Annotated in this window: 718 protein-coding genes, 7 tRNA genes, 3 rRNA genes, 19 pseudogenes and 3 riboswitches (1 of these 750 only partly in view); of the genes and pseudogenes, 325 read left to right on the forward strand and 422 right to left on the reverse strand. The window is 71.4% G+C overall.

Features of this window, described 5'->3' with window-relative positions:
• Nucleotides 1-1,023: 1,023 nt before the first annotated feature.
• From HUT18_RS33395 to HUT18_RS00015, 3 genes and pseudogenes are all read left to right on the forward strand, one after another.
• A pseudogene (locus HUT18_RS33395) lies at nt 1,024-1,440 on the forward strand (Hint domain-containing protein); the annotation flags it as partial.
• A gap of 447 nt (nt 1,441-1,887) precedes the next feature.
• Complete coding sequence (locus HUT18_RS00010) at nt 1,888-2,202, forward strand: hypothetical protein (protein WP_176096609.1); 315 nt, start codon at nt 1,888-1,890, stop codon at nt 2,200-2,202.
• A 159-nt stretch (nt 2,203-2,361) separates the two neighbouring features.
• Nucleotides 2,362-2,661 (forward strand): hypothetical protein, encoded by a 300-nt coding sequence (locus HUT18_RS00015; RefSeq protein WP_176096611.1) that lies wholly within the window; start codon nt 2,362-2,364, stop codon nt 2,659-2,661.
• 96 nt (nt 2,662-2,757) lie between these two features.
• On the opposite strand, the gene HUT18_RS00020 is transcribed toward HUT18_RS00015, so the two are convergent.
• The 3 genes from HUT18_RS00020 to HUT18_RS00030 form a co-directional block, all read right to left on the reverse strand.
• Nucleotides 2,758-3,084: a hypothetical protein gene (locus HUT18_RS00020; RefSeq protein WP_176096613.1), complete on the reverse strand. Its 327-nt coding sequence runs from the start codon at nt 3,082-3,084 to the stop codon at nt 2,758-2,760.
• A 78-nt stretch (nt 3,085-3,162) separates the two neighbouring features.
• Nucleotides 3,163-3,507 carry a hypothetical protein gene (locus tag HUT18_RS00025; RefSeq protein WP_176096615.1) on the reverse strand — a complete coding sequence of 115 codons (345 nt, stop codon included), beginning with the start codon at nt 3,505-3,507 and terminating at the stop codon, nt 3,163-3,165.
• A gap of 974 nt (nt 3,508-4,481) precedes the next feature.
• Complete coding sequence (locus tag HUT18_RS00030) at nt 4,482-4,865, reverse strand: metalloregulator ArsR/SmtB family transcription factor (protein WP_176096616.1); 384 nt, start codon at nt 4,863-4,865, stop codon at nt 4,482-4,484.
• Between the two features lie 95 nt (nt 4,866-4,960).
• On the opposite strand from HUT18_RS00030, the gene HUT18_RS00035 reads away from it, so the two are divergent.
• Together HUT18_RS00035 and HUT18_RS00040 are read left to right on the forward strand one after the other, a co-directional pair.
• On the forward strand, nt 4,961-6,958 hold the full coding sequence (locus tag HUT18_RS00035; RefSeq protein ID WP_176096618.1) for a heavy metal translocating P-type ATPase: 1,998 nt from the start codon (nt 4,961-4,963) through the stop codon (nt 6,956-6,958).
• Nucleotides 6,955-7,368 carry a (2Fe-2S) ferredoxin domain-containing protein gene (locus HUT18_RS00040; protein ID WP_176096620.1) on the forward strand — a complete coding sequence of 138 codons (414 nt, stop codon included), beginning with the start codon at nt 6,955-6,957 and terminating at the stop codon, nt 7,366-7,368. Before HUT18_RS00035 ends, HUT18_RS00040 begins: the two co-directional genes overlap by 4 nt.
• Nucleotides 7,369-7,512: 144 nt before the next feature.
• Here the strand turns inward: HUT18_RS00040 and HUT18_RS00045 are convergent.
• Nucleotides 7,513-7,765, reverse strand: a pseudogene (locus tag HUT18_RS00045) (DNA cytosine methyltransferase); the annotation flags it as partial.
• A gap of 153 nt (nt 7,766-7,918) precedes the next feature.
• Here HUT18_RS00045 and HUT18_RS00050 point away from each other — a divergent pair.
• Together HUT18_RS00050 and HUT18_RS00055 are read left to right on the forward strand one after the other, a co-directional pair.
• Nucleotides 7,919-8,293 carry a hypothetical protein gene (locus HUT18_RS00050; RefSeq protein ID WP_176096622.1) on the forward strand — a complete coding sequence of 125 codons (375 nt, stop codon included), beginning with the start codon at nt 7,919-7,921 and terminating at the stop codon, nt 8,291-8,293.
• Nucleotides 8,294-8,369: 76 nt separating this feature from the next.
• Complete coding sequence (locus HUT18_RS00055; RefSeq protein WP_176096624.1) at nt 8,370-8,996, forward strand: XRE family transcriptional regulator; 627 nt, start codon at nt 8,370-8,372, stop codon at nt 8,994-8,996.
• 208 nt (nt 8,997-9,204) lie between these two features.
• On the opposite strand, the gene HUT18_RS00060 is transcribed toward HUT18_RS00055, so the two are convergent.
• Entirely contained in the window at nt 9,205-10,023 is an 819-nt protein-coding gene (locus HUT18_RS00060) for a helix-turn-helix domain-containing protein (protein WP_176096625.1), read from the reverse strand.
• Nucleotides 10,024-10,210: 187 nt separating this feature from the next.
• On the opposite strand from HUT18_RS00060, the gene HUT18_RS00065 reads away from it, so the two are divergent.
• The 5 genes and pseudogenes from HUT18_RS00065 to HUT18_RS00080 all read left to right on the forward strand — a co-directional run.
• The gene (locus tag HUT18_RS00065; RefSeq protein ID WP_176096627.1) at nt 10,211-10,573 is read left to right on the forward strand and encodes a VOC family protein; all 363 of its coding nucleotides are present in this window, start codon (nt 10,211-10,213) and stop codon (nt 10,571-10,573) included.
• A gap of 27 nt (nt 10,574-10,600) precedes the next feature.
• Complete coding sequence (locus HUT18_RS00070) at nt 10,601-11,017, forward strand: SRPBCC family protein (protein WP_176096629.1); 417 nt, start codon at nt 10,601-10,603, stop codon at nt 11,015-11,017.
• Between the two features lie 233 nt (nt 11,018-11,250).
• Nucleotides 11,251-11,460 (forward strand): hypothetical protein, encoded by a 210-nt coding sequence (locus HUT18_RS33400; protein ID WP_254878350.1) that lies wholly within the window; start codon nt 11,251-11,253, stop codon nt 11,458-11,460.
• Nucleotides 11,457-11,780: a transposase gene (locus tag HUT18_RS33405; protein WP_254878351.1), complete on the forward strand. Its 324-nt coding sequence runs from the start codon at nt 11,457-11,459 to the stop codon at nt 11,778-11,780. Before HUT18_RS33400 ends, HUT18_RS33405 begins: the two co-directional genes overlap by 4 nt.
• A gap of 113 nt (nt 11,781-11,893) precedes the next feature.
• Nucleotides 11,894-12,082: pseudogene (locus tag HUT18_RS00080) on the forward strand (Tn3 family transposase); the annotation flags it as partial.
• A 119-nt stretch (nt 12,083-12,201) separates the two neighbouring features.
• On the opposite strand, the gene HUT18_RS34110 reads toward HUT18_RS00080, so the two are convergent.
• A complete protein-coding gene (locus HUT18_RS34110; protein ID WP_176096631.1) occupies nt 12,202-13,890 on the reverse strand; it encodes a lamin tail domain-containing protein in 1,689 nt (562 codons plus the stop codon).
• A gap of 328 nt (nt 13,891-14,218) precedes the next feature.
• A pseudogene (locus HUT18_RS34250) lies at nt 14,219-14,305 on the reverse strand (site-specific integrase); the annotation flags it as partial.
• Between the two features lie 19 nt (nt 14,306-14,324).
• On the opposite strand from HUT18_RS34250, the pseudogene HUT18_RS00090 reads away from it, so the two are divergent.
• Together HUT18_RS00090 and HUT18_RS00095 are read left to right on the forward strand one after the other, a co-directional pair.
• Nucleotides 14,325-14,480: pseudogene (locus HUT18_RS00090) on the forward strand (IS701 family transposase); the annotation flags it as partial.
• A 114-nt stretch (nt 14,481-14,594) separates the two neighbouring features.
• Nucleotides 14,595-15,221, forward strand: a complete 627-nt coding sequence (locus tag HUT18_RS00095; protein ID WP_368661564.1) for a hypothetical protein — start codon at nt 14,595-14,597, stop codon at nt 15,219-15,221.
• A 399-nt stretch (nt 15,222-15,620) separates the two neighbouring features.
• Here the strand turns inward: HUT18_RS00095 and HUT18_RS33425 are convergent.
• Nucleotides 15,621-15,907: pseudogene (locus tag HUT18_RS33425) on the reverse strand (fumarylacetoacetate hydrolase family protein); the annotation flags it as partial.
• Between the two features lie 390 nt (nt 15,908-16,297).
• Here HUT18_RS33425 and HUT18_RS00105 point away from each other — a divergent pair.
• Nucleotides 16,298-17,812 carry a phosphatase PAP2 family protein gene (locus tag HUT18_RS00105; RefSeq protein WP_254878353.1) on the forward strand — a complete coding sequence of 505 codons (1,515 nt, stop codon included), beginning with the start codon at nt 16,298-16,300 and terminating at the stop codon, nt 17,810-17,812.
• 227 nt (nt 17,813-18,039) lie between these two features.
• Complete coding sequence (locus HUT18_RS34255; RefSeq protein WP_368661495.1) at nt 18,040-18,180, forward strand: hypothetical protein; 141 nt, start codon at nt 18,040-18,042, stop codon at nt 18,178-18,180.
• Nucleotides 18,181-18,438: 258 nt separating this feature from the next.
• Here HUT18_RS34255 and HUT18_RS00115 read toward each other — a convergent pair whose 3' ends face one another.
• The 3 genes and pseudogenes from HUT18_RS00115 to HUT18_RS00125 form a co-directional block, all read right to left on the reverse strand.
• Nucleotides 18,439-18,822, reverse strand: coding sequence for a sensor histidine kinase KdpD (locus tag HUT18_RS00115; RefSeq protein ID WP_176096635.1), 384 nt, complete (start codon nt 18,820-18,822; stop codon nt 18,439-18,441).
• 256 nt (nt 18,823-19,078) lie between these two features.
• A pseudogene (locus HUT18_RS34260) lies at nt 19,079-19,678 on the reverse strand (HAMP domain-containing protein); the annotation flags it as partial.
• Nucleotides 19,675-20,331, reverse strand: coding sequence for a response regulator transcription factor (locus tag HUT18_RS00125; protein WP_176096636.1), 657 nt, complete (start codon nt 20,329-20,331; stop codon nt 19,675-19,677). The pseudogene HUT18_RS34260 and the gene HUT18_RS00125, both read right to left, overlap by 4 nt.
• A gap of 167 nt (nt 20,332-20,498) precedes the next feature.
• On the opposite strand from HUT18_RS00125, the gene HUT18_RS00130 reads away from it, so the two are divergent.
• From HUT18_RS00130 to HUT18_RS00155, 6 genes are all read left to right on the forward strand, one after another.
• Nucleotides 20,499-21,026, forward strand: a complete 528-nt coding sequence (locus HUT18_RS00130; RefSeq protein ID WP_176096638.1) for a hypothetical protein — start codon at nt 20,499-20,501, stop codon at nt 21,024-21,026.
• A gap of 2 nt (nt 21,027-21,028) precedes the next feature.
• Nucleotides 21,029-22,171, forward strand: a complete 1,143-nt coding sequence (locus HUT18_RS00135; RefSeq protein ID WP_254878914.1) for a peptidoglycan-binding protein — start codon at nt 21,029-21,031, stop codon at nt 22,169-22,171.
• A gap of 29 nt (nt 22,172-22,200) precedes the next feature.
• The gene (locus HUT18_RS00140) at nt 22,201-22,896 is read left to right on the forward strand and encodes an ABC transporter ATP-binding protein (RefSeq protein ID WP_176096649.1); all 696 of its coding nucleotides are present in this window, start codon (nt 22,201-22,203) and stop codon (nt 22,894-22,896) included.
• Nucleotides 22,893-24,086: an ABC transporter permease gene (locus HUT18_RS00145; protein ID WP_176096650.1), complete on the forward strand. Its 1,194-nt coding sequence runs from the start codon at nt 22,893-22,895 to the stop codon at nt 24,084-24,086. The genes HUT18_RS00140 and HUT18_RS00145 overlap by 4 nt, the downstream gene beginning before the upstream one ends.
• Nucleotides 24,087-24,112: 26 nt before the next feature.
• Nucleotides 24,113-25,156: an LLM class flavin-dependent oxidoreductase gene (locus HUT18_RS00150; protein WP_176096652.1), complete on the forward strand. Its 1,044-nt coding sequence runs from the start codon at nt 24,113-24,115 to the stop codon at nt 25,154-25,156.
• 200 nt (nt 25,157-25,356) lie between these two features.
• A complete protein-coding gene (locus tag HUT18_RS00155; RefSeq protein ID WP_176096654.1) occupies nt 25,357-25,593 on the forward strand; it encodes a hypothetical protein in 237 nt (78 codons plus the stop codon).
• A 27-nt stretch (nt 25,594-25,620) separates the two neighbouring features.
• Here the strand turns inward: HUT18_RS00155 and HUT18_RS34265 are convergent, their stop codons facing one another.
• Nucleotides 25,621-26,490, reverse strand: a complete 870-nt coding sequence (locus HUT18_RS34265; RefSeq protein WP_368661496.1) for a phage minor capsid protein — start codon at nt 26,488-26,490, stop codon at nt 25,621-25,623.
• 38 nt (nt 26,491-26,528) lie between these two features.
• Between HUT18_RS34265 and HUT18_RS00160 the strand changes: the two genes are divergently transcribed.
• The gene (locus tag HUT18_RS00160) at nt 26,529-27,314 is read left to right on the forward strand and encodes a hypothetical protein (protein ID WP_176096656.1); all 786 of its coding nucleotides are present in this window, start codon (nt 26,529-26,531) and stop codon (nt 27,312-27,314) included.
• A 35-nt stretch (nt 27,315-27,349) separates the two neighbouring features.
• Here HUT18_RS00160 and rph read toward each other — a convergent pair whose 3' ends face one another.
• The gene (gene rph, locus HUT18_RS00165) at nt 27,350-29,971 is read right to left on the reverse strand and encodes a rifamycin-inactivating phosphotransferase (RefSeq protein WP_176096658.1); all 2,622 of its coding nucleotides are present in this window, start codon (nt 29,969-29,971) and stop codon (nt 27,350-27,352) included.
• Nucleotides 29,972-30,403: 432 nt separating this feature from the next.
• Here rph and HUT18_RS33435 point away from each other — a divergent pair.
• Nucleotides 30,404-30,816, forward strand: a pseudogene (locus HUT18_RS33435) (VOC family protein).
• A 305-nt stretch (nt 30,817-31,121) separates the two neighbouring features.
• On the forward strand, nt 31,122-31,316 hold the full coding sequence (locus HUT18_RS34270; protein ID WP_254878915.1) for a DUF6059 family protein: 195 nt from the start codon (nt 31,122-31,124) through the stop codon (nt 31,314-31,316).
• 824 nt (nt 31,317-32,140) lie between these two features.
• Here HUT18_RS34270 and HUT18_RS00170 read toward each other — a convergent pair.
• Complete coding sequence (locus tag HUT18_RS00170; protein ID WP_176096660.1) at nt 32,141-32,962, reverse strand: AfsR/SARP family transcriptional regulator; 822 nt, start codon at nt 32,960-32,962, stop codon at nt 32,141-32,143.
• Nucleotides 32,963-34,784: 1,822 nt separating this feature from the next.
• Nucleotides 34,785-36,272 (reverse strand): FAD-dependent monooxygenase, encoded by a 1,488-nt coding sequence (locus HUT18_RS00175; protein ID WP_176096662.1) that lies wholly within the window; start codon nt 36,270-36,272, stop codon nt 34,785-34,787.
• Between the two features lie 1,149 nt (nt 36,273-37,421).
• Here HUT18_RS00175 and HUT18_RS00180 point away from each other — a divergent pair.
• The 3 genes and pseudogenes from HUT18_RS00180 to HUT18_RS00190 all read left to right on the forward strand — a co-directional run.
• A pseudogene (locus HUT18_RS00180) lies at nt 37,422-38,258 on the forward strand (IS30 family transposase); the annotation flags it as partial.
• A gap of 933 nt (nt 38,259-39,191) precedes the next feature.
• Nucleotides 39,192-40,394 carry a S1 family peptidase gene (locus tag HUT18_RS00185; RefSeq protein WP_176096664.1) on the forward strand — a complete coding sequence of 401 codons (1,203 nt, stop codon included), beginning with the start codon at nt 39,192-39,194 and terminating at the stop codon, nt 40,392-40,394.
• Nucleotides 40,395-40,507: 113 nt separating this feature from the next.
• Nucleotides 40,508-41,566, forward strand: a complete 1,059-nt coding sequence (locus HUT18_RS00190; RefSeq protein WP_254878355.1) for a helix-turn-helix transcriptional regulator — start codon at nt 40,508-40,510, stop codon at nt 41,564-41,566.
• A 66-nt stretch (nt 41,567-41,632) separates the two neighbouring features.
• Here the strand turns inward: HUT18_RS00190 and HUT18_RS00195 are convergent, their stop codons facing one another.
• Entirely contained in the window at nt 41,633-42,682 is a 1,050-nt protein-coding gene (locus tag HUT18_RS00195; protein WP_176096665.1) for a PHB depolymerase family esterase, read from the reverse strand.
• 333 nt (nt 42,683-43,015) lie between these two features.
• Nucleotides 43,016-44,275, reverse strand: a complete 1,260-nt coding sequence (locus HUT18_RS00200) for an MFS transporter (RefSeq protein ID WP_176104201.1) — start codon at nt 44,273-44,275, stop codon at nt 43,016-43,018.
• Between the two features lie 88 nt (nt 44,276-44,363).
• Here HUT18_RS00200 and HUT18_RS00205 point away from each other — a divergent pair, with 88 nt between their 5' ends.
• Nucleotides 44,364-44,822: a helix-turn-helix domain-containing protein gene (locus tag HUT18_RS00205; protein ID WP_176096667.1), complete on the forward strand. Its 459-nt coding sequence runs from the start codon at nt 44,364-44,366 to the stop codon at nt 44,820-44,822.
• Between the two features lie 354 nt (nt 44,823-45,176).
• Here the strand turns inward: HUT18_RS00205 and HUT18_RS00210 are convergent, their stop codons facing one another.
• Nucleotides 45,177-45,584 carry a hypothetical protein gene (locus HUT18_RS00210; protein ID WP_254878356.1) on the reverse strand — a complete coding sequence of 136 codons (408 nt, stop codon included), beginning with the start codon at nt 45,582-45,584 and terminating at the stop codon, nt 45,177-45,179.
• Between the two features lie 345 nt (nt 45,585-45,929).
• Here HUT18_RS00210 and HUT18_RS00215 point away from each other — a divergent pair, with 345 nt between their 5' ends.
• Nucleotides 45,930-46,583, forward strand: a complete 654-nt coding sequence (locus HUT18_RS00215; RefSeq protein WP_254878357.1) for a uridine kinase — start codon at nt 45,930-45,932, stop codon at nt 46,581-46,583.
• Nucleotides 46,584-46,792: 209 nt separating this feature from the next.
• Here the strand turns inward: HUT18_RS00215 and HUT18_RS00220 are convergent, their stop codons facing one another.
• From HUT18_RS00220 to HUT18_RS00230, 3 genes are all read right to left on the reverse strand, one after another.
• Entirely contained in the window at nt 46,793-47,614 is an 822-nt protein-coding gene (locus HUT18_RS00220; protein ID WP_176096673.1) for an SDR family NAD(P)-dependent oxidoreductase, read from the reverse strand.
• Nucleotides 47,615-47,802: 188 nt separating this feature from the next.
• Nucleotides 47,803-48,387, reverse strand: a complete 585-nt coding sequence (locus HUT18_RS00225) for a GNAT family N-acetyltransferase (protein ID WP_176096675.1) — start codon at nt 48,385-48,387, stop codon at nt 47,803-47,805.
• 103 nt (nt 48,388-48,490) lie between these two features.
• Complete coding sequence (locus HUT18_RS00230) at nt 48,491-49,498, reverse strand: sigma-70 family RNA polymerase sigma factor (RefSeq protein ID WP_368661497.1); 1,008 nt, start codon at nt 49,496-49,498, stop codon at nt 48,491-48,493.
• 588 nt (nt 49,499-50,086) lie between these two features.
• Here HUT18_RS00230 and HUT18_RS00235 point away from each other — a divergent pair.
• From HUT18_RS00235 to HUT18_RS00255, 6 genes are all read left to right on the forward strand, one after another.
• Nucleotides 50,087-50,887 carry an SDR family NAD(P)-dependent oxidoreductase gene (locus HUT18_RS00235; RefSeq protein WP_217710452.1) on the forward strand — a complete coding sequence of 267 codons (801 nt, stop codon included), beginning with the start codon at nt 50,087-50,089 and terminating at the stop codon, nt 50,885-50,887.
• Between the two features lie 483 nt (nt 50,888-51,370).
• Nucleotides 51,371-52,489: an ABC transporter ATP-binding protein gene (locus HUT18_RS00240; protein ID WP_176096678.1), complete on the forward strand. Its 1,119-nt coding sequence runs from the start codon at nt 51,371-51,373 to the stop codon at nt 52,487-52,489.
• A 107-nt stretch (nt 52,490-52,596) separates the two neighbouring features.
• A complete protein-coding gene (locus tag HUT18_RS00245) occupies nt 52,597-53,982 on the forward strand; it encodes an ABC transporter substrate-binding protein (RefSeq protein WP_176096680.1) in 1,386 nt (461 codons plus the stop codon).
• Complete coding sequence (locus HUT18_RS33210) at nt 53,979-54,839, forward strand: metallophosphoesterase (RefSeq protein WP_217710453.1); 861 nt, start codon at nt 53,979-53,981, stop codon at nt 54,837-54,839. The genes HUT18_RS00245 and HUT18_RS33210 overlap by 4 nt, the downstream gene beginning before the upstream one ends.
• Nucleotides 54,840-54,862: 23 nt before the next feature.
• Nucleotides 54,863-55,789, forward strand: coding sequence for a carbohydrate ABC transporter permease (locus HUT18_RS00250; protein ID WP_254878358.1), 927 nt, complete (start codon nt 54,863-54,865; stop codon nt 55,787-55,789).
• A gap of 50 nt (nt 55,790-55,839) precedes the next feature.
• A complete protein-coding gene (locus tag HUT18_RS00255) occupies nt 55,840-56,685 on the forward strand; it encodes a carbohydrate ABC transporter permease (RefSeq protein ID WP_176096684.1) in 846 nt (281 codons plus the stop codon).
• Here the strand turns inward: HUT18_RS00255 and HUT18_RS00260 are convergent, their stop codons facing one another.
• The gene (locus HUT18_RS00260; RefSeq protein WP_176096686.1) at nt 56,686-57,594 is read right to left on the reverse strand and encodes a LysR family transcriptional regulator; all 909 of its coding nucleotides are present in this window, start codon (nt 57,592-57,594) and stop codon (nt 56,686-56,688) included.
• Between the two features lie 250 nt (nt 57,595-57,844).
• Here HUT18_RS00260 and HUT18_RS00265 point away from each other — a divergent pair, with 250 nt between their 5' ends.
• From HUT18_RS00265 to HUT18_RS00290, 6 genes are all read left to right on the forward strand, one after another.
• Entirely contained in the window at nt 57,845-58,657 is an 813-nt protein-coding gene (locus HUT18_RS00265; RefSeq protein ID WP_176096688.1) for a phytanoyl-CoA dioxygenase family protein, read from the forward strand.
• A gap of 64 nt (nt 58,658-58,721) precedes the next feature.
• Nucleotides 58,722-59,588: an AraC family transcriptional regulator gene (locus HUT18_RS00270; RefSeq protein ID WP_176096690.1), complete on the forward strand. Its 867-nt coding sequence runs from the start codon at nt 58,722-58,724 to the stop codon at nt 59,586-59,588.
• A 189-nt stretch (nt 59,589-59,777) separates the two neighbouring features.
• Nucleotides 59,778-60,230 carry a flavodoxin family protein gene (locus tag HUT18_RS00275; protein ID WP_176096692.1) on the forward strand — a complete coding sequence of 151 codons (453 nt, stop codon included), beginning with the start codon at nt 59,778-59,780 and terminating at the stop codon, nt 60,228-60,230.
• A gap of 233 nt (nt 60,231-60,463) precedes the next feature.
• Nucleotides 60,464-60,997, forward strand: coding sequence for a kinase (locus HUT18_RS00280; protein WP_176104203.1), 534 nt, complete (start codon nt 60,464-60,466; stop codon nt 60,995-60,997).
• A gap of 321 nt (nt 60,998-61,318) precedes the next feature.
• Nucleotides 61,319-61,900 (forward strand): snapalysin family zinc-dependent metalloprotease, encoded by a 582-nt coding sequence (locus tag HUT18_RS00285; RefSeq protein ID WP_176096694.1) that lies wholly within the window; start codon nt 61,319-61,321, stop codon nt 61,898-61,900.
• Nucleotides 61,901-62,343: 443 nt separating this feature from the next.
• Nucleotides 62,344-63,012: an HAD-IA family hydrolase gene (locus HUT18_RS00290; protein WP_176096696.1), complete on the forward strand. Its 669-nt coding sequence runs from the start codon at nt 62,344-62,346 to the stop codon at nt 63,010-63,012.
• Nucleotides 63,013-63,081: 69 nt separating this feature from the next.
• Here the strand turns inward: HUT18_RS00290 and HUT18_RS00295 are convergent, their stop codons facing one another.
• Nucleotides 63,082-63,408, reverse strand: coding sequence for a hypothetical protein (locus tag HUT18_RS00295; protein WP_176096697.1), 327 nt, complete (start codon nt 63,406-63,408; stop codon nt 63,082-63,084).
• A gap of 173 nt (nt 63,409-63,581) precedes the next feature.
• Between HUT18_RS00295 and HUT18_RS00300 the strand changes: the two genes are divergently transcribed.
• Together HUT18_RS00300 and HUT18_RS00305 are read left to right on the forward strand one after the other, a co-directional pair.
• Nucleotides 63,582-64,598 (forward strand): Ppx/GppA family phosphatase, encoded by a 1,017-nt coding sequence (locus HUT18_RS00300; RefSeq protein WP_176096699.1) that lies wholly within the window; start codon nt 63,582-63,584, stop codon nt 64,596-64,598.
• 119 nt (nt 64,599-64,717) lie between these two features.
• Nucleotides 64,718-65,374, forward strand: coding sequence for a hypothetical protein (locus tag HUT18_RS00305; RefSeq protein ID WP_176096701.1), 657 nt, complete (start codon nt 64,718-64,720; stop codon nt 65,372-65,374).
• 172 nt (nt 65,375-65,546) lie between these two features.
• Here the strand turns inward: HUT18_RS00305 and HUT18_RS00310 are convergent, their stop codons facing one another.
• Both HUT18_RS00310 and HUT18_RS33450 read right to left on the reverse strand, forming a co-directional pair.
• Entirely contained in the window at nt 65,547-66,308 is a 762-nt protein-coding gene (locus HUT18_RS00310; protein ID WP_254878359.1) for an SDR family NAD(P)-dependent oxidoreductase, read from the reverse strand.
• Entirely contained in the window at nt 66,301-66,834 is a 534-nt protein-coding gene (locus HUT18_RS33450; protein WP_254878360.1) for a cupin domain-containing protein, read from the reverse strand. Before HUT18_RS33450 ends, HUT18_RS00310 begins: the two co-directional genes overlap by 8 nt.
• A 332-nt stretch (nt 66,835-67,166) precedes the next feature.
• Here HUT18_RS33450 and HUT18_RS00315 point away from each other — a divergent pair, with 332 nt between their 5' ends.
• Complete coding sequence (locus HUT18_RS00315; protein WP_176096704.1) at nt 67,167-67,520, forward strand: hypothetical protein; 354 nt, start codon at nt 67,167-67,169, stop codon at nt 67,518-67,520.
• Here the strand turns inward: HUT18_RS00315 and HUT18_RS00320 are convergent.
• The 4 genes and pseudogenes from HUT18_RS00320 to HUT18_RS00335 form a co-directional block, all read right to left on the reverse strand.
• Nucleotides 67,507-67,713, reverse strand: a pseudogene (locus HUT18_RS00320) (GNAT family N-acetyltransferase); the annotation flags it as partial. The gene HUT18_RS00315 and the pseudogene HUT18_RS00320 overlap by 14 nt on opposite strands.
• 94 nt (nt 67,714-67,807) lie before the next feature.
• Nucleotides 67,808-69,697 carry an Imm49 family immunity protein gene (locus HUT18_RS00325; RefSeq protein ID WP_368661498.1) on the reverse strand — a complete coding sequence of 630 codons (1,890 nt, stop codon included), beginning with the start codon at nt 69,695-69,697 and terminating at the stop codon, nt 67,808-67,810.
• 65 nt (nt 69,698-69,762) lie between these two features.
• Nucleotides 69,763-69,996 (reverse strand): DUF6126 family protein, encoded by a 234-nt coding sequence (locus HUT18_RS34275; RefSeq protein WP_368661499.1) that lies wholly within the window; start codon nt 69,994-69,996, stop codon nt 69,763-69,765.
• A 190-nt stretch (nt 69,997-70,186) separates the two neighbouring features.
• The gene (locus HUT18_RS00335) at nt 70,187-70,798 is read right to left on the reverse strand and encodes a helix-turn-helix domain-containing protein (protein ID WP_176096706.1); all 612 of its coding nucleotides are present in this window, start codon (nt 70,796-70,798) and stop codon (nt 70,187-70,189) included.
• 710 nt (nt 70,799-71,508) lie between these two features.
• Here HUT18_RS00335 and HUT18_RS00340 point away from each other — a divergent pair.
• The gene (locus tag HUT18_RS00340) at nt 71,509-72,516 is read left to right on the forward strand and encodes an alpha/beta fold hydrolase (RefSeq protein WP_176096707.1); all 1,008 of its coding nucleotides are present in this window, start codon (nt 71,509-71,511) and stop codon (nt 72,514-72,516) included.
• 102 nt (nt 72,517-72,618) lie between these two features.
• Here HUT18_RS00340 and HUT18_RS00345 read toward each other — a convergent pair whose 3' ends face one another.
• Complete coding sequence (locus HUT18_RS00345) at nt 72,619-73,056, reverse strand: Lrp/AsnC family transcriptional regulator (RefSeq protein ID WP_176096709.1); 438 nt, start codon at nt 73,054-73,056, stop codon at nt 72,619-72,621.
• Nucleotides 73,057-73,274: 218 nt separating this feature from the next.
• Here HUT18_RS00345 and HUT18_RS00350 point away from each other — a divergent pair, with 218 nt between their 5' ends.
• The 5 genes from HUT18_RS00350 (at nt 73,275) to HUT18_RS00370 (ending at nt 78,504) form a co-directional block, all read left to right on the forward strand.
• Nucleotides 73,275-74,411 carry a branched-chain amino acid aminotransferase gene (locus HUT18_RS00350; RefSeq protein WP_176096711.1) on the forward strand — a complete coding sequence of 379 codons (1,137 nt, stop codon included), beginning with the start codon at nt 73,275-73,277 and terminating at the stop codon, nt 74,409-74,411.
• 241 nt (nt 74,412-74,652) lie between these two features.
• The gene (locus tag HUT18_RS00355) at nt 74,653-74,988 is read left to right on the forward strand and encodes a hypothetical protein (protein WP_176096713.1); all 336 of its coding nucleotides are present in this window, start codon (nt 74,653-74,655) and stop codon (nt 74,986-74,988) included.
• An 8-nt stretch (nt 74,989-74,996) separates the two neighbouring features.
• On the forward strand, nt 74,997-76,220 hold the full coding sequence (locus HUT18_RS00360; RefSeq protein WP_176096714.1) for a lycopene cyclase family protein: 1,224 nt from the start codon (nt 74,997-74,999) through the stop codon (nt 76,218-76,220).
• Entirely contained in the window at nt 76,217-76,948 is a 732-nt protein-coding gene (locus tag HUT18_RS00365) for a class I SAM-dependent methyltransferase (RefSeq protein WP_176096716.1), read from the forward strand. The genes HUT18_RS00360 and HUT18_RS00365 overlap by 4 nt, the downstream gene beginning before the upstream one ends.
• The gene (locus HUT18_RS00370) at nt 76,945-78,504 is read left to right on the forward strand and encodes an FAD-dependent oxidoreductase (RefSeq protein ID WP_176096718.1); all 1,560 of its coding nucleotides are present in this window, start codon (nt 76,945-76,947) and stop codon (nt 78,502-78,504) included. The genes HUT18_RS00365 and HUT18_RS00370 overlap by 4 nt, the downstream gene beginning before the upstream one ends.
• Before the next feature lies 1 nt (nt 78,505).
• Here HUT18_RS00370 and HUT18_RS00375 read toward each other — a convergent pair whose 3' ends face one another.
• The 5 genes from HUT18_RS00375 to HUT18_RS00390 all read right to left on the reverse strand — a co-directional run bounded on the left by HUT18_RS00375 (nt 78,506) and on the right by HUT18_RS00390 (nt 83,321).
• Nucleotides 78,506-79,534 (reverse strand): DUF5914 domain-containing protein, encoded by a 1,029-nt coding sequence (locus tag HUT18_RS00375; protein WP_176096720.1) that lies wholly within the window; start codon nt 79,532-79,534, stop codon nt 78,506-78,508.
• On the reverse strand, nt 79,531-80,526 hold the full coding sequence (locus HUT18_RS00380) for a phytoene/squalene synthase family protein (RefSeq protein WP_176096722.1): 996 nt from the start codon (nt 80,524-80,526) through the stop codon (nt 79,531-79,533). Before HUT18_RS00380 ends, HUT18_RS00375 begins: the two co-directional genes overlap by 4 nt.
• On the reverse strand, nt 80,513-82,078 hold the full coding sequence (crtI, locus tag HUT18_RS00385) for a phytoene desaturase family protein (RefSeq protein ID WP_176096724.1): 1,566 nt from the start codon (nt 82,076-82,078) through the stop codon (nt 80,513-80,515). The genes HUT18_RS00380 and crtI overlap by 14 nt, the downstream gene beginning before the upstream one ends.
• Nucleotides 82,075-82,197 (reverse strand): hypothetical protein, encoded by a 123-nt coding sequence (locus tag HUT18_RS34120; protein ID WP_303246526.1) that lies wholly within the window; start codon nt 82,195-82,197, stop codon nt 82,075-82,077. Before HUT18_RS34120 ends, crtI begins: the two co-directional genes overlap by 4 nt.
• A 233-nt stretch (nt 82,198-82,430) precedes the next feature.
• Entirely contained in the window at nt 82,431-83,321 is an 891-nt protein-coding gene (locus HUT18_RS00390; RefSeq protein ID WP_176096726.1) for an SDR family oxidoreductase, read from the reverse strand.
• A 610-nt stretch (nt 83,322-83,931) separates the two neighbouring features.
• On the opposite strand from HUT18_RS00390, the gene gntA reads away from it, so the two are divergent.
• Nucleotides 83,932-84,621 carry a guanitoxin biosynthesis heme-dependent pre-guanitoxin N-hydroxylase GntA gene (gene gntA / locus HUT18_RS00395; protein WP_176096727.1) on the forward strand — a complete coding sequence of 230 codons (690 nt, stop codon included), beginning with the start codon at nt 83,932-83,934 and terminating at the stop codon, nt 84,619-84,621.
• On the opposite strand, the gene HUT18_RS00400 is transcribed toward gntA, so the two are convergent.
• The 5 genes from HUT18_RS00400 to zwf are packed head-to-tail and all read right to left on the reverse strand — an operon-like array spanning nt 84,564 to nt 90,861.
• On the reverse strand, nt 84,564-85,895 hold the full coding sequence (locus HUT18_RS00400) for an MFS transporter (protein ID WP_176096729.1): 1,332 nt from the start codon (nt 85,893-85,895) through the stop codon (nt 84,564-84,566). The genes gntA and HUT18_RS00400 overlap by 58 nt on opposite strands.
• A gap of 31 nt (nt 85,896-85,926) precedes the next feature.
• Nucleotides 85,927-86,562 (reverse strand): bifunctional 4-hydroxy-2-oxoglutarate aldolase/2-dehydro-3-deoxy-phosphogluconate aldolase, encoded by a 636-nt coding sequence (locus HUT18_RS00405; protein ID WP_176096731.1) that lies wholly within the window; start codon nt 86,560-86,562, stop codon nt 85,927-85,929.
• Nucleotides 86,559-87,563, reverse strand: a complete 1,005-nt coding sequence (gene glk, locus HUT18_RS00410) for a glucokinase (RefSeq protein ID WP_176096733.1) — start codon at nt 87,561-87,563, stop codon at nt 86,559-86,561. The genes HUT18_RS00405 and glk overlap by 4 nt, the downstream gene beginning before the upstream one ends.
• Entirely contained in the window at nt 87,560-89,389 is a 1,830-nt protein-coding gene (gene edd, locus HUT18_RS00415) for a phosphogluconate dehydratase (RefSeq protein ID WP_176096735.1), read from the reverse strand. The genes glk and edd overlap by 4 nt, the downstream gene beginning before the upstream one ends.
• The gene (gene zwf / locus HUT18_RS00420) at nt 89,386-90,861 is read right to left on the reverse strand and encodes a glucose-6-phosphate dehydrogenase (protein ID WP_176096737.1); all 1,476 of its coding nucleotides are present in this window, start codon (nt 90,859-90,861) and stop codon (nt 89,386-89,388) included. Before zwf ends, edd begins: the two co-directional genes overlap by 4 nt.
• 152 nt (nt 90,862-91,013) lie before the next feature.
• Between zwf and HUT18_RS00425 the strand changes: the two genes are divergently transcribed.
• Nucleotides 91,014-92,210, forward strand: a complete 1,197-nt coding sequence (locus HUT18_RS00425) for an ROK family transcriptional regulator (protein WP_176096739.1) — start codon at nt 91,014-91,016, stop codon at nt 92,208-92,210.
• 46 nt (nt 92,211-92,256) lie between these two features.
• On the opposite strand, the gene HUT18_RS00430 is transcribed toward HUT18_RS00425, so the two are convergent.
• Together HUT18_RS00430 and HUT18_RS00435 are read right to left on the reverse strand one after the other, a co-directional pair.
• Nucleotides 92,257-92,646, reverse strand: coding sequence for a ketosteroid isomerase family protein (locus HUT18_RS00430; RefSeq protein ID WP_176096741.1), 390 nt, complete (start codon nt 92,644-92,646; stop codon nt 92,257-92,259).
• Nucleotides 92,647-92,727: 81 nt separating this feature from the next.
• Nucleotides 92,728-94,416 carry an FAD-dependent monooxygenase gene (locus HUT18_RS00435; RefSeq protein WP_176096742.1) on the reverse strand — a complete coding sequence of 563 codons (1,689 nt, stop codon included), beginning with the start codon at nt 94,414-94,416 and terminating at the stop codon, nt 92,728-92,730.
• 392 nt (nt 94,417-94,808) lie between these two features.
• Between HUT18_RS00435 and HUT18_RS00440 the strand changes: the two genes are divergently transcribed.
• The 11 genes from HUT18_RS00440 to HUT18_RS00490 all read left to right on the forward strand — a co-directional run bounded on the left by HUT18_RS00440 (nt 94,809) and on the right by HUT18_RS00490 (nt 105,779).
• Complete coding sequence (locus tag HUT18_RS00440) at nt 94,809-95,975, forward strand: SchA/CurD-like domain-containing protein (protein ID WP_254878362.1); 1,167 nt, start codon at nt 94,809-94,811, stop codon at nt 95,973-95,975.
• Between the two features lie 174 nt (nt 95,976-96,149).
• Complete coding sequence (locus tag HUT18_RS00445) at nt 96,150-96,608, forward strand: cupin domain-containing protein (protein ID WP_176096746.1); 459 nt, start codon at nt 96,150-96,152, stop codon at nt 96,606-96,608.
• On the forward strand, nt 96,605-97,852 hold the full coding sequence (locus HUT18_RS00450; RefSeq protein ID WP_176096748.1) for a beta-ketoacyl synthase: 1,248 nt from the start codon (nt 96,605-96,607) through the stop codon (nt 97,850-97,852). The genes HUT18_RS00445 and HUT18_RS00450 overlap by 4 nt, the downstream gene beginning before the upstream one ends.
• A 17-nt stretch (nt 97,853-97,869) precedes the next feature.
• Entirely contained in the window at nt 97,870-99,126 is a 1,257-nt protein-coding gene (locus tag HUT18_RS00455; RefSeq protein WP_176096750.1) for a beta-ketoacyl synthase N-terminal-like domain-containing protein, read from the forward strand.
• Between the two features lie 79 nt (nt 99,127-99,205).
• Nucleotides 99,206-99,469: an acyl carrier protein gene (locus tag HUT18_RS00460; protein ID WP_176096752.1), complete on the forward strand. Its 264-nt coding sequence runs from the start codon at nt 99,206-99,208 to the stop codon at nt 99,467-99,469.
• A complete protein-coding gene (locus tag HUT18_RS00465) occupies nt 99,466-99,945 on the forward strand; it encodes an SRPBCC family protein (RefSeq protein ID WP_176096753.1) in 480 nt (159 codons plus the stop codon). The genes HUT18_RS00460 and HUT18_RS00465 overlap by 4 nt, the downstream gene beginning before the upstream one ends.
• A gap of 80 nt (nt 99,946-100,025) precedes the next feature.
• Nucleotides 100,026-100,358, forward strand: a complete 333-nt coding sequence (locus HUT18_RS00470; RefSeq protein ID WP_176096755.1) for a TcmI family type II polyketide cyclase — start codon at nt 100,026-100,028, stop codon at nt 100,356-100,358.
• 44 nt (nt 100,359-100,402) lie between these two features.
• On the forward strand, nt 100,403-102,313 hold the full coding sequence (accD, locus tag HUT18_RS00475) for an acetyl-CoA carboxylase, carboxyltransferase subunit beta (RefSeq protein WP_176096757.1): 1,911 nt from the start codon (nt 100,403-100,405) through the stop codon (nt 102,311-102,313).
• Entirely contained in the window at nt 102,310-102,930 is a 621-nt protein-coding gene (locus tag HUT18_RS00480; protein ID WP_254878363.1) for an acetyl-CoA carboxylase biotin carboxyl carrier protein subunit, read from the forward strand. Before accD ends, HUT18_RS00480 begins: the two co-directional genes overlap by 4 nt.
• A gap of 13 nt (nt 102,931-102,943) precedes the next feature.
• Complete coding sequence (locus tag HUT18_RS00485) at nt 102,944-104,416, forward strand: acetyl/propionyl/methylcrotonyl-CoA carboxylase subunit alpha (protein ID WP_176096759.1); 1,473 nt, start codon at nt 102,944-102,946, stop codon at nt 104,414-104,416.
• A 328-nt stretch (nt 104,417-104,744) separates the two neighbouring features.
• Nucleotides 104,745-105,779, forward strand: a complete 1,035-nt coding sequence (locus HUT18_RS00490) for an N-acetylmuramoyl-L-alanine amidase (protein WP_176096761.1) — start codon at nt 104,745-104,747, stop codon at nt 105,777-105,779.
• Between the two features lie 229 nt (nt 105,780-106,008).
• Here HUT18_RS00490 and HUT18_RS00495 read toward each other — a convergent pair whose 3' ends face one another.
• Together HUT18_RS00495 and HUT18_RS00500 are read right to left on the reverse strand one after the other, a co-directional pair.
• Nucleotides 106,009-106,932: a carbohydrate kinase family protein gene (locus tag HUT18_RS00495; protein WP_176096763.1), complete on the reverse strand. Its 924-nt coding sequence runs from the start codon at nt 106,930-106,932 to the stop codon at nt 106,009-106,011.
• A gap of 37 nt (nt 106,933-106,969) precedes the next feature.
• Nucleotides 106,970-107,998, reverse strand: a complete 1,029-nt coding sequence (locus HUT18_RS00500) for a LacI family DNA-binding transcriptional regulator (RefSeq protein WP_176096765.1) — start codon at nt 107,996-107,998, stop codon at nt 106,970-106,972.
• Nucleotides 107,999-108,398: 400 nt separating this feature from the next.
• Between HUT18_RS00500 and HUT18_RS00505 the strand changes: the two genes are divergently transcribed.
• The 8 genes and pseudogenes from HUT18_RS00505 (at nt 108,399) to HUT18_RS00540 (ending at nt 120,704) form a co-directional block, all read left to right on the forward strand.
• The gene (locus HUT18_RS00505; protein WP_176096767.1) at nt 108,399-109,670 is read left to right on the forward strand and encodes an extracellular solute-binding protein; all 1,272 of its coding nucleotides are present in this window, start codon (nt 108,399-108,401) and stop codon (nt 109,668-109,670) included.
• A 96-nt stretch (nt 109,671-109,766) separates the two neighbouring features.
• Nucleotides 109,767-110,783 (forward strand): carbohydrate ABC transporter permease, encoded by a 1,017-nt coding sequence (locus HUT18_RS00510; protein WP_176096768.1) that lies wholly within the window; start codon nt 109,767-109,769, stop codon nt 110,781-110,783.
• Nucleotides 110,784-110,869: 86 nt separating this feature from the next.
• A complete protein-coding gene (locus tag HUT18_RS00515; RefSeq protein WP_176104207.1) occupies nt 110,870-111,703 on the forward strand; it encodes a sugar ABC transporter permease in 834 nt (277 codons plus the stop codon).
• 116 nt (nt 111,704-111,819) lie between these two features.
• Nucleotides 111,820-113,517, forward strand: a complete 1,698-nt coding sequence (locus HUT18_RS00520; RefSeq protein WP_176096770.1) for a glycoside hydrolase family 13 protein — start codon at nt 111,820-111,822, stop codon at nt 113,515-113,517.
• On the forward strand, nt 113,505-114,560 hold the full coding sequence (locus HUT18_RS00525; RefSeq protein WP_254878364.1) for a LacI family DNA-binding transcriptional regulator: 1,056 nt from the start codon (nt 113,505-113,507) through the stop codon (nt 114,558-114,560). Before HUT18_RS00520 ends, HUT18_RS00525 begins: the two co-directional genes overlap by 13 nt.
• Before the next feature lie 316 nt (nt 114,561-114,876).
• A pseudogene (locus tag HUT18_RS00530) lies at nt 114,877-116,274 on the forward strand (alpha-amylase family protein); the annotation flags it as partial.
• Nucleotides 116,275-116,377: 103 nt separating this feature from the next.
• On the forward strand, nt 116,378-119,086 hold the full coding sequence (gene pulA / locus HUT18_RS00535; protein WP_368661500.1) for a pullulanase-type alpha-1,6-glucosidase: 2,709 nt from the start codon (nt 116,378-116,380) through the stop codon (nt 119,084-119,086).
• 337 nt (nt 119,087-119,423) lie between these two features.
• Nucleotides 119,424-120,704: an aromatic acid exporter family protein gene (locus HUT18_RS00540; RefSeq protein ID WP_176096776.1), complete on the forward strand. Its 1,281-nt coding sequence runs from the start codon at nt 119,424-119,426 to the stop codon at nt 120,702-120,704.
• Between the two features lie 10 nt (nt 120,705-120,714).
• Here HUT18_RS00540 and lysA read toward each other — a convergent pair whose 3' ends face one another.
• Together lysA and HUT18_RS00550 are read right to left on the reverse strand one after the other, a co-directional pair.
• On the reverse strand, nt 120,715-122,052 hold the full coding sequence (gene lysA, locus HUT18_RS00545) for a diaminopimelate decarboxylase (RefSeq protein WP_176096778.1): 1,338 nt from the start codon (nt 122,050-122,052) through the stop codon (nt 120,715-120,717).
• Nucleotides 122,053-122,065: 13 nt separating this feature from the next.
• Nucleotides 122,066-122,413: an SAV_915 family protein gene (locus HUT18_RS00550; RefSeq protein ID WP_176096779.1), complete on the reverse strand. Its 348-nt coding sequence runs from the start codon at nt 122,411-122,413 to the stop codon at nt 122,066-122,068.
• A gap of 324 nt (nt 122,414-122,737) precedes the next feature.
• Here HUT18_RS00550 and HUT18_RS00555 point away from each other — a divergent pair, with 324 nt between their 5' ends.
• Nucleotides 122,738-123,304 carry a universal stress protein gene (locus HUT18_RS00555; protein WP_176096781.1) on the forward strand — a complete coding sequence of 189 codons (567 nt, stop codon included), beginning with the start codon at nt 122,738-122,740 and terminating at the stop codon, nt 123,302-123,304.
• Between the two features lie 4 nt (nt 123,305-123,308).
• On the opposite strand, the gene HUT18_RS00560 is transcribed toward HUT18_RS00555, so the two are convergent.
• The 8 genes from HUT18_RS00560 to HUT18_RS00595 form a co-directional block, all read right to left on the reverse strand.
• The gene (locus HUT18_RS00560; RefSeq protein WP_176096783.1) at nt 123,309-125,852 is read right to left on the reverse strand and encodes an ATP-binding protein; all 2,544 of its coding nucleotides are present in this window, start codon (nt 125,850-125,852) and stop codon (nt 123,309-123,311) included.
• Between the two features lie 12 nt (nt 125,853-125,864).
• Nucleotides 125,865-126,548 (reverse strand): response regulator, encoded by a 684-nt coding sequence (locus HUT18_RS00565; RefSeq protein ID WP_176096785.1) that lies wholly within the window; start codon nt 126,546-126,548, stop codon nt 125,865-125,867.
• A 133-nt stretch (nt 126,549-126,681) separates the two neighbouring features.
• Nucleotides 126,682-127,350 carry a potassium-transporting ATPase subunit C gene (locus HUT18_RS00570; protein ID WP_176096787.1) on the reverse strand — a complete coding sequence of 223 codons (669 nt, stop codon included), beginning with the start codon at nt 127,348-127,350 and terminating at the stop codon, nt 126,682-126,684.
• A gap of 5 nt (nt 127,351-127,355) precedes the next feature.
• Nucleotides 127,356-129,491 (reverse strand): potassium-transporting ATPase subunit KdpB, encoded by a 2,136-nt coding sequence (gene kdpB / locus HUT18_RS00575; protein WP_176096789.1) that lies wholly within the window; start codon nt 129,489-129,491, stop codon nt 127,356-127,358.
• The gene (kdpA, locus tag HUT18_RS00580) at nt 129,491-131,152 is read right to left on the reverse strand and encodes a potassium-transporting ATPase subunit KdpA (RefSeq protein ID WP_176096791.1); all 1,662 of its coding nucleotides are present in this window, start codon (nt 131,150-131,152) and stop codon (nt 129,491-129,493) included. Before kdpA ends, kdpB begins: the two co-directional genes overlap by 1 nt.
• Before the next feature lie 8 nt (nt 131,153-131,160).
• Nucleotides 131,161-131,250, reverse strand: coding sequence for a K(+)-transporting ATPase subunit F (gene kdpF, locus HUT18_RS00585; protein ID WP_018533641.1), 90 nt, complete (start codon nt 131,248-131,250; stop codon nt 131,161-131,163).
• A gap of 263 nt (nt 131,251-131,513) precedes the next feature.
• On the reverse strand, nt 131,514-133,355 hold the full coding sequence (locus HUT18_RS00590; RefSeq protein ID WP_176096792.1) for an APC family permease: 1,842 nt from the start codon (nt 133,353-133,355) through the stop codon (nt 131,514-131,516).
• Between the two features lie 244 nt (nt 133,356-133,599).
• A complete protein-coding gene (locus HUT18_RS00595; protein WP_176096794.1) occupies nt 133,600-136,095 on the reverse strand; it encodes an ATP-binding protein in 2,496 nt (831 codons plus the stop codon).
• A 1,165-nt stretch (nt 136,096-137,260) separates the two neighbouring features.
• On the opposite strand from HUT18_RS00595, the pseudogene HUT18_RS00600 reads away from it, so the two are divergent.
• From HUT18_RS00600 to HUT18_RS00610, 3 genes and pseudogenes are all read left to right on the forward strand, one after another.
• Nucleotides 137,261-137,706 (forward strand): annotated as a pseudogene (locus tag HUT18_RS00600) (SDR family NAD(P)-dependent oxidoreductase); the annotation flags it as partial.
• A gap of 261 nt (nt 137,707-137,967) precedes the next feature.
• Nucleotides 137,968-139,923 (forward strand): APC family permease, encoded by a 1,956-nt coding sequence (locus tag HUT18_RS00605; RefSeq protein WP_176096796.1) that lies wholly within the window; start codon nt 137,968-137,970, stop codon nt 139,921-139,923.
• Nucleotides 139,924-140,034: 111 nt separating this feature from the next.
• Nucleotides 140,035-140,553, forward strand: coding sequence for a hypothetical protein (locus tag HUT18_RS00610; protein WP_176096798.1), 519 nt, complete (start codon nt 140,035-140,037; stop codon nt 140,551-140,553).
• Between the two features lie 263 nt (nt 140,554-140,816).
• On the opposite strand, the gene HUT18_RS00615 is transcribed toward HUT18_RS00610, so the two are convergent.
• The 3 genes from HUT18_RS00615 to HUT18_RS00625 form a co-directional block, all read right to left on the reverse strand.
• On the reverse strand, nt 140,817-141,233 hold the full coding sequence (locus tag HUT18_RS00615) for a VOC family protein (RefSeq protein WP_176096800.1): 417 nt from the start codon (nt 141,231-141,233) through the stop codon (nt 140,817-140,819).
• 182 nt (nt 141,234-141,415) lie between these two features.
• Nucleotides 141,416-143,158: a helix-turn-helix domain-containing protein gene (locus tag HUT18_RS00620; RefSeq protein ID WP_176096802.1), complete on the reverse strand. Its 1,743-nt coding sequence runs from the start codon at nt 143,156-143,158 to the stop codon at nt 141,416-141,418.
• Entirely contained in the window at nt 143,155-143,727 is a 573-nt protein-coding gene (locus HUT18_RS00625; protein ID WP_176096803.1) for a transcriptional regulator, read from the reverse strand. The genes HUT18_RS00620 and HUT18_RS00625 overlap by 4 nt, the downstream gene beginning before the upstream one ends.
• A gap of 226 nt (nt 143,728-143,953) precedes the next feature.
• Between HUT18_RS00625 and HUT18_RS00630 the strand changes: the two genes are divergently transcribed.
• Nucleotides 143,954-144,505 (forward strand): GTP-binding protein, encoded by a 552-nt coding sequence (locus tag HUT18_RS00630; RefSeq protein ID WP_176096804.1) that lies wholly within the window; start codon nt 143,954-143,956, stop codon nt 144,503-144,505.
• Between the two features lie 86 nt (nt 144,506-144,591).
• Here HUT18_RS00630 and HUT18_RS00635 read toward each other — a convergent pair whose 3' ends face one another.
• Nucleotides 144,592-145,350, reverse strand: a complete 759-nt coding sequence (locus HUT18_RS00635) for a DeoR/GlpR family DNA-binding transcription regulator (RefSeq protein WP_176096805.1) — start codon at nt 145,348-145,350, stop codon at nt 144,592-144,594.
• A 72-nt stretch (nt 145,351-145,422) separates the two neighbouring features.
• Here HUT18_RS00635 and HUT18_RS00640 point away from each other — a divergent pair, with 72 nt between their 5' ends.
• From HUT18_RS00640 to HUT18_RS00650, 3 genes are all read left to right on the forward strand, one after another.
• On the forward strand, nt 145,423-146,634 hold the full coding sequence (locus tag HUT18_RS00640; RefSeq protein WP_176096806.1) for an MFS transporter: 1,212 nt from the start codon (nt 145,423-145,425) through the stop codon (nt 146,632-146,634).
• A gap of 66 nt (nt 146,635-146,700) precedes the next feature.
• Nucleotides 146,701-147,237, forward strand: a complete 537-nt coding sequence (locus HUT18_RS00645) for an SMI1/KNR4 family protein (RefSeq protein WP_176096807.1) — start codon at nt 146,701-146,703, stop codon at nt 147,235-147,237.
• 370 nt (nt 147,238-147,607) lie between these two features.
• Complete coding sequence (locus tag HUT18_RS00650) at nt 147,608-149,056, forward strand: hypothetical protein (RefSeq protein ID WP_176096808.1); 1,449 nt, start codon at nt 147,608-147,610, stop codon at nt 149,054-149,056.
• A gap of 242 nt (nt 149,057-149,298) precedes the next feature.
• Here HUT18_RS00650 and HUT18_RS00655 read toward each other — a convergent pair whose 3' ends face one another.
• The 6 genes from HUT18_RS00655 to HUT18_RS00680 all read right to left on the reverse strand — a co-directional run bounded on the left by HUT18_RS00655 (nt 149,299) and on the right by HUT18_RS00680 (nt 156,950).
• Nucleotides 149,299-149,826, reverse strand: coding sequence for a DinB family protein (locus tag HUT18_RS00655; protein ID WP_176096809.1), 528 nt, complete (start codon nt 149,824-149,826; stop codon nt 149,299-149,301).
• Nucleotides 149,827-149,940: 114 nt separating this feature from the next.
• Nucleotides 149,941-151,116 carry a hypothetical protein gene (locus HUT18_RS00660; RefSeq protein WP_176096810.1) on the reverse strand — a complete coding sequence of 392 codons (1,176 nt, stop codon included), beginning with the start codon at nt 151,114-151,116 and terminating at the stop codon, nt 149,941-149,943.
• Complete coding sequence (locus HUT18_RS00665) at nt 151,113-152,258, reverse strand: hypothetical protein (protein WP_254878365.1); 1,146 nt, start codon at nt 152,256-152,258, stop codon at nt 151,113-151,115. Before HUT18_RS00665 ends, HUT18_RS00660 begins: the two co-directional genes overlap by 4 nt.
• A 134-nt stretch (nt 152,259-152,392) precedes the next feature.
• Nucleotides 152,393-153,358: a 4'-phosphopantetheinyl transferase superfamily protein gene (locus HUT18_RS00670; RefSeq protein ID WP_176096812.1), complete on the reverse strand. Its 966-nt coding sequence runs from the start codon at nt 153,356-153,358 to the stop codon at nt 152,393-152,395.
• The gene (locus HUT18_RS00675) at nt 153,358-155,142 is read right to left on the reverse strand and encodes an acyl-CoA dehydrogenase (RefSeq protein WP_176096814.1); all 1,785 of its coding nucleotides are present in this window, start codon (nt 155,140-155,142) and stop codon (nt 153,358-153,360) included. Before HUT18_RS00675 ends, HUT18_RS00670 begins: the two co-directional genes overlap by 1 nt.
• Complete coding sequence (locus HUT18_RS00680; RefSeq protein WP_176096816.1) at nt 155,136-156,950, reverse strand: fatty acyl-AMP ligase; 1,815 nt, start codon at nt 156,948-156,950, stop codon at nt 155,136-155,138. Before HUT18_RS00680 ends, HUT18_RS00675 begins: the two co-directional genes overlap by 7 nt.
• Before the next feature lie 284 nt (nt 156,951-157,234).
• Between HUT18_RS00680 and HUT18_RS00685 the strand changes: the two genes are divergently transcribed.
• Entirely contained in the window at nt 157,235-159,979 is a 2,745-nt protein-coding gene (locus HUT18_RS00685) for an AfsR/SARP family transcriptional regulator (protein ID WP_176096818.1), read from the forward strand.
• A 433-nt stretch (nt 159,980-160,412) separates the two neighbouring features.
• A complete protein-coding gene (locus HUT18_RS00690; protein WP_176096819.1) occupies nt 160,413-160,640 on the forward strand; it encodes a DUF5988 family protein in 228 nt (75 codons plus the stop codon).
• 165 nt (nt 160,641-160,805) lie between these two features.
• On the opposite strand, the gene HUT18_RS00695 is transcribed toward HUT18_RS00690, so the two are convergent.
• Nucleotides 160,806-160,949 (reverse strand): hypothetical protein, encoded by a 144-nt coding sequence (locus HUT18_RS00695; protein WP_176096821.1) that lies wholly within the window; start codon nt 160,947-160,949, stop codon nt 160,806-160,808.
• Between the two features lie 404 nt (nt 160,950-161,353).
• Here HUT18_RS00695 and HUT18_RS00700 point away from each other — a divergent pair, with 404 nt between their 5' ends.
• From HUT18_RS00700 to HUT18_RS00710, 3 genes are read left to right on the forward strand one after another with little or no spacing between them, the layout of a single operon-like run.
• Nucleotides 161,354-162,796, forward strand: coding sequence for a family 2B encapsulin nanocompartment shell protein (locus HUT18_RS00700; RefSeq protein ID WP_176096822.1), 1,443 nt, complete (start codon nt 161,354-161,356; stop codon nt 162,794-162,796).
• A 19-nt stretch (nt 162,797-162,815) separates the two neighbouring features.
• Entirely contained in the window at nt 162,816-163,874 is a 1,059-nt protein-coding gene (locus HUT18_RS00705) for a family 2 encapsulin nanocompartment cargo protein terpene cyclase (protein WP_176096824.1), read from the forward strand.
• A 50-nt stretch (nt 163,875-163,924) separates the two neighbouring features.
• Nucleotides 163,925-164,800 carry a geranyl diphosphate 2-C-methyltransferase gene (locus HUT18_RS00710; protein ID WP_254878366.1) on the forward strand — a complete coding sequence of 292 codons (876 nt, stop codon included), beginning with the start codon at nt 163,925-163,927 and terminating at the stop codon, nt 164,798-164,800.
• A gap of 95 nt (nt 164,801-164,895) precedes the next feature.
• Here HUT18_RS00710 and HUT18_RS00715 read toward each other — a convergent pair whose 3' ends face one another.
• Together HUT18_RS00715 and HUT18_RS00720 are read right to left on the reverse strand one after the other, a co-directional pair.
• Nucleotides 164,896-166,641 (reverse strand): condensation domain-containing protein, encoded by a 1,746-nt coding sequence (locus HUT18_RS00715; protein ID WP_176096827.1) that lies wholly within the window; start codon nt 166,639-166,641, stop codon nt 164,896-164,898.
• Nucleotides 166,642-166,787: 146 nt separating this feature from the next.
• On the reverse strand, nt 166,788-167,549 hold the full coding sequence (locus tag HUT18_RS00720) for a thioesterase II family protein (RefSeq protein ID WP_176096829.1): 762 nt from the start codon (nt 167,547-167,549) through the stop codon (nt 166,788-166,790).
• A gap of 772 nt (nt 167,550-168,321) precedes the next feature.
• Between HUT18_RS00720 and HUT18_RS00725 the strand changes: the two genes are divergently transcribed.
• Entirely contained in the window at nt 168,322-169,323 is a 1,002-nt protein-coding gene (locus tag HUT18_RS00725; RefSeq protein ID WP_176096831.1) for a TIGR01777 family oxidoreductase, read from the forward strand.
• Nucleotides 169,324-169,729: 406 nt separating this feature from the next.
• On the opposite strand, the gene HUT18_RS00730 is transcribed toward HUT18_RS00725, so the two are convergent.
• From HUT18_RS00730 to HUT18_RS00740, 3 genes are all read right to left on the reverse strand, one after another.
• Nucleotides 169,730-170,317 (reverse strand): YdeI family protein, encoded by a 588-nt coding sequence (locus HUT18_RS00730; protein WP_176096833.1) that lies wholly within the window; start codon nt 170,315-170,317, stop codon nt 169,730-169,732.
• Nucleotides 170,318-170,914: 597 nt separating this feature from the next.
• The gene (locus HUT18_RS00735; protein ID WP_368661501.1) at nt 170,915-173,692 is read right to left on the reverse strand and encodes an AAA family ATPase; all 2,778 of its coding nucleotides are present in this window, start codon (nt 173,690-173,692) and stop codon (nt 170,915-170,917) included.
• Nucleotides 173,693-174,196: 504 nt separating this feature from the next.
• Complete coding sequence (locus HUT18_RS00740; protein WP_176096837.1) at nt 174,197-175,618, reverse strand: NAD(P)/FAD-dependent oxidoreductase; 1,422 nt, start codon at nt 175,616-175,618, stop codon at nt 174,197-174,199.
• Nucleotides 175,619-175,821: 203 nt separating this feature from the next.
• Here HUT18_RS00740 and HUT18_RS00745 point away from each other — a divergent pair, with 203 nt between their 5' ends.
• The gene (locus HUT18_RS00745) at nt 175,822-176,283 is read left to right on the forward strand and encodes a nuclear transport factor 2 family protein (protein WP_176096838.1); all 462 of its coding nucleotides are present in this window, start codon (nt 175,822-175,824) and stop codon (nt 176,281-176,283) included.
• Complete coding sequence (locus tag HUT18_RS00750) at nt 176,276-176,725, forward strand: nuclear transport factor 2 family protein (protein WP_176096840.1); 450 nt, start codon at nt 176,276-176,278, stop codon at nt 176,723-176,725. The genes HUT18_RS00745 and HUT18_RS00750 overlap by 8 nt, the downstream gene beginning before the upstream one ends.
• Nucleotides 176,726-176,857: 132 nt before the next feature.
• On the opposite strand, the gene HUT18_RS00755 is transcribed toward HUT18_RS00750, so the two are convergent.
• Nucleotides 176,858-178,489 (reverse strand): ABC transporter permease, encoded by a 1,632-nt coding sequence (locus tag HUT18_RS00755; protein ID WP_176096842.1) that lies wholly within the window; start codon nt 178,487-178,489, stop codon nt 176,858-176,860.
• Entirely contained in the window at nt 178,486-179,442 is a 957-nt protein-coding gene (locus tag HUT18_RS00760; protein ID WP_176096843.1) for an ABC transporter ATP-binding protein, read from the reverse strand. The genes HUT18_RS00755 and HUT18_RS00760 overlap by 4 nt, the downstream gene beginning before the upstream one ends.
• Nucleotides 179,443-179,619: 177 nt before the next feature.
• Here HUT18_RS00760 and HUT18_RS00765 point away from each other — a divergent pair, with 177 nt between their 5' ends.
• Nucleotides 179,620-180,843 carry a cytochrome P450 gene (locus HUT18_RS00765; RefSeq protein WP_176096845.1) on the forward strand — a complete coding sequence of 408 codons (1,224 nt, stop codon included), beginning with the start codon at nt 179,620-179,622 and terminating at the stop codon, nt 180,841-180,843.
• Nucleotides 180,840-181,091 (forward strand): ferredoxin, encoded by a 252-nt coding sequence (locus HUT18_RS00770; RefSeq protein ID WP_176096847.1) that lies wholly within the window; start codon nt 180,840-180,842, stop codon nt 181,089-181,091. Before HUT18_RS00765 ends, HUT18_RS00770 begins: the two co-directional genes overlap by 4 nt.
• Nucleotides 181,092-181,184: 93 nt before the next feature.
• Here HUT18_RS00770 and HUT18_RS00775 read toward each other — a convergent pair whose 3' ends face one another.
• The 12 genes from HUT18_RS00775 to HUT18_RS00845 form a co-directional block, all read right to left on the reverse strand.
• Nucleotides 181,185-182,000 (reverse strand): class I SAM-dependent methyltransferase, encoded by an 816-nt coding sequence (locus tag HUT18_RS00775; protein WP_176096849.1) that lies wholly within the window; start codon nt 181,998-182,000, stop codon nt 181,185-181,187.
• 43 nt (nt 182,001-182,043) lie between these two features.
• A complete protein-coding gene (locus HUT18_RS00780) occupies nt 182,044-182,835 on the reverse strand; it encodes a thioesterase II family protein (RefSeq protein ID WP_303246527.1) in 792 nt (263 codons plus the stop codon).
• A gap of 41 nt (nt 182,836-182,876) precedes the next feature.
• Complete coding sequence (locus HUT18_RS00785) at nt 182,877-183,263, reverse strand: nuclear transport factor 2 family protein (protein WP_176096851.1); 387 nt, start codon at nt 183,261-183,263, stop codon at nt 182,877-182,879.
• Between the two features lie 96 nt (nt 183,264-183,359).
• A complete protein-coding gene (locus HUT18_RS00790) occupies nt 183,360-190,322 on the reverse strand; it encodes a type I polyketide synthase (RefSeq protein WP_176096853.1) in 6,963 nt (2,320 codons plus the stop codon).
• Nucleotides 190,323-190,349: 27 nt separating this feature from the next.
• Nucleotides 190,350-201,596 carry a type I polyketide synthase gene (locus tag HUT18_RS00795; RefSeq protein ID WP_176096854.1) on the reverse strand — a complete coding sequence of 3,749 codons (11,247 nt, stop codon included), beginning with the start codon at nt 201,594-201,596 and terminating at the stop codon, nt 190,350-190,352.
• Nucleotides 201,597-201,663: 67 nt separating this feature from the next.
• On the reverse strand, nt 201,664-206,616 hold the full coding sequence (locus HUT18_RS00800; RefSeq protein ID WP_176096855.1) for a type I polyketide synthase: 4,953 nt from the start codon (nt 206,614-206,616) through the stop codon (nt 201,664-201,666).
• A 43-nt stretch (nt 206,617-206,659) separates the two neighbouring features.
• Nucleotides 206,660-210,955: a type I polyketide synthase gene (locus tag HUT18_RS00805; protein ID WP_176096857.1), complete on the reverse strand. Its 4,296-nt coding sequence runs from the start codon at nt 210,953-210,955 to the stop codon at nt 206,660-206,662.
• A 106-nt stretch (nt 210,956-211,061) separates the two neighbouring features.
• A complete protein-coding gene (locus HUT18_RS33460; protein WP_254878367.1) occupies nt 211,062-222,416 on the reverse strand; it encodes a type I polyketide synthase in 11,355 nt (3,784 codons plus the stop codon).
• Nucleotides 222,417-222,475: 59 nt separating this feature from the next.
• Complete coding sequence (locus HUT18_RS00830) at nt 222,476-227,422, reverse strand: type I polyketide synthase (protein WP_176096859.1); 4,947 nt, start codon at nt 227,420-227,422, stop codon at nt 222,476-222,478.
• Nucleotides 227,423-227,472: 50 nt separating this feature from the next.
• A complete protein-coding gene (locus HUT18_RS00835; RefSeq protein ID WP_176096861.1) occupies nt 227,473-235,680 on the reverse strand; it encodes a type I polyketide synthase in 8,208 nt (2,735 codons plus the stop codon).
• 22 nt (nt 235,681-235,702) lie between these two features.
• A complete protein-coding gene (locus HUT18_RS00840; protein WP_176096863.1) occupies nt 235,703-247,528 on the reverse strand; it encodes a type I polyketide synthase in 11,826 nt (3,941 codons plus the stop codon).
• Nucleotides 247,529-247,561: 33 nt separating this feature from the next.
• On the reverse strand, nt 247,562-262,462 hold the full coding sequence (locus HUT18_RS00845) for a type I polyketide synthase (RefSeq protein ID WP_254878368.1): 14,901 nt from the start codon (nt 262,460-262,462) through the stop codon (nt 247,562-247,564).
• 310 nt (nt 262,463-262,772) lie between these two features.
• Here HUT18_RS00845 and HUT18_RS00850 point away from each other — a divergent pair, with 310 nt between their 5' ends.
• The 3 genes from HUT18_RS00850 (at nt 262,773) to HUT18_RS00860 (ending at nt 266,523) form a co-directional block, all read left to right on the forward strand.
• Nucleotides 262,773-263,801 carry a 3-oxoacyl-ACP synthase III family protein gene (locus tag HUT18_RS00850; protein ID WP_176096865.1) on the forward strand — a complete coding sequence of 343 codons (1,029 nt, stop codon included), beginning with the start codon at nt 262,773-262,775 and terminating at the stop codon, nt 263,799-263,801.
• Entirely contained in the window at nt 263,798-265,516 is a 1,719-nt protein-coding gene (locus HUT18_RS00855; protein WP_176096867.1) for a 3-hydroxyacyl-CoA dehydrogenase family protein, read from the forward strand. The genes HUT18_RS00850 and HUT18_RS00855 overlap by 4 nt, the downstream gene beginning before the upstream one ends.
• A 197-nt stretch (nt 265,517-265,713) precedes the next feature.
• A complete protein-coding gene (locus HUT18_RS00860; RefSeq protein ID WP_176096869.1) occupies nt 265,714-266,523 on the forward strand; it encodes a DedA family protein in 810 nt (269 codons plus the stop codon).
• On the opposite strand, the gene HUT18_RS00865 is transcribed toward HUT18_RS00860, so the two are convergent.
• Complete coding sequence (locus tag HUT18_RS00865) at nt 266,427-266,909, reverse strand: GbsR/MarR family transcriptional regulator (RefSeq protein ID WP_176096871.1); 483 nt, start codon at nt 266,907-266,909, stop codon at nt 266,427-266,429. The genes HUT18_RS00860 and HUT18_RS00865 overlap by 97 nt on opposite strands.
• Nucleotides 266,910-267,335: 426 nt before the next feature.
• Here HUT18_RS00865 and HUT18_RS00870 point away from each other — a divergent pair, with 426 nt between their 5' ends.
• Nucleotides 267,336-268,319 (forward strand): helix-turn-helix transcriptional regulator, encoded by a 984-nt coding sequence (locus tag HUT18_RS00870; protein ID WP_176096872.1) that lies wholly within the window; start codon nt 267,336-267,338, stop codon nt 268,317-268,319.
• Nucleotides 268,320-268,861: 542 nt separating this feature from the next.
• Nucleotides 268,862-269,917, forward strand: a complete 1,056-nt coding sequence (locus HUT18_RS00875; protein ID WP_176096874.1) for a glucose 1-dehydrogenase — start codon at nt 268,862-268,864, stop codon at nt 269,915-269,917.
• A 124-nt stretch (nt 269,918-270,041) separates the two neighbouring features.
• Here the strand turns inward: HUT18_RS00875 and rocD are convergent, their stop codons facing one another.
• The 3 genes from rocD to HUT18_RS00890 form a co-directional block, all read right to left on the reverse strand.
• A complete protein-coding gene (rocD, locus tag HUT18_RS00880; protein WP_176096876.1) occupies nt 270,042-271,259 on the reverse strand; it encodes an ornithine--oxo-acid transaminase in 1,218 nt (405 codons plus the stop codon).
• Entirely contained in the window at nt 271,256-272,050 is a 795-nt protein-coding gene (gene ddaH, locus HUT18_RS00885; RefSeq protein WP_176104213.1) for a dimethylargininase, read from the reverse strand. Before ddaH ends, rocD begins: the two co-directional genes overlap by 4 nt.
• A gap of 185 nt (nt 272,051-272,235) precedes the next feature.
• The gene (locus HUT18_RS00890) at nt 272,236-272,766 is read right to left on the reverse strand and encodes an Lrp/AsnC family transcriptional regulator (RefSeq protein WP_176096878.1); all 531 of its coding nucleotides are present in this window, start codon (nt 272,764-272,766) and stop codon (nt 272,236-272,238) included.
• A 218-nt stretch (nt 272,767-272,984) separates the two neighbouring features.
• Between HUT18_RS00890 and HUT18_RS00895 the strand changes: the two genes are divergently transcribed.
• Together HUT18_RS00895 and HUT18_RS00900 are read left to right on the forward strand one after the other, a co-directional pair.
• Nucleotides 272,985-273,401 carry a hypothetical protein gene (locus HUT18_RS00895; protein ID WP_254878369.1) on the forward strand — a complete coding sequence of 139 codons (417 nt, stop codon included), beginning with the start codon at nt 272,985-272,987 and terminating at the stop codon, nt 273,399-273,401.
• A 65-nt stretch (nt 273,402-273,466) separates the two neighbouring features.
• Nucleotides 273,467-273,922, forward strand: coding sequence for a peroxiredoxin (locus HUT18_RS00900; RefSeq protein WP_176096880.1), 456 nt, complete (start codon nt 273,467-273,469; stop codon nt 273,920-273,922).
• A gap of 46 nt (nt 273,923-273,968) precedes the next feature.
• On the opposite strand, the gene HUT18_RS00905 is transcribed toward HUT18_RS00900, so the two are convergent.
• Both HUT18_RS00905 and HUT18_RS00910 read right to left on the reverse strand, forming a co-directional pair.
• Complete coding sequence (locus HUT18_RS00905) at nt 273,969-275,213, reverse strand: hypothetical protein (protein ID WP_176096881.1); 1,245 nt, start codon at nt 275,211-275,213, stop codon at nt 273,969-273,971.
• A 471-nt stretch (nt 275,214-275,684) separates the two neighbouring features.
• On the reverse strand, nt 275,685-276,158 hold the full coding sequence (locus HUT18_RS00910; RefSeq protein ID WP_176104215.1) for a DUF5709 domain-containing protein: 474 nt from the start codon (nt 276,156-276,158) through the stop codon (nt 275,685-275,687).
• 258 nt (nt 276,159-276,416) lie between these two features.
• Between HUT18_RS00910 and HUT18_RS00915 the strand changes: the two genes are divergently transcribed.
• The gene (locus tag HUT18_RS00915) at nt 276,417-277,490 is read left to right on the forward strand and encodes a slipin family protein (RefSeq protein ID WP_176096883.1); all 1,074 of its coding nucleotides are present in this window, start codon (nt 276,417-276,419) and stop codon (nt 277,488-277,490) included.
• A gap of 88 nt (nt 277,491-277,578) precedes the next feature.
• On the opposite strand, the gene HUT18_RS00920 is transcribed toward HUT18_RS00915, so the two are convergent.
• Nucleotides 277,579-278,295 carry an SDR family oxidoreductase gene (locus HUT18_RS00920; RefSeq protein ID WP_176096884.1) on the reverse strand — a complete coding sequence of 239 codons (717 nt, stop codon included), beginning with the start codon at nt 278,293-278,295 and terminating at the stop codon, nt 277,579-277,581.
• A gap of 172 nt (nt 278,296-278,467) precedes the next feature.
• On the opposite strand from HUT18_RS00920, the gene HUT18_RS00925 reads away from it, so the two are divergent.
• The gene (locus HUT18_RS00925) at nt 278,468-279,097 is read left to right on the forward strand and encodes a CGNR zinc finger domain-containing protein (RefSeq protein ID WP_176096886.1); all 630 of its coding nucleotides are present in this window, start codon (nt 278,468-278,470) and stop codon (nt 279,095-279,097) included.
• A gap of 264 nt (nt 279,098-279,361) precedes the next feature.
• Entirely contained in the window at nt 279,362-280,780 is a 1,419-nt protein-coding gene (locus HUT18_RS00930; RefSeq protein ID WP_176096888.1) for a PP2C family protein-serine/threonine phosphatase, read from the forward strand.
• 104 nt (nt 280,781-280,884) lie between these two features.
• On the opposite strand, the gene HUT18_RS00935 is transcribed toward HUT18_RS00930, so the two are convergent.
• Nucleotides 280,885-282,372 (reverse strand): hypothetical protein, encoded by a 1,488-nt coding sequence (locus HUT18_RS00935; protein ID WP_176096889.1) that lies wholly within the window; start codon nt 282,370-282,372, stop codon nt 280,885-280,887.
• A gap of 233 nt (nt 282,373-282,605) precedes the next feature.
• Between HUT18_RS00935 and HUT18_RS00940 the strand changes: the two genes are divergently transcribed.
• Nucleotides 282,606-283,718 (forward strand): aminoglycoside phosphotransferase family protein, encoded by a 1,113-nt coding sequence (locus tag HUT18_RS00940; protein WP_176096891.1) that lies wholly within the window; start codon nt 282,606-282,608, stop codon nt 283,716-283,718.
• Nucleotides 283,719-284,101: 383 nt separating this feature from the next.
• Nucleotides 284,102-286,081 (forward strand): N-acetylmuramoyl-L-alanine amidase, encoded by a 1,980-nt coding sequence (locus tag HUT18_RS00945; RefSeq protein ID WP_176096893.1) that lies wholly within the window; start codon nt 284,102-284,104, stop codon nt 286,079-286,081.
• 143 nt (nt 286,082-286,224) lie between these two features.
• Here HUT18_RS00945 and HUT18_RS00950 read toward each other — a convergent pair whose 3' ends face one another.
• On the reverse strand, nt 286,225-286,725 hold the full coding sequence (locus tag HUT18_RS00950) for a hypothetical protein (RefSeq protein WP_176096895.1): 501 nt from the start codon (nt 286,723-286,725) through the stop codon (nt 286,225-286,227).
• Between the two features lie 286 nt (nt 286,726-287,011).
• Here HUT18_RS00950 and HUT18_RS00955 point away from each other — a divergent pair, with 286 nt between their 5' ends.
• The gene (locus HUT18_RS00955) at nt 287,012-287,737 is read left to right on the forward strand and encodes a leucine-rich repeat domain-containing protein (protein WP_254878370.1); all 726 of its coding nucleotides are present in this window, start codon (nt 287,012-287,014) and stop codon (nt 287,735-287,737) included.
• 44 nt (nt 287,738-287,781) lie between these two features.
• Here HUT18_RS00955 and HUT18_RS00960 read toward each other — a convergent pair whose 3' ends face one another.
• Nucleotides 287,782-288,024 (reverse strand): DUF397 domain-containing protein, encoded by a 243-nt coding sequence (locus HUT18_RS00960; protein ID WP_176096898.1) that lies wholly within the window; start codon nt 288,022-288,024, stop codon nt 287,782-287,784.
• Between the two features lie 232 nt (nt 288,025-288,256).
• Here HUT18_RS00960 and paaK point away from each other — a divergent pair, with 232 nt between their 5' ends.
• Nucleotides 288,257-289,564 carry a phenylacetate--CoA ligase PaaK gene (gene paaK / locus HUT18_RS00965; protein ID WP_176096900.1) on the forward strand — a complete coding sequence of 436 codons (1,308 nt, stop codon included), beginning with the start codon at nt 288,257-288,259 and terminating at the stop codon, nt 289,562-289,564.
• Nucleotides 289,565-289,622: 58 nt separating this feature from the next.
• On the opposite strand, the gene HUT18_RS00970 is transcribed toward paaK, so the two are convergent.
• The 8 genes from HUT18_RS00970 to HUT18_RS01005 form a co-directional block, all read right to left on the reverse strand.
• A complete protein-coding gene (locus HUT18_RS00970; RefSeq protein ID WP_176096902.1) occupies nt 289,623-291,122 on the reverse strand; it encodes an acyl-CoA synthetase in 1,500 nt (499 codons plus the stop codon).
• A gap of 182 nt (nt 291,123-291,304) precedes the next feature.
• Nucleotides 291,305-292,867 carry an NAD(P)/FAD-dependent oxidoreductase gene (locus HUT18_RS00975; protein ID WP_176096904.1) on the reverse strand — a complete coding sequence of 521 codons (1,563 nt, stop codon included), beginning with the start codon at nt 292,865-292,867 and terminating at the stop codon, nt 291,305-291,307.
• A gap of 136 nt (nt 292,868-293,003) precedes the next feature.
• Nucleotides 293,004-295,196: a tetratricopeptide repeat protein gene (locus tag HUT18_RS00980; RefSeq protein ID WP_176096906.1), complete on the reverse strand. Its 2,193-nt coding sequence runs from the start codon at nt 295,194-295,196 to the stop codon at nt 293,004-293,006.
• Between the two features lie 181 nt (nt 295,197-295,377).
• The gene (locus HUT18_RS00985; RefSeq protein WP_176096908.1) at nt 295,378-296,313 is read right to left on the reverse strand and encodes an oxygenase MpaB family protein; all 936 of its coding nucleotides are present in this window, start codon (nt 296,311-296,313) and stop codon (nt 295,378-295,380) included.
• A 143-nt stretch (nt 296,314-296,456) separates the two neighbouring features.
• The gene (locus tag HUT18_RS00990) at nt 296,457-297,128 is read right to left on the reverse strand and encodes a pyridoxamine 5'-phosphate oxidase family protein (protein WP_176096910.1); all 672 of its coding nucleotides are present in this window, start codon (nt 297,126-297,128) and stop codon (nt 296,457-296,459) included.
• 168 nt (nt 297,129-297,296) lie between these two features.
• The gene (locus tag HUT18_RS00995) at nt 297,297-299,381 is read right to left on the reverse strand and encodes a PIG-L family deacetylase (protein WP_254878371.1); all 2,085 of its coding nucleotides are present in this window, start codon (nt 299,379-299,381) and stop codon (nt 297,297-297,299) included.
• Nucleotides 299,382-299,845: 464 nt separating this feature from the next.
• Complete coding sequence (locus HUT18_RS01000; protein ID WP_176096911.1) at nt 299,846-300,307, reverse strand: GNAT family N-acetyltransferase; 462 nt, start codon at nt 300,305-300,307, stop codon at nt 299,846-299,848.
• Between the two features lie 129 nt (nt 300,308-300,436).
• On the reverse strand, nt 300,437-302,080 hold the full coding sequence (locus HUT18_RS01005) for a phosphodiester glycosidase family protein (RefSeq protein ID WP_176096913.1): 1,644 nt from the start codon (nt 302,078-302,080) through the stop codon (nt 300,437-300,439).
• Nucleotides 302,081-302,267: 187 nt separating this feature from the next.
• Between HUT18_RS01005 and HUT18_RS01010 the strand changes: the two genes are divergently transcribed.
• The 3 genes from HUT18_RS01010 to HUT18_RS01020 all read left to right on the forward strand — a co-directional run bounded on the left by HUT18_RS01010 (nt 302,268) and on the right by HUT18_RS01020 (nt 306,419).
• The gene (locus HUT18_RS01010; RefSeq protein ID WP_176096915.1) at nt 302,268-303,089 is read left to right on the forward strand and encodes an HAD family phosphatase; all 822 of its coding nucleotides are present in this window, start codon (nt 302,268-302,270) and stop codon (nt 303,087-303,089) included.
• A gap of 2 nt (nt 303,090-303,091) precedes the next feature.
• Nucleotides 303,092-305,506 carry a glycoside hydrolase family 65 protein gene (locus HUT18_RS01015; protein WP_176096917.1) on the forward strand — a complete coding sequence of 805 codons (2,415 nt, stop codon included), beginning with the start codon at nt 303,092-303,094 and terminating at the stop codon, nt 305,504-305,506.
• Between the two features lie 145 nt (nt 305,507-305,651).
• Nucleotides 305,652-306,419, forward strand: a complete 768-nt coding sequence (locus tag HUT18_RS01020; RefSeq protein WP_176096919.1) for an SDR family oxidoreductase — start codon at nt 305,652-305,654, stop codon at nt 306,417-306,419.
• A gap of 20 nt (nt 306,420-306,439) precedes the next feature.
• Here HUT18_RS01020 and HUT18_RS01025 read toward each other — a convergent pair whose 3' ends face one another.
• Entirely contained in the window at nt 306,440-307,336 is an 897-nt protein-coding gene (locus tag HUT18_RS01025; RefSeq protein WP_176096921.1) for a phytanoyl-CoA dioxygenase family protein, read from the reverse strand.
• Between the two features lie 108 nt (nt 307,337-307,444).
• Between HUT18_RS01025 and HUT18_RS01030 the strand changes: the two genes are divergently transcribed.
• Complete coding sequence (locus tag HUT18_RS01030) at nt 307,445-308,332, forward strand: AraC family transcriptional regulator (protein ID WP_176096922.1); 888 nt, start codon at nt 307,445-307,447, stop codon at nt 308,330-308,332.
• Between the two features lie 93 nt (nt 308,333-308,425).
• On the opposite strand, the gene HUT18_RS01035 is transcribed toward HUT18_RS01030, so the two are convergent.
• Both HUT18_RS01035 and HUT18_RS01040 read right to left on the reverse strand, forming a co-directional pair.
• On the reverse strand, nt 308,426-309,133 hold the full coding sequence (locus HUT18_RS01035) for a two-component system response regulator (RefSeq protein ID WP_176096924.1): 708 nt from the start codon (nt 309,131-309,133) through the stop codon (nt 308,426-308,428).
• The gene (locus tag HUT18_RS01040) at nt 309,133-313,254 is read right to left on the reverse strand and encodes a HAMP domain-containing protein (RefSeq protein ID WP_254878917.1); all 4,122 of its coding nucleotides are present in this window, start codon (nt 313,252-313,254) and stop codon (nt 309,133-309,135) included. The genes HUT18_RS01035 and HUT18_RS01040 overlap by 1 nt, the downstream gene beginning before the upstream one ends.
• Before the next feature lie 273 nt (nt 313,255-313,527).
• Here HUT18_RS01040 and HUT18_RS01045 point away from each other — a divergent pair, with 273 nt between their 5' ends.
• From HUT18_RS01045 to icmF, 3 genes are all read left to right on the forward strand, one after another.
• Nucleotides 313,528-315,441 (forward strand): SpoIIE family protein phosphatase, encoded by a 1,914-nt coding sequence (locus tag HUT18_RS01045; RefSeq protein WP_254878372.1) that lies wholly within the window; start codon nt 313,528-313,530, stop codon nt 315,439-315,441.
• Nucleotides 315,442-315,554: 113 nt separating this feature from the next.
• Complete coding sequence (locus tag HUT18_RS01050) at nt 315,555-316,319, forward strand: helical backbone metal receptor (protein ID WP_176096927.1); 765 nt, start codon at nt 315,555-315,557, stop codon at nt 316,317-316,319.
• Between the two features lie 189 nt (nt 316,320-316,508).
• On the forward strand, nt 316,509-319,739 hold the full coding sequence (icmF, locus tag HUT18_RS01055) for a fused isobutyryl-CoA mutase/GTPase IcmF (protein WP_176096929.1): 3,231 nt from the start codon (nt 316,509-316,511) through the stop codon (nt 319,737-319,739).
• A 105-nt stretch (nt 319,740-319,844) separates the two neighbouring features.
• On the opposite strand, the gene HUT18_RS01060 is transcribed toward icmF, so the two are convergent.
• On the reverse strand, nt 319,845-320,735 hold the full coding sequence (locus HUT18_RS01060) for a LysR family transcriptional regulator (RefSeq protein ID WP_176096931.1): 891 nt from the start codon (nt 320,733-320,735) through the stop codon (nt 319,845-319,847).
• A 135-nt stretch (nt 320,736-320,870) separates the two neighbouring features.
• Between HUT18_RS01060 and HUT18_RS01065 the strand changes: the two genes are divergently transcribed.
• From HUT18_RS01065 to HUT18_RS01085, 5 genes are all read left to right on the forward strand, one after another.
• Nucleotides 320,871-321,788 (forward strand): DMT family transporter, encoded by a 918-nt coding sequence (locus tag HUT18_RS01065; protein WP_176096932.1) that lies wholly within the window; start codon nt 320,871-320,873, stop codon nt 321,786-321,788.
• A gap of 16 nt (nt 321,789-321,804) precedes the next feature.
• Complete coding sequence (locus HUT18_RS01070; RefSeq protein ID WP_176096934.1) at nt 321,805-323,292, forward strand: leucyl aminopeptidase; 1,488 nt, start codon at nt 321,805-321,807, stop codon at nt 323,290-323,292.
• Between the two features lie 94 nt (nt 323,293-323,386).
• Nucleotides 323,387-323,788, forward strand: a complete 402-nt coding sequence (locus HUT18_RS01075) for a RidA family protein (protein ID WP_176096935.1) — start codon at nt 323,387-323,389, stop codon at nt 323,786-323,788.
• Nucleotides 323,785-324,684, forward strand: a complete 900-nt coding sequence (locus HUT18_RS01080) for a PhzF family phenazine biosynthesis isomerase (RefSeq protein WP_176096937.1) — start codon at nt 323,785-323,787, stop codon at nt 324,682-324,684. Before HUT18_RS01075 ends, HUT18_RS01080 begins: the two co-directional genes overlap by 4 nt.
• 221 nt (nt 324,685-324,905) lie before the next feature.
• On the forward strand, nt 324,906-325,841 hold the full coding sequence (locus HUT18_RS01085) for an endo-beta-N-acetylglucosaminidase H (protein WP_176096939.1): 936 nt from the start codon (nt 324,906-324,908) through the stop codon (nt 325,839-325,841).
• 220 nt (nt 325,842-326,061) lie between these two features.
• On the opposite strand, the gene HUT18_RS01090 is transcribed toward HUT18_RS01085, so the two are convergent.
• Nucleotides 326,062-327,360 carry a PAS domain-containing protein gene (locus HUT18_RS01090; protein WP_176096941.1) on the reverse strand — a complete coding sequence of 433 codons (1,299 nt, stop codon included), beginning with the start codon at nt 327,358-327,360 and terminating at the stop codon, nt 326,062-326,064.
• Nucleotides 327,361-327,932: 572 nt separating this feature from the next.
• Here HUT18_RS01090 and HUT18_RS01095 point away from each other — a divergent pair.
• The 3 genes from HUT18_RS01095 (at nt 327,933) to HUT18_RS01105 (ending at nt 332,955) form a co-directional block, all read left to right on the forward strand.
• Nucleotides 327,933-329,405 carry an acetyl-CoA carboxylase biotin carboxylase subunit family protein gene (locus HUT18_RS01095; RefSeq protein WP_176096943.1) on the forward strand — a complete coding sequence of 491 codons (1,473 nt, stop codon included), beginning with the start codon at nt 327,933-327,935 and terminating at the stop codon, nt 329,403-329,405.
• Nucleotides 329,402-331,414, forward strand: a complete 2,013-nt coding sequence (locus tag HUT18_RS01100) for a PEP/pyruvate-binding domain-containing protein (protein ID WP_176096945.1) — start codon at nt 329,402-329,404, stop codon at nt 331,412-331,414. The genes HUT18_RS01095 and HUT18_RS01100 overlap by 4 nt, the downstream gene beginning before the upstream one ends.
• 92 nt (nt 331,415-331,506) lie before the next feature.
• On the forward strand, nt 331,507-332,955 hold the full coding sequence (locus HUT18_RS01105; protein WP_254878918.1) for an MFS transporter: 1,449 nt from the start codon (nt 331,507-331,509) through the stop codon (nt 332,953-332,955).
• Nucleotides 332,956-333,028: 73 nt separating this feature from the next.
• Here the strand turns inward: HUT18_RS01105 and HUT18_RS01110 are convergent, their stop codons facing one another.
• Nucleotides 333,029-333,664: a hypothetical protein gene (locus tag HUT18_RS01110; protein WP_176096947.1), complete on the reverse strand. Its 636-nt coding sequence runs from the start codon at nt 333,662-333,664 to the stop codon at nt 333,029-333,031.
• A 513-nt stretch (nt 333,665-334,177) separates the two neighbouring features.
• Here HUT18_RS01110 and dhaK point away from each other — a divergent pair.
• The 4 genes from dhaK to HUT18_RS01130 all read left to right on the forward strand — a co-directional run bounded on the left by dhaK (nt 334,178) and on the right by HUT18_RS01130 (nt 337,186).
• Complete coding sequence (dhaK, locus tag HUT18_RS01115; protein ID WP_176096949.1) at nt 334,178-335,170, forward strand: dihydroxyacetone kinase subunit DhaK; 993 nt, start codon at nt 334,178-334,180, stop codon at nt 335,168-335,170.
• Nucleotides 335,171-335,347: 177 nt separating this feature from the next.
• On the forward strand, nt 335,348-335,989 hold the full coding sequence (gene dhaL, locus HUT18_RS01120; RefSeq protein WP_176096951.1) for a dihydroxyacetone kinase subunit DhaL: 642 nt from the start codon (nt 335,348-335,350) through the stop codon (nt 335,987-335,989).
• Nucleotides 335,982-336,407, forward strand: coding sequence for a PTS-dependent dihydroxyacetone kinase phosphotransferase subunit DhaM (locus HUT18_RS01125; RefSeq protein WP_176096953.1), 426 nt, complete (start codon nt 335,982-335,984; stop codon nt 336,405-336,407). Before dhaL ends, HUT18_RS01125 begins: the two co-directional genes overlap by 8 nt.
• A gap of 167 nt (nt 336,408-336,574) precedes the next feature.
• Complete coding sequence (locus HUT18_RS01130; protein ID WP_254878374.1) at nt 336,575-337,186, forward strand: hypothetical protein; 612 nt, start codon at nt 336,575-336,577, stop codon at nt 337,184-337,186.
• Between the two features lie 34 nt (nt 337,187-337,220).
• Here HUT18_RS01130 and HUT18_RS01135 read toward each other — a convergent pair whose 3' ends face one another.
• The 3 genes from HUT18_RS01135 to HUT18_RS01145 all read right to left on the reverse strand — a co-directional run bounded on the left by HUT18_RS01135 (nt 337,221) and on the right by HUT18_RS01145 (nt 340,764).
• Entirely contained in the window at nt 337,221-337,829 is a 609-nt protein-coding gene (locus HUT18_RS01135; protein ID WP_176096955.1) for a PadR family transcriptional regulator, read from the reverse strand.
• 94 nt (nt 337,830-337,923) lie between these two features.
• The gene (locus HUT18_RS01140; RefSeq protein WP_176096956.1) at nt 337,924-339,945 is read right to left on the reverse strand and encodes an NADPH-dependent 2,4-dienoyl-CoA reductase; all 2,022 of its coding nucleotides are present in this window, start codon (nt 339,943-339,945) and stop codon (nt 337,924-337,926) included.
• A 123-nt stretch (nt 339,946-340,068) separates the two neighbouring features.
• Entirely contained in the window at nt 340,069-340,764 is a 696-nt protein-coding gene (locus HUT18_RS01145) for a GNAT family N-acetyltransferase (protein ID WP_254878919.1), read from the reverse strand.
• A 395-nt stretch (nt 340,765-341,159) separates the two neighbouring features.
• Here HUT18_RS01145 and HUT18_RS01150 point away from each other — a divergent pair, with 395 nt between their 5' ends.
• Nucleotides 341,160-342,695 carry an AMP-binding protein gene (locus HUT18_RS01150; RefSeq protein ID WP_176096958.1) on the forward strand — a complete coding sequence of 512 codons (1,536 nt, stop codon included), beginning with the start codon at nt 341,160-341,162 and terminating at the stop codon, nt 342,693-342,695.
• A gap of 79 nt (nt 342,696-342,774) precedes the next feature.
• Here HUT18_RS01150 and HUT18_RS01155 read toward each other — a convergent pair whose 3' ends face one another.
• The 5 genes from HUT18_RS01155 to HUT18_RS01175 form a co-directional block, all read right to left on the reverse strand.
• Nucleotides 342,775-343,803: a glutathione S-transferase family protein gene (locus tag HUT18_RS01155; RefSeq protein ID WP_176096960.1), complete on the reverse strand. Its 1,029-nt coding sequence runs from the start codon at nt 343,801-343,803 to the stop codon at nt 342,775-342,777.
• Nucleotides 343,804-343,921: 118 nt separating this feature from the next.
• Entirely contained in the window at nt 343,922-344,440 is a 519-nt protein-coding gene (locus HUT18_RS01160) for an NUDIX domain-containing protein (protein WP_176096962.1), read from the reverse strand.
• Between the two features lie 10 nt (nt 344,441-344,450).
• Nucleotides 344,451-346,085, reverse strand: a complete 1,635-nt coding sequence (gene lnt, locus HUT18_RS01165; protein WP_176096963.1) for an apolipoprotein N-acyltransferase — start codon at nt 346,083-346,085, stop codon at nt 344,451-344,453.
• A gap of 115 nt (nt 346,086-346,200) precedes the next feature.
• The gene (locus HUT18_RS01170; protein ID WP_176096965.1) at nt 346,201-346,755 is read right to left on the reverse strand and encodes a hypothetical protein; all 555 of its coding nucleotides are present in this window, start codon (nt 346,753-346,755) and stop codon (nt 346,201-346,203) included.
• 222 nt (nt 346,756-346,977) lie between these two features.
• A complete protein-coding gene (locus HUT18_RS01175) occupies nt 346,978-347,760 on the reverse strand; it encodes a glutamate racemase (protein ID WP_254878375.1) in 783 nt (260 codons plus the stop codon).
• 58 nt (nt 347,761-347,818) lie between these two features.
• On the opposite strand from HUT18_RS01175, the gene HUT18_RS01180 reads away from it, so the two are divergent.
• The 5 genes from HUT18_RS01180 (at nt 347,819) to HUT18_RS01200 (ending at nt 354,861) form a co-directional block, all read left to right on the forward strand.
• Complete coding sequence (locus HUT18_RS01180; RefSeq protein WP_176096967.1) at nt 347,819-349,000, forward strand: glycosyltransferase; 1,182 nt, start codon at nt 347,819-347,821, stop codon at nt 348,998-349,000.
• 406 nt (nt 349,001-349,406) lie between these two features.
• The gene (locus HUT18_RS01185) at nt 349,407-349,886 is read left to right on the forward strand and encodes a DUF6643 family protein (protein ID WP_176096969.1); all 480 of its coding nucleotides are present in this window, start codon (nt 349,407-349,409) and stop codon (nt 349,884-349,886) included.
• A 393-nt stretch (nt 349,887-350,279) separates the two neighbouring features.
• Nucleotides 350,280-350,882 carry a hypothetical protein gene (locus HUT18_RS01190; protein ID WP_176096971.1) on the forward strand — a complete coding sequence of 201 codons (603 nt, stop codon included), beginning with the start codon at nt 350,280-350,282 and terminating at the stop codon, nt 350,880-350,882.
• Between the two features lie 139 nt (nt 350,883-351,021).
• A complete protein-coding gene (locus HUT18_RS01195; protein WP_176096973.1) occupies nt 351,022-353,451 on the forward strand; it encodes a right-handed parallel beta-helix repeat-containing protein in 2,430 nt (809 codons plus the stop codon).
• A 171-nt stretch (nt 353,452-353,622) separates the two neighbouring features.
• Entirely contained in the window at nt 353,623-354,861 is a 1,239-nt protein-coding gene (locus HUT18_RS01200; RefSeq protein ID WP_176096975.1) for a monooxygenase, read from the forward strand.
• 108 nt (nt 354,862-354,969) lie between these two features.
• Here the strand turns inward: HUT18_RS01200 and HUT18_RS01205 are convergent, their stop codons facing one another.
• The 11 genes from HUT18_RS01205 to HUT18_RS01255 all read right to left on the reverse strand — a co-directional run bounded on the left by HUT18_RS01205 (nt 354,970) and on the right by HUT18_RS01255 (nt 368,839).
• Nucleotides 354,970-355,698 carry an ABC transporter ATP-binding protein gene (locus tag HUT18_RS01205; RefSeq protein ID WP_176096977.1) on the reverse strand — a complete coding sequence of 243 codons (729 nt, stop codon included), beginning with the start codon at nt 355,696-355,698 and terminating at the stop codon, nt 354,970-354,972.
• Entirely contained in the window at nt 355,677-356,489 is an 813-nt protein-coding gene (locus HUT18_RS01210; RefSeq protein WP_176096979.1) for an ABC transporter ATP-binding protein, read from the reverse strand. The genes HUT18_RS01205 and HUT18_RS01210 overlap by 22 nt, the downstream gene beginning before the upstream one ends.
• Entirely contained in the window at nt 356,486-358,417 is a 1,932-nt protein-coding gene (locus HUT18_RS01215) for an ABC transporter permease (RefSeq protein WP_176096981.1), read from the reverse strand. Before HUT18_RS01215 ends, HUT18_RS01210 begins: the two co-directional genes overlap by 4 nt.
• Nucleotides 358,417-359,637 (reverse strand): ABC transporter substrate-binding protein, encoded by a 1,221-nt coding sequence (locus tag HUT18_RS01220; protein ID WP_176096983.1) that lies wholly within the window; start codon nt 359,635-359,637, stop codon nt 358,417-358,419. The genes HUT18_RS01215 and HUT18_RS01220 overlap by 1 nt, the downstream gene beginning before the upstream one ends.
• 112 nt (nt 359,638-359,749) lie before the next feature.
• On the reverse strand, nt 359,750-360,166 hold the full coding sequence (locus tag HUT18_RS01225) for a roadblock/LC7 domain-containing protein (protein WP_176096985.1): 417 nt from the start codon (nt 360,164-360,166) through the stop codon (nt 359,750-359,752).
• A complete protein-coding gene (locus HUT18_RS01230; protein WP_254878376.1) occupies nt 360,163-362,826 on the reverse strand; it encodes a nitrate- and nitrite sensing domain-containing protein in 2,664 nt (887 codons plus the stop codon). Before HUT18_RS01230 ends, HUT18_RS01225 begins: the two co-directional genes overlap by 4 nt.
• Nucleotides 362,827-363,469: 643 nt before the next feature.
• Entirely contained in the window at nt 363,470-363,964 is a 495-nt protein-coding gene (locus HUT18_RS01235; RefSeq protein ID WP_176096986.1) for a hypothetical protein, read from the reverse strand.
• 510 nt (nt 363,965-364,474) lie between these two features.
• Nucleotides 364,475-365,311 (reverse strand): carbohydrate ABC transporter permease, encoded by an 837-nt coding sequence (locus tag HUT18_RS01240; protein WP_176096988.1) that lies wholly within the window; start codon nt 365,309-365,311, stop codon nt 364,475-364,477.
• Entirely contained in the window at nt 365,308-366,297 is a 990-nt protein-coding gene (locus tag HUT18_RS01245; RefSeq protein WP_176096990.1) for a carbohydrate ABC transporter permease, read from the reverse strand. Before HUT18_RS01245 ends, HUT18_RS01240 begins: the two co-directional genes overlap by 4 nt.
• 2 nt (nt 366,298-366,299) lie before the next feature.
• Complete coding sequence (locus HUT18_RS01250) at nt 366,300-367,604, reverse strand: sugar ABC transporter substrate-binding protein (RefSeq protein ID WP_176096992.1); 1,305 nt, start codon at nt 367,602-367,604, stop codon at nt 366,300-366,302.
• Nucleotides 367,601-368,839, reverse strand: coding sequence for an aminotransferase class V-fold PLP-dependent enzyme (locus tag HUT18_RS01255; RefSeq protein WP_176096994.1), 1,239 nt, complete (start codon nt 368,837-368,839; stop codon nt 367,601-367,603). Before HUT18_RS01255 ends, HUT18_RS01250 begins: the two co-directional genes overlap by 4 nt.
• 225 nt (nt 368,840-369,064) lie before the next feature.
• Here HUT18_RS01255 and HUT18_RS01260 point away from each other — a divergent pair, with 225 nt between their 5' ends.
• A complete protein-coding gene (locus tag HUT18_RS01260; RefSeq protein ID WP_176096995.1) occupies nt 369,065-369,787 on the forward strand; it encodes a FadR/GntR family transcriptional regulator in 723 nt (240 codons plus the stop codon).
• A 51-nt stretch (nt 369,788-369,838) separates the two neighbouring features.
• Here the strand turns inward: HUT18_RS01260 and HUT18_RS01265 are convergent, their stop codons facing one another.
• A complete protein-coding gene (locus HUT18_RS01265) occupies nt 369,839-372,148 on the reverse strand; it encodes a hypothetical protein (RefSeq protein ID WP_254878920.1) in 2,310 nt (769 codons plus the stop codon).
• A gap of 355 nt (nt 372,149-372,503) precedes the next feature.
• Between HUT18_RS01265 and HUT18_RS01270 the strand changes: the two genes are divergently transcribed.
• The gene (locus tag HUT18_RS01270) at nt 372,504-373,367 is read left to right on the forward strand and encodes a DeoR/GlpR family DNA-binding transcription regulator (protein ID WP_176096999.1); all 864 of its coding nucleotides are present in this window, start codon (nt 372,504-372,506) and stop codon (nt 373,365-373,367) included.
• Nucleotides 373,368-373,460: 93 nt separating this feature from the next.
• On the opposite strand, the gene HUT18_RS01275 is transcribed toward HUT18_RS01270, so the two are convergent.
• Entirely contained in the window at nt 373,461-374,612 is a 1,152-nt protein-coding gene (locus tag HUT18_RS01275) for a PLP-dependent cysteine synthase family protein (RefSeq protein ID WP_303246528.1), read from the reverse strand.
• Nucleotides 374,613-374,905: 293 nt separating this feature from the next.
• Here HUT18_RS01275 and HUT18_RS01280 point away from each other — a divergent pair, with 293 nt between their 5' ends.
• Together HUT18_RS01280 and HUT18_RS01285 are read left to right on the forward strand one after the other, a co-directional pair.
• Nucleotides 374,906-375,226, forward strand: a complete 321-nt coding sequence (locus HUT18_RS01280) for a hypothetical protein (protein WP_176097003.1) — start codon at nt 374,906-374,908, stop codon at nt 375,224-375,226.
• A gap of 195 nt (nt 375,227-375,421) precedes the next feature.
• Nucleotides 375,422-375,952 (forward strand): ATP-binding protein, encoded by a 531-nt coding sequence (locus HUT18_RS01285; protein ID WP_176097005.1) that lies wholly within the window; start codon nt 375,422-375,424, stop codon nt 375,950-375,952.
• A gap of 139 nt (nt 375,953-376,091) precedes the next feature.
• On the opposite strand, the gene HUT18_RS01290 is transcribed toward HUT18_RS01285, so the two are convergent.
• Genes HUT18_RS01290 through HUT18_RS01300 form a run of 3 tightly spaced genes read right to left on the reverse strand, consistent with a single transcriptional unit; the run spans nt 376,092 to nt 379,734 of the window.
• Nucleotides 376,092-378,677 carry an ABC transporter permease gene (locus tag HUT18_RS01290; protein WP_176097007.1) on the reverse strand — a complete coding sequence of 862 codons (2,586 nt, stop codon included), beginning with the start codon at nt 378,675-378,677 and terminating at the stop codon, nt 376,092-376,094.
• The gene (locus HUT18_RS01295; protein WP_176097009.1) at nt 378,674-379,450 is read right to left on the reverse strand and encodes an ABC transporter ATP-binding protein; all 777 of its coding nucleotides are present in this window, start codon (nt 379,448-379,450) and stop codon (nt 378,674-378,676) included. The genes HUT18_RS01290 and HUT18_RS01295 overlap by 4 nt, the downstream gene beginning before the upstream one ends.
• Nucleotides 379,447-379,734, reverse strand: coding sequence for an SHOCT domain-containing protein (locus tag HUT18_RS01300; RefSeq protein WP_176097011.1), 288 nt, complete (start codon nt 379,732-379,734; stop codon nt 379,447-379,449). The genes HUT18_RS01295 and HUT18_RS01300 overlap by 4 nt, the downstream gene beginning before the upstream one ends.
• Nucleotides 379,735-379,960: 226 nt before the next feature.
• Between HUT18_RS01300 and HUT18_RS01305 the strand changes: the two genes are divergently transcribed.
• The 3 genes from HUT18_RS01305 (at nt 379,961) to HUT18_RS01315 (ending at nt 382,406) form a co-directional block, all read left to right on the forward strand.
• A complete protein-coding gene (locus tag HUT18_RS01305; protein WP_176097013.1) occupies nt 379,961-380,527 on the forward strand; it encodes a TetR/AcrR family transcriptional regulator in 567 nt (188 codons plus the stop codon).
• A gap of 81 nt (nt 380,528-380,608) precedes the next feature.
• The gene (locus tag HUT18_RS01310; protein ID WP_176097014.1) at nt 380,609-381,193 is read left to right on the forward strand and encodes a DUF4865 family protein; all 585 of its coding nucleotides are present in this window, start codon (nt 380,609-380,611) and stop codon (nt 381,191-381,193) included.
• A gap of 130 nt (nt 381,194-381,323) precedes the next feature.
• Nucleotides 381,324-382,406 carry a zinc-binding dehydrogenase gene (locus HUT18_RS01315; RefSeq protein ID WP_254878377.1) on the forward strand — a complete coding sequence of 361 codons (1,083 nt, stop codon included), beginning with the start codon at nt 381,324-381,326 and terminating at the stop codon, nt 382,404-382,406.
• 122 nt (nt 382,407-382,528) lie between these two features.
• Here the strand turns inward: HUT18_RS01315 and HUT18_RS01320 are convergent, their stop codons facing one another.
• Nucleotides 382,529-383,257, reverse strand: a complete 729-nt coding sequence (locus HUT18_RS01320; protein ID WP_176097016.1) for a GntR family transcriptional regulator — start codon at nt 383,255-383,257, stop codon at nt 382,529-382,531.
• A 149-nt stretch (nt 383,258-383,406) separates the two neighbouring features.
• Here HUT18_RS01320 and HUT18_RS01325 point away from each other — a divergent pair, with 149 nt between their 5' ends.
• From HUT18_RS01325 to phnE, 4 genes are all read left to right on the forward strand, one after another.
• The gene (locus HUT18_RS01325) at nt 383,407-384,780 is read left to right on the forward strand and encodes an alkaline phosphatase (RefSeq protein ID WP_217710454.1); all 1,374 of its coding nucleotides are present in this window, start codon (nt 383,407-383,409) and stop codon (nt 384,778-384,780) included.
• A 194-nt stretch (nt 384,781-384,974) separates the two neighbouring features.
• Nucleotides 384,975-385,877, forward strand: a complete 903-nt coding sequence (locus HUT18_RS01330) for a phosphate/phosphite/phosphonate ABC transporter substrate-binding protein (RefSeq protein ID WP_176097020.1) — start codon at nt 384,975-384,977, stop codon at nt 385,875-385,877.
• Nucleotides 385,877-386,590 (forward strand): phosphonate ABC transporter ATP-binding protein, encoded by a 714-nt coding sequence (locus HUT18_RS01335; RefSeq protein ID WP_176097022.1) that lies wholly within the window; start codon nt 385,877-385,879, stop codon nt 386,588-386,590. Before HUT18_RS01330 ends, HUT18_RS01335 begins: the two co-directional genes overlap by 1 nt.
• Nucleotides 386,590-387,408, forward strand: coding sequence for a phosphonate ABC transporter, permease protein PhnE (phnE, locus tag HUT18_RS01340; protein WP_176097023.1), 819 nt, complete (start codon nt 386,590-386,592; stop codon nt 387,406-387,408). Before HUT18_RS01335 ends, phnE begins: the two co-directional genes overlap by 1 nt.
• A 385-nt stretch (nt 387,409-387,793) precedes the next feature.
• Here the strand turns inward: phnE and HUT18_RS01345 are convergent, their stop codons facing one another.
• The 5 genes from HUT18_RS01345 to HUT18_RS01365 all read right to left on the reverse strand — a co-directional run bounded on the left by HUT18_RS01345 (nt 387,794) and on the right by HUT18_RS01365 (nt 392,443).
• Nucleotides 387,794-388,228, reverse strand: a complete 435-nt coding sequence (locus HUT18_RS01345; RefSeq protein ID WP_176097025.1) for a subtilase-type protease inhibitor — start codon at nt 388,226-388,228, stop codon at nt 387,794-387,796.
• Nucleotides 388,229-388,516: 288 nt separating this feature from the next.
• A complete protein-coding gene (locus HUT18_RS01350) occupies nt 388,517-389,755 on the reverse strand; it encodes an ROK family protein (protein ID WP_176097027.1) in 1,239 nt (412 codons plus the stop codon).
• 62 nt (nt 389,756-389,817) lie between these two features.
• Nucleotides 389,818-390,480, reverse strand: coding sequence for an alpha-ketoglutarate-dependent dioxygenase AlkB (locus HUT18_RS01355; RefSeq protein ID WP_176097029.1), 663 nt, complete (start codon nt 390,478-390,480; stop codon nt 389,818-389,820).
• A 143-nt stretch (nt 390,481-390,623) separates the two neighbouring features.
• Entirely contained in the window at nt 390,624-391,481 is an 858-nt protein-coding gene (locus HUT18_RS01360) for a class II fructose-bisphosphate aldolase (RefSeq protein ID WP_176097030.1), read from the reverse strand.
• Nucleotides 391,482-391,558: 77 nt separating this feature from the next.
• On the reverse strand, nt 391,559-392,443 hold the full coding sequence (locus HUT18_RS01365) for an SIS domain-containing protein (RefSeq protein ID WP_176097032.1): 885 nt from the start codon (nt 392,441-392,443) through the stop codon (nt 391,559-391,561).
• Nucleotides 392,444-392,590: 147 nt separating this feature from the next.
• Between HUT18_RS01365 and HUT18_RS01370 the strand changes: the two genes are divergently transcribed.
• Nucleotides 392,591-393,370 carry a DeoR/GlpR family DNA-binding transcription regulator gene (locus HUT18_RS01370; RefSeq protein ID WP_176097033.1) on the forward strand — a complete coding sequence of 260 codons (780 nt, stop codon included), beginning with the start codon at nt 392,591-392,593 and terminating at the stop codon, nt 393,368-393,370.
• A gap of 94 nt (nt 393,371-393,464) precedes the next feature.
• Nucleotides 393,465-394,202, forward strand: a complete 738-nt coding sequence (locus HUT18_RS01375; protein WP_176097035.1) for a maleylpyruvate isomerase family mycothiol-dependent enzyme — start codon at nt 393,465-393,467, stop codon at nt 394,200-394,202.
• Between the two features lie 145 nt (nt 394,203-394,347).
• Here HUT18_RS01375 and HUT18_RS01380 read toward each other — a convergent pair whose 3' ends face one another.
• Both HUT18_RS01380 and HUT18_RS01385 read right to left on the reverse strand, forming a co-directional pair.
• On the reverse strand, nt 394,348-394,923 hold the full coding sequence (locus tag HUT18_RS01380) for a PadR family transcriptional regulator (RefSeq protein WP_254878378.1): 576 nt from the start codon (nt 394,921-394,923) through the stop codon (nt 394,348-394,350).
• 157 nt (nt 394,924-395,080) lie between these two features.
• Nucleotides 395,081-395,656, reverse strand: a complete 576-nt coding sequence (locus tag HUT18_RS01385; RefSeq protein ID WP_176097037.1) for an ABATE domain-containing protein — start codon at nt 395,654-395,656, stop codon at nt 395,081-395,083.
• A gap of 112 nt (nt 395,657-395,768) precedes the next feature.
• Here HUT18_RS01385 and HUT18_RS01390 point away from each other — a divergent pair, with 112 nt between their 5' ends.
• Complete coding sequence (locus tag HUT18_RS01390; RefSeq protein ID WP_176097039.1) at nt 395,769-396,932, forward strand: epoxide hydrolase family protein; 1,164 nt, start codon at nt 395,769-395,771, stop codon at nt 396,930-396,932.
• A gap of 90 nt (nt 396,933-397,022) precedes the next feature.
• Here the strand turns inward: HUT18_RS01390 and HUT18_RS01395 are convergent, their stop codons facing one another.
• A complete protein-coding gene (locus tag HUT18_RS01395) occupies nt 397,023-397,424 on the reverse strand; it encodes a MarR family winged helix-turn-helix transcriptional regulator (protein ID WP_176097041.1) in 402 nt (133 codons plus the stop codon).
• Nucleotides 397,425-397,511: 87 nt separating this feature from the next.
• Here HUT18_RS01395 and HUT18_RS01400 point away from each other — a divergent pair, with 87 nt between their 5' ends.
• On the forward strand, nt 397,512-398,996 hold the full coding sequence (locus HUT18_RS01400; RefSeq protein ID WP_176097042.1) for an MFS transporter: 1,485 nt from the start codon (nt 397,512-397,514) through the stop codon (nt 398,994-398,996).
• Between the two features lie 89 nt (nt 398,997-399,085).
• Nucleotides 399,086-399,358 (forward strand): DUF6332 family protein, encoded by a 273-nt coding sequence (locus HUT18_RS01405; protein ID WP_176097044.1) that lies wholly within the window; start codon nt 399,086-399,088, stop codon nt 399,356-399,358.
• Here the strand turns inward: HUT18_RS01405 and HUT18_RS01410 are convergent.
• The 3 genes from HUT18_RS01410 to HUT18_RS01420 form a co-directional block, all read right to left on the reverse strand.
• Nucleotides 399,319-399,984, reverse strand: a complete 666-nt coding sequence (locus HUT18_RS01410; protein ID WP_176097046.1) for a response regulator transcription factor — start codon at nt 399,982-399,984, stop codon at nt 399,319-399,321. The two genes, HUT18_RS01405 and HUT18_RS01410, sit on opposite strands and share 40 nt — an antisense overlap.
• Complete coding sequence (locus tag HUT18_RS01415) at nt 399,981-401,219, reverse strand: sensor histidine kinase (RefSeq protein ID WP_176097048.1); 1,239 nt, start codon at nt 401,217-401,219, stop codon at nt 399,981-399,983. The genes HUT18_RS01410 and HUT18_RS01415 overlap by 4 nt, the downstream gene beginning before the upstream one ends.
• Nucleotides 401,220-401,422: 203 nt before the next feature.
• On the reverse strand, nt 401,423-402,115 hold the full coding sequence (locus HUT18_RS01420; protein ID WP_176097049.1) for a TetR/AcrR family transcriptional regulator: 693 nt from the start codon (nt 402,113-402,115) through the stop codon (nt 401,423-401,425).
• A gap of 267 nt (nt 402,116-402,382) precedes the next feature.
• Between HUT18_RS01420 and HUT18_RS01425 the strand changes: the two genes are divergently transcribed.
• On the forward strand, nt 402,383-402,883 hold the full coding sequence (locus tag HUT18_RS01425; RefSeq protein WP_176097051.1) for a nitroreductase family deazaflavin-dependent oxidoreductase: 501 nt from the start codon (nt 402,383-402,385) through the stop codon (nt 402,881-402,883).
• Between the two features lie 15 nt (nt 402,884-402,898).
• On the opposite strand, the gene HUT18_RS01430 is transcribed toward HUT18_RS01425, so the two are convergent.
• Nucleotides 402,899-404,101, reverse strand: coding sequence for a geranylgeranyl reductase family protein (locus tag HUT18_RS01430; RefSeq protein ID WP_176104224.1), 1,203 nt, complete (start codon nt 404,099-404,101; stop codon nt 402,899-402,901).
• A gap of 256 nt (nt 404,102-404,357) precedes the next feature.
• Between HUT18_RS01430 and HUT18_RS01435 the strand changes: the two genes are divergently transcribed.
• Nucleotides 404,358-405,716 carry a dipeptidase gene (locus HUT18_RS01435; RefSeq protein ID WP_176097053.1) on the forward strand — a complete coding sequence of 453 codons (1,359 nt, stop codon included), beginning with the start codon at nt 404,358-404,360 and terminating at the stop codon, nt 405,714-405,716.
• An 86-nt stretch (nt 405,717-405,802) separates the two neighbouring features.
• Here HUT18_RS01435 and HUT18_RS01440 read toward each other — a convergent pair whose 3' ends face one another.
• A complete protein-coding gene (locus tag HUT18_RS01440) occupies nt 405,803-406,828 on the reverse strand; it encodes an NUDIX domain-containing protein (protein WP_176097055.1) in 1,026 nt (341 codons plus the stop codon).
• Nucleotides 406,829-407,123: 295 nt separating this feature from the next.
• Here HUT18_RS01440 and HUT18_RS01445 point away from each other — a divergent pair, with 295 nt between their 5' ends.
• Complete coding sequence (locus tag HUT18_RS01445) at nt 407,124-407,525, forward strand: STAS domain-containing protein (RefSeq protein WP_176097057.1); 402 nt, start codon at nt 407,124-407,126, stop codon at nt 407,523-407,525.
• 287 nt (nt 407,526-407,812) lie between these two features.
• On the opposite strand, the gene HUT18_RS01450 is transcribed toward HUT18_RS01445, so the two are convergent.
• A complete protein-coding gene (locus HUT18_RS01450; RefSeq protein WP_176097058.1) occupies nt 407,813-408,766 on the reverse strand; it encodes an ROK family protein in 954 nt (317 codons plus the stop codon).
• A 137-nt stretch (nt 408,767-408,903) separates the two neighbouring features.
• Here HUT18_RS01450 and HUT18_RS01455 point away from each other — a divergent pair, with 137 nt between their 5' ends.
• A complete protein-coding gene (locus HUT18_RS01455) occupies nt 408,904-409,941 on the forward strand; it encodes a LacI family DNA-binding transcriptional regulator (RefSeq protein WP_176097060.1) in 1,038 nt (345 codons plus the stop codon).
• 346 nt (nt 409,942-410,287) lie between these two features.
• Here HUT18_RS01455 and HUT18_RS01460 read toward each other — a convergent pair whose 3' ends face one another.
• The 6 genes from HUT18_RS01460 to HUT18_RS01485 form a co-directional block, all read right to left on the reverse strand.
• Nucleotides 410,288-412,192 carry a serine/threonine-protein kinase gene (locus HUT18_RS01460; protein WP_176097062.1) on the reverse strand — a complete coding sequence of 635 codons (1,905 nt, stop codon included), beginning with the start codon at nt 412,190-412,192 and terminating at the stop codon, nt 410,288-410,290.
• 43 nt (nt 412,193-412,235) lie between these two features.
• Nucleotides 412,236-413,570: an aldolase gene (locus tag HUT18_RS01465; RefSeq protein WP_176097064.1), complete on the reverse strand. Its 1,335-nt coding sequence runs from the start codon at nt 413,568-413,570 to the stop codon at nt 412,236-412,238.
• 136 nt (nt 413,571-413,706) lie between these two features.
• A complete protein-coding gene (locus HUT18_RS01470; RefSeq protein ID WP_176097066.1) occupies nt 413,707-414,669 on the reverse strand; it encodes an electron transfer flavoprotein subunit alpha/FixB family protein in 963 nt (320 codons plus the stop codon).
• 58 nt (nt 414,670-414,727) lie between these two features.
• Entirely contained in the window at nt 414,728-415,513 is a 786-nt protein-coding gene (locus tag HUT18_RS01475; RefSeq protein WP_176097068.1) for an electron transfer flavoprotein subunit beta/FixA family protein, read from the reverse strand.
• Nucleotides 415,514-415,771: 258 nt separating this feature from the next.
• Nucleotides 415,772-416,281 (reverse strand): flavin reductase family protein, encoded by a 510-nt coding sequence (locus HUT18_RS01480; RefSeq protein WP_176097070.1) that lies wholly within the window; start codon nt 416,279-416,281, stop codon nt 415,772-415,774.
• 197 nt (nt 416,282-416,478) lie between these two features.
• A complete protein-coding gene (locus tag HUT18_RS01485; RefSeq protein ID WP_176097072.1) occupies nt 416,479-416,805 on the reverse strand; it encodes a thioredoxin family protein in 327 nt (108 codons plus the stop codon).
• Between the two features lie 388 nt (nt 416,806-417,193).
• Between HUT18_RS01485 and HUT18_RS01490 the strand changes: the two genes are divergently transcribed.
• Nucleotides 417,194-417,913 (forward strand): 1-acyl-sn-glycerol-3-phosphate acyltransferase, encoded by a 720-nt coding sequence (locus HUT18_RS01490; protein ID WP_176097074.1) that lies wholly within the window; start codon nt 417,194-417,196, stop codon nt 417,911-417,913.
• 106 nt (nt 417,914-418,019) lie between these two features.
• Here HUT18_RS01490 and HUT18_RS01495 read toward each other — a convergent pair whose 3' ends face one another.
• The 5 genes from HUT18_RS01495 to HUT18_RS01515 all read right to left on the reverse strand — a co-directional run bounded on the left by HUT18_RS01495 (nt 418,020) and on the right by HUT18_RS01515 (nt 422,711).
• Complete coding sequence (locus tag HUT18_RS01495; protein ID WP_176097075.1) at nt 418,020-418,721, reverse strand: B3/4 domain-containing protein; 702 nt, start codon at nt 418,719-418,721, stop codon at nt 418,020-418,022.
• A gap of 13 nt (nt 418,722-418,734) precedes the next feature.
• Nucleotides 418,735-419,328, reverse strand: coding sequence for a transglutaminase family protein (locus HUT18_RS01500; protein WP_176097077.1), 594 nt, complete (start codon nt 419,326-419,328; stop codon nt 418,735-418,737).
• Nucleotides 419,329-419,425: 97 nt separating this feature from the next.
• On the reverse strand, nt 419,426-420,505 hold the full coding sequence (locus HUT18_RS01505) for a low specificity L-threonine aldolase (protein ID WP_176104225.1): 1,080 nt from the start codon (nt 420,503-420,505) through the stop codon (nt 419,426-419,428).
• Entirely contained in the window at nt 420,502-421,257 is a 756-nt protein-coding gene (locus HUT18_RS01510; RefSeq protein WP_176104226.1) for an SDR family NAD(P)-dependent oxidoreductase, read from the reverse strand. The genes HUT18_RS01505 and HUT18_RS01510 overlap by 4 nt, the downstream gene beginning before the upstream one ends.
• Nucleotides 421,258-421,283: 26 nt before the next feature.
• A complete protein-coding gene (locus tag HUT18_RS01515) occupies nt 421,284-422,711 on the reverse strand; it encodes a DUF6421 family protein (RefSeq protein ID WP_176097079.1) in 1,428 nt (475 codons plus the stop codon).
• Between the two features lie 278 nt (nt 422,712-422,989).
• Here HUT18_RS01515 and HUT18_RS01520 point away from each other — a divergent pair, with 278 nt between their 5' ends.
• Complete coding sequence (locus tag HUT18_RS01520) at nt 422,990-423,673, forward strand: glycerophosphodiester phosphodiesterase family protein (RefSeq protein ID WP_176097081.1); 684 nt, start codon at nt 422,990-422,992, stop codon at nt 423,671-423,673.
• 120 nt (nt 423,674-423,793) lie between these two features.
• On the opposite strand, the gene HUT18_RS01525 is transcribed toward HUT18_RS01520, so the two are convergent.
• The gene (locus HUT18_RS01525; protein WP_176097082.1) at nt 423,794-424,345 is read right to left on the reverse strand and encodes a GNAT family N-acetyltransferase; all 552 of its coding nucleotides are present in this window, start codon (nt 424,343-424,345) and stop codon (nt 423,794-423,796) included.
• Between the two features lie 70 nt (nt 424,346-424,415).
• Here HUT18_RS01525 and HUT18_RS01530 point away from each other — a divergent pair, with 70 nt between their 5' ends.
• From HUT18_RS01530 to HUT18_RS01550, 5 genes are all read left to right on the forward strand, one after another.
• Nucleotides 424,416-424,802, forward strand: coding sequence for a VOC family protein (locus HUT18_RS01530; protein WP_176097084.1), 387 nt, complete (start codon nt 424,416-424,418; stop codon nt 424,800-424,802).
• A gap of 190 nt (nt 424,803-424,992) precedes the next feature.
• Nucleotides 424,993-425,544, forward strand: coding sequence for a DUF5134 domain-containing protein (locus tag HUT18_RS01535; RefSeq protein WP_254878379.1), 552 nt, complete (start codon nt 424,993-424,995; stop codon nt 425,542-425,544).
• Between the two features lie 98 nt (nt 425,545-425,642).
• Entirely contained in the window at nt 425,643-426,578 is a 936-nt protein-coding gene (locus HUT18_RS01540) for a M56 family metallopeptidase (protein WP_176097087.1), read from the forward strand.
• Nucleotides 426,579-426,634: 56 nt separating this feature from the next.
• Entirely contained in the window at nt 426,635-427,324 is a 690-nt protein-coding gene (locus HUT18_RS01545; protein ID WP_176097089.1) for a phosphatase PAP2 family protein, read from the forward strand.
• A 32-nt stretch (nt 427,325-427,356) separates the two neighbouring features.
• Complete coding sequence (locus tag HUT18_RS01550; RefSeq protein ID WP_176097091.1) at nt 427,357-428,052, forward strand: HAD family hydrolase; 696 nt, start codon at nt 427,357-427,359, stop codon at nt 428,050-428,052.
• A gap of 169 nt (nt 428,053-428,221) precedes the next feature.
• On the opposite strand, the gene HUT18_RS01555 is transcribed toward HUT18_RS01550, so the two are convergent.
• Nucleotides 428,222-428,467 carry a DUF2630 family protein gene (locus HUT18_RS01555; protein WP_176097093.1) on the reverse strand — a complete coding sequence of 82 codons (246 nt, stop codon included), beginning with the start codon at nt 428,465-428,467 and terminating at the stop codon, nt 428,222-428,224.
• Nucleotides 428,468-428,952: 485 nt separating this feature from the next.
• On the opposite strand from HUT18_RS01555, the gene HUT18_RS01560 reads away from it, so the two are divergent.
• Complete coding sequence (locus tag HUT18_RS01560) at nt 428,953-429,702, forward strand: TetR/AcrR family transcriptional regulator (protein ID WP_176097095.1); 750 nt, start codon at nt 428,953-428,955, stop codon at nt 429,700-429,702.
• A gap of 96 nt (nt 429,703-429,798) precedes the next feature.
• Nucleotides 429,799-431,148 (forward strand): FAD-dependent oxidoreductase, encoded by a 1,350-nt coding sequence (locus tag HUT18_RS01565; protein ID WP_176097097.1) that lies wholly within the window; start codon nt 429,799-429,801, stop codon nt 431,146-431,148.
• Between the two features lie 369 nt (nt 431,149-431,517).
• On the opposite strand, the gene HUT18_RS01570 is transcribed toward HUT18_RS01565, so the two are convergent.
• The 5 genes from HUT18_RS01570 to HUT18_RS01590 all read right to left on the reverse strand — a co-directional run bounded on the left by HUT18_RS01570 (nt 431,518) and on the right by HUT18_RS01590 (nt 434,819).
• Nucleotides 431,518-431,928, reverse strand: a complete 411-nt coding sequence (locus HUT18_RS01570) for a multidrug efflux SMR transporter (RefSeq protein WP_176097098.1) — start codon at nt 431,926-431,928, stop codon at nt 431,518-431,520.
• 46 nt (nt 431,929-431,974) lie between these two features.
• On the reverse strand, nt 431,975-432,295 hold the full coding sequence (locus tag HUT18_RS01575) for a multidrug efflux SMR transporter (protein ID WP_176097100.1): 321 nt from the start codon (nt 432,293-432,295) through the stop codon (nt 431,975-431,977).
• A gap of 188 nt (nt 432,296-432,483) precedes the next feature.
• On the reverse strand, nt 432,484-433,605 hold the full coding sequence (locus tag HUT18_RS01580) for an NADH:flavin oxidoreductase (protein WP_254878380.1): 1,122 nt from the start codon (nt 433,603-433,605) through the stop codon (nt 432,484-432,486).
• A gap of 60 nt (nt 433,606-433,665) precedes the next feature.
• Nucleotides 433,666-434,334 (reverse strand): DsbA family protein, encoded by a 669-nt coding sequence (locus HUT18_RS01585; protein ID WP_176097101.1) that lies wholly within the window; start codon nt 434,332-434,334, stop codon nt 433,666-433,668.
• Nucleotides 434,331-434,819 carry a nucleoside deaminase gene (locus HUT18_RS01590; RefSeq protein WP_176097102.1) on the reverse strand — a complete coding sequence of 163 codons (489 nt, stop codon included), beginning with the start codon at nt 434,817-434,819 and terminating at the stop codon, nt 434,331-434,333. The genes HUT18_RS01585 and HUT18_RS01590 overlap by 4 nt, the downstream gene beginning before the upstream one ends.
• A gap of 179 nt (nt 434,820-434,998) precedes the next feature.
• On the opposite strand from HUT18_RS01590, the gene HUT18_RS01595 reads away from it, so the two are divergent.
• From HUT18_RS01595 to HUT18_RS01635, 9 genes are all read left to right on the forward strand, one after another.
• Nucleotides 434,999-435,445, forward strand: a complete 447-nt coding sequence (locus HUT18_RS01595; protein ID WP_176097103.1) for a MarR family winged helix-turn-helix transcriptional regulator — start codon at nt 434,999-435,001, stop codon at nt 435,443-435,445.
• A gap of 478 nt (nt 435,446-435,923) precedes the next feature.
• On the forward strand, nt 435,924-437,492 hold the full coding sequence (locus HUT18_RS01600; protein ID WP_217710456.1) for an AMP-binding protein: 1,569 nt from the start codon (nt 435,924-435,926) through the stop codon (nt 437,490-437,492).
• Nucleotides 437,489-437,749, forward strand: coding sequence for an acyl carrier protein (locus tag HUT18_RS01605; RefSeq protein ID WP_176097105.1), 261 nt, complete (start codon nt 437,489-437,491; stop codon nt 437,747-437,749). Before HUT18_RS01600 ends, HUT18_RS01605 begins: the two co-directional genes overlap by 4 nt.
• A gap of 122 nt (nt 437,750-437,871) precedes the next feature.
• Nucleotides 437,872-438,246, forward strand: a complete 375-nt coding sequence (locus HUT18_RS01610) for an ectoine synthase (protein WP_176097106.1) — start codon at nt 437,872-437,874, stop codon at nt 438,244-438,246.
• A gap of 84 nt (nt 438,247-438,330) precedes the next feature.
• On the forward strand, nt 438,331-439,485 hold the full coding sequence (locus HUT18_RS01615; protein ID WP_176097108.1) for an acyl-CoA dehydrogenase family protein: 1,155 nt from the start codon (nt 438,331-438,333) through the stop codon (nt 439,483-439,485).
• A 65-nt stretch (nt 439,486-439,550) separates the two neighbouring features.
• The gene (locus HUT18_RS01620) at nt 439,551-440,246 is read left to right on the forward strand and encodes a transglutaminase family protein (protein WP_176097110.1); all 696 of its coding nucleotides are present in this window, start codon (nt 439,551-439,553) and stop codon (nt 440,244-440,246) included.
• Between the two features lie 50 nt (nt 440,247-440,296).
• Nucleotides 440,297-441,100 (forward strand): maleate cis-trans isomerase, encoded by an 804-nt coding sequence (locus HUT18_RS01625; protein ID WP_176097111.1) that lies wholly within the window; start codon nt 440,297-440,299, stop codon nt 441,098-441,100.
• 141 nt (nt 441,101-441,241) lie between these two features.
• Complete coding sequence (gene mmuM / locus HUT18_RS01630) at nt 441,242-442,168, forward strand: homocysteine S-methyltransferase (RefSeq protein ID WP_176097113.1); 927 nt, start codon at nt 441,242-441,244, stop codon at nt 442,166-442,168.
• A gap of 103 nt (nt 442,169-442,271) precedes the next feature.
• The gene (locus tag HUT18_RS01635; protein ID WP_254878382.1) at nt 442,272-443,357 is read left to right on the forward strand and encodes an exo-alpha-sialidase; all 1,086 of its coding nucleotides are present in this window, start codon (nt 442,272-442,274) and stop codon (nt 443,355-443,357) included.
• Between the two features lie 54 nt (nt 443,358-443,411).
• Here HUT18_RS01635 and HUT18_RS01640 read toward each other — a convergent pair whose 3' ends face one another.
• The 3 genes from HUT18_RS01640 to HUT18_RS01650 all read right to left on the reverse strand — a co-directional run bounded on the left by HUT18_RS01640 (nt 443,412) and on the right by HUT18_RS01650 (nt 445,396).
• Entirely contained in the window at nt 443,412-443,915 is a 504-nt protein-coding gene (locus HUT18_RS01640) for a GNAT family N-acetyltransferase (RefSeq protein WP_176097117.1), read from the reverse strand.
• 80 nt (nt 443,916-443,995) lie between these two features.
• Nucleotides 443,996-445,240 (reverse strand): helix-turn-helix domain-containing protein, encoded by a 1,245-nt coding sequence (locus HUT18_RS01645; RefSeq protein ID WP_176104228.1) that lies wholly within the window; start codon nt 445,238-445,240, stop codon nt 443,996-443,998.
• 12 nt (nt 445,241-445,252) lie between these two features.
• Entirely contained in the window at nt 445,253-445,396 is a 144-nt protein-coding gene (locus HUT18_RS01650) for a hypothetical protein (protein WP_176097118.1), read from the reverse strand.
• A 221-nt stretch (nt 445,397-445,617) separates the two neighbouring features.
• Between HUT18_RS01650 and HUT18_RS01655 the strand changes: the two genes are divergently transcribed.
• The 9 genes from HUT18_RS01655 to HUT18_RS01695 all read left to right on the forward strand — a co-directional run bounded on the left by HUT18_RS01655 (nt 445,618) and on the right by HUT18_RS01695 (nt 457,232).
• On the forward strand, nt 445,618-446,565 hold the full coding sequence (locus tag HUT18_RS01655) for a DUF3068 domain-containing protein (protein ID WP_176097120.1): 948 nt from the start codon (nt 445,618-445,620) through the stop codon (nt 446,563-446,565).
• Nucleotides 446,566-446,780: 215 nt separating this feature from the next.
• Nucleotides 446,781-447,968 carry a glycosyltransferase family 4 protein gene (locus HUT18_RS01660; protein WP_176097121.1) on the forward strand — a complete coding sequence of 396 codons (1,188 nt, stop codon included), beginning with the start codon at nt 446,781-446,783 and terminating at the stop codon, nt 447,966-447,968.
• A gap of 184 nt (nt 447,969-448,152) precedes the next feature.
• The gene (locus HUT18_RS01665; protein WP_254878922.1) at nt 448,153-448,827 is read left to right on the forward strand and encodes a class I SAM-dependent methyltransferase; all 675 of its coding nucleotides are present in this window, start codon (nt 448,153-448,155) and stop codon (nt 448,825-448,827) included.
• Nucleotides 448,824-453,173, forward strand: coding sequence for an alpha-(1->3)-arabinofuranosyltransferase (locus tag HUT18_RS01670; RefSeq protein WP_176097125.1), 4,350 nt, complete (start codon nt 448,824-448,826; stop codon nt 453,171-453,173). The genes HUT18_RS01665 and HUT18_RS01670 overlap by 4 nt, the downstream gene beginning before the upstream one ends.
• The gene (locus HUT18_RS01675; protein ID WP_176097127.1) at nt 453,170-454,552 is read left to right on the forward strand and encodes a condensation protein; all 1,383 of its coding nucleotides are present in this window, start codon (nt 453,170-453,172) and stop codon (nt 454,550-454,552) included. Before HUT18_RS01670 ends, HUT18_RS01675 begins: the two co-directional genes overlap by 4 nt.
• Nucleotides 454,549-455,289 (forward strand): bifunctional 2-polyprenyl-6-hydroxyphenol methylase/3-demethylubiquinol 3-O-methyltransferase UbiG, encoded by a 741-nt coding sequence (locus HUT18_RS01680; protein ID WP_176097128.1) that lies wholly within the window; start codon nt 454,549-454,551, stop codon nt 455,287-455,289. The genes HUT18_RS01675 and HUT18_RS01680 overlap by 4 nt, the downstream gene beginning before the upstream one ends.
• 5 nt (nt 455,290-455,294) lie before the next feature.
• Nucleotides 455,295-456,227 (forward strand): hypothetical protein, encoded by a 933-nt coding sequence (locus HUT18_RS01685; protein WP_176097130.1) that lies wholly within the window; start codon nt 455,295-455,297, stop codon nt 456,225-456,227.
• Nucleotides 456,217-456,456 carry a Trm112 family protein gene (locus HUT18_RS01690; protein ID WP_176097132.1) on the forward strand — a complete coding sequence of 80 codons (240 nt, stop codon included), beginning with the start codon at nt 456,217-456,219 and terminating at the stop codon, nt 456,454-456,456. Before HUT18_RS01685 ends, HUT18_RS01690 begins: the two co-directional genes overlap by 11 nt.
• Complete coding sequence (locus HUT18_RS01695; RefSeq protein WP_176097134.1) at nt 456,453-457,232, forward strand: FkbM family methyltransferase; 780 nt, start codon at nt 456,453-456,455, stop codon at nt 457,230-457,232. The genes HUT18_RS01690 and HUT18_RS01695 overlap by 4 nt, the downstream gene beginning before the upstream one ends.
• A 94-nt stretch (nt 457,233-457,326) precedes the next feature.
• Here HUT18_RS01695 and HUT18_RS01700 read toward each other — a convergent pair whose 3' ends face one another.
• On the reverse strand, nt 457,327-457,734 hold the full coding sequence (locus HUT18_RS01700) for a MarR family winged helix-turn-helix transcriptional regulator (protein WP_176104229.1): 408 nt from the start codon (nt 457,732-457,734) through the stop codon (nt 457,327-457,329).
• Nucleotides 457,735-457,919: 185 nt separating this feature from the next.
• On the opposite strand from HUT18_RS01700, the gene HUT18_RS01705 reads away from it, so the two are divergent.
• A complete protein-coding gene (locus tag HUT18_RS01705; RefSeq protein ID WP_176097136.1) occupies nt 457,920-458,303 on the forward strand; it encodes a hypothetical protein in 384 nt (127 codons plus the stop codon).
• Between the two features lie 89 nt (nt 458,304-458,392).
• On the opposite strand, the gene HUT18_RS01710 is transcribed toward HUT18_RS01705, so the two are convergent.
• The gene (locus tag HUT18_RS01710) at nt 458,393-459,070 is read right to left on the reverse strand and encodes a uracil-DNA glycosylase (RefSeq protein WP_176097137.1); all 678 of its coding nucleotides are present in this window, start codon (nt 459,068-459,070) and stop codon (nt 458,393-458,395) included.
• Between the two features lie 311 nt (nt 459,071-459,381).
• Here HUT18_RS01710 and HUT18_RS01715 point away from each other — a divergent pair, with 311 nt between their 5' ends.
• Complete coding sequence (locus tag HUT18_RS01715) at nt 459,382-460,359, forward strand: N-acetylglucosamine kinase (protein ID WP_176097139.1); 978 nt, start codon at nt 459,382-459,384, stop codon at nt 460,357-460,359.
• A gap of 138 nt (nt 460,360-460,497) precedes the next feature.
• Nucleotides 460,498-461,421, forward strand: a complete 924-nt coding sequence (locus HUT18_RS01720; RefSeq protein ID WP_176097141.1) for a sirohydrochlorin chelatase — start codon at nt 460,498-460,500, stop codon at nt 461,419-461,421.
• A 50-nt stretch (nt 461,422-461,471) separates the two neighbouring features.
• Here the strand turns inward: HUT18_RS01720 and HUT18_RS01725 are convergent, their stop codons facing one another.
• Together HUT18_RS01725 and HUT18_RS01730 are read right to left on the reverse strand one after the other, a co-directional pair.
• On the reverse strand, nt 461,472-462,527 hold the full coding sequence (locus tag HUT18_RS01725) for a lactonase family protein (RefSeq protein ID WP_254878383.1): 1,056 nt from the start codon (nt 462,525-462,527) through the stop codon (nt 461,472-461,474).
• A 190-nt stretch (nt 462,528-462,717) separates the two neighbouring features.
• Complete coding sequence (locus HUT18_RS01730; RefSeq protein ID WP_176097144.1) at nt 462,718-464,238, reverse strand: FUSC family protein; 1,521 nt, start codon at nt 464,236-464,238, stop codon at nt 462,718-462,720.
• Between the two features lie 970 nt (nt 464,239-465,208).
• Here HUT18_RS01730 and HUT18_RS01735 point away from each other — a divergent pair.
• The 11 genes from HUT18_RS01735 to HUT18_RS01785 all read left to right on the forward strand — a co-directional run bounded on the left by HUT18_RS01735 (nt 465,209) and on the right by HUT18_RS01785 (nt 502,468).
• Complete coding sequence (locus HUT18_RS01735) at nt 465,209-465,739, forward strand: Lrp/AsnC family transcriptional regulator (protein ID WP_176097146.1); 531 nt, start codon at nt 465,209-465,211, stop codon at nt 465,737-465,739.
• Nucleotides 465,740-466,682: 943 nt separating this feature from the next.
• Nucleotides 466,683-475,451 (forward strand): type I polyketide synthase, encoded by an 8,769-nt coding sequence (locus HUT18_RS01740; protein ID WP_176097148.1) that lies wholly within the window; start codon nt 466,683-466,685, stop codon nt 475,449-475,451.
• A complete protein-coding gene (locus HUT18_RS01745) occupies nt 475,448-480,265 on the forward strand; it encodes a type I polyketide synthase (RefSeq protein WP_176097150.1) in 4,818 nt (1,605 codons plus the stop codon). The genes HUT18_RS01740 and HUT18_RS01745 overlap by 4 nt, the downstream gene beginning before the upstream one ends.
• Complete coding sequence (locus HUT18_RS01750; protein ID WP_176097152.1) at nt 480,258-483,581, forward strand: non-ribosomal peptide synthetase; 3,324 nt, start codon at nt 480,258-480,260, stop codon at nt 483,579-483,581. The genes HUT18_RS01745 and HUT18_RS01750 overlap by 8 nt, the downstream gene beginning before the upstream one ends.
• A gap of 5 nt (nt 483,582-483,586) precedes the next feature.
• Complete coding sequence (locus HUT18_RS01755; RefSeq protein WP_254878384.1) at nt 483,587-489,394, forward strand: type I polyketide synthase; 5,808 nt, start codon at nt 483,587-483,589, stop codon at nt 489,392-489,394.
• 70 nt (nt 489,395-489,464) lie between these two features.
• Complete coding sequence (locus tag HUT18_RS01760; protein WP_176097153.1) at nt 489,465-498,578, forward strand: non-ribosomal peptide synthetase; 9,114 nt, start codon at nt 489,465-489,467, stop codon at nt 498,576-498,578.
• On the forward strand, nt 498,575-499,378 hold the full coding sequence (locus tag HUT18_RS01765; protein ID WP_176097155.1) for a thioesterase II family protein: 804 nt from the start codon (nt 498,575-498,577) through the stop codon (nt 499,376-499,378). The genes HUT18_RS01760 and HUT18_RS01765 overlap by 4 nt, the downstream gene beginning before the upstream one ends.
• Nucleotides 499,379-499,383: 5 nt before the next feature.
• Nucleotides 499,384-499,836, forward strand: coding sequence for a methylmalonyl-CoA epimerase (mce, locus tag HUT18_RS01770; protein ID WP_217710457.1), 453 nt, complete (start codon nt 499,384-499,386; stop codon nt 499,834-499,836).
• A gap of 66 nt (nt 499,837-499,902) precedes the next feature.
• Nucleotides 499,903-500,904: a beta-ketoacyl-ACP synthase III gene (locus HUT18_RS01775; protein WP_176097158.1), complete on the forward strand. Its 1,002-nt coding sequence runs from the start codon at nt 499,903-499,905 to the stop codon at nt 500,902-500,904.
• Between the two features lie 83 nt (nt 500,905-500,987).
• A complete protein-coding gene (locus tag HUT18_RS01780; RefSeq protein WP_176097160.1) occupies nt 500,988-501,227 on the forward strand; it encodes an acyl carrier protein in 240 nt (79 codons plus the stop codon).
• The gene (locus HUT18_RS01785) at nt 501,227-502,468 is read left to right on the forward strand and encodes a beta-ketoacyl synthase (protein ID WP_176097162.1); all 1,242 of its coding nucleotides are present in this window, start codon (nt 501,227-501,229) and stop codon (nt 502,466-502,468) included. Before HUT18_RS01780 ends, HUT18_RS01785 begins: the two co-directional genes overlap by 1 nt.
• Before the next feature lie 120 nt (nt 502,469-502,588).
• Here HUT18_RS01785 and HUT18_RS01790 read toward each other — a convergent pair whose 3' ends face one another.
• A complete protein-coding gene (locus HUT18_RS01790) occupies nt 502,589-503,224 on the reverse strand; it encodes a DUF1345 domain-containing protein (RefSeq protein ID WP_176097164.1) in 636 nt (211 codons plus the stop codon).
• Nucleotides 503,225-503,488: 264 nt separating this feature from the next.
• Here HUT18_RS01790 and HUT18_RS01795 point away from each other — a divergent pair, with 264 nt between their 5' ends.
• A complete protein-coding gene (locus HUT18_RS01795; RefSeq protein ID WP_303246529.1) occupies nt 503,489-505,810 on the forward strand; it encodes an FdhF/YdeP family oxidoreductase in 2,322 nt (773 codons plus the stop codon).
• A 12-nt stretch (nt 505,811-505,822) separates the two neighbouring features.
• Here the strand turns inward: HUT18_RS01795 and HUT18_RS01800 are convergent, their stop codons facing one another.
• On the reverse strand, nt 505,823-506,245 hold the full coding sequence (locus HUT18_RS01800; protein ID WP_176097168.1) for a secondary thiamine-phosphate synthase enzyme YjbQ: 423 nt from the start codon (nt 506,243-506,245) through the stop codon (nt 505,823-505,825).
• Between the two features lie 302 nt (nt 506,246-506,547).
• Between HUT18_RS01800 and HUT18_RS01805 the strand changes: the two genes are divergently transcribed.
• Nucleotides 506,548-508,092, forward strand: a complete 1,545-nt coding sequence (locus HUT18_RS01805) for an ankyrin repeat domain-containing protein (RefSeq protein ID WP_254878385.1) — start codon at nt 506,548-506,550, stop codon at nt 508,090-508,092.
• Nucleotides 508,093-508,165: 73 nt separating this feature from the next.
• Nucleotides 508,166-509,299: an NAD(P)-binding domain-containing protein gene (locus HUT18_RS01810; protein WP_176097171.1), complete on the forward strand. Its 1,134-nt coding sequence runs from the start codon at nt 508,166-508,168 to the stop codon at nt 509,297-509,299.
• Nucleotides 509,300-509,349: 50 nt separating this feature from the next.
• Here HUT18_RS01810 and mltG (HUT18_RS01815) read toward each other — a convergent pair whose 3' ends face one another.
• Together mltG (HUT18_RS01815) and HUT18_RS01820 are read right to left on the reverse strand one after the other, a co-directional pair.
• Nucleotides 509,350-510,198: an endolytic transglycosylase MltG gene (mltG, locus tag HUT18_RS01815; RefSeq protein ID WP_176097173.1), complete on the reverse strand. Its 849-nt coding sequence runs from the start codon at nt 510,196-510,198 to the stop codon at nt 509,350-509,352.
• A gap of 43 nt (nt 510,199-510,241) precedes the next feature.
• Nucleotides 510,242-512,041: an ABC transporter ATP-binding protein gene (locus tag HUT18_RS01820; RefSeq protein WP_176097175.1), complete on the reverse strand. Its 1,800-nt coding sequence runs from the start codon at nt 512,039-512,041 to the stop codon at nt 510,242-510,244.
• Nucleotides 512,042-512,194: 153 nt separating this feature from the next.
• Between HUT18_RS01820 and HUT18_RS01825 the strand changes: the two genes are divergently transcribed.
• Nucleotides 512,195-512,671, forward strand: a complete 477-nt coding sequence (locus HUT18_RS01825; RefSeq protein WP_176097177.1) for a MarR family winged helix-turn-helix transcriptional regulator — start codon at nt 512,195-512,197, stop codon at nt 512,669-512,671.
• A 138-nt stretch (nt 512,672-512,809) separates the two neighbouring features.
• Here the strand turns inward: HUT18_RS01825 and HUT18_RS01830 are convergent, their stop codons facing one another.
• Together HUT18_RS01830 and HUT18_RS01835 are read right to left on the reverse strand one after the other, a co-directional pair.
• Nucleotides 512,810-514,489 carry a peptide-N4-asparagine amidase gene (locus HUT18_RS01830; RefSeq protein ID WP_176097179.1) on the reverse strand — a complete coding sequence of 560 codons (1,680 nt, stop codon included), beginning with the start codon at nt 514,487-514,489 and terminating at the stop codon, nt 512,810-512,812.
• A gap of 70 nt (nt 514,490-514,559) precedes the next feature.
• The gene (locus HUT18_RS01835) at nt 514,560-515,300 is read right to left on the reverse strand and encodes a L,D-transpeptidase family protein (RefSeq protein WP_176097181.1); all 741 of its coding nucleotides are present in this window, start codon (nt 515,298-515,300) and stop codon (nt 514,560-514,562) included.
• Between the two features lie 177 nt (nt 515,301-515,477).
• On the opposite strand from HUT18_RS01835, the gene HUT18_RS01840 reads away from it, so the two are divergent.
• Both HUT18_RS01840 and HUT18_RS01845 read left to right on the forward strand, forming a co-directional pair.
• The gene (locus HUT18_RS01840; RefSeq protein WP_176097183.1) at nt 515,478-517,382 is read left to right on the forward strand and encodes an ABC transporter ATP-binding protein; all 1,905 of its coding nucleotides are present in this window, start codon (nt 515,478-515,480) and stop codon (nt 517,380-517,382) included.
• Nucleotides 517,379-519,166: an ABC transporter ATP-binding protein gene (locus HUT18_RS01845; protein WP_176097185.1), complete on the forward strand. Its 1,788-nt coding sequence runs from the start codon at nt 517,379-517,381 to the stop codon at nt 519,164-519,166. Before HUT18_RS01840 ends, HUT18_RS01845 begins: the two co-directional genes overlap by 4 nt.
• An 83-nt stretch (nt 519,167-519,249) precedes the next feature.
• Here HUT18_RS01845 and HUT18_RS01850 read toward each other — a convergent pair whose 3' ends face one another.
• Complete coding sequence (locus tag HUT18_RS01850) at nt 519,250-520,047, reverse strand: metal-dependent hydrolase (RefSeq protein WP_176097186.1); 798 nt, start codon at nt 520,045-520,047, stop codon at nt 519,250-519,252.
• A gap of 145 nt (nt 520,048-520,192) precedes the next feature.
• Here HUT18_RS01850 and HUT18_RS01855 point away from each other — a divergent pair, with 145 nt between their 5' ends.
• On the forward strand, nt 520,193-522,706 hold the full coding sequence (locus tag HUT18_RS01855; RefSeq protein ID WP_176097188.1) for an RNA helicase: 2,514 nt from the start codon (nt 520,193-520,195) through the stop codon (nt 522,704-522,706).
• An 85-nt stretch (nt 522,707-522,791) separates the two neighbouring features.
• Nucleotides 522,792-523,376: pseudogene (locus HUT18_RS01860) on the forward strand (acyl-CoA thioesterase); the annotation flags it as partial.
• On the opposite strand, the gene HUT18_RS01865 reads toward HUT18_RS01860, so the two are convergent.
• From HUT18_RS01865 to HUT18_RS01880, 4 genes are all read right to left on the reverse strand, one after another.
• Nucleotides 523,310-524,464, reverse strand: coding sequence for a DUF6397 family protein (locus HUT18_RS01865; protein ID WP_254878386.1), 1,155 nt, complete (start codon nt 524,462-524,464; stop codon nt 523,310-523,312). The pseudogene HUT18_RS01860 and the gene HUT18_RS01865 overlap by 67 nt on opposite strands.
• A 122-nt stretch (nt 524,465-524,586) precedes the next feature.
• On the reverse strand, nt 524,587-525,000 hold the full coding sequence (locus HUT18_RS01870; protein ID WP_176097190.1) for a roadblock/LC7 domain-containing protein: 414 nt from the start codon (nt 524,998-525,000) through the stop codon (nt 524,587-524,589).
• A 310-nt stretch (nt 525,001-525,310) separates the two neighbouring features.
• Nucleotides 525,311-526,921, reverse strand: coding sequence for an alpha/beta hydrolase (locus HUT18_RS01875; RefSeq protein ID WP_176097192.1), 1,611 nt, complete (start codon nt 526,919-526,921; stop codon nt 525,311-525,313).
• A gap of 449 nt (nt 526,922-527,370) precedes the next feature.
• A complete protein-coding gene (locus HUT18_RS01880; RefSeq protein ID WP_176097194.1) occupies nt 527,371-527,652 on the reverse strand; it encodes a type II toxin-antitoxin system Phd/YefM family antitoxin in 282 nt (93 codons plus the stop codon).
• A gap of 199 nt (nt 527,653-527,851) precedes the next feature.
• On the opposite strand from HUT18_RS01880, the gene HUT18_RS01885 reads away from it, so the two are divergent.
• Complete coding sequence (locus HUT18_RS01885) at nt 527,852-528,157, forward strand: hypothetical protein (RefSeq protein WP_176104232.1); 306 nt, start codon at nt 527,852-527,854, stop codon at nt 528,155-528,157.
• A gap of 328 nt (nt 528,158-528,485) precedes the next feature.
• Nucleotides 528,486-528,684, forward strand: a riboswitch (cyclic di-AMP (ydaO/yuaA leader).
• A gap of 3 nt (nt 528,685-528,687) precedes the next feature.
• Nucleotides 528,688-529,155, forward strand: coding sequence for a C40 family peptidase (locus tag HUT18_RS01890; RefSeq protein ID WP_176097195.1), 468 nt, complete (start codon nt 528,688-528,690; stop codon nt 529,153-529,155).
• A gap of 151 nt (nt 529,156-529,306) precedes the next feature.
• Here the strand turns inward: HUT18_RS01890 and HUT18_RS01895 are convergent, their stop codons facing one another.
• A complete protein-coding gene (locus tag HUT18_RS01895) occupies nt 529,307-529,759 on the reverse strand; it encodes an ATP-binding protein (protein WP_176097197.1) in 453 nt (150 codons plus the stop codon).
• A gap of 227 nt (nt 529,760-529,986) precedes the next feature.
• A complete protein-coding gene (locus HUT18_RS01900) occupies nt 529,987-531,123 on the reverse strand; it encodes an 8-amino-7-oxononanoate synthase (RefSeq protein WP_176097199.1) in 1,137 nt (378 codons plus the stop codon).
• 160 nt (nt 531,124-531,283) lie between these two features.
• On the opposite strand from HUT18_RS01900, the gene bioB reads away from it, so the two are divergent.
• Genes bioB through bioD form a run of 3 tightly spaced genes read left to right on the forward strand, consistent with a single transcriptional unit; the run spans nt 531,284 to nt 534,510 of the window.
• Nucleotides 531,284-532,474, forward strand: a complete 1,191-nt coding sequence (gene bioB / locus HUT18_RS01905) for a biotin synthase BioB (protein WP_176097201.1) — start codon at nt 531,284-531,286, stop codon at nt 532,472-532,474.
• A complete protein-coding gene (locus HUT18_RS01910; RefSeq protein WP_176097203.1) occupies nt 532,467-533,732 on the forward strand; it encodes an adenosylmethionine--8-amino-7-oxononanoate transaminase in 1,266 nt (421 codons plus the stop codon). The genes bioB and HUT18_RS01910 overlap by 8 nt, the downstream gene beginning before the upstream one ends.
• Before the next feature lie 55 nt (nt 533,733-533,787).
• The gene (gene bioD, locus HUT18_RS01915; RefSeq protein WP_176097205.1) at nt 533,788-534,510 is read left to right on the forward strand and encodes a dethiobiotin synthase; all 723 of its coding nucleotides are present in this window, start codon (nt 533,788-533,790) and stop codon (nt 534,508-534,510) included.
• A gap of 27 nt (nt 534,511-534,537) precedes the next feature.
• Here bioD and HUT18_RS01920 read toward each other — a convergent pair whose 3' ends face one another.
• The 3 genes from HUT18_RS01920 to HUT18_RS33465 form a co-directional block, all read right to left on the reverse strand.
• Nucleotides 534,538-534,876, reverse strand: coding sequence for a fic family toxin-antitoxin system, toxin component (locus tag HUT18_RS01920; RefSeq protein ID WP_176104233.1), 339 nt, complete (start codon nt 534,874-534,876; stop codon nt 534,538-534,540).
• Nucleotides 534,877-534,905: 29 nt separating this feature from the next.
• Nucleotides 534,906-535,133 carry an antitoxin gene (locus tag HUT18_RS01925; protein ID WP_176097207.1) on the reverse strand — a complete coding sequence of 76 codons (228 nt, stop codon included), beginning with the start codon at nt 535,131-535,133 and terminating at the stop codon, nt 534,906-534,908.
• Between the two features lie 82 nt (nt 535,134-535,215).
• A complete protein-coding gene (locus HUT18_RS33465) occupies nt 535,216-535,845 on the reverse strand; it encodes a tryptophan 2,3-dioxygenase family protein (RefSeq protein ID WP_176097209.1) in 630 nt (209 codons plus the stop codon).
• Nucleotides 535,846-536,020: 175 nt separating this feature from the next.
• Between HUT18_RS33465 and HUT18_RS01935 the strand changes: the two genes are divergently transcribed.
• From HUT18_RS01935 to purB, 5 genes are all read left to right on the forward strand, one after another.
• A complete protein-coding gene (locus tag HUT18_RS01935; protein WP_176097211.1) occupies nt 536,021-536,440 on the forward strand; it encodes a GNAT family N-acetyltransferase in 420 nt (139 codons plus the stop codon).
• A gap of 250 nt (nt 536,441-536,690) precedes the next feature.
• On the forward strand, nt 536,691-538,025 hold the full coding sequence (locus tag HUT18_RS01940) for a hemolysin family protein (RefSeq protein ID WP_176097213.1): 1,335 nt from the start codon (nt 536,691-536,693) through the stop codon (nt 538,023-538,025).
• Nucleotides 538,022-539,035 (forward strand): hemolysin family protein, encoded by a 1,014-nt coding sequence (locus HUT18_RS01945; protein WP_176097215.1) that lies wholly within the window; start codon nt 538,022-538,024, stop codon nt 539,033-539,035. Before HUT18_RS01940 ends, HUT18_RS01945 begins: the two co-directional genes overlap by 4 nt.
• A 68-nt stretch (nt 539,036-539,103) precedes the next feature.
• Nucleotides 539,104-539,916 (forward strand): SGNH/GDSL hydrolase family protein, encoded by an 813-nt coding sequence (locus HUT18_RS01950; protein ID WP_176097217.1) that lies wholly within the window; start codon nt 539,104-539,106, stop codon nt 539,914-539,916.
• Between the two features lie 55 nt (nt 539,917-539,971).
• Nucleotides 539,972-541,453: an adenylosuccinate lyase gene (gene purB / locus HUT18_RS01955; RefSeq protein ID WP_176097218.1), complete on the forward strand. Its 1,482-nt coding sequence runs from the start codon at nt 539,972-539,974 to the stop codon at nt 541,451-541,453.
• 114 nt (nt 541,454-541,567) lie between these two features.
• Here purB and HUT18_RS01960 read toward each other — a convergent pair whose 3' ends face one another.
• From HUT18_RS01960 to HUT18_RS01970, 3 genes are all read right to left on the reverse strand, one after another.
• Nucleotides 541,568-542,023, reverse strand: coding sequence for a hypothetical protein (locus HUT18_RS01960; RefSeq protein ID WP_176097220.1), 456 nt, complete (start codon nt 542,021-542,023; stop codon nt 541,568-541,570).
• 82 nt (nt 542,024-542,105) lie between these two features.
• On the reverse strand, nt 542,106-542,843 hold the full coding sequence (locus tag HUT18_RS01965) for an ABC transporter permease (protein ID WP_176097222.1): 738 nt from the start codon (nt 542,841-542,843) through the stop codon (nt 542,106-542,108).
• 1 nt (nt 542,844) lies between these two features.
• Nucleotides 542,845-543,768, reverse strand: a complete 924-nt coding sequence (locus HUT18_RS01970) for an ABC transporter ATP-binding protein (RefSeq protein WP_176097224.1) — start codon at nt 543,766-543,768, stop codon at nt 542,845-542,847.
• Nucleotides 543,769-543,874: 106 nt separating this feature from the next.
• On the opposite strand from HUT18_RS01970, the gene HUT18_RS01975 reads away from it, so the two are divergent.
• Complete coding sequence (locus HUT18_RS01975) at nt 543,875-545,089, forward strand: sensor histidine kinase (protein WP_176097226.1); 1,215 nt, start codon at nt 543,875-543,877, stop codon at nt 545,087-545,089.
• A gap of 14 nt (nt 545,090-545,103) precedes the next feature.
• On the forward strand, nt 545,104-545,760 hold the full coding sequence (locus HUT18_RS01980; RefSeq protein ID WP_176097227.1) for a response regulator transcription factor: 657 nt from the start codon (nt 545,104-545,106) through the stop codon (nt 545,758-545,760).
• Between the two features lie 50 nt (nt 545,761-545,810).
• Here HUT18_RS01980 and HUT18_RS01985 read toward each other — a convergent pair whose 3' ends face one another.
• A complete protein-coding gene (locus tag HUT18_RS01985; RefSeq protein WP_176097229.1) occupies nt 545,811-546,695 on the reverse strand; it encodes a sigma-70 family RNA polymerase sigma factor in 885 nt (294 codons plus the stop codon).
• A 228-nt stretch (nt 546,696-546,923) separates the two neighbouring features.
• Between HUT18_RS01985 and HUT18_RS01990 the strand changes: the two genes are divergently transcribed.
• A complete protein-coding gene (locus HUT18_RS01990; protein ID WP_176097231.1) occupies nt 546,924-547,757 on the forward strand; it encodes an alpha/beta fold hydrolase in 834 nt (277 codons plus the stop codon).
• Nucleotides 547,758-547,922: 165 nt separating this feature from the next.
• Here HUT18_RS01990 and HUT18_RS01995 read toward each other — a convergent pair whose 3' ends face one another.
• Nucleotides 547,923-548,360 carry a cytidine deaminase gene (locus tag HUT18_RS01995; RefSeq protein WP_176097233.1) on the reverse strand — a complete coding sequence of 146 codons (438 nt, stop codon included), beginning with the start codon at nt 548,358-548,360 and terminating at the stop codon, nt 547,923-547,925.
• Nucleotides 548,361-548,635: 275 nt separating this feature from the next.
• Here HUT18_RS01995 and HUT18_RS02000 point away from each other — a divergent pair, with 275 nt between their 5' ends.
• Complete coding sequence (locus HUT18_RS02000) at nt 548,636-549,943, forward strand: MFS transporter (RefSeq protein WP_176097235.1); 1,308 nt, start codon at nt 548,636-548,638, stop codon at nt 549,941-549,943.
• Between the two features lie 83 nt (nt 549,944-550,026).
• Here HUT18_RS02000 and HUT18_RS02005 read toward each other — a convergent pair whose 3' ends face one another.
• Nucleotides 550,027-550,437, reverse strand: coding sequence for a VOC family protein (locus tag HUT18_RS02005; protein ID WP_176097237.1), 411 nt, complete (start codon nt 550,435-550,437; stop codon nt 550,027-550,029).
• A 349-nt stretch (nt 550,438-550,786) separates the two neighbouring features.
• Here HUT18_RS02005 and HUT18_RS02010 point away from each other — a divergent pair, with 349 nt between their 5' ends.
• Together HUT18_RS02010 and HUT18_RS02015 are read left to right on the forward strand one after the other, a co-directional pair.
• A complete protein-coding gene (locus HUT18_RS02010) occupies nt 550,787-552,364 on the forward strand; it encodes an alkaline phosphatase (protein WP_176097239.1) in 1,578 nt (525 codons plus the stop codon).
• Between the two features lie 269 nt (nt 552,365-552,633).
• The gene (locus HUT18_RS02015; protein ID WP_176097241.1) at nt 552,634-553,935 is read left to right on the forward strand and encodes a GNAT family N-acetyltransferase; all 1,302 of its coding nucleotides are present in this window, start codon (nt 552,634-552,636) and stop codon (nt 553,933-553,935) included.
• Here the strand turns inward: HUT18_RS02015 and HUT18_RS02020 are convergent.
• Complete coding sequence (locus HUT18_RS02020) at nt 553,926-555,146, reverse strand: PLP-dependent aspartate aminotransferase family protein (protein ID WP_176097243.1); 1,221 nt, start codon at nt 555,144-555,146, stop codon at nt 553,926-553,928. The genes HUT18_RS02015 and HUT18_RS02020 overlap by 10 nt on opposite strands.
• 59 nt (nt 555,147-555,205) lie before the next feature.
• Here HUT18_RS02020 and HUT18_RS02025 point away from each other — a divergent pair, with 59 nt between their 5' ends.
• Together HUT18_RS02025 and HUT18_RS02030 are read left to right on the forward strand one after the other, a co-directional pair.
• Entirely contained in the window at nt 555,206-555,682 is a 477-nt protein-coding gene (locus tag HUT18_RS02025) for an Lrp/AsnC family transcriptional regulator (protein WP_176097244.1), read from the forward strand.
• Nucleotides 555,683-555,755: 73 nt separating this feature from the next.
• Nucleotides 555,756-557,447, forward strand: coding sequence for a DUF885 domain-containing protein (locus tag HUT18_RS02030; RefSeq protein ID WP_176097246.1), 1,692 nt, complete (start codon nt 555,756-555,758; stop codon nt 557,445-557,447).
• Nucleotides 557,448-557,504: 57 nt separating this feature from the next.
• On the opposite strand, the gene HUT18_RS02035 is transcribed toward HUT18_RS02030, so the two are convergent.
• A complete protein-coding gene (locus HUT18_RS02035) occupies nt 557,505-558,011 on the reverse strand; it encodes a rhodanese-like domain-containing protein (protein WP_176097248.1) in 507 nt (168 codons plus the stop codon).
• 150 nt (nt 558,012-558,161) lie between these two features.
• On the opposite strand from HUT18_RS02035, the gene HUT18_RS02040 reads away from it, so the two are divergent.
• The gene (locus HUT18_RS02040; protein ID WP_176097249.1) at nt 558,162-558,626 is read left to right on the forward strand and encodes an Lrp/AsnC family transcriptional regulator; all 465 of its coding nucleotides are present in this window, start codon (nt 558,162-558,164) and stop codon (nt 558,624-558,626) included.
• Nucleotides 558,627-558,655: 29 nt separating this feature from the next.
• On the opposite strand, the gene HUT18_RS02045 is transcribed toward HUT18_RS02040, so the two are convergent.
• From HUT18_RS02045 to HUT18_RS02055, 3 genes are read right to left on the reverse strand one after another with little or no spacing between them, the layout of a single operon-like run.
• A complete protein-coding gene (locus tag HUT18_RS02045; protein ID WP_176097251.1) occupies nt 558,656-561,652 on the reverse strand; it encodes an AAA family ATPase in 2,997 nt (998 codons plus the stop codon).
• A complete protein-coding gene (locus tag HUT18_RS02050) occupies nt 561,649-562,812 on the reverse strand; it encodes an exonuclease SbcCD subunit D (RefSeq protein WP_176097253.1) in 1,164 nt (387 codons plus the stop codon). Before HUT18_RS02050 ends, HUT18_RS02045 begins: the two co-directional genes overlap by 4 nt.
• A gap of 56 nt (nt 562,813-562,868) precedes the next feature.
• A complete protein-coding gene (locus tag HUT18_RS02055) occupies nt 562,869-563,495 on the reverse strand; it encodes a YigZ family protein (RefSeq protein ID WP_176097254.1) in 627 nt (208 codons plus the stop codon).
• Between the two features lie 369 nt (nt 563,496-563,864).
• Here HUT18_RS02055 and HUT18_RS02060 point away from each other — a divergent pair, with 369 nt between their 5' ends.
• Nucleotides 563,865-565,151: an alpha-L-fucosidase gene (locus HUT18_RS02060; RefSeq protein WP_176097256.1), complete on the forward strand. Its 1,287-nt coding sequence runs from the start codon at nt 563,865-563,867 to the stop codon at nt 565,149-565,151.
• 79 nt (nt 565,152-565,230) lie between these two features.
• Here the strand turns inward: HUT18_RS02060 and HUT18_RS02065 are convergent, their stop codons facing one another.
• Complete coding sequence (locus tag HUT18_RS02065) at nt 565,231-565,842, reverse strand: DUF2867 domain-containing protein (protein ID WP_176097258.1); 612 nt, start codon at nt 565,840-565,842, stop codon at nt 565,231-565,233.
• A gap of 3 nt (nt 565,843-565,845) precedes the next feature.
• On the reverse strand, nt 565,846-566,733 hold the full coding sequence (locus tag HUT18_RS02070; protein ID WP_176097259.1) for a hypothetical protein: 888 nt from the start codon (nt 566,731-566,733) through the stop codon (nt 565,846-565,848).
• Between the two features lie 137 nt (nt 566,734-566,870).
• Here HUT18_RS02070 and HUT18_RS02075 point away from each other — a divergent pair, with 137 nt between their 5' ends.
• Both HUT18_RS02075 and HUT18_RS02080 read left to right on the forward strand, forming a co-directional pair.
• Nucleotides 566,871-567,467: a TetR/AcrR family transcriptional regulator gene (locus HUT18_RS02075; protein ID WP_176097267.1), complete on the forward strand. Its 597-nt coding sequence runs from the start codon at nt 566,871-566,873 to the stop codon at nt 567,465-567,467.
• A 96-nt stretch (nt 567,468-567,563) separates the two neighbouring features.
• The gene (locus tag HUT18_RS02080; protein WP_176097269.1) at nt 567,564-567,971 is read left to right on the forward strand and encodes a CoA-binding protein; all 408 of its coding nucleotides are present in this window, start codon (nt 567,564-567,566) and stop codon (nt 567,969-567,971) included.
• A 37-nt stretch (nt 567,972-568,008) separates the two neighbouring features.
• Here the strand turns inward: HUT18_RS02080 and HUT18_RS02085 are convergent, their stop codons facing one another.
• Complete coding sequence (locus HUT18_RS02085) at nt 568,009-568,581, reverse strand: helix-turn-helix domain-containing protein (protein WP_176097271.1); 573 nt, start codon at nt 568,579-568,581, stop codon at nt 568,009-568,011.
• 93 nt (nt 568,582-568,674) lie between these two features.
• On the opposite strand from HUT18_RS02085, the gene HUT18_RS02090 reads away from it, so the two are divergent.
• Nucleotides 568,675-569,541 carry a DMT family transporter gene (locus HUT18_RS02090; RefSeq protein WP_176097272.1) on the forward strand — a complete coding sequence of 289 codons (867 nt, stop codon included), beginning with the start codon at nt 568,675-568,677 and terminating at the stop codon, nt 569,539-569,541.
• Here HUT18_RS02090 and HUT18_RS02095 read toward each other — a convergent pair whose 3' ends face one another.
• Complete coding sequence (locus tag HUT18_RS02095; protein ID WP_176097274.1) at nt 569,542-570,309, reverse strand: acyltransferase; 768 nt, start codon at nt 570,307-570,309, stop codon at nt 569,542-569,544.
• Nucleotides 570,310-570,466: 157 nt separating this feature from the next.
• Between HUT18_RS02095 and HUT18_RS02100 the strand changes: the two genes are divergently transcribed.
• From HUT18_RS02100 to HUT18_RS02110, 3 genes are all read left to right on the forward strand, one after another.
• Nucleotides 570,467-570,970 carry a gamma carbonic anhydrase family protein gene (locus tag HUT18_RS02100; RefSeq protein ID WP_176104234.1) on the forward strand — a complete coding sequence of 168 codons (504 nt, stop codon included), beginning with the start codon at nt 570,467-570,469 and terminating at the stop codon, nt 570,968-570,970.
• A gap of 196 nt (nt 570,971-571,166) precedes the next feature.
• On the forward strand, nt 571,167-571,313 hold the full coding sequence (locus HUT18_RS02105; protein WP_176097276.1) for a hypothetical protein: 147 nt from the start codon (nt 571,167-571,169) through the stop codon (nt 571,311-571,313).
• 15 nt (nt 571,314-571,328) lie between these two features.
• Nucleotides 571,329-572,747 carry a DUF2252 domain-containing protein gene (locus HUT18_RS02110; RefSeq protein ID WP_176097278.1) on the forward strand — a complete coding sequence of 473 codons (1,419 nt, stop codon included), beginning with the start codon at nt 571,329-571,331 and terminating at the stop codon, nt 572,745-572,747.
• Nucleotides 572,748-572,765: 18 nt separating this feature from the next.
• Here HUT18_RS02110 and HUT18_RS02115 read toward each other — a convergent pair whose 3' ends face one another.
• A complete protein-coding gene (locus HUT18_RS02115) occupies nt 572,766-573,677 on the reverse strand; it encodes a 4-hydroxy-tetrahydrodipicolinate synthase (protein ID WP_254878387.1) in 912 nt (303 codons plus the stop codon).
• Nucleotides 573,678-573,748: 71 nt separating this feature from the next.
• Between HUT18_RS02115 and HUT18_RS02120 the strand changes: the two genes are divergently transcribed.
• On the forward strand, nt 573,749-574,663 hold the full coding sequence (locus HUT18_RS02120; RefSeq protein WP_176097281.1) for a LysR family transcriptional regulator: 915 nt from the start codon (nt 573,749-573,751) through the stop codon (nt 574,661-574,663).
• On the opposite strand, the gene HUT18_RS02125 is transcribed toward HUT18_RS02120, so the two are convergent.
• Nucleotides 574,660-575,406: a DedA family protein gene (locus HUT18_RS02125; protein WP_176104235.1), complete on the reverse strand. Its 747-nt coding sequence runs from the start codon at nt 575,404-575,406 to the stop codon at nt 574,660-574,662. The two genes, HUT18_RS02120 and HUT18_RS02125, sit on opposite strands and share 4 nt — an antisense overlap.
• A gap of 257 nt (nt 575,407-575,663) precedes the next feature.
• Here HUT18_RS02125 and HUT18_RS02130 point away from each other — a divergent pair, with 257 nt between their 5' ends.
• The gene (locus tag HUT18_RS02130) at nt 575,664-576,626 is read left to right on the forward strand and encodes a hypothetical protein (RefSeq protein WP_176097283.1); all 963 of its coding nucleotides are present in this window, start codon (nt 575,664-575,666) and stop codon (nt 576,624-576,626) included.
• A 132-nt stretch (nt 576,627-576,758) separates the two neighbouring features.
• On the forward strand, nt 576,759-577,799 hold the full coding sequence (locus HUT18_RS02135) for a hypothetical protein (RefSeq protein WP_176097285.1): 1,041 nt from the start codon (nt 576,759-576,761) through the stop codon (nt 577,797-577,799).
• Between the two features lie 435 nt (nt 577,800-578,234).
• Here the strand turns inward: HUT18_RS02135 and HUT18_RS02140 are convergent, their stop codons facing one another.
• From HUT18_RS02140 to HUT18_RS02155, 4 genes are all read right to left on the reverse strand, one after another.
• Entirely contained in the window at nt 578,235-579,110 is an 876-nt protein-coding gene (locus HUT18_RS02140; RefSeq protein WP_176097287.1) for a sigma-70 family RNA polymerase sigma factor, read from the reverse strand.
• Complete coding sequence (locus HUT18_RS02145) at nt 579,107-579,490, reverse strand: VOC family protein (RefSeq protein WP_176097288.1); 384 nt, start codon at nt 579,488-579,490, stop codon at nt 579,107-579,109. The genes HUT18_RS02140 and HUT18_RS02145 overlap by 4 nt, the downstream gene beginning before the upstream one ends.
• A gap of 256 nt (nt 579,491-579,746) precedes the next feature.
• Nucleotides 579,747-579,929 (reverse strand): hypothetical protein, encoded by a 183-nt coding sequence (locus HUT18_RS02150; protein WP_176097290.1) that lies wholly within the window; start codon nt 579,927-579,929, stop codon nt 579,747-579,749.
• A gap of 39 nt (nt 579,930-579,968) precedes the next feature.
• Nucleotides 579,969-580,397, reverse strand: a complete 429-nt coding sequence (locus HUT18_RS02155; protein WP_176097292.1) for a hypothetical protein — start codon at nt 580,395-580,397, stop codon at nt 579,969-579,971.
• 244 nt (nt 580,398-580,641) lie between these two features.
• Between HUT18_RS02155 and HUT18_RS02160 the strand changes: the two genes are divergently transcribed.
• A complete protein-coding gene (locus tag HUT18_RS02160) occupies nt 580,642-581,976 on the forward strand; it encodes an MFS transporter (RefSeq protein ID WP_254878388.1) in 1,335 nt (444 codons plus the stop codon).
• Between the two features lie 137 nt (nt 581,977-582,113).
• On the opposite strand, the gene HUT18_RS02165 is transcribed toward HUT18_RS02160, so the two are convergent.
• Nucleotides 582,114-582,962, reverse strand: coding sequence for a spermidine synthase (locus tag HUT18_RS02165; RefSeq protein ID WP_176097294.1), 849 nt, complete (start codon nt 582,960-582,962; stop codon nt 582,114-582,116).
• A gap of 67 nt (nt 582,963-583,029) precedes the next feature.
• A complete protein-coding gene (locus HUT18_RS02170; RefSeq protein WP_176097296.1) occupies nt 583,030-583,872 on the reverse strand; it encodes a patatin-like phospholipase family protein in 843 nt (280 codons plus the stop codon).
• 341 nt (nt 583,873-584,213) lie between these two features.
• On the opposite strand from HUT18_RS02170, the gene HUT18_RS02175 reads away from it, so the two are divergent.
• From HUT18_RS02175 to HUT18_RS02210, 8 genes are all read left to right on the forward strand, one after another.
• Nucleotides 584,214-584,951, forward strand: a complete 738-nt coding sequence (locus HUT18_RS02175) for a TVP38/TMEM64 family protein (RefSeq protein ID WP_176097297.1) — start codon at nt 584,214-584,216, stop codon at nt 584,949-584,951.
• 103 nt (nt 584,952-585,054) lie between these two features.
• Nucleotides 585,055-585,516 carry a helix-turn-helix domain-containing protein gene (locus HUT18_RS02180; RefSeq protein WP_176097299.1) on the forward strand — a complete coding sequence of 154 codons (462 nt, stop codon included), beginning with the start codon at nt 585,055-585,057 and terminating at the stop codon, nt 585,514-585,516.
• A gap of 304 nt (nt 585,517-585,820) precedes the next feature.
• Nucleotides 585,821-586,693, forward strand: coding sequence for an undecaprenyl-diphosphate phosphatase (locus HUT18_RS02185; RefSeq protein WP_176097301.1), 873 nt, complete (start codon nt 585,821-585,823; stop codon nt 586,691-586,693).
• A gap of 71 nt (nt 586,694-586,764) precedes the next feature.
• Entirely contained in the window at nt 586,765-587,064 is a 300-nt protein-coding gene (locus HUT18_RS02190; protein WP_176097302.1) for a hypothetical protein, read from the forward strand.
• A gap of 170 nt (nt 587,065-587,234) precedes the next feature.
• Nucleotides 587,235-587,414, forward strand: a complete 180-nt coding sequence (locus HUT18_RS02195) for a CsbD family protein (RefSeq protein WP_254878389.1) — start codon at nt 587,235-587,237, stop codon at nt 587,412-587,414.
• A gap of 340 nt (nt 587,415-587,754) precedes the next feature.
• Nucleotides 587,755-587,934: a hypothetical protein gene (locus tag HUT18_RS02200; RefSeq protein ID WP_176097304.1), complete on the forward strand. Its 180-nt coding sequence runs from the start codon at nt 587,755-587,757 to the stop codon at nt 587,932-587,934.
• 241 nt (nt 587,935-588,175) lie between these two features.
• The gene (lnt, locus tag HUT18_RS02205) at nt 588,176-589,837 is read left to right on the forward strand and encodes an apolipoprotein N-acyltransferase (protein ID WP_176097306.1); all 1,662 of its coding nucleotides are present in this window, start codon (nt 588,176-588,178) and stop codon (nt 589,835-589,837) included.
• Between the two features lie 105 nt (nt 589,838-589,942).
• The gene (locus tag HUT18_RS02210; protein WP_176097307.1) at nt 589,943-590,392 is read left to right on the forward strand and encodes a hypothetical protein; all 450 of its coding nucleotides are present in this window, start codon (nt 589,943-589,945) and stop codon (nt 590,390-590,392) included.
• A gap of 104 nt (nt 590,393-590,496) precedes the next feature.
• Here the strand turns inward: HUT18_RS02210 and HUT18_RS02215 are convergent, their stop codons facing one another.
• The 7 genes from HUT18_RS02215 to HUT18_RS02245 all read right to left on the reverse strand — a co-directional run bounded on the left by HUT18_RS02215 (nt 590,497) and on the right by HUT18_RS02245 (nt 596,668).
• The gene (locus HUT18_RS02215) at nt 590,497-590,982 is read right to left on the reverse strand and encodes a hypothetical protein (RefSeq protein ID WP_254878924.1); all 486 of its coding nucleotides are present in this window, start codon (nt 590,980-590,982) and stop codon (nt 590,497-590,499) included.
• 225 nt (nt 590,983-591,207) lie between these two features.
• A complete protein-coding gene (gene ung / locus HUT18_RS02220) occupies nt 591,208-591,891 on the reverse strand; it encodes a uracil-DNA glycosylase (protein WP_176097311.1) in 684 nt (227 codons plus the stop codon).
• A gap of 103 nt (nt 591,892-591,994) precedes the next feature.
• A complete protein-coding gene (locus HUT18_RS02225) occupies nt 591,995-593,617 on the reverse strand; it encodes an ABC transporter substrate-binding protein (RefSeq protein ID WP_176097313.1) in 1,623 nt (540 codons plus the stop codon).
• 97 nt (nt 593,618-593,714) lie between these two features.
• Nucleotides 593,715-594,470: an SDR family oxidoreductase gene (locus HUT18_RS02230; protein ID WP_176097314.1), complete on the reverse strand. Its 756-nt coding sequence runs from the start codon at nt 594,468-594,470 to the stop codon at nt 593,715-593,717.
• Between the two features lie 14 nt (nt 594,471-594,484).
• Complete coding sequence (fabG, locus tag HUT18_RS02235) at nt 594,485-595,246, reverse strand: 3-oxoacyl-ACP reductase FabG (protein ID WP_176097316.1); 762 nt, start codon at nt 595,244-595,246, stop codon at nt 594,485-594,487.
• 166 nt (nt 595,247-595,412) lie between these two features.
• On the reverse strand, nt 595,413-595,820 hold the full coding sequence (locus HUT18_RS02240; protein ID WP_176097318.1) for a DUF3037 domain-containing protein: 408 nt from the start codon (nt 595,818-595,820) through the stop codon (nt 595,413-595,415).
• Nucleotides 595,817-596,668 (reverse strand): HipA family kinase, encoded by an 852-nt coding sequence (locus HUT18_RS02245; RefSeq protein ID WP_254878390.1) that lies wholly within the window; start codon nt 596,666-596,668, stop codon nt 595,817-595,819. The genes HUT18_RS02240 and HUT18_RS02245 overlap by 4 nt, the downstream gene beginning before the upstream one ends.
• A 193-nt stretch (nt 596,669-596,861) precedes the next feature.
• On the opposite strand from HUT18_RS02245, the gene HUT18_RS02250 reads away from it, so the two are divergent.
• A complete protein-coding gene (locus tag HUT18_RS02250; protein WP_176097320.1) occupies nt 596,862-597,302 on the forward strand; it encodes a Rieske (2Fe-2S) protein in 441 nt (146 codons plus the stop codon).
• A gap of 16 nt (nt 597,303-597,318) precedes the next feature.
• On the opposite strand, the gene HUT18_RS02255 is transcribed toward HUT18_RS02250, so the two are convergent.
• Entirely contained in the window at nt 597,319-597,708 is a 390-nt protein-coding gene (locus tag HUT18_RS02255) for a VOC family protein (RefSeq protein ID WP_176104238.1), read from the reverse strand.
• Between the two features lie 170 nt (nt 597,709-597,878).
• Between HUT18_RS02255 and HUT18_RS02260 the strand changes: the two genes are divergently transcribed.
• The 3 genes from HUT18_RS02260 (at nt 597,879) to HUT18_RS02270 (ending at nt 600,362) form a co-directional block, all read left to right on the forward strand.
• Nucleotides 597,879-598,823 (forward strand): LysR family transcriptional regulator, encoded by a 945-nt coding sequence (locus HUT18_RS02260; protein WP_176097321.1) that lies wholly within the window; start codon nt 597,879-597,881, stop codon nt 598,821-598,823.
• 93 nt (nt 598,824-598,916) lie between these two features.
• Complete coding sequence (locus HUT18_RS02265; RefSeq protein WP_176097323.1) at nt 598,917-599,489, forward strand: dihydrofolate reductase family protein; 573 nt, start codon at nt 598,917-598,919, stop codon at nt 599,487-599,489.
• Nucleotides 599,490-599,774: 285 nt separating this feature from the next.
• Nucleotides 599,775-600,362 (forward strand): hypothetical protein, encoded by a 588-nt coding sequence (locus HUT18_RS02270; RefSeq protein ID WP_176097325.1) that lies wholly within the window; start codon nt 599,775-599,777, stop codon nt 600,360-600,362.
• Nucleotides 600,363-600,519: 157 nt separating this feature from the next.
• Here HUT18_RS02270 and HUT18_RS02275 read toward each other — a convergent pair whose 3' ends face one another.
• A complete protein-coding gene (locus HUT18_RS02275) occupies nt 600,520-601,425 on the reverse strand; it encodes a LysR substrate-binding domain-containing protein (RefSeq protein WP_176097327.1) in 906 nt (301 codons plus the stop codon).
• 75 nt (nt 601,426-601,500) lie between these two features.
• Here HUT18_RS02275 and HUT18_RS02280 point away from each other — a divergent pair, with 75 nt between their 5' ends.
• Complete coding sequence (locus HUT18_RS02280) at nt 601,501-602,598, forward strand: DMT family transporter (protein WP_176097328.1); 1,098 nt, start codon at nt 601,501-601,503, stop codon at nt 602,596-602,598.
• A 91-nt stretch (nt 602,599-602,689) separates the two neighbouring features.
• Here the strand turns inward: HUT18_RS02280 and HUT18_RS02285 are convergent, their stop codons facing one another.
• The 3 genes from HUT18_RS02285 to HUT18_RS02295 are packed head-to-tail and all read right to left on the reverse strand — an operon-like array spanning nt 602,690 to nt 606,242.
• A complete protein-coding gene (locus HUT18_RS02285) occupies nt 602,690-603,472 on the reverse strand; it encodes a 3-oxoacyl-ACP reductase (protein WP_176097330.1) in 783 nt (260 codons plus the stop codon).
• Nucleotides 603,473-603,477: 5 nt separating this feature from the next.
• Nucleotides 603,478-604,869: an aldehyde dehydrogenase gene (locus HUT18_RS02290; protein ID WP_254878391.1), complete on the reverse strand. Its 1,392-nt coding sequence runs from the start codon at nt 604,867-604,869 to the stop codon at nt 603,478-603,480.
• Nucleotides 604,870-604,877: 8 nt separating this feature from the next.
• Nucleotides 604,878-606,242: a glutamine synthetase family protein gene (locus HUT18_RS02295; RefSeq protein WP_176097332.1), complete on the reverse strand. Its 1,365-nt coding sequence runs from the start codon at nt 606,240-606,242 to the stop codon at nt 604,878-604,880.
• A gap of 74 nt (nt 606,243-606,316) precedes the next feature.
• Here HUT18_RS02295 and HUT18_RS02300 point away from each other — a divergent pair, with 74 nt between their 5' ends.
• The 3 genes from HUT18_RS02300 to HUT18_RS02310 all read left to right on the forward strand — a co-directional run bounded on the left by HUT18_RS02300 (nt 606,317) and on the right by HUT18_RS02310 (nt 609,443).
• The gene (locus HUT18_RS02300) at nt 606,317-607,066 is read left to right on the forward strand and encodes a FadR/GntR family transcriptional regulator (RefSeq protein WP_176097333.1); all 750 of its coding nucleotides are present in this window, start codon (nt 606,317-606,319) and stop codon (nt 607,064-607,066) included.
• A 147-nt stretch (nt 607,067-607,213) separates the two neighbouring features.
• Nucleotides 607,214-608,668 carry an ethanolamine permease gene (gene eat, locus HUT18_RS02305; protein ID WP_176097335.1) on the forward strand — a complete coding sequence of 485 codons (1,455 nt, stop codon included), beginning with the start codon at nt 607,214-607,216 and terminating at the stop codon, nt 608,666-608,668.
• 94 nt (nt 608,669-608,762) lie between these two features.
• Complete coding sequence (locus tag HUT18_RS02310) at nt 608,763-609,443, forward strand: gamma-glutamyl-gamma-aminobutyrate hydrolase family protein (protein WP_176097337.1); 681 nt, start codon at nt 608,763-608,765, stop codon at nt 609,441-609,443.
• Nucleotides 609,444-609,507: 64 nt separating this feature from the next.
• Here the strand turns inward: HUT18_RS02310 and HUT18_RS02315 are convergent, their stop codons facing one another.
• Nucleotides 609,508-610,839: an aminotransferase class I/II-fold pyridoxal phosphate-dependent enzyme gene (locus tag HUT18_RS02315; RefSeq protein ID WP_176097338.1), complete on the reverse strand. Its 1,332-nt coding sequence runs from the start codon at nt 610,837-610,839 to the stop codon at nt 609,508-609,510.
• A 119-nt stretch (nt 610,840-610,958) separates the two neighbouring features.
• On the opposite strand from HUT18_RS02315, the gene HUT18_RS02320 reads away from it, so the two are divergent.
• The gene (locus tag HUT18_RS02320; RefSeq protein WP_176097340.1) at nt 610,959-611,633 is read left to right on the forward strand and encodes a pyridoxamine 5'-phosphate oxidase family protein; all 675 of its coding nucleotides are present in this window, start codon (nt 610,959-610,961) and stop codon (nt 611,631-611,633) included.
• A gap of 49 nt (nt 611,634-611,682) precedes the next feature.
• Here HUT18_RS02320 and HUT18_RS02325 read toward each other — a convergent pair whose 3' ends face one another.
• The 6 genes from HUT18_RS02325 to HUT18_RS02350 form a co-directional block, all read right to left on the reverse strand.
• Entirely contained in the window at nt 611,683-612,726 is a 1,044-nt protein-coding gene (locus tag HUT18_RS02325) for a DMT family transporter (RefSeq protein ID WP_176104240.1), read from the reverse strand.
• An 89-nt stretch (nt 612,727-612,815) separates the two neighbouring features.
• On the reverse strand, nt 612,816-615,164 hold the full coding sequence (locus HUT18_RS02330) for a bifunctional serine/threonine-protein kinase/ABC transporter substrate-binding protein (RefSeq protein ID WP_176097342.1): 2,349 nt from the start codon (nt 615,162-615,164) through the stop codon (nt 612,816-612,818).
• Nucleotides 615,165-615,173: 9 nt separating this feature from the next.
• Nucleotides 615,174-617,309, reverse strand: coding sequence for a bifunctional serine/threonine-protein kinase/ABC transporter substrate-binding protein (locus HUT18_RS02335; protein WP_176097344.1), 2,136 nt, complete (start codon nt 617,307-617,309; stop codon nt 615,174-615,176).
• Nucleotides 617,309-618,232, reverse strand: coding sequence for a hypothetical protein (locus HUT18_RS02340; protein ID WP_176097345.1), 924 nt, complete (start codon nt 618,230-618,232; stop codon nt 617,309-617,311). Before HUT18_RS02340 ends, HUT18_RS02335 begins: the two co-directional genes overlap by 1 nt.
• A gap of 452 nt (nt 618,233-618,684) precedes the next feature.
• Entirely contained in the window at nt 618,685-619,173 is a 489-nt protein-coding gene (locus tag HUT18_RS02345; protein WP_176104241.1) for a Clp protease N-terminal domain-containing protein, read from the reverse strand.
• Between the two features lie 383 nt (nt 619,174-619,556).
• Entirely contained in the window at nt 619,557-620,156 is a 600-nt protein-coding gene (locus HUT18_RS02350; RefSeq protein WP_176097347.1) for a PadR family transcriptional regulator, read from the reverse strand.
• A gap of 207 nt (nt 620,157-620,363) precedes the next feature.
• On the opposite strand from HUT18_RS02350, the gene HUT18_RS02355 reads away from it, so the two are divergent.
• Nucleotides 620,364-621,173, forward strand: a complete 810-nt coding sequence (locus HUT18_RS02355; protein ID WP_176097349.1) for a PhzF family phenazine biosynthesis protein — start codon at nt 620,364-620,366, stop codon at nt 621,171-621,173.
• Nucleotides 621,174-621,229: 56 nt separating this feature from the next.
• On the opposite strand, the gene HUT18_RS02360 is transcribed toward HUT18_RS02355, so the two are convergent.
• Entirely contained in the window at nt 621,230-622,030 is an 801-nt protein-coding gene (locus HUT18_RS02360) for a CPBP family intramembrane glutamic endopeptidase (protein ID WP_176097350.1), read from the reverse strand.
• Between the two features lie 174 nt (nt 622,031-622,204).
• On the opposite strand from HUT18_RS02360, the gene HUT18_RS02365 reads away from it, so the two are divergent.
• Nucleotides 622,205-623,983, forward strand: coding sequence for a substrate-binding and VWA domain-containing protein (locus tag HUT18_RS02365; protein ID WP_176097352.1), 1,779 nt, complete (start codon nt 622,205-622,207; stop codon nt 623,981-623,983).
• 10 nt (nt 623,984-623,993) lie between these two features.
• Here the strand turns inward: HUT18_RS02365 and HUT18_RS02370 are convergent, their stop codons facing one another.
• Nucleotides 623,994-625,514 carry a glutamate-cysteine ligase family protein gene (locus tag HUT18_RS02370; RefSeq protein WP_176097354.1) on the reverse strand — a complete coding sequence of 507 codons (1,521 nt, stop codon included), beginning with the start codon at nt 625,512-625,514 and terminating at the stop codon, nt 623,994-623,996.
• A 490-nt stretch (nt 625,515-626,004) separates the two neighbouring features.
• Between HUT18_RS02370 and HUT18_RS02375 the strand changes: the two genes are divergently transcribed.
• Together HUT18_RS02375 and HUT18_RS02380 are read left to right on the forward strand one after the other, a co-directional pair.
• A complete protein-coding gene (locus tag HUT18_RS02375; protein WP_176097356.1) occupies nt 626,005-626,586 on the forward strand; it encodes a hypothetical protein in 582 nt (193 codons plus the stop codon).
• A gap of 273 nt (nt 626,587-626,859) precedes the next feature.
• On the forward strand, nt 626,860-627,066 hold the full coding sequence (locus HUT18_RS02380) for a DUF5999 family protein (protein ID WP_176104242.1): 207 nt from the start codon (nt 626,860-626,862) through the stop codon (nt 627,064-627,066).
• A gap of 108 nt (nt 627,067-627,174) precedes the next feature.
• Here HUT18_RS02380 and gcvP read toward each other — a convergent pair whose 3' ends face one another.
• Nucleotides 627,175-630,063 carry an aminomethyl-transferring glycine dehydrogenase gene (gene gcvP / locus HUT18_RS02385; RefSeq protein WP_176097357.1) on the reverse strand — a complete coding sequence of 963 codons (2,889 nt, stop codon included), beginning with the start codon at nt 630,061-630,063 and terminating at the stop codon, nt 627,175-627,177.
• Nucleotides 630,064-630,234: 171 nt separating this feature from the next.
• A riboswitch (glycine riboswitch) is annotated at nt 630,235-630,339 on the reverse strand.
• Nucleotides 630,340-630,468: 129 nt separating this feature from the next.
• Between gcvP and HUT18_RS02390 the strand changes: the two genes are divergently transcribed.
• Nucleotides 630,469-630,843, forward strand: coding sequence for a PRC-barrel domain-containing protein (locus HUT18_RS02390; protein WP_176104243.1), 375 nt, complete (start codon nt 630,469-630,471; stop codon nt 630,841-630,843).
• On the opposite strand, the gene HUT18_RS02395 is transcribed toward HUT18_RS02390, so the two are convergent.
• The 13 genes from HUT18_RS02395 to HUT18_RS02455 form a co-directional block, all read right to left on the reverse strand.
• Nucleotides 630,762-632,210, reverse strand: coding sequence for a DNA polymerase IV (locus HUT18_RS02395; RefSeq protein ID WP_176097359.1), 1,449 nt, complete (start codon nt 632,208-632,210; stop codon nt 630,762-630,764). The two genes, HUT18_RS02390 and HUT18_RS02395, sit on opposite strands and share 82 nt — an antisense overlap.
• Before the next feature lie 91 nt (nt 632,211-632,301).
• Entirely contained in the window at nt 632,302-632,943 is a 642-nt protein-coding gene (locus HUT18_RS02400) for a MerR family transcriptional regulator (protein ID WP_176097361.1), read from the reverse strand.
• A 219-nt stretch (nt 632,944-633,162) separates the two neighbouring features.
• Nucleotides 633,163-633,636 (reverse strand): bifunctional nuclease family protein, encoded by a 474-nt coding sequence (locus HUT18_RS02405; RefSeq protein WP_176097362.1) that lies wholly within the window; start codon nt 633,634-633,636, stop codon nt 633,163-633,165.
• Nucleotides 633,637-633,710: 74 nt separating this feature from the next.
• Entirely contained in the window at nt 633,711-634,424 is a 714-nt protein-coding gene (locus HUT18_RS02410; protein ID WP_176097364.1) for a MerR family transcriptional regulator, read from the reverse strand.
• A 43-nt stretch (nt 634,425-634,467) separates the two neighbouring features.
• On the reverse strand, nt 634,468-635,385 hold the full coding sequence (locus HUT18_RS02415) for an FHA domain-containing protein (RefSeq protein ID WP_176097366.1): 918 nt from the start codon (nt 635,383-635,385) through the stop codon (nt 634,468-634,470).
• Nucleotides 635,386-635,515: 130 nt separating this feature from the next.
• Complete coding sequence (locus tag HUT18_RS02420) at nt 635,516-636,394, reverse strand: DUF881 domain-containing protein (protein WP_176097368.1); 879 nt, start codon at nt 636,392-636,394, stop codon at nt 635,516-635,518.
• Nucleotides 636,395-636,399: 5 nt separating this feature from the next.
• The gene (locus HUT18_RS02425) at nt 636,400-636,732 is read right to left on the reverse strand and encodes a small basic family protein (RefSeq protein ID WP_176097370.1); all 333 of its coding nucleotides are present in this window, start codon (nt 636,730-636,732) and stop codon (nt 636,400-636,402) included.
• On the reverse strand, nt 636,729-637,646 hold the full coding sequence (locus HUT18_RS02430) for a DUF881 domain-containing protein (protein ID WP_176097372.1): 918 nt from the start codon (nt 637,644-637,646) through the stop codon (nt 636,729-636,731). Before HUT18_RS02430 ends, HUT18_RS02425 begins: the two co-directional genes overlap by 4 nt.
• A 90-nt stretch (nt 637,647-637,736) precedes the next feature.
• The gene (locus HUT18_RS02435) at nt 637,737-640,232 is read right to left on the reverse strand and encodes a mannose-1-phosphate guanyltransferase (protein WP_176097374.1); all 2,496 of its coding nucleotides are present in this window, start codon (nt 640,230-640,232) and stop codon (nt 637,737-637,739) included.
• An 85-nt stretch (nt 640,233-640,317) separates the two neighbouring features.
• Entirely contained in the window at nt 640,318-640,926 is a 609-nt protein-coding gene (locus HUT18_RS02440; protein ID WP_176097376.1) for a CDP-alcohol phosphatidyltransferase family protein, read from the reverse strand.
• Nucleotides 640,927-641,154: 228 nt separating this feature from the next.
• Nucleotides 641,155-641,271: ribosomal RNA gene (gene rrf / locus HUT18_RS02445) — 5S ribosomal RNA — on the reverse strand.
• A gap of 92 nt (nt 641,272-641,363) precedes the next feature.
• Nucleotides 641,364-644,480: ribosomal RNA gene (locus HUT18_RS02450) — 23S ribosomal RNA — on the reverse strand.
• 315 nt (nt 644,481-644,795) lie between these two features.
• Nucleotides 644,796-646,320: ribosomal RNA gene (locus HUT18_RS02455) — 16S ribosomal RNA — on the reverse strand.
• Together the 16S, 23S and 5S rRNA genes form the textbook arrangement of a ribosomal RNA operon.
• Nucleotides 646,321-646,823: 503 nt before the next feature.
• On the opposite strand from HUT18_RS02455, the gene HUT18_RS02460 reads away from it, so the two are divergent.
• The gene (locus tag HUT18_RS02460) at nt 646,824-647,273 is read left to right on the forward strand and encodes a PTS glucose transporter subunit IIA (protein WP_176097378.1); all 450 of its coding nucleotides are present in this window, start codon (nt 646,824-646,826) and stop codon (nt 647,271-647,273) included.
• A gap of 81 nt (nt 647,274-647,354) precedes the next feature.
• Nucleotides 647,355-649,025 (forward strand): phosphoenolpyruvate--protein phosphotransferase, encoded by a 1,671-nt coding sequence (ptsP, locus tag HUT18_RS02465; protein ID WP_176097380.1) that lies wholly within the window; start codon nt 647,355-647,357, stop codon nt 649,023-649,025.
• Nucleotides 649,026-649,147: 122 nt separating this feature from the next.
• Here the strand turns inward: ptsP and HUT18_RS02470 are convergent, their stop codons facing one another.
• The gene (locus HUT18_RS02470) at nt 649,148-650,041 is read right to left on the reverse strand and encodes a hypothetical protein (protein WP_176097382.1); all 894 of its coding nucleotides are present in this window, start codon (nt 650,039-650,041) and stop codon (nt 649,148-649,150) included.
• A gap of 111 nt (nt 650,042-650,152) precedes the next feature.
• On the reverse strand, nt 650,153-652,120 hold the full coding sequence (locus HUT18_RS02475) for an acetoacetate--CoA ligase (RefSeq protein WP_176097384.1): 1,968 nt from the start codon (nt 652,118-652,120) through the stop codon (nt 650,153-650,155).
• A gap of 219 nt (nt 652,121-652,339) precedes the next feature.
• Between HUT18_RS02475 and HUT18_RS02480 the strand changes: the two genes are divergently transcribed.
• On the forward strand, nt 652,340-654,688 hold the full coding sequence (locus tag HUT18_RS02480) for a glycoside hydrolase family 31 protein (protein ID WP_176097386.1): 2,349 nt from the start codon (nt 652,340-652,342) through the stop codon (nt 654,686-654,688).
• Nucleotides 654,689-654,791: 103 nt separating this feature from the next.
• Here the strand turns inward: HUT18_RS02480 and HUT18_RS02485 are convergent, their stop codons facing one another.
• The gene (locus HUT18_RS02485) at nt 654,792-655,328 is read right to left on the reverse strand and encodes an NUDIX domain-containing protein (RefSeq protein WP_254878393.1); all 537 of its coding nucleotides are present in this window, start codon (nt 655,326-655,328) and stop codon (nt 654,792-654,794) included.
• Nucleotides 655,329-655,398: 70 nt separating this feature from the next.
• Here HUT18_RS02485 and HUT18_RS02490 point away from each other — a divergent pair, with 70 nt between their 5' ends.
• The 4 genes from HUT18_RS02490 to glpK all read left to right on the forward strand — a co-directional run bounded on the left by HUT18_RS02490 (nt 655,399) and on the right by glpK (nt 660,896).
• Entirely contained in the window at nt 655,399-656,274 is an 876-nt protein-coding gene (locus HUT18_RS02490; RefSeq protein WP_176097390.1) for a M15 family metallopeptidase, read from the forward strand.
• A 213-nt stretch (nt 656,275-656,487) separates the two neighbouring features.
• Nucleotides 656,488-658,134 carry a GGDEF domain-containing protein gene (locus HUT18_RS02495; protein ID WP_176097392.1) on the forward strand — a complete coding sequence of 549 codons (1,647 nt, stop codon included), beginning with the start codon at nt 656,488-656,490 and terminating at the stop codon, nt 658,132-658,134.
• 359 nt (nt 658,135-658,493) lie between these two features.
• A complete protein-coding gene (locus tag HUT18_RS02500; RefSeq protein ID WP_176097394.1) occupies nt 658,494-659,297 on the forward strand; it encodes an MIP/aquaporin family protein in 804 nt (267 codons plus the stop codon).
• An 84-nt stretch (nt 659,298-659,381) separates the two neighbouring features.
• Complete coding sequence (glpK, locus tag HUT18_RS02505; RefSeq protein WP_176097396.1) at nt 659,382-660,896, forward strand: glycerol kinase GlpK; 1,515 nt, start codon at nt 659,382-659,384, stop codon at nt 660,894-660,896.
• A 110-nt stretch (nt 660,897-661,006) separates the two neighbouring features.
• On the opposite strand, the gene HUT18_RS02510 is transcribed toward glpK, so the two are convergent.
• The 8 genes from HUT18_RS02510 to HUT18_RS02545 all read right to left on the reverse strand — a co-directional run bounded on the left by HUT18_RS02510 (nt 661,007) and on the right by HUT18_RS02545 (nt 671,150).
• Entirely contained in the window at nt 661,007-661,600 is a 594-nt protein-coding gene (locus tag HUT18_RS02510; RefSeq protein WP_176097398.1) for a TetR/AcrR family transcriptional regulator, read from the reverse strand.
• Complete coding sequence (locus HUT18_RS02515) at nt 661,597-662,577, reverse strand: NADP-dependent oxidoreductase (protein WP_176097400.1); 981 nt, start codon at nt 662,575-662,577, stop codon at nt 661,597-661,599. Before HUT18_RS02515 ends, HUT18_RS02510 begins: the two co-directional genes overlap by 4 nt.
• Nucleotides 662,574-663,020, reverse strand: coding sequence for a nuclear transport factor 2 family protein (locus tag HUT18_RS02520; RefSeq protein WP_176097402.1), 447 nt, complete (start codon nt 663,018-663,020; stop codon nt 662,574-662,576). The genes HUT18_RS02515 and HUT18_RS02520 overlap by 4 nt, the downstream gene beginning before the upstream one ends.
• Nucleotides 663,021-663,350: 330 nt before the next feature.
• Entirely contained in the window at nt 663,351-663,956 is a 606-nt protein-coding gene (locus HUT18_RS02525; RefSeq protein ID WP_176097404.1) for an ATP/GTP-binding protein, read from the reverse strand.
• Nucleotides 663,937-667,593 (reverse strand): hydantoinase B/oxoprolinase family protein, encoded by a 3,657-nt coding sequence (locus HUT18_RS02530; protein WP_176097406.1) that lies wholly within the window; start codon nt 667,591-667,593, stop codon nt 663,937-663,939. The genes HUT18_RS02525 and HUT18_RS02530 overlap by 20 nt, the downstream gene beginning before the upstream one ends.
• Before the next feature lie 24 nt (nt 667,594-667,617).
• Complete coding sequence (locus HUT18_RS02535) at nt 667,618-668,013, reverse strand: DUF742 domain-containing protein (protein WP_176097408.1); 396 nt, start codon at nt 668,011-668,013, stop codon at nt 667,618-667,620.
• 9 nt (nt 668,014-668,022) lie between these two features.
• Entirely contained in the window at nt 668,023-668,451 is a 429-nt protein-coding gene (locus HUT18_RS02540) for a roadblock/LC7 domain-containing protein (protein WP_176097410.1), read from the reverse strand.
• Nucleotides 668,448-671,150: a nitrate- and nitrite sensing domain-containing protein gene (locus HUT18_RS02545; RefSeq protein WP_176097412.1), complete on the reverse strand. Its 2,703-nt coding sequence runs from the start codon at nt 671,148-671,150 to the stop codon at nt 668,448-668,450. Before HUT18_RS02545 ends, HUT18_RS02540 begins: the two co-directional genes overlap by 4 nt.
• 420 nt (nt 671,151-671,570) lie before the next feature.
• Between HUT18_RS02545 and HUT18_RS33470 the strand changes: the two genes are divergently transcribed.
• Nucleotides 671,571-672,041: a hypothetical protein gene (locus tag HUT18_RS33470; protein WP_303246530.1), complete on the forward strand. Its 471-nt coding sequence runs from the start codon at nt 671,571-671,573 to the stop codon at nt 672,039-672,041.
• Nucleotides 672,042-672,301: 260 nt separating this feature from the next.
• Here HUT18_RS33470 and HUT18_RS02555 read toward each other — a convergent pair whose 3' ends face one another.
• From HUT18_RS02555 to HUT18_RS02575, 5 genes are all read right to left on the reverse strand, one after another.
• On the reverse strand, nt 672,302-676,975 hold the full coding sequence (locus tag HUT18_RS02555) for a hypothetical protein (RefSeq protein ID WP_176097414.1): 4,674 nt from the start codon (nt 676,973-676,975) through the stop codon (nt 672,302-672,304).
• A 69-nt stretch (nt 676,976-677,044) separates the two neighbouring features.
• Nucleotides 677,045-677,932 (reverse strand): hypothetical protein, encoded by an 888-nt coding sequence (locus HUT18_RS02560; protein ID WP_176097416.1) that lies wholly within the window; start codon nt 677,930-677,932, stop codon nt 677,045-677,047.
• Complete coding sequence (locus tag HUT18_RS02565; RefSeq protein ID WP_176097418.1) at nt 677,929-678,126, reverse strand: hypothetical protein; 198 nt, start codon at nt 678,124-678,126, stop codon at nt 677,929-677,931. Before HUT18_RS02565 ends, HUT18_RS02560 begins: the two co-directional genes overlap by 4 nt.
• Nucleotides 678,123-679,631, reverse strand: a complete 1,509-nt coding sequence (locus HUT18_RS02570) for a hypothetical protein (RefSeq protein ID WP_254878395.1) — start codon at nt 679,629-679,631, stop codon at nt 678,123-678,125. Before HUT18_RS02570 ends, HUT18_RS02565 begins: the two co-directional genes overlap by 4 nt.
• A 261-nt stretch (nt 679,632-679,892) precedes the next feature.
• Complete coding sequence (locus HUT18_RS02575; protein ID WP_254878396.1) at nt 679,893-680,618, reverse strand: GntR family transcriptional regulator; 726 nt, start codon at nt 680,616-680,618, stop codon at nt 679,893-679,895.
• 226 nt (nt 680,619-680,844) lie between these two features.
• Here HUT18_RS02575 and HUT18_RS02580 point away from each other — a divergent pair, with 226 nt between their 5' ends.
• The 4 genes from HUT18_RS02580 to HUT18_RS02595 all read left to right on the forward strand — a co-directional run bounded on the left by HUT18_RS02580 (nt 680,845) and on the right by HUT18_RS02595 (nt 684,530).
• Nucleotides 680,845-682,167, forward strand: coding sequence for an MFS transporter (locus HUT18_RS02580; protein ID WP_176097420.1), 1,323 nt, complete (start codon nt 680,845-680,847; stop codon nt 682,165-682,167).
• A 70-nt stretch (nt 682,168-682,237) separates the two neighbouring features.
• A complete protein-coding gene (locus HUT18_RS02585) occupies nt 682,238-683,041 on the forward strand; it encodes a LamB/YcsF family protein (protein WP_176097421.1) in 804 nt (267 codons plus the stop codon).
• On the forward strand, nt 683,038-683,667 hold the full coding sequence (locus tag HUT18_RS02590) for an allophanate hydrolase subunit 1 (RefSeq protein WP_176097423.1): 630 nt from the start codon (nt 683,038-683,040) through the stop codon (nt 683,665-683,667). Before HUT18_RS02585 ends, HUT18_RS02590 begins: the two co-directional genes overlap by 4 nt.
• Nucleotides 683,664-684,530, forward strand: coding sequence for a biotin-dependent carboxyltransferase family protein (locus HUT18_RS02595; protein ID WP_176097425.1), 867 nt, complete (start codon nt 683,664-683,666; stop codon nt 684,528-684,530). The genes HUT18_RS02590 and HUT18_RS02595 overlap by 4 nt, the downstream gene beginning before the upstream one ends.
• A gap of 223 nt (nt 684,531-684,753) precedes the next feature.
• On the opposite strand, the gene HUT18_RS02600 is transcribed toward HUT18_RS02595, so the two are convergent.
• The 5 genes from HUT18_RS02600 to HUT18_RS02620 form a co-directional block, all read right to left on the reverse strand.
• Nucleotides 684,754-685,608, reverse strand: coding sequence for an SGNH/GDSL hydrolase family protein (locus tag HUT18_RS02600; protein WP_176097427.1), 855 nt, complete (start codon nt 685,606-685,608; stop codon nt 684,754-684,756).
• Entirely contained in the window at nt 685,605-686,786 is a 1,182-nt protein-coding gene (locus tag HUT18_RS02605) for a glycosyltransferase (protein WP_176097429.1), read from the reverse strand. Before HUT18_RS02605 ends, HUT18_RS02600 begins: the two co-directional genes overlap by 4 nt.
• Nucleotides 686,783-687,907, reverse strand: a complete 1,125-nt coding sequence (locus HUT18_RS02610) for a glycosyltransferase family 1 protein (protein ID WP_176097430.1) — start codon at nt 687,905-687,907, stop codon at nt 686,783-686,785. Before HUT18_RS02610 ends, HUT18_RS02605 begins: the two co-directional genes overlap by 4 nt.
• Before the next feature lie 113 nt (nt 687,908-688,020).
• Nucleotides 688,021-689,439, reverse strand: a complete 1,419-nt coding sequence (locus HUT18_RS02615; protein ID WP_176097432.1) for a HEAT repeat domain-containing protein — start codon at nt 689,437-689,439, stop codon at nt 688,021-688,023.
• Between the two features lie 301 nt (nt 689,440-689,740).
• Complete coding sequence (locus tag HUT18_RS02620) at nt 689,741-690,133, reverse strand: ankyrin repeat domain-containing protein (protein ID WP_176097434.1); 393 nt, start codon at nt 690,131-690,133, stop codon at nt 689,741-689,743.
• A gap of 288 nt (nt 690,134-690,421) precedes the next feature.
• Between HUT18_RS02620 and HUT18_RS02625 the strand changes: the two genes are divergently transcribed.
• Together HUT18_RS02625 and HUT18_RS02630 are read left to right on the forward strand one after the other, a co-directional pair.
• Complete coding sequence (locus tag HUT18_RS02625; protein ID WP_176097436.1) at nt 690,422-690,616, forward strand: hypothetical protein; 195 nt, start codon at nt 690,422-690,424, stop codon at nt 690,614-690,616.
• Between the two features lie 130 nt (nt 690,617-690,746).
• Entirely contained in the window at nt 690,747-692,567 is a 1,821-nt protein-coding gene (locus tag HUT18_RS02630) for a hypothetical protein (protein ID WP_254878397.1), read from the forward strand.
• Between the two features lie 6 nt (nt 692,568-692,573).
• On the opposite strand, the gene HUT18_RS02635 is transcribed toward HUT18_RS02630, so the two are convergent.
• Nucleotides 692,574-694,073 carry a PLP-dependent aminotransferase family protein gene (locus HUT18_RS02635; RefSeq protein WP_176097438.1) on the reverse strand — a complete coding sequence of 500 codons (1,500 nt, stop codon included), beginning with the start codon at nt 694,071-694,073 and terminating at the stop codon, nt 692,574-692,576.
• 183 nt (nt 694,074-694,256) lie between these two features.
• Here HUT18_RS02635 and HUT18_RS02640 point away from each other — a divergent pair, with 183 nt between their 5' ends.
• The 3 genes from HUT18_RS02640 to HUT18_RS02650 all read left to right on the forward strand — a co-directional run bounded on the left by HUT18_RS02640 (nt 694,257) and on the right by HUT18_RS02650 (nt 696,395).
• On the forward strand, nt 694,257-694,892 hold the full coding sequence (locus HUT18_RS02640; RefSeq protein WP_176104247.1) for a YitT family protein: 636 nt from the start codon (nt 694,257-694,259) through the stop codon (nt 694,890-694,892).
• Nucleotides 694,889-695,656, forward strand: coding sequence for a glycerophosphodiester phosphodiesterase (locus tag HUT18_RS02645; RefSeq protein ID WP_176097440.1), 768 nt, complete (start codon nt 694,889-694,891; stop codon nt 695,654-695,656). Before HUT18_RS02640 ends, HUT18_RS02645 begins: the two co-directional genes overlap by 4 nt.
• 364 nt (nt 695,657-696,020) lie before the next feature.
• Nucleotides 696,021-696,395: an RNA polymerase-binding protein RbpA gene (locus HUT18_RS02650; RefSeq protein WP_030677841.1), complete on the forward strand. Its 375-nt coding sequence runs from the start codon at nt 696,021-696,023 to the stop codon at nt 696,393-696,395.
• 171 nt (nt 696,396-696,566) lie between these two features.
• Here the strand turns inward: HUT18_RS02650 and fxsA are convergent, their stop codons facing one another.
• The 4 genes from fxsA to HUT18_RS02670 all read right to left on the reverse strand — a co-directional run bounded on the left by fxsA (nt 696,567) and on the right by HUT18_RS02670 (nt 700,680).
• Nucleotides 696,567-697,145 carry an FxsA family membrane protein gene (fxsA, locus tag HUT18_RS02655; protein WP_176097442.1) on the reverse strand — a complete coding sequence of 193 codons (579 nt, stop codon included), beginning with the start codon at nt 697,143-697,145 and terminating at the stop codon, nt 696,567-696,569.
• A 66-nt stretch (nt 697,146-697,211) separates the two neighbouring features.
• Nucleotides 697,212-697,997: a polyprenol monophosphomannose synthase gene (locus HUT18_RS02660; protein ID WP_176097443.1), complete on the reverse strand. Its 786-nt coding sequence runs from the start codon at nt 697,995-697,997 to the stop codon at nt 697,212-697,214.
• 549 nt (nt 697,998-698,546) lie between these two features.
• The gene (locus HUT18_RS02665; protein WP_176097445.1) at nt 698,547-700,184 is read right to left on the reverse strand and encodes an amidohydrolase; all 1,638 of its coding nucleotides are present in this window, start codon (nt 700,182-700,184) and stop codon (nt 698,547-698,549) included.
• Between the two features lie 55 nt (nt 700,185-700,239).
• Nucleotides 700,240-700,680: an Lrp/AsnC family transcriptional regulator gene (locus HUT18_RS02670; RefSeq protein ID WP_176097446.1), complete on the reverse strand. Its 441-nt coding sequence runs from the start codon at nt 700,678-700,680 to the stop codon at nt 700,240-700,242.
• A 343-nt stretch (nt 700,681-701,023) separates the two neighbouring features.
• On the opposite strand from HUT18_RS02670, the gene HUT18_RS02675 reads away from it, so the two are divergent.
• Together HUT18_RS02675 and HUT18_RS02680 are read left to right on the forward strand one after the other, a co-directional pair.
• Complete coding sequence (locus HUT18_RS02675; RefSeq protein ID WP_176097448.1) at nt 701,024-701,437, forward strand: hypothetical protein; 414 nt, start codon at nt 701,024-701,026, stop codon at nt 701,435-701,437.
• Between the two features lie 192 nt (nt 701,438-701,629).
• Entirely contained in the window at nt 701,630-701,881 is a 252-nt protein-coding gene (locus tag HUT18_RS02680; protein WP_176097450.1) for a hypothetical protein, read from the forward strand.
• A gap of 102 nt (nt 701,882-701,983) precedes the next feature.
• Here the strand turns inward: HUT18_RS02680 and HUT18_RS02685 are convergent, their stop codons facing one another.
• The 3 genes from HUT18_RS02685 to HUT18_RS02695 form a co-directional block, all read right to left on the reverse strand.
• Complete coding sequence (locus tag HUT18_RS02685; RefSeq protein ID WP_176097452.1) at nt 701,984-702,682, reverse strand: TetR/AcrR family transcriptional regulator; 699 nt, start codon at nt 702,680-702,682, stop codon at nt 701,984-701,986.
• Nucleotides 702,683-702,800: 118 nt separating this feature from the next.
• Nucleotides 702,801-702,947 (reverse strand): SCO1431 family membrane protein, encoded by a 147-nt coding sequence (locus HUT18_RS02690; protein WP_176097454.1) that lies wholly within the window; start codon nt 702,945-702,947, stop codon nt 702,801-702,803.
• A gap of 460 nt (nt 702,948-703,407) precedes the next feature.
• On the reverse strand, nt 703,408-704,757 hold the full coding sequence (locus HUT18_RS02695; protein WP_176097455.1) for a peptidase C39 family protein: 1,350 nt from the start codon (nt 704,755-704,757) through the stop codon (nt 703,408-703,410).
• A gap of 220 nt (nt 704,758-704,977) precedes the next feature.
• Here HUT18_RS02695 and HUT18_RS02700 point away from each other — a divergent pair, with 220 nt between their 5' ends.
• Nucleotides 704,978-705,592, forward strand: a complete 615-nt coding sequence (locus HUT18_RS02700; protein WP_176097457.1) for a uridine kinase — start codon at nt 704,978-704,980, stop codon at nt 705,590-705,592.
• A gap of 446 nt (nt 705,593-706,038) precedes the next feature.
• Complete coding sequence (locus HUT18_RS02705) at nt 706,039-707,916, forward strand: AAA family ATPase (protein ID WP_176097458.1); 1,878 nt, start codon at nt 706,039-706,041, stop codon at nt 707,914-707,916.
• Between the two features lie 96 nt (nt 707,917-708,012).
• Here the strand turns inward: HUT18_RS02705 and HUT18_RS02710 are convergent, their stop codons facing one another.
• The 10 genes from HUT18_RS02710 to ribD form a co-directional block, all read right to left on the reverse strand.
• Nucleotides 708,013-709,101, reverse strand: a complete 1,089-nt coding sequence (locus tag HUT18_RS02710; protein WP_176097460.1) for a hemolysin family protein — start codon at nt 709,099-709,101, stop codon at nt 708,013-708,015.
• Entirely contained in the window at nt 709,098-710,423 is a 1,326-nt protein-coding gene (locus tag HUT18_RS02715; protein ID WP_176097462.1) for a hemolysin family protein, read from the reverse strand. The genes HUT18_RS02710 and HUT18_RS02715 overlap by 4 nt, the downstream gene beginning before the upstream one ends.
• 238 nt (nt 710,424-710,661) lie before the next feature.
• Entirely contained in the window at nt 710,662-711,150 is a 489-nt protein-coding gene (locus HUT18_RS02720; RefSeq protein WP_254878398.1) for a PH domain-containing protein, read from the reverse strand.
• A 5-nt stretch (nt 711,151-711,155) separates the two neighbouring features.
• Nucleotides 711,156-712,004, reverse strand: coding sequence for an ATP phosphoribosyltransferase (gene hisG / locus HUT18_RS02725; protein WP_176097463.1), 849 nt, complete (start codon nt 712,002-712,004; stop codon nt 711,156-711,158).
• A 103-nt stretch (nt 712,005-712,107) separates the two neighbouring features.
• Nucleotides 712,108-712,380 carry a phosphoribosyl-ATP diphosphatase gene (locus HUT18_RS02730; RefSeq protein WP_176097465.1) on the reverse strand — a complete coding sequence of 91 codons (273 nt, stop codon included), beginning with the start codon at nt 712,378-712,380 and terminating at the stop codon, nt 712,108-712,110.
• A gap of 90 nt (nt 712,381-712,470) precedes the next feature.
• Complete coding sequence (gene ribH / locus HUT18_RS02735; RefSeq protein WP_176097467.1) at nt 712,471-712,956, reverse strand: 6,7-dimethyl-8-ribityllumazine synthase; 486 nt, start codon at nt 712,954-712,956, stop codon at nt 712,471-712,473.
• A gap of 64 nt (nt 712,957-713,020) precedes the next feature.
• On the reverse strand, nt 713,021-714,322 hold the full coding sequence (locus HUT18_RS02740; protein ID WP_176097469.1) for a bifunctional 3,4-dihydroxy-2-butanone-4-phosphate synthase/GTP cyclohydrolase II: 1,302 nt from the start codon (nt 714,320-714,322) through the stop codon (nt 713,021-713,023).
• Nucleotides 714,319-714,972, reverse strand: coding sequence for a nicotinamide mononucleotide transporter family protein (locus HUT18_RS02745; protein ID WP_176097471.1), 654 nt, complete (start codon nt 714,970-714,972; stop codon nt 714,319-714,321). The genes HUT18_RS02740 and HUT18_RS02745 overlap by 4 nt, the downstream gene beginning before the upstream one ends.
• The gene (locus tag HUT18_RS02750; protein WP_176097473.1) at nt 714,969-715,580 is read right to left on the reverse strand and encodes a riboflavin synthase; all 612 of its coding nucleotides are present in this window, start codon (nt 715,578-715,580) and stop codon (nt 714,969-714,971) included. The genes HUT18_RS02745 and HUT18_RS02750 overlap by 4 nt, the downstream gene beginning before the upstream one ends.
• Nucleotides 715,581-716,639, reverse strand: a complete 1,059-nt coding sequence (ribD, locus tag HUT18_RS02755; RefSeq protein WP_176104249.1) for a bifunctional diaminohydroxyphosphoribosylaminopyrimidine deaminase/5-amino-6-(5-phosphoribosylamino)uracil reductase RibD — start codon at nt 716,637-716,639, stop codon at nt 715,581-715,583.
• Between the two features lie 184 nt (nt 716,640-716,823).
• A riboswitch (FMN riboswitch) is annotated at nt 716,824-716,954 on the reverse strand.
• A 251-nt stretch (nt 716,955-717,205) separates the two neighbouring features.
• Between ribD and HUT18_RS02760 the strand changes: the two genes are divergently transcribed.
• The 3 genes from HUT18_RS02760 to HUT18_RS02770 all read left to right on the forward strand — a co-directional run bounded on the left by HUT18_RS02760 (nt 717,206) and on the right by HUT18_RS02770 (nt 720,163).
• On the forward strand, nt 717,206-717,946 hold the full coding sequence (locus HUT18_RS02760; RefSeq protein WP_176097474.1) for an SDR family oxidoreductase: 741 nt from the start codon (nt 717,206-717,208) through the stop codon (nt 717,944-717,946).
• A gap of 164 nt (nt 717,947-718,110) precedes the next feature.
• Nucleotides 718,111-719,334 (forward strand): MFS transporter, encoded by a 1,224-nt coding sequence (locus HUT18_RS02765; RefSeq protein ID WP_176097476.1) that lies wholly within the window; start codon nt 718,111-718,113, stop codon nt 719,332-719,334.
• A 133-nt stretch (nt 719,335-719,467) separates the two neighbouring features.
• Nucleotides 719,468-720,163: a DUF5995 family protein gene (locus tag HUT18_RS02770; RefSeq protein ID WP_176097477.1), complete on the forward strand. Its 696-nt coding sequence runs from the start codon at nt 719,468-719,470 to the stop codon at nt 720,161-720,163.
• Between the two features lie 46 nt (nt 720,164-720,209).
• Here the strand turns inward: HUT18_RS02770 and HUT18_RS02775 are convergent, their stop codons facing one another.
• The 8 genes from HUT18_RS02775 to rpe form a co-directional block, all read right to left on the reverse strand.
• Complete coding sequence (locus HUT18_RS02775; protein WP_176097479.1) at nt 720,210-721,919, reverse strand: NAD(P)/FAD-dependent oxidoreductase; 1,710 nt, start codon at nt 721,917-721,919, stop codon at nt 720,210-720,212.
• A gap of 55 nt (nt 721,920-721,974) precedes the next feature.
• On the reverse strand, nt 721,975-722,772 hold the full coding sequence (locus HUT18_RS02780; protein WP_176097481.1) for a carbon-nitrogen hydrolase family protein: 798 nt from the start codon (nt 722,770-722,772) through the stop codon (nt 721,975-721,977).
• A gap of 265 nt (nt 722,773-723,037) precedes the next feature.
• Complete coding sequence (locus HUT18_RS02785) at nt 723,038-723,493, reverse strand: Lrp/AsnC family transcriptional regulator (protein ID WP_176097483.1); 456 nt, start codon at nt 723,491-723,493, stop codon at nt 723,038-723,040.
• Nucleotides 723,494-723,661: 168 nt separating this feature from the next.
• Complete coding sequence (locus HUT18_RS02790; protein WP_176104250.1) at nt 723,662-725,104, reverse strand: GuaB1 family IMP dehydrogenase-related protein; 1,443 nt, start codon at nt 725,102-725,104, stop codon at nt 723,662-723,664.
• A 141-nt stretch (nt 725,105-725,245) separates the two neighbouring features.
• Nucleotides 725,246-725,581, reverse strand: coding sequence for a barstar family protein (locus tag HUT18_RS02795; RefSeq protein WP_176097485.1), 336 nt, complete (start codon nt 725,579-725,581; stop codon nt 725,246-725,248).
• Nucleotides 725,582-725,621: 40 nt separating this feature from the next.
• Nucleotides 725,622-726,029 (reverse strand): ribonuclease domain-containing protein, encoded by a 408-nt coding sequence (locus tag HUT18_RS02800; RefSeq protein ID WP_176097487.1) that lies wholly within the window; start codon nt 726,027-726,029, stop codon nt 725,622-725,624.
• A gap of 48 nt (nt 726,030-726,077) precedes the next feature.
• Nucleotides 726,078-727,121 carry a sugar-binding transcriptional regulator gene (locus HUT18_RS02805; RefSeq protein ID WP_176097489.1) on the reverse strand — a complete coding sequence of 348 codons (1,044 nt, stop codon included), beginning with the start codon at nt 727,119-727,121 and terminating at the stop codon, nt 726,078-726,080.
• Between the two features lie 90 nt (nt 727,122-727,211).
• Complete coding sequence (gene rpe / locus HUT18_RS02810; RefSeq protein ID WP_176097491.1) at nt 727,212-727,898, reverse strand: ribulose-phosphate 3-epimerase; 687 nt, start codon at nt 727,896-727,898, stop codon at nt 727,212-727,214.
• A 136-nt stretch (nt 727,899-728,034) separates the two neighbouring features.
• Between rpe and HUT18_RS02815 the strand changes: the two genes are divergently transcribed.
• On the forward strand, nt 728,035-730,188 hold the full coding sequence (locus HUT18_RS02815; RefSeq protein ID WP_176097493.1) for an MMPL family transporter: 2,154 nt from the start codon (nt 728,035-728,037) through the stop codon (nt 730,186-730,188).
• Between the two features lie 64 nt (nt 730,189-730,252).
• On the opposite strand, the gene HUT18_RS02820 is transcribed toward HUT18_RS02815, so the two are convergent.
• The gene (locus tag HUT18_RS02820; RefSeq protein ID WP_176097495.1) at nt 730,253-731,689 is read right to left on the reverse strand and encodes an RsmB/NOP family class I SAM-dependent RNA methyltransferase; all 1,437 of its coding nucleotides are present in this window, start codon (nt 731,687-731,689) and stop codon (nt 730,253-730,255) included.
• A gap of 157 nt (nt 731,690-731,846) precedes the next feature.
• Entirely contained in the window at nt 731,847-732,794 is a 948-nt protein-coding gene (gene fmt / locus HUT18_RS02825) for a methionyl-tRNA formyltransferase (RefSeq protein WP_176097497.1), read from the reverse strand.
• 353 nt (nt 732,795-733,147) lie between these two features.
• Here fmt and HUT18_RS02830 point away from each other — a divergent pair, with 353 nt between their 5' ends.
• Nucleotides 733,148-733,699, forward strand: a complete 552-nt coding sequence (locus HUT18_RS02830) for a hypothetical protein (RefSeq protein ID WP_176097499.1) — start codon at nt 733,148-733,150, stop codon at nt 733,697-733,699.
• Between the two features lie 280 nt (nt 733,700-733,979).
• On the opposite strand, the gene HUT18_RS02835 is transcribed toward HUT18_RS02830, so the two are convergent.
• Nucleotides 733,980-736,133, reverse strand: a complete 2,154-nt coding sequence (locus HUT18_RS02835; protein WP_176097501.1) for a primosomal protein N' — start codon at nt 736,131-736,133, stop codon at nt 733,980-733,982.
• Between the two features lie 301 nt (nt 736,134-736,434).
• Between HUT18_RS02835 and HUT18_RS02840 the strand changes: the two genes are divergently transcribed.
• From HUT18_RS02840 to HUT18_RS02855, 4 genes are all read left to right on the forward strand, one after another.
• Nucleotides 736,435-737,682, forward strand: a complete 1,248-nt coding sequence (locus HUT18_RS02840) for a helix-turn-helix transcriptional regulator (protein ID WP_254878399.1) — start codon at nt 736,435-736,437, stop codon at nt 737,680-737,682.
• A gap of 61 nt (nt 737,683-737,743) precedes the next feature.
• Nucleotides 737,744-738,505 (forward strand): toll/interleukin-1 receptor domain-containing protein, encoded by a 762-nt coding sequence (locus HUT18_RS02845; RefSeq protein WP_176097505.1) that lies wholly within the window; start codon nt 737,744-737,746, stop codon nt 738,503-738,505.
• A complete protein-coding gene (locus HUT18_RS02850) occupies nt 738,505-740,466 on the forward strand; it encodes a hypothetical protein (RefSeq protein ID WP_176097507.1) in 1,962 nt (653 codons plus the stop codon). The genes HUT18_RS02845 and HUT18_RS02850 overlap by 1 nt, the downstream gene beginning before the upstream one ends.
• A 23-nt stretch (nt 740,467-740,489) precedes the next feature.
• Nucleotides 740,490-741,695, forward strand: coding sequence for a hypothetical protein (locus HUT18_RS02855; RefSeq protein ID WP_176097509.1), 1,206 nt, complete (start codon nt 740,490-740,492; stop codon nt 741,693-741,695).
• Between the two features lie 117 nt (nt 741,696-741,812).
• Here HUT18_RS02855 and metK read toward each other — a convergent pair whose 3' ends face one another.
• The 13 genes from metK to pyrR form a co-directional block, all read right to left on the reverse strand.
• On the reverse strand, nt 741,813-743,021 hold the full coding sequence (gene metK, locus HUT18_RS02860) for a methionine adenosyltransferase (RefSeq protein ID WP_176097511.1): 1,209 nt from the start codon (nt 743,019-743,021) through the stop codon (nt 741,813-741,815).
• Between the two features lie 288 nt (nt 743,022-743,309).
• Nucleotides 743,310-744,515, reverse strand: coding sequence for a bifunctional phosphopantothenoylcysteine decarboxylase/phosphopantothenate--cysteine ligase CoaBC (gene coaBC / locus HUT18_RS02865; protein ID WP_176097513.1), 1,206 nt, complete (start codon nt 744,513-744,515; stop codon nt 743,310-743,312).
• 244 nt (nt 744,516-744,759) lie between these two features.
• Nucleotides 744,760-745,032, reverse strand: a complete 273-nt coding sequence (rpoZ, locus tag HUT18_RS02870; protein WP_005319902.1) for a DNA-directed RNA polymerase subunit omega — start codon at nt 745,030-745,032, stop codon at nt 744,760-744,762.
• Nucleotides 745,033-745,154: 122 nt separating this feature from the next.
• Nucleotides 745,155-745,748: a guanylate kinase gene (gmk, locus tag HUT18_RS33230; RefSeq protein WP_217710458.1), complete on the reverse strand. Its 594-nt coding sequence runs from the start codon at nt 745,746-745,748 to the stop codon at nt 745,155-745,157.
• Between the two features lie 38 nt (nt 745,749-745,786).
• Nucleotides 745,787-746,110, reverse strand: a complete 324-nt coding sequence (locus HUT18_RS33235) for an integration host factor (RefSeq protein ID WP_005319887.1) — start codon at nt 746,108-746,110, stop codon at nt 745,787-745,789.
• A 329-nt stretch (nt 746,111-746,439) separates the two neighbouring features.
• The gene (gene pyrF / locus HUT18_RS02880; protein ID WP_176097515.1) at nt 746,440-747,282 is read right to left on the reverse strand and encodes an orotidine-5'-phosphate decarboxylase; all 843 of its coding nucleotides are present in this window, start codon (nt 747,280-747,282) and stop codon (nt 746,440-746,442) included.
• Nucleotides 747,279-748,382, reverse strand: coding sequence for a quinone-dependent dihydroorotate dehydrogenase (locus HUT18_RS02885; protein ID WP_176097517.1), 1,104 nt, complete (start codon nt 748,380-748,382; stop codon nt 747,279-747,281). Before HUT18_RS02885 ends, pyrF begins: the two co-directional genes overlap by 4 nt.
• Before the next feature lie 53 nt (nt 748,383-748,435).
• Nucleotides 748,436-751,744: a carbamoyl-phosphate synthase large subunit gene (gene carB, locus HUT18_RS02890; protein ID WP_176097523.1), complete on the reverse strand. Its 3,309-nt coding sequence runs from the start codon at nt 751,742-751,744 to the stop codon at nt 748,436-748,438.
• On the reverse strand, nt 751,737-752,879 hold the full coding sequence (gene carA, locus HUT18_RS02895; RefSeq protein WP_176097531.1) for a glutamine-hydrolyzing carbamoyl-phosphate synthase small subunit: 1,143 nt from the start codon (nt 752,877-752,879) through the stop codon (nt 751,737-751,739). Before carA ends, carB begins: the two co-directional genes overlap by 8 nt.
• On the reverse strand, nt 752,876-753,460 hold the full coding sequence (locus HUT18_RS02900) for a hypothetical protein (RefSeq protein WP_176104251.1): 585 nt from the start codon (nt 753,458-753,460) through the stop codon (nt 752,876-752,878). The genes carA and HUT18_RS02900 overlap by 4 nt, the downstream gene beginning before the upstream one ends.
• A complete protein-coding gene (locus HUT18_RS02905) occupies nt 753,460-754,746 on the reverse strand; it encodes a dihydroorotase (protein WP_176097533.1) in 1,287 nt (428 codons plus the stop codon). The genes HUT18_RS02900 and HUT18_RS02905 overlap by 1 nt, the downstream gene beginning before the upstream one ends.
• Nucleotides 754,747-754,751: 5 nt before the next feature.
• A complete protein-coding gene (locus tag HUT18_RS02910) occupies nt 754,752-755,747 on the reverse strand; it encodes an aspartate carbamoyltransferase catalytic subunit (RefSeq protein WP_176097535.1) in 996 nt (331 codons plus the stop codon).
• 118 nt (nt 755,748-755,865) lie between these two features.
• Nucleotides 755,866-756,516, reverse strand: a complete 651-nt coding sequence (pyrR, locus tag HUT18_RS02915; protein WP_254878403.1) for a bifunctional pyr operon transcriptional regulator/uracil phosphoribosyltransferase PyrR — start codon at nt 756,514-756,516, stop codon at nt 755,866-755,868.
• A gap of 244 nt (nt 756,517-756,760) precedes the next feature.
• Here pyrR and bldD point away from each other — a divergent pair, with 244 nt between their 5' ends.
• Entirely contained in the window at nt 756,761-757,264 is a 504-nt protein-coding gene (gene bldD / locus HUT18_RS02920) for a transcriptional regulator BldD (RefSeq protein ID WP_040255100.1), read from the forward strand.
• Between the two features lie 149 nt (nt 757,265-757,413).
• Here the strand turns inward: bldD and HUT18_RS02925 are convergent, their stop codons facing one another.
• Nucleotides 757,414-758,253 carry an NAD(P)H-binding protein gene (locus tag HUT18_RS02925; protein ID WP_176097537.1) on the reverse strand — a complete coding sequence of 280 codons (840 nt, stop codon included), beginning with the start codon at nt 758,251-758,253 and terminating at the stop codon, nt 757,414-757,416.
• An 80-nt stretch (nt 758,254-758,333) separates the two neighbouring features.
• Here HUT18_RS02925 and HUT18_RS02930 point away from each other — a divergent pair, with 80 nt between their 5' ends.
• Nucleotides 758,334-759,263 (forward strand): AraC family transcriptional regulator, encoded by a 930-nt coding sequence (locus tag HUT18_RS02930; RefSeq protein WP_176097538.1) that lies wholly within the window; start codon nt 758,334-758,336, stop codon nt 759,261-759,263.
• Between the two features lie 217 nt (nt 759,264-759,480).
• Here the strand turns inward: HUT18_RS02930 and nusB are convergent, their stop codons facing one another.
• The 5 genes from nusB to HUT18_RS02955 all read right to left on the reverse strand — a co-directional run bounded on the left by nusB (nt 759,481) and on the right by HUT18_RS02955 (nt 764,289).
• A complete protein-coding gene (gene nusB / locus HUT18_RS02935) occupies nt 759,481-759,918 on the reverse strand; it encodes a transcription antitermination factor NusB (RefSeq protein ID WP_176097540.1) in 438 nt (145 codons plus the stop codon).
• Between the two features lie 2 nt (nt 759,919-759,920).
• The gene (gene efp, locus HUT18_RS02940) at nt 759,921-760,487 is read right to left on the reverse strand and encodes an elongation factor P (protein ID WP_176097542.1); all 567 of its coding nucleotides are present in this window, start codon (nt 760,485-760,487) and stop codon (nt 759,921-759,923) included.
• A 57-nt stretch (nt 760,488-760,544) separates the two neighbouring features.
• On the reverse strand, nt 760,545-761,660 hold the full coding sequence (locus HUT18_RS02945; RefSeq protein ID WP_176097543.1) for an aminopeptidase P family protein: 1,116 nt from the start codon (nt 761,658-761,660) through the stop codon (nt 760,545-760,547).
• 87 nt (nt 761,661-761,747) lie between these two features.
• Nucleotides 761,748-762,725, reverse strand: a complete 978-nt coding sequence (locus HUT18_RS02950; protein WP_176097545.1) for an AAA family ATPase — start codon at nt 762,723-762,725, stop codon at nt 761,748-761,750.
• Between the two features lie 286 nt (nt 762,726-763,011).
• On the reverse strand, nt 763,012-764,289 hold the full coding sequence (locus HUT18_RS02955; RefSeq protein ID WP_176097547.1) for an amidohydrolase: 1,278 nt from the start codon (nt 764,287-764,289) through the stop codon (nt 763,012-763,014).
• A gap of 169 nt (nt 764,290-764,458) precedes the next feature.
• Here HUT18_RS02955 and HUT18_RS02960 point away from each other — a divergent pair, with 169 nt between their 5' ends.
• Entirely contained in the window at nt 764,459-764,635 is a 177-nt protein-coding gene (locus HUT18_RS02960; protein ID WP_176104253.1) for a thiazolylpeptide-type bacteriocin, read from the forward strand.
• A 95-nt stretch (nt 764,636-764,730) separates the two neighbouring features.
• Here the strand turns inward: HUT18_RS02960 and HUT18_RS02965 are convergent, their stop codons facing one another.
• The 24 genes from HUT18_RS02965 to HUT18_RS03080 form a co-directional block, all read right to left on the reverse strand.
• Complete coding sequence (locus HUT18_RS02965) at nt 764,731-766,746, reverse strand: TOMM precursor leader peptide-binding protein (protein ID WP_254878404.1); 2,016 nt, start codon at nt 766,744-766,746, stop codon at nt 764,731-764,733.
• Nucleotides 766,743-767,498 carry an ABC transporter permease gene (locus tag HUT18_RS02970; RefSeq protein ID WP_176097549.1) on the reverse strand — a complete coding sequence of 252 codons (756 nt, stop codon included), beginning with the start codon at nt 767,496-767,498 and terminating at the stop codon, nt 766,743-766,745. The genes HUT18_RS02965 and HUT18_RS02970 overlap by 4 nt, the downstream gene beginning before the upstream one ends.
• Nucleotides 767,495-768,481 (reverse strand): ABC transporter ATP-binding protein, encoded by a 987-nt coding sequence (locus tag HUT18_RS02975; protein WP_176097551.1) that lies wholly within the window; start codon nt 768,479-768,481, stop codon nt 767,495-767,497. Before HUT18_RS02975 ends, HUT18_RS02970 begins: the two co-directional genes overlap by 4 nt.
• 59 nt (nt 768,482-768,540) lie before the next feature.
• Nucleotides 768,541-769,653, reverse strand: coding sequence for a metalloprotease (locus HUT18_RS02980; protein WP_176097552.1), 1,113 nt, complete (start codon nt 769,651-769,653; stop codon nt 768,541-768,543).
• Nucleotides 769,650-770,714: a lantibiotic dehydratase C-terminal domain-containing protein gene (locus tag HUT18_RS02985; protein ID WP_176097554.1), complete on the reverse strand. Its 1,065-nt coding sequence runs from the start codon at nt 770,712-770,714 to the stop codon at nt 769,650-769,652. Before HUT18_RS02985 ends, HUT18_RS02980 begins: the two co-directional genes overlap by 4 nt.
• A complete protein-coding gene (locus HUT18_RS02990) occupies nt 770,714-773,446 on the reverse strand; it encodes a lantibiotic dehydratase (RefSeq protein WP_254878925.1) in 2,733 nt (910 codons plus the stop codon). Before HUT18_RS02990 ends, HUT18_RS02985 begins: the two co-directional genes overlap by 1 nt.
• 115 nt (nt 773,447-773,561) lie before the next feature.
• Entirely contained in the window at nt 773,562-775,154 is a 1,593-nt protein-coding gene (locus HUT18_RS02995; RefSeq protein WP_176097558.1) for a SagB family peptide dehydrogenase, read from the reverse strand.
• 45 nt (nt 775,155-775,199) lie between these two features.
• The gene (locus HUT18_RS03000; RefSeq protein ID WP_254878405.1) at nt 775,200-777,209 is read right to left on the reverse strand and encodes a TOMM precursor leader peptide-binding protein; all 2,010 of its coding nucleotides are present in this window, start codon (nt 777,207-777,209) and stop codon (nt 775,200-775,202) included.
• Between the two features lie 43 nt (nt 777,210-777,252).
• The gene (locus HUT18_RS03005) at nt 777,253-779,463 is read right to left on the reverse strand and encodes a TOMM precursor leader peptide-binding protein (protein ID WP_176097559.1); all 2,211 of its coding nucleotides are present in this window, start codon (nt 779,461-779,463) and stop codon (nt 777,253-777,255) included.
• A gap of 105 nt (nt 779,464-779,568) precedes the next feature.
• On the reverse strand, nt 779,569-781,365 hold the full coding sequence (locus HUT18_RS03010) for an AfsR/SARP family transcriptional regulator (RefSeq protein WP_176097561.1): 1,797 nt from the start codon (nt 781,363-781,365) through the stop codon (nt 779,569-779,571).
• 909 nt (nt 781,366-782,274) lie between these two features.
• Nucleotides 782,275-783,372 (reverse strand): 3-dehydroquinate synthase, encoded by a 1,098-nt coding sequence (gene aroB / locus HUT18_RS03015; protein WP_176097563.1) that lies wholly within the window; start codon nt 783,370-783,372, stop codon nt 782,275-782,277.
• Complete coding sequence (locus HUT18_RS03020) at nt 783,369-783,902, reverse strand: shikimate kinase (RefSeq protein WP_176104256.1); 534 nt, start codon at nt 783,900-783,902, stop codon at nt 783,369-783,371. The genes aroB and HUT18_RS03020 overlap by 4 nt, the downstream gene beginning before the upstream one ends.
• A gap of 38 nt (nt 783,903-783,940) precedes the next feature.
• Nucleotides 783,941-785,125, reverse strand: a complete 1,185-nt coding sequence (gene aroC, locus HUT18_RS03025; RefSeq protein ID WP_176097565.1) for a chorismate synthase — start codon at nt 785,123-785,125, stop codon at nt 783,941-783,943.
• Nucleotides 785,126-785,375: 250 nt separating this feature from the next.
• Nucleotides 785,376-786,200, reverse strand: coding sequence for a shikimate dehydrogenase (locus HUT18_RS03030; RefSeq protein ID WP_176097567.1), 825 nt, complete (start codon nt 786,198-786,200; stop codon nt 785,376-785,378).
• Complete coding sequence (gene mltG / locus HUT18_RS03035) at nt 786,197-788,083, reverse strand: endolytic transglycosylase MltG (RefSeq protein ID WP_176097568.1); 1,887 nt, start codon at nt 788,081-788,083, stop codon at nt 786,197-786,199. Before mltG (HUT18_RS03035) ends, HUT18_RS03030 begins: the two co-directional genes overlap by 4 nt.
• Before the next feature lie 122 nt (nt 788,084-788,205).
• Entirely contained in the window at nt 788,206-788,670 is a 465-nt protein-coding gene (gene ruvX, locus HUT18_RS03040) for a Holliday junction resolvase RuvX (RefSeq protein WP_176104257.1), read from the reverse strand.
• Between the two features lie 8 nt (nt 788,671-788,678).
• Nucleotides 788,679-791,348 (reverse strand): alanine--tRNA ligase, encoded by a 2,670-nt coding sequence (gene alaS, locus HUT18_RS03045; RefSeq protein WP_176097570.1) that lies wholly within the window; start codon nt 791,346-791,348, stop codon nt 788,679-788,681.
• Entirely contained in the window at nt 791,348-791,692 is a 345-nt protein-coding gene (locus tag HUT18_RS03050) for a DUF6167 family protein (protein ID WP_176097572.1), read from the reverse strand. Before HUT18_RS03050 ends, alaS begins: the two co-directional genes overlap by 1 nt.
• A gap of 7 nt (nt 791,693-791,699) precedes the next feature.
• Entirely contained in the window at nt 791,700-792,161 is a 462-nt protein-coding gene (locus tag HUT18_RS03055; protein WP_176097574.1) for a DUF948 domain-containing protein, read from the reverse strand.
• Nucleotides 792,162-792,474: 313 nt separating this feature from the next.
• Entirely contained in the window at nt 792,475-793,089 is a 615-nt protein-coding gene (gene rpsD / locus HUT18_RS03060; RefSeq protein ID WP_176097582.1) for a 30S ribosomal protein S4, read from the reverse strand.
• A 424-nt stretch (nt 793,090-793,513) separates the two neighbouring features.
• A complete protein-coding gene (locus HUT18_RS03065) occupies nt 793,514-794,902 on the reverse strand; it encodes a replication-associated recombination protein A (RefSeq protein ID WP_176097584.1) in 1,389 nt (462 codons plus the stop codon).
• 107 nt (nt 794,903-795,009) lie between these two features.
• The gene (locus tag HUT18_RS03070) at nt 795,010-795,657 is read right to left on the reverse strand and encodes a vitamin K epoxide reductase family protein (protein WP_254878406.1); all 648 of its coding nucleotides are present in this window, start codon (nt 795,655-795,657) and stop codon (nt 795,010-795,012) included.
• Nucleotides 795,658-795,807: 150 nt separating this feature from the next.
• Nucleotides 795,808-797,073, reverse strand: a complete 1,266-nt coding sequence (hisS, locus tag HUT18_RS03075) for a histidine--tRNA ligase (RefSeq protein WP_176097587.1) — start codon at nt 797,071-797,073, stop codon at nt 795,808-795,810.
• Between the two features lie 10 nt (nt 797,074-797,083).
• On the reverse strand, nt 797,084-797,797 hold the full coding sequence (locus HUT18_RS03080; RefSeq protein WP_176097589.1) for an MBL fold metallo-hydrolase: 714 nt from the start codon (nt 797,795-797,797) through the stop codon (nt 797,084-797,086).
• Between the two features lie 192 nt (nt 797,798-797,989).
• On the opposite strand from HUT18_RS03080, the gene HUT18_RS03085 reads away from it, so the two are divergent.
• Nucleotides 797,990-798,784: a peptidylprolyl isomerase gene (locus tag HUT18_RS03085; protein ID WP_176097591.1), complete on the forward strand. Its 795-nt coding sequence runs from the start codon at nt 797,990-797,992 to the stop codon at nt 798,782-798,784.
• 230 nt (nt 798,785-799,014) lie between these two features.
• The gene (locus HUT18_RS03090) at nt 799,015-800,244 is read left to right on the forward strand and encodes a DUF349 domain-containing protein (RefSeq protein ID WP_176097593.1); all 1,230 of its coding nucleotides are present in this window, start codon (nt 799,015-799,017) and stop codon (nt 800,242-800,244) included.
• Nucleotides 800,245-800,373: 129 nt separating this feature from the next.
• On the opposite strand, the gene HUT18_RS03095 is transcribed toward HUT18_RS03090, so the two are convergent.
• From HUT18_RS03095 to pgsA, 15 genes and pseudogenes are all read right to left on the reverse strand, one after another.
• Complete coding sequence (locus HUT18_RS03095; protein ID WP_176097595.1) at nt 800,374-802,893, reverse strand: bifunctional (p)ppGpp synthetase/guanosine-3',5'-bis(diphosphate) 3'-pyrophosphohydrolase; 2,520 nt, start codon at nt 802,891-802,893, stop codon at nt 800,374-800,376.
• A gap of 234 nt (nt 802,894-803,127) precedes the next feature.
• Nucleotides 803,128-803,676, reverse strand: a complete 549-nt coding sequence (locus HUT18_RS03100) for an adenine phosphoribosyltransferase (RefSeq protein WP_176097596.1) — start codon at nt 803,674-803,676, stop codon at nt 803,128-803,130.
• Nucleotides 803,673-804,812 carry a protein translocase subunit SecF gene (secF, locus tag HUT18_RS03105; protein WP_176097598.1) on the reverse strand — a complete coding sequence of 380 codons (1,140 nt, stop codon included), beginning with the start codon at nt 804,810-804,812 and terminating at the stop codon, nt 803,673-803,675. The genes HUT18_RS03100 and secF overlap by 4 nt, the downstream gene beginning before the upstream one ends.
• A gap of 1 nt (nt 804,813) precedes the next feature.
• On the reverse strand, nt 804,814-806,631 hold the full coding sequence (gene secD, locus HUT18_RS03110; RefSeq protein WP_176097600.1) for a protein translocase subunit SecD: 1,818 nt from the start codon (nt 806,629-806,631) through the stop codon (nt 804,814-804,816).
• A gap of 128 nt (nt 806,632-806,759) precedes the next feature.
• Nucleotides 806,760-807,227 (reverse strand): preprotein translocase subunit YajC, encoded by a 468-nt coding sequence (gene yajC / locus HUT18_RS03115; RefSeq protein ID WP_176097602.1) that lies wholly within the window; start codon nt 807,225-807,227, stop codon nt 806,760-806,762.
• Between the two features lie 166 nt (nt 807,228-807,393).
• Nucleotides 807,394-808,473 (reverse strand): Holliday junction branch migration DNA helicase RuvB, encoded by a 1,080-nt coding sequence (ruvB, locus tag HUT18_RS03120; protein WP_176097603.1) that lies wholly within the window; start codon nt 808,471-808,473, stop codon nt 807,394-807,396.
• Between the two features lie 229 nt (nt 808,474-808,702).
• Complete coding sequence (gene ruvA, locus HUT18_RS03125) at nt 808,703-809,308, reverse strand: Holliday junction branch migration protein RuvA (RefSeq protein ID WP_176097605.1); 606 nt, start codon at nt 809,306-809,308, stop codon at nt 808,703-808,705.
• The gene (gene ruvC / locus HUT18_RS03130; protein WP_176097607.1) at nt 809,305-809,856 is read right to left on the reverse strand and encodes a crossover junction endodeoxyribonuclease RuvC; all 552 of its coding nucleotides are present in this window, start codon (nt 809,854-809,856) and stop codon (nt 809,305-809,307) included. The genes ruvA and ruvC overlap by 4 nt, the downstream gene beginning before the upstream one ends.
• Nucleotides 809,857-810,006: 150 nt before the next feature.
• Nucleotides 810,007-810,759, reverse strand: a complete 753-nt coding sequence (locus tag HUT18_RS03135; RefSeq protein WP_176097609.1) for a YebC/PmpR family DNA-binding transcriptional regulator — start codon at nt 810,757-810,759, stop codon at nt 810,007-810,009.
• Nucleotides 810,760-810,888: 129 nt separating this feature from the next.
• Complete coding sequence (pdxT, locus tag HUT18_RS03140) at nt 810,889-811,482, reverse strand: pyridoxal 5'-phosphate synthase glutaminase subunit PdxT (protein WP_176097610.1); 594 nt, start codon at nt 811,480-811,482, stop codon at nt 810,889-810,891.
• 49 nt (nt 811,483-811,531) lie between these two features.
• On the reverse strand, nt 811,532-812,380 hold the full coding sequence (gene pdxS, locus HUT18_RS03145; protein WP_254878926.1) for a pyridoxal 5'-phosphate synthase lyase subunit PdxS: 849 nt from the start codon (nt 812,378-812,380) through the stop codon (nt 811,532-811,534).
• Nucleotides 812,381-812,661: 281 nt separating this feature from the next.
• Nucleotides 812,662-813,207: a hypothetical protein gene (locus HUT18_RS03150; RefSeq protein ID WP_176097614.1), complete on the reverse strand. Its 546-nt coding sequence runs from the start codon at nt 813,205-813,207 to the stop codon at nt 812,662-812,664.
• Between the two features lie 86 nt (nt 813,208-813,293).
• A complete protein-coding gene (locus HUT18_RS03155) occupies nt 813,294-814,478 on the reverse strand; it encodes a glycosyltransferase family 4 protein (protein ID WP_176097615.1) in 1,185 nt (394 codons plus the stop codon).
• Nucleotides 814,475-815,419, reverse strand: a complete 945-nt coding sequence (locus HUT18_RS03160; protein WP_176097617.1) for a phosphatidylinositol mannoside acyltransferase — start codon at nt 815,417-815,419, stop codon at nt 814,475-814,477. The genes HUT18_RS03155 and HUT18_RS03160 overlap by 4 nt, the downstream gene beginning before the upstream one ends.
• Nucleotides 815,416-816,142, reverse strand: a pseudogene (gene pgsA / locus HUT18_RS03165) (phosphatidylinositol phosphate synthase). The gene HUT18_RS03160 and the pseudogene pgsA overlap by 4 nt, the downstream one beginning before the upstream one ends.
• Nucleotides 816,143-816,461: 319 nt before the next feature.
• Here pgsA and HUT18_RS03170 point away from each other — a divergent pair.
• A complete protein-coding gene (locus HUT18_RS03170; protein WP_176097619.1) occupies nt 816,462-818,672 on the forward strand; it encodes an elongation factor G-like protein EF-G2 in 2,211 nt (736 codons plus the stop codon).
• A 283-nt stretch (nt 818,673-818,955) separates the two neighbouring features.
• The gene (locus HUT18_RS03175; RefSeq protein ID WP_176097621.1) at nt 818,956-820,608 is read left to right on the forward strand and encodes a hypothetical protein; all 1,653 of its coding nucleotides are present in this window, start codon (nt 818,956-818,958) and stop codon (nt 820,606-820,608) included.
• A 38-nt stretch (nt 820,609-820,646) separates the two neighbouring features.
• Here HUT18_RS03175 and HUT18_RS03180 read toward each other — a convergent pair whose 3' ends face one another.
• The 4 genes from HUT18_RS03180 to HUT18_RS03195 form a co-directional block, all read right to left on the reverse strand.
• Nucleotides 820,647-821,207, reverse strand: coding sequence for an HIT domain-containing protein (locus HUT18_RS03180; protein ID WP_176097623.1), 561 nt, complete (start codon nt 821,205-821,207; stop codon nt 820,647-820,649).
• 82 nt (nt 821,208-821,289) lie between these two features.
• Complete coding sequence (gene thrS, locus HUT18_RS03185) at nt 821,290-823,266, reverse strand: threonine--tRNA ligase (protein WP_176097624.1); 1,977 nt, start codon at nt 823,264-823,266, stop codon at nt 821,290-821,292.
• Nucleotides 823,267-823,410: 144 nt separating this feature from the next.
• Complete coding sequence (locus tag HUT18_RS03190; protein WP_176097626.1) at nt 823,411-824,646, reverse strand: hypothetical protein; 1,236 nt, start codon at nt 824,644-824,646, stop codon at nt 823,411-823,413.
• Entirely contained in the window at nt 824,643-825,287 is a 645-nt protein-coding gene (locus tag HUT18_RS03195) for a DUF4365 domain-containing protein (RefSeq protein ID WP_176097628.1), read from the reverse strand. The genes HUT18_RS03190 and HUT18_RS03195 overlap by 4 nt, the downstream gene beginning before the upstream one ends.
• Before the next feature lie 169 nt (nt 825,288-825,456).
• On the opposite strand from HUT18_RS03195, the gene HUT18_RS03200 reads away from it, so the two are divergent.
• Nucleotides 825,457-826,182, forward strand: a complete 726-nt coding sequence (locus tag HUT18_RS03200; protein ID WP_176097629.1) for a 3'-5' exonuclease — start codon at nt 825,457-825,459, stop codon at nt 826,180-826,182.
• Nucleotides 826,183-826,252: 70 nt separating this feature from the next.
• Here the strand turns inward: HUT18_RS03200 and HUT18_RS03205 are convergent.
• A tRNA-Val gene (locus tag HUT18_RS03205) sits at nt 826,253-826,324 on the reverse strand.
• A 241-nt stretch (nt 826,325-826,565) separates the two neighbouring features.
• Nucleotides 826,566-827,039 (reverse strand): SRPBCC family protein, encoded by a 474-nt coding sequence (locus tag HUT18_RS03210; RefSeq protein WP_176097631.1) that lies wholly within the window; start codon nt 827,037-827,039, stop codon nt 826,566-826,568.
• 249 nt (nt 827,040-827,288) lie between these two features.
• Here HUT18_RS03210 and HUT18_RS03215 point away from each other — a divergent pair, with 249 nt between their 5' ends.
• Complete coding sequence (locus HUT18_RS03215; RefSeq protein ID WP_176097633.1) at nt 827,289-830,258, forward strand: SCO7613 C-terminal domain-containing membrane protein; 2,970 nt, start codon at nt 827,289-827,291, stop codon at nt 830,256-830,258.
• Nucleotides 830,259-830,593: 335 nt separating this feature from the next.
• Here HUT18_RS03215 and HUT18_RS03220 read toward each other — a convergent pair.
• Both HUT18_RS03220 and HUT18_RS03225 read right to left on the reverse strand, forming a co-directional pair.
• Nucleotides 830,594-830,665: transfer RNA gene (locus HUT18_RS03220), tRNA-Val, on the reverse strand.
• 87 nt (nt 830,666-830,752) lie between these two features.
• Nucleotides 830,753-831,187 (reverse strand): TIGR02611 family protein, encoded by a 435-nt coding sequence (locus tag HUT18_RS03225; RefSeq protein ID WP_176097634.1) that lies wholly within the window; start codon nt 831,185-831,187, stop codon nt 830,753-830,755.
• Between the two features lie 190 nt (nt 831,188-831,377).
• Between HUT18_RS03225 and HUT18_RS03230 the strand changes: the two genes are divergently transcribed.
• Nucleotides 831,378-831,791, forward strand: a complete 414-nt coding sequence (locus HUT18_RS03230; protein WP_003959770.1) for an SsgA family sporulation/cell division regulator — start codon at nt 831,378-831,380, stop codon at nt 831,789-831,791.
• A gap of 199 nt (nt 831,792-831,990) precedes the next feature.
• Entirely contained in the window at nt 831,991-832,548 is a 558-nt protein-coding gene (locus tag HUT18_RS03235) for a CGNR zinc finger domain-containing protein (RefSeq protein WP_176097636.1), read from the forward strand.
• Nucleotides 832,549-832,615: 67 nt separating this feature from the next.
• On the opposite strand, the gene HUT18_RS03240 is transcribed toward HUT18_RS03235, so the two are convergent.
• Together HUT18_RS03240 and HUT18_RS03245 are read right to left on the reverse strand one after the other, a co-directional pair.
• Entirely contained in the window at nt 832,616-833,014 is a 399-nt protein-coding gene (locus HUT18_RS03240) for a hypothetical protein (protein ID WP_176096565.1), read from the reverse strand.
• 318 nt (nt 833,015-833,332) lie between these two features.
• Entirely contained in the window at nt 833,333-833,761 is a 429-nt protein-coding gene (locus HUT18_RS03245) for a hypothetical protein (protein WP_176104259.1), read from the reverse strand.
• 170 nt (nt 833,762-833,931) lie between these two features.
• Between HUT18_RS03245 and HUT18_RS03250 the strand changes: the two genes are divergently transcribed.
• Complete coding sequence (locus HUT18_RS03250; RefSeq protein ID WP_176097638.1) at nt 833,932-834,456, forward strand: DsbA family protein; 525 nt, start codon at nt 833,932-833,934, stop codon at nt 834,454-834,456.
• A 134-nt stretch (nt 834,457-834,590) separates the two neighbouring features.
• On the opposite strand, the pseudogene HUT18_RS03255 reads toward HUT18_RS03250, so the two are convergent.
• The 3 genes and pseudogenes from HUT18_RS03255 to HUT18_RS03265 all read right to left on the reverse strand — a co-directional run.
• A pseudogene (locus HUT18_RS03255) lies at nt 834,591-834,902 on the reverse strand (GNAT family N-acetyltransferase); the annotation flags it as partial.
• 72 nt (nt 834,903-834,974) lie between these two features.
• Complete coding sequence (locus HUT18_RS03260) at nt 834,975-835,796, reverse strand: aminotransferase class IV (RefSeq protein WP_176097642.1); 822 nt, start codon at nt 835,794-835,796, stop codon at nt 834,975-834,977.
• On the reverse strand, nt 835,793-836,836 hold the full coding sequence (locus tag HUT18_RS03265; RefSeq protein WP_176097644.1) for a chorismate-binding protein: 1,044 nt from the start codon (nt 836,834-836,836) through the stop codon (nt 835,793-835,795). The genes HUT18_RS03260 and HUT18_RS03265 overlap by 4 nt, the downstream gene beginning before the upstream one ends.
• Before the next feature lie 144 nt (nt 836,837-836,980).
• Between HUT18_RS03265 and HUT18_RS03270 the strand changes: the two genes are divergently transcribed.
• The 5 genes from HUT18_RS03270 to HUT18_RS03290 all read left to right on the forward strand — a co-directional run bounded on the left by HUT18_RS03270 (nt 836,981) and on the right by HUT18_RS03290 (nt 837,441).
• Nucleotides 836,981-837,053, forward strand: a tRNA-Gly gene (locus HUT18_RS03270).
• Between the two features lie 37 nt (nt 837,054-837,090).
• Nucleotides 837,091-837,164 (forward strand) — tRNA-Cys (locus tag HUT18_RS03275).
• A 1-nt stretch (nt 837,165) separates the two neighbouring features.
• Nucleotides 837,166-837,237 (forward strand) — tRNA-Val (locus HUT18_RS03280).
• Between the two features lie 30 nt (nt 837,238-837,267).
• Nucleotides 837,268-837,339, forward strand: a tRNA-Val gene (locus HUT18_RS03285).
• A gap of 30 nt (nt 837,340-837,369) precedes the next feature.
• Nucleotides 837,370-837,441, forward strand: a tRNA-Val gene (locus HUT18_RS03290).
• Between the two features lie 192 nt (nt 837,442-837,633).
• On the opposite strand, the gene HUT18_RS03295 is transcribed toward HUT18_RS03290, so the two are convergent.
• From HUT18_RS03295 to HUT18_RS03305, 3 genes are all read right to left on the reverse strand, one after another.
• A complete protein-coding gene (locus HUT18_RS03295; protein WP_176097646.1) occupies nt 837,634-837,921 on the reverse strand; it encodes a zf-TFIIB domain-containing protein in 288 nt (95 codons plus the stop codon).
• Between the two features lie 68 nt (nt 837,922-837,989).
• Nucleotides 837,990-838,985, reverse strand: coding sequence for a phosphotransferase family protein (locus HUT18_RS03300; RefSeq protein WP_254878408.1), 996 nt, complete (start codon nt 838,983-838,985; stop codon nt 837,990-837,992).
• A 272-nt stretch (nt 838,986-839,257) separates the two neighbouring features.
• Complete coding sequence (locus tag HUT18_RS03305) at nt 839,258-839,446, reverse strand: hypothetical protein (RefSeq protein ID WP_176104261.1); 189 nt, start codon at nt 839,444-839,446, stop codon at nt 839,258-839,260.
• 694 nt (nt 839,447-840,140) lie between these two features.
• Here HUT18_RS03305 and HUT18_RS03310 point away from each other — a divergent pair.
• On the forward strand, nt 840,141-841,496 hold the full coding sequence (locus HUT18_RS03310) for a serine/threonine-protein kinase (RefSeq protein WP_176097648.1): 1,356 nt from the start codon (nt 840,141-840,143) through the stop codon (nt 841,494-841,496).
• On the opposite strand, the gene HUT18_RS03315 is transcribed toward HUT18_RS03310, so the two are convergent.
• The 8 genes from HUT18_RS03315 to HUT18_RS03350 all read right to left on the reverse strand — a co-directional run bounded on the left by HUT18_RS03315 (nt 841,487) and on the right by HUT18_RS03350 (nt 853,148).
• Complete coding sequence (locus HUT18_RS03315) at nt 841,487-842,305, reverse strand: RNA methyltransferase (RefSeq protein ID WP_176097650.1); 819 nt, start codon at nt 842,303-842,305, stop codon at nt 841,487-841,489. The two genes, HUT18_RS03310 and HUT18_RS03315, sit on opposite strands and share 10 nt — an antisense overlap.
• A 106-nt stretch (nt 842,306-842,411) precedes the next feature.
• Complete coding sequence (cobA, locus tag HUT18_RS03320; protein WP_176097651.1) at nt 842,412-843,686, reverse strand: uroporphyrinogen-III C-methyltransferase; 1,275 nt, start codon at nt 843,684-843,686, stop codon at nt 842,412-842,414.
• A 223-nt stretch (nt 843,687-843,909) separates the two neighbouring features.
• Nucleotides 843,910-847,872 carry a nicotinate-nucleotide--dimethylbenzimidazole phosphoribosyltransferase gene (gene cobT / locus HUT18_RS03325; RefSeq protein ID WP_176097653.1) on the reverse strand — a complete coding sequence of 1,321 codons (3,963 nt, stop codon included), beginning with the start codon at nt 847,870-847,872 and terminating at the stop codon, nt 843,910-843,912.
• A gap of 335 nt (nt 847,873-848,207) precedes the next feature.
• A complete protein-coding gene (gene cbiE / locus HUT18_RS03330; RefSeq protein WP_176097655.1) occupies nt 848,208-849,413 on the reverse strand; it encodes a precorrin-6y C5,15-methyltransferase (decarboxylating) subunit CbiE in 1,206 nt (401 codons plus the stop codon).
• A gap of 191 nt (nt 849,414-849,604) precedes the next feature.
• Nucleotides 849,605-850,243, reverse strand: coding sequence for a GNAT family N-acetyltransferase (locus HUT18_RS03335; protein WP_176097657.1), 639 nt, complete (start codon nt 850,241-850,243; stop codon nt 849,605-849,607).
• A gap of 150 nt (nt 850,244-850,393) precedes the next feature.
• Nucleotides 850,394-851,221 (reverse strand): MetQ/NlpA family ABC transporter substrate-binding protein, encoded by an 828-nt coding sequence (locus HUT18_RS03340; protein WP_176097659.1) that lies wholly within the window; start codon nt 851,219-851,221, stop codon nt 850,394-850,396.
• Nucleotides 851,222-851,295: 74 nt separating this feature from the next.
• The gene (locus tag HUT18_RS03345; RefSeq protein WP_176097661.1) at nt 851,296-852,075 is read right to left on the reverse strand and encodes a methionine ABC transporter permease; all 780 of its coding nucleotides are present in this window, start codon (nt 852,073-852,075) and stop codon (nt 851,296-851,298) included.
• Nucleotides 852,072-853,148: a methionine ABC transporter ATP-binding protein gene (locus HUT18_RS03350; protein ID WP_176097663.1), complete on the reverse strand. Its 1,077-nt coding sequence runs from the start codon at nt 853,146-853,148 to the stop codon at nt 852,072-852,074. Before HUT18_RS03350 ends, HUT18_RS03345 begins: the two co-directional genes overlap by 4 nt.
• Nucleotides 853,149-853,672: 524 nt before the next feature.
• Between HUT18_RS03350 and HUT18_RS03355 the strand changes: the two genes are divergently transcribed.
• Nucleotides 853,673-854,032, forward strand: a complete 360-nt coding sequence (locus HUT18_RS03355; RefSeq protein WP_176097665.1) for a hypothetical protein — start codon at nt 853,673-853,675, stop codon at nt 854,030-854,032.
• Between the two features lies 1 nt (nt 854,033).
• Nucleotides 854,034-854,468, forward strand: a complete 435-nt coding sequence (locus tag HUT18_RS03360) for a hypothetical protein (RefSeq protein WP_176097666.1) — start codon at nt 854,034-854,036, stop codon at nt 854,466-854,468.
• Nucleotides 854,469-854,525: 57 nt separating this feature from the next.
• Here the strand turns inward: HUT18_RS03360 and HUT18_RS03365 are convergent, their stop codons facing one another.
• The 3 genes and pseudogenes from HUT18_RS03365 to HUT18_RS03370 form a co-directional block, all read right to left on the reverse strand.
• A complete protein-coding gene (locus HUT18_RS03365; protein WP_176104262.1) occupies nt 854,526-855,038 on the reverse strand; it encodes a GNAT family N-acetyltransferase in 513 nt (170 codons plus the stop codon).
• Nucleotides 855,039-855,066: 28 nt separating this feature from the next.
• Nucleotides 855,067-855,237 (reverse strand): annotated as a pseudogene (locus HUT18_RS33475) (sigma-70 family RNA polymerase sigma factor); the annotation flags it as partial.
• Nucleotides 855,238-855,313: 76 nt separating this feature from the next.
• Nucleotides 855,314-856,492 carry a glycerophosphodiester phosphodiesterase gene (locus HUT18_RS03370; protein WP_176097668.1) on the reverse strand — a complete coding sequence of 393 codons (1,179 nt, stop codon included), beginning with the start codon at nt 856,490-856,492 and terminating at the stop codon, nt 855,314-855,316.
• A 385-nt stretch (nt 856,493-856,877) separates the two neighbouring features.
• On the opposite strand from HUT18_RS03370, the gene HUT18_RS03375 reads away from it, so the two are divergent.
• Complete coding sequence (locus tag HUT18_RS03375; RefSeq protein WP_254878927.1) at nt 856,878-857,507, forward strand: 1-acyl-sn-glycerol-3-phosphate acyltransferase; 630 nt, start codon at nt 856,878-856,880, stop codon at nt 857,505-857,507.
• Nucleotides 857,508-857,689: 182 nt separating this feature from the next.
• Nucleotides 857,690-859,435 (forward strand): SpoIIE family protein phosphatase, encoded by a 1,746-nt coding sequence (locus HUT18_RS03380; RefSeq protein WP_176097670.1) that lies wholly within the window; start codon nt 857,690-857,692, stop codon nt 859,433-859,435.
• Nucleotides 859,436-859,520: 85 nt separating this feature from the next.
• On the opposite strand, the gene argH is transcribed toward HUT18_RS03380, so the two are convergent.
• The 3 genes from argH to HUT18_RS03395 form a co-directional block, all read right to left on the reverse strand.
• Entirely contained in the window at nt 859,521-860,948 is a 1,428-nt protein-coding gene (gene argH / locus HUT18_RS03385; protein ID WP_176097672.1) for an argininosuccinate lyase, read from the reverse strand.
• Between the two features lie 323 nt (nt 860,949-861,271).
• Nucleotides 861,272-862,465, reverse strand: a complete 1,194-nt coding sequence (locus tag HUT18_RS03390) for an argininosuccinate synthase (RefSeq protein ID WP_176097673.1) — start codon at nt 862,463-862,465, stop codon at nt 861,272-861,274.
• 190 nt (nt 862,466-862,655) lie between these two features.
• Complete coding sequence (locus tag HUT18_RS03395; protein ID WP_176097675.1) at nt 862,656-863,033, reverse strand: DUF488 domain-containing protein; 378 nt, start codon at nt 863,031-863,033, stop codon at nt 862,656-862,658.
• A gap of 78 nt (nt 863,034-863,111) precedes the next feature.
• On the opposite strand from HUT18_RS03395, the gene HUT18_RS03400 reads away from it, so the two are divergent.
• Nucleotides 863,112-863,699: a pyridoxamine 5'-phosphate oxidase family protein gene (locus HUT18_RS03400; RefSeq protein ID WP_176097677.1), complete on the forward strand. Its 588-nt coding sequence runs from the start codon at nt 863,112-863,114 to the stop codon at nt 863,697-863,699.
• Between the two features lie 2 nt (nt 863,700-863,701).
• Nucleotides 863,702-864,436 carry a L,D-transpeptidase gene (locus HUT18_RS03405; protein WP_176097679.1) on the forward strand — a complete coding sequence of 245 codons (735 nt, stop codon included), beginning with the start codon at nt 863,702-863,704 and terminating at the stop codon, nt 864,434-864,436.
• Nucleotides 864,437-864,508: 72 nt separating this feature from the next.
• On the opposite strand, the gene HUT18_RS03410 is transcribed toward HUT18_RS03405, so the two are convergent.
• A complete protein-coding gene (locus HUT18_RS03410; protein ID WP_176097680.1) occupies nt 864,509-866,062 on the reverse strand; it encodes a glycerol-3-phosphate dehydrogenase/oxidase in 1,554 nt (517 codons plus the stop codon).
• Nucleotides 866,062-866,649, reverse strand: coding sequence for a TetR/AcrR family transcriptional regulator (locus tag HUT18_RS03415; protein ID WP_176097682.1), 588 nt, complete (start codon nt 866,647-866,649; stop codon nt 866,062-866,064). Before HUT18_RS03415 ends, HUT18_RS03410 begins: the two co-directional genes overlap by 1 nt.
• 17 nt (nt 866,650-866,666) lie before the next feature.
• Here HUT18_RS03415 and HUT18_RS03420 point away from each other — a divergent pair, with 17 nt between their 5' ends.
• The gene (locus tag HUT18_RS03420; protein ID WP_254878409.1) at nt 866,667-868,274 is read left to right on the forward strand and encodes an FAD-binding oxidoreductase; all 1,608 of its coding nucleotides are present in this window, start codon (nt 866,667-866,669) and stop codon (nt 868,272-868,274) included.
• Nucleotides 868,271-869,155 (forward strand): diacylglycerol kinase family protein, encoded by an 885-nt coding sequence (locus HUT18_RS03425; protein WP_176097684.1) that lies wholly within the window; start codon nt 868,271-868,273, stop codon nt 869,153-869,155. The genes HUT18_RS03420 and HUT18_RS03425 overlap by 4 nt, the downstream gene beginning before the upstream one ends.
• Before the next feature lie 198 nt (nt 869,156-869,353).
• Here HUT18_RS03425 and HUT18_RS03430 read toward each other — a convergent pair whose 3' ends face one another.
• The 5 genes from HUT18_RS03430 to argC all read right to left on the reverse strand — a co-directional run bounded on the left by HUT18_RS03430 (nt 869,354) and on the right by argC (nt 874,355).
• On the reverse strand, nt 869,354-869,893 hold the full coding sequence (locus HUT18_RS03430; RefSeq protein ID WP_176097686.1) for an arginine repressor: 540 nt from the start codon (nt 869,891-869,893) through the stop codon (nt 869,354-869,356).
• A gap of 7 nt (nt 869,894-869,900) precedes the next feature.
• Nucleotides 869,901-871,106 carry an acetylornithine transaminase gene (locus HUT18_RS03435; protein WP_303246531.1) on the reverse strand — a complete coding sequence of 402 codons (1,206 nt, stop codon included), beginning with the start codon at nt 871,104-871,106 and terminating at the stop codon, nt 869,901-869,903.
• Nucleotides 871,103-872,044: an acetylglutamate kinase gene (gene argB, locus HUT18_RS03440; protein ID WP_176097688.1), complete on the reverse strand. Its 942-nt coding sequence runs from the start codon at nt 872,042-872,044 to the stop codon at nt 871,103-871,105. Before argB ends, HUT18_RS03435 begins: the two co-directional genes overlap by 4 nt.
• The gene (gene argJ / locus HUT18_RS03445) at nt 872,041-873,192 is read right to left on the reverse strand and encodes a bifunctional glutamate N-acetyltransferase/amino-acid acetyltransferase ArgJ (RefSeq protein WP_176097689.1); all 1,152 of its coding nucleotides are present in this window, start codon (nt 873,190-873,192) and stop codon (nt 872,041-872,043) included. The genes argB and argJ overlap by 4 nt, the downstream gene beginning before the upstream one ends.
• Nucleotides 873,193-873,326: 134 nt before the next feature.
• Nucleotides 873,327-874,355, reverse strand: coding sequence for an N-acetyl-gamma-glutamyl-phosphate reductase (argC, locus tag HUT18_RS03450; protein WP_176097691.1), 1,029 nt, complete (start codon nt 874,353-874,355; stop codon nt 873,327-873,329).
• A gap of 290 nt (nt 874,356-874,645) precedes the next feature.
• Between argC and HUT18_RS03455 the strand changes: the two genes are divergently transcribed.
• Both HUT18_RS03455 and HUT18_RS03460 read left to right on the forward strand, forming a co-directional pair.
• Nucleotides 874,646-875,251, forward strand: coding sequence for a dihydrofolate reductase family protein (locus tag HUT18_RS03455; protein WP_176097692.1), 606 nt, complete (start codon nt 874,646-874,648; stop codon nt 875,249-875,251).
• Nucleotides 875,252-875,423: 172 nt separating this feature from the next.
• A pseudogene (locus HUT18_RS03460) lies at nt 875,424-875,762 on the forward strand (VOC family protein); the annotation flags it as partial.
• 144 nt (nt 875,763-875,906) lie between these two features.
• Here HUT18_RS03460 and HUT18_RS03465 read toward each other — a convergent pair.
• The gene (locus tag HUT18_RS03465; protein WP_176097694.1) at nt 875,907-876,137 is read right to left on the reverse strand and encodes a hypothetical protein; all 231 of its coding nucleotides are present in this window, start codon (nt 876,135-876,137) and stop codon (nt 875,907-875,909) included.
• A complete protein-coding gene (locus HUT18_RS03470) occupies nt 876,134-876,448 on the reverse strand; it encodes a hypothetical protein (protein WP_176097696.1) in 315 nt (104 codons plus the stop codon). The genes HUT18_RS03465 and HUT18_RS03470 overlap by 4 nt, the downstream gene beginning before the upstream one ends.
• Nucleotides 876,449-876,762: 314 nt before the next feature.
• On the opposite strand from HUT18_RS03470, the gene HUT18_RS03475 reads away from it, so the two are divergent.
• The 3 genes from HUT18_RS03475 (at nt 876,763) to HUT18_RS03485 (ending at nt 879,143) form a co-directional block, all read left to right on the forward strand.
• A complete protein-coding gene (locus HUT18_RS03475) occupies nt 876,763-877,503 on the forward strand; it encodes a helix-turn-helix transcriptional regulator (RefSeq protein ID WP_176097697.1) in 741 nt (246 codons plus the stop codon).
• A gap of 4 nt (nt 877,504-877,507) precedes the next feature.
• Nucleotides 877,508-877,978 (forward strand): NUDIX domain-containing protein, encoded by a 471-nt coding sequence (locus HUT18_RS03480; RefSeq protein ID WP_176097699.1) that lies wholly within the window; start codon nt 877,508-877,510, stop codon nt 877,976-877,978.
• A gap of 220 nt (nt 877,979-878,198) precedes the next feature.
• Nucleotides 878,199-879,143 carry a hypothetical protein gene (locus HUT18_RS03485; RefSeq protein WP_176097701.1) on the forward strand — a complete coding sequence of 315 codons (945 nt, stop codon included), beginning with the start codon at nt 878,199-878,201 and terminating at the stop codon, nt 879,141-879,143.
• 228 nt (nt 879,144-879,371) lie between these two features.
• Here the strand turns inward: HUT18_RS03485 and HUT18_RS03490 are convergent, their stop codons facing one another.
• The 6 genes from HUT18_RS03490 to HUT18_RS03515 form a co-directional block, all read right to left on the reverse strand.
• Nucleotides 879,372-880,205, reverse strand: a complete 834-nt coding sequence (locus tag HUT18_RS03490; RefSeq protein WP_176097703.1) for a phage major capsid protein — start codon at nt 880,203-880,205, stop codon at nt 879,372-879,374.
• Nucleotides 880,206-880,226: 21 nt separating this feature from the next.
• A complete protein-coding gene (locus HUT18_RS03495; RefSeq protein WP_176097705.1) occupies nt 880,227-880,724 on the reverse strand; it encodes a hypothetical protein in 498 nt (165 codons plus the stop codon).
• Nucleotides 880,708-880,968: a hypothetical protein gene (locus tag HUT18_RS03500; RefSeq protein ID WP_176097707.1), complete on the reverse strand. Its 261-nt coding sequence runs from the start codon at nt 880,966-880,968 to the stop codon at nt 880,708-880,710. Before HUT18_RS03500 ends, HUT18_RS03495 begins: the two co-directional genes overlap by 17 nt.
• Before the next feature lie 80 nt (nt 880,969-881,048).
• Nucleotides 881,049-881,696, reverse strand: coding sequence for a hypothetical protein (locus tag HUT18_RS03505; protein WP_176097708.1), 648 nt, complete (start codon nt 881,694-881,696; stop codon nt 881,049-881,051).
• Nucleotides 881,697-881,948: 252 nt separating this feature from the next.
• Nucleotides 881,949-882,395, reverse strand: coding sequence for a hypothetical protein (locus HUT18_RS33240; RefSeq protein ID WP_217710460.1), 447 nt, complete (start codon nt 882,393-882,395; stop codon nt 881,949-881,951).
• A 283-nt stretch (nt 882,396-882,678) separates the two neighbouring features.
• A complete protein-coding gene (locus tag HUT18_RS03515; protein ID WP_176104266.1) occupies nt 882,679-884,328 on the reverse strand; it encodes a recombinase family protein in 1,650 nt (549 codons plus the stop codon).
• Between the two features lie 62 nt (nt 884,329-884,390).
• Here HUT18_RS03515 and HUT18_RS03520 point away from each other — a divergent pair.
• From HUT18_RS03520 to HUT18_RS03535, 4 genes and pseudogenes are all read left to right on the forward strand, one after another.
• A pseudogene (locus tag HUT18_RS03520) lies at nt 884,391-884,798 on the forward strand (VOC family protein); the annotation flags it as partial.
• Between the two features lie 80 nt (nt 884,799-884,878).
• Nucleotides 884,879-885,619: a class I SAM-dependent methyltransferase gene (locus HUT18_RS03525; RefSeq protein WP_176097710.1), complete on the forward strand. Its 741-nt coding sequence runs from the start codon at nt 884,879-884,881 to the stop codon at nt 885,617-885,619.
• Between the two features lie 148 nt (nt 885,620-885,767).
• A complete protein-coding gene (locus tag HUT18_RS03530) occupies nt 885,768-886,817 on the forward strand; it encodes a DUF998 domain-containing protein (protein WP_176097712.1) in 1,050 nt (349 codons plus the stop codon).
• A gap of 228 nt (nt 886,818-887,045) precedes the next feature.
• Complete coding sequence (locus tag HUT18_RS03535) at nt 887,046-887,855, forward strand: family 16 glycosylhydrolase (RefSeq protein WP_176097714.1); 810 nt, start codon at nt 887,046-887,048, stop codon at nt 887,853-887,855.
• A 12-nt stretch (nt 887,856-887,867) separates the two neighbouring features.
• Here the strand turns inward: HUT18_RS03535 and HUT18_RS03540 are convergent, their stop codons facing one another.
• Nucleotides 887,868-889,154, reverse strand: coding sequence for an MFS transporter (locus tag HUT18_RS03540; protein WP_176097715.1), 1,287 nt, complete (start codon nt 889,152-889,154; stop codon nt 887,868-887,870).
• A gap of 56 nt (nt 889,155-889,210) precedes the next feature.
• On the opposite strand from HUT18_RS03540, the gene HUT18_RS03545 reads away from it, so the two are divergent.
• Complete coding sequence (locus tag HUT18_RS03545; protein WP_176097717.1) at nt 889,211-889,792, forward strand: CGNR zinc finger domain-containing protein; 582 nt, start codon at nt 889,211-889,213, stop codon at nt 889,790-889,792.
• 498 nt (nt 889,793-890,290) lie between these two features.
• Nucleotides 890,291-890,689: pseudogene (locus HUT18_RS33480) on the forward strand (VanZ family protein); the annotation flags it as partial.
• 690 nt (nt 890,690-891,379) lie between these two features.
• On the opposite strand, the gene HUT18_RS03555 reads toward HUT18_RS33480, so the two are convergent.
• The 4 genes from HUT18_RS03555 to HUT18_RS03570 all read right to left on the reverse strand — a co-directional run bounded on the left by HUT18_RS03555 (nt 891,380) and on the right by HUT18_RS03570 (nt 895,211).
• Nucleotides 891,380-891,778 (reverse strand): MerR family transcriptional regulator, encoded by a 399-nt coding sequence (locus HUT18_RS03555; protein WP_176097721.1) that lies wholly within the window; start codon nt 891,776-891,778, stop codon nt 891,380-891,382.
• A gap of 78 nt (nt 891,779-891,856) precedes the next feature.
• Entirely contained in the window at nt 891,857-892,918 is a 1,062-nt protein-coding gene (locus HUT18_RS03560; protein ID WP_176097723.1) for an NADP-dependent oxidoreductase, read from the reverse strand.
• A 178-nt stretch (nt 892,919-893,096) separates the two neighbouring features.
• The gene (locus HUT18_RS03565; protein ID WP_176097725.1) at nt 893,097-893,693 is read right to left on the reverse strand and encodes a histidine phosphatase family protein; all 597 of its coding nucleotides are present in this window, start codon (nt 893,691-893,693) and stop codon (nt 893,097-893,099) included.
• Between the two features lie 78 nt (nt 893,694-893,771).
• The gene (locus HUT18_RS03570; RefSeq protein WP_176097726.1) at nt 893,772-895,211 is read right to left on the reverse strand and encodes a PLP-dependent aminotransferase family protein; all 1,440 of its coding nucleotides are present in this window, start codon (nt 895,209-895,211) and stop codon (nt 893,772-893,774) included.
• Between HUT18_RS03570 and HUT18_RS03575 the strand changes: the two genes are divergently transcribed.
• Nucleotides 895,210-896,346, forward strand: coding sequence for an EamA family transporter (locus HUT18_RS03575; protein WP_254878410.1), 1,137 nt, complete (start codon nt 895,210-895,212; stop codon nt 896,344-896,346). The two genes, HUT18_RS03570 and HUT18_RS03575, sit on opposite strands and share 2 nt — an antisense overlap.
• 146 nt (nt 896,347-896,492) lie before the next feature.
• Complete coding sequence (locus HUT18_RS03580) at nt 896,493-896,699, forward strand: DUF1918 domain-containing protein (RefSeq protein WP_176097728.1); 207 nt, start codon at nt 896,493-896,495, stop codon at nt 896,697-896,699.
• A gap of 121 nt (nt 896,700-896,820) precedes the next feature.
• Here HUT18_RS03580 and HUT18_RS03585 read toward each other — a convergent pair whose 3' ends face one another.
• Nucleotides 896,821-898,050, reverse strand: a complete 1,230-nt coding sequence (locus HUT18_RS03585; RefSeq protein ID WP_176097730.1) for a glycoside hydrolase family 10 protein — start codon at nt 898,048-898,050, stop codon at nt 896,821-896,823.
• 162 nt (nt 898,051-898,212) lie between these two features.
• Between HUT18_RS03585 and HUT18_RS03590 the strand changes: the two genes are divergently transcribed.
• Together HUT18_RS03590 and HUT18_RS03595 are read left to right on the forward strand one after the other, a co-directional pair.
• Complete coding sequence (locus HUT18_RS03590) at nt 898,213-899,073, forward strand: 3-hydroxybutyryl-CoA dehydrogenase (RefSeq protein ID WP_176097732.1); 861 nt, start codon at nt 898,213-898,215, stop codon at nt 899,071-899,073.
• A gap of 200 nt (nt 899,074-899,273) precedes the next feature.
• The gene (locus HUT18_RS03595) at nt 899,274-899,531 is read left to right on the forward strand and encodes a hypothetical protein (RefSeq protein WP_176097734.1); all 258 of its coding nucleotides are present in this window, start codon (nt 899,274-899,276) and stop codon (nt 899,529-899,531) included.
• Nucleotides 899,532-899,574: 43 nt separating this feature from the next.
• On the opposite strand, the gene HUT18_RS03600 is transcribed toward HUT18_RS03595, so the two are convergent.
• From HUT18_RS03600 to infC, 9 genes are all read right to left on the reverse strand, one after another.
• Nucleotides 899,575-900,105 (reverse strand): NUDIX hydrolase, encoded by a 531-nt coding sequence (locus HUT18_RS03600; protein WP_176097736.1) that lies wholly within the window; start codon nt 900,103-900,105, stop codon nt 899,575-899,577.
• Nucleotides 900,106-900,154: 49 nt separating this feature from the next.
• Nucleotides 900,155-901,495 (reverse strand): transcriptional regulator, encoded by a 1,341-nt coding sequence (locus HUT18_RS03605; protein ID WP_176097738.1) that lies wholly within the window; start codon nt 901,493-901,495, stop codon nt 900,155-900,157.
• A 506-nt stretch (nt 901,496-902,001) separates the two neighbouring features.
• Nucleotides 902,002-904,530: a phenylalanine--tRNA ligase subunit beta gene (gene pheT, locus HUT18_RS03610; RefSeq protein WP_176097753.1), complete on the reverse strand. Its 2,529-nt coding sequence runs from the start codon at nt 904,528-904,530 to the stop codon at nt 902,002-902,004.
• Nucleotides 904,530-905,669 carry a phenylalanine--tRNA ligase subunit alpha gene (gene pheS, locus HUT18_RS03615; protein WP_176097755.1) on the reverse strand — a complete coding sequence of 380 codons (1,140 nt, stop codon included), beginning with the start codon at nt 905,667-905,669 and terminating at the stop codon, nt 904,530-904,532. The genes pheT and pheS overlap by 1 nt, the downstream gene beginning before the upstream one ends.
• A gap of 145 nt (nt 905,670-905,814) precedes the next feature.
• Entirely contained in the window at nt 905,815-907,032 is a 1,218-nt protein-coding gene (locus HUT18_RS03620) for an ATP-binding protein (protein WP_176097764.1), read from the reverse strand.
• 128 nt (nt 907,033-907,160) lie between these two features.
• Nucleotides 907,161-907,982, reverse strand: coding sequence for an RNA methyltransferase (locus HUT18_RS03625; RefSeq protein WP_176097766.1), 822 nt, complete (start codon nt 907,980-907,982; stop codon nt 907,161-907,163).
• Nucleotides 907,983-908,157: 175 nt separating this feature from the next.
• Nucleotides 908,158-908,541, reverse strand: coding sequence for a 50S ribosomal protein L20 (gene rplT, locus HUT18_RS03630; RefSeq protein WP_176097768.1), 384 nt, complete (start codon nt 908,539-908,541; stop codon nt 908,158-908,160).
• Between the two features lie 99 nt (nt 908,542-908,640).
• Nucleotides 908,641-908,835, reverse strand: coding sequence for a 50S ribosomal protein L35 (rpmI, locus tag HUT18_RS03635; protein WP_176097770.1), 195 nt, complete (start codon nt 908,833-908,835; stop codon nt 908,641-908,643).
• 115 nt (nt 908,836-908,950) lie between these two features.
• The gene (gene infC / locus HUT18_RS03640; protein ID WP_217710552.1) at nt 908,951-909,571 is read right to left on the reverse strand and encodes a translation initiation factor IF-3; all 621 of its coding nucleotides are present in this window, start codon (nt 909,569-909,571) and stop codon (nt 908,951-908,953) included.
• Nucleotides 909,572-909,945: 374 nt separating this feature from the next.
• On the opposite strand from infC, the gene HUT18_RS03645 reads away from it, so the two are divergent.
• Entirely contained in the window at nt 909,946-910,332 is a 387-nt protein-coding gene (locus HUT18_RS03645; RefSeq protein WP_176097772.1) for a DUF1844 domain-containing protein, read from the forward strand.
• A gap of 106 nt (nt 910,333-910,438) precedes the next feature.
• On the opposite strand, the gene HUT18_RS03650 is transcribed toward HUT18_RS03645, so the two are convergent.
• The 5 genes from HUT18_RS03650 to HUT18_RS03670 all read right to left on the reverse strand — a co-directional run bounded on the left by HUT18_RS03650 (nt 910,439) and on the right by HUT18_RS03670 (nt 916,550).
• Nucleotides 910,439-911,170: an SseB family protein gene (locus HUT18_RS03650; protein WP_176097773.1), complete on the reverse strand. Its 732-nt coding sequence runs from the start codon at nt 911,168-911,170 to the stop codon at nt 910,439-910,441.
• A 33-nt stretch (nt 911,171-911,203) separates the two neighbouring features.
• Nucleotides 911,204-912,385 (reverse strand): type VII secretion-associated serine protease mycosin, encoded by a 1,182-nt coding sequence (gene mycP / locus HUT18_RS03655; RefSeq protein ID WP_176097775.1) that lies wholly within the window; start codon nt 912,383-912,385, stop codon nt 911,204-911,206.
• Nucleotides 912,386-912,437: 52 nt separating this feature from the next.
• A complete protein-coding gene (locus tag HUT18_RS03660) occupies nt 912,438-913,373 on the reverse strand; it encodes a hypothetical protein (protein ID WP_176097777.1) in 936 nt (311 codons plus the stop codon).
• Nucleotides 913,374-914,714: 1,341 nt separating this feature from the next.
• Nucleotides 914,715-915,818, reverse strand: a complete 1,104-nt coding sequence (locus tag HUT18_RS03665; RefSeq protein WP_176097779.1) for a DUF2510 domain-containing protein — start codon at nt 915,816-915,818, stop codon at nt 914,715-914,717.
• Nucleotides 915,819-915,983: 165 nt separating this feature from the next.
• Nucleotides 915,984-916,550, reverse strand: a complete 567-nt coding sequence (locus HUT18_RS03670; RefSeq protein WP_176097781.1) for a helix-turn-helix domain-containing protein — start codon at nt 916,548-916,550, stop codon at nt 915,984-915,986.
• Nucleotides 916,551-916,917: 367 nt separating this feature from the next.
• Here HUT18_RS03670 and HUT18_RS03675 point away from each other — a divergent pair, with 367 nt between their 5' ends.
• Together HUT18_RS03675 and HUT18_RS03680 are read left to right on the forward strand one after the other, a co-directional pair.
• Nucleotides 916,918-917,838, forward strand: a complete 921-nt coding sequence (locus tag HUT18_RS03675; RefSeq protein ID WP_176104269.1) for a 5'-3' exonuclease — start codon at nt 916,918-916,920, stop codon at nt 917,836-917,838.
• A 139-nt stretch (nt 917,839-917,977) separates the two neighbouring features.
• Complete coding sequence (locus tag HUT18_RS03680; protein WP_176097783.1) at nt 917,978-918,892, forward strand: siderophore-interacting protein; 915 nt, start codon at nt 917,978-917,980, stop codon at nt 918,890-918,892.
• Between the two features lie 99 nt (nt 918,893-918,991).
• Here HUT18_RS03680 and HUT18_RS03685 read toward each other — a convergent pair whose 3' ends face one another.
• Entirely contained in the window at nt 918,992-919,573 is a 582-nt protein-coding gene (locus HUT18_RS03685; RefSeq protein WP_176097784.1) for a GNAT family N-acetyltransferase, read from the reverse strand.
• A 143-nt stretch (nt 919,574-919,716) separates the two neighbouring features.
• Between HUT18_RS03685 and HUT18_RS03690 the strand changes: the two genes are divergently transcribed.
• Nucleotides 919,717-920,676, forward strand: a complete 960-nt coding sequence (locus HUT18_RS03690; RefSeq protein WP_176097786.1) for an RluA family pseudouridine synthase — start codon at nt 919,717-919,719, stop codon at nt 920,674-920,676.
• Between the two features lie 50 nt (nt 920,677-920,726).
• Here the strand turns inward: HUT18_RS03690 and HUT18_RS03695 are convergent, their stop codons facing one another.
• Both HUT18_RS03695 and HUT18_RS03700 read right to left on the reverse strand, forming a co-directional pair.
• A complete protein-coding gene (locus HUT18_RS03695) occupies nt 920,727-922,208 on the reverse strand; it encodes a cytochrome P450 (protein WP_176097788.1) in 1,482 nt (493 codons plus the stop codon).
• A gap of 74 nt (nt 922,209-922,282) precedes the next feature.
• Nucleotides 922,283-922,746, reverse strand: the 3' portion of a protein-coding gene (locus HUT18_RS03700) for an ATP/GTP-binding protein (protein WP_176097790.1). Its footprint extends 151 nt past the window's final position; only the last 464 of its 615 coding nucleotides appear in the window; its start codon lies off the right edge, out of view; the stop codon is at nt 922,283-922,285.

A 922,746-nucleotide genomic window follows, 5' to 3' on the forward strand; every position in this document is an offset into this window, starting at 1 on the left:
TGAGCTGGAAGTATGCGGCCCGCTCAGCAGAGAGCTTCCTGCGGCCCTGAGGGCTCCGCACCTTCCGAATCTCGAAGTCCATCGCAACCCCTGAACTGGGGTGTTGCGACGACCACTAGAACGGAAGAGGTGGAGACGGTCTTCGGGCCCTCCGCCTGGGAAGAGGTGCAGGGAAAACCCAGCCAAACGCCGAGCTGACACGGCGCCTCAGAGGGACTCCGCAGGGACGGGCATTCGGTAGTCACGTCCGAATAACTTTCGCTCATGCGAGGGTTCTTGTGCGAAAAGGCCCGAGGGGAAGCAGCCCCTTGAGGAACTCAGCGGCTTGCCTCCTCACGGGTCGGCTGTCAGGACGTCGGTACCACGGACCGGCACGCGGCTACACCTACGACGACGCGGGCAACGTCCATTCGATCAAGGACACTTCGAGCACCGCGCAGCTCTCAGCCCACGCGGCCACCCATCAACTCACCGCCCGCCGCACGGTCCCGTTCGGTGGCGTCAGGGGAACGAAGCCGAACGCCTAGCCGGTCACCAAGGGCTTCGTGGGCGGGAGGGAAGACACCCCGAGCATCGGCCTGACCCACGTCGGGCTCGCGAATACGACCCGGGCCTCGGTCAATTCCTCAGCGTGGACCCATTTCTGGAAGTGGACAAGCCGCAGACACTGAACGGCTTCTCCTACGGAGCACAGAACCCGCTTTGGTGCAACAGGCCGGGTCCTCGGGCGGCGGGGGCGTGAATGGGCCTCAGTACGGTCCCACCGCGTTGAACAAGTGGGCTGAATCCAAGCTCAAGTGGCTGGCCTCGCCCCGCTCTGTGAAGGCTGCGTGGTACATCGTCGGACCTGACCTAGAAGCCCGGGATGAGTGCCATGAGAGGGAGGGCCGCAGTACGGCGTGTGTCAGCGCTCTCGGTGATCTCCCTACGTTCAAGCCGCTCAAGGCTCTGAGCTTCGTATCGAAGTGGTTCAAGGGGAAGAAGAAATCCGACCGTGCCAAAGACGCTAAGAAGGAGGTGAATTGCCCCCAGTGCTTCCTGGCAGGCACCGATGTCCTCATGGCAGACGGCTCGACGGCCGATATCGAAGACGTTGATATAGGCGACAAGGTCTTGGCGACCGATCCCAAGACGGGCAAGACAGAGCCGCACCGGGTGACCCACCTGATCCGCACCGAAGCGGACAAGAAGTTCAACAAGCTTTCCATAGCCACCGATCAGGCGATCGAATCCCTGACAGCGACACACGAGCACCCCTTCTGGTCCCCGTCCGAGAAGGACTGGATCCCGGCCCGCGGCCTGAAGCCTGGCATGACCCTCCGCACCGACAAGGGCGACTCGGTCATCGTCACCGCCAACAAGCCCTTCACCATGCATGCGAGGACGTACAACCTCACGGTGGAGGGATTGCACACGTACTATGTGCTGGCGGGCGAGACGTCGGCCCGGGAACTTGGCCTGTCGCCGATCGAAGCGATCTACGTAGCCTCTCGTGTGCTTGGCCTGTCTTTGCCTCAGGTGAAGACGGCGATCTATGCGAGCACTGCCTGGCACGATCAGCAGGAGGATTGGCAGCGGCTTCAGTCCGGCCTTGATGAGTGAAGATGCTCGCCATTCTTAGGTAGCTATAGCAAATCTGAAGCCCCGTCAGCTGTGTCCTGGCGGGGCTTCTGCACGGGGTGACGGCAGTAGTTGACGGCAACGTCAGCGGACGATGGCTCACCGAACATCCAGGAACACGCCGCACCATGACGCACGCCGAGCAGGGACCCGGCCTCAAGGTGACCCGCTGGTGCGACAGTTGGTGTGCGGAAGGGTGGTGCCGAACCTGCCTATCAGGGGGAGCAGGACGGTGCGGGAGCATGAGGTGTTCCTCAGCTCTCACGCGTGGTGCCTGCAGGAGTCGGACGAGTTTCAGGTGCCGGTGCCTTTCTCGACGACTGGGATCCAGGAGCCGTCCTCAACGCCTTCTCGGGGTGCATCGACTTGTGCAGCGGCGGCGGCCATACCCATACGGACCTGGTCCGTCTGCAGGTGTGGCACGGCCAGCCGGAGCCGGACAGGAGTGAGAAGTGGGACGAGCAGGCTGAGAGCGAGTTCGTCTCCAGTACGGGTGAGGTCGCGATCTGGACGATGGCGCTGGGCCGTGCGGACGAGAACATCACTCTGGCCGCGGGCGGGGGCCGGTGGGGTGCGCGTTGAGCGGCGAGGACTCCGTCGGCTGCCATCTCTCCGCTGGGTGGCACTCACAAGTGCCCACGAACCGTTGGCCGTTGGCGCCGTCCGGACAGGTAGCGAAAGAGTGGCTCTGGCCGGCGTAAATGCCTCGGCGGTACAACCGACGACAACTACCGTGCCCTCATGGGAATCAGCGTCGTCGTTCGAGTATTCAGTGGTGAGAGCGAAGCCCGGTTCTGGCACCCTGCAATTCCTGCCGTGTGCGAACGGGCGTCGAGTCAGAACCTGCCCCTGCTCGGATGCGTCGACCCCTACGACGACACTGTGTTCAACCGGGCGCAGCTCCGAATCCTCATTCCGGAACTCCAGGCCCTGGCGGAGGGGGCAGCCGCTGACGAAGCCGAAGCCGTGCGCCAGATCCTGGGCCTGACCGCCCAAGTCCAGCGCAAGCCCCACCGCTACCTCGTCTTCAACGGCGACTGACGACGCTCGCACCGCAGGCGTGACCCGGGACGGCGGTGTGCGCACCCGCTCGGTGTCGCGTTCTCGGGGCGCACACCCACCCGTGCTCGGCCGGGCTCAGCGCCCACGTGGGACGCGGGAGCTGATGGCGATGAAGGTGAAGGGCCGGTCGGATTTGTCGCCGTAGTAGTTGCCGGTGACGATGCGGACGTCGGAACGGTCGGCCTCTTCGACGATGGCGTTGTCGACCGTATTCCAGCTTGTGCCGCTGGTGGAAACCCCGTAGATGTTGGCGACGACGGTCGGTTCGACCGTGAACGGGTCGTCGAAGGAGACCTTGTAGGTGCCGGTGGCGGTCTTCTCGACGCTGAAGCCGTCCTGTTTGTCGTTCGCCTTGCTGCCGTCCGCTTTTACGCGACCCTCAACTACGCGGATTTCGGACATGTTTGTTTTCCTTTCCTGTGCGGAGAATTCAGCGGGGGCGATGGGTTCTTTCGTGGGTGGCGGGCAGGCCGGTGGTGATCAGACTGGCCCGTCCGGGCCGGGTGTCCTGCTGTACGTGCCGGAGATGGCGATGAAGCTGAAGGCGCGGTCCGCCTTGGCGCCGTAGTAGTCGCCGGTGATGATGCGGACGTCCGAGCGTCCGACGTCCTCGACCACCGCATTGTGGACGGTGTTCTGGCTGCTGCCGTCGGCATTGGTGCCGTACACCGTCGCAACCACGGAGGGCTCGATGGTGAAGGGGTCGTCGAAGGAGATCTTGTAGGTGCCGGTGGCGGTCTTCTCGACGCTGAAGCCGTGTTGCTTGTCGTTCGCCTTACTGCCGTCGGCCTTTACGCGGCCATGGACTGTCCTGATGTCGGCCATGATTGATTTCCTTTCTTGTTCGGGTGAGATTTGCAGTGCTCCGCTTTCCGTCGGCGACGGGTTCGCCGCAGCAAAGCCACTTGTGTTATCTCCGATGGCTGCTTTCGGAAACTGATGAGTGGTGAATGTGCGGGTGTGTGGCGGAGTGCAAGTTGATTGTTCTTTGGTGAGGCGTGCGCCCGTGTGCGCAGGCGTACGCGGTTTTTCGAACGTTGGCATTCGGTGCGGTCAAGTGGCCTGTCCAGCAGGCGGGTTGAGGGCGCAGGAGCGTTTTTCTCGGTAGCTGAAGCCGCTCGGAAGGAGAGAGAGCAGCTTCCCGGCCGGTGCATTCCTCGCGCGCCCCGTTCCGATGTGGCGGAGTTCCAAACTCGAAAGTGGGAGTGCCGGCCCGCGAATGTGGCGCGAGCGCCCGGGAAACAGCGCCGTCACCGCGATCGACCACGACGTCTGCTGCGGTGGAGGCCATGGCGTCGGCGTGCCGTGACGGATGGCGTTGGCAGGCGGTATGTCACGAGCAAGGGCCCGCCCGCCCGGCACTCCATGCCGGAAGGCCAGAGGCGCCCACTGTCCGGAGAGTCAATCGAGACGCCCGCTGCCCATAAGGCGTCCCCGTCGCGGGTGGCAGCGGCTCCAGCGTGTACGCGATTCCCGCCGGGCTGCCAGGTTACGGATGCCGCCAACTGTGGTGGCGCACGCCCCCGCGGGGTACCGGGCCGCCAATTCCGTGATGCGCTCCCGCCGGGCTCAGGCGGCGCGAGCATGGAATCCCTGCCCGAGCAGCCGAACCCCGCCGCCGCGCCGGGCCAGTACTACCTCCTGTCCACGGTCGAGCAGGGGCACAAGATGCCGAAGGCTCGGTCAGCCGACGAGGCCAGGTGAGCGCGCGCCGGGGCCACAGCAGGTGGGGCGATGTGGTGCGGACTGTGGCGGCGGAGGTGGAGGGTCGGCGTCGTCGGTGTCCAGGTTGGAGTCGATCAGGGCGTGGCTGCCATGTCGGCGTCGGCGGGGGTGTCGTGCAGGCCGAGTCGCAGGTGTTCCACGTGGTACAGAGCCTGCTCGAGGAGTTCGGCGACGTGGTTGTCGTACAGGCTGTAGATGATGGAGCGGCCCCGGCGTTCGCCGGTGACCAGGCCGAGGTTGCGCAGGAGTCGCAGCTGGTGGGAGCAGGCGGACTGCTCCATGCCGACCGCTTCAGCGAGTTCACCGGCCGCGCACGGGCCCTCCTGTAGGCGGGCGAGGATGTACAGCCTCGACGGTGTCGCCAGGGCCTGGAGCGTGGATGCGACATCGGTAGCCCCCGCGGCATCCAGGCGTTCGCGGGGGGTGGCAGTGGTCTTGTCGTCGACTCCATGGCCCATGCCGCCATCCTATCAATGACAAATGAAGAGCTATTCATTCATTCCTGTATGGTGCTGGTATCGCAGCCCCCATGCCCGTGAAGGGTCTCTTTGTCATGCCTTCCTCCCTCATCGAACGTCCGGCTCCGCCCGCTGCCGCTCCGGCGCGCGGTACTGCCCAGAAGCGGTGCACCCGTGTGTTCGCGCTGGCAGAGGCCCGCTGGGCCGCGGCCGCCCTGGTGCTGTTCCTGATCGCGCTGCCGCTCCAGCTGACCGGCGCGCCGACCTGGGCGTGGGGTCCGCTGTACGCCCTCACCTACATCACTGGCGGCTGGGAGCCGGGCTGGGAGGGGCTGAAGGCCCTCAAGGACAAGACGTTGGACGTGGACCTGCTGATGGTCGTCGCTGCCATCGGTGCGGCCTCGATCGGGCAGGTGATGGACGGCGCGCTGCTGATCGTCATCTTCGCCACCTCCGGCGCCCTGGAGGCGCTGGCCACCGCCCGCACGCAGGACGCGGTGCGTGGTCTCCTCGACCTCGCTCCAACCACCGCCACCCGCTTGGGCGACGACGGCAGCGAAGAGACGGTCGCCACCGCCGACCTCGCCGTGGGGGACACCATCCTGATCCGCCCCGGCGAGCGGGTCGGCGCCGACGGCCGCGTGCTGGACGGGGTGAGCGAGGTCGACCAGGCCACCATCACCGGCGAACCCCTGCCCGTGGCGAAGGAGGCCGGCGACGAGGTCTTCGCCGGCACCCTGAACGGCACCGGCGCGGTGCGGGTCAAGGTCGAGCGGGACGCCTCCGACTCGGTGATCGCCCGGATCGTGACCATGGTCGAGGAAGCCTCTGAGACCAAGGCCCCCACCCAGTTGTTCATCGAGAAGGTGGAACAGCGGTACAGCCTCGGCATGGTCGCCGCCACGCTCGCCGTCTTCGCGATCCCGCTGGGCTTCGGGGCCGACCTGACCAGCTCACTACTGCGCGCGATGACCTTCATGATCGTCGCCTCGCCGTGTGCGGTGGTGCTGGCCACCATGCCGCCGCTGCTGTCCGCGATCGCCAACGCCGGACGCCACGGCGTCCTCGTGAAGTCCGCCGTCGTCATGGAGCGGCTCGGCCAGGTCGACGCGGTCGCCCTGGACAAGACCGGTACCCTCACCGAGGGCACCCCGCGGGTGACCGACATCCGCCCACTGACCGGCTCCGGCCTCACCGAGGACGAGCTGCTGACGCTCGCCGCGGCCGCCGAGCACCCCAGTGAACACCCCCTCGCCCGCGCCATCGTGGACGCCGCCCGCACCCGTGGCCTCGGCATCCCCGCGACGCGGGACTTCAACTCTGCCCCCGGCATCGGCGTGACCGCCACGGTCAACGGCGCAGCAATCGCGGTCGGCGCCCCGGCCCGGCTCCTGGGCGGAGCCACCGACCCGCGCTCCGCCAAGACGGCGGTGCTCGCCGAGGAACTGGAGGACGGCGGCCGCACCGCCGTCCTCGTCGAGCGCGACGGCATCCCGGTTGGCATCCTCGGCATCGCCGACCGCCTGCGCCCGGACGCCGCCGCCACCGTCACCGCCCTCAAGGCCCTCACCGGCGCGACCCCGATGCTGGTGACCGGCGACAACCCGCGCGCCGCCGCCCGCCTCGCGACCGAGGTCGGCATGGTGGCCGACGACGTACATGCCGGACTCCTGCCCCAGGACAAGGTCGAGGCGGTACGTCGCCTGGAGGCCAGCGGCCGCAAGGTGCTGGTCATCGGCGACGGCGTCAACGACGCCCCTGCGCTGGCTGCCGCCCACACTGGCATTGCCATGGGCCGCGCCGGCTCCGACCTCGCCCTGGAGACCGCCGACGCGGTCATCGTCCGTGACGAACTCGCCACCGTTCCCAAGGTTGTTGCTCTGTCCCGTGCAGCCCGGCGTCTGGTGGTTCAGAACCTGGTCATCGCCGGGGTGTTCATCACCGGCCTGGTCGTCTGGGACCTGGTTGCCACCCTGCCGCTGCCGCTCGGTGTCCTGGGCCACGAGGGCTCCACCGTCATCGTTGGCCTCAACGGCCTGCGCCTGCTGCGCGATGCGGCCTGGCAGCGCGCTGGCACCGACGGTGTCCAGTGAGCAGGCGCACCCGGCGGTCTGCCTCCACAGGCCAGGCAGGGGCAGCCCGGCCCACGGTCACCGTGTGCCGGGGCTGCTGCTGCGGCACCTCGGCCAAAGTTCCGCGCCTGGACCATGAAGCTCAGCTCACGGACCTACGCACGTCTCTGGCTGGTGTCGCCATGGTCCGGCGCACCGACTGCCTCGACGCCTGCGAGCGCGCCAACGTCATCGTCATCCAGCCCTCCACCGAAGGGCGCCAAGCGGGCGGCCGGCCCGTCTGGCTCGGCCAGGTCAACGACCCCGACGCCGCCACCGACATCACCACCTGGGTCAAGAACGGCGGCCCCGGCCTCGCAGACCCGCCCGACATCCTCGACCTCTACACCTTCCAGCCCTCCCGCCGTGTCCGGCACGAACTAGACGACTGACTCCCCAGGTGATGAGGTCATCCGGCACGACAGATGTTCATGACCCGTGCCCGCGCTACCTCCGCTCCATCCGTCCGCATCTCAATAGGGACGGCGGACGTGGGGCGAGGGACCGGGGCGCAATCAGACCGGCGCGCCCTCTTCGTTGAGGGCGTGCAGGTAGCGCATGGGTTCAGCGGCGAGCAGGGAGCGTTCGTCGCGGCAGGTGGCCAGGAGTTCCGGTAACCCGGCCGAGGAACGGCCGCACGGGTAGGCCGCGACATCGGTACGGATCGTCAACTGCCCTGCCGCAGCTCGGGTTTTGCGCCCACGGGTCCCATTCGAGTCCCGCATCGCATGCGCCGAGGGCTGTCAGTGCCTGACCGCCGCCGGGACCCGCGAACAGGTCGAGTATCACGACGCTAGACGGAAGTCGCCCTGAACCGGATCGACTTCACCATGGCAGGCCCAAGGGGACAAGTTATTGAGAGTCGAGACAGGGTTGCGACCTTTCGTCTGTGGCGGGCGAAGCCGCGTGGAGTAGAGAGAACGGACGTGGTAGACACGCGACATGGCTGCGTTCATGGCGTTCTTCGATGGCTCGACCACCACTTGGAGGGTCAGCTCAGCCGTCGTGACTGCCACGATCACGGACCTTTGGCCGGAGGTCGAAGTCGACCCGACACGACGTAGTGAGGCATGTGCCTTCAGCTGGAGCTTCTGCACGGATGAAGGTCCGTGTGAGGTGTGTATGTCGGAAGAGGAAACAGGCCTCTACTTGGATGCGGCCTTGGCGGACTCTGCGCAGCTCGCGTGCTTGCTTCGCCAGTGGATGCCGGACTCTGTCGACTTGGTGTTCTGCGATCAGGGCTACAACTTCGATGTTCGAGTACGCCCGCGTGCCACCGTGGCGGGGCTCATCGAAGAGGTGGACGACCAGCCCTGATGAGACTCGTGCCGCGGTCGAGAACGTTCGCTTGGTCAGGGGAGATGGCTCTGCCGACTGGTGGGAGGGTGTGGCCATGGAGATTGCCAACCGCACGCTGACGGCGGACGTGATCGCGGCACTGAGGTACTGGCCTGGTGTCATCTGGGGAGGTCAGAAGAACCCTCCGGACCCGGTGGATCTCACGGTTCTGCCTCCCTTCTTCAACGAGGTGTTGCAGGAACTTCCCTGGTGGAACCGCGACTGGAAGGTCCGGGATGTCGAGCCGGGGCGTCCCTTGGAGATCGAGAGCGATCACCACGGTCACCCTTCAAGGTTCACGGAGGTGTCAGTGCCGGGCACGGTCGGTTCCAGCGGTGGTGAGAGCCTGCCTTTCGTCGCGAAGGTCGGGTTTGCGGGCGACCAACTGATCCGATTCCAAGCCAAGATCGACGACGTGGTCCTCGGTCCTGCCGTTGCCCCTGCTGGGCGGATGGAGCCACATCCGTTCGCAAGCGTGCTCACCGGGTTGATGGACCTGCGCGAGATTCCGGTCAAGGCGATGGCAAGGGAAACCGCACGATCGATGTCCACCATCCACATGCTCCGCAGCGGCACGCATAACCCGGAGCCGCTTCTCACCCAGGAGATTGCCAAGGTTCTGGGCATGTCCGAAGCGGACATCAGAGTCATCGCTGGACTCGACGACGGCAGTACGCGGTAACTGACAGTCGACGGTGTCCCGATGCGGTGTTGGTGCTGTGGCTTTATCGAGCAGTAGTAATGGGCTCTGCCACAGATCCTGGGGAGCGGTCGCGGAGCGCCACCCCCGATGTTCGATTGCGATGGGTCAGGTTGCCGACGGCCAAGTAGCTCTCCACGTTCGACGGCTTGTGCGTCACGTCATTCCCCTGGCGAGGCAACGGAGATCGTCAGGGTGTCCGAGGGGCGAGCAGGCGTCGCAGTGCCGTCGGTGTATGGCCCAGGTACTGGCGCATGGTCCTGGTCATGTGTGCCTGGTCGGCGAAGCCGAGGTCTGCGGCAAGGGCGCCGAGGCTGTTCTCGCCCTCCTCCAAGCGGTCGAGGGCGCGACCGATGCGGACGCGGTTGCGATAGCGGGTCACTGACACGCCCAGTTCGCGGCTGAAGGATCGGCTCAGGCGGTAGGGCGAGACGCCCAGCACTTCCGCGAGCGGGAGCAGTCCGCCCGAGGCCGGGTGGCCTTCGATGATCGCCTGGCGGGCCGCTGCGACGAGAGCCGCTTCGTTTCCAGGGGCTTGCGCGCTGAGCGGTGTGGACCCGGAAACGACTTGGCCTACAGCGGCGGCGAGCAGGCTGAGCAATTCTTCCGCCAGCGCGTAGTCGACGTCTCCGGTCCGGGCGGTCGCCAGGAGCCTGCGATGGGCGAGGTCGAGGCGGGCATGAACATGCACGCTCTGTGTGGCCAGGCGCGCGACGTCGCCGGCCATGACGTGCCAGAGCGTCGGCGTCAGGCTGATGGATGTGCAGTCATCGCCTCCGGCCGGATGGGCGAAGTGCTCTTCCTCGCCCGGCGCACCGACGTAGGCCATTGTCGAGTCGATGTCGGCGTCGGCTCCGGCCGCGCGCCTGCGGAACCGGCCACGGCGCACGAGCACCACCCGGTAGTCCTCACGTACTTCGGCCTCCGACCAGCGTGCATGGTCGTCCTGGCATGTCACAGCCGTGATGCTGAAGTCGGGTCGGGTAGCGAGAGTGGTGGCCGAGAGCACCCTTGAACGCTACGTCGAGGGTCTGACAATCACCCGCGCAAGGATGTTCAAGACGGGGACCTACTGCCGCGAGCAGGCTGGTCGACGTGCCCCGGCCCCGCAGGCCGGCCCAGTGCACCTGGCTGCGTCGTCGGCACCGGCGGGGCACGTCACACGTCACCAGCACCCATACGAAGGGGTCATTGGCATGCCCGCTCTCGCGGAGTTCACCGCGGTCGTGATCGACTGCGCCGATCCGGCGATACTCGCCGAGTTCTACAGGAAGGCCACCGGCTGGGAAATCACCTACAGCGACCAGGACTTCGCCTCCCTGGGCAATGGCGGTCCGATGCAGATCGCCTTCCAGCGCATTGAGGGCTACCGGGCGCCGGGCTGGCCCGACGCGCGCAAGCACGCGCACCTCGACCTCACCGTTACCGACCTGGAGAGCGCCGCCAAGGAGCTGCTCGCCCTCGGAGCGGCGAAGCCCGAGCTCCAGCCCGGCGAGGGCAAGTGGGTGGTGCTCACCGATCCCGAGGGGCACCCGTTCTGCCTCACCACGGGCGACTGACCACCCGGCAGACAGGAGGGACCCCACATGGCTTACATCCACAAGGAATTCCTGATCGAGAGCGCCCCCGACAACGTCTGGGCGGCAGTCCGCGACGTCAGCGAGATACACCGGCGCCTGGCACCCGGCTTCGTCACAGACACGCATCTCAAGGCGGATACCAGAGTCGTGACCTTCGCCAACGGCGTCGTGGTGCACGAGCTTCTCGTCGACATCGACGACGAAGCCCGCCGGGTCGCTTATGCGGTGGTCGGCGGGTCACTGGCCCCCAAGCGCCACCACGCGTCGATGCAGGTTCTCGCGGACGGCAAGGAACACAGTCGGTTCGTCTGGATCATTGATGTGACACCGGACGACCTCGCAGGCCCTATCGCCGAGATGGTCGACCAGGGAGCACGCGTGATCAAGCGGACGCTGGAGACCCAAGCCATGCCGGACAACTGACCGAGCGGCCTGGAAGTGCGGCGCGGCTCCGGCAGGGGCCCGGCCCCGATGGAGCCGCGTCCGCCTGTTCCCGTGGGGAAGCTCGTGAACTTCTCCCAGGGGAATACCGCGACCCTTCACACGGGTTCGTGTGAGACCGCGTACGCCTCGCCGTCAGAAGCGTGAGGGTGACACTCCGTCAGGACTCTGACACTCTCCGCCTTGGTCGGCTGTGGCCGGTGACAGTGATGGTCATGCAGGCCGATGCATCGTTCTGGGACTCTCTCGTGGTCGACGGGATCGACGACGTGGACGTCGAGGCGGTGACCTTTGCCTTCGGCACGGTCGATGCGCGCGCTTCACTACTCGGTTCAACCACATCCTGGAGCGCGTCGGGCTCGGGCTGGCTGGACGGGCTGGCGCCCGGCTGGCAGCCCAACTGGGCTTCGACGCAGGGCGGATGACCATGCTGCGCAGGGTTATGGCGCTGCCTGATTCGCAGTTCAGCACACCGCACGTGAAGGGCCTGGATGACTTCGCGATCCGTCGGGGCCAAACCTGTTCCACCGTCTTGACGTGCCGAGAAATCCACCATGTAGTCGATGTGCTCCCGACACGCGAAGCGGGGCCGCTGGCCACGTGGCTGACCACCCACCCAGGCGTGGAGATCATCTGCCGAGATCGGGCGGGCGCCTACGCCGAGGGGCCCGACTCGGCGCTCCGGACGCGTGCTGGTCATGCCGCGGATGTGGAAGCTCGAGCTGTACGCGGCGATCCGGCGTGACGATCGCGACGGCATGTCGATGCGGGAGCTTGAGCGCAGGCATGGCGTGACGTGGCGGACGGTGCGGAAGGCGTTGGACTCGTCCTGGCCGGAACCGCGCAAGAAGCTGCCGCCGTTACATGGACGCTGCCCTCACCCAGCTCCGCGCCGACGGCTGCGAGGTCCGCGACGAGGCCGTCGCCCGGCTTCTCCCGTTCGTCCGCCACCACATCGACATGCTGGGCCGGTACTCCTTCCAGCTCCCCGACCTTCCCGGCGGAATACGGCCGTTGCGCGACAAGCACGCCACCGACGACGAGTGACCGCGGCCGGCCGGGGGGCCCGTCGGCTTACGCTCAACGGCTACCGCACGCCCTCCACCAGCCGACCAGCCCGAACCCCGCTAAACGATCACTTCGAAGTCAAGGCGGTGGATCTGGGCTCAGAACACCGTTCCGTTGGCGCGCTGGCCGGGCGAGCGGGACAGCGAGCTGATGGTGTTGTGCTTGACCCAGCCGCCGGTCGCCGAGCCGTCAGGGCTTCGGTTGAGGGACACCCCGTCGGAGTTCGCCTGGCTTGAGGTGTAGCTCATCGACTGGACCGTCGCTCCGGCCGAATTCCGCAGGATCACCTGGTCACCGCTGTTGGACAGGTTGAGGTCGCCGCTGCTGGCCGCCACCGCCACGATGCCACCGGGGATCGAGGAGCCCGCGCCGAAGACGGTGATCGCCTTGCCGGGCTGCAGCGTCGTACCGGGCGCGAACGTGTGGCGCACTGCCGACCCGTCCGAGACGGTCCAGCCGGCGATGCTGGTTGCCGTGCCACCGGTGTTCACCATCTCGATGGCCTCGCCGGCGGTGCTGCTGCCCGGTTCGTTGGCCAGCACCTCGTTGATGATGACATTCGCGGGTCCGCCGCCGGTGGTGACGGTGACATTCCGGGTCGTGGTGTGGGTGGCCCCGCCGTTGTCCGTCACGGTCAGCGAGACCGGGTAGGTTCCGGCCGATGCGTAGGTCACGGTCGGGTTCGTCGCTGTCGAGGTCTGGCCGTTGCCGAAGTCCCAGCCGCGGCTCACGATGGTGCCGTCGGAGTCGGTGCTGCCATCGGTGAAGGTGCAGTTGAGAGCAGTGCAGGAGTACGTGTACGAGGCCGTGGGCTGCTGGTTCGCGCCGCCGCCACCGCCGATGGCGAAGTCGTAGCGAGCCAGCACCGGGTAGTGGTCGCTGGTCGTCGTCGCGTAGTTCGGGACATAAGCCTGGGGCTGGAAGGCGGTCGCCGAGCCGGCGACGTACTTCGCCTGCACCTCGTTGGTGGTGAGCTGGTGGTCGATGAAGTCCGGGTAGCCCGCCGTCGACGACACGCCCTCCAGCGACAGGGCCCGCGTCGGGAACGTGTAGCGCGCCGCGTCGTTCACGAAGTTGGCGTAGGGCGAAGGCTTCTCGGGTGTGATGGAGGTGTCGACATCGTCGTTCCAGTCACCGATGACGAAGACATCCTGGGTGGGGTAGGTCGTGTCGAGGTAGGACTTGAGGGCCTGCGACGCGGGGTTGCGCAGGTTCCACGCATCCTGGGTGGCCCCGGACTTCGCGTGCAGGACGATGAAGACGAGGTCACGGGTGACACCGTCGAACGTGCCGCGCAACGTGAACTCCACCGGCGGGCGGCCGGCGAAGTTGCTGTTCTGGCCGGTCAGGATGACCTTCGCGCTCACCAGGGTGGCCATGCTGGAGCGCCAGACGAGGGCGACCTTCTGCTCGGTGTTGCCGAAGTCCGAGTAGTATTGTGCACCGTTCGTCACGATCGGGTCGTTGGCCACGACCCCGGTGTACCCGGGCATGCCCGCAACGAGTGTGTCGAACTCCGAGGTGCCGACGACCTCGGAGAGGCCCCACACATCCATGTCGGCGCCCGCCATGACGTCGCGGACGTTCTGCTGCTGAAGCGTCTCGTTGGTCGGGCCGAAGTCCGGCGCACCGAACCACTCGACGTTCCAGTTGCCGACATCGAGCTGTGTCGGCGATCCCTGCGACGGAACCGAGGCGGCCGCATTCGCCGCGGGGGCGGTGGTGAGCATGGCCAGCGTCACGGCGGCGACCAGGACCCCTATGAGCGCGCGGAGTCTGAGTTTCATCGACAAGAGAACCCTTCCGAGTTGGCGTGCGGGGCTGGCCCGCAACCATGCTGTCGGCGGGCCGAGGGAAGTGTCCCGGCCCGGCCCTCGGGCGTACATCGCGCATGCTGCGAACGTGCAGCCACGCGTGGGTGAACATTCGACTGCCGGACCGATCGACCGGGTCGATCGACTGCCGGCCCCAGTGCGCGAGGACTTCCTCGACTGCGAAGTCGCAAGGCCCTGCCGCCGAGGACTGCGCCTGGCGGCTGCTACGCCCTCGCGGCCCGCAGCCCGTGCTCCGCGCCCAGCCACGGCTTGACCCACGTCCCGCCAGTGACAACAGGGCTCAGCAGCCCGCGTCGCCAGGCGCGAGCAGGCTCGTCAGCTCCGAGGTCGCTTCCGGGGACGGCTTGAAGTGGCGGCGGACGTTCTCCTGCTCTGTGCCGGGACTTCGCCACTGGGTCATCGCCCGCTGCAGTGTCAGCCGGCCCGAAGAGATCTCCTACTACACGGCCTACTGTCCCGCCCAGACCACCCTGGACCAGCTGATCTCCATTGCGGGCAGCCGGTGGTCTGTTGAGGAGTGTTTCCAGAGCGCGAAGCCGGAGTGAGGCCTGGCTGCGGGCACCAGGAGAGTGCCGAGCAAGCGGGCAGCACGTCGGACGCTGCCTGAGATAAAGCCCGTGGCGGTGTGGCAGTGGCTCCGGCATCATCCCCGTGTGATGGTCATGCAACCCGTTCTGGAGATCTGCGCTGTAGACGACTTCACGCTCTGGCCGGTTGGGGAGTACGAGTCGTACGGCTACCTCGTGCTGAACGGGGACCTGACTCCGGCGGAGGTCGGCACAGCGGTGATGCGGATCGCCAACTGCAACGACTTCGAGCCGGAGGAGGAGCACGGGCGGTGCCCGAGCGACCCGCTCGGCGCGTTCCTGCACGGGCTGCTCACCATGCCCGATCTGTTCGCCGCCGGTGGGTTCCGGGTGATCGACAGCGCCACCGGCACCGTCTACGTCGAGCCGGGCTGCTGCAACGGCCTGGAGACCTGGCGGGACTGGCTGGAGGTGCTCGACGGCACCGGCTGCTCCTACTTCGGCCACGACCCGTCCTCGGCGGCCGAACGTGTCGGCGACAGCGTCCGGCTGACTCTGGATGCCTACGCGAAAGACGGCAGTCCGGTGATCGAGCTGCCGGTGGACCAGGTACGCACTCTTGTCTCCGGTGCCCAGCAGGACTTGCGAAACTTCCTCGGCCTCGCCTCAACCTGGGCCGAGCAACACCTGCCGGCGCACGCCGCCGCCGTCACCGCCGCCTTGGCCCGGGCAATGGACCTGGGTCCCGCACAATGACCAGCTTCCTGACCAGCCGGGCGCGCGTGCACGACGCCCGGTTCCCCCTCCGCCGCCGGCACAGCGCGCTGCGGACCTGCATCACCCTGTGCTGTGGCTCGCGCGAGCGGAGGAGTACGTGACGCTGCGCCGGGCGGAGAAGCGGGCCGGGCGGCGGGCTGTCCCCAACCCGTGACCGTGGTGGCTGAGGAGCAGGTGGGAGGGCCCGGACCGCGCCTGGTACGAGGACCCGTTTCGCCACCCGTGGCTGCGGCTGTCCGAGTACGTACGGCGACAGAACGCGATTTTTGACGGCGCCGAACTCTCTGGATGCCCGGCCTGCGGGGACGAGGGGCCGCTGGAGCTGAACTCGACCGGGCGCGGCTGGGTCGAGTTGTGCCGTGGGTGTGCGTGGGCGCCGGGGGCGCCGGTGTTGAGTACGTCCCCGGGCTCCAGGACCGCGTACTGGCTGAGGTAGTGGACCAAGTGAGCGACGGCGAAGACCACGTTCTTTGTCGTGCCGTTGTGCCGGGGTGAGCCGTTCACGCTGAGCCGCAGGCCGAGCGGCTGCGGATCGGGCACCTCGTCGGCGGTTATGAGCCAGGGGCCGAGCGGGTTGAGGTCTCGCAGGACTTGCGCAGGTCCCACTGCGGTGACAGTTCGAGCTGGAAGGCACGCTCGGAGACGTCGTGGCTCACCGCGACCCCGCGATGACGGCGGTGGGAACCGATCACTTCACTCGGCGTCTTTCCAGCATGCCGACATTCCCGCTCAGCCTGCTCGTTCACGGCCTTGCGCACAGCTCCGGAGCCACTGGACGACCGGCGATGCCCTTGCTGTCTGCTGGTCGTCCAGAGTTTCATGGTCGCTCCCGAGGGGCGCTGACCCGTCGAGCCCGGGGTCGGTCGACCGTCGCGCCACCTGCGATCAGGGGGCTCGCATGCGTCGCTCCGCCCGTATGTTCCAATTTACGCTGGCCGCCGTCGGCGCCCGCCGTTCGCTGGTGAATGCCCTGCACAAGAGTGGCCCACCCACACAACACTGAAAAATCGGCCAGGTAATTGATATCGATAGCATCGCGGACAACCTCGCGAATAATGCGCACAGTCCGCGGAGTCGGATTCGCCGCACGGCGTGAACCGCGGGTGCTGCTGTGGGTCGCCGTGGGTGTGGTGGCGTTCGGGTCCCTCCTCGTGCTGGAGATGGCCGCGCGCCACTACGGCGTGCCAGGGCCGATCACCACCCAGGCGCGAGAGGTGATATTCCCTCCCAAACCGGGGCCGCTGTATGCCGGTCTGGCCTTGATGATGGTGACGCTCACCTGGCGGCAACGGCTGATCGCAGGCGGCGCCGCGGTCGGCATCGACATCGTCTTCGCGCTGGTGCGGTGGGCGGCCGACGCCGAAGTGCCCGACGGCCGATCCTTCGGCAACGGCGCATTGTGGGTGATTCTGGGGTGCGCGGTCCTTGCCGCCACTCGCCGTACCGGCCAGGAACGTGTCCTGCTGCTGAAGGGTGCCGGCCTCGGCCTGCTGCTGGTGGCCGGTCGCAAGACCGGCGACGTCTGGCTGCTCATCACCTCGAAGGCCCGCCCGTCCGTGCTCGACCCGTACGTGGCAACCGCCGATCATGCGCTGGGTGACCCGGCGTGGTTGGCGGGCCGGCTGCTCAGGGCCTCCGGCCCGATGGGCACCCATCTTCTCGACCTGGTCTACGCTCAGCTCGCGGTGGCCGCGGTCGTAGTCGCGCTCTACCAACTGCGCAACGTGGCGGCCGAGGGGCGATTCCCGCGCCACCATGTGGTCCGCACCTTCCTGGCCATCGGCCTCCTCGGGCCGGCTGTCTACATGATCTTCCCGGTGGTCGGACCGGTCTTCGCCTACGGTCCGGGGGCCTCCGGCACCGGTGGCGTGCACTGGGCGGTGGCCGACCTGTGGCCGAACACGCCGCCGCCGATCGGTACTCCGCACCCGGTGACGTACGACGCGATCACCCCTCGCAACTGCATGCCCAGCCTGCATACGGCGTGGGCCACCGCGATCTTCATCCACTCCCGCAAGGGGCCGCGGATACTGCGATACGCAGGGACGTTCTGGCTGATCGCCACGCTCGGCGCGACGCTGGGGTTCGGCTACCACTACGGTGTGGACCTCATTGCAGGCGTGGTGTTCGCGCTCACCATCGAGGCGGCTGTGCGCGCGCTCGCGTGCGGCTGGGACCGGTCAGCTACCCAACTGGTCGCTTACGGCGCGACGGTCTTCGCTGCGCTCCTCGTGTCGTATCGCTGGCTGCCGATGGAGATGGCCGAGTACCCGCTGGTATTCGGACCACTTCTCGTTCTGGCGATGGCCTCGGTGATCCACCGGTACGTACGGACCACCAGGCTGTGGGAATCCGAGGCCGCACCGACACGGCAACCGGAACGGCAACCGCAACCGCAACCCGAACCCAGGCTCTTCCCCCGCGATCGCCGGGTTTCAGGCCGTGCCAAGTGCACGGACTTGCTCGCCGAAGTCGGCGAGCAAGCGATGCCGACCGAACGGCTGCATGCGCCGCCGCAGGTCATGCACGGCTCCCCTGGCGCGGGCGGAGTTGACCTGGCGGACCAGTGAGAGGGTGCGCATTCCGGCACCGTGGGCGGCGTCGAGGTCCTGGTCCGCTGCGTCAAGCTCGGCCGCCCGGTACGCGTCCCCGAGTACATCGAGACGCGCACCGTCGAGCCTGTCCGCCGCGTCCGCGTCCGTGCCCGCTATGGGAGGGCTGCCTCAAGACGGGGCGTAGGTCGCAGCGGCGGCGTGAGTTCGGCACGGTCCGCAAGCTTCCTTTCGGGCGCTGGCAGGTGCGCCGCATCGGGCGGGGCGGCCTGCGGTACACCGCGCCGGAGGCCTTCGAGACCAAGTCCGACGCCCAGGCGTGGCTCAACCTCATCCGCGTCGACATCGAGCGCGACCAGTGGCACGACCCGGACACCGGGGGGTGAACTTCGAGGAGTACGCGCTCCGTTGGATGGAGGAGCGCGGCCTTGCCCCGACCACCGTCGATCGCTACCAAGGTCTGCTGCGCCTGCTTCCGCTTCTACGACCTCCGCCACACCGGCAACACGCTCGCCGCCGACACCCGCGTCACGATCAGCCCGAGGTAGCCATCCGACTTGCTCGGGGCTGAGGCCCGTGGACCTCGCATCGACGGACGAAACGCCTTCTCCACATCACTGCGGGCAAGGAGCGGTGCGTCCGCGTCAGCCGTGCAGGGCGGGTCCTCTGCAGGCCCGGAGGGGCAGGTCGACCCGAACCGTGAGTCCACCACCGGGGCGAGGAGTTGCGGTGACCCGGCCGTGGTGGGTGAGGGTGATCGCGCGAACGACGGCGAGTCCCAGCCCAAAGCCCTTGCTCCGGCGCTGTGGGCCGCGCTGGAACGGCTCGTAGAGGGTGGGGATCTCTTCGAGGGTCAGGACCGGGCCGGTGTTGACGACCTCGATGAAGGCGAGTTCCTCGAGGACACCGGTGGTGATCTTCACCGTGCCGCCCGGGTGGTTGTGGCGTACGGCGTTGGCCAGCAGGTTCAGTGCGATCTGCCGGAGGAGGGCGGGGTCGCCCGCGACCGGTGCGGGTGCGCTGTGCACGGTGACCCGCACCGCCGCTGTCCGGGCCTCTTCGGCCAGGTCCTCTTCGGCGTCCCTGGCACCGTCTGCCAGGTCGGCCGGGTGAGGGGTCAGGTTCTCGCTCTGGCCCCTGGCCAGGGTCAGCAGCGCGTCGATCAGACGCTCGGTGCGGGCGTTGGCTTCCAGCGCGCGTTGGAGAGCAGGTTGCAGGTCCCGCGGGAACGCGGCCCTGGGCGAGCGGGATCTCCAGCGCGGTGCGCTGCAGGGTGAGTGGGGTGCGTAGTTCGTGGGAGGCGTGGGCGGTGAACTGGCGTTGGGCGGTGAAGCTGCGGTGCAGGCGGTCGAGCATGGCGTCGAAGGTGTCGCCGAGTTCCCGGACTTCGTCGTGCGGTCCGGTCAGGTCGAGCCGTTCGTCCAGGGTGTTGTCGGCGTTGATCCGCTGGGCGGCGGCGGTGACTTGGGTGAGGCGGTGCAGCGAGCGACGGCCGGCCCACCAGGCGAGCAGTGCGGCGAGTGTGGTGAAGAGGGCCAGGAGGAGCAGGGACCGTACCAGTAGTTCGGACAGGACACTGCGCTGGAAGTCCTCGAAGGCTTCGGCAGGCGTGGTGGACTCGGCTCTGCCTGGCGGCACGGGGGTAGGGGCCGGTCCCGGAGCGCGGGGGCCGGTGAGCCGGGCGCCGGGCAGCGGACCGGCCACGGGGATGACGCGGTTGCGGTTGTCCTCGATGAGCTGCCGGGAGCTCAGCCAGTTGAGCACGAGCAGCGCGGTGCCGAGGATGGCGAAGACCGTGGTGGTGACCAGAGCCAGTCGGCCGCGCAGGGGCAGCCGGTACGGTGCGGGGCGGCGGCCGGCAGGGCCCCGGTGCCGGCGGTTCACAGCCGGTACCCGAAGCCGGAGTCATGGTGGATCAGCGGTGGTTCGCCCATCTTGCGGCGCAGGGAGTGCACGGTGACGCGGACAGCGGTGGTGGCCGGGTCCAGCGCCGCGTCCCACAGGTTGTCCCGTAGTTCCTCGGTGGTGACGGGGGCGCCGTCCGCTTCCAGCAGCAGTTCCAGGACGCCGAGTTCCCTGGGGGTGAGCTTCAGCGGTCGGCTGTCTCGTTCGGCGGCTCTGCGCACGGTGTCCAGGCTGATGCCGTGACGGCTGAGCACCGTGGCGGTGCTGCCGGTGGAGGCACGTCGGCCGAGTGCGCGCAGCCGGGCGATCAGTTCCAGGTAGGAGAAGGGTTTGGCCATGTAGTCGTCGGCGCCCTGGCCGAGGCCGTCGACCAGGTCGGACAGGGAGCCGGCGGCGGTGAGCATCAGAATCCTGGCCGGGTAGCCGGCCGTGTTCAGTGCCCGGCATACGGCATCTCCGCTCAGTTGCGGCAGATCCCGGTCCAGGACCAGGACGTCGTATTCGGTGGCGGCCGTCATTTCGAGCGCGCGCGCACCGTCGTGGGCGACGTCGCAGATCATGCCTTCCGCTCGCAGGCCGTCGGCGAGCAGGGCGGCCAGCTCCACCTCGTCCTCAACGATGAGCACTCGCATTCTTCGCTCCATGTGTCTGCGCCAGGCGCTGTCGTGCCTGCGAACCCACTGGTCAGCATGGGCTCGGGGGCGTTAGCCGGCGGTTAGGCGCACGCTCACCGGTGCCTAACCGGACGCTCCGTAGAACGGTCTGGACGTCATTGTCGAGATCCAGCAGGGAGCAGAACATGCGTAGCCGAACCGAACGGGCCCTCATGATGGCAGCCGCCGTGACCGCGGCGCTGGTGATGAGTGGTTGTTCCGCACAGGATTCCGCGCCCAAGGTCGCCGGGGACCACGGAGAGGGTTCAAGCAAGCCGCAGGACGACAACGCGGTCCGTCGGGCGTGGGTGACCTGCATGCACGAGCAGGGGCAGAACCAGGTCCAGCAGGACAAGGACGGCAACATCTTCACCCCCGCCGCCAAGACCGGGGCCGAGGCTTCCACTGCCGCGTACGAGGCGGCCGTCAAGGTCTGCGACGCGAAGAATCCCGGCATCCACCAGGCCAAGGCGAAGGGCTTTCAGAAGTTCGTCGACGAGGCGCGTGCCTGGGTCGCGTGCGCGCGCAAGAACGGCTACGCCGACCTCCCCGACCCCGACCCCAAGACCGCCGTCCTCCACATACCGAAGCAGTCGTTCGACCAGGCCAAGTGGGCCGCAGTGCAGCAGCCCTGCAGCAAGCTTCCCGGTCCCAGCTTCACGATCGGCCAGTGACCATGTCCCCAACTGTCGAGCCCGCCGACTCCGCTGAGATCGGGTCCCCCGCCGCACGCAGGAAGCGCCGCAGGATCGTCCTCCCGCTCCTGCTGACAGCCGCGGTCGGCGGGGCTGCCGCACTGGGCACGACGCGCCCGTGGGAGCGCCAGAGTTCCGTTGCCGAGCAGCCGTCCCTGAGCCACGGCACCGTGACGGTGGAGAAAGGGTCGCTGTCCAGCAGCATCCAGGTCGGCGGGGCGCTCAGCTACGACGCGCCCACGCCCGTCGTCGCCTCCGGCCACGGAACCTTCACCGCTCTGCCCGCAGTGGGCTCCGTCGTGAAGGCGGGCGGCAAGCTCTACGAGGTCGATGGGGCCCCTGTCGTCCTCATGAAAGGGAACAGGCCCCTGTGGCGTGACCTGGGCCCTGGCGTCGGCGATGGCGCCGATGTCAAGCAGCTCAAGGGCAACCTGGTCGCGCTCGGCTACGCCGACGGCCTCGGCCTGGCCGTCGACGAGAAGTTCACACCGGGCACCGCCACCGCCGTCAAGCGGTGGCAGAAGGCCCTGGGTGTCAAAGAGACCGGAACGGTCGTGCTCGGCAGCGTCGTCATGCTGCCGCAGACCCGCGTGCGGGTGCAAAAGGTCGGCGCGCAGCTCGGCTCGCCGCTTGGTTCGAGCCCGGTCCTGACCGTGAGCAGCACTGATCTCGTCGCGATCGTGCACCCTGCCGAGAATCAGCTGTCCCGGTTCGCACCCAACGGCAAGGCGGTGGTGAACCTCGCTGAGGGCGGCACCGTTCAGGGGCGTATCCGTTCCCTGATCCGCGGAGGTGACGGGGGTGACGGAGGCGACAGCGGACCGGATGGTTCCGGCGGCGATCAGCAGAAGACCGCGGTCACCGTCGTGCTGGACAGGCAGGACAAGGCCCGGCATGCCGGACCGTCGTCCGTGACGGTCAACGTCGTGGGCGACACCGCCGGTGATGCCCTCATCGTCCCCGTCACCGCGCTGCTCGCCCTGGACGGCGGCGGCTACGGCGTCAAGGTCGTCGACGGCACCACCGCCCGGCTGGTCAAGGTCCGGCTGGGACTGGTCGCCGACGCCAAGGCACAGATCAGCGGGGACGTGAAGAGCGGCGACCAGGTGGTGATCCCGAAGTGACGCTGCCACCGACACAGGGCAGAACACCCGTGCTGGAGCTCGCCGGCATCACCAAGGAGTACCCGGGGTCACCCCCGCTGCGCATTCTGCACGGCATCGACCTCACCGTCGAAGCCGGTGAACTCCTCGCCGTGGTCGGCCCCTCGGGCTCGGGTAAATCCACCCTCCTCGCCCTCCTCGGATCGCTGGACCGGCCCACCGCCGGGCAGTTGCGCTTCGAAGGACGCGAGCTGTCCGACCTCTCCGACGCAGAACTGGCCGCTCTGCGTGCGCACCGGATCGGCTTCGTCTTCCAGCAGTTCTTCCTCCTCTGCGGACTCACCACGGTCGAGAACGTCGCCACCGGCCTCCTCTACAGCGGCGCCTCCGCCGCACGGCGGCGCGACGCGGCCGTCGAAGCCCTGCACAAGGTGGGCCTCGGACACCGCCTCGGTCACCACCCCGACCAGCTCTCCGGCGGGGAGAAGCAGCGCGTCGCGATCGCCCGCGCCCTCGTCGGCCGCCCGGCGCTCCTGCTCGCCGACGAACCCACCGGGGCGCTCGACAGCGCCTCCGGCGCAGCCGTCGTCGACCTTCTGCGCGCCCTGAACGCGGGCGGCACCACCGTCGTTGTCATCACCCACGACCGCGACCTCGCCACGTCCCTCCCCAGGCGCATCGGCATCCACGACGGCCGGATCGACTTCGACGAACGCAGCCCGCGCCCCGCAGGAGCCGCCCCATGACATCCCCCCTGCGCCGCACCCGGCTGCGCCCGACCGACCTGCTGCGCCTCGGCATGATCGGCCCGCGCACGCGCAAGATGCGCTCCGCCCTGTCGGCCCTCGGTATCTGTCTGGGCATCGCCGCCGTCATCGCCGTGACCGGGATCTCCTCGTCCAACCAGGCGCACTTGCTGGCCCGCCTGGACCAGCTCGGCTCCAACCTGATCACCGTCGCGCCCGGAAAGGGTCCCGACCAGCAACCCGTACCGCTGCCGCGCACGGCTGAGAAGATGCTCGCCAACATCGCCCCCGTACAGCAGGTCACCGCGACCGGAGCCACCAAGGCCGAGGTCTACCGCAACGACCTGGTACCCAGGCAGCAGACCGGCAGCATCACCGTGCTCGCCGCCCGGCTGAACCTGCTCGACGTCCTGCACGCCACCCTGCTCAGCGGAAAGTGGCTGGACAAAGCCGGCGAGAACCTCCCCGTCACCGTGCTCGGCGACCAGGCCGCACAGCGCCTCGGTGTGACCGCGCCGGGCGAACGGGTCTGGCTGGGCGGACAGTCGTACATCGTCACGGGAATCCTGGCGCCGAACGAGCTGGCCCCCGAACTCGGCACCGCCGCCCTGGTCGGCTGGCCCCAGGCCACCGCCCATCTCGGCGCGGACGGCACCGCCGCCACCATCTACCTGCGGGCCTACCCTGAACGTGTTCCCAACGTTCAGACCGTGGCCGGAGCCACCGCGAACCCGGCCAGCCCGAGCATGGTCGCCGTCAGCCGACCCTCCGACCTGCTCACGGCACGGAGCGAGACAAAGGGCGCGCTCACCGGGCTTGTCCTCTCCCTCGCCGCAGTCGCCCTGCTCGTGGGCGGCGTCGGCATCGCCAACACCATGGTGGTAGGCGTGATGGAACGCCGCGGCGAGATTGGGCTGCGCCGCGCCCTGGGCGCCAGAGGGGGGCAGATCGCCGTTCAATTCCTGCTGGAAGCCGTGCTGATGGGGTTCATCGGCGGTATCGGCGGGCTGATCGCGGGCAGCCTCACCGTCTACGGCTACGCCCTCGCCCAGGGGTGGCCAGCCTCCATCCCCTTCTACACGATCGTCGCCGGCCCACTCGTCTCCGTCCTGGTGGCCGCGATCGCCGGGATCTACCCGGCCCTGCGCGCAGCCAGGGCATCCCCGACGGACGCTCTGCGCTCAGCCTGACGGAAACGCTGCCGTTCGACACGCCGATGGTCCATGCTGATCCGTTCGTCAGCCTGGCGCTCTGCGCCAAGTCCACCAGCCGGATCAAACTCGGTATCGCGGTCACCTCACCGGCGCTGCGCTCTGCCCCCGCTGCGGCGGCGGCGCTCAGCAGTCTCAACGCCCTCGCCCCCGGCCGCGTCATCTGCGGGGTCGGCACCGGCAACACCGCACGCCGCACGCTGGGCTTGCGGCCTACGAAAATGGTCGAGCTGGAGTCGTTCACGGCCGTCCTGCAGGATCTCACCGCCGGCTGTGAGACGGACTACCGCGAGGGAACCCGGACCAGCGGGGTGCGCTTCCTGCACGTCGGCGGCTGCGTCAACACCGAGGACCCGGTGGAGTTCGTCGTGGCTGCATTCGGGCCGAAAGGCGCCGCCGTCGCCGGCCGCCTGGGGACAGGAATTATCTCCTTCGCGCTGCACGCCCCCGCGGCCTGGTCCACGCTCGGCCAGGCCCGCCGGGCTGCGGCACAGGCCGCGGGCAACAGCGAGAAGACGCATTCGTACCTCGTCTCCTCCTTGTACCTCCTCGCCGACGGCGAGGACCGGTACGGCGATGCCGTCAAGGACGCGATGGGGCACATCGCGGTGAGCGCACTGATCCTCGCAGTGGAGGACTCGGCCTTCCGCGCGGCCCTGCCCCAGGAGGAGGCCGCGGCCGTCGACCGCCTGCTCCACCTACGTGGTACCGGAAATGGCCGAGTTCGCGCGGCTGTTGCCCTGATGCTGTGCAGCCACGGTCATGGCGGCCCCGCACCACCGTCCACCCTCCTCGATCGGCAGGGACGATGCTCAGCGGCCGACGCATTGGCGCGAGCGTCGGCGAAAGCAGCAGCGGGTTGCTGTGCACCTTTTGCTGTGCACCTTCATGTGTTCTCCCGTGCGGGACCATCCCGCGATCGCCGTGCGGCGGGTACCGGGGGCAAGAGGACGGCTTATCGAGGCAGGCATGGCCCGGCTGGCGCAGAAATAGTCGCTGCTGTCGGGGTCGTTTTGAGTTGCCCGTACGAGGCGCCCGTCTTAGCCTGAAAGGTGGGATTCACGAATCGCAGCAAGTCGGGTTGTGGGGAAATCTCGATGCGATAGGTCGATGAAGATTGGCCCCGTACTGCCACCTATGGCCGATTGCGCAAAACACAGTGGCTATGAGGTGATTAAGTAGTCAACAAAGTATGGGGCGGTCAACTACCCAACTGCGATCACGGGAGCACAGGAAGGACGGGTCAATCATGGCGAAGCCTCACGAGCAGAAAGCGCAAGCAGAAAGTCGCAGTGGAGCTCACGGAACCACCTGGGAAGTGCGTTGCCCGCAAGAAGGCGATGCCCCACTCGGCACCGTCTACGACAGGGCAGAGGATGCCGAACGGGCTGCGGAAGGGCACAATGCCCAGTTCACTCCGCCGCATTACGCCTCGGTGCAGGAGTATTTCCCTGATCCTTATGATCCCGAGAGGCCGGAGCATTGATGAGCTTGGTGAGGGATGGTGTCGAGTCTATTTCCAGCCCAAATAGGCGTTAATTCCTCGCTGTAAGGTCTTCTGGAGGAAGGTAAGGCACTCGAGCCTCTCACTGTAGGTCCGGTGCCTAAAGAGCAGCAGTAATCTGCTCCCGAGCAGATTTGCGGCGGAGGTCCGGGTGTGCGGCGAGGCCGAGCGCCTCGCCTTCCCAGTGTTCGCACAGTTCGCACGCCAGGGGCGCATTAGAGAGACGATGACCAGCCCTCCCCGGATCTTGGCGAGGGCATCGATGTGCCCTTCAATCGCTGCGCGCGCGGTCACCGAACGGACGGCCATCTCCGCATACGCAGCCATGTCCCAGTTCCGGCCTGCCTTGTCCACGAACCCGTTGATGCCTCGTATGCGAACTGGTCGAGTGCCCGTTGTGACGCCTGGTGGCCCGCGTGTCCGCCGAAGAGGACACCGTCGGACACGCGGGCCACGGTGGACCGGTAGGTGTCCACGACCACGTGTGTGATCCGCTGAGTCAGCGGCCGGGTGTCCTGCGCCATCGATGGATGCCACGAGCCGGTCCACGGCAGGCGAGTTGGGCAGGGTGCGGCGGACGACGACTTCACGGCCGATTTCCAGGGCGCCCATGTCGGCAACGGCGCTTGCCTGCCGCGGTTGTACGCCAACACGAGCGCGCGCCGCACCGTGTGGGTCGGTGACTCGCCTTCGCGGATGGGCCCATGCGCCGGTGAAGACGGCGACGCCTGCCGGAAGTCGACGGCGCGGACGGTCAACTCGTATCGATAATCTGAGTGTTGCGCGAGCAAGGGGTCTGCCGCGCGTAGGAAAACGGGGGCGGAATGGCGGAGTGGGGACGAATTCGGCAAGCGCGTGATGCGCTGGGTCAGGCGGCATCTGCCACTGGTCGCACACTCACCGCAGGACGTGCCGCGGTGGGGCGGGCCGGGGACGCGGGCCGGGCCCGGGCGGCCGAGGGCGGTGACTGGCTCCTGGAAGCACTGGATCGGGTACCGGCGCCGGAGGTGCCCGTGCGGGAGCCGTGGAAGATTTCGCTGGGGGTGCTGCTCAGCGCGCACCCGTTGGTGCCGGCGCTTGCTGCTCGCCCGCTGAAGTTGCTCGACGGGCTCGGTGCGATCCACCTTTCACCGCAGTCGGTCGGCTTCGACGGTACGGAGGTCGAGTGGGAGAAGGTCACCGAGATCAGGATGCGCGGTGGCGGCCGGTCCCTGGCCAAGGACGCCATCGACTCGTCCTTCGACGCGATCCGCGATGCTTTGCTGCTGGTGCCGGGCAAGAACTGGGCGTTGGGCAAGCTGGCCGAGGGGCTGACCACGCTGCTCTTTCGGATCATGGAGAACGCCGAGGGTTCGGAGCAGTACCTGGATGTCCTGGTCCCGGGCACGATTGTGTACAAGGGCAGGTTCGGCCGGTCCAAGGAATGCGCGGCGAGCGTGTATCCGGTGTTGCTTCAGCTTGTCCGGCCGGACATCGTCGCGGCTCTGATGGCCACGGCCGAGGCGCACGGGGTGCCGGTGGTGCGGCCCGAGGGGGACGATCCGGATGTGTGTGAACTCGCCGAGATCGAGGGGGCGTTGCGGGAGGCGGAGGCTCGGGCTCTGGCCGTGTCCCGCGATGAGGAGGCGGTCCCTCCGGCACAGCCCCTGCCGGAGGGTGCGAGTGGCGCGGGCGGCGGGGGCGGCGGGGGCGCTCAGGAGTAGGGGAGGGGTAGGGGGCGGAAGAGCGGCTTCCCTGGTCAGGGCAGGATTTCGACGTATCCGTCGGTTCCGTGTACGCGGATGCGTTGCCCGTCCTTGATCAGCCGGGTGGCCTGCTCCACGCCCACGACGGCGGGGAGTCCGTATTCCCGGGCGATCACTGCGCCGTGGGTCATGAGGCCGCCGACTTCCGTGACCAGGGCGGTGATTCCGACGAATAGGGGTGACCAGCTGGGGTCTGTGTGGGCGGTGACCAGGATGTCGCCGGGTTCGAGGTCGGCCTGGGTCATGTCGAGGATGACGCGGGCTCTTCCTTCGACGGTTCCGGTGGAGACGGGCAGGCCGGTCAGGGCGCCGGCCGGTACGTCGTCGCGGTGGTACTTCCCGGTCAGCGCCTCGCCGTCAGAGGTGAGTACGCGGGGCGGTGTGAGCGCCTGATAGGAGCGGAACGCGTCCTTGCGCTGCTGGATGAGCTGGTCGTCGACCGGATGGTGCGAGCGTGCGGCGTCGTGGAGTTCCTGGAAGGTGAGGTAGAAGATGTCTTCCTTCTCGGAGAGTACGTCTGCCTGGGTGAGGCGCTCGGCCTCCTGAAGGAGGGCCTGCTTGTAGAGGAAGTAGCGGCTGATGATGCCGTACTTCGGGTACTCCCGGTATCCGATGAAGGTGCGGACACGGTCGATCATCCGCTTGGTCTCGTCGGCCTTGCGGTCCCCGTCCGGCAGGGCCCGCAGGCGTGACAGGACGTCATGTTCCTTCTGCTGTGCTTTTTGCCGTCCTTGTTCGAAGCGCTGCTGGGCGGCGCCCGGCTCGAAGTTCCTTACGTTGTCGAGGATGACGGGGACGAGTGTGGTGGGGCGCTCGCGCCAGCGTGGCCTGGTGATGTCGATCTCTGCGACGCAGCGCATGCCGTACTTGTGGAGGTAAGCCTCGATGGCGTCGCGCGCCTTCGTCCCGCCTGCGCGCTTGGCCAGCTCGTCCAGGAAGGCGTCGTCGTCGGTGTGCTCGATGCCTTGCAGGAACGCGACCACCTCGGGCAGGGGGCGGATCACGTCTGCGACGTCGAGCAGCGCGAGTCCCATTTCGGAGGTGACGTTGTGGGGGGCGGACAGGGTGAGCGTGTCGGCCGCATTCTTCTCGCCCAGCCATGCGTGCAGCTTGTCGTTGAGCCACCAGGTGGCTTCCATCCCTGCCATGATCACTTGAATGCTGAGGGGATCACCGAGGACTCGTTTGTGCTCCTCGAAGGCCTCGAGAAGGAAGTCGAACAGCACCGGTCCGCTCTTTGTACGGATGTCGCGCTCCAGCGCGGTGAGGGACGCTTGGCTGCGGTCGATCAGTTCAGTGACGAGGGCCGGGTCGGTCTCGATCGGGGCGGGCGCGGCGGCGGTGGGTGCACCGCCGGGAGTGGCGTCGGGTAGTGAGGGGATGAAGTCGTCGCGGTCGAGGACGGTTTCCAGGGCGTCTCTGACCAGGGGGTCGCCTCGGCCCATGAGGTCCAGGAGGGCGGCGCGGCTCGCCGGGGAGGCCAGACGCCGGGTGACGTCGACGAACAGTCTCCCGCCGGCTTCGTGCATCGGTGCCATGGCCGTCAGCTGCCACATGGAGGAACCCAGGGGCTTCATGGGGTCGGTCATCATCTGCTGGTGACCTACGGAGACGTAGACGTGATTCTCGTGGTTGCCGGTCCCCGGGTTGGGAACGGGGATGGGGAACAGTGTCGTGATCGGGCGGCTCTGGACGATGTAAAAGTCGTCGTCGGTAAGGCACCATTCGATGTCCTGGGGGCGGCCGAAGTGTGTTTCGATCCGTCGCCCGAGTTGCACGAGCCGCACCGCCTGCGCGTCCGTCAGCGCTGGCTGCTCCTGCTGCTGTGCGTCGATGGCCACTTCTTGGGTACCGCCGGCGGGTGCGGCGTGCAGGGCCCGCTGTTTGGTGGCGATCGTCTTGGCGATGATCTTGCCGTCTCGTACCGTGAAGGCATCCGGGTTCACCAGGCCACTGACCAGGGCTTCGCCGAGACCGAAGCCGGCGTCCACGGTGGCGGTTTTCCGGTTGCCGGTGACGGGGTCGGCGGTGAACAGGATGCCGGACGCGTGAGGGAAGACCATCTGTTGCACGAAAACGGCCATGTGGACCGTACGGTGGTCGATGCTGTTTCGGTGGCGGTAGGTCACGGCCCGCTCGGTGAACAGTGAGGCCCAGCACCGGCTGACGTGCTGGAGGATCGCTGCGGTCCCCACGATGTTCAGGTAGGTGTCCTGCTGGCCGGCGAAGGAGGCCGTCGGCAGGTCCTCGGCCGTGGCGCTGGACCGGACGGCGTAGGCGGCTTGCTCGCCGCCCCGTGCGAGGGCGCGGGTGATCGCCGCCGCAAGATCGTCGGGGATGGGGGTTCCTTCGATGGCCGCGCGGATCTGCGCGCTCAGGGTGCGGATTGCCTCCCGGTCGTCCGGGCTGACGCGTGACAGCCGGTCGAGCAGTTCGTCGACCGACGGCGCTTTTGTGAAAATCTGCCGGAAGGCGTCCGTCGTCACGCAAAAGCCGTCCGGGACGCGGATGCCCTCGGTCCGTGAAAGACCGCCCAGGTGCGCGGCCTTGCCGCCGACGACCGCGCCCTGCGTCTCGTCAACCTCAAGAAGGTCCAACACGTACAGGTCGTTCATCGCGCTACCTGTCCCACCGCTCGCTCGACGTCACCGCGTCCCCCGAACATCGACAACAACACTCGCAAGGTCAGGCCTCGTTTCCGCAGGTTGTGGCATCGGCGGACGATTCTGCGCCGTACTGGGGGTCTTGTGGCAAGCCCCCCAGTGCGCTATACGTTGAGAATGGCAAGGAGAGTTCTCCTTGCCATTCGTCTTTTGCTGTCCAGGGAGCCGACCACCGACAGGCCTCTCGCTGAGTGGCCTGTCCGCGGCCCAGAAGCAGCCTGTCCGCGGCCCCATGAGGCGGCGATCCATGGCGTCGCGCTGCTGTTGAAGGTAGTTGTCCACGTTGTGCGGCTTGCGTGCGGTGTCTTGTCGGCCGTGGTGAGTTTCGCTCTTCGGATCTCTCCTTGACTTGCGTTACCAGATCCGTCGGTGCGGGGAGGGGGCGTGACGACGCTTTTCGTCGGCTACCGCGTCACTGATCTGGACCGTTCGCTCGTTTTCTATACCGCTTTGGGTTACAGCGGGTTGGGCAGGGTCGAGGGTGGCGAGGGGAGTTGTCTCGTGCTCCTCGAGTTCCCTGGTGAAACGGCGGCCTCGCTCGAGCTGGTTCACCGTTTCGTCGGCGGACGTGTGGAGGTGGGCAGTGGTTCGGCCATCTCGCGATCCAGGTGGACACACTGGCCGCCATCCTTCAGCGGCTGGCCGGCGCCGGCTTGGAGCCGGGGCCTGTTCAGTACCCGGGCGGCCCTTGTGGCCCGAGGACGTCGTGGCTCACCGACCCGGATGGCTACCGGATCGAGTTGGTTGAGTGGCCGCCCGGACACCCCGAGGGCATCGCCGCCGCCGACTTCTCCTGAACACTGCGCTTAGGAGAGCGGCGAAGCCTTTGCTTCGGTGGGTGTGGCCGCGGTGAGGGGCGGCGCCCTGGCCGCGGTGGAGGGTGGTATCCCCGCCTCTGCGGCGGGTTTTGGCGGTTGTGTGTTGTTGGGTGGTGTGGGGCTTGAGTGGTTGTGTGGTGGTTCTCTTCTGGTGGGGTTGAGGGTGGCGGGGTCGGTCGCTGCCGGGGTGGCCGGGAGAGGGGAGGGCCACGGTGTGGGGTGTGCGCGGGGTGTGGGGTGGGGTGTATCGGGCGTTGGCGGTGTACGGGTTGTTGCGGGTCGGGGTGGCCCCGGGGGCGGCGGATACGACCACGTCCGGAGTGGGACCTGGTGCCGATGCCGGAGTGGGATCTGGTGCTGGTCGCGGGGCTGGGGTGGGGGCTGAGCTTGGGGTTGGTGTGGGTCATCCGGAGCGGGTGTGTGCGGGGGAGGTGTTGTCGTCTGTGGAGCGTGCGTTGGCACGGGAGTTGAGGTGGTAGCAGAGCCCTTCCCAGTTCTCGGCCTCCTGGTTCTGGCTTCTCCAGTTCTGGCTTCCCGGCCCCGCCTCCCGGTCCTGGCTTCTCCAGTTCTGGCTCCCCGGCTCCGCCTCTCGGCCCCGCCTCTCGGCCCCGCCTCCCTGGTTCTGGCCTCCCGGTTCTGGCTCCGTTTCTGGCTCTCTGGTTGTGGTTCTCTGGTTGTGGCTTTCTGTGTTTGTTGTTGTGTTTGTGGTTGTTGTGTGGGGCGCGCGTGGGTGTGTGTGGGGGGGTGCTGAGTTGGTGTGGGGGAGGGGTGGTTGGGTTGTCGGCTGTTTGGCTGTGAGTGGCTGTGAGTGGCTGTGAGTGGCTGTGAGTGGCTGTGGTGGTTGGTTTGTGTTGCTGCGGGGTCAAGTCTGTGTACCGCGTGGGGCAGATGGGCCATGAACGGGGACTTGTCCTGCTCGGTGGGGGTTTCACCGGCGAGGGGCGCGGGCGGGGCGTGGGTGTCTTTTCCTGTTGTGGGGTGCCGGGGTGTTGCCTCGGTGCTGTTCCTGTGCGGCCTGTGCTGTCTGCCGTGCTTCTTTTCGTGTTCGTGCCGGGCCGGGTGTGTGACCCCGGTCCGGCACGAACATGAAGGAGACCGGTTGTCCTGGCGGCGTCCCGCGGTATCCGATGCGTCTGGCGGTGCCCCGGCGTGAGGTGGCGGTGTTCCCGCGTCCGGGGGTGTCTCCGCGTCCGGGGGTGTCTCCGTGTCGGTGGTGTGTTCCGTGCGGGGTTGGTGGTGTTCCCTGCCGGGGTGTGGGGGTGTGGGGGTGTGGGGGTGTCGGTGTGTTTCCGGTGTGGGGGGGTTAGGCGGCGTAGAGGTCGAAGGTGGAGGTGCGGTGGGGGTTGGCGGTGATGTCGAGGCGGGGGTCGACGTTGAGCATGGCTTGGTGCATGCGTTGGAGTTGGGGGGAGGGTTCGACGCCGAGTTCGTCGATGAGGCGTTGGCGTAGGCGGCGGTAGAGGCTGAGGGCGCTTGCTTGGCGGCCTGAGCGGTAGAGGGCGACCATGGCTTGGGAGTGGAGTCCTTCGTGTTGGGGGTGGCGGGCGATGAGGTCGCTGAGTTCGGCGATGAGTTCGACGTGGCGGCCCAGGCGGAGTTCGGCGTCGATGCGGCGTTCGCGGGCGATGAGGCGGCATTGTTCGAGGCGCATGACTTCGATCTGGAGGACGGGGCCGGTGCGGACGTCGACGAGTGCGGGGCCTTCCCAGAGGTCGAGTGCGTCGTGCAGGAGGGTGGCGGCGTGGGTGTCTTCGCCGTTTTCGAAGGCGCGTTGGCCTTGGCCGGCGAGGTGTTCGAAGCGGTAGACGTCGACGGTTTCGGCGGGTCGTTGCAGGAGGTAGCCGCCGTAGCGGGTGGCCAGGACGTCTTTGGCGGCGTTGGGTGTTTCGGGTCCCATGGCGGTGCGGAGCATGCGGCGCAGTTGGAGGATGTAGGTCTGCAGGGTGGTCAGTGAGCTGGGCGGCAGGTCGGTGCCCCAGATTTCTTCCATGAGGGTGGAGACGGGGACGATTTGGCCGCAGTGGAGGGCGAGCAGGGCCAGGACCTGGCGGGGTTTGCTGGCGGTCGGGACGATCGAGGTTCCGTTTACTTCGGCATTCAGTGCACCCAGTACCTTTATGTGCATGCTTCCCCCGTAGTTTTCGGTGCCCTCGGTTCAGGGAACTTTCGAGTATTAGATAGTGTCTGCCCAGCGATTCTTGTGTAGTTTTCGCTGATCGATTACGAGAGTCTCTGAAGTTTTTGTGGATGATGTTGCGAGGGGAATTCCAGTATTCCTCTAGCGGCCTGCCGGTGACGATCTTCCGCAAGGGCCCGCAACCACCCCGTGACAGCACCCGTGCACCGCTGGCGCCAGGCCCTGTGAACTGGCGCGGTACGCAGGGACGTTGCGCCCCTCAAACCCCCTCCCCAAGCCCACCCCGCCGAGCTCTCCCTCGCCGAGCCGCCCTGCATCGAGCCGCCCTGCGCCGAGCCGTTCTGCGCCGAGCCGTCCTGCGCGGAGCCGCCCCTGTGCCGAGCCGTTCTGTATCGAGCCGTTCTGCGCCGAGCCGTTCTGTATCGAGCCGTCCTGCGCGGAGCCGCCCCTGTGCCGAGCCGTTCTGCATCGAGCCGTCCTGCGCGGAGCCGCCCCTGCGCGGAGCCGCCCCTGCGTCGAGCCGCCCCTGCGTCGAGCCGCCCCTGCGTCGAGCCGTTCTGCGCGGAGCTGCTGTGGCCGTGCGCCGAGCTGCCGAGCTGTCGGGTTCCGGGGCCGGGTGCCGGGCGTCTGGGTGCCTGTGTGTTGTGCCTTGAGTCCCGTGTCTTGTGGAGGGGTTCGGTGTGCGGTGGTGCGTCGGTGTGTGGCGGCATCGGGTGTCCGGTGTGTTCTTTCGTTTTCGGCTCGTCACGGTTGCCTCCCGGTCCCTTGCCGTGGGTGCGCGTGGTGGTGGTGTTTTGCTGTCCGGTGTGTGGTCTTCGGTGGGCAGTCCTTGTGCCGTGGCTGCCGCGCCGTTTGGTGCCAACTCCTCACCGCGCACGGCCTGTTGGTGTGCGGTGGCTTGTCCCGTAGCCGCGTGGTGTTCCGGGCGTCGGGCTGAGGCAGGGGCCTCGCCGGTTGTGTGTGGGGGTGTACGGGTGGCGGGGGCGGCGGTGGCGCTTGCCTGGTGCGGCACCCCGCACCCCGCACCCCGCCCCGCACCCCGCCCCGCACCCGCAGCCCCCGCCCCAGCCCTCGCAGGTCTCGCACCGGCTGTTGTTGACCTCGTGCCAGTTCCTGTAGGCCTCGTACGAGTTCCCGTTGGCTTCGCGCTGGTTTTCCCGCAGGGCCGTTGGTTTCGCGGGCTGCTGCGGGTGGTGGGGGGAGTTCCTCTGCGAGGGGTCCTGTCCGGCAGGGGTTGTGTGTCCCGGCCGGTCCCGGTCCCGTAGCGCCGCTCCCGCTCCCGCTCCCGCCCCCGCCTCTGCTCCGGCTCCCGCTCTCGGCCCTGCTCCGGCTCCCGCTTCTGCCCGGACTCCTGCCCCCGTCTCTGCTCCGTGCTCTCGCTCTCGGCCCTGCTCCGGCTCCCGCTTCTGCCCCTGGACTCCTGCCCCCGTCTCTGCTCCGTGTTCTCGCTCTGGCCCCTGCTTGGGTGCTTGTCGGCTCCCGTGTGCTGGAGCGGGTGGAAGCCGGCGCCGGCGCGCCCGTCTTCGCCGCCTGCTGCTCGCCTCCTGTTCTGCCTCTGCCGTGTGGGCGACGGCGACCGCGAGGAGCCGTGCCTCTGCCTTCGCTCTCTGGCGGTGTGGGGGGCGGGTGCTGCTTGTGGCGGGCGGTGCGGGGCGTGGTGTCGCCTGCCGGGCTGCTCTTCTCCCGTTTGTTCGCGGGTGGTTGGGCGGGCAGTCGCAGTCGCAGTCGCAGTCGCAGTCGCAGTCGCAGGTGTGTGCGTGTGCGTGTGCGTGGGCGTGGGCGTGGGCGTGAGTGGGGGGTGTGGGTGGGTTTATGGGGTGGTGGGGTTGCCGAACCAGTGGTGGAGGGCGTGGGTGAGGGTGGTGGGGTTGTCGTCTGTTTCGGTTGCCCAGGCGATGTATCCGTCGGGGCGGATGAGGAGGGCGGTGAGGTTGTCGAGGGGGCCGGGGGTGGTGGGGGTGCCGGTGTGGGTGGTGATGCGGTCTTTCCAGCCGGTGAGGGTGGTGCGGAGTTCGTGGTTGTCGGTGAGGTCGAGGAAGAGGCCTTGGGCGTGGTGGAGGAGGTCGGGGGTGTGTTGGGGGCCGGTGAGGGTGGTCAGGGTGTGTGGGGGGAGGCGGTGTCCGGCCAGGGGGTGGGCGTTTTCGCCCATGTCGTAGTGGATGTCGAGGTGGCTGACGGCGCCGGCGAGGTGGCGTTTGACGTCGTCGAGGGCGATGAGTTCGGTGTAGAGGTCGCGGAGGGCTTGGGTTTCGTCGCCGCCGAAGAGGGCCATGCCCTGGGCGCGGGTGTTGGACAGCAGGCGGGCGCCGACGGGGTGGCGTTCGCTGTGGTAGGTGTCCAGGAGGTGGTGGGGGGCGCGGTGTTGGACGGTGGCGGCGAGTTTCCAGCCGAGGTTGACGGCGTCCTGGATGCCGGTGCTCATGCCCTGGCCGCCGGCGGGCAGGTGGATGTGTGCGGCGTCGCCGGCGAGCAGGACGCGGTGGTTGCGGTAGTGGGTGGCTTGGCGGGTGGCGTCGGTGAAGGAGCTGACCCACAGGGCGTTGCCGTGGGAGATGTCTTCGCCGGTGACCTGGTGCCAGGCGCGGGCGACGTCGGTGTAGTGGGGGGTGTCGCTGTCGGGGGTGGGGTGGGTGCCGTGGACGGACAGGATGATGCGGGCGATGCCTTCGGGCATGGGGAAGACCTGGACCAGGCCGCCGGGCAGGCGTTCGCCCAGCGGGCGCAGGCGTACGCCGCTGTCGGCGACGTCGGCCAGGTACATCAGCTGGGTTCCGCCGGTGCCGGGGAAGTCGATGCGGGCGGCTTTGCGGACGGGGCTGCGGGCGCCGTCGGCGCCGACGACGAAGCGTGCGCGTAAGTGTCGTGGGGTTCCGTCGGGGGTGGTGAGGGTGACGGTGACGTGGTCGTCCGCCTGGTCGAGTGCGGTGAAGGTGTGGCCGCGGCGGATGTCGGCGCCCAGTTCCAGGGCCCACTGTTCAAGGATGGCTTCGGTGGTGGACTGGGGGATGCCGCGGGCGCCGAAGTGGGCGCCTTCGAGGATGGTGTAGTCGAAGGGGACGCTGCCGAAGTGGCCCATGGCGCTGGTTTCCAGGCCGCCGAAGCGGGGGGTGAGGCCGCGCTGGTCGAAGGTTTCCAGGGTGCGGGCGGTGAAGCCCAGCGCGCGTGACTGGCCGGTGGGCTTTGTGAGTTGTTCGGCGACGATGACGCTCGCGCGGCCAAGGCGCAGTTCTCCGGCCAGCATCAGGCCGGTGGGCCCGGCTCCGATGACGATGACGTCCGCGTCCAGTGTGTGGTCCATCAGGGGGTCCTCTCCTCGTACGCGCCGGCATACCGGTCATCTCGCCTTGCGGGGCCGGGCGTTTGCGTTGTTGACGACTGGCTGGGCACCTTGGTGGAACTGCCCGTGGCGGGCCGGCCACGGCACGCGGGCTGGCCACGGCACGCGGCCCACACAGCCCCAGGCCGCAGCACCGCGCGGACGACGGCGGGGCGCCGCCTCGTCCCGTTCCGCCGGGAAGGGGGCTCGGTTGTGTGCCTGTTGGCGCACTCCCGGGGGGCCGGGGCCCGCACCGGACACGGCATACGGCCCCGCCCGCCTGCCCGTCCCGTCCGTCTCGTCCGTCTCGTCCGTCGGGACGGTCCGCGGCTCTTTCTCCATGCGTGGCCCGCGGGCCCGGGGTTCTCGTGCGTGGCCCGCGAGCCAGGGGTGCGCTGCCCCGATCCCTACGGCGCGACAGCCCCGGCACACCCTTTGATCGTGTCCGCCACCGCACGCTCACCCCACCGGTCTGCGGCCCCGACTTGCCCTTGCCCGTTGCTGCCGCCGCCTGCCTGTTGGCGCTTTTGTGGTGTGCTGGTTTGCTTTCGCGGGCCTGCGGCTCCACGGGTCTTACCCGGGGGTGTGGTGCGGGTGCGGGCGGGTGGGGTGTGTGGGGCAAGGCGGTGCCCGAGTGCGTGATGCGGCGTCATCAGGATGCATGTCACATGCTGTTCTTTCGGTTGAGGGGCGGTGGAGCAGTCCTTGCGGCGGGCTGTGCCGCCCGCCGTGGCCGGGCCGTCTGCCGCCTGCGGGCTGTGCGCCAACAGTGCTGTGGCACGGCGGTGGTTGCAGGCCCGCCGTCCGGTTGGCGCGGCCGGGCGCAACGGGGGTGCGAGCGTTCTTCCAGCAGGCCCACAGCCCCTCTTGAGCGCTATGCCCGACGGTCACGACGAGAGCGAGGCCCAGACCGTACGCGCACGGGCAAGGAGCGCGTACGGGGGACTCGGACGACTCCGAGATGCTGGGGGAGCCGGTGGCAGGTGTGTGCGGTGCGGCAGAACAACCGACCACCCCCTGCCGCCGCACACTGACTACGCAGCAGAGTGCCCAGCAGCCCGACTCAGCACATCAGGAACTGGCCGCGTTCATCCGTACGCGGGTGAGGACGTTCACGTGTACGCCGACAACTATCGGCCCTACGCCGCGCAGGCTCGCGCGGACAGCCGCCGCCCCCGCCCCAAGCCGCGGAAGATCCACCAGAGTCCTGAGCTGCGAGACTTCGTCCAGGCCGGCCTGGACCGCCGGTGGAGCCCGGAACAGATATGCCACGCTCTGAAGGCACAGTTTCCCGACCGGCCGGAGATGCATGTGGTCCACGAGACGGTCTACCAGGCTCTCTACGTCCAGGGCCGAGGGGAACTGCGCCGTGAGCTGGTCCGCGCACTGCGCTCGGGGCGCACCCGCCGCAAGCCCCAACGGCAGACCCGCAGCCGGCAGCCCCGCTTCCGGGACCCCATGGTCATGATCAGTGAACGTCCTGCCGAGGCCGAGGAGCGGGCAGTGCCCGGCCACTGGGAAGGCGACTTGATCATCGGCAAGGACGGTGCCTCGGCCATCGGCACCCTCGTCGAACGCGCCACCCGCTACGTGATGCTCCTGCACCTGCCAGGCGGCCGCAGCGCCGAACTCGTCCGGGACGCGCTGGTGGACACCGTCCGGACACTGCCCAGGCATCTGGTCCGCTCGCTCACCTGGGACCAAGGCGCCGAGATGGCCACCCATAAGAGCTTCAGCATCGCCACCGACGTCCCGGTCTACTTCTGCGACCCCGCCAGTCCCTGGCAGCGCGGCTCCAACGAGAACACCAACGGCCTGCTTCGCCAGTACTTCCCCAAAGGCACCGACCTCTCGGTCCACACCCACGAGCACCTGAACGCGGTCGCCGCCGAACTCAACGGCCGCCCACGCAAAACGCTCGGCTGGGAAACCCCAGCCGAGCGCCTGCATAAACTGCTCGCGGCCTGATCAACACGACCACGTGTTGCGACGACCCCTAGAAACCGCCCCTCGGGCAACGGTTCCCGATCGTCCTGACGCCAGATAATCAGGGCGCCGCTGGCGGAAAGAGAGTACTCAAAGCGCCGATCGGATCGGTCCGAGAAGCTCCGGACCCGATCCACGTCGTCCTGGTGGAACCGAGCCGGAACGGTCGCGGGAAGCAGCGTGACTTCAACACTCATGCGCAGACTCTACTTTGAGGATGCCGCACACGGCCCTGAGCACGCCTTCCGCGATTCCCTCCGATCGGCTTCGACTGTTGCGTCGGGATGCGCTGTTGTCGTTTCAGGCTGCACAGCGGCAAGAAGCCCTCTCGTGCCGGTAGTTGGGCGAGGGCCAAGTCAGGATCGGCGGCGTTCGACTGGGCGTCGGTGGATCGCGGGAGCCGACGGTGACTCACAGGGAGCAGCCCTGGCCGCGCCGTACTGTCATGCCCTGGTCGAGTGTGGCGTGCTCGGCAGGCTCCAGCTCGGCGGCGCGGAGGAAGTCGGCCACCTTGCCCGGCATACCGAGAACGACCGGCAGTCCGGAGCCGGGACGCCCCGGGGCAGCGGCGTGTACTCAGGCATAGGTCCGCGACGGCGGGACACGGGGCAACAGCCATGCCAGGCCCAGAGGCGAGCAATCCCGTTGCGGCCGCGAAAAAGATAATGGGACGACCCCACGACCCCTTTCGGCTTTTTACAGTCCTCCGGAATTCTGTAGAAAGTTGGGTCTCGTCCGAGTCTTGTCGGCAGTGGGGCGCACGGGACACAGTCCTGCTGCAGGCGCTCCCCACCTCGGCGCCGCCGGACCTCAGAGCTGGAAATCGGTCACGTCACACGCCGGTACCCGCCATCTCAGCATGCGCAGCTTTGTCATGCCTGGGTCAGGTCTGCCCTGCCTTCGAAAGGAAGCACGATGGCACTGTCGCGCAGACAGTTCTTCGCCACGGCGGTCGCTGCCGCGGCCCTGACAGCGACTGGAGTTACGGGAGCCCAGGCCGTCACCGCCGAGGCGCCGGCCGGGAGTTACCAGCCCCAGATGGTCGAGGCACTGGCCGACTCCCTCGGCGTCAGCGAGTCGGCCGCGGTCGCGCGGCTGGACCGACAGGCCGCTCTGCAGAAGACGCTCGGACTCATCCAGGACAAGGGTGTACGCACGGACGGTGCGTTCTTTGACCACAAGGGCCGCCTCGTCGTCAACGCCGCGAACGCACAGGCCGCCGAGGACGCCGAGGACGCGGGCCTGACTGCGCGCATACCCGCCCGCGGCGAGGCCCAGCTCAACCGGATCAAGGCCGCGCTCGACGCGCGGGCCGCCAAGCGTGTGCCTGCCGGCGTGACCTCCTGGGCGGTGGACGTCGAGAAGGACACGGTCACCGTGACGGTCGCCGACAGCAAGACCGCGAGCGCGCGTTCGTTCCTCGCGGCTGCCGCGAAGTACGGCAGCGCAGTGCGGGTGGTCAAGGACAAGACCGAGTACGAACCGCAGGCCACGGTCTACCCCGGCAGCCGCATGAACCTGAACAACGACTCCCGTAGCTGGTGCTCGGTCGGCTTCGGGGCCCGGGACTCGCAGGGGTACCAGCACCTCGTCTCGGCCGGCCACTGCGTGGAGAGCAAGCCGGGCCTTTACCTCGACGGCGACCGCTTCGCCGTGGGCGAGCGTTCGCGCTTCCGCGAGGGCTACAACAGCGTCGACATGGGCACCGCCAGGGTGGACTCCGGGGACGCGATCGCCACTTCGGTCGGCACGTGGGGCAACGGCAGCCCGGTGGCGGTCAAGGGCAGCCAGCGAGCCACGCGTGGCGCCACCGTCTGCAAGTCGGGCTCGACCACGGGCTGGACGTGCGGCTCGGTCGGTTCCTACAACGTCTCCGTCACCTACACCAACCCGAACACCGGCGCGCGCACCTACGTCACCGGCCTTGCCACCTCCTCGGTGTGCACCGAGGGCGGTGACAGCGGCGGCGCCTACATCTCCGGCAACCAGGGCCAGGGCATGACGTCCGGCGGCCCGACCGGTCAGCAGTGCAACGGCGTCTACGGCGAGGGTTCGTCCTACTTCCAGCCCCTCGACGACGCACTGAGATACTACGGGCTCACCCTGAACACCAACTGACCACGGCAGACGGCCTCCTAGCCTTGCTGCGCGCATGAGCGAGGGTGGTTCACCGGCAGCGGTTGGACCACCCTCGTACACTTGCCCCTCGATCAGCCCCACGGGGAGGTGCCATGCTGCGAGCCGCCGCCGACCCCGGTGTGCCACCCCCGCCGCACACGGCCACGACACCGTCCAGCCCACCGCCGGGCGTGGTCGGCGACCGCACCGGCACGCCCCCTTCTCCCCGGGACGAGCCGCCGGGCCCGGCCGTCGCCCCCTCGGCTCTGACACCGGCCCCCGCACTCACCTTTGCCAGCGCCCTGCGCGAGGCACTGCGCCGACGGGGGCTTCCGCTGCAACGGGTGTGCGACCGGCTGGCCGCCTGCGGCATCTCGGTCAGCCCGGCCACGCTCAGCCACTGGCAGCGCGGCCGCAGCTTCCCGGAACGGCCGCAGTCACTGCGTGCGGTACGGGAACTGGAGAACATCCTGGCCGTCGCGCCCGGCAGTCTCGTGAACCTCCTCCAGCCGCAGCGCCCACGAGGCAGGTCACGGACTGCCGTGCAGGACCTGTCGGTCTCCCGACGCGTCTTCCCACCCGGGTCGACGGTGGAGCGCGCCCTCGGCCCGGCCTTCGAGCACTTCAACCGGGACATCACTGCGCTGTCCATCCACGAGACCGTGTGGGTGGGCCCCGACCGAAGCGTGCGGCGGGTCTCCGTGACCCAGGTCCTGCGCGCGCTGCGCGACGGTCCGGACCGGCTCACCCTCGTGCACCAGGTGGACGAAGGCGTCCCGCCTGATGTGAGCATCACCGTGCAGTGCGGCGCGCTCGGTCCGGTCCGCAAGGACGAGGGGCTGCGCTGCGTGGTCGCCGACATCCTGCTCGGACGCCACCTGCTGCGCGGCGACACGGCGGTGATCCGTTACGACATGAGGGTCCCTTCGGGCCCGATACCCAGCGCCTCGTACGAACGCCGCATCCGTATGAGTCTGCGCGACTACCTGTTGCACGTGTGCTTCGATGCCGCAGCCCTGCCGGTGAGTTGCCTCAAGTTCTACCGTCGGCGCACCGACACCAAGCGGGAGCACACCGCCCGGGTGGCGATCGACCCCTCGCACACGGCCCATCTGCACCCGGCCAAGTGCACCCCCGGCGTGTACGGCATGGCCTGGGAGTGGCCGAAGTAGAAGTGGTGGGCGAAGCCGCGAACCGATTGAGACCGGTGTACGGCGACTCGCTCTCCTACGTAGCTATCAACGCGCCGTCACGCCGGACCCTCCCAGGCCGAAGAACTGCGTGATCCAGTGGCTGGAGCAGATCGAGTCCAGGAAGTAGGCGGCATTGGTGCTGCCGCACTGCTCGCCACCGCTTCCCCGATCGACCGGGGTGCCGTGCCCGATGCCCGGGACCCGGTTCACCTCGATCGCCGTCGAGCCGTCCGCTGCCAGGTACTCCTCGTGCTTGGTGGCGTTCGGGCCGATTGTCGAGGTGCGGCCCGGTGTCTGGGACAGACCGTGCAACGCGGTCCACTGGTCGCGCAGTTCGTCGGCGTTGCGCGGGGCGACGGTGGTGTCGTTGTCGCCGTGCCAGATGGCGACGCGTGGCCATGCACCGGTCCATGAGGGGTTGGCGGCACGGACCTGCTGCGCCCACTGTTCCGGAGTCTTGTCGGTTCCGGGGTTCATGCACATGTACGCACTGGCGACGTTCTTGGCGCAGCCGTAGGGCAGACCGGCGACGACCGCTCCGGCCTTGAAGACGTCGGGGTATGTGGCGAGCATGACCGAGGTCATGGCGCCGCCGGCGGACAGGCCGGTGACGTAGGTCCGCTGGGCGTCCGCACCGTAGGCGGAGACGGTGTGAGCGGCCATCTGCTGGACCGAGGCGGCCTCGCCCTGGCCCCTGCTGGTGTCACTGGGCTGGAACCAGTTGAAGCACTTGTTCAGGTTGTTCGTGGACGTGGTCTCCGCGAACACGAGCAAGAAGCCGTTGCGATCGGCGAGTTCGGGCAGACCCGAGTTGTCGGCGTAGGTCTGTGCGTCCTGCGTGCACCCGTGCAGCGCGAACACCACCGGCGGGTTCGCGGGCAGGGAGTCGGGCTGGTACACGTACATGTTCAACTGGCCCGGGTTGTCGCCGAAGTTGGTGACCTTCGTCAGGCCGACTGCAGCGTCCGTGGCCTGCGCCGGGCTGTGCGTGGCCCCTGCCAGGACAAGGGCCACGACGGCTGCGAAGCGGGACAGTTTCCCGCGCTGGGAGCGCCCCGCAAGACGCGACAGCGGGTGGACGGGGGGCGACTGCATAACGGCTCCTTCGGTGTCATGTGGAAGGGCATCGGGGCGCTCCCTGTGCGCGGATCAGCGGGAGTTCCCCGGTGCCAGGCACCGTAGGGGCGGCTCAGCGCGCGACGGTATGGCACGGAGCACCACACCCAGCAGGGTGCGATGTGCCTCCCGCGTAGGTTGCGATACCCGTCAACCTCCGGTAGCCAGTCGCCGGTTGGCCTCTCCAGATGCGCTGGAACGAGCAGCTCGGCAGCCGTGGCGGCGCGCACGTCGTCGACGCTCACTCCAGGGGCGAGTTCGGCCGGTCGAAGCCGTCGGAAGTGATGTCACCGCATCACTTGTCCGGCTTGGTCAGCACTCGTTCGGCTTGGTCAGCACTCTTTCGGTTTGGCCAGTGCCTTGCGTTTCCTCCTGCGCCGGGTACGCGCCCGTTGTTCCGGATCGAGGGTTCGCACTGTCCCGGGACTGTCGCCTGTCGGTCGCCCAGACGGCCAGCGCGCAGGCCGCGAATGCGGCCCCGAGGAGACTGGAGCCCGCCCAGCCGTGGGCGGTGAAAACAGCGGTGGTTGCGGCCGCGCCGAGGGCGGAGCCGAGCGAGTAGAAGACCATGTAGCCGCCGATGACGCTGCTGACGCGATCCGGGTGCGCGGCGGTGAGCAGGTGCTGGTTGTTCACGTGCACCGCCTGGACGGCGAAGTCGAGAACCACGATTCCGGCGAGGGGGAGCCACAGTGACCACGGCAGCTGCGCGATCGCTGCCCACGAGAGGAGGAGCAGGGTGAGCGCGAGACCGGTGACCGGTGCCGCCCGTCCCGCATCCGCCCACCGTCCCGCGCGTGCCGCGCCCAGTGCTCCGGCAAGACCGGCGATGCCGAACAGTCCGATCTCACTCTCGCCCAGCTGCCACGGCGGGTCCGCCAGCGGCAGGGACAGTCCGCTCCACAGGGTTCCGAACGATGCGAACAAGAAGAACGCGATGAGCCCGCGCGTCAGGAAGATGCGCTGCCCGAACAGTCCGCCGAGTGAGACGACGACCTGCCTGTATCCCGCAGGCGGGTTGGCGCGCTCCTCTGACGGCAGTACGGCGAGGACGAGGGCTGCGAGCGCGAGTGACAGCACGGCGAGCACCGCATAGACGCTTCGCCAGCCCCACACCTGGGCGAGTGCGCCGGTGACGGCCCGCGCGCCCAGGATGCCGACCACCACACCCGAGGTCACAACGCCGATGTTCCGTCCGCGTTCGGCGGGCGGCGAAACCGATGCGGCGTAGGCCACCGTGGTCTGCACCACGACCGCGAACACCCCGGCCGTCGCGAGCCCCGCGAACGCCACCCATGCGGCCGGCGCCGAGGCCGTCAGGATCATGCCCCCTGCGGTGACCACCAGGTGCACGGCGATGAGCCGGCGCCTGTCGACCACATCACCGAGCGGCACCAGCAGCACCAGCCCTGCCAGATAGCCGAACTGGCCGGTCGCGACGATCCACCCCGTGAGTTCCGCCGGCACACCGAGATCGCACCCCATCGGCCCCAGTACCGGCTGCGCGGCATAGATGCTCGCCACAGCGACACCGCACACCACCGCGAGCAACAACCGCCGCCATGCGTCCATCGCACCCCAACCCCAATCAGTAGCAATTTGCAACCGATTCGGACCGTACGGCATGATGGTTTCAATCCGCAACTCATTGGGAGGTGTCATGCCGCGCACCACCACGAGCGCCCCGGACCCCGACTGGACCGACCCCGACTGCCCCGTCGCCCGCACGCTCGACCTCGTCGGCGACCGGTGGAGCCTTCTCGTCATCCGCGACGCGATGGACGGGGCACGCTCGTTCACCGAGTTCCAGCGACGCACCGGCATCGCCCGCAACATCCTCACCGACCGCCTCCGCAAGCTCACCGCTCACGGACTCCTCGCCCAGCGCACCGCACCATCGGGCCGCCGCCAGGAGTACGCGCTCACCAACGCCGGCCGCGCCCTCTTCCCCGTCATCCTCACCCTGCGGCAGTGGGGAGAACGCCACGCCTTCGCCCCCGGCGAGACCCATTCCGTCCTCGTCGACCAGCACGGCACCCCTGTGCCGGAATTCGCGCCGGCCGGCGCCGACGGCACCCTCCTCGACACCGACACCACCCACGTGCAGAAGACCCGATAGAAAGCAGACCCCCGCCACCTTCAGACCTCGCAGACACCCCGCCGCCCACACGCCCGCCAAAGGAGGCGGCAGCACAGAAGCCGCAGCCGCAGCCAGCCACCGCGTGACAGCCGCTGCCTGCCCTCACGGATGCGCAATCGGAGGTGACTTCCGTGAGGCGGCCGAGACGTTCGTACTAGGCACGGACCGTGCGGGCGCTGCGCCCTGGGCGCAGCGGCAGTGCCTTCCAACCGGGCGGAAAGCTGCCGCTCGGCTTCCTCAAGAACCTCACCCGGCCGCTTGCGGGGGAAGGCCGCGGACAGACGCTTCCCGCCCACACCCCGGCGTGAGGGATGCCGTGTTACTGCGGCCGAGTCACTGGGTGGCCGACCCGGACTGAGCGTCTCCCCTGTGGATTGCCATGGCTGCTCTGCGACTGTCGAACAAGCTCCGGAGCGATTCCTGGACGGCTTCCCGATCCAGATACGTTTCCTGCGCCAGAAGCAGGCGGGATCCGGCTTCCACCTCACCCCATGCCCGTCGGCTTTCCCTGTTGGCTGCGCGCCTCACGTCACTGCGCAGAAAGTTGGCCCCTGCCGAGAACCCGGCGGAGACCAGGGCCAGCAACGCCGCGGGGACACGGGCATCCGCCGACGCCAGCCCAGCAGCTCCGGAGATGCCGGCGAGTACCGCCGCCGGGAAGCCGAGCGCGACGTCGACGGTCGACCAGAAGCGCACTCGTAGATGGGCGCCGCGCACTCGACGCTCCGCTTCCTCCAGCAACCGTTCGACCTCAACTCGCAGGCGCGTCCCTTGCGCTGACGAGTCGTCATGATGGTGCGTGCTCCCCCCGGCCACGACCTCAGGATCTCAGTCAAGGTGCCACAGCGATAGGTGACGGCTCGAACGATCACGTTCGCGTTCGGCGCCGGGTAGCTGGCTGGCGGAACGCCAGGGCGGCCAGGGCGGGGATGCCCTCGACCCACACGCTTCAGTGGAGTGGGTGCGTGATGGGTCATCTTCCTGGCCGTTTGACCAACCGATAGGTTCGCTTGCATGAGATCACCACAGGCGGACGTGCATCATTCGGCCTCGTCCTGGCGGCAGCCGTGTCCTCCAGCGGTCTCCGTGGAGCGCAGCCTGCTGATAGAGCAGCTGGCCAAGAGGGTCCTCGCTCTCGGTCAGAACCGCCTGCTCGTGAGGATCGACGGCTTCACCGCTGCCGGGAAGACGAGCTTCGGACATGAACTGGCCGAGCGCATCAGTGCTGCGGGGCGGCCGGTGCTCCGGGCGACTCTCGACGACTTCAAGAAGCCGTGGAGGGACAGGCATCTCTATGACCGAGAGACTGGTGAGGGGTACTACCGCAACGCGTACGACTACGAAGCGGTCAAGCGCCTGCTCCTGGATCCCTGCCGGTCATCTCACGCGACATCCTGCGCCCTGTGCAGCATCGACCCATTGACTCAGCGAGATCACTCGTCCGAAGTGACGTCACTCGATGCGGACGCGGTGCTGATCGTGGATGGTGTCTTCGCCTTCCGCCCCGAGATCAATGAGTTCTGGGACTTCCGCGTCTGGCTGCAGGTGGACGCGGAGCTGTCTGTCCAGCGAGGTGCCGAGCGTGACCAGGACTGGGCAGGATCCGAAGCGGAGTCGATCCACCGCAACAGATACTTGGTGGCTGAGCGCATCTACCTTCAGGAAGTCGACCCCTTGCCGATGATGGACGTTGTCATCGACAACTCGGTCTTTGAGCGTCCGCGGGTTGTGACACTGTGACGTGAGCGAGTGAGCCGCCTGCTCCCGGTGCCCTCGGCTCAGATCGTCGGAGCCCTTCGTCTTCGTCCACTGGGCTGGTCCACTGAGGCTGTTTGCGGGTGAGCCGCCAGGTCATCACGGTGATGAGTGACCAGGTCAGGAGTGCTTCTGCGCTGCGAAGAGGCCGTTCTCGCGTGCCTCGACGGCGAGTTGGTGCACCTGGACTGCTGTCACCGTTCTTCGTCGCCCCGGGGTTCGATGCGAAAGTCGAAGGCAAGGGTGCCGGGGTCGAGTGCCGTCGCCCCGCCGTCGACGGTCAGGACCGCGCCGTTGACATACGAGGCGGCGGGGGAAAGCAACCAGCTGATCGCCTCCGCCACCTCGCGCGGCTCACCCGGACGCCCCAGAGGCAAAGGCCGGGTCGCCTCCTCGTAGGCGGCCTCCGTGCCGCTGTCCCCCAGTCCAGCCTCTGCGGCGAAGCGCGTCATCCTCCGGTCGGCCATCTCGGTGCGCACCCAGCCCGGGCACACGATGTTGGCACGCAGCCCCTGCCGTCCGTAGTCGACGGCCAGGGAGCGGCACAGTTGCAACATGGCTGCCTTGGACGTCGCGTACGCGGCATTGCTCGCGCCATTGCGCAGGGCGGACACCGAAGCCACGGCGACAACCGTTCCACGCGTCTTGAGCAGGTGAGGGATCGCCGCACGGAGGAGCAGAAGAGGACCGGTGACGTTCGTTCGCATCACATCCTCCCAATCCTTGAGCGACAGATCCCCCACCGCACCACTACGGCCGATGCCCGCGTTGAGGACGAGCCCGTCGAGTCGACCGAACGACGTCAGAGCCGCGTCGACAAGGCCGACAGCGGCATCCGGGTCACCGACGTCGGACGGGTGGGCCAGCGCTCCGGTCTCCTCCGCCAGACGCCGCAACGGCTCGGGCCGCCGCCCGGAGACAACCACCTGGTGCCCGGCCTCCCTCAACAGCCGGACGCATGCGGCCCCGATGCCCGTACCCCCACCGGTCACGATGACAACTCGCTGCTCCGCCATGCCTGTTCAGCCTCCTGCCACTGCGACACCGCTCGGAGCCCTTGATCGTAGCCAACAGCACTTCCAACTTGGTGTCCGCCCCAACTCCCGACCCGCTGACAGCTTCGGGACGACGGCCGGGGAACGGACAACGGCCGAAGTCGCACTGGCAGGAACCGAACCCGGACCCGGTCTCTACCGGAAACGGACTAACGCCGCTCTTCGCGGGCTGGCGTCGGCACGGCCGACGGCTGCCACTCCCGCCTGAGCAATCCGAACACCCACGAGTCGGATACTTCGCCGTTCACGACGCAGTCTTCCCGCAGCGTCCCTTCACGTACGAAGCCGACCTTCTCCAGAACCCGGGCGGACGCCACGTTGCGCGTATCCGTCTCGGCCTGAACTCGATTCAGGTCCAGTGTGTCGAAGGCCCACTGCAGCACGGCGTGTGCCGCCTCCGTCGCGTAGCCGTGGCCCCACATCGCCTCGTCGAGGACGTAGCCCAATGACGCGCTGCGGTAGTCCGGGTTCCATCCGGTCAGACCGCACCAGCCGACGAAGGCCCCGTCAGAAGCGCGGTCGATGGCCACCCGCGCCCCGGTCCCTTCATCCTCCATCGTTCGGCACATCGCGATGAAGCGGTCGGCGCGGGCCCGTTCGGTCCATGGCGGGGAGTCCCAATAGCGCATCACGTAGGCGCTGCTGTGCAGCGCGAACAGGGGGTCCCCGTCGGCTTCGGTGAAGGGGCGCAGTCGCAGGCGAGCGGTGTGCAGCGTGGGGGTGGCCAAAGTCATGCGCACCATCTTGTGTCCTCATGGGGCGGGCGGGACACCGAATATCCGCTCGCCCTCTCCACCTCGACACCAGCGCCGGTGGCACCCGCAGCACAGCTGGTGGCTACGCCTCACCGCGCCCTGACAACACCGGCCCCAACCGCACCAACTCCATCCCCTCCACTCGCTCCTTATCCGTCACCACATCCAACTCACGCACCCAACCCCCCTCCACCACGAACACCATCACCCGCAAGCCGCCATCGCCCTGCTCCCCCACCACTCCCACGGCACCATCCACCAACGCCAACCAGGCCGACTTCAACAACGCGGCAAAACCAGCAGCGCCCTTCGCCACCGACACCCCGCCCCGCGCCACCACCACCCCATCCGCACGCGCCACCGCACCCGGGTCCAGCACCGCCAACAAACCCTCAAAATCCCCCTCCCGCGCCGCCAACAAGAACGCCTCCACCACCACCCGCTCCGACACACCACCCCCCACCGAAACCCCGCCACCCGACCTCACCCGACGACGTGCCCGCGAAGCCAACTGCCGCGCCGCAGCGGGACTCCGCTCCACCACCAAAGCCACCTCGTCAAACGGCACCCCAAAAACATCATGCAAAACAAAAGCCAACCGCTCAGCCGGATCCAACGCCTCCAACACCACCCACAACGCCTCACCCACTGAATCCGACAACAACACCCGCTCCTCCGGGCCCTCCCCACCCAAACCCCCGGCCCCCAAGGCAACTCCAACAACCCCCGGAGCGGCCCCCGCAACCCCCTCCAACGAATCCTCACGACGCGAACGACGCTGCCGCAGCATGTCCAAACACACCCGTCCCACCACCGTCGTCAACCACCCCCGTAAATTCGCAATTCCCCCCTCATACGACCCATACGAACGGGACAAACGCAACCAACACTCCTGCACCGCATCATCCGCCTCCGCTCCCGAACCCAACAACCGAAAGGCCACCCCCCACACATAACCCCGATGCTCCTCAAACCGACCCGCCAACCACTCGACACCAGTCACAACACACCCCCACCAAATCCAAGAAACCAAGAAACCAAGAAACAACAACAGACATAAGGCGCAACAAGCACCAAGCACTACAGGCACTACACATCAAAGCCCGAAGGCAAATCCTCACCCCCACAGCATGCACAAAACCAACCCACCCAAAAACCACCCGCACCCGGTCCGGCCAGCGAAACCGAGCCGGTCACGCCGCCCACAGCTCACGTAACCAGCAACCGACGACCGGCGAAGTGCGGATGCGAAGCTCCGGCGCGGGCAGAGGCGAAGTTCCGGGCACGGGGGCCACTCACCAAGCCACACCCGCAACATCACCCACCCCGCCAAGCCCAACCTCCCCACCCCGCCGCCTCAATACGCCCCCGCGCCAGGCCATCCAAGTCCCATGCCGTAGCAGGCGGAAGCGGTCGCACAGCTCGCGGTAGAGCAGCTCCTCATACGAACCCTGCCGCCGACATCGAGCAAGGAACCCCGACACCGGGACACCGGGACACCGGGACACCGGGACACCGGGACACCGGGACACCGGGAATGAGGAAGCACGGGGAACCCCCGGAAAAGCACTCAAGCAACCATCAAGAAAACCTCAGGCGACACCCACAACAATCACCCACAACAACAACCCCCACCACACCCCACATCCCCCACAAACCCACCAAGGAGCCCCACCTCATGATCACGCTCGACCTCACCGACCGCACCGCACTCGTCACCGGCTCCACCGCCGGCATCGGCAAAGCCACCGCGCACGAACTCGCCGCCGCCGGCGCCACCGTCTACGTCAACGGCCGCACCGAACAACGCGTCCACGACGCCATCAAAGACATCCACGAAACCCTCCCCCACGCCCAACTCCACCCCGCTCCCGGCGACATCACCACCGAAGAGGGCATCAGCGCCATCACCCAAGCCCTCCCTCAGACCGACATCCTCATCAACAATGCCGGGACCGCCGAACTCGGCAGCATCACCGAACTCGACGACGCCCAATGGCACCACCTCTGGAACCTCAACGTCATGAGCGGCGTCCGCCTCTCACGCCACTACCTCCCCCACATGAAAACCAAGAAGTGGGGCCGCGTCATCTTCGTCAACAGCGCCAGCGCCCAAGAAATACCACCCCACATGATCCACTACGGCACCACCAAAACCGCCCAACTCGCCCTCGCCCGCGGACTCGCCGAAACCTACCCAAACACCGGAATCACCATCAACAGCGTCCTCCCCGGACCCACCCACAGCGAACTCACCACCCGCTACTTCAGCTACCTCCAAGAACAACAGCCCGACACCCCCCTCCACCAAATCGAGCAAGAATTCCTCAACGCCCACCACCCCCACTCCCTCCTCGGCCGCTTCGCCGAAGCCGAAGAAGTAGCCCACCTCATCACCTACCTCGCCTCCCCCCTCTCCACAGCAACCAACGGTGCCGCACTCCGCGTCGACGGCGGCACCCTCCACAACCTCACCTGAACCACACCCCAAAACCGCAACAACAAAAACAGGAACCGCAAAGGAGCTCGCCCTCGGCTTCACCAACCCCGAGCGGCGGGCTCCCGCGAGTTGTCGGCAAGCGCGTGCCTCCATCCGCGCGCCAGGCACCCAACCCCGTGCCAGTTCCACCGCCACGCGCCCAACTCCCGCACTTCGGCCTCTCTGCGCCACGAATTCCCGTCAATCTTCCACTTCAAGTGGATGCCGGGATTCGGATTTACGGATGGCGGCTCAGCTGCTTCCTCCGCACTTCCCCTCTCACTCGATTGCGTTTCCTTATCGCCACGCCCCGCAACCCAGCCGACCCGACACCGTCTTCCCAGGTCAGACCCCCTGCTGCGGGCAATTCGGTCCTGGCCGCGCCCTTTTCGGTTAACCGGCCGTACACACACCCCTGTTGCGCTTCTGCTGTCCGGCGGCAATTCCGTTGCCGAATCAGGAGTGCGAGAGGGAGCGGGGCGCATGAGTCGTATTCAACTGGAGGGAGTTACCAGGCAGTTCGGCTCGGTGACCGCTGTCGACGACATCTGGCTCGATGCCGAGGACGGGGACTTCCTGGTACTGCTCGGGCCGAGTGGCTGTGGGAAGTCGACGTTGTTGCGGATGATCGCGGGGTTGCTGCCGCCGACCGGGGGCCGGGTGCTTCTGGACGGTCGCGACATCACCCACACTCCGCCGCGGGGCCGTGACCTCGCCATGGTGTTCCAGAGTTACGCGCTCTACCCGCACCTGTCCGTGGCGCGCAACATCGGCTTCCCGCTGCGCTCGCGCGGCTGGTCCAAGAGCCGGATCAAGGCGAAGGTGCAGGAGGTCGCGGGCGTTCTCGACCTCGACGGGCTGCTCGACCGCCGGCCGAAGGAGCTCTCCGGCGGGCAGCGTCAACGCGTGGCGCTGGGGCGTGCGTTGGTGCGCGACCCGGGGGCGTTCCTCATGGACGAGCCCCTGTCCAATCTGGACTCGAAGCTGCGGGCCACGACCCGCGCCGAGATCTCCGCGCTGCACCGGCGACTCGGCGCGACCTTCCTCTACGTCACGCACGACCAGGTCGAGGCCATGACCATGGCTACCAAGATCGTGCTCCTGAACAACGGCAAGGTGGAGCAGGTCGGCACCCCGGAGCAGGTCTACGACGAGCCCGCCTCAGTGTTCGTCGCCGGGTTCCTCGGTTCGCCCGCGATGAATCTTCTCGAGGCGAGCGTCCAGGCAACCGACGGTGTGCTCTCGGTACGCGGCAGGGGCTTCCACCTCCCACTCGGCATCGACGCCGACGTGCCTTCGCGCCCGGTGACCCTCGGCGTCCGGCCGGAACACCTCACCCTGACGGCGCCCCGCGACGCCACCATCCGCGGCCGCGTACACAGCGTGGAGAACCTCGGCAGCGAGGAAGTCGCCCATGTCCACGTGGGCGAGGCGCGCCTGTGTCTGCGCGGCCAGCGGCCCCTGGGCCTTCGCGCCGGCGATCCCGTTCCGCTCACCGCACAGCCCCAGCATCTGCACCTCTTCGACGCCACGAGCGGACGCCGCCTCGCCTGGGAAACCACGCACGCCACCGCGTCCGCGCCCGCCGCCACCTCCGCCTGACCCTCACCTCCCCACCCCCCTCAGTACCCGTCACCCCCCGCCCCGCCCTTCCCTTCCTCCCCTCACCTCCCCTCCCCTCCCCTCCCCGCAACAAGGAGCACCACCCCATGAGAACAACCAGAACAACCCTCCTGGCCAGCGCCGTCATGGCAGTCGTGGTCGGTCTCGCCTCGGGCTGCAGTCTCGGTAGCAGTGCGTCCGGCGACGACGCGCCGGTGAGTCGTGTGCCCGAGCTCAAGGACGGCCAGAAGGTCTCCCTCGTACTGGAGAGTTACAACTTCGGGCAGGCGGGCCCGTGGACGGACACGTTCAACGAGCTGCTCGACAAGTTCCACAAGGCTCATCCGGACATCAAGGTGACCGGGCAGAAGCCGCAGGGGAACAGTGCGAACCCGGCCGCGGACACGGTGTCGAGTCTGCAGAGTCAGCTCGCGACCGGGAACGCGCCGGATGTCGCCCAACTCGGCTTCAGCGACCTCGACTTCACGGTGAACCAGCTCAAGGCGGCGCCGTTGGACGACCTGGTCGGCAAGGACGAGGTGCAGAAGAACTTCGACGGGGCGAAGTACCCGTACGGGAAGACGGTGCGCACGCTGGGCGACTGGGACGGCAAGACCTACGGTGTGCCGTTCGTGCTGTCCACGCCGGTTCTGTACTACAACTCCGCGCTGTTCGAGAAAGCGGGCCTCGACCCGCAGAAGCCGCCGACGACATGGGCGGAGGTGGAGCGGGCCGGGAAGGCGATCAAGGCGAAGACCGGCAAGGACGGGGCCTATGTCGACTGTCTGACCAAGATCGCGAAGGACTGGTGCTTCCAGGCCCTGGTGCGCTCCAACGGCGGCGGTGTGCTTTCCCAGGACCGTAAGTCGCTGCGGTTCGCCGAGCCCGCCGTCGTCGAGACGGTACGGACGATGCAGGGCATGGTCCGCGGGGGCGCGATGCCGAACCGTACGCAGCAGCAGGCGGTCGAGGGATTCGCGCGCGGTGACCTCGGGATGATCCTCGAATCCAGTGCGATGCAGGGCAACTTCGGCAAGGGCGCCGAGGGCAAGTGGAAGCTGCGGGCCGCGCCGATGCCGACGTTCGAGGGCAAGCGGTCCGTGCCGACCAACTCCGGGGCCGCGCTGTTCGTCTTCGCCAAGGACCCCGCCAAGCAGCGGGCCGCGTGGGAACTCATCAAGTTCCTGACCAGCGAGGAGGCCTACACGACCATCGCGACCAAGATCGGGTACCTGCCGCTGCGTACCGAACTGGTCGACGACCCGGCCGCGTTGAAGCCGTGGGCGGACAAGAACCCGCTGATCAAGCCGAACCTGGAGCAGTTGGCGCGGATCGAGCCGTGGGTCTCGTTCCCCGGTGCGAGCTATCTGCAGGTACGCGACGGCATGATGGAGGCCGTCGAGAACGCGGTGTTCCAGGGCGCGGACCCGAAGGCCACGCTGCGGGCCCGCCAGGACGAGGTGGCGAAGCTGATCGCGGGTGGCGGCCGATGACCGGCGGCGACCGGCCGGACCTGACGCTGATCCAGCTGTCCGACACCCACATCGTGCCCGAGGGCCAGTTGATGCACCGCACCGTCGACACGATGGCGAATCTGGTCGCCGCGGTCGAGACGGTGGAGGCGTCGGGCATCCCGGTCGCGGCGTTCGTCCTCAGCGGTGATCTGACCGACAGCGGGCGGGCGGGCGCGTACCGGCGGCTGCGTTCGGTGGTGGAACCGGCGGCCGCGCGCATGGGCGCCGAGGTGGTGTACGCGACCGGCAATCACGACGACCGGGCGGCGTTCCGCACCGAACTCCTCGACGAGGCTCCTTCCGCGGCGGACTACGACGTGGTGCGGATGATCGGCGGACTGCGGGTCGTCGTACTCGACAGCACCGAACCCGGTCGGCACGAGGGGCATCTGTCGCAGTCCCAACTGGACTGGCTGGCCGAGGTGTTGGCCGAGCCCGCACCGCTCGGGACGCTGCTTGTGACCCACCATCCGCCGCTGCCGTCGCCGGTGCCGACCGTGCATCTGCTGCGGATGCGACGCGGCGGCGACGGGCTGGCCGCCGTCCTCGCCGGCAGCGATGTGCGCATGATCGTGACCGGTCACGCGCATCACACCGGATGTGGCGCGCTCGCCCGGATACCGGTGTGGGTGGGCCCCTCCACGGCGTACGGCGTGACCGTCGTGCCGCCCGAGGGCAGGCTGCGGGCCGACGCGGATGCCGCGTTCAGCCGTATCGACGTGTTCGGGGACCATCTGGTCGCGACCGCCGTACCGATGTCGCGCGCCGCCTCGGTGTACGACGTCGAGGAGGCCGAACGGCTGGGATACGTCCGCGAAGTGGTCGGTTCGTGGTGAGCGGATCCTTTGTGGAGGTGAGTGTGGCACGGCCGCGGACTGCCGCGGCCGTGCCCGCCGCCCGGCCCGCCCGGTGGCGCCGGGTGTGCCGGGCGGCGCCGCCGTACCTGTATCTGGCGCCCGCGCTGACGATGCTGGTGGTGTGGACGTACCAACCGCTGGCCCAGACCGTGGAGTTGTCGTTCCACTCGTGGAACCTGCTGCCGACCTCGCCGATGCGGGAGGTGGGCACGGCCAACTACGAGCGGCTGCTGACGACGCCGGACATGGGCGCCTCGGTGTGGCGCACGGTGCTGGTCATCCTCGGGCTGCTGCCGTTCACGGTGGTCGTTCCGGTGGTGGTCGCGCTGCTGTCGCGGCGGGTGAAGGGGCGGGCGGGCGCGGCGTACCGGGCGATGGTGTTCGCGCCGATGCTGGTGGCGCCGGTGGCGGGCGCGGCGGTATGGCAGTGGCTGCTCGATCCGGGCTCCGGCGCGGTCAACTCGGTACTCGGCACCCGGATCAACTGGCTGCACGAGTCGGGTCCCGCGCAGCTCGCGATCATCGTGATCACCGGCTGGCACATCGTCGGCTTCGCGGTGCTCGTGGTGTCGGCCGGGCTGACCGGCATCAATCCCGAGTACGCCGCGGCCGCGCAGGTGGACGGGGCCTCCCGGTGGCAGATCCTGCGGTGGATCACGCTGCCGATGCTGTCGCCGACGGTGATGTTCCTGGTCCTGATGACGGTGCTGCTCTCCGCGCAGTGGACGTTCCCGCTCATCGACACGCTCACCCAGGGCGGCCCGGCGGAATCGACGACGACCGTCTACTACCTGCTCTGGGACTACGGGTTCCACAGTTACGACGCGGGCCTCGGCGCCGCCGCGGGAGTGCTCTTCTTCCTCGGCTTCGTACTGGTCGCCGCCGTCCTGGTGTGGCTCTCGGACCGGCTCAGCCACTCCGACGACTGACCGCAGACGACTGACCGCATTCGACAACCGACCGAAAGGAGGGACAAACCATGCGTGTCCGCGCCGAGTCCGACGATCCCGTCGGCGACCGTGGCACCGGGCGCAGGATCGTCGGGCACCTGGTGCTCGCGTTGACGAGCCTGGCCTGTCTGTTCCCGATCTACTGGCTCTACGCGACGTCCCTGCGCGCTCCCGGTGACGTGTACTCGCTGTCGCCCGTGCCGTGGCCGTTGTCGCTGGAGCACTACCGCGAGGCGATCGCCAAGACCGACATGGTCAGGATGCTGGTCAACACCGCCGTCATCGCGGTGCTGACCGCGCTCGGCCAGTTGCTCACGGGCCTGCTCGCGGCCTACGCGTTCGCCGCCTGGCGGTTCAGGTTCGAGCGCCTGCTGCATCTGGCGTTCGTCGGCACCTGGCTGGTCCCCTTCCAGGTGACCATGCTGCCCAACTACGTACTGCTCTCCGAACTGGGTCTGCTCAACACCCTGGCCGGGGTGATCGTGCCGTCGCTGGTTTCGGCACTGGGCGTACTGATGCTGCGGCAGCACCTGATGAGTTTCCCCAAGGAACTCCTGGAGGCCGCCCGGATGGACGGGCGCGGTTCCTGGAACATCCTGTGGACCGTGGTCGTCCCGACGCTGCGGCCGGTGCTCGCGGCGCTGGGCATCCTGCTGGTCATCACCGCGTGGAACGAGTACTTCTGGCCCGCGATGGTGATGCAGCGCAGCAACGGCGTGGTGCAACTGGGGCTGCGCAGCTTCATGGGCACCGAGGGCAACGACTGGGGGCCGCTGATGGCCGCGTCCGGGATGACCTGCCTGCCGGTGTTCGCGCTGTACCTGTTCCTGCAACGGCACATCGTGAACGCCTTCGTCCGCTCGGGACTGAAGTAGTCAGCTCCCGTGCATGAGGTGGGCGGCTGGCAGGCAGTCGAGGAACGCGTCCACCAGGGGCGCGCGGTCGGAGTCGGCCCACACGGCGTACAGGTCCAGCGTGGGGACCGGGTCGTAGAGCCGCACCACGGCGGTCTGCGGACCGCCGTGTGCGGCCACGGCCAGTCGTCCGCGCGGCTCGGAGGCGAAGCCGACGACCGGCCGGACGGAGGCCAGGATCGCCGTAGCACCCGGGTCGTCGACCTCCTCGGCCACCGTGAGCTCGATGCCGCACCGCTCGGCCGCGGAGAAGATCGCGTCGTACATCGCCGTCGACTGGGCCCGGTCGAAGAGGATGCACGACTCCCCGGCCAGGGCACCGAACGGGACCCGGTCGTGGCCCGCCCATCGGTGCTTGGTGCCGACGACGGCGACGAGCGGGACCCGCAGCAGGTGCCGGTGACGCAGCTTGGTTCCGGCCGGTTTGCCGTACACCATGGCCACGTCGATGTGCCCCTGCGCGAGGGCGGCGAGCTGCGGTCCTGTGCGCATCTCGCGCATCTCGACGTCGATCGCGGGATGACGCGCGGCGAGGGTGGTGAGCGTGTCGGGCAGAACGCGCTGGAACGCGGGGAAGTTGTAGCCGACGCGGACGGTGCCCGCCCGGCCGGCGGCCGCCGCGCGTGCGGTACGGGCCGCGCGCTCGACCCGGGCGACGATGTCGCTGGCCTGTTCGCGGAAGACCACCCCGGCGGGCGTGAGCCGTACCTCGTGGGAGTTCCGGGCCACCAGCTCGACGCCGACCGAGCGCTCCAGGCGTTGCAGGTGCTGGCTCAGGGACGGCTGTGCCAGATGCAGCCGCGCCGCGGCACGGCCGAAGTGCAGTTCCTCCGCGATCGCGAGGAACGAGACCAAGTGACGCAGTTCCATTGTCCGTCCTCCCTCACCGCGGCCAGTTTCGCCACCTCGCCGAGCGCCCCGGTGAACGCCCGGCAACGCCCTCGGTCGCTCCCGCTGAACAGGATTGACGGACTCCGTGCCGATCGGCCGGGCCGCGCAACTGAGAACAATCATGGTCGGCCAGGCGATACGCCGCCTGACCGCGCTCCGGTGATCACCCGACAAAGGCGGTGCGGAGAATGTCGGGTGACCGGGGCCGGTGGCGCCGCACGATGAGGGCATGGATGACACGACCTTGGTATCTCGCTTCCTCCGCGACGGCTTCGTGAGATTGGAGGGCGCCGTCGCGCCGCGCGTGGCGGCGGACTGTGCGCGGCTGCTGTGGCGGGAGACGGGCTGCGACCCGGACGACCCGTCGACGTGGACGAAGCCTGTGCACTGGGTGGCCGGCATGGCGCAGGGACCGTTCGCCGCCGCACCCAACTCTCCTTCCCTGCAGCACGCGTACGACCTGCTCGTGGGCGCGGGACGCTGGGAACCGCGCTACTCGCTGGGTACGTTCCCGCTGCGCTTTCCGCACGAGGAAGAGCCGGACGACGCGGGCTGGCACATCGAGGGGAGCTATCTGCCGGAGGGCGAGAGCTGGTACTTCACGAATCTGCGCTCCCAGGGCCGGGCGCTGCTGATGCTGTTCCTGTTCAGCGAGGTTGGTGAGGAGGACGCCCCGACCCGGATCCGGGTCGGCTCACACCTCGACGTGCCGAAGGTGTTGGAGAAGTACGGGGAGGACGGGGCGAGCGGGCTGACCCTCGCACCCGATCTGGTGGCGGCGTCCGACCACCGGCCACTCGCCTTTGCGACCGGGTCCCCGGGCGACGTCTTCCTGTGCCATCCGTTCCTGGTGCACGCGGCGCAACCTCACCATGGGGTGCGGCCACGCTTTATGGCGCAGCCGCCGCTGATGCCGGCAGCGCCGTACCAACTGGAGCGCGACGACGGCGCGTACTCACCCGTGGAGATTGCGATCCGCCGCGGTCTGGGACAGGACACCCCCGGTCCGGACGGAGACTGCACCGACCGCAGCGCCGGATAGACGTGCTTCACTCGCCCTCGCTGGCAAGGTGGTCGTGAGGAGAGGAAGAGAAAGGAGGCCGGGCATGCTGGAGCGGCTGAACCAGGCCATGGAGCACATCGAGGGCCGTCTCGACCAGGACCTCGACGTGAAGGAACTGGCACGCGTCGCCGCCACCTCGGAGCACCACCTGCGCCGGATGTTCTCCGCGCTCGCGGGAATGCCCCTGCTGGAGTACGTCCGGCGCCGTCGGCTCACCGTCGCAGGCGCTGAAGTACTCGCGGGGCACGACACGCTGCTGGAGATCGCCGTGCGCTATGGCTACGGCTCCGGCGAGGCGTTCGCGCGGGCGTTCCGTGCCATGCACGGCATCGGACCGGGCGAGGCTCGGCGTACCGGCGCCGCGCTCAACTCCCAGTCCCGGATGGCCTTCCGCCTCACCATCGAAGGGAGGAGCACTATGCGATACCGCGTTGTGGACAAGGCGGACTTCACCGTCGTGGGGCTCAAGACCCGGGTACCGCTGGTGCATGCCGGGCCGAACCAGGCGATCATGGACTTTGTCCGTGGGATCGATGCGCGGACCCTGGAACGCCTGGAGAAGCTGTCGGACCAGGAGCCGCACGGCATCGTAGCGGTCTGCGACGGCATGGACCCCAGCCGCGCCGAGGGCACTGAACTCGACTACCACCACGGCGTGATCACCTCCGCGGCCGCTCTTGAGGGCACGACCACGTTGGCGGTCCCGGCCGGCACCTGGGCGGTCTTCACCACCTCCGGGCCGGCGCCGCAGGCCATCCAGGAGCTGTGGCGGGACGTGTTCACCGAGTGGTTCCCGTCGAATCCATATCGCACCCGCACCGGGCCGGAGATCCTGCGCACCCGCCTGTCGCCGGAGAAGACCGAGGCCGACGCCGAACTGTGGCTGGCCGTGGAGGCTGAGCGCTGCTGAACACAGCGGCAATCCCCCAGGCAGGCGCGTGCGAGCGATTCGGTTGGCCGCCAACTACCCGCCACCTGCACGCGCCACAGAGGTGGTCGCGGCCTGCGCCCCTGCTCACCCGCTGGCGGCATGCAGTCGCCGAGTGGGGTGTCGGCCGGGGTCTTCAGCCGGTGAGCGCGAGGCTTAGAGTCGGGAACCATGGCCCAACTCTTGATCGTGCATCACACGCCGTCCCCCAACCTCGACGAGTTGTTTCAGGCAGTGGTGAAGGGAGCCACCACCGACGAGATCGAAGGTGTCGAGGTCGTACGGCGTGCGGCGCTGAGCGCCACCGCTTCGGATGTCCTCCAGGCTGACGGCTACATTCTGGGCACCCCCGCGAACCTCGGTTACATGTCCGGTGCCCTCAAGCATTTCTTCGACCAGATCTACTACCCCTGCCTGGACGAGACCCAGGGACGGCCGTTCGGGTACTACGTCCACGGCGGTAACGACGTGACCGGCGCGGTCCGCGGCATCGAAGCCGTCACCACCGGCCTCGGCTGGCAGCAGACGGCGGCCGCCGTCAAGTCCACGGGGACCCCGGACAAGTCCACCCTTGAGGCGTGTTGGGAACTCGGGGCGACGGTTGCGGCGGGGTTGGTCGCGTAGCGCGGCACGGCTTGAGCCCGCCTTCCTCTGCCTGTGGCTGGCTGACTGGCCGTCGGCCACCCTCGAGGAGCGGCTGATGTGCGCAGACACGTTCCACAGCAAGTCGTCGCCGGACGCGCGCGTGTAATTCCCAAATGGGTGTGAATTGCTGGGAAGTTGATGCGCGAGAAGGTGGATACACAAAGAGGCTGTGTCTCCTGTTGTCGGTGGTCGTCGATAGCGTTACCCGTGTGATGGTGGGCACGGAGGAAACCCGGTTGGTCATCTTGCGCGGCAACAGCGCCTCGGGAAAGTCGTCCGTGGCCGCCCGCCTTCGCGAGAGGTTCGGTCGCGGTCTGGCCGTGGTCGCCCAGGACAACCTCCGCCGGATCGTGCTGCGCGAACGTGACAGGCCGGGCGCCGCGAGCATCGGCCTGATCGGGCTGACGGCCCGCTACGCGCTGGACGCCGGCTTTCATGTCGTCGTGGAGGGCATCCTCTACGCCGATCGCTACGGCGACATGCTCGCCCAGCTACGTGCCGATCACCGCGGGCCGACCCACGGCTACTACCTGGACGTGCCGTTCGGTGAGACCCTCGCCCGGCACGCCACCAAGCCGATCGCCGAAGAGGTCGGCGAGGGGCAACTGCGCGACTGGTTCCGGGCACGCGATCTGCTGCCCGGCGGCGTCGAGGCCGTCATCGGTGCCGACAGTGCCCTGCACGAGACCGTCGATCGCATCATGCTCGACACCGGCCTGGCCCACTTGCCGGCCCGGGACCGCTGACCCGGGCGCCCCACCGGCCCGAGGGCGGGACAGTGCGGCCCCAGCGGCGTCACCAGGCTCCGGGCGCGGGCGTGCCGCATCCATGGAAATGACGTACGCGGGTGAACTGAGCCTCAATCGCCTTGTTCGGATCTTCGGGTGGATCAAGGAGCTTGTGGGCGGCCGACATTGGCGGAACGAGGTGTAGCGCCCGCATACTCTCGGCCACGAGAATTTGACAGTACGCCGACAGGTCGGGTGCCCCGATCCGTACCGAGGCAGCCGCCCGTGTCACCCGCCCCTCCTCCGTCTCGCGGAGACCAGAGCAGCGAAAGGACAGCCATGCCCCACCGTAAGTGGTTTGCGGCAGCCGGTACCGCCGCGGCAATCACCATGATCATGGCGCCGACGACGAACGCCGCGTCCATATCCTCGAACACCGCACCAGCACGCGTTTCGGCGGTGACGACTCTCTACTACGACGACTCCCGCGCAGGTGGTTGGGAATCGGCCATCTCCTCCGGAGTCGCCACCTGGAACGCGAACGTCAGCAACGTGAAGCTGGTGAAGGCGCAGCCCGGCACCCGCGCCGAGATCCAGATCGTCGCCACCACCGGCTGGCCGCAGGCCACGCTCGGCCCGGTGCGACCGGGCGGCCAGGCCCGGGTGGAACTCGGCAGCCAGGCCGTCGACGACGGGTATGACAAGACCCGCATCGCCGCCCACGAGATCGGCCACAACCTGGGCCTGCCGGACACCAAGCCCGGCCCGTGCTCCGAGCTGATGTCGGGCTCCAGCGCCGGCACCAGTTGCACGAACGCCGTGCCCAACGCGGCCGAGCAGTCCCGCGTCGAGTCCGCGTACTCCGGCCGCGCCGCCACGCGCACCCCGGCCGACGGCCGCGTGCTGGTCGACGCGCACTGACCTGGCAAGTGCCGGACGTCCCGGGCGACTTGACCGCCAACGCAGCCCCGGTCATCCACCCCGGTCCTCCAGTGGACCTACGGCCACCAGCCAGTCGGCCCGACCAGCAGCGGGCCCTACTCAGTGCGTTCTGACCACTGCCGGCCCGGGGGCGAAAACCTTTCCGCCCCCGGGCCGGTGCGGACACACCGGCGCTCGTGCCCGGAACGGTCACCACCACGGTCGATCAGCCGGGCCAATCGACCGTTCGGACTTTGCTTCTTGCCGGTGGCTACCGGGCGGCAAGAGGATCTACGTACGTGGCGTATACGGGTATACGGGCATGGGTGGGTGGCGGCCGACCCGCTCGTACGCATGCGACGGAACGCGCCCCCCTGTCCGGGGAACACGAGGTGAGTCCTGGCTGAGAACGTACGGGCCCGGCGAGACGAAGCGAGGGCGAGATGACGGCGAGCGCAGGCGAACTCGCGGTGGTGTGGTGCGACTTCGGGGGTGTGCTGACTCCGCCGGTGGACGAGGCGTTCGCCCGGGTGGTGCGAGCCGCCGAGGTGCCGGCCGACGCCTTGAGTGCGGCTGTCGAAGCGGTCGCCGCGGAGATGGGGCTCGCCGGCATCGCGCCGCTGGAACTCGGACTGCTCGATCAAACCGAGTGGGGGCGACGTGTCACCGCCGCCCTGGCGCCCCGATGGCGGCCGCGGGTCGACCTCGGCCGGTTCGGGGACCACTTCTACTACGACGGCCGCGCGCTCGACGTGACCCTCTTCGACCACCTCGCGGTACTGCGCGCCCGGGGACTGCGGACGGGGCTGCTCACCAACAGTGTCCTGGAGTGGGAGCCGCACCGTGCGGCCATGTTCGCCGCCGCCGGACGCTCCGAGGCCCTGTTCGACGCGGTGCTGCGCTCGCACGAGGTCGGCCTCGCCAAGCCCGACGAAGCGCTCTTCGCCCTTGCCGAGACCACCTTCGCGGCGAGCCCCGAACAGTGCCTGCTGATCGACGACTTGGAGTCCAACTGCGCGGCAGCCCGCCGCCGCGGCTGGACGGCCGTGACCCATGTGGATGCCGCGCGGACCATCAAGGCTCTCGACCAGCTGGTGCCCGGCGGACACTGAGCGCGTCCCCAGTGCCGCCCGGTCGGGGGCCTGAACGCGTCCCGACCGGCGTTCGGTCGGGATCGCGGCTCACATCCGCGCATCCCGGCGGATCATCAGCGGCCGGTCCAGGATTTCGATGTACATGATGCGCTCGTGCACGACATCCAGGGCGAGCATGCCCTTCGCGGGCAGCAGCGGGACACAGCGGTGGCCCTGACCGAAGGGCTGCCCCGGCGGGTGATCCGCCGTACGGACGCTCTGGCAGAACTCGTCACCGCACTCGCACAGGCCGAACAGGCGGACATCGCGCACGGTGAGGGCCAACTCCCGTTCACCTTCCGCCTCCAGGAGGTCGGCAAGTTCGGCGACGAGCTCGGGGAACATCTCTCGGAGGAGGGGATGGTCCTGTTCCATACGGCGACAGTAAACGCCGAGGCCCGTCTCCCCGGAGCCGGGTCCACCGGATCGTGGCCTTCCCCGAGGCGTGGGTGACACCTGGTCAGACGGTAGGTATTCTCCAGATTTTCACAGCGATTCAATCGACGCCGACGGCTGAATCGTGTAGCGAGGCGCGGGAAGGGATCTGGATGAAGCTGGGTGTGCTGGATGTGGGGGCACACACGGTGCATCTGATGGTGGATGTCGGCGACGAGGTCATGACCGAAACGCGGTCGGTGAAGAAACCGGTCCGGCTGGCCGCACGCCTGGATGCACGGGGCCGACTGGACGCCGCAGGCGTCGAGTTGCTGTCCCGGGCGGTGAACGCCTGCTTGTGCGAGGCCCTGCGGCTCGGGGTGACGACACTTCTCGCCTACGCGACGGCGTTCATCAGGCATGTCGCCAACGGCGAGGACGTGGTGGAGGCCGTGCGTTCACGTACCGGAGTGCGTCTGATCGCTCTTCCTCGCGCGTCCAAGGTGGAGCTGGCCTTCCTGGCCGCACGCCGATGGCTCGGGCGGCAGGCCGGCCCGCTGGCGGTCGTGGATCTCGGTGCGCATGCTCTCGAAGTCGGCTTCGGCACAGGGGATTCGGCCACGATGGCAGAGGCCTTCCCGCTCGGCGCCGCCCGGCTGACCCGGGAGATCCTGGGCGAAGGTGCCGCCACACCCGAGCAGGTGCAAGCCGTGCGGGACCGGGCCCATGCCGTCTTCGGCGAGGCCGCCGCAGGCTTGAGAGCGGCGGAGCCGCAGACAATCGTCGGGTCCTCCCGCATGCTCGAACAGTTGACCCGGTTCTGCGGGGCCGACTCCGCACAAGGGCGCTCGGGTGCGGCGCCCGTACTCACCCGTGAGGACCTGTCGCAGAGGCTGCACGAGCTGCTCTCGGTCCCCGCGGGCAAACGCGCGCGGCTGCCGGGGATATCGACGGCGAGGAGCCACCAGGCCGCGGCCGGAGGAATCGTCGCGCACTGCATCATGGAGATGGCCGAGATCGGCCGGCTGACCACCTGCCCATGGGCGGTGCGCGAGGGCGTCGTGCTCCACCACCTGGAGCGCCCACCGCTCACCGCTGCGGGGCGGGTGCCGTACGGGGTGCTGGTGCGGGGCCGCAAGGGCCGATGGCTGGCCTCACCGCCCAGTGGCGGTGCGGACGCGGCCCACTGAACGGGCGGCCCGGGCCGGACCACGCCCGGGCACCGCACGGTCGGTGTTGGTAGAGGGCACCGACCAGTACGAACGAAACCTCGGTGGGAACGAAGCCTCGGTGGGAACGGAGCCTCGCTGTGAAACGGACGCGCGGAGCCGCAGCAGGCGACCGGCTGCGATTCGACGGATGGATCGCGGGCGTAGGTACTTCCTCCGGTGCCCGTATCGTGCTCGGGCATTGGACGAGTTCGCCCTTTGGGCCATTCAGCGATGTGATGATCGAGCGGGCCGACGGCCACCGCCGCCTGCTCGCGCCCACCCCCGAGACCGCCGAATTCATCCGCGGCACCTACACCTTCGACAGCGTGCGGACCGTCCCGGTCACCGTCGGCGTCGACGGCCGGACCTGGACCGTGGACGCAGAAGAACTGCACCTGCGGTTCGTCACCGCCCGGCGGGGCCCTCTGGGCTATCTGCTGCGAAGCGTGCCCGGACCGCTCAGCGGCAGCCCGGCCTGGACTGCCGTGACCGACCGGGCCGCCCGCCTCCTCCTGCACGGCGTGCGCACCCGCGGCAGCGCGGGCGGGGGACGGAAGGAATGGTACGGAGCACGCGACGTGCATCCGATCGGAGCGCTCTCGGGGGACTGCGAGGGCGTCGACCTGGGCACGCTGCGCCCTGTTGAGCCCCCGGTGCGCTTCGGATTCGGCTCGGTACCCCGGAGGCCCGCGCTCACACGGATCACGACGACGGTGGTCGGGGCCGGAGGCCTCAGCACGTCGCGAGAGTGGTGACCGGCACATCGCAGTGGGCGAGCCGGGCGGCGTCCAGCGGGCGGATGCGGCAGACGGCAGGCGAGGTCGCCCGGTCGTCGCCCAAGAGGAGGTTCCGGGCTCGCTGAGGGTGATGCCCCATCAGTTGGTGCCGACCTCGGGGGCGTAGCGACGAAGTCGCCGGTTGCCCCGCTCACCAGGTCGGATGTGCGCTGACACCGCCGTCGACGGTGAGGTCGTGGCCGGTGATCCAGGAGGCGGCCCGGGAGGCGAGGAAGACGCAGGCGTTGCCGACGTCCTCGGGTCGGCCGAGTCGTCCCAGGGGCGCCGCGGCGCCCCAGCGGCGCACACCCTCGGGCCAGTCGTCGGCGAGGCCGGGGCGGTCGATCAGGCCGGGAGAGACGGAGTTGACGCGGATGCCACGCGGTCCGTATTCGAGGGCGGCGGAACGCGCGAACATGACGAGCGCGGCCTTCGCGGCGTTGTAGTGCGCATGGCCGGGGGCGGGTTGGCTGGCTTCGATCGAGGCGATGTGCGTGATGCTGCCGCCGTCCGCCTGGCCGGCCATGATCCGGGCGGCGGCCTGGGTGCAGGCGAACGCACTGGTGACGTCGGCCGTCTGCAGCTGCTGCCAGTCGTCGGCGGTCATGTCCGGCAGTGGTTGCACCGGCTGGATCCCGGCGTTGTTGACCAGGGCGTCGAGGCGGCCGTGGCGGGCGGCTGCCTCCTCGACGAGACGCCGGCATTCCTCGGGGCGGAGCAGGTCCGCGCGCAGTACGGTGGCCCGGCCACCGGCCTCGGTGATCTCCTCCGCGAGCGTGCGGGCGGCGTTCTCGCCACAGTGGTGGTGGAGTACGACGGCGGCTCCGGCGCGGGCGAAGCAGCGGGCGATGCCGCCGCCGATCAGGCCGCTGGCGCCGGTGATGAGTGCGGTGGTGCCGGTGAGGTCAGGCACGGGTGCCCTCTCCGTCCGTGTCGGGCATGCTCCGGGGCGCTCCGGGGCGACACAGGGCGCGGATGCGGGCGGCGTGCCGGGGGTGGCGGGCGCACAGGTCGTCGGGATCGGCGCCCTCGTAGTCCGCGGGGAGGAACCCGGGCGCCATGGTGGTGCCGAACAGGGCCCAGCGGCCTCCGGCGGCCACCCGGGCGCCCATCCACGTACCGGCTTCGACGACGTACTGCGGATGCCCCAGGGGAGTTCCGAGGCGGAGCAGGCGGTCGCTGCCGTCGGGGTGGAGGAGGAGCAGTTCGAGCGGATCGCCCCTGTAGAAGTGCCAGACCTCGTCCACGGGAAGGCGGTGCAGGGCGGAGAAGTCCCCGTCGGCATCGGTGAGCAGGACCATGATGGCCGATCCGGCCGGGCGGCCGCCGGCATCGGGTGGTCCGGCCCAGGTGCGGCGGAACATTCCGCCTTCCACGGGCAGCGGCGCGAGTCCGTACTGTTCGGCCACTTCGGCCGCTGTCGTCGTCCTGCTGTCCATGCCCTCTCCTCGCTTCCACGGACCGGGAGCCGGTGATCGCGCGGCACGCTGCGGGCCGTGCGATGTGCGGAGTGCGCGACGCACCCGTCGGACGATCAATGCACCGGAGGAGGCGGCGGGAAACGGACGAATTCCTTCCCGGCAGCGGATTCCGGCCCGAGGACGGTCCTGGCCCGCCACCTCGTTCCACGGCGTCCTCGGTCACCGGCGGGCGGCGGGCGCCCGGCCAGCGCTCGATCGTGCCCAGCTCGTGACCGGTTGGACGGCTCCGGCAAGGTGCCCACCCGCTTCCAGGTCACGATCCCCCGTACCGGGCCAGTACAGTCACGCGCATGACAAAAGCAGTGTTCCGGGCCTTCGAAGCGGGCGGGCGATCCATCGACGAGCCGACCGAGGACGAACTCCACGATCTGCTCGCCGACATGAATCTGAGTCACCCGTACGTGATCTTCGAACGACGCGACCGGGAACCGGTGAACGAGCATTACATCCAGGTGTATCTCAACGACGACTTGAGCTACCAGGTGGAATATCGCGAGGGCGGCTCGGACAGGCATTTCGAGGCGCATGTCCCGAGGCAGCCTTCGATTGTCGGTCCCGGCCCGGTCGCGAAGGTGATGTACGACTGGGCACACGATCGCGACGGTTGGCGTGAAGCGCTGCCGTGGACACTCAAGTCCTTTTGAGGGGTGTACTCCCGAGCTCCCGGGTCATGAACGTGCTGTGCGGGTCCTCCCGGTAGTCCGCGAACGGCTCGCACTCGACGAAGCCGAACTTCTCGTACAACTTCCTTGCGGGCAGGAAGAATTCAGCAGAACCGGTCTCCAGGCTCAGACGGGAGAAGCCCTTCGCCCTGGCCTCGTCGATGAGGTGCCCGAGAGGTCGTCCACCACAATGGTCAGAGAGGTCACCGCTGTTGCCTTTCACCTGCTGTCGTTCGGATGCCCGTCGTTCGTCGGTGGCCCAGGCCGCCTCAGGTGTCGAGGAACGCGCCGCGCTCGGCTGCCGCGAGGAAACGGGGCGGCAGATAGGCGGAGTTGACCCGGATGTTCCAGCCTCGGCGGATCGCGTGACAGGTGAGGGCCAGGATGTCGAGGTTGACCGCGGCTTTGGTTTCGGAGGCCCGATCGGCCACTTGGTGGTGGTCACGGTGGGCTTCGAGGGCGTCCAGGAGCGCCAGGTTGAAGCTCTCTTCGTCACCGTCGACCAGTTGCGAGAACAGTACGGCGGGCGGCGGGAGGAAGCCCTGGGCGCCCGCCTTCTCGCAGTCGTTCAGTGCCCGGTCCGTGGCGGGCTCGGGGTCGGCGCCGCGCAGGTAGTCGTGGAGGGCCTGGCGGTACGAGGCGAACCCCGACTCGTCCCGGGCCAGCAGCTCGGGGTCGGTGAGGACCAGCGGGGCGAGGTGCTCGCGTACGCCGGTGATCAGCGCGAGGCTGGTCACCCGCTGCCAGTGGTCGGGGCCGGCCGCCGCGCCGTGGTTCGCCGGGTAGGTGCGGGTGGTGCCGTCGATCGTCAGTTCCACGTCGGTGCCCGGTTCCGCGAGACAGGTACGGAAGAGCGCCGAGCCCAACTCGGCGGCCAGGCGCACGTCTTCGCACTGCCGGTCCGTGGCGTCGCCGGTGACCGAGGCCCGCGCGCCGAACAGCATGCACAGATCCGCCATCGCCCTGAGCATCCGCCAGGCGGCCGGCGGTTCTCCGACCGTCTCGGGCGGAAACGCCTCCTGAATGTACTTCTCGAACAGGGCCTCGCTCTCGGGGTGCAGTGGTCGCGGATGCTCGGGCCGCTCCAACGTCACGGATCCGGCAGCGAGTTGGGCGACCGCGTCCGGGCGGCGTGCGCGTCCGTAACCGGCCACCCTGGGACCCGCGGACTCGAAGCCGGTGACCAGCGCACGCGGCAGGTACGCACTGTCCACCGGCGGCTGCCAGCCCTCGTGGCGGTAGGCGAGAGCGGTCAGAGCCAGCGGGATCAGGGGCAGCAGCTCGCGTGGGGCGTCCGATTGACGCGACGCCGCGCGGTGCGCTTCCAGGAGGCCGGTCAACTCCTCGCGGAATACGTCCGGTTCGCGGTGGGTGAGGGCGTGCAGTGCGCGCAGGGCGATGCTGTGCGGGTGCGGAGGGGAGGAGCTGCCCGCCTGCCCGGCCGCGTGCGTAGCGTCGTGATTCCCGCCCTGCAGCCCGCCGTCGTGGTTCTGCACTTCGTCGTGGTTCTGCTCTTCGTCGTGCTTCTCTTCGTGCGTGCGCAGTCGGGCCAGGGCGGCGTCGATCGCGGCGCGCTTCTCCTCGTCGGTGGGCGGGTAGTTCGCGTCGTCGTCTCCGGTGTCGCCGTAGACGTAGGCCATCAGCGCGTTGATGAGCTCCGCGCCGGGGCGTCCGCGTTGCCCCTCCTGAGGTGCGCGGCGCGCGAAGTGGAAGGCCTCGCCGTGCCGTTCGGCCTTTCCGGCCAGGACGGCGAGGCTCAGAGCGGCCAGCCACTCGTCCGTTGTGACGGTCTCCCTGCCGCCCTCGGTGCCCCGCTCGTAACTCATCCCGAAGTTCACGTAGTCGAGGAAGACCTGGAAGTCGTCGTACGGGAAGTACGCCGCGTACGAGATGCTGCCGACCGCGGCTTCGGCCGCGTCGGACAGGACCGCCCTGGCCTCGGGAGTGCCGAGGTCGGGAATCTCCACGGACAGCGCGCCGAGGTAGTCGAGGAACTCCTCCGACAGCAGCCACCAGTCGTAGACGCCCATCCGGCCCGCCTTCGACATGGTCCGAACCCGCGAACCGATCCGGTTGACGAAGTCCTCGCGGGCCGCGACCAGTGCGGCCTCACCGACCCGATGCCGTTCCCAACGCACGTCCGCCGCCCCCGCGTTCACGTCGCTTCACCGTACACATGTCCACGGCTCAGCCTACGGCCCGCGTTCGATGCCGCCGTGCCGGTTCAGCCGCTGCCTCCGAGTTCGAACAGCAGCCACAGGAACGCGCCCAACAGGTGGCCTCCGGCGAGGTAGACGAACAGGCGGACACCCAGCGCCTTCGGGAAGCCGTCCTCCTGGCTCGACTTCGCGGTGGGTCGCGCGGGCAGCGCGGTTGCGGTGGCTGGGTCCGCACCGGCTGTCGCGGGCAGAGACGCTGGCGAACCGGTGAGCGCTTCCCCCGGCGTCTCGCCCTTCACTTCTCGGTCCGTCCCGTCGTGCACGGCGGTTGTCACTTTCTCTCGCGAGCGCATGCGCGTTCAGCCCTCCATGTGCCTCTAGGTATGGGCCCGTTCGGCTCGCGGGCTTACCGGCCGTGCCGGTCGTTCCGGTTGCTCCGGTTGCTCCGGTTACACCGGTGGTTCCCGTCGTTCCGGTCGGACGCGTCACTCACAAACCTGGGGTCGGTCCGGCTCCGCCCAGGCACACGTTCGTCGCCGCGCTGCGCAGCAAGGTGTGGACGAAGAGCATCTCGGCGCTGTGGCCGCCGAGTGCGGCGATGCGGTGGGGCACGAGCGAGTCGAAGTGCGCCGAGTCTCCGGGGGCGAGCGTGTAGGAGCGTTCGCCCAGGGCGAGTGCCAGGGTGCCCGAGAGGACGTACAGCCATTCCTCGCCCGGGTGCACCCGCACCAGGTCGCCCTCCACGCGCGGCGGGACGGTCACCCGCAGGGCTTGAAGAGCCCGGGACGGATTGCCCGCGGCCCGGTAGACCCAGCCTCCGGCCGGGACGGCTTCGGCTTCGCCTCCGCGTACCACCGGTTCCGATTCCGCCCCCGTCTCGCCGAGCAGATCGGACACCGTCGTACCGTAGAGGCGGGCGAGGGCCAGTAGTACGGGCAGGGACGGCTGGCGCCGACCCGTCTCCAGGCGGGAGAGGTGGGCCGGAGAGAGACCGGCCCGGGCCGCGGCGGATTCCAGCGTGAGCCGTGCCACGCGGCGGTGCTCACGAAGCTGCGCGGCCACAGCGTTCAGGGCACCGGCCCCGTCGGATGCGTGGTCCATGCGTCCATGAAAGCCGCCGGTGACAGACAGGGCAAAAGTTTTGCCTCAGAGGCAAAATCCCGGGTGCTCGTCCGGTGCTCGTCCACGGATGGGCTGTGTTCGACCTGCCGGGTTTCCGGGCGCGGCACGATACGACTCCGCCATCCGGCGCCCGTCTGTGGGCCGGACGAGTGGCGGGCAGCGTGACGCGGACGGGATCGACTCGTTGGTCCGCCGATGAGGACAACGCACACCGACCCCCAACTCCCGTACGCGCGCGACCGTATTGAGCGGGGCAACGGCACCGGACCGAACCCGCCTCGTCGTGCGCCGTCCCGTCGTAGCTCGGCAGCGCGTCGACCCGGCGGATCCACCAGGCCCTGCCCGAGCAGGCCGCCCTTCGGCAGGCCTCCCGGTCCGGGCAGGCACCTTCCGCGCGGTCTTCCCGCCCACGGGGCGCCGACGCCATGTACCTCCGAAGGGCGCGCGCGGTGCACGGGCGCCGCCACGGCCTCCGGTCCGGCGAGCGTGCGGGGGGCCGAGCGATGACCGGGCGGGGACGGGGCGAGACGGAGCACGAGCGGGCGGTCCACGATGAGCCGCCGCGCTCCGGGAAAAGGCCCGGCGATCGGTTGGGCGGCGGAACGGGGCCGGACGAGCAGTCGGGCGGTGGAACGAGGCCGGACGAGCGGCCGCTCGCGGAGCGGCGCGGCGGCCGAACCGCGCGGCGGGTGCTGGAGCCGGGCGCGGTCCGGGAGGAGATCGACACCCTCAGTCACCGCGGGTACGCGTTCAGCCGACGGACGCTGACGTACACCCCGCCGCTGGTGCCGGGGCAGGCGCTGGATTCCCCGCGTCCCGTCGAGCCGCTGCTGGTGCTGGGCGGCGCGTTCCAGGACATGTACTCCTGGCGGCGGCACGAACCGGCGCTGCTCGCCGCGTGCGGCACCGTCGTCACGCTGGACCTGCCCGGCTGGGGGCGCGCCGACGCCCTGCCGCCCCATCACGGCGTCGACTTCCTCGCGCATGCGGTGCGCGAGGCCATGTGCCGGGCGGGGCACCGGCGTTACCACGTACTGGCCGCCTCGCACGGTGCTCTCATCGGTCACCGGCTCGCGCAGCTCTGTGACGAGGGGACGATCGCCTCGCTCGCGCTGACCGGTGCCCGCTCCCCGCGGCCCGCCGAGGACCACGAGATCAAGGAGCTCGGCGCGCTCATCGCGCTTCTCGAGGCGGGACGTATCCGCGAGTTCGCCGTGCGCACGGTCGACAGCCTCTCCGATCCCGCGCCCCCGCACCGCATCCACCGGCACGCCGCCGTGCGTTACCTGCTCACCGGCGAGCTCTCCCGGACACCGGCCGCCGAGCACGCCAAGATCGTCACCAATCTCCAACGTCTCACCGCCACCACACTGTTCTACGACGATCCCCTGCCACGTACGCCCACGCTCGTGTTCACCGGGGAGCACGACACCCTGACCCCGGTCGCGGACGCCCGTGCCCTCGCCTCGCACTACCCTCAGGGCCGCTGGACCACCATCCCCGGCACCGACCACATCGCCCACCTCCAGCGCGACGACGAGTACACGCGTCTGGTCGCCGAGCACCTCCGGCACGTGGCGCCCTCGAACGAGAACGAAGACGAAGGCGAGAGCGAGGGCGCGGGCAGCGGTGTCGGGCCGGTGCCCACGCTCCCGGCGAGCAGGGGCTCAGGCCCGGCGGCGACCGCCGTGCGCTGATCGTGGGCGGGGATGCGGGCGACTCCCCCGGGCTGTCGCCCGGCGTCGGCGCGCCCGCCGAGCAGCGGACGGGGCCGGGCGCGCGGGGGGCGCGGCGCCGGGTCACGACCGGGACCAGGAACCCATCACCATCAACGTCTTGGTACCGGTGACCTGCCCCGCGCTGCGGAGTCCGTCGATGACCTGCTGCAGATGGGCGATGTCGCGGACGCGGACCTGGACCAGAGCATCGGGGTCGCCCGCGATGGTGAACACGGCTTGGACTTCGGGGACTTTGTAGGCCGAGCGCACGATCTCGCCCACCCGGGTCGTGCCCGCGAAGCGGAGTTCGACGAAGGCCTCGATGCCCCAGCCGAGTTTGCCGTGGTCGACCTGGACCGTGAAGCCGGTGATCACGCCGGTCTCGCGCAGCCGGTCCACCCGGCGTTTGACGGCGGCCACCGAGAGCCCCACCACGGCGGACATTTCGGAGAAGGTGCGGCGTCCGTCCTCGCGCAGCAGGCGCAGCAGGTGGTGGTCTATGTCGTCGATCTCGGGCACGGCGGGACCCTTCGGAGTGCACTGGGGAGCACAAAGAATTGTAGGGACGAGATCTCTTTGGAGAAATTGCTTGCGTGTTTCCCCCTTTCGGGTTCCCGATACTTGTGTCTTGGCCGGTGGTGTTGCTGTGCTGGCGGTCTTCCCCGCCCCGTTGCCCGGCCGCTCGGCGCGAGCGGCGTGCTGCTCACCGTCGGCCCAGATCCGTGAGGACACCCGCGATGACCATCACCGACGCCGAACAGGCGACCCTCGCCATCGAGTTGAAGCCGTCCGCCGATCCGCTGCCCGCCGCCGCTCGCGAGGCGCGTCTCGCCGATCCGGGTTTCGGCCGGTACTTCACCGATCACATGGTGTCCGTCCGGTGGACCAAGGACCGGGGCTGGCACGACGCGGAACTCGTCCCGTACGGGCCGCTGGCGATCGACCCGGCGAACATGACCCTGCACTACGCGCAGTCGGTCTTCGAAGGGCTCAAGGCCTACCGCCGCGTGGACGGTTCCCTGGCGACCTTCCGCCCGTACGCCAACGCCGCTCGCCTGCGGTCCTCCGCGCGCCGTCTTGCCATGCCGGAGCTGCCGGAGGAGACGTTCGTCGCGAGTGTCGAAGCCTTGGTGCGCCAGGACAGTGCGTGGGTGCCCACGCGGGCCGAACAGAGCCTGTATCTGCGGCCGTTCATCTTCGCGACCGAGGTCGGCCTCGGTGTCCGGCCCGCCAACGAGTTCCGCTACCTGCTCATCGCCTCGCCCGCGGGCGGCTACTTCGCGGGCGGGGTCAAGCCGGTGTCGGTGTGGCTGTCCGAGGAGTACGTACGGGCCGCGCCCGGCGGCACCGGGGCCGCCAAGTGCGCCGGGAACTACGCCGCGTCCCTGGTCGCCCAGGCCCAGGCGATCGAGCAGGGCTGCGACCAGGTGGTCTGGCTCGATGCCCTGGAGCGCCGCTGGATCGAGGAGATGGGCGGCATGAACCTGTACTTCGTGTTCGGGTCGGGTGCGGACGCGAAGATCGTCACGCCCGAGCTGTCGGGTTCGCTGCTGCCCGGCATCACCCGTGCCTCGCTGCTCACCCTCGCCACGGAGCTGGGCTACGCCACCGAGGAACGGCGGATCTCGGTCGAGGAGTGGCAGCGCGCCAGTGCGGACGGTTCCCTCACCGAGGTGTTCGCCTGCGGGACCGCCGCGGTCGTCACCCCCGTCGGCTCGGTGCGCTCCACCCGCGCCGACTGGACCGTGGGCGACGGCGGGCCCGGCCCGGTCACCATGCGCCTGCGCAGCGCCCTGCTCGACCTCCAGACCGGAAAGGCCCCGGACCCGCACGGCTGGATGCACACGATCATGGACGCCGCTCCGGAGAGCTGACCACCGGCCGAGGTGAGGGCCCGCTCTCCGCCGGGATGGCGTGTCGGCTGGTGCCGACACGCTTGACGGCTAGGGTGGCCGTCGCGGGCCAGGGGCGGCCCACAGACGAGCGTTTCCGCCGAGGCGGAATCGCAGGAGTCCAAAGGTGGGATGCCCGGTCCCCCTCGCCTATCGGCATCCGTGCGGTCTGACTCTTCTCCTTTCAGACTGCCTACCCGAGGTCGCAGCCGACGGGAGCACCATGCCGCACACGGCCGACAAGCGGATCCTGAGCGAGATCAGGAGCCTGCTGTGGCTCTCCGACCTGGAACCGCTGAACTCCAAGTCCGTGCTCAGCGCCTGGCTTGAGGCCGTGCGCCGCGAAGCTCCCGCCTGCGTGCGGCTGCTCGAGATCCGCCTCGGACGCCTGGACACCGGGTTCGCCGACAGGGCCGTCGCCGGAACCCCGATCCCTTTGCTGCGCGGAGGTGATCCCGGCACCGCCGTCCGGGCCATGGCCGATGCCTTGGAGACGGACTGCCCGCGCGTGCGCACTGGCCCCGACAGCACGCCGTTCCACGACCGACAGGGCCGGTGAACGACCACGTGCCCAAGCACAGCGGACAAGCCGACGCGGTCGTCATCGGCGGCGGAGCAGCCGGACTCTCTCTGGCGCACTGGCTCACCAAGACCGGTACCACGGCCGTAACGGTCGTTGAGGCCCAAGACGGCCCGCTGCGGCCGGCGAAGCGCACCTGGTGCTACTGGAACGCCGGCCCCGACGACTACGAGGAGGCCGTCGTCGCTTCCTGGTCGAGGCTGCGGATCACGGGAGCAGACGGTGCGGTCGTCACCTGCGAACCAGCGCCGCTGCGCTACCACATGCTGCGGTCGGCTCCCTTCGAGGAATGGGTCCGCTCCCGGCTGACGCAGTACCCCGCCACACGCATCGTCCGCGCCACGGCGCACGCCGCGGACAACGTGCCGGGCGGGGCAGAGGTCCACTGCACGACCGCGGACGGGCGCGGGCTCACCCTGCGCGGACGGTATGTCTTCGACTCACGGCCCCTGCGCCGGATGCCGCCGGCCCGCACCTTGCTGCTGCAGCACTTCCGCGGCTGGTTCGTGCGCACGGCATCCCCGTGTTTCGACCCCGAGGTGGCGGACCTGATGGACTTCCGGGTGCCGCAGCCGCGCCAGGGGCTCGCCTTCGGCTACGTCCTCCCACTCGCGCCCGACCGGGCGCTGGTCGAGTACACCGAGTTCTCCCGGACTCCGCTGTCGACCGCCGCGTACGAGACAGCGCTGCGGCACTACACGACGGACGTACTGCGACTCGGCCCCCTCATCGTCGAATCCGCCGAGCAGGGCGTCATCCCCATGACCGACGCCCGCTTTGCGCGCCGGATCGGTCACTCGGTCTTCCGTATCGGGGCGGCCGGCGGCGCCACCCGTCCGGCCACCGGCTACACCTTCGCCGCCATCCAGCGCCAGAGCCGTGCGATCGCCGCCGCGCTAGGCACCGGCGGCGAGATCGTGCCCCGGCCTCACGGACGCCGGGCGCTGGCCATGGACGCGGTACTGCTGCGGGCGCTCGACACCGGACGGATCGACGGCCCGCGCTTCTTCACCGACCTCTTCGCCCGGACCCCGATGGAGCGGCTGCTGCGCTTTCTCGACGGCCGGACCACACCGTGGGAGGAGTTCGGCATCGGCCTGCGCACCCCCGTCGGCCCCATGCTCCGGACCGTTGCCGAACTGCCGTTCCTGCCCCGCCGCCCGGCACGGGCAGCGGACATCGCCATCCGACCCGAAGAGAGCCTGCGATGACGCTACTGCGGGACCATGACCTCGCGCGCGCCTTCGACCACGCGTCACAAACCTACGACCGCCTCACGGCCATGAATCCGGGCTACCGCGCCGACCTGCTGCGCTCGGCGCGCCGGCTCCGACTGCCGCGCGGCGGAGCCGGCCTGCGCCTGCTGGACCTCGGCTGCGGCACGGGAGCTTCCACCAGGGCCTTGTTGAAAGCCGCACCGTACGCACACATCACCGCCGTCGACGCCTCGTCGGGGATGCTGGAACGCGCACTCACCAAGCCGTGGCCCGCGCGGGTCCGGTTCCTGCATCTGACCGCGGAGGAACTTCACACGAGCGGCCAAGGGCCCTTCGACGCCGTCCTCGCCGCGTACCTCTTCCGCAACGTCACCGACCCGGACGCCGTCCTCGCCTCCGTGCGGGCGCTGCTGCTGCCCGGCGGGCGCCTGGCCGTCCACGAGTACAGCCTCAGCGGCTCCCGGGCCCACCGGACTCTGTGGAACGCCGTATGCCGTGGTGTGATCATCCCGGCGGGCACCCTGACCGGTGACCGCGACCTCTACCACCATCTGAGGCGCAGCGTGCTCGCGTTCGACACCGCCCCCGCTTTCGCGTCCCGGCTCACCCGGGCCGGTTTCGCCGACGTTCGCACGATCCCTGTCGCCGGATGGCAGACCGGCATCGTCCACACCTTCCTCGGCCACAGCGGCTCCCCGTCCGCTAAGGCGGCGGTCTCATGAACGCGTCCCCCCACGAGAACGTCGCACGCCGTGGCAGGGACCGGAAGGCGGAGAAGATCATGCCCGCGCGGGGCCGTGGCCGCTTCACCGGCGACGCGCCCAGTACGGCCGTGATCGGCGGCGGCATCGCCGGCCTCGCCGCGGCGACAGGACTGGCCGAACGCGGCGTACGCGTCACCCTCTACGAACGTGAGGCCTCGCTCGGAGGCCGCCTCGCCGGATGGCGCACCCGCCTCACGGACGGCTCCGAGGCCACCATGAGCCGAGGCTTCCACGCCTTCTTCCGCCAGTACTACAACCTGCGCGGCCTGCTGCGACGCACCGATCCGACGCTTTCGCGCCTCGTAGCTCTTCCCGACTACCCCCTGCGCCACAGCAACGGACTGACCGACAGCTTCGCCCGCGTACCTCGTACACCGCCCTGGAGCGCGCTCGGCTTCGTCTTCCTGAGCCCGACATTCGGATGGCGCGACCTGGCCTCCATGGACCCACGCGCCGCGCTGCCCCTGTTCGACGTACAGGTGCCCGAAGTCCACGAACGCTTCGACGCGCTCAGTGCGACGGACCTCCTCGCACGTATCCGGTTTCCCGAAGCCGCCCACCACCTCGCGTTCGAGGTCTTCTCCCGCAGCTTCTTCGCCGACCCGCGCGAACTGTCCGCCGCCGAACTGCTGCTGATGTTCCACATCTACTTCCTCGGCTCGTCCGAAGGGCTCCTCTTCGACGTCCCACGCGAACCCTTCCCGCAAGCCCTGTGGCAGCCGCTCGGCGACTACCTGGAACGGCTCGGTGTCGACATCCGCACCGGCACGCCCGTCCACGGCGTCCGGCCCATCGACGACGGCGATCTCGAGGTCGAGACCGACACGAGGGCCGAGCGCCACCAGGCGGCGGTCCTCGCCCTCGACGTACCCGGTCTTCGCCGGGTCGTGGCCGCCTCACCCGGTCTCGGCAACGCCGCTTGGCGCGGCGACATCGCCGGCCTGCGCACCGCACCGCCGTTCCTCGTCTCACGGCTCTGGCTCGACCGCGCCGTACGTGAGGATCGTGCCGGTTTCCTCGGCACCAGCGGTTTCGGAGACCTGGACAACGTCAGCGTCCTCGACCGCTGGGAGGGCGAAGCGGCCCGCTGGGCAGCGCGCACCGGCGGCTCGGTGGTGGAACTGCACGCCTACGCCGTCGAGGAGCGCGCGGAGCCGAAGAAGGTTCAGGAAAGGCTGATCGCCCAGCTGCACTCGGTGTACCCGGAGACACGGGACGCCCGGATCGTCGATGCCCGCCACGAATGGCGGGCCGACTGCCCGTTGTTCCCCGTCGGCGGCTACGACCGCCGTCCGTCCGTACGAACTCCTCACCCGCGCGTGATGGTCGCGGGCGATCTGGTCCGCACCGGTCTTCCCGTGGCTCTGATGGAACGTGCCGCGACCTCGGGCTTTGTGGCGGCCAACGCCCTGCTCGCCGCCTGGAGAGTGCGCGGACAGGTGCTGTGGACGGTTCCGCGTGCCGGCCGCTCGTGGGCCCTGCGCGCCCTCGCCAATCTGGCCGATCGCGGCTGAATCACCCCGTTCCAGGGGGCCTTCGGCCGGGGAAGCGGCCGGTGCCGCGCAGGGACCAGCGGCGTTCGGCGTAGGCCAGGTCGTCGCGCCACAGCCGGCCGGCCGCTTGGCGCATCAGCGGGCGCAGCAGCGGGGCGGCGGCACGCGCCAGAGCGAAGCCGCGTCGCTCCGAAGCCGCTACGACGGCCTCGACGACGGCGGTCCGGGGGCTTGCGTCGCCTCGCGGCGTCAGGGGGGTGGCGTGGGTCTCCACCACCGAGGTGGCTCCTTCACCCTCGGTGATGCGCATGACGACCGTTCGGGGCTCGGGGGCGGTGAACTCGGCCCGCACGGGCACCACCAGGCGGCCCGCGACCCGGAACGAGACGTCGACGGCGAAGGCGTCGTCGAGCTCGCCCCGCGGAGTCCGCACCACGCGCAGGTCGACGAACGAGTACGGGTGGAACCAGGAGCCGTGCCAGGGGTCGAGCCGGTTGGCGACCACGTCCCGCGGCTCGCACTGCCCGACCGCCGTGAAGACCGCGTCCACCCCACTGCCTGGGGGCGGCCGGGCGGGCACGACCGGGCGCTCCAGCGGCTCCTCGCCGCCGAACTCGTCGAGGCGAACCCACACCAGCACCCCGTCGTCCTGGACGGGATACGGATCCCATCCGGCGAACGCGCTGCCGTCCAGAGCCAGTCCGTGCCAGTGGCACACCAGGGCGCCGCACACCACCCTGCTGTCCCGCAGCGGAGCTCCCAGGTGCGGGCAGGCGCCCGGACCTGCCCGCAGCTCACCGCCTTCCGTGCGCCACCACACCACCTCCACTCCGCCTACCGTCCCCCCGCGGGGGCCTTTGCCGGCGACGACATCCCGGGAGGCGCCGACGACGAACCAGTTGCCCGAGGGCCGTGCCTCGGCGCGTTCGAGCGCTTCGTCGATCAGTGCCGGCTTCGCCTGCTGCCAGGTCGGTGTCTGGGCCGCCCAGCCCGGTCCCCGGCGCACCCTCAAGGGGGACGTCCAGCGCGCCTTGTCCGCTCCCCGCGTCATCGGTCCGATCCCTCCCTGCCGGCCACTGCCCCGCGCACCGTTGGCGGCGGGCAGGGCGGCCGGGGGCATACGCGGGCGGCCAGGACGCGTGCGACTCCGGCCGCGGCTGTGCGCGCCCGGCGCCGACGCGCCACCACCGAGCGGCGGTGCAGCACGGCGTAGTCGTCGGCCGCGATGGCGTCGAGAATGCCCTGGTAGAGGAGGTACGCGGTACGGATGCACGGCCTTGTCCGCGGATCGAGTATGGCGATTCCGGGCTCCGCTTCCCGGTACACGCCCCTGATCATGGCCTCCGCGGCGATGAAGGCCGCACGGATACGCGGGTCGCGGCGCCCGGTGCGGCGGCTCCACTCGAGCAGCGGCCGGTCAACGCCGTGCGCGGCGAGCAGGTCCGCGGCCAGGTAGACGCGACCACGGTCCAGGTCCTCGCCCACGTCGCGGAGAAAATTGGTGAGTTGGAACGCCTCGCCGAGAGCCGCCGCGTGCGGGGCCGCCTCCTCACGGGGGACGACCGTCCCGAGCACGGGAAGCATCTGCAGCCCGATCACCGCGGCCGAACCGTGCATGTAGGCGCGCAGGTGCGCGTGCGTCGGATAGTCCGTGACGCTCAGGTCACTGCGCATGGAGGCCATGAAGTCGGCGAAGAGCTGTGGGTCGATCGCGTAACGCTCTGCCGTGTCCGCCACAGCTTTGACCACCGGCTCGTTGCCGCGGCCCGTACGAAGACCCTGCGCGAGGTCGCTCTCCAGCAGCCGCAGCAGGCGGTCACGCTGCTCAGCCGGCTGCCGGCGGTCGAGGTCGTCGACGATGTCGTCGGCCCATCGGGCGAAGCCGTACAGCGCGTGCACGGCGCAGCGGCGCTCTACCGGCATCAGACGTGTGGCCAGGAAGTACGTCCTGCCGTGGCGGGCATTGAGCAGTCGGCACTGGGTGTAGGCCGCGCGCAGGTCAGGGTCGGTGACGCCGGCGGCGTCCAGCTCACGACGGGTCATCGCACGCTGCTTTCACGGACGGGACAGCGCTCGGCACGCGCTCCGGGCAACGCCTGGAATGCGTGTGAACGCGGGGGCCGGTAATGCGGGCGGCGGCCAGCTTGCCGCTGATGAGCACGGTCGGCACCCCCACTCCAGGCGCCGTGCCGCAGCCCGCGAGGACGACGTTGTCGTATCCCCGCACCAGGTTGCGGGGCCGGAACGGGCCGGTCTGCGCGAACGTGTGCGAGACGGAGAACGGCGTCCCCGCCGCATGACCTTGCGACGTCCAGTCCGCCGGCGTCATCAGCCTCTCTGCCTCGATGCTGTCCCCCAACCCGTGCAAGCCGCGCCGCTCCAGTTCGGAGACGAGACGGTCCCGGTAACGCGGTCCGAGTTCGTGCCAGGCTCCGGCCGTGGGACCTGCGGTGGTGTTCGGGCACGGCGCCAGGACGTAGTGCAGGTGCCTGCCCGGCGGCGCCAGTTGCGGGTCGTGCGAGGTGGGGCGGGTGATCAGCAGCGAGGGATCGCTCATCAACTCGCCCGTACGCGTCAGCTCATCGAAAGTCCGCTCCCATGCCGCGCCGAAGGAGAGCGTGTGATGCGCGAGCCCCGTCCAGGTGCGGTCCGTACCGGCGTGCAGGACCACGGCGGACGGGGAATGACGCAGCCTCACCGGCCGCCGGGGCTCGCGCCCCAGCAGACGGTGCACGACCGGCAGGTCGGGCGTCAGGACCACCGCGTCACAGGCGATGCGTTCACCCGACGCCGTCCGCACGGCCGTAACGCGTGCGGACGACTGCTCCAGTGCCGTCACTTCGGCCGACCAGTGGAAGCGGGCCCCGGCGTCTTCCGCCGCGTCAGCCATGGCCCGGGGCAGGGCATGCATGCCACCGCGGGGGAAGAAGACGCCGGCGACCGTGTCCATGTAGGCAATGACGGCGTAGGCGGCGAGCGCGCGGGCGGGGGCCACGCCCGCGTACAGCGACTGGAAGGAGAACACCCTCCGCAGCCGGGGGTCCGTGAGGAACCTGCCGATATGCCGATCCAGTCTCCCAAAGCCGCCGAGGGCGGCCAGCCGGGCGAGATCCGGATGCAGGAGCTGGAGGGGTGAGTCGAAGTTCGTGTCGATGAAGCGCCGCATCTGCGCCCGGTAGAGCCGCTCGAGCCAGGACCGCAGCCGACGGTATCCGGCGGCTTCGGCAGCTCCGGCGAAACGCCGCACCTCCGCCTCCATCGCCTCCGCGTCGGTGTGCACGTCGACATGGCTGCCGTCGGCGAACCGGGCCCGGTAGGCCGGGTGCAGCGCGATCAGTTCCACACGCCGGTACAGGCTGTCGCCGACGGCGGCGAAGGCCTCGTCCGCCAGGTGCGGCATGGTCAGGACGGTGGGCCCGGTGTCGAGCCGGTAGCCGCCCAGGTCGAGCCTGCCCGCACGGCCGCCGGGGCCGGCGTCCCGTTCGACGACAGTCACCCGGCGGCCCGCGCCGAGGAGATGCAGCGCGGCGGCGAGCCCCGAGAGGCCGGCACCGACGACCACGACGTGCTCGGTCGTCCCCGGGACGGTCTTCACGCGTCGTCCTCCTCTCTCCGGGCGGCGGCCCGCAGCGCATGGGTGGTGCGGGTGTCGGCCCCGCCCGGGCACACGCCCGGGACGAGTGGTCGTTCCACGGTGCAGAGCGCGCTCTTCATGGACACCCCTTCGGTCCCGTTTCCGTGCGTCTTGAGCCACTTCGGACTTCGGCCCGTGCACGGATGCGGTCATTCCTGCCCGGTGCGCTGTCTCCTTGCGGCGCGGCTCACCCCGACGGCTCACACGAGGCGTCCGGAGCGGTCGGTCGCCGCGTGCCCGCTCCTGGCGGCACAGGGGCAGGCGTACTCTCCGGCCCGGCCCTCGAATGCAGCGAGTCGGCACCCTCGCTCGGTCAGTTGTCGGCCGGGCCGGTGTGCCCGAGGTCCGCCCGGCCACCGGCTCCGAGAAGCCCAGTGGCTACGAAGGGCTCGCTCGAAGCGAGCCGCGGGAGTTCCCGCCGCGAGAGCATCGTGACCACAGGCGGCATCGCGGCACGCACGAACTGGGCGGCACGCAGCCAGGAGGGCACGTAGACGGTCGGTCGCCGCCGTTCGATCACCGAGACCAGCCGCCCGGCGACGTGCGCGGCCGGGTACACCTTGCGGGCGGGAGGCGGCATGTGACCGCGCAGTTCGCGCAGGACCGGATGCTCGTCGACGTCGCGAACCATGTCGGTGTCGGTCCAGTTGATGTAGGCGATGCCGACACCTACGTGCCGGTGGGCCAGTTCTGCGCGTAGCGAGTGGGCGAACGCCTCCACCCCGGATTTCGACGCGCAGTAGGCGCTCATCATGGGAGAGGCACCGATGGACGCCAAGGACGCGACCTGGAGAAAGTAGCCCTGGGTGTCGAGCAGTGCCGGGAGGAAGGACCGGGCGGTGACGGCGCTGCCGATCAGGTTCACCTCGATCACTCGCCGCCATGTCGCCGGGTCCGATTCCTCGAAGGGCCCGCCTTCCGCCACACCCGCATTGGCAACCACCACGGACGGGTGCCCGAGGCGTTCGCGGACCTCCGCGGCGGTTCGGGCCATCCCGGCGTCGTCGGTGACGTCGACCTCCCAGCACCACGACTCGCCCGGCAGGGAGTCGCGGACCTGGGCCAGTGTCTGTTCCTCCCGGCCCAGCAGCGCCACTTTCGCGCCCCGGTCGGACAGCTGTCTGGCCATGGCCTCACCCAGGCCACGGGCAGCTCCCGTCACAACAGCCGTCCTGCCGCGCAGCGGGCTCGTCCCACATGACATCGAACGCCTCCTTGGTCGGGCTCCGCCCTTGGCCACGGTAGGCCGGAGCGAAGGAACCGGCCCGGCACGCACCACATGTCGCTACACGTACACATCGCCGCGCTCTGCTGGATCGTTCGGCTCACGCCGGCGGGCCGGCCCCGTCGGAAGGCGACCTGACGGACTTCGTCGCCGTCTGGGGTCCGCGGGGCACCGGGGGGACCCGGGCGGAAGTAGCGTCCCAAGGGCCGGGAGTTCCGGAGGAGGAACCGTCAATGGCGCAGATCACACAAGAAAGGGGGGATCTGGGCGATTACGAGTGGCTTGCGCCCTATGAGGTTGGTTCGGGGAGGGCTTAGTGTGGACGAGCGTCGCACGCGTGTACCGGTACCCAGTCGCCTCGGCACTGTTGCCGGACCCGGACCGCCGAAGGCCGGAACAGCGCGGCCCGCGCACCCCGTTCGCCTCCCGGACGGAGCCGATGGCATCCTTTGACCGCTTGAACGTGGTGGCTTGGTGGTCCGGTGGACCGCCGACAGTGAGGGACAGAATCGACGAGCCGTACGCAGCCGTCCGTGACTTCCCAAACGGCTGCCCTCACGTGCTGTCCCCCTCACAGAAGGTCACGAACATGCTGGTTGACGCCGCCGCCGACATCATCACCGCCGACGCCGACGCCGCAGCCGCCGAAGTGGAACGCTTCCTCCTCGGCGACTCGTTTCCCTGCCTGGCCGGTCGCTCGGCCTGGCGGCGCGGCGGCATCAGCCATCATCACTACACCTGGCTCGGGGACGACGATGCCGCCCGCCGGATGACCGCGGATCTGCACACCTACGTCGAGACCACGGACTGGCAGGCGAAGCCCTTCACCAGCTTCATCGCCACGTTCTCCGGTCCCCTCGACATCCCGGACACCGAGTTCGAGGACCGGATGTGGGAGCACCTGCAAGCGATCCACGACCACGACCACCTCACGCACCGCTGGGCCGAGGGATACCGCTCCGACCCGAACGAGCGGGGCTTCGCGTTCAGCGTCGCCGGGCACCCGTTCTTCGTCATCGGTCTGCACGAGACCCACAGCCGGATCGGCCGCCGTCCTCCGTTCCCGATGCTCGCGTTCAACTCGCACGCGCAGTTCGACCGGATAAAGGAGGCCGGGCAGTGGGAGCGGCTCCAGGAGAAGATACGTAAGCAGGACATCGCGCTGTCGGGGGACATCAACCCCAACCTCGTCGAGTACGAGCAGCTTTCGGAGGCCCGCCGCTACTCGGGCCGCCGCAAGCCCGCCGACTGGGGCTGTCCGTTCTCCGCTCGCGTCTGAGTCGTCACCTTCGGTTCCCGAACCCGAGGTATGCGCAGGGCCTCCTCGTCCGGCTGATCGCCGGAGGTGGAGGCCCTTGCCGCACTCGGCGCGAGGCCGCCGCGCAGCCGCCTCGCGCCGAGCAGGGCGATCACCAGGGCGGTCGCGGCGAGGGCGGTCGGCAGGCGGTACGCGGTGTCGGGGCCGCAGTGTTCCACCGACCAGCCCGCTGCCGTGCCGCCCAGGGAGATGCCCGCGAGCAGACCGGTGACGGCGAGGGTCATGCCCTCGTTCAGCTGGGAGCGCGGGACCAGTTCCTGAACCAGCGACATGCCGGTGATCATGGTCGGTGAGGTGGCCATCCCGGCGAGGAACATCAGCGCGCACAGCGGGCCGATGTCCCCGGCGAGGTTCAGTGGCGACATCAGTACCGCCATGCCCGCGACCCCGGCCACGAAGCGGGCGGTGTGGCCGCCCCGTAGCGGCAGCATGCCGAACAGGACACCGGACAGGGCGGACCCTACGGCCTGGAGGGCGAGGACTACTCCGGCGCTCGCGCCGTGGCCGAGCGACTCGGTGTACGCGACGGTGGCCAGCTCCAGGGAGCCGAACACGGCACCGACGAAGACGAACACCAGCATCATGATCCGTACGCCGCCGCTGCGGAACGGGGAGCGTGCGCCGAACCCCTCGGCCGGGCGCACCGGCGGCTGCGTGCCGCGCTGCGCGGCGAACAGCACGGTGCCGACCAGGGTGAGGACCAACGCCGTGATCCGTCCCGCCTCCGGAGCCACCGCGGTGCACAGGGCGATCGCGAGAATCGGTCCGAGGATGAATCCCAGCTCGTCCAGGACCTGTTCGAAGGAGTTGGCGACGTGCATGGCGTCGGGGTCGCCGTCGAAGATCTCGCTCCAGCGGGCCCGGGCCATGCCGCCGATGTTGGGCGCGGTGGCGGACAGGACACCGGTGACGAACAGGGTCCAGGTCGGTGCACCGGCCGCCGCGCAGGCGACCAGCGCACCGGACAGTGCGAACGACCAGAGTGCGGCGGGGACGGCCACCTTCGCCTGGCCGTGGCGGTCCACGAGCCTGCCGAGCAGCGGCATGGTGACCAGCGTGGTGGCCAGTGAGGCCCCGGCCACCAGCCCGGCCAGCGCGTAGGAGTCACGGAGCGAGGCGATCATGACGACCGTGCTCACCCCGGTCATGGCCAGCGCGAGCCGGGCCAGGAATCCGGCGGCGGTGAAGGCGCCCGCGCCCTTTACGGAGAACAGCCTGCGGTACGAGAGGGGCAAGGATTCTCCGAAACGGTGGGTGCTGCCGGGGTCACCGGGATGGTGTCAGGGCCGCGGCCTCGGTCGCCAACTGTTTGATGCGGGCCCAGTCCCCGCTCTCCAGGGCGTCGGCGGGGGCGAGCCAGGACCCGCCGACGCAGCCGACGTTGGGCAGGGCGAGGTACTTCGGGGCGCCGGCGGGGGTGATCCCGCCCGTGGGGCAGAAGCGGACCTGCGGCAGCGGGCCCGCGATCGACTTGAGGTAGTCGGCGCCGCCCGCGGCCTCGGCGGGGAAGAACTTCATCTCGTGGATGCCGCGTTCGAGCAGTGTGAGGACCTCCGAGACGGTGGCGACGCCGGGCAGGAAGGGGATGCCGGAGTCGGTCATCGCGTACATCAGGCGCGGGGTGCAGCCGGGGCTGACCAGGAACCGGGCGCCGGCCGCGACCGCTTCGTTGACCTGGCGGGGCGTGGTCAGGGTGCCGACGCCGACGGCCATCTCGGGGACTTCCTCGGCGATGCGGCGTACGCCTTCGAGGGCGGCCTCGGACCGCAGGGTGATCTCGATGGTGCGGATGCCGCCCGCGGCCAGGGCCTGGGCGAGCGGGACGGCGTGCGCGGCGTCGCGCAGGACCACCACGGGGATGACGGGCGAGAGGTCGAGCGGGCTGGTGGTCGCAGGCGTCATGCGGGGGTCAGAGCTCCCTGGTGTCTGAGGTGGCGGGCGAGCCAGGCCGTGGCGCCGAGGAGTGCGGGCGCGGGCGCGGTGATCAGTTCGGTGGCGATGGCGGTCACGTACGGCGTCATGGGCGACTTGTTCTCGAAGCGGCGGCGGAAGTCGCTGCGCAGGAGGACGTCGGTCATGGCGGGGAGGATTCCGCCGCCGAGGAGGAGGCCGCCGCGGGCGCCGAGGGTGAGGGCCACGTTTCCGGCGAAGGCGCCGAGCAGGGCGCAGAACATGTCCAGTGCCTCGGCGCAGAGCGGGTCGGTGCCGTCCTGGCCGCGGCGGCAGATCTCCTCGGGGCGCAGGGCCTCGGCGCCGGTTCCCTCCAGCACGCTCAAGTAGCGGTACAGGCGGGCCAGTCCGGGTCCGGAGAGCAGGTACTCGGCGCCGACGCCGCCCAGTTCGGCCTTGAGCAGGGCCATGACGTCGGCCTCGCGTGGCGTCTCGGCGGGCAGGGTGACGTGCCCGCCTTCGCCGGTGGCCGGGATCCAGCCGTCGTCGGTGGGCAGGAGTCCGGCGACGCCGAGTCCGGTGCCGGGGCCGATGACGGCCATGGGTTTGCCGGGGACGCGCCGGGCCGGGCCGATGCGGCGTACCGCCGAGTCGTCCAGGTGGGGCAGTGCCATGGCCTGGGCGCCGAAGTCGTTGATGACCTCGAAGGTGTCCATGCCCAGGCGGCGCCCGGTGTCGGCGATGGAGAAGCTCCAGGCCGCGTTGGTCAGCCGGAAGCTGTCGCCCTCGACCGGTCCGGCGACGGCGACGCAGGCCGCCTCGGGGCGTGCCGCCTGCCCGGTCACGTGGTCCAGGTAGGTCTCGGCCGCGTCGGCCAGGTCCGGGTGGTCGCCGACCCGCAGGACCTTCACGCCGCGGGGGCGGCGGGAGGCGTCGGTGACGAGTCCGAAGCGGGCGTTGGTGCCGCCGATGTCGGCGACCAGCCAAGGGTGTTGGGGGCTGGGCTCGGTCACCGCGCCTCCCCGTGGGCGAACACGCTCGCACCGCGGTCGGCGGCGCCGACGGCGGAGCGGAAGGAGGCGAAGAGTTCCCGGCCGGTGCCGGTGACCGGGGGTGCCTGCTTGGTGTCGGCCTCGCGGTTCGCCAACTCGTGGGCGTCGAGGAGGACTTCGAGCGTGCCGGTGTCGGCGTTGACCTCGATGAGGTCGCCGTCGCGCAGCCGGGCTATGGGGCCGCCCGCCGCCGCCTCGGGGGTGAGGTGGATGGCGGCCGGGATCTTGCCCGAGGCGCCGGACATCCGGCCGTCGGTGACCAGGGCGACGGCGTGGCCGCGGTCCTGGAGTACGCCCAACGCGGGTGTCAGCTTGTGGAGTTCGGGCATGCCGTTGGCGCGGGGGCCCTGGTGGCGGACGACGGCCACCAGGTCGCGGTCCAGTTCTCCGGCGGCGAAGGCGTCCAGGAACTCGCTCTGGTCGTCGAAGACGCGGGCCGGGGCGCGTACCACCCGGTGCTGTGCCTGGACGGCGGAGACCTTGATGACGGCACGGCCGAGGTTGCCGTCCAGCATCCGCAGTCCGCCGTCGGGGGCGAAGGGTTCGCCCACCGGGCGCAGCACGTTCTCGTCGAGAGAGGCCGCAGGGCCCTTGCGCCACACCAACTGGCCGTTTTCCAGGGTGGGTTCGCTGCGGTAGGACTCGGCGAGGCTGCTGCCGGTGACGGTGCGCGCATCGGGGTGGAGCAGGCCCGCGTCGAGGAGTTCGCCGATCAGGAAGGCGGTGCCGCCCGCCGCGTGGAAGTGGTTCACGTCGGCGGTGCCGTTGGGGTAGATGCGGGTCAACGAGGGGACGGCCGCGGAGAGTTCGGCGAAGTCGTCCCAGCGCAGGTCGATGCCCGCGGCGGCGGCCATGGCGACCAGGTGCAGGGTGTGGTTGGTGGAGCCGCCGGTGGCGAGCAGGGCGACGACCGCGTTGACGATCGCGCGTTCGTCGACGACTTCGCCGATCGGGGTGTACTGCCCGGCGGGCGCGGTGAGTTCGAGGATCCCACGGCCCGCGGCGCGGGTGAGCTCCCTGCGCAGTGCGGTGTCCGGGTTGACGAAGCTGGCGCCCGGCAGATGCAGACCCATGACCTCCATGAGCATCTGGTTGGAGTTCGCGGTGCCGTAGAAAGTGCAGGTGCCGGGGCTGTGGTACGAGGCGGCCTCTGCGGTGAGGAGTTCCTCGCGGCCCGCCTTGCCCTCGGCGTGGAGCTGGCGGACGCGGCTCTTCTCCGCGTTGGGCAGGCCGGAGGTCATCGGGCCCGCGGGGACGAGGACGGTCGGCAGGTGCCCGAAGGACAGGGCGCCGATGACCAGACCGGGCACGATCTTGTCGCAGACGCCGAGCAGCAGGGCGCCGTCGAACATGTCGTGGGACAGGGCGACGGCGGTCGCCATCGCGATCACGTCCCGGCTGAACAGGGACAGTTCCATCCCGGCGCGGCCCTGGGTGATGCCGTCGCACATCGCGGGCACGCCGCCCGCGAACTGGGCCACTCCCCCGGCCTCGCGGACGGCCTCCTTGAGCAGCGCGGGGTAGGTCTCCAGCGGCTGGTGCGCGGAGAGCATGTCGTTGTAGGCGGAGACGATCGCGATATTGGGTTTGACGGTGCCGCGCAGGCCGAGTTTCTCGGCGGGGCCGCAGGCGGCGAAGCCGTGCGCCAGGTTGGTGCAGCCGAGCGCGCCGCGCGCGGGTCCCTGGGAGGCGGCGGCGCGGACGCCGTCCAGGTAGGCGGCCCTGCCTCGTGCGCTGCGGTCGGTGATCCGCTGGGTCACCGCGGCGATGGTGGGGTGGAGAGTCATATCGCTTCCTCGTCGTGCCAGGTGCGGCCGTCGCGTTCGATCAGGGTGGTGGCGGCGGTGGGGCCGCTGGTGCCGGCGCTGTAGCGGCGGGGCGGTGTGCCCGAGTCCTTCCACGCGGCGAGGATCGGCTCCGCCCACGCCCAGGCGGCCTCGACCTCGTCGCGGCGCATGAACAGGGTCGGGTCACCGCGTACGACGTCCATGAGCAGTCGCTCGTAGGCGTCCGGGGTACGGGACTTGAAGGTGTCGGCGAAGCTGAGGTTGAGCGGCACGCCGCGCAGCCGTACGCCGCCGGGCCCGGGTTCCTTGGTGACCAGGTGCAGATGCATGCCCTCATTGGGCTGCAGCCGCAGGACCAGGCGGTTGGGGGCCAGGGCCTCGTCGCCGACGCCGGGAAAGATGGAGTGCGGTACGGGCCGGAACTGTACGACGATCTCGGAGGCCCGCCGGTCGAGCCGCTTGCCGGTGCGCAGGTAGAAGGGGACGCCCGCCCAGCGCCAGTTCTGCACCTCGGCCCGCAGGGCGACGAAGGTCTCGGTACGGCTGGCCGCGCCGTCGAGCTCCTGCGCGTATCCGGGTACGGCCTTGCCGTCGACGAGCCCGGCCACGTACTGGCCGCGGACGGTGTCCCGGTGCACCTCGGCGCCGGCGAGGGGGCGCAGCGCCTGGAGCACCTTGAGTTTCTCGTCGCGTACGGCGTCGGCCTCGAACCGGCTCGGCGGTTCCATGGCGACCAGGCACAGGAGTTGGAGCAGGTGGTTCTGCACCATGTCGCGCAGGGCGCCGGAGGTGTCGTAGTAGCCGACCCGCCCGCCGACGCCGATGTCCTCGCTGACGGTGATCTGTACGTGGTCGATGGAGCCGGAGTTCCACAGTGGTTCGAGAAGGGCGTTGGCGAACCGCAGGACCACGAGGTTCTGGACGGTTTCCTTGCCGAGGTAGTGGTCGATGCGGAAGATCTGTTCCTCCGCGAAGACCGCGCCGACCTCGTCGTTGATCCGGCGGGCCGAGGCGAGGTCGCGTCCGATGGGCTTTTCCAGGACGACCCGGGAGCGCTCGCCGGTCAGGCCGTTGGCCTGGAGTCCTGCGCAGACGGGGCCGAAGAGGCTCGGTGCGCAGGCGAGGTAGAAGACACGGACGCCGTCGGCCGCGTCGAGCAGGGCGGTCAGCTCGTGCCAGCCGTCGTGCTCCAGGACATCGATGGTGACGTGGTGCAGCCGGGCCGTGAAGCGGTCCACGGCGGCGGTGTTCCACGCGTTCGCGGGGACGAAGGCGCGCATCTCGGCGGCCGCCTTGTCGCGGTATCCGGCCGTGTCGAGCCCTGCCCTGGAGACGGCGATGATCCGTGCGCCGTCGGCCAGTTGGCCGTCGTTGTCGCGCAGATAGAGCGCGGGCAGCAGCTTGCGCACGGCGAGGTCGCCAGTGCCGCCGAAAACGACGATGTCGCAGTCGGGGGCGACCTGTGTCGGCATGGGTGACTCCTCGGAGCGGTGGTCCGTAGCGAGCGACACACTAGAACCACTTACGTTTCTCATCAAGCAAACTTACGTACTGAATGTTCATTAGTAAGCTGGGGTTCGGCGAACGAGCCCCGGAATGTCACATGGCGGAAGGCAGGCGCGGCATGGCAGGGCGACCGATGTCCACGCCCGGATCCTCGGCCGGGGAGGTCTTCCGACTCATCCACCAGCAGCAGGCCGCGACACGTACCGATATCGGCCGGATCACCGGACTGTCCCGAACCGCCGTGACCCTGCGCGTGAACCAGCTCCTGGAGCAGGGCCTGGTCGCGGAACGGGCCGAGGGCGGCTCGACCGGTGGCCGGCCGCCGGTCCGCCTTGAGTTCCGCGTCGACGGCGGCATCGTGCTGGCGGCGGCCCTCGGCGCCAGCCGCGCGCAGCTCGCCGTGTGCGATCTCGCCGGCCGGGTACTGCGCGAGTCGGAGCTGCCGGTGGACAACAGCCGCGGCCCCGAGGCGCTGCTGACCTCGGCCGTCGACAGCCTTCAGGAACTCCTCGCGGCGACCGGACATACCGGGCACGAGATCCGCGGTGTCGGCGTGAGCGTGCCGGGCATGATCGACGCCACCACAGGCCGCAGCGTGAGCCCTTCACTCCAGCCGGGCTGGGGCGACATCCCGGTGGCGGAGTTCTTCACCCGGCGCTTCGCGGTGCCGGTCCGGGTCGACAACGACGTGAACGCCCTCGCCCTCGCCGAGCACCGGGTGCACCCGGAGGTCGACGACCTGCTGGTGATCAAGGCGTCCACCGGTATCGGCGCCGCCATCATCGCGGGCGGGCGGCTGCAGCGGGGCGCGCTGAGCGCCGCCGGGGAGCTCGGCCACATCAAGGTGTCCGACGCGGGCGGCGCGGCCTGCCGCTGCGGCAGCAGCGACTGCCTGGAGGCGGTGGCCGGGGGCTGGGCCCTGGTACGTGAACTGGCCGACGCGGGGCGGCCGGTGGCCGACGCGCTGGGCGTCGCCGAACTCGCCCGCGACGGCGACCCGGAGGCACTGAGGCTGATCCGGGAAGCCGGTCGCCGCATCGGCGAGGTCACGGCCGGGGCGGTCAACCTGCTCAACCCGGCGCTGATCGTGATCGGCGGCGACCTCGCACAGGCCTACGAGCCCCTGGTCGCCGGCATCCGGGAGCTGATCTACCAGCGCTCGACGACCGCGGTCACCCGCAGCCTGCGCTTCGAGTCCAGCTCCCAGCACGAGCACTCCGGAGTCGCGGCCTCGGCGGCGATGGTGCTCGAAGAGGTCCTGTCGGCCCGTGCCGTCGACGCGACGATCGGGGGCCGGGGGCGCGCCGCGCACTGACCCGGCACCCCCGACCGACGGGAGCCCAATTCCCGGGCGCCTGCGCTCAGTTCAGCGAGGGCTGGAAGTTCTGTACCGCGATGAGGAACGGCGGCGCCTCGTCCTCGGGTTCGGTCGGTGTGATGCGGAAGGTCTCGATGAACGGGATCGCCGCCCCGTCCGTGCCCGAAAAGGAGATGCCGGTCGCCGCGACGATCACGCTGCCCGCCTCGCTCCGGCCGCCCGCCTCGTGGGCCATGGCGGTCAGAATCTTGTGGGTGCCGCCAAGACGGTGGTCGATCAGGGACATGATCGCGGTACGGCCGGAGGCCTCGCGGCCGCCGGTCCGGTACCGGGACGTGTCGTCGTACAGCACGTCGAGACCGGCCGGAGGGCCGCCGAGCGCACCGTAGTAGAAGTCCAAGAACCGGTCCGCGATGGTTCTGTGATCGGGCATGCGCGGAGGGTAGCAAAGTCGCCGGGCCCAGTTCACTCCCGGTTCATTTTCCGCGGACCGTGCGGCCGAGCTCGCGCCGCGTCAGCGGCGGCCGAGCAGCGTGGTCAGTACGGAGTGCAACTCGCCCTCGGGATCGTCGGAGGCGCGCACCGACCGCCAGGCGACGAATCCGTCGGGCCGTACGAGGACCGCGCCGCCGGGTTCCACGCCGTGCAGCCGAGCCCAGTCGTCGTTGCCCTCGGGGACCAGTTCGCACTGCGGCCCGGGGCCCACCCGGAAGGCGTCCAGGGGGAGTTCGAGCCGGGCCGCGAGCCGTTCGGCCGCCGTGCGCCAGTGGTCGCCGTCCGGTCCGGTGAGCAGGACGAGGGAACGGTCGTACAGGTCCAGGGTGGACAGGCGTTGCCCTGCCCGGTCCACCCACAGGTGCGGGGCCCGGGTGCCGGGCTCGCCGTTCAGGCGCATGTCGTCGGGTACGACCGGCATCTCGGGGTCGGCTCCGATCACGGCGCCCGCGGGGTAGCGGTAGGCGAGCGCGACGGTCAGGATGCCGCCCGGCTTTCCGCCGCCGGGCTTTCCAGCGCCGGGTTTTCCGCCGCCCGGCTGGCCGCCTCCTCCCCCGGGGCCGGGAGTCGGTACGTAGCCGGGGTGCTTGTGCTCGGCGGAGCGGGCGGAGGCGCGCGCGGCCGTGGCCCCGGCGACCGGGCGCCGCTCGGTGTCGTAGCTGTCGAGGAGGGCGGGGCCCGCCCAGCCGTGGTGCACGGCGGCGAGTTTCCAGGCGAGGTTGTGGGCGTCCTGGATACCGGTGTTGGAGCCGAACGCCCCGGTCGGTGACATCTCGTGGGCACAGTCGCCGACCAGGAACACCCGCCCGTCGCGGAAGCGCTGGGCCACCCGCTCGGCCGCGTGCCAGGGGGCCTTGCCGGTGATCTCGACGTCGAGTCCAGGTTCTCCGACGGCGGTACGGATGTGCCGGGCGCAGCGCTCGTCGGTGAAGTCCTGGAGGGTTTCGCCCCGGTCGGGATGCCAGGGGGCGTGGAAGACCCACTGTTCCTCGTTGTCGACGGGGAGCAAAGCGCCGTCCGCCTCCGGGTTGGTGAGGTAGCAGGCGATGAAGCGGCGATCGCCGACGATCGGCGCGAGGTCCCGGGAGCGGAAGGTGACGCTCACGTTGTGGAAGAGGTCGCCCGGGCCGTCGTGGCCGATGCCCAGTGTTTCCCGTACCGGACTGCGCGGGCCGTCGGCGGCCACCAGGTAGTCGGCGCGCACCGTACAGTGCGTGCCGCTGTCGCGCTCCTTCACCAGTGCCGTGACGCCGTCCGCGTCCTGCTCGAAGGAGAGCAGTTCGCTGCCGAAGCGCAGGTCGCCGCCGAGGCGGCGGGCGTGCTCCAGGAGGACGGGTTCCAGGTCGTTCTGGCTGCACAGGCACCAGCCGCTGGGGCTGAAGCGGGCCAGGCCGCCGCCCGGATCCATCTGCTTGAACAGCCACTCCTGCTCGTCACCGGTCAGCGAGGGCGCCTGGAGGATGCCGTGGTTCCCGGCGAGTACGGACGCCGCCCTGCGGATGTCCTGCTCGATGCCCGCGACCCGGAACAGCTCCATGGTGCGGACGTTGTTGCCGCGGCCGCGCGGATGGTGGGACGTGCCGGAGTGCTTCTCGACGAGGAGATGGTCGACGCCGCGGCGGCTGAGGAACAGTGAGGTGGACAGGCCCGTCAGGGACCCGCCCACGACGAGGACCGGGACGCGGTGCTCGACGGTGGTTTCGGACATACCCGTCAACAGCTCCTTCTGTCATGGGGCGGTGGGGTTCCAGGGCGGGATCGCACGGGTATCCATGGGTCCCCGAAGTGCCGGGCCACCTCGCGGGGATTCACTCGATCAGCCCACTCAAGTCGCCTGAACGGACGCCTGCGGGCACGGTGGTCCGTGAGCAACGTTGTCACCCGCTTCGGCGGTCGTCGGGCGCCCCTGGTGCCTCGGCGGGCCCGGCCCGTGCGCGAGCGTCGCGCAGGCGGACTCGAGGTCCGTGCGCCGGGGGCCCGCTCCGGTGGTTCACCGGTGAGCGAGCGCCGGACAAGTCCAACTGTCCCTGTCCCCGATCCCCGCCAGGGCCGCCCGCGCACGGGCGCGGGCGTGCCCGGTTCCGGAAGGAGTTGGGAGCCGTGACGCTCGTGTCGCAGGACGTGTCTCGGGACGCATCGGCCCTCGTGACCCAGTCGGCCTTCGACGGGTCGCGAGTCCGGGTGGTCCTGCTGATCGAGGTCCACGAGGGAGCGCAGCAGCGCTTTCTGGAGGCCTACGAGCAGCTTCGCCACCGGGTGGCGTCCGTACCGGGCCATCTCAGTGACCAGTTGTGCCAGTCCATCGAGAACCCGTCGCAGTGGCTGCTGACCAGCGAGTGGGAGAGTGCGCCACCGTTCCTCGCCTGGGTGAACAGCGAGGCCCATCTGGATATGGTCCAGCCGCTCAACAGCTGTGTACGGGACACCAGGTCACTGCGTTTCAGCATCCTGCGGGAGACCTCGGGGACCGTGCCGTCGGGCACCCGCGACGCCGTCGCGGCGCCACGCTTCGGGGACGGTCTGGTCCGTCACGCGCTCACCTTCACCGTCGAGCCGGGCAGCGAGGGCGAGGTCGCGCGCATCCTCGCGGGGTACCGCTCCCCCGAGGCCCGCGCCGACGCACATACGCGTCTGGTGCGCACCACCCTGTTCATGCACGGCCATCGGGTCGTACGGGCGGTGGAGGTGCAGGGCGATCTGGTCACGGCGCTGCGGCACGTGGCGCGGCAGCCGGAGATCCGGGAGGTCGAACGGGCCGTCAATCCCTACCTGGAGCAGGACCGCGATCTCGACGACCCGACGTCCGCCCGCCGCTTCTTCACCCGCGCCGCGCTGCCCGCCGTGCACCGCATCGCGGACCCGGCGGCCGATCCCGGCGCGGCGCCGCGCCACGCGTTTCTCTACCCGGTGCGGTCCGGCTGCGGTACGGCCGTGGCACGGCTGCTGGCCCGTGAGGACGTACGGGCCGCGCGCGAGGGCCCGGACGCCGTCGCGGCGAGCACCGTGTTCCAGCAGGACGACGTGGTCGTACGGCTGGTGGAGACGGACGCGCCACCTGCGGAGCACTCCGCTCGGGTGCTCGGCGTGAGCGGACGGCGGGCCGGTGCGGTACTCGCGCGTCTCGTCGAAACCGACGGGGCACGGGAGCTCACCACCGCGGTCGGCCTGGAAAGCTTCCTCGCGCGCTGCCGGATGGACCTGGTCACCGACCGCAGAGCCGGACCGGCCGACCCGGCGGAGGTGACCGATACGGCCAACGCCGCTTGAGAAAGCGGGAGTTGGCACGAGCGACCGGGACCCGGAGCGCACCGGGCACGAACCCTTCGGTGCCGCCTTCCCCGCCGTGCGCCCGTTCCGCCGCCCACCGAGCGGCCGTCACCCGCCGGCCCGCGCCCCGTCCCTGCCCACAACCACGCACGCGCCCCTGGAGGTCGATCCCCCATGAACCAGCACCCCGCACGCATCGTCGCCCTGGACGACACCCCGCCCAACCGGCGCCGCGGCGGCGATCTGCGCGCCATGCTCACCCCGACCGCGGTCGGTGCCACCAGCGGATTCATGGGGATGGCGCTGATCCGGCCGGGCGAGCGGATCGGTGAGCACTACCACCCGTACTCGGAGGAGTTCGTGTACGTGGTGCAGGGCGAGATCGAGGTGGATCTGGACGGCGTGGCGCACCCGCTGCTGCCGGACCACGGACTGCTCATCCCGCCGTACACGCGGCACCGGTTCCGCAACGTCGGGGACGGCGAGGTCCGGATGGTCTTCCATCTCGGGCCGCTGGCACCGCGGCCCGAGCTCGGGCACGTGGACACCGAGGGCGCCGAGGATCCCGCGCCGGGAGCGGCCGCGCGCCCGGCCGCCGCGGATTCGCCGAAGGGCGCACGGAGTTCCTCATGAACAGGCCGGTGGCGGTGACCGGACTCGGCGTGGTGGCGCCGGGCGGAGGCGACGTGCCGCAGTTCTGGGACCTGCTGACGTCCGGGCGTACGGCGACCCGCGGCATCACCCTGTTCGACCCGGCGGGCTATCGCTCCCGGATCGCGGCGGAGTGCGATTTCGACCCGGCGCGGCACGGACTCGACGAGCAGGACGCCCAACGGGCCGACCGCTACGTGCAGTTCGCGAAGGTGGCCGCACGCGAGGCGCTGGACGACGCCGGGCTCGACCCGGCGGCGGAGGACCCGTGGCGGGTCGGGGTGTCGCTCGGCACCGCGGTCGGCGGGACCACCCGGCTGGAACACGACTACGTGGACGTGAGCGAGCACGGCGCCCGCTGGGACGTCGACCACACACGGGCGGGCGGGCAGTTGCACCGCGCCTTCCAGCCGAGCGCGCTGGCCGGGGAGGTGGCCGAGCAGGTCGGGGCGGGCGGCCCGGTGCAGACGGTGTCGACGGGGTGCACCTCGGGCCTGGACGCCGTCGGGTACGGCTTCCACTCGGTCGCCGAGGGCCGCCTGGACGTCTGCCTGGCCGGGGCCTCGGACTCGCCGATCTCCCCGATCACAGTGGCCTGTTTCGACGCGATCAAGGCGACCTCGGCCCGCAACGACGACCCGGAGCACGCCTCGCGGCCCTTCGACGCGGACCGGGACGGCTTCGTGATGGGCGAGGGCGGCGCCGTACTCGTCCTGGAGGACCTGGCGCACGCGCGGGCCCGCGGCGCACGCGTCTACTGCCGGATCGGCGGCTACGCGACGTACGGCAACGCGTACCACATGACCGGGCTGACCCGGGAGGGCCTGGAGATGGCCAAGTCCATCGAGGACGCCCTGGACCAGGCCCGGATCGACGGCTCGGACGTCGACTACGTCAACGCCCACGGCTCGGGCACCCAGCAGAACGACCGGCACGAGACCGCGGCCGTCAAACGCGCGCTCGGTCCGCACGCCTACGAGGTGCCGATGAGCTCCATCAAGTCCATGGTCGGACACTCGCTCGGCGCGATCGGTGCCATCGAACTGGTCGCCTGCGTACTGGCGTTGGCCCGCCAGGTGGTGCCGCCGACCGCCAACTACGAGAAGCCGGACCCGGTCTGCGACCTCGACTACGTGCCGAGGACCGCGCGCAGCATGCCCTTGCGCACCGTGCTGTCGGTCGGCAGTGGTTTCGGCGGCTTCCAGTCCGCGGTCGTACTGCGGTGAAACGGCAGGAGCAGACGATGAGTTCTCACGACTCACGGCACCCGGTGGTCACCGGGATCGGCGTGGTGGCGCCGGGCGGCGTCGGCGCCGAGGCCTTCTGGAAGGCGACCCGGGAGGGCATCCGGGTCCTGGACAGAGTCTCGCGCGAGGGCTGCGCGGAGCTTCCCCTCCAAGTGGCGGGCGAGGTACGGCAGTTCGATCCGGCGGATGTGATCGACGACCGGCTCCTCGTGCAGACGGACCGGTTCACGCACTTCGCGATGGCCGCGGCGGCCCTCGCCCTGGACGACGCCGATCTGCCGCCCGCCGGTGAGGCCCCGAGCGTTTCCCCGTACGAGATCGGTGTGGTGACCGCCGCCGGCTCGGGGGGCGGCGAGTTCGGGCAGCGCGAGCTTCAGAACCTGTGGGCGCAGGGCAGTCGGCACGTGGGCCCGTACCAGTCCATCGCCTGGTTCTACGCGGCCAGCACGGGCCAGATCTCCATCCGGCACGGCTTCAAGGGACCCTGCGGGGTGGTCGCGGCCGACGAGGCGGGCGGGCTGGACGCGCTGGCGCACGCCGCCCGGCAGATTCGCCGGGGGACCCGGGCCGTCGTGGTCGGCGCGGCGGAGGCACCGCTCGCGCCGTACTCGATGGTGTGCCAGCTCGGCTACCCGGAGCTGAGCACCGTCGCCGACCCGGCCCGCGCCTACCGGCCGTTCACCCGGGGCGCCTGCGGATTCGTGCCCGCCGAGGGCGGCGCGATGTTCGTCATGGAGACGGAGGACGGCGCGCGGGAGCGCGAACAGCGAGTGCGGGCACGGGTGTTGGGGCATGCCGCGACCTTCAGCGGCGCGCACGCCGGGGAGCGTACGCGAGCCGGGCTCGCGCACGCGATACGGGGCGCGCTCGCGGAGGCCGGACGTGCGCCCGAGGAGGTCGACTTCGTACTCGCCGACGCCCTCGGCACCCCCGACGCCGATCGCGCGGAGGCGGGCGCCCTCGCCGACGCGCTCGGCCCGCATGCCCGGCGGGTGCCGGTCACGGCGCCCAAGACCGGGTACGGGCGCGCCCATTGCGGAGCCGCCGTACTCGACGCGGCCACCGCGGTGCTCGCCATGGAGCAGTCCCTGGTGCCGCCGACGCCCGGCATCGTCGACACCTGCCACGACCTCGACCTGGTCACCGGCCGCGCACGCCGCGCCGAACTGCGCACCGCGCTGGTGCTCAGCCGCGGCCTGCTCGGCGCGAACGCCGCCCTGGTGCTGGGGCTCGGCGACCCGGCCGTCGCATGAAAGGAGGCGCACCCCCACCCACGGCCTCCCCCCAACTCGCCCTCAAGACCGAAGCGGACCACACAAGGAAGTGAGATCCATGACCGCTCAACTGACCTACGACGAACTGGCCTCGCTGATGAAGACCGGGGCAGGCGTCACCGCCGACCCACGGGCGATGGAGGGCGCACCGTCCTCGACCTTCGCCGACTACGGCCTGGACTCGCTCGGTCTGCTGGGCATCGTCACCGAACTCGAGAACAAGTACGGCACGTCGCTGCCGAACGAGGCGGAGACCTGCGCCACCCCCGACACGTTCATCAGGACCGTCAACACCGCACTCGCGGAAGGAGTCCGCTCGTGACCGGACACACCGAGAACGAGATCGCCATCGCGGCACCCGTCGACCTGGTCTGGGAGATGACCAACGACCTGGAGAACTGGCCGCAGTTGTTCAGCGAGTACTCGGCCGTGGACGTACTGGACCGGGACGGCGACACCACCAGGTTCCGGCTCACCATGCATCCCGACGACAAGGGCAAGGTGTGGAGCTGGGTGTCCGAACGGGTCACCGACCGCGACGGGCTCGTGGTCAACGCCCGCCGTGTCGAACCCGGACCGTTCCGGCACATGGACATCCGCTGGGAGTACGCGCCGACGCCCGAGGGCACCCGGATGCACTGGACGCAGGACTTCGCGATGCGGCCCGAAGCGCCGCTCGACGACGGTCAGATGACCGAGCTCATCAACCGCAACTCCCGCACCCAGATGGAACTGATCCGCGACAAGGTCGAGCACCGTGCACGCCAGCACCAGTCGGCCTCCGGACCCTCCCGCTGACCCCTGAGCCGCCCGCCGCCGGGGGCGCTCCGCCACGGCAGCGTCCCCAGCGAGCGGCGCCCGGCCGGAAGGGACACCTCATGCACCGTGCACTGATCGTCGCCCGGATGGCTCCGGAGTCGGCGCCCGAGATCGCGCGGGCCTTCGCCGAGTCCGACCGGGGTGAACTGCCCGATCTGGTCGGGATCACCGGCCGCAGCCTGTTCCAGTTCGGTGAGGTGTATCTGCATCTCATCGAGGCCGAGCAGCCGCCGGGACCCGCGGTGGCCAAGGTGGCCTCGCATCCTGAGTTCCGCAGCATCAGCGACCGGCTCTCCGCGTACGTCGAGGCGTACGACCCGGCGACCTGGCGCAGCCCGAAGGACGCGATGGCCCACGAGTTCTACCGCTGGGAGCGCGAGGCACCCGGCTGAGGGCGCCGACCCGGCAGAGCCCGACGAACAGGAACCGCAGCATCATGGCCCCGACAGACGACCTGACAGCAAACCCAGCAGACAACCCGGCAGACGTACGGGCCCGGGACGGGCGCGGGCAGAACCGGCCCGGGCAGGACGGGCCCGCACGCGACGGGTCCGGACCCGACCGGCGCGAGCAGGACCGGTCCGGGCAGGGTGCGCGCCCGCGCGGCACCCGGGCGCGCGACGGCTCGCGCGCCCGCGCGGAGGGGAGCGCCGACGCGGGTCCGCCCGCATGGCTGCGCTGCCCCGGCTGCGCCCAGTTGATCTACCACAAGCACTTCCGGCGCACCCTCGGTGTGTGCCCGGGCTGCGGGCGGCACACCAGACTGAGCGCGCCGGAGCGCCTGGACCAGCTTCTCGACGCGGGTTCGGCGACGCCCCTGGAGGCGCCGCCGCATGTGCACGACCCGCTCGGCTTCCAAGACCTGCGGCCCTACCCGGAGCGGCTGGCGGAGGCCAGGGCGGGGACCGGGCTGCACGAGGCGGTGCTCGGCGCACGGGGCACCGTGCTCGGACAGCCGCTGGTGACGGCCGTGATGGACTTCCGCTTCCTCGGCGGCAGTCTGGGCAGCGGCGCGGGCGCCCTGATCACCGCGGCGGCCCGCACCAGTCTGGCCGAACGCGTGCCGCTGCTGCTCGTCACGGCGTCCGGCGGGGCCCGTATGCAGGAGGGTGCGCTGTCGCTGATGCAGATGGCCAAGACCTCGCAGGCCCTCGGCGAACTCGACGAGGCGGGCGTACTCACCCTCTCGCTGGTCACCGACCCCACGTACGGCGGTGTCGCGGCCTCGTTCGCCTCGCTGCCCGATGTGATCCTCGCCGAGCCGGGGGCACGGCTCGGCTTCGCCGGTCCCCGGGTCATCGAACAGACCACCGGGCAGCAGCTGCCGGAGGGCTTCCAGACGGCCGAGTTCCTGCTCGACCACGGCATGGTCGACGACGTGGTGCCCCGCTCGGCACTGCGCCCGGCGCTCGCCCGTCTGCTCGCCGCGGGGCCCGGCGGCGGCCCGCGGGAGACGGCCCTCTCCCCCGCCCCGCCCTCGTCCTCCCCCGTTCTCCGGGACCCGGAGGAGGTGCCCGTGCGCGAGCCCGTGCGGGCGGTGCGGCTCGCACGGCATCCCGAACGTCCGACCGTCCTGGACTACGCCGACCGTCTGCTCGAAGACTTCCACGAACTGCACGGCGACCGGCTCGCGGAGGACTGCCCGGCCGTGACCGGCGGCCCGGGAAGCCTGGCGGGCAGACCGGTGATGCTGATCGGACACCACAAGGGCGGTCCCGCGCTGGCCCAGCGCAAGCGGCACCGGTTCGGCATGGCCACCCCCGCCGGGTACCGCAAGGCCGCGCGGCTGATGCGGATGGCGGCCAAACTCGGGCTGCCCGTCGTGACGTTGATCGACACCCCGGGTGCGAGTCCGGGCGCCGACTGCGAGAAGGGCGGCCAGGCCGTGGCCATCGCGGAGAATCTGCGGCTGATGTCGCGCCTGCCGGTCCCCGTGGTCGCCGTCGTCACCGGCGAGGGCGGCAGCGGCGGGGCGCTCGCGCTCGGTGTCGCCGACCGGGTCCTCGTCAGCGTCAACGGCATCTACTCCGTGATCAGTCCCGAGGGCTGCGCCGCCATCCTGTGGAAGGAACCGGAGGCCGCCCCTGCCGCGGCGGCCGCACTGCGCCTGGACGCACGGGAGTTGCTGCGGCTCGGCATCGTCGACGGAGTCGTCCCCGAGCCCGAGGGCGGGGCGCACCGCGACCACGGCGCGGCCGCCGCCCGGCTCGGCACCGCGCTCCACGAGGCACTCGCCGAACTGGCGGGTCTGCCCTCCGAACGTCTCCTGCGTGAACGCCGGGACCGCTTCCACCGTTTCGGTGCCGTGGCGGCCCCGCTCACCGAACCCGGAAGAGGCACACCGTGACCATCGACGCCGGCTCGAACGGACACAACGGCGGCCGCGACGGCGCCCAGCGGCTCACCCTCATCGGCGACCGGATCACCGGCACCGACCTCGCGCCGCTGGCCCAGGCCGATCTCGACTCCCTTGGCCGCACCCTGATGGAGCTCGCCCGCTCCGCGCCGACACCGCCGCTCCACATCAAGGTGCAGTACGGCCAGATGTCGGTGGAGGTCGACTGGCGTGCCCCCGGACCGGACGGCGCCGCGCCGGCCGCCCCGCCCGCTGCCGGAGGTACGTCAACTCCGGCCGCGCTGCCACCTGTTGCCGGCGCCGCGGCACCGACGTCACCGGCCGCCGAGGAGCACGGAGCCGACCGTGCCGCCCCCCTGTCGGTGGTCGCGCCGAGTGTGGGCACGTTCTACCACCGGCCCGAGCCGGGGGCGGAGCCGTTCGTCGCGGTCGGTGACCGCGTACAGCCCGGTCAGCAGGTCGGCATTCTCGAGGTAATGAAGATGATGAGCCCCGTGGCGGCCGAAGCGGCGGGCCGGGTCACCGAGTTCCTGGTGCCGGACGGCGGGTCCGTCGAGTTCCAGCAGCCGCTGATCGCGCTGGAACCTGTACCCGACGGGACGTCGTAGGGCGGGGGCGGCCATGTTCGAGACCGTACTCATCGCCAACCGGGGCGAGATCGCCCTCAGGATCGCGCGGACCTGCCGGGAGATGGGCATCCGTTCGGTCGCCGTGTACTCCACCGCCGACCGCGACTCGGCGGCGGTGCGGTTCGCCGACGCGTCCTGGCACATCGGCCCGGCGCCGTCCCCGTCCAGCTATCTGAGCATCCCGGCCGTGGTCGAGGCGGCACGCCTGTCCGGCGCGCAGGCCGTCCACCCCGGGTACGGCTTCCTGTCCGAGAACCCCGACTTCGCCGAGGTGTGCGAGAGCAACGGGATCACCTTCGTCGGCCCGCCCGCGCGGGTCATCGAGCAGCTCGGCGACAAGGCGGAGGCGCGCGCCGTGATGGGCGCGGCGGGCCTGCCCGTGCTGCCCGGTACGACCGAGGCGCTCACCACGCCCGCGGACGCCAAGGAGGCCGCACAGCAGACCGGTTACCCCGTCATCCTCAAGGCCGTCGCGGGCGGCGGGGGACGGGGCATGGCGGTGGTCCGCGATCCGGACGACCTGGTCCAGGCCTTCAAGACCACCCGCGCGCACGCGCGCAGCGTCTTCGGCGACGACCGGATGTACCTGGAGCGGTACGTGGACGACGCCCGCCACATCGAGGTGCAGATCCTGTGCGACCGGCACGGGCACGGGGTCCATCTCGGCGAGCGGGACTGCTCGGTGCAACGGCGGCACCAGAAGCTGATCGAGGAGTCGCCCGCGCCCCGGCTGTCCGATCCGGTGCGGCGGCGCATGTGTGAACTCGCGGTACGCGGCGCGCTGGCCGTCGGCTATGTCGGTGCGGGCACCGTGGAGTTCGTCTTCGCACCGGACGGCGAGTTCTTCATGATGGAGGTCAACTGCCGCCTCCAGGTGGAGCACGGCGTCACCGAACTGGTGACGGGCATCGACCTGGTACGCGAGCAGCTCCGGGTGGCGGCGGGCCTTCCGCTGGAGCTGCGGCAGGAGGACGTCGTCCCGCGCGGGGTGGCCATGGAGTGCCGTGTCAACGCGGAGGATCCGGCGCGCGGCTTCTGTCCGGCGCCCGGCCTGCTGACCGAATTCGGCCTGCCCGGCGGCCCGTTCGTCCGGGTGGACACCCATGCCTTCCCCGGCTGGCGGATCGGACCCGACTACGACTCGCTGCTCGCCAAGGCCCTCGTATGGGCGCCCGACCGGGAGACGGCACTGTCCCGGATGGACCGGGCCCTGTCCGAGTTCCGGATCGAGGGCCAGGGCGTGGCCAGCACCATCCCGTTCCTGCGGACCACGCTGGCCCACCCCGCCTTCCGGACGGCGCGTCACACCACGGGTCTGGTGGCGGAGATGAGCCGGGAAGGGTCCTCCGACTCCGAGTCCGGGTCCGAGTCCGGGTCCGAATCCGCGTCCGAATCCGCGTCCGGTACGAGCACCGAGACGCGTACGAAGACCGACGGCGACCGCGACGAGGCAGCAACTCCGTAGTCGTCGCGGCCCGTTCGGGGAGCGGGCCGCCCGCACCTCTCCATCAGGGCGGCAACCGGCGCGCACAGGCTGCCGGTTGCCGCCCGCGTGCGCCGCCGTACAGCTGAACCCTCCCGTACACCCGGGCCTCTCGCGTCACGGCAATGCCCCGGTCAGGGCCGGTCGGTGGGCGAACCGGCCACGGGCTTCTTGCCACGTGCCAGTGAACAAATCGTGAGCGGCCTCAACATCCGGCCGGAAGAAGGGGATGCTTCACATGCTGGCCGCGGCGGTTCTTTCGACGTCCGGGGCCAGGGATGACCTCTACCCGTGTACGAGAGGAGGCAATGTGGCAACTCCGCTCTCAGCGGACCGTATGCTTGCCGCGCTCCGCGCCGAGGGTGTGGACGTCGCCGAACACAAGGGCTGGCGTACCCACAACCGCAACGAGGCCGGACCCTGGGGCGGCGTGAACGGCGTCCTCATCCACCACACCGCGGGCAGCAACAGTCTCGGTCTGGTGTGGAACGGCCGCTCGGACCTCCCCGGTCCGCTCGCGCACACCCATCTGGCCAAGGACGGCACCGCGACCATGGTGGGCAACGGCCGCGCGAACCACGCGGGGAAGGTCGCCCGCAACGCCTACGACGCCGTGGTCAACGAGTCCGCCACCCACCCCAGGCCGTCGTCGGCGGGCGGCACCGTGGACGGCAACCGGCACTTCTACGGCATCGAGATCGAGAACCTCGGCAACGGCAGGGACCCGTACCCGGCCGTGCAGTACGACCAGGCGGTCCGCTGGGCCGCCGCGATCTGCCGCGCCCACGGCTGGTCCCAGCACTCGGTGGTCGGCCACAAGGAGACCAGCATCGAGGGCAAGATCGACCCCTCGTTCGGCATGACCGCTTTTCGCGCCGCCGTCGCCGAGCGGCTGGCGCACCCCGCTGACTGGAACCCGGAGGATGACATGCCCCAGTACGTGAACGTCGGAATCTCCTCGGAGTACACGCTGGCTCCGGGCGCGTGGGATTCGGTCGAGTTCACGGCCGAGTGGTCCGACGAGGCGGGCGACCACGCCAACGACGGCAGTGTGTGGGTGCGCGGCGCCTGCCGCTTCTCCGGTTCGCTGAGCCTGCGGGTGGAGGGCCTGACCTCCGGCGCGTCGGTGGCGGTGCGTATGTCGGAGTACGAGGGCGACACGCTGGTGGTGGACCACCCCGTGCACGGGATCAGCGGCAAGGGCACGGTGTCCGCCGTGGTGCCGCTGGTGAAGCGGATCGGGGCGGGCCGCAAGATGCGGATCCGGCTGTTCACCGGGCAGGACTCACCCCGGATCGTGGTCAGCAGCGCGGTCCTGAGCGCGCTGGTGTGGAAAGAGGGCTGAGAGCGGGAGCGAGGGCCGTTCGAGAGAGGAACGGCCCCTGGTCGGCATCAAGTGCACTGCGTGCAGGGGTAGTTGGCCGGGCTTCATGGCGTGGCTTCGTGGCGTGGCTTCGTGGCGTGGCTTCGTGGCGTCGCTTCATCGCGTCGCTTCACGGCGTCACTTCACGGCGTCACTTCAGCGCGTCCCCGGGTTGCGGCCCGGGGACGCGCCCCCGTTTTCGGGACCCCTCTTACCGAAGCGACCCGGCCGCGCGTGCGCAGGCCGCGCGCAGCCCGGACAGGTCGATGAACTCGGTGTGCGTGCCCGCGCTGCCGCAGGCGAAGGCGCCGGACACTGATCCGGCCAGTACGCACTCCTCGTAGGGCCGCCCCTCGAAGAGGGCGTACAGGAAGGCGGTCACGAAGGCGTCGCCCGCGCCGTTGCTGTCGACCACGGGCCGTTCGGGGCGCACCGCGGCGAAGTGCCGTACCTCCCGCTCGCCGCGGACCAGGAGATGGCAGCCCGCGGCGCCGTCCGTGGCGAGGGCGAGGCGGGCCCTGCCCCGGTCGACGATCGTGTGCAGTACCTCGTCGAGGCGGTGGTGGATCGCGGCAGCGCTCAGGAAGACGTAGTCCGAGGCGAGGGCGTAGGTGCGGTGGTGCGGGTTGCTGCCGTCCCAGTCGTGCAGGTCGGTGGAGCAGCTGAGGCCGAGCCGGTGGACGTCCTCGTACATGTCCCGGTTGGTGCCGGTGATCGAGAGGTGGACGTGCCGGGCGCGCCGGAGGTGGGGCAGGTAGAAGTCGCGGGGCAGGCGCAGGTCCGCCGGATGGCGGGCGTCGTAGAAGGAGAAGCGGCGGCCCTCGGCGTCGACCAGGTTCACACCGCGTGGGGTGCCGTGCTCGGACACCACATGGCTGAAGTCCAGACCGAGCCCGGCGTAGTGGGCCAGGACGGCGCGGCCCTGCGGGTCGTCGCCGAGGAAGTCGATGAACTTGGTGGCCAGGCCCAGGGCGTGCCAGCCGAGGGCGACACCGTTGCCGGTGTGGGCGACGTAGTCGTGGACCGGGGGTACGGACACCGAGTCGCCGGGCGGCAGGGCGAGCGCGTCGACGCGGACGACTGTGTCCACTCCGGCGCCGCCGACCACCAGGACGTCGTACTGCGGCTGCGTCATCGGGCTCTTTCGTGGGCTTGTCGGGCCGGAGGTCGGGTCAGGGCCGGGTGCGGTCCCGGCAGGCGGTGGTGGAGCCGCGTACCACCAGCTCGGGCAGGAAGAGGAACTCGCCGTACGGGGCGGGCGTGCCGTCGATCTCCTCCAGGAGGGCCCGAACCGCCGCCTGTCCGATGGCCTGGACGGGCTGGCGGATGGTGGTCAGCGGCGGATCGGTGAACGCGATGAGGGGCGAGTCGTCGAAGCCGACCACCGACACGTCGCGGGGTACGTCGAGGCCGAGCGCGCGGGCGGCGCGGACGGCGCCGAGCGCCATCATGTCGCTGGCGCACACCAGGGCGGTGCAGCCGCGATCGAGCAGCGCGGTCGCCGCGGCCTGGCCGCCTTCGAGGGTGTACAGGGAGGACTGCACGAGCTCGTCGGCCTGTGTGTCGGAGCGGCCGAGGTGCTCGCGCAGTCCGAGGCGGAAGCCTTCGATCTTGCGCAGGGCGGGCACGAAGCGCGGCGGTCCGACGACGAGGCCGATCCGGGTGTGCCCGAGCGAGGTGAGGTGGGCGAGGGCCAGTTGGACGGCGGCCCGGTCGTCCGTGGCGACGAAGGGCGCCTTGACCTGGGCGGAGAATCCGTTGACGAGGACGTGGGGGACGCCCCGGCCGCGCAGTGCTTCGTAGCGGCCCATGTCGGCGGTGGTGTCGGCGTGCAGTCCCGAGACGTAGATGATGCCGCTGACGCCGCGGTCCACCAGCATGTCGGTCAGTTCGTCCTCGGTGGAGCCGCCGGGAGTCTGGGTGGCGAGGACCGGGGTGTATCCCCGGCGCGTCAGGCCCTGGGCGATGACCTGGGCGAAGGCCGGGAAGATCGGGTTGTCCAGCTCGGGTGTGATGAGACCGACCAGGCCCTCGCTGCGTCGGCGCAGGCGCACGGGGCGTTCGTAGCCGAGCACGTCGAGCGCGGCGAGTACGGACTCGCGGGTGCCGACCGCCACTCCTGGCTTGCCGTTGAGTACCCGGCTCACGGTGGCTTCGCTGACACCGGCGTGCGTGGCGATGTCGGCAAGCCGTGCGGTCATGGGACGGGACTGTACCCGGCGAGCCCCTACTTTCCCACTCCTTGCGGCTTCTTACAGAAAGAGATGCGCACCCTCTCCCAGGCGACCGCCGGAGGCCGTACCGTCTCTCCGGATACCGCTCCCACGGCCCTGAAGTCGGCACTCTTCCTGCAAGAAGGCAACGATCGGGCAACGGGCGAGAGCGCTCGTGCACCTGGACCCGAGCGCCGGAGCGCCGGGCGGCACCAGCGATCATGAACCGCCACTCCACTCAGCTTTCTTGCAGAAATTTGCGGCAACATCTTTCGAGAGCTTTTCAACGCTGTTACGTTGCTGGCAACCCGGCGCCGCGTCAAGAGCGGCCAGCAGGGAGGCACCCTCTTTGCCTCCCCTCCCTTCCGGGACCAATGAAGGAGTTCACATGCGGCGTGGCATAGCGGCCACGGGGCTCGTTGCGGCCCTGGCGATGACGGCGGCAGCGTGCGGTGGCGGTGACGACGGCGCCGACCAGCAGAGTTCGGGCGAGATCGCGGGCACGGTCACCTTCTGGGACACCTCCAACGACGCGGAGAAGGGTGTCTACAAGAAGCTGGCCGAGGACTTCGAGACGCTGCACCCGAAGGTCGACGTCAAGTACGTCAACGTCCCGTTCGGTGAGGCCAACGCCAAGTTCAAGAACGCGGCGGGCGGCAACGCGGGCGCCCCTGACGTGATGCGCACCGAGGTCGCCTGGACCCAGGACTTCGCCTCGCTCGGCTACCTCGCCCCGCTCGACGGCACCCCCGCGCTGGCCGACAAGGACGACTACCTGCCGCAGGCCGCCGCGAGCACCGAGTACCAGGGCAAGGTGTACGCCGCCCCGCAGACCATCGACACGCTCGGGCTCTTCTACAACAAGAAGCTGCTCCAGAAGGCGGGCGTCGAGGTCCCCGGCTCGGTCGAGGACCTGAAGTCGGTCGCGCCGAAGATCAAGTCGAAGACCGGTGCCACCGGCCTCTACCTGCGCGGCGACGACCCGTACTACTACCTGCCCTACCTGTACGGCGAGGGCGGCGACCTGCTCGACACCGCGAAGAAGAAGGTCACCGTCGACGGGCCCGAGGGCGCCAAGGCCTTCGGTGTCATGAAGGACCTGGTCGACTCCAAGGCGGCGGTCACCGACTCCAGCGACGGCTACAACAACCAGCTCAACGCCTTCAAGGACGGCGATGTCGCGATGGCGCTCGACGGGCCCTGGTCCGTCGAAGGCGCCCTGCAGGGCAAGCAGTTCAAGGGCGACCGGGACAACCTCGGCATCGCCCCGGTCCCGGCCGGGTCCGCGGGCCAGGGTGCCCCGCAGGGCGGCTGGAACCTCGCGGCCTACGCGGGTTCCGAGAACCTCGCCGCCTCCTACGAGTTCATCAAGTACATGAGCTCCGCCAAGGTGCAGCAGAAGACCACCGAGAAGCTCAGCCTGCTGCCGACCCGCAACTCGGTCTACAAGGTCAAGTCCGTCCAGGACAACAAGATCGTGCAGTTCTTCAAGCCCGCCGTGGACAAGGCCGTCCAGCGGCCGTGGATCCCGCAGGGCAACTCGCTGTTCGAGCCGCTGCGGCTGCAGCTCGCGCAGGTGCTCAGCGGCAAGACCTCGCCCGAGGACGGCGCCGGGAACGTCGGTGACGCGTACCGCAAGCTGCTCGAGGACTACAAGTAGGCCGCCGGCCGGCCACCCACGGCGGACCACCACGGCTCACGACGTACCGGCACGGACCACGAACGCACGATGAGAAAGAGGAGGGCTGACCGCACCATGCCTGTCCCCACGGGCCCGGCGGCGGCACCGGCCGCGGAGGCGGAGGCGAAGAGCCCCCGCGGCCGCGGCCGCCCGTCCGGCAAGAACCCGGGCAAGCTGCGCAGGGCGCTGGCCACCCACTGGTACGCCTGGAGCATGGTCGCCCCGGTGGTGGTCGTGATCGGCGTGATCATCGGCTATCCGCTGGCGCGCGGCGTCTATCTGTCGACCACGGACGCCAACGAGGCGAACGTCGAACGGCACATCGGCGTCAACCACATCCCGGCCACGTACGAGTCCGTCGGTCTCGACAACTACCGCGAGATCCTCTCCGACGCCGTGTTCTGGGACCGGCTCGGCTGGACCGTGACCTGGACGGTCTCCTGTGTCGCGCTGTCCTTCGCCTTCGGCCTCGCCCTGGCCACCATGCTGAACCGCAAACTGGCGGGGCGTTCCGTCTACCGCATGGCGCTGATCCTGCCGTGGGCGGTCCCGGCCTTCGTCTCGGTGTTCACCTGGCGGCTGCTCTTCAACGAGAAGAAGGGCATCCTCAACGAGATCCTCGCGGGCGGCGGCATCGACGCGGTGCCGTGGCTCAACGACCCGACCTGGGCGAAGATCGCGGTGATCACGGTCAACGTCTGGCTCGGCATCCCGTTCATGCTGGTCGCCATGCTCGGCGGACTCCAGTCCATCCCGGCCGAGTTGTACGAGGCCGCGGAGATGGACGGCGCGAACGCCTGGCAGCGCTTTCGCCATGTGACCCTGCCGGGACTGCGCTCCGTCGCCAGCACGGTGATCCTGATCAGCAGCATCTGGACGTTCAACATGTTCCCGGTGATCTTCCTGCTGACCAGGGGCGGGCCGGGTGACTCCACCGAGATCCTGGTGACCTACGCCTACCGGCTCTCTTTCGTCGTCAGTCCGCGCGACTTCGCCGGTTCCGCGGCCTGGGGCGTACTGATCCTGCTCCTCCTTTCGTTCTTCGCGGTGATCTACCGCCGTGCGCTGCGCAAGCAGGGAGAGGTGTGGTGACCACCGTGACCACCGACGCACACACGCAGCAGCAGCCCGGGCGTACGCGGAAGGGCGAGGGCCGACCACCGGGCCCACGACGGAAGGTGCGGCCGCGCGGCGAGCGCGGGCCGCTGGCCTCGGTGGCACTGCATCTCGGCCTGCTCGTCGCCAGCGCGGTGGCCGTCCTGCCGCCGTTCTGGCTGCTTGTCACCTCGTTCAAGCCGCAGAGCGAGGCGTTCTCCACCTCGCTGGTGAAGGACTTCACCTTCGGCAACTACGACCACGTCCTGAACGACACGGAGTTCCTGAGCTGGCTCGGCAACTCCCTGCTGGTCGTGGGCCTGACCACGGTCATCGGCGTACTGATCTCGGCCACCACCGGCTACGCCGTGAGCCGTTTCCGGTTCCCCGGGATGCGGCCGCTGATGTGGCTGCTGCTGATCACCCAGATGTTCCCGGTCGCGGTGCTGATCGTGCCGCTGTACAACCTGCTCGCGAAGTTCAACCTGCTGAACCAGCCCCTCGGTCTGGTCCTGACCTATCTGACCATCGCGGTGCCGTTCTGCGCGTGGATGATGAAGGGCTACTTCGACACCATCCCGGTCGAGATCGACGAGGCGGGCCGGGTCGACGGGCTCAACCCCTTCGGCACCTTCTGGCGGCTCATCGTGCCGCTGGCCAAGCCCGGCCTGGCCGTCACCGGCTTCTACAGCTTCATCACGGGCTGGGCCGAAGTCGCCTACGCCTCCGCGTTCATGACCGGCGAGGAGAACCTGACGCTCGCCGGCGGCCTGCAGACCTTCGTCAGCCAGTACACCAGCGACTGGGGCTCGCTGACCGCGGCGGCCGTGATCGTCGCGGTGCCCGCCGCGGTGGTCTTCGGCTTCGCCCAGAAGCACCTGGTCTCCGGCCTCACCGCGGGCGCGACCAAGTCCTGACGCGTCACCCCTCTTTCCGCCCCCGGGTCGCGGGCCCACGCGCACCCCGCGCGTTCGCGACCCGGCGGGGCCGCCCCGCCGTGCCCCGCCCCACCCCACACGACACCAGGGAAGACATGACCCAGCATCTTGCTGCCGCTGCCAGCCCCGACGCCGCCGTACCGGACTCGCGATGGTGGCGCGACGCGGTGATCTACCAGGTCTATCCGCGCAGCTTCGCCGACGGCGACGGCGACGGCATGGGCGACCTGACGGGCATCCGCAGCCGGTTGCCCTACCTCAGGGACCTCGGCGTCGACGCCGTCTGGCTCAGCCCCTTCTACGCCTCCCCGCAGGCCGACGCCGGATACGACGTCGCCGACTACCGTGCCGTGGACCCCATGTTCGGCACCCTGCTCGACGCCGACGCTCTGATCCGCGAGGCCCACGCACTCGGTCTGCGGATCATCGTGGACCTCGTGCCCAACCACTCCTCCGACCGGCACGACTGGTTCCAGCGGGCCCTGGCCGAGGGCCCCGGCTCGCCGCTGCGCGAGCGCTACCACTTCCGCCCCGGCAAGGGCGCACACGGCGAACTGCCCCCGAACGACTGGGAGTCCATCTTCGGCGGGCCCGCCTGGACCAGGGTCGCCGACGGCGAGTGGTACCTGCATCTTTTCGCCCCGGAGCAGCCCGACTTCAACTGGGAACACCCGGCGGTACGCGACGAGTTCCGCTCGATCCTGCGGTTCTGGCTCGACATGGGCGTGGACGGCTTCCGGGTGGATGTGGCCCACGGCCTGGTCAAGGCGGCCGGGCTGCCGGACATCGGCGCCGAAAACCAGCTCAGTCTGCTGGGCAACGATGTCATGCCGTTCTTCGACCAGGACGGCGTGCACGAGATCTACCGGAGCTGGCGGAAGGTACTCGCCGAGTACTCCCCCTGGCCTTCGGCCGGGGGGACCCCCAGCGAGCGGATCATGGTAGCCGAGGCCTGGACCCCGACCGTCGAGCGCACCGCGAACTACGTACGCCCCGACGAGATGCACCAGGCGTTCAACTTCCAGTATCTGGGCACCTCTTGGGACGCCGCGGAGCTGCGCACCGTCATCGACGCCTCGCTCGCCGCGATGCGTCCGGTCGGCGCCCCGGCCACCTGGGTGCTGTCCAACCACGACGTGACCCGGCACGCCACACGTCTGGCCAACCCGCCGGGCCTCGGCACGCAGTTGCGCACCGCGGGCGACCGGGAACTGGGGCTTCGCCGGGCGCGCGCCGCGACACTGCTGATGCTGGCGCTGCCCGGTTCCGCGTATGTGTACCAGGGCGAGGAGCTCGGCCTGCCCGATGTCACCGATCTGCCCGACGAGGTACGGCAGGACCCCTCGTTCCTGCGTGCCGCGCAGGCGGACGGCGCGAGTGGCCAGGACGGCTTCCGCGACGGATGCCGGGTGCCCATACCGTGGACCGTCGAGGGTTCCTCGTACGGCTTCGGACAGGGCGGCAGTTGGCTGCCGCAACCGGCCGAGTGGGGCGGGCTGAGTGTGCAGGCGCAGTCCGGCGACCCGGCGTCCACGCTGGAGTTGTACCGCAGGGCGCTCGCCGTGCGGCGCGCGCAGCCGGGGCTCGGCGCGGGTGAGGACGTCGAGTGGCTCGACGCTCCCGAGGGCGTACTGGTCTTTCGCCGCGAGGGATTCGTGTGCACCGCCAATGTCACCGGCTCGCCGGTGACGCTCGCGACGCCGGGACGGCTGCTGCTGGCGAGCGCGGACCTGACGGAGGACGGCCCGCACACCGTGCTGCCCGCGGACACCACCGCCTGGTGGGCGGTGTGACCCAGCCCAAGCGGGACGCCGAGCGCGCCTCCCCGCGGCTCGCGGACATCGCCGCGCAGGCCGGGGTCAGCGAGGCGACCGCGAGCCGGGTGCTCAACGGCAAGGCGGGGGTCTCGGCGCCCACCCGGCACCGGGTCCTCGCCGCCCTCGACCTCCTTGGCTACGAGCGTCCGGTGCGGCTGCGGCGGCGCAGCGCGGGCCTGGTCGGCCTGGTGATCCCGGAACTGACCAACCCGATCTTCCCGGCGTTCGCGCAGGTCATCGAGCAGGTCCTGGCGGGGTACGGCTACACCCCGATGCTGTGTACGCAGATGCCGGGCGGGGCCACCGAGGACGAGTTGGTGGAGCAGCTGGAGGAGCGCGGGGTCAGCGGCATCGTCTTTCTGTCGGGCCTGCACGCCGACACCGCCGCCGATCCCTCGCGCTACCGCGAACTCGCCGCGCGCAAGGTGCCGTTCGTGTTGATCAACGGGTTCAACGAGCAGATCCCGGCGCCCTTCGTCTCGCCGGACGACCGCTCGGCGGTACGGATGGCGGTGCGGCATCTGGTCGACCTGGGGCACGAGCGGATCGGTCTGGCCGTCGGCCCGGCCCGGTACGTGCCCTCGCAGCGGAAGGCGGGCGGCTTCACCGCCGCACTGCACGCCATGCTCGACATCGCACCCGAGGAGGCCCAACTCCTCGTCCAGCACACGCTGTTCACGGTGGAGGGCGGGCAGGCGGCAGCCGATTCGCTGCTCGATCTGGGGTGCACGGCGGTGGTCTGCGGCAGTGACCTGATGGCGCTCGGCGCCGTACGGGCGGTGCGGCAGCGCGGGCTGCGCGTGCCACAGGACGTCTCGGTGGTCGGCTTCGACGACTCGCCACTCATCGCGTTCACCGATCCGCCGCTCACGACAGTGCGGCAGCCGGTGCAGGCGATGGCCGCCGCCGCGGTGGGCGCCCTGCTGGAGGAGATCAACGGAAATCCGGTGCACCGTACGGAGTTCGTCTTCCAGCCCGAGCTCGTGGTCCGGGGGTCCACCGCCCAGGCGCGGGGGTGACCGGTCCGACCGGCCGGGCGCGTGGGACCCACTCCCGTGGGACCTCCGGCCGGCCGGACCGGAGCACTGGGTGAACGTAACATCGCCGCAAGGTCTTGCGGAAGACTTTGCACACGGTCACACGCTCCGCATTCCCGCCGCAACACGGGTGTGCGCACAGGGGGTTGACCACCTCGCGCGAGGGCCGTACGGTCCGGAACCGCAAACAGATTCTGTCTGTTTGCAGAAAGATCCTTCATAGGTCTCATGGGCACGGCGCGTTGCCGAACGAGGCTGCCTCAGTCACGTGCATCCCGCCCTGCGCTCAGGAGGTCCCATGCCCGGCCCAACAGCCACCCGCCGTAAGTCCGTTGCCGCGGCCCTCGCCGTGCTCGCCGGTGTCGCCGGCACCCTCGTCCTCGGCCCACCGCAGGCCCAGGCCGATCCGCCCGGTAGCAAGGACGTCACCGCCGTCCTCTTCGAGTGGAAGTTCGCCTCGGTGGCCAAGGCCTGCACCGAACGGCTCGGCCCCGACGGCTACGGATACGTCCAGGTGTCCCCGCCCCAGGAGCGGTTGCAGGGCAACCAGTGGTGGACGGGATACCAGCCCGTGAGCTACCGCATCGGCTCCCGGCTCGGCGACCGCGCCGCGTTCGAGGCCATGGTGGACACCTGCCACGCCGCGGGCGTCAAGGTGGTCGCCGACGCCGTCATCAACCACATGACCGCCGGTTCCGGCACCGGTTCGGCGGGCTCGCCCTTCACCAAGTACGACTACCCGGGCATCTACTCGGGCGCCGACCTGGACGACTGCCGGAGCGAGATCACCAACTACACCGACAAGTGGCACGTCCAGCACTGCGAGTTGGTCGGCCTCGCGGACCTGGACACCGGCGAGGACCACGTCCGCGGCCGGATCGCCACGTACCTCAACGACCTTCTGTCGCTGGGCGTGGACGGCTTCCGCATCGACGCGGCCAAGCACATGCCCGCCGACGACCTGAAGAACATCAAGTCCCGGCTGAGCAACCCGGACGTCTACTGGAAGCAGGAGACGGTGTACGGCCAGGGAGAGGCGGTCTCCCCGGCCGAGTACACCGGCACCGGCGACGCACAGGAGTTCCGCTACGGCTGGGACCTCAAGCGCGTCTTCAAGGGCGAGAAGCTGGCGTACCTGAAGAACTTCGGCGAGGGCTGGGGCTATCTGCCCAGCGCCAAGGCCGGGGTGTTCGTCGCCAACCACGACACCGAACGGCACGGCCAGACCCTCACCTACAAGGATGGCGCCAGCAACACCCTCGCGCACGTCTTCATGCTGGCCTGGCCGTACGGGGCCCCGGACGTGCACTCCGGCTACGAGTTCAGCGACAGCGACGCGGGACCGCCCAACAGCGGTCAGGTCAACGCCTGTTACACCGACGGCTGGAAGTGCCAGCACGCCTGGCCGGAGATCCGGAGCATGGTCGCCTTCCGCAACACCACCAGCGGCAAGCCGGTGAGCGACTGGTGGGACAACGGCAACAACGCGATCGCCTTCGGCCGCGGCGACCAGGGCTATGTGGTGGTCAACCACGAGAGCTCCGCCCTGGAGCGCACCTTCCAGACCTCGCTGGCCGCGGGCACGTACTGCGATGTGCAGAGCGGCGGGAGCGTCACCGTCGACGGCTCGGGACGGTTCACCGCGAAGCTCGCGCCCGACACCGCGCTCGCCCTGCACACCGGTGCCAAGGACTGCTGAGCCGGCACCTCTCGCCCCTCCCTCATCAGCACCCTCCCGCCGCCCGGCCCGGCCCCTCCCGCCGCCGGGCGGCGGCGCATCCGTCGAGGAGACGACACCCGTGACCCCCTCAACCCGCCGCACCGGCCTGCTCGTCGCGCTCGCCCTGCTCGCGGCGGTCGCACCCGCCACCCAGGCGGCCACCGCCACTCCCCCGGCCGCCGTCCGGGTCGCCGCCGGGGAGATCGACCCGTCCAAGGCGAAGGCGCAGTGGATCGACGCCACCACACTCGCCTGGAACCCCGGCCCCGCCGAGGCCGGTTCGGTCCACCAGCTCCTGTACGCGCCGGACGGCGGACTCGCCGTGTCCGAGGGCGACATCGACGGCGAGGCCGAGACCCTCAGGCTCAACCCGGTTCCGGGCGGCCTCTCCGAGGCGCAGAAGGCCCGCTTCCCGCACCTCAAGGAGTACGCGGCCTTCGCCCTGGACCCGCGTGACGTCGACCGCGTCCGGCAGGCGCTGACCGGACAACTCCTCGCCGTCCGACGCGACGCCGACGGCACCTTGCGCGACGCGACCGGCGTGCAGACCCACGGCGTACTCGACGCCCTGTACAGCTCCGCGGCGACCAGGGCCCGGCTCGGTCCGGCCTTCGCCTCGGGCCGCCCCTCCCTCGCCGTCTGGGCACCGACCGCACAGCAGGTCGGTGTGGAGATCGAGGGCCGCACCGTCCCCATGCGACGCGACCCCGCCTCCGGCGCCTGGTCGGTGACCGGCCCCCGGAGCTGGTCCGGCAAGGCCTACCGGTACGTGGTGAAGGTGTGGGCGCCGAGCGTCGGCAAGCTGGTCACCAACCGGGTCACCGACCCGTACTCGATGGCCCTGACCGCCGACTCGCGGCGCAGCCTCCTGGTGGACCTGGCCGATCCCCGGCTCGCGCCCGAGGGCTGGTCCACGCTGAAGAAGCCGAAGGCACCGGCTGCCCGCGACGCGCAGATCCAGGAACTGCACATCCGGGACTTCTCGGTGGCGGACCGCACCTCGCGACACCCCGGCCGGTACCTCGCGTTCACCGACGAGGGCTCCGACGGTATGAAGCATCTGCGGCGCCTGGCCGGCTCCGGCACCTCGTACGTGCATCTGCTGCCCGCCTTCGACATCGGCACCATCCCCGAGCGCCGCGAGGACCAGGCCACCCCCGGCTGCGATCTGCCCGCCGCCGCGCCGGACTCCGAGGAACAGCAGGCCTGTATCGGTGCCACCGCTGCCGAGGACGCCTACAACTGGGGCTACGACCCTCTGCACTTCACGGTTCCCGAGGGCTCGTACGCGAGTGACCCGGACGGCACCCGGCGCACCGTCGAGTTCCGGCGCATGGTGCAGGGGCTCGGTTCGGCGGGCCTGCGTACGGTGATGGACGTCGTCTACAACCACACCGTCGCCCACGGTCAGGACCAGAAGTCGGTCCTCGACCGGATCGTGCCCGGCTACTACCAGCGGCTCCTCGCCGACGGCACCGTGGCCACGTCCACCTGTTGCTCCAACACGGCGCCCGAGAACGCGATGATGGGCAAGCTCGTCGTCGACTCGATCGTCACCTGGGCCAGGCAGTACAAGGTGGACGGCTTCCGCTTCGATCTGATGGGGCACCACCCGAAGGCGAACATCCTCGCGGTGCGCAAGGCCCTGGACGCGCTGACCCCGGAGCGGGACGGCGTGGACGGGAAGCGGATCATCCTCTACGGCGAGGGGTGGAACTTCGGCGAGGTCGCCGACGACGCCCGCTTCGTCCAGGCCACCCAGAAGAACATGGCGGGCACGGGCGTCGCCACGTTCTCCGACCGGTCCCGCGACGCGGTGCGCGGCGGCGGTCCCTTCGACGGCGACCCGCGGGTGCAGGGCTTCGCCTCCGGTCTGTACACCGACCCCAACTCCTCGGCGGCGAACGGCACTCCGGCCGAGCAGAAGGCACGCCTCCTGCACTACCAGGACCTGATCAAGGTCGGCCTCTCCGGCCATCTGGCCGGGTACACGTTCACCGACTCGGCGGGACGCCGGGTCACGGGCGCCGACGTCGACTACAACGGCGCCCCCGCGGGCTACGCCGCCGCCCCGGGCGAGGCCCTCTCCTACGCGGACGCCCACGACAACGAGTCCCTCTACGACGCGCTGGCCTACAAGCTCCCGCCCGGCACCCGGCCCGCCGACCGCGCCCGGATGCAGGTACTCGCCATGGGCGTCGCCGCGCTCTCGCAGGGCCCCTCGCTCTCCCAGGCGGGCTCCGACCTGCTGCGCTCGAAGTCGCTGGACCGCAACTCCTTCGACAGCGGCGACTGGTTCAACGCCCTGCACTGGGACTGCGCGGACGGCAACGGCTTCGGCCGCGGCCTGCCCCCGGCCGCCGACAACAAGGACAAGTGGCCTCACGCCAAGCCCCTGTTGACCACCGGCACGGCCCGCCCCGGCTGCGCGGACATCAACGGCACCTCGGCCGCGTACCGGGACCTTCTCCGGATACGCACCACCGAGCCCGCGTTCTCGCTGGCCACCGCGGACCGGGTCCAGGACGCGCTGTCCTTCCCGCTCTCGGGCACCCCGGCCGAGACACCCGGAGTGATCACGATGAGGCTCGGTGACCTCGTCGTCGTCTTCAACGCAACGCCACAGGAGCAGAGCCAGCGGGTGGAGGCGCTCTCCGGCGTCCCGTACGGCCTGCATCGGGTGCAGGCCTCCGGCGCCGACTCCGTCGTCAAGTCCTCGCGCTACCAACGCGGTTCGGGCACGTTCACGGTCCCGGCGCGCACCGTGGCGGTGTTCGCACGCGGCTGAGCGGCAGTCGCCCCACGCGGAGGGCCACGCGGTCGCGGGTCTGGGCGGTGGCCATCCGGGCGGGCACGGACAGGGAGACGGGTACGGGCGCGGGCGCGCGGCGGCGGTTTGCGCGCCCGGCCGTGCGTACCACCGTCGACGTGCGCGGGCTTCGGCGCGAGCGGGCGAGACTTCACTGCCCCTCAGAGCCATGCCCCGCGGTGCCCGTCCGTCTCCCGCACACGGGGCAAGTTCCGCGCGCGTCCGGGTCCACCTGCCCGGCACCCGGTTTGCCGGACCGCCGCCGCTGGAACATTCAGCAGGTTGCTGGGAAGGCCAGCCGCTCAGGAAAGTGACAATGGAGAGACTTCCTCCCCTGTGGGACCGGGTCGCAGGCCCAGTGCGGCGCTTCCTGAGCGAGACCCCGCTGGTGAACAAGCTCCGGCATCCCGTCGTCGCCCAGACGCTGCGCGCCACCACCGCCGCGACCATCGCGTACGTCATCGCGCTGCGTCTGAGCCGCGAGCCGGTGCCGCTGACCGCGCCGCTCACCGCGCTGCTCGTGGTCCAGGTGACGCTGTACGCGACGGTGAAGATGAGCATCCGCCGTATCAACGCGGTGGTGGCCGGGGTCCTGATCGCGATCGGCTTCAGCGCGTTGGTGGGACTGAGCTGGTGGAGCCTCGCGCTGATCATCCTGGCCTCACTCACCATCGGACCGTTCGTACGCGCCAACGAGTTCGTCCCCGAGGTCGCGATCAGCGCGATGCTCGTGCTCGGGGTCACCCGGGTCGCCTCCAGCGCCTGGGACCGGGTGGTGGAAACCCTGATCGGCGCGCTGACCGGGCTGGCGTTCAACCTGTTCTTCGCGCCGCCGCTGTGGGTGGAGACCGCGACCGACTCCATCCAGGACCTGGCCCGCCGGATGCGCAGCCTGCTGAGGGTCCTCGGCGAACAGCTCGACGAGACGACGTCGTGGCCCGAGGCCGCCGAACGCCTGCACGAAGCGCGCCGCCTGGACCACGACATCTCCGAGGTGGACGCCTCCCTGCGACAGGCCGAGGACAGCCTGCGCATGAATCCGCGGGTACGTGAGGGCAGACTGCACCGCGTCGTACTGCGGACCGGACTCGACACCCTGGAGATCTGCGTCGTCGTCCTGCGCGTGATCGCCCGTACCCTCACCGACCTCGCCAAGGAACGCGACGAGGAGCGTCTCCTCGCGCCGCGGGTCTCGCTGGCGATGCGGGAGCTGTTCGGTCACGTAGGAGACGCGGTGGTCAGCTTCTCCGTACTGGTGACCACCCAGACCAGCGAGGAGTCCCAGACCGCCGAGGACCGGCTGGTGTCCGAACTGGAAGCGGCCGCGACCAAGCGCGAGCAAGTGGCCGAACTCCTCCTGGAGATCGTCCGCGACGACCCGCGCCAGTGGCAGTTGCACGGCGCCCTGCTCACGGAGCTCGACCGCATCCTCGACGAACTCGACATGGAACACCGCTCCCGCCGCCTGATGGAGGAACTCGACCGCAGCGCCCAGCTCCTGCACGAACAACTCCCCCGCCTGGCGGCCTGCCAGCGCTGGCTGCGCAAACGCTGGCGCGGCCGGCCGAGGCTGCTGGGGGGCGCGCGGCGGAGCTAGGGCACCACGTCTACAGCCCCACGTCGCGGCTACGAATGTCCTCCATGGACTCACGGCGGATCAGGAGCCGGGCGTGCCCGTCGCGTACGGCGGCCACGGGTGGGCGGCCCACCAGGTTGTAGCCGGAGGCCATCGACACGTGGTACGCGCCGGCCACCGGAACGGCGAGCACGTCGCCGGGGCGTACGTCGGCGGGGAGTGCCACGTCGGTGGCCAGGACGTCGCCCGCCTCGCAGTGGCGACCGACCACGGTGACCCGGGCCGGGGCCGCGGTGCTCGCGCGGCCGATGAGCCGAGGGGCGTAGCGGACGCCGTACAGGGCCGGGCGCGGGTTGTCGCTCATGCCGCCGTCGACGGCCACGAAGGTGTGCTCGCCCGTGTGTTTCACGGACAGCACGTGGTACAGCGCGACACCCGCGGGTCCCACGATCGCCCGTCCCGGCTCAATGAGCAGGCGGGGTACGGGGATTGAGGCCGTGGCGCAGGCTTCGGCGAGTTCGGCTCGGACCTTGCGGGCCAGCGCCGTGAGGTCCAGGGCCTTCTCGCCGGGCCGGTAGGCGATGCCGTGGCCGCCGCCGAGGTCGAGTTCCGGCAGGATCAGACCGTGGTGTTCGTACAGCCGGGCCATCAGGCCGACCATGCGCCGGACGGCGACGAGGTAGGGCTTGACGCTGGTGATCTGGGAACCCAAGTGGCAGTGCAGGCCGGTGAGTTCGAGTTGCGGCTGGTCGAGTATGCGGGCGATGGCGTGCTGTGCGTAGCCGTCCGCGATGGACAGGCCGAACTTCTGGTCGTCCGTGCCCGTGCGGATCTTCTCGTGGCCACCGGCGCTGATGCCGGGGACGACCCGGACCATCACCTTCTGCCGCGCGTCCCGGCCGACGGCGGCGGCCAGCCGCGCGATCTCCGAGGGGCTGTCGACGACGATGCGTCCGACGCGCAGGCGCAGGGCGGTTTCCAGGTCGCGCGGGGACTTGGCGTTGCCGTGCAGCACGATGCGTTCCGGTGGGAAGCCGGTGGTGACGGCCAGTTCGAGTTCACCGGCGGAGCAGACGTCGAGGCCGAGGCCCTCCTCGGCCATCCAGTGGGCGACGGCCCGGCACAGGAACGCCTTGGCCGCGTACAGCACTTCGGCGTCGGGGAAGGCGTCCCGGTAGGTGCGGCAACGGTCGCGGACCTCGGCCTCGTCCAGGACGTACACCGGTGTGCCGAAGCGCTCGGCGACGCTCGCCAGCGATACGCCGGCCACCGAGAGGTCGCCGGGCAGGGTCTCGGTGGTCGAGGCGGGCCACACCGACAGCTCTGCGGACGTGACTGCCGCGGCAGCCGGTTCGTGAACGGTGGTCATGTGTCTGCCCTTCTCAAACGGTCCGCAGCGCGCGGGTGGGTGCCGAAGCGAGGATCGGGGACACGGTCCGCGCGGGAGCCGGGGCGCTGAGCAGTGGATCCACCGTGACGGCGGTGATGCCGAGCGGGCCGGTCAGCGCGCGCAGGGCGGGCTCGGCGAGACGAATCCACGGCTGGTCCGGGCCGAGCGTGGCGGTCAGCCTGTCCTCGGAGGTGAAGCCGACGGCCGTACGTTCACCGGGCGGTGTGCGGAAGATCCGGGCCGCACACCCGGAGGGACCCGGCCGGACGGGAACGTAGAGAGGTCCGGCCGGGGAGCGATCGGAAGGTTCGGGGTCGTCGCCGTACTGGAGTTCCGGCATGGAGTTCCTCCCAGAGGAAGATGCGGTGGGCAAGGGGCCTTGAACGCCCCGGACGCGGGGAGGCGGACCGGGGCTCACTCATGGACGCTATGCCCGCCGCCCCCGGCTTCCGGGAGTGTCCTGACGGGACGCTGACGGCGATCCGCCCGGCTTTGACGGGATGCTTGCGGCGGCTCGAGAAGGCTTCAAAAGGACCGTCAGAAGGGTGCCAAGAACTGGGTCACCGGCTTTCCGCAGGACTCGGGACGGCAGTGAGATGGATGCGGTTCCACGAAGGTTGACGACCGGCACTCTCCGGTCGACCTGGGCAGAACGGTGAAAGCGATGTCCGAGTCCCGCACGTCCTCGACCGCTCGCGTCGTGGTGGGGGTCAGTGGCTCCCCCGGCAGCCTCGCCGCTCTGGGTCGGGCAGCGGAAGAGGCCCGGTACCGGGGAACCGAGCTGTGGCCGGTGCTGGCCTGGGAGCCGCCCGGCGGGGACTTCGCCATCCGCGGTACCACGGAATCGGCCTTCGTCCCGGAGGAGTTGGAGCAACTCGCACGGGACAGGCTGCTGAAGGCCCTGGGTGACGTGTTCGCCGGTACGGGCCTGAGGCTGCCCGGTCGGGCGCTGGTGGCCCGGGGCGCGCCGGGGCGGGCGCTGGTACAGATCGCCGACCGGGAGAACGACCTCCTCGTCATCGGCGCCGGACAGCACAGCCGGCTGCACCGTGCGCTGTGGCCGTCGGTGAGCCGCTACTGCCTCGCCCACGCCGTCTGCCCCGTCCTCGCGGTACCGCCGCCCGCGCTCGAGTCCGCGCTCACGGCCCGGCACCGTCGCAACACCTGGCGGCTGCGACTGGACAGCGGCCATGTGGAGAGGGAGTTCTCGGCCGCGCCGCCCGATGCCTGAGCTCTCAGGACGTGACGGCCGCCGCCTGATCCGGCTGCTCGGGCCGCCGCTGCGGCGCGGTGCGCACGGCGAGCACCATCGTGAGACCACCGCCGGGTGTGTCCTCGGCGTGGAGCGTGCCGCCGAGGGCTTCGGCGAAGCCGCGTGCGACGGCGAGGCCGAGGCCCACGCCGACCCCGCGGGGAGAGTCGCCGTACCGCTGGAAGGGTTCGAAAATACGGTCCTTGGCCACGTCCGGCACACCGGGACCCCGGTCCACGACCCGGACCTCGACGCGGTCGGCGAGGACGCTCGCCGAGACGAGGACCTGCTCGCCGGGCGGGCTGTACTTGACGGCGTTCTCGACGACGTTGGCGACGGCCCTTTCCAGCAGCCCGCGGTCGACGTGCACCATGGGCAGGGTTTCGGGGATGTCCAGTTCGACGCTGCCCTCCGGCACCCCGCCCAGCGCCATGGGGACGACCTCGTCGAGGTCGGTCTCCCGGATGATGGGGGTGACGGTGCCGGTCTGCAGTCGGGACATGTCGAGGAGATTCCCGACCAGTTGGTCGAGCCGGTCGGCGCCGTCCTCGATGGCCTCCAGCAACTCCGCCCGGTCCTGTTCGGACCAGTCGATGTCGTCGGAGCGCAGCGAGGTGACGGAGGCCTTGATGCCGGCGAGCGGGGTGCGCAGATCGTGGCTGACGGCGGCGAGCAGGGCAGTCCGTATCCGATTGCCCTCTGCCAGTTCCCCGGCCCGGTCGGCCTCGCGCTGCAAGCGCTGGCGGTCGAGGACGACGGCGGCCTGCGCGCCGAACGCGGCGAGCACTCTGCGGTCGGCGGCCGGCAGGACCCGGCCGCGCAGGGACAGGGCCAGGTGGTCGCCGACCGGTACGTCGACGTCCGCGTCCTCCGGGACCCCGGCAGGCCCGTCTCCCACACTGCCGACGCAGGTCCACGGAGCCGTCTCGCCGGTCCGTTCGAGCAGAGCCACCGACTCCATGCCGAAGGTCTCGCGGACCCGTTCCAGGAGCGCGTCCAGTGTGGTCTCGCCGCGCAGGACGTTGCCCGCGAGGAAGGACAGGATCTCCGATTCGGCACGCAGCCGGGACGCCAGGTGGGTGCGGCGGGCGGCCAGGTCCACCACCGAGGCCACCGACACGGCGACCCCGATGAAGATCACGATGGCGACGATGTTCTCGGGGTCGGCCACCGTCAGGGTGTGAACGGGCGATGTGAAGTACCAGTTGAGCAGCAGGGAGCCCACCAGGGCGGAGGCCAGCGCCGGGAGGAGCCCGCCGAGCAGAGCCGCCGCCACTGTCAGGGCCAGGAACAGCAGCATGTCGTTGGCGAGGCCGACATCCGCGGTGACGCTGGTGAGGAGCCAGGTCAGCAGGACCGGTCCGAGCACCCCAACTGCCCAGCCGCAGGCGACCCTTGACCGTCCGAGCCGCGCTCCGCCCGCCAGCGGCAGGCCACGGCCCTTGCCCACCTCGTCGTGCGTGATCAGGTGGACGTCGAGATCGGGGCCCGATTCGCGGGCGACCGTGGCGCCGACTCCGGGGCCGAACACGTACTGCCAGCTCCGGCGCCGGGAGACACCCAGCACGATCTGGGTGGCGTTGACACCGCGGGCGAAGTCCAGCAGGGCGGCCGGGATGTCGTCGCCCAGCACCTGGTGGAAGGTGCCGCCCAGGTCCTCCACCAGGGTCCGCTGGAGGGCCAGTTCCTTCGGGGAGGCCGCTGTGAGGCCGTCGCTGCGGGAGATGAAGACGGCGAGCACCTCACCGCCCGCGCCCTTCTCCGCGAGGCGGGCTGCCCGGCGTATCAGGGTGCGCCCCTCGGGACCGCCGGTCAGACCGACGACGATGCGCTCGCGCGAGCCCCAGATGGCGGAGACGTGGTGCTCGCTGCGGTACTCGGTGAGATACGCGTCGACCCGGTCCGCCACCCACAGCAGCGCCAGTTCGCGCAAGGCCGTCAGGTTGCCCGGCCGGAAGTAGTTGGCGAGGGCAGCGTCCACCTTGTCCGGCTTGTAGACGTTGCCGTGGGCCATGCGACGGCGCAGCGCCTCGGGCGACATGTCGACCAACTCGATCTGGTCGGCACGGCGTACGACCTCGTCGGGTACGGTCTCGCGCTGCCGCACCCCGGTGATCGACTCGACCACGTCGCCCAGCGATTCCAGGTGCTGGATGTTGACGGTGGAGATGACGTTGATCCCGGCGGCGAGCAGTTCCTCGACGTCCTGCCAGCGCTTGGTGTTGCGGGAGCCGGGGACGTTGGTGTGCGCGAGTTCGTCGACCAGGGCGACGGCGGGGGCACGCCGCAGCACGGCGTCCACGTCCATCTCGGTGAAGACGCCGCCCCGGTACTCGATCTCCCTGCGCGGAATCTGTTCCAGGCCGTGCAGCATCACCTCGGTGCGGGGCCTGGAATGGTGCTCCCCCAGGGCGACCACGCAGTCGGTGCCCCGCTCGGTACGGCGGTGTGCCTCCGACAGCATGGCGTAGGTCTTGCCCACGCCGGGGGCCGCGCCGAGGTAGATCCGGAGCTTGCCGCGTGCCATGTCGTCCCTTGGTCAGGCTTCGAACCGGTAGCCCATGCCGGGCTCGGTGATCAGATAACGGGGGTGAGAGGGGTCCCTCTCCAGTTTGCGTCGCAACTGGGCCATGTAGACGCGCAGATAGTTGGTTTTGCTGCGCTGCGAGACGCCCCACACCTCTTGGAGCAGGTGCTGCTGGGTGATCAGGCGGCCCGCGTTGGTCACCAGGATCTCGAGCAGGTGCCACTCGGTGGGGGTCAGCCGCACGTCCCACCCGTCCTTGACAACCCGCCGGGCGACCAGGTCGATGAAGAAGTCGTCCGTCTCGACCAGCACGGTCCCCGTGACGTGCGGGGTGTCCCCGGTACGGCGCACGGCGGCCCGCAGGCGGGCGACGAGTTCGTTCATGCTGAACGGCTTGGTGATGTAGTCGTCGGCGCCGACGTCGAGCGCGGTCACCTTCTGGTCCGAACCCTGACGGGCGGAGAGCACCAGGACCGGCACCCGGGACCAGCCGCGCAGGGCCTTGATGACGTCGACACCGTCCATGTCGGGCAGGCCCAGGTCCAGGAGCACCACCTCCGGCTGCCCCTCGGCAGCGAGCCGCAGGGCCGTGGCCCCGTCGGTGGCGGCATCGACACCGTAGTGGCGTGCCTCCAAGTTGATGACAAGGGCCCGCACCAACTGCGGGTCGTCCTCCACCACGAGCACCCTGGTCATGGGGTGTGTCTCTCCTGTCGTACGTGGGACTGTGCATGCCCCGAGCCGGGGCAACCGGCTTCACGGCGGCGGGAGTCGGCGGATCCGGGATGCCTTCCGGATCCGCCGACTCCCGTACGGTTCGCGCGGCTCGTCAGTTCTTCGCGACGAGTTCCTTGAGCGCGATGTTGAGCTCCAGGACGTTCACCTGCGGTTCGCCGATGAAGCCGAGGGTGCGGCCGTCGGTGTGCTCGTCGACCAGCTTCTCCACCTTGTCCACCGGCAGCCCGTTCTTCTGGGCGACCCGGTGGACCTGGATGTCCGCGTACCGCGGGGAGATGTGCGGGTCGAGTCCGGAGCCGGAGGACGTCACCGCGTCCGCGGGAACGTCGGACGGCTCGACCGTGTGGCCGGGAACGGAGTTCACCTTGACGACGGCGGCCTTGGCGTCCTTCACCCATTGAATGAGCTCTTCGTTGTCGCCGGACCGGTTGGTCGCGCCGGACAGGATGAGCTCGTACTGGGTGTTGACGCTGTTGGTGCCGAGGCCGTTCTGCGGACGGCCCTGGAACCACTTGAGGTCCGGGTCCGCGGTCTCCTGCCCCTTCTTCAGCGGCAGGTTGTACGACTGCCCGATCAGGGAGGAGCCGACGACCTTGCCGTCCGACTTGATCTCGGAGCCGTTCGCCTTGTCGTGGAACAGCCCCTGTGCGATGCCTGTGACCGCCAGCGGATAGATGACGCCCGTCACCAGGGTCAGCACGAGCAGGGCCCGCAGGCCCGCCCCGAGCAACCGGGCGGTGTTCGTTACCGAGTTGCGCATGACGATCAACCGATTCCGGGGATGAGAGAGAGGATCATGTCGATGACCTTGATGCCGATGAACGGCGCGATCAGCCCGCCGATGCCGTAGATGGTGAGGTTGCGCCGCAGCATGCGGTCCGCGCTCACCGGCCGGTACTGCACGCCCTTCAGGGAGAGCGGCACCAGCGCGATGATGATCAGCGCGTTGAAGATGACCGCGGACAGGATCGCGGAGTCCGGCGAGGACAGCCCCATGACGTTGAGCTTGTCCAGGCCCGGGTACACGGCCGCGAACAACGCGGGGATGATCGCGAAGTACTTGGCCACGTCGTTGGCGATGGAGAACGTGGTCAGCGCACCGCGCGTGATCAGCAACTGCTTGCCGATCTCGACGATCTCGATCAGCTTCGTCGGGTTGGAGTCCAGATCCACCATGTTCCCGGCCTCCTTGGCGGCCGAGGTACCGGTGTTCATGGCCACGCCGACGTCGGCCTGGGCGAGCGCGGGGGCGTCGTTCGTGCCGTCACCGGTCATGGCGACCAGCTTTCCGCCCGCCTGCTCCCGCTTGATGAGCGCCATCTTGTCCTCGGGCGTGGCCTCCGCGAGGAAGTCGTCCACGCCCGCCTCTTCGGCTATCGCCTTGGCCGTCAGCGGGTTGTCACCCGTGATCATGACCGTCTTGATGCCCATACGGCGCAGTTCCTCGAACCGCTCCCGCATGCCCTCCTTGACGACGTCCTTCAGGTGGATGACGCCCAGGACGCGGGCGCCCCGCTCGTCCTCCACCGCGACGAGCAGTGGAGTGCCGCCCGCCTGGGAGATGCGGTTGGCGATGCCGTCCGCGTCCTCCGCGACGGTGCCACCGTGCTCCTGGACCCAGGCGATGACCGAACCGGCCGCGCCCTTGCGGACCCGGTGCCCGTCCACGTCGACTCCCGACATCCGGGTCTGGGCCGTGAACTCGATCCAGTCGGCGCCCGCCAACTCCCCCTGACGGCGCTCCCGCAGTCCGTACTTCTCCTTCGCCAGGACGACGATGGAGCGGCCCTCGGGAGTCTCGTCGGCCAGGGACGAGAGCTGTGCGGCGTTCGCGACCTCGGCCTCCGTCACCCCGCGCACCGGCACGAACTCGGCGGCCTGCCGGTTGCCGAGCGTGATGGTGCCGGTCTTGTCGAGCAGCAGGGTCGACACGTCGCCCGCGGCCTCCACGGCGCGGCCCGACATGGCGAGGACGTTGCGCTGCACGAGCCGGTCCATGCCCGCGATGCCGATCGCCGACAGCAGTGCGCCGATGGTCGTGGGAATCAGACACACCAGCAGGGCGACGAGCACCACCAGCGACAGGTCCGTACCCGCGTAGTTGGCGAACGGCGGCAGCGTGGCACAGGCGAGCAGGAAGACGATCGTCAGCGACGCGAGGAGGATGTTCAGCGCGATCTCGTTCGGCGTCTTCTGCCGGGCCGCGCCCTCGACCAGGTTGATCATCCGGTCGATGAAGGTCTCGCCCGGCTTCGTCGTCACCTTGACGACGATGCGGTCGGAGAGGACCTTCGTACCGCCGGTGACCGCCGAGCGGTCGCCGCCGGACTCACGGATGACCGGCGCCGACTCACCGGTGATCGCCGACTCGTCCACGGACGCGACACCCTCGACGACGTCACCGTCGCCGGGGATGGTGTCGCCGGCCTCGCAGACCACGAGGTCGCCGATCCGCAGCTCGGTGCCGGGGACCTGCTCTTCCGAGCCGTCGGCGCGCAGCCGGCGGGCGACGGTGTCCGTCTTGGCCTTGCGCAGGGTGTCGGCCTGCGCCTTGCCACGGCCCTCGGCCACCGCCTCCGCCAGGTTGGCGAAGATCACGGTCAGCCACAGCCAGGCGCTGATCACCCAGCCGAACCAGTCGCCCGGGTCCGTGAAGGAGAAGACCGTGGTCAGCACGGAGCCGATCCACACCACGAACATCACGGGCGACTTGACCATCACCCGCGGGTCGAGCTTGCGGAAGGCGTCCGGCAGCGACTTGATCAGCTGCTTGGGGTCGAAGAGGCCCGCACCCACACGGTCCTCGGTGGCTTTGTGCCCGGTGGGGACGTCGCTGTGCGGCGCCCGGGTGGGACTGACTGTGGACATGGAGTCCTCTGGCTTCTGGATACGTGTGGTCATCACGCCAGTCCTTCCGCGAGCGGGCCCAGGGCGAGGGCCGGGAAGTACGTGAGACCGGTGATGATCATGATCGCGCCCACCAACAGACCGGTGAACAGCGGCTTTTCGGTACGCAGGGTGCCCGCCGTCTGCGGCACGGGCCGCTGCTGGGCGAGCGAGCCCGCCAGCGCGAGGACGAACACCATCGGGACGAACCGGCCGAGCAGCATCGCGATGCCGAGCGTCGAGTTGAACCACTGGGTGTCCGCGTTCAGACCGGCGAATGCGGAGCCGTTGTTGTTGGCGGCGGAGGTGTAGGCGTAGAGGATCTCGGAGAATCCGTGCGCCCCGCTGTTGGTCATCGAGTTCGCCGGGGTGTCCAGGGCCATGGCGGCGGCGGTGAAGCCGAGCACGAGCGCCGGGGTGACCAGGATGTAGCAGGCGGCGAGCTTGATCTCGCGGGTGCCGATCTTCTTGCCGAGGTACTCGGGCGTACGGCCGACCATCAGGCCGGCGATGAACACCGCGATGATCGCCATGATCAGCATGCCGTAGAGGCCCGAGCCCACACCGCCGGGCGCGATCTCGCCCAGCATCATGCCGAGCATGGTGATGCCGCCGCCGAGACCGGTGTAGGAGGAGTGGAAGGAGTCCACCGCGCCGGTGGAGGTGAGCGTGGTGGCGACCGCGAAGATCGACGAGCCGCCGACACCGAAGCGGACCTCCTTGCCCTCCGTCGCGCCGCCCGCGGCCTCGAACGCCGGGCCGTGGTGCGCGAATTCGGTCCACATCATCAGCGCCGTGAAGCCGAGCCAGATCACGCCCATCGTGGCGAGGATCGCGTAGCCCTGCTTCACCGAGCCGACCATGACGCCGAAGCTGCGGGTCAGGGAGAACGGGACGACGAGGATCAGGAAGATCTCGAACAGGTTCGTGAACGGGGTGGGGTTCTCGAAGGGGTGGGCACTGTTGGCGTTGAAGTAACCGCCGCCGTTGGTGCCGATCTCCTTGATCGCCTCCTGCGAGGCGACCGCGCCGCCGTTCCACTCCTGCGTGCCGCCCAGGAACTGGCCGACCTCGTGGATGCCGGAGAAGTTCTGGATCACGCCGCAGGCGACCAGCACGATCGCGGCGACGAAGGCCAGCGGCAGCAGGATGCGGGTGACCCCGCGCACCAGGTCCGACCAGAAGTTGCCGAGCTCACCACCGCGCGAGCGCGCGAAGCCGCGCACCAGCGCCACCGCGACGGCCATGCCGACCGCCGCCGAGACGAAGTTCTGCACGGCAAGGCCGGCGGTCTGCACGACGTGGCCCATGGCCTGTTCGCCGTAGTACGACTGCCAGTTGGTGTTGGTGACGAACGAGGCCGCCGTGTTGAACGCCTGGTCCGAGTCGATCGCCTTGAAGCCCAGCGAACCGGGAAGGACGCCCTGCAGCCGCTGCAGCAGGTAGAGGAAGAGGACACCGACCGCCGAGAAGGCGAGGACGCCGCGCAGATACGCGGGCCAGGTCATCTCGGTGTCGGGGTTGGCACCAATGCCCTTGTAGATCCACTTCTCGACGCGAAGGTGCTTCTTCGAGGAGTAGACCCTGGCCATGTAGTTGCCGAGGGGGACGTGGACGAGCGCCAGCGCGCCTATCAGGGCGAGCAGCTGGAGCACGCCTGCCAGTACGGGACCCATATCTGCTCTCAGAACCTCTCCGGGTAGATCAGGGCGAGGACGAGATAGCCGAGCAGGGCGACGGCCACGACGAGGCCGACGATGTTTTCGGCGGTCACAGCTTCGTCACCCCCTTGGCGACGAGAGCCACCAGTGCGAATACCGCGAGCGTGGTGACGACGAAGGCCAGATCGGCCATCGCGAACTCCTGAGGTGAGGTTCGTTGGAACTCGATGGATAGGGACGACTAGAGGAAAACCCCTCTTGGCCGGATCGGATCGCTCGTTGACACCTCCCTTACGGAGGCCCCGACGGCTTTGACGGGGTTCTTACGAGTCCTGGCCGGCCGGTGCACAGGCCGACCCGCGGCCTGTGCCCTTGCTCACGGCAGCCGGAAGCGGAGGCGGCAGATCACCGCGTCCGTCTCGCGCCGTACGGCGTGGGCGACGACCGCGCCCCGCTGGTTCTGGAGCATCCGCTGCCACAGCCGCTCGGGCTCGGTCTCCGGGATCAGCACGGTGACCCGTGCGCCCGGCTCGGCGGCGGCCACGTCACGGACGTACTCGGCGATCGGGCGGCCCAGACTGCGCCGCTCGCAGGGCAGCCGGACCAGCGGCACCGACGGGTTCCAGGCCGCCCAGGAGCGCTCCAGGGCGCGGAGCTGGGCCCGGTCCTCGGGGTCCGGGTAGCACACGGTCACGGCGCGGACCTCGTCACCGAGGGAGGTGGCCGCCGTGAGGGCCTCGGACGTCAGCCTGGTCAGGGACGAGACGGGGACGATCACCAGCGAGCGCTCACGGTGCGGAGTCTCCGGTACACGGCCGAGCCCGAGCCGCTCGCCGATCCGGCCGTAGGCGCGGTGCACGGTCCGGAAGGCCATCACGAGCAGGGGCAGCGCGATCACGATCAGCCAGGCGCCCTCGCCGAACTTGCTCGCCGTGACGACGACCGTCGAGACACCCGTGAGCAGTGCGCCGAAACCGTTCAGGAGCGCCTTGCGGAGCCAGTGCGGCCCGCGCTCCAGACGCCAGTGCCGGACCATGCCGACCTGGGCGATGGTGAAGCCGACGAAGACACCGATGGCGAAGAGCGGGACCAGGGTGTTGGTGTCGCCGCCGGAGAAGACCAGCAGCGCGGCCGAGACGAGGGCGAGCGCGACGACGCCGTACCGGTGGACCTGGCGGTCGGCCTTCAGGGCGAAGACGTGCGGCAGGTAGTTGTCCCGGGCGAGCAGTTTCAGCAGGACCGGCAGTCCGCCGAAGGAGGTGTTCGCGGACAGGGCGAGCAGGACCATCGTCGCGAACTGGATGACGTAGAAGCCCCAGTTGTGGCCGAGTGAGGCGTCCGCGAGCTGGGCGAGGACCGTGACGCCCTCGACCGGCTGGAGGTGGAAGCGGGAGATGAGCACCGACAGGCCGATCAGCATCACGCCGAGGACGGCGCCGAGGGCGACCTCTGCGTGCTGGGCGCGCTTGGCACGCGGGACCCGGAAGGTGGGGACCGCGTTGGCGATGGCCTCGACACCGGTGAGCGCGGAGCACCCGGAGGCGAAGGCCTTCAGCAGGAGCAGGGCGCCGACCGTGGTGGCGTTGTCGGAGAGGACCGAGGCGTGGCCGGCGGCGGCTTCCGTGCTGGCCGGCTCGGACCGGAACAGCCCGACGGTGATCAGTACGAAGATCGACCCGACGAAGACGGCGGTCGGCAGGACGAACGCCTTCGCCGACTCCACGATGCCCCGCAGGTTCACGCCCGTGATCAGTACCAGGACGGCCAGGCACAGCCACAGGCGGTCGTCGTACAGGGACGGGAAGGCGGAGGTCAGGGCGGCGACACCGGCCGTGACGGCGACGGCGACGTTGAGGACGTAGTCCAGGACCAGCGAGGCCGCCGCCACCAGGCTGGTACGCGTGCCCAGGTGTGTCTTGGCGACGGCGTAGGAACCGCCACCGTCCGGGAAGGCCGCGATCACCTGCCGGTAGGAGGCGACCAGCACCGCGAGCAGGGCGGCGATCGCCAGCGTGACCGGCAGCGTGAAGCCGAGACCGTGCGCACCGGCGGCCGCAAGGACGAGCACGATGGCCTCGGGCCCGTAGGCCACCGACGCCATGGCGTCCAGGGACAGGGCGGCAAGGCCGGTGACCGCGGTCAGCCGGTGCCGTTCACCGGTATCGGGCGGCTCCTCGTCGGCGGGGACGGCATCCGGCTCGGTGGTCAGGACGGACATGGGCGCGTGCTCCTTCTGCGTTCGGCCGCACACGGGGACCGAAAATGTGCGCGGGTGCACGCAGGTTCTGTCCGATTCCCCTCGCATTCGACTGTTCCTGGCGGCTTCTTCGCGCTCAACCGGCCGTCTTTGACGGGCTCTTGACGGGCGTGTGACGCGCCCGACTCCCGTCGTGGCGACTTCTCGTACGGGGACGGCTTCCGGCCGCCGGTGGACAACTTCCGGCCGTCGGTGGCCTCGCGCCTCACGCGCCCCGTGCGTTGCGCCCGGCCGGTTCGGCCGCCGCGGTCCTCGCTGCGAACGGCAGTGACACGACCATCGTGAGGCCGCCGCCGGGAGTGTCCTCGGGGGTGAGGGTGCCGTCCATGGCCTCGGTCAGCCCTCGGGCGAGGGCCAGTCCGAGGCCGAGCCCGGTGGTGTTGTCGGTGTCGCCGAGCCGCTGGAAGGGCTCGAAGAGCCGTTCCCTGCCGTCCTCGGGGAGACCGGGCCCGCGGTCGACGATGCGCAGCTCCACCCGGCCCGCCAGTGTGCTGGCGGTGAGGAGCACCGGGGTTCCCGGCGGGGTATGGCGGGCGGCGTTGCCGACCAGATTGGCGATGACCCGTTCCAGGAGCGGCGGGTCGGCGAGCACCGCGGGGACGTTCTCCACGTCCGCCACGTCCACCCCACGGACGTCCGTCAGGGCCATGGGCAGCACCTCCTCCAGCGAAGTGGGCCGCAGGTTCAGGGTGAGGGCGCCCGCCTCCAGGCGGCTGAGGTCGAGCAGGTTCTCCACCAGGCGGTTGAGCTTGGCCATGGACTCGTCGGCCGTGGCGAGGAGTTCGTCGCGGTCCTCCGCGGAGAAGGCGACGTCGCGGCTGCGCAGGGAGGCGACGGCGGCCCACCCGGCGGCCAGCGGGGTACGCAGGTCGTGCCCCACCGACCGCAGCAGAGCCGTGCGCAGTCGGTCGGCCGCCTTCACCGGCTCCACCTCGGCCGCTGCCTCGGCGAGCCGGGCGCGCTCGACCGCGGAGCCGACATGGGCGGCGAAGGCGGCGAGCACCCGCCGCTCGGACGACGACAGAGTGCGGCCCCGGAGCGCCAGATACGCGCCGGGGCCCGCGGGCACAGCCGTCACGCCAGAGGCGTCGAAGGCTCGGTCCACCAGGTCCGCCGACTCCATGCCGAAGGTCTCGCGCGTCCGCTCCAGCAGGGCCGGAATGGTGGCTTCACCTCGCACGATGCTGCCGGCCAGGGACGACATGGTCTCCGCCTCGGCCGTCGCCCGGGCGGAACGTCTCGACAGCCGCAGGGAGCGGTCCACCACCGCGGCGACGGTGGCCGCCACGACCACGAACACCGTGAGCGCCAGCAGAGCGTTCGGGTCGTCCAGGGTGAACCGCCCGACGGGAGGGACGAACCAGTAGTTGAGCAGCAGGGACGCCGTCACCGAGGCGATCACCGCCGAGACGACCCCGCCTATGCAGGCCACACCCACCACCGTGAGCAGGAACAGCAGGGCCTCGCTGGTCAGGTTCAGCGTGCCCCGCAGTTGGGCGAGGACGAGTGTCAGCAGCGCCGGAAGCACGAGACCGGCCACCGGACCGGCGATCAGCCGGGCCGTCGACAGCGTGCGGCGCCGCGACGGCAGGAGCCTGCCTCGCCCGGCCCGCTCGTGGGTCACCCGGTGGACGTCGATGTCGCCGGACAACTCGGTGACCGTCTCCCCGGTCCCCGGCCCGGTCAGCAGCCGTGCGAGTCCGCCGCGGCGGCTCGTGCCGAGCACCAGCTGTGTGGCGTTCTCGGCGCGGGCGAACTCCACCAGCGCGGTGGCCACGTCGTCACCGACGACCGAGTGGTAGCTGCCGCCCAGGTCCTCCACGAGATGGCGCTGCCGGGCGAGTGAGGCGTGCGAGACACCGGCGGCGAGACCGTCGCTCCGGGCCACGTGCACGGCGAGCAGATCGCCGCCCGCGGACCTGTCGGCGATACGGGCGGCCCGCCGGATCAGTGTGCCGCCCTCCGGTCCGCCGGTCAGCGCGACGACCACCCGCTCCCTGGTTTCCCACACCCGGCCGATGCCGTGCTGCGTGCGGTACTCCTGAAGCGCCTCGTCGACCCGGTCGGCCAGCCACAGCAGTGCCAACTGGCGCAGCGCGGTGAGGTTGCCCGGCCGGAAGTAGTTCGCCAGTGCCGCGTCGACCTCCTCGGGGGCGTAGACGTGGCCGTGCGCCATTCGTCGGCGCAACCCCTCGGGCGGCATGTCGACGAGCTGGATCTGCCAGGCACGCCGTACGACCTCGTCGGGCACCGTCTCCCGCTCGGGTACCCCGGTGATCTTCTCGACCACGTCGTTGAGCGACTCCAGATGCTGGATGTTCAGCGTGGTGATCACGTCGACACCGGCGTCTAGGAGGGCCGCGATGTCCTGGCGGCGCTTGGGGTTGCGGCCGTCTCCGGGCACATTGCCGTGCGCGAACTCGTCGACGATCGCCAATTGCGGCCGACGGGCGAGCACCGCGGCCAGGTCCATCTCCTCGTACGTTTCGCCGCGACGGGTACCCGACGCGCGGGGGACGACCTCCAGACCGTCGAGCATCGCCTGGGTGTGCGGGCGTCCGTGGCAGTCGACGAACCCCACCACCACATCCGCCCCGCGCAGGGCACGCCGCCGCGCCTCGTCGAGCATGCGGTAGGTCTTGCCGACCCCCGGAGCGGCTCCGAGATAGATCTTCAGTCGTCCGGGCCGTACGTCACTCATCGCCGCCGACGTGCTCCGCTCACTGGCTCAACTCCTCCGCGCACTTGAGGGTTTCCTTCCAAGGAGGCCGTTTCGTGCGGCGGGCGGCACGGTCGTTGGCAGTTCCTTGACGTGCGCCCGGAGGACCTTGACGTGCTCTTGATGTGGCATCACCGGGTCGGCGCGTGGGACCGCGTGGCCGGGTGGGACCGCCTGGCCGCGTGGGTGTGCGGGAGTTGGGGCGTCGTCATCCGGTGGGAGTGCCGTGCTCGGCTCCGGCGGCCGCGGCAGGTGTGGTGGCCGTCTGCGTGACACGCGAGGGTCCGTGACGTCCTCGGTGTCGGCGCCCGGAGCGGCTCGCCCGGTTCTCCCGTCGCGAGGCGGGCCGACGGCAGGCAGGACCGTGGCCGCGCACAGCGGCGCGGCCGCGCGGGCGTGTTGCCCGCGGCAGCTGCGCTGAGCGGCCCGCGCGGCCACGGTCCTGCATCCCCCGTGTCCCCCGTATCCCCCGTCGCAGCCTCGGATTCGTCCGGCGTCCGTGAGCCGTCTCACCGCCGCGGTCCGGGGCTGCCCCCACAGGGCGCGACCACCCAACCTCGTGGCGGTGCGCCGTCCTCGGTCCCGAGGATCTGCGCCGACCCGGCCGTGCGAGCCACGGCCCCCTACTGGGTCACGCCACGGGTGGTCGCCCAACCCCCCGTCGGCGATCATTCTGTGACCGGATTCGGCCACCTGTGACCTCTGTTGACGCGCCTCTGATGAATCTTCAGGTCTACCTGACGACCCTTTGACGGCCGGGCACGGCTCCCCGGGGTCCGGCGGGCGGGACGAGCATCGTCGAGGGCGACGAGAGTGACGTGGCCGCACGCTAGAGCCTCGTCAGAGAAGGGTGTGCCGGCTTGTCCGGTACCGGCGGCACGGCTTCGATGAACGGCGTGAACAGCGCCTGGCTCCTCTTCGACCGACCGCCGAGTACCACCCGGCCGTCGCTTCGTACGCCGCGCTGACCGGAAGCACACGCGTCCCACGGACACCGCGTCCCACCGACGCCACGTCCGTACGACGCCGACTTCCGTGACCCGAGGGGCGCCCCGATCCGCTACGGCGCCCCGTCCTCGTTTCCCGGCACGCACCCCACCGCCCCTCACCGGGCCGTGTCCGCGTGCCCGCAACCCCGGATGGGAACATGTCCGACTCACCCCTTTCCTCCCGTACCGTTCTGGTCACAGGGGCCACCACCGGCATCGGCTACGAGACCGCCCGACAGCTCACCGAGCGCGGCGCGACCGTACTGCTGCACGGCCGCACCACCGAGGAGACCCGGGCCGCCGCCGATCGCCTCATCGCCACGGCCGGGGTCCCCGAAACCCAACTCGCGCTCTACGCGGCCGACTTCGCCAGGCTGGAGGAGGTCGAGGGGCTGGCCGCCTCAGTGCTCGCCGAACACCCCCACCTGGACGTCCTCGTCAACAACGCCGGGGCGTGTGCGAGACGCCCCTGCTCCCCCTGTACGCACACGAGGGCCTCACTCCGGCCGAGGGCGCGGCACACGTGGTCCGGCTGTGCGACCCGGCGGTCGAGATCGTCAACGGCGCCTACTACGACCGCGCCGAGCGGGTCGACCCCGCTCCGGCGACGCTCGCTCCGTAGTCCAGTTTCGGCCGCCGACCCGCCTCCTGGAACAAGCCCCTGAAACCCAGCGCCGAGTGACGTCGCAACGAAATCCATCCGCCTCCTGTGTATCCCTGACGTGCACCCGGCAAGCCTTAACGCTCCCTTGATGCGTTCGGAGCACTCTCGCGTGGGCCCGCGGCTGACTCCCTGCATACGCTTGTCCGGCCGTCCGCGTGATGGCCGGAACCCAACGCCCTTACGCGCACCAGGAGCACACCGATGGCCACCCCCACCCGACACCGAGCGCACCGTTTGCGCGCCTGGATGCTGGAGGGCCTGTCGGACATGGGCAAGACGGGTGGCCACACCGGTCCGCACGCCGAGCCGGAGCCCGCGCACAAGGGCCAGCCCTGGTACCGGGTCATGTGCCTGACGGGTGTGGACTACTTCTCCACCCTCGGCTACCAGCCGGGCATCGCCGCGCTCGCCGCCGGGCTGCTCTCGCCCGTCGCGACGGTCGTCCTGGTGGTGATCACCCTGGCCGGTGCGCTGCCGATCTACCGCCGGGTGGCCGAGGAGAGCCCGCACGGCGAAGGCTCCATCGCCATGCTGGAGCGGCTCCTCACGTTCTGGAAGGGCAAGCTGTTCGTCCTGACGCTGCTGGGCTTCGCCGCCACCGACTTCCTGATCACCATCACCCTGTCGGCCGCGGACGCCTCCACCCACCTCGTGGAGAACCCCCATGTGGCGGACCCGCTGCACGACAAGCAACTGCTGATCACCCTGATCCTGATCGCACTGCTCGGCGCGGTCTTCCTGAAGGGCTTCCTGGAAGCGATCGGGGTGGCCGTCGCCCTGGTGGCCGTGTACCTCGCGCTCAACGCGGTCGTGGTCGTCACCGGCCTGTGGCACGTGGCCACCGAGGGACATGTCGTCACGGACTGGTCGGATGCCCTGACCGCGGACCACGGCAATGTGTTCGTCATGATCGGGGTGGCCCTGATCGTCTTCCCCAAGCTTGCGCTCGGCCTGTCCGGCTTCGAGACCGGCGTGGCGGTGATGCCGCACGTCAAGGGCGACGACAGTGACACCGAGGAGAGCCCCAAGGGCCGTATCCGGGACACCAAGAAGCTGCTGACCACCGCGGCCGTCATCATGAGCGCCTTCCTGATCACCACGAGTTTCATCACCACCGTGCTGATCCCGGAGAAGGAGTTCGAGGAGGGCGGCCCGGCCAACGGACGTGCCCTCGCGTATCTCGCCCACGACCAGCTCGGCAACACCTTCGGCACCGTCTACGACATCGCGACGATCGCCATCCTGTGGTTCGCGGGCGCCTCGGCCATGGCCGGACTGCTCAATCTGATGCCGCGCTACCTGCCCCGCTACGGCATGGCCCCGCACTGGGCGCGCGCCGTGCGCCCGATGGTCATCGTCTTCACCCTGGTCGGCTTCCTGGTCACCTGGATCTTCGACGCGGACGTGGATGCCCAGGGCGGCGCGTACGCCACGGGTGTGCTGGTGCTGATCAGCTCGGCGGCGATCGCGGTGACCATCGCCGCGCGCAAGGCGGGACAGCGGAAGTGGACGATCGGCTTCGCCGTGATCTCCGTGGTGTTCCTCTACACGACCGTCGTGAACATCATCGAGCGCCCCGACGGTGTGAAGATCGGCGCCTGCTTCATCGCGGGCATCATCCTGATCTCGCTCCTGTCGCGACTGCTGCGCGCCTTCGAACTGCGTGTGACCAGCGTCCGGCTCGACGACATGGCGGAACGGTTCATCCGGGACATGGCCAGCCGCAAGATACGACTCATCGCCAACGAGCCCGACCGACGTGACCGCAGCGAGTACCGCGACAAGATCGAGCAGATCCGCAACGACAACGACCTCCCCGAGCAGGAGGACTTCGTCTTCGTCGAGGTGACGGTGACCGACCCGTCCGAGTTCGAGGCGAGCCTGAGCGTGCGCGGCGAGGTCATGCACAACCGCTACCGCGTCCTGACCATGGAGTCCTCCTCGATCCCCAACGCCCTGGCCGCCCTCCTCCTGCACGTCCGCGACACGAGCGGCCGCATCCCGCACATCTACTTCGAGTGGACCGAGGGCAGCCCGTTCGCCAACTTCCTGCGCTTCTTCCTCTTCGGACAGGGCGAAGTCGCCCCGGTCACCCGCGAAGTGCTCCGCGAAGCGGAACCCGACCGCGCCCAACGCCCCCGGGTGCACACCGGCTGAGGCCACTGAGGCCGACCACAGTGTCAGGCTCCCGTCAGGATCGGCCCGCCCCGTGTCAGAACCCCATCAGCGGAGGCCGCGCCCACCGCGAACCCGCCTAGTGTCGGCCACATGGGACGTAGCGGACAGGCGGATGCGACTGGGGACCGCCACTGGCGTGGCAGCGCCCGGTTCGCAGTGACCTGCGCCTCGACCTTCTTGGTCATGAGCCTTCTGGTCGACTGGTGTTCGGGGGGCCTGACGCCCCTCCATGCTCTGCTCTGGTTCGCCTCGTCGGCCGCGCTCTTCTCGATCCTGCTGCCGCCGCAGGTGAGCGCGGGCCCCGGCTGGCTTGCGGTACGCACCTCCTGGCGCCGTCGATTCGTCCGCACGGACGAGCTGAGCGCCGTGCGGCAGTACGAGGGCGTCTCCGGCCACCTGGTCCTCCAGGACGTCCAAGGACACCGCCTCGAACTCGATCCCCGGATCCTCGCGGCCAACCCGCTGCTCTGGCACGAACTGGACACGGGCGCCCTCCGTTCCCTGGAGCGGGGCACCTTGCGCAATGGCGCCGACGTACTGGACCGGCTGGGGCACCGTATCGACGACGAGACGGCACGCGCGGTGCTCCGGGCGTCGGGGATCGTCTGAGAGCCCCGCCGCGGGTCCGGCGGCCCGAGGCCGAGCCGTTCGTCGAGGCCCACGGATAGACGACGGCCCCGGCTGTGCGCTGATCGTCAACTCACTGTGCGCCGTGCGCCAACGACATCGTCCCCGCCGACCCGCAGTATGGAGTCAGAGGTTGGCGCAGGGAGCGGGCCCTCGACGGACACGATCCGTCACGGGGGAGTGGCTCGCTCCCTGTGCGGCCCACCGGATGCGGGACTTGGGCCCGGCAGGCCCGCCGGGGCCCTTTACGAGGACGGCGGGAACGGTCCCACCGTCACCAGCCACACATGGCCGTCGGGGTCGGCGAACGCACCCGAGTACCCCCACGGCTGCTTCCCGGGCGGCGCGACGACCTCGCCGCCGGACCGGCGCGCCCGCTCGACGAGTTCGTCGACCTCCGCCTCGGTGTCCGCGTTCAGGCTGAACGCACACTCGCTCTGACCGGGCGCTGCCACCTCGTGGTTGCCGATGACCCAGCCGAATCCGCCCGTGGGGATCAGCATCAGGTGCACACCGTCGTTGAGCACGAAGCGCAGCGGCTCGGGCACACCGTCGTCCGCCACCTCCCCGACGGCATCGAAGCCGAGCCCGTCACCGTAGAACGCGTAGGAGGTGGGGCGGTCGGCGGTGGGCAGGCTGATGACGATCGGGGACTGCGGCATGGGCAGGGCTCCTTGTGGCCGGTGGATGCGCATACGTCGACGTGTGCGTTGCTCCGCGCACGTGGGTTCGTATGCCGGGCTTCGGAGTCTCTGACCGGGCGGCGGCGTGAAAATCATCGGTCGCGCCGTTCTCGCCGCCCTGCCTGCCGTGGCACGAGCCTTCCGCCTCGTCCTCGGAAGCCTCAATCCCCCAACGCGTAGACGTCCTTGACCTTCACCTCGGCCACCCCACGGCCCTCCGCGAAGACCCGGCGCCAGTCCCCGGCCAGGTGGAGTTCGTCGGTACCCATGGCCCGTACCACCAACAGCCCCTCCTTGTGGGCCTTGTGGGCCTTCATCCAGAGATTGGCGAAGGCCTGGGAGCGGATCAGGTGCATCCAGTCCGGTCGGTACAGCTCGCGGTTGTAGTTCGACATCCCCATCGTGGAAACGAACTTGGCGTACATGGCCTTCACGTATTCGAGGGTCACCGTGTCGTCGTCGGCGATCGCGCGGTCCCGGGCGGTCTTCAGCGCGACACGGAACTTCTCCAGGAGTCCCTCGGTCGCTCCCGAGGTCCACGACTCCAGGATCCGCGGCTCCTCGCAGAGGCCGTACTTGGGCCCGGAGAGGCGAAGGAGCAGGCGCAGTGTGGGCTCGCCGACCCACAACGGTCCGGGTTCGTCCCTGCTGCCGAGCGGGTGGGGCAGTTCGTCGCCGTGTGCCCAGTCGGGCGGGTCGATCAGGTGGATTCCGGCGCGGCGACGGTCGTGGACGGGGCTGGTGGAGTGTTCCAACTGGCCCAGCGGCAGGTGGGTCTTGAGGGCGGACAGATAGGCGCCGTTGACGTCCAGTGCGGCCACCTCGTGCGCACCGGGCGGGAGTCCGGGCCGTGTCCACTTGGGGCGGGCCTCCCAGATCTGGTCCGCACCGCGCGCCGTCTGCTTGCGCAGCACCTCCGGGAGCCAGGGGTGCGCGACGATGTCGTAGCGGCCGCCGATCCGGCACTGGTCGAGCAGTGCCATCGCATCCGGGATCGCCCTCTTCACGAGTGCGGCGGTCGCGGCTTCCAGATCGCCCGCATGGGCTTCGAGCGCGGCGGCGACGGCCTCGCCGATCGGATCCGCTTCCTCGGCGGCGACCTGGACGCGGCGGCCGCTCGGCACCGTACGCACCTGTCGGTCGCCGCGTGGGCCGGGCGTGCCCGCCCGGGACCGCGGTGCGCGGGCTGGAGTGAACTCGCTTTCCGCTACGGGGAGTTCGGGCGCGGCAGCCGATGCCGTACGGTCCGTGTCCGCTGCCTGGGGGGCGGTCGCCGCCGCGCACTCCTGCGGGTCGAGGTGCTGCGGGAAACCGGCGATCTCCTGCCGTGCCGGGCCGCCACACAGCACACACGGCCGGGGCTCGGCGAGCGCGCTCTCGGAGCCGTGCTGCGGGCTGTCCGGGGACGGGGCGGAGGCGGAGGTCGTGACAGGGGTCGCATCCACGGCAGGTGGGGCGTCCCCGGCGGGCATGACGCTCGCAGCAGACATGACGTTCGCAGCAGGCACGTCGTGCCGTACCGGCTCCGCGGGCACGGCATCGGTCGCGGCTAGACGTTCCTGTGCGGCGTCGAGGAAGTACGCGTACTTCTCCCGGCTCTCCCCCGCCGGTTCGCGCCCCGCCTCCCAGGCCCGTACGGTGCCGGCGCTCACCCCGACCGCCCTAGCCACGTCGGTCTGCGACAGATGCAGCAACTCCCGTACCTCGCGCCGCCGTTCGGCGGACGGGAGGGGAGCGGGCGGGCCGGACCTCGCGAGCAGGGCGTCGATCTCCGTGAAGGCGTCATGGTCCGGCCTGCTGGGGTCGGACGTCCGCCGCTGGGATTCCGTCCGCTCGGATGCTTTCGGCTCGGAGGTCCGTCCGCCGCGAGCCGCCGCCTCGGAGGTCTGCCCGTCGGGGTTCATGCCGCGAATCCGATGTTGGTGACGTACTCGTACTGGCCCCACTGGGAGCCGAGGTCGACCAGATGGTCCGAGACCCAGTGCTGGTCCAGGGCCTCGTCGTCCCCGGCGGCCCAGGCGGTCACGAGACGGTCCCAGCGGCGGATGTTCATGGTGCGGTACTCGAGGACCCGCTGGTGCGGCCGGTCGACCTGGGACTGGTTCAGCGGGTGGATCTCCACCCGGGTGCCACCGCGCGAGTTGAGGCGGGCGAGCAGGGATCGCGCGACGTTGGCGCGCCGCACCCGGCGGTAGGCCTCCTCGATCCGCTCCAGGTTGCTCTTGGAGGGGCTGCGCTTTCCGGCGAGCCAGGCCTTGACCGTACGGTCCGTGGCCGTGAGCCCGGCCTCGCGGGCCGCCTGCCGCGCGCGGGGGGTCCGGGTGAGGTAGTTCAGGCGGGCCATCAGGCCACGGCGGGAGGTCACCGGGGAGACGATGCCCCCGGCGAGCGCGTCGAGCCGTCGGGCGATCGCTTCGCCCCCCTTGATTCCGCGGGCACCGAACTTGCCGAACTCGATGTTCCTCTCCGGCACTTCGGCCCTCCTTCGCCCCGCGTCCCGACACCGACCGCCGACGGCGCGCCCGCCTGTCCTCGTCGCCGCGCCCCGTCCGTACGGGTTCCTCCGCCTGAGCAGGGTACTTCGCCGCTCCGGCCTGCCCCGACCCTAGCCAATGAAGGCCGTGCGTTCCTTGCCACTACGCTCACTTTCACTCGCTCACCGTCCGTCCGCCGACGGCCCGACCTCCACCGGAGAAGCCATGTTCTCGCTGTTCCGCCGTGCCAAACCCCAGATACACCTGAGCACCCTGGGCGCCGACGGCCACGGCAGGACGACACTGCTCTCCGCCCTCACCCAGGTCCTGCACCGGGACCGCCCTGACGCCAACACCCATGTGCCGCTTGCCCAGTTGGGCAGTTCGGCGGGTCCCGCGGTCGTGCAGTACGAGACCGCCCGGGCCCGCTACACGCACCAGGACTCCCTGGCACCGGGGGCGGGCGGGGCCCTCCTCGCCGTCTGCGCCCTGGACGGGCCGATGCCCGGCACCGAGGAACAGCTCAGGGCGGCCAAGGAGGCCGGGGTCGACCGGATCGTCGTCGCGCTCACCCGGTGCGACCTGCAGTCCGACTTCGACGTTCTCGAAGTGATCGGGGTCGAGGTAAGCATGCTGCTCGACGAGCAGGGCTTCGACGGGGACTCCACTCCCGTGGTGCCCGTCGCCGCGCAGGCGGCGCTGCGCGGCAACGAGGCCGGAACCGACTCGATCCGGACGCTGCTCAGCTCCATGGACAAGGCCTTCGCCCGGCGCTGAGGGCGCACGCTCGCAGAGCCCGGCTGAAGTCGGTTCAGCCTGCGGTCGGTTCAGCCTGCAGTCGGCCCGTCGCGCGCTCCCGCCGCTCACACTGTGCGTACGGTCACGCCCGCGGCGGCCAGCGGTGCGATCTCCTCCGGCGGCGCGGACTCCTCGGTGACGACCGCGTGCAGAGCGGTGGCGGGGGCGACGAAGGCGAGGGCGGTACGGGAGAGTTTGGCGGCTTCGGCGACCGCGATGACACGTCGGGCGGAGGCGATCGCGGCGCGTTTGACGGCGGCGTCCTCCAGGTCGTACGCGGTCAGGCCGTTGGCGGCGTTGAGGCCGCAGCAGCCGATGACGGCGGTGTCGAAGCGCAGGGCGGCGAGGGAGGCCTCGGTGAGCGGGCCGGTGAGCGCCAGTTCCCCGGGCCGTGGGCGGCCGCCCGGCACCAGGAGGGTCAACTCGGGCCCTGCGGCAAGGGCGTTCACCGCGTGCAGGGAGAGCGGCATCACGGTCAGGCGGCGCCCCTCCAGAGCTCGGGCGACCTCCAGACAGGTGGTGCCGCTGTCCAGGACGACGGACTCCCCGTCCGCGACGAGCGCGGCGACCTCGGCGGCGATCCGTCGTTTGGCCTCGCCGCCTTCCTGCGCCCGCAGCGCGAACGGCGGTTCGTCGCCGCGCAGCAGCAGGCTCCGCGCTCCGCCGCGGTAGCGCTCGAGAACGCCCTGTCCCGCCAGAGTCTCCAGATCACGGCGGACGGTCATCTCGGAGGCACCGGTGAGAGCCGCGAGTTCGGTGACCCCCATCCGCCCCGCCGCGCGCACGGCCTCGGTGATCGCCTTCAGTCGGTCTGTGCCAGCCATGGCCACATCGAACAGGATCGGTGTTCACAACACAAGCTTTCGAAAGCTCAGGATGTTGGTTATGTTCGCGGAATGGAACGACGACTGCGGGCCGCACGCCTGGCCACCTTCGCCTACTTCGCCCTGAACGGCTTTCTGATGGGCATGTGGATCGTCCACGTCCCGGACGTCGAACAGCGCGCGGGGATCGGCCACGCGGTGCTCGGGTGGCTGCTGTTGCTGCTCGGCGCGGGGGCGTTCGCGGGCATGCAGCTCGTCGGGCCGCTCACCGATCGCCTGGGCGCACGCCGGGTGGTACCGGCGAGCGCGGCACTGTGCAGCGCCTCCGTCGTCCTGCCGGGCCTGGCCACCGATGTCTGGACTCTGGGAGCCGCGCTGCTGGTGTTCGGCGTCGGCAACGGCTGCCTCGACGTGGCCATGAACGCGCATGCCGTACAGGTCGAGCACGGCTACCGGCGCCCCGTCATGTCCGCCTTCCACGCGGTGTTCTCCCTCGGCGGCGTACTCGCCTCGCTCGCCGGGGCGCGCACTCTCAGCCTCGACTGGAGCCCTGCGGCGACTCTCGGCACGGTGGCCCTGGCCGGGGTCGCGGTCTCCGTTCTCGCCGCCTCGGCCCTGCTGCCGCGGGAGACGGACGAGGCGGCCGGGCGGGCCCAGCCCGGCGAGCGCACCGGCAGTCGCACCCGGCACCGGACGCCCGGGCGGATCTGGGTGCTGGCCGCCCTGGCCCTGATGGTCATGCTGAGCGAGGGCGTGGCCAACGACTGGAGCACCCTTCATCTGCGGCACTCGCTGGACGCCTCCGCCGCCGCCTCGGCCCTCGCCTTCGGGGCCTTCGCCACGGCGATGACCGCCGGCCGCCTGCTCGCGGACCGCGTTGCCGGACGCTTCGGCCCCGTGGCGGTGCTCCGCTATGGAGCGCTCGTCGCCGCACTGGGCCTGTCGGCCGCGGCCCTGTCCCCCTGGATCCCGTTGGCGGTGACCGGCTGGGCCGTGTTCGGGGCCGGTCTGTCCGGCTGCGTCCCCCAACTCTTCAGCGCGGCGGGGCACTTCGACCAGGGTGCGGCCGGAGCCAATGTCTCCCGCGTCGCCGGACTCGGCTATCTCGGCATGCTCGCCGGACCCGCCGTGATCGGCCCGCTGACCGGCATCATGCCGCTCCACCTGACCTTCTTCCTGCCGGTGGCGCTGTGCCTCGTCGCCGCCCTCGCCGCGGGCTCCCTCCGCAACGAGCGCGTGCCCGCCCCGGGCCCGGCGCCGACCTGTCACCCCGAGGCGGCATGATTCCCACCCGACGTCGGGTACGCAGAGTCGGGTGCACAGAAAGGTCGTTACATGTGGGTTCAGCGAGTGATCGAACTGACCGGGTGGGAGCCGCTCGGGCTCACCGTCGACTGGGCGGCGATCGAAGGCGAGCTGGGGGCCCCGCTACCGCCCGACTACAAGCAGCTCTACGAGGCGTTCGGCGGCGGCATCTTCAGTGACTCCGTCTCCTTTCTGGCGCGCGACAAGCCGTTCGGGGCGTTCGACTTTCTGACACAGTGGCAATCCTGGCTGTCGACCGACCGGGACGCCACGCTCGGAAGCGTCTCCGCCGTCGATCCCTACGCGATCTACGCGCCGGGCGGCAGAGGGCTCGTCCCCTGGGGCTCCACCGAATGGGCCGACGGATACTTCTGGCTGATCGACGCCGAGCGACCCGGCGACTACCCCGTCCTCGCAACGGCCGAAGACGGCGGGTCGTGGCACCGGTTCGACATGTCCACCTCCGAGTTTCTCTACCGCGTCCTCGCCGATGCGGATTTCCTGCCGTTCGGAGTGGCGCAATACGCACTCGACCCGACCTTCGTAGCGTCCGGCGACTCGGAAAGCGACCCGGCTTCGTAAAAGAGCGAGCGGGACCGTGGGACTGCGGAACACCGAAAGACGGGGTCACCGAACAGCGTGAACATCGAGATTCAAATCGAGATCAACACCACGCTCAACACCGCGACAAGTCGGCCGTGTTGAGCACGCACGGATAACCGGAAGACTCCCCTCCGACAAACGTTGCCGCACTCTTGTCGAGCAACTCCCGCCTCTTCACTACGGCGTACGCCCCCATGCCGGACCACTGCTTATTCGTACGCCGCGAGAGCCAAATAGAACGCCCCGTGTCAATCCGCCCACAGGTCATTGATCGAAGGCGGCAACTGATATGTGCTGCCGTAAAGTTGTCAGGCACCAAGGACGTTCGTACGGGGGAGACAGAACAGGTATGTCCGCAACCGATCCCAGGAACAGCGCACACGTTCCGACGTCACCGGATACGCAGGTCCCGGCCGCCGCTCACCCCACCGCGACCGGCGATGCGCAGGCCGACACTCTCGACCAGCTCCACCACACCCTGCACAACCCCACCATCGACCACCTCGACGACACCACCGCCGCCGCCTACCGCCACGCCGTCCTCAACGGCCGCTACCACCCCACCGACATCCAGCACACCCTCCACCTCACCCCCGAACACACCCACCGCATCACCCACACCCTCACTCAACTCCACCTCCTCAAACCCGTCCCCGGACAACCCGACACCCTCATCCCCCTCAGCCCCGACGCCGCCACCGCCGAACTCCTCGCCACCACCGAACACCACATCCAACAACTCCAAAACGCCGTCACCCACACCCGCAACCGCATGCAAACCCTCCAACCCCTCTACTACGAAAGCCGACAACACCGAAACCACACCGAAGCCTTCGACATCATCACCGACATCACCACCCTCCAAAAAACACTCAACGACCACGGACTCCACGCCCAAAAAGAAATACTCACCGCACAACCCGGCGGACCCCGACCACCCGACATCCTCGAAAACGCCCGCCCCCGCACCCTCAACAACCTCCAACGCGGACTCACCATCAAACACCTCTACCAACACACCGCCCGCACCGACCTCACCACCGTCAACTACATACGCACCATCACCCACCACGGCGCCCACGTCCGCACCACCGACCAACTCATCGACCGCATCATCATCTACGACCGCGAAACCGTATTCCTCCCCGAACAAAACATCACCCACCGCCAACCCGGAGCCGCCCTCATCCGCGAACCAACCCTCGTCCAATTCCTCTGCAAAACCTACGACCACCTCTGGAACAACGCCACCCCCTACACCCCCCACACCCCCACCACACCCCACATCACCCACGACCTCAAACACGCCATCATCAAACTCCTCGCCCAAGGACACAAAGACGAAAACGTCGCCCGCAAACTCGGCATGAGCGTCCGCACCTGCCGACGCCACATCGCCCAAATCATGGAACAAACCAACGCCACAAGCCGCTTCCAAACCGGCGCCAACCTCGCCCTCGCCGGATACATCACCAACCAACCACCCACCCCTCAAACAGATGTGGAAGCCACCGAGGGAAATTTGGGCAACGGGCACCTCGCGGCGGAGGCGGACCAAGGGAACGGTCGGGACGAGGAACAGGAAGAAGGCGACAGAACGCCTCGCGAACTCGCGTTCCCGGCAGGCAAGTTCCGTACGGGCGCATTCCGTGGAGGTGAATTCGGCGCGGGTGCGGCTGGCAGGAGTGAGGTCGGCGCGAGTGAAGCCAACCCTCGTGAGTTCAGGAAACACCGTGGCCGGGGATACGTATACGAGGTCGGCGAGTCCGGGGCTCGGCACTGGAATTTCGCTCCATGACGTGGCGAGGGGGCGGCGGGGCTTCGGCACGTCATCTCATCCACCGGCCCGCAGGAACGAGAAGCTCCCGAACTGAAAGGACCCACCAGCGGAGGAGGTGTGTGGCGCGGCCACCGTGCGCCCACGTGTTCTGACGCGGCTACCCGAAAGGCCTCCATCAGCGCGGACCCCGGATACGTCTCGAACCTTTTGCACTTCCAACGGTAGTAGCACGACCAGTAAGGGGCGAGCCCCTCGTCCTCTCAATCGCCCGTCATTCCATCCGTGCGCTCTCGCAGGAAGTCGGCGTGTCCATTGTGGCGGGCGTACTCCTGGATCAATTGCACGTAGAGCCAGCGCAGGCTGAGGGGCGTGCCGTGCGCGGGCGTGAACGTCTCGTCGAGGTCGTGTCCGGCCGCCACTGCCTCGCACGAGGCGACCTCGGCCCGGAACCGCTCGAAGTCCCGTTCCGCGTACGCCCCGTGGACTCCCTCGATGCCCTCATCGCCGTCTCCCGGGTCGGTGAAGACATTCCCGATGTCCTCACCCGCGAAGCGCCGCCGGAACCACGACCGCTCCACCTCCGCCATATGACGGACCAGGCCCAGCAATGTGAGGTTCGACGGTTCCACGGTGGTCCGGGCCAATTGGGCCGGCTCCAGGCCCGCACACTTGGCCAGCAGCGTCTCGCGGTGCCAATTCAGCCAGCCTTCCAGCATCTGGCGCTCAGGCACGGTGGCCAGATCACCGATCCGCGTCGTGCGCTCGATCTGCGGTGCTTTCCATGTCATCCGTCCACCCTGGCCGACCGACTCACGGGAACACCAGGGACGCTCCCGTCGACGGCGGCCGGATCGCCTCCGCATAAAGAACAACAAACGTTCGGCACGACGGCCGGGCGGTAGTCAGCCGCTCCCGCCCGGCCGTGGCAGTTTCAGCTTCAGCGGGCCGCAGCCGAGGCGGGCCGCCTCGGCCTCGACGTAGCGGGGGAAGAGGGTACGTACGTCCGCGCCGGTCCCGCGCTCGTTGCTCTGTACGAGGAATGCCGTCTCGCCCGCCTGGCAATGGGCCCGGAAGACTCCGAGGTTGGGGCCGAGGCTGCCGTAGCCGGAGTCGGAGCGCACCGGATCGCCCTCGTTCAGCGCCATGTCGGTGAAGATCCCGGCCAGCCGTGGGTCCTCGACGGTCATCAGGCGCTGCTTCGGCTGCGAGCCGAGTACTTCCCGGTCGCAGGTGCGCACCGGGCCGTGCCCGTCGGTGATCAGGGGGTAGTGGCGTGGCTTGCGCTTCTTGCCCAGGGTCAGCCCCTTGATGCCGCAGAGCGCGTCCGGCTTCTCCAGGCGGGTGTAGCGGGCGGCCTCTGGCAGGCGTTCGACCGGATCGGCGATCGTGCCGGTGCAGTCCAGGTCCGCGCTGACCTTGTTGACGAGCTTCACGACCATGCGGGCCATCGCGTCCCGCTCTTCGGTATCCGGCTCCATGTCGCTTATCAAGGCGCCCTGGGCGATGTCCACCACGGTGGGCGCGTCGAGTTCACTGGGGCGACCAAGGCAGCCGTCCGGGATGGCGAGCCAGGCGCGGCTGTCCGAGGCCATGCCCAGCAAGCCGCCGCCGAGCGGGGTGAGACGGGCGGAGAGGAACTCGTCGGCCCATTTGCGATCGTCGCCGGTCCGGTCGTCCGGCCGGTGTACCCGGACGGTGAGCTCCCACGCGTCGCCGTCGCTGTTCGTCAACTGGCAACTGCCCGTGGGGCCGTCCATGACGTGCCCACCATGCAGCACAGGCGCCTCGACCACCTTGACGTCCTCCGGCTCACGGAACATCGGGGCCAGGTCATCGCGGGACAGCGCGCCCCAGCACACCTCGTCCGGCGCGAACGGCCCGGCCTGCGTCTGCCAGGCTGTGCCGCCGACCCCGAGCAATACGCCGGCGAGACCTGCGGCCAGCAGCGGCCGGACCCGGCCGCGCAGCAGTCTGCGCCACTGCCACTGCCACGGGCGCTTGCGCCGCTCGCTGAGCAGCACCCGATCGGCGGGCAGCGGCTGGTCGTATCGGTTCGGCTCGTCCTCGCTGCTGCTCACCGGGCGGCTCCTTCGGGGGCGATGGGGGCGCAGCCCAGGCGGGCGGCGGCCGCGTTGGCGAAGGCGGCGAGGTGGCGGGGGTCGGTGGAGGCGCCCATCAGGAAGGCGGCGGACCGCCCGGCGCAGTCGGCTCGTACGAGCGCGTGCTTCTCGCCGATGATGCCCGTGCCGCGCCAGCCGCGGGCCGCGGGGCGTTCGCCCGAGATGCCGTCGAACACCGCGGCCAGCCGGGGCTGCGCGACCATCGCCAGCTCCAAGTACCGCATGCCGTCGCGATCGCCGCGGACGCTGCACGTCTGCAGGTCGCGGGTGACCGCGCCGATCTGTTCCTCGATGTTCTCCGTGTCGAGGCGCAGACCGCGGATGCCACAGACGTCGTCGGAGGCCCTGAAGACGAGGTCGGGATCGCCCGGCAGGTCGTAGACCGGCGAACTGACCCTCAGCGGCTCGTCCGGCGCGCAACCGGCCGCCTCCATCCCACGGTTGGCCACCGCGACGAGCAGTTTCGCCGCCTCCCGGACACCATCCAGGTCGGCCGGATCGTTCTTGGTGTACATGGGACCGCTGCTGTACGTGCCGGACGCCTCCATGGTGACGACGGTCGGGCGGCCGTCCCGCGCATCGCAGGACTTCGGGAGCACGAGCAGCCCACGGCTCCCGTTCACCGTGCCGGGCAGGCCGTCCGGGAGCGGGACCATGTCGCCCCCCAGGAAACCGTCGTGGACCTTTGCGAGCCGGGCCTCCGCGGCCTTGGGGACCGGGCCGTATTCGACGGACACCTGTTGGCGGGAGGAAACCTTGTCGCCGTCGTAACTGCTCTTGTAATCGCTGGCGATGACGACTTCGCAGCTGCCGATCGGGCGCTCGCGGGTGGGCGCCGTCTCCTTACCGGTACGTGACCCGTCCCGATCGTCGCCGAAGGCCTCGTCGCCGAGGAAGTCCGGTCCGCTGTCCTCTTCCCATGCGCCCCAGCAGTAGCGGTCCTTCGGCCACGGCCAGGTGTCCGCCGCCCACGTGCCGAGCCCGGTGCCCGCAAGTACGAGCACCAGCACGGATATCAGCCACGACCAACCGCGCCTGCTCCGCGGCAGCGCCCGACGCAGCCGACCGTGCGCCACGGGCGCCTCGTCCGCCTCACTCACCCCGTGATCCCCTCCGGCACGGGCAGACGTCGGACCGGTCCCCCACATGCGCCCCCGTAACCACATCTCACCCGCGTACTCACCGGCGCGGAGCCACCAGTCAACCACCCTGGCCACCAAGGGTAGTTACCGGGTTACCTACCGGGTTTGCGCGGCCGGGCACTCGCCTCCACGTCCGCGTACGCGTCTGCCTCCACCTCCACGTCGAGGGCGCGGAAGACCGCGTCCATCGCCTCGCCGTCGAGCATCGTGCTGATCCCGATGTCGGGGCCGGGGCCGAGCCCGGAGTCGTAAACGGCCGCGCTGACACGGTAGTTGGTGCCCTGGGCGGTCAGCCCCAAGGTGTCGAACCGCCATTCGTCGCCCGTTGCCGGAGTGCCGTCGGGGCGCAGCACCCGGGTCGGTCCCCTGTCCGTGCCGAAGCCGAACTCGGTGAAGCGGAACTGCATCCCTTGTCCGAGGGCCTTGCTGTACGCCTCCTTGAGTGTCCAGAGGCGTACCAGGACCGGGTTGCGTGACTCCTCGGGCAGCGCGGCGAGTTCCTTGAGTTCCTTCGGGGTGCAGAGGTGTTTGCCGAGCCCCTTGGCGTACATCGCGCGGTCGGTGCGTTCCGCGTCGACGCCGATCAGCCCGCGTGTGGTCAGGCCGACCAAGAGCAGGTCCTCGGTGTGGCTGAGGCTCAGGTCGAGCTGGTCGCAACCACGCAGGTACGGGCGGCCGGTGGGCCCGTAGGCGAGTTCCAGCTCTTCGGGGTGGGCGCCGAGCACCGCCCCGGCGGCGTACTTCAGGAGGCGGCGCGAGGCGGCGTATCCGGCGCGCGGGCCGGGGTCGGCGAGGTCGGTGTAACGGCCCCAGTCGCGGCCGAGGAGGGCACGCAGCCCCGGGCTGTCCTGTTCCTCGGGTCGCCACTCCCCCAGGGTGCCGTGGACGAGTGCCGAGCCGTGCCGAAGCAGCCGCTCGCGCACGGTGTCCCAGCAGGCGCCCTCGGCGGCGGCCCGTCCGCCGGTGACGGTTCCGGTGCCCGTGCCCGTGCCAGTGCCCGGGCGGGTGACCGGGGTCGACTCTGCCAGTCCTTCGGCTCCAGAGAACGCCTCGGACATCAGCCAGCCACCGGCGTGCGGTAGAGGTCATAGCTACGGCGGTCCCGGAATCGGGCGAGAACCTCCTTGTGGACGGGGGCAGTGCACTCAGCGGGCAGATCGGCGACGGAGATGCCGAGGCGCCGGGCAATGCGGTGCAGGGCGGCGGCGGCCCACGACGGGTCGGCGAGGAAGGGGTCCCGCGCGTCCCTGTTGTGCCGCCGGATGCCGAGCACGGCCGCCGCGGCGAGGACGAGCACGTAGCGGTCGGAGAGGGCGAACCAGGCCGGGCTCACCGGTGCGGCGCCGTCCGGCGGGGGCAGGGCGGACGCTCGCGTACGCAAGTCCTTGAATTCCGCGAGGAGTTGCCGAGCGAGGGTGGCGAGGGCCCGCTCGACGGGGCCGCCGCTGGGCAGTGCCTCGGCGGTCTCGACGAGGCAGGCGCTGAGGCTGTCGCGGCCGGAGGCCGGGGCGAGCGGTGCGTAGGAGAACGGTGGCAGCGGGTCGTGCGGCCGGAACATCGCCGCGGGTGCCTCGCTCTCGCGCAGCCACGAATGGCGTGCGAGCAGGGGCAGTTGGGGCAGCAGGGTGGCGTGGCAGGCGGCTGTGCCGGTGTGGCCGAGGCTCACCATCGGCAGATCCCTGAGGTGCTTCTGGAAGATGCCCACTGTGCCCTGGCGGGTGTAGACCTCGGAGCCGAGGACGGTGGACAGCTCGTACATCGTCTCGACGAGAACCTTCGGCAGCAGCGACTTCAGGGCCGCCGCGTACACGCTGGCCTCGGCGGGCCGCAGGTGCAAGGCTCTGGTCGCCACCACCGCCAGGCAGTCGTACAGGAGCAGGTCGACGAAGGCCGAAGTCAGCACCTTCGCGGTGTGCCGGGGGTCGACGGGTGCCGCATCGGCCCGCCGAACTGTCCCCGTGCGGCTGACCAGGACGGCGGTGCGCAGCCCGGTGTCCACCGCGGCGAGGGCGAGCGCCGCGGTCAGGGTCCGGTCCACCTGGGCGGAGCGCAGGGCGTTGGGTACGCCCGAGCCGAGGGGTCCGAGCAGGCTGCCCTCGGGTACGGGGCAGTCGTCGAAGTTCATGGCGCCGAACGGTGCGCCGCGCAGGCCGAGGGCGGGGGCGCGCCGCTCTATGCGGTACCTGTTGGGCGACAAGTCCTCTGGGGCGAGGAGTAGTTGGGAGTGGCCTCGGCTGTCGCGGCGCTCATCGGTGCGGCAGGACAGCACCAGCGCCTTCGCTCGCGGCAGGTTGAGCACCATGGGCTTGGTGCCGGTGAGACGCAGGCCGCCGGGACCGTGTGCGGCGTCAACCCCACCGCCTACCAGGCTGTTGGGATGTGCGGTTGCGCGCGGGGCGTGCGCGGCGCGCCCGCCGTCGAGCAACAGGGCTGCCAGGTGGCGGCGTTGGGCCTCGCTGCCTGCCAGCCATACGTCGGAGGCGGCGGCGAAGGAAGCCGTGCCGTAGCCGATGCCGAGCGCGATGTCGCGCCGCCACACCGTCCGCAGCAGCCGTAGCAGGCCCTCGACGGAGTCGAACCGGCCGCCGAGAGCGCGCGGGACGAACTCCTCGTGCAGGCCGAATTCGACGAGCAGGTCCTCGGCGTGCGGGGGCGGCGTCGCCTTGCGGTCGGCGGTGAGCAGGGCGCGGTATCCGGCGGGGTTGTGGGCGGCGGTCGGGTCGCCGAGCAGGGATTCGAGCCGGGCTGCGCGTTCGGCCGGGTCCGCCTCATGTACGGGGGCCGCCTCGTGTACCGGATCCGCCTCGCGTACGGGGAGCGTGGCGGGCGCGCCGTTCACCATGCCAGGTCCTGCTCGACGGGCACCGTGGACTGGAGCAAGTCGTGGCCTAGCAGGGTGTGTTCGGGGCGGACGAGGGCGCGTACGTCGGGGGTGAGGGTCTCGTGCACGCTCTCCATCTCGCCCGCCAGGAACAGTTCGCGTACGGCCTGCCGCCGCGCCTTGCCGCTCGTGGTGCGGCGCACCGACCCGGGGCGTACCAGGACGACATTGCCCGCGGGCACCTCGAAGTCCTGTCCGACCAGGGTCTGGATGCGCCGGGCGAGGGTGCGCAGCCGTTCGCCGTCGGTGGGGGCGGCGCGTACCTCGTGGACGACGACGAGGTGTTCGCGCTCGGCGTCGACGGTGAACACGGCGCCGCTGCCCGCGCCGAGGGCGGGGCCCGCCTCGCGGACCACCCCTTCGACGTCCTGGGGATGGATGGTGCGCCCGCCCAGGGTGAGGACGTCCTTGAGGCGGCCGGTCACGTAGAGCCGGTTGGCGTCGAGGACGCCGAGGTCGCCGGTGCGCAGGAAGCCGCCCTCGCCGCTGTCGAGTACGGCGTGGAAGGAGCGTGCGGTCTCCTCCGGGCGCTGCCAGTAGCCCTGGGCGACACTGTCGCCGCGCAGCCAGATCTCGCCGACGCGGCCGGGCGGGAGCTCGCTGCCGTCGACGGGGTCGACGATACGCAGATCGCAGCCGACCGGACGGCCCGCCGCCACGAGGGTGCGGGCCGGGCCACCGGGCGGGGCCTGGCGCAGCTCGCCCTGCGCCAGCCGGTCGGGGTCGAAGTCCCGTGCCAGGTACGGCAGTCCGGGCGTTCCCCCGGAGACGACCAGGGTCGACTCGGCGAGCCCGTAGCCGGGGTAGAGGGCCTCACGGCGGAATCCGGCGGGCGCGAACCGCTCGGCGAAGGCTTCCAGGGTGGCGGGCCGTACGGGTTCGGTGCCGCCCAGGGCGAGCCGCCAGCCGGACAGGTCGAGCTCGGCGAGCTGAGCGTCGGTGACGCGGCGCACGCACAGGTCGTACGCGAAGTCGGGGCCACCGCCGACGGTGACGCCGTAGTCCTGGAAGGACCGTAGCCAGCGTGCGGGGCCGGCCACGAAGGACGCCGACGACATCCGCACGCCGCAACCGCCGAGCCACAGCGGGTGCAGCAGTTGTGCCACCAGGCCCATGTCGTGGTGGTGCGGCAGCCAGCCGCCGAGGCGGTCGGCGGGAGTGGTGCGCAGCATCCGCTGGAGCACGATCTGGTTGGCGAGCAGGTTGCGGTGACTGATCATGACGCCGCGCGGTTCGCTGGTCGGGCCGGAGGTGTACTGGAGCACAGCGAGGTCGTCGGGGCCGAGGTGCGGCGGCCGCCAGGTGTCCTCGCCGTCGGCCTCGTCGACGTCGGTGGCCATACAGACGGCTTCGCCGAGTCCGGACATCGCCAGCCACAACGAGATGTCGGGGGCGTGCTCCTGGTCGGTGAGGACCAGGCGGGCGCCGCAGTCGCGGAGGATGCCGGAGACCCGGTGCAGGCGCTCGCCACGGTCGCCGGGCAGCGGTGCCGGGACGGCGACCGCACCGGCGTAGAGGCAGCCGATGAACGCCTTGAGGAACTCCGGGCCCTGAGGATGGAGGAGAAGTACGGGCTGCCCCTGGGCCCCGTGGTCGCGCAGGCGGACGGCGACGGATCGTGCGGCGGCGTCCAGTGCCCCGTACGTCAGGTGTTCCGGGCCTTTTGCGCTGTCGTCGTCGTGCAGGAAAATCAGCGCGTCGTGGTGCGGCTGCGTCCGCGCCCGCTCGCGCACCACTTCCGTGAACGTCGTGAACCCCGTCAACGTCATCCCCCTGTCCCGCGCCCGGGCGAATCGGTCCCCACACGCCTGGGCCCGGACCCTGGCATGCTGCGGCGCGGACCTAAAGCGCTGCTTGCACCCGGCGCGCGCGCCACGGCGCGAGCCGTCGGCCGAGTGCCACGGCGTGCCTCAATAGGGGTTGCCGAGACATGCTCCGGGGGTGGGCCCGGTGCTGATGGGGGTGTGAGAACTCCTACTGTGGAGTGCACGCCGCGCGACCGGTTCCGACCGGGCAGGCCGGTGGGCGTAGGACACGTGAGCGGGGGGCTTGCATGCGGTTTCGGGTTCTTGGTCCGCTCGAGGTGCAGGCCTCGGACACCGATCCGCGGGCAGTCACGCCGCGGGCCGCGAAGATCAGGGTGGTGCTCGCCACCCTCCTCGTACGCGCCAATGAGATCGTCTCGGCCGAGAGCCTGATCGACGAGCTCTGGGGCGAGCATCCACCGCGTACCGCGAAGACGACACTCCAGGTGTACATCTCCCAACTGCGCAAGTCCCTGTTCGGCCGGGACGGTTCGGCCGGGGCGCTGGAGACCCGAGTGCCGGGCTACGTGCTGCGGATGGACACGGGCGAGCTGGACATGGCCCGTTTCGAGGAGCTGCACGCGCGGGGGCGGGAGGCGATGGAGCGCCGGGACTGGGCGACCGCGGCCGAACGGCAGCGCGAGGCACTGGAGTTGTGGCGCGGCCCGCTACTCTCGGACACCCCGCACGGCGCCCTCCTGGACGCGGCGGCCACCCGGCTCGCCGAACTGCGCACCACCGCGCTGGAGCAGCGGGTGCGTGCCGAGCTGAACCAGGGCCGTCACCACGATCTGGTGAGTGAACTCCAGGGTCTGGCCGGGGAGTTCGCCCTGCGGGAGGAGTTCCACGCGCATCTGATGGTGGCGCTCTACCGCACGGGCAGGCAGGCGGAGGCGCTGCGGGCGTTCACGCGACTGCGCCGCACCCTCGTCGAGGAACTCGCCATCGAGCCCGGGCGGCCGCTCCAGGAACTGCACGCGCGCATCCTGTCCGGTGATGCCGGGCTGCTGGTTCCGGAACCGGCCGCGGTACCCGCGCAGAGAGTGCGCGAGGTACTGCGGGCCACGGCTCGGGCACAACCGGCGGAGCCGCCCGTCGACGATCTGCCGCCCGTGGACGCCCTGTTCACCGGCCGGTCCACCGAACTCGACCGGCTGTGCGCGCTGTTGGTCTCGGACCCGGTCGGCGGCTGTGTGACGGTGACCGGGACGGCGGGCTCCGGCAAGACAGCCCTCGCCGTGGCGGCGGCCCACCGCAGCGGCGGGGAGTTCCCGGGCGGACGCGTTTTCGTGGAACTCGACGGGGAGGACGGTGCGGTTGGTGCGGTGGGCGTGGTCGGTGCGGTGGGCGCGGGCCGCACGGTCGGCGAGGTCGGCATGCAGGGCCAGGCAGGTTCGACCAGCGCGGCCGGTTCGGACGGCGCGGCCGGTACGCACGTCCGTGCTTGTGGGGACGCGGGGGCTCCGGTCGGCGCCGCCCAGGTACTCGAGCGCGTATTGCGCCGCTGCGGGGCGACCGGCGAGCTGCCCGAGCGGATCGCGGACCGTCAGTCCCTGCTGCGCCGGCTGACCGCCGGGCGCCGGATGCTCTTCGTCGTGGACGGGGCCGCCTCCGCCGCGCAGGTGCTTCCGTTGCTCCAGGGCACCTCGGGAAGTGTGGTCCTGGTGACCTGCCGTCGGGTGCCGGTGGGCATCGAGGGTCCGCTGGTTCGGCTCGCCGCGCTGCACCCGTCCGAGGCGCGGGAGTTGTTCGTCGCGGCCGCGGGGGTGCGCGGAGCGCGGGAGACCACGGAGCCGGACCTGCCGCCCGCCGTGGAGACGGTCGAGGAGATCGTGCGGATGTGCGGCGCACTGCCGGGTGCGGTACGGTCCGCGGCCGGGCTCCTCGCCCTGCACCCGCACTGGACCGCGCGGCGCCTCGCGGAGCGGCTGCGGGACGAGAACGTACGGCTGGACCTGCTGCGGCGCGGCAGTTCGGGGCTGGCTTCGGCGCTGAGTTCCGGTTACGCGGAGACCGAGGACCGCGCGGGCTTCCGGCTGCTCGGCCTGCTCCCGCCGGGGCCGTTCGGAGTCCGGGCGGCGGCGTCGGTGTTCGGCCAGTCGCCCGAGGTCGCCGAGTACCGTCTCGAAGCCATGGTCGCGGCGGGCCTGCTGACCGCAGAGCCGGGCACGGGAGCCGACGGACTCACGTTCCAACTCCCGGAGCTGCTACGGCTGTTCGCGGCCGAGCGACTGCGCGTCGAGGAGGACCCGGCCGAGGTGCGGCGGGCGACCGCCCGGCTCGTCGCGGCACTGGTCGCGGAACTGCGGCAGGAGGACACGAGCCGTGCCCTCGGGGGCCGTTCGCGATTCCCCACCGGCGGGGCGGGACTCGTACGCATCCTGGAACAGGCGCACGCGGCAGGGCTGTGGCCGGACACCGTACGGCTCGCGGACGCGCTGACCCCGGCGTTCGAGGAGCGCGCGGACTGGGCGGCCTGGGAGCGCTGCCACCGTCTCGCCCTGGACGCGGCACGCCAGGCCGGTGACAGCCCGGCCGAGGCACGGCTGCTGCGGTCGCTGGGCGATCTGGCCTGGCAGCGCAGGCAGCAGGCGGTGGCCGCCGACCACTACGGGCGGGCACGGCAGGCCGCCCGCTCGGCCGGGGACGGCCAGGAGCACGCCCGCACCCTCGCCGGACTGGCCGAACTCCGCCTGGACGCGGGTGCTTTGGAGGAGGCGGCCCAGTTGCTCGGCCCCGCCCTCGACACCACCGGCCGCGAAGGTCGGGGCCGTTACGAGGCGCACCGCGTCATGGCCCTGCTCGCCCTGGAAGCGCAGGGACCGGCCGCCGCGGAACGGCACTTCTCTGTGTGCCTGCGCCTGGCCCGGGCGCTCGACGAGCCGCGCCTGGAGTCCTACGCGCGCCGCTGGCTGAACGCCGTCCGCGACGGAGGGCGGCTGCCGGGCATCGAACTGCGCCCGGGCGTATGGCGGTTGCACACCGCGGTCTGAAAATGACGGCCCTATACCGCGGTCTGAGCGGATCGTCGCGCGGTTGAGCAACAGTGTGACGCAGGCCGCACTTTAGCGGGGCCTGGTTTCCTCTCTTCACTGCCCGACGCGGGAAGGGCGCGGCCGAGTTGGCACGCCGGGTGGCGGCGGCTCGTGTGCACGTGCGCGAGTCCGCCCCGCAGTGAGCCGCCCGCCGATCCGGTACACGCGCACGGCCCAGGACAGGCCCCGCGGGTACCGGGACGCCGCACAGCAAGAGGACGCCGCCAGGGAAACGGTCACCGCAACAGATGCCCTGGCAGGGCGAGTTGCCGTGCCGGACCGTTCTCCGGATACGGCTGCCGGACGCACGAACCGAGCGTACGAACGGGCCCCGCCCCTCCCACGGGCAGCAGTCAGGTTCCGACCGATCCGCACGAAGGAGTGCCAGCCCATGACGACACGGACCGAGCAGAACAGCAATGTCCTCCTCCGCGGCGGCCCGGCCGAGAACTACGCCGCACACGAACGCGAACTCTACGTCGCCGACCCGGAGACCAAGCTGAAGGTCTTCCGGGGCAACCGCTACGACCACTTCGAGGCAACTCGCGAGACGGTGCACCGCGCGGACCGCGAACTGCGGGTACTGGAGTGGAGCGCGACCACGTATGTCGCGGAGTAGCGACGTAACGGAGTAGTGCAGTAGCGAGACCCGCCGAGCAACTCGCAGTGGGACGGCGGGACAGCGAAGGCGTTCTATGAGGTGGGGCGGGAGTCGGACCATCGTCCGGCCCTGCCCTGCCCTGCCCTGCCCTGCCCCCACGCTCACCTCGCCCGCCACCGATCCTCACCGAACCAGCGGCGCCGCCCGGGTCACGAAAGCTTCGACGGCCTGTCGCGCCGCTTCGTCCCGCGCGTCGTGGTCGGCCCCGGCCTCGGCCGTGGAGATCTCCCAGGTGCGCCGGTGGGCCAGGTCCGCCGCGGCGACCACCTCGCCGTCCTCGGACAGGAGCTTGACCCGGTACAGGGCCTGGCGGGCCGCTGTCCGCGGAATTCCTACGCGTCACCCCCAACCGTCAATGATCCGCCCCTTGTTCACCCACTGACGCCACCCGGACCACGGGACCCCGTTCCTCTCACAAACAGGTCGCGAAGAGCGCCCCCGGCACCACGTCGGCGCCCCTCGGCACGGCGTGCACCACCGCCGCCACGGCGTACGCCCAGGCGAGCCCGGGCCGCGTGCTTCACGCGCCGGGTTTGTGCATTGCGAAGGTGAAGCCGCCCCCTTCACGCCGTACCTGCCCCCGCCGAGGCCTGTTTCGCTGGATGGTGCGCACGGACTGCGGGTCACCGCAGGACGTCGCGCCCACTTCTGTGTGCCTTCTGGGAGGACATGTGTCAGCACCGGACAGCGACGCCGGGCCCACGATCGAAGACCCCATGACCGGACCATCCGCGGACAGCGCGCTCACCAGCCTCAGCACACAAGCCGCCCGCCAACTCACCACCACCCACAAATCCGAACCCCAGATGCAGGCCATCACCTCGCGATGGCTGCTCAAGATGCTGCCGTGGGTCGACGTCAGGGGCGGCACCTACCGCGTCAACCGGCGACTGCAACTGCGGATCGGCCGCGGGCGCGTCCAGTTCGAGCAGAACGGCGCGGACGACGTACGGGTGATCCCGCAGACCCTCACCGAGCTGCCGGTGCTGCGCGGATACGAGGACACCGAGGTGCTCAAGGAGCTCGCCGGTCGGTTCCGGGTGCGCGAAGTGCGCGCCGGACAGGTGCTCTACGAGGCCGGGCAGCCGGTGACCGAGACGTATCTCGTGGTCCACGGGCGGTTCACCCGGTTCGCCGTCGGCAAGTACGGCGAGGAAGAGGTGATCGGCGTCGTCACGGACGGCGACCAGACGGGGGACGAGGCGATCGGCCAGGCCGATCCGCTGTGGCTGAGCTCCATGCGGGCGGAGACGGCGGGCGTACTCCTGGTCCTGCCCTGGGACACGGTCCGCGAGTTCGTGGACCGGGTTCCGTCCCTGGCCGCGCATCTGACGGCGTACGGGCAGCGGCAGCAGCTCGCGATGAACCGCAAGGGCGAGGCGGATGTGCCCCTCCAGGCGGGCCATACCGGTGAGCCGACCCTGCCGGGCGGCTTCGTCGACTACGACCTCACCCCACGCGAGTACGAACTCTCCCTGACCCAGTCGGTGTTGCGGGTGCACACCCGGGTCGCCGACCTCTACAACGAGCCGATGGACCAGACCAGGCAGCAGTTGCGGCTCCTTGTCGAGGAGATCCGCGAGCGCCAGGAGTGGGAGCTGGTCAACAACCGCGAGTTCGGGCTGCTGCACAACGCGGACTACGGGCAGCGCATCAGCACCTTCACCGGCCCGCCCACCCCGGACGACATGGACGAGCTGCTTTCGATGCGGCGCAAGACCAAACTGTTCCTCGCGCACCCTAAGGCGATCGCCGCGTTCTTCCGGCAGTGCAACAAGCGGGGTCTGGTGCCGGGCACGGCGAGCGTCGACGGGCACGAGGTCCCCGCCTGGCGCGGTGTCCCGATCTTCCCGTGCGGAAAGATCCCCATCTCCAGTACGCACACCAGCAGCATCCTCGCACTGCGCACCGGGGAGGCCGACCAGGGCGTCGTCGGTCTCTACCAGACGGGTATCCCCGAGGAGTTCCAGCCCGGCCTGAACGTCAGGTTCATGGGCATCGACACGGCCGCCATCGTCAACTACCTGGTGACCGCCTACTACTCGCTGGCCGTCCTCGTACCCGACGCGGCCGGAGTCCTGGAGAACGTCCAGATCGGCCGGACCGCTGACTGACCAGGTGGAGTACACGAACATGAGCACCTCCCCGAAGGCCGCGACCGCCTTCTCGCTTCCCGGTCCGCCGAACCTGGCCCGATCGCTGCAAGGCCGCCGCAGCGGCGTCGTCCCGGGCCTGCACCACCGGCCCGCGGCCCCCGCCGACCCGGAGCGGGCCGCCGAGGTCGACCGCAGGCTGGAGGCGTGGGCCGGCGGGCTCGACCTGTTCCCGGCCGCCTGGTCCGGCGACTTCTCCGAGTTCCAGGTCGGCCGGGCCGTCGCCCTCCAACACCCCGGGGCGACCGACCTCGAACGCCTCACCGTCGCGGGCAAGTTGCTGCTGGCCGAGAACGTCGTCGACAGCTGCTACTGCGAGGAGGACGAGGGCAGGGGCGCCGCCCGCAGCGGCCTCGGCGGACGGCTGGTCCTCGCGCAGTCCGCGCTCGATCCCTTCCACGGCACAGCCGGTGCGGAGGAAGAGTGGCGCCACGGTATGCAGGCCGACGGTCCGCTGCGCTCGTACCACTGGGCCATGAAGGACTTCGCGGCCTTCGCCACGCCCAGCCAGACCGACCGGTTCGTGCACGACATGGCCCGGCTGCACCTGGGCTATCTCGCCGAGGCGTCCTGGGCCGAGGCCCGGCATCTGCCCAAGGTGTGGGAGTACCTGGTGATGCGGCAGTTCAACAACTTCCGTCCCTGCCTGTCCATCGTGGACGCGGTGGACGGCTACGAACTGCCCGAGGCCGTGTACGCCCGTCCCGAGGTGCAGCGGATCACCGCGCTGGCCTGCAACGCCACCACCCTCGTGAACGATCTGTACTCCTTCACCAAGGAGTTGCGGAGCGATCCCGACCATCTCAACCTGCCGCAGGTCATCGCCGCGAACGACAAGTGCGGGCTCAAGGCGGCCTATCTGCGGAGCGTCGAGATCCACAACGAGATCATGCACGCCTTCGAGAACGAGTCCGCCCTGTTCGCCACCACCTCCCCGCTGGCCGAGAGGTACGCGCGCTCGCTGGCCGACTGGGTGTCCGGCAACCACGAATGGCACGCCACCAACACGCACCGCTACGACCTGCCCGACTACTGGTGACCCGGCACCCCCTGACAGGCCATCTGACGCAGCAGAGCAAGGAGTCCTCGTTGACCACGTCACACACCGGCACCACGTCCGTGTCGATCCCGACCCAGACCACCTACCAGGCCCGCGTCGCGGACTACTGGAACGCCGAGGAAAACCCGGTCAATCTCGAACTCGGGCAGATCGACGACCTGTACCACCACCACTACGGCATCGGTGAGGCCGACCGTTCGGTGCTGGAGGAACAGGACCCGGACCTGCGCCGGGAACGCGTCACCGGCGAACTGCACCGCCTGGAGCACGCCCAGGCCGAGTACCTCGCCTCCCACCTGGGCGGCCTCACCCCCGACGACCGGGTCTTCGACGCCGGCTGCGGGCGGGGCGGCGGCAGCGTGGTCGCGCATCTGCGGTACGGCTGTCACAGCGACGGGGTCACCATCTCCGCCAAACAGGCCGGTTTCGCCAACGAGCAGGCCGTCAAGCGCGGTATCGACGCCAAGGTGCGCTACCACCACCGGAACATGCTCGACACCGGCCTGGCCTCGGGCGCGTACGCGGCGTCCTGGAACAACGAGTCCACCATGTACGTCGAGCTGGACCTGCTGTTCGCCGAGCACGCCCGGCTGCTGCGCCGCGGCGGCCGCTACGTCACCATCACCGGCTGCTACAACGACAGTTACGGGCAGGCCTCGCGCGAGGTCTCCCTGATCAACGCCCACTACATCTGCGACATCCATCCCCGCTCGGCGTACTTCCGCGCGATGGCCCGCAACCGTCTGGTCCCCGTACACGTGGAGGACCTGACCGCGGCGACGATCCCGTACTGGGAACTGCGCCGGGAGGCCGAGCATCTGGTCACCGGCATCGAGGACACCTTCCTCGACGCGTACCGCAACGGCAGCTTCCAGTACCTGCTGATCGCCGCGGACCGCGTCTGATCCCAGGTGACGCCGGGGCCTCCGCCTTCGCGGCGGGGGCCCTGCGCGTGCCGGGCCCGGCCCGCCCCGCCAGCGACCGGCGGTTTCGAGCCCCGTCACGCTCTCGGGAGGTCGTCCTCCGGTGTCTCGCTCTCCGACTCCGCGAGCGCGTCGGCCAGTTGTGCGGCGGTCGGTGCGTCGAAGACGGTGCAGACGCCGAGGTCCGCGCCGAGGGTGGCGCGGATCCGGCTGACCACGCGCACCGCGAGCGTGGAGTCGCCGCCGAGTTCGAAGAAGTCGTCCTCGGGGGCGACGTCGTTGCGTTCCAGGACGGACGCGAGGATCTGGCAGAGGCTGGCCTCCAGCGGCGTGGCGGCACTGCGCGGCACGGTCGCCCGGTAGGCGCCCGCCGCGTCCCGCAATGGGCACTCCCCCGCCGCCGTCTCCTCGCCTGAGCGGAGCCGCCCGGCGCGGCGCGAGCGCGAAGTGGCATGTCCGGTACGGGACTTGGGGAGCGCGCCCCGGCCGTGCCGGGGGCCGAGCAGTTCCAGGGTTCCGGGCACCGGGTCGGGCTCGGCGACCGCCTCGCGCAGCACGGCGAGCAGCCGCTCGATGAGCGACTCGGCGGTGGCGCGGTCGAAGAGTTCGGCGGCGTGCACGAGCGAGCCGCTGATCCCGCCGGGGTCGCCGTTCGCCAACCGGTGCTCGGTGAAGGCGAGTTCGAGGTCCACCAGCGCGGTCGGCGCCGCGATGCGCTCGTCGGTGACCGTCAGGCCCGGCAGCACGGGCCGCGGCGGCCCTGCGCAGTTCAGCGCGAGCATCACCTGCACCAGCGGTTCGCCCGCCGCGGCCGCGGCGGGCGCGATCTCCTCGGCGAGCAGGTCGAACGGCACCTCCTCGTGGCCGTAGGCGAACAGGACGCGTTCGCGTACGCGGGCGAGCAGTTCGCGGAAGGAGGGGTTGTCGGCGGTGTCGGTGCGCACGATCAGTACGTTGCCGAAGCAGCCGATGAGTCCTTCGAGCACTTCGTCGCTGCGGCCCGCGACCGGCGAGGCGACGGGGATGTCGTGGCCCGCGCCGAGCGAGCTGAGGGTCGCCGCGAGCGCCGCGTGCAGGGCCATGAAGAGGGTGGCCCGGCACTTGCGGGTGAGGGCGTGCAGCTCGCGGTGCAGGGCGGGGCCGATACGAAACGCGACGCTCTCGGCCGGGCCGCCCGGCCGGACCCGGCCAGGACTCTCGCCGGGGAGCCGCAGCCGCGGCGGCAGTCCGGCGAGGGCCATGCACCACCGGTCGAGCTGGCGGCTGAGCACACTGTCCGGGTCACGGACGTCACCCAGGACGTCGCGCTGCCACAGGGCGAAGTCCGCGTACTGCACGGACAGCGGCTTCCAGGCGGGCGGCATCCCGGCGCAGCGCGCCTCGTACGCCTCGCACAGACCGGTCACGAAGGGGCGCAGCGACTGCCGATCCGCGGCGATCCGGTGCAGGACCACGAGCAGGACATGGCGGTGCGGCCCGAGCCGGAACAGGCGGACCCGCAGCGGGATCGCGCGCTGGAGATCGAAGGGTTCGGCCACGGCGTCGGCGAGTTCGGCGGCGAGGCCCGCTTCGTCGACGTCGATGACCGGCAGCCGTACCATCGCGTCCCCGAGGATGAGCTGGTACGGGATACCGCCCTTGGCGGGGAAGACGGTGCGCAGCATCTCGTGCCGGGCCACCACGTCCGTGAGCGCCTGTCGCAGTGCCCGGGTGTCCAGTTCGCCCACCAGGCGGAGCGTGAGCGGCAGATGGTGCGACTGGTCACGCCCGCCCAGCCGGTCGGCCAGCCACAGCCGGTTCTGGGCATGGGACAGGGGAATCACGGTTCCTCCTCCGGGCCGGCGCACACTGCTCGGCCCGTCGACCGCCGCCACGGCGCGAGGGCGCGCGTCGTCGTCCGGTCCCGGCCGTCGCGGGCGTGCCGCCGTCGGCGCACGCGGTGCGGATCCCGGTGCGCGGTACGGGCGGGTCAGTGGGCGGGGTGGGCCATCGCGGTCTCGAGGGCGGCGGCGACGTAGGAGTGCACCCGGTCCAGATGCTCCTGGAAGGCGAAGTGCGCGCCGGACAGCACCATCAACTCGCAGTCCCCGGTGGTGATTTCGGCCCATTCGGAGAGCGCGTCGACGGGCACGTACGGGTCCGCGTCACCGCCGAGCGCGGTGACCGGACAGGAGACCTGCGGGCCGGGCCGTTCGCGGTAGACGTCGCACAGCTCGAAGTCGGCGCGCAGCAGCGGCGAGAGATGGTCGAGGATCTCCGGGTTGCGGAACACGGTCGCGGGGGTGCCACCGGTCTTGCGCAGCCACTCGCGGAACTCGTTCTCGGGCAGCTCGTGCAGCGGTCTGCCGCCCGTGCGGTGACTGCGCCCCGGTATCCCGCTGCCGGACTGGAACATGCGCACCGGCTCGGGATGGCCCTCGGCGACGAGCCTGCGGGTCAGCTCCAGGCTGAGCAGCGCCCCCATGCTGTGGCCGAAAAAGGCGTACGGCCGGTCGAGCAGCGGCACGATCCGGGCCATCAGGAAGTCGAGCAGCGGGTCGACCCGGCGGATGAGGGGTTCGGAGGTCTCGATGCCGCGGCCGGGCAGTTCGAGTGCGCGGACGTCCACCTCCGGGGCGAGCGCCCCGGGCCAGGTCCGCTGGTAGCCGGCCGCACTGCCACCGGCCCACGGCAGGCAGAACAGACGCACGGGCGCGTCCGGGGCCTGAACGTCCCAGGGGTGACGGACCATCGGCTCTCTCCCACGCTCACTCACGCTCGATGTTCGGGCGCTCACTGTTCGGGTTGTCACAGCCGACGCTACGGACGGGTAGCGGGACAACACACCCCTGAGCGAACCCCTTCGAGCCCCTGTCCGACACGCCGATGGCCCGATCGGCCGGATCGTGTTTCCGCCGCGGCGGCGGTGTCGCGCACGGCGGACAGGTGCGCAGGTCGGGTGGGGCCGGTCGGTTCCACGGGCACAGCCGGGCGGGCGGGCCGGGGTCCTCGCCTTCGGCGGCCGGGCCGCCGCGGTGGCGGGTGCGGACAGCTGCGACATTCGCGACGCTCACGGCCATGCTGCGGGTGCCGAGCATTTTGACATCGATGGACGACTTGCCGCCACCCGGATCAGAGGCAGTGACATACGTGCCGTCGACCTCGCGGCAGCGAGGTTCTGCGCCCACGATCACGACCAGGGGTCGGCCGCCGTAGGCCGCGCTGCCAGTGAGGCCCCGCACACCTGCTATCAGTGGCTGCAGGAGGGCAGTTACGCGGAACGGACCGGTAGGCGGCTGCGGTCGGCGACCGGCCACCTGTCCATTTGCGGCCGGGTGGCTCAACTCCACCTCCCACGGCTGGGGCCCCTGCCATCGGAGTTGGCAGGTTGTTCCGGCTTCGCCGGAGTAACGCCCTGCTCAGCAGCACTGCGAACCGGCGTGGTCCAAGGGCACACCCCCACCCATGTTGAACGCGTTCAAAAACAGGGTCTACGCTGACACCGAGCAAGCCGAGGAGGTTCGATGAAGGTAGTACTGCCCGGAGGAACCGGCCAGGTCGGCACGATTCTCGACCGGGTGCTGACGGCGGCCGGGCACGAGGTCACAGTGCTGACCCGGCACCCCGTGCGGGCGCACCACATCGCGTGGGACGGTTCCTCGCTCGGGCGCTGGGCCGAGGCCATCGACGGCTGCGATGCCGTGATCAACCTCGCCGGACGCAGCGTCTCCTGCCGTTACACCCCCGACAATCTGCGGGCCATGATGGACTCCCGGGTGGATTCGGCGCGTGTGATCGGTGAGGCGATCGCTGCCGCCGCGCAACCCCCGCGGGTCTGGCTGCAGATGAGTACGGCGACGATCTACGCCCACCGCTTCGACGCGGCACACGACGAGGCGACCGGGATCATCGGCGGCTCGGAGACCGGAGTGCCCGACTACTGGGCGTACAGCGTCGAGATCGCGAGGAACTGGGAGCGCGCCCAGGCCGAGGCACCAACTCCCGCGACCCGCAAGGTGGCCCTGCGCTCGGCGATGGTCATGAGCCCGGACCGGGGCGGCGTGTTCGACGTACTGTCGTGGCTGGCACGGCTCGGGCTGGGCGGTCCGGTGGCGGGCGGAGCACAGTACGTCTCATGGATCCACGACGAGGACTTCGTACGAGCCGTGGAGTTCCTGATCACCCGGGAGGACCTGGAAGGCCCGGTGAACCTCGCCGCCCCCGGCCCCGTCCCGCACCGCGACTTCATGCGGACGCTGCGCAGGGCGTGGGGCGTCCCGGTGGGGCTTCCGGCGACACGCTGGATGGCACAACTGGGGGCGTTCGCGCTGCGCTCGGACACCGAGCTGCTGTTCAAGAGCCGCCGGGTGGCGCCGGGCCGACTGAGCGAGGCCGGGTTCACCTTCGCGCATCCGGAGTGGGAGCGGGCTGCTGCCTCTCTCGTGGGACGGGTCAGGGGGGTCAGGGCCGCATCGGGTGGGGTGCGTGAATCGAGCGACCGCACCTCTCGGTGGCGGCCGGCATGACGTTGGCGGGCGCTTGACGTCACGGGGCACGACGTCCAGCGGTGTGTGCGGCCTGCAGCGCCTTCAGTAGCGTAATTGCCACGTCAGCGTCCTGCCGAGGGGCAGCGGGCCGCTGGCTGTGAGGCATTGTTCCAGTCGGCCGGGTGGTGGCGACGGCCATGGTGATCAATCACAGCACCATCCCGCTCGGGTCCCTGCTCGGCGACGTATTCGGCGGGCCAGCACGCGACCTGACGCGTCCGGCCGCGAACGACGTTGCGGCCGACGACAGTTGCCGGCCGACCTTCATTGTCCCGTCACCTCGACGACCACGTCAGTGACAACCGGGAACTGTCGCCCCGGGAAGCAGCCTCGCTCTCCCCCGGCGAACGGGGCTGACCGGGCCGCCCGGAACCAGCGACGTCCGTCAGGGGTGGATCTTCCCGCCCTCCGCGAGCATCGCCACGTACTTCTCGATCCGGGCCGCCCGGGTCTCCGCCTTCTTGGCGTCCTGGATCCGGTACAGCACCGCGTAGCGGTTGCGGCTGTCGAGGGTGCCGAAGAACTCGCGGGCGGCGGGGGCGGCGTCCAGCGCGGCCTGGAGGTCATCGGGGACAGTCGCCTTGCTCTGGCTGGCGTAGGCCGCCGCCCAGCGGCCGTCCGCCTTGGCCCCGTCGACCTCGGCCAGGCCCGGCGCCCGCATCCGGCCCTCCTCGATGAGACGGGTGGCCTTGTCCCGGTTCACCTTGGACCACTTGCTGCCGGACCTGCGCGGGGTGAAGCGCTGCAGCCAGTGCTGCTCGTCCAGCTTCTTCTTCTGCCCGTCGATCCAGCCGTAGCAGAGCGCCGACTCCAGTGCCGTGGCGTAGTCGACGCCCTCCAGCCCGGACTCCTTCTTGGGGATTCTCAGCCACACCCCTGGGACCCCGGTGTGGTTCTGCGCCAGCCACTCCTCCCAGTCCTGCTGCGCGGCGAAGCCGAGGACCGGGTCCTGTGCACTCGATGATCCAGCCATACGTCGTATACAAGGGCCACCCGGCGGACGCGGTCAACCGGGCGGCGGTGCACCGCCGGTGCCGGCGGTCCCGAACTGGCGGGGACTGCGCATTCTTGAGCAGATGACGCGGCAGGTCCGACCAAGCGTGTGTTACGCCCTGCCGTGGCCCGGCACTGCACAGAACACCCTGGCCATCACGGCGACCACTGGCACACCTACACCACATCCCGTTGGACGCAACGGAGTTCAGAGCCGAGCTTTTCCCCTCGCACACCGCGCCCTCGCCGCCGTCGGCCCCCCAGGGCCACCCACCACGTTCTCGCTCGACAGACGGCCCGCGAGGATCTCCAACGCCACGCCCCGATCGAGCACCGGACGCTGCACGGCGCCGAACGGGTTCATCAGCGGCTCGTCGCTGACCCGTGAATCCTCAGACATCAGACATCATCAGACATCAGACATCAGACGTCGGATGGCGATGCGCTAGCCCGGCCCGGTGGTCGGCACAACGGCGCAGCCCGCCCGTCCATGAGGACGAGCGGGCTGCGCCGGCGCTGATTTCCGCGGGTGCGGCTGGGCCGTGATACCGATTCCCGGTAGGCCCAACCGCCTTTGTCAGGCGCTGTGTTCGAGGGTTTCGAAGTGGAGGTCCATCGGCAGTTCCTGGCGCCGGGTGATGCCGAGCTTGCGGTAGACACGCGTCAGGTGCTGCTCGACGGTGCTCACAGTGATGTAGAGCTTGGCCGAGATCTCCCGGTTGGTGTAGCCGTAGGCGGCGAGGGAGACCACCCGCTTCTCGGACTCGCTGAGCTGGTCGGTGTCGGTGGCGACGGCGGTCTCGGTGCGCTCCTTGCTGGGGGTGTTGGTCTTGCGCTCGCCACCGCTCTGGCCGGGCAGGATCTGCTCGGCCAGCGGCACCGCGCCGCACTGCGCGGCCAGGTGCCAGGCCCGGCGGGTCACCATCTGGGCCCGGCTGCCCTCGCCCAGCATCTGCAGGGTGCGCCCCAAGTCGGCCAGCGCACGGGCGAGTTCGTAGCGGTCGCCGGAGCGGCGCAGCTCGTCCACGGCCCGGGTCAGCAGCTTCGGCCGCTGCCGCAGTGCGGTGGTGGCCGCCCTCAGCCGAAGCGACACCCCGCGCAGGCGCGGGCTGCGGGCGTCCGGCGAGGCGAGCTGTTCGAGGACGAAGCGTTCGGCCTGACGGTGCTCCCCGAGCGCGAGCAGCGCCTCGGCCGCGTCGGTACGCCACGGCAGTTGCTGGGGACGGTCGAGACCCCAGCGGCGGGCCAGCCGGCCGGCGTCCAGAAACTCGCCGAGCGCGGCCTTGTGGCGGTGGGTGGCCAGGTAGTAATGGCCGCGTGCGCGAAGGAAGTTGAGCGAGTAGACGTTGGTGAACAGCTCCTCGGGGACGGTCATCTGGAGCTGGCGCGCCACGGCGTCGTAGCGGCCCATGGCCGTCTGGGCGAGGACCCGGGTGGCGGCCGGTCCGAAGAGGAAGAGGCCGCCGCGGTCGGCCACGGCGTCCATCGCCGCCGTGGCCTGCTGCTCCGCACCGGCGAGGTCGCCGAGCCGCAGTTGCGCCTCGGCCTGGAGGTGTCCGAAGACGGCGTTCCAGCCGGGGGCCTGGCTCGCCTCGGGGCGCAGGGTCCGGCACCAGGTCACGGCGCGGTCGGGGTGGTCGGTGTGCACCAGGGTCCGTACCGCCTGCACCATCGGGTCGAAGGTGCTGTGCGCCAGCGGGGTGCCCTCCAGGAGCCGGACGATCGCCTCCTCGTCGGCCTCCGTGCCGGGGTGGGTCCACAGCGAGGCGGAGGACCGCAGTTCGGGCGAGACCGTACGGGCCGCCTCGGCGGGCTGCTCCCCGGCGGGCTCCTCCGCGCCGCCGGGCTGCGGGGCGGTCCGGTCCTCGGCGGGCGGCAGCGCGAACAGTTCCCGCAGCGGGTCCTCGCGGGTGCTGCGCACCGAGCCGACGGCGGCCGAGCCGGAGGCACGTGTCACGTACTCCAGGGCCTCGGCGGCCTCCTCGATACGGCCCTGGGTGACGAGCAGCCGGGCGAGCTGGCCCGCCGCCGCGGCGCCGAGCCTCTCGGCGCGCAGCGCGGCGAGCGGACCGGCGAGGTACTGCTCGGCGGCGGCCGGGTTCAGCCGCCAGGAGACGGCGGAGAGCCGCAGTCCGAGCTCCCAGTCGCTGCGCTCGTCCTCGCTTGCCCTGCGCGCCAGTTCGAGACAGGCCACGACATAGCGCGAGTCGTCGTCGGCGACCAGGGACTGGCGCGCGGCCTCGTGCAGCGCGCGCACGGCCCACTCCCCCTCGCCCTCACCGGCGGCGAGCAGATGCCCGGCGACCGCGGCAGCGCGGCTGCCGCACTCGTCGAGGATGCGGGCGGCCCTGCCGTGCAGTGCGCGGCATTCCGTGGCCGTCAGGTCGTCGAGTACGGCGGCCACGGCCGCGGGATGGCTGAAGCGTCCGTCGCGGGTGAGTCCGGCGCTCCGCAGTGCGGCGAGACCGTGCCGGGTGGCGCTGGAGGTGGTGCCCGCGAGCCGGGCCACCAGTTCCTCGGTGGCGTCCTCGCCGAGCACCGCGACGGCGGAGGCGAGGGTACGTGCGTCGGGGCCGCTGCGGTGCAGACAGGTGAGCAGCGCCTTGGTGAACGGGCCGCCGGGCTCCGGGGACGGCCAGTCGTCGTCCTCGTACGTCGGGAGCGGCTGTTCGGCGAGCAGTGCGCGCAGCAGCAGCGGGTTGCCGCCGCTGAGTGCGTGCAGGCGCTCGGCGGGACCGGCGGGCACCGGGTGTCCGGCGTGTTCCCGCAGCAGCGCGGCGGTGCCCTGCGCGCTGAGGTGTTCCACGCGGACCCGGACGAAGCCGGGGTGGCGCAGCAGTTCGGTGCCGAGCACCGGGTTCTCGGCGCGCTCGTGCAGCGAGTCGGTGAGGACGAGCATGATCCGGGCGCGCCGTACCGCACGGGTCAGGTGCAGAAGGTAGGCGAGCGAGGGTCCGTCGGCCTGCTGAAGGTCGTCGACGCACAGGACCAGCGGCGTGGTCCGTGCGCTCTCCTTGAGGAGTTCGGTGAACTCCTGGGCGGCCGGTACGTGCCGGTGGTCGGTGCCCGAGGCCGCGGGCAGTTGGGCGAGCAGGTGCCGTACGAGTCCGTGCGGCCTGGTGTCGTTCTCCGTTCCGGCGCCGCGCAGTACGCGCGCGCCTCGTTCCTGTGCCAACTCGGCGCCGTATTGCAGAAGTTCCGTCCTTCCGCAGCCGACAGCGCCTTCGAGCAGGACAATTGACGCCGTTCCGGAAAAGCACGAGTCAAGTGCTTTTTCCATCCGCGCGAATTCCACAGCACGGTCCAAAAGTGTCACGAGCCGCCTCCCCCGTAATACAAATGTGGTTTCGTCCACGTCAGCAGCGCTCTCATCCTACGAACCGGCGAAGCTGCAGGAAGTGGCCACTAGTTGCGGGTCATGTTCTGACGTCGGCTGCACAGATTTTGCACAATCCGTCCGGACGGCCGGTTCGTTCGGAATCCGATGGACTCGGCAGCCTGCCAATCCAGCCTTTGATGGCCGAAAGAGCCGGTAGCCCGCACCGACTTTCCAGGTCGGGGAGCCGCCCGCATATGACACCGGAAGCGGCCTGGCGTGAAAGTTCGCGTGAGCGAGCACTCACTCACGGGGCGCCGCCGCCCACCGCCCTCGGCATGGTCCCGGCAAGCGGCCGCTTACGCGTGACGCTTCCCACATGTCTTCCCTGACAGACTCCTGACATCCCTCTGACCTCGGGGCGGTTTCGCGGACGCCCGGCGGACGGCAGAAGCCGTCGGGCACGCCAACGGGGCCGCCCCGCCGGAGACTTGTGCTCCGGCGGGGCGGCCCCGTTGGCTGCCAGTGGCTGCGGCTGTCGGTTCAGGCCGTGGTCAGCGTGCCCGTCCCGGCGCCGTCGAGTGCGGCGCGCTCGGCGTCGGTGAACGGCGGCCCGGCGAGGTCCACGTGCTTCTTGCCCTTGCGCAGCGCCGCCACCAGGTGCGGCGACTCCAGGCTGCCGACCGGCGCGGCGAGCGCGGTGACCTGCATGGCCGCGGCGCTGACCACCGGGTCGTGCAGCGCGGCGGTGCCGAGCAGGTCGGCGAACTGCTGCTCCTGGTCGCCGCGCGGGGTGATCCGCGGGTCCTGCGCGGTGACCTTCGTACCGGGGTAGCAGATGTCCTGGGTGGTGGCGAGCAGCCACGGGTCGTCCACGACCTTGGCCACCTTCTGCAGCACGGTGCGCGCGGTGGCGGCGGTCAGCCCGTTGCGGCCGAGCTCGGCGTCGAGGGCCTTGGCGCTGAGCGCGGAGCAGCTCATGCCGTGTCCGTAGACCGGGTTGAAGGCCGCGAAGGCGTCCCCGAGGACCAGCAGGCCGGCGGGCCAGTCGGCGACCCGGTCGTAGTAGAGCCGCCGGTTGACGGTGGAACGCGAGCCCTTGACCGGGCCGAGCGGCTCGGCCCGCTCCAGGAGTTCGGCGAGCACGGGGTGGCGCAGGCCGCGGGCGAAGTCGAGGAAGGAGTCGTCGTCCGTCGGCGGCTCGCCGCCCCGGGTGCCCGCCAGGGTGACCAGCCAGCGGCCGTCCTCGATCGGCACCAGCGCGCCGTTCTGACCCGGCTTGCCGAGCCCGGGCGCGGCCGCGACGTTGACCATCGGGAACTTGTCGGCAACCCCGGCCGGGGCCTTGAACACCCTGGTGGCATAAGCGATTCCGGAGTCGACGAGGTCCTCCTCGACCTCGCCGAGGCCCAGTTCGGGCAGCCAGCGGCGCATCGCGGAGGCGCGCCCGCCCGCGTCGACGACCAGGTCGGCGGTCAACTCCGTGCTCTGCCCGTCCTTGTCGCGCAGCCGCACACCCCTCACGCGCTCCGCGCTGCCGGTGAGCCCCAGGACGTCGGTCTCCTGGAGCACGGTGATCCGCTCGTCGGCCAGGGCCTGGCGACGGACCACCCAGTCGAGCAGGGCACGGCTGCAGGTGACCATGAACTGGCTGCCCGAGAAGCGGTTCTGCCAGCCGTGCGGGGTCAGCCACACGATGTCCCGCGGCAGGTAGAGGCGGTGCGCGCCCTCGGCGATCAACTGCTTGACGGTGCCCGGGAGTACGGCGTCGATCGCACGGGCACCGCCCGACCACAGAAGGTGTGCGTGGCGGGCCTGCGGGACGCCCTTGCGCAGTTCGGGTCCCTCGGGCAGCACGTCGCGTTCGACGACGGTGACCCGGTCCAGGTGCCGTGCCAGGACGGCGGATGTCAGCATTCCGGTCAGGCCGCCGCCGAGAACGACGGCGTGCGTTTCTCCGGTCATGAGTGGGTCGACCCTTCCGTCAGTCGCTGTACACGGGGAATTTCTCCCGGACGTCACGTGCGGCAATTCCGATCCCGGCGACGCTAGCACCGGCTCCGAGTACCCCTGAACCCCTAACCACCCCTAAGAAATAGCAGGCCACTTGGCGCTCACAGGGCCCGTTGCCACGATGTCCGTACGCCTGCCGGAAGGGGAGAAAATTCATGCTGGAAGAGGCGGCACTCAAGGAGCTGATCCTCGAACACACCAGGCGCGTCAACGCCAAGGACGTCGAAGGACTCCTCGCGCTGTACTCGCCGAAGGTGCGCTTCGAGGACCCGGTGGGCGCCGGGGCGCAGCAGGGGCACGCGGCGCTGCGCGCCCATGCGACCGGCGCTGTGACCAGCAACGCCGTGGAGCTGGCGGGCACTCCGGTGGCCGCACAGGACGGGGCGCACGCCGCGGTTCCGGTCGTCGCGACCATGGACTACCTGCCGCTGGGGCCCGTACTGACCCGGCACGGGGTGCTGCCCGCACCGGCCGATCCGACGGGTCAGCGGATGCAGTTCAATTTCCTGATGGTGATCCGTGCGGGCGCGGACGGACTTATCGAGGAGATGCGGGCCTACTGGGGTGCCAGTGACGTCGCACTCGTCGACGCGGCACAAGGAGGAAAGAATGCTTGACGAGGCGAAGCGCAAAGAGCTTGCCCTCGAACACTGCAAGCGCATGACGAGCGGTAACGTCGACTGGATGCTCGGGCTCTACACAAAGGACGTCCGGTTCGAGGACCCAGTCGGTTCCGTACCGATGATCGGGCACGACCAATTGCGTCCGCATTTCCAGCGGGCCGCCGAGGCGAAGACCGTCGATGTGGCGGGAGTTCCGGTGGCGGCACAGGACGGACTGCATGTCGCGATTCCCGTGGCCGTCTACATGAATTACCTTCCGCTCGGTCCCACACTGACCAAGCACGGCTATCTAGACAAGCCCGCCAACCCGTTCCAGAAGCGCATCAAGTTCGACCTCACCAGCATTTTCCGTACCGGTTCGCACGGCCTGATCGAAGCCGTGTGGGTCTATTGGGGCAAGTCCGATCTGTCACTCCTGGACCCCGGCGAGGAATGAGTCGTTCAGGTTACGTCCACACCAACGGGCCGCCCGCTCCTGTGAATTCAGGTGCGGGCGGCCCGTTCGGTATGTGCGCCGTCCGGTCCGGATTATCGAAACGGCCGGTCCGGACAGTGCCTCAGCCGGACCTCACGGTGCCAGGTCGCGCTTGCCGAAGAGCGCCGTACCCGCCGCCGTGAAGAGGGCGGCCACCGCGACGAGCGCGAGGAACGGCAGCGGCTCGGCGTCCGCGGCGGGCAGGGCGGGAAGGTGGGTGAACGGCGAGATGTCCCGGATCGCCTGCGGCAGATCGAGGAGGCCGCCGAGCTGGCCGACCACCAGGCACAGCGCGAGCCCGCCCCAGGCGGCACCCGAGGTGAGGTTCGGCAGGGCGCCGAAGACCACGACCACGAATCCGGCGAGCACCATCGCCGCGGGGGCCTGGGCGAGCGCGGCGCCCGTCAGGTCACCGAGCCCCTGGGCCAGGTCGTCGGAGGCGAGACCGTAGGTGAGGCCGGCCGCCACTCCCGAGACCAGGAGCAGGGCGACAACACCGAGTACGGACACCACGACATGGCCCGCGACCCAGCGGGCGCGGCTGACCGAGGTCGCCAGTACGGCCTCCAGGCGTCCCGAGGTCTCCTCGGCGCGCAGCCTGAGCAGCGCCTGCACGGTGAATCCGGCGGCGACCGCGCCGACCATCACCATCATCGAGGCGAAGAACACGCCCGCGGTGTCGTCCGTTCCGCCACCGCCGATCTTGCCGAGGGTGTCGGTGAGGTCCGCGTTGTCCTCCAGGGCGTCCGCCGCGGACTTACCGATGGCGCCGATCGTCGCACCGAGGATGGCGATGCCGACCAACCAGCCCAGCAGCGCGCCGCGTTGCAGCCGCCAGGCCAGGCCGAGCGGGCTGAGCAGGGCCGCGGGTGCCTCGGCCGGGCCGGGGCGGTCGGCGAGGAGTCCGGCGCCGAGGTCGCGCTCGGCCGACAGCCGCAGCGCCACCGTCATGGTGAGGGCGGCGAAGGCGAGCGGCAGGGCCAGTACCCACCAGCGGTGGTCGCCGTAGGGGTGCACCAGGGTCGCCCAGCCGATCGGCGACAGCCACGAGGGCCAAGCGCTGGTGACGACGGTGCCGTTCGCGGAGACGTCGCCGAGGGCGTCACCGACGCCGCGGATCAGGAAGGCCGCGCCGATGGCCGCTCCGGCAAGGGAGTTGGCGCCGCGCGAGGTGCCCGCGAGCTGGGCGGTGACGGCCGCGACACCGGCGAAGGCGAGACCGACGGAGGCGACTCCGGCCGCCGCGGCGAGCGATCCGGCGAGCGGCAGTCCGGCCAGCGGCAGGACGATCGCGAGGAAGATAAACAGGCCGATGTTGGCCTGGATGGCGAGCAACAGGGCGGCCATCAGGCCCGCCTGGCGGCCCACCGGCGCGGCGCCGATGAGCTCGGCCCGGCCGGTCTCCTCGTTCTGACGGGTGTGCCGCACCACGGCCATCGTGCTCATCAGGGCGGCAAGCACACACAGGTACGAGAAGACCTGGGCCATCGAGACGGCGCCCTCGCTGGAGCCGACGGGAGCGCCGCGGGTAAGCAGCAACGCCGGGTTGTCCGAGAGGAGTTCGACGGCGTCGATGCGCGCCTTCTCGTCCTTGTACGTGCTCTTGACGCTGTTGGCCGCGCTGTAGGCAAGAGCCGCCGTGCCGTACAGCCACACCGAGAGCTGGATGCGGTCGCGGCGGGTGGCGAGCTTGAGCAGGTGCTTGGTTCCGGTGTACTCGCTCATCGGGTGGCCGCTCCCGCCTTCGCCTTGCCGCCCTCGGACTCGGCCCCGTCCGCCTGCGCGGGGACGTCGCCGTAGTGCCGCATGAACAGCTCTTCGAGGGTGGGCGGCGCGCTGTTCAGCGAGACCACGCCGAAGCCGAGCACCTTCGAAAGCACCGTCTCCAACTGCCCGTTCTCCACGTCGAGGCTCAGGTGGGTGCCCTCGGCCACGACGTTGTGGACGCCGGGGACCGACTCGATGCCGGTGGCGGGGCGCTCGGTCTCGACGGTGAGCGAGGTCCGGGTCAGGTGGCGCAGCTCCTGAAGGGTGCCGGACTCCACGGTGCGGCCGCGGCGCACGATGCTGACGCGGTCGCACAGCGCTTCGACCTCGGCGAGGATGTGGCTGGACAGGAGCACGGTGCGGCCCTGCTCCTTGACCTCCTTGACGCAGTCCTGGAACACGGCCTCCATCAGCGGGTCGAGGCCGGAGGTGGGCTCGTCCAGGATCAGCAGCTCGGTGTCGCTCGCGAACGCCGAAACCAGGGCGACCTTCTGCCGGTTGCCCTTGGAGTAGGCGCGGCACTTCTTGGTCGGGTCGAGCTGGAAGCGCTCGATCAGTTCCTGCTTGCGGGACTTGTCGATGCCGCCGCGCAGGGTGCCGAACAGGTCGATGGCCTCGCCGCCGCTGAGGTTGCGCCACAGGCTGACATCACCGGGAACGTAGGCGAGCCGCTGGTGGATCTCGACGGCGTCGGCCCAGGGGTCCTTGCCCAGCAGGGTGGCCTTGCCCGCGGTCGGCTTGAGGAGGCCGAGCAGGGCGCGGATGGTGGTGGACTTGCCCGCACCGTTGGGGCCGAGGAAGCCGTGGACTTCCCCCGTCCGCACAGTGAGGTCGAGGCCGTCCAGCGCGCGGAACTTGCCGAAGAGCTTGGTCAGGCCCTCGGCGGTGATTGCGTACTCGGTGGGCGCCACAGCGCACCCCTTTCACGGTCTGATGTCTCGAGGATCGGGGCCAGGGTGCCGCCTCGGCAATCGAGCGCCATGCGGAATGAGACAGTCAGGGGTACTTACGGGTAGGGGCTAGGGGTTGACCCGTACGGAGGCTCCTCGGGAACGTTGCATGCATCACGAATCATTTCGAGGAGTGTCATGCCTGCCTCAGAGTCACAGTGCCCCGTCGTGCACGGGGCCGTGCGTGATTTCCCGTTCACCCCGATCGACGGCCTGGTCATCGAACCGATCCTGGCCGAGCTCCGCCGCGAGGAGCCGCTCAGCCGCATCCGCCTGCCCTACGGCGGCGAGGCGTGGCTGGCCACGCGCTACCAGGACGTGCGCGACGCGCTGGCGGATCCGCGGCTGAGCCGGGCCGCGGTGGTCAACGCGGACGTACCGCGCCGCCAGGAGATGCGCGTCGGGCCCGAAGGAATCATGTATATGGACCCGCCGGACCATTCACGGCTGCGGCGCCTGCTGACCAAGGCGTTCACCCGGCGCCGGGTCGAGATGCTGCGCCCGCGCGTCGCGCAGATCGCGGCCGAACTGGCCGAGAATCTCGCCTCGCAGGGGCCGGGCGCCGATCTGGTGGCAACGTTTTCCTGGCCCCTGCCAACACGTGTCATCTGCGAACTGCTCGGGGTGCCCTACGAGGACCGGGAGATCTTCAGCCGGGGCGCCGACGCGCTGATGCAGGGTGACACCCTGCCGCACGCCGAATTCACCGCCCGTATCAACGAGTTGTGTGTCTACCTCGCCCGGCTGATCGCCCAGCGCAGGGCCCGGCCGACCGGGGACATGCTCACCGCGCTCATCCAGGCCAGGGACGAGGAGGACCGGCTCACCGAGCAGGAACTGGTCTCCGTCTCGGTGGTCCTGCTCGCCGGTGGCCACGAGACCACGGCGAACCAGATCACCAACTTCCTGTACACCCTGCTGCGGCACCCCGGGCAACTGGCGCTGTTGCGCGAGAAACCGGAGCTGATGCCCCAGGCCGTGGACGAACTGATGCGGTACATCCCCCTGGGCACCGGACACCACGCGGCGATGATCGCGACCGAGGAGCTGGAACTGGGCGGACACAAGATCGCCGAGGGTGAATCCGTCTACGTGCACATCCACTCGGCCAACCGCGACCACGAGGTCTTCGAGAACCCGGACGACCTCGACCTCACCCGCGCGGACAACCACCACATGGGCTTCGGGCACGGTGTGCACTTCTGTGTGGGCGCCCAACTGGCCAGGATGGAACTGGGAGTTGCGCTGGAGGCCGTACTGAACCGGTTCCCCATCCTGGAACTGGACATCGCGGACGAGGCGATCGGCTGGCGTTCCAGCCTGCTGGTCCGCGGGCCGCTCGTGCTGCCGGTGCGCTGGTGAGCGCGGAGGGAGCGGCGGCGACCACGGGCTGGGAGGTCACCGTCGACCGGCTGTCGTGCTCGGGGACGGGGATGTGCGTGCACTCCGCCTCGGGGCACTTCGCCCTGGTGAACGGGCGCTCCCAGCCGGTTGGTTCACCCGTACCGCCCGACGACGCGGTCCTCGACGCCGCGGAGAACTGCCCGCTGGAGGCGATCCGGGTCGTGGACGTCGCCACCGGCAGGGTCCTCGCGCCCGAGGAGGACTGAGCGCCCAAGGGCCGATACGCACACACACCTTCGCTCCCTTCGGATCCGGCCGAAGGGAGCGAAGGTGTGTGGTGACTGAGCAAGAGCGCGGGCTCAGAACGAGTAGCGCATCACCCGGTTGTAGTGCCGCAGCGCCGGGATCGCGTTCATGATCTTGCAGACCACCCGCGAGGTCCACGGCATGTGGGCGATGTAGGGCGACTTGAAGAACGTCCACGCGTCGTTGTGGGTGACGCCCGGGTGCCACTGCTCCAGGGAGGCGGGCTCCGCCAGGCCCCAGACGAACTTCTTGCCGGAGGCCTTCACCGTCCAGTGCTTGTTCATCGCCTTCACCGAGAAGGGGGTGTAGGCGTCGAAGACCAGCTGGCCGCTGGGGAAGGTGGCGAACAGCTTCTGTACGAGGTTCTTGACCTCGTCCTCGGTGAAGTACACCAGCAGGCCCTCGGCGACGATGATCGTCGGCCGGTCGGTGGGTACCTGCTCCAGCCACGCCAGGTCCATCACCGAGGAGCCGATGATGTGGTGGTGGTCCCGGGTGGGGAACAGGCCCCGGTACAGCTCGGCGATCTCCGGCAGGTCCAGGTCGTACCACTCGACGGTGGCGGGCGGCTCGATACGGTGCACACGGCCGTCCAGGCCGGTGCCCAGGTGCAGGACGACCGCGTCGGGGTGCTCGTCGAGGAAGGAGCGGATCCAGCCGTCGATCAGCTCACCGCGGATGGCGAGGCTGATGGCGTCGTCGTCGCGCATCTTCAGCTTGCTGTAGTCGTACTCGATCGACTCGCTGACCTTCACCGCCATCCGGTCGCCCAGGATCGGCTTGGCGGACTTGGCGTCGTGGGCCCGCGAGTAGAGCGCGATCAGAAGGTTCTCGGTCTCAGCCGTGAACTGGGCCGGCTTCGTGTCCATGGGGGAACCGTCTTCCGTTTCGTGAGTGCGTGAGAGGTGCGGGTCAGCTCGCCGGTACGACGTCCGCGAAGGCGGCGAGGTCCTCGACGACCGCACGGATCACCTCGGCCTGGCGCGGCGTCAGGTAGAAGTGCCCGCCGGGGAAGGTGCGGAAGGTGAAGGGGCCGGTGGTGAGTCCGGCCCACTCCCGGGCCTCGGCGATGCTCACACGCGGGTCGGACTCTCCGGTGAGCGCGCTGACGGGCGAGGTGAGTGGCGGGCTCGCGCCGTCCGGGCGGTACCGGTAGGTCTCGATCGCCTTGTAGTCGCTGCGGATCGAGGGCAGCACCATGCGCAGCAGTTCCTCGTCGGCGAGGATGCCGGAGTCGGTGCCGCTGAGCGCGCGGATCTCGGCGATCAGGGCGTCGTCGCCGCGCTGGTGCACGTTCTCCTCACGGTGCACGGTGGGCGCCCGCCGGCCGGAGACGATCAGGCCCCGCAGCGGGGTCCCGTCGCGCTCGAACCTGCGGGCCAGCTCGAAGGAGAGCACCGCGCCCATGCTGTGGCCGAAGAGCACCATCGGCCGGTCGTTCCAGGGGCGCAGTGCCTCGTAGATCTCTTCCACCAGCGCCGCCGTGGTGTCGAGCAGCGGCTCGCTGCGCCGGTCCTGGCGGCCCGGGTACTGGATCGCCAGGACGTCGGCGTGCTCGGCGAGCGTCTGGGAGAAGGGAAAGAAGAAGGACGCGGAACCGCCGGCGTGCGGCAGGCACACCAGACGTACCGGCTTGTCGGGTGCGGGATGGAAGCGCCGTACCCACAGCTCGTTGTCGGCGTCCGGGGTGCCTTGCGTGCTCATGTCCGTGCGTTCTCCTTCGTTCCTGGTGTGGCTCGGTGCGGTCAGAGGCCGATGTCGGTCATACCCCAGAAGACGCGCAGGCTGTCGATCTTGCCCTCGGGGGTGAGGGTCAGGACGTCGACGGCGTTGATCTTCACGCGGGTCTTGTTCGGGTCGAGGATGTTGGTCATCTCCGCGGCCAAGGCCACGGCGACGGACTTGCCGTCCTGTCCGGCCGAGAGGTGGCCGGGCTCGACCTTGACCTCGGCGGTGACGTTGCTGTTGAAGTACTCGCGCTGCGCGGCGCGGCCCTCACGCACGTCCTTGCCGACCGGGTCCTCGATGGTGGCGTCCTCGGTGAAGAGCTCGAGGATCGCGTCCACGTCGCCCTCGTTCACCTTGCGGAAGTACTCCGCCACGATCTCCTTGCGCTTCTGCTCGTCCAGCATCCAGTCCTCCTGATGGTGATGGTGTTGCGCGCGGCAGGTTAGCCACGCGTTTTAGAGCGGCGCTTGTGCCGGGTGACGGTCGTCGGGGGACGGCCGTCAGATCCGGTGCGGCTCCCGCTGGAACGGGTAGGTCGGCAGGTCCGCGCGGCGGGCCCCCGATCCGGTGAACACGGCCGCCCAGTCGATGCGGGCACCGGCCACGTACCGCTCGGCGAGCAGGGCGAGCACCTCGGGTACGCCCGCCCGCGCGGCCTCGAAGGCCTCGGGGGCTGTGGTCGCCGGATCCGGTGCCGCGAAGGCGGCCGTCCAGAACGCGGCGTCCGCCAGGCGTTCCTCGGTGACTTCCTGCCCGTCCGTGGTGGTGAAGTGCCGGGCGGGCTCGGCGAGTTCCCTCTCGCGCAGGGCACGTCGTACGGCCTGTTCGCCCTCGCCGCCGGTGAGTGCGGCTAGCAGAGCCACGGCGTGTTCCAGGCCGAGGATCCCGGCCACGTGCGCGGCGGCGAGGGTGCCCGCGCCGTGGGCGCGCGGTTCGGCGGGGGCGATGCCCCAGCTCTCGCACAGCCGGTACAGCGCGACCTCGTGGGCGAAGGCCTCGGCCGCGGCGGGCGGCGGAGCCGGGAGTCGTACGTCGAGGTGGGCGCGGACCTCGTCCCAGGCCTCGGCGAACGCCGGGAAGGCGGCGCGCAGTTCCTCCGTCTCACGGCCCGTTCCGACGGCGCCGCCGGTGAACAGGACGGCGGTACGCGGGACTTCGACGGGTGCCGTGGTGACCGCGGGCGAGGGGCGGCCCTCGGCGACGGCGGTGAGCGCCTCGATGAGTCCCGCGCGGTCGGTGGCGACCACGGCGGCCCGGCTCTCGAAGCGGGCCCGGCCGGTCGCCAGCGAGTGGGCGAGGTCCAGCGGCGAGAGGTCCGTACGGTCCTCCAACGCGGCCCGCAGCAGGGCGGCTTGGTCCTTGAGCGCCTGCTCGGTACGGGCGGACAGCGGTACGGGTACGGGGCCTCCGGCCGCCCCGGCAGCGGTGGGCGTCCGGTGACCCGGAGCCTCGGGTGCCTCCTCCAGGATGATGTGGGCCTCGGTGCCGCTGGCGCCGAGCGAGGTCACACCCGCCCGCCGCGGACCCTCGGCGCGCTGCCAGGCGGTGGCCTCGGTGACGAGTTCCACGGCACCCGCCGACCAGTCGACCCGGCTCGCGGGCTCCTTGATGTGCAGGGTCTGCGGCAAGAGGCCGTGGCGCATCGACAGGACGGTCTTGATCACGCCGGTGATGCCCGAAGCGGCCTGCGGGTGACCGATGTTGGACTTGACGGTGCCGAGCTTCAGCGGCCTACCCTCGGGCCGTTCCCTTCCGTACGTGGCGAGCAGTGCCTCGGCCTCGACGGCGTCGCCGAGCGGGGTGCCGGTGCCGTGTGCCTCGACCACGTCGATCTGGGCGGCGCCGAGCCCGGCGTCGGCGAGCGCGTCGCGGATGAGGCGCTGCTGCGAGGCCCCGTTGGGCGCGGTGAGACCGTTGCTGGCGCCGTGGTGACCGACCGCCGAGCCACGGACCACGGCGAGCACCTGGTGGCCCGACTCCCGTGCCCGAGACAGCCGTTCGACGAGGATCATCGCGGCTCCCTCGCCCCAGCCGGTGCCGTCCGCGTCCTCGGAGAAGGGCTTGCATCGGCCGTCGGCGGCGGCGCCGCCCATGTGGTGCCAGGCGACGGGGCTGGACAGGACGGTGACACCGCCGGCGAGGGCCATGGTGCTCTCGCCGTGCCGCACGGAGCGCACCGCGAGGTGCAGGGCGACGGCGGACGAGGAGCAGCCGGTGTCGACGGTCAGGGTGGGTCCGTTGAGGTTGAGCGCGTAGGCGAGGCGGCCGGAGGCGATGGCCGGGGCGATGCCGCTGCCGAGGTGCGGTTCGCTCTCGGTGGGGATGCGCTCGGAGGGCAGGAAGCCCTGGTAGCCGAGGCCCGCGAAGACGCCGACCTTCTCGTCGGTCAGGGCGCGCGGGTCGACTCCGGCCCGTTCGAAGGACTCCCAGGCCAGTTCGAGCAGGAGGCGCTGCTGCGGGTCCATGACCATGGCCTCGTGCGGCGAGATGCCGAAGAACTCGGCGTCGAAGTCGTGGATGCCGTGCAGCAGTCCGGCCTGGCTGAGCATCCGTACGGCCTGCGGGTCGCCCTGGCTGCCGTCGCCGAAGAGCGCCTCGGTGTTCCAGCCGCGGTCCCCCGGCAGGTCACCGACGAGGTCCTCCCCCGCGGCCACCGCCCGCCACAGTTCCTCCGGGCTGCTGATGCCTCCGGCCAGCCGGCAGCTCATGCCGACGATGACCACCGGGTCGTCGTCCACGGCGGCCGCGCCCGGCGTCGCCGCGACGGTCCGCGCCTCGTCCGCGGCGGTGCCGAGGAGTTCGCCGCCGAGGAAGCGGGCGAGCGCCGTCGGGTTCGGGTGGTCGAAGACCAAAGTGGTGGGCAGCTTGAGTCCGGTGGCGGCGGTGAGCCGGTTGCGCAGTTCGACGACGGTCAGCGAGTCGAAGCCGATCTCGCGGAAGGCGCGGCCGGGTTCGACGTCCTCGGCCCCGGCGTGGCCGAGCACCGAGGCGGCCTGGCCGCGCACCAGGTCGAGCAGCAACTGCTCCCGCTCGGCGGGTGCGGCGGCGCGCAGTTCGCGCACCAGGTCGGAGGCGGACTCCTCGGCCTCCTTGGGCGCGGTGCCCACGGCCGGGGCGAGCGTCCCGCGGACCTCCGGCAGATCGCCGATCAGGGCGCTGGGCCGCTCGGAGGTGAATCCGGGCGCGAACCTCTCCCAGTTCATGTCGGCCACGGCCACGAAGGTCTCGTCGTGCTCGACGGCCTGTCGCAGCGCCGCGAGCGCGCGCTCGGGCGGCATCTCGTTGACGCCGCGCCGACGCATGTACTCCCCCGCGCCCTCCAGCGCCATCATGCCGCCGCTCCAGCCGCCCCAGGCGATGGAGGTGGCACTCAGGCCGCGGGCACGGCGCTGTTCGGCGAGTGCGTCGAGGTAGGCGTTGGCGGCCCCGTACGCGGTGTGCCGCCCGGCGCCCCAGACGCCGGAGCTGGAGGAGAACAGCACGAAGGCGTCGAGTTCGCGCTCGCCGAGGAGGGCGTCCAGGTGTGCGGCACCGCGCACCTTGCCCGCGGTCAGCTGGGCGAAGTCCTCGGCGGTGGTGTCCGTGGCGAGAGTGGACTGCGGCAGCCCGGCGGCGTGTACGACGGCGCTGAGCGGCTGGTCCTCGGGCACGGCGGCCAGTACGGCGGCGAGCGCGTCCCGGTCGGCGGCGTCGCAGGCCGCCAGGGTGACCTCGGTGCCCGACTCCCTTATTTCCCGGGCGAGTTCGGCGGCTCCGGGCGCCTCGGGCCCGCGCCTGCTGGTGAGGACGAGGTGTGCGGCGCCGTTCTCGGCCAGCCAGCGGGCCACATGGGCGCCGACCCCGCCCGTACCGCCCGTGACGAGTACCGTCCCGCGCGGCTGCCAGACCCGCTCCGGGGCGGCGTCGTGCAGCGGCCGCCGCGTCAGGCGTCGGCCGAAGGTTCCGGTGGCGCGGACGGCGAGCTGGTCCTCGTCGCCGATACCCGCGAGCGCCTTCGCCACCCGGCCGAGCGCGCGCTCGTCGAGGGTGGCGGGCAGGTCGATCAACCCGCCCCAGACTGCGGGCAGTTCGAGCGCCACGGCCCGGCCGAGACCCCACAGCGCGGCCTGGTCCGGCAGCGCGGGCCGGTCGCCCTGGCCGACCGAGACGGCCCCGCTCGTGGCGCACCACAGGGGCGCGGTGACGGAGGCGTCGGCGAGCGCCTGGACGAGTACGAGGGTGGCGGCGGGGTCGGCTCCGGCCGGTGTGCCAAGGAGCGAGAGGATGCCGCGCAGCTCGGGCAACGTGCCGCTGGTGTCGGCCAGTTGAGCCGACAGCGCGGTACGTCCGAGGGCGAGTGGATCGGTTTCCAGGACGACACTCTCGGCGCCGTTCGCGGTCAGCCCGGCGGCGAGCGCGGCGGCCCTGCCGTCCGGGTCCCCGCCCTCCGGGGCGACGATCAGCCAGGTCCCGTCGAGCGTGGCCCCGGCGGCGGTGACCGGCTTCCACGCGATGCCGTAGCGCCAGGAGTCCAGGGCCGACCGCTCCCGCTGGGCGCGCCGCCAGGAGCCGAGCGCGGGCAGCAGCTCGCCGAGCGCGGCCCTCGCGGACTCACTGTCCAGGCTCGCGACCGTGCCGGTCAGCGCGGCGAGGTCCTCCCGCTCCACGGCGTCCCAGAAGGCCTCTTCCACCTCGTCCACGGCGTGCCGCTCCCCCACCCCTTCGGGCTGGGCGGCACCGGACGTCAGCCAGTAGCTCTGCCGCTGGAAGGCGTAGGTCGGCAGGTCGACACGGCGGGCGCCGCCTGCGGCGAAGACGGCGTTCCAGTCGACGGCCACGCCCCGGGTCCAGGCCTCGGCGAGGGACGTCAACACCCGTCGCAGACCGCCTTCTTGACGACGGAGCGTGCCCTGCGCGACGACCTCCGCACCCGCGTCGTCGGCCGTCTCCGATATGCCGTACGTCAGGACAGGGTGCGCACTCGACTCCACGAACACGTCGAAACCGTCGGCGAGCAGAGCCCGTACGACCGGCTCGAAGCTCACCGGGCGACGGCAGTTCTCGTACCAGTACGCGGCATCCAACTCGACGCCGGTCAACGCCTCACCCGTGACCGTCGAGTACAGCGGAACACTGCCCTCACGCGGCTCCACGAAGGACAACAGGTCAAGGATGCGGTCATGCAGCGGGTCGACCTGCGCACAGTGCGAAGCGACCGTCGAACCGATCACCTTCGCGCGGACTTCCTCCGCCTCCAGCTCCGCCACCAGCTCTTCCAGAGCCGGGACTTCACCAGCGACCGTCACCGAACGCGGACCATTGTTCCCCGCGATCGACAACGCGTCCCCGAACCGGGCGATACGCGTCTCGACTTCGGCAGCGGGCAACGACACCGAGGCAACCGCGCCCTTGCCCACAAGCTCGTCGGCGAAGAGCTGAGACCTCAACACCACGATCCGCGCGGCGTCCTCCAGCGACAACGCACCCGACACCGCAGCAGCCGCGATCTCACCCTGCGAATGCCCCACCACCGCATCCGGCTCGACACCCACCGACCGCCACACAGCAGCCAGCGACACCATCACCGTGAACAACACCGGCTGAAGCACCTCGATGCGCTCCAGCGACGGCGCACCTTCACCGCCCCGCACGACCGCCTCGACCGACCAGTCGACATACGCCTCCACCGCGCCCGCCACCTCGGCGAAGCGCTCCGCGAACACCGGGGAAGAGTCCAGGAGTTCGACCGCCATGCCCTCCCACTGCGAACCCTGCCCCGGGAACACGAACACCGTCTTCCCGGACACGTCGGCGACGCCCGAGACGGCCGGGGCCTCAAGTCCCGTCAGGAGCTGGTCGGTTGTGGTGCCGAGGGCGACGCTGCGGTGCTCGAAGACGGCGCGGGTGGCGGCCAGCGAGTGGCCGAGGTCGCGGGGGGCGAGGTCGGGGTGTGCGGCGACGTACCGGGCCAGGCGGGAGCGCTGGGCCTGAAGGGCGGCGGCGCTCTTGGCGGAGACGATCCAGGGCAGGAGGGCGCCTTCGCCTGCGAGGGCGGGGCCCTCGTCGGTGGCCGCGGGGGCCTCCTCCGGCGTCGGTTCGGGTGCCTCTTCGAGGATGGCGTGGGCGTTGGTGCCGCTGAGGCCGAAGGAGGAGACGGCGGCGCGCCGGGGGCGGCCGGTCTCGGGCCAGTCGCGCGGTTCGAGGAGGAGTTCCACGGCGCCCGCGGACCAGTCGATGTGCGAGGACGGTTCGTCCACGTGCAGGGTCTTGGGCAGCTTGGCGTGCCGTAGTGCCTGCACGGTCTTGATGACACCGCCGACGCCCGCCGCGGCCTGTGCGTGGCCGATGTTGGACTTGATCGAGCCGAGCAGCAGCGGGTGGTGCTCGCCGCGGTCCTTGCCGTAGGTGGCCATCAGGGCGTGCGCCTCGATGGGGTCGCCGAGCCGGGTACCGGTGCCGTGGGCCTCCACCGCGTCGACGTCCTGCGGCTGGAGGCGGGCGTTGGCCAGGGCCTGGCGGATGACGCGCTGCTGGGCGCGTCCGCTGGGGGCGGTGAGGCCGTTGCTGGCGCCGTCCTGGTTGACGGCGGTGCCGCGGATGACGGCGAGGACGGGGTGGTTCCTGCGGCGGGCCTCGGAGAGGCGTTCGAGCAGGAGCAGGCCGACGCCCTCGGACCAGCCGGTGCCGTCGGCGCCCGCGGCGAACGCCTTGCAGCGCCCGTTGAAGGCCATGACCTGCTGCTCGCTGAAGCCGACGAACAGTCCGGGGGTGGCCATCACGGTGACGCCGCCGGTGAGCGCCATCGAGCACTCGCCTTGCCGCAGGGCCTGTACGGCCTGGTGCAGGGCGACCAGGGAGGAGGAGCAGGCGGTGTCGAGGGTGACGGCCGGCCCCTCGAGGCCGAAGGTGTACGAGAGGCGTCCGGCGATGACGCTGGCGACGCCGCCGGTGACGAGGTGTCCGGCGACACCTTCGGGTACGTCGGTGAGGTTCTGCCCGTAGGCGGGCTGGGTGGCGCCGACGAAGACACCGGTCGGGCTGCCCTTGAGGGTGGCCGGATCGATGCCCGCGCGCTCGAAGGTCTCCCAGGCCGATTCGAGCAGCAGCCGCTGCTGCGGGTCCATGGCGAGCGCCTCGCGCGGGGAGATCCCGAAGAAGGCGGGGTCGAACTCGTCGGCGTTGTGCACGAAGCAGGCCTCGGTGGCCACGCTGCCGCCGTCCTCGGGGTCGTGCAGTTCGGCGAGGTCCCAGCCGCGGTTGACGGGGAACTCGGTGACGGCGTCGCCGCCGCCGAGGACGAACTCCCAGAGTTCTTCCGGGGATTCGACGCCGCCCGGGTAGCGGCAGCTCATCGCGACGACCGCGATGGGTTCGTGCGGCGCGTCGGTGAGTTTGCGGTTCTGCTCGCGCAGGTTCGCGGTCTCGGTCAGGGATGCCCGCAGCGCTTCGACGAGCTTGTCCGAAGAGGAACTTGGGGTACTCATGGCTGTGATCTCCGCTCCACGGGCGCGTCAGGAGTTGCTGTTGTCCAGGGCGAGCGAGACGAGAGCGTCGACATCCATGGCGGCGATGTCCTCGGCTTGCTGAGAGGGCTGCGGGGCGGACCGGCCCGCGTCGCTGTCACCGAGCGCGAGCAGGGCGTCGAGCAGCCCGGCCTCGCGCAGGCGCGTGAGCGGAAGGCTCGACAGGACCTGCCTGACGTGCTGCTCGTCCTGCTCGCTCGGGTACGAGTCGGCCGCACCGTCCAACTCCGCGGACCCGGGCGCGAGTTCGGCGCGCAGGTGGTCGACGAGTTCGCCGGGCGAGGGGAAGTCGAAGATGAGCGTCGCGGGCAGTCGCAGTCCGGTGCTCGTGTTGAGGCGGTTGCGCAGTTCGACGGCGGTGAGCGAGTCGAAGCCGATGTCCTTGAAGGCACGGTCGGCCTCGACGGTGCGCGGGTCGGTGATGCCGAGCACCGCGGACACATTCGCCCGGACCAGGTCGAGCAGGATCTCCCCGGCCTGTGCGGCGGTGCGTCCGGCGAGCCGCTCGACCAGTGCCTCGGCCTCGGACGCCGCGACAGCGGCCTGGGCCGTGCGGCGCACCGGGGTGCGCACCAACGCCCGGTACAGCGCGGGTACTTGGGCTCCGCTCTGTCCGCCGAGTCCGGCCGGGTCCAGGCGTACGGGCACGAGCAGCGCCTCGTCGAGCCGGGCCGCCGCGTCGAACAGGGCGAGTCCGATCTCGGGGGTGAGCGGGGTGACGCCGCCACGGGTCATCCGGGCCACGTCGGTCTCGGCGAGATCGGCGGTCATGCCGCCCGCCGGGTCCCACATGCCCCAGGCCAGCGAGCGGGCGGGCAGGCCCTGGGCCCTGCGGTGGTGGGCCAGGGCGTCCAGGAAGGCGTTCGCGGCGGCGTAGTTGGCCTGGCCGGAGTTGCCGGAGACACCGGCCGCGGACGAGTACAGGACGAACTGGGTCAGCTCCAGGTCCCGGGTGAGCTCGTGCAGGTTGAGCGCCGCGTCGGCCTTGGGCCGCAGTACGGCGGCCACTCGGTCGGCGTCCAGCGAGCCGAGGACGCCGTCGTCGACGACGCCCGCGGTGTGGACGACGCCCCGCAGCGGGTGTGCGTCCGGGATCGCGGCCAGTACGTCGGCGAGCCGGTCGCGGTCGGCCGCGTCGCAGGCGACGACCTCGGCGGTGGCGCCCAACTCGGCGATGTCGGACACGAGTTCGGCGGCGCCGGGGCTGTCGGGACCACGGCGCGAGGCGAGCAGCAGGTGCCGTACGCCGTGTGCGGTGACCAGGTGGCGGGCGACCAGGGCGCCGAGGGTTCCGGTGCCGCCGGTGACCAGGACGGTGCCTTCGGGGTCCCAGCCCTGCGGAACGGTCAGGACGATCTTGCCGATGTGCTGGGCACGGCTCATCAGGCGGAAGGCCTCGGGCGCCCGCCGGATGTCCCAACCGCGCACCGGCAGCGGCTCGATGGCGCCGGACTCGAAGAGCGCGGCCAGTTCGGCGAGCATCTCGCCGGTCCGCTCGGGTCCGGCCTCGGCGAGGTCGAAGGCCCGGTACGCGACGCCGTTGTGGGCGCGTGCGACTTCGGCGGTGTCCCGGATGTCGGTCTTGCCCATCTCGATGAAACGACCGCCGGAGTTGAGCAACCGCAGGGAGGCGTCGACGAGTTCACCGCTGAGCGAGTCCAGGACGACGTCCATGCCCTTGCCGTCCAAGGAGGCCCGGAAGTGCTCCTCGAAGTCGGTGTCGCGGGACGAGGCGATGTGCGCCTCGTCGAGTCCGGCCGCGCGCAGGGTGTCCCACTTGCCCTTGCTGGCCGTGGCGAAGACCTCGGCGCCGCGGTGCTTGGCGAGCTGCACGGCGGCCATGCCGACGCCGCCCGCGGCCGCGTGGATCAGGACCTTCTCGCCGCGCTCCAGGCCCGCGAGGTCTCCGAGGGCGTAGTGCGCGGTGAGGAAGGCGGCGGGTACGGAGGCCGCGCGGGCGAAGCTCCAGCCCGCCGGGACCCGGGCGACCATCCGGTGGTCGGCGACCGCCAGCGGCCCGAAGGCGTGCGGGATCATGCCCATCACACGGTCGCCGACGGCCAGTGTGGTGACGCCGGGGCCGACCTCGGTGACGACGCCCGCCGCCTCGCTGCCGAGGAAAGCGTCGCCGGGGTACATGCCGAGCGCGATCATCACGTCGCGGAAGTTGAGCCCCGCGGCGTGGACGGCGATCCGTACCGTGTTCTCGGCCAGGGGCTCGGCGGCCTCGGGGCGCGGGACGAGGGTCAGGTTCTCCAGGGTGCCGCGGGCCGTGGTGTCCAGGGTCCAGGCGGCGGAGCCCTCGGGCAGGGTGAGTGAGGCGGAACCGGCGGCGCGTACCAGGCGCGGTACGAGCACGGTGTCCTCGCGCAGTGCCAGCTGCGGTTCGTCGAGGGCGGCGGACGCGGCGAGGGCACAGGCGAGTGCCTCGCCGCCGGGCGCGGCGGCCGGGTCGAGGTCGACGAGGACGAGGCGCCCGGGGTTCTCGGTCTGTGCGGAGCGCACCAGGCCCCAGGCGGCGGCGTGCGCCAGGTCGGCCGGGTCCTCGCCGGTGCGGGTGGCGAGAGCGCCCCGGGTGACGACGGCGAGCCGTACGTCATCGAAGGCGCTGTCGGCCAACCAGCCCTGGAGCAGGGCCAGCACGCGGGCAGTGGCCTCGCGGACGGTGTGCGCGTCGGCGGCGGGCGGCGGGTCGAGCGGCAGCAGTACGGTGCCGGGCCGTTCGCCGCCCCGGTCGAGTGCCGCCTTCAGGACCGCGAGGTCGCGGTGCGCCTCGGCGGTGTGGCCCGCCCCGTGCAGGGCCGCCGTCACACCGAGGGTGTCGGCGCCGAGTACCGCGAAGGTGCCGGTGGTGTCGCTGTCCGCCGCTGCCGCGGGCGTCCAGTCGAGCCGGTACAGGCCTTCGTCCTCGCCCGTGGACCGGCTGAGCGCGTCCAGGGCGACGGGCCGCAGCACCAGCGAGTCGAGTGTGGCCACCGGCTTGTCGGAGGTGTCGGTGAGGGTGACGGCGATGGTGTCCGTGCCCGCGCTGGTGATACGTACGCGCAGTTCGGCGGCGCCGGCCGCGTGCAGGCCGACTCCGTTGAACAGGAAGGGAAGCCGGGCCTCGCCGGTCTGTTCGAGGAAGTCGCCCAGGCGCATGCCGTGCAGGGCGGCGTCCAGGAGCGCGGGGTGCAGGACGTACTGTCCGGCGCGCTCGTGCTGCGGCTCGGGCAGCACGACCTCGGCGTAGACGTCGCCGGTGTCCGGGTGCTTCCAGGCGGCGGTAAGGCCCTGGAAGGAGGGGCCGAAGCCGTAGCCGACGTCGGCGGCGCCGAAGTAGAAGCCGGTCAGGTCGACGGCCTCGGTGCCCGGCGGCGGCCAGGCGCCGAATCCGGCGGCGGGTTCCGGTGCGGCCGGGGCGAGTTCACCGCTCGCGTGCCGGGTCCAGGGCTGTCCGGCGGCGTTCTCGGGTCGCGAGTGGACGGCGACCGGGCGACGCCCCGCACTGTCCGCCTCGCCGACGAGTACCTGGATCTGCACCCCGCCGCGCTCGGGCAGGGCCAGCGGCGCCTGGAGGCTGAGTTCTTCCAGGCGGCCCGCCCCGGCCTCGTCGCCCGCCCGTACGGCGAGTTCGACGAAGGCGGTGCCCGGCAGGATCACGGTGCCGCCGACGGCGTGGTCGGCGAGCCAGGGCTGGGTCTCGGCGGAGAGCCGTCCGGTGAACAACAGGCCTGCGCCGTCGGCGAGTTCGGTGGCCGCGCCGAGCAGCGGGTGCCCGGTGTCGGCCAGTCCGAGGCCGCCCGCGTCGGCGGCGGTGGCGGTGCGCGGCACGGGCCAGAACCGCTCGTGCTGGAAGGCGTACGTGGGCAGGTCCACACGGCGCGGTGCGCGGCCCTGGTACAGCCGGGTCCAGTCGACGTCGACGCCGTGCGTCCACGCCTGGGCGAGCGCTGCGAGGAACGCCTCGGTCTCCGGGCGGTTCTTGCGCAGGGTGGCCACCAGCGCGGGGGCGGGGCCGCCCTCGGTCAGGCATTCCTGTGCCATGGCGGTCAGTACGCCGCCGGGGCCGAGCTCGACCAGGGTGTTCGCACCGAGGCCGAGCAGGGTGGCGATGCCGTCGGCGAAGCGGACGGCGCCGCGTACGTGGTCCACCCAGTAGGCGGCGGTGAACTCGGTGACGAGTTCGCCGGTGAGGTTGGAGACGATCGGGACGGTCGGCGGCGCGTACGTCAACTGCTCGGCCACGCGCCGGAACTCGCCGATCATGGGTTCCATCAGCGGCGAGTGGAAGGCGTGCGAGACGATCAGCTCACGGGTCTTGCGGCCGTCCTCGGCGAGCTGGGCGGCGAGCGCGCGTACCGCGTCGGCCTCGCCGGACAGGACCACGGACTGCGGCCCGTTGACCGCGGCGACCGAGACCCGGTCCGCCACCTCGGTGAGCAGCGGCAGTACCTCCTGCTCGGTGGCCCGTACCGAGACCATGACGCCGCCGGTGGGCAGTTCCTGCATCAGACGGCCGCGGGCGGCGACCAGGGTGCAGGCGTCGGACAGGCTCAGGACTCCGGCGACGTGCGCGGCGGCGAGTTCGCCGATCGAGTGGCCGACCAGGTGCGTGGGCCGTACGCCGAGGTCGGTGAGCAGCCGGAAAAGGGCCACTTCGACGGCGAACAGGGCGGGCTGGGTGTAGCGGGTCTCGTCGAGCAGCGCGGCCTGTTCGGTGCCCGGTTCGGCGAACAGCAAGGAACGCAGCGGGAGTTCGAGGTGCCGGTCGAACTCGGCGCACAGTTCGTCCAGGGCCTCGGCGAACACCGGGAAGGCGGCGTGCAGTTCGCGTCCGGCCCCGGCCTGCTGGCTGCCCTGGCCGGAGAAGAGGAACGCGGTCTTCGCGGGCTTGGCCGTGCCGGTGGCGACGCCGGGCGCGGGGGCGCCCTCGGCGAGCGCGGTCAGTGCGGCGAGCAGCTGCGCACGGTCCGCGGCGACCACGGCACCGCGGGATTCGAGCGCGGAGCGGGTGGTCACCAGGGACCAGGCCACATCGGTGGCCGCCAGGTCCTCGTGCGCGCTGACGTGGTCCCGCAGGCGGGCCGCCTGTGCGCGCAGGCCGGGGGTGCCTCGGCCGGAAAGCAGCCAGGGCAGCGGGAGTTCGGGCGCGGGGACGGCGGGCAGGGCGTCCTGCGGCGCCTGTTCCGCGGCCGGTGCCTGCTCCAGGATCAGGTGGGCGTTGGTGCCGCTGCCGCCGAAGGAGGACACGGCGGCGCGGCGCGGACGTCCGGTCTCGGGCCAGGGCCGGGACTCGGCGAGGAGTTCGACGGCGCCGGAGTCCCAGTCGACCTCGGTGGAGGGGTTGTCGACGTGCAGGGTGCGCGGCAGCACCCCGTGCCGCATGGCCATCACCATCTTGATGACGCCCGCGACACCGGAGGCGGCCTGGGCGTGGCCCATGTTGGACTTGACCGAGCCGAGCCACAGCGGGCTGTCCGCGTCGTGGTCCCTGCCATAGGTGGCGAGCAGGGCCTGCGCCTCGATGGGGTCGCCGAGCGTGGTGCCGGTGCCGTGTGCCTCGACCGCGTCGATCTGGTCGCCGCCGAGGCCCGCGTTGGCCAGGGCCTGCCGGATGACGCGCTGCTGGGCCGGGCCGTTGGGCGCGGTGAGGCCGTTGCTCGCGCCGTCCTGGTTGGTCGCCGAACCGCGGATGACGGCGAGCACCTGGTGCCCGGCCCGCTCGGCGTCCGACAGCCGCTCCAGGAGGAGTACGCCGACGCCCTCCGACCAGCCGGTGCCGTCCGCCTCCTCGGCGAAGGACTTGCAGCGGCCGTCGGTGGACAGGCCGCGCTGCTGGCTGAAGCCGATGAACACGCCGGGCGAGCACATCACCATGGCGCCGCCCGCGAGCGCCATGGAGCACTCGCCGCTGCGCAGCGCCTGAGCGGCCAGGTGCAGGGCCACCAGGGAGGACGAGCACATGGTGTCGACGGTGACGGCGGGGCCTTCGAGTCCGAAGGTGTAGGCGACGCGTCCGGAGACGACGGCGGCGGAGGCGCCGAAGAGCATGTGGCCCTCGGAACCCTCGGGCATCTCCATGCCCTCGCCGTAGCCCGGATAGCCCGCGCCGATGAAGACACCGGTGCTGCTGCCCTTGAGCGCCTGCGGGTCCAGGCCCGCGCGTTCGAAGGTCTCCCAGGAGGTTTCCAGGAGCAGCCGCTGCTGCGGGTCCATGGTGAGGGCCTCGCGCGGCGAGATGCCGAAGAATCCGGGGTCGAACCGGGTGGCGCTGTCGACGAATCCGCCCTCGCGCACATAGCTCGTACCGAGCCGGTCCGGGTCGGGGTCGTAGAGGGAGTCGAGGTCCCAGCCGCGGTCGGTGGGGAAGCCGGAGATGGCGTCGCGGCCGTCGGCGACCAGCTGCCAGAGGTCCTCGGGCGAGAGGACCCCGCCCGGGTAGCGGCAGCTCATCGCGACGATGGCGATGGGCTCGTCGCTCACGGCGACCGTGGCCCCGGCGGAGCCTTCGGTGCTCTCGTCCGGCGTACCGAGGATCTCCGCCCGGACGAACCGGGCGAGCGCGGTGGGCGTGGGGTGGTCGAAGACCAGGGTGGCCGGGAGCCGCAGGCCGGTGGCGGCGGTGAGCCGGTTGCGCAGGTCGACGGCGGTGAGCGAGTCGAAGCCGAAGTCCTTGAAGGCGCGGTCGGGTTCGAGGGCGTCGGGGTCGCTGTGCCCGAGGACGGCGGCGGCCTCGGTACGGACGAGGTCCAGTACCAGTTCCGCGCGCGCGGACTCGTCGGCCGCGGCGAGCCGGGCCGCGAACTCCGAGGCGGGCTCGCCCTGTTCGACGTCGCCGGCCGCGGCCTGGAGTGCGGCGCGGGCCTCGGGGACGCCGTCGAGCAGCGGGCTCGGGCGGCCGGAGGTGAAGCCGGGCGCGAAGCGCTCCCAGTCGACGTCGGCGACCGCGACGAAGGTCTCGTCGTGGTCGAGGGCGCGCAGCAGCGCGGTCAGCGCGGTGCCGGGCTCCATCTCCAGTACGCCGCGCCGGTTCATGTACTCGCGGGCGCCCTCGGAGTCCATCAGGCCGCCACCGCCCCAGGCACCCCAGGCGATGGAGGTGGCACTCACGCCACGGGCGCGGCGCTGTTCGGCGAGGGCGTCGAGGTGGGCGTTGGCGGCGGCGTAGGCGGTGTGCCCGGCGGCGCCCCAGACACCGGAGTTGGAGGAGAACAGGACGAAGGCGTCCAGCGGGGTGTCACCGAGGAGGGCGTCCAGGTTCTCGGCGCCGCGTACCTTGCCCGCCGTGATGTCGGCGAACTCCTCGGGGGTGAGCGCGTCGGCGTGGGTGGACTGCGGGAGGCCCGCCGCGTGCAGGACAGCGGTGAGCGGGGCGTCCTCGGGGACCTCGGCCAGTACGGCGGCAAGCGCGTCGCGGTCGGCGACGTCGCAGGCGGCGATGGTGACGCGGGCGCCCAACTCCTCCAGTTCGGCTACGAGTTCGGCGGCGCCGGGGGCGTCCGGGCCACGGCGGCTGGTGAGCAGCAGGTGCGGGGCGCCGAGGGTGGCGAGCCTGCGGGCGGCATGGGCGCCCACTCCCCCGGTGCCGCCGGTGATCAGGACGGTGCCGCGGGGCGCGAAGGGGTGTGCGCTCTCGCGCTCGGCGAGCTGGGCGCGTACCAGGCGGCGTCCGTACAGGCCCGTGTCGCGCACGGCGATCTGGTCCTCGTCACCGGCGGCGGCAAGGGCCTGTACGAAACGGGTCAGGGCGCGCCCGTCCGGTGCGGCGGGCAGATCGATCAACCCGCCCCAGGTACGCGGCTGTTCGAGCGCGACGACGCGGCCGAGTCCCCAGACGGCGGCCTGCTCCGGCAGGGCCGCGGCGTCGGAGCGGACCGCGGTGACGGCGCCCTGCGTGGCGCACCACAGCGGTGCGGTGACCCCGGTGTCGGCGAGCGCCTGGACCAGGGCGAGGGTGCCGAGGGCGGCCTGCTCCCCGGCCAGGGCGGTGAAGGAGAGCACTCCGGCGAGCGGGGTGCCGCCCAGGGCGCTCAACGTCTCTGCGAGGGCGGCGCGTTCGGTGCCCGGGGCGCGCAGGGTCAGGGTCTGGGCGCCGTGCTGTTCGAGGGCTTCGGTGCAGGCCTCGGCGAGCGCGTCGGCCGTGTCATCGGCGTCATCGGCGGAGTCGTCGGCGGGCAGGACGATCAGCCAGGTCCCGTCGATCCGTACGCCGCCGGGGTCGCCCAGCCGCTCGAACCGGACCTGGTAGCGCCAGCGGTCGATCTCGGCGCCCTCGCGGCGGCGGCGCCGCCAGGAGGCGAGGGTGGGCAGCAGACGGCCGAGGCTCTCGTCGTCGCTGTCGGGCACGTCGAGGTGGCCCGCCAGCTCCGCCAGGTCCTCGCGCTCGACGGCGTCCCAGAACCGGGCCTCGGCCTCGTCGACGGCCGGGGCGCCGTGCGGCTGGGCGGCGCCGGGCGCGGACTCCAGCCAGTAGCGCTGCTGCTGGAAGGTGTAGGTGGGCAGTTCGACGGTGCGGGCGCCGGGGGCGAGGAGGGTGGCCCAGTCGACCTGGGCGCCGCGGGTCCATGCCTCGGCGAGCGAGGTGAGGAAGCGCTGCGGGCCGCCTTCGTCGCGGCGCAGACTGCCCAGCGTGACGGCGGGACGGCCCGCGTCGTCGAGGGTCTCCTGGACGCCGACGGTGAGCACCGGGTGGGCGCTGGCCTCGACGAACAGTCCGTGGCCCTCGTCGAGCAGGGCGCGTACGGCCTCTTCGAAGCGGACGGTGCGGCGCAGGTTGGTGTACCAGTACTCGGCGTCCAGTTCGGTGCCGGTGACGAAGGCGCCGGTGACCGTGGAGAAGAAGGGGACGCCGGTGGTACGCGGTGCGATGCCGTCGAGTGCCGCGAGGACCTCGGCGCGGATCCGCTCCACCTGCGGGCCGTGGGAGGCGTAGTCGACGTTGATGCGGCGGGCGCGTACCCCATCGTTCTCGCAGGCGGCAAGGAGCGCGTCGAGAGCCTCGGGATCGCCCGAAACCACCGTGGACGAGGGGCCGTTGACGGAAGCGACGGCGAGGTTTTCGCCCCAGGGGGCGATCCGCTCGCGTACGGCCGCGGCGGTGTCGGCGACGGACATCATGCCGCCCTTGCCCGCGAGCGCGAGCAGCGCCTTGGCCCGCAGCGCCGACACCTTCGCCGCGTCGTCGAGCGACAGCGCGCCGGAGACGGCGGCCGCGGCTATCTCGCCCTGCGAGTGGCCGATCACGGCGGCGGGCTGGACCCCGCAGGCGCGCCAGAGTCCGGCGAGGGAGACCATCACGGCCCACAGCGCGGGCTGGACCACGTCCACCCGCTCGAAGCCGGGCGCGCCCTCGTTCTGCCGCAGTACCTCGGTCAGTGACCAGTCGACGTGGGGTGCGAGTGCCCGCTCGCACTCGGCGAGCCGCTCGGCGAACACCGGTGAGGAGTCCAGGAGTTCGACGGCCATGCCGGTCCACTGGGAGCCCTGGCCCGGGAACACGAAGACGACTCCGGCGCCGGGCAGGGTGGTGCCCTGGACGACGGCGGGGTGCGAGGTGCCGTCGGCGAGTGCGGCGAGTCCCGCGGTGAGGGCGGCGCGGTCCGGGGCGACCACGGCGCCGCGCTGTTCGAGGGCGGCACGGGTCGTGGCGAGCGACAGGGCGAGGTCCGCCGGGGTGGCATCGGCGGCCTCGGCGGCCTCGGCGGAGGTGAAGTGGTGCAGCCGCTCGGCCTGGGCGCGCAGGGCGCCGGTGCTCTTGCCCGAGACCAGCCACGGCAGTTGGGGGCTGTCGAAGACGCGGCGGGGTGCCTCGGCGGCCGCTGCCGCGGGCGGCTGCTCGGCGGAGTCTGGGCTGTCGGGGACGCCGGGGAGGTCCTGCTCCAGGATGACGTGGGCGTTGGTGCCGCCGACGCCGAAGGCGGAGACTCCGGCGCGGCGCGGTGCCCCGTCAACGGTGTCCCAGCCGGTCTCCTCCTGGAGGAGCCGTACGGTGCCCGCCGACCAGTCGATCTGGCTGCTGGGCACCTCGGCGTGCAGGGTCCTCGGCAGGACGCCGTGCCGCATCGCCATGACCGTCTTCATGACTCCGGCCATACCGGCGGCGGCCTGGGTGTGGCCGATGTTCGACTTCACCGAGCCGAGCCACAGCGGGCGTCCGGTGTCACGGCCCTTGCCGTACGTGGCGATGAGGGCCTGGGCCTCGATGGGGTCACCGAGGGTGGTGCCGGTGCCGTGCGCCTCTACGACGTCGATCTGCCCTGCTTCCAGGCGGGCGTTGGCGAGGGCCTGCTTGATGACGCGCCGCTGGGAGGGGCCGTTGGGCGCGGTGAGGCCGTTGCTCGCGCCGTCCTGGTTGACGGCGGAGCCGCGGATGACGGCGAGGACCTCACGGCCGTTGCGGCGGGCGTCGGACAGCCGCTCCAGGAGGAGCACGCCGACGCCCTCGGAGAAGCCGGTGCCGTCGGCGCCGTCGCCGAAGGCCTTGCAGCGGCCGTCCTCGGCGAGTCCCCGCTGACGGCTGAACTCGACGAACAGGCCGGGCGTCGACATCACGGTGACACCGGCGGCGAGCGCGAGCGCGCACTCGTTCTGCCGCAGTGCCTGGACGGCCAGGTGCAGCGCCACCAGGGAGGAGGAGCAGGCCGTGTCCACGGTGACGGCCGGGCCCTCCAGGCCGTAGGTGTAGGCGAGCCGTCCGGAGACGACGGCCGCCGCGTTGCCGGTGCCGAGATAGCCCTCGACCCCGTCCGGGACCTCTTCCAGGTCTCCGCCGTAACTGGAGGACGAGGCACCGACGAAGACGCCGGTACTGCTCCCCTTCAGCGAGGTCGGATCGATCCCGGCCCCTTCCAGGACCTCCCAGGAGGTCTCCAGGAGCAGCCGCTGCTGCGGGTCCATGGCGAGCGCCTCGCGCGGCGAGATCCCGAACAACTGGGCGTCGAACCGCGGGACTTCGCCCAGGAATCCGCCCTGCTGGGTGTACGAGGTACCGGCCCGGTCGGGGTCCGGGTCGTACAGGGCGTCGAGGTCCCAGCCGCGGTCGTCGGGGAACCCGGAGATTCCCTCCCGGCCGTCGGCGACGAGGTCCCACAGTTGCTCGGGACTCGACACCTCGCCGGGGAAGCGGCAGGCCATCCGTACGACGGCGACCGGCTCCGGCTCTTCCAGCTCCCGTACCCGCCTGCGGGCGTTGCGCAGGTCGGTGGTGGCCCGCTTCAGATATTCGCGGAGCTTGTCTTCATTGGTGTTGCTCAACTCAGTCACCTACCGGGAACAGGACCGGGCACGGGAAGCGGAAGGCCGAAGCGGCGCCGTTCATGCGTTATTTCGTTTCGAGTTCGTCGTCGAGCATTCCGAACAGCTCGTCGTCGGAGGCGGAGTCGACGTCGCTCTCGCCCCGGTCGTCCTGGCCGGCGCCGTCCGTGCCGTTCCAGGTGGCCAACAGGGCCTGGAGGCGGCCGCTGATACGGGAGCGGGCCTCGGCGTCGGCGGGCGCGCCGCCGAGCAGCGCTTCGAGCCGCCCGATCTCCTCCAGGACGGGTTCGACGCCGTCCGCGTCGCCGAGGAGTTCGGTGCGGATCTCGGCGGCGAGCTCGGCCGGGGTGGGGTGGTCGAAGACGAGCGTGGAGGGCAGGCTCAGGCCGGTGGCCGCGCCGAGCCGGTTGCGTAGTTCGACCGCGCTGAGCGAGTCGAAGCCGAGCTCGCGGAACGGGCGGTCGGGGCCGACGGCGGCCAGGGCGCCCTCGCCCGCGGTGCCGTGTCCGAGGACGGACGCGGCCTGTTTGCGGACCAGTTCGAGCAGGATGCGCTCCTGCTCGGCGGGCGGCTGACTGCGCAGCCGGGCGAGCAGTGCCTCGGGGGCACCGGCGTCCTCCTCGGCAGTGGCCTCGGCCTCGGCCTGCGCGGCGGCGACCTTGGCGGCGGCCTCGGGCACCATCTCGAACAGCGGGCTGTTGCGCTCGGTGTTGGTGCCGAGCGAGAAGCTGTCCCAGCGGATGTCGATGACGACCGGGTTGGTCTCCTCGTGGTCCAGGGACTGCTGCAGGGCCGCGGTCGCCTGCTCGGGTGTCAGCTCCCACACGCCCTGGAGGCGGGCGCGTTCGCCGACGCCGTTGTCCGCCATGCCGCTGCCCTGCCAGGTGCCCCAGACCACGGAGGTCGCGGGCAGCCCCTGGGCGCGCCGCTGTTCGGCGAGGGCGTCGAGGAAGGTGTTGCCGGGCGTGTAGTTGCCCAGGCCCGCGGAGCCGTAGGCGGCGCCGAAGGAGGAGAACAGGACGAAGGCGCTCAGTTCGGCGTCCGCGGTCAGCTCGGCCAGGTGCAGGGCGCCGTGCGCCTTGACCTTGAAGGTGTTCTCCAGGCGGTCCGGGGTCAGCGAGTCGACCATGCCGTCGTCGAGTACGGCGGCGGTGTGGAACACGGAGGTCAGCGGCTTCTCGGCGGGGATCGCGGCGATCACCCCGGCCAGTGCGTCGCGGTCGGAGACGTCGACCGCGGCGATGGTCACCTCGGCGCCCAACTCCTTGAGTTCGACGGCGAGTTCTGCGGCCCCGGGCGCGTCCTGGCCGCTGCGGCTGAGCAGCAGCAGGTGCTCGGCTCCGGCCCGGGCGAGCCAGCGGGCGGTGTTCGCGCCGAGGCCGCCGGTGCCGCCGGTGATCAGCGCGGTGCCCTCGGGCCGCCAGGTGCGGGCGGGGGTGGTGTCGCCGAGCGGTGCGCGGACGAGCCTGCGCACCAGGACGTTCCAGGAGCGGATGGCGAGCTGGTCCTCGTCGCCGGGCTCGGTGAGCACCCCGGCCAGCCGGGTCCAGGCCTCCTCGTCGGGCTCCTTGGGCAGGTCGACGATGCCGCCCCACAGGCGCGGGTGCTCCTGGACCAGGACCCGGGCCAGACCCCACACGGCGGCCTGCAACGGGCTGGTGACGGCGTCGGAGTCGCCGACCGACACGGCGCCCTGGGTCAGCGTCCACAACGGGGCGTCGAACTCGGCGAGTTCACGGACCTGGAGGATCGCCTGGACGAGGGTGACGGTCCCGGCGAGGCCGAGCGGCAGTGCCTCGTACTCGGGGTGCGGGCGCTCGTCGAGGGAGAGCAGCGACAGGACGCCGGTGATCTCGCCGTCGTCGGACAGCGTCTCGTGGATCTGCTGGGCCAGCGTGTAGCGGTCGGACGCGTCGATCTCGACGCCGATCCGCACGGTGTGCGCGCCGCGCTCCTTGAGCTGCCGCTCGGCGGCGTCGGCGAGTTCACCGGCGGCGCCCTCGGACTCGATGACGAGCCAGGTTCCGCTCAGGGCGGGTTCGGCGGTCTCGGCGACCGTCCAGACGTTGCGGTAGCGCCAGGAGTCCATGGCGGACTTTTCCCTTCGGGCCCGCCGCCAGCTGGTCAGGGCGGGCAGTACGGAGCTGATGGACTGGTCCTCGCCGAGTTCGAGCCCCTGGAGCGAGGCGAGGTCGCCGTTCTCGACGGCGGCCCAGAACGCGGCGTCGACCTCGTCGACGACGCCGCCGGGCGTGGCGACGGCGGCCTGTTCGGTCTCGGCGTCGAGCCAGTAACCGCGGTGCTGGAAGGCGTACGTGGGCAGCGGCACCTTGCGTGCGTCCCGGCCCTGGTGGACGGCCTCCCAGTCGACCTGGGCGCCATGTGCCCAGGCCTCGCCGAGGGAGGTGAGGAAGCGCAGTTCGCCGCCCTCGTCGCGGCGCAGGGTGCCGAGCGTGACGGCCTGCGTGCCCAGGACGTCGATGGTCTCCTGGACGCCGACGGTGAGCACCGGGTGGGCGCTGGCCTCGACGAACAGTCCGTGCCCGGCGCCGATCAGGTCCCGCACACCGTCCTCGAAGCGGACGGTGCCGCGCAGGTTGGTGTACCAGTACTCGGCGTCCAGCTCGGTGCCGGTGATGTGCTCGCCGGTGACCGTGGAGAAGAACGGCACCTCGGTGGCGCGCGGCGCGATGCCTTCGAGGGCGCCGAGCACGTCCGCGCGGATCGACTCGACCTGGGCGGAGTGCGAGGCGTAGTCGACGTTGATCCGGCGGGCGCGTACCCCGTCGTTCTCGCAGGCGGCGAGGAGTTCGTCCAGGGCGTCGGGGTCACCCGAAACCACCGTGGAGCGGGGGCCGTTGACGGACGCGAGCGAGAGCCGCTCGCCCCAGCCGTCGATCCGCGTACGCACGTTCTCGGCCGTGTCGGCAACGGACACCATGCCGCCCTTGCCCGCGAGCGCGAGCAGCGCCTTGGCCCGCAGCGCCGACACCTTCGCCGCGTCGTCCAGGGACAGCGCGCCGGAGACGGCGGCCGCGGCGATCTCGCCCTGCGAGTGGCCCAGTACGGCGGCGGGCCGCACACCGTTCGCACGCCACAGTTCGGCGAGGGAGACCATCACGGCCCACAGCGCGGGCTGGACCACGTCCACCCGCTCGAAGCCGGGCGCGCCCTCGTTCTGCCGCAGGACGTCGATGAGCGACCAGTCCACGTACGGCCGGAGCGCCTCGGCGCACTCGTTGAGGCGGGCCGCGAACACCGGTGAGGAGTCCAGGAGTTGGACCGCCATGCCCTCCCACTGGGAGCCCTGGCCGGGGAAGACGAAGACGGGCCGGTCGGCGCCGGGGGCGGCCTCGGTGCCCAGGTTGTCGCCGTCGGCGAGTGCCTGGAGCCCGGCCAGGAATCCGTCGTGGCCCGCGGCGGCCACGCCCGCGCGCACCGGGTGCGCGGCGCGGGTGGTGGCGAGCGAGTACGCGGTGGCGGCGTGGTCGGTGCCGTCGCCGTCGCGTACGTGGGCCAGCAGACGTGCGGCCTGGTCGCGCAGCGCGGCCGGGGTGCGTCCGGACACCACCCACAGGGCGGGGCGCGTGTCCGGTTCGGCGGACTCGCCATCTTCGGCGGGGTCGGCGGCCGGGGCCTCTTCGAGGACGACGTGCGCGTTGGTGCCGCTGACACCGAAGGAGGAGACACCGGCGCGGCGGGGCTGGTCGCCGGAGTCCCAGTCGCGTGCCTCGGTGAGCAGTTCGACGGTGCCCGCGGACCAGTCGATGTGCGGCGAGCGCTCCTCGGCGTGCAGCGTGCGCGGGAGGCGTCCGTGGCGCATGGCCTGCACCATCTTGATGACGCCTGCGATTCCGGCGACAGGTCCGCCGTGGCCGATGTTGGACTTCACCGAGCCCAGCCAGAGCGGCTGTTCGGGACTCTTGTCCTTGCCGTACGTGGCGATCAGCGCCTGCGCCTCGATGGGGTCACCGAGGGTGGTGCCGGTGCCGTGCGCCTCGACCGCGTCGACCTGACCGGGCGTGAGCCGGGCGTTGGCGAGCGCCCTGCGGATGACCTCCTGCTGGGCGGGCTCGCTCGGCGCGGTCAGTCCGTTGCTCGCGCCGTCCTGGTTCAGGGCCGAGCCCCGCACCACGGCGAGGATCTGGTGGCCCGCCTTCCGGGCGTCGGAGAGCCGCTCGACGAGGAGCACTCCGGCGCCCTCGGACCAGGTGGTGCCGTCGGCGGCGGCACCGAACGCCTTGCAGCGCCCGTCGGGTGCGAGGGCCCGCTGGCGGCTGAACTCGACGAAGGCGGCGGGGCTCGCCATGACGGCGACACCGGCGGCGAGGGCGAGGTCGCACTCGCGGCGCCGCAGCGCCTGTACGGCCAGGTGCAGGGCGACCAGACCGGAGGAGCAGGCGGTGTCGACGGTGACGGCGGGCCCGGCCAGGCCGAAGGTGTAGGCGATACGGCCGGACAGCACGCTCGACATGGTGCCGGTGCCGATGTAGCCCTCGCTGCCCTCGGGCAGCGTGCCGAGGCGGGAGGCGTAGTCGGAGGCGACGGCACCGACGAAGACGCCGGTCGAGGTCGCCTTCATCGACAGCGGGTCGAAGCCGCCGCGCTCCAGGGACTCCCAGGCGGTCTCCAGGAAGAGCCGCTGCTGCGGGTCCATGGCGGCGGCCTCGCGCGGCGAGATGCCGAACAGTTCCGGGTCGAACAGGGTGGCCCCGTCCAGGAAGCCGCCCTCGCGTACGTAGGTCTTGCCCGGCTTGTCGGGGTCCGGGTCGTAGAGCCCTTCCACGTCCCAGCCGCGGTCGGTGGGGAAGGTGCTGATCGCGTCGGTGCCCGAGGCGATCAGGTCCCAGAAGCCCTCCGGGTCGGTGACGCCGCCGGGGAAGCGGCAGGACATCGAGACGATCGCGATCGGCTCGTGGTCGGCGTCCTCGGCGTCGCGCAGCTGCTGCTTGGTGCGGCTGAGGTCGGCGGTGACGCGCTTGAGGTAATCGCGGAGCTTCTCTTCGTTGCTCGTCGACATGGTGTCGAGTACTCCTTGTGGATACGTGGCTGGAGGAGCAGGGTCAGGAAGCTCCCAATTCCTTGTCGATCAGGTCGAAGATCTCGTCGTCGGAGACCGAGTCCAGGGCGCCGGAGTCGAGGACGGAGCCCCGGCCGGTGCCGCCGGAGCCGTCGCGCCACTTCCACAGCAGCGCCTCCAGACGGCCGACGACCGCCTCGCGGTCCTCACCCTCGGGTTCGCTCGCGGCGAGCGCCGCCTCCAGTGCCTCGAACTCCCGGGCGCCGGGGCCGCTTTGGACGGTGACGGTGCCGAGCCGGTCGAGCAGGTGCTGCGCGAGCGCCAGCGGCGTGGGGTGGCTGAACACAAGAGTGGCGGGCAGGCTCAGACCGGTGGCGGCGGTGAGCCGGTTGCGCAGTTCGACGGCGGTCAGCGAGTCGAAACCGAGGTCGCGGAAGGCGCGTTCGGCCTCGACGGAGTCCGTCTCGCTGTGTCCGAGTACGGCGGCGACGCGACTGCGGACCAGGTCGGTCAGGGTGCGCTCCTGCTCCTCGGGTCCCATCGCGGCGAGCCGCGCCGTGAACGACTGCGCCTCGGCCGCGTCCTGGCCTGCCGCGGTGCGGCGCAGCGGCGTACGTACGGCTGTGTTCCCGGCGGAGCCGGTGCCCGCGGCCTCGGCGGCCGACGCCAGTTCCGCGGTCGGGACGAGCCGGGAGGCGAAGGAGCCGACCGTGGCCACCGGGGCGCCGGTCGCGTCCGCCACCACGAGGGCCACTTCCTCGGGGCCGACGGGCTTGAGGTGGACGCGGACCCGTCCGGCTCCGGCCGCGTGCAGCCGCAGACCGCTCCACGCGTGCGGCAGCCAGACCGTGCCGTCCTCCGCTTCCGGCCCGCTGACCGCGAGCGCGTGGAGCGCCGAGTCGAGCAGGGCCGGATGGAGGCCGTAGCGGCCTGCTTCGTCCTGCTGCTCCTCGGGCAGCACCACCTCGGCGAACACTCCGCCACCGTCGCCCGCGAGATAGACGTCGGCCAACCCCTGAAAGGCCGGCCCGTACCCGTACCCCTGCTGGTGAAGCCCCTCATAGAACCCGGCCAGGTCCACCCGCTCGGCGCCGGACGGCGGCCACGCGGTCAGCGCCTCACCCTCTGCGGGTGCCTCGGAACGCACGAGCCGCCCCTGTGCGTGCCGGGTCCAGGCGGCGGTGTCCCCGGCGTTCTCCGGCCGCCCGTGGACACTCACCGTCCGGCCGGACTCGCTCTCGGCACCCACCACGACCTGCACCTGTACGGCGCCGTCGTCGGGGATCAACAGGGGTGCGTCCAGGGCGAATTCGGCCAGCGTGTCGCATCCGGCCTCGTCGCCCGCGCGGACCGCGAGTTCGACGAAGGCACCGCCGGGCACCACCCGCGCGCCCGCGACGACATGGTCGGCGAGCCAGGGGTGGGTGCGCAGCGACAGCCGCCCGGTCAGCACCGTCAGGTCACCCTCGGCCAGCCGTACGGCCGCGCCCAGCATCGGGTGGTCCGTGACGCCGAGTCCGGCGGCACTGACGTCCGCCGCGGCGTTCGCACCCGTGTCCAGCCAGTAACGGGTGCGCTGGAAGGCGTACGTGGGCAGGTCGGCGCCGTTGGCCTCGTGACCGGCGTACACCCGGCCCCAGTCGACCGCGGCACCGTACGCCCACGCCTCGGCGAACGAGGCGAGCAACCGCCGCGAGCCGCCCTCGTCACGCCGCAACGTCCCGAGCGTCACCGCCGACGAGCCGACAGCGTCGACGCTCTCCTGGACTCCGACCGTCAGTACGGGGTGCGCGCTCGACTCCAGGAACACGGAGTGTCCGGATTCGAGCAACTGCCGTACGGCGCGCTCGAATTGGACCGTGTTGCGGAGGTTGGTGTACCAGTACTCGGCATCCAGCTCCGGGCCGGTTACGAACTCGCCCGTGACCGTGGACAGGAACGGAACCTCGGCCGCGCGCGGCTCAATACCCGCGAGGGCGTTGAGGACTTCGTCGCGGATCTGCTCCACCTGCGGGCCGTGCGAGGCGTAATCCACGTTGATACGGCGGGCACGGACCTCGTCCAGCTCGCAGGCCGACATGAGCTCGTCCAGGGCCTCGGGATCCCCCGAAACCACCGTGGACTGAGGGCCGTTGACCGAAGCGAGGGCCAGACGTTCACCCCAACCCGCAATACGCGTACGAACGTTCTCCGCAGAGTCAGCAACGGACACCATGCCGCCCTTACCCGCCAGCGCCAACAGCGCCTTCGCACGCAGAGCCGACACCTTCGCCGCGTCCTCCAACGACAACGCACCCGCCACCGCAGCCGCGGCGATCTCGCCCTGCGAGTGACCAATCACCACAGCAGGCACCACACCAGCCGCCCGCCACACCTCAGCAAGCGACACCATCACCGCCCACAACACCGGCTGAACAACATCCACCCGGTCAAAGCCCGGCGCACCCTCCACCTGCCGCAACACATCCGTCAGCGACCACTCCACAAACGGCTCAAGAGCCTTCGCGCACTCACCGAGCCGCGACGCGAACACCGGCGAGGAATCCAGGAGTTCGACCGCCATCCCCGCCCACTGCGACCCCTGCCCGGGGAAGACCAGTACCGCCTTGCCGCCGTTGTCGCGGCCCTGGAGGGCTCCGGCGGCGAGGTCGCCCTCGGCGAGGGACTTCAGGGCGTGGAGGGTGTCCTCGTGGCCGGGGGCGGTGACGGCGGCGCGGTGGTCGAAGGCGGAGCGGGTGGTGGCGAGGGCGACCGCGGTGGCGGACCGGTCGGGGTCGCCGGCGGTGGCGTAGGTCCGGAGGCGCTCGGCCTGGCCGCGCAGGGCTGCCGCCGACTTCGCGGAGAGCAGCCACGGCACGGCACCGTCGAGCCGGGCGAGGAGTGCCGGTTCGTCGGTGTCCTCGGGGGTGCGGGCGTCCGCCTCGGACGGGGTCGGGGCGGGAGCCGGGGCTTCTTCCAGGACGACGTGGGCGTTGGTGCCGCTGATGCCGAAGGCGGAGACTCCGGCGCGGCGCGGGTGGTCGGTGGTGGGCCAGTCGCGGGCCTCGGTGAGGAGTTCGACGTCTCCGGCGCTCCAGTCGATCTTCGGCGACGGTGCGTCGACGTGCAGGGTCTTGGGCAGCAGCCCGCCACGCATCGCCATGACCATCTTCATCACGCTGGCGACGCCCGAAGCGGCCGAGGTGTGGCCGATGTTGGACTTGAGCGAGCCGAGCCAGAGCGGCTGTCCGGCGGGACGGTTCTGCCCGTAGGTGGCGATGAGGGCCTGGGCCTCGATGGGGTCGCCGAGGGTGGTGCCGGTGCCGTGCGCCTCGACCGCGTCGATCTCGGCGGCGGGGACCCGGGCATTGGCGAGGGCCTGCCGGATGACGCGCATCTGGGAGGGGCCGTTCGGGGCGGTGAGTCCGTTGCTCGCGCCGTCCTGGTTGACGGCGCTGCCGCGCATCACGGCGAGGATGCGGCGTCCGGCGCGCTGGGCGTCGGAGAGGCGTTCGAGGACGACGATGCCCGCGCCCTCGGAGGGTCCGAAGCCGTCGGCCGCGGCGGCGAAGGCCTTGCAGCGGCCGTCGGGGGCGAGCGCGCGCTGGCGGCTGAACTCGATGAACCCGGCCTGGTTCGCCATGACGGTGACGCCGCCCGCGAGCGCGAGCGAGCATTCGCCGCTGCGCAGCGCCTGGGCGGCCAGGTGCATGGCGACCAGGGAGGACGAGCAGGCGGTGTCGATGGTGACGGCGGGGCCTTCGAGGCCCAGGGAGTAGGACAGGCGCCCGGACATGACACTGGCGAGGTTGCCGGTGCCGATGTAGCCCTCGACCTCTTCGGGCACCTCGGTCATGCCGCTCGTGTAGTCCATGGCGCTGAAGCCGACGAAGGTGCCGGTGGCGCTGCCGGCGAGGCTGTGCGGGTCGATGCCGGTGCGTTCGACGGCTTCCCAGCCGGTTTCGAGCAGCAGCCGCTGCTGCGGGTCCAGGGCCAGCGCCTCACGGGGCGAGATCCCGAAGAACTCGGCGTCGAACTCGTCGACGTCGTACAGGAAGGCGCCCTCGCGTACGTAGTTGCTGCCCGGGACGTCGGGGTCGGCGCTGTAGCGGGACTCGATGTCCCAGCCCCGGTTGGTGGGGAACTCGCCCACCGCGTCCCGGCCTTCGGCGAGGAGGTCCCACAGGGCTTCGGGGGTGTCGGCGTCGCCGGGGAAGCGGCAGGCCATGCCGACGATCGCGAGGGGCTCGTGCTCCGCCGCCTCGACGGCCTGCAAACGCTTGCGGGTCTGCTGCAGATCGGCCGTGGCCCGCTTCAGGTATTCGAGGAGCTTCTCTTCGTTGTTCGCGTGGTTCGCCATGGTCGAAATCTCCGTGGGGCCGCGTGCGGCGGAGGGCCGGTCCGGCCCGGCCGCCCTGCTGCGGGGCGGCCGGGCCGGTGCCGGCCGGTGGTCGGTTGTGGTCGGGTCAGGAGGTGCCGAGCTCTTTGTCGAGCAGGGCGAACATGTCGTCGGCCGAGGCCGCTTCCAGGTCGCCCTCCTCGGCGTCGGCCGCTGCCTCGGCGGGGTTCTGGCCCCAGGTCCACAGCAGCGCCTCCAGGCGCTTCTTGAGCTTGGTGCGGGTGTCGCTGTCCGGCTCGGCGGCGGCCAACGCCCCTTCCAGCCGGTCGAGTTCGTCGAGTACGGAGCCGACCGGCTGCGCGGAGTCCGGGAGCACGACGGTGCGCAGGTGCTGGGCGAGGGCGGTCGGGTTCGGGTAGTCGAAGACGAGCGTGGCGGGGAGCTTCAGACCGGTGGCGGCGCCGAGCCGGTCGCGCAGTTCGACGGCGGTCAGCGAGTCGAAGCCGAGGCCCTTGAAGGCCCGGGTCGGCTCGATGTCCCCGGCGGAGGCGTGACCGAGTACGGCGGCGACCTGGGTGCGTACCAGGTCGAGCAGGATCGACTCCCGCTCGGCCGCGGTGGCGGCGCCCAGTTGCTCCGCGAGCTTGGCCGCGGCACCGGAGGCGGGGCCGGACTCCTGCTCGGCGGCCCGGTCCGCGGCGAGCACCTTGCGCACCTCGGGCAGGCCGGTGATCAGGGGGCTGGGCCGACCGGAGGTGAAGCCGGGCACGAAGCGCTCCCAGTCCACGTCGGCGACGGCCCGGAACACCTCGTCGTGCTCGACGGCCTGCACCATGGCGGCGAGGGCGAGTTCGGGAGCCATCTCGATGACCCCGCGCTTGCGCATGTACTCCTCGACGCCCTCGCCCTCCATCATTCCGCCGCCGCCCCAGGCACCCCAGGCCAGCGAGGTGGCGGTACGGCCCCTGGCCCTGCGCCGAGCGGCGAAGGCGTCCAGGTAGGCGTTGCCGGGGGCGTAGCAGCTGTGCCTGCCGCTGCCCCAGACCCCGGAGTTGGAGGAGAACAGGACGAAGGCGTCGAGGTCGGTGTCGCCGAGCAGCTCGTCCAGGTGCTGAGCGCCGCGGATCTTGCCCTCGTTGACGCGGGCGTACTCCTCGGCCGAGGTCTCCCCGATCAGCGTGGTCTGGACAACGCCGACGGCGTGCACGACGGCCTTGAGCGGCTTGTCCGCCGGGATCGCCGCCAGGACCTCGGCGAGTTGCTCGCGCCGCGACACGTCGCAGGCGGCGACCGTGACCTCGGCACCCAACTCCCTAAGCTCCGCGGCGAGTTCGGCGGCACCGGGCGCCTCGGGGCCACGGCGGCTGGTGAGCACGAGGTGCTCGGCGCCGTGGGCGGCGAGCCAGCGTGCGACATGGGCGCCGACGCCACCGGTGCCGCCGGTCACCAGTGCGGTGCCCGAGGGCCGCCAGGTGCGGACGGGTTCGGTGTCCGCGAGGGTGGCGCGGGTGAGGCGGCGGCCGAGTGCTCCGGCGGTGCGCAGGGCGACCTGGTCCTCGTCGTCGAGTCCGGCCAGTACCCGTACGAGACGGTCGGCGGCGCGGGTGTCGAGTTCCTCGGGCAGGTCGATGAGGCCGCCCCAGTCGCGGGGCTGCTCCAGTGCGGCGACCCGGCCGAGGCCCCAGAGCTGGGCCTGTACCGGATCCGCGGGTCCGTCCGCGGCCGTCGACACCGCGCCACGGGTCAACGCCCAGAGCGGGGCGCCGAGTTCGGCGTCGGTGAGGGCCTGGAGAAGGACCAGGGTGCCGGTGACGGCGGGGCCCGCGTCAGGCGCTTCGGCGAAGAGCGTGACCACACCGGTCAGGTCCTCCCCCGCCGCTTCGGCGAGCGCCTCGGCCCAGGAGTCGCGGTCGGGCGCCGAGGGGTCGAGCCGGAGGGTGCGCAGTTCGGCGCCACGGTCGGTGAGCGCGTCGAGGACGGCCTGAATCCGGGCCGTCTCGGCGCTCTCGGCGGGCAGGACGGCCAGCCAGGTGCCGTCCAGCCCGGCCGGTCCGCTGTCCGGCAGCGGCGCCCATGTCACGTCGTAGCGCCAGGAGTCGACGGTGGTCCGCTCCTGCTGTCCGCGCCGCCAGGACGACAGTGCCGGAAGCAGTTCGCGCAGCGGCAGTCCGGCGTCCACGCCGACGGTTTCGGCGAGCGCGTCCAGGTCCTCGTTCTCGACGGCGGTCCAGAATCCGGCGGTCGGTTCCACGGCCGCCGGGGCGAGGGCGTCGGCGCCGCTCGACTCCAGCCAGTAGCGCTGCTGTTGGAAGGCGTAGGTCGGCAGGTCGACGCGCCGGGCGCCGCGTCCGGCGAGGACGGCGTTCCAGTCCACGGCCACGCCGCGCGTCCACAGGCCCGCGAGCGAGCTGTAGAAGCGGGCGAGCCCGCCTTCCTCGCGGCGCAGGGTGCCCTGCGCGACGATCTCCCGTCCGGCCCCTTCGGCGGTCTCGCCGATGCCGTACGTGAGTACCGGGTGGGCGCTCGACTCGACGAACACGTCGAACCCGTCCGCGAGCAGGGCCCGTACGACCGGTTCGAAGCTCACCGGGCGGCGGCAGTTCTCGTACCAGTACGCGGCGTCGAGTTCCTTGCCGGTGAGCACGTCGCCGGTCACCGTCGAGTACAACGGCACGCTGCCCTCACGCGGCTCCACGAACGCGAGCAGGTCGAGGATGCGGTCGTGCAGCGGGTCGACCTGGGCGCAGTGGGAGGCGACCGTGGAGCCGATCACCTTCGCCCGTACGCCCTCCGCCTCCAGTTCGGCGACCAGCTCTTCGAGGGCGGCGACCTCACCGGCGACCGTCACCGACCGCGGGCCGTTGTTGCCCGCGAGGGACAGGACCTCGCCGAACCGGGCGAGGCGCTCGGTCACTTCGGTCGCGGGCAGGGACACCGAGGCGACGGCGCCCTTGCCCACCAGTTCCTCGGCGAAGAGCTGCGAGCGCAGCACCACGATGCGGGTGGCGTCCTCGAGCGACAGCGCACCGGAGACGGCCGCGGCGGCGATCTCGCCCTGCGAGTGGCCGACCACCGCGTCCGGCACGACGCCGACCGCACGCCAGACGGCGGCCAGCGAGACCATCACGGTGAAGAGAACCGGCTGAAGCACCTCGATGCGCTCCAGCGACGGCGCGTCCTCGGCGCCGCGCAGGACGGCCTCCACCGACCAGTCGACATGCGCCTCGACGGCTGCGGCCACCTCGGCGAAGCGCTGCGCGAACACCGGGGAGGAGTCCAGGAGTTCGACCGCCATGCCCTCCCACTGCGAGCCCTGCCCCGGGAACACGAACACCGTCTTCCCGGACACGTCCACGGCGCCGGAGACGACGCTGCCCGACGGCATGCCCTCGGCCAGGTCGCCGAGTCCGCTCAGGGCGGTGTCGCGGCCGTCGAGGACGAGGACCGCGCGGTGGTCGAGCTGGGCGCGGGCGGTGGCCAGGGTGAAGCCGACGTCCGACAGGGACAGGTCCTTCTCGTCCGCGAGGTGCGCGGCGAGCCGTGCGGCCTGGGCCTGGAGGGCCGCGGGGTTCTTGCCGGACAGCGGCCAGGCGAGGGCCGGGGCGAGTACGTCGGCGACGGCGGGCTCGCGTCCCGGCTCCGGCTCACGGTCCTCGGCTACGGCGGTGTCGTCCGTGATCTGTTCCAGGATGACGTGGGCGTTGGTGCCGCTGATGCCGAACGAGGAGACGCCGATACGTCGGGCACGGCCCGTCTCGGGCCAGGCGATGTCCTCGGTGAGCAGTTCGACGGCGCCGGTGTCCCACTCGATGTGCCCGGAAGGCGCGTCGACGTGCAAGGTCCTCGGCAGCAGTCCGTGCCGTAGCGCCATGACGGACTTGATGACACCGGCGATGCCGGACACGGCCTGGGTGTGGCCGATGTTGGACTTCAGCGAGCCGAGCCACAGCGGCCGGTCCTCGCCCCGGCCCTGGCCGTAGGTGGCGAGCAGGGCGTGTGCCTCGATGGGGTCGCCGAGGCTGGTGCCGGTGCCGTGGGCTTCGACGGCGTCCACGTCCTGCGGCTGGAGGCGGGCATTGGCCAGCGCCTGCCGGATCACCCGCTGCTGCGAGGGACCGCTGGGCGCCGTAAGACCGTTGCTCGCGCCGTCCTGGTTGGTGGCCGAACCGCGGACGACGGCGAGCACCTGGTGCCCGTTGCGGCGCGCGTCGGAAAGCCGCTCCAGGAGCAGCACACCGAGACCCTCGGAGAAGCTGGTGCCGTCCGCGCCTTCGGCGAAGGCCTTGCAGCGGGCGTCGGGGGCGAGCGCGCGCTGCCGCCCGAACTCCATGAACTCCACCGGGGTCGACATCACGGCCACACCGCCCGCGACCGCCATCGAGCACTCGCCCTGCCGCAGCGCGTTGGTGGCCAGGTGCAGGGCGACCAGGCCGGACGAGCAGGCGGTGTCGACGGTGACCGCGGGGCCTTCCAGGCCGAAGGTGTACGCGACGCGGCCGGTGATCACGCTGTTGGACAGGCCGGTGCCGAAGTAGCCCTCGACACCGTCGGGGATCTCGGCCAGTTCGGTGGCGTAGCCGGAGGGCACCGCGCCGACGAAGACGCCGGTCCTGCTGCCGCGCAGTACGGCCGGGTCGATACCGGACCGTTCGAAGACCTGCCAGGTCCCTTCGAGGACGAGCCGCTGCTGCGGGTCCATGGCCAGCGCCTCGCGCGGCGAGATCCCGAAGAGTTCGGGGTCGAAGCGGCCCGCGTCGTGCAGGAATCCGCCCTCGCGCACATAGCTCTTGCCGGGGATGCCCGGCTCGGGGTCGTAGATGCCCTCCAGGTCCCAGCCGCGGTCGGTCGGGAAGGGGCCGATGGCGTCGCGGCCCTCGGTGACGAGCTGCCACAGGTTCTCCGGCGAGTCGGCCCCGTCGGGGAACCGGCAGGCCATGCCGACGATGACGACCGGGTCGTCCTCGGTGGCACCGGTCGGTGCCGACAGCGGCTCGGGCGCCGACTCCGGTGCGGCGCCCAGGAGTTCGGAGCCGATCTGCCGGGCGAGCGCGGCCGGTGTCGGGTGGTCGAAGACGACGGTCGCGGGCAGCCGCAGACCGGTGGCCGCGCCGAGCCGGTTGCGCAGTTCGACGGCGGTCAGCGAGTCGAAGCCGAGGTCCTTGAAGGCACGTTCGGCGCCGACCGCGCCCTGTCCGGAGTGGCCGAGGACTGCCGCGGCGTGGGTACGGACCAGGTCGAGCAGTGCCCGGTGGCGGTCGTCCGCGGTGAGTGAGGCCAGTCGGCGCGCGAAGGCGGAGCCGGAGCCCTCGCCGGCGGCCTGGGCGGTGCGGCGGCCGGGTGCCCGGACCAGCGAGCGGGCCAGGGCGGGCAGCGCGCCGGACGCGGCCATGGTGCGCAGGGCGGCGGGGTCCAGGTGGACCGGGGCGAGCAGGGGTTCGCCGGTGGCGTGGGCGGCGTCGAACAGGGCCATGCCCTCCTCGGCGCTGAAGGCGACCATGCCGGAGCGGGCCATCCGGGCCACGTCCTCTTCGCCGAGGTGCCCGGTCATGCCGCTGGCCTCGCCCCACAGGCCCCAGGCCAGGGAGGCCGCGGGCAGCCCGCGGGCGGCGCGGTGCTGGGCAAGGGCGTCCAGGAAGGCGTTGGCGGCCGCGTAGTTGCCCTGGGCCGGGCCGCCGATGACACCGGCCGCGGAGGAGAACAGCACGAAGGCGGTGAGGTCCAGGTCCGCGGTGAGCTCGTGCAGGTGCGCGGCGGCGTCCGACTTGGGCCGCATCACATGGGCGAGCCGTTCGGGGGTCAGTGAGGCGATCACGCCGTCGTCGAGCACACCGGCGGCGTGCACGACTGCCCGCAGCGGACGCTCGTCGGGTACGGCGGCCAGCAGGGCGGCGAGCTGCTCGCGGTCGGCCGCGTCGCAGGCGGCGACCTCTGCGGTGGCGCCCAACTCGGCCAGTTCCGCGGCGAGTTCGGATGCTCCCGGGGCGTCGGCGCCGCGACGGCTGGTCAGCAACAGGTGGCGTACGCCCCGTTCGCGGACCAGGTGCTTGGCGAGCAGGGCGCCGATGGTGCCGGTGCCACCGGTGATGAGCACCGTGCCCTCGGGGTCCCAGGCCTGCGGCATGGTGAGGACGAGCTTGCCGGTGTGCCGGGCCTGCGCCATGAACCGGAACGCCTCGCCCGCGCGGCGTACGTCCCAGCCGCGCACGGGCAGCGGTGCGAGCGCGCCGGACTCGAAAAGCGGCAGCAGCTCGGCGAGGATCGCGGCGATCCGGTCCGGCCCCGCCTCGAGGAGGTCGAAGGCCCGGTAGGTGACGCCCTCGTGGGCGGCGGCCACGGCCGCGGCCTCGCGGATGTCGGTCTTGCCCATGTCGATGAAGCGTCCGCCGCCGGGCAGCAACCGCAGGGAGGCATCGGTGAGTTCACCGCTCAGCGAGTTCAGTACGACATCGAGGCCGCCCGCCGGTGCGAAGTGCCCCTCGAAGGAGGCGTCGCGGGAGGAGCCGATGTGCGCGGCGTCGAGCCCGGCCGCGCGCAACGCCTGCCACTTGCCCTCGCTCGCCGTGCCGAAGACCTCGGCGCCGAGGTGCCGGGCGAGGCGGACCGCGGCGGTGCCGACACCACCGGCCGCCGCGTGGACGAGCACCTTCTCGCCGGAGGTGAGCCCCGCCAGGTCGACTAGGGCGTAGTACGCGGTGAGGTAGGCGGTGGTGGCCGAGGCGGCCTGTTCGAAGGTCCAGCCCTCGGGCACCTTGGCGACCAGGCGCCGGTCGACGGTGGTACGCGGGCCGAACGCACCCGGCACGGGGCCCATGACCCGGTCGCCGACGGCCAGGTCGGTGACCCCCGGCCCGGTCTCCACGACCACGCCCGCGCCCTCGTTGCCCATGGTGGCCTCGCCCGGGTACATGCCGAGCGCGATCATCACGTCACGGAAGTTCAGCCCGGCCGCGCGCACCGCGATCCTGATCTCGCCCTCGCCGAGCGGGAGTTCGGCGACAGGAGCCAGGGACAGGTCGTCGGGCGTGCCCGAACGGCCCGGCAGCAGACGCCAGTTGTCGCCGTCCGGCAGTGCCAGGGTCGCGCGCTCGCGGCTGAGCCGGGGCACCAGGACCCCGCCCTCGCGCAGCGCCGCCTGCGGCTCGCCCTGCTGCTCGGCAAGGGCGACGGCACGCGGCAGCAGAGCGGCGGCCTCGGCCCCATCGGGGCCGGACTCAAGGCCGGGGTCGAGGTCGACGAGCAGGATCCGGCCCGGGTTCTCGGCCTGCGCGGAGCGCACCAGACCCCACAGCGGGGCGTGCACCAGGTCGGTGACGTCGTCCCCGGTGCGTACGGAGACGGCGCCCCGCGTGACGACGACGAGCTTGCTGTGCTCCAGACGGCTGTCGCCGAGCCAGTCCCGCAGCACCACGAGGAAGTCGGCGGTGGCGCGCTGTACGTCCTCGGCGAAAGAGCCGCCGCGCACGGCCGGGCCGACGGGGGCGATGACGACCTCGGGTGCGGGCAGTCCCGCGTCGACGGTGTCGCCGAGCACGGCCACCTCATCGAATATCTGCGGGAAGTGCCCCAACTGCTCGAAGTCGGCGGCGACTTCGAGCCGGTCCTCGCCGAGCAGTACCCAGTTCGCCACGGACGGCGCCTCGGTCTCGCCGGTGGCCTCCTGCCAGACGAGCCGGAACAGCGAGTCGTCCTGCGGCCTCGCCGCCGCGCCGAGCCGCGCGGTCTCCACGGCACGGGAGACCAGCGAGGAGACGGAGGCGACGGGCTGCCCGGCGCTGTCGGCGATCTCAAGGGCGACTCCGGCCTCGGCACCGTCCCCGGCCGAGGTGATCCGCACCCGCAGGGTGGTGGCACCGACGGCGTGCAGCGTGACGCCGTTCCAGGCGAACGGCAGCCGCACTCCCCCGCCCTCGCCGTGTGCGGCGGAGACCAGGCCCGCGTGCAGGGCGGCGTCGAGCAGCGCCGGATGCAGCCCGAAGCGGGCCGCCTCGTCGTGGTGGTCGGGGTCGAGGGCGACCTCGGCGAAGACCTCCGCACCGGAGGCGTCGCGCCATACGGAGGTCAGTCCGCGGAAGGCGGCCCCGTACTCGTAACCGGCTCCGGCGAGCTTCTCGTAGAAACCGTCGAGCGAGACCGCCTCCACGCCGGGCGGCGGCCAGGCGCTCAGGTCGAAGGCGGCCTTGCTGCGGGCGGAGCCGAGCAGGCCGGTGGCGTGCCGGGTCCAGACCGTCCGCTCGTCGGCGTCCTCGGGCGCCGAGTACAGGGCCACCGGACGCCGCCCGTCGCCCTCGGCGGCGCCGACCACCAGTTGCAGCCGTACCGCCCCGTCCTCGGGCAGGATCAGCGGCGCTTCCAGGGTGAGCTCTTCGAGCGTGTCGCAACCGACCTCGTCCCCGGCGCGAACCGCCAGTTCCACAAAGGCCGTTCCGGGCAGCAGCACCGTTCCGCTCACCGCGTGGTCGGCGAGCCAGGGGTGGGTGCGCAGCGAGAGTCGTCCGGTCAGCACGGTCTGGTCGCCCTCGGCCAGCCGTACGGTCGCACCGAGCAGCGGGTGGTCCGCGGAGCCCAGCCCGGCCGCGGCGACGTCACCGGCGCCGGAAGCGGCGACCTCCAGCCAGTAGCGCTGGCGGTGGAAGGCGTACGTGGGCAGGCTGACGGTGCTCGCGTCGGCGGAGGCCGGGCGCACGGTGTCCCAGTTGACGGGTGCGCCGTGGGTCCATGCCTCGGCGAAGGAGGCGAGCAGACGCTGCGGACCGCCCTCGTCACGGCGCAGGGTGCCGAGCGTGACGGCGGGCGAGCCGACCGCGTCGATGGTTTCCTGCACGCCGACTGTCAGTACGGGGTGTGCGCTCGACTCGATGAACGCACCGTGGCCACGCTCAAGCAACTGCCTTACAGCGCCCTCGAACTGGACCGTGTTGCGGAGGTTGGTGTACCAGTACTCGGCGTCCAGCTCCGTACCGATTACGAACTCGCCGGTGACCGTGGACAGGAACGGAACCTCGACCCCGCGCGGCTCAATACCCTTGAGGGCGTTGAGGACTTCGTCGCGGATCTGCTCCACCTGCGGGCCGTGTGAGGCATAGTCCACGTTGATGCGGCGGGCACGGACCTCGTCCTTCTCGCACGCCGACATGAGCTCATCCAGCGCTTCCGGGGCACCCGAAACCACCGTGGACTGGGGGCCGTTGACCGACGCGAGTGCGAGCCGATCGCCCCAACTCGCAATACGCGTGCGAACGTTCTCCGCCGCGTCGGCAACGGACACCATGCCGCCCTTACCCGCGAGCGCCAGCAGCGCCTTCGCGCGAAGAGCCGACACCTTCGCCGCGTCCTCCAACGTCAACGCGCCCGCGACAGCAGCAGCGGCAATCTCCCCCTGCGAGTGACCGATCACCGCAGCAGGCACCACACCAGCCGCCCGCCACACCTCAGCAAGCGACACCATCACCGCCCACAACACCGGCTGGACGACGTCCACCCGGTCAAAGCCCGGCGCACCCTCCACCTGCCGCAGCACATCAACGAGCGACCACTCCACGAACGGCTCAAGCGCCTTCGCACACTCACCCAACCGAGAGGCGAACACCGGTGAAGAATCCAGCAGTTCGACCGCCATACCGGCCCACTGCGACCCCTGCCCCGGGAAGACGAACACCGCACGATCGGCACCCTTGACGACGGCGCCTTCGACGGCGCCCGCGGAAGGCGCGCCCTCGGCAAGGGAGTTGAGCTGGGCGACGTAGCCGTCGCGGTCCTCGGCGAGGACGACGCCCCGGCTCTCCAGGGCGGCGCGGGTGAGGGTAAGGGCGGCGGCGACATCGGCGGGGCGCAGGTCGTGCTCCGCCTCCGCGAACTCGCGCAACCGTGCGGCCTGTCCGCGCAGGGCGTCGGGAAGCTTGGCGGAGACCGTCCACGGGACGAGGGAACTGGTGACCGCGACCGGTACGGCCTCGGCGGTGACCACCTCGGCCTCCGTGCCCTGCCCGTCACCGGCGTCCTTGCCGCCCTTGTCCGCGGCGGCCCGGCCCTTGTCGCCGTCCTTGCCGCCGTCCTTCGCCCCGCCGTCCTTCACCCCGGCGTCCTCGGTGGCGGTCGGGACGTACTGCTCCAGGACGATGTGGGCGTTGGTGCCGCTGATGCCGAACGAGGAGACGGCGGCGCGGCGGGGCCGGTCGTCGGGGGTGGTCCAGTCGGTGGCCTCGGTGAGGAGTGCGACGTCGCCGGAGGTCCAGTCGATGTGCGGCGAGGGCTCCTGGGCGTGCAGCGACTTGGGCAGGACGCCGTGCCGCATCGCCATGACCATCTTGATGACACCGGCGAGGCCGGAAGCGGCCTGGGTGTGGCCGATGTTGGACTTCACCGAGCCGAGACGCAGCGGCTCGGCGCCGTTCCTGCCCTGGCCGTACGTGGCGAGCAGGGCGCCCGCCTCGATCGGGTCGCCGAGGGCGGTGCCGGTGCCGTGCGCCTCGACGACGTCCACGTCCTGCGTGGTCAGGCGGGCGTTGGCCAGCGCCTGCTTGATGACGCGCTGCTGGGCGGGGCCGTTCGGGGCGGTGAGCCCGTTGCTCGCGCCGTCCTGGTTGGTGGCCGAGCCACGGATGACGCCGAGGACGCGGTGGCCCTTGGCCTCGGCGTCGGAGAGCTTCATGACGAGGAGCATGGCCGCGCCCTCGGCGAGGGCCATGCCGTCCGCGTCGGCGGAGAACGCCTTGCAGCGCGCGTCGGCGGCCATGCCGCGCTGCTCGCTGTAGCCGATGAACTCCAGCGGCGTGGACATCACGGTCACACCGCCGACGAGCGCCATGGAGCACTCGTCCGTACGCAGTGCCTGGGCGGCCATGTGCAGGGCGACCAGGCCGGAGGAGCAGGCGGTGTCCACGGAGACCGCCGGACCTTCGAGGCCGAAGGTGTAGGCGATGCGGCCGGAGACGACGGCGGAGGCGCTGCCGGTGGTGAGGTGGCCCTCGTAGCCCTCGGGGATCTCGGGCAGCGACCAGCAGTAGTCGAGGTTGTAGCAGCCGACGAAGGTGCCGGTGCGGCTGCCGCGCGCCGACTGCGGGTTGATCCCGGCGCGCTCGAAGGCCTCCCAGGCGGTTTCCAGTACGAGCCGCTGCTGCGGGTCCATCGCCATGGCCTCGCGGGGCGAGATACCGAAGACGGACGGGTCGAACTCGCCCGCGTCGTAAAGGAATCCGCCCTCACGGACATAGGTGCGGCCGGAGCGCTCGGGGTCCGGGTCGTAGATCGCGTCGAGGTCCCAGCCGCGGTCGGCGGGGAACGGGCCGATGGCGTCGCCGCCCTCCGAGACGAGCTGCCACAGCTCCTCGGGCGAGCCGACGCCGCCGGGGAAGCGGCAGGCCATGCCGACGATCGCCAGCGGCTCGTGTCCGGCGTCCTCGACTTCCCTGAGGCGGCGGCGCGTGTCGTGCAGATCGGCCGTGACCCACTTCAGGTAATCGCGGAGCGTCTCTTCTTTCGCCATGGGGGACCTCTCGAAATTCTCAGTGGGAACTGCTGACCGATCCGGAACCGACGCCCTGCCTACTCGGGCCGTCCGAATTCCTCTCGGATGAAGGCGAAGATCTCTTCGTCGGAAGCCGAGTCGAGCTTTCCGCTCACCGACTCCTCGTCGGAGGCGGCCTGGGCCTCCTTGAGCCGGGACAGGAGGCCCTCCAGGCGCCGGGTCAGGCTCTTGCGCTCGTCCTTGTCCAGTGCGACGGACAGCAGGTCCGACTCAAGCCGGTCGAGCCCCGAGCGCACCGTTTCGGCGGTGGCCTCGTGCCGTTCGGTGACGAGGAGGTGATCGCGTACGTAGCCCGCCATCGCCACGGGCGTCGGGTAGTCGAAGACGAGGGTGGCGGGCAGGGTCAGACCGGTGGCCGCGCCCAGGCCGTTGCGCAGGCCGACCGCGGTCAGGGAGTCGAACCCGAGGTCCTTGAAGGCCCGTTCGGGGTCGACGGAGTCGGCAGAGGCGTGCCCGAGCACGGCCGCGGCGTGGGCGCACACCAGGTCGCTGAGCAGGCGGTCCTGCTCGGTGGCGGACAGGCCGGCGAGTTTGTCGCGCAGCGCGTCCGCGGCGGCCGAGGAGTCCGGGCCGGCAACTGTGTCGGTCTGCTCGCCGCCGAGGCCGCGCGCCTCGGGGAGGCCGGAGAGCAGGGCCGAGGGCCGGGCGGAGGTGAACAGGGGCAGGAAGCGCGGCCAGTCGACATCGGCGACGGCGATCGCGGTCTCGGACCGGCCGAGGGCAAGACGCAGGGCCTGCCAGGCGGTGTCCGGGTCGAGCAGCGGCAGCCCCCGGTCGGCGGAGCGGGTCTGGAGCTCCCGCGCCTCCTCGGGGTTGGTCTCGGCGTCGAACAGGTCCCACACGCCCCAGGCCACGGCGGTGGCAGCCAGGCCACGCGCGCGGCGGCGGGCCGCGAGCGCGTCCAGCTCGGCGTTGGCGGCGGCGAAGGCCGCATGCTCCCCGCCGCCCCAATAGGAGGTCACCGACGCGTACAGCACGAAGGCGTCCAGTTCCTCGCCGAAGGCCTCGTCCAGGGCATACGCGGAGGCCACCTTGGCTGTGTGAACGGCGGCAAGGTGCTCGGCGGTGGTGTCGCCGAGAGGCGCGAGGTCGACCCTGGTGGCCGCGTGGAAGACGGCGCGTACCGGTGCCCCGGCCTGTGCGGCGCGCTCGGCGGCGGCCCGCAGCACCGCGGCGTCGATGCCGTCCCAGACCAGCAGCTGCGCGTGTACGTCCGAGTCCGCCAACTCGGCGACCAGCGCGGCCGGTTCGGCCTCGCCCGGGGCCACCGTGAGCAGCAGACGCCGGGCGCCGGAGGCCGCGAGCAGCCGCGCGGTACGGGTGCCGACCGGCTCGGTGGCGCCGGTGACCAGTACGGTCCCGCTCGGCTCCCAGAGGGACACCTCGCCGCCGGGCAGCGGGGAACGGGCCAGCCTGCGTACGTACGAACCCTGGGCCCGTACGGCGAGCTGGTCCTCCTCGCCCGCGCCGAGCGCGGCGGCCAGCCGGGACGCCGTACGGTCGTCCGCCTCCACCGGCAGATCGATCAACCCGCCCCAGAGGCCCGGGTGTTCCAGCGCGGCCACCAGGCCGAGCCCCCACGTCTGCGCCTGTTCGGGGTTCACCGGAGCCTCGTCGGCAACCGCGACCGCACCCCGGGTGACGCTCCACAGCCGGGCCTCGAACTCCGCGTCGTGCAGGGCCTGGACCAGGACAAGGGTCGCGGCGGGCCCACCGTGCGCGTCGGTCGCGTCCGCACTCTCGGCGGTGGGCAGCAGCGACAGCACCCCGGCGAAGGGGCCGTCCTCCACCTCGATCCCGATCAACTGCCGTGCCAGTTCGGCCCGTTCGGCACCGACGGCCACGGTCAGCGCCTGTATCTGTGCGCCGTGCTCGGTCAGCGCCGTCTCGGCGGTCTCTCGTACGGAGTCGTCGACGCCCGGCGAGGTGACAAGGAGCCAGGTCCCGTCGAGCGCGGGCGGCGTGCTGTCGGCCAGGTGCTGCCAGTCGATCCGGTAGCGCCAGGTGTCGAGTTCACCGCGCTCCCGACGGCGCCGCCGCCAGGAGGAGAGCGCCGGAAGCAGTTCCGCCAGCGGCTGCGGGTCGTCGAGTTCCAGCGAACTGGACAGCGCCTCGACATCGGCGCTCTCCACCGACTCCCAGAACTCCGCCTCGACGGCATCGACCGTGCCGGACGCGCCCGTCGCAGTCGCGCCGTGCAACCAGTACGTGCGGCGCTGGAAGGCGTAGGTCGGCAGGTCCTTCGCCGGGGCGACCGAACTTCCGGCCGTCGCAGTCCAGTTGACGGGGGCGCCGTGGGTCCATGCCTCGGCGAAGGAGGCGAGGAGGCGTTGCGGGCCGCCCTCGTCGCGGCGCAGGGTGCCGAGCGTGACAGCGGGCGAGCCGACAGCGTCGATGGTCTCCTGAACTCCGACCGTCAGTACGGGGTGCGCGCTCGACTCCAGGAACACGGAGTGCCCGGATTCGAGCAACTGCCGTACGGTGCGCTCGAATTGGACCGTGTTGCGGAGGTTGGTGTACCAGTACTCAGCGTCCAACTCCGAGCCGGTTACGAACTCGCCGGTGACCGTGGACAGGAACGGAACCTCGGCCGCGCGCGGGTCAATACCCTTGAGGGCGTTGAGGACTTCGTCGCGGATCTGCTCGACCTGCGGGCCGTGCGAGGCGTAATCCACGTTGATACGGCGGGCACGGACCTCGTCCTGCTCGCAGGCCGACATGAGCTCGTCCAGGGCCTCGGGATCACCCGAAACCACCGTGGACTGAGGACCGTTGACCGAAGCGAGGGCCAGACGTTCACCCCACCCGGCGATGCGCGTACGAACGTTCTCCGCAGAGTCGGCAACGGACACCATGCCGCCCTTGCCCGCGAGCGCCAACAGCGCCTTCGCCCGAAGAGCCGACACCTTCGCCGCGTCGTCCAACGACAACGCACCCGCGACAGCAGCAGCGGCGATCTCGCCCTGCGAGTGACCAATCACCGCAGCAGGGACCACACCAGCCGCCCGCCATACCTCAGCCAGCGACACCATCACCGCCCACAACACCGGCTGGACGACGTCCACCCGGTCAAAGCCCGGCGCACCCTCCACCTGCCGCAACACATCCGTCAGCGACCACTCCACAAACGGCTCAAGAGCCTTCGCGCACTCACCGAGCCGCGACGCGAACACCGGCGAGGAATCCAGGAGTTCGACCGCCATCCCCGCCCACTGCGACCCCTGCCCAGGGAACACGAACACCGCACGATCGGCACCCGTGATCACCGAGGACTCGACCGTGTGCGCGGCCGGGAGGCCGTCGGCGAGGGCGGAGAGTCCGGTGAGCAGGCTGTCGCGGTCCTGGCCGAGGACGACGGCGCGACGTTCCAGGCCGGCGCGGGTGGTGGCGAGGGCGAGGGCCGCGTCCGCCGGAGCGGTGGCCGTGGTGGACGCGTAGTCGTGCAGGGAGCGGGCCTGGCCGCGCAGGCCCTCGGGGGTGCGGCCGGAGAGGACCCAGGGCAGGGCCGTGCCGGTCAGGGCGGTGGCGGCGGGCTCAGGGGTGGTTGCCCCGGCGGCGTCGGCGGACTCGTCGGCCTCGGGAGCGGCCTGCACCAGCACGTGCGCGTTGGTGCCGCTCGCGCCGAAGGAGGAGACCGCCGCCGTACGGGGCCGCTCGGCCTCGTCTGCCCAGGGGCGTTCCTCGGTGAGCAGTTCGACGGCGCGCGAGGACCAGTCGACCTCGTGCGTGGGCTCGTCGATGTGCAGCGACTTGGGCAGGACGCCCTCGCGTACGGCCATCACTGCCTTGATGACGCCCGCGACGCCCGCCGCGGCGGCGGAGTGTCCGATGTTCGACTTGATCGAGCCGAGCCACAGCGGGCGGCCCTCGGGCCGGGCGGCACCGTAGGTGGCGATGAGGGCCTGGGCCTCGATGGGGTCGCCGAGGGTGGTGCCGGTGCCGTGCGCCTCGACGAGGTCGACCTCATGGGAGGACAGGCGTGCGTTGGCCAGGGCCTGTTCGATGACCCGCTGTTGCGAGGGGCCGTTGGGTGCGGTGAGGCCGTTGCTCGCGCCGTCCTGGTTGATGGCGGAGCCCCGTACGACGGCGAGGACCTGGTGGCCGTTGCGGCGAGCGTCGGAGAGGCGCTCCAGGAGGAGTACGCCGACGCCCTCGGACCAGCCGGTGCCGTCGGCCGCGGCGGCGAAGGGCTTGCAGCGGCCGTCCGGGGAGAGCCCGCGCTGGCGGCTGAACTCGATGTACACGTCCGGGGTCGACATGATCTGCGAGCCGCCCGCGAGCGCGAGCGCGCACTCCTTCTGGCGCAGCGCCTGCACGGCCAGGTGCAGGGCGACCAGCGAGGAGGAGCACATGGTGTCCAGGGAGACCGCGGGGCCCTCGAGACCGTAGGTGTACGAGAGGCGGCCGGAGGCGACGGCGGTCGCGATGCCGGTCATCAGGTGGCCCTCGACGTTCTCGGCGGCGCCCTCGCGCTCGCTGCCGTAGCCCGTGTACGTGGTGCCGACGAACACTCCGGTGCGGCTGCCGGAGACGGCGGTCGGGTCGACGCCCGCGCGTTCGAAGGCCTCCCAGGAGGTCTCCAGGAGCAGCCGCTGCTGCGGGTCCATGGCCAGGGCCTCGCGCGGGGAGATGCCGAAGAATTCCGCGTCGAAGTCGCCCGCGTCGTGGACGAAGCCGCCCTCGCGCACATAGCTGGTGCCGAGCCGGTCGGGGTCGGCGTCGTAGAGGGAGGCCAGGTCCCAGCCGCGGTTGACGGGGAAGCCGCTGACCGCGTCCCGGCCCTCACGGACGAGCTGCCACAGGTCCTCGGGCGAGCGGACGCCGCCGGGGTAGCGGCAGGCCATGGAGACGACGGCGATCGGCTCGGGCTCCCCCGCCTCGGCCTCGCGCAGCTTCTGCCGGGCCTGGCGAAGCTCGGCCGTCACCCACTTGAGGTGATCGAGAAGCTTCTGTTCGTTGTCCATCTCGCGAGGGCTCCTTGGAAGGCGTACTGGGGCGTGGCGGGGGCCGACGGCTAGGACTTGCCGAGCTCGTCGTGGATGAGCGCGAAGATCTCCTCGGCCGACGCGGACGCCAAGTCGTCGTGGGCGTCGGTCGTTTCGCCGTGCTGCTCGGTGGCGCCCCACTTGGTCAGGAGCACCTGGAGCCGTCCGGCGATGCGGTGCCGGGCGGCCTCGTCGGGAGCGAGGCGGGTGAGCGTCGCGTCGATACGGTCGAGGTCGGCGAGCACCGTCGTGTCGCTGCCCGCCTCGTCGACGACGAGGTTCTGCCGCAGGTGCGCGGCCAGCGCCCCGGGGGTCGGGTGGTCGAAGAGGAGGGTGGCCGAGAGCCGCAGGCCGGTCTCGGTGGCGATCCGGTTGCGCAGTTCGACGGCGGTAAGGGAGTCGAAGCCCAGGTCCTTGAAGGGGCGAGCCTCCTGAACTGCCTCGGCCGTACGGTGCCCGAGCACCGCCGCGGCCTGGGCGCGTACCAGTTCCACCAGGAGGTGCTGCTGGTCGGCCTGCGAGGCGGCGCCCAGCTTCTCCAGGAGTGCTGCCGCGGTGGCGGTGTCGCCGCCCGCCGCTGCCTGCTCGTCCTCCTCCAACACGGCCTTGACCGCCGGGAGTTCGGCGATCAGCGGGCTGTGCCGCATGGCCGTGAAGGTCGGCGCGAACAGCGACCAGTCGACGTCGGCCACACCGACCGTGGTCTCGTCGAGGTCGAGTGCCTGCTGAAGCGCGGCGATGGCGGTACCCGGCGCGATTCCGATGACACCACGGCGCCGCAGGTGCTCGTCGATGTCCTCGGAGGCCGCCATGCCCGCCTCCGCCCAGGGGCCCCAGGCGACCGCGGTGGCGGCCAGGCCCTGGGCACGGCGCCGCTCGGCGAGGGCGTCGAGGTGGGCGTTGGCGGCCGCGTAGGCGGCCTGACCGCCACTGCCCCACATGCCCGCACTGGAGGCGAACAGCACGAAAGCGTCCAGGGTGATGCCGAGTTCGGCGGTCACCTCGTGCAGCAGATCGGCGGCGACGGCCTTGGGCCGCAGTACGTGGGCCAGGTGCTCGCCGGTCACCTCGTCCATGAAGCCGTTGTCGGAGACACCGGCCGCGTGGACCACGGCGGTCAGCGGCTGCTCGGCCGGGATGCTCCGCAGCAGCCCGGTGAGCTGTGCGCGGTCCGACACGTCGCAGGCGGCCAGCGTGACCTTGGTACCCAACTCCTCAAGGCCGGCGGCAAGTTCACGCGCGCCGGGCGCCTCGGCACCCCTGCGGCTGGTGAGCACCAGGTGCGGCGCCCCGCGCTCGGCGAGCCAGCCCGCGAGGCGGCTGCCGAGGGCGCCGGTGCCTCCGGTGACGAGCACGGTGCCCGTGGGACGCCAGGGTTCGGTCCTGCGGTCGGCCGGTACCGGTGCGGTGCGCAGGCGGCGGACCTGAACTCCCGAGGCACGTACGGCCACTTGGTCCTCGCCGTCACCCGCGGCGAGCACCGCTGCCAGGTGGTCGAGGGCACGCCGGTCGGGCGCGGCGGGCAGGTCGACGAGCCCGCCCCAGCGGTCCGGGTACTCCAGGGCGGCGACCCGCCCGAGCGCCCAGACCTGGGCCTGGCAGCCGGTGCCGTCGGCCACCGGGTCGGCGGGCGAGGTGGAGATGCCCGCGGTGGTGAGGTTCCACAGCGGCGCGGTCACGGCAGCGTCGCCGAGGGCCTGGGCCAGGGCTGCGGTTCCGGCGAGGGCTGCGCTCACGCCGGGGTGAGCGGAGTGCGGGCGTGCGTCGAGCGCCAGGAGCGAGAGCACTCCGGTCGGCGCCTCGTCGGCCCGGGCCGTGAACTCGGCTGCCCAGTCCCGGCGTTCAGCGGCGGTGGCGTCCAGCTCGACAATCCTGGCCTCGGCGCCGTACGCCCCGAGCACGGCCATGACTTCCTTGCCCAGCGCCTCGGCCCGGTCGACGCCCGTGGGCACGACGACCCACCAAGCCCCTTCCAGCCGGGGCGAGTTGGCGGCGGACCAGGGCTTCCAGGTGATCCGGTAGCGCCAGGAGTCGATGAGCGCCTGCTCCTGGTTGCCCTTGCGCCAGGTCGACAGCGCGGGCAGTACGGCACGCAGCGCACTGTCGTCCGGCAGCCGGAGCGTCCCGGCCAGCGACTCCAGATCCTCCCGCTCGACCGCGTCCCAGAACCGCCCGTCGGTCTCACTCACTTCACCGGCCGCCCTGTCCGGGGCCTCCAGCCAGTAGCGCTGCCGCTGGAAGGGGTAGGTGGGCAGGTCGACGGTGCGGTGGGGGCCGCCCGTGAACAGCGCGCTCCAGTCGACGTCGAGTCCACGGGTCCAGGCGTCGCCGAGAGCGGTCAGGAAGGCTTCCGGCTCGGGGCGGTCCTTGCGCAGGACCGGTACGAGGAGCCCGTCGAAATCCTCGGGCAGGCTTTCCTGGGCCATGGCGGTGAGTACACCGTCGGGGCCCAACTCGATGAAACGGGACACACCGTGTTCGGTCAGGAAAGCGATGCCGTCGGCGAAACGGACCGCACGGCGGACATGCTCGACCCAATAGTCGGCATCAAAGTCGCGGACCTGCTCCCCGGTCAGGTTGGACACCACCGGAATCACCGGTGCGCTGTACGTCAACTCCGCGGCTACCGACCGGAATTCGTCGAGCATGGGTTCCATCAGCGGCGAATGGAAAGCGTGCGAGACACGCAGACGCTTCGTCTTACGGCCGCTGGCCGAAAGCTTCTCCGCGACCTCCAGTACCGCGGCTTCCTCACCCGAAATCACCACCGACTCGGGACCGTTGACCGCAGCGACATCCACCCTGCCCTCGAACTCACCGAGCAACGCGCGCACTTCAGACTCCGAAGCACGCACGGAAACCATCGCACCGCCCTCCGGCAGCGCCTCCATCAGACGACCACGCGCAGCAACCAACCTGCACGCATCCGCCAGCGAAAGCACACCCGCCACATGCGCCGCAGCCAACTCACCAATCGAATGACCAGCCACGAAATCCGCACGCAGACCGAAAGACTCAACAAGCCGGAACAACGCAACCTCAACCGCGAACAAAGCAGGCTGAGTCGTACCCGTACGATCCAGCTCCCCGCCCTCAGCCCGGAAGATCCGCTCCTTCAGATCCCCCAAATCCCCCTGCTGAGCCGCGAACTGAGCGCACACCTCATCGAACGCCGCCGCAAACACCGGCTGCGCCTCGTACAACTCACGCCCCATACCCGCCCGCTGCGCCCCCTGCCCCGAGAACAGGAAGGCGAGGGAGCCGGACGCGGCGATGCCGTGCACGGTGCCGGGGGCGTTGGTTCCGTCCGCGAGGGCGTCCAGTCCGGCGAGGATGTCGGTCTGCCCGGCGGCGAGGACCGCGGCGCGGAAGTCGAGCCGGGCGCGGCCCGAGTGCAGGGCGGAGGCGATCTCGGCGGCGGGCAGTTCGGGCGTCGCGGTGACGAAGTCCCGTAGGCGGCGGGCCTGTTCGCGCAGGGCGTCCGGAGTGCGTGCGGACAGCAGCCAGGGCAGTACGCCGTGCTGCGGTGCCGTGCCCCCGGCCCCGTCCTCGGCCTGGGTCTCCGGCGCGGTCTCCGTGGCAGGGGCCTGCTCGACGATGACGTGGGCGTTGGTACCGCTGACGCCGAAGGAGGAGACGCCCGCGCGGCGCGGGCGGCCGGTCTCGGGCCAGTCGGTGGGCGAGGTCAGCAGGGACACCGCGCCGGCCGTCCAGTCGACGTGCGGGGTGGACTCATCGGCGTACAGGGTGCGCGGCAGCTTGCCGTGGTGCATCGCCATGACCATCTTCATGACACCGGCGACGCCCGCGGCGGCCGAGGTGTGGCCGATGTTCGACTTGATGGAGCCGAGCAGCAACGGCCGCTCCTCGGGCCGCTCTTGACCGTAGGTGGCGAGCAGGGCCTGGGCCTCGATCGGGTCGCCCAGGGCCGTGCCGGTGCCGTGTGCCTCGACGGCGTCCACGTCGGCCGGGGTCAGCCGGGCGTTGGCCAGGGCCTGCCGGATGACACGCTGCTGCGAGGGGCCGTTCGGGGCCATCAGGCCGTTGCTGGCGCCGTCCTGGTTGGTAGCCGAACCCCGGACGACGGCGAGCACCTTGTGCCCGTTGCGCTGGGCGTCGGAGAGGCGCTCCAGGAGGAGCACGCCCGCACCCTCCGACCAGGCCGTACCGTCGGCCTCGGCGGAGAAGGCCTTGCAGCGACCGTCCTTGGCGAGGCCCCGCTGACGGCTGAACTCGACGAACAGATCGGGCGTCGGCATCACGGTCACGCCCGCGGCGAGCGCGAGGCCGCACTCGCCCTGGCGCAGCGACTGCGCGGCCAGGTGCATGGCCACCAGCGAGGAGGAGCAGGCCGTGTCGACGGTGACGGCCGGACCCTCCAGGCCGAAGGTGTAGGCGATGCGGCCGGAGATGACGCTGGTGAGGTTGCCGGTGAGGGAGTAGCCCTCGGCGCCCTCGCCCATGGTCTGCAGACCGCCGAAGTAGCCGGGCTGGGTGGCACCGGCGAAGACACCGGTGGGGGTGCCCTTGACACTGGCGGGGTCGATGCCCGCGCGTTCGAAGACCTCCCAGGCGGTCTCCAGGACGAGCCGCTGCTGCGGGTCCATCGCCAGGGCCTCGCGCGGCGAGATACCGAAGAAGGCCGGGTCGAACTCGGCGGCGTCGTAAAGGAATCCGCCCTCACGGACGTATGTCGTGCCCGGGTGGTCGGGGTCCGGGTGGTACAGCGCGTCGAGGTCCCAGCCACGGTCCTCGGGGAAGCCGGAGATGACGTCCGCACCGGTGTCGACGAGGCGCCACAGGTCCTCGGGCGAGCGGACCCCGCCCGGGTAGCGGCAGGCCATCCCGACGATGGCGATCGGTTCGTCGTACGCGGCGGACGCGGTCTGGACGACGGTGGCCGCCGTGTTCTCGCCGAGCACCTCGGCCCGTACGAAGGCTGCGACGGCCGCCGGGGTCGGGTAGTCGAAGGCGAAGGCGGCGGGCAGGCGCAGACCGGTGGCGTTGTTGATGCGGTTGCGCAGGTTGACCGCGGCCAGCGAGTCGAACCCGAGCTCCCGGAAGGCCCGTTCGGCGTCGATGGCGTCCTTGCCGCCGTGTCCGAGGACGGCCGCGGCGTGCGAACGGACCAGTTCGAGGACGGTGCGCAGCTGCTCGGCCTCGGGCAGGTCGCGCAGTCGCTCGCGCAGAGCGGCGGCGGCCTCGGAGTCGGCGGGGCCGGGCCCGGCGCGCAGGGCTTCCAGGGCCTGGCGGGTCTCGGGCGCCCTGCGCCGCCGCAGCCAGGCGGCCATCTCCGGCAGGGCCTCGCGCAGCGGACGTTCGGCATCGATCTCCAGAGTGCCGACGAGGGAGTCGACGTCCTCCTCGTCGATGGCCCGCCAGAACTCCTCCTCCGCCTCGTCGCGACTGCCCAGCTCCGGGGTCAGCCAGAAGTGGCGGCGCTGGAAGGCGTAGGTGGGCAGGTCGACCGTTTCGGCGGACCGACCGGCGAACAGCGGGGACCAGTCGGGTTCCACGCCACGGGTCCACGCCTCGGCGAGCGCGGCGAGGAAGGCCTCCGGCTCGGGGCGGTCTTTGCGCAGGGCCGGAACCAGGAGCCCGTCGAAGTCCTCGGGCAGGCATTCCTGGGCCATGGCGGTGAGTACGCCGTCGGGGCCCAACTCAATGAAACGGGACACACCGTGTTCGGCGAGGAAAGCGATGCCGTCGGCGAAACGGACCGCACGGCGAACATGCTCGACCCAATAGTCGGCGTCAAAGTCGCGGACCTGCTCCCCGGTCAGGTTGGACACCACCGGAATCACCGGTGCGCTGTACGTCAACTCGGCGGCTACCGAACGGAATTCGTCCAGCATCGGCTCCATCAGCGGCGAATGGAAAGCGTGTGAGACACGCAGACGCTTCGCCTTACGGTCGCTCGCGGACAGCTTCTCCGCAATCGCCAATACGGCGGCTCCCTCACCCGAAACCACCACCGACTCGGGACCGTTGACCGCAGCGACATCCACCCGGCCCTCGAACTCCCCGAGCAGCTCCCGCACTTCAGACTCCGAAGCACGCACGGAAACCATCGCACCGCCCTCGGGCAATGCCTCCATCAGACGACCACGCGCCGCAACCAACCTGCACGCATCCGCCAGCGAAAGCACACCCGCCACATGCGCCGCAGCCAACTCACCAATCGAGTGACCAGCCACGAAATCCGCACGCAGACCGAAAGACTCAACAAGCCGGAACAACGCAACCTCAACCGCGAACAAAGCAGGCTGAGTCGTACCCGTACGATCCAGCTCCTCGCCCTCGGCGTGGAAGATCCGCTCTTTCAACCCGTCACCGAACGCGGCGCACACCTCGTCGAAGGCGGCGGCGAACACCGGTTCGGCGGCGTGCAGTTCGCGGCCCATGCCGATGCGCTGGGCGCCCTGCCCGGAGAAAAGGAAGGCGAGTTTGCCGAGGCGGGCGGCGCCTTCGGTGACGGCCGGATTCGGGGTGCCCTCGGCCAGGTCTCGGAGGGCCGCGGTGAAGTCCGCGGTGTCGTCGGCGAGGACCAGGGCGCGGTGTTCCAGGGCGGCGCGAGTGGTCAGGAGCGAGGTGGCGACGGCGGCCGGTTCGGCGGGCGACTCGGTCAGATGGGCCAGGAGCTTCGCGGCCTGGGCGCGGACCGCGGCGGCGCTGCGGCCGGAGAGTACCCAGGGCAGCGTCCCGCCGGACCGGTTCTGCTGAGCGGCCAAGTCACCAGTGTTGTGGGCCTTGTTGGCGTCGTTGGCGTTGTCGATGCCCTCGGCGTGCGCGGCGTCTTCCGTGTCACCCGCGCCTTCGGCACCTTCGGCGTTCTCGGCCGCCGGGGCCTGTTCCACGATGACGTGGGCGTTGGTGCCGCTGATGCCGAAGGAGGAGACACCCGCGCGGCGGGGGTGGTCGGTCTCGGGCCATGCGGTGGCGTCGTTGAGCAGACGGACCGTGCCCGGGGACCAGTCGACCTCGGGGGTGGGCGTCTCGGCGTGGAGGGTCTTGGGCAGGGTGCCGTGGCGCATCGCCATGACCATCTTGATGACGCCCGCGACACCGGCCGCGGCGGCGGTGTGGCCGATGTTCGACTTCACGGAGCCGAGCAGCAGCGGCCGTTCGGCCGGGCGGCCCTGGCCGTAGGTGGCGAGCAGGGCCTGGGCCTCGATCGGGTCGCCGAGGGCGGTGCCGGTGCCGTGTGCCTCGACGGCGTCCACGTCGGCCGGGGTCAGCCGGGCGCTGGCGAGTGCCGCCTCGATGACGCGTTGCTGGGACGGGCCGTTGGGGGCGGTCAGCCCGCTGCTGGCGCCGTCCTGGTTGATGGCGGAGCCGCTGACGACGCCGAGGACACGGTGGCCGTTGCGGCGGGCGTCGGACAGGCGCTCCAGGAGGAGCACGCCGACGCCCTCGCCCCAGACGGTGCCGTCGGCGTCGGCGGAGAAGGCCTTGCAGCGGCCGTCCCTGGCAAGCCCGCGCTGGCGGCTGAACTCCTGGAACAGCCAGGGGTTGGGCATCACGGTGACGCCGCCGGCGAGTGCCATGGTGCACTCCTCGGCGCGCAGTGCCTGGGTCGCCCAGTGGATCGCCACCAGCGAGGAGGAGCAGGCGGTGTCGACGGTGACGGCGGGGCCTTCGAGGCCGAAGGTGTAGGCGACCCGGCCGGAGATGACGCTGTTGACGTTGCCGGTGAGGGTGTAGCCCTCGACCTCCTGGTGCGGAGTGCCGGTGCCGCCGCCGAGGTAGCCGGGGTTGCCCGCGCCGACGAAGACGCCGGTGCGGCTGCCCTTGACGGTGGTCGGGTCGATCCCGGCGCGTTCGAAGACCTCCCAGGAGGACTCCAGGAACAGCCGCTGCTGCGGGTCCATGGCGAGCGCCTCGCGGGGCGGGATGCCGAAGAACTCCGCGTCGAAGGCGGCCGCGTCGTGGACGAAGCCGCCCTCGCGCACATAGCTGCGCCCGGGGGCGTCCGGGTCGGGGTCGTAGAGGCCGTCCAGGTCCCAGCCGCGGTCCTCCGGGAAGGCGACGATGCCGTCGCCGCCGGAGGCGACCAGTTTCCACAGCTGCTCGGGCGAGTCGACCCCGCCCGGGTAGCGGCAGGCCATGCCGACGATCGCCACCGGTTCCTGGGCCCTGGCCTCGACGGCCTGCAGCCTCCTGCGGGTCTGCTGCAGGTCGGCGGTGACGAGCTTCAGGTAGTCACGGAGCTTCTGTTCGTTGCTGGCGCTGGCCATCTGGGCGCTGCCTCCGGTGGGATCAGTTGAGGCCGAGTTCGTTCTCGATCAGGGCGAACATTTCGTCGTCGGTGGCCGCGTCGATCTCGGTGGCACCGTCGGAGGCCTTCGCCTCCGGGTCGGTCTCGGGCTCGGTCTTGTCGAACTTCCAGAGCAGGGAGCGCAGCCGCTTGACGGCCCGGTCCCGGCCTTCGCTGCCGGCCGGAAGCGCGGCGAGCGCCGCCTCCCACTCGGCCATCGCGCCGAGTACGGCGCCGTCCGCCGCGTCCGCCGCGTCCCCGCCCTCGGGCTTGAACTCGTGGAGCAGATGCGCCGCGAGCGCCGCCGGTGAGGGGTGGTCGAAGATCAGCGTGGTGGGCAGGCGCAGCCCGGTGGCGGCGCCGAGTCCGTTGCGCAGTTCGACCGCGGTGAGCGAGTCGAAGCCGAGGTCGAGGAAGCCGCGTCCGGTGTCGATGGCCGCCGGGTCCGGGTGGGCGATGACGGTGGCCACGTGGGTGCGCACCAGGTCGAGCAGTGCCTCGGCACGCTCCTCCTGGTCGAGCCCGGCGAGCCTGCGCCCGAGTTTCGCGGCCCCGTTCGCCGTCGCCGTCGTGGTGGCGGCCCGGCGCACGGAACCTCGTACGAGACCCTTGAGGAGGCCCGGCAGCCTGCCCGCCTCCGCCTGTGAGCGCAGTGCGGCGGCGTCCAGGTGGACGGCCGCGAGGAGCGGTTCCTCGCGCCTGCCCGCCTCGTCGAACAGGGCTAGGCCCCGCGCGGTCGGCAGCGGCAGGACACCGCCGCGGTTCATCCGCGCCAGGTCGGCCGCCGCGAGCTGTGCGGTCATGCCGCTGAACTCGGCCCACTGGCCCCAGGCGAGGGAGACTCCGGGCAGGCCCGTGGCCCTGCGGTGGGCGGCGAGTGCGTCCAGGAAGGTGTTGGCGGCGGCGTAGTTGGCCTGGCCGGGGCCGCCGATGACGCCCGCGACGGAGGAGTACAGGACGAAGGCGGTCAGGTCCTTGTCGCGGGTCAGCTCGTGCAGATTGAGCGCGGCGTCGACCTTCGGCCGCATGGCACGGTCGATCCGCTCGGGCGTCTGAGCGCCGATCACGCCGTCGTCGACGACACCGGCGGTGTGCACGACGGCACGCAGCGGGTACGCGGCCGGAATCGCCGCAAGCACGTCGGCGAGCCGGTCACGGTCGGCGGCGTCACAGGCCACGACCTCCGCCCGCGCACCCAACTCACCCAGTTCCGCGACGAGTTCGGCCGCACCCGGCGCCTCGGGACCACGACGGCCCGCGAGCAGCAGATGACGTACGCCGTGCTCGGTCACCAAGTGCCTGGCGACCAGGGCACCCAGCGTGCCCGTACCGCCCGTGACCAGGACCGTGCCGTCGGCGTCCCAGCCCTGCGGCACCGTCAGCACGATCTTGCCGACGTGCTTGGCCTGCGACATGAACCGGAAGGCCTCGCCGGCCCTGCGTACGTCCCAGGAGCGGACCGGCAGCGGGCTGAGCGCGCCGGACTCGAAGAGGCGGGCGAGTTCGGCGAGCATCTCGCCGATACGGTCGGGGCCCGCGCCCTCGACCATGTCGAAGGCCTGGTAGGTGACGCCCGGGTGGGCGGCGGCGACCTCCTGCGGGTCGCGCACGTCGGTCTTGCCCATCTCCAGGAACCGTCCGCCGCGCGGCAGCAACCGCAGGGAGGCGTCGACGAGTTCACCGGCCAGGCAGTCCAGGACCACATCCATGCCACGGCCTTCGGTCGCGGCCGCGAACTCCTCCTCGAAGGCGGCGCTGCGCGAGGAGGCGATGTGCCGCTCGTCCAGGCCGAGTTCGCGCAGGGTGTCCCACTTGCCCTCGCTCGCGGTGCCGTAGACCTCGGCGCCCAGATACCGTACGAGCTGGACGGCGGCCATGCCGACCCCACCCGCCGCCGCGTGCACCAGGACCTTCTCCCCCGCCTTGAGACCGGCGAGGTCGACAAGCCCGTAGTAGGCGGTGAGGAAGACGGTGGGGATGGCCGCGGCCTGTTCGAAGGTCCAGCCCTCGGGGATCTCGACCACCAGGCGGTGGTCGACCACGGCGACCGGTCCGAACGCGCCGCGGATCAGCCCGGTGACCCGGTCGCCCACGGCGAATCCGGTCACCCCGGGGCCGACCTCGGTCACGACGCCCGCGCCCTCGTTGCCCATCCGGGCCAGGCCCGGGTACATGCCGAGCGCGATCAGCACATCGCGGAAGTTGAGCCCGGCCGCGCGTACCGCGACCCTGATCTCCCCCTCCGCCAGCGGCATTTCGGCCGCCTGCGAGGGAACGAACGCGAGGTCCTCGAAGGTGCTGCCGCCGCTGTTGAGGATCCAGGACCCGTCGGCGGGCAGCGCGGACACGCCGCCCGGCGCACCGGCCCGCACCAGACGTGGCGCGAGCAGCGCGCCCTCGCGCACCGCGAGCTGCGACTCGTCCGCGGCGAACACCGCGTCGGGCAGCGGCTCGGTCCACTCGGCGTCGCTGTCGGCGAGGACGAAGCGTCCGGGATTCTCGGCCTGTGCGGCGCGGATCAGACCCCACACCGGCGCCTGCGCCAGCGCGCTCACGTCCGCGCCGTGCCGGACGGCGACCGCGTCACGGGTGCGTACGACGAGGCGTACGCCCGTCAGGCGCTCGTCGCCGAGCCACTCCTGTACGGCCGCGAGCACCTCGGCGGTGGTCTCGCGGGCGCGGGTGGCGAGAGCGCCGTCGCCGTCAGCGGGCTCGGAGACGCCGAACTCGGGAACATCAAGGACCACGGCGTCCGGGAGCCGTCCGCCCGCGTCGACGGCGGCGAGCAGCGCGGCAACGGTCTCGTGGCTCTCCTGGTACGGGGCCTGCGGGGTTCCGGCGGCGCCGACACGTACGCGGTACTGGTCCGCACCCGTGACCGTGGCACCGGCGGTGGTCGCCGGGGTCCAGTCGAGGCGGTAGAGGTGCTCGCTGCCGCCGCCCTGGGTACGGGCGGCAGCGGCGAGCTGTTCGACCGGTACCGGGCGGGTGGCGAGGTTGTCGACGGTGAGCACCGGGTTTCCGGCCGGATCGGCGATGTCCAGGGTGAGCGAGTCCGGGCCTGACGGTGCCACCCGGACCCTCAACCGGGCGGCACCGACGGCGTGCAGCCGCACGCCGTTCCAGGAGAAGGGCAGCCGTACCTGCCCCTCGGGCGTGTCCCGACCGGCGAGCGCGAGCCCGTGCAGCGCAGCGTCGAGCAGGGCCGGATGCAGAGCGAACCGACCCGCCTCGTCCTGCTGCGCATCGGGCAGCTCCACCTCGGCGAACACCTGGTCACCGTCGCTCCGACGCCATACCTTGGCCAACCCCTGAAAGGCCGGTCCGTACCCGTATCCGGATTCGGCGAGCCCCGCATAGAACCCGTCGAGGGACACCTCCTCGGCGCCCGCGGGGGGCCAGGCGGTGAGCGCGGCAGGGCTCTCGGAAACACCCGTGACAAGGCGTCCCTCGGCGTGCCGGACCCAGACGGCGTCCGTGTCCTCGGGCCTGGAGTGGACCGAGACCGGCCTGCCGCCGTCCTCCTCGACGGCGCCGACGAGCACCTGAAGCTGCACCCCACCCTGCGCGGGCAGGATCAGGGGTGCCTCAAGGGTCAGCTCCTCCACACCGCCGCGGCCGACCTCCTCGCCCGCCCGCAGGGCGAGTTCGACAAAGGCGGTACCGGGCAGCAGCACGCTCCCGCCCACCGCGTGGTCGGCCAGCCAGGGATGGCTCTGCAACGACAGTCGTCCCGTGAGCAGGACCTGCCCGCCGTCCGCGGGCACCACCGTGGCACCGAGCAGAGGGTGCCCGGCCGCGCCGAGCCCCGCCGCGACCACATCGGCGGCCGCCGCGCGCGCCCGCTTGGGCCAGTAGCGCTGCCTCTGGAACGGATACGTCGGCAGGTCCACGGGGACCTGCTCACGGCCCTCGAAGACGGGCGCCCAGTCGACGTCGAGTCCACGCGTCCAGGCGTCGCCGAGAGCGGTCAGGAAGGCTTCCAGTTCCGGGCGGTCCTTGCGCAGGACCGGTACGAGGAGCCCGTCGAAATCCTCGGGCAGGCTTTCCTGGGCCATGGCGGTGAGTACACCGTCGGGGCCCAGCTCGATGAAGCGGGACACACCGTGTTCGGTCAGGAAAGCGATGCCGTCAGCGAAACGCACCGCACGGCGGACATGCTCTACCCAATAGTCGGCATCGAAGTCACGGACATGTTCGCCGGTCAGGTTGGACACCACCGGAATCACCGGTGCGCTGTACGTCAACTCGGCGGCTACGGAACGGAACTCGTCGAGCATCGGCTCCATCAGCGGTGAATGGAAGGCGTGCGAGACACGCAAACGCTTCGTCTTACGACCGCTGGCCGAAAGCCTCTCCGCAACCTCCAGTACCGCGGCTTCCTCACCCGAAACCACCACCGACTCAGGGCCGTTGACCGCAGCGACATCCACCCGGCCCTCGAACTCACCCAGCAGCGCCCGCACTTCGGACTCCGAAGCACGCACGGAAACCATCGCACCGCCCTCCGGCAGCGCCTCCATCAGACGACCACGCGCGGCAACCAACCTGCACGCGTCAGCCAGCGAGAGCACTCCCGCCACATGCGCGGCAGCCAACTCACCAATCGAATGACCGGCAACGAAATCTGCACGCAGACCGAAAGACTCGGCAAGCCGGAACAACGCAACCTCAACCGCGAACAAGGCAGGCTGAGTCGTACCCGTACGGTCCAGCTCCTCGCCCTCAGCCCGGAAGATCCGCTCCTTCAGATCCCCCAAATCCCCCTGCTGAGCCGCGAACTGGGCGCACACCTCATCGAACGCCGCCGCGAACACCGGCTGCGCCTCGTACAACTCACGCCCCATACCCGCCCGCTGTGCCCCCTGCCCCGAGAACAGGAACGCGAGCTTTCCGGGCTTCGGGGCCGACTGGGAGAGACCGGGTGCGCGCTTGCCCTCCGCGAGGGCCGCGAGTGCGGTGAGGAGTTGGTCGCGGTCGGTGGCCGTGACGACGGCACGGTGTTCCAGGGCGGAACGGGTGCGGGTGAGTGCCAAGGCGACGTCGGCGAGGCCGAGTTCGGGCTCGGTGCTCAGGTGGGAGTGGAGCCTGCCGGCCTGGGCGCGCAGGGCGGGTTCGCCGCGGCCGGAGAGGATCCAGGGCAGCGGTCCGGTGGACTCGGCCTCGGTGGCGGCGGGGTCGACGGGCGGGGCGGGTACGGGCCGGGGCTGGGGTGCGGCCTCCAGGACGACGTGGGCGTTGGTGCCGCTGGCGCCGAAGGAGGAGACGCCCGCGCGGCGCGGACGGTCGCTGTCCGGCCATGCGACGGACTCGGTGAGGAGTTCGACGGCGCCCTCGGACCAGTCGATGTGCGGCGAGGGCTCGTCCACGTGCAGGGTCCTGGGCAGGACGCCGTGCCGCATGGCCTGCACCATCTTGATGACGCCCGCGACACCGGCCGCGGCCTGGGCGTGGCCCATGTTGGACTTGATGGAGCCCAGCCACAGGGGCCGGTCCTCGGCGCGGTCCTGGCCGTAGGTGGCGAGCAGGGCCTGGGCCTCGATCGGGTCGCCGAGGGTGGTGCCGGTGCCGTGCGCCTCCACCGCGTCCACGTCGCGGGGGCTCAACCCGGCGTTGGCCAGGGCCTGTTCGATCACGCGCTGCTGGGACGGGCCGTTGGGCGCGGTGAGTCCGTTGCTCGCGCCGTCCTGGTTGACCGCGGAGCCGCGCAGGACGGCGAGCACTTGGTGGCCGTTGCGTTCGGCGTCGGAGAGGCGCTCCAGGAGCAGGACGCCCGCGCCCTCGGACCAGCCGGTGCCGTCGGCCGCGGCGGAGAAGGACTTGCAGCGGCCGTCGGCGGACAGGCCGCGCTGACGGCTGAACTCGACGAAGACGCCCGGGGTCGCCATCACCGTGACACCGCCCGCGAGGGCGAGCCCGCACTCCCCCGCGCGCAGGGCCTGGGCGGCCAGATGCATGGCCACCAGCGAGGACGAGCAGGCCGTGTCGACACTGACGGCGGGGCCTTCGAGGCCGAAGGCGTAGGAGAGGCGGCCGGAGATGACGCTGCCGGAGGTGCCGGTCAGGACATAGCCCTCGGCGCTGTCGGCGGCCTGCTCCACGTGGCTGGCGTAGTCGTGGTACATGACGCCGGCGAAGACGCCGGTACGGCTGCCCTTGAGTCCGAGCGGGTCGAGGCCCGCGCGTTCGAACGCCTCCCAGGTGGTCTCCAGAAGCAGCCGCTGCTGCGGGTCCATGGTGACGGCTTCGCGCGGTGAGATCCCGAACAGTTCGGGGTCGAAGTCGGCGGCGTCGTAGAGGAATCCGCCGCTGCGGGTGTACGAGCTGCCGGGGCGCAGGCCCTGCGGGTCGTACAGGTTCTCCAGGTCCCAGCCGCGGTCCTCGGGGAACGCGGAGACCGCGTCACGGCCCTCGGCGACCAGGTTCCACAGGTCCTCGGGCGAGGTGACGCCGCCCGGGTAGCGGCAGGCCATCGCGACGATCGCGATCGGTTCGTCGGCGTACGCGGCGGTGGCGGCGGGACGCTCCGGTGCGGGTCGCCCGGTGGCGAGCAGCGTGGTGAGCACGTGCCGGGCCAGGGCGCCGGGGCTGGGGTGGTCGAAGACGAGGGTGGCGGGGAGCTTGAGTCCGGTGGCGGCGCCGAGCCGGTTGCGCAGTTCGACGGCGGTCAGCGAGTCGAAGCCGAGTTCCTTGAAGGCCCGGTCGGCTTCGATGGCCTCGGGGTCGTCGTGGCCGAGCACCGCCGCGACAAGTCCCCTGACCAGACTGAGGAGTTCACGTTCCTGCTCGGCGGGGGCCAGGGCCGCGATCCGCTCGCCGAGCGAGGAACCGCCCGTGGTGGTGTTGTCGACGGTGCGTCGGGCCGGGACCCGTACCAGGGAGCGGAACAGGTGGGGCAGCAGACCGGAGTCGGCACGCCTGCGCAGCGCGGCGGAATCCAGTGGTACGCAGACCAGGAGCGCTTCGCCGGTGTGCGAGGACGCCGAGTCCAGTGCGGCGAGGCCCTGTTCGGGCGCGAGCGGGAGGTATCCGGCGCGGGCCGCCCAGGCGATCGCCTCCCCATCCTGGGCCTGTTCGGCCAGTCCTGCGCCCTGCCACTGGCCGAAGGCGAGCGAGACGGCGGGGCGTCCCTCGGCGCGGCGGTGGGCGGCGAGGGCGTCCAGGAAGGCGTTCGCGGCGGCGTAGTTGGCCTGCCCGGGGTTGCCGAAGGCTCCGGCGGCGGAGGAGAACAGGACGAAGGCGTCCAGGTCCAGGTCGCGGGTGAGTTCGTGCAAGTGCCAGGCGGCGTCCGCCTTGGGCCGCAGTACGCGGTCCAGTTGCTCGGTGGTGAGGGTGCCGAGCAGGGCGTCGTCGAGTACGCCCGCCGCGTGCACGACGCCGCTGAGGGGACGCTCGGCGGGGACGGTCGCCAGGAGTGCGGCGAGCTGCTCGCGGTCGGCGACGTCGCACGAGGCCACCGCCGCCGAGGCGCCCAACTCGCCGAGTTCGGCGACGAGTTCGGTCACGCCCGGGGTGTCCTTGCCGCGCCGTCCGGTGAGCAGGACGTGGCGTACTCCGTGTTCGGTGACCAGGTGCCGGGCGACCAGGGCACCGAGGGTGCCGGTGCCGCCGGTGATCAGTACGGTGCCGTCCGGGTTCCAGCGGGTGCCGGGTTCGGTGGGGGCGTGGCGCTGGAGGCGGGGCGCGAGCATCGTGCCCTCGCGCAGGGCGAGTTCGCTCTCGCCGGTGGCCAGCGCTGCGGGCAGTGCCGCCGTGGAGGCCTCGGTGCTGTCGGTGTCGACGAGCAGGAGGCGGCCGGGGTGCTCGGTCTGCGCCGAGTGCAGCAGTCCGCGTACGGCGGCGAGCGCGAGAGAGGCGGGGGCCTCGGCGGTGCGGGTCTGCACGGCGCCGGTGGTGAGCAGGACGAGCCGGGAGTCGGCGAGCCGCTCCTCGGCGAGCCAGTCCCGCAGCAGGGCGAGGGCTTCGTGGGTGGCGGTGCGGGCGGCCTCGGCGGGCGTACCGGCTTCCGGGCCGAGCCCGAGTGTGGCCAGCACGTAGGACGGCGGGGCGGTGTCCGGGCCGAGTGCGGCGGCCAGTTGGGCGGGGCCGCCGGACGGCAGTTCGGTGAGCGCGGTGGGTTCGACCGGGTCGGTGCCCGGTGTGAGGGTGGTCCACTCGACCCGGTGGAGCACGTCACCGCGCCGGGCGCCGCGCAACTGCCCCTCGGTGACGGGCAGCAGGCTCAGGCCGTCGACGGCGGCGACCGGTGCACCGGAGGTGTCGTAGAGGCCGACCGACAGGTCACCGTCGGCGGTGGGCGTGAGGCGGACGCGCAGGGCCGCGGCGCCGACCGCGTGGAGGGTCGCGCCGCTCCAGGCGAAGGGCAGCCGTACGCCGTCCGTGGCGTCCGCCGTGCCGAGCAGGCTCGCGTGCAGGGCGGCGTCGAGCAGGGCCGGGTGCAGGCCGAACTCCTCGGCGTCGCCATGCTGTTCGGCATCGAGCGCGACCTCGGCGAAGAGTTCCTCGCCGTGCCGCCAGGCGGCCCGCAGGCCGCGGAAGACGGGCCCGTACTCGTAACCCGACTCGGCGGCGTGCGCGTAGAAGTCGGTCAGGTCGACCGGTTCGGCGCCGGTGGGCGGCCACTGGCCGAGGGGTGCGGCGGGAGTGGCGTCCTCGGAGGTGAGGTGGCCTACCGCGTGCCTGGTCCACGGGGCGTCGACGGCGTCTTCGTCGGCCGGGCGGGCGTAGATGCCGAGGCCCCGGCGGCCCTCGGGTCCGGGCTCGCCGACGACGATCTGGATCTGGACGGCGCCGTGTCCGGGCAGGGTCAGGGGCGCTTCGAGGGTGAGGTCGCCCAGGTGCGGGCAGCCCGCCTCCTCGCCCGCACGCAGGGCGAGTTCGACGAAGGCGGTGCCGGGCAGCAGGACGGTGCCGCGCACGGCGTGGTCGGCGAGCCAGGGGTGGCTGTGGGCCGACAGGCGCCCGGTGAGCAGGAACTCGTCGCCGTCGGCGACCCGTACGGTGGCGCCGAGCAGCGGGTGGTCGGCGGCGCCGAGTCCGGCCGCGGCGAGGTCGCCGGAGGCGGCGCCCGCCGGGTCGGCCCAGTAGCGCGACCGCTGGAAGGCGTATGTGGGCAGTTCGGCCGCCGTGACGGCGTGGCCGCCGAATACGGCCTGCCAGTCGGGGGCCAGACCGCGCACCCATGCCTCGGCGAGCGAGGTCACGAAGCGGCGCGGTCCGCCCTCGTCACGGCGCAGCGAGCCGAGGGCGACGGCGGGCAGCCCGCTCGCGTCGATGGTCTCCTGCACGCCGACGGTGAGTACGGGGTGCGCGCTGGCCTCCAGGAAGAAGCCGTGCCCGCGCTCCAGGAGGGCCTGGATGCCTTCCTGGAAGCGGACGGTGCCGCGCAGGTTCGTGTACCAGTACTCGGCGTCCAGTTCGGTGCCCACGGCCACCTTGCCGGTGACCGTCGACAGGAACGGCACGCTCGCCCTGCGCGGGGTGATCCCGGCGAGCGCGCTCAGCACGTCGGCGCGGATCGCCTCGACCTGGGGGCCGTGCGAGGCGTAGTCCACGTTGATGCGGCGGGCGCGTACACCGTCCGCCTCGCAGGCGGCGCCCAGCTCGTCGAGGGCATCGGGTTCGCCCGAAACCACCGTGGACGAGGGGCCGTTGACGGCGGCGACGGCGATACGGCCGGGCCAGGCGGTGACGCGTGCGCGCACCGACTCGGCGTTGTCGGCGACGGACATCATGCCGCCCTTGCCCGCGAGCGCGAGCAGGGCCTTGGCGCGCAGGGCGGAGACCTTCGCGCCGTCCTCCAGGGACAGGGCGCCCGCGACGACGGCGGCGGCGATCTCGCCCTGGGAGTGCCCGACGACGGCCGCCGGGCGCACCCCGCAGGACTGCCACAGTGCGGCCAGCGAGACCATCACGGCCCACAGCACGGGCTGGACGACGTCGACGCGGTCGTAACCCGGTGCGCCCTCGGCGCCGCGTACGACGTCGAGCAGCCGCCAGTCGGCGTACGGGGCGAGCGCACGGTCGCACTCGGCCATGCGGGCGGCGAACACCGGTGAGCTGTCGAGGAGTTCGACGGCCATGCCGGGCCACTGCGAGCCCTGCCCGGGGAAGACGAAGGCGGTCTTGCCCTCGATGTCGGCGAGGCCCTCGACGAGTCCGGCGGCGCTTTCGCCCTCGGCCAGGCGCTCCAGGGTGTCGAGGTGTTCGGCGGTGGTCGCGCCGAGGGAGACGGCACGGTGGGCGAGCGCGGAGCGGGTGGTGGCCAGGCCGAGGCCGGTCGCGGCGGCTTCGGGGGCGGCCGGTGCGGCGGCGAAGGTGCGCAGTTTGGCCGCCTGGCCGCGTACGGCGGCGGCGCTGTGGCCCGCGAGCGGCCAGGCGAGCGCGGTGCCCGCGGCGAAGGGCGCGGTCGCGGGGGCCTGCGGCTCGGGGGTCTTTTCGTCGTCGGCGGCGGCCTGTTCGAGGATGAGGTGCGCGTTGGTGCCGCTGATACCGAAGGCCGAGACGGCGGCGCGGCGCGGGTGGTCGGCGGTGGGCCAGTCGCGGGTGTCGGTGAGCAGTTCGACGGCGCCCGCCGACCAGTCGACGTGCGGGGTGGGCTCGTCGACGTGCAGGGTCTTGGGCAGTACGCCGTTGCGGATCGCCATGGTCATCTTGATGACGCCCGCGATACCCGCCGCCGCGGCGGTGTGCCCGATGTTCGTCTTCAGCGAGCCCAGCCACAGCGGCGCGCCCTCGGGGCGCTCCTTGCCGTACGTGGCGAGCACCGCTTGGGCCTCGATGGGGTCGCCGAGGGTGGTGCCGGTGCCGTGCGCCTCGACCACGTCGACGTCGCGCGGGCGCAGACGTGCGTTGGCGAGGGCTTGGCGTATGACACGTTGCTGGGATGGGCCGTTGGGGGCGGCGAGGCCGTTGCTCGCGCCGTCCTGGTTGGTGGCCGAACCGCGGACGACCGCGAGCACCTTGTGCCCGTTGCGGCGCGCGTCGGACAGCCGCTCCAGGACGAGTACGCCGACGCCCTCGCCCCAGCCCGTGCCGTCCGCGCCGCCCGCGAAGGCCTTGCAGCGGCCGTCCACGGACAGCCCGCGCTGACGGCTGAACTCGACGAACAGGCCGGGCACCGACATCACGGTGACGCCGCCCGCGAGCGCCATCGAGCACTCACCGGCGCGCAGCGCCTGACAGGCCCAGTGCAGGGCGACCAGCGAGGACGAGCAGGCGGTGTCGACGGTGACGGCCGGGCCCTCGAAACCGTAGTGGTAGGCGAGCCGCCCGGAGACGACGCTGCCGGAGGTGCCGGTGAGCGAGTAGCCCTCGGCGCCCTGCTGGCTGTGGCCGCCCACGATGTAGGCGGGGGTGGCCGCGCCGACGTAGACACCGGTCTGGCTGCCCTTGAGGGACAGCGGGTCCAGGCCCGCGCGCTCCAGGGCCTCCCAGGAGGTCTCCATCAGGACGCGCTGCTGCGGGTCCATGGCCAGCGCCTCGCGCGGCGAGATACCGAACAGGCCCGGGTCGAAGTCCGTGGCGTCGTACAGGAATCCGCCCTTGCGGGTGTACGAGGTGCCCGGGTTGTCGGGGTCCGGGTGGTAGAGGCGCTCCAGGTCCCAGCCGCGGTCGTCGGGGAAGGCGGAGATGGCGTCCCCGCCCTCGGACACGAGCTGCCAGAGGTCCTCGGGCGAGCGGACGCCGCCCGGGTAGCGGCAGGCCATGCCGACCAGGGCGATGGGTTCGCCGGTACGGTTCTCGGCCTCGGTGAGGCGTTGCCGGGTCTCGTGCAGTTCGGCGGCAACCCGCTTGAGGGACTCGACAAGCTTGTCCTCGTTCGCCATGCGGCGCGTCCTTCCGTTCTTCGGGTTGCCGGGTCAGGAGAGCCCGAGCTCGTTCTGGATGAAGTCGAGGACCTCGTCCGCCGAGGCGGATTCGAGGCGTTCGGCGGCCCCCTGCTCGGTGGCCGGAGCGCGCTCCTCGGCCGGGGCGGCCGCCTTCCAGCGCTCAAGCAGCTCCGCCAGGCGGGCGGTCACGCCCGCGTGGTCCGCCAGCGCGGGATCGGCGGCCAGTACGGCGGACTCGAACCGGTCGAGCGCGCCGAGCAGGTCGCCCGCGGGCGCCGCTTCCTCTCCCGGCACCAGCTCGCTCAGCAGATGACCGCCGAGGCTGAGGGTGGTCGGGTAGTCGAAGATCAGCGTCGGGGGCAGCCGCAGTCCGGTGGCGGCGCCGAGCCGGTTGCGGAACTCGACGGCGGTCAGCGAGTCGAAGCCGAGCTCCTTGAAGGTGCGGTCGGCGCCGATCGCGGTGGGCGCACCGTGGCCGAGGACGGTGGCGACGTTGGCGCGCACCAGCTCCATGAGCATGTGCTCGCGCTCGCTCTCCGGGAGCGCGGCGAGCTGCTGCGCGAGCGACGCCGCGCCCTCGGCGACGGCCGCCGCCGCCACGGTGCGCCGGACCGGAGTACGGACAAGTCCCCTGAAGACACTGGGCAGTTCACCCGCCCTGGCCTTGGTGCGCAGCCCGCCCAGGTCGAGCGGTACGGGTGCGATCAGCGCCTCGTCGTGGCGTACGGCGTCGTCGAAGAGCCGCAGGCCCTCCTCGTTGGACATGGGCAGGAAGCCGGAGCGGGCGAGGCGGGCCAGGTCCGCCGCGTCGAGCCCGGCGGTCATGGCGCTGGACTCGGCCCAGTGCCCCCAGGCGAGCGAGAGTCCGGGCAGGCCCGCGGCCCTGCGGTGGGCGGCCAGCGCGTCCAGGAAGGTGTTGCCCGCCGCGTAGTTGGCCTGCCCCGCGTTGCCGAGGACACCGGCCGCCGAGGAGTACAGGACGAAGGCGGTCAGGTCCTTGTCGCGGGTCAACTCGTGCAGGTTGAGCGCCGCGTCGACCTTCGGCCGCAGGACGGCGCTCAGACGCTCGGGGGTGAGTGCGCCGAGGACGCCGTCGTCCAGGACACCGGCGGTGTGCACGACGGCGCGCAGCGGGTGCGCGGCCGGGATCGCCGCAAGCACGTCGGCAAGCCGGTCACGGTCGGCGGCGTCACAGGCCACGACCTCGGCCCGCGCACCCAACTCACACAGTTCCGCGACGAGTTCGGCCGCGCCCGGAGCGTCGGGGCCACGACGGCCCGCGAGCAGCAGATGACGTACGCCGTGCTCGGTCACCAGGTGCCGGGCGACCAGGGCACCGAGCGCGCCCGTACCACCGGTGACCAGGACGGTGCCCTGTGCGTCCCAGCCCTGCGGCACCGTCAGCACGATCTTGCCGACGTGCTTGGCCTGCGACATGAACCGGAAGGCCTCACCGGCCCTGCGTACGTCCCAGGTGCGCACCGGGAGCGGGCTGAGCGCACCGGAACCGAAGAGACGGCCGAGTTCGGCGAGCATCTCGCCGATGCGGTCCGGACCGGCCTCCATCAGGTCGAAGGCGCGGTAGATGACGCCCGGGTGGGCGGTGGCGACCTGCTCGGGATCGCGGATGTCGGTCTTGCCCATCTCGACGAAGCGTCCGCCGCGCGGCAGCAACCGCAGGGAGGCATCGACGAGTTCACCGGCCAGGCAGTCCAGGACCACATCCATGCCATGGCCTTCGGTGGCGCCGAGGAAGCGCTCCTCGAAGGTGGACGACCGGGAGGAGCCGTAGTGCGCGCCCTCCAGGCCCATGCTCCGCAAGGTGTCCCACTTGCCCTCGCTGGCGGTGCCGAACACTTCGGCGCCCAGGTGGCGGGCGAGCTGGACGGCGGCCATGCCGACGCCTCCGGCCGCGGAGTGGACGAGCACCCGCTCGCCGGATCCGAGCCCGGCCAGGTCGACCAGGGCGTAGTAGGCGGTCAGGAACACCGCGGGTACCGAGGCGGCCTCTTCGAAGGACCACCCCTCGGGTATCCGGGTCACCATCCGGGCGTCCGCGACGGCGAGTTGGCCGAAGGAGTGCGGCACCATGCCCATCACACGGTCGCCGACGGCGAGTCCGGTGACGCCCTCACCGACCTCGGTGACCACGCCGGAGGCCTCGCTGCCGAGGACGATCTTGTCCGGGTACATGCCGAGGGCCATCAGCACATCGCGGAAGTTGAGGCCGGTGGCGCGTACGGAGATGCGTACCTCGCCCTCTGCCAGCGGTCGCGTGGCCTCCGGATGCGGTACAAGCGCCAGGCTCTCCAGCGTGCCGCCGCCCGTCGTGTCCAGGCGCCAGGTCTGACCGTCGGCGGGGACGGGCAGCAGTTCGGCGGCGCTGCTACGGGCGAGCCTCGGTGCGAGGAACCGGCCCTGCCGGACGGCGAGTTGGTCCTCGCCGGTGGCCACCGCGGTGATCACGGGCAGGAACCGGGTCCCGGCCTCGGCCCCGCCGTCGACGGTCGTACCGTCCTCGGCGGTGCCCGTGCCGGGCTCCGCGTCCACGAGCACGAACCGGCCCGGATTCTCGGTCTGCGCGCTGCGCACCAGGCCCCACAGACCCGCGTGCACCAGGTCGGTCACGTCCTCGCCGTGCTGGGCGGCGACGGCGCCGTGGGTGAGGACGACGAGCTTGGACTGCTCCAGGCGTTCGTCGGCCAGCCACTCCTGAAGCGTGGTGAGCAGGCGCGCGGTCTCGCCGCGCATCCTTTCGGCGGTCGGTTCGCCGGGCACGGCGGGCACGGGCAGCAGGACCGCCGCGGGTGCGGTCACGCCCTGGTCCAGCGCCGCCGAGAGTCCGGCGACGTCCGCGTGGACGGGCGAGTCCTCGCCGGTTCCGGGGTGCGCGTCCGGGCCCAACACCGCCCAGTCTCGGGCGGGTTCGTGGTCGGCGGACACCTGTGTCCAGTCCACGCGGAACAGCGCGTCGTTGCCGTCCGTACCGGCCGGACGCAGTTGGTCGGCGGGTACCGGCAGCAGGGTCAGCGAGTCGATCCGGGCCACCGGCAGTCCGGTGGTGTCGGCCAGGGTGACGGACACCGTGTCGCCGCCGACGCCGGTCATCCTGACCCGAAGGCCCGTCGCACCGTGCGCCTGCACGGTCAACCCGCCCCAGGCGAAGGGGAGTTTCACCTCGGCGCCCTCGCCCTGGCCAGGGACATCGAGCAGTACGGCGTGCAGGGCCGCGTCGAGCAGCGCCGGGTGCAGGCCGAACTCGCCCGCCTCCTCCTGCTGTTCGGGCGCGAGCGCCACCTCCGCGTACACCTGGTCGCCGTCGCGCCAGGCCGACTTGAGGCCCTGGAACGCCGGGCCGTAGCCGTATCCGGCCTCGGCAAGGTCCTCGTAGAAGCCGTCCAGGGCCACCGGTTCGGCTCCGGCGGGCGGCCACGCGGCAGTCAGAGGCTCGATCTCCGCCGCCAGCTCGGGGGTGAGGGTGCCGGTGGCGTGCCGGGTCCACTCCGCGTGGTCGTTCTCGGGCCGCGAATGGATGGTGACAGTACGGCTCTCGGAGTCGTCCGCCGCACCGCTCACGGTGACCTGCAGTCGCACCGCACCCTGCTCGGGCAGTACCAGCGGCGCCTGAAGGGTGAGTTCCTCCAGCCGTCCGAAGCCCGCCTCTTCGCCTGCCCGCAGGGCGAGTTCGACGAAGGCGGTGCCGGGCAGCAGGACGTTCCCGGCGACCGTGTGGTCGGCCGCCCAGGAGACGGTGCCCGCGGCGAGGCGGCCGGTGAAGACGAGTCCGTCGCCCTCGGCGAGGTGGACGGCCGCGCCCAGCATCGGGTGCCCGGCCGCGCTCAGGCCGAGCCCGGAGGCGTCGGAGGCACCGGCGACCGGGGTCAGCCAGTAGCGCTCGTGCTGGAAGGCGTACGTCGGAAGGTCCACGGCAGGTGATCCGTGGCCCGCGAACAGCGTGGACCAGTCGACGTCGACGCCATGGGTCCATGCCTCGCCGAGCGCGGTCAGGAACGCCTCCGGCTCCGGGCGGTCCTTGCGCAGGGCCGGGACGAGCAGCCCGTCGAACTCCTCCGGCAGGCACTCCCGTGCCATGGCCGACAGCACGCCGTCGGGGCCGAGCTCCACGAACCGGGTCACGCCCTGGGCGGCCAGGTACGCGATGCCGTCGCCGAAGCGCACCGCGCGGCGCACATGCTCCACCCAGTACGCGGCGTCGAACTCGCGCACCTGCTCACCGGTCAGGTTCGACACCACCGGGACGGACGGCGCCCGGTACGTCAACTCGGCTGCCACCGCCTCGAATTCGGCGAGCATCGGCTCCATCAGCGGGGAGTGGAAGGCGTGCGAGACCCGCAGCCGCCTGGTCTTGCGGCCCTGCGACTCCAGACGGTCCGCGATGTCCAGTACGGCGGCTTCCTCACCCGAGATCACCACGGACTCGGGCCCGTTGACTGCCGCGAGGTCCACGCGGTCCGCCAACTCGGTGAGCAGCTCGCGGACTTCGGCCTCGGTGGCGCGCACGGACACCATCGCCCCGCCCTCGGGCAGCGCCTGCATCAGCCGTCCGCGCGCCGTGACGAGGCGGCAGGCGTCCGGCAGCGACAGGACGCCCGCCACATGGGCGGCGGCCAGTTCACCGATCGAGTGACCGGCCACGAAGTCCGGGCGCGGCCCGAGCGACTCCACGAGCCGGAACAGGGCCACCTCGACGGCGAAGAGCGCGGGCTGGGTCACCTCGGTCCGGTCCAGTTCCCCGCCCTCGGCCGCGAAGATCCGCTCCCGCAGACCCGCGCCGGGCTCGCTGCCCGACGCGGCGTCGAAGCAGGCGCACACCTCGTCGAAGGCGGCCGCGAACTCCGGCCGTGCCGCGTACAGTTCGCGCCCCATGCCCGCGCGCTGTGCGCCCTGGCCGGAGAACAGGAAGGCGAGGCGGCCCTCGGTGCTGTCGGTGTGGCCGCGGCGGACCGCGGGACCGTCCTGCCCGGCAGCGAGCGTGCGCAGCGCCGCCAGTTGGCTCTCCCGGCTGTCGGCCGTGACGACGGCGCGGTGCTCCAGCGCCGAGCGGTCGTGGACGAGCGCCGCGCCGATGGCGGTGAGCGGGACCTCCGGCCGTTGCTCGGCATAGGCGGCCAGGCGCTCGGCCTGGCCGCGCAGGGCCCGCTCGTTGCGCGCGGAGATCAGCCACGGAACAGGGCCGTCGTACGCACTGTCGGTGTGCGCCTCGGGCTCGGCCGGGGCCTCCTCCAGGACGACGTGCGCGTTGGTGCCGCTGATTCCGAAGGACGAGACGCCCGCACGGCGCGGGCGGCCGGTGTCCGGCCAGTCCCTGCGGGTGCCCAGGAGCCGGACCGCGCCGGACTCCCAGTCGATCTCGGGCGAGGGGTTCTCGGCGTGCAGGGTGCTCGGCAGTACGCCGTGCCGCATGGCCTGCACCATCTTGATGACGCCCGCGACTCCGGCCGCCGCCTGGGCGTGGCCGATGTTCGACTTCAGCGAGCCGAGCCACAGCGGCTCGCCCTCGCCGCGCCCCTTGCCGTAGGTGGCGAGCAGGGCCTGGGCCTCGATCGGGTCGCCGAGGGTGGTGCCGGTGCCGTGTGCCTCCACCGCGTCCACCTCGCCCGTACCGAGCCCGGCGTTGGCCAGGGCCTGCCGGATGACACGCTGCTGGGCCGGGCCGTTGGGCGCCGTGAGCCCGTTGCTCGCCCCGTCCTGGTTGGTGGCCGAGCCGCGCAGCACCGCGAGGACACGGTGGCCCTTGCGGCGGGCCTCGGAGAGCCGTTCGAGCAGGACCAGGCCGACGCCCTCGGCCCAGCCGGTGCCGTCGGCGTCCGCGGCGAAGGACTTGCAGCGGCCGTCGGCGGCCATCCCGCGCTGGCGGCTGAACTCGACGAAGACGCCGGGCGTGGCCATGACGGCGACACCGCCCGCGAGCGCCATCGAGCACTCGCCCTGCCGCAGGGACTGCGCGGCCAGGTGCATGGCCACCAGCGAGGACGAGCAGGCCGTGTCGACGGTGACGGCCGGGCCCTCAAGGCCGAAGGCGTACGAGACCCGGCCCGAGACCACGCTGCCCTGGGTGCCGGTGAGCCCGTAGCCCTCGACGCGCTGGGCGTTCTCCTCGACGCGGAAGGCGTAGTCGTGGTGCATGGCGCCCGCGAAGACACCGGTGCGGCTGCCACGGACGGCGTCCAGGTCGAGTCCCGCGCGCTCGAAGAGCTCCCAGGCGGTCTCCAGGAGGAGCCGCTGCTGCGGGTCCATGGCGAGTGCCTCGCGCGGCGAGATGCCGAACAGCTCGGGGTCGAAGTCCCCGGCGCCGTAGAGGAATCCGCCCTCACTGGCGTAACTCGTGCCGAGCTTCGCGGGGTCCGGGTCGAAGAGGGTGTCCAGGTCCCAGCCGCGGTCCTCGGGGAACGCGGAGACCGCGTCACGGCCCTCGGCGACCAGGTCCCACAGGTCCTCGGGCGAGCCGACCCCGCCGGGGTAGCGGCAGGCCATGGCGACGATCGCGATCGGTTCGTCGGCCGCGCCGGCGACCGGGGCGGCCTCGGGCGCGGCGGTGTCGGTCCCGGTGCCGAGGACCTCGCCGAGCAGGAACCGGGCCGCGGCGGCGATCGTCGGGTGGTCGAAGATCAGGGTCGCCGGGAGCCGGATGCCGGTGGCGGCGCCGAGCTGGTCGCGCAGCTCGACTGCGGTCAGCGAGTCGAAGCCGAGCGCCTTGAACGCCTTGTCCGGTTTGATGGCGGAGGGGTCCGCGTGGCCGAGGACGGCGGCGACCGCGCCCCGTACGACGTCGACGAGTTCACGTTCCTGCTCGGCCGCGTCCAGGCTCCCGAGCCTGCGCACGAGGGCGGACACCTCCGCCTCGGCGGCGCCCGCCGCGACGGCACGCCGTGCGGGCAGCCGGACCAGGGAACGGAAGAGGCCGGGCAGAAGTCCCGAGGCGGCGCGGCCGCGCAGGGTGGCGGCGTCGAGCCGGACGGGTACCAACAGGGCCTGTTCCGTGGTGCGCAGCGAGGCGTCGAGCAGGGCCAGACCGTGCTCGTTGCTGAGCGGCAGGATGCCCGCCCTGCTCATCCAGCCGAGGTCGCCGTCCGCCAGGTGCGCGAGCAGTCCGCTGGCCTCCTGCCACAGGCCCCAGGCGAGCGCCGTGGCGGGCAGTCCCTGGGCGTGCCTGCGGTGGGCGAGACCGTCCATGAAGGCGTTGGCGGCCGCGTAGTTGGCCTGTCCCGGGTTGCCGAAGACACTCGCGATGGAGGAGAACATCACGAAGGCGGTCAGGTCCCGGTCCCGGGTCAGCTCGTGCAAGTGCCAGGCGGCATCGGTCTTCGGCCGCAGTACGGCGTCGAGACGTTCGGGGGTGAGCGCGCCCACGGTGCCGTCGTCCAGCACGCCCGCGGCGTGGAACACACCGGTCAGCGGGTGCCCCGGGTCGATGTCGGCCAGGAGCGCGGTGAGCTGGTCGCGGTCCGCGACGTCACAGGCGGCGACGTGTGCCCTGGCGCCCAACTCGGCCAGTTCGGCGACGAGTTCGGCGGCTCCGGGAGCGTCCGGGCCGCGCCGTCCGGTGAGCAGCAGGTGACGTACGCCGTGCTCGGTGACCAGGTGCCGGGCGACCAGGGCGCCGAGCGTGCCGGTGCCACCGGTGATCAGCACGGTTCCCTCGGGGTGCCACTGTGCACGCGACTCGCCCTGTCCGGCGCCCCGGGTGAGGCGCGGCACCAGCAACGAGCCGTCGCGTACGGCGAGTTGGGATTCGCCGGTGGTCATGGCGGAGACCAGGTCACCGCCGGTGGCGTCCCACGGGTCACGGTCCACGAGCACGAACCGGTCCCGGTTCTCGGACTGCGCCGAGCGCACGAGTCCCCACAGCGGAGCGTGCACCAGATCGGTGACGTCCTCGCCGGGGCGCACCGCCACGGCGCCCCGGGTGACCAGCATCAGCCGGGAACCGGCGAACCGGTCCTCGGCCAGCCAGTCCTGGACCAGTCGCAGGGCCCGCGCGGTCTCCGCCCTTGCGGCGACGGCCAGTTGACCCTCGTCGAGCGTGTCGTCGGGTTCGAAGGGGGCGACGACGACGGACGGAACGGGCATCCCCTCGTCGACCGCCTCGGTGAGCGCACCGAGGTCCGGGAAGGCGCTGCCGCCCAGCTCGGCCCAGTCGGCCACCGCGACCTCGCCGCCCGCGGGCACGGGCGTCCAGTCGACCCGGTAGAGACTGTCTGCGGCGGCCCCCGCCCGCAGTTGCTCGGAGGCGAGCGGGCGCAGGACCAGGGACTTGGCGGAGGCGACCGCCCCGCCCTCGGTGTCGGTGACCGTCAGGGCCACCGTGTCGGTGCCCAGCGCGCTCATGTGCAGCCGCAGCGCCGAGGCGCCCACGGCGTGCAGGGTCAGCCCGCTCCAGACGAAAGGCAGCCGGACTCCGGCGTCCTCGCCACGGCCCGCGCGGATGAGCTGTTCGGCGTGCAGGGCCGCGTCGAGCAGCGCCGGGTGCAGGCCGAACTCGCCCGCCTCCTCCTGCTGTTCGGGCGCGAGCGCCACCTCCGCGTACACCTCGTCGCCGTCACGCCAGGCCGACTTCAGGCCCTGGAACACGGGGCCGTAGCCGTAGCCCGCTGCGGCTGCGCGGTCGTAGAAGCCGGTCAGGTCGATACGCTCCGCGCCGGACGGCGGCCACGCGATCGGCTCCTGAGCGGCCGCGGCTCCGGCGGGCGCGAGGAAGCCCTGCGCGTGCCGGACCCAGACCTCCGTCTGCTCGTCCGTGTCGGGCCGCGAGTGCACGGTGACCTCACGGCGTCCCGAGGCGTCCGCGGGTCCCACGCCGACCTGGATCTGTACAGCGCCCTGTTCGGGCAGCACCAGCGGCGCCTGGAGCGTGAGTTCCTCCAGGTGCCGGCAGCCCGCCTCGTCACCGGCCCGAACGGCCAGCTCCACAAAGGCGGTTCCGGGCAGCAGCACGGAGCCGAGGGCGCCGTGGTCGGCGAGCCAGGGATGCGTACGCAGCGAAAGCCGTCCCGTCAGCAGGAACCGGTCCCCGTCCGCGGCCCGCACAGCGGCACCGAGCAGCGGGTGCCCCACCTCGGTGAGGCCCGCCGCGCCCACATCGCCCGCGGCGGCATCCGGCAGGTCCAGCCAGTAGCGCTCGCGCTGGAACGGGTACGTGGGCAGTTCGGTCCCCAGCTCGCGTACCGGACGCGGCAGCAGCACGGCCCAGTCGACGGCCACGCCCCGGCTCCAGGCCTCGGCGAGGGACGTCAACACCCGTCGCAGACCGCCTTCTTGGCGACGGAGCGTGCCCTGTGCGACGACCTCGGCACCGGCGTCGTCGGCCGTCTCCGATATGCCGTACGTCAGGACAGGGTGCGCACTCGACTCCACGAACACGTCGAAACCGTCGGCGAGCAGAGCCCGTACGACCGGCTCGAAGCTCACCGGGCGACGGCAGTTCTCGTACCAGTACGCGGCATCCAACTCGACGCCGGTCAACGCCTCACCCGTGACCGTCGAGTACAGCGGAACACTGCCCTCACGCGGCTCCACGAAGGACAACAGGTCAAGGATGCGGTCATGCAGCGGGTCGACCTGCGCGCAGTGCGAAGCGACCGTCGAGCCGATCACCTTCGCGCGGACTTCCTCCGCCTCCAGCTCCGCCACCAGCTCTTCCAGAGCCGGGACTTCACCGGCGACCGTCACCGAACGCGGACCGTTGTTCCCCGCGATCGACAACGCATCCCCGAACCGGGCGATACGCGCCTCAACTTCGGCCGCGGGCAACGACACCGAAGCCACGGCACCCTTGCCAACAAGCTCATCCGCGAAGAGCTGAGACCTCAGCACCACGATCCGCGCGGCGTCCTCCAGCGACAACGCACCCGACACCGCAGCAGCCGCGATCTCACCCTGCGAATGCCCCACCACCGCATCCGGCTCGACACCCACCGACTGCCACACGTGAGCCAGCGACACCATCACGGTGAAGAGAACCGGCTGAAGCACCTCGATGCGCTCCAGCGACGGCGCGTCCTCGGCGCCGCGCAGGACCGCCTCGACCGACCAGTCGACATACGCCTCCACGGCGTCGGCCACCTCGGCGAACCGCTCCGCGAACACCGGGGAAGAGTCCAGGAGTTCGACCGCCATGCCCTCCCACTGCGAACCCTGCCCCGGGAACACGAACACGGTCTTGTTCCGGGGGGCGGCGACGGCGCGTACGGCGGGGCGTTCGAGTCCGGCGAGGAGTTCGGTGTGCGAGTCGCCGATCACAACTGCCCGATGCTCGAAGGCGGTTCGGGAGGTGGCCAGGGCGGCGGCGAGTCCGGCGGAGTCCGGCTGGGCGGCGGCGAAGGCGGCCAGGCGGTCGGACTGGTCGCGCAGGGCACTCTCGTTGCGGGCGGACAGCAGCCAGGGCAGCGGTCCGCGCTGGGGCGACGGCTCGGTGCGGGCGGCGGACTCGTCGTCCGTCGGTGCCTCTTCCAGAATCAGGTGGGCGTTGGTGCCGCTGATGCCGAAGGAGGAGACACCGGCCCGGCGCGGCCGCTCGCCGCGCGGCCAGGGCACGGGCTCGCCCAGGAGTTCCACGGCACCGGCGGACCAGTCGATGTGCGGGGAGGGCTCGGCCGCGTGGAGGGTGCGGGGCAGGCTCTCGTTGCGCAGGGCGAGGACCATCTTGATGACGCCCGCGACTCCGGCAGCCTGCTGGGTGTGGCCGATGTTGGACTTCAGCGAGCCGAGGCGCAACGGGGCGCCCTCGCCGCGCTGTTGGCCGTAGGTGGCGAGCAGGGCGTGCGCCTCGATGGGGTCGCCGAGCCGGGTACCGGTGCCGTGCGCCTCCACCGCGTCGACGCTCTGCGCCGTGACTCCGGCGTTGGCCAGGGCCTGGCGGATGACGCGCTGCTGGGACGGGCCGTTGGGCGCGGTGAGGCCGTTGCTCGCCCCGTCCTGGTTGGTGGCCGAACCCCGGATGACGGCGAGCACTTGGTGGCCGTTGCGGCGTGCGTCGGACAGCTTCTCCAGGACGAGGACGCCCGCGCCCTCGGACCAGCCGGTGCCGTCGGCGTCTGCGGAGAAGGACTTGCAGCGGCCGTCGGCGGACAGGGCGCGCTGGCGGGTGAGCTCGACGAAGATGCCGGGGGTGGGCATGACCGTCACACCACCGGCCAGCGCGAGCGTGCACTCGCCCTGCCGCAGGGACTGCGCGGCCAGGTGCAGGGCGACCAGGGAGGCGGAGCAGGCGGTGTCCACGGTCAGCGCGGGCCCCACCAGACCGAGGGTGTAGGCGATCCGGCCGGAGGCGACGCTGGGCGTGCTGCCCGTCATCAGGTAGCCCTCGGTCGTCTCCGTGCCCTCGTGCAGACGCGGCCCGTAGTCCTGGAAGGTGGCGCCGACGAAGACACCGGTGCGGCTGCCCTTGAGTGCCACCGGGTCGATGCCCGCGCGCTCGACGGCCTCCCAGGAGGTCTCCAGGAGGAGCCGCTGCTGCGGGTCCATGGAGGTGGCCTCGCGCGGGGAGATCCCGAAGAAGGCCGGGTCGAAGCGGGTGGCATCGCTCAGGAAGCCGCCCTCGCGCACATAGTGCTTGCCGGGCTGCTTGCCCTCCGGGTCGTACAGCCCCGCCAGGTCCCAGCCGCGGTCCTCGGGGAAGGCACCGATGACGTCACGGCCCTCGGCGAGGACCTGCCACAGCGCCTCGGGGGTGTCGACGTTCCCGGGGAAGCGGCAGCTCATCGCGACGACGGCGATCGGTTCGTCCGCGGCGCCCGCTCGCTCGGCGACCGCGGTCGACTGGCCGCCGCCCAGGGCCAGTTCACGCAGGTAGGCGCCGAGTGCCAGCGGGGTCGGGTAGTCGAAGAGCAGGGTGCTCGGCAGGGCGAGGCCGGTGGCGAGGGTCAGGGCGTCGCGCAGTTCCACCGCGGTCCAGGAGTCGAAGGTCAGCTCCTGGAAGGTGCTGCGCGGATCGATCTCGTCGCTCGGGTCGAGCTGGAGCACGGCGGCGATGTGCTCGCGCAGCAGCCGCTGCACGGCACGTTCCTGCTCACTCGCGGACAGGCCGGTGAGGCGCTCGCGCAGGGCCGATTCCGCGAGCTCCTCGGGGGCGGCGTCGTAGGCGGTGTCTGTGCCTGCGTCTGCGTCGGTGTGAGGTTCGGTCGCCGTGGGCGTGAGGGTGCGCGGTCCGCCGGTGGTGTCGATCCAGTGGCTGCGGCGTTGGAAGGCGTACGTGGGCAGTTCGACATGGCCGGGCCGGGCGCCGAGCAGCGTGTCCCAGTCGAGGGCGATGCCGGTGGTGTGCATGCGGGCGAGGGCCGAGGTGAGCGCTTCGCTCTCGGGGAGGCGGGTGCCGCGCTGCACCGGTACAAAGACGGAGTGCGGGTCGGCGCAGTCGCGGCCCATGGACGACAGGGCGCCGTCCGGGCCGAGTTCGACGTAGCGGGTGACGCCCGCGGCTTCCAGGGCGGCGATGCCGTCGGCGAAACGTACGGCCTGACGGACGTGGCGTACCCAGTAGTCGGCGCTGCCGAGTTCCTCGTCGCCGACGGGGCGGCCGGTGAGGTTGGAGACGACCGGGATGCGCGCGGGGTGGTAGGTCAGCCGTTCGGCGACCGCGCGGAAGTCTTCGAGCATGCCGTCCATGTGCGCGGAGTGGAACGCATGGCTGACACGCAGACGCTTGGTCTTGCGGCCCAATTCGGCGAAGTGCACGGCGAGTTGGTCGACGTCGGCCTCGTCGCCGGAGACGACGACGGCCGCCGGGCCGTTGATCGCGGCGATGCCCGCGCGGTCCGCGAGCAGCGGCAGGACCTCGTCCTCCGCCGCCTGGAGCGCGGCCATGGCGCCGCCCTCGGGCAGCGCGTCCATCAACTTGCCGCGCGCGGCGACCAGTTCGGCGGCGTCGGCGAGCGAGAGCACACCCGCGACATGGGCGGCGGCCAGCTCGCCGATGGAGTGGCCGACGAGGAAGTCCGGCCGTACGCCGAGCTCTTCGAGCAGCCGGTGCAGGGCCACCTCGAAGGCGAACAAGGCGGGCTGGGTGTAGGCGGTGCGGTCCAGGAGGGCGGCTTCGGGGGTGCCCTCCTCGGCGAAGGCGATCTCGTGCAGCGGCCGTTCGAGGTACGGGTCAAGCGCGGCGCAGACCTCGTCGAAGGCGCGCGCGAACGCGGGCTGTGCGGCGTGGAGTTCACGGCCCATGCCCGGGCGCTGGCTGCCCTGTCCGGAGAACAGGAAGGCGGTGCTGCCGCGCACCGCGCTGCCCTGCACGAGCTGAGCGGCGCTGCCGCGTGCGGCCAGCGCGTCGAGGCCGGTGGTGAGGCCGTCCAGGTCGCGGGCGAGGACGACGGCACGGTCCTTGTGCGCGGTGCGGGTACGGGCCAGGGCGTGGGCGAGGGCGCGGAGGTCGACCTCGGCACCGGCACCCGCTTCAGCTCCGGCAGCAGCGGCTTCGGCTTCGGGAAGGTCCCGCAGGTGCGCCGCGAGTCGTTGGGCCTGGGCGCGCAGCGCCTTGTCACCGTGGCCGGAGACCGGGAAGAGCAGGGTGCCGTCGCCGGGGCGGGCCGCACTGCTCGTGGCCGCGTTCTCAGGGGCGGTATGCGCGGCCGTGTCCGCGTGTGCGTCCAGCGGGGCGGGCGGCTCGCCGAGGACGACGTGGGCGTTGGTGCCGCCGAGGCCGAAGGAGCTCACTCCGGCGATCAGCGGGCGCTCGGGGTGCGGCCAACTGCCGTGCTGTTCCTGGACCTTGAGTCCGAGCGCGGCCAGGTCGATGGAGGGGTTGGGGGTGCGGAAGTGGAGGCTCGGCGGGAGTTCCCGGTGGCGTATCGCGAGGGCGGCCTTGAGCAGGCCCGCGATGCCCGCGGCGGCCTCCAGGTGACCGATGTTGGTCTTGGCCGAGCCCACCGCGAGGGGGCCCGCGCCGCCGCGTTCGCCGAGCGCCGCCCCGAGTGCGGCGGCCTCGACGGGGTCGCCCACGGGCGTGCCGGTGCCGTGGAGTTCGACGTACTGCACCGCGGGTGCCTGCTGTCCGGCCGCTTCGAGGGCGCGGCGTACGACCTCGGCCTGCGCCGAGACGCTGGGCACGGTCAGGCCGTCGGTGGCGCCGTCGTGGTTGACGGAGCTGCCGAGGATCACGCAGTGCACGCGGTCGCCGTCGGCGAGGGCGGCGTCGAGGGGCTTGAGCAGCACCACACCGCCGCCCTCGCCGCGTACGAAGCCGTTGGCGCGCTCGTCGAAGGTGTGGCAGCGGCCGTCCGGGGACAGGCCGCCGAACTTGGCGGTGACCTCCGAACTCGCCGGATCGATAAGGAGGTTGACGCCGCCCGCGAGCGCGAGGTCGGCCTCGCCGGTGAGCAGGGCCTGGCAGGCGAGGTGGACGGCGACCAGGGAGGAGGACTGCGCGGTGTCGACGGTCAGGCTGGGGCCGTTAAGGCCGAGGGTGTAGGAGACCCGGTTGGCGATGACGCCGCGGTTCAGGCCGGTGAAGCTGTGCTGGGTGACGGCGGGGTCGCCGTGCCGCTGGACGAGTTTCGCGTAGTCGTCCCAGATCGCGCCGACGTAGACACCGGTGCCGGAGTCCTTGAGGGCGGCGGGAACGGTGCCCGCGTCCTCCAGGGCTTCCCAGACGAGCTCGAGTACGAGGCGCTGCTGGGGGTCCATGGCGGCCGCCTCGCGCGGCGAGATACCGAAGAAGGCCGCGTCGAACTCGTCGACCCGGTCCAGGAATCCGCCGCGCGCGAGCTCCGCGCCCGCACCCTCGGGCACCGCGGAGCGCCGGGCCTCGGGCACCTCGGTCACCGCGTCGGTGCCCGCACGCAGCAACTGCCAGTAGGCGCCGGGGTCTTCGGCACCGGGGAGACGGCAGGCCATGCCGATGACGGCGACCGGTCCGGTGCCCCGGTCAGGTGTCTGCGCAATCCCAGTCGCCTGCCGCGAATTCACCGGGTCAGCCACGATGTCCCCCTTCTCCGTAACGCACGCACCACTGATATACGTCCTCGGTAATCCGCCGGTGCGGCGGACCGAGAACCGGGGGAATTCACAGCGGACTATCACCGAGACGCTCGCCCCCAGCGCTAAAGACTGACTAGCGCGGAGCGAGGCGTCACCTGGGGAAGCGGCAGGCAGGGGTCGATAGGGGTCAGGGCAAGGGTTACCGGCGTGCGTGGATCTCAAGAACCATGACCGTATTGCCCATTAGAGCAGTGCCCGGTGAATTACTTTCCGGCTATTCACCGTCGGCCGCAACCGTCAGGAGCCCGACATGACAGGAATAGGATTACTGGGCACCGGGTCCTATCTGCCTGCCGACAGAGTGTCGAACGCCGTGGTGGCCGAGCGCGCCGGAGTCACCGAGGAGTGGATCGAGCGCAAGACGGGGATCGTCGAGCGTCGCTACGCCGCCGACTCGGAGGCCACCAGCGACCTGGCCGTCGAGGCGGCCCGGGCGGCGCTCGACGCGGCCGGGATCGAGGCGCGTCAGCTGTCCTGGATTCTGCTCGCGACCTCCACGCCGGACAGCCCCCAGCCCGCCACCGCCTGTCTGGTGCAGGACCGGATCGGCGCGGTCAACGCGGCCGCCTTTGACCTCAACTCGGTGTGCAGTGGCTTCGTGTTCGGCCTCGTGACGGCCGCGCGGCTGATTCCGGGCGGGGCGGGGGCGGGAGACGGTTACGCCCTCGTCATCGGCGCCGACACCTACTCGCGGATCATCGACCGCGCGGACCGCAGGACGGCCGTCCTGTTCGGGGACGGCGCGGGTGCGGTGGTCCTCGGACCGGTGCGGGACGGGCACGGACTGCTCGGCTGGCGGCTGACCAGCACCGGCGAGGAGCACGGGCTCATCCATGTCCCGGCGGGCGGCAGCCGTCTGCCCGCCTCGGAGAAGACGGTGGCCGAGGGCCTGCACCACTTCCATATGAACGGGCGTGGGGTCAGCGAATTCGTCGCCGCCCAACTGCCCGCCGCCGTACGGGAAGTCGTCGAGGCGAGCGGGCTCTCGCTGGACGACGTCGACCACTTCGTACCGCACCAGGCCAACGGCGTGATGCTGCGCAAGCTGCTGCCCGAGCTCGGTCTCGACAGCGCCCGCACCCATCTGACCGTCGACCGGCACGGCAACACCAGCGCCGCTTCCATCCCGGTCACGCTCGACGAGGCCTGCCGTACGGGGGCATTCGCGGACGGGGACGTACTGCTGCTCACCGGGTTCGGCGGCGGGATGTCGCTGGGGTCCGCGCTGCTGCGCTGGGACGGCGAGGCCGCCCCCATCCATCGAAAGGACCACGTATGACGTCCGCACCGCCCGCCTTCCGTACCGTCGCCGTCTTCGGCCTCGGCACGGTCGGCGCCGCCCTGGTGGCCTCCCTCGCCCGGGCCGGGATCCGGGTCACCGCCGTGGAGGCGGACGCGGCCCGGCTGGCCCGCGGACGCGAGGCGGTGGAGCGGGCCGCGGGAGAGGCCGCGGGCGCGGTCGACTACTCGCTCGACGCGGCCGCGGCGGCGGGCAGCGATCTGGTGATCGAGGCGGTCCCCGAGGACTTCGCGCTGAAGACCTCCCTGCTGCGCAGGGCCGCCGAACTGTGCGGTCCCGACACGGTACTCGCCACCACGACCTCGCTGTCCGTGACCCGGATCGCCGCCGAGACGGGCCGTCTGCCGAGGACCGTCGGACTGCACCCGGTGGGGCACGCCCCGGACGGTGGGGTGATCGAGGTGGTCGCCACTCCGGTCACCGACACGGCGGTGCGGGAGCGGGCCGCGGCCCTGGTCGCGCTGCTCGGGCGTACCCCGGTCGACGCCACCGATCTGCCCGGCTTCACGGGTGGCGGCCTGCTGATGGCCTATCTGGCGGGCGCGGTCTCGATGCTGGAGCGCCGCTACGCCTCGCGCGACGACATCGATGCCGCGATGACACTGGGCTGCGGTCTGCCGCTCGGCCCGCTCGCCCACCTCGACCTGATCGGCCTGGACACCGCACAGGACGCGCTGCGCGGGCTGTACGAGTCCACCGGCGAACGCCGGTTCCTGCCACCGCCGTTGCTCGGGCACATGGTCACGGCGGGGCTGCTCGGTGTGAAGTCCGGCCGGGGCTTCTACCGTTACCCGGACGACGCGCCTACGGCGGGCACGGCGCCCGTCTCCGTACCGGGCGAGCCGCGGCCCGTGCACCGGGTCGGCATCATCGGTTCGGGCACCATGGCCCGCGGGATCGCCGAGGTCTTCGCCCGCAGCGGATTCGAGACGGTGCTGACCGCGCGGACCGAGGTGAAGGCCAAGGACGCCGTCACGGCCGTCGGGCGTTCGCTCGACCGGGGCGTGAAGCGCGGGAAGATCGCACGGGAAGCCGCCGACGCCGCCCTGGCGGGGCTGGTGGGCGCCGACCGCGTCGGGGCCGTCGCCGACTGCGATCTGGTCATCGAGGCGGTCGCCGAGGAACTGCCCGTCAAACGCGAGATCTTCGGCCGGCTCGACGAGGTGTGCCGCCCCGGCGCGGTGCTGTCCACGACGACGTCGAGCCTGCCGGTCGTGGAGTGCGCCGCGGCCACCCGCCGCCCCGAGTCGGTGATCGGCATGCACTTCTTCAACCCGGCGCCGGTGATGAGACTGGTGGAGGTGGTCGGCACCGTACTGACCGACCACGACGCCCTCGCCACCGCCCATCAGGTCTGCGCCGCGCTTGGCAAGCGTCCCGTCGGCTGCTCGGACCGGGCCGGATTCATCGTCAACGCCCTGCTGTTCCCCTATCTCAACGACGCCGTACGGCTGTTGGAGGAACACCGCGCGCCCGCCGAGGACATCGACACGGTGATGGCGAAGGGCTGCGGCTATCCGCTCGGCCCGCTCGCCCTGCACGACGTGATCGGCCTCGATGTGTCCCTCCAGATCCAGCGCAGCCTGCACGCGGCCTTCCGGGAGGACTCCCTGGCCCCGGCCGCCCATCTGGAGCATCTGGTGGGTGCGGGCTATCTGGGCCGGAAGACCGGCCGGGGTTTCCGCAGCCACTGAGAACGCGCACCCGCGCGGTCCGCCGCACCCCCCGGCGCCGGACCGCGCGGGTGTGTCACCACGGCGTCCGGGCCCGGACCTCCCCCGGCCGCGCCCGGACGCCGCCTGTAAGTGCGGCTCGCATGCCGACGATGAGTTCAGGCCATCCACTCTTCCTTAGATTCACAATTTTCTGAATCTTCGGTAGTCTCATCGTTATGCAGCTGCCCGTGAGCGCCGAGATCCTGCTGGACGCACGCTGGATCACCTTGCTGGCCCTGGCCGCCGTCTTCCTCGACTCCCTCCTGCCGGTCATGCCGAGCGGCACGCTCGTCATCGCCGCCTCGCTCGCCCTCCCCCAGGCCACCTTGCCGTTGTCGCTGCTGCTGCTCGCCGTGGCGACCGCCTCGCTGCTCGGGGACCTGGTGGTGATGCTGCTCGCCCGGCACGGTTCGGAGTGGACCCACGCCCGCCTCGCCCGGCATCCGTCCTGGGTACGCGCCTCGGACACCCTTCAGTGCACCCTCACCACCCGCATGGGGCGCTCCGCCGTGGCCGCCCGCTTCGTCCCGGGCGGCCGCACCCTGCTCGACATCACCGTGGGCACCTCACCGGCGCCGATGGGACCGTTCGTGTCCTGGTCGGCGGCCTCGGGGCTGCTCTGGGCCGGGTATCTGATCACCATCGGCCAGCTGGGCAGCCACTGGTTCGCCACGGACTGGCTGAGCCTCGCGGTCTCGGTCGCCGCCACCGCGGTCATCGGCTCGTGCGTGGCCCGGGTCTTCCGGCGCCGCACCGGCCACCCGGGCACGACCACGACGGCGCCCGACCCTCGGGGCGCGACAGCGCACGGCGCCCCGGCCGCCCTCGAAGGCGACGCCCCTTCGGCCTCACTTCCCCGCCGCGCCGCCGTGCACGCCGGACGGCTCCGTTACGGCTCCGCGCGACGGGCCCGCCAGCGGTCCATCAGGGAGGCGAGCTCGAACTGCATGAACTCGAAGAAGTCGGCGGTCTCGGCGAGCCGCTGACCGGCGGGCGTCCGCTCACCGAGGACGTCCACTCCCGACTTGAGCGTCGACTCCCAGCGGGCCAGCTCCTTGTCCCGGCTGGTGAACGCCTCGTACCAGACGTCGGCGCGCACTCGGTAGCGCTCGCGCCGCGAACCGGGCTCGCGTTCCCGGCTGACCATGTGGATCTGGGAGAGGTAGCGCACCGCCCCGGATATCGCCGCCGGGCTGGCCCTCAGCCGCTCGGTCAGCTCGGCGGAGGTCAACTGGCCGGTGTCCTCGGCGAGCAGGCAGGCGAAGACCCGGGCGGCCATCCGCGGCATACCGGCCTCGGTGAGGTCGGCCGCGAAGCGCTCGACGAAGTCCGAGACGTCCCCGTCATAGGGCCTCAGTTCGGTGTCGTCCACGCCATCTCCCCCTAGCCGGTGCGGTAGTTCGACTGTGCAACGCACATCAGCCTTCACAAGTTTCTGAAAGGCGAGCACTCTCGGAAAAATATGGTGAAGGCGGTCCACGCCCCGATGCCGGGACGGACTGCACGACATGACATTCATCCGGCACCTGGCACGGTCCCGCTACGGGAGCGGCCGGCCCCACGGGACGCTACGGGCCGCCTGTGCCCGGCCGCTCCGCCCACCCCAACTCGCCGCCTCCTCCGGCCAATTCGGGCAGAAGTACCACTCGCACCCTCATACGCACCCCTAAAGCGCCGCTAGAGCGCTCGCCGCCGCAGCGGCCCCGGTCGCGGGGCCCTGGCCTCGGGTGACGGCCGCCGCGCCCGCGTCCCCGGCGTACCCTGGCCGACCAGGCGCACACAGGTACGGGAGCAGGGCATGCAGGGCTACACCGAACTCGGCCTCGGTCCGCTGGACCGCCTGCGCCTGTCGGTCGCCGCCCATCAAGGCGCCACCCTGCTCTCGATCGTCGCGGACGCGCTCGGCGGCCGCGCCCAGGGCCTGCCCGAACACTGGCGCCGCCTGGTCCGGCGTACCGCACCCCCGGGCGCCGACGCGGTCCTCGCCCCGCTCTTCGACCCCGCGTACTCGGTGATCCCGGACTGTCTGACGCCGACGGCGCTCATGCCGGACGGCGACGTACCGGGCCAGTGCGCGCACCTGGCCGAACTCGCCCCGGACATCCTGCTCGGCGAACTGGAGGCCGAGTTCCCCGACTTCGTCCCGCCGCAGTGGCAGCCGGTGGTGGACCGTCCAGGGCAGTGGCTGCGGTCGTACGCACAGGTCCTGGAGCGGGTGTGGGAGGAGTTCGCGCCGGTGTGGCGGCGGGCGGCGCCGCTGCTCGGGCGTGAGACGGAACGCGTCGGGGTGGCGGCGGTGACCGGCAACGTGGACGTACTGCTCGGCTCGGTCAGTCCGCGTTTCCGCTACGCACAGGAGCGGCTGCTGCTGCCGGACCAGCAGGCCGCCGGATTCGCCCTGGACGACCGGCGGCTGCTGCTCGTCCCGATCGTCTCCGGACCTGGTGCCTCGATGTTCGCCCTGGACCGGCCGGACCTGGTGTGGATCGGCTACCCGGTACCCGGGATCGGCCACCTCTGGGAGGACGGTGACCGGGTCCCGCCCGGCACCGACGCCCTGCAACTCCTCCTCGGGCCGCGGCGCGCCGAGGTCCTGCGCGGCTGCGGACAGCCGCTCGCCATGGGCGACTTGGCGACGCGCATCGGCTGCAGCCCCGGCACGCTCACCTACCACTGCGCCCAGCTTGAGCAGGCCGGCCTGCTCCGGCGCGAACGCCGCGGCCAGCAGGTGATGCTCTCGCGCACCGACCGCGGCGACGCACTCCTGGACCTGCTGATCTGATCGGTTGGGTACGGGGAGTCGCGTTGGGTACGCCAAGTCGCTTTTCCATGCCCGTCGAAAAGCTTGCGCCGAAGCGGATCTCTGACAAAGCTCATGCAGGTCGCAGCCGTTGTGACGGCCCCGGCGCCGTCCACCGTGCACCGCCCGGCCCACAGCGTGAGGGGACCGTTCTCCGCGGGGGAGAAGGCGGTCCCTTCCGCAGGCCATAGCGGGATCCCGCCCGGCGTGGCCGGTCCCGCTCGGCTGTTCGTCGGCACTCCGGGCCCTGTACGGCGGGCCTGGCGAACCGGGCGCGGCTCGGCGCATGCGTTCTCCTACCGGTCCGGGCCCCGAGCGGCCCGCAGACCCTATTCGCCCGGCCGGGCGCAGCGGTCCCGGCCCAGGGGGACAGGCCCCCGGCCGGTGCCTATCGTGGGCACGGAAGCGGACGAACACATTCCGTAACGATCCCCGGTGCCCCGCCGTGGGCGCGCCCGGCAGATCCGGGCGGCAGACCGGGCGGCGCGGCCCGCCGGTCCGGGATCCCCGATGGGAGAACGCACATGAAGGCGATCACCGTGGTGCCCGGCAACCCCGGCCTGGTGCAGGTCGAGACGCTCGACGAGCAGTTCTCCCGGCCCGGCCCGGGAGAACTGCTCGTCGAAGGGCGTCTGCTGGGGATCTGCGGCACCGACATCGACATCATGGAGGACGGGTACGGCGCCCTGCCGCCCGGCCGGCCGAGTCTCGTCCTCGGCCACGAGTCGCTCGGCACCGTGCTCGACGCACCGCCCGGCAGCGGCTTCGCCGCCGGTGACCTGGTCGCGGGAATCGTCCGCAGACCCGACCCGGTGCCCTGCGAGCCCTGTGCGCACGGCTCGTGGGACTTCTGCGCCAACGGGCGGTTCACCGAGCGCGGCATCAAGGAACTCGACGGCTACGGCTCGCAGTTGTGGCGCATCGAGCCCGAGTACACGATCCGGCTCGATCCCCGGCTCGGCGACTGCGGCGTACTCCTCGAACCGGCCTCGGTGCTCGCCAAGGCCTGGGAGCAGATCGACCGCTTCGTCACGCGCGCGCCGCTCAGGCCCCGGTCGGTGCTGGTGACGGGCGCGGGTCCGATCGGTCTGCTCGCCGCGCTGATGGGGGTGCAGCGGGAGCTGGACGTGCACGTGATGGACATCAAGGGCGGTGAGCCGAAGACCGGGCTCGTCGAGGGGCTCGGTGCCACCTTCCACGTCGGCGGCCTCGACAACGTCCCGACGACGCCGGACATCGTCGTCGACACCACCGGGCACGGGCCGCTGGTCTTCGACCTCACCCGCAAGGTGGCGCCCTCCGGCATCATCTGCCTGACCGGCATCGCCGCGAGCGGCCGCCGGACACCGGTACCGCTCGACGAGGGCAACAAGGACATGGTCCTGGAGAACACGGTGATGTTCGGCTCCGTCAACGCCAACCGCCGCAACTTCGAACAGGCCGCGGAGGCGCTCGCGGACGCCGATCCGCACTGGCTGAAGGGCCTGATCACCCGCCGGGTGCCGCTCAGCGGGCTCACCCCCGAGGCACTGCGCAAGGGCCCCGACGACGTGAAGGTGGTCGTGGACCTCACGGCCTGAGGTCCGGGTCCTCCCCCGCGCCCGCCACGTACGTGCGAGGGCGGTACCGGCACAACCGCCGGTACCGCCCCCGTGTGACTGGCCTCCGCTGGGCCTGCGCGCCCGGATGTCGGGCGCTCGGATGTCAGCGGCTCAGCACGCGCTCCAGTGAGTCGATCGCCGTGCGCAGGTCCTCCTCGCTGATGGACAGCGGAGGTGCGAGCCGGATCGTCGAGCCGTGGGTGTCCTTGACCAGGACGCCCTCGGCCATGAGCAGCTTGCTGACCTCGCGGCCGGTGCCGATCTCGGGGTCGATGTCGACGCCCGCCCACAGGCCGCGCGAGCGGTAGCCGAGGACGCCGCGGCCGACCAGCGCGCCGAGCCGCTCCGTGAGGACCGCTCCCAGGTCCTTCGCGCGCTGCTGGAACTCGCCCGTCTCGAGCAGTCCGACGACCGCCGAACCGACCGCGGCGGCCAGCGGGTTGCCGCCGAAGGTGGAGCCGTGCTGGCCCGGTCCGAGTACCCGGACGACCTCACGGCGGCCGACCACCGCGGACACCGGCACGATGCCGCCGCCGAGCGCCTTGCCGAGCAGCAGCAGGTCGGGCTGGACACCCTCGTGCTCGACGGCCAGCGTGGTGCCGGTGCGGCCGAGGCCGGACTGGATCTCGTCGGCGATGAACAGCACGTTGTGGCGGCGGGTGAGTTCGCGTACGCCCGCGAGATAGCCGTCGCTCGGGATGAGCACTCCGGCCTCGCCCTGGATGGGCTCGATGAGAACGGCCGCGGTGTTCTCGTCGATGGCCGCCTCCATGGCGGCCAGGTCGTCGTAGGGGACGCTGCGGAAGCCGGGGGTGAAGGGGCCGAAGTTGGTACGGGCCACCGGGTCGTCGGAGAAGCTGACGATGGTGGTGGTCCGGCCGTGGAAGTTCCCCTCGGCCACCACGATGTTCGCCTGGTCCTGGGCGACGCCCTTGACCTCGTACGCCCACTTGCGCGCCAGCTTGATGCCGCTCTCCACGGCCTCCGCACCGGTGTTCATCGGCAGCGTCATGTCCAGGCCGGTCAGGTCGGCCAGCTGCTCGGCGAATCCGGCGAGCCGGTCGTTGTGGAAGGCGCGCGAGGTGAGCGTGAGCCGGTCGAGCTGGCGGTGCGCGGCCTCGATGAGCACCGGGTTGCGGTGCCCGAAGTTCAGGGCCGAGTACCCGGCGAGCATGTCCAGGTAACGGCGCCCCTCCACGTCCCGTACCCAGGCGCCCTCCGCCTCGGCGACGACGACGGGCAGCGGATGGTAGTTGTGTGCGAGCTTCGCGTCCTCGACCTCGATCAGTTCGGCGGAGGAGCGCTCGGGGTGAGTGGTCATACGGTACGTACCTCCTGGGTGCAGCACTTGACGCTGCCGCCGGCCTTGTGGAATTCGGACACATCGACCGGGACGGGCTGGTAGCCGCGCTCGGTCAGGCGCGCGGTCAGGTCCGTGGCGCCGTGCGGCACGACGACGTTCTTGCCGTCCGAGACCGAGTTGAGGCCAAAGGCGAGGGCGTCCTCGCGGGTGGCGATCACGGCCTCCGGGTACAGCCGCTCCAGCGCCTCCCGGCTGCCCGGCGAGAATGCCTCGGGGTAGTAGGCGACGTTCGCCTCGTTCGTCTCCCGGCCGTCGTCGAGCACGAACAGCGCGGTGTCGAGGTGGTAGAAGTACGGGTCCGTCAGGTGCAGGCTCACCACGGGGATGCCGAGGTACTCCTGCGCCTCCTGGTGCGCGGCGGGCACGGTACGGAAACCGGTTCCCGCGAGGAGCACCCGGCCCGCCGGGACCAGGTCGCCCTCGCCCTCGCAGACGAACTCGGGCTCGCGCACGTCGAATCCGGCCGCCTTGAACCAGGCCTCGAACGCGGGTGTCTCCGGCCGTCGCTCCACCGCGTGGAAGCGCGAGCCGAGTACCCGGCCGTCGACGACCACGGCGCCGTTGGCCGCGAAGACCATGTCCGGGAGGCCGGGCAGGGGCTCGATGGTCTCGACGGTGTGCCCCAGGGAGCGGTAGGTCTCCACGAGGCCCTGCCACTGGGCGAGGGCGCGCGCGGGGTCCACCGGCACGTCCCCGGACATCCAGGGGTTGATGGTGTAGCGGACGTCGAAGTACCGCGGTTCGCACATCAGGTATCTGCGCGCTCGCGCAGCGGGCACGGACGGCACAGGGGGTGGTCCTTTCGCCGTAAGCACTGAGGGGATGCCTCAACCGTAGAAAGGCAGGTGATCTGCGACAACGGCTGTCGATTGCGTGTTGGCGCAGGAATTTTGCGTGTCGAGCCCGGCTCGCAGCCGATCTTTTCGTCCCGGGTTCAATCCTGCGGTGCCGCCGGAGGATTGGCCTCCTGAGCGGTCACCGCCGACCCGGCGGGGGCCGTGGCTCCGGCGTCCGGGGAGCCGGGCAGCAGATGGGTCAGGACGATGACACTGTTGGTCCGGCGGACGAAGTTCTCGGCCCGGATGCGTTCGAGGACTTCCTCGAAGTGTTCGATGTCGGCGGCCCTGATGTGCAGCAGGGCGTCCGCTCCCCCGGTGACGGTCATCGCGGCGACCACCTCCGGGTAGGTCCGCGCCACCTCGGCCAGCCTGCGGGGCGGCGCCGCGCCCTCGCAGAACACCTCGACATAGGCCTCGGTCCGCCAGCCGAGCGCGCTCGGCCGTACGACCGTGGTGAACCCGGTGATGATCTCGCTCTCGCGCATCCGGTCCACCCGGCGTTTGACCGCCGCCGGTGACAGTCCGATCTCCTGGCCGATCTCCACGAAACTGCGGCGGGCGTTGGCCATCAGGGCGGAGAGGATCTTGCGGTCGAGAGCGTCGAGGGTCACCGGCTGAGAGGCCATGGGTCGGGTGCCGCCTTCCTGCGTCGTACTGATGCCGCCCGGAGCGCGGCCGCGGTCGCGGCGCGCTCGACAGGGAGCTTGACCCATCGCCCCCGGCCTGCGCGAACCGGGCACCCGTCGGGCGGGCCGTCCGTGATCCTCGTCCCTCTTGTCCGACCACCGGAGTCAACATACTTACTGTTTAGTAAGCTCCGCCGAAAGTCATCCGGGGAGCTGTCATGCCGCAGAAGTCCAGCAAGCTCAGCACGATCGGGAAGATCAGGAACGTGGACTCGGCCACCGCGCTGGCCGGGTTCCTCGCCGGAGCCGGGGTGTCCCACTTCGTGGTGCCGAAGCTGTTCGACGCCATCGTGCCGCGGGTACTGCCCGGTTCGCCGCGCGCCTGGACACAGGCGGGCGGAGTCGCGGAGCTCGCGCTGGCGGCCGGGATCGCCTGTCCCCGTACGCGCCGGGTCGCCGCCCAGGCCACCGCGGCGTTCTTCGTCGGGGTGTTCCCGGCGAACATCCAGATGGCCGTGGACTGGCGGCACAAGCCCGCACCGCTGCGCAACCTCGCGCTCGCCCGGCTGCCGCTGCAGGCACCGTTGGTGCTGTGGGCCCGCAGCGTCGGCCGGAAGGCCACCCCCGTCCGATAACCTGCAGCGCTGCCGGGCTCCGGCGGCGGCAGCAACTCCCTTGCCCACCAGCCCAGGAGAGACCGATGAAGATCGGCGACGTCGTCCCCGATTTCGAACTGCCCGACGAGACCGGCACCTCCCGCACCCTGTCCGGCCTGCTCGCGGACGGACCGGTGGTGCTGTTCTTCTATCCGGCCGCCATGACGCCCGGCTGCACCGCCGAAGCCTGCCATTTCCGCGACCTGGCGGCCGAGTTCAGCGCGGCGGGCGGGCGTCCGGTGGGCATAAGCGCCGACGAGGTCGCCAAGCAGCAGGAGTTCGCGGACAAGCACTCGCTGGGCTACCCGCTGCTCTCCGATCCCGAGGGCAGCGTCCGGGAGCACTTCGAGGTCAAGCGCGGGTTCGCGATGATGCCGACCAAGCGGGCCACCTTCGTGATCGGCACGGACCGCAAGGTCGTCGAGATCGTCCGCAGTGAACTGCGTATGAGCGTGCACGCGGACCGCGCGCTGGAAGCCCTGCGCAAGATCGCGGCCTGAGGCGCCGGGGCGCCCGGCGCGGAGCCGGGCGCCCGGACCGCCCCGCTCAGGCGGCGGTGGCCAGGAAGTTCTTCCAGCCGCCGGTGGGCTGTTCACCGATCTCCAGGGTGCGCAGCTTCTGGAGCACCGCCGGGTCCTGGACGTCCAGCCAGTCCACCAACTGCCTGAAGGACACGAGGCGTACGTCCTCCTTGTCGGCGATCTGCTTCAGGGCCTCCTCGACGGCGTCCATGTAGATGCCGCCGTTCCACTCCTCGAAGTGGTTGCCGATGAACAGCGGCGCACGGTTGGTCTCGTACGCCCTGCTGAAACCGGAGAGGTAGGACTCGGTCGCCTGCCTGCGCCAGGCCGGGTAGTTGGAGGCAGGAGCCCGGGTGGAGTTGAGGGACTGGTTGGCCAGGATGTTGTAGTCCATCGACAGGACCTCGAAGCTGTGGCCCGGGAAGGGAATGCCCTGCAGGGGCAGGTCCCACAGGCCCATCTTCTTCTCGGGCCAGCGCTGGACGCCGCCGGGCGAGGACGAGTCGTAGCGCCAGCCGAGTTCGCGGGCCGTGGGCAGCAGGTTGTCCTGGCCGAGCAGGCAGGGCGTACGGCCGCCGACGAGTTCCTTGTCGTAGTCGAAGGGCAGCGGGTCGTCGTCGGCCCAGCCGGTGTTGGTACGCCAGGTCTTGATGAAACCGCGCGCCTGCTCGATCTCGGAGCGCCACTGGGCCGAGGTCCAGTTCGCCACCGATCCACTGCCGCCGCAGAAGTGCCCGTTGAAGTGGGTACCGATCTCGTGCCCGTTCAGCCAGGCCCGGCGTACGTAGCGCAGCGTGTCCCTGATGTGCTCGTCGGAGAGATAGCCGATGTCGGAGGCGCCGATGAGGTTGTTCGGCGGGTTGTACAGACGCCGCTTCGACTCCGGCAGCAGATACACGCCGGAGAGGAAGAAGGTCATGTGCGCGTCGTGGTCCTCGGCGAGCTTGAGGAAGCGGGGGAACAGACCGTTGCCGACCTCGCCCGCCCCGTCCCAGGAGAAGACGACGAACTGCGGTGGCGTTTCGCCCGGTTCGAGTCTGACCGGCTCCACGGGCTGGTTCGGCTGCCGACCCGTGAAGGCCGTCGAACCGTCACCGATGAGCCTCGGCGCGCTCCTGCGGGCGGCGTCCGCGCCCGGAGCGGCGCTCCGCCCGGAACCGCCGGGCCCGCTGCCCCCGCCCGAGAGCGTGCCGCACCCGGCCAGACCGACGGCCGCGGCACCCAGCCCCAAGCCCATTCCCACTGCGTCTCTACGGCTGATCTCGCTCACTGGCATCCCAACCCGTGCCGTCGGACGGCACGTTGTGCGTAGCCCACTGACAAGCCAGACCATAAATCACATAAATAGATAAATAGGACATTCAGCCCGGCGCGCCGTGCAATGGAGTGAGCAGGGGGGTGGGCGGCTGAGCGGCGGGCTCATGTGCCGATGGAGCGTGAGGTGCGGGTGGGTGCTGTGGGTGTGCACTGCAGGTGTGCACTGCGGGGCAGGGCAGGGCTCAGCAGGCCTCAGAGGCCGAGGGGCACGCGTGGCGCGGTGAACTCACCTGCCGATGTGGGAAGTTGGAAAGATCCAGGTTCAGGGGCCGAGGTCCGGGCCCGTCGTGTCGGCAAGGCAGACAGGCGGGGCCGCCTCAACCGAACGGGCACGGCATCGCGCCCTCAAAGCGCTGGCTGCCACGTGGCGCCCGGGAGGCGGGGCCCAGGGCCCCTCGTTTGGATCTTGCCGGGGGACGACCGGCTACTCGAAGGTCGCGTAGTCCTCGCTGTCGTCGACCACGTGCATCGCCGCCTCTTCGGCCGAGGCCGCGGCGCCGTCGATGCCCACGTCCGAGGCGAAGGTGTCGCCCTCGACGTTCTGGTGGGCACCCTCGTCGGGTGCGACCAGCCTGCCCGCGCGCACCATCCCGACCTGGCCGTCGCCCACGAAGTACTCGTCCGGGTCGTTGAAGGCCCTGCCGTCGGGCACGGGCACGTCCGGAATCTCCTCGGCGAGCCGCTCGTCCAGGGTCTCGCCGCGCATCTGCTCGGAGACGGTCACGCCGCTGCTCTCCACGCCGAGCGGACGCTCGGGCGGCGAGTAGCCCTCGTCGAGCGGGTCGTGGACCTCGTCGATGAGCAGGGTGTCGTCCGCCTCCAGCGGGCCCTCGTCGTCCTGGACCTCGGAGCCGTCCGGCTGATAGACGTCGTCCCCTCGGGCGTTGTCCCTGTCCACGCAGACCTCCTCGGGGCGGCTGGCGAAGCGGCGCCCGGCGTCGGACACCGTGGGGTTCCACGCTCGTCGTGGGCACCACCTGCGTGCCACTTCCATGGTCCCCCCGACCGGCCGATCCGCAACAGCCCATGGCGGCCGTACTTCACCCCGTTCCGCCCTTCCCACGCGTGCCCGGAACCGGGCGCGCGCACCCCCTTCTCAAGCGGAGGTACGGGCATACCATGGCAACACGGGCGTTTGCGGCGTCAGGGGGCTCTCATGCTCGAAGAACTGCTGGCAGCGGGTGCGGGCCTGGTGGCGGCCGCCGGGGTCTACACGGCCGCCGCGGCGCGGGTCGTGAAGCAGTACGAGCGCGGGGTGGTCTTCCGGCTCGGGCGGCTCAACGGCGCACCGCGGATGCCGGGCTTCACGATGGTGGTCCCCGGGATCGACCGGCTGCGCAAGGTGAACATGCAGATCGTGACGATGCCGGTGCCCGCGCAGGAGGGCATCACCCGGGACAACGTCACGGTCCGCGTGGACGCCGTCGTCTACTTCAAGGTGGTCGACGCCGCCAACGCCGTGGTGCAGGTCGAGGACTACCGCTTCGCCGTCTCCCAGATGGCACAGACCTCGCTGCGCTCCATCATCGGCAAGAGCGACCTGGACGACCTCCTCTCGGACCGCGAGAAGCTGAACCAGGGACTCGAGCTCATGATCGACAGCCCGGCAGTCGGCTGGGGTGTCCAGATCGACCGGGTCGAGATCAAGGACGTCTCGCTGCCGGACACCATGAAGCGCTCGATGGCCCGCCAGGCCGAGGCCGACCGGGAACGCCGGGCCCGGGTCATCAACGCGGACGCCGAGCTGCAGGCGTCCAAGAAGCTGGCCGACGCGGCCGGGGAGATGTCCCGCCAGCCCGCCGCACTCCAGCTGCGGCTGCTGCAGACCGTGGTCGCCGTCGCCGCGGAGAAGAACTCGACCCTGGTACTGCCGTTCCCCGTCGAACTGCTGCGCTTCCTCGAACGCGCCCAGCAGAACCCGGCCCCGGCCCCGGTCGATCGTCCCGCCGACCGCCCGGCGGGCGCGACCGCGGACGGCGCCGCCACGACGGTCGGCACTCCGGGAGCTGCCGAGGCCGCGGAAACCGGCGAGACCATGGAAACAGTCGGCGCCGTGGACGACGCCGTGGCGGAGAGCATCACGGCCGAGCCCCGGCCGTCCGCCTACGACGCCGGGATGGCCGCCGCCGCGGACGCCCTGGAATCCGCCGCGGGCCAATCCGCCGCGGGACGCGTCCCCTCGCGTACGCCGGAGGACCCACCGGCGGAGCCCCGGCCCGAAGAGAGCTGACCGTCGGGACCCGCCCCGCGAGGCCGTTGGACCCCGCCGCGCCAGACCGTCGGGACCCGAGCCGCCGGACCGGGTCCCGACGCGTCGCTCAGGCCTCCTTGGCCTTGGCGAGCTGCGGGTAGATGACGCTCGGGTCGGCCGAGAGACCGGCCTTGACCTGCTTGGTCAGGTCGTCGGCGAAGATCTCGAACTGTCCGGCCTCGATGCCGTCCAGGGCGAGCTTGGCGACCTCGGCCGGGTCCGACTTCGGGACCTCCATGCCCTTGGTCATGTCCGTGTCCATGTAGGCCACGTGCAGCGCCGTCACCAGCGTCTTCTGGTCGGCCAGGTGCAGACGCAGCGAGTTGGTCAGCGACCAGGCGGCAGCCTTGGCGGCGCAGTACCCGGCGAAGCCCGGGAACACGTACCAGGACAGGATCGACAGGACGTTGAGCATGGCGCCGCCGCCGTTGCGGGCGAGGACGGGCGCGAAGGTGCGGCTGACGTCCAGCGTGCCGAAGACGTGCGTGTCCATCGAGGTACGGAAGGCGGCGAGCTCACCCTCGGCGAGACCCGCCTTGTGTGTGTCACCCGCGTTGTTGATCAGCAGGTTCACATCGGGCGCCTGTTCAGCGGCCGACTGCACCGCAGCCGGGTCGGTAATGTCGAGCTGAATCGGCACCACGCCTTCGAGCCGGATGGTCCCGGGCTTGCGCGCCGCCGCATAGACCTTGCTCGCGCCCCGCTCGAGGAGTGCCTTGGCGACCTGCTCGCCGAACCCACGGTTGGCCCCCGTAACCAGGGCAACGGATCCTTCAATCTGCATGACTGACTCCTTGTCGACCTATCGGTACGCGATGGACCGCAGGACCGTGCCACGTGGGCCGCACCTCTGGCCGACGGCACCACACAGCCCCTCCCCACGGGACCCTCTTGCCTGGCGGCGACAGTAGCGTAAGACCTTTGCCGGTGTCATGCTGCGCAGGTATCGTACGCGTATGAGCTGGCCCGCGACGGATCGTTACCGACTGAGCCCCGCCCCGGGCGGCCTCGGCCTGGTGCAGGACCTGCTCAACACCGCCCCCGCGGGCATGCCGTCGAGCACGGATCTGCTCGGGGAACCGGAGTCCGCCCAACGCTGGGCGGACGGTGCCGTACTCGGCTGGACCGGGACCACCGGCCGCTCCCCCGTGCACGTCCGCCTGCGCGAGGCGGACCTGCCCGCCCTGCGCCGGGTGCGCGGCCAGATCCGCCGGGCGCTCACCGAGCGCGGACAGCGGGGCGAGGAGGAGGACGAGGCGAACGGACTGCCCGCCGTCGTGTTCACCTCCGTACCGCTGGCCGTGAGTCTGGACGGCGAGGCCGGGCTGCGGCTCGAACCCGAGGGCGAGGGCTGGCGCTGGATCGCCTCGGCGGTGCTCGGCGAGGCGCTGCTCGCGCAGACCGCGGGCACCTGGCCACGGCTCAAGATCTGCCGCAACGTCCCCTGCGCCACCGCCTTCTGGGACCAGTCGCGCAACAACAGCGCGGTCTGGCACTCGGCCAAGGGCTGTGGGAACGCGGCCCATCTGCGTGCCGCGCGGCGCCGCCGCAAGCAGCGCGAGCAGGAACCGGCGGACGGGGCCTGAGGTGCGGGTGTGGGAGCGGGGCCAAGAACGCCGTAAGCTCCGTGAACCCGCGCCCCCGGGCCGCGCGTTGAACCGGAGAACCGGCACGTCGCGCCGCTCTTCGGACCCGTCGCGGCCGGAACCAGTCATATGCCCTCAGCACCACCGATACGGGTGTTGCCAAATCCCTTACGCGCCGTCGCCGCCTGTGCGAGAGTCGTAACCGGCCCTTCCGCCGCGCCACCCCCGTCCCCCAGCCGAACCGTGCCCGCATCGGAGTTCACATTGCCCTCCCATGTCTCAGCGGATCCCCCGGGCGGCAAGCCGCCCGGCAGCGGCGTGGTCGACTCCCTGATCAGTCAGACCCGCAAGCTGCGCGGCGAGGTCGTCGCGGTGCGCCGACGGACGCCCAGGGACGGTGATCCGCGCGGACGGTGGCAGCGCGCCCTGTTCGACCTGGCCGTGCATCAGCTCAACGACCTCGACGAGCACCTGGGCCAGCTCCGGGACGGCCCGGCTCCCGCGCCCCGCTCCGAACAGGTGCCCCGGCAGCGCCGCGTGGTGAACTCCCCCGCGCCCGGCTCCACCTTCGGCAGGGTCGGCAGCGCCGAGTGGAACCTGCTGACCGGCGAGGTGAGTTGGTCCGGCGAGCTGTACGAGATCCTCGGACGGCCGCCCGGCGCCGCCCCGCTGACCCTCGACGAGCTACCCGAGCTGGTGCACGAGGACGACCGGCCCTTACTGACCTCGATGCTCACCGACTGCCTGGTCGACGCCAAGCCGATCGACGGCGAGTTCCGCGTCCTCGGCCCCGGTGACAGCCGCATCGTGCACATGATGGCCGAGCCCGTACTCGACCGGGACGGCGGAACGGTCTCCATGTGGGCCGTCCTACGCGATGTCAGTGAACTCCGGCGCTCGCAACGCGCGTTGAACGACAGCCGAGGCTTCCTCGAACGACGCCTGCACCTCGCACAGACCGAACACCGGCTCGCGGTGGAACTCCAGGAGTCCGTACTGCCGCCCTGGCGCGGCTCCCTGGGCTCCGCGCAGGGCCCCGGCTCCCTCGATCTCGCGGGCCGCTATCTGCCCTCCGCCACCACCTCGCTCATCGGCGGGGACTGGTACGACGCGATGCTCCTGCCCGACGGCCGCATCCTGCTGAGCGTCGGCGACCTCACCGGCCACGGCGTGACCGTGACCTCGGGCATGGCGATGCTGCTCGGCGCGCTGCGCGGCATGGCGGTGACGGGCACCGAGCCGGGTCAACTCCTCGGCTGGCTCAACCAGTTGATGGACGCCTCGGTGCAGCCCTCCCTGGGCAGCGCGGTGTGCTGCCGCTACGACGCCGCCACGGCGAGCGTCGACTGGGCACAAGCGGGACACCCCGCCCCGCTGCTGTTCCGCGACGGGACGGGGTGCGCGCTCGAGCCGCCCGAGGGCGTACTGCTCGGAGCCACCTCCGGCGCCGTGTACGAACAGCGCACGGAGCGGCTCAGGCCCGGCGACGTACTCCTGCTGCACACCGACGGCCTGGTCCCGCGACGTGCGGGAGCCGCCGCGCAGCAGCGACTGCTCGAACTCGCACCGCGCCTGGGCACGGCACGCTCCGCGCAGGACTGTGTGCGGACCATCGTCGAGGAGTTCGGCGAGGCCGACCGCGAGGACGACGCCTGCGTACTGGTGGCACGGCTGCCCCGCTGACCGGACAACCGCCGTCGCCACAAGGCGTCGCCGGACACACGTCACCACGAGCCGTCGCGGGACGGCGGTCGGTGACCGACGGGGTCAGACCTGCTCAGACCTGCTCAGACCTGCCGCGTCTTGCCCTTCCCGCTCGTCCTCGGCAGGGCCAGCTTGATCTCCGTACGCAGCTCTTCGATGCGCGGGGAGCCGGAGTACTGGGCGGTCAGGCGGTACATCTCGCGCAGCCGGTCCCAGGTGCGGTGCGAGGAGTTCGCACCCATGGACACCAGGGCCAGCCGTGCGTAGCGGTCCGCCTGTTCCGGGTCGTCGCCGATGAAGCAGGCGGAGGCCAGCGAGAGATAGTCGAAGATCTGCGAGCGCTGACGCCCCTGGACCCGCAGTTCGATCGCCCGCTTCGCGTGCTGCTGAGCGATGGCGGCCGCCGCCGGATCGTGCTCGGCGAGCGTGCGGTACGCCAGCGCCTGCATGCCGTGCATGTCGGCGTCGTCGAACATCTGCATCCAACTGGGCGGCGGCACATCGCCCTTGTCGGAGACGAAGAGGTCCTCCGCCTCGCCGAGCGTGCGCCGCATGGCCTGCCCGTGCCCCATCGAGGCCTGTGCCCACGCCTCGATGGTGTAGAGCATGGCCCTGGTGCGCGGCAGGGTCTGGTCGCCGGAGCCGGACTTGGCGAGCTTCATCAGGTCGAGCGCGTCGTCGGGCCGACCGAGATGAACCATCTGCCGGGCCGCCCGGGACAGCGCCTCCCCGGCCCGCGGCCGGTCGCCGCCCTCGCGGGCCGCGTGCGCCGCGATCACGAAGTACTTCTGCGCGGTGGGCTCCAGACCCACGTCGTGCGACATCCATCCGGCCAGTACGGCCAGATTGGCGGCGACGCCCCACAGGCGCCGTTGCAAATGGTCGGGGTGGCGGTAAGTGAGCATGCCGCCCACCTCGTTGAGCTGGCCGACCACCGCCTTGCGCTGGAGGCCGCCGCCGCGGGCGGCGTCCCAGGCCCGGAACACGTCGACGGAGCGCTCGAGTTCCTCGATCTCCTGGGAACCGATGGGGGCGGCGTCGTATCGGTCGAACCCGGCGGGCTCTGCGTGCAGGGGGTTGTTGGTTGTGGGGGTGGCCGTGAGGGCCGGATCGGCGCGCAGCCAGTCGTGCATGGCGCTGCTGAGTGCGGATCCCGCGGCGAGCGCGGCACCCGCGCCCACCAAGCCGCGTCGGTTGAGCATGAGGTCCATTCCCGTGAATTCGGTGAGGACCGCGGCGGTTCGCTCGGGCGCCCAAGGCACTCCGTCGGGGTGCGACCCACTCCCGTCTCCGGGCCGTTTCCCGACGCGCCCGTGGCGGACCAGTCCGAGATCCTCGATGGTCACGACACGGCCGAGCCGCTCGGTGAACAGCGCCGCCAGCACCCTCGGCACCGGATCGCGCGGGATCTCTCCCATGTCGATCCATCGCCTCACCCGCGAGGTGTCGGTCGCCAGTTGCGGATGGCCCATGGCCGCCGCCTGCCGGTTCACGAGTCTCGCAAGCTCTCCCTTCGACCAGCCGGCCAGGCCGAACAGGTCGAAAAGGCGGGTGTTGGGTGCACCGCTCACGTCAAGCCCCCAGGTTCTCGGCTGAGTTGACAGTAGCCCCGTGTCAGTTGCTCGGCGACTATTCGCCAGGGTTCGCCAGGGTCCGCCAGATGGTGTGCCAGTGGGCATGGGGTGTCAGGTAGGTATGCGCCACCCCGCCCCGGTGACCCGAGGGAGTACTCCCCAGGGTGCCCCGCGGACGTCGGGGCGGGCGGCGTCCCCCCTGCCGGCACACGAAGGGATCTGTCTCTCCCATGTACACAGCATCGTCCTCCGTGTCCGCCCCGCCCCGGCCCGCGCGTATCCGACCGCAGGCCGGTGTTCCTTACCAGGACCCGGTACGCCCGGCCGTCGCCCCTCTCGGCGGCGGACGGACCCGTTTAGGAGTTCGTGGTACGCAGCCCGCGGTCAGCGGGAGACTGGATCTCTCGGGTCCGCAGGGCGCGCAGGTACGCACCGCGCTCAGCGCCGTGCTGCGTGTCTGCCCCGAGTTCAACCCGGTCCAGGTGCTGCGGCGCAGCGGACGTTCGGTACTCCTCGTCGGCGCGACCGGCCGTGCCACCGCGGTCGCCAAGGTCCTTGTCGACCTCTCGCCGCGTTCCAAGGAGCGGATGCGGCACGAAATAACTGCCTACCGCTCTTTCGTCCGGCACCGGCCGCCCGTGCGGGTACCCCGGCTCATCGCCGCGGACCCGGACAGCGGCACGCTGGTGATCGAGCGGCTGCCGGGACGCATGGTGTCGGGCCAGCGCCACCCCGTGGAGGGTCCGCCGCGGGCGGACGTGCACACGGTGCTCGGCGCGCTGTGCCGCCTGAACCAGTGGACCCCGCCCGAGGAGTGCTTCGGCCGGCCGCTGGACTACGTGGAGCACATGTCCCGCGACCACGAGCTGGGCCTGCTGACCGACCGTGATCTGGACGATCTGCAGAAGCTGTTGCACGGCATCGCCCAGGCCTCCGGCCGCGGCGGCGGCTTCCAGTTCTGCCACGGCGACGCCCTGCTGCCGAACGTGCTGCTCTCCCCCGCGGGCCCGGTGTTCGTGGACTGGGAGCGTGCGGGCTGGTACCTGCCCGGCTACGACCTGGCCACCCTGTGGGCGGTCCTCGGCGACTCCCCGCTGGCCCGGCGCCGGATCAGTCAACAGGCGCAGTTGCAGGGCCCCGCGGCCAGGGACGCGTTCCTGGTGAACCTGATGCTGGTACTGACCCGGGAGATCCGGCTGTACGAGTCGGCCGCGCAGCGTGCGGTGGGCGCACCGGGAGCGGCCGGGGCCGCGGGCGAGGAGCACCGCCTGCTGCTGCGTCGCCTCCACGACGACGCGACCATGGCACGCAACGCGGTACGGGCCGCCGTCGGAACCCGCTGAGCCCGTCCCGACGACACCCCACGAAGGGCCTGCTGGGCGCCGGAACCCAGCAGGCCCTTCGTGTCGTCGTCGTACGGAACCCCGCGCGCGGGCAGCGGCCGGGCGGCGAACGTGTCGCCCCCGAACAGGTGGAACCCCGCTGCCCGGCCCCGTTTCGCGGGGCTTGTCGCACAAGTTCCAACTCTCCCGCGCAGCACGGCAATTGGTTCAGTCCACTGACGCGGCGCAGGCGGCGTCGGCTTCTGTGCGAAACCTCTACGCGACGGCTCTGACATGCGCAATTCCTCGTCCTGGGGATGATTGACGGATCGTCGGACAGCGGGTACCACTGACGCACGATCGGCCCCGCTCGCCCATGCGCCGTACCGTCCCAGGAGGCTGCCTTGCGAGGATCCGCCAGAGAACGCGTCACCGAGACCAGAGGCCGTACCCGTGCGGCGGCGGGCGCCGTCGCCGCGGCCGCTCTGCTGCTTCCGCTGATCTCCTCCGCCCCGTCCGGAGCCGAGGAGACGCCCGCCTCCGGACGCCTGCAGGAAGCCTTCGCCACGGCGGCCGCCGACTACGACGTACCCCGCAGCGTGCTGCTCGGGGTCTCCTATCTCCAGTCGCGCTGGGACAGCCACAACGGTGCCGCGAGCGTGACCGGCGGCTACGGGCCGATGCATCTGACCGACGCCAGGACCGCGCTGGAGCACGCGCCGCACCACAGCGAGGGCGACGAGGACCCGCGGGGCGACGCCTCACGGGGGCGTCTGAAGCCGACCGCCGAACCCGCCACCGCCCCCGGCAAGCTGCCGCCCCGGCTCACCACTTTGACCAGGGCGGCCGAACTGACCGGCCTGGCCCCCGAGAAGCTGCGCACCGACCCGGCCGCGAACATCCGGGGCGGCGCCGCGCTGCTCGCCGCCGAGCAGAAGCGGCTCGGCAAGACGCTCAGCGCCGATCCCGCCGACTGGTACGCGGCGATCGGCCGCTTCTCCGGCGCCGAGGACAGCGCGACCGCCGCCACCTACGCGGGCGACGTGTTCGCCGTGATCCGCGACGGCCGGCGCCGCACCAACGACACCGGCCAGCGGCTGCGCCTGAACCCGGTCCCCGGCCTGCGGGTCTCCGCCGAGGAGGCCGGGCGGATGGGGCTGCGGCGCGCGAAGGCCGCCGGCACGGAGTGCCCCGCCACCGTCTCCTGCGAGTGGATCCCGGCCCCCTACGAGGAGTTCGGCGAGGGCGACTACGGCAACCACGACCTCGCCGACCGCCCCAAGGACCAGAACATCGAGTACATCGTGGTGCACGACACCGAGGGCCCCTGGGACACGACGCTGAAGCTGGTGCAGGACCCGACGTACGTCTCCTGGCACTACACGCTGCGCTCCACCGACGGGCACATCGCCCAGCACGTGCGGACCAAGGACGTCGGCTGGCACGCGGGCAACTGGTTCGTCAACGCCAAGTCGGTGGGCCTGGAACACGAGGGCTTCCTGGCCTCGCCGGACGCCTGGTACACGGAGGCGATGTACCGCACCTCGGCACGTCTGGTCGGCTACCTCGCGCGCAAGTACGACATCCCGCTGAACCGTCAGCACATCCTCGGGCACGACACCGTGCCGGGCACGACCACCTCGTCGATCCCGGGCATGCACACCGACCCGGGCCCGTACTGGAACTGGCAGCACTACTTCGAACTCCTCGGCGCCCCGCTGCCCACCTCCGGCAGCAAGGCGGGCGGCGTGGTGACCATCGCCCCGGACTACGAGTCGCACCAGCCGGTGTTCACCGGCTGCACCAAGCCCTCGGAGACCTGCGACCCGCACGGCTCCAGCGCGGTGCGGCTGCACACCGAGCCCCGTGAGGACGCGCCGCTGATCAAGGACATCGGTCTGCGCCCGGGCGGCGGGGAGTCCACGACCGGGGTGCACGACCTGGGTTCGCGGGTCTCGGCCGGGCAGCGGTACGCGGTGGCCGAGCGGCGGGGCGACTGGACGGCGATCTGGTACCTCGGCCAGAAGGCCTGGTTCGAGAACCCGGCCGGACAGCCCACGGCACACGCCGCCGGGGGCACCGTGATCACACCCAAGGCGGGCCGGGCCGACATCCCGGTGTACGGGCGCGCCTACCCGGAGAAGGAGGCCTATCCGCAGGGCGTACCGGTACAGACGGTCTCACCGCTGCCGTACAAGCTGCTCGCGGGACAGCGCTACGCGGTCGGCGACAAGCTGCGCGGCGAGTACTTCTACGCGCCGACCTTCGACACCAAGCCGCACCGGGTGGTCCGCGGCGACGACGTCTACTACGAGATCCAGTTCGGGCACCGGATCGCCTTCGTCCGCGCGGCCGACGTGGACGTGAAGTCCTCGCGGAAGTAGCGCGCACCGTCCCGTCGGGTCCGGACCTGCGTGGGGGCAGGTCCGGGCCCGGCGTCTGTCCGGGCGTGGGAGTGTGCGGCGGGGGTCGAGTCCGCCGGAGGGAAACGCGGCGCCGTACGGAGATCCGCTGGAGCCCGAGGGTGTCAGCCCTGCTGGAAGAGCTCGGCGGGCAGCGGCTTGAGCAGGGCGTAGAGGTCGTCCGTGATCGGGCGGTCCCAAGCGGCGATGGTCACCAGGACGTCGTCGCTGCGGTCGAACTGCACACAGGAGACCCGGCTCTCGGAGAGCTTGAGGCGGCGCACGATGAGCAGGTTGTCGCCCTGCATCACCGGGACGTCCTCCTGTTCCACGACGGTGACGTCCTCGTCGTGCTCCAGGGCGAGCAGCAGCTGTGCCACCTCGAAGGGCACCTGCCCCTCGGCCACCTCGCGGGCGGGCGAACCGGACGGCAGATTGCCGATGATCATCGCCGGGCCGCGGCCGCCGAAGAGGTCGTAGCGCAGGAACACGCCCTGACAGCTGCCGTCGGGCGCGGGCAGCAGTCCCGCACCGAGGTTGCCGGGCCAGTCCCCGGGGTCCATGGCCAGCACGTCGAAGTCCGGCCCGGCGGGATTGGCGGCGCTGCGGCGGCGGAGGAAGGACATGCGGACATGGTACGTGTCCGCGCCGCGCCGACGGCGCCGGGTCGCGCACGCCCGGGCCCGGCCCGGACCCATGGCCAGGGGCGCTGCGACGCAACGGCACACCCGGGGTCCGCGCCCCGCCACCCTGCGCTCATCTGTACCCGTGGTCGCGGGCGCACGACGGGCGCACACCGCACCGACGCCTTGCCCCCGCGGCGCCGTCCCGCCCATGATCGCTACCACGTCCGCCGGAGGCTCCGTCTCCGTCCGACCATGTGAGGTCCCGACCCCGGCCGGAGAGGCAGCTGTGAGCTCCGAACTGTCCTTGTCCTACTGGCGCGCGGGGCTGACGTCCGTGCCGGAGGAGGTGTGGCGGCACCGGGATGTCGAGGTACTGCTCCTGCCGGACAACGCACTGACCGAGGTGCCGTCGCGGATCGGCTCGCTGCGCGGGCTGCGCACCCTCGACCTCGGTCACAACCGGCTCACCGCCGTACCGGACGCGCTCGGCGACCTTGTCTCGCTCGACCGGTTCCTCTATCTCCACGACAACCGGCTCACCCGGCTCCCGGCGTCGCTGACCCGGCTCGACCGCCTCGCCTATCTCAACGTGGGCGAGAATCCGCTCGCCGAGCTGCCGGAGACCCTGGGCCGTATGCGGGGCCTGGTCGAACTGCGGGCACAGCACAACCGCCTTGCCACGCTGCCGAGTTCGACCGGGGAGCTCACCGCCGTGCGCGAACTATGGCTGCGCGGCAATCAGTTGACGACACTGCCGCGCTCCATGGGCACACTGCTCGACCTGCGCGAACTTGAGTTGCGCGAGAACCGGTTCACCGAGGTGCCGGACGCCCTGCGCGCTCTGCCCGCTCTGCGGCGGCTCGACCTGCGCGGCAACGCGCTCACCGAACTGCCCGGCTGGCTGGCGGAGTTGCCCGCACTGGAGAAGCTGGACCTGCGCTGGAACCCGGTGACCGTTCCCGCCTCGCTGCGTACGGCGCTGACGGAACACGGCTGCGTCGTACTGGACTGAGCGGCCGGGCCCTGCGGACCCCTCGGGGGGGGGCGGCTGTTGGCTCAGGTGAGGTCGAAGTCGCCCTCGCGCGCGCCGAGTACGAAGGCGCCCCACTCGTCAGGAGTGAAGATCAGCGAAGGGCTCTCGGGCCGTCCGCTGTTGCGCATCGCCACGAAGCCCTCGACGAAGGCGATCTGGACGTCGCCGCGCCCTCTGCTGCTGGACTGCCACTCGGCGTGGGAGAGGTCAAGTTCCGGCTTGTTCCACGCGGTCAGCGGCGGCGGCTGGGTGGTGCTCTCGGACACGTTCTGCTCCTGACGCTCGTCGTCCGCGCGCCAGCCTAGTCACCGATGCCGGGCGCCGACAGGGAGTACGAAGCTCCCTTGCCGCCGTCCCGCTGCGGCAGGTCCACGGCCGACACGGCGGGCACTTCTCGTCGCATCTCTTGACGACCGGCGCACCCCCTGGATTACTGGCCCCCGAGGAGCGACCGAATGATCGGTCGCGGCTTCGGCGCAGGTGGCGAGGGGAACGGCGATGACCACGGACGCGACGACCGAACTGCTGGACGACGGCGAGCGGCTGGGCCCGCAGGCATTGCGGGCCGTGCAGATCGAGCGGCTGCGCACCACCCTGCGCCACGCGTACACCCATGTGCCGTTCTACCGGAAGGCGTTCGACGCGGCGGGGGTGCGGCCCGAGGACTGCCGTACGCTCGCCGACCTGGCGCGCTTCCCGTTCACCACCAAGGCCGATCTGCGCGACAACTACCCCTTCGGGATGTTCGCCGTGCCGCAGGACCAGGTCCGGCGGCTGCACGCCTCCAGCGGTACCACCGGCACGCCCACCGTCGTCGGCTACTCGGACCGCGACCTCTCGCTGTGGGCGGACCTGGTGGCCCGCTCGCTGCGGGCCGCGGGCGCCCGGCCGGGCCACAAGGTCCATGTCGCCTACGGCTACGGCCTGTTCACCGGTGGGCTCGGCGCACACTACGGCGCGGAGCGGCTCGGCTGCACGGTGATCCCGGCCTCCGGCGGCATGACCGCACGCCAGGTCAAGCTGATCACCGACTTCCGCCCCGAGATCATCATGGTCACGCCCTCGTACATGCTCACGCTGCTCGACGAGTTCGAGCGGCAGGGCGTGGATCCGCGCGGGACCTCGCTCAAGGTGGGCGTGTTCGGGGCGGAGCCCTGGACCGAGCAGATGCGGCGCGAGATCGAGGAGCGGTTCGCCCTCGACGCGGTGGACATATACGGGCTCTCCGAGGTCATGGGACCCGGTGTGGCCCAGGAGTGCGTGGAGACCAAGGACGGGCTGCACATCTGGGAGGACCATTTCCTGCCGGAGGTGATCGACCCGGTGACCGGTGAGGTGCTTCCCGACGGCGAGGAGGGCGAACTGGTCTTCACCACACTCACCAAGGAGGCCATGCCCGTTGTCCGTTACCGCACCCGCGACCTGACCCGGCTGCTGCCCGGCACCGCCCGGGTCTTCCGCCGGATGGAGAAGGTCACCGGCCGCAGCGACGACATGGTGATCCTGCGCGGCGTGAACCTCTTCCCCACCCAGATCGAGGAGATCGTGCTGCGGACGCCCGGTGTCGCGCCGCACTTCCAGCTGCGGCTGACCCGCGAGGGCCGGATGGACGCGCTCACGGTGCGGGCGGAGGCCCGCGCGGACGCGACCGGCGCCGAGCGCGAGGCCGCCGCCGAATCGGTCGCCCGTACGGTGAAGGAGGTCATCGGGGTCTCGGTGGCCGTAGAGATCGTGGACCCCGAGACGCTGGAGCGCTCGGTGGGCAAGATCCGGCGGATCGTCGATCTGCGGGAGGACCGGGGATAGCCGGACGGCCGCCCCAACGGGCCGTCACAGTACGCGAGTTCGCGGCGGCGGGCGAGGGTCAGCTTCCCGCGAGCCGGTCGCGGAGTTCTCGCTTGAGGATCTTTCCGCTGGCGTTGCGGGGCAGTTCGTCCACGAAGACGATGCGCTTGGGTGCCTTGAAGGCGGCCAGGTGACGGCGGGCGTGGCCGATGAGTTCGGCCTCGTCCACCTCGGTGCCACGGACCACGACGGCGGTGACCGCCTCGATCCACCGCTCGTCGGGGAGTCCGATCACCGCGGTCTCGGCCACCGCTGGGTGGGTGTACAGCGCGTCTTCCACCTGACGCGAAGCGACCAGCACACCACCGGAGTTGATGACGTCCTTCACCCGGTCGACCACCGTGAAGTAGCCCTCGGCGTCCCGTACCGCGAGGTCCCCGGAGCGGAACCAGCCATCGCGGAAGGCCTCTTGGGTCTCCTCGGGCTTGTCCCAGTAGCCCTCGCACAACTGCGGTGAGCGGTAGACGACTTCGCCCGCTGTGCCGTCGGGCACCTCCGCGCCGTCCTCGTCGACGACCCTGGCCTCGACGAACAGCACCGGGCGTCCGCAGGAGTCCATCCGGCCCTCGTGCTCCTCGGGTCCCAGGACCGTCGCGAGCGGGCCGATCTCGCTCTGCCCGAAGCAGTTGTAGAAGGCCAGCGAGGGCAGCCGGGCGCGCAGTTTCTCCAGGACCGGCACCGGCATGATCGACGCGCCGTAGTACGCCTTGCGCAGCCCGTCCAGGTTCCGCTCGGCGAAGCCGGGGTGCTGGGACAGGCCGATCCAGACCGTCGGAGGCGCGAACAGGCTGTCCGCGCGGCCCTGTTCGACCAGGTCGAGAATCCGCTCCGGATCCGGCGCGTCGAGCAGGGTGTTCTCCGCGCCGACTGCGAGGTAGGGCAGCAGGAACACGTGCATCTGTGCCGAGTGGTAGAGCGGCAGCGAGTGCACCGGCCTGTCGCTCTCGCGCAGGTCCAGGGCGTGCAGGGCGCTCATGTACTCGTGCACCAGAGCGCGGTGCGTCATCATCGCGCCCTTGGGCAGCGCCGTCGTACCGGAGGTGTAGAGGAGTTGGACCAGGTCTTCGTCGGCGGCGGGCGCCCCGTCCCAGGGCGCGGTGTGCTCGATGCGGGCGAGCAGCGAGTCCTCGGTGTCGCGCAGAGCGAGCGTACGGGTGCCCTCGGGCAGGCGGCCGAGCAGCGCGGGATCGCCGAGCACCAGTGAACTGCCGGACTGGCGAAGGAGATAGCCGAGGTCCTCGCCGGTCAGGTTCTGGTTGACGGGCACATGGACGAGCCCGGCGCGGGCGCAGGCGAGGAAGCCGATGAGGTAGGCGTCGGAGTTGTGTCCGTACGAGGCCACCCGGTCGCCGGGCACGAGCGCCTGCAGGCGCAGGACGCGCGCCGCCCGCGAGACCGCGTCGTCGAGCTCGACGTACGTCCACGCGCGGTCGTCGTAGCGCAGAGCCGTACGGCCTGGGCAACGGCGGGCGCTGCGGCGGAGAACCGAGTCGACCGTACTGTTGTGCACTCCCGTCATGGGCGCGATCCTGACCCCGGTCGGGGCCGGGGTCAAGACGGGCGGCGGATTGGCACCTGACCGAGTGTCGGGTCCGGGTATCGGGTCCGGGTATCGGGTCCGGGTATCGGGTCCGGGTATCGGGTGAGGAGGCGCACGGACCTCACCCGACCCCTACGTGGTGGCCCGTCCCCGCTGCCGCCTCACTCCGCGCCGGTCTCCTCCAGCACCGCCATGGCCGCGTTGTGCCCGGGGATACCGCTCACTCCACCGCCCCGGACCGCTCCCGCTCCGCACAGGTGCACATTGGCGTGCGCGGTCGCGGTGCCCCAGCGGCCCGCGCCCTCCTGCCGGTAGGGGAAGGCCAGTTCACGGTGGAAGATGTTGCCGCCGGGCAGGCGCAGGTCGCGTTCCAGGTCGAGCGGGGTCTTGGCCTCGATACAGGGTCTGCCGTCCGCGTCCTTTGCCAGGCAGTCGGCCAGCGGCTCGGCGAGATGGGTGTCGAGCTGGGCCAGGGTGGCGGCGAGCAGTTCCTCGCGTGCCGTGTCGTTGTCGGCGCGGAACAGGCGGGCCGGGGTGTGCAGTCCGAACAGGGTCAGGGTGTGGTGGCCGCTCGCCGCGAGGTCGGGGCCGAGGATGGAGGGGTCGGTCAGCGAGTGGCAGTAGATCTCCGAGGGCGGCGCGGAGGGCAGCCGCCCCGCGGCGGCCTCGGCGTAGGCGGTGGCCAACTGGCCGTAGCCCTCGGCGACATGGAAGGTCCCGGCGAAGGCCTCGCGCGGGTCCACGGCGCTGTCCCGCAGCCTCGGCAGCCGCCGCAGCAGCATGTTGACCTTGAGCTGGGCGCCCTCCGCACGCGGTGCGGATTCCTCGCCGAGGAGTGCGGCGAGTTCCTCCGGCGAGGCGTTCACCAGGACGTGCCGGGCGCCGACCGTGTGCTCGGCGGTGCCGTCGTGGAAGGTGACCTCGGCCGACGTGCCGTCGGTCTCGACGCGCAGAGCCTCGTGGCCGGTGCGGATCTCGGTGCCCGCCGCGCGGGCCGCCGCCGCGAGCGCGTCGGTGAACGCGCCCATGCCGCCGACCGGTACGTCCCAGTCCCCGGTGCCGCCTCCGATCACGTGGTAGAGGAAACACCTGTTCTGGCTCAGGCCCGGATCGTGGGCGTCGGCGAAGGTGCCGATCAGCGCGTCGGTGAGGACCACCCCGCGGACCAGGTCGTCCTCGAAGTACCGCTCGACGGCGGCCCCGAGCGGCTCCTCGAAGAGCATCCGCCAGGCCGCGTCGTCGTCCACCCGGGCACGCAGCTCGTCCTTGCCCGGCAGGGGTTCGGTCAGGGTCGGAAAGACCCGCTCGGCCACCCGCTGGGTCGTCGCGTAGAAGCGCAGCCACGCCTCGTGGGCGCGGTCGGAGCCGGTCAGCGCGGCGAAGGACGCGCGGGTGCGGGCCTCGGAGCCGCCGACGAGCAGCCCGGTGGGCCGTCCGGCGCGCTCCACGGGTGTGTACGAGGAGACGCCGCGCTTGCGTACGGCGAAGCGCAGGCCGAGGTCGGTGAGGATCTTCTGCGGCAGCAGGCTCACCAGGTACGAGTAGCGCGAGAGACGGGCGTCGACTCCGGCGAAGGGGCGGGTGGAGACGGCGGCCCCGCCGGTCGTGCCGAGGCGTTCCAGGAGGAGGACCGAGCGCCCGGCGCGGGCGAGATACGCCGCGGCAACCAGGCCGTTGTGTCCGCCGCCGACGATCACGGCGTCATAGGCATCGCGTGCAGGCATGGTTCTTCGTAACACGCGGAGATCGGCCGGGCCACAGGCACGACGGGTTCTGTCGGGGTGTTCGCGCCTGCCGGGGTGTTCGCGGTGGGGGTCGGGAGACCGGCGGGGGAATCCGCTGGAGCGCGCGGCGCGGGATTCAGCTCTGCACGGAGGCGGGGCGCGCCCGCAGTACGGCGATCTGCCGGTGCAGGGCCTCGGCTTCCTGGGGCCGGCCGAGCTGTTCCAGGCAGCGGGCCTCGTCCTCGCGGGCGGCGAGGGTGTCGGGGTGCGCGGGCCCGAGTATCCGGGCGCGCGAATCGGCGACGCCTCGGTAGGCGGTGAGCGCCTGCGGCCAGCGGCCGAGCCAGCCGAGGCAGACTGCCGCCTCGCGGCGGGCGACCAGGGTGTCCGGATGGTCGGGGCCGAGCGCGCGTTCCCTGCCCGCGAGGACGTGTTCGGCCTCGGCGAGGGCCTCGTCCCACCGACCGAGGCGGCCGAGGTTGACGCCGAGGCCGTGCCGGGCGCGCAGCGTTTCCAGGTCCTCGGGGCCACCGATCCGGGTACGGTCCGCGAGCAGTTCGCGGTACAGGTGCAGGGCCTCCTCGCTGCGGCCCAGGCGACCGAGGCCGATACCCACCTCGTAGCGCGCGGCGAGGGTCTCCGGATGGGTGGGGCCGAGCGCGCGGCCGCGGGCCTCGGCGACGAAACCGTAGACCTCCAGGGCCTCGGCCCAGCGGCCCAGGCGGCCGAGGGCGTAGCCGACCTCGTAGCGGGAGACCAGGGTGTCCTGGTGCAAGGGTCCAAGGACGCGGGCCCGCTGTTCGGCGACCTCGGCGGCCAGTCGGCAGGCCTCCTCCACCTGTCCCATCCGGCCCAGGTTGAAGGCGAAGTCGTGGCGACAGCGCAGGGTGTCCGGATGGTCGGGGCCAAGAGTCTGCTCCCGCCCGGCGAGGACGATCAGGTAGAGCCGGTGCGCCTCGGTGTGGCGGCCGAGTCTGCCGAGCACATAGGCCGTTTCCTGGCGGGCGCCCAGCGTCTCGGGGTGCAGGGCGCCGAGCACGCGTTCCCGGGCGGCGGCGACCTGCTCGTACTCCTGGAGTGCCTGGGTGTCGCGGCCGACCCGGGCCAGTGCGTAGCCCACCTCGTAGCGGCTGGTCAGGGTCTCGGGGTGGTCGGGGCCGAGGGCCCGGCCGCGCTCGGCCATCACCTTGCGGTGCAGTTCGCAGGCCTCGGTCCAGCGGCCCTCCTCCGCGGCGCGCAGGGCCTCGGTCCGCAGCGCCTCCGCTCCGGCCGGGGGCGCCTGCCGCGGTACGCGTTCGGATGGCTCGCGGCCTGCCGCGACCCAGTGCCGGGTGAGCGCGGGTGTCACGGCGCCCCGGTCCCCCGCGGTGCCCGCCTTGCGGCCCGCCGTCATGCTCTGCGCCCAGGCGGGCAACGGGAGTTCACCGGTCGTACTCGCCGGGGCGGTCCGGGCGGCGTGCCGGAGCGGCTGTCCTCCGGCGCGTCCCGCGGCGAGGCGACGGGCCAGTTCCCTGGCCGACTCGGGGCGGTGCTCGGGGTCCTTGGCGAGCAGGGCGAGGACGACTTCGTCGAGGTAGTCGGGCAGTTCGCCGCGCCGCTCGCGCGGGGGTTCGGGGGCGTTGTCGCGGTGCCCGACGAGGATCGACCAGGTGTCGCCGAGGTCGAAAGGCGGTGCCCCGGTGGCGATTTCGTACAGCACACAGCCGAGCGAGTACAGGTCGCTGCGCTCGTCGAGGTGGCCGCCGCCGATCTGCTCGGGCGACATGTAGTGCGGGGTGCCCATCGCGATGCCGGTGCCGGTGATCTTCGCCGTGAAGCCGATGTCGTGGCCGAGCCGGGCGATGCCGAAGTCGCAGATCTTCACGGTGCCGTCCTGGCAGCGCACGATGTTGGCGGGCTTCAAGTCCCGGTGTACGACACTCTGTTCGTGGGTGTACGCGAGGGCCGCCGCGAGTTGTACGGCGATCTCCTCGACGTCGGCGACGGGCAGCGGACTGCCCTGGTTGTCCTCCAGGAGCTGGCTGAGGTTGCGGCCTTCGAGCAGTTCCATGACCAGGAAGAGCACGCCGTCGGCCTCGCCGAAGTCGTGGACGACGGTGACGCCGTGGTGCTGGAGCGCGGCCGCCACCCGCGCTTCGCGCTTGAAGCGCTCCTGGAGCCCGCGCGCGAGCGTGCCCTTCTGCGCCTGCGGTCCCATCGGCTTGAGGCACTTGACGGCGACCTGTCGGCCGAGGGACTCGTCACGGGCCCGCCAGACTTCTCCCATGCCGCCGCGCCCGATGAGATCGAGCAGCCGGTACCGGCCCTGGAGCAGCCTGGTTTCCGCCATATTCCGGTGTCGCCCCCGTCGCCTCGTGAGTCGGCCCCCAACACAAGGGGCGTCCGTTCGAGCCGGACGCCCATGGTGTGAGCACCTCTGCCTCAGCAGTGCCTTCGTCCTGTCCGAGGACGGTGGGCTCCGCCTCGACACTGAGACCGGACACCCTCCTCGGTTCGTCCAGTATGACGACCTATCCCCCGAGTTTGAACGGGGCTGGCCGGGAAGACGGACCGAGTCGTTCCACCGCGGTCAGGATGTGCTTGGGCGGCAACTGCCAGCGCACGGTGGCCGGTACCCACCGTAGGACCCGGCCCAGCGCACGCAGTCGGCGGGTCACCGCCGCCTCGCTCGGCGCACAACGTCCGTACAGGTCATGGGCGTACGGAGGCAGCGCCGCGTAGGCGAGAGCGCCGACCGGACGCCACAGTGCGGCCCGTGCGGGCAGCAGCAGGGGCGGTACGGGCGGGCGGCGCAGGAAGTCGTCCACCTCGCGTGCTTCGGGTCCGGCGGCGAGCTGCGGCACCATCTGGTCGAAGTAGGCGGCGAGTTGCTTCCGATCGGCCGGGACCTCCGCGGGATCGAGGCCCACGAGCCGGGCCGCTGTCCGGTTCTCGTCGATGTAGCGGTCGGCGTCCAGGTCGCTCAGCGGGACACCGGAACGCCGCACCACCTCCAGGTAGGAGGCGATCTCGGCGCAGTGCACCCACAGCAGCAGTTCGGTCTCGTCGACGCCGTAACTCTCCCCGGTGCGCGGGTCGGTGGCGCTCAGCATCCGGTGGATCTTGCGCACCCGGGCGCCCGCGCGCTCGGCGCGTTCGGTGGTGCCGTAGGTGGTGGTGCCGACGAAGTTCGCGGTGCGCCGCAGGCGGCCCCAGGCGTCCTGGCGGAAGTCGGAGTTCTGGGTGACCCCGCGCACGGCCCTCGGCAGCAGCGCCTGGAGGTAGAGGGCGCGCACCCCGGCGACCCACATCATCGGATCGCTGTGCACCTGCCAGGTCACACTCCCGGGGCCGAACAGCCCCGGATCACCGCGCCCGTCCGCGGGTTCCGCGCGCCGGTCCGTGCCCGGGCCCGTGCCCACGAGCCCGTCCGTCCCGCCCTGCTCCACATCCGGCTCTTCTCGCATACGGGGGTTCTTCCCCGCGAGGCGCCGCCCGAGCCCTGCCAAGTGGGTTCCCCCGGTCACGACCAGAGCACGCTGTCACTCTTCGCGACCACCCGTAACTCCGCGCGACCGGCGGCCTGTTGACCTGCGCGGCGCGGCGCCGCTCAGCGCGCCGCCACCGTCTTGAACCCGGAGACACGGGTCGGGGCGAGGGCGATCCACAGGCCGCTGGCGGGGCCGGGTGCGGGCAGGTGCTCGGCGAGTTCCTCGAACCGCAGCACGGCCTCGAAGTTGACCACGGCCCTGGCGTGCCCGGCGACGAGCACGCTCCAGCCGCCGGGTGCGCTCAGATGGTCGGCCTCGAAGGCGATGTCGGCTCCGGCGGCGGCCACCGGTACGGCGCCCGCGGAGGTGCGGAAGACGAGCTCGCCGCCGGTGAGCAGATAGTGCACGGGCACCACGTCCGGCCCTTCGGCGCCGAAGACGGCCACCCTGCCCTCGCCGTGCGTGGACAGGCGCTCCCGGCACTCGGACTCGTCCATCTCGACCAGTTCCGGGAGCCCTTGCGCGTCGTGGCCGTATCCGGCGCCGAACTCGACCGGCTCGCCCGCGAGTTCGGCGGGATGGGTGCGCAGTCCGCGGGCGAGCCGGAGTACCAGGCCGGGCTCCGGCGTCACCTGCTCCTCCTCGACATGGGCGAGGTAGGCGGGTGCGCAGCCGCTGCGCTCGGCGACCTCCTCCAGACGCAGGTGCAGCTCGGCGCGCCGCCGGGCGACCCGGCGCCCGAAGGCGGCCCGCCGCGGTCCGCGGTCCCTGATGCTGCTCGACGTCGCCATCCGGTACGTCCCCTCGTGAGGGCGGCCCGCGATACGTGTATCGCTCGCCGGGGCCCCGTCGCCGCCGCGCGGCGGGCGGGGCTGCCCACTCCAGGGTCTCGCTGCCGCGCCGCGGCGCAAGCCCGTGCCGGTGGCCGTCGCGGTGCGCGAGTACGCGACCGCACCGGGTCAGACCGCGGCGCCCGCCTCTTCGGTGGTCCGGCCGGGTTTCCAGGAGCGTTCCGGGCGCCAGAGCCAGGGCCTGGCCAGCGGGCTCATTCCGGCCGCCGCCGCGCCCTGTTCGGTGGCGATCAGGGCGGGGCCGTCCAGGGCGGTCACCCCGGGTGTGCCCGGCACCGGACGGCCCTCGTGGAGCAGCCGGAACTCGCCGCGCAGATCCCGCCCGAGCAGGTACGGGCCCGCCGCGAGGACCGGCCCGTACCCGGGGAAGCGGATCTCCTCTCCGGTGCTGGCGAGCAGCCGGTCGGAGGCTTCCGGACGGCACAGCACCCGCTCCCGGGACACGGCGACCGGACCGGCGGGCGCGGGCAGTTCCGGTGCGGGCAGCACTCCGTGCGGCGACCACTGGCAGACACCGATCCGGCCGGCTCCGTACACCCGGACCTCGCCCTGCCGGGTGACCACAGCGGTGAGCCCGTCCTGCACGGGGCCCGGCCCAAGGTCCTGCCACGGGGACCAGCGCCCCGACCTGTCCCGTACCCGGGTGCTCACGCCCTTGCCGGCGTTGCGCACGAAGAGGTGGACGCGGCCGTCACCGGCGGTGACCGCGACCGGGACGCCGACCCGGCGGGACCGGTCGGCGTCGGTCTCGGGCGTGCCGAGACCCGTCCAGGCCGTGAACCGGCCGCCGGGGGCCTGCTGTTCGAGGACGACGATCTCCCGCAGATTGACGCCGCCGCCGTGTTCCAGACCGGCGAAGCGCAGCGCGAACAGCAGGTGACGCCCGTCGCGGAGCGAGGTGAGTCCGACCGTGGGAGCCAGCGGCCCGCCGCCGAGGTCCTGGGGTGCCCCGAACTCGCCGTCCCGGCCCTCCTCCCAGCGCACGGCCCGCATGCCGAGTACTCCGTACGCGACCAGGCGATCGCCGCCGACGTGCCGGGCGAGGGCGGTGCGCGGTCCCGGGTAGCGGTGGTGCGTGGAGCGCACCCAGCCCTTGCGGTTGCGCAGCGGCCGGTCGCCGCCGACGTTGTAGTCGCCGCAGCCGGAGGGGTTGCCGCAGTCCCAGTCGGGCCCGGCACCGTAGGGGACCAGGTGGGATGCCTTGGTGCCGAGCACCGGCTCGGGGAGGTTCTTGGGCCAGTGGTGGTTGTAGTAGCCGCGGAACGCGGTCGCGACGAAGGCCGGGGCCCCGCCGGGCGCGGTCCGTGCCCAGCGGGCGAGTGCCGCCCAGGTGAACAGGCCGACCGCGGTGTGATCGCCGTGGTCGGAAAAGCCGGGCTGCTCGCTGTCGCGGATCCGGGTGCGCTCGTCACTTTCCTGGATGTCCGGGTCCGGGTCGAGGGTGTGGACCACCGTGGGCCGGTACCGCGCGAAGAGGCTCACCAGGGCGTCGAGCAGCGCCTCGGCGTCGTACGTCTGTATCGAGGCCACCGGCGAACCGGCCGCGACCGCCGTACGCAGCACCGTGTCACGGTCCTGCCAGAGCGCGGGTATGCCCTGGCCGCCCGAGAGGGTGTGCATGGCGAGGTTCAGGAAGACGAGCGAGACCGAACGGCGGCCGTTGTCCAGTGTGGCCGTCTCCGCCCGCCGCCCGCCGGGCAGTTGGGCCACCCCGAGCTTCCAGGGGGTGAACACGGGCAGCCCGAGCAGTTCGGCGTAGGCCTGGCGCAGTCCCTGGTGCCGGGCGGCGGAGTAGGCAGCACGGTCGGATGCCGGGTGCGGCCGGCCGGGGATCTTGTTGACGCCGTCCGCCTCGCCCGCCGTGACGTACACACAGACGACCGGCACGTCCGCGGACAGGGCCCGGTCGGCGTCCGGGTTCATGAAGTACAGGTCGTCGTCGGGGTGGGCGAGCACCTGGAGCAGCAGCGGCCGGGCGCTCTGCGCCGCGGGCGCGCCGGAGGCGGGCGCGGGCAGCGTGCCGCGCGGCTCGGGGTCCCGGCTGGCCTGTGCGGGTACGCCCGCGGCCACAGCGGCCACCACACCGGCGCCGAGTACGGTTCTGCGCCGCGGCGCGAGGGCGAGCCCCCGGTGTTCCGACACGCTGTTGAGTTGTCCGGGCACACGGGTGTCCCGGGCAGATCCGAGGGGCACGCGCCACTTCTCCGTCACTGACCCGCAGCGGGCTCAGCGCGCTGCCATTCCTACTGGTGAGTGGACGACTCCTGTGCCACAGGTGACGTCCACCCGTAGAGAATGTGAACGGGCAGTAATGGTTGCCCGGTGTGAGGAACGCGACTCCGCGAGTGGGCGGCGATTGCGCGCGAAGTCGGGCAATACAGACGCCAGTTCAGGGAAGTGGAGGGTGAGGGACCGGAAAGCCGGGAGCGGGAGAACCGGCAGGCCGGAGGAACGCGAGCGGAATGCCCCGCGCGCGCCCGTGCCCCGGGCACAGCCGATCCCGCAAGCCCGGGCGCAGCGCCAGAGCACATCGGCACTCCCGGGCTCACGGCCTTACGGCCTTACGGGCTTACGGGCTTACGGGCTTACGGGCTTACGGGCTTACGGGCTTACGGGCTTACGGGCTGGGGAGCGATTCCCCGTGACCGGCTGATTGGTCAGGTGCCCGAGACGTCGAGCGGCAGATCGCGATGGAAGACGGCCATGGCCCGACCGGGGCCGTCGTAGTCGTCGACGATCTTCGTGTCGAAACCGAGGCTGCGATGGAAGGCGATCGAGCCGGTGTTCCCGACCGACGTGATCGCCTTCAGCCGCCGTGCGTCGTGACGTTCCGCCGCTTCGGCGAACGCCCCGTACAGACGACGCCCGAGACCGGTGCCACGGGCGTCGTCCCGCGTGGCGATCAGATGCACGTACCCGGTGCCGTCCGGGGTGACGAACCCGAAGACGTACCCACGGATCCCGTCCTCGGCTCGGGCGACCAAGCAGGTGGTGCCGAACTCCTGCACCAGTGCCAGAAGGTGCAGCGACCGAAGGTCGCGCTCGCCCCAGTAACGGGAGTGATCGGTCAGGACCTGGTGGAAGTCGGCCACCTCGGCCGGTGCGATGTGTATCCCCATGACGGTGATCTTGGCAGGCACCGTCGCCGTTACGGGCGACGGCCCGTCGCCCCTGTGGGACCGACAGGACCCGCAAGACCCACAGGACCGACGGACCGGCCCGACCCGCGCGCCTCGTACTACCGCGTACTACCGCGTCAGGACGAGTGCGTCGCCGTCCGGGCGTTCGCCCGTCGCGTCGCTCGGGGTGCCCTGGAGGGTGCCCTCCACGACCATCGCGGTGGAGCCGCCGCCGTCCAGGTTGAGGGCGTTGCGGGCGCCGAGGGCGCGCATCACGGCCGCGGTCTCCGGCAGGGACAGGCCCACGCTGTGGCCGGGCCTGCGGCCGTCGGCGGTGAGCAGGATCAGGCGCCCGTCGGCGGTGACGCCCGCCGCGGTGCGCGGATTGCGGCGCAGGTACCAGCCGTTGTAGAAGCCGGCGCGGTCGGTGTCGGCGATGTCCTCGGGGCTCCAGCCGTCGCGTACCGGGTCGAGTGCGGTGCGTCCGTCGCGCAGCAGCAGGGGGCCGCCGTTGGCCAGGGAGGTGTCGGGGCCGAGCCGGACGGGCTTGCCGGTGCCCGCGTCCAGGACGGAGCGCCGGAGCGTGAGCCGGGCGCCCGGCCGGGCGTGCTCCCGCAACCATTGGGCCTGGGTGCCCGTGCCCTGAAGGACCGTGCCGCGCGCCGGTACGGCGCCGCCGCGCTCCTCGCGTACGGAGACGACGCGGCCGGAGGCGTCCAGGGTCGCCTGGAAGCCGGGGCCGGTGGGCGCCTCGGGGCCGAACACCGGGGTGAGGGCGACGAGTTCGTTGGGGTTGCCGCAGGTGTAGTCGTGGGCGGGGTGGGCGAAGGGCACCGCGTCGCCGGTGCCGCCGCAGTTCAGGACGAGCCCCGACTGGCGGTTGAGACCGGTCACCGGGTGGCGGCTGCCGGACTCGGTGCGGACGGACAGCTCGGTACGCACCCGGCGCACCGCGGCGCCGTCACCCGAGGCCGAGGGCAGGACGAGTGCGGGCCGGTCGCCGACGCCCTCCGACACCAGGTCGCCGCGGACCACGGAGACGCCCGCGAGGTCGCCGTCGGTCCCGGCCGCCCAGGGGCCGGGGGTCTGGTGTGTGCCGCCGATGACGAAGTAGCCGCCGTTGACGGCGGCGAAGGCGTTGGTGCGCCGGGCGAGCGCGCTGACGGTCTCGCGGCCGGGCACGATCCCGGTGGCCAGCTCGGAGCCGATCCGGCCGCGGAAGGTCTTCGGGTCGATCACCAGGGCGTCCAGGGACCAGGGCCCGGTGGTCGGGTGGCCGTCCTCGCCGGTGGACTGGACGCTCGCGGGCAGGCCCTTCGCCGCCATCGCGTCCCGGGTGCGCTGTGCGGCGGCCTGGTCGGCGTACTCGCCCACCCGCACCAGCCGGCCCAGTGGGCCGTCGCCGGTCCGGCGCGGGTCGGGGCCCGCGGTGGCGTCGCGGCGCGGCTCGAACCCGGCCTCGCGGACCCGCTGTTCCAGGGCGGCGACCTCGGCCTCGGTGGTGCCGGTGCCGACGGTCACGGTCCAGAAGTCCCGCGCCGAGGTGCGCCCGCGCTCGATGGACACCTGGGTCACCCCGGGCGCGAGCTCGCGCACCGTGCGGCTCTCCGGGAGGTCCGCGGGGCCCAGCGGCAGCGGCGCGGCGGCGGTGGCGACGGGCCGGGAGCCCTGATCGCCGGGTTCGGCCGCGCCCGCTCCGGCCGCCGGAGGTACCAGGAGGCAGGCGGCCGTCACCGCGCCGACCAGCCCCCGGCGCACAGTCCTCGGCTTCACTCTCGGTACCTCCCGCTCGGACGTCTGTGGCGGGCACGGAGTCTCGCCGGTCTCCATGACTTCCCGGTGACCGCACGCCGTACACGGTGAGGGGCCGCGGCGACGGCACGGGGCACCGGTCCCGCCACGACATGCCGTACCCCGCCGATCCGTGCTGCCATGGGATGAGCCTGCGAAGGGAACGGGCATGGCGTCGTGGTCCCGCCTCCCTGCCGGTGTCGACGCGGTCGTCCTCGACACCGACGGGGTGCTCACGGACTCGGCCGGGCTGCATGCGGCGGCCTGGCGGACCGCCTTCGACGCGTGCCTGCGCGCGGCGGGCGACGAGCGGCCGTTCGACGCGGACGCCGAGTACCGGCGGTACGTGGACGGCAGGTCCCGCCGGGACGGTGCCCGGGCCTTTCTGCGCTCGCGCGGTCTGCGGCTGCCGGAGGGGAGCGCGGACGAGCCGCCGGGAACCGGCTCCGTGGCGGCGGTGTGCGCCCGCAAGGAGGAGGAGTTCCTGGCCCGGCTGCGGGTGCGGACGGTTCCCGAGGTGCCGGGCGCCGGGCGGCTGCTGCGCGCGCTCGCGGAGCGGGACGTCCCCTGTGCGGCCATCTCCGCGTCCCGGCACGCCACCGATCTGCTGCGGTCCGCCGGGCTGCTCGGACTGCTGCGCCTGGTCGTCGACGGCAACGAGGCCCGCCGCCTGGACCTGCCGGGCAAACCCGACCCCGCGCTCTTCCTGGAAGCGGCCCGGCGCCTTGGCGTACCGCCGGAGCGCGCGGCCGTCGTCGAGGACGCCCTGGCCGGGGTCGCCGCGGGCAGGCGGGGCGGCTTCGCCCTGGTGGTCGGCGTCGACCGCACCCCGGGCGGCACCGCAACCGAGGAGCTGCGCACGCACGGCGCCGATGTCGTGGTGCCCGGCCCGGCGGCGCTCCTCGGCATCCACGACGCCTGGCACACGTACGGCCATGAGCAGCGAGCCGCCGCCGGGGACACCCGGGGCGACCGAGGCGGGGAGGGCTGAGCATGCCGGGCTGGACATGGACCTACGAGGGCTACGACCCCGCGCAGGAGCGGCTGCGCGAGTCCATCTGCACCCTGGGGAACGGCCTGTTCGCCACCCGGGGCGCCGCCTCGGAGTACAGCGCCGGGCCCTCGCACTACCCGGGCACGTACGCGGCGGGCGTCTACGACCGGCTGGTCTCCGAGGTCTCCGGGCGGGACGTCGAGAACGAGGACATGGTCAACCTGCCCGACTGGCTGCCGCTGCGCTGCCGTATCCGCACACCGAACGGCGCGCACGGGGACTGGCTCGGCCCCGACGACCCGGGGTTGCGCGAGCACCGCCGCACCCTCGATCTGCGCGAGGGCACACTGACCGTCGAGTCGGCGTACGAGGACGCGGTGGGGCGTCGGCTGACCGTGCGCCAGCAGCGGCTCGTGCACATGGCCGACCCTCATCTCGCCGCGCTGCACTGCGAGTTCACCGCGGAGAACTGGGACGGCACCCTGGAGGTGGTCGCCGCGCTCGACGGGGACGTACGCAACGAGGGGGTGGAGCGCTACCGCGCTCTCGCGGGGCGTCATCTGCACGACTGGCAGACCGGGACGGTCACCGACGACACGGTGCGGCTCGACTGCCGTACGCGCACCTCGGACATCCGGATCGCCCTGGCCTGCCGCACCCGCGCGGGCTCGCGCGACGCGCCCCGGGACGAGTTCCGGGGGCCGGACCGGGTGCGCCTTGGCGACCGGCAGGTGGGCCAGCACTTCGCGCTGCCGGTGCGCGCGGGCGAGACGATCGTGGTCGACAAGACGGTCTCGCTGTATACCTGGCCGCGTCCCCCGACCGCCGCCGAGGACACCGAGGCCCGCCAAGCCGCCGCCATGGCACCGGAGTTCGCCGCGCTGCTCACCTCGCACCGGCGGGCGTGGGAGAAGCTGTGGCAGCGGACTCCGCTGGAGGTGAAGGGCCGCGCCGGGCTGATCCTGCGGCTGCACCGGTTCCACATCCTGCAGACGCTGTCCCCGCACACCGCCGCCCTCGACGTCGGCGTCCCGGCCCGCGGCCTGCACGGAGAGGCCTATCGCGGCCATGTCTTCTGGGACGAGTTGTTCGTCCTGCCGTATCTGAACCTGCACTTCCCGCAGGTCTCGCGGGCGCTGCTCGGCTACCGGCACCGCAGGCTCGGGGCCGCCTGCCGGGCCGCGACGGAGCACGGTCTGCGCGGCGCCATGTACCCGTGGCAGAGCGGGAGCGAGGGGCGCGAGGAGACGCAGCAGATGCACCTCAACCCGCGCTCGGGCCGGTGGCTGCCCGACCGCTCCCGGCTCCAGCACCATGTGGGTTCGGCCGTCGCGTACAACGTCTGGCGGTACTGGGAGGCCACCGGTGACCGGGAGTTCCTGTACGGGCAGGGTGCGCACATGCTCCTGGAGGTGGCCCGGTTCTGGTCGAGCCTGGCGCAGTGGGACGAGGGGCTCGGCCGCTACCGCATTCGCGGGGTGATGGGGCCCGACGAGTACCACGACGCCTACCCGGACGCGGCCGAACCGGGCCTGGACGACAACGCGTACACCAACGTCACGGCGGCCTGGGTGCTCGGCCGCGCCCTGGAGGTCTGCGAACTACTGCCCCCCGAGGCCCGCGAACTGCTGCGGCGCCTGGAGGTCGACGCCGCCGAGCGCGAACGCTGGCGGGAGCTGTCGCACCGGCTGTACGTGCCCCATCACGACGGGATCATCAGCCAGTTCGCCGGTTACGAGAACCTCGCCGAACTCGACTGGGAGCGCTACCGCGCGCAGTACGGCGACATCCGCCGTCTGGACCGGATCCTGGAGTCCGAGGACGACACGGTCAACCGCTACCGTGCCTCGAAGCAGGCCGACGTCCTGATGCTGGGCTACCTGTTCCCGCCCGCCGAACTGGGCGCTCTCCTCGGGCAGTTGGGGTATCGGCTCGACGACGCGGCCTGGCAGCGCACCGTCGACCACTACCTGGTGCGGACCAGTCACGGCTCCACCCTCAGCGCCGTGGTGCACGCCTGGGTGCTCGCCCGTGCCCGCCGCGCGGACGCCTGGCGGTTCTGCGAGGAGGCACTCATGGCGGACGTCGCCGATCTCCAGGGCGGCACCACCGCGGAGGGAATCCACCTGGGCGCCATGGGCGGCACCCTCGATCTGGTGCAGCGGGGACTGACCGGCCTCGACATCCAGGACGGCGTCCTGCGCCTCGCGCCCGCCCCGCTCCCGCAACTGTCCAAGTTCGGCGTGGGGTTCCGGCTGGCCCGGTACGGCGACATCAGACTGCGGCTGCGCCGGCAGCGGGTGCAGGTCGCGCTCTCCGAGCTCAGCGAGCGTCCGTTGTCCGTGGCGATCGGCAGCCGCTCCCTGACCGTCGCCCCCGGCACGGCCCCGTGGGTGGACATCAACGGCAGGTGACCCGCGCCCGGTCGCGCCCGCCGCGCCGTCCGCGGCGCCGGTGTCACATTCCCCGTACGCCGCCCGTCAGGGAAAACGAGGGCCCTTGAGAACGTACGGCCGCGGCCGGGACACGCTCCCGGCCGTCACGACCTTTGGAGAAACCATGACCTCACCCATCCTGGTCACCGGTGGCACGGGCAAGCTCGGACGCCATGTCGTCCCGCTGCTTCGGGAGGCGGGGCATGACGTCCGCGTACTCAGCCGCCGGAGCAAGGACCCGCTCGACGGCGTCGAGTACGTGAGTGTCGACCTGCTCGACGGCGACGGTCTCGCGGGGGCGCTCGACGGCGTCACGACCGTGCTGCACCTGGCCGGTGCGAACAAGGGGGACGACAAGGCCACCGCGAACCTCGTCGAGGCGGCGCGGCGGACCGGCGAGGTCGAGCACCTCGTCCATGTCTCGGTCATCGCCGCCGACAAGCTGCCCATCGGCTGGTTCCGGTCCAAGTACGCTGCCGAACAGGCCGTCATCGGATCCGGCATCCCGTGGACCGTGCTGCGGCCCGCGCAGTTCCACGACATCGTGTGGGACATGGTCACCGCGATGGCCAAGATGCCGGTGTTCCCCGCGCCGGGCGGGCTCAGGTTCCAGCCGGTGGACATCCGAGAGGTCGCCGAGCGCCTGGTCGGCCTCGCCCTCGACAAGCCCGCCGGACTCGTCCCGGACCTCGCGGGGCCCAAGGTCTACCACCTCTCCGAACTGGGCCGCGGTTACCTTCAGGCCCGCGGAAAGCGCCGCCTGATGCTGCCTGTTCGGATGCCCGGGAAGGTGGGGCGCGCCTACCGGGCAGGCGAAAACCTCAATCTCGATGCGGCCGTGGTCGGCGGGCGGACCTGGGAGGAGTTCCTGGCGGAGCGCGTCGAGCGGTGACCCGCAGCGGGGGCGGGCGGTCACAGTCCGTCCCGGTCGTGCCAGTGCCGCTGCCAGCGCGGGTCGACCGGTTCGGCGGCGGCCTGGTGGCGGATGTCGGTGGACAGACGGAAGCGCCCGGCGGGGTCCCGGTTGTCGAGGGAGGCGTGGACGATGTGGGCGTTGTGCACCATCAGGTCTCCGGCCGCGAAGTCGGCGACCAGCCAGCGGCTGTCGTACTCCTCCGCGAGCGCGGGCAGGTCCGCGGTGAGGGAGGCGGCCGGGCGTCGCAGCGTACCGGCGGCCTCCTCGGCGCGGACACGGTGGTGGCTGTGTTCCAGGTAGATCAGCGGACCCGCGCTCAACGGGCAGTCGCCGAGCGGGATCCACGAGGAGACGACGCGGTCGGTGCCCTCGCGGAGGTAGACCAGGTCGTAGTGGGCCTGGGTGGCGGTGCCGATGCCGGTCTCGCCGGGGCCGACGTGGCGGATGATCCGGCGGCGGTGCAGATGGAGTTCGGGGGTGCCGAGCAGTCGGCGGTGGAAGGCCAGCAGGTCCGGGTGGCGGCACAACTCCTCGTAGCGCGGGCCGGGAACGACCTCCCGGAAGAGGAGCGTGCGCAGCCTGGCCAGGTCCACCGCGCTCCGGTGCGCGGCGCGCCCCTCCTGCGGGTCGCTGCCGGGGACGGTCAGGCCGGACGGCGCGAGCGTCGCGAAGTAGTGGCGCCGGAAGTCGAGCACTGTCCGGCGTGCGAAGAAGCCGGGCAGATAGAGATAGCCGTCGCGGGCGAGGCGGGCGCGCAGAGCGCCGGGGTCGGCGCGCTCGGCGGGCGGCACCGGGCTGAGACGGCCGAGGCGGCGCGGGTCGTCCGACAGCCGGTGGCCGTTGGACGTCAGGACTCCTGCCGGAACGGCACCGAGTGGCTGCGGTGAACTCATGCCCCCATGCTGGCCACGATCGTGGCGAGGCAGAATGCAGGGATTCCGGAGATGCTTGGACGATTGTCGACCGTGGGACGGTGAGTGACGGTCGGGAAGGACGGCGCCGTGGAGTCCGTGGCCCACTACCGCACACCCCCGGACGGCGTGCGCGCCCTCGGCCTGGCGGTGACCGGCGCGGGGCGGGTGAGGGGCCAGGGCACGCACCGCGAACGGCGCACCCTGCACGAGTGGGCCGGTGTCCTGGTGACCGCGGGCACGGGCCGTCTGACCCTGCACGGGCGGCCGGGTACCCACTCCGTGACGGCGGGCACGTTCTTCTGGCTGCCGCCCGGCGTCCCGCACTCCTACGGGCCGGGTCCGGACGGCTGGGACGAGCACTGGGTCCTCTTCGACGGCCCGGCCGCCCCGCGCTACGCGGAACTCGGATATCTCGACGGTGGTCCCGCCGGTCCGGCCGTGCTCGCGCCCGCCGACCCGGCGGACGTACGGGAGCGGCTGGCCGAACTGCTCGGGCTGCTCGGCGGACCCGAGACGCTGGCGGGGCATGTGACCGCGGCGGGCGCCCTGCACTGCCTGATCGGCGCCGTGGGTACGGGAGTCGGGGCCCGGGCGGTGACACCCGGCGTCGAACTGGGCCTGCGCGCCTTGGAGTTGCTCGACCGGATGGAGGCGGGGCCGATCCGGGTCGGCCGGGTGGCCCGTGAACTCGCCGTGTCCCGCGACACCTTGGCCACCGCGGTGCGCCGCGTGACCGGCTCGACCCCGACCGAGTACGTCACCCGTCGCCGTCTCGACCGCGCCAAGGCCCTGCTCGCCGGAACCGGCCACCCCGTCTCCCGGATCGCCCGCGAGGCCGGTTATCCGGACCCCGCGTACTTCACCCGGGTCTTCACCCGCCATGTCGGCTCCTCCCCCACCGCCTTCCGTCGGCAGCAGCAAGTCCCGCTGACGGACACCGGATCCGCGTACGGGGAGGAGTCGGCCGGGAGCTGAGCAGTTCATGCGGACAGCCCACGAGCGCAGCCACGTTCACTGCTCCGAACGACCACCGCCACCAGCCACGACTTCCCCGGCCCGCGCGACTCCTCAGTCGCCGGGTCCGGTCTCGGTCCCGGCATCGGGATTGGGCTCGGACTCGGACTCGGGCTGCCACCGGGTGATCGAGGTCTCCAACTGCGCGATGCGGTCGGCGAGTTCGTCGGGGGCCGTGTCCTCCTTCGCGCGCAGGAGTTCCTCGACGCGGGCGAGGCGGTCGCGGACCTCGGTGAGGTTCTCCGGCTCGGGGGCGGCTTCGTCCGTGCCTTCCGGGGTGGTCCGCGCGGCCTCGGGGGCCGGGGCGGGCCCGCGCCCGTCGGCGATCAAGAGCTGGCGCAACTGCTCGGACTGCGCGGCGAGTTGGCGGTTCTTGCGGTGCAGCTCCAGGAAGACGCTGACCTTGGTGCGCAGCAGCCAGGGGTCGAACGGCTTGACGAGGAAGTCGGCGGCGCCGACCGTGTAGCCGCGGTAGGCGTAGTCGGGGTCGACCTCGGCGCCGGTCAGCAGGATCACCGGGACGTCCTTGGTCTGGTCCAGGCCCTTGATGTGGGCGACGGTCTCGAAGCCGTTCATGCCGGGCATCAGGACGTCGACGAGGACGACGGCGAAGTCCTCGCGCAGCATCGCCTTGAGCGCCTCCTCGCCGGAGCGGGCCCGCACCACGTCGGTGAGCGGTCCGAGAACCGCTTCGAGAGCGACGAGGTTCTCCTCCATGTCGTCGACGATGAGGATGCTCGCCCGGTCCCGTTCGGCGCTCATCACGTCGTCTCCTCGGAGTCGTCCTCGCCCTCGTGCTCGTCCTCGTCCTCGTGCTCCTGCGCCACGTCGGACAACAAGGAGTGGGCGGTCTCCGGGGCGGCGACGCCCGCCGGGTCGAGGGCGTGGTAGATCACCGCGATCAGCCGGTCCACGTCGACGGGCTTGGGCAGGTAGTCGTCGGCTCCGGTGTCGATCGCCTTCTCGCGGTCGCCCGGCATGGCCTTCGCGGTGATCGCGACGATCGGCAGGCCGGTGAAGCGGGGTGCCCGCCGGATCGCCCGGATCATCTCGTAGCCGTCCATCTCCGGCATCATGATGTCCATCAGCACCAGTGACACATCGGGGAACCGGTCCAGCATCTCCATGCCCTCGTGGCCGTTCTCCGCGTACTTCACATGGATACCCACCCGGCCGAGCACATGGGTCAGGGCGAACACATTGCGGATGTCGTCGTCGACGATGAGGATGCGCCGCCCGGCGAGCACCTCCCCCGGCCGCCCGTTCAGCCACTCCTTGAGCTGCCTGGTCTCCGGCCAGGTGACCTCGCCCTCGTCCACGGCCTGGGCCCGGGGGCGCGTCTCCTCTTCGCCGAAGACCCGCTCGGGCAGCGACTCGGGCAGGGCGGGCCGCAGGGTCGACGCGGACGTCTGAAGCCGCCGCGCCTCGTCAAGGGCGGGTTCGACGGTCGGCAGTCCCGTCCCGGTGTAGTGGGCGGGCACGTAGAGGGTGAAGGTGGAGCCGATGCCGGGTGCGCTCTCGGCGACGATACGGCCACCGAGCAGGTCGGCCATGTCCCGGCTGATGGACAGGCCGAGGCCGGTGCCGCCGTACTTGCGGTTGGTGGTGCCCGAGGACTGCTTGAACGCCTCGAAGATCTCGTCCAGCTTCTCCGGCGGGATGCCGATGCCGGTGTCCTTGACCGAGAAGGCGATCAGGTCGTCCGCGCCGCCGAGTTCCCTGCCCTCCACCTCGGCGGCCAACACCCTGCGTACGAGCAGCCGGACGCTGCCCGCCGAGGTGAACTTGACCGCGTTGGACAGCAGGTTGCGCAGGATCTGCTGGAGCCGCTGCTCGTCGGAGAACAGTTCCCTGGGCACGTCGTCGTCCACCGTCACCTCGAAGGTCAGGCCACGGTCGTGGGCCAGCGGCCCGAAGGTGACGCGTACGTAGTCGACCAGCTTGACCAGCGGCAGCGCCTTGGGCCGTACGTCCATCCGGCCCGCCTCGATCTTGGACAGGTCGAGGATGTCGTTGATCATCTGCAGCAGGTCGGAGCCCGAGCGGTGGATGGTGGCCGCGAACTCCACCTCCTGCGAGGAGAGTCGGTCCTCGGGGTTGTCGGCGAGCAGCCGGGCGAGCACGAGCAGCGAGTTGAGCGGGGTGCGCAGCTCGTGCGACATGTTCGCCAGGAACTCCGACTTGTACTGCGAGGAGGTTGCGAGCAGTGCGGCCTTCTCCTCCAGTTCGGCGTTGGAGCGCTGCAACTCCTCGGAGCGCTGGCGCAGTTCGGCGGTCAGCCGCTGGGACTCCGAAAGCAGCGACTCCGTACGGGAGTTGGCGATGATGGTGTTGATGGAGACGCCGATGGTGTGCACGAACTGGTCGATGAAGGCCAGGTGCACATCGCTGAACTTGCTGAACGAGGCCAGTTCGATGACGCCGAGCACCTGCTCGTCGAAGAGGATCGGCAGGATGACCACACTGGCCGGCGGAGCCGCGCCGAGCCCGGAGTCGATGCTGATGTAGCCCGGTGGCACGGCCTCGACGAGGATGCGCTTCTTCTCGGTCGCGGCCTGGGTGATCAGTCCGCGTCCCGGCGTGCGGAACGCCGCGGAGGGCTCCGCGTCCTCGCTCTCCCCGGTGCCGTATCCGGCGATGAACTCCAGGCCTTCGCCGGCCTCGGCACCCGCCTCGGCCAGGAAGAAGGCCCCGAACTGCGCGTTGACCAGCGGGGTCAGCTCGCGCAGGATCAGGTCGGCCACCTCGACCAGATCGCGGTGCCCCTGCATCAGACCGGCGATACGGGTCAGGTTGGACTCCAGCCAGTCCTTGGCACGGGTGGTCTCGCGGAGGTTGGCGACCATCAGGTTGATGTTGTTCTTCAGTTCGGCGACCTCGCCCTCGGCGGTGACCGAGACGGAGCCGGACATGTCGCCCTGGGTGACCGCGCTGGCCACCTCGCCGATCGCACGGACCTGGTTGGTCAGGTTCAGGGCCAGGTCGTTGACGCTGGTGGTGAGCTTCTTCCAGGTTCCGTAGACGCCCTCCACCCGTGCCTGGCCGCCGAGCCGTCCCTCGCTGCCCACCTCGCGGGCCACCCGGGTCACCTCGGAGGAGAACGAGGAGAGCGTGTCGACCATGGTGTTGATGGTGGTCTTGAGTTCGAGGATCTCGCCGCGCGCGTCCACGTCGATCTTCTTCGACAGATCACCCTTGGCCACCGCCGTGGCTACCTGGGCGATGTTGCGCACCTGCGAAGTCAGGTTGTCGGCCATGAAGTTGACGTTGTCCGTGAGGTCCTTCCAGACTCCGGACACCCCGTGGACCTGGGCCCGTCCGCCGAGCCGTCCCTCGGTGCCGACCTCGCGGGCCACCCGGGTCACCTCGTCGGCGAACGCCCGCAGTTGCTGGACCATCGTGTTGACAGTGTCCTTGAGTTCGAGGATCTCGCCGCGCGCGTCCACGTCGATCTTCTTCGACAGATCGCCCTTGGCCACGGCGGTGGTCACCTGGGCGATGTTGCGCACCTGCGAGGTCAGGTTGAGCGCCATCAGGTTGACGTTCTCGGTGAGGTCCTTCCAGACTCCCGACACGTCCCTGACCTGGGCCTGGCCGCCGAGGTTGCCCTCGGTGCCGACCTCGCGGGCCACCCGGGTCACCTCGTCGGCGAAGGCGGAGAGCTGGGCGACCATCGTGTTGATCGTCGACTTCAGCTCCAGGATCTCGCCCTTGGCCTCCACCGTGATCGTCTTGCCCAGGTCGCCCTGGGCGACGGCGGTGGCCACCAGGGCGATGTTGCGGACCTGAGAAGTCAGGTTGTCGGCCATGAAGTTGACGCTCTCGGTGAGGTCCTTCCACACCCCCGAGACGCCGCGCACCTGGGCCCGTCCGCCCAGTTGCCCCTCGGTGCCGACCTCACGGGCCACCCGGGTCACCTCACCGGCGAACGCGGAGAGCTGGTCCACCATCGTGTTGATCGTCGACTTCAGCTCCAGGATCTCGCCGCGCGCGTCCACGGTGATCTTCTGGCTGAGGTCGCCATTGGCCACCGCGGTGGTCACCTGGGCGATGTTGCGCACCTGCCAGGTCAGGTTGGACGCCATGAAGTTGACGCTTTCGGTCAGGTCCTGCCAGACCCCGGAGACGCCACGTACCTGGGCCCGTCCGCCCAGTTGCCCCTCGGTGCCGACCTCGCGGGCCACCCGGGTCACCTCGTCGGCGAACGCCCGGAGTTGGTCGACCATCGTGTTGACGGTCAGCTTGAGTTCGAGGAGCTCTCCGGTGGCCTCGACGGTCACCTGCTGGGTCAGGTCGCCGCGGGCCACCGCGGTCGTGACATCCGCGATGTCGCGCACCTGCGCGGTGAGCCGGGACGCCATGGTGTTCACGGCCTCGGTCACCCTGCGCCAGTCCCCGGCGAGCTCGTGCACCTGCGCACGACCGCCGAGGCGCCCCTCGGTGCCGACCTCGCGGGCCACCCGGGTCACCTCACCGGTGAACAGGGAGAGCTGGTCGACCATACGGTTGACGCCACTGGCCAGCCGCCGCAGATCGCCGCGCAGCCGGCGGTTGCCCTCGGTCAGCTCGACGTGCTGGGTCAGATCACCCTCGGCCACGGCGTCCAGTACGCGGGTCGCGTTGGCGACGGGCAGCGCGAGCGCGTCGAGCACGGTGTTGGTCGCGGCCACATTGGTGGCCCACGTCCCCTGGCCGGGACTCGCGCTGATCCGCTCGTCCAGCCGCCCCTCGCGCAGCACCTCGTGCCTCACGCGTTGCAGCTCACCGGCCAGATGGGCGTTACGGGCCACCACACGGTTGAAGACGGCGGCCAGTTCGGCCGGTACGCCGTCCCCTGCGGTGTCCATGCTGACCGTGAAGTCCCCGTCGCACAGCGCGTTCATCGCGGCCAGGAGCGGATACAGCTCGGACTGCCGCACGGCCGGCGGCGCGGCGGCCGACGGGGATCCGTTGTCGCTGTGCCCGGTGTCGCTGTGGCCGGGCAGCCCGGCGGACACATGGCCCGTCCCGGCGGGCCGGACGACCTCGGGACGGTCATGACGAGGTGCCATACGCTCCCCCCACTGATTCATATGGGGCAACATGTCATAGTATAAAGCGATTGCTGAGGGGTACCTCCTTGTCCGCGTGCGGTGGGGCTGAGTCAGGAGGGGCGAGTGGGATCAACGGTCGAAACCACCTCGGCCACGGCCCGGACGGTCGTGCCGGCCAATCAGCTTGCCGCCGCCGAGGCGCGTGCCTTCGTACGCGCCTCGCTGGCCGAGCAGACCGAGCGCCTCGCCCCGGACGGCGACCCGGCCGCGGGCCGGATGTACGACGACGCCGCCCTGCTGACCAGCGAACTCGTCACCAACGCGGTGATGCACGCGGGCACCGACATCGACGTGATCTGCCGCCTCGAGCGCACCCACTCCGCCGCGAACGGCGCCCCGGCCGATACGAAGGCACCCGCCGCGAAGGCACCCGCCGGGCGGGCCGCACGGGCGGCCGCACGGGAGCGCTCGTCCACCGGTGCCGGAGCCCACGCCCCGGAGCTGGCCGTCGTCGTGGAGGTGGCCGACCGCCACCCCTCGCGGCTGGTGCGCGCCGGCGGCGACAGCCACGGCCGGAGCGAACCGGGATACGGCCTGCGGCTGGTCAGCGCGCTGGCCGAGTCGTGGGGCGTGACCTACCGCCAGGACGAGAAGCGGGTCTGGTTCCGCCTTGAGGCCACCACGACGGAGACCACCCCGGAGCGCGGCCCGCGGACCGGATCGCGTCGCGCGATCGACCCCCTCGTACGGCAGCCTGGTCTTCCCACCCGCAAACCCGCCGCCGAGTGGGCCGACCGGGGCGGACCCTCGTTCCTCGCCGAGACCAGCGAACTGCTCGCCGGACAGCTCGACGAGGAAATGGTCACCGCGCTCGCCACACAGCTGCTGGTACCCCGGCTCGCGGACTGGTGCGCCATCTGGCTGGTCACCGAGGCCGGCGGCGGCATGCGGCTGGCCCGGGTCTGGCACGCGGACGAGCGACGCATGGGCCCGCTGCGCGAGACGCTGGGCCGCGAGCACCCGGCGGGCATCCACCGGTCGGCCGCGCCCTGGCCCTGGCCGGAGAGCGCGGGCGACCGCGGGGGCGGTTCGGCGGTCGCCTTCCCCCTGGTCGCCCACGGCAGCGAGCAGGGCGTACTGGTACTGGGCCGGGCCGGTCGGCTGCAGATGACCGACCCCGTGGCGCGGATGGTGGAGGACGTGGGCCGCCGGATGGCACAGGCCGTCCTCACCGCCCGCCGCTACACCCGGCAGACCACCATCAGCCGCGCCCTCCAGCGCCGCCAGCTGCCCACCTCGCTGGCGCACATCACCGGCGTGGACACCGCGCTCGTCTACGAACCGCACGGCGAGGGCCAGACCGTCGGCGGCGACTTCTACGACGTCTTCCCGCTGCTCAAGGACCGCTGGTGCTTCCTCCTTGGCGATGTGCAGGGCAAGGACCCGGAGGCGATGTCGGTGACCGGTCTGGCCCGGCACCTGGTACGGCTGCTCGCCCGCGAGGGCAAGGGCGTGGAGTCCGTCCTCGGCAGGCTGAACCTCGCCATGGCGGAGGAGAGCACCGAGGCCCTGGCCCTGGACGGCGAGCAGGTCCGGCAGCGGTTCCTCAGCATGCTCTACGGCGAGTTGGAGGTCGACCCGAGAGCGGGCGGCGCGCACTGCACGGTGGCCAGCGCCGGACACCCGCTACCGTTGCACCTGCACACGGACGGCTCGGTGGAGTCGGTGTCCGACCCGCAGATGCTGCTCGGCATCGACCAGGGCGCCGAGTTCCACGCCACTTCCTTCGACCTCGCGCCGGGCGAGACCCTGCTGTGCGTGACCGACGGAGTCACCGAACGCCGCCGCGGCAACTGGCAGTTGGACGACGACGAGGGCCTGACCGACGTACTCCGCGAGGGCCTTGGCCTCGGCGCGAAGGCGCTGGCCGAGCATGTGCGGCGGGCGGCCCACGAGTTCGGCACCGAACCCGTCCAGGACGACCTGTCGATCCTGGTCCTCCAGGCGGTGGGAGCCGTTCCGGCTCACCGCACCTGAACACCGCCCCCGAGTCCCCGGATCACCTCGGCGGTCGAGAACCCGGGACGCGTACGCCCTACCATCGCTGGACCGACCGCCACACCGACACCGTCACCACGGGGGAACCGCGAATGCCGCCGCTGTACGACGACATGGGCACCGCCCTCGACCTCGCCCGCCCTCCGCGACGGGTGGTGTCCCTGGTGCCGTCACTGACGGAATCGGTCGCCGCCGACCGTCCGGAGGTCCTGGTCGGGGCGACCCAGTGGTGCACCCACCCCGCCGACCTGGAGGTGACCCGGGTACGCGGCACCAAGAACCCGGACCGGGAGGCGATCCTGCGACTGCGGCCGGATCTGGTGATCGCCAACAAGGAGGAGAACCGCGAACTCGACGTCACCAGGCTGCGCGCCGCGGGAGTTCCGGTGTGGGTGACCGTCATCGAGACCGTCCCGCAGGCCCTGGACTCGCTGGAGCGGCTGTTCACCGAGGCGCTGCGGGGCACCGCCCCCGCATGGCTGGAAACGGCCCGCGCACTGTGGGCGGGCCCGCTGCCCGACGTCGCCGCGACCGTCGCGGTACCGATCTGGCGGGATCCGTGGATGGTGGTCGGACGGTCGACGTTCACCGGTGACCTGCTGCGCCGGGCCGGTCTCGCCAACGCCTTCGCCGAGCACCCGGACCGCTATCCGCACGTGACTCTCGAGGAGATCGACCGGCCCGGGACGGACGTCGTCCTGCTGCCCGACGAGCCGTACGTGTTCACCGAGAGCGACGGCCCCGAGGCCTTCCGGCAGGTGCCCGTCCGCCTGGTCAGCGGTCGGCTGCTCACCTGGTACGGCCCCTCGCTGCTGCCCGCCCACGACATGCTCCGACGGCTCGTGACCACGCTCTGAGACGAGCTGTCCACGTTCTCGACGGTCGGCGCGACGCCGGACCGGGGAGAGGCGGCACGGCTTCCGGCTGTGCTTCGGGTCACATCGCGACCCTCACCCCCCGTAATGTACTAGGGCGTCCTACTATTAATTACTAGGACGTCCTACTATCTAGAGTGAGCGTCCCACCGACCGTCCGGGAAGGCCCCCATGAGCGATCTGCAGCGTCCTGTGCACCCCGTCCGCCTGGTCACCGCCTCGGCCCTGTTCGACGGACACGACGCGTCGATCAACATCATGCGGCGGATCTTCCAGTCGCAGGGCGCCGAGGTGATCCACCTCGGCCACAACCGCTCCGTCCAGGAGGTCGTGGACGCGGCGCTGGAGGAGGACGTGCACGGCGTCGCCGTCTCGTCCTACCAGGGCGGCCACGTCGAGTACTTCGAGTACCTGGTCCAGTCGCTGCGCGAGCGCGGCGCGGACCACATCCGCGTGGTGGGCGGCGGGGGCGGCGTGATCGTGCCCGAGGAGATCACCCGGCTCCGCAACAGCGGGGTGACCATCTTCTCCCCCGAGGACGGCCAGCGGCTGGGCCTGGCCGGGATGATCAACTCGGTGGTGCGGGACTGCGACTTCGACCTCTGGGACGGCAAGCCCGCCGACGCCGAGGGCGTCCTCGCGGGCGACCGGTTCGCCATCGCCCGCGCCATCACCGGCGCCGAACTCGGCAAGCTGCCCCCGGCGTTCATGGAGCGGCTGCGTACGGCCGCGGCCTCGCGTGTCACGCCGGTGCTCGGCATCACCGGTACCGGCGGCTCCGGCAAGTCGTCGCTCACCGACGAACTCGTCCGCCGGATCCGCGTCGACCAGCAGGACAAGCTGCGTATCGCGGTGATCGCGGTCGACCCGACCCGCCGCCGCGGCGGCGGTGCGCTGCTCGGCGACCGGATCCGGATGAACTCCCTGGACGGCAACCGCATCTTCTTCCGCAGCCTGGCGACCCGTGGCAGCCACGAACTGCCCGAGCACCTCACCGAGGTGATCGACGTGGTCAAGGCCGCCGGGTTCGACCTGGTGATCGTGGAGACCCCGGGCATCGGCCAGGGCGACGCGGCGATCGTGCCGTTCGTCGACACCTCCCTGTACGTGATGACGCCGGAGTTCGGTGCGGCCTCGCAGCTCGAGAAGATCGACATGCTCGACTTCGCCGACGTCGTGACGATCAACAAGTTCGAGCGGCGCGGCGCCAAGGACGCGCAGCGCGACGTGAGCCGCCAGCTCGTCCGCAACCGCGAGGCCTTCGACAAGCGGCCCGAGGACATGCCGGTGTACGGCACCTCCGCGGCCACGTTCAACGACGACGGCGTCACCGCGCTCTACCAGCACCTGAAGACCTCCCTGGCCGACAAGGGGCTGGAGCTCACCGAGGGCACGCTGGCGCCGGTCGACGTGCGCCACTCCTCCGGAATCCGGCAGGTCGTGCCCACCGACCGGGTCCGCTACCTCGCCGAGATCAGCGAGACGGTGCGTACCTACCACTCCCGGACCGAGCAGCTCGCCGAGGCCGCCCGCCGGGTGCAGCGCCTGGACACGGTCAAGGGCGAACTGGTCGAGGCCGGTTCGGACGCCGCCAACGTGGAGTCGCTGCTCACCGACGCCCGCAGGAGCCTCCCGCACGAGGTCGCGGACCAGATCGAGAACTGGCCCGCCGTCGTCGCGTCCTACTCCGGCGACGAGCAGGTCGTGAAGATCCGGGACAAGGAGATCCGCACCAAGCTGACCCGCGAGTCCCTCTCCGGCAACAAGATCCCCCGTGTCTCGCTGCCGAGGTTCACCGACCACGGCGAGCTGGTGCGGTTCTGGCGCCGCGAGAACCTGCCCGGCCATTTCCCCTTCACCGCCGGGGTGTTCCCGTTCAAGCGGGACGGCGAGGACCCGGCGCGGATGTTCGCCGGTGAGGGCGACCCGTTCCGTACCAACCGGCGCTTCAAGCTGCTCTCCGAGGGCCAGCCCGCCACCCGGCTCTCCACCGCCTTCGACTCGGTCACCCTCTACGGCCGCGACCCGGGCGAGCGCCCCGACATCTACGGCAAGGTCGGCACCTCCGGTGTCTCGGTGGCGACGCTGGAGGACATGAAGGAGCTGTACGACGGCTTCGACCTGATCGCCCCGACCACCTCGGTGTCGATGACGATCAACGGCCCGGCCCCGACCGTGCTCGCGTTCTTCCTCAATACCGCCGTCGACCAGCAGCTCGAACGGTTCCGCGCCACCGAGGGCCGCGAGCCCACCGCCGAGGAGGCGGCCGGGCTGCGCGCGCACGCGCTCGCGACCGTACGCGGCACCGTGCAGGCCGACATCCTCAAGGAGGACCAGGGCCAGAACACCTGCCTGTTCTCCACCGAGTTCTCGCTGCGGATGATGGCCGACATCCAGGAATGGTTCATCGCCAACAAGGTCCGCAACTTCTACTCGGTCTCCATCTCCGGCTACCACATCGCCGAAGCCGGGGCGAACCCGATCAGTCAGCTCGCCTTCACGCTCGCCAACGGCTTCACCTACGTCGAGACCTACCTGGCGCGCGGCATGGACGTCGACGACTTCGCGCCGAACCTGTCGTTCTTCTTCTCCAACGGCATGGACCCCGAGTACTCGGTGCTCGGCCGCGTCGCCCGTCGCGTCTGGGCCGTCGCGATGAAGGAGAAGTACGGCGCCAACGAGCGCTCCCAGAAGCTGAAGTACCACGTCCAGACCTCGGGCCGCTCCCTGCACGCCCAGGAGATGGACTTCAACGACATCCGCACCACGCTGCAGGCGCTCATCGCCATCTACGACAACTGCAACAGCCTGCACACCAACGCCTACGACGAGGCCGTCACCACCCCCACCGAGGAGTCCGTACGCCGGGCCCTGGCCATCCAGCTCATCATCAACCGGGAGTGGGGCCTGGCGATGAACGAGAACCCCCTCCAGGGGTCGTTCATCATCGACGAGCTCACCGACCTGGTCGAAGAAGCGGTCCTCCAGGAGTTCGAGCGGATCAGCGAGCGCGGCGGCGTGCTCGGCGCCATGGAGACCGGCTACCAGCGCGGCCGTATCCAGGACGAGTCCATGCTCTACGAGCAGCGCAAGCACGAGGGTTCGCTGCCCATCATCGGCGTCAATACCTTCCGCAACCCGCACGCCGACACCGCCGAACCCGTCACCCTCGAACTGGCCCGTGCCACCGAGAACGAGAAGCAGTCCCAGCTCGGCCGGGTTCAGGACTTCCAGTCCCGGCACCAGGACGAGGCGCACGCCGCGCTCGCCGCGCTCAAGGAGGCGGCCGTCAGCGGCGAGAACGCCTTCGCCGTCCTGATGGACGCCGCCCGGGTCTGCTCACTGCAGCAGATCACCGAGGCGTTCTTCGAGGTCGGGGGTCAGTACCGGCGCAACGTCTGACGCGGCGACGGCAGTTGGTCGTACGGCCGTGGGGTGGCAGGTCGCCCCACGGCCGTACGGCGTCGTCGGGTGAGTTCGGGGCGACGCCCGCCGAGGGCCACCCTGTCACCGACGCGCCGCCTCCTTCAACGCCTCGATCAACGCGCGCAACGCGGGCTGCGGCAACCCGACTTGGCGTACCGCCGCGTGGATCGCCCTGACCGGCTCGGGGTGGCGGACCCTGCTGATCACGACATCCGGGTGCGGATTGGTCAGACCCAGGCGGGGAATCAGGCCCACTCCCAGCCCGGCCGCGACGAAGCCCTGCGTCGTCGCGTAGTCCTCGCTCGCGGCGACGAAGTGGGGAGTGAACCCCGCGGCGGCACAGGCGTCGACCACGGGCTGGAGGCAGGGGCCCGGCGCTTCGCTGCCGACCCAGGGTTCGTCGGCGAGTTCGGCGAGGTCGAGTTCACGCTGCGCGGCGAGCCGGTGGCCCGCGGGAAGCACGGCGTAGTACGGGTCGTCGAGCAGATGCAGCAGACGCACGCTCGGGGCGTGGGTGCCGTCCGCTCCGATGACCAGCGTCAGATCCGCCGTGTCCTGCTCGGCCCCGGCCTGTGGGCCCAAGGGGTCGTACAGCGCGAGATCGATGTGCACACCCTGGTGTTGTTCGCGGAAACGGGCGAGCGCCGGAGCGACCAGGGTGGGGCCCACGGAAGGGAAGTAGCGGACCGTCAGGCGACCCGCGTGTCCGTCCCGGAGGTCGGCCAACTCCGCCTCCGCCTCCGCCAGGTTCCGACCGATGACGGCCGCGTGCCTGGTGAGCAGGCGCCCTGCCTCCGTCGGCCGTACTCCCCGGCCGACCCGTTCGAGCAGGGCGATCCCGGCCTCCTTCTCCAGTGCCGCCACCTGCTGGCTGACAGCGGAGGGTGTGTAGCCGAGGTTCGATGCCGCCGCGGTCACCGACCCGCTGGTCACCACGGCCCGCAGGATCTGCATACGCCTCACGTCAAGCATGGAGAGGAGCTAAGCATGTAGCAGCACTTAACGGAAGTGTAGAACTCTTCGCTTGTCCTTCCTTGTCGCCAAGGGCATCATTCACGGCAACGGCTCGGCGAGGACCGAAGGAGAACAAGAGTGAACGGTGCCCTCGTGAGAACACCGGCGTGGGTACGGGTGGTCGTGCTCGCTCTGCTGTGGGGATCGACCTACCTCTGGATCGAACTGGCCCTTGACGCCCTCTCCCCCGTCCAAGTCACCTTGGTCCGCTGCGTGTTGGGGGCGGCCACGCTGACCGTGGTACTCCTCGCCACACGGCAGCGGCTGCCGCGCGGCAGGGCGACCTGGGGCCATGTGTTCGTCGCGGCGTTCTTCTGCAACACACTCCCGTTCTGCCTTTTCAGCATCGGGCAGCTCACGGTCGGCTCCGGGTTGGCGGGCGTGCTCAACGCGACGACCCCGTTGTGGTCCCTGCTGATCGGCATCGGCCTGGGATCCGAGCGCGGACTTCGCCCCGTCCGCCTGGTCGGACTCGGCCTCGGCTTCCTGGGAACGGTGCTGATCTTCGCCCCCTGGCAACAGTCCGGCTCCGTCGGCTGGGGTGCCCTGGCCATCGTCGCCGCGGCGGCCAGCTATGCCACCGGTTTCGCGTACATGGGACGCAAACTCGTCGGGAAGGGCATCCCCACGCTCTGCCTCTCCACGGCTCAGCTCATCGCCGCGACGGCACTGGCCGCGCTGGTGTTGCCGGCCGGGGGCCTCGAGCCCGTGGACGCCGACCCCACCGCTCTGATCGCCGTCGTCGTCCTGGGCGTCTTCGCCACCGGGGTCACCTTCCACCTCACGTACCGCATCATCGCGGACGAAGGCGCGACCAACGCGGCGACCGTCAGCTACCTGCTGCCGGTGGTCGCTGTCGCCCTCGGCGCTCTCGTACTCGACGAGGAGCTCAGTGTCCGGGTGTTCGCGGGGATGGTGGTCGTGCTCGTGGGCGTCGGTATGACACGGCGGCAGAAGCCGACGTCGGCGTCCTCGCCACACCAGGACCGCACCGCCCTCGCCAAACGCTAGAACAGGAACGTACGAAGTGACCGAAGTGACCGTAAGTACCTCCCCTGTGGCATCGCTGCCCGTGGACGTCCTCGTGTTCGGTGTCGCCCAGGGCTCCGGGGGTCCGACGCCTGCACTTGGTGCCGAGGCGGTGGCCGAGGCGTTCGACGGGGCTCTCGTCGGCATCCTCGGCGCCCTCGGTGTGACCGGCGCCGCGGGTGAGGCGGTCGGGCTCCCGGCGCCCGCGGGTCTCAAGGCCTCTGTGGTCCTCGCGGTCGGGCTCGGCCACGTCGCGGACGACGGCGCGTACGACACCGAGACACTGCGCTGCGCCGCCGGTGTCGCGGCCCGCGCGCTGGCCGGTACCAAGAGGGCCGCGCTGCTGCTGCCGGTGCCGACCGCCGAGGCAGTGGAGGCGGTGGCACTGGGCGGCCTGCTCGGTGCGTACGCCTTCACCGCCTACCGCACCTCCGGCCGGAACAAGCCGCCCGTCGGCGAGTTGGTGGTCCTCGCACGCCAGGCGGATGCCGAGGCGGCGATCCGTCGCGCGACCGTGATCGGCGCGGAGGTCAACCGCGCCCGCGACCTCGTCAACACGCCCGCGAACGACCTGGATCCGGAGAGCTTCGCCGCCGCCGTACGGGCAGCCTGCGACGTGCACGGGGTGACGTGCGAGGTACTCGACGAACAGGCACTCACCGAGCAGGGCTTCGGCGGCATCCTCGGCGTCGGCCAGGGGTCGGTCAAAGCGCCCCGGCTGGTGCGGATTTCCTCCACGCACCCCGGGGCGAGGACGAGTCTCGCCCTCGTCGGCAAGGGCATCACCTACGACTCGGGCGGCATCTCGCTGAAGCCGGTCGGATTCAACGAGATCATGAAGCGCGACATGTCCGGTGCGGCCGCCGTGTTCGCCGCTGTCCTCGCCGTCTCCCGGCTCGGCCTGCCGATCGAGGTGACCGGTTGGCTGGCGCTGGCCGAGAACATGCCCTCCGGCTCGGCCGTCCGCCCGGGCGATGTGCTGCGCATGTACGGCGGCAGGACTGTCGAGGTGGTCAACACGGACGCGGAGGGGCGCCTGGTGCTCGCCGATGCCCTCGTACGCGCCGCCGAGGACGGACCCGATGCCCTCGTGGACGTCGCCACGCTGACCGCCGCCATGAGAATGGGCCTGGGCAACCGCCTCTTCGGCGTGATGTCCACCGACGACGCCTTCCGCGACCGTGTCCTCGGCGCCGCGGCACGGGACGGCGAGCAGGCATGGCCGATGCCACTGCCCGACGAGCTGCGCAAAAGTCTGGACTCTCCCGTGGCCGATATCGCCAACACCGGCGAGCGGATGGGCGGCGGGCTCGTCGCGGGCCTGTTCCTGAAGGAGTTCGTGGCGGAGGGCACTCGCTGGGCCCACCTGGACATCGCCGGACCCGCCTTCCACGAGGGCGAGCCCTACGGCTACACGCCCCGGGGCGGCACCGGCTGCGCGGTCCGCACGCTGGTGCGGCTGGCCCAGGACCTCGCGAACGACTGACTCCCGCCAACCAACGGCCATCACTCCTCACCTCACCTCCGCCCCACGCCACCCGGTCAACTCGCCCGGCGCAGAATCGAGGTTCGAAGACCGTATGCCTCCTCTCGACTCCCTCACGACATCCGCGGCGCCGGCGCCCTTCGGGCACTACGCGCAGGCCACCGTCACACCGGACGGCACCGTCTGGGTGTCGGCGCAACTCCCCGTCGGAGACGGCGTGTCCGCCGATTCCCCGGTTCGGCGGCAGGCGCAGCAGGTGCTGGCCAACATCCTCGCCGTCGTCGAATCCGCGGGCGGAAGCCGGGACTCCGTCGCGAAGGTCACCGTGTACGTGACGGACATCGCCGCGTGGGACGCCGTGGACGCCGCCTTCGCCGAGGCCTTCGGGGGCCACCGCCCTGCCCGCGCCGTTCTCCAAGTGGCCGGACTGCACCACGGATTCCGGGTGGCCGCGGACGCGGTCGCCTGGTGCGGCACACCGGGACGACGACCATGAGGACGCTCTATCAGATCGACGCCTTCACGCGTGTCCCGTTCACCGGCAACCCGGCGGGGGTCGTACTGGACGCGGAGGGCATGACGGACGCCGACATGCTCGCGGTGGCACGTGAACTCAACAACTCCGAGACGGCGTTCGTACTTCCCGCCGACGCGGCCGACCACGACGTACGGGTGCGCTTCTTCACCCCGACGAAGGAGGTCCCGACCTGCGGACACGCCACCGTGGGCACGCATTTCGCGCGCGCCGTCGAGTACGGGCTGCCGTCGTGCTCGCTGACTCAGAAGACGGGCAGCGGGCTGCGTCAGCGAGTGGAGATCCACCGCGACGGGGACCGCGTCCGGATCGGCATGCACCAAGGTCCGGCCGCGTTCGGACCCGAGTGGAACGGGCCCCGGGTGGACCGGCTGCTACGGGCCCTGGGCGCGAGTCCCGACGACCTCGCCGACAACGGTCCGGTCCAGATCGTGTCCACCGGCCACTCCAAAGTGCTGGTCGAACTGCGCGGCCGTGACGCGGTGGACGCCCTGCGCCCGGATCCGGCCGAGCTGACAGCGCTCAGCCACGAGGTGGGCAGCAACGGTTTCTTCGTCTTCACCCGGGCCACCGCCGATACCGAAGTGCTCACCTGGGCCCGGATGTTCGCGCCTGCCATCGGCATCCTCGAAGACCCGGTGACCGGCAACGGGCACGGCCCGCTCGGCGCGTACCTGGTGCACCACGGCATCGTCCCGGCCCGGGACGGCGTACTCACCTTCCGCGGACGCCAGGGTGTGGTGCTGGGACGTCCGGGCGAGGTCGAGGTGCGTGTCGACGTCCGGGCCGAGGGCCCACCCCAGGTGTCCATCACCGGCGACGCGACAACGGCCTTCCGCGCGCGATTGCGGGTCTGAGCGGCGCGTGGGCCGGATCGCAGGCGGAACAACGCTCCGGCGCCGTGGGGACGGCATCTCGTACTGCCTCTGGACGGGATCGGTCCGGTGTGCTGGGATTCTGACGCTTCGCGGGATGCCGGTGGCCCACTGCGTGTACGGAGCGATCCGGCAGAGGGCGAAATCCCGGTGCCCCGCGGCGAGTTCACGACGTCACCCCCCGCTCGAACGATGGGAGAGTCATGAAATCCACTTCTGGCCGAGGCAGAGTCCGGACGGCCCTGTTCGCGACACTGGCCGCCGTGGCACTCGTGTGCGGTGCGACGGCCGCTGCCCCGGCGGCCGTCCCCACACCGGCCCCCGAGGCGGCGCACGCCAAGGCGGGACCGACCTCGGTGGCCTATGTCGAGGTGAACAACAACAGCATGCTCAACGTCGGCAAGTACACGCTGGCCGAAGGCGGTGACAACGTTTTCGACATCGCTGTCATCTTCGCCGCCAACATCAACTACGACACCACCACCAAGTCGGCGTACCTGTCCTTCAACGAGAACGTGCAGCGCGTCCTGGACAACGCGGAGACGGAGATCAAGCCCTTGCAGGACAAGGGCATCAAGGTCGTACTGTCCGTGCTGGGCAACCACCAGGGCGCCGGCTTCGCCAACTTCCCCTCCCAGACGGCCGCTTCGGCCTTCGCCAAGGAGTTGTCCGACGCCGTCGGCAAGTACGGGCTCGACGGTGTCGACTTCGACGACGAGTACGCCGAGTACGGGCAGAACGGCACGGGCCAGCCCAACGACAGCTCCTTCGTCCACCTGGTCACCGCCCTGCGCGACAACATGCCCGACAAGCTCATCACCCTGTACGAGATCGGCCCGTCCGCGGACCGGTTGTCCTACGACGGCGTGGACATCACCTCGAAGTTCGACTACGCCTGGAACCCGTACTACGGATCATGGAGGGTTCCGCAGATCGCGCTGCCCAAGTCGCGGCTGTCGCCCGCGGCGGTCTCGATCGGCACCACGCCCACGGGCACCGCGGTCGACCTCGCCCGGCGGACCGTGGCCGAGGAGTACGGCGTGTTCCTGACCTACAACCTGGACGGTTCGGACCGGGAGGACTACCTCTCCAGCTTCACCAGGGAGTTGTACGGCAGCGACGCCGTCTACACCCCGTAGTCACTCACCCCATCCCGTAGGCGGCCTCAACTCGGTTTGCTGGTAAGGCGATTGCGATGCTGGTGACGGGGTCACGGTGCTGGTGGGCCGTGACCTCGTCGCTTGTCGTGAGTGCCGCGGGCCGGCGAGGTCGGCGTCGGCGGCGCCGGGTCCTGCCACCGGATTCCCCTCGTCGTCGGCAGGGCGGACGGGTGTGTGACCACAGGCCCCGCGAAAGCCCTCAGGTGGGGCTGAGCGGATGGGTGGCCGTGGCGGAGCGCGGCGGCCAGGCGCGGGGCGCGAGGATGCCGAGCACATAGGCGCGGGCGACCAGGGCGGGCCGGGTGGCCGCGCCGAGGAGTTCGCGCAGCCGACTGAGGTGGTAGTCGACCGTCTGCCGGGACAGCTTCAGCGAGGTGGCGATCTCCCCGTTGCTGCTGCCCTGGGCGAGCAGCGACAGGATGCGGATCTGCGCGGCGGTGAGCGGCGGATGGGCCTCGTGGGCGAGGCTCTGGTGGGTGACGACGGCCCAGACGTGCCGGGCACGGGCGGCACTGCGGCCGACCGTCGTGAGGTGGAGCTGGGCGCGGCGGTGCCGTCCCTCGGCGTCCACGAGCACGGCGGAGGTCTCCACCCGTCTGGTGCGGCGGGCTATCAGACCGTTCCATCCGCGGTGCAGCCGGCCGAGGTCCGGGGCCGAGGCCGGGGCGAGCAGGGTGTGCGCGCGGACACCGAGCAGGTCGGACAGCGGCAGCCGGAACAGTTCGGCCGCGGCCGTACTCGCCTGCTCGATACGGCCGTTGGCCGAGAGCAGCGCGCAGGGCAGGCCGCTGTGGTCGCGCAGCGCGTGCAGGTTCTCCTCGGCCTCCCGGCGCTGGTTCATGGCCCGGATGTGCTCGGTGATGTCCACATAGATCCCGGCCACGCAGGTCTCGCCGTTCTCCTCGACCGGGAAGCGGTGGCCCGCCGCCTGCCCGGTGCCGCCGTCCGGGCGGTGGTAGCTCAGGGTGTGCCGCACCGGCTTGCCGCGGGTCAGGATCTCCTGGTCGAGCACCCGGAACCGCTGCGCGTCGGCGGGCGGGTCGAAGTCCTCGATGCGGGTGCCGACGACCTGTTCGGGGGTGGTGCCGTAGAGGTGCGCGTAGGCGTGATTGGCCCACAGATAGCGGCCGTTGCCGTCGCGGATGAAGGCGGCCGCGGGAGCGAAGTCGGCGAAGTCCGCGAAGGCGGCATAGCGTCGCGGGCCCGAGGCGCCGCCCGCGACCTCCACCGCGAGTCCGCGGGTGCGGCCCTTGGCGCGGCTCTCGTCGAGCGGGCAGCTCACGTCGAAGACCCGGCCGTCGAACCGGGCCTGCCAGCGGCCGTCGGCGGAGTGCCCCGGCGCCGAGAGCTCCTGGCGCATGCGGTCCAGGAAGCGCTGCGCCGTGCCCAGGTCGGCGAAGGCGCCGCCGCCCCGTTCCAGTACCCGCCACTCCTCGTCGACCTCCCACCAGGAGACGGGCACGCGCTCCAGGAGTGCTTTGAGGCTGGAATAGTCCACAGGCGGCCTTTCCGTCCGTATTCAACCGACTGACGCGGTGTGACATCGCGATGCGTATCCCGTCCGCATCCCACGCATGCCCGGTTCTCGGCCGATCTGGCACCTCCGCCTCCCCAGGAAGACGTCCGGCAGGGCGCACCCCTACGCACTCACAGAACTTTCACGATGGCTCGACGCGACCCTCAACTCTGGCATTTGCCTGAGCGGTAGGGGCCCTCGGTGGCGTTCGGAGACCCCCACCGCCTGGTTCCCTTGTGTGTACGGGCGAACACACCATGTCACGGGGCGAAGAGCCGCACTCCACCGCCTTCGGACACCAACTGCCGGGCCACGCCCCGCAGTCGGGCGCACCGTCCGGCGCCGCGCCGGGCACGTGAACCACGCGCACGACCCGTACGGCCCCCGTACCACCCGCAGGACCGCACCACCCGGACGAGCCGGAGGAACCGGCGGCCGGGACACCGCAATGCCCGGATTCCGTACGCAGGACCACCGCGCGGGCCAGGGACACCCCCGGGCGCGACGGCGATCACGGCCGTCGGGCCACGACAACCGAATGGAGACGAACTTCAGTGAGCAAGGTGCTGTTGGTGCACGCCAAGGGTGGACCGCCGCTCGGCCACGTCCTGTCCCGGACGGCCGCGAAGGCGGAGTTGCACCTCCTTGCGCTCAGCGCTCTGCCCCCGGCCGTCGCCACCGACGCCGGGAACCTGTGCGCCTCGGTGGTGACCCCGGCCGCGGCGCAGCGCTCCGACCTGGTCGCGTTGATCGTCACCCGGGCGCGGGAGGTGGGGGCGGACGCGGTGCTCACCTTCTCCGAGTACGCGGTGGTGGCCGTCGCGGAGGCCTGCGAGGCACTCGGGCTCCCTGGAGCGGGCAGCACCTGCGAACTCGCCCGCGACAAGCGGATGATGCGCCGCACCTGGCAGCAACACGGCCTGCCGCAGCCCGAGTTCCGTCCGGTAGCCACCGAGGCCGACCTGCACGACGCGGCCGCCGCGCTGCCCTTCCCGATGCTCCTCAAAGCGGCCTGGAGCGCGGGATCCACCGCCCACCAGATCATCCGCGCCCCGCACGAGGCGACCGAGGCCTGGCAGCACTCGCGCCAAGTAATGGCCGAATCGGCCCAGTTGGGCTACGCCGAGCTCCATGTGGCCGAGGCCGACGCGGACTTCGTCGTCGAGCAGATCGTGACCGGCACCGCGGGCGAGTGGTTCGACGAGCCCGGCTGGGGCGACTACGTCAGCGTCGAGGGCGTGGTGGCCGACGGCACCTTCCACCCGGTCTGCCTCAGCGGCCGGATGCCCACCGTCGAACCCTTCACCGAGCGCGCGGGCATCACCCCCGCCCTGCTCCCCGAGGACGCCCAGAACCGCATCGTGGACCTCGCGCGCCGGGCCGTGGACGCCCTCGGGCTCGGCACCTGCGGTACGCACACCGAGATCAAGCTCGGCGCCGACGGCCGCATGTGGCTGATCGAGACCGCGGCCCGGTTCGGCGGCGCGATGACCGTCCCGCAGATCGAGGAGGTCTTCGGTCTGGACCTGATCGGCATGCTCGTCGACCAGCTCCTCGGCCGCCCGGTCGCCTGGCCCGGGCAGGCTCTCACCTGCGAGCAGGCTCGCGGCGCCGCGGGTTCGCTGGTGGTCCTCGCGGTGGACGGCAACGGTGAGGCCTGGCCGGACCGCCGGGTCTGGGACTTCCCCACGGTGACCGGGGCGGTCCCGCTCAGCGAGGGCAGCACGCTGTCCGTGGTGCCGGAGAACTCGCTGCCCGACGGCAGCCCGGTACCGGTCTACGAGCCGGCCGGGGGCGCCAACACCATGGCCGCGCTCTGCCTGCTCTCGGCCAGGGACCCGCACACCGTACTGCGCGACTTCGAGACCCTTGTCGACGCCCTGCCGACCGCCCTGCCGCAGGCGCCCGCCGTCGCGAGGACAGCCCCCGCCACCGCCCCGCCGGCGGCGCCCACCGCTGCGCGGTCCGTATCCGCCGCCCGTACGCAGGTGCTGCCCACCGCGCTGCCCGAAGGGATCCCCGCATGAGCGCCGTTCTGCTCCCCGCCCCGGCCCCGGAGCCCGGCACGGACCGCACCGTGGTCGGCGGCAACCTCTCGCTGCCGCTGTTCCGCACCCTGTCCGGAGTCCTTGCCGGTCACCCGTACCTCAAGGTCGTCGTCGACCGCGCCGAGGACACCTGGCACCTGCTCGACACCGCCGCGCACCCCTTCCACGTCAACTACATCGCCACCCGGGTGCTCGGCATGGACCTCGACCAACTCGACGCCGGTCTCGACGAGTTCAACGCCTCCGTCTACATGGACCCCGAGCGCCGCTTCCTGCTCGGTGTGCTGTCCCTGCACACCGACGAGGACACCGAGGGCCGCGAGCGCACCTTCCTGGTCCTGGAGACCACCGAGGCCGACACGATGCACGGCGCCCTCCTGGAGGCCTTCTACGAGTTCGTCCGGGTGCGCGTCGACGGACGGCTGCCGCTGCTGCTCAAGCCCGCCAACCACGGCCAGGAGGAGGAGCTGGCGGCGATCAGCGAACTGCGGGTGCCGCGCATCCTGGGCCACGAACTCTTCGGCACCAGGACCCGGACCCCGCTCAACACGGGCGAGGCCGTCGGACGGCTGCGCCGCTTCGCGGACCTCGAGGAGTACGAGGCCGCCGCGGCCGGACTCGGCTGGGCCGACATCGTCGCCATGCCCTGCCTGCCCGACGACGTGCCGCGGGTGGCCGGATTCGTGAACACCGCTCCCATCACCCCGCTCTCGCACACCAATGTCCTCGCCTCCGGCTGGGGCATCCCCAACGCGATCGTCCGCGACCTGGACCAACTCGCCGAGCAACACCGCCTGGACGGCGCCTGGATCCGCTACCGGGTGCGGGAGGACGAGATCAGCCTGGAGCGGCTGGCCCAGGAGCCCGCCCTGCAGCCCCCGGCCTGGCACCAGCAGCGGATACGCCTCGAACCGCCGCTGCTCGCCGACGCTCCGGTGCTCGCCCTGCACCGGCTGCGCAGCGCCGACCGCGACCGGTACGGCACCAAGGCGGCCAACCTCGGCGAACTGCACCACGTCCTGGACAGCGGCACCGTCGACCTCACCGCCTTCCACGGGCGCCCCCGCCCGCCCCGCGAGAACCTCTACGGGCACCTGGCCGCACGGCTCGGCCTGCGCTCGCCCTCCGCCGCCGAACTCCGCTCCGCGGCGGCCGCCTTCGTCGCGGGCACCGTCGAGGCCCCCGACGGCGTCGCCCTTCCCTTCTCGCTCCAGCACCGCTTCCTCACCTCCTCGCCCGCGCTCCAACAGGGCATCGGAAAGCTGAAGATGGCGCTCGAACTCGACGCCTTCGAGGTACTGGACTCGCTCTGCCTGCAGCTCCAGCACCTGGTCCGGCACACTCCGATGCCCGGCTCGGTCATCCGCCTGATCGACCAGGCCCTGCCCGCCCCGCTCGCCGGGGGCAGCCGTCTCGTGGTGCGCTCCTCCTCCAACGCCGAGGACCTGCCGGGCTTCTCTGCCGCGGGCGTCTACGACTCGGTCACCACCGTCCGCGGCACCGGCGAACTCCTCGACGCGGTACGCCAGGTGTGGGCCTCGCTGCTCTCGCCACGCAGTGTGCGGCTGCGCCACCAGGTCGGCATCTCCCTGGACGACACCTACATGGGCGTGATCATCCAGGAGTACGTCCCCGCCGAACTCGGCGGCGTCCTGGTGACCTGCAACCCGACCCGCCGCGAGGACTTCCGCAACGTCTACCTCAACTGCTCCCCCGGATCGCCGGAACAGGTCGTCGACGGCACCGTCCTGCCGCAGCAGTACCTGTACAACACGGTCGAGGGCGGCGGCCGTACGGTGGCGCTCGGCTCCTGGGGCGAGGGCCTGTCCGCCGCCACCCGGTCCCGGCTCGCGGACCTGTCCCTGACCGGACGGCTGCTGCAGTCCCACTTCAGCGCGCCGGACGTGGACAAGCCGCTGGACATCGAGTGGCTGCTGACCGACCGGGACGAGTTCCGCCTGGTCCAGCTCCGCCCCTACGCACTGTGAGCCCCCGCCTCCCGCGGTACGGCCTTCGGTGGCAGCGCCCCGCGGGGCGCTGCCTCGCGGCGGGCACCGCGCCGACCGACACCGCCCGCCGGATCATCCGCCTCAACTACGGCTTCCAGCTGCTGTTCAACCTGCTGTGGTGGATGCCGGTGTTCTACGCCTACCAGAAGGCGGCCGGACTCTCCGACGGACAGATCTTCGGCATCCAGAGCATCTACTACGTGGCCTTCTGCCTGTTCGAGATCCCGACCGGCCTGATCGCCGACCGCATCGGCACTCGCAACTGCCTGCGGGCCGGTGCCGTCGTCATGACGGCGGCCAACCTGGCCCCGGTGCTCAGCCCCTCGTACACCGGCTTCCTGGTCCACTTCCTCGCCATCGCCGCGGGCCGCTCCCTCACCTCGGGCGCCGCGAGCGCCTATCTCTACGACGGGCTGCGGGCCGAGAAGTGCGACGAGCACTATCTGAAGGCCGAGGGCACGGCACGCGCCCTCGGGCTCGCGGCCAAGGTGCTGTGCTGGCCGCTGGTGGGACCCCTGATGGCCCTGGCCCACACGGCCCCCTACGTCCTCAGCGCCGTGAGCGCGGCCGGTTCGCTGGCCTGCGCCGTCGCCCTGCCCCGGCTCGCGGCCCCTGCGGCGGGCGCCGGGAAGCGGAAGCACGGCAAGGACGGTGCGCGGGCAACGGCCGCCAGGGACAGCGGAAGCGGCGGGGGCGGCGCCTCGGGGGCGGACGGCGGCCGCCGGGGCGGGGCCTTCCTGCGCGACGCGGGTATCGCGCTGCGCTGTGTGGTCTCCTCGCCCTGGCTCGCCCTGGTGATGGTGCAGGGCGTGGCAGTGTTCACGCTCTCCCGGATCTGCCAGGTCAACCTCTTCCAGCCCATCCTGCTCGACCACGGCATCGGCGATTCCTCGCACGGCGGGGTGCTGGCCGCCATGACGGTGGCCGAGGCCGTGGCCTCCGCCCGCCCGCAGTGGCTGAGCCGTCGCCTGACCCCGGTGGCCTGGGTCTCGGTGCTGAGCCTCGCGCTCGCCGGCACCCTGGCGGGCATCGCCCTCGGCGGCCCCTGGACGGTCGTCACCCTGCTCTGCCTGTTCGCCGCCGCCACCGGTTTCGCGTACCCGGTGCAGCGCAAGCTGGTCAACGACGCGATACCCGCCCACGCGCCCCGGGCCACCCTGCTCTCCGTCGAGTCCATCGTGGACCGCGCGGTCTGCGCCCTGGCCGCCGTCGCCGCCGGCGCCTACCTCTCCGCCGGACGCCTGGACGCCCTGCTCTGGCACAGCGCCCTGGCCACCGCCGTCCTTCTCGGAGCCTTCCAACTGGCCCTGTGCAGCAGGGCGGTGAGGCGGCGGCTCGGCAGCATTACGGGAACGGAGTCGGATGCCGCTGCGAGTGCGGGCGCGGGGGCCGGTTCGGTGGCCGTGGAGCAGGGCGCGGGCCCGGGCTCGGTGACTGTGGAGCCGGGCTCGGGCTCAGCGGTTGCGGAGCCTGGTTCGGGCTCCTTGGTTGTGGCCGGGCACCCGAAGGCGGGCGTGTAGCCGCGAGGGACCCGGCGCCTGCCCGCCCACGGCACGGGGGCGGGCAGGCGGCATGCGCTGCGGGCTCGTTGGATCAGCGCGGCAGGTGGGCGAGGAGTTCGATCAGCCGGGCCGGGAGGTAGTCGGGGCGGGAGGGCTGCCCGATCAGGTAGGCGACGTAGCCCAGCGAGGCGGCGACGTCCACCTCCTCGGCGGTCTCGGCCTGGTACACGAGGCGGCAGCCGCCCGCCCCGGCCTTGGCGCGCTCCCAGAGCACCGGCGCCGGCTTGCGCTCCTCCTCGGTGCGCGGGGTGAGGATCCGGTCCCCGAAGTCGCCCCAGGCGAAGGGCTCGGAGCCCGTCCAGGCGGAGTCGATCTCCTTCTTGAGCGCCGCCGCGCGCTCGGCGTCGGTCTCGCCCCAGGCGGACGGCACATTGGTGATCAGCCCCACCGGGATCCGGCGTTCGCGCAGTTCACGCAGGTAGGCGGCGGCGCCGGGGCGGTAGCCGATGCTCCCGTCCTCGGCCGAGTGCACCAGGGTCTCGCCGAGGTCGAAGTACACGACGGCGCAGCCCCGTTCGACGCCCTGCCGAGCGGCGGATGCCCGGCCCTGCCCGGCGTCGCCGCCCGGCACGGCCGCTGCTGCCGTCGTGGCCAGCGCGGTCGAGGCCAGCACGGCCCCGAGCGCGATACCGGCGCGGACGAAGCCACGGAAGTCAGATCTGTTCACGGCGCGGCGCCCTTCTCCTTGACGCACCCCAGGGGCGTGCATCTGTCCAGTCCATGACACATATCGCGGCAGGAATTCCCCCGCCACCGGCAGGTGCCCGGAAGATCTCTCTTCGGTCAGTACTCCCTCCCGCTCTACCCCGCGGCACCACGGACCAGTCCCGTACCACCGAACTCCCCCGCCACGAACGCCTCTTGAGGCCCGGGAAACCGTCGTCGCTCACCGACAGTGAGAGAGGTGGTGTGCTTCGGGACGGAGACGCGCCTGCCGTTCGCGCACGTGATATTCGCTGCCGCAAGTCCGATACTGCCAACAGCAACACCTCGGCCGAGGCAACCCAACCTGACGACCCGTCACCGAAGTCAGCACCCAGTCGGCATCAACACCGCCAGAACCTCCTTCGAGCCGCCACGGACCGCCGCGAACCGCCGAGATCACCAACCGCCCACACCCCCTCCGACCAGCAAAGACACAGATCTGCGACTGGCCTGCTACGCCCCCCAGGAGGTACCCATGAAGATGCTCATCAACGTCCCCGAGACCGTCGTCCCGGACGCCCTGCGCGGTCTGGCCGCGGCCCACCCCGAGCTGACCGTCGACGTCGAGAACCGCGTGGTCGTCAGGCGTGACGCCCCGGTGGAGGGCAAGGTGGCCCTGGTCTCCGGCGGCGGCTCGGGGCACGAGCCGCTGCACGGCGGGTTCGTCGGGCCCGGCATGCTCTCGGCGGCCTGTCCGGGTGAGGTGTTCACCTCGCCGGTGCCCGACCAGATGGTGCGTGCCGCGGCGGCCGTGGACAGTGGCGCGGGCGTCCTCTTCGTGGTGAAGAACTACACGGGCGACGTCCTGAACTTCGACATGGCCGCCGAACTCGCCGAGGACGAGGGCGTGCAGATCGCCAAGGTGCTCGTCAACGACGACGTGGCGGTGCAGGACAGTACGTACACGGCGGGGCGGCGCGGAACCGGGGCCACCCTGTTCGTGCACAAGATCGCGGGGGCGGCGGCGGACGAGGGCATGCCGCTCGACCAGGTCGCGGCGATCGGGCACCGGGTCAACGAACGTGCGCGGACCTTCGGTGTCGCGCTCAGCGCGTGCAGCACCCCGGCCAAGGGCAGCCCCACCTTCGACCTGCCCGCGGGCGAACTGGAACTCGGCATCGGCATCCACGGCGAGCCCGGCCGGGAGCGGCGCCCCATGATGACCTCCCGCGAGATCGCCGACTACGTACTGGACAGCGTCCTGACCGACCTTCAGCCCCGTAATCCGGTCTTGGTGCTCGTCAACGGCATGGGCGCCACCCCGCTGATCGAGTTGTACGGATTCCACGCCGAGGTCGCCCGGGTCCTCGGCGAGCGCAAGGTCACGGTGGCCCGGACCCTGGTCGGCAACTACGTGACCTCGCTCGACATGGCCGGGGTCTCGGTCACCCTGTGCGAGATCGACGAGGAGCTGCTGCGGCTGTGGGACGCGCCGGTGCGTACTCCGGCGCTGCGCTGGGGAGTCTGAGCCGGGGCCGGGCCCACCGCGGCCCTGTGGCCCGAGTGCCCGGCCGCCCGCCGCGTCTGGGGGGGACCCGCCCGGAACGGCCGAACCGCGGGACGTGCGCTGTCCCCGGCGACAGACTGGGAAACGCACCTCAGCCATCACCGGCCCCCGGGGGCCGCAGGACACTACGGAGAGCCCGTGCTCGATGCCGCATTCTTCCGGCGCTGGATGGCCGAAGCCGCCGCCGTGGTCACCCGCGAGGCGGACCGGCTGACCGAACTCGACTCGCCGATCGGCGACGCCGACCACGGCAACAATCTGCAACGCGGCTTCGCGGCCGTCGTCACGGCCCTCGACGCGCAGGACCCGAAGACCCCGGGCGCGGTGCTGGTCCTGTGCGGCGGCAAGCTCATCTCCACCGTCGGCGGGGCCTCGGGCCCGCTGTACGGGACCTTGCTGCGGCGTACGGGCAAGGCGCTCGGCGACGCCCCGGAGGTGTCGCGCGAGGACCTGGCCGGGGCGCTGGGCACGGGGGTTCAGGCCGTGAGCACCCTGGGCGGCGCGGCGGCCGGGGACAAGACCATGCTGGACGCCCTGCTCCCGGCCGTCGAGGCACTGGCCGTCTCCTTCGAGGCGGCGCGCGCGGCGGCCGAGCAGGGCTCCCGCGACACCATCCCGCTGCGGGCCCGCAAGGGCAGGGCGAGTTACCTCGGTGAGCGCAGCGTCGGTCACGAGGATCCGGGCGCCGCCTCCTCGGCGCTGCTGATCGCCGCTCTCGCGGACACGGCGGACACCGCGACGGACACGACCGCCCCGGCAAAGGACGGCAGCGATGTCTGAACCGACCGGGAAGCCCGCCGACGGACCGGTCGGCCTCGTTCTCGTCTCGCACAGTGCCGCTCTCGCCGAGGCGGTCGCCGAGCTGGCCCGGGGCCTCTCGCCGGGCTCCGAGGTCCCGCTCGCCGCGGCGGGTGGCGGACCGGACGGCTCCCTGGGTACGAGCGCGGAGCGCATCACGGCCGCGGCGGCCGCGGCGGACCGCGGCGCGGGCGTCGCGGTGCTGGCCGATCTCGGCAGCGCCGTCCTCACCGTGAAGGCCCTGCTCGCCGAGGGGGACGAACTCCCGGACGGGACACGACTGGTGGACGCCCCCTTCGTCGAGGGCGCGGTGGCGGCACTGGCGACCGCGGCCACCGGGGCGGGAATGGACGAGGTGCTCGCGGCCGCCGCCGACGCGTACGCCTACCGCAAGGTCTGACCGGGCGCGGGGCGGGGTGCGCCGTACGGAGGACTCGTCACCTGCCCGGCCCGCGCCCGCATGCGGAGTGGCCCGCGGGCGCCTTGGCTCGGAACGGACAGCACGGAAGCCCCCCATGTTCTGGCGGAACACCCGGCGTACCGCCGACCGTGCGGTCGGAGGACCCCATGCGCGCCACCCGCCTTCGCCTGCCCCTCGCCCTTGTACCGGCGACCGTGCTGCCCCTTGTCGCGGGGGCTCAAGTCGCCCACGCGGCACCGGAGTTCACGGTCACGGCGCACGGCGACACCGTCGAGGCCCGTACCACCGCCTGTGCGCGCGGCGGGATCGCGAAGCTCCTCGCCACCGGCCGTGCGAATCCGGTGCAGGGGCACACGCTGCCGCTGACCGGTCCCGCCCCGGCCCGGTCGGCCACCTGGTCCGGTCTGGAGCCGGGGGCGTACACGGTGAGTGTGCTGTGCCGGGACGGTTCCTCGCCGGGTGCGCGCTCGGTGAGGGTGGCGGGGTCGGCGCGTTCGATGTCGGCTCCCAACGCGCAGCCGAACGCCCAGCCGACCTCGCCGGCCACCATCTCGGCCACCTCGACGCCGCGGCGCAGCCCGAGCCCGAGCCCCACCCCGAGTTCCTCGGCCTCCCGGGGCGTACGGGGCGGGGTCGGCGGCTCCCGTACCGACATCGGCACCCTCACACTGGCGGGCGGCTCGGCCCTGGTCGCCCTCGCGGCGGGGGTCGGTGCCTGGCAGCTGCGGCGCCGTACGGGCGGGCGGCGGCCGCTCTGAGAGAGGTGATCCGGCGGCACGGTCGGCTCAGCCCTCAGGCGGTGTCGTCCTCGGACAGGCGCGGAGCGGTGTCCGAGGACTGCTCGGTCCCCGGCTCGGTCTCCGCTGCCTCGGTGCCGGGGAACTCGCGGAGCGCCTCGGCGAGCCACTCGACCCAGAAGGTCTCCATCATGATGCCGCCGCGCAGTACGAGACGTTGCATCCGGTCCCGTTCGGTGTCCTTGCTGCGGGCGACGTCGCGCTTCTCGATCTCCTCGTAGTCCGCCAACTGCCGCTGGTGCAGGGCGAGATGGCGGCGCAGTTCGTCCGCCACGCCCTCGGTGCCCAGGACGCCCGCGGCGCGCAGACGCAGCATCAGCGGGTCGCGGGGGCGCCTGGGTTCGTCCGACTCGGCGGTCCAGCGCCGCAGTTCCTCACGCCCGGCCGGGAGCACCTCGTACTCCTTGCGCTGGCCCTGCGCGGGCTGGGCGGGCTCAATGGCCCTGATGTGGCCCTGGCGTTCGAGTTTTCCCAGCTCGCGATAGATCTGCTGGTGCGTGGCCTGCCAGAAGTACCCGATCGACTTGTCGAACCGGCGGGTCAGTTCGAGTCCCGAGGAGGGCTTTTCGAGCAGGGCGATGAGGATCGCGTGCGGGAGGGACATGCGGGAATCCTAAGACGGGTGCGGACCGGGCGGCGGAGTCGTGCCGGGCGGCCGGACCGTGCCCCGGCGGCGCGCTGCCGCCGGGGCACGGTGCTCACAGGGTGGCGGCCACTTCGGTGCCCTGCTTGATGGCGCGCTTGGCGTCCAGTTCGGCGGCCACGTCGGCGCCGCCGATGAGGTGTGCCTCGACTCCGGCGGCGCGCAGCTCCTCGTAGAGGTCGCGGCGGGGTTCCTGGCCGGTGCACAGGACCACGGTGTCCACGGCGAGGACCTCGCTGCGCCCGTCGACCGAGATGTGCACGCCCTCGTCGTCGATGCGCTCGTAGGCGACACCGGCGACCATGTTCACACCGCGGTGGCGCAGTTCGAGGCGGTGGATCCAGCCGGTGGTCTTGCCGAGGCCCGCGCCCACCTTGGAGGTCTTGCGCTGGAGCAGGTGGACCGAGCGCGGCGGCTTGGGCCGCTCGGGCGCGCCGAGGCCGCCGCCCGCCCGGTACTCCATGTCCACGCCCCAGTGCCGGAAGAAGACCTCCGGGTCCTCGCTGGCCCCGTCCCCTTCGTCGGTGAGGAACTCGGCCACGTCGAAGCCGATACCGCCGGCGCCGAGGATCGCGACCCGCTCACCGACGTGCGCCCCGTCGCGCAGCACGTCGAGGTAGCCGACGACGCTCGGGTGGTCCACACCGGGGATCTCCGGCGTACGGGGGCTGACACCGGTGGCGACCACGACCTCGTCGTACGACTCGGTCAGCAGCTTCTCCGTGGTGACCGGGCTGCCCAGGCGGACGTCCACGCCGAACGTCTCCAGCTGGTGGCGGAAGTAGCGCAGGGTCTCGTCGAACTCCTGCTTGCCTGGCACCTTGCGGGCGATGTTGAGCTGGCCGCCGACCTCGGTGGCGGCGTCGTACAGGGTGACCTCGTGCCCGCGCTCGGCGGCGGAGACCGCGCAGGCCAGACCGGCCGGGCCCGCGCCGACGACGGCGACGCGCTTGCGCAGCCGGGTCGGGGAGAGGACCAGTTCGGTCTCGTGGCAGGCGCGCGGGTTCACCAGGCAGGAGGTGATCTGCAGGTTGAAGGTGTGGTCGAGGCAGGCCTGGTTGCATCCGATGCAGGTGTTGATGCTCTCCGGCTGCTGGGCCTCGGCCTTGGCGACGAAGTCCGGGTCGGCGAGCAGCGGACGGGCCAGCGAGACCATGTCGGAGGTGCCGTCGGCGAGCAACTGCTCGGCGATTTCCGGGGTGTTGATGCGGTTGACGGCGACGAGGGGCACGGAGACCTCGCCCATCAGCTTCTTGGTCACCCAGGCGTACGCGCCGCGCGGCACGGAGGTCGCGATGGTCGGGATACGGGCCTCGTGCCAGCCGATTCCGGTGTTGATGATGCTCGCCCCGGCGGCCTCCACGGCGCGGGCCAGGGTGCGGACCTCCTCGAAGGTCGAGCCGCCCGGGACCAGGTCCAGCATCGAGAGCCGGTAGATGATCACGAAGTCCGTACCGACGCGCTCGCGCACCCGCCGGACGATCTCCACCGGGAAGCGCATCCGGTTCTCGTACGAGCCGCCCCAGCGGTCCTCGCGGTGGTTGGTCGCGGCGGCGATGAACTCGTTGATGAGGTAGCCCTCGGAGCCCATGACCTCGACGCCGTCGTAGCCCGCCGCCTTGGCGAGCTCGGCCGCGCGCGCGAAGTCCTCGATGGTCTGCTCGACCTGTTCGTCGGTGAGGGCGTGCGGCGGGAAGGGGCTGATCGGAGCCTGGATCGCGCTCGGCGCGACGAGGTCCTCGTGGTAGGCGTACCGGCCGAAGTGCAGGATCTGCATGGCGATACGGCCGCCCTCGCGGTGCACGGCCTCGGTGATCAGGCGGTGCTGGGCGACTTCCTCGTCGTTGGTCAGCTTGGCGCCGCCCGCCCACGGGCGCCCCTCCTCGTTCGGGGCGATGCCGCCGGTGACGATGAGGCCCACGCCGCCGCGCGCGCGGGCCGCGTAGAACTCCGCCATCCGCTCGAAGCCTCGCTCGGCCTCCTCGAGACCGACGTGCATCGAGCCCATGATCACGCGGTTCGGCAGCGTGGTGAAGCCCAGGTCGAGCGGTTCGAGCAGGTGCGGGTATCGGTTCATGGGGCCCTCCGTCGGAGTTCTCGTCCTCTCTGTTGTAGGACAGCGAAACGGCCTTGTGCAACTAGTTGCACAAGACTGAGAGACGCGCCACTTCCACGCCGGGCTCATCCGGGCGAAGAGAAGCTACGCGCCGTGCTCCGGAACCCGTACGGCAAGGAAGTGGACGGGACGCCGCAGCCGGAAGCCGAGCGACTCGTACAGCCTGATCGCGGAGGTGTTGTCGGCGGCGGCGTGCAGGAAGGGCGCCTCACCGCGCTCGCGCATCCGGTGCGCCACCGCCCGCATGAGGCGGGCCGCGAGACCCTCGCCCCGGAAGTCCGGATCGGTACAGACCGCGCTGATCTCGCTCCAGCCGCCGGGCCGCAGCCGCTCCCCCGCCAGCGCGACGAGCCGCCCCTCGCGGCGGATGCCGAGATACGTGCCGAGTTCCACGGTCCGCTTCAGGAACGGGCCGGGCCGGGTCCGCTCGACGAGTTCGAGGATCTCCGGGACGTCCTCGGCGCCCATCTCCCGCGCCTCGGGATCGGCCTGCCCGGCCAGATCCTCGGCGGTCATCTGGACGCCGGGCGCGTCGAAGAGGATCTCCCAGCCCGCGGGCGGCCGGGTCAGGGTGAGCAACAGAGCGGTGTTCCCGCCCCCGGTCAGCCGGGCCAGGTCGGCCCAGTCCGCCGCCTCCGGCTCGCCCGGGACGGCCGACCAGGGCGACACCTCCAGCGGAAAGCGCCGTACGCGGCCCCGGGCCATGGCCAGGTGCGACTGCGGCCCGCTCAGCGCCCAGTGGGCGGGGTTGTCCAGGGGGTGCGGCCGCTCGGCGCCGATCGTCTCCGCGTCCACTCGTTCGTCCCGCTCCCGCGTCTCACTCACTGTCCGGTCCCGTCCTGTCCCATCGCCCCGCGTCCCCTCGCGTCCCGCCCCATCGCGTCCTGCACCCTCGCACCTCGGACCCGCTCGGAGCGCGGCCCTGGTTTCCGCTGCCCTGCCTCACGCCCGCCCCCCCCCTCAGCCAACCCGAACCCGCCCTCTTCTGCCAACAAACCGGGCCACCGTCTGTTCCCGCCCCGGCACCGCTCCACGCTGCGGCAACGCCCGCCGCCGCGTCGGCGCCGTCCGCGATACGGAACGGGCGGGCCGACCGGCGCCGAAGGGGCAGCGAAGAACGATCACTTACGGCAGACTCGGCCATCGAACCGGCCAGCCGAGATCCGGGAGCCCCGATGATCGTCCCCTTCGCCGTCAGTGACTTCCTCGCCCGCGCCACCACGGTCTACGGCGACCGGGTGGGCGCGGTGGACGAGCCCGTCCAACCTGCCACGCCCTGGGAAGGGCTGAGCTACCGCCGTATCGGCGAACTCGCCCGGGCCCAGGCCGCGGGCCTGGACGCCCTCGGCGTCCCGCACGGCGCCCGGGTGGCCGTGGTCTCCCCCAACAGCGCCCGCCTGCTCACCTCCTTCTTCGGGGTGAGCGGTCACGGCCGGGTCCTGGTACCGGTCAACTTCCGCCTCACCGAGGGCGAGGTGCGCTACATCGTCGAGCACTCCGGCGCCGAAGTCCTGCTCGTGGACCCGGAGATGGACGAGCGGCTGGCCAAGGTCGGCGCCCGGCACCGCTTCGTGATCGGCGAGGAGTCGGACGCGGAGCTGTACCGCTTCGACACCGAGCCCGAGCCGTGGACGCACGAGGAGAACGCCACGGCGACCATCAACTACACCAGCGGAACCACCGCCCGCCCCAAGGGCGTTCAGATCACCCACCGCAACATTTGGATCAACGCGCTCACCTTCGCCCTGCACGCGGGCGTCAGCGACCGCGACGTGTACCTGCACACGCTGCCGATGTTCCACGCCAACGGCTGGGGCATGCCCTTCGCCATGTCCGCCCTCGGCGTACCGCAGATCGTGCTGCGCAAGGTCGACGGCGCCGAGATCCTGCGCCGGGTCGCCGAGCACGGCGTGACCGTCATGTGCGCCGCCCCCGCCGTGGTCAACGCCGTCCTGTCGGCGGCCCAGTCCTGGGAGGGCGAGATCCCGGGCCGTGACCGCGTCCGGATCATCGTCGCCGGAGCGCCGCCGCCCACCCGCACGGTCGCACGCGTCGAGGCCGAACTGGGCTGGGAGTTCATCCAGATCTACGGTCTGACCGAGACCTCCCCGCTGCTCACCATCAACCGCACCCGCGCCGAATGGGACGACCTCGACCCGCAGGAGCGGGCGGGCAAGTTGGTCCGCGCGGGCACCCCGGCACTCGGCGTCAGCCTGGAGATCTCCCCGCAGGAGGAGATTCTCGCCCGCTCCAACGTCGTCCTGGAGGGCTACTGGGAGCAGCCGGAGGCCACCGCCGACGCGCTGGAGGACGGCTGGTTCCACACCGGCGACGGCGGCAGCATCGACGAGGAGGGCTACCTCTCGATCAGCGACCGGCAGAAGGACGTCATCATCACCGGCGGTGAGAACGTCTCCTCGATCGAGGTCGAGGACGTGCTGTTCAGCCACCCGGCGGTGGCCGAGGTGGCGGTGATCGGGGTACCCGACGAGAAGTGGGGCGAGACGATCAAGGCGCTCGTCGTACTCGCCGAGGGAGCCGAGGCCAGTGAGGCGGATCTGATCGCCCACTGCAAGACGAACCTCGCGGGCTACAAGTCCCCCACCACCGTGGAGTTCCGCACCGAACTCGCCCGCACCGCGACCGGCAAGCTGCAGAAGTTCAAACTGCGCGAGCCGTACTGGCAGGGCCGCGAGCGGCGCGTCAACTGAGCTGTGGGCGACGGCAGTTGGGTCGCAGGGCGGGCGCGTGGCGCGCCCGACTGCTGCCCCGCCCTGCGGCCGCCCGAGCCTACGGCCGTCCCTGTACGGGCACCCGCTCCGCCTCCGGCACGGGCGGCGGCGGTGTCCCGTCACCGAAGGGGCTCCCGCCCAACTGCTCGCGGTGGTGCGGGGTCAGCCAGCCACCGAGCTCGGGTCCGAGCGGCACGATGCCGGTCGGGTTGATGCCGGTGTGCACCTGGTAGTAGTGCCGCTTGATGTGGTCGAAGTCGACGGTGTCGCCGAAGCCCGGGGTCTGGTAGAGGTCGCGTACGTAGGCCCAGAGCACCGGGTCCTCGGCGAGCTTGCGCAGATTGCACTTGAAGTGTCCGTGGTAGACCGCGTCGAACCGCACCAGCGTGGTGAACAGCCGGATGTCCGCCTCGGTGACGGTGTCCCCCACCAGGTAGCGACGGTCCGCGAGCCGCCGCGAGAGCCAGTCCAGGCGGTCGAACAGCGTCCGGCAGGCCTGCTCGTAGGTCTCCTGGTCATGGGCGAAACCCGCGCGGTACACACCGTTGTTGACGTCCCGGTAGACGTACTCCGCGACCTCGTCGATCTCCTCGCGCAGCGCCTGCGGGTACAGATCGGGCGCGCCCTCGCGGTGCAGGGCACTCCACTCGGTGGCCAGGTCGAGGGTGATCCGCTGGAAGTCGTTGGTGACCAGCCTGCCGCTCGGCACGTCGACGATCGCGGGGACGCTCACGCCGCCGGGATAGTCCGATTCCCTGGCGTCGTACGCCTCGTGCAGGTACCGGATGCCGAGTACCGGATCACGGCCGCCGGGATCGAGGGTGAAGCGCCAGCTGCGGTCGTCCTGGATCGGGTCGGTGACCGCGAGGGACAGCACCCCTTCCAGGCCCAGCAGGCGCCGCGAGACCAGGGCCCGGCTCGCCCACGGGCAGGCGCGGCTCACGACGAGCCGGTAGCGCCCGGCCTCCACCGGCCAGCCGTCCCGCCCGTCGGCGGTGATGCGGTCGCCGAAGTGACTGCGCGACCGCTTGAAGGGCTTCCTGCCGTACGTCTCGTTGCCTCCGTCGATTCCGGCGGTGCCGCTCATCGCGGGTCCCTTCGTCGCCACTCAGGGCGGCCACGGCCGGGCCGCGTCGCCGCGTCGCCCGTGGCCGTCCGGGTCTCTCTGGGTCTGTGTGAGTCTGTGAGTCTGTCCGGTCCGGCCTTCAGCCAACACCGGGGACCGGTGCGGCGCATCCCGGCTCGTTCCCCGGAAGCACGGGCTCGAACCAGGCGGGCTCGTCGACCAGGGCCTGCTTGATCCGCTGCAGCCCGAACTCGTGCAGCTCCGGCAGCGCGTCCAGCGCGAACCAGGCCACCTCGAGCGACTCGTCGTCGTTGACCCTGGCCTCGCCGCCCACCGCACGGCAGCGGAAGGTGATGTCCATGAACTGACAGACGTCCGCGTTGTCGTACGTGACCGGCTCCAGCGCCTGGACCAGGACGATCCGCTCCGGCACACAGTGCACGGCCGTCTCCTCGTAGACCTCGCGCACCGCACAGGCGGCGGGCTGCTCTCCGGGGTCGGGGATGCCGCCGATGACCGACCACTTGCCGTTGTCGGCACGGCGCCCGAGCAGCACCCGGTCCTCGTCGTCGAAGACGATGGCGGTCACCCCGGGCAGCCACAGGAGCTGATGGCCCGCGCTGGCCCGGATCGTGCTGATGAACTCAGGGATAGCCATGCCGGAAACCCTAGCCAGCCGCCGTGTCCGTGTCGGTACGGCCCCGCGCCACCCTGCGCCGCACGGCAGGAGCCACCGCCCAGCCGAGCCCGCCGACACCGAGCAGGACCAGGAGCGCCTCGGGCAGCGTGCCGAGCCGGGTCGCCGGGGTCTTCGAGGAGCGCAGCGGCACCTCCTCGACCAGGGAGTCGGGCGTGAACATCTTGGTCCGCTCCACGATCCTGCCGTCCGGCATGATCACGGCGCTCACACCGCTGGTGACCGGAACGACCACGGAGCGGCTGTGCTCGACGGCGCGCACCCGTGACATCGCGAGCTGCTGGTAGGTCATCTCGCTGCGGCCGAAGGTCGCGTTGTTGCTGGGTACGGACAGGAGCTGGGCACCGCCCGTGACCGTGTCCCGCACGGCCCAGTCGAAGGCGGCCTCGTAGCAGGTGGCGATGCCGACCCGGGCGCCGTCCATGGTGAAGACACCGGGACGGGAGCCGCGGCTGAAGTCCTGCCGGACCATGTCGACGTCCGAGCTGAAGACGCTGATCAGCGGGCGCAGCGGGATGAACTCGCCGAAGGGCTGGATCTGCCGCTTGTTGTACGTGTCGACGGGGCCCTTGCGCGGGTCCCACAGGACCTGCTGGTTGTAGAGCCGGTCCCCGTCCTCGACGACCGCGCCGATGGAGACCGGGGCACCGATGGCCTTGACCGCGCGGGTGATCACCGTACGGGCGTCGCCGTTGAGGAAGGGGTCGATGTCGGAGGAGTTCTCGGGCCACAGGACGAGATCGGGGCGCGCCACCTCGCCGCGGCCGACCCTGGCGGCCAGTCGCTCGGTCTCGCGTGCGTGGTAGTCGAGTACGGCCCGTCGCTGGGCGTTGAAGTCGAGACCGGAGCGGGGCACGTTGCCCTGGATCAGGGCGACCGTGCGGGTGCCGTCCTCCGCCTCGTCGCTGACCAGTGAGCGGGAGCCGAACGCGGCGAGCAGCGGCAGCACGAGGGCGCCGATGCCTATCGCGGCGGCGCCTCGGCGCAGTCCTCCGGCACCGCGCAGGGCGGCGAGGGTGCGCGCGGTCTCGAACAGGCCGAAGCCGGTGAGCACGACCGCGAACCCGAGTACCGGGGTGCCGCCCAGCGCCGCCAGCGGCAGGAAGACACCGTCGGCCTGGCCGAAGGCGATCTTGCCCCAGGGGAAGCCGCCGAAGGGGACCCGGGCACGTACCGCCTCGGCGGTGATCCACAGGCCCGCCGACCAGAGGGGTGCGCCGGGCAGCCGTGAGACGACCGCGATGCCCGCGCTCGCGAAGCCGATGTACAGGGCCTCGATCGCGGCCAGCGCCAGCCACGGCACGGGGCCCACCTCGACGCCGGTCCACACCAGAAGCGGCAGCAGGAAGCCGAGCCCGAAGAGATAGCCGAGCCCGAGCCCGGCCTTCCAGTGGCGTCCGCGCAGACACCAGGCGAGTGCGGCGAAGGCGGGCACCGCCAGCCACCACAACCCGCGGGGCGGAAAGCTCACATAGAGCAGCACCCCGGCCAGCGCCGCGGTGAGCGGGCGGGCGAGGCGGCGAAGAAGACGGGAGGCGCGCGAGGCGGACTCCTGCGGCGTCCTGAGACGCTCCGACTCGTCTGCGGTGGTTGCGGTGGCGGTCACCTGGGGAGTCTACGGCCGATCGGGCGAGGCCCGGTCGGCCGCCCGAACTCCGCCAGGGGGCACCGAGCTTCGGACCGGCGTCCCGGCGACGGCCGGACCGGCGTCCCGAGGATCGTCAGACCGGCGTTCCGGTGGGCCGCGGCGGGCGCAGCCGGTCGCGGATGACGGCGACGGCGGTCTCGGCGTCGTCGACGGTCACCGTGAAGATGTGTCCGTCGCCGAGTACCAGCACCACGCCCTCGCCGCGCCGGACGATCACGGCGGTGCCCTTCTCCGGACGCCAGCGGTAGCCCCAGCCGCCCCAGTGCCGCGGTGTGAGCTGGGAGACGAAGTCGGCCCGTACGACCTCGTCCAGCGGGATGCGTCTGCGGGGCAGGCCGATGTGCCCGCAGCGGATCTCCAGATGGTCGCTGTCCACCTTCAGTGAGACGTGGACGAAGGCCAGCGTGCCGAAGAGGATGAGCAGCCCGGCGGCGATACAGCCGACGACCGACATGATCAGCGGGGCGTCGCCCGAGCTCGAACTCCAGGCCGAGTCGACGGCCAGCAGGATGCCGAGCGCGATACACCCGGCCCCGGCCAGCGCGAGCACCCACTGCACACGGTTGGTCGCCCTTCCGTGCCAGGTCTCGATCTCTCCGTGGCTCCCCTGGCGGTGGAGGTCGTTCATGTTCCCGAGCGTACGCATCCACGGCCCGCCAGGCACCAGCTTGCCCGGTGTCGGGTCGAAACCGGGCATAACCGGAGCACAAGGAGACGGGTGGGTGGGGCTTGCGCTGCGAAGTGGCACGTCGGCTGTGCGCGCCGTGCCCGTACGTACGCCCTGGGGCGCCACCTCGTCGCACCGGGGCCCGGCCACGCGCGGGCGTACGCCGCCGGAGCGCGCGGCGCCTCAGTACGCCGGGCTGGTAACGGCGAGCAGCCTGCCGTCGGCGTAGGCGCGCGCCGCCTCGGGCAGGACGCCCTCGCGGCCGTTGAGGAGCACCGTTACCGTGCCGGTCGCCGAGGCGTGCGGAGCGGGCTGTTCGTCCAGGCGGCGCAGGGCTTGGGCGGCGACGGCACCGGCCGAGCCGTGCAGGACGAGCTGTGCGTCCGGCTGCCGCAGGGCGGTGCGGATGCGTTCGGCGACGAGTTCGTAGTGCGTGCAGCCGAGTACGACGGTGGAGACCCGCTCCGGGGTGAGGCCTGCGGCCCGGGCCACGGCTTCGTCGATGGCGGCCTCGTCGGCCTGTTCCACGGCGTCCGCGAGGCCGGGGCACGGAACCTCGGTGACGTCCACACCGCTCGCGAACTCCGCGATCAGGCCGCGCTGGTAGGGGCTGCCGGTGGTGGCGGGCGTCGCCCAGACGGCCACCGGGCCGCCACCGGCGGCGGCCGGTTTGACGGCGGGGACGGTGCCGATGACCGGCAGACCGGGTTCGAAGCGGGCGCGCAGGGCGGGCAGCGCGTGCACGGTGGCGGTGTTGCAGGCGACGATCAGGGCGTGCGGCTCGTATCGCGCGGCAGCCTCGGCCACCGCGAGCGCGCGCTCGGCGATGCCCTGCGAGGTACGCGGACCCCAGGGCATTCCGGCGGGGTCGAAGGAGACGACGAGGTCGGCGTCCGGCCGCAGCCGGCGTACCGCGGCGGCCGCGGGGAGCAGCCCCATGCCGGAGTCCACGAGCGCGATCTTCACCCGGCCACCATAGTCGATCGCCCTTCGCGGCCCGACGGCGTCGGGCAGACTGCGGCGGGTGACCGTGCTCCTGTGGATCTGTGTCGCCTCGCTGCTCGCCTGGCTGTGGCTGCTGCTCTGCCAGGGCTTCTTCTGGCGTACCGACGTACGTCTGCCACCGGCGAAGGAACCCGCCCGCTGGCCCTCGGTCGCCGTGGTCGTACCGGCCCGGGACGAGGCGGAGATGCTGCCCGCCAGCCTGACCTCGCTGCTCGCCCAGGACTATCCGGGCCGGGCGGAGATCTTCCTGGTGGACGACAACAGCACCGACGGCACGGGCGAGCTGGCGCGCGAACTGCACCGCACGACGGGCGGGCTGCCGCTGACGGTCTCCACTCCCGGCGAACCGCCCGAGGGCTGGACCGGAAAGCTCTGGGCAGTGCAGCACGGCATGGCGCTGGCGCGGACCGGCGGACCCGGTTATCTGCTCCTCACGGACGCCGACATCGCCCATGAACCGGACAGCCTGCGGCGGTTGGTGGCCTCGGCCGAGGGCGGTGGATACGACCTGGTGTCCGTGATGGCGCGGCTGCGGGCGCGGAGCGCCTGGGAACGGCTGATCGTGCCCGCCTTCGTCTACTTCTTCGCCAAGCTCTACCCCTTCCGCCGGGTCGGCAGGAAGGGTTCGCGCACGGCCGCGGCGGCGGGCGGCTGTGTGCTGCTGCGGACCGAGGCGGCACGCAGGGCCGGGGTGCCCGAGGCGATCCGGCACGCGGTGATCGACGACGTGGCGCTGGCCGGGGCCGTCAAGCGCACCGGCGGGCACATCTGGCTGGGCCTGGCCGAGCGGGTGGAGAGCGTGCGGCCGTATCCGCGCCTGGGCGATCTGTGGCGGATGGTGGCGCGCAGCGCGTACGCGCAGTTGCGGCACAATCCGCTGCTCCTGGTGGGCACGGTGTTCGGGCTCGCGCTGGTCTATCTCGCGCCACCGGCGGGCCTGTTCGCGGGGTGGGCGGCGGGAGACGGCGCCACCGCGGCGGTCGCCGGCGCGGCCTGGCTGCTGATGACGCTGACGTACCTGCCGATGCTGCGCTACTACCGGCAGTCCCCGTGGTTCGCGCCGCTGCTGCCCGTGATCGCGCTGTTGTACCTGGCGATGACGGTGGACTCCGCGGTGCGGCACTACCGGGGCCGGGGCGCGGCCTGGAAGGGCCGGACCTATCCGAAGCCGGTGCCGGACGCCGCGCCGGAACACCGCTGAGCCGACGGACCGCTCCACGGGCACCTGCTGCGGCCGCCGCGAACAAGCCACGCCGAATACCGAACTTCAGGCCAATTCGATCTGTACGAGGGCTACGACCCGCAGAACTTCTGATCCTTTTCGACATTGTCATGTCCGTCTTCAGGGAAGCCCAAGATCCGTTTCCGAGGCGCCGGTTTCACCCCGCACCCGGAGGCCGAAAGCGCCCTGCACAGCCCCGTACACCGGGCCCTGACCTCAACTTCCGCAATACTGGCGGAACTTGATTTTTACGCGACCCCTACACGTCACAACGACCGATTTTGCCGCGTTCGCTCGCATTACGGATCCCCGGCCACTGCGAGCTCGGAAAACAACCCTCTTATCGGTCTCCCCAACCAGCACATCGTGGGCTTAACTTATTGCCATGACCTCCCCCCGCTCCACATATGGCGGCGGTTACTACTCCGCGCCGTCCTTCCCGGACACTCCGATCTACGACTCCCTGGTCGCAGAGCGGGGCACACCCCAGATCGCTCCGATCCGGGTCCCGGCCGCGTACGAGACCGGCAGTCACCTGCCGGCCCTCCCGGCAGCGCTTCCCGCACTGCCCGCGGCGCCCTCCGCCCCGCAGCCCCAGTACGGCTACCCGCCCGCGCAGCACTCCGGTCTGCAGCAGGCTCCGGCGCCGTACATCCCGCAGCAGGTGCCGGCCCGCGGCTACCAGGGGCAGCAGCACGCCCCGCAGCGGCCCGTGCAACAGGCGGCCCCGCAGCGCCCGATGGCGCCGGGCACCGGATACGAGGCGATGCGTCCCGCCGCCCCGCGGCCGGCCGCACCCCGCCCCGCTCCGGCTCCCGGGCACTACGAGGATCCGTACAACCGGCAGCAGTACCGGGGGTACTGACCTCGCGGCCGCCGGTTCGGCACGGCACGGCGGTACCCAGTACATCGATCGACGCACGGCGCCCCGCACGGGCGCGGCCGGATTTGCCGGGCAGTGGACACCGAGGTCCACTCCCGGACGGGAGGAACCGGCCGCTCCTGGCGCGGGGCACATGTGCACCCGGGCACGGATCCGCACCCTGCCGTGCCCGCCCGCGGCCTGCCCGCCCAGCGGCGCGCGCCCCGGCCGCGCCACCTCGCGCGGGCGGTCATTCGCCGATACCTGCCCGGGGAGCCCCGGCACAGGGCACACTCTTGGCACCGGCGTCCCGGACGGGTCCGGGCCGAGGGGGCCACGCGCCCTCTGCTGCCCGCGTACCCGCGCGGGCGCACCGGGGGGCGGGAGGGGCGGGCGATGCGTGCGATCTTGGGACTCTGGCGTTGGCGGCACAATCCGCTGTGCCGTGACACCGACCGCGTCGAGGGCTGGATCGCCCTGCTCGTCCTGGTGGTGATCACCGTCGCGGCGCCGCTGACCGGAGCGGTGGCCGGATCGCTGTGCCACCAGGCCCTGTTGGACGTCGTGGACCGGCAGCGCTCCGAGCGCGCCCTGGTGACCGCGGTCGTCCTGCGGATCGTGGAGCACAACACCGACGTCGACCTGGAGACCGGCCCCGCGGGCAGTCCGCGCTACCGCGTCGCCGCCAAGTGGCCGACTCCCGACGGGAGTTCGCGCACCGGGACCGTACCCTCGACACTGCGCTCGCCCGAACCCGGCGACCGCTTCCGGCTCTGGACCGACCGTCACGGCACCCCGGTGGAGCGCCCGATGAACCGGGCGAGCGCGGCCACCCATTCCGTACTCGCCGGATTCGGTGCCGCACTGGCCGCGGTGGGTGCGGCCGAGGGCGTGAGGCGTCTGGTCATGTGGCGTCTGATACGCCGCCGTTACGACCTGTGGGACCAGGCATGGGACAAAGCGGGGCCGGACTGGGGCAGGACGGGCACCGGGAGTTGAGCGGGCGCCGACCACGGTCGGCGACGCCCTTCTCACGCGCTACGGTTGACCGGGCTGAGTCGTCGTCGGCTTCGGTGGCCTCGACGGCATTCGGCGACAGCACAGTGGGGCGTACGACGAGGTGGGGACAGAACTACCCATGGCACAGGGCACGGTCCAGGTGACGCACACCGGCACTTCGCGGTGGCGGCGCCGCACGGGCGAGTACGCCTCGCTCTCCGCCGCCCTGGAGGCCGCCTCCGACGGCGACGTCCTCACCGTGGCGCCGGGTACCTACCGGGAGAACCTGGTCGTACGGCGCGCGGTGACCCTGCGCGGCAGCGAGGGCGGTGCGGGCTCGGTGCGCATCGCGCCGAGCGAGGGCGTCCCGCTGACGGTGTGTGCCCCGGCCACCGTCCTCGGTCTGCAGATCGAGGGCCAGGACGGCTCGGCGCCCGCCCTGTTGATCGAGGACAGCACCCCCGAACTGACCGGCATACGGGTCGTGACCCGCTCCGCCGCGGGCATCGAGGTGCGCGGCGGCGCGCGCCCCACGGTGCGCCAGTGCACCGTCGACAATCCGGCGGGCGTCGGTATCGCCGTGACCGACGGCGCGGCCGGTGTCTTCGAGGAGTGCGAGGTCGTCGCGGCGGGCCAGGCGGGCATCGCGGTACGCTCGGGCGCCCGGCCCCGGTTCGAACGCTGCCGGGTGCACCACACCGGCGGGGCGGGTCTCTCGGCGACCGGCGAGCAGTCCGTACTGGAGGCCGTGGGCTGCGAGATCTACGAGGTGCGCGGCTCGGGGGTGCATGTCACCGGGCGGGCCAGTGCCCAGCTCACCGACTGCGACGTGCACCGCACCACGGCCGACGGCATCACCCTGGACACCGACGCGGTGCTCACCCTCGCCGACTGCCGTATCCACGACATCCCCGAGAACGCGGTGGACCTGCGCTCGCGTTCGGTGCTCACGCTGACCCGCTCCACCGTGCAGCGCTTCGGACGCAACGGTCTGTCGGTGTGGGACCCGGGCACCCGGGTCGACGCCCACCAGTGCGAGATCCACGAGAGCACCGGCGACTATCCGGCGGTCTGGATCAGCGACGGTGCCGCCGCGGTGCTCGACTCCTGCCGGGTGCACGACGTCCCGGACGCGCTGTTCGTCCTGGACCGCGGCTCCCGTGCGGACGTGGTCGACAGCGACCTCTCCCAAGTACGCAACACCGCGGTCTCGGTGAGCGACGGCGCCACCGCGCAGCTCGACGACTGCCGTATCCGCGAGGCGGCGACCGGGGCCTGGTTCCGTGACCACGGCAGCGGCGGCACCCTCTCGGGCTGCACCATCGACGGCACCCAGACCGGGGTCATCGTCACCAAGGGCGCCGATCCCACCGTGGAGCGCTGTACGGTCACCGGCCCCGCCGAGGCGGGCTTCTACGTCTCCGCCGGGGGCCGCGGCAGCTTCCACGGCTGCCGGGTCTCCGACAGCGCGGGCTACGGCTTCCACGTCATCGACGGCTGTCGTACGCATCTCAAGCGCTGCCGCACCGAGCGCTGCGCCCGCGGCGGTTACGAGTTTGCGGAAGCCGTCGGCGGCGAGGCGGGCACCGGTTCGGGTCCCCAGGTCGAGGACTGCACCAGCGACGAGAGCAGCGAGGTACGGGCCCCCGCCGCGACGGGCGCACCGGTGCGTGCCGCGACGCAGACCGAGGGGCTGCTCGGCGCCGCCCCGGCCCCGCGCCGGCCCGCGCCAGCGGAGAACGAGCCCCAGCCCGCCTCGCGCGCCTCGGAGGTGGTCCTCGGTGAACTCGACACCCTGGTCGGCCTGGAGAGCGTCAAGCGGGAGGTGCGGGCGCTCACCGACATGATCGAGGTGGGCAGGCGTCGCAGGGAGGCGGGCCTCAAAGCCGCCTCGGCCCGCCGCCACCTCGTCTTCACCGGGTCCCCCGGCACCGGCAAGACCACCGTGGCCCGCCTGTACGGCGAGATCCTCGCCGCCCTCGGGGTCCTGGAGAAGGGGCACTTGGTCGAGGTCTCCCGGGTCGACCTGGTCGGCGAGCACATCGGCTCGACCGCGATCCGTACCCAGCAGGCCTTCGAACGCGCCCGCGGCGGCGTGCTGTTCATCGACGAGGCGTACGCCCTGTCCCCGGAGGACTCCGGGCGCGACTTCGGGCGCGAGGCCATCGACACCCTGGTGAAGCTGATGGAGGACGAGCGGGACGCGGTGGTGGTGATCGTCGCCGGCTACACCGCCGAGATGGAGCGCTTCCTTTCGGTCAACCCCGGTGTCGCCTCCCGGTTCTCACGGGTCATCACCTTCGGCGACTACGCGCCCGAGGAGCTGCTGAGCATCGTGGGCCAGCAGGCCGACGAGCACGAGTACCGGCTCACCGAGACCGCCTCCGAGGCGCTGCTCAAGTACTTCACCGCGATTCCCAAGGGTCCGGCCTTCGGCAACGGCCGTACCGCGCGCCAGACTTTCGAGGCGATGGTCGAGCGGCACGCGGGCCGGGTCGCCCAGCTCTCCGAGACCACCACGGACGATCTGACCCTGCTCCTCCCGGAGGACCTGCCCGCGCTCCCCTGAGGCGCGGCGCACGGCACTCCGGCACTCCGGCCTCCTCGGTGGCGGGCCCCTGCTCGGCAGGGGACCCAAGTCCGCTGTTCCCCTGCGCACTTGCGCGTGATGGGATGGGGATACACCGCAAGGGGCCCGCGTCGCCGGGCCCGCCGAAGAGGAATTCAGGGAGAGTCCGGAATGCTTGGTGGCAGTGTGGCCGTCGTGGGCGGCAGCATCGCGGGATGTGCGACGGCGCTGGCCGCGGTCCGCGGCGGTGCCGACAAGGTCACCATCATCGAGCGGGCGGCCGGTCAACTCGAGGAACGCGGCGTGGGCGTGAGCCTGCAGGGCCAGCGCTACGCCGAACTGGAGGCCGCCGGATACGTCGACGCCGACATCCCGTGGGGCGCGCTGAACCGCCGTGTGTGGACCGTACGGGACGGTGAGGCGCCGCTCGGCCGTGCCATCAGCGTGCAGGACTTCCCGTTCCGGGCGTACTCGTGGGGCTCGCTCTGGAGCGAACTGCGCAGCCGGGTGCCGGGGCAGGTCGAGTACCGCTCGGGCGTGAGCGTCACGTCCGTCGACGAACAACCGGACGGTGTGGACCTGGAGTTCGCGGACGGCGGCCGGGAGCGGTTCGATGTCGTGATCGGCGCGGACGGCTACCGTTCGGTGGTCCGGGACACCATGTTCCCCGGCCTGAAGCCCACTTACGCGGGGTACCTCGGCTGGCGCGGCGCCACCGTGGGCACCCCCGAGTGCCCTCCGGAGGTCGCCGCCGACCTGGAGTGGACGGACCTGCGTACCGTGGTCTTCCCCGGTGGCCACTGCGTGCTCTACCTGATCCCGGACGGCGCGGGCGGCGTCCGCGTGAACTGGGTGCTGTACACCACCCCGCCCGAGCACCTGGCGGTCCCTCTCGATCTGCGGACCCCGACCTCGCTGCCGCCGGGCCGTCTCACGACCGAACTCAGCGACTTCGCACGGGACTTGGTGAGCAAGCACTTCCCGCCGTTCTGGGCCGAGTGCGTGCTGCGCACCCCGCGCGAGGAGTCCTTCATCCAGCCCATCTACGACCTGGAAGTGCCGCATTACGCGACCGGGCGGCTGGCCCTGGCCGGCGACGCCGCCACCGTGGCGCGGCCGCACACCGGCGGCGGGGCGGTGAAGGCGCTGCAGGACGCGCTGGTCCTGGAGAACTCCTGGCGCGAGGGCGGGAGTTGGCAGGAGATCGCCGCGACCTACGACGAGGACCGGACCGCGCTGGGGGCCTCGATAGTCGACCTCGGCCGAAGGTTCGGGCAGGTCCAGGTGGTCGACACCCCCAACTGGGAGGCCATGCGCACCCCGGACTTCGACGCCTGGTGGACCCAGCAGAACGGTGGCTCCGACCGCAGCAGCGGGTACGGCGGCCACGCTCTGAAGCAGCGCGGCTGAACGCCCGCGGCGGGGGCCGCGGAGACGCCCACTCCCCCGCCGCCGAGCCGTCCCCTGGGCCCAACCGGCCCGGGACAACAGCCTGTTGGGCTCAGACGGCGGTGCGACTCAGGCGGCGGGAGTGAGTGCGAGCGCCGCGTGCAGCGGCTCCGGGTCGGTGCGCACCGCGTCGCCGTCCAGGCGTGCGGCGGCCCGCCCCGAGGTGAGTACGGTGACGTCGTCCGCGCACTCGACGGCCAGCGTCGCGCTCGGTGAGACCAGGAGCGAGGCGATGCCCTCCCCCGCCAGGGTCCGTATCAACTCGTGGATCTGCCGGACGAGTACGGGCGCCAGTCCCTCGGTCGGCTCGTCCAGGAGCAGCACCCGCGGGGTGCCGAGCAGCGCGCGGGCGAGGGCGAGCATCTGCTGTTCGCCGCCGGAGAGTTCGGAGCCCTTGTTGCCGAGCCGCTCGGCCAGCCGGGGCAGCAGTTCGAGCACCCGCTCCGGGGTCCAGGCCTCGCCCCGCCCCTTGCGGTCGCGGTCCTTGGGCGGCCGGTACGACAGGCGCAGATGCTCCGCGACGCTCAGCCCGGCGAAGACCCGGCGGCCCTGCGGTACGAGCCCGACTCCGGCGCGGGCCACCCGATGCGCCCTGCGCCCGGTCAGCGCCACGCCGTCCAGGACCACGGTGCCCGCGGAGGGGCGCAGAAGTCCCGCGACGGTGTGGACGAGGGTGGTCTTGCCCGCGCCGTTGTGCCCGACCACGGCGTGCACGGTGCCGGGCCGCACCGTCAGGTCGAGGCCGTGCAGCACGGTGCCGCCGTGGTACCCGGCCGTCAGTCCGCTGAGTTCGAGCATCGACTGGTCCCTGTTCCTAGATACGCCTCGCGGACGGCGGGGTGGCCGAGCGCCTCCCGGGTGGCGGCGGTCACCAGTGCCTCGCCGTCCTTCAACACGGTGACGGTGTCGGCGAGTTGGGCGACCACCTCGGTGTGGTGCTCCACCAGGAGCATCGCGACCTCGTCGGGCAGTCGGCCGAGGACGTCGAGCAGGCGGGCGATGTCCCGGTCGGTGAGCCCGGCCGCCGGTTCGTCGAGCAGCAGCAGGCGGGGGCGGCAGGACAGCGCGGCGGCCAGGTCGAGCAGCCTGCGCTGGCCGTGGGACAGCTCGGCGGCCCTTCGGTGCGCCATGTCCGCCAGACCCACTTCGGCCAGTTGCCGGGTGGCCGCCTCGACGCGCTCCCGCCCTCGCCGGTGCCGCCACCCGGCAAGGACCACATTGTCGAGCACCGTCAACTCACCTATGGCGGTGGGTTGTTGGAAGCTGCGGGCGATACCGAACCGGGCCCGGCGGGCGGGTGCGGTACGCGTGAGATCGCGGCCGTCCAGGACGACGGTGCCCTCGTCGGGGCGTTCCGTACCGGCGATGAGGTTGAGCAGGGTGGTCTTGCCCGCGCCGTTGGGCCCGATGACGGCGTGCCGTGCTCCGGCCCGAAGCCGCAGGCTGACACCGCCGAGCGCGGTGAGGCTGCCGAAGCGCCGGGTGAGCCCGTCCAGGACGAGCACCGGACGCGCCGTGCCGGGGACCGGCCCCGCCTCGATGCGGCGGTCGGTGGCCGCGGCGGGCTCCGGCCCGGCTCCGTGGCTCATGAGGAGGCCTCCCGGGACCGGGCCGTCCAGCGGCGGACCGTGGGCGGCCGGACTCCGGCGAGCCCGCGCGGCAGCAGATACACGGACACCACGAAGAGCCCGCCGAGCAGCAGCGGACCGTGCCCTGGCCAGGCGCTCGACAGCCAGTCACGGGTGCCCACGATCAACCCGACGCCGAGCAGGGTGCCGACGACGGAGGTGGTGCCCCCGATGACGGCGGCGAGCATGGCGAGGGCGGCGATCTCGAAGCCGACATCGGCGGGCGAGACGTACTGCTGCGCCGCCACGAGCAGCGAACCGCCGACGCCCGCGAGGGCACCGCCGCCGATGTAGGCGAGCAGCAGATAGCGGGAGACCGGGTGTCCGCTGGCCCGCATCCGTGCCTCGGCGCTGCGGGTGCCGGTGAGCAACTGGCCCGCGCGGGACCGGAGTACGAGCACGGTGACCACGAGGACGACGGCGACGGCGCTGAGGACGTACCCGTAGACGGCGACCTCGTCGGACAGTTCCTCGCCGCCCCACAGGGGCACCGTCGCGGGGAAGTCGAAGAAGCCGTCGGTGCCGCCGGTGACGGACTTCATCTGGGCGACGGCGGTACTGGTCAGCTCGCCGACGGCCAGCGTGATCATCAGGACCGTGGTGCCCCGGGCCCGGATCACCGCCGGTCCGGTCACCGCGGCGAACAGGGCCGCGGCGCCGCCCGCCAGGGCGAGTTGGACCGGCCCCACGTTCGTCCAGCCCTCGTCGGCGGCGATCGCGGTGATGTACGCGCCCACCGCGAAGGGTGCCGTCTGGCCGAGGACCGGGAGCCCCGCGTACCCCGTGAGGACGGTGGAGCTGACGGCGACCAGGCCGAGCGCCAGGGCGTAGCTGGACAGCGAGAGTGTGTACACGTCCACGACCCAGGGCGCTGTGGCAAGGAGCGCCAACAGCACGGCCAGCGGGGCGAGTTGACGCACCGGCCCGGGCGTGCGGGCGAGCAGCAGCGAGAGCCCGGAGGCGGGCCGGTCCTTGACGGAGGCCGAGGCGGACGGGCGGGCCGCGGCCGCCGCGGGGGGCGGCTCCTGCGCGAGTGTCACGCGCTGCGGGCGCAGGATCAGGGCCGCGGCCATCGCGGCGAAGAGCAGGTAGGGCGCCAGCTCCGGGGCCAGCGAGACACCCAGGGTCTGCACCTCGCCGACGGCGACAGCCGCGAGGAGGATGCCCCACAGCGAGCGCATCCCGCCGAGGACGACCACGACCAGCGAGAGCATCAGCACGCTCTCCGAAGTGCCGGGCCCCGGGCCGATGATGGGCGCGCCGAGCACCCCGGCCGCACCGGCCAGTGCCCCGGCCGCCGCGAGCACACCGGTGTGTACGGCCTTGGGGCTGATGCCGGTGACGGCCAGCATCTCCGGGTCGTCGGCCGCGGCGCGTACGGCGGCGCCCGCGCGGGTGCGGGTGAGCACCCAGGTACCGATCCCCGCGAGCAGCACCGCCATCACGATGAACACGAGCCGGTACGCGGGATAGCGGTGCCCGAGCAGGGTCACCGAGGCGTCCAGTGCCTGGGGTACCCGTACCGGCAGTTCGTCGGAGCCGAACCAGGCGATGAGCAGGTTGCCGCCCATCAGCGCCAGGCCGAAGGTCAGCAGGGCCTGGGCCAGATGGCCCCGCCGGGAGAGCGGTTCGGCGGCGACGGAGAGCAGCGCGCCCGCCACTCCCGCCGCCACGGTCCCGGCCAGCAGGCCGAGCAGCAGCCCGCCCCAGGTGCCGTCGCTCAGTTCGGCGCCGGTGTAGGCGCCGATGGCGTACAGCGTGCCGTGCGCCAGGTTGAGCACCCCGGCCGTGCCGAAGGCGAGGCTCAGCCCGGCGGCGACCACGAACAGGAGCAGCCCGTAGGCGACCCCGTCGACCGCCGGGACGAGCTGCGCGTCGAGGGCGCCCATCAGCTACCGAGCGTCGCCAGGTCCTGGACCATGACGTTCGCCAGCTTCTTGCCGTCCGGCCGCACCTGGCGCAGGTACCACTTCTGCACCGGCGAGTGCGTCTTCTTGCTGAACTCCCAGGTGCCGCGCGGGCTGTCGATCTGGCCGAGCCCGGCGATGGCCTCGTTGATGGTCTCGGAGGTGATCTCCTTGCCGTCCTTGTCCAGGTCGGCGACGGCCTTGTCGAGCACCGCGGCGGCGTCGTAGGCGGACATCGCGTAGGTGGTGGGCGGCGTCTCGTGCTTGGCGGTCCAGTCGGCGGCGAACTTGCGGTTGGTCTCGTTGTCGAGGTCGGCCGCGTAGTTGAGCACCGAGTAGATGTCCTTGGCCGCGTTGCCCTCCGCGGGCAGCGTGCCGCCCTCGGTGAGGAAGCCCGGCGAGTACAGCGGCAGGTCGGCGACGTCGGACTGCTTGTACTGCTTGACGAAGTCGATGGCCGCCTTGCCCGCGTAGAAGCAGTAGACCGCCTTGGCGTCGGTCTTGGCGATGTCGTTGAAGTACGGGGTGAAGTTGGTGGTCTTGGGGAACGGCGTCCACCTGGTCTTGCCGTCCTGGTTGGCGAGCTTGCCGCCGACCTTGTCGAAGGCGTCGGTGAAGCCGCGCATCTCGTCGTGGCCGCCCTGGTAGTCGGGGCCGATCGCGTAGACCGGTCCCTTCACCTTGTCCTTGATGTACTTGGCGATGGCGCCGCCCGGCTCCTCGGAGAGGAAGCTGGTGGTCCAGATCCAGCTCACGTCGGACTTGGTGGGGCGGCCCCCGGTGGCGAGCAGCGGGACCTTGTTCTTGGTGACCAGCGGCTGGACGGCGGCGAAGGAGCCACCGCCGACGATGCCGGTCATCACGTCGACCTTGTCCTTCTTGATGAGCTTGTTCGCCGCCGGGACCGCGGTGGGCGCCCCGTCGCCCTCGTCGCCGAGGGTCAGCTCGACCTTGCGCCCGCCCAGCTTGTCGTCGTGCGTGTCCAGGTAGAGCTGGAAGCCCTCGCGCATGTCCTTGCCGACCGACTCGTAGGTGCCCGACAGCGAGACCAGCATGCCCACCTTGAGCGTGTCGTCGTCGCCCGAGGAGGCGGCGCTGCCGCTGCACCCCGCGACGGCGGTGACCGACAGCGCGAGCAGCGCGGCCCCGGCCGTGCGAGCTCTCAGACGGCCGGAACGGCGGGCGGTGAGGGCGTTGATCATGACGGTTCTCCAAGAGGGGTGGTTCGAGCGTGGTACGTCGAGCGGGGAGAGGGTTCGCGTCGCCGGTCGGCTGCCCGGCGGGTCCCCGGCCCATGCGGCCGGGGCGGCGCTCTCAGGACGCGGGCTGCGGGCTGCCGGAGTCGCGCAGGTGCGGGGAGAGTGCCTCACCGACCTGGTCGATCAGTTCCGCCATCGAGTAGCTGACCTCGCCGATGTCGGCCTCCCGTGTGGTGATGACGACCAGGGAGGCGCCGCTGGAGACCGCCATCGCGAACAGATAGCCGCCGTCCATGGCGGTCAGGCTGTGCTCCACCGGGTCGGTGCGCAGCAGTTGCGCGGCGCCGGACATCAGGTTGACCAGACCGGAGGAGATGGCCGCGAGCCGGTCCGCGTCGTCCTGGTCGAGTCCGGTGAAGGCCAGCGCCAGACCGTCCACGGAGACCGCGAGCGCGTGGGTGACTTCCGGGACACGGCGGGCGAAGTCGGTCAGCAGCCAGCCGAGCGGGCTGGGCGGGGAGGAGTGGGTCATCTCGTGCTCCGTTGGGTGTTGTCGTCGGAGGAACCTGCGGACTCGGTGCCGGTGGCGCGCTCCTGTCCGGAATCTCGGCGTGAACTGCGGTTGATGCCCTGCGCGTAGGCCGCGAAGACGTCCGAGACCTGCCGGGAGTCCCGGCGGCGCGGGGCCTTCTTCGGCGGCTGGGTCCCGGGCTTGTCCGCGACGTCGGCCGCACCCGCCCGCGGCGGTACGGAGACGGGCTTCTTCGCCTCGGCGGGCGTGGACCGTCTGCGCATCGGCAGACCCGCGGCACTCACTCCGGCGATCCGGCTGCGCACCGGATCGGGCGAAGTGCCGGGCGTTTGCCGCGAGTTGGCTGACGTGGCCGTGTCCGGTGCGCTCGCCGCCGGTGCGGCCGTCGGCTCCTGCCGGTGCGGCGGGAGGACCGTGGCGCCCGCCCGTGGCGCGGGTACCTCCGCGCCGGTGCGCCGAGCCGCCGCACGCGAGTGGTCGCCCTCGCCGCCCTGCGGTTCGTCGTCGATGCGGAGCACGTCTCCGGCCGGGGACGGCGCGGACCTGCGGATAGCGGGCAGTACCACCGTGCTCTCGACGGGGCTCTCCTCGTCGTGGGAGCGCGGGCCGTCGGCCTCGGGACCGGTGGCGCCGTCCTCGGCCGCGGCGTGGTGCTGTTCCGCGGCGCGTTCCCTGCCTCCGGCCGGCGGAGGCGGCGGCACCTCGGTGCCGGTGCCGGGTTCGGCGAGCACCTCCTTCGGGAGGATCACCTCGACGATGGTGCCGGGCCCGGACGACTCGCGCAGTTCGACCAGGAGGCCGAGCCGCGCCGCGAGGCGCCCGACCACCTGGAGACCCATGGTGCGGACGGCGCCGATGTCGCTCTGCGGAGCGGCGAGTTCGGCGTTGAGCTCGGCGCGGCGGTCGGCGGACATCCCGACGCCCTCGTCGACGATCTGCAGTACGGCCCGGTCCCACAGGCTCCAGGCCGCCACACCCACCTCGGTCTCCGGCGGGGAGAACCGGGTGGCGTTGTCGAGGAGTTCGGCGAGCAGGTGCGCGATGTCGTCGACGACACGGGCGGCGATGGTGATCGACGGTTCGATGTGCCCGAGGCTCACCCGCCCGTAGTGCTCGATCTGCTGCGCGGCCGCGTAGATCACCGAGGTGCACGGGGCGTCGGCCGAGCGGACCTTGCCGCCGCCGTAACCACCCAGTACCAGCAGGTTCTTGGCGTTGCGCTCCATCCGGATGGCGAGGTGGTCGAGCGCGAACAGCGCCTCCATCCGCTTCGGGTCGAGCTCGTCGCGCTGCACCGTGCTCAGCTCGGCGGTCAGTACGGAGTTGAGCCGGGCACCGCGGCGGGCGACGGTCACCAGGGTTTCGGCGAACCGGTCGTGGGACCTGGCCTGCTGGGCGGCGAGCCGTACGGCCGCGTAGTGCACCGAGTTGAAGGCCTGGCCGACCTCGCCCATCTCGTCGTCCGCCAGGTCGGTCAGCGGGCGGCCGGCCCGCTCGGCGATCTGGTCGGGCGTCGCCCGCCCCGCGGCACCGGGTGCGGAGAGCTTGCGCACCTCCTCGGGGAGCCGCTTGTGGGCCACCTCGTGTGCGGCGTTGCGCAGGTCACGCAGTCGACGGATCAGGTCGCGGCCCAGACGGGTGGCGACGAGCACCACACCGACCAGCATCAGCAGGACCAGAACCAGCTCGGACACGGCCCACCAGATGAGCCGGGTGCGCTCGTCCGAGACCTCGTCCAGCACGTCGGAGTCGACCCGCTCCACCACCGAGCGCAGCAGTGCCTGCCGGTCGGCCATGGCCTTGGTCCAGTCCGCGCGGCTGACGTTGAGCCGCTGGCCGGAGGTGCTGCGGCCGACCTGGTCGGCGAGCTTCTCCGCTGCCATGGCCTTGGGGCCCGACAGGGTGCGCTCCATCCAGGTCCGCCAGTCCTCGGGACCCAGCGTCGCCACGTCGTGGTAAGCGTTCGCGACGCCGAGCCGGGTGGCCTCGAAGGTGCGCAGCGACGCGGGCGTGAACCCGCCGGCGGCCAGTGCCCGTACGACGGTCACCTCCTGCTGCGCGACGTGCTCGGTGCCCTCGGTCAGGGCGGCCGCCGCGCGGATGTGGTCGGCGACGTCAGCGTTGACTCCGTCGGCCTGCGCCAGGCTGTCGCGGAAGGAGATGAGGTCGGCGATGACGATGCGGTAGCCGAACACGGTGGAGGAGAACGCGCTGCTGCCGGACCGGACTTGGGCCCGCAGGGTGGCCAGTCCGCCGAGGGACTGGTCGATCCGGTCGAGCGCCGCGTTCGTTCCGGTGGGCATGGAGGAAAGCTCGGCACGCTTTTCGCGGTACCGGGCCACGCTCTCGTCGGTGGCTCTGGCGAGCTCCCCGAAACGCTCACCAAAATCGCCGCCCGAGGTGATCTGCGCCGCCCCTTCGGCGCGCTCACGCTGGAGGCGGTACGTCAGTTCACTGGCGGCTTCGGCGGCCTCGATCGCCGTCTTGAGCCGGACGGCCTGAACGGCCTGTCCTGTGGACGGGGTAAGAGCCCGCCCGGCAAAGGCAATTGCTATTACGAGCGGGACCGCGACAAGCAGGATCAGACGACGCGAGATCCTTACTGAGCGGACACCCTGCCTGGGCCCCTTGCTTGGTCGGAGCCGGGGTATTGGCGACACGGCGACACCTGGAATGCGGTTGGTCGGGATGGGACGGGTACGGACGTTCCTGGTCGGTGTGGACGGATGTGAGCGAAATCAACTTGCGGAACATCAACATGCCAGTGAGGCTGTTGTGTTCGCTGTTCCCCCCTGACAAGCGTGATGATGCTAGGCGCTAAGTCCGCGCCGTGCGAGCAATCGCCGTCGATCACTGTGATCCGTATGACATCGTGATCTTAGATCACAGCGATTCTTGTGGACATGTTGGTCCAGGGGTGCCAAATGGACCTTGTCACTGCGGAGTTCGGGGTACGTGAATGGCCGGGTAGCGGTTGGTGACACCGAGACGACCGGCCATCCGTCCGGTTTTCTGTTCGCCCGTACCGCGCCCCAACTGCGAAAACGCCCTCGCCGGGCCTGCGTTGAGGGCAGGAGGGCGAGGGCGGTGTCGTACACGACGACGCCCGCTGCCTCCGGCGAGGGCCGGGAAGCAGCGGGCGGCGGCGACCTCACATGCGGTCGCGATGTCGAACGGGTTGCGGGAATAAGGGAGTTGGGCCGCTCAAGGAACCTCGTGCGGCGACAGAGAGGTCAAACGGCAGATTCGGCACCGACCTGACGGAACATCAGCCCTGCTTGGCTGTCCGGCTCTTGCCGGTTTCTAGTCGGGCAGCCGTCGCAGCGTGAAACCGTCGACGGGATTGCCGGAGATGATTTCCGCGAGCCGACCGTCGAGTACGTACGTGCCGTACGGGGTGACCGCGGAGGTGCTGGGGCTGGAGTCGGGCCACGGCGCGTGGCACGCCACCGTACGGGCCGAGGCCCAGCCGTCGGTGGACCGCAGGACCGTCACCGCGGCGCTGCCCGAGGAGATGACGCCGTTGGAACCCACCACCAGCGTGCCGTCGGGGCGCAGTTCGACGCCGTCGGCGCCGGGGATCGGCTGCTCCAGGGCGACAGTTTCGGCGTGTTCCGGGGCATGGAGCGGGATACGGACGAGGGTGCCCCTGCCGTGCGTCGACACGAGCAGGAAGCCCGCCGGGTGCCAGACGATGCCGTTGGGGCCGAGGCCGTCGGTGCCGAACAGCTCCGGCGGCTCGCCGTCACTGCCCACGAGCTGGCCCGCGCCCTCGATCCGGGGCACGGCGGCGGCCACCGACGGGAGCCGTCCGTCCCCACCACCGACACGGTGCCGTGCCGCAGCGAACCCACCAGGAAGGTCCGCCGGACGCTGTCCCAGGCCACGCCCTCGGGGTGGAGGGTGGGCGCCTGGCTGGTGATCAACGCCGGTCCTGAGCACCGCCCGGAGGTGGCGGCGGCCCGGCCGGTGAGCGCACCCGCCACCGCCGTGGCGCCCAGCGCGGTCACCATGGCGCGGCGCGTGAGTGTGCGCCGACCTGTCTCTTCCTGAGCTGCGGTCATCGCTTCCCTCTCCAACCTCTCCGGCATCTCCAAGTCGGCCTGCTCCGGGGCCTGTTGCCGAATCCGGGCACCTGCGTGCGGGCCCGTGCCGGCCCCGTCGCGGCTGTCGCGATCCACGCTAGGCTCGGCCAACTCCCGTGACTGTCCAGGAAGTTGCACATCCGGCGCGGTGCCGCTGAGAGGACGAGGGCCAGGGCGTGCCCGGTCTCCTGCGAGGCCTGCCCGGCCCCGCTGGGACCCGGCCTCAGCCCTTCACCGCTCCGGCGGTCAGCCCTTGGACGATGTGGCGGCTGGCGAAGGCGAAGAGCACCATGGTGGGCGCGATGGTCAGGACGGCCGCGGCCGACATGGACCCCCAGTCGATGTTGAAGCTGGAGATGAAACCGTTCAGCGCCGTGGGGACGGTCTTGTTCGCGTCGCTGTTCATCAGCGTGACCGAGAGGAACAGTTCGTTCCAGCAGTTCACGAAGTTGAAGATGAACGCGGCGATGATGCCGGGCTTCATGACCGGGAGCAGCACCCGGAACAGTGCGCTGAGCCGGGAACAGCCGTCGATCATCGCCGCCTCCTCCAAGGTGTCCGGGATGTTCTCGAAGAAGCCGCGGAGCATCACCGTGCAGAAAGGGATACAGACGGCGACGTAGACGAGGATCAGGCCGAAGCGGTTGTCGACCAGGCGCAGGTCGGTCATCAGCAGGTACAGCGGACCGAGCGCGATGAAGGCGGGGATCATCTGCGTGACCAGTGCCGCCATGAGGACGGCGGACTTGCTGCGGAACTCGAAGCGTGCGAGCACGTACGCCGACAGCATCGCCACACAGGTCGCCACGGCTCCGGCGACGGTGGCGACGATCAGGCTGTTGGTGAGGTACACCCCGAAGTCGGCCTTGCCGAACAGCCTGCGGTAGTTCTCCAGCGAGACCGTGCTGGGCCAGTAGTCGAGCGGGAAGCTGAAGATCTCGCCCGGCGGCTTCAGCGAGGTGATCGTGATCCAGTAGAGCGGGAAGACGGTCAGGATCAGCCAGAAGCCGAGAAAACCGATCCGGATCACGCGTCCTGTCGCGGATTCACGGTTGATCATGACGTCGCCTCCTTCTTCTCGCGCGTGGCCATGAGGTAGAAGAGCGAGAACACGAACAGACCGGCCACGATGATCAGTCCCAGTGCGGAGGCCTTTCCGTAGTCGCCCTGCTGAGTGATGGTGATCATCCAGGTCGTGACGATGTGGGTCTCGTTGTTCGGGCCGCCGCCGGTCATGCCGAAGATCAGGTCGGGGAAGTTGAAGATCCAGATGACCCGCAGCAGCACGGTGAGCGCCAGCGTGGTCCGGATGTACGGGATGGTGATCTGGAACAGCGTGCGCACCTTGCCCGAACCGTCCAGGGCCGCCGCCTCGTAGACCTCGTCGGGGATCGACTGGAGGGCCGCGAGGAGCATGATCGCGAAGAAGGTGACGCCGTACCAGATGTTGGCGACGATGACGGCGGCCATCGCGGCCTTCGGTTCGGCGAGCCACGCGATGGGCTCGTCGATCAGTCCGGCCTTCTGCAGCAGGTCGTTGACGACCCCGAACTCACTGTTGAACATCCACCGGAACAGGATGCCGATCAGGAATCCCGAGATGGCCCACGGGAAGAAGATCAGCGCCTGGTAGAGCCCGCGGAAGCGGAAGTGCCGGCGCAGCCAGAGCGCCAGCGCGAAACCGATCAACAACTGCGGCACGATCGAAGCCACGACCCACACAAGGGTGTTGGTCAGTACCGTGCCCCATGCCGGATCGGTGAAGACGGCCCTGAAGTTGCCGAAGCCGACGAAGGACTTGTCGGTCAGGTCCGCGAGGTTCCAGTGGCGGAAGGCCATCTGGCTGCCGGCGACCATCGGGTAGTACGTGAAGACCGCCACGAAGATCACGGCAGGCGCCATGAAGGCGGCGATGACCAGACCGTTGCGGGTGGTGAACGGACGCTTGCGGCGACCGGGGCGGGCGGGGCCGCCGCTCCCCCTGCGAGGGGAGCGGCCGGTCCGCCCGTCGGCTTCCGTGGCCGGAAGCGAGACGTCTGATTTCATGATCAGCCCTTCTGCGACTTCCACTTGGCCGTCCAGTAGGCGTCCCAGTCCGCGAGCAGTGCCTTCGGCGTCACCTTGCCCAGCACCAGCTTCTGGACGTCGGCGTCCGCCTTCAGGGTCCACGCGGTGAACCACGGCGCGTCACGGGGCTGGGTGACGTCGATGTAGGTCTCGGGCTGCTTCGCCATGGACACGTATCCCGCCCAGGCGCCCTTCGTGTAGAACGGGTCCTCGGTGGCCTTGCCGAGGATCGGGACGAGGCTGTTCTTCTTGCTGAACACGGTCGACGGCTCGCCCTGCGACAGGAACTTGATCAGCTTCACGGCCTCGGCCTTGTGCTTGCTGCCCTTGGCGATGCCCCAGCCGGCGGTGCCGAAGGGCTGGACGCCCTTGCCGCCGGGGCCCTTGGGCAGCGGTGCCGTCGTCCACTGGTCCTTGCCGATCGTCTTGGACTCGGCGAGGGTCGCGATCACCTCGGGGTCCTGGAGCAGGAAGGCCGTCGAGCCGTTGGAGAAGCCCTCGACCATCTCCGGGTAACTCCAGGCGACGGAGGACGGCGGCGCTCCCTCCTTGAATATCCGCAGGTAGGTCCGCAGGGCATCGACGGCCTCGGGCGCCGAGAAGATGGTGCTTCCGTTCTTCAGCCGGTAGGCGTTCGCGGTGTCGATCCGGTCCGCGGTGTACGCGCCGATGAGGGAAGTGACGTTGTGGACGCCGCCCTGGCCGCCCCGGAAGGCGTACCCGTAGCGGCGCTTGCCCTTGTCCTGGATCGCGCTCGCCTGTTCGAGCAGTTCGTCCCAGGTCGCCGGAGGTGCGTCGAAACCGGCTTCGGCGATCAGGTCCTTGCGGTAGAACAGGCTGGTTCCGTAGAAGCCGTAGGGCATGAAGTACGTCCTGCCCTCGTTCTGCGTGGACGCCTTCCGCGCGTTCTCCGTGAGGTCCTTCCAGCCGGACCAGCCCTTGAGGTCCTTGCTCATGTCGTACAGCCAGCCGTTGTTCGACCAGGGTCCGACCGTCTGGTCCCGGACCTCCAGGACGTCGACGCCGCTGCCGGACGGAAGCATCTGCTGAAGCTTCTGGTCCGCCTGCGCGGTGGGCGGCGAGACCAGATTGACCTTGATCTTGGGGTTCTGCTCCTCAAAGTCGGCGATCAGGTCCTTCAGCAGCGCGCTGCGCGTGGGGTTGGTCAGGCTCTCGACCATCTGCAGGGTGACGGTCCCGTCGCTGCCGGAGCCCATGGCGCTGCAGCCCGACAAGGTGACCGCCGCGGCAAGGGCCAGGGCGACTGTGGTCTTCGTTCTGGTCATGACCGTCCTTCGGGGGATGTGGTGCGGGCCCATTCGCCGATCGCGGGGACGCAGTGCTCGGCGAAGAACTCGTAATCGGCGGGGGTGTTGTAGACGTGGGTGGACAGCCGGAGATATCCGGTGCCGCCGAAGCTGGTGAACGCCGCCGCGACGCCCAGTTCGCGCGAGGCGCGTTCGCGTAGCGCGTCGGCTTCCAGCCGGGTGCCGCCGAGGCCGTCGGGCAGCCGTACGAGTCGCAGCGCGTCGACGGGCATGCCGACGTCCACCGGAGGCGGGCAGCCGGTCAGTTCGGCGAAGGCCTCGCCGACGATCCGCTGGGCGTAGTCGGCAAGTTCGCGCATGTAGGTACGCGCTGTCGGCCACCCCCAGGTACGCTCGATGAAGCCGAGCGCGGCAGGTGTCGCGAGGTAGCCCGTGGCGTCCAGGGTTCCCTGGCTGTCGAAACGGCTGGGGAAAGGCTCCTCGGCCCCCCAGGAGTCGATCAGCGGATACAGCTGGTCACGCTGTTCGGAGCGGGCCACCAGGACCGATGAACCACGCGGGGCGCAGCCGAACTTGTGGATGTTGCCGATCCAGAAGTCGCACTCCAGGCCCCGCAGCGGGCCCTCGATCAGTCCCGGCACATGGGCTCCGTCGACGAGGAAGGGGATCTCACGGCGCCGGGCCTCCTCACCGATGCGCTCGACGGGCATCCGCCGGGCCGTGGGTGAGGTGATGTGGTCCACGACGACGAGGCCGGTGCGCTCACCCATCAGAGCCGTCACGGCCTCGTACGCCTCTTCGGCGTCGGCGTCCAGGGGCACATGGGCGGTGCGGACCGTGCCGCCCCAGCGGCGGGCCAGGCGCTCGGCGCCCCAGGTCACGGCACCGTAGCCGTGGTCCGTGACGACGATCTCCCCGCCGGGCCGGGCCGGAAGAGAGCCAAAAACGACGCTGGCGCCGCCGCTCGCGTTGGGCACGAACGCGAGGTCCTGCGGGGCCACCCGCAGGAACCCGGCGACGGCGCTCCGGGCCTCGGCCACCCGCTGGGGCAGGTGCGGGAACCACGCGACGGGATTGCTCTCCATCTCCCTGCGCAGTTCCTGCTGCACCCGCTGTGCCTCGAGGGGGACGGCACCGAACGAACCGTGGTTGAGATGTCGGACCGCGGGGTCCAGCGACCACGCGGCCGCCGCAGGGCGGCCGTCCGCAAGGAGCAGGGGGCGGGGCGCGGTGGTGAGGTCGGCTCTGATCACGTCACTCCAGGCGCTTGTCAGCATGGTTCATCAGACGCCCACCAGAAGTCATCTGATGAGTTGCGGCATGCTGACACGTCAACCGGGGGTGGAACAAGATGTTCCGCAGCGATTGTTTGATGACTCGAGAGTAGGTACCACGAGAGGTCTGATGAACCTGCCGAAGAGGCAGTACGCTGCACTGGAGGCCGGCAGCCCGCCGCCAAGCCCGAAGAGGAGAGTGGGATGTCCGCAGTCGAGAAGGCGGTTCACGGTCTACGGCGCATGATCTCCAGCGGACGGCTGACACAGGGCGACCGTCTGCCTCCGGAGGGCGATCTGTGCGAGGAGCTCGGTGTCTCCAGGGGTTCGCTGCGCGAGGCGGTCCGTATGCTCGCCGCGCTCGGCGTGGTCGAACCCCGGCACGGCTCGGGCACGTTCGTCTCCCCGCTACGGCCTGCCGACATGATCGGCAGCCTCTCGCTGACCATCGAACTGCTGCCGCTGGACGGCGTGTTGGAGTTGTTCGAGGCCCGGGGCGTACTGGAGGCGCATGTCGCGGCGCAGACGGCGGCGCGTATCACCGAGGAAGAGCTCAAGAACCTCCGCGCGGTCATCGAGACCCTGGAGGCCAGCGACGACCCGGACGAGGGCGCGGAACTCGACCGCCAATTCCATTCGGAGATCGCCCGTATCGCCGGCAATCCCGCCATCGCCTCACTGCTGGCGGTCTTCCGCGGCCGCTCCCGCGCGTATCAGGTGTTCATGATGCCCGAGGGCCCTGCCATGAAGAAGGAGAGTGACGCGGGGCACCGGCTGATCGTCGAAGCGCTGGAGGCCCGCGATCCGGTTGCCGCCGCGGCACAGGCGGCGGCCCATGTCACCTGCTCGGCCCGGTGGTTGGAGGCCTGTCGGCCACCGGTGACCGAAGCCGCGCACGCGTCGCTCCCCCAGTTCCCCGCAGAGTAGGGCCGGGCGCGGCGCACGCGACGCGCGGACGGTTCCGGGCCGGAGGCATCCCTACGACGGCACACCGGGCGCCGGCCCGCTCCCCGCACCGGCCCCGCCCTCCCGCTCCCCCTGATCCGCCCCTGGACGCGGCCCGGGCACAGCCGGCCGGAGCCGGGCCAGGAGCCGTCCGCGTTCCTCGGCGAAGGCGGGGTCGGCCTGGTACTCGGAGTGGCCGAGGATCGGTGCGGGCAGTGGGTGGAGTTCGGTGCGGCCGTAGCCGAGCGGGTCGCGCAGCGCGGGGCAGTCGACTTCGGGGCCGTCGCCCGCGTCGACCCGGACCGGGCCGCCGATGGGGTCGGTGTCGCGGTACAGGTTACGCCAGCAATCCACGTCACGGTGCAGGGACTTGAGGGCCTCGGGGCCGAAGTGGGCCGGGAACCAGCGGCCGTAGAGGCGTTCCAGCGGGGAACCGTAGGTGAGCAGGGCGACGCGGCCGCGGGCGCGCGGGGACAGTTGCCAGGCCGCGGCGGCGGCGAGCACGCTGCCCTGCGAGTGGCCGGAGATGACCAGGCGTCCGCCGGTGGCCTGCGTCCAGGTCGCCATCCGCCAGCTCAGATCGGGCACCGCGCGCTCGGCGTAGCAGGGCGGGGCGAAGGGATGCGCGGCGCGCGGCCAGAAGGTGCCGACGTCCCAGAGGATGCCGATGGTGCGCCGGGCGGCGGGGTCGCGGTAGGCCCGGCGGCCCCAGGTGACCAGGAGTATGAAGCCGAGTCCGATCAGCCAGGAACCGAGGGCCTGCGCCGCCTCCGCGGCACCGGCGAGGAACGGTGTCGTTCCGCTCGCGGCCTGCGCCGGCACCTCGCCGGTCCCCCAGGCTCCGGCCAGTGCTCCGCCGCCGAGCACCAGGGTGGCCACCGCGGTGACTCCGACGAGCAGCGGTGCCTCGTCGGTGAGTTGGGCACGGGTGCGCGTCGCGGCGATGCGGCGGGTACGGATGGGGTCCTGCTTCTCGTCCGGGTAGTCACGGTAGACGTGCACCAGGCCGCTTCTGATCCTGCGTGCGGTGCGCACCGTGAGAGCCGTGCACAGGGCGAGCAGCAGTACCAGGAAGACCGGGATGACCGAGGCCTGCCAGGTCAGCATCACCGGCGGCCCCGGGATGTCGGCACCCGAACCCGCGGTGCCCGCGCCGTCCAGCCAGTCGCCCACCCGCTGGGCCGTACCGCCGGACATCACACCGCCGAGCGCACAGGCCAGCATGACCACGGCGGGCCCGCCGAGTCCGCCGAGCGCGCTGCGCGCGGAGGGGCCGCGCCGCCGCAGTATGTAGGCGACGACAGCGGTGGCGATCACGAGCAGACCCTGCACCAGGGCCAGCGAACCGAAGGTGGGATCGCCGGGCAGGCGGCCCGAGGACTCCCAACCGGGCCTGGACCAGCCCGCGTAGAGGACGGACAGGCCGAGCACCGCCAGGGCGGCGGCGGGCAGCCGCCGCACCAGGTGCTCGTCGATCTCACGGTCGAGCCGGTGCTCGCTGCGGCCCCTGCGGCACACCACCCAGACCACAAGCAGCAGCCCGAGTACGAGAACCGCCTCCAGGGCGCGCCCCAGCACATCGAGCAGCGCGGGCCCGCCGTCCTCGCGGTCGAAGCGGGCCGCCGAGGTGCAGACCGCGGCCGAGACGGTGAGCAGTCCCGCCGCGGTGTGGGCGGCCCGCAGTCGGGCGACCAGCCTGCGGCCGAACCAGAAGCCCGGCTCGCTGAGCGCGGTGGCGCTGGTCTCCTCGGCGGTCTCCGGTTCGACGGGCAGCGGGTGCTGCGACTCGTACGCGCTCCAGGTGCGCCGCGACAGGTACCAGAGCAGTCCGACGAGGAGGGCGGGCAGCACCGCGGCCAGGGCGAGGCGGCGGCCTGGCTGCGACCACCAGCCGTCGTCGGAGAGCTGAGGGCTGGCGAAGCCGAGCCAGGAGTGGTCGGAGGCGCAGGCCCGGGTACCGGCGCACTGCCACGCCGTCAGGTCGAGTGCCACCTCGCAGCAGGCGGCGACCATCATCAAGGTCAGCGACAGCCCGGCGAGGCGGACCAGCATCCCGTAGCCGCGCACCGCCCTGCTGCGGTGGCGCGAGGTGGGGCGCATCCAGTGCGCGAGGTTGACCACCATGAACGGCAGAAGCAGCAGCCACAGGGCGCGTGAGCTGTTGCCCGAGGTGAGGTTGGACCAGACGTACGCCTCCGGGATCGGCTCACCGGGCCGCTCCCGTTCGCCTTCTCCGTCCGCTTCGCGTTGCTCGCGTTCCTCGGCGCCCACGTCCTCGGGGCGGCGGTAGACGGCCGCGCGCTCGTCGCCGGTGATCCGCACGGTGCGCGGGTCGTCGAGCATCTTCTCCGGAGTGGTCCCGCCGACTCCGTGGACGAGCAGTTCCAGCGCCGGTTCGAAGGACCCTTCCGGCGCCGCCCCGGGTGCTGCGGCTTGTGCGGCACGCTCCACTGTTTCCCCGTCCCCCGTCGCAGCGCGTCGTTCAGTTGTCGGTCACCAGGATCCCTTGTCGCCACGGCGGGTGCACCCCCCGTCACGGAATCTCCGCGATCCGTACGGACTGGGTTCCTTGTCCGGCTTCGGCGCCCGTGGGACGGCCGGTTCAACGCCGTGCGAGGATGTGTCCTTCCAGGTGGCCGGTACGGTACGGGCGGCGGCCACCGAGGCGTACCGAAGGATGCGAAGGGACGACGGCGTCGTGAGCGAGAACCAGAACCTCCTCGCCGAGCAGCGGCGTGCTCTCATCCTGGACGAGGTGCGCAGACGCGGCGGCGCGCGGGTCAACGAACTCACCCGGCGGCTCGGGGTCTCCGACATGACGGTGCGTCGGGACCTGGACGCGCTGGCGCGGCAGGGTGTCATCGAGAAGGTGCACGGCGGGGCGGTGCCGCTGTTCGAGGCGAGCAGCCACGAGCCCGGCTTCGAGGCCAAGTCGGGCCTGGAGCCCGGCGCGAAGGAGGAGATCGCGCGGACCGCGGCCTCCTTCGTGGCGCCCGGTACGGCGATCGCGCTCTCCGGTGGGACGACGACGTACGCCCTGGCCCAGCAGTTGCTCGACGTCCCGGATCTGACCGTGGTGACCAACTCGGTCCGGGTGGCCGATGTCTTCCACGCCGCTCAGCAGATGTCGGGGCTGCGTGCCGACTCGGCGACGGTGGTCCTGACCGGCGGGGTCCGCACCCCGTCCGACTCGCTGGTCGGTCCGGTGGCCGACCGCGCCATCGGCTCCCTCCACTTCGACCTGCTGTTCCTCGGTGTGCACGGCATATCGGCGAGCGCGGGCCTGTCCACCCCGAACCTCGCCGAGGCCGAGACCAACCGCAGGCTGGTGGGCTCGGCCCGCCGGGTCGTCGTGGTGGCCGACCACACCAAGTGGGGCACCGTGGGCCTGAGTTCCTTCGCCGCGCTGGACGAGGTGGACACGCTGGTCACCGACAAGGGGCTGCCGGAACAGGCGCGGACCGAGGTCGCCGAGCAGCTCCGGCTCGTGGTCGCGGGTGAGACCGAGCCGGAGTCGCAGTCGGCGTCAGAGTCACCGTCGGAGTCCGACGGTCGCGCCTGACGGGAGCGCTACACGGGCTGCGTGCTCCCAAGTAGCGCTCGTGGATGGCGAGTTGACAGCCGGTCGGCCGGTCCGGCTTCCGGCAGGCCGCCGTCAGTCGGCCGTGCGGTCGCAGGCCGGCCACTGCCCGGTACCGAGGAAGGTCTCCAGGGCCCGTGCGTACGGCGCGATGTCCAGGCCCTGCTCGCCGAGCCACTCGTCCGAGTAGTACTTGTCGAGGTAGCGGTCGCCGGGGTCGCAGAGCAGGGTCACCACGCTGCCGGTGCGGCCCTCGGCCAGCATCTCGGCGACGATCTTGAGGGCGCCCCACAGTCCGGTACCGGTCGAGCCGCCCGCCTTGCGGCCGATCACACCCTCCAGCGCACGGACGGCGGCCACGGCCGCGGCGTCGGGGACCTTCATCATGCGGTCGATCGCGCCGGGCACGAAGCTGGGCTCCATCCGGGGGCGGCCGATGCCCTCGATCCGTGAACCGCTGTCGCAGGTGGCGTCCTGACGGCCGGTGGTCCAGCCCTCGAAGAAACAGGAGTTCTCCGGGTCGGCCACACAGATACGGGTGTCGAACTGCATGTAGTGCACATAGCGCGCGAGGGTGGCCGAGGTGCCGCCGGTACCGGCGGTGGCGACGATCCACGCGGGCTCCGGGTACCGCTCCAACTCCAGCTGGCGGTAGATGGATTCGGCGATGTTGTTGTTGCCGCGCCAGTCGGTGGCACGTTCGGCGTAGGTGAACTGGTCCATGTAGTGGCCGCCGGTACGCACCGCCAGGTCGGCGGCCTCCTCGTACATTTTGCGCGAGTCGTCGACGAAGTGGCACTGCCCGCCCTGGAATTCGATGAGGCGGCACTTCTCGGCGCTGGTCGTGCGGGGCATCACCGCGATGAAGGGGACGCCGATCAGCTTGGCGAAGTAGGCCTCCGAGACGGCCGTTGAGCCACTGGACGCCTCGATGACCGGGCGGCCGGGGCGGATCCACCCGTTGCACAGGCCGTAGAGGAACAGCGAGCGGGCGAGGCGGTGCTTGAGACTGCCCGTGATGTGGGTCGACTCGTCCTTCAGATACAGGTCGATGCCCCAGTGCTCGGGCAGGGCGAAGCGCAACAGATGGGTGTCGGCGGACCGGTTCGCATCCGCCTGCACCTTGCGTACCGCCTCTTTCAGCCACTGGCGGTAGGCGTCGTCGGAGCGGTCGACGTCGCGGGTGGGCAACGGCTCACTGAGGGGTGAGTCGGCTGTGCTGTGCACCACTGTGGCTCCTTGTCTCCCACCCTGCCGCGGGCGGCTCGCTCGATCATAAGCAGCCGCAAACCCGTACCCCACCTGCATAAACATCCCTTTGGGAGAGTCAAAGGAAGGGCTGGGTCCCGGGTTGTCCGGCCTACGCGCGGGGTAGGGAGTCCGCACCTGCCAGGGAGGGGCTGGCGTTCGGGTCGGGCGAGGAGCACACTTCGGTCACGGGGTGCACTCCGGCCGATCCCCACAAGCGCCGGCGGTCAACGGAAGTTGGGCAGTTCGGCTGCGAAAGGGTGGGATCCACCATGAAGGACGAGGAGTTCACGGCCACAGGTGTGCGCATCGGCAAGGGCCTGCGTTCCCTCACCCGTGCCGGACAGGTCCGGATCGCCGACGGCAGGCTGGAGTTGCTCACCAGCGCGGGCCAGGAGATCGACAGCGCGCCGGTGCAGGCGGTACGGGCGGGCAGATCCTGGTTCGGCGCCGAGGACCGGGCCACCGCGGAGGTCAACGGCACCCGGTACTCGCTCACTCTGGGCGACCAGGAACGCTCGGACAGCGCGGCGAGCCGTACCGCGAAGCGCTTCGTGGAAGCCGTCCGCAAGGCGAGCGGCGGCCGGTCCTGACTGGTCGACGCCGTTCGCTCCCCCGCGCGAGTTGCGAGTTCGGTGCACCTGGGTGAGGCTTGTCTCACGTCACAGAGGGTTTATCGGCGACCACGCTGCGAACCAGCGCGCCGATCTCGCAGCAGACGGCCGTGAGCTCGCGGCCGTACCCGCTGAGCCCGTTCTCTTCCGGACTCAATTCGGGGAGTCGCAGCCGTGGTCAGCAAGCCAAGCAGGCACTGCACGGTGGAGCTCCAGGCCCTGCCGTCGCGAATCAGCCAGGTCCGCAGAATCGTCACAGCCCAGTTGCGCTACTGGCGCCTCGACGCACTCATCGACCGTGTGGCACTCGGTGTGACCGAGTTGCTCACGAACGTGCACCGGCACGCCGGTACCGACAAGACGTGCACCGTCCAGATCGAACTGGACCTCGATCGTCTGACCGTCTCGGTGCACGACCGCGATCCACGTCTTCCGTATGTGCACGAACCCGAACCGGGCGCCACCGGCGGCCGTGGGCTCGCGTTGATCGCGGCCCTCAGCGAGAGCTGGGGAGTACAGCCGCACGGCCGCAGCGGCAAGACGGTGTGGTTCGCCCTGCCGACACCGCCGCTGGTGCCCCTCTTCACGGCGGACGCCGTGTACGGCTCGGCGACCACCGGACCGCTGGCGGAGCCGGTCGTCCTGGAGTCCGTCGCCACGGGCGACTCGGCGCATACTCCCGCCCGGTCCGCCGTTCTCGGCTGACCGGGCGGTGAGAGCCGGGCCGCCGCGCGCACGGGCCGGTCACCTCACGGACGCGGGCGGGGCCCGGCGGATCCGCTCCGCCGGGCCCCGCCCTGTGCCGCGCGCCGTCCGGGCATCCGCACGGCGCCGCACGGCCGCGTCACTCCGTGGCGATCGCCCGCAGGACGCCGAGCCTGGCCGCCCGGCGGGCCGGGCGCAGTCCGGCGAGACCGCCCGCGGCAAGCCCGACCAGGGCCACCACCAGGAGTTGTACGGGCGGCAGCGCGAACGCGAAGTCGCTGGCGGTGGCCCCGTCGGAGGCCTTGACCAGCACCCAGCCGAGGAAGCCGCCGAGGACCAGCCCGCCCAGGGTGCCGAAGGCGGCGACCAGGACCGATTCCCAGCGGACCATGGCCCGCAGCTGCGCCCTGGTCTGCCCGACGGCCCGCAGCAGCCCGAGTTCCCGGGTCCGCTCGTGGAGGGCCAGGGTCAGGGTGTTGGCGATGCCGAGCAGAGCGATCAGGACGGCCAGCGCGAGCAGGGCGTAGACCAGCGTGAGCATCATGTCGATACCGCCCGCCGACGACTCGGCGTACTCCTCGCGCGTCTGCACATCCGGGTTGCCGTACCGCTCGGCCACCTTCTCCACCGCCGCCGTGCCCTCGGCCCGGCTCACCCCGTCCTCGAAGGTCACGGCGACCAGGGTGTCGGTGTCCTGTGCGCGGTGCGGGGCCCATGCCTCGCGGGTGATCACGTAGTCGCCGACGAGTTCGGACTTGTCGTAGACGGCCCGTACGGTGAAGGTCTTCCGCTCGCCGTCGGTGAAGGCGAGCCGGGCCTTCGACCCGGGTTGGAGTCCGGCCTTCTCGGCCTCCGGTTCGGCGAGGGCGATGCCGTCCTTGCCCAGGGCCTCGATGTCGCCGCGTACGGTGCCGAGGTCGAAGCCGCGTCGCAGTGCCGCGGGATCGGCGACCGTGAGCGCGCGGCCCCGGCCGTCGACCTCGGCGACGCCCCGGCCCAGGCCGACCGCGGTGGCCACCTCCGGCCGTTCGGCGACGGCGGGCGCGAGCCCGGGGCTCAGGCCGCTGCCGCCGCCTCCGAAGGCCGGGGTGCTGATGGCCACGTCACCCGCGAAGGAACGGTCCACGGTCTGGTTCATGGTCGCCTTGAGCGAGGCGCCGAAGACGGTGAACAGCGAGACCACGGCGACGCCGATCATCAGCGCGCCCGCGGTGGCCGCCGTCCGCCTGGGACTGCGCAGCGCGTTGCGCCGGGCCAGCGTGCCGGTGAGTCCGCGCAGCCTGCCGAGCGGCGCGCCGAGCACCCGGACCGCGCGGGTGGCCGCGACCGGGCCGAGCACCACGAAGGCGGCGAGCGCGAGCACCGCGCCCAGGCCCGCGAGCCACACCGAGGGCGTCGCGAACACGCCGGTCAGCGTGGCCAGTACGGCCCCGGTGCCGAGTACCGCCCCGGTCACCGCACGGCCGCGGGAGGCACCGGAGTCGTCCACCGCGCTCTCGCGCAGCGCGGCGAGCGGCGCGGTGCGCCCGGCCCGCAGGGCGGGCATGACGGCGGAGGCCAGACAGACCACGATGCCGACCAGGAGCGGCAGTGTCATGGACAGGCCGCTGATCACCAAGTCGCCCTCGGGGAAGGGGAATCCGATGGCCGGGAAGAGTGCCTGCAGCCCGGCCGCGATACCGATGCCGCCCGCGAGTCCGGCGAGCGAGGCGAGCACGGCGACGGCCGCGGCCTCGGTCAGCGTCGAGACGGTGACCTGTCGGCGCGAGGCGCCCAGCGCCCGCAGCAGGGCGTTCTCCCGGGTGCGCTGGGCGACCACGATCGCGAAGGTGTTGTGGATGGAGAAGGTGGCGACGAGCAGCGCGATGCCGGAGAAGACCAGCAGGAAGGTGGTGAAGAGGGTGAGGAACTGCCCGGAGATCATCTCCGTGTTCTCCTCGGCCGACTCCTGCCCGGTGATCGCCTCGATCCCCTTGGGCAGTACGGGGGCCAGGGCGTCGACGAGTTCCTCCTGGCCGATGCCGGGCCCCGCGCGCACCTGGATGCTCGCGGCCCGGCCGGGCTTCGCCGTGAGGTACCGCTCGGCGTCGGCCACCGTCATCCCGGTGTAGGTCACCTGGGCCATGCCGTCCTCGCCGCCGAAGCCGGCCAGGCCCACGACGCGCACCTCGACCGGGTCGGGGGTGCGCAGGGTGGTGGTGTCGCCGATCCGGAGTCCGCCCTGCTCGGCGGCGCCGCGGTTGACGACCACCTCGCCGTGCTTCAACGGGGCGCGCCCCTCGGCGAGTTGATACGGGTTGAGTTCCTTGTCGTCGATCCAGTTTCCGGCGAGGGTGGGCGGACCCTGGCCGCCGATCGGCTCGCCGTCACTGCCCACGAGCTGGCCCGCGCCCTCGATCCGGGGCACGGCGGCGGCCACCGACGGGATCCGCTCGATCCGCTCGGCCAGCGAGGTCGGCACCGTGTCGCGCACCCCCTGGCTCTCGCCGGGCGTGGTGATGGTGTCGGCGCTGCGTACGACGGCGTCCGTACCGCGGGTCGCGTCGCCGAACATGGTGTCGAAGCCGGCGCGCAGGGTGTCGCCCATGACGAGCGTGCCCGCCAGGAAGGACACCCCGAGCAGTACGGCGAGGAAGGTGCCCGCGAAGCGGCGCTTGTGCGCGCGCAGCGAGGCGAGGCTCAGCCGGATCGCGGTGGCGGTGCCGCCGGTGGCCTTGGCACTCATGACGGCACCTCCCGCGCGGCGCGGCCGTCGAACGCCTTCATCCGGTCCAGGACGCGCTCGGCGGTCGGTGCGGGCATCCGGTCCACCAGACGCCCGTCGGCGAGGAAGACGACCTCGTCGGCGTGGGCCGCCGCCACCGGGTCGTGGGTGACCATGACGACGGTGCGGTCCATCTCGCGGACCGCCCGGCCGAGCAGGCCGAGCACCTCCTCGCCTGAGCGCGAGTCCAGGTTGCCGGTGGGCTCGTCGGCGAAGACGACGTCCGGGCGGCCCGCGAACGCCCGTGCGACGGCGACGCGTTGCTGCTGTCCGCCGGAGAGTTCGGCGGGCCGGTGGTGCAGCCGGTCGCGCAGTCCGACCACGTCGATCAGCGTCTGGGTCCACTCCCGGTCCGCGGCCTCGGACCGCCTGCCCGCGAGGTCCATGGGCAGGGTGATGTTCTCCGCCACGGTCAGCGTCGGCACCAGGTTGAACGCCTGGAAGACGAAGCCGATGCGGTCGCGCCGCAGCAGGGTCAGCCGCCGGTCGTCCAGAGCGCTCAACTCGGTGCCGCCGATGAAGGCGGCACCGGAGCTGAGCGTGTCGAGTCCGGCCGCACAGTGCATGAGGGTGGACTTGCCGGAGCCCGAGGGCCCCATGATCGCCGTGAAGCGCCCGGCCGGGAAGCCGACGCTCACGCCGTCCAGTGCCCTCACCTCGGTGTCGCCGGCGCCGTAGACCTTCACGGCGTCGACGACCCGGGCCGCGGTGCGGGTCGCGGTCTCGCTGGTCATGCCGCGTCCCCCTTCTTGCCCGTGCCCGCACGCCCGAACCGCTCGTCCAGGACGGTCAGTCGGCGCCGGTACTCGTCCTCGTCGATCTCGCCGGTGGCGAACCTCCGGCCGAGGACGGCGATCGGCGCGTTGTCGCCGCCGGTCGGATGCCAGGGTGCGCGGCGGCCACGCCAGACGGTGCGGCGCAGCAGGGCCACGACTCCTACGATCACGGCCGCCCAGATCAGCGGGAAGAACAGGATCCACGGACCGGGACCCCCGTGGTGGGAAGCCAGGGTGAGCATGGTCGGTCATCTCCTAGGGTGCGGGCCGCCGGTTTCGCCCGGTGGGCCGGTGTGTTCCGTGCTGCATCGAGCCTGGCTCCGCGAGGTGGTCCGGGTCGTCGTACGGGCAGCGGCAGTGCGGGTACCCCGGCGGGAGTACGGGCGGCGGGCGCGGCTGCTTCCCGGGGACCGACGGCGCTCCGACACTCTGTACCTACTGGTATGTACAGTCCGCTACAGTGGCGTCATGAGCACCCAGGAACGACTGGTCGAGGCCACCCGGGAACTGTTGTGGGAGCGCGGCTACGTCGGTACCAGCCCGCGCGCCATTCAGGAGCGCGCGGGCGCCGGGCAGGGCAGCATGTACCACCACTTCTCCGGCAAGCCCGAGTTGGCCCGCGCGGCGATCACGCGGACCTGCGAGGAGATGCGGGAGACCGCGGAGCGCACGCTCGACGGCGAGGGCACCGCGTTCGAGCGGATCTCGGCCTATCTGCTGCGCGAGCGCGAGGTGTTGCGCGGCTGCCCGGTCGGGCGGCTCACCATGGACCCGGACGTACTCGCCGCCGACGCACTGCGCGAGCCGGTGGCCGCGACCCTGGCGAAGGTGCGGGCGCGGCTGGCCGAACTGGTCCAAGAGGGCGTACGGCGCGGTGAGTTGACGACCACGGCCGAGCCCGGCGAGGTCGCCGCGGCCGTTCTCGCCGTGGTCCAGGGCGGCTATGTCCTGGCCCGCGCCGAGGGCTCTGCCGAGGGATTCGACGCGGCGGTGGCGGGTCTGCGGGCCCTGCTCGCGCCGCGTACTTCCGCTTGAGTACACCGCTTCCGTACGCCCGCTCCAGTTCGCCCGCTCGAGCCCGTTCGCTTGAGTCCGTTCGCCGCCCGGGAGGCAGCAGTGCAGGCCATGCAGTACGAGATCACCTTGCCCGCCGACTACGACATGGGGATCATCCGGCACCGGGTCGCCACCCGCGGGCATCTGCTCGACGACTTCCCCGGGCTCGGCCTGAAGGCCTACCTGGTGCGGGAGAACGGGGTGGACGGTTCACCGGTGAACCAGTACGCGCCGTTCTATCTCTGGAACTCCGCCGAGGGCATGAACACCTTCCTGTGGGAGGGCGGCTTCGGGGGCATCGTGCGCGACTTCGGGCGGCCGGCGGTCCGGCAGTGGACGGGGCTGCACTTCGGTCACGGACCCGCCGCCGGGGCCGAGGCCGTGACCGCGGTGCGCCACCGGGTGCCGGTGCCGGCCGGCCCGCGACCGGACGCGCCGATCGCGCAGGCACTCACGAGTCAGGCCGAACTCGCCCGCGAGGAGGCCCTGTTGTGCACGGCGCTCGCGGTGGACACGAGCCGTTGGGAGCTCGTGCACTTCTCGGTGTGGACGAGCGAACGCCCGTCGACTCCGGGCGATCTATTCCGGGTGGCTCACCTCTCGACCCCGGAAAGCGCCTCGCTGTCGGTCGGCCGCCACTGGTGAAACTGCCGCCGGTGGGCCACTCCAGCTGGCCTGCCCCCGGTGTTCCCGTTCGGAGATTTCATCCATCGTTCCACCAGACTCAGCCAGCTTGTCTATACAGGTAGCCTGCTCGCATGCGAGGCTCGGACCTGTGACACAGCAACCCTCCACCCGGAGCACCATCGATGTCCGCTACGCCCGCTGGAGCGGACCCGGTCAGCCCTTCGCCCTCGTCCCGGCAACCACGCCGCGCATGCCTCACCCCGGCGAAGTGCTGGTCCGCGTCGACTTGGCGACCGTCTGCGGCAGCGACCTGCACACCGTCGCAGGGCATCGCCCCGCGCCCCGGCCCGGGGTGCTCGGGCACGAACAGGTCGGCACCGTGGTCGCGGTCGGCGAGGGGGCGCCCCCATGCCAGGACGGCACCGAGATCACCCCCGGCATGCGCGTGGTGTGGTCGGTGACCGCCTCCTGCGGGAAGTGCCACCGGTGTCGGCGCGGCCTCACCCAGAAGTGCGAACGCCTGCGCAAGTACGGGCACGAGCCCTTGGACGAACGCGCGCCGCTGACCGGCGGCTTCGCCACCCATTGCGTACTGCTGCCCGGCACCACCGTGGTCGCCGTCCCGCCCGCACTACCGGACGCGGTGGCCTGTCCCGCCTCGTGCGCCACGGCGACCGTGGCCGCGGTGATCGCGGCGGCGGGGCCGCTGGACGGGCGCCGGGTCCTGGTCACCGGGGCGGGAATGCTCGGCCTCACCGCGATCGCCATGGCCGCGACGGCCGGTGCGCGGGTGACCGCCGTCGACCCCGACCCGGGCCGCCGCGCGCAGGCCGCCCGGTTCGGCGCGCACGACGTCGCGGGAACCGGCGAAGTGCACGGCGAGGTGGACGCGGCGCTGGAGTTGTCAGGACACCCCGAGGCGGTACGGACCTGTCTGGGCTCCCTGGCCATCGGCGGCCGGGCGGTGCTCGCGGGCAGCGTCTCGCCGGGGGCGCCGGTGCCACTGGACCCGGAACGGCTCGTACGGGGACTGGGAAGCGTCGCGGGTGTGCACAACTACGCCCCGGCCGACCTCCAACGGGCGGTCGACTTCCTGACGGCACATCACCACAGCTATCCGTTCGCCGAACTCGTCGAGGGCGCCTACCCCTTGACCGAACTCGACGCGGCGGTGGCGGCGGCACGCTCGGCCGTCGCGCCCCGGCAGGCCGTCGTGCCGCACGCCTCCTGAGCCCTCGGGCGCTGGGCTCGGGCCCGGGAAACGGACACACGCGGCTGTCCGCCGGGCCCGGGGCCGGAGTTCCGCGCGAGTTCCGCCAGAGCACCGGCCGACAGCTTCGCCGCGGCCTCCGTCTACAGCTTCGCCGAGCGGCTGTTGCGGGAGTTGGTCACGGTCACGGTGGCGATGTCGGACCGGTACCGGTCGTCGGACCATTCGATCGGCACATTGTGCGAGTCCGTGGTGAGCCTGCGCTCGCGCAACAGCGGGAAACCCTCGGGCACTTGGAGCAGTTCCGCGTCCAGCGCGTCGGCGCCGACAGCGTCGAAGGTGTGCCGTGCCGAGTGCAGGTCCACGCCCCGTTCGGTGAGCAGGGCGTAGATGGAACCGGCGTTCAGGTCGGCGTCGATCAGCGGGCGGCCGATCTCCTCGACGTAGGTCATGCGTTCCAGCATCGCCGGGCGGCCGTCGAGCAGCCGCAGCCGGATGAGCTGTACGGCCAGGTCGTCCTCGCCGATCTCCAGAGCCGCGGCGGTCTCCTTGCCCGGCCTGCGCAGCGCGATCTCCTGGAGGCGCTGTCCCGGCTCGTACCCGGTGAGTTCGGCGCGTCGCGTGAAGGAGAGGAAGGACTCGAAGGGCTGGGCCGGCACCGCGTCGAGGACCGTGGCGCGCTTGCCCTGACCGCCGCCGATCAGGCCCTCCTCGCGCAGTGCGGCCAGGGCCTGGCGCACCGGGCCGCGGGAAGCGGTGAACTCCTCGCAGAGCTGGGCCTCGGAGGGCAGCAGTTCGCCGACTTTGACGGTTCCGCTGCGGATACGGCGGCGCAGTTCGGCTGCGATGGACCGGTGCAGTGGGGTGGCCATACAGGTGACCCTACACATGGAGTTACCTCCAGGTAGTTTCGGGTCCCGACTTGTGCAGTATCGGAAAACTTATAGATACAACTCCTTGCCCGGGAGTCCAGTGGACTGCCACCTTTCTCCTGCAACCCGCCCTGGAGAAAGGACGAGAAGTGACCGAAGAGGGCATCAACAGACGTACGTTGCTGGCCGGTGGGGTCGCCGCGGCGCTGACCGCGACGGCCCCCGCGACCGCCGCCGCGGCCGAGGGCAGCGCCGCACCTGCAGCCCCCGAGCCCGCGGCCGGACCGCTGGTGGGACATGTCGACACCGGCACCGCACGGATCTGGGCCCGCCCCGGGCTCGACCCCACCCGGTACACCCGCTGGCGGTGCACCTACCGAACCGGCCAGGACAGTCCGCGCCGCATCACCACGGAGCTGTCCGCCGCGAACGACCACACCCTCCTCGCCGATCTGGACGGCCTGCGGCCCGACACCACCTACGAGTTCCGGCTCGAACCGCTGTCCAGCGCCCCCGGGTTCACGCCGCTGACCGGGTCGTTCACCACCTCCCCCGCACCGGAGCAGCCCGCCGTGGTCACCATGGGCATGGGCTCCTGCGCCCCCTCGGTCCCGGACCGGATCTGGACGCGGGTGCTGGACGAGGGCTGCGACAGCTTCGTCATGCTCGGCGACACCCCGTACGTGGACACCGGGGACCTGGCGGTGGCCCGGCGCAAGCACCGTGAGTTCCTGGTGCAGCCGGAGATCGCGCGCATGATCCGGACCATGCCGGTCTGGGCGACCTGGGACGACCACGACTTCGGCGGGAACGACCAGCACGGCGACTTCGGCGGCAAGGTGGCCACCCGTACCGCGTTCGTCGACCACCGGGCCAACGCCACCTTCGGGCACGGGGCCGACGGCAGCCCGCTCACCACGCGCGGGGAGGGAAACGGTATCTACACCTCCTTCCGTCGCGGGCCGTTGGAGGTCTTCCTCCTCGACCCCCGCTGGTTCAGCCGTACCGAGGCCAGTTGGGCCGACCCGGCCAAGCCGACCTGCCTCGGCCGGGTGCAGTGGGACTGGCTGCGCGAGCGGCTGCTCGCGAGCACGGCCCCGTTCAAAGCCCTGGCCACCGGGATGATCTGGGACGACAAGCAGAGCAGCGAGTCGGACGACTGGGGCACCTACGCCCACGAGAAGGAGGCGATCCTGGACTTCATCGCGGGGGAACGCATTCCCGGCTGCTTCCTGATCGGCGGCGACATCCACGTCTCGCGCGCCCTCGACTACGGCCCGCGGGTGGGCTACGACCTCTGGCAGTTCATCGTCAGCCCGATGCACGGCAGCACCATCCCGAGCCTCAACGTGCCGAGCCCCTACCTCAAGCACAGCGCCGTCGAGCCCCATGTCTTCCTGAAACTGGTCGCCGACACCACCGTGCCCGACCCCACGCTCACCGCGACCTGGATCAACCGCGACGGCACCCGGTTCTTCGAAGTGCGCCGCACCGCGACGCAGATGGGCCACCCCGCGCCCTGAGGTACCACCGCACGACCGGCAGATGAACAACGGGCTACTTGTACATACAGGATCTTGACCGGGTCGACGGCGCCTGACAGCGTTCACGTCGTCGGCCCGGCGAGGTTCCCCGACTCGGCGGTGCCCCTCCCCCGCGCCCTTCCCTCGCTCTCCCCGGCGCCTTCCTCTGCTCACTTCATCCTCCGGAGACACCCGTGTCCGTCCGACGCCCCGCCCTTGTCGGCACCCTCGTTGCCGCCCTCTTCCTGACCGCCTGCGGCGGCGACTCCGACAAGCCCGAGTCCGCCACCTGCCCCGGCGGCACGATCCGCTTCGGCGTCGAGCCGTTCGAGGACCCGGCCAAGCTCACTCCCGCCGCCGAGGTCCTGGCCGACGCCCTGGAGGAGAAGCTGGACTGCCCGGTCGAACTGACCATCACCGAGGACTACTCCTCCGAGGTCCTGGCCATGCAGAACGGCAAGCTGGACATCGCCATGTTCGGCCCTCTCGGCTACGTGTTCGCCAGTGAGCGGGCCAAGGCCGAGGCACTCGCCTCGTTCGGTGACCCCAAGGGCGAACTGTCCACCTACACGGCCGGGATCTGGGTGCCCAAGTCCTCGAAGGCGACCACGGTCGAACAGCTCCGGGGGCGTTCCCTCGCCCTGGCCTCGGTGGGCTCGACCTCGGGCGACGCGCTGCCCCGCCAGGCGCTCGCCGACGCGGACCTGAAGAAGGACGACGTCGAGCTCAGCTACGCGGGCGGCCACCCCGAGGCCCTGCTCGCCCTGGTCAACGGCACGGTCGACGCCGCCGAGATCAACTCGCAGCAGCTCGCCAGTGCCACCGAGGCCGGCACCTTCAAGCCGTCGAAGTTCCGCAAGATCTGGACCTCGAAGCCGATACCGAACGACCCCATCACCGTACGCGGCGACCACGAGCCCGCGTTCAAGAAGGCGGTGCGCGAGGCACTGCTCGGACTCCCGGCCGACAAGGTGGGCGAGATCGGCGCCCTGCTCGACGCGGACCCGCCCGCCCCGCTGGTCGCCGTGGACAAGTCGACGTACCAGCCCCTGTTCGACCTCGCCCGCACGCTCGGCCTGTCCGAAGAGGACGTCTGATGCTCGCACTGTCCGGCATCACCGTGTCCTACGGCGACCGCCGTGTGCTGCACGGCGTGGACGTCACCGTCGCCCGGGGCGAACTGCTCGCCGTGCTCGGCGCCAACGGCTGCGGGAAGTCGACCCTGCTGCGCGCCGCCGCCGGTCTGGAACCGGCCGCGCGCGGCGGTGTGCGCGTCGACGGCGAGCCCGCGGGTCCGCTCGACATCGCCATGATCTTCCAGCACATCCATCTGGTGCGGCGCCGCAGCGTCCTGGACAACGTCTGCGCGGGCGCCCTGGGACGGCTCGGGCTCGGGCAGTCACTGGTCCCCGCGCTGTTCCCGAAGGCACTGCGCGAGGAGGCCATGGCCTGCCTGGACCGGGTCGGCCTGGCCGACCGGGCGCACGAGCGCGCGGGCAGGCTCTCCGGCGGGCAGCAGCAGCGGGTGGCCGTCGCCCGCGCGCTGTGCCAGCGCCCCCGCGTGCTCCTCGCCGACGAACCCGTCTCCGCACTGGACCCCGCCGCCTCCGAGCACGTACTCGCCCTGCTCGCCGAACTCGCACACGACGAGCGGCTGGCCGTACTGGCCGTACTGCACCAGCCGTCCCTGGCCGCGCGCCACGCCGACCGCGTCGTCGGTCTGCGCGAGGGCAGGGTGGTGCTCGACGGGCAGCCCCGGCAGAACGTCGACGTGCTCTACCAACCGACTGTCGTAAAGGCGGCCTCGTGATGACCACCCTCGAAGACATCCGCCGTCTTCCCGTACCGCCGAAGCCCAGGCGCCCGCGGGCTCTTGCCGCGGGAGCGGCCCTGGCAGCCGTACTGGTCACCGCGCATGTGATCGCCTGGGACGCCACGGACATGTCACTGGACGCGCTCGCCGAGGGCCGGCGGGGCATGGCCGACTTCCTCGGCGAGGCCTTCCCGCCCGACCTGAGCTGGGAGGTGCTCCGCCCGAGCCTGAACGCCGCGTTGCAGACCCTGTGGATCGGACTGCTCGGCACCACACTCTCGGTGCCGCTCTCCCTCCTGCTGGCTTTGCTCGCGGCCCGGGGCACAGCACCCACCGCCGCCGTCTACCACGCGGCGCGTTCGCTGCTCTCGTTCCTGCGGGCCGTTCCCGACGTGGTGTTCGCGCTGGTCTTCGTCACCGCCGTGGGCCTTGGCCCGTTCCCCGGCGTACTGGCCCTGCTCTGCCACAACGTCGGCGTCATGGGCAAGCTCTGGGCGGAGGCCCTGGAGGACGCGGACCCGGGGCCGACGCAGGCGCTGCGCTCGGCGGGCGCGGGCCGGATCCAGATCGCGGCGCACGCTCTACTGCCCACGGTGACACCGCAGTTGACCGGTCTGCTGATGTACCGGCTGGACGTCAATGTGCGGTCGTCGCTGGTCCTCGGTCTGGTCGGCGCCGGGGGCATCGGCTTCCTGATCAACCAGTCCATCAAGCTGTTCCGGTTCGACGAGATGCTCACGCACATCCTGGTGGTGCTGGTCCTCATCGTGGCGGTGGACCGGCTGTCCGCCGCCGTCCGGCGGGTGCTCTCCTGACCCGCCCGGCCCTTCCCCACGCCGGGGGCCACCGGTTCTGCCGCACCCTCTGCTCACGGCAAGACGCGAAATCCCGGGCCCCCGGCACCTCATGGATGCGGATCACCCACTGCACATATACGTGGCAGCCGACGGGCGGTCTCCCGCCCGTCGGCCCCCCACGGCCGTGCCCGTACGGCCCTGCGCTCTCTCCTCTTCGTCCGACGGCCACTTCGTCGCCTGGCCTACGGCCCCGCACATACCCGGCTCTTGCCGGAGCGTCCCCACGCCACACGGTCCGATGCCGCCACACTTCTCCGCACACGGCGGGGACCGGACCGGTCGAGCGGGTGCCGGGGCCCGGCGACGGTCGGCCTCAGCCGGACACCGTCACGGGCACGGTCCCTCAGAAGGCGAAGACGGATCGCCCCTGAGAGTTCATGGCGCACTGGTTGGCGAAAGTGCGCTCGTATCCGATCCGGCGGCCCTCCCAGACACCGGACGCGGTCACCACCACCGGGTTGTAGCGCTTGTCGCAGATGCCGACCCCGGCACCGGTGAGGAGAGCGAAGTCCCCTTGCGCTTCCCGGAGTTCGGCGCACGCCGCGACAGGGTCGGGGTGCGTGCCGCGGGCCGTGGGCGCGCAGCTCAGGCTGACCGCGCGCTCGACGGTGGCCTCGGCCGCGCTCGCACCGTGACCGAGGGTCAGTACGAGTTCCGAGGGAGCGTAGAGGCTTGTGGCCTCCGGGGTGGGCGCGGCGGTCGCCGAGTTGCCCAGGGGTAGTGCAAGGGCTGCTGCCGCCAGCGAGATCGTCGCGGCCAGGCGCGCGGTCCTGTGCATGGAATGTTTCCTTCCGCAGATGCGGTACCGGATGTGGCGGCCGTGAGTCTGCCGTGTCCGGGCCGTGAATACATCTCACCCCCACAGGATTCGGGTGACGTTCCGTATTGAATCAGTGGCGTGAAGTAAGGAAACTGAATCTCCGTCAGCCGCTGCGGGCCTGTTCACCCGGGTCACGTACAGACCACTTGGCCGGAAGCATATGGATCAGCAATCGGCCGAAACTCGCCGTCGTCTCAGGCGTGTTCGCCTTGCAATCCCTTGCCACAGCAATGCATTGCCTGCGCTTCACTCCCCAGCGAGCGCGCCGAGCGGGTCATCGAGAACAGGTTGCCAGGCAAGTTCGGCCGCTCCGACCAGGCTGTTGTGTGCCAGCGTGCAGGCTTCGAGGGGCACACTGCCGCTGACGCCCCAGAGGCTGTGCTCGGCCACGGCCGCCCGCAGTCCGGCACCGTTCACGGCCAGCAGGGTGCGATGCAGTCCGCCGAGGATGATGCGGTCCGGGTTGAGGATGTTCACCAGGGCGGCAAGTCCCTTGCCGAGCGCGGATGTCAGGGCTTCGACGGCGGCTCGTACGGCGGGGTCCTCCGGCTCCTGTTCGAGCAGCCGGGCCGCCTCCTCGATCGGTGAGACGCCGGGCCCTGCCTCGCGTCCGGCCCACTCCAGGAAGGCGGCGGGGTCGGTCTGCGCCTCCAGACAGCCCCGGCTCCCGCAGTGGCAGGGCCGCCCGCCGGGCGCGACGATGATGTGCCCGACCTCCAGGGCGAGGCCCGAACTGCCCAGGTGCAGCCGCCCGTCGACCACCAGGGCCCCGCCGACCCCGCGGTGTCCGGTGGCCACGCAGAGCAGGTTCCCGGCGCCGCGTCCGGCCCCGTGCCGGTGCTCGGCGAGAGCGGCCAGGTTGATGTCGTTGGCCGTGAACACGGGTATCTCCAGGCCGACTTGGCGCACCGCCCGAGTGAACTCGGCGCGGACCGGCGCTCCCGCGGGCCAGTCCAGGTGCAGCGGGTTGAGCGCCTCCCCGCCGGGCTCGGCGACCGCGGACGGCACGGCCAAGCCCGCGCCGACGCACCGCCGCCCGCTCTCCTTGAGCAGCCGGGCGCCCGCGGCGACCACCTCGCCCAGGACGTCCGCGGGGTCGGCGCCGACCGTTCCGCAGCCGGGCCGGGTCGCCACGATCCGGCCACCGAGGCCCACCAGGGCGGCGCGGTACCCGTCGGCGTGCACCTGTGCGGCGAGCACCACCGGGCCGTCGTCGGCGAGTTCGAGCCGGTGCGAGGGGCGCCCCTGGGCACCTGCGGCCACCGGCCGGGCGTCGACGCGGATGAGTCCGAGGGCCTCCAGTTCGGCGGCGACCGCTCCCGCGGTGGCCCGGGTGACACCGAGCCGGGAGGTGAGCACCGCCCGGGTGGGGGCGCGCCCGGTGTGCAGGAGTTCCAGTGCGGGCCCCAGTGCGCCGCGGCCGCGCTCCAGCCGGGTACGGCCGGGCTTCGTACCGCGTTCCCCGCCCGTCGCCTTGCCGTTCATGGGGCGAGTCTCGCACGGGCGTGAGGGCCGGGTGATCACTGCCCCGGGCCCGACGAGCGCGCTCAGTGGCCGGTGGGAGGCAGGCCGCTGACGCGCAGGGTGAGGTTGAGGCGGCCGGTGAGGCCGAGTCCCGGCGGACCACTGTGCGCCTTCACACGCGGGACGCCGTGATACGCGAGCCGGGCGGGCCCGCCGAAGACGAACAAGTCGCCGCTGCGCAGGTCGACGTCCCGGTAGGGCTGGCCGCGGTCGTCCGTGTTGCCGAACCGGAAGACACAGGTGTCCCCCAGGCTGAGCGAGACGACCGGGGCCGCGGACTCTTCCTCGGCGTCCCGGTGCATGCCCATCCGGGCGCCCTCTGCATAGAAGTTAATCAGTGCGACGTCGTACGGCTCGGGCGCGGTGCCGGGACCGAAGGCCTCCCGCAGGGCGTCGTTGGCGAGCTCCTTCAGCCAGCCGGGGAAGGGCTTCACCGGTGCCCCGTCACCGTCCACGGCGGTGTCCGTGTACCGGTACGGGAGCCAGTGGTGACCCAGGCACACCTGGCGGGCGCTCATCGTGCCGCCGCCGGGCACCTTGACGCTGCGCAGTCCGGCGGGCGGCCGTGACCAGGCCCGGCAGGATTCGAGGAGTTCCCGCTGTCGGTCGTACGGCAGCCAGTCGGGGACGTGCACCGCGCCGGGTGCGATCTCGGCACGGGCCCGGGCGAACAGTTCACCGTTCATCCCCTCAGGCCCCTCCGTCCCGCAGTCCTGCTGTCCGGCCGCCCCGGCGACCCTCGGTCCCTTCCATCCTGACACCGACACCGGGGCCGGGCACGATGGTGTGCCCGGCCCCGGTGCGGCCTTGGACCAGGTCCGGTGCGGTGTCAGGCGGCGGGCCGCAGCACCGCGATGATCTCGCCGACGGTGCGGGCCATGGCCTCGCGTCCGACGCTGAGGTACTTGCGGGAGTCGACCGCCTCGGGGTTGGCGGCCAGGTAGCTGCGGATCGCGTTGGTCATGGCGATGTTCAGCGCGGTGCCGACGTTGACCTTCGAGATGCCGCCCCGGACCGCTCTGGCCAGTTCCTCGTCCGGCACCCCGGAGGAGCCGTGCAGCACCAGCGGCAGCTCCAGGGAGGTGGCGAGCGCGCCGAGGAGCTGGTGGTCGAGTGCGGCGGTGCGGGTGGTCATCGCGTGCGAGCTGCCGATGGCGACGGCCAGCGCGTCGACGCCCGTCCCCGCGACATAGGCACCGGCCTCCTCGGGCTCGGTGCGCGCGCCGGGGGCGTGCGCGTCCAGCGGCGCGGCGCCGTCCTTCCCGCCGACCTCGCCGAGTTCCGCCTCCACCCACAGCCCGTTGGCGTGGCCCCAGTCGGCGGCGGCACGGGTCGCGGCGAGGTTCTCCTCGTACGAAAGCCGGGCGGCGTCGTACATGACCGAGCTGAAGCCCGCGTCGGCGGCCTGGCGCAGCAGGTCGTCGCTCTGGACGTGGTCCAGGTGCAGGGCGACCGGCACCGAGGAGCCCTCGGCGGCGGCCGCGGCGGCGCGGGCGAGCGGCAGCAGGCGGCCGTAGCGGTAGCGGACGGCGTTCTCGCTGATCTGCAGGATGACCGGGGCCTCGGCGCTCTCGGCGCCCGCGACGACGGCCTCGATGTGTTCCAGGGTGATGACGTTGAACGCCGCGACGGCGCCGTGGGCGGCGGCGGCCTCGGCGACCAGCGTGCCAGTGGCTGCGAGGGGCACGGCCCCTCCTTTCGGTTCCGGGTGGTGCGGTCTTCGGGTCGTGCGGTCTTCGGCGGTGCTTCGGGCGGGAGCCGGACTCAGGCGGAGGGGAGGATGACCGAGCGCGTCAGGTGGCGGGGGACGTCCGGGTCCAGGCCGCGGGCCTCGGCGACCGCCACGGCCAGCCGCTGGGCTCGGACGAGTTCGGCCAGCGGGTCGAGGGTGCCGTTCACCCAGCGGGCGCCGGTGCCGCGTACCTGCTCGGCGAGACCTTCGGGGGCCTCGCCGATCATCCAGGTGGCGGTGCCGCTGGTGGTGACGCTGATCGGGCCGTGGCGGTACTCCATGGCCGGGTAGGCCTCGGTCCACGACAGCGAGGCCTCGCGCATCTTCAGCGCGGCCTCGTTGGCCAGGCCCACCGTCCAGCCGCGGCCGAGGAAGGTGAACTGCCTGCTCTCCACGAGCCCTTCGGGCAGCGGCTCGGCGAGCGCGGTGCGCGCGTCGGCGACGGCCGCGTCGGTGTGCAGGCCGAGGTGGGCGCGGAGCAGGGTCAGCGCCGTGGTGGCGAACCGCGTCTGCACCACGGACTGCTCGTCGGCGAAGTCCAGGACGACCACGTCGTCGGCGGCGGTCATCACCGGGGTGGCCGGGTCGGCGGTGATCGCGACGGTACGGACCTTGCCGCTCAGCTCGCCGAGCAGGCCGAGCACCTCGGTGGTGGTGCCGGAGCGGGTCAGCGCGATCACCCGGTCGTAGGCCCGGCCCGAGGGGAACTCGGAGGCGGCGAAGGCGTCCGTCTCGCCCTCACCGGCCTGTTCCCGCAGGGCGGCGAAGGCCTGGCCCATGAACCACGAGGTGCCGCACCCGACGATCGCGACCCGCTCGCCCGGGGCGGGCAGTACGTCCCGGTGACCGGCGGCGAGCTCCGCCGCACGGGTCCAGTTCTCGGGCTGGCTGTTCAGCTCGTTCTGCACGTGGCTCATCTTTGGGTTCCCCACTCCTATCAATGCTTGTTTCTGCAAAATATAGCGCTGTTTCAAGCAAAAGGAAGCATCCAGCGTCAGACTGGATAGGCTCGGCTCCTCACTTCTCTCCTCACCCGGGAGAAGGACAACGGAAACGGAGACTCGATGTCGCGCGATGCCCGCTGGAAGGCCCTCCTCGAGCTCCTGGTCGAGCGCGGGCGCCTCGACGTGGAGGAGGCGGCAGGCGAGCTGGAGGTCTCGGCGGCCACCATCCGGCGCGACTTCGACCAGCTCGCCGAGCAGCAGATGCTGGTGCGCACACGCGGCGGCGCGGTCGTCCACGGCGTCTCGTACGAGCTGCCGCTGCGCTACAAGACCGCCCGCAACGCCTCCGAGAAGCAGCGCATCGCCAAGGCGGTGGCCGATCTCGTCGAACCCGGCGAGGCGGTGGGACTGACCGGCGGCACCACCAGCACCGAGGTCGCCCGCTGCCTTGCCGTACGGCCGGATCTCTCCTCCGGCACCCCCGCGCTCACCGTGGTGACCAACGCGCTCAACATCGCCAACGAACTCGCGGTACGCCCGCAGTTCAAAATCGTTGTCACCGGCGGCGTCGCCCGCGCGCAGTCGTACGAGCTGACGGGTCCGCTCGCCGACGGGGTGCTGAGCCAGATCACGATGGACATCGCGGTACTGGGCGTCGTCGGACTCGACCCCGAGCACGGCGCCACGGCGGACGACGAGGCGGAGGCCGCGATCAACCGGCTGCTGTGCGAGCGCGCCTCGCGCGTCGTGGTCGCCGCCGACTCCAGCAAGCTGGGCAAGCGCGCCTTCGCCCGGATCTGCGGCGCGGACCGGGTGGACACCCTGGTCACGGACACCGCCGCGGACCCCGCGACGACCGCCCGCTTCGAGGAGGCGGGCATCCGCGTCGTCACGGTCTGAGCCCGCATCAGGCCCCGGCACGGGCCACCGCGTGGACGCGGGAACCGCCGGAGCCGCCGGACACACGCGCACCGGCTCCGGCACAATCACGGGCATGGAGATCGCCGAGTACACCGCGGTTCTCGACCGCGAGGGACTGCTGCTCGCCCAGGCCGCCGAGGAGGCGGGTACCGACACCAAGGTGCCCACCTGCCCCGGCTGGCAGGTCCGTGATCTGCTGCGGCACACCGGAACCGTGCACCGCTGGGCGACCCGGTTCGTCGCCGAGGCGCTGCCGGACTTCCACCCGGGCCGCGACGAGCCCGCGCTCAACGGCCCCGAACTCCTGGACTGGTTCCGGGAAGGCCATCGCATCCTGGTCGACACCCTGTGGGCGGCGCCGCCGGACGTGGAGTGCTGGAGCTTTTTGCCCGCGCCCTCACCGCTCGCCTTCTGGGCCCGTCGCCAGGCACACGAGACGACGGTGCACCGCCTGGACGCACAGTCGGCGCTCGGCGGCACCCCGAGCCCGGTCGACGGCGGCTTCGCGGCGGACGGCATCGGCGAACTGCTCACCGGTTTCCACGCGCGCTCGCGCAGCAGCGTGCGCACCGACCGGCCGCGCACCTTGCGGGTCCGCGTCACCGATCAGCCGGTGTCCTGGACCCTGCGGCTGTCCGAGGGGCCCCCGGTCGCCGAACGGGACGCCGACGGCGAGGTGGACTGCGAACTCTCCGGCCCCGCTGCCCGGTTGTACCTGGCCCTGTGGAACCGCGTCCCCTTCCCGCAGATCACCGGGGACGCCTCGCTCGCGGCCCTGTGGCGCGAGACCTCCGCGATCACCTGGGGCTGAGGTCCCCGGTCCGCGGACTCGGCTGCGACGCCGTCGCCGGGCACGGGACCCTGCGGGCCGGGCACGGACCGGCGCCACGAACACGGGCCGGGCACGGACCCGGCGCCACGAGCACGGACCGGGCGCGGCAGCCACGGACCTGCGCTCAGGCCTCCCGGCCCGAGGCGGCTGCCCTGCTCTCCAGTCTGCGCAGCGCGCTCTCGCCCCAGCGAAGGTTCTCGCGCTCGAAGGACATGCCGCGCAGCAAGGTGAGGAACGGGCCGATCCGCTCGGCCCCGGCGAAGTACTCGTCCTCCGTGCGGCCCGCCAGCAGGCGCTCGCGCAGCCGCTCGTAGCGCGCGAGCTTCGCGGTGGACCATTCCATGCTCTCCGCGATGGCCCGGCGTACGGCCTCGATGTCACCCACGTCCGCGCACTGCACCTTGACCAGCAGTTCGTCCCGGATCGCCGTCGGTTTGCCGAGCGGCTGGGCCACGTAGGCGCGGACGGCCGCCAGCCCGGCCTCGGTGAGCGAGAACAGCCGCTTGTTGGGCCGGCGTTCCTGCTCCACGACCCGCGCGGCGATGAGACCCTCGCGCTCCATGCGCTCCAGCTCGCGGTAGAGCTGCTGCGGTGTGGCCATCCAGAAGTTGGCGACCGAGGCGTCGAAACCCTTCGCGAGGTCGTACCCGGACGCCTCGCCCTCAAGGAGTGCGGCCATCACCGCGTTACGCAATGCCACCGCGGCAAACTAGCACGCGCTTGATCAGTCAACGATGCGAGCAGGTACGGCGGAGGGCGGTGCCCGGACCGGACGCGACGCCCTGCTCACCCCTCACCTGAAACGACAGAGGTGTCGCGGATGTGGGGCCCACCCGGATGTGCACCGAGGGCGACAACTACTTCGCCGGTCCAGGATTCTTGCGCTGGTTGGCATGGAAGCGCGCCTTCTTCTCGCGATTCCCGCACGTGTTCATCTCGCACCATCTACGAGTGCGGCTTCGACTGGTGTCGAAGAAGGCGGCCTGGCAGGTCGGCGATGCGCACAGGGCCAGTCTTCCGTCTCGTTCGCCCGCGATGACGCTGATCGCGTCGGCGGCGATCACGCCCAGGGCATCTTCCACGCAGGAAGCCGAGCTGAGCTGCCATCGCCGATTGCCCTCGGGTGTCAGGACGGCCGCGGCCCGACCCTGAGCACTGAAGTCGTTGATGACGTGGACAGCGGAAACGGGGAGCGGGTCCCGGATCGCGGCCGCTGTCGCGGCGGCGTGAATCGATTCCCTCAGTTCCCGGGCGAGTTCGAGCTGGGCGGTAGTGCAGGACTCCACGGCGAGGTCGTACACCGCCAGCCAGTCGACGAGTCGCTGCGGCGTGGGGATGCGTTCCACAGCGTCGCCGCGACGCTCCGTCAGAGTCCCCGTGAAGCTGGTCGCCAGCACGCTACCGAGACGGAATTCGGGGAACCGAGCAGTCATGGAACCACCTTAGCCGGTTGCGCACCGGCATCGGGACGCGCTAGAACCGCCCTAGCCGGTTCGCGGCCGGATCGCCGCCGGACTGCCCGTTCCACGACGACCAGGAGGTCCCATGCCCAGCGACGTGCAAGCATTTGAGGTCCGCGCAACCGACGCCGAACTCGACGATCTGCGCGCGCGATTGGCCGCGGCGCGGCTACCGGAAGCCGAGACGGTTCATGGCGCGGCGCCCGGCCCCGGTCGATGGGAACAGGGCGTTCCTCTCGCCGACCTCGTCGATGTCGTGGACTACTGGCGCACCGGGTACGACTGGCGGTCGTTCGAAGCGCGCCTCAACCGGATCGGCCAGTTCCGTACGACCATCGACGATCTGGGAATCCACTTCCTGCACCGCCGATCCGCACGGGCGGATGCCACTCCTCTGATCCTGACGCACGGCTGGCCGGGCAGCATCGCCGAGTTCATCGACGTAGTGGACGAACTGGCGGATCCGAAGGACGCGGACGCACCGGCGTTCCACGTCGTGGTCCCGTCGTTGCCCGGCTTTGGCTACAGCGACAAACCGGCCACCACCGGGTGGGGCATCGAAAAGATCGCGGCCGCATGGGTGGAGCTGATGGGAAGGCTCGGCTACGGGAGGTTCGTAGCCCACGGCGGCGACTGGGGAGGGGTGATCACCACGGTCCTCGGCGGCAGGTTCCCGGCGCACGTCCTCGGCATCCACACCACGTTCGCGGAGGCACCGCCCGGGTTGCCCATGGACGGACTGACGGCGACCGAGCGCGAATGGGCCGAGGACACCCGCGATTTCTGGCGCCACCGCGCGGCGTACGCGAAGCAGCAGGCGACCCGGCCGCAGACCATCGGCTACTCGCTCGTCGACTCACCGGTCGGGCTTCTCGCCTGGATCCTCGACAAGTTCGCCGAGTGGACGGATACCGAGGACAGCCCGTTCGAGACGATCTCCAGGGACCGCATTCTCGACGACGTCACCCTGTACTGGCTGACGCGGACCGGAGCGTCGTCGGCCCGCATCTACTACGAGAGCCACAAGTCGCTCGATCCCGAACTCCGGGTCGATGTCCCGTCGGCGATCAGCATGTACCCGCGCGACATCGAGAAGTGCCCACGCGCCTGGGCGCAGGAGCGGTACCGACAGATCGTCCGGTGGAGGTCGCCCGAGTCCGGGGGCCATTTCCCGTCGCTGGAGGTTCCCGAGTACTTCGTCAAGGACCTTCGAGAAGGCCTCGCGGCAGTGCTGGCCGCCCATCGGTGAACACTGGCTGAGCCTGAGCCCGGATCCACCGGCTGTTGCTCCGGCACTTCGGGGCGGACTACGCGGACCCGTCAACCAGTGGATCCGGGCTCAGCTCTCGACCCCGTCCAACATCCTTGCCAGTACGGCGCGTTGGAGCGGCAGGACCTTCACGTACAGCGCGTGCCCCTTGCCCGTGAGCTGCACCCGGACGCCGCGCCGGTCCTCGGGACACATGGTGCGTTCGACGAGGCCGTCCTTCTCCAGACGGCCGACGAGACGCGAGAGCGCGCTCTGGCTCAGATGCACCCGCTCCGCGATCTCCTGCACCCTAAAGACACCGGTCCCGCCCTCGGAGGTCTCCCCGGCGAGTACGTCGAGGACCTCGAAGTCGCTTGCGCCGAGGCCGTGTTGGTGCAGCTCGCGGTCGAGATGGCACATCGTGCGGGCGTGCACCGCGAGGATGCCCCGCCACCGATCCACGAGCGTGCGCTCGGCATTCTTCGCCGCCATGGCTCGCACCGTAGCAGAAATCCGCTTTTCTTGCACTCGCATTAATTGCGCTTGCATTCGATGCACACGCATGTAACTGTTCTGCCCATGACCTCTCCGCTCAACTCCTCCCCGACCCAGGAGCGTTGGACGCCGCGTCTGTGGGGGACGCTCCTCGTCCTGTGCGCCGCGATGTTCCTGGATGCCCTCGACGTCTCGATGGTCGGTGTGGCACTGCCGTCCATCGGCTCCGAGCTCGACCTGTCCACCTCCACCCTCCAGTGGATCGTCAGCGGCTACATCCTCGGCTACGGCGGCCTGCTGCTGCTCGGTGGCCGCGCGGCCGACCTGCTCGGCCGGCGCCGGGTCTTCCTGATCGCGCTCGGCGTCTTCGCCGTGGCCTCGCTGCTCGGCGGGCTCGTGGACTCCGGCGCCCTGCTCATCGCGAGCCGGTTCATCAAGGGCCTCAGCGCCGCCTTCACCGCACCGGCGGGCCTGTCGATCATCACCACGACCTTCGCCGAGGGGCCGGTACGCAACCGCGCCCTGTCGATCTACACGACCTGCGCCGCCACCGGCTTCTCGATGGGCCTGGTCCTCTCCGGCCTGCTGACCGAGGCCAGTTGGCGCCTCACCATGCTGCTGCCCGCGCCGATCGCGGTGCTCGCCCTGGTCGCCGGCATCAAGCTCATCCCGCGCAGCCCCCGGGAAGAGACCCGCGGCGGATACGACGTCCCCGGCGCCGTCACCGGCACCGCGTCCATGCTGCTGCTCGTCTTCACCGTGGTGCAGGCGCCGGAGGTCGGCTGGACCTCGGCACGCACCCTGCTCTCCTTCCTCGCCGTCGTCGTCCTGCTGACCCTGTTCGTCGTCATCGAGCAGCGCAGCGCGAGCCCGCTGGTCCGCCTCGGTGTGCTGCGCTCGGGCAGCCAACTGCGGGCCCAGGTCGGCGCGATGACCTTCTTCGGCTCGTACGTCGGCTTCCAGTTCCTGGTCACCCAGTACATGCAGGACCTGCTCGGCTGGTCGGCCATGCAGACCGCGCTCGCCTTCCTGCCCGCCGGTGCGCTGGTCGCCCTCTCCGCCACCACCATGGGCTCGGTCATCGACCGCTTCGGCACCCCGCGCCTGATCGTCATCGGCTTCGCGGCGCTCGTCCTGTCCTACGCGCTGTTCCTGCGGGCCGACCTCAGCCCGACGTACGCCGTGGTGGTCCTGCCCTCGATGCTGCTGCTCGGCGCCGCCTGCGCGCTGGTCTTCCCCTCGCTCAACGTCCAGGCCACCAACGGCGTCGAGGACCACGAACAGGGCATGGTCTCGGGCCTGTTGAACACCTCGATCCAGGTGGGCGGCGCGATCTTCCTGGCCGTCGTGACCGCCGTGGTCACCGCCAACAGCAAGGAACACGCCACGCCCGAACAGGTTCTGGACAGCTTCCGTCCGGGCCTGCTCGTCGTCACCCTGGTCGCCGCCGCCGGACTCCTGCTCTCGCTGCCCGGACTGCGCACCCGCCGCGGCGGACCGTCCCTGGTCGTGGCCCGTTCCCAGGCCGAGGAGCCGGTCAAGGCCAAGGCCGGAGCCGTACGCGACTGAGCCCGGCCCACGCCCAACGGCGCCCCGTGGACCGTCACTTGAGAGGTGGCGACCTTGTCCACGGGGCGCCGTTCGGTGAGACTTGCCGTATGAGCGGACGGAGCCCGGCCGAACGGGAAACGATCAGGGTCGGGATCGGCTACGCGCTGTTCAGTGGGACGGTCGCCGCGGTGCTCGTCTACGCGGCGGTGGCCGGTGCGGTCCTCGTCTTCTCGATGCCCGCCATGGTCGAACGCCTGATGCTGCTCGGCGCCGCCGCGCTCGGCGCCGCGACCTTCGCACTGCGGGTCGCCTTCGTCCTGATGGGCCTGCGCAGCCGGGGTCAGCCCAGCCAGCCGGGCCGGACCAACCCCGACTCGTAGGCCAGCACCACGAGTTGGGCGCGATCGCGCGCCCCGAGCTTCACCATGGTCCGGCTGACATGCGTCTTGGCGGTCAGCGGGCTGACCACCAGACGGCGGGCGATCTCCTCGTTGGACAGGCCAATGCCCACCAGCGCCATCACCTCGCGCTCCCGCTCGGTGAGCGCCGCCAGCGACTCGGAGACCGCGGGCTCCTTGGAACGGGCCGCGAACTCCGCGATGAGGCGCCGGGTCACCCCGGGCGAGAGCAGCGCGTCGCCGTCCGTCACGGCCCGTACCGCGCGCAGCAGTTCCTCCGGTTCGGTGTCCTTGACCAGGAAGCCGGAGGCCCCGGCGCGGATCGCCTCGAAGACGTACTCGTCCAGCTCGAAGGTGGTCAGCATGACCACCCGCACCTCGGCGAGCGCCGGGTCCCGGGTGATCCGCCGGGTGGCGGCGAGCCCGTCGAGCAGCGGCATCCGGATGTCCATCAGGACCACGTCGGGCCGCAGTCGGGACACCAGGGTCACGGCCTCCTCGCCGTCGGCGGCCTCCCCCGCCACCTCGATGTCCGCCTGGGCGTCGAGCAGTGCCCGGAAGCCTGCCCTGACAAGCAGTTGGTCGTCGGCGAGCACGACGCGGATCAACGGTCCTCCCGGAAGGGCAGTACGGCACTCACACTGAATCCCCCGTCCTCGCGGGGGGCGGCCTCGATCGTGCCACCGAGCGCGGCGGCACGCTCCCGCATTCCGGCAAGGCCGTTGCCGCTGCCACCGGCCGGTGCGCCGGTGGCGGGCCCGTCGTCGTCGATCCGCAGCCGCAGCACCGCGGGCTCGTGACACAGATGCACCCGGGCCGTTCGCGAACCGGAGTGGCGCACCACGTTGGTGAGGGCCTCCTGGACGATGCGGAAGGCCGCGAGATCGGCGCCCGGCGGCAGCGCGACCGGGTCGCCCTCCGCGGTGACCTCCACGGTGAGTCCGACGCCCGCCGCCTGCTCGACCAGTTCGGGGAGCCGGGCCAGACCCGGCGCGGGGGCGCGCGGCACGTCCCCCGGCGTACGCAGGTTGTCGAGCACCTGGCGGACCTCGCCGAGCGCCTCCTTGCTGGCCGACTTGATGGCGGTGAGCGCCGACCTGGCCTGCTCGGGATCCGAGTCAAGCAGGGCGAGACCGACTCCGGCCTGCACATTGATCACGGAGATGCTGTGGGCGAGCACATCGTGCAACTCCCGTGCGATACGCAGCCGTTCCTCGTCCGCGCGGCGCCTGGCGGCCTGCTCGCGTTCCCGGCGTTCGCGGCGCCACTGCTCCCGTTTGACCCGTGCCAGTTCGGACAGTGCCACCACGGCGGCGGCCCAGGCGGCGACGCCGATCTCCTGACTCCAGGGCGCCGGGCCGTCGTCCGGCGGCAGCCAGCGGTACAGCCAGTGCGCCACCAGGAGATGTCCGGCCCACAGCATGCCGAGCGCCGACCAGGCCGCCTTGCGGTGCCCGGTGACGACCGCGCTGAAGCAGCCCAGCGCCACCGTGAGGAACACCGGCCCGTACGGGTAGCCCGCGCTCAGGTAGACCAGCGCGGTGCCCGCCGTCACGAAGGCCACCAAAACCGGATGCCGTCGCCGCCACAGCAACGAGACCGTGCCGCCCGCGAGCAGCAGCCGCGCGAAGACGTCCAGCGATTCACGGTCGGGCTGGCCCTTCGCCGCGAATCCGGAGCCGATCATGACGAACCCGGTGATCAGCAGGGTGGAGAGCCAGGGCAGCCGGGTTCCGTCCTCCTCGCCGAGACCGCCGGGCCCGGGCCACCGGTCGGGAAGGCGCCGCCAGGGCGGTGCCTGGCGGCGGAGGATGCCGCGGATGCCGGTGGGCTGCTGTTCCATGTCGGCCACGCTAAGCGCCGCGGCCCGTCCCCGGCGTCAGCCGGGCGTGGTGATCACGGCTACTCCTCACGGAGTAGGCCGCTCGGGCCGCGGTCTGCGGGGGGCGCCCGTCGTACGGGTCCGCTCGGGGCGGGTGCGGGCGTCGCGAAGGTCCGCGCGCAAAGGGCCCTTCGTACGACCCGGACGGTGGGACAGCCCCGGCGTCAGACCCCTGTCAGCCCGACGGACCCGGCGAGCGAGGCGGCGCACTGGGCGAAGAACCTCTCCCGGTCCTCGACGATGCGGTTGAACTGGCCGAACAGCTCGAAGCCGACCAGGCCGAACAGCTGCGCCCAGGCGGCGACGAGGGCGAGGCACACCTCGGGCGGCAGGCCGGGGGCCAGATCCGCCGCCAACCGTTCCGCCTCGGGACGCGCGTCGTCCGACAGTGCCGGGAGACGCAGCCGCTCCGCGTGCCAGGCGTCCCGGGTCACGTCGATCAACAGCCTGCCCACCCGGGCGGCCGCGGGGACGGTGGTCTGCGGGGCGGCGTAACCGGGCACGGGCGAGCCGTAGATCAGCGCGTACTCGTGCGGATGCGCGAGGGCCCAGGTCCGTACCGCCTCGCACACGGTGGTCCAGCGCACCACATACGCGTCGCCCGGCACCTGTGCGTGCGCCCCTTCGGCCGCCGCCCCGAGCGAGTCGTACGCGTCGATGATGAGCGCCGTCAGCAGCTCGTCCCGGCTGGGGAAGTAGCGGTAGAGCGCCGAGGAGACCATGCCGAGCTCCCGGGCCACCGAGCGCAGTGAGAGCCGCTGGGCTCCCTCGACGGCGAGCTGGCGCCGCGCCTCGTCCTTGATGGCCGCGGTGATCTCGGCCCGGGCCCGCGCCCGGACGCCCTGTGGGGTGCTCATGACCCGGCAGTCTCCCATACGTCCGGAAGCACTGCACACAGACGAGAGCAGGGGAACACGAAGAGAGCGCCAGACCGAAACAAGAGCGCTGGACCGAAAAGAGAGCACCGCTCTTGCATTCGCGCGCCACCTCCCCCATGCTGGAACCCAGAACGAGAGCACTGCTCTCGCCTCACGGTTCACATCCCGCCGTACACGCACACCGTTCACACCGCAGCGCTCTCACCTCAGCGCTCTCACCTCAGCAGCCGCACACGGAGGCCCGCCATGTCCGCCGAGTCCACCACTTCCCGTACCTCTCCCGGCTCCCCTTCTTCCACGTACTACAGAGCCCCCGGCCGTACGACAGCCGCGTTCAACCGGCTCGTCGGCTGGCTGGCCCGGCGCGGGCTGAGCCTTCAGGGGTCGGCCGAGCTCTCGGTCCGCGGGCGCAAGAGCGGGCAGCCGCAGCGGCTGCCGGTCAACCCGCTCCCGTTCCGGGGCGAGGAGTACCTGGTGTCGGCGCGCGGCACCTCGCAGTGGGTGCGCAACATGCGGGCGGCGGGCGGCGGCGAGCTCCGACTCGGCCGCCGGGTACGGGAGTTCACGGCGACGGAGGTGCCCGACGCCGAGAAGCCGGAGATCCTGCGCGTCTACCTGAAGCGGTGGGGCTGGGAGGTGGGCGAGTTCTTCCGCGGGGTGACCGCCGAGTCGTCCGATGCCACGCTGCTCGCCGCCGCACCGGACCACCCGGTCTTCAGGATCACCGTCAAGGACGCCCCGCGGTGAACGGGGCGCCCGGGCTCAGCCGTCCAGCCGCGAAAGGACCCGGTGCGCCACCGGATGCGTACGGACGATCTCGGCGAGGGTCGTCGAACCGCGGGTGATGCGGGCGAAGGCCTTCCAGGCGGGGCGGAAGCCGGTGATCGCCGCGTGCAGCATGCCGGGCCTGCGCTCGAAGGCCTTCAGGATGCGGCTGCCGACACCCATCTCCACGCCGAGTCCCGCCTTCACCGCGAAGGCGTAGTTCAGCGCCTGGCGGCGGGCGTCCACGGCGTCCTGCGCCTCTGCGATCCGCACCGCCCACTCCCCCGCGAGCCTCCCGGAGCGCAGTGCGAAGGAGATGCCCTCGCGGGTCCACGGCTCCAGCATGCCCGCGGCGTCGCCGCACACCAACACCCGGCCGCGGGACAGCGGGGAGTCGTCGCTGCGGCAGCGGGTCAGATGGCCGGAGGAGATCTCCGGTTCGAATCCGGCGAGCCCGAGGCGGGCGACGAAGTCCTCCAAGTACCGCTTGGTGGCCTCGCCTTCACCGCGTGCGGAGATCACGCCCACGGTCAGTGTGTCGCCCTTGGGGAAGACCCAGCCGTAACTGCCGGGCAGGGGGCCCCAGTCGATCTGCACCCGGCCCGCCCAGTCCTCCGCCACCGTCGGCGGCACCGGGATCTCGGCCTCCAGGCCGAGGTCCACCTGGCCGAGCTTCACGCCGACATGAGCACCTATCCGGCTGGCGCTGCCGTCGGCGCCGACCACCGAACGGGCCAGGAGGGTCTCGCCGCCCTGGAGGACGACGGCCACCGTGCGGCGGTCGGGGACCTCGGGGCCGTGCTGCTCGACCCGGGAGACGGTCACACCGGTGCGCAGTTCGGCACCGGCCTTCTGCGCGTGCTCCACCAGCGCGTGGTCGAACTCCCGCCGGTCCACGAGCCCGAACAGCATCTGCTTCGAGCGCCGGGTGCGCGCGAACTTGCCGTCCAGCGAGAAGGTCACCGCGTGCACCCGGTCGCGCAGCGGCAGTTCGAAGCCCGGCGGCAGTGCGTCGCGCGAGGGTCCGATGATGCCGCCGCCGCAGGTCTTGTAGCGCGGCAGCGAGGCCTTCTCAAGGAGCAGGACACTGCGGCCCGCGACCGCGGCGGCGTACGCCGCCGAGGCTCCCGCGGGACCGGCTCCGACCACGACCACGTCCCAGGTCTCACGCACGTCGTCGGCTGGGTTCTCGCTGCTCACGCTGGTCTCCGCTCCCCACTCACGTGTCTGGCGCATGTTTCACGGGCATCCTACGGCGGGCCCGTTCGAAACCACCGTGGGAGGATCGGCGAGGTCTTCGCCACGCACACAAGGCACCGACGAAGCCCGCACAAGCCGTCGCAGGACGTACACAGACGTCCCTCGCGATTGCCACGGCCGTGCTGCCGAGGCTCTCGGGCCCCGGCCGCGGCGGCCGTACACAGATGACAACGCCTCACCGATCAGGAGCGTGCCCATGCCGAGCCACCATCTCGCCGAGACCGTCGCCACACTGATGCCGCGGGCCAAAGCGGAACTGACACAACTGGTGGCCTTCAAGTCGGTGGCGGACTTCACGCAGTTCCCGCGCAGTGAGAGCGAACGCGCCGCCCGCTGGGTCGCCGACGCCCTGTACGCGGAGGGTTTCCAGGACGTCGCGATCCTCGACACCCCGGACGGCACCCAGTCCGTGTACGGCCTGCTGCCCGGCCCCGAGGGCGCGCCGACGGTACTGCTCTACGCGCACTACGACGTGCAGCCGCCGCTGGACGAGTCGGCGTGGACCACCCCGCCCTTCGAACTCACCGAGCGGGACGGCCGCTGGTACGGGCGCGGCTCGGCGGACTGCAAGGGCGGCCTCGTCATGCACCTCACCGCCCTGCGCGCGCTGAAGGCGCACGGCGGCGTGCCCGTCACGGTGAAGCTGATCGTCGAGGGCTCCGAGGAACAGGGCACCGGGGGCCTGCAGGCCTACGCCGAGCAGCACCCCGAACTCCTGGCCGCCGACACCGTTCTCATCGGCGACGCGGGCAACTTCCGCGTCGGCCTGCCCACCGTGACCGCCACGCTGCGCGGGATGACCCTGGTCCGCGTCGAGATCGAGACCCTGCGCGGCAATCTGCACTCCGGCCAGTTCGGCGGCGCGGCCCCGGACGCGCTCGCCGCCCTGATCCGCGTACTGGACTCGCTGCGCGCCGAGGACGGAACGACCACGGTCGACGGGCTGACCGCGGGTTCCGCGTGGGACGGACTCACCTACGAGGAGGGCGACTTCCGCGAGGACGCCCAAGTGCTCGACGGGGTCGGCCTCATCGGCTCGGGGCCGCTCGCCGAACGCCTCTGGTCCCGCCCCGCGGTGACCGTGCTCGGCATCGACTGCCCGCCGGTCCTCGGCGCCACCCCGTCCGTCCACGCACGGGCCGCCGCGCTGGTGAGCCTGCGGGTACCGCCCGGCACCGACGCCACCGAGGCGAACAAGCTGCTGCTCGCCCACCTGGAGGCGCACACCCCTTGGGGCGCCCGCGTCCGCACCGAACAGGTCGGCCAGGGCCAGGCGTTCGACGCCGACCTCTCGGGACCCGCGTACACCGCGATGGCGCGGGCGATGCGGGAGGCCTACGAGGGCCAGGAAATGCAGGTCGCCGGTCACGGCGGCTCGATCCCGCTGTGCAACACCCTCGCCGGGCTCTACCCGGAGGCGGAGATCCTGCTCATCGGCCTCAGCGAGCCCTCGGCGCGGATCCACGCCGTCGACGAGAGCGTCTCGCCCGAGGAGTTGGAGCGCCTGTCCGTGGCCGAGGCCCTCTTCCTGCGGGACTACGCGGGCCGGGACTGAACGGTCCGCGCCGGGCAGCCGCGCCGCTTCGTACGGCGCGGCTGCCCGGTGCGGCCCCGGCCGACCGGGACTGTCCCGATCGGGACTCAGCCGACCGGGACGCCGCCCTCCAGGTACATCGCACAGCCGCGCTCACGGGCCCGCAGCGCCCATCTGAGCCGGGTGAACCGCACCGGCGGCAGCAGCCGTTCCGCCTCGGCCTCCGTGACGAAGCGCCAGTCGCGCAACTCGCCGCCGGGCAGGGTCAGTTGCTGCCCCTCGTCCACCTTGCCGCCGTCGAACAGCAGGCGAAGACCGCCGTGCCCGGGCGGGGCGGGCCACTCCCAGTCGACGACGAGCAGCCGCGGCGGGGCACCGAGGACGAGCCCGGTTTCCTCGGTGACCTCGCGCATCCCGGCCCTGGCCGGGGGCTCCCCCTTCTCGACCACACCGCCGGGGAACTCCCAGCCCGCCTTGTAGGTCGGGTCGACGAGCAGCACCCGCTCGTGCGCGTCGAACAGCAGCACCCCGGAGGCCAGGGTCTGCCCGCGCGGTTCGGGGGTCTGCACGATGTCGCTCACCGGGGCCTCGTCCGCCGTCACCGCCTCGGCGATACGGACGGCGGTCTCGTACGGGGTGAGGGTGCCGTTGTCGATCACATACGCGTCCTCGGCGAGCCAGGTGGCCAGCGCGGAACGGAAGTGCCGCGGGTCCCGCTCGGCCGCACACGGGAGGCGGCTCTCGTCCGCACAGGTGGCGAGTGCGCGTTCGGCACGCGCACGCAGGATCGTTTCCGCCGGGGCCAGCACCAGGTGCCGCACCTCGATCCGACGGGCCGCGAGGGAGCCGAACAACTCGTCGCGGTGCTCTTGGCGCAGCACGCTCAGCGGGACGATGAGCACACCGCCGACCTCCGCGTGCAGGGCCGCGATCGCCTCCACGGTCAGCCGCCGCCAGAGGGAGAGGTCACCGATCCGGTCGGCCTCGGCCAGCCGCCGGGAAGGAGCCATCCTGACCAGGGCGGCGTGGATCGCGCCGGGGTCGAACAGCGTGCTCTCCGGGAGCAGTTCACTCAATTCACGCGCCGCGGACGTCTTCCCGGCGCCGTACGCGCCGTTGATCCAGACGATCACGGTTCCCCCTCTGCTGTTGACCCCCTGTGGCTTGCCCGCAACTCCGCTCCTCGAAAACCCGTACGGCACCTGGTGGGAACCCGAGTATGCCCCGTGAACGTCAACCAGTACGCCGGGGTTTCACACCATCGGGTGGCGCTCGGCACCGGGAAACGCGCACTGGCTCCACGGGGTGCGGCGCCTCCCCTAGCGTGACCGGCAAAACGGCACCACCCAGCGATCCGTCCCGACGACACCAGGCGCCGTTCGGTGCCGCCCACCACCGATCGGCGGGCGGCCGGCATGGGGGAGAGGCATGCAGCAGGGGGATCAACTCGTCCTCGTGGCCGAGGACTCGGGAGAAACACCGCGCGTCTACCGCCGGGGCGACTTCACCGTGGTCGAACTTCACGGCGAGGTCGACATCCTCGCCTGCCATCACGTGACACCGCTGCTCGACTCCCTGACCAGCGGGCCCGGTCCTGCCCTGGTCGTGGATCTGCGCGGTACCGAGTTCTGCGACTGCTCGGGCCTCGGGCTGCTCGCCCGCGCCCACCGCCGGGCCAGGGAACGCGGGGGCCGGGTCGGCCTTGTCTGCACCCGGCCCCTCCAGCTCCGGATAATCGCGCTGACGGGACTCGACCAGGCCCTGACGCCCGCCGCCACGGTCGAGGAGGCAATGGCCACGGCCAACGCCCCGTCGAAAGAGGGCAGTTGACCGGACGGCCTCGCCGACTCCCGTGCGGTGGGCTTGCCAACTCCCGTATGACAGGCCGTATGTCCCGGCATTGGAGCACCAACGCCCATATGGCAGGCCGTACTTCACGCAGGCCGGACGAGGACGCACCTCGCGCAGCGGCCACGTCTCTTACAGCCAGCCGTACTTCCTACCCTGCACGCCCAACTCCGGCCCCGGCTCCCGTAGTTCTCACACGGTCCGACGTACGCGCATCCTGAGTTCTCACACGGGTCCTACGTACGCGCATCCTGTGACCGGCCCGGGGCTCAGCCGATCACGCTGGGCTCGCGGGGTGCGCCGCCCAGTGCCGCCGCGGCCGCGCCGACCAGTCCGGCGTCGGTGCCCATCCGGGCCGGTACGACGGCCAGGCCGCTGACGAAGGAGAGCGTGGCGTAGTCCGCGAGGGCCGCCCGCAGCGGGGCGAACAGCACCTCGCCCGACTTGGCCACTCCCCCGCCGATCACCACGATGTCGATCTCCACGAGCGTCGCGGTGGCGGCGATGCCGGCGGCGAGCGCGCGTGCCGCGCGGACGAAGGAGGCCGTCGCGACCGGGTCACCGGTGCGCGCGGAGGCGGCCACCGCGGCCGCGGTGGTCTCGCCGTCCGGGCCGGGACGCCAGCCGTTCGCCAGGGCCCGGCGGGCGATGTTGGGACCGCTCGCGATGCGCTCCACACAGCCGCGGGCGCCGCAGGGGCACGGGTCGCCGTCCAGGTCGACGCTGATGTGCCCGATGTGACCGGCGTTTCCGGTGGGGCCGGGATGCAGCGCTCCGCCGAGGACCAGACCGCCACCGACACCGGTAGAGACCACCATGCACAAGGCGTTGTCGTGCCCCTGCGCGGCGCCCTGCCAGTGCTCCGCGGCCGCGATGGCCACCCCGTCGCCCACCAGCTCGACGGGCCGCGCGCCCGCGATCCGCCGTACGCCGCTCACCAGCGGAAACTCACGCCATCCCGGGATGTTGACGGGACTGACGGTCCCGGCCGAGGCGTCGACCGGGCCCGCGCTGCCGATGCCCACCGCGCGCACCGCGGACCAGTGCGCGGACGCCGCCAGCTCGCCGAGCACCGCGTCGACCGCCCCCATGACGGCCTCGCCGCTCTCCCGCGCCGGGGTCGGCCGCTGCGCGCGCAGCAGTATCCGGCCACTGCTGTCGACGAGCGCTCCGGCGATCTTGGTCCCGCCGATGTCCAGCGCGGCGACGAGGTCGGTGTGCATCAGTGTCGGTTCTCCCCGAGGAAAAAGAGCAGGCCCTGAGTCCGCAAAGACAGTCTCACCCACTCTTGACAACGTTGTCCAGGCTCTATGCTCAAGCCCACATCCTCACACCATCGCCGACGACGGGACAGTGCACAGTGGTGGAGACCAACCGAAGGGCCGAAACTCGCTACGGCAGCCGCCCGACGATGAAAGATGTGGCGGCCCGGGCGGGGGTCGGGCTGAAGACGGTTTCGCGCGTCGTGAACGGAGAGCCGGGTGTCACCGCGGACACGGAGCGGCGCGTTCAGGAGGCGATCGAGGCGCTCGGTTTCCGCCGCAACGACAGCGCCCGGGTGCTGCGCAAGGGCCGCACTTCCAGCATTGGTCTAGTCCTTGAGGACCTCGCCGACCCCTTCTACGGTCCGCTCAGCCGCGCCGTGGAGGAGGTCGCCCGGGCCCACGGCGCCCTGCTCATCAACGGTTCGAGCGCCGAAGACCCCGAGCGGGAACAGGAGTTGGCGCTCGCCCTGTGCGCCCGGCGGGTCGACGGCCTGGTGATCATTCCGGCCGGGACCGACCACCGCTACCTGGAACCCGAACTCCGGGCGGGCGTCGCCACCGTCTTCGTGGACCGGCCCGCGGGCGGCATCGAGGCCGACGTCGTGCTGTCCGACAACTACGGCGGCGCCTACACCGGCACCTCCCACCTCATCGCCCACGGCCACCGCCGGATCGGCTTCATCGGCGACCAGGTCGGTATCCACACCGCCGCCGAGCGGTTGCGCGGCTACCGGGCGGCCATGGAGGACGCCGGACTCCCCGTCGCCGACTCCTGGGTGTCCTGCGGGGACACCCGGCCCGAACGCGTCGCCAAGGCGGCGGAGGCCATGCTCGGCGCCGCGGAGCCGGTCACCGCGCTCTTCTCCGGCAACAACCGTGTGACGGTCACAGTGGTCCGCGTACTCGCCGGGCGGGAACGTCCGGTCGCCCTGGTCGGCTTCGACGACTTCGAACTCGCGGACCTGCTGCGCCCCGCCGTCACCGTGGTCGCCCAGGACTCGGCCCAACTCGGCCGCACCGCCGCCGAACTCCTCTTCCGCAGGCTCGGCGGCGCCCCCGTGGGCGCCGAACGCATCGAACTCCCGGTACGCCTCATCCCCCGCGGCTCCGGCGAACTCCCGCCCGCCGACTAGGCCGTGTCCGCAAAGTTCCGGCGTTCGCCCGGAGGGCAGGCCCTGCGGCGTCTGGTGCGTGCTCGCTGGGGGTCCCCCCCTGCTCGAAGAGCTTGGGGGAGTGCCGGCCGGAAGTCCTCGTACTGGACGTACTTGGGCTTTCGGCCGGTGCGGCGAGTGGGGGTCCCCCCTGCTCGAAGAGCTTGGGGGAGCGTGCCAGGCGTCGCGGGGCAGGCGGGACTTTGCGGACACGGCCTAGGACTTGGCCCCGGAGCCGCAGCCGACGCGGCGGCTCCGGGGCCACACGACACCCACGGTCGCCCCGTACGACCAGCCCACCCGGGCGCTCAGCCGTACGCCGGCGCCCTCAGCAGTACGGAAGCCCCGGCAGCGGGGCGTCGTTCGCGCCGCCCTTGATGTTGACGACGTTGACCCAGACACCGGCGTTGCCGCTGTCGTCGTCGGTCTTCGCCGACCAGACGTTGGTCCACTCCCCCGCGGTCTCCCGGCGGCCCAGATTCTGCTGGCAGTAGAAGTAGTTGGTGCCCGCTTTGAGCACGCCCACCTCGGCGCCCGCGCCGTTGTACGACTTCGCGGCCCGCCAGACCTCGCAGTTGAACTTTCCGCCGCCGATGTCCGCGCAGACCGGAGCGGGCGCGGAAGGCTCCCCGCCGGGATCGGTCGTGGGGCCGGTCGTCGGGTCGGGCTCGGCGTCGCTCGGCTTCGGCTTCGGGTCCGGCTTGTCGGAGGGGCTCGCCGAGTCGCCGGGCCCGGTCTCCGCGTCGGAGTCCGGTTCCTCGCTCGGCCTGCCTCCGCTGTCCGGGTCCTTGTCGCCGCCGATGGAGCCGCGACTGCCCTCCGCCGAAGGCTCGGAGGTGCTGCCCACCGGCGTGCCCCCGCCCGCCGGTCCCGCCTCGTCCTGTTCCCCGTCCGAGCCGCCCATCAGGGCCACGCCCACACCGGTGGCCGCGAGGACGACGGCCACCGCGACACCGGCCAGCAGGGCCGAGCCCCTCTTGCGGCGGCCGCGGGACTCCCGCGCCGTATCGCGCGTCGCCTGAGGCTGCGGTCCCGGACCGCCGAACTGCCCGGCGCCGTACACCTGCGCGCCTGCCGCCTGCCCGGGGGCTCCGACATGTCCCGGCGCCGGGGCGCCCGCGGCCGGTCCCCCGCCGTAACCGAACCCTGCGGCGGGTGCACCGTACGAAGGTCCCGGCGAGGGTGCGCCATGAGCCGAGGAGGCGGCCGGGTATCCGTAGCCACCAGCGGAGACGGGACCAGCCGGGGACAGGGGCGCGCCGGACTGGGGGGCCTGCCCCGGCACGGCGGCCGGATAGCCGTAACCGCCCGCAGGTCCAACTCCGGCCGGGGGCACTCCGGTTGAGGGTTGCGGAGCGGTGGCCGCCTCGGCGGTCCCGCCCGTGGCGACCTCGCGCAGCAGCGCGGCCGCCCGGGCGGCGTCGGGCCGCATCCCCGGTTCCTTGTGCATCAGTTCTTCGAGTACGGGCATCAGTACCCCGGCCCGCTGCGGTACCGGCAGCGGCTCGGCGACGATCGCGGAGAGCGTCGACCAGGTGGAGGTGCGGCGGAACGGCGAGGCGCCCTCGACGGCGGCGTACAGGGTGGCGCCCACCGCCCAGATGTCGGAGGCCGGACCGGGCTGCTGTCCCTGGGCGCGCTCGGGTGCCAGGTAGTCGAGCGAGCCCACGATCTCGCCGCTGCGGGTCAGGTGGGTGGCCGAACCGTCGCCCGGATCGTCCATGGTGGCGATACCGAAGTCGGTGAGCACCCGTCGGCCGGAGCGGTCGAGGAGGATGTTGCCGGGCTTCACGTCCCGGTGCAGCACGCCCACGGCGTGCGCCGCGGCGAGCGCGTCGAGCACATCGGCGCCGATGGCCGCGGCCTCGCGGGGGTCGAGGGTGCCGCGTTCCTGGAGGACGTCGTCGAGGGAGGGCCCGTCCACGAGTTCCATGACGATCAGCGGTCTGCCGTCGACCTGCGTCACATCGTGCACCGCGATGACCGAGGGGTGCCGTACCCGGGCCGCCGCACGCGCCTCGCGCTGCATCCTCAGCTGCATATCGGCGAGTTCGGGCCCGGCCGAGTCGGTGTAGGTGCGCAGTTCCTTGACCGCGACCTCGCGTCCGAGGACCTCGTCCGTCGCCTGCCAGACGACACCCATTCCACCGCGGCCGAGCCTGCGGACCGTACGGTAACGGCCCGCCAGCAATCTGCCGACGCCGGGCGCCTCTTCGTACTCCCCCGTGGTCACTTCGTCCCCGTCTCTGTCCTGTGCTTGTCCTGCACGCGACAGCCTACGGTGCGGAAAGCGGGCCCCCGGCTCCTCGGTCCCGGCCGGGACCGGCGGGCGTCGACTCGGCTCCGGTGTACGGCGGTGCCGCGAACGCCTCCAGGTCGGCCCTGGTCAGTCCGCTCAGCCGGGCCACCTCCCCGATCCCGAAGGCCCCGCAGTCGACCCCGCGCAGGAGCTGACCGCTCAGGGCCCGTGCCGTGGCGGGCTCGTCGAGTACGTCGCCGCCAGTGTGCCGGGCGTAGGCGGCGAGGCGGGCGGCGACGGTGGGCAGGGCCTCGCGGTGGAAGGCGAACACCGCGGCGTAGCGGGTGGGCAGTTGGGCGGGGTGCATGTCCCAGCCCTGGTAGTAGCCGCGGGCCAGGGCACGGCGGGTGAGCGCGTAGTGCAGGCGCCAGGCCTCATGGACCTTGCGGGTACTGCCGACGGGCAGCACGTTGGTGGAGCCGTCGCTCACCCGTACTCCGGTTCCGGCCGCCGCGACCTGCATCACGGCCTTGGCGTGGTCGGCCGCCGGGTGGTCGCTGCTCTGGTGCGCCGGGGCGATGCCGAGGGCGGCGCTGTAGTCGAAGGTGCCGTAGTGCAGTCCGGTGGCGCGGCCCTCGGCGGCATCGATCATGCGGGCCACGGTGGCCGTCCCGTCGGGCCCGAGGACGGCCTGTCCGGTCTCGACCTGGATCTCGAACCGAAGCCGCCCGTGCGGCAGTCCGTGCACCCGCTCGAACCTGTCGAGCAGCGTCGCCATCGCTCCGGTCTGCTCGGCGTACGTGACCTTCGGCAGGGTCAGTACGAGGCCGGGCGGCAGGGGGCCGTGTGCCAGCAGTGCGGTGAGGAAGACATCGAGGGTGCGGATGCCCCGGTCCCGTACGGCGGCCTCCAGGCACTTGGTGCGGATGCCCACGTACGCGGGTCCGTCGCCCTCGGCCAAAGCCTGTGCGACGAGCCGTGCGGCGCGCGCCGCGTCGGCGTCCTCCTCGTCCGCCGGGCAGGCCCCGTACCCGTCCTCGAAGTCGATCCGCAGGTCCTCCACGGGTTCGCTCTCCAGCTTGGCCCGCACCCGGGCGTAGACCGGCTCGGCCAACTCCTCGTCGAGACCGAGGACTTCGGCCAGTGCGGCGGGCTCGGGCGCGTGGTCGTCGAGGGCTTCGAGGGCGCGGCGGCCCCAGTCGCGGACGGTTTGTGCGGTGAACTCGTAGGCCGGTACGTAGACGGTGTGCACCGGCTGGCGGGTGCCCGGGTCGCCGGGGTAGCGCCGGGCCAACTCGGCGTCCACGGGGGCGAGCAGGGAGGCCACGGCCCGTAGGACCGGCTCGCCGAGACTCGTCGCCACCTGTTCCATGCCGACCTCCTGAGGGGACCCGGTCCGGGGCCGTGACGCTATCGGTGACGTTCTGCCAGGTCAACGATGCGCTGTGGAACGGCGCGGGCCCCCGCGACAGATGTCACGGGGGCCCGGGCGCGGTTCTGAGAGGTGCTCAGCCCTTGCGGGTCTTGACCTCGTCGGTGAGCTGCGGGACGACGTTGAACAGGTCGCCGACCACACCGAAGTCGACCAGCTCGAAGATCGGGGCCTCTTCGTCCTTGTTCACGGCCACGATCGTCTTCGAGGTCTGCATACCGGCACGGTGCTGGATCGCACCCGAGATGCCATTGGCGATGTACAGCTGCGGCGACACCGACTTACCGGTCTGACCGACCTGGTTGGTGTGCGGGTACCAGCCAGCATCGACGGCGGCACGCGAGGCGCCGACTGCAGCGCCGAGGGAGTCGGCCAGCGCCTCGATGATCGCGAAGTTCTCCGCACCGTTGACACCACGGCCACCGGAAACCACGATCGCGGCCTCGGTCAGCTCCGGACGGCCGGAGGACTGACGCGGCGTACGGGAGACGACCTTCGTGCCCTTGGCCTGGTCGGAGAAGGACACCGACAGCGCCTCGACCGCACCGGCGGCCTGCGCGGGCTCGACCGGCGCGCTGTTCGGCTTGACCGTGATGACCGGAGTGCCCTTGGACACACGGGACTTGGTCGTGAACGACGCCGCGAACACCGACTGCGTGGCGACCGGGCCCTCATCGCCGGCCTCCAGGTCGATCGCGTCGGTGATGATGCCCGAACCGATACGGATCGCGAGGCGGGCAGCGATCTCCTTGCCCTCGGCCGAGGACGGAACCAGCACGGCGGCCGGGGACACGGCCTCGACCGCGGCCTGGAGGGCGTCGACCTTCGGGACGACGAGGTAGTCTGCGAACTCGGGGGCGTCCGCGGCAAGGACGCGGGTGGCGCCGTGCTCGCCGAGGGTGGCGGCGGTGGACTCGGCACCGGCACCGAGCGCGACGGCGACGGGCTCACCGAGACGGCGGGCCAGCGTCAAAAGCTCCAGCGTGGGCTTGCGGACGGCACCGTCCACGTGGTCGACATAGACGAGAACTTCAGCCATGGGATTGCTCTCCTGCGAATGCGAAGTATCTGGGGGCGGTTGGGTGGGTGACCGAAGCTCAGATGAACTTCTGGCTCGCGAGGAACTCCGCGAGCTGCTTGCCGCCCTCGCCCTCGTCCGTGATGATCTTGCCTGCCGTACGCGCGGGACGCTCGTTCGCCGACTCGACCTTGGTCCAGGCACCCTCCAGACCGACTTCCTCGGCCTCCAGGTCCAGGTCCTCCAGGTCCAGGGACTGCACCGGCTTCTTCTTCGCCGCCATGATGCCCTTGAACGACGGGTAACGCGCCTCGCCCGACTGGTCCGTCACCGACACGACGGCCGGAAGCGACGCCTCCAGCTCCTCGCTGGCTGCGTCGCCGTCACGACGGCCCTTGACGGTGCCGCCCTCGACCGACACCTCGGACAGCAGCGTGACCTGCGGGACACCCAGACGCTCGGCGAGCAGGGCCGGGATGACACCCATGGTGCCGTCGGTGGAGGCCATACCGGAGATCACCAGGTCGTAGCCGACCTTCTCGATCGCCTTCGCCAGCACCAGCGAGGTGCCCACCGCGTCGGTGCCGTGCAGGTCGTCGTCCTCGACGTGAACGCCCTTGTCGGCGCCCATGGACAGGGCCTTGCGCAGCGCGTCCTTGGCGTCCTCGGGGCCGACGGTCAGCACCGTCACCTCGGCGTCGTCCGCCTCGTCCGCGATCTGCAGCGCCTGCTCGACCGCGTACTCGTCGAGCTCCGACAGCAGACCGTCGACATCCTCACGGTCCACAGTCAGGTCATCGGCGAAGTGCCGGTCGCCAGTGGCGTCGGGCACGTACTTCACAGTGACAACGATCCTCAAGCTCACGCCGGCTCTCCTACTGCATCGTCATTTCTTCTGCTGCCTGGTCGGGCTGCTGCCTGTTCGGGCAGCATAGGCGCCTCAAGCGGCGGTTTCCCGTTGGGGCGTTACCGCCACCAACAAATATTACTCGCCAGTACACCCAGCTCGTTACTTGAGAGCAAGCACCGTGAGCTGTGACCTTTACAACCCTGTGTAACTCGCGTGTTTTGGGCAAGCGCAACTGGCTGTGATCTACGCGACTCTGTGTAACCGGAACGTCTCTCAGCTCCTGAACTCGCCGAATCTGCCCTGGTGATAGAGGAGCGGCGCACCGGCCGCGACGGCCTCACCGGCCGCGGCCTCGGCGAGCACCAGACGGTGGTCACCGGCGGGAACTCTGGCCACCACCCGGCACACGAGGTAGGCCAGCACGTCCGCGAGCACGGGTACGCCCTCGGGGCCCCAGCTCCAGCGGGTCGGTGCGCCGAAGCGGTCGGCGCCGCTGCGCGCGAAGGTGGCGGCGAGTTCCCGTTGGTGCGCGCCGAGGACGTGCACGCCCACGTACGTGGCCCGGGAGACGGTGGGCCAACTGGAGGCGGAGGTGCCTATGCCGAAGGAGACCATCGGCGGGTCGGCGGAGACGGAGGTCAGCGAGGTGGCGGTGAAACCCACCGGGACCCCGTCGGCCGCTGCGGTGACGACGGCGACGCCCGCGGCGTGCTGACGGAAGACGGAGCGCAGGAGTTCGGGGGAGCCGGGCAGTGCCGTGCCGAGGTCGGACGAGACCGTCATGGAGTTGTCCTTCTGCTGGATGAACGACGCGGGAGCGGTGGGAGTCAGCGGGCGCGACAGCGTGCGCTGGCGTGCCGGGCGAGGTCCACGTGCACGCGCGTGTGCAGAAGGAGTGGTGGTGGCATGGTGTCAGGCTGACGATCAACCGACCGTGCCGTCAAGCGCCGTTGGCCGGTTGGGAGGCGCATCACTGCCGCTCAGACCGCCTTTCCGAGCGCCGCGACGACATCGGCCGTACGCGGCTGACCGGTCGCGCGCCGCACGATCCGCCCGGCGGCGTCGAGGACCAGAACGGTGGGCGTCCGTGCGATGCCGAGCTCCCGGACGAGGGCGAGCCGCGCCTCGGCGTCGATCTCCACATGCGCCACTCCCGGCACCATGGCCACCACCTCGGCGAGTACACGCCGGGTGGCCCGGCAGGGCTGGCAGAAGGCGGTGGAGAACTGGACCAGCGTGGCGCGTTCGCCCAGTGGTGCGCCCAGTTCGGGCTCGCCCAGGCGTGGCCCGTTCTCGTCCGTACGCACTCCCGTTCCTCTCTGTCAGCCGCCCGTGGCCGACCGGAGTGCGCACCAACGGCGGGCGCCCCCGGCGTACGCCATGCGCCGGTCGTCTCCGTACCCAGCGCTGCGCATGGCGCGGGAATTCCCGTGAGTGGGCCAGGGCGCCCGGCGGGGCGCCGGACCTTCCCTCTCCGCGCCTCTGTCACCCCGTCCGTCACGTGCGACCGCCCAGGACACGGACGGGAAGGGAATGTGTCCGGGACGTGACGAGGATCTCGCGAATCCAAGGCAGCAAGTCTGGTCACAGACTCGTTCTTGGGGCACGATCGGCGAAACGCCGAAAACTTACGGCTGCGTAACTTTCTCTCGGGAGCCCTCTCCCGAAGGAACACAGAAGGGTCCCCACTCCCCCATGGCAGAGCTCGTCTACCGTCCGGTCGTCGGCCTGGCGCTCACGATGTTCAAGGCGCTCGACCTGAAGATCGACTGCAAGGGTTCGGAGAACATTCCGCGCTCGGGCGGAGCCGTGCTCGTCAGCAATCACATCAGCTACCTGGACTTCATCTTCAACGGGCTCGCGGCCCTTCCGCAGAAGCGCCTGGTGCGCTTCATGGCGAAGGAGTCGGTGTTCCGCAACAAGATCTCCGGCCCGCTGATGCGCGGCATGAAGCACATTCCGGTGGACCGCAAGCAGGGCGAGGCCGCTTACAGCCACGCGCTCGACTCGCTCCGCTCCGGTGAGATCATCGGCGTCTTCCCCGAGGCCACCATCTCCCAGTCGTTCACCCTCAAGAGCTTCAAGTCCGGTGCCGCGCGGCTCGCCCAGGAGGCGGGAGTGCCGCTGGTCCCGATGGCCGTGTGGGGCACCCAGCGGATCTGGACCAAGGGGCAGCCGCGCAACTTCAAGCGCAATCACTTCCCGGTCACCATGCGGGTCGGCGAGCCCGTCGAGGCGCCCCGCGACCAGTACGCCGGTGCCATCACCCGGCGGCTTCGCGAAGGCGTCGACGAGCTGCTCGAACTCGCGCAGCGCGCCTACCCGGCCCGCCCCAAGGGCCCGGAGGACACCTGGTGGCTGCCCGCCCACCTGGGCGGCACCGCGCCGACGGCCGCCGAGCTGCGCACCGCCTGAGAGCCGGGAAACGAGAACCAAGAACCGACAGCTGAATGCCGATCGCCCGGTGCGCACACGCGCGCCGGGCGATGTCGTTTCGGTGGCGGCTCGGGGTCTCAGGACCTCAGGACACCGATACCGGATCGTGGACCGTCACCTGTGCACCGGGGCTGAACTCGGCGAGCAGTTCGGCCAGTTCCTTCCCCGCGGCACTCAGGTCGGCGTGGGACACCGGGCCGAGGGCCTCCAGCAGGAAGAGAGCGGACACCGAGTCCTCGGTCAGCCGGGTCCGTACGCCCTGCCGCCAGTTCCAGCGGCGGCAGGTCACCCCGGCCTCGTCCCGCCAGACGACCTCGCCCGGCTCGGGGTGCTCGACGACGGCTTCGCCTCCGGCGGCGGTGGCGAACTCCTCGTCCCCTCGCGCGCGCACCAGACGCATCCCGCCCCGGATGCGGTCGAGGTCCTCGCCCCCGACCGGCAACAGATGGGCGACGCTGATCGCGTTGTAGAGGTCCACGAGCAGGTTGACGCGGGGCAGGCCCGCGTCCGTGAGTGCGCGTCTGGCCAGCGCCTCGGCCGAGTTGCGGGTGCGCGAGGGCTTGGCGCCGAAGGCGGTGTAGGCCGCGCGCCAGGCCGCGAGATGCGGATCCTCGTGCGGCGGCCTGCCGTCGAGTCGTGCGGCGAGACGGGCGGCGGCCCGGTCCAGGAGCGCCGAACTCGCGTCCGTACCGGGCCCGTTGACGAGCCCGTGGGCCTCGACGGCCAGGTGGGTGAAGTCGGGTGCGAGGGTGCGCACCTCGTCGGACACGGTGAGTGTGAGGGTCATCGTCGAAGCGGCCTCAGAGTGCGGAGGGAAGGTTCTGCCACAGATACGGCCGGTCCGGTGCGGTCTTGAGCGCATGGAGTACGGCCGGATGTGGTGCAGCGTACAGCACTGGATAGTCCATCTCGCTGGACTGCGGATCGGGCTGCCAGGCCAGGCGTTCCCCGTCGAGCGAGAAGCGGGCGTCGACGCCGGGCTTGTTGCCCCGGCAGTCCTGCCGGTGCCAGGCCCCGTGAAAGCGCACGGCGACCAGCCCGTGCACGACATGGCCACCCTCGTCGTCGTGCGTCAGCCGCTGGTAGCACAGGGCGGCCGGGATGTCCTCGGCGCGCAGCAGCGCCACCAGGGCATGAGCCTTGGCGTGGCAGATCCCCGTACGCAGGGCGAGCACGTCGGAGGCGCGCCAGGTGACGCGCGGATCGCCGCTGTCGGCCGAGTGCGGAACGGTGTCACGGACGAACTCGAAGGCAGCGCGCGCATAGTCATACGAGTCAGTGGATTCCGCGGCGAGCCGTGCGGCGGTTTCGCGCACCACGGGATGATGGTGATCGATGACCTCGTCGGCGGCCAAGTATGCCGAAAGGTCCGGGGTTTGCTGGATCAGCTCCATGGCAGGCGAGCATAGAAATACGGCCGACCGGGAGTCAATCTTTTTCCAGTCGACCGTATATCTATTCAGTCGCGTTCATGCCTCGAAGGGCCGCGGCTCAGTGAGCCATCTCTTCCTTGACCGCGCTCACGAAGCCGTCCACGTCCTCCGCGGTGGTGTCGAAGGAGCACATCCAGCGCACGTCGCCCGCGGCCTCGTCCCAGAAGTAGAAGCGGTACTGCTTCTGCAGGCGCAGCGAGACCTCGTGCGGCAGCCGGGCGAAGACGGCGTTGGCCTGCACCGGGTAGAGGATCTCGACGCCGTCGATCCCCCGCACACCGTCGGCGAGACGGGCCGCCATCTCGTTGGAGTGCCGAGCGTTGCGCAGCCACAGGTCCCTGGAGAGCAGCGCCTCCAACTGGACCGAGACGAAGCGCATCTTGGAGGCGAGCTGCATGGACATCTTGCGTATGTGCTTCATCCGGCGCACCGCGTCCGGGTTGATCACCACGACCGCCTCACCGAACAGGGCACCGTTCTTGGTGCCGCCCAGGGAGAGGACGTCCACGCCCGCGGCGTTGGTGAAGGTGCGCATCGGCACGTCCAGAGAGGCGGCGGCGTTGGCTATGCGCGCACCGTCCAGGTGAACCTTCATACCGTGCTGGTGCGCGTGGTCGCAGATGGCACGGATCTCCTCGACCGTGTACACGGTGCCCAGTTCCGTGTTCTGCGTCAGCGAGACGACCTGCGGCGTCGCGCGGTGCTCGTCGTCCCAGCCCCAGGCCTGCCGGTCGATCAGCTCCGGGGTCAGCTTGCCGTCCGGCGTGGGCACCGTGAGCAGCTTGAGCCCGCCGACCCGCTCGGGGGCCCCGCACTCGTCGACGTTGATGTGCGCGCTCTCGGCGCAGATCACCGCGCCCCAGCGGTCGGTGAGCGCCTGGAGCGCGACGACGTTGGCGCCGGTCCCGTTGAAGACCGGGAAGGCCTCCGCAGCGGCACCGAAGTGTCCGCGGATCACCTGCTGGAGATGGTCCGTGTAGTCGTCCTCGCCGTAGGCGACCTGGTGCCCGCCGTTGGCGAGCGCGAGCGCGGCCAGGACCTCCGGGTGCGCGCCCGCGTAGTTGTCGCTGGCGAAGCCCCGTACCTCGGGGTCGTGGTGACGACGGGCGGCGGTGCGCGAGCTCGTCGCCGGGTTCACGGCTTCTCGGTCAGCCACAGACGGTTTCCGTTCACTTCCCGGGCGGGCTTGGCCCAGACCCCTGCGATGGCCTCGGCTAGATCCTTGACGTCGGTGAAGCCCGCGAACTTCGCGTTGGGGCGCTCCGCGCGCAGCGCGTCGTGCACCAACGCCTTCACCACCAGGATCGCAGCCGCCGAGCTGGGTCCCTCCTCGCCCCCGGCCTTGCGGAAGGCGTCGGCCAGCGCCAGCGTCCATGCCTCCGCCGCCGCCTTGGAGGCGGAGTACGCGGCGTTGCCCGCCGTGGGCTTGCTCGCCCCGGCGGCGCTGATCAGCAGGTACCGGCCGCGGTCGCTGCGCTGCAGCGGCTCCTGGAAGGCGAGCGAGGTGTGCTGCACCGTACGGATGAGCAGCTTCTCGAGCAGGTCCCAGTCCGCGAGGTCGGTTTCCGCGAAGGTCGCGGAGCCGCGCCAGCCGCCGACCAGGTGGACGAGACCGTCCACCCTGCCGAAGTCCTTCTCGATACGGGCGGCCCACTCACGGGCCGACTGCAGGTCGAGCAGGTCGACCGTGTCCCCGGTGACGGTGGCGCCGCCGTGTGCGTAGCGTGCCGCGTCCACCGCCTCGGCCAGGCGGGCCGCGTCGGCGTCCGCCGCGGCGACCACGGCGCCCTCCTCCGCGAGCCGCAGCAGTGTCGCCCGGCCCGCCGGTCCGGCGGCACCCGCCACCGCGATGACCGCGCCCTCGAGCGCGCCCTTGTTGTTGCCGTTCATCGTCTTCTCCTCCACCCCGTCGCTGCTCACGCCGCCCCCGCCGCCAGAACCGGCTGTCCGCCGTCGGCCTCGGCCGCTGTGATGCCCTTCGTAGAGGCGATCACACTCTTGAGCTTCTTGGCGAGGGCCTCATAGAACATGCTGAGCGGAAACTCGTCGGCGAGCACGTCGTCCACGAGTTTGCGCGGCGGCAGGGACAGGTCCAGGGCGTCGGGGCCCTTGGCCCAGCGCGATCCCGGGTGCGGGGCTAGGTAGCGCGAGACCAGTTCGTAGGCCGCGAACCAGTGGACGAGCTTGGGCCGGTCGATGCCGTTGCGGTACAGCTCCTCGATCTCGCCGCAGAGCTGGTTGGTGACCTGCGGGGCGCGCTCCCAGTCGATGTGCAGCGTGTTGTCCGTCCAGCGCACCACGTCGTGCTTGTGCAGGTAGGCGAAGAGCAGCTGGCCGCCGAGGCCGTCGTAGTTGCGGACCCGCTCGCCGGAGACCGGGAAGCGGAACATCCGGTCGAACAGGACCGCGTACTGGACGTCGCGGCCCTGCGCCACGCCCTCGGCCTCCAGCTTCACGGCCTCCTTGAAGGCGGTGAGGTCGCAGCGCAGCTCCTCCAGGCCGTACATCCAGAACGGCTGGCGCTGCTTGATCATGAAGGGGTCGAAGGGCAGGTCGCCGTGGCTGTGCGTGCGGTCGTGGACCATGTCCCAGAGCACGAAGGCCTGCTGGCAGCGGTCCTGGTCGTCGACCATCTCTCGGATGTCCGCGGGCAGTTCGACACCCAGGACGTCGACGGCGGCCTTGGTCACCCGGCGGAAGCGGGCGGCCTCGCGGTCGCAGAAGATGCCGCCCCAGCTGAAGCGCTCGGGCGCCTCGCGGACCGCGATGGTCTCGGGGAAGAGGACCGCCGAGTTGGTGTCGTAGCCCGCGGTGAAGTCCTCGAAGGTGATGCCGCAGAACAGCGGGTTGTCGTAGCGGGTGCGCTCGAGTTCGGCGAGCCACTCCGGCCAGACCATGCGCAGGACGACGGCCTCGAAGTTGCGGTCGGGGTTGCCGTTCTGCGTGTACATCGGGAAGACCACGAGGTGCTGCAGACCGTCCTCGCGGTGCGCGGCCGGCTGGAAGGCCAGCAGCGCGTCCAGGAAGTCGGGGACCTCGAAGCCGTTGTCGGCCCAGCGGCGCAGGTCGGCGACGACCGCGCTCAGGTAGGCCGCGTCGTGCGGGACCAGCGGCGCGAGTTCCTCGACCGAGGCGACCAGCTCGTCCACCGCCTTGCGCACGGTCTCTGGCGCGGGCGCGCCCTCGGCGTCGAAGTCGACCGAGCCGTCCGGCGACTGCCACGGGCGAATCGTTTCCACCGTGTTCTTGAGCCTGGACCAGGCCGGGTGCTCAACCACCCTGCCGCCCACGGAAACAGGAGGAACCTTCTCCGTCGCTTCCTTCTGCACAAAAATTTCCGTCATGACCCATCCTCCACGGGATAACCTCGCGTAAGGACACCGTATGCGGCCACCCTTGTCTCCACAAGTGGACCCTGGTGGAGATTTTCCGGCTACGCCTCTTCGTAACCGTCTTTTTTCCTGTGAGTTGCGCCGCGTGGGGTACCGACCCGACAGCTTGCACGGAGGGTGATTCCTGCCGTCGATGCCGTTACATCGCGGCGCCGTGCGGCTAAGCTGCGCAACTGCCGTACCGCGCGGGCAGGGAGAGTGCAGCCGCCTTCGACGAAAGCGAGCCGGTCTTGAACTTCGTCACTATCGGTCACCGCGGGATCATGGGCGTGGAGCCCGAGAACACCCTCCGCTCGTTCGTCGCCGCCGAGCGCGCCGGACTCGACGTCATCGAGCTCGACCTCCACCTCAGCAAGGACGGCGCGCTCGTGGTCATGCACGACGCCGAGGTGGACCGCACCACCGACGGCCGCGGCCCGATCGCCGAGCGGACGCTGGCCGAGCTCCGCCTGCTCGACGCGGGCAAGGGCGAGCGCGTCCCCGTGTTCGAGGAGGTCCTGGACGCGGTGTCGGCACCGCTTCAGGCGGAGATCAAGGATGTCGCGGCGGCACGTGCGCTCGCCGAGGTCATGCACCGGCAGAACCTCACTGACCGGGTGGAGGTGCTCTCCTTCCACGCCGAGGCGCTCACCGAGATCGCCCGGCTGGTCCCCGGCGTACGCACCGGCCTGGTCGCCAGCCGCTACGGAACCGAGGTGGTCGCCCGGGCCCAGCAGGCCGGGGCGCAATCGCTGGTCCTGAACATCCGGCGGCTGACCCTGGAGACGGTCGAACAGGCCAGGGCGGCGGACCTGAAGGTCATCGGCTGGGTGGTCAACACCCAGGACCACCTGCGCCTGGTACGCGCCCTGCAACTGGACGGCGCGACCACCGACCATCCCGACATCAAACGCACCGGGCGCTTCACGGCCTGATCGGGGCGCTTAGCGGGGCGTACGGGCAGGTCACCGCCGGGCGGCGCCCTGCGGGCGGGTCATGGCCCGGCCATACGCACCGACCGCTCGGCTGCATGCGCCCCGGCACACGGCCCGCTCTCAGCCGAGCGGCTTCACGAGGAGCTCGAACTGCAGGTCGGGGCGCTGCGGCAGCCCGAAGCGCTCGTCGCCGTACGGGAAGGGGGTCATCGAACCCGTCCTGCGGTAGCCGCGCCGCTCGTACCAGGCGATCAGGTCGTCGCGCACCGAGATCACCGTCATGTGCATCTCGCGGGCGCCCCAGTCGGCCCGTACGGCGCGCTCCGCCTCCGCGAGGACCGCCTTGCCCAGACCGCCGCCCTGCGCCTGCGGCCGCACCGCGAACATGCCGAAGTAGGCCGCCTCGCCGCGGTGTTCGAGCTGACAGCAGGCGACCGCCTCGCCGTCCCGCTCGACGACGAGCAGCCTGCTGCCCGGCGCGTCGATCACCTCGCGCACACCCTCAGGGTCGGTGCGCTGCCCGCCGAGGAGGTCCGCCTCGGTGGTCCAGCCGACCCGGCTCGCCTCGCCCCGGTAGGCGGACTCTATGAGCGCGACGAGCACGGGCACGTCACGCTCCGCGGCCTCGCGGAACACGAGTTCTCCGGTCACCGTCTGCGGACTGCTCTCCATGGCGCGAATCCCTCCCACCTCGGCCAGGCACGGACTCCAGACCCTAACGCGCCCGGTAGCGTCGCTCGGCATGGTGCATGTACTCAGCGGCCGTACCCTGCTGCGCCCCACCGACCCCGAGCGCTCGCGCGTCTTCTACGGGAGCACGCTGGGCCTCGACGTCTATCGCGAGTTCGGCACCGGGCCCGAACGCGGCACGGTCTACTTCCTCGGCGGGGGTTACCTGGAGGTGTCGGGCCGGGCCGAGCAACCACCCGCGCCCGGGCTGCGGTTGTGGCTCCAGGTGGCCGACGTCCGGGCGGCGCACGAGGAGCTCCTCGCACGGGGTGCGCGGATCCTGCGGGAGCCCAAGCAGGAGCCCTGGGGCCTGATCGAGATGTGGATCGCGGATCCGGACGGGGTGGAGATCGCCGTCGTGGAGGTCCCCGCCGATCATCCGCTGCGGTACCGGCCGTAGCCACGGACGCCGGGCTCCCCCGGCCGACCCCGCCAACTCCCCTTCCTTCCCTGTCTGTTGGGTCGCGGTACCGGCGTCCTCCCCGGCGCCATGCGATCCGCACGCTCCCCCGCGCACTCCCATGCGCTCGCGTGTGCCCCGGCCGGTGTGGGCATCCCCTCCGCGAGACCGCCACAGGGAGGGGTGCACGGTGCACGGACCGGTGTCCGCCGCCTGGCTGCTGGTCGCCGTGTCGGCGGTGAGCGCGGGGTACTGCCTGCTGCGGATGCGGGCCAGTGCCGGCGCACGGCGCCACGCCGCGGGCGCGGAGGCGGTGATGGGGCTCGGCACGGCCGCGATGGCGGTGCCCGCCTCCGTACTGCCGCTCGGCCGCCCCGCATGGCTCGCGTACACCGTCGTCTTCGGTGCCGCGGCCCTGCACGCGGCCTGGTCGGCGCACGGCGACCGGCAGCATCTGCACCATCTGGTCGGCGCCTCGGCGATGGTCTACATGGCGGCGGTGATGGCCGCGCGGCCCGGCGCGCACAGCGGCGGGCACGCCTCGGCGGGCGTGGCTCCGGTGACTGCCGTTCTCCTGGTGTACTTCGCCGTCTACGTGCTGTGGAGCGGTACCCGGTTGGTTCCGGCGGGATCCCCGGCGCCGCGCGCACCGGCCCCCGCGTTCGTCGAGCGTCCCGAACTCGCCCGGGTCTGCCGACTTTCGATGGCGCTCGGCATGTTCGCGATGCTGCTCACCCTGTGACGTAAGGGAATTGTGAGGTCGGACACCAAACCGTGGCGTCGGTCACTATGCGGGAGAGCCCATACCCACGGGTGGTTCGCCGCTCATAGGGTGAAGCCATGATGGTTCCCGTGGCGCTGCTGCTGCTCGGCCTGGTGATCGCCGTGGTCGGCCCGCGCCTGCTCGCCCGGACCCGATGGACGGAACGGGAACCCATCGTCGCCCTCTGGGTGTGGCAGTGCGTGGTCGCCGCCGTACTGCTGTGCTGCGCCCTGTCGATGACGCTCAGCGCCTCCGCCGCCTGGCAGGCCGTGCGGGGCAATGTCTTCGCGCCCGCCCCGGCCACCGTGGTGGAGGCCTACGCACTCGGCACCGCGGGCGGCTGGGCGGCGACCACCGCGGTCGTGCTCGCCCTGGGCGGTGTGTGGACCGCCGCGATGCTCAGCCGTGAGGTATTGCGGGCGCGGCTCGGCAGGCGCCGCCGCCGCACCGAACTCCTCGTACGCGCACCGCTGTTGCCCGGCGAGGAGCCCGGCACCGACCGGCTCGTCGTCCTGGAGGGCGAGCGTCCCGACGCCTGGTGGCTGCCGGGCACGGCGCCCCAACTCGTCATCACCACGGCCGCGCTGCGCCGCCTGACCAAGCGGCAGCTCGACTCCGTACTGGCGCACGAGCAGGGCCACGCGCAGGCGCGCCACGACTGGCTGCTGCACTGCTCGGGCGCACTGGCGAGCGGCTTTCCGCAGGTGCCGATGTTCGCGGCGTTCCGCGACGAGATGCACCGCCTGATCGAACTGGCCGCCGACGACGTCGCCTCCCGCCGCTTCGGACGACTGACCACGGCCCTGGCTCTGGTCGAACTCAACGAGGACCGCGGGGTGTTCGGCCCCTGCCCGGTACCGCACGCCCATGTTCCGCAGCGTGTGCACCGGCTTCTCGAACCCGAGTCGCGGCTCACCCCGGCGCGGCGCCTGGGGCTGACGGCCGCGGCGGCCCTGGTGCCCGTGGTGCCGCTCCTGGTGACCTTCGTGCCCGCGCTGCGCACCCTCGGCTGACGACGCACGGCCCGGCCACTGGTCAGCCCGGTGCCCGGTGAGCGACGATCTTCCGCATGCCTCCGTCCTCCGCCACCCCGACGCCCCGCCCCGCCCTCACGGCCGGGTTCCGTGTGACCAGGGCCGCCATGGCCGTGCTCGCGGCCGCGACCGCGGTGCTGATGATCCTGGTGGGAACCGACTGGCAGCCACTTCAGGAGGCGGACTCCTCGGTCGTGACCCGCCTCCACCGCTGGGCCCTGGAGCACCGGCAACTCACCGACGCCCAGCGCATTTTGACGGACTGGGTCTGGGATCCCTGGACGATGCGGGCGCTGACGGCCGTGGTCGCCGTGTACCTGCTGTGGCGCGGCGACCGGCGCCCGGCGCTCTGGCTGGTGCTGACCTGTCTGGGCGCCGCACTCGTCCAGCAGGGCCTGAAGGCCGCCTTCGACCGCCCGCGCCCCGACCTCCCGCAGCCCGTCGACCACGCCTCGTACTCGGCCTTCCCGTCCGGGCACGCGATGACGGCGACCGCGGTGCTCGGCGCCCTGCTGTGGCTGCTCCACCGGTACGGGGCGCCCGCCCCGCTGTTCCGCCTCGCGCTCGGCTTCACGGTCGTCTCGGTCCTCGGAGTGGGGGTGACCCGGGTCTGGCTGGGTGTGCACTGGCCCTCCGACGTGGTGGGCGGCTGGCTGCTCGGGATCCTCACCGTGGCGGCGGCGACCGCGGTGGGCGACGGGCTGAGCGCGCGGCGACGGTCTTGACCCGCGCCGGTCCCGGCGGAAAGGGTTCGGGCATGGCGATCAAGGGTGTTCTCTTCGACTTCTCCGGCACTCTCTTCCGCGTCGAATCCGTCGAATCCTGGCTGCGCGGCGGCCTCGAAAGGGCCGGGACCTCCCTCCCCGAGGAGGAGACCGCCGCACTGGCCCACCGCCTCGACGAGGCGGGCGCCCTGCCCGGCGGCTCCACACCCCGGCGGGTGCCCGACGACCTCCTCGGCCTGTGGCGGACCCGCGACGAGGACGCCGACCGGCACCGCGCCGCCTACCTCGCTCTGTCCCGCCAAGTGGCCCTGCCCGACCCGCAGTTGCACGAACTGCTCTACGAACGGCACAAGAGCCCGGAGGCCTGGCGCCCCTATCCCGACGCAGTCGAGGTGCTCACCGCCCTGCGGGCGCGCTCACTGGCGATCGGTGTGCTCAGCAACATCGGCTGGGACCTGCGGCCCGTCTTCCGCGCGCACGGGCTCGACAGCTACGTCGACACGTACACGCTGTCGTACGAGCACGGCGTGCAGAAGCCGGATCCCCGGCTGTTCACCGTCGCCTGTGCCGCGCTCGGATTCGATCCGCGGGAGGTCCTGATGGTGGGCGACGAGCGCGCCGCCGACGGCGGGGCCGCCCGGATCGGCTGTGCCGTCCACTTCGTGGAGCATCTGCCGGTGGCCGAGCGGCCCGACGGACTACGTGGGGTGCTCGGCCGCGTCGACTGAGTGCGGGCGGCGGCAGCGCACCGCCCCCGGCCGTTCGGGCAGGCGAAACCGGACGGGCGGCCAGGCAAGGGACCCGAGCCGACGGCCGTGCCGGACGGTCAGGCGCCGCAGGGCCCCGTCGGGTCCGCGGCGGCGTCCGGCCCCGGCTCCCCGGCGCCTTCAGGAGCGCTCACGAACGGTAGTCCTCGACCTGTGACGCGGGCCGGACCCGGGCGTCGTCGGGGTTCTCGCCGAACTCGGCCTTCGCGCGCCGCTGCCTCAACAGGTCCCAGCACTGGTCGAGTTCGCGCTCGACGCTGCGCAGTTGCTCACGTTCGCGTGTGCCGTCGGATGCGCCCTCGGCCAGGGACTCGCGCAGCTTGCGCTCGTCGTCGACCATGTCCGCGATACGGCCCAGGATCTGCTCTTGTTCCATCTCGGTGCCTTTCTCGGCCCCCGCGTCCCACTGTAGGAAGGCGGGCCCGGGGCGGCGACCAGAGAGCGGACGCGCGGCCGTCCCCGTGGGCACCGTGGCCGAGGTCGTGTCGGCCCGCTGCCGCGTGAGGCATCCCACAGCCGACAGAGCGACGTTCCGAGGTCGGACACGTACCTGCGGGCAGCGGGTATGCGGCGGCTCTGCGCCGGGAATCCTTCCTTCCGGAAGGGTTCTGGCGCGCCACGGCCCGAAAGGGCGAGGAGCGCGGCCGACGAGGCGCGGGCCGAGAACACACAAACGGCCCGTGACCAGGCAACACTCCCCCGTGGTGCTGCCTGTCACGAGCCGTTGTGCCGCCGCCGGCGCCCGGGCGATCCCCCGTGTCGCCCGAGGCAGGCGGCGTAGCACGAACCAGGGACCCCAAGGGTCCCCGTTCCGCGCCCTGAGTATATTGGCTGGGAGCCAGTCAACGCAGGAGTTACAGAATGTCCCCGCGCAGCGCATCGGTCAATGAAGAGTTGCGTCGGCGTTCCCGGGAGCGGCTCCTCCAGGCGACCGTCGAGCTGGTGGCCGAGCGCGGCTACGACGCGACCACCCTGGCGGACATCGCGGACCGGGCGGGCTCGGCCCGCGGACTGATCTCGTACTACTTCCCCGGCAAGCGTCAGCTCCTCCAGTCCGCCGTGCACCGGCTCATGCACCGCACTCTGGAGGAGGCCCTGGAGCGCGAGCCGCGGACCGACGACGGCCGCGAGCGCCTCGCCCGCGCCATCGACGCGATCCTCGGCCTCGCCCGGGACCATCCCCTGCTGATGCGCACCCACATGGCGGGGATCCTGCAGCCCGAGGGTTTCGTGCAGTGTGCCGAGCAGCAGCGGCTGGCGGAACTTCTGAGCGACACCATGTCCCGCTACGGCGTGCGCAACCCGGCCGTGGAGTACCCGCTGCTGCGCGCCCTGCTGATGGGCGCCGTCTTCGCGGTGCTGCTGCCCGGGGCCCCGATGCCGGTCGGCACCCTGCGGGCTGAGCTCTTCCAGCGCTACGGTCTGGACTGGCAGCTCGGCGACCCGCCCGTCCCGCAGTCGCCCAATCCGGCGGGGCCCGACCGCACACACGATTTCACGCGCATCTTCGACACCGGGTATCCGGGCGAGGACGACGCGGCTCGCGGCGCCGGACCGGGCGAGGCCGAGGCCCCCGGCGGCTCCGGCGAGGCCGAGCGGCCCGGCGGCTGACGCGGGCGGGCTCGCGTGCCACGTTCGGGGGCTCCCCTCGGGCGGCGGCCGGTGCCATGCTGAAGGTGCCCCGGCCCTTCGAGCAAGGAGCCCCGCGTGCCGCGAGTCGCTGTCGTCGGATCCGGGCCGAGCGGCGTGTACACCGCCGCCGGTCTGCTGGAACAGAGCGCGCTCGGACAGGTCCGGGTCGATGTGCTCGACCGGCTCCCCTGCCCGTACGGACTGGTCCGCTACGGCGTCGCACCGGATCACGAGAAGATCAAGTCGCTGCAGAACAACCTGCGCCGGGTCCTCGAGGACGAGCGGGTGCGCTTCCTCGGCGGCGTCGAGGTGGGCACGGGCCAACTGACGCCCGCCCGGCTGCGGGAGCTCTACCACGCGGTCGTCTACTGCATCGGTGCCGCCGCCGACCGCCGCCTCTCGGTGCCGGGCGAGGACCTCGCCGGAAGCTGGTCCGCCACCGAGTTCGTGTCCTGGTACAGCGCCCATCCCGACAGTCTGGCGGCGGACTTCGTACGGGACGTCGACACGGCCGTGGTGGTCGGCGTCGGCAATGTCGCCGTCGATGTGACCCGGATCCTGTCGCGCGGCGTACGGGAGTTGCGGGCCACCGACATGCCGGAGGCGGCGCTGAGCGCACTCGGCTCCGGGCATGTGCGCGAGGTCCAGATGGTCGGCCGCCGCGGCCCCTCGCAGGCCCGGTTCACCACCAAGGAACTGCGCGAACTCGGCACCCTGCCCGACACCGAGGTCCTGGTCGACCCGGCCGAACTCGCCCTCGACCCGGCCTTTCACGATCCTTCCGGCCTGCCCGCTCCGCAGCGCCGCAACATCGAGGTGCTGCGCGGCTGGTCCGAGCGGCGGCCGACGGGCCTGCCGCACGTGATCAGGCTGCGGTTCTTCCTGCGCCCGGCCGAGATCCTCGGGGCCCGCGGCCGAGTCGGCACCGTGCGCTTCGAGCGCACCGCGCCCACCGCCGACGGCCGGATCACCGGGACGGGGGTCCACGAGGAGATCCCGGCGCAACTCCTGCTGCGCTCGGTCGGCTACCGCGGACTCGCCCTCGAAGGGCTGCCGTTCGATCCCGCGAACGGCACGGTGCCGCACGTCGCGGGACGGGTGCTGCGCGACGGGGCGGCCTCTCCCGGCGAGTACGTGGCCGGGTGGATCAAGCGCGGCCCCACCGGCGTGATCGGCTCCAACCGGCCCTGCGCCAAGGAGACCGTGCACTCGCTCGCGGAGGACGCCGAAGATCTCCTGGCGAGGGGCGAACTCCCTGACCCACTGGAGGGTTTGCGTGCGAGCGGCCAGTCACCGGTGGGCTGGGCCGGGTGGCGGGCCATCGAGCGGGCCGAGGCCTCTCTCGGCACCTCGCTGGGCCGTGGCCCGGTGAAGATCGGCGACTGGCAGGCGCTCCGGGACGCCGCACGTTCGGCTCCGCTCTGACCGGCCGGGCCCGGTGCGGCCCCGCGATTCGCGCATCGGCTCCGGGGAGAACTGGCCGGCTCTCATCCAGCCGAGCGATGATCCCGAGGCAGGCCATGCCATCACACTGGCGGCGATCTCCCCCAGAGGATCTCTCCTGAGCGGAGAACAGTCCGGGAATCAAGTGGCGCACGCCCTCTGGCGTTCAGGACCGCACAACTGATGAGCCGCTCCCCAGGTAGGCGTCAACACAACGGCAGGACCTCTGCGGTACTCGGGGCCTCGCAGCCCTCAATTCCACAGAAGCCCTGCCGTGAACTGCGGTGACGTGGACGGTAGTTCAGCGGACTCAGGCGAGATCCCCTGGGTCAGCGCTCCACGCCGTGCGCTTCAGTTGGCCCGGACGGTGGCCTCTTGCGCGCTCTGCTGCGCGGCCACGGGCTCCTCGGCCGCGGGCCGGTCGGCGAGCTTCAGCCAGATCACCCCGATGATGATCACGGCGAGCCAGATGGCCTGGACGGCGTTGAGGGACTCGTCGAAGAAGACGGGACCCAGCAGTGCGGCGCCGACGGATCCGATTCCCGCCCAGACCGCGTAGCCGATGCTGACGTCGATGGTGCGGAGCGCGGCGCTCAACGCCCAGAGCGTCAGAAGGAAGAAGACGGCGGCGACCAGCGACCACGTCAGGCGGGTGAAGCCATGGCTTCCGCCTACGGAAAGCGCGTAGCCGATTTCGAAGCCACCGGCGAGCAGCAGCATGAGCCAGGAGGAGCTGACTGAGGGGCGGTCGGTGTTGGGCATGGGAGGCGAGTCCTTTCCTGGGAAATGTCGAGCGGGGGCGGGGTTTTCAGGCTGCGCCGCTGAGCTGGAGGCCGACGACTCCGGCGATGATGATCACGATGCCCAGTGCCTTCTGCCAGTTGAGGCGCTGACCGAAGAGCAGGACGCCGAGAACGGTGATGCCGATACCGGAGACGGACGTCCAAATGGCATAGCCGACACCGACGTTGAAGGTCAGCAGTGCCCGGCTGAGGAAGTAGGTGCCGATGGCACCGCTGACCAGAGTGGCGATGGTCCATCCGCGGTCTTTGAAGCCCTGGGCCTTGCCGGCCGCGATGGCGACGGCGATCTCGAAGATGACTGCGATGGCGAGGTAGAGCCACTGCATGGGTAGTCCCTTTCGTTCAGTCGGATCAGTCGGATCAGTCGGTTCGATCGGTTCGATCGGTGAGCCGAGGAGTGGTCCGCCCGGGAGTTCGCCGAGCGGCGCGCAGCGGAGCTGGGGCGGCGGGGGCGGTGAGCGGTTTCCGCGTCGGCGCCGTTGGAGACACCGGGGGATCGCCCCGGTGCGTGTTGTCAGCCGGCAAGGACCCGACGGGCGTTCTCCAGCGTTGCCCGCGGCTGAAGCAGGGCAGGATCGAACGGTGTGAGTGCCGTTCCCTCGGTCAATCTGCGGGGAAGATCGGGGTTGGCCAGTGCCGCTGTGCCGATGGCCAGCAGCTGTGCGTGCCGTTCGTCCAGGACGCGTCGGGCCGTATCGGCGTGGTGCAGGCCGCCGTTGGCGATGACCGGCAGGCCGGTGACGCCGTGGGCCAGTGAGGACAGGGTCGGCCCCTTGGCTCCCAGGGTGGCGTCCGTGAACCAGTCGCGGCCGTTGCCCGCGATGTGCAGGTAGTCGGCCCCGGCGTGGGCCGCCGCGGTGAAGACAACGGCCGCCTCGCGGGGATCGTCCGGCCACCGGTGTGTGTGGTCGTTGACCTTCGCCTGTGAGAAACGGACCCCGACGGTGAAGCCGGTGCCGGTCGCCTCGCGCACGGCCGCCACGACCTCGCCGGTGAGACGTACGCGCTGCTCGATTCCGCCGCCGTACCGGTCGGTGCGCGTATTGGTCCGCGGAGTGAGGAACTGGTCGAGGAGGTAGCCGTTGGCGGCGTGGATCTCCACTCCGTCGAAACCCGCCTCGCGGGCGCGTGCGGCGGAGGCCGCGAAGCCCTCGATGACGCCGGTGATGTCGGGCGGGCTCAGCTCGACGGGTACCGGCCAGGGGCCGCTCCCTCCGTAGTTGCTCAGTTGCTCCCCGAGGGGCTGGATCGCGGATGGACCCGCGGTGCGGTCACGGAACCGGTTGCCCTGGGTCAGTGCTCCGGCGTGCATCAGCTGCGACACGATCCGCGCTCCGGCCGCGTGCACCTGTGCGGTGACCGGCTGCCAGGCCGCGGCCTGTGCCGCGCTGACGATGCCCGGCTGGCCGAAGTACCCCTGGCTGAAAGCCGTGTCGGTGTAGGTGCCTTCGGTGACCACAAGCCCGAAACCGCCCAGCGCGAACGCCTGGTAGTAGGCGGCCATGTCGTCGGTGACCAGGCCGTCGGCGGTGGCCGACACCCGGGTCATCGGAGCCACCGCGAGCCGATTGCGCAGCCCGAGCCCCGCGAAGTCGACAGCGGCGAGGGCCGGATGCGCGGCCGTCACGGCGCTCACCTCTCCTCCCGTGAGCAGCGGAGGCGGCCGGGTACCCGGTGGTTTTGTGTACGGGTCATGTCAGCATCCGTCGATGGAGCAGGCCGCACCGTCGGTGGCGTTCTGTGTGGCCCCGGCGTCGAGCACGGCCCTGCGGAGCTGGGCCGCGTTCGGGACACCTTCGATCCGGTGGCGCCCGCCGACGAGGATGGTGGGGGCGACGGAGATCTGGTGCGCCTGGGCGGTCCGCAGTGCTTCCTGGTGGGCCTCGGCGTAGGTTCCGTCCCGAAGCGCCCGAGTGAACTCCTCGGCGTCCAGGCCCAGTTCGGAGGCGATGTCGGCGAGGACGTCCAACTCGCCGATGTCGCGGTTCTCCTGGAAGAAGGCCCGGAGCATGCGCGGGGTGTACTCGGCGGCCTTGCCGTGCTCGGCCGCGTACTGGTAGCCCTCGAACGCCAGCCCGGTGTAGGGCTGGGGCGAGATGGTGGGCAGGGTGATGTCCACTCCCATCCGGCGGGCCATCGGATAGACCGAGCGGGCCCAGACCGCCGGCAGGTACGCGTCCTCCGGACGAAGGGTCGGGGTCGGATGAGGCCGCAGTTCGAACGGCATCCACTCGATCTCGACGTCGAGGCCCGCGGTGGCTTCGTGCAGCGGGCCCTCGGCCAGCATGCAGTACGGACAGACGTAGTCCGACCAGACCTTGATGCCGACGGTGCCGGTGTCCGTGCTGGTGTCCGTCTCGGTCATTTCCGCCTCCGGTCCATGGCGAGGAATTCTTCGAACGGTTTGGTTGCTTCCGGAATCTGCAATGAGGTGACCTTGATGGGCCAGTCCGCCGGGTCCTTGGCGAAGATCGAGTACGAGCCCGCGTAGTCGAAGCCGTACTGGGCGGCCGTACTGCGGTCGACCGCGTGGACGATGTGGCTGACGCTGAAGTACAGCGAGGCCATGTAGCACAGCGCGCAGGGCTCGCCAGAAGCGATCAGCGTGGCCCCCGCGACGGCGTGCAGGCCGTACCGGGCGGCGGCTTCGCGCAGCGCGACCACCTCCGCGTGCGCGGTGGGGTCGTTGTCCTCGCGCACCCGGTTGAATCCGGTGCCCAGGACACGGCCGCCGTTGACCACCACGCCGGAGAACGGGATGCCGCCCTTGGCGACATGCTCACTGCTGATCCGTACCGCCTGACCGACATACCCGGCCAGTTCACTTTCAGAGATCTCGGAGTAGGACATCTTCACTCCCCGGGGAAGAAGGGCCGACCGCGCCGGGTGCCGAGTCGCATATATTTGCTTGTACGTGCAACTGTTTTCGCTCAGTGTCATCCGCTGATGACGTCCAGCGGCGGGGGAAAGCTTGCATGGACATGTATCTTGTTGTCAAACGCTCCTGCAGGAAGGGCTCCCGTCCGACCATGACCACGCCTCCCTCCGCACCGCCCGCCTCTTCGGACCAGGCCGTATGGGACCGAGTCCTGATCCTGCACGCCCAAGTGGAGCGCCACCTGGCGCAGGCCCTGCAGCGTCAGCACGGAATCGGGCTCTCCGAGTTCCGGGCCCTGGCGGACCTCGCGCGAGCCGAGGACGGCGAACTGCGCATGCAGGAGCTGGCCGACCGGATCGGCCTCGGCCAGAGTTCGGTCACACGCCTGGTCGGTCGGCTCGACGCGGCGGGCTTTGCCTACAAGGACCTCTGCCCGGCCGACAAACGAGGCGTCTACGCCGTCATCACCGACGAGGGCCGCCAGCGCTACAACGCCGCCCGCACCACCTACGCCGAAGTGCTCAGCTCCGCGCTGAACACCGCCGGCACGGACCCCGCGATCGCCGGCACGGTGCAGGCGCTGCGCAGTTCCCTCTGACGGCAGCTCCACGACAGCTCCCTTCCGCGAGCCGCACCCCGCCCCGGATCCGACCCACCGCGCCACTCACTCCCGCCGGATGCGCCCCTGTGCCCACCCGGGGGCACAACCTTGCCTGCGCGCGCTCAGAGAATGCAGCCCGGCTCGAGCCGCTCTCAAGTGAATACAAGGCGCCCCGGAGGGCACCACCCGGCAACCTGTGAATCACTTTTGTTCAGTCAGGTTATGGCTGGGTGATCATGCAAATATTCTCGGTTGTGACATGGGTCACCCGAGGAAATATTTGCTTGACTCAGCATGCACCGTCTGGGAGTTTTTCCGCGGCAATCACATCAGGAGCAAGCGCTCGCACATCCTGAGGGCTACGCGCATAGAGCACATCCCGGCATCGCCGGTAAAGCGCCATCACTGTTTCCTGGTCAATTCTGACCATCGCTCCTGAAGACCGGACGAAGAGAGTCCGCATTCGCACGGATCCATGTTCGCTTTCGCACCGACGGAAGAACGATTGGGGGAAACTGTGCCTTCTTCACGCCTCGTTGACGCCCTGGCCCGGCATGCACGGCACCGGCCGGAAAGCGTGGCGCTCTTCCTGGCCGAACGTCAGGTGACCTATCGTCAGCTCGCCGAGTCGGCCGAGCGCCTTTCGCGCACACTGAAATGCCTGCGATTACCCGTCGACCAACCACTTTGCGTTCCCGCCCACAAATCACCCGAGACCATCGCTCTCCTGATCGCGGCCTTCAGCGCCGGCCACAGCGTTCTGGTGCCCTCGCCGGAACTGGGTGCCGAGCCCCTGCGGACCCTTTGCGCGCAGGCACGCTGCTCGTACATCCTGACCGCCGACCAGGGCGGTCTGCATGCCACCGAGGCCGCACTCGACGCGCAGGCCGCCGAAGGATTCGCACGGGTCGATCCCGCCGGCGCCCAACTGCTGCTCACCACCTCCGGCTCCACCGGAACGCCGAAGATCGTGCCCATCCCCACGGCGGCCTTCGACCGCTTCGCCGACTGGGCCACCGACCGCTTCGGGCTGACGGACACGGACACGGCGCTCAGCTACGCGCCGCTCAACTTCGACCTCTCGCTGCTCGACGTGTGGACCTTTCTCCTTCTCGGGGCACGTGTCGTACTGGTCGAACAGGCCCGCAGCACCGACGCCCGCCACCTGCGAGAACTGCTCGGCACCCATGAGGTCACGTTCGTCCAGGGCGTCCCCATGCTCTACCGCCTGCTCACCGAGGACGCGCTGTCCCCGGCCGGGGACAGCGCGGCTCCGGGCTCCCTCACTCCGGACACCGCGGTGTACAAGCAGGCCACCACGGTGATCTTCACCGGGGATGTGATGCCGCAGGCGCTGCTGCGGACGACGGGCACGGCGTTTCCCGCCGCCCGCTTCCACAATGTCTTCGGCTGCACCGAGACCAACGACAGCTTCCTCCACGAAGTGGATCCCGCGACAGCCGGTCCCGCCCTGCCGATCGGGCGGCCGCTCGCCGGAGTGCGGGCCCTGCTCCTCGACGAGAACGGGCAGGTCCTCGTTGGTCCCGGCACCGGTGAACTGCTGGTGTCCACCCCGTTCCAGACCACGGGCTATCTCCAACTCGCCCGCAACGAAGGGGTGTTCGTCCCGGCCCCGGACGGCAGCGAGGCGGTGTTCTACCGCACCGGCGATGTCGTCACCCGCGACGCCGAGGGCCTGTACTTCCTTCAGGGCCGCGCCGACTTCCAGGTCAAGGTCCGGGGCGTACGCACCAACGTGCTCGAGGTCGAGAGCGTCCTGAGCGCCCACCCGGACGTCGCCGAGGCCGCCGTGGTGGCGCTGCCCGACCTGGAGGCGGGATACAAACTGCACGCTCAGGTCACGCGCCGCCCCGGCAGCACACTCTCCTCGCTGCGACTGCGCTCCTACAGCGCCAAGAATCTCCCGCGCCACGCCATCCCGTCCTCGGTGACGGTCAACGACACCCCGCTGCCGCGCATTTCCACCGGAAAACCCGACCGCACTCTCATCAAAAACAACCGATTGAAGGGCAAGGCGGAATGAAGACCCTCCCCCACGACATGCGGAACTACATCGTCCAGGAATTCCTCGACGGCGAGGACTCCGCCGACCTCACCCCCGAATTCGACCTGATCGACAACGGTGTTGTCGACAGCCTCGGCCTGGTCCGGGTCATTTCCCACATCTCCCGTACGTACGCCATCCCCGTCGACGACATCCCGATCGCCCCGGACAACTTCCGGACAATCACGGCCATCTGCGCCTTCATCGACAACGCCAGGTCCGAAACCACCGCCTGACCCACCCCGCCGATCCCTCACCCTCCGCCTCAATTGGCGTCTCCCATCCCTCGATATCTGCTCTCTGCACGTTTCCCCGCACATTCCCCGGCCTGCCTATGGCAACGCAAAGGAGCACTCCCGTGATCGTGCGTAGCACCGACGATGTCGTTCCCGTCGAATGGGGCAACGGCACCAGCCACCGGCTTCTCACCGAGACCGATGGCATGGGCTTCACCGTGTGCGTAACGCTGGTCCGCAAGGGCAGCACCAGCGCCCTGCAGTACGTACAACACCTCGAAGCCTGCTTCTGCATCGGCGGATCGGGCGAGGTCGTCGCCAAGGACGGCACCCGGTACAAGATCACCCCGGGCACCGTGTACGCCCTCGACAAGCACGACGCCCACTACCTCATCGCCTCCGACTACGAGGACTTCAGGCTGATCTCGGTGTTCAGCCCGGCCCTGCGCGGCGACGAGAAGCACACGCTGTCCCCGGACGGCTTCTCCCAGTACTGAGCCGCGCGCCCCGGGGCCGCCCCGACATGGGGCGGCCCCGTCACCGACCCGCACCAGCGACTCACCGGAAGGGCCGAGTTCCCCGTGACCCCTGCACACACCCCCCCGCCGGCTGCCGGCTCCCGCCCGGCTCCCTACGAGATCAGCGCGCCCTGGGCCGACGCACTCAACCGCGATGTCGCCGAGGCGGACGCACGCGGCGAGTTCCCCCGGGACAAGTGGAAGGCGATCCAGTCCTCCGGGATCCTCGCCGTCCCGTTCGAGGAGCAGTACGGCGGCCTGGGCCACACCCTGACCGAGACCATGCAGGCGCTGGAGGGCCTTGGCCACACCAGCCGTGACGCGGGCCTGAACTTCTCGACCTCGACCCAGATCGTCAGCGTCGGCATCCCGCTCCAGGCGTTCGCCTCCCCGGAGCTCAAGAGCATGTTCCTCCCGAAGATCATCTCCGGGGACCTGATCACCGCCCACGCCATCACCGAACCCGGCGGCGGCTCGGACGCCATGAACATCACCACCACCGCACGCCGCGACGGCGACGACTACGTCATCGACGGCGGCAAGATGTTCATCACCAACGCGCCGATCGCCGACCTGTTCCTGCTCTACGTACGTACCGGGGCACCGGGCCCGTTCGGCCTGAGCGTCTTCCTCGTGGAACGGGACACCCCCGGCCTCGGCGTCGGCGAACCGCTCGACAAGCTGGGCCTGCGGACCTCACCGCTGGGCGAAGTCACCCTGGACGGGCTGCGGGTACCGGCCACGCGCCGCATCGGCCAGGAAGGCGCCGGCTTCCTGATGCTCGACCATGTCATGAAGCGCGAGATCCTGTTCGCCTTCTCGATCACCCTGGGTGAGATGACCCACCGGCTGCGCCGGGTCGTCGAGTTCGCCAAGTCACGGCATCAGTTCGGTCGACCCATCGGCGCCTTCCAGGCGGTTTCCCACAAGATCGCCGACATGAAGATCGCCGTGGAAACCTCCCGCAAGTGGCTCGCCGACACCGGGGCCAAGGTCGAAGCCGGCCGGGACGCCGCCATCGACATCGCCGTCACCAAGACCGTCGTCAGCGAGGCCAACAAGCAGACCGCCCTCGACGCGGTGCAGATCTTCGGCGGCCAGGGCTACCTCACCCGCACCGGAATCGAGCAGGACGTACGCAACGCGCTCGGCGGCACCATCTACTCCGGCACCAGCGAGATCCAGCGCAACCGCATCGCCTCGCTGCTCGGCCTCTGAAGCACCCCCAGCTCCCCGGCTCCGGGTAGCCCGCGCCCACACCCACCACGAAGGCAGGGCCGACCATGACCGCCCTCACTCCGGACGAATACCGCGAACTCACCGCCCCCACCGCGTTCCTCGACTACGAGACCGACGCGGTCCAGGGCTTCATCGACGACGCCGTCAAGGACCGCTCCGCCGACCCCGGGCAGCTGGCCACCGAGCTGTACTACGCGGTCCGCGACGACATCTTCTACGAGGTGTACGGAGCCGACCTGTCCCGCGACGGCCTCAAGGCCAGCCACACCGTGACCGTCAAGCAGGGCTTCTGCCTGCACAAATCGGCGCTCTTTGCGGCAGCCTGCCGTGGCGTCGGCGTCCCCGCCCGGGTCGTCTACGGCGATGTGCGCAACCACCTCGCCTCCGACCGGCTGCGCGAGCACATCGGCGGGGACACGTTCTTCCATGGCCTGAACTCCGTTCATCTGAACGGCACGTGGATCAAGGCGACCCCGGTCTTCAACAAGATCCTGTGCCGGCTCTACGGAATGCAAGCCCTGGAATTCGACGGCACCTCCGACAGCCTCTACCACCCCTTCGACGACCAGGGCCACGCCAGCATGGAGTTCCTGGCCGACCACGGAAGCTTCGACGACGTCCCCTACGACTTCGTCATGTCCCACATGCGCAGCAAGCACCCGAACTTCCTCGACTCCAGCGGTACCGGCACCGTCCGTGGCGGCTCACTGGCCGACGAGTCCGACCGGTCCCACGACTGACCGTTGATCGACCTCACCGGCCTCCCCTTTCCTCTCCAAAGGAGCCAGCAATGAGCACCGCGCAGAGCATGCAGGACGGCTGGGCGGCCCGCGCCCGTATCGGCGTCGTCGTCCCGCACGCCGACGTCGGCCCGGAATCCGAGTTCCAGGCGATGGCACCTCACGATGTCTTCATCCACGGCTCCCGCGTCCACTTCGGCGCCATGCGAGCCGGCGGCGAGATGGACCCGAAGATCCCGCACGATCCCGTGCGGGCGTTTGTCGAACCCCCGCACATCGACCAGGCCGTGGAACTCCTCGCGGCCGCTCCCCTCGACGCCATCGCCCTCGGCTTCACCAGCTCCGCCTACATACTCGGTGCCGCCGGAGAGAAGGAACTCTTCGCGCGCCTGTCTCAGCACACCCGCGGCCTGCCCCTCACCGGCACCACCACGGCGGCGGTCGCCGCACTCACCGCCCTCGACGCCCAACGCCTCGCCCTGGTCAACCCTCCCTGGTTCGACGACGCCCTCTCCGGCCTGGGCGCCGACTACTTCACCCAGCAGGGCGTCACCGTCGCGCACCACGGACCGTGCGGACTGCCCAGCAACCAGAAACTCATCACGCCCGAGGCGCTCTCCGAGTGGATCCGCACCACCGTGGCCGGCCACAAGCCCGACGCGGTACTCGTCGCGGGCAACGGAATCCGCGCCGTCGGAACCATCAACGCCCTTGAGGAAGAACTCGGTTTCACGATCCTGACCGCCAACCAAGTCCTCCTCTGGCACGCCCTCCACCTGGCCGGCGCCGGCGAAATCGCCCGCCACATCACCGACTACGGCCGTGTCTTCACCCACAGCCCCGTGACCGCGTAGACCCATTGGGCACTGCACGCGGCGGCCGAGCTCGAAGCCGAGGTACGCGTCCCCGACCAGTACGGCTGGGCGATCCGACCGGTGCGGGGCGTGCGGTGCGGACGTGGCCCGCACCGCACGCCTTCGGCTAACTTCGAAGAAGTGGACAACGGATTCACCTTGCCGCAGGCGCTCGCACGCGGGCCGCTGGTGCTCGACGGCGGTCTGTCGAACCAGCTCGAAGCGGACGGCCACGACCTCGGCGACGCCCTCTGGTCGGCCCGCCTGCTCGCGGACTGTCCGCAGGCCCTGCTCCGGGCCCACCAGGCCTACTTCGCGGCCGGAGCGGACGTCGTGATCACGGCGAGCTACCAGGCGTCCTTCGAGGGATTCGCCCGCTGCGGCATCGACCGCGGGCGGGCCGCCGCGCTGATGGCGTCGAGCGTGACACTGGCCAGGACGGCCGCGCGCCGTGCCGCCGTGGAGCGTCCCTTGTGGGTGGCCGCCTCGGTCGGACCCTACGGCGCGGTGCTCGCCGACGGATCGGAGTACCGCGGCCGCTACGGACTGAGCGTCGGTGAACTGGCGGACTTCCACCGCCCGCGGATCGAGGCACTCCTCGCGGCGGCTCCCGACGCGCTCGCCCTGGAGACGGTGCCGGACACCGCGGAGGCCCTCGCCCTGCTGCGCGCGGTGCGCGGTCTCGGGGTACCCGTCTGGCTGTCGTACAGCATCCTCGGTGACCGCACCCGGGCAGGGCAGCCGCTGACGGAGGCCTTCGCGCTCGCCGCCGAGGCAGAGGAGGTCTTCGCCGTCGGTGTGAACTGCTGCTCGCCGCACGACGCCGAGGCGGCCGTGCCACTCGCCGCCCAGCTCACCGGCAAGCCGGTCGTCGTCTATCCCAACAGCGGGGAGGACTGGGACGACCGCGCCGGAGCCTGGCGCGGTCCCGTGCGCTTCGCGCCCGCGCGGGCGCGCGACTGGGTGCGCGAGGGCGCGCGGCTGGTCGGCGGTTGCTGCCGGGTCGGTCCTGCGGCTGTCTCCGAGGTGGCCGCCGGCTTGCGCGGGGAGCGCCCCGCAACGCCCTGACACTCTGCTCCGACCTGGGCCTTTCCTGCCGTCTGGGGTCGCTGTCAGTGGTGGGGTGCACACTGGCCGGGTCTGGGACAACGTGGTTTCGGAGGTGGTTGGCATGACCGAGGTACTGCTCACCGTGGGCACCCGCAAGGGCTTGTTCCTCGGCCGCAGACGCGGCGGCGTCTGGCGGTTCGACGACAGTCCGTACTTCACGGGTCAGGCCGTCTACTCCGTCGCCATCGACACCAGAGGGACGGTGCCGCGCCTGCTCGTGGGTGGCGACAGCGCGCACTGGGGTCCTTCGGTCTTCCACTCCGACGACCTCGGGGCCGAGTGGACCGAACCAGCCCGGCCGGCGGTCAAGTTCCCGGAGGACACCAAGGCCTCGCTGGAACGCGTATGGCAGTTGCACCCCTCGGCCGCCGAACCGGACGTGGTCTACGCGGGCACCGAACCCGCCGCGCTCTACCGCTCCGAGGACCGGGGCGAGAGCTTCGACATCGTCCGCCCGCTGTGGGAGCACCCCACGCGCGCGAAGTGGGAACCCGGCGGCGGTGGCGAGGGGCTGCACACCGTGCTCACCGATCCGCGCGACGCGGCCGCGGTCACGGTCGCCGTCTCGACGGCCGGTGTCTTCCGCACCAAGGACGGCGGCGCGAGCTGGGAGCCGTCCAACTCCGGTGTCTCCGCGGTGTTTCTGCCGGACCAGTTCCCGGAGTTCGGGCAGTGCGTCCACAAGGTGGCCCGGGACGCGGTCGACCTGGACAAGCTGTATTTGCAGAACCACTGGGGCGTCTACCGCAGCGACGACGCGGGCGCCCACTGGACCGACATCGGCGCCGGACTGCCGTCCACCTTCGGCTTCGCCGTGGCCGCCCACCCGCACCGCGCGGACACGGCCTACGTCTTCCCGATCACCGGCGACTTCGACCGGGTGCCCGCCGACCGCAGATGCCGCGTCTACCGCACCGCGGACGCCGGGGCGAGCTGGGAAGCCCTGACCACGGGCCTCCCCGGCGAGGACCACTACGGCACCGTGCTGCGCGACGCCCTGTGCACCGACGACCTGGATCCGGCCGGGGTCTACTTCGGCAACCGCAACGGCGAGGTGTACGCCTCCGCCGACGACGGGGAGAGCTGGAAGCTGTTGGCCTCGCATCTGCCGGACGTGCTGTGTGTGCGGGCGGCTGCTATCGACTGAACTCCGGAGCAGATGAGGTGTATCGGGCACGAGGCCCCGGGGCAGCGACCCGCGTCACGGCAACGAGCGCGTGAGCCACACGACTTCACCGCTGTCTTCCCGGGACACGTGATCCCGCTCGAACCCGAGCTTGTCGAGGACACGGAACGACGGTGCGTTCCCCGCGCCGACGGTCGCCCAGAGCCGCTTCCGCCCGGTCGCCACAGCGGCTTCGAGCACCGCACCGGCAGCCTCGGTCGCGTAACCACGCCCGTGCGCCCGCTGGAACAACTCGTACGCGATCTCGGGCTCCTCAACGGTGGAGCGGCCGACGACCAACCCGCAGTAGCCGATGAAATCGCCTTCCTCACGGCGCTGAACGGTCAGCAGGGCAATGCCCGTTGTCGCCGTGGTGGTGAGCAGCTTCGCGATGAGCGTGCGGATGTACTCGACCGTGGGCGTGCCGTTGCCGCGTTCGGAGTGCAGGGCGCGGAGAGCGTCGGCGTCCGACTGGGCCCACGGTCGCAGTATCAACCGCTCGGTCTCGAGGTGGAACGACATCGTCTCGTACGTGGACATGGCCCCACTCTGTCCCAAGCCACTCACCGAACGCGACTTCCCCCGCCCACCAGGATCCGACCCCCGCGACTCAGCACCGCTCAGCGGGACTTCGACACCGGGGCCTCCGTGCGTTCCCTCAACCGCTGGGCGCGCAGGACGAGTTCGATGGCGAACCGGCCGTCGGGGTCGTCGATCTCCTCGCCCCACAGATCCCGTATCTGGCGCAGGCGGTACCGCACGGTCTGCGGATGGACGCCGAGCCGGGTGGCGATCTCGGGGGCTCCGCCGCGGGTCTCCAGCCAGGCGAGCAGGGTCTCGGCGAGACGCTTGCCGTGCGTGGGTGCGCAGTGTTCGAGCGGGGCCAGGCAGCGCCGGGCGAGATCGTCGATCAGCTCTTCCGACTGGAGCAGGACGAGCGATTCGATGTGCTCGGAGCAGTGCAGCACCTGGTCCCTGGGCAGCAGGCCACGTTCCATCAGGCCGAGGGCGGCCTCGGCCCAGCGCAGCGATTTGGCGGCGGAGGCCAGCGGGACCGGCGGGCCGATCGCGCCCGCCCAGCCGACCAGGGTGCTGCGCAGTTGCTCGGTGCGGCCGCCGGTTTCCGGATCGGGTATGACGATGCGGGGGCGTTCGCTCTCCATGTCGAGCAGGATCTCCGTGCCGACGGCGGGCGCCACGGACTCGCGCGCGGGGCGCAGCAGCAGTCCGACCGACACCGTCTTCGGCAGTGTCCAGGCGACCTGGGAAGCACGCTCGGCGAGGTCCGTGGCGGGGGCGTCACGGTGGTCGCTGAGGACCAGGTCCATGAGCCGCTGCTGGAGTCGCAGTCGTTCACCGGCTCGCCGGGCCGCGGCTTCCGCGTAGCCGCGTACGGACTCCTCCACCAGACCGTCCAGATACTCGTAGCCCGCGTCGGCCAGTTCGTACATCGCGGGCGGTGGGATGCGCACGCGCTGGCCGATCTCCGCCAGTCGGCGCCAGGACAGCCGTACACCCAGCCGGTACACGGCCTGGAGCGAGTCGAGGCTGCGGCCGTCGCGTACCTCGGCGCGGCCGAATTTCTGGAAGACCTCGTGGTGTTCCCGCGCCGGGGATCCCTCCTCGGCCAGCAGGTGCCGGACGAAGCCCTCGAGAGCGTGCCGGATCCCCACCAGAGCCATCGGCTCGCCCGACTCGTCCAGGGAAAAGCGCAGGTGGGGGTACCCGTTCCGGATTTCGCGGAGGATCTCCTCGGCGAGATCGGGCACCTCGGCAAGGGCAGTGGCCGCGAAGTGCCGGACGAGCGCCGGCGGGACGGCGTGCCAGGCGGAGTGCGGTTCGAAGGGGCGCAGTGTGGTGGGCAGCACGATCGGGGCCTACTGAGCGGTTTCGTAGCTGATCAGCGGCGTGTTCGGCTGCTCGGGAGTGGCGTCGAGGAGCGCGACGATGCCGTAGGCCGTGCCGACGGCAAGGGCAACAGCGAACAAGATCGTCACGAGCGCGGCAACGGTTCTGGACATCGCAGGATTCAGCCTCTCGGTCGAGGTAGTTCCCACCCTGGATTTCCGCATTCGGACGCCCGCACAGCGGCCTGAAGCGCATTGGTCGCCGGGCCCAATCCGGTCGGCGCTCAGTATCAGCTGTCCATTGACATTGCGTCAAGAGTGACCTTACGTTCCGGCACTACCCGCGGGTACTTTCTGCCTGTGCGGGAGCCGCCCTCACCCTCTGGAGATTCCGGATGCGCCGGACTGCTTCGCCTTTTTCCTTGATTCTTCTGGGCCTGGGTGCTTTTCTGCTCGCCCTGGCCCCACTGCTCACCTGGTACGTCGGACCGGAGGCCAAGAAGACACCTCTGGACACCGACATCACCACGGTTTTCAACGGAACCGGAACCTACTTCGACGCCCAGGCGGTGAAGCCACGACACGATCAGCGCCTGACCATCACCCGACAGGTCAGGGGCGATGTGGCCGACGGCGACGCCAGCGGAAACGCGGTCTGGGACGTCTCCACCTCGGTCGACTCGGACTCCTCGCTGCCCGCCTCCGACCCGCGTGACGCCCTGCAGTGGACCACCGAGCGCTGGGTCACCAACCGCAAGACCAACATGCCGGTGCACTGCTGCCAGGAGAAGCCGCGCTTCGAGGGCGAGGCCTACCTGAAGTTCCCGTTCGACGTCGAGGAGCGCTCTTACCGCTGGTGGGACAGCACGCTCGGGGCGACGGTCGAGCTGGACTACAGCGGCCGCAAGAAGGTCCAGGGCTTCGAGGGCATGCGCTTCACCGGCAAGGTGAAGGCGGCCAAAACGGGCACCAGGCTGGTGCCGGGCAAGCTCGTCGGGGTCGACAAGAGCCAGGTTCTGGCCGAGGAGTGGTACGCCAACCACGGCATCGAGCTCATAGCCGATCCCGCCACGGGCCGGATCCTGTACGCGGCCGTCGGCCCCCGCAAGACACTGCGCGCCCCCGGCTCCGACAAGGACGCCATGGTCCTGCTGGACAGCAAGAAGATCGCGTTCACCGAGAAGACCCAGCGGGCCCAGGTCAAGTTGGCGGACAGGGACAGCGGAAAGCTGAAGACGCTCACCTCCACGGCGCCGATGGGCGCGGGGGCGGCGGGCGCGGTGCTGCTCCTCACCGGCGGGGTGTTTGTGGTTCGCGGACAACGCACGCGCGAGATTTCGTGATCCGCTACAGAACTTCGCGAGCGAGAGCAAATACCCGCCGCAAACTCCCCCGAATTTGTCACCAGGGTGAGTAGCCACGCCAAACCGAACCACTAAAACTGTCCGGACCGCCTCAAGCCCACCCCTTTGAGCGGCACCCCGCACCGAGCCCCTAGCCCAGGCTCACCCTGAAATCCCCTCTCCTCCCCACTTCTCCGAGACGAGTTGGAGCACCGATGCCCCAGCGCGCACCCGACTCCATACGTCCCTCCCCACGGGCCGAGGAGCTCGCGTCGGCGGTTCTTCCGCCGGCACCAGGACCGCACCCTCGACGGATCGTCTTTCTCGCTCACCGCGATCTCGACAACCCGGCGGCGGGCGGCTCCGAGCTACTGGTCGACCGCCTTGCCGCGGGCCTGACCCGGCTCGGCCACCAGGTGACCCTGCTGTGCGGCGGACCCGCCGCACAGCGGGACTACCGCGTGGTGTCGGCCGGTGGCGCCTTCAGCCACTTCCTCAAGGCACGCTCCGCCTTCGCCCGCCGGATCGGCGACTGCGACCTGCTCGTCGAGGTCTGCAACGGCATGCCCTACCTCACGCCGTTGTGGCACCGCGGGCCGACCCTGTGCCTGGTCAACCACGTCCACACCGACCTGTGGGACATGCGTTTCGGTGGCGTGCTCGCTCCGGCCGGACAGGTCGGCCGACGCCTGGAGCGCTGGGCGCTGTCGAGTGCCCAGCGCGACAACCTCCTCATGGCGGTCTCGCCCTCCACGGCGACCGCCCTGGAGGGTCTTGGCGTGGACCCGGGACGTATCCGCGTCGTCTACAACGGCGTGGAGGAGCCGGGCCCGCTGGCACCGAAGTCGCCGACCCCGCTGTTCGTCGCGGTCGGCCGCCTCGTCGAGTACAAGCGCATCGATCTGCTGCTGCGGCTGTGGAAGCGGGTGCGGCCGGTCACCGGCGGCCGTCTGGTGATCATCGGTGAGGGTCCCGAACGTGAGCGTCTCGAACAGCTCGCCGGTCAGGGCGTCGAGTTCGCCGGTCACGTCACGGAGGACGAGAAGCACCGTCTGCTGTCCTCGGCCTGGCTGCTGCTGCACCCCTCGGCCGTCGAGGGCTGGGGGCTCGTGGTGACCGAGGCCGCGGTGCGGGGCACCCCCGCGATCGGCTTCGACGTACCGGGCCTGCGTGACTCCATCACCGACGGGGTCACCGGCGTGCTCGCGCAGGGCGAGAGTTCCTTCGCCGCCGCCTGGTGCACCCTCGCGCTCAGCGCCGACCGTCTCACGGCGATGAGCAAGGCCGCCGAATCCCATGCGGCCCAGTTCCGCTGGCGGCACACGGTCGACAGATTCAGCGCCGTCGCCGCCGAGGCGGTCGGGCGCCCCGGTGGAGGAGAGCCCCATGTCCCTTCTCCGTGACGCGAACGACGACACCCCCCGCGCCGCGGGTGCGGGCGACGGAGGCGAGGTGCGGCGGGAGCCGCACCTCGCCTCGGCTCCCGCACCGGCTGCCGTGAACTCCCCGAGCCCCGGCCGGGTTCCGGCCGCTCCCCAGTACAAGGACCCGTCCCTGCGCCGTTCCGTCGCGCTGTTCCGTGCCTTCATGCGAGAGCCGTCGCACCCCGACGCGTGCTACTCGCTGCTCGCCCGTGACGCCGCCGACCAGGTCGAGTCCTACGGCGGGCCGGTCGCGGGCCGGGTCGTCGTCGACATCGGCGGTGGCGGCGGCTGGTTCACCGAGGAGTTCCGGCGCCGCGGCGCGCACGGCTACCTCTTCGAACCGGACGTGGCGGAACTCGGCGGCTGCGGCACCAGCGGCGCGGTGGTGGCGGACGGCTACCTGCTGCCGCTCGCGGACGGCGTCGCCGATGTGTCCTTCTCCTCCAACGTGCTGGAACATGTCGACGACCCGATGACCTTTCTCAGCGAGATGGTCCGTGTGACGCGTCCGGGCGGACTGGTCTACGTGTCGTTCACCAACTGGCTCTCGCCGTGGGGCGGTCACGAGTGGGCGCCCTGGCACTACTTCGGTGCCGACCGGGCGCGCCTTCGCTACGAGCGGCGCAGCGGCCGTCCGGCCAAGCACACCCTCGGCGAGAACCTCTTCCGGATCGATGTCGGCAAGACCCTGCGGCAGGTGCGCGAGCGCACCGACGTCGACATCGTCGCGGCCCGTTCGCGCTATCTCCCCTTCCTCGCAGGTGCGGTGACCCGTGTGCCGGGGCTGCGCGAGATCTGTACCTGGAACCTCCTTCTCATCCTCAGGCGGAGCACATGACGAGCACCATCCAGGCCCCTCCCCCCGCGGCCGCCGGTCCGGCGCCGTCGGCACCGGGCCCCTCCGGCGAACCGCGGTCCAGGAAGTGGCTGTTCGGGTTCTGGGCCGTGGTCTTCGTCCTGCTGCTCGCGGTGTCCCCGGGGCGGCAGACCTTCGACACCAAGCTCGGTGTGACCACCGACCCGGGGCGCTTCCTGGCCGACTTCGGTGACCTCTGGCACGACGAGGCCGGATTCGGCGGCATCCTCAACCAGTACGTGGGCTACGCCTTCCCGATGCTGCCGTTCCACGGCCTGGGCAGACTGCTCCACATACCGGTGTGGCTGACCGAACGGCTGTGGCTCTCGCTGATCGTGACGGCCGCCTTCTGGGGCGCGGTGCGGCTGGCGGAACGCCTCGGCTTCGGCACCTCGACGACCCGGCTGCTCGGCGGCGCCGTGTACGCGCTGTGGCCGACGTTCACCATCGTGGTCGGCTCCACCTCGGCCGCGGCGCTGCCCGGCGCGGTGCTGCCGTGGGTGCTGCTGCCGCTGACCAACGAGAACCGCAGCGCACGTGTCGCGGCGCTGCGTTCGGCTCTGATCATCCCCTTCATGGGGGGCGTGAACGCCGCCTCGACCCTGGCCTCGCTGCTTCCGGTCGGCCTCTACCTGCTGTCCCGGCCCGCCGGTCCCCGGCGCCGCAAGCTCCTCGCCTGGTGGATCCCCGGAGTGCTGCTCGCCACCACCTGGTGGATCGTGCCGCTGCTCATGCTGGGCATCTACGGCGAGAACTTCATGCCGTACGTGGAGACTTCGGCGACGACGACCGGCACCATGTCGGCCACCGAGACGCTCCGCGGAGCCGGCAACTGGGTCGCCTATCTGCACTTCGGCGAGGCCTGGCTGCCCGCCGGATGGACCGTGGTCTCCTCGGTCTTCGTGGTCGTGGGCACCGCCGTCGTCGCGGGCCTGGGTCTGGCCGGTCTGGCCCGCCGCGACCTGCCCGAGCGCCGCTGGCTGGTCCTTGTCGTGCTGAGCGTCGCGCTCGTCACCCTCGCGGGCTACGGCGGCGCGCTCGGCGCGCCCTTCCACAGCACCGTTCAGGACCTGCTCAACGGTGCGCTGGTGCCGTTCCGCAACATCTACAAGTTCCAGCCGGGGCTCGCCCTCGCGCTCGCGCTGGGCCTCACGCACCTGCTCGCCGTCGCCTTCGAAAGCAGGCAGGCGGCCCGGCTGCCCAACCGGCGCCTGGCTCCGCTTGCGGCGACCGTCCTGGTGCTGCCCGCGCTCGCGCTGCCGTACGTCAACGGCTCGATCCTGCAGCCCGGTTCCTTCAAGGAGCTGCCCGCGTACTGGAAGAGCACCGCGGACTATCTTCAGGCCCAGTCCCCCGACTCCCGTGCCCTGGTGGTGCCCGCGACCGCGCACGGCATCTACACCTGGGGCTCCCCCATCGACCAGCCGCTCGACGTGCTCGGCCGCTCCCCCTGGGCGCAGCGCGACTACGTGCCGTTCGGCAACCCGGGCAACCGCCGCGCGATGGACGCGGTGGAGCAGGCCCTGATGACCGGTGGTGAAGTACCGGGCCTGGCGGACTACTTGGGCCGGGCCGGACTGCACTACGTCGTGGTGCGCAACGACCTCGACCCGGACCAGCTCGGCCACGTACCGACGACCACCGTCAAGCGGACGCTGGCCCAGTCCGGCTTCCAGCGGGTCAAGGGCTTCGGCCCGATCACCACCGGTGGCCGTATCGCCGAGGACACCCCGCTCCAGGTGGAGGGGCTCTTCCCCCGCCAGCGCGCGGTGGAGATCTACGCCCCGGCCGACTCCGCCGTCGAGCAGCCAGGACGCGCGGAACTGCGCGCGGTCTCGGACACGGCGGTCGTCTCCGGCGGTCCCGAGTCGCTGCTCCAGCTCTCGGCGGACCCGGCCATGCGCGACCGTCCGGCCGTGCTGACCGGTGACGAGCACCCCGGGGTCGACAAGCCCGCCGTGCAGGTCAACGCGGACGGCCTGCGCCGCGCGGACACCCGCTTCGGTCTGGTCAACTCCAACACCTCGTACACCTACACGCCCACCGAGCGCAACGCCCCCGAGGCGTTGCAGGACCCGGGCGACAAGCCGAAGCAGATCCTCCCCAGGGAGGGCACCTCGCACCAGACGGTGGCGGAGATCGAGGGCGCGAAGGCGGTCACGGCCTCCTCCAGCGGCAACTGGCTCTTCCACCTGCCGCAGTACGACCCGGTCAACGCCTTCGACGGCAACCCGGACACGGCGTGGGCCGAGGGCTCGGCGGGCAGTCCCGAAGGGGAGTGGCTGAAGGCCGAGTTCGACGACAGTACGGACATTCCGTCCAGCTTCGCCGTCACGCCGCTGCCGCAGCAGGGCGTGCGGTCGGCGCCGACCCAGGTCCGCGTGGAGACCGAACAGGGCAGTGTCACCAGCTCCTTGCAGCCCGACGGCAGCAAGCAGAGCCTGGCGGCGGCCCCGGGCAAGAGCCGCTGGATCAAGCTCACGATCCTTGACGCGCAGGCCGCGCACAGCGGTCTGACCGGTGCCGGGTTCTCCGAGATCTCGATCCCGGACGTGAAGATGACCCGGCTGCTCAGGCTCCCCACCGACGGGAAGTCCGCCGGCGCCGACAGCGAGGTCGTCTCGCTGCACCGCACCGCCGACCCCGGTGGTCTCTCGCCCGCCGGAACCGAGCCGGGGCTGCACCGCACCTTCTCCACGTCCGAGTCGCGGCCGTACCGCGTCGACGCCCAGGCGGTGCCGGTTCCCGGTGACGCACTGGACAAGCTGCTGTACGAGGTGGCTCCGGAGCAGCGGCGACGAGTGGTGGCGAGCGCCGACTCGACCTCGCGCCTCAACCCGGACATCTCCGCGCGCAACCTGACCGACGGAGACCTGGCGACGGCCTGGATCGCCGGGGACCGCCCGGTGGTTCACCTGAAGTGGCCGGACAAGAAGAAGATCGACGCGATCGTGCTGCCCGCGGCGGGCGGTCTGTCGACGCGGCCCGAGGAAGTGCAGATCAACACTCCCACCGGAGCGCTGATCGCCAGTGTCGACGAGAACGGCTGGGTCCGCTTCCCGGCGGTCACCACCAACCAGCTCGACATCACCATCACCCGGACCGCGCCGCTGACGGTCCACAACCCGGTGGCCGACGAGGACCTCCAGCTTCCGGTCGGCCTCAGCGAGGTGTACGTACCGGCACTTGAGGACTACCGGACGCCGACGCCGAAGGCGTCCCGTACCTTCGCACTCCCCTGTGGCGAGGGTCCGCCGCTGGCCATCGACGACCAGTTGCACGCCACCAGTGCCCGGGGCGCCGTGCGCGATCTCGTGGAGCGGCGGCCCATCGAGGTGACGCTGTGCCAGGAGAACAAGGAGAACGCCGAACTGCCCATGGACGCGGGCAAGCACCGGGTGCAGACGGCGGGCACGGGTCCGCTCGCCGTGAGCGACCTGACGTTCACGCACGGCGGCGGCGAGGCGGCGGCTTCGGCGGCGCGTCCGCTGAAGGTCCTGGACGGCGGCGGCGACGACCGCACCATGCGGGTCGGCGCGGGCGAGGCCACGTACCTCACCACCTTCGAGAACCACAACAAGGGCTGGACCGCCACGCTCAACGGCAAGAAGCTCGAGTCGCTGCGTCTGGACGGCTGGCAGCAGGGCTTCCTGGTGCCGGCCGGTGCGGGCGGCACGGTAGAGCTGCACTACGAGCCGGCCGACACCTACCGGGCCGGGCTCATCGGCGGCGCGGCCGGAGTGGTCCTGCTCGCGGCGCTGGTGCTCTGGCGCCGCAAGGCCGAGAACCCCGACGAGCCGTCGGCGGCACCGGCCGGACCTGGCCTGATCCTCGGCACCGTGGCGCTCACTCTGGTGGGCGTGGTGATCGCGGGACCGCTGGCGCTGATCGTGCCGGTGCTCGCGGTACTCGCCCGGTGGCGGCACGAGCTGCTCGTGCCGCTGGCGCTCGGCTCCATGGTGATCGCCGGTGCGGTGGCCGCCACCGGAGCCGGTGAGTCCCCCGCCGCCGAGGAGGGCGCGTTCGGTCCCGTCGCCCAACTCTTCGCGCTGATCGCCCTGTTCGCCGCGCTGGTGAGCGTGCGCCGGGGCGACGAGAGCGGGCAGGCGCACGGTTCCCACGGCGGGGGCGGCAACGACACCCTCGAACTGCCTCAGCAGTCCGGTGGCGCGCACGCGGCTCCGCGCGGCCGTCGGCGGGAGGGTCCCGAGCAGGCGCCGGAACTGCCCCGCCGCAGCGGCTGGACGTCCGGACCCACCCTGTCCGCCCGCGAGCGGACGGCGGAGCGGGCACCTGAGGCCCCCCGGCAGGAAGGGGAACCGGGATGACCGCGGTGGAACCCGCCGTGTCACGCGAGGCGGGGCCGCCGCGCCGGGTGCCCTTCCCGGTCGTCGACGAGATCTCGCGGCACTGCCTGGACCCGGCGGAGCCGGAGACGGTGCACATCGAGGTGCACCTGCCCGGACGGCTCGATCCGGAGCGGTTCAGGGCGGCGTTCACCGAGGCACTGCTGCGCCACCCCGGGGTCCTCATGCGCGAGGCGCCCGGCGGCTGGTACCGACGGCGCTACGAATGGGAGTTGACGCGGCGGCCGGAGGTCGAGACGGTGACGTTCTCGGCCTCCGGGCCGGGGGCCCTGGAACGGGCCAGGACCCGGGCGCTGACCTCGGCGCCGTCGCTGGCGCAGTCGCCACCGGTGCGGGTGGAGGTCGTCCAGCCGCCCGAGGGCACCGAGGCGACGGACGCGCCCGGTGACGGGCCGGTCGCCGCCCTGATCGTCACCCTCAATCACACCGCGCTCGACGGCCCGGCCTGTATGCGCATCCTGGCCACCGCCGCCGCGTTGTACGGCGGAGTCGACAACGAACCCCCGGTGCTCGCGCCCGCGCGCCCCGGGGGTGCCCCGCCCGGTTCCGCGCCCGCCCCGACCGCGGCGTCCTCGGCGTTCACCCTGCCCGCCCGGGTGGCCCGGGGCAATCCTGGTTCCGGGGCGGGCAACGCGATGCTGGTCATGGAACTGCCGGTGCCGGGGCGGCCCAAGGGGGCCCCGTACACCGTCAACGATCAGCTGATGGTCGCCACCGCGCTGACCGTCGCGGAGTGGAACGAGCGGCGGGGCGCCCGGCCCCGGCCGCCGCGGATCACGATGCCGGTCGACGATCGCAGCCGGGGCGCCGACATGCCCATCGGCAATGGCACCCGCCTGGTCGAAGTGCCGTACGCCCCCAGGGAGTTGAGCGAGTTCGGCATGGCGGAGCTGCTGCGCAGGACCGCCGACCGCACCCGGCTGCTCAAGGCCAGGCCCGGTCCGCAGCTCGGTCGCGCGGCCACACTCCTCGCCGCGCCCGTGCTGCCGGTCGCCGCGCGCGCCCTGCTGGTCAGGTCGGTGCGCAGACTGTCCGCGCCGCTGGCGTCGACCACGCTGCTCAGCAACATCGGCCGTATCCCGTATCCGCTGGACTTCGGCGACGCGGGGCGCGCCCGTGCCGTGTGGTTCTCCGCCCCCGCCCGCCTGCCGCGTGGCCTGTCGGTGACCGCCGCGTCCACCGACGGGAAGCTGCATCTCGCCCTGCGCTGGTCGAGGTCCCTGCTCGGACCGGCGGACGGGGCGGCACTGCGCGACATCTTCGTCCGCCATCTCGCGTCCACAGCCGTGGACGCACGGCCTGCAACCGTCCCGCCGCAAGCCTCCGGGAAGGGCTCATGACCACCACCACCGAGTCCAAGCGCGACAGCCTGCGCGACTTCTACGAGAACCCCTCGGTTCCCGTCGCGTCCGGCGATGCCCGCAGCATCCGCCAGGCCCGGATGCTCGCCGAGGTGCTCGGCCCGGCCACCGACGGGGCGGCCACCGTCCTGGACGTGGGCTGCGGGGACGGCTCCGCCGCCTCGGTGGCCGCGCCCCTGCTCGCCGGTCACCGCCTGGTCGGGGTCGACTGGTCGCAGGACGCGCTGCGCCGCGCCAAGACCCATCTGCCGCACGCCGTACGGGGTGAACTGACCGACGGCGGGCTGCCGTTCCCCGACGGCTGCGCGGACGCGGTCCTGTTCAGCGAGGTCATCGAGCACCTCGTCGACCCGGACTCCGCCCTCGACGAGCTGCGCCGGGTGCTCCGGCCCGGCGGCCATCTGATGCTGTCCACCCCGAACCTGGCCGCCTGGTACAACCGCGGGCTGCTGCTCGCCGGAGTGCAGCCGGTGTTCTCCGAGGTCAGCCTGCGTGGCATCCACGGCAGGCCCGGCTCGGAGGTGGTGGGGCATCTGCGGCTGTACACGGCGCGCGCTTTGAAGGAGTTCGTGGCCGCCTCCGGGTTCGAGGTGGTCAAAGTGGCGGGCGCTCCGTTCCACGGTGTGCCGAAGCCGCTGCGCGCCCTCGACCGGCTCGCCTGTATGAGCCCCTCCCTCTCGTCCCTGCTCCTGCTGCACGCCAGGAAAAGGACCTGACGGGCATGTGGTGGGGTGTGGCGGCCGCACTCCTGGCGAACGTCCTCTTCAGTACGGGATTCGTGCTGGAGAAGCGGGCGCTCGGCGCGCTGCCCTCCGTCGACGTGCGCCGCCCGGCGCAGCTGATCCGGCTGGTGCTCGGCAGCCCCCTCTGGTTCGCGGGGGCGCTGGCCCTCGCGGCGGGCTTCGGTGCGCAACTCCTGGTGTACCGCACCCTGCCGGTCGCCGCCGCCCAGGGCATCTTCGTCTCCGGTCTCGTCCTCCTGTTGCTGCTCTCCTCGCGGCTGCTCGGCGAGGAGACCTCGGGGCGGGAGCGCGGGGCGATGGCCGTGATCCTGCTCGCGCTGCTGATGATCGTGCTCTCGCTCGGCGCGGGCACGGACACGATCGGCGACGAGGCCTCCGCGCCGGTGATCCTGGCGATCGGGGTGCCCTCCATCGCCCTGAGCCTGTCGCTGTACGCGGGCGCGGAACGCCGAGCCCGCCGCCGCCACCGGCTGCCGACCACCGGAGTCCCCTACGGCGTGGCCCTCGGCATCCTCTACGGCGTCAGTTCGCTCGCCATCAAGGGAGTGTCCGGTCATCTCACGGGGTTCACCGACGCCCCGGTGGCCGCGGCGGCGGACCTCTTCGGCTCCCCGTACCCCTATCTCCTGCTGTGCACCGGACCGTTCGGCCTCGTCCTGTCCCAGGCCGCGCTCCAGCGCTGCCGGGCCTCGCTGATCGTGCCCGTCTGCACCACGGTCACCTCGGTCTACACCGCGGTGACCGGCACCCTCGCCTTCGGCGAGTCCCTCCCCCACGAGCCGGTGAAGCTCGCCCTGCGGCTGGGCGGCACGGTCCTCGCCCTGTCCGTCCTGCTCGCCCTGCCCAAGCACGACGCCCCGCCGCAGCCGACGGGGCACGCACACAAGGAGCTCATCCCCCGTGAAACTTGACGACGCGTTGCTGAAGATCCTCGCCTGCCCGCTCGACAAGGGCCCGCTCCATCTGCTGCTGCCCGACGAGACGGGCACCGACACCCCGGCGCCGGGGACCGTCCTCTACAACCCACGCCTGCAACGCCGTTATCCGGTGCTCGACGGCATACCGCAACTGCTGCCCGCCTGTGGGGAGCAGGTCGACGCTCAGGAGCACGAGCGGCTCCTGAAACGGATCACCTCATGACCGTCGCCGCGCGGCTCGCTCCCTTCCTGCCGAGCCGTCTCGTCGCGGCCACGGCCCGGGTCCTGTACACCCGCTTCGAGCCCGAGCTCGCGCGCCTGGACGAACTCTGCCCGGCGGGCTGCGGCACCGCGCTCGACGTGGGCGGCTGGTACGGGCCCTGGTCGCGGCGGCTGGCACGCACGGCACGCCAGGTGGTGACCGTCGAACCCGTACCGCGTCTGGCCGGGCTGCTCAGGTCGAGCGCTCCGGCCAATATGCGGATCGTCGAGGCCGCCGCCTCGGACGTCGCGGGAACCGCGCGGTTATGGCTGCCCGCGGGCGACGGAGGCGAACGCGGTGTCTCCTCGCTCGTACAGCGCGACATCCACGGCCGCGGGATCGACGTACGCACCGTGACCCTCGACAGTCTCGGCCTGAGTGACGTCGGCTTCATCAAGATCGACGTGGACGGCAACGAGCAGGCCGTCCTGCGCGGCGCCCGGGAACTGCTCACCCGCGACCGCCCCGCGCTGTTCATCGAACTGGAAGCCCGTATCCAGCCGGTGGCGCCGGTGGTGGATCACCTCGCCGAACTCGGCTACCAGGGCTGGGTGTTGCCCGCCAAGAACTGGGTTCCCCTGAGGGACTTCGGTCTCGAAAGCCACCAGGCGGCCACCGCCCACGTCGTCCAACAGGGCCTGCTCAGACGCGTACTCCCGCTGTCGGGGCCCCGCTACGTGAACTCGGTCCTGTTCCTGCCCGACGGCCGCCGGCCTGCGGGAGCGGCGCAGGCATAGCCCTGCACGTGGCGGTGCCCCTACGGACGTGCGAGGTGGCGCCTGGTCACGCCCTCGTACGACACGGCCCGCGCCCGCATGTCGGGCCGCCCCCTCAGCCCGCCTCTTCGCCGCCGACCGCGGAGTCGTAAGCGCGCAGCGTGTCGACAAAGAGCTGTCGCTGATCCGGTGTCAGGGGAGCGAGGGCGGTGCGCCAGGCCGCCGCGCCCGGGGCGAGCCAGGCGCTGATCGCGGCCTGCTGGTCGGGTGCGATGCCGATGATCCGCCGACGCCGGTCCGCCTCGTCCTCGCGCCGCTCCAGGATGCCCTGCCTGCTCAGGTCGCCGACCAGCAGGCTCGCGGTCGTGGGGGCGATCCCGAGGCGGGCCGCCAGCTCGTTCACGGTCATCGGGCCGTCGAAGAGCAGATACGAGAGCAGCGAGAGGTGACGCGGGGCCAGCGAGAAGGACCGCAGCGCCTCGGGCACGGGGATCTTCTTGACCCGCCCCACCATCCTCGGCATGAGCAGCAGCAGATCCCGGACGGCCTCGTCGACTCCGTTCCCGGCGCGCTCAACGGCATGGTGCGCCTTGGACGTTGACACCACACACCCCTCCCCGTTTATCTTTGACCTCAAAGATGTTTTGCTTTGCTTACAAAGTGAAACGTCCCCCGCGGCACCCGCCGGTGACGAACGGAGACTCCACCATGCCTCACTACAGCGTGCACATCCGCGAGGAAGCCCTCGACGGAACGGTCGAACCGAAGCTGATCGGCGCCCTCGCCGACGCGGTCGGCACGGTCTTCGGCTCCGACTTCCGCCGCTTGGTCGGGGTGGACCTGATCGGCATACCGCAGCACCGCCGGGGCATCGGCGGGGTCCCCGCCGAGATCGACGCCCCGCTGGTCACCCTCAGCATGCGCGAGGCGGCCTACCACCTTCCCGAGGTGCCGGACGCCCCCGCCCGGCTGGTCGCCGCGACCACGGACGCGATGGCCGCTGTCCTCGGCGAGGACATCCGCAAGGAAGTGATCGTGACCATCGTGGGCGTTCCGGAAGGCCGTACCGGAATCGCGGGCGCGGTCGCCTGAGGTACGGGTGGGCCGGGACCCGCGGTTCCGGCCCACACCCGGGCGCGAGCCGCGCAGGTCGGCCGGCGAGCCGTCACCAGGGCGGCGCTCTAAGGGAGTTGCCACTCCACCGGCTTGGCGCCCTGCCGCAGCAGCAGATCGTTGGCCCGGCTGAAGGGCCGCGAGCCGAAGAAGCCGCGGTCCGCCGACATCGGCGAGGGATGCGCCGACTCGATGGACGGATAGTCGCCGAGCAGCGGCCGCAGATTGCGCGCGTCACGGCCCCACAGGATCGACACCAGCGGGCCCCCGCGCGCGACCAGCGCCCGGATCGCCTGCTCGGTGATCTCCTCCCAGCCCTTGCCCCGGTGCGCCCCGGGCTTGCGCGGAGCCGTCGTGAGCGCCCTGTTGAGCAGCAGCACCCCTTGCTCCGCCCACGGCGTGAGGTCCCCGTTCGACGGTCTGGCCGACCCCAGGTCCGCGTTCATCTCCCGGAAGATGTTCTCCAGACTGCCCGGCAGCGACCGCACCTCGGGCGCCACGGCGAAGCTCAGCCCGATGGCCATCCCGGGCGTGGGGTAGGGGTCCTGGCCCACGATCAGGACGCGTACGTCGTCGAACGGCTGCCGGAAGGCCCGCAGCACGTTCTCCCCGGCCGGAAGGTACGTCCGGCCCGCCCCGATCTCGGCGCGGAGGAAGTCGCCCATCGCCGCGACACGTTCGGCCACCGGCTCCAGAGCCTTCGCCCAGCCCGCTTCGACAAGTTCATGCAAGGGTCGTCGTGTCACGCCGCGTCACTCTACTGGCACACCCCCCACCCACGCACAACGCGGAACGCCCCCCGCACGCACGGCACTCGGCGCGTAGGCTTTCGTCCCCCGGGGATTCCCGACCGGTCGCTCCCACAGGTGAAGCGCCGGTCGCGGAGAAGCAGTCACACGGAAGCAGAAGGAAGCAGGGAGAGCCTGTTGCCGCCAGTGGTCACACCGCATCGCCGTGGTCGTCACGCCGGCCCGACTCCTCGCCGTGGAGTCCCGGAGCGCCGAACTCCCGTACCGCACAAGGCCCGTTCCCTGCCGCGCGCCGACCGGCGGCTGCCGTGAGCGGCCCGGCGGGGCAGTGGGTGCTCGGTGTGGACTCGGGCGGTTCGGGGCTGCGGGCGAGTCTGGCCGAGGGGACCGAACGCCGTCTGGGGCCGGTGCGTTCGACGGTTCCGGTACGGACCGGCGCGGACGGTATCGACGCGGGCCATCTGCTCGAACTCCTCGCGCCGCTGGCCTCGGACCTGATGGCGCGGGCGGGCACCGAGCGGCTCGCGGCGGTCGCGGTCGGCGCGGCGGGAATGGCCAGCCTCGGGGACCGGTTGCGCGCCGAACTGCCCGGCGCGCTGCGGGACACCTACGGCGCCGGCCGTCTGGCGCTGGCCGCCGACGCGGTGACCGCGTACGCCGGAGCGCTCGGGCCGCGACCCGGCGCGGTGGTCGCCGCCGGAACCGGCCTCATCGCGCTCGGCACCGACCTGCGCTCCTGGCGCCGGGCGGACGGCTGGGGTCATCTGCTCGGCGACTGCGGCAGCGGCGCCTGGATCGGGCGGGCGGGTCTCGAGGCCGCCCTGCGCGCGTACGACGGGCGCTCCGGCGGCTCCACGGCACTGCTGGAGCGGGCCGAACAGCGCTTCGGCCCCGCCGGGGCGCTGCCCGCACAGCTCTACCCACGCACCGACCGCCCCGCCGTTCTCGCCTCCTTCGCTCCGGAGGTGGCCGCCTGCGCGCCGTCCGACCCGGTCGCCGAGGCGATCCTGCGCGCGGCGGCCGAGCACATCGCGGACTGCGCGGCGGCCGTCACACCGACCACCGGGGAACCCGAACTCGCCCTCACGGGCGGCCTGTTGAACCTGGGCGAACCGCTGCTCGCGCCGCTGGGCGAGCAGCTCGCCCGGCGTGTTCCGCAGGCGCGTGCCGTTCCGGCGGGCGGCGATCCCCTGGACGGCGCGGTCCGGCTCGCTCTCGGTCTCGCCTCGGGCGACCCGGGGCTTCCGGCCGACGCGCGGATGCTCTGGCTCGCGGCGGACGACTGAGCCCGTACGCGCCCGCTCACACGCGATTCCCGCAGGTGACGCCACTGACCGGGCTCGGCGCGGACAAATCCGCACATACATCCCCCACCTGCCCCTCGCCCAACAAGAGTGGCCGGTCAGCCAGTAGCATGCGGCGCCATGAGCTCCCCCACTGGGCCCGCTGCCGGCCTGCCAGTACGAATGCCGCGACCCCGCCAGCCCGGTCGGCACCGCCGCCCGGAACCCGTGGTGGCTCCCGAGGGCGCCCCCGCGTTCGTCCTCGCCGTGCCCGGCACCCCCGGCCCGGCCATCAGGTCGCTCGCCGAGGAGGTCGTCAGCATCGCCCGCTCCGAGCTGCCCGGCCTCGACGGGCGGATCGGCTACCTGGACGGCGACGACGCCGAGTACCCCACGCTGCAGTCCGTCCTGGCGCATGCCGCCCAGGAGCGGACCGCGCGCTGGGAGCTGGCCCGCGCCGCGGGTTCGGAGGAGCCCGCGCCGGACGGACCGGTGGCCGTCGTGGTGCCGCTGCTCGCGGGTCCGGACAGCGCGCTGCTGCGCCGGATCCGGCTCGCGCTCAACGAGAGCCGGACGGCGGCGGAGCTCACCGACGTACTCGGTCCGCACCCGCTGCTCGCCGAGGCCCTGCACGTACGGCTCTCCGAGTCCGGTCTGGCCCGTGCCGACCGCGCCCGGCTGTTCACCGTCGCGACCGCCGCGGACGGGATCATCCTCGCCTCGGTCGGCGGCGAGGACGCGGCCCAGGCCGCGGGGATCACCGGGATGCTGCTCGCGGCGCGCCTCGCGGTGCCCGTGATGGCCGCGGCCCTGGACCAGGAGGGCGCGATCGCCGCCACCGCCGAACAGCTGCGGTCCTCCGGGTCCACGCAGCTGGCGCTCGCCCCGTACCTGATCGGTCCGGAGCTGGAGGAGGGGCTGCTCGCCTCGGCTGCCGCCGAAGCGGGCTGCGCCGCCGCGGAACCGCTCGGCGCCTACCCGGCGATCGGCAAGCTGGCCCTGCAGATGTACGCGAACGCCCTCGGCATCAGGACCCAGCAGCCCTCGGGCACGCCGAGCCGCTGACGGTGCTCCGCACGAGCCGTTCCCGGGGCAGGCAGGCCGCCGGGACCGGCTCAGCGGTCACCGAAGACCACACACGAGGGAGCCGGGGTCTCGACAGATCCGAGCTGCCTCGGCGTTCCGCTCTCCCGGTCCACGGCGAACCAGGTGATCTGACCGGAGCGCTCGTTGGCGGTGTACAGATGGCGCCCGGACGGTGACAGGGCCAGTTCGCGCGGCCAGTGGCCTCCGCAGGGGACGGTTCCCACGAGCGTGGGCCGTTCACCCCCGGCGTCGAGGGTGAACAGCGAGATCACGTCCTCGCCCCGGGTCGCCGTCCACAGGAACCTGCCGCGCGGGTCCACGACCACCTCGGAGCCCAGCGCGTCACCGGCCGGGGCCCTCGGCAGCAGATCGGCCTCGCTGAGCGGGTTCAGCCGCCCCTCCTCGGGGTTCCAGCGGCAGACGGTCAGGCTGGTCGTCAGCTCATTGATCACGTAGGCGATCCGGCCCTCGGGGTGAAAGGCCAGGTGGCGCGGGCCCGAGCCGGGCCGCAGCGCCGTCTCCCGGTGCAGCAGCGGGGCGCCGTCGGCGTCGAGCGCGCACACCCGCACGGAGTCGGTGCCCAGATCCACGCTCACCACCCACCGCCCGCTCGGGTCGGTCACCACCTGATGCGCGTGCGGCCCCTGCTGACGCCGGGGGTGCGGCCCCGAACCCTCGTGCTGGAGGATCCCGGACGGAACGGCGGCCAGTGTGCCGTCGGCCGTGAGCGGGACCGAAGTGATGCTGCCCGAGCCGTAGTTGGCGGTCAGGACGTGGTCCGCGTAACGGGTCAGGTGGGTCGGGCCCGCGGCGTGCACCGGGACAGGGGGCGCCGCGAGTTCCGGCTTCTCCCCGTCCGTCCGGAAGGCCGCGACCGCGCCCTGGTCGGCCTCGCTCACCGCGTAGAGCAGGGCGCCGTCCGCGGAGAGGGCCAGGTAGGAGGGGTCGGCCACCTCGTCGTTGCTGCCGAGGACGGTGAGGGCGCCGGTGCCGGGATCGACGGCCGCCTTGGTGACGCCGAGGCCGCCCGCCGTCGTGAACGATCCGATGTACGCGTAGCTGCCCGCCCCGTCACCCGTTGCCACCGCGACCCCTTCCAGGTCCGCCCAGTTTCGCCCGACGCTAACAGCGGGCACGGGTGCGCTCCGGCGCCCTGCCCCGGGATTCACCCTGCGCCCGGTGCGGCTGGTCCGCATGGGCGCAGGTGCGCGGGGCGCGGCGGGCAGGCCGGGCGGCGGTGCTCGCGGGCGGTGCGGGAGAGCGGTGGTACGAGAGTCAGGAGCCGACCTGGGGTGCGCGCGGGGACGTGTGCAGCGGTGCCGCCAGGTCGGTGAGCAGGCGTTCCAGTCCGCGCAGGTGGCGCAGGGCGGCCTCGGCTCCGGGGTGGTGGTGCGGGGACACTTCACGCTGCGCGGCCGCGGCGTCGGCCGCGGGCCGCGCGCCGGGCCGGACCAGGGCGTGCACGGCGGCCTCCACACGGTCGCAGGCGGCGGTCAGCCGTGCGTCGTGCGAGGCCTGCGGGTCCGCGGCGACGGCGGCGAGACCGCGCACTTCACGGGCGCAGTCGTCGAGCAGGGCGAGGATGTGCCGCGCCCTGGCCTTGCGGGCCCGCATCGGGTTCAGCGGGTGGAGCAGCGGGGCCAGGGAGAGGCGGGCGCGGCCCAGTACCGTCTCCAGTTCCGCGGCGAGCGGCGCCGGGTCGGCCGAGGCGTCACCGGCCAGTCTGCGGGCGGCCTCGGTGGTGCAGCGGTGCACGCTGTGCACGGCCCGCTCGATCCAGGCGTGCGTGGTCGCGTGGGTGGTGACCGGGAGGACGAAGACGACGGCGAGGACCGCGCCGGTCGCGCCGACTCCGGTCTCCGCGAACCGCAGCAGGAGCAGACTCGGCTCCAGCGTTCCGACCACGCCGTACAACAGCGAGACCATCAGGGTCACGGCGAGCATCATCCAGCTGTAGGAGACCGGCGCGGTGTAGAAGATGCCGAACACGCAGACCGCGACCAGGGCGGCCGTGGGGGCCAGGGCACCGTTCACCGGCAGCGCGACGACGAGGCCGACCAGTACGCCCACCACGGTGCCGAGCACCCGGCGGAAGCCGCGCAGCAGGGTCTCGCCGCGGGCGGAGGTGTTGACGAAGATCCACCATGCCGCGCCGACGGCCCAGTACCAGCGGTCCTGTGAGAGCAGTTGCCCCGCGCCGAGGGCGAAGGCCGCGGCGACGCCCACCTGTACCGCCTGCCGTGTGGTGGTCCGTGCCAGGCCGCTGCCCTGGGGCAGCGCCGGAGGCACGGCCGCCGGGAGGTTCCGCTCGAAGCACCAGAGTCCGAAGCGGACCGTCGAGGAGGCGAGGAGGGCGAGCAGGACCGCGGAGAAGAGTTCGGGGAGCTGGCCGGGCGTGGTGCGCAGGAACTGGGCCACAAAGAAGGTCATGAACGCGAAGACGCCCAGGGCGTGTCCGCGCGGGCCCCAGCGGCGCACATAGACGGTGGAGGCCGCGACGGCGAGGAAGACCAGGTCACGGGCGAGGGGGTGGTCGTGCAGGGGCGCTGCGAGGGCGAGTACGGGAAAGCCCGCCACCGGCAGCAGTGCCGTGGTGCGGAACTGCGCGCGCACCGTGGCGTCGGTGACCGTGAACAGGGCGAGAAGGGCGGCAAGACCGGCCACGATGACGGCCGCGAGCGAGAAACCGGTGAGTGCGCACACCGCCACCGCCAGGCCGACGCCGAGAACGGCACGGCTCGCGCTGCGAAGGCGCACCCGTCCCGGATCCGCGGCGATCAGCATCGTCTTCAGCACCCTTGTCCCCACTTGTTGTGTTCCCGGCACGAAAATGGCGCCACGGATCTCCGCAGCGCCATCGGTGCATCCATGACACCACCCGGAACCCTGTCGGCTCAACCGCAGGCCATTGCACCAAGCCATTGGCACAGCAGAGGGCAGGAAGGTCGGCCGCACAGGGAGCCAATGGACCAGGGTGTCGGCGGGAGGGCCGTGCGGAGGCGGGCAGGGTGGGCGCCGTGCGGCGCGGCCTGGGACGGCGGCCGCACCCCACGCCTCACGGGCAGCCTGCACGGACGGCTACCTCATGGACCGTCGGGCGGCATCTCATCCAGGCCGCCGCGCACACGTCACAGAGAGGGCACACCCTTCTCACTTCTACGCGCGTTCCGCACCCACTCCTCCGCGACCGAGGGAGGCAATTCCCCACACCGCCGGGACGACAATGCCCGCAGGAACTTCACTACCGCTTCACAGGCAGGGATTCCCAATAGGGCCAGTACCGGCCACGGGAATCGCGACAGCGGGCCGAAATCCGGATCGCCTGCCAATGGCCGGCAAGCCGAGCCATTGGCCACGCGACGCCGAAATACGGCAGGGGACCGCGCGAGGCGCGCCGGGGTCGCCTTCGCGAGAACCGCGCGGCGGCTCCAACACCGGTCGCACACACGGGAGTTCGGTCAGCGGACACGGACACACCGGGGTTTGGATGTAGACGCCAGCCACCGCCCGGTCGGTCGAATTCGATACGCGTGCGAGCGGAAATCGCCAAACGTCTGAAGACATCGACGATCGGCGCCAAGTGTGCGGTGTACATGGCAATGGCGCCGCGAGTCCGGCCCGGCGCCATTGACGGGCGGCGCTTCGCGGCGCCATCGATGTGCGCAAGCTAGGCCGACCGGAGCGGTGGCACAAGTGAGGGCCGAAGCGCTGAGCCATCGGTACAGTCATGAGCACCCGAACCCGACCACAGAGGAGCCGACGGCCCATGCCCGTGGACGCATTGGACACCCGGATCCTGCGCCTGCTGCTCGAACAGCCACGGACGTCGGTGCGCGAGTACGCGCGCATCCTCGGCATCGCACGGGGCACGCTGCAGGCCCGGCTCGACCGGCTGGAGCGCGACGGCGTGATCACCATGGCGGGTCCGGCGCTCTCCCCCGCCGCCCTGGGCCATCCCGTACTGGCCTTCGTGCACATCGAGGTGACCCAGGGACATCTCGACGACGTGGGTGAGGAGCTCGCCGCGATCCCGGAGATCGTCGAGGCGCACTCGATCACCGGCGGCGGCGATCTGCTCGCGCGGGTCGTGGCGCGCGACGCCGCACACCTGGAGGACGTGATCCAGCAGCTCATCCGGCTGCCGGAAGTGGTGCGCACGCGCACCGAGGTCGCACTGCGCCAGCGCGTTCCGCACCGCCTTCTGCCGCTGGTCGAATCGATCGGGCGGGCCGCACAGGAGCCGCCGACCACCGGTTCTCGTCCGACGCCGGCGCCCGGGACGCGTCCGCGGCACTGATTTCCGCGCCGCCCCGCGCTCCCCGATCCCCGGCGGTGCGCCTGACGACGGCGCCCCCGGCCGCGCGAACCGCCGCCCCCGCTACGCCTGGAAGCGGAGCGGCACGTTACATAAACAGCCTGTAAAGAGAATCGGCCAGCGAACAATCGGTAAAGGGCGAGCAGGAACGGACAAGACCGACCTTCCTTTCGCTGACGAACCGAACATTTCGCCCATCGGACTGGCATGATTCCGTCCCTCCCCGGCCATTGACGACCCGGGCAAGCAGGTGTGAAATTTCGGCAGCTCAATTCAGGGGGCAGCCTTCCCCCTGGCGCTCACCACCGCTTGTCGAGAGTTCTTCGAGATTTCGCCCAGCCGGGAGGTCGTGACGCATCCTTTTCAGCCAGGCAGGACCGGCAGGTCACAAGCAGAACATCTGTCAATTCTTGCCGACCAGGCAAGCAGGAACCGGACGCAAGCACCTCATTGCGGCGACGCTAAAAAGCGGAATCAAACATTCGGCTTCGGAGCGAGGTGAGGACTCTGCAACGCAGTGCACTGCGGCCGGGACAAGGATCGACGTGGCTCAGACCGACGAAAATCAGCCACGTCCCGTTATTCACCAAGGGTTAAGGCATCGGCGGTCCCGCACCCGCCCGCCTGCATGCACACTCGGGAACCGTGTCCGCTGCCAAGGCCGTCACCTGCGGCTTGTCGCGTGTCGACGCTGAGCGTCCGACCACGTTCGCTGTCCGTGCCACCCCCAGGGCCGACAGCCGGACCGACGCGGTGACCAGTAAGAACCGAGAAAGCTCGAATAGGTTGCGCCGGAAGTCGACAAGAAAGGGAAACGGCCTGAAATAGCGCTCACGGTCGGTCACGAGCCGAAAGGCACCGGCAGCGGAAACGGTACGCGACGTCGATTCGAAATCACCGGACTCACATGTTACGGCGGTCGAAAATGCCCCCTCGGAACCCTGAGACGCTCGTTCAGCATTATCGTTCCATATTTCTTGAAAGGCCTGAAGAGAGTCTCTATAGGTTTCTCGGCGACAAGGACGGAACTCAGCAGAGTCTGAGTAATGCGGAACTCGACCTACGGGCTCGGTCGATAGCCGTCCGGCTTCGCGAAAGGGTTTCCGAAGGCGATCGCGCACTCATTCTCTGCCCGCCCGGAATCGAATACCTCACGTCTTTCCTCGCCTGCCTCTACGCGGGCGTTGTCGCGGTTCCCGTTTATCCGCCGGATCCGCTGCTGATAAAGCGCACGCTCCCCCGCCTCGTCGGCGTCGTCCAGGACGCGGAACCGGCCGTCATCCTCGCCACCGGCGACATCGCCGCGGTCAGCGACCAGTTCGTGGAGCACTCCGCCGACTTCCGTGCGATCCCCTGGCTCACCGTGGACGCCTCGGAGGCGGTCGACCCCGAGGCCTGGCGGCACCCGGACGCGGACCGCGGAACCATCGCGTTCCTGCAGTACACCTCCGGCTCCACCGGGCGCCCCAAGGGCGTGATGGTCTCCCACGGCAATCTGCTGCACAACCTGCGCGCCATCAACGACCGTCTGTACGGCCACGAGCCGGACAACCACATGGTCACCTGGCTGCCGCCGTACCACGACATGGGTCTGATCGGCGGACTGCTCGCCCCGGCCTTCGGCGGCTTCCCGACCACCTTCATGGCGCCGGTCACCTTCCTGAAGCAGCCGGTGCGCTGGCTCCGCGCCATCAGCGAGCACGGCGGCACCATCACCGGCGCCCCCGACTTCGCCTACCGCCTGTGTGTGGAGCGGGTCTCCGAGGAGGAGCGCGCCACGCTCGACCTCAGCGCACTGCGGGTCGCCTTCAGCGGTGCCGAGCCCGTGCGCCCGACGACCCTCGACGCCTTCACCCGCATGTTCGCCCCGCAGGGCTTCGCCCGCTCCGCCTTCCTGCCCTGCTACGGCCTGGCGGAGGGGACGCTGTGCGTCTCGGGCGGCGACCGCGCCGCGGACCCGATCCTGCGGGAGGTGGACACGGCCGCGCTGGCCGCAGGTGAGGCGGCCGCGCCCGCGGCCGGGACGGACGCGCGTACCTACGTCGCCTGCGGCTGGACGGTCGAGGACCAGGACATCGCCATCGTCGACCCCGAGACACGGGCGCGGCTGCCCGAGGGCCGGGTCGGCGAGGTCTGGGTGTCGGGACCGAGCGTCGCCGAGGGCTACTGGCAGCGCCCCGAGGAGTCCGCGGAGATCTTCGCCGCGCGCACCACCGGCACCACTGGCACCACCGCCACCGGCGAAGGCCCCTTCCTGCGCACCGGTGACCTCGGCTTCCTCGACGAGAACGGCGAGCTGTACCTCACCGGGCGCCGCAAGGACGTCATCATCGTCGAGGGCCGCAACCACTACCCGCACGACATCGAGCTGACCGTCGAGTCCTGCGACCCGGTGCTGCGGCCCGGCCAGGGCGTGGCCTGCTCCGAGGAGTCCGCGAGCGTCGACGGCGCCGAGCGCGGCGAACGGCTCGTGGTCCTGTACGAGGTCACCGGCATCCCCTCCGAGGAAGTGGCCGCCCGCGTCTTCACCGAGGTACGGGCCAGGGTCTCCGTGGAGCACGGACTCGCCGTCCACGAGATCGCCCTGCTCCGGCGCGGCAGCATCCTGAAGACGTCGAGCGGCAAGCTGCAACGCGCCGGTTCGCTCGCGGCGTTCCGCGAGGGCCGCCTCAAGTGCCTTGCCCACTGGGAGGCTTCACAGGCCGCGACCGCCGCGAAGCCGCGGCCCGAAGACGCGCCGCAGGTCTCGGCCGAGCGGGCCGCGTCCGCGCCGGCCCCCGCCACGAGCGCCGACCCGGCGGAGCGCCGCCGCGTCGAAGAGTGCCTGGTGCGCGAGCTCGCCGAACGCCTCGGCGTCGACGGCGCCACCCTGGACACCCGTGTCCCGCTGGCCAGTTACGGCCTGCGCTCGGTCGACATGGTCGGCATCACCGGCTCCCTGGAACGGCTGCTCGGCCGTTCGCTGCCCTCGACCCTGGTCTGGGAACACCCGACCGTCGAGGCGCTCGCCGACCACCTGGCGGGCGGCACCGCACCGCCCCGGCCCGCCTCCGGTACGGACACGACGCACACGGCACGCACCGGCGCCGACGAGCCGATCGCCATCGTCGGCATCGGCTGCCGCTTCCCGGGCGGCGCCAACAGCCCCGAGGCGTACTGGCAGTTGCTGCGCGAGGGACGCGACGCGATCACCAAGGTGCCCGAGGACCGCTGGAAGTCCGAGGACTACTTCGACGAAGACCCCTCGGCGCCGGGCAGGACCAACACCCCCTGGGGCGGGTTCGTCGACGGCGTCGACACCTTCGACCCGGCCTTCTTCGGGATCTCGGGCCACGAGGCGGCCCGGATGGACCCGCAGCAGCGGCTGATGGCCGAGGTCGCCTGGGAGGCGCTGGAGGACGCGGGGATCCCCGCCGAGGAGCTCGCCGGATCGCCGACCGGTGTCTTCGTCGGCATCGCGACCACCGACTATCTGCGCACCCAGTTCGCCGACCTGGACCGCATCGACGCGTACACGGGCACCGGCAACGCCTTCAGCATCGCGGCGAACCGGCTCTCGTACCTGTTCGACCTGCGCGGTCCGAGCATGGCCGTGGACACGGCCTGCTCCTCGTCGCTGGTAGCGGTGCAGCAGGCCTGCCGGAGTCTGGCGAGCGGCGACTGCACGGTGGCCGTCGCGGGCGGGGTCAACGTGATCCTCTCCCCCGCCCTCGCGATCAACTTCAGCAAGGCGGGCGCGATGGCGCCCGACGGCCGCTGCAAGCCCTTCGACTCGCGCGCCGACGGCTATGTGCGCTCCGAGGGCGCGGGAGCGGTCGTACTCAAGCCGCTCAGCCGGGCCCTCGCCGACCAGGACACGATCTACGGCGTGATCCGCGGCGGCGCCGTCAACCAGGACGGCCGCAGCAACGGCATCATGGCGCCCAATCCGCAGGCCCAGGAGGAAGTGCTGCGCCTGGCCTGCGCGGACGCCGGACTGCGGCCCGCCGAGGTCCAGTACGTGGAGGCGCACGGCACCGGCACCCTGCTCGGCGACCCGATCGAGGCGAAGGCGCTCGCCACGGTGCTCGGCGAGGGCCGTGAGCCGGAGCGGCCGGTGCTGATCGGCTCGGTGAAGTCGAACCTGGGCCATCTGGAGGCCGCCGCCGGTATCGCCGGGCTCATCAAGACGGCGCTGATGCTGCGGCACCGCAGCGTGCCGGGGACCCTGCACTTCCTCCAGCCCAACCCGCGCATCCCCTTCGACGAGGTGGCGCTGCGGGTCGCCGACAAGTTCCAGCCCTGGCCGGTGGCCGAGGGCCCGGCGGTGGCGGGCGTCAGCTCGTTCGGCTTCGGCGGCACCAACGCCCATCTGATCCTGGAGGAGGCACCGGCCGCTCCGGCCGCCGCCTCCCCGGCTCCGGTCCGGCCCGAACTGCTCACCGTCTCGGCACGCGACGAGGCCGCCCTGCGTGAACTCGCCCTCGGCTACGCGGACTTGCTCGACGCGGCGGGCAGGGCCGAGGACGACGGCGCGCTCGCCGCGCTGTGCGCCGCCGCCGCGCTGCGCCGCAGTCACCACGAGTACCGGCTCGCGTGCGTCGCCTCTACGCGCGTCGAGATGAGCGAGGCCCTGCGCGCCTACGCGGCCGGGTCCGAACACCCGGCGCTGGCCTCGGGCAACGGCAGGCTCGACCGGTCCACGCGTACCGCCTTCGTCTTCTCCGGGCAGGGCCCGCGCTGGTGGCCGATCGCCGCCGAACTCCTGGACTCCGAGCCCGAGTTCCGGCGGGTGATCGAGGAGTGCGACGCGCTGCTCGCCCGCTGGACGGACTGGTCGCTGCTGACCCAGCTCACCGCCACCGGCGACGACTGCCTGCTCGCGGATACGGCGGTGGGCCAGCCCGCGCTGTGCGCCGTACAGATCGCGCTCGCCGCGGTGTGGCGCGCACGGGGTGTGGAGCCGTCGGCGGTGGTGGGCCACAGCGTCGGCGAGATCGCCGCGGCCCAGGTCGCGGGCGCCCTCGGCCTGGAAGACGCGCTGCGTATCGCCCTGCACCGGGGCCGGATCATCCGGCAGGCCGTCGGCAAGGGCCGGATGGCCGTGACCGGGCTGCCGCTCGCCGAGGCGGAGCGCGCGCTGAACGAGCTCGGCGGCAAGGACATCTGGGTGGCCGCCGCCAACAGCCCGACGACGACCGTGCTGTCCGGTGACCCGGCGGCGCTGAACGAACTCGCCGAGTCCTTCAGCGAGAAGGGCATCTTCTGCCGGCTCCTGGAGTCGGTCGACTTCGCCTCGCACTGCCCGTACATGGACCCCCTTGGCGCGCAGCTCACGGCGGCGCTCACCGACCTCACCGCGCGCGCGACGAGCATTCCGTTCCTGTCCACGGTCACCGGCGAGTTCGCCGAGGGAACCGTGCTGGACGCGGCGTACTGGGGCGAGAACCTGCGCCGCCCGGTGCTCTTCGACCGGGCGGTGGCCGCGCTCGCGGGCGACGGGCACCGGGTGTTCGTCGAGATCGCCCCGCAGGCGATGCTCGGCGACGCGGTCGCCGAACGCCTCGCGGCCGAGGACACCCCCGCGACCGTGGTGGCCTCGCTGCGCCGTGAGGAGTCCGGACGGGCGGTGCTGCTAGGCGAGTTGGGCAAGCTGCACTGCGCGGGCTTCCCGGTCGACTTCGGCCGTCTGTACGGGCCGCTGGTGCCGATGGTGCCGCTGCCCGGCTATGCCTGGCAGCGCGAGCGCCACTGGAACGTGGTCCCCGGCAAGCAGGTGTCCGGCACCCCGGGCGGCCACCCGGTGCTGCACAGCCATGTGCAGTCCGTGACGGCGCCCGGCACCCACCACTTCGCCGCCCGGCTCGACCTCACCGGCCTGCCCTACCTGGGCGACCACCGGGTGGGCGGCGCCGTGGTGCTGCCCGCGAGCCTCGTCCTGGACGCCGCCACGGCCGCCGCGCGCGAGGCGCTCGGCGGACGCCGGGCCGTCGCCCTGGACGACGTGCGCTTCACCGGTATGACGGTGGTGCACGACAGCGCCGAACGCCCCACCTTCCAGCTGGTGTTGAGCCTGGACGGCGACCGCGGCACCTTCCGTCTGTACAGCCGCGCCGGTGCGGGCACCGCCGACGACGACTGGACCGAGGCCGCGCAGGGCACGTTCACCGCCTCCGAGGACGGCGCGGCCCCCGCGGCCGCCGAGGCGGACGAACTCGCCGCCGTACGCGGACGCTGCGGCACGACCGCGTCCGCCGACGACCACTACGCCGGGCTCGACGCGGCGGGACTCCAGTACGGCCCGGCCTTCCAGGGCGTACGGGACCTGTGGACCGGCGAACGCGAGGCGATCGCCCGCCTGGCGGCGCCGCAGGACACCGATGCGTACGGCGTGCACCCGGCGCTGCTCGACAGCTGCCTCCAGGTGCTCGCGGCGGCGCTCGCCAGTACCGGCGAGGGCGCCGAGTCGATCCATCTCCCGGTCGGCGTCGGCAGGTTCGCGCTGCGCGCGGAGCGGGCCGTGCCCCGCTGGGCGCACGCCGATGTGCGGGCGGCCGAGCCGGACGAGGACGGGCTGCGCGGCGCGCGGGTGACCCTGTACGACGCGCAGGGCGAGGCCGTCGGCTTCGTGGACGGGATCGCGTTGCGGCGTCTGGAGGGCGGCGCGGAGCGCGATGCGGTGGCGGAGTCGCTACTGCACGTCCAATGGCAGGAGCTGGAGGCACCGGACCGCCCGCAGGCCGGGCAGGACAAGGGCTGGTGGCTGCTGCTCGCCGACCGCTCCGGGGTCGGCGAGGAGCTGGCCTCGGCGCTGCCCGGAGAGTGTGTGCTGGTCCACGCGGGCGACCGGGACAGGGACGGTCGTACGCTCGACCCGGCGCGGCCCGAGCAGTTCGGCGCCCTGCTGGCCCAACTGCGTGGCCAGTACGGGGACATGTGCGCGGGAGTCGTCCACGCCTGGAACCTCGACCTCGGCGAGGACGCACTGCCGGGCGACGGTGAGCAGGCCGCGGCCGGGCTCGACTCGGCTCAGGACCTGGGCACCGTCTCGGTGCTCCACCTCGTGCAGGCCTTGTCGGCCCAGGACTGGAAGGCCTCGCCCCGGCTCGTTCTGGTGACCCGGGGCGCCCAGCGGCTGGCCTCCGACAGCGGGACGCCCGCGTTCGCGCAGTCCGCCCTCTGGGGTCTGGCCCGGGTGGTCACCCTGGAGCACGAGGAGCTGGACCCGCTCGTCGTGGACCTCGACCCCGCCCGGCCCGAGGGCGAAACGGCGGCGCTGGCGGCCGAGTTGAGCACCCGCACCGGAGAGCACCAGCTCGCCCTGCGCGGCGCCGCGCGGTATGTGCCGCGGCTCGCCCCGTGGACCGCGCCCGAGCCCGAGGAGAACGACTGGGAGCGGCGCCCGTACGCCTCGGGCGAGTTCGAGAACCAGCGTCTGCTGGCCGAGCGGCCCGGCATCCTGGGCAGCCTCACCGCCACCCCGTGGCAGCGCACCGCGCCCGGGCCCGGTCAGGTGGAGATCGAGATCCGCGCCGCGGGCCTGAACTTCGCCGATGTCCTCAAGGCGATGGACATCTGCCCGGGTGTGCCGTCCGGCCGTACCCCGCTCGGCGCCGAGTGCGCGGGCCGGGTGGTGGCCGTCGGCGAGGACGTCGAGGACCTGCGCCCGGGCGACGAAGTGATCGCGGTGGGCGGGTCGAGCATGGCCGCGTACACCACCGTGGCACGCGAGTTGGTCGTCCCGAAGCCCGCGGGCCTCAGCGACGAGGAGGCGGCCGGTGTGCCGATCGCCTTCCTCACCGCGGTGTACGGCCTCGAATACCTCGCGCACCTCGGCGAGGGCGAGACCGTGCTGGTCCACTCGGCGACCGGCGGTGTCGGTCTGGCCGCGCTCCAGGTGGCCCGCCGCCGGGGCGCCACGGTACTGGCCACCGCCGGTACCGAGGAGAAGCGGGCACTGCTGCGCTCGCTGGGCGTGGAGCACGTCTTCGACTCGCGGTCGCTGGAGTTCGCCGAGCGGATCGTGGAGCTGACCGACGGGCGCGGCGTGGACGTGGTGCTCAACTCGCTGACCGGTGAGGCACTTCAGCGCAGTCTGGGACTGCTCGCCGTCGGCGGCCGGTTCGTCGAGATCGGCAAGCAGGACATCTACCGCAACAGCAACCTCGGTCTGCTGTCCCTGAAGCACAACAGGTCCTTCCACGCGGTGGACCTGGAGCGCTCGATCACCGAGCAGCACTCCCTGATGGAGCTGCTGTTCAGCCATGTCGCCGAGGGCTTCACCCGCGGGGACTTCGGCGCCCTGCCGGTACGGACCTTCCCGTACGCCCAGGCCACGGCCGCCTTCTCGTACATGGCGCAGGCCCGGCACACCGGCAAGGTGGTGCTGCGGCCCACCGGCGAGGAGCAGGTGGCTCTCCCGCCGCCGAGCGGGGCGGTACGGGGCGACGCGAGCTACCTGATCACCGGTGGTCTCGGCGCGCTCGGCCTGGACACCGCCCGCCACCTGGTCGACCAGGGCGCCCGCCATCTGGTGCTGCTCGGCCGCAGCGCCCCCTCCGCCGAGGCCGAGCGGGCCATCGGTGAACTGCGGGCCCGGCAGGCCGAGATCAGGGTGCTGAGCGCCGACGTCTCGCGCGCCGCGGACATCGCGTCCGTGCTCGGCGTCGTCGACGCGGAGCTGCCGCCGCTCGCCGGAGTCGTGCACGCGGCCGGTGTGCTGGACGACGGTGTGCTGCTCGGCCTGGACCGCGACCGCTTCCGGCGGGTGGCGGGGGCCAAGGTGCACGGCGCCTGGCACCTGCACCGGGCGACCGCGGACCGAGGGCTGGACTTCTTCGTCCTGTACTCCTCGGCCGCGGCCCAGCTCGGCTCCGCCGGTCAGGGCAACTACGCGGCGGCCAACGCCTTCCTGGACGGTCTGGCCCACTACCGCAGGTCTCTTGGGCTGTCGGCGCTCAGCGTCAACTGGGGCCCGTGGTCCGAGGCCGGTCTCGCCGCGCGGCCCGACCGGGCCGGTGGTCTGGAGGGCCTGGGCATCCTCGGCATCCGCTCGGCGGACGGCATCGCCGCCCTCGACCGGCTGCTGCCGACGGCCACCGCGCAGGCCACCGTCCTGCCGCTGGACCGCGCCCGGCTCGCCAGGGCCGCGGGCAGCGGCCTGGTCCCGGCAATGCTCACCCGGCTCGTGGACACGTCCACGGCGGGCGGGGCGCAGGGCGCGACGAGCAAGGTACGGCAGGAACTGCTCGCCGTGGAGCCCGGGAAGCGGCGCAAGGCCGTCCTGGTGCGGCACTGCACCGAGCAGGTCGCCTCGGTGCTCTCGCTGGACGTCTCCCGCATCGACACCGCCGTACCGCTGAACAGCCTCGGCTTCGATTCGCTGATGTCGCTGGAGCTGCGCAAGCGGCTGGAGGCGCTGTTGCAGATCGAGCTGCCCGCGACGGTGGTCTGGCGCTTCCCGACCATCGACGCGCTCGTGCCGTTCCTGGCCGAGTGCATGGAGATCCCCCTGGAGGCCGGTCCGCCGGAGAGCGGACCACTTGCCGAGGCCGTCGACGGCCCGGACGCGGACCCCACCCGGACCGGCGGGTCACTGCCCGCCACCGCGAGCGAAAGCGCAAGCGCATCAGAGCTCGACCAGTTGCCCGACGCCGAGATCGAGGCACTGCTGCTGGCCAAGTTGACCGAGATCGAAGAGGGGCATGACGCATGACTTCGCCGGACGAGTCGCAGACTTCTGGATCCACCCTGCGCCGCGCCTATCTGACGATGGAGCGGATGCAGCGCCGCATCGAGCAGCTGGAGAGCGCCGCATCCGAGCCCATCGCGATCGTCGGCATCGGCTGCCGCTTCCCCGGCGGGGTCGTGGACACCGAGTCGTTCTGGGACCTGCTCGCCGCGGGCACCGACGCGGTGTCGGAGATCCCCGCGGACCGCTGGGACGTGGGCACCTTCCACTCCGCCGAGCCGCGTACGCCGGGCCGGATGAGCACCCGCTGGGGCGGGTTCATGGACCAGGTCGACCGGTTCGACCACGAGTTCTTCGGCATCACCCGGCGTGAGGCGATGACCATGGACCCGCAGCAGCGGGTGGCCATGGAGGTCGTCTGGCAGGCACTGGAGAACGCCGGCCAGGACCCCTCCGCCCTGGCGGGGTCAAAGACCGGTGTGTTCATGGGCGTGTGCAGCAACGACTTCGCCAGCCGCACCCTGCGGGTCCCGCTCGACGCCTCCGCGCACGCCAGCACCGGCACCGCGCACAGCATCCTCACCGGGCGCATCTCCTACACCCTGGACCTGCGCGGCCCGAGCGTGGCCGTGGACACCGCCTGCTCGTCCTCGCTGGTCGCGGTGCACCAGGCCGTCCAGAGCCTGCGGTCGGGAGAGAGCGACCTGGCGCTCGGCGGCGGCGTCAACGTCATCCTCTCGCCCATCCCGAGCATCGCCTTCTCCCAGTTCCCGGGCATGGTCGCGCCGGACGGGCGCTGCAAGACCTTCGACGTCTCCGCCAACGGCTACGTACGGGCCGAGGGCTGCGGCGTCCTCGTACTCAAGCGGCTGTCGGACGCGGTGAAGCAGGGCGACGAGGTGCTCGCCGTGCTGCGCGGCGGCGCGGTCAACCAGGACGGGCGCAGCGCCGGGATCACCGCGCCGAGCGGTGCCGCGCAGCGCGAGGTGCTGCGCGGTGCGCTGGCCGCGACGGGCGTGGCCGCCGAGCAGGTCTCCTACGTCGAGGCGCACGGCACCGGCACCACGCTCGGCGACCCGATCGAGGTGGACGCGCTCGCCGAGGTGTACGGCCGCGCGGAGGGCCCCACGGTCTACCTCGGCTCGTCCAAGCCGAACATCGGGCACGCGGAGGCGGCCTCCGGCATCGCGGGCCTGATCAAGGCGGCGCTGTGCGTGCGCAAGGGCGCCATCCCGAAGAACGTGCACTTCACCGAGCTCAACCCGCATCTGTCCTTCGCGGGCACCACCTTCGCCGTGCCGACCGAGATGACGCCGTGGCCCGAGCGTGAGGGTCCGCGTACCGCCGGGGTCAGCAGCTTCGGCTTCAGCGGCACCAACGCGCATCTGCTGGTGGAGCAGCCGCCCGAGCGGGAGGCGCCCGCCGAGACCGACGAGCGCAGACCGCTCAACCTCCTGACGCTGTCCGCCAAGAGCGAGGGCGCCCTCGCCACGCTGGCCGAGAAGTACCGCGACCACCTCGCCACCGGCACCGGGGCCGCGGGCGCGGACCTCGCCTTCTCGGCGAACACCGGACGCGCGCACTTCCGCCACCGGCTGGCCGCGCTCGGCTCCACCCGCGAGGAACTCGCCGCGCGTCTGGAGGAGTTCACCGAGGGCATGCCCTCGCCGGGTGTCGTCACCGGCACCGGGGGCGCCGCCGACGTGGTGTTCCTCTTCCCCGGCCAGGGCCCGCAGCGGGTGCACATGGCCCGCGAACTGTACGAGACGCAGCCCGCGTTCCGCCGCACCATCGACCGCTGCGACGAGATCCTCCGGCCGATGCTCGAGGTCCCGCTGCTCACCGTCCTCTATCCCGAGGACGACTCCCAGCTCGTCTACGAGACGGCGTACTCCCAACCGGCCCTGTTCGCCGTCGAGTTCGCGCTCGCCGAGCTGTGGCGCTCATGGGGCGTGGAGCCCGCGGCGGTGCTCGGGCACAGCTTCGGCGAGTACGTCGCGGCCTGCTTCGCCGGTGCGATGAGCCTGGAGGACGGCCTGAAGCTGATGGTCGCCCGCGGCCGCCTGATGACCGAGTCGGGCATGCACGGCGCGATGGCCACCGTCTTCGCACCCGAGCGGGAGGTCGCCGAGGCGCTGGTGGGCCTGGAGGACAAGATCTCCATCGCCGCCGCCAACGGCCCCGGCAACACCTCGATCTCGGGTGACCGCGCGACCGTCGAGGCGATCTGCGAGCGGTTCACGGCGCGCGGGGTGAAGGCGAAGCTGCTGCGCATCACGACGGCCTCGCACTCGCCGCTGATCGAGCCGGTCGTAGAGGAGTTCCGCAAGGCGTGCGAGGAGATCGAGTTCTCCGCGCCGCGCATCCCGCTGGTCTCCAACCTGACCGGCGAACTGTGGGCCTGGGACAAGGCACCGGACGCCGACTACTGGTGCACGCACCTGCGCCGTACGGTCCGCTTCGGCGACGGCGTCGACACCCTGCTCGACATGGGCTACCAGACCTTCGTCGAACTGAGCCCGGCGCCCACCCTGCTCGGCCTGCTCAGTGACTCGCTGCCCACCGGGCACGACGCCCTGCTCGTGCCGAGCCTGCGCCCGAACTTCCCGGACTGGGAGATCCTGCTCGACTCGCTGGCGCGCCTGTACACGCGCGGCGCCGACATCGACTGGCATGCCTTTGACGCGGAGTACCGCCGCGACCGGGTGCCGGTCCCGACGTACGCGTTCACGCCCACCCGCTGCTGGCCCGACCAGGAGTCGCACGACGGCGCCGTGACGGCGGGGCCCGAACAGCCCGCCGCCGTGGCCACGGCCGGGGAGCCGGACGCCTACGAGGACGCCGACCTGCTGCACGACCTGGACTGGGAGGCGGCCCCCGCGCTGCCCGCGGAACCGGCCGCGACCGAGGAGCGGGCGACCTGGCTGGTCCTTTCCGACGGCGCGGGTGTCGGTACGGCACTCGCCGGGCGGCTGACCGCGCAGGGATCCCGCGCGGTGCGGGTCGTGCGCGGTGCCGCCTACCGGCACGACGGGGACCTGGCCGAGGTCCGGCCGGGCGCCGAGGACCTCCAACGGCTCATCGGCGAGCTGGACCTGTCCGAGGACGAGGCCTTGCACGTGGTCCATCTGTGGGCCGCCGACAGCGGCCTCGAGGTGGCCTCGGTGGCCGCGCTGCTCCAGGAGCAGCAGGACGGCTGCATGAGCGCGGTGCACGCGGTGCAGGCGCTGGCCGGCAATCGCAGCGCCAAGCGCAACCGGCTGTGGCTGGTGACCCGCGGCGCGGTCCGCCCGCTCGGCGCCGCGAGCGGCGCGCCCTCGGTAGCGCAGTCCACGCTGTGGGGTCTGGGCCGCTCGCTCCAGCAGGAGCACACGGGTCTGTGGGGCGGTCTCGTCGACCTCGACCCGGACCTGGACGCCGAGACGCTCGCCGAACTGCTGCTGCGTGAACTGGGCCAGAGCGAGGAGGACCAGAGCGCGCTGTACGGCGACAAGCGCTACGTGGCCCGGATGGTCCGCCGCGAGCTGCCCGCCGCGACCGGCGGCACGGTGTGGCGCACCGACGCCACCTACCTGGTCACCGGCGGTCTCGGCGGGCTCGGACTCGCCGTGGCCCGGTCCATGGTGCTCTCCGGTGCACGTCATCTCGTACTGGCCGGTCGTACGCCGCTGCCGCCGCGCGCGACCTGGTCCGCGCTCGACCCGGGCACGACCGCGGGCAAACGGGTCGCCGCCGTACGCGAGTTGGAGGCGCTCGGCGCGAGCGTGACCGCCGAGTCGATGGACGTGAGCGACGAGCAGGCGGTGCGCGACTTCCTCGACCGGTTCGAGAAGGAGGGCAGGCAGCCGGTCCGTGGCGTGGTGCACGCGGCGGGCGTCGGTGAGATCACCCCGCTGCTCGAACTCGGCGAGGCCGATCTGGAACGCCAGTTGCGGGCCAAGGCCGCCGGTGCCTGGGTACTCGACCGGGTGCTCGGCGAGCGGGAGCTGGACTTCTTCGTCCTGTTCTCCTCGGTCAGTTCGCTGCTCAGCTCGCCGTTCGTCGCGGGCTACGCCGCCTCCAACGCCTACCTCGACGCCCTGGCACGCAGCCGCCGCAGTGCGGGCAAGCCCGCGGTCAGCATCAACTGGGGTATCTGGGGCGGGCTCGGCATGGCCGCGAGCTCCGAGGCCACGCCCGGTCTGAGCGCGGGCATGGGCACCCTGAGCGAGACGCAGGCGCTGCGCATGTTCCACCGGCTGCTGCGCCACACGGACCCGCAGATCTCGGTGGTGCCGGTGGACTGGTCCGACTGGGGCCGCCGCTTCCAGGACGTCTCGGGCTCGGCTCTCCTCTCCCACCTCGTGGGGCGTTCCGGCTCCGCTCCCACCGCCGCCCGCGCGGGCGGTGAGGCACTGCCCAGCCGGGCCGAACTCCTCGCGCTCGGACAGGAGGAGCGGCTCGCGCTGCTCGCCGAGCGGCTGCGCTCCAGCATCGCGGTGACCATGCGGACCGGCGCCGAATCGGTGGGCCCGGACCAGCCGTTGCAGGAGCTGGGCCTGGACTCGCTGATGGCGGTGGAGGCCCGCAACGAGATCGAGGGCAGCATCGGGGTCTTCCTGCCGATCTCGGTGTTCCTCTCCGGCGCCTCGGTCAAGGACGTGGCCGCCGAGATCGTCAAGGAACTCGGGAACGCGACCGACGCCCCGGCGGGCGAGGACGGCATCCAGCGCGTGGAGCGCGCCGAGGACGCCCTGGCGCAGCAACTGCTCGCCGAACTGGCCGACTTGGATGAAGACGCCGACGACGCCGACGCCGACAGCGCCGCCGCTTCGCAGCGGGAGGGCCGTCATGGCTGACCTCGACGCCCAGTTGGCCGCGCTCTCCCCGAAGAAGCGCGCCCTGTTCGAGAAGATGATGCGCGAGCGGGCCGCCGCCGAGCCGACCGAGAACGTCTTCCCGCTCTCGGTGATGCAGCAGGGCATCTGGTTCCTGGAGCAGATCAGGCCGGACAACCCCGCGTACCTGATCCCCGCGGCGGCCCGTATCCGCGGACCGCTGAACATCGGCGCGCTGCAGGACGCGGTCAACGAGATCGTGCGGCGCCACGAGTCGCTGCGCACCCGCTTCGAGCTGCGCGACGGCGTACCGAAGCAGGTCGTGCGGCCCACGCTCGACCTCCACGTGCCGGAGGAGGACGTGCGGGGCCTCGGTCAGGACGAGCTGGACAAGCGCGTCGCCGCCGAACTCGCGGTGCCCTTCGATCTCGCGTCCGGACCGCTGCTGCGGCTGAAACTGCTGCGCACCGGCGCCGAGGAGTGGGTGCTGCTCGTCGCGATGCACCACCTGGTCTCGGACGGCTGGTCGGTGAAGGTGCTCTTCACCGAACTCTCCGCCCTCTACCAGGCGTTCGCGGCGGGCCGCACCTCCCCGCTGTCCGCACCGCGTATCCAGTACGGCGACTTCGCCGCCTGGCAGCAGGGCCTGGACGCCGAGAGCCTGCGCGAGGACCTGGCGTACTGGCGCGGGCACCTGGCGGGGGCGCCCTCGGTGCTCGCCCTGCGCTCCGACCGGCCGCGGCCCGCGGTGCAGGGCTTCAACGGCGGCTCGGTGCCCTTCGAGCTGCCCGCCTCGCTGCACGGCGAACTCACCGCGCTCGCCGCCTCGCACGGCGCCACCGCCTACATGGCGCTGCTCGCCGCGTTCAACGTGGTGCTGCACCGCTACAGCGGCCAGAGCGACGTGGTGGTCGGCGTGCCCACGGCGGGCCGGGGCCGCGCCGACGTTGAACCGCTGATCGGCTTCTTCGTCAACACCCTTCCGGTGCGCACCGATCTGTCCGGGGAACCCGACTTCCTCGGTGTCCTGGCCCGGGTCCGCGAGGGCTGCCTCGGCCTGTACGCGCACGAGAACGTCCCCTTCGAGAAGATCGTCGAGGACCTCGGCACCGAGCGCGACCTGAGTCGTCCGCCGGTCTTCCAGGTGGCCCTGTCCTACCAGAGCGACCCGCTGCCCACACTCGCCCTCGCCGGGGTGGAGTTCCAGCGTCTGGACCTGCGCGCGGACGGCGCCCGCTTCGATCTGGAGCTCCAGTTCTTCGAGCGGGACGGCGCGGTCACCGGCTGGTTCGAGTACGACCGCGACCTGTTCGACGAGTCCACCATGGCGCGGATGGCCCGCCATCTGCGGCGCGTGATCGAGCTGGCGGTGGCCGCGCCCGGCACCCCCGTCGGCGCCCTTGACCTGCTCGACGAGGCCGAGCGGCACGAGGTGCTCGCCGCGGGCACCGCCGAGGAGCGCGAGTGGCCCGGCGCGGGCCTGATCCACCAGTGCTTCGAGGCGCGGGCAGCAAGCGGCCCGGACGCCGAGGCGCTGCGGTTCGAGGGCGAGAGCCTGACGTACGGCGAACTCAACGCGCGGGCCAACCAGTTGGCGCACAAGCTGCGCGGCATGGGGGTGGGCCCCGACGTCCTGGTCGGTGTCTGCCTGGAGCGCTCGGTCGAGCTGGTGGTCGGTCTGCTCGCGGTGCTCAAGGCCGGTGGCGCGTACGTGCCGCTGGACCCGGGCTATCCGACGGCCCGGCTCACGTACATGCTCGACGACGCGAAGGTCCCGGTCCTGCTGACGCAGCGGCACGTACTTCAGGCGCTGCCGCCGGTCGGGGCAACGACGCTGTGCGTCGAGGAGCTGCGCGCGGAGCTGGCGGGCGAACCTGCGACGGACCCCGGGGTGGAACTCGACGGCGACAACCTCGCGTACGTCATCTACACCTCCGGCTCCACCGGAGCGCCGAAGGGCGTCATGAACGTCCACACGGCGATCCGCAACCGGCTGCTGTGGATGCAGGACGCCTACGGTCTCCAGCCGGGCGAGCGGGTGCTGCAGAAGACGCCGTTCTCCTTCGACGTGTCGGTGTGGGAGTTCTTCTGGCCGCTGATGTGCGGCGCCACTCTGGTGGTGGCGCGGCCGGAGGGCCACAAGGACGGCCGGTATCTGCTGGACGTGATCCGGCAGGAGGCCATCAGCACCCTGCACTTCGTGCCCTCGATGCTCCAGGTGTTCCTGGAGCAGGACGGCGTGGAGTCGTGCACCGGCCTGCGCCGGGTCATCTGCAGCGGCGAGGCCCTGCCGCGCGCGCTTCAGGAGCGCTTCTTCGAGCGCAGCACGGCCGAGCTGCACAACCTGTACGGGCCCACCGAGGCGGCCGTGGACGTGAGCTTCTGGGAGTGCCGCCGCGACGGCGACCCGCGTCCGGTGCCCATCGGCCGCCCGGTCACCGGCACCCGGCTGTACGTCCTGGACGCCTCGGGTCGGCCGACACCGGTGGGAGTGCCCGGTGAACTGCACATCGGCGGCTGCCAGTTGGCGCGCGGCTACCTGGGCCGCGAGGAACTGACCGCGGAGCGGTTCGTCGCCGACCCGTTCGCACCGGGGCCGAACGCCCGGATGTACCGCACGGGTGACCTGGCCTGCTTCCGCGAGGACGGCGCCATCGAGTACCTGGGCAGGCTCGACCACCAGGTCAAGCTGCGGGGCTTCCGTATCGAACTGGGCGAGATCGAGTCGGCGTTGCGGGACCGGGACGGCGTGCGCGAGGCGGTGGTGCTCGCCCGCGAGATCGGCGGCGACACGCGCCTGGTGGCGTACCTGACCGGGGACGCCGTCCCGTCCGCCGCCGAACTCGGCGCCAGGCTCAAGGAGCACCTGCCGGAGTTCATGGTGCCCTCGGCGTTCGTGACCCTGCCGAGCCTGCCGCTCACCCCGAACGGCAAGACCGACCGCGCGGCCCTGCCCGACCCCGAGCCGGTCGCCGCGGTGCGGGCCGTCTACGCGGCTCCCGAGGAGGGCCTCGAACACTCCCTCGCGGCCCTGTGGCGCGAGGTGCTCGGGGTGGAACGCGTGGGCAGGGACGACAACTTCTTCGAACTCGGCGGCAACTCGCTCCTGATGGCCCGGCTGCAGGCCCGGCTGACCGCCGCGCACCAGCTGGACGTCCCCATGGTGGAGCTCTTCCAGAACCCCACCGTCGGGTCTCTCGCCGCCCATCTGGGCCGCTCGGACGCGGCCCCCGACTCCTCCCCCGACGGGCGCGAGCGCGCCGCGACCCGTCGCTCAGCCCTGGAACAACGCCGGTCGGCAGCCGCCCGGCGGAACCGCTCACGGAACGGTAGGTGACCCTCGTGTCGGACGCAGCCCAGGACATGGGCCCCGAAGATCTGGGCCACGTGGCCATCACCGGCATGGCCGGCCGCTTTCCCGGAGCCGGGGACGTGGAGACCTTCTGGGGCAACCTCGCCGACGGCGTGGAGAGCATCTCGGCGCTGACCGAGCAGGAACTGCTCGACTCGGGCGTCGCCCCCGAACTGCTGCGGCAGGACAACTACGTCCGCGCCAAGGGCGTACTGGAGGGCGGCGACCTGTTCGACGCCTCCTTCTTCGGCTACAGCCCGCGCGAGGCCGAGGTGATGGACCCCCAGCACCGGGTGTTCCTGGAGTGTGCCTGGCAGGCCCTGGAGTCCGCCGGGTACGACCCGCGCACCTTCGAGGGCCGGATCGGTGTGTTCGCCGGTTCCAGCATGAACTCGTACCTGCTGTTCAACGTGATGGCCAACCGGAGCACCTACGAGGCGACCGGCGGCTACCAGACCCTGCTCGCCAGCGACAAGGACTTCCTGGCGACCCGGGCCTCGTACAAGTTCGGGCTCCGCGGCCCGAGCATGACGGTGCAGACGGCCTGCTCGACCTCGCTGACGGCGGTGCACCTGGCCTGCCAGAGCCTGCTCAACGGCGAGTGCGACATCGCGCTGGCCGGAGGCGTGTCCGTGAGCGTGCCGCTCAGCAGCGGCTACGTCCACGAGCAGGGCGGCATCCTCTCCGCCGACGGGCACTGCCGCGCCTTCGACGCCGAGGCGGGCGGCACGGTGGCCGGAAACGGCGTGGGCGTGGTGGTCCTGCGCAAGCTGGCCGAGGCGCAGTCCGCCGGCGACACCGTGGAGGCGGTGATCCGGGGCACCGCCGTCAACAACGACGGTTCCCTGAAGGCCGGTTACACCGCGCCGAGCGTCACCGGCCAGGCCGAGGTGATCTCCGAGGCGCTGGCGCTGGCCGAGGTCGACGCCTCGACCATCGGCTACGTGGAGGCGCACGGCACCGGAACGGCCCTCGGCGACCCGATCGAGATCGCGGCACTGACCCGTGCCTACCGCGAGTACACCGACGCCACCGGCTACTGCCGTATCGGCTCGGTGAAGAGCAACGTCGGGCACCTGGACGCCGCCGCCGGAGTGACGGCCCTCATCAAGGCCACCCTGGCGCTGAAGCACAAGGCCTTCCCCGCCACCCTGAACTTCCGCGCGCCCAACCCCGAACTCGCCCTGGACAGCAGCCCGTTCGTGGTCGGCACGGAGCTGACCGAGTGGCCCGAGGGCCCCACCCCGCGCCGCGCCGGTGTCAGCGCCTTCGGCATCGGCGGCACCAACGCCCATGTCGTCCTGGAGGAGGCACCGCCCGCCCGCCCGGCGGGTGCCCAGGGCCGCGCGGTCACCGTGCTGCCGCTTTCGGCACGCGGCCCCGCCGCGCTCGCCGCCCGCGCCGCGGAGCTGGCCGACCGGCTGGAGCAACGCCCCGAACTGGACCTGAACGACACCGCGTTCACCCTCGCCTGCCGCCGTACGGCCTTCGAGACCCGGACCGCGGTGGTGGCGCACGGCCGCGAGGCGAGTGTCGCCGCGCTGCGCGCGATCGGCGAGCGGGACGCGGTCTCCGCGGCCGATCAGGCCCCGGTCGCCTTCCTGTTCCCCGGCCAGGGCGCCCAGTACGTGGGCATGGCGCGTGATCTGTACGCGCATGAGCCGGTGTTCGCCCGCGCGCTCGACCGGTGCGCGGAGCTCTTCGCCGGACAGCTCGGCGAGGATCTGCGCACCCTGCTGTTCGCGGAGGACGGCAAGCAGGCGGACGCGAGCCGCAGACTCGGCGAGACCGCGATCACCCAACCCGCCCTGTTCACCGTCGAGTACGCGCTGGCCAAGCTCTGGGAGTCCTGGGGCGTTCGGCCGCGCGCCATGGCGGGGCACAGCGTCGGCGAGTACGTCGCGGCCCATCTGGCCGGGGTGTTCTCGCTGGAGGACGCGGTACGTCTGGTCGCCGCGCGCGGGCTGCTCGTGCAGGGCATGCCGCGCGGCGCGATGCTGTCGGTGTTCCTGCCGGAGGACGAGGCGAGCGCGCTGCTCGACGAGCGGCTGTGCCTGGCCGCCGTCAACTCGACGGGCCTGTGCGTGGTTTCGGGTCCCACCGAGGCGGTCGAGGAGCTGGAACAGCGGCTGAAGTCCGACGCGGTGGCCTGCCGCAGGCTGCACACCTCGCACGCCTTCCACTCCCCCAGCATGGAAGGCGCCGTCGAGCCCTTCGTGGAGCTGGTGCGCGAGGTCACGCTCAACGCCCCGCAGGTGCCGCTGTGTTCCAACGTCACCGGCACCTGGATGACCGCCGAGCAGGCCACCAGCCCCGAGTACTGGGGCGCGCATCTGCGCGGCACCGTCCGCTTCGGCGACATCCTGCGCGACCTGCTCTTGGACCCGGACCTGGTCCTGCTCGAAGTCGGCCCGGGCCGCACCCTCGGCGACTTCGCCCGCGCCCACGCCGACGCGCGCCCCGAGCGCACCGTCCTGGACTCGCTGCGCCACCCCAAGGAGGAGCGCGACGACCGCGCGTACCTGCTCCAGCGGCTCGGTGAGCTGTGGAGCGCGGGTGCCACCGTGGACTGGCCCGGCTTCCACGCGGCCGAGGACCGCCGCGTGGTCCGGCTGCCCGGCTACCCCTTCCAGCGGCAGCGCTTTTGGACCGAACCGGACGCCGTCCAGGGCGAGTCGGCCCTCCCGGCGGCGGTGGCGGGCCCGCTCGACGACTGGTTCTCGGCGCCGGGCTGGCGCCGCCTGGCCCCGCTGACCCGGCCTGTCACCGGCACCGCCCCGGACTCCGGCGACGTGTGGCTGATCCTGGGCGCCGAACTGGCCCTCGGCTCCGCCCTCGCGGACGCTCTCGCGGCGGACGGCGCCCGGGTGGTCCGGGTGAGCGCCGAGGACACCGGCACCGACGGCGTGCGGCACATCGACCTCACCGACCGGGCGCACTACGCCGACCTCCTCACCGGCCTGGACCTGGCACCCGGCACCACCCTGCGGATCGTCCATCTGTGGAGCCTGCTCGGCGAGCCGGTCGCCGCACTCGACGCCGACGCCCTCGCCGCGGCCGCGCGCCTCGGCTTCGACAGCCTGCTCGCCCTGGCCCAGGGCATCGGTGACGCCCGTACGGGCTGCCCGGCGCACCTCGACGTCCTGTGCCGCGGCATCCGCGCCGTCACCGGCGACGAGGAGCTCCAGCCGGAGAACGCGCCGCTCACCGGCGCGACCACGGTGATCCCGCAGGAGGTCACCGACGTCACCTGCCGGACCCTCGACCTGAGCGGCCTGAGCGGCACCGGCAACGGGCCCGTCCCGGCGGCCACCGTGCGCGCGGTGCGCACCCTGCTCGGCACCGACACCGAGGAGCGCGACCTCGCCCTGCGCGGACGCCACTGGTGGGTGCGCGACTTCGACGCCGTCAAGCTCGGCGCCGAGACGCAGGACGCTCCGACTCAACTGCGCGACGGCGGTGTGTACTTGGTGACCGGTGGTCTCGGCGGCGTGGGCCTCGCCCTCGCGGAGCGGATCGCCGCGGACGCCGAGGCGCCGGTGCTCGGTCTGCTCGGCCGCTCGGAGTTCCCGGCCGAGGACGCCTGGGCCGACTGGCTGGCCGCCCACGACGACCAGGACCCGACCAGCGCCCGTATCCGCAGGCTGAGCGCGCTGCGTGAGCGCGGCGCCCAAGTGGTGGTACTCCAGGCCGATGTGACGGATCGTCAGGAGATGGCCGAGGCCGTCGCGGCGCTCGGTGCGCACGGACCGCTGCGCGGTGTCGTGCATGCGGCGGGCCTGCCCTCCAACGGCATGATCAGCGGCAAGAGCCCGGCCGACGCGGCCCAGGTGATGGCCGCGAAGACCCTCGGCACCCTGGTACTCGAGCAGGTCTGCCCGCGCGAGGACCTCGACTTCGTGCTGCTGTGCTCCTCGCTCACCTCCGTACTCGGCGGCCCCGGCCAGAGCGACTACTGCGGCGCCAACGCCTTCCTGGAGGTGTACGCGCAGTCGCGGCGTACGACGCTGGACCTGCCGGTCACCGCCGTGTCCTGGGACACCTGGCAGGGCGTGGGCATGGCCGCGGGTCTGGTCGCGCGCTTCGGCGGCGAGGACGGCCGGGGCACCGAGACCGCGCACCCGCTGCTGCGTCTGCTGGAGTCGGGCGAGAACTCGCGTACCTATGTGACGACGTTCAGCACCGCCGAGAACTGGATCGTCGACGAGCACCGGATCATGGACCACGGTCTGGTCCCCGGTACGACGTATCTGGAGCTGGTCCGCGCCGCCGTGGCCGAACAGGCGAAGGGGCACGAGATCGAGCTGCGCGACGTGCTGTTCATGCTGCCGGTGGTGGTGCCCGACGGGCAGACCCGCCAGGTGTTCACCACGGTCGAACAGCACGACGGGCACTGGCGGTTCACGGTGCGCAGCCGTGCCGCGGCCGGCAGCGGCGCGGCCTGGCAGGACCATGCGACCGGTTCGGTGGTGCTGCACGACCCGGCGCCCGAGGTGCGCCACGACCTCGCCGAGGTGCTCGGCCGGATCGACGTCACCGAGGACCTGCTGAGCGAGGAGGAGATCCACCACCGCCTCAAGCTGGACAAGGCGGCCCAGGGCGGCCCGATGACCTTCTCGTTCGGCACCCGCTGGCGCTGCCTGCGGCGCATCCAGGCGGGCGGCGACCGTCTCCTGGTGACCCTGGAACTGCCCGAGGAGTGCCACGAGGACCTCGACGGCTACGTACTGCACCCCGCGCTCCTGGACGTCGCCGGTGCCTCGGCCCGTATCCACGCCCAGGACGTGTACTACCTGCCGTTCACCTACCGCAGCCTGCGGGTCGCGGCGTCGCTGACCGGCACGGTGCACTGCTTCGTGCAGCTCAAGGAGTCCGCCGACGCCTCCGGCGAGACGCTCACCTGCGATGTGGAACTCCTCGACCCCGAGGGCCGCTCGCTGGTGACCATCTCCGACTTCACCATCAAGCGCATCAACGACGTGGAGGGGCTGCTCGACCAGGTCGCCCAGGCCGCCGCGCCGCCGCCGGAGGAGACCGAACGCGAGGAAGGCGGCGTGCTGCGGGCCCTGGCCCAGGGCATCAGCGAGCAGGACGGCGCCACGGCGTTCGCCCGGCTGCTGTCCGCGGGCGACCTGCCCGAGCACGTGGTCGTCTCGGCGCGCGACCTCGGCGCGATGCGCCGCCTGGCCGCGCGGATCACCCCCGAACTGCTCGCCCGCGAGGCGGAGTCCCTGGCACCGGCGGGCGGCACCCACGCCCGGCCCGACCTCGCCACTGCCTACGAGGCGCCCGGGACACCGGAGGAGGTCGCGGTCGCCGAGGTCTGGCAGGAGGTGCTCGGCATCGACCGGGTCGGTGTCGACGACGACTTCTTCGCGCTCGGCGGGCACTCCCTGGCGGCCGTGCAGATCGGCGCCAAGATCCAGAGCCGTTTCGGCACCGAACTCGACCTGCGGGACTTCTTCGACTCCCCGACCGTGCGGGGCACCGTCGCCCTGCTCGCCGCGGGCGGGAAGCGGGCGGTCGACCCCGAGGACGCGATCACGGCCATCGACCGTGACGCACCGGGAGCGGCACTCGACGCCGAGTCCGAGGACATGGAGAACGCCGAGGACCTCGACGGGCTCAGCGAGGACGAACTCGACGCCCGCCTCCTGGAGTTGCTCGCCGAGTCCGAGTCCGAGTCGGAGGACGACGAAGACGAAGGCGAAGAAGAAGACGACACGGACGACACAGCGGGCGCCGACGACGCCGACGGCGCTGCGGACTTCCCGAACCCCGAAGGGAACCTCGCATGACCACCCCGGCGACCACCGGCCGGATCCGGGGCACCCGCCCCGCACCCGCCGACAAGAGGACGGTGCGTCCGTGAGCGAGATCGACCTGTCCCGCCTCTCGGCGGACGAGAAGCGGGCCCTGCTCGCGCAGCGCCTGCGCGAGAAGAAGCGCAAGAAGCAGCCGCCGAAGCGGCGGCGCTTCCCGGCGTCCTTCTCGCAGGCCACGATGTGGTTCCTGGACCAGCTCTCGCCGGGCAACGCCATGAACAACATCCCCGGCGCCCTGCGGATGCACGGCACCTTGGACCTGGACGCCTGGCAGCGCAGTTGCGCGCATCTGGTGCGGCGGCACGAGTCCCTGCGTACCACCTTCGAAGAGGTGGACGGCGAGCCGATGCAGGTGATCGCCGACAGCGGCGAGCCCGAGTACGGCGTCGTCGACTGCGCACACCTGCGCGGCCCCGAGGGCGAGCCGGGCCTGCGCGCCCTGGCGCAGGAGGAGTTCGCGCGCCCCTTCGACCTCGGCAAGGGCCCGCTGCTGCGCATCAAGGTGCTGCGTCTGAGCGAGGACGAGCACGTCCTGCTCCTGACGATCCACCACATCGTGGGCGACCTGTGGTCCACCTCGGTCGCCTTCACCGAGATCATCTCCTGCTACGCGGCGTACACCGCGGGCCGCGAGCCCGAACTGCCGGAGCTGTCCGTGCAGTACGCGGACTACTCGGCCTGGCACCGCGGCCGCATCGAGGGCGAGAGTGCCCAGGCGGACCTCGCGTACTGGAAGCAGGCCCTGGCGGGCGCGGCACCGCTCCTCGAACTGCCCACGGACCGGCCGCGTCCGCCGGTGCAGAACAACCGGGGCTCCTCGCTGCCGTTCACGCTGTCGAAGGCGGCGACCGAGGGGCTGCGCGAGCTGAGCCGCCGCGAGGGCACGACGCCGTTCATGACGGTGCTCGCCGCCTTCAAGGTGCTGATGTACCGCTACAGCCGGCAGGAGGACGTGGTCGTCGGCGTGCCGGTGGCCAACCGGACCCGCCGCGAGGTCGAGCCGCTGATCGGCCTGTTCACCAATGTGATCGCGCTGCGCACCGAGGTCGCCGGAACCGCCTCGTTCCGGGAACTCCTCGGCCGCGTACGGCAGGTGTGTCTGGACGGCTTCGCACACCAGGAGCTGCCCTTCGACCGGCTGGTGGCGGAGCTGCACCCGGAGCGGGACCTCTCGCGGACCCCGGTGTTCCAGGTGTCGTTCATGTTCCAGAACATCCCGCTGCCCGAGTTCGACGGCATCGGGCTGCGCCTGGAGCCGCTGACCGTGGAGAGCGGCACCGCCCGCTTCGACCTCGAACTCCAGGTCTTCGACCGGCCCGAGGGCCTGGACGGCTGGTTCGAGTACAACACCGACCTGTTCGACCGGGGGACCGTCGAGCGGATGGCCCGCCACCTGGGCCTCCTCGTCGAGGCGATCCTCGCCGACCCGGACCGTCCGCTGGCCGCCCTCGGGATGCTCGACGGCGACGAGGCGAAGCTGCTGAGCCAGTGGAACGACACCCGCCGCGAGTGGACCGGCCTCCTCCGGGCCCACCGCCGCTTCACCGAACAGGCTGCCCGCACACCGGACGCCGAGGCACTGGTCACCGCCGCGGGCTCCCTGTCGTACGCCGAACTGGACCGCCGTTCGGACCAGTTGGCGCACCGGCTGCGCCGTGCCGGTGCCGGGCGCGGGGTTCTGGTCGGGATCTGCATGGAGCGGACGGCCGAGATGGTCGTCTCGCTGCTCGCGGTGCTCAAGTCCGGTGCCGCGTACGTGCCGATGGACCCGGGCTTCCCGCCGGACCGGATCTCCTACACCCTCACCGACTCCGGTCTGAAGGTGCTGCTCACCCAGCGGTCCGTACTCGACGAGCTGGGCGAGGTCACCGCCGAGACCCTGTGCGTGGATGAACTCGCTGCCGAACTGGCGGCCGAACCGGTCGGGGAACTGCCCGACGAGGCCGGTCCCGACGACCTCGCCTATGTCATCTACACCTCGGGTTCCACCGGCCGTCCCAAGGGCGTGGAGATCGAGCACCGGGCGCTCGGCAACTTCCTGCACGCGATGAAGGAGCGCCCGGGCATCGAGCCGGGCGACACCCTGTTCGCGGTGACCACCCTGGCCTTCGACATCTCGGTGCTCGAACTGATGCTGCCGCTGGTCGAGGGCGCCCGGGTGGTGCTGTGCGACCGTGGGACGGCGGCCGACGGCGAACGGCTCGCCGCCGCACTCTCCGAGTCCGGCGCGAACCTGATGCAGGCCACGCCCGCCACCTGGCGGATGCTCCTGGACGCGGGCTGGCGCGGGGGCGAGGGCTTCACGGTGCTCGCCGGCGGCGAGGCCCTGCCCGCCGAACTGGCCGGGCGGCTGCTCGCCACCGGCGTACAGCTCTGGAACATGTACGGGCCGACCGAGACCACCATCTGGTCGTCGGTGGCGCGCGTCGGCCACGGCCCCGTCACCATCGGCGAGCCGATCGCCAACACCGAACTGCTGGTCCTGGACGACGCCGGAGCCCTCGCTCCGCTCGGCGTGCCCGGTGAGCTGTGCATCGGCGGCGACGGACTGGCCCGCGGCTATCTGGGCCGCCCCGAGCTGACCACCGAGCGGTTCGTGCCGCACCCGTTCCCCTCCCGTCCGGGCGAACGCCTGTACCGCACGGGCGACTTGGTACGGCGCCGGGGCGACGGCAGCATCGAGTTCCTGGGCCGCCTGGACCACCAGGTGAAGCTGCGCGGCTACCGGATCGAGCTCGGCGAGATCGAGTCGGTGCTCGCTCAGCAGGACAGTGTCGACAACGCCGTGGTCCTGGTCCGCGAGGACACTCCCGGCGATCAGCGCCTGGTGGCGTATGTGATCCCGGACGATTCGGCGCCGCCCGCGCCCACCCAGGACACCGCGCCCGAGGTCGTGGACGCCTGGAGCGGCATCTGGTCCCAGGCCTACGAGGCTCAGGAGGACGGCCGGGAGGTCGACCCCACCTTCGACATCCGGGGCTGGGGCAGCAGTTACACCGACGGGCGGATCCCGGCCGAGGAGATGCGCGAGTGGGTGGAGCACACCGCCTCCCTCGTCCTCGATCTGCGCCCGCGCTCGGTCCTGGACATCGGCTGCGGCACCGGTCTGCTCCTGTACCGCGCGGCACCGCACTGCGAGCGGTACTGGGGGCTGGACGTCAGCCCGACCGCCGTACAGCGGCTGCGTACCGGGACCCGCACGCCCGAACGAGGCCTGGACCAGGTCGAGTTGTTCGAGTGCCCGGCGCACGGCGTCGGTGAGCTGCCGGAGCAGAAGTTCGACGTGGTCGTGCTGAACTCGGTGGTGCAGTACTTCTCCGACGAGAACTATCTGCTCGGCGTGCTCGAAAGCGCCCTGGAGCGGGTGGCGCCGGGCGGCAGCCTGGTCGTCGGCGACGTACGCAGCCTGCCGTTGCTGGGCTCCTTCCATGCCTCGGTGCAGCTCTTCCGCGCCGAGGAGTCGCTGACCGCCGACCGGCTCGCCGAACGCGTCCGCGTCGGCGTCGAGGACGACGCGGAACTGGTCATCGACCCGGCGCTGTTCGGCACCCTGGCCGCCCGGCATCCCTCGGTCACCGGTGTCCGCATGGAGCCCAAGCGGGGCCGTTTCGACAACGAGATGAGCGGCTTCCGCTACGACGTGGTCCTCACCGTCGCGGGCGAAGCGGCGGCGGCCGAGCCGACCTGGCTCGACTGGTCCGAGGAGGACCTGGACCTCGGTTCCCTGCGCTCCCGGCTGACCGGCGCAGGCTCCGAGGTGCTCGCGGTGCGCGGCGTGCCCAACGCGCGACTGCGCCCGGTGCACCATCTGATACGCAGGCTGGACGAGGCCCCCGGGCACACCGTCGCCGAACTGCGCGCGGAACTCGCCGCGTTGCCCGAGGACGGCTCCGTCCACCCGGACGACCTGCGCGACCTCGCCGCCGAGGCGGGCTACGCGGTCGACCTCGACTGGTCGGCGCACACCGAACAGGGCCTGCTGAGCGCCGTGTTCCGGCGCCTGGGCGAGGACGGAACGCCGGTCGCCGCGCCCGCGACCACCGGCACCGGACGCTGGGCCGCGGACGGCCCGGTGCGCTGGGGCTCCTTCGTCAACGGGACCGACCGGCGTCTCGCCGCCGCGCTCACGCCCGAACTGCGCACCGCCCTGCGGGAGAAGCTGCCCGAGTACATGGTGCCCTCGGCGTATGTGTTCCTGGCGAGCCTGCCGCTGACCCCGAACGGCAAGATCGACCGCAAGGCGCTGCCCGCGCCCGACGGCGCCCGTGCCGATCTGCGCACGGCCTACGTGGCGCCGCGTAACTCCGCCGAGGAGAAGCTGTGCGAGTTGTTCGCGCAGGTTCTGGTGGTGCCCCGGGTGGGCATCAACGACGGCTTCTTCGAGCTCGGCGGTCACTCGCTGCTCGCCACCCGGCTGATCTCGCAGATCCGTTCGGCCTTCGGTGTGGAGCTCCAGGTCCGCGCGCTGTTCCAGGCACCGACCGTGGCCGGGCTCGCCCGGCGGCTCGACCAGGGCGCCGGCGCCCGGCCCGCGCTGAAGCCCGCGGCCAGGCCCGAGGCGCTTCCGCTGTCCTTCTCGCAGCGACGGCTGTGGTTCCTGCACCAGCTCGAAGGCCCCTCGGCCACCTACAACATCCCGGTCGCGCTGCGTCTTTCGGGCACGCTCGACACCGAGGCCCTGCGTGCGGCGCTGGCCGATGTGGTCGCCCGGCACGAGGCCCTGCGGACCGTCTTCCCCGACGAGGCGGGCGTGCCCCGCCAGGACGTCCTGCCGGCCGAGCGCGCGGCGGTGCCGTTCGCCGTCACCGACACGACGGCAGCCGACCTCGACGCGGCGGTGGCCCGCGAGGCCGCCCACACCATCGAGCTGACCACCGAAATCCCCTTGTACGCCCATCTGTTGAGGTTGTCGGACCAGGAGCACGTACTTGTGCTTGTGGTCCATCACATCGCCGCCGACGGCTGGTCGCTGGCCCCGCTCGCCCGGGACGTGGCCGAGGCGTACACCGCGCGGCACGCGGGCCGGGCGCCGCAGTGGCGGCAACTGCCCGTGCAGTACGCCGACTTCGCGCTGTGGCAGCGGGAGCTGCTCGGCGAGGCCGGGGACCCGGGCAGTGTCCTCACCGGCCAACTGGACTACTGGAAGAAGGCGTTGGCCGAGCTGCCGGAGCGGATCGCGCTTCCGGCCGACCGCCCGCACCCGGCGCGGGCGAGCCACCGCGGCCGTACGCTCCCCTTCACCTGGGGCACCGAACTGCACCGCGGCATCGCCGCCCTGGCGCGCGCCGCGGACGCCAGCCCGTTCATGGTCGTGCACGCGGCGCTCGCCGCGCTGTTGAGCAGGCTCGGTGGCGGTACGGACATCCCGCTGGGCGCCGCCGTCGCGGGCCGTACCGACGAGGCGACCGAGGAACTGGTCGGCTTCTTCGTCAACACACTGGTCCTGCGGGTGGACACCGCGGGCGACCCCCGGTTCACCGAGCTGGTGGCCCGGGTGCGCGAACGCTCTCTGGACGCCTACGAGCACCAGGACGTGCCCTTCGAGTATCTGGTGGACGCGCTCAACCCGAGCCGCTCACCCGCCCATCACCCGCTGTTCCAGGTACTGCTCGCCTGGCAGAACACCCCCGAGGCGGCCCCCGCGCTACCCGGACTGCAGGTCAGCCCGCTGCTCGCGGCGACCGGCACCACGCGGATGGACCTGTCGTTCGCCCTGGACGAGCGCACCGGTCCGCAGGGTGTCCCGGCCGGGGTGGAAGGCACCGTCGAGTTCAACACGGACGTCTTTGACGCCTCCACCGTCGAGGAACTGCTGCGGCGTCTGGAGCGGCTGCTTCGCGCGGTGGTCGCGGCGCCCGAGCAGCGGCTCGGCGAGATCGAGCTGCTCTCGGAGGCCGAACGGCAGCGCGTGCTGGGCGAGTTCAATGACACCGGCGCCGAGGAGCCCGCGGCGAGCACCCTGCCGAGGATGTTCGCGGAGCAGGCGGCCCGTACGCCCGGGGCGCCCGCGCTGATCACCGCGGAGGGCACGACCGCATTCGCCGAGCTGGACGCGGCGGCGAACCGGCTTGGCCGGCTGCTGCTCGCACGGGGCGCGGGCCCGGGCCGTATCGTCGCGGTCTCGCTGCCGCGCTCGGCACGGCTGGTCACCGCACTGCTCGCGGTGGCCAAGACGGGTGCGGCCTATCTGCCGGTGGACCCCGCCTATCCGGCCGAGCGCATCCGGTTCATGCTGGAGGACGCGGCTCCCGCGCTTCTGCTCACCTCGGGCCCCGGCCCGCAGGAGCCCGCCGCGCTCGCCCGGCTCGACCTCGACGACCCGGCGCACCGCACGGAGCTCGCCGCCTTCCCCGACACGGCCCTCGGCGACGACGAACGGGGCGGGGCGATCGTGCCCGAGGACCCGGCGTACGTCATCTACACCTCCGGTTCCACCGGCACCCCGAAGGGTGTGCTCGTTGCGCACACCGGCATCCCGAGCCTGGTGGCCGGGCAGTCCGAGCGTTTCGCGGTCGGCGCGGGCGACCGGATGCTGCACTTCGCCTCCCCCAGCTTCGACGCCTCGGTGGCCGAGATCTGCGTGGCGCTGCTCTCCGGGGCCGCGCTCGTCCTCGCCCCCAAGGACGAGTTGCTGCCGGGCGAGCCGCTGGCCCGGACCCTGGAGCGGTTCGGGGTGACCCATGTGACGCTGCCGCCCTCGGCGCTCGCCACGATGCAACCGGCCCAGCTGCCGCCCGCCATGACCCTGATCACCGCGGGCGAGGCCCTCCCGGCCGAGCTGGCCGCGGTCTTCGCACCGGGCCGTCGCATGATCAACGCCTACGGCCCGACCGAGACGACGGTCTGCGCCACCATGAGTGAGCCGCTGTCCGGCAGCGGTACGCCCTCGATCGGGCGGCCCATCACCGGCGCCCGGGTGCGGGTGCTCGACGAGTGGCTGCGGCCCGTACCGGTGGGCGTGCAGGGCGAGTTGTACGTCGCGGGCGCGGGTGTGGCACTCGGCTATCTGCACCGGCCCGAGCTGACCGCACAGCGTTTCGTGCCGGACCCGTTCGGGGCACCGGACGCGCGCATGTACCGCACCGGCGACCTGGTCCGCTGGCGCGCGGACGGACAGCTCGACTACCTCGGCCGGATCGACGACCAGGTCAAGATCCGCGGCTTCCGTATCGAGCCCGGCGAGATCGAGGCCGCGGTCCTCGCCCACCCGGGCGTCGCGCAGGCGGCGGTGACGGTCCGCGAGGACCGGCCCGGCGACAAGCGCCTGGTCGCGTACATGGTGCCCCGCGAGGGCACCACCACCGCCGACGTCCGCGCCGCCCTCACCGAGCGGCTGCCCGCCCATATGGTGCCCTCCGCCCTGGTCTCGCTCACCGCTCTGCCGCTCACCCCGAACGGCAAGATCGACCGCAAGGCGCTGCCCGCGCCGGAGGTGTCGCGCGGCGACCTGGACGAGCCGTACACCGCCCCCCGGGACGAGACGGAACGCTCCCTGGCCGAGATCTGGCAGCGCCTGCTCGGCGTCGCCCAGGTCGGCGTGCACGACAACTTCTTCCACCTGGGCGGCCATTCACTGCTTGCCACCCAGCTCACGGCGCAGATCGGGGCGGCGCACGGCATACGGGTCCCGGTACGGGAGCTGTTCGACCATCCGACCGTGGCGGCGCTCGCGGCGCGCGTCACGGCGCGGCTGGCCGAGGGCGGCGAGTCCCACGAGGTCATCCCGGCGGCGGACCGCTCCGCGGGCATCGCCCTGTCGTTCTCGCAGGACGATCTGCTGCTGCGGCTGCCGATGGACTCCGGCGACCCGTTCCACAACGTCCTGGTCGCCCTCGAACTCACCGGCGCACTGGACGAGTCGGCCCTGCACCGCGCCCTGGAACGGATCGCGGCGCGGCACGAGGCGCTGCGCACCCGGATCACCGAGCAGGACGGACGCCATCTCCAGCACGTCGTCGAGGAAGCCGCCTGGCCGCTGGAGACGGTGGACCTGAAGGACCTCGACGAGAAGGCCCGGACCGCCGAACTGGCCTCCCGGCTGGGCGCGTTGGAGAAGTACTCCTTCCGTATCGACGCGGAGCCGATGATGCGCGCCGCCCTGCTGCGGATGGCACCGAAGCGCACCGTCCTCGCCGTCCTCGTGCACCACCTGGTCACCGACAACTGGTCCTACGGCCTGCTCTTCGAGGAACTGCGGGAGCTGTACGCCGCGGAGGTCCAGGGCCGCCCGGCCGAACTGCCCGAACTACCCGTGCAGTACCCGGACTTCGCGGCCTGGCAGAAGCGGCAGCTCGCGGACGGCGCCCTGGACGGGCAGCTCGACCACTGGCGGGAGCGGCTGCGCGACCTGCCGCCGACGGTGGCCCTCAAGGCGCCCGAGGATCCGGCCGCGGCCCGGGCCGAAGGGTCCACCGCGGGCTTCCGGATCGACGCCACGACCGCCGCCGCGCTGTCCGCGCTCGCCCAACGCGAGGGCGCCACGCTGTACATGGTCCTGATGGCGGCGTTCGACGTCCTGCTCTCCGCCTCCTCGCAGCGGGTCGTCGACAGCACGACCGGGCAGCCCGCGTTCGCCGACGACATCGTGGTGTCGCTGCCCTCCGCGGGCCGCGAACACCCCGCGACGGAACACCTGATCGGCTTCTTCGTCGGACACCTGCTGGTCCGCACGGACCTCTCCGGCGACCCGTCGTTCACCGAACTGGTCGGCCGGGTACGGGCGGAGACACTCGGCGCCTACGCCCACCAGGGCGTGCCGCTGTGGGCGTACGACTGGGCACGGCGGGACGGGCACGACCCCTTCCGGGTCTCCTTCAACCTGCTCAACGCCACGGTTCCACAAGTGCGGTTGCACGGTCTGCGGGCGGCGCCTCTGGACCTGTCGCTCGGCGACGACTACGTCTTCTCCGAGGTGGTGGTCAACATGGACGCCTCCGCGGTCGACCTCGCCCTCATCATGCGTGAGGACGCCGACGGCGGGCTGCGCGGCATGTGGCTGTACTCCACCGAGCAGTTCGACCCGCGTGCGCTCGCGGCCCTGATGGACCGCTGGACCCCCCTGCTCGCCACGATCGCCGCCGATCCCGGGCGGGGCGTCGACGCCCTGCGCACGGAGTCGCTCGCGGCGCCGGACCCGACCGCCGGGGGTACGTCATGACCCGTGCGGTGGCGGCGATCCGGGCCGCCGAGGTGGGCACGGACGACACGTTCCGGCTCTTCTGCTTCCCGTACGCGGGTGGGAACGCCACGGCGTACCGCACGCTCAGGGAGGCGGCGGGGCCCGGCCTGACCGTGTGCCCGGTGGAACTGCCGGGCCGCGGCAGGCGCCGGGCCGAGGAGCCGCTGAACCTGATGCGGCCCCTGGTCCGCAGGCTCGCCGACGATCTGGCGGCGGACCTGGACCGGCCGTTCGCGTTCTTCGGGCACAGTCTGGGCGGGCTGATCGCCTTCGAACTCGCCCGCGAGCTGCGCGACCGTGGCGCCCCCGTGCCAGAGCAGCTGTTCCTGTCGGCGATCGCCCCGCCGCAGACCGACCGGGGCCCCGCGCACACGCACACCGCCGACGACGCGCAGATCAAGGAGCGGCTGCGGGCACTGGGCGGCACTCCGCCCGAACTCCTCGCGGACGCCCGGATGATGGCGCTCGTCCTGCCGGTCGTGCGGGCCGACCACTCGGTGCTCGAACGCTACGAGTACCGCGAACTCCCCCCGCTGGACATGCCGTTCACGCTGATCGCGGCCACCGACGACCCGGTGGCACCGCCCGCCGAACTCGGCGGCTGGCGACGGCACTCGGCGCGGGGAACCCGGCAACGCCTCTTCTCGGGCGGCCACTTCTTCCTCGACCGGTCGGCGGCCGAGGTGATGCGGACGGTCGAGCACAGTCTGGGGCTTCTGCGGCGGACACACGCCGCGGCGGGCCCGTCGTACACGACAAGCCGAATGAGTCAGGAGTGATGACCGTGCAAGCCACCGAAGACGTCACCAGCGGGATCGGGCTGCTGCGCATCGACCACGTCGGCATGGCGGTGCCCGACCTCGACGAGGCGATCGGCTTCTACGAGCGTGTGTTCGGCATGCGCTGCACGCACGTGGAGGAGAACGAGGAACAGGGCGTGCGCGAGGCCATGATGGCGGTCGGCCCCGACGACAACGGCAGCCGCATCCAGCTCCTCGCGCCGCTCGCGCCCGGTTCGATGATCGCCCGGTTCCTCGACAAGAGCGGTCCCGGTGTCCAGCAGGTCGCGTACACGGTCAAGGACATCGACGCCGCCTGTGCCGAACTGCGCGCCCGGGGCCTGCGCCTGCTCTACAACACCCCGAAGCGGGGCACGGCCGGTTCCCGGGTCAACTTCGTCTTCCCCACCGACGCGGGCGGCGTGCTCCTGGAACTCGTCGAACCCGCCGGGATCTGACCCGATGCGGAACCCGATCCCACCGGCCCCCACCGGGCACACCCCCCACCGTACGGAAGGACGTTTATGACCACGGCACCCGTGCTGTGCGGGCTGGGGACCTGGCTGCCCCCACGCGCCGTCAGCAACGAGGACCTCACCACGGAGCTCGACACCTCGGACGAGTGGATCCGCTCGCGCACCGGTATCGGTGTGCGGCACATCGCCGATCCCGGCACCGCCACCTCGGACCTCGCCGTCGAGGCCGGGCGGCGGGCGCTGAAGTCCGCCGGTGTCGAGAAAGTGGACGCCGTGGTCCTGGCGACCACCACCCCGGACCAGCCCTGCCCGGCGACCGCGCCCCTGGTGGCCGCGCAGCTCGGGCTTGGCCAGGTGCCCGCGTTCGACGTGGGCGCGGTGTGCACCGGTTTCCTGTACGCGACGACCGCGGCCAGCGGTCTGATCGCGCTCGGCTCGGCGCGCACCGTCCTGGTGATCGGCTCCGACGTGTACTCGCGCATCCTCGACCCCACGGACCGCTCGACCCGGGTGATCTTCGGGGACGGGGCCGGGGCCGTGGTGCTGCGGGCGGGCGAGCCGGACGAGCCCGGTGCGCTCGGCCGGGCCCAGCTCGGCAGCGACGGCACCGGAGCCGATCTGGTGTCCATCCGCTCCGGCGGCTCGCGCGAGCCGCTGCGCGCGGAGAACGCCGCCGAGGCGGACCCGTACTTCCGGATGAACGGCAAGTCGGTGTTCCGCAACGCCGTCGAGCGGATGGCCGACACCTCCCGTGCGGTCGCCCAGGAGGCGGGCTGGGCCGTCGACGACATCGATCACCTGGTGGCGCACCAGGCCAACCTGCGCATCCTGCGTGCGGTGGCCGACCGCTTGAAGCTGCCTCACGAACGCTGCCCCGTCCATCTGGACCGGGTCGGCAACACCGCCGCGGCCTCGCTCCCGCTGGCCCTCGCCGACGCCGTCGAGTCGGGGCGGCTGCGCCCCGGGGACCGCACCGTCCTGACGGCATTCGGCGGCGGGCTCACCTGGGGCGCCTGTGCGCTGCGGTGGCCCGAGATCCATCCCTACTAGAGCCAACCACCCACCGGACCACGCGTCCGCCGCACCACCGTCCCCAAGACCGCCACCCCCCTGTGATCCCTGAGGAGAACGACATGAGCAGCACGTACGACCGTCTGGTGACCCTGCTGGCCGAGGGTTTCGGAATCGAGCCCGAGGAGGTCCAGCCCGAGACCACCTTCGCCGATCTGGACCTCGACTCGCTGGCCCTGGTCGAGCTCACCCTGGCCGCACAGGAGGAGTTCGGCATCTCCCTCGGCGACGAGGACCTGCACGCCACCAACTCGATGGCACAGACCGTGGACGTACTGGAATCCAAGACGGTGGCCCTCTGATGCCGCCGGCGGACATCCCACCATTCGAGGCGGCCATCACCGGCATCGGCATGGTGACCTCGGCCGGTATCGGCACCGAGACCTCCTGGGAGAACATCCGCGCCGCGGAGGGCACCGCCGCCGCGCGGCTGCCCGCCCTGGAGGGCATCCCGGCCGATGTCGCGTGCGGCATACCGGACTTCGACGCCGCGAAGATCATCGGCCGCCGCAAGGCCTGGCGTCTGGACCGCAACGCCCAGCTCGCCCTGGCCTCGGCGGCCGAGGCGATCGCCGACTCGGGTCTGGACTGGCAGTCCTGGGACGGGGCGCGCGTCGGCGTCATCATGGGCACCGGCGTCGGCGGCACCGCGACCTGGGAGAAGCAGGTCCAGGTCCGTCTCGAGAAGGGCCCCGAGAAGGTCTCGGCGATGCTGGTCCCGTCGCTGATCGTCAACATGACGTCGGGCCACATCGCCATGGAGTACGGGGCCCGCGGCCCGAACTTCGTGACCGCCTCGGCCTGCGCCTCCGGCACCTCGGCCCTCGGCGCGGCCCGTGATCTGCTGCGCAACGGCACCTGCGACATCGTGATCGCCGGTGGCGCCGAGGCGGCCCTGTCACCGACGCTCATCGCCGGTTTCGACCAGATGGGCACACTGTCCCGCCGCCGCGACGAACCGACCGCCGCCTCCCGGCCGTTCGACGTGGACCGGGACGGCTTCGTACCCGCCGAGGGTGCGGCCGTGCTCATCCTCGAACACCCGGAGCACGCCCGGGCCCGAGGTGCCCGTATCCGCGCGAACATCCGCGGCTACGGCGCCTCGGCCGACGCCTACAACGCGACAGCGCCGGACCCCGAGGGCGCCGGTGCGGAACTGGCCCTGCGGGCGGCGCTGCGCGACGCGGGCGTCACCCCGCAGGAGGTCGGCCACGTCAACGCCCATGGCACGTCGACCAAGCTGAACGACCTGACGGAGAGCAAGATGATCCGCCGGGTCCTCGGCGACCACCCTGCCGTCACCTCGGTGAAGGGGGTGACGGGCCATGCCCTCGGCGCGGCGGGGGCGATCGAGGCCGCGGTCACCGCGCTGACCCTGGAGTCGGGGCAGATCCCGCCGACCGCCAATCTCGAGAGCCTGGATCCCGAGATCGAACTGGACGTCGTCGCCAAGGCCCCGCGCACCGCGGGCGTCGAGGTGGCCGTCAGCAACTCGTTCGGGTTCGGCGGACAGAACGCGATTCTGCTCATGACCCGGGCGTGACATCCCGGCGGAGTGCCTTATCCGCGTCGGCCGGAGGGATTTCCCTCCGGCCGACGCTGCGTTCGGGGCGGGGCGCTGCGGCGCGCGGGCCGGTACGGGTGCGGCGGCGTACCGGCCGCCTCAGCCCGTGACGATTCCCATCACGAGGTTGATGGTGGTGGCCAGGATCCCGGCACCGAACACATAGGACAGCAGGCAGTGCCGCAGGGCCACGGCCCGGATCGTGGGACTGGAGACGTCGGTGTCGGAGACCTGGTAGGTCATGCCGAGGTTGTAACTGAAGTAGAGGAAGTCGCTGTAGCGCGGCGGGACTTCGGTGTTGAAGTCGATCCCCCTGCCCGGCGGCAGGTAGTACAGATACGCGTACCGGGTGGCGTACATCAGGTGGAGCGCCGCCCAGGCCATGAAGACTCCGCACAGCGCGGTGGCCGCCGCCGCGTGACTCAGCTCCGTGTCACCGGCGAGCAGCATCACGACGATGCCGACCAGACCGCATACGGCGGCCGAGACGACCACGAGTTCCTCCAGTACCGGCCGGAACTCCTCGCGGCGGATGTTGCGGTGCGTGCTCTCGGCGTCCATGGGCCACAGCACGAGCCATCCCGCCACCACGAAGAGCGTCTCGGCCGCGGCGATCCCGGCGAGAGCCCCCAGCGGCGCGCTGGTGCACAGCCCCACGACCGCGCCGGCCACCGCCCCGAGGAGCGCCGCCCCGACGAGCCGGGGAACGGCGTTGAGCACCGACCAGTGGTTCATGGAGCGCCCTCGGGGGTGATGCCGCGATGGCGGACGGTGGGTGGCGGGTGGCGAAGCACCTGACAGGAGCGGCGTCAGCGTAAGCGCGCGGGCGTCCCGTCGCAGCGCGGAGCGAGGGGCATGGGCCCAGGGTTCGGGCTCCGGGATCGTGCGCCGCACGTCGGCCCCGCGGTGGACCGAATGGCAGGCCCGCACCGGCGGAAATACCCTGCCCGAAATGTCGTATCGCCGTCTCACGCCCGCACGGCGGAGGGGTTGAGAACCTTGAGCGCCACCACTGACGAGCAGGAACCCGCAGAGCCGCGAGAACCGCGCGAGGACCCGGCCGCGCAGAAGGGCCCGGAGTTCCGCCCGTATCACCACCCGGCCGCCGGTTGGGGCGCGGCCAACAGCGTGACCCGGTTCCTGGTGCGGGAGGGCGCGCTGGTCGACGGCCCCCGGGCGATCATGCGGATGAACCACGAGAACACCGGCTTCGACTGCCCGGGCTGCGCCTGGCCGGACGACACCAAGGGCCTGCACCTGGACATCTGCGAGAACGGCATCAAGCACGTCACCTGGGAGATGACGCGCAAGCGGGTCGGACGCGAGTTCTTCGCCGCCCATTCGGTGACGGAACTGTCCGGGTGGAGCGACCACGACCTGGAGAACCAAGGCCGCCTGACCGAGCCGATGGTCTACGACCCCGGCTCGGACCACTATGTGCCGATCAGCTGGAAGGAAGCCTTCGCGCTGGTCGGCAGCGCCCTGCGCGAACTCGACAGCCCCGACCGTGCCGCGTTCTACACCTCGGGCCGCCTCGGCAACGAGGCCACCTTCCTCTACCAGCTGATGGCCCGCGAACTGGGCACGAACAACCTCCCCGACTGCTCCAACATGTGCCACGAGGCCAGCGGCCGCGCCCTCGAGGCCGCCCTCGGCACCGGCAAGGGCACCGTCGACCTCGAGGACTGGGAAACCGCCGACGCGCTCTTCATCATCGGAGTCAACGCCGCCTCCAACGCGCCCCGGATGCTGACCGCCCTGACCGAGGCGTACCGGCGCGGCGCGCGGATCGTGCACATCAACCCGCTCGTCGAGGCCGCGGCCACCCGTGCCATCGTCCCGCACGACTTCCGGGACATGGCCTTCCTGCGGACGACCCCGACGAGCACCCTGAACCTCCAGGTGCGCATCGGCGGTGACATGGCCCTGCTACGCGGCATGGCCAAGGCGGTCATCGCACACTCGACGAGCGATCCCAAGGCCCTGGACCGGGAGTTCATCGATCGTCACACGGCCGGATTCGCGGAGTACCGCGCGCTGTGCGAGGCCACACCGTGGGAGGAGATCGAGCGCCAGTCGGGGCTCTCCCGCGCCGACATCCTGGACGCGGCACGCGTGTACGAGGAGGCCGACCGCAGCATCGTCAGCTGGTGCCTGGGCGTCACCCAGCACGAGCACGGCGTCGACACCGTACGGGAGATCGTCAACCTCCTGCTGCTCCGCGGCAATCTGGGCCGCGAGGGCGCGGGCCCCTCCCCGGTGCGCGGACACAGCAATGTGCAGGGCAACCGCACCTGCGGCATCGACCACCGTCCCGCCGCGGAGTTCCTGGACCGTCTCGCCGGGGTCTGCGGGATCGACCCGCCCCGTACGCACGGTCTGGACACGGTCGGCACCATCGAGGCGATGCACCGCGGCGAGGTGAAGGTCTTTGTCGGCATGGGCGGCAACTTCGCCCTCGCGGCGCCCGATACGCCCGCCACGTACGCGGCGCTGCGCTCGTGCGACCTGACGGTCCAGGTGAGCACCAAGCTGAACCGCAGCCATCTCGTCCACGGCCGCCGGGCCCTCATCCTGCCGTGCCTCGGCCGTACCGAGAAGGACCATCAGCGCAAGGGCGTCCAGAGCACCTCGGTCGAGGACTCGATGAGCATGGTCCACCTGTCGATCGGCATGAAGCGCCCCGCCTCGCCCCACCTGTTGTCGGAACCCGCGATCGTCGCGGGCATGGCACGCGCCGCCCTGCCCGACAGCACCACCCCCTGGCAGTGGTACATCGAGGACTACGACCGCATCCGCGACACCATGTCCCAAGTCCTGGACGGCTTCGAGGACTTCAACCGCCGCGTCCGTCTCCCTCTCGGCTTCCGCATCAAGCAACCGGCCCGCGAACTGGTCTTCCTCACCCCCACCGGCCGCGCCGAGTTCTCCACCGCCACCCTGCCCGACGTCATCCCCGCCCCCGGCACCCTGGCGCTGGGCACCATGCGCTCGCACGACCAGTGGAACACCACCATCTACTCCGACAACGACCGCTACCGCGGCATCAAGAACCTGCGCACCCTCGTCTTCATGAACCCCTCCGACATGCGCACCCACGGCATCGCCGACCTGGCCCCCGTCGACATCACCAGCACCGCGAAGGACGGCACCCAACGCACCCTCAACGGCTACCTCGCCGTCCCGTACGACATCCCGCGCGGGTGCGCGGCCGGGTACATGCCGGAGATGAACGTGCTGTGCGCGCTGAGCGACTACAGCACGCAGAGCGATCAGCCGATCATGAAGCATGTACGGGTGCGGATCAGGCCTGCTTCGTGAGATCTGTTTCGGTCACCCCAGGAAGCTCAGCCGCACCTGGCGCTCCCGATTGTCGACGTTCGTATCCACCAGGCACACCGACTGCCAAGTCCCCAACTGAAGCCGCCCGCCCAACACGGGCAGCGTGGCATGCGGCGGCACGATCGCCGGGAGTACGTGGTCCCGGCCGTGGCCCGCGCTGCCGTGGCGGTGCTGCCAGCGGTCGTCGGCGGGGAGCAGGGAGTGCAGGGCGGCGAGCAGGTCGTCGTCGCTGCCCGCGCCCGTTTCGATCAGGGCGATTCCGGCTGTGGCGTGCGGGACGAAGACGTTGAGCAGGCCGTCCCGGCCCTCGGCCGCGTCCGCGAGGAAGCGTTCGCACTCGGCCGTGATGTCCACGACGGACTCGCGGCCGCCCGTGGTGAGGTTCAGGACTTGGGAAGTGAAGGCATCGGACATGGGCCCATCCTCACGTACGGGGGTGGCGGCACGGCGGACCCGACGCGACGAGAGAGAAAGTCGGTGTCAGACCCCCCTGTCACGATCGGCGCATGGGATTTTTCGACGATTTGGTACTGCCCGAGGAACCACCCGCCGAGCGAGACGAGTTGGTGCGCCTGGGGCCGTTGCGGGAGGACCCGGACTGTCCTTCGCCTCCCCTCGACTGGTTCGTTCCGGCTCGGTTGCCGCAGGTCGAGTTACTCGGCGCGGGTCCGGAAACGAGGGTGCTGTTGACGGGGTGGTCCGTCTGGCCGCGGTCGGTGACCGTACATCTGGCGGTCTTTCGCAAGGTGCGCAGGCAGCGGATGGGGCGGAGGCAGTCCGGGCTCCGGGTGGGTCTGCGATTCTCCGACGGGCGGCGGGTGACCTCGCTGGATGCCACCGTGACCCGGAGGGTGGAGATCAGCGGGGTGCAAGGTCCGGCGGCCGCCTGGCCCCAGACAGAGCAGGCCACAGGTCTGATACCGCTCGATCCCGGGCTTCACCATTCCAGCCGATCGCTGTTCAAGACCGATGTCGACCTGTATCTGGCGGAGTTGCCTCCCGCCGGTCCCGCACAACTCGTTCTCGAATGGCCGGACGAGGGCATCGTCGAGACCCGAACCACGGTCGACATGAACGCACTTCACTCCGCTGCCACGCAGGTGCACGAGGTGTGGCCCGGAATCGAGCAGCCGGATCCCTCGCGCCAGCCCGAACGGTTCGGCTTCATCGAGACCGGAGGTCCGCCCGATCTCCTGGCACCGCCGTTGAGCAGGGATCAGCGTGAGGAACTGCGTCGTCAGGAGAAAGCGCGCGAACGCTATGTGCCTCGGGCCGACTGGGAGGGGATGGTCTACGGGGACTGGAACGACGACCGTCTCGTCCGGGCGAGGCTGGCGGGCGGCGCATCGCCCAACTCCCGTGCCGGGTGGCGGGCCGCGAACCCACTGCATGCGGCAGCCGAACAAGGCACGGCGCAAACCGTCCGTACTCTCCTGGCGCACCGCGCCGACGTGGACGCGCTCGACGACGAAGCGCACACTGCGTTGTGGTACGCCGCGTGCGGCAGTGACGAGGGCATCGTACGTGCGCTGATCGACGCCGGAGCGGATGTGTGGACGCCCCAGGCCGGGCCCTGGTCACCGGGGCGGCTGCTGCTCACCACACCGATGGCGCGGCTCCTCGCGGATGTGCCCGGGGCTGTCGAGCTGCCCGCCGAGGAGGCTCGGGCGTTCCGTGAGGCGGACCGGCTCATCGCGGCCTTCGGCGAGGAGGAGATATGGACCGAAGGGCTCGGCATCACGTTCGTGTCGAACCTGAGCGAGGACGAGGTGATCCGGCGACTCGGCGGTGACCCGGGGCAGTGCCCGAAGGTCGGTCCAGATCAGTCCCCGTTCGATCCCGAGGACTACGAGGCGTCCCTGGACTACGTCGGGGTGTCAGGCCTCGCCGGTGCCCCGGGCGGCTGCGTGATCGTTCAGGACGGGTACATGCCGAGCGACGAGGCCGTACTGAGAGCGATATCGCCGGGCAGCACCGCCTACGGGATCTACTTCAACCCCAAGGGCGGAACATTCGGCACCCTGGCCCGCGACGGTGAAATCGTCGAGCACGAGGAAATCGGCCTCTGGGCAGACGCGACGGGCCCTGCCGCCCCCTGGCATTTCCGGTTCTGGCAGCACGATCACCCGTTCCCCCACGGCGCCAACTGTCTGGCCTACGCCTGTGCCGCGGCCGGAATGCGGATCGACGACGGTCGTGCGGCGGTCGACCGGGAGGCTCCGCAGCGGTGGGTGCTGCTGCCTGCCGCACTCCGGGACTGACGCGTCGCGGTCGCTCGCATCGCGGTACGACCGCCCGGGAAGATCCGGACCTCGGACGCCGTTGTGGTGACGCGTGAGCACCAACACGAGCGGTACCGGTACGGACGGCGGCCCTGAGGCGCCGGGTGCGCCGCGGGAGACGGACGTGGTCGTGGTGGGCGCCGGGCAGGCAGGGCTGTCCGCCGCCCACCATCTGCACCGCAGCGGATTCGAGCCGGGAGCCGGATTCGTGGTGCTCGACCACGCACCGGCGCCGGGCGGTGCCTGGCAGTTCCGCTGGCCCTCGCTCACCTTCTCCAAGGTGCACGGCCTGCACGCACTGCCCGGTAGGGAACTGACCGGAGTCGACCCCGCACGGCCCGCGTCCGAGGTCGTCGGCGACTACTTCGCCGCTTACGAGCGCGCTTTCGCCCTGCGGGTGCAGCGCCCGGTCGAGGTGCGTGCGGTACGCGAGGGCGAGGCGGGGCGGCTCCTGGTGGAGTCCTCGGCGGGGCCCTGGTCGGCGCGTGCCCTGATCAACGCGACGGGCACCTGGGACAAGCCGTTCTGGCCCCGTTACCCGGGGCAGGACACCTTTCGCGGACGACAGCTCCACACGGCGCAGTACCGCGGGCCGGAGGAGTTCGCGGGGCTGCGGGTCGTGGTCGTGGGCGGGGGCGCCTCGGGCTCGCAGCACCTGATGGAGCTCGCCCCGTACGCGGCGGCCACGACCTGGGTGACGCGCAGGCCCCCGGTGTTCCGCGAGGCGCCTTTCGACCAGGAGAGCGGGCGGGCCGCCGTCGCGATGGTGGAGGAGCGGGTCCGCGCGGGGCTGCCGCCGCGCAGTGTGGTCTCGGTGACCGGCCTGCCGCTCACGGACGCCGTCCGCCGGGCTCGTGCGGACGGGATCCTGGTGGCACGGCCCATGTTCGAAAGGATCACCGCGGACGGGGTGCGGTGGCAGGACGGCAGCACCGTGCGCGCGGACGTCATTCTGTGGGCGACCGGTTTCCGGGCCGCCATCGACCACCTCGCGCCGCTGCGGCTGCGCGAACCGGGCGGCGGGATCCGGCTCGACGGCACCCGTTCCGTGGCCGATCCCCGTATCCATCTCGTCGGATACGGACCGTCCGCGAGCACCATCGGCGCCAACCGGGCCGGTCGCGCGGCCGTACGCGATATCCGACGGCTTCTGGGCCGACGCACTCCCGCGTTGGCCTCCGGCTGAGCCACGGGCTCGGAGGTCGTCGGGCCGGACAGCCCCGCCGGCTCCTCAGGTCACTCCGCCCGCTCCGCGGCCGCCGCCTCGCGGTTGCGGTTGAACTCCGCGACGTTGCGCCGCTGTTCGCGGTAGTCGGCGGTGAAGCGGGTGTCGCCCGGCTTGACGGTCACGAAGTACAGCCAGTCACCCGGGGTGGGGTTGAGCGCCGCCCGCATCGCCTCCTCACCGGGATTGGCGATGGGTGTGGGCGGCAGCCCCATCCGCGCGTAGGTGTTGTAGGGGCTCTTGGCCTTGGTGTCACGTGTGGTGGTGTCCAGGACGCTGCGTCCCAGTGCGTAGTTGAGCGTGGAGTCCATCTGCAGCGGCAAGCCGTGGTCGAGCCGGTTGTAGATGACGCGGGCGACCTTGCCCATGTCGGCGCGCTCGGCCGCCTCCGCCTGAACCATGCTGGCGATGGTGACGGTCTGGTAGAGATTGACCGCGTTGCGCTCCGCTCCCGCCGTCAATTCCTCGCCGTTGAAACGCTCGTTGGCGGTGTTGACCATGAACGAGAGCAGTTCAGCGGGGGTGGTCTCCTCGTCTAGGGGATACGTGGCGGGGAACAGGTAACCCTCGGGATTACCGCCCGCGTCACTCGGCAGCTTCAGCCGTGCCGAGCCCCTCGCCTTCCTCGTCGTCCCCGGTTCCACGCCCAGCGCCTCGTCCACCGCCGCGTACACCTGACCGGAACGCCATCCCTCGGGAATGGTGAGACTGTCCGAGCGTCCCGATCCGCCGGAGAGGAGAACTGGCAGGAGCACCGCGGCCGTTGTGGCGAGGAGCCCGAGTGTGAGGATCAGGAGACGGCCACGGCGCGTCAGCCGTACCGGTCTTCTGCGGGCCCGTCGCCGCGTCTGGGTCTGCATGCGGGAAAAATAGCGCGCCTATCGCCCCATTTTGGACATTTCCTTACGATACGGTCTCCAATTGCGCGTCCCGGCGCACGAGCGCGGCGTAACGCCCGTCCCTGGCGAGCAGTTCCTCGTGCGTGCCCCGCTCACAGATCCGCCCTTTGTCCATGACCAGGATCTGGTCGGCACCGCGAACCGTGGAGAGCCGATGGGCGATGGTGAGCGTGGTGCGGTGGGCGGACAACTCGTCGATGGCCTCCTGCACCGCGCGTTCGGTACGGGTGTCCAGCGCGCTGGTGGCTTCGTCCAGGATCAGGACCGGAGGGTCGCGCAGGATGGTGCGAGCCAGGGCGAGCCGCTGCTTCTCCCCACCGGAGAAGCGGTGCCCCCGCTCGCCGACCACGGTCTCGTACCCCTCGGGCAGGGCGGCGATGTGCTCGTGGATCTGCGCGGCGCGCGCGGCAGCCACCAACTCCTCCTCGGTGGCCCCGGGCTTGGCGAAGCGCAGATTGTCGGCCACCGACGCGTGGAACAGGTAGGTCTCCTGGGCCACCACGCCGACGGCCCGGGCGAGGGTGTCGAAGTCCAGGTCCCGTACGTCCACGCCGTCCAGGGTGACGCGACCGCCGGTGACGTCGTAGAGGCGGGGCACGAGTTGGCTCAGCGTGGACTTGCCCGAGCCGGTGGCGCCCACCACGGCGACACTGGACCCCGCGGGAACCTGGACGTCGATCCCGCGCAGGGTGGACTCGGGTGCTCCCTCATAGCCGAACTCGACGTTCTCGAAGGCGAGTTGCCCCTTCACGCGGTCGAGGTGGACGGGGTTCTCGCGCTCGGTGATGTCGATCGGCAGGTCGAGGTACTCGAAGATGCGCTGGAACAGGGCGAGCGAGGTCTGAATCTGCACCCCGGTCGAGAGCAGGCTCACCGCCGGGCGGAACATGCCCTGCTGGAGCGAGACGAAGGCGACGAGCGTGCCGAGCGAGACGGCGGGGCCACCGAACGCGGCGGCGACACCGGCGGTCCAGTAGATCACCGCGGGCATCGCGGCCATGACGATGGTGATGACGGCCATCCGCCAGCGCCCTGCCATGTTGGACTTCACTTCGAGCCCGACCAGCCGCTCGGACTCCTCGGCGAAGGACGCGGTCAGCGAGTCGGCTCGCCCCATGGTGCGTCCGAGCAGAATGCCGCTGACGGACAGCGACTCGGTGACGGTCGCGGCCATCGCCGCCATCTGCTTCTGCCGCTCCGTCGCGATCTTCTTGCGCTCCCGGCCCACGCGTCTGCTGATCGCGACGAACGCCGGCAGCAGGAGCAGCGAGACGACGGTGAGCCGCCAGTCCAGCGCGAGCATGGCGACCACGGTGGCCACGACGCTGGTGACATTCGAGACCAGCGAGGTGGCCGTGGAAGTGACGGTGGCCTGCATACCGCCGATGTCGTTCGCGATGCGCGACTGGACCTCGCCGGTGCGGGTGCGCGTGAAGAAGGCGAGCGACATGCGCTGCAGGCGCTCGTAGACCGCCGTGCGCAGATCGTGCATGACGCGCTGGCCGACCGTGGTGGAGATCAGCGTCTGCGCGACGCCGAAGACGCTGGTCATCACCGCACTGAGGATCATCCCGAGGGCCAGCAGGCTCAGCAGGCCGGTTCTGCCCTGCGGGATCGCGGTGTCGAGGATTTCCTTCAGCAGAAAGGGGGTGGCCACCGAGACCAGCGAGGACGCGCAGACCAGGAGACCGACGACCGCCAGGCGGCCACGGTAGGGCCTGAACAGCCGCAGGATCCGCCGGACCTGGCGTGGTTCCTGCTCCGCCTTCGCAGACGGCGACCAGGTGGATTCGTCGTGACGCATGGGCTCCTACGGATATGGGTCGGGTACGCCGGGACGGCGCCTGTCGATGCGCCCGCCGGTGAAGGCCCTTCGCACTCCACCGACGGCAGCACGAAGAGCCTAGCTCATTGTTACCTAAGCTCACAATGAACTGCGTCCTGATATCCTCCGGCCATGACCTCCGGCTCTTCTCCCACGGACGACGGACTGCTCGCCGAGCAGTTGCTCAGGCTCACCCGCCGCATGCAGCGCGTCCAGAAACGCCATCTCCAGGAGTCGGGCACAGGGATCACCCCGGCGCAGTCCCGCCTGCTCAGGACGCTCGCCCACTACGACGAGCCACCGCGCATGGCCGATCTCGCCGAACGGCTGGAGGTGGTTCCGCGGGCGATCACGACCCTGGTGGACGGCCTGGAGGAGCGCCACATGGTGCGCCGCGCGCCGGATCCGACCAACCGGCGCGTGGTACGTATCGAGCTCACCGACGAGGGCCGGGCCGCGCTGCGTGCCCTGCGCAAGGCACGGCGTGCGGCGGCCGCCGACATCCTCGCCCCGCTGGACACCCGGCAGCGCGAGACCCTCGGCGACCTGCTGACCGCCCTGTTCCACAGCGAGATTCCGCACCGGCACGACCACGAACGCCCCTGCTGACGGCGCGCCACCGCATCGGCCCGCCATCCCATCGGCCCGGCACACCACACCCCGCAGAGATCACCCGCCGTCCACCCCGACCCGACCTCGTCCCGCGCCGTCGTCCAACCGACCCGGGACGAGGCCGAGTTCAGCGGCTCAGCAGCGCTTGTCGTCCCGCGTCACCATGCCCTGCACCGTCACCAGATGCCGGTCGTCACACCCGTCCGAGCCCAGGAGCCTCAACCGCTCGCTCGTCGTTCCCACCGCATGGCGCTGGTCGCGCGGCACGTTCACCGTGTACGTGGCGTCGCCCTCGTACCCGTCGTCGAGTGCGGACCAGGAGACACGGCGCCCGCCCAGGGTTTCCTCCGCGCTGTGCCGGTCGCCCAGAGCGAGCACGGTGCGCAGGCGGTCGCCCTCGCCGAGGGTCGTCGTCCCGTCCATCGTGTACGTCCGCCGCAGATGCTTCTCCCGCTCGGCGCCACGTCCCGACGTGGTGACCGTCTCCTCGTCGTGCCACACCGCACGCAGCCCGTCGTAGGACTCCGACTCGGTCCACCGGTGTACGGAACTGTTGTCCACGGCACGGTCCACGGTGGTGCGCACCCGGCCGTGCGAGGTGTCCACATAGCCGGCGACCTCGAGGGCGTGCGCGCCTTCGGTGTCCAGTCGATGGGTCGAACCGGGTGTGTGCTCGGAGGAGTTGGTGGGGCTGCTCTCCCGGTGCGTGGTGAGTGCGCCGGTGACCTGCTCGCTCTTCTCGTCCTGCCACAGCAGCACGTTCGTGGGCAGGCTCCAGCCGGTCTGCCCCTCGGGCACCCCGACGACACGTACGTCCACGTCGTGCGGGCGGCCGTCGTTCAGGAGACCGGCGAACGGCGTGAGGTCGTAGACGATCGGCTGGATGTCGAAGGCGCGCGGGCCCGGGATCACGTACCAGAGGAAGGGGTTGGACCAGCCGCCGGTCCAGACGGTCGGGAAGGGTGACGCGATGCCCGCGAGCCGGCCGTCCACCGTGATCTGCACTTCCCGGTAGGGTCCGCCATCTGCCTTGCACGAGTACGGGGCGGCGTCGGGCACGGTCAGGTACCAGTACTCCTCGCAGCCGCCGCCCGAACCGGTCGCGTACACCTCGGCGAGAATCCGCTCGCTGTTGCGCGGGGTCGTCAATTTGCCGTCGCGCAGGGGCAGTACGCGGTCGGGCACCTCGCCGGACCCTCTGCCCGGGGACGTGGCGCCCGGAGACGTGGCGCCCTGAGACGTGGCGTCCCGACCGGTGGCGTAGAAGGTCAGCTTCGCGCGGACCTTGATCACACCGGTGTACGTCTCGTCCACGACGTTGCCGATCAGCATCTCGACGTCCTGGCCCCTGCGCAGTACGTCGCGGTAGCGGGTGACGTCCTTCTCCACGGACCAGGTGATGCCGTCCGGCGAGGGCTGGGGGGTGGACGTCCGCAGCACCTCCACACCGCCGATGTGCAGGTACCCGAGCCGGTCGAACTGTCGCCCCTTGACCGAGCCTTCGAGCCGCAGCACCACCTTGCCCCAGCGGTCGCCGCACCCCTCGGGCGGCGTGTACCGCCCACGGTAGGGAGTGAAGTCCCGGAACTCCGTCTCGGCGACGGTGACTTCGCACGCCTTGCCCTGCGGCTTCGTCACGGGCGGTGCCGCGGTGACCGGGTCGTGCCAGTCGGTGCCGAACTCGGGGGGAGGTTCGGCCGCCGGGGCGGGTGCGGTGGACCGCTCGGCTGCGGTGGCCGGTCCCGCGCCGGACGGCAGGAGACCCGCCGACAGCAGCACCGCCACGAGCATGGGCATGACGAATCGTCTTCTCATGCGGGATTTCTACGGGGCGTCATGATCCGTGCGCAATGGGCCCATCACCGATCGGGCCGGATCCACGCCCTCAGTGCGCCAGTGCCGCCCTGTCCCCCATCACCACGACGGGCCGCTGCGCCGGGTCGAGGGTCCGCAGCAGATGGCGCATAGCGGACTTGGACAGGCTGACGCAGGCGGAGGTGCCGCTGCCGTGGTCCATGTGCAGCCAGATGCTGCCGCCCTTCGACCGGCCCTCGGGCCGGACCGGGTCGTTGGGTGCGGTGCCCTTGACGCGGTTGTAGTCGATCGCGATGACGTAGTCGAAATCGTGCCAATGCGTCTTGGCCCAGTAGTGCGGCGCCTGGAACGAGGCGGACGAGGTGTACGGCAGCCTGGCACCGGGGTCGGGCAGCACACCGCCGGCGTCGGTGAGCGTGAAGACGCCCACCGGACTGCGCCGGTCACCCTCGCGATGGTGTTCCGTCCAGCCCTTCTTGCCGTTGTGCGCGGGCCAGCTCGCCGCGCGTCGCCAGCCCTCGCCCTGCTTGGTGAACAACACCACCGTCGCGTCAGGGGAGTTGTGGCCCTTGCCGTACACGGCGACCACCTGTCGGCTCCCCGCCGGAATACGGCTGCGCAGGCGCTCGCCCACACCCGGCAGGTCGCGGGAGACGGATCCCGGCCCGTCGGCCTTCCGGCTCGCGGTGGGCCTCGCCTCTCCGCCACCCGCCCCCTTGTCCTGGGATTTCCCGCAGCCACTGCCGGCCGCCGCGAGGAGCACGCAGGCACCCGCCAGCCCCAAGGTCCGTACCGCACTCGCCGTTCGCATGCGTTCCATCGTCGCACCCCGCGGTGGTCACCCGGACGGGCCGTTCGCGCGCACGGTGGCGGGCCGAATACCTGCCGCCGCGGGGAAAACCGTTTGCCCCTGATGACCACGCCCGGCGAACCTTTCACGGTTCCCGCCCGTTTCGCGGCGCCCGATTCCCGAGAGCCATGGGGCCTCATGAAGATCCAGGACCTTCCGTACGCCGACCCGGGTGTGCCCGACGCGCGCTCCGGTCCGCGACTCCTGTGGTGGCTCGGGCGGCAGCAGTCGGGCGGCCAGCTCCGCTCGCTCGGCTGGGGGCTGATGCACTTTCTGGCCGTCGCCGCCCTGCCGTACGGCGTGGGGTACGCGGTGCAGGCGGTCGTCGACCGCTCGGGCGGCCGACTGGCGCTCGCGGGCGGCCTGCTCGCGCTGTCCGCGGCGGCCATCGCCGTGGGCGACACCATGCTGCACCGCACCGCCGTCACCAACTGGATCACCGCCGCCGCCCGGGTACAGCAACTGCTCGCCCGGAAGACGGCGGTACTCGGCTCGGCGCTGACCCGGCGGGTCGCCGCGGGCGAAGTGGTCGCCGTCTCCACCGGCGACGTCGAGAAGATCGGCTGGTTCGTCGAGGCCCTGTCGCGGTTCACCGCCGCGGCGGTCACGGTCGTGGTGGCCTGCGCCGGACTGGTCCTGTACGCGCCCTCCCTCGGCTGGATGATTGCCCTCGGCATGCCATTGCTCGCCCTGGCCGCACTGCCGCTGCTGCCCAAGGCCACCGAACGCGCCGACGTCCAGCGCGAGAAGGCCGGGCACGCGACGGAGCTGGCCTCGGACACGGTCGCCGGGCTCCGGGTGCTGCGCGGCATCGGCGGCGAGGAGCTGTTCCTCGACCGATACCGCGAGGCATCGCAGGAGGTGCGCCACGCGGCCGTGCATAGTGCCCGGATGTGGGCGCTGATCTCCGGCGTCCAAGTCCTCCTTCCCGGGCTGCTGTTGATCGCGGTCGTCTGGCAGGGAGTGACCCTCACGCGGGAGGGCCGGATGTCGGTCGGCGAACTCGTCACCGTGTACAGCACCGTGACGATGCTCAACTTCCCGTTGCGCCACTTCGAGGAGATCGCCATGGCGTACTCCTTCTCGCGCCCCTCGGCCAAGCGCGCGGCCCGCGTCCTCTCGCTGGAACGGGACACCGAACCCGGCGGCCCGTGGCCGGAACAGCTGCCGAGCGGCGACCTGTACGACCCCCGCACCGGTCTGCTCGCGGCGGCCGGTCGGCTCACGGCCGTCGTCTGCGGCGACCCGGACACCGCGGGCCGTCTCGCGGACCGGCTGGGCGGCCACGCTCCGGACGAGGACACCGACGGCCCTGGTGTGCTGCTCGGATCCGTACCGCTGGACAACCTGCCGCTGGAAGCCGCGCGTACGGCCGTGCTCGTCCAGGACAAGGACCCGGTCCTGATGTCGGGCACCCTGCGCGCCCTGCTCGACGTACCGGCCTCGGGCAACGTGCCCGTCCGGGCGGCGCTCGACGCGGCGCACTGCGCGGACGTGCTGGACGCGCTGGCGCAGCAGTCGGCGGACGGCGGCGATCCGATGGAGGCGCACCTGACGGAGCGGGGCCGATCACTGTCCGGCGGACAGCGCCAGCGACTCGCGCTGGCGCGCTCGCTGCTCACCGACCCCGAGGTGCTGGTGCTCGACGAGCCGACCTCCGCCGTCGACTCCCACACCGAGGCGCGGATCGCGGCGGGCGTACGGGAGTTGCGGAAGGGGCGTACGACCGTGGTGTTCACCTCCTCACCGCTGTTGCTGGACCGTGCCGACCAGGTCGTCCTGGTCCACGAGGGGAAGGTGGCCGCGACCGGCACGCACCACGAACTGCTGCGCGGCGAGGCGCGGTACCGCGCCGTCGTCACCCGCGAGCAGGACGACACCGCACCCGCCGACGGCGCCCTGCCGACCCCCAGGCGCACCGGCGCCGCTTCCGGACACGAGGAAATCCGAGCACCGCAAGAACTCCGGGACCTCGGGGAACCCGGCGAACTCACAGGCCTCAAGGAACTGAAGGAACGCAAGGAACTGGAGGAACCCGCATGATCGGCGTGGCTCCGCCGACGCACGACCCGGACAGTCCGCTGACGGCGGACACCCTGCCGGTGGGCGGGCCGGCGACCGTGCGCGCCTATGTGCGGGATCTGCTGCGGCGGCACCGTCGCGCCTTCACGGCCCTGGTCGCCGCGAACGGCGCCGCCGTCCTCGCCTCGCTCGTCGGACCGTATCTGCTGGGCGAGTTGGTGCAGAAACTCACCGAGGAAGGCGCCTCGGCCGAGCTGCACCTCGGCCGCACCCTCGCGGTCTTCGCGCTGGCGCTGGCCGTACAGACCTGGTTCGTACGGGAGGTACGGCTGCGGGGTGCCGTGCTCGGCGAGCTGATGCTCGCGGACCTCCGGGAGGACTTCCTGGTCCGTTCGGTCGCCCTGCCTCCGGGCGTACTGGAACGAGCCGGGACCGGCGATCTGCTGTCGCGCATCACCACCGACATCGACCGGCTCGGCGAGGCCATGCGCGAGGCCGTGCCGCAGCTCACCATCGCCGTGGTCTGGGCGGGGCTGCTGGTCATCGGCCTCGGCATCACCGCTCCCCCACTGGCCCCCGTACTCCTCCTCGCCGTTCCGCTGCTCGTCGTCGGCTGCCGCTGGTACTTCCGCCGGTCGCCGTCCGCCTACCGTTCCGAGGCGGCCGGATACGCGGCCGTGGCCGCGGTACTCGCCGAGACCGTCCAGTCCGGCCGCACGGTCGAGGCCCACCGCCTCGGCAAGGAGCGGGTGGCGCTCTCGGACCGCCGGATCACCGAATGGTCCGCATGGGAGCGCTACACCCTCTGGCTGCGGAGCGTGCTCTTCCCCATCATCAACCTCACGCACGCGACGGTGCTGGCCTCGGTCCTCCTGATCGGCGGAGTCTTCGTCCTGGAGGGGTGGATCGGTGTCGGCCAGCTGACGACCGCGGCACTCATCGCGCAGATGCTCGTGGAGCCCTTGGGCCTCATTCTGCGCTGGTACGACGAACTCCAGGTCGCACAGGTGTCGTTGGCGCGGCTGGTGGGCGTGCGCGACATCGAACCGGCACGGGGGGACGCGACGCTGCGGCCCGAGGGCCGTGGCATGCACGCGGAGCGAGTCCACTTCGGCTACCGGCCCGGGGTCGATGTCCTGCGTGAGATCACCCTGCGCCTGGAGCCCGGGACACGGCTCGCGCTGGTCGGGCCCTCCGGCGCCGGGAAGTCCACCCTCGGCAGGCTGTTGGCGGGCATCTACGCGCCACGCGCGGGCAGTGTCGCCCTCGGCGGCGCGGAACTGTCGCGGATGCCCGCGGAAGAGGTGCGCTCCCATGTGGCCCTGGTCAACCAGGAGCACCATGTGTTCACGGGCACGCTCCGGGACAATCTGCGGCTGGCCCAGCCCGGCGCCGACGACGCGGACCTGTGGCGCGCCCTGGAGTCGGTGGACGCCGAGGACTGGGCACGGGCCGCCGAAGAGGGCCTGGACACACAGGTCGGCTCGGACGGGCTCGCCCTGACTCCGGCCCAGGCCCAGCAGGTGGCCCTCGCCCGTCTGGTACTCGCCGATCCGCACACCCTGGTGCTCGACGAGGCGACCTCGCTGCTCGATCCGCGGGCGGCCCGGCATCTGGAGCGTTCCCTGGCGCGTGTCCTCGAAGGACGCACCGTGGTGGCCATCGCGCACCGGTTGCACACGGCGCACGACGCGGACGTCATCGCGGTCGTCGAACAGGGCCGGATCACCGAGTACGGCAGCCATGACGAGCTCGTCGCGGCCGACGGCGCCTATGCCGCGCTGTGGCGCTCCTGGCACGGCTGATTCCCCGGCGCCCCGGGCCCGCCCGATACCGGATCCGGGCCCGGGCCGCCGAGAGCGCTCGGCGGCCCCGGCACCGGGCCAAGTCAGCCGGGCAGCCCCACGGCCCCCACCGCGCCGACCGCACCCACGACCATGAACGCGGGCATGAGGACCTTCAGTTCCACCCAACTGCCCGCCCGGAACCGCATCATCCGCGGCGGACCGACCGGGTACCAGCGCTTGCGGCCCACCGGGATCGGCCAGAGCACCGGGCAGCCCGAGACGGTCAGGGCGTCGCCCAGGTCGTGCACGAGCGCACCGAGCACGATCGGCAGGCCCAGCCACAGGTACTCCTGCCCGGGCGAGGTGAACAGCCAGTCCGCCCCGTTGCCCGGCCGGTCCAGGATGTCGGCGAGGATCCAGGACCCGGCCGCCGCGAGCAGCCAGACCAGGACGTCGCTGCTCGTACCGCGGGCCGCGCGCCACAGAAGGCCCTCGATGGCGAGCACCAGGTGGACGAAGAGGATGCCGAGCACCGCCCAGCGCCCGCCCGTGATGGCGAGCACCGAGAATCCCGCCCCCAGGAACACGGCCCACAGCCAGGTGTGGGTCAGGGTGCGGTGGCCTCCCGAGCGCCGCGGATCGCCCGGGCCCCGGGTCGCGCGGTAGACGGCGGCCGAGAGCGCGTCGACGATTCCGCACAGCGCTTTGGACAACGGGCCGAAGGCCGTGGAGATCGTCGCGGCCTTGTGGTCCAGGTCCGGAGCCAGCGCCGCACCGGCGCAGATCAGCGCTCCCACCAGGAGGACCGGCCAGGGCATCGTGTGCCCGGCGGCAGCGACGCCGGCACCGAGCCCCAGCCAGGCCGCCGCTCCCGAAAGCGAATGTGCCGGTCCCATCATGGTTGTTTCCCGCCCCAATCCTCGTACGCAGGGGTCCACTTGGGCCCGAGCGCTGACGCCGCGTCGGCGGCTCAGCGTAGCGTTCGGGATCTTCGTACGTCCGTCCGGTTCCGTGATCGTGGCGGAGTACAGGCAAGATGGTGGGGTGACCCTCATCGATCAGCTCCCCCAGACCGCCGATCCCGACGCCCTGTACGAAGCCTTCGAGTCGTGGGCGGGTGAGCGGGGTCTGACCCTCTATCCCCACCAGGAGGAGGCGCTGATCGAGGTCGTCTCGGGTGCGAATGTGATCGTGTCCACGCCGACCGGTTCGGGCAAGAGCATGATCGCCGCGGGGGCCCACTTCGCCGCTCTGGCGCGTGACGAGGTCACCTTCTACACCGCCCCCATCAAGGCGCTGGTCTCGGAGAAGTTCTTCGAGCTGTGCAAGATCTTCGGCACCGAGAACGTGGGCATGCTCACCGGCGACGCCTCGGTCAACGCCGACGCCCCGGTGATCTGCTGCACCGCCGAGGTGCTGGCGTCCATCGCGCTGCGCGACGGCGACCGGGCCGATGTCGGGCAGGTCGTGATGGACGAGTTCCACTTCTACGCGGAGGGCGACCGGGGCTGGGCCTGGCAGATCCCGATCCTGGAGCTGCCGCAGGCCCAGTTCGTGCTGATGTCCGCCACCCTCGGCGACGTCGCGATGTTCGAGCAGGACCTCACCCGGCGCACCGGCCGTCCCACGGCCGTCGTCCGCTCGGCCACGCGCCCGGTCCCGCTCTCGTACGAGTACCGCCTGACCCCGCTGACCGAGACGCTCACCGAACTGCTCGACACCAAGCAGGCGCCCGTCTACATCGTCCACTTCACCCAGGCCCAGGCCGTGGAGCGGGCACAGGCGCTGATGAGCATCAACATGTGTACGCGGGAGGAGAAGGACCGCATCGCCGAGCTGATCGGCAATTTCCGGTTCACCACCAAGTTCGGCCGCAATCTCTCCCGTTACGTGCGCCACGGGATCGGGGTGCACCACGCCGGAATGCTGCCCAAGTACCGCCGCCTGGTCGAGAAGCTGGCGCAGGCGGGGCTGCTGAAGGTCATCTGCGGTACCGACACGCTCGGTGTCGGCGTCAACGTCCCCATCCGTACCGTCCTGTTCACGGCCCTGACCAAGTACGACGGCAGCCGGGTGCGGGTGCTGCGGGCGCGGGAGTTCCACCAGATCGCCGGGCGGGCCGGGCGCGCGGGCTTCGACACGGCGGGCTTCGTGGTCGCGCAGGCTCCCGAGCACGTCATCGAGAACGAGAAGGCGCTCGCGAAGGCGGGCGAGGACGCCAAGAAGCGCCGCAAGGTCGTACGCAAGAAGGCGCCGGAGGGCTTCGTCGGCTGGACCGAGAACACCTTCGACAAGCTGATCACCTCCGATCCGGAGCCGCTCACCTCCCGCTTCCGGGTCACCCACACCATGCTGCTGTCCGTCATCGCCCGGCCGGGCAACGCCTTCGAGGCGATGCGGCACCTCCTGGAGGACAACCACGAGCCGCGCAAGCAGCAGCTGCGCCACATCCGCCGGGCGATCGCCATCTACCGCTCCCTCCTCGACGGCGGAATCGTGGAGAAGCTCGACGAGCCGGACGCGGAGGGGCGCATCGTGCGCCTGACGGTGGATCTGCAGCAGGACTTCGCGCTGAACCAGCCACTGTCCACGTTCGCGCTCGCCGCATTCGACCTGCTCGACCCCGAGTCGCCCTCGTACGCGCTGGACATGGTCTCGGTGGTCGAGTCCACGCTCGACGACCCCCGGCAGATCCTCGCGGCGCAGCAGAACAAGGCCCGTGGGGAAGCGGTGGCGGCGATGAAGGCGGACGGCGTCGAGTACGAGGAGCGAATGGAGCGGCTGCAGGACATCAGCTACCCGAAGCCGCTCGATGAGCTGCTCTTCCACGCCTACGACACCTACCGCAAGAGCCACCCCTGGGTCGGCGACCACCCGCTGTCCCCGAAGTCGGTCATCCGGGACATGTACGAACGGGCCCTGTCCTTCACCGAGTTCGTCTCCTTCTACGAGCTCGCCCGGACCGAGGGCATCGTGCTGCGCTACCTGGCCAGTGCGTACAAGACGCTCGAGCACACCGTTCCGGACGACCTCAAGTCGGAGGATCTGCAGGATCTGATCGCCTGGCTCGGCGAGATGGTCCGCCAGGTGGACTCCAGCCTGCTCGACGAGTGGGAGCAGCTGGCCAACCCGGAGGAGATGACCGCCGAGGAGGCCCAGGAGAAGGCCGACCAGGTCAAGCCCGTCACGGCCAATGCCCGTGCCTTCCGGGTCCTCGTCCGCAACGCGATGTTCCGGCGCGTCGAGCTGGCCGCCCTGGACAACGCGGAGGAACTGGGCGAGATGGACGCCGAGTCCGGCTGGGACGCGGACGCGTGGGGCGAGGCGCTGGACGCCTACTGGGACGAGTACGACGAGCTGGGCACCGGCCCCGACGCGCGCGGCCCTCGGCTGCTGCGGATCGAGGAGGTTCCGGCCGACGCGCTGTGGCGGGTGCGCCAGACCTTCGCCGACCCCAACGGCGACCACGACTGGGGCATCAGTGCGGAGGTCGACCTGACCGCCTCGGACGCCGAGGGCAGGGCCGTGGTCCGGGTCACCGACGTGGGCCAGTTGTGAGCGCCGCGGCGTGGGGCCGGACCTCGTCCCCGCGCCGCGACACCGGCCGGGCGGGGCGGACCGGCCGTTCGAGCCGGAACCGGACAAGCGGGGCCGCACGATCTTCAATCTCACCGCCTCCTTTCACAAGGCCGAACAGGGCGGCATCGAGCACCAGTTGCCGCCCGCACGGCAGGTGCCCGAGCCCGAGTCCCTGCCCTCTGTCGTCGACGAGATCAGGGCGCGCCTGGGCACGCTGCCCGAAGAATGGGAACGCCTCGCCCGTCGGCAGCCCTTCGACATCAGATATGTCGACCGACTGCGTTGGGATCGTGCGGAAGTCGAAGGTGCTCAGCCCCGAAGTGCCGTGTGGATGCGGGCCGTCGGCCCACTGGGCGAGGATCCGCTGGTGCACACCTGCGCGTTGACGTACGCCAGTGACATGACGCTGCTCGACGCGGTACGCATCCCCGTCGAACCGCTCTGGGGCACCCGAGGCTTCGACATGGCCTCCCTCGACCACGCGATGTGGTTCCACCGGCCCTTCCGCGCCGACGAGTGGTTCCTCTACGACCAGGAGTCCCCGATCGCCACGGGTGGCAGGGGTCTTGCCCGCGGCCGCATCTACGACCGGCAGGGACGCATGCTGGTGTCGGTGGTGCAGGAGGGGCTCTTCCGGCCGGTGTCCTGACTCCCTGCCGTTCCGCAGCCGCACTCGGCTCCGCGTGGGGCACCAGCCACCGTGGCCCGGTCCGGTCCCGGCTGCTTCCCTCGCGCGCCCTCACGTCGCCACGGCACGGCGATTCTGCGCAACAGGCCTGCGCGCAGAAGCCGTCGGGCCCGTGGCACCGAGGAGTCGGCGGCACCTCGCGGGCTCGCCCTGCCGGGCGCGGGCCGCGGTGCCGGGCGCAGTTGACGTGCTTCGGCGAGGCTCAGGCGGAGGCTGGTGCGCAGCCACTCCACCTCGTCTTCGTCGGCGGCCGTCATCAGGCCGGTGACGACCCCGGCGGCGGCCGAACCGGGTTCGTAGCGCCAGGGGTTGGGGGGCCGTAGGCGCAGCAGCAGGGCGCGCTCGTAGGGATCGCGGACCGCCTCGGACAGTGCGGCGGGCGGGAGCAGGGCGGCGCTCACCGCCGCGCGTTCCCAGGGGCCGTGAGCGTCACGGAGCAACATGCCCGCGTGGCGCCCGCGCCAGTTCCGGGCGCGCAGGTCCATACCGCTGCCGACGCGGGTGCGCATGGCCTCGGGGAACCTGCCCGCCAGCAAGGGCCGGTTGGCTCCCAGCGCCGCGAACTCCCGTAGTTCCTCGGCCAGATACAGCCAGACCACCGTGCGGTACCGGTTCAGCCGGAAGCGGACCGGGCTGAACAGACCCAGCCGGGCCAGTCGTGCGAAGCGCCCCGGGCTGACGTCGAGGAGAGCGGCCCCCTCGGCCGCTCCCACGAGGGCCACCCGTGCTCTGAGCCCCTCGGGGAAATCGGGGACCGCACGGAGTCTGGCGATCTCGGCCCGGCTGACCGCACGTCCGCGGCCGTCCGATGCTGTCTCGCTGCGGATGTGCCCAAGTCGCATCGCGGTCTCGAACTCCATGGGCGCGAGCCCCAGTTCACGCGCAGCCCGGGCAGCGGGAACCACTCCCGGGTCGCGGGCGCCGGAGCCTCGCCGCACACCGCGCACACCGGGCGGTGACTCACCGCGACTTTTCGTTGCCGGACGCGCGGTGTCCTCGGCAGCGGGTGCCGGGCGCCGGAGGGTCGCGGTGATGTTGTTGGACGTCATGCTGGTTCTCCCCCGTGGAGACGGATTCGTTCACTCGGGGAAGACCGTAGCTCCGGCGGACGATCACCGCTCGCGCCTGTGGATAACTTTCGGGAGCGAGGGAATCTCTGCTGGTGAGCGGGTCAAGGGTCGATTTTGGGAGTCCGTTCACGGTGGCGGGCGTCCACGCCGAGGTGTTCGCCGACGCGGTTGACGAGCAGGGTCATCTCGTAGGCGATCTGGCCCATGTCGGCTTCGGCGTCGCTCAGTACGCACAGGCAGCTGCCGTCGCCCGCCGAGGTGACGAAGAGTGCGGCCTCGTCGAATTCGATCACTGTCTGTCGCACCCCGCCGATGCCGAAGTGGCGGCCCGAGCCCTTGGCGAGACTGTGCAGGCCGGAGGCCACGGCGGCCAGATGCTCCGCGTCCTGGCGCTCCAGTCCCTCGCTGGCACCGGTCACCAGCCCGTCGTTGGAGAGTACGAGGGCGTGCCGTATGTACTGGATGCGCTCGGTCAAGTCGTCCAGCAGCCAACCGAGTCCGCTGCTCTGTGCCATGGTCGGTCTCCCCGCTCGCGGTCCCCCGGCGATCCGCCGGAGGTTGCCGGAGGATCTCTGCCGCAAGCCTTCCCCACCCGGGGCCCCTGGGCAACCAGGATGCGCGCATGGCACACAACATGACCGGTGACGCGCGGCGGGCGCCGCCCGCGCACGCGAACCGCCCGCCGCGCGCCGCCGGTTGGGCCACCACCGCGACGGCAGCGAAAAGGGGCGGCCGGTACTTCAGCCGCCCCTTCTCACTGCCCGAACCGCTCACGTATCGGAATCGGTCAGGCCTGCCAACCGTTCACGTACCCGAGCACAGGCCTCACTTGGCCGCCGACTCCGGCTTCGGGGTCGCGTGCGGGTCACAGGTGACGTCCTGCGCGTCGAGCTTGCCGGTGAGCAGGTAGTCGTCCACCCGGTTGTTGATGCACGGGTTGGTCTGACCGGTGACGCCGTGCGAGCCGGCGTCCTTCTCCGTCACCAGACGCGAGCCCTTGAACCGCTTGTGCAGTTCGACGGCGCCCTCGTAGGGAGTGGCGGCGTCCCGCTCGGCCTGGATGATCAGGACGGGCGGCAGGCCCTTGTGCGACTTCACGTCGACCGGCGTCTGCTGCTTGGTGGACCACGTGGCGCACGGCAGGTTCATCCACGCGTTGGCCCACGTCATGAACGGATGGTCCTTGTGCAGCCGGGTGTTGTCGCGGTCCCAGCGCTTCCAGCTGGTGGGCCACTTGGCGTCGGCGCACTCGACGGCCGTGTAGACCGCGTTGCCGTTCTCGGAAGCGGCGTTGCCCTTGGTGTCCGAGAGGTCGGGGCCCGCGGCCTCGACCAGCGCCTCGGTGTCACCGGCCACGTACTTGCTCCACACCTGGGCGGTGGAGGCCCAGGCCGAGTCGTAGTACGGAGCGCCCTGGAAGAAGGAGGTCAGCTCGGCCGGACCGACGACCCCGCCGATGGGCTCCTTCTTCGCGGCGGCGCGCAGCTTCTCCCACTGGGCCTGGACCTTCTCCTGGGTGTCGCCCAGGTGGTAGGCCGCGTCGTTCTGCGCGACCCACTTCGTCCAGTCCTCCCAGCGGCCCTGGAACGCGACGTCCTGGTCCAGGTTGGCCTGGTACCAGATCTTCTCGCGCGACGGGTTGACCACGCTGTCCACGACCATGCGACGGACGTGGTCCGGGAAGAGGGTGCCGTACACGGCGCCGAGGTAGGTGCCGTAGGAGACGCCCAGGAAGTTGAGCTTCTCCTCACCGAGCGCGGCGCGGATGACGTCCAGGTCGCGTGCGGTGTTCGGCGTGGTCATGTGCGGCAGCATCTCGCCGCTGCGCTCGGCGCAGCCGTCCGCGTACTCGCGGGCGAGCTTGCGCTGGGCGCGCTTGTCGGCCTCGTTGTCGGGCACCGGGTCGGCCTTCGGGGCCTTGACGAACTCCTGCGGGTCGACACAGGAGATCGGCGCCGAGTGGCCCACGCCGCGGGGGTCGAATCCGACGAAGTCGTAAGCCTTCGCGGTCTTCTCCCACAGCGGGTTCTTCTTGGTCACGCGGGTCGGGAAGCGCATGCCCGAACCGCCGGGACCGCCGGGGTTGTAGAGGAGGGCACCCTGGCGCTCCTCCTTCGAGCCGGTGTTCTTGACCCGGTCGACGGCGATCTTGATCTGCTTGCCGTTGGGCTTGGCGTAATCGAGCGGGACCGTGACCCAACCGCACTGGATCGGCGACGCCAGCTCCCAGTCGGCCGGGCAGTCCTTCCAGTCGATGCCCGCCTCGGCGGCGCGCTCGGCCGCGCGGGCCACGCCGCGTGCCTCACGATCGGCACCCTTGCCGCTGTCCGCGTTGGCCGTGGGGGCGGCGAACGCGCCGGCGGCAAGGGTGCCGGCGATCAGAGTCGTAGCGGAACCGACCAGCAGGGATCTGCGTGTGCCGATTATTCGTTTCAAGTGGATCCTCCCGTAAACGGAATCGATCGACAGTACGGGTGATCCTGTCGGTTGACGAACGATCGGCGACAGACGTCCGGACCCTTCTTTACCAATCCGATAACCGGTGACTTCGACACCGTTGAGCGGAGATGGGCACACGGAATCCCCGCCGAAACGGGAGAGTTCCAGCCATCTCGGGTCCTGCCCACTGGGTGAACTCCCGGTGGAGCGGCGCGGGCTGCACCTGGCGCAGGCTAAGAGGAGGTTTGAGCGGCAGGGGTTGCTCGCGAGGGCGACCCGGTTTTCGCTCCGCGCCCACACTTCAGCGATCGGCAGGCGCGAGGTCGCCGATTCGGCACGACCGCAACGGCGTTGCGCCGAGGAAGAAAAGGTCTACGCAGAAAAGGTCTACTCGGTGACGGGGACACCGGCGTCCCGGGGCGTCCGGGACGCGGATCCCTTGCTCGTCACGCCTTGGGGCCACGCCCGCGGTGTTCGGCGGTGATGGCGAAGCGCTGCTGTTCGCCCGGAGCGGACGCCACCGTATGAACCTGCGCCACGGAGCTGATCACCTGCTCCTCCGCGACCTCGGCCGGCTCCTCCAGACGCCGCAGGTCCTCCGCCGATACCAGGGCGACGAGCGGCTTGCCGTGCCGTGTGACGACAACGCGCTCGCCGCCGTACACCACGCGGTTGATGAGGTCGGCGAGCTCTGCGCGGGCTTGCGTCACCGGAATCTCGTAGGCCATGCTCCCCATCATAACGTCATGTACGTCCTGTACATTTTTTACGGAACGGCCAGACGTCGGACAGCCGCCGATCCAGAGGAGACGTGTGCCATGAGTGGGCCATCCCACCGTCATGTCCCGCCGCACTTCACCGGGCCCTGGGGCCCGCCCCGCACCCCGATCGACGACGGGACGTCGCGCCATGCGAGGTGAACGGCATGTGTTCCCGCCGGAGCAGCCCGCGCTGCCCGCTCTCACCCGCGCCGAGGGCGAGTTGATCGACCGCTATCTGGAGGCGGTCGACCAGCTGGGGCGGATCAACCCGGCGCGCGGCGACAACACGTACGCCGCCCTGCGCGCGGCACAAGCCCTCGCCTCCAAGGCGGCCGCGCTGCGGGACGCGCTGACCCTGATGCACCAGCGAGGGGAGCGCGAACTGCACAGCCGCACCCTCGCCCGCGCCCTGCGGATTCTCGACGGCGAACGGCGGGCGGCACGCGTGACCCTGCCGCCCGCCGACTGCTGACCGGCCTCCCAGACGACCGTGGGGAAGTCCCGTCCGCGAAATCCCCGTTCAAACGGGCCGGTGGGACTACCCCTGGTCGGGCGAATACGGCACCTGGGAAACGGCCGAACTGACATCCGCGGTTTGAGTCGGGAAACCGCCGTCCGGGCGGTTTATTCGCAGGTGCACCGGCCTGCGCCGCCAAGATCGGCCAATGCGGAAATCGTGGCGGCCACCCGGACGGCCCACCGGGCCTCGCGGACCCGCCCGCCGTTTCCGCCCGGAAACTCGTGCCCGGCTGCGTGACCATCGCTTGCGACGACAAGCCCCCGCCGTAGGGGCGGGGCGATCCGGGCGGACGCCGAGTCCTGCCGCCGTCCGGATGTCCGGTCGACAGGAGTGGATCGGCAGGAGTGGAGGACCCGAGCAGTACGGGCCCACCGGAGCTCGCTCCGGACGCCCTTGGGGTCAAGCCGCACCCGCGGCCGGGCATCTTCGCCTGCCCGAACCCGACAGGTCATCCTTCACAGGCGGCTGACGAAGGGTTGCGCATGTACGCGCTCAATCGTGTCCCTCTCGCTCTGTCCCGGGCCACCACCGCCTCGGCCCTCACCCTCGCCGCCGTAGGCGGCAGCCTGTCCCTGCCCGGAGCCGCCACCGAGGCCCGGGCCCTGACACCGGGCGTGAAGGCGCTCGAAATCGCGGCGTCCAAACAGGGCGCCCCCTACGGATACGGCGCCACGGGCCCGCACCGGTTCGACTGTTCGGGCCTGACCCAGTACGCCTTCAAGCAGGCGGGCAAGGAACTCCCGCGCACCGCACAGCAGCAGTACAACCGGAGCGAGCATGTGCCCGGCAGCGAGCGGCGCATCGGGGACCTGGTCTTCTTCGGGAGCAGCGTCTACCACGTGGGGATCTACGCCGGTCACGACCGGATCTGGCACTCACCCAAGACCGGGTCCGTGGTCCGGCTGGAGAAGATCTGGACCGACCTGGTCCGGTACGGGCGCGTCAACTGAGCTGTCGCGCCAACCGTCCGCCGGACGGGGGGTGGTGGGACCGGTCTGCGCCCCGGTCCCACCACCGTCCGGGTGCGCCGTGCCGAACTCGCCGCTTCGGCGGGACGATTGGCACGTACGTACCTCCAACCGTCGCCCGCGCAGGGCCACTTCAGGCGTCCGCGGCGGTCACCGGCAGCACCGTCCACACCGTCTTGCCGCCCTCGGGAGTCGGGGTGACGGAGAGTTCGCCACCGTGCAGGGCGGTGAGGCACCGGACGATGTCCATACCGCGACCGTTGTCCTGACACTCGCCGTCGGCCGTGAACTCTTCACCCAGGGCAGGTCGTCGGGGCAGTCCCGGATGGCTGTCGGTCACGCCGATCCGCAGGATCTCGTCGCGCTCGAGCCGCAGGCCGACGGTGAAGGTGGGTGATTGACCACGGGTGTGCAGTACGGCGTTGGTGACCAGCTCGGAGACGATGAGCCGGGCGTTCTCGGCGAGTTCGCCTCCGGCGGGCGGCAGTCCCCAGCCGTCGAGGACCTCGGTGACGAACCTCCGGGCCTCGGGTACCGAGAGAGTCCGGCTCGGGAGTGTGACGGATGCTTCCTGGTGATCTGCCATGGCGCGGCGTCCCTTCCCACCGTGCCGGGCGCGTGGTCCGCATGGCCCGTCTCCCGGGCGCCCGCACTGGTGCAGGCCGCAAGCCTGCCACCGGCCGACGGCCGCCCGAGGCCCGGCCACCCGGACGTGCGGGCAACTGTCCCCCGATGCGGTGAATCTGCCCCGCGACTCCCCCGCACCGCCACGACCTGCGGATACGGCCCGCATCACGGGCCGTACGGGACGACTCAGACGGGCGCCGTACGGGTGATCACACGGACCGCCTCGGCGATCTGCTCGCCGGTCAGATCGGCCCGCGCGGTGAGCCGCAGCCGGGAGACACCGTCGGGCACCGACGGCGGGCGGAAGCAGCCGACCGACAGGCCGTTCTCGCGGCAGTCCGCGGCCCAGCGGAAGGCCTTGTCGGGCGAGGGCGCGCGCACCGAGACCACCGCCGCGTCGGGGCGTACCGCTTGCAGGCCCGCCTCGGTCAGCCGGGTGTGCAGCTCGCGCGCCACCTCACCGGCGCGCGCCGCGCGCTGCGGTTCGCGGGCCAGGATCCGCAGGGCCTGGTGCGCGGCGGCCACCGCCGCGGGCGCGAGGCCGGTGTCGAATATCAGCGTCCGCGCCGTGTTCACGAGGTGGTCGATGACATGGGCCGGGCCGAGTACGGCACCGCCCTGGCTGCCGAGCGACTTGGACAGGGTGACCGTCGTGACCACATCGGGCGCGCCCGCGAGTCCGGCGGCGGCAGGTGCGCCGCGCCCGCCGGGCCCGAGCACGCCGAGGCCGTGCGCGTCGTCCACCAAGAGCCCGGCGCCGAACTCCCGGCAGGCCGCCGCGAGCTCGCCGAGCGGGGCCGCGTCGCCGTCGACCGAGAACACCGAGTCGGACACCACAACGGCCGTGCCCTGGTGGGTGTCCAGCGTCTTGCGTACGGCTTCCACGTCGCGGTGCCCGACCACCTGGGTGGTGCCCCGGGCCAGACGGCAGCCGTCGATCAGCGAAGCGTGGTTGGCGGCGTCCGAGACGATCAGGGAACCGTGCGGGGCGAGCGCGGTGACGGCGGCCAGATTGGCCGCGTAACCGGAGGACAGCACGAGGGCCGACTCGAATCCGCAGAACGCCGCGAGTTCCCGTTCCAGTTCCGCGTGCAGTGAGGTGGAACCGGTCACCAGCCGGGAGCCCGTGGAACCCCCGCCCCAGGCGAGCGCCGCCTCGGCCGCCGCGGCGGTGACCTCGGGGTGCCGGGTGAGCCCCAGGTAGTCGTTGCCCGCGAGGTCGACCAGCGGGGAGTCGGCGGGGCGCGGGCGCAGGCTGCGGACCAGACCGGCCCGGCGCCGCCCGAGCGCCTGCTCGTCGATCCAGTCGAAAGGTCCAGCCATGCGCTCCTCCGGCCTTGACACACAAAGGTTTTGTAGGCAACGCACAGACCCTAGCCCGAGGGCCAGGCTCCCCGCGTGTGGCAATGTCCACACGTCACAGAGCTGCTCTTGTGCATTTCCACCTTGGCCGAGGCGCCGGGTGTGAGCGAGGATCGGCCCCATGGACTTGCTCAACACGCTGGTGGACAAGGGGCTGCGGCGCGAGCTGCCGAGCCGTGAAGAGGCGCTGGCCGTATTGGCCACATCCGACGACGAGATCCTGGACGTAGTGGCCGCGGCCGGCAAGGTACGCCGCCAGTGGTTCGGGCGCCGGGTCAAACTCAACTATCTCGTCAACCTCAAGTCGGGCCTGTGCCCCGAGGACTGTTCCTACTGTTCGCAGCGGCTCAACTCCGAGGCGGGCATCCTCAAATACACCTGGCTGAAGCCGGAGGAGGCCTCCAAGGCCGCCGCCGCGGGTGTGGCCGGTGGCGCCAAGCGGGTCTGTCTGGTCGCCAGCGGCCGTGGTCCGACCGACCGTGACGTGGACCGGGTCTCCAAGACCATCGGGGCCATCAAGGAAGCGAACGAGGGCGTCGAGGTCTGCGCCTGCCTCGGTCTGCTGTCCGAGGGCCAGGCCGAGCGGCTGCGTACCGCGGGCGCCGACGCGTACAACCACAACCTGAACACGTCCGAGAACACGTACGGCAAGATCACCACCACGCACACCTACGAGGACCGCGTGGACACCGTGCAGCAGGCCCAGTCGGCGGGCCTTTCCGCCTGCTCCGGTCTGATCGCGGGCATGGGTGAGAGCAACGAGGACCTGGTCGACGTGGTGTTCTCGCTGCGTGAGCTCGACCCGGACTCGGTGCCGGTGAACTTCCTGATCCCGTTCGAGGGCACCCCGCTGGCCAAGGAGTGGCACCTCACCCCGCAGCACTGCCTGCGCATCCTGGCGATGGTCCGGTTCGTCTGCCCCGACGTCGAGGTCCGCATCGCGGGCGGGCGCGAGGTGCACCTGCGCTCGATGCAGCCGCTGGCGCTGCACCTGGCCAACTCGATCTTCCTCGGCGACTACCTCACCAGTGAGGGCCAGGCCGGCAAGGCCGACCTGGACATGATCGCCGACGCGGGCTTCGAGGTGGAGGGCGCGGACACCGTGACCCTGCCCGAGCACCGCGCCGACGCCGGGGACGCGTGCGGCAGCGGCCCGTGCGGCTCGGGCGGCGGTGGCGTCTGCGGCAGCGAGCCCGCCGCCGAGCAGCCTGCCGTCGAGCAGCCCGCCGCGGAGTCCGAGAACGGCGCGCGTACCGACCTGGTGGCCGTCCGCCGCCGCGGTGCGGGCACCGACCTGGCGCCCAATGCGTGACCTGCTCGACCTCGACCGTCGGCACGTCTGGCATCCGTACAGCCCCATGCCAGGGCGTCAGGACCCGCTCGTCGTGGAATCGGCGAGCGGTGTCCGGCTCCGGCTGGCCGGGGACGGCGGCGAGCTGGTGGACGGCATGTCCTCCTGGTGGGCCGCGATCCACGGCTACAACCACCCGGTGCTCAACGAGGCGGTGCGCACCCAGCTCGACCGGATGAGCCACGTCATGTTCGGCGGACTCACCCACGAGCCCGCCGTGCGGCTGGCCAAGACCCTCGTCGACATCACGCCGGAGGGCCTGGAACACGTCTTCCTCGCCGACTCCGGTTCGGTGTCGGTCGAGGTGGCCATCAAGATGACGCTCCAGTACTGGCGTTCGCTGGGCCGACCGGAGAAACGCCGCCTGCTGACCTGGCGCGGCGGCTACCACGGGGACACCTGGCAGCCGATGTCGGTCTGCGATCCGGTCGGTGGCATGCACGAGCTGTGGTCGGGCGCGCTGCCGCGCCAGATCTTCGCCGACGCGCCCCCGGCCGAGTACGAGGAGACGTACGCCGAGCACCTGCGCGAGGCCATCGCACGGCAGGCCGACGAGATCGCCGCGGTGATCGTCGAGCCCGTGGTGCAGGGCGCGGGCGGCATGCGCTTCCACTCCCCCGCGTATCTGCGGGTGCTGCGCGAGGCCTGCGACGCCAACGACGTGCTGCTCGTCTTCGACGAGATCGCGACCGGCTTCGGACGGACCGGCGCTCTCTTCGCCGCCGACCATGCCGGTGTGACCCCCGATGTCATGTGCGTCGGCAAGGCGCTGACCGGCGGCTATCTCACGCTCGGCGCGACCCTGTGCACCCCGCGTGTCGCCGACGGCATTTCGCAGGGCGAGGTGCCGGTGCTCGCGCACGGCCCCACGTTCATGGGCAATCCGCTGGCCACCGCCGTCGCCCAGGCCTCCGTCGACCTGCTGCTTTCGTACGACTGGCAGGCCGAGGTGCGTCGCATCGAGTCGGGTCTGCGCGACGGGCTCGCCGAGGCACGGGAGCTGCCGGGCGTACGCGAGGTGCGGGTCCTTGGCGCGATCGGGGTCGTACAGCTCGATCATCCGGTGGACGTCGAGGCGGCGACCCGGGCCGCGAGGGCCGAGGGTGTGTGGCTGCGCCCGTTCCGCGATCTGCTCTACACCATGCCGCCTTTTGTGTCGGGCGACGAGGACGTGGTACGGATCGCTCGCGCGGTGCGCAGCGCGGCAAGGGCCGGATAGTCCTTCCGGGACGGAGGACAGGGACCCGCGCCAAGTCAGGGAGAGGTGTGTTGAGTTGACCGTTGTGATGCTCTCGGGGACCGGAACGGAAATCGGCAAGACGGTGACGACCGCGGCGATGGCCGCGGCCGCGCTGGCGGCCGGGCGCTCGGTCGCGGTGCTCAAGCCCGCGCAGACCGGGATCGCCGTGGGCGAGGCAGGCGATGCGGCGGAGGTGGCCCGGCTCGGCGGCCCCGTGACGACGGCCGAACTGGTCCGCTATCCCGAACCCCTGGCTCCCGCGACGGCCGCGCGCCGGGCCGGTATGGCCACGGTGACGCCCCTGGAGATCGCCGAGGCCGCGCAGAAACTCGCCGCCGAGCACGATCTGGTCCTGGTCGAGGGCGCGGGCGGACTGCTCGTACGGTTCGACGAGGCGGGGAACACGCTCGCCGAGGCGGCGAGGCTGCTCGGCGCCCCCGTGGTGCTGGTGGCCAGTGCCGGACTCGGCACGCTGAACACGGCCGAGCTGAGCGCCGAGGCCCTGCGTGCCCGCGAGGTCGAACTGCGCGGGCTTGTGGTGGGGAGCTGGCCCCGGCAGCCGGGGCTCGCCGAGCGTTGCAATCTCGTGGACCTGCCCGAGGTGGCAGGGGCGCCGCTGCTCGGCGCCCTGCCGGAGGGCGCCGGGTCCCTGCGTCCTGTCGACTTCCGCGTAGCCGCGACGAGTTGGCTCGCGCCGGAACTGCACGGCACCTGGCAGGCCGACGCGTTCACCGCGCGCGAGGCACCCGCCGCCTGAGCCGCGAGCCGGGCGCACGGCTGTGCCTCACAGGCTCCAGGTGCGCAGCCGCGCGGCGATGTCGAGTACCCCGGCCTCGCCCGTCTTCACCAGGCGTGCGAGGTCGCGGACCTGCTCCGGCGAGGTGTGCACCTTCAGTCCGCTGGCCACCAGGTAGGCGTAGGCGACAGCCGTGGCGAACATGGCGTTGGAGCGTTCCAGCGCCGGGACGTGCAGCAGTTGCTGGAGCAGCGCCGCCGCCCGGGTGTGCGGGGTGTCGTACACGGCCACGCCGAATATCTCCGCCTCGTGCCTGCTGACGGCGGCGACGAGCGAGCCCCAGTCGGTGACCTGGGGATCACCGGGCGTGTTCTGTTCGGCGACCATGAGAAGCCAGGCGAGATCGATCCGCAGGTTCAACGGCGGCCTTCGCGCTCCGTGCCGAACTCCTCCGCGAAGACCGACTCGTACTGCTTCATGAAGTCGGACGCCGCCTGGACGAAGGCGTGCCCCGCCTCGCCCACGTCCTGCCGGACGAGCTCTTCGATGTACTTGTTGACACTCATGCCTCGGGCCCCCGCTCGCTCCCGCGCGGCACGGGCGGTCACCTCGTCCACGCGTACATTCAACTGCGTCTTGGCCATGCTTCGAAGCTAGCGCCATCTCGCTAGCATCCGCAAGGGGCGCGCGGGGGCGCCTGCGTCGCCGCGCGCAGCGGCGCGGCGATCAGCGCTCTGCGATCGGCGCATCAATAGGCGCACCATGCGGAGGGAGGGGGATCAAGGACCTGAGGTAGGCGAGGCCGTCCGTTCCATCCGTTCCCGGACTGTCGCCGATCAGCCGTTCGACAAGAAGCAGATGCCGAACACGCCATCTGGTCACCGCGGCGCGCAACGCAGCCAGCGCCTCGCCGAGTTCGCGGGACACGGCAGCAGCAGGTGGGCGTACCGCGCAGAACGGTGCCTCGATTCGTCTGAAAAGCGCGGCGAACTGATACGACTGTCCGCCGCTGGCATCCTCGAGCAGCGGACGGAAGCAGGCGAAGCTCGCCGTCTCCAGGTAGTTCAGAAGAGCAAGGTGCTCTTCCAGAATCGCGAGGACCGCACCGACCCGATGGACGATGCTCACAGCGATGCGGTCGTCAGCTCTACGGGCCGCTTGCCTCAGGTCCTCCAGGGCTTGGCTTGCCAGCACTTCGGCGCACTGGTGGACAGTGATGAAGAACCGTTCGTCAGCCCACTGGGCCGAGCCGGTGTCGGACGTGCGCGGGCGCTGGAGGCTCAGCAGGTCGGTCAGGTACAGATAGCGGGCGTAGGGGGTGTGCTGCGCATCGCGTGAGCTCACCTTCTCCATCATTGGTTCTGCGTCACGTCCGCACCACTCGACGCATGACCCCACCAGGCCTTACCCGATAGTGGTGTCCTGACCAGGGCAGCGGGACACACGTGAACCCGGGACCGGGCGCACCTCTCGATCCCTCGATACGGAAAGCCGTTCGCCACACCGGCCGGCGCTCTGCTTGGCTCGCCCCATGAGTGATCTCGACATTCGCCACGCCGCTCTCGCGGACATCGACACCGTGTTGCGGTTCTGGCGCGAGGCGGCCGAAGGAACGAGCATCAGCGACGACCGCGACGGAGTGGCCCGGCTCCTCACCACGGACCCCGAAGCCCTGCTCCTCGCAGAGCGTGGCGGTGTTCTCACGGGGACCGTCATAGCTGGTTTCGACGGTTGGCGATGCTCCGCCTACCGCCTGGCCGTACACCCGGACCACCGCCGCCAAGGCATCGCCACCGCCCTGCTCGAAGCGGCGGAACAGCGATTCACCAGCCTGGGCGGGCGGCGCGTCGACGCCATGGTCCTCGAAACCAACGAACAGGCGCACCACACCTGGGCCGCTGCCGGATTCCATCGCGAGGGCCACTGGCGGCGCTGGGTCAAGCCGCTGTAGCGCACGCGATACTCAGCGGAGGTGAAGCCGCTTCGCCACCGAAGCGGCGGACCGTACCCCGCAGCCGCGAGCGATCACTGCCGCGGCGAACCCCCTCCACGAGCGCTTTGCCGTCCCTTTACCATGAGGGTGCCATACCTCCACGACCAGGAAACGAAAGGTGTGAGAGTCCCGCCGTGGGCGAACCTCCCAGTACGCGACATCGCGCACAACCTCCTGCCCTGACCCACCATGGGACGGAGGTGAACCGATGACCGAACTGCTCCTTCTCGCGGTGGCGGTACTCCTGGCCCTGGCCTGCGGTGCCTTCGTCGCCGCGGAGTTCTCGCTCACCACCGTCGAGCGCAGCGAACTCGAACGCGCCGTCGAACGCGGAGAGCGCGGCGCCCGTAGCGCGCTGAAGGCCACCCGGCAGCTCACCTTCGAACTCTCCGGCGCCCAGCTCGGCATCACCGTGACCAATCTGGTGGTCGGCATGCTCTCCGAGCCGTCCATCTCCAAGCTGATCGCCGGGCCGCTCGAAGACCTGGGTCTTTCGCACGGCGCCTCCCGTTCGGTCTCCCTCATCCTGGGCACGGCCCTGTCGACGGTCTTTCTGATGATCGTCGGCGAGCTGGTGCCCAAGAACTGGGCGATCTCCACACCGCTGGCGGTGGCCAAGCGCGTGGCCACGCCCCAGCGCTGGTTCAGCACCACCTTCCGCCCCTTCATCAACCACCTCAACAACACCGCCAACAGGGCCGTACGGCGCTTCGGCATCGAACCCACCGAGGAACTCGCCTCCGCGCGCGGACCCCAGGAGCTGATGGCGCTCGCCCGGCACTCGGCCAAAGAGGGCGCCCTCGAACCCGACACCGCGGAGCGCTTCGTACGCACCCTGAGCCTCACGGGGCTCACCGCGGAGAACGTGATGACCCCACGGGTGCAGGTGATGGCCCTCGACGCCCAGGCCACCTGCGAGGACGTCGCCAACGCCACCCGGGCCACCGGTCTCTCCCGGTTCCCCGTGTACCGCGGCAACCTCGACTCGGTCGTCGGCATCGCCCACATCAAGGACGTCCTCGCGGTACCCGCCGAACACCGGCTCACCCGGCCCGTGGCCACCTTGATGCGCGAGCCCCTGCTCGTTCCCGAGACGCTGTCCGTGGACCGGCTCCTGGACCGGATCTCGGGCCGCCGCACCATGGCGGTGGTCATAGACGAGTACGGCGGCACAGCCGGGGTGGCCACCCTGGAGGACATCGTGGAGGAGGTCGTCGGCGAGGTGCGGGACGAGCACGACCCGCACGAGACGCCCGACCTCGCGCCCGCCGGTCTCGACGACGAGGGCCGGGCCCGCTGGTCCGCCGACGGTGCGGCCCGTATGGACCAGCTCGCCCGGGTCGGACTGCACGCGCCCGAGGGCCCGTACGAGACGCTCGCCGGGCTCGTGGCGACCAGGCTCGGCCGGATACCCGTCCGGGGCGACAGCCTGGACGTGGCCGGGTGGCGGCTGGAGGTCGCCGACGCCGCCGGGCATCGCGCGGCACGTGTGGTGCTGCACGCCCCGGCCACCGCCTCCACCCAGGACGAGGAGGAACGGTGACCGCGGTACAACTCCTGATCGCCCTCGCCACCCTCGTGGCCAACGCCTTCTTCGTCGGCGCCGAGTTCGCCCTGGTCTCGGTACGCCGCAGCCAGATCGAACCGCTGGCCGAACGCGGCGACCGGCGTGCGCGCAGCGTGCTGTGGGGCCTGCGCAATGTCTCGGACGTGCTCGCCGCGGCGCAGCTCGGCATCACGCTGTGCACCCTGGTGCTCGGTGTGGTGGCCGAACCCGCGCTCGCCCATCTCCTCGAACCGGCCTTCGACAGCCTCGGGGTACCGCACGGATTCGTGCACCCGGTCTCGTTCGCGCTCGCGCTCGCCGTGGCCACGTATCTGCACATGCTGCTCGGCGAGATGATCCCGAAGAACATCGCGCTGGCCGAACCGATCCGCAGCGCACTGCTGCTCGGGCCCGCCCTGGTGGCGATGGCGCGGACCCTGCACCCGGTGATCGTCACGATCAACGCCTTCGCCAACGCCCTGCTCAAGCTGCTGCGGGTGCAGGCCAAGGGCGAGGTCGCCGCGACCTTCTCGGACGACGAACTCGCCCGCTTGGTCAACGACTCCTCGGCGGCGGGCCTGATCGACAACCGTGCCGAGGCCAGGCTCCGCGAGGCGCTCGACCTGCGGCGCCGCCCGGTGCGCGATGTCGTGCTGCCGCTGGAGAGAGTCGTGTACGTGAGCCTCGGGGTGACCCCGGAACAGCTCGAGAGCCTCTCCGCCGAGACCGGCTTCTCGCGGTTCCCGGTGGTCGACGACGGGCGCCGGATCATCGGCTATCTCCACGTGAAGGACGCGCTCGACGCCATGCCCGCCGATGTGCCCTTCCAGATCCGGGACATGCGGTCCATCGCGCGGGTGCGTGAGGCGACCCCGCTCGACGAGGTGCTCGCCGCCATGCGCGGCAGCCGCACCCACCTCGCCGCCGTGCTCGGCGCGGACGGGCGGCTTGCCGGTCTGGTGACCATGGAGGACGTGCTGCGAGTGCTGTTCCGACAGCCCGCCTGACGGACTCGCAGGGGGTGCGGGCCTCGGCTCCGGCCGGGGCCCGCACCCACGCTACGATCGTGCGCGTCATGGAGATGGATGCGAAATACACCAGTCTCGTCGCCCTCGGCGACAGCTTCACCGAGGGAATGTCCGACCTCCTGCCGGACGGCTCGTACCGTGGCTGGGCCGATCTCCTCGCCGCCCGTTTCGCGGCCGCGGACCCGGAGTTCCGCTACGCCAATCTCGCCGTCCGCGGCAAGCTCATCGGGCAGATCGTCGAGGAGCAGGTCGACGCCGCCGTCGCCATGAACGCCGACGTGGTGACCCTGGTCGGCGGACTCAACGACGCACTGCGCCCGCGCTGCGACATGGGCCTGGTACGCGCCCATCTCGAAGAGGCGGTCGAACGGCTCGCGCCCAGCTGCAAGAAGCTGGTCCTGATGCGCAGCCCCGGACGCAACGGGCCCTTCCTGGAACGCCTTCGACCGCGCATGGAGGAGCTGTTCGCCGTCCTGGAAGCCCTGGCCGCGCGGCACGACACCGCGCTGGTCGACCTGTACGGCTGTGCCGCGCTCGCCGACCAGCGCATGTGGCACGTCGACCGGCTCCATCTCACCGGCGAAGGACACCGGCGGGTGGCGGAAGCGGTCTGGCAGTCGCTCGGCCTCGCTCCGCAGGAGGACTGGCAGGCCGCCCTGCCGCCCGCCGAGCGCCCGGGGTGGGCCGCCCGGCGCACCGCCGACGCGCGTTTCGTCCGGGTCCATCTGCTCCCGTGGATCGGACGCCGCCTCACCGGCCGTTCCTCCGGCGACGGCCGCGCCGCGAAGCACCCCGAACTGCTCCCGTATCAGGGACTCGGCGACGAGCCGGGCGAGAGGGCCGCGGCCCTGGGGCACTGACGCGGGCGACCCGGCCGACGTGACAGGGCTCTCGTAGCTTCCGACGACCGGACGCATGGCGCTGGCCTGCACAAATCGACGAGTAGAATTCCCTTTCGTGACTGCGTCTGCGAAGCCCCGTATCCCGAACGTCCTGGCCGGCCGCTATGCCTCGGCCGAGCTGGCCACCCTGTGGTCGCCCGAGCACAAGGTGCGCCTGGAACGGCAGCTCTGGCTGGCCGTGCTCCGTGCTCAGCGGGACCTCGGCATCGATGTGCCGGAAGCCGCGCTCGCCGACTACGAGCGAGTCCTGGACCAGGTCGACCTGGCCTCCATCGCCGAACGCGAGAAGGTCACCCGGCATGATGTGAAGGCCCGCATCGAGGAGTTCAACGCCCTCGCCGGTCACGAGCACGTGCACAAGGGCATGACCTCGCGCGACCTCACCGAGAACGTCGAGCAGCTCCAGGTCCGCCTCTCTCTCGAACTCGTACGGGACCGGGCGGTGGCGGTACTGGCCCGGCTCGGCAAGCTGTCCGCCGAGTACGGCGAACTGGTCATGGCGGGCCGCTCGCACAACGTCGCCGCCCAGGCGATCACCCTCGGCAAGCGGTTCGCGACCGGCGCCGACGAACTCCTCGTCGGCTACGCCCGGCTCGAGGAGCTCCTCGGCCGCTACCCGCTGCGCGGCATCAAGGGCCCGGTCGGCACCGCTCAGGACATGCTCGACCTGCTCGGCGGCGATCCGGCCAAGCTCGCCGGCCTCGAGCAGCGCATCGCCTCCCACCTCGGCTTCTCGCAGGCCTTCACCTCCGTCGGGCAGGTCTACCCGCGCTCCCTGGACTACGAGGTGGTCACCACTCTGGTCCAGCTCGCCGCCGCGCCCTCCTCGCTGGCGAAGACGATCCGGCTGATGGCCGGGCACGAGCTGGTCACCGAGGGCTTCAAGCCGGGCCAGGTCGGCTCCTCGGCCATGCCGCACAAGATGAACACCCGCTCCTGCGAGCGCGTCAACGGCCTGATGGTGATCCTGCGCGGCTACGCCTCGATGACCGGCGAGCTGGCGGGCGACCAGTGGAACGAGGGCGATGTCTCCTGCTCGGTGGTGCGCCGCGTCGCCCTGCCGGACGCCTTCTTCGCCCTGGACGGTCTGCTGGAGACCTTCCTGACGGTCCTCGACGAGTTCGGTGCCTTCCCCGCGGTAGTCGCCCGCGAACTCGACCGCTACCTGCCCTTCCTGGCCACCACCAAGGTGCTCATGGCCTCGGTACGCGCCGGTGTCGGCCGCGAGGTCGCGCACGAGGCGATCAAGGAGAACGCGGTCGCCTGCGCCCTGGCGATGCGCGAGCAGGGCGCCGAGCGCAACGAACTCCTCGACAAGCTGGCCGCCGACTCCCGTATCCCCCTGGACCGCGACCAGTTGGACGCGCTCATGGCCGACAAGCTCTCCTTCACCGGAGCCGCGAGCGACCAGGTGGACTCGGTGGTGAGCCGGGTGCAGGAGATCGTCAAGCAGCGACCGGAGGCAGCCGGTTACACCCCGGGCGCCATCCTCTGACTCCCACGGCCCGCGTCCGCAACGACGGGCCGATCGACGGGGCGTCCGCCTTCGGGTGTGGCGCCCCGTCCTGCTTTCCCTGACGCGATCCCCCGTTCCCGCCCGCCCCTGGCCTCAGGGCGGGTCGGTCTCCGTCACCACCGCGAGGAGTCGGGGCGGCAGTTCCTCCCCCATGCGTGAAGTGCCCAGCCCGAGCCATCTGTTGAGCGATTCCAGCCGCCAGAGGTACAGGTGCTCCACATGGCCGCTGAGCGAGGCCCAGGGTTCGTCCATCTCCTCGCCGTACTCCATGGTGCGCAACAGGACGCCCTGCAAGGGGAATTCACCCGCCGGGCCGTGGCGGTCGCCGAGCAGCTGGGCCAGTGCTTCGCGTTCGGCCTCGCACTGGTCGAGGAGGTCCTGGTACGGGGAGGTGTCCCAGTGCTCCTCGGTGCCCGTGAACTCGGCCAGTATCCGTATCAGGTAGCCGGGGCCTCCGTACTGCGCCGCCGTCGGTGAACCGTCGCGCTGCGCCGGGAAGGGGCGCGAACACAACGGATCGAGGACGGACAGGTGCTGTGCGCTGCTCATGGGATCAAGTAAACAGGCTGGGACCGACATTTGTCGGCACGTCAGATTTCCGCACCGCACCCTCCGGCCGGGTCCGGCACCCTCAGGCGTCTCTGCTGCGCAGCGCCCACCACCCGGCGAGCAGCGCCGCGGTCGACCAACAGGCACAGACCGCGAGCCCGGTCCAGGGCCCGAGTGAGCCCTCCGTCTGTCCGTACAGGATCTGCTGTCCTGCCCGGTCCGGCAGGAAGTCCGCGACGTTTCCCGACATGTCGCCGACCACCATCGAAACGATGAGGATGAACGGGATGAGCATGCTGAGTACGGCCACCGCGCTGCGCAGCAACACCGTGAGTCCGGCGGCCAAGAGCGCCATCAGGGACAGATATATGCCGCCGCCGAAGCATGCCCGCACGGCACCGTCCTCGCCGAGGTCCAGAGCGTACTCCCCGAGGAAGGCCTGTCCCGTAAGGAAGGAAGCGAAGCTGGTGAGCACGCCCGTGAGCAGTGCGGAGCCCCCGATCACGGTCATCTTCGAGAGGTAGAACAGGCTCCGGCGGGGCACCGCGCCCAGCGAGACCCGCAGGGCGCCGCTGAGGTACTCGGAGGACACCGCGGTGGCGCCGAAACTGATCGCGGCGATCTGCGCGAAGTTCATCGCGTAGAAGGCGTTGAAGAGGGCGTCGCCCGTCGCGTCCTCGGCCTCGGCGCGGCCGACGGTGGCGTACACGAGGAGGGTGACGGTCACCGTCGCCGCGAAGACGGCGATCAGTGAGCCGTAACTGGCGCGCACCGAACGGATCTTGATCCATTCCGCGTGCGCGACCGCGAGGAAGGACATCTCAGTTCTCCGTTCGGGTCGAGGAGGCGAATTCCGCTTCCTTCTCGGTGAGGGCGAAATAGGCGTCCTCCAAGGACGCTGTGTCGGTGGCGAGTTCGAGCAGGGGTGCTCCGGCCTCGGCGGCCAGTTGCCCTATCTCTCCCGCATCGGCGCCGGAGATGCGCAAGGTGCCGTCCTCGGTCTCCAGTGCGGTGTGTCCGGCACGGGCCAGGGCCGGGCGCAGCCGGTCCGGCCTGGAGGTGCGCAGGCGTACGGCGCTCTCGCCATGGGTGTGCAGGAATTCAGCCATGGGCGCGTCGGCGAGGAGTCTGCCGCGCCCGAGGACGACGAGATGGTCGGCGTACCCGGCCGTCTCGTTCATCAGATGACTCGAGACCAGTACCGTCCGGCCCTCGCGGGCCAGCCGTCTCAGCAACTCCCGGATCCAGACGATGCCTTCGGGGTCGAGGCCATTGGCGGGCTCGTCGAGTATCACGACCTCGGGGTCGCCGAGCAGCGCGGCCGCTACACCCAGGCGTTGGCGCATCCCCAAGGAGAAGGTCTTGATGCGGCGGTCGGCCGCGGAGGCTATCCCGGACTCTTCCAGGACCGCGTCGACTCTGGTCCGGGGCAGTCGGTTGCTGACGGCGAGGGCGCTGAGGTGCCGGTACGCGCTGCGCGAGCCGTGCGCGGCCTGGGCGTCCAGGAGTGCGCCGACGGTGCGGAGCGGTTCGTCGATGTCGGTGTAGGCGCGGCCGCCGACCGTGGCCGACCCCGAGGTGGGGCGGTCGAGGCCGAGGACGAGGCGCAAAGTGGTGGATTTTCCGGCGCCGTTGGGGCCGAGGAAGCCGGTGACCCGGCCGGGCCGCACCTGGAAGGTGAGGTCGTCCACCGCTCGCTTGTCACCGTAGCGCTTGCTGAGCCGGGAGACGTCGATAGCGGTCATGGCTCAAGCCTCGCGGGCTCTCGGCCTCGGCACCTCCCTCCACCGTGGGCTCTTTCTCCCTCGCTCGGGGGAAGTCGACGACCTGGGCATTTGCGAGGATGACGGCATGTCCGCACTCCTGCGACCGCTGTTCTCGGCGGTCACCTTCACCCGTTGGCTGCACATGCTGGTCGGCTCCTTCTTCGCCTTCCTCTGCGCGGCGGTCTACCCGGGGCTGGTCGGGCTGTCCGGTGCCCAGTGGGCGCTGATCCTCGTGGTGCCGATCCCGGCGCTGCTGCTCGCCGCCCTGGTGCCCGCCGTGCGTCTGGCCGAGGGGATCCAGGCGCGGGTGATGCTGTTCCCCGGCGCGCACGCCCCCGGCAAGGGCGCGGGGGTGGACCCGGACATCGCCGCGGCCCCGTCCGCCTCGCGAAGCGACCGGGCCCGTACGGCGCTCTGGCTGGTCCTGCGCCTGGAGGTGGGCTGCCTGGTCGCCCTGTGCACGGGCCAGGCGGGTGCCCTCACCCTCTCTTTCGTCGGCGCGGCCTCGGGTGCGCCGGGTGAGGCCGAATCCTGGATCAAACCAAGCGGTTCCCATTGGGCGTACGCCTTCCTGATACCGCTGCCTCCGCTCGTCCTGACCGTCGTGGTCGCCGTGTTGGGTGCCGGTATGGCGGCGGCTGCCCGCAGACTGCTCGGGCCCTCGCCTCGGGAGCGTCTTGCCGCACTGGAACAGCGCACCGAGCAACTTCTCGAACGGCACCGCATCGCAAGGGAGTTGCACGACTCGCTGGGCCACGCGCTGAATGTGGCGGTGGTGCAGGCCGGTGCGGCACGCGCGATCGACGACCCGGAGTTCACCGACCGGGCGCTTGCCGCCATCGAGGAGACCGGCCGCACGGCACTCGACGACCTGGACCGCGTACTGCGGACCCTGCGGGCGCACGACAGGGCGCCGGTCCCGCATCCGGCCCTGCACGAGGCGGAGTCACTGCTCGACTCCGCCCGTGCGGCGGGCGCGGAGGTGCGCGCCGAGTTCACCGGGGCCCTCGACACCCTCCCCGGCCCGCTGTCCCGCGAGGCGTACCGCATGCTCCAGGAATCCCTCACCAATGTGCTGCGTCACGCCGGACCGGTGCCGGTGCGCGTCCGGGTCAGTGCGGGGAGCAGACGCCTGGAGCTCGATGTCGACAACCCGCTCGGAGTGGCCGAGGACAGCGGTGGCCGTAGCGGCTCGGGGCTGCGGGGCATCCGCGAGCGGGCAGAACTCCTGGGCGGGCGGGCCGAGTTCGGGCCGAGGGACGGACGCTGGCAGGTCAGCGTCCGGCTTCCGCTCTCGTGACCTACGCTGATCCGATGCCGCACACCGTCCTGTTGGTAGACGACGAACCGCTGGTCCGCGCCGGTCTGCGGGCCGTCCTCCAGGCGGCGGACGGCATCGAGGTGGTCGGTGAGGCGCAGGACGGCGCTTCGGTGGTCCCGCTGGTGCGCCAACTGCGCCCCGATGTGGTCGCCATGGACGTACGGATGCCGCTGATGGACGGCATCGAGGCGACGCGTGCTGTACTGAAGACGGTGCCGGAGCCGCCGAAGGTCCTGGTGATCACGACGTTCGAGGAGGACGAGCTCGTCTACGAGGCCCTGCGCGCGGGCGCCGCGGGCTTCCTCCTCAAGCGGGCGCGGCCCGCCGAGATCGTGCACGCGGTGCGCCTGGTGGCCGAGGGCGACTCGCTGCTGTTCCCCGCCGCGGTGCGTTCGCTGGCGGCCCGCTACGCGGCACGGTCCGAGGCCACACCCGCCGTCCTGCCGGGTTCACAGCTCACCGAACGCGAGGCGGAGGTCCTGCGGTTGATGGCGCGCGGGCTGTCCAACGCGGAGATCGCCGCCCAACTCGTCCTGGGCACCGAGACGGTGAAGTCCCATGTGAGCGGCGTACTCGCCAAGCTCGGCGCCCGCGATCGCACACAGGCGGTCATCGCCGCCTATGAGTCCGGCTTCGTCACCCCGGCCTGACCATGTCAACAGACGGCGCGCAGCACTGTCGGCCCGCACGGGGCTCGGCGTCACACGCCCGCGAGCGACAGCAGCTTGTCCGGGTCGCGCATGAGGTACACGCACTCCACCCGCCGGTCGACGACGTCGAGTTGCAGCGCCGCGTCCATTACGCCGCCCTGTTCGACGACCATCCCTGGGCCCCCGTTGAGTTCGACCAGACGGGCGCGGGGCGGCGAGTTCGGCCGGGTGCGGCCTCCCAGGAGGAAATAGGCGATCCGGTCGGCGGTGCGGACGAGTCGCCGGGGTGCACCGCCCCTGGCGCCGCTGTCCTCGATGAGCCGCGCGCCCGGAGCGAGGAGCGCGAGCAGGCCCTCCCGGTCGCCGTCGGTCGCGGCGGCGAGGAAACGCTGGGTCATCACACGCCGTTGGAGGGGATCGGCATCGCGCGAGGGACGCCGTTCCTCCACGTGTCGACGGGCTCCCCTCGCCATCTGCCGTACCGCGGACTCGGTGCGGTCGAGGGTGGCCGCGATGTCCGCGAACGCAAACCCGAAGGCCTCCCTGAGCACGAACACCGCACGCTCCGGAGGCGACAGCGATTCGAGGGCCACGAGCACCGCCAGCGAGACCGAGTCGGCGAGCAGCGCACGCTCGTCGGTGTCGGGGGTGGCGGCACCGTAATCGGTCACCAGCGGCTCGGGCAGCCAGGGCCCTTCGTACGCCTCCGTGCGGGACTGCAGCTGCCGCAGCCGGTCGAGGGCGCGCCGGACGGTGATGCGCACCAGGTAGGCGCGAGGTTCGCGTGCCTCGCAGCGGTCGCTGCCGGACCAGCGGAGCCAGGCGTCCTGGACCACATCCTCCGCGTCGGCCACCCGGCCGAGCATCCGATAGGCGACCCCCATGAGAACGGGGCGGTACTCCTCGAAGACGTCGGTAGCAGTCTCGATGGCCACGGACTCCATCCCAGCCCACGACCGTCACCGTTGTCCAGGCACGCTACCCGGCGAATATCCGGGAACTACCCCCGGCGGAGTGCCCCCTGCCACACTATGGACCCACCCCGGGCACTACCCACCAGTAGACGGTACTGACAAACTGTCTACCCCCTGTCCGCGCCGCAGTCCGTACCGATGCCGAAGTCCGTACCGACGGCGCCACCGATCCCAGCGCCGAGGAGTCGCATGCCCGCCACAGCCTCGTTCACCGTTGAATCTCCGCGCGGTCCGCAGACCGCCAGCATCACGTACGACCGCTTCGGCAGCGGCGAGCCGCTTCTGCTCCTGCACGGCATCGGGCATCACTGGCAGGCCTGGGAGCCGGTGATTCCGGCGCTCAGCGCGCAGTACGACGTGATCGCCGCGGATCTGCCCGGGTTCGGAACGTCGCCCGGTCTCCCGGACGGACTCGACTACGACCTGCCGACCATCACGCGGGTCCTCGCCGCCTTCAACCGGTCCCTCGGCATCGAGCGCCCGCACGTGGCGGGCAACTCCCTGGGCGGGCTGATCTCCCTGGAGCTCGGCCGCCAGAAGGAGGTGCGCTCGGTGACCGCACTCGCGCCCGCCGGTTTCTACTCCGCGGGCGAGCTGATCTACGCCTCGCGCACCCTGCGGGCCATGCGCTTCGGCGCCCGTAACCTGCCGCTGTCCATGATCGAGCGCCTGTCCCGCTCGGCGGCGGGCCGCTCGGCTCTGGCGAGCACCATCTACGCCCGCCCCGGCCGCCGCGCGCCGGAGGCCGTCGTCGCGGAGACGCTCGCGCTGCGCAACTGCATCGGCTTCATGCCGACCCTGGCGGCGGGCCACGACCTGCGCTTCACGGACGCACTCGCGGGCCTGCCGGTGACGATCGCCTGGGGCAACAAGGACCGCATCCTCCTCCCCCGCCAGGGCATCCGCGCCAAGCGCCTCATCCCCGACGCCCGCCTGATCCGCCTCCCCGGCTGCGGTCACGTCCCGATGAACGACGACCCGGCCCTGGTGGCCCGCGTCATTCTGGACACCGTCGCCCGATAGCGCCCGGCAGGACCCCACGCGCGGTCGCCCGGCCCTGGAGGCAATCGCCCGGGCCGGGCGGGGAGCGGGAGCTGCTGCGGCGGCGGATCGGGCGTCGATCGCTCCGTTGCGAACTGGGCGGTGTTGTCTGCCTGTTGCTTCGTTGGCCCGTTGCCCTTTGGCCGGTCAGTCCGTGTCGTGCGGCGGAGTCTCCTCGTCCGTCGGCTGATGGTCGGCCCAGACGTAACTCTCGGGCAGCAAGTCGGTGATGGTGACGGTTCGCAGGCGCTCACCCTGGCCGACGACGACCTTGAGGGCCGGGAAGTAGTCGAGCAGGACCTGACGGCACCGGCCGCAGGGCGGTACGACCCCTCGGCCGCGGTCGCCCACGGCGACGATCGTCTCCAGCTCGTAGGCACCCTGCGCGGCTGCCGCACCGAGGACGACCAGCTCGGCGCAGGGGCCGCCCGTGAAGTGGTACGCGTTCACGGCGGTGACGATCCGGCCGTCCACTGCTCGGGCCGCGGCTGCCATGGTGTGGTTGTCGCCGCGGCAACGCGTACGGGCGACGTGCGCCGCTGCCTGGACGAGTTCGTGATCGACAGGGTGGGTCTGTGTGGTCATCTGCTCCGCCTTCGTGGGGTGTCAGGCGACGTTGGCGCGTGGGCCGAGGGGGTGCAAGTGAATATCGACGGTGTGCTTCCCGCCAGTTCTCGGATGGGCTGACCGACGAGGGCGGGCCGCCGTCGAGCGAGTTGGCCGTCCTGCACGACCGGACGGCCGATCTCCCCCAGCGTCCCGCTGCGCTCCCGGCACGTGTGTGGACAGTGTCCGGATCGCAGCCCCTCCCTCCACGGCGCCACGCACCGGGCGACCAACGTCCCCTACCGTGACCCGCCATGACCGCCCCCGCCACTCCCCCACTCCTGCGTCAACCCGCCTTCCTCGCACTCCTCTTGGCCCGGGTGGTCTCGGTGCTCGGCAACGGGTTCGCTCGGGTGGCGCTCGCATTCGCCGTGCTGGGGTTGCCCGGCACCGGGCCCGGGACGCTGTCCCTGGTGCTGGCCTGTCAGGCGCTGCCCCAGCTCGCGTTCGTGCTCTTCGGCGGAGTGCTCGCCGACCGGATGGCCCGCGCGCGGGTGATGATGTCGGCCGACGTGGTGGGGGCCGGGGCGTACGCGGCGCTTGCGGCGCTCGTGCTCGCCGACCGGGCGCCGGTGCCCGCGCTGTGTGCGCTCGCGGTGGTCGCCGGTTCCGCCACGGCCCTGTTCGCCCCGGCCATGGAGGGCATCGTCCCGCTCCTGGTCGAACGCGACCGACTGCAACGGGCCAACGGGCTCCTGCGGATGGCGACCAACACCTCGCTGGTACTCGGTCTGGCCCTGTCCGGAGTGACGGTGGCGCTGGTCGGAGCGGGCTGGGCGCTCGCCCTCAACGCCGCGTCCTTCGTGGTCAGTGCCGCTCTCACCGCCCTCCTGCCCACCAACAGTCGTACGGCGAAACGACGTTCGGGCTGGGCCGAACTGCGGGAGGGCTGGCGGGAGTTCGCCGGGCGGCAGTGGCTGTGGGCGGTGGTCTGCCAGTTCACGGTGGTCGTGGCCGCGCTCAACGCGTTTCTGGGGGTGCTCGGACCGCTCGTGGCCGAGGAGCGGCACGGCGGGGCGCGGGCGTGGTCACTACTCGTCGCCGCGCAGGCACTCGGCACCGTCGCAGGCGCCGGTCTCGCCGCCCGGTTGCGGGTGCGCCGTCCGGTGCTCGTCGCGGTCCTGGCGACGTTTCCGTACGCACTGCCGCTGCTGCTGCTCGGGACCGCGACTCCGCTGTGGGTCACGGCCTGCGCCATGTTCGTCTCCGGCGTCACCGGCGACGTCTTCGCGGTGCTGTGGTCCACCACCATCCAGCAGCGGGTGCCGGAAGCGGCACTGTCCCGGGTCGCCTCCTACGACCTCTTCGGCTCCCTCGCCTTCGCCCCGCTCGGACTCCTGTGTGCCGGTCCGCTCGCGCAGCTCACCGGCACGTCCGGCGCGCTCGTCGGCTGCGGCGCGGCCATCGTCCTGGCCACCTCCGCCGCGCTCCTCGCACCACAGGTACGCGCACTCACCACGCTCCCGACCGCCCCCGGTCCCGGCCCGGCGACCGGCGTCCCGCTACGCCCCTCCGCCCCGGCCACCGAAGCTTCTCCCCCACCGACTGAGACAGCCACGTGAAGGGACTGGACGCGGCGGGCGAGCCCCACGCATCGCGAGCCGCGCCAAGGCCGTTCGGGAGCCGGTCGTGCGCCCGCCCCGCCTCACTCGTTGTGCCACCCCCGCCGGCACAACACCAGCCGATAGCCATCAGGGTCCTCGACCGTCACACCCCACTCGTTCCAGTACGGGTTCGGGGACAGCACCCGCCGACCGCCGTGGGCCTCCAGCCGGGCCACCGCCTCCTGGGGCACCTCTTCGTCGACGTAGAGCACGAGCAGGTCCTCCTCGGTGGGCTGCGGCGTGACCGGGTGGTCCGGCTCGTGGACGAGTTCCAGGTGCCAGGCTGCGCCGGGCCAGCCGAGCATCAGCAGGTCGTGCTCACCCGGTTCGGTGCCGCCCTGTGTCCGGAACTGCACGCTGAGCCCCAGCCCCTCCCGCCAGAACTTCTCCGCCGCGGCGAGGTCACGGCTGGGGCGGGCGATACGCACATGGCTGGTGGCGTCGAGGGGCATGGCTGCTGGTCCTGCCTTTCACTGCGAGCGGACGGCGTACCGGGTGACGCCGCCGCACAAGAACGGGCACCCGGTTACCCGGGGCTTCCACAATCTATGCGGCGCCCTCCGCGCACGGCATCGGCCGTCCGGCCCGGGACCTTCGGCCCAGCCGGTCTGCGTCTCAAGTTCCATGGCCCGTTGTTCACTTGGGGTTCGAGGTCGTTCTTCACGCGCGCTGCGGGCCCGTTGTTCCCGCGCGGTGCGGGTCCGTTGTTCACTTGGGGTTCGTACGGGCGCCTCGGCGTCCACGTAGGTGTAGGCGTGCACCGTGGCCGGATTCGGCCGGTTCATCCTTGGAGGCGTCCGCATGTCATTCCGTTCGTCGCTCCCCGCGCCCGGCCGTCGCAGTGTCCTGCGCGGTTCCGTCGCCGCCTCGGCCGGGCTCGCCCTGCCCACGCTCGGCGCCGCGGCCCCCGCATTCGCCCGATCCGGGCGGCCCGCCGCCAGTTGGGGTGTGCAGACCGGTGACGTCACGACGGACTCCGGGCTCGTCTGGGTCCGCTCGGACCGGCCCGCCCGGATGATCGTGGAGACCTCGGCGACGGAGTCGTTCCGCAATCCGACCCGGGTGCGCGGGCCGCTGCTCGGCCCCGACACCGACTTCACCGGTACGACGCGTCTTCGCGGGCTGCCGTCGGGCGAGCGGATCCACTACCGGGTGCTGCTCGCGGACCCCGACGACCCGCGCCGTACCGGCGAACCGGTGACCGGCCACTTCAGCACCGCTCCGTCCCGTCGTCGCCAGGACGTCCGCTTCGTCTGGTCCGGGGACATCGCGGGCCAGGGCTGGGGCATCAACCCCGAACTCGGCGGCTTCACCGTCTTCGAGGACATGCGCCGCCTGGAACCCGACTTCTTCCTGTGCAGTGGGGACAACATCTACGCGGACGGCCCGCTGACCGAGACGGTCGCCCTGCCCGACGGCCGGATCTGGCGCAACCTCATGACCGAGGAGAAGGCGAAGGTCGCCGAGACCCTCGCCGAGTACCGGGGCGTCTACCGCTACAACCGTCTCGACGCCAACCTGCGCGCCTTCTCGGCCGAGGTGCCCACCATCGTCCAGTGGGACGACCACGAGGTCCGCAACAACTGGTACCCGGGGCAGATCCTGGACGACGAGCGGTACACGGAGAAGGACGTCGACGTCCTCGCCGCCAGGTCTCGGCGCGCCTTCGGCGAGTACTACCCGCTGTCCACGCTGCGGCCCGGCGGGCAGCAGGACCGTGTGCACCGCGTATTGCGGCACGGCCCGCTGCTCGACGTGTTCGTCCTGGACATGCGCACGTACCGCAACGCCAACTCCACCAACCGGCAGGCCGATGACACCACCGGGCTGCTGGGCGCCGAGCAACTCGACTGGCTGAAGCGTGAGTTGGCGCGTTCGCGGGCGGTGTGGAAGGTGATCGCGGCCGACCTGCCGCTGGGCATCGTGGTCGCGGACGGCAAGACGAACTACGAAGCCGCGGCGCAGGGCGACCCCGGCGCACCGCTCGGCCGAGAGCTGCAGATCGCCGAACTGCTGCGCTTCATCAAGCACCGTCGTATCACCGGCACGGTCTGGCTGACCGCGGACGTGCACTACACCTCCGCCCAGCACTACGACCCCTCGCGCGCCGCGTTCAAGGACTTCGCGCCGTTCTGGGAGTTCGTCTCGGGGCCGCTGGCCGCGGGCAGCTTTCCGACCGTCGCGCTGGACGGCACGTTCGGGCCCGAACAGCCCTTCCTCAAGGCCCCGTCGAAGGCGAACGTCTCCCCCGCCGAGACGCCGCAGAACTACGGCGAGGTCGAAATCGACGGCGCCAGCGGCGAGTTGACGGTCCGGCTCCGCGAGGAAGGCCGTGTGCTGTTCACCAAGGTGCTGCAGCCGGGTCGCGTCGGTCAGTAGGTCGGCGAGTCGGCAAGTCGGCAAGTCGGGAGGGTGGCGAGCACGGGCGGAGCGGGGCGTTCACACGCTCGACGACCGGGCTCCCACCCGCCCCGCCAAGCACGGTACGTACAACCGAAGTTGCCGCCGTCCGGGGACATGAGGCAAGGCATGTTCCCGGACCGGCGCAAAGGTTCGGCAAAGCGCTGAAATTTGGACAGATCCATGCTTTACCAGTCAGACACAAGACGTTCGTGATCACGCAACACCATTCCTTCACAGTGGCATGCATGACTCGACAGCTGTCTGACACGACGCCTCAACCCCGCCCGTCCCGCGGTTTCTCCGCCCTCGCGACGCTGCGTTCGTGGTGGCCACGTCGCCATGAACACGCCCCGCCGACAAGCCATACCGAGGCCCGGCCCGCCTCCTCGGAGGCGACCGGGCAGCACGGTCCCGCAGCGTCCGCCTCCGGGGCGGCGGCCGAGCGCACGCTCTGGCGACTGCGGACGACCGTGCGCGACACCCCCGGTGCCCTCGCCGCCGTATGCGGAGCGCTGGCCGAGCGCGATGTCGACATTCTCAGCCTGCAGACCCACCCGCTGGCCGAGGGCACCGTGGACGAGTTCCTGCTCCGCGCGCCGGTCGACGTGTCGGCCGGCGAACTGACCGAGGCCTTGGCCGCAGCCGGGGGCACCGACACCTGGATGGAGCGGGCGGACACCCACGATCTGGTGGACGCCCCTACGCGGATCCTCTCGCTCGCCACCCGTACGGCCCTCGACGCGGCCGAACTCCCGTTGGCGCTGCGGCAGTTGCTGGGTCGGTGCACGATCCGTTCGGTACCCACCAAGTCCGGGAGCGGTGACGGCGGGGAAGCGCCCGTGGACTCCTTCGACGGCACGGTCATGTGCCTGGACACCGGGCAGGGCGGCACGTTGGTCATCGAGCGGCCCCAACTACCCTTCACGCCCACCGAGTTCGCCCGGGTGCGCGCGCTCGTCCAGCTCGACACCCTGCTCGGCCCCCGGCTGCCCGAGGGACGGCAGACCCTGTCGCTGCCGCGTGGCGCCGAGGTCACGCTGCGCCGGGCCGACACCTCCGACGTGCCCGCGGCCAAGGAGATGCACGAGCGCTGCTCCGACCGCACGCTGGCGCTGCGGTACCACGGGCCGGTCGGCGACGCGGACCGCTATCTGAACCATCTGCTGAGTCCGCGCTTCGGCCGCACGCTCGCCGCGGAGACCGCTTCGGGGCGCATCGTCGCCCTCGGTCATCTGCTGTGGGACGGCGACGAGACCGAGATCGCCCTGATCGTCGAGGACGAGTGGCAGCGCCGCGGACTCGGCGGCGAACTGCTCGGGCGGCTGGTGGCGATGGCCGTGCAGGCAGACTGCGCGAACGTGTACGTGGTGACGCAGTCCTCGAACTCCGGGATGGTCGCCGCGATGCGCGGCCTCGGCCTCCCCCTCGACTACCAGGTCGAGGAGGGCACCTTGGTGATCACCGCGACGCTCGGCGCCACCCCGGAGTCCGTGCCGTCCCCCGTCGGCCAACTGCACGGGCCGGGCGGGACGGCGACTCAGGCCTGAGCTGCCTCCCGGACCGGCTCACCCCGCCCGGCGGACCTGTTAGACGTGCCTTCCCGGACCGGGCCGAGCGCCCGGTCCAGGTCGGACCACAGGTCCTCCACGTCCTCCAGGCCGACCGACAGCCGCAGCAGTTTGTCGCTGACGCCCGCGGATTTGCGGTCGCCCTCGTCGACTATGCGGTGGCTGATCGAGGCCGGGTGCTGGATCAGGGTGTCGACGCTGCCGAGGCTCACCGCGGGAGTGACGAGCCGTACCGCCGAGATGACCTCGTGCGGCATGCCGTGCACCTCGAAGGCGACCATGCCGCCGCCGATCCGCGGGTAGTGCACCCGGGAGACCCGCGGGTCCTCGGCCAGCCTGCGGGCGAGTTCGGCGGCGGTACGCGAGGCCTCCTTGACGCGCACCGGAAGGGTCGACAGACCGCGCAGCAGCAGGTATCCGGCCAGCGGGTGCAGTACGCCGCCGGTGGCGAAGCGGACTTGGCGCAGCTTGCGGGCGAACTCCTCGTCGCAGGCGATCACACCGCCGAGGACGTCGCCGTGCCCGCCCAGGTACTTGGTCGCACTGTGCAGGACCAGGCGCGCCCCGCTCTCCAGCGGGCGCTGGAGCACCGGCGTGGCGAAGGTGTTGTCGGCGAGCAGCGGCACCGAGCCGCAGCTGTGGGCGAGGGCCCGCAGATCGAGTTCGGCGAGCGTGGGGTTGGCCGGGGACTCGACCATCACCAGGCCGGTCTCGGGACGGATGGCGTCGGCGACGCCCGCCGGGTCCACCCAGGTCACCTCGGAGCCCAGGGCGCCCGCGGTCAGCAAGTGGTCGCTGCATCCGTACAGCGGACGCACCGCCACCACGTGCCGCAGCCCGTCGCCGAGCCGGGCGAGCAGAACCGCGGTGAGCGCCGCCATACCGCTGGCGAAGGCGACGGCCGCCTCGGCGCCCTCCAGCCTGGCGAGCGCACGCTCGAAACGGGCCACCGTCGGATTGCCCAGCCGCCCGTAGACCGGCGGGCCGTCGAGCTCGGCGCCCTCGGCGGCGAAGGCGTCGATACGGGCGGCCTCGCCACGGCTGTCGTAAGAGGGGTAGGTGGTGGACAGATCGAGCGGCGGGGCGTGCAGTCCGAGACCGGCGAGGTCCTCGCGGCCGGCGTGCACGGCTTCGGTGGCCAGGGCCCGGGGTGCGGGCGCGGCGTCCATGGCATCGAGTCGGAAGTCCATGGCCACAGCCTGAACAGCGACCCGGGCCCTGGCCGAAAATCCCGTGTTACGTTCGGCCGGTGACTGAATCCGTCGTACTGGACCCGGTCGACCTGCACATTCTGCGCCTGCTGCAGAACGACGCACGGATGACGTACCGCGACCTCGGGGCACAGGTCGGCGTCGCGGCGTCGACCTGTCTGGACCGGGTGACCCGGCTACGGCGTGCCGGGGTGATCCTCGGCCACCGTCTCCAGGTCGACCCGGCGCGGCTCGGCCGCGGCCTTCAGGCGCTGCTCTCGGTGCAAGTGCGGCCCCACCGCAGGGAGTTGGTCGGCCCCTTCGTGGACCGTGTCCGGGCGCTCCCGGAGGCGCTGACCGTCTTTCACCTCACCGGGCCCGACGACTACCTGATCCATGTCGCGGTGGCCGACGCGGCCGATCTGCAACGGCTCGTACTGGACGAGTTCACCGCGCACCGGGAGGTGGCCCGGGTGGAGACCCGGCTGATCTTCCAGCAGTGGGAGTGCGGGCCGGTCATGCCGCCCGGCGAATGAACCGCGGCAAGAACCCTCCCGGGCAAGGGGTTTCCTGATGACGGGACGGCGGCGCCCGTACGAGGATGTCCGCATGTCCGAGACCAAGAACCCCCCGCTGCCCCGTGCGCTCGCCGACACCTACGTCGACGAACTCGTCGCCCTCGACCCGGCCACCGGCACCTACCTGGGTGTGCCCGAGAGTTCGAGCAGGCTGCCCGACCACTCACCGCAGGGGCAGGAGGAGATGGCCGAGCTCGCCCGCCGCACCCTCGGCCGTCTCGACGAGTCGGAGCGTGCCGAGGGCGCGGACACCGATGTCGAGCGCCGGTGCGCGCGGCTCTTGCGCGAGCGTCTTGAGGCGGAGCTGGCCGTGCACGAGGCCGACGAGGGCCTGCGCGCGGTGAGCAATCTGAGCTCCCCCGCGCACTCCACCCGGCAGATCTTCACACTGACCCCGGCCGACACCGAGGAGGACTGGTCCGCGCTCGCGGAGCGGCTGCGTGCCGTGCCGCGCGCGCTGGAGGGCTACCGCGAGTCCCTGGCGCTCGGTCTGGAGCGCCGCCTGCCCGCGGGGCCGCGCGCCACCGAGACCTTCCTCGGCCAGTTGGCCGAGTGGTCCGGGGCCAAGAGCGGCACTGGCTGGTTCGAGGAGTTCGCCGCCTCCGGGCCCGACTCGCTGCGCACGGAACTCGACACCGCCGCGCGCGGCGCCACCGAAGCCGTGGGCTCGCTGCACGACTGGGTCCGCGACGTCTACGCCCCGGGCGTGGCCGGTGCCCCGGACACCGTGGGACGCGAGCGCTACGCGCGCTGGGTGCGCTACTACAACGGCACCGACGCCGACCTCGACGAGGCCTACGCGTACGGCTGGTCGGAGTTCCACCGCATTCTCGGCGAGATGCGCACCGAGGCCGAGAGGATCCTGCCCGGAGCGAGCACGCCCTGGGTGGCACTCGCGCACCTGGACGAGCACGGCAGTCACATCGAGGGCGAGGACCAGGTCCGCGAGTGGCTGCAGGGCCTGATGGACGAGGCGATCGCGAAGCTGGACGGCACCCACTTCGAACTCGCCGAGCGGGTACGCCGGGTGGAGTCGCGCATCGCCCCGCCCGGCAGCGCCGCCGCCCCGTACTACACCTCGCCCTCCGAGGACTTCTCCCGCCCCGGACGCACCTGGCTGCCGACGATGGGGCAGACCCGCTTCCCCGTGTACGACCTGGTGTCGACCTGGTACCACGAGGGCGTCCCCGGCCACCACCTCCAGCTCGCGCAGTGGGCGCACGTCGCCGACAGCCTCTCCCGCTACCAGGCGAGCGTCGGCATGGTCAGCGCGAACGCCGAGGGCTGGGCACTGTACGCGGAACGGCTCATGGACGAGCTGGGCTTCCTCTCCGACCCCGAGCGCCGCCTCGGCTACCTCGACGCGCAGATGATGCGCGCGGTGCGGGTCATCGTGGACATCGGCATGCACGTGGGCCTGCGCATCCCCGACGACTCCCCCCTCGCACCGGGCGAGTTGTGGACCCCGGAGCTGGGTGAGCGCTTCCTCGGCGCGCACAGCAGCAGGCCCGCCGACTACGTGGAGAGCGAACTGACGCGGTATCTGTCCATGCCGGGCCAGGCCATCGGCTACAAGCTCGGCGAACGCGCCTGGCTGCGCGGCCGCGCGCTGGCCCGCGAGCGGCACGGTGCCGCCTTCGACGCGAAGTCCTGGCACATGGCGGCGCTCTCCCAGGGCTCGCTGGGCCTGGACGACCTGGTGGACGAGATCTCGCGGCTGTGAGGGCCGCCAGGTGTCCGGCCGCGCTTCGGCGTGCGGCCGGACACCGGGCGGGTTGGTTCAGCAGCCGCAGTCCTCGTCGTCGACGGGCATGGTCAGCGGGTCGGCCGGGCGGCGCTCCTGGCCCTCGGCGGTCTCGTAGGCGAAGCCCTCGCGCACCCAGTACTCGAAGCCGCCACGCATCTCCTTGACCTGGTAACCGAGTTCGGCCAGTGCCAGCGCGGCGCGTACGCCGCCGTCGCAGGCCGGGCTCCAGCAGTAGGTGACCACCGGCGTCGCGGGGTCCAGAAGCCGTCCGGCCTGCTCGGGTATCAGGGCGGTGGGCAGGTGCAGCGCGCCGGGCACGTGGCCCTGGTCCCAACTCCGGGTGGAGCGGGTGTCGATGAGCGTGAAGCCGGGACCGGTCGCCGAGGCGAGTGCGGCGGCGACGTCCGAGACGTCGGTGTGGAAGGCCAGGCTCGCCCGGAAGTAGGCCGCCGCCTCGGCGGCGGGTGCGGGCGGCACGCGCAGTACCGGGTTCGCGGCGGCCGGACGGTGGTCGACGGCGGACGGGACGGTCTCGGTCACAGGAATTCTCCTCCCAGCGGTACCGGTCACCCCCGCTCCGGGAGCGACCGGCTTCTGACAGGAAATCTAAGCGGGATACGCGGACAACTGAAGGCATGATCCCCGGCATACGCATTGAACTTCCGTGGATTCCCCTGCTACTTCTGGGGCATGACCGTGAATCCACCGGACGCCACCGACTGGCACATACTCGAGGTTCTGCAACGCGACGGCAGGGTCAGCTTCGCCGAACTCGCCCGCGCGGTCGCGATGTCGCCGAGCGCGGTCACCGAACGCGTGCGGCGCCTGGAGGAGTCGGGCGTCATCAAGGGGTACGCGGCGGTCGTGGACCCCGAACGCGTGGGCTTCGCCATCCTGGCCTTCGTCCGGCTGCGCTACCCGCACCCCAACTACAAGCCCTTCCACGAGCTGGTCGCCGCCACCCCCGAGATCCTCGAAGCCCATCATGTGACCGGCGACGACTGCTTCGTCATCAAGGTCGCGGCCCGGTCGATGAGCCACCTCGAGGAGATCTCCGGGCGGATCAGCACCCTCGGCTCGGTCACGACCAGCGTGGTGTACTCCTCGCCCTTGCCCCGACGGGCCGTCGAACGGTCGACGCTCGCCGATTCGTGAGCCGAGGGCTCAACCCCCTGGATTGGACGTCAGTCCGGAGCGCCGCGCAGCTTCGCCACCGATCCGGTGCGCTCCTTGACCACTTCCAGCCGGGTGTGGACGCGCCGCCGGAGATCCGCGACATGGCTGACGATCCCCACGCTGCGCTCCCGTTCGCGCAGTGCGTCGAGGACGTCCATCACCTCGTCCAGGGTCTGTTCGTCCAGGCTGCCGAAGCCCTCGTCGATGAAGAGGGTGTCGAGCCGGACGCCGCCCGCCTCCTCGGTGACCACATCCGCGAGACCCAGTGCCAGCGCGAGCGAGGCGAAGAAGGACTCACCGCCGGAGAGGGTCGCGGTGTCCCGCTCGCGGCCGGTCCAGGCGTCGACGACGTGCAGGCCGAGTCCCGAACGTCCGCGTCCGCTGCGGTCGTCGGAGTGCACGAGCGTGTAGCGCCCCGACGACATACGCCGCAGCCGGGCCGTGGCCGCGGCGGCGACCTGTTCCAGCCGGGCGGCGAGCACGTACGACTCCAGGCGCATGCGCCGCTCGTTGTCCGCGGAGGTTCCGGCGGCGAGCGCGGCGAGATGGGCCACGCGGTCGTACTCCTGGCGCAGCGGCCCGAGTTGGCGTACCGAGGCGGTGGCGCGTACGGAGAGCCGGTCCAGTTCACGGCAGCGTTCCCGGGCGGCGTCGGCCGAGGAGGCGGCCCGTCGCGAGCGGTCGGCCGCCGAGCGCAGCGCGGCCTCGGCCCCGGCGGGGTCCGCGGGCGGCAGGCATTCCGCGCGGATGGTCTCGGGCTCCGCGAGGACGGAGCGTACGGCGGCCTGTTCGCGCTGCCGGTCGTCCAGCCGGTGCTGGAGTTCGCGGTGGGCGGCGTCGGTCAGAATCGCCTCGGCCGCCTCGCTCGGGGTGGGGAAACCGGCACGGAAGGCCTCGTCGGCGACGCGCGCGTCGGCGTCCTTGAGCCGGGCCGCGGAATCCGCCGCGAGACGGGCCGCCCCGGCCGCCTCGTCGAGCCGGGCGCCCTGCGCCGCGAGTTGGCGGGCACGCGCGTCCACGCTGCCCGCCTCGCCCCGGGCCTGGCTCAACTCCTCGTCCAGGGCCGCCTGTTCACGGCCGAGGGCGTCCCGGAGCGAAGCACGCGAGGCGGCGCGCTCGGCGACGCCCTGACGCTGTGCGCGCCTGCGTTCGTGCTCCGCCTCCGCGTGGGCCAGGGCCTCGCGGGCGGAGTGCAGTCCGGAGGCGAGCGCGCGGGTCCGGTCGTACTCCTCGTGAGTCTCGCCGTACTCCTCGGTGAGCCGCTCCAGGGCTTCGTCGCCCGCGGCCGCCGTGGCGGCGGCGAGGCTCTCCCGCAGGACGGCGAGGTGGCCCTCGGCCGCCGCGCGCGCTTCCTCGGCACTCCGGTGCGCCTCGAGCGCGGCCTCCTCCGCGGCGCGGTCCACATGGCCCGGCGCCTTGCGGGCGGGCTCGGGGTGGGTGGGTGAACCGCAGACCGCACACGGCTCGTCCGGCCGCAGTCCCTCGGCGAGTTCGGCCGCGAAGTGGGCCAGGCGCTGCTCCTTGAGCGCGAGCCAGCGCTCATGGGCGGTCGCCGCCTCCTCACGCGCCCGGGTCAGCTCCGCCCCGGCGGCCGCCGCCTCGCCGGTCAACTCCTCGCGCCGCTGGGCCGCCTGCACCCGGGCGCGTACGGAGTCGAGCCGTCCGGCGAGCTGTTCGGTACGGGCCACCGCCTCCTGGCAGCGTTCGACCCCGGCGCGCAGCGTCTCGGACTGCCGGGGCCAGCCGTCCAGCCAGCCGTCGAGTTCGGCCAGCGCCTCGCCGTCGGCGTGCTCCTGGCGTTCCAGCAGGTCCCGCTCGCGGGCGACCTCGGTGCTGCGTCGCTCGGCCCGCCGCGCCGCGTCGAGCGCGCCCAGTTCCTTGGCCACCGCCTGTGCGGCCGCGGCGAGTTCGTCCGCTCCGGCCTCGGCGAACCGGCCCGGCAGCAGTGCGCGGGCCCGTGCCTCGGCATCGGCGCCCCGTCGGTGCGCGGCCGCCGCGGACTCCCGCAGGGACAGCACGGGCGCCACCCGCTCGGCCTTGCGGCCACGGGCCAGACGTTCCTCGACCCGGCGGTGCTCCTCGGCCCGCTCGGCCAGGTTCCGCTCCCCGGCCCGCGCCTCCTCCGCGCGCTGCTGCAGCCGCGCCAACTCCCTTGCCTCGTCCAGGCGTTGAGTCGCCTCCTGGCGGGCCTGCTCGGCGGTGTCCAGTGCGCAGCGGGCCTGGGTCAGGTGTTCGCGTGCGCCGCTGCGGGCCTGGGCGGCCCAGGTCAGGACCTCGGTCGCGAGCCCGGGGTCGCCGGGCGCGGCTTCGGTCAGCGGTACCTCGGCCGCCGGGCCCGCCTCCTGCTGCATCCGGTGGGCCTCGGCCAGGAGTCCGATGTCGGCCTTGCGCACCGCCGCCTCGGCGGCCCGACGCCGGTCGGCGAGTTCGCGTTCCACCGCGGCGAAGCGGCCGGTGCCGAAGAGACGGCCGAGCAGCTTGCCGCGGGTCTCGGCATCGGAGCGCAGGAACCGCGCGAAGTCCCCCTGTGGCAGCAGGACCACCTGGCAGAACTGGTCCCGGCTCATGCCGAGGAGCTGGGTGATCTCCTCGCCGATCTCCTGATGCGAGCGGCTCAGCGCCTTCCAGCCCTGCCCGTCGAGCTCCCGCAGAATTCCGGTCGCTTTGTCGACAGTGGTACCCGCGCCCCGCTTCTTCGGCCGTTCCCACGGGGGCTGCCGGGTGATGTCCAGACGCCGCCCGGCCACCGTGAACTCCAGGCCGACCGTGGTGCGCAGCGCGGCCTGGGCATGATCGCTGCGCAGCGTCATGCCCTGGCCGCCGTGGCGGGCACCGGGCACCGCCCCGTACAGCGCGTAGCAGACGGCGTCGAGTACGGAGGTCTTGCCCGCGCCGGTCGGTCCGTGCAGCAGGAACAGGCCCGCCGAGGCGAGCGCGTCGAAGTCGATCTCCTGGGTGGTCGCGAACGGCCCGAAGGCCGACAGGCTGAGCCGGTGCAGCCTCACCGGGCCACCTCCCGCAGCGTCTCCTCGGCGCGCACCGCGTCGAAGGCGTCCCGCAGCACCAGCCGTTCCGCCTCCTTCGGCTCGCTGCCGCGCACATGGGCGACGAAGTCCTCCGCGACCTCCTGGTCGCTGCGCCCACGGAGCCGCTCCGCGTAGGAGACCTCCGGCTCGGCGTCCCTGCCCTCGGGCGCGAAGACCAGGGTGAGGGTGTGCGGGAAACGCTCGGACAGGCGCGCCATCGGGTCGGCGGGGCGCTCCGGGTCGGTGAGAGTGGCCTCGATCCAGTCGCCCTCGTGCCCGGACAGCCGTGGATCGGCGAGGAGTTGCTCGAGCCGTCCGCTGATCCGCGCGAGCCCGCGCGGTACGGGTGTGTCCACGCGCACGGCCGAGACGGCACCCGCGGCATCCAGGTCGACCAGCCACATGCCCTTGCGGTGCTCGCTCTCCGAGAAGGAGTACGCGAGCGGGGAACCGGAGTAGCGCACCCGCTCCGTCAGCGTCTGGCTGCCGTGCAGGTGGCCGAGCGCCACGTAGTCGACGCCGTCGAACACGGCGGCCGGTATCGAGGCGACGCCGCCGACGGTGATGTCGCGTTCGCTGTCGCTGATGTGTCCGCCGGTCACGAAGGCGTGCGCGAGGACGACGGACCGGGTGCCCGGCGCTCTGCCCGCGAGGTCCGCGCGGACCCGGTCCATGGCGCCCGTGAGCACCGCCTCATGCCCGCTCGTGCGCACCCCGAACTCCGCTTTGACCAGGGCGGGTTCGAGGTACGGCAGGCCGTAGAAGGCGACCGGGCCGTGCGCGTCGGACAGCAGCACCGGCTCGCCGCAGTGGGCGGGGTCGGTGCGCAGATGGATGCCCGCGTGCCCCATCAGGCCCGCGCCGACGCCGAGTCGGCGCGCCGAGTCATGGTTGCCGGAGATCATCACGGTGGGCACACCGAGGTCCGCGAGGCGGTGCAGCGCCTGGTCGAAGAGCTCCACGGCGGCCAGCGGCGGCACGGCTCTGTCGTAGACGTCGCCCGCCACGAGCACCGCGTCCACGCCCTCGCTGCGCACCACCTCGACCAGGTGGGCGATGAACTCGGCCTGGGCGCCGAGCATGCTGACGCGGTGGAAGGACCGGCCCAGGTGCCAGTCCGATGTGTGGAGCAACCTCATGATCCCGACCCTAGCGGGCGGGTGTGACAACGCCGTCGCGGACGGCGGTGGACCCGTCAGCTCTCCCCGTAGGCCTCGCCGCCGAGTTCGAGCCGCGCGGTGCCCGCCGTGACGTCCGCGAGCCAGGCGCCGAAGGCCGCGACCTCCGCGTCGGGCAGACCGACTTCGATGGTGACCGCCTCCGCGTACCGCACCTCGCGCACCGCGCGGCCGGTGGCCCGCAGGTCGTTCTCGACCTTGCCCGCGCGCTGGTGGTCCACGGTGACGGTGGCGAGCCGGTAGCGCCTGCGGACCCGGATGTCGGCGGCGTCGATGGCTTCTCCGACGGCTCCGCCGTAGGCGCGGATCAGGCCGCCCGCGCCGAGTTTGGTGCCGCCGAAGTAGCGGGTGACCACGGCGACGACGTACCGCATCTCGCGCCTCGTCAGCATCTGCAGCATCGGCACGCCCGCGGTGCCGCCGGGTTCACCGTCGTCGCTCGCCTTCTGCACCCGGGCGTCGGCCCCGATGACGTACGCGAAGCAGTTGTGGCTGGCGTCCGGATGCCGCGCGCGGACCCCGGCGACGACCGACTGCGCCTCCTCCTCCGTGGCGGCGGGGGCGAGGGTGCACAGGAACCGCGAGCGGTTCACCTCGGTCTCGTGCACCGACTGCTGGGCGACGGTGCGGTACTCGTCCTGCATCCGGACAGGGTATGCGGGCCTGCCCGGCCCCTGAGCGCCGGGCGCTCGGGCGGGGGTCGCCGGGAGCCTTGTGGTTGTGCCGCGCGGGGAACGAGCGACGAATCATCCGATCATTAAGCTCTTCGGATGACTGGCATGGCGGAGTGACCTTCACCTTCCCCAGCAGCGCGGACGGTGCGAAAAGCAACGTCACCTCACGCGGCACGGTCATCGAGGTGCCGCACGGGGCCGTAGTGCGGGCCCGTCGGCTTGGCCCGCCCGAGCGGCACGCAAGGGTGGGCCTGAGGTGGGCATCGCCGGTGAAAACGGACCACTGATGGGTGGTCCTGGCCGACGCGTGACCGGGAGGCACCGGCCTAGCGTGGCCGCATGGTCATGCAACCCTGGTTCCCCGACGCCAAGCTCGGCATCTTCGTCCACTACGGGATCTACGCCGTCGACGGCGTACCCGAGTCCTGGTCCTTCTACCTCGGCCAGGTGTCGCACACGCAGTACATGAAGCAGCTCGACGGCTTCACCGCCGCGAACTACGACCCCGCCGCCTGGGCCGACCTGTTCGCCCGCGCGGGCGCGGGCTATGCCGTACTGACGGCACGTCACCACGACGGTGTCGCACTGTGGGACACCGCCCAGAGCGACCTGAACGTCGTGCGGCGCACACCCGCGGGCCGCGACCTCATCGCACCGTACGTCGACGCGCTGCGCGCCCGCGGCCTCAAAGTCGGCCTCTACTACTCCCACTCCGACTGGAGCCACCCCGACTACGCGAGCGTCCGCCACCCCGACCCGCCGCGCATCGACACCGACGTCACCAGCATCAACACCAACGCCTTCAGCGCTCCCCCGGACGGCGCCGAAGACCCGGAAGCCTGGAACCGCTTCCTGGCATACCGCAACGCCCAAGTCGGCGAACTCGTCGACCGCTTCGCCCCCGACCTGCTGTGGTTCGACGGCGAGTGGGAACGCACCGAGGAACAATGGCGGATGGGCGACCTCGCCGCCCAGATCCACGCGGGCAACCCGCACACCATCCTCAACGCCCGCATGCTCAGCCACGGCGACTACGCCACCCCCGAGCAGGGCGTCCCGCTCCACGCACCCGACGGCCCCTGGGAGTTGTGCCTGACCGTCAACGACTCCTGGGGCTTCCAGCACAACGACCACCACCACAAATCCGTACGCCAGCTCGTCCGCTACTTCACCGAGACCATCGGCATGGGCGGCAACCTCCTGCTCGACGTCGGCCCCCGCGAGGACGGCACCCTCACACAGGAGCAGACCGCGCGCCTCGAAGGACTCGGCGCATGGATCCGCCGCCACAAGGAAGCCGTGTACGGCACCGTCGCCGGACTGCCCGCAGGACACCACTACGGCCCCAGCACACTCTCCGCGGACCGCCGCACCCTCTACCTGATCTGCTTCGACCCGCCCCAGGAGACCGTGGCCGTACGAGGACTGCGTACACCCGTCAAACGCGTGAGCGTCCTCGGAACCGGCACCACCCTCACGCACCGCGTCATCGGAGGACTCCACGAGGTGCCCGGCGTGCTGTGGATCGACGCACCACCCACCCCCGACATCGACACCCACGCCACCGTGCTCGCCCTCGAACTCGACGGAGAACTGGACCTGTACCGGGGAACCGGCCGCGACTGAGCGACATCCCGCCCCGCCGCCACGGGTGCGACCTCAGGCACCGGCGGCATCCGCACCCTGCGAGGCAGGGCCTCGCTCGTCAGGTGCCGGGGGTCGTCCCGGCGAGCAGGCGGGTGCGGTCCCGCCAGGCACGCTCCCATTGGCGGGTCAGCGCGGGGTAGATGATCAGGTAGCGGAAGGGGGCGATGAAGGCCATGTAGAGCCGTCCGAACCGCCCGTTGGGTTTGACCAGGGCCGCCATGCGCAGCTCGTATCCGCCTTCGCCGTTCGCTACCCAGCCCAGGTGCATGATGTCGTGCACGGTCCTGTTGGCCAGTTCGCGGGCGGCCTCGTCGCCGAGCAGGTACACGTCGGTGAAGGGATCGGTGCAGGGGGTGGCGTCGGCGGCGGTCCGAGCGAGGTCGCCTGGGAGCCGCTCGCGCAGCGAGGCAACCCGGCTGCCCAGGCCCGCCCGGGGGGAGTCCCAGCCGAGCAGGGCGCCGAGCTTCCAGCGCACGGCGAACAGGAACCGCACCGGGGCGGGTTCCTTTCGGGTGTCATAGGCCGCCTTCAGCGCGTCGAGCATCACGGGGAAGTCGTCGGGCCCGGCACCTGGGGCGCGGAAGGACCAGACGTCCTCGATCCGGAAGTCGCGGGTGAACTCGTGGATCCGCCACGGCTGTTCGGTGTGGGCGGCTTTCGGGATCCGCATCTGTCAGTCCTTCCCCTCCGGCCTGCGCGGCCGGTCGGTTGCGGGTGGCGCGCTCAGGGCGGTGAGTGCGGCCAGGAGGCCGAGGGAGAAGGGCCCGACCGGCGTCAGGTCGGGCCCGAACCCGAAGGTGATCGTGACTGCCCATGACACCGCCAGGGCCGTCACGAGCACGGCGAGGTAACCGAGTAGGAATCGGGCCGCTGCGGCCGAGGTCCGGCGGGACCACACCATCGTCACCGGGATCGCGCAGAACAGGACGCAGCTGAACAGCCACATCACGTAGAGGGTGAGTTTCGGGCCGGAGGCGGTGTCGCTCGCCAGCAGCGCGTCCGGCCACGAGTGCAGCGTGGCGAGGCTGTGGACGACCGCGTTGAGCACAGCGACGACGATCGCGCACCACAGCAGCGCCAGCCGCCCGCGACCGCGGCGAACCGGTGGCTCCGGCCTGCCTGCGGGCCTCGCTGGGCGGGCCCGCCAGGCCAGGAACGCCACCGGGGCGTGCAGAGCCCATTGAGGTGTCGACAGCGGCCAGGACGCGCCGTCGACCCACAGCGCGGCCACCGCGAACAGTGCGGCCTGTGAGCCGTTCAGCAGCGCGATCAAGCCGAGTACCGGCCTGGTCACGGTCGCGGGCCGGTGCCGGAGCAGCAGCAGGACGACGGGGCAGGTCCAGGCGATCGCCGACATGCCGTGCCACATCATCCGCAGCCCTTGTCGGGCCTCGGGGTCGCCGTCACCGTCCATCAGCGCGTCAAGGGTCGGACCGGTCTGCACGAAGGTGTGCAGGGCCGCGGCTATCGCCGCCAGTGCGGCGGCCCACCACAGCGCCCGCGGCGGCGCCGTCGTCGCCGTACGGGATTCCGGTGACCTCGTCGTCAGCGAACTGCTCATGTCTCCCCTTCGATTCCGACCGAGGTGCGGATACGGCTCCCCCGCTGCCGCTCCGCTGGTCCACGGCCATGCAGACAGCGATCATGAAACTTACGGAACTAATAGTTTCGATACCTCTGGTTCCGTATAGTGCACGCATGCCCGCTCGAAAGCAAGACCGGAAAATCGGGGGCCGCCCCCGGGACACTCGCGTCGACGAGGCCATTGCCGCCGCCGTGCGAGAGCTGCTGGCCGAGGTGGGATACGCCCGGCTCACGACGGACCAGGTGGCCACCCGTGCAGGCGTGGGCAAGGCGGCTATTTATCGGCGTCACGCCACCAAACAGGAAATGATCTTCGACGTTCTCCTGCCGGACCAGTTCCTGGCCGTGGTACCCGACCACGGGTCGCTCCGCGCCGATCTGACCGCCGTACTCGCCGAGATCGCGGAGAGCATGGCCGGGCCGCCGCCGGGGACGGTTCCCGGACTGCTCGCCGATGTCCACGCCGATCCCGCGCTGCTGCAACGCTTCGACGCGAAGTACCTCCACGCCCAGCGTCGGACCCTCACGGAGATCCTGGACCGCGCGGACGCACGCGGTGAGCTCGCCAGGCGCCCCGACCCCGCCGCCCTCAACGCCCTGCTGGTCGGCCCCGTCTTCGCCTGGCTCTTCCTGCTGTCCGAATCCCCCGACGAGCTCCCCGCACTGAGCTCAACCATCCTTGACGCGGCGCTCGCCCTCACCGGGGCGTGAGTGACCGCTCGTCAGCCGAACCGGCGGCCGGCCGGGAATGCCCCTCAGCCGACGACCGTTCTCGTTCAGGCGCACACAGCCCCGGGAGGCACAGGCATGCACAGCGAGACAGCCACCATCCGCAAGATCCTCAACGAACTCGGCGACACATGGGCCATCGTGGGTCTCTCCGCGAACGAGCGACGCGCCGCATATGGAGTCGCAAGGGTCCTGCAGCGCTACGGCAAACGGATCATCCCTGTGCACCCCAAAGCCGAGACGGTGCATGGGGAACCGGGCTACCCCTCCCTTGAGGCCATCCCCTTCGACGTTGACGTCGTGGACGTCTTCGTGAACAGCGAACTGGCCGGCACGGTCGCCGATGAAGCCGTAGCCAAGGGCGCCAAGGCGGTCTGGTTCCAGCTCGGCGTCATCGACAAGGCCGCGTACGAGCGAACCCGCGCCGCGGGTCTGGAGATGGTGATGGACCGCTGCCCCGCCATCGAAATCCCGCTGCTCGACTGACGACGCCCGGGCTCACGCTCGCAGCTCGGTACCCGCCCTAGTGCGGAGGCGGAACGGACACGGCGAGTGTCATCTCCACCGGTTCGGTGCCCTCGTTGCGGTAGGCGTGCGGGACGCCCGACTCGAAGGTCGCCGAGGATCCGGCGGGCACGCTGTGCGCCTCGCCGTCGACGTCGAGGGTCAGTACGCCAGCCGTCACCTGGAGCATTTCGACCGTGCCGGGTGGATGCGCGTCCGAACTGCTGCCCTCGCCGGGCATCAGACGCCAGGACCAGAGTTCGAGGGGGCCCCGCTTCTCCGTGCCGACGAGCAGTATGGCCCGGCTGCCCGCGTCGGTGGACCACATCCGTACCGCCTGCTCGGCGGGGACCACCCGCACCTGCGGCCCCTGCTCGTAGTCGAGGAGGGTGGTGATGCTGATGCCGAGGGCGTCCGCAAGCTTGACCGTGGTGCCCACACTCGGGTTGGTGCGGGCCTGTTCGATCTGGATGATCATGCCGCGGCTGACCCCCGACCTGGCGGCGAGGGCGTCGAGCGTATAGCCGCGTTCGCCCCGCCAGCGCTTGAGGTTGCGGGCCAGTGACTGCGTGAGCTGGTCGAGATCCGACACGTACCGTCCAATATTTTGGATGACGTAGTTCAGTTCACTGAACTACGCTGTGGTGCACCTGAAGGTCCACCACACTGTACTGCGAGGTTTCCCGTGACGGCACTGCTGGCGCTTGCCACAAGCGTCCTGTGGGGATGCGCCGACTTCGGCGGAGGTCTGCTCACCCGCCGGATCCCCGCACTGACCGTGGTCGTCGTCTCGCAGACGCTCGCCGTACTGGTCCTCGGAGCCGTGGTGATCGCCACCGGCGGGTGGCACGAAGCGGGTACCGGACTGTGGTTCGCCGTGGCCGCGGGCGTGGTCGGGCCGGTCGCCATGCTGGCCTTCTACCGGGCACTGGCACTCGGCCCGATGGGCGTGGTCTCGCCGCTCGGCACCATGGGCGTCGCCGTCCCCGTCGGTATCGGCCTGGTGCTCGGCGAACGCCCCGGACTGCTGCAGTTCGCGGGGATCGGGGTCGCGGTGCTCGGTGTACTCCTCGCGGGCGGGCCCCAGTTGAGGGGCGCGCCGGTGCAGCGCCAGGTCATCGTGATGACACTCGTGGCCGCGTTCGGCTTCGGTGCGGTGATGGCCCTGATCTCCGAGGCGTCCACGACGCTGACCGGGCTGTTCCTCGCCCTGTTCGTCCAGCGGGTGACCAATGTGCTCGCCGGTGGCGGGGCGCTCTGGCTCGCCGTACGCAGGGGCGCGCCGGCACTGCCCGAGGACGGTGGGCTGCGGGTGATCCGCGGTTCGCTGCCCGCGCTGGCCTTTGTGGGTATCGCCGATGTCGCGGCCAACGGCACGTACGCGCTGGCCGCGCAGAACGGCCCCGTCACCATGGCCGCCGTGCTCGCCTCGCTCTACCCCGTCGTGACCGCGCTGGCGGCGCGCGGCGTCCTGGGCGAACGCCTCCGGCCGGTGCAGGCGGCCGGAGCGGGCCTCGCCCTGGTCGGCACCCTGCTGCTCGCGACCGGCTGATCAGCCACCGGCCGGATCGCCCGCGCCGTCCGTGCTGCGGCTCCACTCTTCGAGGGCCACTAGTTCGTCGGGCGTGACACCGTCCGGAATCGGCACCGGCGGGGGCGTCCGCAGCGGCGGCTGCCAGCCGCTCTCCGGATGCCAGCGCCGCACGATCCGCGCGGGCGCGCCCGCCACCACCGCGTGGTCGGGCACCTCGCCGCGCACCACCGCGCCCGCGGCGACCACCACGTTCCGCCCGATCCGCGCCCCGGGCAGGATCACCGCACCGGTGCCCACCCAGCAGCCGGCCCCGATCTCCACCGGATCCATCCGCGGCCACTGCTTGCCGATCGGCTGCTGCGGGTCGTCGTACGAGTGGTTGGTGGACGTCACGTACACATACGGGCCGAAGTAGCAGTCGGAGCCGATGGTGACCGAGGTGTCGGCGATGATATGGCTGCCCCGGCCGAGTACGACGCCGTCGCCAATACGCAGGATGGGGTCGGCGCCCAGATCGAGGTCCGGCATCATGCCCGCGGTCAGCGTGACCTGCTCGCCGATGATGCAGTGGGCGCCCAGATGGATCCACGGTTCGCCGAAGACGGTGCCGAGCGGGAAGGCGAGCCGGGTACCGGTGCCGATCGCGCCGAACCGGAGTCGCCCGGGATGCCCGGCCGTCACCGCACCGGTGCGCTGCACCCAGTCCCAGACCGCGTGCACGACACGCTGACCGAGGTCGCGCCGCCTGGCGGCCAAGGACGAGAACACGTTCTTGCTCTTCGTCACCCGCCCAAGGTACTCACCGACCCGTGGCCACCACCTGCCCACACCCTGTGATCTTCACCCCACGGTGCCCTGCGGGGCGGCCCACTCGCTACGGTTCCGTGGACCCGGGAACCCGAGACGAGGAGTGGACGTGGCACAGGGCGCGCTGATCGCGGCGATGGGCGGCAGGGAACCACAGGTGCACGAGTCGGCGTTCACGGCGCCGACCTCGGTCGTCATCGGCGAGGTGACCCTGCACGAGGGCGCCAGCGCCTGGTACCACGCGGTGCTGCGCGGGGACGGCGGTCCGATCGTCATCGGCGCGGGCAGCAACATCCAGGACAACTGCACGGTCCACGCCGACCCCGGCTTCCCGGTCACCGTGGGCGAGCGGGTCACGGTGGGCCACAACGCGGTCCTGCACGGCTGCACGGTCGGCGACGACTGCCTGGTCGGCATGGGCTCGACGGTGCTCAACGGGGCGGCGATCGGCGCCGGTTCACTGGTCGCCGCCCATGCCCTGGTGCCCCAGGGGATGCGGATCCCGCCCGGTTCGCTGGTGGCCGGAGTGCCCGCGAAGGTACGACGCCCGCTCACCGACGAGGAGCGTGAGCTGGTGAAGGCCAACGGCGAGGTGTACGTGGATCTGGCCGGGCAGCACCGGGAGACGTTCGAGGGCTGACCGGGCCGGGGGCACGGAACGGAAACGCACGGACGCCCGCACAGGGGCGGGCGTCCGGTGGCTCACCTCGCACACGCTCGCCCCGTACGCCCTCGCCCCGCACGCTCTCGTCGCATGCGGTGGCGCCGTTGATCGGCCGGTTCATGGCCCCCGGGCCCAGGTCGCTGGGGGCACCGCGTGGACATAGGCTGAATAAGTGGGCGAATACGCCCACTTCACCCAGCACGCCGGACAGAGACGATCTGCTCGCGGCGGCGACCCGGTCGACATCGAACTCGACGTCACGCTGGACGACCCTCGCCCGCTGTGCCGCCGAGCCACCAGCGCGCCGGTCACCAGATGAGGAAGCGTGTCCGCAATGACCGAGAATCACCTCTCAGGCGACGAGACGCGGCACCTCACCCCTCGGGACCGGGCCGCCCGCGGCAAGGCCGCGCGCGTGGAGGTACCCCGGTCCAGCCACGCCGAGTTCCAGCCCCCACCCAAGCGCACGGACCCGGTGGAGATCATCGAGAACCAGTCGGCGAGGCGGGTACCGGACCTCGTACCCATCCGCTACGGCAGGATGAGCGAGGCACCGTTCCGCTTCTACCGCGGGGCCGCCGCCATCATGGCCGCGGACCTTGCGGAGACGCCGCGCACCGGGATCAGGGTGCAGTGCTGCGGCGACGCGCACCTGCTGAACTTCCGGCTGCTGGCCTCCCCGGAGCGGCGGCTGATGTTCGACATCAACGACTTCGACGAGACGCTGCCGGGCCCGTGGGAGTGGGACGTCAAGCGGTTGTCCGCCAGCTTCGTCATCGCGGGCCGGGCGAACGGCTTCAGCGCCAAGGAACGGGCGACGGTGGTACGCGCGGCGGTGGGGGCCTACCGCGAACGCATGCGGGACTTCGCCGGGATGGGCAATCTCGACGTCTGGTACACCCATGCCGACACGGACCAACTGATGCAGCAGTACGGCAGGATGCTCAGCCCCGGGCAACGCGATCGCTGGGAACGTGCCACACAACGGGCTCGTGCACATGACACGCTGCAGGCCTTCGGCAAGCTCACGCACGTCGTCGCCGGCCGACGGCGGATCGCTCCCGACCCACCGCTGCTGGTACGGCTCCAGGACCTGCTGCCGGACGCCGAACGCGGCGCGCTGGAGAAGGAGATCGTCCGCCTCATCGAGCGCTACGGCCACACCCTGCAGACGGACCGCCGGTTCCTGCTGCAGGGCTACCGCGTCGCCGACATCGCCCGCAAGGTGGTCGGCGTGGGCAGCGTGGGGACCCGCTGCTGGATCATCCTGCTGCTCGGCACGGACGACGAGGATCCCCTGATCCTCCAGGCCAAGGAGGCCGACGAGTCGGTTCTGGCGCCCTACGTCGGTGGCAGCAGCTTCCGTAATCAGGGCGAGCGCGTCGTCGCCGGCCAGCGGCTCATGCAGGCCACCAGCGACATCTTCCTGGGCTGGGAACGCGTCCAGGGCATCGACGGCAGGCGGCGGGACTTCTACGTGCGCCAGTTGCGGGACTGGAAGGGCATCGCCGTCGCCGAGAACATGTCGCCCAAGACGATGGCCCTGTTCGGCCGGCTCTGCGGCGCCACACTGGCCCGCGCCCACGCCCGCTCCGGCGACCGCATCGCGATCGCCGCCTATCTGGGCGGCGGCGACACCTTCGACCGCGCGCTGGCGACCTTCGCGGAGCTGTACGCGGACCAGAACGAGAAGGACCACCAGGCTCTGGTCGACGCGATCAAGGCCGGACGCGTACCGGCCGAGGCGGCCTGAGGACCGGGTGCCGTCAGGTCAGGATGCGAGAACCGCACTCGCGGCGGCCAGATCCATCGCCTGCCGGACCGAATCGGCGGATGCGGCAAGCAGCGGCAGCCGGACGGCCGGGCTGGGGATACGGCCCTGGGCGTGCAACACCCCCTTGATCACGGTCGGATTCGGCTCGGCGAAGAACGCGGCGGACAGCCGGGCCAGTTCGGATCCCAGCCTGCGGGCCGGTCCGGCGGCGTCGCGATGCCACAGCGAGATCAGTTCGGCGTAGTCGGCGGTGCGGACATTGGCTGACGCCAGGATGCCGCCGCGGGCGCCCGCCGCGAGCAGCGGCGAGATGACGGCGTCGTCACCGCCGAGCACCGCGAAACCGGGCGCCGACGAGCCGAGCAGTTCCATCGTGGCCGCGTCGATCGCGCCGGTCGCGTACTTGACCCCGACGACCTCCGGCAGGTGCCCGAGCGCGTTCAGCGTGTTGGGGCTGAGGGTCTGACCGGTGCGGTACGGGATGTCGTAGACGATCAGCGGCAGGCCCCCGTGCTCGGCGAGTGCCGTGAAGTGCGCCAGCGTTCCCGCCTCACCGGGCCGGGTGTAGGGCGGCGTGGGAACCAGCGCGGCGGCGACGTCACCGCTCTGCGCGAGGTCCCGCAGGGTCGTGATGGCGGCAGCGGTGTCGTTGGTGCCGACGCCGACGATCAGCGGAGCTCCGTGTGCCCGGCAGGCGACCGAACAGACGCGGACCACGGCCCGCTTCTCCTCGGCGGACAGCGTGGCCGCCTCCGCCGTGGTGCCCAGGGCGACGAGTCCGCGAGCGCCGCCGACCGACAGCGCCTCGTCGGCGAGGCGGGCCAGCGCGTCCGGGGCGAGCCGCAGGTCGTCGGTGAACGGGGTCACCAAGGGGACGAACAGGCCGGTGAGGTTCGCTTCGGTCTTCATGTGCACAGCCTGACCGAGGCGAACACAGTAGATCCAGTTCATGTTTCTTCGCTTTTAGCTAAGCTCACCTTATGCTCGACGTCCGACGCCTCCACTTGCTGCGCGAACTGGATCGACGCGGCACCATCGCGGCCGTGGCCGAGGCCCTCACCTTCACCGCCTCGGCCGTCTCCCAGCAGCTGAGCGTGCTGGAACGCGAGGCGGGCGTGCCCTTGTTGGAGCGCAGTGGCAGGCGGGTGGTGCTCACGCCCGCGGGCCGCACCCTCGTCACCCACGCCGACGCCGTACTCGAACGCCTCGAACTGGCGGTCTCCGAGCTGGCCGGGGCGCGCGAGGGCATCGGCGGGTCGCTGCGGATCGGGACGTTTCCCTCCGGCGGCCCCGCGATCGTGCCCGCCGCGCTCGCCGAACTGGCCCTGCGGCACCCCGCGTTGGAACCGATGGTGCAGGAGATCGACTCGGCTCGGGTCTCCGACGGCCTGCGCGCCGGCGAACTCGACGTGGCCCTCGTCCACGACTACGACTTCGTCCCCGCGTCACCGGACACCACGGTCGACCAGGTGCCCCTGCTGGAGGAGCCCGTGTACCTGGCCACGGGCGACGCCACCGGTCGCGTCGCCCACGGCGGCACGCTGGTGGAGTTGCTCGGACCGTGGGCCACATCCCCGTGGATCACGGCCCGGGACGGCACGACCGGGCACGCGATGGCCGTACGCGCCTGTCAGGCGGCCGGTTTCCAGCCGCGCATCCGTCATCAGGTCAACGACTTCCGTACGGTCCTGGCGCTGGCCGCTATCGGGCAAGGCGCCGGATTCGTACCGGAGATGGCCACCGCCCACGCCCCCGAGGGCGTGGTCCTGACCCGGCTGCCCCTCTTCCGCCGCTCGAAGGTCGCCTTCCGCGCGGGCGGCGGCACCCACCCGGCGATCGCCGCATTCGTGGCGGCGGCGCGCACAGCGGTGGGCACCACGCGCGGTGCTTCCTAGTCCCCCGCGGGAACGGCCGCCTTCGGCGTCTCGTCGGTGTCCTTCACCTGCGCGTCGGGCCCGCCGACCGCGACCGACTCCAGCTCCTTGCCCTCCGCACCCTCACCGTCCGCCACAGCGGCTGCGGCCTCAGCCTCGGCAACCATCTTCGCCGTACGCCGCTTGACCACCAGGAAGGACACCAGCCCGATCACCACGGCGATGGCGAGCCCCAGGTACGAGAAGCGCTTGAGCCACGACTCGGCCACGACGCCGACGTAGTAGATGACCGCCGTGGTACCGCCGGCCCAGACGATCCCGCCCAGGACATTGGCGACGAAGAACTTCCAGTACGGCATCCGCAGCACACCGGCCAGCGGACCGGCGAAGATCCTCAGCAGCGCCACGAAGCGGCCGAAGAAGACGGCCCACATGCCCCAGCGCTGGAAGGAGCGTTCGGCCGCGGCGATGTGCCCGTCGCTGAAGTGCTTGGGGAACTTGCCGCCCAGCCAGGCGAGCAGTGGGCGGCCACCCTTGCGCCCGATCGCGTACCCGATGGAGTCGCCCACCACGGCGCCGACGGTCGCGCAGACGCCGACCATGACCGGGTCCACGTCACCGTGCTGCGAGGACAGCAGCGCCGCCGAGACCAGGACGATCTCGCCGGGCAGCGGAATGCCGAGGCTCTCCAGGCCGATGACACCGGCCACGATCACATAGACCGCGACCGCGGGAATGCTGTCGAGCCACTCCTGGACGTGCAAGGCCGGTCCCTTCAATCGGTCTCCTGCCTGGGCCACAACCGGCAAGAACCCCAAAAGGGTCCAGGCACCCGGGGAACCTTACCTGCTGCCGGGTAACGGGCCGTGACTCGAAAGCGGACCCTCGGCGGACCCTCGGTCGACCACTCCCCGGGCCTTCTCCTGCGCGTAAACCCGTCCGCCCAGGAGAAGTTCGAGCCGTGACATGAGAGATTCGATGACAGCCCCGGCGGCCCGGGCGGCGGTCTAGGGTACGGATCATGTGGCCAGGACAGGAGCCGCCGTCAGGCGCGCCGAACCCGCAGCAGCCCCAGGGCGCCCCGAACCCGTACCAGCAGCCCGGCCATCAGGCCGCGGGCGTCCCGCAGCAGTACGGGCAGCCGGTGTGGAACGCGCCCACGCAGGCGAGCACACCGGCCCCGCCGCCGGGCGGCGGCAGTCCCACCGGCAACCGCACCACGGCGATCGCCGTGACCGCGGCCGCGGTCGTGGTGGTCGCTTCCGTGGTGGCCGGTTTCCTCTACGTCGGCGGTGACGACGACAAGGCCGCGCCCCAGCCCACGATGAGCGAGTCCGGCTCGCAGCAGCCCACCGAGAATCCACGGGGAGGCAAGGGCCTCGAACCGACGGTCCCGGGCTGGCAGGTCATCTCGGACCCGAAGCGTGGCGTCGCCTTCGACGTTCCCTCGCAGTGGGTCGCCAAGTCGCCGAGCTGGGTGACCTGGTTCGACGACGAGGCCGATCCCGAGGGGAAGCCGCTCATCGGTATGGCGGCACCGGCGTTCCACAAGGAGCGGTGGTGCTCCACCGACAACGACAGGGACGGCACCAAGGAGGACACCGCCCTCGGCGCGGCCGGGACCCGCGGCAACAACGGCTCCCGGACTCCGGAGGAAGCGGCGACGGGCGATGCCCGCAAGTGGGTCTACGGCGCCTACACACAGCCCGACAAGAAGAGCGTCAAGGTCGGCGCCCCGGAGAGTCACACCACCTCCTCCGGCCTCAAGGGCACCGTCGTCTCGGCGAGTTCGGACGGCGTGCGCAAGGAGGACAAGTGCGACAGCGAGGGCAAGGCGACCGTGTTCTCGTTCCGCAACAAGGAGGGCGACATCCTGTCCTGGGCGTTCTTCGGCGCCAAGGGTGTCGGGGACGAGATACCTCAGGACACGGTGCTCAAGATCCTCGACACCGTACGTCTCGTGAAGAACCCGTCCGGATCCTGAGGAGGGACAGGGGTATTCCGGACGATTTTCCGGAGGGTCGTACCGACTGGTCCTTTTTGGTCAGACAGTCGGTACAGCCTTGACAAGGGGCGGTGACAAAACCGTGTCCCGGGCGCCATTAAGGTACGCCTCATGTGGCCAGGACAGCAGCCGCCCGGGGGCGAGCAGAACCCGCAGGACCAGAACCCGTACCAGCAGCCGGGTTACCAGCAGCCGAATCCCTATCAGCAGCCGGGATATCAGCAGCCGAACACGTACCAGCAGCAGGGACAGCCGGGTGGCTGGAGTGCGCCCACCGTTCCGATGGGCGCTGCGGAACCGCCGGGTGGCGGGGGCGGCAAGCAGACCAAGATTGTCGCGATCGTTGCGGCCACCGCGGTCGTCGTCGCGGCGGGCGTCACCGGGTTCCTGGTTCTCGGTGGCGACGAGGACGACGAAGCCAAGGGCGGCAAGGGCGGAAAGGGAGGCAAGGGCGGCAGCAAGCCGAGCGCTACCGCCTCCCCCACCACCCCGACCCCTCCCTCGCCCACCACGGGCGGTGACAACCCGCGCGGTGAGGAGGGCGAGGCCAAGCCGGTCATCGCGGGCTGGCAGGTCGTCGTGAACCCCAAGTGGGGCACCGCCTTCGACGTACCGAAGGACTGGGAACTCCAGTCGCCGGACACGCTCATCGGCTTCGAGGACGACAAGGCCGACGACGGCAAGCCGCTCATCACCATGTCCGCCCCGGCCTACTACAAGTCCGACTGGTGCAAGTCCGACGACGACAAGGACGGCACCATGGACGAGACCGCCCTCGGTGCCGTCGGCACCAAGGGCGCGAACGGTGCCAAGGACGCGAACGAGGTCGCCGTCAACCAGGTCCCGTGGTGGGTCTACGGCGGCTACACGCAGCCGGACAAGAAGAGCCTGACCTACGACAAGAAAGCCAAGCCGTTCACCACGACGGCCGGTATCAAGGGCATGCTCGCCACGGCCAAGTCGAAGAACACCCCGCAGAAGGGCAAATGCGCCAGCGACGGCAAGGCGTACACCTTCGGCTTCAAGAACTCCAACGGTGACTTCGTGGCCTGGAACCTCTACGGCGCCACGGGTGTCAAGGACGAGATCCCCGAGGCCACCATCATGAAGATCCTCGGCTCCGTCCGCCTGCACGGCACCCCGACGGGCTGAACCGGCTCACGGATTACGGCAGTTGCTGTCCCGGGCCGGGGCACGGTGAACACCTTGTGGCTGTTCACCGTGCCCCGGCCCGTTGTCGTACATACCGCGGAGTGCGGGCGGCAGCCGTACCGCTGCCGCAGCGTCCCCGTACGCAACACATCACGACCGCGTACTGGCAACTGCGGCTATTCGAACTCGCGGAATTGCACGTCCGGATTCGGAATGTCCCTCTGTGTGGTGAGGCCAGCCCACTTCGGTCCCACGATCCTGTCTCCCGCGGTCCGCTGCGGACGAGACGAGTGTGCTGTCTCGGAGGCATGACGCCGGGGCACAGCCCGCGCTGCCGGCCACGGCGGATGGCGTGTGGACTCGACGCCGGAGGAGCGTGGTTCCGCCATCGCACCGGACACCGTCCTGCCGGTGTGCGAGGTGCCCGACGCCGGCTCAGGTCTCGGCGGGCAGATGGATCGAGGCCAGTTTGGCCGGGTCGACGACGATGTGGATGCCGGAAATCCGGCCTTCGGTGACGGTGAAGGCGATGAGGGAGAGAGGGGTTCCGTCGGGGCGCCAGGACATGTGGCCGGGGATGCCGTTGACCAGCACGGGCCGATGGCGGGCGACCTCGCCGGAGAACATGCGAGCCCCGGAGGCGACCTTGGTGGCGCCGAGGGTGACGATCACGCCATCGGAAGTGTCGACGGTCAGCTCCACATTCGGGTCGAGGACACGCAACAGTGCTTCGAAGTCGCCGCTGCGGGCGGCGGCGCCGAATGCCTGGACGACCTCTCGGTGCTCGCGGCCGGAGCCCGCCGGTCGGTCCGCGGCGTGAACCTTGCGGCGGGCGCGGCTGGCGACCATCTTGGTGGCGGCGGTGGACTTGCCCAGGATCCGGCCAATTTCTTGGAACGGGACTGCGAACATGTCGTGCAGGACGAACGCCAGGCGCTCGCTCGGGGTGAGCGAGTCGAGCACGACGAGCAGGGCGAGGCCGACCGAATCGGCCAGCGCAGCCTGCTCGTCCGGCGCGGGGTCATCGTCGGGTATCACCACGAGGTTCGCGAACTCCTGCTCGTAGGCGATTTCGGGGTGGGCTCGGCGGGATCTCAGGAGGTCCAGGCTGATTCGGCCGACCACCGTGGTCAGCCAGCCCGCCAAGTTGCCGATGGTCGCCGCGTCCTGACGGACGAGGCGCATCCAGGCTTCCTGGACCACGTCCTCGGCGTCGGCGTGCGAGCCCAGCACGCGGTACGCGACGGCGCGCAGCCGATCGCGCTGGGCTTCGAACGCCTCGGTCACAAGGCCGGACGGGTGGGCGGTCACGGCTTCCGCTGCTGACGGAGCGAGACCCGGTTGCCATCCGGGTCCACCGCCTCGATGCGGACCCCGAACGGATAGTCCACGGGTTCGGGCTCTTCGAAGACGACGCCGCGCTGGCGCATGATCTCGAAGTCCTTCCGCAGGTCCTCGGATTCGAGGATCAGCGGACCGGGCGCGCCCGTGCCGCCCGGCTGTCCCGCAGCCGGGGCGTGGGACCACAGGATGATCTGCACCGGGCTGTCGGGAACCCCGACGGTGAGGAAGCGTCCGTCGGGCCCGGGGAAGTCGAGCTGCTTCTCCAGACCGAGTCCCTCGGTGTAGAACTCCAGTGCGCGGTCCTGATCGGTGACGTAGATCGTCACGTACATGATCTTGTTCAGCATCCTGCTCTCGATTCACTCGTTGATGCGACCGTTCGTATGCGGTCGTCGCTCTCATGACGAGTGCCGGCGGAAGAAGGTAACAAGACCCGTCCGCCGTAGCGGAAACGGCACATGCCTCCCCGCTGATGCCTGAGAAGCATCGTGCGGGCTTCGTCTCGCTCTGCCGTCCTTTGGGCCGAACAGAGGCCACGTGCCACGGGTAGAGGGCATCAGAAACGCGAACCTACAGGAATTCGCGACGTGCGAAGTCTGCTGCCTAGCCGGGCCGTGTGTTGCCGGCGTCGTGGGACCAGGCCACCGCGCAGGTGATGGAGATGCCCAGTACGTCGCTCAACACCGACGCCGGTATCTGAGCTGCAAGGAGCAGGGCTGTGTTGCGGCTGGCACGAGCGCGGATGCCGACCCTGTTGAGCCGTACTGTCAGGTGGCTCGCGGTCATGGCCTGTCCGGCGCGGCCGCCCGGGAAGAGCCAGGGACCTTACTCGTTCTGTCCCAGGACAGCGAAAGTCCGGCGGCTGTCGGCGAGTTCGAGGAGCAGTGACCCCAGCGGCTCGGGAATCTCCACCGGGCGGTATCCCAGCTGGAGCTGTACCCCTTCAGCGCCGGAAAGGATCTTGTCTGTGGTGAGCCGTGCGATGCGGGATACCGGCTGGCCGTAGAGCCACTCGTCCATGTGACCAGCGGTCCAGTTCCAGGGGTACTCCCCGCTGAAGTCGACGAACCGCCGGACCACCGACTGCCGGTCGCGGATCGTGTCGGGCTCCAGTCGCCGGCCGAGTTGCTGCTTCTCCCAGCCATCGAGCATGCCGTCCAGGACGGCATCTTCCGGATGCAACAAGAGCACGCCAGAGACCAGCTCCAACCGTGCCGATCCGGGCACCTCGAAGCCCCGTCGCACCAATCCCACACCCCCTGCACCTGGTGCCTGAGTCCTGCATCAGGCGCATGACGGCGATCAAGTGTCCAGCTCAGAAAGGTGACATCGCTATGCCTCAGTGCCCGTGCGAAGCGCAGATGGGTGACGTAGTCCGGTACCTCCCGTGCAGTCGATGCAATTCCCCGGCCTTCGAAGCACCTGTCGTCCGATCGCACGCCGCCACCGCCGCTAATTCGTTTGTCAGCGGGTCGTGACACCGGAGATAGTCGCCCCCGTGACCCCCACTCCGCCCCGCCGCTTCTTCCGTCCGCAATGGGCGGGGCGGAACTACTCGTTGCTCACGCTGGCCACCGTGATCACCAACCTCGGCAGTCACGGCGCCCTGATCGCCGCGGCGTTCGCGGTGATCGACGCGGGTGGTGACAGCGGGGACGTCGGTCTGGTGGCGGCGGCACGCACGCTGCCGCTGGTGCTGTTCCTGCTCATCGGCGGCGCGGTCGCGGACCGACTGCCGCGGCACCGCGTCATGGTGGCCGCCAACACCCTCAACTGCCTTTCGCAGGCCGCCTTCGCGGTACTGGTCCTGACCGGCGATCCGACGCTGTGGCAGATGATGGTCCTCACCGCGCTCGGCGGCACCGGCCAGGCGTTCTTCGCTCCCGCCTCCGAGGGCATGCTGATGTCCTCGGTCTCCGGCGAACAGGCGGGCCGCGCCTTCGCCCTGTACCGGATGGCGATGCACGGCGCGGGAATCGGCGGGGCCGCGCTCGGCGGTGCGCTGGTCGCGGCGGTGGGCCCCGGCTGGGTGCTCGCGATCGACGCCGCCGCCTTCGCCCTCGCGGGCGCGCTGCGCGCCTTCCTCGACATCGGGCACATTCCGCGCCGCGAACCCGGCGGCGGCATGCTCAGTGATCTGCGGGAAGGCTGGCGGGAGTTCATCGGACGGAGCTGGCTGTGGTCCATCGTGGCGCAGTTCTCCGTGGTGGTGGCGGTGGTCGGCGCCGCGGAGGCGGTGTACGGACCCCTGGTGGCCCGCGACGAACTCGGCGGCGCGGGACCCTGGGGCCTCGCGCTCGGCGCCTTCGGGGCGGGCACCGTCGCGGGCGCGTTCCTGATGATGCGCTGGAAACCGCGCCGGCTGCTGCTCGCGGGCACCCTGTGCACCTTCCCGCTGGCGCTGCCCTCCGCGGCGCTCGCCGTTCCGCTGCCGGTGACGGGTCTGGCCGCGGTGATGTTCGTCAGCGGCGCGGCCATCGAGGTGTTCGGCGTCGCCTGGATCACCGCGCTGCACCAGGAGATCCCGGAGGAGAAGTTCTCCCGGGTGTCGGCCTACGACTGGTTCGGTTCGGTCGCCATGGTGCCGCTGGCCACGGCCCTCGCGGGCCCCGTCGAGACCGCCGTGGGCCGCACCTCCGCGCTCTGGGGCTGCGCGGCCCTCGTGGTCGTGGTGACGGCCGCCGTCCTGTTCGTTCCCGAGGTGCGGACCCTGACCCGGCGGACCACCAAGGTCGCCGAGTCGTCACCTGGTCCGGCGGCCGCCGCCCGGCCCGAACCCGTCCTGGTCCAGGAGCAGTTGGCCGAGAAGCGGGACGTCTCCGGCACGGCTTGAGTTCCACCGTGCCGTGCCGTGCCGTCCCGTGTTGCGGCGCGCGCTCCCACGCAATGCTTCCGTCTGAGGCCCGCCAGCTCGCGTCCTGGCGCGGTGCGCGCTCCGGCTCGGATTTTCGGCGCCGCCCGAGCCGCGACTCAGCCACCCACGCGGAAGGCTCCCGACGGCGGGGCCGGCGACGGCACCGCCGCCTCGTCCTCCACCGGCTGTGCCTGCCCCATGAATTCCCGTACCTCCTCGTCGTCCAGGACGCGGGCGGCGAAGGCGTCCGCGGCGGCGCGGCGGGACAGGGCCGGGATGTCGATCTCGCGCTGCGCGGCCACGAGTACCGCGTTGCCGAAACGGCGGCCACGCAGCAGGGAGGGTTCGGCGATCAGCGCGAGACGGCCGAAGACCGTACCGAAGGTCGCGAGCTGGGAGCGCAGGAAGTCGAAGGGAGTGCCGTCGGCGAGGTTCGCCGCGTAGAGCCCGTCCGGGCGCAGGGCCGCGGCGGCCAGGCGCGCGTACGGCAGCGTGGTCAGATGCGCCGGTATGTGCGAGCCGCCGAAGACGTCGGCGAGGATCAGGTCCGCACTGTCCGGGGCCGCCGTCTCCAGCCAGTCGCGGGCGTCGGCGGTGTGGGTGCGCAGCGTGATGCCGTCCGAGAACGGCAGGTGCTCGGCGACCAGCTCGACCAGCGCCCGGTCCGCTTCCACCACCTGCTGCCGGGAGCCGGGGCGGGTCGCCTCCACGTAGCGGGGCAGGGTCAGGGCGCCGCCGCCGAGGTGGATCACGTCCAGCGCGCGGCCCGGTTCCGCGGCGGTGTCGACGACGTGGCCGAGGCGACGTGCGTACTCGAACTCCAGGTGGCCGGGCTCGTCGAGGTCGACGTAGGACTGCGGCGAGCCGTCAATGGTGAGCAGCCAGGCGCGCGGCCGGTCCACATCGGGCATCAGCTTGGCGGTACCGAAGTCGACGGCGCGGGTCACCGGTGTCTGCTCGTCCACTCCTCCATTGTGCGCCGGGGCGGCGGACGGCGCGGGCTCAGGGGCCCACGGTCGTACGGCGGGCTCGTCAGCCCCGCCACACCCGGGCGATCTCCTCGACCTGCGTCCACGCCTGCAACCGTCCGGCGTGTGCGGCCGGGGCCCGGTTGACCGGATCGAGCGAGTTCCGGCCGAAGAAGCGCCGGGCGGCGCGGTCGGGGTGGACGACGACGACCCGTACCCCGGTGGCGGCGAGCCGTGCGGCCTGGGCCCGGGCCGAGGTGAGCGTCCCGCCCCCGGCCGCGGTCGGGGCGAGCACCACCACCCGCGCGTGCCCTTCCGCGACCTGCACATTGGCGGGTGAGCGCGTACCGCCGTCCATCCAGCGGCGCCCGCCGATGGTGACCGGCGGCCACACGCCCGGCACGGCGCAGCTCGCGGCCACCGCGTCGACCACCGATGCCTCCGAGTGACGGTCGAAGACCCGCAGGGCACCGCTGAGCGTGTCGACCGCGGTCACCCGCAGGTCCCGGTCCGGCCAGGTGTGCCGTACCAGACGGGCCTCGATCACCTTCCGCCGCTCGGCCTCCGGCTCCGTCGGTGCGCTCAGCGCGAGGCGTCCGATCCGGCGACCGAAGGCCTCGGGGCTGCGGGAGGTCACCGCCGCGTGCGCGAAGCGCAGCACATCGGCCTTGCCGAGGCGGGCCGGGAGTTCCCCCGAGGGGTCGCCGATCTGCCGCTCGAAGAGGGCTACGGGGCTGAGGAGCCCCGAAGTGAACTGGGCACCGACCAGTGATCCGGCCGAGGTGCCGATCACCGTGTCCGCCTCACCGAGGTCCACACCCGCCTCGGCCAGGCCGTACAGCATCCCCGCGAGCCAGCCCACTCCGGCCAGCCCGCCCGCACCCAGCACAAGCGCCCTCGTCGTCATGCTTCGCCCCTCACCGGCCCGGTCCCTCGGATTCCGTGCCCATCCTGCCCGGCCGCTGCCGCGATCCCGGCGCGGGGTTACGGCGAGCGCCCGTACGTCGTCGTTCGGGCACGTCAACCAGCAGTACAGGCACGGCAGTTGAGCGCTGCATGCGGTCTGACGCAGTCGACTTCGGGGGCGCGGAGGAACGGCGGCCGGACCGGGCGGTTCCGCATGGATGCGCCGCCCGGAGGGCCTCCGAGGCCGGACGTCGCGGCCCGTACCGGCGGTGTGGGTTCCCTGTGACGGGCCTGAGACGCCGCCTTCGGCGATCAGTCATGTGGGTCGGCTAGTCTCCCCGGATGCCCAACCCCGCCGCCAGTCCCGCGAGCCCTGCCGAGGGCCTCGCCCCTGTCCCGACGACGGGCCCCGCCCTGCGCCTGACCAGAGTGCTGCTCTCGCCCTGGACCCGGCTGTCCTTCCTGCTGCTGCTCTTCGGAGCGATGGCTGTCACGGCCATCGTCCTCGAACCGCAGCGACTGCTGCAGGACGGCTGGCCGAAGCAGTTGAGCGGCGCCGGGGCGCTGGCCGTGTTCGTGGTGGCGTACGGGCTGTGCAGTGTGGCCTTCGTGCCGAGACCCCTCATGAGCATGGCGGCCGGGGCACTGTTCGGGTCCGCTCTGGGTCTGGTCGCCGCGGTCGGCGGAACGGTCCTGGGCGCCGCGCTCTCCTTCGGCCTCGGACGTCTCCTGGGCCAGGACGCCCTGCGGCCGCTGCTGCGCACGCGCTGGCTCAAGGCGGCGGACGGGCAGTTCAGCAGGCACGGGTTCCGGACGATCCTGGCGGTACGACTCTTCCCGGGCGTGCCCTTCCTCGCGGCCAACTACTGCGCCGCGGTCTCGCGTACCCGCTGGTTCCCGTTCCTGGTCGCCACCGGACTCGGCGTGATCCCGAACACGGCGGCATACGTGGTCGCGGGGGCCCGGGCCGCGACTCCGACCTCCCCCGTGTTCCTGATCGCGATGGGCTTCCTCGCGGTGACCGGACTCGCCGCCGCGGTCGTGGCCTGGTTCAAGCGGGACAAGCTCCGCGGACGGTGAGGCCCCGGGGCCGACCGGGGCGGGACCTGTGGACCAGCTCCCGCCTCCCAGCCCTCGCCTCCCGGCAGGCGGGAGAACCGGACCGCCGTCCTAGAATGCGCGCATGAAAGACCCGCGCCCCTGCTCCATCGCGGACGCACTCGCCCTCGTCGGCGAGAAGCACTCGCTGCTCGTCCTGCGCGAAGTGCTGCTCGGCGTCTGCCGGTTCGACCAGCTCGCACGGAACACCGGTGCCCCGCGCGACATCCTGGCCGTACGCCTGAAACGGCTTGTGGAGGCGGGCGTACTGGAGAAGGTCGCCTACAACGAGCGGCCCCCGCGCTTCGAGTACCGGGCCACCGAGGCAGGCGTCGAACTCGAACCCGTACTGCTGTCCCTGATGGCCTGGGGCGACAAGCACCTGCGCCCGCCGGGGCAGCCGCCGATGGTTCTGGAGCACGACTGCGGCCACGCCCTGACCCCGGTCGTCGTCTGCGCGGAGTGCGGATCCCCGGCGCGCCACGAGGAACTGACCGCCCGCCCGCAGGCCCCCGGCTGGACCCGGACCGGCCCGGCGGCGGCCTGACGCCCTGGCTCTCCTCCCTTGTACGGCCCGGGAGTTGAGGCCGTGCGCACCCCCGCGTCCGCGCCCGGCGGATCCCGGCCACCTCACCGGGCCCTGTGACAGCGGCCCCCGGCAGGGGCGCTACGCTGCACCGGAGCACCTGATCGCCGCGGCGGCCCCGCACCGCCCCGCCACCACCGGAGCGCCACCACCACACTGCCGCCCGGGCGCCCGCCCATCGCACGGGTGCCTTCTCCGTCGTCCCCCTCGCCCCTGTCCCGAGTCGCCTCGGTCAGCGCCCGACCCCAGTTGGACCCCTTACTCCATGTCTTGGTTCGAATCCTTCATCCTCGGGCTCGTCCAGGGACTCACCGAGTTCCTGCCCATCTCCTCCAGCGCGCATCTGCGCCTGACGGCCGCCTTCGCCGGGTGGCACGACCCCGGGGCAGCGTTCACGGCCATCACTCAGATCGGCACCGAGACGGCGGTCCTCATCTACTTCCGCAAGGACATCGGGCGCATCATCTCGGCCTGGTTCCGCTCCCTGACGGACAAGCAGATGCGGCGCGACCACGACGCCCAGATGGGCTGGCTGGTGATCGTGGGGTCCATCCCCATCGGCGTACTCGGCGTGACGCTGAAGGACCAGATCGAGGGCCCCTTCCGCGATCTGCGCCTGATCGCCACCACTCTGATCGTGATGGGCATCGTCCTCGGCATCGCGGACCGGCTGGCCGCCCGCGACGAGACCGGCGGCAGGCACCGCGCCCCCCGGCACCGCAAGACCCTCCAGGAACTGAACGCACGGGACGGCCTGATCTACGGCCTCTGCCAGGCCATGGCCCTCATCCCCGGCGTCTCCCGCTCCGGCGCGACCATCAGCGGCGGCCTGCTCATGGGCTACAACCGCGAGGCGGCGGCCCGTTACTCCTTCCTCCTCGCCGTCCCGGCCGTACTCGCCTCGGGTGCCTACGAGTTGAAGGACGCGAGCGAAGGCCATGTCTCCTGGGGCCCGACGATCTTCGCCACCCTGATCGCCTTCGTGGTCGGCTACGCGGTCATCGCCTGGTTCATGAAGTTCATTACGACCAAGTCCTTCATGCCGTTCGTCATCTACCGGATCCTGCTCGGCATCGTGCTGATCGTGCTGGTGGCCGGCGGGTTCCTGGATCCGGAGGCGGGGGATGTCGGGCACTGAGGGTCACTTCCGGTGGCCGGACAACCGACGGCACTCGGCAACGAGAGCTCAGGGATGAGGGCGGAAAGGCCGTGACGACTCGGAGTTGGCAGCTCAAGCGGGGGGACCTGCTCATGGGGACGCTGACCCTCGCCGGCGTCGACATGTTCTGGACCGACTGCCGCTTTGAGCCTGCTTCGGCTTGGGAGACCGTCCGTCCGCTGTTCGAGGCGTCCCACGATGCCTGGGAGCGCGGCGACGAGGACAGCGCTCTGGCTGCCGACGAGGCGATCGCCGAAGCCGGATTCGTGCTCGTCCCCGGCGACGGCGGGGCCGCGATCACCGACTTCCTGCTCCGCGTCTCAGGGAAGAACGCACGTTTTCGGTCCTAGCGGCCGGACATGTACGGCCCCGGAGGGAATGCCTTGTGGGCCGAGGCGTCGAGGCATTCGAGTCCCGCCGACCGGCGCACCCTCCTTCGCTCCTCTCAGCGAGCGCTACGCCCACTTCCGTCCTACGTTGTGCCGGTAAGCGATCCCCCCCCTCGACGTGAGGAGTCGCCGTGAGCGACAACCCGATGGACAAGCTCAAGGGCAAGGCCAAGGAGATGAAGGGCAAGGCCACCGGTAACGACCGGGAGGCCGCCGAAGGTCAGACCGACCAGATGAAGGCCAAGGCCAAGGACGAGATGGGCAAGATGAAGGACCGCGCCGAAGGTATGCGCGACTCCGGCAATCGCTGAGCAGCCCGCGACCGCGGCACACCGCGAGTACCGCGACGCCGAGGCGCCTCGGAACGCCGGACACTCGTCGGCCCCGGCGAGGGTGGGTTTCCCCCCTCGCCGGGGCCTCGCCATGCCATCGGACTCTCCTCGCCAGTCGTCACACGCACCCCGCCACTCACCCCCGCCACCTCCTCACCGACCCGCACGCACACTGAGTGAGGCGAAGGTCACAGTTGCGACTCGATGACGCCCGGCACGTCCAATTTGCCTGGTCAGCACAGTTCCTTCGACTACGTGTGGCGATCAGCACCTGACGCTGCGGAGCGCTCGGCCGCCGGAAGGCCCTAAACTCGGCGGCATGCCCCCAACCGATGACCCCCGTGGTTCCGCACGGTCTGCCGCCGAAGTGAACGAGCAGATCCGCAGCCTGTGGCTGCGAGCGGGCGGCAGGCTCTCGAGCGAGCAGCGCAGGGAGTACGAGCTGCTCGTCACCGAGTGGGCAGTGGCGATGCGTGAGGAGATCGTGAAGGCGGCCTGAGCGCACGAGGCCCCGCGCCTCTCTCCTCCTCCGTCGCCCGCCCTTCGCGCCTTCCGCGCCCCCGAAGCACACCGCCGCACAGCGCCTCGTACCGCCTGTCGCCCGGCCGAGGCACATGTCCGGCCGAGGCCTGGCCTCGCCCACGTCCTGCGGCTCGGCCACTCCGCCCCCTGTGCTTGATCGCCCCGTACGAGCAAACTGGTACTCACGCACCGGACGGCGGTCAGGCAGGAGGCGCGGGATGGACCTTCTCGCCGAGGACTCCGGCTCGCGCCGCACGAGCGGCCGCGACGCACCACTTCCGCGCGGGATCCGGTTCCGTCGCGATGCGGCCGCACTGTTCGCCGGGGCGCTGCCCGCGCTCACCTTCCCCGCACCCGCGCTCTGGTGGCTCGCGCCGTTCGTTCTCGTGCCGTGGCTGCTGCTGCTCGCCTCGGCTCCCACGCCCCGGCGCGCGAGCTGGGAGGGCTGGCTCGGCGGGCTCGGTTTCATGCTGGCCGTGCACCACTGGCTGCTGCCGAGCCTGCACGTCTTCACTCTTGTGGTCGCCGGACTCCTCGGTCTGCTCTGGGCTCCGTGGGGCCGACTCGTACACCATCTGACGGGCCGGGATCCGTCACCCGGGAGGGCGTGCGCGGCCCTGGTCCTGGTGCCCAGCGGGTGGCTGCTCATCGAGTTGGTGCGTTCCTGGGAAGGACTCGGTGGACCGTGGGGGCTGCTCGGCTCCAGCCAGTGGCAGGTACCGGCCGCCCTGCGGCTGGCCTCACTCGGTGGCGTATGGCTGGTCAGCCTGCTGCTCGTCATGGTGAACACCGCGCTGGCGCTGCTCTTCTCGGTACGTGTCCCTGCGGTACGTGCCCCTGCGGCACCGGTCTCCGGGGTGCGTCTCCTTTCGGTGCATGCCCGCAGCCGGCCGGTGCCCGTACGTGCCCGCGGCTGGCCCGCCCTCGCCGCGCTGGCGGCGGTGGCCGTCGGGACGACGGCGGCCTGGGCCTTCGCTCCGCGCCCCGACCCGGCGGGCACCACCCGGGCGGCCGTGGTGCAGCCGGGTGTCATCGGAGGCAGCGGGAGTGGCGACGCACGGTTCGCGCGCGAGGAGGCGCTCACCCGGGGACTGGCGGGCCGGGATGTCGACCTGGTCGTCTGGGGTGAGAGCAGTGTCGGCTTCGACCTGTCCGAACGGCCGGATCTCGCCGTCCGGATCGCCCGACTGGCCCGGCTGGTCGACGCCGACGTCCTGGTCAATGTCGACGCACGCCGCAGCGAGTCGGGCACCGCCGCCGGAATCCACAAGAGTTCCGTACTCGTCGGGCCCGAGGGACCGACCGGCGACCGCTACGACAAGATGCGCCTGGTCCCCTTCGGGGAGTACGTGCCCCTGCGTTCGCTGCTCGGCTGGGCGACCTCGGTCGGCAGGGCGGCCGGTGAGGACCGGCTGCGCGGTACGGAGCAGGAGGTGATGCGCACCGACGGCGGTCCGCGCGTCGGCACACTGATCTGCTTCGAGTCCGCCTTCCCCGACATGAGCCGTCATCTGGCGGCGGACGGCGCCCAGTTGCTCCTGGCCCAGTCGTCCACGTCCTCGTTCCAGGGCAGTTGGGCCCCGCGCCAGCACGCCTCGCTCGCGGCGATGCGTGCCGCGGAGACCGGCCGCCCGATGATGCACGCCACGCTGACCGGAGTCTCGGCCGTGTACGGACCCGACGGGCGACGCGTGGGAGAGCCGCTCGGCACCTCGGCCTCCGCGGCCCGCGTCTACGAGGTCCCGCTGGCCACCGGGGTCACTCCGTACGTGCGGTTCGGCGACTGGCCCGTCTACGGGTCCGTCGCCGCGGTCGCGGTCTTCCTGCTGGTCGAGGGTGTACGGAGGGTCGGGCGCGGGGAACGTCGGCACGGCACGTGAAGGGGGTTCCGGCGCCGGTCGGCGCGGCCGTGCGCCGTCACCCGTGCGGGGCAACCTGCGCGCCCGGACACGCACGGAGCGCGGCGGGCCGCCAGAGTGGCCCGGGTGTACAGGACTTCCACGACCGCGCTGCTGCTCACCGCCCTTGCCGCCACCTGCGCCGGGTGCGTGAACGTGGCCCCCGCCTCCGGCGAGCGAGGCGTCACCCCGGTACCGGAGACCCCGGAACCGCGGCTCAGCGCAGGCCCGGCCGAGACCGTGCAGGCTCCCGCGCGTGAGGCGCTCCAATTCCTGGGACCGGACTCGCCCTCCCCCTCGTCCCCGCGTCCCGCCGCCACCAGTCCGGCTCCCGAGGCCACCTCCGCCGACACGCCCCGTACGCCGGTCCGGGGACCCGGACCCCGGCCGGGACGGACCCCGGCGGTCCGGGTTCCGACGGCGGCCGTGGCCGTGCCCACCAGCGAGGCCGAGCTGTGTGCGCTCGGCGACCGGACCGGAGCGCTCGCGCCGGACGGCACCGCGGCGCGCATCTGCCGGGAGCGGTACGGGCGTTGACGCCCGGGCACCGCGGCGGTCCGGGCCGCCGAAGCACCTCGACGCCACGGCGGTCCGGGCCACCGAAGTACCCTCACGCCGCGCCGTCCCGGGCCGCCGTCGCCTCAGTTCTCGCGCCGGGGCGGGCCGAGCGGCCCGGCGCGTTCCGTACGCGCGGACTCCGCCAGGGTGGCTTCCAGACGGTCGACTGCGGACCGGATTCCCTTGCCGTAACCGTCGTCCGCGAGGGAGCCCATGGCACCGCGGGCGCGCCTCAGATGTCCGCGGGCGGCGGCGAAGTGCCGCAACTTCACGTAGTCGGCGGCCAGGTTGAGGTGCAGGGACGGGTACAGGCTGCGCGCCGCGGGCGAGTCGTCGTGGGCGGCGGGTCTGCCGCCGGTGAGTTCATCCGCGGCGGACAGAGCGCGCAGGTCCCAGGCCAGTTCCTCCACCGGGTCGTCCTGGGTGTCGGCCATGTAATGGGCGAGTGTGCAGCGGTGCAGGGCGTCTCCGCCGTCCCCGATCTCGGCCCACAGATCGCCGAAACGGTTCCTGGCCTCTTCGCGGTCCCCCGCGTGGGACAGCATGATCACCTGCCCGATACGGGTCATCACGGGGTCCTCGGACGCCTGTCCCCGTTCCTCCGCCACCGCGACCTCCAGGCTCGCACAGGGGGCAGCGCAGCAGGGCTGTCCCGTCCGGTCCCTGAGACGCTAACCGCCCGCGCCCCGGATCGGGCCAAGGCACGGCGGCCGTACCGGGTGTGCCCGGCACGGCCTCCTCCCCCCACGCACACGCTCGCGGCTCCGCTCGGGCAGGGGCGTGCCGAGGGAACCTCAGCCGAGGTCGGGGACGCGCCAGTCGATCGGCGAGTGTCCCTGACGGGCCACCGCCTCGTCGATCTGGGTGAAGGGCCGCGAGCCGAAGAACTTGCGCGCCGAGAGCGGCGAGGGGTGGGCCCCCTTCACCACGGTGTGCCGCTCCTCGTCGATCAACGGGAGCTTCTTCTGGGCGTAGTTCCCCCACAGCACGAACACGGCCGGATCGGGGCGGTCCGCCACGGCGCGGATGACCGCGTCCGTGAACTTCTCCCACCCCTTGGCCTTGTGCGAATTGGCCTCGCCCTCGCGGACCGTGAGCACCGCGTTGAGCAGCAGCACACCCTGCCGGGCCCAGGGCATCAGATAACCGTTGTCCGGGACGGGGTGCCCGAGTTCCTCGTGCAGTTCCTTGTAGATGTTGCGCAGCGAGGGCGGGGTGCGCACACCGGGACGCACCGAGAAGCACAGTCCGTGTCCCTGGCCGGGGCCGTGGTACGGGTCCTGGCCGAGGACCAGGACCTTGACCGCCTCGAACGGCGTGGCCTCCAGGGCGGCGAAGACCTCCTCACGCGGTGGGTACACGGGCCCCTGCGCGCGTTCCTTGTCGACGAACTCCATGAGTTCCTCGAAGTAGGGCTTCTGTACTTCCTCGCCGAGGACGCCGCGCCAGGACTCGGGCAGCAAGGCGGTGTCGGTCATTCAACTTCCTTAGGAGGGCGGCCCGGTGGGGCCTTCGGCTCGTGCGGTCGACTACCTCGTACGAACCTACTCGCGCCCACTGACAACGGGCCGCCCGGCGCCCCTACCAGCTCGTCTTGCGGTCCAGTTCCCACATCATCATGAGCATGGACGGGTCCAGGGCCCGCTCACCGCCCGAGATGTCCTCGTGCACCGCGACGTACTGCTTGCCCTGCCACAGCGGCAGCAGCCGTACGTCGTCCAGGAGGATCTGCTGCGCTTCCTGGAACTGCTCGACCACCGCGCTGCGGTCGTTCTCGCGGCGGGACTCGGGCAGCAGCTTGTCGGTGATGTCGGGGCTGCGGTACGGCGTACCGAGCACGTTCTGCTCGCCGACGAACGGGGCGATGAAGTTGTCCGCGTCCGGGAAGTCGGGGAACCAGCCACGGCCGAACACGGGGTACTTGCCCTTGCGGTAGTCCGCCTCGAAGGTCTTCCACGGACGGCCCTCGACCTTGACGTCGAACAGGCCGGTGCGGTTGAGCTGGCGCTTGATCTCCTCGAACTCCGGCTTGGTCGCGGATCCGTAGCGGTCCGTCGCGTACCAGAGGGTCAGCGGAACCGGCTCGGTGATCCCGTCCTCGGTGAGGATGTCCTTGGCCTTGTCGGCGTCGGGGGTGCCGTACTGGTCGAAGAAGGAGGTCGTGTGGCCCGCGAGGCCGCGCGGCACCATCGAGTAGAGGGGCTCGACGGTGTCCCGGTAGACCTTGTGGGCGATGGCGCTGCGGTCGAGGAGCTGCGCGATGGCCTTGCGTACGGAGGCCTTGCCCGCCCAGCGGTCCTTGGGGTTGAAGACGAGGTAGCTGATCTCGGTGCCCGCGCCCTCGACGAGCTGGAGGCCCTGCGTACTGTCCTTGCCCTGGAGCGCGATGGTGTCCTCGGCGGCCAGACCACGGAAGGTCACGTCGATCTGCCGGCTCTTGAGGGCGGCGACCATCTGGGTCGAGTCCGGGAAGTAGCGGATGGTCACCGCGTCGTTCTTGCGGTCCGCGAAGCCCTTGTAGTGCTTGTTCCTGACCAGTTCGGCCTTGCTGCCCTCGTCGTAGGACTCCAGCGCGTAGGGCCCGGACCCGGCGACCCCGCCGTCGTCGCGGATCTCGTTGGCCGGGTACTCCTCGGGGTCGACGATCGACATCGCGGGCGTGGCGAGGACGTACGGGAAGGTCGCGTCGGGCTTGTTCAGATGGAAGAGGACCTCGTCGTCACCCTTGGTCTCGACCCGGTCGAGGCTCCCGAGCAGGCCCTTGGGGCCGCCGTCGACGTTGATCCTGCTGATGCGGTCGATGGAGTACTTGACCGCCTTGGCGTCCAGCGGATGCCCGTCGGAGAACTTCATGTCGTCGCGGAGCTTGCAGGAGTAGACCCGGTTGGAGAGGTCGGTGAACGCGCAGGACTCGGCGGCGTCGCCCTCCGGGACGGTGGCACCGGTGGGGTAGCTGAGCAGCGTCTGGTAGATGTTGCGGAAGAGTTCCCAGGAGCCGTCCCAGGAGGCGGCGGGGTCGAGCGTGCTCGGTGAGCTCGTCGTACCGACGACGATCTTCTGCTCGCCGTCGTCGTCCCCGGAGGAGAGCACCCCACACCCGGCCAGCACGGATATGGACGCGATGGCCGCCACAGGCCGCAGATGGATCCGCTTGAACACGCGCTCGCTCCTCGGTATGCCACGCCTTGGGGGTTGGCAGACCATATCGCAGTGCCCTGCCGTGGTAACCGGGCACCACGGCAGGGCAGTTGAACATCCCGTACGTCGCTTTCGAGAGCTATGCACGGGGGTGCGAAAATCGTCAGCCGACGCCCGCATTGAGGAAAATGCCGCCATCCACCACGAGTGTCTGGCCGGTTACCCAGGCGGCGTCCGCCGAGGTCAGAAAGGCCGCGACACCACCGATGTCCTCGGGCACTCCGAGACGTCCGAGCGGATAGGCCGCCGCCGCCTCCTCTTCACGACCCTCGTAGAGGGCCTCGGCGAACTTGGTCTTGACCACGGCCGGGGCGATGGTGTTGACCCGCACCCCCGGGGCGAACTCGTGGGCGAGCTGCTGGGTCAGGTTGATCATGGCCGCCTTGCTCATGCCGTAGGCGCCGATGAAGGGCGACGCCGAGACACCGGCCACGGAGGCGATGTTGACGATCGCGCCGCCGTTCTGCTGCTGCCAGGCCCGCCAGGTCTGCTGGGCGAAGCCGAGCGCGGAGACCACGTTGGTCTCGTAGACCTTGCGCGCCACCTCCAGGTCCAGCTCGGCCATGGGACCGAAGACCGGGTTGGTCCCGGCGTTGTTGACCAGGAAGTCGACGCGGCCGAAGGCCTCCATGGTGCGTGCGACGGCCTCGGCCTGGTGCGCCACATCGTGCGCCTTGCCCGCGACGCCGATGACCCGGTCGGAACCGAGCTTCTCGACGGCCTGGGCGAGGCTCTCCTCGTTGCGGCCGGTGATGCACACCCGGTCGCCGCGGGCGACCAGCGCCTGAGCGATGCCGTAGCCGATGCCGCGGCTCGCCCCGGTGACGAGCGCGGCCCTTCCGCTGTCCTGCGTTGCCATCTGCCGAACCCCGATCAGTCGAGCGGGCCGCCGGCCACGTACAGAACCTGACCGGAGACGAAGCCCGCCTCGTCACCGGTGAAGAAGGCGACGGCGTTGGCGATGTCCTCGGGCACGCCCACGCGCTGGACGGGGATCTGGGTGGCGGCGGCTGCCTTGAAGTCCTCGAAGCCCATGCCGACGCGCTCGGCCGTGGTGGCCGTCATGTCGGTGGCGATGAAGCCGGGGGCCACGGCGTTGGCGGTGACGCCGAACTTGCCGAGCTCCTTGGCCAGGGTCTTGGTGAAGCCCTGCATACCGGCCTTGGCGGCCGAGTAGTTGACCTGGCCCCGGTTGCCGAGCGCGGAGGAGCTGGAGAGGTTCACGATCCGGCCGAACTTGGCGTCGACCATGTACTTCTGCACCGCGCGGGACATCAGGAAGGCGCCGCGCAGGTGCACGTTCATGACGGTGTCCCAGTCGGAGACGCTCATCTTGAACAGCAGGTTGTCGCGGAGCACACCGGCGTTGTTGACGAGGATCGTCGGCGCGCCGAGCTCCTCGGCGATGCGGGCGACCGCGGCCTCCACCTGCGCCTCGTCGGAGACATCACAGCCGACGGCGAGCGCGCGCCCGCCCGCGGCGGTGATCTTCTCGACGGTCTCCTTGCAGGCGGCCTCGTCCAGGTCGATGACGGCGACGGCGCGGCCCTCCGCGGCCAGTCGTACGGCGGTCTCCGCGCCGATGCCGCGAGCGGCCCCGGTCACTACGGCGACGCGCTGCTCGGTGGTGGACATGCTGGATCTCCTCGCCCTCGAAAATGCCTTGGGGATGCGGCTCCTACGGTACGCCCATGGGTGAGCGACCGCTTAGTACCTCATGGGTCGTGACGCTAGAAGCCGCGGCACCCGGTGTCAACGGCGACCACGCCGCTGTGATCCATTACCTTCCGCAGCGGCCCGTTCACCTGACGAGCAGGTCGAGCAGCCGGTCGAGTTCGGCCGCCGGGTCCCGGGTGAGGCCGGTGTGCACGGGACCGGGCTGCACCACGGTCGAACGGGGCGCGATCAGCCAGCGGAACCGGCGCCCGGGCTCGTCCCCCGCAGCCTGTCCCGCCGACTCGCCACCGCGGCACACCCCTTCGACGGCGCGCAAGGCCGCGCGCACCCCGACGACATCGGCCTCGGGGTCCAGCGCGCGGAGCCGCTCCTCGTCGAGGTGGGTGCGCGCGGCCACGTAGGAGGCCCCCCGGCAGTAGAGGACGACGCCCGCGTTGATCTGCTCGCCGCGCTCGATACGGGGGACGACGCGCAGCAGCGCGTACTCGTAGACCTGCGGCCGGACGTCCCCGGCCCCGTCGCGTGCGGTCATCGGGCGCCCTCCTCACCGGCCGCGAGCCCCGCGTGCGCAGGGCGCTCGGGCGGGGGCAGCCAGCCGGAGCCCGCGCCGGGCGGGGCGGTCCCGGGTGCGGGCAGGGTGATCCGCTCGTGGACCGAGGCGGCGCGGGCGTGCAGCACGGAGGCATAGGCGGCGCGTACGTCGTCGGGTCCGTCGAATCCGGCTTCGTCGGCCAGCCATTCCGCGGGCACCTGGGCGGTCACCTCGTCGAGCAACTCGCGGGTGACGCGCGGCGCGAGTGCGGCCGCGGCCGCGGCGACGTCCGGGGCGAAGGGGGCCAGGGTGTGGTCGCGGGCGTCGTAGGGCTTGTCGGCCGCCCGCTCGGCGCTCGGCCAGTTGTGGTGCCAGATCATGGTGGCGCCGTGGTCGATGAGCCACAGATCGCCGTGCCAGACAAGGAGGTTGGGGTTGCGCCAGGACCGGTCGACATTGCCGGTCAGCGCGTCGAACCAGACGATCCGGCCCGCCTCGGCGGGGTCCACGCGGTAGGCGAGCGGGTCGAAGCCGAGGGCCCCGGACAGGAACCGCATGCCGAGGTTGGTACCGCCGCTGGACTTCAGGAGTTCCTGCACCTGTTCGTCGGGCTCGCCGAGGCCGAGCACCGGATCGAGGACGAGAGTGGCAAGGGGTGGCACGCGCAGCCCGAGCTCACGCCCGAGCAGTCCGCAGATCACCTCCGCCACCAGCGTCTTGCGGCCCTGCCCCGCGCCCCGGAACTTCAGCACGTACGGCGCGAGATCATCGCCCTCGACGAGTCCGGGCAGCGAACCGCCCTCGCGCAGGGGCGCCGTGTAACGGGTCGCCAGGACTTCGGTGAGCATGCGCCAAGGCTACTGCCGCGCTCACGCCCGGTAACGGCAGCCTCCATCGCGACGCCCGGCCACCGTCTCCCCCGCCCGGCCCACGTTCCGCGTGCCCACCCGAGCTTTAGCGCGTTGAACGCGCAGCCGCGCCGTTGCGTACGACACGTCAGATCCCCGGCAGCGGAAAGCCGCCCCACGGAAGGAAGCGCAGATGTCTCTCCCCCGCTCGCAGAAACCCGTTCCGGCACCGACCCGACGCGCTGTGGTCGCCGCGGCCTCGGCGGCCGGGCTCGCCGCGGCGCTCGCCGCCTGCGGTGACTCCGGCGACTCGGGATCGGGCGAGAAGTCCTCGTCCGAGGGTGCGGGCAAGACCCTGGCACCCACCTCGGACATCCCGGTCGGCGGCGGGAAGATCTACGGGGACGACGGTGTGGTCGTGACCCAGCCCAAGGAGGGCGAGTTCAAGGCCTTCACGAACATCTGCACCCACCGCCAGTGCCCGGTGGCCTCGGTTTCCGACGGCACCATCAACTGCACCTGCCACGGCAGCAAGTTCTCCATCGAGGACGGCACCGTCAAGGAGCCGCCCGCGACCCGGCCGCTCGGCGCGAAGAAGATCGAGGTCTCCGGCGGCCAGATCAAGCTCGTCTGAGGCCCTGCCCGGGGGCTCAGGCGTCCTGCGGGTACCAGCGCAGTTCGACGGTGTTGCCGTCCGGGTCGGCGATGTACAGCGAGCTGGCGTTGCCACGGGCGCCGAAGCGCTCACCCGGGCCGTCGAGTACGGTGAACTCGCCGGTGTCGACGACCTGTTGCCAGTCCAGGGGCTCCACCACGAGGCAGATGTGGTCGACGTTGGTGCCCGCCGAAGTGCCCTCGCCGTGCGGTACGAAGTCGATCAGGGCACGAGGACTCAGCCGTACGGACGGAAAGGGCACCCGGCCCGCCCGCCACTCCTCGACGCGTACCGGCTCCAGGCCGAGCGGTCCGGTGTAGAAGGCGAGCGCCCGCTCCAGGTCGGCGACCTTCAGGACCAGGTGGTCGAAGTCGATCACACGCAGGTCGGCAACGCTCATGGAATCTCCTCGGGTTGGGGCCGTGGGCCAGGGAAGTACGGGCCGGGTGCGGGGCTTTCGCACCGGCCCCCGTCGTTGCCTCCAGCATGGCGAGTCCCGATCCATCGGTCCAACACATGTTTGTCATCCCATCGATCGCGGATCACGATGGATCCATGGATCTGCAGCAGATGCGCTACGTCGTGGCCGTGGCGGAGACCGGGGGCTTCACGCGTGCGGCCCGGCGGTGCTTGGTCGTCCAGTCCGCGCTCAGCCACCAAATAGCCCGCCTGGAGAAGGAGTTGGGCACCCGTCTCTTCGACAGGACCAGTCGGCGGGTACGGCTGACCGCCGCCGGGGAGGCCTTCGTACCCGCCGCCCGGCAGGCCCTCGAGGCCGCCGAACGGGCGCGGGCCGAGGCGGCGGCAGCGGCCGGTGAGGTCCGTGGCCGCCTGGCCGTCGGGGCGATCCCCACGGTGACCGCGGTCGATCTCCCGGCGCTGCTGCGCGCGTACCGCTCCCGCTTTCCGCAGGTACAGGTCAGCCTGCGCGCCGGGGCGAGCGAACGCATGGTGACGCAGGTGCGCGACGGCGAACTCGATGTGGCCTTCCTCGGGGTCCAGCCCGGGTTCCGGCTCCAGGGTGTGCGCGGACGGGTACTCGCCCGGGGTGAACTCGCGGCGGTCGTCGCGCCGGGCCACCCGCTCGCGGGCGCCGCCGAGGTGGATCTGCCGCGGCTCGCCCAGGAGGTCTTCGTGGACTTCGCCACCGGCAGCGCGGCCCGCGCCCAGTCGGAGGAGGCGTTCGCCGCGGCCGGGCTCACCCGCGAGGTCGCCTTCGAGGTCTCGGGGGTGGAACTGATGGCCCGTATGGTCCGCCACGGGCTCGGCACGGCCCTGCTCCCGGCGGGCTTCGCCGCGGAACTGCCGGACCTGCGCTTCGTCCCCGTCCGGGACGCGCCACAGCGCGTCGAGTACCTGGTCAGCGGGCCGTTTCGACCCGCTCCGGCCGCCGGGGCCTTCCTCGCGCTGGTGGCCGAGGAGTCGGGTCCGCAGGGAGAGTCGGGCCCGGAGGCGGAGTCGGGCCCGGAGGCGAGGTCAACTCACCTTGCAGGCGGATGAACCGGATGAATCCGAGGAGATCCCGCGAGCCGTGACGGGCCCCGCGAGGCCTGACGGTCGTACTGTCTGAGGGGTTTGCCGAGGAGGCTTCTGATGCGCAGCGTGACCTATTCGATGAACGTCTCACTTGACGGCTACATCGTCGGACCGGATGGCGACTTCGACTGGACGGGTCCCGACGAGGAAGTCTTTCGCTTCTGGATCGACGAGATCCGAGACGTCGGCGTACACCTGCTGGGACGGCGGCTGTACGAGACGATGCTGTACTGGGAGACCGCCGATCAGGACCCCTCGTTCGACGACTCCATGCGCGAGTGGGCCGCGCTGTGGAACCCGCTCCCGAAGGTGGTGTTCTCCACCACGCTGTCGACGGTGCAGGGCCATGCCCGCCTGGCCTCCGGCGGCCTCGCGGAGGAGATCGAGCGGTTGCGGGCCGAGCCGGGCGAGGGCGACATCGCGATCGGCGGCGCGACACTCGCCGCCCAGGCGGCCGCGGCGGGCTTGATCGACGAATACCGGGTCATGGTCTACCCGGTGCTGGTCGGCGGGGGCACCCCGTTCTTTCCCCGGCACGAGCGCCGAGTGGATCTCGAACTCGTCGAGACCCGGACCTTCGGCTCGAAGGTCGTCTACCTGCGCCACCGCGTGGTGCGCCAACCCAGCTAGGTTGGTTGACCCGCGTCAACAACCCTGCGGGTCACTACACCTGGATGAGTAAGTCCGAAGTCGCTTCGAGAGCGTCCGTTGTCCATCAAGTCAGGCGCTGTCGTCGAACCGAGTCGGAGGATGCCGTGCCGATGACGGAACAGCGACGGCGGGCCCCGCGCCGACCCAGTCCGTGCGCCCTGCCCCGAACGACGGCTTCGATACGAACGCGATGTCGGTGGGGCGGCTGCGATTGTCCGTGGCGAGACGTACGGTACGCAGGCACGAGCACTGGAGGGGGAGATTATGGGCGACTGGTTCCAGACGATCGTCGACACCGAGGCCACGCCGGGGGAGGCGCAGGGACTCGCGGCGAACATTCTCGATTGGCTGATCGCAGACGGCTTCGTCACAGCGGAACGTACCGACTGCGTCCTCGGCGCTGACGCCGGGCACCCGCCAGGGACGCGTTACGCCGAAGCCGTCGAGGAGGCGGATCCCGAGCTGGTCAATCTGTGGAGCAACGGCCTGCACGTCACCGTAGGGCGCACGGTCTTCGATGCCGGGCAGGGCGAACCCTCGGCCGTCACCTGCCCGCACTGCGCAGCGAAGGTGCCCCTCGTCGACGAGTACTGGTCGCCCATCGAGGAGAGCTGGGCCCGGTTCAAGGACGCAGTGGGTTCCTGGGCCGAGGGCCACGACGAGCCCGTCGCGTGCCCGTCCTGCGGCCGGACAGCTCCCGTGCACACGTGGCTCTGGGCCGACGACTACTTCGCGTTTGGCCATCTCGGCTTCACGTTCTGGAACTGGCCCACACTGCGCCCCGAGTTCGTCGTGGACTTCGCACGCCGTCTCGGCGGCCACCGCACCGTACTGCTCGAAGGCAAGCTCTGACAGGACATGAAGAGTGAGGCCCTCGTGTGCCAGTGTGTGACCAACGGCATCGCGACCCTCATCACTGCTCTGTACGCGAAGATCGACGATGAGTTGGGAGAAGCCGCTGGCCGGAGTTCGGACTTACTCGTCCAGTGCCACAACCTCTCCCGGGGCACTAGGTACACAGCCCGGCCCCGCACCGCTGTATCGCCTCTACGGCCGCCCTGATCGAGGGCCGACGGTCCGCTTCCGCGCGCCAGACCACGTAGACATGGCGGGACACGCCCTCGCGTACGGGGACTGTGACGACGCCCTCCGGGAGCGGGTCGCGGCCGAGCCGGGGGGCGACGCAGACGCCGAGTCCGGCCGCCACGAAGGCCAGTTGGGTCTGGTGCTCCTCGGCGGTGTGCGCCACCCGTGGTTCGATGCCCTGCCCGCGCAGCGTGAAGAGCAGCCACTCGTGGCAGAAGGCGCCCTCGGGCCAGGTGATCCACTCGTCGTCGGCGAAGTCGGTGAGGTCGACACTCTCGCGCGCGGCCAGCGGGTGCGTGTTCGGCATGGCGACATCGGTGATGTCGTCGAGCACGGCCGCCTTGCGCAAGCCGTCCGGCACGCCGAGCGGCTTGTTGTACCAGTCGAGGACGACGGCGAGGTCGACGTCGCCGCGGACCACCGCCGCGACTCCCTGCTCGGGCTCCCACTCCACGGTGCTGACCCGCAGTCCCGGGTGCTCGGCCCGCAGATCGGCCACCGCGGCGGGCAGCAGTCCGCGGGCCGCGGTCGGGAAGGCGGCCATCCGCAACTCGCCCACGGCACGGCCGCGTTGGGCCTCCAGGTCGGACTGGGCGAGTTGTACCTGCGAGATGATCTGCCGCGCGTGATCGGCGAGCAGCCGCCCGGCGTCGGTCAGCCGCACCCCGCGCCCGTTCTTGGCCAGCAACTGCTGGCCCACCTCGCGCTCCAGCTTGGCCATCTGCTGGGAGACGGCGGAGGTCGTGACGTGCAGCCCGGCCGCCGCTCCGCTCACGGAACCGTGGCGGGCGAGGGCATCGAGGGTACGCAGTCGCTCCAGGTTCAACATGTAAGTGATACTAATCCATACCTGCAAAGACAATTCGCTTGTCCTAATGTGTGGGCGCCGGGCATCGTGAGGCCCATGACGCGTAGCACCGCCCCGGGACAGCCCTCCTGCACGACGGCGGACCCCATCGACTCGGACCTCATCGACTCGGACCTCATCGGCTCAAGCCCCGACGGCGCGGACCTCGTCGCCCCCGAATCCGCCGCACCCTCCGTACCCCCCACGCCCGTGACAGCCGTCGGGGGCGGCGGCGCGGACCCCACGGCCGAGTCCGCCGCAGGCGCCCCCGCGCGCCGCCGCGTCGACTGGCGCATCCGCTTCGCGCTGCTCTCGCTGGTCTGGGGCTTCAGCTTCCTGCTGATCAAGGTGGGCACACACGGCTACCCGCCCCTTCAAGTCACCCTGGGCAGGCTGGTGTTCGGCACGGCGGTGCTGGGTGTCGCGCTCCTTGTCCGCGGCGACCGGCTGCCGCGGAGCCTCAGACTGTGGGGGCATCTCGCGGTGGCGGGGCTGCTGCTCAACGCGCTGCCGTTCTCGCTCTTCGCCTTCTCGGAGCTGTCCATCCCCTCGACGCTCGCCGGGATCTGCAACGCCACTTCGCCGCTGTGGGGCATGGCCCTGTCCCTGGTCGCCCTGTCCGAGGACCGGCCCACCCGCCGCCGGTTCGCCGGGCTCGGTATCGGCTTCCTCGGGGTACTGACCGTCCTCGGCGCCTGGCAGGGCTTCGGCGGCCTGGACCCGGCCGGCACCGCGATGGCGCTGCTCGCCTCGTTCTGCTACCCGGTCGGCTGGATCTACCTGCGCCGTACGGTGGCCGCCGAGGGCCACTCCCCCATCGCCCTGATGGGTGGCCAGCTCTTCCTCGCCTCGCTCCAACTCGCCCTGGTTACGGCGCTGTTCACCTCCGTGCCGACCCACCTGGACGTACTGCCGCTGCTCGCGATCCTCGCGCTCGGCGTGTTCGGTACGGGCCTCGCGGTGCTCATCCAGTACGGCCTGGTCAACGAGGTCGGACCGACGACCGCGCAGATGGTCACGTACTTCATCCCGGTGATCGCCACCGTCGCCGGTGTCTCGATCCTCGGCGAGCCGCTGTCCTGGAACACCCCGGTCGGCGCGCTGATCGTGCTCGTGGGCGCGGCACTGGCCCAGTCGCGCACGCGCAAGGGGTAGCGGATTCCGAGGAGTTGACGCGTCGAGGGAGTTGACGCGTCCGGCGGTCGGCCCGTGCCTCGGGCCGACCGCCGGACGGCGTACGTCCCGCCTACAGCGGCGTCACGTACGCACCCGCGATACCGCCGTCGACCAGGAAGTCCGTGGCGTTGACGAAGGAGGAGTCGTCGCTGGCGAGGAAGGCCACGGCCGCGGCGATCTCCTCGGCCTCGGCGAACCGGCCCGCCGGGATGTGCACCAGACGCCGCGCGGCACGCTCCGGGTCCTTGGCGAACAGCTCCTGCAGCAAGGGGGTGTTGACCGGTCCGGGGCACAGCGCGTTGACGCGGATGCCCTCGCGCGCGAACTGCACGCCGAGCTCACGGGACATGGCGAGGACGCCGCCCTTGGAGGCGGTGTACGAGATCTGCGAGGTGGCCGCGCCCATCACGGCCACGAACGAGGCGGTGTTGATGATGGATCCGCGGCCCTGCTGCCGCATGTACGGCAGGGCCGCCTTGCAGCACAGGTAGACCGAGGTCAGGTTGACCTCCTGGACCCGCCGCCAGGCGTCGAGGCCGGTCTCCAGGATGGAGTCGTCCTCGGGCGGGGAGATGCCCGCGTTGTTGAAGGCGATGTCGACGCTGCCGTAGGTGTCGTGGGCGGCCTTGAAGAGGGCCTCGACCTGCTCGGCGTCGGTGACGTCGACGCGTACGAACAGGCCGCCGGTCTCCTCGGCGGCGGCCTTGCCCGCGCGTTCGTCGATGTCGCCGCAGACGACGTGCGCGCCCTCGGCGGCGAGCCGCCGGGCGGCGGCCAGGCCGATGCCGCTGCCGGCGCCGGTGACGACGGCGGTACGGCCGACCAAGCGGCGGCACACAGGGGATTCGGTCATGGGGTTCAAGCCTCCGTGCTGAGGAAGACGTTCTTGGTCTCGGTGAATGCGGTCAGTGCGTCGGGGCCCAGTTCACGGCCGAGGCCGGACTGCTTGTAGCCGCCGAAGGGCGTCCAGTACCGGACGCTGGAATGGGAGTTGACGGAGAGGTTGCCCGCCGCGACGCCGCCGCTGACCCGCAGGGCGCGGCCGAGGTCACGGGTCCAGATCGAGCCCGCGAGGCCGTACTCGGTGGCGTTGGCGAGGGCGAGGGCATCCTGCTCGTCCTCGAAGGGCAGCACCACGGCGACGGGTCCGAAGATCTCCTCCACGGCCGCGGGCGCGTCCGGGGCAAGCCCCGTGAGGACCGTGGGCGGGAACCAGAAGCCCGGGCCCGTCGGCGCGGTGCCGCGGATGCCGTCGAGCCCGTCGGGGACGTACGCCCGTACGCGGTCCAGCTGGACCTGGGAGATCAGCGGGCCCATCTGGGTCTTCTCGTCGGCCGGGTCGCCGACCACGACCTCGCGCAGCGCGGGGGCGAGCAGTTCGAGGAAGCGGTCGTGGACCTCGCGCTGGACCAGGATGCGGGTGCGTGCGCAGCAGTCCTGTCCGGCGTTGTCCAGGAAGGACATCGGGGCGGCAGCGGCGGCGGCCTCGATGTCGGCGTCGGCGAAGACGATGTTCGGGCTCTTGCCGCCGAGTTCGAGGGTCACCCGCTTCACGCGCTGGGCGCACTTGGCCATGATCTGCTTGCCGACGCGCGTCGAGCCGGTGAAGACGATCTTGGCGACGCCCGGATGCTCGACCAGGGCGTTGCCCGCGACCTCGCCGGTGCCGGGCAGGACCTGGAAGAGGCCCTCGGGAAGGCCTGCCACCAGGGCGAGTTCGGCCAGGCGCAGCGCGGTCAGCGGGGTGGTCTCGGCCGGTTTGAGGATGACCGCGTTACCGGCGGCGAGTGCGGGGGCGGTGCCCCAGGCCGCGATCGGCATGGGGAAGTTCCACGGGGCGATCACGCCGACCACGCCGAGCGGTTCGAGGATCGTGACGTCGAGTCCGCCGGGTACCGGGATCTGCCGCCCGTTGAGCCGTTCGGCGCCGCCCGCGGAGAAGTCGAGCAGATCGCGGACGTTGCCCGCCTCCCAGCGGGCGTTGCCGAGGGTGTGGCCCGCCTCCCGGACCTCCAGGAGCGCGAGTTCCTCCAGGTGCGCGTCGACCTCGGCCGCGAACCGGCGCAGCAGTCGGGCGCGGTCGGCCGGCGCCGCCGCGGCCCAGCGCCGCTGTGCGGCGGCAGCCAGCGCCACCGCCGCGTCGACCTCTTGCACGGTGGCGGCGGCGACGGTGGTCAACAGTTCCCCGGTGGCGGGGTTGAGCACGTCGAGTTGGTCGGGGAGGTCGGGCTGGTCGGGCTTGTTGGACAAGGGGGGCCTCACAGACGTTCGAAGGAGCGGCGCAGTTCCCAGTCGGTGACCGCGGCGTCGAAGGCGGCCAGTTCGACCCGGGCCATGTTGCTGTAGTGGGCGACGACCTCGTCGCCGAACGCGGCCTTCGCCAGCGGGCTGGTCTCCCAGAGCTCGGCCGCCTCCCGCAGAGTGGTGGGGACATGGGCGAAGTCGGCGGCGTACGCGTTGCCGGCGCAGGGCTCGGGGAGTTCGAGCTGCTGCTCGATCCCGTACAGGCCCGCCGCGACAAGTCCGGCGACCGCGAGGTACGGGTTGACGTCGCCGCCGGGTACCCGGTTCTCGAAGCGGGTCGAGGCACCGTGCCCGACGACGCGCAGCGCACAGGTGCGGTTGTCGACTCCCCAGGCGACGGCGGTCGGCGCGAACGAGCCGGGCTGGAAGCGTTTGTAGGAGTTGATGTTGGGGGCGTAGAGCAGCGAGAAGTCGCGCAGCGCGATGAGTTGACCGGCGAGGAAGTGCCGCATCACCTGCGACATGCCGTCCTGCCCGGGACCGGCCATCACGCTCCTGCCCGCACCGTCCCTGAGCGACAGGTGGATGTGACAGGAATTCCCTTCGCGCTCGTTGTACTTGGCCATGAAGGTGAGCGAGACGCCCTCCTGGGCCGCGATCTCCTTGGCGCCCGTCTTGTAGACGGCGTGCTGGTCGCAGGTGACCAGGGCCTCGTCGTACTTGAACGCGATCTCGTGCTGGCCCGGGTTGCACTCGCCCTTGGCCGACTCCACGGTCAGTCCGGCGGTGGCCATCTCGCGGCGGATGCGGCGCAGCAGGGGCTCGATGCGGCCGGTGCCGAGTACGGAGTAGTCGATGTTGTACTGGTTGGCCGGGGTCAGGCCGCGGTAGTCCGCGTCCCAGGCCTCCTCGTAACTGTCCTTGAAGACGATGAACTCGAGTTCGGTGCCCACATGGGCGGTGTAGCCGTGGGCGGCCAGGCGCTCCAGCTGACGGCGCAGGATCTGCCGGGGCGCGGCCACCACGGGCGCGCCGTCGTGCCAGGCGAGGTCCGCGAGGAGCAGCGCGCTGCCGTCGTTCCAGGGGATCAGGCGCAGCGTCGCGAGGTCGGGGCGCATGGCGAAGTCGCCGTAGCCGTTCGACCAGGAGGACATGGCGTAGCCGTCGACGGTGTTCATCTCGGTGTCGACGGCGAGCAGGTAGTTGCAGCCCTCGGTGCCGTGCTCCAGTACCTCGTCCAGGAAGAATGCGGCGGCGAACCGCTTTCCCTGGAGGCGCCCCTGCATATCGGGGAAGGCGAGCACGACGGTGTCGATCTCGCCGCTCGCGACGAGGGCACGCAGCTCCTCGACGGCGAGCGGGGGTGTGCGGTCTGCCACGGGTGGCTCCTCCTTCGATACCGGAAGCTTTAAGGTATTGCCGAAGACCTTTGAGGGGAAGAGGGAACCGCAAGGTGACACGGAAGAGTGCGCCCGCCGAGGGCGCGGACACCTCCCGAGACCGGCTGGCGCCGGTACTCCGGCCGGTGCGGGCGGGCAGCGGGTTCGAGGAGGCGCTGGAGCAGATCCTCCAGGTCATACGCCTGGGCCTGGTGCCGGGCGGCGAACGCCTGCCCGCGGAACGGGAGTTGGCGGACCGGATGGGGATCAGCCGGGTCACCCTGCGCGAGGTCCTGAAGGTGCTCCAGGAGCAGGGCCTGGTGGAGGGCAGACGGGGCCGGTACGGCGGCACCTTCGTCCTGCACCGGGACCGGGCCGCCGACGAGGAGGAACTGCGCCGCCGCACCGCCGCGGTGGACCTGGAGGACCTGCTGCGCTTCCGTGAGGTCCTCGAGGTCGGGGCCGCGGGCCTGTGCGCGGCGCACGGGCTGACCGACGAGGGCGCCGAGCGGCTGCGCACCGCCCTGCGGGCCACCGGCGACGCCCCGCTCGACGACTACCGGCGCCAGGACACCCTCTTCCATCTGGCGGTGGCCGAACTGTCCGGCTCCCCCTCGCTCACCGCGCAGTACGCGGCCGCCCGCGCCAAGGTCAACGACCTGCTCGACTGCATCCCCCTGCTGGTGCGCAATCTGGAGCACTCACAGACGCAGCACACCGCGGTCGTCGAGGCGATCCTCGAAGGGAACCCGGACGGGGCCCGCGAGGTCATGCGCGAGCACTGCGCCGGAACGGCGGCGCTGCTGCGGGGCTTCCTGGCCTGAACCGCCGCACCGTTCACGCCACTTCGCCGTCACCCTCCGGCACCCACCCGATTTACCGGAACGTCACGCAGAGGTATTGCCTTCTCCACGCCGGACCGCAAAGGTATGGATCCACTCCATTGAGCACGACGCGGGAGCTCTGCTGCCATGACGCTGGAAGAAACCCCCGAGCACCGCACCGCGGGTGCCGACCCGGGCAAGGACGAATACCTGCGGCGGCGGACCCTGCGGCGCGGCAGCGCGGGCTGGCTCCTGCTGACCGGACTCGGCGTGGCCTACGTCGTCTCCGGGGACTTCTCGGGCTGGAACATCGGCCTGGCCAAGGGCGGGTTCGGCGGTCTCGCCATCGCCACCGTTCTGATGGGCATCATGTACGCGGCGCTGGTCTTCTCGCTCGCCGAGCTCTCCGCGATCCTGCCGACCGCGGGCGGCGGGTACGGCTTCGCCCGCCGCGCGCTCGGCACCTGGGGCGGCTTCCTCACCGGCACCGCCATCCTCATCGAGTACGTGCTCGCCCCGGCCGCGATCTCGCTGTTCATCGGCGACTACGTGGAATCCCTCAACCTCTTCGGCCTGACCTCCGGTTGGCCCGTCTACCTGGCCTGCTTCGCGGTCTTCATCGGCATCCATCTGTGGGGCGTCGGCGAGGCACTGCGCTTCAGCCTCGTGGTGACCGCGATCGCCGTGGCCGCACTCCTCGTGTTCGCCGTCGGCGCCTTCGCGGACTTCGACGCCGGGCGGCTCAACGACATTCCCTCCGACGGCAGTTTCGGCGCGAACTCCTGGCTGCCCTTCGGCATTCTCGGCATCTGGGCGGCCTTCCCCTTCGGCATGTGGTTCTTCCTGGGTGTGGAGGGCGTTCCGCTCGCCGCCGAGGAAGCCAAGGATCCGGTGCGCTCCATGCCCCGGGCCCTGTCCCTGGCGATGCTCGTGCTCGCGCTGCTCGCGGTGGTGACGTTCTTCGCGGCCACCGGGGCGCAGGGTTCGAAGGCGCTCCAGGACGCGGGCAATCCGCTGGTGGTCGCGCTGGAAGGGGACGGCGGACCCACAGCCCTGAGCCGCTTCGTCAACTACGCCGGACTCGCGGGCCTGGTCGCCTCGTTCTTCTCGCTGATCTACGCGGGCTCGCGCCAGTTGTTCGCCCTGTCCCGGGCGGGTTACCTGCCGCGCTTCCTCTCCCTCACCAGCCGCCGCAAGTCGCCGTACCTGGGTCTGCTGATCCCCGGCGCACTCGGTTTCGCGCTCGCCGCCGCCTCCGGAAACGGCGCGCGCATGCTCAACATCGCGGTGTTCGGCGCGACCATCTCGTACGCGCTGATGGCGCTCTCGCACATCGTTCTGCGCCGCCGCGAGCCGGAACTGCCGCGCCCGTACCGCACCCCCGGCGGTGTGCTCACCTCGTCCGTCGCTCTGGTCCTCGCGCTGTCCGCGCTGGTCGCGACGTTCCTGGTGGACAAACAGGCGGCGTTCCTGGCGCTGGGCGTCTACGTGGTCGCCCTGGCCTACTTCGCCTTCTACAGTCGGCGGCATCTGGTGGCGAACGCCCCGGAGGAGGAGTTCGCCGCGCTGGCGGCCGCCGAGGCCGAGCTGGAGCGGGACTGACAGCAGGGCCGACAACGAGGTCGGCAGCGGGACCGGGGGCGAACGACGGTGCCGGGCGGCCCTGCGGGCCGGCGGACACGAAAGGGATTGTGCGGTGACAAGGCCACTCATCGGTGTGTCGACCTATCAGGAACCGGCGCGTTGGGGCGTGTGGGAACTGCCCGCCGCGCTGCTGCCCGCCGGGTATCCGCGCCTGGTGCAGGCGTCGGGCGGCATCTGCGCCATGCTGCCGCCCGACGCACCGGAGGTGGCGGCCGAAACCGTCGCCCGGCTCGATGGACTCGTCGTCGCCGGTGGCGCGGACGTCGAACCCGCACGCTACGGTGCGGCGCCCGACCCCCGTACCGGCCCGCCCGCACGGGACCGGGACGCCTGGGAACTCGCCCTGATCGAGGCCGCGTTGGACTCCGGCACACCTCTGCTCGGCATCTGCCGCGGCATGCAACTGCTGAACGTCGCCCGCGGCGGCACCCTTCTGCAGCACCTGGACGGGCACACCGGCGGACGAGGCGTCTTCGGCAGCCACGCGGTCGTACCGGTGCCGGGCACCCGCTACGCCGCACTGGTCCCCGAGACCACCGAGGTGCCCACGTACCACCATCAGGCGGTGGACGTACTCGGCACCGGTCTGACCGTGAGCGCCCACGCCGCGGACGGCACGGCCGAGGCGCTGGAACTGCCGGGCAGTTGGGCACTCGGCGTCCAGTGGCACCCCGAAGCGGGCGAGGACACACGGGTGATGACCGCTCTGGTGCGCGCGGCCGCCACCCGCTGATCCGGCCGTACGGACGCCGGGCCGCGCACCACGTCCCCGGCCCGCCGAGCCATCGCCCGACCCTTCACTCGTAGCGCCGCCCAGGCGCCGGACCCACCGCGTCGGCCACCGCGTCGGCGAGGGGTTCGATGTCCTCGGTCCCGATCGGGGAGAGGGTGATGCGGATCCCGGGCGGGGTGCCGATACGGAAGCGGGCGCCGGGGGCCACCGCCCAGCCCGCGTGCAGCAGGCGGGCCACCGCGCCGGTCTCGTCCGGGACCGGCACCCAGACGTTCATGCCGCTCACACCGTGGGCGGCCAGGCCCCGTTCGGCGAGGGCTGCGAGCAGGGCGTTGCGGCGGGCGCCGTAGGCGGCGGCCACCCGCTGCGGGGCCACCGCCTCGTCGTCCCACAGCCGGACGACGGCGCGCTGGAGGATACGGCTCACCCAGCCGGGCCCCAGCGCCTGCCTGCCCTGCACCCGGTCCATGGTGAGCCGGTCGCCGGTCAGGACGGCGAGCCGCAGGTCGGGGCCGTACGCCTTGGAGGTGGAGCGGATCAGGGCCCAGTGGCGGACGGAACCGGCCAGCGGATGCAGCGGCAGGTCGACGATGCCGTGCCCGTGGTCGTCCTCCACGAGAAGCACCGAGGGGTGGCCCGCCAGGACCTCGCGCAGCCGCGCCGCGCGCTCGGCACCGATCGCCGCCCCGGTCGGGTTCTGCGCCCGGTCGGTCACGATCAGCGCCCGGACTCCGGCGCGCAGGGCCCGCTCGACGGAGTCGGGCTGCGGCCCCTCGTCGTCCACGGTGACCGGCACCTGGCGCAGCCCGAGCGCCGGAACCAGATCGAGCAGGCTGCCCCAGCCGGGGTCCTCCACCGCCACCGCGTCACCCGGTCTGAGGTGTGCCTGGAGCACTCGTTCGACGGCGTCGAGGCATCCGGACAGCACCGCGACCGGGCCGTCGGGTACCCCCTCGGCGGCGAAGAACTCCTGGGTGCGCGCGGCGAGTTCGGGCTCCACGGCCGGGGCGCCGTACAGCACGGGCGTACGGTCCCCGCGCCGGGCCGCGGCGGCCAGTGCCGGGCCGAGTTCGGGCAGCAAGGCGGGGTCGGGGTTGCCCATGGACAGATCGCGCACGCCCGCCGGGACCTGGACGCGCAGACTCTCGCGTGCGGCGGTCGCCGGTTTCGGCCGCACGCGGGTACCGCGGCGTCCGGCCGTCTCCACCAGACCGCGCTCGCGCAGGGTCCGGTAGGCGGCCGCCACCGTATTGGGATTCACCCCGAGCTGCGCCGCCAACTCCCGGATCGGCGGCAGGAGTTGACCGGGCTGCAACGCACCCGAGGCCACCGCCTCCTCCACGCTGCGGGAAATGTCCTGGGCACCGCCACCACGGATCGGATACTCTCCTAGCACAAAGACCACTATGCACTAGTGCAATCAATCCCGCAATGGGGCGGGCGGCCGCACCCGTGCATCGCTCCACACCCCGCAGCACCGACCCACGCACCGACGCACACGAGGGAGTCCGCGACATGCCGGACCAGACCGCCTACCCCCAGACCCCGCGCACCATCCCGACCCGCTCACGCGACCGCGCCCACTACGACCGCGAGTCGGTGCACGCGATACTCGACGGCGCGTACCTGTGCCATCTGGGATTCGTGCGCGACGGGGCGCCCGTGGTGCTGCCGACCCTGTACGCCCGCGTCGGCGAGCGGCTCTACGTGCACGGTTCGACCGGCTCCCGCCCGCTGCGCGCCGCCGCCACCGCCCCGGACGACAGCGGCATCGACGTCTGCCTGACCGTGACGCACGTCGACGGTCTCGTGCTGGCCCGCTCGGCGTTCCACCACTCCCTCAACTACCGCTCCGTACTGGTGCACGGGCGCGCCGTGGACGTCCGGGACGAGGACGAGCGGCGCATCGCCCTCGACGCCATCGTCGACCAGGTGGTCCCCGGCCGCAGCGCCGACTCCCGCCCCGCCAACGCCAAGGAACTGGCCGCCACCGCCGTCATCGCGCTCGACCTCCGCGAGGTCTCCGCCAAGGTCCGCACGGGCGGACCCAACGACGAGCCGGAGGACCTCGCACTCCCCTACTGGACCGGCGTGGTGCCGGTGCAGCAGCGGTACGGAACGCCCGAGCCCGCCGAGGACCTCGCGGAGGGGATCGCGGTGCCGGAGTACGTGAGCCGTCTGGTGGGGTGAGGCGTCACCCTCCCCCGGCCTGTTCGAGCGTCGCCTGCTCGGGTCGGCGCTACTCGACCGACCCGGCCTGCTCGACCCGCTGCCCCTCCTCGTCCCGCTGCCCCTGTCCGACTCCCTCGGGCCGGGGCAGCGAGCCGGTCACCGGTTCCGGCGCCGCCTTCACGGGCGTCGCCGACTGGGCGATGAAGGCACCGGCCAGTACCGCGAGACCGCCCACGACCTGGGGCGCCGACAGGTGTTCGCCGAGCAGGATCCAGGCGAACACGGTGGCCACCACGGCCTCCAGGCAGGCCACCACTCCGGCCACCTGGGGGCTCAGGCTGCGCACCGCGAGGACGCCGGTGCCGTAGGCCGCGACCGTCGCGACGAGGACGACCCAGGACAGCAGCAGCGGCGCCGCGACCTCGGTGCCGTCCATCTCCGCGGTGCCCGCGAGCACCGAGAAGTCCATGGTCCAGGGCCGGGTGAGGGCGGTGAGCACAATGGCGCCGACGAGCAGTCCGTAGGCGATCACACCGAGCGGATCGGGGCGCGCGTCGCCGTCGGCCGAGCCCTGGTCGGACAGGACGAAGTAGCCGACCTGGCAGCAGGCGGCGCCCAGCGCGAGCAGCAGGCCGAACGCGTCGAAGCCGAGCCCGGACCACACCTCGACCACACAGGCCAGACCGCCCACGGCGAGGATCACACCGACCGCCGCGGCCCTGCTCACCGGGCGGCGCTGGACGAACCGCACCCAGCCGAGCAGCAGCGCGGGCCCCAAGTACTCGACGAGCAGGGCCACTCCCACCGGAATCCGGGAGATCGCCGCGAAGTAGCAGGCCTGTACACCCGCGACGGCAAGCAGTCCGAAGCCGAGGAGCAGCGCGGGGCGGGTACGCACCAGCGACCGGTGCCGCCAGACCAGCGGCAGCATCACCAGGGCGGCCCCGGCCACCCGCAGCCACACCACGTGCAGCGGGTCGAGCCCCGCCTCGATCAGCGGTTTGGCCGCGACCCCGGAACCTCCGAAGGCGCATGCCGAAACCAGCGCGAGGGCAAGCCCCGGCCCTCTTCCCTGTGTTGTCCCACCGGATGTCGTACGCACCCGCCACATGATGACAGGACTCGTCATGAGCGTCACGCCCGATGCCCCTGTCTCACCAGGTGGATGTGGTCACGCCCGGAGCGCCACCGGCCCGTCGCTCACTGTCGGCGCACCTGCTCGTACCGCCCGAGGAAACGGAACGCGCCTGCCCGGGCCTCGTAGAGGAAACTGGTGTTCTTCCAGGTGAGAAGGCGGGTTTGCGGATCAAAACCCAGTGTCTTGGCCACGCCTTCGTAGCGCTGTCCGAGCAGGGCACCGGACAGCACGCCCGGGGTGACGGGGTCCCGCCGGTGCAGGGTGGCGAGGGTGTGGGCGAGCAGGCCCACGGCGTCGTACGCCTCCGCCGCCCAGGGGGCCGGGGGCGAGCCGAAGCGTTCCCGGTGGGCGGCGGCGAAGCGTGCCGCGGGACCGGACGTCGCGGCGGTGGTGTCCGTGCGGGCGCAGCCGAAGACCCAGCCGTCGGCGGACTTTCGCGCGTCGTGCACAAAGGCCGGACCCATCGCCTGCTCGATGCCGACCCGGGCCCCCGCGAAGCGCGCCGAGGACAGCAGTCGTGCGACCCGGGCGGCACGGCGGGGCGAGGTACCGGCATAGACGACCGCACCGGGGCGGGTGGCCAGGGCCGCGGACACCGCGGCGGTGAAGTCGTCCCGGTCCGCGTCGACCGGATGGACCGAGGTGGTGCCCTCGTTCGGCGGGTTCTCGGTGAGATCGCGCACGAGGTCCTGCGCCACCGACCCGCCCGCGCGGTCGTGCACGACGGCGGTACGGCTCACCGACCGTACGGACGTCAGGTAGTACAACAGCGGCACGGCCTGCATCAGTTGGGTCGCGCGGGTCACGTACAGGGTGTGCTTCGCGGTGGGTGACATGGCGCCGCCGTCGTAGGAGGCCAGGACGATGGCGGATCCGGCGGCCGTGTACGCCGGTTCGGCGGCGGTCAGGGTGACTTCGGAGGTCGGTCCGATCACGGCGGACACCGGCGTCGGCCCGGAGAGCAGGGTCCGCGCGGCGGCCCGTGCGCCCTCCGCCCGCCCCTGGTCGTCGGCGACGCGCAGCGCGACCCGGAAGGGCGCGTCGGTGCGGGAGTTGTGGGCGTCGACGGCGAGCAGAGCACCGCGACGGGTCGCCTCTCCCACGCCTTTGAGCGGTCCGGTCAGGTCCGTCTGCAGGCCGATGCGATACAGCACACGGTCGTCGCCACCCGCGGAGGAACGACGTCCGAGGGCCAGGGCGGCCGCCGCACCCGTGGCGGCGAGCGCCGCGCCGCCCGCGAGCAGGAAGCGGCGGCGCGAACGGCTGGGCGGCCGGGTTCCCGCCTCTTCCTGCGGGACGGTCGCAGGCTCCGCGCCGCCGGACCCGGGGTGCGCGGGTTCGGCGCGCTCCGGCGGATCGAGGGCACGGGCGGCGCGGTCGGCGACCAGACGCAGTACGGCCGGTGGGAGCCAGTGGTCGGCGTCCTCGGGCGCCGGACGTACGCCGGAACCGGGACCCGAGGCGGGTGGCTCCCCGGCGCTCCGGTGAGCGCCGGTGCGGCCGCCGTCCGCGACACCTTCGCCGCCCGCCCCCGTCCCGTCGGTCACCGGCGCCTGCCGACCCCAGGTCCCCGACTCTCTCGGATCCACCGGCGCGTGCGGCGCGGCGAGTGCGGCGGCGACAGCCCCTGCGGTCGGCCGGTCGGTCGCCTCACGGGACAGACAGCGGGCGATCAACTCCCGTGCTGTGGACGGCAGGTGACGGAGATCCCCGAGGTCGGGCGCCTCGTGGAGCGTGCGGTACAGGACGGCCAGGGCGTCCCCGCCGCCGAACGGCGGGCGGCTAGTCGCCGCGTACACGAGGACGCAGCCCAGGGAAAACAGATCGCTCGGCGGTCCGACCTGCCCTCCGTACATCCTGGTCTGCTCCGGTGACAGGTAACCCGGGGTGCCGATGATGGTGTCCGCCGAAGTCAGCGCCGTCGCGCCGGTGCTGTGCGCGATACCGAAGTCGATCAGGCGCGGGCCCTCGCGGGTCAGCAGCAGATTGCCCGGCTTCACGTCCCGGTGCACCAGGCCGGTGGCGTGCACCTCGGCCAGGGCCTCGGCGAGGCGGGCGCCGAGGGCGAGCACCGAGGCCGCCGGGAGCGGGCCGCAGGCGGCGACCGCTTCCGCGAGCGAGGGTCCGGCCACGAAGTCCGTGGTCAGCCAGGGTTCCCGGGCGTCGGCGTCGGAGGCGCGGACCGGCACCGTCCAGCGTCCGGTCAGGCGCCCGGCGAGGGCCGCCTCCCGGCGGAACCGGGCCCGGAACGCGGGGTCGGCGGCGTGCTCGGCCCGGACCACCTTGAGGGCCACCAACTCGCCGAGGGCAGTGCGGGCCAGGTAGACCACACCCATGCCACCGGCGCCGAGCCGGGCCAGGAGCCGGTGCCCGCCGATCTCGGCAGGGTCCTCCGTTCGCAGTGCGCGCATGGCCGGGCCTCAGGCTCCCTTCAGTTCGAGCGGACCCGCATAGCGGAAGCGGCCGTCGCGCACCTGATAGCGGTGGACGTTCTCGGCCTTGAGCCACCGCTGTTCGGAGAAGGCGTACGTGCCGGCGATCCCCTTGAACTCCGCCTTGCCCAGCGCGGTGGTGAGCGCGGCCCGGTCCGGGCCTTCGGCCCCCGCACCGGCGAGCGCGGTGATCCGGTCGATGACCAGGCGCACCGCGTCGTAGGCCTCGACGGCCCAGGGGCCGGGCGCCACCCGGTAGCGACTCCGGTGGGCAGCCGCGAAGTCCCGTGCTGCCGGGGCGTTCGGGTCGGAGTAGGACACCACGGTCTGCCAGCCCTCCGCGGCGGCGCCCGCCGCGTCGAGGAACGCGTCCGTCGCCGATCCCGGGTCCAGGAAGCGTGGCCCGTCGAAGCGTCTGTCCCTCAGGAACCGGGCCACCTCGGCCGCGCGTGGTGCGGTGCCGGAGTAGTAGAGGCTGTCGACCTTCCGGGCCAGCAGGTCCCGCAGGACGGGCGAGGCGTCGGCGACCGAGGCGGGCACCACACGATAGGCCAGTTCGAGCCGGGCCCCGCGCGCCGGGTGCTGCATCATCTGCGCGGGCTCCCAGCCGGTGATGCGGCCTGCCCGGTCGACCACGGCTCCCAGGTGCCGGGCTCGTTGCGTCTCCAGCGCCGACGCCACGCCGTACACGGTGTACGAGTTCATCGGCGCGGCCCGGAAGTAGTGCTGCGGCTGCCGGACGAGTGCCGTGGACATGGCCCCGATCGACAGCTCCGAGACCGTGACCAGCGGCAGCCCCGCGTCCTCGTACAGGTCGACCACCGGCGCGGTCGCACTGCCGGTCGGGCCGAGCACCGCCAGCACCTCGCGCGCGTCCGCGAGTCGGCGGGCGGCCGCGCGTGCCCCGGTCAGCTCGCCGTGGTCGTCCTCGACCCGCAGTTCGAGCGGAAACGGCTTGTCGGGGCGGCTGTTGTACTGCGCCACCGCCAGCCTCGCCGCGCGTTCCTGGCTGCGGCCGACCGCTTTCGTGGGACCCGAGAGGTCGGCCTGCACACCCAGTGCCCGGACCCGCCGCCCTGACCCGGTGCCCTCGTCGCCGGGCCACAGCAGCGCCGTGGCGGTACCCGCGCCCGCCGCGAGCATCGCTCCGCCCGTCGCCCACCACAGGACACGGCGCCGCCCGGGCCTGGCGGGAGCCGGGGCCGGGCCGACGAGTTCGGTGTCCTCCACCCCGGGCAGCGCGAGGAGGTGCGCCGCGCGGTCGGCGATCATCCGCACCACGGGGTCGGGCAGCCACTCGGCGCCGGAGGTGACCGAGTCCTCCACCAGGGCCCCGGCCGCTTCCCCGGCCGACGGACGCGCGGCGGGGTCCTTGGCCAGGCAGCGGCCGAGGAAGGCACGCAGCGCGGGGTCGGTGATGCCGTCGAGGTCCGGAGCATCGTGGACGGTCCGGTACAGGAGGGATCCACTGTCACCGTGTCCGAACGGCGGCCGTCCGGTGGCGACATAGGCGAGCACGCAGCCGAGGGAGAACATGTCGCTCGCCGGGTCCACCCGTTGCCCGCGGGCCTGTTCGGGCGAGAGGAAGCCGGGTGAGCCGACGACGAGGCCGGTCGCGGTCAGTCCTGTCTCCTCGCCGTCGGCACGCCGGGCGATGCCGAAGTCGATGATCCGCGGCCCGTCGAGGGCAAGCAGGACGTTGCCGGGCTTCACGTCACGGTGCACAAGTCCCGCCGCGTGCACGGAAGCCAGCGCCCCGGCGAGCGCCGTACCGAGGATCCGCACCGCACGCGCGGGGAAGGCACCGCAGGTGGCGACCGCCTCGGCGAGCGAGGGCCCGGGCACGAACGCCGAGGCCAGCCACGGCGCGGGCGCGTCCGGGTCGGCGCCGAGGACCCGGGCCACCCAGGGGCTCCGCACACCTCGGGCGGCGGCCACCTCGCGCGCGAACCGGGCCCGGAACTCCGGCTGTTCGGCGAACTCCGGCTGGATCACCTTGACCGCGGCCAGGTCACCCTCCGGCGTACGCGCCAGGTACACCACTCCCATACCGCCGGCGCCGAGCCGGCCGAGCAGCCGGTGTCCGCCCAGCCGCGACGGATCCGAAGCGAGCAGCCGCTCCATCACAGCACCGCCTTCGACGTGGCACCCTGCTCGGCCGCGCGCCCGCCGGAGGGGCCGGGCGCGCCGCGACCGGCCGCCCGGTTGCCGCCTGCCTCTTCCCGCTCCGTGCCGGTTCCGCTCTTGCCTTCGACCGGCCGCCCGATCTCCGACTCCGCGCGCCCCAGCATGCGCGGCACCGGGCCCGTCGCCGCCTGCATCAGCTCCATGGAGGTCCAGCCCTTGCCCGCGCACGCGGACACCGACACCACCACCGGCCCGAAGGTGGCCTGCTGCCACATGTACGGGTACGGCCCGCCCTCGGTGGCACTGGTGCAGAAGCCGACCTCGACCAGCGAGTCCTCGGCGTAGTTGTTGCCGCTCTCGCCCCAGGCCGAGGCGCTGGACAGCAGCCCGGACAGCTTCTCGCCCTTGCGCAGCGTCTGTTCGGAGCAGCCGAGGGCCTCCTCCAGCATCCCGGCCTGTTCCCAGGCCGCGTCGCTCACCTCGGGATGCACGGTGACCGTCGCGGTCATGCGCACCGGGCCCTTGCCCCCGGCGGCGGGGATAACGAAGTGGCGGGTCAGGCTGGCGAGTACACGGGGCGGCAGCGCTTCCCTCCGCCACACGCAGTTGTCACCGAGCACCGACCAGGTCGCCGGGTCGCTCTCGTAGGGCTCCGCGCGGACCACTTGCTGCCCGAACTGATCGGGCCCCGCGATCACCTTCCCGACGAGCGCCCGCGCGTCCGCCGCCGTACGCGGGAGTTCGGCCGGATCCGCCTCGATTGTCGGCGCGGGAGCGGGCACCGTGCCGCCCTCGCCCCCGGCGCCCGTCGGGCTCTCGGCGCCGCTCGGCTTCCCCGCGGCCGAGGGCGACTCGGAGCCGCCGCCCTGCGCCTTCCCCTGCGTCCCCTCCCCCGTACCCGTACAACCTGATGCCAGCACGGCCGCGACCCCCCACCCGCACCACCACCCCACCGCTACACGTCGTCTCATCGCCGTTCCCCCCAGATCCCCTCTTCGCCACCGGGTACGGCACTCCGTCCCGACGTCCCCCTGCGCGGCCCGGCCTCCCCGACCGGCGTCTCACGCACCACGCACCGCACTCCGTCACGCACAGATGACAGCCAAGAACAGTTCGTGGTTCCCCCAACCGCTCAAGTACCCGCAGACCTAGGGCACTTGTGAGCCCGCGTCACGCCGCGCGGGACGGATCGCCCCGGCGGCAGGCGTGGGCGTGTGCGGACTCATGGCCGACATAGTGCCCGGTCCCGGTGTACGCGGAATGAGTACGGCTACTCAAAATCCGGTCATGGGAGGGGAGATGGCAGGGGTTGGGTGCGGAGGGGCCAGGCCTTGGCCCCTTACCCCTGTGGAGTCGTGAACTACGGGGACGCCTAGCGACCGGCTTGTTCGGCCCGCAGCGCCTCGGCGCAGGCGAGTACCTCCCGTGCGCCGAGCCTGCCGGGGTCGACCGCGACGCGGCGCAGCACCTCGGCCGCACGGGAGCCCGGGTCCTCGGCGAGGGCGGCCAGGAGGTGCAGGCCGCGCACCGTCGACTCGCCGCGCCGACGGGCCAGTTCGCCCGCGGTGCTCATGGCCCGCGCCGCCGAGGGCGACATCCCGGGGAGGGTCACCGTGGGCGAGGCGCCGGAGTCCTCGACCGAGGAGCGCCAGCGCAGTCCGTAGCCGATGCTGCGCTGGACGAGATAGCCGAGCAGCTTCGCCACCCGCGCGGTACCGAGCACGGCGCGGGCCTCGGGGTCCGACTCCAGGAGCGAGTGCAGCAGATGGGCGGTGTCGATCTCCCGGTCCTGGTCACGGGACGCACGGCGGCGGGCCGCGGCCAGGGCGGCGACGATCTCCGGACCGTACGCCACGGCCATCGCGGCCACGCGCGGACCGCCGTCCGGCCGCTCCTGCGATCTTCGGGATTGCACGTTTCCCACCTCATCAGCCGGTGCGGGCCGAATCGTCGGCAGCGGGAAGCATTTCGGCATCCGACACTGGTTGGTATGCCTTGGCCATCCCCTCATCCTTGGGGATGAGATCCGGGACATCTCACCCGGGAGGGACGCGCGCCGCCTTGCCGTGACGGAGCCGGACATCTCGCCCTCCGGCCACACGGGCCCCTGACCGACACAACCTTGAAGTCCGGTGCTCCGCAGGCCGGACGGACCGCGCCTCCACACTCGTGACTCGTACGGAGTGTGGAGGCGCGGGAATGCGAGGGTGCGGGAGTGCGGGCACATCGGTCGCACCGGGAGGGTCAGTCCTCCTCGGCGAGGATCAGGTACAGCTTCTTCCGGGCCTCGTTGATGACGCCGACCGCCCGGTCGCGCTGCTCCTTGTTGCCCGCCTTCCACACCTGCGCGAAGGCCTCCATCAGACCGGCGCCCGCCTGACGGATCTCGTTGACCGTGTCCCAGTCGATGCCGCGCCCGGCTTCCTGCCAGGGCGCCTCGGGCCCCTCGTCGGCGGCGCTGCGACCCGAGTCGGTCAGGTCGAACAGCTTCTTGCCGCCTTCGGACTCACTGCGGATCAGGCCCTCGTCCTCCAGCAGTTGGAGCGTGGGGTACACCGAGCCGGGGCTCGGCTTCCACGCGCCGCCACTGCGTTCGGCGATCTCCTGGATCATCTCGTATCCGTGCATCGGGCGGTCCTTGAGGAGCGCGAGGATCGAGGCGCGCACATCGCCGCGCCGCGCGCGGCCACCACGGCCGCCTCGTCCGCCCCAGGGGCCGCCGGGCCCGCCGAAACCGGGCCCGAACGGGCCGAACGCAGCGCGCCGCCCCTCGAAACCCTCGAATCCACCACGACCCGGGTGTCCGGGCCGACAGTGCTCAGTGCCGAATCCATGGGAACGCATATCGCTCACCCTTCCTTCGGTAGATCGGTCGCGATGCCTCAACGATATATCGCCGATACTCGTACGGCAAACGTACAGTTCGGGACAACGGGGACCGCACGGCGGCTAGGCGGCGAGGCGGCGGGGATACAGCGACGGAAGGGCTTCGGTCCACTTGTGGCGCATTGGCCTTGGCTCGCCGGTGTCCGGGCGGCCTAGCGTCGTGGCATGCGGATTCGAATCGTGGACGCCTTCACCGACCGCCCCTTCGCCGGGAACCCGGCCGGGGTCGTACTGCTCGACGCCTTTCCGGACGACGCCTGGATGCAGCGCGTGGCCGCCGAGGTCAACCTCTCCGAGACGGCCTTCGCCCACCCCGATGCCGGGGGCTCGGGAGCGGACTGGCAGCTGCGGTGGTTCACGCCGGTCGCCGAGGTGGACATGTGCGGGCACGCCACACTGGCCACCGCGCACGTCCTGTTCGACTCGGGCGCCGTCGACGGCGAGGTGCGGTTCGCGACCCGCAGCGGCACCCTCACCACCGCCCGGCATCCGGACGGCTCGTACGGAATGGATTTCCCGGCGGCCCCGCTCACCGCGGCGACCGCGCCCGAAGGGCTCGCCGAAGCGCTCGGCGCCGATCCGGTGTCCGTGCAGGACACCGGGCCGTACGTCGGCGACCTCCTGGTCGAACTCGCCGACGAGAGCACGGTGCGCGGCCTCGGCCCCGACTTCCGCGCCCTGGCCGCGTACTCACGACGCGGCGTCATCGCCACCGCACGGGCCGATGCGCCGGGCCGCGGCTACGACTACGTCTCCCGCTGCTTCTTCCCCAACGTCGGCGTGGACGAGGACCCGGTGACCGGCAGCGCGCACACCGCGCTCGCCCCGTACTGGGCACACCGCCTGGGCAACGTCCTGCTCACCGGCCTCCAGGCGTCCGCGCGCTCCGGCCTGGTGCGCACCGAACTGCGCGGTGAGCGCGTGCTGTTGACCGGCCACGCGGTCACCGTCATCGACGGGGAACTGCACGCCTGAGCCTCACGGCCCGGCCGTCGGCACCCTCGGGCGCGCGATGTCCGGGCCGGACCGGGTCAGGCGGTCGGCAGCCAGTCCACCCGGCCCGCGAGCAGCCCGTATCCGACGAAGGCACCGATGTCGAGCAGGGAGTGGGCCACGACGAGCGGGCCGACCCGGCCCCAGCGGCGGTAGAGCAGCACGAAGACCACACCCATGACCATGTTCCCGATGAAGCCGCCGATGCCCTGGTAGAGGTGGTACGAGCCGCGCAGCACCGAACTCGCGGCCAGCGCCTTCGTCGGCGACCAGCCCAACTGCCCGAGCCGGTGCAGCAGGTAGCCGACGACGATGACCTCCTCGACGACGGCGTTCTGGATCGCGGACAGGATCAGGACCGGGTACTTCCACCACACGTCGGGCAGATCCTCGGGCACCACGGTGAGGTTGAAGCCGACGCCGCGGGCGGCGAGATAGAAGGCGATGCCGGTACTGCCGATCACGGCGGCGACACAGGCTCCGCGCAGGAGGTCGGGTGTGGGCCGGGTGCGGTCGAAGCCGAGCGCGCGCAGCCCGCTCCCCTCACGCAAAAGCAGATGCGCGACCAGTGCCACGGGCACCAGAGCGGTGGTGATCCCGAACAGCTGCCAGGCGAGGTCCAGCCACGGACGGCCGGGCGCGGCAGAAGAGTTGAGGGTGGCCGCCTGGTCCTTGAGACCACCCGGCTTTGTGACCGAGCCCACGAAGCTGACCAGTGCGGACACCGCACTCGCGCCGAGTGACAGCGCGAGTACGAGCAGTGTTTCCTGCCGTAGGACACTCCTTGATCGGCCTTCTCGTGGAAAGAAATCGGCCACCGGATCATCCTTCGACCGCACTCGCGCCTCCAGTTGAGCAAACCACCCTCACACCCTTCACTCGTCCCGCTACCCTCGCGAACAGACTTGCGAAGATCGCGTACGACAAGCAGAGGGAAACCGCCGTCCGGGCATTCCCGTCCCTCCCTTGACCGGCACGCGAATGAGGCTTGGCCAGGAAGGCGCAGCAACGCCATGGGACGTCACAACCTGCCCGAAGAGTACGGTGCGGAACCAACCCCGCCACATCCGGGCGCACGCCGACGCTACGTGGCGATCGCCGCGGCGCTGGTCCTGAGCATCACCGCCGCCGGCGTGGTCTCCTACCAGAGCGGCTGGCTGTCGAGCAGTTCCTGCACGGACGAAGCCGTACGTCTGGACGTGGTGGCCGCCCCCGACGTGGCCCCCGCCCTGCGCGAAGCCGCGGACTACTCCCGCGAGCAGGAGATCAAGTCGGACGGCCACTGCATGGACATCCACATCACGGCCCAGGACTCGTACCGGACGGCCAATGATCTGCACAGCGCCAAGAAGCCCCCGAAGTACGAGGTCTGGGTGCCCGATTCGCAGATGTGGGTGCAGGGCGTCCAGGGAGTCGACGGCACCGGGGGCACCGGCACCGGTGTGGTGCAGCTGACCCCGGCCGGAAATGTCGCCGCGTCACCGCTGGCGATGGCGGCCCGCCCGGAGAAGGCGGAGCAGCTCGGCTGGCCCGACAAGACGTACTCCTGGAGCGAGTTGGCGGACAGTTCGCTCAAGAAGGGCGGCCTGCGGCTGAGTCTGCCCGACCCGGGGCGCAGCGCGACCGGCCTGTTCGCGATGTCCCGGCTCGCCATGTCCGAGGGCAAGCCGGGCGGCAAGCCCGACAAGCAACGCGAGGCACGCGGCGCGACGTTCGCCAAGTACCTCCGCGACCACGTGGCCGATCCCGCGACCGAGGTTCTCGACACCCTGGCCGGTCCGGAGGACGACGGGAAGCGCGCCACCGAGGCGCTGATCGTCTCCGAGCAGGCCGCCTTCCGCCACAACGCGAAGGCCAAGTCCGACGGCGACGTCAACCTGTTCCACCCCGAGGACGGTTCGCCACAGCTCGACTACCCGTACACCCTGGTCGACGAGCCCTCGATGACCACGGACGAGTCCCGCGCCGCGCTGCGTTTCATGACCCTGCTCGGCGAGGAGGAAGGGCGGCGCATCCTGCGTGAGCAGGGCTTCCGCACCAGCGTCGGCGGTTCGGCCACCACCGTGGCCACGGCGGCCGGAAGCCGTTCGCCGCAGCCGTACGACGACGAGGACGCCACCCAGCCGAGCCCCGGCGACCTCCAGGAGTCGCTCGGCATGTGGACCATCACCGTCAAGAGTGTGCGTCTGACGAGCCTTGCCGACGTCTCCAGTTCGATGGCGCAGATCGTGCCCGAGAAGGGCCTGCCCCGGCTGACGCTCACCAAGAACTCGTTCCTGGAAGGGCTGAAGACCTTCACCGATCACGACGAGATCGGCCTGTGGAAGTTCGGCGCGGACCTCGACGGCGACCGTGACTTCAAGAAGATCGTCCCCACCCGGGCGCTCGGCGAGGGCTCGCACCGCGACGACATGGAGAAGGCGCTGGAGGGCCTGACGCCTTCGGCCTCGGACACCACGGGTCTGTACGACGCGGTGCTCGCCGCCTACCAGCAGGCCTCGTCCACCTATGTGGAGGGCAAGTTCAACGCTGTCGTCATCGTCACCGACGGCAGCAACGACACCGGCCCGCTGACCCGCTCCGCGTTGCTGCGCAAACTGCGCGACCTGTCCGACCCGAAGAAGCCCCTGCCGGTCATCACGGTGGCCCTCGGCCCCGAGGCGGACAAGGACGACGCCGAGCAGATCGCCTCGGCCACCGGCGGCACCAGCGAGCAGGTGTCCGACCCGACGGTGATCCAGTCCGTGATCCTCAAGGCCATCATGACCTCGGGCTTCCGTTCCCAGCGCTGAACCGCCGCGCTCACCGCCCCGGCAGCGCGGGCGCCGGTACGCCGATGGGCCAGGTGTGCACCGGGGCGTCGGTGCGCATCAGTTCGGCGTAGCGGCGGGTCGTCGCCGCCAGGGCGGTACGCCGGTCGAGGCCGCTGTCCAGGGCGTGGTGGAAGGTGTCCGCCTGCCAGGAAGCGCCGTTGACCCCGCGGCGGCACCGCTCCTCGATCACGCCCAGATAGTGGTCCCGGTCCACGGGCTCGACGCCCCAGGCGTCGAGCCCGGCCGCGGCGAGCGGCAGCAGTTCCTCCAGGACCAGGGTGACGGCGGGCATCCGTACGGTGCCGCCGTGCCGTCCGCGCCGCGGCCACTCCAGCTCGGCGTCGATGCCGTGCCGACAGGCCGTCTCGAAGTTGGCGGCGGCCGCCTCGAACGGCAGCCGGGCCCACAGGTGCCGGGCGTCCTCGGCCAGGGCACGGATCGCGCCGTAGTAGAAGGCGGTGTTGGCCATGACGTCGGTGACGGTCGGACCGGCGGGCAGCACTCTGTTCTCCACGCGCAGGTGCGGCCGCCCGTCGCGGACGTCGTAGACGGGCCGGTTCCAGCGGTACACGGTGCCGTTGTGCAGGACCAGTTCGGACAGCTTCGGTACGCCGCCCGCATCCAGTACGGCGAGCGGGTCCTCCGGGTCGCAGATCGGCAGCAGCGGCGGGAAGTACCGCAGGTTCTCCTCGAAGAGGTCGTACGCCGACTCGATCCAGCGCTCGCCGAACCAGGTGCGCGGACGCACCCCTTGGGCGCGGAGTTCCTCGGGCCGGGTGTCGGTGGACTGCTGGAACAGCGGAGGCCGGGACTCCCGCCACAGCTCACGGCCGAACAGGAACGGCGAGTTGGCGCCTATGGCCACCTGCACGGCGGCCAGTGCCTGCGCCGAGTTCCACACGTCGGGGAACCGTTCGGGGGTGACCTGCAGGTGCAACTGCACCGAGGTGCACGCCGCTTCGGGGGCGATCGAGGAGGAGGTGCCGATGAGCCGTTCCACGCCGTCGATATCGAGCGTGAAATCCTCGCCGCGGGCCGCGCGCATCTGATCGTTGAGAAGGGTGTAGCGATCGCCGGCGGAAAGATTCGCGGACACCAGATCTTCCTGGTCGAGCGTCGGCAGAATGCCGATCATCACGATCCCCGCGGACACTTCACCGGCCTTGCGGTCCGCATAGGCGAGCCCGGTCCGCAACTCCTCGGCGAGCCGGTCGAGAACGCGGCCGGTCAGCCGGTGCGGAGCGATGTTCACTTCGAGATTGAACATTCCTAGCTCGGTCTGGAAATCCGTCGAAGCGATACGTTCCAGCACTTGCGCATTACGCATCCGCGGCAGACCGTCACTGCCCACCAGATTCAGCTCGATCTCCAGCCCCATGAGATTCCGGGGCCTGTCGAACCGCTCCTCGTCCAGCAACCGCTCCAGCCCCGCCAGGCACATGTGCAGCTTCCTGCGGTACTGACGGCGGTCGGCGAGCCCCCGCACCTCCGCCTCGACCTTCTCGCCCATCGAAGCATCCTTCCCCGATCGGGCAGCCCAAAGATCCGGCCGCGGTGTCACGCTCCATGATGCCCGCTAAAGTGATCGACAAGCCCCCCGTCATGGACCACCAGGACAGTAGGCTGAGAAGTGGCACATTCACCGGGCACAGGCCTGGAGCACATTCCCGGGACGGTTGTGAAAGGCGATCCGTGAAATCGCGGACGATATTCGGCCGTCCGCAGCGGGTTAACAGCCGCAGGTCACGCGCCCGCACTCGCCCCGAAATGCGGAAGCGCACCTTCGAACGCCGTCCGAATACGCCCTTGCCCGCGATATCCATAAGGGCTAGCGGAAACGCGACGTGAACATCCTTCGTATAAACTTCGCGGACGAGGCGGAGAGTTGGTGCCCCGCGGTATACGCGAGCCCACTCACCTCGCACCCCGAGAGCTGAGCCGACAGCGCTGTCTGCACTGCCTTCGCTTCCTCCTGCCTGTCAAATGAGAGGCGACCCATCATGCCGCTGCATGTGCCCCCTGCCCCGGCGCCCGCCCTGCGCAGCGTCCTCACCGCACTCGCTTCGCCCACCGCGGTCGACGAGGCGCACACTCCCTCCCTCAGGACCGCCGGCGGGCCGCTCTCCGCCGAGTTCCCGCTGCCGCTGCACGTGCTCGACCGGATCCCGCAGGACGGCGTCCTGAGCACCCGGCTCGCGGGCTGGCGCTTTCTGATCCGGGGCGCCGAGCACGTGCTCGCCGCGGCGGACACCCGTCCGACGCCGGACGGCTGGGCCTTCTCGCACTTCTTCGAGGGCCCGTACGTGACGGCCACCGAGCGCGCGCTGCGACAGGCCGAGGCCCTGGCGGGCCCGCACCAGGTGCGTCTGCTGTCGGTCCCGGAGCTGTACATGCTGACGCTGTGGCTGCACGGCGACTGCGCCGCGGACGGCGCCGCGGGCAGTCCCGCCCCCACCGACCTGCTCGTGCCGCTGGCGCCCGCACCGCCGGGCATCGCCGCGCACCGGCCGCGCCAGGTGGCGGAACTGCGGCCGCTGCTGAGCCTTCGCCTGGCAGCGCCCCTGCTGCGGACCACCGCCTGATCCGTCCGGGCCACGCGCCATGGCACGGCCGGGTGGGCAAGGACCACCCGAAGTGACGGTGAACCCCGGCCGAACCGTTCATACGAGCGAGGCGTCATCAACCTGTGACGGGAGCTGCGGCGAAATCCCTGCGGATCCGCACCCGCAGGGCAACACTGGGAACAGGAAGACTCCACACCACACGGGGGCGGCATGAACGAGAACACGGGGGGCGGCACCAGCGCCGAGCCGGGCCGCAGGACAGACATCACGACGCAGCGAGAGATCCCAGCCATGTGCAAGCACCAGCCAGCCTGCCCGTCCGCAGAATCCGCCGACCGGGAGGCCGCACTCCCGGTGGCGCATCACCCGGAACAGGGCTGGAGCCTGCTGTGCAACGGCGTGCTGCTGTTCGAGGACACCGGTGAGCTGCTGCCCAACGGGCAGATCATCGCCCCGCACCGGCCGCTGGCCGCAGGGCGGGTCGTCCGGGCGGCCTGACCACCGCACAGAACGCCCTCGGGGCCGCTCCCGGCCGAATCGACCGGGAGCGGCCCCGAGTTGTGTCCGGTCCGCCCACCCGCCGAACGGGGGACGGACCGCTCACCGTCAGTCCTCGTACGCGTCCAGCGGCGGGCAGGAGCACACCAGGTTGCGGTCGCCGAAAGCCTGGTCGATGCGGCGCACCGGCGGCCAGTACTTGTCCGCGGCGCTGACACCGCTCGGGAAGACCGCCTCCTCGCGGCTGTACGCGTGGTCCCAGTCCCCGGCAAGCGTGCCCGCGGTGTGCGGGGCGTTGCGCAGCGGGTTGTCCTCGGCGGGCCACGCGCCGGTGCCGACCTTCTCGATCTCCGCGCGGATGGCGATCATCGTCTCGCAGAAGCGGTCGAGCTCGGCCAGGTCCTCGCTCTCGGTGGGCTCGATCATCAAAGTCCCGGCCACCGGGAACGACATGGTCGGCGCGTGGAAGCCGTAGTCGATGAGCCGCTTGGCGACGTCGTCCACGGACACGCCCGTGGCCTGGGTCAGCGGACGCAGGTCGATGATGCACTCGTGCGCCACCAGGCCGCCCGGGCCGGTGTAGAGCACCGGGAAGTGCGGTTCGAGCCGCTTGGCGATGTAGTTGGCGCTGAGCACCGCCACCTGGGTGGCGCGCTTGAGGCCCTCGCCGCCCATGAGCCGGACGTACGACCACGAGATCGGCAGGATGCCCGCCGAGCCCCAGGGAGCGGCGGAGATCGGGCCCACACCGGTCTGAGGCCCGGCCGCGGGCTGGAGCGGGTGGTTCGGCAGATACGGGGCGAGGTGCGCCCGTACCCCGACCGGGCCCACACCCGGACCGCCGCCGCCGTGCGGGATGCAGAACGTCTTGTGCAGGTTGAGATGCGAGACGTCGCCGCCGAAGTGACCGGGCTTGGCGAGGCCGACCAGCGCGTTGAGGTTGGCGCCGTCCACGTAGACCTGGCCGCCCGCGTCGTGCACCGCGGCGCAGATGTCCGCGACGTGCTCCTCGAAGACGCCGTGCGTCGAGGGGTAGGTGATCATCAGCACCGACAGTTCGTCGCGGTACTGCTCGATCTTGGCGCGCAGGTCCTCGACGTCGATCTCGCCGTCCTCGGCGGTCTTCACGACGACGACCTTCATGCCCGCCATCACCGCGCTGGCCGCGTTGGTGCCGTGCGCGGAGGACGGGATCAGGCAGACGGTGCGCCGGGTGTCGCCGTTCGCGCGGTGGTACGCGCGCACCGCGAGCAGGCCCGCGAGCTCGCCCTGCGAACCGGCGTTGGGCTGGAGGGAGACCTTGTCGTAGCCGGTGACCTCGGCGAGGCGCTCCTCCAGCTCCCGGATCAGGGTCAGGTAGCCCTCGGCCTGCTCGGCGGGCGCGAAGGGGTGCAGCGCGCCGAACTCCGGCCAGGTCACCGGCTCCATCTCGGTGGTGGCGTTCAGCTTCATCGTGCAGGAGCCGAGCGGGATCATGCCGCGGTCGAGCGCGTAGTCGCGGTCCGCGAGGCGGCGCAGGTAGCGCAGCATCGCGGTCTCCGAGCGGTGCTCGTGGAACACCGGGTGGGTCAGGTACTCGTCGGTGCGCAGCAGCGCCTCGGGCAGCGTGTCCGCGGCCTCGGCGTCCAGCGCCTCGATGCGCTCGAGGTCCGCCGGGACTCCGAACGCCTGCCAGACGGCGGCCAGTTGCGCGCGGTTGGTGGTCTCGTCGCAGGCCATCGAGACGTGGTCGGCGTCCACCTGACGCAGGTTGACGCCGCCCTCGCGGGCCGCCGCGACGACGGCCTCGGCCCGGCCGGGCACCCGCGCGGTCAGGGTGTCGAAGTAGGCGGTGTGCACCAGCTCGACGCCGCCCTCGCGCAGACCCGCGGCCAGGATCGTGGCGTAGCGGTGGGTGCGCCCGGCGATCGCCTTCAGTCCCTCGGGACCGTGGTAGACGGCGTACATACCGGCCATCACGGCGAGCAGCACCTGGGCGGTACAGATGTTGCTGGTCGCCTTCTCACGGCGGATGTGCTGCTCACGCGTCTGGAGCGCGAGGCGGTAGGCCCGGTTGCCGTCGGCGTCCACGGACACGCCGACCAGACGTCCGGGCAGGCTGCGCGCGAACTTCTCGCGGACGGCCATGTAACCGGCGTGCGGTCCGCCGAAGCCCATCGGGACACCGAAGCGCTGCGTGGTGCCGACCGCGATGTCGGCGCCGAGCTCGCCGGGCGACTTCAGCAGGGTCAGGGCGAGCAGGTCGGCGCAGACGGTGACGACGGCACCGGCCTCCTGCGCCTGCTCGATCAGGGGCTTGATGTCGCGTACGACACCGGAGGCGCCGGGGTACTGCAGCAGCACACCGCTGATGCCGCGCTCGACGGCCTCGGCGGGCAGGCCCTCGGACAGATCGGCGACGAGGACCTCGACGCCGGTCGGCTCCGCGCGGGTCTCGAGCACGGCGATCGTCTGCGGCAGCACCTCCGCGTCGACGAGGAACAGACCGTTCTTGACCTTGCCCACCCGGCGCGCGAGGGCCATCGCCTCCGCGGCGGCGGTGCCCTCGTCCAGGAGCGAGGCACCCGAGGTGGGCAGCCCGGTGAGGTCGGCGACCATCGTCTGGAAGTTGAGCAGCGCCTCCAGGCGGCCCTGCGAGATCTCCGGCTGGTACGGCGTGTAGGCCGTGTACCAGGCGGGGTTCTCCATGACGTTGCGCAGCACCACGGGCGGCGTGAAGGTGCCGTAGTAGCCCAGTCCGATCATGGAGCCGAGGACCTGGTTGCGGTCGGCCAGCGTGCGCAGTTCCGCGATCACCTCGGGCTCGGTGCGGGCGCCGGGCAGCGCGAGGGCCTCGGCGCTCTTGATCACATCGGGCACCGCGGCGGCGGTGAGCTCGTCGAGGGAGCCGTAGCCGACCTGGGCGAGCATCTTCGCGCAGGCTTCGGAATCGGGACCGATGTGGCGCTTTTCGAAGGGCGTGCCCTGCTCGAGTCGCGTCAGCGGAATACGGGTCATGTCGGAGGCCTCCTGGTCGTGTACGACCTTCGGGGGGCACCTCGGCACCGGTGCCCTGACGGCCTCCCCCTCTGTCATCTCGACCTGAGAGCTTCACCGGGCCAGTTGCGGCCGGTTTTCACCGTCGGTGAGAGCGGAAGCCGTCGCGTCCGCCCTGCTTTCCAGAGTGACCTCGTCCGTGCGGTACGGGTGCCTGAGAGATTCCGGGGAGGATTTGCTCCTTCGGCGCCCCGGCTCGCTGTGTCAGCGGGCCCGGGACTCTCCCGCACGGGGTCGACAGCCATCAGCCAGCCTACCAGCGCGTCCCCGGCCACCCATCGCTCAAGTGGCCGCAATCTCCATTCTGCTATTTCGTAGTGTTTACGGATGATTGCGCCCAGTTGTTCCGGCCACTTGGAGGAGCACGTGCAGACCGACATCGATCCCCGCAAGCTGATCGGCCGCAAGGCCTTCGACCGCACCGGCGCCAAGATCGGCACCATCGCCGAGGTCTACCTCGACGACGCCACGGGCGAGCCGGAATGGGCTGCCATACGGACGGGTCTGTTCGGCCGGGACGCCTTCGTCCCCCTGGAGCCGAGCGAGCTCGCCGAGGACACGCTGCGCGTCCCCTACGACCGTGCCCTGATCAAGGACGCCCCGGACTTCGGCGTCGGCCGGCACCTCTCCCCCGAGCAGGAACTCCAGCTCTACCGCCACTACGGACTGGACATCGCCCCCGCCTCACCGCCACCGCCGGACCGCGACTTCGGCCGACTCGCGGGCTCCGAAGAGGCCTGAGCACCGCCCGCCCGGGCCGGATCGACCGGCAGCGCCGACACCAGGGGCAGCGGCTCCGCCCGCTCCAAGTCCGGGTCGTCGCTGCGGAACGTACGCACCCTCCCGGGCGCCGAGCCGGGCGTCTCGAAGCGCACGGTGACCCTGCCGAGGCCGCTGCCCTGCACCCACCCGTGCCCGTACTCGCTGTGCCGTACGTCGTGACCCGCGTGCCAGGTGGCCTCGGCAGGCGCCGGGGTCTCCTGGGGCGTCTGCGGCGCCGGTTCGTGCCCCGGCTCCGGATCCGGCTCCGCCCCGCCCGCCGCCTGGGCGAACAGATCCTCCTGCGTGTAGTCCGCCAGGCCGGTGACCCCGACGCCGAGGAGTCGTACGCCGCCGGTGGTGTCGACGGACTCCAGGAGCCGGGCCGCCGCCTCGCGCACGACGGTCCGGTCGTCGGTGGGTCCGCGCAGGGTCTCGGACCGGGTGAGCGTCGAGAAGTCGTACCTGCGCACCTTCAGTACGACCGTGCGGCCCGACCGACCCGCCTCGCGCAGCCGGTGCACACAGCGGTCGGCCAGCCGCTGCACTTCGAAGCGCACCCGCACCCGGTCGTGGATGTCCACGTCGTAGGTGTCCTCCACCGAGACCGACTTGGCGTCCCGCTCGGCCACCACCGGACGCTCGTCGCGGGCCAGGGCCATCGCGTACAGCCCCTCCCCGTGCGCCTTGCCGAGCAGCCGGACCAGCTCCTCCTCGCCCGCCTCCGCCAGCTCCCCGACCGTGGTGATGCCCGCCCGCCGCAGGTGGTCTCCGGTCGCCGGGCCGACGCCCGGCAGGATGCGCACCGGCATGGGCCCGAGCAGCTCCCGCTCGGTGCCCGGCTCTATGAGCACGAGACCGTCCGGCTTCGCCTCCTCGGAGGCGATCTTGGCGAGCATCTTGGACGCGGCGAGCCCCACCGACCCGGTCAGACCGGTGGCCGCCCTGATGTCCGCGCGCAGCCGCTCACCGACCACCCGCGCCGACGCCGCGTCGGCCGCCGCACCCGTGGTCTCCAGATCGACGAAGGCCTCGTCCAGGCTCAGCGGCTCCACGAGCGGCGACAGCTCCCTCAGCAGGCGCATGACCTGCTCGCTGACCTCACGGTAGAGACCGAAGCGCGGCACCAGATACGCCGCGTTCGGGGCGAGCCTGCGCGCCTGCCCCATCGGCATCGCCGAGCGGACACCGAAGACCCGCGCCTCGTACGAAGCCGTCGCCACCACCCCGCGCGGCCCGAGACCTCCGACGATCACCGCTTTCCCGCGCAGGCTCGGCTTGGATGCCTGCTCCGCCGAGGCGTAGAAGGCATCCATGTCCAGATGCAGGATGGTGGGCGCGGACCTCACATGTCCGATGCTCCCGCACGCCACTGACAACCGGCCCATCGACCGGCCCGGCAGACGTCCGCGATGCCGGTCCGGTGCCGGGTCCGACGGCTCAGACGGCCCGGTTGCGGCGCCGCGCCAGCTCGTCGGCCGGGTGGTGCGGAACCAGCGTCTCGCCGGTGTCGACCCGCTCGCCGTGCAGCTGGGACAGCGCGCTCTCGACGTCCCGCCAGACCACACCCACCGCGATGCCGAAGATCCCCTGGCCGCCCTGGAGCAGATCGTGGACCTCGTCGGGCGAGGTGCACTCGTAGACCGTCGCGCCGTCACTCATCAGCGTCATCCGCTCGAGGTCGCGAAAACCGCGCTCGCGCAGGTGCTGGATGGTGCTGCGGATGTTCTGCAGTGAGACGCCGGTGTCGAGGAGACGCTTGACGATCTTCAGTACGACGACGTCGCGGAAGCTGTACAGGCGCTGCGTACCGGAACCGTGGGCCGGACGCACCGTCGGTTCCACCAGGCCGGTGCGGGCCCAGTAGTCGAGCTGACGGTAGGTGATGCCCGCGGCGGCGCAGGCGGTGGGACCGCGATATCCGATGTCCCCCGCCCCCGGATCCTCGGCCGCCGACGCCGTGACGGCGAGCTTGGGCGAATGATCGTGATCGGCCCTGCTGCCCTGAAGCTGGTACGGACCACCGTCCCCGAGGCTGCGCCCGGGAACTCCCCCAGTCGTACCGTCGCCGCTGCTTCTCACGCCGACCTCCGCGTCCTTGACCTGCCTTCACGACCGTAGGCAGTCACCAGGGGTGCGTCAACGATCGCCGCACTCGCCACGCCGAGTGATTATCACCCCGAGAGTGGTTTCTCCCGCCCCGCCGCGGGGAAAGGCTAGCCGAATGCGCAGACGGGACGAGCCCGAGCGCCGGTCGTCGTCACGGGTGCCGCACCGTTGCACCGCGTCCCGACCGGCCGGTCACTGATTGCTGGTGCCGAAGTCCTCGGGCGAGATCTGGTCCAGGAACTCCCGGAACTTCTCGACCTCGTCCTCCTGCTCGTCCGGAATGGCGATACCGGCGTCGTCGAGCACCCCGTCGCTGCCGTAGATCGGCGTACCGGTGCGCAGCGCGAGCGCTATGGCGTCGGACGGGCGGGCGCTGACCTCGACGCCGCTGGCGAAGACGAGCTCCGCGTAGAAGACGCCTTCTCTGAGGTCGGTGATCCGGACCTCGCTGAGTTCCTGGCCGACCGCTTCGAGCACGTCCTTGAACAGGTCGTGGGTGAGCGGGCGTGCGGGAGCCATGCCCTGCTGGGCGAAGGCAATGGCGGTGGCCTCCCCCGGCCCGATCCAGATGGGGAGGTAGCGGTCGCCTCCCACCTCGCGCAGGAGCACGATCGGCTGGTTGGAGGGCATTTCGACCCGGACACCTACGACGTCGAGCTCGTTCACACAGCAACCCTAGGCCGTGCCAGGCACCTTTGGGTAGTCGGGCAGGCCGTCCGCGGCCCTCGACGAGGCCCTTATCAGGGCAGACGCACCCCAAGGGCGTTCTGCACCAGGACCGCGTGCAGTCTCACCGTGAGCCCGGCGAGCTCCTTGGCGCGCGCCTCGGCCTGCGCCCTGGTCCGCGGATTGCGCTGCATCCGCAGCGGCGCCACGAGCTGGTCGACCAGGCCCGCCTCGCGTTCCGCGGCGGCCTTCAGGACCCGCAGATGGCGCGGCTCGATCCCGGCCCGGCCCAGTTCCTGCACAAGGGTGGCCACAGTGACCGCCTCGGCCTCGTACCCACCCTCCGGCAGGGCCGTGAGCAGGCCGTACGACTCCCACTCGACGAGTGTGTCCTCGTCGATGCCCGCCGCGGCCAACAGCTCGGCACGGCCCAGCCTTGCGCGCCCGCACTCCTCGTCGCCCGCCGCCCGTTCCGAGCCCGTCATGTCCGGGATCTCACCGTCGGGCGAGTCGAGCTGGTCGCGGATGACCTTCAGCGGCAGGTAGTGGTCACGCTGGAGGCGCAGGACGCGCGCGAGACGCTCCACGTCGTCGGTGGTGAACTTGCGGTACCCGGACGGCGTGCGCTGCGGCTCGACCAGCCCCTCCGCCTCCAGAAAGCGGATCTTGGAGATCGTGACCTCGGGAAATTCCTCCCGGAGCACACTCAGGACGCTGCCGATGCTCAGCAGCCGTACATCCGTCGCGGCGGTGCCACTGCGGGCACCGCCGCTGGGGGTTCGAACCATGACACTTCCCTGGGGGTCCCCCCGGACGGAGTCTGAGGGATGGTCAGATGCCCCGCTGGCTTGCGTAGAAGACCAGCCGGTACTTGCCGATCTGCACCTCGTCGCCGTTCGAGAGCGGCACCGCGTCGATGCGCTCACGGTTGACGTACGTGCCGTTGAGGCTGCCCACGTCCGCCACACCGAAGGAGCCGTCGGGCTGGCGGCGGAACTCGACATGGCGGCGGGAGACGGTGACGTCGTCCAGGAAGATGTCGCTCTGCGGGTGGCGGCCCGCCGTGGTCAGGTCGCCGTCGAGCAGGAAGCGGCTGCCGGAGTTGGGACCGCGGCGCACGATGAGCAGCGCGGAACCCGGCGGCAGCGCGTCGACGGCCGCCTGTGCCTCCTGCGAGAGGCTCGGCGTCTGCGACTGGCCCGAGGCGTCCGGCTCGTAGGACTCGATACCGGAGATGGAGATCGTCGAAGTGGTCTCCGACGGACGCTCACCGGCGCCGCCGGGCCGCAGCGGCGTACCGCAGTTGGAGCAGAAGCGGCTGCCTTCCGCGTTGCGGTTCCCGCACCTCGTACACACCAAGGGCGACATGGACGGATCCTCCTGCCGCGGTTGCCCCGCGGCTGCCTGCGACGCATACGGGCCGGAGGCGTACCCTCCACCCGCACTCGAGGTTGACGGATCTGTGAAACCTATGGGGCCGGAACCGGCAGGGTCAACGGATGACGCGCCCTGACCACCGGAAATATCACCTCGCGGAGCACCGACCTCGTCCCGGAACAGCGGACGGTCGTCCCCCTGCGCCTCCGGGTCACCCGGCCGCGGTGCGCGATGACGCGCCGTCGCCGGGGCACCCCCGTCACGCGCGCTCTTGCCGAACAGCTTGCCAAACAACTTCACGGGCGATTCCCCTTGACCGATACAGACCCGCCCGTGGCACAGGACGAACCCTGAATGTTCACACCGGTGCACTCACCGGCCGACCCGGACACCCTCACAACGTCCTTGTCCGCCGAACAGTTTCCCTCACACACGGCTTTCGTAATGAGCCGACCCCTCGCCATTCCATGCCCCCGTCGGGCAGCCCCCATACACCATTTCTTCACCGCGACGACGACCGAGCGTAGTCAGGCTCTTCAGCAGGTCGCAAGGCGTCCACGACGACCTTCTCCTCGTCCTGCACCCGCACCGTCGCCTGCTCCTTCTCCAGCGTCTGCACAACTCCCCCGGGAATGTTCAGCGCCGGAGCCAGATCCTCGGGTTTCCCGATGACCTTGAAACGATACGGCGCACTGATCTTGTTCCCGTCCACGCTCACGCCACCCCCGGAGGCATCCGAGAGATAGGTGTTCGCGACCACACGCACGTCGTTGACCTGGATCGCTTCCGCCCCCGCGGCACGCAGCTCCTGGACGGCGTCGAGCAGCATGTCCGCCTCCACCGCCCCCTTCGTGTCCTCGATCGTCACCGTGATCCCGGGCCCCTCCGCGGCCACGGTGCCCGCGAGAACACCGAGCTGCCGCTCCTTCTCGAGGGTCTGCTTCCGTGCCTCCTCCGCCTGGTTCGAGCTGTTCTCCAGGCCGGTGCGCTGGTCCTCGAGACGTTGCTTCTCATCTTCCAGACGCTGTGTACGGTCATCGAGTTCATCGAGGATCCGTACGAGATCCTCCTGCCGTGCACCGCGCAGGGCACTGTTCTCGTTCGTCGAGGCCACCTGGATCGCCAGACCGAAGCCGAGCCCGGCGAGCAGCACGGCCACGATGAGCTGGGCCCGGCTGACCCGCGGCGGCCACAGACTCTTGGCCAGCCGCTGCCGACCGGACTCCGTGGGCGCCTGCGAGGCACGCTCCGCGGACCCGGCCGGCTCCGCTCCCGCGGTGGAGCGCTCGGTGGGACCCGGCTCCCGCGGTGTGTGCTCCGCGGGCACCTCGGCGGGCAGTTCCTTGCGGAAGCGGTGCTCGGGCTGTTCGTCCTTGTCCATGTGTCTCAGGCCCTGAAGACGTGGCGGCGAATCGCGGCCGCGTTGGAGAAGATCCGGATGCCGAGCACGACCACCACACCGGTGGACAGTTGGGCGCCCACCCCGAGCTTGTCGCCCAGGAACACGATGAGCGCGGCCACCACCACGTTGGAGAGGAACGACACGACGAAGACCTTGTCGTCGAAGATCCCGTCGAGCATCGCCCGCAGACCTCCGAAGACCGCGTCGAGCGCCGCGACCACGGCGATCGGGAGATAGGGCTCGACGGCTGCGGGCACCTCGGGCTGGACCAACAGTCCGACCACGACTCCCACGACGAGGCCCAGTACGGCGATCACGATGTGCCCTTCCCTGCTGTCGGCGATGACGCCGGTTCCGGCTTTGCTGTTCTGACGGTCACGCTGGGCGCCGCGGGCAGCTTCAGCTCGTTCTGGACCGAAATGGCCGTACGGATACCGAAGTTCTCCTGCAGGGCGTGCAAGTACTGCCCGTCGGCGCTGTCCTGGAACTTCCGGCTGAGCCGTTCCTCGTCGCCGATGGCGAACACCGTGTACGGCGGCACCAAGGGCCGGTTGTCGACCAGTATGGCGTCCCCCGCGGCGCGGATCGCGGACAGCGCCGTCAGCCGCTGACCGTTTATCGAGATGGCCTCCGCACCCGATTCCCAGAGGCCGTTGACCACGCGCTGCATGTCGCGGTCGCGGACCCGGCCGGTGTCGGAGAAGTCCGAACTCTCGCGCGGGCCGCCGCCCTCCGACTCGGCCGACTTGGCGTCGTCGACCACGAGCTTGACACCGGGTCCTTCCACCGCGAGGGCGCCCGACAGCAGCCCGACCAGCTCGCCCTTGCGGCCGCCGTGCTTCTTGAGGGCTTCCTCCTGGCGGGCGCTCACCTCGTCGCGCAGCGCGTCGACCTGGTCCTCGAGCCGGTCCGCGCGGTCGGTGTCCTGCTCGACGCGGTCGATGAGCTCCTCGCGTTCCTTGGCCACCACGGGTGCGGCCATCCGCGCCTGGGCGGCGCCGACGGTGACCACCGCGGCCGCGAGTACGAGTCCGACGGCCAGCCCGACCTTGGCCCGCAACCGGCTCGGCAGTCCCGCCTCGCCACGCGCCTTCTTGCGCTCGGCGGCCTCCGCGTAGCCCTCGTCGAGGCTGTGGTCCATCACATTGGTCAGCAGCGACATGGAGGCGTCCGGGCGCGGGCGGCGCTGCGGGGTACTCCGATCGGGCGGCTGCTGCGGCATGCCGCACATCGTCGCACGTCGGGGGCGTCAGCTCCGAATGGCCCCACCGAACTCGCCCGGAGCGCGCGGAAATCCCGCACGCTCCGGGCGAAGCCGCGCTCAGCGCCCGGCGCCGTCCACCACGGCGGACCATTCGTCGAGCAGTGCCTGGGCGGAGGCGTCGTCCGGTCCTTCGGCCCACAGATGGGTGACGGCCTCGGCGGGATCGGGGAGCACCATCACCCAGCGCCCGTCCGACTCCACGACCCGCACCCCGTCCGTGGTGTCCACGGAGCGGTCGCCCGCCGCCTCGACGACGCTGCGCATCACGAGCCCCTTGACCGCCCACGGAGTGGCCAGATCACGGCGCAGTACGTGCGCCCGCGGGATGCGTGCGTCGATCTGGCTCAGCGTCAACTGGGTCCTCGCGACAAGGCCGATGAGCCGTACGAAGGCGGCCGTACCGTCGAAGACACTGCTGAACTCGGGGACGATGAAGCCGCCCCGGCCGTCACCGCCGAAGATCGTCTGGTCCTCGCGTCCGACCCGGGTGAGGTCGTCGGGTGAGGTCGTCGTCCACTCCACCTGGGTGCCGTGGTACGCGGCGACCTGCTCGGCGACACGGGTCGTGGTGACCGGCAGCGCCACCCGGCCGCTGCGGCGCTCGGCCGCGACCAGGTCCAGCATGACCAGCAGGGCACGGTCGTCCTCGACGATCCGCCCCTTCTCGTCGACCAGCGAGAGGCGTTCGCCCACCGGGTCGAACCGGACACCGAAGTCGGCGCGCGCCGAGGCCACGATCTCGCCGAGCCGCGTGAGACCCGCGCGACGCGCCTCGGCCGTCTCGGTGGGGCGGGACTCGTCCAGACCGGGATTGATGGTCAGCGCGTCCACCCGCAACTTGCCCAGCAGACTGGGCAGTACGAGACCGGCGCTTCCATTGGACGCGTCCACCACGATCTTCAGTCCGGACTCGACCACCCCGGAGGTGTCCACGTTCCGCAGCAGCGAGCCGGTGTACGAGTCGAAGACACTGGCCGGGAAGTTGAGATCGCCGATCTCACCGGGGAAGGCCCGCCGGTACTCCTGGCGGGCGAAGACACGGTCGAGCTTGCGCTGACTGCCCTGCGACAGGTCCGCGCCGCCGCCGTCGAAGAACATGATGTCCACCGAGTCGGGCACCCCCGGAGTCGTCCGGATCATGATGCCGCCCGCGCTGCCCCGCGCGGTCTGCTGCCGGGCCACCGGAAGCGGCACGTTCTCCAGATCGCGTACGTCGATGGCCGCGGCCTGCAAGGCCGAGATGACCGCCCGCTTGAGCGCACGCGCACCTCGCGAGTGGTCACGGGCGGTGGTGACCGTGGAGCCCTTCTTCAGGGTGGTGGCATACGCCCCGGCGAGCCGCACCACGAGTTCCGGGGTGATCTCGACGTTGAGGATGCCGGAGACGCCGCGCGCGCCGAAGAGCTGCGCCTGCCCGCGCGACTCCCAGATCACCGACTGATTGACGAAGGCACCCGCTTCGATGGTCTTGAAGGGGTACACCCGCACATTGCCCTGGATGATCGATTCCTCGCCCACCAGGCACTCGTCGCCGATGACCGCGCCGTCCTCGATCCGCGCGGCCCGCATGATGTCCGTGTTCTTGCCGACGACGCAGCCCCGCAGATTGCTCTGCTGCCCGACGTAGACGTTGTCGTGGACGACCGCCTTGTGCAGGAACGCACCGCTCTTCACGACGACATTGGAGCCGATGACCGTGTGCTCCCGGATCTCCACACCGGCTTCCACCTTGGCGTAGTCACCGATGTAGAGCGGGCCTCTGAGCACCGACTCCGGACTCACCTCCGCGCCCTCGGCCACCCACACGCCCGGGGAGATCTCGAAGCCGTCGAGCTCGACGTCCACCTTCCCCTCGAGTACGTCCGCCTGTGCCTTGACGTAGCTCTCGTGTGTACCGACGTCCTCCCAGTAGCCCTCGGCGACATAGCCGTAGATCGGCTTGCCCTCCTTCATGAGCTGAGGAAAGACATCGCCGGACCAGTCGACCGAGGTGTCCGCTTCGACGTAGTCGAAGACCTCGGGCTCCATGACGTAAATTCCGGTGTTCACCGTGTCGGAGAAGACCTGACCCCAGGTCGGCTTCTCCAGAAAACGCTCGACCTTGCCGTTCTCGTCGACGATGGTGATGCCGAATTCCAGCGGATTCGGAACACGGGTCAGACAGACCGTGACCAGTGCGCCCTTCTCCTTGTGGAAATCGATCAGCTCCGTCAGGTCGAAGTCCGTCAGCGCGTCGCCGGAGATCACGAGAAAGGCATCGTCCTTCAGCGCCTCTTCCGCGTTCTTCACGCTTCCGGCGGTGCCGAGTGGCTTCTCCTCGTTGGCGTACGTCAGCTCCATGCCGAGCTCTTCGCCGTCTCCGAAGTAGTTCTTGACCAGGGAGGCCAGGAACTGGACTGTGACGACGGTCTCAGTGAGTCCATGCCGCTTCAGAAGCCGCAGAACGTGCTCCATGATCGGCCGATTGGCGACCGGAAGAAGCGGTTTGGGCATGCTTGAAGTCATGGGGCGAAGGCGCGTGCCCTCACCGCCGGCCATAACGACGGCCTTCATGTCGGAAGCGTCCTCCTCCAAGAGATGACGGTTCAGCCGACTTCACCCGTCGCCATTGAAGGTGCGAGAGCCGCCCTCAGCGGCCTCAATCGGCCATTTTGTCCGCCCTGACGAGACGGCGGACCTGAACCATGTAGAGGATTCCTGCCCACCAATAGAGCGTTGTACCCCATCCGGTGAACGCCCATCCGAAAATCGCGGCCAACGAGCCGATCCACCCATCGGAGTCACTGAGGAGAAGTAGCGGGAAGGCGTACATCAGGTTGAACGTCGCAGCCTTCCCGAGGAAGTTCACCTGCGGCGGCGGATATCCGTGCCGCCGAAGGATCCCGACCATGACGAGAAGGACGAGCTCACGCGCCAGGAGGACACATGTGAGCCAGAGCGGAAGAATCTCCCGCCACGTCAGACCGACCAGGGTGGACAGAATGTAGAGCCGGTCGGCCGCCGGATCGAGGAGCCGTCCCAGGCTGCTGATCTGGTTCCAGCGCCGGGCGAGCTTCCCGTCCAGGTAGTCGGTGACCCCGCTGAGCATCAGCACGACAAGGGCCCACAGGTCGCTGTTCGGGCCACCGAACTCGGGACGGAGAATCAGCCACAGGAACAACGGCACGCCAAGCAGGCGGGCCATGCTGAGGATGTTGGGGATGGTGAAGACCCGGTCGGTCTGGACACGGGTCTCTTGGACCTCCACCCGGGGGCCTCCTGGAAGCGAGCCGACGATGCTCGATGACTTTACCCGCAGCGGGGCCGAGGTCATGAGGAGGGGTCTGGCAAGCCCCGAAAGGAGGTCCGGAGGTGAAGGAAAACAGGAAACGAAGAAGACGAGAAGACAAGAAGGCAAAAGAACAAGCCCGGAAATGCGGAAAGCCCCCGTACCGTATCCCGGTACAGGGGCTCACACGCATTCTTCTCAATTTTAGTTCGGCGGCGTCCTACTCTCCCACAGGGTCCCCCCTGCAGTACCATCGGCGCTGTAAGGCTTAGCTTCCGGGTTCGGAATGTAACCGGGCGTTTCCCTCACGCTATGACCACCGAAACACTATGAAACACCAACCAGCATCACGCCCCATAAAAATGCATGGGAGGTTGTTCGTGGTTTCAGAACCAACACAGTGGACGCGAGCAACTGAGGACAAGCCCTCGGCCTATTAGTACCAGTCAACTCCACCCCTTACAGGGCTTCCATATCTGGCCTATCAACCCAGTCGTCTACTGGGAGCCTTACCCTCTCAAGGAGGTGGGAATACTCATCTCGAAGCAGGCTTCCCGCTTAGATGCTTTCAGCGGTTATCCCTCCCGAACGTAGCCAACCAGCCATGCCCTTGGCAGAACAACTGGCACACCAGAGGTTCGTCCGTCCCGGTCCTCTCGTACTAGGGACAGCCCTTCTCAATATTCCTACGCGCACAGCGGATAGGGACCGAACTGTCTCACGACGTTCTAAACCCAGCTCGCGTACCGCTTTAATGGGCGAACAGCCCAACCCTTGGGACCGACTCCAGCCCCAGGATGCGACGAGCCGACATCGAGGTGCCAAACCATCCCGTCGATATGGACTCTTGGGGAAGATCAGCCTGTTATCCCCGGGGTACCTTTTATCCGTTGAGCGACGGCGCTTCCACAAGCCACCGCCGGATCACTAGTCCCGACTTTCGTCCCTGCTCGACCCGTCGGTCTCACAGTCAAGCTCCCTTGTGCACTTACACTCAACACCTGATTACCAACCAGGCTGAGGGAACCTTTGGGCGCCTCCGTTACCCTTTAGGAGGCAACCGCCCCAGTTAAACTACCCATCAGACACTGTCCCTGATCCGGATCACGGACCCAGGTTAGACATCCAGCACGACCAGAGTGGTATTTCAACAACGACTCCCCCTGAACTGGCGTCCAGAGTTCACAGTCTCCCACCTATCCTACACAAGCCGAACCGAACACCAATATCAAACTGTAGTAAAGGTCCCGGGGTCTTTCCGTCCTGCTGCGCGAAACGAGCATCTTTACTCGTAGTGCAATTTCACCGGGCCTATGGTTGAGACAGTCGAGAAGTCGTTACGCCATTCGTGCAGGTCGGAACTTACCCGACAAGGAATTTCGCTACCTTAGGATGGTTATAGTTACCACCGCCGTTTACTGGCGCTTAAGTTCTCAGCTTCGCCACACCGAAATGTGACTAACCGGTCCCCTTAACGTTCCAGCACCGGGCAGGCGTCAGTCCGTATACATCGCCTTACGGCTTCGCACGGACCTGTGTTTTTAGTAAACAGTCGCTTCTCGCTGGTCTCTGCGGCCACCCCCAGCTCAGAGCGCGAAGCTCATCACCAGAAATGGCCCCCCTTCTCCCGAAGTTACGGGGGCATTTTGCCGAGTTCCTTAACCATAGTTCACCCGAACGCCTCGGTATTCTCTACCTGACCACCTGAGTCGGTTTAGGGTACGGGCCGCCATAAAACTCGCTAGAGGCTTTTCTCGACAGCATAGGATCATCCACTTCACCACAATCGGCTCGGCATCAGGTCTCACCCACGTGCCATCCGGATTTACCTAGATGACGGGCTACACCCTTACCCCGGGACAACCACCGCCCGGGATGGACTACCTTCCTGCGTCACCCCATCACTCACCTACTACCAGCTCGGGTCACCGGCTCCACCACTTTCCATTCCCCGAAGGGTCCGGAACGGCTTCACGGGCTTAGCATCACTGGATTCAATGTTTGACGCTCTACAGCGGGTACCGGAATATCAACCGGTTATCCATCGACTACGCCTGTCGGCCTCGCCTTAGGTCCCGACTTACCCTGGGCAGATCAGCTTGACCCAGGAACCCTTAGTCAATCGGCGCAAACGTTTCTCACGTTTGTATCGCTACTCATGCCTGCATTCTCACTCGTGAACCGTCCACCACTGCCTTCCGGCGCGGCTTCACCCGGCACACGACGCTCCCCTACCCATCACAGCCTCCGTTGGGAGTATTGCTGCAATGACACGACTTCGGCGGTACGCTTGAGCCCCGCTACATTGTCGGCGCGGAATCACTTGACCAGTGAGCTATTACGCACTCTTTCAAGGATGGCTGCTTCTAAGCCAACCTCCTGGTTGTCTCTGCGACTCCACATCCTTTCCCACTTAGCGTACGCTTAGGGGCCTTAGTCGATGCTCTGGGCTGTTTCCCTCTCGACCATGGAGCTTATCCCCCACAGTCTCACTGCCGCGCTCTCACTTACCGGCATTCGGAGTTTGGCTAAGGTCAGTAACCCGGTAGGGCCCATCGCCTATCCAGTGCTCTACCTCCGGCAAGAAACACACGACGCTGCACCTAAATGCATTTCGGGGAGAACCAGCTATCACGGAGTTTGATTGGCCTTTCACCCCTAACCACAGGTCATCCCCCAGGTTTTCAACCCTGGTGGGTTCGGTCCTCCACGAAGTCTTACCTCCGCTTCAACCTGCCCATGGCTAGATCACTCCGCTTCGGGTCTTGAGCGCGCTACTAAACCGCCCTATTCGGACTCGCTTTCGCTACGGCTTCCCCACACGGGTTAACCTCGCAACACACCGCAAACTCGCAGGCTCATTCTTCAAAAGGCACGCAGTCACGAGACACACAAAGTGTGTCCGACGCTCCCACGGCTTGTAGGCACACGGTTTCAGGTACTATTTCACTCCCCTCCCGGGGTACTTTTCACCATTCCCTCACGGTACTATCCGCTATCGGTCACCAGGGAATATTTAGGCTTAGCGGGTGGTCCCGCCAGATTCACACGGGATTTCTCGGGCCCCGTGCTACTTGGGTGTCTCTCAAACGAGCCGCTAATGTTTCAGCTACGGGGGTCTTACCCTCTACGCCGGACCTTTCGCATGTCCTTCGCCTACATCAACGGTTTCTGACTCGTCCTGCCGCCGGCAGACGACAGAAGAGAGATCCCACAACACCCCAAGCGCAACCCCTGCCGGGTCTCACACGCTTGAGGTTTAGCCTCATCCAGTTTCGCTCGCCACTACTCCCGGAATCACGGTTGTTTTCTCTTCCTGCGGGTACTGAGATGTTTCACTTCCCCGCGTTCCCTCCACATGCCCTATGTGTTCAGGCAAGGGTGACAGCCCATGACGACTGCCGGGTTTCCCCATTCGGACACCCCCGGATCACAGCTCGGTTGACAGCTCCCCGGGGCCTATCGTGGCCTCCCACGTCCTTCATCGGTTCCTGGTGCCAAGGCATCCACCGTGCGCCCTTAAAAACTTGGCCACAGATGCTCGCGTCCACTGTGCAGTTCTCAAACAACGACCAACCACCCACCACCCCGAACCAGAGTCCGAGTTCACTGGGGCCGGCATACCGAAGGGCGAGCTCACGCTCGCACCCTCAGACACCCAACAGCGCGCCCGGCACAGCCAGTTGACGATCTCCACGTTCCACGCTCCGAAGAGCAGTACTAGTGAACCCATCCAACTGTCTGTGCCGAATAGTCAACGTTCCACCCATGAGCGACCATCGCAGGACGTTCGCCTGCGTTATGGCTCTGGACCACCAAGCAAGCTTGGCGGCCTAGATGCTCCTTAGAAAGGAGGTGATCCAGCCGCACCTTCCGGTACGGCTACCTTGTTACGACTTCGTCCCAATCGCCAGTCCCACCTTCGACAGCTCCCTCCACAAGGGTTGGGCCACCGGCTTCGGGTGTTACCGACTTTCGTGACGTGACGGGCGGTGTGTACAAGGCCCGGGAACGTATTCACCGCAGCAATGCTGATCTGCGATTACTAGCGACTCCGACTTCATGGGGTCGAGTTGCAGACCCCAATCCGAACTGAGACCGGCTTTTTGAGATTCGCTCCACCTCGCGGTATCGCAGCTCATTGTACCGGCCATTGTAGCACGTGTGCAGCCCAAGACATAAGGGGCATGATGACTTGACGTCGTCCCCACCTTCCTCCGAGTTGACCCCGGCGGTCTCCCGTGAGTCCCCAGCACCACAAGGGCCTGCTGGCAACACGGGACAAGGGTTGCGCTCGTTGCGGGACTTAACCCAACATCTCACGACACGAGCTGACGACAGCCATGCACCACCTGTACACCGACCACAAGGGGGCGACCATCTCTGGCCGTTTCCGGTGTATGTCAAGCCTTGGTAAGGTTCTTCGCGTTGCGTCGAATTAAGCCACATGCTCCGCCGCTTGTGCGGGCCCCCGTCAATTCCTTTGAGTTTTAGCCTTGCGGCCGTACTCCCCAGGCGGGGCACTTAATGCGTTAGCTGCGGCACGGACAACGTGGAATGTTGCCCACACCTAGTGCCCACCGTTTACGGCGTGGACTACCAGGGTATCTAATCCTGTTCGCTCCCCACGCTTTCGCTCCTCAGCGTCAGTATCGGCCCAGAGATCCGCCTTCGCCACCGGTGTTCCTCCTGATATCTGCGCATTTCACCGCTACACCAGGAATTCCGATCTCCCCTACCGAACTCTAGCCTGCCCGTATCGACTGCAGACCCGGGGTTAAGCCCCGGGCTTTCACAACCGACGTGACAAGCCGCCTACGAGCTCTTTACGCCCAATAATTCCGGACAACGCTTGCGCCCTACGTATTACCGCGGCTGCTGGCACGTAGTTAGCCGGCGCTTCTTCTGCAGGTACCGTCACTTTCGCTTCTTCCCTGCTGAAAGAGGTTTACAACCCGAAGGCCGTCATCCCTCACGCGGCGTCGCTGCATCAGGCTTTCGCCCATTGTGCAATATTCCCCACTGCTGCCTCCCGTAGGAGTCTGGGCCGTGTCTCAGTCCCAGTGTGGCCGGTCGCCCTCTCAGGCCGGCTACCCGTCGTCGCCTTGGTGAGCCACTACCTCACCAACAAGCTGATAGGCCGCGGGCTCATCCTGCACCGCCGGAGCTTTCAACCCTCTCCCATGCGAGAGAGGGTGTTATCCGGTATTAGACCCCGTTTCCAGGGCTTGTCCCAGAGTGCAGGGCAGATTGCCCACGTGTTACTCACCCGTTCGCCACTAATCCACCACCGAAGCGGCTTCATCGTTCGACTTGCATGTGTTAAGCACGCCGCCAGCGTTCGTCCTGAGCCAGGATCAAACTCTCCGTGAATGTTTTCCCGTAATCGGGATGACACATCACGAGAGCGGTGCGAGAGCAAGGAATAATCGCTCCCGCACACAGCGTCCTCGCTGTGTTTTCTTCAAAGGAACCTCGCCCCAGCTAATGCTGGAGACGGGGTATCAACATATCTGGCGTTGACTTTTGGCACGCTGTTGAGTTCTCAAGGAACGGACGCTTCCTTTGTACTCACCCAAGCTACTTTCTCGGGCTTTCCTCCGGGCGCTTCCCTTCGGTGTTCCAGACTCTATCAGGGTTTTTCAGTGCTCCGTACCGGGCTTCGCAGGCATGCGAAATCCCAGCGGGAAATGAATCCGATGAGTTTGGTTGCCCTGGTGACGATCGGGGACTTGTGAAGTCCGTCCTCGCCCTCGGGCAGGCCTAAAACACTACAGGCGGGCCGGAGGCGCGTGCAAATCGGGAGCCTGATGCGCGAGCGCCGGTCAGAGGTAAGGATGGGTCCAAAACGTCTCTTCCCAAGGAGGACGTGCGCCATGACCAGCGTGACTTCGCCGATGGCGGGACGGGCCGTGGGGCTCACGGCCGTTCCGGATCCGGTGTTCTCCGGATCGATGGTCGGTCCCGGCACGGCCGTCGACCCGGACCGGGGTGCCACCGAAGCCGTGGCACCCGTCGACGGCATCGTGGTGTCCCTGCATCCGCATGCCTACGTCGTGGTCGACGCGACGGGGCACGGGGTCCTGACCCATCTCGGCATCGATACCGTCCAGTTGAACGGGCGGGGCTTCGAGCTGCTCGTCGCCAAGGGAGACACCGTGCGGCGCGGCCAGGCGTTGGTGCGGTGGGATCCGGCGGCGGTCGAGGAGGGCGGCAAGTCGCCGATCTGCCCGGTCGTGGCGCTGGAGGCGATGCCGGATTCGCTGACCGAGCTCGTCGAGTCCGGCAAGGTTCGCGCCGGGGACAGCCTTTTCGACTGGGCATGAGGAACGGGTACGCGGGGCCGAGCGGGCGGGGCGTGCGTGCCCGCGTGGACGTCACAGCACCACACGACCGGGACGGGTGAGATGGAAGCAACGCTGCAGGGCGTGGGCGTCAGTCATGGGGTCGCGATCGGCGAGATCCGGCACATGGGCACCGCCGTACTGGAACCTCCGGCGAAACAGATCCGCCCCGAGGAGGCGGTACGCGAGCAGAACCGTGCCCGCCAGGCCGTACGTGCCGTGGCCGCCGACCTGCTGGCCCGGGGCAACCTGGCCGGGGGCGAGGCGCAGGCGGTCCTGGAGGCGCAGGCGCTGATGGCCGACGATCCGGAGCTGCGGGCGGATGTCGAGCGGCGGATCGCGGTGGGCAGTACCGCCGAGCGTGCCGTGTACGACGCCTTCGCCGCGTACCGGGCGTTGCTCGCCGCCGCCGGGGAGTACTTCGCGGGTCGAGTGGCGGACCTGGACGACGTACGGAACCGGATCGTGGCGCGGCTGCTCGGGGTGCCGATGCCGGGGGTGCCCGACAGTGACCAGCCCTATGTCCTCATCGCGCGGGACCTCGCCCCCGCCGACACCGCGCTCCTGGACCCCACGCTGGTCCTCGGTTTCGTGACCGAGGAAGGGGGGCCGACGAGTCACAGTGCGATCCTCGCGCGCTCGCTCGGGGTGCCGGCCGTGGTGGCGCTGCCCGGTGCGGGTGAGCTCGCGGAGGGGACCGTGGTCGCCGTGGACGGGAGTACCGGCGAGGTGTTCGTGGAGCCCTCGCAGGACGAGCGGGAGCGGTTGAAGGCAGCGGCCGCGGAGCGTCGTGCGGCCCTGGCCGCCGCCACCGGGCCGGGCGCCACCTCGGACGGGCACAAGGTGCCGTTGCTGGCGAACATCGGCGGGCCCGGCGATGTCGTGGCCGCGCTCGATGCGGGCGCCGAGGGTGTGGGGCTGTTCCGTACGGAGTTCCTGTTCCTGGACGACAGTGGGCGGGCCCCGTCCGAGGAGCAGCAGTTCGAGGCGTACCGGCAGGTGCTCGAGGCCTTCCCGGAGGGGCGGGTGGTGGTGCGCGTGCTCGATGCCGGGGCGGACAAGCCGCTGGCCTTTCTGTCGCCGGCGGACGAGCCGAACCCGGCGCTGGGTGTGCGGGGGCTGCGGGCGCTGCTCGACCATCCCGAGGTGCTGCGTACCCAGTTGACGGCGCTGGCGAAGGCCGTCGAGGGGCTTCCGGTGTATCTGGAGGTCATGGCGCCGATGGTGGCGGACCGTACCGATGCGCGGGCCTTCGCGGAGGCCTGCCGGGCGGCCGGGCTGCACGCCAAGTTCGGGGCCATGGTGGAGATTCCGGCGGCCGCCGTGCGGGCACGCTCGATCCTTCAGGAGGTCGAGTTCCTCTCCCTGGGCACCAACGACCTGGCCCAGTACACCTTCGCCGCGGACCGGCAGCTCGGTTCGGTCTCCCGGCTGCAGGATCCCTGGCAGCCCGCGCTGCTCGACCTGGTGGCGATGGCCGCGGAGGCGGCCCGGGCCGAGGGCAAGAGCTGTGGGGTGTGCGGTGAGGCGGCGGCCGATCCGCTGCTGGCCTGTGTGCTGACCGGTCTGGGTATCACCTCCCTGTCGATGGGTCCGGCCTCGCTCCCCTATGTGCGGACCATGCTGGCCCGGTTCACGCTCGCTCAGTGCGAGCGCGCGGCGGCTGCCGCCCGCGCGGCGGACTCCGCGGACCGTGCGCGCGAGGCGGCCCGTGGAGTCCTCTCCGGCGAGTAGACCCTCTCGGGTGGGTCTCGGGTCGCGTGCGAAGAACCGCGGGACCGAGAGGGCCCGGATCACCGGATCCACCCGAGAGGGCCCGGATCACCGGATCAACCCGAGAGGGCACGGCGGCGCCGTCAGAACCGATGCCCGTGCGGCCCCTCCTGTGGGCCGAGGTCGGGCGCGACCGCGTAGTCCACGCCGGATTCGGGGGACACCAGGTCGCCGGTCTCCGCGTCGGTGCAGTAGGCGTCGAAGACCTCGGCGGCGGTCAGTGGGAGCAGGACCGACTCGCGCAGACGCCAGCCATGGATCCGGTCCCGGCCGCTCGCGTTGGTGGTGCGGGCGACGAGTCCGCCCGGAGCCGCCCGGGCCAGGCCTACGGCGAGGACGGTGAGGAACTCCAGCGCCTCGCCCGGGTCGACGTCGGCCGGGGCGCTGCCCGGCGGGACGTCCGCGTGCAGTGCGGCGACCAGCGTGCCCGTATCGCTGAGGACGCTGCACACCAGGTGGTGGGTGCCCGGGCCGGAGACGGTGAGGACGCGGGTGAGCAGTGCGGCGGCCCTGTCGTGCGCCGCCCGGCCGAGGTCCTCGCCGCAGGCGGCGCAGCTGCCCGAGAGGCTGAGCAGGGTGGTCGCGTACTCCCAGGTGGCCTGGCGCATCGCCTCGTCCAGGAGGTCGTCGACGAGTTCGCCCAGGGGGCGGCCGTCGTAGGGCAACGCGGGTCCGGTGGCGCCGAGTTCGGCCGTGAAGGCGGCTCGGCTGGTGGGTGTGTCGGGTTCCAGGCCGGTCTCGACGCAGAAGTGGGCGTACTCCTCGGGGTCGAAGAGGGCGAGCGTGGTGCGGCGGCCGAGCCGGTCGCGGGTGCTGAGCAGACGCTCGACCTGGCGGAGATAGCTGTCGTGGTCGTCGAAGGTGAAGCTGCGGTAGCGCCGCATGGCGGCGAAGTCCTCGGCGTCGGCGAGCAGGCCGAGGGTTCCGGCGAGTTCGCGGCGCAGGACGCCCTGCATGTCCTGGGTCGTGTGCGTCATGTGTCCCCCTGGGTACGTGGTCGGTGATCCAGCTTTCGTCACTCACCGTAACGAGAGCCACTGACAACGTGAGGGGCGCAGGGCGTCCGGGGCGCCGCCCGGTGGGCCGGGTCAGCCGCGTGCGCGCGCCAAGTCCTCGTAGAAGGCGAGGAGTTCGACGCGGTCGACGGAGCCCGGGTTCACGGCCTTGGCGAGCGGGGTGCCCTGGAGGAGGCGCTTGACCGGGACTTCGAGGCGCTTGCCGGTGAGGGTGTGCGGGACTGCGTCGATCTCGATGATCTCGTCGGGTACGTGGCGCGGCGAGAGCTGTGTACGCAGGGTCTGCTTGACCTTGTTGCGCAGGGCGTCGTCGAGGGCGGCGCCGGGGGCGAGGTGGACGAAGAGCGGCATCCAGTAGCCCCCGTCGGGCAGTTCGACGCCGATCACCAGCGATTCGCGGATCTCGGGGAGCCGTTCGACGGCCTCGTAGATGTCGGCGGAGCCCATCCGTACGCCCTGGCGGTTGAGCGTGGAGTCGGAGCGGCCGTGGATGACGACCGAGCCGCGGCCGGTGAGGGTGATCCAGTCACCGTGCCGCCAGACGCCGGGGTAGGTGTCGAAGTAACTGTCGTGGTAGCGGCTGCCGTCGGGGTCGTTCCAGAAGTGCAGGGGCATGGACGGCAGCGGATTGGTGACCACGAGTTCGCCGACCTCGTCGACGAGCGGCTTGCCCGCGGGGTCCCAGGACTGGAGGTCGGTGCCCAGGCTCGGGGCCTGGAGTTCGCCGATGTACACGGGCAGGGTCGGTACGCCGCCCGCGAAGCAGGAGCAGACGTCGGTGCCGCCGCTGACCGAAGCGATCCACAGGTTCTCGCGGACCTCGTCGTGCAGCCAGCGGAAGCCGTCGGGGGGCAGCGGGGAGCCGGTGGTGGCGACGCAGCGCACGCGGGAGAGGTCGTGGTCGCGGCCGGGGTGGACCTCCGCCTTGCGGCAGGCCATGACGTACGCGGCCGAGGTGCCGAAGAAGGTGGCCCCGGTCCGTTCGGCGATGCGCCACTGGGCGCCGGTGTCGGGGTGGCCGGGGCTTCCGTCGTAGAGGACGACGGTGGTGCCCGCCAGGAGGCCGGAGACGAGGAAGTTCCACATCATCCAGCCGGTGGAGGTGTACCAGAAGAAGCGGTCGCCGGGGCCGAGGTCGCAGTGCAGGCCGAGCTGCTTGAGGTGTTCGACCAGGATGCCGCCCTGGGACTGGACGATGGCCTTGGGCAGGCCGGTGGTGCCGGAGGAGTACAGGACCCACAGCGGGTGCTCGAAGGGCACCTGCTCGAATTCGGGTTCGGTGTCGGCGGCGACGAGGTCCGGCCAGGCGAGGGCGCCTTCGGGGGTCTCGGTGCCGAGCAGCGGGATGTGCACGACGGCGCGCAGGGTGGGCAGTTCACGGCGCAGTTCGGCGACGGTTTCGCGCCGGTCGTGCTCCTTGCCGCCGTAGCGGTAGCCGTCCACGGCGAAGAGGACCACGGGCTCGATCTGCTGGAAGCGGTCGAGGACGCTGCGGGCGCCGAAGTCGGGGGCGCAGGAGGTCCATACGGCGCCGATCGCGGCGGTGGCGAGCAGGGCGACGACGGACTGTTCGATGTTGGGCAGGTAGCCGCTGACGCGGTCGCCGGGGCGCACGCCCAGGGCGCGCAGTTCGGCGGTGAGCGAGCCGACCTGGCGGCGCAGTTCGGCCCAGGTGACGGTGACCGGTTCCTGGGACTCGTCGACGCAGAGCAGGGCCGGTTCGTCGGGGCGGGTGGCGGCCGCGCGCAGCGCGTGTTCGGCGTAGTTGAGGCGGCCGCCGGTGAACCACTGGGCGCCGGGCATGGAGCGGTCGGCGAGCACCTGCTCGTAAGGGGTGCTGAAACGGACGTCGAACCACTCGGTGAGTGCCGTCCAGAAGGTGTCGAGGTTCTCCACCGACCATTGGTGCAGCGCCGCGTAGCCGCCGTCGGCGGGAGCCCCGTACCGCTGGGCGGCCCAGGCCTGGAAGCGGGTGATCTGGGCGTTGTCGATGAACTCCCGGTCGGGGGTCCAGAGCGGCGCGGGCTGCGCTGCGGACATGGGGCGGCTCCCGTGGTCTACGCGTGGTGGGCGTCTGCGCGTACGCGCGTGGCAAGGATGGCGCACGTGTGACGCGGCTCAAAGGACGATGCCATGTGATCGACTCCGACACCAGAGCGGCCCCCTTTCCGGCCTGGTGGTTACCCCTGAGTGGTACGTGAAGTGAACGACTCCTGAACGGTTCACTCCTGGGCCCCGGTCGGTGGCAGGGTGATCGTCATGAACGCTCGCTCATGGCTGCGCACGGTGAAATCGGTGGGTGCGACGAGCCCCTCCCGGAGTCTGCGCGCCTGGCGTGGTGCATGGCGCAATCGGCGGCTGGACGCGGCGGCGACAGCGGGCCGCAGGGGCGAGCGGGCGCGGGTGCCGGGGGCGCTGATCAAGGCGGAGCCCGAGCCGGGCGGCGGTGTCCTCGGCTTCGAACGGACCACGCTGCGCATCACGGTGACCACCGGTGGCGCGGTCTTCCTCGGCTGGGACGGGGCGGAGCCGCTGCCGTCGTACGCGCTCACCGGGCGGGCGCCGCAACCGGATTCACGGGCGCAGCTCGAACCGGACAAGGACGGCGGCTGGCGGGTGGTTTCGGAGCGGGCCATGGTCGTGGTGTCCCGGCACGGCGCGGTCGAGGTGCGCACCCCGGGCGGCGTGGTGCTGCGCCGGGAACTGCCGCCGCGCTGGTGGGAGTCGGCGGAGGGTGTGTCCGGGCGCTGGGTGCAGCGCTCCGAAGTGGCGGCGGACGCCCGCTTCTTCGGTCTCGGCGGCCGCGCGGGCGGGCCGCGGCTGCGGGGCGGGACGTACCGGCTGTGGAACACCGATCCGGGTGGTTCCTTCGGGCCGGACGACGACCCGCTGTATTTGACGATGCCGGTGCAGCTGGTGGTGGCGGACGCGGGGACGCATCTGGTCTTCCACGACTGCACCTGGGACGGCTCGGTGACCCTGCGGGAGGGCGAGGAGGGCGCCGGTTCGGGGCACGACCGGCCGGGGCGCAGTGAGCTGCGGATGGAGGGCGGGCCGCTGCGCTGCTGGATCCTGGTGGGCGCGCCCTCCAGGGTGCTGCGGACCTGGGTGTCACTGACGGGCGCGCCCGCGTTGCCGCCCTCGTGGGCGCTCGGGCACCACCACGCCCGCTGGGGTTTCGGCGGCGAGCGGGAGGTGCGCCGGGTCCTCGACGGGTACCGCGCGCACGGGCTTCCGCTCGATGCCCTGCACCTGGACATCGACCACTTCGACCGCCACCAGGTGTTCACGGTGGACCATGAACACTTCCCGAAACTGGCGGAGTTGGCCGCCGAGGCGCTCACCGCGGGCACCCGGCTGGTGTCGATCGTCGACCCCGCGGTGAAGGCGGACCCGGCCAACGCCGTGTACGCCGAGGGCACCCGCGAGGACGTCTTCGTACGGGACGGCGCGGGCCGTTCGGTGCGCGGGGTGGTCTGGCCCGGCGAGTCGGTCTACCCGGACTTCACCGACCCGAAGGTGCGCAGATGGTGGGGCGGGCTCTACGAGGAGCGCCTCGGGCACGGCTTCGCCGGGTTCTGGCACGACATGAACGAGCCGGTGTCCTTCGCCCCGTTCGGGGATCCGACGCTGCCCCGCTCGGCCCGCCACGCGCTCGACGGCCAGGGCGGAGACCACCGGGCCGCGCACAACGTCTACGCCCTGTGCATGGCCCGCGCGGGCTATGAGGGCCTGGTGCGGCTGCGCCCGCGCGAGCGGCCCTTCCTGTTCTCCCGGTCCGGCTGGGCGGGGCTGCAGCGCTACGGCGGCACCTGGTCCGGCGACGTGGCGAGCGACTGGCAGGGCCTGCGCGCCTCGCTGTCGCTGGTGCTCGGGCTGGGTCTGTGCGGGGTGCCCTACTCGGGTCCTGACATCGGCGGTTTCGACGGGGAGCCCTCACCCGAGCTGTATCTGCGCTGGTTCCAACTGGGCGCCCATCTGCCGCTGTTCCGTACCCACTCGGCGCTCGACGCGGGCCGCAGGGAGCCGTGGGAGTTCGGCGAGGAGATCCTGGAGTACGCGCGGGCGGCGCTCCTTCAGCGCCGTCGGCTGCACCCGTATCTGGTGACGCTCGCCCATGTCGCGCACCGCTCCGGCGCCCCGTACGTGCGTCCGCTGTGGTGGTCGGACCCGGCCGACCGTGCCCTGCGCGACTGCGAGGACGCCTTTCTGCTCGGCGACGCGCTGCTCGTCGCGCCGGTGCTCGAACCGGAGGTACGTCAGCGCGCGGTGCGGCTGCCGCGGGGGCACTGGTACGACACCGCGACCGGGCGACTGCACCGCGGGCCGGGGCAGGTGCTGCTCGACGCGCCGCTGTCGCGCGTACCGGTCCTCGCGCGCGCCGGGGCCGTGATTCCGGTGCGCGGCGAGGACGGCGAGGTGGAGCTGGAGGTGTGGGCGCCGGTCGAGGGGCGCTCGGGCGGCGGGCTGGTGGTGCCGGACGCCGGGGACGGCTGGGAGAAGGTGGTGGCCGAGCGTTTCACCTCGGCGCGTGAGCAGGGCACGGTGATCGTGCGGGGCAAGGACGGCGAGGAACCCGGGTACACGGTGCACGTACGCGGGCTGTGAGCGCCGGGCGCGGTGGCCGCCCGGCCCGCGGGTTGTCCGTGGCGGCCCGGTCCGCGGGTTGTCCGTGGCGGCCGGGCCGGCCGGTCGGATCACCTGTGGCGGATCACCCGTAGCGACCCTCGAACCAGGCACGGGCGGCGAGGGTGTGCAGCGGGAAGGCGAGTTCGCGCGGGCGGCGCAGCAGTGCGCTGCCCTCGGTCTCCTCGGTCGGACCCCAGTGGGCGAACTGCCCGGCGGGCCGGGGCGGCAGCAGCCCGAAGACGAGGAGATGCCCCTCGGCGCCGCTCATCACGTCGGCGAGCCGCACGTCACGGGCGGCGGCGTCGATGCCCGTCTCCTCGCGCAGTTCGCGCACCACGGCCGAACGCCAGTCCTCGCGATGGTCCACGTATCCGCCCGGCAGGGCCGTCGCGCCGCGGGCGGGAGCGATGGCCCGGGTGATCACGACCAGGCCCGTGCCCCGGGTGTCGTACGCGGGCTGGAGTGCCACGGCGACCGGCAGCGGATTGCCGTAGGCGGTGGTTCCGCACCGGCCGCAGGTGCGCGGCCAGCCTGGTTTCCCGTGCCCGAACGCCGCTCCGCAGCCGGAGCAGTGCGAGTGGGGGACGGGGGTGATGGTTCGGTCCTCGGATACGGGCACGCGCGGACTGTATCCGATCACTCGCCGGGCGTCTTCCGCAGCGTCGCCCGGGCTGGTAGACGCAGGTGTCATGACGCGAATTCCCGCCTTCCGCAGGCTCTTTCCGGGCTCCGGCCGCCCCCGGGTCGCGACGGCTCGTCCCGTCCGCAGCGGGGCCCTGTCCCGCGTACTGGCCCTGACCGCCTGCCTGTTGCTCGCCCCGGGCCTGCTCGCGCCCGCCGCAGTGGCGCGGCCGGAGCCGAAGGCGCCACCGGGTTTCGTGGCGCTGGCCGACGTCGATCCGACGATCCTTCAGGAGATGCGCTACCTCGGCCCGCACAACTTCGTGGGCGTGCCGGTGGACGGCTACCGGCGGCCGATGTGCGTACTGACCCGCCCGGCCGCCGAGGCTCTCCACCGCGCGCAACGGTCCCTGCTGCGCCAGGGCTACTCGCTGAAGGTCTACGACTGCTACCGCCCGCAGCGCGCCGTCGACCACTTCGTCCGCTGGGCCGAGGATCTGGCGGACGAGCGGATGAAGGCCGAGTTCTATCCGCGCGTCGACAAGTCCCGCCTGTTCGCGGACGGTTACATCGCCGCGAAGTCCGGCCACAGCCGCGGTTCCACGCTGGACGTGACCCTGGTCCGGCTGCCCGCGCTGCCCACCCGCCCGTATGTGCCCGGTGAGCCGCTCGCGCCCTGCTACGGGCCCAAGGAGGAGCGGTTCCCCGACAACTCCGTGGACATGGGCACCGGATTCGACTGCTTCGACACCCTCGCGCACACGGACGACCCGCGGGTCACCGGCCCCCAGCGCGCCCACCGCGACCTGCTGCGGAGCACTCTGGGCGCCGAGGGCTTCGTGAACCTCCCGGAGGAGTGGTGGCACTTCACCTTCAAGCCGGAGCCGTTCCCCGACACGTACTTCGACTTCCCGGTGGCACGGCGCGCGCTCACCGGGCGCTGAGAAGCACGGCGGGCGGGGGCGCGCAGGACGTCCCCGCCCGCGCGCGGCGTCCGGGTGGAGCCGAAGCGACCGCCAGGGCCATCCGCCCACACCCACAAGGAAATTGACGAGCTGTCACCTCGCGGCGTGACAAACTGCTGTGCGCGTCGGAAAGCGGCGTGAACTCCATGTGAACTGGCTCCCGAACAGCCGCAGTGCCGCCACAATTCAGGCGTGTCTTCCTGGACGGACAGTCTTCGCTTCGCCTTCCAGCCGGTCGTCAACCTGACGACCGGAACGGTGGCTGCCCTGGAGATACTCGCCCGTCCGGAGTGCGGCGACATCCTCGCCGAGGCACGCCGCGACCCGGAACTCGACAGCGCCCTCGCGGCAGCGGCGGTACGGTGCGCGGCGCAGCGCGAGACCCTGCTGCCGCTGCATGTGAACGCCTTCGCCGGCACCGTCGCGGACCTCGGCGGGCTCGCCGCGATGCGGCAGGCCGTACGGGCGGCGGGGCGGCTGCCGTGGGAGGTCACCGTCGACCTCACGCCGCCGTTCACGCACGTACCGCAGCGGTCCCTGCTCGAAGGGGTCGCCGCGCTGCGCGAGGCGGGCTTCCGGATCAGCGCCGACGGTCTGGGGGACGGCGACGCACCGCTGCGGCTGCTCGCCGAACTCGCCCCGGATCTCCTGAAGTTGGACGCCTCCCTGCTGGCGCACACGGCGATGGTGCGGGCCATGCGCACCCTCTGCGAGGAGAGCGGTGCGCTGCTCGCCATCGAGGGGGTGGAGACCGAGGCGCAGTGCGAGGCGGCCCGGGAGGCGGGGGCCCAGCTCGCCCAGGGCGATCTCTTCGCGGCACCCTCCCGGCTCCCGGCGGCCGACGTGTACGTACCGCCGCCGCGCCCGGCCCTCGCGCTGCCGTTGCCCAGCGGGCCGCCGGTGCGTCAGTTCCTGCGGCCCGCGGCCCTGTTGCCGGTCAACGCGCGCGCGGGCGAGGTGCGGGCCCTGCTCACCGGGGCGCCGGAGGTCTCCGGGGTGGTCCTTGTCGACGAGTACGGGCGCCCGGTGCGTTCGGTGCGCCGGGACCGTTTCCTGCTGTCGCTGTCCGGGCGGTACGGTCACGCGCTGTACGCGGACCGCCCGGCCGTGCGCCTCGGGGACGTGCCGCGCACGGTGGGCCTGGACGCCACCGCGTGGGAGGCCCTGGACGTGGTGGCGGGCGGTGAGCAGAGCCGTACCGCCGACGATGTGGCCGTGGTCGACGGGCGCGGCCGCTGCGTGGGCCTGGTCCGGCTCACGGATCTGGTGCGGGCGCTGGCCGAGAGCAGGGTGGAGGAGGCCGCCGGGCTCAATCCGCTCACCCGATTGCCGGGCTCCGACTACGTCACCCAGGAGGTCGGGCGGCGGATCGCCGAGGGCCGGACGTTCGCCCTGTGCTGGCTGGACATCGACCACTTCAAGCAGGTCAACGACGGGGCCGGGTTCGCCGCGGGCGACGACCTGATCCGGTCGGTGGCACTCGGGCTCCAGCAGGCCAGGACGCCCACCATGCGGGTCGGGCACATCGGCGGCGACGACTTCCTGGTCCTCGCCGACCCGGGCGACCTGGAGCGCCTGGCCGCGGCCGTGCTCGACACCCCGTGGGCGGCGGGCGGGCGCCCGGTGACGCTCTCGCTGGCCACCGTCCTGTGCGCGCCAGGCAGCGTCCTCGACCACCACCAGGCCGCCTCCTGCCTGGCACCGCTGAAGAAGGCAGCCAAGGCGCTGCGCGGCTCCAGTTGGGTACTCGGCCGTGCGGGACTGCCCGGGTACGAGCTGCTGCGGGGCTGCGCGGCGAACTCCGCCTCCTCCTCAGCCGGGTATGTGACGCGGGCCTGAGCGGCCCGAGCCCGGGCCATCACTGCCGCTGCCGCAGCCACGGCGCAACGTTCAATCGGGCATTACAGAACAATTCTGTCAACCCTCTCAATTTGACGCGCCTCCACCGGCGGAGAAAACTTTTTGGGAGTCGGTCGGCACCGTCACGCACGCGCGGCGTGCGGAGGGGTCCGGCCGGTGGACGCGCGGCCCCCGCGGCGAGGCCTACCGCATCGCCGTGGCGGTCACCGCGCGTCACGTCGGGACCGGGGCCCGGGAGTCCCCGGGACCGAACGCGTAGTACCAGTCATCGGACCAGCGCTTCGCACCACGCACCGGACCGGGGCGACCAGCCCCGGGACGAGAGGGCAGGAGCCGTCATGAGCAACTCCGACATATTCCTGGGTGAGGTCATCGGTACGGCCATCCTCATCCTCTTCGGCGCGGGAGTGGTCGCCGCCGTTCTCCTCAGGTACTCCAAGGCCAGGGCCTCCGGGTGGATCGTCATCGCCTTCGGCTGGGGTTTCGCCGTCATGGCCGGCGCCTACACGGCCGCCCCGCTCTCGGGCGGGCATCTCAACCCCGCGGTGACCCTGGGCATCGCCATCGACACCGACAAGTGGGACAAGGTGTGGGTGTACTTCCTCGGGGAGATGACCGGCGCCATGCTCGGCGCCGTACTCGCGTATCTGGTGTACCTGGCGCAGTTCAACGCCAATGTGCACGAGCGGGGCGGGGCCACGGCCGCACGGGACCCCGAGGACGCCGAGAACGCCGAGAACGTCGGGCGCGGCAAGCCCTCCGAGGACGGGCCGATCGAGACGATCGGCATCTTCTCGACCATGCCGGAGATCCGGAACCCGGTCGCCAACCTGCTCACCGAGATCATCGCCACCATGGGACTGGTCCTGCCGCTGCTCGCGTTCGGCCTGACCACCGGCCTCGGCGAGTCGGGCACGACCGTGCTCCTCGTCGGACTCCTCGTGGTCGGCATCGGCCTCTCCCTCGGCGGGCCCACCGGCTACGCCATCAACCCGGCCCGTGACCTCGGCCCGCGCATCGTCCACACCTTCCTGCCGATCCCCAACAAGGGCGGCTCCGGCTGGAGTTACGCGTGGATCCCGGTGGTGGGACCGATGATCGGGGCGGCGCTGGCGGCCCTCATCTTCAACGCGGCCTTCTGACCACACCCTCCGGCCGCCCCACCGACCGCACCGCACGTGCCGAGGACAGGTCCGACGGCGCGTCATGACGAGGAAGGGTCAGTCATGCCAGACAGCCCCGCGAAATACGTCGCCGCCATCGACCAGGGCACGACGTCCAGCCGCTGCATCGTCTTCGACCACGACGGCGCGATCGTCTCGGTCGACCAGCGCGAGCACAAGCAGATCTTCCCCAAACCCGGCTGGGTGGAGCACGACGCCACCGAGATCTGGTCCAAGGTGCAGGCCGTGGTCGCCGGTGCGCTCGCCAAGGCGCATCTGCGCGCGGACCAGCTCAGCGCACTCGGCATCACCAATCAGCGCGAGACGACCGTCCTGTGGGACCGCGCCACCGGACGGCCCGTGCACAACGCCATCGTCTGGCAGGACACCCGTACCGCCGCCCTGTGCACCGAACTCGGTGGCACGGAGGGCCAGGACCGGTTCCGTGAGGCGACCGGTCTGCCCCTGGCCAGCTACTTCTCCGGCCCCAAGGCCCGCTGGCTGCTCGACAACGTGCCCGGGCTGCGCGAGCGCGCCGAGCGCGGCGAGATCGCCTTCGGCACCATGGACTCCTGGCTGATCTGGAACCTCACCGGCGGCACGGACGGCGGTATGCACGTCACCGATGTCACCAACGCGGGCCGGACCATGCTGATGAACCTGTCCACGCTGGAGTGGGACGCCTCGATCCTGTCCGCGATGGAGCTGCCCGCGGCGATGCTCCCGGAGATCCGTTCCTCCGCCGAGGTCTACGGGACGGCCGTGGGCCAGCTCGCCGGAGTGCCCGTCGCCTCCGCGCTCGGCGACCAGCAGGCCGCCGTCTTCGGACAGGCCTGCTACGACAAGGGCACCGCCAAGAACACCTACGGCACCGGCAGCTTCCTGCTCCTCAACACCGGGACCTCGCCCGTCCCCTCGAAGAACGGGCTGCTGACCACGATGGGCTACCGGATCGGCACCGAACCCGCGGTCTACTGCCTGGAAGGGTCCATCGCGATCACCGGCGCCCTGGTCCAGTGGTTCCGCGACCAGCTCGGCATCATCGCCAACGCCGACGAGATCGAAACGCTCGCGGCCAGCGTGGACGACAACGGCGGCGCCTACATCGTCCCGGCGTTCTCCGGCCTGTTCGCCCCGTACTGGCGCAGCGACGCGCGCGGGGTGGTGACCGGTCTCACCCGCTACGTCACCAAGGCCCACCTGGCGCGTGCCGTGCTCGAGGCGACGAGCTGGCAGACCCGGGAGGTGGTCGACGCCATGTACCAGGACTCGGGCGTGCGCATCTCCACCCTCAAGGTGGACGGCGGCATGACCAAGAACAATCTGCTGATGCAGCATCAGGCGGATGTGCTCGGTGTCCCGGTGATCCGGCCCAAGGTCGCGGAGACGACCTGTCTGGGCGCCGCCTACGCGGCCGGTCTCGCCACCGGTGTCTGGAGTGGCCTGGACGAACTCAAGGCGCACTGGAAGAAGGACGCCGAGTGGACGCCGTCGATGCCCGAGGAGGAACGCGAGCGCGAGTACGGGAACTGGCGGCACGCGGTGGAGAAGAGCTTCGGCTGGATCCGGGAGGAGTAGAGCAGCGGCCGCTCCACAGGGTGATCCGCGAGCCCTGTCGCGAGGGCGCGTAGGGCTCGCGGATCAGGACGGAGGACGGCGGGGGCGCTGAGCACCCCCGCCGTCCGGTGCTACGCCCCGGTCGGCCCTCGCGAGCCGAGCAGGACATCGGCCAGGGACGTGAGTTGACCGGCGGGCCCCGAGCCCGCGTAGAGCCCGCCGGTGGCGAAGGCTCCGACGATCGCCAGGTGCAGCTGGTCGGCCAGCTGGTCGCTCCCCGTACGGCCGAGGCGGGCGGTCAGGGCCCGCAGTCTGCGCCGCAACTCCTCCTCGTGCGCGAGGCAGCGGTCCCGTACGGACGAGGGAGAACCCTCGTACTCGGCGGCGGTGTTGACGAACGCGCAGCCCCGGTAGTTCTCCTGGGCCGCCAGGTCCTGCATCCAGGAGAGCTGGGCGTCGAGTTCGTCCCGCGGTTCGGGGTGCCGCGCGGCGATGTCGTCCCAGGCCGACCAGAAGGCGTCGTCGCGCCGTTGCAGCACCGCGAGCACGAGATCGTCCTTACTGGGGAACCACCGGTACAGGCTCGCCTTCGCCATACCGGATCTGCGGACGACCTCGTCGATGCCGACCGCGCGGACGCCGTTCTCGTAGAAGAGGCCGGAGGCGATGCCGACCAGCTTCTCCCGTGCGGCCGCGCCGCGCAGCTGCCTGGGCTTCTCGCTCAAGCGTCCTCCGATACCTCTGTGACGATGACGGCCTTGCCCAGGCCGCGCCGTTGCCAGAGCCATTGTTGTGCCTCGGCCGCCTCGGCGAGCGGGAACCGGGCACCGACCACGACCCGCAACCGGCCGGTGTCCATCAGTGCGGCGATCTCCCGGAGCCCTTCCGGGTCCGGTTCCACCAGGCACGAGACCGCCCGGATGTCACAGCGCAGGGCCTCGTCCCGGTACCCGGGGACGGACCACGCGGACGCCAGGGCGACCGTGCCACCGGGCCGGAGCAGCGCGAAGAGCGAGCGTCCGAAGTCGTGTCCGACCAGATCGATCACCGCGTCCGCCGGACCGGCTCCCGCGACGGCGGCGGGGTCGGTGTGGTCCACGCACCGGGTCGCGCCGAGCTCGTACAGGGGCGCGTGGTAGCGCGGGCGGGCCAGCGCGGTGACCGTGGCGCCGCGCACCACCGCCAGCTGTACGGCCAGGTGGCCGACCCCGCCGGAGGCACCGCTGACGATCACCTGTGTGCCGGGGCCGACGCGGGCGGCGTCGAGCATCTGACGGGCGGTCAGTGCCGCCATGGGCAGCGCCCCCGCCTCGGGGAACGAGGCCGTGGACGGCATCGGTACCAGGTGGAAGGCCGGTACGGTCACGAACTGGGCGTAGGCCCCGGCGGGGTACGGGAACCGGGCGAGGCCGAAGAGCCGGTCGCCCGCGGAGTGCCGGGTGACCCCGTAGCCGACCGCGTCCACCACACCGGCCACGTCCCAGCCCGGCACGAACGGCAACTCCATGGACTGCTCGTAACCGGCGTTGCGCCCGGTGAACACGTCGATCGGGTTGATGCCCGCCGCGCGGACGGCGAGGCGCACCTCGCCGGCGGCGGGCTCGGGGAGCGGGGCGTCGACGACCGTCAGGGGGTCGCCCCAACGCGCGTGCAGGGCGGCGCGCATGATGCCGCGACTGGGGCCCGCGGAGCCGACGATCACGAGGCACGCACCAGATCCGAAGCCGCCACGCCGCACTGGCGCGCGACGCCCGCGACGTCGAAGTGGAAGCTCTCCCAGGCCACTTGGCCGTCGGCGAACCGGAACAGAATGAAGACCGGGACCTCGACCCGCGCGCCGTTGGGCTCGGCCCCGCTCGCGGTGAAGGCGGGCGTGAAGGAGATCTCCCCCCAGCAGCACAGGGTGCCGTCGTCCAGACCGTGTCCGTCCAGACGTACCCGGTAGTCGGGCGCGAAGGCGAACCAGCTCTGGAGCGCCGAGTCGATCTCCGGCCCTGCGGAACGCGATCCGAGCGGTGGCGACTCCAGCACCGCGTCCCGGTGGTAGACGGCCCTCGACGCCGCCACGTCCTGGCGGCACTTGGCCTCCGCCAACCTCGCCACGATCTCGACCGCTTCCTTCAATTCGGGAGATGTCCCGCCCATGTGTGCATCCCTCCGGCACTTAAAGAGACAGATCTGTCTTCTTTTATCGGGCACGAATCCCCTGCGGTCAAGGGGCAACGGGTGACGACTGCTGCGGCTGTCGGGACATATCAGGAGTAAGGGGTCCGGTCCCGGCGCGGCAACAGACGGGCCGGACGCGTCGGCACGGGGTCGAGGGGATCAACTTCGCGGACACGACCGGGAGTTGAGGCAGAACAGCCGAACGGTCCGTCCCCGTCGGCAGGGGCACGGACCGTTCGGCATGACAAGGCTGGTGGCGGTCTCAAGAACGCCGCACTCCAGTGGCGTTGGGGCTCCTGGAGTCTGTTCTCAGTTGGCGGCCGGTACCCGGCCCGCGGCGGCGAAGACCATGGCGTGCTCGACGACCCGGATGAGGACTTCCTTGACCGTCTCGCGGTCGCGGGCGTCGCAGAGCACGACCGGCACGGCGGGGTCGAGGTCGAGCGCCTGACGTACCGTCTCCGGCGGGTAACGGTCGGCGCCGTCGAAGCAGTTGACGCCCACCACGAAGGGGATGGCCCGCCGCTCGAAGTAGTCCACGGCCGCGAAGCAGTCCTCCAGGCGGCGGGTGTCGGCGAGCACGACCGCGCCGAGGGCGCCGGTGGCCAGCTCGTCCCACAGGAACCAGAAGCGGTCCTGGCCGGGAGTGCCGAAGACGTACAGGACCAGGTCCTCGCGCAGGGTGATCCGGCCGAAGTCCATGGCCACCGTGGTGGTGTTCTTGGCCTCCACGCCTCGGATGTCGTCCACGGGGCGGCCCGCCTCGCTGAGCATCTCCTCGGTGCGCAGCGGTTTTATCTCGCTCACGGCTCCGACGAGGGTCGTCTTGCCCACGCCGAAGCCGCCAGCCACCAGGATCTTCAGCGTGACAGGCTCAACCGGGGCACCGCCTCGCTCAGATCGCCCGAACATCATCGGCTTCTTCTCCTGACTGGGTGTTGTCCGTCCGGGGCGCGCCGTATCCGCCGCCGCCGGGGGTTTCGATGACGAGCACGTCGCCCGGCAGGACGTCCGCGCTGTCGCTGCCCGCGAGGGCCAGTACGCTGCCGTCCGCCCGCTCGATCCTGTTGCGTCCAAGAGCGCCCGGGGCGCCGCCCGCCATCCCGTACGGCGGCACCCGGCGGTGCTGGGAGAGGGTGGAGACGCTCATCGCCTCACGGAACCTCAGCCGCCGCACCGCGCCGTCGCCGCCGGGCCAGCGGCCCGCTCCCCCGCTGCCGCGCCGCACCGCGAACTCCTCGAGCAGGACGGGCAGTCGCCACTCCAGGACCTCCGGGTCGGTGAGCCGGGAGTTGGTCATATGGGTCTGTACGGCGGGTGCGCCCGGGAAGCCGTCCCCGGCGCCGGAGCCGGAGGCGACGGTCTCGTAGTACTGGTGACGCTCGTTGCCGAAGGTCACGTTGTTCATCGTGCCCGAGCCCTCGGCCTGCACCCCGAGCGCGGCGTACAGCGCGCCGGTGACGGCCTGCGAGGTCTCCACATTGCCCGCGACGACGGCCGCGGGCGGCTCGGGAGCGAGCAGCGATCCGGGCGGCACGACGAGGGTGAGCGGCCGCAGGCAGCCGTCGTTGAGCGGGATGTCGTCGGCCACCAGGGTGCGGAAGACGTACAGCACGGCCGCGTTGACCACGGAGTAGGGCGCGTTGAAGTTCGTGGCGAGCTGGGGCGAGGTGCCGGTGAAGTCGATGGTGGCGCCGCGGGCCGCGCGGTCCACTGTGATCCGGACCCGGATGACGGCGCCGGAGTCGGTCTCGTAGGCGCAGGAACCGTCGTCGAGCGCGTCGACGACGCGGCGCACCGCTTCCTCGGCGTTGTCCTGGACGTGGCGCATATAGGCCTGGACGACGTCGAGTCCGAAGGTCTCGATCATCCGGCCGACCTCGTCGGCGCCCTTCTGGTTGGCGGCGATCTGGGCCCGGAGGTCGGCGATGTTGGTCCGCGGGCTGCGCGAGGGGTGCGGTGCCCCGGTCAGCAGCTCCAGGGTCTCGGCCTCGCGGAAGCGTCCGGCCTCGACGAGCAGCCAGTTGTCGAAGAGGACGCCCTCCTCCTCGATGGTGCGGCTGTGCGCGGGCATCGAGCCGGGGGCGATGGAACCGATCTCGGCGTGGTGCCCGCGGGAGGCGACGTAGAAGAGGATCTCTTCGCCCGGCGCGTCGAAGACGGGCGAGACGACCGTGACATCGGGCAGGTGGGTGCCGCCGTGGTACGGGTCGTTGACGGCGTACGCGTCGCCCTTGCGCATCGAGCTGCCGCGGCGGCGGATGCACTCCTTGACGCTGGTGCCCATGGATCCCAGGTGCACCGGGATGTGCGGGGCGTTCGCTACGAGGTTGCCCTCCGGGTCGAACAGGGCGCAGGAGAAGTCCAGCCGCTCCTTGATGTTGACCGACTGGGCCGTGGACTCCAGGCGCGCGCCCATCTGTTCGGCGATGGACATGAAGAGGTTGTTGAAGACCTCGAGCAGGACCGGGTCGGCCTTGGTGCCCGCGTCGGGCCCGGCCGGTGCCACGACCCTCTCCATGACCAGGCGCCCCTCGTCGCCGAGCGCGGCCCGCCAGCCCTCGTCGACGACGGTGGTCGACCCCGACTCGGCGATGATCGCCGGTCCCTCGACCGCTTCGGCCCGGCCCAGCGACTGCCGCTGGTACAAGGGCACTTCGCGCCACCGGCCGCCGGTGTGCAGCCGCACCCGCTCCGGCGGCGGGCCGCTTGGGTCCGCGGCGCCGAGGTGGGAGAGGTCGGGCGGTTCGGTCAGGCCGGTGGCCTCGACCGAGAGGGCCTCCACGACGACGGGACGGTCCAGGGTGAAGGAGTAGGTGGCCCGGTGCCGCTCGGCGAACTCCTCGGCCATCGCGGGGACTTCGCCGAGTTCCACACCGATGGTGGTGTCGGTGCCGTCGTAGCGCAGATGGGCGGTGCGGGTGACGCGCACCCGGTCCTCGGGCACGTCCTCGGCCCGCAGTTCGGCCCGGGCGGCGCTCTCCAGTTCCTCGGCGACGGCGCGTACGCCGGGCATGCCCGGCTCGTCGAGCGGGGCCTCCACGGACTGTTCCCGCATGGCGGTGGTGTCGGCGAGGCCGATCCCGAGCGCGGAGAGCACGCCGGCCATCGGGGGCACCAGGACACTGCGGATGCCGAGGGAGTCCGCGACCTTGCAGGCGTGCTGGCCGCCCGCGCCGCCGAAGGTGGTCAGCGTGTAGCGGGTGACGTCGTGGCCCTTCTGGACCGAGATCCGCTTGACGGCGTTGGCGATGTTCGCGACCGCGATCCGGACGAAGCCCTCGGCGACCTGCTCGGGCGTACGGGCGTCGCCGGTGTCACGAGTGATCCGTTCGGCGAGTTCCGCGAAGCGTGCGCGGACCAGCTCCTCGTCCAGCGGCCGGTCGCCGTCCGGCCCGAACACCCGTGGGAAATGGGCGGGTTGGATCCGGCCGAGGGCCACATTGGCGTCGGTTACGGTGAGCGGCCCGCCACGCCGGTAGCAGGCCGGGCCCGGGTCGGCGCCCGCCGAGTCGGGGCCCACCCGGTAGCGGCTGCCGTCGAAGTGCAGGACCGAACCGCCGCCCGCGGCCACCGTGTGGATGTCCAGCATGGGCGCCCGCAGCCGCACTCCGGCGATGCTGGTGGTGAACACCCGCTCGTACGCGCCCGCGAAGTGCGAGACATCGGTCGAGGTGCCGCCCATGTCGAAGCCGATGACCTTGTCGTAACCGGCGCGCTGCGACATCCGGGCCATCCCGACGATGCCGCCCGCCGGTCCGGACAGCACCGCGTCCTTGCCGCGGAAGGTGCCCGCCTCGGCGAGCCCCCCGTTGGACTGCATGAACATCAGCCGTACGCCGCGCAGTTCGGCGGCGACCCGGTCCACGTAGCGGCGCAGCACCGGCGAGAGATAGGCGTCGACCACCGTGGTGTCGCCGCGCGGCACCAGCTTCATGAGGGGGCTGACCTCGCTGGACAGGGAGATCTGCGGGAAGCCGATCTCCGCGGCGAGGCCGGCCACCGCCCGTTCGTGCGCGGGGTGTTGATGGCTGTGCATGCACAGCACGGCCACCGCGCGGATCCCGTCCTCGTACGCCTCCCGGAGCCGTGGCCGCAGGGCGTCCAGGTCGGGGGCGCGCAGCACGGTGCCGTCGGCGGCGAGGCGTTCGTCGACCTCCACGACCCGTTCGTGCAGCAGTCCGGGCAGGACGATCTCGCGGGCGAAGATCTCGGGGCGGTTCTGGTAGGCGATGCGCAACGCGTCGCCGAAGCCGCGGGTGACCACCAGGGCGGTGCGCTCGCCCGTGCGTTCGAGCAGCGCGTTGGTGGCCACCGTGGTGCCCATCCGGACCGCGTCGATCCGGGCGTCGGCGAGCGAGCCCTCGCCCGCCTCGGCGAGGAGCGCGGCGATGCCCGCGACGGCGGCGTCCCGGGCCGGGTGCGCGGGATCCGCCTGGCTCACCGGGTTCGCGGAGAGGAGCTTGTGCGTCAGCAGCGCACCGTCGGGACGCCGCGCGACGATGTCCGTGAAGGTGCCTCCCCGGTCAACCCAGAACTGCCAGCCCGCCACGTCGCACTCCCGCTTCCACGCTGCTCACAGGGCCCGCAGGCCGTCGATCACGTCGCGCAGAATACTCTCGTCGGGCAGCTGGGCCGGGGGGACGGGACGGGTCACATGGACCAGTTCGGCGCTGACCAGATCGCCGATCAGAACGCGGACCACGCCGATGGGCAGGTCCAGTTCGGCGGCGAGTTCGGCGACCGACTGGGGCGTGTCACGGCACAGCGCGACGATGTCGACATGCTCCGGCGACAGGGTCTGGTCGGCCGCCGGATCACCGGCCCAGGACTCCGCCACGACCACGGCGATCAGGTCGAGGCGGTGCTGGTTCGGGCTCGACGTCCGGCCCCGCGTCATGGCGTACGGGCGTACTACGGGACCGGCGTCCGCGTCGAAGAAGTGGGGACTGTCGTGACCGTCAGCGCTCATGCCACCCCACTACCCGCCGGCGCGCGGCGCGGTGCCCAGGTGCGCACCGACCCGCTTGACCAGAAGCGTCATCTCGTACGCCACTTGGCCGACATCGGAGTTGGCGTCGGAGAGCACGGCCAGACAGCTGCCGTCGCCCGCCGCCGTCACGAACAGGAAGGCGTCGTCGAGTTCGACCACCGTCTGCCGGACGCTGCCCGCGTCGAAGTGACGGCCGACGCCCTTGGCGAGGCTGTGGAACCCGGAGGCGACCGCGGCCAGGTGCTCGCTGTCCTCCCGGGTCAGGTCCCGTGAGACACCGGTGGGGAGGCCGTCACCGGAGAGCACGAGCGCCTTGCGGATGCTGGCCACGCGCTGGACCAGGTCGTCCAGGAGCCAGTTCAGCTCGCCGGTCCCTCCTGGCACCGGGATGCGCCCGGCGGCGTGCGGTGTGGTCATCGGCCGTCCCCCTCAAATGTCGTTCCTTGTGCGGTGCCCTCGGTGGTGCCGGGGCCTGTCGTGGTCGCTTCGTTTCCGCCGCTCTCGCCGCGGCCGCGCTGCCAGCCGCGCTGCAGCGAGGCCATCCGGCTGCGTACCTCGTCGGCGTCCCGGTCCGCCGGGTCCTGGCGAACGGCGGGCGCCGGGCTCTCGCGCTCGGCACGCCGTGCGGGGCCGTCCTTGAGCTGGGGCGCGAGGTTCGCCTGGCGCACCCGCCTGGGCAGTCCGCCCAGTTGGGGGTCGCCGGAGTGCGGCGCCTGGGGCGCCGCGGGGGGCAGCTCGCCCGGGCCGACCGGAGCCGCACCGGGCTCCTCGTACCCGCCGGGCCGCTGCTCGGAGCGTCGCCGGGAGTCGTCCACCGGACGGCCGTGCGAGCTCACGAGCTTGGGCGCCGAGCGGCGCGGCAGCGGCCGCAGTCCGTCCGGGTCGGCCGGGCGGGTCGGTTCGCTCCGGCCGTCGCGGGAGTGGTGGTGCTGCTCGGGCGGCAGCGGTGCGACGGCCCGGCGCGGCCTGAAGACGCCGCGCTCGCTCTCGTCGTCGATGAGTGCGCCGGGGAATTCGGCGAGTTCGTCGGTACCGACGGGTGCCTCCAGCTCGGCCGGGCCGCCCGCCGGGGACGGCGCACCGCCGCCTCGTCCGGCGGGAATGGTCAGTGCGGTGCGCCGGGCGCCACCCGCGTTCGCGGCGACGACACCTTCCGCCGCGCCCACCCGGACGCCTCCGGTGTCCTCGTCGCGGTACCTGTCCTCGCCGTCCGTCTCCGTGTCCTGCGCCTCGGAGAGCAGGGCGTCGGGGATGAAGACGACGGCCGTGGTGCCGCCGTACGGGGAGGGCTGGAGCGAGACGCGTACGTTCTGCCGCTGGGCGAGCCGGCTGACCACGAACAGGCCGAGCCGGTCGGTGTCGGAGAGTTCGAACTCGGGGGTCTCGGCGAGCCGCAGGTTCGCGTCGAGCAGCGCATCGGCCGCCATTCCGAGACCGCGGTCGTGGATCTCCAGGGTGAAGCCGTTGGCCACGCGCTCGCCGTGCACCTGCACCGTGGTGTGCGGGGGCGAGAACACCGTGGCGTTCTCCAGGAGTTCGGCGAGCAGGTGGGTGATGTCGGCGACGGCGGGGCCGGTGACGGCCATCCGCGGCAGTCGCCGCACCTCGATGCGCTCGTAGTCCTCCACCTCGGCGACCGCGGCCCGCACGACGTCCATCAGACGGACCGGCTTGCGCCACTGCCGCGAGGGTGCGGCGCCGGAGAGGATGACCAGACCCTCCGCGTGACGGCGCATACGGGTCGTGAGGTGGTCCAGGCGGAACAGGTCGGCGAGTTCGTCGGTGTCCTCGGTCCTGCGTTCCATGGTGTCGAGCAGGGTGAGCTGACGGTGCAGCAGCACCTGGCTGCGGCGGGCGAGGTTGACGAAGACCTCGGAGACGCCCTGGCGCAGTTCGGCCTGCTTGACGGCGGCCTCGACGGCGGCCCGCTGAAGCGAGTTGAGTGCCTGGCCGACCTGACCGATCTCGTCCTTGTCGAAGTCGCGTGAGGGCGACTCGGAGTCGACGTCGACGCGTTCACCCGCGGCGAGCCTGCGCATCACGCCGGGCAGCCGGACACCGGAGGCCTCGTGGGCGTCCTGGCGCAGCCGGCGCAGGTCGCGGATGAGGCTGCGGCCGATCCGGATGGAGAGGAAGAGCGAGAACAGTACGGCGAGCAGGCCGAGCGCACCGGCCAGGGCCGCCTTGGTGACCACGCCGAGGGCCACCGGCTCCACCCGGTCGGTGAAGCGGTCACGGGCCGCGAGCCCCTCTTTGGAGAGGTTGTCGAGGGTCTGGGTCGCGATGGCGTCCCAGCGGTCGCTGGTGATCGCGCGGGGGGAGCCGGGCGAGGAGTCGCTGATCGACTGCTCGGCGCCGCGCAGTGCCGCGGTCTGGCCGCCACGCCAGTAGCCCTCGAAGTACTGGGCCTCCTTCTCGGGCAGCAGCGGCAGGTTGACGTCGTAGAGGAGCTCGCGCTGGGCGACGAGGTCGGAGATCTGCCGGATCTCCTGCCGGTCCAGGTGCCCGGCGACCAGGGCCGAGGCGAGCAACGCGTCCTCGCGGGCGAGCAGTTCACGTGCCTGCGAGCCGCCCACCAGGGCGCGGCCGTGCTTGTCCACCTCGGCGTCGTCGAGGCCGCCGAGGGTGAGCAGGAGGTCGTGGCAGGGCTCGATGAGCTGGCTGTACTGGTTGAGGACCGTGGACCGGGTGGCGGAACCGTCGGCGACGGTGCCGCGCAGCGAGCCGATGTCGTCGAAGGAGTCGAGGATCTCGTCCAGGCGCTTGTCGGACTCGGCGTTCAGGGAGTCGCGGGCCCCCGAGTCACGGATCTTGTCCTTGAGTTCGCCGATCGCCTTGTCGGTGGCGGACCGGCTCGCCTCGAGCTTCTTGAGCGCGCCCTCGGCACGAGTGTCGGCGAGGTAGACCATGGTCTGTCGCCGCTCGCGCTGCACGACGAGGATGGTGTCCTCGACCGGGAAGCCGATCTTGTCGACCGCCTCCGCGACTCCGAGCAACTCCTGGGCCTCGCGCCAGGTGATCACCGTGGCGAAGGCCCAGATTCCCGTCAGGGACAGCAGTGGCACCAGCAACAACGCCACGATCTTCCGGCGGATGGACTTCCCGCGAAAGCGCATGGCCTCCCCTTGATCGACGCCCGGGTGATTCGGGAGCGCTCCGTGGTCAAACAGCGGTCAACAAACGGCGCGAGCCTACTACTGACGAGGGAACATCTCGAAGGCGTGGCCGGAGGCTTTCACTCCGCCTGCACGACCTCCCGTCCCCAGTTGTCCGGCCATTACGGGAGATTGCCCACCGCACTGTGGCGGATCCGTCCGCAAACCTTCCGCCCCCACCTGGTGCACAGTTGACCGGATCTCGTCGTTCGGCGGGAATCCTCGGGCCGTCCTGATCGTCCACGGTTACGGCGACTCGGTGGGAAAATGACTTACCTGGACCGAGTGCTCCTCCCGTCGGCCCCCGGCGGGCGGGACGCGCGGCCGGGCTCGGAGCCGCAACGAACAGCAGCCAGGCGGCCGGTGGGGAGTGACGAGTTCATGTACGGAGCGCAGCAGGGTCCCGGAGGCAGAGCGCGCGAGGGTGCGCAGGCGAGCGCGGGCCCGGCGGATCCGCGTGCCGACGGCGCCCTGTGGCGGGACGAGCCGGTGGGCCGACGGCGGATGCCGGACGCGGTGCGCGGTGCCGCGGTGCGTGCGGTGATGATCGTGGCGTTGACCCTGGTGCAGGCCGTGATCGCCTTCTTCTGCACCGTCGCCGGTTCGTGGCTGGCGTTCCCGATGGTGCTCAGCAGTGTGGGCAGCACCGTGGTCGCGACGTGGGGTGTGCTCGACGTCTGGGTGACCCGTCAGGTGTGGAACCAGCGCAACGGCGTGGTCTCGGAGCCCAGCAGTACGGCACGCCGACTGCGCCGTGAGCGCCGTCGCGCGCGCCGTGAGACACGCGCGCCGGAACGCGCCGGGGATCATGCCGGGCGGCACGGCGCCGCACGGCGGTTGTCCCACTCCTGAGCCTGTCCCGGCCTGCGCGCCGGGCGCTCAGGGCGGGTGTCGCGCGCACGTGTGCACTCCGGCGCGCCCGGCCCCACCGACGATTTTTGGCCCGATTCCGGTCCGGCGGGGTCCGATACCCGGATCGTCTCACCCCTCGGGCACATATCCGACCGGCCCCGTGTCCACAGGGATTCCGGTCAGGACGCCACGTCGGCCGCGAGACCTCGTACACCCTCAACTGCCGTGGCCCAACGCTCCGTTCGGACTCGCCGCCCCGTTCAGGCCCGCTCGGCCGCCGGGCGCCGGAACATCCGGGTGGCCGTGACCTCTCCGTGCACGGTCTCCTCCCCCGCCGCCTGTGCGGGCAGCCCGGGGCGCAGGTGCTCCTCCACCCGGATGTACTTCAGCCCCGCCCGCAGGTCGGCGTCGTTGCGCAACCTGATGACCAGGGGGAACTCGGCGAGCGCCGTGGTGTCGAACAGGCCGGTGGTGTAGAGGAGTTGCACGCCGAGCGCGTCCGCCACCGCGCGCTGGAGTTCCAGCAGGTAGGTGGCGTTGGCCCGGCCGATCGGGTTGTCGAGGAAGAGGGTGCCCGCGTGGCGGTGCCGGTCGCGACCGCGGTCGTTGGAACGCAGGGCGGCCATGGTGCAGTACAGGGCGATGGCGGCGGTGAGGAGCTGGCCGCCGGAGAAGACGTCTCCCATCTGGCCGACGGGGACGCGCTCGGCGCGCAGTACCGCGTCCGGCTTGAGGATCTCCACGGAGATCCCCTGCGGCTGCAGGGCGGCCTGAACTCCCCGCAGCAGCAAGGACATTCCGTCGCGCCGCAGGTCGGCGTTCTTGCGTACGGCGGCGCGGGTCGCTTCGTCGATGACCTCGCCGAGCCGTTCGGTGAGCGTGGCCTGGTCGGGTTCCTCGAAGCGGATGCGCAGGAACTCCTGCCCCGACCACTCGCCGAGCCCCTCCGGCAGCCGGGAGAGCCGCTGGGCCGAGCGCAGGGTGGCCAGCGCCGATTCGACCAGGCCGCGCAGCCGGTCCACGATGCTGTCGCGGTTGCGCTCCAGTTGCTCCAGCTCGTCGGTGAGGACCCGCAGGCGCGGGGCGAAGGCGGCGGCCCACTTCGCGGCGTGCTCCGGCAGGGCCGACGCGGGCAGTTCGCGGATCTGCTGCCGCGCGGGGGTACGCACCTGCTCGTAGCGGGTGGAGTTGGCGTGCCGTACGAGGATGTCGCAGGCCTCGCGTACCGCGGTCTCGGCGGCCGAGAGGTCGGCGGCGCAGCCGCGCAGCGAGCGGCGGGTCTCGGCCGCCGCCTGCCGGGCCTGGGCCAGATCGCCCGGGAAGGGCTCGGTCCGTTCCGGGTGCTCGCCGTCGTCGGGGTGCTGCGGTTCCACGGGATCGCGCAGCAGGTCGCGTACGAGCGCGGCGGTCTCCTCGAAACCGGTGGCGGCGTCCTGTGCACCGCGGTGGGCGTCGAGGAGTTCGGTGTGGGCGGCGCGTGACCGCTCCAGCTCCCCGGTGCGCGCGGCGAGTTCGGCGGTGGCGGCGCGCAGCAGGGACTGTGCCTGTTCGGTGTCGCGGGGGACCCGGTCCTCGGGCAGCTCGGTGTGCGCCCCGCCCTCCTCGGGCGCGTGCCGCTCGGCCTCGCCGCGCAGCCGTCCGAGCTGTTCGCTGGCGGCCGACGCGCGGGTCTCCAGGAGCTGTACGTGTTCCTCGGCGCGTGCGGCGGCGGCCTGCCGGGACGGGCCGTCGGCGCCGTCCGGGGACCGCAGGAGCTGCTCGGCGCGGGTGCGCACCTTGTTGGTGAGGCGTTCCAGCTCGGCGAGGGCGGCGCTGTCGTCGCTCTCGGCGCGCGCCTGTTCGGCCCGCAGATCCGCGCCGACGCCCACCTTCTCGTAGACCTGCGAGGCCGCGCGGTAGGCCTCGCGCAATGCGGGCAGGGCCACGGCGGGACGCTGTTGCTCGCCCTGAGGGCTCTCGGGCACCTCGTCGGGGGCACCGGCGATCTCGGCGCGTTCGGCGCGCAGGGTGCGGGCGGTGCGGCGGGCGTCGTCGGCGCCGCGCTGAGCGGCACGACGGTCCTCGTCGGCCGCCCGGGCACGGTCGAGGAGGCTCTGCGCAAGGGTCTCCGACTCGGTGGCCTCGGTGGCCAGTTCGCGTACCCGAAGCTGCCAGCCCGCGCGTTCGCGCAGCCGGTGGGCGAGACCGGCGAGCGCGTCGGCGGCCCGGCGGGCGCGCTGCGCGGCCTCCTGCCGTTCGTCGCGTTCGCGGGTCGCCTCCTGGGCGGCCTCCTCGGCCTCGGCTCGTGCGAGCCGGGCCTCTTCGAGCGCGCTCTGCGACTCGGCCGCGAAGCCCCGGGCGCCCTCGGCGGCCTCGGCGAGTTCCGCGAGCCGCCCGGCGGGGCAGCTCGTGCGCCAGGAGGCGAGCCGGGCGGCCAGGTCACGGTCCAGCGCCAGGCGCCCGGCCAGCGCCCTGATCTCCTCGTCACGTACGGAGGTCCGCTCGCGCAGGGCGCGGCGCTCCTGGTCGGCGGCGTGTTCGTCGTGCATGGCGGGGTTGGGCGCGACGAGGAACACGTCCGGTTCGGCGTCGGCGGGCCCGCCGGGGGTGGGCGCGAGGAGGGCGGCGGCGGTGCCGACCGCGACCGTGGAGCGCGGCAACAGCGCGGCCTCGGCGAGGACTTCGCGGGCCCGCGCGTGGGTGTCCGGGTCGGTGATCACGACGCCGTCGACCAGTTCGGGGCGGGCCGCGAGCACCCGGCCGTGGTCGGCGGGGTCCACGGCCTGGGCGAGGTAGCGCCAGCCGGGCAGCGCGGGGATGCCGTGCTCGCCGAGGAAGGCGACCGTGGCGAGCACATCGGGGCCCGGCGGCAGCAGTCCGCCGTCGCCGAGTGCGCCCAGGATCCGGGCGTCGTCGGCGGCCTCGGTGCGCAGGTCGAAGAGCTGCCGCTCCGCCGCGGCGATGCCGGTGTCCAGGAGTGCGCGCAACTCCTCGGCGTACGTGTCCAGTTGAGGGGCACCGAACCCGCCGGGACCGGCCGCGCCACCCGCCTTCGCGGTGGGCTCCGTACCCGGTTCGCTCCGCTGGCCCGGTACGGCGGGTGCCTGCACCCCGGGCAGGCCGAGGAGTTCGGCGAACCGCTCCTCGGCGGCGAGGAGTTCGGCGGTGTCGAGCCGGTCGGCGTGGGCCCGCTCGGCGGCGGTGTGCGCGTCGGCGGCGCGGGCGGCGGTGAGTTCGGCGCGGTTCTCGGCGCCCGCGGCCGACTTGGCGGTCTCGGTGGCCCGCTGGGCGCTCTCGCGGGCCGCGTCCCAGGCGGCCACCGCGGACTTCTCGGCGTCGCTCGCGGCGAGGGCGGCGCGCGCCGGGTCGGCGTCCGGGGCGAGGCCGTCCAGCCACCCGGCGCGTACCGCCTCCTCGGTCTCCTGCGCGACCTCGTCGAGGCGCTGGCGCAGATGGCCGGTCTCGCTGCGGGCACGCTGGGCCTCGGTGGCGGCGGCGGTCGCCTCGCGGTGCGCGGCCTCCCCCTCCGCCTGAAGGGCGGCCGCGCGCTCGTCGCCCTCGGCCGCCAGTTCCTCGGCCTGCTCGGCGGCCGAGTGCAGGGCCCGGACGAGTTCGGCGGCGGCGCGGGCGCGGGCGGCCAGTGCGGGCGCGGCGTCCCGTTCCGCCTCCTGGATCGCGGCCGCGACCCGGGCGGCGCGGTCGGCGGCCGCGCGGTGCCGGAGCACGGCCTCGGCCGCCTGCCAGGCGGCGTGCAGGGTGCGGGCCTCGGCCAGTTCCCGCTTCTGCGCGGCGGCCGTCTTCTCGGCGCCCGCCAGGGCCAGACTGGCGTGCCGGTAGGCGAGTTCGGCCGAGACGAGGGCGCTGGTGGCGCGGGCCCCCTCGGCCTCGGTGACGCGGTGGGCGGCGGCGGTGACCTGCCGGGCCAGTTCGTCGCTGCGGGTGCGCTCCTGGACCGCCCGTGCGTGCAGGCGGCGGGCGAGGTGGCGGGTGCGGCGTTCGGCGCCGGTGTGGATCTCGCGGGTACGGGAGCGGGCCTCGTCCGACTCCACGATCCTGCCGAGCAGTTCCACCGAGCCCGCGGTGAAGTCGCGCTCGGCGGTCAGCTCGGCGCGCCGCCCCAGCTTGTGGGCGAAGCCGCTGACCAGGTCGGCGAGGCCGTTGGTGTCCCGGGTGTCGGTGACCGCGCGCAGCAGCAGGTCGGTGAAGTCGGAGTCCTTCTTCACCGCGAACAGGCCTGCCGCCTCGCCCTCGTCGGCGTTCATCTCCCGCTGGTAGCGGAAGAGTTCGGGGTCCAGACCCAGCTCGGAGAGGTGCTCGGTCCAGCGCTCGTGGATCTCCTCCCAGTGCACTTCGAGATGCGGATAGAACTTGCCCGCGTCGGTGAGCGCGTCACGAAAGCCCTTCATGGTGCGGCGCCGGCCCCGGGCGCCCGAGGTGCCCTCGGCGGGCGCGGACACCGCGCTCGCCTCGGCCACCGGCAGGCTGTCCAAACTCATTCCGGGCCCGGGCCGAAACGAGTACCAGGCCTCGGCGAACTTGCGCGGGTCACCGGAGACCTGACGGCCGCGCCACTCACTGGTCTTGCCCACGACCACGCACTCGCCGGTGAGGGTGTGCTGCCACTCCAGGGCCACGTGCCCGCAGTCGTCGGCGAGCAGGAACTTGCGCAGTACGCCGGAGCTGGCTCCGCCCAGGGTATTGCGGTGGCCCGGCAGCATCACCGAGAAGATCAGTTTGAGCAGCACGGACTTGCCGCCGCCGTTCTCCAGGAAGAGCACCCCGGCCGGGGCGGGCCTGCGCGGCGGCCCGGTCGGCTCCTCCTCGAAGAACTCGGCCTGCGCGGGCGCGGGTTCGGGCACCGGCTCCCCGACGGAGCGCAGGTCGAGCACGGTGTCGGCGTAGCGGGCACCGGCCGGTCCGATGGAGTAGAGGCGGACCCGGGACAGCTCGTACATGGCGGCGGACTCTCGTCGTGAAGCGGGGTGGGCGGGCGGATGCGGTGCGGCAGCGGCGGGCGGCCGGGCTCAGGAGTGGAAGGGCAGCCCGGCGTCGGCGGCCAGTTCGAGGCCGTCCGCCTCCTGAGGTGGCAGCAGGCTCGCGGTGCCGTCGGTGACCGGCACCACGCCGAGTTCGAGGAGTTCGGCCATCGCGGCGCTGCCCGCCATGTCCCGTACCTGGAGCTGATAACGCGCGGTCGTACGGAAGGTGCCGCCCGCGTCGTCGCCGGTGCGCTGGAGGAAACCGGAGTCGGTGAGGAAGGTGACGGCCTTGGCGACGATGCCGGTGGTCGAACCGGCCAGCCGCCGGGCGTCCTTGGTGGCCCCGGTGGCGCTGCGCCGCGACCAGACGCGCCAGGCCGCCTCCAGGCCGGGGGCGTCGGAGGCCGGGTCGGTGTTCTCGCCCTGTTCCTCGGCCCGTTCCTGCAGGCGCAGACAGGCCTGGCGTACGAAGGCGTCGACGCCGTTGACGCTGACCCGCCCGATGTATCCGTCGTCGGCGAGGTCCTCCGGGCGCGGGAAGGCCAGGGCGGCCACCGCGAGATGGGCGAGCCCGTGCAGAAAACGGTCGGTGGAGTCGGTGGCGGTGCGGCGGGCGTAGTCGCCCATCCGTACCGCGAAGACGGAGTCCTCGGCGGCGGTGACGGCCATCCCGGCGCGCGGGGAGACCTCCAGGACGACCAGCCCGAGGCCGGTGGCGACGGCGTCGGCGAGCCGGGCGAAGGGCGGGTCCTCGCGGTAGCGGCGCAGCAGGTCGGTGTACTCGCGCTCGCGGGCGGGCTGGAGTTTGGGCTGGAGCCCGAAGGCCACCAGGGCGGCCGCGTCGGCGGCGTCGGCCGGGGTGAGCGGCGCGGAGACGGCGGGGGGCGGCCCGTCGCCCTCGCCGCGTGCGCCGAGGTCTGCGTGGTCGCTCACCACTGGTTCTCCTTGCTGCTGCTTTCGGCCGCTTCGGGTGCGGTCCCGGTGACGGCCGCTTCGGTGCCGGGCTTCGTGACGGAGGCTTCGGTGCCGGGCTCGGCGGAGGTGTGCGGGGTCGGCCGCGGCCTGCCCGGCGTGCTGCCGCCGGCGGTCGGCCGGGCGCGCCCCGCCGCCCCCTGCCCCGTCCTCACGCGGCCTCCGTGCGGTCGGCGGCCATGCCCGCGGCGTCGAGCAGGGCGGTGCCCACGATGAGGTCGGCGCCGCCGAACTCGGGGTCCTCGAGAGCGGTTCCGTCGTCCACCGCGAAGAGCAGTTTCGGCTCGCCCTGGCGGTAGGCGGTGCCGACGGCGGGGCTCGCCGCGTGGACCGCGATCAGGGCCACCAGGTACGGGAGTTCGGGGTCGCGGCGGCGGGCCTCGGCGAGCAGTCCGCTCAGTCGGCGCGGGGCGTCCGGCGGGAGGTCGAGCAGGTGCGCCGCCTCGGCGTGCTGTTCCTCGGTGAACCTGCTGTCGTCGGGCGTCGCGACGAGGTCGGGCTCGGGCATCTCCGCGCCCAGGTGCTCGCGCTCCTGCGGCGGGGTGAGCAGGGTGTCGACCAGGTCGCCGAGACGTACCGCGAGCGGGTTGCGCGGCCCGGTGCCGCGGGCGAAGAAGACGTCGGTGACCCGTGTCGCCTGCTCGACGGGCAACGGGAGCAGCGGCGCGACGAGTTGTCCGTACAGGTCGAGGCCCGCGCGGGCGGCGGGCGGGGCGAAGGCCTGCCGGTCCTGTTCGGCGCGGAAGAGCGGCCCCGCCTCCAGGAGCCGGGACTGCAACTGGGTGTGGCGGCGGATGCAGTCCTTGACGATGTCGACGAGTTCGGCCGCCCGGCGCTTGTGGTCGGGGTCCTCGGACTCGTCGCGCGCCTTGCGGATGTTGGTGAGGATGGCGTTCTCGTGCCGGTAGCGGTCGGCGACGTGGTCCAGGGCCTCGGCGATCATGTCGGGGACCGAGTTGAGCCAGTCGACCGCGCGGACATTGCGCCGGGTCGCCTCGAGGGCGCGGCGCAGCGTCTCCGCGAACTGGACGGTACGGTAGCGGGCCTGTTCGGCGGCGAGTTGGGCGTCCGCGAGACGGCCCCGGCTGATGAGGACCTCCAGTTTGACCTCGGCCGCGATCTGCGCGCTGGTGACATCGGTGTCCAGGGCGCCGACCAGGACGTTGACCGCCTCGTCGGTGGTCCGCAGATAGACGCTGCCGCCGGGGCCCGGGACCTCCTCGATCAGCTTGAAGTCGTAGTCGCGGCGGACATAGGAGCCGTCCGGCGCGAAGGTGCCGTAGACCGCGCGGAAACCCCGGTCCACGCTGCCGACGTTGATCAGGTTCTCCAGGACCCACTGGGCCACCCGCTGGTGCTCGGCGGCCGGACGGCGCGGGGCCTGGGCCGCGACGCGGGGCAGGAGCCTCGCCACTATCTGGTCCTGGTCGGCTCCGGTGTCGAAGTCCATGTTGAGGGTGACCAGGTCGATGGCGGCGAGGGCGACTTCGGCCATCGCGTAGACCGAGTACTCACCGGCCAGGTTCGCCTTGCGGACGTCCAGGTCGTGCAGCGGAGCGGTGCACGCGAGCGCGCGCAGCCGTCGCGCGAGCCCCTCGTCGGCGGCGGGGCCGGGAGCGGGCCGCGAGACGGCGGCATCCGGAAGTACAGGCGAAGTCACGGTGGACAGCGTAGATCCTCGGTCCGACAAGCACCGAAACGACGCAGATGCGCGGGCGGCCGGGGTGTGGCGGGGCGATCGGATCCGGACGCACGGGCGGTTTGTACGGCAATGCCCACCCTGCCCCGACGGTCGGCATCCGCCCCGAAATGCGTGCCGCCGCCAGGGAGTTCGCGGTGCGGCCGCCGCGGCGGAGTCTCCGTACACCCGCCGCCACGGAGCTCGCCGCACGAGGACAGGGCAAGGCGTGGGACCGACGACTCAGCCCGCGTCGGCCGACTGCCCCGCCATGCGCTGCCCGTAGACCTCGACGAGTTCGCGCCGGGAGTCGTCCAGGTAGGCGACGAGCAGCGTCTCGGCGCGTGCGTAGTCGCCCGCCTCCAGGACGGAGAGGAGCTCCTGGTTGCGGGCGAGATAGGGCTCGTGCAGGAGTCGGGGCTCGGCCACCACATGGAAGGCCAGGCGCAGTTCGGCGAGGACGCTGCGCATCAGCTCGTCGGTGCGTGCGCTGCCGGAGAGCGAGACGAGCTCGCGGTGGAAGTGGATGTTCGCGGTGGAGACCTCGCGCCACTGCCCGTCCGCCGCGGCGCGCAGGCCATCCCGCACGGTGGCGGCCACCGGGTCCAGCGGGCGCGGGCGCAGTGCGAGGGCGCGCACGACCCCGCACTCCACCAACTGCCGGGTGCGGTAGATGTCCTCGACGTCCTCGACCGTGAGGACCCGTACGAACACCCCGCGGTTCAGCTGGTGTTCGAGGAGCCGCTCGTGGGTGAGCAGGCGGAACGCCTCGCGCAGGGTGTTGCGCGAGACACCGAGCGCCCCGCCGATGCTGTCCTCGGAGAGCCGGGTGCCGGGCGGAAAGTACCCCTCGGCGATACGGCTCCTGAGGATGTCGGCCACGCGCTCGGCGGTGCTGGTGCGGCCGAGCAGCGCGCGGTCCCCCGCCAGCTCCGGCAGACCGGCCGGTACGGATCCCGTGGTGCTCACGGCATGCCCTTCTCTACGGATTCCCGTGCGCCCCGGTGACCTGCCCTTACCGGCGACGGGATCTCCCCCGGAGCACGGATTCTGCCCCGGATGAGAGAAGGAGACAACACAGGTATTGAAGGATCGTTCAACGATCCTTTAACTTGTCTGCCGGGGGTGGGCCGACGGGCCCCGCAAGCAACAAGCAGTTGAACGAAGGCACCCTTCTTCCACCGTGAGGTCGCCCATGAGCACGATCCCGCCGCCCGGCAAGACGACGCCCGGCCACCCGGCCACGGAAAACGGCAGTGCGACCGGCGGTGGTGGAGCCCTCGGCTGGTTCCGCGCCCTGGGCCCCGGCGGACGCCGCGCCTTCGGTGGCGCGTTCGGCGGCTACGCACTGGACTCGTACGACTACTTCACGCTGCCGCTGAGCATGGTCGCGCTGTCCGCCTACTTCAGCCTGAACAGCGGGCAGACCGGTCTGTTCACCACGGTCACGCTGGTGGTCTCCGCCGTGGGCGGTGCGGTGGCGGGGGTGCTCGCCGACCGCATCGGCCGGGTCCGCGCCCTGCTGCTCACCGTGATCGTCTACGCGGTCTTCACCGTGGCCTGCGGCTTCGCGCCCAACTACGAGACGCTGCTGGTCTTCCGCGCCCTCCAGGGCCTCGGCTTCGGCGGTGAGTGGGCGGTCGGGGCGATCCTGGTCGCCGAGTACTCACGGGCCGAGCACCGGGGCCGCACCCTGGGGGCCGTACAGAGCGCTTGGGCCGCCGGCTGGGCGCTGGCCGTCGTCGTCTACACCCTCGTCTTCCAGGTCCTCGACGACGACCTGGCCTGGCGGGTGATGTTCTGGACCGGCGCGCTGCCCGCCGTCCTCATCCTCTGGGTCCGGCGCCGGGTCAAGGACGCGCCCGAGGCCGAGGCGCGGCGCAAGGCCAATGTGCGCCCCGGGTCCTTCCTCACCATCTTCAGGCCCGGTACCGCCGCCGCGCCGGGACTGCTGCGCACCACGCTCTTCGCGGTGCTGCTCTCGACCGGCGTGCAGGGCGGCTACTACACGCTCGCCACCTGGCTGCCCACCTACCTCAAGTCCGAACGCGACCTGTCCGTGGTCGGCACCGGCAGCTACCTGGCCTTCCTCATCTCGGGCGCCTTCCTCGGCTATCTGGCGGGCGGGCACCTCACGGACGTGCTGGGCCGCAAGCGCAACATCGCCCTGTTCGCCTTCCTCTCGGCGGCCTGCGTGCTGCTCTACACCAACGTCCCCTCGGGCGCGAACACCCTGCTCCTGGTGCTCGGATTCCCGCTCGGCTTCTGTATGTCGGCGATCTTCAGCGGCTTCGGCTCCTTCCTGAGCGAGCTGTACCCGACCGAGGTACGCGGCGCGGGCCAGGGCTTCACGTACAACGCGGGCCGTGCCGTGGGCGCCGTGTTCCCCACCCTGGTCGGCTTCCTCGCCGACAGCTGGGGTGTGGGCGGCGCCCTGGTCTTCGGCGCCCTCGGCTACGGACTGGCCGTCGTGGCCCTGCTGGGGCTGCCCGAGACACAAGGTAGGGAACTGGTCTGACCGGCCGGGGCCCGAACGGCCCCGCACCGCGGCGCAGTTCCCACGACCGTCCGAGGAGAGGACGCAGCACATGACCGCCACCACGACCGCCGAGCCGCACCCGCGCGCGGCCGCCGCCCGGCCCGTCGACCTCAACGCCGACCTGGGCGAGGGCTTCGGCCACTGGCGGCTGACCGACGACGAGGCGCTGCTGTCCGTGGTGACCAGCGCCAACGTCGCCTGCGGCTTCCACGCCGGGGACGCCGTCACGATGCGCCGGGTCTGCGAGCTGGCCGTGGCGCACGGGGTACGCATCGGCGCCCAGGTCTCCTACCGCGACCTGGCGGGCTTCGGGCGCCGCGCGATGGATGTCCCCGCCGAGGAGCTGGCGGCCGAAGTGGCGTACCAGATCGGCGCGTTGGAGGTCTTCGCCCGGGCGGCGGGCGGCCGGGTGGCGTATGTGAAGCCGCACGGGGCGCTGTACAACCGGGTGGTCCACGACGAGGAACAGGCCGCGGCCGTGATCGAGGGCGTCCGGCTCGCGGGCGGGGCTCTTCCGGTCCTCGGACTGCCCGGCTCACGGCTGCTCCGGGCCGCCGCCAAGTCCTCCCTGGTGGCCGTCGCCGAGGCCTTCGCCGACCGGGCGTACACCGACGAGGGCACGCTGGTGCCCCGCGGTTCGGCGGGCGCGGTGCTCAGCGACGCCGACGAGGTGGTGGCCCGCTCGGTGCGGATGGCCACGACGGGATGTGTCACCTCGGCGGGCGGACGCGAGATCAGAGTGCGGGCGCGGTCCCTGTGCGTGCACGGGGACACCCCCGGCGCGGTCGACCTCGCCCGCCGGGTGCGCCGGGCGCTGGCCGAGTCCGGCGCCGTCGTGGAGGCCTTCGCATGAGGTGTCTGCCGGCCGGTGAGTCGGCGCTGCTCGTCGAACTGGCGGACGGCGAGCGGGCCGAGGCCCTGCACGCGGAGCTGCTGCGCCGCCGCGCCACCGGCGAACTGCGCGTGGTGGAGATCGTCCCCGCGGCCCGCACCGTGCTGCTCGACGGTGTCGAGAACCCGCGCCAACTGGCCGCGTGGCTCCGCGAGCTGCCCGTACCGCCGCTCGAAGCGCGGGCGGGCGGCGCCGTCGAGATCCCGGTGGTCTACGACGGGCCCGACCTGGCCGAGGTCGCCGCGCACTGGGGGCTCGGCGCACGCGAGGCCGCGCTCGCGCATGCCGCGACCGAGTTCCGGGTCGCCTTCTGCGGTTTCGCACCCGGCTTCGCCTACCTCACCGGCCTGCCCCAGAACCGGTCGGTGCCCCGGCGGGCCACCCCGCGGACGGCGGTGCCCAAGGGCTCCCTCGCGCTTGCGGGCCCGTACACCGGTGTCTATCCGCGCTCCTCGCCGGGCGGCTGGCAGCTCATCGGTACGACGGACCTGGAGATGTGGGACGCCGACCGCTCCCCCGCCGCGCTGCTCACCCCCGGGGCCCGGGTCAGATTCGTGCCGCGCCGTCTGCCGGGGGACGCGCCATGACGGACCACGCGGTCTCGGTGGTACGACCCGGCGCGCTCACCACCGTCCAGGACTCCGGCCGCCCGGGCCACGCCCACCTCGGTGTGCCACGCTCCGGCGCACTCGACGCCCCGGCCGCCGCCCTCGCCAACCGCCTTGTCGGCAACGCCACTTCGGCCGCCGTCCTGGAGACCACCCTGGACGGCTGCGCACTGCGGCCCCGCCGCGCGCTCACGGTGGCCGTGACCGGTGCGCCCTGCTCCGTGACGGTGGACTCCCGGCCGGTGGCCTGGGGCGCGCCGGTACGGGTCCCGGCCGGTGCGCTGCTCGACGTGGGCCGGGCCCGGGCCGGGCTGCGCAGCTATCTGGCTCTCGCCGGAGGGGTCGAGGTCGAGCCCGTCCTGGGCAGCCGCTCGGCCGACCTGCTCTCCGGCCTGGGCCCCGCGCGGCTGACGGAGGGCACCGTCCTCCCGCTCGGCACCCCCGCCACGCGGCCACCCGTCCTCGGACCGGTGCCGCACCCCGCACCGCCCCGCGAACTGGTGCTGCCCGTGACCCCCGGACCCCGCGAGGACTGGTTCACCGACGGCGCGCTGCGCACCCTCACCCGGGCCCGCTACACCGTGTCGGCGGCGAGCAACCGCATCGGCCTGCGCACCGAGGGCCCGCCCCTGGAACGTGCCGTGACCGGCGAACTCCCCAGCGAAGGCCTGGTGTTGGGCGCCGTCCAGGTACCGCCGGACGGACGGCCCGTGGTGTTCCTGGCCGACCACCCGACCACCGGCGGCTATCCCGTGGTGGCCGTGGTCCGCACCCCCGCCCTGGCCGCAGCGGCACAGGCCGTCCCCGGCACACCTGTCCGCTTCGTACGGACGGGTCACTGAGGGGGCGTACGGCGCAAGTGCGCCGACTCGGCCTACGGGCGCGGGTCGTTGAAGTCCGCGTACGGCAAAAGCACCCACCTGGCGCCGGGACGAGCCGCTGAGCCTACGGGGACGCGCCGGTGATCTCCGCGTACGGCCCGGCCGCGGCCACCGTCGATGCCGCACCGCCGGAGCGCACCCGGGCCCGGTCGTCCGTCCGGGCCCGCCCTGTCGCGCGCCCCGCTCAGGCCGCGTCGCGGCGTTCGGTCACGGTCAGCGAGGCGAGGGCGGAGGCGACCGCGGCCGAGGCGCTGAGGTCCAGGCGTGCGCTGGTTCCGCGCGCCCGGTGCCGCGCCTCGTCCATGGCCAGGGTCAGCAACTGCGGGAGCAGATCGGTGCAGCGGCGTGCCATCCAGGCGGTGCCCGCGGTCGCCAGCCAGAACAGGACGGTCGCCCGGGACGGCGGTTTCATCTCCGCGAGCGGGGACGGCGACGGCCCCACCGGGATGCCCTCCGCCGCCAGGAGCCGGTGGAACCGCACGGCGAGCGCACGGTGCCCGGTCTCCGAGGGATGCATCCGGTCCGCGCTCCACATGGCCTTCTGCATCACCCAGTCGCCCTCGCAGGCGTGCAGATGCAGCGCACCGTGCCGCTCGGACAGCGCGTGCACCACGGTGTTCACCGCGCGCCCGCGTCGTGCGAGCGGCCGGGCGAGCGCCCCCGGCAGCCGGAGCATGGTTCCGGGGTCGGGCAGGCAGGCGGTGACGACCACCGTGCCCTGTGCCCGCAGCCGCGCGTACACCTCGTCCAGCCGTGCCGCCACGGCATGGATGTCGAAGGTGCGGCGCAGGGTGTCGTTCACGCCGACGAGTACGGACGCCACGTCCGGCCTCATCTCCAGTGCGGCGGGCGTCTGTTGGGCCAGCACATCCGCCGTCTGGGCCCCGCTGACCGCGAGGTTGTGGAAGTCCGCCGGGCAGTCGGCGGTCCCCAGGCCCTCGGCGAGCAGCGCGGCCCAGCCACGCCAGGCACGGTCCACGCGGTCGCCCACACCCTCGGTGAGGGAGTCGCCGAGCGCCACGTAGCGCAGGGGTCTCATGCCACACCCTCCCGGGCACCGTCCCGGTCGAGTTGCTTGCTCGTGGGCACCTTGACGTCGGCGTCGTGCGCGCGCAGGAAGCCCTCCACGGCGGCGCCCCAGCCGAAGCACTCCGCCCGCGCCCTGGCCGCCTCGCGGCGCTCGGCCTCGGGCAGGTCGAGCAGGGCGCGTACCGCGTCGGCGAAGGCCTCGCCGTTGTCCGCCGCGGTGGCCCCGGCCTCGCCCACCACCTCGCCGAGCGCGGAGGAGGAACTGGCCACCACCGGCGTACCGCAGGCCATCGCCTCCAGCGCGGCGAGCCCGAAGGTCTCGGCGGGCCCGGGCGCCAGGCAGATGTCGGCGGTGGCCTGGAGGGCGCCGAGCTCCTCGCGGTCGTCCACGTGCCCGAGGAAGGTGACGGGCAACCGGCGTTCGGCGGCGCGCTGTTCGAGCCTGCCGCGCAGCGGTCCGTCCCCGGCGACGACCAGGACCGCCCGCTCACCGCGGCGGACCAGTTCCTCCATCGCCTCCAGCGCGGTCCACGGCCGCTTCTCCACGGACAGCCGCGAGCACATCACCAGCATCAGCTCGTCGCCGCGGGCGTGGCGCTCGCGCAGCCAGGGGTCCCGCAACCCGGGGTGCCGGTCGGAGACGTCGACGCCGAGCGGGGCCCGTACGACGTTGCGGGCGCCGATGCGGACGAACTCCCGCTCGGCCCACTCCGTCGTACACACCACACGCGCGTACGCCCGGGCGGTACGGGTGTTGAAGAAGTCGGCCGCCCGGCGGGCGTTGTCCTCGGACAGGCCCCAGGTGCGCAGCACTCCGTGCGCGGTCTCGTGGGAGACCATCATGGCGGGCACCCGGGCGCGCCGGGCCCATTGGCCGGTCCAGCGCAGGGTCGTACGGTCGGACACCTCCAGCCGGTCCGGCGCCAGGTCCTCCAGGAGCCGGGTGAGACGGCCCTTGTTGATCAGGACCCGGTAACCGCCGGTGTTGGGCAGCAGGGGTCCGGGCAGGGTGATCACCCTGCCCTGCTCGGTCTCGCGGTCGTCGGCGCGGTCGCCGGGGACGATGAGCACCGGCTCGTGCCCGGCGGCCCGGTACCCGGCGCCGAGTTCGCGCAGCGCCGTGCGCAGTCCGCCGGAGGCGGGCGCGACGAAGTTGGCGAGCCGGACGATCCTCAGCGGGCCGCTCATGCCGCCACCGCCGTACGCTCGCGCAGCACCTCGGCGTAGTGGTCGATGAGCTGGTCGCCGATCGTGGCCCAGGTGCGCTTTTCGACAGTGGCCCGTCCGGCGGCGCCCTGTGCGGCGCGCAACTGCGGGTCGGCCTGGAGCTTGGCGACGGTGTCCCGCAGGGCGTCGGCGTCCATCGGCGGCACCAGGAAACCGGTACGGCCGTGGTCGACGAGGTCGATCGGGCCGCCCGCGGCGGGGGCGACCACGGGCACGGCGGAGGCCATGGCCTCCTGCACGGTCTGACAGAAGGTCTCGAACGGTCCGGTGTGCGCGAACACGTCGAAGGACGCGAAGATCCGCGCCAGGTCGTCGCCGGTCCTGCGACCGAGGAAGGCGGCGCCGGGCAGGGCCGAGCGCAGCCCCTCCTCGCTGGGCCCGTCGCCGACCACGACGACCTTGACGCCCGGCAGTGCGCAGACGCCGCTGAGCAGTTCGACGTGCTTCTCCTGCGCGAGGCGGCCGACGTAGCCGACTATCAGCTCGCCGTCCGGGGCGAGTTCACGCCGCAACGCCTCGTCGCGGCGGTCGGGCCGAAACCGTTCGGTGTCCACGCCGCGCGCCCACAGCTTCACCCGGGGCACACCGTGCGCCTCCAGGTCCTTGAGCGAGACGCTGGACGGGGCGAGCGTGAGGTCGGCGGCGGCGTGCACATTGCGGATCCGCCGCCAGGCGGCGGCCTCACCCGCGCTGATGTACGTACGGGCGTACCCCGCGAGGTCGGTCTGGTAGACGGCCACGGCGGGCAGCCGCAGCCGGGACGCGGCGGCCATGCCGCGCACCCCGAGGACGAAGGGGCTGGCGAGATGAACGATGTCGGCCCGGTGTGCGGTGAGGGTCGCGGCGACCCTGCGGCTGGGGAGAGCGACACGGACCTGCGGGTATCCGGGGAGGGAGATGGAGGGGACGCGCACGACGGGGCACGGCGCCTCGCTGTCGTCGCCCGCGCCCGAAGCGGTGGTGGGCGCGATGACGAGCGGGTCATGACCGCGCGCGACGAGATGCCGGGCGGTCTGGATGGCGCAGTGCGCCACGCCGTTGACGTCGGGGGGAAAGGATTCGGTCACGATGACGACACGCATACCCGTGTTGTCGTCGTACCGGACGTGGCCTTGCCAACGTCGATCTTTCTGGCTGAAGAACGTCCCGTGAGCGTTCCTCGTCGCCTGCCGTTCGTATGACAGGAACGTCCGTTTTAGCCGGCCCCGCCATCGGGTCCGATACGGCTGCGTACGGCTGTCTGCACCTCCGCCTCCTCGGCGGGGTCCGTTGCCAGACGCCGGAGTTGGTCGACGACGCGGGCATCCGCCGTCTCCGCGTGCCGGGCCGCCACCTCGCGGGTGGACTCCTCGCAGTCCCACAGGCACTCGACGGCGAACGCGGCCGCGAAGCCCGGGTCGGTGACCGCAAGGGCGCGAGCCGCCCTGCCGCGGAGTTGTGACGAGGCCGTCTCGCGATAGACGTGCCGCAGTACCGGGGCGGCGGTCAGGATGCCGAGCCGTCCGGCGCCGTCGACGAGCGGCCACAGAGTCGGGGCGTCGCAGCCCTCCCGGCGCACCGCGTCGCGCAACGCCGCGAGCACCAGGGCGCTGTCGCCCCGCGCTCCTCGGCAGGCCAGTACGCGCCCCGCCGCGGCGCCGAGTTCGTCGGGCCGCGGGGCCCATTGCCGGGCCCGGGCCAGCGCCACCGCGCTCCGCATGCGTTCGAAGGCGTCCACGGCCGCGTCGGCGACCGGTCCGGGCCCCTCGGCCACCGCGGCCTCCACGAGCGGGAAGACACGGGGGTCCTGGGAGTCGGCGAGATAGCGCAGCGCGGTGCAGCGCGCCGCCTCGTCCCCGCCGCGGGCCGTCGCCACGATCTGCTCGCGGTCGTCGGCTCCGGCGACCGCCGCCAGGCAGCGGGCGGCGGGCACGTGCAGGACGGCGCCGCGGCTCAGTCCTTCGCGGGCCCAGTCGAAGACCGCCTCGACGCTCCAGTCGGGGCGCGGTCCGCTCGGCCTCATCTGGCGCTGCCAGCGGTCGAAGCAGCCCTGCTCCTGGGCGGCCCGCACCCGCTCGCCGATCCCGGGCCGCGGGTCGGCGGCCCACAGCCGCCAGGGCCGTGGTTCGAAGGCGTCGCGCACCATGGTGGCGAGTTCCGCCTCGCCCTCGGGGGTGTGCGGGAATCTGGCCAGGATCCGGGGGGCCAGCGCCGTCAGGGCGGCGTCGTCGTCGCGCAGGGCCAACTCGTCCAGCGCCCAGGCCCAGTTGTTGCCCTCGGCGGCGTAGCGCCGCAACAGGTTCAGGGCGTCCGGCCTGCCGTAGGAGGCGAGGTGCCCGAGCACGGACAGCGCGAGTCCGGTACGGCAGTCCTCGGAGTCGAGTACGTCCTCGATGTCGAAGAGGTGGCGCTCGAGCTCGTCGAGGCCGCCGTCGAGGTCGACGAAGAGCCGTGCGTAGTACAGGGAGCGGTTCTCCACCTGCCAGTCGTGGCGGGGGTCGTGGCGCACGCACTGATTGAGTGCCGCGAGCGCCTCGGAGCGGGGGGCGGTGAGCGCGTGCAGCGTGCCATCGCCGCGGCCCCGCTGGAGCAGGCCGAGCAGCGTGCCGCTCGGCGCTATGACCGGTTCGAACATGGGATACAGCCTCACATCGAGAGTCGACGCAACCGGGGACCGTGCACTACCTGGCTGCGTGACAACACGTCGGGGTGCCCGTCGTCTCGTGCTTGCTGCTGACCATGTTCCTCTGCCTCTCGTCGGTGGCCCGCGCAGGGCCGTCCACGGTCCACGCGGTGCGTGAGCATCTGCCCCGCCGTCGCGTCCGTGAATCACGACGTCATGATGACCCAGCCGTTCTCGTCACCGCGACCAGATTTCCCACGACCCGGTGACATCTCCCCGTCATCCGCCGTTTCCCCAGGTCGTCCCGGGTATGTCAGGCGGCGCCGAAAAGTTCGAGCAGCTCTGTCCTGCCGAACATTCTGGCTGTCTCGACGGCTGAGGGTACCCCTGCGGAAGGATCTGCTCCGCTTTCGAGGAGCGCCCGCACCACCTCGTCCTCACCCTTGAACACCGCTCCGGCGAGCGGACTCTGGCCACGGTCGTTGATCCGGCCCGGCTCGGCGCCGCGCTCGAGCAGGGCCCGTACCGTCGCGGGATGGCCGTGATAGGCGGCCAGCATCAGCAGCGAATCGCCGCGGTCGTTGGTGAGATCCACCGGGACTCCGGCGTCCACATAGGCGGCGAGCGCCGCCGCGTCACCGGTCCGGGCCATCGCGAAGACCCTCCCCGCCAGTTCCACCACTTCGACATCGGGGGCTTCGCTCATGGCTGACCGGCCACCTTTCCCCTGCTCCGCCGCCCGGATCCGCGGCGCCGCCACGTTCGCGTGAAACCGACAGGCTACTGCGCGCGTACCCCCTCACCGACATACCGGCGAGCCGCAGGATCACCCCTGCCCGCACTCCACTCGCGCCGCGTCACACCCTCGCCCCATAACCCCCTGAACAGCCAACTGTCCACTGATTTCCCCATTTGCACCTTTAGTCAGATAGACACATGCTGTGACCCTGGAAGCACTCATGGTGATAAACCCTCGCCTACCAGGAGAACTCTCATGATTCTGTCCGTCTCGGGTGTCGTCCTCCTCGGAATCATCGTCTTCGTGCTCTTCCGCAAGGACGGGCTCAAGGCCTCGCACGCCGTCGTCTGCGCGCTGTTCGGCTTCTACATCGCGGGCACCGCCCTCGCGCCCAGCATCGAGGCGGGAGGCGCGAGCCTCGCCAACATCCTCGGCGGAATCAAGTTCTGACCTGGCCGGCCGGGCCCGGACTCCAGGAGCCCGACCCCGGGAGCTGGGGCCCGAGTCCGCTCCGCGTCCCGAGTCCCCGCATTCCCCGAACCCCTGAATCCCCGCATTCACGAACTCCAGGAGACAGCCCGTGGCCCGGCGCCCACTCCCCCGCATCCTCAGCAACCCCGGCGCCCGGCTCACCCGCGGCCGGGAGCTGGCACGGTCGGCCGCGGGCGGGGCGACCGATGTGCTCCACCCGCTCCTGACGATCAGCCGTGGCCTGCGCCGCCTGGCCACCGCCGGACGGCTCAAGTGGTCCGAGACCCCCAAGGACCGTCGCGGGCCCCTGCTGTTCTTCGTGGCGTCGCTGATCCTGGTCGTCGCCCTGGTTCCGTACGGGCCCCTGCTCGCGGGCATCACCCTGATGGCCGCAGCGGGCTGGGCGGGCCGCGAGCGCGAACCCGCCACCCCCGAGGCCGACGAAGCGGACCGCAGCGCCCGGCTCCAGGCCCTCTACGAAGCCCTCGTCCCGCACTTCTCGGTGCCCGAGGACCCCGAGCCTCGGTTCGCGCACGGCGGCGAGTGGGACCGCGGCTTCGGCGACCACGCCTTCGACGCCGACGGCCGCGTCTCGGCGCTCACCGTGCACTACCCGCCCTACTTCCCGGACGGCGACCCCGAGGCCCGGGCCCGGGTGGAACGACTTCTGCACGCCAAGGCCGGGCGTGGCCGCGAGTACCACTTCGGCTGGGACGAGGAGTCCAACATCCTCGAACTGACCGTGCTCGACGCCCTGCCCACCGGTGTCCGCGCCCAGACCTTCGTCACCTCGGCCGACGAGGCGGTGCTCGGCTTCACGGACCCCGACGGCGTGCCGCGCACCATCCCCGTCGCGGCCGAGGGCGACGGCGCAGCGCGGCGCCTCGACCTGCCGCCGGTCCTGTGGCGGACCGGGCCGCGCTCGACCGAGCCGCACCTGCTCGCGGTGGGCCAGCCGGGCAGCGGCACCACCACCCTGCTCCGCTCCCTCGCCCTCCAGGCCCTGCGCCAGGGCGAGGTCGTCGTCGTGGACGGCGGCGGCACCGGCGAGTACGCCTTTCTGTCCGGGCTTCGCGGCGTACTGGCCGTGGAGTGCGGACTGGCGGGCGCCCTGGCCACCCTGGAGTGGGCCGCCCACGAGACCGAGCGGCGCCTGATCGCCGCCAACCGGGCGCGCCAGGCGGGCCAGCCGCTGCCGCAGGACACCGTGCGCCCGCTCTGGGTCCTGCTCGACCGGCCGTGCGCGCTCGGCCACCTGGCCGCCGCCGACGGCCGCGAGGATCCGCAGTCGCTGCTCCGGGTCCCACTGCGGCACGGCCGGGCGGCCGGGGTGACGGTCGTGGTGGCCGAGCAGTTCGACGGCTTCGACTCGCTCGCGGAGCCCGTACTGCGGCACACCGGCGCCCGCGTCGTACTCGGCCGCACCAACGAGGCCCAGACCCAGCTCGTACTCGGCAGCCCGCCGCACACCACCCCGGTCGACTCCGTTCCCCCCGGCCGCGGTTACGCCCGCCTCGGCACCGGCCCCGTCCACCGGCTCCAGGTCCCGGCCACCCCCGACCCCCTCCACCCGGAGACCGACGAGGCCGCCCGCGAGGCCGTTCTCGGGCTGCTGCCCGCGAGCGCCGACGGGGACTGCGTGGAGGTGTCCACGGCGGGCGCGGAGGCCGTCGGCGACTCGGGGGCCGTCGCCGCGAACGAGTCGGGCGAGGCGGCCGGTTCGGCGGGTGCGGCCGGTGTGCCCGGTGCGGCAGAGGCAGTTGAGGGGACCGAGCCGCCCGCGGCGGTGGCGCCGGGCGACCCGGGCGATTCGGCCGAGGCCGCCACGGTGGCCACAGCCGCCAGGACGGCCCAAGTCCCGGTTCCGGACAGCGAGAAGAGGGCGGACACCGGCGCGGGCGGTCGGCCGGTGGCCGTCGCCGAGGGCTGAGGAACCTCAGGCGACGAACGTCCGCGGCGATTCGCCGCCCGCCGCGGCCCCGCTCTCCACCAGCCGGGCCGCGGCCGCCAGCCGGGAGGCCGCCTCGTCCGCCACCGCTCCGGTCACCGTGAACGGCAGGCGCACGAAGCCCTCGAAGGCCCCGTCCACTCCGAACCGCGGGCCCGAGGGCACCCGTACACCGACCCGCTCCCCCGCCTCCGCGATACGGGAGCCGGACAGACCGCCGGTACGTACCCACAGCGTCAGGCCGCCCTGGGGCACCGCGAACTCCCAGTCGGGCAGTTCCCGGCGCAGCGCCGCGACCAGGGTGTCGCGGTTCTCCCGGCCCTGGGCCCGCCGCAGTTCCACCGCCGACTCCCAACCGCCCGTGCTCAGCAGCCAGTTGACGGCGAGCTGTTCGAGGACGGGGGTGCCGAGGTCCGCGTAGGCTCGGGCGGCGACCAGGCTGCGGATGACGTCCGGGGCCGCCCGCACCCAGCCGATGCGCATGCCCGCCCAGAATGCCTTGCTGGCGGAGCCGACGGTGATCACCGTCGACCCGGCGGGGTCGAATCCGCAGACGGGACGCGGCATGGCGCTGTTCTCGTCGAAGTTCAGCTCGATCATGGTCTCGTCGACCACCAGGACCGTCCCGGCCGAGCGGGCCGCGTCCACCAGGCTGCGCCGCTGGTCCTCGTCGGCGAGCGCGCCGGTGGGGTTGTGGAAGTCTGCGACGACGTACGCGAGTCGGGGCGCCGCCTCGCGCAGGACCTGGCGCCAGCGGTCCATGTCCCAGCCGCCCAGCCCCTCGGCCATGGCGACCGGCACCAGCCGGGCACCGGCCTCCCGCATCAGCTGAAGGATGTTGGCGTAGCTCGGGGACTCCACGGCGATGCGTTCCCCGCGCCCGGCGAACAGATGACAGAGCGCGTCCGTGGCGCCCATCGCCCCCGTGGTGACCATGATCTGCTCGGGCATGGTCGGGATGCCGCTCGCCGTGTAGCGCTCGGCGAGCATGGCGCGCAGTGCGGGCAGCCCCGCCGGGTAGTCGCCGTGGGTGTGGGCGTAGGGCGGCAGTTCCTCCAGGGCGCCCTGAACGGCGCGGGTCAGCCAGGGTTCGGGCGCGGGGAGGGCGGCGGTGCCGAGGTCGATGACCGAACCGAGGGCCTCCGGCGGCAGCGGCTCCAGGCCCCGCGCGGGCAGCGGGTTGCCCGCCGGTACGGCCGTCCAACTGCCCGCGCCCCGACGGGATTCGAGGAAGCCCTCGCTGCGCAGCGCCTCGTAGGCGGCGGCCACGGTGGTACGGCTGACGCTCATCGCCATGGCGAGTTCGCGCTCGGCGGGCAGCCGGGCGGCGACCGGGATCCGCCCCTCCAGGACGAGCAGCCGGATGCCGTCGGCGAGGAAGCGGTAGGCGGGCGGGCGCCTGCTGCCCGGCTTCGGGGGGCGCGACTGCTGGGAGGTGAGCAGCTTGGCGAGCTGGTTCGAGCCCACCGCCGAAGTCCACTGCGCCATGGAAATCAGTCCACCTTCCCCGGATTGGCCCTGGAGAGCCACGTTTACCCAGCCACAGAGTGGCACGGGTCAGGCCACTGTTACCACTGGGGGTAGGACTTGTCCGGATCACCGGAGTCACCGCAGCCGTCCTCGGCTTCCCGCACCACGACACCATCGGCATCGCGCCCTACCGACCGACGGCTGACCCGTCGCCTGATCCAGCTCTACGCCGGACTCGTACTCTTCGGGGCCAGTTCCGGGCTGCTCGTCGTGGCCGGTCTGGGCCTGGAGCCCTGGGGCGTACTGCATCAGGGGCTTGCCGAGCTGAGCGGTGTGTCCATCGGCCTGGTCACGATCGTGGTGGGCGCGGTCGTGCTCCTGCTGTGGATACCGATCCGGCAGCGGCCGGGGCTCGGCACCGTCTCCAATGTCATCGTCGTCGGCCTCGCGATGGACGGTCTGATCGCGGTGACACCGGAGGTGCACGGTCTCGCGCTGCGGCTGGCGGTCCTGGCCACCGGAATCGTGCTCAACGGCGTGGCCACCGGCCTCTACATCGCCGCCGCCTTCGGCCCCGGCCCGCGCGACGGCCTGATGACCGGGCTCAACCGGCGCACCGGCCGCTCGATCCGCGTCGTGCGCACCGCCCTGGAGATCGCCGTGGTCGCCACCGGCTTCCTGCTCGGCGGCACGGTCGGCATCGGCACCGTGGCCTACGCGCTGGCCATCGGACCGCTCGCCCAGTTCTTCCTGCGCGTCTTCGCCGTCCCGTCGGCATCCGCGGGCAGCCCGGTCGTTGCCGGCTCGAAACCGCGGCGGTCCATACTGCGAACGTGACCAGGGACAGACGCCACGCCTACCTCGACCATCCGGGACCCATCCCGTTCGCCCACCGCGGCGGTGCGGGCGACGGCCTGGAGAACACGGCCGTGGCCTTCCGCCGGGCGACCGAGGCCGGATACCGGTACATGGAGACCGATGTCCATCTGACCGCCGACGGAAAGCTGGTCGCCTTCCACGACACCACCCTGGACCGGGTCACCGACGGCCGCGGCCGCATCGTCGACCTGCCGTGGAGCGAGATACGGCAGGCGAAGGTGGCGGGCCGCGAACCGGTGCCGCTGTTCGAGGACCTCCTGGAGGAGTTCCCCGAGGCCCGCTGGAACGTGGACGTCAAGGCCGAGCCGGCCCTGGAGCCCTTCCTCGACCTGGTCCGCCGAGCGGAGCTGTGGGACCGGATCTGCCTCGGCTCCTTCTCCGAGGACCGGGTCGCCCGCGCCCAGCGGCAGTGCGGCCCCAAGCTCGCCACCTCGTACGGCACCACCGGGGTGCTCGCCCTGCGGATGCGGTCCTGGGGCCTGCCCTGGTCCGTGCGGACCACGGCCGTGGCGGCCCAGGTACCCGAGGCGCAGTACGGAATTCCCGTGGTGGACCGGCGCTTCGTCCGCCATGCTCACGAGCGCGGCCTCGCCGTGCACGTGTGGACGATCAACGACGCGGACCGAATGCACCGGTTGCTCGACCTCGGCGTGGACGCGCTGATGACGGACCGTCTCGACATCCTGCGCAAGGTGTTCGAGGAACGGGGCCTGTGGGTCTGACGCCCTGCTCCGCAGACCGCCCGCGGACCGCCTCACGGCGGGCCGATTCGGACCGGTTCGGGCCGGGGACGCGCAACTGGGCACCCTCGCGGATTTAGCGTCCGGGAGCAAAGAGCGGTAGTGTACGCCTTTGGCCTGCTAGCCGTACCGTTACTGCGCGTCAAAGATGGTGAAGCCTTGGGTGACATCTCCAGTCAGACGTGACAAACCGGGCGCTAGTGGGTACTGCACTGATCAGCAAGGCTGCGGCTCCAACGGCGACACATGACCCTGAACGGGAATCTTTACCGCCGACCGGACGTTGACCGGATGACGACGACAGCGACACCTGTCCTGTGGGCGACAAGCCCGGGAGGCACGATTCATGAGTGAGCGAGCTCTTCGCGGCACGCGCCTCGTGGTGACCAGCTACGAGACCGACCGCGGCATCGACCTGGCACCCCGCCAGGCCGTGGAGTACGCCTGCGAGAAGGGGCACCGGTTCGAGATGCCCTTCTCGGTGGAGGCGGAGATCCCGCCGGAGTGGGAGTGCAAGGTCTGTGGGGCCCAGGCACTCCTCGTGGACGGCGACGGCCCTGAGGAGAAGAAGGCGAAGCCCGCCCGTACGCATTGGGACATGCTGATGGAGCGGCGCACCCGCGAGGAACTGGAAGAGGTGCTCGCCGAGCGTCTCGCGGTTCTGCGCTCCGGTGCGATGAACATCGCCGTACATCCGAGGGACAGCCGCAAGTCCGCCTGACCCCCTGAAGTACCGCAAGCGGGAGCACAACAGCACCCACGACAAAGCCGCGGGCTGCGCCACACCTGGTGTGAGCGCAGCCCGCGGCTTTTGTGTGCTCGGGTCCGTGCTCCGCGCGGGGCGAGGCGACAGGGTCGCCGCCCGCGGATGCCTGCCGCGGGTTCGCCCGGCTCAGGGTCGCAGCGGCGGCCGGGGGCCCGCCTCGTGGTGCGGGCCGGAAGGCGCGTCGTCCCTGATGACCTCACCCTGCACAACTTTTCCGTCCGGACGGTGAATTCGAGCCTGCCGGATCGTGTCGTGAAGGCCGCCCACGGTCGCCTTGTTCATCCGGCGCTCCATGGCCCGCTCGGCGGCCCCGCCGAGCGCCTTGCGCACCGGGGGCACCAGGAGCAGCAGGCCCGCGATGTCGGAGAGCAGGCCCGGCAGGATGAGCAGCAGACCCGCGAGCATGGCCAGCGCGTTGCCCTCGCTGCGGCCGCTCACGAGCGGCGGAGCACCGGACTGCTGTGCGTTGACCATCTCGCTCAGGCCGCGCATCGCGCGGCGCCCGGCCCGCTTCACGACGGCACCGCCGAGCAGGACACCGGCGAGCAGCAACAGGAACACGGTGAGCCCCCCGGCCGCGTCCGCGACCAGGATCAGCAGCCAGATCTCCAGGACCAGCCAGGCGGCCAGGCACAGCGGCACGATTCTGCGGGCGCGCGAACGCTTGGGTCGTGGGGCCGAGGAAGGCGTAGCGCCAGTCGTCATGATTCCAGTGTGCCTGGCCCGTACTCAGTGCGGGATAAGGACCGCGTACCCGGTTCGCCCGGCGGCTCAGTGCTTGCGGTTGATCCGGCCGAGGCGTTCCTGGATGCCCCAGGACGTCACCCGCCGCAGGGCCTCCACCACGATGTCGCCGCTCATCTTGGAGTCGCCGTGCACCCGCTCGACGAAGGTGATGGGCACCTCGACCACGTGGAACCCGGCCTTGACCGCGCGGCGGGCCAGGTCGACCTGGAAGCAGTAGCCCTGCGAGGCGACCTCGGACAGGCCGAGGCCCTCCAGGGTCTCCCGCCTGAAGGCCCGGAAGCCGCCGGTCACGTCGCGGATCGGCACGTCCAGCATCAGGCGCGAGTAGGTGCTGCCGCCACGGGAGATGAACTCGCGGTACTTGGGCCAGTTCACGACCCGTCCGCCCGGGACCCAGCGGGAGCCGAGGACGAGGTCGGCGCCGGCGAGGGCGGTCAGCAGCCGGGGCAGTTCCTCGGGCTGGTGGGAGCCGTCGGCGTCCATCTCGATCAGTACGCCGTAGTCGCGCTCGATGCCCCAGCGGAAGCCCGCCAGATAGGCGGCGCCGAGGCCCTCCTTGCCCTTGCGGTGCAGTACGTGGACGTGGTCGTCCCCGACGGCGAACTCGTCGGCGAGCTTGCCGGTGCCGTCCGGGCTGTTGTCGTCCGCGACGAGGATGTGCGCCTCGGGCACCGCCTCCCGCACCCGGCCCAGGATCGAGGTGATGTTCTCCGCCTCGTTGTAGGTCGGGATGATCACCAGAGCGGTGCCGAGGGGACCGAACCTCGCCCCCCGGTCCTCCGCCGCCAAGGACTCGCCGCCGTCACTCATTTCGCCCCTTCACATCCGTACGCGGAAACCACCTTAGTGGCCCCGCGCAGGTGGCGGGCCCCGCAGGCGTCGGGGGCACCGGGGAACGACGCCCCCGGTGGGCTGCGGATCGGGCCCGGCGCCCTTCGGGCCGACCTGGGACCCGCTGGCTGCGGATCGACCTAGTGCCGTTGTCTACTGAGCGGCCGGGCCCCACCCGGGTCGCACCCTCCCCCGGGCTCGGGCGAGCAGGGGGGACGTCCGGTCGGCCGGAACCCTCGCGGTACCCGGGCGGGCGACGGCTGGGCCTGGCTCCCAGTGTCGGTGTGCCGGTGCGGCACACCACACTCATGACCAAGCGGCGCCCGGCGGCCGGGAGGGTTGTTCTCCGGTCGGACGTCCTGTGGTGGACCTGGCCGAAACTACCCGTTCACCGCGCCGTTCTGTCAACAGCCGTGCGGCCTGCGGCGTTTCGTACCGGGAGCCGGTCGGGCCGCCGAAGGCGCTGGTGGCAAGAGCTGCGGCGGGCAAGGGCGTTGCGGCCCTCGCGGCCGGATCACTCGTCCGGCCCTACCAGGCACCCTCGAACACGGTCCGTCCGCCGACCACGGTGCGCAGACAGACCGGCAGCGGGGCGCCCGGGCTCAGGTCGGGCAGTCCCGGGGTGCCCGAGCGGGGGTCGGTCGACCAGCGCGCGACCCGGTCGTCCGGCGCCTGCACCACCAGGTCACCGGTGCGCCAGACGGCGTAGTCGGCGGGGGCGCCCGGCACCAGAACTCCCGCGTCGTCGCGGCCCGTTGCCCGCCAGCCGCCCCGGGTGTGCGCGGTGAACGCGGCGCGTACGGACACCCGGTGCTCGGGGGTGCGGTGGAAGGCCGCGGCCCGCACGGTGCCCCACGGGTCGAGCGGGGTGACCGGGGAGTCCGAGCCGAAGGCGAGCGGCACTCCGGCGCGCAGCAGAGCCGCGAACGGGTTGAGGGCGCGGGCGCGTTCGGCGCCCAGGCGCGCGACGTACATACCGCTGTCGCCGCCCCACAGCGCGTCGAAGGCGGGCTGTACGGAGGCGGTGAGGCCCAACTCGGCGAAGGCGGCGACGGTTTCGGGGCTCAGCAGCTCCGCGTGCTCGACCCGGTGCCGGGCCGCGCGTACCCGGGCGAGTCCCAGCTTCTCGGCGGCGACGGCGACGCCCTCGGTGACCGCGCCGACGGCGGCGTCGCCGATGGCGTGGAAACCGGCCTGCAGCCCTGCCTCGGTACAGGCCACGACATGGGCGGCGATCTGTGCGGGGTCGACGTAGGAGGCGCCGCGGTGGTCGGCGTCCGCGTAGGGCTCGTGCAGGCAGGCGGTGTGCGAGCCGAAGGCGCCGTCCACGAAGAGGTCACCGGCCGCGCCGACGGCGCCGAGCGCCCGTACCCGGTCGGCCTCGGCGGCCGAGGCGACCAGTTCGCCCCAGTAGCCGGTCACCCGGGGTCCGGGTTCGGCCGCGGCGAGCGCGAGCAGGGCGGTGAAGTCGTCCTCGCCGGAGATCTGCGGGCCGCCGCACTCGTGCACCGAGCCGATGCCCAGTGAGGCGGCCCGGGCGAGCGCGGCGCGCTGGGCCTCGGTGCGCTGGTCCGGGGTGAGGGCACCGAGCGCCGCGGCGCGTACCGCGTGGTGTGCCTCGCGGGTCAGCGGCGCGCCGTCGTCGTAGCCGGGCAACTCCGTGACGCCGGGGACCAGTTCGAGCAGTGCCGTGGTGACGACCGCGGAGTGGACGTCGATACGGGAGAGGTAGAGCGGGCGCCCGCCGGTGGCCCGGTCGAGTTCCTCCCGGGCCGGGGGCCGCCCGTCCGGCCAGCGCGCCGCGTCCCAGCCGTGGCCGAGCAGGACCCGGTCCCGCGGCCGGGCCTCGGCGTGCGCACGGACCCGGGCGAGGGCCTCGTCGAGGGTGGCGGCGCCGGTGAGGTCGAGTCCGGTGAGCGCGAGACCGGTGGACGTGGTGTGCACATGGGCGTCGGTGAACGCCGGGGTGACCAGGGCGCCCCCCAGGTCGAGCACCTCGTCGACGCCGTCGGCGAAGGCGTCCGCGGCACCCTCGGAGCCCACCCAGGCGACCTGGCCCCGCTCGACGACCATCGCGGTGGCGAACGGGTCGGCGGGACTGTGCACCTCCCCGCCGCGCAGCAGAACGGTACGGGTTCGCGGTTCGGTGGCGGTGCTCTCGCTCATGCCACCAGTCTCCCGCCTCGTGCCGGGTGCTCCGTGCACCGGGGCGGCGGCGCGCTCAGATACGCGGCGGCCTGGCCTCGTAGGGCGTCGAGAGGACCACCGTGGTGCGGGTGGAGACCCCGGCCAGCGAGCGCACCCGCGAGAGCAGGTTCTCCAGCTCGTGCGGAGTGGCCACCCGGACCTTGAGGATGTAGTTCTCGTCTCCCGCCACGCTGTGGCACGCCTCGATCTCCGGGACGCCCGCGAGGCGTTCGGCGATGTCGTCCGGGGCGCTCGGGTCGAAGGGTTTGACCGAGATGAACGCGGTCATCGGCAAGCCGACCGCCTCGGGATCCACGACCGCCGCGTATCCGCGGATCACGCCTCGCTGCTCGAGCCTGCGCACCCGCTGGTGCACGGCCGAGGTGGACAGGCCCGTGGCCTTGCCCAGGTCCGTGTAGCTCATCCGCCCGTCCTTGACGAGCAGCTGCACGATCTGTCGATCCAGCTCCTCCATGGCGCAAGAACCTACAGGTCGGCGGGTCCGCCGGGATACACACGGGACCGTGCGGTCCACAGTGCGGGCACCTCGGGGAGGCGGCGAGGGCGGCCGATGACCGCGGCGTGCGCCGTGGGGGGCGCGAACGGGGTCAACAAGGTGGTGAAAGGGGGCAGTTGTGCCTTGAAGGGCGCACGCGCCGGAGCGTGCGCCGCCGTCGCACACCTCTCGTGTGACCAATGCCACAAGCCGCCACCCCCCTACATCGGATTGCCGCGGTTATTACGCGAAGGTCACGGGAAAAGCTTGCTGTGGCCGAGGACGCAGCGCCCGGCCGGCCCATCCCGAGGGGGAGAATCCCATGCAGAGTGTGAAGCGCCCCGGCCGTCCGGCACGCAGTCGGCAGCCGGTCCTCGAGCCCGAGCCGGAGGGTGTCGAACCCGGCGAGGACGAGCTCGACCTGGAGGACATCTTCGACATGCACCGGGTCACCTGCCCGGAATGCGCACAGCCCATCGCCCTCCTCCCCGAGGAGGACACCCTGCCCGAGCACGCCCTGTGCCCCACCCCCTGGAACCCCTTCGGCCTCCAGGTCTGCCCGGGCACCGGTCTCACGGCGAGCACCACCCGCCCCGCCGGGGAGCAGGACGGAGCCCACGACCAGGACAGCGCGGTGCTTCTGACGCTGCCTCAGGGCCTCGACTGGCGCACCCAGCCCTTCTCCCACGTCGGCGGACCCGGCACGCGCCCCGTCCGTCAGCGGGCCGCGGCCTGAGACACCTCCTGCGCGCCGCCGCCGTGCGGCGCGGGGAGCCCGCTCCACTCCACCTTCCTTGTCCCTGTTGCCAGTTGGCGGCCGGGTCGCCCGCGTGCGCACGCGGGCGGGGCCCCGGCACGGTCACCGCGCGAACCGATGCGCGATTCGCTCCCGCGGTGACCTCCCGGCGCCCGGCCGCGTTGGCAGGCCATGACCATCTCGCACACGGCGACGGGCCGACGTCGGCGCATCCTGGTGCCCGGCCCCGCAGAATCGGTTCCCCTCACCCCGGCGGCCGCGGTCTCGGATCCGCCCATCTACCGTGCGCTGCTCGGCCAGTGGGCCGACCGTGGCCGTACCCTGCCCGGACGCCACGACCCGGAGTGGGCGCGGCTCGCGGCGTCTCCGGTGGCCGCCGGACGGATCAGCGCTCCTCGGACCCCACAAGGTGACGCCCGATGACGCTGCGCGGGATCTGAGAGGTGCCCGCGAGCGCCACCTGCGCCACGCCGACGGCGCGGGCGGCGACGCCTCGGCGGCGGCTGCCGCCGGTCCCGGCCCCGGTCAAACGCAGCGCGGCGGCGGGTCGTGCGGCTTGCCCCGGCTGGGCAGCACGTCGGTACGGGGCAGGGGCGGGCAGGAGGGCTCGAACTCCGCGATGGTGCGCAGGGTGTCGCCGAGCAGGCGCACCATGAGGTCCCGCACCGTGGCGCGGCTCAGCTTCTGCTCGGCGATCCAGTCCAGGGTCATCCCCTCGACGCTGCACAGCCAGCCGTACAGGCTGAGCCGGGCGATCTCGGGGATGTCGGTCCGGCCGTAGGCACCCTGGGCGATGGTGCCGATGATCGCGTGGTGCACGCCGTCACGCAGGGCCTGCACCTCGGTGTCGAAGCCAATGCCGCCGCGGGTGATGGTGCGGAACGCCGCCTGGTGGAGCTCGGCGTAGCGCAGATAGCCCTCGATGGTCCGCGAAACCCGTTCGGCGTTGGGGAGTTCAGCCTCCCCGGCGGCACTGGTGACCAGGTCGGCGAAGGTGTCCTCGATGATGGCGAGGTAGTAGCCGCGCTTCGACTTGAAGTAGTAGTAGATCAAGCCCTTTGCCACACCGGCCTGTTGGGCGATGTCGTCCATCGACAGGACGTCGTAGGCGGTGTCGGCGAACAACTTCCGTCCGACGGCGATGAGTTCCGCCCTGCGGGCGAGTGAGCGCTCAGTGCCGCGCGCTTCCCTGCGTTCGGATTCGCGCTGTGAACTCTTCTGCAATGCGTGGCCCTGGTCTCCGGCTCCGGACGGACGACCGCAGTATGTCAGAACCGGAGCCTCGTACCCATGTGCTCGTCACACTCCGTCAGACGGTCTGTTGATGTCTGGGAGACCCGGCTCACATAAGTCCGGTCTGCGTCACGAGCATCGCGAGGAGCACCACCAGGGTCCAGCCGAGCACATGCTCGAGCAGCTTGGGCCCGTCCTCCTCGGGGCCCCCGGTACGGGTGCGGGCTCGGGCGGCGGCGACAGAGGTCGAGGTCATGGCGGCTCGCTCGGGTTTCGACGGTCGTGGACTCCCCCACGGACCCTCCAGACTGCCATCCGCGGCGGCTCCCGCGGGCGAGAGCTTGACCACACCACCGCCCTCGGGGCCGACGGACCGGTGGACCGTGACGCGGGGCCGCGCTCCGGACCGCGCGAACACGGGACGCCGGTTGACGGTCCACGTTGACAACCCGCATTGACGGCCCGCTTCAACGACTCGCTTCGACGACTCGCATTGACGGCCCGGACGGACGTCCACCCGGCGCACCCGACCACCCCCGCCGTACGGCTGTGCGCACGTGCTCCGTTGGAGGTGAAGGTTCGTTTCTGCCTTGCGCTGGGCGTATGCCCGGAGAACAACATCGCCTCCGGAAAGGGACCGCTCCCCGCACCCGTGCAACCCACATGGAAGGGCCCCAATCCGTATACGGACGGGGCCCTTCTCGATTCACTTGTCCTCAGCGCACCCCGACGGATTCCAGCGCGCGCTTTTGAGCCGCGGAAGGCCGGGCCGGGAAATACAGATAGCAGACGCCGCCAGTTCCGGAGACGACCTTTCCGTCGGCGTTGTAGCGCTTGGTGCGGAGCCAGATGTTCTCCCACTCGCGCCGCTTGTAGACGCGGCGCACGGCGGCGTTGTCCTTGGACGCCGGGTCGTTGGCGATGATGTCGCCCTGCTCCGTGAAGCCGATCACCGTCATCAGATGGCCGGAGGTGCCGTACCCGGCGCCGGTGAGTTCCTCGGCCCGGAAGGACTGTGACGTTATGGCCGGGATCCCGGCCGCGATCAGCCGCTCCAGGTCACCGAGCGAGCCGAGCCGGGTCACCACGCCCTGCATGTCCTTGTACGTGGCCGCGTACGCCGTGTTGAACGGCCAGTTCCCGCAGCCCTCGTACTGGTAGTCGTAGGTGAACCGGGCGGCGTGGCAGACCTGGGGGTCCGCGAAGTCGGGGTCGACCCAGTTCAGGTCCTCGGGGCTCGGTTCGCGGCCCCAGTACTCGACGATCATCTGCGAGGAGGTGGGGCTGCACCAGGCCTCGCCGCCGTTGTCGTACTCGGGGTACTGGCCGACGTGGGTGTTCTGCGAGTAGCGCGGCACCCCGAGTTCCTTGGCCAGGCCGGGGGTGGAGGCGGGGACCTCGAAGCGGTCGGGGATGTCGGAGCTCATCGCGCCCACGCGCCAGACGACCGGGCTCACCCCGCTGCCGGGCTTGCGGTACAGGGTCAGCCGCAGCCGGTACGCCGACAACCGCAGCCCGGAGGCCGGGTCGTCGATGGCGAGGGTGTCGGTCCAGACGCTGCTCTTCTTGTCCTTCTGGTCGTCGACCGAGGTCCGCCGGATGTCCTGGTCGCCGGAGGCCCAGCGGCCGAGCACGTACCAGGGTGTGTCCGTGCCGTCGGAGTAGGTGCCCCTGAGCTCGATCTGGATCCAGGTGCCCGCGGGCGTGCGCGCGTTCCAGGAGGCGATGACCTCGGTGGCCGGGACGGGTGTCCGGTGCTCCGGCGAGGTCCAGCTCGCCCAGTCCCACTCGGCGCTCTTCCCGGTGTGCGGGTCCTTGTACTCGATGCGTCCCGCCGGTTTGGCCAGGACGAGGCCCGGCCGCTTTCCGTCGACGGCCCGGGTGCCCCGGTGGCCGCCGCCGCGGAAATCGGCGTACGAGGTCCAGGCGCGGTAGTCCACAGCGGGCACGGCGCGGCGGCGACCCGGTGCGGCGGAGGCCGGAAGGGCCGTTCCGGCGGCGACGAGCGCGGCGGCTCCGGCCGCCGCGAGGACGGTCCTGCGTGAGGTGTTCTCTGCTCTGGTCATGGACTCGCGTCCCCCAGGTGGTCTCGGTGGGCGGAACGGGACGGTGACGGCAGTGGGGCAACTATGGCCGCTGGGAACCGACTTCTGCTAGGGCGTGTCCGCGCTTCGCGGCCGGAGGCACGGAACCGACGAGGAACGAACAAGGAACCAATACTGACCTCGACCCATGGCGCGGGCGCTCCGCGGCACGCGGAGCGGGGCCGCACGTACGCTGAATGCGATGACCACCACCGGCCCACTCGTCCGTCTGGCCCAGGAACTGGCCGCGCTGCCGCCGTCCTGCGGGCCGGTACGGCTGGTCGGCGTGGACGGGCACGCGGGCTCGGGCAAGTCCACCTTCACCGAACGGCTCGCGGTGCTGTGCGAGGGCGCGGCGGTGCTGCACCTGGACGATCTGGCGAGTCATCAGGAGCTGTTCGACTGGACCGCGCGGCTGCGGGAGCAGGTGCTGCTGCCGCTGGAGCGCGGGCGCAGCGCCCGGTACCTGCCGTACGACTGGGACGCACGGCGCTTCGGACCGGCGCGCGAACTGCCCGCCGCGCCGGTCGTCCTGATCGAGGGCGTGGGCGCGGGTCGGGCGGCGCTGCGGCCGTGGCTGGCCCGGCTGCTGTGGCTGGATCTCGGGCGCGAGGAGTCCTGGCGCCGCGGCATGCGGCGGGACGGCGCTGTCCAGGCCTCGTTCTGGCAAGGCTGGACGGCCGCCGAGGAGCGGCACTTCGCCGAGGACCCGAGCCGCCCCTTCGCCGACGTTCTGGTCCGGCAGACATCGGAGGGGTACGTCCTGGAGCCGGGGCCGCGCGGGCCCGACCGAGGGCCTGACCGTCACGGTGCGTGACACTCGCTCGGCGGTGCGCTGCACACCTGTCCACCCTGCCCCACAGTGGCCAACTTCCGCTTGACCCAAGGGCCATACAGGTCTTACGTTCTCAATGTGCGCTCTTTTCGGGCGCCCCAGAACGCGAAGCCCCCGGTTGTTCCCCCGTGATCGGGGGCTTCGTTCTGCCCTCATTTCGCTCAAATCGGGCGCCGCACGCGGCTGTTCGCTCACACACCGTGACGAACGTCGATGCGCCCCTCGTGCTTCCACCCCACGATCCGGGCCTGCGGCACCCTTCGGTCGGCCACTGCCCCGCAGGTACGATGCCTAACGGTGCGACAAACGGACGGCTGCTCAGGGCACCGAGTCAACTCCCGCCGGACAGCGAGTGGTTCGGCGCGGGAAACCGGCGGGCTCTCGCCCGGCGGTACATCACGGGGGACACGCCTTTGTGGGGGGACGTGATGGAAGGCAGCACTGGGGCCTCACCCGGTCCGGCCGATCTCGCCTGGCTCAGGGGAGTCGATGCCTACACGATGGGCGCGTACCCGCAGGCGGAGGACGAGTTCCGGGCCGCCGTGCGGATGGATCCCGCGATGGCCGACGGCTGGCTCGGACTGCACGCCCTGCGCATCGACACCACCACCGCCCTGCTCCGGATGTTCCGCCACCGCGAGCGCTTCGGCGAACAGCGCAGCAGGCACCGCCGCGCCCTCAACTCCTGGTACTGGCTGGGCTGGTGGGTACAGCCCGTACTGGAGACCCCGCGCGATCTGCTGCTCGCGCACGCCTCGCACTGGCTGGACGGACGGCACGTACCGGAGCTGGACCGGGCGCTGGCCGGACTGCCGCCGGTGGACGCCGACCGGCAGGTCCGCTTCCTGCACGCCTGCCGCGCCTACCTGGTCAAGGACTGGGAGCAGTTGGTACGGCACACCGACCCATTGCTCGACGATCCGCTGCTCGGCATCGAGGCCGGACTCTTCGGCGGCATGGCCCGCGTCCGCCTGGAGATGTTCGGCCAGTCCGAGCCGCTGCTCTCCACCGCCCTGATGCGCTGCCGCAGCGAACAGCCCCAGCGCAAGGAGCTGCGCTACTGGCTCGCCCGCGCCCACGAGGGCACCGGCCGCAGCGCCGCCGCCCTGCCGCTGTACCGCGCCGTGCACCGGGTGGACCCCGCCTTCATGGACACCTCCGCCCGGCTCGCCGCGATATCCGAGGGCGACGGCTACGACGAGGCCGCGGGCCTTGCCGCGGTCGCGCTGCCCGGCGCGAACCAGGACCTGCCGGGCGGCCAGGACGCCCTCGATCCGCTCTTCCAGCCCGAGGGGCGCGACCTGCGCACCGGCGGCGAGCCGGGCGGCTCCGCGACAGCCCCGCGCAGCGGCGGCACCGACCCGGTACGCGAGAAGGCGGTGCTCCCGGTGCAGGCCGCTCCCCCGCGGCCGTCCTCGGGCCCGGCCGATCCGGTCCTGCTCGAACAGGCGCTGGCCGAGCTGGAGCGCATGGTCGGCCTGGAGCCGGTCAAACGCCAAGTCCGGGCGCTGTCCGCCCAGTTGAACATGGCACGGCTGCGGACCGGACAGGGTCTGCCGGTCCAGCCGCCGAAGCGGCACTTCGTCTTCTCCGGCCCCTCGGGCACCGGCAAGACCACGGTGGCCCGCATCCTGGGCCGGGTCTTCTACGCACTCGGGCTGCTCGGCGGCGACCATCTGGTGGAGGCCCAGCGGGCGGACCTGGTCGGCGAGTACCTCGGCCAGACCGCGGTCAAGGCCAACGAGCTCATCGACTCGGCGATCGGCGGCGTCCTGTTCGTCGACGAGGCATACGCCCTGTCCAACTCGGGCTACGGCAAGGGCGACGCGTACGGCGACGAGGCGCTCCAGGTACTGCTCAAGCGCGCCGAGGACAACCGCGACCACCTGGTGGTGATCCTGGCGGGCTACCCCGAGGGCATGGACCGGCTGCTCGCCGCGAACCCGGGGCTCTCCTCCCGCTTCACCACCCGGGTCGACTTCCCCTCGTACCGGCCGCTGGAACTCACCGCGATAGGCAAGGTCCTCGCAGCGGAGAACGGCGACGCCTGGGACGAGGAGGCCGTCGAGGAGCTGCGGTCGATCAGCGGGCACGTGGTCGACCAGGGCTGGATCGACGAGCTGGGCAACGGCCGCTTCCTGCGCACGCTCTACGAGAAGAGCTGCGCCTACCGCGACCTCAGACTCTCCGGCTACAGCGCGCCGCCCGGCCGCGAGGACCTGGCCACCCTGCGGCTGCCGGACCTGATGCAGGCCTACGGCGAGGTCCTGTCGGGCCGCGGCCCCCAGGACCCGTCGTCGCGCTGACGGATCCCGGGGCCCACGAGTCCGCTGCGGCGGCGGGCGGTACCGCGTACCGCCCGCCGCCGGGACCGCTCGACGCGCTCCGTCCGGCCCGCCCGCTCAGCCCGTGAGGGCCGACTGTGCGGAGCCCGAGCGGGGTCCGCCCACCTTGGCCGCGGGCGGTTCCGGGTCGCGGTGCGCGGGATCGCGTACCTCGCCGACGAGCAGTTCGAGTACGTCCTCCAGTGCGACCAGACCCAGTACCCGGCCCGTGGAGTCGGCGACCTGGGCGAGGTGGGTGGCCGCGCGGCGCATCACGGTGAGGGCGTCGTCCAGCGGGAGTTCGGCCCGCAGGGTCGTCATCGGGCGCCATATCTGCTGCGGCACCGCACGCTCGCTCTCCTCCAGGTCGAGCATGTCCTTCACGTGCAGATAGCCCATGAAGGCCCCGCCCTCGGCGCAGACCGGGAACCGCGAGTACCCGGTGGCCGCGGTCAGCGCCACGACCTGGCCGGGGGTCACCGAGGGGCCGACCGTGACCAGCTCGGCCCGGCCCAGGAGCACCTCGGTCACCGGGCGCGAGCCGAGTCCGAGCGCGTCGCCGAGTCGTTCCTGTGCCTCCGGTTCCAGCAGGCCCGCCTGTCCCGCGTCGGCGACCAGACGGTTGAGCTGCTCGCTGGTGAAGACCGCCTCGACCTCGTCCTTGGGTTCGACCCCGAACAGACGCAGGACGACCTTGGAGCAGATGCCGAGCCCCGCCGTGACGGGGCGGCACAGCCGGGCGAAGGCGACCAGGCCCGGGCTGAGCCAGAGGACGGTCTTCTCCGGTGCGGCCATCGCCAGGTTCTTCGGCAGCATCTCGCCGATGACCAGGTGCAGGAAGACGACCACCGCGAGCGCGATCACATAGCCCAGCGGGTGGACCATGCCGTGCGGGAGGTGGATCGCCTCGAAGACGGGTTCCAGGAGGTGGGCCACGGTCGGCTCGGCTACCGCGCCGAGGGTCAGTGAGCAGATGGTGATGCCGAACTGGGCGGCGGCCATCATCTGCGGCAGATTCTCCAGGCCGTACAGGACCTGGCGGGCCCGCGAGGACTGCAAGGGTTCGATCTGGCTGCGGCGCACCGAGACCAGGGCGAACTCGGCGCCGACGAAGAAGCCGTTGGCGAGCACGAGCAGCAGGGCGAAGAGCAGTTGGACGATGCTCACCGGGCGGCCTCCGTGACCTTCGCGGTCTGTACCAGGCGCACCCGCTCGGCGCGGTAGTGCCCGACCTGGCGCACCACGAGCCGCCAGCCGGGCAGTTCCGCGCGGTCGCCGGGCGCGGGGATGCGTCCGAGCAGATCGGCGACGAGTCCGGCGACCGTCTCGTACGGGCCCTCGGGTACGTCCAGGCCTATCCGGGCGAGCACGTCGACCCGGCAGCTGCCGTCCGCGTCCCAGGCCGGGCGGCCGTCCTCGGGCGGGGCGACGGCCAGTTCGGGGGCGTCGTGCCCGTCGTGCTCGTCGCGGACCTCGCCGACGAGTTCCTCGACGATGTCCTCCAGGGTGACCACTCCGGCGGTGCCGCCGTACTCGTCGACCACCACGGCCATCGGCTGCTCACTGCGCAGCCGGGCGAGCAGCGGCGCCACCGGCAGCGTCTCGGGGACAAGGAGCGGCGGCTGGGCGATGCGCACCACGGCGGTACGCAGCCGGGAGGCGGCCGGAACCGCGAGCGCGTCCTTGAGGTGCACCACGCCCACGATCTCGTCGATCCGCTCCCCGTAGACGGGGAAGCGGGAAAGACCGGTGGCACGAGTCAGGTTCACGACGTCTTCGGCGGTCGCGGTGGACTGCAGGGCGCTGACCTTGACCCGGGGCGTCATCACGTGCTGCGCCGTGAGGTCGCCGAGGGACAGGGTCCGTACGAAGAGATCGGCGGTGTCCTGTTCGAGGGCACCGGCCCGGGCCGAGTGCCGGGCGAGGGAGACCAGTTCCCCGGGGGTGCGCGCGGAGGCGAGTTCCTCGGTGGGCTCCACGCCCAGGGTGCGCACGAGCCGGTTGGCGACCGCGTTGAGCCCGGCGATCACCGGCCGAAGGAGCCGGGAGAACAGGGTCTGCGGCCCGGCGACGAACCGGGCCACCTGCATCGGCCGGGACACCGCCCAGTTCTTGGGTACGAGTTCGCCGATCACCATCTGCACGGCGGAGGCGAACAGCATGCCGACGATCACCGCGACGGTGGGTACCGCCCCTTCGGGCAGTCCGGTGGCCGCCACCGGGTCGCCGAGCAGGTCGGCGAGCGCGGGCTCGGCGAGCATGCCGACGACGAGCGAGGTGATGGTGATGCCGAGCTGGGTGCCGGAGAGCTGGAAGGAGAGTTCCTTCAGGGCGGCCAGCACGGTACGGGCCCGCCGGTCACCGGTGGCCGCGGCCTCCTCGGCGTCCGGGCGGTCCACCGTGACCAGACCGAACTCGGCGGCCACGAAGAAGCCGTTGGCGAGAATGAGCAGGAAAGCCGCTCCGAGGAGCAGCAGACTGGTGGTCATGCCGCCGCCTCCACCGGAACACGGACAGGGTCCGTGGTATCTCGGGAGGGGGCGGCGCAGGTACTACAGGACGATCCGTCCATCGCCGGAGGGAGTCACTCCTCGGTCAGCAGGGGCCCCGGTGCCGGTGGTACGAGGGCGTGAGGGGCGGCGGCGCGAGTGCGCCGCCGCCCAACAGATTAATCAACGCGGGGTGGACGAGGGGAGGGCCGCAGGCGTCCGCGGCACCGGATGTTCGTCACCTCGGACCGGTCACGTCACGTCCGTCCCGTCCGTCGTACGCGCCCCGGGCCTCGACGAGCGCGCGCAGTGCGCTCGCGTCGCGGATCGCGTGCTGCTTGGCCAGACCGGGCTGAATACCCAGCGCGGGCAGGCTGGTTCCGTCGCTGAGGTCCAGGAAGACCCAGGGGTCGCCCGCGCGCAGGTTCACCTGGACGATCTCCGCCCAGTCGAGGCTGCGGCTGCTCAGGATGTTGACCACCCGCACACCGCTCTCGGTGGCGACCACCCGGGGGCGGCACAGCATGCCGAGGCCGCCCCACAGCATCGCCGCGGTGAACACGAAGCTGATCCGCTCCCCCGGCCCGAGCTTCGGCAGTACCAGCGCGATGACGCTGATCACCACGAACATCACGGCGCCGCCGATGAGCAGGATCGCACGGGTCCTGGTCGGCCGGAAGGTACGGGGCAGGGTGGTCGGCGCGGTGGCCGCGGAGTTCTGGTCCACCGCGATCACAGCCGGCAGGCGTGGATGGCGGTGGTCAGGATGGCCCTGGCACCGAGGTCGTACAGGTCGTCCATGATCCGCTGGGCCTCCTTGGCGGGGACCATCGCGCGGACCGCGACCCAGCCCTCGTTGTGCAGCGGGGAGATGGTCGGCGACTCAAGGCCGGGGGTGAGGGCGACGGCGCGCTCCAGGTGTTCGGCGCGGCAGTCGTAGTCCATCATCACGTAGGTCCGCGCGACCAGGACGCCCTGCAGCCGGCGCAGGAACTGCTGGACCTTCGGCTCCTCGGTGTCCGCGCCGGTGCGCCGGATCACCACGGCCTCCGAGGTCATGATCGGCTCACCGACGACCTCGAGCCCGGCGTTGCGCAGCGAGGTGCCGGTCTCCACCACGTCCGCGATGATCTGGGCCACGCCGAGTTCGATCGCCGTCTCGACCGCGCCGTCGAGGTGCACGACGCTCGCGTCGACGCCCTTCTCGGCCAGGTACTTGTCGACGATGCCCTCGTAGGAGGTGGCGATCGTTCGGCCGCCGAAGTCCGACAGGCCCTGTGCGGTGCCGGGGCGGGTGGCGAAGCGGAAGGTGGAGCGGGCGAAGCCGAGCGGGAGGATCTCCTCGGCGTCGGCCCCGGAGTCGATCAGCAGGTCGCGTCCGGTGATGCCGATGTCGAGGCGGCCGGAGGAGACGTAGATGGCGATGTCGCGTGGCCGCAGATAGAAGAACTCGACCTCGTTGTCCGGGTCGACGATGACGAGTTCCTTGGACTCGCGCCGCTGCTGGTACCCGGCCTCATGGAGCATCGCCGACGCGGGGCCTGACAGGGAACCCTTGTTGGGGACGGCGATGCGCAGCATGCGGGCGTTTTCCTTTGCGTTCGGTGGGCGGTGCGAAGTAGGGGCGTAGGCCGCCTGTTCCGGTGCGCGCGGCGTGCCCGCGCCACGGCCGGCGGCCGCGGGATCAGAGATGGGCGTAGACGTCGTCGAGGGAGATACCGCGGGCGACCATCATCACCTGTACGTGGTACAGGAGTTGGGAGATCTCCTCGGCGGCGGCTTCCTTGCCCTCGTACTCGGCCGCCATCCATACCTCGGCGGCTTCCTCGACGACCTTCTTGCCGATGGCGTGAACACCCTTGTCGACCAGTTCCGCGGTACGGGAAGTGGCGGGGTCGCCGTTGGCGGCCTTGTACTGGAGCTCGGTGAAGAGCTCCTCGAACGTCTTCTTGGACATGGTGATGACTACCTTACGCGGCGGCCGGGTGCCGGTGTGCGGCGCCTCCAGAGCGTGAGACGCCGCACCGCGGGGGGCTCGGTACCGGGCTCAGTGCCAGGGCTCGGTGAGGCTGCGCAGCGTCACGGCGGTGGCGACGGCGGCGGTCACCGCCTCGTGGCCCTTGTCCTCGCGAGAGCCCTCGATGCCCGCCCTGTCGAGCGCCTGCTGCTCGTCGTCGCAGGTCAGCACGCCGAAGCCGATCGGCACTCCGGTCTCGACGGAGACCTGGGTCAGGCCCTGGGTGACGCCCTGGCACACGTACTCGAAGTGCGGGGTACCGCCGCGGATGACGACGCCGAGGGCGACCACGGCGTCGTAGCCACGGGCGGCGAGCGCCTTCGCGGCCACCGGCAGCTCGAAGCTGCCGGGTACCCGCAGCACGGTGGGCTCGCTGATGCCGAGCTCGTTCAGAGCGCGCAGGGCGCCGCCGACGAGTCCGTCCATCACCTCGACGTGCCACTGGGCGGCGACGACCGCGACGCGCAGGTCCTCGCTGTTCTTCACGGTCAGTTCGGGTGCGCCCTTGCCGCTCACGCGCTTCTCCTCGTACGTACTGGTGGTGGATTGGTGTGGGGGTTCAGCGCGCGGCCTCGGCCGCTCACTGGTTGCCGCAGGTGGTGGGGGCGCTGTCCAGCCAGGGCAGGTCGTGCCCCATCCGGTCGCGCTTGGTGCGCAGATAGCGCAGGTTGTGCTCGCCGACCGGTCCGGGCATGGGCTCGCGGCCGGTGACCTCGATGCCGCCGCGGACCAGGGCCTCGGACTTCTCGGGGTTGTTGGTGAGGAGCCGGACGCTGCGTACGCCGAGGTCCTTGAGGATCTGGGCGCCCGCGCCGTAGTCGCGGGCGTCGGCGGGCAGGCCGAGTTCCAGGTTGGCGTCCAGGGTGTCGTGGCCGCGCTCCTGCAGTTCGTAGGCGCGCAGCTTGGACAGCAGGCCGATGCCGCGGCCCTCGTGGCCGCGCAGGTAGACGACCACGCCCCGGCCCTCCTCGGCGATGCGCTGCATCGAGGTCTGCAACTGGGGGCCGCAGTCGCAGCGCAGCGAGTGGAAGACGTCGCCGGTCAGGCACTCGGAGTGGACCCGCACCAACAGGTCGGCCCCGTCGCCGAGTTCGCCGTGCACCAGGGCCACGTGCTCCACGCCGTCGACGGTGGAGCGGTAGCCGAAGGCGGTGAAGTCTCCGGCGGCGGTGGGCAGGCTGACCTCCGCCTCGCGCCGTACGGTCGGCTCGCTGTCGCGGCGGTAGGCGATCAGGTCCTCGATGGAGATGATCGACAGGCCGTGCTTGCGGGCGAAGGGGACCAGTTCGGGCAGCCGCAGCATGGTCCCGTCCTCCCCGGCGATCTCCACGATCGCCCCGGCCGGGCGCAGTCCGGCGAGCCGGGCGAGGTCGACGGCGGCCTCGGTGTGGCCGTTGCGGACCAGCACCCCGCCGGGCTTGGCGCGCAGCGGGAAGATGTGGCCGGGGCGCACGAAGTCGGAGGCCTCGGCGCCGGCGTCGGCGAGCAGTTGGAGCGTCCTCGCGCGGTCCGCGGCGGAGATGCCGGTGCTCACGCCGTGGGCGGCGGTGGCATCGACGGAGACGGTGAACGCGGTGCGCATCGACTCGGTGTTGTGCTCGACCATCTGCGGCAGGTCCAGCCGGTCGAGCTCGGGGCCCTCCATCGGCGCGCAGATCAGACCGCGGCACTCGCTCATCATGAAGGCGACCACCTCGGGCGTCGCCTTCTCGGCGGCGATGACGAGGTCGCCCTCGTTCTCCCGGTCCTCGTCGTCCACGACGACGACCGGACGGCCCGCGGCTATGTCGGCGATGGCCTGTGCGACGGGGTCCAGGCGCAGATCGGCCTCCTCGCCGTACCACTCGGGCAGGGCGGGAGCGGTGGAGGTTGGGGACGTCATGCCGGGGCTCCTTCCAGGGCGGGCCGCGCGTCGGTACGCGAGCGCAGCCACCAGTCGCGCAGGCCCCACAGGACGAGTGCGCCGTAGACGAGGTAGATCAGGCCGGAGAAGGCCAGACCGCTGGTGAAGTTGAGCGGGACGCCGACACAGTCGACGAGCAGCCAGGCGAACCAGAACTCCACCAGGCCGCGGGCCTGGGCGATCATGGCGACCAGGGTGCCGACGAACACGTAGGCGTCCGGCCAGGGGTTCCAGGACAGCGAGGGGTAGGCGGTGAACAGGCCGCCCACCGCGAGCGTGCCGAGGACGGCGAGGGCGATGAGCAGGGCCCGCTCGCGCCAGGTGGCGAACCGTACGGCCACGCCGCCGTCCGCCGCCCGCTCGGTGCCCCGGGTCCACTGGCGCCAGCCCCAGACCGCGGTGATCAGGATGATCAGCTGCTTGCCGACGCTGCCGGACTGGTGGACGTGGACATTGGCGGCGATGAGGACCAGCGCGGACAGCGCCTGGGCGGGCCAGGTCCACACCGAGCGCCGCCAGCCGAGCGCGAGGCCGACCAGGCCGACGGTGTTGCCGATCAGGTCGGAGTAGATGAGGTGCTGGCCGAAGACGGTGAAGGCCTCCGCGTTCAGCCAGCCGACCACGCTCACCGGTCGCCACCCGCCGCTCCGCCGTGCGAGAGCAGCCGCTCGACGTACTTGGCGATGACGTCCACCTCGAGGTTGACCGGCTCACCGGGCTGCTTGAGGCCGAGCGTGGTCAACGCGAGGGTGGTCGGGATCAGGCTGATGGTGAAGTAGTCGCTGCCCGCCTCGACGACGGTCAGGCTCACGCCGTCGACGGTGATGGAGCCCTTCTCGACGACGTACCGGGCGAGTTCGGCGGGCAGCGAGATCCGTACGATCTCCCAGTTCTCCGAGGGCGTACGCGCCAGGACGGTGCCGGTGCCGTCGACGTGGCCCTGCACGATGTGCCCGCCGAGCCGGCCGCCGACCGCGGTGGGCCGCTCCAGGTTGACCCGCGAACCGGCCGCGAGCGCGCCGAGGCTGGAGCGCTTGAGGGTCTCGGCCATCACGTCGGCGGTGAACTCCTCGCCCTCGTGCTCGACGACGGTCAGACAGACGCCGTTGACGGCGATCGAGTCGCCGTGCCGCGCCCCGGCCGTGACCACGGGGCCACGCAGCCGGAACCGGGAGGAGTCGCCCAGGTCCTCGACGGCGGTGACCTCACCCAGCTCTTCGACGATTCCGGTGAACACTTAACGCTCCTTCGGGCAGAGGGTCGCGGTGATGCGCAGGTCCTCACCGATCCGTACGGCCTCGGTGGTACGCAGCCGCAACGCCTCGGTGAGGGTGGTGATTCCGGCGTCGGCGAGGGCCGCGGGGCCCGCGCCGAGGAGTACGGGGGCCAGGTAGCCGACGACCCGGTCGACGGCACCGGCCGCGAGGAAGGCGGCGGCCAGGGTGGGCCCGCCTTCGAGGAGTACGGCGCGTACGTCGCGCGCGTACAGGGCCTCCAAGAGCGCGTCGACGTCGAGGCCGCCCGCGGTGGCACGCGGCAGCCGCAGCACTTCGGGCAGGTGGTCGGCGTCGGCGTCCTCGGCCACGGCGATCAGGGTGGGCGCGGCCTCGTCCAGGACCCGGGAGCCCGGGCGTACCGCGCGGGCCTCGGTGTCGATCACGACGCGCAGCGGCTGGATCGCGCCGTCGACGCCGCGGACGGCCAGGTGCGGGTCGTCGGCACGGGCCGTTCCCGAACCCACCACGACGGCGTCGCACTCGGCCCGCAGCCGGTGGACGTCGGCGCGGGCCTCGGCGGAGGTGATCCAGCGGCTGGTCCCGTCGGCGGCGGCGATCCGGCCGTCGAGGGTGGCCGCGTACTTCCAGGTGACATGGGGGCGGCCGAGGCGTACGGCGGTGAGCCAGGCGGTGTTGACCGCTTCGGCCTCGGCGGCCAGCAGGCCCTGCTCGACGTGGACCCCGGCGCGGGTCAGGCGCGTGGCCCCGCCGCGCGCGCCCGGGGTGGGGTCGGCGACGGCGTACACGACGCGGGAGATGCCCGCGTCGATCAGTGCCTGGGAGCAGGGGCCGGTGCGGCCGGTGTGGGCGCAGGGTTCGAGGGTGACCAACGCCGTTCCGCCGCGCGCCCGTTCACCCGCCGCACGCAGGGCGTGCACTTCGGCGTGCGGGCCGCCCGCGCGCTGGTGGAAGCCCTCACCGGCCACGTCCCCGTGGGCGTCGAGCACGACACAGCCGACGACGGGGTTGGGGCTGGTGGAGCCGAGTCCGCGCGCGGCGAGCTCCACGGCACGCCGCATGGCGGCCTGCTCACGCTCGGGCGCTGGGGTGGCCACCGGTTCTCCTGCCTCTCGGGCACGGACTCCGGGGCCTGTCGATGACGACAGAAATTCGACGGACGACGCTCGCCGGGACGTCGCCGGAACCGGGGCAGCGCCGATACGGCGTGCCCGGAAGACGGCGGCGTGCACGAGTGCCCGCCCGCCGCGCACTGCCTCCCATCCGGACTTTCACCGTCGGTCCAGGAATTTCACCTGGTCAACCGGCCGCTGGAGGCGACCGGGTCGCGGACTGTAACCGCCGGTTCGGAATTACACCGACCCCGGAGTGCGCTGCTTCTGGTACCCACTCAGTCTGCCACTTCTGCCACGGCCCGTACGGGTGAACCTGTGTGCGGTGCCTCACAGCAGGTCAGGACGCCGGGCGGGCGGAGGGACGGCGCGGGGCGCGTCGTACGTACCGCTCCACGACTGTCCGGAAAGCCTGCGCGGCCGACGCGTGCGGGTGCACACCCGCCCCGCTGCCGACAAGCTGGCCGGGACGAACGCGCGCGGCACGGCGGCGGGACCGGAGGAACCGAGGCGACATGAGCACGATTCTGGTGACGGGCGGTACCGGAACGCTCGGCAGCAAGGTGGCCGCAAAGCTGGCCCAACAGGGTCACGACGTACGGGTGTTGAGCCGTCACAGCGAGCCGTACGCAGTCGACCTGCGCGAGGGCACGGGCCTGGACCGCGCGGTGGACGGCTGCGAGGCGATCGTGCACTGTGCGAGCACCCCGCGCGGCGGCGACGAGGAGGCGGCAGGCAATCTCGTCGAGACCGCGCAGCGCTACCGCGTCCCTCATCTGGTCTACATCTCCATCGTCGGGATCGACCGGGTGCCGATGGGCTACTACCGCTCCAAACTCGCCGCCGAGAAGCGGATCGAGAACTCGGAGCTGGACTGGACGATCCTGCGCGCCACGCAGTTCCACGAGCTCGCCCTGATGGTCCTGGAGGGTCTCGCCCGGCTGCCGGTCATGCTGCTGCCCAAGGGTGTCCACGACCAGCCGGTCGAGGTCACCGAGGTCGCCGACCGGCTCGCCGAACTCGCGACGGGCGCTCCGGCGGGCCGGGTGCCGGAGCTGGGCGGCCCCGAGATCCTGAGCTTCGAGGAGATGGCCACGGCGTATCTGCGCGCCTCGGGCCGCCGTCGCCGTACCGTCTCGGTGCCGCTGGCGGGCAGGACGTACGCGGCAGTGCGCGCGGGCGGGCTGCTGACCCCCGAACGCGCCGTCGGCAAGGGCACGTTCGAGGAGTTCCTGGCCCGGCGGTTCCCGGCCTGAGGAGCGGGTGGCGTGAGGGGCGGGCGGTGGCGGGTACGAGTCCGACGGGGTGGGTTCGGGGGCGTGCGCGCCGAGGTGTGCGCGCCGGGGGCGTACGTGCGGGAGCGTGCGCGCCGGGGACGCATGAGTGACGGGGCCTGAGTGACGGTGGGGGTTCGGTTCGGATGAGTGTCGGCGGAGGCAGGCGGGGCATCCGGCGGGCGCGGTACGCGGTGGCCGCCGTGTTCGCGGTGCACGGGGCGGTGGCCGGGTCCTTCGCCACCCGGGTGCCGTGGATCCAGGACCATGCCTCGGTGGGCGCGGCGCAGCTCGGCCTGGCCCTCGCGTTTCCGGCGTTCGGCGCCTCGGTGGCGATGCCGATGGCGAGCCGGATCGGCCACCGGTTGGGCAGCCGGGCCGCACTGCGACTGCTGCTCCCGCTGTGGACGCTGTCGCTGGTCCTGCCCGCGCTGGCCACCGGTCCGGCCCTGCTGTGCGCGGCGCTGGCCGTGTACGGGGCGACCTCCGGCATGGCCGACGTCGTGATGAACGCGATCGGTGTGGAGACCGAGAACCGGCTCGGGCGCTCGATCATGTCCTCGCTGCACGGCTGGTGGAGCACCGGCGCACTGGTCGGTTCCGCGGCCGGAATGCTGGCCGCGCACCTCGGTACGGACGCCCGGCTGCACCACGTCCTGGCCTCGGCTGTGCTCACCGTGCTCGGTCTCGCGGCCTGTCGGGGCGTCCTGGATCTGCGGGCCGGGGCGGACGAGGTCGCCCCGCCCCGGTTCGCGCTGCCGCCCGCCGCCGCGCTGCTCATCGGCGCGGTCGGCTTCTGCGCGGTGTTCGCCGAGGGCGCGAGCCTGGACTGGTCCGCGGTGTATCTGCGCGAGCACCTCGGCACCTCGGCGGGCCTCGCCGCCGCGTCCACCACCGGGTTCGCCCTGACGATGGCACTGGCCCGGTTCGCCGGGGACCGGGTGGTGGACCGCCTCGGACCGGTCCGCACGGTGCGCTGGGGCGGCGCAGTGGCCACCGTCGGCGGCCTGTTGGTCGTGCTCGCCCGGCAGCCCGTGACGGCGCTCGCCGGGTTCGCCCTGCTCGGGCTCGGGATCGCGGTGGTGGTGCCGCTCGCCTTCGCCGCGGCCGGGCGCAGCGGTGGCGACCCGGCCCGGTCCATCGCGGGTGTGGCCACGGTGACGTACACCTCGGGCCTGGTGGCGCCGTCGGTGATCGGCGGACTCGCGGACCTGACCAGTCTCGCCGTGTCCTTCGCGCTGGTGACGGCGCTGGCCGCGGGGCTCACGGTGTGCGCGGGCGCGCTGCGCGGCGGGCCGGGCGGCGGCGCACCCCGTGCGCCCACCCGCACCACGGCACCCGCCGCGCGCGCTCCCGGGCGCGAGGCCTGAAGCGCTCTGGCACGCACGACCCCCACCACGCCGAACCGCCCACCGGCACAGAACCCGCACACGTTTCGCCCGTTCCGGGGAAGCTCGCGGGGCGGGGCCACCGGGCGGGCCCGGTGGCTGTAACGCTGCCTGCATGGTCCAGACGGAACGGTTCAGTGCGCCCGCGCGGCGGGTCGACGCGGTGGCACAGCGGCTGCGCGAACTCGGCGCGCGCTGGCCCGCGAGCGACGGCGTCGGGGTCTTCAACCGGGTCTATCTGGCGGTCACGGTGGCGGTCGGACGGGACATCGCCCAGGGCCGCTTCGCGGATCCGCGGGCGGCCGCCGCGCTCGATGTGCGGTTCGCCGAGCGCTACGTACGCGCGGTCGAACTGGTCGAGTCGGGCGGCGCGGGACCCGCGTGCTGGCGGCCGCTGTTCCAGTACCGGAGGCATCCGGGGGTGCAGCCGCTGCAGTTCGCGCTCGCGGGCATCAACGCGCACATCGGGCACGATCTGGCGCACGCCTTGGTCGACACCGCCCGTAGCCTCGCCTGCGACCCGCTGGAGCTGGAGGACGAGTTCGACCGGGTCGGCGAGCTGCTCGTGGCCCTGGAGGAACGGATCCGCGAGGACCTGATGCCCGGTCCCGATCTGCTCCAGGTCGCCGATCCGCTCACGCATCTGCTGGGCTCCTGGAGCCTGGACCGGGCCCGCGACGGCGCCTGGTCCTCGGCCCGTGCCCTGTGGGCCCTGCGCGAATTCCCGGGCCTGGCGGACGAGTTCGGGCAGCGCCTGGACGCGGGGGTCGGTCTGGTGGGCCGGATGCTGCTGACGCCCCTGTCCCGCTGAGGGCGGCGATCCCTGCCAACCACCCTCAGCGCTACGGCAGTTCGGCTCAGTCCTCCGGCAGTTCCACCGGGGCGATCTCGTCGTAGACGTCGCCCGGTCCGGGGTTGGTGGGATCGGTGGCCCCGCCGAACTGCCGCATCACACCCCAGACCGCGTTGAGCGCGGTCTGCACGGCGCCCTCGGCCCAGCCCGCGGTCCAGGACACGTCGTCACCGGCCAGGAAGATGCCGCGCTTGTCCTCGGGCAGCCGGTCCTGCATGAAGTGCGTGAACAGGCGCCGCTGGTAGCGGTAGTGGCCGGGCAGGTTGGCCTTGAACGCGCCCATGAAGTACGGCTCGTTCTCCCAGGAGACGGTCACCGGGTTGCCGATGATGTGCTTCCTGATGTCGACGCCCGGGTAGATCTCGCCGAGCGACTTCAGCATGACCTCCATCCGCTCCTTCGCGGACAGCGGCAGCCACTTGAGACTGTCGTCGCACCAGGTGTACGAGAGGCAGATCACCGCGGGACGGTCGGGTCCCTCGTCGAGCAGATAGGTGCCGCGGGTCATCCGGTCGGTGAGGGTCATCGACATCACGTCGCGCCCGGTGGGCCTGCCCTGGTCGTCCACCGCCTCGTCCAGCCAGAAGGGCCGGTCGACCGGGACGAACAGCTTGGAGGACTCCATGTAGTGGGTGCGCTCCATCGCCGTCCAGTGGTCGATGGGGAACAGGCTCTCGTCGCAGTCGATCTTCGAGAGCAGCATCCAGGACTGGGCGGTGAAGACGACCGAGCGATAGGTGCGGATGTCGCCGTGCGCGTCGGTGACCGTGATCCGGTCCCCGGCGGTGCGGTGCATCCGGGTCACCGCGGGGCGCGGCAGCCCGTCGTGCAGCGAGGACAGCGAGGTGCCGAGCGGCCAGTGCACGATCTTCTGCGGTTCGCGGTCCCACAGCCTGAGCGGGAGCTGCTGGCTGCCGCCGACGATGCCGCGGTGGTGGTCGTCGGCCTCGGTGTAGACGACGCGCAGGATCTCCAGGATGGAGTTGGGGAAGTCGGTGTCCCAGCCGCCGGTGCCGAAGCCGACCTGGCCGAAGATCTCACGGTGCCGGAAGGACTTGAACGCCTCGGAGTCGCACAGGAACCCGTAGAAGGTCTGGTTGTCGAGCTTCTCCACCAGCCGCGCCCAGATCTCGCGGATGCGCGGCACGTCGCGCTCGCGCATCGCGCGGTTCATGTCGGAGAAGTCGGCGCCCTCTTCGAGACAGGCGTTCCAGGCCTCGGCCACCTGCCGGTAGACGTCGGGCAGGTCGTCGAGCGTACGGGCGTAGTGGGACTGGCCCTTGAGGTCGACCACGGTGGACGGGGTGGACTCGGCCAGCGGGTTCGGGAACGGCTTGGTGCGCAGCCCGACGAGGTCGATGTAGTGCTGCAGCGCGGTCGAGGACGGCGGGAAGCGCATCGCGCCCATCTCGGCCGTCAGCCCGGGGTCGCAGCCCTCGAAGCCGACGGTACGCAGCCGTCCGCCGATCCGATCGGCCTCGTACACGACGGGCCTGAGGCCCATCTTCATCAGCTCGTACGCGGTGATGATGCCGGAGAGCCCGCCGCCGATCACCGCGACCTCGGTGCCGTGCTCGGTGGCCGGTACCTGGCCGAGCCCCGCCGGGTGGGCCAGGTAGTCGTCGTAGGCGTAGGGGAAGTCCGGACCGAACATGGTGATCGGCGGCTGCTGGTCGTCTCCGTGCGGGACGGCGGTGGGCACCGTGGACGTCATGGGGTGCGGGCTCCTTGCGCGGGGTGGAACGGCGGGGCGGGTGGTGCGGCGGGGCTCAGGCCTCGGTGCCGTACAGGGCGGGGCGGCGGTCGCGCAGGTAGGTGTTGGCTGCGCGGGAGGCGGCGAGCAGTGCGGGGTCGACGTCGCCGAGGATCAGGTCCTCGGCCGCCTGTGCCCGGGCCTTCGCCGTTCCGTCGGGTCCGGCCAGGGTGGAGTACCCGGTGAAGGTGAACTCCCCTTCGGGGCCGGTGCGGTTGGCGTAGGCGAGGTAGAGCTGGCTCTCGAAGGCACGCACCGGCACCAGACTCTCGGCGACGAAGCGGTACGGCTCCATCAGCGCGGTCGGCACGAGCAGCAGATCGGTGCCCGCCAGCGCGTGGGCGCGGACGTTCTCCGGGAACTCGACGTCGTAGCAGACCAGCATTCCGAGCCGCAGTCCGCCGAGTTCGGCCTGTACGACCTGCTGTTCGCCCGGCGTGAACCAGCGCTGCTCGAAGTCGCCGTACAGGTGCGTCTTGCGGTAGTTCGCCAGCCGGGCGCCGTCGGGGCCGACGAGCTGGGCGGAGTTGTACAGCCGCTCGCCCGCGCGCTCGGGATAGCCGTAGGCGAGGGCCAGGCCGTGGCGTACGGCGATGTCGGCGACCGCCTGTGCCGAGGGGCCGTCGGCCGGTTCGGCGAGTTCCGCGACGTCGGCGCCGATCGCGTAGCCGGTGAGGAACAGCTCGGGTGTGCACAGCAGTCCGGCGCCCTGCGCGGCGGCGCGGGCGGCGGCCTCGTCGAGGAGGCGCAGATTGTCGGCGGTGAACCCGGGCCGTCCGGAGCTCTGCAGCAGAGCGGCGCGCAGCGCGGGCATGCGTGATCCTCGTCGGTGCAGGTGGTGCGGGGGACGCATCGACGGTACGGGCGGCGGCGGGCGGTGAACAAGGCGCGGGCGTTGCTCGTACCCGGCGCATTCATTGCGTTGACCAGGTCGATCGCGGCGATTCGTTGCGGGGGTGTCCGCGAACCCTGGACGAGGGGGCCGGATTGTGGTGGCGGTCACCCCGGGCGTGACGGCGGCGAGCGGTTCGGGGCCCGGGGCCGTGAGGGCGAACCGGCCCTCGGTACCCCTTGCGCCCCTAGGCCGCCGGACCGGTGGAGAACCTGCGCACCAGCGGCGAGAGCACCAGGACCGACTTGGTGCGCTCGACGAAGGGCTCCCCCGCGATACGTTCCAGGACCCGCTCGAAGTGCCGCATGTCGGAGGCGAAGACCTGCACGATCGCGTCGGCGTCACCGGTGACCGTGGAGGCGGCCACGACCTCCGGGTAGCGGGACAGGCCCCGCTCGATGGCCTCGGGCGAGGTGTTGCTGCGGCAGAAGATCTCGATGAACCCCTCGGTCTCGCGGCCGAGGGCGGCCGGGTCCACCCGGACGGTGAAGCCCTGGATCGCCCCGGTCGCGCGCAGCCGGTCCACCCGCCGTTTCACGGCGGGCGCGGACAGGCCCACCCGCTGGCCGATGTCGGCAAAGGACCGGCGGGCGTCCTCGGCGAGGGCCTGCACAATGCGTTCGTCGAGTTCGTTCAGTGGCACGGCGGGTCGTTCATCTCTGTGCGGGGCGGCGGGCACGGGGCGGGCCGCCCGGGGGTGGTACGGCGGGCCGGGCCGAAGGGGGCCACGGACCGCTGAGGCAGTACAGCACGTAAGAGGGGCGGTGCGGCGGCACGGCACCCGGCCGCCCCGTACCGCCCCTCGCCACGGTCAGTTCCAACTGGCGTGCAGCGGCTTGCCCTCCGCGTATCCGGCGGCGCTCTGCACACCGACGATGGCCTTCTCGGCGAACTCCGCCAGGTTGTTCGCCCCGGCGTACGTGCACGCCGACCGCACACCCGCCACGATCGCGTCGATCAGGTCCTCCACCCCGGGCCGGTCGGGGTCCAGGAACATCCGGGAGGTCGAGATGCCCTCCTCGAACAGGCCCTTGCGGGCACGGTCGTACGCGGACTCCTCCGAGGTGCGATTGCGTACCGCACGCGCCGAGGCCATCCCGAAGGACTCCTTGTACAGGCGCCCGTCGGCGGTCTGCTGGAGGTCGCCGGGCGACTCGTAGGTGCCCGCGAACCAGGAACCGATCATCACGTTGGAGGCACCGGCGGCCAGCGCCATCGCGACATCGCGCGGGTGGCGCACGCCGCCGTCGGCCCAGACGTGCTTGCCGAGCCCGCGTGCCTCCTCGGCGCATTCGAGCACCGCGGAGAACTGCGGGCGGCCCACGCCGGTCATCATCCGCGTGGTGCACATGGCGCCGGGTCCGACGCCGACCTTGACGATGTCGGCGCCCGCCTCGACGAGGTCGCGCACCCCGGCGGCGGAGACGATGTTCCCGGCCACGATCGGCACCTTCGGCGCCAGGGACCGTACCGCCCGCACGGCGGCCAGCATCGACTCCTGGTGGCCGTGCGCGGTGTCCACGACGAGGGTGTCCACGCCCGCGGCCAGGAGCTGTTCGGCCTTGCCCGCGACGTCGCCGTTGATGCCCACCGCGGCCGCGATCCGCAGCCGTCCGGCCGCGTCGGTCGCCGGGGTGTAGAGCGTGGCGCGCAGGGCGCCGCGACGGGTGAGGATGCCGCCGAGCCGCCCCTCGGCGTCGACGGCGGGCGCGTAGCGGCGGTTGGCGCCGTCGAGCTGGTGGAAGGCCTCGCGCGGGTCGATCTCCGCGTCCAGGAGCAGCAGGTCCCGCGACATGACCTCGGAGAGCTGCGTGAAGCGGTCGACCCCGGACAGGTCCCGGTCGGTGACCACACCCACCGGCCGGTGCTTGTCGTCGACGACGACCCCGGCGTTGTGGGCGCGCTTGGGCAGCAGTGCCAGGGCGTCGGCCACGGTCTGGGTGGGCGCGAGCACGATCGGGGTGTCCAGGACCAGCGAGCGCCCCTTGACCCAGGAGACCACCTCGGCGACCACGTCGATGGGGATGTCCTGCGGCAGCACCGTCAGTCCGCCGCGGCGCGCGACGGTCTCCGCCATCCGGCGTCCGGCGATCGCCGTCATATTGGCCACCACCAGCGGAACCGTGGTGCCGCTGCCGTCCGGCGTACCGAGATCCACGGCCTGCCGCGAACCGACCGCGGAGCGGCTCGGCACCATGAAGACGTCGTCGTACGTCAGGTCGTACGGGGGACGGATGTCATTGAGGAAACGCAACGTGCTGCACATCCCGTGTATCAGAGGTGGCCCCCGGACAGGACAGCCCGGGGGAAAGCGCACGTACTTCATTGTCCCATGCGCCCGGGGAATCCTTTTTCCGGGAGAATCGTCCGGACCCGGGCGCCCCCGTTCGTAGGATCAGCCGAGCGACAGCAGCACGCGCAGCCCGTCGTGCCGCCGCGCGGCCTCGGTGAACACCTCCTGGGCGATGCCCCATTCCGCGGGCGCGGAGAGCGCGTACCCCTGCCAGCCCGTGATCACCAGAAGCCGCCCGCCGCTCCCGCCGGACAGGGCCGGGCTGTCGGTGAGGCTGTCGGCGAGGGCGTCCCAGTTGCGGCCGAACCAGTCGGGCAGCGCCAGCGCCTCGGCGCAGCGGTCCATGAGGGCGGCCTTGTCGCGGACACCGTGCAGATCGAGTTCCGCCACGGTCCACCCGGCCGCGGCCAGCGCCGTGCGCAGCGGTTCGTCCGTCATCCCCGTACCTCCGCCGCGCTCGTCGCCTGGCCCGCCCGCTTCATCTCAGCACCGCCTCGAAGGACTGGTAGTGGTCGTCGGTGTAGAACAACTCCCCGTCGGCACCGGCCACGATGCGCCGCGCGCCGCGATCGTTCTCGCCGGGGGTCGGCACGGTGTACTCGCGGTAGTGCCCCCTCGGCCGCTCGGGCAGCTCGCGCTCGAAGTTGCGGAACACACTGCCGTCCTTCGGGTACGGGAAGGGCCCGCCCCGGTCGATCAGCCGCAGCGTGCGACGTGCCTCGGGCGGCAGCCGGTCCTCGGGGACGACGGGAGTGCCCCGCGCCCACGCGGGCGTTGCCTCGCCCGTCCCCCGGGCCGGATCGCCGCCGCCCGACGAGCAGCCGCCGAGTACCGGGACCAGGCAGACGAGCAGAAGGCACAGCAGGCGGAGGACGGCCTTGACCATGGCGCCGATGCTGCCACCGGTTACGCCCCGCCGCGTCCGGTGGCCGGGTCAGGCACTGTCCGGGTCGCTCCTGGCCAGCGCGGGTCGCGGTGCCGGTCCGGCCGTCAGCAGGAGGTCGGCGGCCGCCGTGTCGGTGACGAGACTGGTGACCAGGCCCGAGCGCAGCACCGCGTCGATGGCCGCCGCCTTGCGCTGCCCGCCCGCGATGGCGACCACCTCGGGGATCCGGCGCAGCCGGTCCGCCTCGACGGTGATGCACCGCTCCCCCAGGTCACGGCCGACCCGGCGGCCCTGCGCGTCGAAGAGGTGCGCGGACATCTCGGCCGCCACCCCGAGCGAGGCGTAGTGGGCGCGCTCCTCGTCGGAGAGCATGTCGTGCACCGTCGAGATACCCGGCTCCCAGGAGCCGATGGAGACACAGGCGACGGTCACCTTGTCGAAGTACTCGAAGGCCCGGGCGATACCGGTCTGGTTGCGCAGCGCCGCGGCGGTCGCGGGATCGGGCAGCAGCATCGGCGCGTAGATGGGGTGCGCCTCGCCGCCGGAGACCTGGGCGGCACGGCGGACGGCCTCGACCGAGCCGCGCTCCGCGGTCCCGGCGTCGTAGACACCGGTCAACTGGACAACCGTGCAGGGCGGCAGGCGGTCGAGCGCCGCGGCCATGTGGATCGTGGAACGGCCCCAGGCGAGACCGAGTACGTCACCCTCCGCGACCAGTTCGCCGAGCAGGTCGGCGGCCACCTCGCCGAGGTTCTCCGGGTCCGGCGACTCCTCGATCTCGGCCGGTGACTCGACCACGACCGCATGGCGCAGTCCGTAGCGCGCCCGCAGCGCGTCGGAGCGTTCCGCGTCCAGTTCGGCGGGCACCCGGATCTCGATGCGCACCAGATCGCGTTCGAGGGCGGTTTCGAGAACCCGCGCCACCTTGAAGCGGCTGACCCCGAACTCCTCCGCGATCTGGATCTTGGACTTGCCCTCGAGATAGAACCGGCGAGCCATCGCGGCCGCCTGCACCAGCTCAGCAGGCCCCATCCGCATGGCCGAACGTCCCCCTGACGTTCCCGACACGGCGGTCTCCTCACTGCTTGTCACACTCTGGGTTCGCCGTTCATCCTTGCAGATCCGGCGCACTCGATACGCCCCGATGGACGCCGTTCACGTTCCCTTGTCCCAGCGGTTGTCTCAGTGGCCGCAGGCCCAGCTCGCCGCCTCGGTGGCCCGCTCCGCACGCGCCCGCAGCGACCGCACCGCCTCGGCCGGGTCGTCGGCTCCGTAGACCGCCGAACCGGCCACGAAGACATCGGCGCCCGCCTCGGCACACCGTTCGATCGTGGACTCGGAGACACCACCGTCCACCTGCAGCCAGAGCTGGAGCCCGTGCTTGTTGATCATCTCACGCGTACGGCGGATCTTGGGCAGCATGATGTCGAGGAAGGCCTGTCCGCCGAAGCCCGGTTCGACGGTCATGATCAGCAGCATGTCCAGCTCGGGCAGCAGGTCCTCGTACGGCTCGATCGGCGTCGCGGGCTTCAGCGCCATCGAGGCACGGGCGCCCTTGGCCCGGATCTCGCGGGCGAGACGCACCGGAGCCGCCGCGGCCTCCACGTGGAAGGTGACCGAATCCGCGCCCGCCTCCACGTACCGGGGCGCCCAACGGTCCGGGTCCTCGATCATCAGGTGCAGGTCGAGCGGGGTCTCGGTGGCCTTCGCCAGCGACTCGACCACGGGCACGCCGAGGGTCAGGTTCGGGACGAAGTGGTTGTCCATGACGTCGACATGGAGCCAGTCGCTGCCGGCTGCGGCGGACGCCTCCTCCGCCAGGCGGGAGAAGTCGGCGGAGAGGATACTGGGGCTGATCTGAACGGCCATGGCGCCAAGAGTGCCACGGCCGTCGACCGTGCGTGGCAGCGGAGTCCCCGCATGCACGCGGCACCGGTCGCGCAGCACGGACTCGGGGTCCACTGCGGGCGGACCTGCCAGGCCGCCCCCGGCGCGAGGGACATCCATGGCGTACGCACCCCAACAGGACTCGACGGCGCACACACGAGGGGTGGCCCGCTTCGTCTGCGGCCGCCGTACGAAATGGGTGACGGTCCTGTTGTGGCTCGTCGCCCTGGTCGCTCTGGCCCCGCTGGCCGGGAAACTCACCGACGCCCAGGACAACGACGCCCAGTCCTGGCTGCCCGGCAGCGCCGAGTCGACCAAGGTGCTCGACGCGTCCAAGGAGTTCCGCTCCGAACAGATCCCGGCGGTGGTGATCTACGCACGGGAAAGCGGGCTCACCCAGGCCGACAAGGAGCGCGTGCTCAAGGCCGCGAAGGACGTGAAACCGCTGCGGGACCACGGGATCCGCGGCTGGGAGAGCCGGGGCCCGGTCTTCGACCGCCCCGAGAATCCGCGGGCCGCGCAGATCTACGTACCGATCACCATGGACGAGGAGGGCTGGGAGCGGATCACCCCGGCCGTCGACTCGATCCGTGATGTCACCGGCGACAGCAGCGGCGGGCTCACCGTCTACATCACCGGACCGGGCGGTACGTCCGCGGACTTGTCCGAGGCGTTCGAGGGCATCGACTCGACCCTCCTGGTGGCCGCGCTCGCGGTGGTAGTCGTCGCCCTGCTCATCACGTATCGCAGTCCGACACTGTTGATCGTCCCCGTCATCGCGGCGATCGCCTCGCTGCTCACCGCGCAGGCGATCATCTATCTCCTGGCCGAGCACGCCGGGCTCACCGTGAACGGCCAGAGCGCGGGCATCCTCACGGTCCTGGTGTTCGGCGCGGGCACCGACTACGCGTTGCTGCTGGTGGCCCGCTACCGCGAGGAACTGCGACGCCACCACGACCGGCACGAGGCGATGGCCCTCGCCATGCACCGGGCCGGGCCCGCCGTACTGGCCAGTGGCACGACCGTCGTGATCAGCATGCTGGTGCTGCTGTTCGCCGAGATGAACTCCACCAGCGGCCTCGGCCCGGTCTGCGCGATCGGTGTCGCGGTGGCCCTGCTCGCGATGCTGACCCTGTTCCCCGCCCTGCTGGTGATCTTCGGCCGCTGGATCTTCTGGCCGGTCGTCCCGCACGAGGGAACGCCGGAGCCGACCGAACGCGGGGTGTGGGCCCGGATCGGCACCCGTATCGCCAAGCGGCCGCGGGCGGTGTGGGCGGTGACCGCGCTGGTCCTCGCCGCGCTGTCGTTCGGCATCATGCAGCTGCACGCGGCGGGCCTGAGCAACGAGGACACCTTCACCGACACCCCGGACTCGGTGAAGGGCCAGAGGATCTCCGAGCGCTACTTCCCGGCGGGCAGCGGCGACCCGCTCGTCGTGATGACCGACATCGACCGGGCCCCGGCGGTGCGCCGCGCGGTGGCGGGCACCGAGGGCGTCGAGCCGCGCTCGCTCACCGTCCCGCCCGGCACGGCACGCGCCCACGACGGCCGCACGCTGTTCGAGGCGACGATGACGGACCCGGCGGACAGCGCGGCCGCCAAGGACACGGTGAAACGGGTCCGGGACGCCGTGCACGCCGTCCCGGACGCCGACGCCCAGGTCGGCGGCGGAACCGCAGCGCTCCTCGACGCCGACACCGCCTCCACCCACGACAACAAGGTGGTGATCCCCCTCATCCTCGTGGTCGTGCTGCTGGTCCTGATGATCCTGCTGCGCGCCGTGGTCGCGCCGCTGGTCCTCATCGCCACGGTGGTGCTCTCGTACGCGGCGGCGCTCGGCATCAGCGCGCTCGCCTTTAGGCACGTTTTCGACTACGCGGGCGAGGACACCGCCTATCCCCTGTTCGTCTTCGTCTTCCTGGTCGCGCTGGGCATCGACTACAACATCTTCCTGGCGACCCGCATCCGGGAGGAGACCCGCAGACAGGGCACCCGCCCGGGCACTCTCACCGCACTCGCCGCGACCGGCGCGGTGATCACCTCCGCGGGCCTCGTCCTGGCGGGCACCTTCGCCGCCCTGGGCACACTGCCCGTGGTGGGCTTCGCCGAGATCGGCTTCGCGGTCGCGGTCGGCGTCCTCCTCGACACCTTCGTCGTCCGGTCCGTCCTCGTCACGGCCCTGTTCCTGGACATCGGCCCACGCGTCTGGTGGCCGCACCCGCTGTCCCGCCAGCATCCCGAACGGCCGCCCACGACCGGGGCGTTGAAGTAGTCCGGGCAGCGCAGGCGGGCGGCCGTAGGGCGCGGCTCACACCGGTACGGCTCAGCGGGTACGGCTAGCCGGTGCGCCGCAGCAACGCCAGGTACATCGCGTCCGTCCCGTGCACATGGGGCCACAGCTGGATGTCCGGCCCGTCCCCCAGGGCGGGCACATCCGGCAACAGGGGCCGGGCGTCGAGGAGTTCGGCGCCGCCGTCCTTCATGACGTCGTCGACCACGGCGCGGGTCTCGGCGAGGTGCGGGGAACAGGTGGCGTAGCCGACCACGCCGCCGACCCGTACCGAGGCCAGGGCGGAACGCAGCAGCGCGCGCTGGAGCGGCGCGAAGCCCTCCAGGTCCTCGGGCCTGCGCCGCCACCGCGCCTCGGGCCGCCGCCGCAGGGCGCCGAGGCCGGTGCAGGGCACGTCCATGAGGACACGGTCGAAACTGCCGGGACGCCAGGGCGGCCGGGTCCCGTCGGCGGTGATCACCTGGTACGGACCGGGGTTGCCGTCCAGCGCCCTGGCGACAAGGCCCGCCCGGTGCGGCTGCTTCTCGGCGGCGAGCAGCACGGCGCCGCGCCCGGCGGCCAGGCCCGCGAGCATGGCGGCCTTGCCACCGGGCCCCGCGCAGCCGTCCAGCCACCGGGTGTCGCGGCCCTCGACCGGCGCCGAGGCCAGTGCCAGGGCGACCAGTTGACTGCCCTCGTCCTGCACCCCCGCACGCCCCTCGCGCACCACGTCGAGCGCCCCGGGCTCGCCGCCCTCGCTCAGCCGTACCGCATGCGGCGACCACCGGCCCGGCAACGCCTGGTCGGCGCCCACGGATTCGAGCACCTCCTCGGCGGTGGCCCGCCCCGGCCGCGCGACCAGGGTCACCTCGGGACGGTCGTTGTCGGCCTCCAGCAGGTCCTCGATACCCGCCCGGCCGCCGCCGAGCGCGTCCCACAGCGCGGAGACGATCCACCGCGGATGCGAGTGCACCACGGCCAGATGGTCCTCGGGGTCCTCGTCGTACGGCGGTGCCACCCGCTCCAGCCAGCCGTCCAGGTCGTCCTCGGCGATCTTGCGCAGCACCGCGTTGACGAACTTGGCGCGGCCGTCGCCGAGGACGACCCGGGCCAGCTCCACCGTCGCCGACACCGCGGCGTGGGCGGGGATACGGGTGCCGAGCAACTGGTGCGCGCCCAGCGTGAGTACGTCCAGGACGGGCGGGTCGACCTCGCGCAGCGGCCGGTCCACACAGGCCGAGACGACCGCGTCGTACGTGCCCTGGCGGCGCAGCGCCCCGTAGACGAGTTCCGTGGCCAGCGCGGCGTCGCGGGCGTCGAAGCCGCCGCCCTCCCGGGCCTTGCGCAGCAGCGGCGGCAGGACCAGGTTGGCGTACGCGTCCCGCTCGTCGACGGCGCGCAGCGCCTCGAAGGCGAGGATGCGCACCGGGTCCTTCTGCGGGCGGCGGTAGGGCTTGCCGCGGTTGCCGGGCTTGCGGGGACGCCGGTTCGGCTGGTCGTTCAAAGGTGCTCCGCTGCGAAAGGCTGCCCGCCCGGGCCGCCGGACGGCGGGGCGGGCGGATGGTCAGACCTCCCAGGATAGTGCCCCTGTGGGCTGCGCCGGTCCCGTCACGGACGGGCCGACGCGGCCCCTTGAGCCCCTGGTCACGGCCGCTCGGCGGTCAGCCGCCGCTGCCGCCCTGGCCCACGCGCTCACCGGCGCCGATGCGCACCCCGCGGGCCCAGTCGGCGGCCCGCATCGGCTTCTTGCCCTGTGCCTGCACCCACACCAGCTCCACGGCGTGCGAGCCCGTACCGACGTGGACGTGGTTCTTGCCCACGGACAGCTCGCCCGGCGTCAGGTCGGTGTGGTCGGGGGCGGGCAGGGCCTGGACGATCTTCAGACGCTCCTCGCGGAAGACGGTCCAGGCACCGGGGGCCGGGGTGCAGCCGCGCACGACGCGGTCGACCCTCATCGCCGGGGCGCGCCAGTCGATCTCGGCGTCCTCGACCGTGATCTTCGGGGCGAGCGTGACACCGTCGGCGGGCTGGGGCACGGCCTGCAGACTGCCGTCCTCGATGCCGTCGACGGTCGCCGCGAGCAGCCCCGCACCGGCGAAGGCGAGCCGGGTCAGCAGATCGCCGCTGGTGTCGGTGGCGCGCACCTCCTCGGTGACCGTGCCGAAGACGGGCCCGGAGTCCAGCCCTTCCTCGATACGGAAGGTGGCGGCGCCGGTGATCTCGTCGCCCGCCATCACCGCGTGCTGCACGGGGGCCGCGCCGCGCCAGGCGGGCAGCAGCGAGAAGTGCAGGTTGACCCAACCGTGTGCGGGGATGTCCAGGGCGACCTTCGGCAGCAGCGCACCGTAGGCGACCACCGGGCAGCAGTCCGGAGCGATCTCGCGCAGCCGGTTCAGGAAGTCCTCGTCCTTCGGCCGACGCGGCTTGAGCACCTCGATCCCGGCCTCCTCGGCCCGCTGCGCCACCGGACTGGCCACCAGCCGCCGCCCGCGGCCCGCGGGTGCGTCGGGCCGGGTGACGACGGCCGCCACCTCGTGCCGGTCGGAGGCGATCAGGGCGTCCAGTGCGGGAACGGCGACCTCGGGGGTGCCGGCGAAGACGAGCTTCATGGGTGACGTACGGCCTCTCGGGCGGTGGTGACGACCGGTGCGCGGGACCGGTCGTGACGGTCGGTTGGCTGCGGCTGCTGCGGAAGTGGCTACGGGCGCGGCTCGGGGAGCCGGTGCCCGGACGTCGGTTGTCGGGTTCTCCGGACGGTCCAGAGTTCTCCAGTCTATGGAGCCGCGGAGCCGATCGCCCCGGGGGCGTGCGACGGGGCGCGCGCTTTGCGCATATGCCCACGCGCCCCCACAGCGTGACCAGTGGCGCGGTAGCGCGTTGGTCAAGACAGAGTTGACCAAGGGGGAGGCGTACGCGTACGCGTCCCCCATCCGCTTCCACGCCGGTTCGAGAGGCTTGTTTCATGGCCGACCACGCAACGCACGACGCCCAGGCACGAGCCAGCCTGCACCTGTTGGTGCGGGACATCGAGCGGGTCCGCCGGCAGGTGGACGCACTGCGCACCCTCACCGCACAGCTCGGCAACGTCTACCGCCCGCGCCGCTCCGGCCCCTCCACGGGCTTCGTCGTCTACGGCCGTGCCCCCGCGCCGACCGTCCGCCTCGCCCAGGAACTGCGCGACAGCGTCGAGACCTTGGTGACGGCGGCCGTCGACTTCGACCGTTCGCTCGGCTTCTCCTGGGACGCGGTCGGCTCCGCGCTCGGCGTCACCAAGCAGGCCGTGCACCGGCGTTACGGTTCCCGCCGCCCCGCGGCCCAGCAGCCCACCGAGACCGAGCACACCGCGGAGACCCCGGCTCAGGTCGCCGTGGGGCAGCCGCTCCCGACGGTTCCCGCCGCCCGCGCCATGCCCGCCCAGCCCACCTCCGGCCTGCTGCGCGAGGACGGCACCCGTCCCGCCCGCGAGGAGCAGCCCGCCCGACCCGGCGCCTTCCCCGGCCCCCGCGGCCACTGAAATCCCTGTCCCGCCAGGCGCGCTCACGCCCGGGCCCACCCGCCCAGCCGCCCCGTTCCCGGTGTCTTGCCGCGCCCAGGGGCGGCTGAACTCTGGGGTGGGCGGGGGGAGTTGAGGTCGCGTACCGGGTGTGCGGTGCGCACGCGAACCGGGTGCGCGGCGCACGGACCGAGGCGGCGGCTGCCTTTCCCTCTCGCTTCGCCGCCGCGACGACATTCACCGGCGCCGCCGTGAGGGCCCACCTCCGCGCGGGCCCCCTGCCGCGCCCTCGTATCGCCCCTCAGCCGATGTCCGGCGGATCCACCCTGATCCGCACCGGCTCCGCCTCCGCGCGTCCCGCCTTCGCCATACGGGCGACCTGGGCCGCCTTGAGCGCCGCGGCCATCGCCGCCCCGGTGCCCGGAGGCACCCGGATCAGCGCGCGTTCCCACTGCTCACCGGGTGGCGGCGCCCCGGTCCTGCGCGCGCCGCCGGGACGGGTGACCGGCAACGGCACGGGGCCCAACACCTCGGCGTCCGGAGGCAGTTCGGCTTCGCTCAGGAAGGCGGCCACCGCGGTGGGCGGTCCGGAGACCGCGGCCATCCTGGACACCGGCGGAAAGCCCAGCTCGGCACGCTCTTCGAGCTCGCGCACCGCGTGCCCGACCGGATCCCAGCGCACCAACGCCTGGACCGGGCGCAGCGCGGGATCGGCGACGATCACCACGGTGCCGCCCACGTCCTGCCCGCGCACCAGCGCCGCCGCCGAGATCCAGCGGCGCAGTGCCTCCTCCCCCGCGCGCAGATCGGGACGGCCGAGCATGGCCCACCCGTCGAGCAACAGCGCGGCGGCGTAACCGGATTCGGCCACCGGCTCGGCACCGGGCGTACTGACCACGAGCGCGGGTGACCCGGGGACGGTGTCGAGCACCTGCTCCCGGCCGGAGGTCCGTACCGGCACCGCGGGAAAGGCGCGCCCGAGCTCCTCCGCCGTCCGCCGCGCGCCGACCACACTGGCGCGCAACCGGAAGCCGCCGCACTCCGGGCAGTGCCAGCGCGGCTCCTGCCGACCGCACCACGTACAGCTCAACTCGCCCCGGTCACCTGCCTGCAGCGGCCCGGAACAGTGCCGACACCGTGCGGGCTCACGACACCGCTCGCAGGAGAGCCGCGGTACGTACCCACGTCGCGGCACCTGGACCAGCACCGGCCCGGTGCGCAGCCCCTCGCGGGCGATCTCCCAGGCCAGACTCGGCAACCGGGCGGCGCGCGCCGCACCGTCCCTGGCCACGTCGGTGTCCCCCACCGTGCGCACCAGCGGCGCCGCGCCGCGCATCCGCGTCCGGTCGGCGGCCAGCGGCTGCGCCCAGCCGCTCCTGACCAGTTGGGCCGCCTCGACCGTACAACTCCAACTACCCAGCAGGAACGCGGACTTGGACTTGGCCGCCCTCAGCAGCAGCACCTCGCGGGCGTGCGGCTGGGGGGCGTGCTGCTCGCTGTGGCTGCCGTCGCCGTCCTCCCACAGGGCCACCAGACCGAGGTCGCGCACCGGTGCGAACATGGCGGCCCTGGTCCCGATCACCGCCCGGACCGAGCCGCGTTGCACGGCCAGCCATTCCCGGTACCGCTTCTCGGGCCCGGCGTCCGCGCTGAGCACCGCGTGCCGCCCCTCGCCGAGCACCGCCGTCAGCGCACGGTCCACCCGGGCCAGGGCCCGCCCGTCGGGCAGTACGGCGAGCGCGCCGCGGCCGGAGGCGAGCGTCGCGGCCACGGCGGTGGCCAGTTCGACGGCCCAGTCGGGTCCGGGCAGCGCGGTCCACACGGCGCGCGGCGCACCCCCTGCGGCCAGCGCGGACACAAAGGCCCCGCCCGTCGGATACCGCTCCCAGCCCCCCGGCGCGGGCGCGGCGGGCGGCGGCAGCGGCTCCGGCGAGGGCTTCTGCTCGGCCCGCGCCCTGCGCGGCGGGATCGCGAGTTGCAGCACATCGGCCACACTGCCCGCGTACCGGTCGGCCACCGACCGTGCCAGATCGAGGAGTTCGGGCGTCAGGACCCGTTCCGGCGACACCACCTGCGCCAGCGCCGCCAGCGGCCCGGCGTAGTCCGACTCGGCCACCCGCTCCACCAGGAACCCGTCGACCAGACCGCCGCCCTCACGGCGCCCCTTGTGCACCTGCCGCCGTCCGGCCCCGAACCGCACCCGCACCCGCACACCCGGCTGCGCCTCGGCGTCCAGTTCCTCCGGCACCGCGTAGTCGAAGTACCGGTCGAGATGCAGCACCCCCTTGTCGACAAGTACCCGCGCGACGGGCAACTCCCCGGCAAGCGCCGCCCCCCGCCACGTCCGCGGCTTCGCCCGCGGCGCCCTCGCCTCCCGCACACTCTCCCGAATGAACGCAAGCTGCTCCGGCGGCGCACCCTCCCCACCGCCTGGGGCCCCGTTCTCGCTGCTCATCCTGCCTTCCTACCAGATGGGGCGGACAGGGGGCGGGGGCTGTGGACGAGGAGCAGAACCACGCGAGGCAACAGCGAGGCGACGCGCGGGCCCCTCAGAACGCTGTGCTGCCCGCTACCCACGGAGTTGGCCGAATCAGCGCTGTCGACAGGCCCTGACGCATGAGGTTCGCTTCGACCCGGCATAAATGGAAACGGGAAACTCCACCGACGACCTTGCACCTGCTACCAGTACGCGACGACTCTTACTTGGCCGCCACAAAGCTTCCGGCTTCGGCGGCTCTCGACTCAAGGGGGTAGGGGTGCTGGACAGAGCACATTTGTTCGGAGCCGAGCTGCGCCGCTTACGCCTGGCGGCAGGGCTCACCATCGAGCGACTGGCCACCACGATTCACTACAGCAAGGCCCAGATCAGCAAGATCGAAACAGGCAGGAAGCAACCGACCGTAGAGTTCGCCCGCCTCTGCGACACCGCGCTCGCCGCGGAAGGCGCACTGCACGAGCTGGTCGCAGCCCCGACCGCCGACAGCAGCGGCGACAGTGAACGCGGACCGAGCAGGCGCCAGGTCATGGTGGTGGGCGCAGTCTCGGCCCTGGGGGTCCAGAACCTTCCCGTCGCATCGCCACAACCGCTTTCAGCCGCACCCTCCACACAGGAGGTCGGGGTTCTCGAGGCCGCACGCGTCATGTTCGATCAGTTCCGGCTCCTCGGCCAGGTGACCCCGGCCCGCTACGTCCTCCCCGGACTTGATCAACAGACCCAGGCGCTCACCGGTCTGGCTCGTACAAGCAGCCCGCGCACGGCTCGCAAACTGCTCGAACTGGCCGCCCGCTACGCCGAGTTCGCGGGCTGGATGGCCCAGGAAGCGGGCGACGTAGCGCAGGCCGCCCAGTGGACGCAGACAGCGGTCGACTTCGCGGAGTTCACCGGCGACTCTCCCCTGCCCCACTACGCTCAGGTCCGCCGTGGCCTCCTCGCCTATTACTCCGGCGACGCGGCGCGGACCGTCGAACTGGCCGGCTCGGCCCAGTCGGATCGTCTCCCGCCACGCATCCGAGGACTCGCCGCTCAGCGCCAGGCTCAGGGCCATGCTCTGGCAGGCGAGCACGCCGCCTGTATGAAGTCCCTGGATCGCGCACGGCACCACTTCGCGAGCGACGCCCTGATCGAGCGCGATCCCGCCCTCGGGCCCACCAATCTGCACGACCCGGCGGCCATGGTCGCCGCCTGGTGCCTCCTCGACCTGGGGCGCCCCCGGCAGGCAGCGCTCGCCCTCGACACCGAATGCGCCCGCATCCCGGAGGGCGCCATCCGGACCCAGGCCCGCTACGGAGCACGACGCGCGCTGGCCCATGCCATGGCAGGCGACATCGACCAGGCGTGCGCCCTCACGCACGCCTTGCTGGGACCGCTCTCCTGCGTCTCCTCGGCCACCATCCAGCTCGACGTGCGACGGCTGAACCGGACCCTCATGCGCTACCGCTCCAAGGAGTCGGTACGGCAGCTGCTGCCCGGCCTTGCCGCCGCGATGCACAGCAACACGGTCTGACCGGCACCTCGTCCCCGAACCACTCACCTCACGCCTTCTCACCCGGAGGGGTCTCCACGCCATGCCGGAAATCTTCATCAACTACCGCACCGGAGACGGTGAACACGTAGCCACCATCCTGTTCCAGGAGCTGACTCACCGGTTCGGAGAGGACGCCGCTTTCCGGGCGAGTGATTCCATCCGGCTCGGCCAGAATTACTCCAGCGAGCTCGTCCGCGGAGTTCGTCGAGCCTCGGCCTTCCTGGTTGTCGTCGGGCCGAACTGGGCGTCCGCGCCTCAGTTGCACGACAAGAACGACTGGGTCCGTAAGGAGATTCTCGAAGCCCTTTCCTGCGAAGTCCCCATCGTTCCGGTGCTGGCGAGTCGCACGATCGAGCGCTTGCGGCCGGATCAACTACCTCAACCTCTCAGGCGCATCGCGAACCTACAGTCAGCCCGCTATGACACCCAGGATCGGGAAGGCTCGCTGACCAAACTGGTGGACGAACTCCTCTTTCTCGTGCCCTCGTTGGCCGAGAAGGCGAAGAACAAGGCGCAGCCGGGCCAAGGTCCGGCCGAGAGCCCGCGGAACGTCATCAGCGGAGGATCCCAGGGATCGACCTTCCAGAGCGGGGAGATCTCGGGCGATGTGTACTCGACCTCGATCGACCGGGCGCACGGCCCTGTGCACACAGGGAAGGGCAACCAGAACTTCCATACGCATCAGGCGGGTTCACACGTGTCACACGGGAACGGCGCCACGCACTTCTCGGGGGACAACAACGGGCAGGTCCAGAACTCCCACGCCGATGCTCGCCTCGAACTCGACGAGGGCGGCGAGTAGTGGGGGACAGTTTCGCCACCACCATCGGGTTCGCCGCCCATGCACACACCGGCGACGGCCCCCAGAACAACTATCACTACACCTACTACAACGCGCCTGGCCCGGAGAGTCCGAGACTCCTGGTCCGGGACCATCTGCGCCGGCTCGCGGACCACTACGTACAGCCCGCGGAATATCGGACCGCGCGAAGCACCCTTCATACGCGCGGCATGGTCCTGATCCGTGGCGAAGCAGGCAGCGGACGCAGGGCGACGGCGCAAATGCTGCTGCACACGTATGGCGAGCAACTCACGGCGCTGCGTGAGATTCCCCCCGAGAACGGCAAGGGACAAGCGGAGCTCAGCCGTGAGGGACTGGGCATTCGGGAAGGGCTGCTGCTCGACCTGGCCCATATCGATCGCGAGAGCTGGAACAAACTTCAGCGCGAACTGCCCTCGTTCCATCAGGCCGTGCAGAACAACGGATCGAAGCTTGTCGTCGTGCTGCCTTTGACGGCGGATGGCCGACTGGACGACGTCGACCTTCAGCAGCATGCCGTGACCATCACGCGCCCCGACTCAATGGCCGTACTCCGACGGGCCCTGAGCCCACTGGGCGAACCTGCCCTGCCACCCGATCCTCCTCCCGAGGAACTGACGAGGTTCCTCAACGAGGTGGAGCGCCTCAACGAGGTGGCTCACCTCGCTGCCGTGATCGAGGAGCAATGGCTGCTCCGCAGGAGCACCGACCCGTCACAAGTGTGCAAGGACGCCGTCGACGGTCTGCTGCGGACCGCCGACAACGTGACGGACCAGCTACGAGAGATCAGTTGGGCACACCACAAGGCCCTGCTGCTCTCGACTGCGATGCTGGAACGGGGCCGCCCCTCGGCCGTGTCCGCGCTGGCCGCAGGCTTCCTCCATCGCGTCAAGCAGCCAGAAGAACCGGCGGAGCCGCTTGCCCGCTCGGATTTGTCCGAGCAGTTCGAGATCATCGACGCCCAACACGACCCTGACGGCAAGGTCCGTTTCAACAAGCCCGGCTTTGCCTCTGCGGTTCGCGCCCACTACTGGGACTACCGACCATGGCTACGGCAGACCATGCGTGCCTGGGTGATCGATACGATCACGCACCCCCCGCCCCAGAGCCCAGGCCCCTCTCTCGACGACAACGAACGTGCCGCGCTCATCGAGTCGTTCACGGGCCAGCTCATGCGTACCGAATCCGTCGACGGCCTCACGGCATTCGCTTCCGCACTCGCTCGACACGACAGTGACAGGTCGCGTACAGCCGCGGTCGACACACTTCGGCAGGGTCTGAACCACCCTCCGTGGGAGAGGGCTGTCCGCCAGCAGCTCTACACATGGTCCAGGTCCACGGAGGCTTCCGCTTCCTATCTGGACCCAGTACTGATCGCGACGTGCAGTGGACCGTTGGCGGAGAGGTTCCCGGACCAGGCGCTGGTCCGTCTGCATCATGTGGCACGCCGGTCGGGCCAGGACAGGGCGGCGGTGCGTGCCATCCGCGACCTCGTCGCGGAGAACGTCCGCATCCACGGCCTTCTGTTCGACCGGCTCGCGGACGGACTGAGGGACCAGAGCCCGCAGACACCGGACGTCGGCCTGTTCCTGGAATTCTCCGCTCCGAACGAGCTCCTGTTACCGGTTGGCTCCCCCGGACACATCCTGCTCGCCTCCTCCGCCTCAGCCGCGAAATCACTGGCCAAGTGTTGGGGCAAGCTTCTCAGGGAGCAACCAACTCCCGTGTGGGGCAACCGCCTTGAAACCTGGCTGACCGCAGTTCACGAAGCGACTTCCCGAGACGCGGAACAGCTGCTGGACATCCTTATGAACGCCTGCGGCGACAACACCCGCTCCTACGGCCTCCTCTACCGGGTCGCCCGCCGCCACTCTCTGCGAAGTCTCGTCCTGCAACGCATCAATCAGGCGCAGGGCTACCGCACCACGCCCACCGGCCCCTGACATCTACCGACCGGGAGATCTCCATGAGTTCTGGCCATTCGACGATGACAGGGTTCCTCGCAGCCATCGTCGCGCTGTTGCTCGTCATCACCGGCCTGGTCACCGAGTGGCCGTACTGGGCCTGGCCCGCCGCAGCGGCGGCGCTGGCCGCGGCGACCTCGACGCTGCTGTGGATTCAGCGCCGGCGTACGCCGTTCATCCCGCCCGAATGCACCCTCGAACCCCAGTCGCCGCTGCCACCCGTCGAACGCTGGGAGCAGGTACTCAAACGCGTCCCGCTGCCCACGGCGAAACCCGACTACGACTGCCTCCTCAGTGCCACCGTGCGCTGGCGCCCAGAGGACGCACCAGCCTGGGCGCCTGTGGTGAACTACGCCGGACTTGCGGTCAACGCCATTCTGGAGCGGGCGAGCCAGGTCACTGCCGGGGCCGACCCGACGCGGCTCTCACTCACCGAGCACGTGCTCAGCGGGGAGCTGGCCGTCATGGAGTCCGACGACACGGGGCGGCTGCTCGCCATGGCAGTGGATGTCCGCCTCACACTCAGCGACGAGGACCGGGAAAGACTCCAGAAGCTGGCCACCGTACGCAAGAACGAAGCCGTCTGGGAACACGAGCGCCGATGGGAGATCAGCAGGCGCAGCTATCTCAGCGACGACGTCCTGAAGACAACGGGATCCGCCGTTGTCTGGTGGCTGGCGAAGAACGACGACAAGATCGACAAGACTGTTTCGGACATCGGCCTGCTGACCGAGCTCGCCTCCGCTGCCAACGACCAGCCCGTTCCCCGGGACTTCCAGCGCTTCGTCCCCGGCTTGAGCGAGGTGCCGGAGCCGGAGGAGCCGGTCTGGGAACCCTGTGAGGAGGCGGAGTGGGAGCCCGAGGAAGCCGGGTGGGAGGCCGAGGAGGCTGCGGAAGAGCCGGTGTTCCGACCGGAGGACTACTTCCGGATGGCCATGGACGCGTCCGGTGTCGGTGAGGACGACGCCGAGCGTCTCCTGTTCATGGACCGTGTCCGTGACGCCGCCTGGGTGACCGGTCTCCACGACTTCGCGGTGGACCTGGGCTACGAACCGCCCCGGGAAGAGGAACCGGACACGGGAGACCCCAACCCCTCCGACAGCGGACCAGGGGATGCGAGCGAAGGAAACCAGGAGTCGAGCCGCGAAGAGCCGCCCATGCGTTCCTCGTTCGGCCCGCACTTCAACGGGGATCCGTCGTACGACTGAGGCCGGTGGGACAAGGCGCCACCCCCTGCCAACAGGACGAGGGCCCGGCTCCCCATGGGGACGCCGGGCCCTCTCGTGCCTCTGGTTCGAGACCTCAGTGCGGCTTTCGCCGAGTGATCACAGCCCCGCAGCAGCCTTCAACGCCGCCACCCGGTCCGTCTTCTCCCAGGTGAACTCGGGCAGCTCACGGCCGAAGTGGCCGTACGCGGCGGTCTGCGCGTAGATCGGGCGGAGCAGGTCGAGGTCCCGAATGATCGCGGCCGGGCGGAGGTCGAAGACCTCGCTGATCGCGGACTCGATCTTCTCGGGGGCGACCTTGTGGGTGCCGAAGGTCTCGACGAAGAGACCGACCGGCTCGGCCTTGCCGATGGCGTAGGCGACCTGGACCTCGCAGCGCGAGGCAAGGCCCGCGGCCACGACGTTCTTGGCGACCCAGCGCATCGCGTACGCGGCCGAGCGGTCCACCTTGGACGGGTCCTTGCCGGAGAAGGCGCCGCCGCCGTGGCGGGCCATGCCGCCGTAGGTGTCGATGATGATCTTGCGGCCGGTGAGGCCGGCGTCGCCCATCGGGCCGCCGATCTCGAAGCGGCCGGTCGGGTTGACCAGGAGGCGGTAGCCCTCGGTCTCCAGCTTGATGCCGTCGTCCAGGAGCGCCTTCAGCTCGGGCTCCACGACGAACTCGCGGATGTCCGGGGCGAGCAGCGAGTCCAGGTCGATGTCCGAGGCGTGCTGCGAGGAGACGACGACCGTGTCGAGACGGACGGCCTTGTCGCCGTCGTACTCGATGGTGACCTGCGTCTTGCCGTCGGGGCGCAGGTAGGGGATGGTGCCGTTCTTGCGCACCTCGGACAGACGGCGCGAGAGGCGGTGGGCCAGGCTGATCGGGAGCGGCATCAGCTCGGCGGTCTCGTCGCAGGCGTAGCCGAACATCAGGCCCTGGTCGCCCGCGCCCTGCTTGTCGAGCTCGTCCTCATCGCCCTCGACACGCTTCTCGTACGCGGTGTCGACACCCTGGGCGATGTCGGGCGACTGCGCGCCGATCGACACCGAGACGCCACAGGAGGCGCCGTCGAAGCCCTTCTTGGAGGAGTCGTAGCCGATCTCCAGGATCTTCTCGCGCACGAGCTGCGCGATCGGCGCGTACGCCTTGGTGGTGACCTCACCCGCGACGTGGACGAGTCCGGTGGTGATCAGGGTCTCCACGGCGACCCGGGAAGTCGGGTCCTCCCGCAGAAGCGCGTCGAGGATCGTGTCGCTGATCTGGTCAGCGATCTTGTCGGGGTGGCCCTCGGTGACAGATTCCGAGGTGAAGAGACGGCGGGACACATCGCTCCCTGTGGTTGCAGCGGCTGCTGGCTGATCAATGTCGAACCGGCCGGGAGCTGCGCCCGGCGTGGTCCGAGGCCAGTTTATCGGTCGTATTCGGTTTCGGGTCCAGGAGTCTCGACACATAGGACCCCTGTGACCTGCGACACCCGCATTCTGCGTCACTTTCGACCCGGTTCGCCAGGGCCACGCCGCCGGAAAGAGAGCTGTTCACAAGCCCGACACGAGGGGGACTCAGGGTTCCGTTCGAGGTGCCGGCCCGGCCCTCGCGAGGGCCGGGAGACGTGCTCACGGAGTGAGACGGGCGGCCACCAGATCCCAGACGAGGTCGGCGAGCGCGTCCTTCGGACCGCTCGGAACGGGGGTCTCGCTGCCGTCCGCGCCGAGCACGACGGCCTCGTTCTCCTCGGCGCCGAAGGTCTTGTGCTCTCCGACCTCGTTGACGACCAGCAGGTCACAGCGCTTACGGGCGAGTTTGGCGCGGCCGTTGGCGAGGACGTCGTCGGTCTCGGCAGCGAAGCCCACAACCACCTGGCCGGGGCGGGCGCGCTCGGCGGAGATCTCCGCGAGCACATCGGGGTTGCGCACCAGCGTGACCGGCTCGGGCTCCTGCCCGTCCTTCTTCTTGATCTTTCCGGTGGCGTACGCGGCGGGGCGGAAGTCGGCCACAGCTGCGGCCATCACCACGGCGTCGGCCTCGGCGGCGGCCTTGACGACGGCCTCCCGCAGTTGCACGGCGGTGCCGACCGGGACGACGTCGACCCCGGCCGGGTCGGGCAGCGTCGGGTTCGCCGAGACAAGAGTCACTCGGGCGCCGCGCGCGGCCGCGGTCCGCGCCAGTGCGTAGCCCTGCTTCCCGGAGGACCGGTTGCCGAGATAGCGCACCGGGTCCAGCGGCTCACGGGTGCCACCGGCGCTGATCACCACGTGCCGTCCGGTCAGATCGGGCTCCCGGACGCCGCGGGCGAGCACCCGGCGGCACAGCTCGAAGATCTCCGCCGGGTCGGGCAGGCGGCCCTTGCCGGTGTCGACGCCGGTCAGTCGGCCTACGGCGGGCTCGACCACGACAGCGCCGCGGCGGCGGAGTGTGGCGACGTTCTCCTGGGTGGCCGGGTGCTCCCACATCTCGGTGTGCATCGCGGGCGCGAAGACCACCGGACAGCGCGCGGTGAGCAGGGTGTTGGTGAGCAGGTCGTCGGCGAGGCCGTGGGCCGCCTTGGCGAGGATGTCGGCGGTGGCGGGGGCGACCACGACCAGATCGGCGCGCTGGCCGATGCGGACGTGCGGCACCTCGTGCACATCGGACCAGACCTCGGTGGCGACCGGGTTCCCGGACAGCGCCGCCCAGGTCGCCGCCCCCACGAACTGCAGCGCGGACCCGGTGGGCACCACGCGTACGTCGTGCCCCGACTCGGTCAGCCGCCGCAGCAGCTCGCACGCCTTGTACGCGGCGATGCCTCCGCTGACCCCGAGAACCACCTTCGGCTTGTCCACCGTCCGCCTCTCCCCTGCTCGCACCGTGTTCACGGTGACCGGCGTCCGGCCGCCCCGGCGTGAGCCGGGACGGGACCGGATACGCGTCCTTGCTCCATGACACACCACAGGCCCGGCAGGTACCTCGTCGGCTCTCGCCGGGAGGTACGCCGGGCCTGTCGTGAAATTCCCGAGCCGCTCGACTTTCTTCGAGCGGGGGAACCGAACAGCCCGCAGGCGGTCCCGATCCTGCTCGCAGGGCTGCTTACTGAGCCGGGCCCTCGATGGCCTCGGAGGTGAGCAGACCGGCGTTGATCTCGCGCAGGGCGATCGAGAGCGGCTTCTCGTGGACGTGCGTGTCGACGAGCGGACCGACGTACTCGAGGAGGCCCTCACCGAGCTGGGAGTAGTACGCGTTGATCTGACGCGCGCGCTTGGCCGCGTAGATCACCAGGCTGTACTTCGAGTCGGTGGCCTCGAGGAGCTCGTCGATCGGCGGGTTGATGATGCCCTCGGGCGCGGTGATGGAAGAGGACACGCTCTACCTTCCGAACGATGAGACAGAAACTTGCAGAAAGAAACCTACGCACTGTCGGAGCCGCGGGGTGGTGATGCGGTCCTGCTGTGTGCGGCTGGTCGACGCGGGAGTCAAGCTCCCGGTCACAGTACGTCCATCAAGGCTAGCAGCTCGCGGGACACGTCCTCGACGGCGGTGTTGACGAGCGTGACGTCGAACTCCGACTCGGCGGCCAGCTCGGTCTTCGCTGCCTCCAGACGGCGCTCGATGACCTCGGGTGCCTCGGTGCCCCGGCCGGTCAGCCGACGCACCAGTTCCTCCCACGAGGGCGGCGCCAGGAACACCAGACGCGCCTCGGGCATGGACTCGCGCACCAGACGCGCCCCCTGGAGGTCGATCTCCAGGAGTACGGGCTCGCCCGCTTCGAGGCGCTCCAGCACCGCGCGACGCGGGGTGCCGTAGCGGTTGCCGGCGAACTCGGCCCATTCGAGCAGTTCGCCGTTGGCGACGAGCTTGTCGAACTCGTCGTCGGTGACAAAGAAGTACTGCACGCCGTGCTTCTCACCGGGTCGCGGCTTACGGGTCGTCGCCGACACCGAGAGCCAGACCGCGGGGTGTTCCTTGCGCAGATGGGCGACGACCGTGCTCTTGCCGACCCCGGAAGGGCCGGAGAGCACGGTCAGCCGCGGACGAGCGTCCGGGGACTTGGGGGTCGTCCCCCGGGATGTTGCAGCCATGCAGCGATTATCCAGGTTCTCGGGGGTGCCCGGGAACGTCAGGCAGCGCCGCCGCCGAACTCCCGCTCCAGGGACGCGATCTGGTTGGAGCCGAGACCGCGCACACGGCGGCTCTCGGAGATGCCGAGCCGCTCCATGATCTGCTTGGCGCGGACCTTGCCGACGCCGGGAAGCGATTCAAGGAGGGCGGAGACCTTCATCTTGCCGATGACGTCGTTCTCCTGACCCTGCTTGATGACCTCGTGGAGCGAAGCGCCGGAGTGCTTGAGTCGATTCTTCACCTCGGCCCGCTCCCGGCGAGCCGCGGCGGCCTTTTCGAGCGCGGCTGCGCGCTGTTCAGGGGTAAGGGGCGGAAGAGCCACGCCTACGTCACCTCGGATGTCGAACTGTCGGATACGGACCGGTGAGGAACCTAATGGCCCCACACCTGGTGAGCAACGAGCAACGCGCTTGCCCGTCCGCTCTCGACGGAGACTAGCGGCCTAGACCGCTCCAGTCAGCGAGAACAGACGAAAAGTCCTGGTCAGCCTCTGTCGAGCCCGACATTACCGGCATAACACCCGAGATTTTTGACTTCGTGCATATGCACGGACCCGCGCACCAGGTCAGTGGCACCCCGTCACGGCGCGCACGCCCGCCTCCGCGAACGCGGGCGCACACCCCGTCCCGGGTGTGCGCCCGCGCCCCGCGCTCAGCGTGCGGCGAGCGCCGTCCGGATCTCGTCCGCATAGCGCTCGGCCGCGCCGCGCAGGGCGGCCGGGTCGGGACCCGCGCCGAGGACCGCGCGGCTGACGTTGGGGACCACACGGTCGACGGCCGCACCGAAGACACGCGGCAGATCCGCCGGGGTGGCGCCCTGTGCCCCGATGCCGGGAGCGAGGAGCGGCCCGTTGATGTCGAGGCCGACTCCGGCGTCGGCGAGGGTGGCACCGATGACGGCACCGACCGAGCCGAGCGGGCTCGCGCCCGCGTTCTCCGCGCTGATGTGGTCGAGCATGAGCTGGGCGACGCTGCCGCCGTTCGCGGCGCGGGCGCGCTGCACCTCGGCCCCCTCCGGGTTCGAGGTGAGGCCGAGGACGAAGACGCCGGTGCCGCTCGCGGCGGCCAGGTCGAGCGCGGGCCGCAGCGAGCCGAAGCCCAGGTACGGGGAGACGGTCACCGCGTCCGAGAACAGCGGGGCGTCCGGGCGCAGGTAGGTCTCGGCGTACGCGGCCATGGTGGAGCCGATGTCGCCGCGCTTGGCGTCCATCAGCACCAGGGCGCCGGCCGCGCGGGCCTCGGCGACCGCGTGCTCCAGTACCGCGACGCCCCGGGAGCCGAACCGCTCGAAGAAGGCGGACTGCGGCTTGAGTACGGCGACCCGCTCGGCGAGCGCTTCCACGACGGTACGGGTGAAGCGCTCCAGGCCCGCGATGTCGTCGCCGAGGCCCCAGGCCTGAAGGAGCGAGGCGTGCGGGTCGATGCCGACACAGAGCGGGCCACGGGTGTCCATGGCCTGCCGCAGTCGGGTGCCGAAGGGTTCGAGAGCGCTCATGCCGCTGCCTTCCTGGTCTCGGCGCCGACCGCGTCGGCGAGGGTTTCGTACGGGCTGTCGCGCAGCCGGGCCGCCAGCCCCTTGTGGACCGAGCGGGCCCAGAGGGGGCCCTGGTAGATGAAGGCGCTGTAGCCCTGGACGAGGGTGGCTCCGGCGAGGATGCGCTGCCAGGCGTCCTCGGCCGTCTCGACGCCGCCGACGCCGACGAGCGTGATACGCCCGCCGACCCTGCCGTACAGCCGCCTCAGCACCTGAAGGGAGCGCTCCTTGAGCGGGGCGCCGGACAGGCCACCGGTCTCGGCGGTGAGGTCCGAGGCGGAGCTCAGACCCTCGCGGGAGATGGTGGTGTTGGTGGCGATGATGCCGTCCAGGCCGAGTTCGAGGGCCAGGTCGGCGACCGCGTCGATGTCCTCGTCCGCGAGGTCGGGGGCGATCTTGACGAGCAGGGGGACCCGGCGGTCGGTGACCGTACGGTCGGCGGCCTCGCGTACGGCGGTGAGCAGCGGCCTGAGGTGTTCGACCGCCTGGAGGTTGCGCAGGCCGGGAGTGTTGGGCGAGCTGACGTTGACGACCAGGTAGTCGGCGTAGCCGGCGAGGCGCTCGGCGGAGGTCACGTAGTCGGCGACGGCCTCCTGTTCGGGCACCGTCTTGGTCTTGCCGATGTTGACGCCGACGGTGGCCTTGAACGCGGCCTTGCGGGTGGCGAGCCGTTCGGCCACCGCAGCGGAGCCGTCGTTGTTGAAGCCCATGCGGTTGATCAGCGCGCGGTCGGCGACCAGCCGGAACAGCCGCTGCTTGGGGTTGCCGGGCTGGGCCTGGCCGGTCACGGTGCCGATCTCGATGTGGTCGAAGCCGAGCATGGTCATGCCGTCGATGGCCGAGGCGTTCTTGTCGAAACCGGCCGCGAGGCCGAACGGGCCGTGCATGCGCAGGCCCAGCGCCTCGGTGCGCAGTTCCCGGTGGCGGGGCGCGAGCAGGGCGGCGAGGAAGGTGCGCAGTACGGGGATGCGGGCGGCGAGGCGGATCCAGGCGAAGGCGAGGTGGTGGGCCCGCTCGGGATCCATCCGCCGGAAGACCAGCCGGAAGAAGAGTGCGTACATGTGGTGGTGTCCTCATGAAGAGGGGGACACCGGTTTCGGTGTCCCCCTCTTGGCTAGTCGCGGGTCGCGGTCAGGTGTTCCGCGTGTTCCTGGAGGGAGCGCACTCCTACGTCGCCCTGGTTGAGGGCGTCGATCCCCTGCACGGTGGCGGCAAGGGCCTGGACCGTGGTCAGGCAGGGCACCGAGCGGGCCACCGCGGCCGTACGGATGTCGTAGCCGTCGAGGCGGCCGCCGGTGCCGTACGGGGTGTTGACGATGAGGTCGACCTCGCCGTCGTGGATGAGCTGGACGATGGTCCGCTCGCCGTTGGGGCCCTCGCCCTCGGAGTGCTTGCGCACCACCTTGGCGTGGATGCCGTTGCGCTTGAGGACCTCGGCGGTGCCGGAGGTGGCGAGCAACTCGTAGCCGTGGGCGACGAGTTCACGTGCCGGGAAGATCATCGAGCGCTTGTCCCGGTTGGCCACCGAGAAGAAGGCGCGGCCCTTGGTGGGGATCGGCCCGTAGGCGGCGGCCTGCGACTTGGCGTAGGCGGTGCCGAAGACGGAGTCGATGCCCATGACCTCGCCGGTGGAGCGCATCTCCGGGCCGAGCACGGTGTCCACGCCGCGGCCCTGGATGTCGCGGAAGCGCGACCACGGCATGACCGCCTCCTTGACGGAGATCGGCGCGTCCAGCGGCAGGGTGCCGCCGTCGCCGTTGGCCGGGAGCAGGCCCTCGGCCCGCAGTTCGGCGATGGTGGCGCCCAGCGAGATACGGGCGGCGGCCTTCGCCAGCGGCACCGCGGTGGCCTTCGAGGTGAAGGGGACGGTGCGAGAGGCGCGCGGGTTGGCCTCCAGGACGTACAGGATGTCGCCCGCCATCGCGAACTGGATGTTGATCAGGCCGCGCACGCCGACACCCTTGGCGATCGCCTCGGTGGAGGCGCGCAGACGCTTGATGTCGAAGCCGCCGAGCGTGATGGGCGGCAGCGCGCACGCCGAGTCGCCGGAGTGGATACCGGCCTCCTCGATGTGCTCCATGACGCCGCCGAGGTACAGCTCGGTGCCGTCGTAGAGCGCGTCCACGTCGATCTCGATGGCGTCGTCGAGGAAGCGGTCGACCAGGACCGGCCGGCTCGGGCTGATCTCGGTGGACTCGGCGATGTAGGACGACAGCCGGGTCTCGTCGTAGACGATCTCCATGCCGCGGCCGCCGAGCACGTACGAGGGGCGTACGAGGACCGGGTAGCCGATCTCGTCGGCGATGGCCTTGGCCTCGGCGAAGGTGGTCGCGGTGCCGTGCTTGGGCGCGGGCAGACCGGCCTCGGCCAGGACCCGGCCGAAGGCGCCGCGGTCCTCGGCGGCGTGGATGGCCTCCGGCGAGGTGCCGACGACCGGGACGCCGTTGTCCTTGAGCGCCTGCGAGAGCCCGAGCGGGGTCTGGCCGCCGAGCTGGACGACCACACCGGCGACCGGGCCCGCGAGGGTCTCGGCGTGCACGATCTCCAGGACGTCCTCCAGGGTGAGCGGCTCGAAGTAGAGCCGGTCGGAGGTGTCGTAGTCGGTGGAGACGGTCTCCGGGTTGCAGTTGACCATCACGGTCTCGTAGCCCGCCTCGCTCAGCGCGAAGGAGGCGTGGACGCAGGAGTAGTCGAACTCGATGCCCTGGCCGATGCGGTTGGGGCCGGAGCCCAGGATGATCACCGCGGGCTTCTCGCGCGGGGCGACCTCGCTCTCCTCGTCGTAGGAGGAGTAGAAGTACGGGGTCCTCGCGGCGAATTCGGCGGCGCAGGTGTCGACCGTCTTGTAGACCGGGCGTACGCCCAGCGCGTGCCGGACCTCGCGTACCACGCCCTCGCGCAGCCCGCGGATCTCGGCGATCTGCGCGTCGGAGAAGCCGTGCCGCTTGGCCTCGGCGAGCAGCTCGGGGCCGAGCTTCTCGGCGGCCGTGAGCTCGTCGGCGATCTCCTTGATGAGGAAGAGCTGGTCGACGAACCAGGGATCGATCTTCGTCGACTCGAAGACCTCCTCGGGGGTGGCGCCCGCGCGGATGGCCTGCATGACGGTGTTGATCCGGCCGTCGGTGGGGCGTACCGCCTCGGCGAGCAGGGCCGCCTTGTCACCGGGTTCGCCGGTGAAGGTGAACTGCGAGCCCTTCTTCTCCAAGGAGCGCAGGGCCTTTTGCAGGGCCTCGGTGAAGTTGCGGCCGATGGCCATCGCCTCGCCCACCGACTTCATGGTGGTGGTGAGCGTGGAGTCGGCTTGCGGGAACTTCTCGAACGCGAAGCGAGGGGCCTTGACGACGACGTAGTCGAGCGTTGGCTCGAAGGAGGCCGGGGTCTGCTCGGTGATGTCGTTGGGGATCTCGTCGAGCGTGTAGCCGACGGCGAGCCGGGCGGCGATCTTCGCGATCGGGAATCCGGTGGCCTTGGAGGCGAGCGCGGAGGAGCGCGAGACGCGCGGGTTCATCTCGATGACGATGACCCGGCCGTCCTCGGGGTTGACCGCGAACTGGATGTTGCAGCCGCCGGTGTCGACGCCGACCTCGCGGATCACGGCGATGCCGATGTCGCGCAGGATCTGGTACTCGCGGTCGGTGAGCGTCATCGCCGGGGCGACGGTGATCGAGTCGCCGGTGTGCACGCCCATCGGGTCGAAGTTCTCGATGGAGCAGACGACCACGACGTTGTCGTGCTTGTCGCGCATCAGCTCCAGCTCGTACTCCTTCCAGCCGAGGATGGACTCCTCCAGGAGCACCTCGGTGGTCGGCGAGAGCGTCAGGCCCTGTCCGGCGATACGGCGCAGTTCCTCCTCGTTGTGCGCGAAGCCGGAACCGGCGCCGCCCATGGTGAAGGAGGGGCGCACGACGACCGGGTAGCCGCCGAGTTCGTCGACACCCCCGAGGACGTCGGCCATGGAGTGGCAGATGACCGAGCGGGCGGACTCGCCGTGGCCGATCTTGCCGCGGACGGCCTCGACGACGTCCTTGAACAGGTCGCGGTCCTCGCCCTTGTTGATGGCCTCGACGTTGGCGCCGATCAGTTCGACGCCGTACTTGTCCAGAGTGCCCGCCCCGTGCAGGGAGATCGCGGTGTTCAGCGCGGTCTGGCCGCCGAGGGTGGGCAGCAGGGCGTCGGGGCGCTCCTTGGCGATGATCTTCTCGACGAACTCCGGGGTGATCGGCTCGACATAGGTGGCGTCGGCGATCTCCGGGTCGGTCATGATCGTGGCCGGGTTGGAGTTGACCAGGATGACGCGCAGGCCCTCGGACTTGAGGACGCGGCAGGCCTGGGTGCCCGAGTAGTCGAATTCTGCGGCCTGGCCGATGACGATCGGGCCGGAGCCGATGACCAGGACGGACTGGATATCGGTGCGCTTAGGCACGCGCGGCCTCCATCAGGGAAACGAAGCGGTCGAACAGGTAGGCCGCGTCGTGCGGGCCCGCTGCTGCTTCGGGGTGGTACTGGACGCTGAAGGCCGGCCGGTCGAGGAGCCGGAGCCCCTCCACCACCTCGTCGTTGAGGCAGACGTGCGAGACCTCTGCACGGCCGTAGGGGGTGTCGGAGATCCGGTCGAGCGGCGCGTCGACGGCGAACCCGTGGTTGTGCGCGGTGACTTCGACCTTTCCGGTGGTGCGGTCCTGCACCGGCTGGTTGATCCCGCGGTGGCCGTACTTCAGCTTGAAGGTGCCAAAGCCCAGGGCGCGGCCGAGGATCTGGTTGCCGAAGCAGATGCCGAACAGCGGGGTGCCGCGCTCCAGGACGCCGCGCATCACCGAGACCGGGTGGTCGGCGGTGGCGGGGTCGCCGGGGCCGTTGGAGAAGAAGACGCCGTCCGGGTTCACCGCGTAGACGTCCTCGACGCTCGCGGTGGCGGGCAGCACGTGGACCTCGATGCCGCGCTCGGCCATCCGGTGCGGGGTCATGCCCTTGATACCGAGGTCCACGGCGGCGACGGTGAACTTCTTGGTGCCGATCGCGGGGACCACGTAGGTCTCCTTGGTGGCGACCTCGGCGGACAGGTCGGCGCCCTTCATCTCGGGCGCCTGGCGGACCTCGGCGAGCATGGTGCCCTCGTCGGGCAGCGCGTTGCCGGAGAAGATGCCGACCCGCATGGCACCGCGCTCGCGCAGGTGCCGGGTCAGCGCCCGGGTGTCGACGCCGCTGATGCCGACGACGCCCTGGCGGGCGAGCTCCTCGTCGAGGGTGCGCCGGGAGCGCCAGTTGGAGGGGACCCGCGCGGGGTCGCGTACGACATAGCCGGAGACCCAGATCCGCTGCGACTCGGGGTCCTCGTCGTTGACCCCGGTGTTGCCGATGTGCGGGGCGGTCATCACGACGACCTGGCGGTGGTACGAGGGGTCGGTGAGAGTCTCCTGGTAGCCGGTCATGCCGGTGGAGAAGACCGCCTCGCCGAAGGTCTCCCCCACCGCCCCGTAGGCGCGGCCGCGGAACGTCCGGCCGTCCTCCAGGACCAGTACGGCGGGGACCTTTTCGGCCTGCCTGGTGGGGGTGCTCATGGGGTTGCGCCTTCCGTGTTCGGTTCTGTGGTGCGCGGGCCGACGAGTGCGGCGACGGCGTCGACCCACTCGGCCTGGCCCGCCGCGCGGTCGAGGCGGAACCCGGAGTCGAGTTCCTGCTCGCCGTGCTGCCAGGTGACGATCAGCATGCCGCCCTCGGTGAGGACCTTGCCCGCGATGCCCTTGTCGAGGCGGGCCTCGCGGAGCCGGTCGGCCGGGACGAAGAAGTCGGTGGCTCCGGGGCGTACGACGTCCAGGCCCTCGGCGGTGAGGGTCAGTTCGGCCCGGCTGCGGGTACCGAGGCCGTGCGCGACGATCCGGTCCAGCCAGTGCCCCGCGGTGGTGGAGCCGTGGTAGCGGCCGCTGGCCGCGAGCAGCACCGGGCCGGTGTCCTCGGGGGTGGCGGGCAGCTCCGGCAGGTCGCTCTGCAGAGTGCCGCGCCACTTCCAGCCCTGGCGCATCAGCCAGTAGACGAAGGCGACGAACACGGCGAGTCCCACGAGCCAGCCGATACGGGCTGCCCAGTCGGTCACCTCCGCGGACTCCTTCTCGGCGGCGAGGACGTACAGGTCGGCAGTAATCACGCGAGCATCCCGTCTACGACTGTGGCCCGGCCCCGCAGCCAGGTGTGAGTGACGCGCCCCGGCAGCTCGCGGCCCTCGTACGGGGTGTTGCGGCTGCGGGAGGCGAAGCCCGCGGGGTCCACGACACCACGGTAAGCCGGATCGAGAAGGGTCAGGTTCGCGGGCTCGCCGGAGGCGACGGGGCGCCCGTGGCCCTTGAGACGGCCGATGGCGGCGGGCCGGACGGACATCCGCTCGGCGACCTGGGCCCAGTCGAGCAGACCGGTGTCGACCATGGTGTGCTGCACGACCGAGAGCGCCGTCTCCAGGCCGACCATGCCCATGGCTGCGGCGGCCCACTCGCAGTCCTTGTCCTCGTGCGGGTGGGGTGCGTGATCGGTGGCCACACAGTCGATGGTGCCGTCGGCCAGGGCCTCGCGCAGGGCGAGGACGTCCGCCTCGGTGCGCAGCGGCGGGTTGACCTTGTACACCGGGTCGTAGCTGCGGACCAGTTCGTCGGTGAGCAGCAGGTGGTGCGGGGTGACCTCGGCGGTGACGTCCCAGCCCTTCGACTTGGCCCAGCGCACGATCTCGACCGAGCCCGCGGTCGAGAGGTGGCAGATGTGCACACGGGAGCCGACGTGGGCGGCGAGCAGCACATCGCGGGCGATGATCGACTCCTCGGCGACCGCGGGCCAGCCGCCGAGCCCGAGTTCGGCCGAGACGACGCCCTCGTTCATCTGGGCGCCCTCGGTCAGCCGGGGCTCCTGGGCGTGCTGGGCGACCACACCGTCGAAGGCCTTCACGTACTCCAGGGCGCGGCGCATGATCACCGCGTCGTCCACGCACTTGCCGTCGTCGGAGAAGACCACGACCCCGGCGGCCGACTCGTGCATGGCGCCGAGTTCGGCGAGCTTCTTGCCCTCCAGGCCGACGGTGACGGCGCCGACGGGCTGTACGTCGCAGTAGCCGGACTCGCGGCCCAGGCGCCAGACCTGCTCGACGACGCCCGCGGTGTCGGCCACCGGGAAGGTGTTGGCCATCGCGTGTACGGCGGTGAAGCCGCCGACCGCGGCCGCCTTGGTGCCGGTGAGCACGGTCTCGGAGTCCTCGCGGCCCGGCTCGCGCAGATGCGTGTGCAGGTCGACCAGGCCCGGCAGAAGCACCTTGCCCTCGGCCTCGACGACCTCGGCGCCCTCGGCGGACAGACCGGCGCCGACCGCCTCGATGGTCTCGCCGTCGATCAGGACGTCCAGCACGTCCTTGCCCAGCACCTTCGCCCCACGGATCAGGGTCTTGCTCATGTCGTTCACTTCTCCTCGGTGATGGCGGCGTTGGTGGTGGGGGCGGTGCCCGGCGCGGGCTCTTGTCCGCCGAGCAGCAGGTAGAGGACGGCCATCCGGATCGAGACACCGTTGGCGACCTGCTCGACGACCGTGCAGCGGTCGGAGTCGGCCACGTCCGCGGTGATCTCCATGCCGCGGACCATCGGCCCCGGGTGCATGACGATCGCGTGCCCGGGCATCCTGGACATCCGCTCGCCGTCGAGTCCGTAGCGGCGCGAGTACTCGCGCTCGGTCGGGAAGAACGCGGCGTTCATCCGCTCCCGCTGGACCCGCAGCATCATCACGGCGTCGGACTTCGGCAGTACCCGGTCGATGTCGTACGAGACCTCGCAGGGCCAGGAGTCCACGCCGACCGGCAGCAGGGTGGGCGGGGCGACCAAGGTGACCTCGGCGCCCAGGGTGTGCAGCAGGTCGACGTTGGAGCGGGCGACCCGGCTGTGCAGGACGTCGCCGACCAGGGTGATGCGCTTGCCCGCCAGGTCCTTGCCGAGTCCGGCGTCCCGTCCGACCAGGCGGCGGCGCATGGTGAAGGCGTCGAGCAGGGCCTGGGTGGGGTGCTGGTGGGTGCCGTCACCGGCGTTGATCACGGCGGCGTCGATCCAGCCCGAGGTGGCGAGACGGAAGGGCGCGCCGGAGGCACCGTGCCGTATGACGACGGCGTCCACACCCATCGCCTCCAGGGTCTGCGCGGTGTCCTTCAGGGACTCCCCCTTGGACACGGACGAGCCCTTGGCGCTGAAGTTGATGACGTCCGCCGACAGCCGCTTCTCGGCGGCCTCGAAGGAGATCCGGGTGCGCGTCGAGTCCTCGAAGAAGAGGTTCACGACGGTGCGGCCCCGCAGGGTGGGGAGTTTCTTGATCGGCCGGTCGGCGACGCGGGCCATCTCCTCGGCGGTGTCGAGGATGCGGACGGCGTCGTCCCTTGTGAGGTCGGCGGCCGAGATGAGGTGACGCATCATCTGGAAGGCTCCGTAGGCGAATTCAGGAGTTTTCCGGCATTCGTCGCGCGCGGGTGTGCGTGCGTACCGGTGGTCGTCGGTACTTGGCCCCTGGTGCTCGGCACCTTCGGGGCGGGGTTCAGCGCCCGTCGGAAGCCGACGCGCCTTCGGGGTCCTCGGCCGGTGCGGCGCCGCTGGCGCCCTGGCCCGCGGCGGCGGCACCGAGCAGCACGGTGTCGCGGCCGTCCTCCTCGTCGAGGAGCACCTTGACCGTCTCGCGCAGCGAGGTGGGCAGGTTCTTGCCCACGTAGTCGGCGCGGATGGGCAGTTCCCGGTGGCCCCGGTCGACCAGGACGGCGAGCTGCACGGCCCGCGGGCGGCCGAGGTCGTTCAGGGCGTCGAGAGCGGCCCGGATGGTGCGCCCGGAGAACAGGACGTCGTCGACGAGGACGACCAGTCGGCCGTCGAGTCCCTCCGCCGGGATCTCGGTACGGGCCAGCGCACGCGGCGGCCGCATCCGCAGGTCGTCGCGGTACATGGTGATGTCGAGCGAGCCGACCGGGATCTCCGAACCGGTGATCTCCGCCAGCTTCGCGCCGAGCCGCTGGGCGAGGAAGACGCCGCGGGTCGGAATACCGAGGAGCACCACGTCGTCGGCGCCCTTGGCGCGCTCGACGATCTCGTGGGCGATGCGGGTCAGCACCCGCGCGATGTCCGGCGCTTCGAGCACTGCTCGTGCGGCGCCGGGTCCGGCATTGCTGCCGTTGTTGCCGTTGATCCCGTTGTCCACGGTAAACGGACCTCCTTCTCCGCCTCACGGGACGGTTCTTAAAGGACGTCGAATTTGCGCCAGCCATCCTACCAGCAGTGACGTAGTCCCTCATCACCGGCGGTCCACCCCGGCACACTGTTCGCTCGGAAGGGGCGCGAGAACCCCGTTCGGCTTGACGCAGACAAGTAACGCTGCGTAACCTCACAGTGAGTTACCAGCCGCGCGGCCCAGCCGCAGGTCTATACAGCGTCCGGGGAGCCATATGTCCAGCGAATACGCCAAACAGCTCGGGGCCAAGCTCCGCGCCATCCGCACCCAGCAAGGCCTTTCCCTCCACGGAGTCGAGGAGAAGTCCCAGGGACGCTGGAAGGCGGTAGTGGTCGGCTCCTACGAGCGTGGCGACCGCGCGGTGACCGTGCAGCGCCTCGCCGAGCTGGCGGACTTCTACGGGGTACCGGTCCAGGAGCTGCTGCCCGGCGGCACGCCGGGTGGCGCCGCCGAGCCGCCGCCGAAGCTCGTGCTCGACCTGGAGCGCCTTGCCCACGTCCCGCCGGAGAAGGCGGGCCCGCTCCAGCGTTATGCCGCCACCATCCAGTCCCAGCGCGGTGACTACAACGGCAAGGTGCTGTCGATCCGCCAGGACGACCTGCGCACCCTCGCCGTGATCTACGACCAGTCGCCCTCGGTCCTGACCGAGCAGCTCATCAGCTGGGGCGTGCTGGACGCGGACGCGCGTCGCGCGGTCGCCACGCACGACGAGAGCTGAGTCCGCACCTTCTGGCAATCGGCAGAAACGTCACCTCGAAGGGCGAGTCCGGAAATTCCGGGCTCGCCCTTTAGGTTTTGTACGTGGGAGCCGACACCCCATGTCGCTCAGGGTCGCTCATTTCTGTGGCCGGCGACGAGGCCGTTTCCTCAGTCGCGCCAGGTTCTCGCGGCAGCCTTGACGTAGTCGGTGAAGTCGCGCGGCGAACGCCCGAGTGCGCGCCATACGCCGTCGGAGATGAGGCTGTCCATTCCGCGCCGGATCGGGCTCACGGCCTCCGCGTAGTCCTCCGCCTCGGCAGCCGGCCATCCTTGCCCGGTGAGTTCGACGACGAACTCACCGGCGGAGAGCGGTACATACCGGATGCTACGGCCGGTCGCCCCGGAGATTTCGGCGACAGCCTCGGCGATGGTCAGAGCCCGGGGCCCGGAGAGTTCGTACGTCTGCGCGGCGTGGCCGTCCTCGGTGAGCGCGGCGACCGCGACCGCGGCGATGTCCTCGGCATCGACGAAGGAGGCTGCGCCGTCCCCGGCCGGCAGTCTCAGCTCACCGGCGAGGATCGCGTCCCGGAAGATGCCCTCGCTGAAGTTCTGTGCGAACCAGGCAGGTCGCAGGATCGTCCACGCGATACCGCTCGCGCGCACCGCGCTCTCACCGTCGATGTGTGTGGCACCGGCGATGTTGGCTTCGCCGGAGTAGCCCGGCACGTCCACGCCGCGCCCCGACAGCAGTACGACGCGCTCGATACCCAGCTGCTCGGCGCGCTCGATGAAGGGGCGGGTGAGGAGGTGCCCGTCGAGCGGCACGAGGTACACCGCCCGCACGCCCTCCAGCGCGGAGTCCCAGGTCGTGCGGTCGAGCCAGTCGAAGGCCGGCTCACCGGAGCGCGAGGCCGCGCGGACCGGGACCCCCTGCGCCCGCAGCCGGGACACCACCCGGCGGCCGGACTTGCCCGAGCTGCCGGTTACCAGAATCGGATGCTTGATCATGAAGCCAGTCAAGACCCTTGCCGTGAGACGATCCATGGCTATCGCGCTCACTTCGATGTCTGCACGTCTACTGTGGACGCGTGGATGTGCTCTCCGAACTACTGGACGGTGTGAGGGCGCGGGGCGCCCTGTTCCGGCGGACGACCATGAGCGGGCCGTGGTCCCTGCGGTTCGCCAGCGGCTCACCGCTGACCCTGGCGACGATGCTGCGCGGCCGGGCGTGGATCGTCCCCGCCGACGGCGAACCGGTACCGGTCGGCACCGGAGACATCGCGGTCATCCGCGGCCGGGCGCCGTACACGGTCGCCGATGATCCGGCCACCCCACCACAGGTAGTGATCAACAGCGCCGACTACTGCGCGCGCTCCGACGAGGGTGAGACCGGCGACGGCCCGGACGGCTCGGCCCTGCTGCTCAGCGGCGCCTACACCGGCCGAGGCGAGATCAGCGAGCGGCTGCTCCACGCCCTGCCCGAAGTGCTGGTGGTCCCCGATACCGGCGACCACTGTCCGCTGCTCGGTCTGGTCGTCGAGGAGATCCTCAGGGACAGACCCGGGCAACAGGTGATGCGCGACCGGCTGTTGGACCTGATGCTCCTCTCCACACTGCGGACCTGGTTCGACCGGTCCGAGGCCCACGCGCCACCGTGGTATCGCGCGATGGAAGATCCAGTGGTAGCCAATGCTCTGCGACTTCTCCACGACGATCCGGCCCGCCCGTGGACCGTGGCAGATCTGGCGGCCGAGTCGGGAGTGTCCCGCGCCGGGCTCGCCCGGCGGTTCACCGCACAAGTCGGCGAGCCGCCGATGACCTACCTGGCGTCGTGGCGCATCGACTTGGCGGCCGACCTGCTGCGCGAGACCAAGGCCACGGTCGGCTCGATCGCCCGGAGAGTCGGCTACGCCAACACCTTCGCGCTCAGCGTCGCTTTCAAGCGCCTCCGCGGCATCACCCCGACCCAGCACCGCATCACAGCGCCGCCCCCGGACTCGGAGAATGAGAGAGGGTAACCGTTGACCGGTGGCGTCGCAGGTCGGCCGCTCGAAGGCGGTGGCCAGTCAACTGGCACCCGGCGCAAGGGGGTTGAGACAGGGGCCCAACCCCGGAAAAGCACCAGGCCCGGAACGGTGACCTCTCGGTCCTCGCTCCGGGCCTGCGGTACGCGGCTCGGATGTCGCTTGCCCTGCTACGGGCGCCCCGAGGGGCGTGCTGCGGCCACTCGGCGGCTCAGGCCTCGTCGTTCCTGCGCAGGCTCGGCTTGAGCTCCTTCAGCCGCCCGAGGAGACCGTTGACGAAGGACGGGGAGTCGTCCGTCGAGAACTCCTTGGCGAGCTGTACGGCCTCGTCGAGGACCACCGCGTCGGGCGTTCCGTCGACCCAGATCAGCTCGTACGCGCCGATCCGCAGGATGTTGCGGTCGACGACGGGCATCCGGTCGAGCGTCCAGCCGACCGCGTACTGCCCGATCAGCTCGTCGATACGCACCGCGCGCTTGGCGTAGCCCTCGACGAGCTCCATCGTGTACTCGCTGACCGGCGGCTGCCGGGTGTCGGTCCGCGCGTGCCGGACCCAGTCGGCGAGCACCGTCAGGACGTCGGCCTCGCGCTGGTCGGACTCGAAGAGAATCTGGAAGGCACGCTTGCGAGCCGTGTTACGGGCAGCCACGGTTAGCTGTTCACCCGGCCGAGGTAGTCGCTCGAGCGGGTGTCGACCTTGATCTTCTCGCCGGTCGTGATGAACAGCGGGACCTGGATCTGGTGACCGGTCTCCAGGGTGGCGGGCTTGGTGCCACCGGTGGAGCGGTCGCCCTGCACGCCGGGCTCGGTCTCCTGGATCGTCAGCTCGACGGCGGCGGGCAGCTCGACGAAGAGCACCTCGCCCTCGTGCTGCGCGACGGTGGCGGTGAAGCCCTCGATCAGGAAGTTGGCGGCGTCACCGACGGCCTTGCGGTCGATGTGCAGCTGGTCGTAGGTCTCCATGTCCATGAAGACGAAGTAGTCGCCGTCCATGTACGAGAACTGCATGTCGCGCTTGTCGACAGTGGCCGTCTCGACCTTGACGCCGGCGTTGAAGGTCTTGTCGACGACCTTGCCGGAGAGCACGTTCTTGAGCTTGGTGCGCACGAAGGCCGGGCCCTTGCCGGGCTTGACGTGCTGGAACTCGACGACGGACCAGAGCTGGCCCCCGTCGAGCTTGAGCACCATGCCGTTCTTGAGGTCGTTCGTGGAAGCCACGGTTGCGGAATCTCCTGGACTGACGCGATGGACGACCCGGTGCTGCGAAAGCGCGCTTCAGAGCGCGAGCAGCTCCTTGGTCGTGATGGTGAGTAGCTCGGGTCCGCCGTCCGCCTCGGGGCGCACGACGAGCGTGTCATCGATCCGGACCCCGCCCCGGCCAGGGAGGTGAACCCCCGGTTCGACGGTGACCGGCACACAAGCGTCCAGTCTACCCATGGCCGCGGGCCCCAGCCTCGGGTCCTCGTCGATTTCGAGGCCCACACCGTGTCCGGTGCGGGGCGCGAGGGCCTCGGTGTACCCGGCGGCGCCGAGCACCTCGCGGGTCACCCGGTCCACATCGCGGCAGGCGGCGCCGGGCCGCAGCGTCTCGCGTCCGGCCCGCTGTGCGGCGAAGACCACGTCGTACAGCTCGATCTGCCAGTCGGCGGGCGAGGTACCGATGACGAACGTACGGCCGATCTCGCAGCGGTAGCCGTGGTACGCGGCGCCCAGGCACACCGAGAGGAAGTCGCCCTCCTCCACCCTGCGGTCGGTGGGGCGGTGCGTGATCCGGCCGGAGTGCGGTCCGGTGCCCACCGAGGTGGCGAAGGCGGGGCCGTCCGCGCCGTGGTCGACCAGGCGGCGTTCCAGCTCCAGGGCCAGATGCCGTTCGGTACGCCCCACCAGGATCGATTCGAGCAGCTCACTGAGTGCCTGGTCGGCGATCTCGGCGGCGATGCGCAGACAGGAGATCTCCCCCTCGTCCTTGACCAGTCGCAGCCGCTCGACGGCGCCGCCGAGGTCGGCGAGCCGGAGCCGGGGCGCGACCGTGGCGAGCGCCCGGTGCCGGGCGACGGTCAGATGGTGTTCCTCGACGGCGAGCACCTGTGCGCTCTCCGCGCCCTCGGACATCAGCAGCCCGGCGGCGGCGACCGCCGCGTCCACGCCCGCCGCGTCGAGCACCTGGATCCGCAGCGCCTCGTCGGGCCGCCCCTCGCCGAGCTCGGTGCCGAGCGCCTCGCCGCAGAGCAGGACGTCCTCCTTGCCGCCGAGCAGGAGTACGGCCCCCTGCGGGGCGACCCCGGCCAGATAGCGGACGTTGGCGGGCCGGGAGACCAGCGCCGCATCGCTGCCCGCCGCCGCACAGTGATCCCTCAGCCGCTCACGGCGTGCCGCGTACACCTCTGCCATGAGCCGAGCGTACGAGCGAGCCGCGAATCCGGCCGTTCGTAGGCGGCCGACCGGACGACGGGCAGCCCCGGGCCGTGTCCGCCGCCGTCACCACTGGGGCGGGCTGGCGATCGCGCGCCCGAGGACCTCGTCGAGCACCTGCGCGGTCGCGGGCACGTCGAGCTGGGAGTTGTCGATGATCGGCAGCCCGGATCCGTACCAACCGGCCATCCGCCCATGGATGCTGGCCACTTCCTCGTCGGACAGCCGCCGGTTGCCGCTGCGCTGGGCGTTGCGCTCCAGGACGATCTCCAGGCCGGGCAACAGCACGACCGGCAGCAGGCCCGGCCCCACATGCCGCTTCCAGCCACCGAGGCCGATCACCGGACGGTCGGGGAAGACGGCGTCGTCGAGGATGCAGGAGATGCCGTTGGCGAGGAAGTTCCGCGCGGCGAAGCCGCAGGTGCGGCGGGCGAGCCGGTACTGCGCCTCGGAGTTGTCGTTCCAGCCGGACTGCGGGTCGGCGAAGCCCGCGCGCACCCACTCGCGTACGTCGTCGAGGCTGATGTGCGCCGTGGGCACCCGCCTGCGCTCGGCCCAGTACTTGGCCACGCTGGTCTTGCCCGCCCCGGCCGGGCCGATGAGGAGAACCGCGAGAGTGGTCGCGGTCGCGTCCGCGGTCTCGGTGGGCGGCGGCGCGCTCGGCATCGCGACGGGCGCGCCCGAGGGCAGCCGGATGTGGCCGGTCACCTCGGGCGAGGGCGGCGGCGGCAGCTGACTGGCCGGAGGGGGTACGGAGGCCGCCGGAACCGCTCCCTGGGGTGCCGGGGCGGCGGCGGGTACCGGAGGGTGCGCGGGCGGCACCGGCGCCATCGGCTCGGACACCGGGGAGCCGAGGCCCGGCTCGTGCGCCGTTGCCGCGTCCACGGCGCAGTCCGCGCCGACGGGGGGCAGGCCGCCCTGGAGGAGGCGCAGGCCGAGCGGCACCGTGGGCGGTTCGTTGGCTGCTTGCCGCGCAGCTCCGGCCCGGCCCGGGACCGCTCGCCGGCCCGGCGGCGGCAGCGGTGGTCCGCCTGCGTGCTGCATCCGGTCCCACTCCGTCTCGTACAGGCAACTGTCTTACGCATTGCGGGTGTTGAGCTGTCCGGTCCCTTCGGTGCAGCTCAAGAGCCCCGACGAACGGTACCTTCCCCGCCCGTCGGAAGATGAACGGGCCCGGGCAGCGCAAAGTGCCCGGGTCCCCTTTGACCGGTGCCGATGCATGCGGATCGGCCACGTCCGCCGGTGCCGGCGGCCGGAATCGCGCCGGCACGGCAGAGCGGAACGGCGGGCGAAACGGAACGGTTCGCGAAGGTTCCGGGTTCCGGTCGGCTCACCCCGGCCGAAGCCACTCCATGGCCGCCGTGACCATCGCCTCGACGCCTGTCGGCAGGGCGGTGCGTACGTCGACGCTGAAGCGGGGGCTGTGGTTCGAGGGCAGGGCCGCCATCTTCTCGGCCGCGGACGTACCGGGAGCACGGGCCCAGTCCGCCGCCCCGACCGCTCCCAGCATCCAGTAGGACAGGGCGATCCCCCGTCGGCCGTGGACCTCGTGTCCCGCGTCGCCGTACAGGGCGAAGTCCTCGGTGGCCAGGCTCGGCGGCCACATCGCCACCCGTTCCGGGCCGAAGCGCCGGACGTGCGCCTCGCGCACCCGGGCCGTGGCCGCCGGGTCCGGATGCGTCGTCGGGGAGGCGGAGACCCGCTCGATGTCCGGCTCGCGCGGGCAGCCGGAGGCCGTGCACTCGGCGCGTATCACCCGCTCCACCGCGGCCGTGGCGCGGGCCAGCGACTCCGGCCCCACCGCCCGTACGGTGAGGCCGAGTTCGGCACTGTCGGGGATGATGCTCGCCCGCTGCCCGGCGTGGAAGGAACCCACCGTGACGGCGACCTGCTCGGAGGGAGCGCATTCGCGGGCCACCACCCCCTGCACCCGGGTCACCACCGAGGCCGCCGCCAGGACCGGATCGACCGCGAGGTGCGGCGCCCCCGCGTGACCGCCCCTGCCGTGCACCACCACCCGCAAGGTGACGCTGCCCGCCGTCATCGGCCCGTAGGCGTGCGCCACCATGCCGCCGGGCAGCGGGGCGGTGTGCTGGGCGAGTACCGCGTCGGGCGGCGGGAAGCGGGTGTAGAGACCGTCGGCGAGTACCGCGCGGGCTCCTTCGAGGGTCTCCTCCGCCGGCTGGCCGAGCACCACGAGGGTGCCCCGCCAGGCCTGCCGCTGCCGTGCGAGGAGGGCCGCGGCACCCGCCACCGCGCTCAGGTGCAGGTCGTGCCCGCAGCTGTGCACGGCCGCGCACTGGCTCGCGTAGGGCAGACCGGTCTCCTCGCGGCCCGGGAGGGCGTCGAGTTCGGCGCGGAGCAGCACGGTGGGGCCGGGGCCGTTCTCCAGTACGGCGACCACGCCGGTGCCACCGACTCCCCCGGTGGTCTCCAGGTGCGCATCCTTCAGGAAGCTGGCGAACCGGTCGGCGGTGCGCTCCTCGGCGCCGGAGAGTTCGGGATGCCGGTGCACGTCCAGACAGAAGGCGGTCAGCGGACGCAGTACGGCTGCCAGGCCCCCGAGGACGGTCCCGTTCGCCTTCGTGGGTGCGGCTTCTGCGTTCATGGGGACATGGTCCATGGCCGGACTCGGGAGCGGTACGGCACCTCACTGACACAAGGTGTCAGTGAGGTGTCAGCGGCGCACCGGGCCTTCTGTCGGCCACCGGCGGTGGAATGCGGGGGTGGCAGGACCGCCGGGAGACGCCCCGGCGGCCACTCGCACCCAAGGAGTCATCATGGACAAGACGCCGCTGGCCTCCCTCGCGGACGAGATCCTGGAGCTGGAGTCGGAGACCTTCGAGATCTCGGACTACTCGGACGCCAGCGAGGTCGTGCTCGCCGGTTCGACGAGCTGCAGCTCGACCTCCACCTGCTCCTCCACCACCAGCACCACCTCCTGCAGCGCCTGAGCCTCACGGCTCACGTACGCAGCACGTTCGCCCCGGCTCCCGTCGTCACGGGGAGCCGGGGCGAACGCCCTTTTCCGGTACGGGTGTTCAGTGCCTCACGGGAACGGGTGCGGCACCATGCGGATCTCCGCCTCGGTCAGGTCCGTCGGGCGCAGGCCGCCACGCCGGGCCGCGGTGCGAAGCCGCGGTAGGTACGGGGCCCGCTGCCGGGTCCAGCCGAAGTCGATCGGGAGCAGTCCCGGCACCAGCGCGCAGACGGTGTGCAGTTCCATCCCGAGCTGCTCGGGCGTGGTCTGGTCGACGACGATCACATCGTGACCGGCCGCCGCCAACTGGTCGACCACATAACGGAGTTCGTCCGCGAGGTCGCCGCTGCGCGGACGCTCACTCGTGTTCCAGTCGCCGTAGAGCTCGGCCATCGGGCGGCGTCGGGCCCGCAGGTAGGGCGCGACGTGTTCGGTCATCCGTGGCAGACCGTAGAGCTGTGCGTGGTCCTTGAGATGCTTGACCAGGGTGAAGTCCTCGGCCATGGCCTCCAGTTCGGCTCTGCGCTCGGCGACCTGGCCGGGCAGGTGCGGGATGTAGGTGAGCACCTCGGACAGGGCGGCCTCCAGCGCGGCCACCGGGTCCAGGGCCGCGCCCGCGCCGAAGGAGTACGTACCCGGGCCGCCGTCCCTGCGCACCGCGAGCCCCGTCACGACCGGGACGGACAGGTCGATGCGGTTGTCGAAGGCGTGGACGTCGTAGCCCTGCAGGGCGGCGCGGTCGGTCATCATGCGCACTGCCGCCGAGTCCACCGTGGCGAGATCGATCTCCGGCAGGGTCAGGCCGCTGTACCAGGCGGCCAGGAAGGCGTCCCGCTCGATGAGTTCGAGCAGGGCGCCGAGCGTGGCCTCCTCGCGACAGCTCCCGATGGCGCAGCCGTTGGAGCACTCGAAGACGAAGTTGTCGGCGGCCAGACCCGCGCTGTAGTGGACCAGGCGGGCGGGTACCAGGACCGGGCGCGCGTCGCGCAGCGAGTGGCCGTGCACCCAGGGGATGGGGCGGGCCGGGTCGAAGGGCGAGACCATGGGGTCGGTGCGATAGGTCTCGGGCGCGTAGAAGCCGCAGGTGGCGGGGTCCAGCGCGCGCTCGCCCAGTTCCTCGTAGGAGGCGGTGAGCAGGGTGCTGCCGGTACGGCGGTGGGTGCCCGCGTAGCGTTCCAGGCCCTCCAGGAAGGCGAGGTCGCGGCTGTGCCGGAAGCTGTTCGCCTGACCGCTCCAGGTGACGTCGGTCAGTCCCGCGTAGCCCCGCATGAAGACGCTGCCCGCGACGGGCGCGGTGGTCGGCGAGGTGACATTGATCCAGGTGCCGCCGCCGAGCACCCCGGTCACGGGGTTGGCCAGCGCCTCGGTCGGCAGCGGGAAGGAGGCCGCGGGGCGCAGCCGGGCGCTGTCCGGGGAGGGTTTCGGGCGGGGTTCGGGTACGAAACGCGCCGCCTCGGCGGTGTCGCTGCCGCGCGGACCGCAGTACGGACACAGGGGGTCGGCGAGCAGCGGTGAGGTCCGGACGCCGAGGGTGGCCAGGTCGAGGCGGGAGATCTGCGGCAGCCGTCGGTCCGCCTCGGCCGGGCCGCCGGGCGCCGGGGCCGGGCCGCCGAGGACTGCGGTGTGCAGGGCGAGGGCCGCGTCGAGGTGATGTGCGGTCAGGTGGGGCGAGTCGGCCGAGACGGGGGTGGCCTTGGTGGCGGGGCCCGAACCGGTCTCCAGCGCGTCGCGTTCGCTGCGCGAGCGCAGCCGCTGCCAGCGCATGGCGAGACACTGGCCGCAGGCCGGTGTGCTGCCGTCGCCTCCCCAGGGACCGATCAGTACGGCCTGGGCGGTGAGGTGGACGGTGGCCGCCTGGCGTACGGGAGCGAAGGGGTCGTCCGCGCGGGAGCCGAGGGCGTCGTGCACGCCGACGGTGACCACCGCCGGGGGGCGGGTTCCGTCCGGCGCGGCGGCGGCCAGTGCCTGCTGGAGGATGCGGCGGGCCGCTTCCATGGCGGTGCCTTCGGACGCCTGGACCGGGGTGTCGTGGCGGGCGGGCTCCGGCGCGGGGGCGGGGGCCGGGGCCGGGAGTCCGGCTGTCATGTGCGGTTGCTCCATCGGAAGACCTTGAGTCCCAGGGCGCCGAAGACCACCGCGAAACCGAGCAGCACGGCACAGTCGACGCCGATGTCGGCGAGGCCGCCCTCCCCGGTCAGGCTCGCGGAGGCGGCGTCGTTGAAGTAGTAGAGCGGCAGGGCCTTGGCCACCGCCTGGAGCCAGGACGGCATCATGTCGATCGGCAGGAAGGAGCCGGACAGGAACGCCATCGGCACCATCAGGCAGTTGGCCATCGCGGCGACCGCCTCGGGGGTGTCGGCGCGGGAGCCGATCACCACGCCGATGGCGAGGAAGGCGGTGATGCCGAGGACGAGTACCGGCAGTGTCAGTGGCCACTGGGCGTCGAGCGAGAGACCGAACGGCGGCAGCATCGCGACGGCCACGAAGAAGACCGACTGCACCAGGCCGATGCCGACGGCCAGCGTGTAGCGCGAGCCGAGCACACTGCCGAGCGAGGTCGGGGTGAGCCGGATCAGGCGCAGCAGGTCGTCGCGCCGCCACTGCATGAGGGTGAAGCCGATCCCGAAGACGGCGGCGTTGGCCACTCCCCAGGACATCACCCCGGGGGCGATGTAGGAGATGTAGCTGCGGCCGGTCTCCTCCAGTTCCTGGTCGCTGAAGATCAGGCCGAAGACGACCAGGAAGATCAGCGGGAAGGCGAAGGTGAAGAACAGGGTCGCCTTGTCGCGCACCGCCGCCCGGTGGCCGGCCGCGGTCAGTGCCGTGTACGCGCTCATGCCTGCTGCTCCCTGGTGTGCGATCGCGGGTGCGTGCCCTCGGCACCGGCGTCGCCGGTGAGTTCGAGGTAGACGTCCTCCAGCGTGGCCGTACGGGTCATCACCTGGTCGAGGCCGGTCAAGGCGTCGAGGGCCTGAAGTACCTTGCCGGGAACGGTGGTTTCCAGGACCAGGGAGCCGCCCTGGACGGTGGCGCGCTCGACGCCCTCGATGGCCGCCGCCTCCGCCACGGCGAGGCGGTCGGCGGGGAGCATCAGGCGTGCGGGCGCGCCCGCGGCGCTGACCAGACGGTGCGGGGAGTCCAGGGCCCGTATCCGGCCGGCCACCAGGATGGCGACCCGGTCGCAGAGCGCCTCGGCCTCGTCGAGGTGGTGGGTGGTGTAGACGATGGTGCGGCCCTGCTCCTTGAGCGTGCGCAGGACCTCCCACAGATCGCGGCGGGCCTGGGGGTCGAGGGCGGCGGTGGGTTCGTCGAGGAAGATCAGCTCCGGTCCGTGGACCAGTGCGGAGGCGATGGCCAGGCGCTGGCGCTGGCCCCCGGAGAGGTTCTCGACCAGGACGTCGCGCTGTTCCTCCAGGCCGACGGTGGCCAGCGCCCGCTCGGCCGCGGCCCGGTCGGCGCGGTAGAGGGCGGCCACGGTGACGAGGTGTTCGGCGGCGGTCTGGCGCACGAAGAAGGCCGAGGACTGGGTCTGCACGCCCATCCGCGGCAGCAGCGCGGTGTTGCGGGGCCAGGGTGCGTGGCCGAGCACGGTGACGCTGCCGGAGTCGGGGCGGCGCAGGCCCTCCATGATTTCCACCAGGGTGGTCTTGCCCGCGCCGTTGGGGCCGAGCAGCCCGAAGAACTCGCCGCGCCCGACCGTGAGGGACACCCGGTCGAGAGCCGGGCGGTCCTGGTACTGCTTGCTGATCTCGTGCACGGAGATCGCCGCTTCGCCGCCCGCCGGCGGTTTTGGCGGCTGGTTCCTGGCGGAAGCTGTCATGGCGTTGTGCCCCTCGGTGTGGTTCGGTTCGTGGCGCGGGGTTGGGACTGGGTCACGGGTCAGCGGGTGGTGAGGAAGGCCCAGACGGCTAGTAAGGCGCCGGTGAGCAGACCAAGGACGAGCAGTGCGGAGCCGGTGCCGTAGGCGGTGTACAGCCTGCGGGCGCGCGGCGGGTAGGCCTCGGCCCGGGGGCGGTCGCGCAGCCACAGCCTCATGTACTCGCCGCTGCCCGGGGCGAGCCGGGTGACGCGCAGGGCGTGGCCGAGCATCGTGTAGCCGTCCAGTGGCGGCAGCGGCACCAGGTTGACGAGTGCCTGCACGCTTCCGGCGAGCAGCAGTACGGAGAGGACCTTGCGGGTGGAGTCGTCCGCGAGCAGTCCCCACCACGCCCAGAACGGCAGCAGGAAGAGCAGGTTGGCGAAGGCGCCGGCCAGGGCGACCGCCAGTTGCTGCCTGCGCCTGCTCAGATAGCGGTAGTTCTCGACGGTGCAGTACATGATCGCGGCCGGCAGTCGCCAGCGAAGACCGATCTCCCCCACGGTGCCGCCGACATGGCGGGCGGCGATGCCGTGGGCCAGTTCGTGCAGGGCGGTGCTCAGCCAGAGCAGGGTGGCGACGGCGACCAGGGGCACCGGCCGGTGCAGCAGCCACCAGGTGTCGTCGGCCAGGGCCGGTACGTCCAGGGCGAGCACCACTTCCATGGCCAGGCACAGGACGACCAACGGCACCAGTACGACGGGGTGCAGCAGCGGACGCAGCAGGCGGTGCAGCCGGGCCGTGGTGGCGTCGGCGTCGGCGACGAGGCGCACGCTGCCCTTGCCGAGGGTGCCGGTCACCGCCCGTGCGGAACGCTCGGGCGGTGACGGCAGCGGGCCGCCCGCAAGCAGGTGACGGCTGCCGAGCAGGCCGAGCAACTGCTGCCAGTTGGCCTCGCCGAGGCGACGGTTGAAGGCGCGGCCGTACTCGGTGCCGATCTCGGCCAGGGTGCGGTGGCCGTCGAGGCGGGAGACCAGGAAGTACTCCTTGGGTCCGATCTCGAAGGCGGTGCCCGTCACCGGGTCCTTGACGAGGTGGACCGTGGCCGCGCCGCTGAGCAGCGGCGGGGACAAAAGAATGCCGTCCCGCAGCGCGGGCCGGTGGCCGAGGAGCCCGCCGGGTTCCGTGCGGGTCACGGTGTCACCGCCGCCTCGTCCTCGCGGAGCACCCGACCGAGCAGGTGGGAGAGGTAGGCCTCGTCGCGGATGGTCACATGCAACCGGTTGTTGGTCATGTGCATGTACGGGGAGAGCAGCAGCGGGAGCGCCTGCTCGGGGTCTTCCACCCGCTCGTCACGGGTACCGTCCCAGGACCGGAACACCAGCTGTCCGTCGAGCGCCAACCGCTCGGCGCGGGCGCGCAGTTCGAAGCAGTGCTCGGCCCAGCCGCGCAGGAAGGCGGGCAGCCGGGACGGCTCCCGGGCGGCCATCGCCTCGCGCACCGCGGCGAAGCGGGCCGCTAGGCCCGGCGCGGTCTGCGCGTACTGGCGGTCGTACTCCTTCGACCCGATGAAGTTGGTACCGGGGAAGGCGCGGTGCCAGAACTGGTAGTAGCGGTCGAGGTAGTCGCCGAGCTGCCCGCGGTCGGGCAGGAAGGCACTGGCCATCACCATCATGAACTGGGCGGAGGTGCCGAGCAGGACGGTGCGCAGATGCAGGTTCATGGAGCGCAGTGCCTCCATGACCAGATCGCTGGAGTACGCGAAGTGCCACTCGGCGAGCTCGATACCGGCCGGGCCGCCGTACTTGCCGTACTCGGGCTCGTAGGGCTCCCAGGAGAAGGAGTTGTTGGGGCGCAGGTTCATCCGGCCGTCGGCGCCCATGAAGGAGGCGCGGTCGCCCTCGGGGAACTCGATCTCGAAGAGGGCGTTGTAGAACTCGTTGAGGAAGCCGGAGTCGACCTCGTAGAGCGCCGGCCTGGCCTTGAGGAAGTCGCCCACGGCCTGCTCGGTGCGGCGCCGCACTTCCTCCTCCAGGCCGCTGCGGGCCGGCTTCACCCGCAGCCTCACGTGCGGGCCCTCCAGCCAGTAGTTGATGAAGAAGTGGCCCGATATCAGGCCTTCCTCGGTGAGTGCGGTGAGCAGCGGCCGCACACAAGTGGTCAGGAGGGGCCCCGGGTTGGCGGCGTAGAAGACGTGCAGTGCCTGCCAGGCGCCGGGCCCGGCGCCCTCGGCGGTGGAGGTGTTCGGCTCGGACATCACAGAGCGCCCTTCGGTTCGCGGCTGGTGAAGGTCTCCACGGCGAGTTCGGCGACATGCGCCCCGCGCCCGGACCGTACGTGCAGTGCGCCGTGGGCGGGCAACACCTCCCGCAGGACGACCCGGTGCTCCGGATTCCCGAGGAGGGTCTCGAAGGCGGCGAGCGAGAGGGGTCCGTCGAAGTCCACGTACTGGGGTTTGGCGCCGACCGCGGCCGGTCCCGCCGAGACCGTGGCGAAGACCTCGCAGGGCAGGCCGTGGCGATGGCGCCAGCGCTGCCAGGCCAGGAAGCGTTCCGCCTCGGTGGCGCCGGGTGCGGCGGCGGGGAGCCGGCCCGCGGTGGTGGTCCAGCTCCGGCGGCTGAGCACGATGTCCTCGTGGACCACCCGGGGCCGCGCGGTGACGCCCTCGTGTTCCGCGCCCTCGGGGACCCCCGCCCACACGTCCAGCGGCGACATCGAGGACGGGGACAGGAGCAGCAGAGTGCGGGCGATGGCGGGCAGCGCGAGCGGCACCAGATAGCCCAGGTAGACGGGGACGACCTCGCGGCCGAGGCGGCGGGAGCGGAGCAGCACGCGCCCCGCGCCCGGGTCGTGCTCGGCGTAGAGGTCGTCCAGGTGCAGCTGCCGGTCCTCGGGGACGCTGCCCGTCTCACCGGGGCAGACGATCTGGTAGTCGGTGAGGCGGCCGTGCAGATTGAGGTTGGTGGTGACCGGGCCGCCGGTGACCTCCGCGAGCACGGCTCCGTTCGGGGTGATCCGGGCGGCCGTGGCGCGCAGTTCGTCGCCGAGCGGCACGGGGGCCTGTTCGTAGGCGTGGGTGAAGCGGCTGAACGGGAAGGAGAGACCGCCGTAGGAGCGGTTGAGCACGGTCAGCTCGGTCCCGGCCGCCGGGTCGCGCACCAGTTGGATGTGGTGGCAGCGCGGGGCGAACGAGGGGGTGACCGCGGTGAGTTGGCCCGCGACCTCGGCCAGGGCGTCCGCGTCCAGGCGCAGTTCGGGCGCGCCCGGCGGGTGTGCCGCCCAGGCGGTGCGCATCCGTGAGATGAAGGCGCGCCGGGCGGCGTCCAGGGCCTTGATGCCGCTCAGCCCGAGCCAGTTCTCCTCGGGGACGTACTCCCCCTCGGAGCTGATCGGGGTGCGCCGTGCGGTGAAGGAGAGGTACTGGTCGAAGAAGTCCTCGTGGAAGTCGTGGACCAGGCCGAGCAGGTCCTCGCAGCGGCCGCCGGTGCCGTAGCGCGCGGTGAAGAAGCCCTCGAAGGTGATGCGCTGGGGCAGCGTCAGATCGAAGGCGGGCAGCACGCTCTCCACCCGGCGCATGCTGCCGCCGTCCCCCTGTGCCCAGGTGGGCGGCGTGCAGTGCACGTCCGTGCCCGCGGAGACGTCCTCGTAGAGGAGGGTCTGCGGGAGTACGGAGTCCTCGGCGGCGCCGAGTTCGCGCTGGACGTTGCCCAGGCTCGCGCGCAGGCCGCGAAGGAGTGCGGCGCGTTCGGCGCGGTCCGCGGCCGGATAGCGGTCGAGGAGGGCGGCGGGCTCGTCGAGGAGGGTGACGAGGCGGGCGGCCCAGGCGGTGCCGAGGCCGGCCAGGGCGCGGCTGAAGGCGCGCAGCGGATCGCCGCTGTGCACCTCGGTGTCCAGGCAGGGCACCCGCACGATGCCGAGCTGGAGCAGGGCCGCGAGGTAGGCCTCGCCGCCCTCGGCGTCCGCCTCGTGCTCGGTGGTGAGCCAGGCCGCGAGTTCGTGGTGGCGCAGTTCGGTGCGCTCTTCGAGCAGGGCGATCAGCCGGTCCAGGGTGCCGCTGCGGCGCAGGAAGAACAGCCGGTCCTTGACGGCGTCGAAGGTGACGGCGGCCGCGTCGTCACCGGCGGTGATCCAGCGGCGCACATAGCGGACACGGTCCTCGTCGCGGCCCCATCCGGAGGCCAGGCGCAGCGGCAGGTCGCGCCTGAACTCCGGCCGCGCCAGGATCAGTTCGGCGAGCCGCGCCAGGACGACGACGTTGATCCGGACGTGGCTGGTCCATTCCTCCTCCATGCGCACCACCGGCGGCCCGTCCGTGGCGGCGGCTTCCCCGGCCACGAACGAGCCGGTGGCCGACGAATCGGTGGCCGACGAATCGGTGGCGAACGAGCCGGTGGCGACGCCGGTGAAGGTGCTGAAGGGGCTGGTCTTCAGGGCGGTGCGGTACAGGTACTGCACCACCGAGCGCTCCACCTTGCGCATCCGGCCGCTCGGCCGTGGCCCGGACTTGGCATAGCCGTCGAGCTGTCCGTCCAGGGCGGGCGAGGCGAGGAGCAGCCCCCCGCGCAGCCGTTCGTCGTCGAGCAGGTCGCGCAACGCGGCCCGGGAGGCGGCGAGTTCGTCGTCGAGGAGCCCGGGGCCCTCGGCATACCTGGCCTCCAGTTGCTGCCGGGCCGCGATCCATTCGCGTACCGGAGCGGCGGCGGGCGGGTGCGCCGCGGCGACCAGGTCCAGTGCCCGTACGGGGTCGGCGGGCAGCTTGTTGTTGTGTATCCGGCGGCGCAGCGCGAGCAGTTCGCGGCGCTGTGCGGCGCCCTCGCCACCCGGGGCCGGGTCGGTCGCGGCGACGGCCTCGTGCAGCAGGTCGCTGAGGTGGCCGGCGGCCCGGCCCAGGGACTCTTCCGCGGCGACGACGTCGGCGGCCCAGCGGCCCGCCCCGGGGCAGCGCAACTGCTCGGTCACCGCTGCCGGGAGGCCCGCGACGCGCAGCATGAAACGGTCGCCGGTGTGCCACCGCGCGCTGTCGCCGCCGGCTGCGGGGAGTTCGGCGGCCGACGGCGTCGGGCCGGTGTCCGCCGTGGAGATCGGGGAACTCATCGTCATCCTCTCAGGCGATCTCGTGACGGAAGTCGGCGGGGCGCGGGCGTTCGTTGCCGAGCGGCATGATCAGCAGCGGCGCCTCGTCCCCGTCGTCGAGTCCGAGTTCCTCGATGTAGGAGATGTTGTCGAAGCCGAGCGCCACACCCGCGCCGAGGCCGAGCGCCGAGGCGGCGGTGTAGAAGGTCTGGGCGATGGCCCCGACGGTGCCGTTGACCAGGCGGTAGCCCCGGTCCCCCACCGCGTCCAGGACGGCGCGGGTGCGGACGGTGGGCACCAGGACGGCGCCCGCCTGTTCCAGGTTGTAGTTCGCCAGGAAGTAGTTGCGCTGGAGGAAGGAACCGGGCGCCCCGGGCACCACCAGCTTCAGGGCGTGTGCCGCGGGGTCGTAGGCGTAGGCCCCCGGTGCGATGCCCTCGACGTGATTGACGAAGGCGTAGAGCGTCGCGAGCCCGGGGCCCTTTGGTGTCTCCGCCTCGCTGCCCAGGCCGGTACGGGCGCAGGCGGCGAGGGTGGTCGCGAGCTGGGTCGCGGTCAGCGGCCTGCTCGCCTCGAAGCGGCCGAAGCTGCTGCGGCGCTCGCGCAGCGCCCGGCTCACCGACACCTCGGGAAACTTCGGTGCGGGCAGCGGGTGCGCGCCCTCGCCCCGGGCGGGCAGGGCCGCGGCGGCGGCCAGCGCACCGGGCGCGGGACGTGCGGTGGCCTCGGCGGCGGTGGCCCGGTGGATGCGGCGCAGGGTCTCGAAGGTGAGGACGGTACGTGAGGCCTCCACGTCCCGGTGCCGGACGGCGGCGGCGGGCCGGGTGGCGGCGGCGGTGACCGGCGCCCGCTCCCAGCGCAACGGAACGACCGCGAAGATCCCCTCCTCCTCGCTCGGCACGCCGAGCAGCCGGGCGAGGCGCTCCTCGTCGAACCAGAGCGCGGGGGCGATGCGCAGCCCGAGCGGCCGGGCCCACAGCCGCCAGGTCCCGAGGAGCGCGCCCACGTCCATGCTGACGGCGTGGAAGGAGAAGGAGTTGTACTTGAAGGCGTTCTGCCAGTACTTCACGCCGAGGATCAGGAACTGGTCGGTCCGCGCCGCGTCGGTGTCCTCGCCGAGGGCGCCCCTGACCTCGGAGGTCACGTCCCCGGTGAGCAGTCTGCGCAGGCCGTGCAGCGGCGGGGCGTAGTGGTGCAGCCCGGGTGCGAGCGGCCCGCTGGGACCGGCCGCCCAGTACACGCTCACCGGGTAGAGGCCACCGCCGGATGCCGTGCCGCGCGAGAAGTTGGCGTGCGTCCAGTGCGGCAGTGCGGACAGGTCCGTGTTGGCCTGTACGCCGAGGCGGCGGCCGACGAGCCCGTAGGAGTCCTGGAGCATGCCCGCGAGGAGCGGCAGGGTGAAGGCCGCGGTGGCCTCGGTGTCCGGCGCGGTGGGCAGGCAGGCGGCGGCGATGTCCGCCGCCTGAGCCTCCGCGGGCCGTCCGGGCAGCGGGTAGGTCTCGGTGCCCGGGTAGAACTTGCTCTTGCGGGGGCGGTCGGCCCAGTCGGGCACGAAGTCCACGGGTTCCATCGGGACCCGGCCGCGCCACAGGATGTCCTTGGCGTAGTCATGGGCGTAACCCACGGGGTCCTCCTTTCAACGGGCACGAGCGGTACGAGGATGGAGAGCTCAGGGGAAGGGGTGCGGGGCCGGGTTGAGGTCCTCGGGCAGCAGCTCCCGGTCCCTCAGGCCCGCGGTGTGCAGTGCGGTCCGCATCCGTGGCAGATGCCGGGCGCGCTGCCGTGACCAGCCGAAGTCGATGGGCAGCAGGCCGGGTACCAGGACCGAGACGGTGTGCAGGCCAAGGCGCCGCTGTTCCGGCAGGGTCTGGTCGACCAGGACCACGTCGAAGCCGGCGGCGGCCACCGCCGCGACACAGCGCGCGAGGTTCTCACCGAGGTCGGTGGCAGCCGTGGCGCCCTCGGTGTCGGGCCAGGCGAGCTCGCCCACCTTCCGCTGCTCTGGCCCGGTCGCGGGCCCGCGCAGCAGGAAGTCGGCGTACTGCCCCATCTCCGGGATTCCGTAGACCAGGGGGTGGTCGTGCAGGGCGGTGATCAGGTCGAAGTCCTCGGCCATGGCGCGCAGTCGGGCCTCGTCGCCCTCGGTCCGCTCGCGCAGGTTCACCGCGTCGGTGGCGATCTCGCAGAGCGCGGAGGCCAGTGCCTCCTCCGGGTCCAGACCCGCGCCCGCGCCGAAGCACATCCGCCCGAGGCCCCCGTCGAAGCGCTCGGCGACGGCGGTCACCACCGGCACCGGAAAGCCGAGGCGGGTGTCGAAGAAGCGTGCCCGGTAGCCGTACATGGCGAGCCGGTCGACCATGGCCCGGGTGCCCGTACGGGTACTGCTCGTCACGTCGATCTCGGGCAGCGGCTGCTGTCCGTACCAGGTGAGCAGGAAGGCGTCCCGCTCGATGACCTCCATCAGTCCGAAGTACGCGGCCTCGGCCCAACTGCCGCCGGAGGCACAGCCGTTGGAGCTCTCCTGTACGAAGCGGTTCTCCAGGCCCGGTGCGTGGTAGTACGTGAGGATCTCCGGCACGAGGCGCGGCTCGGCGTCCCGCAGCGACCAGCCCCAGACCCACGGGATCTCCCGGTCCGCGGCGAAGGGCCGCACCCGCGGGTTGGCCGCGTAGAACTCCGGTGCGTACAGGCCGACTCGGCGCGGGTCGACGGCGAGTTCGCCGAAGGAGTCGAGGCTGCCGCGCACCGTGACCCTCCGGCTGCGCGAGCGCATCCCGGCGTACCGTTCGAGCCCTTCCAGAATCCCGACCCGGGCGCTGCGCGCGAAGGAATCGGTGTGCCCGCCCCAGAAGGTCTCCCGCAGGTAGGCGCCCGAACGCATCGAGAAGCAGCCGATGGTGGCCGAGGTGGAGGCGGAGGAGATGTCCTGCACCAGGGAGGGCCCGAGCGCCCCGCACACCGGGTTGGCGAAGGCCGCCACGGGCAGCTCGTAGGACTCCAGGGCCCGGGTGCGAAAGCTGCCCGGCCGGTGCTCGGGCGCGGGCGCGAAGTCCGGCCGGGCCCGCTCCGCGGTGTCCTCCTGGGGGCTGCCGCAGTGCGGGCACTCCGGATCCGGTACGAACGGATGCCCGCGCACGGAGAACGTCGCCAGGTCCAGGAGCCACACCTGGGCGAAGGCACCCTCGGGCGGTACGCGTCGTGCGACCGCCGTGGCGAGCCCCGCGAGCGCACCGGCCGCGAGCGGGGTGGCGAACGGCCACTGGCCGGTGGCCCGGGTGCCGCCGCCGAGTTCCAGCGCGTCCCGCAGAGCGAAGGAACGCACCGCCTGCCAGCGCCGCTGAAGGCAGCGGGCGCAGCCGGGTGCCTCCTTCGCCGGTACGGGTCCCACGACGGCGTGCCGTCCGTAGAGCCCGACCGGCAGCACGGCGGGGGCGGGGGCTTCGCCCAGCACGCCGGGTGCGGGGGCTTCCCGGTCTCCGTCGGCGGGGCGGACGACGAGCGGGGCCTGTTCCCGCGTCGCGGATCCGGCGAAGGCGTCCTCGAACCCCAGGGCGGACAGGCGCAGTTCGGGCCCGTCGAGTGCGGCCAGAGCGCGGGCCAGCTCGTCCGCGAAGCCGCTCAGGTCACCGAGTCGCGCCGTCCCCGTGGGCTCCGGCGTCTGCCGGGTGGGCGCGCTCACCGGGCCGGTCCGGTTTCCCGCTCGGGGAGGTGGTGGCGGGCCGTCACCGGGGGTCCTCCTTGGTGAGCAGCACGCGTGCGGTGTGGATGCCTGCGGCCGCCAGATCGGCGGCGCCGGTCGGGACCAGGAAGGCGTCGCGCCCGGCCGCCCGGAGCCGGTCGAGCACGTCGCTCCAGGGGACGGACGCGGGGGCGGCGGCCGGGTCCGCCGTGCCGGTCACGGTCAGCGCACGGGCGTCGAGGTCGCGCAGCAGCGGGTCCCCGGTGTCGGTCGGCCTGCCCGTCTCCTCGCGCTCGTACTGCACCGCGCCGAGCAGGTCGCGCAGGGCGGCGACGGCGGCGCCCCGGCGGCTGGTCTCGCTGCCGACGGCCCAGTGCGCGCCGTGCCGGGCGAGGAGCACACTCACGCCGGTGCGGCTCTGCTCACCCAGGTCGAGGAGTTCGACCGGCACGCCGAGCCGGTCCGCGGACCTGACCAGGAAGAGGAGTTCGGCGTCGGTGCCGGGCGCTTCGTCCTCGGCGGTGGCCGCGGGCAGCGGAACGGCAGCGGCGGCCTCGCCCCGCACGGCGCGCAGCAGGGCGTCGTGGGCGAGTGCGGAGAGCAACCCGCGGGCGGCGGCGTCGGCGGCCGAGGGCCCTGCGCCGGTGCCCGCGCTGCTGCGCTCGAAGCAGCGGTCGGTGTTGTGCGGCCCGAACGGACGCACCGCACCCGCCGGGACCAGGACCGTCTCCTTGGTCAGCAGCGAGAGCGCGGGCAGGCAGGGCGGCGTGCCCTCGGCGGGCAGCCCGCTGGCGAGGACCAGGGCGTCCGCGCCGATCCGCGCCGGTGCCGCGGTGCCCGGCCGCGCCTCGGTCTCCTCGACCAGGCCGCGGGCCGGTACCACGTGCTCGGCGTAGACACGGGCGGCGGCGTCCAGGGCGCGCAGCCTGGCTCCCGCGACATGGTGGACGTCGAAGGCCGTGACGGTACGGGCCGGGGCGTGGCCCAGGCCCAGTTCGACCGCGCTGATCTTCAACGGGATCTGGGTCAGCGGCTCGTCGGCGAAGCGGCGGAAGACACCCGCACGTGGACGGACGAGCAGCGAACGGGAGTTGAGCTCCTCGACGGCCGCCTCCACCTCGGCTGCGGTGGCCGGTGCGGACGCGCCCTCCGCCACGGCCGCCGTGCCGAGGTCGGCCTCGGCCGGCTGCGGCTGCTCGGCACACCGCGGGCAGCGCGGGTGCGGCAGCAGCACTTCGGTGCTCACGTCCAGGGACTCCATGTCCTGGACGACGATCTGTCCCTCGGTCTCCTGCGGCAGCGCGCCCGAGGTGAGCCGGAAGACCTCGTAGCCGAGAAGGTTGCCGGTCATCGCGGCCAGCGGGCGGCCCGGGGTGGCTCCGCCGGGCGCGGAGCCCGGCAGGGCGAGCGAGCTCCACAGGTCCGCGGCGGCGCCGCGGTCCCCGTTCGATCCGAGCCTGAGGGCAGCGCAGGACCAACAGCCCCTGCTGCCCCGGGCCATCAACGGCCCCACCACCAGGTCATCGCCGAACGGCCAGGCGGCCACCAGGCGTTGGCCCTCGGGCAGGCCCGCCGCGAGCAGCGCAGTGACCAGGGCGGGCGCCCCGGGGCCGGTGGCGAGGACCACGTCCCAGCCGTCGAGCCGGGACCCGGCCGGTGCGAGTGCGTCCTCGGGCAGCGGCAGCACCTCGACCGGGCAGCCGTCGGCCGCGGCCTCGGCGGCGTCCTCGCGCCAGGCACCGCTGTCGTGACCGGGGCTCACGCCCACGGTGCCGCAGCCGTTGCGGATCAGGCCGCGCACCGCCCAGTCGGCGATCGGGTCCGTACCGAGCACGGCGACCCGGGTGCCGCGGAACCGGGCGAAACGCTCCTCGGGCCGGTCCGCGTAGTGGTCGATGTAGGCGATCTGCGGCGCGAAGCGGCGGGCCACGTCCTCGGGGAGCGCCGCCTCGGCCGCCTGCGGCCCGGGGGCGGGGACGTCGCGGGCGAAGTCCCGTTCGTAGAGCGTCCTGACGAGTTCGCCCACCATCGCGCGCTGTGCCTCGCCGAGCCCGTTGCACAGTTCGGCCACGGAGTTCTCGCCGGTCAGGTGCGGGACGAGGAGGGTGGCGAAGCGGTAGGCCGATTTGGCGTTGAGCCGGAATCCGCCGTCGGCGTTGTGGAAGAGCACTCCGTCCGGGGTCTCGGTGAAGAGCACGTCCCGGCGGATGCGCGGCCGGGTCGCGGCGACGGCTTCGTAGCTGGCTGAGGCCATGAGTGGACCCCCTGTGGGCGGTTCGGAGCGGATCGGGGCAGGCGTTGCGGTGGTGCGGTGGGCGCCGGGGACAGACGCGCGGCGGTAGCCGGGGAGCCCCCGGTCTCAGTGCGGGACGGCGGCCGGTTCCGCGGACTTCGCGCGGTGCCGCCAACGCGCGTAAACCTGGAGGAAGGCATGCATGCGGTAGGGGCCGGGCGAGCCGTCCTCGAGCAGCCCCGCCTCGACGAGCCGCTCCAGCACGGCCTCGGCGTCACCGAAGTCCTTCGGCACATCGGCAGGGCGCAACGCTCCCGCGTCCTCGCGCGCCCCGAGGTGGAGGAAGGCCTCCCGCGCCACGGGGTCCAGGGCTTCGAGCGCCGCCCCGAGTACGGCGGGCACGGACAGCCGCGGGTCCTCGGCGAGCGAAAGCCGCGCGGGTGGGCTCTCGGCGAGCCAGTCCGCGCAGGCGGCCACCGTCAGTCCCGGCCGGGTGAGCAGCCGGGCCGCGGCGATCCGCAGCGCGAGCGGGAAGTGGCCGCACAGCGCGGCGAGCCGGGCGGCGGCCTGCGGCTCGGCCGCGAACCGTGCCGCCCCGAGCAGCGCTTCGAGCAGGCCCAGCGCGTCCTCGGCGGGCAGTACGTCGAGCCGGTGGACGGCGCCGCCGTGGGTGGCGACCACCGCGGCGAGATGCTGTCGGCTGGTGAGGATCACGGCCGCCTCACCGGGGGCGGGCAGCAGGGGCCGCACCTGCCAGCCGCTCGCCACGTCGTCGAGGATCAGCAGCATGCGGCCGCCGGCCGGGTCGGGCGGCGGCAGCTGCGCCGCGGCCTCCGCACTGGTCACCGCGGAGCCGTCGGGCCGTGCCATGGGCAGGACGTGCACCCCGCCGGGGAAGGAGCCCTGCACCTCGTGCGCGGTCTGCAGGGCGAGAGCGGTCTTGCCGATGCCGGGCGCCCCGGAGACGACGACCAGTGCCTGGTCCCCGTCGCGGGACAGCAGCCGCTCTGCCATCTCCTCGCGCTCGCGGCGCCGTCCGGTGAATCCGGGTACGGGCCGCAGGGCGGGGGCGCTCGTCGGTACGGGGGCGGTGGTTCCGCGGGCCTCTTGCGCGCCCGGTGACGGGGACGGCCCGGCGGCCAGGGCGAGCGGGGCGGGTACCGGGGTGCGGCGCCCGGATGCGGGTCCGAGGTCCTCGGCGCGGAGGATGGACAGCTCCAGACGCTGGAGGCCGGAGCCCGGGTCGATGCCGAGCTCTTCGTGGAGCCGGGACTTGACGATGCGGTACTCGGCGAGGGCCTCCGCCTGCCTGCCCGTGCGGTAGAGCGCCTCGATGAGCTGCTCGGCGAAGCGTTCGCGCCCGGGGTGCTTGCGGGTCTCCTCCCAGAGGTCGACGAGGACCTGCCCGCACTGTCCTGCGGCGAGCTCCAGGTCACAGACGCGTTCGAGGACCCGCAGCCGTTCCTCGACCAGTCCGGGGAGCGCATCGCGGTGCAGCATCCGGGAGGCGACGTTGGCGAGCAGGGGTCCCTGCCAGAGCGCGAGCGCCTGTCGGAGGCGGTAGAGCTCCGTCTCCTCGTCGGTCCCGTCCTGGACGGAGGTCAGGCCGCGGAAGCGCACCAGGTCGAGGGTTTCCCCGGTGGCGCGCATGCGGTAGCCGCCGGCAACGGACTCGATCATGGTGCCGTCGATGCCGTACTTGGTGAAGATCCGCCGCAGCCGCAGGACACAGGTCTGCAGGGCGGCACGTGCCGTTGCCGGTTGCTCCTCGTCCCACAGGGCTCGCAGCAGATAGCCGGTGGACACGACCGAGTTGGGATGCAGCAGCAGTGCCGCGAGCAGGCTGGTGGGCTTGGAGGGCTTCAGTACCGCGACTTCTTCACCGTTCGCGATACTGAGCGGGCCTAGCAGCTCGAACCGCATGGACAGCACTCCGCGCCACGGTTCCGCGCGTTGACGCGCAGGCCGCCGGAGCGGACAAGAGAGAAAACCGGCCACTGCGGATCGACCAGGAACTCTGTGAGCGGAGAGGGAAAAGATTCACCGGAGCAATTCGTTCCGTTTCCGTTCCGCCCTGTTCGATGCCGCATAGACGCCCCCCGTATGTGCACCTCGGCGCAAATTGGCCAGCATTCACACGGTCACGTGAACACTCGGCCAACGCACAAATCAGCTCCGCGAACAACCTGGCAAACCCGGAGCGGGCACGTGCGACGCATGGCCAAAAGCCATCGGCATACTATTCAGCGGATTCCCATAAGTCGACCCATTGGCTCCCCACACAATCCGGCCAACTCCGCACGCCCCTCTCCGGACCCCGCCCGGACACCCGTGGGCAAGCCCCCGTCCGCCACGCCATCGGCGGGAGGTGGGCCGCTCTGTCCCACTTGAGAGCCCGGAGCGCCCCGCGCTTCCCGCCGATCGGCCACGCCGGGCACTCGTGAGAACCGGAGCGGAATTCATCTTCTCGCTGCCTGGACAATGATCGGACACCCTCATTCCGTATCGCGAAACAGACAATAAGGACGGAATTAATTCATCCGGGGTGGCCGAAATTGGCTACCTATCAAGCCGACACAAGAGGGCTCCCTCGCCGGAAATACAGAATGCGCTCCCGTACGCCGGACCGATGGGCCGGAAAGCTGAGAGTTTGGGTTCTCGCGCGGCCGATTCGAGCAGGCCGAGACCGGCGGCCGGGCGGCCGGGCGGCGGAACAGCCGAAAGGCCCGCTCGCTGCGCCGAGGCAGCGAACGGGCCTGCGTTACGGACCGTTGGGACTCCAACGGGCCTGCGTTACGGACCGTTGGGACTCCTACTGGTCCGGCTCGACCCCTACTGGTCCGCGATCTCCCCGTAGGCGGCGAGGAGGACGGCCGGATCGGGCCCCTCCAGGACCGTCGGCTTCGCCAGTCCGTCGAGCACGATGAAGCGCAGCAGGTCGCCGCGCGACTTCTTGTCGACCTTCATCGTCTCCAGGAGCTTGGGCCACTGGTCGCCGCGGTAGGCCAGCGGGAGCCCGACCGACTCCAGGATCTTGCGGTGCCGGTCGGCGGTCTCGTCGTCCAGCCGCCCGGCGAGCCTGCCGAGTTCGGCGGCGAAGTGCATGCCGACCGAGACGGCGGCGCCGTGACGCCACTTGTACCGCTCGTTCTTCTCGATGGCGTGCGCCAGCGTGTGCCCGTAGTTGAGGATCTCGCGGCGCCCGGCCTCCTTCAGGTCGCCGGAGACCACCTCCGCCTTGACCCGGATGGAGCGCTCGATCAGTTCGGCGGTGTGCGTCCCGGCGGGCGTACGGGCGCCCTGCGGGTCTGCCTCGATCAGGTCGAGGATCACCGGGTCGGCGATGAAGCCCGCCTTGATGATCTCGGCCAGGCCGGACACATAGTCGTTGACCGGCAGGGACTCCAGCGCGGCCAGGTCGCACAGGACCCCGGCCGGCGGGTGGAAGGAGCCCACCAGGTTCTTGCCCTCGGCGGTGTTGATGCCGGTCTTGCCGCCCACCGCGGCGTCGACCATACCGAGCACCGTGGTCGGCACCGCGATCCAGCGGACCCCGCGCAGCCAGGTCGCCGCCACGAAACCGGCCAGGTCGGTGGTGGCACCGCCGCCGACCCCGACGATGATGTCGGTGCGGGTGAACCCGGACTGCCCGAGCGCCTTCCAGCAGTAGGCGGCGACCTCGGCGGTCTTCGCCTCCTCGGCGTTGGGCACCTGGATGGCGATCGCCTCGTAGCCCTGCCCGGCGAGGTCGGTACGAACCGCCTCGCCCGTCTCGGCCAGGGCCTCGGGGTGAATGACCGCGATCCGCTTCACGCGCTCACCGACGAGGGAGGGCAGCTCGCCGAGGAGTTGCCGGCCCACGAGCACCTCGTAGGCCTCGCTGCCTGCGGTGGCGCCGACCTGGATGCGCGTCACTGCCTGCTTGTTCATGTCGTCTCCTGCTGGGAGTCCGGGGAGGACGGGGCCGCGTCGCCGCCGGGGCCCGCGGCCGGGTCCAGGACGTCGAGGACGGCCTGGGCGACCTCTTCGGGCGTACGTCCGTCGGTGGGCACCTCGGCGCGGGCGACCTCGAGGTAGAGGTGGCGCCGCGCCTCCATCAGTTCGCGCCACTGCTTGCGCGGGTTGACCGCGAGCAGGGGCCGCGCGACGGCGAGACCGGTGCGCCGGACCGCCTCCTCGACGTCCATCGACAGATAGACGACGGGGCGCGCGGCGAGCAGCGCACGGGTGGACTCGTCGAGGACGGCGCCGCCGCCCAGCGAGAGGACCCCGTCGTGCTCGGCGACCGCCCGCCGCACGGCCCCGCACTCGACCTCACGGAAATAGGGTTCGCCCGAGTCCACGAAGATGTCCGAGATCTCGCGCTTCTCCTCGGCCACGATGTCGGCGTCGGTGTCCCGGTAGGTGGTGCCCAGACGCTCGGCGAGCAGTTCGCCCACCGTCGACTTGCCGACCCCCATGGGGCCGACGAGCACCACCACGGGACCGTTCACCGCGCTCACCGGATGTGCAGATTGTCGAGGTAGGAGCGGACGTTGCGACGGGTCTCGGTGACGCTGTCGCCGCCGAACTTCTCCGCGACGGCGTCGGCGAGGACCAGGGCCACCATCGCCTCGGCCACGATGCCGGACGCCGGGACGGCGCACACGTCGGAGCGCTGGTGGTGGGCGCTGGTGGCCTCACCGGTCTTCACGTCGACGGTGGCAAGGGCACGCGGCACGGTGGCGATGGGCTTCATCGCGGCGCGCACACGCAGCAGTTCACCGGTGCTCAGGCCGCCCTCGGTGCCGCCGGACCGGCCGGTGGAGCGGCGGATGCCGTCCTCGGTGTTCACGATCTCGTCGTGCGCCTTGGAGCCGGGGACCCGGGCCAGGTCGAAGCCGTCGCCGACCTCCACACCCTTGATCGCCTGGATGCCCATGAGCGCCGCGGCGAGCCGGGCGTCCAGACGGCGGTCCCAGTGCACGTGCGAGCCGAGTCCGACCGGCACGTCGTAGGCGAGCACCTCGACGACGCCGCCGAGGGTGTCGCCGTCCTTGTGGGCCTGGTCGATCTCGGCGACCATCGCCTTGCTCGCGTCCGCGTCGAGGCAGCGCACCGGGTCGGCGTCCAGCTTCTCGACGTCGGCCGGGGTCGGGTACACGCCGTACGGCGCCTTGGCGCTCGCCAGCTCGATCACGTGCGAGACGATCTCGATGCCCGCGGTCTCCCTGAGGTAGGAGCGGGCCACGGCGCCGAGCGCCACCCGGGCCGCGGTCTCGCGCGCGGAGGCGCGCTCCAGGATCGGGCGGGCCTCGTCGAAGCCGTACTTCTGCATTCCGGCCAGGTCGGCGTGACCGGGCCGGGGGCGGGTCAGCGGTTCGTTGCGGGCGAGGGCGGCGAGCTCGGCCGGGTCGACCGGGTCGGCCGCCATGACCTTCTCCCACTTGGGCCACTCCGTGTTGCCGACCATGACGGCGACCGGGGAACCCAGGGTGAGGCCGTGCCGCACCCCGCCGATGAACGTGACCTCGTCACGCTCGAACTTCATCCGTGCGCCGCGGCCGTAGCCGAGGCGGCGCCTGGCGAGGTGGTCGGCCACCATGTCCGTCGTGATCGGCACGCCGGCGGGAAGGCCCTCCAGCGTCGCGACAAGTGCGGGTCCGTGGGACTCCCCCGCCGTCAGCCAGCGCAACCTGCTCAACGGTGCTCCTCAATCCTCACGCCTGGATCTGCGAGATGGCCTCGGGGATGCCCCCGGTGCCACTCTCGATCCTCCCATGTCCCGTCCTCGAGCCCGGCTCGTGGTCCACCTGACGGACGTCGCGCTACCGCAGTTCGTCAGGTTCGTCGAGAGGGTCCCGGCGGAATATGTCACTCCGCTGTACAGCGGGTCCTATGGAACCTTCGCTACCGGTGAATCCGGCCTGAACCCCGCACCCCCGGCCCCCTCGTCAGCGCGCGGAGAGGGCCCGTTCCCCGGCCTCGCGCATCACGTCGAGCGGTGCGCGTTCACAGCCGGTCATCTGCTCGACCTGGAGCACCGCCTGGTGCACCAGCAGGTCGAGCCCGCCGACCACCGCTCCCCCTCCCGTCGACCAGCGGGCGGCCAGCGCCGTGGGCCACGGGTCGTAGAGCACGTCGAACAGCGCTCCGGGGCGCTCGGGCACCGCTTCGACGAGCGCGTCGGTGGCCCCGGCGGGTGTGGTCGCCACGACCAGGGGGGCGCTCAGCGCCCGGGCGGCCTCGGACCACTCCTCGGTACGGACCGGGACGCCCAGCCTGCTGCCCCACTCGCGCATCTCGGCCGCCCGCTCCGCGCTGCGGACATAGGCGACGACCTCGCCGGTGCACACCGAGGCGAGCGCCGCGAGCGCGGAGGAGGCGGTGGCTCCGGCGCCCAGGATCGCGGCCGACTCGACCTTGTCGATGCCGCGCTCGCGCAGGGCGGCGATCATGCCCGGGATATCGGTGTTGTCGCCGCGGCGGCGCCCGTCCGCGGTGAACACCACGGTGTTGACGGCCTCCACCGAGGCGGCGGTGGCGGTGACCTCGTCGAGCAGCGGGATCACGGCACGCTTGAGCGGCATGGTCAGCGAGAGGCCCGCCCACTCGCCGGTGAGCCCGGCGAGGAACCCGGCGAGCGTGGACTCGTCCACCTCGAAGCGTCCGTACTCCCAGTCCGCCAGGCCCAGTTCCGCGTACGCGGCCCGGTGCAGTACGGGTGACAGGGAGTGGGCGATCGGGGAACCGAGCACGGCCGCCTTGCGCACCGTCATTCGCAGTCCTTGCCTTCCTTGCGCCGCTTGTTGAACTCGTCGACATACTTCTGGTGTTCGCCGAGCGTCTTGGAGAACGTGGTGGTCCGGCAGTCCATCGAGATGAAGAACATCCAGCCCTCGGTGTCCGGACTGGTCGCCGCCTCCAGCGCGTCCTTGCCCGGGTTTCCGATGGGACCGGGCGTCAGACCGCGATAGAAGTACGTGTTGTACGGGTTGTCGTAATTGCGGATCTGACTGACCGGAATGTCGATCTCGCTCTGGTTCTTCACGTAGTTGTACGTGGAGTCGAATTCGAGCTTCTGGTTCGTCACGGTATTCGTCGGCTTCAGCCGGTTGTAGACGACAGCCGCCATCTTGCGGAAGTCGTCGTGCGTCATTCCCTCGGCCTGGACGAGGCTGGCGACCGTGACGACCTGGAGCGGATCCTTGAGGTCCAGCTCCTTGGCCTTGCCCTCCAGGTCGTAATTCGCGTACTCGGCGTTGGCCCGGTCGACCATCTTCTTCAGCACGTCCGCGGGCTTCATGCTCTTGTCCACGGGATAGCTGGCCGGGAACAGGAAGCCTTCGAGCGGGTCTTTTATCTTGCTGCTCTTGTTCGCCCAGTCCGGCAGGCCGAGCTTCTTCCATTCCTTCTTCGCGACACCCTCGGTGGTACCGGCCTTGATACCGAGGCGTTTGTCGATCTCCGCATAGATCGCCGCATTGCGTCGGCCTTCGCCGATGATGAGCGCATTGCGGCTCTTCGGGTCGAGCATCAGCGCGACCGCGTTCTCTCCGGACATCTGCTTCTTGAGCGTGTAGAACCCGTGCTGGATTTCCATCCCGTCCGGGTTGTCGCCCTGTGCCTCGACAAAGGCGTCCGCGCTCTTCACCACACCCGCGGCGGCGAGCTTCTTGCCCATCTCGTAGCCGGTGGCGCCCTGCGGGATCTCGACCGTGACATTGCCGCTGCCCGCACCGTCGTAGTCCGGCGCCGGTCCGAACCGGTCCTGGTAGAACTGGTAACCGAAGTAACCGCCGCCGCCGATCAGGCCGAGCAGCAGGGCTCCGGCCACCATGCAGGAGCAGCCGCTGCGGCTCTTCTTCTCCTCGCCGCCGCCCCGGCGTCCGCGCTTGCGGCCCGTCGGCTCGTCGTCGGCATCGTCCGCGTCGTCGACCGAGAAGAAGGCGTGCTCGCCCTGGTCCGGACCCGGGTCCCAGTCGGTGGGCGGCTCGGCCGGTTCACCGCGGCGCGGATTCGGCTCGGGCCGGTGCGGGTCCGCCGGAGCCTGCTGCCCCTGCGGCCCGGGGTGGCCGTACTGCGCCTGCGGTCCGCCGGGCTGCGCCTGCTGGGGGTAGCCCTCGGCGCCGTAGTGTTCGCCGCCCTGTCCCGGCTGAGCGGGGTGGCCGTGGCCATGAGTGCCGTACGGGTCGGGGTGCCCGCCGGAACCGTAGGTCTGCGCCTGCTGCGTTCCGGTGTCCCAGCCGCCGTCGTACTGCCCGCCACCGTCGTACTGCTGACCGCCCTGGTAGGGCTCGCCCTGGTAGGGCTGCTGCCCCGCGCCGTACTGCGACTGCTGACCGGTGTCATAGGGCTGCTGCCCGGTGTCGTACGGCTGCTGTCCGCCGCCGTACTGCTGGTGGCCCGGGTCGTACTGCTGGCCGTACGGCCCCTGGACTCCTGTGTCATAGGGCTGCCCGGGCTGTGGGTGACCCTGGCCGTAGGGCTGGTGGCCGTAGTGCGGCTGGGCGCCGGAGTTCAGGTCCTCGTAGGGCTGCGGGGACTGGCCGTCGTACTGAGGCTGCCCGCCCGATGACTGCTGAGTGCCGTATCCGTCGCCGTACAGAGGGTCTTCCGGATGCCACGGTTGGGGCCCTGGGCCCCGGCCATACTCAGTCATCAATCCCCTAGAGCCGCGAGGCGCACGCTGCGCGGCCGCGAGGCACGGCAGCGGAAGAAGCCTCTTGCTGTCGCCGGCTGTTCGAACACCGGCGCATCGCGCGGAACGTTACCGTATCGCGATCAGGCCACCACTTCGACGGGTTCCCCCGGAGCCCGGCCCGAGGTGCGCTCGGTCTCCAGGGCGTTCTGGAGGATCACCACCGCCGCCGCCTGGTCGATCACCGCGCGGCCCTTCTTGGACCCGACGCCGGAGGCGCGCAGCCCCTGGCCTGCGGTCACCGTGGTCATCCGCTCGTCCACGAGCCGTACCGCCACTGGTGCGATGTTGCGGGCGAGTTCGCGGGCGAAGGTGCGGACCTTCGTCGCGGCGGGGCCCTCTCGTCCGTTCAGGGAACGCGGCAGTCCGACGACCACCTCGAGGGGCTCGTACTCCGCGACGAGTGCGGCCAGCCGCCGGTGGGCGGCCGGGACGTCACGTCCCGGCACGGTCTCCACCGGCGTCGCGAGGATCCCGTCGGGGTCGCAGGAGGCGACCCCGATCCGGGCGTCCCCGACATCGACCGCGAGGCGGCGGCCGCGGCGCATCGCTGTGCTCACGCCGTCTCGGCGACGAGGCGTTCGACGGCGGCCACGGCCTCGCCGATGGCCTCCGGGCGCTGGCCGCCGCCCTGGGCGACGTCCGGCTTGCCACCACCGCCGCCGCCGAGGGTCTTGGCGGCGGTGCGCACCAGGTCACCGGCCTTCAGACCACGCTCGCGCGCGGCCTCGTTGGTGGCGATGACCGTCAGCGGGCGGTCGCTGGCCACGGTGAACAGGGCGACCACGGCCGGACGGTCGCCGGGGATGCGGCCGCGTACGTCCAGGACCAGCTTGCGCAGGTCGTCGGCGCCGGTGCCGTCGGCCACCCGGCCGGTGACCAGGGCGACGCCCTTCACGTCCTGGGCGCCCTGGGCCAGCCCCGCGGCGGCCTGGAGCACCTTCTCGGCGCGGAACTTCTCGATCTCCTTCTCGGCGTCCTTGAGCTTGGAGAGCATGCCGGAGATCTTCTCGGGCAGCTCCTCGGGACGCCCCTTCACCAGTTCCTGGAGCTGGGCGACCACGGTGTGCTCACGGGCCAGGAAGTTGTAGGCGTCCACGCCGACCAGGGCCTCGATGCGCCGCACGCCCGAGCCGATGGAGGACTCGCCGAGCAGCTTCACCAGGCCGAGCTGGGCGGTGTTGTGCACATGCGTGCCGCCGCAGAGCTCCTTGGAGAAGTCGCCGATGGTGATCACCCGGACCTGCTCGCCGTACTTCTCGCCGAACTCGGCGATGGCGCCCTGCTTGCGGGCCTCGTCGATACCCATGACCTCGGCCTGGACGTCGAGTTCGCGGGCCAGAACTTCGTTGATCTTCTGCTCGACGTCGGTCATCACGGCCGTGGGCACGGCCGAGGGCGAGCCGAAGTCGAAGCGGAAGCGGCCCGGCTGGTTCTCCGAACCGGCCTGGGCGGCGGTCGGGCCGAGGGCGTCGCGCAGCGCCTGGTGGGTCAGGTGGGTGGCCGAGTGGGCGCGGGCGATGGCCTTGCGGCGGCGCACGTCGACGGTGGCCTGCGCGGCGGCGCCGACGGTCACCTCGCCGACCTGGACGACGCCCTTGTGCACGTACACACCGGGCACCGGCTTCTGACAGTCGCGGACCTCGATCACGGCGCCGCTGTCGAGCCGGATCCGGCCGGTGTCGCCGATCTGGCCGCCGCCCTCGGCGTAGAACGGGGTGCGGTCGAGGACGACCTCCACCTCGTCGCCCTCGGTGGCCGCGGGCGAGGAGACGCCGTCGACGAGGAGGCCGACGATGTGCGACTCCCCTTCGAGGTGGCCGTAGCCGATGAAGTCGGTCTCGCCGGAGGAGTCGGCGATCTCGCGGTAGGCGTGCAGATCGGCGTGGCCGGTCTTCTTGGCGCGGGCGTCGGCCTTGGCGCGCTCGCGCTGCTCCTTCATCAGGCGCCGGAAGCCGTCCTCGTCGACGCTCAGGCCCTGCTCGGCGGCCATCTCCAGCGTGAGGTCGATCGGGAAGCCCCAGGTGTCGTGGAGCAGGAACGCCTTGTCGCCGGAGAGCACGGTGCCGCCCGCGGACCTGGTCTCGGTGACCGCGGTGTCCAGGACGTTGGTGCCGCCCTTGAGGGCCTTGAGGAACTTGGCCTCCTCGGCCAGCGCGACGCCCTCGATCCGCTTCCGGTCGGTGAGCAGCTCCGGGTACTGCTGTCCCATCGTGTCCAGGACGACGTCGAGCAGCTCCCGCACCACCGGGCCGGAGGCGCCGAGGATGCGCATATTGCGGATGGCGCGGCGCATGATGCGGCGCAGGACGTAGCCGCGGCCCTCGTTGCCGGGGGTGACGCCGTCGCCGATGAGCATGGCCGAGGTGCGCATGTGGTCGGCGATGACGCGCAGCGAGACGTCGGAGTCCTTGCCCGAGCCGTAGGCGACGCCGGTCAGTTCGGTGGCCTTGTCGATGACCACGCGCAGGGTGTCCGTCTCGTACATGTTCCGTACGCCCTGCAGGATCATGGCGAGACGTTCGAGACCGAGGCCGGTGTCGATGTTCTTGCTCGGCAGGTCACCGAGGATCTCGAAGTCCTCCTTGCCGGTGCCCTCGCCGCGTTCGAACTGCATGAAGACCAGGTTCCAGATCTCCACATACCGCTCGTCGTTGACGGCCGGGCCGCCCTCGACGCCGAACTCGGGTCCGCGGTCGTAGTTGATCTCGGAACAGGGGCCGCAGGGGCCGGGGACGCCCATGGACCAGAAGTTGTCCTTCTTGCCGAGGCGCTGGATGCGTTCGGCGGGCACGCCCACGGTGTTGAGCCAGATCTGCTCGGCCTCGTCGTCGTCCTGGTAGACGGTGATCCAGAGCTTCTCCGGGTCCAGGCCGTAGCCGCCGTCCTCGACGGAGCCGGTCAGCAGCTCCCAGGACAGCTTGATGGCGCCTTCCTTGAAGTAGTCGCCGAAGGAGAAGTTGCCGCACATCTGGAAGAAGGTGCCGTGCCGGGTGGTCTTGCCGACCTCTTCGATGTCCGGGGTGCGGACGCACTTCTGCACGCTGGTGGCGCGCGGCGCGGGCGGCGTCACCTCGCCGAGGAAGTAGGGCTTGAAGGGCACCATGCCGGCGTTGACGAGGAGCAGCGTGGGGTCGTCTGCGATCAGCGACGCCGACGGCACGACCTTGTGCCCGCGCTCTTCGAAGAAGCGCAACCAGCGGCGGCGGATTTCAGCCGACTCCATCAGTGGTCCTCATTCCGGTTGTACGAGTAGGTGGTGTGTCCGGGGTTGTGGTGCTTGCTGTGCTGGAGGTTCTCCAGGGCGCTGAACCGCCGGGGCCGGGGCAGCTCCCGGGGTGCCGCCTCGCCGATGCCGAGTGCGTCGCCGAGTTCGGCCTCGCGCTGGGCCATGCCGTCGCGGACGTCGAGCGCGAAGTCCTTGAGCCGGTGACCGGCCTCGACTGCCTTGTTCGCCGCCTGCGCGGCGAGGCTTTCGGGGGTCAGCTGCTGGATCTTGCGGTTGACCTTGCTGGTGGCCCACACACCGGCGGCAGCGCCCGCGGTGAACCAGAACGTACGGCGGAACATCGCTGCGTCAGTCCTTCTTCCGGTCGGCCCGCTGTGCGCGCCGGGCCCGCCGGGACGCGGGCACGGTACGTCCGACGATCACGGTGCGGCCGGGCCGGTCCTCGGCGGGGGCCGGGCCGTCGGCGGCCTTGCGGCCGAGCGCGCGGCGCACTCCGTAACCAAAGGCGGCCACCTTGACCAGGGGCCCGCCGAAGGTGCTGGCGACCGTCGTCGACAGGGCGTTGGCGTTCGAGGTGACTTCCTGGACGTCGGAGGCGATGGAGTCCACGCGGTCGAGCTGGGTCTGCGCGGAACGGACCGCACGGGAGGCGTCCCCGAGGAGTGGCACGGCCTGTTCGGTCACGTCCGCCACGAGCTTGGTGGTCGCTTTGAGCGTCTGCGCCAGCCTCACCAGAGCAACGGCGAGGAAGGAGACCAGAATCGCCCAGAAGACGGCCACCAGGATCCCGGCCACCTCTCCACCGGACACTGTCGCACCCCTGCCTGAACATCGCGTGTGTGCCGCCGGGCCGAACGGCCCCGCACGGAACGGAACATCGGAACGTCGCATTCTCGTCTCCCGAGCCTATCGCGCCCGTCCCTTTGCTCCGTACCGCATTACCGCCCCGTCCGTGCCGCGTTGGTGCGGGCCTCGTGACGGCTTCGGGGCACCTCGACACAAGGTCCCGGCGGCGGGCCGGAGCGGGGTTGCGGCCCGGCAACGCGAGAGCCCGCCGCCCACGGTCCCCGAAGGGACGGTGCGGGCGGCGGGCCGGTGCGCGGAGCGCGGTGCTACGCCAGGGTCAGCGGGCGTAATACTCGACGACGAGCTGCTCGTCGCAGATCACCGGGATCTCCTTGCGGTTCGGGTCGCGGTCCAGGCGGAAGGCCAGGGCCTTCAGGTTGACCTGGAGGTAACGCGGCGTCTCGCCCTCGGGCGCGAAGCCACCCTCGCGGGCGACCTGGAACAGCGGCTTCTCGCGAGAGCGCTCACGCACCATCACGACGTCGTCCGGGCGGACACGGAAGGAGGGCTTGTCGACCTTCTTGCCGTTGACCTCGATGTGACCGTGCACGACCATCTGGCGCGACTGGTAGATGGTGCGCGCGATGCCGGAGCGCAGAACCAGGGCGTCGAGACGACGCTCCAGCTCGACGATCAGGGCCTCGCCGGTCTTGCCCTGGACCTTGCTGGCGCGGTCGTAGGCGCGCACCAGCTGGCGCTCGGAAACGTCGTACTGCGCACGCAGACGCTGCTTCTCGAGCAGTCGGACCTTGTAGTCCGAGTTCTGCTTGCGGCCACGGCCGTGCTCACCCGGCGGGTAGGGGCGGGCCTCGAAGTACTTGACAGCCTTCGGGGTCAGCGCGATACCGAGCGCACGCGACTTCTTGACCTTGGGACGGGACTGGTTCGGCACGAACCAACCTCTTTCTTTCGAATCGGCTCACCAGGGTTAGGGGAGGTCGCATCCGCAGACCGGGAAACCGGCCCGACCGCACAGCGGACGGGCAGGCAGCCGCTCCCGAGTTCTGGGCACATACGTGCAGCACGCGAGTGGCCCACCGCATCCTGTCCCGAGGGGACCGGGGTGGTGGGCTGCCCGCGACACCTTCGACGGGTGCGCGACGCTCCTGGAGACATCCGGCCTGGGCCGGTGCTCCGGCTGCATGTCCCGTTCTGGTGGTGCCGACCGGGGCCGGACACGGGACGCAGCGCTGCGGCGAGTCTACCGGTTCCCGGCGGGTGCCCCGTACGCCCAGGTCACGGGCGCTGCGGTGCGTGGCCGCGCGGGCGATGGCCGGCGATCCGGCTCGGTGCGGACGTCGGGGGTGCGTCCGGGATCACGCCCGGTCCTCGGAGCCACGGCCCCCCTCGCCGCCGCGCCCCTCGGTCAGCCGCCCGCGCACCCGCTCGACGACATCGGCGTACCGCGCCTCCGCGCCGTACCGCGTCGGGCGGTAGTACTCCTTGCCGTGCAGGGCGTCGGGGGCGTACTGCTGGGCGGCGATTCCGCCGGGGACGTCGTGCGGATACACGTAGCCCTGGGCGTGGCCGAGTTTGGCGGCGCCCTTGTAGTGGCCGTCGCGCAGGTGTGGCGGCACGGGGCCGGTCAGGCCCTTGCGTACGTCCTCCAGGGCGGCCGAGATGGCGGTGGTCGCGGCGTTCGACTTGGGCGCCAGGGCCAGCGCGATGGTGGCGTGGCTGAGGGTGAGCGCCGCCTCGGGGAAGCCGATCAGGGCCACGGCCTGGGCGGCGGCCACCGCGATGGGCAGGGCGGTGGGGTCGGCCAGGCCGATGTCCTCGCTGGCCGAGATCATCAGGCGGCGGGCGATGAAGCGGGGGTCCTCGCCCGCCTCGATCATCCGGGCCAGATAGTGCAGGGCGGCGTCCACGTCCGAGCCCCGGATCGACTTGATCAGGGCGCTGGCGACGTCGTAGTGCTGGTCGCCGTCCCGGTCGTACTTGACCGCCGCGCGGTCGACGGAGTCCTCCAGGGTGGACAGGGTTATCTCGCCCTCGCCCTTGGCGAGCGCCGAACCCGCGCCCGCCTCCAGCGCGGTCAGCGCACGGCGCGCGTCGCCGCCCGCGATGCGCAGCAGATGCGCCTCGGCGTCCTCGGGCAGGGTCACCGCCCCGCCGAGCCCGCGCTCGTCGGTGAGCGCGCGGCGCAGCAGTCCGCGCAGATCCTCGTCGGTGAGCGGTTCGAGGGTGAGCAGCAGGGAGCGGGAGAGCAGCGGGGAGATCACCGAGAAGTACGGGTTCTCGGTGGTGGCGGCGATCAGGGTGACCCAGCGGTTCTCGACGGCCGGGAGCAGCGAGTCCTGCTGGGCCTTGCTGAAGCGGTGGATCTCGTCCAGGAAGAGGACCGTCTCCTTGCCGTAGCCGCCGGTGGCGCGCCGGGCCCCGTCGATGACGGCCCGGACCTCCTTGACGCCCGCGGTGATCGCCGAGAGCTCCACGAAGCGTTTGTTGGTGGCCTTGGAGACCACGTACGCGAGGGTGGTCTTGCCGGTGCCCGGCGGCCCCCAGAGGATCACCGACGACGGGCCCGCGGGCCCGCCGCCGCCCTCGCCGACCAGGCGGCGCAGCGGCGATCCGGGCTTGAGCAGGTGCTGCTGGCCGACGACCTCGTCCAGGATGCGCGGGCGCATACGGACGGCGAGCGGACTGCTCGCCGGGTCCTTCTCCTGGCGGTCCTCGGCGGCGGCGGTGAACAGATCGGGCTCCACGCCGAAAACCCTATGGCACCGCACTGACAGTGCCGTCCCGTACAGGTGCGACGGCAGCGCGAGGATCCGTTACGGGCGGGCGGCGGCCCCTGCCCGTACGCCCCGGCTCAGCTGGTCCAGAAGTCCCACCAGCGGGTCAGGATCAGCATCCCGATCACGCCGATGTGCATCACCGGGAGGACCCAGGTGAACTCGCCGAAGAAGGCCCGCAGCCAGCTCGGCGCGGGCAGCAGCCCGTGCCGGATGTTGGAGGAGGTCACGTACCAGAACATGATGATCGTGGCGGCCCAGGCCAGGCAGCACCACAGGCACAGGGCGTTGATGCGGTACAGCGACTGGAACTGCAGCCAGGTGCAGAAGCCGACCCCGAAGAGGGTGCCGAAGTTGAGGGTGAGCCAGTACCAGCGCGGGAAGCGGGCGCGGGCCAGGAGGCTCATGCCGACGCAGACCACGATGGCGTAGGTGACCAGTCCCAGCAGGGGGTTCGGGAAGCCGAAGGCCTCCGCCTGGTCGCTCTTCATGATGCTTCCGCAGGAGACGACCGGGTTGATGCTGCACCCTGGCGTGAAGTTGGGGTCCTCGAGCAGCTTGAACTTGTCGAGGGTGATCACCCAGGAGGCGAGGACACCGGCCGCGCCGGTGAGGACCAGCAGCAGGGCGAACGCGGTACTGCCGCCCACCAGCCGTCCGGAGGCGCCGGTATGGCTCGTCGAGCCGGAGGAGGCGCCGTCGGTGGCTGTCTTCGTCTCGCTCATCACGCCTGTTCCGTCACTCGGCCGGTCTGCGGGCAGGGCCATTGTGCCGTACTACAACCCGTTCGGTCCGTTCGCTGCGCATAAGCACGAGCTGTGAACCGTGCCCTCGGGTGCGGGGCCCCGGCTCGCGGCCGGGACCCCCACCTCCACCTACCGTCCGAGTTCCCGGGCGATCCGGTCCACCACCGCGTCCACCTCGACGGCGCTCTGCTCGCCGGACTCCAGGTTCTTCAGCTGGACGACACCCTCGTCGAGGTCGCGCTCCCCCGCGATGACGGCGTAGCGCGCCCCGCTGCGGTTGGCCATCTTCATGGCGCCCTTCAGGCCGCGCCCGCCGAAGGCGAAGTCGGCGGCGATGCCCGCCCGGCGCAACGCGGTGACCGTGCCGAACAGCACCCGCCGCGCCTGCTCGCCCATCGGAACCGCGAACACACTGGTGGCGGGCGGCAGTTCGAGCTTCACGCCCTCGGCCTCCAGTGCCAGCACGGTCCGGTCCACGCCGAGCGCCCAGCCCACGGACGGCAGCGAGGGGCCGCCGATCATCTCCGAGAGCCCGTCGTAGCGCCCGCCGCCGCCGACCGCCGACTGCGAGCCGAGCCCGTCGTGGACGAACTCGAAGGTGGTGCGGGTGTAGTAGTCGAGCCCGCGGACGAGCCGGGGGTCGTCCTCGTAGTCGACACCGGCCTCGGCGAGCAGTTCGCGGACCTGCTCGTGGTACGCCTTGCAGGCGTCGCACAGGTAGTCGCCGAGCAGCGGCGCACCGGTGAGCTGCTTCTGGACGCTCTCGCGCTTGTCGTCGAGCACCCGCAGCGGGTTGATCTCGATCCGTCGGCGGGTGTCCTCGTCGAGGTCGAGGGCGCGCAGGAACTCCTGGAGCGCGGCCCGGTAGACCGGCCTGCACTCCTTGTCCCCGAGCGAGTTGAGCAGGATCCGGAAGTCACGCAGGCCCAGCGAGCGGTACGCCTGGTCCGCGAGGATGATCAACTCGGCGTCCAGGACCGGGTCCTCGGCGCCGATCGCCTCGGCGCCGATCTGCGAGAAGTGGCGGTAGCGGCCCTTCTGCGGGCGCTCGTAGCGGTAGTACGAGCCGGAGTACCAGAGCTTGACCGGGAGGTTGCCCTCGTTCTGCAGGTTGGCCTGGAGCGCCGCGCGCAGTACGGAGGCGGTGCCCTCGGGCCGCAGCGCGAGCCGGTCGCCGCCCTTGGTCTCGAAGGCGTACATCTCCTTGGTCACGATGTCGGTGGACTCACCGACTCCGCGCGCGAACAGGTCGACGTTCTCGAAGCCCGGGGTCTCCACATAGCCGTACCCGGAGTTCTTCAGCGGCGCGGCGAGGGCCTCGCGCACCGCGAGGAACGTCGCCGAGTCCGGCGGAAGGAGGTCGTAAGTGCCCTTGGGGGCCTGAAAGGTGGTCACGGAAGTCTCGTCACATTCCTCGTCGCGGGGCGGATCCCTGATCCGGCCCCAGGCCGGCGGCCACCTGCCGCAGATACGGGTTGGTGGCGCGCTCCTGGCCGATGGTCGTCTGGGGACCGTGCCCCGACAGCACCACGGTCGAGTCGTCGAGCGGGAGGCACACCCTGGCCAACGACTCGAGGATCTCCGCGTGACTGCCGCCGGGCAGGTCGGTGCGGCCGATGGAGCCGGCGAACAGCAGGTCGCCCGAGAAGAAGACCGAGGGGATCTCCTGGGTCTCGGGCATCCGGAAGGTCACCGACCCCCTGGTATGCCCGGGCGCGTGGGAGACGCCGAATTCCAGCCCGGCCAGCGGGAGGCGCGCACCGTCGGTCAGTTCCCGTACGTCGTCGGGTTCGCCCACGGTCAGATCGCCCATCAGCTGCATGCCGATGGAGCGGCCGAGCGCCTTCTCCGGGTCGCTCATCATGTAGCGGTCCTCGGGGTGGATCCACGCCGGCACCTCGTGCGCTCCGCACACCGGGACGACGGAGGCCACGTGATCGAGGTGGCCGTGGGTCAGGATGACCGCGACGGGCTTGAGCCGATGCTTCTTCAGCGTTTCCTCGACGCCCTCGGCGGCCTGGTGGCCCGGGTCGATGATCACGCACTCCTCGCCAGCGGCGGGGGCGACCAAGTAGCAGTTGGTGCCCCAGGCCCCGGCGGGGAACCCGGCAATGAGCACGATCGTCCTTCATTCGTCGTCGGCGGGAGTCGGCCGCACCGCTCCGAGTGGAGAATGCGGCTGCTCAGAGCCTACCGGCGGTGCGGTTTTCACAGCCAACCCGTATACGGTACGGGGCACCCGTTCCCGGCCGCCCCCGCCGGGTACGGGCCGGACGGTCGCAGCACGGGCGGCAGGTACAGGAGACGATCTGTGGTCAGCCAGGAACAGCGGCGCAAGCAGCTCGCCAGAGAGAAGCGGATACGGCAGCACGAACGCCGGGAAGCCGCGCAGCGCCAGGCGAGAAAGCGCAACGCGCTGATCGGCGGAGCCCTTGTGACCGTCCTCGCGGTGGTCGGCGGGCTCTTCGCGGCCGGTGTCTTCGACGGCGACGACGCCGAGGCCACGAGCGGCCCGTGCGCCGAGCCCGCCAAGGGCAAGCCGAAGAAGCTGAGTTTCCCGAAGGAACCGGCGATGAGTATCGACAAGTCGGCCGCCTACCGGATGAAGCTCGACACGACCTGCGGGGACATCGACCTCTCGCTGGACGCGAAGGCCGCCCCGCACACGGTCAACTCCTTCAACTTCCTTGTCGGCAAGGGCTATCTGGACCACACCCGCTGCCACCGGCTCACCAAGGGCAATGTGAACGTGCTCCAGTGCGGCGATCCCACGGGCACAAGTGAGGGCGACCCGGGCTACTCGGTCCCCGACGAGAACCTCGACTCCAAGCGGCTGAGCGGCGGGGTCTATCCGGCGGGCACGGTCGCCATGGCCAATACGTACAACGCCACCACCGGCAAGGGCCGTGACAGCGGCGGAAGTCAGTTCTTCCTCGTCTACGCGGACAGCCAACTGCCGCCCGACTACACGCCGTTCGGCACCGTCTCCGCGGACGGTATGCGGGTTCTGAAGAAGATCGCCGACGAGGGTGAGAGCACCGGGCAGGGTGACGGTCCGCCCAGCGCGAACGTCGTCATCGACAAGGCGCGGGTCACCAGGTCCTGACGACGCCGGATTCGGGTCGTCCCGGGCGTGTTTCCACCACTGTTCGCATCCGGGGGCGCACGGGGCGTATTCAAGCGCCCCTGGTGGCTCCTGCCTCGCCCGTTATGGCGTGCGCTATGCCGCGCGGTGGGGGACAGCCGCCCCGCCGGTCGCCTATGTTGGCCGTGACGAAACTGTGGACGATGCCCGGGGCGGGCGAAGCCCGGGGGGCATCATGTGGAGGAGGCGCTGTGAGCAGCGACCCGTGGGGCCGCGTCGACGAGACGGGCACCGTGTACGTGCGTACGGCCGACGGCGAGAAGGTCGTCGGTTCCTGGCAGGCCGGATCTCCGGACGAGGCCCTGGCCTACTTCGAGCGCAAGTACGAGGGCCTGGTTGTGGAGATCGGCCTCCTCGAACGCAGGGTGAAAACCACCGATCTGAGCGCGAAGGACGCGCAGACCGCCATCGGTCATCTGCGCGAGCAGGTGGACGCGCACCACGCGGTCGGTGACCTGGACGCCCTGCGTACGCGGCTCGACAAGCTTGTCGAGACCGTCGAGGCGCGCCGCGAGGAGCGCAAGGTACAGAAGGCCAAGCAGTCCGACGAGGCGCGGCACGCCAAGGAGGCGCTGGTCAACGAGGCCGAGGAGCTGGCCCAGAGCGAGCAGTGGCGGGTGGCCGGGGAACGGCTGCGTGCCCTTGTCGACACCTGGAAGGGCCTGCCGCGACTCGACCGCAAGTCGGACGACGAGCTGTGGCACCGCTTCTCGCACGCCCGCTCGGCGTTCTCCAAGCGGCGCAAGGCGCACTTCGCGTCCCTCGACGCCCAGCGCGAGGATGCCCGTAAGACCAAGGAACGTCTGGTCGCCGAGGCCGAGTCGCTGTCGAACTCCACCGACTGGGGTGCCACCGCGGCGCGTTACCGCGAGCTGATGGCCGAGTGGAAGGCCGCGGGCCGGGCCCAGCGCGAGCACGAGGACGACCTGTGGAACCGCTTCCGCGGTGCGCAGGACGTCTTCTTTGCCGCGCGCTCGGCGGTGTTCGCCGAACGCGACGCCGAGCAGTCGGAGAACCTGAAGCTGAAGGAGGAACTGGCCGCCGAGGCCGAGAAGTTGCTCCCGGTGACGGACCTCAAGGCCGCCCGTGCCGCGTTCCGTGGGATCAACGAGCGCTGGGAGGCGATCGGGCACGTACCGCGCGACGCCCGCCCCAAGGTCGAGGGCCGGATGCACACCGTGGAGCGCGCCCTCCAGGACTCGGAAGAGGCCGAGTGGCGCCGGACCAACCCGGAGGCCAGGGCCCGTGCCGAGGGTCTGACCGGTCAACTCCAGGCCGCTGTCGACAAGTTGACCAAGCAGATCGAGACCGCCCGCGCCGCGGGCAACTCGGCCAGGGCGGACAAGCTCCAGAAGGAGCTCGACGGCCGCCAGGCACTGCTGGACCAGGCTCTGAAGGGGCTTCAGGAGTTCGGCGGCTGAGCCGCCGGGCCCTGAGCCCGTACGGGAGAACCCCCGGCGCCCGCGAGGGCGTTCGGGGGTTCTTTCGTGGTACGGGAGTTCTTTCGTCGTACGGGGCCGTTGCCGCACGGGCAGGCCGGCCTCCGGGGCTCAGGGCCTGCGCGCCGACGTCACCCGGTAGACGTCGTACACACCCTCCACGCCCCGTACCGCCTTCAGCACATGCCCGAGATGCTTCGGGTCGCCCATCTCGAAGGTGAAGCGGGAGGTGGCGACCCGGTCGCGGGAGGTCTGTACGGCCGCGGAGAGGATGTTGACGTGCTGGTCGGACAGGACGCGCGTGACGTCCGACAGGAGTCGGGAGCGGTCCAGGGCCTCGACCTGGATGGCCACCAGGAAGACGGACGACTGGGTGGGCGCCCATTCGACGTCGAGCATCCGCTCCGGCTCCCTGGCCAGGGAGTCGATGTTGACGCAGTCGGTGCGGTGCACCGAGACGCCGCTGCCGCGGGTGACGAAGCCGATGATGGGGTCGCCCGGAACCGGCGTACAACAGCGGGCGAGCTTGACCCAGACGTCCTCGACGCCCTTGACGACCACACCCGGGTCCGCGCTGGAGCGACGGCCCCGGCCGCGGCCGGTGCGCACCGGCGGCGCGGTCTCGGCGATGTCCTCGTTGGCGGCCTCCTCGCCGCCGAGCGCCTGGACCAGCTTCTGTACGACGTTCTGCGCGGCCACATGGCCCTCGCCGATCGCCGCGTACAGCGAGGAGATGTCCGGGTAGCGCATCTCATGGGCGAGGGTGACCAGGGAGTCGCCGGTGAGGATGCGCTGGATGGGCAGGTTCTGCTTGCGCATCGCCCGCGCGATGGCGTCCTTGCCCTGCTCGATGGCCTCGTCCCGGCGCTCCTTGGAGAACCAGGCCCGGATCTTGTTGCGCGCCCGGGGTGACTTGACGAAGCCGAGCCAGTCCCTGGAGGGTCCCGCGCCGGTGGCCTTGGAGGTGAAGACCTCCACCAAGTCGCCGTTGTCCAGGGTGGATTCGAGGGGTACGAGACGTCCGTTGACGCGTGCCCCTATGGTGCGGTGGCCGACCTCGGTGTGCACCGCGTACGCGAAGTCGACCGGAGTGGCGCCCGCCGGGAGCGCTATCACGTCGCCCTTGGGCGTGAAGACGAAGACCTCGTTGCGGGAGAGGTCGAAGCGCAGCGACTCCAGGAACTCCGAGGGGTCCTCGGTCTCCTTCTGCCAGTCGAGCAACTGCCGCAGCCAGGCCATGTCGTTGACGGCGTCGGCGTCCTTGCCGGACTTGCCCGCGCCGCGTGCCGGGTCCGTACGCACCTTGGAGGCACCGGCCACGGCCTCCTGCTTGTACTTCCAGTGCGCGGCGATGCCGTACTCGGCACGGCGGTGCATGTCGAAGGTGCGGATCTGCAGTTCGACGGGCTTGCCCGAGGGGCCGATCACCGTGGTGTGCAGTGACTGGTACATGTTGAACTTCGGCATCGCGATGTAGTCCTTGAACCGGCCGGGGACCGGATTCCATCGCGCGTGCACCGTGCCGAGGGCCGCGTAGCAGTCGCGGACCGTGTCGACAAGGACACGAATCCCCACCAGGTCGTAGATCTCCGCGAAGTCCCGGCCGCGGACGATCATCTTCTGGTAGACGCTGTAGTAGTGCTTCGGGCGGCCGGTGACGGTGGCCTTGATCCGGGCGGCGCGCAGGTCCGCCTGCACCTCGTCGGTCACTATCGCCAGATACTCGTCGCGCTTGGGCGCCCGTTCCGCGACCAGCCGTACGATCTCGTCGTACATCTTGGGGTAGAGGATCGCGAAGGCGAGGTCCTCCAGCTCCCACTTGATGGTGTTCATGCCCAGGCGGTGGGCGAGCGGAGCGTAGATCTCCAGCGTCTCGCGGGCCTTCTTCTCCTGCTTCTCCCGCTTGAGGTAGCGCATGGTGCGCATGTTGTGCAGGCGGTCGGCGAGCTTGATGACCAGGACCCGCGGGTCCTTGGCCATGGCGACGACCATCTTGCGCACGGTCTCGGCCTGCGCGGCCTCGCCGAACTTGACCTTGTCCAGCTTGGTGACGCCGTCGACGAGCAGGGCGACCTGGTCGCCGAAGTCGCGCCGCAGAGTGTCCAGGCCGTACTCGGTGTCCTCGACGGTGTCGTGCAGCAGTCCGGCCATCAGGGTCGCCGGGTCCATGCCCAGCTCGGCCAGGATGGTCGTCACCGCGAGCGGATGCGTGATGTACGGGTCACCGCTCTTGCGCTTCTGGCCCCGGTGCCAGCGCTCGGCGACCTGGTAGGCGCGCTCGATCTGGCGCAGCGTCGAAGTCTCGATCTTGGGGTCGTTGCTGCGCACGGCCCGCAACAGAGGTTCCAGGACCGGGTTGTACGGGTTCGAACGCTGCACGCCGAGGCGCGCGAGCCGGGCGCGGACACGGTTGGACGAGGCGTTGCGTGACGTGGCACCGGCCGTGGGGCGCACCCCGGGCGCCACGGCACCGCGTTCGGCGGGCGGGGCGGGACGCGACTGCGCCGCCCGCGGCTCACCGGTCGCGGGCTTGTCGGCCGAGGCGGTCTCGGCACGGGGGGCGGCAGAAGCCGCGGGCCGTCCGGACTGCTCGTCGGACGCGGCGGCGATGGGCTGGGCCTCGTCTGGCAAAGGGCGCTCCTCGGTGCGCGAGCCGGGTCCACCGGTCAGGCCCCGGACAACCATGGTAGCGAGCGCGGGGAGGGGGCTCGCCCCGAGCCTTCCGGTGGGGCAGCGTGACCCGTGTCAACGCACGAGGCGGGCGCCGGATTCCTCCGGGCCCGCCTCGTTTTGTCCGCCGTGCCGTTCCGGTACGCGCCGGTCGCCGCTCGCGGCGTCCGCGGCCTCGGCCGGCAGCGATCCCGATCAGACCGTGAGCAACGCCTCCAGCGGAGCACCGTCGAGTGCGGCCTCCAGCCGGGTCCTGCCGTTCAGGAACCCGAGTTCCATCAGGACGACGGCGCCCGCGACCTCGGCACCCGCCCTGCGGACGAGCTGGACGGAAGCCTCGGCGGTGCCGCCGGTGGCCAGGACGTCGTCGACGATCAGCACGCGGTCCGCGCCCGAGAGGTCCTCGGCGTGCACCTCGATCTCGGCCGAGCCGTACTCCAGGTCGTAGGACTGCCCCAGGGTGGCGCCCGGGAGTTTGCCCGCCTTGCGGACCGGGATGAAGCCCACGCCCGCGCGGACGGCGGCGGGCGCGCCCAGGATGAAGCCGCGAGCCTCCAGGCCGACGATCTTCGTCGCACCGTTGCGCACCGCCGACTCGGCGAGCGCCTCGGTGAGCGCGGTGAACGCCTGCGGATCCGCGAGCAGCGGGGTGATGTCCTTGAACATCACACCCGGCTGCGGGTAATCCGCCACGTCCCGGATCCGGCTGAGCAGGAGCTCCTTGAGGGTGGCCGGGTCGGTCATCGGCGCTTCCCCGAGGGGCGCCCGCGGCCACGACCGCGGGAGACCGGCTGGTTGCGCGGACCGACGACGGCCGCGGCGCTCGCGCCTCCGGCGGTCGCCACCGGCTCCCCGTCGTCGTCCCCGTCCGAGGGCTCGTCCCGGCCCGTCTCCAGCGACTCGCCCTTGGCCGCGGCGGCCGCGCGCTTGGCGAGCACGCGCTTGCGCAGCGCCTTCATCTCCGGCTGGCGCTCCTTGAGGTCGGCGACCAGCGGCGTGGCGATGAAGATCGAGGAGTACGCACCGGCCGCGAGGCCGACGAAGAGCGACAGCGAGATGTCGTTCAGCATGCCCGCGCCCATGGCGCCGCCACCGATGAACAGCAGACCGGCGACCGGGAGCAGCGCGACCACCGTGGTGTTGATCGACCGCACCAGGGTGCCGTTGATCGACCGGTTCGCGATCTCGCTGTACGTCCAGCGGTTCTGTTTGAGGATGTCCTTCGAGCTCTCCTTGAGGGAGTCAAAGACCACCACCGTGTCGTAGAGCGAATAACCGAGGATGGTGAGCAGACCGATCACGGTGCCCGGGGTGACCTCGAAGCCCACCAGAGCATAGATGCCGACGGTGATGGTGATGTCGTGGATCAGCGCGATCAGGGCCGCGATCGCCATGCGCCATTCGAAGGCGATCGCCAGATAGATCACCACCAGCACCATGAAGACCCATAGGCCTGTCCAGGCCTTCTGGGCGACCTGTTCACCCCAGCTCGGTCCGACCAGCTCGGCGCTGATCTTGTTCTCGCTGATCTTCAGATCCTTGGCGAGCTCTTCCTTGATCTGCGTGGACTTGGTGGGGTCCACGTCGCTGATCTGGATCCGCACAGCGCCGCTGCCGAGCTTCTGGACGATCGCGTCGTGACCGGAGGCCTTCTCGGCGCTGTGCCGCGCGTCCTCGGTGGACACACTCGTCTTGGGCGTGGTGAAGACCGCGCCGCCCTCGAACTCGATACCCATGTTGAGGCCGCGCACCGTCAGGCCGAGGATCGCCGTGATGGTGATCAGGATCGACAGGCCGTACCAGATCATGCGCTTGCCGACGAAGTCGTATCCGACCTCGCCGCGGTAGAGCCTGGCGCCGAGGTTGCCGAGCTTCGACATCTCAGGCCTCCTTCGTGTCGGCGGGACCGGAGGGACGACGACGGGTACGGCGCAGCGGAGGCTTGGCACCGAGCCGCTTGGGGTCGAGCCCGGACCACGGGTGACCGTTGGCGAAGAACTTCTTGCGCGCCATGATCGTCATCAGCGGCTTGGTGAAGAAGAAGACCACCACGACGTCCAGCAGCGTGGTCAGGCCGAGCGTGAACGCAAAGCCCTGCACCTTGCCGACGGTCACGATGAACAGCACCGCTGCCGCGAGGAAGGACACGAAGTCCGAGACCAGGATGGTGCGCCGGGCCCGCGGCCAGCCGCGCTCCACGGCGGGCCGCAGCGTACGGCCCTCGCGGATCTCATCCCTTATGCGTTCGAAGAAGACGATGAACGAGTCCGCGGTGATACCGATGGCGACGATCGCACCGCAGACCGCGGGCAGGTTCAGCGCGAAGCCGATGGCCGGGCCGAGGAGCGACATGATGGTGTATGTCAGGGCCGCGGACGCGAGCAGCGAGGCGATGGCGATCAGCGACAGGCCGCGGTAGTAGACCACCAGGTAGATGATCACCAGCGCGAGGCCGATGGCACCGGCGAGCAGACCGGCGCGGAGCTGCTCACCGCCGAGGGCCGCGTCCACTGTGTCGACGCTCTGTACCTCGAAGGTCAGCGGCAGGGCACCGAAGGACAGGATGTTGGCCAGGTCCTTGGCCTCCTGCTGGTCCATGCTGCCGGAGATCTCGGCGCTGCCCTGGGTGATGCTCTTGGTCACGTACGGGTGCGAGGCGACCTCACCGTCGAGCAGGATGGCGAACTCGTTCTGCGGCGACTGCTTCTGCGCCAGCTGGCCGGTGATGTCGGCGAACTGGTCCCGGCCCTTGCCGGTGAAGTCCATCGAGACCTGCCACTCACCGTTCTGCTGGTTGATGAGTGCCTTGGCGCCGTCGACCTCGGTGCCCTTCATGGCGACCGGGCCGAGGATGAACTTCTGCCACTGCTTCTCGCCGTCCTCGCCACAGGCGAGCATGGGCTCCTTGGAGGAGACCGGCTTGGAGGCGATCGCGGAGCGGGACTTCGCGGTGGTGCAGTCGAGCTTTTCGAAGCGCTTCTGGAGGTCGGCGGCCTCGGCCTCGCCGCCCGGCTTGGTGGGCTCGGGGGTCGGCTTGCGCACCCCGTCGCCGGGCTTCGTCGAAGCCTCCGGCGTGGGGGTGGGGTCGGCCTTGAGAGCCTCGGGAAGGACGCGGCCCTGAGTCGTCGGGGAGGCGCTCGGGGCGTCGGAGGAACCCTCGGTGGCCTTGTCGGCGGGCTTGTCGTTCTTGTCGCCCTCGGCGCTGTCACCCTTCTCGGGCTTCTCCGGCTTCTGGCTCCCGGACTCGCTCGGCGAGGGCTTGGGGTTCGGCGGCTGCTGCTCCGGGCCGGTCGCGGGCGCGCGGGTCAGCACAGGCCGGAAGAACAGCTGCGCCGTCGTACCGACCTGCTCCTGCGCCTGCTTGCTGTTGGTGCCCTTGGGGATGTTGACGACGATGTGCTCGTCGCCCTGGGTCTGCACCTCGGCCTCGGAGACACCGAGACCGTTGACGCGGCGCTCGATGATGCCGACGGCGGTGTCCAGGTCCTCCTTGCGGACTTCGCCCTTCTTACCGGGCTGGTTCTTCGCTTCCAGCGTGATGCTCGTGCCGCCGGCGAGGTCGATGCCCAGACGGGGCTTGGTGTGGCCGGAGGCGAACATGCCGCCGGTGAGCGCCGCGATGGCGATCAGGATGAGGACCAGGGTGCGCCCAGGATTGCCCTGGGAGGGGGACCTCCGACCCTTCTTGGGTGCTGCCACCTTCTCGTACTCCCTCTCGGGCCGAGCGCCCGCGACTGTGCGGAACGGACCGGCCATGGCCAGATGTGGGGGACTCCGCGCGGGGACCGGGTGCGGTGAGTGCGAGCGGCTGCCCGGCCCGGTGGCGGCTACTTCGCGTCGGACTCGCCGTCGGTCTTCTTCGGCGCGGCGTCCTCGCTCTCGGCCTTGGCGGGCTCGTCGTGCTTGCCGAGGTCGATGCGCGCGTCGTCGTCCGAGTCCGCGGAGTCGGCCGTGTCGTCGGACTTGGAGTCCGAGACGTCGCCGGTGAGGGAGGAGGCGTCGTCGGGCACCTCGGTGCCGTGGACGATGCGGTTGTACTCGTCGTCGTCGAGCACGGCACCCACGGCGTTCTTGCCGTAGATCGCGTGGATGCCGGGGGCGACCTCGAGGAGCACCGTGTCCTCGCCGACCTCCTTCACGGTGGCGTACATGCCGCCGATGGTGCGGATGCCGGTGCCGGGCTGGATCTGGTCCCGCATCTGGACGGCCTGCTGCTGCTTCTTCTTGGCAGACCGGGTCATCAGGAACATGGCCCCGATGAGCACGACGAACGGGAGAAGGGTGACGAGACTCACGGGTCGGAACTTCCTTCATGCGACCGCGCTGGGGAGCGGGCCTGGTCGTTGGGGGTGGTCGCACCGCCGTACAAGAGCGGCATCGGCGGAGTCTAAGCGAGTCCGCACGAATGGAACAACGCCCGGCAAGTCAACGGGGTTCCTGACGTCCCGGGCGCGCCCGGCGTCACGCCCCGAACAGGTCCTGCTGCCCCGCCCCGCCCGGGGCGGGTGCGGGCGGGGTCAGGCCCAGGTGTGCCCAGGCGGCGGGGGTGGCGACCCGGCCGCGGGGGGTGCGGGCGAGCAGTCCCTCGCGTACCAGGAAGGGCTCGGCGACCTCTTCGACGGTCTCGCGCTCCTCTCCCACCGCGACGGCCAGGGTGGACAGGCCGACCGGTCCGCCGCCGAAGAGCTTGAGCAGCGCGGTGAGGACGGCGCGGTCGAGCCGGTCGAGGCCGCGTTCGTCGACCTCGTACACCCCGAGGGCGGCCGCGGCGATCTCGCGGGTGATCCGGCCGTCGGCCTTGACCTGGGCGTAGTCCCGGACCCGGCGCAGCAGACGGTTGGCGATACGCGGGGTGCCGCGGGAGCGTCCGGCGATCTCTGCGGCGCCCTCCGCGTCGACGTCGACCTCCAGCAGGCTCGCGGAACGGTCGACGACCCGCCGCAGCTCGGAGGGTTCGTAGAACTCCATGTGAGCGGTGAACCCGAAGCGGTCGCGCAGCGGAGGCGGCAGCAGTCCGGCCCGGGTGGTGGCCCCGACCAGGGTGAACGGCGGCAGTTCCAGCGGGATGGCGGTGGCGCCCGGGCCCTTGCCGACGATCACGTCGACGCGGAAGTCCTCCATCGCCATGTACAGCATTTCCTCGGCGGGCCGGGACATCCGGTGGATCTCGTCGAGGAAGAGCACCTCGCCCTCCTGGAGGGAGGAGAGGATCGCGGCCAGGTCACCGGCGTGCTGGATGGCGGGGCCGCTGGTGATGCGGATCGGGGCGCCCATCTCGGCGGCGATGATCATCGACAGGGTGGTCTTGCCGAGGCCGGGTGCGCCGGAGAGCAGGACGTGGTCGGCGGTGGCGCCGCGCTGCCGGGCAGCCCTGAGGACCAGGTCGAGTTGTTCGCGCACCCGCTCCTGGCCGACGAACTCCCCGAGCGACTTGGGGCGCAGGGCCGCTTCCACGGCCTGGTCCTCGCCGTCGGCGTCGGCGGCGACGAGCCGTCCTTCGGTGGCGTCCTCGGGGGCGGGTGAGGTGTCGTCCCAGTTCACGGGTTCGGGCCTCGCGGGGTCGTGGCGGGGGTTCCGCCGGTGTGCGGTGGCTGGATACGCGGGAGCGGCTGCCGCGGTACGGACGGCGGTCGTGCACCGTCGGCGGGGCTGCCGCCGGATGCGGACGTCAACCTGATGCCGGACCTTTCACCGCATCGAGCGGGGCCCAACTCCCTTGACGGTAGGGCCCGGGAGCGAATCGGCGGACGGCGGCTGACGGACGAGGGGGTCATCGGGCCCGGTTCAGGGTCTGCAGTGCGGCCTTGAGCAGTGCGCCGACCTCGGGGCTCTCGGACTGTTCGGCCTGCGGGGTGACCGCGGCCACCGCCTCGTCGGCCTCACGGGTCGCGTACCCGAGTCCGATGAGCGCGGCGTGCAACTGGTCGCGCCAGCCCGCGGTCACCGGGGCGCCCACCAGGGGCGTGCCGCCGAGCGGGGCGCCGAGGCGGTCCTTGAGTTCGAGCAGGAGTTTCTGGGCGCCCTTCTTGCCGATACCGGGGACAGCGGTCAACGCCTTCTCGTCGGCGGTGGCGACGGCGCGGCGCAGGGCGTCCGGGCTGTGCACGGCGAGCATGGCCTGGGCCAGCCGCGGTCCGACGCCGCTGGCGGTCTGCAGCAGTTCGAAGGTCTGGCGCTCGTCGTCATCGGCGAAGCCGTACAGCGTCAGCGAGTCCTCGCGCACCACCAACGAGGTGGCGAGCTTGGCCTGTTGACCCAGGCGCAGTGCGGAGAGGGTGCCGGGGGTGCACTGCACGGCCATTCCGACACCGCCGACCTCGACCACCGCGCTGTCGGGTGCGAGGGCGGCGACGGTGCCGTTGACGAAGGCGATCATGGCCTGACCTTCCGTACGGGTGCGGGCCGCCGCGCGCCGAGGGCCGCGGCCTGGGCCTGCTGAAGTCGGTTCTGGGCGGGGGCGCGCCAGATGTGGCAGATGGCGAGGGCCAGGGCGTCGGCCGCGTCGGCCGGTTTGGGCGGCGCGTCCAGCCGGAGCAGGCGGGTCACCATGCTGGTCACCTGGGCCTTGTCGGCACGGCCGTTGCCCGTCACGGCCGCCTTGACCTCACTGGGCGTGTGCAGCGCGACCGGCAGTCCGCGGCGCGCGGCGCACAGCATCGCCACCGCGCTGGCCTGGGCCGTACCCATCACGGTACGGACGTTGTGCTGGCTGAACACCCGCTCCACCGCGACGAGTTCGGGCCGGTAGGTGTCCAGCCACTCCTCGATGCCGCGCTCCACCTCGACCAGCCGGGGGGCGATGTCGGCACCGGGGTCGGTGCGCACCACGCCCACGCCCAGCATGCTCAACTGCCGCCCCGCGGTGCCCTCGACGACTCCCACGCCGCAGCGTGTGAGTCCCGGGTCGACGCCCAGTACCCGCATGACCTCCCCTGACTTCGCTCATCGGTTCGTGCAGGCTATCGGCCGGCACCGACAACGCCGGTACGGACACCGCCGCACGGCCCCGCATACACGAGCGGGCCGGGCGGGAATCTCCCCGCCGGCCCGCTCGGTGTGCCGGTGTGCGGTCGCTCAGGCGTCGACCTTCTCCATGACCTCGTCGGAGACGTCGAAGTTGGCGAAGACGTTCTGCACGTCGTCGCTGTCCTCGAGGGCGTCGATGAGCTTGAAGATCTTGCGCGCGCCCTCTTCGTCGAGCTCGACCTGCATGGTCGGGACGAAGTTGGCGTCGGCGGAGTCGTAGTCGATGCCCGCCTCCTGGAGCGCGGTGCGCACCGCCACCAGGTCGGTCGCCTCGCTGAGGACCTCGAAGGACTCGCCGAGGTCGTTGACCTCTTCGGCACCGGCGTCCAGGACGGCACCGAGCACGTCGTCCTCGCTGAGTTCGCCCTTGGGCACGATCACGACGCCCTTGCGGTTGAACAGGTACGAGACGGAGCCCGGGTCGGCCATGTTGCCGCCGTTGCGGGTCATCGCGACGCGGACGTCGGAGGCCGCGCGGTTGCGGTTGTCGGTGAGGCACTCGATGAGCACCGCGACGCCGTTGGGGCCGTAGCCCTCGTACATGATCGTCTCGTACTCGGCGCCACCGGCCTCAAGTCCCGCGCCACGCTTGACCGCCGAGTCGATGTTCTTGTTGGGGACCGACTGCTTCTTGGCCTTCTGGATGGCGTCGAAGAGCGTCGGGTTGCCGTCCACGTCGGCACCGCCCATCCGCGCGGCGACCTCGACGTTCTTGATCAGCTTCGCGAAGAGCTTGCCGCGCTTGGCGTCGATCACGGCCTTCTTGTGCTTCGTCGTGGCCCATTTAGAGTGGCCGGACATCTGCCTGTCTCCTTCGCGTAACCCATCTCCGTACGAACTCCCCCGGAACTCCAAGAGTCCGGGAGGTACCCCCGGAGATCCTACAAGGAGGCCCGGGGTACCCGGTTCCCGCACTGACGCGGGCCGGTGTCACCGATTCTTTCGCACCATGTCGACGAACAGGGCGTGAATCCGGTGGTCGCCGGTGAGTTCGGGGTGGAACGAGGTGGCGAGTGCGTTGCCCTGGCGCACGGCGACGATGTGGCCCTCGTGCTCGGCGAGCACCTCGGTGGCCGCGCCGACCGACTCCACCCACGGGGCGCGGATGAAGACGCCGTGCACCGGGTCGCCCTCGATCCCCTTGACCGCGACCTCGGCCTCGAAGGACTCGTTCTGCCTGCCGAAGGCGTTGCGGCGGACGATCATGTCGATGCCGCCGAGGGTCTCCTGGCCGGAGCGGGGGTCCAGGATCTTGTCCGCGAGCATGATCAGTCCGGCGCAGGTGCCGTAGACCGGGAGCCCGGCCGCGATGCGCTCGCGCAGGGGGGCCATCAGGCCGAAGAGGACGGCCAGTTTGGACATCGTGGTCGACTCGCCGCCCGGCAGGACGAGGCCGTCGACCTCGGCGAGTTCCTCGGGGCGCCGCACGGGCCTCGCCACCGCGTCGGCGGTGGCGAGGGCCACGAGGTGCTCCCGTACGTCGCCCTGCAGTGCCAGGACGCCGATCACGGGTGTGCTGCTCATCAGTACCTTCTGTGCCTTCTGTTGCCGTCGGGCCGTTGCCCGGCGGGTGTTACCAGCCGCGGTTGGCGTAGCGCTCGGTCTCCGGGAGGGTGTCGCAGTTGATGCCGACCATGGCCTCGCCCAGGTTGCGGGAGGCGTCCGCGATGATCTTCGGGTCGTCGTAGAAGGTAGTGGCCTTCACGATGGCGGCGGCGCGCTTGGCCGGGTCGCCGGACTTGAAGATGCCGGAGCCGACGAAGACGCCCTCGGCACCGAGCTGGCGCATCAGCGCGGCGTCGGCCGGAGTGGCCACGCCGCCCGCGGAGAACAGCACGACGGGCAGCTTGCCCAGCTCGGCGACCTCCTTGACCAGCTCGTAGGGGGCGCGCAGCTCCTTGGCGGCGGCGTACAGCTCGTGGTTGTCGAGGGCGCGCAGCTTGCCGATCTCGTTCTTGATCTGGCGCAGGTGGCGGACGGCCTCGACGACGTTGCCGGTACCGGCCTCGCCCTTGGAGCGGATCATCGCGGCGCCCTCGGCGATCCGGCGCAGGGCCTCGCCCAGGTTGGTGGCGCCGCACACGAAGGGGGTCGTGAAGGACCACTTGTCGGAGTGGTTGACCTCGTCGGCGGGGGTCAGGACCTCGGACTCGTCGATGTAGTCGACGCCGAGGGACTGCAGCACCTGGGCCTCGACGAAGTGGCCGATGCGGGACTTGGCCATCACGGGGATGGAGACCGCGCCGATGATGCCCTCGATCATGTCGGGGTCCGACATCCGGGCCACGCCGCCGTCCTTGCGGATGTCGGCGGGGACCCGCTCCAGGGCCATGACGGCGACCGCGCCCGCGTCCTCGGCGATCTTCGCCTGCTCCGGGGTGACGACGTCCATGATCACGCCGCCCTTCAGCTGCTCGGCCATGCCCCGCTTGACGCGGGTGGTGCCGGTCTGCGGAGTCTCGGCGGCGGTGTTCGGGAGCGTGCTGGACACGGATGACCTCACTCGGGGGAAGAAGGCTTATTGCTGGACCGAGCAAACCCTTGTGGAGCAGGCCACAGCAAGGGCCAATGAACAGCCGGTGGATCGTTTTGGCACCCGGGTGGGGGGCCAGGTGGCCGCGAGATGACGTGCCGGGGCGGCCCCCGGACCGCTTCGGCCCCGACAGTGGACCGGCTGCCCGCTCGCTCAACCTCCGTAAGAACTCAGCTTGTTGGACGGTCGGCCAGGGCGGCCGGGGGCTCGTCGTCCATCTCGAAGGCCATCGGGAACGGAGCGTGTCCGGCGAGGCGGAACCAGCGCACCTTGCGGTGCCTGCGCAGCGCACGGGCCGCGCGTACGGCGTCGTTGTGGAAGCGGCGGGCCATCGGCACCCGGCGCACGGCACGGGCGAGTTCCTCGGCGGCGGCCACCCCGCCGGGCGCCTCGCGGACGGCCTCGACCTGTCCGGTGTCCCCGAAGACCGCCCGCAGTGCCTGGCTCAGCTCGCTCTCGGCGACCTCGCGCTGCTCCTCCCCCGACTGGCGGGCCGCGTGCGCCGCCTCGTAGAGGACGATCGACGCGGCCGGGTCGAGCACCTCGGCGGTGGCCAGTTCCTGGGCCACCGAGGCGCGGCGCAGCAGCTGGGCGTCGAGCGCGGCGCGGGCGGCGTCGATCCGGGCGTGCAGCCGGTCCAGGCGCCCGGCGGTCCAGCTCAGGTAGAGGCCGATCGCGAACAGGGCCAGCGCGATCCAGATCAGGGTGGGCATCACGGGCGGAAGGCTACCGGGGGCACCGCGCGCTCAAGGCGCTCCGCGCCCGCCGCCGCGACCCGGCTCCGAAGCACCGGCGGGCCGCCTCAGCTGCGGGCGAGCCCGAATCGCGGCCGCCGCCCGGTCCGGTCGTCGGCGCCGACGGAGGCCGCCCCGTCGGTGACGGTCTCGTAGACGCCGAGGATGTCGGCGCCCACCGTCGACCAGTCGAAGCGGCGTACGTGCGCGCTGCCGAGGGCGCGCAGTTCGGCCCGCCGGTCCGGGTCGCCGAGCAGGCCGAGGGCCGCTGTGGCGAGTTCGTCCGCGTCCTCGTTCGCGAAGAGTTCGCCCGCCTCGCCCCGGTCGAGTACCTGGGCGAAGGCGTCGAGGTCGGCGGCGAGCACCGGCGCACCGGCCGACATGGCCTCGACGAGGATGATCCCGAAGCTCTCGCCACCGGTGTTGGGTGCCACGTACAGGTCGACGCTGCGCAGCAGCCGTGCCTTGTCCTCGTCGCTGACCATGCCGAGGAACTCGACCCGGCCGCGCATCTCGCGCGGCAGGCCCGCGACGGCCTCCTTCTCGTCGCCGCGTCCGGCCACCAGGAGCCGGGTGTCCGGGCGCTCGGCGAACACCGCGGGCAGGGCCTTCATCAACACCGGCAGGCCCTTGCGCGGCTCGTCGATCCGGCCGATGAAGCCGATGGTGCCGCCGGTCTCGCGCTGCTCGGCGGGCGTCTGCCACTCGGGGCGCGGCTCGGCCCCGGCGAAGAAGCCGACGTCCACGCCGTTCGGGATGACCACCGCGTCGCCGCCGAGGTGCTCGACCAGCGTGCGGCGCGCGTACTCGCTGACCGCGATCCGGGCGCTGATCTTCTCCAGGGCCGCTTGCAGGATCGGGTACGCGGCGATCATCGCCCGCGAGCGCGGGTTGGAGGTGTGGAAGGTGGCCACGATCGGGCCCTGCGCCGCCCAGCAGGTGAGCAACCCGAGGGAGGGCGAGGTGGGTTCGTGGATGTGGATCACGTCGAAGGTGCCGTCGTGCAGCCATCGGCGGACCCGCGCGGCGGACAGGAAGCCGAAGTTGAGCCGGGCGACCGAGCCGTTGTACGGCACGGGTACGGCCCGGCCCGCGCTGACCACGTACTCGGGCAGCGGGGTGTCGTCGTCGGCCGGGGCGAGGACGGAGACCTGGTGCCCGAGGGCCCTCAGGTGCTCGGCGAGATCGCGGATGTGGAACTGGACGCCGCCCGGCACGTCCCAGGAGTACGGGCAGACGATCCCGATCTTCACGCGGAGCTCTCCCCGCCCGGCCGGGCGCCCGGCGCCGGATCGCGTCCGGGGTCCAGGTCGCTCAGCCACAGCCGTTGCAGCATGTGCCAGTCCTCGGGGTGGTCGGCGATGCCCGCGGCGAAGACGTCCGCCAGTGCCTGGGTCATGGCGGCCGTCTTCTCGGCCCGGGTGCCCTCGGCGGGCACCTCGACGGGCGGGTGCACCCGGCCCCGGAGCACGGGGCTCTCGTCGTACCAGAGGATGACCGGCAGCAGCAGCGCGCCGGTCTGCTGGGCGAGCGCGGCGGGTCCGGCGGGCATCCGGGCCTTCTCGCCGAAGAAGTCGACGTCCACTCCGGAGGCGGACAGGTCCCGGTCGGCGACCAGACATACCAGGCCGCCCTCGCGCAGCCGCCGGGCCAGGCGGCCGAAGGCGGTGCCGCCGGTGTGCGGCAGCACCTCCATGCCGAGGCTCTCGCGGTAGGCGACGAACCGGTCGTAGAGGCTCTCCGGGCGCAGCCGTTCGGCGACCGTCGCGAAGGGGACGCCGAGTGCGGTGGTGACCCAGGCTCCGGCGAGGTCCCAGTTGGCCAGGTGCGGCAGGGCGAGGACGACACCCTTGCCGGAGGCGAGCCCGTCGGTCAGGTGGTGCACGTCCTCGGGGTCGAAGCCGGTGCGCCTGCGCTGTTCGCTCCAGGCGGGCAGCCGGAAGGACTCCATCCAGTAGCGCAGATACGAGCGCATGCCCGCCCGGGAGAGCTCGGCGAGACGCTCGGGCCCGGCGTCCGGGACCACCCGCGCCAGGTTCGCCTCCAGCCGCAGCACGCTGGTGCCGCGCCGCTTCCAGGTCACGTCGGCGATCGAGCGGCCGAGCCCGGCGGCCACCGGTTCGGGGAGCGTCTTCACGGTGCTCCAGCCGAGGCCGTAGAGCGTGTCGGTGAGCCGGTCCCCGGCACCGCTCACGACCTCGCCCCGCTCTCCTGGGCCGACCCGGTCTCGGCGTCGGCCTCGGCGGCTTCCCTGCGTACCGTCACCACCCGCTGGATGAGGGTGACCACGCTGCCGAGGGCCACGACCCACAGGGCGACCGGCAGCAGGTACTGGATGCCCGGGACGCCGAACTTGTGCAGCCCCGCGAATCCGGCCGCGACGAGCGTGATGACCAGGCGTTCGGCGCGCTCCACCAGGCCGTTGACCGCGACCGGCAGCCCGATGGACTCGCCGCGTGCCTTGGTGTACGAGACCACCTGCCCGCTGGCCAGGCAGAAGATGCTCACCGCGCACAGGATGTTGTCGTCCCCGCCGCCCGCGTACCACAGGGCGAGCCCGCCGAAGATGGCGCTGTCGGCGACCCGGTCGAGGGTCGAGTCGAGGAAGGCGCCCCAGCGGCTCGAACGGCCGAGCTGGCGCGCCATGTTGCCGTCGACCAGGTCCGAGAAGACGAACAGCGTGATGACGACGGTGCCCCAGAAGAACTCGCCCATCGGGAAGAACACGAGCGCTCCCGCGACCACACCCGCGGTACCGAGGAGGGTGACCGTGTCGGGGCTCACCCCGAGGCGGATGAGAAACGCGGCGAACGGGGTGAGGACACGCGTGAAGAATGCACGCGCGTACTTGTTCAGCATGGCCTTCCCGGGGGTTTGGGTGCGCCGCACGGCCCCTGCTGGCCGCCGACCCGGCCATCGTAGTCGTGACGCAGGGTGCCGCCGGTTACGGGCCGGACCGAGCTCGGGCGCCGCCCTCCCCTCACCCGGGCTCCCCCGTCCACCCGCCGGGGCGGCGGGCGGGGCGAGGTGCGGGCGTATGGACGGAAGGTGTCCGCGGTGCAAAGCTCGAAGGACCGCGGGCGTCGCCGGAGCCGCCCGGGGCGTGTGGTGAGAGCGGCGTCGTTCGCCCGCGGGCGGGACGGGTCCTTCACCGCCCGCGCCGGCGCCCGGTCCTCGTACCGACCGCCCCGAGGGCGCGCCGCGAGCTGACCGCGCGCGACACCGGGAGGCACGTCATGGGCGACAAGGCACACGCACAATCCGGAGCCGCCGGCAGGGCACTGTCGGCCGATCGGCCCGCGTCCGTCAGGAACGTGGTGCTGGTCGGCCACAGCGGCGCCGGCAAGACCACCTTGGTGGAGGCACTGGCGCTGACCGCCGGGGCCGTGAACCGCGCGGGCCGGGTGGAGGACGGCACCGCGGTCTCCGACCACGACGAGATCGAGCACCGGCAACAGCGCTCGGTCCAGTTGTCCCTCGTCCCGCTGGCCTGGGACGGACTCAAGATCAACCTCCTGGACACACCCGGCTACGCCGACTTCGTCGGAGAGCTGAGGGCCGGTCTGCGCGCCGCGGACGCGGCCCTCTTCGTCATCTCGGCGGCCGAGGGCGCGGAGGGCGTCGCGGGCGCCACCCGGATGGTCTGGGAGGAGTGCGCGGCCGTGGGCATGCCGCGCGCCATCGTGCTGACGCACCTGGAGACGGCGCGGGCCGGGTTCGAGGAGATGACCCGGATCTGCGCCGAGGTCCTCGGCGGCGACGACCCCGACGCCGTACTCCCGCTGTACCTGCCGCTGCACGGACCCGCGGCCCCGGACGGGCACACGCCCGTCACCGGCCTGATCGGGCTGCTCTCGCAGCGCCTTTTCGACTACGCCTCCGGGGAACGCGTCGCCTCCGAGCCCGACGGGGACCGGATCCCGCTCATCGCACGGGCCCGCAACCGGCTGATCGAGGGGATCATCGCCGAGAGCGAGGACGAGACCCTGATGGACCGCTATCTGAGCGGTGAGCCGATCGACGCCAAGACGCTGGTCCAGGACCTGGAGCGGGCGGTGGCCCGGGGCACCTTCCACCCGGTGCTCGCCGCCGCGCCCGCCGCCGACGGCGCCCGTCAGGGCCTTGGCACGGTGGAACTCCTCGAACTGATCTCCGGCGGTTTCCCGACCCCGCTGGAGCGCGAACTGCCCGAGGTCACCAGCGTCACCGGCCAGTCCCGCCCGCCGCTCACCTGCGACCCCGAGGGCCCGCTGGTGGCGGAGGTCGTCCGCACCGCCTCCGACCCGTACGTGGGACGCGTCTCGCTGGTACGGGTCTTCTCCGGCACCCTGCACCCCGACGAGACGGTCCATGTCTCCGGCCACGGCCTCGCCGACCGGGGCCACGAGGACCACGACGTCGACGAACGGGTCGGCGCCCTGTCGGTGCCCTTCGGCAAGCAGCAGCAGGTGGCCCCGCAGTGCGTCGCGGGCGACCTCGCGTGTGTGGCCCGGCTGTCCCGCGCGGAGACCGGTGACACGCTCTCGGCCAAGGACGACCCGCTGCTCATGTCACCGTGGACGATGCCCGACCCGATGCTCCCGGTCGCCGTCAGGGCGCACAGCAAGTCGGACGAGGACAAGCTCTCGCAGGGGCTCGCCCGCCTGGTCGCCGAGGACCCGACGATGCGTCTGGAGCAGAACCAGGACACCCACCAGGTCGTCCTGTGGTGCCTGGGCGAGGCGCACTCCGCGGTCGCCCTGGAGCGGCTGCGCACCCGCTACGGCGTGCACGTCGACGTGGAACCGCACCGCGTCGCGCTCCGGGAGACCTTCGCCGAGGCGTCGGCGGGCCGCGGGCGGCACGTCAAACAGTCCGGCGGCCACGGGCAGTACGCGATCTGCGAGATCGAGGTGGAGCCGCTGCCGGGCGGCTCGGGCATCGAGTTCGTGGACCGGGTGGTCGGCGGTGCGGTGCCACGGCAGTTCATCCCCTCGGTGGAGAAGGGCGTACGGGCCCAGGCGGAGCGCGGGTTCGGGCACGGGCATCCGCTGGTGGACGTACGGGTCACCCTGGTCGACGGCAAGGCGCACTCGGTGGACTCCTCCGACGCGGCGTTCCAGACGGCGGGCGCGCTCGCCCTGCGCGAGGCCGCCCAGGACACCCCACTGCACCTCCTGGAGCCGGTCGCCGAGATCGAGGTACTGACCGGCGACGACTTCGTGGGCACCGTCCTCAGCGATCTGTCCGGCCGTCGCGGCCGGGTACTCGGCACCGAACAGGCGCCGGGCGGCCGTACCTTGATCCGCGCCGAGGTACCGGATGTGGAGATCGGCCGCTACGCCGTGGACCTGCGCTCGCTGACGCACGGCACCGCCCGGTTCACGCGGGCGTACGCCCGGCACGAACCGATGCCCGCCGCGGTGGCCACGCGCTTCCGTGAGCAACAGGAGGCGGAGCGGGACTGATCGGCGCACGCCCGCGCACACCCACGTACGACTCCGCGGCGCCGGGCCGCCACCGGCCCGGCCCCCGGTCTGCCCCGCCCTCAACTCCCGTACGCACGCCGGGACTTCACCACCGCACAACCGGCGCCCCGCGCTCCGTTCCCGGCTGACGGACGCGCCCCGGACCGATAGGCTGACGACCTGATCAGGGCCGGGACCTGTTCCGGTCCCCGCTCAACAGGTGTGCGGGGCAAGGAAGTCGGGAAGACCGCAGCAGTGAGTGCGGCGGCGATGGGGGCGGGCAGTGTCGGAAGGATTCGATTTCTCGCCGGGAGCACAGGTTCCGCTCTCCGGCGCGGCCGGGCAGACCGCGGCCACCCAGGCCCTCGCCTCGGCGGCCTACCGGGACGTCCCGGTGGAGGAGATCCTCAAGGCGGACAACGAGTGGCACCAGTCCAAGGTGACCGGCGGCAGCAGGTCCCTGTTCAAGCCGAACCTCGGTGAGGCGTTCGGCAGGGCGGTGCAGCTGCGCATGCTCGGCGGTGCCCGCAAGCCGCTCATCCAGTCCTTCGGCATAGACCCGCAGACCGTGGTGGAACACTGCCTGGCCGCCAACGGCATCCGTAAGCAGCGCGACGCCTGGCTCACCGCGGTCATGGCGCTGTGCGGCCTCGTCTTCCTGCCCGGGCTGATTCTGTGGCTGCTGGTGTTCCAGCTCCGGCGCCTGGTCGACCGCACGGAGAACAAGCGCGCCTCCTCGCTGGCCACCGGAGTGCTGGTGGTGGCGGGCTTCTTCGCCCTGCTCTTCCTGCTCAAGACGCCCTTCAGCGGCTTCTGGGCCTGGTACGCGCGGGCCGCCGTGCTCGCCCCGGTCGTCGGCTGGCACTGGGCCAAGCGGATCTGCGAGCGCACCGCACAGGACCTGTTCGCCCGCTGGGACAGCCTGCTGTCCGGCGGCGGGCTCGGCGCCAAGATCCCCGAGGCGGTGCCCACCAACCCGAACGAGACCGCCGCCGAGCGGCTGCGCCAGGGCCTGGCCAAGCTGACCGCCGAGCAGCACTCCAACTCCGTCTTCTACGCGGGCCCCAAGGGCATCCTCGGCATGGGCACCCGCTGGGGCAGCTGGCACCTGGCCGAGGACCTGGTGGCCAAGGACCCGGCCAAGGAGATCCACCCCTTCCGCAGCTGGGACGTCATCCGCTCGATCCACGACCAGCTCCGCATGCTGGAGCGCGGCCCGCTGCACACCGGCGGCTTCCCGAAGCCGTCGATCAAGCACTGGATCGTCACCCCGGTCGGCGAGAACGCGGGCAGCGTCGCGCGGCCGTCCGGGGACGACGTGGACGCCTTCGTGATCAAGCCGCACGAGATCCAGCGGATCTGCAACGAGCAGCAGTTCGGCAGCGGCGACCGGCACTACCTGGGCGTCCAGTTCACGCTCTGGGACGGCCAGTTGGTCATCACCATGCTGATCACGGTGACCGTGCTGCACGAGACGCTGCGCATCGAGGTCACCGGCCACGCGCTCGGCCCGGTGCACTCGCTGTTCACCACCAAGCCGTCGCCCAAGACCAAGACGGTCGCCAAGCCCGTGCGGTTCTGGGAGACGACGGAGAAGAAGCTGCCGCTGGTCGGGACCGACGAGGTGGTCCGGCTCGCCGTGCGCGCGCCCTTCACCTGGTATCCGCCGCTGCTCGACCACCTCGGCGGCAAGCTGGTCCTGCCGGAGCCCTTCGGCCTGCGGCACGCCTGGGCCGACCAGCCCTGGCGCCACCGCTTCATGGCCGACGACGCGCTGCGCGCCGCGGCCCCGGTACTGCGCGTGGTGCACGCGGCCGCGCTCAAGGTGCTCGACGAGAACGGCGTCGACACCACCCGCTTCGGCAACCGCTCCATGGTCCTGAGCGGCTCGGTCCAGGACGCCTCGCCCAAGAAGGCGGATCTCTACGACGCCTGACGGGGGCGCGACGGGGCCGCCCGAGCGGCCCCGCGAGATCAGCCGACCGGCCAGGCCCCTTCGATCAACTTGCGGGTGTCCGCGAGGAGTTGGGGCAGCACCTTGGTGTGTCCGACCACCGGCATGAAGTTGGTGTCGCCGCCCCAGCGGGGCACGATGTGCTGATGCAGATGGGCGGCGATCCCCGCGCCCGCGACCGAGCCCTGGTTCATGCCGATGTTGAAGCCGTGCGCGCCGGATGCCGTGCGCAGCGCCGTCATCGCCTGCTTGGTGAAGGCCGCGAGCTCGGCGGTCTCGGCCTCGTCCAGTTCCGTGTAGTCCGCGATGTGCCGGTACGGAACGATCATGGTGTGACCGCCGGTGTACGGGTACAGGTTGAGCACGGCGTAGACGTACGTACCGCGGGCGATGATCAGACCGTCCTCGTCGGATTTCGACGGGATCAGGCAGAAGGGACAGCCGTCCCCCGCACCCGGTCCGCTGGGCTTGTTCTCCCCCTGGATGTACGCCATCCGGTGGGGCGTCCACAGGCGCTGAAACGCGTCGGGCGCCCCGACCCCGAACTGCTGCTCCGGCTCAGTCGTCATGGAAGCCAGCATATGGGGCCCCCGCGCCCCACGTGATCGAGGGGCGGCCCGCCTCCGGACCGCCCCTCGAAGCCCCGCTCACGCGGGGGTCACCTCACACCTGGACGCGGCGTTCCACCACGTCGGCCAGCTTCGCGAGGGCCGCCTCGCGCTCGATGCCGTTCTCCTGCGAACCGTCGCGGTAGCGGAAGGAGACGGTGCCCGCGGCCATGTCGTCGTCACCGACGATGATCATAAACGGGACCTTCAGCTTCTGGTGGTTGCGGATCTTCTTCTGCATCCGGTCCGAGGAGGCGTCCACCTCGACCCGCAGGCCCTGCTTCTTGGCGTCGGCCGCGAACTTCTGCAGGTACTCGACATGTGCGTCGCCCACCGGGATGCCGACCGCCTGCACCGGCGCCAGCCAGGCCGGGAACGCGCCCGCGTAGTGCTCCAGGAGCACCGCGAAGAACCGCTCGATGGAGCCGAACAGGGCGCGGTGGATCATCACCGGGCGCTGCTTGGTCCCGTCGGGACCGGTGTACTCCAGGTTGAAGCGCTCGGGCAGGTTGAAGTCGAGCTGCACGGTCGACATCTGCCAGGTGCGGCCGATGGCGTCCTTGCACTGCACGGAGATCTTCGGCCCGTAGAAGGCGGCGCCGCCCGGGTCGGGCACCAGCGGCAGCCCCTGCTTCTCGGCCACCTGCTGCAGCGTCGCGGTCGCCTCCTCCCAGATCTCGTCCGAGCCGACGAACTTCTCCGGGTCCTTGGTGGACAGCTCCAGGTAGAAGTCGGTCAGGCCGTAGTCGCGCAGCAGGTCGAGCACGAAGGTGAGCGTCGAGTCGAGCTCGTCGGCCATCTGCTCCTTGGTGCAGTAGATGTGCGCGTCGTCCTGCGTGAAGCCGCGGGCCCGGGTCAGACCGTGCACCACACCCGACTTCTCGTACCGGTACACCGTCCCGAACTCGAAGAGACGCAGCGGCAGTTCACGGTACGAGCGGCCGCGCGCGTCGAAGATCAGGTTGTGCATCGGGCAGTTCATGGGCTTGAGGTAGTAGTCCACGCCCTCGTCGAGCTGCATGGGCGGGTACATGCCGTCGGCGTACCAGTCCAGGTGGCCCGAGGTCTCGAAGAGCTTCCCCTTGGTGGCGTGCGGGGTGTAGACGAACTCGTATCCGGCCTCTTCGTGGCGGCGGCGCGAGTAGTCCTCCATGACCCGGCGGACGATGCCGCCCCTGGGGTGGAACACGGCGAGGCCGGAGCCGATCTGCTCCGGGATGGAGAACAGGTCCAGCTCGTTGCCCAGCTTGCGGTGGTCGCGCTTCTCGGCCTCGGCGAGGAAGTCGAGGTGGGCCTTCAGCTCGTCCTTGGAGGGCCAGGCGGTGCCGTAGATGCGCTGGAGCATCGGGTTCTTCTCGCTGCCGCGCCAGTAGGCGGCGGCGTTGCGCATCAGCTTGAAGGCCGGGATGTTGCGGGTGGTCGGCAGGTGCGGGCCGCGGCACAGGTCCTTCCAGCACAGCTCGCCGGTCTTGGCGTCGAGGTTGTCGTAGATGGTCAGCTCGCCGCCGCCCACCTCGACGTTCGCGCCGTCCTCGGCGCCGGCCGAACCCTTGATGCCGATGAGCTCCAGCTTGTACGGCTCGTCCGCCAGCTCGGCGCGGGCGTCCTCGTCGCTGACCGCGCGCCGCGAGAAGCGCTGCCCGCGCTTCTGGATCTCCTGCATCTTCTTCTCGATGGCCTTGAGATCCTCGGGCGTGAACGGCTTCTCGACGTCGAAGTCGTAGTAGAAACCGTCCCTGACCGGCGGGCCGATACCGAGCTTGGCCTCCGGGAAGAGCTCCTGCACGGCCTGCGCCATGACGTGCGCGGTGGAGTGGCGCAGGATGTTCAGACCGTCCTCGGAGGAGATCTCGACGGGCTCGACCTGCTCACCGTCGGCGATCTCGTACGCGAGGTCCTTCAGCTCGCCCGCGACCCGGGCGGCGATCACGGTCCGCTCGCCCGCGAACAGGTCGGCGGCCGTAGTGCCCGTCGTCACCACGCGCTCTTCCCGCTCGGAATCGCGTTGGATGATCACACGGACGTCTGACACCGGTCTCTCCTGACTGAAGGTGGTCGCGCGGGCGAGGTTCGTGTCACGCGCGTAGGGAATCGTACCGAGCCCGGCACACCCTCCGCGAAGCAGTAAGCACGCACCCCTCACTCCGCGCTCCGGCGTCCCGCCCGCGCGGGGCGCTCAGTCCCCGCCGCAGGCGTCCTCGAAGAACTCCAGATTGTCCTGGAGCGATTTCATCAGCCGGTCCCGCTCCGCCTCGTCCACCTGCACGGGCTCTACCCGCGAGGCCCCGGTCAGCCGCCGGAACCCGCCCCGGCTCTCCAGCCGCCCGGTGACCCGGATCGGCAGCCCCACCAGATGCGCGTGCCCGGCCGTGCGGTACGCGTCCTCGTCCAGCGTCAGCCGTACGTGCGGCACCTCGGCGCCCGCGATGACGCGCAGCCGTACGGTTCCCTCGCCGCGCGGCCCGGCCCTGCGCAGCCGTACGACACTGCCGGTCAGGCGCACCGGCACCGACGGCTCCTGGCGCAGATAGCGGGCACCGGCCTCACGCAGCGCGGGCAGGTCGCCCGGCGAGAACTCCACCGGGTCGACCGGGCTGGTGCAGCCCTCGGGGACTCCGGCGGCGGGCGCCCACTGCACCGCGATCCGGGCGCCCTCGGTGCCGCGCACCAGGGCGACCAGTGATTCGGTGAGCTCGTGGCTGACGCCCGCCTCGACGGCCCCGTCGAAGGCGTCCATGCCACCGGTGGCGCGGCGGTAGTCGACGGCCTCGCGCACCGCGAACAGGGCCTGGTGCAGCCGTACCGAGAGCGACCGGCCGGTGTCGACGGGGACGAAGGCGGTGAGACCGCGGCCGCCCGGCGGGGCGGTGACCAGGACGCTCTGCAGCGCCGCGGCGGCCTCGCGGCGGTGCCGGGCGCCGTGGTACCCGGCACGGGCGCGGGCGGCCTGGGCCCCGGCCAGGAGCATCTGCCGTGCGGCGGCGCGCAGTTGCTCCTCCACGGCCCAGGCGGCGGACCCGGCGGGCCCGGCCGGTGCGTCGCGCCACCAGCGCACCTCGTCGCTGGGCACGCTCAGACCGACAAGCACCTCGCGGGCCGACGGCGTGATGCTGCGGGCCAGCGCCTGGACCGCCTCCTGGAGCAGGTCGGCGCTGTCCGGGAAGGCCCGGCTCTGCGGCACGAGCAGGCTGGTGCCGGCGCCCGCGGGCTCCGGCGGCGTCCAGCGCGCGTACCGTCCGGGCGCCCCGCCGCGCCGCTGCCAGCCGTGCCGCAGCAGCAACTCGCCGAGTACGGCGGGGTCGACCTGCTCCGGCTCGGGCGGCCGGTGCCACAGCCCGGCGGGGTCGTCGGGGTGCGGACGGCCCGCGGCGGGCTCCGGCGCCGGACGCCCGGCGAGGGGGCGGTGGGTCACGGTCTGCCTCCCGTCCCGACCCGGGTCATGATCTCGCACAGCGCCCGGTCGTCGAAGATGCGTGCGGTGGAGATGCGCACATTGGTCCTGCGCCGGCCGGTGACCGGGTGCCCGGCCAGGTTGGCCCAGTAGCAGCAGTGGCGCAGGTCGAGCCGGTCGTGACCGGCGCGTATCCAGTCGTCCTGGGAGCGCGGCACCAGCATCACGACCAGGATCTTGTGCACCGACACGGGTGTCCGCGCCAGCTTCGTGAGGTGCTCGTTGTCGAGGGTGAAGGAGAACGCGGGCCCAAGTGAACGGCCCCGGGCCGCAGACCCGTCGTTCGCGGATGGTGACGGGCGTCGGACGGGCTTGGGGGCGATCTGATACGTGCACTTGAGCTGCACCTTGATGGTGACCTCGTCGTCCACGGTGTGCCCGGGAGCGCTGTGGCTCACGTGCCAGTCGATGCCGTTGTCGGGAAAGGGCTGGGAGAGGGAACATCCGGCAGCCGCCGCGACGGCGTGCAGATATCCCACCTGAAGGGTCTCCATGCAGGCGGTGGTGGCCAGCGAGCCGCGAGGCGGTGCCAGGGGGTCGTTCCGGGCGAGCCGCTCGCTTGCGGGGGTCAGCCCACCTCTTTCGGGCTGCGCAAGCGCCATGTTCAACATGCCTTCCACAAATGGTGAATCCCCGAACCAGTGGCCGAATTGGCGCAACCGGTACCTGTGTTGTCTCCTTCCGGCGTACCGCGCAAACAGCCCGGGTATCACCTGTCAAGGCTGCTGAAAGCCCATCAACTGCGCAAAGTGAACAGGGAGTTGTGTCCGTATGACGTGCTGGTTCGAGGGACCGCTGGCCGCCTTCGACACGGAGACGACGGGCGTGGACGTGGAATGCGAGCGGATCGTGTCGGCGGCCGTCGTCGTGCAGGACGGGCCCGGCGGCCCGGTCCGGGCGCGGCGCTGGCTGGTCAACCCGGGTATCCCGGTGCCGCCCGCGGCGCGGGCGGTGCACGGGCTCGACGACGAGCTGCTCGCGCGGGAAGGACGCCCGCCCGCCATGGTGATGGAGGAAATAGCCCGCGCCCTGGGGGAGTTGGGCCCCGCGGGAATTCCGCTCGTAGTGATGAACGCGCCTTTCGATCTGACGCTGCTGGACCGGGAGTTGCGCCGCCACCGCGCGTCGTCCCTCGGCCGCCGCTTGGAGAACTGTCCGCCCGCCGTGCTCGACCCCCGCGTCCTGGACAAACACCTGGACCGCTACCGCAAGGGCCGCCGCACCCTCACCGACCTCTGCCTGCACTACGGCGTCAGCCTCACCGACGCCCACGAGGCGGCCGCCGACGCCCTCGCCGCCCTTGATGTCGTACGCGCCATCGGCCGCCGTCACACCGGACGGCTCGGCCACCTCTCCCCCGCCCAACTGCACGCCCTGCAGGCCCTGTGGCACGCCGCGCAGGCCCGCGGTCTCCAGGAGTGGTTCTCACGCCAGGGTTCCCAGGAGGCGGTGGACCCGGCCTGGCCGCTGCGTACCGAGTTCCGGGAGGCGGCCTGAGCCGGGACGGAACCCGGCCCACGGCAAGCAAAAAGCCGGTTCGTCGTACGACGAACCGGCCATTTCCGGGTGGGCGATACTGGGTTCGAACCAGTGACCTCTTCGGTGTGAACGAAGCGCTCTCCCACTGAGCTAATCGCCCGGGAACGCACTGAACCATACAGGTGCCGACGCCCCGGCCACAAACCGAATTCACCGCCCGGGGGTTGGGCGGATGTGCCGTCAGGCGGTAGGGGTTCCTCGGGCATCAGGGGCTACGGAGGTCTGCGGCATCCGGATCCACGGGGCCTTCGATGTCCGGGGCCACAGGGTGTGCGGTGTCCGGGGCCACGAGGTCTTCGGCGTCCGGGCTTCGGCCGTCGACCTGCGGGCTCGCGCGGCGCTCAGTCCCGCGAGCCGTCCGCGTCCAGACGCGCCAGATGCACGAGGAGCCCACGGCGACCAGAGCGCATCATCAGCGCGTGGTTGACCAGGAAGAACGGACGCCCCGGCAACGCGAACGCCCGCATCAGGGCGTGGCGTACCTCGACCTCCTGCTCGTACACGGCGCGCGTCCCCCGGCCACCGGGCCCGCCGCGCACCGTCCAGCGCGCCCAGCCCTCCAGATCGCCCGCCATCCCGATCTCCAGGATCCCGGCGTCCGGATCGCGCCGCGTCTCCCAGGCGGTGATCACCAGATCCACCGGAAGCACCGATCGGAAGCGCGCCCGCCCGCTGTGCTCGTCGAGCGGAATCACTTCGCGCACCTGCTTCCACCAGCGGGGATAGTCCTCCCCGCGTTCGAGGACCTCGTACACGGCGCCGGGGGGCACGGGCAGGGTCCACACACTGCGGAAGCGGTAGTGGGTGAAGGCCATGCGGAGAGTCTGCCCATCCGGGGCGCTCCGAGCCCCGCGAGACGCGGGCAAATCGGGCAGGTGTCGGCGGTCGCGGCTCGTGGACGGCGTGACCGGGCGTCGGCGGGCACGGGTCGTCCGGCGACCTCGGCGGGCATCGGCGAGCACGGGTCGTCGGCGCCCCAAAAGCCCCGCTTGAGCCCGGGCATGAGTACGAGATGAGTATCCGCACCCATGCCCCGGGCAGGCCGACCACCCCAGAATCACGCCATGACCGAAACCCCGACACCGGAGCAGGAGCTACGCCTCCTGGACCAGGAGCTGCGTCAACTCGACGCGCGCCGGGGCCAGTTGCTGGCCCGCAGAGCCTGGCTGCTCTCCCTGCTCGCCGGACCGCAGGGCCTGGCACGCCAGTTCGGCGCCCCCGGACCGGGCCCGGCCGCAGCCCTGCCGCCCTACCCGGCACAACATGGGCCGCGGCCGCCCGGCAGCGGCTGGAGCGCGGCACCCGGTGCCGGGCGCCCCCTGTTCGGTCCGCCGCAGAACCCTGCCGCCAACTGGCCTTCCACGCCCGGTGGTTGGGCGCCCCGACACCCCGTACACCCGGCGGCCCGACGCTCCGGCGCCGGGCCGGAGGCGTCCGGGCCCAGGATCCAGAACCTGCTGCTGTTGTTCGGCGGACTGCTGCTCACCGTCGCGGCCCTGGCCTTCACCCTCGTCAGTTGGGGGCACATGGGGCTCGGCCCGCGCGCCGCGGTACTCGGCCTGGTCACGCTCGCGGCGCTGGGCACGCCCGCACTGCTCCTCCGCCGCCGTCTCCGCTCGACGGCCGAAGCACTGGCCGCGCTCGGCCTCGCCCTCACCCTGCTCGACACCTACGCGCTGCACCGCACCGTCTTCCCGGACGTGGCGGGAACCCCCTACGCGGCCGTCTCCCTCACCCTGCTGAGCGGCATCTGGGCCGCCTACGGCCGCACCCTCGGCGCCCTGCGCCACCCCCTCCCCGCCGCGGTGGTCCTCGCCCAGCTCCCCCTCCCCCTGTGGGCGCTCCACGCGTCCGCGGGCCCGTGGGCCTGGGCCTGGCTGCTCCTGCTCACGGCCGCGGCCGACCTGGCGCTGACCCTGTTCGCAGGGATCCGCTCCGTACGCCTGGCCGCGGGCATCTCCGCGACCGCCGCCTTCCTGGGCACGGTCTCGCTGGCCGCACAACTCTCCGCGGACGCCACCGGACCGGGCCAGGCCATCGGCGCCGCCGTCCTCCTCGGCGCGGCAGCCGCCCTCGCCCTGGCCGCGGCCAGGCACTCCGCCCCACTGGGCCTGCCGATCCCCCTCTCCGCCATCGCGGCCCTCCTCACCACGGCAGCGGCGGGCGGCATCCTGCGCACCCTGCTCCCCCAGGACTGGGCCATGCCCGGCTACTTGCTCTGCGCCCTGCTCATCGCCGCCGGAGCCGGACTCACGTACACCGCCGCGCCCGGGACCACCGAACCCACCCCGGCATCCACTGCCCCACCGGGCCCAACTCCGCCCGCCCCGGCACCCGCTGGCCCATCGGCCCCGACTCCGCCCGCCCCTGCACCCACTGGCCCACCGGTCCCGACTGCGCCCGCCCCGGCACCCGCTGCTCCAACTCCGCCGGCCTCAGCTCCGGTCCACGCCTCGCTCGCGGTTCTGCGGCAGGGCTTCCTCGCCGGAACCGCGGCCGTGATGGCACTGGCCGCCGTATGGGCGCTGCCCGCCGGGCTGTACGGGCTCGCGTCGCCGCTGCGCCTGGCCGGTGAGGTCTGGCAGGGCGAGGGGGCGGCAGCGCCGGACCGGGGGCCCGAGGAGCCGGGTGCCCTGCCCGCCCTCGTGGTGCTCGCACTGCTCGGCCTCTTCGCGCTCCTTGTGGACCGCCTGGCGGAAGGGGCTCCGCGCCCGCTCCGCGCAGCGGCCGGACCCGCCGCGCTCGGCTGCCTCTGGCTGGCCCTGTACTGCCTCCCCGAGGGAGCCCAACTCCCTTACGCCGTCGTCCTCTTGAGCCAACTCGCCCTTACCGTGGGACTGCTGCTCGCCTCGGCCCGTGTGCGCCCGTTCCCGCTGGCCGCGACCTCGCTCGCCTGCGCCGTGCTCTCGTCCCTGAGTGCCGCCTTCCTCTCGCTGGCGGACAAGCCGTGGACCCTCGCGACACTCGCCGCGCTGACGGCGCTCTACGCGTCCGCCTCGACCCCGGCCCTGTACGCGGCCCTCTCGATACCGGCCCCGGACACGGCCACCTCGGCGTCGGACCCGCAGGCGGCCGACTCCTCACCGGGCTCACACGCCACCGGCTCGACCTCGGGCCTGTACGCGACCGCCTCGACTCCCGCCCACCGGCCCGCCCTTCTGCGCCCGCTCGCCGTGTCCTGCGCACTCGCCTCGGCCACGGCATTCCTGGTCGCCTCCGGGTACGCCGCGAACTGGCGCCCCGAGCACACCGCGCTGCTCGTTCTGCTCGTCCCCGCCGTCGCCGTACTGCTCTCGTCGCTGCTCGCGGGCGAGGCGGCAGCGGCGGGCGCATCGGCCACCGCACCGGGCAAGGCGGCGGCCCCGCTGCCGGGCCGGTCGGCGGCCCGGCTTGCCGCCGAAGTCGCCGGTGTCTGCGCCGCGTCGGTGTCCCTGGGCCTCGCCGCGACCGAGCCCGCGATGCTCTCGCCGGTGCTGGGCCTGTGCGGCGTGCTCGCCACCGCCGCCGCACTGCGCGAGGACCGCAGGAAGGCCGGATACCTGGCGACGGTCCTGTTCGTCCTCGCCCTGTGGGTACGCCTGGCCACTTGGGACGTCACGACGCCGGAGGCGTACACCCTGCCCGTCACCGTGCCCGCCCTCGCCGTCGGTCTGCTGCACCGGCGGCGCCGCCCGGAGGCCTCCTCGTGGACGGCGTACGGCCCCGGACTCGCGGCGACGCTGCTGCCGAGCCTGGCCGCGGCCTGGGCGGACGCGGGATGGGTCCGGCCCCTGCTGCTCGGCCTGGCGGCACTCGCGCTCACCCTGGCCGGGGCCCGTGCGCGGCTGCTCGCCCCACTCGTCCTGGGCGGAGTCGTCCTAGTCCTCGACGCGCTGCACGAACTCGCGCCGTACCTCGTCCAGTTCACGGACGCGCTGCCGCGCTGGGTGCCGCCCGCGCTGACCGGGCTGCTGCTGCTCGCCGTGGGGGCCACCTACGAGCGCAGGCTGCGGGACGCACGACGGCTGCGCGGCGCACTGGCCAGAATGCGCTGACGGGGCTCCGCGCCGTGTGCCGCACGAATTGGCCACGGCACGGCGGAGTTCGGGCCGACCGAAAGAATTTCGCACCGATGGCCGGAAATTGTCTGGAGGTACGCGGCACCGGCCGAGGAGAAATCCTGTCCGCCCCGGAGCGAATCGGAATACGAAGATTCGCATTTCTCCTCGGCGCCACCGGCGACCGCGCCGAAAACTGAGCAACCGTCAGCGGTGAGGCACAAAGGCCCCCGAGGAACGCGCGCCCGCGAAGGCGGCGGAAGGGGAATCCGTTCCGCGTCCGCACATGCTTGTGGCCCGGAGGCACTTGGCCTCCGGGCCACAAGGAAGGGTGGGCGATACTGGGTTCGAACCAGTGACCTCTTCGGTGTGAACGAAGCGCTCTCCCACTGAGCTAATCGCCCGGGCGCACGGAGAACATTACCGCATGTCAGCGGTGCTCCCGACCACCCCTGTCGGCTCCGCGGAGCCGGGCCGCCGCGCGCGGCCGCTCACTCCTTTATGTTCCAGGGCATCTCCATGCCGAAGCGCCACAGGTACACCCCGGCCAGCGCACCGATGAGCACCAGCGTGATCGCCGTCAGGATCATGTTCCGCCGCCGGACCTTGGGGTCCAGGGCCCGCTTGGTCGCCTCGGTGACCTTGCGCTTGGTCCAGCGCAGCACCAGCTGAGCCCATACGAACTCGGTCGCCCAGATCGCCATGCCGCCGAAGATGATCACCCAGCCGGGACCCGGCAGCGGGAGCAGGATGATCCCCACGACGACCACCGCGAGTCCCACCACGAACACGCCGACCTGCCAGCTCAGATGCAGCAGCCGACGCGACTTGATGAACTCCGGCGCACGCGAACCGAGTGGTTTACCCCCCGGCTCCTCGTCGACCAACACCACACCTTCCGCCGTTCCGTCACTCCCCGTATTCATGACACTAAACCTACCCGACAGAAACATGTCACCGGAATGGTCCCAGGGTCTGAAGAATCGCTCCGCCATACGAGGTACCTAAAGCCACTCAAAACGCTCAGAGGGGTTTACAACGGCACCGTAGGTGGCATGTCGATTTCGCCGACGTGCGAATCCCCGAGCGCACACTGAGCGAAAGGCCATGGCGCTTATGAACACCACGGTCAGCTGCGAGCTGCACCTGCGCCTCGTTGTGTCGAGCGAGTCCTCACTGCCTGTTCCCGCAGGACTGCGGTATGACACGGCCGATCCGTATGCCGTGCACGCCACCTTCCACACCGGAGCCGAGGAGACCGTCGAGTGGGTATTCGCCCGCGATCTCCTCGCCGAGGGCCTGCACCGGCCCACCGGCACCGGCGACGTCCGTGTCTGGCCGTCCCGTAGCCACGGTCAGGGCGTCGTCTGCATCGCCCTGAGCTCTCCGGAGGGCGAGGCTCTGCTCGAGGCCCCGGCGCGGGCCCTGGAGTCGTTCCTGAAGCGAACCGACGCCGCGGTGCCCCCCGGCACCGAACACCGGCACTTCGATCTCGATACGGAGCTCTCGCACATCCTGGCCGAGAGCTGAGGCCGGGAGTCCCGGGAGCAACCCGCCGCCGTCCACTCGGGGAGACGGCGCGGACCACGACAGCCAGCGACAGGCCGGCGCCGTCGCCGCGGTTCTCCGCGGTGCGGCGCCGGTTCGCGTTCTTGGCCAGGCCGGACGGCGCGCGCACGAGCGGCTAGCATCTGCGGGCATCCGACCGACCCAGGCCAGGGAGCGACCCGTGCTGATCACCCATGACACCCGTTGTGCTTTGCTCACGGTGGTCGACCTGGTGAACACCGCGCCGGAGGACGACCAGCCCGACGGCCTCGGCACGGTCGACGACCTGCGCACTTTCGTACGTGAGCACGATGTGAGCGGGGTGGGGAGCCTGACGGCGGCGGACCTCGACTCGGTCCGCGAGGTGCGCGCCAAGTTCGCCGAGGTCTTCGCGGCCGAGGAGGCCCGGAGCGCCGCCAAGATCGTCAACGAGCTGGTCGCGGCGGCCGGAACCACCCCACAGCTCACCGACCACGACGGCTACGACTGGCATGTGCACTACTTCGCGCCGGGTGCCTCCGTGGCCGACCACCTCGCCGCGGACTGCGGCATGGCCCTGGCCTTCTTCGTGGTGGCCGGGGAGCAGGACCGGCTGCGCCGCTGCGACGCCCCGGACTGCCGCCACGCCTTCGTGGACCTCTCCCGCAACCGTTCCCGCCGCTACTGCGACAGCCGCACCTGCGGCAACCGCCTGCACGTCGCCGCCTACCGCGCACGGAGGCGGGAAGCCGCCGGGTGAGACCCGGCGACGACGGCTCCCACCGGGGTCGGCCCGTCACACAAGGTGACGCCCGGCAGTCCCGCGCTCAGAGCAGGAACAGGTCGTGCAGCGAGGCCGAGAGCAGCAGGACACCGATCACCGACAGGAAGATCATCAGAGGCGGCTGCGAGAGGGCGTAGAGACAGCCTCGGGGTTCCTCGTCGGGTGCGGGCCGGGACCGGTCCGGCCTTTCGTCACGTTCTGTGTCCGGTCTGCGGGGCGCCGGAGGGCTGGGAGCCGCCCTGTTTCCGGCCGGGTGCCCCTCGGCGGGAGCGGGCGGCACGGGAAGCGCCGGGCGGTCCGCCGGTCCGGGTGTCGCGGTGGCCGGGACTCGGGCCACCTGCTCGGGGAATGCCACCTCGCCGCGCAGGGGCGGAGGGAGCTCTTCGGCCTGCGGAAGCGTCTTGGCCTGCGGGAAGGCATCGGTGTGCGAAGTGTCGAGCATCTCGCGATGATCATTGCGCAGCTCCGACCGTGCTCTGATCGAACACGCCCGTAAACAAACGGAGTTCGCCGGATCTTGTGACACGGTTGGGACAGCCCGGGGCCGTTCCTGATCGCGGAGAGGCGCCCGTGGTCGTGCCGGTACGGCCTCGTCGACGACCGCTCCCCGGACCGTACGTACTGACTTTCCGTAGCGGTCGAGGCCGGGAGGAGACGGGCACGGTCCGCCCGCCCGGGACCGGACCAGCGCCCGGTGTGCTCGGCGTGGGAGCTGCCGCGTCGGATCCCGTTTCGGGCCGTCGGATCCCGTGGGTTCGCGTCAGATCCCGTGCTTCTTCAGGATCTCCTCGATGTCGCTGAAGTCCTCGGAGCCGCCCTTGGGGGAAGCCGAGCCGCCGCGTCCGGACGCCTTGCCGGACCGGCCCAGCGAGCGCGGGGCCTGCGGTGCCACCGCGTCGGGGCCGGGTCCGGCGGCCTCGGCCGCGCGGCGTTCGCCGCGGCGCTCCAGGGCCTTGGTCGCGGTGAACAGCAGCCAGGCGCCGCCGAGCACGCCGAAGCCCGCCCAGGCGGTTGGGCTGAACGCGGTGTCCACGGCCCATTCGACGGCTCCGGTCATCACCAGACCGAGCGGGACGAGGGAGTACGCGACGAGGCGGGCCGCCGCGAGGAAACGCTTGCGGTAGGCGGTGACCCCTGCGATGCCCAGGCCCGCCACGGCCACGGCGGAACACACGGTCTCGGCAAGCATGCTGGCCTCCCGGGCGGGCAGGGCCGTGCCGGTCACGGCTCTCCTCCCATCCTGCACCCGTTGTCCCACCGGGGGCCACGGGCCCCTACGACTTCAGGGTCATCTCGGGGTGCCGCATCCTCCGCAGGTCCGAGTTGGGCGCGGGGCCGCGGGGCTGGGAGACTGGCGGCATGAGTGACTCCCCCGCCACCGGCTCCGCCCAGCTTTCGGTACTCGACGTCTGGTGCGAGTTGCAGTGCCCGGACTGCCGGACCGCCCTCGACGACGTACGGGCCCTGCGCGAACGCTACGGCGACCGGCTGGAGATCAGGCTGCGCCACTTCCCGCTGGAGAAGCACAAGCACGCCTTCGCCGCCGCGCAGGCCGCCGAGGAGGCGGCGATGCAGGGCAGGACCTGGCCGTACGTGGAGGCCGTCCTCGAGCGGGTGGCCGAGCTGGACGGCAAGGGAGAGCCGCTGCTCGTCGAGGTGGCGCGCGAACTCGGCCTGGACGCCGAGGAGTTCGACACCGCCCTGATCGACGGGCGGCACATCCTGATGGTCGACGCCGACCACGCCGAGGGCAAGGCGATCGGTGTCACCGGCACACCGACGTATGTGATCGGCGGCGAGCGGCTCGACGGCGGCAAGAGCCAGGAAGGCCTGCGCGAGCGCATCGAGGAGATCGCGGACCGGCTGTTCGCCGAGCACGGCTGAAGCCGCACCCGATTCCGTACGGATGCGCCTCGCACCGAGTCCCGCTAGAGCAGTCGCTTCTCCAGGGTGACCGAGTCCCCCTCCGCGCCGGCCTCCCCGCATGTCCCCTGGGCGGCCTCCCGGGCCACCGGTGTGTATCCGAGCGCGGCCATCAGGCGCAGGGCGGGTACGGACGTTTCGGGGACACTCGCCGTCAGGGTGCCGCAGCCCCAGGCGCGGGCGGCCTCTTCGGCGGCGAGGGCGGCCACCGCTCCGCGGCCGCGGTGGCGGTCGGCCTCGTCGATCCACAGCTCCCGCAGGCGTGCGACGCCCGGTCCCCGTACCGGATCGGTGGCGAGGTGGACGCGGCCGACCGGGCGGCCGTTGACACACACCTGATAGCGGCGGGACAGCGAGCCGTCCGCGGCCCGCTGGAGCGGCTCGGTGGGGCGCAGTGTGGTCGTCATGCCGCGTGTCCTACCCCGCGGCGGGCCCGGCGCACCGTACGCGGACGCCCGGGCGCCGGTGTTCGGGCACGCTCAGGGGTCGAGGTCCGCCGCGGCGCGTTCGGCGAAGACGCGCATCGCCTTGGTGGTCACCGGGCCCGGGGCGCCCGGCAGTTGGCGCCCGTCGACGCGGGCCACGGCCTGGACGTCGCGCAGGGTGGAGGTCAGGAAGATCTCCTCGGCCCGTTCCAGTACGTCGAGGGGGAGCGCCCTCTCGCGGGCGCCGGTCCACTGGACGGTGAGCGCCCTGGTGATTCCGGCGAGGCAGCCGGAGTCGAGCGGCGGGGTGAGGAGTTCGCCGTCCAGGACGACGAAGACGTTCGAGCCGGTGCCCTCGCACAGCTGCCCGGCGGTGTTCGCGAACAGCGCCTCGGAGGCGCCCTGTTCGCGTGCGCGGGCCAGGGCGATCACGTTCTCGGCGTACGAGGTGGTCTTCAGACCGGCCGTGGCGCCGTGTTCGTTGCGGGTCCAGGGGACGGTGATCACGGCCGTGGTGTCGGGCCTGCGGGTGACTTCGGCGTGCGCGACCACGAGGGTCGGCGGCTCGTCACCGCGCTGCGAACCGAACGGTGAGACACCGCCGGTGTAGGTGATGCGGAGGAAGCCGAGCGGCGCCGGGTCGGCGGCGGTTACGGCGGCCACCGCGCGCCGTACCTCGTCCGGGTCGGGTGCGGGCAGGCCGAGCCCGGCGGCGGAGCGGGCGAGGCGGTCCAGGTGCCGGGTGAGGGCGAAGGGGCGGCCCGCGAGGGTCTTGACGCTCTCGAACACGCCGTCGCCCACGGTGAGTCCGTGGTCGCGCACGGAGATGCGCGCGGACTCCTGGTCCCGCAGTGCGCCGTCCAGCCAGATCTTCACGCCGCTGATCCTCCACTCGGCTCGCTTGCCCCCGACGCTACCGCGAGCAGCCGGGCGGCCTTGAGTTCGGTCTCGCGCCATTCTCGTTCCGGATCGGATCCCCAGGTGATCCCGGCGCCGGTGCCGAACCGCAGTTCACCGGCGTCGCGGTCGGCCCAGAACGTCCGGATGCCGACGGCCAGCTCCGCGCGGCGGCGGTCCGCGTCCACCCAGCCGACGGCCCCGCAGTACGGCCCGCGCGGGCCCGGCTCCAGCTCGCCGATGATGCGCAGCGCGCTGGACTTCGGGGCCCCGCTGACCGAGCCCGGCGGCGAAAGCGCCGCGAGCAACTGCGGCCAGCCCACGCCCGCGGGCAACAAACCGCGGACGGTGGAGACGAGGTGGACCAGGCCCGGATGCCGTTCCACGGCGCAGAGTTCGGGGACGGTCACCGAGCCGGTGGCGCAGACACGGCCGAGGTCGTTGCGGACCAGGTCGACGATCATCACGTTCTCGGCGCGGTCCTTGGGCAGCAGATCCGCCTCGGTGCGCCCGGTGCCCTTGATCGGTCCGGACTCGACGACGGGGCCGGTGCGGCGCAGGAAGAGTTCCGGAGAGGCACTGGCCACCTCGACGCCGTGGCCGGGCAGCCGTAGCACTCCGGCGTACGGGGCCGGGTTGCCGCGGGCGAGGAGCGCGGCGAGTGCGTCGATGTCGGCGTCGGCGGCGAGCGGGGCGGACAGCACCCGGCAGAGGTTGACCTGGTACACCTCGCCCGCCGCCACGTAGGCACGGATCCGCCGCACCCCCGCCGTGTACGCCTCGTGTCCGAGCGTGGACCGCCAGTCGCCGGTCGCGGGGCCGGTCCACGAACCGGACAGTGCGGGCGGGGTGGTGACCCGGCTCACCTCGGCGAAGCGGGCGCAGACCAGCCCTTGCTCGAAGTCCTGGCACACGGCCCAGAAGCCCGACGAGTCCAGGGCCGCGGGGTCGTCGGTGACATCGAGGAGTCCGTACGCGAGACGGGTCCCGAATCGGGCGATCGGGGGCAATTGGTGCACAGTGGCGAGTCTAGGCCGGGTGACCTCCGGGTGCCCTGGAGCGGTCACAGCGCAGCACGCTGCGTAAACGCGTTTTTGTACTGGCCGGGGAATCCGCTAGAGTTCACTTCGTCGCCGGGCCGCGGGAGCGGAACGAAACGACAGGCGGACGTGGCTCAGTTGGTAGAGCATCACCTTGCCAAGGTGAGGGTCGCGAGTTCGAATCTCGTCGTCCGCTCGAAGTGGGGGATCCCAACGGAACCCCTGCGACGCCTGGTGGAGTGGCCGAGAGGCGAGGCAACGGCCTGCAAAGCCGTCTACACGGGTTCAAATCCCGTCTCCACCTCCAAGGACGATTAGCTCAGCGGGAGAGCGCTTCCCTGACACGGAAGAGGTCACTGGTTCAATCCCAGTATCGTCCACTCGAACCACTGGCAGCAGAGGTTCAGCCCGCGCGATTAGCTCAGCGGGAGAGCGCTTCCCTGACACGGAAGAGGTCACTGGTTCAATCCCAGTATCGCGCACGTGAAACGGCCGCAAGGCCGTGATCCCGAGGACGATTAGCTCAGCGGGAGAGCGCTTCCCTGACACGGAAGAGGTCACTGGTTCAATCCCAGTATCGTCCACGCTGACGAGGCGATCCGGCCCGCGAACACCGCGGCCCCCGGGTCGCCTTCGTCGTTCCCGCCCCTCCCCCGCGCCCGGCCCCACGTACCGCAAAGCCCCGGACCGCTCGATGCGGTCCGGGGCTTCTGCCGTTCCCCGTACGGGACTTGGGGCCCCGTAGGGGGAACGGCCCCTTCCTCGGAAGGAGATGCTCAGGAGGAGAAGAGCATGTGCCCGAAGCTCTTGTGCCGACGGGAGCCGTGGTGGTGTCCGTGGCCGCCGTGCTGCGGCGCGCCCCAGGCGGGGGCGGGCGCGGAGGGGTAGGCCTGCGGGGCGGGCGGCGGCGGGGGCGCGGGCTGCGACCACTGCGACTCCAGGCGCGTCAGGGCCTCCAACTCGCCGTAGTCCAGGAAGATTCCGCGGCAACCGTTGCACTGCTCGATCTGGACGCCATTGCGGTTGTACGTGTGCATGGGCGCGTGGCACTTGGGACACTGCATGCTCGGCTCAACTCCTCGCCGATCGGACGGCTCTGCCGGGGGGACCGCCCGGCGTCGGTTCCCCGACCCTACTCGGCGCCGCCGTCGCCCCCGCCCTCGGCCGTACCGGCCCCGGGCCCCGCGTCCAGTCCCACGATCCGCGCACAGGCGTCGACGACGCACCGCTCCGCCTCGTCCAACTCCCGCCCCGCCCGGGTGGACTTGACGAGCGCCAGCGCGGCCGACTGCACCGTCACCGCGCGCGCCGGGACGTCGAGCACCGGCCACGGGTCGCCCTGCGGCGGGACGGCGGTGCCCCCGGCGAGGCGGTAGGCGGCCAGGAAGCGTGTCCACTCCGAGGCGTCCAGGAGTCCGCAGGCGTACCAGGCGGCGGGCCGGGCGAGGTCCCAGGCGGGATCGCCGAGGCCCAGATCGTCCACGTCTATCAGCCGCCAGCCGCCGCCCACGGGACGTACGAGCTGCCCGAGATGCACGTCGCCGTGGCACAACTCCCCGCGCTCCATTGGCCGTTCGCCCCGCGCCCAGCCGGGCAGGGCGTCCCAGGCGGCGCGTACGGAAGCGGCCACCGGGTGCCGGGGCGCGAGGGCCGCCAGGCGGGCCACCGCGCGCGCCGCCCTGGCCGGGCCGCCCATCGGGGGCAACTGCCCGCAGCCCAGCGCCGCCGGATCGGTGCGGTGCAGCGCCGCGAGCAGCCCGGCCATGTCCTCCCAGGGCGCGGCGTCACGGTCCTCGGGGTCGACCGGATCGCCGTGCGGCCACAGGGTGACCGGTCTGTCATGCAGCAATACCGGGCCCGGGCGCAGCGGGGGCAGCAGGATGTCGCGGAGTGCGGGGTGCGCGGCCACGGCGGTACGGCGGGCGAGGGCGGCCGGGTCGGTGCCGGGGGCGTGGGCCTTCGCCACGGTGTTCCCGTGCCGGACCACGGTGACGTCGGGCCGGTCGGCGAGCACGCTGTCGGCGGTGGCACACGCGCAGCCGTCGGGGCCGCCGGTACGGTGCACGGCCGCGCGCAGCGTCGCGGTCAGCTCGGACAGGACGGCTTCGGACGCGACGGCTGCGGACATGGCTCCCCCGGGTGGTGCGGTGTACCCGGGGAGCGTACGTGGCACGGGGGCGGATGCCGAAAGGGATGCCGGAAGCCAGGTGTTCCGGTGGAGGGTTCGGTCGCGAGAGCTTCCGCGACCGGGGCGCCTCGGCCCCTGTTCGCGGGCAAAGCAATGCCGGCGCAGCTCCCCAGCTGCGCCGGCATTTGTGCCGTCCGCCGCACCCCCGTCCCCACGGGGTTTCCAGGCCGGATGTCCCCGCCCGGGCCGCTCTCCCGGGCCTGGCGCGCCGCTCAGCGCTCCAGCATCACGCCCACGGACGACGCTTGTGTGACCACTGCGTCCCAGCCGCCGAAAGCGACCGCGAGCAGGGCCGCCAGGGGCAGGACCATGGCCGCCGCCACCACGGGGTGGCGGGTACCGGAGGGGCGCACTCCCAGCCCCGTCACGGTGCGACGCACGGTCGAGCCGACGAGGGTCACGGCGACGGGCGCGAGGTGGGTGTGCACCCTGCGCCGCGACGTACGCGGTGTGTGCCGCGCTGCGATGTCCGCCATGGTCCCTCTCCTGACCGGTTCGTTGTCGATGCCGTCCCCCGGCACCGTCCTCACTGCAGCGGCGGGCACGGGACCTCGGGGGACGAGTACTGCACCCGCCGCTTGACCTCAAATCTAGGTCGGCGGCGGGTCGGCGACGTCATGCCCTCGTACCGATTGCCGGGCCTCCCGGAGGATGACCGCCCCGAGGGCGACTACTGCGCTGGGTGGAGTCCGACTACTGCGCTGGGGTGGAGAGGGCCGGGGACCCTTCGGGGTCATCCCGGAGGGGACACCACGCCACCCGGCCGAGGCCCGGGTGACATCGCTCACCGCGGACGATCACACGCGGTCCCCGTCCGGTCACAGCGCCCCCGGGAGCCGCCGCGAGGGCGGCCCGCCGCCACTGCCGCCCGACCCGCCGGGCAGCGACGGGATACGCCCCCTAGGGGTCAACTGACCTGCTGCCAAAGGATGTTGACGGAGTGCACAGCGGGGTGACGCTCACCCCGGCGGCTCTGAGGCTGCCTCAATTCGCTTGTGCCGTACCGAAGACAGATCGGCGACGAAGGCGCGGCCTCTGCGCGCACGGCTTGCGGTGAACGTAAGCTGTGGCCCGTCAGAAGGCTCGGCAGCGGGGATGAACATGGCGATGATGCGGCTCCGGCGCGAGGACCCGCGAGTCGTCGGCTCGTTCAGGCTTCACCGCCGGCTCGGTGCGGGCGGGATGGGTGTCGTCTATCTCGGCTCCGACCGCAGGGGCCAGCGGGTCGCCCTGAAGGTGATCCGGCCGGACCTCGCCGAGGACAAGGAGTTCCGCTCCCGCTTCGCCCGCGAGGTCTCCGCGGCGCGGCGCATCCGCGGCGGCTGCACGGCCCGCCTGGTGGCCGCCGACCTGGAGGCCGAGCGCCCCTGGTTCGCCACGCAGTACGTCCCCGGGCCCTCGCTGCACGACAAGGTCGCCGAGGCCGGGCCGCTGTCCGCGGCCGAGGTGGCGGCGGTCGGCGCGGCGCTCTCCGAGGGTCTGGTCGCCGTGCACGAGGCGGGTGTGGTGCACCGCGACCTCAAGCCCTCCAACATCCTGCTGTCGCCGAAGGGCCCCCGGATCATCGACTTCGGTATCGCCTGGGCGACGGGGGCCAGCACCCTCACCCATGTCGGGACCGCGGTGGGCTCCCCCGGCTTCCTCGCGCCGGAGCAGGTGCGCGGCGCGGCGGTCACGCCCGCCACCGACGTCTTCTCGCTCGGCGCCACCCTGGCCTACGCGGCGACCGCCGACTCGCCCTTCGGGCACGGCAGTTCCGAGGTCATGCTCTACCGCGTGGTGCACGAGGAGCCCCAGCTCACCGGAGTGCCCGACGCACTGGCGCCGCTGCTGCGGACCTGCCTGGCCAAGGACCCCCAGGAGCGGCCGAGCACCCTCCAGCTCTCGCTGCGGCTCAAGGAGATCGCGGCCCGTGAGGCACAGGGGCTGCCGCAGCCGCCCGCCCAGCGCAGGGCGGAACAGGAAGCGGACCGGCGCACCGGCCAGTACGCCGATCAGCCGACCCAGCGCAGGGGCGCGCCGGACCGGGGCACGTCCGGATCGCGCTCCGGCGTGCAGCGTCCCGCGTCCCGGCAGGCCGCTCCCCATGGCACGGCGCCTCGCGGGGCGTCGGGGCGTGGCACACCGCGCCAGGGCGCGCGGCCCGGCCCCCGGTCCAACGCCGGGCGCCCCGGGCAGCGGCAGGGCACCGGACGCCGTCCCGCCAATCCGCGGCTGCTGCGCCAGCGGCTCTTCGTCTTCGTCGTGGTCACCCTGCTGGTGGCACTGGGAATCGCCGCGGCCCAGGGCTGCCAGGGCCCGTCCACGGGGCTCGGCGACGGCGACCGCCCGGCGCCGGTGAGCCGGGCCACCGAACGGCTCGTGGCCCCACCGGTCGTGGCCCCACCGGCCGCGGGACCGGCGGCACCCACCGGGCGAACGGCCGCCGCGCCGCCCGCGGTTCAGGGCTGAGGACGCCCGGCCGTCACCGCGTAGAAGGCCACCGCCGCCGCGGCTCCGACGTTGAGCGAGTCGACGCCGTGTGCCATGGGGATACGGACCCGGGCGTCGGCCGCGGCCAGTGCGCGCCGGGACAGGCCATCACCCTCGGCTCCGAGCAGCAGGGCCACCCGTTCCCTGCGGTGCGGGGCCGCCTCGTCCAGGCTGACCGCGGTCTCCTCGGGGGTCAGCGCGAGCAGTTCGAACCCGGCCTCGCGGACCGCTTCGAGTCCCCTCGGCCAGGGCTCGACCCGGGCGTACGGGACGGCGAAGACGGCGCCCATCGACACCTTGACCGAGCGACGGTACAGCGGGTCGGCGCAGTCCGGCGAGAGCAGTACCGCGTCCATGCCGAGGGCTGCGGCGCTGCGGAAGATGGCGCCGACATTGGTGTGGTCGTTCACCGATTCGAGTACCGCGATCCGGCGTGCGGAGCCGACAAGGTCCGCCGCCGAGGGCAGCGGTGCGCGGCCGAACGAGGCGAGGGCGCCCCGGTGCACGTGGTAGCCGGTGACCTGTTCGGCGAGCTCGGGGCTGATCACGTAGACCGGGGCTTCGCAGGCCTCGATCACCGCGCGCATGGTGTCGACCCACTTGGCGCTCAGCAGCATCGAGCGCATCCGGTACCCGGCGTCCAGGGCACGCCGGATGACCTTCTCGCCCTCGGCGATGAACAGGCCCTCGGCGGGCTCGCGCCTGCGCCGCAGTTCGACGTCGGTCAGGCCGGTGTAGTCGTGCAGCCGGGGGTCGCCGGGATCGTCGATCGTGAGGAGTTCGGACACGGGGTGCTGCTGCCTTGTCGTCGGGCCGGGGCTTGGGCGGGGTGAGCGGTGCCGGTGGGGTGGGTGTGCGGGCCGGGGGCCTGCGCGGAGAGTGCGGGCCGGGGGCCTACGCGCCGTCCGCCGGGGCCCCTGTGCCCTCGGCCTCGGGTCCGACCCGGACGACCTCGCCGATGACGATCACGGCGGGCGGCTTCACCTCGGCGGTGCGTACCGTCTCGGCGACCGTGGCCAGGGTGGCGTCGACCCTGCGCTGGGCCGCGGTGGTGCCCTCCTGGATCAGGGCGACCGGGGTGTCCGACGCCCGGCCGTGCGCGATGAGCGCCTCGGCGATCCGGCCGATCTTGTCGACGCCCATGAGGATCACCAGGGTGCCGCGCAGCCGGGCGAGCGCGGCCCAGTCGACCAGGGAGCGCTCGTCGTCGGGGGCCACGTGGCCGCTCACCACGGTGAACTCGTGGGCCACGCCCCGGTGGGTGACCGGGATACCGACGGCGCTGGGTACCGAGATGGAGCTGGAGATGCCCGGCACCACGGTGTACGGGATGCCCTCGGCGGCCAGCGCCTGCGCCTCCTCCATGCCCCGGCCGAAGACGTACGGGTCGCCGCCCTTGAGCCGAACCACCGACTTGCCCTGCTTGGCGTGCTCGATGAGGGCGTTGTTGATGGCCTCCTGCGCCATGTAACGCCCGTAGGGGATCTTCGCCGCGTCGATCACCTCGACGTGCGGCGGGAGTTCGGCCAGCAGATCGCGCGGGCCGAGCCGGTCGGCGACCACCACATCCGCCTCGGCGAGCAGCCGACGGCCGCGGACGGTGATCAGGTCCGGGTCGCCGGGGCCGCCGCCGACCAGGGCGACCGGGCGGACCCGGGTGCCGTCCGGCTCGCGGCCGCCCGCGGCGGGCACGGCCAGGGTGCCGTCGCCCAGCGCCTCGACCAGGGTGTCGCGGATCGCGGCGGTACGGCGCGGGTCGCGGTCGTGCACATCGGTGGTGAGGACGGCGATGGTCACGCCCTCGCTGCGGCCGGTCGCCGGGGTCAGCGCGGTGGCCGCCTCGGCGTCGTCGGAGCGTACGCACCACACGCGCAGCCGCTCGGCCTCGGCCGAGGCACGCGCGTTGGCCTCCGGGTCGCTGGTCGCGATGAGCGCGTACCAGGCGCCGTCGAGATCGCCCTCGCTGTACCGCCTGCGCTCCCAGACCAGCTCACCCGCGTCCGCCATGGCCTCCACCGAAGCTGTCGCCGAGGGCGAGACAAGGACGATGTCCGCGCCCGCCGCGATCAGCGCGGGCAGCCTGCGCTGGGCCACCTGGCCGCCGCCGAGTACGAGGGTGCGCCGACCGGACAGTCTGAGTCCGACGGGGTAGGCGGGGTGTTCGGCCATGGCGGTACGGCTCCTCGTGCGGCGGTGCTTTGCGGGCCGCTGCGGCACTGAAGCGGCGTGTGACGTGCGGTTTCCCGGAGCCTCACCTTACGGCGCGGGCGGCCCGGGGCCCAGTTCGGGCGCCGCCCGAGCGGGGCGCGCCCGCCGGTGCGGCAGGCGCGGACGGCGGTGGTGCGGCCACGCGCGGGCGGGCCGTCCCCAGGCCGCCGCGCGCGTGACCTCTCTACTTCTCGGTGACCCCGGCCGAATCGAACGTGGCCACCTCGTGCATAGCGCGGGCGGCGCTCTGCACCACGGGCAGCGCGAGCAGCGCTCCCGTGCCCTCACCGAGGCGAAGGTCCAGATCGACCAGCGGGCGCAGGCCGAGCTTGTTGAGGGCCGCCACATGGCCGGGCTCGGCACTGCGGTGACCGGCCATGCAGGCCGCCAGCGACTCCGGCGCGATGGCGCGGGCCACCAGGGCGGCGGCACCGGCGCTCACCCCGTCCAGGATCACCGGCGTGCGCAGCGAGGCTCCGCCGAGCAACAGGCCCACCAGGGCGGCGTGTTCGAGGCCGCCGACCGCGGCGAGGACGCCGATGGGGTCGGCCGGGTCCGGCTGGTGGAGTGCGAGCGCGCGGCGTACCACCTCGGTCTTGTGGGCCAGCATCTCGTCGTTGATACCGGTGCCGCGGCCGGTGACCTCGGCCGGGTCGGTGTCGGTGAAGACGGAGATCAGGGCGGCCGAGGCGGTGGTGTTGGCGATGCCCATCTCGCCGGTGAGCAGCGCCTTGTTCCCCGCGGAGACCAGATCGCGGGCGGTCTCGATGCCGACCTCGATGGCCGCGACGACCTCCTCGCGGCTGAGCGCGGGGCCCTCGGTCATGTCGGCGGTGCCCGGGCGGATCTTGCGCGGCAGCAGACCGGGGGTGGCGGGCAGTTCGGAGGCCACGCCCACGTCGATGACGCAGACCTCGGCACCGACTTGCGAGGCGAAGGCGTTGCAGACCGCCCCGCCCGCCAGGAAGTTGTTCACCATCTGCGCGGTGACTTCCTGCGGCCAGGGGGTGACCTTCTGGGCGTGCACCCCGTGGTCACCGGCGAAGATGGCCACCGCGGCGGGCTCCGGGATCGGCGGCGGGCACATCCGCGACAGGCCCGAGAGCTGGGCGGAGATGATCTCCAGCATGCCGAGCGCGCCCGCGGGCTTGGTCATCCGCTTCTGACGCTCCCACGCCTCGCCGAGCGCCTTGGCGTCCAGCGGCCGGATGCCCGCGACGGTCTCCGCCAGCAGGTCGTGCGGCTCCTCGCCGGGCAGCGCGCGGCGGCCGTACGTCTCCTCGTGGACGACCCAGGACAGCGGACGGCGCTTGGACCAGCCGGCCTGCATCAGCTCGGGGTCCTCGGGGAACTCGTCGACGTAGCCGACGCAGAGATAGGCCACCACCTCCAGGTGCTCGGGCAGTCCGAGGGTGCGGACCATCTCGCGCTCGTCGAAGAAGCTGACCCAGCCGACCCCGAGCCCCTCGGCCCGCGCGGCGAGCCAGAGGTTCTCCACCGCCAGGGCGGAGGAGTACGGCGCCATCTGCGGCTGGGTGTGCCTGCCGAGGGTGTGCCGCCCGCCCCGGGTGGGGTCGGCGGTGACCACGATGTTCACCGGGGTGTCGAGGATGGCCTCGATCTTGAGTTCCTTGAACTGCTTGGCCCGCGCCCTGGGCAGTGACTTCGCGTACGCCTCGCGCTGGCGCATGGCCAGTTCGTGCATCGTGCGACGGGTCTCGGCGGAGCGGATGACGACGAAGTCCCAGGGCTGGCTGTGCCCGACGCTCGGCGCGGTGTGCGCGGCCTCCAGGACCCGCAGCAGCACCTCGTGCGGGATGGGGTCGTCACGGAAGCCGTTGCGGATGTCACGCCGCTCGCGGATCACCCGCATCACGGCCTCGCGCTCGGCGTCCCCGTAGGCGGGGGCGGCGGGCGGCCGCTCCGGCCGCTCCTCCTGCTGCGCGGTGCCGTCCGGTGCCGCTGTCGCGGAGCCGTCGGCCGCCTCCGCCGGTACGGGCTGCGCCTGCCCTGCCGCGACCACCGTCTCGCCGTCGCGCGGGGCCGGGACACCTGCGACGGGCTGCTCCCCCGTCGCACCGTGTCCGGCGGCCGGGTCCGCGGCGAGTGGTACGGGCTCGGCCGCCGGTGCGGGGACGTGGCCGTACGCGGCGCCCTGCTCCGGGGCGGGAGTCTCGGGCGCCTGGTGCTGCTCGGGTACGCCGTGCTGATGCGGCGTGGATTCGTGTTGTTCGGGCATCTCGTGCTGCTGGGAGGTGAGTTCGGGCTGGTGGGGCGCGTCCGGGTGCGGGAGTTCCTGCTGGGGGGCCTCCTGCTGGGGGCCTTCCTGCTGTATGGCTTCCTGCTGTACGGCTTCCTGCTCCGGGGACTGCGCGTGTGGTGCGTCTTGGTGCGGTTGTTCGTGGTGCGGCTGGTTCTCGTGCTGCTGAGTCCGGTGCGGCTGGTTCTGCTGCGGCTGTTCGTGAAGCGACTGCTCGTTGAGCGACTGTTCCTGCGAGGCCAACTGGCCCTCTGGAGCGGCGAGTTCAGGATCGGCAGGCCCCGGGATCGGGGCCACCGCGAGACCGTCGGCCCCTCCGGCGGACGCGCCGGGCTCCGGCTGGACGGCCTGCTCGGCCGGGATCGCGTACTCGGACCCGACACCCTCACCCTGCGGAACACCGTCACCCTGCGGACCGGGCACGGCAGCCCCACCGCCCGCCGGGTCCTCGGCGAACTGCACGGCGCCGTGCGCGGCTACGGCGTCCTCGGCACCCCCCGCCGCCTCGACCGACTCGGCCGACTCGACCACGGGGGCCACCTGCGGCCCCTGCGGCTCCTCGTAACCCGCCCGCGACTCGTCGTAGGCGCCCTGCTGCTCGTACGAGGCGTGCTGCTCGTAGGCCGTCTGCTCCTCGAACTGCGCCTGCTCCGGGGCCGGTTCAGCGTGCGGGTCCGATTCCTGCGGCGTGTGGTGGCCCTGCTCGGCGTACGCGGCCTGGTCCCCGTACTCGCCGTGCGGTGCCTGCGGGTGGGCCTCGGCCGGGAACTGCGTCGCGTCCGCCGGGGCCGTGTCCTGGTGGACCTGGGGGATCCGGAGCGCGTGCGGCGGGGTCGGGGCCAGGTGCGGGGTGGTCGGGAGGATGCCGTCGACGGGGACGAAGCGGTCGATCGCCTCGGGGTCGTCGCCCTGCTGTACGGCGAGTTGGTCCTGTGGGTACGTACCGGCGTCGGCGGGACCGGCGAAGGCGGGGTCCTGGTGCATTCCGGGCTGCTCGGGAACCTGCGGCTGGTCGAACGGCACGCCCTGCGCGGCGGATTCGGACGCGGGGCGGTAGACGGAGGGCACGGCACCGGCCTGCGGTGCGCCGTCGAACACCCCGGCCTCCTGCGCTCCCGGGGCACCGGACAGCACGGCACCGGCCGGCACCTCGGCATAGGCCTGCTGCGCCGGGTCGCCGTGTGCGTACTCCTGCGGCGCCTGGGCCGGGTAGGCGTACTGCCCCGAATCCGCGCCCGCGGCGGGCCCGTTGACCGGCTCCTGGCCCTGGTGGTGCCCGTCGTGCTGTCCGCCCTGCTGCTGCGGATACGGTTCCGCCGCCAGGTACGCGGGATCCTGGGCGAAAGCGGTGGAATCCGGGACGACCGTTTCTGCCGGTGCCTCGGTCAGGGGCTGCGCGGTCCAGGGCTCGGCGCCCTGCGGCTGCGCGTCACCGCTGAGCGCGGACTCCGCGCGGATGTCCAGATACTCGGGGCCGGTCGCGGGGCCGGGCACGGTCACCGGGGTCGGATCGGCGGCGGGACCGCGGTCGGCGAGGGAGCGGACCGGTCCGGCCGGGGTGTGCGGGCCGGGGTGCAACGGGCGCCGGGCCGGGGCGGAGTGGGCGACGGCCGCCGTGTGCGCGCTCATGTCCACGTCGGTACTGTCGCGGCCCGAGCGCTCGTGGGCGCCCTGCTGCGCGGGGTACGGCTCCTGCACCGGCGGCTCGCCCTCCATGCCCTCCGTCCAGGCGCTCTGGGCACCGGGCATGAGCAGCAGGTCGTCGTCCTCGGAAGGGGCGGAGGGGGGCAGGTAGGTGTACGCACCCGGAGTGTGGACGCCGGGCTGTTCCACCATGCCTCCGCCCTCCGGCAGTCCCTCGCCCGGGATCCGGCCGGTGTCCGTCATGCGTAACCCCTCGCTCAGTGCTTACTCGGACCGTGCCCGGTCGGGGCCGGGTCGTGCTCCGCCGGTGGCAGCGCACCGACCGCCCACATGAAGAACGAGCGTGCGCGCCCTGCGGCACGTACCGCCCGCCGACAACAGCATTGTCCTGTGCGGACCGCACCCGGGGCACGTGGATCGGCCACGGGTCGCTGTGGACTGCACCACGTGCACTCTCGGCCTCACCGGACCTATACCCCTCAAAAGGGGTCCGCTTTCCGGACATTGAGGCCGTGAATCCCCTGCGTCCGGGCCCGGCAACGGTCGGTCAGCCTACCTGCCGCCACTGTCGGGGACGCTCACGGGGCGCGGTCCGGAAGGAGCCCGCAGAGCAGGAAGGCGACCGCGCGTTCACGCTCGGTCCAGGTCCTGGTGTCCAGTTCGACGGACTGCAGCAGGGCGCACTCGACCTGGTAGCCGTGCTCCGCCAGGTCCCTGCCGATGAGTTCGGCCTCGTCGCGGGTGGCCGCGTGGGTCACGATCCGCTCGGGGCGCCGGTCGGCGACGGCCGAGACCACGGCGGCGCCGCCCCCGCCCACCCGCACCACGTCGGGCTCCGGAAGGTTCTCCAGGATGTGCGGCGCACTGCCCTCGACGACGCTGAGTTCGACGCCTCGGCGGCGTGCGGCGGCCAGGGTGCGGGCGCAGTTGCCGGGGTCCCGGTCGACGGCGATGACCGCCGCACCGAAGCGCGCCGCCTCGGCCGCGAAGGCCCCGGAGCCGCAGCCGATGTCCCAGACCAGGTCGCCCACGCGCGGGCCCAGACGGCCGAGTTGGGCGGTGCGCAGCCGCTCGTTCTCGCCCTCGGCGGGCGCGGGTTCGCCGTACTCGGGGGGCAGCGTCCAGCCGCGCGGGCCTCGTTCGGGGTCGCGGCCCGCGATCCAGCCGGTGTCACCGGTGCCGGGTCCGCCGAGGACGATCACCACGTTGGGATCGCGCCAACTGTGATCGGCCGCCTTGTCGGAGGTGACCACGGTGACCTGTTCGCGTTCGGTGCCCAGTTCCTCACAGATGACGAAGGTGCGGTGGACGCCTTCGAGGAGCAGGCCGAGTTCGGCGGGTCCGGCGCCCGGCGAGGTGAGCACGGCGACCTTGGGGTGGGCCCGGCAGACGTTGACCGCGCGGCGCAGGGTGCGGCCGTGGGCCACCACGATCTGGGCGTCGTCCCAGGGCGTCCCGGCACGGGCGAAGGCGGCGGCCACCGAGGACACGGCGGGCACGACCTCCACTTCCAGGCCGTACTCGGGCGCGCGCAGGGCGCGTACGACGCCGAAGAAGCCGGGGTCGCCGTCGGCGAGGACCACGGCGGTGCCGCGGTGCGCCACGATGCGGCGGGCGGCAAGGCCGAGGCTGCCCAGCCGGATGCGCTCGGCGCCGGGCGGCACCTCGGGCAGCGCGAGGTGGTGTGCGGCACCGGCGATGAGGGTGGCGGCCGACAGGGCGCCGCGTGCCGCCTCGGTCAGCGGCGAACCGTCCCAGCCGATCACCGTGACCCGGTCGGCCATCGTTGTCAGTCTCCTGAAGTTCTCGCAGGTTGTGTGGGGCAGCCGCGAGCGCGGGCACGGCGAGCGTACCTGGTGAGGGGCGGCTGTGTGCACGCGGTGTGAAGAAGGCGGGCCCCAGGACGGCCGAAGAGTGCCGCTCTCTCCTCAACCGTGTGGTAAAAGACGGACGGTGCGGGTGCCGAGGCCCGGGTTCAGCTCCAGTCGGAGAAGGCGGTGAACCCGCCGGAGTCGGCGAGCTGGTCGGCGACGCCCTCCAGGTCCTCCGGGAGCAGACTCCAGACGATCAGATCGGTACGGAATTCCTGCCAGCCGCCCTCGGTGTCCTTGCCGCGCGCTATCCACGCACCGCGCAGCACGCCCTCGCTGATGCAGCCGATCTTCTGGGCCACCTGCTGGGCGGCGGTGTTGTCGGCGGCCGTGCGCAGCTCGATGCGCTCGAACTTCTGGTCCTGGAACAGCCATTGGGCCACGGCGAGCAGCGCCTCGCAGGCATAGCCCTCGCCGCGCGCCCAGGGCGCGATGATGTACGCGGCCTCGGCGGAACGCACCCGCCAGTCCGCGGCGCGCAGCTGTACGACCCCCACCAGGCGCTGGGTGAGGAACTCGGTCACGGCGAGCACGATCCCGCGGCCCTCGGTGCGCTCGGCCGGTGCGCCCTCGGTGAGCCAGGCGCGGGCCTCGGCCTCGGTGTACGGGTGGGACACCGAGGTCCAGGAGATGACCAGTTCGTCGTTCATCATCTCCGCGAAGGCCGGGGCGTCGGCCTCCTCCAGAGCACGCAGCACCAGCCTCTCCGTACTGATGGAGATGTCGGGGAAGGTGGTCGTCATGCGGCACTCCGTAACCTTCAGGCGAGCTGAAGGGCCCAGCATGCAGCATCGCGGGCGTCAACCGCACCACGGGGGTCGCCTGTTGGCGCCCCCGGGCGCGCAGCGGCCCCGCCGCGCCGGGGTGGACGGACGGGGCCCCTGCCGGACATGTCAGACGACGGACAGAACCGAACCGGCGTACTTGTCCTCGATGAACTTCTTCACCTCGGGCGAGGTCAGCAGCTTCGCGAGCTTCTTGACGCGCGGGTCGTTCTCGTTGCCCTTCTTCACGGCCAGGAAGTTGCCGTTGGGGTTGTTCTTCACGGACTCCAGGACGAGGGCGTCCTCGGCGGGCTTGAGGTCCGCCTCGATCGCGTAGTTGCCGTTGATCACGGCGCCGTCGACGTCCTTGAGGGACCGGGCGACCTGCGGGGCCTCCAGCTCCTTGAACGTGAAGCCGTGCGGGTTCTTGGTGATGTCCTTCGGGGTGGCCCCCTGACCGGCGCCGGGCTTGAGCTCGATCAGCTTGTTGGCGGCGAGCAGGTTCAGGGCACGGGCCTCGTTGACCGCGTCGCTCGGTATCGCGATGGTGCCGCCCTTGGGCAGGTCGGCCGCCTTCTCTGCCTTGTCGGAGTAAAGGCCGAGGGGCTCCAGGTGGACCGTGACGACGGGCACGATGTGCGTGCCCTCCTTCTTGTTGAAGTCGTCGAGGAAAGCCTGGGTCTGGAAGTAGTTGGCGCCGACCGAGCCGTCCTCGGTGGCCCGGTTCGGCGTGTTGTACTCGGTGAACTCCCGGACGTCGAGCTCGAGTCCGGCCTTGTCGGCGAGCTCGTCCTTCACGAAGTTCAGGATCTCGGCGTGCGGGACGGGGGTGGCGGCGACCACGAGCGGGGAGTTCGGGTCCGAGTTCGCCTTGTCGTCCCCGCCGCAGGCCGTAAGGCCCAGGGCGAGCGCGCCGGTGACAAGTGCCGCGGTGGTGATCCGAAGGGTGTTACGCACGAAAAGTGCCTCTTTCTTCAGGGGTGCTCCCCGCTTGGGGTGGGCGGGGACGCGGGAGGTGGGTGTGGGGGGAGTCAGGGGGTCTTCGCGGGCTCGGGGGCCTGCGCGGGCTCAGGGCTCTGCGCGGCGGCGGCCTGTGCGGGCCCGGCGGTGCGCGGCCGCAGGAACCTCAGCCGCGGGGCGGGGCCCGAGCCCCGGCCGCGGCTGTGCAGGCCGCGGGCCGCGAAGTCGCCGAGGAACTGGATGACGGAGATGACGACCGCGAGGATCGCCACGGTGATCCACATCAGGTCGGTCTCGAAGCGCTGGTAGCCGTAGCGGACGGCGATGTCGCCGAGGCCGCCCGCGCCGACGGTCCCGGCCATGGCCGAGTAGCCGATCAGGGCGACGATCGTGGTGGTGGCGCTGGAGACCAGCGAGGGCAGCGCTTCGGGTACGAGCACCTTGCGGACGACGGTCCAGGTGTTGCCGCCCATCGACTGCACCGCTTCGACGAGTCCGCCGTCCACTTCGCGTACGGCGGTCTCCACGAGCCGGGCGAAGAACGGGATGGCGCCGATGGCGAGCGGCACGATCGCGGCCTCCCGGCCGATGGTGGTGCCGACCGTCCAGCGGGTGAAGTCCATCAGGGCGACCATCAGGATGATGAACGGCATCGACCGGGCGACGTTGACGACCTGCCCGATGACCTTGTTGAGCAGCGGGTTGCCGAGCAGTCCGCCGCGGTCGGTCAGGACGAGCAGTACGCCGAGCGGAAGTCCGCCGACGACGGCGATCAGGGTGGACCAGCCGACCATGTAGAGGGTGTCCCAGCTCGCCTGCTCGAGCAGCGGCTGCATCTCGGACCAGGTCACTTCGCGTCCTCCTTGGCGAGCGCCGGAGCGGGGGCGGGGGCGGGCACCGCGGCGGGGGCCGGGTGCTCGGCCTGCTCCACCTGAAGTCCCTGCTCGCGCAGGAAGCCGATCGGCACCACGTTGTCCTCGTAGCGCCCGGGCAGTTCGATGCGCATCCGGCCGACCTGGCGGCCGCCGACCGTGTCCATGGCGGCGCCCAGGATCGAGATGTCGATGTTGTACGTACGGGCGAGCTGCGAGATGACCGGCTGGGTCGCGGTGTCGCCGTGGAAGGTGACATCGATGACGGTGCGGTCGGGCGACTGGGCGGTGCCGCTCAGCGGGAAGAGCGCGCTCGCCAGTTCCGAGCCCGGGGTGGCGAGCAGTTCGTCGACGGTGCCGGACTCCACGATGCGCCCGTCTCGCATGAGGGCCGCGGAGTCGCAGATGTTCTTGACCACGTCCATCTCGTGCGTGATGAGCAGCACGGTCAGTCCCAGTTCGCGGTTCAGCTCGCGCAGCAGGCCGAGAATGGAGCGGGTGGTCTCCGGGTCGAGCGCGCTGGTGGCCTCGTCGGACAGGAGCACCTTCGGCTCCGCGGCCAGTGCCCTGGCGATGCCGACGCGCTGCTTCTGGCCGCCGGAGAGCTGGGCCGGATAGGCCCGGGCCTTGTCGGCGAGGCCGACCAGGTCGAGCAGCTCCCGCGACCTGCGGGCGCGCTCGCGGCCGGAGAGGCCGAGGATCTCCAGGGGCAGTTCGACGTTGTCCTGCACGGTGCGCGAGGACAGCAGGTTGAAGTGCTGGAAGACCATGCCGATACGGCTGCGGGCCGCCCGCAGTTCGCGGCCCGCGCGCGGCCCGCGTCCGGCCAGCGCGGTCAGGTCCTGCCCGGCCACGGTGACCGTGCCGGAGGTGGGCCGCTCAAGCAGGTTGACGCACCGGATGAGCGAGGACTTCCCGGCTCCGCTCTGCCCGATGACGCCGTACACCTCGCCCTCGCGGACGTGCAGGTTCACGTCGTCGAGGGCGGTGATGTCGCGACCGCGCGGGCCGGAGGCCCGGTAGATCTTCGTCAGGCCCGAAGTGGTGATCACAGGGTTTCCGTCACTGTCGAGTGCACGGCGCGTTGCGGCCGGGCACGGGGCATCGGTTTCGGCGCACGGCACAGCTCACCGCGGGGCGCGGTCAGGGGTGTGTGCGTGGGGCCTCGTCCGAAGGCCGCGGCAGGCGGGCTTCAGTACGGGCGGGGGCTCGGCGGGCTCGCTTCGGGGCGCGAGTCCAGGCGTTGGTCAGGGGCCCTCAGCGGGCACACATTCGACACAGACAGCGAGCACCGGACGTCATGTGCGTCTCGGTCGCAGGAATGCGGTAGCTCGTTGCGGTCATGCCGAAAGTAAAGCAGACGCAAGGGGCTCCCCCAGGGGTCCTGTCCGCATTCCGGACGCGAGTGACCAGTCAGTGGGCAGGCCGCCCGCAACGGCTCCGCCGCAGCTCAGAAGGGCCCCGTACGCTGCGGTTTTGTCGGAGCGCCGGGTGCGGGATGTGGGAAAGGCCACGGTTCCGGCCAGGTTCGGGGGCCGGGGCCGAAGGCGTCCGTACCCCGTAATAAAGTCGCCACATGCTTGTAGTCCTGACGATCGTGACCAGTGTGGCGGCGCTCGCGCTCGCGGCCTGGTGCGGTTTCGCGGCCTACCGGGACCAGTCGACCAAGGACTGGCACTTCATCGGTATGGCGGTCGTGACCCTGCTCGCCCTGGTCCAGCTGATCGTCGGCATCGTCCAGCTCGCCCGCGGCGAGAAGGCGGAGCAGGGCACCGCGCTGTTCGTCTCCTACCTGCTCGGCACCTTCTTCTGTGTCCCGGCGGCGGGCTACATGTCCCTCATGGAACGCACCCGCTGGGGTTCGGCGACGGCCGCCGGGGGCGGCGTTCTGCTCGCCGTCCTGGAACTTCGGCTCTACGACATCTGGGGAGGCTGAGTTGACGGCGGCTCAGGACGGACCGGACGAGGCCACCAAGCCTCGCAACCGCCTCATCAGCGGCCCCGGCACCCTGCTCCTGTGGGTGTACGGGGTGATGGTCGTCGGCGCGGTCTCGCGCTCGGCGGTGCAGATCTCCACCGACTTCGACCGCGCCCCGCTCGCCTACGCGCTGTCGGCGGTCGCCGGGCTCGTGTACGGCTTCATCACGTACTCGCTGGTGCGCGGCGGCGAGGCGGCCCGCAAGGCGGCGCTCGCCTGTTGTGCGGCGGAGCTGGCCGGGGTCCTCGTGGTGGGCACCTGGACCATGGCCGACCCGGACGCCTTCCCGGACGCCACCGTGTGGTCGGACTTCGGGATGGGCTACCTGTTCATCCCGGTGATCCTGCCGCTGACGGCGATGTGGTGGCTGCGCCGCCCGCGCGAGACCGGCTGACCGGCACACGCGGGCGGGGGCACTCGCATCCGCGCGGGCCCGGCCACCCGACCCCGCTCAGGCGCTTTGCACGTACGTCCCCGCCTGGGCGTCTTCGGCGCTCTTGACGAGGGTCACCAGCATCGCCCGGCCCTGGCCGGGAACAGTGGCGAGCCGGGTGTAGCCGTGCTTGCGGTACAGACGCAGATTGCCCTCGCTGCGGTGCCCGGTGAAGAGCTGGAAGCGGTCGGCCCCGCCGTCCTCGCACAGCGCGCGTTCCATCGCGGCGAGCAGCCGTCCACCGAGCCCGTGCCGCTGCATCCGGGGATGGACGATCAGTTTGCCGATGTGGCCGGTGCCCTCGGCGTCGACGGTGCCGCGCACGGAGGCGACGACCTCGTCGCCGAGCCGGGCCACCAGCACGGTGGCGGTGCGCAGTTCGGCCGTCAGGGAGTCGAGTGTCTGGGTGAGCGGTTCGATCGAGTAGTCCCCGTAGAGCGCGGCCTCGCTCTGGTAGCACAGGTACTGGAGCTTGAGGATCTGCTCCGCCTCCCGCTCCCCGGCCGCCGTGACGGTCACGCTCATGCCCATGCGCCCCAGCCTTCCGCTCACCCGTTCATCATGTCGTCTCCCACTCCTTACCCCCCGGCTGGGGAGCGGGAATCTCCGCAGCGAGCATTCTGCGCAGACATCCCAGGCATCGGGAACGATCGGGCCCCGGACTTCCCTGTGAGATACCCAACTCCCCTGCGATTGCCTGGTAGGTGCGCTCAGCGGGTCGAGACACTGCCGCCTGTGCCCGCAAACGGCTGCGGCCCCGGCAGAGGTTGCCGGGGCCGCGGCCGTTCAGCTCAACGGGGCGGCGTTCACCGCCCGTTGACGAAGTCCTCGCGGGCGAGGACACCGGTGTCGGGCTGGTCGGTGAAGATGCCGTCGATGCCGGTCTCGAAGTAGACGCGGAACGCGCCGAAGGCGTCGCCGTAGGCGTCCGCGTCGGTGCCCTTGCGGAACTCGGCGGGCAGGAACGGGTTTTCGTTGCGCATCGTGTACGGGTGCAGGATCAGGCCCGCCGCGTGCGCGTCGCGTACCAGTGTGGTCGGCTCGGTGAGCTTGCCCGCGGCGTCCCTGGGGATGATCAGGTCCAGCGTCGGGCCGATGCCCTGCGCGTAGGAGGCCATCCACTTCAGGCCCTCGGGCTTGACCAGGTCGGCGACGGTGCGCGGGTCGCCGGACTCGATGAAGTCCCAGGGGCGGCTGTTCGCGCTGGAGAGCAGGACCACGCGCGGGGTGCGCACCAGGCGGGCCAGGCGCTGGATGCTGCTCGGCTCGAAGGACTGCAGGAACTGCGGGGCGTCCTTGGTGTGACGGCCGTACCGGCGCAGCAGCTTGACCAGGGTCTCCTCCAGCGGCAGACCGAGCCCCCGGAAGTAGGAGGGGTGCTTGGTCTCGGTGTGCAGCCACACCGGCCGGCCGCGCCGCTCGCCTTCCTTCTCGGCCCACTTGAGGACCTCTTCGAAGGTGGGGATCTCCCAACGGCCGTTGTAGAGGGTGTTGTGCGGGCGGTTGACGGCGATGCGCTCGGTGGCGCGCAGCGTCTTCAGCTCGGCCAGCGTGAAGTCCTCGGTGAACCAGCCGGTGAACTGCTGGCCGTCGACGGTCTTGGTGGTCTTGCGACCGGCGAACTCGGGGTGCGCGGCGACATCGGTGGTGCCGGTGATGTCGTTCTCGTGACGGCACACCAGGTGCCCGTCCTTGGTGGGCACCAGGTCCTGCTCGACGACATCGGCGCCGAGGTCGAGGGCGAGCTGGTACGAGCCGAGGGTGTGCTCGGGGCGGTAGCCGCTCGCACCGCGGTGGCCGATGACGGTGGGCACCGGCAGCCGGTGGCGGCCGCTCGTGCCGCGCGCCGCCGGAGCGGCGCCGGCCTCGGCAGTGCCCGCCCCGCCGAGCACGGCACCGCCCGCACCGAGCACCGCCGCGCCGAGCAGCGCCCTGCGTCCCGTGGTGCCCCGCTGCCGTTCCTGGCCGGATCCCTGCGTCGCCATCGGCGTCTCCCCTCGTTCGGTGCCCGTCGCCGGGCCTCGACCTGTCAAATCGAGACAGATCGTAGGTGGACCCGGGTGAAGGGCGGGAGGCTCGCGGCGGAACTCGAAGGTGCTGTCCGGTGTCCTCGGGGCGGCGGTCCAACGCCCGGCAGGCACCCGGGAGTTGGCCAGGTCCGGGCGTTCGCGCTGGTGAGGGTGCCCGTATCCGGCCCCGGCGGTGGCACCCGAACAGGCGCGGCCGGGCGTGCGGGCGCGAGCGCCCGGTGTGCGTCCGGACCCCGCCGACGAGTAATGTCCTCACCTGCACGGACTTCACCGTCGTTCCTTTGCTCCGGAGGGTCAGTTGTCCCGTTTCGCGCTCATCAAGGCGGTCTTCGGACCGGTCATGCGCCTGATGTTCCGCACGCGGGTGGAGGGCGCGGAGCACATTCCCGGTGACGGTCCGGTGATTCTGGCGGGCAATCACCTCACCTTCATCGACTCGATCGTGCTGCCGCTGGTCTGCGAGCGTCAGGTCTTCTTCATCGGCAAGGACGAGTACGTCACCGGCAAGGGCCTCAAGGGCCGCGTGATGGCCTGGTTCTTCACCGGCGTCGGCATGATCCCGGTGGACCGGGACAGCGCCAACGGCGGTGTCGCGGCGCTGATGACCGGCCGCCGCGTCCTGGAGGAGGGCCGGATCTTCGGCATCTACCCCGAGGGCACCCGCTCCCCCGACGGCCGCCTGTACCGCGGCCGTACCGGCATCGCCCGGCTGACCCTGATGACCGGTGCCCCGGTGGTCCCGTTCGCCATGATCGGCACCGACAAGCTCCAGCCCGGCGGCGCGGGCCTGCCCCGCCCCGGCAAGGTCACCGTCCGCTTCGGCGAGCCGATGGAGTTCTCCCGCTACGAGGGCATGGACCGCGACCGCTACGTCCTGCGCGCGGTGACCGACTCGGTGATGGCCGAGGTCATGCGGCTGTCCGGCCAGGAGTACGTGGACATGTACGCCACCAAGGCGAAGGCCGCCTGAGACACGGCGGCTGCCGGGGACACGACGGCAACGCGAAGGGGCGGGCACCGGGTGCCCGCCCCTTCGCGTTGCCCCCGCGTCCGCCCGCGCGCCCGGCGCGGCACTCCTCGTCGGCTGGCACCCGGCGGGCGGCAGGGGGAGCCTGGAGGTACAGGCCCCGCCCACCAGCGAGGAGGAGTCGCGTGCCGCTCGGCGACGACCACGGGGGTGCGGTGGGCCCGCATGCCGATCCCCGTCTCCTGGGCCGGGTGCTGCGCGATGCGGCCGCGGGGGTGTACGCACTCGACGGCTCGGGGGCGATCGTCGCCGTCAATCCGCGCGCCGAGGAACTGCTCGGCCGAGGGGCCGGGGAACTGGTCGGGCACGACGCGCACGACCTCCTGCACCGCACCGTGGACGGCAATCCGATCCAGCGGTCCACCTGCCGACTCCTGGAGGCCTTCCTCGGCGGGCAGACCTGGTTCTCGGCGCCCGAGTGGTTCGAGCGCGGCGACGGTTCACTGCTGACCGCCAGCTGTCTGACCGTCCCACTGGACGTGGGCGGGACGACCGGCGGCGCGGTGATCTTCCTCGACGCCCCCGTGCCGGCAGCGGGGCGGGAGCCCACCGCGGACGCCGAGGTCAAGGACCGTCTCGCCCTGGTCGCGGAGTCCACCACCGTGCTCAGCTTCTCCCTGGACCCGGACACCGCGCTGCGCAGCCTGGTCCGGCTGATGGTCCCCCGCCTGGCCGACTGGGCGGTGGTGGATCTGATCGCGGAGTCCGGGCAGGTGCGGCGGGTGGCCGTGGTGCGCTACCACCACGGCCGCTATGTCGACATGGACGAGTTCTCGGGACCGCTGCCGCCGGTCGGAGACGACTCGCGGATCCCGCTGGCGCGGGTGCTGCGCGGCGGCGCGCCGGTCGTGGTCGTCCAGGACGAGGAGTACGACGAGTCCCAACTCGCCGCACGGCAGCGCGAGTTCTTCGAGGCGGTCGGAATGCGCTCGGCGGTCATCGCCCCGTTGCGCGCCCTCGGCGGCGTGCAGGGCAGGGTGATCGGCGCCCTCACCGTCGGCCGCACCGACCTGGCCCGGCCCTACGGCGCCTCGGAGCTCTCGCTCGTCGACGACATCGCCCGCCGGGCCGGGCTCGCGGTGGACAACGCCCAGCTCTACGAGGGCCAGCGGCGGGTGGCCGAGAACATGCAGCGCCATCTGCTGCCGCCGATGCCGAAGATCCTCGGCCTGGAGACCTGTGCCCGCTACGCGCCCGCCGCGCACGCCTCCAAGGTGGGTGGCGACTGGTACGACGCCTTCCCGCTGCCGGACGGCTCGGTAGCGATGGTCATCGGCGACGTGGTCGGGCACGACCTGGCGGCGGCCGCCCATATGTCGCAGGTACGGAACATGCTGCGGGCCTTCGCCTGGCACGAGGGGCTGTCCCCGAGCGCCGCCGTGGACCGCCTGGACAGCGCGCTCGCGCACATCAGCGACGCCCCGATGGCGACCCTGGTACTTGCCAGACTCGAAGGCCCGGAGGGCGGTCCCTGGCAGCTTCGCTGGACCAATGCCGGGCATCCGCCGCCGCTGGTGGTACGGCACGACGGCCGCACCGCGCTCCTGGAGGGCGGCGAGGGCGTCCTGCTCGGCACCGACATGCCGATGTCCCGTACCGACGCGGTCACCGCGCTGCCGCCCCTGTCGACCGTGGTGCTGTACACCGACGGCCTGATCGAGACCCGCAGCGGCTCGCTCGACGACGGTCTGCGACGGCTCAGCGAGCACGCCTCCGCGCTCGCCGAACAGCCGCTGGAGATCTTCTGCGACCGCCTGCTCGAACAGTCCCGGCCGACCGACAACCAGGACGACATCGCCCTGATCGCCCTGCGGCCGCGCCCCGTACCGGGTACGGGACCCGGCCGCGCGAAGCAGCGCCGGGCGGGCTGAGCCTCGGCCTGCCGCCTGTTGCCTCTCGGCTCCTGGCTCCCGGCATTCGGCTCGCCGCCTCAGCGCGACGGCTCAGCCCGACGGCTCAGCTCTTCGCCTCGGCCCAGTTCCGCTGGACGGTGAGGTCCTGCTTCACCTCGGCGAGCTGGACGGCGACCGCCGACGGGCTGGTGCCGCCGCGGCCGTCGCGGGAGGCGAGGGCGCCGGGCACATTGAGGACACCGCGCACCTCGGGGGTCAGATGCGGGGAGATGCGCGCGAACTGCTCGTCGGTGAGCTGGTCCAGCTCGATCCCGGCGGCCTCGCACTCCTTGACGCACTCGCCCGCGACCTCGTGCGCGACGCGGAACGGCACGCCCTGCTTGACCAGCCACTCGGCGATGTCGGTGGCGAGCGAGAAACCGGCGGGCGCCAGCTCCTCCATACGCGCGGCGTTGACGGTGAGGGTGGCCATCATCCCGGTGAACGCCGGGAGCAGGACCTCCAGTTGGTCGCAGGAGTCGAAGACGGGCTCCTTGTCCTCCTGAAGGTCACGGTTGTACGCGAGCGGCAGCGCCTTGAGGGTGGCGAGCAGCCCGGTCAGGTTGCCGATCAGGCGGCCGGACTTGCCGCGCGCGAGCTCGGCGATGTCCGGGTTCTTCTTCTGCGGCATGATCGACGAGCCGGTGGAGAAGGCGTCGTGGAGGGTGACGAAGGAGAACTCCTTCGTGTTCCAGATGATGATCTCCTCGGCGATCCGGGAGAGGTTCACCCCGATCATCGCCGTGACGAAGGCGAACTCCGCGACGAAGTCACGCGAGGCGGTGCCGTCGATGGAGTTGGCGGCCGAGCCGTTCTCGAAGCCGAGGTCCGCGGCGACGGCCTGCGGGTCGAGCCCGAGCGAGGACCCGGCGAGCGCCCCGGAGCCGTACGGGGAGACGGCGGTACGGGCGTCCCACTGCCGCAGCCGCTCGGCGTCCCGGGACAGCGACTGCACATGGGCGAGCATGTGGTGCGCGAAGAGCACGGGCTGGGCGTGCTGGAGGTGGGTACGGCCCGGCATCGCCACCGCGGGGTGCGCCTCGGCGAGGCCGACCAAGGCCTCCTGGAGGTCGGTGAGCAGGCCGCCGATGATCCGCGCGTGGTCGCGCAGGTACATCCGGAAGAGCGTGGCCACCTGGTCGTTGCGGGAGCGTCCGGCGCGGAGCTTGCCGCCGAGGTCGGGGCCGAGGCGCTCCAGGAGACCGCGTTCCAGGGCGGTGTGGACGTCCTCGTCGGCGACGGTGCCGGTGAAGGAGCCGTCCGCGACATCGGCCTCCAGCCGGTCGAGACCGGCCAGCATCCGGGTCAGCTCGTCCTCGGTGAGCAGGCCCGCCTTGTGCAGGACACGGGCGTGCGCGCGCGAACCCGCGATGTCGTACGGGGCCAGGCGCCAGTCGAAGTGCACCGAGGCGGAGAGCTGTGCCAGGGCCTCGGCGGGACCGTCGGCGAACCGGCCGCCCCAGAGCCGTACGTCACCGCTGTTGCTGCTCACGTCGCTACTGCTTTCGTTCGAGGTCTGCTGTGGAGAGAACCGCTCAACTGCTCAACTGCTCGCGTCGCACGGCCGTTTCCCGAGGGGCCACGGCCGGATGTGCGACCGCCTCCCCGGTCGTGGACCAGGGAGGCGGTTCAGGCTAGGGCCTGTCCGGCGGATTTTCGTGGAATAGCTCGCGGCGTCTGGTGCGTGCTCTCGGCGTGCGCCCGGATCACCCTCGTACTGGACGTACTCGGGTGGTTCGGGCGTGCGGCGAGAGTGCGTGCCAGGCGTCGCGGGCCCGCGAAGATCCGCCGGACAGGCCCTGGTGCGCCGCGGCCTCAGCCGAGGTCACGCTTGGCCGCGATCTTCGAGGAGAGTCCGAAGATGTCGATGAAGCCCTGGGCCTTGGACTGGTCGAAGGTGTCGCCCGAGTCGTAGGTGGCCAGGTTGAAGTCGTACAGGGACTGCTCGGAGCGTCGTCCGGTGACGACCGCGCGGCCGCCCTGGAAGGTCATCCGGATGTCGCCGCTGACGTGCTGGTTGGCCTCGTTGATGAAGCCGTCCAGGGCGCGCTTGAGCGGGGAGAACCACAGGCCGTCGTAGACGAGTTCGCCCCAGCGCTGCTCGACCTGCCGCTTGTAGCGGGCGAGTTCGCGCTCGACGGTGACGTTCTCCAGCTCCTGGTGGGCGGTGATCAGCGCGATGGCGCCGGGCGCCTCGTAGACCTCGCGGGACTTGATGCCGACGAGACGGTCCTCGACCATGTCGATCCGGCCGATGCCCTGGGCCCCGGCCCGCTCGTTGAGCTGCTGGATCGCCTGGAGGACGGTCACGGGCTTGCCGTCGATCGCGACCGGCACACCCTCCTTGAAGGTGAGGACGACCTCGTCGGCCTCGCGGGCGGCGGCGGGGTTCTGCGTGTACTCGTAGATGTCCTCGATCGGCGCGTTCCAGATGTCCTCCAGGAACCCGGTCTCGACGGCACGGCCGAAGACGTTCTGGTCGATGGAGTACGGGGACTTCTTGGTGGTCGCGATCGGGAGCCGCTTCTCCTCGCAGAAGGCGATCGCCTTGTCCCGGGTCATGGCGTAGTCACGGACCGGGGCGATGCACTTGAGGTCGGGGCCCAGCGCCTGGATACCGGCCTCGAAGCGGACCTGGTCGTTGCCCTTGCCGGTGCAGCCGTGCGCGACGATCCCGGCGCCGTGCTTGTGGGCGGCGGCCACCAGGTGCTTGACGATGGTGGGCCGCGAGAGGGCGGAGACCAGCGGGTAGCGGTCCATGTAGAGGGCGTTGGCCTTGATCGCCGGGAGGCAGTACTCCTCGGCGAACTCGTCCTTGGCGTCCGCGACCTCGGCCTCGACGGCACCGCAGGCGAGCGCGCGCTTGCGGATGACGTCCAGGTCCTCGCCGCCCTGGCCGACGTCCACGGCAACGGCGATGACCTCGGCGCCCGTCTCCTCGGCGATCCAGCCGATGGCGACGGAGGTGTCCAGGCCGCCCGAGTAGGCGAGTACGACGCGCTCGGTCACGGGTTTCTCCTCACAGTGCATTCGCTGACATGCATGAGTATGCATTGCTCTGCATGATTCGTCAACGCGAGGGTCGTGAGCAGGGCGCGTCGGCCTCGGCGCCCGCCCCGCGCCCCGCGCCGACCGCGGAGAATCCGGGACAAAATCCGGGACGAACAGCAACGCCCGGGAAGGGAGTCCGAGCCGTGATTCAGCCCCCGGTGAGCAGCTCCGCGAGCACGGTCAGATGGCTCCCGTCCAGTTCCTTCGTCGCGGTGAGCAGGAGTACGGGCCCTTCCTCCAGGTACCCGGCGAGCCGGTCCAGGGCCTCTGCTCCCGGTCCTTCGGCCAGCTCGGCCCGGTAGCGCTCGGCGAACTCCTCGTAGCGCGCCTCCCGGTGGCCGTACCAGGTACGCAGGTCGCCGGACGGCGCCACGTCGCGCAGCCAGAGGTCGAGCTCGGCCTTCTCCTTGGAGACGCCGCGGGGCCAGAGCCGGTCGACGAGAATGCGGGCGCCCTGCCCGGATTCCACGGGGTCGTAGATGCGTCCCAGGTGCAGCGTCCCGGCTGCGTCCGCGCTGTCTGCCATGAGCCCATCGTCACCCCAGGCGGCGGCGTCCGCGCCCCGGCGATCTCGCGCGGCGGGCAGGGGCGAATAATCGGCCACATGGGTAAAACACACGCACGCATAGACGGCCGGCTGCGCGAGTTCATCGAGGCGCAGCCGATGTTCTTCACGGCCACCGCCCCGCTCGCCGGGGACGGGACGATCAACCTCTCGCCCAAGGGCCTCACGGGCTCGTTCGTCGTACTCGACGAACTGACCGTGGCCTACCTCGACTTCGCCGGAAGCAACGCCGAGACCATCGCGCACCTTCGTGAGAACGGCCGCATCACGCTGATGTGGTGCGCGTTCCAGGGGCCGCCGAACATCGTGCGGGTGCACGGCCGCGGCGAGCCCGTGTTCCGCGACGACCCGCGCTTCGACGCTCTCCTCGCGCGGTTCCCGGACATCGACCCCGAGCCGCACGGGCTGCGCGCGATCATCGTCGTCGGCGCGGAACTCATCCGGGACACCTGCGGCTACGCCGTCCCGTTCATGGCGTACGAGGAGGACCGCGACCTGCACGCCAAGCGCTTCGCGCGGGAGGACGACGCCTCGCTGAGCGCCTACTTCGCGAAGAAGGAGTACATCGCGACGAGCATGGACGGCCTGCCGGGGCTGCCGTTGCCGCTGCCGCCCCGTAGCGTCTGACCATGCGCAAGCCCCCGGGCCGCGTCCGCGCCGCCCTGCTCGTCCTCGCCGCCGCCGTCCCCCTGGTGGCCGCCGCACCGTCCCGTCCCGCCGAGCCGCCCCGGCACGCCGAGCCGCTGCCGGACCGGATGGCCGACACCGGTGGCGGCAGCCAGCTCATCACGGCGGTGGCCGGGCACACCCGGGCCACCCACGGCGTGCTGACCTGGTGGGAGCGGCAGCGCGGCAGCTGGCGCGCGGTGGGCTCGGCGCCCGCGCGGTTCGGCGCGAACGGGCTGGTCGAGGGCGTCCGGCGCCGCCAGGGGACGAGCACCACACCGGCCGGGCTGTATCCGCTGCCGTTCGCCTTCGGCATCCGGCCCGCGCCGGTCGGCACCCGGCTCCCCCACCGGCGGGTGCGGCCGGACTCCTGGTGGTGCGAGGATCCCCGCTCGGCGGCGTACAACCGGATGACCCGGCCACTGCCCGCCGACTGCCGGGCGAGCGAGTCGGAGCGCCTGGCGGACTACGACCCGCAGTACGCGTACGCCCTCGTGGTCGGCTTCAACTACGAGCGGCCGGTGCGCGGCCGCGGCGCGGGGATCTTCGTGCACGTCAACGGCCGCGGGGCGACGGCAGGTTGTGTCTCCGTACCGCGCGAGACGATGGTGCGTCTGCTGCGGTGGGCCCGGCCGGAGCGCCGCCCGCATCTCGCCGTCGGCACCCGGTCCGGGCCCACCGCCGTCACCCGCTACTGAGCGAACCCGCCCGGGCCCGGCGGCTCGCTCGCGGTCCGCCGACAGCGCGCCGACGGTCCACCGGCGGGACGCTCAGTCGGCGGCCAGGGCCGTCCGCGACGAGGCCAGCGCCTCCCTGGCCGCGGCCAGTGCCTTTTCGCGGTCCGCCGGGACGAGCCCGATACGGGTGCGCCGGTCGAGCAGGTCCCCCTCGTCGAGGGCGCCTTCGTGGCGTACGGCGAACCGCAGTTCGGCGCCCGTGACCCCGGCGGCGACCGGTTCCAGGAGCGCCGGGTCGCCCTCGGCCTCGGCGAGCACCGCGGCGGCCTCGCTGCCGTAGCGGGCGACGAAGCGGGCCGGGAGCCCGGCGTCGCGGGGTACCGGACCGGCTCCGACCAGGGGCAGGTCCCGGGTGCGGCAGGGTCCGGTGTGCAGTCCGGCCCGGGCGGTCGCCGCGTCCACCGCGTCCTCTGCCATCGCCCGGTAGGTGGTCAGCTTGCCGCCGACCGCGGTGATCACGCCGTTCGGAGCGGTCAGTACGGCATGGCGGCGGGACAGGTCGGCGCTGCGGCCGGTACCGGAGTCGAGCAGCGGGCGCAGTCCGGCGAAGGTGCCGATGACGTCGGCACGGCTCAGCGGCACGGTGAGCACCCGCGAGAGGGTGGCGAGCAGGAACTCGACGTCCTCCTCCGGCGCCTCGGGCACCTCGGGTACGGGTCCGTCCAGGGGCTCGTCCGTCAGGCCCGCGTAGACCCGGCCGTCGGGCTGGGGCAGCGCGAACACGAAACGGTTGGTCTCGCCGGGCACCGGCACGGTGACGGCCGCCCGCGGGTTGCCGAGCCGTTCGGCCGGGAGCACGAGATGGGTACCGCGGCTGGGGCGCAGGCTCACGCCGGGCACCAGGCGGTCCGCCCACACCCCGGTGGCGTTGATGACGCAGCGGGCCCTGACCGTCAGTTCCGTACCGGTGAGTTCGTCGCGCAACAGGGCGCTGTCACCGTCGAGTTCGAGCGCGCCGCAGCGGGTCAGGATGTGCGCGCCCCGAGAAGCCGCGGTGCGCGCGAGCGCGGTGACGAGCCGGGCGTCGTCGACGAGCTGGCCGTCGTAGGAGAGCTGGCCGCCGCGCAGTCCCGTGGGGTCGAGTGCGGGGGCGAGGGCCAGGGTGAGCGCGGCCGGGATGCGGCGCGAGGCGGGCAGCGTGCCGGCGCCGACCCGGGCGCTCAGGCGCAGGGCGTCCCCGGCGAGAAATCCGGCACGGGTCACCCGGGCCTGGAGGCGGGTGACCGAGCGGTGCAGGGGCAGCACCATCGGCATGGCGCGGACCAGGTGCGGGGCGGTGCGGCCCATCAGGATGCCGCGCTCGCGGGCGCTCTCGTAGGCGACGCCGAGCTCGCCCGAGGCGAGGTAGCGCAGTCCGCCGTGCACCAGCTTGGAGCTGAAACGGCTGGTGCCGAAGGCCAGGTCGTGGCGTTCGGCGAGGACGACGCTCAGTCCGCGCGAGGCGGCGTCCAGGGCTATGCCGGTACCGGTGACGCCGCCGCCGACGACCAGTACGTCCACGGTCGGGCCGGTGCCGAGCAGTTCCAGGGAGCGGGCGCGGCGCGCGGCGTCGAGGGAGGCGGAGCGGTGGGCGCGAAGGTCGGTCATCAGGCGGTCTCCCGGTTGTTCAGGTAGCCGTCGAGCAGGTGGGCCAGCGAGGCGAGCAGCCGCTCCTCGCTCAGGGTGTCCTCGACCAGGCGGCGCGAGGAGGTGATCGACTGCACCGTGAGGAGCACGATGCGGGAGAGCTCCTCGATGTCGCCGGGGCGCACCGAGCCGTCCCGCTGGCCCTCGGCGATCTGGGCGCGGAGCAGGTCGAGCGCGGCGAGCTGGCTGGAGCCGAGCCGGTGGAAGACGTAGGTGGCAAGCAGGTCCGCCTCGCTGTCGATGAACCGCGTGAACATCGAGTGGTGCCAGACGGCGCCGACCGTGCCGGTGCAGCCGTGGACGATCCGGGCCAGCGCGGTGGCCTCCGTGGCCTCGGCCACCGAGGCGGCGAAGACGGCGCGCAGCTCGCGCGTGAGCAGATCGGCGACCAGCGAGGAGATGTCGGGCCAGTAGCGGTAGACGGTGGGCCTGCTGACCTTGGCCCTGCGCGCCACGTCGGTCAGGGTCGTGCGGCGCACCCCGAAGGCCTCCACGCACTCGCGCGCGGCATCCAGGATGTCGTCCTCACTTTTACGCATTGGCGTCATGTGTAAGACTGTACTGCATGAAGCGACCCACTCAGCACGTGCCCGAGATGGCCTGGAACGCCTGGGGCGATCCGGCCGCCGCGCAGGAACTCGACGCGGCCACCCGGCAGTTGATCGTCGAGACCCTCGGGATCAGCAGCGCCGCCCCCGCCCGCGTAACGGAGGCGGCGCTCGCCCTGCGGCCCAGCGCGCTGCCGGGCAAGGCGCTCACGGCGCTCGCCGAGGTGGTCGGCGTGGAGCACGTGCACACCGACGAGCCCACGCGCCTGCGGCACACCGGCGGCAAGAGCACCCCGGACCTGCTGCGCCGCCGGGCCGGCGAGGTGGCCGAGGCTCCCGACGCCGTACTCACCCCCGCCGGGCACGACGAGGTGCAGGGCATCCTCGACGTCTGCGCGCAGCACGGCATCGCGGTCGTACCGTTCGGCGGCGGCACCAGCGTGGTGGGCGGGGTCGAGCCCTTCCGGGGCGACTTCCCGGCCGTGATCAGCCTGGATCTGCGGCGCCTCGACGCGCTCCTCGCCCTCGACGAGGAGTCCGGCACGGCCACGCTCGAGGCGGGTCTGCGCACCCCGGAGGCGGAGGAGCTGCTCGGCGCCGAGGGCCACACGCTCGGTCACTTCCCGCAGAGCTTCGAGTTCGCCTCCATCGGCGGATATGCGGCCACCCGCTCCTCGGGACAGTTCTCGGCGGGCTACGGCCGCTTCGACGCGATGGTCACGGCCCTGAAGGTGGCCACCCCGCGCGGCACCGTCACCCTCGACCGCGGCCCCGCCACCGCCGCGGGACCCGACCTGCGCCAGCTCTTCCTCGGCTCCGAGGGCGTGTTCGGCGTGATCACCGAGGTCACCGTACGCGTGCGCCGCGTCCCCGAGAGCCGGGTCGAGGAGTCCTGGGCGTTCCCCACGTTCGCGGCGGGCACCGCGGCGGTACGCGAGCTGGCCCAGGCTGGCGGGCTCCCCACGGCGATCCGCATCTCCGACGAGACGGAGACCTTCATCAACGCGGCCATCGCGGGCGGCCAGGCCCCCGAGGGCTGTCAGAGCGTCGTGCACTTCGAGGGGAGTGCCGCCCAGGTCGAGCGGCGGCGGTCCGAGGTGGCCGAGGTCCTCGAACGCCACGGCGCGCGCCGGATCGCCTCCGAGAGCGCCCAGACCTGGCGCCGCTCCCGGTTCACCGCTCCCTACCTGCGCGACTCCCTGCTCGACGCGGGTGTGCTCGCGGAGACCCTGGAGACCGTCACCTCCTGGTCCGGCCTGCACGAGCTGCGCGAGTCGGTGACCCGCGCGCTCACCGAGAACCTGCCCCAGGAGAGCGGCAGCCCGGTGGTGTACTGCCACCTCTCGCACGCCTACCACTCCGGCGCCTCGCTCTACTTCACGGTCGCCGCCGACGCGACGGACGACCCGCAGGGCCGCTGGGCGGTGGCCAAGCGCGCCGCGAGCGACGCGATCGCCGCGGCGGGCGGCTCGATCACCCACCACCACGCCGTCGGTATGGACCACCGGCCGTGGATGGAGGCGGAGATCGGCCCGCTGGGCGTGGAGGTCCTCGCCGCCGTCAAGCGCACCCTGGACCCGTCCGGGATCCTCAACCCCGGCAAGCTGATCCCGGAAGACGTATGACGGGCCGGGTCGTACTCCTGGTCAACCCGGCGTCCGCGAAAGGGAGTTCGGCGGCGATCGCGGACCGGGCGGCGGAGCTGCTGCGGGCCGCGGGCCACCAGACGCACCTGATCTCGGGCACCGACGCCCAGGACTCGCTGGCCCAGGCCCACAAGGAGGTCGCCGCGGGCGCGAAGGTGCTCGCGGCGGTCGGCGGGGACGGCACCGTGCATCTGGGCACCCAGGCGGTGGCGGGCACCGGTGTGCCGCTCGCGGTGATCCCGGCGGGCACCGGCAACGACTTCGCCCGGATGCTGGGCATCCCGCGCGGCGACACGGCGGCCGCCGCCCGGCTGATCACCGACGGCGTCCCGCGCACGCTCGACCTGGCCCGGTGCGGCGACACCTGGTACGCCACCGTGCTCACCTCCGGCTTCGACGCCGCCGTGAGCCATCGCGTCAACACCCTGCGCTGGCCGCGCGGCCGGGCCCGCTATCAACTCGCCATCGGCATCGAGGCGTTCAGGCTGCGCCCGGTGCCCTTCCGGATCCGGGTGGACGGCGAGACGGTCGAGGAGGAGGCGACCCTGGTCGCGGTCGGCAACACCGCGTACTACGGGAGCGGTCTGAAGATCTGTCCGGGCGCCGTACCGGACGACGGTCTGCTCGACGTCACGCTGGTGCGCGCGGCCGGACGCCTCAAGTTGGCCCGGCTGCTCCCCCGCATGCGGCAGGGCACCCATGTGTCCGACCCGCTGGTGCGCACCTTCAGGGGCCGCGAGGTGGAGATCGGCGCCCCGGGCGCCTTCGCCTACGCGGACGGGGAGTTCATCGACGACCTGCCGCTCACGGTGACCTGCGTGCCGGGTGCCGTGAGCGTCCTGGTCCCCGCCGAGGGCTGAGTCCCCCGCCGCCCGGCCGAGTCCCCCTCTCGGCCTGGCGGCCGAGCCGTCCGCCGGGACCTCGCGGGCGCTCCCCGGGCCGTATGCCCCGGGGAGCGCTCGTACGCGGCGGCTCGACCGGCCCGCAAAACCGGCTTACGCCGCGAACGGCCCCGCCCGTGCAGGCACGTTCCGCCTCAGGCTGCCCGGGGTGATCGCTCAGTGGTGCCCGTTCTGGGCGAGCCGCAGCAGGTGTTCCGCCAGGGCCTTGCCGCCCGCCGGGTCCCGGCTGATGAGCATCAGGGTGTCGTCCCCGGCGATGGTGCCGAGGATGTCGTGCAGTTCCGCCTGGTCGATGGCGGAGGCGAGGAACTGGGCCGCGCCCGGGGGCGTGCGCAGCACGACGAGGTTCGCGGACGCCTCGGCCGAGATGAGCAGTTCGGCCGAGAGGCGCCGCATCCGCTCCTCCTTCGCCGACTCGCCGAGCGGGGCACGCGGGGTACGGAATCCGCCCTCGCTCGGCACCGCGTAGATGAGGTCGCCGTCGGTGTTGCGGATCTTCACCGCGTTCAGCTCGTCGAGGTCCCGGGAGAGCGTCGCCTGGGTGACGCTCAGCCCGTCGTCGGCGAGGAGTTTGGCCAACTGGCTCTGCGAGCGCACCGGTTGACGGTTGAGGATGTCCACGATCCTGCGGTGGCGTGCGGTACGGGTCTGCGGTACCGCGGGCCCCGCCTGGTCGTTGTCCTGCGGCTGGCTCATCGTCGCCTCAATCTCCGGATCGTCCTTCCCCGCTCGCCCGCAGGGCCCCGTCGAGGATGCCGACGAGCGCCCCGAGGAAGGCGTCGGCCTCGTCGTCGCGGAGGTTGAGCGGCGGCATCAGCCGTACGACATCGGGGGCGGGCGCGTTCACCAGGAAGCCGGCGTCCTGAGCCGCCTGCTGCACCTGCGGCGCCAGTGGCTCGGTGAGCACGATACCCAGGAGCAGGCCCGCGCCCCTGACGTGCGAGGCCAACGGATGCCCCAGCGACTCGATTCCGTCGCGCAGCCGCTCCCCGGCGCGCTTGACGTTCTCCAGCAGTCCCTCGGATTCGATGGCGTCGACAACGGCGAGTCCGGCCGCGCAGGAGACCGGATTGCCACCGAAGGTCGAACCGTGCTGCCCGGGATTCAGCAGCTCGGCGGTCGCACCGAAGGCGACCGTCGCGCCGAGCGGCAGCCCGCCGCCGAGTCCCTTGGCGAGCGTGACCACGTCCGGTTCGATGCCCTGCGCCTGACCGGCGAGCCAGTGCCCGGTACGGCCGATACCGGTCTGCACCTCGTCGAGCACGAGCAGCGTTCCGGTGGCACGGGTGATCTCGCGGGCCGCTGCCAGATAGCCGGGCGGCGGCACCACGACACCGTTCTCGCCCTGTATCGGCTCCACGACGAACAGCGCGGTCTCCTCGGTGACCGCCGCCCGCAGCGCGTCGACGTCCCCGTACGGGACATGGGTGACGCTGCCCGGCAGCGGGCCGAAGCCCTGCTGCTTGGCGGGCTGACCGGTCAGGGCGAGGGCGCCCATGGTCCGGCCGTGGAAGCCGCCCTCGGTGGAGACCATGTGCGGGCGGCCGGTGAGCCGGCCGATCTTGAACGCCGCCTCGACGGCCTCCGCGCCGGAGTTGGCGAAGTACACCCTGCCCTGGCGCCCGAAGGCGGCGAGCAGCTTCTCGGCGAGGGCGACCGGCGGCTCGGCGACGAACAGGTTGGAGACATGGCCGAGCGTGGCGATCTGGTCGGAGACGGCGCGGACCACGCCGGGATGGGCGTGCCCGAGCGCGTTCACCGCGATACCGCCGACGAAGTCCAGGTACGCGCGTCCGTCGGCGTCCCAGACCCTGGCGCCCTCGCCGCGCACCAACGACAGCTTAGGAGTGCCGTAGTTGTTCATCAGCGCGCCCTGCCAGCGCGTGGTCAGTTCCTGGTTGCCGCTCACGGCGTCTTGCCTCCGGTCGCCTCGGGCGGGTCCGGCACGACCATGGTGCCGATTCCCTCGTCGGTGAAGATCTCCAGCAGGATCGAGTGCTGTACGCGCCCGTCGATCACCCGGGCCGTGGTCACCCCGCCGCGCACCGCGTGCAGACAGCCCTCCATCTTCGGCACCATGCCGCTGGCCAACTCGGGCAGCAGCGCCTCCAGTTCGGAAGCGGTCAGACGGCTTATCACCTCGTCGCTGTGCGGCCAGTCCTCGTACAGGCCCTCGACGTCGGTGAGCACCATCAGGGTCTCGGCGCGCAGGGCCGCGGCGAGCGCCGCGGCGGCGGTGTCCGCGTTGACGTTGTAGATGTGGCCGTCGTCCTCGGCACGGGCGATGGAGGAGACGACCGGGATACGGCCGTCGTCGAGCAGTGCCTCGATGGCCCCGGTGTCGATCCGGGTGATCTCGCCGACCCGGCCGATGTCGACCAACTCGCCGTCGATCTGCGGCTGGTGCTTGACGGCGGTGATGGTGTGCGCGTCCTCGCCGGTGAGCCCGACCGCGTGCGGCCCGTGCTGGTTGAGCAGCCCGACCAGCTCGCGCTGCACCTGCCCGGCGAGCACCATCCGTACGACGTCCATCGCCTCGGGCGTGGTGACCCTCAGCCCGGCCTTGAACTCGCTGACCAGGCCCTGTTTGTCGAGCTGGGCACTGATCTGCGGGCCGCCGCCGTGCACCACGACGGGACGCAGTCCGGCGTGCCGCAGGAACACCACGTCCTGGGCGAAGGCGGCCTTGAGCTCGTCGTTGACCATGGCGTTGCCGCCGAACTTGATCACGACGGTCTTGCCGTGGTGCCGGGTCAGCCAGGGCAGCGCCTCGATCAGGATCTCGGCCTTGGGCAGTGCGGTGTGCTTGCGCGGGGATCCCCCCGGCCGGGTGCTGGGAGTGCTCATGAGGAGTACGCGCTGTTCTCGTGGACGTAGTCGGCGGTCAGGTCGTTGGTCCAGATGGTGGCGGCGGCCGAGCCCGCGGCGAGGTCGGCGGTGACGACGACCTCCCGGTAGCGCATGTCGACCAGCTCGCGGTCCTCGCCGACGCTGCCGTTCCGGCACACCCAGACGCCGTTGATGGCGACGTTCAGCCGGTCCGGTTCGAAGGTGGCGGAGGTGGTGCCGATGGCGGAGAGCACCCGCCCCCAGTTCGGGTCCTCGCCGTGGATCGCGCACTTCAGGAGGTTGTTACGGGCGATGGAACGGCCGACCTCGACCGCCTCGTCCTCGCCGGCCGCGTTGATCACGTCGACCCGGATGTCCTTGCTCGCGCCCTCGGCGTCACCGATGAGCTGCCGTCCGAGGTCGTCACAGACGGCGCGTACGGCCTCGGCGAACTCCGCGTACGCGGGGGCGATCCCGCTGGCGCCGGAGGCGAGCAGCAGCACGGTGTCGTTGGTGGACATACAGCCGTCGGAGTCGACCCGGTCGAAGGTGGTGCGGGTCGCCGCGCGCAGCGCCCGGTCGAGCTCGGCCGACTCCACGTCCGCGTCGGTGGTGAGCACCACCAGCATGGTGGCCAGGCCGGGGGCGAGCATGCCCGCGCCCTTGGCCATGCCGCCGACGGTCCAGCCCGCCCCCTCGGCGACGGCCGTCTTGTGCACCGTGTCGGTGGTCTTGATGGCGATGGCCGCCTTCTCGCCGCCGTGCGCGGACAGTTCGGCGGCCGCCTTGTCCACGCCGGGCAGCAGCCGGTCCATCGGCAGCGTGACACCGATCAGGCCGGTGGAGGCGACGGCCACCTCGGCCGCGTCGACCTTCAGCGCCTCGGCCACCTTCTCCGCGGTGGCGTGCGTGTCCTGGAAGCCCTTGGGTCCCGTACAGGCGTTGGCGCCACCGGAGTTGAGGACCACCGCGGCGAGGGCGCCGCCCTTGAGCACCTGCTCGGACCAGAGCACCGGCGCGGCCTTCACACGGTTGCTGGTGAAGACGCCCGCGGCGGCCCGTCGTGGCCCGTTGTTGACGACGAGGGCGAGGTCGGGATTGCCGTTCTCCTTGATTCCGGCCGCGATACCCGCGGCCGTGAATCCCTGTGCTGCCGTGACGCTCACTGCGTTCTCCTTGCTGAGCCCGCCGGATCGGGCCGCGACGGGCGGGCGGCCGGGTGCTGGTCTTGCGAGTGGGGGTGGGCCGTTCCTACGGGTTGAGGTGGGCCGTTCTCATCTGACGGGGGACGGTCACCGGCTCAGGGCGCGAGCCCGGTGAGCGGCAGACCGAGTCGCTCGGGCAGGCCGAGGGCGAGGTTCATGCTCTGCAGGGCGCCGCCCGCGGTGCCCTTGGCCAGGTTGTCGATGGCGGCGATGGCGAGGATCCGTCCGGCCGCGGTGTCGTGGGCGACCTGGATCTGCACGGCGTTGGAGCCGTACACCGAGGCGGTGGCCGGCCACTGCCCCTCGGGCAGCAGGTGCACGAAGGGTTCGTCGGCGAAGGCCTTCTCGTACGCGGTCCGCAGCGCCTGCGCGTCCACTCCCGCGACGGCCTTGGCCGAACAGGTGGCGAGGATGCCGCGCGGCATCGGCGCCAGCGTCGGCGTGAAGGACACCGAGACCGGCTCGCCCGCGACGGCACTGAGGTTCTGGATCATCTCCGGAGTGTGCCGGTGCACTCCCCCGACTCCGTACGGCGACATGGACCCCATCACCTCGGAGCCGAGCAGATGCGGCTTGGCCGCCTTGCCCGCGCCGGAGGTGCCGGAAGCGGCGACGATCACGGCCTCCGGCTCGGCGAGCCCCGCGGCGTAGGCCGGGAACAGAGCGAGGGACACGGCGGTCGGGTAGCACCCCGGCACCGCGATCCGCTTCGTCCCCGCGAGCGCCTCCCGCCCCCCGGGCAGCTCCGGCAGCCCGTACGGCCAGGTCCCCGCGTGCGGCGACCCGTAGAACCGCTCCCAGTCACCGGCGTCACGCAGCCGGAAGTCGGCCCCCATGTCGACCACGAGCACCTCGGGCCCGAGCTGCTCGGCAACCGCCGCCGACTGCCCGTGCGGCAGAGCGAGGAAGACCACGTCGTGCCCCGCCAGGACCTCGGGCGTGGTCGCCTCAAGGACGCGCTCGGCCAACGGCACCAGATGCGGCTGCAGCGCACCGAGCCGCTGCCCGGCGTTGGAGTTCCCGGTCAGCGCACCGATCTCGACCTCGGGGTGGCCCACGAGCAGGCGCAGCAGCTCACCGCCCGCGTATCCGCTCGCTCCGGCGACTGCGACTCGTATGGTCATGATGCCTCCTCCATGGGGCATGACTATACGTTTCCATGCACGTTTATGCAATGGGGTGATGGGGGCCGGAGCCGGGGCCGCGCCGCTGTGACCGAGCGTTTCAGTCGGCCCCTGAGCGTTGTCCTTGGCCCGGCCGAGCGTGACGGCCCGCCCGGGCCGTTCGCGGGTGGCGCTCCGCCGATCCGATCGGCTGCCGCGTCATGGGTTTTCTCGTTGCTTCACAGCGCGGCCGATGAGTTGGTGGCTCCCGGCCGGTCCAAGCTCGTGACACCCCAGGAAAGGACACCACCATGTCGGAGCTTCTCGTCGACTTCATCACCTCCCTCGACGGCCACGCATCGGGAGAGGGATGGCCCGGGTTCTGGGGCCTCGAGGGCCCGGAGTACCTCGCATGGCTCGGCGAGCAGCCCGAGGCCACCTACCTGATGGGAGCGAACACCTACCGTCTGATGTCGGGCTTCGCCGCAGGCGAGGTCCCGAATGGCCAAGACGAGTTCAGGCCCGAAGAAGAGGCGTCCGTCGACGAGCTCACGCAAGCGTCCAAGGTGGTGTTCTCCTCCTCACTCGAGGAGCCACTGACGTGGGCCAACTCCACGCTCGTCCGCGACGACGCCGTCGAGGCGGTCCGCGCCATGAAGTCGAGCGGCTCGGGGCTCCTCAGCACGATCGGCAGCCTCAGCCTGTGCCGGTCCCTGCTACGAGCCGGACTCGTCGACCGCTTCCGGGTCGTGATGTTCCCGGTGATCACCGGGGCCACGGGCGAGGAACGCATCTACGACGGCTATCCGGACGTTGCCCTCGAGATGATCGAGCACCGCACCTTCGACGGCCGCATCCAGCTGGTCGAGTACAAGCCCCGCGTGCTGGAGCACCCCCCGCTCGGCGCCCCTGCGTGACGTCGCCCCGTCGGCGCCGGTCTGGACGGCCGCCAGGCCGACGCCGACGGGTGCGGAGCAAGACCTGACAGGGGGCCTGTCAACGTCAAGGCGCCCGGTCCACCTGGCCCCGAGCCGTCGCAGGTCAGCCCATGCACGCCCTCCCAGGCCGTCGCATCCTAAGATCACCGCCATGGCACTGCGACCTGTTCAGGTGAACATCAAGGCTCTTGATCACTCGACGGTCGGCCGGTTCTGGGCGGAGGCGCTCGGCTGGAGCGCCTACAGCCCCGGCGTGACCACGTACGTCGGACCCCCTGGGGGCTTGGTCTGGCCGGACCCGGTCGCCGTCGGCATCAATGTCGTCCCCGTCCCGGAGGGCAAGACTGCGGCGAAGAACCGTATGCACCTCGATCTCGCCACCACCTCCGCGGCCCATCAGGCGGAGTTGGTCGCGCGCCTGCGCGCACTCGGTGCGACGCCCGTCGACGTAGGTCAGGGCGCCGTGCCGTGGACGGTCCTCGCCGACCCGAACACTCCGGTCTAGCAGTTCTGATCGTAGTGGGTGGTCAACGGCAGGAGAACGCCCCCGCCTCACGCCGTTGGAGGACGTTCGACGGGGGCGCGAGCCGACTCGCTGAGCTGTGTTGCTCGCCGTCGCTCAGCGAGCCGGGGACTACTCGGCGCGGATTACGCGCGCGTGGTCGGTGTATTCGCGACGGAACAGGTCGTGACCGGGGTTGCGCCCGGTGTGTCTCAGGGCCCAGTCCTGGGCGTCGTCGGGGTTGCCCTCTGGGCCGGAGGAAAGTCCGCATTCGTCGGCTGCACAGAACAGTTCGGCTGTGATGCCGTTCTCCGGGACGCGGTTGATGGTGTGCGCTACGTAGCGCAGGACGGTGCGGCTCATCCGAAGCTCTCAGCGGGCAGCGTGGGTTGCTCGGTGGCGTCGGTCTGGGGCTCGTTAGCGGTGTCGGGCAGGAGTGCGCCCAGTACCTTGCTCGCCGAGCCGACTCTGAGCGTCCCCAGGTCGACGTACGGGCACCCGGTACGGCTCACGCGTCCTGCGATCCTGCCTGCCTCATAGTCCGGCACGCCCGCTTTCTCGAACGCCTCACGCAGCTGGCTCGCCAGCTCGTCGGCCGCCCGCCGCGCTGCCTTGTACTGACCCATCGGGATGCCGTACTCAGCCACGACGACGCCCCTCGTGAGGGTGCGCACGCAACTCGACGTTGAGGTCAGACACCTTGGACATGTCGCCCCGTTCCCGTGCAGCGGCACGTTCGCTGACCAGTGCGCGGCACACGTGGCAACCGGATACAGGTCCGGGGTCCACGAGGGGTGGCATCGGCAAGTCGATGGGTGGGCCTGGATAGGTCATTGGGTTGGTCATGAGTCGCCCCTTGTGCGTCCGTGGTCGGTTGATCGTTCCGCTGGTCACCGGGACGTAGGAACCTCGTACGTTTCCCATTTTGGGACGTCCCGAGTCGGGTAGAACGTCCCTGTCAGGGCGCGGCAGTTGAAGGGATGCGGCCATGCAGAACGAGCGCTTACGCTCCGCCATGTCATCGGGAGGATGGACGCATGCCCGACTGGCCGAGGTCACTGGGGTCGATGCCAAGAGCGTGGAACGCTGGGTCAACCTGGGACGCACACCGAGGCGGGTAACGGCACATAAGGCCGCCGAGGCTCTGCGCGAGGACGTGCACGCGCTGTGGCCGTCGCTACGCCAACCGCGTCCCACGCGGGCTGTGAGCCCCGAACTCATCGCCGTGTACGACCATCGCGCCGACCTGCCTGTGTCCGTGTACGTGGACCTGTTCGCCGGGGCTCGGGAGCAAATCGACGTACTCGTTTACGCGGGGGTCTTCCTCCACGAGGCGTATCCAGGGCTCAACGACCTTTTGCGGGAGCGTGCCGGGGAAGGCTGTACTGTCCGGATCGCCGTGGGAGACGCCGAGAGCGAGAACGTCAAACAAAGGGGCAAGGAAGAGAAGTTCGGGCACGGCATCGAGTCCCGATGTCGTCTCGCCCTCATGCACTTTCGCCCCTTGCTCGGGGTGCCCGGTGTCGAACTGCGAACTCACGCGACGACCCTCTACAACAGCCTCTACCGCGCTGATGATCAAGTGCTGGTGAACGCACACGTGTGGGGTGTGAACGCCTACGGGGCACCGGTCTGGCATCTACGTCGCAACGGCAAGGGCGGCATGTTCGACACCTACGCGGACAGCTTCACTGCCGTGTGGGAGACCGCCAGAACCGTGGAAGGCTGAGCCGGTGGCACGAACCGAGTACTACGACGACCCCACCGCCCCAGAGCCCAACAGCCTGGTAGTAGCGGCTTCTGCTGTGGTGACGGATGACGCGGGCCGCATCCTGCTCCAGCGACGCCGGGATAACGACCTGTGGGCATTGCCTGGCGGCGGAATGGACATGGGCGACTCGTTGCCCGGTACGGCAGTCCGGGAGGTGAGGGAGGAGACGGGCCTGGACGTGGAAGTCACGGGGCTGGTCGGTACATACACCGACCCTCGGCACATCATCGCGTACAGCGACGGAGAAGTACGCCGACAGTTCAACGTGTGCTTCACGGCGCGCATCGTGGGTGGGACATTGGCCATATCTGACGAGAGCACAGAACTTCGCTTTGTGCACCAGGGAGAGCTGGACAAGCTCCCCATGCACCACACTCAACGGCTCAGGCTTCGTCACTATCTCGAAAACCGAGCAGCCCCCTACCTCGGGTAGAGGGAGGGGGCTGCGATCAGGTGCCATGATGGACCAGCTTGATGTCCCTTCGGGGTATGCCACCCCGGGCCTTCATAAACTCGAGGCCGTCGCCCTTGTTGCGCCGTATACGGTGGGTAGCCGATCCGGTGTGGGCCAGGAATCCCAGTTCGGCTCGGGACATCCGAGTGTCGGCCAGGTAGGCATCGCTTACGCGGCGGGGCAGGCGCACACTGGACTCATGCATATACGCGAACACTGGTTTGATGAAGGAGCGCCGCTATTTCGGCAGGTCCTTGAAGAATCCGGTGGCGTACTGCCGCCCGGTGATTTCTACATGTGTCCGCTCTGCACGCTCGCCTTCTCACGCGAAGCGGTCGCCGAAACGACACCGCAGGAGGAACGGGCGCTGTCTGAGGAACACGTACCTCCAGGGAAAGCAGGAGGACAGGGCCTACTGCTCACATGTACCTCATGCAACAACACCCACGGGAGTAGATTTGACTCCCACGAAGTAATACGCAGAGCGATGCGGAATGCGGCCAAGGGTGAAAATCCGGGACGGGACCTTCGGGCTAGCCTTGAAGTGGATGGAATCGAGATGCCCTGCAAGGTTTGTTTCATTGACGGGAAGATGATAGCTCGGGGCCAGGGAACACATCCCGACAACGCGGAGGCTCACGCCGAAGCCCTAAAGAGGGCACAGGAAGCGAAAGACTTTTCGTCCGTCAAGTTCAGGTTCCGCCAACCACATGATCCCGGGCGCGCAGATGTGTCTTTGATCCGCTCTGCCTACCTCGCCGCATTCACCGCACTGGGGTGGTCGTACATACTCAAGAACACTCTGACGACGCTATCGCCCATCCGGGATAAACTCGAGAAAGGGTCCGCCGCCTCCCATGCCCTCACTCTTCGATCACTCGTCGGACGCAGGCCCAGCCTCCCTGATGGCGGTCGGAAGATAACACTCGTTGAGCAGCCGCCGGATCTAGAATCCGTCCTCGTGACAATTGATCAGAATCTTGTATTTCTACCTGATCCTTGGGGTATCCATTCCTGCGTAGACCTATCACAAGCGATAGGGCGTCATCGGGACAGTCAGGGAGAGAATTCGGTGACATTGAATGGCAAGGATGTCCCCTGGCCGAGCCCTTATGAAAATCGCTTCAGACTAGACCGAATCTGACGATCCCGAATGAAGGGCATAGGGGCTGCCCCCGAACGCCATACTTGTCTTGAATGAGGGCACCCACGGAACAGAGCCCGCACCTTGCCGTCCGTGTCGGTCCCGCCCACGCGAGGAGCCGCACAGATCAGCATCCCTGACGACCTTGGAACCCGTACAGATCTTGAGCTGCTATACGCCTGCGGTACGGCGTGACGCCGGGAGGGGGCATACCCCCAGGTCACAGGGCTACGCGGTGAGTGTCACTCTAGTGATCGCTGCGGGGTGCGGGTGGCCGAAGCCAATCCGGCAGGTGCCGCGTACGGCTACCTGGTCGCTGGTAAAGAAAGGCTCCGCGCTCACGTCCACCTTGACGTCACGGCGGAGCACGACGAACACGCGGTCCTTGGGCAGGCCCCATACGGTGCCCGGGGTCACGGCTGAGGACACGTGCAGCGGGACGCCTGCGATGACGCGGCGGGTCGGCGCCGTGGGATCCGAGCCGAGCAACGGCCGGTTGGAGCCTGTCTGTTCCTTGAGCGTGGCCAAGGCCAGGGCGTCCGTGGGGTGGGCGGTGAAGCTGGTCAGCGTGGCACCCACGGTCTCGGCCTGGGCGATGGCCTCCAGAAACGGGTCCAGGTTGGCCCACTTCTTGCCCGCCGTGACCGTGGTGACGCCCTGTACTGCCTCCAGGCCGCGCGGGGCGGGGTCGGGCAGGCGGCCGAAAAACGCGGCGTCGACCTGGCGGGCGATGGAGCGGGCCAGTCCGTCGCCGACGATCTGCTGTGCCTGGGGGTTGGAGTCCTCGGCCAGCTCCGAGGAGACGACGGTCAGTCCGGCCACTTTGGCGGGGGTGACGATCTCCTCGCCAAGAGTGGCGTCCTCCACGGGGATCTCGTCGCCTTCACGGGTCCAGGCCGCTCCGGTGTCTTCCTGCACGATCGGCAGATGGGTGCGGGTCGCCTCGGTGGTGATCTGGGTGGCGACCTGGAAGGCCACCGATTCACCCTGCACAGGCTGGATCAGCAGGGCGGCGTACTGGTCGGGGGTGATGCCCTCCGCGCCCGGGGCTGTGGTGAACAAGCTCAAGTCCGTTGCCTTTCTCTAGAGTTCGCCGGAGCTGCGGCCGTCGCTGAAGTAGGTCACGCCGCCGCGTCCGGTACGGCGCTGCTCACGGGCGCGCTGGAATGCTCCGGCCCAGGTGACGGATCGGGGCTTCCCGTTCGGGCTCAGGCCGCCACGGCCGAGTGGGATGTGTCCGGGTGCGGGGCCGGTGGTGCGCTCGTGGATGGCGTTGTTGAGGAGGTGGGCGCGTTCCTCCAGTTCCGCTGTGGGGAGGTCGCCGAAGCTGCGCAGGACGTCGGGGGTCATGTAGTGGTAGCGGCGGGCAAGGTCCTGGATCAGGTCCTCCCGCTCCTGGTCGGCTTTGTCCTGTTCCAGCTCCGCGATGCGCTTACGTAGTTCGGCAACGAGGTGTCCGGGGTCTGCCTGCGGGTCTGTACTGGCCTCTGGCGGGGTGTTGCTGTCATGTGGGGCAGGGGGCGCTTCGGGGATGTCCGGGGCGGTGTCGTGTCCCGGTGCGGGTTCAGTCGGTGAAGACAACGGCGTCCGCCAGGCTGCTGATCGGGGACAGGGCGTGGGCTGCCTCGTCACCGCTGAGGAGGTTGTCGCGCTGGCCGCAGATGACAGTGGTCTTCAGGCCCAGGGCGGCCTCGTGGCGCTTGTCGTGGTAATAGCGCAGCGTTGTGGTGTCGCCGATCTCGGCTGCCGACCACACCAGGTCGGACAGCGCGGCGATGTAGCAGCGGGTCAGGTTCAGGTGGGCACGGGTCTTGTGCGCGTCCATCAGGCTCCCTCGGGTCGGGGGTGGAGCGGTCCGCCAGCGGGCCCGGCGGTAACTCCCGCTCCACCCCTGTCAGTACGGCGTTACGCCGCCTCGTCCCCGCTCGTCCGGCGTCGGTAGCGGCGGGCCCGTTCTGCGGCCAGTCGGCGTCTGCGCTCGGTCTTGCAGCCGTCGCACACGGTCGGCCACTTGCGTTTCTGCGAGGCGGGACGCCGGACGGTGAACCCCTGCCCGCACTCGATGCAGTCCGCCGTGTACTCCTTGATCCCTCCCGCGAGGGTCACCGTGCCGCCAGCCGTCTCATACATGCGGGGGTTGGCGTCGTTGCGGATCTGTTCCTCCCGCTGCCGCAGCAAGGCGGCGTGCAGGCGGGGATCCATGCGGGTCACGGTCACTTCGGGGTAGGGCTGGGCGAAGTCCAGGCGCCGCCCCGCGCGCCGGATCTCCTCGCCGCTCTTGGCCTGGGCGGGGTTGGGGGCGGTGCCCCTGAGCGGGTGGAAGGCGCCGCCGTGCAGGTCGTCACCGCGTGCGGACACGGCCCGGTGGTCGGCGCGTATCGTCTCGGCGCCGTCGTCGTCCACGCCGGTCCACGCGACATGCGCCATGGCGTCTTCCTGCGACACGGGGTCGTAGCGATGTTCCTCCTTGCCGTCCGCGATCAGCGGGACGCCGTATTCCTGCTCTGCCTGGCGGGCCAGGGTCTCGTACAGCTTGGGTGGCACGATCGCCACGGGTTGTCTCCTGGGCATGCGAAAGGCCCGCCAGGGTGCAGCGGGCCTTGGGGTTCGATGTGGGGTTGCGGGAAGCGGCGGAGTGGACGCCAGGGACGCTTTCGGCGCCGAATACCGAGACCTCTTCCCACACGCGTATGGGGGAAGGTCTGAGAACTGGACACTTCAGGTGTCCAGTTGTCCTTGGCGTTCCGCCCCGTTGCTGGGGTTACGGGCTGGGGGACTGGCCGAAGACGTCGGCCCGCTTGGCGCTCACGCCGATGACGCGGCGGGTTTCCTGCGCTGCCGATAGGCGCGTTGCTGGCAGGCACGTGAGCAGTAGCAGCGCGGCCTTCCGGTCGACGCCCCGCCCACCGGCTTGCCGCACACGCCGCAGGGTGCCGTGACGGAATCCTCCTTGACGTAGCCCACGGAGTCGTATGCCTCTTGGCACTCCGGCTCGGCTTCCTCGTAGGAGCAGTTCACGCGCCGTGGGTCACGCGTGAAGAAGACGTCACCGCAGCGAGCGCACACGCGGCGCAACTCCGGCCGGAACTCCTTCAGTTCCCGGTAGTCCGCCTTCCGGCACGCTTCCGAGCAGTAGCGGTACTGGCTGCGACGAGGGGCCCCGCATCGGTCGCACTCGGGAACGGATACGCCTCGTTCCCGAAGGGCATGCATGCCGTCTTTCTGATACGCGGTCATGGGTTTGATCGGCACTGGAACGCTCCTCGTGTCGGGCGTGACGATTCGGCGCTCCGTGTCCTTGAAGTGAGGTTCTCTCCATAGAGATCAAGAAAGAAAAAGGGGGTAGAGATTACGGACACGGAGCGGCGTTTCGTCACCACGGTCGGGTGGCCTGCCGACGCTCTGCGGGGAGCGTGATGACCTCTTCCACACAGGTTGTCTGGGACCTGTTACGAAAGGCGTGACACGCGCAGGCACGGAAAGGCGAAGGGCCCGCACCTCCACAGAGGACGGGCCCAACAAGCGCCGAGCGGATTTATGCGGCGTCGGCGTAACTGGCCGCCAACTCCTGGGCAGCCTCGTCGTGGAACGGCTCGGTGAGCGTGAAGTCCACCCGGGACTCGTCCAGCCTCCGCCAGCCGCCCCGCGTGCCTCGGCGGACCGTGAGGTGTGCTCCCGCCCGCAGGAGCATCGCCCGCCTGCCCGCTGTGTCCTTGGCCTGCCACACGTCGTTGTAGGTACGCCCGGTGTTGATCCGTTCACGGCGCGGCTCCCGCTTCGGCGTCGCTTCCAGCTCGGCAAGCCTCGCGTCCAGCGCGTCCGCCCGTCGCTGCCACGCCTCCCGGGCCGCCTGGGACTTCTGTCGCCCCTCCTGCCTCTGGTGATCCTCGAACTCCACGAGCGTGGCCGCGATCTCCGGAGCGGGGTCGTACCCCGGTGTCTCGATCACGGTCGTCACTTCCAGACCTCCGAGGGACGCCAGGAACTCGCGTTCCACGCACATGTCCGCCCAGTCCCCGCGCACATACGCCGGAGCGTTGCAGGCATCCCCTCGCACGTGTGCGTTGCACTTGTACATGGGCTGTTGATTCGCCTTGCTGGCCTGCCTGTTCAGGTACATCCGGCCCTTGCACTCGGCGCAGTGGATCACGCCGAGAAGCAGAGAGTCCGTGTCCTGGCGTTCCCGCTTGTTGATGACCCGCGAGTCCAGTAGTGCACCCACGGCGTCGAACTCTTCACGCGTGAGGAGTGGATCCGCTGTGACCATCACGGGGCGCCCCTCGGCGTCCCGCACGGGCTTGTCCTGGTGCATCTTCCAACCCATCAGCACCGGGTTACGTAGGAGGCGAGAGATCATGTTCGAGGTCCACTTGAACCGCTCCCGCTTCACGGCCTTCTGCCCCTTGGCCCCGCCCGTTTTCCCGCCCGTGTTCCGCCCCTTGCGCAGGGACCAGTAGTCGCGCGGGGACGGGATGCCCTCGGCGTTCAGCTCCGCCGCGATGGCGGTCACGGACTTGCCAGCGACGTCCCGGGCGGGATCACCCATCACGTCACGGATGATCCGCTCCAGCACAGCCACCGGGGCCGGACCCGTCACTTCGTGCGGCTCGGTGTCCGGGACCAAGGTCCAGCCCCCGCCGTCCAGGGGCACAGGTATGTACCCGTAGGGCGGGCGTGCGCCGCGCCACCGAAGCGGCATCGCACGCATGGCCGCCTGCGCGCCAAGGACACGTTCCTTGATGCTGGTGGCCTCCACCTGCGCGGCGAACGCGAGCATGAGCATCATCAGCTCAGCCGTGGGGTCCATCGGGTTGCGGAAGTCGAACACCAGCCGCCCGCCGCCGACACCTTCAGCGAACACCAGCATCTTGCGATGCTCACGCGCCCACTTCGCCAACTCGTGCATGTCCGCCATCGACCGGATGGCACGGTCAAAGCGCCAGAACACCAGCGCGTCGTACTCGCCGGGACGGCGCAGCCACTCACCCAGCTCGGGTCGCTCGAACGGGGTCGTCTTCGACGCCGACACACCCAGGTCCACGGCCTCCCGCTCGCCCAGGTCGATACCCAGCGCCGAAGCCGCCGACGCGTTCGCCTCCCGCTGCCGCTCCGGGCTGGTCGTCTCGTCCGTCAACACCGACAGACGCAGCACCGAAACGCCCCTGAGCTGCATATTCTCCGTCATGACCGTCACACGGTCCCCCTCGTAGCAGTCGCCTACAGACCTGCTAGTCCGGCGTGACGGGAGACCCCGAGGGCAACGAGTTCTGCGTGCTGGAGCCTCGGGAGATCTACCGGGACACCGGGCCGATCGCCGCGATGGTGGTCGACTGCGCGGACCCGCGGGCCATGGCCCGGTTCTGGGGCGAGGCGACGGACTGGGCCCCGCACGAGGTGACCGACGACCAGGCGGTGTTGCGCTCGGCCAAGCGCATCGGTCCGTATCTCGAGTTCCTCCGCACCCCCGACGTGGCGACGGTCCCGGACCGGGTCCACCTCGACCTGCTGCCGGACCCCGGGGACGACAAGGCGGCGGAGGTGGCCCGATTGCGGACTCTCGGCGCCACCGACCTCGACCTCGGCCAGGGGGATGTCCCGTGGACTTGCCTGACGGATCCGGAGGGGCACGAGTTCTGTGTGCTCGCCCTGCCCTGAGGCAGAGGCCCACTTGCCCCGGCCCCACCCTCGCGTAAATGCGTCGACAGCGCCCCCGGCACCCGGCAAAGTGGCCGCCCGTGACGAGCAGTGAGCTGTGGACCCGTGCGACCGCCGACCGCTACGACGCCGAGGAAACCGAGATGTCCTCGGCTGCCGTCCTCGGACCGACTCTCGACTTCCTCGCCGAACTCGCCGGAGACGGCCGGGCACTGGAGTTCGCCATCGGGACCGGACGCGTGGGCGTCCCGCTCCGGGAACGCGGCGTGCCGGTAGCGGGCATCGAACTGTCCGCGCACATGGCAGCGGTGCTGCGGCGCAAGGTCGACGAGAGCACGCTCCCGGTCGCCATGGGAGACATGGCCACCACCGTCGTCCCCGGCGGGTTCACCCTGGTCTATCTCGTCTACAACACCATCACGAACCTGCTCACCCAGGACGAGCAGGTCGAGTGCTTCCGCAACGCCGCACGTCATCTGGAGCCCGGCGGCCACTTTGTCATCGAGCTGGGCGTGCCGCCGCTGCGGTTCCTGCCACCCGGCCAGGTCGCGGTGCCGTTCGACGTCTCCGAGCGGCATCTCGGCTTCGACACCTTCGACCTGGTCGAGCAGATCCTCGTCTCGCACCACTTCACCCGCGACGGCGGCGACGGCCACTACCGTCGCGGCAACTCCCGGCACCGGTACGCCTGGCCGGCAGAGCTCGACCTGATGGCACGGATCGCCGGGCTCGAGCTGGAACGTCGCGTCGCGGACTGGGACGGGGAACCGTTCACCCAGGACTCGGCGAAGCACATCTCCGTGTGGCGCAAGCCATTCTGAGATCGGCCAACAGGGTTCCAGGGAGGGCGAGTTGTGAGAGCGCCCACGGGACGCCCGTACCGCTCCCGCACGCGTCGCGACTTTCGTCGCGCCGGTGGCGACCTTCGGCGGAGCCGGTGAACCGGCCGGTCTCCCTAGCCTCGGCGGTATGGCGACCCGCAGCACCCGTAAGGGGCCCGTTCTCGCGCTCTTCCTCCTGGCACCGTTCGTGGGGGAGTTCCTGCTGGGCAATCTGACCCTCGCCGAGCTGCCGCTCGGTGTGCTGCTTGCACCGTTGTACGGCTGCGGGGCAGTGCTCGTACGGGAGTTGGGGCGGCGCAGCGGTGGCGGCTGGCCGACCATGGTGCTGCTGGCGGCGGCGTACGCGCTGATCGAGGAGGGGCCGGTCGACCAGTTGTTGTGGAACGACTCGTACGCGGGCACCGACCTGCTGCACGGCGACACCTTCGTGCCCGCGCTCGGGATGAGCGTCGAGCTGACGCAGGCGGTGCTCGCGCTGCACACGGTGTGGAGCATCTGCGTACCGATCGCCCTGGTCGAGACCTTGACCCGGACCGGGCGCACCGACCCCTGGCTGGGTCGCCGTGGGCTCGTGGTGGTGTCGGTCGTCTACGCGGCCGGGGCCGGGCTCATCTTCTGGGGCAACTACGCCGAGGAGCACTTCCTCGCCTCGCCCGCCCAGCTCACGGGCATCACCGTGGTGATCCTCGGTCTCGTCGCCGCCGCTCTGGCCGTCCGTGGCCGACGCCTGCCGAAGCTGCCCGGCCGTGCGCCCGCCCCGTGGCGGGTGGGGCTCGTGGCGCTGGCCGTGACCAGTGCGTACTGGGGACCGGCGAACCTGATCACCGGGGACTGGTACGAGCTGTGGGGTGCCGGGGTGTGGGTCCTGGCGGTCGCGGTCGGTGTGCGCCAGGTCAGCCGCTGGTCCCGGCGCGAGGGCTGGGGCGCCGCCCACCGGTTCACACTCGCCGCGGGCGCGCTGGGGACCTACGCCTGGGTGTCCTTCCCCGTACGGCCCGAGTCCGGTGGCTCGTACGCGGCCGACCTGGTGGGCAACGGCGTCTGCGCGGCGCTGGCGGTGCTGCTTCTCGTACTGGCGGCCCGGCGGCTGCGCGAGAACCCTTCGCCGGAGGTGGGAGCGGGAGCGCGGTTGAGGGTGGGGGCAGGTGGCTCCGACCGGCAAGTCCGGGGATTCTGAAGGACTTTCACGGGCGCTGCCACAGGGCCGACCCGCCCGCGATGCGCACCGACACGGGCAGTGCGAAGAAGTGCGCGCACCCCTCTTGCCCGCACCTCGGCAAGCTGGCACCGTAACTTTTTGTTTGCGTAAACATTTCAGGGGTGGTCGAGCACCCCGGACACCGTCATGTCCGCTCACCCTCAACACCCGTACCCCCCACAGCGATCCGGAAGAGGTCGATCCTTCATGACACTCGGTCGTCGTCATTTCCTCACGGCAGCAGGTGCCACCCTCACCGGTGCCGCACTCACCCGCCCCGCCTTCGCCGACGTCTCCGCTGAGGCATGGGAGACCGTCATCGACACGGGCACTTTCGCCAACTACACGGCCCTCGAAAGCACTTGGAACTACCTCTACCCCTGGGGCTCGGACCACAACGGCACAGCCCGGATGTACGCGAGCTCCAGTGACCACAACCACGTCTACCTGGAGTCCGGAGGCGTCCTGGTGCTCAAGGCCTCCCGTATCGACTGGGACGAGGGCAGCAGCACCAGCGACCCCCACCTGCCGATCCGCTACCACTCCGGAGCCATCCACGCGAAGACCGAGGTCGTGGTGAACGACCAGTACCCCGCCTGGGAGGTCAAGGGCGAGTTCCAGGCGCCGTCCGCCCACGGGACCTGGCCCGCCTTCTGGCTGACGGGCTCCAACAGCTGGCCGCCCGAGAGCGACATCCTGGAGTACAAGGGAAGCACCACGAACTGGGCCAACACCTACGACGGCGGCTGGGAGAGCACGCATGTCACCGTGTCGAACCCCGAGGCCTGGCACAGCTACCGCGCCTGGATCACCAAGAGCAGCGCCACCGATGTCAACATCGACTACTACATCGACGGCGAGTGGATCGGCCGGCACCAAGGGGCGAACTTCGTCGGTGCCCCCATGCGGATCATCATCAACCTGCAGATGGAGGGCTCGTCGGGGTCTTCCGGCCCCTCCGGCGACACGTACTACCTCGCCCGGAGCCTCTACGTCGGCCGCACGAACAACGGCTGACGCCCGGCGCTATCACGATCGCCGACACGACGACGTCCTCGAAGCGGCGGCGGCCGCGAGCACCTGGAATCCGGCGGCGGCCAGGAGCGCGGCGGTGAGGGAGTGGACGGTGGTCAGGCCGGCGAGTGCCGCCCCGGCGGCGTAGCCGGTGAGTTTGAGGCTGGCGCCGGTCGTGAAGATCTGGCCGCGCAGGGCCTCGGGGGCCTCCCGGTGGCGGATCGCGAACAGCGCGGTGAGCTGGGGGCCTTCGGCCGCTCCGGCGAGGACGACGGCGAGGAGCAGCAGGGCCGGTTCCGTTACGGCGGCGAGCAGGCAGGCGACCGCGAGTACGAGCGGCGCACAGACCATGACGCGCTCCGGCCGTACGCCGCGCCCACGGCGCGCGAACAGCGCGTTGGAGCCGAGCGCCGCGAGAGCCATACCGCTCAGCAGCAGCGCGCCGTGACTCTCCGCCCCCAGAACCGCCGCCCCCAGCAAGGGAGTACAGGCCACGAACGCCCCCTCCCCCGCACAGCTCAGCACCGAGGCCGCGGTCGCCCGGGCGAGCGGCGGCGAAACGGCGACGGCGCGGAACCCCGCTGCCAGATCCGCAGCCAGCTCCGTCGCGAGGCCCACCACGAGATCCCGCGTGGAACCGGCTGCGGGACTCGCGGCAGTTCGGGCCCGCCCCGGCGGCGTGCGGCCCCCGGCCACCTCGCCGCGCCCATCCACCGTGCTCCCGCGCACGACTGCCGTCCTCTCCCGCGCGGGGAAACCCCAAGCCGTAGGTACCGCCGCACAGATGAGGGCCGCGGCGAGGAGTACGGCGTACGGGGCGCCCGCGGCCGCGGCGGCGCAGCCCGCGAGCGCCGGGCCCGCGAGGGCGGCCAGGTTGAAGGTCATGGCGTCGCCCGCGGTGGCCCGGGCGAGTGTGTCGGGCGGTACAAGGCGCGGGAGTTGAGCCGTCCAGCCGCCCGACAGCGCGGGGCCGAGCAGGCCCGCCGTCACGGCGATCAGCGCACACCACGGCAGCGGCACCCGGCCGAGTGCGGCGAGCAGAAGCAGCAGGCACAGGGCGTGGGCGGTGAGGACGAGAGCGAGCAGGCGGCCGGGGAGCCGTGCGCGGTCGAGCAGTACGCCGAGGACGGGGCCGCCGAGAGCGGAGGCGACGGTGAGTGCGGCCAGCATGCCCGAGGCGGTGGCGGCCGAGCCGGTGACGGCGAGGGCGGTGAGCAGCAGAGCCGGTCCGGCCATCTCGTCGCCCGTGCGCGCACCGGCGACCGCCGTGAGATAGGCCCTGGCGGGGTGGCGCAGAGTCATGCCCGCGACGGTAGCGGGGTAACGCAAAACTTCACCAGGGGCGTTACATTGGACGGATGGCTTCCTCCGACGACGACTGGTCCACCCGGCATTCGGTACTGTCCAACGCCCGGCGCACCGCCGCCCTGGTCAACGCCCTGCTCGCGGACGGCGCGACGGCATCCGAGGTCGCCGACGTCCTGCGCGCCCACGGCGAGAGAGGCTCGCTGGATCTGAGCGTCGAGGACCTGGACGGCATGTGCGCCGTCGCACGGCGGCTGCGCGAGGTGTTCGCGGCCCCCGACACCGATACGACGGCTCAGCTGCTGAACAAGCTGTTCGCCCTCAACTCCCGTACGCTGCGCCTCAGTTCACACGGCGGCAGCACGCCCTGGCATCCACATCTGGACAGCAGCGACGACGCCCCCTGGGACGAGTGGTTCCTCGCCTCCTCCGCACTGGCCCTGATGGTTCTGGTCTGGGACACCCAGCGCCCGGTGGGCGGGGTCTGCGCCGCCACCGGCTGCGACCGGGTCTTCCTCGCCCAGGGCAGCGGACTGGCCCGCCGCTACTGCTCACGCCGGTGCGCCACGCGGGAGCGTGTGGCGGCACACCGGCGGGCACAGGCCGCGGCCTGCCCGGGGGCGCTTGTGCGCTGAGGGTTTCGCTCTCTCGCTGATGTGTCGCAGATTTCGCGTTCCATGCCGGTGGTTGGGGCGGTCTCACTGTTCGTTCCTTAGGCCTCGGGCGGAGTGTGGGGCCGGTGGGTGAGCCAGGTGGTCATCAGGTCGTCGGGGGCGGGGGCCAGGCGGCGAAGTTGCAGTCGGTGGGCTGCTTCGGCCAGGAAGCCGGTTCCGCTCCAGCGGATGAGAAGGCCGCGCTCGCTGAGGAAGGGGACGACGCGTCGACCGCCCCAGCTGGACCCGAACCGGGCGACTTCTCGGACGCCAGCCTCGTGGAGGGGGCGTCGACGCCGACAAGGGGAACCGGCGCCCCCAGAAGACGTGTTGGGGTGCAGCGGGCAGCGCACACATCTGGCTCTACGACGTGTGCGGCGCCGGCTTCCGGGTAGCTGGCGTCGCATGGAACCCGAACCACTTCTGCAGCGGCAGTCATGGGGCTGGAGTCTGGTACGCGCCTTTGTCATGGCAGTTGGTTTCGTCTGCATGGTGGCGTTCGCCGTCGCGCTGGCGAAGGTCACACTCGTCCCGTCACCGGCGTCAGCGTCGTTGACCGAGACCAACCTGCATCCCGGCAGCTCGATTCGGCTGTACTTCGACCAGCCTGACTGGCGAGACACGATCAAGCAGGTCGGAGGAAACGTCGTTCTGGGAGTGCCGTTCGGATTCCTGCTGCCGGTGCTCTTCCCACGCACACGGGGCTTGGTCCGAGTGGTGCTCATGACGGCGTTCGTGATGCTCACCGTAGAAATCGCTCAAGGACTGCTGGTCGTCGGCCGGGCATTCGACATCGACGATGTGATCCTCAATGCGGCGGGCGCCTTCTTCGGGTATCTCGTCCTTGGCCGCAGGCTCGGCCGAGCGTTGCATCCGCGCCGCGTCCACTGGTGGCGCCCGCGCACCGAACCAGCCGGCGAACCAGCTCGGGTCGCTGCCGCCAAGAAGAGCAGGGAACGCTGGATGTGGGTCTGGCGCAAAAGCGAGGCTCGCCCCACGTCGGCCACCAAACCCAAGACCAAGACCAAGACCAAGACCACGGTCGGGAAACGAACTGCGCCGAAGTCCCTCCGCAAGTGGATCCCCGCGTTGCTGCGGGCCAAGCGCCCCTGATTCTCTACGCCGCCCGCCGCGACAGGAGCATCCTGCCTGAGGCTCTGGTGAAGCTTCCCCTTGAGCACGGACACCTGGAGGCTGGGAGGTGTGAGCCCGGAAGCAGCGCCAGGAACGTTCTCGGGAGGCGGACGGGTTGCGCTCTTGCCCGGTTCAGTGCGGTGTTCGTGAGTGGGGGATGTCGGTGGGTCGGAGGTCGGGGCGGGCCGCTGGATCATGCGTTCCGATTGGCTGCCGGTGAATACCCTGGAGCGTTCGAGGACTTGCACCCGGACGTGATCAAGCGGGGGCTCATGAGCAGCGAACGGAACCAACTCCCAGAGGTGCCCAGCGGCTCGGACGACAGTCAGCGAGTCGTGGACACCACTGTTGACGCCACGCGCTCCCGCCGGCAGACCATCCGGGGAACCAACCCGCCGCCATGACTTGAGCCAATGGTCCTGACGTCGCGACCCCTCAGCCGCAGGCACCTGCGGCATCCCCCGCGGCGTCCTGGGGCAACAGAGCGGCGAGGGTGTCGCGGAGGCGGGTGAGGCGTTCGATCTCCGTGTCCAGGACGGCGATCCGGCCCGCCACCACATGGGTGGTCTCCGGCCGGGGGCCCGCGCCGCATCTGCGGGGCGCGGGCGCCTCGGCCAGTTCGCCGAGCCGGTCGGCACAGGCCCGGACGTCCTCCACCGTGAGCCCGAGGGCGAGGAGTTCGCGGATCACTCGCACCCGGGCCACCTCGTGCGGCCCGTACTCACGCTGGCCGGACGGCGAACGCGGCGGCGCGGGCAACAGACCGCGCTGCTCGTAGAAGCGCAGGGCCCTCGGTGTGGTCCCCGCGGCCGCCGCCGCATCGCCGATTCGCATGGCTCGTCTCCCCTGCCTTCACGCGGGCGCGTCCGGCCCGTCTGCCCGCCCGCGCCACCGACGGCCGCGCGCCGCACCTCACCTCTGCGAGGCGCCCAACTCCCGTGCCCCGTCAGCATCCACATCCACGATGACCGTCCCGAAGTGTCCGCCGCCGAGCATGTCCTCCAACGCGCGCGGCGCCCGTTCGATGCCCGGGATCCGGTGGTGCGGGAAAGTGATCTCGTCGGCGCGGAGCCAGTCGGCGAACCGGGTCAGCCACTCCTCGCCGAGGCCGGGGTGGTCCGCGCCGTTGAGGCCCTGGATCGAGATCCCCCGGGTGATGACACGGAAGGAGTCGATCTCGGTCGGTGCGCTGCCGCCGTGGCGCTCCGGGGCGAGTTGCCCGGCCAGTGCGCCCACCAGGGCGAACCGGGCACCGGGCCGGGCCGCGCGCACCGCCGCGGTCAACTGCTCGCCGCCGACGGTGTCCAGGAGTACGTCGATGCCCTCGGGCGCCGCCTCCCGCAGCCACCGGTCGACCGGCTGCCGTCCGCGTACGTACACCGCCTCGTAGCCGAGCGCGGTCAGGCGTTCCGCCTTGGCCGCCGAGCCGGTGCTGCCGAGGACGCGTCCGGCCCCGAGCAGGCGCGCGAGCTGTCCGGCCAGGGTGCCGACCCCGCCCGCCGCGCCGGTGACGAACACGGTGTCGCCCTCGCGCAGCCGGGCGAGCCGGACCAGACCCGCGTACGCGGAGGCGCCGGAGGACAGCCGGGCCACCGGATCGGGCAGCCGGTCGGTGGCCGGGGTGACCTGGGCGACGGGCAGACTCGCGTACTCGCGCCAGCCGAGCAGGTGTTCCACCCGGTCGCCCGGACGCAGTCCGCTGCCTTCGGGGGCGTCGACCACCTCGCCGAGTGTGGGCCCGAAGAGGGTGTCGCCCGGTCGCACCGTGGGGAGCGGGAGTCCGTCGGTCTCGCCACCGAGCAGGGTCCGCAGGCCCGCGAAGACCTGGAAGTGCCGGTTGCGGACGAGGACTTCACCGGCGGCGGGCCGGGGCAGCGGGCGGGCGACCACCTCCAGGTCCGAGGCCAGGGGCAGGCCTGTGGGCGTACGGACCAGACGGACCTCACGGCTGGTGGACGGCAGTGCGGCGGACACGGTTCCTCCTGGGATCCCGTTGGCGACAGGGCGGCGAAGCTAACCCCTGACCCGCACGTCAGGGTCAAGCGCCGCCACGTCGACCGGGCCCGCGGGCGCCGTCGCGCCACCCGCCCCTCCCTCGCGTCGCGTCGCCGTCATCCTCGCCCTGGCGTCACCGTCGCGCTCTCCCTCGCCCTCAGACAGCGACCGCCCCGCCCGTGCCCCCGTGCTCCAGGAACAGACTCCACCGTCCCTGGTGCCCGGTGAGGGTCACCGTCGACAGCGGCCGTACGTCGATGTTCCAGTACGTGGAGGGCGGTGCGCCCAGTGCGTAGACGAGTGCGGCGCGTACCGCCGAGGCCTCGGCGACGGCGAGTACGCGTCCCTCGCCCGCGGTGGGGCGGGTGTCGAGCCAGTGGCCGATGCGGCTGATGAAGCCGAACATCGACTCACCGCCGTGCGGCGCCGAGCGCGGGTCGGCGAGCCAGCGGTCGACCTCGGGGGCCTCGTACGCGGCGATCTCGGCCAGGGTGTGCCCACGCCAGCGGCCCATGTCGCAGTCGCTGAGGCCGGGTTGGGGCAAGGCCGCGTAGCCGAGGGCCTCGGAGGTGTCGCGGCAGCGCGGGGAGGGGGCGTGGTAGCGCAGTTCGGCCACGCCGAGCGGGATGAGGGCGGTGGCGGCGAGCCGGACCTGGTGCCAGCCGGAGGAGTCCAGGGGCCGGTCGTCACCGAAGCGCTCGCTGAGCAGCGAGGTGCTGCGCGCGGCGGCGAGGAGGGTGACCCGAACAGGCATGCCGCGATCGTGAAGGCGGTGTGCCCGTCGGGTCAAGAGCGCGCCCGGGGCGAGCAGCGGGCGGCCCGAGCCGTTGGATCAGCGGGACAGGTCCGCCCACGCCGCCCGCAGCCGCTCCACCCCTTCGACGATCTCCGTCTCCCCGGCGACGGCCGCGTAGCTCAACCGCACGTGCGGGGCCGGGGGCTCGGCGCTGAAGTACGGGCGGCCGGGGGCGAGGGCCACGCCGCGCCGCAGGGCCGCGGCGGCGAGGGCCAGGTCGTCGGTGCCGTCCGGCAGGCGCAGCCACAGGTGGTAGCCGCCCAGGGGTACGTGGGTCACGGTGAGTTCGGGCAGCAGGCGCGCGAGCGTGGCGGCCTGGGTCTGTCGGCGTTTCCTCAACTCGCTTGCCACGGACTGCAGATGGCGCGGCCAGGCCGGTGAGCCGACGAGTTCGAGCGTGGCCTCCTGGAGCGGGCGCGGGACGAAGAAGTTGTCCACGACCTGGATGGCGCGCAGGCGGTCGAGTACCGGGCCCCGGGCGGCCAGGCAGCCGATGCGCAGGCTGGGCGAGGCGACCTTGGTGAGCGAGCTGACGTGGATGACCACGCCCTCGGTGTCCTCGGCGGCGAGCGGTCCGGGCAGTGGCCCGCAGTCGTCGTGGGCGAGGCGGCGGATGTAGTCGTCCTCGACGACGAAGGCACCGGCCTCACGGGCGAGGGCGAGTACCCGGCGGCGGCGTTCGGTGGCGAGCACCGCGCCGGTCGGGTTCTGGAACAGCGGCTGGCAGACGAAGACGCGGGCGCCGGTGGCGCGGAACGCCTCGGCGAGGAGCTCGGGCCGCACCCCGTCGGTGTCCACCGGGACGGGTACCGGGCGCAGGCCCGAGGCGCGGGCGATGGCGAGCATGCCGGGGTAGGTGGGCGATTCGACCAGGACCGGGGAGCCGGGCGCGGCCAGCGCGCGCAGCGCCGTGGTCAGGGCGTTCTGTCCGCCGGCGCAGACCAGGACCTCGGCCGCGGTGACATGTCCGCCGATGCCGCGCGCGAACCACTCGCGCAGTTCGCCGACTCCCTCGACGGGCGGCCGCCCCCAGGCGCCGGGCCGCCGTCCGGCACGGGCGAGCGCGTTCGCCATGGCGCGTTCGGGCTGGAGCGAGGGATGCAGATAGCCGCCGTTGAACTCCACGACACCGGCCGGCGGCGCGGCCAGGGTCGCCAGTACCCCGGAGGCGTCGACCGTCCGCGGGACGGCGTCCGCGGTGGCGTCGGCGCTCAGCGCGAGTTCCTGCCAGGAGGTGTCCCCGGCCGGTGCGGGGGCACTGCCGGGACCGGCCGCGCGGAATGCTCCCGCCCCGGGCCGGGTGACCACCAGACCTTCGGCGGCCAGTTGACCGAGCGCTCTGGAGACGGTCACCGGGCTGACGTGGTGCCGCTCGACCAGGGCACGGCTCGACGGCAACTTCTCACCGGGAGAGTAGCGGTCGAGCTCGACCCGCAGCCTTCCTGCCAGTTCACTCACACTGCTACGCTCACTCATGAGAAGCGAGAATAGCGCTACTGCCCGCCGGTCGATAGCGGTCGACGGGCCCGGTGCCCGGCGCACCGAGCCCCGCACGGCAGCACCCGGTGGGCCCTCCGCCCCGTCCGAGGCTCCTCGCACGACACGGCCCACCGCCTCGCCGACCGACGCGGAGGCGCTGCACGGTCGGGGGCGCACCGACGTTCTCCCTGAGCCCGCACCCCGGCGCGAGCCCACCGCCCCTGCGGCGCCCCGCCCGCGGATCGCTTCGGCGTCCCGTCCCCGTACCGCTTCGGCGCCCCTCCTCGGAACCTTCCTCGCCGCCCTCGGAGTCGTCGCCTTCTCGCTCACCTTTCCCGCCACGGCCTGGGGTCTCGAAGGCTTCGGGCCCTGGTCGCTGGTCACGGTGCGCAGCGTGCTCGCGGCGGTGCTCGCGGGCGGCTGCCTGCTCGCCCTGCGGGCGCCGGTGCCCGCGCGGCAGTACTGGCCCGGGCTCCTGGTGGTCGCCGCGGGAGTCGTGCTCGGCTTCCCCCTGCTGACCACGCTGGCGCTGCAGACCTCGACCACCTCGCACGCGGCCGTGGTCGTCGGGCTGCTGCCGCTGACCACCGCGCTGTACTCGGCGCTGCGTACCGGGGCACGGCCCTCGCGCACGTTCTGGGCGGCGGCGCTCGCCGGTGCCGCCGCCGTCATCGCCTTCACCGTGAGCCAGAGCGGCGGCGGCCTCGGCCGGGCGGACCTGTATCTGTTCGCGGCCCTGCTGGTGTGCGCCGCCGGGTACACGGAGGGCGGACGTCTCGCCCGGGTGATGCCGGGCTGGCACGTCATCGGCTGGGCGCTGCTGCTGTGCCTGCCGCTCACCCTCCCGGGCGCCGCGCTCGCGCTCTCCGCCGAGCCGGTGCACATCGGCGTGCACAGCGTCGCCGGGCTCCTGTGGGTGGCCGCCGGTTCACAGTTCCTCGGCATGGTCGTCTGGTACCGCGGGATGGCCCTGATCGGCATCCCCAAGGCCAGTCAGCTCCAGCTCGCGCAGCCGCTGATCACCCTGCTGTGGGCGGTCTTCCTGCTCGGCGAGACGCTGCCGTGGGCCGCGCCCGTCACGGCGGTCGCCGTGCTGTTCTGCATCGCGGCGACGCAGCGCGCCCGCGGCTGACCACGCGCGCCCGCCACCCTCGGCCGGGCGCCGCAAAGGCCCGCTCCGCGAAGGTTCGCCCACGGGCCCGCGGTCGTAAACTGGCTGCGCGGACAGGGTCGAACCGGCGAGCGGTTCCCCCTGGCGTACGAAGGAGGTCACTCCTGATGCACGCATCCAAGGGCGACCGGCTGGTCATGCACGGCCGGGTCGTGGGACAGCAGGACCGAGTCGTCGAGATCGTCGAAGTGCTGGGAGCGGGCGGGGATCCGCCGTACCGCATCGCCTTCGAGGACGGGCACGAGGCCATCCTGTCGCCCGGCCCGGACAGCGTCGTACGGCACGAGAGGACGGATCCCCGCCGCAGCCGCTGAGGGACGCCGTACGGACCGGCGGCCGGTCGCGGACGGACCGGACCGGACCGGGGAGCGCGGCTGCCCGGCTCCCCGGTACTTCAACCGGTACTTCAACCGGTCCGCGCGCGGCCTTCTACGCTCAGCGCGGCGGGCGCACGCGCTCGCGGTAGCGGTCCTCGACGATCCGCCGCAGGGCGCCGCTGCGGTCGCGCACCACGTCCCGCCCGGCGAACCAGACATGGCCGCGCACCTCGGGACTGCGGCTCGCGAGGTCGAGGTGACGGCCGAGTTCGGCGGGATCCTGCCAGGCGTCCGGCTGGGCCGGGTCGCCCGCCTTGTACAGGGCCTCGCCGGTGTAGAGCCGCACGCGGGTGCCCCGCACGGTGCTCGCCCACCACGGGAGCAGGCGCCCGTAGTCCGCTCCCGGGTTGCCGATGTGCCAGTACAGCTGCGGGCAGACGTAGTCCACGAGGTTGGCGCGGACCCAGCCGCGGGTGTCCGCGTACAGGTCGTCGTAGGACTGCAGGCCCCGGCTCCGCGAGCCGCGCCGGTCGGTCTCCGCGTTGCGCCAGATCCCGAACGGGCTGATGCCGAACTGGCAGCCGGGCCGGGCCTTGTCGATGCCCGCGCGCATCTCCCGCACCAGGCGGGTGACGTTGTCGCGCCGCCAGTCCGCGCGGGAGGCGAAGCCGGAGCCGTGCGCCCGGAAGGCGGCGTCGTCGTCGAAGCGCTGCCCCGCCACCGGGTACGGGTAGAAGTAGTCGTCCCAGTGCACGGCGTCCAGTGGATAGCGGCGCACCGCGTCCAGCATGGCCTCCCGTACGAAGGAACGGACCTCCGGCAGGCCGGGGTTGTAGTAGAGGCCGCCGCCGTAACGGACCGTCCAGCCGGGGTGCTTGCGGGCCGGGTGGCTGCGGCTGAGGCGGCCGGGGTCGGTGTGCTGGGCGATGCGGTACGGGTTGAACCAGGCGTGCAGTTCCAGGCCCCGGGCGTGCGCCTCGCGGACGGCGGTGTCCAGCGGGTCCCAGCCGGGGGCCTTGCCCTGGGTGCCGGTGAGCACCTGTGACCACGGCTCGTGCGGGGACGGCCACAGGGCGTCGGCACAGGGCCGCACCTGGAGGATCACCGCGTTGAGGCGGCGCCGTACCGCGGTGTCGAGCAGGGCGAGGAGTTCGTCACGCTGGGCGGCGGCGCCGAGGCCGGGGCGCGAGGGCCAGTCCCGGTTGGCCACGGTCGCCACCCACATTCCCCGCAACTCCCCCTTGCCCGCGGCCGCGGGGCGCGCCTCGCCCGCGGTCGCCAGGGAGGCGACCGTGAGCGCGGCCGCCGTGGTGAACCCCCGTCGTGTGATGCCTGTAGTTCCTGTCATGCGGCGGACCTCACATCAGATTCCTACCCTTTTCGGGCATTTCACCGCTCAGCATGCCCGACCCGAGACCTGGCTCCGCGGAAGATCCGGAGTAACGTGCATGGGCGAGGCGGACACCGAAACCCGGACGGCCGCCGGCCCAGGAACAGCGAAAGGTGCCATGTGACCGACATCGAACGCGTCGGAGTGGTGGGCTGCGGCCAGATGGGGGCGGGCATCGCCGAGGTCTGTGCCCGCGCCGGCCTGGACGTCAAGGTCGCCGAGACCACCGGCGAGGCCCTGGAGATAGGCCGTACCCGGCTCTACAACTCGCTCTCCCGCGCCGCCCAGCGAGGCAAGATCGACCAGCAGGAGTTCGAGGCCACGCAGGAACGGCTGAGCTTCACCACCGACCTCGGCGAGTTCGCCGACCGGGACCTGGTCGTGGAAGCCGTGGTGGAGAACGAGCAGGTGAAGGCGGAGATCTTCCAGGTGCTCGACCAGGTGGTGACCCGGCAGGACGCGATCCTGGCCTCCAACACCTCCTCCATCCCGTTGGTCAGGCTGGCCGTCTCCACCTCGCGGCCGGACCATGTGATCGGCATTCACTTCTTCAACCCGGCACCGGTGCAGAAGCTCGTGGAGCTGATCCCGGCCCTGACGACCTCCGAGGGCACCATCGCCCGCGCGCAGTCCGTCGTGGAGAAGGTGCTCGGCAAGCACGCCATCCACGCCCAGGACCGCTCGGGCTTCGTCGTCAACGCGCTGCTCATCCCGTACCTGCTGTCGGCGATCCGGATGTTCGAGTCCGGCATCGCCAGCCGCGAGGACATCGACAACGGCATGGAGCTCGGCTGCGCCCACCCGATGGGCCCGCTCAAGCTCAGCGACCTGATCGGCCTGGACACCGTGGCCTCGGTCGCGGACTCGATGTACGCGGAATACAAGGAGCCGCTGTACGCCGCTCCCCCGCTGCTGCAGCGGATGGTCGACGCGGGGCGGCTCGGCCGCAAGTCCGGCTCGGGTTTCTACGTCTACGCCTGATCCCTGCGCGTAGCGTCACCCACGGTGAACGAACCGGGGCCCGTGCCGCGATCCGGCACCGGCCCCGGCCTGTTTCACACGGTGTGTGCGGAGCGAGACCGCATATGCCCCGCCCACACTCTCCCGCCTCGCCCACCAGGGGAGTTGACTCGTCTTCGCACGCGGAAGCGAGACGTGTCGAACGAACTGGAGGCAAGTACGTGACCCCCGAACACGAGCGTCCCCTCGGGCAGGACGAACTCGCAGAGTTACGACGCAGCCTGGACGTGGGGCTCGCCCAGGTGGAGGGCCGGCTCGCCCTGCTCGCCCAGCGCGCCGAACAGGCCGCCAAGGAGCAGGACGAGCTGGCCGCGCGCGTCACCGTTGTCGAACACTCCCGCTGGCCACTGCCCGCGGTGACGGCGCTGACGGCGGCGGGCGCCCTGGTCCTGGCCGTATGGCAGGCGTTCGGACGTTGAACGCACCCGACGGGCCGGGCGGCCGGGACGCCCCCAAGTCCCGCTAGCCCAGCCTGAGATGGTGCAGCAGCAGGAGCGCCGCCGCCATGTTGGCGGCCGGGACCTCGCCGCGGGCGATCAGGTCGGGGACGAGTTTCAGCGGGACCCACTCACGCCGTGAGGACTCGAAGGCGTCCTCCGGCTCGCCCGTGCACCAGGCCTCGTCGGTCCAGTACACGTGGTGCACGGCGTCGGTGATGCCGTTGGACGGTTCGACGCTCATCAGGTGCCGCAGCGGTCCGGGGCGCCAGCCGGTCTCCTCGTGGAGCTCCCTGGCCGCCGCGGCCGCCACGTCCTCGCCGTCCTCGACCACGCCCGCGGCCAGTTCCCAGCCCCAGCTGTCGGTGATGAAGCGGTGCCGCCACAGGAGCAGTACCTCGTTGGCCGCGTTGACGACGGTCGCCACGGCGACCGGCCGCATGCGTATGAGGAAGTGGTCCAGGTGCCGCCCGTCGGGGAGTTCGACGTCCGCGAGGTTGACCTGGAACCAGGGGTTGCCGTACACGGTCTGTTCGCTCTGCTTGGCCCATTGCACGATGTGCCACCTCCGGGAAGTAGGTGGCTCCATGGCAGCAGGCCGGGGCTCACAAGGGGACGCGCATGGCCCCATCGATCACCTCTGCCGCCCGACCGGTCCCCGAATAGCCGCTGTCCAGCAGGGAGTCACGGACGCTGCGCAGCCGGTCCCGCAACCGGTGCGACTCCATGCCGCGCGCCTGCTCGGCCATCCTGGTCGCGGTGTCGGCGGCCAAGTCCGCCTCGCCGAGGGAGAGTTCGACCTGGCTGAGCATGGCGAGGCGGTGCACCCGGCCCCGGTCGTGCGCCTCGGCGGCCACCGCCGCGAGCGCGTTCTCCCGCGCGGGCCCCAGCTCTCCGAGTCCGAGCAGCGCCTCCGCCACCTGTACGTTCACCAGGCCCGGCTGCACGTACTCCGTCTCGTCGGGCTCCTGGCCGCGGTGGATGCGCCCGGCCGCGGCCTCGGCACGGCGGATGCAGGCGTAGGCCCCGGCGGTGTCGCCGAGCCGGGCGTACGCCTTGGCCTGCATCGCGTACAGGTCGCAGGCCAGGGCCGGGGTGATGTCGCGGCCCGCCGCCCGCAGCGCCGCCTCCGCGAAGGCCACCGACTGCCGGAACTCCCCCATGAACAGCGACTGGTTGACGAGCAGGGCGATCACATACGCGCCCAGTCCCCGGTCACCGCTGGCCTTCGCCAGGCGCAGCGCCTGGTTGAAGTAGCGCTGGGCCAGGCCGTGCGCGTCGGAGTCGTAGGCGCAGATTCCCGCTATCGCCACCAGGGCGGAGGTGGCCCGGTGCAGACGGCGGCCGGTGGCGTCGTTGTAGCTGCCGCGCAGCAGCACCCCGGCCTCGGCGTTCAGGAAACCGACGATCCGCGCACGCGTCGCGATGCCGCCCGCCTTGCGGTACATGTGCTCGTAGTGCGTACGGGCGGCCCGCAGCATGTCCAGGTCCGCGCTGCGCACCCGCCGGGCACCGCCGCGCGAGACGTCGATGTCCTCCGGGGGGTTCTCCCACTCCCACACCGGCATCACCGCGGGCGTGCCGGTCACCGCGGGGGCGCCGAGCAGGTGCGGGCGCTGCTGTTCGTCGCTGCGCCACAGGGCGGTTGCCCGTTCCACGAATCCGGAGAGCGAGGCGGCGTGGGCGGAGGTGGGCTCGCCGGGTACGCCGAGGCCGATGTCGTCCAGGGTGACCGGGCGGCGCAGGCGGGCGGCGAGCACCTCGCAGATCAGGTCGGGGACCTGGCCGCGTGGGCGCTGTCCCTTGAGCCAGCGGGCCACGGCCGTGTGTTCGTAGCGCAGGCTCAGGCCACGGGCGCGTCCGGCCTGGTTCACGTGCGCGGCCAGTCCCGAGTGGGAGATACCGGCCTCGTCGAGTATCGCGTCGAGCAGGGTGTTGGGCTGCATGGTGCCCTCCGGTGGCTCAGAGCGGAAAGCGTAGACGAGTGGGCCGCAAGTTGCCCCGGGCACGGACGAGTTGTGCCGGATCCCCCGTGCCGAGCGACCGGATCCGGCCCTTCACACGGGGTGTGAACACAGTGCCCGCTTCCGATGCGAGCGTGCCCTGTCGCCTACGGTTTCACGCCGCTTGACTGAAAACACCCCGTCATGACGTGCTTGCTCGCCCCGTGGTGAGGACGTCGTGAACGCCGGTCGGGCCGTCGTCTCTCCCGCATCCGCACGACGGCCGCCCCGCGCCGCCCGCCCACCGCCCGCCCGGAACACCCGGCAGGGCGGGCGGCGCCTCTCCCTTCCGGGCACGCAACGCGGCGCTTCCCGCCCCGGACACGCTCTCCGGACAGGCCCACCGGACCCCCAGGCCGGACATGCGCAAGGGGCGTGCCCGGTGGACACGCCCCTTGTCACGGCCCGCGGTTCGGGCCCTGTTCGTTCCTCGCTGCCCTCGCCCGTGCTCAGGCGCCGCGCAGCACCGCCCCGGTGCGCTCGCTCGCCAAAGCGATGGCCGCCTCGCGTGCGGTGGAGGCCTCCTCCACGGTGAGCGTGCGGTCGGCCGCGCGGAAGCGCAGCGCGTACGCCAGGGACTTCTTGCCCTCACCGATCTGGTCGCCGGTGTAGACGTCGAACAGCCGCAGCGACTCCAGGAGTTCGCCCGCGCCCTCGCGCAGTACGCGTTCCACGTCCGCGGCGGGCACCGAGGAGTCCACCACGAGGGCGACGTCCTGGGTGGCCACCGGGAAGGAGGAGATCCGCGGACCGGGCACCACGGGATCGCCCGCGGCCTCCAGACGGTCCAGGTCGAGCTCCATCGCGCAGGCACGCGCGGGCAGGCCGAGGGCCTTCACCACGCGCGGGTGCAGCTCGCCCGCGTAGCCGATGATCTCCTCGGTGCCGTCGACGACGACCGCGAGTTCGGCGCAGCGACCCGGGTGCCAGGGCCCGTAACCGCCCTGCCGGACGAGGAGTTCGGCACCGGCCTCACGGGCGACGACGCGCGCGGACTCCACGGCGTCGGCCCAGTCGGCCGGGCGGCCCTTGCCCCACCAGCCGGACTGCTCACGGGCGCCCGCGAGGACCACGGCCAGGTGCCGGGGCTGCTCGGGCAGGGTGGCTTCGAGCGAGGCGATCTCCGCCTCGGTCGGGCGCCGGTCGACGGGCAGCCGCACCGGCTGGGCCTGGTTCTCGCGGGGCCTGAAGACCAGACCCGACTCGAACAGCGCCACGTCGTGGTTGCCGCGCCCTTCGTTGCGCCGCAGCGCGCCGAGCAGTCCGGGCAGCAGCGTGGTGCGCAGCGCGGGCTCCTCGTCGGAGAGCGGATTGACCAGCCGGACCATACGGCGGGCCGGGTCGTCGGCGGCCAGGCCGAGCTGGTCCAGCGCGCCCTCGCCGAGGAACGGGTAGCTGAGCGTCTCGACGTATCCGGCGCCCGCGAGCGCCCGGCCGACCCTGCGGTGCAGCCGCTGGCGCGAGGTCAGGCCGCGGCCCGCGGGGGGCTTGGGCAGCGTGGAGGGCAGGTTCTCGTAGCCCTCCAGGCGGATGACCTCTTCGGCCAGGTCGTTGGGGTCGGTGAGGTCGGGACGCCACGACGGCACCGTGACGGTCAGCTCGTCCTGCCCGCTGACGTCGCAGCCGATCTCCTGGAGACGACGGACCACGGTCTCCCAGCCGTACGCCACGCCCGCGACCTTGTCCGGGTGGTCGGCCGGGATGGTGACGGTGCGCGGTGCGACCAACGCGGTGACCTCGGTGACGCCCGCCTCGGCGGTGCCGCCCGCGAGCAGGACCAGGAGGTCCACGGTGCGCTGTGCGGCGGCGGCCGCGGCCTGCGGGTCGACGCCGCGCTCGAAGCGGCGGGAGGCCTCGGAGCCGAGCTTGTGGCGCCGGGCGGTACGGGCGATGGACAGCGCGTCGAAGTGCGCCGCCTCGATGACCACCTCGGTGGTGCCGTGCACCCGGCCCGTCTCCGGGTCCGCGGTGGCGTCGGCGATCTCGGTGTTGGCACCGCCCATCACGCCGGCGAGACCGATCGGGCCGCGGTCGTCGGTGATCACCAGATCCCCGGCGTCCAGCACCCGGTCCACCCCGTCCAGGGTGGTGAACTTCTCGCCCTGGCGCGCACGGCGTACGCCGATGGTGCCCTCGATCCGCGCGCGGTCGTAGGCGTGCAGCGGCTGACCGAGCTCCAGCATCACGTAGTTGGTGATGTCGACGGCGAGCGAGACGCTGCGCATGCCCGCCTTCTGCAGCCTGCGCTGCAGCCAGATCGGGGAGCGGGCCTCGGGGTCGAGGCCGGTGACGGTACGCGCCGTGAAGCGGTCGCAGCCCTGCGGGTCGTCGATCTGCACCGCGTAGCCGTAGGAGTTCGGCGCGGGGACGTCGAGCAGCGCCGGGTCGCGCAGCGGCAGCCCGAAGGCGGTGGCGGTCTCGCGGGCGACGCCGCGCAGCGAGAGGCAGTAGCCGCGGTCGGGCGTGACGGCGATGTCCAGGACCTCGTCGAGGAGTTCGAGGAGTTCGATCGCGTCGGTGCCGGGCTCGTACTCGGGCGGCAGCACGATGATGCCGCCCGAACTGTCGTCGCCCATGCCGAGTTCGTCGCCGGAGCAGATCATGCCGCGCGAGACCTTGCCGTAGGTCTTGCGCTCGGCGATCGCGAAACCGCCGGGCAGGACGGCGCCGGGGAGCACGACCACTACCTTGTCGCCGACGGCGAAGTTGCGGGCGCCGCAGACGATTTCCTGCGGCTCGCCGGTCTTGTTGGAGTCGCCGACGTCGACGGTGCAGAAGCGGATCGGCTTCTTGAACTCCGTCAGCTCCTCGATGGTCAGCACCTTGCCGACCACCAGGGGGCCCTTGAGCCCGGCACCGAGCTGCTCGACGGTCTCCACCTCGAGCCCGGCCGAAATGAGCTTGGCCTGTACGTCACGGCCGGACACCGTGGCCGGCAGGTCGACGTACTCCCGCAGCCAAGAAAGCGGGACCCGCATCAGATCTCCATCCCGAACGGCCGGGTGAACCGGACGTCGCCCTCGAACATGTCACGCATGTCTTCGACGTTGTGGCGGAACATCAGCATCCGCTCGATGCCGAAGCCGAACGCGAAGCCGCTGTACTTCTCCGGGTCCACACCGCAGGCGATCAGCACGCGCGGATTGACCATGCCGCAGCCGCCGAGCTCGATCCAGCCCTCGCTGGAACAGGTACGGCAGGGCCGGTCCGGATTGCCGACCGAGGCGCCCCGGCACACGTAGCAGAGCATGTCCATCTCGGCGGACGGCTCGGTGAAGGGGAAGTAGTTGGGCCGCAGCCGGGTCTTCATGTCCGGGCCGAAGAGCGACTGGACCATGTGGTCCAGGGTGCCCTTCAGGTCGGCCATGGTCAGACCCTCGTCGACGGCGAGCAGCTCGATCTGGTGGAAGACCGGGGAGTGCGTGGCGTCGAGTTCGTCGGTGCGGTAGACGCGGCCCGGGCAGACCACGTAGACCGGCACCTCGTGCTCGAGCAGGGCACGGATCTGCACCGGCGAGGTGTGGGTACGCAGCACGACACCGGACTCGTCGCCCTCGGTGGGCTTTCCGTCCGGGCGGGTGCCCTGCACGAAGAAGGTGTCCTGCATCTGCCGGGCCGGGTGGTCGGGCAGGAAGTTGAGCGCGTCGAAGTTGAACCACTCGGCCTCGGCCTCGGGCCCCTCCGCGACCTCGTAGCCCATGGCCACGAAGACGTCCGCGACCCGCTCCATGAACGTGGTCAGCGGATGCCGCGCACCCGCCGGTTCGCGGTCGTGCGGCAGGGTGACGTCCACGGCCTCCTCGACGAGTACGCGGGCGTCGCGCTCCTCCTCGAGTTCGGCCTGCCTGGCGGCGAGCGCCTTGGAGACGGCGCCGCGGGCCTGGCCCACGCGCTTGCCCGCCTCGGCCTTGGCCTGCGGCGGCAGTGCGCCGATCTCGCGGTTGGCGAGGGCCAGCGGCGAGGTGCCGCCCGTGTGGGCGACCTTCTTCTCGTGGAGCTGGTCGAGGTCACCGGCGGCGGCGAAGGCGGCGAGCGCCTCGTCCCGCATGCGCTCGATGTTCTCCGGTTTCAGTGCCTCGACCTCGACAGGGTCGTACGACTTGTTCGGTGCCGACATCTCTTCCCGTGCTTCCGGTTGGCTGGCGGTGGGTCCCCGTGCCCGAGTCGGTCGAGGAACGCCAAAACGTCGCGCTGGGCAGACGCAAAGGTGCCAAAGGCCGAGTCTATCGGGGACGAGGTGCGGGGTTCGCGCCCGTGGGTCCTCAGCTGAGATAAGCCGGGGCCGCCACGGGCAGGGTAAATCGGAACCGGGCGCCGCCGCCCGGTGCCCTGCCGACGGTGATGGTGCCGCCGTGGGCCTCGACGATTCCCTTGACGATGTAGAGGCCGAGGCCGGTCCCGCCGCGCTTGCTGCCCCGCCAGAACCGGGTGAAGACGCGGTTCATCGACTCCTCGGGGATACCGGGGCCCTCGTCGCTCACGGTGACCGCCGTCCCTTCCGTCTCGCCCGCGGCCGCTGCGGCCCCGCGTCCGGGCTGTGCGTTCGGCGGATTCGGCGGATTCGGGGTCTGCGCCGTCTTCGCCGAGCTCTTCAGCCGCGCGGGTGCCACGTCGATGGTGACGGTTCCCTCGCCGTGCCGCACCGCGTTTTCCAGCAGGTTGCTCAGCACCTGGTCGATCTTGTCGGGATCGGCCCACAGGGCGGGCAACGGCTGTTCCACTCGTACGAGGAAGCGGTGCGCGGGCTGTCCGGCGGCGACGTGCGCCTGGATGTGCCGCCCGACGGCCGCGCCGATGTCGACGGGCTGGCGGCGCACCTCCAGACGTCCGGAGTCGATGCGGGAGATGTCCAGGAGTTCGGCGATCAGCCGGGTGACGCGGTTGGCGTCCGCGTCGACCGTCTCCAGCATCAGCCGCTTCTGGTCGTCGGTGAAGCGTTCCCACTTGGCGAGCAGGGTGGCCGTGAAACCCTTCACCGAGGTCAGCGGCGAGCGCAGTTCGTGCGCGACGGTGGCGATGAGTTCGGCGTGGCTGCGTTCGGTACGGCGCCGCGCCTCGGTGTCCCGCAGCGCCACCACCAGACGGCATACGGGGCCGGTGGGCCGGGTGCGCACGTAGCGCGCGGAGACCAGGACCTCACGCCCGCCGGGCAGCAGCAGATTGCGCTCGGGCTGCGCGACGCGCGTGGCGAGGCCGCCGTACGGATCGGTCAGCCGCCACCAGCGCCGCCCCTCCAGGTCCTCCAGCGGCAGCACGGACTCCAGCGGCAGGCCCAGCGCCCGCTCGGCCGGGATCTTGGTGATACGGGCGGCGGCGGCGTTGAAGCAGACGACGGTGCCCGCCTCGTCGGCGATGACCAGACCGTCGGGGAGCTCGTCGGGATCCAGGCCGCCGGGAAGGCCCGGGCTCTCGGGGAGCGTGCCGGGGGCCGGACCATCGACGCCGGGGCGCGCGGGCAGGCCGTCGGCGGCGACACTCATCCCCGTTCCCCGCCCTTCCGCCTCGTGGTGCTGCTGTTCGGTTCCGACCGGCCCCGGTGATCGGTGTTGGTGATACCCGTCGGTTCCTGATGGTCCTCGGGCGGGTCACCTTACCCAATCCCGGTTGCTCAGCGGCATCCGCCGGGTGCGCGCTGTGCACGGGCCGAGGCGTACAGACAGACGGCCGCCGCGGTGGCCAGATTCAGACTCTCGGCCCGGCCGTGGATGGGCACCCGGACGACGGCGTCGGCCAGTGCCCGGGTCTCCTCGGGCAGCCCCCAGGCCTCGTTGCCGAAGACCCAGGCGGTGGGCCCGCCCATGGAACCGCGGTCCAGTTCGCTGTCCAGGTCGTCCTGCCCTGCGCCGTCGGCGGCCAGTACGCGTACGCCGCTTTCCCGCAGCTCCTCGACGGCCTGCCGGACCGGTACGCCCACCGCGACCGGCAGATGGAACAGCGAACCGACCGAGGCGCGCACGCACTTGGGGTTGTACAGGTCCACGGAGGCGTCGGTAAGGATCACGGCCTCGGCGCCCGCGGCGTCGGCGCAGCGCAGCACGGTGCCCGCGTTGCCGGGGTCCCGTACATGCGCGAGAACGGCGACGAGTTTCGGCCGCGCGCGCAGGATCTCGGCGAAGTCCGTGTCGAGGAAACGGCACAGGCCGACGATGCCCTGCGGGGTGACCGTGTCGGACATCTCGGCGACGACCTCGTCACTGGCCGTCAGGACGGGGACCCTCGCGTCCCGGCAGGCCGCGAGGATGTCGGCGTGCCGCTCGGCGGCGTCGGCCGTGACGTACACCTCGATGAGATGGGCGAGCGCCTCCCGTACCGCCTGCGGCCCCTCGGCCAGGAAGCGGCGCTCCTTGCCGCGGAAGCTGCGCTTGGCCAGGCGGCGGGCCGCCACCACGCGCGGGGAGCGCAGGGACGTCAGCTCGGGGACTGCTGCCATCAAGGGTCCGGTCTGCCTTCGTGTCGGGAGCGGTGACGGTTTCGGGAGGGGTGTCGTCGCGGAATCGGTGCCGGGAGCGGTGTGCGTTCCGGCCGCCGCGCGGGGCCCGTTACACGGCGGACCCGCAGGCCCAGGGCCTGCGGGTCCGGCTGAAGTATCGGCGTACGCCCGTGCGTCAGGCGGCCTTCGGCGCGTTGACGTCGCTCGGCAGCGCCTTCTGCGCGACCTCGACGAGCGCCGCGAAGGCGTTCTCGTCGTTGACGGCGAGGTCCGCGAGGATCTTGCGGTCGACCTCGATGTTGGCGGCCTTCAGACCCTGGATGAAGCGGTTGTACGTCATGCCGTTGGCGCGGGCAGCGGCGTTGATGCGCTGGATCCACAGCTGACGGAAGTCGCCCTTGCGCTTCTTGCGGTCGTTGTAGTTGTAGACGAGGGAGTGGGTGACCTGCTCCTTCGCCTTGCGGTACAGGCGCGAACGCTGACCGCGGTAGCCGCTGGCCTGCTCGAGGATTGCCCGGCGCTTCTTGTGGGCGTTCACTGCCCGCTTGACGCGTGCCACTTGTTGACTCCTTGTAGCGGGGCCGCGGTTGTCCTCACGCGGCCCGGTTTCGAATAGGTCCCGGTCCAGTCGTCGGGCCCCGCGATCGGGGCCCCGACGTCACTTGCCGAGAAGCTTCTTGATCTTCGCGGCGTCGCCCGGGGCCATCTCGGCGTTGCCACTGAGGCGACGCGTCAGACGGGACGACTTGTGCTCGAGCAGGTGGCGCTTGCCGGCGCGCTCACGAAGCACCTTGCCGGAGCCGGTGACCTTGAAGCGCTTCTTGGAACCGCTGTGCGTCTTGTTCTTCGGCATAGCGCCGTTATCTCCTCGTCAGTGGCGCCCCCTGCCGGTCACTGTCGACTGTGTCGACCGACCGGCGCACGGGAGCGTCAGTTGTATCGGTGTCATCCGGAGCGGTGGCTCCGGATCAGGCCTCGGCGGGCTCCTCGGCGGACTGGTCCGCCGCTCGGGTCTGACCCTGACGCTCCGCCTTGCGGGCCGCCTGGGCTTCCCGGGCCTCGGCCATGGCCTCGGTCTTCTTCTTGTGCGGACCGAGGACCATGATCATGTTGCGGCCGTCCTGCTTCGGGTTCGACTCCACGAATCCGAGGTCCTGGACATCCTCCGCGAGCCGCTGCAGCAGCCGGTAGCCGAGCTCCGGACGGGACTGCTCGCGACCACGGAACATGATCGTGATCTTGACCTTGTCCCCCTGCTTGAGGAACCGGACGACGTGACCCTTTTTGGTGTCGTAGTCGTGCGGGTCGATCTTCGGCCGGAGCTTCATCTCCTTGATGACCGTGTGCGCCTGGTTCTTGCGCGCCTCACGGGCCTTCATGGCCGACTCGTACTTGAACTTCCCGTAGTCCATGAGCTTGCAGACCGGCGGGCGGGCGTTCGCCGCGACCTCGACCAGGTCCAGGTCGTACTCCTGCGCAAGCTCCAGGGCCTTGGCAAGCGGGACAATCCCGACCTGCTCGCCGCTGGGACCGACAAGTCGCACCTCGGGAACGCGAATCCGGTCGTTGATGCGGGGCTCGGCGCTGATGGATCCTCCTCGGTAGCACCGCGCGGCGGTCTGGCGGACAGCCGCGCAACGTCTCTTCTTCTGTCGACCTGGCCGGTGCCGGAACGCGAAAATGCCCCGGAGGGTCACGGGCGGGGCTCCTGCACTACCGGAACACCGCCGCGCTGAACGCGGGGCATCGAACGGAATCCGTCTCGGGGGACGGCGTCCGTCTGACCGGTGACCCGTCGCCCGAAGGGCGACCGGGTGGGAGTTCGGAGCCTCCACTTGCGGGCCGGGCACACAGGCGTCCGGCCGGTCGTCACACCAGATTAGCAGTTCCCGGCAGGTGGGGCGAACCGCTGCGCGGGGCCCTGTGGACCGGGCACCCGTGGGCGGGGCCTATCGTGTCCGTCATGAGCGACCCCAGCCAGGACAGCCCGGCCGCCGGAGACAGTGCGCCCGGCGCCGATTTCGACACCATGACCCGTGACATCGCGGATGTTCCCGCGGTCGAGGTGATCACGACGGTGGCAGTGCACCTGATGAGTGCCGCCGCGGTCAACCTCGGTCTCGCCGAGGGCGGCGAGACCCACAAGGACCTGGACGAGGCGCGCAAGCTGATCCACGCCCTGGCGGGCCTGCTGGACGCCGGCACCACGGAGATCAGCTCCTTCCACGCCGCGCCCCTGCGCGACGGCCTGAAGTCGCTGCAGCTCGCGTTCCGCGAAGCGTCCACGGTGCCGGACGAGCCCGGCCAGGGTCCCGGCGAGAAGTACACCGGGGCGGTCTTCGGCCGCTGAGCCGGGCGGACTTCCGAACGCCCAACCGATGGGCCCGTCTTCGACCTGATCAGGGTCGCAGGCGGGCCCACCGGTCATCTCACGCCCGTACGTAGAGCGGCTTGTCTCAGGCCCGTACGTAGAGCGGCTTGCCGCCCGGAGTGGCGTCGGCGGGCAGCAGGGCGAGGTCGAGGCCGCGTACCAGCCGGGCGCGCAGGGTCTCGTCGGCGGCGAGCCGTTCGGCGATGCGCCGGGCGGCCGGTGCCGGGTCGGTGCCCGGGTCCAGGACCAGGGCGAGGGTCCCGTCGCCGGAGCCGGGGCCCAAGTGGGCGCGCTCGACGCAGGGTTCGGCCGCGACCGCCTCCCGTACCGCCGTGATGACGGCCGGGTCGGCCAGCGGATCGGCGCTGGTGCGGCCCTCGGCGAGGGCCAGCAGCGCCGGGCCGGTGAGCGGATAGACGACGGGGCCCGCGACGTCGAGGAGCAGGGTGTCCGCCTTCTCGTGGGCGGCGGCCTGCAGTGCCTGGTGCAGCGGGACGGCCACCGGTCGCGCCGCCGGGTCCCAGCGCGCCAGCGACTCGGTGGAGGTGAAGGCGGGCAGCGCCTTGCGCGTGCCCGCCTTCAGCGTGGGCACCGCCATATCGCTGGTCTTCTCGTGACGCATGCCGTTCTCATCCGTCTCCACCTCACCCAGCACCGCGACGACCGGTACGAGCAGACGCGCGTCCTTCAGGGCCGCGAGCACCTGGGGTTCGGCGGCCGTGTCCGCCGCCCAGGCCGCGAGTGCGGCGGTGAGCCGGGGGTCGGCCGAGCCGTCGTCGTCTTGGAAGGCCGAGTCGGGGATGTTCTTGTTCGCCACGGTCGTCGACCCTATCCGGCGCCGGAGGGCGGTTCAGCGCGCGCCCGGGCGGCGGCCGCGCAGCAGGAACACCGCCGCGGCCACCAGGGCCAGGCCGAGGGCCGCGGCGGACGGTCCGGCCCAGCGGGCGATGGGGTGTTCGTCGCCCGAGCCGTCGGGCCCGGGGCCGAAGTGCGAGGCGCCGTAGCTCTTGGCGCTCGCACCGCGCTGTTCGCCCTTGCCGCCTTCGCGCAGCGCGGCCACCGGGTCCAGGAAGCCGAAGCCGCGGGAGTCGTCGTGGCCGCCCGAGGAGGTGGGCTTCGCGGTGCGTTCGAGCAGGCGCTTGATCTCGGCGGGGCTCAGCGAGGGGTGTGCGGAGCGGACCAGGGCGACGGCCGCCGAGACGAAGGCGGACGCGGCGCTGGTGCCCCAGCCCTGGTAGTAGCGGCGGTCCGGGTCGGCCATCACGATCTCCACGCCGGGTGCGCTCACCGTGGCGTACCAGCGCCGGGTGGAGAACGGGGCGCGGGAGCCGTAGCGGTCCACGGCCGTCGCGACGATCACCCCCGGATAGGCCGCGGGGTACGAGACGTGGTCGCCCTTCTCCCCGCCGTTGCCCGCCGAGGCGACCAGGACGGCGCCCTTCTTCAGGGCGTACTGCACCGCCGCGTCCTCGGCGGCGTCCGGATGGGCCGAGGCGGAGTCGTCGCCCAGCGAGAGGTTGATGACGTCGGCGCCGTTGTCGGCCGCCCAGCGGATGCCCTGGGCCAGGGCGCTGCCCCGCCTCTCGCGGGCCTTGCGGCGGGCGGGGTCGCCCTGCTCCAGGATCACCCGTACCGGAAGGATCTTGGCCTCGGGAGCGAGCCCGAGCACTCCGTCCTCGTTGCCCGCGCCGTGCCCGTGGCCCGCGATGATGCCCGCCATGGCGGTGCCGTGCCGGGCCCAGGTCCGGTCGCCGCGCTTCGCGCCGAAGCCGACCACGTCCTTGCCGGGCAGCACATTGCCCGCGAGGTCGGGATGCTCGGCGTCGACTCCGGTGTCCAGTACGGCGACGGTCACGCCCTCGCCCTTGGTGGTGCGCCAGGCCTCCTCGGCCTTGAGCGCTTCCAGGCCCCATTCCTTGGCCCGTACGGAGTCGGCGTGGGCGGCGACGGGAGCGACGAGCGCGAGCGCCGCCGCGAGGGCCACGGTGGCGACGGCACGGCGCCGGACCGAGGCCCGCTTGCTGCTCCTCATCGGCACTCCCGCTCCCTCACGTCGTCCGCCACCTCGTCCGCTCCCGCATCGGTCAGTCGCCGTCCGCGTCGTCACCGGACCCGGCCTTCTCGCGCAGGCTCCGCTCGACGCGGTCGGCGAGGCCCTTGGCGTCGTGTCCGAGTCCGGCCTGCGCGATGGTGGTCTTGGCGTCGGGGTCGACGGCCGCACCCGCGGCCTGCGGTTCGAACACCTTGCGGCCGTCGGCGAAGCCGGTCACCGCGTAGACCACCACGGGCGCGTCGGTCAGCACCGACACATGCCACGAGGCCCGCTGCGCGCTGCCGAAGTCGGCGGCCACGGTGCCCTCGACGGGATACGTGCGCGGCATCAGGTCCGCCCGGCGGTCGAGCCGCTCGTCCTCGAACCTGTCGTGCAGCGCCTGCATGGCCTCCTGCTCGCCCTTGGTGAAGAGCAGGCCGACGGTGGTGATCTGGCTGCGCGTGGCATCGGTGTACGTGGCCCGCAGCAGCCGCGAACAGCCCACCGGAGCCAGTGCCTTGCTCAGCAGCGGGTCGAAGGCGTCCTCGCAGCCCGAGTCGGGGGCGACGGCGATCCGGGTCCAGGTGCGGTCCGCCCCGCCGGGGCCCGCGCCGTCGCCGCGCACCCGGGGCGGGAACAGTGCGTCGACGGGGACGTTGTGCCAGAGCCCCGCCGCGTCCTTAAACCGCTCGGCCGCGGTGACCGCACCGTCCTCCCCCGCCAGCAGACTCCCGGCGGCGCCACCGCCGAGCAGCCCCACACCGAGCATGAGACAGGCGACGCCCGCCATCAGCCGCGGCGCCCGGCGCCGGGCGACCGGCCTGAGCCGGGTGGTCGCGTCGTCGACGTCATACGTGTCCGGCGCCGCGAACGTCACGAACGGCCGCCCGGCACCGGGTCCCGGCGTCAGGTCGACGGCTCCCCTGGCCCGCCGCTCGGCCTTGCTCCGCGCGGAGTCGGCGGGGGCGGCAGGGGCGGCCGGAGGCATACCGAGCCCGCCCAACGTCGAAGCCGGGGGCGGCGGTTGGGCGGGGAGGGGCGGAGAGACGGGTCGGGCGGACAGGGGGGTCGGGGGCACGGGAGGGGGCGGGGTGGGCGGAACCGGCGGGAGGGGGGCGCCGGTTGGGGGTGCGGGACGGGGGGTCGCGGTGGTTCCGGGTCCTGGGGGTGTCGCCGTTCCTCCGGGCGTCCGTACTCCTCCGGGCGTGCGGGCCTCTTCCGATTTCGCGGACAGGGAAGGTTCGGCGGCCGCGCTCGCACTCGGTGAAGTCCCCGGGTGCCGCGAAGTCCCCGTACTCAGTGCCGCCCCAGTCCCCGTCCCCGCACCCGGTGAAGTCCTCGGGTCCTCGGGCCTGTTGGGCCTGCCCTCTGCGACGGCGCCGTCGAAGCCGTTGGCGTCCGACCCACTCCTGGGGCCAGGCATCTCCGTAGTACCGGTCGCGCGCGAGGCGTCATTCACGCGCACGCCCGACTCGCCGCCCTCCGTTTCCTGACCCCGACCGTTCGGCGACGGACGGTCCCCCTGCGAGGCGGCAGCGGCAGCCGAGGGGGCCGGCGGAGCGGACGGAAAGCGGGCCGAGGACCTCGGCGGAGGCGGGGCGTCGGGGAAGCGGGAGGAGGCGAGCGGCGGTGGAGGCGTCGGGATGGCGCCGATACGGGGCGGGGCGAGGCGCGGGAAGCGCGCGGCCGTACCCGAGTCCTCGGTGGCCGTACCGGGGTCCGGGGTGGTCGCGGCGGCGTCCTCGGACGCCGGGGCGGTGGGCGAACTCTCGGAAACGCTCGGCTTCTTCGGTACGTCCGCCCCTCCGGTGGCCACCCGGGTCCCACTCCCCTCGGTCACGACGCGCGCGTCGGGTTCCCGTCCGGCGCCGGGTCGGGGCGCCTCGGGTTCCGGCTCCGCGCGACGGGCGTCCGCGCTCCGGTCACCGTTCTCGCGCGGGTCCTCGTGGGCGGTGGGGGGCGTGCTCGGCGGCGGGGGTGCGGGGGCGTATCGCGCCTCGGTGTTCATGCGCCGCTCCCCCACTTCACCTGCCACCGCCCCACGGCCGGGTTCCTCGTTCACTGTCGCCCGGCTCGGGACGGGCACAGCACGCCCGGCAGTTCCCTCACCCCATCGTGCGGGGCCGGTCACCGAACGCGTGCGCGTCACTCTACGGGCTGAACCGGGGGCCACGGCACTCACTCCCCGGCTCCGGCCGGATCTGCCCGGATCATCCCCCGAGCCTGCGTGAATCCTGCCCCGGGGATGCCTGGATCCGGCCCCTGCCCTGCGGCGATCGGGCCGCCGAGAGCGCTCTGGGCGAGGCCGGGCGCACGCCGGAGCGCTGTCCTACTCCTTGGGCTCCACCGTGTTGCCGACCCCGCCGTCGCCGGTCTCGTCGTCGACCGAGCGGATGCCCTGGACGATCTTGTCGATGTCGCCTACCGGCGGAGCGTCCTTGCCCCCGTCCACCTTGATACGGACGACGACCATCGACTCCGAGCCCACGCTGGAGGGGAAGGCGAGGGACTGTACGTAACCGCCGGGGCCCGCGCCGGTCTTCACCTGCCAGCGGACGTAGTAGCCGGAGCGACCGGCCACCGCGATCTGCCCCGCCTTGACCTGCTTGTGCGAGGTGATGCCGTCGTACGGCTTGGAACCGAGGACGTCGTCGTCGTACGCGTCCTCGGCCGCGGTCTTGATGTCGGCTTCCGCGACCTTCTTCGCCGAGCGCTCGTTGGGGTCGGGCGCGGTACGCGAACTGGCCATGGCGTAGTGGCACATGCCCGAGCCGCTGGGGCAGTCGTACGGATCGCCGCTGGTGAGCAGGACCCGCGGGTCGACGACGTACTGCGCGCGCTCCCGGCCCTCGATGATCGGCATCGTGATCCCGTTGAGCTGGTCCGTCACCCGGTTCGGGTCCTCGGGCGGCGCGCTGGACCCGGTTTCGGTCGGCGAGGGGGACGGCGTCGGCGTGACGGGCACGCTGACGGTGGGAGTGGGGCTGGGCGCCGCCTCCGGCTCACCGTCGTCGCCGCTGAGCGCGAAGGCGCCGATGCCGATCGCGGCGACGAGGACCACACCCGCCACGGTCAGCGCGATGACCTTGCCGCGGTTGCCGCCCGGGTCCGGTACGCCACTGTGGGACAGCGCCCCGAACCCGGTGTGCGTCGTCTCGAAACCGCTGTGCGCGGGTCCGTTCTGCGCGGGCCCGAATCCGCCCTGTACGGTGCCGAATCCGCTGTGCGCCGGACCGTTCTGGGTGGGGGCGTTGTAGCCGGGTCCGTTCTGCGCGGGGCCGTTCTGGGCGGGCCCGAATCCGCCGTGCGCGGTGGTGTCCGCGGGCTGTCCGGCCGGTTGCCGGTGCTCGGTCCATACGGAGCCGTCCCACCAGCGTTGCGAGCCCGGCGCGTCGGGGTCCGGATACCAACCGGGCGGGGTCGACATGCTCATGGCGGCACTGTAGAGCGCTCCGTCAACGGCCGTACACGGTCCCCCCGTGTGAGGGACCGGTCACGCCACGTTTTGCGCCGTCTTGCGGCTTCCCGCCACGGCATGCACCGGTCCGCGCCCCGCACACATCGCGCGCCCGGCCGCGCGCCGCGCGCACCGGCAGGCTCAGCTCCGCCCGCGCTCGTCGACCGCGTCGACGTGTCCGGCCACGGCGACCACCAGTACCCGGGTGTCGGGCACCGTGGCCCGCCACCGGTGCCGCACGCCTCCGGTGAGGTACAGGGTGTCCCCGCGGGCGAGGCGGTACGCGCGGCCCTCGGCCTCGACCTCCACGGCGCCGTCGGCCACGTACAGGAGCTCGTCGTTGCGGTGCTGGAACTCGCGGCGGGCGTCGTGGTCGCCGGTGAACTCCAGGGCGTGCAGTTGGTGGCGGCCACGGACCAGGGCGCGCACCCGGGACTCCGCGCCGGTGTCGGCCTCGGGTTCGGCGCGTACCAGGTCGACCTCGCGGGCCGGGTCGGCGGCGTCGAGGAGTTCCACGGCGGTGGTGCCCAGCGCGTCGGCGACCTTCTGGAGCGAGCGCGGGCTGGGTCGCGCCCTGTCGTTCTCGACCTGGCTGAGGAAGGGCACCGAAAGGCCACTGCGCTCGGCCACGGCCGCGAGAGTGAGGTTCAGCGACCGGCGACGCCTGCGGACGGCCGCGCCCACCCGGCGGTTTTCCTTGTCGTCCATCGCGCCCACTCCCCTCCCGTGTCTCGCGCCGCGGCGGGCCCGGTCGGCCGACCGCGGTCAGGTGTGTCTCTTTGCACCTTACGCATCTTCCGCAAGCGGAAGGCAGGGTTCGCCCCACGGCTTGCACACCGTCTCGTGAATCGGGCGCCCACGCGACTGTTTTCCCCGAATTCCGCCCAACAGGTGGCCACTGCCGCGAGGCTGGCCCTTTTCCGCTCCTCCCGGGCAGCGGCGTCCGCCTCCCCCGGGTACCGGTTTCCGCCCCTCCCGGGCGCCGGAACGGCCGGGCGGAACCGGTCGCCTTCCGTGCCGCCCCGGGCTTCTCGGTGCCGTGCGGCATGATGCCTGCGTGACTCAGCGACGGCTCATGCTCCTCGACACCGCCTCCCTCTACTTCCGCGCCTATTTCGGGGTGCCGGAGTCGGTGAAGGCACCCGACGGCACCCCGGTCAACGCGGTACGCGGCCTGCTCGAGTTCATCGACAGACTGGTCCGCGACCACCGGCCCGACGCGCTCGTGGCCTGCATGGACGCGGACTGGCGGCCCGAGTGGCGGGTCGAGCTGATCCCCTCGTACAAGGCGCACCGGGTCGCCGAGGAACGCGCGGCGGGACCCGACGAGGAAGAGGTGCCCGACACCCTGTCCCCGCAGGTCCCGGTGATCGAGGAGGTCCTCGACGCCCTCGGCATCGCCCGGGTCGGCGTCGCGGGGTACGAGGCGGACGACGTCATCGGCACCTTCGCCACCCGCGCGAGCGGTCCGGTGGACATCGTGACCGGCGACCGCGACCTGTACCAGCTCGTCGACGACGCCCGCGGGGTGCGGGTGCTCTACCCGCTCAAGGGCGTGGGTTCGCTCCAGATCACCGACGAGTCGCTGTTGCGCGAGAAGTACGGCGTCGACGGCTCGGGGTACGCGGATCTGGCCCTGCTGCGCGGCGACCCGAGCGACGGGCTGCCCGGCGTAGTCGGCGTCGGCGAGAAGACGGCGGCCAAGCTGCTCGACCAGTTCGGCGACCTCGCCGGGATCCTCGCGGCGATCGACGACCGCGGTGCCAAGCTCACGCCCACCCAGCGCAAGCGGCTCGACGAGGCGCGGCCCTATCTCGCGGTGGCCCCCAAGGTCGTGCGGGTGGCCACCGACCTCGACCTGCCCGAGGTCGACACCGCCCTGCCGCGCACGCCGCGCGACCCCGACGCCGTACTGGACCTGGCGGCCCGCTGGAACCTCGGCGGCTCGCTGCAGCGGCTGATCACCACACTTCAGGCCATGGGCACGATGGCCTGATCCCGGCACCCTCCGCTCACGGTTCGCATCCGGCCGTCACACAACCGAAGACACCCTGGACGGAAGTGTTAACTTAGGGAAGCCTAAGTAACTCGTCCCGGTGGCACGCCGGGGCGCGACCGCGAGCAGGGGGATCACGATGGCCAAGCGTTCCGCACCCCAGGCCCACCTCGCCCGGGTGGTGCGTACCGAGCAACTCACTCCGCACATGCGACGGGTGGTCCTCGGCGGTGAGGGTCTCGCGCGGTTCGAGGCCGGGGAGTTCACCGACCACTACGTCAAACTCCTCTTCCCGCCCGCCGGGGTGGAGTACCCCGAGCCCTTCGACATCCAGCGCATCCGGGCCGAACTGCCGCGCGAGACGTGGCCGGTGACCCGTACGTACACCGTGCGCGCCTGGGACCCGGAGCGCCGTGAGCTGACGCTCGACTTCGTGGTGCACGGCGACGAGGGGCTCGCCGGACCCTGGGCCACCCGGGTCCGGCCGGGCGACAGCATCCGGCTGCTCGGCCCCGGCGGCGCCTACGCGCCCGACCCGGCGGCCGACTGGCATCTGCTGGCCGGTGACGAGAGCGCGATCCCGGCGATCGCCACCGCACTGGAGGCCCTGCCCGCGGGTGCGACCGCCCGCGTCTTCCTGGAGGTCGAGGGCCCCGAGGAGGAGCAGAAGATCGCCACCGACGCGGAGATCGTCTGGCTGCACCGCGGCACCGCACAGGTCGGCTCCGCCCTGGTCGAGGCCGTACGCGCACTGGACTTCCCGCCCGGCCGCGTGCACGCCTTCGTGCACGGCGAGGCCGGGTTCGTACGCGAGCTGCGGCGGCTGCTGCGCATGGAGCACCGGATCCCGCGCGAACAGCTCTCGGTCTCCGGCTACTGGCGCCTGGGACACAACGAGGACGGCTGGCAGGCCTCCAAGCGCGACTGGAACGCACAGGTGGAGGCCGAGCAGGAGGGGCGGCGCGAGGACGCGGCGAGCCCGGCGGACGGGGCGGCGGGGGCGACTGACGGCGCGACCACGGCGACGGCGGGGGCGGGAAACCGGGCGGCCTGAGGCCCGGCTCGCCCGGTCCGCCCGTCCGGGGTGTCCGGTCCCGCCCGGCCGGAAGCCAGGCCCGGCCGGAAGTCAGGCCCCGCCCGAACCAAACCCCGCTCAGTCCCCGGCGACCCGCGCGTGCAGGTGCATGTCGTGCCAGCCGTCCGGGTGCAGGATCGAGCGGCGTTTGGTGCCCTCCAGGAGGAAGCCGGTGCGGGCGGCGACGCGGCAGGACGCCTCGTTGGCCGTGGAGTGGAGCAGTTCCAGGCGGTGCAGGCCGAACTCGCCGAAGGACCAGTCGGCGAGGGCGGCGAGCGCCCGGGGCGCCACCCGCTGTCCGCGCGCCTCGGGCACGGTCCAGTACCCGATCTCCGCCTGGCCGTCGGCGAGTTGGATGACCCGCAGGGCGATCCGGCCGACCAGTTCGCCCTCGGCGCCGCGGCTCACCGCCCAGGAGGCCGCACTCTCCTCGTCCCAGTCGCCGCGCCACCTCTCGATCAGCCCGGCCGCCTCGGCCACCGAGTCACAGGTGCGGGCGTGCCAGAGGTGCAGCCCCGGATCCTGGAAGACCCGGTGCACCGCCGGAGCGTCGTCGTCGGACCAGGGGCGCAGCACCAGGCCGCCCTCGACGGGAATCGTGGGCTGCGGGCGACCGCGCAGGCTTCCGGGCGGCAGTACGTCGGAGATCAACATAGGCATACCGGCATCGTGCCAAGCCGCTCGCCGCAGGGGCACCGAATTACCGTGCCCGTGCTGCCGTTTGCGCCTTTCCTCTCGGCATGGCAACCCTCCCCTTGCCACGCCAGACCCTCCTCGGCCCCGCCCTACGTACCCTTGACCAGGTGAGACGTAGAGCGCGCACCCCCGACTCCCCGCTCCCCCAGCGCGAGGGGGTCGACCCGGTCCGGCTGCGGCTGCCCGGCGAGGGGCACTGGGCGACCGTACGGGCGCATCTGGCCGAGCGTCTCGCGCCGGGCGCGGCGGTGGTGGACGCGATGCTGGAGCGGGGCGAGTTCGTCCGCGCGGACGGCAGTGCGGTGACCGCCCAAACCCCTTATGAGCCCGGCCTGTTGGTGTGGTTCCACCGGGAACTGGCGCCGGAGGAGCCGGTGCCCTTCGACCTCTCGGTGGTGTACCGCGACGCGCACATCCTCGTCGTCGACAAACCGCACTTCCTGGCCACCACACCGCGCGGCACGCATGTCACCGACACCGCCCTGGCCAGGCTGCGGCGCGAACTCGGCCTGCCGGGCCTCGGAGCCGCGCACCGGCTCGACCGGCTCACCGCGGGACTGGTGCTCTTCACGGTGCGCCCCGAGGAACGCGGCCGCTACCAGGGCCTGTTCCGGGACCGCCGTATCCACAAGGAGTACGAGGGACTGGCGCCGTACCGGCCGGAGCGGGCGCTGCCGCGTACCGTGCGCAGCCGGATCGAGAAGGACCGGGCCGAACTCGTGGCCCGCGAGGTGCCCGGGGAGCCCAACGCGGTGACCGAGGTGGAACTCCTCGGCCACCGCGCGGGCCTCGGCCGCTACCGGCTCGTACCGCACACCGGGCGCACCCACCAACTCCGGGTGCACATGAACGCGCTCGGCCTGCCCCTGCTGCACGACCCGCTCTATCCGGACGTCCTCCCCGAGGGCACCGAGGACTTCGCCCGGCCGCTCCAACTGCTCGCGCGCAGCCTGGAGTTCACCGACCCGGTGACCGGCGAACGGCACCGCTTCGAGAGCGGCCGCGAGTTGTCCGCATGGCCGGGCCGGGACGTCCGGCCGACCGACGACCGAGCCACTGACGCCTGACCGTTCATGGCCGACCGTCGCCCCTCCGACCGCCGAACGGCCGCCCGGAGTCAGCGACGCCACCACCGCAGGAACCGCTGCCAGACGCCCGCGCGCGGCTCGCTCTGCGCGTGCCGTCCGCGCGCCGCCGACGCGGGAGCGGGCTCCGGCACCGCATCGGGCACCCGTTCGGGGACGGGCCCAGGCCCCGCCGCCGCGCTGGAGACCTGCCAGTCCCGCCGCGGGGCCGGTACCCGACCGGGCCGTACGGAGGGTTCCTGCGGGGGCCGGGGCGCGAACCGTACCGGGAGTTCCACCAGATGCCGGGACAGAATGGACGAGCGCCACCTCAACTGGTCCTGGTCCACGGCGAGTTCGACGTCCGGCAGACGCATGAACAGGGCGTCGACCCCGGTGTCGGCGATGGCACGGCCGATGTCCTGGCCGGGGCACTCGTGCGCTCCCCCGCTGAAGGCGAGATGGGCGCGGTTGCCCTGCATCGGGGCGGCGGGGTCGGGCCGTACCGCCGGGTCGACGTTGCCCGGGGCGATACCGAGGATGAGCCCGTCGCCCGCCCGGATGTGCCGGTCGCCGAGTTCGGTGTCCTGGGTGGCGAAGTAGCCGACCATGGCGCTGAACGGCGGCTCGTCCCACAGCGACTGCTCGACCGCCTCGGGCACCGTCATCTGCCCGCCGCTCAACTGGGCGCGGAACCTCGGGTCGGTGAGCACCATGCGCAGCACGTTGGCGATCAGGTTCGCGGTGGCCTCGTAGGCGGCGATGAGCACCAGCCTCAGGTGCTGGGCCACCTCGTCGTCGGAGAGGCGTGACTCATGGGTGATCAGGGCGCTGGCGAAGTCCTCCTCGGGGCGTTCGCGGCGGCGGGTGACCAGGCGCATGAGCGCGGCCATCACGTACTCGTTGCTCGCGATGGCGGTCTCGGTGCCCTGGATCATGTCCCGCGCGGCCTGCACCATCCGCTCGTCGTACTCCTCGGGCATGCCGAGGACCTGGCACATGACCATCATCGGCAGGTGCTCGGCGAACCGGCCGACCAGATCGGCCTGCCCGTCCTCGCAGAACCGGTTGACCAGGCGCTGGCTGAAGCGGTTGATGTGCCGCCGCACGCCGCGGTGGTCGATGGTCGCCATGGCGGCGGTGACCGCGCCGCGCAGCCGGCGGTGCTCGGCGCCCTCCACGAAGCTGCACATCGGCTGCCAGGTGAAGACCGGCGCGAGCGGATGGTCGGGCCCGGCGGAGCCGTCCTGCACCGCGCGCCAGTGCCGTGAATCGCGGGTGAAGTGCGAGGAGTTGCGCACCATCTGGAGGTTCTCGCCGTGGCCGAGCACGACCCAGACGGGTACGTCGTTGTGCAGCAGGGCGGGGGCGACGGGGCCGTGCTCGGCGCGCAGCTTCTCGTAGACGGCGGCGAGGTCCTCGGCCTCGGGGCCGTAGAGGCGGCGGGTGCCCGCGGGGCCGTGCGCGGGGCAGCCCGGCGGCGGCGCGAGGGCGGTGTCGTCCGGGCCGGGTCGGTAGGGCGAAGGGGTCGTCACGGTGTCGCTCCGGGGTTCCGGTTCCGTTGGGAGGGTGGGCGGTTGGGGCGGCGCTGCGCCGTCGGTCCCGGCGGTCAGGCCGGGGCGCCGCTCAGCGCGTACAGGTGGCGCATCAGGGTCAGCAGCACGTCGCGGCTGGAGGCGCGGCGGCGGACGTCGCAGTCGACGAGGGGGACCTCGGCGGGCAGGTCGAGCGCGGCGCGCAGTTCGGGGTGCGGGTAACGGGGCGCGTCCGGAAAGGAGTTGACGGCGACCACGAAGGGCACGCCGCACTCCTCCAGGCGGCCCATGACGTCGAAGCTGACCTCCAGGCGCCGGGTGTCGACCAGGACGACGGCACCGAGCGCGCCCTCGAACAGGCCGTTCCACAGGAACCAGAAGCGCTCCTGGCCCGGGGTGCCGAAGAGATACAGGACGAGCTCGTCGGTGAGGGTGATCCGGCCGAAGTCCATGGCGACGGTGGTCGCGGTCTTCGTCGCCGAGCCGAAGTCGTCGTCGATCCCGATCCCGGCCTGCGTCATCGTCTCCTCGGTGGTCA

The sequence above is a fragment of the Streptomyces sp. NA04227 genome (assembly GCF_013364195.1).
Classification (GTDB): domain Bacteria; phylum Actinomycetota; class Actinomycetes; order Streptomycetales; family Streptomycetaceae; genus Streptomyces.

Excerpts from the sequence above, each read along its gene's own strand:
- HUT18_RS00015 (WP_176096611.1), top strand. The coding sequence starts at position 2,362 with ATGGGAATCAGCGTCGTCGTTCGAGTATTCAGTGGTGAGAGCGAAGCC.
- HUT18_RS00020 (WP_176096613.1), bottom strand. The coding sequence starts at position 3,084 with ATGTCCGAAATCCGCGTAGTTGAGGGTCGCGTAAAAGCGGACGGCAGC.
- HUT18_RS00025 (WP_176096615.1), bottom strand. The coding sequence starts at position 3,507 with ATGGCCGACATCAGGACAGTCCATGGCCGCGTAAAGGCCGACGGCAGT.
- HUT18_RS00030 (WP_176096616.1), bottom strand. The coding sequence starts at position 4,865 with ATGGGCCATGGAGTCGACGACAAGACCACTGCCACCCCCCGCGAACGC.
- HUT18_RS00035 (WP_176096618.1), top strand. The coding sequence starts at position 4,961 with ATGCCTTCCTCCCTCATCGAACGTCCGGCTCCGCCCGCTGCCGCTCCG.
- HUT18_RS00050 (WP_176096622.1), top strand. The coding sequence starts at position 7,919 with ATGGCTGCGTTCATGGCGTTCTTCGATGGCTCGACCACCACTTGGAGG.
- HUT18_RS00055 (WP_176096624.1), top strand. The coding sequence starts at position 8,370 with ATGGAGATTGCCAACCGCACGCTGACGGCGGACGTGATCGCGGCACTG.
- HUT18_RS00065 (WP_176096627.1), top strand. The coding sequence starts at position 10,211 with ATGCCCGCTCTCGCGGAGTTCACCGCGGTCGTGATCGACTGCGCCGAT.
- HUT18_RS00070 (WP_176096629.1), top strand. The coding sequence starts at position 10,601 with ATGGCTTACATCCACAAGGAATTCCTGATCGAGAGCGCCCCCGACAAC.
- HUT18_RS33400 (WP_254878350.1), top strand. The coding sequence starts at position 11,251 with ATGCAGGCCGATGCATCGTTCTGGGACTCTCTCGTGGTCGACGGGATC.
- HUT18_RS33405 (WP_254878351.1), top strand. The coding sequence starts at position 11,457 with ATGACCATGCTGCGCAGGGTTATGGCGCTGCCTGATTCGCAGTTCAGC.
- HUT18_RS34110 (WP_176096631.1), bottom strand. The coding sequence starts at position 13,890 with ATGAAACTCAGACTCCGCGCGCTCATAGGGGTCCTGGTCGCCGCCGTG.
- HUT18_RS00095 (WP_368661564.1), top strand. The coding sequence starts at position 14,595 with ATGGTCATGCAACCCGTTCTGGAGATCTGCGCTGTAGACGACTTCACG.
- HUT18_RS00105 (WP_254878353.1), top strand. The coding sequence starts at position 16,298 with ATGCGCACAGTCCGCGGAGTCGGATTCGCCGCACGGCGTGAACCGCGG.
- HUT18_RS00125 (WP_176096636.1), bottom strand. The coding sequence starts at position 20,331 with ATGCGAGTGCTCATCGTTGAGGACGAGGTGGAGCTGGCCGCCCTGCTC.
- HUT18_RS00130 (WP_176096638.1), top strand. The coding sequence starts at position 20,499 with ATGCGTAGCCGAACCGAACGGGCCCTCATGATGGCAGCCGCCGTGACC.
- HUT18_RS00135 (WP_254878914.1), top strand. The coding sequence starts at position 21,029 with ATGTCCCCAACTGTCGAGCCCGCCGACTCCGCTGAGATCGGGTCCCCC.
- HUT18_RS00145 (WP_176096650.1), top strand. The coding sequence starts at position 22,893 with ATGACATCCCCCCTGCGCCGCACCCGGCTGCGCCCGACCGACCTGCTG.
- HUT18_RS00150 (WP_176096652.1), top strand. The coding sequence starts at position 24,113 with ATGGTCCATGCTGATCCGTTCGTCAGCCTGGCGCTCTGCGCCAAGTCC.
- HUT18_RS00155 (WP_176096654.1), top strand. The coding sequence starts at position 25,357 with ATGGCGAAGCCTCACGAGCAGAAAGCGCAAGCAGAAAGTCGCAGTGGA.
- HUT18_RS34265 (WP_368661496.1), bottom strand. The coding sequence starts at position 26,490 with ATGCCGCCTGACCCAGCGCATCACGCGCTTGCCGAATTCGTCCCCACT.
- rph (WP_176096658.1), bottom strand. The coding sequence starts at position 29,971 with ATGAACGACCTGTACGTGTTGGACCTTCTTGAGGTTGACGAGACGCAG.
- HUT18_RS00170 (WP_176096660.1), bottom strand. The coding sequence starts at position 32,962 with ATGCACATAAAGGTACTGGGTGCACTGAATGCCGAAGTAAACGGAACC.
- HUT18_RS00175 (WP_176096662.1), bottom strand. The coding sequence starts at position 36,272 with ATGGACCACACACTGGACGCGGACGTCATCGTCATCGGAGCCGGGCCC.
- HUT18_RS00185 (WP_176096664.1), top strand. The coding sequence starts at position 39,192 with ATGGCACTGTCGCGCAGACAGTTCTTCGCCACGGCGGTCGCTGCCGCG.
- HUT18_RS00190 (WP_254878355.1), top strand. The coding sequence starts at position 40,508 with ATGCTGCGAGCCGCCGCCGACCCCGGTGTGCCACCCCCGCCGCACACG.
- HUT18_RS00195 (WP_176096665.1), bottom strand. The coding sequence starts at position 42,682 with ATGCAGTCGCCCCCCGTCCACCCGCTGTCGCGTCTTGCGGGGCGCTCC.
- HUT18_RS00200 (WP_176104201.1), bottom strand. The coding sequence starts at position 44,275 with ATGGACGCATGGCGGCGGTTGTTGCTCGCGGTGGTGTGCGGTGTCGCT.
- HUT18_RS00205 (WP_176096667.1), top strand. The coding sequence starts at position 44,364 with ATGCCGCGCACCACCACGAGCGCCCCGGACCCCGACTGGACCGACCCC.
- HUT18_RS00220 (WP_176096673.1), bottom strand. The coding sequence starts at position 47,614 with ATGGCGGAGCAGCGAGTTGTCATCGTGACCGGTGGGGGTACGGGCATC.
- HUT18_RS00225 (WP_176096675.1), bottom strand. The coding sequence starts at position 48,387 with ATGACTTTGGCCACCCCCACGCTGCACACCGCTCGCCTGCGACTGCGC.
- HUT18_RS00235 (WP_217710452.1), top strand. The coding sequence starts at position 50,087 with ATGATCACGCTCGACCTCACCGACCGCACCGCACTCGTCACCGGCTCC.
- HUT18_RS00240 (WP_176096678.1), top strand. The coding sequence starts at position 51,371 with ATGAGTCGTATTCAACTGGAGGGAGTTACCAGGCAGTTCGGCTCGGTG.
- HUT18_RS00245 (WP_176096680.1), top strand. The coding sequence starts at position 52,597 with ATGAGAACAACCAGAACAACCCTCCTGGCCAGCGCCGTCATGGCAGTC.
- HUT18_RS33210 (WP_217710453.1), top strand. The coding sequence starts at position 53,979 with ATGACCGGCGGCGACCGGCCGGACCTGACGCTGATCCAGCTGTCCGAC.
- HUT18_RS00255 (WP_176096684.1), top strand. The coding sequence starts at position 55,840 with ATGCGTGTCCGCGCCGAGTCCGACGATCCCGTCGGCGACCGTGGCACC.
- HUT18_RS00260 (WP_176096686.1), bottom strand. The coding sequence starts at position 57,594 with ATGGAACTGCGTCACTTGGTCTCGTTCCTCGCGATCGCGGAGGAACTG.
- HUT18_RS00265 (WP_176096688.1), top strand. The coding sequence starts at position 57,845 with ATGGATGACACGACCTTGGTATCTCGCTTCCTCCGCGACGGCTTCGTG.
- HUT18_RS00270 (WP_176096690.1), top strand. The coding sequence starts at position 58,722 with ATGCTGGAGCGGCTGAACCAGGCCATGGAGCACATCGAGGGCCGTCTC.
- HUT18_RS00275 (WP_176096692.1), top strand. The coding sequence starts at position 59,778 with ATGGCCCAACTCTTGATCGTGCATCACACGCCGTCCCCCAACCTCGAC.
- HUT18_RS00280 (WP_176104203.1), top strand. The coding sequence starts at position 60,464 with ATGGTGGGCACGGAGGAAACCCGGTTGGTCATCTTGCGCGGCAACAGC.
- HUT18_RS00285 (WP_176096694.1), top strand. The coding sequence starts at position 61,319 with ATGCCCCACCGTAAGTGGTTTGCGGCAGCCGGTACCGCCGCGGCAATC.
- HUT18_RS00290 (WP_176096696.1), top strand. The coding sequence starts at position 62,344 with ATGACGGCGAGCGCAGGCGAACTCGCGGTGGTGTGGTGCGACTTCGGG.
- HUT18_RS00295 (WP_176096697.1), bottom strand. The coding sequence starts at position 63,408 with ATGGAACAGGACCATCCCCTCCTCCGAGAGATGTTCCCCGAGCTCGTC.
- HUT18_RS00300 (WP_176096699.1), top strand. The coding sequence starts at position 63,582 with ATGAAGCTGGGTGTGCTGGATGTGGGGGCACACACGGTGCATCTGATG.
- HUT18_RS33450 (WP_254878360.1), bottom strand. The coding sequence starts at position 66,834 with ATGGACAGCAGGACGACGACAGCGGCCGAAGTGGCCGAACAGTACGGA.
- HUT18_RS00315 (WP_176096704.1), top strand. The coding sequence starts at position 67,167 with ATGACAAAAGCAGTGTTCCGGGCCTTCGAAGCGGGCGGGCGATCCATC.
- HUT18_RS00335 (WP_176096706.1), bottom strand. The coding sequence starts at position 70,798 with ATGGACCACGCATCCGACGGGGCCGGTGCCCTGAACGCTGTGGCCGCG.
- HUT18_RS00350 (WP_176096711.1), top strand. The coding sequence starts at position 73,275 with ATGACCATCACCGACGCCGAACAGGCGACCCTCGCCATCGAGTTGAAG.
- HUT18_RS00355 (WP_176096713.1), top strand. The coding sequence starts at position 74,653 with ATGCCGCACACGGCCGACAAGCGGATCCTGAGCGAGATCAGGAGCCTG.
- HUT18_RS00365 (WP_176096716.1), top strand. The coding sequence starts at position 76,217 with ATGACGCTACTGCGGGACCATGACCTCGCGCGCGCCTTCGACCACGCG.
- HUT18_RS00370 (WP_176096718.1), top strand. The coding sequence starts at position 76,945 with ATGAACGCGTCCCCCCACGAGAACGTCGCACGCCGTGGCAGGGACCGG.
- HUT18_RS00375 (WP_176096720.1), bottom strand. The coding sequence starts at position 79,534 with ATGACGCGGGGAGCGGACAAGGCGCGCTGGACGTCCCCCTTGAGGGTG.
- HUT18_RS00380 (WP_176096722.1), bottom strand. The coding sequence starts at position 80,526 with ATGACCCGTCGTGAGCTGGACGCCGCCGGCGTCACCGACCCTGACCTG.
- HUT18_RS34120 (WP_303246526.1), bottom strand. The coding sequence starts at position 82,197 with ATGAAGAGCGCGCTCTGCACCGTGGAACGACCACTCGTCCCGGGCGTG.
- HUT18_RS00390 (WP_176096726.1), bottom strand. The coding sequence starts at position 83,321 with ATGTCATGTGGGACGAGCCCGCTGCGCGGCAGGACGGCTGTTGTGACG.
- gntA (WP_176096727.1), top strand. The coding sequence starts at position 83,932 with ATGCTGGTTGACGCCGCCGCCGACATCATCACCGCCGACGCCGACGCC.
- HUT18_RS00405 (WP_176096731.1), bottom strand. The coding sequence starts at position 86,562 with ATGACGCCTGCGACCACCAGCCCGCTCGACCTCTCGCCCGTCATCCCC.
- edd (WP_176096735.1), bottom strand. The coding sequence starts at position 89,389 with ATGACTCTCCACCCCACCATCGCCGCGGTGACCCAGCGGATCACCGAC.
- zwf (WP_176096737.1), bottom strand. The coding sequence starts at position 90,861 with ATGCCGACACAGGTCGCCCCCGACTGCGACATCGTCGTTTTCGGCGGC.
- HUT18_RS00425 (WP_176096739.1), top strand. The coding sequence starts at position 91,014 with ATGGCAGGGCGACCGATGTCCACGCCCGGATCCTCGGCCGGGGAGGTC.
- HUT18_RS00430 (WP_176096741.1), bottom strand. The coding sequence starts at position 92,646 with ATGCCCGATCACAGAACCATCGCGGACCGGTTCTTGGACTTCTACTAC.
- HUT18_RS00435 (WP_176096742.1), bottom strand. The coding sequence starts at position 94,416 with ATGTCCGAAACCACCGTCGAGCACCGCGTCCCGGTCCTCGTCGTGGGC.
- HUT18_RS00445 (WP_176096746.1), top strand. The coding sequence starts at position 96,150 with ATGAACCAGCACCCCGCACGCATCGTCGCCCTGGACGACACCCCGCCC.
- HUT18_RS00450 (WP_176096748.1), top strand. The coding sequence starts at position 96,605 with ATGAACAGGCCGGTGGCGGTGACCGGACTCGGCGTGGTGGCGCCGGGC.
- HUT18_RS00455 (WP_176096750.1), top strand. The coding sequence starts at position 97,870 with ATGAGTTCTCACGACTCACGGCACCCGGTGGTCACCGGGATCGGCGTG.
- HUT18_RS00460 (WP_176096752.1), top strand. The coding sequence starts at position 99,206 with ATGACCGCTCAACTGACCTACGACGAACTGGCCTCGCTGATGAAGACC.
- HUT18_RS00470 (WP_176096755.1), top strand. The coding sequence starts at position 100,026 with ATGCACCGTGCACTGATCGTCGCCCGGATGGCTCCGGAGTCGGCGCCC.
- accD (WP_176096757.1), top strand. The coding sequence starts at position 100,403 with ATGGCCCCGACAGACGACCTGACAGCAAACCCAGCAGACAACCCGGCA.
- HUT18_RS00485 (WP_176096759.1), top strand. The coding sequence starts at position 102,944 with ATGTTCGAGACCGTACTCATCGCCAACCGGGGCGAGATCGCCCTCAGG.
- HUT18_RS00495 (WP_176096763.1), bottom strand. The coding sequence starts at position 106,932 with ATGACGCAGCCGCAGTACGACGTCCTGGTGGTCGGCGGCGCCGGAGTG.
- HUT18_RS00500 (WP_176096765.1), bottom strand. The coding sequence starts at position 107,998 with ATGACCGCACGGCTTGCCGACATCGCCACGCACGCCGGTGTCAGCGAA.
- HUT18_RS00505 (WP_176096767.1), top strand. The coding sequence starts at position 108,399 with ATGCGGCGTGGCATAGCGGCCACGGGGCTCGTTGCGGCCCTGGCGATG.
- HUT18_RS00510 (WP_176096768.1), top strand. The coding sequence starts at position 109,767 with ATGCCTGTCCCCACGGGCCCGGCGGCGGCACCGGCCGCGGAGGCGGAG.
- HUT18_RS00520 (WP_176096770.1), top strand. The coding sequence starts at position 111,820 with ATGACCCAGCATCTTGCTGCCGCTGCCAGCCCCGACGCCGCCGTACCG.
- HUT18_RS00540 (WP_176096776.1), top strand. The coding sequence starts at position 119,424 with ATGGAGAGACTTCCTCCCCTGTGGGACCGGGTCGCAGGCCCAGTGCGG.
- lysA (WP_176096778.1), bottom strand. The coding sequence starts at position 122,052 with ATGACCACCGTTCACGAACCGGCTGCCGCGGCAGTCACGTCCGCAGAG.
- HUT18_RS00550 (WP_176096779.1), bottom strand. The coding sequence starts at position 122,413 with ATGCCGGAACTCCAGTACGGCGACGACCCCGAACCTTCCGATCGCTCC.
- HUT18_RS00555 (WP_176096781.1), top strand. The coding sequence starts at position 122,738 with ATGTCCGAGTCCCGCACGTCCTCGACCGCTCGCGTCGTGGTGGGGGTC.
- HUT18_RS00560 (WP_176096783.1), bottom strand. The coding sequence starts at position 125,852 with ATGGCACGCGGCAAGCTCCGGATCTACCTCGGCGCGGCCCCCGGCGTG.
- HUT18_RS00565 (WP_176096785.1), bottom strand. The coding sequence starts at position 126,548 with ATGACCAGGGTGCTCGTGGTGGAGGACGACCCGCAGTTGGTGCGGGCC.
- HUT18_RS00570 (WP_176096787.1), bottom strand. The coding sequence starts at position 127,350 with ATGCGCAACTCGGTAACGAACACCGCCCGGTTGCTCGGGGCGGGCCTG.
- kdpB (WP_176096789.1), bottom strand. The coding sequence starts at position 129,491 with ATGACCACACGTATCCAGAAGCCAGAGGACTCCATGTCCACAGTCAGT.
- kdpA (WP_176096791.1), bottom strand. The coding sequence starts at position 131,152 with ATGGGTCCCGTACTGGCAGGCGTGCTCCAGCTGCTCGCCCTGATAGGC.
- HUT18_RS00590 (WP_176096792.1), bottom strand. The coding sequence starts at position 133,355 with ATGTCCGTCCTGACCACCGAGCCGGATGCCGTCCCCGCCGACGAGGAG.
- HUT18_RS00595 (WP_176096794.1), bottom strand. The coding sequence starts at position 136,095 with ATGAGTGACGTACGGCCCGGACGACTGAAGATCTATCTCGGAGCCGCT.
- HUT18_RS00605 (WP_176096796.1), top strand. The coding sequence starts at position 137,968 with ATGGCCACCCCCACCCGACACCGAGCGCACCGTTTGCGCGCCTGGATG.
- HUT18_RS00610 (WP_176096798.1), top strand. The coding sequence starts at position 140,035 with ATGGGACGTAGCGGACAGGCGGATGCGACTGGGGACCGCCACTGGCGT.
- HUT18_RS00615 (WP_176096800.1), bottom strand. The coding sequence starts at position 141,233 with ATGCCGCAGTCCCCGATCGTCATCAGCCTGCCCACCGCCGACCGCCCC.
- HUT18_RS00620 (WP_176096802.1), bottom strand. The coding sequence starts at position 143,158 with ATGAACCCCGACGGGCAGACCTCCGAGGCGGCGGCTCGCGGCGGACGG.
- HUT18_RS00630 (WP_176096804.1), top strand. The coding sequence starts at position 143,954 with ATGTTCTCGCTGTTCCGCCGTGCCAAACCCCAGATACACCTGAGCACC.
- HUT18_RS00635 (WP_176096805.1), bottom strand. The coding sequence starts at position 145,350 with ATGGCTGGCACAGACCGACTGAAGGCGATCACCGAGGCCGTGCGCGCG.
- HUT18_RS00640 (WP_176096806.1), top strand. The coding sequence starts at position 145,423 with ATGGAACGACGACTGCGGGCCGCACGCCTGGCCACCTTCGCCTACTTC.
- HUT18_RS00650 (WP_176096808.1), top strand. The coding sequence starts at position 147,608 with ATGTCCGCAACCGATCCCAGGAACAGCGCACACGTTCCGACGTCACCG.
- HUT18_RS00655 (WP_176096809.1), bottom strand. The coding sequence starts at position 149,826 with ATGACATGGAAAGCACCGCAGATCGAGCGCACGACGCGGATCGGTGAT.
- HUT18_RS00670 (WP_176096812.1), bottom strand. The coding sequence starts at position 153,358 with ATGTCCGAGGCGTTCTCTGGAGCCGAAGGACTGGCAGAGTCGACCCCG.
- HUT18_RS00675 (WP_176096814.1), bottom strand. The coding sequence starts at position 155,142 with ATGGTGAACGGCGCGCCCGCCACGCTCCCCGTACGCGAGGCGGATCCG.
- HUT18_RS00680 (WP_176096816.1), bottom strand. The coding sequence starts at position 156,950 with ATGACGTTGACGGGGTTCACGACGTTCACGGAAGTGGTGCGCGAGCGG.
- HUT18_RS00685 (WP_176096818.1), top strand. The coding sequence starts at position 157,235 with ATGCGGTTTCGGGTTCTTGGTCCGCTCGAGGTGCAGGCCTCGGACACC.
- HUT18_RS00690 (WP_176096819.1), top strand. The coding sequence starts at position 160,413 with ATGACGACACGGACCGAGCAGAACAGCAATGTCCTCCTCCGCGGCGGC.
- HUT18_RS00705 (WP_176096824.1), top strand. The coding sequence starts at position 162,816 with ATGAGCACCTCCCCGAAGGCCGCGACCGCCTTCTCGCTTCCCGGTCCG.
- HUT18_RS00720 (WP_176096829.1), bottom strand. The coding sequence starts at position 167,549 with ATGGTCCGTCACCCCTGGGACGTTCAGGCCCCGGACGCGCCCGTGCGT.
- HUT18_RS00725 (WP_176096831.1), top strand. The coding sequence starts at position 168,322 with ATGAAGGTAGTACTGCCCGGAGGAACCGGCCAGGTCGGCACGATTCTC.
- HUT18_RS00730 (WP_176096833.1), bottom strand. The coding sequence starts at position 170,317 with ATGGCTGGATCATCGAGTGCACAGGACCCGGTCCTCGGCTTCGCCGCG.
- HUT18_RS00740 (WP_176096837.1), bottom strand. The coding sequence starts at position 175,618 with ATGACCGGAGAAACGCACGCCGTCGTTCTCGGCGGCGGCCTGACCGGA.
- HUT18_RS00745 (WP_176096838.1), top strand. The coding sequence starts at position 175,822 with ATGCTGGAAGAGGCGGCACTCAAGGAGCTGATCCTCGAACACACCAGG.
- HUT18_RS00750 (WP_176096840.1), top strand. The coding sequence starts at position 176,276 with ATGCTTGACGAGGCGAAGCGCAAAGAGCTTGCCCTCGAACACTGCAAG.
- HUT18_RS00755 (WP_176096842.1), bottom strand. The coding sequence starts at position 178,489 with ATGAGCGAGTACACCGGAACCAAGCACCTGCTCAAGCTCGCCACCCGC.
- HUT18_RS00765 (WP_176096845.1), top strand. The coding sequence starts at position 179,620 with ATGCCTGCCTCAGAGTCACAGTGCCCCGTCGTGCACGGGGCCGTGCGT.
- HUT18_RS00775 (WP_176096849.1), bottom strand. The coding sequence starts at position 182,000 with ATGGACACGAAGCCGGCCCAGTTCACGGCTGAGACCGAGAACCTTCTG.
- HUT18_RS00780 (WP_303246527.1), bottom strand. The coding sequence starts at position 182,835 with ATGAGCACGCAAGGCACCCCGGACGCCGACAACGAGCTGTGGGTACGG.
- HUT18_RS00785 (WP_176096851.1), bottom strand. The coding sequence starts at position 183,263 with ATGCTGGACGAGCAGAAGCGCAAGGAGATCGTGGCGGAGTACTTCCGC.
- HUT18_RS00790 (WP_176096853.1), bottom strand. The coding sequence starts at position 190,322 with ATGAGTACCCCAAGTTCCTCTTCGGACAAGCTCGTCGAAGCGCTGCGG.
- HUT18_RS00800 (WP_176096855.1), bottom strand. The coding sequence starts at position 206,616 with ATGTCGACGAGCAACGAAGAGAAGCTCCGCGATTACCTCAAGCGCGTC.
- HUT18_RS00805 (WP_176096857.1), bottom strand. The coding sequence starts at position 210,955 with ATGGCGAACCACGCGAACAACGAAGAGAAGCTCCTCGAATACCTGAAG.
- HUT18_RS33460 (WP_254878367.1), bottom strand. The coding sequence starts at position 222,416 with ATGGCGAAAGAAGAGACGCTCCGCGATTACCTGAAGTGGGTCACGGCC.
- HUT18_RS00830 (WP_176096859.1), bottom strand. The coding sequence starts at position 227,422 with ATGGACAACGAACAGAAGCTTCTCGATCACCTCAAGTGGGTGACGGCC.
- HUT18_RS00835 (WP_176096861.1), bottom strand. The coding sequence starts at position 235,680 with ATGGCCAGCGCCAGCAACGAACAGAAGCTCCGTGACTACCTGAAGCTC.
- HUT18_RS00840 (WP_176096863.1), bottom strand. The coding sequence starts at position 247,528 with ATGGCGAACGAGGACAAGCTTGTCGAGTCCCTCAAGCGGGTTGCCGCC.
- HUT18_RS00850 (WP_176096865.1), top strand. The coding sequence starts at position 262,773 with ATGACAGGAATAGGATTACTGGGCACCGGGTCCTATCTGCCTGCCGAC.
- HUT18_RS00855 (WP_176096867.1), top strand. The coding sequence starts at position 263,798 with ATGACGTCCGCACCGCCCGCCTTCCGTACCGTCGCCGTCTTCGGCCTC.
- HUT18_RS00860 (WP_176096869.1), top strand. The coding sequence starts at position 265,714 with ATGCAGCTGCCCGTGAGCGCCGAGATCCTGCTGGACGCACGCTGGATC.
- HUT18_RS00870 (WP_176096872.1), top strand. The coding sequence starts at position 267,336 with ATGCAGGGCTACACCGAACTCGGCCTCGGTCCGCTGGACCGCCTGCGC.
- HUT18_RS00875 (WP_176096874.1), top strand. The coding sequence starts at position 268,862 with ATGAAGGCGATCACCGTGGTGCCCGGCAACCCCGGCCTGGTGCAGGTC.
- rocD (WP_176096876.1), bottom strand. The coding sequence starts at position 271,259 with ATGACCACTCACCCCGAGCGCTCCTCCGCCGAACTGATCGAGGTCGAG.
- ddaH (WP_176104213.1), bottom strand. The coding sequence starts at position 272,050 with ATGTGCGAACCGCGGTACTTCGACGTCCGCTACACCATCAACCCCTGG.
- HUT18_RS00890 (WP_176096878.1), bottom strand. The coding sequence starts at position 272,766 with ATGGCCTCTCAGCCGGTGACCCTCGACGCTCTCGACCGCAAGATCCTC.
- HUT18_RS00895 (WP_254878369.1), top strand. The coding sequence starts at position 272,985 with ATGCCGCAGAAGTCCAGCAAGCTCAGCACGATCGGGAAGATCAGGAAC.
- HUT18_RS00900 (WP_176096880.1), top strand. The coding sequence starts at position 273,467 with ATGAAGATCGGCGACGTCGTCCCCGATTTCGAACTGCCCGACGAGACC.
- HUT18_RS00915 (WP_176096883.1), top strand. The coding sequence starts at position 276,417 with ATGCTCGAAGAACTGCTGGCAGCGGGTGCGGGCCTGGTGGCGGCCGCC.
- HUT18_RS00920 (WP_176096884.1), bottom strand. The coding sequence starts at position 278,295 with ATGCAGATTGAAGGATCCGTTGCCCTGGTTACGGGGGCCAACCGTGGG.
- HUT18_RS00925 (WP_176096886.1), top strand. The coding sequence starts at position 278,468 with ATGAGCTGGCCCGCGACGGATCGTTACCGACTGAGCCCCGCCCCGGGC.
- HUT18_RS00940 (WP_176096891.1), top strand. The coding sequence starts at position 282,606 with ATGTACACAGCATCGTCCTCCGTGTCCGCCCCGCCCCGGCCCGCGCGT.
- HUT18_RS00950 (WP_176096895.1), bottom strand. The coding sequence starts at position 286,725 with ATGTCCTTCCTCCGCCGCCGCAGCGCCGCCAATCCCGCCGGGCCGGAC.
- paaK (WP_176096900.1), top strand. The coding sequence starts at position 288,257 with ATGACCACGGACGCGACGACCGAACTGCTGGACGACGGCGAGCGGCTG.
- HUT18_RS00970 (WP_176096902.1), bottom strand. The coding sequence starts at position 291,122 with ATGACGGGAGTGCACAACAGTACGGTCGACTCGGTTCTCCGCCGCAGC.
- HUT18_RS00975 (WP_176096904.1), bottom strand. The coding sequence starts at position 292,867 with ATGCCTGCACGCGATGCCTATGACGCCGTGATCGTCGGCGGCGGACAC.
- HUT18_RS00980 (WP_176096906.1), bottom strand. The coding sequence starts at position 295,196 with ATGGCGGAAACCAGGCTGCTCCAGGGCCGGTACCGGCTGCTCGATCTC.
- HUT18_RS00985 (WP_176096908.1), bottom strand. The coding sequence starts at position 296,313 with ATGCGAGAAGAGCCGGATGTGGAGCAGGGCGGGACGGACGGGCTCGTG.
- HUT18_RS00990 (WP_176096910.1), bottom strand. The coding sequence starts at position 297,128 with ATGGCGACGTCGAGCAGCATCAGGGACCGCGGACCGCGGCGGGCCGCC.
- HUT18_RS01000 (WP_176096911.1), bottom strand. The coding sequence starts at position 300,307 with ATGGGGATACACATCGCACCGGCCGAGGTGGCCGACTTCCACCAGGTC.
- HUT18_RS01010 (WP_176096915.1), top strand. The coding sequence starts at position 302,268 with ATGGCGTCGTGGTCCCGCCTCCCTGCCGGTGTCGACGCGGTCGTCCTC.
- HUT18_RS01015 (WP_176096917.1), top strand. The coding sequence starts at position 303,092 with ATGCCGGGCTGGACATGGACCTACGAGGGCTACGACCCCGCGCAGGAG.
- HUT18_RS01020 (WP_176096919.1), top strand. The coding sequence starts at position 305,652 with ATGACCTCACCCATCCTGGTCACCGGTGGCACGGGCAAGCTCGGACGC.
- HUT18_RS01025 (WP_176096921.1), bottom strand. The coding sequence starts at position 307,336 with ATGAGTTCACCGCAGCCACTCGGTGCCGTTCCGGCAGGAGTCCTGACG.
- HUT18_RS01035 (WP_176096924.1), bottom strand. The coding sequence starts at position 309,133 with ATGAGCGCCGAACGGGACCGGGCGAGCATCCTCATCGTCGACGACATG.
- HUT18_RS01040 (WP_254878917.1), bottom strand. The coding sequence starts at position 313,254 with ATGAACGCGCTGTGCGACGGGGACTTCACGGTCAGCATGGACACCGCA.
- HUT18_RS01050 (WP_176096927.1), top strand. The coding sequence starts at position 315,555 with ATGCCGCCGCTGTACGACGACATGGGCACCGCCCTCGACCTCGCCCGC.
- icmF (WP_176096929.1), top strand. The coding sequence starts at position 316,509 with ATGAGCGATCTGCAGCGTCCTGTGCACCCCGTCCGCCTGGTCACCGCC.
- HUT18_RS01060 (WP_176096931.1), bottom strand. The coding sequence starts at position 320,735 with ATGCTTGACGTGAGGCGTATGCAGATCCTGCGGGCCGTGGTGACCAGC.
- HUT18_RS01075 (WP_176096935.1), top strand. The coding sequence starts at position 323,387 with ATGCCTCCTCTCGACTCCCTCACGACATCCGCGGCGCCGGCGCCCTTC.
- HUT18_RS01080 (WP_176096937.1), top strand. The coding sequence starts at position 323,785 with ATGAGGACGCTCTATCAGATCGACGCCTTCACGCGTGTCCCGTTCACC.
- HUT18_RS01085 (WP_176096939.1), top strand. The coding sequence starts at position 324,906 with ATGAAATCCACTTCTGGCCGAGGCAGAGTCCGGACGGCCCTGTTCGCG.
- HUT18_RS01100 (WP_176096945.1), top strand. The coding sequence starts at position 329,402 with ATGAGCGCCGTTCTGCTCCCCGCCCCGGCCCCGGAGCCCGGCACGGAC.
- dhaK (WP_176096949.1), top strand. The coding sequence starts at position 334,178 with ATGAAGATGCTCATCAACGTCCCCGAGACCGTCGTCCCGGACGCCCTG.
- HUT18_RS01125 (WP_176096953.1), top strand. The coding sequence starts at position 335,982 with ATGTCTGAACCGACCGGGAAGCCCGCCGACGGACCGGTCGGCCTCGTT.
- HUT18_RS01130 (WP_254878374.1), top strand. The coding sequence starts at position 336,575 with ATGCGCGCCACCCGCCTTCGCCTGCCCCTCGCCCTTGTACCGGCGACC.
- HUT18_RS01135 (WP_176096955.1), bottom strand. The coding sequence starts at position 337,829 with ATGTCCCTCCCGCACGCGATCCTCATCGCCCTGCTCGAAAAGCCCTCC.
- HUT18_RS01140 (WP_176096956.1), bottom strand. The coding sequence starts at position 339,945 with ATGAACCGATACCCGCACCTGCTCGAACCGCTCGACCTGGGCTTCACC.
- HUT18_RS01150 (WP_176096958.1), top strand. The coding sequence starts at position 341,160 with ATGATCGTCCCCTTCGCCGTCAGTGACTTCCTCGCCCGCGCCACCACG.
- HUT18_RS01155 (WP_176096960.1), bottom strand. The coding sequence starts at position 343,803 with ATGAGCGGCACCGCCGGAATCGACGGAGGCAACGAGACGTACGGCAGG.
- HUT18_RS01160 (WP_176096962.1), bottom strand. The coding sequence starts at position 344,440 with ATGGCTATCCCTGAGTTCATCAGCACGATCCGGGCCAGCGCGGGCCAT.
- HUT18_RS01170 (WP_176096965.1), bottom strand. The coding sequence starts at position 346,755 with ATGAACGACCTCCACCGCCAGGGGAGCCACGGAGAGATCGAGACCTGG.
- HUT18_RS01185 (WP_176096969.1), top strand. The coding sequence starts at position 349,407 with ATGACCTCCCCCCGCTCCACATATGGCGGCGGTTACTACTCCGCGCCG.
- HUT18_RS01190 (WP_176096971.1), top strand. The coding sequence starts at position 350,280 with ATGCGTGCGATCTTGGGACTCTGGCGTTGGCGGCACAATCCGCTGTGC.
- HUT18_RS01195 (WP_176096973.1), top strand. The coding sequence starts at position 351,022 with ATGGCACAGGGCACGGTCCAGGTGACGCACACCGGCACTTCGCGGTGG.
- HUT18_RS01200 (WP_176096975.1), top strand. The coding sequence starts at position 353,623 with ATGCTTGGTGGCAGTGTGGCCGTCGTGGGCGGCAGCATCGCGGGATGT.
- HUT18_RS01205 (WP_176096977.1), bottom strand. The coding sequence starts at position 355,698 with ATGCTCGAACTCAGCGGACTGACGGCCGGGTACCACGGCGGCACCGTG.
- HUT18_RS01210 (WP_176096979.1), bottom strand. The coding sequence starts at position 356,489 with ATGAGCCACGGAGCCGGGCCGGAGCCCGCCGCGGCCACCGACCGCCGC.
- HUT18_RS01215 (WP_176096981.1), bottom strand. The coding sequence starts at position 358,417 with ATGGGCGCCCTCGACGCGCAGCTCGTCCCGGCGGTCGACGGGGTCGCC.
- HUT18_RS01220 (WP_176096983.1), bottom strand. The coding sequence starts at position 359,637 with ATGATCAACGCCCTCACCGCCCGCCGTTCCGGCCGTCTGAGAGCTCGC.
- HUT18_RS01225 (WP_176096985.1), bottom strand. The coding sequence starts at position 360,166 with ATGACCCACTCCTCCCCGCCCAGCCCGCTCGGCTGGCTGCTGACCGAC.
- HUT18_RS01240 (WP_176096988.1), bottom strand. The coding sequence starts at position 365,311 with ATGATCAACCGTGAATCCGCGACAGGACGCGTGATCCGGATCGGTTTT.
- HUT18_RS01245 (WP_176096990.1), bottom strand. The coding sequence starts at position 366,297 with ATGAAATCAGACGTCTCGCTTCCGGCCACGGAAGCCGACGGGCGGACC.
- HUT18_RS01250 (WP_176096992.1), bottom strand. The coding sequence starts at position 367,604 with ATGACCAGAACGAAGACCACAGTCGCCCTGGCCCTTGCCGCGGCGGTC.
- HUT18_RS01260 (WP_176096995.1), top strand. The coding sequence starts at position 369,065 with ATGTCCGCAGTCGAGAAGGCGGTTCACGGTCTACGGCGCATGATCTCC.
- HUT18_RS01265 (WP_254878920.1), bottom strand. The coding sequence starts at position 372,148 with ATGCTCGACGACCCGCGCACCGTGCGGATCACCGGCGACGAGCGCGCG.
- HUT18_RS01280 (WP_176097003.1), top strand. The coding sequence starts at position 374,906 with ATGAAGGACGAGGAGTTCACGGCCACAGGTGTGCGCATCGGCAAGGGC.
- HUT18_RS01290 (WP_176097007.1), bottom strand. The coding sequence starts at position 378,677 with ATGAGTGCCAAGGCCACCGGCGGCACCGCCACCGCGATCCGGCTGAGC.
- HUT18_RS01295 (WP_176097009.1), bottom strand. The coding sequence starts at position 379,450 with ATGACCAGCGAGACCGCGACCCGCACCGCGGCCCGGGTCGTCGACGCC.
- HUT18_RS01300 (WP_176097011.1), bottom strand. The coding sequence starts at position 379,734 with ATGCTCACCCTGGCTTCCCACCACGGGGGTCCCGGTCCGTGGATCCTG.
- HUT18_RS01305 (WP_176097013.1), top strand. The coding sequence starts at position 379,961 with ATGAGCACCCAGGAACGACTGGTCGAGGCCACCCGGGAACTGTTGTGG.
- HUT18_RS01320 (WP_176097016.1), bottom strand. The coding sequence starts at position 383,257 with ATGGCCACCCCACTGCACCGGTCCATCGCAGCCGAACTGCGCCGCCGT.
- HUT18_RS01335 (WP_176097022.1), top strand. The coding sequence starts at position 385,877 with ATGCTCGCACTGTCCGGCATCACCGTGTCCTACGGCGACCGCCGTGTG.
- phnE (WP_176097023.1), top strand. The coding sequence starts at position 386,590 with ATGACCACCCTCGAAGACATCCGCCGTCTTCCCGTACCGCCGAAGCCC.
- HUT18_RS01345 (WP_176097025.1), bottom strand. The coding sequence starts at position 388,228 with ATGCACAGGACCGCGCGCCTGGCCGCGACGATCTCGCTGGCGGCAGCA.
- HUT18_RS01350 (WP_176097027.1), bottom strand. The coding sequence starts at position 389,755 with ATGAACGGCAAGGCGACGGGCGGGGAACGCGGTACGAAGCCCGGCCGT.
- HUT18_RS01355 (WP_176097029.1), bottom strand. The coding sequence starts at position 390,480 with ATGAACGGTGAACTGTTCGCCCGGGCCCGTGCCGAGATCGCACCCGGC.
- HUT18_RS01365 (WP_176097032.1), bottom strand. The coding sequence starts at position 392,443 with ATGAGCCACGTGCAGAACGAGCTGAACAGCCAGCCCGAGAACTGGACC.
- HUT18_RS01370 (WP_176097033.1), top strand. The coding sequence starts at position 392,591 with ATGTCGCGCGATGCCCGCTGGAAGGCCCTCCTCGAGCTCCTGGTCGAG.
- HUT18_RS01375 (WP_176097035.1), top strand. The coding sequence starts at position 393,465 with ATGGAGATCGCCGAGTACACCGCGGTTCTCGACCGCGAGGGACTGCTG.
- HUT18_RS01385 (WP_176097037.1), bottom strand. The coding sequence starts at position 395,656 with ATGACTGCTCGGTTCCCCGAATTCCGTCTCGGTAGCGTGCTGGCGACC.
- HUT18_RS01390 (WP_176097039.1), top strand. The coding sequence starts at position 395,769 with ATGCCCAGCGACGTGCAAGCATTTGAGGTCCGCGCAACCGACGCCGAA.
- HUT18_RS01395 (WP_176097041.1), bottom strand. The coding sequence starts at position 397,424 with ATGGCGGCGAAGAATGCCGAGCGCACGCTCGTGGATCGGTGGCGGGGC.
- HUT18_RS01400 (WP_176097042.1), top strand. The coding sequence starts at position 397,512 with ATGACCTCTCCGCTCAACTCCTCCCCGACCCAGGAGCGTTGGACGCCG.
- HUT18_RS01405 (WP_176097044.1), top strand. The coding sequence starts at position 399,086 with ATGAGCGGACGGAGCCCGGCCGAACGGGAAACGATCAGGGTCGGGATC.
- HUT18_RS01415 (WP_176097048.1), bottom strand. The coding sequence starts at position 401,219 with ATGGAACAGCAGCCCACCGGCATCCGCGGCATCCTCCGCCGCCAGGCA.
- HUT18_RS01420 (WP_176097049.1), bottom strand. The coding sequence starts at position 402,115 with ATGAGCACCCCACAGGGCGTCCGGGCGCGGGCCCGGGCCGAGATCACC.
- HUT18_RS01425 (WP_176097051.1), top strand. The coding sequence starts at position 402,383 with ATGTCCGCCGAGTCCACCACTTCCCGTACCTCTCCCGGCTCCCCTTCT.
- HUT18_RS01435 (WP_176097053.1), top strand. The coding sequence starts at position 404,358 with ATGCCGAGCCACCATCTCGCCGAGACCGTCGCCACACTGATGCCGCGG.
- HUT18_RS01445 (WP_176097057.1), top strand. The coding sequence starts at position 407,124 with ATGCAGCAGGGGGATCAACTCGTCCTCGTGGCCGAGGACTCGGGAGAA.
- HUT18_RS01450 (WP_176097058.1), bottom strand. The coding sequence starts at position 408,766 with ATGCACACCGACCTCGTCGCCGCGCTGGACATCGGCGGGACCAAGATC.
- HUT18_RS01465 (WP_176097064.1), bottom strand. The coding sequence starts at position 413,570 with ATGGAACAGGTGGCGACGAGTCTCGGCGAGCCGGTCCTACGGGCCGTG.
- HUT18_RS01470 (WP_176097066.1), bottom strand. The coding sequence starts at position 414,669 with ATGGCTGAAGTTCTCGTCTATGTCGACCACGTGGACGGTGCCGTCCGC.
- HUT18_RS01480 (WP_176097070.1), bottom strand. The coding sequence starts at position 416,281 with ATGACGGTCTCGTCCGACCTCGGCACGGCACTGCCCGGCTCCCCCGAA.
- HUT18_RS01490 (WP_176097074.1), top strand. The coding sequence starts at position 417,194 with ATGGCAGAGCTCGTCTACCGTCCGGTCGTCGGCCTGGCGCTCACGATG.
- HUT18_RS01495 (WP_176097075.1), bottom strand. The coding sequence starts at position 418,721 with ATGACCCTCACACTCACCGTGTCCGACGAGGTGCGCACCCTCGCACCC.
- HUT18_RS01500 (WP_176097077.1), bottom strand. The coding sequence starts at position 419,328 with ATGGAGCTGATCCAGCAAACCCCGGACCTTTCGGCATACTTGGCCGCC.
- HUT18_RS01510 (WP_176104226.1), bottom strand. The coding sequence starts at position 421,257 with ATGAACGGCAACAACAAGGGCGCGCTCGAGGGCGCGGTCATCGCGGTG.
- HUT18_RS01515 (WP_176097079.1), bottom strand. The coding sequence starts at position 422,711 with ATGACGGAAATTTTTGTGCAGAAGGAAGCGACGGAGAAGGTTCCTCCT.
- HUT18_RS01525 (WP_176097082.1), bottom strand. The coding sequence starts at position 424,345 with ATGGAGAGCAGTCCGCAGACGGTGACCGGAGAACTCGTGTTCCGCGAG.
- HUT18_RS01530 (WP_176097084.1), top strand. The coding sequence starts at position 424,416 with ATGGTGCATGTACTCAGCGGCCGTACCCTGCTGCGCCCCACCGACCCC.
- HUT18_RS01540 (WP_176097087.1), top strand. The coding sequence starts at position 425,643 with ATGATGGTTCCCGTGGCGCTGCTGCTGCTCGGCCTGGTGATCGCCGTG.
- HUT18_RS01545 (WP_176097089.1), top strand. The coding sequence starts at position 426,635 with ATGCCTCCGTCCTCCGCCACCCCGACGCCCCGCCCCGCCCTCACGGCC.
- HUT18_RS01550 (WP_176097091.1), top strand. The coding sequence starts at position 427,357 with ATGGCGATCAAGGGTGTTCTCTTCGACTTCTCCGGCACTCTCTTCCGC.
- HUT18_RS01555 (WP_176097093.1), bottom strand. The coding sequence starts at position 428,467 with ATGGAACAAGAGCAGATCCTGGGCCGTATCGCGGACATGGTCGACGAC.
- HUT18_RS01560 (WP_176097095.1), top strand. The coding sequence starts at position 428,953 with ATGTCCCCGCGCAGCGCATCGGTCAATGAAGAGTTGCGTCGGCGTTCC.
- HUT18_RS01570 (WP_176097098.1), bottom strand. The coding sequence starts at position 431,928 with ATGCCCAACACCGACCGCCCCTCAGTCAGCTCCTCCTGGCTCATGCTG.
- HUT18_RS01575 (WP_176097100.1), bottom strand. The coding sequence starts at position 432,295 with ATGCAGTGGCTCTACCTCGCCATCGCAGTCATCTTCGAGATCGCCGTC.
- HUT18_RS01585 (WP_176097101.1), bottom strand. The coding sequence starts at position 434,334 with ATGACCGAGACGGACACCAGCACGGACACCGGCACCGTCGGCATCAAG.
- HUT18_RS01590 (WP_176097102.1), bottom strand. The coding sequence starts at position 434,819 with ATGTCCTACTCCGAGATCTCTGAAAGTGAACTGGCCGGGTATGTCGGT.
- HUT18_RS01595 (WP_176097103.1), top strand. The coding sequence starts at position 434,999 with ATGACCACGCCTCCCTCCGCACCGCCCGCCTCTTCGGACCAGGCCGTA.
- HUT18_RS01600 (WP_217710456.1), top strand. The coding sequence starts at position 435,924 with ATGTTCGCTTTCGCACCGACGGAAGAACGATTGGGGGAAACTGTGCCT.
- HUT18_RS01605 (WP_176097105.1), top strand. The coding sequence starts at position 437,489 with ATGAAGACCCTCCCCCACGACATGCGGAACTACATCGTCCAGGAATTC.
- HUT18_RS01620 (WP_176097110.1), top strand. The coding sequence starts at position 439,551 with ATGACCGCCCTCACTCCGGACGAATACCGCGAACTCACCGCCCCCACC.
- HUT18_RS01625 (WP_176097111.1), top strand. The coding sequence starts at position 440,297 with ATGAGCACCGCGCAGAGCATGCAGGACGGCTGGGCGGCCCGCGCCCGT.
- HUT18_RS01635 (WP_254878382.1), top strand. The coding sequence starts at position 442,272 with ATGACCGAGGTACTGCTCACCGTGGGCACCCGCAAGGGCTTGTTCCTC.
- HUT18_RS01640 (WP_176097117.1), bottom strand. The coding sequence starts at position 443,915 with ATGTCCACGTACGAGACGATGTCGTTCCACCTCGAGACCGAGCGGTTG.
- HUT18_RS01650 (WP_176097118.1), bottom strand. The coding sequence starts at position 445,396 with ATGTCCAGAACCGTTGCCGCGCTCGTGACGATCTTGTTCGCTGTTGCC.
- HUT18_RS01655 (WP_176097120.1), top strand. The coding sequence starts at position 445,618 with ATGCGCCGGACTGCTTCGCCTTTTTCCTTGATTCTTCTGGGCCTGGGT.
- HUT18_RS01660 (WP_176097121.1), top strand. The coding sequence starts at position 446,781 with ATGCCCCAGCGCGCACCCGACTCCATACGTCCCTCCCCACGGGCCGAG.
- HUT18_RS01665 (WP_254878922.1), top strand. The coding sequence starts at position 448,153 with ATGCGAGAGCCGTCGCACCCCGACGCGTGCTACTCGCTGCTCGCCCGT.
- HUT18_RS01670 (WP_176097125.1), top strand. The coding sequence starts at position 448,824 with ATGACGAGCACCATCCAGGCCCCTCCCCCCGCGGCCGCCGGTCCGGCG.
- HUT18_RS01675 (WP_176097127.1), top strand. The coding sequence starts at position 453,170 with ATGACCGCGGTGGAACCCGCCGTGTCACGCGAGGCGGGGCCGCCGCGC.
- HUT18_RS01680 (WP_176097128.1), top strand. The coding sequence starts at position 454,549 with ATGACCACCACCACCGAGTCCAAGCGCGACAGCCTGCGCGACTTCTAC.
- HUT18_RS01685 (WP_176097130.1), top strand. The coding sequence starts at position 455,295 with ATGTGGTGGGGTGTGGCGGCCGCACTCCTGGCGAACGTCCTCTTCAGT.
- HUT18_RS01695 (WP_176097134.1), top strand. The coding sequence starts at position 456,453 with ATGACCGTCGCCGCGCGGCTCGCTCCCTTCCTGCCGAGCCGTCTCGTC.
- HUT18_RS01700 (WP_176104229.1), bottom strand. The coding sequence starts at position 457,734 with ATGCCGAGGATGGTGGGGCGGGTCAAGAAGATCCCCGTGCCCGAGGCG.
- HUT18_RS01705 (WP_176097136.1), top strand. The coding sequence starts at position 457,920 with ATGCCTCACTACAGCGTGCACATCCGCGAGGAAGCCCTCGACGGAACG.
- HUT18_RS01720 (WP_176097141.1), top strand. The coding sequence starts at position 460,498 with ATGAGCTCCCCCACTGGGCCCGCTGCCGGCCTGCCAGTACGAATGCCG.
- HUT18_RS01735 (WP_176097146.1), top strand. The coding sequence starts at position 465,209 with ATGCCCGTGGACGCATTGGACACCCGGATCCTGCGCCTGCTGCTCGAA.
- HUT18_RS01740 (WP_176097148.1), top strand. The coding sequence starts at position 466,683 with ATGCCCCCTCGGAACCCTGAGACGCTCGTTCAGCATTATCGTTCCATA.
- HUT18_RS01745 (WP_176097150.1), top strand. The coding sequence starts at position 475,448 with ATGACTTCGCCGGACGAGTCGCAGACTTCTGGATCCACCCTGCGCCGC.
- HUT18_RS01750 (WP_176097152.1), top strand. The coding sequence starts at position 480,258 with ATGGCTGACCTCGACGCCCAGTTGGCCGCGCTCTCCCCGAAGAAGCGC.
- HUT18_RS01765 (WP_176097155.1), top strand. The coding sequence starts at position 498,575 with ATGACCCGTGCGGTGGCGGCGATCCGGGCCGCCGAGGTGGGCACGGAC.
- HUT18_RS01775 (WP_176097158.1), top strand. The coding sequence starts at position 499,903 with ATGACCACGGCACCCGTGCTGTGCGGGCTGGGGACCTGGCTGCCCCCA.
- HUT18_RS01780 (WP_176097160.1), top strand. The coding sequence starts at position 500,988 with ATGAGCAGCACGTACGACCGTCTGGTGACCCTGCTGGCCGAGGGTTTC.
- HUT18_RS01785 (WP_176097162.1), top strand. The coding sequence starts at position 501,227 with ATGCCGCCGGCGGACATCCCACCATTCGAGGCGGCCATCACCGGCATC.
- HUT18_RS01790 (WP_176097164.1), bottom strand. The coding sequence starts at position 503,224 with ATGAACCACTGGTCGGTGCTCAACGCCGTTCCCCGGCTCGTCGGGGCG.
- HUT18_RS01800 (WP_176097168.1), bottom strand. The coding sequence starts at position 506,245 with ATGTCCGATGCCTTCACTTCCCAAGTCCTGAACCTCACCACGGGCGGC.
- mltG (WP_176097173.1), bottom strand. The coding sequence starts at position 510,198 with ATGCAGACCCAGACGCGGCGACGGGCCCGCAGAAGACCGGTACGGCTG.
- HUT18_RS01820 (WP_176097175.1), bottom strand. The coding sequence starts at position 512,041 with ATGCGTCACGACGAATCCACCTGGTCGCCGTCTGCGAAGGCGGAGCAG.
- HUT18_RS01825 (WP_176097177.1), top strand. The coding sequence starts at position 512,195 with ATGACCTCCGGCTCTTCTCCCACGGACGACGGACTGCTCGCCGAGCAG.
- HUT18_RS01830 (WP_176097179.1), bottom strand. The coding sequence starts at position 514,489 with ATGAGAAGACGATTCGTCATGCCCATGCTCGTGGCGGTGCTGCTGTCG.
- HUT18_RS01835 (WP_176097181.1), bottom strand. The coding sequence starts at position 515,300 with ATGCGAACGGCGAGTGCGGTACGGACCTTGGGGCTGGCGGGTGCCTGC.
- HUT18_RS01840 (WP_176097183.1), top strand. The coding sequence starts at position 515,478 with ATGAAGATCCAGGACCTTCCGTACGCCGACCCGGGTGTGCCCGACGCG.
- HUT18_RS01845 (WP_176097185.1), top strand. The coding sequence starts at position 517,379 with ATGATCGGCGTGGCTCCGCCGACGCACGACCCGGACAGTCCGCTGACG.
- HUT18_RS01850 (WP_176097186.1), bottom strand. The coding sequence starts at position 520,047 with ATGATGGGACCGGCACATTCGCTTTCGGGAGCGGCGGCCTGGCTGGGG.
- HUT18_RS01865 (WP_254878386.1), bottom strand. The coding sequence starts at position 524,464 with ATGACGTCCAACAACATCACCGCGACCCTCCGGCGCCCGGCACCCGCT.
- HUT18_RS01870 (WP_176097190.1), bottom strand. The coding sequence starts at position 525,000 with ATGGCACAGAGCAGCGGACTCGGTTGGCTGCTGGACGACTTGACCGAG.
- HUT18_RS01880 (WP_176097194.1), bottom strand. The coding sequence starts at position 527,652 with ATGGCCTACGAGATTCCGGTGACGCAAGCCCGCGCAGAGCTCGCCGAC.
- HUT18_RS01890 (WP_176097195.1), top strand. The coding sequence starts at position 528,688 with ATGTACGCGCTCAATCGTGTCCCTCTCGCTCTGTCCCGGGCCACCACC.
- HUT18_RS01895 (WP_176097197.1), bottom strand. The coding sequence starts at position 529,759 with ATGGCAGATCACCAGGAAGCATCCGTCACACTCCCGAGCCGGACTCTC.
- HUT18_RS01900 (WP_176097199.1), bottom strand. The coding sequence starts at position 531,123 with ATGGCTGGACCTTTCGACTGGATCGACGAGCAGGCGCTCGGGCGGCGC.
- bioB (WP_176097201.1), top strand. The coding sequence starts at position 531,284 with ATGGACTTGCTCAACACGCTGGTGGACAAGGGGCTGCGGCGCGAGCTG.
- HUT18_RS01910 (WP_176097203.1), top strand. The coding sequence starts at position 532,467 with ATGCGTGACCTGCTCGACCTCGACCGTCGGCACGTCTGGCATCCGTAC.
- HUT18_RS01920 (WP_176104233.1), bottom strand. The coding sequence starts at position 534,876 with ATGGTCGCCGAACAGAACACGCCCGGTGATCCCCAGGTCACCGACTGG.
- HUT18_RS01925 (WP_176097207.1), bottom strand. The coding sequence starts at position 535,133 with ATGGCCAAGACGCAGTTGAATGTACGCGTGGACGAGGTGACCGCCCGT.
- HUT18_RS33465 (WP_176097209.1), bottom strand. The coding sequence starts at position 535,845 with ATGATGGAGAAGGTGAGCTCACGCGATGCGCAGCACACCCCCTACGCC.
- HUT18_RS01935 (WP_176097211.1), top strand. The coding sequence starts at position 536,021 with ATGAGTGATCTCGACATTCGCCACGCCGCTCTCGCGGACATCGACACC.
- HUT18_RS01940 (WP_176097213.1), top strand. The coding sequence starts at position 536,691 with ATGACCGAACTGCTCCTTCTCGCGGTGGCGGTACTCCTGGCCCTGGCC.
- HUT18_RS01950 (WP_176097217.1), top strand. The coding sequence starts at position 539,104 with ATGGAGATGGATGCGAAATACACCAGTCTCGTCGCCCTCGGCGACAGC.
- purB (WP_176097218.1), top strand. The coding sequence starts at position 539,972 with ATGGCGCTGGCCTGCACAAATCGACGAGTAGAATTCCCTTTCGTGACT.
- HUT18_RS01960 (WP_176097220.1), bottom strand. The coding sequence starts at position 542,023 with ATGAGCAGCGCACAGCACCTGTCCGTCCTCGATCCGTTGTGTTCGCGC.
- HUT18_RS01965 (WP_176097222.1), bottom strand. The coding sequence starts at position 542,843 with ATGTCCTTCCTCGCGGTCGCGCACGCGGAATGGATCAAGATCCGTTCG.
- HUT18_RS01970 (WP_176097224.1), bottom strand. The coding sequence starts at position 543,768 with ATGACCGCTATCGACGTCTCCCGGCTCAGCAAGCGCTACGGTGACAAG.
- HUT18_RS01975 (WP_176097226.1), top strand. The coding sequence starts at position 543,875 with ATGTCCGCACTCCTGCGACCGCTGTTCTCGGCGGTCACCTTCACCCGT.
- HUT18_RS01980 (WP_176097227.1), top strand. The coding sequence starts at position 545,104 with ATGCCGCACACCGTCCTGTTGGTAGACGACGAACCGCTGGTCCGCGCC.
- HUT18_RS01990 (WP_176097231.1), top strand. The coding sequence starts at position 546,924 with ATGCCCGCCACAGCCTCGTTCACCGTTGAATCTCCGCGCGGTCCGCAG.
- HUT18_RS01995 (WP_176097233.1), bottom strand. The coding sequence starts at position 548,360 with ATGACCACACAGACCCACCCTGTCGATCACGAACTCGTCCAGGCAGCG.
- HUT18_RS02000 (WP_176097235.1), top strand. The coding sequence starts at position 548,636 with ATGACCGCCCCCGCCACTCCCCCACTCCTGCGTCAACCCGCCTTCCTC.
- HUT18_RS02005 (WP_176097237.1), bottom strand. The coding sequence starts at position 550,437 with ATGCCCCTCGACGCCACCAGCCATGTGCGTATCGCCCGCCCCAGCCGT.
- HUT18_RS02010 (WP_176097239.1), top strand. The coding sequence starts at position 550,787 with ATGTCATTCCGTTCGTCGCTCCCCGCGCCCGGCCGTCGCAGTGTCCTG.
- HUT18_RS02015 (WP_176097241.1), top strand. The coding sequence starts at position 552,634 with ATGACTCGACAGCTGTCTGACACGACGCCTCAACCCCGCCCGTCCCGC.
- HUT18_RS02020 (WP_176097243.1), bottom strand. The coding sequence starts at position 555,146 with ATGGACTTCCGACTCGATGCCATGGACGCCGCGCCCGCACCCCGGGCC.
- HUT18_RS02030 (WP_176097246.1), top strand. The coding sequence starts at position 555,756 with ATGTCCGAGACCAAGAACCCCCCGCTGCCCCGTGCGCTCGCCGACACC.
- HUT18_RS02040 (WP_176097249.1), top strand. The coding sequence starts at position 558,162 with ATGACCGTGAATCCACCGGACGCCACCGACTGGCACATACTCGAGGTT.
- HUT18_RS02050 (WP_176097253.1), bottom strand. The coding sequence starts at position 562,812 with ATGAGGTTGCTCCACACATCGGACTGGCACCTGGGCCGGTCCTTCCAC.
- HUT18_RS02055 (WP_176097254.1), bottom strand. The coding sequence starts at position 563,495 with ATGCAGGACGAGTACCGCACCGTCGCCCAGCAGTCGGTGCACGAGACC.
- HUT18_RS02060 (WP_176097256.1), top strand. The coding sequence starts at position 563,865 with ATGGTCATGCAACCCTGGTTCCCCGACGCCAAGCTCGGCATCTTCGTC.
- HUT18_RS02065 (WP_176097258.1), bottom strand. The coding sequence starts at position 565,842 with ATGCGGATCCCGAAAGCCGCCCACACCGAACAGCCGTGGCGGATCCAC.
- HUT18_RS02070 (WP_176097259.1), bottom strand. The coding sequence starts at position 566,733 with ATGAGCAGTTCGCTGACGACGAGGTCACCGGAATCCCGTACGGCGACG.
- HUT18_RS02075 (WP_176097267.1), top strand. The coding sequence starts at position 566,871 with ATGCCCGCTCGAAAGCAAGACCGGAAAATCGGGGGCCGCCCCCGGGAC.
- HUT18_RS02080 (WP_176097269.1), top strand. The coding sequence starts at position 567,564 with ATGCACAGCGAGACAGCCACCATCCGCAAGATCCTCAACGAACTCGGC.
- HUT18_RS02100 (WP_176104234.1), top strand. The coding sequence starts at position 570,467 with ATGGGCGGCAGGGAACCACAGGTGCACGAGTCGGCGTTCACGGCGCCG.
- HUT18_RS02110 (WP_176097278.1), top strand. The coding sequence starts at position 571,329 with ATGACCGAGAATCACCTCTCAGGCGACGAGACGCGGCACCTCACCCCT.
- HUT18_RS02115 (WP_254878387.1), bottom strand. The coding sequence starts at position 573,677 with ATGAAGACCGAAGCGAACCTCACCGGCCTGTTCGTCCCCTTGGTGACC.
- HUT18_RS02120 (WP_176097281.1), top strand. The coding sequence starts at position 573,749 with ATGCTCGACGTCCGACGCCTCCACTTGCTGCGCGAACTGGATCGACGC.
- HUT18_RS02130 (WP_176097283.1), top strand. The coding sequence starts at position 575,664 with ATGTGGCCAGGACAGGAGCCGCCGTCAGGCGCGCCGAACCCGCAGCAG.
- HUT18_RS02135 (WP_176097285.1), top strand. The coding sequence starts at position 576,759 with ATGTGGCCAGGACAGCAGCCGCCCGGGGGCGAGCAGAACCCGCAGGAC.
- HUT18_RS02145 (WP_176097288.1), bottom strand. The coding sequence starts at position 579,490 with ATGCTGAACAAGATCATGTACGTGACGATCTACGTCACCGATCAGGAC.
- HUT18_RS02150 (WP_176097290.1), bottom strand. The coding sequence starts at position 579,929 with ATGACCGCGAGCCACCTGACAGTACGGCTCAACAGGGTCGGCATCCGC.
- HUT18_RS02170 (WP_176097296.1), bottom strand. The coding sequence starts at position 583,872 with ATGACGACGAGGGCGCTTGTGCTGGGTGCGGGCGGGCTGGCCGGAGTG.
- HUT18_RS02175 (WP_176097297.1), top strand. The coding sequence starts at position 584,214 with ATGCCCAACCCCGCCGCCAGTCCCGCGAGCCCTGCCGAGGGCCTCGCC.
- HUT18_RS02180 (WP_176097299.1), top strand. The coding sequence starts at position 585,055 with ATGAAAGACCCGCGCCCCTGCTCCATCGCGGACGCACTCGCCCTCGTC.
- HUT18_RS02185 (WP_176097301.1), top strand. The coding sequence starts at position 585,821 with ATGTCTTGGTTCGAATCCTTCATCCTCGGGCTCGTCCAGGGACTCACC.
- HUT18_RS02200 (WP_176097304.1), top strand. The coding sequence starts at position 587,755 with ATGCCCCCAACCGATGACCCCCGTGGTTCCGCACGGTCTGCCGCCGAA.
- lnt (WP_176097306.1), top strand. The coding sequence starts at position 588,176 with ATGGACCTTCTCGCCGAGGACTCCGGCTCGCGCCGCACGAGCGGCCGC.
- HUT18_RS02215 (WP_254878924.1), bottom strand. The coding sequence starts at position 590,982 with ATGACCCGTATCGGGCAGGTGATCATGCTGTCCCACGCGGGGGACCGC.
- ung (WP_176097311.1), bottom strand. The coding sequence starts at position 591,891 with ATGACCGACACCGCCTTGCTGCCCGAGTCCTGGCGCGGCGTCCTCGGC.
- HUT18_RS02225 (WP_176097313.1), bottom strand. The coding sequence starts at position 593,617 with ATGGTCTGCCAACCCCCAAGGCGTGGCATACCGAGGAGCGAGCGCGTG.
- HUT18_RS02230 (WP_176097314.1), bottom strand. The coding sequence starts at position 594,470 with ATGGCAACGCAGGACAGCGGAAGGGCCGCGCTCGTCACCGGGGCGAGC.
- fabG (WP_176097316.1), bottom strand. The coding sequence starts at position 595,246 with ATGTCCACCACCGAGCAGCGCGTCGCCGTAGTGACCGGGGCCGCTCGC.
- HUT18_RS02240 (WP_176097318.1), bottom strand. The coding sequence starts at position 595,820 with ATGACCGCACGCGACGGGGCCGGGGACGTCCGGCCGCAGGTCTACGAG.
- HUT18_RS02245 (WP_254878390.1), bottom strand. The coding sequence starts at position 596,668 with ATGCTCACCGAAGTCCTGGCGACCCGTTACACGGCGCCCCTGCGCGAG.
- HUT18_RS02250 (WP_176097320.1), top strand. The coding sequence starts at position 596,862 with ATGTCTCTCCCCCGCTCGCAGAAACCCGTTCCGGCACCGACCCGACGC.
- HUT18_RS02260 (WP_176097321.1), top strand. The coding sequence starts at position 597,879 with ATGGATCTGCAGCAGATGCGCTACGTCGTGGCCGTGGCGGAGACCGGG.
- HUT18_RS02265 (WP_176097323.1), top strand. The coding sequence starts at position 598,917 with ATGCGCAGCGTGACCTATTCGATGAACGTCTCACTTGACGGCTACATC.
- HUT18_RS02270 (WP_176097325.1), top strand. The coding sequence starts at position 599,775 with ATGGGCGACTGGTTCCAGACGATCGTCGACACCGAGGCCACGCCGGGG.
- HUT18_RS02275 (WP_176097327.1), bottom strand. The coding sequence starts at position 601,425 with ATGTTGAACCTGGAGCGACTGCGTACCCTCGATGCCCTCGCCCGCCAC.
- HUT18_RS02280 (WP_176097328.1), top strand. The coding sequence starts at position 601,501 with ATGACGCGTAGCACCGCCCCGGGACAGCCCTCCTGCACGACGGCGGAC.
- HUT18_RS02285 (WP_176097330.1), bottom strand. The coding sequence starts at position 603,472 with ATGACCGAATCCCCTGTGTGCCGCCGCTTGGTCGGCCGTACCGCCGTC.
- eat (WP_176097335.1), top strand. The coding sequence starts at position 607,214 with ATGACGCTGGAAGAAACCCCCGAGCACCGCACCGCGGGTGCCGACCCG.
- HUT18_RS02320 (WP_176097340.1), top strand. The coding sequence starts at position 610,959 with ATGCCGGACCAGACCGCCTACCCCCAGACCCCGCGCACCATCCCGACC.
- HUT18_RS02325 (WP_176104240.1), bottom strand. The coding sequence starts at position 612,726 with ATGTGGCGGGTGCGTACGACATCCGGTGGGACAACACAGGGAAGAGGG.
- HUT18_RS02330 (WP_176097342.1), bottom strand. The coding sequence starts at position 615,164 with ATGCGCGCACTGCGAACGGAGGACCCTGCCGAGATCGGCGGGCACCGG.
- HUT18_RS02335 (WP_176097344.1), bottom strand. The coding sequence starts at position 617,309 with ATGGAGCGGCTGCTCGCTTCGGATCCGTCGCGGCTGGGCGGACACCGG.
- HUT18_RS02345 (WP_176104241.1), bottom strand. The coding sequence starts at position 619,173 with ATGGCCGTGGCGTACGGTCCGGAGATCGTCGCCGCCCTGGCCGCGGCC.
- HUT18_RS02350 (WP_176097347.1), bottom strand. The coding sequence starts at position 620,156 with ATGCGTTCCCATGGATTCGGCACTGAGCACTGTCGGCCCGGACACCCG.
- HUT18_RS02355 (WP_176097349.1), top strand. The coding sequence starts at position 620,364 with ATGCGGATTCGAATCGTGGACGCCTTCACCGACCGCCCCTTCGCCGGG.
- HUT18_RS02365 (WP_176097352.1), top strand. The coding sequence starts at position 622,205 with ATGGGACGTCACAACCTGCCCGAAGAGTACGGTGCGGAACCAACCCCG.
- HUT18_RS02370 (WP_176097354.1), bottom strand. The coding sequence starts at position 625,514 with ATGGGCGAGAAGGTCGAGGCGGAGGTGCGGGGGCTCGCCGACCGCCGT.
- HUT18_RS02375 (WP_176097356.1), top strand. The coding sequence starts at position 626,005 with ATGCCGCTGCATGTGCCCCCTGCCCCGGCGCCCGCCCTGCGCAGCGTC.
- HUT18_RS02380 (WP_176104242.1), top strand. The coding sequence starts at position 626,860 with ATGTGCAAGCACCAGCCAGCCTGCCCGTCCGCAGAATCCGCCGACCGG.
- gcvP (WP_176097357.1), bottom strand. The coding sequence starts at position 630,063 with ATGACCCGTATTCCGCTGACGCGACTCGAGCAGGGCACGCCCTTCGAA.
- HUT18_RS02410 (WP_176097364.1), bottom strand. The coding sequence starts at position 634,424 with ATGGTTCGAACCCCCAGCGGCGGTGCCCGCAGTGGCACCGCCGCGACG.
- HUT18_RS02420 (WP_176097368.1), bottom strand. The coding sequence starts at position 636,394 with ATGGACAAGGACGAACAGCCCGAGCACCGCTTCCGCAAGGAACTGCCC.
- HUT18_RS02430 (WP_176097372.1), bottom strand. The coding sequence starts at position 637,646 with ATGTGCGGCATGCCGCAGCAGCCGCCCGATCGGAGTACCCCGCAGCGC.
- HUT18_RS02435 (WP_176097374.1), bottom strand. The coding sequence starts at position 640,232 with ATGAAGGCCGTCGTTATGGCCGGCGGTGAGGGCACGCGCCTTCGCCCC.
- HUT18_RS02460 (WP_176097378.1), top strand. The coding sequence starts at position 646,824 with ATGACCAGCGTGACTTCGCCGATGGCGGGACGGGCCGTGGGGCTCACG.
- ptsP (WP_176097380.1), top strand. The coding sequence starts at position 647,355 with ATGGAAGCAACGCTGCAGGGCGTGGGCGTCAGTCATGGGGTCGCGATC.
- HUT18_RS02470 (WP_176097382.1), bottom strand. The coding sequence starts at position 650,041 with ATGACGCACACGACCCAGGACATGCAGGGCGTCCTGCGCCGCGAACTC.
- HUT18_RS02475 (WP_176097384.1), bottom strand. The coding sequence starts at position 652,120 with ATGTCCGCAGCGCAGCCCGCGCCGCTCTGGACCCCCGACCGGGAGTTC.
- HUT18_RS02480 (WP_176097386.1), top strand. The coding sequence starts at position 652,340 with ATGAACGCTCGCTCATGGCTGCGCACGGTGAAATCGGTGGGTGCGACG.
- HUT18_RS02490 (WP_176097390.1), top strand. The coding sequence starts at position 655,399 with ATGACGCGAATTCCCGCCTTCCGCAGGCTCTTTCCGGGCTCCGGCCGC.
- HUT18_RS02500 (WP_176097394.1), top strand. The coding sequence starts at position 658,494 with ATGAGCAACTCCGACATATTCCTGGGTGAGGTCATCGGTACGGCCATC.
- glpK (WP_176097396.1), top strand. The coding sequence starts at position 659,382 with ATGCCAGACAGCCCCGCGAAATACGTCGCCGCCATCGACCAGGGCACG.
- HUT18_RS02520 (WP_176097402.1), bottom strand. The coding sequence starts at position 663,020 with ATGGGCGGGACATCTCCCGAATTGAAGGAAGCGGTCGAGATCGTGGCG.
- HUT18_RS02525 (WP_176097404.1), bottom strand. The coding sequence starts at position 663,956 with ATGATGTTCGGGCGATCTGAGCGAGGCGGTGCCCCGGTTGAGCCTGTC.
- HUT18_RS02535 (WP_176097408.1), bottom strand. The coding sequence starts at position 668,013 with ATGAGCGCTGACGGTCACGACAGTCCCCACTTCTTCGACGCGGACGCC.
- HUT18_RS02540 (WP_176097410.1), bottom strand. The coding sequence starts at position 668,451 with ATGACCACACCGCACGCCGCCGGGCGCATCCCGGTGCCAGGAGGGACC.
- HUT18_RS02545 (WP_176097412.1), bottom strand. The coding sequence starts at position 671,150 with ATGCGCTTTCGCGGGAAGTCCATCCGCCGGAAGATCGTGGCGTTGTTG.
- HUT18_RS33470 (WP_303246530.1), top strand. The coding sequence starts at position 671,571 with ATGTACGGAGCGCAGCAGGGTCCCGGAGGCAGAGCGCGCGAGGGTGCG.
- HUT18_RS02555 (WP_176097414.1), bottom strand. The coding sequence starts at position 676,975 with ATGTACGAGCTGTCCCGGGTCCGCCTCTACTCCATCGGACCGGCCGGT.
- HUT18_RS02580 (WP_176097420.1), top strand. The coding sequence starts at position 680,845 with ATGAGCACGATCCCGCCGCCCGGCAAGACGACGCCCGGCCACCCGGCC.
- HUT18_RS02585 (WP_176097421.1), top strand. The coding sequence starts at position 682,238 with ATGACCGCCACCACGACCGCCGAGCCGCACCCGCGCGCGGCCGCCGCC.
- HUT18_RS02590 (WP_176097423.1), top strand. The coding sequence starts at position 683,038 with ATGAGGTGTCTGCCGGCCGGTGAGTCGGCGCTGCTCGTCGAACTGGCG.
- HUT18_RS02595 (WP_176097425.1), top strand. The coding sequence starts at position 683,664 with ATGACGGACCACGCGGTCTCGGTGGTACGACCCGGCGCGCTCACCACC.
- HUT18_RS02600 (WP_176097427.1), bottom strand. The coding sequence starts at position 685,608 with ATGAGACCCCTGCGCTACGTGGCGCTCGGCGACTCCCTCACCGAGGGT.
- HUT18_RS02605 (WP_176097429.1), bottom strand. The coding sequence starts at position 686,786 with ATGAGCGGCCCGCTGAGGATCGTCCGGCTCGCCAACTTCGTCGCGCCC.
- HUT18_RS02610 (WP_176097430.1), bottom strand. The coding sequence starts at position 687,907 with ATGCGTGTCGTCATCGTGACCGAATCCTTTCCCCCCGACGTCAACGGC.
- HUT18_RS02615 (WP_176097432.1), bottom strand. The coding sequence starts at position 689,439 with ATGTTCGAACCGGTCATAGCGCCGAGCGGCACGCTGCTCGGCCTGCTC.
- HUT18_RS02620 (WP_176097434.1), bottom strand. The coding sequence starts at position 690,133 with ATGAGCGAAGCCCCCGATGTCGAAGTGGTGGAACTGGCGGGGAGGGTC.
- HUT18_RS02625 (WP_176097436.1), top strand. The coding sequence starts at position 690,422 with ATGATTCTGTCCGTCTCGGGTGTCGTCCTCCTCGGAATCATCGTCTTC.
- HUT18_RS02635 (WP_176097438.1), bottom strand. The coding sequence starts at position 694,073 with ATGGCGCAGTGGACTTCGGCGGTGGGCTCGAACCAGCTCGCCAAGCTG.
- HUT18_RS02650 (WP_030677841.1), top strand. The coding sequence starts at position 696,021 with ATGAGTGAGCGAGCTCTTCGCGGCACGCGCCTCGTGGTGACCAGCTAC.
- fxsA (WP_176097442.1), bottom strand. The coding sequence starts at position 697,145 with ATGACGACTGGCGCTACGCCTTCCTCGGCCCCACGACCCAAGCGTTCG.
- HUT18_RS02660 (WP_176097443.1), bottom strand. The coding sequence starts at position 697,997 with ATGAGTGACGGCGGCGAGTCCTTGGCGGCGGAGGACCGGGGGGCGAGG.
- HUT18_RS02665 (WP_176097445.1), bottom strand. The coding sequence starts at position 700,184 with ATGAGCGAGAGCACCGCCACCGAACCGCGAACCCGTACCGTTCTGCTG.
- HUT18_RS02670 (WP_176097446.1), bottom strand. The coding sequence starts at position 700,680 with ATGGAGGAGCTGGATCGACAGATCGTGCAGCTGCTCGTCAAGGACGGG.
- HUT18_RS02675 (WP_176097448.1), top strand. The coding sequence starts at position 701,024 with ATGCAGAGTGTGAAGCGCCCCGGCCGTCCGGCACGCAGTCGGCAGCCG.
- HUT18_RS02680 (WP_176097450.1), top strand. The coding sequence starts at position 701,630 with ATGACCATCTCGCACACGGCGACGGGCCGACGTCGGCGCATCCTGGTG.
- HUT18_RS02690 (WP_176097454.1), bottom strand. The coding sequence starts at position 702,947 with ATGACCTCGACCTCTGTCGCCGCCGCCCGAGCCCGCACCCGTACCGGG.
- HUT18_RS02695 (WP_176097455.1), bottom strand. The coding sequence starts at position 704,757 with ATGACCAGAGCAGAGAACACCTCACGCAGGACCGTCCTCGCGGCGGCC.
- HUT18_RS02700 (WP_176097457.1), top strand. The coding sequence starts at position 704,978 with ATGACCACCACCGGCCCACTCGTCCGTCTGGCCCAGGAACTGGCCGCG.
- HUT18_RS02705 (WP_176097458.1), top strand. The coding sequence starts at position 706,039 with ATGGAAGGCAGCACTGGGGCCTCACCCGGTCCGGCCGATCTCGCCTGG.
- HUT18_RS02715 (WP_176097462.1), bottom strand. The coding sequence starts at position 710,423 with ATGACCACCAGTCTGCTGCTCCTCGGAGCGGCTTTCCTGCTCATTCTC.
- hisG (WP_176097463.1), bottom strand. The coding sequence starts at position 712,004 with ATGCTGCGCATCGCCGTCCCCAACAAGGGTTCCCTGTCAGGCCCCGCG.
- HUT18_RS02730 (WP_176097465.1), bottom strand. The coding sequence starts at position 712,380 with ATGTCCAAGAAGACGTTCGAGGAGCTCTTCACCGAGCTCCAGTACAAG.
- HUT18_RS02740 (WP_176097469.1), bottom strand. The coding sequence starts at position 714,322 with ATGACGTCCCCAACCTCCACCGCTCCCGCCCTGCCCGAGTGGTACGGC.
- ribD (WP_176104249.1), bottom strand. The coding sequence starts at position 716,639 with ATGCGGCGTGCCGTGGAGCTCGCCGCGCGCGGACTCGGCTCCACCAGC.
- HUT18_RS02760 (WP_176097474.1), top strand. The coding sequence starts at position 717,206 with ATGAGCACGATTCTGGTGACGGGCGGTACCGGAACGCTCGGCAGCAAG.
- HUT18_RS02765 (WP_176097476.1), top strand. The coding sequence starts at position 718,111 with ATGAGTGTCGGCGGAGGCAGGCGGGGCATCCGGCGGGCGCGGTACGCG.
- HUT18_RS02770 (WP_176097477.1), top strand. The coding sequence starts at position 719,468 with ATGGTCCAGACGGAACGGTTCAGTGCGCCCGCGCGGCGGGTCGACGCG.
- HUT18_RS02775 (WP_176097479.1), bottom strand. The coding sequence starts at position 721,919 with ATGACGTCCACGGTGCCCACCGCCGTCCCGCACGGAGACGACCAGCAG.
- HUT18_RS02780 (WP_176097481.1), bottom strand. The coding sequence starts at position 722,772 with ATGCCCGCGCTGCGCGCCGCTCTGCTGCAGAGCTCCGGACGGCCCGGG.
- HUT18_RS02795 (WP_176097485.1), bottom strand. The coding sequence starts at position 725,581 with ATGACGGACGAACCGCTGCGCACGGCGCTGGCCGCGGCCGGGTGGACC.
- HUT18_RS02800 (WP_176097487.1), bottom strand. The coding sequence starts at position 726,029 with ATGGTCAAGGCCGTCCTCCGCCTGCTGTGCCTTCTGCTCGTCTGCCTG.
- rpe (WP_176097491.1), bottom strand. The coding sequence starts at position 727,898 with ATGGCCGTTCAGATCAGCCCCAGTATCCTCTCCGCCGACTTCTCCCGC.
- HUT18_RS02815 (WP_176097493.1), top strand. The coding sequence starts at position 728,035 with ATGGCGTACGCACCCCAACAGGACTCGACGGCGCACACACGAGGGGTG.
- fmt (WP_176097497.1), bottom strand. The coding sequence starts at position 732,794 with ATGAAGCTCGTCTTCGCCGGCACCCCCGAGGTCGCCGTTCCCGCACTG.
- HUT18_RS02830 (WP_176097499.1), top strand. The coding sequence starts at position 733,148 with ATGGCCGACCACGCAACGCACGACGCCCAGGCACGAGCCAGCCTGCAC.
- HUT18_RS02835 (WP_176097501.1), bottom strand. The coding sequence starts at position 736,133 with ATGAGCAGCGAGAACGGGGCCCCAGGCGGTGGGGAGGGTGCGCCGCCG.
- HUT18_RS02845 (WP_176097505.1), top strand. The coding sequence starts at position 737,744 with ATGCCGGAAATCTTCATCAACTACCGCACCGGAGACGGTGAACACGTA.
- HUT18_RS02855 (WP_176097509.1), top strand. The coding sequence starts at position 740,490 with ATGAGTTCTGGCCATTCGACGATGACAGGGTTCCTCGCAGCCATCGTC.
- gmk (WP_217710458.1), bottom strand. The coding sequence starts at position 745,748 with ATGGCTGCAACATCCCGGGGGACGACCCCCAAGTCCCCGGACGCTCGT.
- pyrF (WP_176097515.1), bottom strand. The coding sequence starts at position 747,282 with ATGAGCGCTCTCGAACCCTTCGGCACCCGACTGCGGCAGGCCATGGAC.
- HUT18_RS02885 (WP_176097517.1), bottom strand. The coding sequence starts at position 748,382 with ATGTACGCACTCTTCTTCCGGCTGGTCTTCCGGCGGATGGATCCCGAG.
- carA (WP_176097531.1), bottom strand. The coding sequence starts at position 752,879 with ATGAGCACCCCCACCAGGCAGGCCGAAAAGGTCCCCGCCGTACTGGTC.
- HUT18_RS02905 (WP_176097533.1), bottom strand. The coding sequence starts at position 754,746 with ATGAGCAAGACCCTGATCCGTGGGGCGAAGGTGCTGGGCAAGGACGTG.
- HUT18_RS02910 (WP_176097535.1), bottom strand. The coding sequence starts at position 755,747 with ATGATGCGTCACCTCATCTCGGCCGCCGACCTCACAAGGGACGACGCC.
- bldD (WP_040255100.1), top strand. The coding sequence starts at position 756,761 with ATGTCCAGCGAATACGCCAAACAGCTCGGGGCCAAGCTCCGCGCCATC.
- HUT18_RS02925 (WP_176097537.1), bottom strand. The coding sequence starts at position 758,253 with ATGATCAAGCATCCGATTCTGGTAACCGGCAGCTCGGGCAAGTCCGGC.
- HUT18_RS02945 (WP_176097543.1), bottom strand. The coding sequence starts at position 761,660 with ATGGCAGAGGTGTACGCGGCACGCCGTGAGCGGCTGAGGGATCACTGT.
- HUT18_RS02950 (WP_176097545.1), bottom strand. The coding sequence starts at position 762,725 with ATGCAGCACGCAGGCGGACCACCGCTGCCGCCGCCGGGCCGGCGAGCG.
- HUT18_RS02955 (WP_176097547.1), bottom strand. The coding sequence starts at position 764,289 with ATGAACGCAGAAGCCGCACCCACGAAGGCGAACGGGACCGTCCTCGGG.
- HUT18_RS02965 (WP_254878404.1), bottom strand. The coding sequence starts at position 766,746 with ATGACAGCCGGACTCCCGGCCCCGGCCCCCGCCCCCGCGCCGGAGCCC.
- HUT18_RS02970 (WP_176097549.1), bottom strand. The coding sequence starts at position 767,498 with ATGAGCGCGTACACGGCACTGACCGCGGCCGGCCACCGGGCGGCGGTG.
- HUT18_RS02975 (WP_176097551.1), bottom strand. The coding sequence starts at position 768,481 with ATGACAGCTTCCGCCAGGAACCAGCCGCCAAAACCGCCGGCGGGCGGC.
- HUT18_RS02985 (WP_176097554.1), bottom strand. The coding sequence starts at position 770,714 with ATGTCCGAGCCGAACACCTCCACCGCCGAGGGCGCCGGGCCCGGCGCC.
- HUT18_RS02990 (WP_254878925.1), bottom strand. The coding sequence starts at position 773,446 with ATGCTGCGCGTCGCGGGCCTCCCGGCAGCGGTGACCGAGCAGTTGCGC.
- HUT18_RS03005 (WP_176097559.1), bottom strand. The coding sequence starts at position 779,463 with ATGGCCTCAGCCAGCTACGAAGCCGTCGCCGCGACCCGGCCGCGCATC.
- HUT18_RS03010 (WP_176097561.1), bottom strand. The coding sequence starts at position 781,365 with ATGCGGTTCGAGCTGCTAGGCCCGCTCAGTATCGCGAACGGTGAAGAA.
- aroB (WP_176097563.1), bottom strand. The coding sequence starts at position 783,372 with ATGAACAAGCAGGCAGTGACGCGCATCCAGGTCGGCGCCACCGCAGGC.
- HUT18_RS03020 (WP_176104256.1), bottom strand. The coding sequence starts at position 783,902 with ATGGGGGTCGGCAAGTCGACGGTGGGCGAACTGCTCGCCGAGCGTCTG.
- HUT18_RS03030 (WP_176097567.1), bottom strand. The coding sequence starts at position 786,200 with ATGACGGTGCGCAAGGCGGCCGTGCTCGGTTCCCCGATCGCCCACTCC.
- mltG (WP_176097568.1), bottom strand. The coding sequence starts at position 788,083 with ATGACTGAGTATGGCCGGGGCCCAGGGCCCCAACCGTGGCATCCGGAA.
- ruvX (WP_176104257.1), bottom strand. The coding sequence starts at position 788,670 with ATGCGCCGCGGCCGCCGCCTCGCGGTCGATGTCGGGGACGCCCGGATC.
- alaS (WP_176097570.1), bottom strand. The coding sequence starts at position 791,348 with ATGGAGTCGGCTGAAATCCGCCGCCGCTGGTTGCGCTTCTTCGAAGAG.
- HUT18_RS03050 (WP_176097572.1), bottom strand. The coding sequence starts at position 791,692 with ATGTTCCGCCGTACGTTCTGGTTCACCGCGGGCGCTGCCGCCGGTGTG.
- HUT18_RS03070 (WP_254878406.1), bottom strand. The coding sequence starts at position 795,657 with ATGAGCGAGACGAAGACAGCCACCGACGGCGCCTCCTCCGGCTCGACG.
- HUT18_RS03100 (WP_176097596.1), bottom strand. The coding sequence starts at position 803,676 with ATGACCGACCCGGCCACCCTCAAGGAGCTCCTGCTCAGCCGGATCCGG.
- secF (WP_176097598.1), bottom strand. The coding sequence starts at position 804,812 with ATGTCGAAGCTCGGCAACCTCGGCGCCAGGCTCTACCGCGGCGAGGTC.
- ruvA (WP_176097605.1), bottom strand. The coding sequence starts at position 809,308 with ATGATCGCCTTCGTCAACGGCACCGTCGCCGCCCTCGCACCCGACAGC.
- ruvC (WP_176097607.1), bottom strand. The coding sequence starts at position 809,856 with ATGCGGGTACTGGGCGTCGACCCGGGACTCACACGCTGCGGCGTGGGA.
- HUT18_RS03135 (WP_176097609.1), bottom strand. The coding sequence starts at position 810,759 with ATGTCCGGCCACTCTAAATGGGCCACGACGAAGCACAAGAAGGCCGTG.
- pdxT (WP_176097610.1), bottom strand. The coding sequence starts at position 811,482 with ATGAGCAGCACACCCGTGATCGGCGTCCTGGCACTGCAGGGCGACGTA.
- pdxS (WP_254878926.1), bottom strand. The coding sequence starts at position 812,380 with ATGGCCGAGCAGCTGAAGGGCGGCGTGATCATGGACGTCGTCACCCCG.
- HUT18_RS03170 (WP_176097619.1), top strand. The coding sequence starts at position 816,462 with ATGGGCGACAAGGCACACGCACAATCCGGAGCCGCCGGCAGGGCACTG.
- HUT18_RS03180 (WP_176097623.1), bottom strand. The coding sequence starts at position 821,207 with ATGCTGGCTTCCATGACGACTGAGCCGGAGCAGCAGTTCGGGGTCGGG.
- HUT18_RS03195 (WP_176097628.1), bottom strand. The coding sequence starts at position 825,287 with ATGGCGCTTGCGCAGCCCGAAAGAGGTGGGCTGACCCCCGCAAGCGAG.
- HUT18_RS03200 (WP_176097629.1), top strand. The coding sequence starts at position 825,457 with ATGACGTGCTGGTTCGAGGGACCGCTGGCCGCCTTCGACACGGAGACG.
- HUT18_RS03210 (WP_176097631.1), bottom strand. The coding sequence starts at position 827,039 with ATGGCCTTCACCCACTACCGCTTCCGCAGTGTGTGGACCCTGCCCGTG.
- HUT18_RS03215 (WP_176097633.1), top strand. The coding sequence starts at position 827,289 with ATGACCGAAACCCCGACACCGGAGCAGGAGCTACGCCTCCTGGACCAG.
- HUT18_RS03225 (WP_176097634.1), bottom strand. The coding sequence starts at position 831,187 with ATGAATACGGGGAGTGACGGAACGGCGGAAGGTGTGGTGTTGGTCGAC.
- HUT18_RS03230 (WP_003959770.1), top strand. The coding sequence starts at position 831,378 with ATGAACACCACGGTCAGCTGCGAGCTGCACCTGCGCCTCGTTGTGTCG.
- HUT18_RS03240 (WP_176096565.1), bottom strand. The coding sequence starts at position 833,014 with ATGCTCGACACTTCGCACACCGATGCCTTCCCGCAGGCCAAGACGCTT.
- HUT18_RS03245 (WP_176104259.1), bottom strand. The coding sequence starts at position 833,761 with ATGCTTGCCGAGACCGTGTGTTCCGCCGTGGCCGTGGCGGGCCTGGGC.
- HUT18_RS03250 (WP_176097638.1), top strand. The coding sequence starts at position 833,932 with ATGAGTGACTCCCCCGCCACCGGCTCCGCCCAGCTTTCGGTACTCGAC.
- HUT18_RS03295 (WP_176097646.1), bottom strand. The coding sequence starts at position 837,921 with ATGCAGTGTCCCAAGTGCCACGCGCCCATGCACACGTACAACCGCAAT.
- HUT18_RS03300 (WP_254878408.1), bottom strand. The coding sequence starts at position 838,985 with ATGTCCGCAGCCGTCGCGTCCGAAGCCGTCCTGTCCGAGCTGACCGCG.
- HUT18_RS03310 (WP_176097648.1), top strand. The coding sequence starts at position 840,141 with ATGAACATGGCGATGATGCGGCTCCGGCGCGAGGACCCGCGAGTCGTC.
- cobA (WP_176097651.1), bottom strand. The coding sequence starts at position 843,686 with ATGGCCGAACACCCCGCCTACCCCGTCGGACTCAGACTGTCCGGTCGG.
- cobT (WP_176097653.1), bottom strand. The coding sequence starts at position 847,872 with ATGACGGACACCGGCCGGATCCCGGGCGAGGGACTGCCGGAGGGCGGA.
- cbiE (WP_176097655.1), bottom strand. The coding sequence starts at position 849,413 with ATGGCCGACCGGGTCACGGTGATCGGCTGGGACGGTTCGCCGCTGACC.
- HUT18_RS03335 (WP_176097657.1), bottom strand. The coding sequence starts at position 850,243 with ATGACGACCACCTTCCCCGACATCTCCATCAGTACGGAGAGGCTGGTG.
- HUT18_RS03355 (WP_176097665.1), top strand. The coding sequence starts at position 853,673 with ATGCTTGTAGTCCTGACGATCGTGACCAGTGTGGCGGCGCTCGCGCTC.
- HUT18_RS03365 (WP_176104262.1), bottom strand. The coding sequence starts at position 855,038 with ATGGGCATGAGCGTGACCGTCACGGCGGCCGGGGAGCGGGAGGCGGAG.
- HUT18_RS03370 (WP_176097668.1), bottom strand. The coding sequence starts at position 856,492 with ATGGCGACGCAGGGATCCGGCCAGGAACGGCAGCGGGGCACCACGGGA.
- HUT18_RS03375 (WP_254878927.1), top strand. The coding sequence starts at position 856,878 with ATGCGCCTGATGTTCCGCACGCGGGTGGAGGGCGCGGAGCACATTCCC.
- HUT18_RS03395 (WP_176097675.1), bottom strand. The coding sequence starts at position 863,033 with ATGGCAGACAGCGCGGACGCAGCCGGGACGCTGCACCTGGGACGCATC.
- HUT18_RS03400 (WP_176097677.1), top strand. The coding sequence starts at position 863,112 with ATGGGTAAAACACACGCACGCATAGACGGCCGGCTGCGCGAGTTCATC.
- HUT18_RS03405 (WP_176097679.1), top strand. The coding sequence starts at position 863,702 with ATGCGCAAGCCCCCGGGCCGCGTCCGCGCCGCCCTGCTCGTCCTCGCC.
- HUT18_RS03410 (WP_176097680.1), bottom strand. The coding sequence starts at position 866,062 with ATGACCGACCTTCGCGCCCACCGCTCCGCCTCCCTCGACGCCGCGCGC.
- HUT18_RS03415 (WP_176097682.1), bottom strand. The coding sequence starts at position 866,649 with ATGACGCCAATGCGTAAAAGTGAGGACGACATCCTGGATGCCGCGCGC.
- HUT18_RS03420 (WP_254878409.1), top strand. The coding sequence starts at position 866,667 with ATGAAGCGACCCACTCAGCACGTGCCCGAGATGGCCTGGAACGCCTGG.
- HUT18_RS03425 (WP_176097684.1), top strand. The coding sequence starts at position 868,271 with ATGACGGGCCGGGTCGTACTCCTGGTCAACCCGGCGTCCGCGAAAGGG.
- HUT18_RS03430 (WP_176097686.1), bottom strand. The coding sequence starts at position 869,893 with ATGAGCCAGCCGCAGGACAACGACCAGGCGGGGCCCGCGGTACCGCAG.
- argB (WP_176097688.1), bottom strand. The coding sequence starts at position 872,044 with ATGAGCACTCCCAGCACCCGGCCGGGGGGATCCCCGCGCAAGCACACC.
- argC (WP_176097691.1), bottom strand. The coding sequence starts at position 874,355 with ATGACCATACGAGTCGCAGTCGCCGGAGCGAGCGGATACGCGGGCGGT.
- HUT18_RS03455 (WP_176097692.1), top strand. The coding sequence starts at position 874,646 with ATGTCGGAGCTTCTCGTCGACTTCATCACCTCCCTCGACGGCCACGCA.
- HUT18_RS03465 (WP_176097694.1), bottom strand. The coding sequence starts at position 876,137 with ATGAGCCGCACCGTCCTGCGCTACGTAGCGCACACCATCAACCGCGTC.
- HUT18_RS03475 (WP_176097697.1), top strand. The coding sequence starts at position 876,763 with ATGCAGAACGAGCGCTTACGCTCCGCCATGTCATCGGGAGGATGGACG.
- HUT18_RS03485 (WP_176097701.1), top strand. The coding sequence starts at position 878,199 with ATGCATATACGCGAACACTGGTTTGATGAAGGAGCGCCGCTATTTCGG.
- HUT18_RS03500 (WP_176097707.1), bottom strand. The coding sequence starts at position 880,968 with ATGGACGCGCACAAGACCCGTGCCCACCTGAACCTGACCCGCTGCTAC.
- HUT18_RS03515 (WP_176104266.1), bottom strand. The coding sequence starts at position 884,328 with ATGACGGAGAATATGCAGCTCAGGGGCGTTTCGGTGCTGCGTCTGTCG.
- HUT18_RS03530 (WP_176097712.1), top strand. The coding sequence starts at position 885,768 with ATGGCGACCCGCAGCACCCGTAAGGGGCCCGTTCTCGCGCTCTTCCTC.
- HUT18_RS03535 (WP_176097714.1), top strand. The coding sequence starts at position 887,046 with ATGACACTCGGTCGTCGTCATTTCCTCACGGCAGCAGGTGCCACCCTC.
- HUT18_RS03540 (WP_176097715.1), bottom strand. The coding sequence starts at position 889,154 with ATGACTCTGCGCCACCCCGCCAGGGCCTATCTCACGGCGGTCGCCGGT.
- HUT18_RS03545 (WP_176097717.1), top strand. The coding sequence starts at position 889,211 with ATGGCTTCCTCCGACGACGACTGGTCCACCCGGCATTCGGTACTGTCC.
- HUT18_RS03555 (WP_176097721.1), bottom strand. The coding sequence starts at position 891,778 with ATGCGAATCGGCGATGCGGCGGCGGCCGCGGGGACCACACCGAGGGCC.
- HUT18_RS03565 (WP_176097725.1), bottom strand. The coding sequence starts at position 893,693 with ATGCCTGTTCGGGTCACCCTCCTCGCCGCCGCGCGCAGCACCTCGCTG.
- HUT18_RS03575 (WP_254878410.1), top strand. The coding sequence starts at position 895,210 with ATGAGAAGCGAGAATAGCGCTACTGCCCGCCGGTCGATAGCGGTCGAC.
- HUT18_RS03570 (WP_176097726.1), bottom strand. The coding sequence starts at position 895,211 with ATGAGTGAGCGTAGCAGTGTGAGTGAACTGGCAGGAAGGCTGCGGGTC.
- HUT18_RS03580 (WP_176097728.1), top strand. The coding sequence starts at position 896,493 with ATGCACGCATCCAAGGGCGACCGGCTGGTCATGCACGGCCGGGTCGTG.
- HUT18_RS03585 (WP_176097730.1), bottom strand. The coding sequence starts at position 898,050 with ATGACAGGAACTACAGGCATCACACGACGGGGGTTCACCACGGCGGCC.
- HUT18_RS03605 (WP_176097738.1), bottom strand. The coding sequence starts at position 901,495 with ATGCAGCCCAACACCCTGCTCGACGCGATACTCGACGAGGCCGGTATC.
- pheT (WP_176097753.1), bottom strand. The coding sequence starts at position 904,530 with ATGCGGGTCCCGCTTTCTTGGCTGCGGGAGTACGTCGACCTGCCGGCC.
- pheS (WP_176097755.1), bottom strand. The coding sequence starts at position 905,669 with ATGTCGGCACCGAACAAGTCGTACGACCCTGTCGAGGTCGAGGCACTG.
- HUT18_RS03620 (WP_176097764.1), bottom strand. The coding sequence starts at position 907,032 with ATGAGTGTCGCCGCCGACGGCCTGCCCGCGCGCCCCGGCGTCGATGGT.
- HUT18_RS03625 (WP_176097766.1), bottom strand. The coding sequence starts at position 907,982 with ATGGCAGCAGTCCCCGAGCTGACGTCCCTGCGCTCCCCGCGCGTGGTG.
- rpmI (WP_176097770.1), bottom strand. The coding sequence starts at position 908,835 with ATGCCGAAGAACAAGACGCACAGCGGTTCCAAGAAGCGCTTCAAGGTC.
- HUT18_RS03645 (WP_176097772.1), top strand. The coding sequence starts at position 909,946 with ATGAGCGACCCCAGCCAGGACAGCCCGGCCGCCGGAGACAGTGCGCCC.
- mycP (WP_176097775.1), bottom strand. The coding sequence starts at position 912,385 with ATGAGGAGCAGCAAGCGGGCCTCGGTCCGGCGCCGTGCCGTCGCCACC.
- HUT18_RS03660 (WP_176097777.1), bottom strand. The coding sequence starts at position 913,373 with ATGCCTCCGGCCGCCCCTGCCGCCCCCGCCGACTCCGCGCGGAGCAAG.
- HUT18_RS03665 (WP_176097779.1), bottom strand. The coding sequence starts at position 915,818 with ATGAGCATGTCGACCCCGCCCGGTTGGTATCCGGACCCCGACGCGCCG.
- HUT18_RS03670 (WP_176097781.1), bottom strand. The coding sequence starts at position 916,550 with ATGGACGACAAGGAAAACCGCCGGGTGGGCGCGGCCGTCCGCAGGCGT.
- HUT18_RS03675 (WP_176104269.1), top strand. The coding sequence starts at position 916,918 with ATGCTCCTCGACACCGCCTCCCTCTACTTCCGCGCCTATTTCGGGGTG.
- HUT18_RS03680 (WP_176097783.1), top strand. The coding sequence starts at position 917,978 with ATGGCCAAGCGTTCCGCACCCCAGGCCCACCTCGCCCGGGTGGTGCGT.
- HUT18_RS03685 (WP_176097784.1), bottom strand. The coding sequence starts at position 919,573 with ATGCCTATGTTGATCTCCGACGTACTGCCGCCCGGAAGCCTGCGCGGT.